This window comes from Alicyclobacillus sp. ALC3, assembly GCF_028751195.1.
In the GTDB taxonomy this organism is placed as follows: Bacteria; Bacillota; Bacilli; order Alicyclobacillales; family Alicyclobacillaceae; genus Alicyclobacillus_L.
The window spans coordinates 1,206,848-2,129,593 of record NZ_CP066784.1; the positions used below are offsets into that span (position 1 = coordinate 1,206,848).

Annotated in this window: 838 protein-coding genes, 1 tRNA gene, 5 rRNA genes, 1 other RNA gene, 20 pseudogenes, 6 riboswitches and 3 other annotated features (2 of these 874 only partly in view); of the genes and pseudogenes, 259 read left to right on the forward strand and 606 right to left on the reverse strand. The window is 54.3% G+C overall.

Features of this window, described 5'->3' with window-relative positions:
- Positions 1-546: the 3' portion of a PIG-L deacetylase family protein gene (locus JC200_RS05875; protein WP_274435264.1), read on the forward strand. It extends 198 nt beyond the left edge of the window; only the last 546 of its 744 coding nucleotides appear in the window; its start codon lies off the left edge, out of view; it ends in the stop codon at positions 544-546.
- A complete protein-coding gene (locus tag JC200_RS05880; RefSeq protein ID WP_274435265.1) occupies positions 546-1,019 on the forward strand; it encodes a hypothetical protein in 474 nt (157 codons plus the stop codon). The genes JC200_RS05875 and JC200_RS05880 overlap by 1 nt, the downstream gene beginning before the upstream one ends.
- Here JC200_RS05880 and JC200_RS05885 read toward each other — a convergent pair.
- The 3 genes from JC200_RS05885 to JC200_RS05895 form a co-directional block, all read right to left on the reverse strand.
- Complete coding sequence (locus JC200_RS05885; protein ID WP_274435266.1) at positions 944-2,335, reverse strand: homoserine dehydrogenase; 1,392 nt, start codon at positions 2,333-2,335, stop codon at positions 944-946. The two genes, JC200_RS05880 and JC200_RS05885, sit on opposite strands and share 76 nt — an antisense overlap.
- The gene (metX, locus tag JC200_RS05890) at positions 2,332-3,534 is read right to left on the reverse strand and encodes a homoserine O-acetyltransferase MetX (RefSeq protein WP_274436474.1); all 1,203 of its coding nucleotides are present in this window, start codon (positions 3,532-3,534) and stop codon (positions 2,332-2,334) included. The genes JC200_RS05885 and metX overlap by 4 nt, the downstream gene beginning before the upstream one ends.
- Before the next feature lie 88 nt (positions 3,535-3,622).
- Entirely contained in the window at positions 3,623-4,942 is a 1,320-nt protein-coding gene (locus tag JC200_RS05895) for a homocysteine synthase (protein ID WP_274436475.1), read from the reverse strand.
- A 97-nt stretch (positions 4,943-5,039) separates the two neighbouring features.
- Positions 5,040-5,155: riboswitch (SAM riboswitch) on the reverse strand.
- A gap of 181 nt (positions 5,156-5,336) precedes the next feature.
- On the opposite strand from JC200_RS05895, the gene JC200_RS05900 reads away from it, so the two are divergent.
- Together JC200_RS05900 and JC200_RS05905 are read left to right on the forward strand one after the other, a co-directional pair.
- Positions 5,337-7,073 (forward strand): ABC transporter permease, encoded by a 1,737-nt coding sequence (locus JC200_RS05900; RefSeq protein WP_274435267.1) that lies wholly within the window; start codon positions 5,337-5,339, stop codon positions 7,071-7,073.
- Between the two features lie 14 nt (positions 7,074-7,087).
- The gene (locus tag JC200_RS05905; protein WP_274435268.1) at positions 7,088-8,389 is read left to right on the forward strand and encodes an ABC transporter ATP-binding protein; all 1,302 of its coding nucleotides are present in this window, start codon (positions 7,088-7,090) and stop codon (positions 8,387-8,389) included.
- Positions 8,390-9,153: 764 nt separating this feature from the next.
- Here JC200_RS05905 and JC200_RS05910 read toward each other — a convergent pair.
- Positions 9,154-9,351, reverse strand: coding sequence for a hypothetical protein (locus tag JC200_RS05910; RefSeq protein ID WP_274435270.1), 198 nt, complete (start codon positions 9,349-9,351; stop codon positions 9,154-9,156).
- Between the two features lie 363 nt (positions 9,352-9,714).
- On the opposite strand from JC200_RS05910, the gene JC200_RS05915 reads away from it, so the two are divergent.
- Positions 9,715-11,022, forward strand: coding sequence for a glycosyltransferase family protein (locus tag JC200_RS05915; RefSeq protein ID WP_274435271.1), 1,308 nt, complete (start codon positions 9,715-9,717; stop codon positions 11,020-11,022).
- A complete protein-coding gene (locus JC200_RS05920; RefSeq protein ID WP_274435272.1) occupies positions 11,019-11,504 on the forward strand; it encodes an NUDIX domain-containing protein in 486 nt (161 codons plus the stop codon). Before JC200_RS05915 ends, JC200_RS05920 begins: the two co-directional genes overlap by 4 nt.
- A gap of 176 nt (positions 11,505-11,680) precedes the next feature.
- Here the strand turns inward: JC200_RS05920 and JC200_RS05925 are convergent, their stop codons facing one another.
- From JC200_RS05925 to JC200_RS05950, 6 genes are all read right to left on the reverse strand, one after another.
- Positions 11,681-13,243, reverse strand: coding sequence for an acetate--CoA ligase (locus JC200_RS05925; RefSeq protein WP_274435273.1), 1,563 nt, complete (start codon positions 13,241-13,243; stop codon positions 11,681-11,683).
- Between the two features lie 98 nt (positions 13,244-13,341).
- Positions 13,342-14,535: an acyl-CoA dehydrogenase family protein gene (locus JC200_RS05930; RefSeq protein ID WP_274435274.1), complete on the reverse strand. Its 1,194-nt coding sequence runs from the start codon at positions 14,533-14,535 to the stop codon at positions 13,342-13,344.
- A 48-nt stretch (positions 14,536-14,583) separates the two neighbouring features.
- Positions 14,584-15,897 carry an MFS transporter gene (locus JC200_RS05935; RefSeq protein ID WP_274435275.1) on the reverse strand — a complete coding sequence of 438 codons (1,314 nt, stop codon included), beginning with the start codon at positions 15,895-15,897 and terminating at the stop codon, positions 14,584-14,586.
- A gap of 14 nt (positions 15,898-15,911) precedes the next feature.
- Positions 15,912-17,429 (reverse strand): carboxypeptidase M32, encoded by a 1,518-nt coding sequence (locus tag JC200_RS05940; RefSeq protein WP_274436476.1) that lies wholly within the window; start codon positions 17,427-17,429, stop codon positions 15,912-15,914.
- A gap of 213 nt (positions 17,430-17,642) precedes the next feature.
- A complete protein-coding gene (locus JC200_RS05945) occupies positions 17,643-18,755 on the reverse strand; it encodes a phosphodiester glycosidase family protein (RefSeq protein WP_274435276.1) in 1,113 nt (370 codons plus the stop codon).
- Between the two features lie 42 nt (positions 18,756-18,797).
- Positions 18,798-19,667: a sulfurtransferase gene (locus tag JC200_RS05950; RefSeq protein WP_274435277.1), complete on the reverse strand. Its 870-nt coding sequence runs from the start codon at positions 19,665-19,667 to the stop codon at positions 18,798-18,800.
- 169 nt (positions 19,668-19,836) lie between these two features.
- On the opposite strand from JC200_RS05950, the gene JC200_RS05955 reads away from it, so the two are divergent.
- The gene (locus JC200_RS05955; protein WP_274435278.1) at positions 19,837-20,160 is read left to right on the forward strand and encodes a hypothetical protein; all 324 of its coding nucleotides are present in this window, start codon (positions 19,837-19,839) and stop codon (positions 20,158-20,160) included.
- 10 nt (positions 20,161-20,170) lie between these two features.
- On the opposite strand, the gene JC200_RS05960 is transcribed toward JC200_RS05955, so the two are convergent.
- Positions 20,171-21,274: a hypothetical protein gene (locus JC200_RS05960; protein ID WP_274435279.1), complete on the reverse strand. Its 1,104-nt coding sequence runs from the start codon at positions 21,272-21,274 to the stop codon at positions 20,171-20,173.
- A gap of 14 nt (positions 21,275-21,288) precedes the next feature.
- On the opposite strand from JC200_RS05960, the gene mnmA reads away from it, so the two are divergent.
- Entirely contained in the window at positions 21,289-22,512 is a 1,224-nt protein-coding gene (mnmA, locus tag JC200_RS05965; protein WP_274435281.1) for a tRNA 2-thiouridine(34) synthase MnmA, read from the forward strand.
- Here the strand turns inward: mnmA and JC200_RS05970 are convergent.
- The 5 genes from JC200_RS05970 to JC200_RS05990 form a co-directional block, all read right to left on the reverse strand.
- Positions 22,475-23,704 carry an aminopeptidase gene (locus JC200_RS05970; protein WP_274435282.1) on the reverse strand — a complete coding sequence of 410 codons (1,230 nt, stop codon included), beginning with the start codon at positions 23,702-23,704 and terminating at the stop codon, positions 22,475-22,477. The two genes, mnmA and JC200_RS05970, sit on opposite strands and share 38 nt — an antisense overlap.
- A 1,025-nt stretch (positions 23,705-24,729) precedes the next feature.
- Positions 24,730-25,332: an ECF transporter S component gene (locus tag JC200_RS05975; protein ID WP_274435283.1), complete on the reverse strand. Its 603-nt coding sequence runs from the start codon at positions 25,330-25,332 to the stop codon at positions 24,730-24,732.
- Positions 25,333-25,500: 168 nt separating this feature from the next.
- The gene (locus tag JC200_RS05980) at positions 25,501-26,334 is read right to left on the reverse strand and encodes an energy-coupling factor transporter transmembrane component T family protein (protein WP_274435285.1); all 834 of its coding nucleotides are present in this window, start codon (positions 26,332-26,334) and stop codon (positions 25,501-25,503) included.
- Positions 26,321-28,261 (reverse strand): energy-coupling factor transporter ATPase, encoded by a 1,941-nt coding sequence (locus JC200_RS05985; protein ID WP_274435286.1) that lies wholly within the window; start codon positions 28,259-28,261, stop codon positions 26,321-26,323. The genes JC200_RS05980 and JC200_RS05985 overlap by 14 nt, the downstream gene beginning before the upstream one ends.
- Positions 28,262-28,312: 51 nt before the next feature.
- Positions 28,313-30,100: a M3 family oligoendopeptidase gene (locus JC200_RS05990; RefSeq protein WP_274435287.1), complete on the reverse strand. Its 1,788-nt coding sequence runs from the start codon at positions 30,098-30,100 to the stop codon at positions 28,313-28,315.
- A gap of 122 nt (positions 30,101-30,222) precedes the next feature.
- Here JC200_RS05990 and JC200_RS05995 point away from each other — a divergent pair, with 122 nt between their 5' ends.
- Complete coding sequence (locus JC200_RS05995; RefSeq protein ID WP_274435288.1) at positions 30,223-31,155, forward strand: LysR family transcriptional regulator; 933 nt, start codon at positions 30,223-30,225, stop codon at positions 31,153-31,155.
- 40 nt (positions 31,156-31,195) lie between these two features.
- Here JC200_RS05995 and JC200_RS06000 read toward each other — a convergent pair whose 3' ends face one another.
- Positions 31,196-32,755 (reverse strand): M20/M25/M40 family metallo-hydrolase, encoded by a 1,560-nt coding sequence (locus JC200_RS06000; RefSeq protein WP_274435290.1) that lies wholly within the window; start codon positions 32,753-32,755, stop codon positions 31,196-31,198.
- 179 nt (positions 32,756-32,934) lie between these two features.
- Here JC200_RS06000 and JC200_RS06005 point away from each other — a divergent pair, with 179 nt between their 5' ends.
- Complete coding sequence (locus JC200_RS06005) at positions 32,935-34,149, forward strand: cytochrome P450 (RefSeq protein ID WP_274435291.1); 1,215 nt, start codon at positions 32,935-32,937, stop codon at positions 34,147-34,149.
- Here the strand turns inward: JC200_RS06005 and JC200_RS06010 are convergent.
- The 13 genes from JC200_RS06010 to tkt all read right to left on the reverse strand — a co-directional run bounded on the left by JC200_RS06010 (position 34,136) and on the right by tkt (position 49,879).
- Positions 34,136-34,786: a CoA transferase subunit B gene (locus JC200_RS06010; protein WP_274435293.1), complete on the reverse strand. Its 651-nt coding sequence runs from the start codon at positions 34,784-34,786 to the stop codon at positions 34,136-34,138. The genes JC200_RS06005 and JC200_RS06010 overlap by 14 nt on opposite strands.
- Positions 34,787-34,869: 83 nt before the next feature.
- Complete coding sequence (locus tag JC200_RS06015) at positions 34,870-35,562, reverse strand: CoA transferase subunit A (protein ID WP_274435294.1); 693 nt, start codon at positions 35,560-35,562, stop codon at positions 34,870-34,872.
- A 28-nt stretch (positions 35,563-35,590) separates the two neighbouring features.
- Positions 35,591-38,794 (reverse strand): AfsR/SARP family transcriptional regulator, encoded by a 3,204-nt coding sequence (locus JC200_RS06020; RefSeq protein ID WP_274435295.1) that lies wholly within the window; start codon positions 38,792-38,794, stop codon positions 35,591-35,593.
- Positions 38,791-39,576, reverse strand: a complete 786-nt coding sequence (locus tag JC200_RS06025) for a 3-hydroxybutyrate dehydrogenase (protein WP_274435296.1) — start codon at positions 39,574-39,576, stop codon at positions 38,791-38,793. Before JC200_RS06025 ends, JC200_RS06020 begins: the two co-directional genes overlap by 4 nt.
- A gap of 6 nt (positions 39,577-39,582) precedes the next feature.
- Positions 39,583-40,833 carry a prolyl oligopeptidase family serine peptidase gene (locus JC200_RS06030; protein WP_274436477.1) on the reverse strand — a complete coding sequence of 417 codons (1,251 nt, stop codon included), beginning with the start codon at positions 40,831-40,833 and terminating at the stop codon, positions 39,583-39,585.
- Complete coding sequence (locus tag JC200_RS06035; protein WP_274435298.1) at positions 40,830-41,843, reverse strand: branched-chain amino acid ABC transporter permease; 1,014 nt, start codon at positions 41,841-41,843, stop codon at positions 40,830-40,832. The genes JC200_RS06030 and JC200_RS06035 overlap by 4 nt, the downstream gene beginning before the upstream one ends.
- Complete coding sequence (locus JC200_RS06040; RefSeq protein WP_274435299.1) at positions 41,843-42,709, reverse strand: branched-chain amino acid ABC transporter permease; 867 nt, start codon at positions 42,707-42,709, stop codon at positions 41,843-41,845. Before JC200_RS06040 ends, JC200_RS06035 begins: the two co-directional genes overlap by 1 nt.
- On the reverse strand, positions 42,706-43,446 hold the full coding sequence (locus tag JC200_RS06045) for an ABC transporter ATP-binding protein (protein WP_274435301.1): 741 nt from the start codon (positions 43,444-43,446) through the stop codon (positions 42,706-42,708). The genes JC200_RS06040 and JC200_RS06045 overlap by 4 nt, the downstream gene beginning before the upstream one ends.
- Positions 43,430-44,182, reverse strand: a complete 753-nt coding sequence (locus tag JC200_RS06050) for an ABC transporter ATP-binding protein (protein ID WP_274435302.1) — start codon at positions 44,180-44,182, stop codon at positions 43,430-43,432. Before JC200_RS06050 ends, JC200_RS06045 begins: the two co-directional genes overlap by 17 nt.
- Positions 44,183-44,233: 51 nt before the next feature.
- Positions 44,234-45,487, reverse strand: a complete 1,254-nt coding sequence (locus tag JC200_RS06055) for a substrate-binding domain-containing protein (protein WP_274435304.1) — start codon at positions 45,485-45,487, stop codon at positions 44,234-44,236.
- Positions 45,488-45,949: 462 nt separating this feature from the next.
- Positions 45,950-46,903: an ABC transporter permease gene (locus JC200_RS06060; protein ID WP_274435305.1), complete on the reverse strand. Its 954-nt coding sequence runs from the start codon at positions 46,901-46,903 to the stop codon at positions 45,950-45,952.
- Complete coding sequence (locus JC200_RS06065; RefSeq protein WP_274435306.1) at positions 46,896-47,861, reverse strand: ABC transporter ATP-binding protein; 966 nt, start codon at positions 47,859-47,861, stop codon at positions 46,896-46,898. Before JC200_RS06065 ends, JC200_RS06060 begins: the two co-directional genes overlap by 8 nt.
- A gap of 26 nt (positions 47,862-47,887) precedes the next feature.
- Complete coding sequence (gene tkt, locus JC200_RS06070; RefSeq protein ID WP_274435307.1) at positions 47,888-49,879, reverse strand: transketolase; 1,992 nt, start codon at positions 49,877-49,879, stop codon at positions 47,888-47,890.
- 305 nt (positions 49,880-50,184) lie between these two features.
- Here tkt and JC200_RS06075 point away from each other — a divergent pair, with 305 nt between their 5' ends.
- Both JC200_RS06075 and JC200_RS06080 read left to right on the forward strand, forming a co-directional pair.
- Positions 50,185-50,409 (forward strand): hypothetical protein, encoded by a 225-nt coding sequence (locus JC200_RS06075; RefSeq protein ID WP_274435308.1) that lies wholly within the window; start codon positions 50,185-50,187, stop codon positions 50,407-50,409.
- Positions 50,410-50,501: 92 nt separating this feature from the next.
- Entirely contained in the window at positions 50,502-50,948 is a 447-nt protein-coding gene (locus JC200_RS06080) for a hypothetical protein (RefSeq protein ID WP_274435309.1), read from the forward strand.
- Between the two features lie 51 nt (positions 50,949-50,999).
- Here JC200_RS06080 and rbsK read toward each other — a convergent pair whose 3' ends face one another.
- From rbsK to ispG, 14 genes are all read right to left on the reverse strand, one after another.
- Complete coding sequence (gene rbsK / locus JC200_RS06085; RefSeq protein ID WP_274435310.1) at positions 51,000-52,061, reverse strand: ribokinase; 1,062 nt, start codon at positions 52,059-52,061, stop codon at positions 51,000-51,002.
- A gap of 3 nt (positions 52,062-52,064) precedes the next feature.
- The gene (locus JC200_RS06090; protein ID WP_274435311.1) at positions 52,065-54,209 is read right to left on the reverse strand and encodes an alpha/beta hydrolase family protein; all 2,145 of its coding nucleotides are present in this window, start codon (positions 54,207-54,209) and stop codon (positions 52,065-52,067) included.
- Positions 54,210-54,265: 56 nt separating this feature from the next.
- On the reverse strand, positions 54,266-56,653 hold the full coding sequence (locus JC200_RS06095; RefSeq protein WP_274435312.1) for an ATP-binding cassette domain-containing protein: 2,388 nt from the start codon (positions 56,651-56,653) through the stop codon (positions 54,266-54,268).
- A complete protein-coding gene (locus JC200_RS06100; RefSeq protein ID WP_274435313.1) occupies positions 56,650-57,228 on the reverse strand; it encodes an ECF transporter S component in 579 nt (192 codons plus the stop codon). The genes JC200_RS06095 and JC200_RS06100 overlap by 4 nt, the downstream gene beginning before the upstream one ends.
- Before the next feature lie 84 nt (positions 57,229-57,312).
- Positions 57,313-57,415, reverse strand: a riboswitch (TPP riboswitch).
- Between the two features lie 123 nt (positions 57,416-57,538).
- Positions 57,539-58,813, reverse strand: coding sequence for a glycosyl hydrolase family 18 protein (locus tag JC200_RS06105; protein WP_274435314.1), 1,275 nt, complete (start codon positions 58,811-58,813; stop codon positions 57,539-57,541).
- 86 nt (positions 58,814-58,899) lie between these two features.
- A complete protein-coding gene (gene hisI / locus JC200_RS06110; RefSeq protein WP_338000201.1) occupies positions 58,900-59,772 on the reverse strand; it encodes a phosphoribosyl-AMP cyclohydrolase in 873 nt (290 codons plus the stop codon).
- On the reverse strand, positions 59,760-60,530 hold the full coding sequence (gene hisF, locus JC200_RS06115; RefSeq protein WP_274435315.1) for an imidazole glycerol phosphate synthase subunit HisF: 771 nt from the start codon (positions 60,528-60,530) through the stop codon (positions 59,760-59,762). Before hisF ends, hisI begins: the two co-directional genes overlap by 13 nt.
- Positions 60,524-61,300 carry a 1-(5-phosphoribosyl)-5-[(5-phosphoribosylamino)methylideneamino]imidazole-4-carboxamide isomerase gene (hisA, locus tag JC200_RS06120; protein WP_274435316.1) on the reverse strand — a complete coding sequence of 259 codons (777 nt, stop codon included), beginning with the start codon at positions 61,298-61,300 and terminating at the stop codon, positions 60,524-60,526. The genes hisF and hisA overlap by 7 nt, the downstream gene beginning before the upstream one ends.
- The gene (gene hisH / locus JC200_RS06125; RefSeq protein ID WP_274435317.1) at positions 61,297-61,953 is read right to left on the reverse strand and encodes an imidazole glycerol phosphate synthase subunit HisH; all 657 of its coding nucleotides are present in this window, start codon (positions 61,951-61,953) and stop codon (positions 61,297-61,299) included. Before hisH ends, hisA begins: the two co-directional genes overlap by 4 nt.
- Positions 61,950-62,549, reverse strand: a complete 600-nt coding sequence (gene hisB / locus JC200_RS06130; RefSeq protein ID WP_274435318.1) for an imidazoleglycerol-phosphate dehydratase HisB — start codon at positions 62,547-62,549, stop codon at positions 61,950-61,952. Before hisB ends, hisH begins: the two co-directional genes overlap by 4 nt.
- Positions 62,550-62,604: 55 nt before the next feature.
- Positions 62,605-63,924, reverse strand: a complete 1,320-nt coding sequence (hisD, locus tag JC200_RS06135; protein WP_274435320.1) for a histidinol dehydrogenase — start codon at positions 63,922-63,924, stop codon at positions 62,605-62,607.
- Positions 63,917-64,549, reverse strand: a complete 633-nt coding sequence (hisG, locus tag JC200_RS06140; protein ID WP_274435321.1) for an ATP phosphoribosyltransferase — start codon at positions 64,547-64,549, stop codon at positions 63,917-63,919. The genes hisD and hisG overlap by 8 nt, the downstream gene beginning before the upstream one ends.
- Positions 64,543-65,703: an ATP phosphoribosyltransferase regulatory subunit gene (locus JC200_RS06145; RefSeq protein ID WP_274436479.1), complete on the reverse strand. Its 1,161-nt coding sequence runs from the start codon at positions 65,701-65,703 to the stop codon at positions 64,543-64,545. Before JC200_RS06145 ends, hisG begins: the two co-directional genes overlap by 7 nt.
- A 600-nt stretch (positions 65,704-66,303) precedes the next feature.
- Positions 66,304-67,404 carry a flavodoxin-dependent (E)-4-hydroxy-3-methylbut-2-enyl-diphosphate synthase gene (gene ispG, locus JC200_RS06150; RefSeq protein ID WP_274435322.1) on the reverse strand — a complete coding sequence of 367 codons (1,101 nt, stop codon included), beginning with the start codon at positions 67,402-67,404 and terminating at the stop codon, positions 66,304-66,306.
- Between the two features lie 205 nt (positions 67,405-67,609).
- On the opposite strand from ispG, the gene JC200_RS06155 reads away from it, so the two are divergent.
- The 3 genes from JC200_RS06155 (at position 67,610) to JC200_RS06165 (ending at position 70,367) form a co-directional block, all read left to right on the forward strand.
- Positions 67,610-68,680 (forward strand): class I fructose-bisphosphate aldolase, encoded by a 1,071-nt coding sequence (locus tag JC200_RS06155; protein WP_274435323.1) that lies wholly within the window; start codon positions 67,610-67,612, stop codon positions 68,678-68,680.
- A gap of 95 nt (positions 68,681-68,775) precedes the next feature.
- A complete protein-coding gene (locus JC200_RS06160) occupies positions 68,776-68,970 on the forward strand; it encodes a YjzC family protein (RefSeq protein WP_274435324.1) in 195 nt (64 codons plus the stop codon).
- A gap of 191 nt (positions 68,971-69,161) precedes the next feature.
- Positions 69,162-70,367 (forward strand): ornithine--oxo-acid transaminase, encoded by a 1,206-nt coding sequence (locus JC200_RS06165; protein ID WP_274435325.1) that lies wholly within the window; start codon positions 69,162-69,164, stop codon positions 70,365-70,367.
- Positions 70,368-70,610: 243 nt separating this feature from the next.
- On the opposite strand, the gene ctaD is transcribed toward JC200_RS06165, so the two are convergent.
- From ctaD to JC200_RS06180, 3 genes are all read right to left on the reverse strand, one after another.
- Positions 70,611-72,821 carry a cytochrome c oxidase subunit I gene (gene ctaD, locus JC200_RS06170; RefSeq protein ID WP_274435326.1) on the reverse strand — a complete coding sequence of 737 codons (2,211 nt, stop codon included), beginning with the start codon at positions 72,819-72,821 and terminating at the stop codon, positions 70,611-70,613.
- A 53-nt stretch (positions 72,822-72,874) separates the two neighbouring features.
- Positions 72,875-73,552, reverse strand: coding sequence for a cytochrome c oxidase subunit II (gene coxB / locus JC200_RS06175; RefSeq protein WP_274435327.1), 678 nt, complete (start codon positions 73,550-73,552; stop codon positions 72,875-72,877).
- Between the two features lie 152 nt (positions 73,553-73,704).
- A complete protein-coding gene (locus JC200_RS06180) occupies positions 73,705-74,880 on the reverse strand; it encodes an MFS transporter (RefSeq protein ID WP_274435328.1) in 1,176 nt (391 codons plus the stop codon).
- A 260-nt stretch (positions 74,881-75,140) separates the two neighbouring features.
- Between JC200_RS06180 and JC200_RS06185 the strand changes: the two genes are divergently transcribed.
- Complete coding sequence (locus JC200_RS06185) at positions 75,141-76,301, forward strand: THUMP domain-containing class I SAM-dependent RNA methyltransferase (protein WP_274435329.1); 1,161 nt, start codon at positions 75,141-75,143, stop codon at positions 76,299-76,301.
- Between the two features lie 1,175 nt (positions 76,302-77,476).
- On the opposite strand, the gene JC200_RS06190 is transcribed toward JC200_RS06185, so the two are convergent.
- Entirely contained in the window at positions 77,477-77,653 is a 177-nt protein-coding gene (locus JC200_RS06190; protein WP_274435330.1) for a hypothetical protein, read from the reverse strand.
- A gap of 124 nt (positions 77,654-77,777) precedes the next feature.
- Between JC200_RS06190 and acnA the strand changes: the two genes are divergently transcribed.
- On the forward strand, positions 77,778-80,504 hold the full coding sequence (gene acnA, locus JC200_RS06195) for an aconitate hydratase AcnA (protein ID WP_274435331.1): 2,727 nt from the start codon (positions 77,778-77,780) through the stop codon (positions 80,502-80,504).
- Between the two features lie 662 nt (positions 80,505-81,166).
- Here acnA and JC200_RS06200 read toward each other — a convergent pair.
- The 10 genes from JC200_RS06200 to JC200_RS06245 all read right to left on the reverse strand — a co-directional run bounded on the left by JC200_RS06200 (position 81,167) and on the right by JC200_RS06245 (position 90,225).
- Positions 81,167-81,934, reverse strand: a complete 768-nt coding sequence (locus JC200_RS06200) for a glycerophosphodiester phosphodiesterase (protein WP_274435332.1) — start codon at positions 81,932-81,934, stop codon at positions 81,167-81,169.
- Between the two features lie 192 nt (positions 81,935-82,126).
- Complete coding sequence (locus JC200_RS06205) at positions 82,127-82,252, reverse strand: hypothetical protein (protein ID WP_274435333.1); 126 nt, start codon at positions 82,250-82,252, stop codon at positions 82,127-82,129.
- A gap of 158 nt (positions 82,253-82,410) precedes the next feature.
- Positions 82,411-82,608 carry a hypothetical protein gene (locus tag JC200_RS06210; RefSeq protein ID WP_274435335.1) on the reverse strand — a complete coding sequence of 66 codons (198 nt, stop codon included), beginning with the start codon at positions 82,606-82,608 and terminating at the stop codon, positions 82,411-82,413.
- Positions 82,609-82,682: 74 nt separating this feature from the next.
- Positions 82,683-83,975 (reverse strand): MFS transporter, encoded by a 1,293-nt coding sequence (locus tag JC200_RS06215; RefSeq protein WP_274435336.1) that lies wholly within the window; start codon positions 83,973-83,975, stop codon positions 82,683-82,685.
- Positions 83,976-84,084: 109 nt separating this feature from the next.
- A complete protein-coding gene (locus JC200_RS06220; protein ID WP_274435337.1) occupies positions 84,085-84,453 on the reverse strand; it encodes a DUF423 domain-containing protein in 369 nt (122 codons plus the stop codon).
- A 237-nt stretch (positions 84,454-84,690) separates the two neighbouring features.
- The gene (gene bshB2, locus JC200_RS06225; RefSeq protein ID WP_274435338.1) at positions 84,691-85,371 is read right to left on the reverse strand and encodes a bacillithiol biosynthesis deacetylase BshB2; all 681 of its coding nucleotides are present in this window, start codon (positions 85,369-85,371) and stop codon (positions 84,691-84,693) included.
- 67 nt (positions 85,372-85,438) lie between these two features.
- A complete protein-coding gene (locus JC200_RS06230; protein ID WP_274435340.1) occupies positions 85,439-85,789 on the reverse strand; it encodes a YojF family protein in 351 nt (116 codons plus the stop codon).
- Between the two features lie 138 nt (positions 85,790-85,927).
- Positions 85,928-88,066, reverse strand: coding sequence for a HelD family protein (locus JC200_RS06235; RefSeq protein ID WP_274435341.1), 2,139 nt, complete (start codon positions 88,064-88,066; stop codon positions 85,928-85,930).
- Positions 88,067-88,176: 110 nt separating this feature from the next.
- Complete coding sequence (locus tag JC200_RS06240) at positions 88,177-89,460, reverse strand: hypothetical protein (RefSeq protein WP_274435342.1); 1,284 nt, start codon at positions 89,458-89,460, stop codon at positions 88,177-88,179.
- 30 nt (positions 89,461-89,490) lie between these two features.
- On the reverse strand, positions 89,491-90,225 hold the full coding sequence (locus JC200_RS06245) for an SGNH/GDSL hydrolase family protein (RefSeq protein WP_274435343.1): 735 nt from the start codon (positions 90,223-90,225) through the stop codon (positions 89,491-89,493).
- Between JC200_RS06245 and JC200_RS06250 the strand changes: the two genes are divergently transcribed.
- Both JC200_RS06250 and paaI read left to right on the forward strand, forming a co-directional pair.
- A complete protein-coding gene (locus JC200_RS06250) occupies positions 90,194-91,453 on the forward strand; it encodes an acyltransferase (RefSeq protein WP_274435344.1) in 1,260 nt (419 codons plus the stop codon). The two genes, JC200_RS06245 and JC200_RS06250, sit on opposite strands and share 32 nt — an antisense overlap.
- 123 nt (positions 91,454-91,576) lie before the next feature.
- Positions 91,577-91,966 carry a hydroxyphenylacetyl-CoA thioesterase PaaI gene (paaI, locus tag JC200_RS06255; RefSeq protein ID WP_274435345.1) on the forward strand — a complete coding sequence of 130 codons (390 nt, stop codon included), beginning with the start codon at positions 91,577-91,579 and terminating at the stop codon, positions 91,964-91,966.
- Here the strand turns inward: paaI and JC200_RS06260 are convergent.
- Positions 91,911-92,693, reverse strand: a complete 783-nt coding sequence (locus JC200_RS06260) for an SGNH/GDSL hydrolase family protein (protein ID WP_274435346.1) — start codon at positions 92,691-92,693, stop codon at positions 91,911-91,913. The two genes, paaI and JC200_RS06260, sit on opposite strands and share 56 nt — an antisense overlap.
- Before the next feature lie 240 nt (positions 92,694-92,933).
- Here JC200_RS06260 and JC200_RS06265 point away from each other — a divergent pair, with 240 nt between their 5' ends.
- Complete coding sequence (locus JC200_RS06265) at positions 92,934-94,259, forward strand: ATP-binding protein (protein ID WP_274435347.1); 1,326 nt, start codon at positions 92,934-92,936, stop codon at positions 94,257-94,259.
- Positions 94,260-94,313: 54 nt separating this feature from the next.
- Entirely contained in the window at positions 94,314-95,321 is a 1,008-nt protein-coding gene (locus JC200_RS06270; RefSeq protein ID WP_274435348.1) for an NAD(P)/FAD-dependent oxidoreductase, read from the forward strand.
- Here JC200_RS06270 and JC200_RS06275 read toward each other — a convergent pair.
- Entirely contained in the window at positions 95,266-95,463 is a 198-nt protein-coding gene (locus JC200_RS06275; RefSeq protein WP_274435349.1) for a YwbE family protein, read from the reverse strand. The genes JC200_RS06270 and JC200_RS06275 overlap by 56 nt on opposite strands.
- Positions 95,464-95,525: 62 nt before the next feature.
- Here JC200_RS06275 and JC200_RS06280 point away from each other — a divergent pair, with 62 nt between their 5' ends.
- The 3 genes from JC200_RS06280 to JC200_RS06290 all read left to right on the forward strand — a co-directional run bounded on the left by JC200_RS06280 (position 95,526) and on the right by JC200_RS06290 (position 99,147).
- Positions 95,526-97,268 (forward strand): PHP domain-containing protein, encoded by a 1,743-nt coding sequence (locus JC200_RS06280; RefSeq protein ID WP_274435350.1) that lies wholly within the window; start codon positions 95,526-95,528, stop codon positions 97,266-97,268.
- Between the two features lie 125 nt (positions 97,269-97,393).
- Positions 97,394-97,849, forward strand: coding sequence for a MarR family winged helix-turn-helix transcriptional regulator (locus JC200_RS06285; protein ID WP_274435351.1), 456 nt, complete (start codon positions 97,394-97,396; stop codon positions 97,847-97,849).
- Positions 97,850-98,001: 152 nt separating this feature from the next.
- Positions 98,002-99,147: an MFS transporter gene (locus JC200_RS06290; RefSeq protein WP_274436480.1), complete on the forward strand. Its 1,146-nt coding sequence runs from the start codon at positions 98,002-98,004 to the stop codon at positions 99,145-99,147.
- 125 nt (positions 99,148-99,272) lie between these two features.
- On the opposite strand, the gene JC200_RS06295 is transcribed toward JC200_RS06290, so the two are convergent.
- The 6 genes from JC200_RS06295 to JC200_RS06320 all read right to left on the reverse strand — a co-directional run bounded on the left by JC200_RS06295 (position 99,273) and on the right by JC200_RS06320 (position 105,705).
- A complete protein-coding gene (locus tag JC200_RS06295) occupies positions 99,273-100,196 on the reverse strand; it encodes a heme o synthase (protein ID WP_274435353.1) in 924 nt (307 codons plus the stop codon).
- A gap of 117 nt (positions 100,197-100,313) precedes the next feature.
- Positions 100,314-100,649, reverse strand: coding sequence for a cytochrome o ubiquinol oxidase subunit IV (locus tag JC200_RS06300; RefSeq protein ID WP_274435355.1), 336 nt, complete (start codon positions 100,647-100,649; stop codon positions 100,314-100,316).
- Positions 100,650-101,282, reverse strand: coding sequence for a cytochrome (ubi)quinol oxidase subunit III (locus tag JC200_RS06305; RefSeq protein ID WP_274435356.1), 633 nt, complete (start codon positions 101,280-101,282; stop codon positions 100,650-100,652).
- Between the two features lie 2 nt (positions 101,283-101,284).
- On the reverse strand, positions 101,285-103,249 hold the full coding sequence (locus tag JC200_RS06310) for a cbb3-type cytochrome c oxidase subunit I (protein ID WP_274435357.1): 1,965 nt from the start codon (positions 103,247-103,249) through the stop codon (positions 101,285-101,287).
- Positions 103,250-103,268: 19 nt separating this feature from the next.
- Positions 103,269-104,240 carry a ubiquinol oxidase subunit II gene (locus JC200_RS06315; RefSeq protein WP_274435359.1) on the reverse strand — a complete coding sequence of 324 codons (972 nt, stop codon included), beginning with the start codon at positions 104,238-104,240 and terminating at the stop codon, positions 103,269-103,271.
- A 790-nt stretch (positions 104,241-105,030) separates the two neighbouring features.
- Positions 105,031-105,705: a response regulator gene (locus JC200_RS06320; protein ID WP_274435360.1), complete on the reverse strand. Its 675-nt coding sequence runs from the start codon at positions 105,703-105,705 to the stop codon at positions 105,031-105,033.
- Positions 105,706-106,247: 542 nt separating this feature from the next.
- On the opposite strand from JC200_RS06320, the gene JC200_RS06325 reads away from it, so the two are divergent.
- On the forward strand, positions 106,248-106,928 hold the full coding sequence (locus JC200_RS06325) for a peptidoglycan-binding domain-containing protein (RefSeq protein WP_274435362.1): 681 nt from the start codon (positions 106,248-106,250) through the stop codon (positions 106,926-106,928).
- A 17-nt stretch (positions 106,929-106,945) separates the two neighbouring features.
- Positions 106,946-107,614 (forward strand): ferric reductase-like transmembrane domain-containing protein, encoded by a 669-nt coding sequence (locus tag JC200_RS06330; protein WP_274435364.1) that lies wholly within the window; start codon positions 106,946-106,948, stop codon positions 107,612-107,614.
- On the opposite strand, the gene asnB is transcribed toward JC200_RS06330, so the two are convergent.
- Entirely contained in the window at positions 107,558-109,474 is a 1,917-nt protein-coding gene (asnB, locus tag JC200_RS06335) for an asparagine synthase (glutamine-hydrolyzing) (protein WP_274435365.1), read from the reverse strand. The genes JC200_RS06330 and asnB overlap by 57 nt on opposite strands.
- A gap of 419 nt (positions 109,475-109,893) precedes the next feature.
- Here asnB and JC200_RS06340 point away from each other — a divergent pair, with 419 nt between their 5' ends.
- A complete protein-coding gene (locus JC200_RS06340; RefSeq protein ID WP_274435367.1) occupies positions 109,894-111,687 on the forward strand; it encodes an FAD-dependent oxidoreductase in 1,794 nt (597 codons plus the stop codon).
- A gap of 20 nt (positions 111,688-111,707) precedes the next feature.
- Here the strand turns inward: JC200_RS06340 and JC200_RS06345 are convergent, their stop codons facing one another.
- From JC200_RS06345 to JC200_RS06380, 8 genes are all read right to left on the reverse strand, one after another.
- Entirely contained in the window at positions 111,708-112,958 is a 1,251-nt protein-coding gene (locus JC200_RS06345) for a hypothetical protein (RefSeq protein ID WP_274435369.1), read from the reverse strand.
- Positions 112,955-114,046 (reverse strand): DUF58 domain-containing protein, encoded by a 1,092-nt coding sequence (locus JC200_RS06350; RefSeq protein ID WP_274435370.1) that lies wholly within the window; start codon positions 114,044-114,046, stop codon positions 112,955-112,957. The genes JC200_RS06345 and JC200_RS06350 overlap by 4 nt, the downstream gene beginning before the upstream one ends.
- On the reverse strand, positions 114,043-115,071 hold the full coding sequence (locus JC200_RS06355) for an AAA family ATPase (RefSeq protein ID WP_274435371.1): 1,029 nt from the start codon (positions 115,069-115,071) through the stop codon (positions 114,043-114,045). The genes JC200_RS06350 and JC200_RS06355 overlap by 4 nt, the downstream gene beginning before the upstream one ends.
- Before the next feature lie 24 nt (positions 115,072-115,095).
- Positions 115,096-116,166, reverse strand: a complete 1,071-nt coding sequence (locus JC200_RS06360; protein WP_274435372.1) for an EAL domain-containing protein — start codon at positions 116,164-116,166, stop codon at positions 115,096-115,098.
- Positions 116,167-116,405: 239 nt separating this feature from the next.
- Entirely contained in the window at positions 116,406-116,750 is a 345-nt protein-coding gene (locus tag JC200_RS06365) for a DMT family transporter (protein WP_274435373.1), read from the reverse strand.
- Between the two features lie 4 nt (positions 116,751-116,754).
- Positions 116,755-117,753, reverse strand: a complete 999-nt coding sequence (locus JC200_RS06370; RefSeq protein WP_274435374.1) for a glycosyltransferase — start codon at positions 117,751-117,753, stop codon at positions 116,755-116,757.
- Positions 117,754-117,767: 14 nt separating this feature from the next.
- Complete coding sequence (locus JC200_RS06375) at positions 117,768-118,994, reverse strand: glycosyltransferase family 39 protein (RefSeq protein WP_274435375.1); 1,227 nt, start codon at positions 118,992-118,994, stop codon at positions 117,768-117,770.
- A gap of 86 nt (positions 118,995-119,080) precedes the next feature.
- Complete coding sequence (locus tag JC200_RS06380) at positions 119,081-120,787, reverse strand: DUF2339 domain-containing protein (protein ID WP_274435376.1); 1,707 nt, start codon at positions 120,785-120,787, stop codon at positions 119,081-119,083.
- 210 nt (positions 120,788-120,997) lie between these two features.
- Between JC200_RS06380 and JC200_RS06385 the strand changes: the two genes are divergently transcribed.
- Positions 120,998-122,671 carry a glutamine--tRNA ligase/YqeY domain fusion protein gene (locus tag JC200_RS06385; protein WP_274435378.1) on the forward strand — a complete coding sequence of 558 codons (1,674 nt, stop codon included), beginning with the start codon at positions 120,998-121,000 and terminating at the stop codon, positions 122,669-122,671.
- Positions 122,672-122,809: 138 nt separating this feature from the next.
- On the opposite strand, the gene JC200_RS06390 is transcribed toward JC200_RS06385, so the two are convergent.
- Together JC200_RS06390 and JC200_RS06395 are read right to left on the reverse strand one after the other, a co-directional pair.
- Entirely contained in the window at positions 122,810-124,420 is a 1,611-nt protein-coding gene (locus JC200_RS06390) for a long-chain fatty acid--CoA ligase (protein WP_274436481.1), read from the reverse strand.
- A gap of 65 nt (positions 124,421-124,485) precedes the next feature.
- Positions 124,486-125,766, reverse strand: a complete 1,281-nt coding sequence (locus tag JC200_RS06395; protein WP_274435379.1) for an MFS transporter — start codon at positions 125,764-125,766, stop codon at positions 124,486-124,488.
- Between the two features lie 532 nt (positions 125,767-126,298).
- On the opposite strand from JC200_RS06395, the gene mscL reads away from it, so the two are divergent.
- The 4 genes from mscL (at position 126,299) to JC200_RS06415 (ending at position 130,953) form a co-directional block, all read left to right on the forward strand.
- Positions 126,299-126,748, forward strand: coding sequence for a large conductance mechanosensitive channel protein MscL (mscL, locus tag JC200_RS06400; protein ID WP_274435381.1), 450 nt, complete (start codon positions 126,299-126,301; stop codon positions 126,746-126,748).
- A gap of 64 nt (positions 126,749-126,812) precedes the next feature.
- A complete protein-coding gene (locus tag JC200_RS06405; RefSeq protein ID WP_274435382.1) occupies positions 126,813-128,003 on the forward strand; it encodes a PucR family transcriptional regulator in 1,191 nt (396 codons plus the stop codon).
- Positions 128,004-128,122: 119 nt separating this feature from the next.
- The gene (locus JC200_RS06410) at positions 128,123-129,268 is read left to right on the forward strand and encodes an ABC transporter ATP-binding protein (RefSeq protein WP_274435384.1); all 1,146 of its coding nucleotides are present in this window, start codon (positions 128,123-128,125) and stop codon (positions 129,266-129,268) included.
- A 317-nt stretch (positions 129,269-129,585) separates the two neighbouring features.
- Positions 129,586-130,953 carry a glycosyltransferase family 87 protein gene (locus tag JC200_RS06415; RefSeq protein ID WP_274435385.1) on the forward strand — a complete coding sequence of 456 codons (1,368 nt, stop codon included), beginning with the start codon at positions 129,586-129,588 and terminating at the stop codon, positions 130,951-130,953.
- A gap of 26 nt (positions 130,954-130,979) precedes the next feature.
- Here JC200_RS06415 and JC200_RS06420 read toward each other — a convergent pair whose 3' ends face one another.
- The 3 genes from JC200_RS06420 to JC200_RS06430 all read right to left on the reverse strand — a co-directional run bounded on the left by JC200_RS06420 (position 130,980) and on the right by JC200_RS06430 (position 133,755).
- Positions 130,980-131,780 carry a DUF1345 domain-containing protein gene (locus tag JC200_RS06420; protein ID WP_274435386.1) on the reverse strand — a complete coding sequence of 267 codons (801 nt, stop codon included), beginning with the start codon at positions 131,778-131,780 and terminating at the stop codon, positions 130,980-130,982.
- A gap of 133 nt (positions 131,781-131,913) precedes the next feature.
- Positions 131,914-133,080 carry a GGDEF domain-containing protein gene (locus tag JC200_RS06425; protein WP_274435387.1) on the reverse strand — a complete coding sequence of 389 codons (1,167 nt, stop codon included), beginning with the start codon at positions 133,078-133,080 and terminating at the stop codon, positions 131,914-131,916.
- Positions 133,081-133,167: 87 nt separating this feature from the next.
- The gene (locus tag JC200_RS06430; protein WP_274435388.1) at positions 133,168-133,755 is read right to left on the reverse strand and encodes a nitroreductase family protein; all 588 of its coding nucleotides are present in this window, start codon (positions 133,753-133,755) and stop codon (positions 133,168-133,170) included.
- Positions 133,756-134,045: 290 nt separating this feature from the next.
- Between JC200_RS06430 and JC200_RS06435 the strand changes: the two genes are divergently transcribed.
- The 3 genes from JC200_RS06435 (at position 134,046) to JC200_RS06445 (ending at position 136,030) form a co-directional block, all read left to right on the forward strand.
- Complete coding sequence (locus tag JC200_RS06435; protein WP_274435389.1) at positions 134,046-134,822, forward strand: dioxygenase family protein; 777 nt, start codon at positions 134,046-134,048, stop codon at positions 134,820-134,822.
- A gap of 124 nt (positions 134,823-134,946) precedes the next feature.
- Positions 134,947-135,144, forward strand: coding sequence for a hypothetical protein (locus tag JC200_RS06440; RefSeq protein ID WP_274435390.1), 198 nt, complete (start codon positions 134,947-134,949; stop codon positions 135,142-135,144).
- A gap of 100 nt (positions 135,145-135,244) precedes the next feature.
- Complete coding sequence (locus JC200_RS06445; protein ID WP_274435392.1) at positions 135,245-136,030, forward strand: SDR family NAD(P)-dependent oxidoreductase; 786 nt, start codon at positions 135,245-135,247, stop codon at positions 136,028-136,030.
- Positions 136,031-136,203: 173 nt separating this feature from the next.
- On the opposite strand, the gene htpG is transcribed toward JC200_RS06445, so the two are convergent.
- From htpG to JC200_RS06465, 4 genes are all read right to left on the reverse strand, one after another.
- Entirely contained in the window at positions 136,204-138,084 is a 1,881-nt protein-coding gene (gene htpG / locus JC200_RS06450) for a molecular chaperone HtpG (RefSeq protein WP_274435393.1), read from the reverse strand.
- Positions 138,085-138,246: 162 nt separating this feature from the next.
- Positions 138,247-139,200, reverse strand: coding sequence for an FUSC family protein (locus tag JC200_RS06455; RefSeq protein WP_274435394.1), 954 nt, complete (start codon positions 139,198-139,200; stop codon positions 138,247-138,249).
- 43 nt (positions 139,201-139,243) lie between these two features.
- On the reverse strand, positions 139,244-140,047 hold the full coding sequence (locus JC200_RS06460) for a HipA family kinase (RefSeq protein ID WP_274435395.1): 804 nt from the start codon (positions 140,045-140,047) through the stop codon (positions 139,244-139,246).
- Entirely contained in the window at positions 140,044-141,201 is a 1,158-nt protein-coding gene (locus JC200_RS06465) for a glycosyltransferase family 4 protein (protein WP_274435396.1), read from the reverse strand. The genes JC200_RS06460 and JC200_RS06465 overlap by 4 nt, the downstream gene beginning before the upstream one ends.
- 300 nt (positions 141,202-141,501) lie before the next feature.
- On the opposite strand from JC200_RS06465, the gene JC200_RS06470 reads away from it, so the two are divergent.
- Both JC200_RS06470 and JC200_RS06475 read left to right on the forward strand, forming a co-directional pair.
- Positions 141,502-142,920: a hypothetical protein gene (locus JC200_RS06470; RefSeq protein ID WP_274435397.1), complete on the forward strand. Its 1,419-nt coding sequence runs from the start codon at positions 141,502-141,504 to the stop codon at positions 142,918-142,920.
- A gap of 198 nt (positions 142,921-143,118) precedes the next feature.
- Positions 143,119-144,735: a DUF6311 domain-containing protein gene (locus tag JC200_RS06475; RefSeq protein WP_274435398.1), complete on the forward strand. Its 1,617-nt coding sequence runs from the start codon at positions 143,119-143,121 to the stop codon at positions 144,733-144,735.
- A 68-nt stretch (positions 144,736-144,803) separates the two neighbouring features.
- Here the strand turns inward: JC200_RS06475 and JC200_RS06480 are convergent, their stop codons facing one another.
- The 3 genes and pseudogenes from JC200_RS06480 to JC200_RS24370 form a co-directional block, all read right to left on the reverse strand.
- Positions 144,804-145,793: a phosphotransferase family protein gene (locus JC200_RS06480; RefSeq protein ID WP_274435400.1), complete on the reverse strand. Its 990-nt coding sequence runs from the start codon at positions 145,791-145,793 to the stop codon at positions 144,804-144,806.
- Entirely contained in the window at positions 145,774-145,929 is a 156-nt protein-coding gene (locus tag JC200_RS06485; RefSeq protein WP_274435401.1) for a helix-turn-helix domain-containing protein, read from the reverse strand. The genes JC200_RS06480 and JC200_RS06485 overlap by 20 nt, the downstream gene beginning before the upstream one ends.
- Before the next feature lie 4 nt (positions 145,930-145,933).
- A pseudogene (locus tag JC200_RS24370) lies at positions 145,934-146,082 on the reverse strand (IS200/IS605 family transposase); the annotation flags it as partial.
- Positions 146,083-146,326: 244 nt separating this feature from the next.
- Here JC200_RS24370 and JC200_RS06495 point away from each other — a divergent pair.
- From JC200_RS06495 to JC200_RS06510, 4 genes are all read left to right on the forward strand, one after another.
- On the forward strand, positions 146,327-146,680 hold the full coding sequence (locus tag JC200_RS06495; protein WP_274435402.1) for a hypothetical protein: 354 nt from the start codon (positions 146,327-146,329) through the stop codon (positions 146,678-146,680).
- Between the two features lie 133 nt (positions 146,681-146,813).
- Positions 146,814-147,110, forward strand: coding sequence for a metal-sensitive transcriptional regulator (locus JC200_RS06500; protein WP_274435404.1), 297 nt, complete (start codon positions 146,814-146,816; stop codon positions 147,108-147,110).
- A gap of 27 nt (positions 147,111-147,137) precedes the next feature.
- Positions 147,138-149,516, forward strand: coding sequence for a heavy metal translocating P-type ATPase (locus JC200_RS06505; protein ID WP_274435406.1), 2,379 nt, complete (start codon positions 147,138-147,140; stop codon positions 149,514-149,516).
- Between the two features lie 92 nt (positions 149,517-149,608).
- Positions 149,609-149,815 carry a heavy-metal-associated domain-containing protein gene (locus tag JC200_RS06510; RefSeq protein ID WP_274435407.1) on the forward strand — a complete coding sequence of 69 codons (207 nt, stop codon included), beginning with the start codon at positions 149,609-149,611 and terminating at the stop codon, positions 149,813-149,815.
- Positions 149,816-149,918: 103 nt separating this feature from the next.
- On the opposite strand, the gene JC200_RS06515 is transcribed toward JC200_RS06510, so the two are convergent.
- A complete protein-coding gene (locus tag JC200_RS06515) occupies positions 149,919-150,275 on the reverse strand; it encodes an SPW repeat protein (protein ID WP_274435408.1) in 357 nt (118 codons plus the stop codon).
- A 183-nt stretch (positions 150,276-150,458) separates the two neighbouring features.
- Here JC200_RS06515 and JC200_RS06520 point away from each other — a divergent pair, with 183 nt between their 5' ends.
- A complete protein-coding gene (locus JC200_RS06520) occupies positions 150,459-151,226 on the forward strand; it encodes an exodeoxyribonuclease III (RefSeq protein WP_274436482.1) in 768 nt (255 codons plus the stop codon).
- Positions 151,227-151,344: 118 nt separating this feature from the next.
- Here JC200_RS06520 and JC200_RS06525 read toward each other — a convergent pair whose 3' ends face one another.
- The 10 genes from JC200_RS06525 to JC200_RS06570 form a co-directional block, all read right to left on the reverse strand.
- The gene (locus JC200_RS06525; RefSeq protein ID WP_274435409.1) at positions 151,345-152,535 is read right to left on the reverse strand and encodes an MFS transporter; all 1,191 of its coding nucleotides are present in this window, start codon (positions 152,533-152,535) and stop codon (positions 151,345-151,347) included.
- A gap of 214 nt (positions 152,536-152,749) precedes the next feature.
- Positions 152,750-153,754, reverse strand: a complete 1,005-nt coding sequence (locus JC200_RS06530; protein WP_274435411.1) for an NAD-dependent epimerase/dehydratase family protein — start codon at positions 153,752-153,754, stop codon at positions 152,750-152,752.
- A 16-nt stretch (positions 153,755-153,770) separates the two neighbouring features.
- Entirely contained in the window at positions 153,771-155,879 is a 2,109-nt protein-coding gene (locus JC200_RS06535; protein WP_274435413.1) for an ABC transporter permease subunit, read from the reverse strand.
- A gap of 93 nt (positions 155,880-155,972) precedes the next feature.
- Positions 155,973-156,410: a hypothetical protein gene (locus JC200_RS06540; protein ID WP_274435415.1), complete on the reverse strand. Its 438-nt coding sequence runs from the start codon at positions 156,408-156,410 to the stop codon at positions 155,973-155,975.
- A 673-nt stretch (positions 156,411-157,083) separates the two neighbouring features.
- Positions 157,084-158,649, reverse strand: a complete 1,566-nt coding sequence (gene mqo / locus JC200_RS06545; RefSeq protein WP_443111873.1) for a malate dehydrogenase (quinone) — start codon at positions 158,647-158,649, stop codon at positions 157,084-157,086.
- Positions 158,650-158,839: 190 nt separating this feature from the next.
- Positions 158,840-159,445 carry a TlpA family protein disulfide reductase gene (locus JC200_RS06550; protein WP_274436484.1) on the reverse strand — a complete coding sequence of 202 codons (606 nt, stop codon included), beginning with the start codon at positions 159,443-159,445 and terminating at the stop codon, positions 158,840-158,842.
- 48 nt (positions 159,446-159,493) lie between these two features.
- A complete protein-coding gene (locus tag JC200_RS06555) occupies positions 159,494-159,943 on the reverse strand; it encodes a DinB family protein (RefSeq protein ID WP_274435417.1) in 450 nt (149 codons plus the stop codon).
- Positions 159,944-160,046: 103 nt separating this feature from the next.
- Positions 160,047-161,318 (reverse strand): MFS transporter, encoded by a 1,272-nt coding sequence (locus JC200_RS06560; RefSeq protein ID WP_274435418.1) that lies wholly within the window; start codon positions 161,316-161,318, stop codon positions 160,047-160,049.
- Positions 161,319-161,347: 29 nt separating this feature from the next.
- A complete protein-coding gene (locus JC200_RS06565) occupies positions 161,348-162,784 on the reverse strand; it encodes a DHA2 family efflux MFS transporter permease subunit (RefSeq protein WP_274435419.1) in 1,437 nt (478 codons plus the stop codon).
- Positions 162,781-163,164 (reverse strand): helix-turn-helix transcriptional regulator, encoded by a 384-nt coding sequence (locus JC200_RS06570; protein WP_274435421.1) that lies wholly within the window; start codon positions 163,162-163,164, stop codon positions 162,781-162,783. Before JC200_RS06570 ends, JC200_RS06565 begins: the two co-directional genes overlap by 4 nt.
- Before the next feature lie 165 nt (positions 163,165-163,329).
- Between JC200_RS06570 and JC200_RS06575 the strand changes: the two genes are divergently transcribed.
- The gene (locus JC200_RS06575) at positions 163,330-163,995 is read left to right on the forward strand and encodes a class II aldolase/adducin family protein (RefSeq protein ID WP_274435422.1); all 666 of its coding nucleotides are present in this window, start codon (positions 163,330-163,332) and stop codon (positions 163,993-163,995) included.
- Between the two features lie 282 nt (positions 163,996-164,277).
- The gene (locus JC200_RS06580) at positions 164,278-165,648 is read left to right on the forward strand and encodes an APC family permease (RefSeq protein WP_274435423.1); all 1,371 of its coding nucleotides are present in this window, start codon (positions 164,278-164,280) and stop codon (positions 165,646-165,648) included.
- A gap of 67 nt (positions 165,649-165,715) precedes the next feature.
- Here the strand turns inward: JC200_RS06580 and JC200_RS06585 are convergent, their stop codons facing one another.
- Complete coding sequence (locus JC200_RS06585; protein WP_274435425.1) at positions 165,716-166,585, reverse strand: bifunctional 5,10-methylenetetrahydrofolate dehydrogenase/5,10-methenyltetrahydrofolate cyclohydrolase; 870 nt, start codon at positions 166,583-166,585, stop codon at positions 165,716-165,718.
- Between the two features lie 120 nt (positions 166,586-166,705).
- A riboswitch (ZMP/ZTP riboswitch) is annotated at positions 166,706-166,789 on the reverse strand.
- Positions 166,790-166,876: 87 nt separating this feature from the next.
- Between JC200_RS06585 and JC200_RS24375 the strand changes: the two genes are divergently transcribed.
- The 5 genes from JC200_RS24375 (at position 166,877) to JC200_RS06605 (ending at position 174,168) form a co-directional block, all read left to right on the forward strand.
- Positions 166,877-167,236, forward strand: a complete 360-nt coding sequence (locus JC200_RS24375) for a heterocycloanthracin/sonorensin family bacteriocin (RefSeq protein WP_443111874.1) — start codon at positions 166,877-166,879, stop codon at positions 167,234-167,236.
- 190 nt (positions 167,237-167,426) lie between these two features.
- Positions 167,427-169,253: a hypothetical protein gene (locus JC200_RS06590; protein ID WP_274435427.1), complete on the forward strand. Its 1,827-nt coding sequence runs from the start codon at positions 167,427-167,429 to the stop codon at positions 169,251-169,253.
- Positions 169,250-171,232: a TOMM precursor leader peptide-binding protein gene (locus JC200_RS06595; RefSeq protein ID WP_274435428.1), complete on the forward strand. Its 1,983-nt coding sequence runs from the start codon at positions 169,250-169,252 to the stop codon at positions 171,230-171,232. The genes JC200_RS06590 and JC200_RS06595 overlap by 4 nt, the downstream gene beginning before the upstream one ends.
- Before the next feature lie 36 nt (positions 171,233-171,268).
- A complete protein-coding gene (locus JC200_RS06600) occupies positions 171,269-172,873 on the forward strand; it encodes a SagB family peptide dehydrogenase (RefSeq protein ID WP_274435429.1) in 1,605 nt (534 codons plus the stop codon).
- A gap of 215 nt (positions 172,874-173,088) precedes the next feature.
- Positions 173,089-174,168, forward strand: coding sequence for an ATP synthase beta subunit C-terminal domain-containing protein (locus JC200_RS06605; RefSeq protein ID WP_274435430.1), 1,080 nt, complete (start codon positions 173,089-173,091; stop codon positions 174,166-174,168).
- 34 nt (positions 174,169-174,202) lie between these two features.
- Here JC200_RS06605 and JC200_RS06610 read toward each other — a convergent pair whose 3' ends face one another.
- A complete protein-coding gene (locus JC200_RS06610) occupies positions 174,203-175,381 on the reverse strand; it encodes an MFS transporter (RefSeq protein WP_274435431.1) in 1,179 nt (392 codons plus the stop codon).
- Positions 175,382-175,681: 300 nt separating this feature from the next.
- Here JC200_RS06610 and katG point away from each other — a divergent pair, with 300 nt between their 5' ends.
- Both katG and JC200_RS06620 read left to right on the forward strand, forming a co-directional pair.
- Positions 175,682-177,895 carry a catalase/peroxidase HPI gene (gene katG, locus JC200_RS06615; protein WP_274435432.1) on the forward strand — a complete coding sequence of 738 codons (2,214 nt, stop codon included), beginning with the start codon at positions 175,682-175,684 and terminating at the stop codon, positions 177,893-177,895.
- Between the two features lie 191 nt (positions 177,896-178,086).
- A complete protein-coding gene (locus JC200_RS06620) occupies positions 178,087-178,317 on the forward strand; it encodes a hypothetical protein (RefSeq protein WP_274435433.1) in 231 nt (76 codons plus the stop codon).
- Positions 178,318-178,392: 75 nt separating this feature from the next.
- On the opposite strand, the gene JC200_RS06625 is transcribed toward JC200_RS06620, so the two are convergent.
- From JC200_RS06625 to JC200_RS06635, 3 genes are all read right to left on the reverse strand, one after another.
- Positions 178,393-180,039, reverse strand: a complete 1,647-nt coding sequence (locus JC200_RS06625) for a hypothetical protein (protein WP_274435434.1) — start codon at positions 180,037-180,039, stop codon at positions 178,393-178,395.
- Positions 180,036-180,827, reverse strand: coding sequence for an ABC transporter ATP-binding protein (locus tag JC200_RS06630; protein WP_274435436.1), 792 nt, complete (start codon positions 180,825-180,827; stop codon positions 180,036-180,038). Before JC200_RS06630 ends, JC200_RS06625 begins: the two co-directional genes overlap by 4 nt.
- A 163-nt stretch (positions 180,828-180,990) precedes the next feature.
- A complete protein-coding gene (locus JC200_RS06635; protein WP_274435437.1) occupies positions 180,991-182,925 on the reverse strand; it encodes an ABC-F family ATP-binding cassette domain-containing protein in 1,935 nt (644 codons plus the stop codon).
- A 286-nt stretch (positions 182,926-183,211) separates the two neighbouring features.
- On the opposite strand from JC200_RS06635, the gene JC200_RS06640 reads away from it, so the two are divergent.
- Positions 183,212-185,179, forward strand: a complete 1,968-nt coding sequence (locus JC200_RS06640; protein WP_274435438.1) for a TOMM precursor leader peptide-binding protein — start codon at positions 183,212-183,214, stop codon at positions 185,177-185,179.
- Positions 185,180-185,279: 100 nt separating this feature from the next.
- On the opposite strand, the gene JC200_RS06645 is transcribed toward JC200_RS06640, so the two are convergent.
- Entirely contained in the window at positions 185,280-186,401 is a 1,122-nt protein-coding gene (locus JC200_RS06645) for a serine hydrolase (RefSeq protein WP_274435439.1), read from the reverse strand.
- A gap of 255 nt (positions 186,402-186,656) precedes the next feature.
- On the opposite strand from JC200_RS06645, the gene JC200_RS06650 reads away from it, so the two are divergent.
- Complete coding sequence (locus tag JC200_RS06650; protein ID WP_274435440.1) at positions 186,657-187,991, forward strand: MFS transporter; 1,335 nt, start codon at positions 186,657-186,659, stop codon at positions 187,989-187,991.
- A 126-nt stretch (positions 187,992-188,117) separates the two neighbouring features.
- On the opposite strand, the pseudogene ltrA reads toward JC200_RS06650, so the two are convergent.
- A pseudogene (ltrA, locus tag JC200_RS06655) lies at positions 188,118-189,149 on the reverse strand (group II intron reverse transcriptase/maturase); the annotation flags it as partial.
- A gap of 44 nt (positions 189,150-189,193) precedes the next feature.
- Here ltrA and JC200_RS24380 point away from each other — a divergent pair.
- From JC200_RS24380 to JC200_RS06665, 3 genes are all read left to right on the forward strand, one after another.
- The gene (locus JC200_RS24380) at positions 189,194-189,448 is read left to right on the forward strand and encodes a DUF5372 family protein (RefSeq protein WP_443111902.1); all 255 of its coding nucleotides are present in this window, start codon (positions 189,194-189,196) and stop codon (positions 189,446-189,448) included.
- A gap of 24 nt (positions 189,449-189,472) precedes the next feature.
- Positions 189,473-189,835 carry a DUF6788 family protein gene (locus JC200_RS06660; protein ID WP_274434015.1) on the forward strand — a complete coding sequence of 121 codons (363 nt, stop codon included), beginning with the start codon at positions 189,473-189,475 and terminating at the stop codon, positions 189,833-189,835.
- Between the two features lie 152 nt (positions 189,836-189,987).
- Positions 189,988-192,030, forward strand: a complete 2,043-nt coding sequence (locus JC200_RS06665) for a recombinase family protein (protein WP_274434016.1) — start codon at positions 189,988-189,990, stop codon at positions 192,028-192,030.
- 23 nt (positions 192,031-192,053) lie between these two features.
- Here JC200_RS06665 and JC200_RS06670 read toward each other — a convergent pair whose 3' ends face one another.
- Together JC200_RS06670 and JC200_RS06675 are read right to left on the reverse strand one after the other, a co-directional pair.
- The gene (locus JC200_RS06670; RefSeq protein WP_274435443.1) at positions 192,054-192,500 is read right to left on the reverse strand and encodes a hypothetical protein; all 447 of its coding nucleotides are present in this window, start codon (positions 192,498-192,500) and stop codon (positions 192,054-192,056) included.
- Between the two features lie 499 nt (positions 192,501-192,999).
- Complete coding sequence (locus JC200_RS06675; RefSeq protein ID WP_274435445.1) at positions 193,000-194,130, reverse strand: MBL fold metallo-hydrolase; 1,131 nt, start codon at positions 194,128-194,130, stop codon at positions 193,000-193,002.
- Positions 194,131-194,391: 261 nt separating this feature from the next.
- On the opposite strand from JC200_RS06675, the gene JC200_RS06680 reads away from it, so the two are divergent.
- Positions 194,392-194,889 carry a PaaI family thioesterase gene (locus JC200_RS06680; protein WP_274435446.1) on the forward strand — a complete coding sequence of 166 codons (498 nt, stop codon included), beginning with the start codon at positions 194,392-194,394 and terminating at the stop codon, positions 194,887-194,889.
- A gap of 48 nt (positions 194,890-194,937) precedes the next feature.
- On the opposite strand, the gene JC200_RS06685 is transcribed toward JC200_RS06680, so the two are convergent.
- Positions 194,938-195,528, reverse strand: a complete 591-nt coding sequence (locus tag JC200_RS06685) for a class I SAM-dependent methyltransferase (RefSeq protein WP_274435447.1) — start codon at positions 195,526-195,528, stop codon at positions 194,938-194,940.
- A gap of 204 nt (positions 195,529-195,732) precedes the next feature.
- Between JC200_RS06685 and JC200_RS06690 the strand changes: the two genes are divergently transcribed.
- Complete coding sequence (locus JC200_RS06690; RefSeq protein ID WP_274435448.1) at positions 195,733-196,485, forward strand: sulfite exporter TauE/SafE family protein; 753 nt, start codon at positions 195,733-195,735, stop codon at positions 196,483-196,485.
- A gap of 73 nt (positions 196,486-196,558) precedes the next feature.
- Here JC200_RS06690 and JC200_RS06695 read toward each other — a convergent pair whose 3' ends face one another.
- Together JC200_RS06695 and JC200_RS06700 are read right to left on the reverse strand one after the other, a co-directional pair.
- A complete protein-coding gene (locus JC200_RS06695; protein WP_274435450.1) occupies positions 196,559-196,849 on the reverse strand; it encodes a hypothetical protein in 291 nt (96 codons plus the stop codon).
- 403 nt (positions 196,850-197,252) lie between these two features.
- On the reverse strand, positions 197,253-198,011 hold the full coding sequence (locus JC200_RS06700) for a VIT1/CCC1 transporter family protein (RefSeq protein ID WP_274435452.1): 759 nt from the start codon (positions 198,009-198,011) through the stop codon (positions 197,253-197,255).
- Positions 198,012-198,316: 305 nt separating this feature from the next.
- On the opposite strand from JC200_RS06700, the gene JC200_RS06705 reads away from it, so the two are divergent.
- The 3 genes from JC200_RS06705 to JC200_RS06715 all read left to right on the forward strand — a co-directional run bounded on the left by JC200_RS06705 (position 198,317) and on the right by JC200_RS06715 (position 202,538).
- Positions 198,317-198,754, forward strand: coding sequence for a hypothetical protein (locus JC200_RS06705; RefSeq protein ID WP_274435453.1), 438 nt, complete (start codon positions 198,317-198,319; stop codon positions 198,752-198,754).
- Positions 198,755-198,977: 223 nt separating this feature from the next.
- Complete coding sequence (locus JC200_RS06710) at positions 198,978-199,463, forward strand: MarR family winged helix-turn-helix transcriptional regulator (RefSeq protein ID WP_274435454.1); 486 nt, start codon at positions 198,978-198,980, stop codon at positions 199,461-199,463.
- A gap of 75 nt (positions 199,464-199,538) precedes the next feature.
- Complete coding sequence (locus tag JC200_RS06715; RefSeq protein WP_274435456.1) at positions 199,539-202,538, forward strand: MMPL family transporter; 3,000 nt, start codon at positions 199,539-199,541, stop codon at positions 202,536-202,538.
- Positions 202,539-202,933: 395 nt separating this feature from the next.
- Here JC200_RS06715 and JC200_RS06720 read toward each other — a convergent pair whose 3' ends face one another.
- The 3 genes from JC200_RS06720 to JC200_RS06730 all read right to left on the reverse strand — a co-directional run bounded on the left by JC200_RS06720 (position 202,934) and on the right by JC200_RS06730 (position 204,595).
- Positions 202,934-203,971: a Delta(5) desaturase DesA gene (locus JC200_RS06720; RefSeq protein ID WP_274435457.1), complete on the reverse strand. Its 1,038-nt coding sequence runs from the start codon at positions 203,969-203,971 to the stop codon at positions 202,934-202,936.
- Between the two features lie 120 nt (positions 203,972-204,091).
- Positions 204,092-204,274 carry a cold-inducible protein YdjO-related protein gene (locus JC200_RS06725; RefSeq protein WP_274435458.1) on the reverse strand — a complete coding sequence of 61 codons (183 nt, stop codon included), beginning with the start codon at positions 204,272-204,274 and terminating at the stop codon, positions 204,092-204,094.
- 126 nt (positions 204,275-204,400) lie between these two features.
- The gene (locus JC200_RS06730; RefSeq protein WP_274435459.1) at positions 204,401-204,595 is read right to left on the reverse strand and encodes a cold-shock protein; all 195 of its coding nucleotides are present in this window, start codon (positions 204,593-204,595) and stop codon (positions 204,401-204,403) included.
- 348 nt (positions 204,596-204,943) lie between these two features.
- On the opposite strand from JC200_RS06730, the gene JC200_RS06735 reads away from it, so the two are divergent.
- The 9 genes from JC200_RS06735 to JC200_RS06775 all read left to right on the forward strand — a co-directional run bounded on the left by JC200_RS06735 (position 204,944) and on the right by JC200_RS06775 (position 217,382).
- Positions 204,944-206,164, forward strand: coding sequence for an NAD(P)/FAD-dependent oxidoreductase (locus JC200_RS06735; RefSeq protein WP_274435461.1), 1,221 nt, complete (start codon positions 204,944-204,946; stop codon positions 206,162-206,164).
- Between the two features lie 205 nt (positions 206,165-206,369).
- Entirely contained in the window at positions 206,370-209,216 is a 2,847-nt protein-coding gene (locus tag JC200_RS06740; protein ID WP_274435462.1) for a sigma 54-interacting transcriptional regulator, read from the forward strand.
- Positions 209,213-209,701, forward strand: a complete 489-nt coding sequence (locus JC200_RS06745; protein WP_274435463.1) for a PTS sugar transporter subunit IIB — start codon at positions 209,213-209,215, stop codon at positions 209,699-209,701. The genes JC200_RS06740 and JC200_RS06745 overlap by 4 nt, the downstream gene beginning before the upstream one ends.
- Positions 209,692-211,308: a mannose/fructose/sorbose family PTS transporter subunit IIC gene (locus JC200_RS06750; protein ID WP_274435464.1), complete on the forward strand. Its 1,617-nt coding sequence runs from the start codon at positions 209,692-209,694 to the stop codon at positions 211,306-211,308. Before JC200_RS06745 ends, JC200_RS06750 begins: the two co-directional genes overlap by 10 nt.
- A 183-nt stretch (positions 211,309-211,491) precedes the next feature.
- Positions 211,492-212,826 (forward strand): extracellular solute-binding protein, encoded by a 1,335-nt coding sequence (locus JC200_RS06755; RefSeq protein ID WP_274435465.1) that lies wholly within the window; start codon positions 211,492-211,494, stop codon positions 212,824-212,826.
- A gap of 74 nt (positions 212,827-212,900) precedes the next feature.
- Complete coding sequence (locus JC200_RS06760; protein ID WP_274435467.1) at positions 212,901-213,908, forward strand: carbohydrate ABC transporter permease; 1,008 nt, start codon at positions 212,901-212,903, stop codon at positions 213,906-213,908.
- The gene (locus JC200_RS06765) at positions 213,908-214,807 is read left to right on the forward strand and encodes a carbohydrate ABC transporter permease (protein WP_274435468.1); all 900 of its coding nucleotides are present in this window, start codon (positions 213,908-213,910) and stop codon (positions 214,805-214,807) included. Before JC200_RS06760 ends, JC200_RS06765 begins: the two co-directional genes overlap by 1 nt.
- 91 nt (positions 214,808-214,898) lie before the next feature.
- Positions 214,899-216,716, forward strand: a complete 1,818-nt coding sequence (recQ, locus tag JC200_RS06770) for a DNA helicase RecQ (RefSeq protein ID WP_274435469.1) — start codon at positions 214,899-214,901, stop codon at positions 216,714-216,716.
- A gap of 72 nt (positions 216,717-216,788) precedes the next feature.
- The gene (locus JC200_RS06775; RefSeq protein WP_274435471.1) at positions 216,789-217,382 is read left to right on the forward strand and encodes a manganese efflux pump MntP; all 594 of its coding nucleotides are present in this window, start codon (positions 216,789-216,791) and stop codon (positions 217,380-217,382) included.
- Here JC200_RS06775 and JC200_RS06780 read toward each other — a convergent pair.
- From JC200_RS06780 to JC200_RS06795, 4 genes are all read right to left on the reverse strand, one after another.
- On the reverse strand, positions 217,336-218,628 hold the full coding sequence (locus JC200_RS06780) for an arsenic transporter (RefSeq protein ID WP_443111875.1): 1,293 nt from the start codon (positions 218,626-218,628) through the stop codon (positions 217,336-217,338). The two genes, JC200_RS06775 and JC200_RS06780, sit on opposite strands and share 47 nt — an antisense overlap.
- A 5-nt stretch (positions 218,629-218,633) precedes the next feature.
- Entirely contained in the window at positions 218,634-218,972 is a 339-nt protein-coding gene (locus JC200_RS06785; RefSeq protein ID WP_274435475.1) for an ArsR/SmtB family transcription factor, read from the reverse strand.
- A gap of 180 nt (positions 218,973-219,152) precedes the next feature.
- Positions 219,153-219,680, reverse strand: a complete 528-nt coding sequence (locus JC200_RS06790) for a YfiT family bacillithiol transferase (RefSeq protein ID WP_274435476.1) — start codon at positions 219,678-219,680, stop codon at positions 219,153-219,155.
- 28 nt (positions 219,681-219,708) lie between these two features.
- The gene (locus JC200_RS06795) at positions 219,709-221,019 is read right to left on the reverse strand and encodes an APC family permease (protein ID WP_274435477.1); all 1,311 of its coding nucleotides are present in this window, start codon (positions 221,017-221,019) and stop codon (positions 219,709-219,711) included.
- Between the two features lie 144 nt (positions 221,020-221,163).
- Between JC200_RS06795 and JC200_RS06800 the strand changes: the two genes are divergently transcribed.
- Positions 221,164-221,610 (forward strand): Lrp/AsnC family transcriptional regulator, encoded by a 447-nt coding sequence (locus JC200_RS06800; RefSeq protein ID WP_274435478.1) that lies wholly within the window; start codon positions 221,164-221,166, stop codon positions 221,608-221,610.
- A 301-nt stretch (positions 221,611-221,911) separates the two neighbouring features.
- On the opposite strand, the gene JC200_RS06805 is transcribed toward JC200_RS06800, so the two are convergent.
- Positions 221,912-222,871: a ring-cleaving dioxygenase gene (locus JC200_RS06805; RefSeq protein ID WP_274435479.1), complete on the reverse strand. Its 960-nt coding sequence runs from the start codon at positions 222,869-222,871 to the stop codon at positions 221,912-221,914.
- 298 nt (positions 222,872-223,169) lie between these two features.
- Between JC200_RS06805 and JC200_RS06810 the strand changes: the two genes are divergently transcribed.
- The 3 genes from JC200_RS06810 to JC200_RS06820 are packed head-to-tail and all read left to right on the forward strand — an operon-like array spanning position 223,170 to position 227,069.
- Entirely contained in the window at positions 223,170-224,705 is a 1,536-nt protein-coding gene (locus JC200_RS06810; RefSeq protein ID WP_274435480.1) for a spore germination protein, read from the forward strand.
- 33 nt (positions 224,706-224,738) lie between these two features.
- Positions 224,739-225,953, forward strand: coding sequence for a Ger(x)C family spore germination protein (locus JC200_RS06815; RefSeq protein WP_274435481.1), 1,215 nt, complete (start codon positions 224,739-224,741; stop codon positions 225,951-225,953).
- Positions 225,954-225,986: 33 nt separating this feature from the next.
- The gene (locus tag JC200_RS06820; protein ID WP_274435482.1) at positions 225,987-227,069 is read left to right on the forward strand and encodes a GerAB/ArcD/ProY family transporter; all 1,083 of its coding nucleotides are present in this window, start codon (positions 225,987-225,989) and stop codon (positions 227,067-227,069) included.
- A gap of 29 nt (positions 227,070-227,098) precedes the next feature.
- On the opposite strand, the gene JC200_RS06825 is transcribed toward JC200_RS06820, so the two are convergent.
- Entirely contained in the window at positions 227,099-228,037 is a 939-nt protein-coding gene (locus JC200_RS06825; protein WP_274435483.1) for a GNAT family N-acetyltransferase, read from the reverse strand.
- 28 nt (positions 228,038-228,065) lie between these two features.
- Positions 228,066-229,475, reverse strand: coding sequence for an aminotransferase-like domain-containing protein (locus JC200_RS06830; RefSeq protein WP_274435484.1), 1,410 nt, complete (start codon positions 229,473-229,475; stop codon positions 228,066-228,068).
- Positions 229,476-229,602: 127 nt separating this feature from the next.
- Here JC200_RS06830 and yczE point away from each other — a divergent pair, with 127 nt between their 5' ends.
- The 11 genes from yczE to JC200_RS06885 all read left to right on the forward strand — a co-directional run bounded on the left by yczE (position 229,603) and on the right by JC200_RS06885 (position 237,913).
- Positions 229,603-230,289, forward strand: a complete 687-nt coding sequence (gene yczE, locus JC200_RS06835; RefSeq protein ID WP_274435485.1) for a membrane protein YczE — start codon at positions 229,603-229,605, stop codon at positions 230,287-230,289.
- A 160-nt stretch (positions 230,290-230,449) separates the two neighbouring features.
- Positions 230,450-231,016, forward strand: coding sequence for an RNA polymerase sigma factor SigY (gene sigY, locus JC200_RS06840; RefSeq protein ID WP_274435487.1), 567 nt, complete (start codon positions 230,450-230,452; stop codon positions 231,014-231,016).
- On the forward strand, positions 230,970-231,455 hold the full coding sequence (locus JC200_RS06845) for a YxlC family protein (protein WP_274435489.1): 486 nt from the start codon (positions 230,970-230,972) through the stop codon (positions 231,453-231,455). Before sigY ends, JC200_RS06845 begins: the two co-directional genes overlap by 47 nt.
- Positions 231,455-231,679, forward strand: a complete 225-nt coding sequence (locus tag JC200_RS06850; RefSeq protein ID WP_274435491.1) for a sigmaY antisigma factor component — start codon at positions 231,455-231,457, stop codon at positions 231,677-231,679. Before JC200_RS06845 ends, JC200_RS06850 begins: the two co-directional genes overlap by 1 nt.
- Before the next feature lie 57 nt (positions 231,680-231,736).
- The gene (locus JC200_RS06855; RefSeq protein WP_274435492.1) at positions 231,737-231,928 is read left to right on the forward strand and encodes a PLDc N-terminal domain-containing protein; all 192 of its coding nucleotides are present in this window, start codon (positions 231,737-231,739) and stop codon (positions 231,926-231,928) included.
- On the forward strand, positions 231,928-232,833 hold the full coding sequence (locus JC200_RS06860; protein ID WP_274435493.1) for an ABC transporter ATP-binding protein: 906 nt from the start codon (positions 231,928-231,930) through the stop codon (positions 232,831-232,833). Before JC200_RS06855 ends, JC200_RS06860 begins: the two co-directional genes overlap by 1 nt.
- Positions 232,830-233,633, forward strand: coding sequence for an ABC transporter permease (locus JC200_RS06865; RefSeq protein WP_274435496.1), 804 nt, complete (start codon positions 232,830-232,832; stop codon positions 233,631-233,633). Before JC200_RS06860 ends, JC200_RS06865 begins: the two co-directional genes overlap by 4 nt.
- Positions 233,634-233,764: 131 nt before the next feature.
- Positions 233,765-234,871: a threonine aldolase family protein gene (locus JC200_RS06870; RefSeq protein WP_274435497.1), complete on the forward strand. Its 1,107-nt coding sequence runs from the start codon at positions 233,765-233,767 to the stop codon at positions 234,869-234,871.
- 54 nt (positions 234,872-234,925) lie between these two features.
- The gene (locus tag JC200_RS06875; RefSeq protein WP_274435498.1) at positions 234,926-236,146 is read left to right on the forward strand and encodes a winged helix-turn-helix domain-containing protein; all 1,221 of its coding nucleotides are present in this window, start codon (positions 234,926-234,928) and stop codon (positions 236,144-236,146) included.
- 105 nt (positions 236,147-236,251) lie between these two features.
- The gene (locus JC200_RS06880; protein ID WP_274435499.1) at positions 236,252-236,878 is read left to right on the forward strand and encodes a ubiquitin-conjugating enzyme family protein; all 627 of its coding nucleotides are present in this window, start codon (positions 236,252-236,254) and stop codon (positions 236,876-236,878) included.
- A 333-nt stretch (positions 236,879-237,211) separates the two neighbouring features.
- Positions 237,212-237,913, forward strand: coding sequence for a hypothetical protein (locus tag JC200_RS06885; RefSeq protein WP_274435500.1), 702 nt, complete (start codon positions 237,212-237,214; stop codon positions 237,911-237,913).
- Between the two features lie 193 nt (positions 237,914-238,106).
- Here JC200_RS06885 and JC200_RS06890 read toward each other — a convergent pair whose 3' ends face one another.
- Entirely contained in the window at positions 238,107-238,400 is a 294-nt protein-coding gene (locus tag JC200_RS06890; RefSeq protein ID WP_274435501.1) for a 4Fe-4S dicluster domain-containing protein, read from the reverse strand.
- 19 nt (positions 238,401-238,419) lie between these two features.
- A complete protein-coding gene (locus JC200_RS06895) occupies positions 238,420-238,950 on the reverse strand; it encodes a hypothetical protein (RefSeq protein WP_274435502.1) in 531 nt (176 codons plus the stop codon).
- A gap of 182 nt (positions 238,951-239,132) precedes the next feature.
- On the opposite strand from JC200_RS06895, the gene JC200_RS06900 reads away from it, so the two are divergent.
- Positions 239,133-240,344, forward strand: a complete 1,212-nt coding sequence (locus JC200_RS06900) for a sensor histidine kinase (RefSeq protein ID WP_274435503.1) — start codon at positions 239,133-239,135, stop codon at positions 240,342-240,344.
- Between the two features lie 6 nt (positions 240,345-240,350).
- Complete coding sequence (locus JC200_RS06905; RefSeq protein WP_274435504.1) at positions 240,351-241,016, forward strand: response regulator; 666 nt, start codon at positions 240,351-240,353, stop codon at positions 241,014-241,016.
- 271 nt (positions 241,017-241,287) lie between these two features.
- Here the strand turns inward: JC200_RS06905 and JC200_RS06910 are convergent, their stop codons facing one another.
- The 5 genes from JC200_RS06910 to JC200_RS06930 form a co-directional block, all read right to left on the reverse strand.
- The gene (locus JC200_RS06910) at positions 241,288-242,019 is read right to left on the reverse strand and encodes a fumarate reductase iron-sulfur subunit (protein WP_274435505.1); all 732 of its coding nucleotides are present in this window, start codon (positions 242,017-242,019) and stop codon (positions 241,288-241,290) included.
- Positions 242,020-242,037: 18 nt separating this feature from the next.
- Complete coding sequence (locus tag JC200_RS06915) at positions 242,038-243,885, reverse strand: fumarate reductase flavoprotein subunit (RefSeq protein WP_274435507.1); 1,848 nt, start codon at positions 243,883-243,885, stop codon at positions 242,038-242,040.
- Positions 243,882-244,520 (reverse strand): succinate dehydrogenase/fumarate reductase transmembrane subunit, encoded by a 639-nt coding sequence (locus JC200_RS06920; protein ID WP_274435509.1) that lies wholly within the window; start codon positions 244,518-244,520, stop codon positions 243,882-243,884. Before JC200_RS06920 ends, JC200_RS06915 begins: the two co-directional genes overlap by 4 nt.
- A 516-nt stretch (positions 244,521-245,036) precedes the next feature.
- Entirely contained in the window at positions 245,037-246,785 is a 1,749-nt protein-coding gene (locus JC200_RS06925; protein WP_274436485.1) for a 2-isopropylmalate synthase, read from the reverse strand.
- Between the two features lie 140 nt (positions 246,786-246,925).
- Positions 246,926-247,178 (reverse strand) — a binding site (T-box leader).
- Between the two features lie 56 nt (positions 247,179-247,234).
- Positions 247,235-247,471: a binding site (T-box leader), on the reverse strand.
- A 145-nt stretch (positions 247,472-247,616) separates the two neighbouring features.
- Complete coding sequence (locus tag JC200_RS06930; protein WP_274435510.1) at positions 247,617-248,459, reverse strand: SDR family oxidoreductase; 843 nt, start codon at positions 248,457-248,459, stop codon at positions 247,617-247,619.
- Between the two features lie 94 nt (positions 248,460-248,553).
- Between JC200_RS06930 and JC200_RS06935 the strand changes: the two are divergent.
- The 4 genes and pseudogenes from JC200_RS06935 to JC200_RS06950 form a co-directional block, all read left to right on the forward strand.
- Positions 248,554-248,970, forward strand: a pseudogene (locus tag JC200_RS06935) (MerR family transcriptional regulator); the annotation flags it as partial.
- Positions 248,971-249,126: 156 nt separating this feature from the next.
- A complete protein-coding gene (locus JC200_RS06940; protein WP_274435511.1) occupies positions 249,127-249,651 on the forward strand; it encodes a cysteine hydrolase family protein in 525 nt (174 codons plus the stop codon).
- A gap of 912 nt (positions 249,652-250,563) precedes the next feature.
- Positions 250,564-251,940 (forward strand): peptidase G2 autoproteolytic cleavage domain-containing protein, encoded by a 1,377-nt coding sequence (locus JC200_RS06945; protein WP_274435512.1) that lies wholly within the window; start codon positions 250,564-250,566, stop codon positions 251,938-251,940.
- 157 nt (positions 251,941-252,097) lie between these two features.
- Positions 252,098-253,318 carry an IS256 family transposase gene (locus JC200_RS06950; RefSeq protein ID WP_274435513.1) on the forward strand — a complete coding sequence of 407 codons (1,221 nt, stop codon included), beginning with the start codon at positions 252,098-252,100 and terminating at the stop codon, positions 253,316-253,318.
- A 273-nt stretch (positions 253,319-253,591) separates the two neighbouring features.
- On the opposite strand, the gene JC200_RS06955 is transcribed toward JC200_RS06950, so the two are convergent.
- The 22 genes from JC200_RS06955 to JC200_RS07060 all read right to left on the reverse strand — a co-directional run bounded on the left by JC200_RS06955 (position 253,592) and on the right by JC200_RS07060 (position 277,991).
- A complete protein-coding gene (locus tag JC200_RS06955; RefSeq protein ID WP_274435515.1) occupies positions 253,592-255,148 on the reverse strand; it encodes an ABC-F family ATP-binding cassette domain-containing protein in 1,557 nt (518 codons plus the stop codon).
- A 251-nt stretch (positions 255,149-255,399) separates the two neighbouring features.
- Positions 255,400-255,639, reverse strand: coding sequence for a sulfurtransferase TusA family protein (locus tag JC200_RS06960; protein WP_274435516.1), 240 nt, complete (start codon positions 255,637-255,639; stop codon positions 255,400-255,402).
- 32 nt (positions 255,640-255,671) lie between these two features.
- Positions 255,672-256,097, reverse strand: a complete 426-nt coding sequence (locus JC200_RS06965; protein ID WP_274435517.1) for a DsrE/DsrF/DrsH-like family protein — start codon at positions 256,095-256,097, stop codon at positions 255,672-255,674.
- Between the two features lies 1 nt (position 256,098).
- Positions 256,099-256,512, reverse strand: a complete 414-nt coding sequence (locus JC200_RS06970; RefSeq protein WP_274435519.1) for a DUF1641 domain-containing protein — start codon at positions 256,510-256,512, stop codon at positions 256,099-256,101.
- 16 nt (positions 256,513-256,528) lie between these two features.
- Positions 256,529-257,668, reverse strand: coding sequence for an NAD(P)/FAD-dependent oxidoreductase (locus JC200_RS06975; RefSeq protein ID WP_274435521.1), 1,140 nt, complete (start codon positions 257,666-257,668; stop codon positions 256,529-256,531).
- 330 nt (positions 257,669-257,998) lie between these two features.
- Complete coding sequence (locus tag JC200_RS06980) at positions 257,999-259,126, reverse strand: M20 family metallopeptidase (protein WP_274435522.1); 1,128 nt, start codon at positions 259,124-259,126, stop codon at positions 257,999-258,001.
- Positions 259,127-259,228: 102 nt separating this feature from the next.
- Positions 259,229-260,194 (reverse strand): ABC transporter ATP-binding protein, encoded by a 966-nt coding sequence (locus JC200_RS06985; RefSeq protein WP_274435523.1) that lies wholly within the window; start codon positions 260,192-260,194, stop codon positions 259,229-259,231.
- 13 nt (positions 260,195-260,207) lie between these two features.
- A complete protein-coding gene (locus JC200_RS06990) occupies positions 260,208-261,173 on the reverse strand; it encodes an ABC transporter ATP-binding protein (protein ID WP_274435524.1) in 966 nt (321 codons plus the stop codon).
- A gap of 80 nt (positions 261,174-261,253) precedes the next feature.
- Positions 261,254-262,072, reverse strand: a complete 819-nt coding sequence (locus JC200_RS06995) for an SDR family NAD(P)-dependent oxidoreductase (protein WP_274435525.1) — start codon at positions 262,070-262,072, stop codon at positions 261,254-261,256.
- Between the two features lie 13 nt (positions 262,073-262,085).
- A complete protein-coding gene (locus JC200_RS07000; protein ID WP_274435526.1) occupies positions 262,086-263,819 on the reverse strand; it encodes a M28 family peptidase in 1,734 nt (577 codons plus the stop codon).
- 73 nt (positions 263,820-263,892) lie between these two features.
- Entirely contained in the window at positions 263,893-265,158 is a 1,266-nt protein-coding gene (locus JC200_RS07005; protein WP_274435527.1) for a hypothetical protein, read from the reverse strand.
- A 29-nt stretch (positions 265,159-265,187) separates the two neighbouring features.
- Positions 265,188-266,621 carry an amidase gene (locus JC200_RS07010; RefSeq protein WP_274435528.1) on the reverse strand — a complete coding sequence of 478 codons (1,434 nt, stop codon included), beginning with the start codon at positions 266,619-266,621 and terminating at the stop codon, positions 265,188-265,190.
- Positions 266,618-267,571 (reverse strand): M14 family metallopeptidase, encoded by a 954-nt coding sequence (locus tag JC200_RS07015; RefSeq protein ID WP_274435529.1) that lies wholly within the window; start codon positions 267,569-267,571, stop codon positions 266,618-266,620. Before JC200_RS07015 ends, JC200_RS07010 begins: the two co-directional genes overlap by 4 nt.
- 69 nt (positions 267,572-267,640) lie before the next feature.
- A complete protein-coding gene (locus tag JC200_RS07020; protein ID WP_274435530.1) occupies positions 267,641-268,696 on the reverse strand; it encodes a ketopantoate reductase family protein in 1,056 nt (351 codons plus the stop codon).
- A 75-nt stretch (positions 268,697-268,771) separates the two neighbouring features.
- Positions 268,772-269,440 (reverse strand): GntR family transcriptional regulator, encoded by a 669-nt coding sequence (locus JC200_RS07025; protein ID WP_274435531.1) that lies wholly within the window; start codon positions 269,438-269,440, stop codon positions 268,772-268,774.
- 69 nt (positions 269,441-269,509) lie between these two features.
- Positions 269,510-270,448: an ABC transporter permease gene (locus tag JC200_RS07030; protein ID WP_274435533.1), complete on the reverse strand. Its 939-nt coding sequence runs from the start codon at positions 270,446-270,448 to the stop codon at positions 269,510-269,512.
- A gap of 13 nt (positions 270,449-270,461) precedes the next feature.
- Positions 270,462-271,358 (reverse strand): ABC transporter permease, encoded by an 897-nt coding sequence (locus tag JC200_RS07035; RefSeq protein ID WP_274435534.1) that lies wholly within the window; start codon positions 271,356-271,358, stop codon positions 270,462-270,464.
- A gap of 77 nt (positions 271,359-271,435) precedes the next feature.
- Entirely contained in the window at positions 271,436-273,115 is a 1,680-nt protein-coding gene (locus tag JC200_RS07040; RefSeq protein WP_274435536.1) for an ABC transporter substrate-binding protein, read from the reverse strand.
- A 291-nt stretch (positions 273,116-273,406) separates the two neighbouring features.
- Positions 273,407-274,333 (reverse strand): EamA family transporter, encoded by a 927-nt coding sequence (locus tag JC200_RS07045; RefSeq protein WP_274435537.1) that lies wholly within the window; start codon positions 274,331-274,333, stop codon positions 273,407-273,409.
- Between the two features lie 160 nt (positions 274,334-274,493).
- Positions 274,494-275,903: an MFS transporter gene (locus JC200_RS07050; RefSeq protein WP_274435538.1), complete on the reverse strand. Its 1,410-nt coding sequence runs from the start codon at positions 275,901-275,903 to the stop codon at positions 274,494-274,496.
- 26 nt (positions 275,904-275,929) lie between these two features.
- Positions 275,930-276,910 carry a nucleoside hydrolase gene (locus JC200_RS07055; protein ID WP_274436486.1) on the reverse strand — a complete coding sequence of 327 codons (981 nt, stop codon included), beginning with the start codon at positions 276,908-276,910 and terminating at the stop codon, positions 275,930-275,932.
- 349 nt (positions 276,911-277,259) lie between these two features.
- Positions 277,260-277,991 carry a GntR family transcriptional regulator gene (locus JC200_RS07060; RefSeq protein ID WP_274435540.1) on the reverse strand — a complete coding sequence of 244 codons (732 nt, stop codon included), beginning with the start codon at positions 277,989-277,991 and terminating at the stop codon, positions 277,260-277,262.
- Between the two features lie 514 nt (positions 277,992-278,505).
- Between JC200_RS07060 and JC200_RS07065 the strand changes: the two genes are divergently transcribed.
- Both JC200_RS07065 and JC200_RS07070 read left to right on the forward strand, forming a co-directional pair.
- Positions 278,506-279,294 (forward strand): TrmB family transcriptional regulator, encoded by a 789-nt coding sequence (locus tag JC200_RS07065; RefSeq protein WP_274435541.1) that lies wholly within the window; start codon positions 278,506-278,508, stop codon positions 279,292-279,294.
- Positions 279,291-280,106: an inositol monophosphatase family protein gene (locus tag JC200_RS07070; protein WP_274435542.1), complete on the forward strand. Its 816-nt coding sequence runs from the start codon at positions 279,291-279,293 to the stop codon at positions 280,104-280,106. The genes JC200_RS07065 and JC200_RS07070 overlap by 4 nt, the downstream gene beginning before the upstream one ends.
- A gap of 20 nt (positions 280,107-280,126) precedes the next feature.
- On the opposite strand, the gene JC200_RS07075 is transcribed toward JC200_RS07070, so the two are convergent.
- The gene (locus JC200_RS07075; RefSeq protein WP_274436487.1) at positions 280,127-280,555 is read right to left on the reverse strand and encodes a response regulator transcription factor; all 429 of its coding nucleotides are present in this window, start codon (positions 280,553-280,555) and stop codon (positions 280,127-280,129) included.
- Positions 280,556-280,762: 207 nt separating this feature from the next.
- Between JC200_RS07075 and JC200_RS07080 the strand changes: the two genes are divergently transcribed.
- Positions 280,763-281,338 (forward strand): sulfite oxidase-like oxidoreductase, encoded by a 576-nt coding sequence (locus JC200_RS07080; RefSeq protein ID WP_274435543.1) that lies wholly within the window; start codon positions 280,763-280,765, stop codon positions 281,336-281,338.
- 18 nt (positions 281,339-281,356) lie between these two features.
- Here the strand turns inward: JC200_RS07080 and JC200_RS24385 are convergent, their stop codons facing one another.
- The gene (locus tag JC200_RS24385) at positions 281,357-281,884 is read right to left on the reverse strand and encodes an HPP family protein (RefSeq protein ID WP_443111876.1); all 528 of its coding nucleotides are present in this window, start codon (positions 281,882-281,884) and stop codon (positions 281,357-281,359) included.
- 412 nt (positions 281,885-282,296) lie between these two features.
- Here JC200_RS24385 and JC200_RS07085 point away from each other — a divergent pair, with 412 nt between their 5' ends.
- On the forward strand, positions 282,297-282,794 hold the full coding sequence (locus JC200_RS07085) for a hypothetical protein (protein ID WP_274435544.1): 498 nt from the start codon (positions 282,297-282,299) through the stop codon (positions 282,792-282,794).
- Positions 282,795-283,043: 249 nt separating this feature from the next.
- Positions 283,044-283,211, forward strand: a pseudogene (locus tag JC200_RS07090) (ABC transporter permease); the annotation flags it as partial.
- Here the strand turns inward: JC200_RS07090 and JC200_RS07095 are convergent.
- On the reverse strand, positions 283,156-284,316 hold the full coding sequence (locus tag JC200_RS07095; protein ID WP_274435545.1) for a sensor histidine kinase: 1,161 nt from the start codon (positions 284,314-284,316) through the stop codon (positions 283,156-283,158). The pseudogene JC200_RS07090 and the gene JC200_RS07095 sit on opposite strands and share 56 nt — an antisense overlap.
- Complete coding sequence (locus tag JC200_RS07100; RefSeq protein WP_274435546.1) at positions 284,313-284,987, reverse strand: response regulator transcription factor; 675 nt, start codon at positions 284,985-284,987, stop codon at positions 284,313-284,315. The genes JC200_RS07095 and JC200_RS07100 overlap by 4 nt, the downstream gene beginning before the upstream one ends.
- Before the next feature lie 283 nt (positions 284,988-285,270).
- Positions 285,271-285,490: a binding site (T-box leader), on the forward strand.
- A 50-nt stretch (positions 285,491-285,540) separates the two neighbouring features.
- Between JC200_RS07100 and tyrS the strand changes: the two genes are divergently transcribed.
- Positions 285,541-286,782, forward strand: coding sequence for a tyrosine--tRNA ligase (gene tyrS, locus JC200_RS07105; RefSeq protein ID WP_274435547.1), 1,242 nt, complete (start codon positions 285,541-285,543; stop codon positions 286,780-286,782).
- A gap of 1,181 nt (positions 286,783-287,963) precedes the next feature.
- On the opposite strand, the gene JC200_RS07110 is transcribed toward tyrS, so the two are convergent.
- The 6 genes from JC200_RS07110 to JC200_RS07135 form a co-directional block, all read right to left on the reverse strand.
- On the reverse strand, positions 287,964-288,494 hold the full coding sequence (locus tag JC200_RS07110; protein ID WP_274435548.1) for a hypothetical protein: 531 nt from the start codon (positions 288,492-288,494) through the stop codon (positions 287,964-287,966).
- Between the two features lie 154 nt (positions 288,495-288,648).
- Positions 288,649-289,353, reverse strand: coding sequence for a Type 1 glutamine amidotransferase-like domain-containing protein (locus JC200_RS07115; RefSeq protein WP_274435549.1), 705 nt, complete (start codon positions 289,351-289,353; stop codon positions 288,649-288,651).
- 83 nt (positions 289,354-289,436) lie between these two features.
- Entirely contained in the window at positions 289,437-289,883 is a 447-nt protein-coding gene (locus JC200_RS07120; RefSeq protein WP_274435551.1) for a DinB family protein, read from the reverse strand.
- A complete protein-coding gene (locus JC200_RS07125) occupies positions 289,825-290,079 on the reverse strand; it encodes a hypothetical protein (protein WP_274435552.1) in 255 nt (84 codons plus the stop codon). The genes JC200_RS07120 and JC200_RS07125 overlap by 59 nt, the downstream gene beginning before the upstream one ends.
- 416 nt (positions 290,080-290,495) lie before the next feature.
- On the reverse strand, positions 290,496-290,783 hold the full coding sequence (locus JC200_RS07130) for a hypothetical protein (protein ID WP_274435554.1): 288 nt from the start codon (positions 290,781-290,783) through the stop codon (positions 290,496-290,498).
- A complete protein-coding gene (locus JC200_RS07135; RefSeq protein WP_274435556.1) occupies positions 290,780-291,079 on the reverse strand; it encodes a DUF2089 family protein in 300 nt (99 codons plus the stop codon). Before JC200_RS07135 ends, JC200_RS07130 begins: the two co-directional genes overlap by 4 nt.
- A gap of 209 nt (positions 291,080-291,288) precedes the next feature.
- Here JC200_RS07135 and JC200_RS07140 point away from each other — a divergent pair, with 209 nt between their 5' ends.
- Genes JC200_RS07140 through JC200_RS07150 form a run of 3 tightly spaced genes read left to right on the forward strand, consistent with a single transcriptional unit; the run spans position 291,289 to position 294,130 of the window.
- A complete protein-coding gene (locus tag JC200_RS07140; protein ID WP_274435557.1) occupies positions 291,289-291,708 on the forward strand; it encodes a GntR family transcriptional regulator in 420 nt (139 codons plus the stop codon).
- Positions 291,705-292,433 carry an ABC transporter ATP-binding protein gene (locus JC200_RS07145; RefSeq protein WP_274435558.1) on the forward strand — a complete coding sequence of 243 codons (729 nt, stop codon included), beginning with the start codon at positions 291,705-291,707 and terminating at the stop codon, positions 292,431-292,433. Before JC200_RS07140 ends, JC200_RS07145 begins: the two co-directional genes overlap by 4 nt.
- The gene (locus JC200_RS07150) at positions 292,430-294,130 is read left to right on the forward strand and encodes a hypothetical protein (protein WP_274435559.1); all 1,701 of its coding nucleotides are present in this window, start codon (positions 292,430-292,432) and stop codon (positions 294,128-294,130) included. The genes JC200_RS07145 and JC200_RS07150 overlap by 4 nt, the downstream gene beginning before the upstream one ends.
- Before the next feature lie 676 nt (positions 294,131-294,806).
- Here the strand turns inward: JC200_RS07150 and JC200_RS07155 are convergent.
- The 10 genes from JC200_RS07155 to JC200_RS07200 form a co-directional block, all read right to left on the reverse strand.
- Positions 294,807-295,493: a hypothetical protein gene (locus JC200_RS07155; RefSeq protein ID WP_274435560.1), complete on the reverse strand. Its 687-nt coding sequence runs from the start codon at positions 295,491-295,493 to the stop codon at positions 294,807-294,809.
- A gap of 50 nt (positions 295,494-295,543) precedes the next feature.
- A complete protein-coding gene (locus JC200_RS07160; RefSeq protein ID WP_274435561.1) occupies positions 295,544-296,320 on the reverse strand; it encodes a hypothetical protein in 777 nt (258 codons plus the stop codon).
- Positions 296,321-296,341: 21 nt separating this feature from the next.
- Positions 296,342-297,283 carry an ADP-ribosylglycohydrolase family protein gene (locus tag JC200_RS07165; RefSeq protein ID WP_274435562.1) on the reverse strand — a complete coding sequence of 314 codons (942 nt, stop codon included), beginning with the start codon at positions 297,281-297,283 and terminating at the stop codon, positions 296,342-296,344.
- Between the two features lie 271 nt (positions 297,284-297,554).
- Positions 297,555-298,151: a TetR/AcrR family transcriptional regulator gene (locus JC200_RS07170; protein WP_274435563.1), complete on the reverse strand. Its 597-nt coding sequence runs from the start codon at positions 298,149-298,151 to the stop codon at positions 297,555-297,557.
- A 15-nt stretch (positions 298,152-298,166) separates the two neighbouring features.
- Positions 298,167-298,862 carry an MBL fold metallo-hydrolase gene (locus tag JC200_RS07175; RefSeq protein ID WP_274435564.1) on the reverse strand — a complete coding sequence of 232 codons (696 nt, stop codon included), beginning with the start codon at positions 298,860-298,862 and terminating at the stop codon, positions 298,167-298,169.
- A gap of 1,547 nt (positions 298,863-300,409) precedes the next feature.
- Complete coding sequence (locus JC200_RS07180) at positions 300,410-300,772, reverse strand: MerR family transcriptional regulator (protein WP_274435565.1); 363 nt, start codon at positions 300,770-300,772, stop codon at positions 300,410-300,412.
- 94 nt (positions 300,773-300,866) lie between these two features.
- Positions 300,867-301,577 (reverse strand): VOC family protein, encoded by a 711-nt coding sequence (locus JC200_RS07185; protein WP_274435567.1) that lies wholly within the window; start codon positions 301,575-301,577, stop codon positions 300,867-300,869.
- Positions 301,578-301,706: 129 nt separating this feature from the next.
- Positions 301,707-302,735: an alpha/beta hydrolase family protein gene (locus tag JC200_RS07190; RefSeq protein ID WP_274435568.1), complete on the reverse strand. Its 1,029-nt coding sequence runs from the start codon at positions 302,733-302,735 to the stop codon at positions 301,707-301,709.
- A 612-nt stretch (positions 302,736-303,347) separates the two neighbouring features.
- Positions 303,348-304,250, reverse strand: a complete 903-nt coding sequence (locus JC200_RS07195; RefSeq protein WP_274435569.1) for a slipin family protein — start codon at positions 304,248-304,250, stop codon at positions 303,348-303,350.
- A 51-nt stretch (positions 304,251-304,301) separates the two neighbouring features.
- Complete coding sequence (locus JC200_RS07200) at positions 304,302-304,694, reverse strand: GntR family transcriptional regulator (protein ID WP_274435570.1); 393 nt, start codon at positions 304,692-304,694, stop codon at positions 304,302-304,304.
- A 271-nt stretch (positions 304,695-304,965) separates the two neighbouring features.
- On the opposite strand from JC200_RS07200, the gene JC200_RS07205 reads away from it, so the two are divergent.
- From JC200_RS07205 to JC200_RS07230, 8 genes and pseudogenes are all read left to right on the forward strand, one after another.
- On the forward strand, positions 304,966-305,178 hold the full coding sequence (locus JC200_RS07205; RefSeq protein WP_274435571.1) for a hypothetical protein: 213 nt from the start codon (positions 304,966-304,968) through the stop codon (positions 305,176-305,178).
- A gap of 368 nt (positions 305,179-305,546) precedes the next feature.
- The gene (locus JC200_RS24390; RefSeq protein WP_443111877.1) at positions 305,547-305,792 is read left to right on the forward strand and encodes a DUF7010 family protein; all 246 of its coding nucleotides are present in this window, start codon (positions 305,547-305,549) and stop codon (positions 305,790-305,792) included.
- A 133-nt stretch (positions 305,793-305,925) separates the two neighbouring features.
- Positions 305,926-306,165: a hypothetical protein gene (locus tag JC200_RS07210; RefSeq protein ID WP_274435572.1), complete on the forward strand. Its 240-nt coding sequence runs from the start codon at positions 305,926-305,928 to the stop codon at positions 306,163-306,165.
- 98 nt (positions 306,166-306,263) lie between these two features.
- Positions 306,264-306,584, forward strand: coding sequence for a GNAT family N-acetyltransferase (locus tag JC200_RS07215; RefSeq protein ID WP_274435574.1), 321 nt, complete (start codon positions 306,264-306,266; stop codon positions 306,582-306,584).
- A 12-nt stretch (positions 306,585-306,596) separates the two neighbouring features.
- Positions 306,597-306,836, forward strand: a pseudogene (locus tag JC200_RS24395) (GNAT family N-acetyltransferase); the annotation flags it as partial.
- A 1,073-nt stretch (positions 306,837-307,909) separates the two neighbouring features.
- Positions 307,910-308,125: a hypothetical protein gene (locus JC200_RS07220; protein WP_274435576.1), complete on the forward strand. Its 216-nt coding sequence runs from the start codon at positions 307,910-307,912 to the stop codon at positions 308,123-308,125.
- A gap of 371 nt (positions 308,126-308,496) precedes the next feature.
- Positions 308,497-308,721 (forward strand): hypothetical protein, encoded by a 225-nt coding sequence (locus JC200_RS07225; protein WP_274435578.1) that lies wholly within the window; start codon positions 308,497-308,499, stop codon positions 308,719-308,721.
- Positions 308,718-309,284 carry a GNAT family N-acetyltransferase gene (locus JC200_RS07230; protein WP_274435579.1) on the forward strand — a complete coding sequence of 189 codons (567 nt, stop codon included), beginning with the start codon at positions 308,718-308,720 and terminating at the stop codon, positions 309,282-309,284. Before JC200_RS07225 ends, JC200_RS07230 begins: the two co-directional genes overlap by 4 nt.
- Positions 309,285-310,477: 1,193 nt before the next feature.
- Here JC200_RS07230 and JC200_RS07235 read toward each other — a convergent pair.
- The 4 genes from JC200_RS07235 to JC200_RS07250 form a co-directional block, all read right to left on the reverse strand.
- Positions 310,478-310,705, reverse strand: a complete 228-nt coding sequence (locus JC200_RS07235) for a hypothetical protein (RefSeq protein WP_274435581.1) — start codon at positions 310,703-310,705, stop codon at positions 310,478-310,480.
- A 142-nt stretch (positions 310,706-310,847) separates the two neighbouring features.
- Positions 310,848-312,860 carry an ABC transporter ATP-binding protein gene (locus tag JC200_RS07240; RefSeq protein ID WP_274435582.1) on the reverse strand — a complete coding sequence of 671 codons (2,013 nt, stop codon included), beginning with the start codon at positions 312,858-312,860 and terminating at the stop codon, positions 310,848-310,850.
- Complete coding sequence (locus tag JC200_RS07245) at positions 312,857-314,617, reverse strand: ABC transporter ATP-binding protein (RefSeq protein WP_274435584.1); 1,761 nt, start codon at positions 314,615-314,617, stop codon at positions 312,857-312,859. The genes JC200_RS07240 and JC200_RS07245 overlap by 4 nt, the downstream gene beginning before the upstream one ends.
- Before the next feature lie 481 nt (positions 314,618-315,098).
- A complete protein-coding gene (locus JC200_RS07250) occupies positions 315,099-315,347 on the reverse strand; it encodes a hypothetical protein (protein ID WP_274435585.1) in 249 nt (82 codons plus the stop codon).
- Between the two features lie 107 nt (positions 315,348-315,454).
- On the opposite strand from JC200_RS07250, the gene JC200_RS07255 reads away from it, so the two are divergent.
- Both JC200_RS07255 and JC200_RS07260 read left to right on the forward strand, forming a co-directional pair.
- Positions 315,455-315,724, forward strand: coding sequence for an AbrB/MazE/SpoVT family DNA-binding domain-containing protein (locus JC200_RS07255; protein ID WP_274435586.1), 270 nt, complete (start codon positions 315,455-315,457; stop codon positions 315,722-315,724).
- Positions 315,724-316,095 carry a type II toxin-antitoxin system PemK/MazF family toxin gene (locus tag JC200_RS07260; RefSeq protein ID WP_274435587.1) on the forward strand — a complete coding sequence of 124 codons (372 nt, stop codon included), beginning with the start codon at positions 315,724-315,726 and terminating at the stop codon, positions 316,093-316,095. The genes JC200_RS07255 and JC200_RS07260 overlap by 1 nt, the downstream gene beginning before the upstream one ends.
- A gap of 1,388 nt (positions 316,096-317,483) precedes the next feature.
- Here JC200_RS07260 and istB (JC200_RS07265) read toward each other — a convergent pair.
- The 8 genes from istB (JC200_RS07265) to JC200_RS07300 all read right to left on the reverse strand — a co-directional run bounded on the left by istB (JC200_RS07265) (position 317,484) and on the right by JC200_RS07300 (position 330,834).
- Positions 317,484-318,236, reverse strand: a complete 753-nt coding sequence (gene istB, locus JC200_RS07265; RefSeq protein ID WP_274435588.1) for an IS21-like element helper ATPase IstB — start codon at positions 318,234-318,236, stop codon at positions 317,484-317,486.
- Entirely contained in the window at positions 318,233-319,693 is a 1,461-nt protein-coding gene (gene istA, locus JC200_RS07270; protein WP_274435590.1) for an IS21 family transposase, read from the reverse strand. Before istA (JC200_RS07270) ends, istB (JC200_RS07265) begins: the two co-directional genes overlap by 4 nt.
- A gap of 256 nt (positions 319,694-319,949) precedes the next feature.
- The gene (locus tag JC200_RS07275; protein ID WP_274435591.1) at positions 319,950-320,321 is read right to left on the reverse strand and encodes a hypothetical protein; all 372 of its coding nucleotides are present in this window, start codon (positions 320,319-320,321) and stop codon (positions 319,950-319,952) included.
- Positions 320,322-320,349: 28 nt separating this feature from the next.
- Positions 320,350-322,338 carry a RecQ family ATP-dependent DNA helicase gene (locus tag JC200_RS07280; protein WP_274435593.1) on the reverse strand — a complete coding sequence of 663 codons (1,989 nt, stop codon included), beginning with the start codon at positions 322,336-322,338 and terminating at the stop codon, positions 320,350-320,352.
- Complete coding sequence (locus tag JC200_RS07285) at positions 322,328-323,305, reverse strand: hypothetical protein (protein ID WP_274435594.1); 978 nt, start codon at positions 323,303-323,305, stop codon at positions 322,328-322,330. The genes JC200_RS07280 and JC200_RS07285 overlap by 11 nt, the downstream gene beginning before the upstream one ends.
- A 143-nt stretch (positions 323,306-323,448) precedes the next feature.
- Positions 323,449-324,936, reverse strand: a complete 1,488-nt coding sequence (locus JC200_RS07290; protein WP_274435596.1) for an IS5 family transposase — start codon at positions 324,934-324,936, stop codon at positions 323,449-323,451.
- Between the two features lie 782 nt (positions 324,937-325,718).
- Positions 325,719-327,668 carry an ATP-binding protein gene (locus JC200_RS07295; protein ID WP_274435598.1) on the reverse strand — a complete coding sequence of 650 codons (1,950 nt, stop codon included), beginning with the start codon at positions 327,666-327,668 and terminating at the stop codon, positions 325,719-325,721.
- 559 nt (positions 327,669-328,227) lie between these two features.
- Positions 328,228-330,834 carry an NB-ARC domain-containing protein gene (locus JC200_RS07300; protein ID WP_274435599.1) on the reverse strand — a complete coding sequence of 869 codons (2,607 nt, stop codon included), beginning with the start codon at positions 330,832-330,834 and terminating at the stop codon, positions 328,228-328,230.
- A gap of 455 nt (positions 330,835-331,289) precedes the next feature.
- On the opposite strand from JC200_RS07300, the gene JC200_RS07305 reads away from it, so the two are divergent.
- Positions 331,290-332,417, forward strand: a complete 1,128-nt coding sequence (locus tag JC200_RS07305; protein ID WP_274435600.1) for a hypothetical protein — start codon at positions 331,290-331,292, stop codon at positions 332,415-332,417.
- A 400-nt stretch (positions 332,418-332,817) separates the two neighbouring features.
- Here the strand turns inward: JC200_RS07305 and JC200_RS07310 are convergent, their stop codons facing one another.
- Positions 332,818-333,117: a hypothetical protein gene (locus JC200_RS07310; RefSeq protein WP_274435601.1), complete on the reverse strand. Its 300-nt coding sequence runs from the start codon at positions 333,115-333,117 to the stop codon at positions 332,818-332,820.
- Between the two features lie 159 nt (positions 333,118-333,276).
- On the opposite strand from JC200_RS07310, the pseudogene istA (JC200_RS07315) reads away from it, so the two are divergent.
- A pseudogene (gene istA, locus JC200_RS07315) lies at positions 333,277-334,785 on the forward strand (IS21 family transposase); the annotation flags it as partial.
- A 64-nt stretch (positions 334,786-334,849) separates the two neighbouring features.
- The gene (istB, locus tag JC200_RS07320; protein ID WP_274435602.1) at positions 334,850-335,608 is read left to right on the forward strand and encodes an IS21-like element helper ATPase IstB; all 759 of its coding nucleotides are present in this window, start codon (positions 334,850-334,852) and stop codon (positions 335,606-335,608) included.
- A 110-nt stretch (positions 335,609-335,718) separates the two neighbouring features.
- Here istB (JC200_RS07320) and JC200_RS07325 read toward each other — a convergent pair whose 3' ends face one another.
- The 9 genes from JC200_RS07325 to JC200_RS07365 form a co-directional block, all read right to left on the reverse strand.
- Complete coding sequence (locus JC200_RS07325; RefSeq protein ID WP_274435604.1) at positions 335,719-336,210, reverse strand: reverse transcriptase domain-containing protein; 492 nt, start codon at positions 336,208-336,210, stop codon at positions 335,719-335,721.
- 85 nt (positions 336,211-336,295) lie between these two features.
- A complete protein-coding gene (locus JC200_RS07330) occupies positions 336,296-336,847 on the reverse strand; it encodes a reverse transcriptase domain-containing protein (RefSeq protein ID WP_274435606.1) in 552 nt (183 codons plus the stop codon).
- 511 nt (positions 336,848-337,358) lie between these two features.
- Entirely contained in the window at positions 337,359-339,071 is a 1,713-nt protein-coding gene (locus tag JC200_RS07335; protein WP_274435607.1) for an IS1634 family transposase, read from the reverse strand.
- A gap of 337 nt (positions 339,072-339,408) precedes the next feature.
- Positions 339,409-340,716 carry an RNA-dependent RNA polymerase family protein gene (locus tag JC200_RS07340; protein ID WP_274435608.1) on the reverse strand — a complete coding sequence of 436 codons (1,308 nt, stop codon included), beginning with the start codon at positions 340,714-340,716 and terminating at the stop codon, positions 339,409-339,411.
- A 364-nt stretch (positions 340,717-341,080) separates the two neighbouring features.
- A complete protein-coding gene (locus tag JC200_RS07345) occupies positions 341,081-343,798 on the reverse strand; it encodes a phospholipase D-like domain-containing anti-phage protein (protein ID WP_274435609.1) in 2,718 nt (905 codons plus the stop codon).
- Between the two features lie 3 nt (positions 343,799-343,801).
- On the reverse strand, positions 343,802-346,675 hold the full coding sequence (locus tag JC200_RS07350; protein WP_274435610.1) for an anti-phage-associated DUF1156 domain-containing protein: 2,874 nt from the start codon (positions 346,673-346,675) through the stop codon (positions 343,802-343,804).
- Entirely contained in the window at positions 346,675-347,262 is a 588-nt protein-coding gene (locus tag JC200_RS07355; protein WP_274435611.1) for an anti-phage-associated DUF3780 domain-containing protein, read from the reverse strand. The genes JC200_RS07350 and JC200_RS07355 overlap by 1 nt, the downstream gene beginning before the upstream one ends.
- Positions 347,259-350,435, reverse strand: coding sequence for an anti-phage-associated DUF499 domain-containing protein (locus JC200_RS07360; RefSeq protein ID WP_274435612.1), 3,177 nt, complete (start codon positions 350,433-350,435; stop codon positions 347,259-347,261). The genes JC200_RS07355 and JC200_RS07360 overlap by 4 nt, the downstream gene beginning before the upstream one ends.
- Before the next feature lie 64 nt (positions 350,436-350,499).
- Positions 350,500-350,826 (reverse strand): hypothetical protein, encoded by a 327-nt coding sequence (locus tag JC200_RS07365; protein WP_274435613.1) that lies wholly within the window; start codon positions 350,824-350,826, stop codon positions 350,500-350,502.
- A 405-nt stretch (positions 350,827-351,231) separates the two neighbouring features.
- On the opposite strand from JC200_RS07365, the gene JC200_RS07370 reads away from it, so the two are divergent.
- Both JC200_RS07370 and JC200_RS07375 read left to right on the forward strand, forming a co-directional pair.
- Positions 351,232-351,729 carry a hypothetical protein gene (locus JC200_RS07370; protein WP_274435615.1) on the forward strand — a complete coding sequence of 166 codons (498 nt, stop codon included), beginning with the start codon at positions 351,232-351,234 and terminating at the stop codon, positions 351,727-351,729.
- A complete protein-coding gene (locus tag JC200_RS07375; RefSeq protein ID WP_274435617.1) occupies positions 351,719-352,093 on the forward strand; it encodes a hypothetical protein in 375 nt (124 codons plus the stop codon). Before JC200_RS07370 ends, JC200_RS07375 begins: the two co-directional genes overlap by 11 nt.
- A gap of 129 nt (positions 352,094-352,222) precedes the next feature.
- On the opposite strand, the gene JC200_RS07380 is transcribed toward JC200_RS07375, so the two are convergent.
- From JC200_RS07380 to JC200_RS07400, 5 genes are all read right to left on the reverse strand, one after another.
- A complete protein-coding gene (locus tag JC200_RS07380) occupies positions 352,223-352,546 on the reverse strand; it encodes a hypothetical protein (protein ID WP_274435619.1) in 324 nt (107 codons plus the stop codon).
- Positions 352,547-353,175: 629 nt separating this feature from the next.
- On the reverse strand, positions 353,176-354,090 hold the full coding sequence (locus tag JC200_RS07385) for a hypothetical protein (protein WP_274435620.1): 915 nt from the start codon (positions 354,088-354,090) through the stop codon (positions 353,176-353,178).
- A 191-nt stretch (positions 354,091-354,281) separates the two neighbouring features.
- The gene (locus tag JC200_RS07390; RefSeq protein ID WP_274435622.1) at positions 354,282-354,434 is read right to left on the reverse strand and encodes a hypothetical protein; all 153 of its coding nucleotides are present in this window, start codon (positions 354,432-354,434) and stop codon (positions 354,282-354,284) included.
- Positions 354,435-354,487: 53 nt separating this feature from the next.
- The gene (locus JC200_RS07395; RefSeq protein WP_274435623.1) at positions 354,488-355,231 is read right to left on the reverse strand and encodes a hypothetical protein; all 744 of its coding nucleotides are present in this window, start codon (positions 355,229-355,231) and stop codon (positions 354,488-354,490) included.
- 108 nt (positions 355,232-355,339) lie between these two features.
- Positions 355,340-355,825 (reverse strand): hypothetical protein, encoded by a 486-nt coding sequence (locus JC200_RS07400; protein ID WP_274435624.1) that lies wholly within the window; start codon positions 355,823-355,825, stop codon positions 355,340-355,342.
- A gap of 700 nt (positions 355,826-356,525) precedes the next feature.
- On the opposite strand from JC200_RS07400, the gene JC200_RS07405 reads away from it, so the two are divergent.
- Complete coding sequence (locus JC200_RS07405; protein ID WP_274435625.1) at positions 356,526-356,912, forward strand: hypothetical protein; 387 nt, start codon at positions 356,526-356,528, stop codon at positions 356,910-356,912.
- A 195-nt stretch (positions 356,913-357,107) separates the two neighbouring features.
- Positions 357,108-357,269 (forward strand): hypothetical protein, encoded by a 162-nt coding sequence (locus JC200_RS07410; protein WP_274435627.1) that lies wholly within the window; start codon positions 357,108-357,110, stop codon positions 357,267-357,269.
- A gap of 963 nt (positions 357,270-358,232) precedes the next feature.
- On the opposite strand, the gene JC200_RS07415 is transcribed toward JC200_RS07410, so the two are convergent.
- From JC200_RS07415 to JC200_RS07430, 4 genes and pseudogenes are all read right to left on the reverse strand, one after another.
- A complete protein-coding gene (locus JC200_RS07415; protein WP_274435628.1) occupies positions 358,233-358,463 on the reverse strand; it encodes a DUF5348 domain-containing protein in 231 nt (76 codons plus the stop codon).
- Positions 358,460-359,260 (reverse strand): ExeA family protein, encoded by an 801-nt coding sequence (locus JC200_RS07420; protein ID WP_274435629.1) that lies wholly within the window; start codon positions 359,258-359,260, stop codon positions 358,460-358,462. The genes JC200_RS07415 and JC200_RS07420 overlap by 4 nt, the downstream gene beginning before the upstream one ends.
- A pseudogene (locus tag JC200_RS07425) lies at positions 359,253-360,125 on the reverse strand (DDE-type integrase/transposase/recombinase); the annotation flags it as partial. The pseudogene JC200_RS07425 and the gene JC200_RS07420, both read right to left, overlap by 8 nt.
- Positions 360,126-360,217: 92 nt before the next feature.
- Positions 360,218-361,468: a reverse transcriptase domain-containing protein gene (locus JC200_RS07430; protein WP_274434014.1), complete on the reverse strand. Its 1,251-nt coding sequence runs from the start codon at positions 361,466-361,468 to the stop codon at positions 360,218-360,220.
- Here JC200_RS07430 and JC200_RS24400 point away from each other — a divergent pair.
- The 3 genes from JC200_RS24400 to JC200_RS07440 all read left to right on the forward strand — a co-directional run bounded on the left by JC200_RS24400 (position 361,444) and on the right by JC200_RS07440 (position 364,337).
- Positions 361,444-361,755, forward strand: a complete 312-nt coding sequence (locus tag JC200_RS24400; RefSeq protein WP_443111855.1) for a DUF5372 family protein — start codon at positions 361,444-361,446, stop codon at positions 361,753-361,755. The two genes, JC200_RS07430 and JC200_RS24400, sit on opposite strands and share 25 nt — an antisense overlap.
- 24 nt (positions 361,756-361,779) lie before the next feature.
- Positions 361,780-362,142, forward strand: a complete 363-nt coding sequence (locus JC200_RS07435) for a DUF6788 family protein (protein WP_274434015.1) — start codon at positions 361,780-361,782, stop codon at positions 362,140-362,142.
- A 152-nt stretch (positions 362,143-362,294) separates the two neighbouring features.
- Positions 362,295-364,337 (forward strand): recombinase family protein, encoded by a 2,043-nt coding sequence (locus JC200_RS07440; RefSeq protein ID WP_274434016.1) that lies wholly within the window; start codon positions 362,295-362,297, stop codon positions 364,335-364,337.
- Positions 364,338-365,388: 1,051 nt separating this feature from the next.
- On the opposite strand, the pseudogene JC200_RS07445 reads toward JC200_RS07440, so the two are convergent.
- Both JC200_RS07445 and JC200_RS07450 read right to left on the reverse strand, forming a co-directional pair.
- A pseudogene (locus JC200_RS07445) lies at positions 365,389-365,877 on the reverse strand (helix-turn-helix domain-containing protein); the annotation flags it as partial.
- A 56-nt stretch (positions 365,878-365,933) separates the two neighbouring features.
- Positions 365,934-366,443, reverse strand: a complete 510-nt coding sequence (locus tag JC200_RS07450) for a DUF6431 domain-containing protein (RefSeq protein ID WP_274435632.1) — start codon at positions 366,441-366,443, stop codon at positions 365,934-365,936.
- Positions 366,444-367,118: 675 nt separating this feature from the next.
- On the opposite strand from JC200_RS07450, the gene JC200_RS07455 reads away from it, so the two are divergent.
- From JC200_RS07455 to JC200_RS07465, 3 genes are all read left to right on the forward strand, one after another.
- The gene (locus JC200_RS07455) at positions 367,119-367,448 is read left to right on the forward strand and encodes a hypothetical protein (RefSeq protein ID WP_274435633.1); all 330 of its coding nucleotides are present in this window, start codon (positions 367,119-367,121) and stop codon (positions 367,446-367,448) included.
- Positions 367,449-367,536: 88 nt separating this feature from the next.
- Positions 367,537-368,562, forward strand: a complete 1,026-nt coding sequence (locus JC200_RS07460) for a hypothetical protein (protein WP_274435634.1) — start codon at positions 367,537-367,539, stop codon at positions 368,560-368,562.
- Between the two features lie 33 nt (positions 368,563-368,595).
- Positions 368,596-369,009, forward strand: a complete 414-nt coding sequence (locus tag JC200_RS07465; protein WP_274435635.1) for a hypothetical protein — start codon at positions 368,596-368,598, stop codon at positions 369,007-369,009.
- A 306-nt stretch (positions 369,010-369,315) separates the two neighbouring features.
- On the opposite strand, the gene ssrA is transcribed toward JC200_RS07465, so the two are convergent.
- From ssrA to rpoN, 11 genes are all read right to left on the reverse strand, one after another.
- Positions 369,316-369,694, reverse strand: a transfer-messenger RNA (tmRNA) gene (gene ssrA / locus JC200_RS07470).
- 241 nt (positions 369,695-369,935) lie between these two features.
- Positions 369,936-370,400 carry an SsrA-binding protein SmpB gene (gene smpB, locus JC200_RS07475; protein ID WP_274435636.1) on the reverse strand — a complete coding sequence of 155 codons (465 nt, stop codon included), beginning with the start codon at positions 370,398-370,400 and terminating at the stop codon, positions 369,936-369,938.
- Positions 370,401-370,554: 154 nt separating this feature from the next.
- Positions 370,555-373,584, reverse strand: a complete 3,030-nt coding sequence (gene rnr / locus JC200_RS07480; RefSeq protein WP_274435638.1) for a ribonuclease R — start codon at positions 373,582-373,584, stop codon at positions 370,555-370,557.
- 295 nt (positions 373,585-373,879) lie between these two features.
- Positions 373,880-374,128 (reverse strand): preprotein translocase subunit SecG, encoded by a 249-nt coding sequence (secG, locus tag JC200_RS07485; protein ID WP_274435639.1) that lies wholly within the window; start codon positions 374,126-374,128, stop codon positions 373,880-373,882.
- Positions 374,129-374,271: 143 nt separating this feature from the next.
- On the reverse strand, positions 374,272-375,558 hold the full coding sequence (eno, locus tag JC200_RS07490) for a phosphopyruvate hydratase (RefSeq protein ID WP_274435640.1): 1,287 nt from the start codon (positions 375,556-375,558) through the stop codon (positions 374,272-374,274).
- 929 nt (positions 375,559-376,487) lie between these two features.
- The gene (gpmI, locus tag JC200_RS07495) at positions 376,488-378,137 is read right to left on the reverse strand and encodes a 2,3-bisphosphoglycerate-independent phosphoglycerate mutase (protein WP_274435642.1); all 1,650 of its coding nucleotides are present in this window, start codon (positions 378,135-378,137) and stop codon (positions 376,488-376,490) included.
- A gap of 1 nt (position 378,138) precedes the next feature.
- Positions 378,139-378,906, reverse strand: coding sequence for a triose-phosphate isomerase (gene tpiA, locus JC200_RS07500; protein WP_274435643.1), 768 nt, complete (start codon positions 378,904-378,906; stop codon positions 378,139-378,141).
- A 131-nt stretch (positions 378,907-379,037) separates the two neighbouring features.
- Complete coding sequence (locus JC200_RS07505) at positions 379,038-380,234, reverse strand: phosphoglycerate kinase (RefSeq protein ID WP_274436488.1); 1,197 nt, start codon at positions 380,232-380,234, stop codon at positions 379,038-379,040.
- A gap of 188 nt (positions 380,235-380,422) precedes the next feature.
- Complete coding sequence (gene gap / locus JC200_RS07510) at positions 380,423-381,448, reverse strand: type I glyceraldehyde-3-phosphate dehydrogenase (protein ID WP_274435644.1); 1,026 nt, start codon at positions 381,446-381,448, stop codon at positions 380,423-380,425.
- A 36-nt stretch (positions 381,449-381,484) separates the two neighbouring features.
- Positions 381,485-382,534 (reverse strand): sugar-binding transcriptional regulator, encoded by a 1,050-nt coding sequence (locus JC200_RS07515; RefSeq protein WP_274435645.1) that lies wholly within the window; start codon positions 382,532-382,534, stop codon positions 381,485-381,487.
- A 153-nt stretch (positions 382,535-382,687) separates the two neighbouring features.
- The gene (rpoN, locus tag JC200_RS07520; protein ID WP_274435646.1) at positions 382,688-384,028 is read right to left on the reverse strand and encodes an RNA polymerase factor sigma-54; all 1,341 of its coding nucleotides are present in this window, start codon (positions 384,026-384,028) and stop codon (positions 382,688-382,690) included.
- A gap of 460 nt (positions 384,029-384,488) precedes the next feature.
- Here rpoN and JC200_RS07525 point away from each other — a divergent pair, with 460 nt between their 5' ends.
- Entirely contained in the window at positions 384,489-385,304 is an 816-nt protein-coding gene (locus JC200_RS07525; protein WP_274435647.1) for a pyrroline-5-carboxylate reductase dimerization domain-containing protein, read from the forward strand.
- 1,354 nt (positions 385,305-386,658) lie between these two features.
- On the opposite strand, the gene pepF is transcribed toward JC200_RS07525, so the two are convergent.
- From pepF to JC200_RS07540, 3 genes and pseudogenes are all read right to left on the reverse strand, one after another.
- The gene (pepF, locus tag JC200_RS07530; RefSeq protein ID WP_274435648.1) at positions 386,659-388,461 is read right to left on the reverse strand and encodes an oligoendopeptidase F; all 1,803 of its coding nucleotides are present in this window, start codon (positions 388,459-388,461) and stop codon (positions 386,659-386,661) included.
- A 3-nt stretch (positions 388,462-388,464) separates the two neighbouring features.
- Positions 388,465-388,959, reverse strand: a complete 495-nt coding sequence (locus JC200_RS07535; RefSeq protein ID WP_274436489.1) for a cytidine deaminase — start codon at positions 388,957-388,959, stop codon at positions 388,465-388,467.
- Positions 388,945-390,243 (reverse strand): annotated as a pseudogene (locus tag JC200_RS07540) (pyrimidine-nucleoside phosphorylase); the annotation flags it as partial. The pseudogene JC200_RS07540 and the gene JC200_RS07535, both read right to left, overlap by 15 nt.
- A 255-nt stretch (positions 390,244-390,498) precedes the next feature.
- Between JC200_RS07540 and JC200_RS07545 the strand changes: the two are divergent.
- From JC200_RS07545 to JC200_RS07560, 4 genes are all read left to right on the forward strand, one after another.
- Positions 390,499-391,359, forward strand: a complete 861-nt coding sequence (locus JC200_RS07545) for an HD-GYP domain-containing protein (RefSeq protein WP_274435649.1) — start codon at positions 390,499-390,501, stop codon at positions 391,357-391,359.
- Positions 391,360-391,611: 252 nt separating this feature from the next.
- Entirely contained in the window at positions 391,612-393,048 is a 1,437-nt protein-coding gene (locus JC200_RS07550; RefSeq protein WP_274435650.1) for an oligosaccharide flippase family protein, read from the forward strand.
- A gap of 143 nt (positions 393,049-393,191) precedes the next feature.
- Complete coding sequence (locus JC200_RS07555; protein WP_274435651.1) at positions 393,192-393,368, forward strand: H-type small acid-soluble spore protein; 177 nt, start codon at positions 393,192-393,194, stop codon at positions 393,366-393,368.
- Between the two features lie 177 nt (positions 393,369-393,545).
- Entirely contained in the window at positions 393,546-393,950 is a 405-nt protein-coding gene (locus JC200_RS07560) for an HIT family protein (RefSeq protein WP_274435652.1), read from the forward strand.
- 367 nt (positions 393,951-394,317) lie between these two features.
- Here JC200_RS07560 and JC200_RS07565 read toward each other — a convergent pair whose 3' ends face one another.
- From JC200_RS07565 to JC200_RS07610, 10 genes are all read right to left on the reverse strand, one after another.
- Positions 394,318-395,388 carry an Ig domain-containing protein gene (locus tag JC200_RS07565; RefSeq protein WP_274435653.1) on the reverse strand — a complete coding sequence of 357 codons (1,071 nt, stop codon included), beginning with the start codon at positions 395,386-395,388 and terminating at the stop codon, positions 394,318-394,320.
- A gap of 93 nt (positions 395,389-395,481) precedes the next feature.
- Complete coding sequence (locus JC200_RS07570) at positions 395,482-397,005, reverse strand: FumA C-terminus/TtdB family hydratase beta subunit (protein WP_274435654.1); 1,524 nt, start codon at positions 397,003-397,005, stop codon at positions 395,482-395,484.
- A 39-nt stretch (positions 397,006-397,044) separates the two neighbouring features.
- On the reverse strand, positions 397,045-398,007 hold the full coding sequence (locus JC200_RS07575; protein ID WP_274435656.1) for a DMT family transporter: 963 nt from the start codon (positions 398,005-398,007) through the stop codon (positions 397,045-397,047).
- The gene (gene lysA / locus JC200_RS07580) at positions 397,968-399,251 is read right to left on the reverse strand and encodes a diaminopimelate decarboxylase (RefSeq protein WP_274436490.1); all 1,284 of its coding nucleotides are present in this window, start codon (positions 399,249-399,251) and stop codon (positions 397,968-397,970) included. Before lysA ends, JC200_RS07575 begins: the two co-directional genes overlap by 40 nt.
- A 168-nt stretch (positions 399,252-399,419) precedes the next feature.
- Positions 399,420-399,740, reverse strand: coding sequence for a hypothetical protein (locus JC200_RS07585; protein ID WP_274435658.1), 321 nt, complete (start codon positions 399,738-399,740; stop codon positions 399,420-399,422).
- Between the two features lie 31 nt (positions 399,741-399,771).
- Complete coding sequence (locus JC200_RS07590) at positions 399,772-400,494, reverse strand: pirin family protein (RefSeq protein WP_274435659.1); 723 nt, start codon at positions 400,492-400,494, stop codon at positions 399,772-399,774.
- 324 nt (positions 400,495-400,818) lie between these two features.
- Positions 400,819-400,995 carry a hypothetical protein gene (locus JC200_RS07595; RefSeq protein ID WP_274435660.1) on the reverse strand — a complete coding sequence of 59 codons (177 nt, stop codon included), beginning with the start codon at positions 400,993-400,995 and terminating at the stop codon, positions 400,819-400,821.
- A 170-nt stretch (positions 400,996-401,165) separates the two neighbouring features.
- Entirely contained in the window at positions 401,166-402,263 is a 1,098-nt protein-coding gene (locus JC200_RS07600; protein WP_274435661.1) for a GerAB/ArcD/ProY family transporter, read from the reverse strand.
- Complete coding sequence (locus tag JC200_RS07605) at positions 402,260-403,483, reverse strand: Ger(x)C family spore germination protein (protein WP_274435662.1); 1,224 nt, start codon at positions 403,481-403,483, stop codon at positions 402,260-402,262. Before JC200_RS07605 ends, JC200_RS07600 begins: the two co-directional genes overlap by 4 nt.
- Positions 403,473-405,473 (reverse strand): spore germination protein, encoded by a 2,001-nt coding sequence (locus JC200_RS07610; protein WP_274435663.1) that lies wholly within the window; start codon positions 405,471-405,473, stop codon positions 403,473-403,475. Before JC200_RS07610 ends, JC200_RS07605 begins: the two co-directional genes overlap by 11 nt.
- Before the next feature lie 219 nt (positions 405,474-405,692).
- On the opposite strand from JC200_RS07610, the gene JC200_RS07615 reads away from it, so the two are divergent.
- Entirely contained in the window at positions 405,693-405,917 is a 225-nt protein-coding gene (locus tag JC200_RS07615) for a hypothetical protein (protein WP_274435664.1), read from the forward strand.
- Positions 405,918-406,116: 199 nt separating this feature from the next.
- Positions 406,117-407,361 carry a Glu/Leu/Phe/Val family dehydrogenase gene (locus JC200_RS07620; protein WP_274435665.1) on the forward strand — a complete coding sequence of 415 codons (1,245 nt, stop codon included), beginning with the start codon at positions 406,117-406,119 and terminating at the stop codon, positions 407,359-407,361.
- Between the two features lie 1,870 nt (positions 407,362-409,231).
- On the opposite strand, the gene JC200_RS07625 is transcribed toward JC200_RS07620, so the two are convergent.
- The 3 genes from JC200_RS07625 to JC200_RS07635 all read right to left on the reverse strand — a co-directional run bounded on the left by JC200_RS07625 (position 409,232) and on the right by JC200_RS07635 (position 411,641).
- Complete coding sequence (locus JC200_RS07625; RefSeq protein ID WP_274435666.1) at positions 409,232-410,308, reverse strand: S1C family serine protease; 1,077 nt, start codon at positions 410,306-410,308, stop codon at positions 409,232-409,234.
- A gap of 198 nt (positions 410,309-410,506) precedes the next feature.
- Complete coding sequence (locus tag JC200_RS07630; RefSeq protein ID WP_274435667.1) at positions 410,507-411,307, reverse strand: sulfite exporter TauE/SafE family protein; 801 nt, start codon at positions 411,305-411,307, stop codon at positions 410,507-410,509.
- A gap of 34 nt (positions 411,308-411,341) precedes the next feature.
- On the reverse strand, positions 411,342-411,641 hold the full coding sequence (locus JC200_RS07635; RefSeq protein ID WP_274436491.1) for a rhodanese-like domain-containing protein: 300 nt from the start codon (positions 411,639-411,641) through the stop codon (positions 411,342-411,344).
- Positions 411,642-411,885: 244 nt separating this feature from the next.
- Here JC200_RS07635 and JC200_RS07640 point away from each other — a divergent pair, with 244 nt between their 5' ends.
- A complete protein-coding gene (locus JC200_RS07640; RefSeq protein WP_274435668.1) occupies positions 411,886-412,665 on the forward strand; it encodes a sulfite exporter TauE/SafE family protein in 780 nt (259 codons plus the stop codon).
- 144 nt (positions 412,666-412,809) lie between these two features.
- Here the strand turns inward: JC200_RS07640 and JC200_RS07645 are convergent, their stop codons facing one another.
- From JC200_RS07645 to JC200_RS07660, 4 genes are all read right to left on the reverse strand, one after another.
- Positions 412,810-413,088, reverse strand: a complete 279-nt coding sequence (locus JC200_RS07645) for an antibiotic biosynthesis monooxygenase family protein (protein ID WP_274435669.1) — start codon at positions 413,086-413,088, stop codon at positions 412,810-412,812.
- Between the two features lie 125 nt (positions 413,089-413,213).
- Positions 413,214-415,016 (reverse strand): alkaline phosphatase family protein, encoded by a 1,803-nt coding sequence (locus JC200_RS07650; RefSeq protein WP_274435670.1) that lies wholly within the window; start codon positions 415,014-415,016, stop codon positions 413,214-413,216.
- A gap of 199 nt (positions 415,017-415,215) precedes the next feature.
- Positions 415,216-416,118: a DNA-3-methyladenine glycosylase family protein gene (locus tag JC200_RS07655; RefSeq protein WP_274435671.1), complete on the reverse strand. Its 903-nt coding sequence runs from the start codon at positions 416,116-416,118 to the stop codon at positions 415,216-415,218.
- Between the two features lie 69 nt (positions 416,119-416,187).
- Positions 416,188-416,760: a bifunctional transcriptional activator/DNA repair enzyme AdaA gene (locus JC200_RS07660; protein ID WP_274435672.1), complete on the reverse strand. Its 573-nt coding sequence runs from the start codon at positions 416,758-416,760 to the stop codon at positions 416,188-416,190.
- A gap of 245 nt (positions 416,761-417,005) precedes the next feature.
- On the opposite strand from JC200_RS07660, the gene JC200_RS07665 reads away from it, so the two are divergent.
- Entirely contained in the window at positions 417,006-417,542 is a 537-nt protein-coding gene (locus JC200_RS07665) for a methylated-DNA--[protein]-cysteine S-methyltransferase (protein ID WP_274435674.1), read from the forward strand.
- Positions 417,543-417,753: 211 nt separating this feature from the next.
- Here the strand turns inward: JC200_RS07665 and JC200_RS07670 are convergent, their stop codons facing one another.
- The 8 genes from JC200_RS07670 to dapA form a co-directional block, all read right to left on the reverse strand.
- Positions 417,754-418,959: an aspartate kinase gene (locus tag JC200_RS07670; RefSeq protein WP_274435675.1), complete on the reverse strand. Its 1,206-nt coding sequence runs from the start codon at positions 418,957-418,959 to the stop codon at positions 417,754-417,756.
- Between the two features lie 23 nt (positions 418,960-418,982).
- Positions 418,983-419,432 carry an ACT domain-containing protein gene (locus tag JC200_RS07675; RefSeq protein ID WP_274435677.1) on the reverse strand — a complete coding sequence of 150 codons (450 nt, stop codon included), beginning with the start codon at positions 419,430-419,432 and terminating at the stop codon, positions 418,983-418,985.
- Positions 419,433-420,109: 677 nt separating this feature from the next.
- A complete protein-coding gene (locus JC200_RS07680) occupies positions 420,110-420,367 on the reverse strand; it encodes a (2Fe-2S)-binding protein (protein WP_274435678.1) in 258 nt (85 codons plus the stop codon).
- A gap of 232 nt (positions 420,368-420,599) precedes the next feature.
- Complete coding sequence (locus JC200_RS07685) at positions 420,600-421,838, reverse strand: NAD(P)/FAD-dependent oxidoreductase (protein WP_274435679.1); 1,239 nt, start codon at positions 421,836-421,838, stop codon at positions 420,600-420,602.
- Positions 421,835-422,158 (reverse strand): (2Fe-2S)-binding protein, encoded by a 324-nt coding sequence (locus JC200_RS07690; protein WP_338000204.1) that lies wholly within the window; start codon positions 422,156-422,158, stop codon positions 421,835-421,837. Before JC200_RS07690 ends, JC200_RS07685 begins: the two co-directional genes overlap by 4 nt.
- Positions 422,118-423,326, reverse strand: coding sequence for an NAD(P)/FAD-dependent oxidoreductase (locus tag JC200_RS07695; RefSeq protein ID WP_274435680.1), 1,209 nt, complete (start codon positions 423,324-423,326; stop codon positions 422,118-422,120). The genes JC200_RS07690 and JC200_RS07695 overlap by 41 nt, the downstream gene beginning before the upstream one ends.
- Before the next feature lie 58 nt (positions 423,327-423,384).
- Positions 423,385-424,848, reverse strand: a complete 1,464-nt coding sequence (locus JC200_RS07700) for an aldehyde dehydrogenase family protein (RefSeq protein WP_274435681.1) — start codon at positions 424,846-424,848, stop codon at positions 423,385-423,387.
- Positions 424,849-424,907: 59 nt separating this feature from the next.
- Positions 424,908-425,810, reverse strand: a complete 903-nt coding sequence (gene dapA, locus JC200_RS07705) for a 4-hydroxy-tetrahydrodipicolinate synthase (protein WP_274435682.1) — start codon at positions 425,808-425,810, stop codon at positions 424,908-424,910.
- A gap of 260 nt (positions 425,811-426,070) precedes the next feature.
- On the opposite strand from dapA, the gene JC200_RS07710 reads away from it, so the two are divergent.
- The 3 genes from JC200_RS07710 to JC200_RS07720 all read left to right on the forward strand — a co-directional run bounded on the left by JC200_RS07710 (position 426,071) and on the right by JC200_RS07720 (position 429,329).
- Positions 426,071-426,850, forward strand: a complete 780-nt coding sequence (locus JC200_RS07710) for a FadR/GntR family transcriptional regulator (RefSeq protein ID WP_274435684.1) — start codon at positions 426,071-426,073, stop codon at positions 426,848-426,850.
- 142 nt (positions 426,851-426,992) lie between these two features.
- On the forward strand, positions 426,993-428,435 hold the full coding sequence (locus JC200_RS07715; RefSeq protein WP_274435685.1) for a sodium:solute symporter family protein: 1,443 nt from the start codon (positions 426,993-426,995) through the stop codon (positions 428,433-428,435).
- Between the two features lie 84 nt (positions 428,436-428,519).
- Positions 428,520-429,329 carry a 4-hydroxy-tetrahydrodipicolinate reductase gene (locus JC200_RS07720; protein ID WP_274435686.1) on the forward strand — a complete coding sequence of 270 codons (810 nt, stop codon included), beginning with the start codon at positions 428,520-428,522 and terminating at the stop codon, positions 429,327-429,329.
- A 261-nt stretch (positions 429,330-429,590) separates the two neighbouring features.
- On the opposite strand, the gene JC200_RS07725 is transcribed toward JC200_RS07720, so the two are convergent.
- The 10 genes from JC200_RS07725 to JC200_RS07770 all read right to left on the reverse strand — a co-directional run bounded on the left by JC200_RS07725 (position 429,591) and on the right by JC200_RS07770 (position 441,596).
- Complete coding sequence (locus JC200_RS07725; RefSeq protein ID WP_274435687.1) at positions 429,591-430,739, reverse strand: RuBisCO large subunit C-terminal-like domain-containing protein; 1,149 nt, start codon at positions 430,737-430,739, stop codon at positions 429,591-429,593.
- A complete protein-coding gene (locus tag JC200_RS07730) occupies positions 430,739-431,746 on the reverse strand; it encodes a transketolase family protein (RefSeq protein ID WP_274435688.1) in 1,008 nt (335 codons plus the stop codon). The genes JC200_RS07725 and JC200_RS07730 overlap by 1 nt, the downstream gene beginning before the upstream one ends.
- Before the next feature lie 2 nt (positions 431,747-431,748).
- Entirely contained in the window at positions 431,749-432,678 is a 930-nt protein-coding gene (locus JC200_RS07735) for a transketolase (protein WP_274435689.1), read from the reverse strand.
- Positions 432,675-433,748, reverse strand: a complete 1,074-nt coding sequence (mtnA, locus tag JC200_RS07740; RefSeq protein WP_274435690.1) for an S-methyl-5-thioribose-1-phosphate isomerase — start codon at positions 433,746-433,748, stop codon at positions 432,675-432,677. Before mtnA ends, JC200_RS07735 begins: the two co-directional genes overlap by 4 nt.
- Positions 433,741-434,976 (reverse strand): S-methyl-5-thioribose kinase, encoded by a 1,236-nt coding sequence (mtnK, locus tag JC200_RS07745; protein ID WP_274435691.1) that lies wholly within the window; start codon positions 434,974-434,976, stop codon positions 433,741-433,743. Before mtnK ends, mtnA begins: the two co-directional genes overlap by 8 nt.
- 119 nt (positions 434,977-435,095) lie before the next feature.
- Positions 435,096-436,730, reverse strand: coding sequence for an APC family permease (locus JC200_RS07750; protein WP_274435692.1), 1,635 nt, complete (start codon positions 436,728-436,730; stop codon positions 435,096-435,098).
- Positions 436,731-436,753: 23 nt separating this feature from the next.
- Complete coding sequence (locus tag JC200_RS07755) at positions 436,754-437,914, reverse strand: trans-sulfuration enzyme family protein (RefSeq protein ID WP_274435693.1); 1,161 nt, start codon at positions 437,912-437,914, stop codon at positions 436,754-436,756.
- A 134-nt stretch (positions 437,915-438,048) separates the two neighbouring features.
- Complete coding sequence (locus JC200_RS07760) at positions 438,049-439,011, reverse strand: sugar-binding transcriptional regulator (RefSeq protein ID WP_274436493.1); 963 nt, start codon at positions 439,009-439,011, stop codon at positions 438,049-438,051.
- A 751-nt stretch (positions 439,012-439,762) separates the two neighbouring features.
- Positions 439,763-440,686, reverse strand: a complete 924-nt coding sequence (locus tag JC200_RS07765; protein ID WP_274435695.1) for a ketopantoate reductase family protein — start codon at positions 440,684-440,686, stop codon at positions 439,763-439,765.
- Between the two features lie 67 nt (positions 440,687-440,753).
- Positions 440,754-441,596, reverse strand: coding sequence for an SDR family oxidoreductase (locus JC200_RS07770; RefSeq protein WP_274435697.1), 843 nt, complete (start codon positions 441,594-441,596; stop codon positions 440,754-440,756).
- A gap of 40 nt (positions 441,597-441,636) precedes the next feature.
- On the opposite strand from JC200_RS07770, the gene JC200_RS07775 reads away from it, so the two are divergent.
- Complete coding sequence (locus tag JC200_RS07775; RefSeq protein WP_274435699.1) at positions 441,637-441,972, forward strand: MerR family transcriptional regulator; 336 nt, start codon at positions 441,637-441,639, stop codon at positions 441,970-441,972.
- Positions 441,973-442,478: 506 nt separating this feature from the next.
- On the opposite strand, the gene JC200_RS07780 is transcribed toward JC200_RS07775, so the two are convergent.
- The 3 genes from JC200_RS07780 to JC200_RS07790 form a co-directional block, all read right to left on the reverse strand.
- Complete coding sequence (locus JC200_RS07780) at positions 442,479-442,730, reverse strand: cold shock domain-containing protein (protein ID WP_274435700.1); 252 nt, start codon at positions 442,728-442,730, stop codon at positions 442,479-442,481.
- A 204-nt stretch (positions 442,731-442,934) separates the two neighbouring features.
- Positions 442,935-443,438 (reverse strand): arsinothricin resistance N-acetyltransferase ArsN1 family A, encoded by a 504-nt coding sequence (locus tag JC200_RS07785; RefSeq protein WP_274435701.1) that lies wholly within the window; start codon positions 443,436-443,438, stop codon positions 442,935-442,937.
- A 66-nt stretch (positions 443,439-443,504) separates the two neighbouring features.
- Positions 443,505-443,747, reverse strand: coding sequence for a cytidine deaminase (locus JC200_RS07790; protein ID WP_274435702.1), 243 nt, complete (start codon positions 443,745-443,747; stop codon positions 443,505-443,507).
- Between the two features lie 255 nt (positions 443,748-444,002).
- On the opposite strand from JC200_RS07790, the gene JC200_RS07795 reads away from it, so the two are divergent.
- The gene (locus JC200_RS07795; protein WP_443111878.1) at positions 444,003-444,530 is read left to right on the forward strand and encodes a DinB family protein; all 528 of its coding nucleotides are present in this window, start codon (positions 444,003-444,005) and stop codon (positions 444,528-444,530) included.
- A gap of 938 nt (positions 444,531-445,468) precedes the next feature.
- Positions 445,469-446,734, forward strand: coding sequence for an MFS transporter (locus JC200_RS07800; RefSeq protein ID WP_274435703.1), 1,266 nt, complete (start codon positions 445,469-445,471; stop codon positions 446,732-446,734).
- 246 nt (positions 446,735-446,980) lie between these two features.
- Here the strand turns inward: JC200_RS07800 and JC200_RS07805 are convergent, their stop codons facing one another.
- Genes JC200_RS07805 through JC200_RS07815 form a run of 3 tightly spaced genes read right to left on the reverse strand, consistent with a single transcriptional unit; the run spans position 446,981 to position 448,498 of the window.
- The gene (locus JC200_RS07805) at positions 446,981-447,187 is read right to left on the reverse strand and encodes a hypothetical protein (protein WP_274435704.1); all 207 of its coding nucleotides are present in this window, start codon (positions 447,185-447,187) and stop codon (positions 446,981-446,983) included.
- Between the two features lie 4 nt (positions 447,188-447,191).
- Positions 447,192-447,959, reverse strand: a complete 768-nt coding sequence (locus tag JC200_RS07810; RefSeq protein WP_274435706.1) for a COG4280 domain-containing protein — start codon at positions 447,957-447,959, stop codon at positions 447,192-447,194.
- Between the two features lie 38 nt (positions 447,960-447,997).
- Positions 447,998-448,498, reverse strand: a complete 501-nt coding sequence (locus tag JC200_RS07815; RefSeq protein WP_274435707.1) for a Chromate resistance protein ChrB — start codon at positions 448,496-448,498, stop codon at positions 447,998-448,000.
- 207 nt (positions 448,499-448,705) lie between these two features.
- Here JC200_RS07815 and JC200_RS07820 point away from each other — a divergent pair, with 207 nt between their 5' ends.
- Together JC200_RS07820 and JC200_RS07825 are read left to right on the forward strand one after the other, a co-directional pair.
- The gene (locus tag JC200_RS07820; RefSeq protein ID WP_274436495.1) at positions 448,706-449,014 is read left to right on the forward strand and encodes a PadR family transcriptional regulator; all 309 of its coding nucleotides are present in this window, start codon (positions 448,706-448,708) and stop codon (positions 449,012-449,014) included.
- 21 nt (positions 449,015-449,035) lie between these two features.
- Complete coding sequence (locus tag JC200_RS07825; RefSeq protein ID WP_274435709.1) at positions 449,036-450,007, forward strand: inorganic phosphate transporter; 972 nt, start codon at positions 449,036-449,038, stop codon at positions 450,005-450,007.
- Between the two features lie 87 nt (positions 450,008-450,094).
- Here JC200_RS07825 and JC200_RS07830 read toward each other — a convergent pair whose 3' ends face one another.
- The 7 genes from JC200_RS07830 to JC200_RS07855 form a co-directional block, all read right to left on the reverse strand.
- A complete protein-coding gene (locus JC200_RS07830; RefSeq protein ID WP_274435711.1) occupies positions 450,095-450,475 on the reverse strand; it encodes a hypothetical protein in 381 nt (126 codons plus the stop codon).
- A 553-nt stretch (positions 450,476-451,028) separates the two neighbouring features.
- Positions 451,029-451,301, reverse strand: coding sequence for a class I SAM-dependent methyltransferase (locus JC200_RS24405; protein WP_443111879.1), 273 nt, complete (start codon positions 451,299-451,301; stop codon positions 451,029-451,031).
- A gap of 423 nt (positions 451,302-451,724) precedes the next feature.
- Positions 451,725-453,242, reverse strand: coding sequence for a 23S rRNA (uracil(1939)-C(5))-methyltransferase RlmD (gene rlmD, locus JC200_RS07835; RefSeq protein WP_274435713.1), 1,518 nt, complete (start codon positions 453,240-453,242; stop codon positions 451,725-451,727).
- Between the two features lie 43 nt (positions 453,243-453,285).
- Complete coding sequence (gene gatB / locus JC200_RS07840) at positions 453,286-454,722, reverse strand: Asp-tRNA(Asn)/Glu-tRNA(Gln) amidotransferase subunit GatB (RefSeq protein ID WP_274435714.1); 1,437 nt, start codon at positions 454,720-454,722, stop codon at positions 453,286-453,288.
- On the reverse strand, positions 454,719-456,179 hold the full coding sequence (gene gatA / locus JC200_RS07845; RefSeq protein ID WP_274435715.1) for an Asp-tRNA(Asn)/Glu-tRNA(Gln) amidotransferase subunit GatA: 1,461 nt from the start codon (positions 456,177-456,179) through the stop codon (positions 454,719-454,721). The genes gatB and gatA overlap by 4 nt, the downstream gene beginning before the upstream one ends.
- A gap of 3 nt (positions 456,180-456,182) precedes the next feature.
- Entirely contained in the window at positions 456,183-456,473 is a 291-nt protein-coding gene (gene gatC, locus JC200_RS07850; protein ID WP_274435716.1) for an Asp-tRNA(Asn)/Glu-tRNA(Gln) amidotransferase subunit GatC, read from the reverse strand.
- Positions 456,474-456,656: 183 nt separating this feature from the next.
- Positions 456,657-457,616, reverse strand: coding sequence for an MraY family glycosyltransferase (locus JC200_RS07855; RefSeq protein ID WP_274435717.1), 960 nt, complete (start codon positions 457,614-457,616; stop codon positions 456,657-456,659).
- Between the two features lie 261 nt (positions 457,617-457,877).
- Between JC200_RS07855 and JC200_RS07860 the strand changes: the two genes are divergently transcribed.
- Entirely contained in the window at positions 457,878-458,027 is a 150-nt protein-coding gene (locus tag JC200_RS07860) for a hypothetical protein (protein WP_274435718.1), read from the forward strand.
- A 93-nt stretch (positions 458,028-458,120) separates the two neighbouring features.
- Here JC200_RS07860 and ligA read toward each other — a convergent pair whose 3' ends face one another.
- Complete coding sequence (ligA, locus tag JC200_RS07865; protein WP_274435719.1) at positions 458,121-460,256, reverse strand: NAD-dependent DNA ligase LigA; 2,136 nt, start codon at positions 460,254-460,256, stop codon at positions 458,121-458,123.
- A complete protein-coding gene (gene pcrA, locus JC200_RS07870; protein WP_274435720.1) occupies positions 460,253-462,643 on the reverse strand; it encodes a DNA helicase PcrA in 2,391 nt (796 codons plus the stop codon). Before pcrA ends, ligA begins: the two co-directional genes overlap by 4 nt.
- Positions 462,644-463,269: 626 nt before the next feature.
- Between pcrA and JC200_RS07875 the strand changes: the two genes are divergently transcribed.
- Positions 463,270-463,345 (forward strand) — tRNA-Pro (locus JC200_RS07875).
- A 340-nt stretch (positions 463,346-463,685) separates the two neighbouring features.
- Positions 463,686-464,957, forward strand: coding sequence for a hypothetical protein (locus JC200_RS07880; protein ID WP_274435721.1), 1,272 nt, complete (start codon positions 463,686-463,688; stop codon positions 464,955-464,957).
- Between the two features lie 27 nt (positions 464,958-464,984).
- Here JC200_RS07880 and JC200_RS07885 read toward each other — a convergent pair whose 3' ends face one another.
- Both JC200_RS07885 and JC200_RS07890 read right to left on the reverse strand, forming a co-directional pair.
- Positions 464,985-465,950: a hypothetical protein gene (locus JC200_RS07885; protein ID WP_274435722.1), complete on the reverse strand. Its 966-nt coding sequence runs from the start codon at positions 465,948-465,950 to the stop codon at positions 464,985-464,987.
- A gap of 131 nt (positions 465,951-466,081) precedes the next feature.
- Complete coding sequence (locus JC200_RS07890) at positions 466,082-467,326, reverse strand: MFS transporter (protein ID WP_274435723.1); 1,245 nt, start codon at positions 467,324-467,326, stop codon at positions 466,082-466,084.
- Positions 467,327-467,770: 444 nt separating this feature from the next.
- On the opposite strand from JC200_RS07890, the gene JC200_RS07895 reads away from it, so the two are divergent.
- The gene (locus tag JC200_RS07895; RefSeq protein WP_274435724.1) at positions 467,771-468,721 is read left to right on the forward strand and encodes a GGDEF domain-containing protein; all 951 of its coding nucleotides are present in this window, start codon (positions 467,771-467,773) and stop codon (positions 468,719-468,721) included.
- 15 nt (positions 468,722-468,736) lie between these two features.
- A complete protein-coding gene (locus JC200_RS07900; protein ID WP_274435725.1) occupies positions 468,737-469,240 on the forward strand; it encodes a hypothetical protein in 504 nt (167 codons plus the stop codon).
- A gap of 64 nt (positions 469,241-469,304) precedes the next feature.
- Here JC200_RS07900 and JC200_RS07905 read toward each other — a convergent pair whose 3' ends face one another.
- The 4 genes from JC200_RS07905 to JC200_RS07920 all read right to left on the reverse strand — a co-directional run bounded on the left by JC200_RS07905 (position 469,305) and on the right by JC200_RS07920 (position 474,969).
- Entirely contained in the window at positions 469,305-469,763 is a 459-nt protein-coding gene (locus JC200_RS07905; RefSeq protein ID WP_274435726.1) for an NUDIX hydrolase, read from the reverse strand.
- A 12-nt stretch (positions 469,764-469,775) separates the two neighbouring features.
- Complete coding sequence (gene dxs, locus JC200_RS07910) at positions 469,776-471,647, reverse strand: 1-deoxy-D-xylulose-5-phosphate synthase (RefSeq protein ID WP_274435727.1); 1,872 nt, start codon at positions 471,645-471,647, stop codon at positions 469,776-469,778.
- Positions 471,648-471,800: 153 nt separating this feature from the next.
- Positions 471,801-472,925, reverse strand: coding sequence for a type 2 isopentenyl-diphosphate Delta-isomerase (fni, locus tag JC200_RS07915; RefSeq protein WP_274436496.1), 1,125 nt, complete (start codon positions 472,923-472,925; stop codon positions 471,801-471,803).
- 1,141 nt (positions 472,926-474,066) lie between these two features.
- Positions 474,067-474,969, reverse strand: a complete 903-nt coding sequence (locus JC200_RS07920) for a cation diffusion facilitator family transporter (RefSeq protein ID WP_274435728.1) — start codon at positions 474,967-474,969, stop codon at positions 474,067-474,069.
- Between JC200_RS07920 and JC200_RS07925 the strand changes: the two genes are divergently transcribed.
- Entirely contained in the window at positions 474,871-475,194 is a 324-nt protein-coding gene (locus JC200_RS07925) for a hypothetical protein (protein WP_274436660.1), read from the forward strand. The two genes, JC200_RS07920 and JC200_RS07925, sit on opposite strands and share 99 nt — an antisense overlap.
- A 5-nt stretch (positions 475,195-475,199) precedes the next feature.
- Here JC200_RS07925 and JC200_RS07930 read toward each other — a convergent pair whose 3' ends face one another.
- The gene (locus tag JC200_RS07930; protein WP_274435729.1) at positions 475,200-475,640 is read right to left on the reverse strand and encodes an ArsR/SmtB family transcription factor; all 441 of its coding nucleotides are present in this window, start codon (positions 475,638-475,640) and stop codon (positions 475,200-475,202) included.
- A gap of 83 nt (positions 475,641-475,723) precedes the next feature.
- Positions 475,724-476,935 carry a YIEGIA domain-containing protein gene (locus JC200_RS07935; RefSeq protein WP_274435730.1) on the reverse strand — a complete coding sequence of 404 codons (1,212 nt, stop codon included), beginning with the start codon at positions 476,933-476,935 and terminating at the stop codon, positions 475,724-475,726.
- A gap of 1,261 nt (positions 476,936-478,196) precedes the next feature.
- On the opposite strand from JC200_RS07935, the gene JC200_RS07940 reads away from it, so the two are divergent.
- From JC200_RS07940 to JC200_RS07970, 7 genes are all read left to right on the forward strand, one after another.
- Positions 478,197-478,847, forward strand: coding sequence for a Maf family protein (locus tag JC200_RS07940; protein WP_274435731.1), 651 nt, complete (start codon positions 478,197-478,199; stop codon positions 478,845-478,847).
- A 202-nt stretch (positions 478,848-479,049) separates the two neighbouring features.
- Positions 479,050-481,626 carry an AMP-binding protein gene (locus JC200_RS07945; protein ID WP_274435732.1) on the forward strand — a complete coding sequence of 859 codons (2,577 nt, stop codon included), beginning with the start codon at positions 479,050-479,052 and terminating at the stop codon, positions 481,624-481,626.
- A 16-nt stretch (positions 481,627-481,642) separates the two neighbouring features.
- Positions 481,643-482,143, forward strand: coding sequence for a hypothetical protein (locus JC200_RS07950; protein WP_274435733.1), 501 nt, complete (start codon positions 481,643-481,645; stop codon positions 482,141-482,143).
- Between the two features lie 3 nt (positions 482,144-482,146).
- Positions 482,147-482,680 (forward strand): hypothetical protein, encoded by a 534-nt coding sequence (locus JC200_RS07955; RefSeq protein ID WP_274435734.1) that lies wholly within the window; start codon positions 482,147-482,149, stop codon positions 482,678-482,680.
- Positions 482,681-482,894: 214 nt separating this feature from the next.
- Positions 482,895-483,725, forward strand: coding sequence for a hypothetical protein (locus tag JC200_RS07960; RefSeq protein WP_274435735.1), 831 nt, complete (start codon positions 482,895-482,897; stop codon positions 483,723-483,725).
- A gap of 24 nt (positions 483,726-483,749) precedes the next feature.
- Positions 483,750-484,271 (forward strand): hypothetical protein, encoded by a 522-nt coding sequence (locus tag JC200_RS07965; protein ID WP_274435736.1) that lies wholly within the window; start codon positions 483,750-483,752, stop codon positions 484,269-484,271.
- 45 nt (positions 484,272-484,316) lie between these two features.
- Positions 484,317-484,484 carry a hypothetical protein gene (locus JC200_RS07970; RefSeq protein WP_274435737.1) on the forward strand — a complete coding sequence of 56 codons (168 nt, stop codon included), beginning with the start codon at positions 484,317-484,319 and terminating at the stop codon, positions 484,482-484,484.
- Positions 484,485-484,624: 140 nt separating this feature from the next.
- Here the strand turns inward: JC200_RS07970 and JC200_RS07975 are convergent, their stop codons facing one another.
- Positions 484,625-486,622: a glycosyl hydrolase family 18 protein gene (locus JC200_RS07975; protein WP_274435738.1), complete on the reverse strand. Its 1,998-nt coding sequence runs from the start codon at positions 486,620-486,622 to the stop codon at positions 484,625-484,627.
- A 220-nt stretch (positions 486,623-486,842) separates the two neighbouring features.
- Here JC200_RS07975 and JC200_RS07980 point away from each other — a divergent pair, with 220 nt between their 5' ends.
- Positions 486,843-488,300, forward strand: a complete 1,458-nt coding sequence (locus tag JC200_RS07980) for an MFS transporter (RefSeq protein ID WP_274435739.1) — start codon at positions 486,843-486,845, stop codon at positions 488,298-488,300.
- Positions 488,301-488,374: 74 nt separating this feature from the next.
- Here the strand turns inward: JC200_RS07980 and JC200_RS07985 are convergent, their stop codons facing one another.
- On the reverse strand, positions 488,375-489,088 hold the full coding sequence (locus JC200_RS07985) for a biosynthetic peptidoglycan transglycosylase (RefSeq protein WP_274435740.1): 714 nt from the start codon (positions 489,086-489,088) through the stop codon (positions 488,375-488,377).
- A 108-nt stretch (positions 489,089-489,196) separates the two neighbouring features.
- Between JC200_RS07985 and JC200_RS07990 the strand changes: the two genes are divergently transcribed.
- On the forward strand, positions 489,197-489,352 hold the full coding sequence (locus JC200_RS07990) for a hypothetical protein (RefSeq protein WP_274435741.1): 156 nt from the start codon (positions 489,197-489,199) through the stop codon (positions 489,350-489,352).
- A gap of 76 nt (positions 489,353-489,428) precedes the next feature.
- On the forward strand, positions 489,429-489,680 hold the full coding sequence (locus tag JC200_RS07995; RefSeq protein ID WP_274435742.1) for a hypothetical protein: 252 nt from the start codon (positions 489,429-489,431) through the stop codon (positions 489,678-489,680).
- 18 nt (positions 489,681-489,698) lie between these two features.
- Here JC200_RS07995 and JC200_RS08000 read toward each other — a convergent pair whose 3' ends face one another.
- The 5 genes from JC200_RS08000 to JC200_RS08020 all read right to left on the reverse strand — a co-directional run bounded on the left by JC200_RS08000 (position 489,699) and on the right by JC200_RS08020 (position 495,372).
- Positions 489,699-490,511: a gamma-glutamyl-gamma-aminobutyrate hydrolase family protein gene (locus tag JC200_RS08000; protein ID WP_274435743.1), complete on the reverse strand. Its 813-nt coding sequence runs from the start codon at positions 490,509-490,511 to the stop codon at positions 489,699-489,701.
- A 141-nt stretch (positions 490,512-490,652) separates the two neighbouring features.
- Positions 490,653-491,384 (reverse strand): SDR family NAD(P)-dependent oxidoreductase, encoded by a 732-nt coding sequence (locus JC200_RS08005; RefSeq protein ID WP_274435744.1) that lies wholly within the window; start codon positions 491,382-491,384, stop codon positions 490,653-490,655.
- A complete protein-coding gene (locus tag JC200_RS08010) occupies positions 491,381-492,508 on the reverse strand; it encodes an amidohydrolase family protein (protein ID WP_274435745.1) in 1,128 nt (375 codons plus the stop codon). Before JC200_RS08010 ends, JC200_RS08005 begins: the two co-directional genes overlap by 4 nt.
- Positions 492,509-492,560: 52 nt before the next feature.
- Positions 492,561-493,913, reverse strand: a complete 1,353-nt coding sequence (locus JC200_RS08015; RefSeq protein WP_274435746.1) for a glutamine synthetase family protein — start codon at positions 493,911-493,913, stop codon at positions 492,561-492,563.
- 46 nt (positions 493,914-493,959) lie between these two features.
- The gene (locus JC200_RS08020; RefSeq protein WP_274435747.1) at positions 493,960-495,372 is read right to left on the reverse strand and encodes an APC family permease; all 1,413 of its coding nucleotides are present in this window, start codon (positions 495,370-495,372) and stop codon (positions 493,960-493,962) included.
- Positions 495,373-495,626: 254 nt separating this feature from the next.
- Here JC200_RS08020 and JC200_RS08025 point away from each other — a divergent pair, with 254 nt between their 5' ends.
- Together JC200_RS08025 and JC200_RS08030 are read left to right on the forward strand one after the other, a co-directional pair.
- Entirely contained in the window at positions 495,627-496,253 is a 627-nt protein-coding gene (locus tag JC200_RS08025) for a hypothetical protein (protein ID WP_274435748.1), read from the forward strand.
- A gap of 26 nt (positions 496,254-496,279) precedes the next feature.
- Positions 496,280-496,486 carry a hypothetical protein gene (locus JC200_RS08030; protein ID WP_274435749.1) on the forward strand — a complete coding sequence of 69 codons (207 nt, stop codon included), beginning with the start codon at positions 496,280-496,282 and terminating at the stop codon, positions 496,484-496,486.
- Between the two features lie 194 nt (positions 496,487-496,680).
- Here the strand turns inward: JC200_RS08030 and JC200_RS08035 are convergent, their stop codons facing one another.
- Both JC200_RS08035 and JC200_RS08040 read right to left on the reverse strand, forming a co-directional pair.
- Positions 496,681-496,950 (reverse strand): YciI family protein, encoded by a 270-nt coding sequence (locus tag JC200_RS08035; protein WP_274435750.1) that lies wholly within the window; start codon positions 496,948-496,950, stop codon positions 496,681-496,683.
- Positions 496,951-496,952: 2 nt separating this feature from the next.
- Positions 496,953-498,530, reverse strand: coding sequence for an aldehyde dehydrogenase family protein (locus JC200_RS08040; RefSeq protein WP_274435751.1), 1,578 nt, complete (start codon positions 498,528-498,530; stop codon positions 496,953-496,955).
- A gap of 18 nt (positions 498,531-498,548) precedes the next feature.
- Between JC200_RS08040 and JC200_RS08045 the strand changes: the two genes are divergently transcribed.
- The 6 genes from JC200_RS08045 to JC200_RS08070 all read left to right on the forward strand — a co-directional run bounded on the left by JC200_RS08045 (position 498,549) and on the right by JC200_RS08070 (position 503,890).
- Complete coding sequence (locus tag JC200_RS08045) at positions 498,549-498,980, forward strand: hypothetical protein (RefSeq protein ID WP_274435752.1); 432 nt, start codon at positions 498,549-498,551, stop codon at positions 498,978-498,980.
- Between the two features lie 300 nt (positions 498,981-499,280).
- The gene (locus tag JC200_RS08050; protein ID WP_274435753.1) at positions 499,281-499,451 is read left to right on the forward strand and encodes a hypothetical protein; all 171 of its coding nucleotides are present in this window, start codon (positions 499,281-499,283) and stop codon (positions 499,449-499,451) included.
- A gap of 52 nt (positions 499,452-499,503) precedes the next feature.
- Positions 499,504-500,829, forward strand: a complete 1,326-nt coding sequence (locus tag JC200_RS08055; RefSeq protein WP_274435754.1) for an amino acid deaminase/aldolase — start codon at positions 499,504-499,506, stop codon at positions 500,827-500,829.
- A 68-nt stretch (positions 500,830-500,897) separates the two neighbouring features.
- The gene (locus tag JC200_RS08060; RefSeq protein ID WP_274436497.1) at positions 500,898-502,208 is read left to right on the forward strand and encodes a D-arabinono-1,4-lactone oxidase; all 1,311 of its coding nucleotides are present in this window, start codon (positions 500,898-500,900) and stop codon (positions 502,206-502,208) included.
- Positions 502,205-503,371 carry an MFS transporter gene (locus JC200_RS08065; protein ID WP_274435755.1) on the forward strand — a complete coding sequence of 389 codons (1,167 nt, stop codon included), beginning with the start codon at positions 502,205-502,207 and terminating at the stop codon, positions 503,369-503,371. The genes JC200_RS08060 and JC200_RS08065 overlap by 4 nt, the downstream gene beginning before the upstream one ends.
- A 96-nt stretch (positions 503,372-503,467) precedes the next feature.
- Positions 503,468-503,890, forward strand: a complete 423-nt coding sequence (locus tag JC200_RS08070) for a hypothetical protein (RefSeq protein ID WP_274435756.1) — start codon at positions 503,468-503,470, stop codon at positions 503,888-503,890.
- Between the two features lie 25 nt (positions 503,891-503,915).
- Here JC200_RS08070 and JC200_RS08075 read toward each other — a convergent pair whose 3' ends face one another.
- Positions 503,916-505,274 (reverse strand): glycosyltransferase family 87 protein, encoded by a 1,359-nt coding sequence (locus JC200_RS08075; protein WP_274435757.1) that lies wholly within the window; start codon positions 505,272-505,274, stop codon positions 503,916-503,918.
- A 160-nt stretch (positions 505,275-505,434) separates the two neighbouring features.
- On the opposite strand from JC200_RS08075, the pseudogene JC200_RS08080 reads away from it, so the two are divergent.
- The 5 genes and pseudogenes from JC200_RS08080 to JC200_RS08100 all read left to right on the forward strand — a co-directional run.
- Positions 505,435-505,638, forward strand: a pseudogene (locus JC200_RS08080) (DUF4031 domain-containing protein); the annotation flags it as partial.
- A 108-nt stretch (positions 505,639-505,746) separates the two neighbouring features.
- A complete protein-coding gene (locus JC200_RS08085; RefSeq protein ID WP_338000214.1) occupies positions 505,747-506,112 on the forward strand; it encodes a cupin domain-containing protein in 366 nt (121 codons plus the stop codon).
- Positions 506,113-506,329: 217 nt separating this feature from the next.
- Positions 506,330-506,545, forward strand: a complete 216-nt coding sequence (locus tag JC200_RS08090) for a hypothetical protein (RefSeq protein WP_274435758.1) — start codon at positions 506,330-506,332, stop codon at positions 506,543-506,545.
- A gap of 3 nt (positions 506,546-506,548) precedes the next feature.
- Positions 506,549-506,707: a hypothetical protein gene (locus tag JC200_RS08095; RefSeq protein ID WP_274435759.1), complete on the forward strand. Its 159-nt coding sequence runs from the start codon at positions 506,549-506,551 to the stop codon at positions 506,705-506,707.
- 726 nt (positions 506,708-507,433) lie between these two features.
- Positions 507,434-508,060, forward strand: coding sequence for a DUF2239 family protein (locus tag JC200_RS08100; protein ID WP_274435760.1), 627 nt, complete (start codon positions 507,434-507,436; stop codon positions 508,058-508,060).
- Positions 508,061-508,226: 166 nt separating this feature from the next.
- Here JC200_RS08100 and JC200_RS08105 read toward each other — a convergent pair whose 3' ends face one another.
- From JC200_RS08105 to JC200_RS08130, 6 genes are all read right to left on the reverse strand, one after another.
- On the reverse strand, positions 508,227-509,177 hold the full coding sequence (locus tag JC200_RS08105; RefSeq protein WP_274435761.1) for a MerR family transcriptional regulator: 951 nt from the start codon (positions 509,175-509,177) through the stop codon (positions 508,227-508,229).
- 181 nt (positions 509,178-509,358) lie between these two features.
- Positions 509,359-511,236, reverse strand: coding sequence for a hypothetical protein (locus JC200_RS08110; protein WP_274435762.1), 1,878 nt, complete (start codon positions 511,234-511,236; stop codon positions 509,359-509,361).
- On the reverse strand, positions 511,226-511,849 hold the full coding sequence (locus JC200_RS08115; RefSeq protein ID WP_274435763.1) for an RNA polymerase sigma factor: 624 nt from the start codon (positions 511,847-511,849) through the stop codon (positions 511,226-511,228). The genes JC200_RS08110 and JC200_RS08115 overlap by 11 nt, the downstream gene beginning before the upstream one ends.
- A gap of 1,147 nt (positions 511,850-512,996) precedes the next feature.
- Positions 512,997-513,857 (reverse strand): RluA family pseudouridine synthase, encoded by an 861-nt coding sequence (locus JC200_RS08120; protein ID WP_274435764.1) that lies wholly within the window; start codon positions 513,855-513,857, stop codon positions 512,997-512,999.
- A 66-nt stretch (positions 513,858-513,923) separates the two neighbouring features.
- Positions 513,924-514,490, reverse strand: coding sequence for a DUF1697 domain-containing protein (locus tag JC200_RS08125; protein WP_274435765.1), 567 nt, complete (start codon positions 514,488-514,490; stop codon positions 513,924-513,926).
- Positions 514,491-514,516: 26 nt separating this feature from the next.
- Entirely contained in the window at positions 514,517-515,404 is an 888-nt protein-coding gene (locus JC200_RS08130; RefSeq protein ID WP_274435766.1) for a DUF1648 domain-containing protein, read from the reverse strand.
- 245 nt (positions 515,405-515,649) lie between these two features.
- On the opposite strand from JC200_RS08130, the gene JC200_RS08135 reads away from it, so the two are divergent.
- Together JC200_RS08135 and JC200_RS08140 are read left to right on the forward strand one after the other, a co-directional pair.
- The gene (locus JC200_RS08135) at positions 515,650-516,519 is read left to right on the forward strand and encodes an AraC family transcriptional regulator (RefSeq protein ID WP_274435767.1); all 870 of its coding nucleotides are present in this window, start codon (positions 515,650-515,652) and stop codon (positions 516,517-516,519) included.
- A gap of 196 nt (positions 516,520-516,715) precedes the next feature.
- Positions 516,716-517,480 carry an SDR family oxidoreductase gene (locus JC200_RS08140; RefSeq protein ID WP_274435768.1) on the forward strand — a complete coding sequence of 255 codons (765 nt, stop codon included), beginning with the start codon at positions 516,716-516,718 and terminating at the stop codon, positions 517,478-517,480.
- Between the two features lie 93 nt (positions 517,481-517,573).
- Here the strand turns inward: JC200_RS08140 and JC200_RS08145 are convergent, their stop codons facing one another.
- The 15 genes from JC200_RS08145 to JC200_RS08215 all read right to left on the reverse strand — a co-directional run bounded on the left by JC200_RS08145 (position 517,574) and on the right by JC200_RS08215 (position 540,840).
- A complete protein-coding gene (locus tag JC200_RS08145; RefSeq protein WP_274435769.1) occupies positions 517,574-517,780 on the reverse strand; it encodes a hypothetical protein in 207 nt (68 codons plus the stop codon).
- A gap of 82 nt (positions 517,781-517,862) precedes the next feature.
- Positions 517,863-520,598, reverse strand: coding sequence for a DUF2309 domain-containing protein (locus JC200_RS08150; protein ID WP_274435770.1), 2,736 nt, complete (start codon positions 520,596-520,598; stop codon positions 517,863-517,865).
- Entirely contained in the window at positions 520,585-522,183 is a 1,599-nt protein-coding gene (locus tag JC200_RS08155) for an NADH dehydrogenase subunit 5 (RefSeq protein ID WP_274435771.1), read from the reverse strand. Before JC200_RS08155 ends, JC200_RS08150 begins: the two co-directional genes overlap by 14 nt.
- Positions 522,184-522,234: 51 nt before the next feature.
- The gene (locus JC200_RS08160; protein ID WP_274435772.1) at positions 522,235-522,825 is read right to left on the reverse strand and encodes a carbonic anhydrase; all 591 of its coding nucleotides are present in this window, start codon (positions 522,823-522,825) and stop codon (positions 522,235-522,237) included.
- 174 nt (positions 522,826-522,999) lie between these two features.
- The gene (locus JC200_RS08165) at positions 523,000-523,365 is read right to left on the reverse strand and encodes a Na-translocating system protein MpsC family protein (protein ID WP_274435773.1); all 366 of its coding nucleotides are present in this window, start codon (positions 523,363-523,365) and stop codon (positions 523,000-523,002) included.
- 1,235 nt (positions 523,366-524,600) lie between these two features.
- Positions 524,601-526,244 (reverse strand): TIGR02679 domain-containing protein, encoded by a 1,644-nt coding sequence (locus JC200_RS08170; protein ID WP_274435774.1) that lies wholly within the window; start codon positions 526,242-526,244, stop codon positions 524,601-524,603.
- 99 nt (positions 526,245-526,343) lie between these two features.
- Positions 526,344-530,816, reverse strand: a complete 4,473-nt coding sequence (locus JC200_RS08175; protein ID WP_274435775.1) for an SbcC/MukB-like Walker B domain-containing protein — start codon at positions 530,814-530,816, stop codon at positions 526,344-526,346.
- On the reverse strand, positions 530,813-532,063 hold the full coding sequence (locus tag JC200_RS08180) for a TIGR02678 family protein (protein ID WP_274435776.1): 1,251 nt from the start codon (positions 532,061-532,063) through the stop codon (positions 530,813-530,815). The genes JC200_RS08175 and JC200_RS08180 overlap by 4 nt, the downstream gene beginning before the upstream one ends.
- On the reverse strand, positions 532,060-533,628 hold the full coding sequence (locus JC200_RS08185) for a TIGR02677 family protein (protein WP_274435777.1): 1,569 nt from the start codon (positions 533,626-533,628) through the stop codon (positions 532,060-532,062). The genes JC200_RS08180 and JC200_RS08185 overlap by 4 nt, the downstream gene beginning before the upstream one ends.
- 919 nt (positions 533,629-534,547) lie before the next feature.
- A complete protein-coding gene (locus tag JC200_RS08190) occupies positions 534,548-536,023 on the reverse strand; it encodes a potassium/proton antiporter (RefSeq protein WP_274435778.1) in 1,476 nt (491 codons plus the stop codon).
- Between the two features lie 519 nt (positions 536,024-536,542).
- Positions 536,543-537,097 (reverse strand): DoxX family protein, encoded by a 555-nt coding sequence (locus JC200_RS08195; RefSeq protein ID WP_274435779.1) that lies wholly within the window; start codon positions 537,095-537,097, stop codon positions 536,543-536,545.
- A 340-nt stretch (positions 537,098-537,437) separates the two neighbouring features.
- Positions 537,438-538,175 (reverse strand): fumarate reductase iron-sulfur subunit, encoded by a 738-nt coding sequence (locus JC200_RS08200; RefSeq protein ID WP_274435780.1) that lies wholly within the window; start codon positions 538,173-538,175, stop codon positions 537,438-537,440.
- A 19-nt stretch (positions 538,176-538,194) separates the two neighbouring features.
- Complete coding sequence (locus JC200_RS08205) at positions 538,195-540,039, reverse strand: fumarate reductase flavoprotein subunit (protein ID WP_274435781.1); 1,845 nt, start codon at positions 540,037-540,039, stop codon at positions 538,195-538,197.
- Positions 540,036-540,674: a succinate dehydrogenase/fumarate reductase transmembrane subunit gene (locus JC200_RS08210; RefSeq protein WP_274435782.1), complete on the reverse strand. Its 639-nt coding sequence runs from the start codon at positions 540,672-540,674 to the stop codon at positions 540,036-540,038. Before JC200_RS08210 ends, JC200_RS08205 begins: the two co-directional genes overlap by 4 nt.
- On the reverse strand, positions 540,622-540,840 hold the full coding sequence (locus JC200_RS08215; protein WP_274435783.1) for a hypothetical protein: 219 nt from the start codon (positions 540,838-540,840) through the stop codon (positions 540,622-540,624). Before JC200_RS08215 ends, JC200_RS08210 begins: the two co-directional genes overlap by 53 nt.
- A gap of 683 nt (positions 540,841-541,523) precedes the next feature.
- Between JC200_RS08215 and JC200_RS08220 the strand changes: the two genes are divergently transcribed.
- Positions 541,524-541,880, forward strand: coding sequence for a hypothetical protein (locus tag JC200_RS08220; RefSeq protein WP_274435784.1), 357 nt, complete (start codon positions 541,524-541,526; stop codon positions 541,878-541,880).
- Positions 541,881-542,272: 392 nt separating this feature from the next.
- Here the strand turns inward: JC200_RS08220 and JC200_RS08225 are convergent.
- From JC200_RS08225 to JC200_RS08245, 5 genes and pseudogenes are all read right to left on the reverse strand, one after another.
- Positions 542,273-543,565 (reverse strand): annotated as a pseudogene (locus tag JC200_RS08225) (SpoVR family protein); the annotation flags it as partial.
- A gap of 144 nt (positions 543,566-543,709) precedes the next feature.
- Positions 543,710-544,915, reverse strand: a complete 1,206-nt coding sequence (locus tag JC200_RS08230; protein ID WP_274435786.1) for an iron-containing alcohol dehydrogenase — start codon at positions 544,913-544,915, stop codon at positions 543,710-543,712.
- Between the two features lie 17 nt (positions 544,916-544,932).
- Positions 544,933-545,286: a DUF779 domain-containing protein gene (locus JC200_RS08235; protein WP_274435787.1), complete on the reverse strand. Its 354-nt coding sequence runs from the start codon at positions 545,284-545,286 to the stop codon at positions 544,933-544,935.
- Between the two features lie 7 nt (positions 545,287-545,293).
- Positions 545,294-546,814 (reverse strand): aldehyde dehydrogenase family protein, encoded by a 1,521-nt coding sequence (locus JC200_RS08240; protein ID WP_443111880.1) that lies wholly within the window; start codon positions 546,812-546,814, stop codon positions 545,294-545,296.
- Positions 546,815-546,988: 174 nt separating this feature from the next.
- Positions 546,989-547,171: a hypothetical protein gene (locus JC200_RS08245; protein ID WP_274435788.1), complete on the reverse strand. Its 183-nt coding sequence runs from the start codon at positions 547,169-547,171 to the stop codon at positions 546,989-546,991.
- A 25-nt stretch (positions 547,172-547,196) separates the two neighbouring features.
- On the opposite strand from JC200_RS08245, the gene JC200_RS08250 reads away from it, so the two are divergent.
- The gene (locus JC200_RS08250; RefSeq protein ID WP_274435789.1) at positions 547,197-548,726 is read left to right on the forward strand and encodes a recombinase family protein; all 1,530 of its coding nucleotides are present in this window, start codon (positions 547,197-547,199) and stop codon (positions 548,724-548,726) included.
- Positions 548,727-548,783: 57 nt separating this feature from the next.
- Here the strand turns inward: JC200_RS08250 and JC200_RS08255 are convergent, their stop codons facing one another.
- The 6 genes and pseudogenes from JC200_RS08255 to JC200_RS08280 all read right to left on the reverse strand — a co-directional run bounded on the left by JC200_RS08255 (position 548,784) and on the right by JC200_RS08280 (position 552,255).
- Positions 548,784-549,179: a hypothetical protein gene (locus JC200_RS08255; protein WP_274435790.1), complete on the reverse strand. Its 396-nt coding sequence runs from the start codon at positions 549,177-549,179 to the stop codon at positions 548,784-548,786.
- Between the two features lie 80 nt (positions 549,180-549,259).
- Positions 549,260-549,382 (reverse strand): hypothetical protein, encoded by a 123-nt coding sequence (locus JC200_RS08260; RefSeq protein ID WP_274435791.1) that lies wholly within the window; start codon positions 549,380-549,382, stop codon positions 549,260-549,262.
- Between the two features lie 350 nt (positions 549,383-549,732).
- Positions 549,733-549,909: pseudogene (locus JC200_RS08265) on the reverse strand (SpoVR family protein); the annotation flags it as partial.
- Positions 549,906-550,421 (reverse strand): annotated as a pseudogene (locus JC200_RS08270) (DUF444 family protein); the annotation flags it as partial. The pseudogenes JC200_RS08270 and JC200_RS08265, both read right to left, overlap by 4 nt.
- Positions 550,422-550,444: 23 nt before the next feature.
- Positions 550,445-551,941 carry a recombinase family protein gene (locus JC200_RS08275; RefSeq protein ID WP_274435792.1) on the reverse strand — a complete coding sequence of 499 codons (1,497 nt, stop codon included), beginning with the start codon at positions 551,939-551,941 and terminating at the stop codon, positions 550,445-550,447.
- An 11-nt stretch (positions 551,942-551,952) separates the two neighbouring features.
- Positions 551,953-552,255 carry a hypothetical protein gene (locus JC200_RS08280; protein ID WP_274435793.1) on the reverse strand — a complete coding sequence of 101 codons (303 nt, stop codon included), beginning with the start codon at positions 552,253-552,255 and terminating at the stop codon, positions 551,953-551,955.
- Between the two features lie 298 nt (positions 552,256-552,553).
- Between JC200_RS08280 and JC200_RS08285 the strand changes: the two genes are divergently transcribed.
- Entirely contained in the window at positions 552,554-553,540 is a 987-nt protein-coding gene (locus JC200_RS08285; RefSeq protein WP_274435794.1) for a DUF4349 domain-containing protein, read from the forward strand.
- Positions 553,541-553,941: 401 nt separating this feature from the next.
- Here JC200_RS08285 and JC200_RS08290 read toward each other — a convergent pair whose 3' ends face one another.
- The gene (locus tag JC200_RS08290; protein ID WP_274436500.1) at positions 553,942-554,811 is read right to left on the reverse strand and encodes a DMT family transporter; all 870 of its coding nucleotides are present in this window, start codon (positions 554,809-554,811) and stop codon (positions 553,942-553,944) included.
- Between the two features lie 331 nt (positions 554,812-555,142).
- On the opposite strand from JC200_RS08290, the gene JC200_RS08295 reads away from it, so the two are divergent.
- On the forward strand, positions 555,143-555,325 hold the full coding sequence (locus tag JC200_RS08295) for a DUF896 domain-containing protein (protein WP_274435795.1): 183 nt from the start codon (positions 555,143-555,145) through the stop codon (positions 555,323-555,325).
- A gap of 53 nt (positions 555,326-555,378) precedes the next feature.
- Here JC200_RS08295 and JC200_RS08300 read toward each other — a convergent pair.
- The 3 genes and pseudogenes from JC200_RS08300 to JC200_RS08310 all read right to left on the reverse strand — a co-directional run.
- Positions 555,379-556,038, reverse strand: a pseudogene (locus JC200_RS08300) (DUF444 family protein); the annotation flags it as partial.
- A 110-nt stretch (positions 556,039-556,148) separates the two neighbouring features.
- Complete coding sequence (locus JC200_RS08305; protein ID WP_274435796.1) at positions 556,149-558,047, reverse strand: PrkA family serine protein kinase; 1,899 nt, start codon at positions 558,045-558,047, stop codon at positions 556,149-556,151.
- Between the two features lie 258 nt (positions 558,048-558,305).
- The gene (locus JC200_RS08310) at positions 558,306-559,064 is read right to left on the reverse strand and encodes an alpha/beta hydrolase (protein ID WP_274435797.1); all 759 of its coding nucleotides are present in this window, start codon (positions 559,062-559,064) and stop codon (positions 558,306-558,308) included.
- Positions 559,065-559,318: 254 nt separating this feature from the next.
- Here JC200_RS08310 and pdhA point away from each other — a divergent pair, with 254 nt between their 5' ends.
- The 5 genes from pdhA (at position 559,319) to JC200_RS08335 (ending at position 565,287) form a co-directional block, all read left to right on the forward strand.
- Positions 559,319-560,383, forward strand: a complete 1,065-nt coding sequence (pdhA, locus tag JC200_RS08315; protein ID WP_274435798.1) for a pyruvate dehydrogenase (acetyl-transferring) E1 component subunit alpha — start codon at positions 559,319-559,321, stop codon at positions 560,381-560,383.
- 1 nt (position 560,384) lies between these two features.
- A complete protein-coding gene (locus JC200_RS08320) occupies positions 560,385-561,365 on the forward strand; it encodes an alpha-ketoacid dehydrogenase subunit beta (RefSeq protein WP_274435799.1) in 981 nt (326 codons plus the stop codon).
- Between the two features lie 25 nt (positions 561,366-561,390).
- Positions 561,391-562,812, forward strand: a complete 1,422-nt coding sequence (locus JC200_RS08325) for a dihydrolipoamide acetyltransferase family protein (RefSeq protein WP_274435800.1) — start codon at positions 561,391-561,393, stop codon at positions 562,810-562,812.
- Between the two features lie 2 nt (positions 562,813-562,814).
- Positions 562,815-564,224, forward strand: coding sequence for a dihydrolipoyl dehydrogenase (gene lpdA / locus JC200_RS08330; RefSeq protein WP_274435801.1), 1,410 nt, complete (start codon positions 562,815-562,817; stop codon positions 564,222-564,224).
- 469 nt (positions 564,225-564,693) lie between these two features.
- Positions 564,694-565,287 carry a hypothetical protein gene (locus tag JC200_RS08335; RefSeq protein WP_274435802.1) on the forward strand — a complete coding sequence of 198 codons (594 nt, stop codon included), beginning with the start codon at positions 564,694-564,696 and terminating at the stop codon, positions 565,285-565,287.
- Here JC200_RS08335 and JC200_RS08340 read toward each other — a convergent pair.
- Genes JC200_RS08340 through JC200_RS08350 form a run of 3 tightly spaced genes read right to left on the reverse strand, consistent with a single transcriptional unit; the run spans position 565,284 to position 567,577 of the window.
- Complete coding sequence (locus JC200_RS08340) at positions 565,284-566,036, reverse strand: HAD family hydrolase (RefSeq protein ID WP_274435803.1); 753 nt, start codon at positions 566,034-566,036, stop codon at positions 565,284-565,286. The genes JC200_RS08335 and JC200_RS08340 overlap by 4 nt on opposite strands.
- A 26-nt stretch (positions 566,037-566,062) precedes the next feature.
- Complete coding sequence (gene trmL, locus JC200_RS08345; RefSeq protein WP_274436501.1) at positions 566,063-566,530, reverse strand: tRNA (uridine(34)/cytosine(34)/5-carboxymethylaminomethyluridine(34)-2'-O)-methyltransferase TrmL; 468 nt, start codon at positions 566,528-566,530, stop codon at positions 566,063-566,065.
- Positions 566,531-566,587: 57 nt separating this feature from the next.
- Positions 566,588-567,577: an amidase domain-containing protein gene (locus tag JC200_RS08350; protein ID WP_274435804.1), complete on the reverse strand. Its 990-nt coding sequence runs from the start codon at positions 567,575-567,577 to the stop codon at positions 566,588-566,590.
- Between the two features lie 262 nt (positions 567,578-567,839).
- Between JC200_RS08350 and JC200_RS08355 the strand changes: the two genes are divergently transcribed.
- From JC200_RS08355 to JC200_RS08365, 3 genes are all read left to right on the forward strand, one after another.
- Positions 567,840-568,622 carry an IclR family transcriptional regulator gene (locus JC200_RS08355; protein WP_274435805.1) on the forward strand — a complete coding sequence of 261 codons (783 nt, stop codon included), beginning with the start codon at positions 567,840-567,842 and terminating at the stop codon, positions 568,620-568,622.
- Between the two features lie 31 nt (positions 568,623-568,653).
- Positions 568,654-569,739, forward strand: coding sequence for an isocitrate/isopropylmalate family dehydrogenase (locus tag JC200_RS08360; RefSeq protein ID WP_274435806.1), 1,086 nt, complete (start codon positions 568,654-568,656; stop codon positions 569,737-569,739).
- A gap of 81 nt (positions 569,740-569,820) precedes the next feature.
- Positions 569,821-571,194: a CotS family spore coat protein gene (locus JC200_RS08365; RefSeq protein ID WP_274435807.1), complete on the forward strand. Its 1,374-nt coding sequence runs from the start codon at positions 569,821-569,823 to the stop codon at positions 571,192-571,194.
- A 39-nt stretch (positions 571,195-571,233) separates the two neighbouring features.
- Here JC200_RS08365 and JC200_RS08370 read toward each other — a convergent pair whose 3' ends face one another.
- The 7 genes from JC200_RS08370 to JC200_RS08400 all read right to left on the reverse strand — a co-directional run bounded on the left by JC200_RS08370 (position 571,234) and on the right by JC200_RS08400 (position 577,371).
- Positions 571,234-571,809, reverse strand: coding sequence for a methylated-DNA--[protein]-cysteine S-methyltransferase (locus JC200_RS08370; protein WP_274435808.1), 576 nt, complete (start codon positions 571,807-571,809; stop codon positions 571,234-571,236).
- A 24-nt stretch (positions 571,810-571,833) separates the two neighbouring features.
- Positions 571,834-573,027, reverse strand: a complete 1,194-nt coding sequence (gene queG / locus JC200_RS08375) for a tRNA epoxyqueuosine(34) reductase QueG (protein ID WP_274435809.1) — start codon at positions 573,025-573,027, stop codon at positions 571,834-571,836.
- Complete coding sequence (gene rnhA / locus JC200_RS08380; RefSeq protein ID WP_274435810.1) at positions 573,024-573,488, reverse strand: ribonuclease HI; 465 nt, start codon at positions 573,486-573,488, stop codon at positions 573,024-573,026. The genes queG and rnhA overlap by 4 nt, the downstream gene beginning before the upstream one ends.
- Positions 573,489-573,584: 96 nt before the next feature.
- Positions 573,585-573,755, reverse strand: coding sequence for a hypothetical protein (locus JC200_RS08385; protein ID WP_274436661.1), 171 nt, complete (start codon positions 573,753-573,755; stop codon positions 573,585-573,587).
- Position 573,756: 1 nt separating this feature from the next.
- The gene (locus tag JC200_RS08390) at positions 573,757-574,875 is read right to left on the reverse strand and encodes a GerAB/ArcD/ProY family transporter (RefSeq protein ID WP_274435811.1); all 1,119 of its coding nucleotides are present in this window, start codon (positions 574,873-574,875) and stop codon (positions 573,757-573,759) included.
- Positions 574,872-576,662 carry a spore germination protein gene (locus JC200_RS08395; RefSeq protein ID WP_274435812.1) on the reverse strand — a complete coding sequence of 597 codons (1,791 nt, stop codon included), beginning with the start codon at positions 576,660-576,662 and terminating at the stop codon, positions 574,872-574,874. The genes JC200_RS08390 and JC200_RS08395 overlap by 4 nt, the downstream gene beginning before the upstream one ends.
- 115 nt (positions 576,663-576,777) lie before the next feature.
- Complete coding sequence (locus tag JC200_RS08400) at positions 576,778-577,371, reverse strand: DUF2140 family protein (RefSeq protein ID WP_274435813.1); 594 nt, start codon at positions 577,369-577,371, stop codon at positions 576,778-576,780.
- 97 nt (positions 577,372-577,468) lie between these two features.
- Here JC200_RS08400 and JC200_RS08405 point away from each other — a divergent pair, with 97 nt between their 5' ends.
- Entirely contained in the window at positions 577,469-577,789 is a 321-nt protein-coding gene (locus JC200_RS08405) for a DUF2614 family zinc ribbon-containing protein (protein WP_274435814.1), read from the forward strand.
- Here the strand turns inward: JC200_RS08405 and nth are convergent.
- From nth to JC200_RS08440, 7 genes are all read right to left on the reverse strand, one after another.
- Complete coding sequence (nth, locus tag JC200_RS08410) at positions 577,786-578,502, reverse strand: endonuclease III (RefSeq protein WP_274435815.1); 717 nt, start codon at positions 578,500-578,502, stop codon at positions 577,786-577,788. The two genes, JC200_RS08405 and nth, sit on opposite strands and share 4 nt — an antisense overlap.
- A 17-nt stretch (positions 578,503-578,519) precedes the next feature.
- A complete protein-coding gene (locus JC200_RS08415) occupies positions 578,520-580,019 on the reverse strand; it encodes a bifunctional metallophosphatase/5'-nucleotidase (RefSeq protein ID WP_274435816.1) in 1,500 nt (499 codons plus the stop codon).
- A 23-nt stretch (positions 580,020-580,042) separates the two neighbouring features.
- Complete coding sequence (locus JC200_RS08420; protein ID WP_274435817.1) at positions 580,043-581,608, reverse strand: long-chain-fatty-acid--CoA ligase; 1,566 nt, start codon at positions 581,606-581,608, stop codon at positions 580,043-580,045.
- Between the two features lie 90 nt (positions 581,609-581,698).
- On the reverse strand, positions 581,699-582,268 hold the full coding sequence (locus tag JC200_RS08425) for an HDIG domain-containing metalloprotein (RefSeq protein ID WP_274435818.1): 570 nt from the start codon (positions 582,266-582,268) through the stop codon (positions 581,699-581,701).
- On the reverse strand, positions 582,265-582,903 hold the full coding sequence (locus JC200_RS08430; protein ID WP_274435819.1) for a DUF1054 domain-containing protein: 639 nt from the start codon (positions 582,901-582,903) through the stop codon (positions 582,265-582,267). The genes JC200_RS08425 and JC200_RS08430 overlap by 4 nt, the downstream gene beginning before the upstream one ends.
- Positions 582,904-583,035: 132 nt before the next feature.
- Positions 583,036-584,325 (reverse strand): ribonuclease H-like domain-containing protein, encoded by a 1,290-nt coding sequence (locus JC200_RS08435; RefSeq protein WP_274435820.1) that lies wholly within the window; start codon positions 584,323-584,325, stop codon positions 583,036-583,038.
- On the reverse strand, positions 584,322-586,643 hold the full coding sequence (locus JC200_RS08440; RefSeq protein ID WP_274435821.1) for a DEAD/DEAH box helicase: 2,322 nt from the start codon (positions 586,641-586,643) through the stop codon (positions 584,322-584,324). Before JC200_RS08440 ends, JC200_RS08435 begins: the two co-directional genes overlap by 4 nt.
- Before the next feature lie 233 nt (positions 586,644-586,876).
- Here JC200_RS08440 and JC200_RS08445 point away from each other — a divergent pair, with 233 nt between their 5' ends.
- The gene (locus JC200_RS08445) at positions 586,877-587,452 is read left to right on the forward strand and encodes an RsfA family transcriptional regulator (RefSeq protein ID WP_274435822.1); all 576 of its coding nucleotides are present in this window, start codon (positions 586,877-586,879) and stop codon (positions 587,450-587,452) included.
- A gap of 11 nt (positions 587,453-587,463) precedes the next feature.
- Here the strand turns inward: JC200_RS08445 and JC200_RS08450 are convergent, their stop codons facing one another.
- From JC200_RS08450 to JC200_RS08480, 7 genes are all read right to left on the reverse strand, one after another.
- Positions 587,464-587,955, reverse strand: a complete 492-nt coding sequence (locus JC200_RS08450) for a DUF402 domain-containing protein (RefSeq protein ID WP_274435823.1) — start codon at positions 587,953-587,955, stop codon at positions 587,464-587,466.
- A complete protein-coding gene (gene ytvI, locus JC200_RS08455) occupies positions 587,952-589,082 on the reverse strand; it encodes a sporulation integral membrane protein YtvI (protein WP_274435824.1) in 1,131 nt (376 codons plus the stop codon). Before ytvI ends, JC200_RS08450 begins: the two co-directional genes overlap by 4 nt.
- 48 nt (positions 589,083-589,130) lie before the next feature.
- Positions 589,131-589,304, reverse strand: a complete 174-nt coding sequence (locus JC200_RS08460; RefSeq protein WP_274435825.1) for a hypothetical protein — start codon at positions 589,302-589,304, stop codon at positions 589,131-589,133.
- A 147-nt stretch (positions 589,305-589,451) separates the two neighbouring features.
- Positions 589,452-589,874, reverse strand: coding sequence for an NAD-binding protein (locus tag JC200_RS08465; RefSeq protein WP_274435826.1), 423 nt, complete (start codon positions 589,872-589,874; stop codon positions 589,452-589,454).
- A gap of 144 nt (positions 589,875-590,018) precedes the next feature.
- Positions 590,019-590,762: a FadR/GntR family transcriptional regulator gene (locus JC200_RS08470; RefSeq protein WP_274435827.1), complete on the reverse strand. Its 744-nt coding sequence runs from the start codon at positions 590,760-590,762 to the stop codon at positions 590,019-590,021.
- Positions 590,763-590,822: 60 nt separating this feature from the next.
- A complete protein-coding gene (gene leuS, locus JC200_RS08475) occupies positions 590,823-593,258 on the reverse strand; it encodes a leucine--tRNA ligase (protein ID WP_274435828.1) in 2,436 nt (811 codons plus the stop codon).
- 1,360 nt (positions 593,259-594,618) lie between these two features.
- Positions 594,619-594,765 carry a hypothetical protein gene (locus JC200_RS08480; protein WP_274435829.1) on the reverse strand — a complete coding sequence of 49 codons (147 nt, stop codon included), beginning with the start codon at positions 594,763-594,765 and terminating at the stop codon, positions 594,619-594,621.
- Between the two features lie 464 nt (positions 594,766-595,229).
- Here JC200_RS08480 and JC200_RS08485 point away from each other — a divergent pair, with 464 nt between their 5' ends.
- Positions 595,230-596,516 carry an MFS transporter gene (locus tag JC200_RS08485; protein WP_274435830.1) on the forward strand — a complete coding sequence of 429 codons (1,287 nt, stop codon included), beginning with the start codon at positions 595,230-595,232 and terminating at the stop codon, positions 596,514-596,516.
- Positions 596,509-597,144: an ArsR/SmtB family transcription factor gene (locus JC200_RS08490; protein ID WP_274435831.1), complete on the forward strand. Its 636-nt coding sequence runs from the start codon at positions 596,509-596,511 to the stop codon at positions 597,142-597,144. Before JC200_RS08485 ends, JC200_RS08490 begins: the two co-directional genes overlap by 8 nt.
- A 10-nt stretch (positions 597,145-597,154) precedes the next feature.
- Here the strand turns inward: JC200_RS08490 and JC200_RS08495 are convergent, their stop codons facing one another.
- The 3 genes from JC200_RS08495 to JC200_RS08505 all read right to left on the reverse strand — a co-directional run bounded on the left by JC200_RS08495 (position 597,155) and on the right by JC200_RS08505 (position 600,148).
- Positions 597,155-597,799: a Bax inhibitor-1/YccA family protein gene (locus JC200_RS08495; RefSeq protein ID WP_274435832.1), complete on the reverse strand. Its 645-nt coding sequence runs from the start codon at positions 597,797-597,799 to the stop codon at positions 597,155-597,157.
- A gap of 101 nt (positions 597,800-597,900) precedes the next feature.
- The gene (gene mutY, locus JC200_RS08500) at positions 597,901-599,244 is read right to left on the reverse strand and encodes an A/G-specific adenine glycosylase (protein WP_274435833.1); all 1,344 of its coding nucleotides are present in this window, start codon (positions 599,242-599,244) and stop codon (positions 597,901-597,903) included.
- Positions 599,237-600,148, reverse strand: a complete 912-nt coding sequence (locus JC200_RS08505; protein WP_274435834.1) for an MBL fold metallo-hydrolase — start codon at positions 600,146-600,148, stop codon at positions 599,237-599,239. The genes mutY and JC200_RS08505 overlap by 8 nt, the downstream gene beginning before the upstream one ends.
- Positions 600,149-600,230: 82 nt before the next feature.
- On the opposite strand from JC200_RS08505, the gene JC200_RS08510 reads away from it, so the two are divergent.
- Positions 600,231-600,446, forward strand: a complete 216-nt coding sequence (locus tag JC200_RS08510) for a hypothetical protein (protein ID WP_274435835.1) — start codon at positions 600,231-600,233, stop codon at positions 600,444-600,446.
- Positions 600,447-600,543: 97 nt separating this feature from the next.
- On the opposite strand, the gene JC200_RS08515 is transcribed toward JC200_RS08510, so the two are convergent.
- The 9 genes from JC200_RS08515 to JC200_RS08555 all read right to left on the reverse strand — a co-directional run bounded on the left by JC200_RS08515 (position 600,544) and on the right by JC200_RS08555 (position 608,780).
- Positions 600,544-601,101 (reverse strand): cysteine hydrolase family protein, encoded by a 558-nt coding sequence (locus JC200_RS08515; protein WP_274435836.1) that lies wholly within the window; start codon positions 601,099-601,101, stop codon positions 600,544-600,546.
- Positions 601,102-601,131: 30 nt separating this feature from the next.
- The gene (locus JC200_RS08520; protein WP_274435837.1) at positions 601,132-601,647 is read right to left on the reverse strand and encodes a DUF402 domain-containing protein; all 516 of its coding nucleotides are present in this window, start codon (positions 601,645-601,647) and stop codon (positions 601,132-601,134) included.
- 79 nt (positions 601,648-601,726) lie between these two features.
- Complete coding sequence (locus JC200_RS08525) at positions 601,727-602,347, reverse strand: hypothetical protein (protein ID WP_274435838.1); 621 nt, start codon at positions 602,345-602,347, stop codon at positions 601,727-601,729.
- Between the two features lie 85 nt (positions 602,348-602,432).
- Positions 602,433-602,690, reverse strand: coding sequence for an HPr family phosphocarrier protein (locus tag JC200_RS08530; protein WP_274435839.1), 258 nt, complete (start codon positions 602,688-602,690; stop codon positions 602,433-602,435).
- Between the two features lie 103 nt (positions 602,691-602,793).
- Positions 602,794-603,753: a DNA-binding protein WhiA gene (gene whiA / locus JC200_RS08535; RefSeq protein ID WP_274435840.1), complete on the reverse strand. Its 960-nt coding sequence runs from the start codon at positions 603,751-603,753 to the stop codon at positions 602,794-602,796.
- Between the two features lie 33 nt (positions 603,754-603,786).
- A complete protein-coding gene (locus JC200_RS08540) occupies positions 603,787-604,941 on the reverse strand; it encodes a gluconeogenesis factor YvcK family protein (RefSeq protein ID WP_274435841.1) in 1,155 nt (384 codons plus the stop codon).
- Positions 604,938-605,855, reverse strand: a complete 918-nt coding sequence (gene rapZ / locus JC200_RS08545) for an RNase adapter RapZ (protein WP_274435842.1) — start codon at positions 605,853-605,855, stop codon at positions 604,938-604,940. The genes JC200_RS08540 and rapZ overlap by 4 nt, the downstream gene beginning before the upstream one ends.
- A gap of 43 nt (positions 605,856-605,898) precedes the next feature.
- On the reverse strand, positions 605,899-606,846 hold the full coding sequence (locus tag JC200_RS08550; RefSeq protein ID WP_274435843.1) for an ROK family protein: 948 nt from the start codon (positions 606,844-606,846) through the stop codon (positions 605,899-605,901).
- Positions 606,847-607,043: 197 nt separating this feature from the next.
- Positions 607,044-608,780 carry a tetratricopeptide repeat protein gene (locus JC200_RS08555; protein WP_274435844.1) on the reverse strand — a complete coding sequence of 579 codons (1,737 nt, stop codon included), beginning with the start codon at positions 608,778-608,780 and terminating at the stop codon, positions 607,044-607,046.
- Between the two features lie 202 nt (positions 608,781-608,982).
- Here JC200_RS08555 and argS point away from each other — a divergent pair, with 202 nt between their 5' ends.
- Positions 608,983-610,686 carry an arginine--tRNA ligase gene (gene argS / locus JC200_RS08560; RefSeq protein WP_274435845.1) on the forward strand — a complete coding sequence of 568 codons (1,704 nt, stop codon included), beginning with the start codon at positions 608,983-608,985 and terminating at the stop codon, positions 610,684-610,686.
- An 85-nt stretch (positions 610,687-610,771) separates the two neighbouring features.
- Here the strand turns inward: argS and hprK are convergent, their stop codons facing one another.
- The 29 genes from hprK to JC200_RS08705 form a co-directional block, all read right to left on the reverse strand.
- The gene (hprK, locus tag JC200_RS08565) at positions 610,772-611,746 is read right to left on the reverse strand and encodes an HPr(Ser) kinase/phosphatase (protein WP_274435846.1); all 975 of its coding nucleotides are present in this window, start codon (positions 611,744-611,746) and stop codon (positions 610,772-610,774) included.
- 32 nt (positions 611,747-611,778) lie between these two features.
- Complete coding sequence (gene uvrA / locus JC200_RS08570; protein ID WP_274435847.1) at positions 611,779-614,658, reverse strand: excinuclease ABC subunit UvrA; 2,880 nt, start codon at positions 614,656-614,658, stop codon at positions 611,779-611,781.
- 195 nt (positions 614,659-614,853) lie between these two features.
- Positions 614,854-616,842 (reverse strand): excinuclease ABC subunit UvrB, encoded by a 1,989-nt coding sequence (uvrB, locus tag JC200_RS08575; RefSeq protein WP_274435848.1) that lies wholly within the window; start codon positions 616,840-616,842, stop codon positions 614,854-614,856.
- Positions 616,843-618,137: 1,295 nt separating this feature from the next.
- Entirely contained in the window at positions 618,138-619,460 is a 1,323-nt protein-coding gene (locus JC200_RS08580; RefSeq protein WP_274435849.1) for a PDZ domain-containing protein, read from the reverse strand.
- Between the two features lie 60 nt (positions 619,461-619,520).
- On the reverse strand, positions 619,521-620,411 hold the full coding sequence (gene ftsX, locus JC200_RS08585; RefSeq protein WP_274435850.1) for a permease-like cell division protein FtsX: 891 nt from the start codon (positions 620,409-620,411) through the stop codon (positions 619,521-619,523).
- On the reverse strand, positions 620,401-621,087 hold the full coding sequence (gene ftsE / locus JC200_RS08590) for a cell division ATP-binding protein FtsE (protein WP_274435851.1): 687 nt from the start codon (positions 621,085-621,087) through the stop codon (positions 620,401-620,403). The genes ftsX and ftsE overlap by 11 nt, the downstream gene beginning before the upstream one ends.
- 210 nt (positions 621,088-621,297) lie before the next feature.
- Positions 621,298-621,771: a response regulator transcription factor gene (locus tag JC200_RS08595; protein WP_274436502.1), complete on the reverse strand. Its 474-nt coding sequence runs from the start codon at positions 621,769-621,771 to the stop codon at positions 621,298-621,300.
- A 159-nt stretch (positions 621,772-621,930) separates the two neighbouring features.
- Positions 621,931-622,599, reverse strand: coding sequence for a response regulator transcription factor (locus tag JC200_RS08600; protein WP_274435853.1), 669 nt, complete (start codon positions 622,597-622,599; stop codon positions 621,931-621,933).
- Positions 622,600-622,615: 16 nt separating this feature from the next.
- A complete protein-coding gene (locus JC200_RS08605; protein ID WP_274435854.1) occupies positions 622,616-622,957 on the reverse strand; it encodes a DUF192 domain-containing protein in 342 nt (113 codons plus the stop codon).
- A complete protein-coding gene (locus JC200_RS08610; RefSeq protein ID WP_274435855.1) occupies positions 622,938-623,903 on the reverse strand; it encodes an SPFH domain-containing protein in 966 nt (321 codons plus the stop codon). Before JC200_RS08610 ends, JC200_RS08605 begins: the two co-directional genes overlap by 20 nt.
- Before the next feature lie 114 nt (positions 623,904-624,017).
- A complete protein-coding gene (locus tag JC200_RS08615; RefSeq protein ID WP_274435856.1) occupies positions 624,018-624,449 on the reverse strand; it encodes an NfeD family protein in 432 nt (143 codons plus the stop codon).
- Positions 624,450-625,891: 1,442 nt separating this feature from the next.
- Positions 625,892-626,008, reverse strand: a 5S ribosomal RNA gene (rrf, locus tag JC200_RS08620).
- A gap of 100 nt (positions 626,009-626,108) precedes the next feature.
- Positions 626,109-629,060, reverse strand: a 23S ribosomal RNA gene (locus JC200_RS08625).
- A gap of 363 nt (positions 629,061-629,423) precedes the next feature.
- Positions 629,424-630,957 (reverse strand): 16S ribosomal RNA (locus JC200_RS08630).
- Together the 16S, 23S and 5S rRNA genes form the textbook arrangement of a ribosomal RNA operon.
- Positions 630,958-631,655: 698 nt before the next feature.
- A protein-coding gene (gene prfB, locus JC200_RS08635; protein WP_443111881.1) for a peptide chain release factor 2 occupies positions 631,656-632,814 on the reverse strand; the annotation gives its coding sequence in 2 pieces (ribosomal slippage) (positions 631,656-632,735 and positions 632,737-632,814; 1,158 coding nt in all).
- 155 nt (positions 632,815-632,969) lie between these two features.
- Positions 632,970-635,357 carry a preprotein translocase subunit SecA gene (secA, locus tag JC200_RS08640; protein ID WP_274435858.1) on the reverse strand — a complete coding sequence of 796 codons (2,388 nt, stop codon included), beginning with the start codon at positions 635,355-635,357 and terminating at the stop codon, positions 632,970-632,972.
- A 254-nt stretch (positions 635,358-635,611) separates the two neighbouring features.
- Positions 635,612-636,169 carry a ribosome hibernation-promoting factor, HPF/YfiA family gene (gene hpf, locus JC200_RS08645; RefSeq protein WP_274435859.1) on the reverse strand — a complete coding sequence of 186 codons (558 nt, stop codon included), beginning with the start codon at positions 636,167-636,169 and terminating at the stop codon, positions 635,612-635,614.
- Positions 636,170-636,243: 74 nt separating this feature from the next.
- Positions 636,244-636,582 (reverse strand): hypothetical protein, encoded by a 339-nt coding sequence (locus JC200_RS08650; protein ID WP_274435860.1) that lies wholly within the window; start codon positions 636,580-636,582, stop codon positions 636,244-636,246.
- 149 nt (positions 636,583-636,731) lie between these two features.
- Positions 636,732-637,523, reverse strand: coding sequence for a ComF family protein (locus tag JC200_RS08655; RefSeq protein WP_274435861.1), 792 nt, complete (start codon positions 637,521-637,523; stop codon positions 636,732-636,734).
- A gap of 37 nt (positions 637,524-637,560) precedes the next feature.
- Positions 637,561-638,406 (reverse strand): DegV family protein, encoded by an 846-nt coding sequence (locus JC200_RS08660; RefSeq protein WP_274435862.1) that lies wholly within the window; start codon positions 638,404-638,406, stop codon positions 637,561-637,563.
- Positions 638,403-639,701, reverse strand: a complete 1,299-nt coding sequence (pnpS, locus tag JC200_RS08665) for a two-component system histidine kinase PnpS (RefSeq protein ID WP_274435863.1) — start codon at positions 639,699-639,701, stop codon at positions 638,403-638,405. Before pnpS ends, JC200_RS08660 begins: the two co-directional genes overlap by 4 nt.
- The gene (locus tag JC200_RS08670; protein WP_274435864.1) at positions 639,698-640,426 is read right to left on the reverse strand and encodes a response regulator transcription factor; all 729 of its coding nucleotides are present in this window, start codon (positions 640,424-640,426) and stop codon (positions 639,698-639,700) included. The genes pnpS and JC200_RS08670 overlap by 4 nt, the downstream gene beginning before the upstream one ends.
- A gap of 255 nt (positions 640,427-640,681) precedes the next feature.
- Positions 640,682-642,211: a bifunctional diguanylate cyclase/phosphohydrolase gene (locus JC200_RS08675; RefSeq protein WP_274435865.1), complete on the reverse strand. Its 1,530-nt coding sequence runs from the start codon at positions 642,209-642,211 to the stop codon at positions 640,682-640,684.
- 301 nt (positions 642,212-642,512) lie between these two features.
- Positions 642,513-643,073, reverse strand: coding sequence for a DUF5317 domain-containing protein (locus tag JC200_RS08680; protein WP_274435866.1), 561 nt, complete (start codon positions 643,071-643,073; stop codon positions 642,513-642,515).
- A 422-nt stretch (positions 643,074-643,495) separates the two neighbouring features.
- Positions 643,496-643,927, reverse strand: coding sequence for a glycosyltransferase family 2 protein (locus tag JC200_RS08685; RefSeq protein ID WP_274435867.1), 432 nt, complete (start codon positions 643,925-643,927; stop codon positions 643,496-643,498).
- A 278-nt stretch (positions 643,928-644,205) separates the two neighbouring features.
- On the reverse strand, positions 644,206-644,859 hold the full coding sequence (locus JC200_RS08690; protein WP_274435868.1) for a response regulator: 654 nt from the start codon (positions 644,857-644,859) through the stop codon (positions 644,206-644,208).
- Between the two features lie 221 nt (positions 644,860-645,080).
- A complete protein-coding gene (metK, locus tag JC200_RS08695) occupies positions 645,081-646,268 on the reverse strand; it encodes a methionine adenosyltransferase (RefSeq protein ID WP_274436503.1) in 1,188 nt (395 codons plus the stop codon).
- A 203-nt stretch (positions 646,269-646,471) separates the two neighbouring features.
- Positions 646,472-646,687, reverse strand: coding sequence for an alpha/beta-type small acid-soluble spore protein (locus JC200_RS08700; RefSeq protein ID WP_274435869.1), 216 nt, complete (start codon positions 646,685-646,687; stop codon positions 646,472-646,474).
- 149 nt (positions 646,688-646,836) lie between these two features.
- Positions 646,837-647,568 (reverse strand): WecB/TagA/CpsF family glycosyltransferase, encoded by a 732-nt coding sequence (locus JC200_RS08705; RefSeq protein ID WP_274435870.1) that lies wholly within the window; start codon positions 647,566-647,568, stop codon positions 646,837-646,839.
- Between the two features lie 229 nt (positions 647,569-647,797).
- Here JC200_RS08705 and JC200_RS24410 point away from each other — a divergent pair, with 229 nt between their 5' ends.
- On the forward strand, positions 647,798-648,046 hold the full coding sequence (locus JC200_RS24410) for a Spo0E family sporulation regulatory protein-aspartic acid phosphatase (protein WP_443111903.1): 249 nt from the start codon (positions 647,798-647,800) through the stop codon (positions 648,044-648,046).
- Here JC200_RS24410 and JC200_RS08710 read toward each other — a convergent pair.
- Positions 647,973-649,499 (reverse strand): hypothetical protein, encoded by a 1,527-nt coding sequence (locus tag JC200_RS08710; RefSeq protein ID WP_274435871.1) that lies wholly within the window; start codon positions 649,497-649,499, stop codon positions 647,973-647,975. The genes JC200_RS24410 and JC200_RS08710 overlap by 74 nt on opposite strands.
- Positions 649,500-649,801: 302 nt before the next feature.
- On the opposite strand from JC200_RS08710, the gene JC200_RS08715 reads away from it, so the two are divergent.
- Positions 649,802-650,035, forward strand: coding sequence for a cold-shock protein (locus JC200_RS08715; RefSeq protein WP_443111904.1), 234 nt, complete (start codon positions 649,802-649,804; stop codon positions 650,033-650,035).
- A gap of 63 nt (positions 650,036-650,098) precedes the next feature.
- Here the strand turns inward: JC200_RS08715 and JC200_RS08720 are convergent, their stop codons facing one another.
- Positions 650,099-651,295, reverse strand: a complete 1,197-nt coding sequence (locus tag JC200_RS08720; RefSeq protein ID WP_274435873.1) for an MFS transporter — start codon at positions 651,293-651,295, stop codon at positions 650,099-650,101.
- Between the two features lie 3 nt (positions 651,296-651,298).
- The gene (locus JC200_RS08725; RefSeq protein ID WP_274435874.1) at positions 651,299-653,071 is read right to left on the reverse strand and encodes a phospho-sugar mutase; all 1,773 of its coding nucleotides are present in this window, start codon (positions 653,069-653,071) and stop codon (positions 651,299-651,301) included.
- 153 nt (positions 653,072-653,224) lie between these two features.
- Between JC200_RS08725 and JC200_RS08730 the strand changes: the two genes are divergently transcribed.
- Complete coding sequence (locus tag JC200_RS08730) at positions 653,225-653,737, forward strand: MogA/MoaB family molybdenum cofactor biosynthesis protein (RefSeq protein WP_274435875.1); 513 nt, start codon at positions 653,225-653,227, stop codon at positions 653,735-653,737.
- Positions 653,738-653,778: 41 nt separating this feature from the next.
- Here the strand turns inward: JC200_RS08730 and JC200_RS08735 are convergent, their stop codons facing one another.
- The 6 genes from JC200_RS08735 to JC200_RS08760 all read right to left on the reverse strand — a co-directional run bounded on the left by JC200_RS08735 (position 653,779) and on the right by JC200_RS08760 (position 659,455).
- Positions 653,779-655,152: a 6-phospho-beta-glucosidase gene (locus JC200_RS08735; RefSeq protein WP_274435876.1), complete on the reverse strand. Its 1,374-nt coding sequence runs from the start codon at positions 655,150-655,152 to the stop codon at positions 653,779-653,781.
- 41 nt (positions 655,153-655,193) lie between these two features.
- A complete protein-coding gene (locus JC200_RS08740) occupies positions 655,194-656,264 on the reverse strand; it encodes an N-acetylglucosamine kinase (RefSeq protein ID WP_274435877.1) in 1,071 nt (356 codons plus the stop codon).
- Positions 656,257-657,099 carry a pyrroline-5-carboxylate reductase gene (gene proC / locus JC200_RS08745; RefSeq protein WP_274435878.1) on the reverse strand — a complete coding sequence of 281 codons (843 nt, stop codon included), beginning with the start codon at positions 657,097-657,099 and terminating at the stop codon, positions 656,257-656,259. Before proC ends, JC200_RS08740 begins: the two co-directional genes overlap by 8 nt.
- A 374-nt stretch (positions 657,100-657,473) precedes the next feature.
- Positions 657,474-658,169 (reverse strand): hypothetical protein, encoded by a 696-nt coding sequence (locus JC200_RS08750; protein WP_274435879.1) that lies wholly within the window; start codon positions 658,167-658,169, stop codon positions 657,474-657,476.
- A 25-nt stretch (positions 658,170-658,194) separates the two neighbouring features.
- Positions 658,195-658,659: an NUDIX hydrolase gene (locus JC200_RS08755; RefSeq protein ID WP_274435880.1), complete on the reverse strand. Its 465-nt coding sequence runs from the start codon at positions 658,657-658,659 to the stop codon at positions 658,195-658,197.
- Complete coding sequence (locus JC200_RS08760) at positions 658,646-659,455, reverse strand: alpha/beta hydrolase (protein WP_274435881.1); 810 nt, start codon at positions 659,453-659,455, stop codon at positions 658,646-658,648. Before JC200_RS08760 ends, JC200_RS08755 begins: the two co-directional genes overlap by 14 nt.
- A gap of 202 nt (positions 659,456-659,657) precedes the next feature.
- On the opposite strand from JC200_RS08760, the gene glnA reads away from it, so the two are divergent.
- The 3 genes from glnA (at position 659,658) to JC200_RS08775 (ending at position 663,296) form a co-directional block, all read left to right on the forward strand.
- Positions 659,658-661,082, forward strand: a complete 1,425-nt coding sequence (glnA, locus tag JC200_RS08765; RefSeq protein WP_274435882.1) for a type I glutamate--ammonia ligase — start codon at positions 659,658-659,660, stop codon at positions 661,080-661,082.
- Between the two features lie 242 nt (positions 661,083-661,324).
- Positions 661,325-661,897 (forward strand): mismatch-specific DNA-glycosylase, encoded by a 573-nt coding sequence (locus tag JC200_RS08770; protein WP_274435883.1) that lies wholly within the window; start codon positions 661,325-661,327, stop codon positions 661,895-661,897.
- A gap of 46 nt (positions 661,898-661,943) precedes the next feature.
- Entirely contained in the window at positions 661,944-663,296 is a 1,353-nt protein-coding gene (locus tag JC200_RS08775; RefSeq protein ID WP_274435884.1) for an MFS transporter, read from the forward strand.
- A 261-nt stretch (positions 663,297-663,557) separates the two neighbouring features.
- Here JC200_RS08775 and JC200_RS08780 read toward each other — a convergent pair whose 3' ends face one another.
- Entirely contained in the window at positions 663,558-663,827 is a 270-nt protein-coding gene (locus JC200_RS08780) for a YkuS family protein (RefSeq protein WP_274435885.1), read from the reverse strand.
- A gap of 173 nt (positions 663,828-664,000) precedes the next feature.
- Between JC200_RS08780 and JC200_RS08785 the strand changes: the two genes are divergently transcribed.
- From JC200_RS08785 to JC200_RS08800, 4 genes are all read left to right on the forward strand, one after another.
- Entirely contained in the window at positions 664,001-665,578 is a 1,578-nt protein-coding gene (locus JC200_RS08785; RefSeq protein ID WP_274435886.1) for a Rieske 2Fe-2S domain-containing protein, read from the forward strand.
- 223 nt (positions 665,579-665,801) lie between these two features.
- Entirely contained in the window at positions 665,802-666,125 is a 324-nt protein-coding gene (locus JC200_RS08790; RefSeq protein ID WP_274435887.1) for a hypothetical protein, read from the forward strand.
- A gap of 550 nt (positions 666,126-666,675) precedes the next feature.
- On the forward strand, positions 666,676-667,665 hold the full coding sequence (locus JC200_RS08795) for an ATP-binding cassette domain-containing protein (protein WP_274435888.1): 990 nt from the start codon (positions 666,676-666,678) through the stop codon (positions 667,663-667,665).
- On the forward strand, positions 667,656-669,530 hold the full coding sequence (locus tag JC200_RS08800; protein ID WP_274435889.1) for an ATP-binding cassette domain-containing protein: 1,875 nt from the start codon (positions 667,656-667,658) through the stop codon (positions 669,528-669,530). Before JC200_RS08795 ends, JC200_RS08800 begins: the two co-directional genes overlap by 10 nt.
- Positions 669,531-669,545: 15 nt before the next feature.
- On the opposite strand, the gene lepB is transcribed toward JC200_RS08800, so the two are convergent.
- The 4 genes from lepB to JC200_RS08820 form a co-directional block, all read right to left on the reverse strand.
- On the reverse strand, positions 669,546-670,058 hold the full coding sequence (gene lepB, locus JC200_RS08805) for a signal peptidase I (RefSeq protein ID WP_274435890.1): 513 nt from the start codon (positions 670,056-670,058) through the stop codon (positions 669,546-669,548).
- 130 nt (positions 670,059-670,188) lie between these two features.
- Positions 670,189-670,506, reverse strand: coding sequence for a 4a-hydroxytetrahydrobiopterin dehydratase (locus JC200_RS08810; protein WP_274435891.1), 318 nt, complete (start codon positions 670,504-670,506; stop codon positions 670,189-670,191).
- A 5-nt stretch (positions 670,507-670,511) separates the two neighbouring features.
- Positions 670,512-671,429: a DMT family transporter gene (locus tag JC200_RS08815; protein WP_274435892.1), complete on the reverse strand. Its 918-nt coding sequence runs from the start codon at positions 671,427-671,429 to the stop codon at positions 670,512-670,514.
- 97 nt (positions 671,430-671,526) lie between these two features.
- Positions 671,527-672,510 carry an NAD(P)H-quinone oxidoreductase gene (locus JC200_RS08820; RefSeq protein WP_274435893.1) on the reverse strand — a complete coding sequence of 328 codons (984 nt, stop codon included), beginning with the start codon at positions 672,508-672,510 and terminating at the stop codon, positions 671,527-671,529.
- 167 nt (positions 672,511-672,677) lie between these two features.
- On the opposite strand from JC200_RS08820, the gene JC200_RS08825 reads away from it, so the two are divergent.
- Both JC200_RS08825 and JC200_RS08830 read left to right on the forward strand, forming a co-directional pair.
- Complete coding sequence (locus JC200_RS08825) at positions 672,678-673,277, forward strand: TVP38/TMEM64 family protein (RefSeq protein ID WP_274435894.1); 600 nt, start codon at positions 672,678-672,680, stop codon at positions 673,275-673,277.
- Positions 673,278-673,282: 5 nt separating this feature from the next.
- Positions 673,283-674,524, forward strand: coding sequence for an MFS transporter (locus JC200_RS08830; RefSeq protein WP_274435895.1), 1,242 nt, complete (start codon positions 673,283-673,285; stop codon positions 674,522-674,524).
- 180 nt (positions 674,525-674,704) lie between these two features.
- Here JC200_RS08830 and JC200_RS08835 read toward each other — a convergent pair whose 3' ends face one another.
- The 5 genes from JC200_RS08835 to JC200_RS08855 all read right to left on the reverse strand — a co-directional run bounded on the left by JC200_RS08835 (position 674,705) and on the right by JC200_RS08855 (position 680,791).
- Positions 674,705-675,616, reverse strand: a complete 912-nt coding sequence (locus tag JC200_RS08835) for a sirohydrochlorin chelatase (RefSeq protein WP_274435896.1) — start codon at positions 675,614-675,616, stop codon at positions 674,705-674,707.
- On the reverse strand, positions 675,613-677,067 hold the full coding sequence (gene cobA / locus JC200_RS08840; RefSeq protein WP_274435897.1) for a uroporphyrinogen-III C-methyltransferase: 1,455 nt from the start codon (positions 677,065-677,067) through the stop codon (positions 675,613-675,615). The genes JC200_RS08835 and cobA overlap by 4 nt, the downstream gene beginning before the upstream one ends.
- Positions 677,064-678,824: an NADPH-dependent assimilatory sulfite reductase hemoprotein subunit gene (locus tag JC200_RS08845; protein WP_274435898.1), complete on the reverse strand. Its 1,761-nt coding sequence runs from the start codon at positions 678,822-678,824 to the stop codon at positions 677,064-677,066. The genes cobA and JC200_RS08845 overlap by 4 nt, the downstream gene beginning before the upstream one ends.
- A complete protein-coding gene (sat, locus tag JC200_RS08850; RefSeq protein WP_443111882.1) occupies positions 678,814-679,989 on the reverse strand; it encodes a sulfate adenylyltransferase in 1,176 nt (391 codons plus the stop codon). The genes JC200_RS08845 and sat overlap by 11 nt, the downstream gene beginning before the upstream one ends.
- 106 nt (positions 679,990-680,095) lie before the next feature.
- Positions 680,096-680,791, reverse strand: coding sequence for a phosphoadenylyl-sulfate reductase (locus JC200_RS08855; protein ID WP_274436505.1), 696 nt, complete (start codon positions 680,789-680,791; stop codon positions 680,096-680,098).
- A gap of 346 nt (positions 680,792-681,137) precedes the next feature.
- Between JC200_RS08855 and JC200_RS08860 the strand changes: the two genes are divergently transcribed.
- Positions 681,138-681,674, forward strand: a complete 537-nt coding sequence (locus tag JC200_RS08860) for an NUDIX hydrolase (RefSeq protein ID WP_274435899.1) — start codon at positions 681,138-681,140, stop codon at positions 681,672-681,674.
- On the opposite strand, the gene JC200_RS08865 is transcribed toward JC200_RS08860, so the two are convergent.
- Positions 681,671-682,207: a GNAT family N-acetyltransferase gene (locus JC200_RS08865; RefSeq protein WP_274435900.1), complete on the reverse strand. Its 537-nt coding sequence runs from the start codon at positions 682,205-682,207 to the stop codon at positions 681,671-681,673. The two genes, JC200_RS08860 and JC200_RS08865, sit on opposite strands and share 4 nt — an antisense overlap.
- 223 nt (positions 682,208-682,430) lie before the next feature.
- Here JC200_RS08865 and JC200_RS08870 point away from each other — a divergent pair, with 223 nt between their 5' ends.
- Entirely contained in the window at positions 682,431-682,769 is a 339-nt protein-coding gene (locus JC200_RS08870; RefSeq protein ID WP_274435901.1) for a winged helix-turn-helix transcriptional regulator, read from the forward strand.
- 50 nt (positions 682,770-682,819) lie between these two features.
- Here JC200_RS08870 and JC200_RS08875 read toward each other — a convergent pair whose 3' ends face one another.
- Positions 682,820-683,767 carry an MBL fold metallo-hydrolase gene (locus JC200_RS08875; protein WP_274435902.1) on the reverse strand — a complete coding sequence of 316 codons (948 nt, stop codon included), beginning with the start codon at positions 683,765-683,767 and terminating at the stop codon, positions 682,820-682,822.
- Positions 683,768-683,823: 56 nt separating this feature from the next.
- On the opposite strand from JC200_RS08875, the gene JC200_RS08880 reads away from it, so the two are divergent.
- Positions 683,824-685,014 (forward strand): class I SAM-dependent rRNA methyltransferase, encoded by a 1,191-nt coding sequence (locus JC200_RS08880; protein WP_274436506.1) that lies wholly within the window; start codon positions 683,824-683,826, stop codon positions 685,012-685,014.
- A gap of 77 nt (positions 685,015-685,091) precedes the next feature.
- A complete protein-coding gene (locus JC200_RS08885; RefSeq protein ID WP_274435903.1) occupies positions 685,092-687,164 on the forward strand; it encodes a prolyl oligopeptidase family serine peptidase in 2,073 nt (690 codons plus the stop codon).
- 18 nt (positions 687,165-687,182) lie between these two features.
- Here the strand turns inward: JC200_RS08885 and JC200_RS08890 are convergent, their stop codons facing one another.
- The 3 genes from JC200_RS08890 to JC200_RS08900 form a co-directional block, all read right to left on the reverse strand.
- The gene (locus JC200_RS08890) at positions 687,183-687,419 is read right to left on the reverse strand and encodes a hypothetical protein (protein WP_274435904.1); all 237 of its coding nucleotides are present in this window, start codon (positions 687,417-687,419) and stop codon (positions 687,183-687,185) included.
- Positions 687,420-688,048: 629 nt separating this feature from the next.
- Entirely contained in the window at positions 688,049-688,789 is a 741-nt protein-coding gene (locus JC200_RS08895; RefSeq protein WP_274435905.1) for a Cof-type HAD-IIB family hydrolase, read from the reverse strand.
- A gap of 180 nt (positions 688,790-688,969) precedes the next feature.
- Positions 688,970-690,433: an amidase family protein gene (locus tag JC200_RS08900; protein ID WP_274435906.1), complete on the reverse strand. Its 1,464-nt coding sequence runs from the start codon at positions 690,431-690,433 to the stop codon at positions 688,970-688,972.
- 102 nt (positions 690,434-690,535) lie between these two features.
- Between JC200_RS08900 and JC200_RS08905 the strand changes: the two genes are divergently transcribed.
- The gene (locus JC200_RS08905; RefSeq protein ID WP_274435907.1) at positions 690,536-691,708 is read left to right on the forward strand and encodes an aminotransferase class I/II-fold pyridoxal phosphate-dependent enzyme; all 1,173 of its coding nucleotides are present in this window, start codon (positions 690,536-690,538) and stop codon (positions 691,706-691,708) included.
- Between the two features lie 79 nt (positions 691,709-691,787).
- Here the strand turns inward: JC200_RS08905 and JC200_RS08910 are convergent, their stop codons facing one another.
- Positions 691,788-692,912 carry a D-alanine--D-alanine ligase gene (locus tag JC200_RS08910; protein ID WP_274435908.1) on the reverse strand — a complete coding sequence of 375 codons (1,125 nt, stop codon included), beginning with the start codon at positions 692,910-692,912 and terminating at the stop codon, positions 691,788-691,790.
- Between the two features lie 198 nt (positions 692,913-693,110).
- Between JC200_RS08910 and JC200_RS08915 the strand changes: the two genes are divergently transcribed.
- Complete coding sequence (locus JC200_RS08915; RefSeq protein ID WP_274435909.1) at positions 693,111-694,577, forward strand: UDP-N-acetylmuramoyl-tripeptide--D-alanyl-D-alanine ligase; 1,467 nt, start codon at positions 693,111-693,113, stop codon at positions 694,575-694,577.
- Positions 694,578-694,636: 59 nt separating this feature from the next.
- Here the strand turns inward: JC200_RS08915 and JC200_RS08920 are convergent, their stop codons facing one another.
- Together JC200_RS08920 and JC200_RS08925 are read right to left on the reverse strand one after the other, a co-directional pair.
- The gene (locus JC200_RS08920; protein WP_274435910.1) at positions 694,637-696,334 is read right to left on the reverse strand and encodes an ABC1 kinase family protein; all 1,698 of its coding nucleotides are present in this window, start codon (positions 696,332-696,334) and stop codon (positions 694,637-694,639) included.
- Positions 696,335-696,531: 197 nt separating this feature from the next.
- Positions 696,532-697,305: a YwmB family TATA-box binding protein gene (locus JC200_RS08925; RefSeq protein WP_274435911.1), complete on the reverse strand. Its 774-nt coding sequence runs from the start codon at positions 697,303-697,305 to the stop codon at positions 696,532-696,534.
- Between the two features lie 505 nt (positions 697,306-697,810).
- On the opposite strand from JC200_RS08925, the gene cbpB reads away from it, so the two are divergent.
- Positions 697,811-698,284 (forward strand): cyclic-di-AMP-binding protein CbpB, encoded by a 474-nt coding sequence (cbpB, locus tag JC200_RS08930; RefSeq protein ID WP_274435912.1) that lies wholly within the window; start codon positions 697,811-697,813, stop codon positions 698,282-698,284.
- Here the strand turns inward: cbpB and JC200_RS08935 are convergent.
- From JC200_RS08935 to JC200_RS08985, 11 genes are all read right to left on the reverse strand, one after another.
- Entirely contained in the window at positions 698,269-698,424 is a 156-nt protein-coding gene (locus JC200_RS08935; protein WP_274435913.1) for a hypothetical protein, read from the reverse strand. The genes cbpB and JC200_RS08935 overlap by 16 nt on opposite strands.
- Before the next feature lie 162 nt (positions 698,425-698,586).
- Positions 698,587-699,894 carry an aminotransferase class I/II-fold pyridoxal phosphate-dependent enzyme gene (locus tag JC200_RS08940; RefSeq protein ID WP_274435914.1) on the reverse strand — a complete coding sequence of 436 codons (1,308 nt, stop codon included), beginning with the start codon at positions 699,892-699,894 and terminating at the stop codon, positions 698,587-698,589.
- Positions 699,895-699,906: 12 nt separating this feature from the next.
- Complete coding sequence (locus JC200_RS08945) at positions 699,907-702,345, reverse strand: DNA gyrase/topoisomerase IV subunit A (protein ID WP_274435915.1); 2,439 nt, start codon at positions 702,343-702,345, stop codon at positions 699,907-699,909.
- Between the two features lie 81 nt (positions 702,346-702,426).
- Positions 702,427-704,418, reverse strand: a complete 1,992-nt coding sequence (locus JC200_RS08950; protein ID WP_274435916.1) for a DNA gyrase/topoisomerase IV subunit B — start codon at positions 704,416-704,418, stop codon at positions 702,427-702,429.
- Between the two features lie 196 nt (positions 704,419-704,614).
- Positions 704,615-705,016 carry a DUF302 domain-containing protein gene (locus JC200_RS08955; protein ID WP_274435917.1) on the reverse strand — a complete coding sequence of 134 codons (402 nt, stop codon included), beginning with the start codon at positions 705,014-705,016 and terminating at the stop codon, positions 704,615-704,617.
- Between the two features lie 19 nt (positions 705,017-705,035).
- On the reverse strand, positions 705,036-705,353 hold the full coding sequence (gene trxA, locus JC200_RS08960; RefSeq protein WP_274435918.1) for a thioredoxin: 318 nt from the start codon (positions 705,351-705,353) through the stop codon (positions 705,036-705,038).
- 13 nt (positions 705,354-705,366) lie between these two features.
- Positions 705,367-705,630 carry a metal-sensitive transcriptional regulator gene (locus tag JC200_RS08965; protein ID WP_274435919.1) on the reverse strand — a complete coding sequence of 88 codons (264 nt, stop codon included), beginning with the start codon at positions 705,628-705,630 and terminating at the stop codon, positions 705,367-705,369.
- A gap of 59 nt (positions 705,631-705,689) precedes the next feature.
- Entirely contained in the window at positions 705,690-706,070 is a 381-nt protein-coding gene (locus tag JC200_RS08970) for a rhodanese-like domain-containing protein (RefSeq protein WP_274435920.1), read from the reverse strand.
- Between the two features lie 29 nt (positions 706,071-706,099).
- Positions 706,100-706,408 (reverse strand): rhodanese-like domain-containing protein, encoded by a 309-nt coding sequence (locus tag JC200_RS08975; protein WP_443111883.1) that lies wholly within the window; start codon positions 706,406-706,408, stop codon positions 706,100-706,102.
- Between the two features lie 111 nt (positions 706,409-706,519).
- Positions 706,520-706,939 (reverse strand): DUF6249 domain-containing protein, encoded by a 420-nt coding sequence (locus JC200_RS08980; RefSeq protein ID WP_274435921.1) that lies wholly within the window; start codon positions 706,937-706,939, stop codon positions 706,520-706,522.
- A gap of 7 nt (positions 706,940-706,946) precedes the next feature.
- Entirely contained in the window at positions 706,947-707,789 is an 843-nt protein-coding gene (locus JC200_RS08985) for a DUF4097 family beta strand repeat-containing protein (RefSeq protein WP_274435922.1), read from the reverse strand.
- A gap of 139 nt (positions 707,790-707,928) precedes the next feature.
- Here JC200_RS08985 and JC200_RS08990 point away from each other — a divergent pair, with 139 nt between their 5' ends.
- Together JC200_RS08990 and JC200_RS08995 are read left to right on the forward strand one after the other, a co-directional pair.
- Positions 707,929-708,462 (forward strand): RNA polymerase sigma factor, encoded by a 534-nt coding sequence (locus tag JC200_RS08990; RefSeq protein WP_274435923.1) that lies wholly within the window; start codon positions 707,929-707,931, stop codon positions 708,460-708,462.
- On the forward strand, positions 708,440-708,826 hold the full coding sequence (locus JC200_RS08995; protein ID WP_274435924.1) for a hypothetical protein: 387 nt from the start codon (positions 708,440-708,442) through the stop codon (positions 708,824-708,826). The genes JC200_RS08990 and JC200_RS08995 overlap by 23 nt, the downstream gene beginning before the upstream one ends.
- A gap of 90 nt (positions 708,827-708,916) precedes the next feature.
- Here the strand turns inward: JC200_RS08995 and JC200_RS09000 are convergent, their stop codons facing one another.
- The 3 genes from JC200_RS09000 to JC200_RS09010 all read right to left on the reverse strand — a co-directional run bounded on the left by JC200_RS09000 (position 708,917) and on the right by JC200_RS09010 (position 712,060).
- A complete protein-coding gene (locus JC200_RS09000; RefSeq protein WP_274435925.1) occupies positions 708,917-709,759 on the reverse strand; it encodes an undecaprenyl-diphosphate phosphatase in 843 nt (280 codons plus the stop codon).
- A 192-nt stretch (positions 709,760-709,951) separates the two neighbouring features.
- Positions 709,952-711,220: an MFS transporter gene (locus JC200_RS09005; RefSeq protein WP_274435926.1), complete on the reverse strand. Its 1,269-nt coding sequence runs from the start codon at positions 711,218-711,220 to the stop codon at positions 709,952-709,954.
- 51 nt (positions 711,221-711,271) lie between these two features.
- On the reverse strand, positions 711,272-712,060 hold the full coding sequence (locus JC200_RS09010) for a sulfite exporter TauE/SafE family protein (RefSeq protein WP_274435927.1): 789 nt from the start codon (positions 712,058-712,060) through the stop codon (positions 711,272-711,274).
- A 247-nt stretch (positions 712,061-712,307) separates the two neighbouring features.
- Here JC200_RS09010 and JC200_RS09015 point away from each other — a divergent pair, with 247 nt between their 5' ends.
- The 7 genes from JC200_RS09015 (at position 712,308) to JC200_RS09045 (ending at position 716,568) form a co-directional block, all read left to right on the forward strand.
- Positions 712,308-712,568, forward strand: a complete 261-nt coding sequence (locus JC200_RS09015) for a metal-sensitive transcriptional regulator (RefSeq protein ID WP_274435928.1) — start codon at positions 712,308-712,310, stop codon at positions 712,566-712,568.
- A 139-nt stretch (positions 712,569-712,707) separates the two neighbouring features.
- Positions 712,708-713,013 (forward strand): rhodanese-like domain-containing protein, encoded by a 306-nt coding sequence (locus JC200_RS09020; RefSeq protein ID WP_274435929.1) that lies wholly within the window; start codon positions 712,708-712,710, stop codon positions 713,011-713,013.
- A gap of 55 nt (positions 713,014-713,068) precedes the next feature.
- Entirely contained in the window at positions 713,069-713,371 is a 303-nt protein-coding gene (locus JC200_RS09025) for a rhodanese-like domain-containing protein (RefSeq protein WP_274435930.1), read from the forward strand.
- 12 nt (positions 713,372-713,383) lie between these two features.
- Positions 713,384-714,508 (forward strand): MBL fold metallo-hydrolase, encoded by a 1,125-nt coding sequence (locus tag JC200_RS09030; protein ID WP_274435931.1) that lies wholly within the window; start codon positions 713,384-713,386, stop codon positions 714,506-714,508.
- A 191-nt stretch (positions 714,509-714,699) separates the two neighbouring features.
- On the forward strand, positions 714,700-715,353 hold the full coding sequence (gene pdo / locus JC200_RS09035) for a protein disulfide oxidoreductase (protein WP_274435932.1): 654 nt from the start codon (positions 714,700-714,702) through the stop codon (positions 715,351-715,353).
- A 459-nt stretch (positions 715,354-715,812) separates the two neighbouring features.
- On the forward strand, positions 715,813-716,304 hold the full coding sequence (locus JC200_RS09040) for a hypothetical protein (protein WP_274435933.1): 492 nt from the start codon (positions 715,813-715,815) through the stop codon (positions 716,302-716,304).
- 15 nt (positions 716,305-716,319) lie between these two features.
- Positions 716,320-716,568: a hypothetical protein gene (locus JC200_RS09045; protein ID WP_274435934.1), complete on the forward strand. Its 249-nt coding sequence runs from the start codon at positions 716,320-716,322 to the stop codon at positions 716,566-716,568.
- A 100-nt stretch (positions 716,569-716,668) separates the two neighbouring features.
- Here JC200_RS09045 and JC200_RS09050 read toward each other — a convergent pair whose 3' ends face one another.
- Entirely contained in the window at positions 716,669-716,965 is a 297-nt protein-coding gene (locus JC200_RS09050; RefSeq protein ID WP_274435935.1) for a hypothetical protein, read from the reverse strand.
- Between the two features lie 92 nt (positions 716,966-717,057).
- Between JC200_RS09050 and JC200_RS09055 the strand changes: the two genes are divergently transcribed.
- Complete coding sequence (locus tag JC200_RS09055) at positions 717,058-717,267, forward strand: hypothetical protein (protein WP_274435936.1); 210 nt, start codon at positions 717,058-717,060, stop codon at positions 717,265-717,267.
- Between the two features lie 20 nt (positions 717,268-717,287).
- On the opposite strand, the gene JC200_RS09060 is transcribed toward JC200_RS09055, so the two are convergent.
- From JC200_RS09060 to fabF, 9 genes are all read right to left on the reverse strand, one after another.
- Complete coding sequence (locus tag JC200_RS09060) at positions 717,288-718,004, reverse strand: TVP38/TMEM64 family protein (protein WP_274435937.1); 717 nt, start codon at positions 718,002-718,004, stop codon at positions 717,288-717,290.
- Between the two features lie 723 nt (positions 718,005-718,727).
- A complete protein-coding gene (locus JC200_RS09065) occupies positions 718,728-720,326 on the reverse strand; it encodes an ATP-binding cassette domain-containing protein (protein ID WP_274435938.1) in 1,599 nt (532 codons plus the stop codon).
- A gap of 162 nt (positions 720,327-720,488) precedes the next feature.
- Positions 720,489-721,190, reverse strand: a complete 702-nt coding sequence (locus tag JC200_RS09070; RefSeq protein WP_274435939.1) for a hypothetical protein — start codon at positions 721,188-721,190, stop codon at positions 720,489-720,491.
- Positions 721,183-721,686, reverse strand: coding sequence for an RNA polymerase sigma factor (locus JC200_RS09075; protein ID WP_274435940.1), 504 nt, complete (start codon positions 721,684-721,686; stop codon positions 721,183-721,185). Before JC200_RS09075 ends, JC200_RS09070 begins: the two co-directional genes overlap by 8 nt.
- Before the next feature lie 276 nt (positions 721,687-721,962).
- Positions 721,963-722,394: a bleomycin resistance protein gene (locus tag JC200_RS09080; RefSeq protein ID WP_274435941.1), complete on the reverse strand. Its 432-nt coding sequence runs from the start codon at positions 722,392-722,394 to the stop codon at positions 721,963-721,965.
- A 230-nt stretch (positions 722,395-722,624) separates the two neighbouring features.
- A complete protein-coding gene (locus JC200_RS09085) occupies positions 722,625-723,107 on the reverse strand; it encodes a hypothetical protein (RefSeq protein WP_274435942.1) in 483 nt (160 codons plus the stop codon).
- 436 nt (positions 723,108-723,543) lie between these two features.
- Positions 723,544-724,125 (reverse strand): hypothetical protein, encoded by a 582-nt coding sequence (locus JC200_RS09095; RefSeq protein WP_274435944.1) that lies wholly within the window; start codon positions 724,123-724,125, stop codon positions 723,544-723,546.
- A gap of 831 nt (positions 724,126-724,956) precedes the next feature.
- A complete protein-coding gene (locus JC200_RS09100; RefSeq protein WP_274435945.1) occupies positions 724,957-726,150 on the reverse strand; it encodes an MFS transporter in 1,194 nt (397 codons plus the stop codon).
- A gap of 1,277 nt (positions 726,151-727,427) precedes the next feature.
- Positions 727,428-728,663, reverse strand: coding sequence for a beta-ketoacyl-ACP synthase II (gene fabF, locus JC200_RS09105; RefSeq protein WP_274435947.1), 1,236 nt, complete (start codon positions 728,661-728,663; stop codon positions 727,428-727,430).
- Positions 728,664-728,797: 134 nt separating this feature from the next.
- Here fabF and JC200_RS09110 point away from each other — a divergent pair, with 134 nt between their 5' ends.
- The 3 genes from JC200_RS09110 (at position 728,798) to JC200_RS09120 (ending at position 732,018) form a co-directional block, all read left to right on the forward strand.
- On the forward strand, positions 728,798-729,631 hold the full coding sequence (locus JC200_RS09110; RefSeq protein ID WP_274435948.1) for a helix-turn-helix transcriptional regulator: 834 nt from the start codon (positions 728,798-728,800) through the stop codon (positions 729,629-729,631).
- An 810-nt stretch (positions 729,632-730,441) separates the two neighbouring features.
- Positions 730,442-731,083 carry a DUF4277 domain-containing protein gene (locus tag JC200_RS09115; protein ID WP_443111884.1) on the forward strand — a complete coding sequence of 214 codons (642 nt, stop codon included), beginning with the start codon at positions 730,442-730,444 and terminating at the stop codon, positions 731,081-731,083.
- Entirely contained in the window at positions 731,032-732,018 is a 987-nt protein-coding gene (locus tag JC200_RS09120) for an IS1634 family transposase (RefSeq protein WP_274436508.1), read from the forward strand. The genes JC200_RS09115 and JC200_RS09120 overlap by 52 nt, the downstream gene beginning before the upstream one ends.
- A gap of 408 nt (positions 732,019-732,426) precedes the next feature.
- Here the strand turns inward: JC200_RS09120 and JC200_RS09125 are convergent, their stop codons facing one another.
- The 8 genes and pseudogenes from JC200_RS09125 to JC200_RS09155 form a co-directional block, all read right to left on the reverse strand.
- The gene (locus tag JC200_RS09125; protein ID WP_274435950.1) at positions 732,427-733,455 is read right to left on the reverse strand and encodes a glycosyltransferase family 2 protein; all 1,029 of its coding nucleotides are present in this window, start codon (positions 733,453-733,455) and stop codon (positions 732,427-732,429) included.
- A gap of 161 nt (positions 733,456-733,616) precedes the next feature.
- Positions 733,617-734,168: an EXPERA domain-containing protein gene (locus tag JC200_RS09130; protein ID WP_274435951.1), complete on the reverse strand. Its 552-nt coding sequence runs from the start codon at positions 734,166-734,168 to the stop codon at positions 733,617-733,619.
- Between the two features lie 560 nt (positions 734,169-734,728).
- Positions 734,729-736,759 (reverse strand): TniQ family protein, encoded by a 2,031-nt coding sequence (locus JC200_RS09135; protein WP_274435952.1) that lies wholly within the window; start codon positions 736,757-736,759, stop codon positions 734,729-734,731.
- Between the two features lie 18 nt (positions 736,760-736,777).
- Positions 736,778-737,629, reverse strand: a complete 852-nt coding sequence (locus JC200_RS09140) for a hypothetical protein (RefSeq protein WP_274435953.1) — start codon at positions 737,627-737,629, stop codon at positions 736,778-736,780.
- Positions 737,630-738,175: 546 nt separating this feature from the next.
- Positions 738,176-738,646, reverse strand: a pseudogene (locus JC200_RS24415) (TniQ family protein); the annotation flags it as partial.
- Positions 738,647-739,071: 425 nt separating this feature from the next.
- Positions 739,072-739,938: a DMT family transporter gene (locus tag JC200_RS09145; RefSeq protein ID WP_274435954.1), complete on the reverse strand. Its 867-nt coding sequence runs from the start codon at positions 739,936-739,938 to the stop codon at positions 739,072-739,074.
- Positions 739,939-740,102: 164 nt separating this feature from the next.
- Positions 740,103-740,324: an EamA family transporter gene (locus tag JC200_RS24420; protein ID WP_274435955.1), complete on the reverse strand. Its 222-nt coding sequence runs from the start codon at positions 740,322-740,324 to the stop codon at positions 740,103-740,105.
- Positions 740,325-740,338: 14 nt separating this feature from the next.
- Positions 740,339-740,923 carry a DMT family transporter gene (locus JC200_RS09155; RefSeq protein ID WP_274435957.1) on the reverse strand — a complete coding sequence of 195 codons (585 nt, stop codon included), beginning with the start codon at positions 740,921-740,923 and terminating at the stop codon, positions 740,339-740,341.
- 22 nt (positions 740,924-740,945) lie between these two features.
- On the opposite strand from JC200_RS09155, the gene JC200_RS09160 reads away from it, so the two are divergent.
- The gene (locus tag JC200_RS09160) at positions 740,946-741,449 is read left to right on the forward strand and encodes a GNAT family N-acetyltransferase (protein WP_274435958.1); all 504 of its coding nucleotides are present in this window, start codon (positions 740,946-740,948) and stop codon (positions 741,447-741,449) included.
- Between the two features lie 179 nt (positions 741,450-741,628).
- Here the strand turns inward: JC200_RS09160 and JC200_RS09165 are convergent, their stop codons facing one another.
- From JC200_RS09165 to JC200_RS09190, 6 genes are all read right to left on the reverse strand, one after another.
- The gene (locus JC200_RS09165) at positions 741,629-742,276 is read right to left on the reverse strand and encodes a cation diffusion facilitator family transporter (RefSeq protein WP_274435959.1); all 648 of its coding nucleotides are present in this window, start codon (positions 742,274-742,276) and stop codon (positions 741,629-741,631) included.
- Positions 742,277-742,292: 16 nt separating this feature from the next.
- Positions 742,293-742,634 (reverse strand): ArsR/SmtB family transcription factor, encoded by a 342-nt coding sequence (locus tag JC200_RS09170; protein ID WP_274435960.1) that lies wholly within the window; start codon positions 742,632-742,634, stop codon positions 742,293-742,295.
- 187 nt (positions 742,635-742,821) lie between these two features.
- Positions 742,822-744,066, reverse strand: coding sequence for an MFS transporter (locus JC200_RS09175; protein ID WP_274435961.1), 1,245 nt, complete (start codon positions 744,064-744,066; stop codon positions 742,822-742,824).
- Between the two features lie 243 nt (positions 744,067-744,309).
- Entirely contained in the window at positions 744,310-745,215 is a 906-nt protein-coding gene (locus JC200_RS09180) for an IS1595 family transposase (protein ID WP_274435962.1), read from the reverse strand.
- Positions 745,216-745,264: 49 nt separating this feature from the next.
- Positions 745,265-745,921: an MBL fold metallo-hydrolase gene (locus tag JC200_RS09185; RefSeq protein WP_274435963.1), complete on the reverse strand. Its 657-nt coding sequence runs from the start codon at positions 745,919-745,921 to the stop codon at positions 745,265-745,267.
- 50 nt (positions 745,922-745,971) lie between these two features.
- Positions 745,972-746,628, reverse strand: coding sequence for an ArsR/SmtB family transcription factor (locus JC200_RS09190; RefSeq protein WP_274435964.1), 657 nt, complete (start codon positions 746,626-746,628; stop codon positions 745,972-745,974).
- A gap of 213 nt (positions 746,629-746,841) precedes the next feature.
- Between JC200_RS09190 and JC200_RS09195 the strand changes: the two genes are divergently transcribed.
- Both JC200_RS09195 and JC200_RS09200 read left to right on the forward strand, forming a co-directional pair.
- Complete coding sequence (locus JC200_RS09195; protein WP_274435965.1) at positions 746,842-747,270, forward strand: class I SAM-dependent methyltransferase; 429 nt, start codon at positions 746,842-746,844, stop codon at positions 747,268-747,270.
- 30 nt (positions 747,271-747,300) lie between these two features.
- Complete coding sequence (locus tag JC200_RS09200; RefSeq protein ID WP_274435966.1) at positions 747,301-747,423, forward strand: hypothetical protein; 123 nt, start codon at positions 747,301-747,303, stop codon at positions 747,421-747,423.
- Positions 747,424-747,519: 96 nt separating this feature from the next.
- Here the strand turns inward: JC200_RS09200 and merA (JC200_RS09205) are convergent, their stop codons facing one another.
- The 3 genes from merA (JC200_RS09205) to JC200_RS09215 all read right to left on the reverse strand — a co-directional run bounded on the left by merA (JC200_RS09205) (position 747,520) and on the right by JC200_RS09215 (position 750,333).
- The gene (gene merA / locus JC200_RS09205) at positions 747,520-749,169 is read right to left on the reverse strand and encodes a mercury(II) reductase (RefSeq protein WP_274435967.1); all 1,650 of its coding nucleotides are present in this window, start codon (positions 749,167-749,169) and stop codon (positions 747,520-747,522) included.
- A gap of 152 nt (positions 749,170-749,321) precedes the next feature.
- Positions 749,322-749,672: an ArsR/SmtB family transcription factor gene (locus tag JC200_RS09210; protein ID WP_338000208.1), complete on the reverse strand. Its 351-nt coding sequence runs from the start codon at positions 749,670-749,672 to the stop codon at positions 749,322-749,324.
- 121 nt (positions 749,673-749,793) lie between these two features.
- The gene (locus tag JC200_RS09215; RefSeq protein WP_274435969.1) at positions 749,794-750,333 is read right to left on the reverse strand and encodes a TlpA family protein disulfide reductase; all 540 of its coding nucleotides are present in this window, start codon (positions 750,331-750,333) and stop codon (positions 749,794-749,796) included.
- A 187-nt stretch (positions 750,334-750,520) separates the two neighbouring features.
- Between JC200_RS09215 and JC200_RS09220 the strand changes: the two genes are divergently transcribed.
- Positions 750,521-751,063 (forward strand): cupredoxin domain-containing protein, encoded by a 543-nt coding sequence (locus tag JC200_RS09220; RefSeq protein ID WP_274435970.1) that lies wholly within the window; start codon positions 750,521-750,523, stop codon positions 751,061-751,063.
- A gap of 515 nt (positions 751,064-751,578) precedes the next feature.
- On the opposite strand, the gene JC200_RS09225 is transcribed toward JC200_RS09220, so the two are convergent.
- Positions 751,579-752,970, reverse strand: coding sequence for an ATP-binding protein (locus JC200_RS09225; protein WP_274435971.1), 1,392 nt, complete (start codon positions 752,968-752,970; stop codon positions 751,579-751,581).
- Positions 752,967-753,653 carry a response regulator transcription factor gene (locus JC200_RS09230; RefSeq protein ID WP_274435972.1) on the reverse strand — a complete coding sequence of 229 codons (687 nt, stop codon included), beginning with the start codon at positions 753,651-753,653 and terminating at the stop codon, positions 752,967-752,969. Before JC200_RS09230 ends, JC200_RS09225 begins: the two co-directional genes overlap by 4 nt.
- Before the next feature lie 139 nt (positions 753,654-753,792).
- On the opposite strand from JC200_RS09230, the gene JC200_RS09235 reads away from it, so the two are divergent.
- The 7 genes and pseudogenes from JC200_RS09235 to JC200_RS09265 all read left to right on the forward strand — a co-directional run bounded on the left by JC200_RS09235 (position 753,793) and on the right by JC200_RS09265 (position 757,981).
- Positions 753,793-754,011 (forward strand): hypothetical protein, encoded by a 219-nt coding sequence (locus tag JC200_RS09235; protein ID WP_274435973.1) that lies wholly within the window; start codon positions 753,793-753,795, stop codon positions 754,009-754,011.
- Positions 754,012-754,100: 89 nt separating this feature from the next.
- Positions 754,101-754,331: an SHOCT domain-containing protein gene (locus JC200_RS09240; RefSeq protein ID WP_274435974.1), complete on the forward strand. Its 231-nt coding sequence runs from the start codon at positions 754,101-754,103 to the stop codon at positions 754,329-754,331.
- Between the two features lie 135 nt (positions 754,332-754,466).
- Positions 754,467-754,736: a DUF2933 domain-containing protein gene (locus JC200_RS09245; protein ID WP_274435975.1), complete on the forward strand. Its 270-nt coding sequence runs from the start codon at positions 754,467-754,469 to the stop codon at positions 754,734-754,736.
- A 101-nt stretch (positions 754,737-754,837) separates the two neighbouring features.
- Positions 754,838-755,250: pseudogene (locus JC200_RS09250) on the forward strand (class I SAM-dependent methyltransferase).
- Positions 755,251-755,963: 713 nt separating this feature from the next.
- Entirely contained in the window at positions 755,964-757,019 is a 1,056-nt protein-coding gene (locus JC200_RS09255; RefSeq protein WP_274435977.1) for a hypothetical protein, read from the forward strand.
- Positions 757,020-757,053: 34 nt separating this feature from the next.
- Positions 757,054-757,737 (forward strand): PspA/IM30 family protein, encoded by a 684-nt coding sequence (locus JC200_RS09260; protein ID WP_274435978.1) that lies wholly within the window; start codon positions 757,054-757,056, stop codon positions 757,735-757,737.
- Positions 757,738-757,765: 28 nt separating this feature from the next.
- Positions 757,766-757,981, forward strand: a complete 216-nt coding sequence (locus JC200_RS09265) for an SHOCT domain-containing protein (protein WP_274435979.1) — start codon at positions 757,766-757,768, stop codon at positions 757,979-757,981.
- Between the two features lie 281 nt (positions 757,982-758,262).
- On the opposite strand, the gene merA (JC200_RS09270) is transcribed toward JC200_RS09265, so the two are convergent.
- The 3 genes from merA (JC200_RS09270) to JC200_RS09280 form a co-directional block, all read right to left on the reverse strand.
- On the reverse strand, positions 758,263-759,927 hold the full coding sequence (gene merA, locus JC200_RS09270; RefSeq protein WP_274435980.1) for a mercury(II) reductase: 1,665 nt from the start codon (positions 759,925-759,927) through the stop codon (positions 758,263-758,265).
- A gap of 431 nt (positions 759,928-760,358) precedes the next feature.
- On the reverse strand, positions 760,359-761,558 hold the full coding sequence (locus JC200_RS09275; protein ID WP_274435981.1) for a redoxin domain-containing protein: 1,200 nt from the start codon (positions 761,556-761,558) through the stop codon (positions 760,359-760,361).
- Positions 761,559-761,600: 42 nt separating this feature from the next.
- A complete protein-coding gene (locus JC200_RS09280; RefSeq protein WP_274435982.1) occupies positions 761,601-762,326 on the reverse strand; it encodes a cytochrome c biogenesis CcdA family protein in 726 nt (241 codons plus the stop codon).
- A 304-nt stretch (positions 762,327-762,630) separates the two neighbouring features.
- Here JC200_RS09280 and JC200_RS09285 point away from each other — a divergent pair, with 304 nt between their 5' ends.
- From JC200_RS09285 to JC200_RS09310, 6 genes and pseudogenes are all read left to right on the forward strand, one after another.
- Positions 762,631-762,831 carry an SHOCT domain-containing protein gene (locus JC200_RS09285; protein ID WP_274435983.1) on the forward strand — a complete coding sequence of 67 codons (201 nt, stop codon included), beginning with the start codon at positions 762,631-762,633 and terminating at the stop codon, positions 762,829-762,831.
- 55 nt (positions 762,832-762,886) lie between these two features.
- Positions 762,887-763,072: a YHS domain-containing protein gene (locus tag JC200_RS09290; protein WP_274435984.1), complete on the forward strand. Its 186-nt coding sequence runs from the start codon at positions 762,887-762,889 to the stop codon at positions 763,070-763,072.
- A 239-nt stretch (positions 763,073-763,311) separates the two neighbouring features.
- Positions 763,312-763,608: a metal-sensitive transcriptional regulator gene (locus JC200_RS09295; protein ID WP_274435985.1), complete on the forward strand. Its 297-nt coding sequence runs from the start codon at positions 763,312-763,314 to the stop codon at positions 763,606-763,608.
- A gap of 30 nt (positions 763,609-763,638) precedes the next feature.
- Positions 763,639-766,017, forward strand: coding sequence for a heavy metal translocating P-type ATPase (locus JC200_RS09300; protein WP_274435986.1), 2,379 nt, complete (start codon positions 763,639-763,641; stop codon positions 766,015-766,017).
- 87 nt (positions 766,018-766,104) lie between these two features.
- Complete coding sequence (locus JC200_RS09305) at positions 766,105-766,320, forward strand: heavy-metal-associated domain-containing protein (protein WP_274435987.1); 216 nt, start codon at positions 766,105-766,107, stop codon at positions 766,318-766,320.
- Positions 766,321-766,858: 538 nt separating this feature from the next.
- A pseudogene (locus tag JC200_RS09310) lies at positions 766,859-766,994 on the forward strand (metal-sensitive transcriptional regulator); the annotation flags it as partial.
- 415 nt (positions 766,995-767,409) lie between these two features.
- Here JC200_RS09310 and JC200_RS09315 read toward each other — a convergent pair.
- On the reverse strand, positions 767,410-768,360 hold the full coding sequence (locus tag JC200_RS09315; protein ID WP_274435988.1) for a C39 family peptidase: 951 nt from the start codon (positions 768,358-768,360) through the stop codon (positions 767,410-767,412).
- 1,029 nt (positions 768,361-769,389) lie between these two features.
- Complete coding sequence (locus tag JC200_RS09320) at positions 769,390-769,593, reverse strand: hypothetical protein (protein ID WP_274435989.1); 204 nt, start codon at positions 769,591-769,593, stop codon at positions 769,390-769,392.
- A gap of 1,395 nt (positions 769,594-770,988) precedes the next feature.
- Between JC200_RS09320 and JC200_RS09325 the strand changes: the two genes are divergently transcribed.
- The 4 genes from JC200_RS09325 to JC200_RS09340 all read left to right on the forward strand — a co-directional run bounded on the left by JC200_RS09325 (position 770,989) and on the right by JC200_RS09340 (position 775,421).
- Entirely contained in the window at positions 770,989-771,687 is a 699-nt protein-coding gene (locus JC200_RS09325) for a response regulator transcription factor (protein WP_274435990.1), read from the forward strand.
- 309 nt (positions 771,688-771,996) lie between these two features.
- The gene (locus JC200_RS09330) at positions 771,997-772,860 is read left to right on the forward strand and encodes a Druantia anti-phage system protein DruA (RefSeq protein ID WP_274432013.1); all 864 of its coding nucleotides are present in this window, start codon (positions 771,997-771,999) and stop codon (positions 772,858-772,860) included.
- Positions 772,850-774,328 carry an IS66 family transposase gene (gene tnpC / locus JC200_RS09335; protein WP_274435991.1) on the forward strand — a complete coding sequence of 493 codons (1,479 nt, stop codon included), beginning with the start codon at positions 772,850-772,852 and terminating at the stop codon, positions 774,326-774,328. Before JC200_RS09330 ends, tnpC begins: the two co-directional genes overlap by 11 nt.
- A 727-nt stretch (positions 774,329-775,055) precedes the next feature.
- On the forward strand, positions 775,056-775,421 hold the full coding sequence (locus JC200_RS09340) for a reverse transcriptase family protein (RefSeq protein WP_274435992.1): 366 nt from the start codon (positions 775,056-775,058) through the stop codon (positions 775,419-775,421).
- Between the two features lie 23 nt (positions 775,422-775,444).
- Here the strand turns inward: JC200_RS09340 and JC200_RS09345 are convergent, their stop codons facing one another.
- The 3 genes from JC200_RS09345 to JC200_RS24425 all read right to left on the reverse strand — a co-directional run bounded on the left by JC200_RS09345 (position 775,445) and on the right by JC200_RS24425 (position 778,281).
- Positions 775,445-777,487, reverse strand: a complete 2,043-nt coding sequence (locus tag JC200_RS09345; RefSeq protein WP_274434016.1) for a recombinase family protein — start codon at positions 777,485-777,487, stop codon at positions 775,445-775,447.
- A 152-nt stretch (positions 777,488-777,639) separates the two neighbouring features.
- Positions 777,640-778,002: a DUF6788 family protein gene (locus tag JC200_RS09350; RefSeq protein ID WP_274434015.1), complete on the reverse strand. Its 363-nt coding sequence runs from the start codon at positions 778,000-778,002 to the stop codon at positions 777,640-777,642.
- Positions 778,003-778,026: 24 nt separating this feature from the next.
- Positions 778,027-778,281, reverse strand: a complete 255-nt coding sequence (locus JC200_RS24425) for a DUF5372 family protein (RefSeq protein WP_443111902.1) — start codon at positions 778,279-778,281, stop codon at positions 778,027-778,029.
- A gap of 32 nt (positions 778,282-778,313) precedes the next feature.
- Here JC200_RS24425 and JC200_RS09355 point away from each other — a divergent pair, with 32 nt between their 5' ends.
- The 3 genes and pseudogenes from JC200_RS09355 to JC200_RS09365 all read left to right on the forward strand — a co-directional run bounded on the left by JC200_RS09355 (position 778,314) and on the right by JC200_RS09365 (position 780,844).
- Positions 778,314-779,561: a reverse transcriptase domain-containing protein gene (locus tag JC200_RS09355; RefSeq protein ID WP_274435993.1), complete on the forward strand. Its 1,248-nt coding sequence runs from the start codon at positions 778,314-778,316 to the stop codon at positions 779,559-779,561.
- Positions 779,562-779,641: 80 nt separating this feature from the next.
- Positions 779,642-780,130 (forward strand): annotated as a pseudogene (locus JC200_RS09360) (IS3 family transposase); the annotation flags it as partial.
- 87 nt (positions 780,131-780,217) lie between these two features.
- Positions 780,218-780,844, forward strand: a complete 627-nt coding sequence (locus tag JC200_RS09365) for a hypothetical protein (RefSeq protein ID WP_274435994.1) — start codon at positions 780,218-780,220, stop codon at positions 780,842-780,844.
- A gap of 310 nt (positions 780,845-781,154) precedes the next feature.
- Here the strand turns inward: JC200_RS09365 and JC200_RS09370 are convergent, their stop codons facing one another.
- The 7 genes from JC200_RS09370 to JC200_RS09400 all read right to left on the reverse strand — a co-directional run bounded on the left by JC200_RS09370 (position 781,155) and on the right by JC200_RS09400 (position 789,448).
- Positions 781,155-782,084: a TniB family NTP-binding protein gene (locus JC200_RS09370; protein WP_274435995.1), complete on the reverse strand. Its 930-nt coding sequence runs from the start codon at positions 782,082-782,084 to the stop codon at positions 781,155-781,157.
- Positions 782,081-784,198, reverse strand: coding sequence for a Mu transposase C-terminal domain-containing protein (locus JC200_RS09375; protein ID WP_274435996.1), 2,118 nt, complete (start codon positions 784,196-784,198; stop codon positions 782,081-782,083). The genes JC200_RS09370 and JC200_RS09375 overlap by 4 nt, the downstream gene beginning before the upstream one ends.
- 671 nt (positions 784,199-784,869) lie before the next feature.
- Positions 784,870-785,829 carry an AbiJ-NTD4 domain-containing protein gene (locus JC200_RS09380; RefSeq protein WP_274435997.1) on the reverse strand — a complete coding sequence of 320 codons (960 nt, stop codon included), beginning with the start codon at positions 785,827-785,829 and terminating at the stop codon, positions 784,870-784,872.
- 25 nt (positions 785,830-785,854) lie between these two features.
- Positions 785,855-787,969, reverse strand: a complete 2,115-nt coding sequence (locus JC200_RS09385) for a hypothetical protein (RefSeq protein WP_274435998.1) — start codon at positions 787,967-787,969, stop codon at positions 785,855-785,857.
- Between the two features lie 67 nt (positions 787,970-788,036).
- Positions 788,037-788,849: a nucleotide-binding protein gene (locus JC200_RS09390; protein WP_274435999.1), complete on the reverse strand. Its 813-nt coding sequence runs from the start codon at positions 788,847-788,849 to the stop codon at positions 788,037-788,039.
- Between the two features lie 154 nt (positions 788,850-789,003).
- Positions 789,004-789,225, reverse strand: coding sequence for a hypothetical protein (locus JC200_RS09395; protein WP_274436000.1), 222 nt, complete (start codon positions 789,223-789,225; stop codon positions 789,004-789,006).
- On the reverse strand, positions 789,188-789,448 hold the full coding sequence (locus JC200_RS09400) for a helix-turn-helix transcriptional regulator (RefSeq protein WP_274436001.1): 261 nt from the start codon (positions 789,446-789,448) through the stop codon (positions 789,188-789,190). The genes JC200_RS09395 and JC200_RS09400 overlap by 38 nt, the downstream gene beginning before the upstream one ends.
- A 187-nt stretch (positions 789,449-789,635) precedes the next feature.
- On the opposite strand from JC200_RS09400, the gene JC200_RS09405 reads away from it, so the two are divergent.
- Complete coding sequence (locus JC200_RS09405; RefSeq protein WP_274436002.1) at positions 789,636-790,823, forward strand: hypothetical protein; 1,188 nt, start codon at positions 789,636-789,638, stop codon at positions 790,821-790,823.
- Between the two features lie 7 nt (positions 790,824-790,830).
- Here the strand turns inward: JC200_RS09405 and JC200_RS09410 are convergent, their stop codons facing one another.
- The 5 genes from JC200_RS09410 to JC200_RS09430 form a co-directional block, all read right to left on the reverse strand.
- Complete coding sequence (locus JC200_RS09410; protein ID WP_274436003.1) at positions 790,831-792,762, reverse strand: TnsD family transposase; 1,932 nt, start codon at positions 792,760-792,762, stop codon at positions 790,831-790,833.
- Positions 792,763-792,767: 5 nt separating this feature from the next.
- The gene (locus JC200_RS09415) at positions 792,768-794,426 is read right to left on the reverse strand and encodes an ATP-binding protein (protein WP_274436004.1); all 1,659 of its coding nucleotides are present in this window, start codon (positions 794,424-794,426) and stop codon (positions 792,768-792,770) included.
- Positions 794,410-796,590 (reverse strand): Mu transposase C-terminal domain-containing protein, encoded by a 2,181-nt coding sequence (locus JC200_RS09420; RefSeq protein ID WP_274436005.1) that lies wholly within the window; start codon positions 796,588-796,590, stop codon positions 794,410-794,412. Before JC200_RS09420 ends, JC200_RS09415 begins: the two co-directional genes overlap by 17 nt.
- Positions 796,574-797,422, reverse strand: a complete 849-nt coding sequence (locus JC200_RS09425) for a TnsA endonuclease C-terminal domain-containing protein (RefSeq protein ID WP_274436006.1) — start codon at positions 797,420-797,422, stop codon at positions 796,574-796,576. The genes JC200_RS09420 and JC200_RS09425 overlap by 17 nt, the downstream gene beginning before the upstream one ends.
- A gap of 183 nt (positions 797,423-797,605) precedes the next feature.
- Positions 797,606-798,463, reverse strand: a complete 858-nt coding sequence (locus JC200_RS09430) for a tyrosine-type recombinase/integrase (RefSeq protein ID WP_274436007.1) — start codon at positions 798,461-798,463, stop codon at positions 797,606-797,608.
- Positions 798,464-798,684: 221 nt separating this feature from the next.
- On the opposite strand from JC200_RS09430, the gene JC200_RS09435 reads away from it, so the two are divergent.
- Positions 798,685-799,317: a YdeI/OmpD-associated family protein gene (locus tag JC200_RS09435; RefSeq protein ID WP_443111885.1), complete on the forward strand. Its 633-nt coding sequence runs from the start codon at positions 798,685-798,687 to the stop codon at positions 799,315-799,317.
- Positions 799,318-799,515: 198 nt separating this feature from the next.
- Here the strand turns inward: JC200_RS09435 and JC200_RS09440 are convergent, their stop codons facing one another.
- The 7 genes and pseudogenes from JC200_RS09440 to JC200_RS09470 all read right to left on the reverse strand — a co-directional run bounded on the left by JC200_RS09440 (position 799,516) and on the right by JC200_RS09470 (position 803,256).
- Positions 799,516-799,920 carry an SRPBCC family protein gene (locus tag JC200_RS09440; RefSeq protein WP_274436511.1) on the reverse strand — a complete coding sequence of 135 codons (405 nt, stop codon included), beginning with the start codon at positions 799,918-799,920 and terminating at the stop codon, positions 799,516-799,518.
- 93 nt (positions 799,921-800,013) lie between these two features.
- A pseudogene (locus tag JC200_RS09445) lies at positions 800,014-800,277 on the reverse strand (ArsR/SmtB family transcription factor); the annotation flags it as partial.
- A gap of 222 nt (positions 800,278-800,499) precedes the next feature.
- Positions 800,500-800,922, reverse strand: a complete 423-nt coding sequence (locus JC200_RS09450) for a hypothetical protein (RefSeq protein ID WP_274436008.1) — start codon at positions 800,920-800,922, stop codon at positions 800,500-800,502.
- A gap of 85 nt (positions 800,923-801,007) precedes the next feature.
- Positions 801,008-801,295, reverse strand: coding sequence for a hypothetical protein (locus JC200_RS09455; protein WP_274436009.1), 288 nt, complete (start codon positions 801,293-801,295; stop codon positions 801,008-801,010).
- A 143-nt stretch (positions 801,296-801,438) separates the two neighbouring features.
- On the reverse strand, positions 801,439-801,792 hold the full coding sequence (locus JC200_RS09460) for a hypothetical protein (protein WP_274436010.1): 354 nt from the start codon (positions 801,790-801,792) through the stop codon (positions 801,439-801,441).
- Between the two features lie 479 nt (positions 801,793-802,271).
- Positions 802,272-802,934 (reverse strand): four helix bundle protein, encoded by a 663-nt coding sequence (locus tag JC200_RS09465; protein ID WP_274436011.1) that lies wholly within the window; start codon positions 802,932-802,934, stop codon positions 802,272-802,274.
- A 16-nt stretch (positions 802,935-802,950) separates the two neighbouring features.
- On the reverse strand, positions 802,951-803,256 hold the full coding sequence (locus JC200_RS09470) for a hypothetical protein (RefSeq protein ID WP_274436012.1): 306 nt from the start codon (positions 803,254-803,256) through the stop codon (positions 802,951-802,953).
- 530 nt (positions 803,257-803,786) lie between these two features.
- Between JC200_RS09470 and JC200_RS09475 the strand changes: the two genes are divergently transcribed.
- Positions 803,787-803,999, forward strand: coding sequence for a hypothetical protein (locus tag JC200_RS09475; protein ID WP_274436013.1), 213 nt, complete (start codon positions 803,787-803,789; stop codon positions 803,997-803,999).
- A 482-nt stretch (positions 804,000-804,481) separates the two neighbouring features.
- Here JC200_RS09475 and JC200_RS09480 read toward each other — a convergent pair whose 3' ends face one another.
- A complete protein-coding gene (locus JC200_RS09480; protein ID WP_274436014.1) occupies positions 804,482-806,296 on the reverse strand; it encodes a DEAD/DEAH box helicase family protein in 1,815 nt (604 codons plus the stop codon).
- 479 nt (positions 806,297-806,775) lie between these two features.
- Here JC200_RS09480 and JC200_RS09485 point away from each other — a divergent pair, with 479 nt between their 5' ends.
- On the forward strand, positions 806,776-807,768 hold the full coding sequence (locus tag JC200_RS09485; protein ID WP_274436015.1) for a ParM/StbA family protein: 993 nt from the start codon (positions 806,776-806,778) through the stop codon (positions 807,766-807,768).
- A 411-nt stretch (positions 807,769-808,179) separates the two neighbouring features.
- Here the strand turns inward: JC200_RS09485 and JC200_RS09490 are convergent, their stop codons facing one another.
- From JC200_RS09490 to JC200_RS09565, 17 genes are all read right to left on the reverse strand, one after another.
- Positions 808,180-808,464 carry a hypothetical protein gene (locus tag JC200_RS09490; RefSeq protein WP_274436016.1) on the reverse strand — a complete coding sequence of 95 codons (285 nt, stop codon included), beginning with the start codon at positions 808,462-808,464 and terminating at the stop codon, positions 808,180-808,182.
- Positions 808,465-808,677: 213 nt separating this feature from the next.
- On the reverse strand, positions 808,678-808,899 hold the full coding sequence (locus tag JC200_RS24430; protein WP_443111886.1) for a Spo0E family sporulation regulatory protein-aspartic acid phosphatase: 222 nt from the start codon (positions 808,897-808,899) through the stop codon (positions 808,678-808,680).
- Between the two features lie 182 nt (positions 808,900-809,081).
- The gene (locus tag JC200_RS09495; RefSeq protein ID WP_274436017.1) at positions 809,082-809,954 is read right to left on the reverse strand and encodes a DMT family transporter; all 873 of its coding nucleotides are present in this window, start codon (positions 809,952-809,954) and stop codon (positions 809,082-809,084) included.
- 364 nt (positions 809,955-810,318) lie between these two features.
- Positions 810,319-810,459 (reverse strand): hypothetical protein, encoded by a 141-nt coding sequence (locus JC200_RS09500; RefSeq protein ID WP_274436018.1) that lies wholly within the window; start codon positions 810,457-810,459, stop codon positions 810,319-810,321.
- A 410-nt stretch (positions 810,460-810,869) separates the two neighbouring features.
- Entirely contained in the window at positions 810,870-811,433 is a 564-nt protein-coding gene (locus JC200_RS09505) for a methyltransferase family protein (protein WP_274436019.1), read from the reverse strand.
- 12 nt (positions 811,434-811,445) lie between these two features.
- Positions 811,446-811,679 (reverse strand): cysteine-rich CWC family protein, encoded by a 234-nt coding sequence (locus JC200_RS09510; RefSeq protein ID WP_338000209.1) that lies wholly within the window; start codon positions 811,677-811,679, stop codon positions 811,446-811,448.
- A gap of 77 nt (positions 811,680-811,756) precedes the next feature.
- Complete coding sequence (locus JC200_RS09515) at positions 811,757-812,425, reverse strand: LysE family transporter (protein WP_274436021.1); 669 nt, start codon at positions 812,423-812,425, stop codon at positions 811,757-811,759.
- Between the two features lie 30 nt (positions 812,426-812,455).
- Positions 812,456-812,986 (reverse strand): DUF6904 family protein, encoded by a 531-nt coding sequence (locus JC200_RS09520; RefSeq protein WP_274436023.1) that lies wholly within the window; start codon positions 812,984-812,986, stop codon positions 812,456-812,458.
- 196 nt (positions 812,987-813,182) lie between these two features.
- A complete protein-coding gene (locus JC200_RS09525) occupies positions 813,183-813,743 on the reverse strand; it encodes a hypothetical protein (protein WP_274436024.1) in 561 nt (186 codons plus the stop codon).
- Positions 813,744-814,557: 814 nt separating this feature from the next.
- Entirely contained in the window at positions 814,558-815,673 is a 1,116-nt protein-coding gene (locus JC200_RS09530) for a DNA cytosine methyltransferase (RefSeq protein WP_274436025.1), read from the reverse strand.
- Positions 815,674-815,753: 80 nt separating this feature from the next.
- The gene (locus JC200_RS09535; protein ID WP_274436026.1) at positions 815,754-817,307 is read right to left on the reverse strand and encodes a restriction endonuclease FokI C-terminal domain-containing protein; all 1,554 of its coding nucleotides are present in this window, start codon (positions 817,305-817,307) and stop codon (positions 815,754-815,756) included.
- Between the two features lie 352 nt (positions 817,308-817,659).
- Positions 817,660-818,634, reverse strand: a complete 975-nt coding sequence (locus tag JC200_RS09540; RefSeq protein ID WP_274436027.1) for a hypothetical protein — start codon at positions 818,632-818,634, stop codon at positions 817,660-817,662.
- Positions 818,635-818,708: 74 nt separating this feature from the next.
- Positions 818,709-819,149, reverse strand: coding sequence for a helix-turn-helix domain-containing protein (locus tag JC200_RS09545; RefSeq protein ID WP_274436028.1), 441 nt, complete (start codon positions 819,147-819,149; stop codon positions 818,709-818,711).
- A 457-nt stretch (positions 819,150-819,606) separates the two neighbouring features.
- Complete coding sequence (locus JC200_RS09550; protein WP_274436029.1) at positions 819,607-820,116, reverse strand: YoqH family protein; 510 nt, start codon at positions 820,114-820,116, stop codon at positions 819,607-819,609.
- A 913-nt stretch (positions 820,117-821,029) separates the two neighbouring features.
- Positions 821,030-821,434, reverse strand: a complete 405-nt coding sequence (locus tag JC200_RS09555; protein WP_274436030.1) for a hypothetical protein — start codon at positions 821,432-821,434, stop codon at positions 821,030-821,032.
- Between the two features lie 237 nt (positions 821,435-821,671).
- Entirely contained in the window at positions 821,672-822,328 is a 657-nt protein-coding gene (locus JC200_RS09560; RefSeq protein WP_274436031.1) for a hypothetical protein, read from the reverse strand.
- 69 nt (positions 822,329-822,397) lie between these two features.
- Complete coding sequence (locus tag JC200_RS09565) at positions 822,398-822,577, reverse strand: hypothetical protein (RefSeq protein WP_274436032.1); 180 nt, start codon at positions 822,575-822,577, stop codon at positions 822,398-822,400.
- A 713-nt stretch (positions 822,578-823,290) separates the two neighbouring features.
- On the opposite strand from JC200_RS09565, the gene JC200_RS09570 reads away from it, so the two are divergent.
- Both JC200_RS09570 and JC200_RS09575 read left to right on the forward strand, forming a co-directional pair.
- Complete coding sequence (locus JC200_RS09570) at positions 823,291-823,758, forward strand: hypothetical protein (RefSeq protein ID WP_274436033.1); 468 nt, start codon at positions 823,291-823,293, stop codon at positions 823,756-823,758.
- Positions 823,759-823,776: 18 nt separating this feature from the next.
- The gene (locus tag JC200_RS09575; RefSeq protein WP_274436034.1) at positions 823,777-824,013 is read left to right on the forward strand and encodes a hypothetical protein; all 237 of its coding nucleotides are present in this window, start codon (positions 823,777-823,779) and stop codon (positions 824,011-824,013) included.
- Positions 824,014-824,071: 58 nt separating this feature from the next.
- Here JC200_RS09575 and JC200_RS09580 read toward each other — a convergent pair whose 3' ends face one another.
- The 5 genes from JC200_RS09580 to JC200_RS09600 form a co-directional block, all read right to left on the reverse strand.
- Entirely contained in the window at positions 824,072-825,013 is a 942-nt protein-coding gene (locus tag JC200_RS09580; protein WP_274436035.1) for a GGDEF domain-containing protein, read from the reverse strand.
- Positions 825,014-825,083: 70 nt separating this feature from the next.
- Positions 825,084-825,169, reverse strand: a riboswitch (cyclic di-GMP riboswitch).
- A gap of 113 nt (positions 825,170-825,282) precedes the next feature.
- A complete protein-coding gene (locus tag JC200_RS09585) occupies positions 825,283-825,585 on the reverse strand; it encodes a hypothetical protein (RefSeq protein ID WP_274436036.1) in 303 nt (100 codons plus the stop codon).
- A 561-nt stretch (positions 825,586-826,146) separates the two neighbouring features.
- The gene (locus tag JC200_RS09590) at positions 826,147-827,199 is read right to left on the reverse strand and encodes a DUF262 domain-containing protein (RefSeq protein WP_274436037.1); all 1,053 of its coding nucleotides are present in this window, start codon (positions 827,197-827,199) and stop codon (positions 826,147-826,149) included.
- Positions 827,200-828,161: 962 nt separating this feature from the next.
- Positions 828,162-829,133: a VPS10 domain-containing protein gene (locus tag JC200_RS09595; protein WP_274436038.1), complete on the reverse strand. Its 972-nt coding sequence runs from the start codon at positions 829,131-829,133 to the stop codon at positions 828,162-828,164.
- A gap of 206 nt (positions 829,134-829,339) precedes the next feature.
- A complete protein-coding gene (locus tag JC200_RS09600) occupies positions 829,340-830,203 on the reverse strand; it encodes a hypothetical protein (RefSeq protein ID WP_274436039.1) in 864 nt (287 codons plus the stop codon).
- A 153-nt stretch (positions 830,204-830,356) separates the two neighbouring features.
- On the opposite strand from JC200_RS09600, the gene JC200_RS09605 reads away from it, so the two are divergent.
- Positions 830,357-830,935, forward strand: a complete 579-nt coding sequence (locus tag JC200_RS09605) for a hypothetical protein (protein ID WP_274436040.1) — start codon at positions 830,357-830,359, stop codon at positions 830,933-830,935.
- Positions 830,936-831,100: 165 nt separating this feature from the next.
- Positions 831,101-831,661 (forward strand): Uma2 family endonuclease, encoded by a 561-nt coding sequence (locus JC200_RS09610; RefSeq protein WP_274436512.1) that lies wholly within the window; start codon positions 831,101-831,103, stop codon positions 831,659-831,661.
- A 144-nt stretch (positions 831,662-831,805) separates the two neighbouring features.
- On the opposite strand, the gene JC200_RS09615 is transcribed toward JC200_RS09610, so the two are convergent.
- The 12 genes from JC200_RS09615 to JC200_RS09675 form a co-directional block, all read right to left on the reverse strand.
- Positions 831,806-832,870, reverse strand: a complete 1,065-nt coding sequence (locus JC200_RS09615) for a hypothetical protein (protein ID WP_274436041.1) — start codon at positions 832,868-832,870, stop codon at positions 831,806-831,808.
- A gap of 190 nt (positions 832,871-833,060) precedes the next feature.
- The gene (locus JC200_RS09620) at positions 833,061-834,101 is read right to left on the reverse strand and encodes a DUF4179 domain-containing protein (RefSeq protein WP_274436042.1); all 1,041 of its coding nucleotides are present in this window, start codon (positions 834,099-834,101) and stop codon (positions 833,061-833,063) included.
- Positions 834,098-834,640, reverse strand: coding sequence for an RNA polymerase sigma factor (locus tag JC200_RS09625; protein WP_274436043.1), 543 nt, complete (start codon positions 834,638-834,640; stop codon positions 834,098-834,100). Before JC200_RS09625 ends, JC200_RS09620 begins: the two co-directional genes overlap by 4 nt.
- A 265-nt stretch (positions 834,641-834,905) precedes the next feature.
- Entirely contained in the window at positions 834,906-835,880 is a 975-nt protein-coding gene (locus JC200_RS09630) for a hypothetical protein (RefSeq protein WP_274436044.1), read from the reverse strand.
- A 254-nt stretch (positions 835,881-836,134) separates the two neighbouring features.
- Entirely contained in the window at positions 836,135-836,398 is a 264-nt protein-coding gene (locus tag JC200_RS09635; RefSeq protein ID WP_274436045.1) for a hypothetical protein, read from the reverse strand.
- 151 nt (positions 836,399-836,549) lie between these two features.
- Positions 836,550-837,023, reverse strand: a complete 474-nt coding sequence (locus tag JC200_RS24435) for a putative iron-sulfur cluster-binding metallochaperone (RefSeq protein ID WP_443111887.1) — start codon at positions 837,021-837,023, stop codon at positions 836,550-836,552.
- A gap of 166 nt (positions 837,024-837,189) precedes the next feature.
- On the reverse strand, positions 837,190-838,470 hold the full coding sequence (locus tag JC200_RS09650; RefSeq protein WP_274436046.1) for a diguanylate cyclase domain-containing protein: 1,281 nt from the start codon (positions 838,468-838,470) through the stop codon (positions 837,190-837,192).
- A 73-nt stretch (positions 838,471-838,543) separates the two neighbouring features.
- Complete coding sequence (locus JC200_RS09655) at positions 838,544-838,993, reverse strand: response regulator (protein ID WP_274436047.1); 450 nt, start codon at positions 838,991-838,993, stop codon at positions 838,544-838,546.
- Positions 838,986-840,818: a FapA family protein gene (locus JC200_RS09660; protein ID WP_274436048.1), complete on the reverse strand. Its 1,833-nt coding sequence runs from the start codon at positions 840,816-840,818 to the stop codon at positions 838,986-838,988. The genes JC200_RS09655 and JC200_RS09660 overlap by 8 nt, the downstream gene beginning before the upstream one ends.
- A 67-nt stretch (positions 840,819-840,885) precedes the next feature.
- A riboswitch (cyclic di-GMP riboswitch) is annotated at positions 840,886-840,974 on the reverse strand.
- Between the two features lie 31 nt (positions 840,975-841,005).
- Positions 841,006-843,390, reverse strand: coding sequence for an EAL domain-containing protein (locus tag JC200_RS09665; RefSeq protein ID WP_274436049.1), 2,385 nt, complete (start codon positions 843,388-843,390; stop codon positions 841,006-841,008).
- Positions 843,391-843,470: 80 nt separating this feature from the next.
- Positions 843,471-843,557: riboswitch (cyclic di-GMP riboswitch) on the reverse strand.
- A 677-nt stretch (positions 843,558-844,234) separates the two neighbouring features.
- On the reverse strand, positions 844,235-844,426 hold the full coding sequence (locus JC200_RS09670) for a metal-sensitive transcriptional regulator (RefSeq protein ID WP_274436050.1): 192 nt from the start codon (positions 844,424-844,426) through the stop codon (positions 844,235-844,237).
- A gap of 43 nt (positions 844,427-844,469) precedes the next feature.
- Positions 844,470-846,719, reverse strand: a complete 2,250-nt coding sequence (locus JC200_RS09675; protein WP_274436051.1) for a heavy metal translocating P-type ATPase — start codon at positions 846,717-846,719, stop codon at positions 844,470-844,472.
- A 366-nt stretch (positions 846,720-847,085) separates the two neighbouring features.
- Here JC200_RS09675 and JC200_RS09680 point away from each other — a divergent pair, with 366 nt between their 5' ends.
- Positions 847,086-847,247, forward strand: coding sequence for a four-helix bundle copper-binding protein (locus JC200_RS09680; RefSeq protein WP_274436513.1), 162 nt, complete (start codon positions 847,086-847,088; stop codon positions 847,245-847,247).
- 303 nt (positions 847,248-847,550) lie between these two features.
- On the opposite strand, the pseudogene JC200_RS24255 reads toward JC200_RS09680, so the two are convergent.
- Both JC200_RS24255 and JC200_RS09685 read right to left on the reverse strand, forming a co-directional pair.
- Positions 847,551-847,666 (reverse strand): annotated as a pseudogene (locus JC200_RS24255) (putative iron-sulfur cluster-binding metallochaperone); the annotation flags it as partial.
- A 127-nt stretch (positions 847,667-847,793) separates the two neighbouring features.
- Positions 847,794-848,789, reverse strand: a complete 996-nt coding sequence (locus JC200_RS09685; RefSeq protein WP_274436514.1) for a zinc-dependent alcohol dehydrogenase family protein — start codon at positions 848,787-848,789, stop codon at positions 847,794-847,796.
- 566 nt (positions 848,790-849,355) lie between these two features.
- Between JC200_RS09685 and JC200_RS09690 the strand changes: the two genes are divergently transcribed.
- Together JC200_RS09690 and JC200_RS09695 are read left to right on the forward strand one after the other, a co-directional pair.
- Entirely contained in the window at positions 849,356-849,805 is a 450-nt protein-coding gene (locus tag JC200_RS09690; protein ID WP_274436052.1) for a hypothetical protein, read from the forward strand.
- Between the two features lie 49 nt (positions 849,806-849,854).
- Positions 849,855-850,028 carry a hypothetical protein gene (locus tag JC200_RS09695; protein WP_274436053.1) on the forward strand — a complete coding sequence of 58 codons (174 nt, stop codon included), beginning with the start codon at positions 849,855-849,857 and terminating at the stop codon, positions 850,026-850,028.
- A 436-nt stretch (positions 850,029-850,464) separates the two neighbouring features.
- Here JC200_RS09695 and JC200_RS24440 read toward each other — a convergent pair whose 3' ends face one another.
- The 18 genes from JC200_RS24440 to JC200_RS09775 form a co-directional block, all read right to left on the reverse strand.
- The gene (locus JC200_RS24440) at positions 850,465-850,941 is read right to left on the reverse strand and encodes a putative iron-sulfur cluster-binding metallochaperone (protein WP_443111888.1); all 477 of its coding nucleotides are present in this window, start codon (positions 850,939-850,941) and stop codon (positions 850,465-850,467) included.
- 44 nt (positions 850,942-850,985) lie between these two features.
- Positions 850,986-851,651: a class I SAM-dependent methyltransferase gene (locus JC200_RS09700; RefSeq protein ID WP_274436054.1), complete on the reverse strand. Its 666-nt coding sequence runs from the start codon at positions 851,649-851,651 to the stop codon at positions 850,986-850,988.
- Complete coding sequence (locus JC200_RS09705) at positions 851,651-851,878, reverse strand: hypothetical protein (protein WP_274436055.1); 228 nt, start codon at positions 851,876-851,878, stop codon at positions 851,651-851,653. The genes JC200_RS09700 and JC200_RS09705 overlap by 1 nt, the downstream gene beginning before the upstream one ends.
- A gap of 85 nt (positions 851,879-851,963) precedes the next feature.
- Positions 851,964-853,205, reverse strand: a complete 1,242-nt coding sequence (locus JC200_RS09710) for an MFS transporter (protein ID WP_274436056.1) — start codon at positions 853,203-853,205, stop codon at positions 851,964-851,966.
- A 59-nt stretch (positions 853,206-853,264) separates the two neighbouring features.
- Entirely contained in the window at positions 853,265-854,086 is an 822-nt protein-coding gene (locus tag JC200_RS09715; protein WP_274436057.1) for an MBL fold metallo-hydrolase, read from the reverse strand.
- Positions 854,058-854,714: an ArsR/SmtB family transcription factor gene (locus tag JC200_RS09720; RefSeq protein ID WP_274436058.1), complete on the reverse strand. Its 657-nt coding sequence runs from the start codon at positions 854,712-854,714 to the stop codon at positions 854,058-854,060. The genes JC200_RS09715 and JC200_RS09720 overlap by 29 nt, the downstream gene beginning before the upstream one ends.
- Before the next feature lie 250 nt (positions 854,715-854,964).
- Complete coding sequence (locus tag JC200_RS24445) at positions 854,965-855,087, reverse strand: double zinc ribbon domain-containing protein (protein ID WP_443111889.1); 123 nt, start codon at positions 855,085-855,087, stop codon at positions 854,965-854,967.
- Positions 855,084-855,284, reverse strand: a complete 201-nt coding sequence (locus JC200_RS09725; RefSeq protein ID WP_274436059.1) for a hypothetical protein — start codon at positions 855,282-855,284, stop codon at positions 855,084-855,086. Before JC200_RS09725 ends, JC200_RS24445 begins: the two co-directional genes overlap by 4 nt.
- A 323-nt stretch (positions 855,285-855,607) precedes the next feature.
- Positions 855,608-856,435, reverse strand: coding sequence for a COG4705 family protein (locus JC200_RS09730; RefSeq protein ID WP_274436060.1), 828 nt, complete (start codon positions 856,433-856,435; stop codon positions 855,608-855,610).
- Positions 856,436-856,575: 140 nt separating this feature from the next.
- Positions 856,576-857,145, reverse strand: a complete 570-nt coding sequence (locus tag JC200_RS09735; RefSeq protein WP_274436061.1) for a pyridoxamine 5'-phosphate oxidase family protein — start codon at positions 857,143-857,145, stop codon at positions 856,576-856,578.
- A 582-nt stretch (positions 857,146-857,727) separates the two neighbouring features.
- Entirely contained in the window at positions 857,728-858,384 is a 657-nt protein-coding gene (locus tag JC200_RS09740; RefSeq protein ID WP_274436062.1) for a PDDEXK family nuclease, read from the reverse strand.
- Positions 858,385-858,659: 275 nt separating this feature from the next.
- Positions 858,660-860,489 (reverse strand): glutamine--fructose-6-phosphate transaminase (isomerizing), encoded by a 1,830-nt coding sequence (glmS, locus tag JC200_RS09745; protein ID WP_274436063.1) that lies wholly within the window; start codon positions 860,487-860,489, stop codon positions 858,660-858,662.
- Positions 860,490-860,857: 368 nt separating this feature from the next.
- A complete protein-coding gene (gene glmM, locus JC200_RS09750; RefSeq protein WP_274436064.1) occupies positions 860,858-862,198 on the reverse strand; it encodes a phosphoglucosamine mutase in 1,341 nt (446 codons plus the stop codon).
- Between the two features lie 84 nt (positions 862,199-862,282).
- Positions 862,283-863,515 (reverse strand): CdaR family protein, encoded by a 1,233-nt coding sequence (locus JC200_RS09755; RefSeq protein WP_274436065.1) that lies wholly within the window; start codon positions 863,513-863,515, stop codon positions 862,283-862,285.
- 1 nt (position 863,516) lies between these two features.
- Positions 863,517-864,335, reverse strand: coding sequence for a diadenylate cyclase CdaA (gene cdaA / locus JC200_RS09760; protein WP_274436066.1), 819 nt, complete (start codon positions 864,333-864,335; stop codon positions 863,517-863,519).
- Between the two features lie 72 nt (positions 864,336-864,407).
- Positions 864,408-865,133, reverse strand: coding sequence for an SGNH/GDSL hydrolase family protein (locus tag JC200_RS09765; RefSeq protein WP_274436067.1), 726 nt, complete (start codon positions 865,131-865,133; stop codon positions 864,408-864,410).
- 165 nt (positions 865,134-865,298) lie between these two features.
- Positions 865,299-866,195: an arginase gene (gene rocF, locus JC200_RS09770; RefSeq protein WP_274436068.1), complete on the reverse strand. Its 897-nt coding sequence runs from the start codon at positions 866,193-866,195 to the stop codon at positions 865,299-865,301.
- Positions 866,196-866,246: 51 nt separating this feature from the next.
- Positions 866,247-866,915, reverse strand: coding sequence for a stage II sporulation protein M (locus JC200_RS09775; RefSeq protein WP_274436069.1), 669 nt, complete (start codon positions 866,913-866,915; stop codon positions 866,247-866,249).
- A gap of 143 nt (positions 866,916-867,058) precedes the next feature.
- Between JC200_RS09775 and pdaB the strand changes: the two genes are divergently transcribed.
- Together pdaB and gerD are read left to right on the forward strand one after the other, a co-directional pair.
- Positions 867,059-867,742, forward strand: coding sequence for a polysaccharide deacetylase family sporulation protein PdaB (gene pdaB / locus JC200_RS09780; protein ID WP_443111905.1), 684 nt, complete (start codon positions 867,059-867,061; stop codon positions 867,740-867,742).
- 169 nt (positions 867,743-867,911) lie between these two features.
- Positions 867,912-868,598 carry a spore germination lipoprotein GerD gene (gene gerD / locus JC200_RS09785; RefSeq protein ID WP_274436071.1) on the forward strand — a complete coding sequence of 229 codons (687 nt, stop codon included), beginning with the start codon at positions 867,912-867,914 and terminating at the stop codon, positions 868,596-868,598.
- 154 nt (positions 868,599-868,752) lie between these two features.
- On the opposite strand, the gene JC200_RS09790 is transcribed toward gerD, so the two are convergent.
- From JC200_RS09790 to JC200_RS10120, 67 genes are all read right to left on the reverse strand, one after another.
- Complete coding sequence (locus tag JC200_RS09790; RefSeq protein WP_274436072.1) at positions 868,753-869,835, reverse strand: Mrp/NBP35 family ATP-binding protein; 1,083 nt, start codon at positions 869,833-869,835, stop codon at positions 868,753-868,755.
- An 89-nt stretch (positions 869,836-869,924) separates the two neighbouring features.
- Complete coding sequence (locus JC200_RS09795; RefSeq protein WP_274436073.1) at positions 869,925-870,380, reverse strand: hypothetical protein; 456 nt, start codon at positions 870,378-870,380, stop codon at positions 869,925-869,927.
- Positions 870,381-870,393: 13 nt separating this feature from the next.
- A complete protein-coding gene (locus JC200_RS09800; protein WP_274436074.1) occupies positions 870,394-871,191 on the reverse strand; it encodes an N-acetylmuramoyl-L-alanine amidase family protein in 798 nt (265 codons plus the stop codon).
- Between the two features lie 93 nt (positions 871,192-871,284).
- The gene (rpsI, locus tag JC200_RS09805) at positions 871,285-871,677 is read right to left on the reverse strand and encodes a 30S ribosomal protein S9 (RefSeq protein ID WP_274436075.1); all 393 of its coding nucleotides are present in this window, start codon (positions 871,675-871,677) and stop codon (positions 871,285-871,287) included.
- A gap of 20 nt (positions 871,678-871,697) precedes the next feature.
- Positions 871,698-872,138, reverse strand: coding sequence for a 50S ribosomal protein L13 (gene rplM / locus JC200_RS09810; protein ID WP_274436076.1), 441 nt, complete (start codon positions 872,136-872,138; stop codon positions 871,698-871,700).
- A 52-nt stretch (positions 872,139-872,190) separates the two neighbouring features.
- Complete coding sequence (truA, locus tag JC200_RS09815; RefSeq protein ID WP_274436077.1) at positions 872,191-872,946, reverse strand: tRNA pseudouridine(38-40) synthase TruA; 756 nt, start codon at positions 872,944-872,946, stop codon at positions 872,191-872,193.
- Positions 872,947-872,984: 38 nt separating this feature from the next.
- Entirely contained in the window at positions 872,985-873,347 is a 363-nt protein-coding gene (gene rplQ / locus JC200_RS09820; protein WP_274436078.1) for a 50S ribosomal protein L17, read from the reverse strand.
- A 59-nt stretch (positions 873,348-873,406) separates the two neighbouring features.
- Entirely contained in the window at positions 873,407-874,345 is a 939-nt protein-coding gene (locus JC200_RS09825) for a DNA-directed RNA polymerase subunit alpha (RefSeq protein WP_274436079.1), read from the reverse strand.
- Between the two features lie 54 nt (positions 874,346-874,399).
- Positions 874,400-875,026 (reverse strand): 30S ribosomal protein S4, encoded by a 627-nt coding sequence (gene rpsD / locus JC200_RS09830; protein ID WP_274436080.1) that lies wholly within the window; start codon positions 875,024-875,026, stop codon positions 874,400-874,402.
- A 114-nt stretch (positions 875,027-875,140) separates the two neighbouring features.
- Complete coding sequence (rpsK, locus tag JC200_RS09835; protein ID WP_274436081.1) at positions 875,141-875,548, reverse strand: 30S ribosomal protein S11; 408 nt, start codon at positions 875,546-875,548, stop codon at positions 875,141-875,143.
- 15 nt (positions 875,549-875,563) lie between these two features.
- A complete protein-coding gene (gene rpsM, locus JC200_RS09840) occupies positions 875,564-875,932 on the reverse strand; it encodes a 30S ribosomal protein S13 (protein WP_274436082.1) in 369 nt (122 codons plus the stop codon).
- A 141-nt stretch (positions 875,933-876,073) separates the two neighbouring features.
- A complete protein-coding gene (gene rpmJ / locus JC200_RS09845; protein ID WP_029421856.1) occupies positions 876,074-876,187 on the reverse strand; it encodes a 50S ribosomal protein L36 in 114 nt (37 codons plus the stop codon).
- A 59-nt stretch (positions 876,188-876,246) separates the two neighbouring features.
- Positions 876,247-876,465: a translation initiation factor IF-1 gene (gene infA / locus JC200_RS09850; protein ID WP_021296639.1), complete on the reverse strand. Its 219-nt coding sequence runs from the start codon at positions 876,463-876,465 to the stop codon at positions 876,247-876,249.
- Positions 876,452-876,784: a KOW domain-containing RNA-binding protein gene (locus tag JC200_RS09855; RefSeq protein WP_274436083.1), complete on the reverse strand. Its 333-nt coding sequence runs from the start codon at positions 876,782-876,784 to the stop codon at positions 876,452-876,454. Before JC200_RS09855 ends, infA begins: the two co-directional genes overlap by 14 nt.
- A 6-nt stretch (positions 876,785-876,790) precedes the next feature.
- Positions 876,791-877,450, reverse strand: a complete 660-nt coding sequence (locus tag JC200_RS09860) for an adenylate kinase (protein ID WP_274436084.1) — start codon at positions 877,448-877,450, stop codon at positions 876,791-876,793.
- A 27-nt stretch (positions 877,451-877,477) separates the two neighbouring features.
- On the reverse strand, positions 877,478-878,758 hold the full coding sequence (gene secY / locus JC200_RS09865) for a preprotein translocase subunit SecY (RefSeq protein WP_274436085.1): 1,281 nt from the start codon (positions 878,756-878,758) through the stop codon (positions 877,478-877,480).
- A gap of 1 nt (position 878,759) precedes the next feature.
- A complete protein-coding gene (gene rplO / locus JC200_RS09870) occupies positions 878,760-879,203 on the reverse strand; it encodes a 50S ribosomal protein L15 (RefSeq protein ID WP_274436086.1) in 444 nt (147 codons plus the stop codon).
- A gap of 19 nt (positions 879,204-879,222) precedes the next feature.
- The gene (rpmD, locus tag JC200_RS09875; protein ID WP_274436087.1) at positions 879,223-879,414 is read right to left on the reverse strand and encodes a 50S ribosomal protein L30; all 192 of its coding nucleotides are present in this window, start codon (positions 879,412-879,414) and stop codon (positions 879,223-879,225) included.
- A gap of 11 nt (positions 879,415-879,425) precedes the next feature.
- Positions 879,426-879,923: a 30S ribosomal protein S5 gene (gene rpsE / locus JC200_RS09880; protein WP_274436088.1), complete on the reverse strand. Its 498-nt coding sequence runs from the start codon at positions 879,921-879,923 to the stop codon at positions 879,426-879,428.
- A 20-nt stretch (positions 879,924-879,943) separates the two neighbouring features.
- A complete protein-coding gene (gene rplR / locus JC200_RS09885) occupies positions 879,944-880,312 on the reverse strand; it encodes a 50S ribosomal protein L18 (protein ID WP_274436089.1) in 369 nt (122 codons plus the stop codon).
- A gap of 52 nt (positions 880,313-880,364) precedes the next feature.
- A complete protein-coding gene (gene rplF / locus JC200_RS09890; RefSeq protein WP_274436090.1) occupies positions 880,365-880,904 on the reverse strand; it encodes a 50S ribosomal protein L6 in 540 nt (179 codons plus the stop codon).
- Between the two features lie 27 nt (positions 880,905-880,931).
- Complete coding sequence (rpsH, locus tag JC200_RS09895; RefSeq protein ID WP_274436091.1) at positions 880,932-881,330, reverse strand: 30S ribosomal protein S8; 399 nt, start codon at positions 881,328-881,330, stop codon at positions 880,932-880,934.
- 30 nt (positions 881,331-881,360) lie between these two features.
- Positions 881,361-881,546 carry a type Z 30S ribosomal protein S14 gene (locus tag JC200_RS09900; protein ID WP_274436092.1) on the reverse strand — a complete coding sequence of 62 codons (186 nt, stop codon included), beginning with the start codon at positions 881,544-881,546 and terminating at the stop codon, positions 881,361-881,363.
- 28 nt (positions 881,547-881,574) lie between these two features.
- The gene (gene rplE / locus JC200_RS09905) at positions 881,575-882,117 is read right to left on the reverse strand and encodes a 50S ribosomal protein L5 (RefSeq protein WP_274436093.1); all 543 of its coding nucleotides are present in this window, start codon (positions 882,115-882,117) and stop codon (positions 881,575-881,577) included.
- 22 nt (positions 882,118-882,139) lie between these two features.
- Positions 882,140-882,463 carry a 50S ribosomal protein L24 gene (gene rplX, locus JC200_RS09910; RefSeq protein WP_274436094.1) on the reverse strand — a complete coding sequence of 108 codons (324 nt, stop codon included), beginning with the start codon at positions 882,461-882,463 and terminating at the stop codon, positions 882,140-882,142.
- Positions 882,464-882,489: 26 nt separating this feature from the next.
- Positions 882,490-882,858 (reverse strand): 50S ribosomal protein L14, encoded by a 369-nt coding sequence (gene rplN / locus JC200_RS09915; RefSeq protein ID WP_274436095.1) that lies wholly within the window; start codon positions 882,856-882,858, stop codon positions 882,490-882,492.
- Positions 882,859-882,886: 28 nt separating this feature from the next.
- Complete coding sequence (rpsQ, locus tag JC200_RS09920; RefSeq protein WP_274436096.1) at positions 882,887-883,147, reverse strand: 30S ribosomal protein S17; 261 nt, start codon at positions 883,145-883,147, stop codon at positions 882,887-882,889.
- A 21-nt stretch (positions 883,148-883,168) separates the two neighbouring features.
- Entirely contained in the window at positions 883,169-883,366 is a 198-nt protein-coding gene (rpmC, locus tag JC200_RS09925; RefSeq protein ID WP_274436097.1) for a 50S ribosomal protein L29, read from the reverse strand.
- Entirely contained in the window at positions 883,356-883,790 is a 435-nt protein-coding gene (rplP, locus tag JC200_RS09930; protein WP_274436098.1) for a 50S ribosomal protein L16, read from the reverse strand. The genes rpmC and rplP overlap by 11 nt, the downstream gene beginning before the upstream one ends.
- 3 nt (positions 883,791-883,793) lie before the next feature.
- Positions 883,794-884,459 carry a 30S ribosomal protein S3 gene (gene rpsC, locus JC200_RS09935; RefSeq protein WP_274436099.1) on the reverse strand — a complete coding sequence of 222 codons (666 nt, stop codon included), beginning with the start codon at positions 884,457-884,459 and terminating at the stop codon, positions 883,794-883,796.
- A gap of 6 nt (positions 884,460-884,465) precedes the next feature.
- Positions 884,466-884,816, reverse strand: a complete 351-nt coding sequence (rplV, locus tag JC200_RS09940; RefSeq protein ID WP_274436100.1) for a 50S ribosomal protein L22 — start codon at positions 884,814-884,816, stop codon at positions 884,466-884,468.
- A 27-nt stretch (positions 884,817-884,843) separates the two neighbouring features.
- Positions 884,844-885,125 (reverse strand): 30S ribosomal protein S19, encoded by a 282-nt coding sequence (gene rpsS, locus JC200_RS09945; RefSeq protein WP_274436101.1) that lies wholly within the window; start codon positions 885,123-885,125, stop codon positions 884,844-884,846.
- A 69-nt stretch (positions 885,126-885,194) separates the two neighbouring features.
- Positions 885,195-886,025, reverse strand: coding sequence for a 50S ribosomal protein L2 (rplB, locus tag JC200_RS09950; protein ID WP_274436102.1), 831 nt, complete (start codon positions 886,023-886,025; stop codon positions 885,195-885,197).
- Positions 886,026-886,104: 79 nt separating this feature from the next.
- Positions 886,105-886,395 carry a 50S ribosomal protein L23 gene (rplW, locus tag JC200_RS09955; RefSeq protein WP_274436515.1) on the reverse strand — a complete coding sequence of 97 codons (291 nt, stop codon included), beginning with the start codon at positions 886,393-886,395 and terminating at the stop codon, positions 886,105-886,107.
- A complete protein-coding gene (rplD, locus tag JC200_RS09960; RefSeq protein ID WP_274436103.1) occupies positions 886,392-887,012 on the reverse strand; it encodes a 50S ribosomal protein L4 in 621 nt (206 codons plus the stop codon). The genes rplW and rplD overlap by 4 nt, the downstream gene beginning before the upstream one ends.
- 21 nt (positions 887,013-887,033) lie before the next feature.
- On the reverse strand, positions 887,034-887,660 hold the full coding sequence (rplC, locus tag JC200_RS09965) for a 50S ribosomal protein L3 (protein WP_274436104.1): 627 nt from the start codon (positions 887,658-887,660) through the stop codon (positions 887,034-887,036).
- 108 nt (positions 887,661-887,768) lie between these two features.
- Positions 887,769-888,077, reverse strand: a complete 309-nt coding sequence (gene rpsJ / locus JC200_RS09970) for a 30S ribosomal protein S10 (protein WP_274436105.1) — start codon at positions 888,075-888,077, stop codon at positions 887,769-887,771.
- Between the two features lie 261 nt (positions 888,078-888,338).
- Positions 888,339-889,526, reverse strand: a complete 1,188-nt coding sequence (gene tuf, locus JC200_RS09975) for an elongation factor Tu (RefSeq protein ID WP_274436106.1) — start codon at positions 889,524-889,526, stop codon at positions 888,339-888,341.
- A gap of 20 nt (positions 889,527-889,546) precedes the next feature.
- Positions 889,547-891,622, reverse strand: a complete 2,076-nt coding sequence (fusA, locus tag JC200_RS09980) for an elongation factor G (protein WP_274436107.1) — start codon at positions 891,620-891,622, stop codon at positions 889,547-889,549.
- Positions 891,623-891,689: 67 nt separating this feature from the next.
- Positions 891,690-892,160, reverse strand: coding sequence for a 30S ribosomal protein S7 (gene rpsG / locus JC200_RS09985; protein ID WP_274436109.1), 471 nt, complete (start codon positions 892,158-892,160; stop codon positions 891,690-891,692).
- 18 nt (positions 892,161-892,178) lie between these two features.
- Positions 892,179-892,598: a 30S ribosomal protein S12 gene (gene rpsL / locus JC200_RS09990; protein WP_274436110.1), complete on the reverse strand. Its 420-nt coding sequence runs from the start codon at positions 892,596-892,598 to the stop codon at positions 892,179-892,181.
- Between the two features lie 165 nt (positions 892,599-892,763).
- Complete coding sequence (locus tag JC200_RS09995; RefSeq protein ID WP_274436111.1) at positions 892,764-893,015, reverse strand: ribosomal L7Ae/L30e/S12e/Gadd45 family protein; 252 nt, start codon at positions 893,013-893,015, stop codon at positions 892,764-892,766.
- Positions 893,016-893,184: 169 nt separating this feature from the next.
- Positions 893,185-896,820, reverse strand: coding sequence for a DNA-directed RNA polymerase subunit beta' (gene rpoC / locus JC200_RS10000; RefSeq protein WP_274436112.1), 3,636 nt, complete (start codon positions 896,818-896,820; stop codon positions 893,185-893,187).
- A gap of 71 nt (positions 896,821-896,891) precedes the next feature.
- Positions 896,892-900,410, reverse strand: a complete 3,519-nt coding sequence (gene rpoB / locus JC200_RS10005) for a DNA-directed RNA polymerase subunit beta (RefSeq protein WP_443111906.1) — start codon at positions 900,408-900,410, stop codon at positions 896,892-896,894.
- A 409-nt stretch (positions 900,411-900,819) separates the two neighbouring features.
- Positions 900,820-901,413 (reverse strand): class I SAM-dependent methyltransferase, encoded by a 594-nt coding sequence (locus JC200_RS10010; RefSeq protein ID WP_274436114.1) that lies wholly within the window; start codon positions 901,411-901,413, stop codon positions 900,820-900,822.
- A gap of 178 nt (positions 901,414-901,591) precedes the next feature.
- A complete protein-coding gene (gene rplL, locus JC200_RS10015) occupies positions 901,592-901,960 on the reverse strand; it encodes a 50S ribosomal protein L7/L12 (RefSeq protein WP_274436115.1) in 369 nt (122 codons plus the stop codon).
- A 55-nt stretch (positions 901,961-902,015) separates the two neighbouring features.
- On the reverse strand, positions 902,016-902,519 hold the full coding sequence (rplJ, locus tag JC200_RS10020) for a 50S ribosomal protein L10 (protein WP_274436116.1): 504 nt from the start codon (positions 902,517-902,519) through the stop codon (positions 902,016-902,018).
- 229 nt (positions 902,520-902,748) lie between these two features.
- Positions 902,749-903,453, reverse strand: coding sequence for a 50S ribosomal protein L1 (gene rplA, locus JC200_RS10025; RefSeq protein ID WP_274436117.1), 705 nt, complete (start codon positions 903,451-903,453; stop codon positions 902,749-902,751).
- Positions 903,454-903,533: 80 nt separating this feature from the next.
- Positions 903,534-903,962: a 50S ribosomal protein L11 gene (rplK, locus tag JC200_RS10030; protein ID WP_274436118.1), complete on the reverse strand. Its 429-nt coding sequence runs from the start codon at positions 903,960-903,962 to the stop codon at positions 903,534-903,536.
- 70 nt (positions 903,963-904,032) lie between these two features.
- Positions 904,033-904,578: a transcription termination/antitermination protein NusG gene (gene nusG, locus JC200_RS10035; protein WP_274436516.1), complete on the reverse strand. Its 546-nt coding sequence runs from the start codon at positions 904,576-904,578 to the stop codon at positions 904,033-904,035.
- Positions 904,579-904,617: 39 nt separating this feature from the next.
- The gene (gene secE, locus JC200_RS10040) at positions 904,618-904,875 is read right to left on the reverse strand and encodes a preprotein translocase subunit SecE (RefSeq protein WP_274436119.1); all 258 of its coding nucleotides are present in this window, start codon (positions 904,873-904,875) and stop codon (positions 904,618-904,620) included.
- A 33-nt stretch (positions 904,876-904,908) separates the two neighbouring features.
- Positions 904,909-905,058 (reverse strand): 50S ribosomal protein L33, encoded by a 150-nt coding sequence (rpmG, locus tag JC200_RS10045; RefSeq protein ID WP_274436120.1) that lies wholly within the window; start codon positions 905,056-905,058, stop codon positions 904,909-904,911.
- 165 nt (positions 905,059-905,223) lie between these two features.
- Positions 905,224-905,874 carry an RNA polymerase sporulation sigma factor SigH gene (gene sigH, locus JC200_RS10050; protein ID WP_274436121.1) on the reverse strand — a complete coding sequence of 217 codons (651 nt, stop codon included), beginning with the start codon at positions 905,872-905,874 and terminating at the stop codon, positions 905,224-905,226.
- 74 nt (positions 905,875-905,948) lie between these two features.
- Positions 905,949-906,455, reverse strand: a complete 507-nt coding sequence (locus JC200_RS10055; RefSeq protein ID WP_274436122.1) for an NYN domain-containing protein — start codon at positions 906,453-906,455, stop codon at positions 905,949-905,951.
- Positions 906,456-906,474: 19 nt separating this feature from the next.
- Positions 906,475-907,425, reverse strand: coding sequence for a 23S rRNA (guanosine(2251)-2'-O)-methyltransferase RlmB (rlmB, locus tag JC200_RS10060; RefSeq protein ID WP_338000211.1), 951 nt, complete (start codon positions 907,423-907,425; stop codon positions 906,475-906,477).
- The gene (locus JC200_RS10065) at positions 907,409-907,828 is read right to left on the reverse strand and encodes a Mini-ribonuclease 3 (RefSeq protein ID WP_274436123.1); all 420 of its coding nucleotides are present in this window, start codon (positions 907,826-907,828) and stop codon (positions 907,409-907,411) included. The genes rlmB and JC200_RS10065 overlap by 17 nt, the downstream gene beginning before the upstream one ends.
- Complete coding sequence (gene cysS / locus JC200_RS10070; RefSeq protein WP_274436124.1) at positions 907,825-909,291, reverse strand: cysteine--tRNA ligase; 1,467 nt, start codon at positions 909,289-909,291, stop codon at positions 907,825-907,827. The genes JC200_RS10065 and cysS overlap by 4 nt, the downstream gene beginning before the upstream one ends.
- Positions 909,292-909,308: 17 nt before the next feature.
- Entirely contained in the window at positions 909,309-909,797 is a 489-nt protein-coding gene (ispF, locus tag JC200_RS10075) for a 2-C-methyl-D-erythritol 2,4-cyclodiphosphate synthase (protein ID WP_274436125.1), read from the reverse strand.
- The gene (locus JC200_RS10080; protein WP_274436126.1) at positions 909,797-910,504 is read right to left on the reverse strand and encodes an IspD/TarI family cytidylyltransferase; all 708 of its coding nucleotides are present in this window, start codon (positions 910,502-910,504) and stop codon (positions 909,797-909,799) included. The genes ispF and JC200_RS10080 overlap by 1 nt, the downstream gene beginning before the upstream one ends.
- 147 nt (positions 910,505-910,651) lie before the next feature.
- Positions 910,652-911,758, reverse strand: a complete 1,107-nt coding sequence (locus JC200_RS10085; protein WP_274436127.1) for a PIN/TRAM domain-containing protein — start codon at positions 911,756-911,758, stop codon at positions 910,652-910,654.
- 321 nt (positions 911,759-912,079) lie between these two features.
- Positions 912,080-912,814 carry a CDP-diacylglycerol--serine O-phosphatidyltransferase gene (gene pssA / locus JC200_RS10090; RefSeq protein ID WP_274436128.1) on the reverse strand — a complete coding sequence of 245 codons (735 nt, stop codon included), beginning with the start codon at positions 912,812-912,814 and terminating at the stop codon, positions 912,080-912,082.
- Positions 912,815-912,872: 58 nt separating this feature from the next.
- Positions 912,873-913,952, reverse strand: coding sequence for a DNA integrity scanning diadenylate cyclase DisA (gene disA, locus JC200_RS10095; RefSeq protein WP_274436129.1), 1,080 nt, complete (start codon positions 913,950-913,952; stop codon positions 912,873-912,875).
- A 10-nt stretch (positions 913,953-913,962) separates the two neighbouring features.
- Positions 913,963-915,324, reverse strand: coding sequence for a DNA repair protein RadA (gene radA / locus JC200_RS10100; protein WP_274436130.1), 1,362 nt, complete (start codon positions 915,322-915,324; stop codon positions 913,963-913,965).
- A 180-nt stretch (positions 915,325-915,504) separates the two neighbouring features.
- Entirely contained in the window at positions 915,505-917,940 is a 2,436-nt protein-coding gene (locus JC200_RS10105; RefSeq protein ID WP_274436131.1) for an ATP-dependent Clp protease ATP-binding subunit, read from the reverse strand.
- A gap of 2 nt (positions 917,941-917,942) precedes the next feature.
- On the reverse strand, positions 917,943-919,019 hold the full coding sequence (locus tag JC200_RS10110; RefSeq protein WP_274436132.1) for a protein arginine kinase: 1,077 nt from the start codon (positions 919,017-919,019) through the stop codon (positions 917,943-917,945).
- 13 nt (positions 919,020-919,032) lie between these two features.
- Complete coding sequence (locus tag JC200_RS10115) at positions 919,033-919,545, reverse strand: UvrB/UvrC motif-containing protein (RefSeq protein WP_274436133.1); 513 nt, start codon at positions 919,543-919,545, stop codon at positions 919,033-919,035.
- 53 nt (positions 919,546-919,598) lie between these two features.
- The gene (locus tag JC200_RS10120) at positions 919,599-920,081 is read right to left on the reverse strand and encodes a CtsR family transcriptional regulator (protein ID WP_274436134.1); all 483 of its coding nucleotides are present in this window, start codon (positions 920,079-920,081) and stop codon (positions 919,599-919,601) included.
- Positions 920,082-920,311: 230 nt separating this feature from the next.
- Here JC200_RS10120 and JC200_RS10125 point away from each other — a divergent pair, with 230 nt between their 5' ends.
- Complete coding sequence (locus JC200_RS10125; RefSeq protein ID WP_274436135.1) at positions 920,312-920,881, forward strand: TetR/AcrR family transcriptional regulator; 570 nt, start codon at positions 920,312-920,314, stop codon at positions 920,879-920,881.
- Positions 920,882-922,516: 1,635 nt separating this feature from the next.
- Here the strand turns inward: JC200_RS10125 and rrf (JC200_RS10130) are convergent.
- Both rrf (JC200_RS10130) and JC200_RS10135 read right to left on the reverse strand, forming a co-directional pair.
- Positions 922,517-922,633 (reverse strand): 5S ribosomal RNA (gene rrf, locus JC200_RS10130).
- 100 nt (positions 922,634-922,733) lie between these two features.
- Positions 922,734-922,746, reverse strand: a 23S ribosomal RNA gene (locus tag JC200_RS10135) (it continues 2,940 nt past the right edge of the window).

The window sequence follows — 922,746 nt, forward strand, 5'->3', positions numbered from 1 at the left end:
CTTGCCGCCCTTCGCCGCAAGGAACAAGCTGCGGCGGGAGCGCTCATCGGCGTGCAGAACTATGAGTGGCTTGCCTTTCCAGACCGTGCATTGCTAGACCCGGCTCAAGTGCAAGACGCTGTCATCCGCGCCATCCGCGTGCACCGACCAGACACACTTGTGACCGTTGACCCGTGGCTGCTATATGAGTCACACCCTGCACATCGGACAGTTGGCCAGTCTGTGGCAGCAGCAGCTTTGTTCTCAGGCATGCCGAACATCAGTCCGGAGCAGACGGACGCCGGTCTGCTAGCGCACACAGTTGAACGCGTGGTGTTCACGTTTACAGCGAAGCCAAACACGCAGGTCGACGTGACAACTACGTGGGAGCGCAAGATGCAAGCGATTGCGGCCCACAAGAGCCAGTTTCCAGATTCGACATGGTCGATGTACCAATACTACTTTCAAACGCAGGCAGAAGCCGCCGGAACCACAGCTGGCTATGCGCTTGCAGAGAATCTGCGCGTTCTCTCACCGCTGCATCTGCACTGCAACACGGACGTGTGATGAGACAGCGCAGAAACGGCAGACTCAGTTGGGTGCTTCTCATCGTGGTCGCTGTCGGCTTTTATCTCGTCGAACACCAGAAGGTTCCGACTGTCACTCCACCTGCGCACTACACGTTCGTGGGGAAGGACGTCCGGATTCCAGTGAACATGGCTCGCGCCGCAAACACACAGACCGGTTGGGCGCTCGCGCGGACGAGTCAAGGCTTCTACGTGGCTCTGCTCTATCAGAACGGACAGCTCAGACACCAGTTCCAAGCCACGACAAAAGCCGCCCCACAGCAACAAGGCGGCTCATCGGGACAAACTTACGCGGCAACAGGCCAGGTGAACATGGCTGGGACACTGTACCGCGTAGCAGAGATTCACGTTAGCGCGGATGGAAAGACGGGATACATTCAACTTAATCCGGAGGGCAATCGCACTGGTTCGCAAAACGCAGCGGCACCGTCGAGCGGCAACACTGTTCCGTAGACAGGGTAGCCGCTCGCCGGCACATGCCAGAGCGCCTGCGCCACTTGCTGTACCACAGTCGGTACGAGCTCCCCAGTGACAACCCACGCCGCTTGCGCGTGGGTTGTCGCGATTGGCTGCACCTGCTCGACCAACAGTCCTGGCTGCGCGGCCAACTTGTGGTAAAGCAGCTCTGCTCCAGCTCTGCCCCCGAACCGGTTGTTGCCGCTCGTTTGCAGCGTTACGACGACAGCGCGCGCAGTGGGCTCCGTGAACTTCACAGTCTGTACACTGCCAGCGCCCATGGGCCGCGTGGTGCCAAGCGTCGAAGCGGTCGCTGCACGTGTTGCTCCGCCCACCTGCTCGACAGCCTTCAGCACATCCTCGACAATGGCGCTCGCCGTTGGCTCTGCACCCGCACCTGCGCCTGCGAACAACAGGTCTCCCGCCAAATCACTCGAAACCACCAACCCGTTGTGGACTCCGTCAATACCGTACAACAAATCACTTGGCGCAACTAGGGCAAGGCCTACACGTGCTCGGATTGGACCACCCTGCAGTATCACTTCAACGACATGCTTCAGCTTCCACCCGAGTTCCGCGGCGAGAGCCAAATCTTCACGCCGTACGCTAGCTATTCCGCTGCGTGCAACTGCGTCTGCCGGGACGCTTAGGCCAAAGGCCGTACGAGTCAAGACCTGCAACTTGGCGAGGGCGTCCCAACCATCGACGTCCGCCGTCGGGTCCGCCTCGGCATACCCCGCCGCCTGCGCCTCTGCAAGCGCCTGCGCGAACGACAGCCCATCGTGATCCATCTGCGTCAGGATGTAGTTACTCGTGCCGTTGACAATCCCACGCAGCCCGAAAATGTGATTGGCGCCATAATAACTGTCCAGCACATGCAACACCGGAATCGCCGCACCCACCGCCGCGTCGAACAAGAGCGCACGGCCGGTCGACGTCGCGAGCTCCGACAGCACCTCACCACGCGCGGCGAGCAGTTGTTTATTCGCAGTCACCACGTGTTTGCCGGAGCGAAGCGCCAAGGAGATGGCGTCTTCTGCCGGCGACAGACCTCCCATCGCCTCGACTACAACATCGACATCTGAAGCGGTGACAACATCTTTCCAGTTGGCGGTGAGGAGTAGCGGATCGACGTGCTGAGGACGCGCCCGGTCGACGTCGCGCACCGCGATGCGCACGACCTCGAGTTCCACCCCGGTCCTGCAGGCCACTCTGTGTTTACTCTGTTCCACTGCCCAGACCACACCAGCACCGACAACGCCACAGCCCAAGAGACCGATGCGAATTCTGCGTTCAACTCTCTGTGCGCTCATGAGCGATGACCTCGCAGACGACCCGCAATCAAGGCCGCTACCCGCGACTGTTCGAGCAAGAAGGCGTCGTGCCCGTAGGCCGACGAGAGTTCTAAGTACTCGCAGTCAACACCGCTGTGACGGGCTACTTCGGCTGTTTGCTTCAGCGTCTGTGCACCGTACAGGTAGTCACTGTCGATCGCGACCACCGTCAACTGAGACTCCAAGTGCCGCAGAGCTTGAGGGACGCCGCCGCGGCCGCGCCCGATGTCGTGACTGTCCATCGCCCGCGATAGATACAGGTAGCTGTTTGCGTCAAACCGCCGCAGCAGCTTCTCACCCTGATACTGCAGGTAGGACTCCACCGCGAATTGCGGTTCTGTAAAGGCTGCGAGCGGTGAAAGCGTTGCACGTTCTCGACCCACCTCGAACCACAGCGGGTCCGGTTGTTCCCCCGGAGCAACCGCGGCACTCGCCCTGCCATCCCGTCCAAACCGAGCCAGGTACAGTTCGTCGGTGCGGTACGTCAGCATCCCAATGGCGCGCGCAACGTTCAGCCCTGCCGACGGAACCCGACCTGTGCCATAATAGTTGCCCTGCTGCCAGTCTGGGTCATTGACAATCGCCTGACGCATAGCCTGGTTATACCCAATCGCAAGCGGAGGAAATGCAGCGTGCGCTGCGACGACCACGGTGTGCTCGACCCGCCCTGGCGCCACAAGCGGCCACTCCCACGCCTGCATGCCGCCAAGTGAACCGCCGATGACCAACTGCACGCGCTCGACACCAAGTTGCTCAGTTAACCGGACTTGTGCGCGCACGATGTCGCGCACGGTCACAAGCGGGAAGCGCAGCGCATACGGCTGTCCGTCAGCCGCTAGCGACGACGGTCCTGTCGATCCCGCACAGCCACCGAGCACATTGCTCGCGAGAACGAACGAAGTGTTTGTGTCGAGCAACTTGCCTGGGCCGATGAGCCCACTCCACCAGCCGTCCGGGTTGCCCGGGCCTGCGTGTGCATCCCCGGTCAGGGCGTGGCAAATGACGACCACGTTGTCGCGGGTGGGGGACAAGGTCCCCCAAGCTTCGTACGCGATCTCTACATACGGAAGCACTTCCCCAGACTCAAAGCGAAACGCTTCGAGCCGCTCGACACCGTGGCGGTAAGGCACATCCACTGAGTGATTCACGCTCTGCACCCGCTCTGTGTGTGCGTCCACCGCCAATCGACTCCCTCCCTTCGGCGAACCACTGCCAACTAGCAGTTTATCTAAGCTACTTCAGTCACAGCTTCCACTACAGCTTCAGTCAGGCGGTATGCGCCTGCTTGGCGGCCTGCAGCGCTTGGTCGAGGTCAGCGAGGATGTCATCTACCGTCTCAATGCCAATCGACAACCGCACGAGGTTCGGCGCTACACCTGCCGCGACCTGTTCTGCTGGCGACAGTTGCTGGTGCGTGGTGCTCGCCGGATGTATCACGAGGCTCTTCGCATCGCCCACGTTCGCCAGGTGTTTGAACAACTCAAGGTGATCAATGAACGAAACACCGGCTTCGACGCCGCCTCTGATGCCAAACGTTAGAATCGCACCTTGGCCCTTCGGCAGATACTTCTTCGACAGGTCGCGGTACGGACTCGACGCGAGCCCCGGGTACTGCACCCACTCGACTTGCTCGTGTGCATCAAGGAACTCCGCGACCGCTTGCGCGTTTTGACAGTGCCGCTCCATCCGCAGGGCGAGCGTCTCGAGACCCTGAATGAACAAAAAGGAGTTGAGCGGTGCCACGGCTGGTCCGAGGTCGCGCAACAGTTGCACACGCGCTTTGACCACGTACGCAGGCGCCCCAACATCGCGGACGTACGACACGCCGTGGTAGCTCTCGTCGGGCTCCACCAAGGTTGGGAACTTGCCGTTGTCCCAGTTGAACTTGCCGCCATCGACAATGACACCGCCAATGGAGGTGCCGTGCCCCCCGATGAACTTCGTCGCCGAGTGAATCACGACGTCTGCACCGTGCTCGACTGGGCGGCACAGGTACGGCGTCGCGAACGTATTATCAATGATCAGGGGAACGCCCGCGCTGTGAGCAACCTCTGCAAACGCCTCGATATCAAGCACGTCGATGCGGGGGTTACCAATCGTCTCCGCGTACACGGCCTTCGTGTTCGGGCGAATCGCAGCTGCGACCGCTGCCAGGTCGGTTGGGTCGACGAACGTCACGTCAATGCCAAGCCGACGCAGCGTGACATTAAACAGGTTGTAGGTTCCTCCGTACAAGTTGGTCGAACTCACAATGTGGTCGCCAGCGCCCGCAATGTTGATAATCGCGAGCGTGATTGCCGCCTGTCCGGAAGCGACCGCGAGCGCCGCAACACCGCCCTCAAGCGCCGCAATACGCTGTTCAAACACGTCCTGGGTCGGGTTCATGATGCGAGTGTAGATGTTGCCTGGTTCTTTGAGCGCAAACAGATTCGCAGCGTGCTCCGAGTTGTTGAATTGGTAGGAAGAGGTCTGATAGATGGGCACAGCCACTGCGTTGGTCGCTGGGTCGCCGGTAAAGCCGCCGTGCAACGTGATGGTTTCAAATCCCCACTGTCTCTCGGTCATGTTTCTTGTCTCCTTCTCCATTTGAAATGTGGGCAACTCAACTCCGCTGCCTTTTGAAGCCATCAAAAAAACCGCTCCTGAGAGGAGCGGTACACGAGTCGACCCGACGCGTGCGCTCCTCTCATCTCTCAGGAAACCGAAGTCTCCTGCAGGAATTGGCACCTCTCCACAACTTTTGGTTGTGGTGGTTGCCGGGCTTCATCGGGCCAGTCCCTCCGCCGCTCTAGATAAGAGTTGCAACACCTGTATGCGGTTGATTGATAGCGGTACTATATCACCGACAAAACAGAGTGTCAATTACCGTGTTTGGACCGACGCAGGCCACAACACAGGACTCCGACGACAACCTGTTTGCTTGTCACGCCGCATCCTGCATGATACATTCTGCTTGGTGCGTAATCGGGAGGTGAGACCGTTGAAGCGGACATGGGGTACCCTCATCACCGTACGTCGAATATCGTGGGCCGACGGTCTCGTGGCAATTTTCATTTTCGCCCTCCTCTACCTCGTCGTACGCTTGACGGCGGACATGAACGTGCCATTTTCGCTGCGGCACGAACCGAAAATCTCACTGTCCTGGTGGATGCTGCCGTACTATTCAGCGCGCTCTCTCCTGCGCATGTTCATCGCATTTTTCTTCTCGCTCATGTTTACCTTTATTTACGGCCGTGCAGCTGCGCGCAACAAAACCGCACAGAAGATTATGATCCCGATTCTCGACATCCTGCAGTCCATCCCCGTCCTCGGCTTTTTGTCAATTACGGTGACAGGGTTTATGGCACTCTTTCCGCACAGCCTGCTCGGCCTGGAATTTGCTTCGATCTTCGCAATCTTCACCGGTCAGGCGTGGAATATGACCTTCTCCTTTTACCAGTCTGTGTCGACCGTCCCACGCGAACTGAGTGAAGCAGCGTCGATGAACCGGCTTGACGCGTTTGGGAGATTCACACGTCTCGAACTTCCGTACAGCATGATTGGCCTGGTCTGGAACAGCATGATGTCGTTTGGCGGCGGCTGGTTTTTCCTTGCTGCCAGTGAAGCGCTGACGGTCGGCCACCACACAGTGGAACTCCCCGGAATTGGGTCTTACATCGCCACAGCCATCGAAGATGGAAACACCCGAGCCACCGTTTACGGCATCGTAGCCATGATGTTGCTCATCGTGATCGTCGACCAGCTGTTCTGGCGCCCCATCGTTGCGTGGTCGCAAAAGTTCAAAATGGACCTGAGTGGCGCTGACGACGCACCGAAGTCTTGGTTTTTGCAAATCCTGCGCCGCTCACGTCTTGCCGAGTGGGTGTCCACGGCTGTTTTCGGCGCTGCTTTTCGCGCACTTGATCGTTTCATTGTGATGTTCGCGCGCCGGCGGCCGAAGTTTCGCGGCACGCACTCCAATGCACGGCTGGTGCGGCGTGCATTTCTGTGGCTCGTGCTGGCGGCGCTGACGGTACTCGTCGCCATCTACGGCGTGCTTGGCGTTCAAGAGGTCGCGCGACTTGGCATCACGGAAATTCTTCACATCATTGTGCTCGGCGCATACACGCTCAGTCGTGTGCTGGCGTCGACGGTACTCGCCATCGCCTGGACAGTGCCAGTGGGTGTCGCCATTGGACTCAACCCGCGAGCGTCGCGCATCGCGCAACCGCTCATTCAAATGATGGCTTCATTCCCGACGAACACGATCTACCCACTCGTGACGGTCATCTATATCGCGCTTGGCATCAGCTTTCAACTAGGCGCCGTACCGCTGATGATGCTCGGTACGCAGTGGTATATTTTGTTTAGCGTGATCGCAGGATCGATGTCAATCCCGAACGACCTCAAAGAAGCGACCAGAGTACTCGGCCTGCGCGGGTGGGAACGTTGGAAACGGCTGATTTTACCGAGCATCTTCCCCTACCTCGTGACCGGGTGTATCACTGCGAGCGGCGGTGCGTGGAACGCGAGCATTCTCGCTGAATTCGTCACATGGAAGAACCGCGTGCACGCCGCATCCGGTCTCGGCTCGTTTCTCGACATCACCGCTGCCGACCACCACTGGGCGGACTTCATTGTCGGGCTGATTGTGATGTCTGCATTCGTCGTGCTCGTGAACCACTTCGTTTGGCGGCCCATGCACCGCTTGGCGGAGAACCGCTTCCACCTCGATTGATGGAGGGATGAACGATGAGCGTATTGCTCGAGTTGAATGAAGTCAGCAAGCGCTACGACGCGCCGGAGGAACAAAAGGTCACGGTGCTCCAGGACATCGACCTGTCCATCGGTGAGGGTGAGTTCGTGGCGATTCTGGGGCCATCGGGTTCGGGTAAGTCGACACTGCTTCGCATCATCGCGGGGCTGGTGAAATCGACCTCTGGCACGGTCAGTTACCTCGGCCAACCTGTGGTTTCTGCAAACCCCGGCGTCAGCATGGTGTTTCAGTCGTTTGCACTGTTTCCGTGGCTGACCGTCCTACAGAACGTGGAACTTGGCCTGCGCTACAAGGACTTGTCGCCGACGGATAAACGCAGTCGGGCACTCGACGTGATTGACATGATTGGCCTAGACGGCTTCGAAGGCGCCTACCCGCGCGAGCTCTCCGGTGGCATGCGCCAGCGCGTTGGACTCGGCCGCGCGCTCGTGATGGAGCCGGACATCCTGCTCATGGATGAGCCGTTCTCCGCGCTCGACGTGCTGACTGCGGAGAACCTGCGCCGTGACCTGCTCGAGCTGTGGCTCGAGAAGAAAATCCCGACGAAGTCGATCATCATGGTCACGCACGGCATTGAGGAAGCGGTGTACATGGCAGACCGCGCTGTGGTGCTGTCGCGCGACCCGGCGACCGTGATCGCAGATATTAAGATCACGCTGCCGCACTGGCGCGAGCGCAAAGACGAGGCGTTTACCAAACTCGTCGACCGCATCTACTCAATCTTGACATACTCCCGCGCCAACGAGACGACCAGTGTCCAGAAAAGTGAAGCACAGAAGAAGTACACTCCGCTCCCACACGTGCCGTCAGGCGCCTTGACTGGGTTTCTGGAGTTGCTCGACGACCTCGAGATTAAGTCGGACCTCTACAAACTCGCGGATGAACTGATGTTCGAACTCGACGACTTGTTGCCGCTCGTCGAAGCTGCGCAGATGCTCGGCTTCGCCAACGTCAGCCACGGCGACATTTCGCTGACGGACGTCGGCAAGGACTTCGCTGCGACCAACGTGCTCGAACGCAAGGAGATGTTCCAGACGCAGCTACGCTCGCGCATCCCCATCTTCGGGCGCATCCGCTGGGTGCTCGAGTCCAAGCGCAACCGCCGCATGCCGCGCGAGTTCTTCCTCGAGGTCATCCGCAAGAGCGTCGGTTCAGAGGCGGCCGAGGGACAACTCGACACAATTATCGACTGGGGCCGCTACTCCGAGTTGTTCGCCTACGACGAGAGCTCACGCACGCTCTACCTCGAAGACGAGGACGAACTGCAGGCGGAGTAAACGAGAGTAGGCGGGCGGCCTGCGGGCGGACTGCGGACTGCGGGCAGCGGGCAGCGGAGGGAGGCCTGCGGGGGGCGGCCTGCGACGAGCGACGAGCGGCGGGCAGCGGGCCCGCGGAGGGCGGCCTGCGGCACAGGACAGCTTATCCGCGCCGATGAACGGGATCCGGCGCCAAACCGGCCTCTGAGCAACCTGCGGAGGGCGGCATTACGGCAAAGAACAGCTTATCCGCGCCGATGAACGAGATCCGGCGCCAAACCGGCCTCTGAGCAACCTGCGGAGGGCGGCATTACGGCAAAGAACAGCTTATCCGCGCCCGATGAACGGGATCCGGCGCCAAACCGGCCTCTGAGCAACCTGCGCCCCGCGCCATTACGGCACAGGACAGCTTATCCGGGTCAATAGGCCTCATAGACGAGCATATAAACCGCCCGAAACAGCTTATCAGTCATTTTCGGACCCCGATCGGGCCTGAAATGCGGCCTTAAGCGGTGGCGGGCGGCTTATTAAGTCCGCGGCACCCCCAAAATCGCGATATAAGCGGTTATGTGCGGTTAACACTGCCCACCGGAACCGGAAACACTGCCCGTTGGAACCGGAAACACCACCCGCTGGAACCGGAAACACCGCCCACCCCACCGCAACCGGAAGCACCGCTGCCCCGCCCGTGCGAATCGCGGTTGCCCGCGGCTGATGTAGAACGCGCACACCCCCTGTTCATCCGCTACTGCCCACTCGCCCGGATACACCGCCCATCGCCCTTGCTACAGGGTCCGATAGTTGCGTAAGAACGCCGCGACATCGCTGTACCGGCCATCCCTGTTGGCGTACTGGACGTACTCCTTCACCGTTCGCAGCCAGTTCACCGTCGACGGTTTGGTATCCACGATGACTACCTCCAGGTCGCAAATCTCAATCTCAATCGGGCGTTCGATGCCGCTTTCGAGGATCCCGTTCACCACCCGCTCCCTCGCGACCTCCACGACGTGTTCGATGTCTACGCCAGAGTACAGGTCGGTGTGGTGGGCGGTGGCGTCGATGTCGATGCGGCTAAGTGGCCGGTCTTCGAGCTTCAGCCGGAAGAGATGCGCGGCGGGCCGGTAAATCCGTAAATCCGGGGGCGCGACGAAGGTCAGCTCGTCGAAGCGCCACCGGCGTTTGAAGGCGGGATCGACATCTTACTGCGTACTCGTCCGTCCAATGAGGAGAATCGCGCCCATCTCCGTCGTGGCGGCCCCCATATCACTACCTGCCTCTCATCTATCGCGGCCATTGTGACGAGAGTAAGTCTACTATCGCAACCGCAATATTGGGGAACCAAGAACTTGACGCCAGTTGGACAGCACTGGTTTAATGAAGTGATCACACGCGGGGAGTTGGTTGATTTGGTGAAGCAGCACGCGGCCGACACCGCCGCGGCAGAGACGCCTACCATCGTCTTGACCTCGGCAGTCGCCTGGGACGGCATCACGGCCAGACCGCAGCATTTCGCCCGCGGGCTCGCGGAGCGGGGCTGGAACGTCTTGTTTGTGGACGGGCCCATCACCTGGCTGAGCCCGATCAAGAACCGCGATTTACGGGACCGGGCGTGGCCAAATCCCCCTGTCCGGACACTTACTGTCAATCCCGCCAGCGCGGGCCAAGGGGCGGCAGACGCCACCGGCAGCCTTCGCGTTTTGTCTCCGTTCGCAACACTCCCTTTTGGCAACATGGAACGCGCCATCAACCGCTTCAATCAGCGCCTGCTCGCGTTGCAAATTTCGCACGCTGCGCCGGGGCCGTACATACTCTTGTCGATGCTGCCTGGGTCGGCTGACCTGTTAGCGTTTCTCCACCCGGTCGCATCGGTCTACGACTGCGTCGACTTGCACGCGCAGTTTCCCGGGTTCGTCCGTCCTCATGTGGTCGACTTGATGGAGTGGGACATGGTCAGCCAGAGCCGCGCTGTGTTCGCCACCGCGGGTAACCTCGACAAGCGCATGCGCCAGTGGCACGCCAACGTGACGCTGTTGCCAAATGCAGCGCAGACGGAGCACTTTGCCACCACCGCAAGCGCTCCCGTGCACCCGCTGATTCGTGAGTTGCCGTCACCGCGGATCACGATGTTCGGCGGCATCGGCAGTTGGATTGACCAAACGTTTTTGTGCGACCTCGCCGACGCTCGACCCCACTTGCAAATCGTCCTTGTCGGACCGATTGAGACAGACGTCAGCCGACTTCGGCAGAAACCGAACATCCACCTACTCGGACGGCAACCGTACGGTCAACTGCCGCAGTTTCTCGCTGGCAGCGACGCCACACTAGTCGCGTTTAACCCTGCCGACAAAGTCGCGCAAAGCGTCAATCCGGTCAAGGTATACGAGTACCTCGCCGCTAACCGCGAGGTCATTGCCACTCCAATTCCGGAGTTGCAGAAGTTATCGGACTCACTGTGGATTACTCACACTGCCCGGGATGCTGCCGAAGCCATCGATCGAATCCTCGCTGGTGAGCGGCGGATGCCAGATGCAACGGAGCGCCAGGCCTTTGTCGACGCCAATTCCTGGCATGCGCGCGTCAGCGTGATCGACGCCACCTTGCGACACATCCTTCCAGTCAGTGTCCTCGCACCGAGAGAGGAGCTTTCGTTGTGACTCGATATCTCAACCAACTCGTGTCCAGTAGTATCGGCACCGTCGTGGATGAAGAAGGACGGTGTCTGATGATTCAGCGCACTAAGGCCCCGTACGTTGGTCGCTGGGCCATGCCAGGCGGCAAGATTGAAGTGGGTGAACACCCGGAGCAAGCGATCGTGCGCGAGTTTTTTGAAGAAACTGGACTAGCAGCGGAGATTGTCAACTTCGCAGGAACAGTCTCCGAAGTGATTCCCGTCGATGGCGGAGTCAACCACTTCCTGATGTGTGTGTTTCGTCTGAGCGTTGTCGGCGGACAGTTACGCGAAAGCGAGGAAGGGCCGCTGGCGTGGCTGACGCAGGACGAGATCAGAGAAAAAGGCATCCCCTCGGATGCCTTCATTACGTCGCAAATGGTATGTGCCGCCACAGGGGCAAGCCCGCGGTTAGTCTCACTTCGCGGCTCAGAGGACAGATTCAGCATCGTCAGCCGCTTCGAGTAGGCGCGGCGACCCGGCACCGCAGTCCCGCAACGGCACTCTCTGCGGACCCGGCGCCGCAGCGCCGCAGCGGCATTCTATGCGGTAGCCGCGCACCGCACTCGGTCGCAGCACTTTCTACGCACTCCGGCACAGCCCATCGCGCGGCTCAGCGTCCTCAGCCTGGGACCGTTCTTTCGTCAACGCGAGACCTCCGCCGTGTCGCGTTGACGCAGTTCCACGCGGCGAATCTTGCCGCTTGTCGTCTTCGGCAGGCTCTCGACAAACTCGATGGCGCGCGGATATTTATACGGCGCCGTCACCTGTTTGACGTGTTCCTGCAGCAGCGCCACGAGTCCCGGGTCTTCCGCGTCCTCCGGTCGGCGCAAAATGACGTACGCCTTCACAATGTGACCACGCTCTTCATCCGGGCACGCTACGACTGCGCACTCCGCCACTTTCGGGTGTTTGACGAGGGCGTCCTCGACTTCAAACGGGCCAATCGTGTAGCCTGCGGAGATGATGATGTCATCTGCCCGGCCCTCAAACCAGAAGTAGCCATCCTCATCCATCCGTCCCTGATCGCCCGTGATATACCATTCGCCGCGAAAAGCCTTCTCTGTCCGCACTTCGTCGTTCAGGTAGCCGCGAAACAGGGCAGGAAACGACTTGTGCACGGCGATGTGGCCAATCTCTCCAGGCGCGAGGATTTCTCCAGCGTCGTCGACAATCGCGATGCGTGTGCCAGGGAAGGGTTTCCCCATCGATCCCGGACGCACCTCCATGTCCTGCAACGTACCGACGAGTAGACTGTTCTCCGTCTGGCCGTAACCGTCGCGAACGGTCACATCAAACTCGCGCTGGAAGGTTTCAATCACCTCGCGGTTAAGCGGTTCACCAGCCGAGCAAGCTGAGCGCAGAGTGAGGTGCCGCGATGGCAGGTCATCGAGCTTCGCCATTAGGCGGTATTCGGTCGGCGTCGCGCACAGCAACGTCACTTTGTACTTCTCGATCATATCCAGGTAGACGTCCGGGGAGAACCTACCCTCGTAGACAAACGCCGTGGCGCCGTTGCCAATGGTGGATACAAACGGACTCCACACCCACTTCGCCCAACCAGGACCAGCAGTCGCCCAGGCGAGGTCGGTTGGCTGGGCGTCAAACCAGTAGGTGCCTGCCACCGCGAGGTGTTCCCGCGGCCACGCGTACGTGTGCATAACGGCTTTCGGACCGCCCGTAGTGCCACTGGTGTAAGACAGAAACGCCAGGTCGTCGTCCTTCATATCGGCGATTGTCGACAGGTCTGAGCCTAGTTCCAACACAGATCCAGCATCCGTCCAGCCCTCGACCTCACTGCCAACGCTGAAGAAGAACTGGAGACTCGGGCACGTGCCGCGAACCACGTCGACCTCACTTGTCAGCGTGTGATGCGCAACCACGACGTTGACTTGTGCGTGTTGCACGCGGTACTCGATATCGTTCGCGCGCAACATCTCCGACCCAGGTAGAACCGTTACACCCGCCTTAAGCAGTGCCACGTACGTCAGGTACGGCTCAATCCCGCGCGGCAGCAAGACCAGCACGCGGTCATGCGGTCGTACCCCCATCCGCGCCAGGCCGCTTGCCAAGCGGTCTGTCTGCTTCCGCAGTTCCCCGTAGGTCAACCGACGCTCCGTGCCGTCAGGCCGGACCGCTAACACAGCCAATCGGTCCGGGTTCTGGCGCGCAATTTCGTCAATTGCGCGCGCAAAGTTGTACCCCATCTTTAATCCCCCGTTTCCTCTCCACCATCGGCAGCGCGGGCTCGCGCCGCCGTGACGAAGTGGCTCTGATTAATTTCTACTCAGCCACAGAACTCCCTTCAGTTGTTACGCCTTGCCGCCAACACAGTCTGTGCCAGCGACTGTAAGACCACATCTTCCATCGGTGGGTTGTGCAAGCCTGCTCTGACGTCACGGTACATTCGTTCGAGTGGTAAGTCGCGCCAGAGACTTCTCGCGCCGACGACGCGCATTGCGAGATCGACGACCTCAAGTGCCGTGTTCGTCGCAACCATCTTGACTGCGCCCATTTGCGGCCGCAACTGTCGTCGCACCTCCGGACTCGCGTCATCAAAGCGCTGTGCCAGGTCATACATCAAGGTGCGTGCCGTAAGCAACTTTAACTCCATCTCGCCGAGTTTCGCCGCCACATGGGGAACTTGCGCAATGGGGTGCGGCAGGCTGTTCGGCTGGTAGGTCGCCGCGTACTCCACCGCGAAGTCCCTCGCGCCCAACGCAACACCGAGGTAGCAGGCGGGTATGTGCAGCATCCAGCCCCCGCCGTCGAGGTTTCGCCGTGACTTATCGCCGGGCTCAAGGGTGTCCACCAGTCGGTCGGCGGGAACAAACACGTGATCGAGGACAATATCGTGACTGCCCGTCGCGCGCATCCCCATCGTGTTCCACGTCTCGACAATCTGCACGTCTTGCCCTCGGACCAAGAACTCGCCAATTGTGTTGCTGCCCTCAATGCCCGCCGTGATGAGAATCCAGTCCAGAGCGGGGGACAAGGTGCTGAACGTCTTACGGCCAGTCACCTGATATCCGCCGTCCACCGGCACCGCCGTCGTCTCCGGTCGGCCACCGCGGCTCGGGCTCCCCGTCGCCGGCTCAGATGCACAACTGTTGATGAGCGCCCCGTTTGCCACTGCGGTCGTGCACACCTCAGCAAACAGCGACTGTGGAAACGCGCCGCTGGCACGCAGGTTCAAAATCATACCGACATGCCAGCCAATCGCGAGCGCTGTAGACCCGTCCGCGCGCGCCAGCGCCTCTTGACATAGAAGCATCTCGTAGAGGCTAATTTCCTCGCCTCCAAACTCCTTTGGCACAGTCCAACGCGTATACCCGAGGTTGCGCAGTTCGTCGATGTTCTCATGCGGGAAGCTGCCTTCTTCATCGTGCAGAGGTGCTCGCTTGGCAAACTCTGCTGCCCGGTCGCGGAGCGCCACTACGTGGGTGCGTTCTTCCTCTGTGCGGATGAACCAGTCCTCCCCGAGTCGCTGTACGCCCAAATCACCGCCTCCTATTGCTACTATTCTATGCGCTGAGTCTACCTCCCATCAATGCCGGAACTCTGGCAACAGCGTCGCCCCGACAAAGCCGACGAGGGAGAAAACAGTGGGTACCAACAGACCCATCGCCATCGCGTGCGCTGTAGCTGGAACTCCAGAAGCGGACGCTGGACTCGCGGAATCGACCACGGCTCCGTACAAAACTGGGAGCAGGACCGCACTCAAAAAACCTCCTGCGTTTGCAAAGCCGGACATCACACCACTTTGCGATGGTTCGGTCTGATCCCGGATGGCCGCAAACGTGAGCAGACTACCCCCGTTGCCAAAGCCAAGCACAAACATCTGAAGCGCCGTGACGACGACTGGGAGGTGGCCACCGCCCACCCACATGGTCACCCAAGCGAGAACGGCCAGTCCCTGCAGCCACAAGTACGGCATCCGCCGGCGCCCCAAGCGGTCCGAAATTACCCCCGTTACAGGTCCACCGACAAGAGCTCCAACAAATGCGATGAGGGTAAACCAGGCCGCTTGCGACCTGCCAATGTGGTAGGAAGCGATAAAGAATGGCACAGCCCACAAACTGACAAACCCCATGTACGTTCCGACGATGCCAAAGTGACACGCGAATGTCGCCCATGCGAGCCGCGCCCGCACAACACGACGCAGAACTTGTAGCACCGGGACGTACACAATCTTTGGCGCCGTACTTGTCTGCGCCGGATGCGCCACTACAGCACGCGGAAGCGCCCCCACTGTGCGGCGCCTGCGCAGTAGTAAAACTGCTGCTAGGCAACCTACTAGTAATAGTGCGAGGCCAAGCAGAAAAAACGGTTGTCGCCACCCGACTGCGGAGACCCAAGCAGCAAAGGGCAGGGTAGTCAACAGTGCGCCAATGTTCCCACCTGTGCCAACGAGGCCAAGCAACACACCGAACTCCTGCTGCAAAAACCGTTTGGCGAGAATCAGCACGATATTGACCCAGATGAGCGCGTCGCCAAGCCCCACTACCGCTCGCCCAATGAGCAGCCACCCGAAGACATGCGCCTCGGAGAATATCAGTGTACCGACGCCATCAAACATAACACCGGCGACAAACAGTCGCTCCGGTCCGAAGCGGTCTCCGAACAGGCCGACCGGGATCTGCAACAGCATGTACAGCAAGTACTGAATGCTCGTCATCGTGCCAAGAGTGGCTGCGGTGACGTGGAACTCTGTCTGTAAGTGGTTTGTGATGAGACCGGGGCCGGTGCGCTGGGCAAACACCAGCAGATACGCCAGCGCAACCACACCAAATACCGCCCAACGCTCCTTCGACAGTCCTTGAGAGACGTCTGCGTCAGACGCGTTCGATTCTGTTGTCATCGCTCTGACCTAGCTCACACGCCGTACAGAGCGCCGAATTTTTCGCGCAGGTACGCAACCAAGTACTTGCCGTTCATCGGCTCACCAGTCACCTGTTGTACGATCTCGGCCGGTTTGAGCACCGCCCCATACTGATGAATGTGACCTTTCAGCCAGTCGCGGATGACCCCTAGATTGCCACGGCGCACCTGGTCCATGTAGTCCGGCACTTCCTTTGCCAGCGTATGGCGGAACTGGGCTGCGTAAATGTTGCCCAGTGCATACGACGGGAAGTAACCGAAGTCGCCGCCAGACCAGTGCACGTCTTGGAGAACGCCGTCCGCATCGGTGTCTGGTGTCACGCCGAGGTAGTCGTGCATTTTTTCGCGCCAAATACCTGGCAAGTCCGCTACGCGCAGGTCACCGTTGATGAGACCCTTCTCGATCTCGTACCTAATCATGATGTGCAGGTTATACGTCACCTCATCCGCTTCAATGCGGATAAGCGACGGGCGCACCACATTCACGCCACGGTAGAAGTCTTCCAGCGCGACATCCGCCAACTGGGTCGGGAATATCTCGAGCAGTTTCGGGTAGTGGAACTCCCAGAACTCGCGCGTGCGGCCAATCATGTTCTCCCAAAAACGCGACTGCGACTCGTGAATTCCAAATGACGTCCCGCTGCACAGGCCCGTGCCAATCAGGTCTGGCGAGATGCCTTGTTCGTATAGAGCGTGACCGCCTTCGTGGATCACGCTGAAGATGTTGCTGCGCACATCGTTTGGCAAGTACTTGGTCGTCACACGCACGTCGTAACGGTTGATCGTGGACTCGAACGGGTGCAGCGTCTCATCAAGCCGGCCCGCCGCGAAATCGTACCCCATCGACTCGAGCAGTATGCGGCTGACCTCCCGCTGTTTTGCCACGTCGTAGAACCGTTCAAACGGTGACTCGTCGATGCGTCGTCCGCTGTGTGCGATGGCTTGCACGAGGTCGACTGTGTCCTTGCGCAGTTGACCGAACACTTGGTCTAGCTCAGTGACTGTAACGCCTGGTTCAAATATATCGAGCAGTGTGTCGTACTTGTTCGCCTCGTATCCCCAGTAGTCGATGAACTCCTGTTTCATCGCCACGATTTGTTCTAGGTACGGGCGAAACATCGCAAAGTCGTCTTTGGCGCGCGCTTCCTCCCACACGGACTCGGCTTGCGAAGCGAGCAGGACATACGCGCGGTTGCGCTCCGCCGGAACTTTGCGGCTGCGCTCAAACTCTCTTTTCGCTTCTTCCACCGCGCGCTGCAGAACGCGGTCCAAAGTCGGGTAAACAGCACTGTCCGTCAGTACTGCTAGATACTCACTCATTTGGTCTGACGTGCTCATCCGAAACACTTCGTCAGAAAGCGTCGCAATGGCGTCCGAACGCAGCTCTACCCCAAGCCGCGGTGCACCCGTGCGTAAATCCCAGTACATCAACGACAGTGCTTCCCCGTAGTGCTGCATCTTTTTTACGTGATCGCGAAAGGCGCCCGCGGTTCTTGCAACGGATTCAGACATACTCATCGTATCGCCACTCCTTGTGCTATTCATGCGCCGTCCAGTCGAGACTGATATCAAATGGAGGCGGCTGCTGCGGCGCAATTGGACTGCAAGTTCAGCATACCAAACCCTTCGAGCAATCGCGAGTCAGTCGCTGCGCAAAAAAGAACGACGGCCGAAACAGCCCTCGCTCATAGATTCGTAAATCAGGTGTCTGTGCCGACAGCGCCATTAAGGTGTGTACGCATTCGCAGCAGCGACAGTCGGGAACACCATCCAGGCGTCTGGCAGATGCCGCTGTCCGTTCGGGTCGATCGTCGACGGCGAATTCATGATTTTGCCGTTCGCATACAACACAGTCGATGAACCACCGTCCATCGCACAGGCATTGACCGCTCCGTACTTCAGCATCAAATCCATTACCTGCTTCTGGCTTGCGCCGAGACCTGCACCACCGTGGAAGCGTCCGTTGGTCACAATGAAGATCACGGTCCCATCCTTAGCCTGACCGATGGCCGTCCGCGGGTCGTAACCCCAGCCACCGTCCCCGTAGGTGATTTGCGGCTTGCCGTTGACGACCAGTTCAGGGTGAAACTGCATGGCGTCGCGAACTCCCATTTGTTGCAGTTGAGCAACCGTGTAGTTGCCCATCACCATGTCGCCCTGACTGGTAAATCCGACGACGGGCCAAGTCTCTGCTCCGGGGGTATTTGCGATGACATGGCCGCCGACGTACTCGAGCCCCACTGCATATCCGCCCCAACCGTTGCCATTCGGGTCTTCAAAGCCGCTCGCGTTAATGCCCACCGTTGCGCCGACACGCTTCGCCATATTGGTAATGTACTCGCCCATCGCCCCCTGTACGTTGGCGTGGACGAGCCGCAACTGGCGCGGGTCGTGCACCAGAACGACGTATCCAGTGTAGCCCGGTCCCGAGATGTCCTGTACCTGTACTGGAGGTACGGCTGGCGCTGTGCTCACTTTGTTCGTCGGTGCCTTGGTGTGATGCGTGACACCGGTGTTTACCACGGGCGAATTCAACTGACTGAGCAGCATGGAGTACTCAGCTGATGTGGTGATATATTTCGCCAAGTAATAATGGCGGGTAGAGATGATAGTTTCCGCCGCTAGCATTCGAACTCGAGACCCAAACGGCGTCCCGAAGGCGACTGCGGCTCCGATTCCGATTAAGACTAAAAAAGAACCGACAACACCCGTTGTCCAGCGGGCGAAGCGGCGCCACGCGCGGCGACGACGCTGTGCGCGCTTGAGCTGGCGGGCGGCGCGGCGTCTGGACGAGGTTGTCAGGTCGTCAGATTGGTGCAGATCACGTCCGGGTTGCATGACCGAACCTCCTTCTCGTCCATCCTAACGCGCCGAGCCACCTCACGCACTGGTAGATTTTGTGCCGTGCTCATCCGAACCTGTCGCAACTGGGTGCTCCGCGTAGGAGCACCAGTCACTCCAACTGCCCGCGTACAACTTTGCGTTGTCGTATCCCGCGAGGTGCATTGCGAACAGGTTGGCGCAGGCTGTCACGCCCGAGCCACAGTACATGACGACAGCACTGTCGTGACCGGCAGCGCCGACCACCGGAGCAAAGCGTTCTCGCAACGCATCCGCAGGCAACCAATATCCATCCGGCGTGAGGTTGTCCGACCAGAGCGCGTTTCTCGCCCCCGGAATGTGTCCAGCTACAGGGTCAAGCGGCTCAACGTCGCCGCGAAACCGCTCCGGAGCACGGGCATCGACCAAAAGTGCGTGCTTCTCGCCTTGGACAACTTTCTCCACTTCCCTGGTTTCTACGACTCCACTCGCACGCACGCGCGGCTCAAAAGTACTCGGCCGCGGCTTTGGCACTTCCCGAGAGGTTTCCCCTCCTGCAGCCAACCACGCCGCAAACCCACCATCGAGCACGTATACTCGGTCAAGCCCCACATAACGCAGCAGCCACCACGCGCGGGTAGCCATGCCTCCGCCGTCGTCGTAGACGGCAACTGATGTGTTCGGTCCTACGCCCGCTATGCTCAGTTTCGCAGCAAACAGGTCGACGTCCGGAAGTGGGTGCCGCCCGCCGTGCGCTGCAACCGGTCCAGACAGGTCGTGTGTGAGGTCAAGGTACCAAGCACCAGGAATGTGTGCCTCGAGGTACGCCTCGCGCCCTTGATGAAGGTCTGTCAGCGAGAACCGGCAGTCAAACACCACCCAATCCCCGGATTTCCGCTCATCTTGGAGTTGCTGTGCCGTGACAAGCATCGAACTCGCCTCCTGACGCGACAATACCACAATCCGTGTGATTCCCGGTGAAATTTTGCTAAAGTTCCCTCCACACATGCCCATACAGCCCTGTGCGAACACCGCATAGACTGCAGCAGTCACCGGGAGGAACAAAAGTCCCGGGACCGCACACGGAGGAGGGGACGCGATGCCATGCCCTGAAGTGCAAACCGGGCGGGTAGAGATTCCTGGGGAAGACTACGCTCACATTCAATCATCGGTCGACCGTGGGAAGCACCTCTGGCGCCTGAGCCCAGTCCGCACAGCGCAGGTCGTCGGCAGTCGCAACCTCGGACTCGGCAAGTCTGACAGCTACACGTTCGTAGAACAGTTTAAGGAAGCTGGTTCCGGGTTGCAGCACGCAGTGGTCCGCGTGCGTCACCGGACGTGTTCGTACCTCGTGGAACTGTATCAACCAGAGACACAGGGCCCGCGCGGCATTTGGGTTGCGATGTCGGTCACAGAGGAGTAACAAAGGCGCATCAGCGCATTTTGTCCCACATGGACGGCGGAAGCTTTCCAACCGTCTCCACGAGCAAGTCATACAGGGGCGTCTCGAGCGCGCGTTCAGGGTCGACCCCTGCTTGCGCGGCGATGTCGCGCAGTGTCAGCCCGTCTTTGCGCAGCGTCCGCATCGCCTTCTCCCACTGTTGCAAGTGGGGCCCATGGTAATCGATGAGGACGGTCCACTTTTCCTCGTCGACCTGCAAACAGGCCTGCAACATATCAGAGACCACTTCCACAGTCGCGCCCTGTGCACCCTTTTCGAAGAGGCGCTGACGGAACACTGTTTTGATCAGTGCTTCTTCGGAGAACTCCATAAGAAACGGTGGCATGATGTATCCGACGGGCAGCTTGGCGCGGGCCGCCTGCATCTGCTCGGCACGGTCTTGTTTCGCCAGGCGGATGACGTTGCGGATGCGCTCCAGTTCCTCCTCGTACTCACCCGGATTGCGCGCCTCAACGGGTAGCTCAAACCCCCACGGAACGTTTGCGCGCTGACCACCAGCGATGCGCGTCGGACGTCCCACCGTGTAGGTCACGAGGTGGTCGTAAACCGGTTTGCCGATCCCGATGAACAAAAACAACACTGTCTCGCCCCGGATGGGCTCATACGAGTGTCCGGCCGCGACCATACTGGTCAAAAACCTCTTCGTGTTCGCCATGTCGTTGTACTTACCTAAATACAAACTCGCCTTGAAGGCACTACTGAGGCGAGACTCGTCTGTAGCACGCAGAGCAATGACGCGGCCGTGCTGTGCGACGGTCCAACCTTCCTCCACGTAACAGAGGTTGATGAACTTTTCAATGTTCGCCAAGTGCTCGTCCACAGGGACGAGATCGCTCAAAAACTTCAACCGGGAATTCCCGAGAATCGCTTCACGATCGATTGTAAACACCTGCATCACCGCTCCTTCGACACGAACAGTTCGATATTGCCCGAGAAATCCCCTGCTGCTTCGCACCAATTCGACAGTAGACGAAGCTTCCCCTAGCCACTCGCGTTGACGCAGCGTGTCGCTGTGGTAGAATGGCGGGTACTGGAATCGTGCGGCGCTCGTGGTTGCCGCCACTTTGTACAGCAAGCGAGGCATAGCCCATGCAGAGGGAACCAGCGTTCGAAATCAAGCCACCGCGTTACACACGGGTGGTTGTTGGCATGTCCGGCGGAGTCGACTCTTCTGTAACCGCGCTGTTGCTCAAACAGCAGGGGTACGACGTGATCGGCGTATTTATGAAAAACTGGGATGACACAGACGACAACGGCGTCTGCACAGCCACTGAAGACTTTCAAGACGTGCGTAGGGTCTGCGACACAATCGGCATCCCGTACTACAGCGTCAACTTTGAACGCGAGTACATGGACCGCGTGTTTGCATACTTTCTCGAGGAGTACCGCCGCGGACGGACGCCGAACCCTGACGTCGTGTGCAACCGCGAGATCAAGTTTAAAGAGTTGCTGAATGCCGCGCTCGACCTCGGTGCCGACTACTTGGCGACGGGCCACTATGCGCAGGTGAAGCACGTGGACGGACAGTTTGCGCTCACACGTGCGGTCGACCGCAACAAGGACCAGACCTACTTCCTGTACCAGGTCGGCCAAGAAGCGTTGGCGAAGACCCTGTTTCCGCTCGGCGGGTTAGAAAAGCCGGAAGTGCGCAGGATTGCCGAGGCTGCGGGCCTCGCTACAGCGAAGAAAAAGGACAGCACCGGCATCTGCTTCATCGGAGAGCGAAACTTCCGCTCGTTTCTCAGCAACTACCTCCCTGCTCAGCCGGGACCGATGATGACCCTGGATGGAAAAGTGAAAGGCGAACACCAAGGCTTGATGTACTACACGATTGGGCAGCGTCACGGCATTGGCATCGGTGGCACGCCCGGTCAGCGCTCGAACGCGCCGTGGTTCGTTGCGGACAAGGACGTTGCAGGGAATGCACTGTACATCGTCCAGGGTGAGGACCATCCGGCGCTGTTCGCAGATGGACTTGTCGCGACAGACCTACACTGGGTTGCTGGCCATCCGCCGGCGGCATCGTTCGCGTGCACGGCGAAGTTCCGCTACAGGCAGCCTGACCAGTCTGTGCGGGTCGAGATTGCGCTCGGCACGACGGGTCGCGATGGCGAGTCAGGTGCTGGCGGCAACACAGACGACGTCTGCACGGTCTGGTTCGACCAGCCTCAGCGGGCGATCACGCCTGGCCAGTCCGTCGTGTTTTACGACGGCGATACCTGTCTGGGCGGCGGCGTGATCGATCGGGCCATTGGCTGTGGGAGAACCGCCAGCGTCAGAGAGCCCAGTTCCCTTGTCGGAAGATCGGGATAACACGGCCATCCGGGGTCGTCCCATCGATGTCCATGTCGGCTGAGCCCATCATGAAATCGACGTGGGTCAGACTCTGGTTCGCTCCCTTTGCCTGTAGTTGGTCTGGCGACATCTGTCCTCCGCCTTCGATGCAGACTTCAATGACGTTTCCAATCGCTAGGTGACACGAAGCGTTTTCGTCAAACAGCGTGTTGTAAAAGAGCACTCCCTGCTGCGAAATGGGCGACTCATACGGCACGAGCGCCACTTCCCCGAGAAAGTGCGAACCTTCGTCTGTAGCAATGAGTTGTTCGAGCGCTTCACGCCCGTTCTGCGCCTGAAAGTCGACAATGCGACCATTCTCGAAGGTCAGGCTGAAGTCTTCAATCAGCGTGCCGGCGTAGCTGAGCGGGCGTGTGCTGTGTACGACCCCGTTGACGCCGTCTTTTTTCGGCATGGTGAACACTTCTTCAGTCGGGATGTTCGGTACAAACGAAATGCCTCGGTCGTTTTTGCTTGCGGCCGCGATCCACAGATGGCCCTGCGGCAACTCTACCGTCAGGTCCGTCTGGGTCGAGCGGTAGTGAAGCTCTTGCAGGCGCATGTCGTTTAGTTTTGCAGCTCGCTGGTGGAGCTGTTGAATGTGCTCCGCCCACTGCGCAGCTGGGTCCTCCCCGCTGACGCGCGACGCCTCAAAAATTGCGTCCCACAGGCGCGATATCCGCTCGGCGGCCGGCACTTCCGGGAACACCCTGGCCGCCCACGCGTCAGTCGGCGCGGCGCAGATCAGCCAACTCACTTTCATAGTGGTCGTTGCGCGGTGAAATCGCTGCATTGCCCCATGCGCCACTTTCTGCCAGGTGCCGATGCGCGCACTGTCGATGCCTTTAAGCAAGTCTGGGTCCGAGCCGGACACAAACAGATATGCTCCGCCCTGGTCGATCATTTCGTCAGCCTGCTGAACCCGCCATTTCGGAAACTCCTGAAAGGAGTCCTCGGGAGCGAGTTCAAAGCGCATCCGAGAGAGGATGTCGTCCGCCCACTCCACTTCCACGCGGCGCGCCCCCGCTTCATACGCCTTGCGTGCCACCGCGCGCACTAAATCGGCCGTTTCGAGCGGCGCAGAAATAGACAACGGCTGGTTGGGTTGAATGTTCAGTCCAATCTTAACCACAACCTCCGCATAGCGGTCCAATCTCTGTTCAAATTCCATCCCATCACCCTCCAATTCGACACATCCGCCACGTCACGCAACTGGGCGAAGTCGCCATTCACATCTCACCATTCACATCTCACCATTCACATCTCACCATCCGGCCCATTGTACCGCAAAAAGTCGCGGCGTGATGAACGACGCTGGTGTCGTTACCGCTTGGTGTTTGAGGCTTTGACGCCACCGTGAGTGGAAAAAATGTCGCTGCAGCGCACCAATTCCGCCATTAGCGACATTTTAACCGTTGTCGCGGCGTCGGCAGGGCGAAAGATGAAAGGTTAGCGACGCAGGCGTCGCTGATCGACCAAATTCAAGCACACCAGGTCGCGCTGAGTGTCGAGAAGGTCGCTAATGACCGCCAAACCGAGTCGATAGGTGTCATTTTGACACTTACCTGCGAGGACCCCACGCTGTAGGTGTCATTTTGACACTTACCCGCGAGGACGCCGCGCTGTAGGTGTCATTTTGACACTTACCCGCGAGGACGCCGCGCTGTAGGTGTCATTTTGACACTTACCTGTGAGGACGCCACGCTGTAGGTGTCATTTTGACACTTACCTGCGAGTACGCCGCCCTCTAGGTGTCATTTTGACACTTACCTGTGAGGACGCCGCCCTCTAGGTGTCATTTTGACACTTACCTGCGAGTACGCCGCCCTCTAGGTGTCATTTTGACACCTACAGCAAACAGGTCCCCACGGTAGGTGTCATTTTGACACCTACAGCAAACAGGTCCCCACGGTAGGTGTCATTTTGACACCTACAGCAAACAGGCTGCCGCCGTCATTTTCGACACCTCTCCCGATGGACGCCTGGCTGCGTTCACCCTTCCCCCCCCCCCCGCTTGCACAGGCATGTCCTCCGCGGCCGTGCAGCGCTGCAGCAGACATAAAAAGGCTGCCCGCGAGCATCAGCTCATCGAGACAGCCTGTTCAAACCCTATTTGCGCGCACAGTACGTAATCCCATTCCTGATACCCGTCATCGCACATCAAACGAGCGTGACGACATGACAACGGTTAGATATTTAGGAAATCTTCGACTTAGCCCCGACCCGATGCACGCCATAGTACGCCAGTACTACGACAGCAGTGATGATCGCGGAGACAATCGCCTCCGGAGTCCCATTCACGAGCGCAACTGTGCCGAGCGTACCGGCGCCCACATGGAAACGCACAAACACCATGAAGAGAACCAGGACGGTGTTGGTGACAGACCCTAGAAAGCCCGTGATCGCCAAGTTGACGACCATCGGCACACGCACACGGCGCATGCCCACATAGGCGTAGTACGAAACGATCCCGATAAAAATGCGAGGAAGGATGGAGACGAGCGGGTCCTTAAACCACACTACGCCACCGTGCAAAAACGAGGTGATGCCGAAAATTAGTCCGATGATCCCGCCCACAATCGGACCTTCGATGACACCGCCGACGATAGCCGGCACTTGCATGATGGTGGCACTGCCTGCAGCGGTCGGCACAGGGATGTATCCGAGCCCTGTGACCCCGAGCAGAATGGCGATGGCGGACAATACACCGGCGACAACGATCCGCCTGGTGGTGAGCGCCTTGCCTTCCCCTAAACTCATTTGCAGAGATGCAGCTTCCTGTGGTGCTTGTTGGCCCATTGAACTGTCCCCCTTTAATGGTGGAACGTTACTGCTGGCGCGCAAGCTTTTTATACCACTAGCGCGCGCGCTTGTCGATAGCGACAAGAGACGCTAGGCGACTTCCTCCGTGCGCAGCTGAATTTCAAGCCATCGGCACCCCGCCCAGCCCCCCGCCTGCACCCCTGCCTACAGTCGGCCCGCGAAGACAACGAGAGCGCTCACGGCGAGGGCAATTGCAAGCAGCCACAAGTCGCGGGCGCTGCTCTTGAGCTCGACATAAGACGTGCGCTCTGCTCCTGGCACGTAGCCGCGCGCTTCCATTGCGAACACCAGGTCTTCTGCACGGTGCATCGCGGACAAAAAGAGCGGCAGCAGAATCGGAAACATCGACTTCGTTCGCTGCCAAACTTGCCATGGGCGGGCCGTGCCGAAATCGGCGCCACGCGAGGCCTGCGCCTTCATCAGCTTCTCCGCCTCTTCCGCGAACGTCGGTACAAACCGTAGTGCAATCGTCAGAATCAACGCCGACTCGTGCACCGGAAACCGCACCACGTGAAGCGGCCGAAGCAGTGACTCCACGGCGTGCGACAGGTCCGACAGTGTCGTCGAGAGAGTGAGCACGCTGATGAGAAAGACAATGTCGACAAACCGCACGACCGACAGCACCGCGACAGTCAGACCGCCGGCGGTCACCGTCAACGGCCCCACATGCGCCAGCACTCGACTGTGTCCCGCGCCAGCGTAGAAAAACATTTCCAGCAGAAACAGCACGACGAGAATCCACAGCGCCGGCCGGATGCCGGAGAGCCCGTAGCGCAGCGGGATGCGGGAGACAGCCAGCAGAACGACGCTAAACATCAGCATGATGAGGTTCCCTACTAGCGTTGGTCCAAATGCGCTTGCGAGGACCACGAGCACAAATGTCGCGAGTTTGTAGCGCGCGTCCATGCGATGGATGACCGACCCGGTCGGTAAGTACTGCCCGATAGTGATGCGCCGGCTGAGTTCAGGAATCGGCACCAGACATCGCCTCCTTCCCGCAAGTCACAGCCCTGCACAGTTCTGCGAACGCGTCCGCCCGTGTCAACTGCACTGGCTCAAGTCGCGTCCCAGTCCTCGCCACCGCGCGTAGAAGCGCCACCGTTTCGGGTTCGTCGAGGTGCAGTCCACGCAGTCGGTCAGGGTCCGCAAAGGCTGCGCGGGTCGGTTCGTCGAGCGCGACGCGCCCGTCGGCCATGACCACCATGCGGTCAGCGAGACGCGCAACCTCTTCCATCTGGTGCGTGACAATCACCAGTGTCATGCCGTAGTCGTCGCGCAGCCGAACCAGGTTGGTGAGCAGTTCATCTCTTGCCTTTGGGTCAAGGCCGGCGGTCGGCTCGTCAAGCACCATGACCGACGGCCGTAGCGCAAGGACGCCCGCGATGGCGACTTTCCGCTTCTCGCCGCCGCTGAGCGCCTGAACCGGGCGGTCGCGCCAAGCAAAATCCAGCCCCACCCAATCCATCGCAAAACGCACGCGCTCGCGCACTTCGTCAAGCGAGTAACCGAACTGAAAGGGTCCGTAGGCAATTTCGTCGCCGATCAACGTCTCAAACAACTGGTCTTCCGGGTTTTGAAAGACGAGTCCAACCGTGCGGCGAACGCGTTTGATGTCTGCTTTGGGGTGCGACAGGTCCATCCCGTCCACGACAACCGATCCTGTTTGCGGCATCAGAAGGCCATTCAAGTGTTGAATGAGGGTGGATTTTCCGGACCCGGTTTGGCCGACAATGGCGACAATCTCGCCGCTTGAAATTGCGAGCGACACCGACGACAGCGCCGTCTGCGCCAGCGGAGTGCCTGCCATGTATGTGTGCGACACATCCCGCAGCACGATGACAGGTTTTGCCGTTTCCGGTTTCTGATCCCGGTCGCTGTGCGGGTCCGCCACCCCCGCCTGCTCTGGCAGGCTCACTGGCGGTAGCTGTGGTCGCCACGCTGTCCACGCGTTCGCAAACTCTTCTGTCGACAGCAGGTCTGCCGGCAGTTCTTGTGCTGCCCGTGCTGTCGCAAACGTACGGCGCAATCGCTCGGACAAGTCCGTCGTCAGCGGCACGTCGAGTCCGAGTCGTCGTACCGTTTCTACTTGTGCGAACACATCGCGCGGTGTCCCTGCGAGAACGACTTGGCCACGCTCGAGCACGACAATACGGTCTGCTGACAACGCTTCTTCCATGTGATGCGTGATAGCGACAACGGCCGTGCCGTGCTCGTGCAAGTCGCGCATCAAAGCCATCACCTCGCGCCGACCCTCGACGTCCAACATGCTCGTCGCTTCGTCGAAGATGACACAGTCGGGCTGCATCGCGATCACGCTGGCAATCGCGACTCTCTGCTTCTGCCCGCCGGACAGTTGGTGCGGACGGCGCCGCCGGTGCGTGTCCATGCCAACTCGCTGCAGAGCAGCTGTCACCCGCTCCAGCATGGTGTCGCGCGGCACCCCGTAGTTCTCCAGGCCAAACGCCACTTCTTCCTCTACGACCGTCGCAACCAGTTGGTTGTCCGGGTTCTGAAAGACCATGCCAACTCGCTGCCGAACCTCCCGCAGGTAGCTGCGGTTTGTCGTGATTCGTCCCTGCACCAGCACTTCGCCCGCGAGCGGGCGCATGAGTCCGTTCATCAGCTTCGCCAAAGTCGACTTGCCGCTGCCGTTGCGCCCCAGCACGGCGACAAACTCGCCTCGATGCACGTCAAGAGACACGTGCTGAAGCACGTGTTCGGACGCGGGCGCGGTTTGCTCGGTGCGACTGCCGTCACCGCCTGGGTTGTCGCCAGGTCGGCGCGGGTACGCAAACGAGACATCGCGCACGGAAATCACTGGCAAGTGTGCGACAGCATCACGGTCGCTGGTCACGGCTGAAGGTGCGGCACGCTCCGCAAACTGTGGCGGCAAACTCCGCTCCATCGCCTCGTTCCCCTTCCGAAACCAAGTGTCAGTGCCCGTATTATCTGTGGGTCACTGCGTGATCCGCAAGAACTCCTTGGCGTCTGCGACCGTTACGTCGACGGCGCTCTGCCAGAAGTCCGGCTTGCGAATATCGACACCGAGGTGCTTGTGCACCAAATCCTCAACCGTCATGCGTCCGGTATCCCGCAGCAAGTCGACATAGCGGTCGGCAAAGCCAATTCCCTCTGTCTTCGCCCGAGCGTAAATCCCAGTGCTGAACAAATAACCAAAGGTGTACGGGAAGTTGTAGAAAGGCACACCTGTAGAGTAAAAATGCAGCTTTGATGCCCAAAACGTCGGGTGGTACTCAGACAGCGCATTGTGGTACGCGTCCTTCTGAGCTTGCTCCATGAGCAAGCTAATTTCGTCCTCTGACAATAGACCAGCCCGCCTGCGGTCGTAAAAGCGCGTCTCAAACAAGAACCGCGAATGCAGGTTCATGAACATGTTAACGCTCTGTTGCACTTTGTCGTCGAGCAGGGCGACTCGCTCTGCATCGGTCTCTGCAGCGTTCACAGACGCATCCATGATAATTGTCTCGGCAAAGGTGGACGCCGTCTCCGCGACGTTCATGGCGTAGCCGCGCGCGAACTGCGGCAGGTCGCGCAGCACGTAGCTGTGGTAGGCATGGCCAATTTCATGCCCGAGCGTCGATACATTGTCAGCCGACCCGCCAAACGTCGCGAACACGCGAGACTCTTTCGTCACCGGGAACGATGTGCAGAAAGCGCCTGGACGCTTGCCGGGGCGGTCTTCTGCCTCAATCCAGCGCTGCTCAAAGCAGTGGTTTGCAAACGCCGCCAGGTCCGGGCTGAACTTGCCAAACTGCTCGACGATAAACGCGCGCGCGTCGTCATAACTGTAGGTCCGTGCAGGTCCAGGAATCGGCGCATCCAAGTCGTGCCACGACATTGCGGGCAGACCAAGCAGCTTCGCTTTGCGCGCCAGATACTCGACAAAGGGTGCCTTGTTCTGTTCAACGGTACCCCACATCGCCTCAAGAGTTTCCGCACTCATCCGGTTCATCGCGAGCGGTTCCGCGAGCACTGAATCCCAGCCGCGGTGCTTATAGACTTGCAGACGGTGACCAGAGAGGTGATTGAGGATGTGGCCAAACAAGTCGGCGTGGCTCGACCAAGTCTCTTCCCACCGTTTAAACAGCGGGACACGAACCGCTCGGTCAGGACTTTTCAGCTTGTTGGCCGCCTGTCCCATCGACAGTTCCAACGTTTCGCCGTGTTCTTCAAACGGGATGCTCATGCGCGAGACGACCGTGTAGTACATATCGCCCCACGCTTCGTAGCCATCGACGCTGAGGTCGGAAATCAGGACTTCGGCGTCCGTGGGCAGTTTCTTTTGTGCCGTGGTACGCCGTTCGTCCAGTGTGAACGCAATCGCTTGGAGCCCATCGTGGTGCAACAACGCTTGCCAATCGTTGTCCGAGATTTGCAGTAAAACACCGTCTACCACAGCCAGGACTGCGCGCTGTTGCGCCTGCACCTTCTTAACACGGCCCTCTAGCAGTTTCGCTGCCTTGTCCTTCATGTTCTGAGCGGTCAGACAGCCAACGAAGGAACTCGCCTGAATCATGCGCGCTCGCAAGTTCTGCACACTTCCCCAAAATGCCTCCCACTCGTCAGCGTGGGTAGTGGGTGACAACTTCGCTGCAGCCTCGCCGAGACGAGGAAAGTCCTGTTCGAGCTCATCCAAGAATGTCCGAAATTCAGAGGAGGCACTGCCTCCTGGAAAAATTGACTCGAGGTCCCACTGCGGGTTAAGCGATTGTTGTTCAGCCAACGGTTTCTCAGCTCCTCTAATGCCAAAAGTCACTGTCCAAAGCGTACCACTGTGGCGAATAATTCACCACAGATGTGCTGTTGGCGGCGTCTTGTCCCACTTTCGGACGAGTGTTAGAATTCATGCGAATCAAGCGTGTAGAGCAATTTAACGACGACGGGGGCTCGTACTTCATGGAGACCAAGGACATCCAGTTGTTTCTCGCAATCGCTCGCATTGGGTCGCTCTCCCGGACTGCGGAACAGTTGTTCATGTCGCAGTCCACTGTCACGACCCGTTTGCAGCGACTCGAGCACGCTGTCGGCTACACGCTGTTCGACCGGCGACCAGACGGCGTCAAACTAACGGTGAACGGCGAACGGTTTTTGCAATTGGCGGAGCGTATGACGGCTATCGAAACCAAGATGACGCAGCCTGTCACAGCGAGCGAGCCGATTTTACGCGTGATGTCAGGCCGCGCTTTTGTCTCAACCGACGTCCCCGCGTGTTTGTCGCGCATGCTCAAGCACGAAAACGTTCGCCTAGAGGTTCGCATGGGCTTGTACGACGAGATGAAAGACGCGCTGCTCGCGGACCAAGTGGACTTTTGCTTTATGGGCGAACCAATCTACCACCCGCACATCCGCCTACTCGAGTTCGAGCCGGACGTGATCGATTTAATCGTGCCAAAGGGCCATTACTGGACTCACGACTTCCCGGGCATTCGTGGCCTTCATCATGCCCCGTTCATCGCCTTCGCCCGCGACGACGCCCCGTTTCGCAAGCGTGTGATGGGACTGCTTGCCAAAGTCGGCGTATACCCGAAAGTCCGCATGGAGCTAGACAGCATCGACGGTATCAAGGCTATGGTCGGCCATGGCCTCGGTGTCTCTTGCCTGCCGCGGCGGACTCTGCATGATGCCGAAGAAAAAGGGTACGTTCGAATTCCACTTTCCGACCCCGCTTGGGTACGGCCTACCTTCCTCATCTACCGCGAAAACCTCGAAAGTGACCCGATTGCCGAGCGCTTCATCCGTGTCGTGACAAACCACTACGAGCAAACCAAGCAGAATTAAACGCGCAAGAGCAAGCCATGAACACCCGCACCTGCGACTGTCAGTCCGCAGCGAGGCGCTGCGACAGCCAGGCCAACAGAACGGGCAAACGGCCAAAGGTATACTCTGCGTCTACACATTCGTCCGGTTGATGAGCGCCCGTACCATATGTGCCGACCATGAGCACTGGCAACGCTCGCAGCGGCGCCGGTGAAGCCGTGTACAGAGACGGGAAGTTGCGTCGGAACGCTGGGTCGTCCCAGTCCGGGGAAGGCGTCAGAAAGCTCAGGTCAGAGATGTACGGAAAGTACCGATGCAAAGCGAACGTCTCGCCAGTCTCTCCGGTAAACGTGGCGAGCGCGGTTGTCAGCCGGTTTCGCACGAGAATACCACTGTTCACCTTCGGCACTAGCCCATTCGCGAAATAGACCACGACAGCCGGACCCGAGCGGCCGCTCTTGTGTAGGAGGTGCTCCGTGATCAGCCGACAGCGCTCGCGCAGGTCCTGACTCAATGTGAGTGAGTCGGCAAAGGTGCGAACCTCGCTTTGGGTCGCTTGCCCGACTTCTTCCCAGAGGTCTTGGAACGTCAGCACTGGGATATCTGCAGCGACCACATCCGGATGTGACTCCTGTACGTCCGTCACCGCCAACCGCACAGTCTCGAAGAACAGCTCAAGTTGCTCGGCAGGACTTTTTTGCATGTGAAACAGATTGTAGTAGGCAGACGCCGACAAAGCCGTCTGTACGTCGTAGCCTGGTTTGTCGTCACGCTGGTGCAGACAAACCGGGTAGGGGCTCAGTTCACCGTCATCTTCATCGCAAAGTGCCTTGTTGTAGACAACGCGATTGGTGATGGCAGCGACGACAAGGTTCGGATCAAGTCCATTGTGCGGCTCCGCGGCATGACTCGGCACACCGCGTACATAGACTGCCGGAAGGAGCTTGCCGATGCTGCCAAGGTAGATGTGACGAGCGCCGCCGTCACCCGCCTGCCAACTGGTGTAGTCCGTGTTGATCGCAGCCTGCAGCGCAATCCCCTCTGCGGGCAAGTAGTCGCGCAGCCAAGCAGCGAGCGTCTTGACCCCGAGTGAACCCACTTCTTCGTCAGGTGTGGCCGAAAAGAACACGTCCGTCTCCGGTCCCTGCTCAGCTAGTGCCTCAAACGCCGTCAAGGCAGCCGCGACGCCGGATTTCATGTCCAGCACACCGCGTCCAAACAACCATTTCCCGGACCTCGCCCGCTGTGCCGCAACGGCCCCAAATACGCCTGATTTGACTTCCTCCGTTAACTCGAGTGGTCGAAACGCAAGGGACTCCAAGGCCCCAAAGTCGGACGTCCCGACCGTGTCCGTGTGTCCGAACAAAAGCACACCACGACGCGCTTGGGAATCGGCAGTTCTGTTTCTGGACCGCGCTGACATGTGCGCAATCAGTACGGGTCGGAACAGCGGGTCATCGACGGCAGGCACTAGGAACAACTTCATGTAACCAGCGCGGTACGCACTGTGCCGCATCAGACGGTGATGCAAATATTCAACGATTGCGGACTCACCTGGGGTTCCATTGACTGAAGGCATTGCCACCAAGTCTAGTGTCAACTGCCGTGTCGCCTCGTACATCCTGGCACCGCCTCCCCGTATTGCCCACGAGTATAGCGCAGTTGCGAGAACGCTGGTAGAGAGTGTCTACCCAAGCAGTCCCAGGACCTCCCTACTGCGCTACAATGGAGCGAGGGAAACCGCGAAGGGCGCAGAGTTCACAGTAAACTTTGAAGAATTCTCATTCTGGAGGTGCAGTGATGGAGTCCCTGTTTTCCGATCAGATGCGATTGAACCCGTTCCCGTTGTACCGGCAACTACGTGACCACAAGCCGGTTTTTTACCTCGACCCACCCGGTGTGTGGACGGTGTTTCGCTTCGACGATGTCAAAGCGGTTCTTTCTGATCACGCTCGCTTTTCGTCCTCGTATGGACCTCGCCAAGCCGCTTCTGACGCCACAGAGAGCGCCTTGCAAGGCGGCGTGGGTCCTGCTGAGCGCGCACGCCAAGGTTCGGTCCTAATCACGACCGATCCGCCTCGTCACACAGACCTCCGCTCTCTCGTCAACCGGGCGTTTACTCCGCGCGCGGTGGCAGCGCTCGAACCGCGTATCGAGGCCATTGCCCACGAGCTGCTCGACAAGGTTGCAGGAGACGGGCGGATGGACATCGTCGGGGACTTCGCCTATCCCTTGCCGGTCATCGTGATCGCGGAGTTACTCGGCATTCCTGCGAAGGACCGGGACAAGTTCAAACACTGGTCAGACGAGGTCGTGGCATCTGCAGACCGCATGGTCGGCGGTGAGGCCGCCGGGTCGCAACAGGCCCACGAAGAGATGAACGCTTATTTCCGGGGGATTATTGAAGAACGCCAGCGCGCGCCAGAAGACGACCTGGTGTCCGCGCTGTTACAGGCGCAAGACGGCGAGCACAAGCTGTCGGAGGGCGACATCTTGGCGCTCTGTTGGCTGCTCCTCGTCGCAGGAAACGAGACGACCACCAACTTGATTGGCAACGCAGTGCGGACCTTACTCGAACACGAAGAGGCGTTCGCACTCGTGCGCGAACACCCCACGCTGCTTTCTGGCGCAATCGAAGAGACACTGCGCTTGCGCTCGCCCATCCAGGCGATGTTCCGCCGGGCTGTCGAAGACGTCACCATTTCCGGTCAGGTCATTCCAAAGGACGCGCACGTCGTCGCGTTCATCGGGTCGGCCAATCGGGATGAGCGTCAATTTGCCGACCCCGATTTGTTTGACATCACCCGCACTCCGAATCCGCACATCGCGTTCGGACACGGCATTCATTTCTGCCTCGGCGCCCCGCTTGCCAGGCTGGAAGCGAAAGTTGCCTTGACCGTGCTGATGGAGCGGTTTTCAAGCTGGCAACTGGTCCGCGATTTTGAGCTCACGCCCGCGCGCGGCTTTATCGTGCATGGCGTCACAGAACTGCCGATGACGTTTACATCTCGGTGACAGTCTCCGCCGTGGTGAACGATGCCTCGGTGAGGCCACGAATCTCCTCGACCGTGTGGCCAGACGCAACTTCCCGCAGGACGAGGCCGTTTGGTGTGCAGTCGAAAACGGCGTAGTCGGTGATGATGCGGTGTACGACGCCTTTGCCCGTCAGCGGCAGCCGGCATTCCTTCAACACTTTCGGCTCGCCTTTCTTGTTGACGTGTTCCATCGTGACAACGACACGCTTGGCGCCGTGCACCAAATCCATCGCGCCGCCCATCCCTTTGATCATTTTGCCAGGGATCATCCAGTTCGCGAGGTCTCCCGTTTCCGAGACCTCCATGGCGCCTAAAATGGCGAGGTCGATGTGCCCACCGCGAATCATGCTAAACGACTCCGCACTGTCAAAGAACGCGCCGCCTGTACGCAGCGTGACAGTCTCCTTGCCCGCGTTGATGAGGTCGGGATCGACTTCAGCTTCGCTCGGGTACGGACCAATGCCGAGCATGCCGTTCTCAGACTGCAAAAATACTTCAACGTCGTCCGGAATGACGTTCGCCACCAAAGTCGGCATGCCAATGCCGAGGTTGACGTAGAACCCGTCCTGCACTTCTTTGGCTGCGCGAGCGATAATCTGGTCTCTCGTCAGTGGCATCTATCTTCATCCTCTCGAAACGTCTTCGCTATGGTTTCACTCATGGTTTGCCTCCAACCGCAGAGTGCAAAGGGCATTTTGTCTCAGCCGCGAGTAGTCCGCCGTTCGATGCGCTTCTCGTAATGGTCTCCGACCACGACGCGTTGCACGTAGATGCCCGGTGTATGGATGGAGTTTGCGTCTAGTTCGCCTGGCTCAACAAGTTCCTCGACCTCGACAATTGTCACTTTTGCCGCCGCACACATCATCGGGTTGAAGTTGCGCGCCGTTTCACGGTAAATGACGTTTCCGTAGCGGTCCGCCTTCCAGCCCTTGACGAGCGCAAAGTCGCCCCTGATGCCCTGCTCGAGCAGGTACTCACGACCGTCGAACGTCCTCGTCTCTTTGCCCTCAGCGACCGCTGTGCCCACGCCGGCAGGTGTATAAAACGCGGGAATACCTGCCCCCCCGGCGCGCAGGCGTTCCGCAAGCGTTCCTTGCGGTACCAACTCGACCTCCAACTCGCCCGACAGGAACTGGCGTTCAAACTCCTTGTTCTCGCCGACGTACGAAGAGACCATTTTTTTGATTTGCCGGTTTTGCAAGAGTAAGCCAAGGCCCCAATCGTCCACGCCGCAGTTATTGCTCACACAACTGAGCCCCGATGTACCGCGCATTCGTAGTGCCTCAATCAAGTGTTCAGGGATGCCTACGAGACCGAACCCGCCGACCAAGAGCGTCATCCCGTCCTGAATGTCTGCAACAGCCTCTGCTGCAGATGCAAAGACTTTATCCACGCTGTGCACTCCTCTCCGTGTTGACCCCCTAGCGCTGAGTATCGAGTAGCGCCTGGTACTCTTGTTGTGTGCTCGCCATCGGCGGAAGACCGAGTTCACGGTCGAGCACGCGTTCACATGTGCGATAGGTCTGTACGACCATAGCTCGATTGTACTGCATTGCATACGTTTTCATAAGCCAAATATACGCTTCTTCCCAAGTCGGGTCGGCGTCGAGTACGCGCCGACAGACATCGATGACATCCGCGTGTCGCTGCAGAGTGAAACACAGCGCCGAAAACTGCATGGCTGCCTGAACAAACTGGCGTTGCAAATTGTCTCGCTCCTGTTCGCACCACGACTCGTATTTCACCTCGGGCAAATACGGTCCCTGATAGAGTTCCACGACCTGGGCAAGGAGCGCCATTTGTCGCAACGGGTCCGCTTCAGTTCGGGCGTCTTGGACGACGCGCAGAAACAAATCGCGGTCGACCTCTAGCATCGGGTGATCGGTCAACCCATAGAGACTACCCTGCCGGACAATAAACGCTGCAGGACCTCGGCCAGGGCGACTCGGATCAATCGCGGTCGAGAGGACCGTCAATGCGACTTTAAAGTCCCGCTCCGCTGCAACCGGGTCACTGTCTCCCCACAGACCCTCACAGATTTCCTCTCGATGCAACAGGGTGTGCCTGTGCGTAAGCAAAAACTGAAACAACTGACGTGCTTTCTCCCGTTGCCAGTCTCGCCGTCCGATCTCGCTGAAGCCACGCCAAACGCAAAACCGGCCCAGTGTCTGCACCCGCAAAGTGTAGCCGGGGTGGTGTTCGACAGCCTCGCTGCCGAGAACGTGCAAGTAACGCGTAGACAAGCTGAGCGCCACAGCGTCGTCAGGTCGCTGCTTTTGCAAGAGCGGCACTAGCGCTTGCACGTCGCGCACGCCACAAAGCGTCTTGCGCTCGAGCAAAAACGTCCAGCCATGTCGCTCCACTGACTGTAGGACTGTCGAAAAATCCTCGCGCCAGCGACCGTCTTCCAAGTGGTTCCAAGCAATCGACCGCCACAATCTGCAAGCGGTTTCAAGAAATGTGTCTCCACACGATGCAAAGGCATCGATAGCGCTAGTCATTTCTTTGACCGCCGTATCGAACGCTTCGTTGACAGCGCACACCTGCCCATACGCGGCGCGCACCAGATTGGCCATCCAGACATCCCCTGCGTGCTGGGCAATCGAAATTCCTTGCAGCGCATAAGACCGTGCCAGACCGAGCTGACGACGGTATCCGTGTGCTAGGCAGAGACCGAGCAACGCCTCAGACTTCCCGCGCGGAACCTCCATCTCATCCATCGAGTCTGCAGCCGCTTGATAGGCCGACAGAGCCGCATCGCCAAGTGGGTTCGCAAGGTGCTCTGCATGCCCGAGCCGAATCAGCCCCACGGCACTGACAAACGGAGCACGCAGCGAATGCCCAACCCCGTGTCCGCGCAATGCCTGTTGCTTCGCTTGGGCCACTTCTCCACGCATTGCGTACATCAAGGACAAGAGCAACGTCGCCTCTCTGTGCGACAGTGCGTTGCGACCGCTCACCGCGTCAACTCGGACGCGAGGCTTCAGCCGGGTAATCACCTCGTCAATGGCGCCACAGCGAAGCAACAGCCGCATATCGCTGTTGTTGTTCGGCAGCCTGGCTCCAGGAAGTGTCACGAGCACAGACTGCAGGCGTTTCGCCCGCCCCGTCCGGCCTTGGTTAATGCAGTTTTCGAACGCCAGTTGCAAGAGGCTGACACGCGCCTCTCGGTCTTCGCGCGCAACCCACCTGCGGGCCCGCCGAATGTGCGTCTTGGCAGGGCCCGGCTGAATCGTATCGAGGTAGAGTCGCGCCCGCCCCATCTCCACCTGTGCTCGCATTGCCTGGTTGCCCTGTCGCCGGGCCAGTTCGTCGGCGCGTTCGAACGCTTCCATCGCTTCTGCAAAGCGGTTGATGTGGCGATAGACTTCTGCCTTCGCTACCAAAAGCCCTGCGTGTTCTGCCAGGACCCGTGCCGGAAGTCGGTCCAACCACCCCTGCACGGTCGAGACTTCCCCGCGCTCGAGGTAGTCCGGGATGTACGCGAACAGGGCGTTCGCCATCTGCTCGTCGTCCTGCAGCGAAAACAAGTATGGGATGGCGCGCGACTCCTGTCCGCGCTCAAGGTGCCATGCAATGGCCTGTTTCGCGAGCTGCTCCTGAGTTTGTCGATCGAGGGTCTTGGCGAGGTACTCGCGAACCAAAGGGTGCAGTTGATAGCTCGACCCGTCCTCTGCTCCCGTCAAATAACCCTTGCGTTCCAGGTCAGCAAACAGAACGCCGCTGTCTGTACGCCCGAGGACCTTGTCACAAAGCTCTGGTTCTAGTGTCGCGAATACGCAAGTCTGCTGTAGCAGCTGCCGTTGCAAGGGCAGCAAGTCAAGCAAAAACAGGCGTCCAATTTGGCTCTGAACCGAGGTCTGCTGGTCAAGCGCGGCCTGCAGTCGGGCAAACTGTCCATACTGTCGCCAGTCTCGTAAGAGCATCGACAGGGCCATCGCCATGCCTCCGGTGCGCTGTACGAGCCACCGGGCCTGCTGGCGGTCGAGCAGTCGGTGTTGGTCTCCGAACGGGCCTTCGTTGTAAAGAAATCCGACCTCATCCTCCGTGAACGCCAAGTCCCGCTCTCGCACCCACAAGACATTTCCGCGGTCGCTCTCGGCTTCGAGCGTGGGCAGCGCCGGGCGCGTACGCGTAACCAGTACGATGTGGACATTGGGTGGCAGGTGCGACAGCCAGACGTCCATCCACTGTAGCACAGGTGGGTCTTCATCGACGACTTGAAAATCGTCGAGAACAAAGACCTCCTCGTCATGCACGTACGTAGACAATACGTCCGCCATCCACTCTGCCGACAACTGCCAAGTCAGCGGCGAACGCCCTGCGTCAAGTATGCGCTCGCGCTCACTGCGAGGGACTTCGCTCGGAATCACAAGCTCACACATCTGCTCGACAAACCTAGCCCCGTAGCGATCCTCTTCGCGCAACATCAGCCACTCGACCGCGAGTTCACTCTGTTGGACGTAGTTCGCGACAGCAGTCGTCTTACCGTACCCTGCACCTGCTTTGACGACCGTGACCGGAAAATCTGGAACCTCGGAGAGCAGTGTCGTAATGCGCGGTCTCGGCACGTGCGTCGAGCGTGCCCGCGGCAGTGTGCGTCCGACTGGGCGTGAACCGCTCATTGCGCGACGTAGCCTCCGTCGATGACCACGGCCTGCCCGGTCACGCTCTTCGCTTTATCCGAGGCTAGGAAAACCGCGTAGTCCGCGACCTCTGTCGGGTCTAATAGTCGATGTTGCGGAACCAGCGGGTAAATCACCTCTTCCAGGACGCGTTCGAGCGGCACCCCGCGCGTGCGGGCCAAATCAGTCAGTTGATTGCGCACGAGCGGTGTATCGACGTACCCTGGACACAGGGCGTTCACCGTGATGCCGCTCATCGCCCCCTCCAGCGCCGCCACCTTGGTGAGACCGATGAGGCCGTGTTTCGCGGAATTGTACGCAGCCTTTCCGGCGAAGCCAATCAAGCCGTTGACGGAGGCGACGTTGATAATCCGCCCGCGTCCTCGGCTTTTCATGACCGGAAAGGCGTGCTTCATCGAGATAAATGGACCCACCAGCATCAAATTGATGATTTGCTGGAACTTTTCAGTCGGGAAGTCTTCCAGGTCCGCCACGTACTGCATGCCGGCGTTGTTGACAAGGATGTCGAGCGAACCGTACGTAGCGACAGCGAAGTTCAGCGTCTGCGTGATGTCCAGTTCAGAACTGGCGTCCGCGGCAAACTCCCGAACCTCTAAGCCATCCTGCCGAAGCGATTCTGCCGCCTCTGCGGCTGCGTCCGCGCGCAGGTCCGACAACACCACTTTCGCCCCTGACTCGGCGAGCGCTCGCGCGATGGCCAATCCAATTCCGCTCGCTGCCCCTGTGACAACAGCTGTGTTTCCGTTAAGAGTCTGCTCCATACTCGTTCACCTCTCGTCTGATGCTCCGCTCTGCAACGGGTCATCCAGCGTGTGTTCTGCTACCGCCGACAGCAACTTGTCGTATTCTGGCGTAAACTCCTGAATGCTTGCGTAGCGCCCTGATGCGGGCGGTTCAAGCCCGCGCTCTAACCAGTTCTCCAGGTAGTACAGAGCCGCCTCGAAGTAGGGTTGCACAGGCTGCTGGCGGTTCCAGCCACCGCGCAGCATACCGTCTACATGGTTGCCTCGCTCGATCTCGTACATTCGATGCCAACGACTTGCCTCCTGCTGTGCGACGAGTCTCGCGTACGCATCCGCGTTGTGGGAAAACGAAACCAGGCAGTCCCAATTTCCGGCGACGGACAGCAGCGGTTTCGTCAATCGCCCAGTATTCGCAATGGGTGTAATCCGCTCTTGAAGTACGTGCTGCCGCTCCTGCCAGGGATAGGCCGCGAGAGGCGTCGGATCACGCAGCCAGTCATTCGACCACGCAGCGGCAAACGGTTCCCAATCGGGGTCAAGCGAGCGTCCGTACAGCCACAGAGACAGTACCCAGTAGACCATGAAATACGTGTCCCAAACGGAACTGCTTTCAGGCACCAGTCCCGCCTCTTGGATGCGCTCCAGCGCGGCGCTTCGCTCTACCCCACTCCGGTCGCCGCGCCAGTTACAGTATATTGGATAATCGCGGACGTAGACGGGTAGGGTGGTCATCAAATGGCGCGTTTGCGCGTGCCACAGCACACCCTCCCACTCCACACCACCGTCAAACCTGTCCGGGTGCCGCTCCATCATCATGCGAACAATATAGCCACCGTTGCTCACACCGGCGATATAAGTTCGCTCTGCTAACTGGCCGTAGACGTCATGAACCAGTTGGCTGGCCTGGTCGACTAGTGCGACGTAGGCGGGTTCCCACTCAGCCATCGACCGCATCGGGTCACGTAGTGTGAGACCGGGCGTGGCCTTGTCACATGCGGCGAAGGCATACCCGCGTTGGAGTGCGATGTCACCGAGCAGCCAGTCCAGCGAGTACTCGTTTCGCACCGCCGGGGTGCCGCCGACGAGCAGTTTCCCGTTCCACAGTTCTGGGTCTGGCAACCTGATCACGGCTTTGGCCCGCCCAACATCGCCTGTCCAGACAAACCCGGGTACCGCTCCCCGGACCTGCGGTGCAGCAACTACGAGCGGCTCTGCCTCCGGGTTCACGCCGTGTGCTTTCGTTGTCAAATCGTCTACGTGTTGCGACGTCCTCATCTGTTCCACAACCGGCGTCCTCCCCACGCTTTGAGACTGCCAAGAATTCCTTTTGGCATAAAGCGGACAATTACGATGTAGAGGATACCAAACAAGATCAAGTAGTTTTGAAAAATGGGGACACTCCCGGCCAGGTTCGAGAGCCACGTCTCGGCACAGAGCAAGATGGCTGCGCCGAGGACGCCTCCGTACAAGGTGCCCATTCCACCGATAATTACCATCAAGAGGACGTTCAGAGAGACCGTGCTAACGTCGTACACGGTCGTGCTCACAAAGGCTTGCCCAATCGCGAACAGGGCGCCACCGAGCGCCGCAACTAGACCAGACACGGCGAAGGCCAGCGTTTTCACGCGCACGACGGAGTGACCAAGGGCAAAAGCCCGCGACTCGTTCTCCCGGATTCCCTTCAGGACGTCACCGACAGGCGACTGTACAAACCTCGTCAGAAACACTGCGACAACCGCCAAGCAGCCGAGGCAGAAGTAGTAGACACTTGTGTCTGTGCCCAGCCACATCGGCAGCGTCATCGTGAGCCCGTCATTGCCCTGTGTCAAGGAACGCAGAGCCTGTGACCCTGCCAACACGGAGAAGACCTGCCCGACGGCGAGCGTGATCATCGCAAAATATGTCTCTCGCACCCGCAGGGACAAAAACGCCACGAGCAGGCTGAGGGCAATCGCGATGGCAAAGGCGATGGCAAGTCCGAACAGCAAGCTCACCGTCGTACCGCCACTGCGTGAGAGGCAGATTGCCACGGCGTACGCGCCTGTTCCAAAGAACATCGCGTGTCCAAACGAGATGATGCGCGTGTAGCCAATCAGCAAGTCGTACGACATCGCGAACACACCGAACGCAAACACTTGCACGAGCAGAGACATCACACCGCCGGAGCCAGTCAGGACAGGGACGAGGGCCAACAGGATGAGTAGCGCAAGCGGCACGATGACCGCTCGGCGCGCACGCAAACCTCCACGTTGCAGAGCGCGGTCGGTAGACATTTCGCTCACCATCACACGACCTCCTTCGACCCGAACAGACCGTTCGGACGAATCACCAGGACAATGGCCATCACGATGACACTGGACAGCACCGCCAACGACGACGCGTAGTACGAGACGACGGCCGTAGCCACACCGATGAGCAAGCTGCCGACAAGTGAGCCCTTCAGGCTGCCGAGTCCACCGAGCACGACAATAATAAAGGCGTTGAGTTGCATATCCATTCCCATTCCTGGGGTCACCGAACCAAAGTATGGGCCTGCAAGAGCACCGGCGAATCCGGCAAGCGCTGCCCCGAGCACAAACACCGCGGTAAATACCCGTTTGATGGCAACGCCGCGGGACTGGACGAGTTCCGGATTTGTGACACCCGCTCGCACCACCAACCCGAGGCGTGTGCGAGAGAGCAAGAGCACAAGTGCGACGTACACGAGCGCACCCGCAACGACGGCGAACACCTGGTACTCAACAATCACCACGTGGCCAACGATCCACGAATGACCGAGCACGGGGGGCGGGCTCGAGTTTATGGGGTCGCGCCCGAACGGAATCTTAATGAGCTCCGACAAGATGATGAAAATGCCCATGGTAAGCAACAGTTGTTGGGTACCCTGACCGTAGATCGCGGCGAGCAGACCGCGCTCGGAGAGCCACCCGAGCAGCGCTCCAGTCACCAGCCCGCCACATACGGCGATGAAAAAGTTCCCTGTGGCCGTGTACAGGAAGGTGCCAAGGTAAGCACCCCACAGGTAGACCCCCCCGTGTGCAAAGTTGATGACACGCAGGAGCCCGAAGATGAGGGTCAGTCCTGCGGCCATAAGAAAGTAGATAGCGCTGTTCGCCACCCCATTGATGAGCAAGGTAAGCGCTACGGTCATGGGTTCTCCCCCTTCGCAGTGACCTGGACACCAAGATAGCGCGCCTTGAGCTCATCCGATTGAACGAGGTCCGCCATCGACCCTGCCGCTACGGTCTCCCCGTCGTCGATCAGCACAAACGTCTGTCCCACTCGACTGGCCAGGTAAAAGTTTTGCTCAACCAGCAAAATTGTGGTCGCTCCCCGCAGGTCCTCAAACACCTCTCCCAGCCGCTCGACAAACAGCGGCGAGAGGCCTTTGCTCGGCTCGTCGACCACCAGACACGCCGGTTCCTGCACCAGAGCACAGGCCATTGCAAGCATCTGACGCTGTCCACCGGAGAGAGTGCCGGCAGGCCGGGTCCAGGCGGCCCGCAAGTCTGGAAACACCGCCAGTGTCCGTTCGAGCACCCCCTGTGCGTCGGAAGTTCTGGGTTTTTGTGCTGGCATCGACAGGCGCAGATTATCGGCCACGGACAGTGGCGCAAAGATGTTCCCGTCTTCCGGCACATAGGCAATGCCGAGCTTCGCGCGGTGGTGTGTTGGCAAGTCCTCAATTTGGCGGCCTGCAAACCGAATCTCGCCAGAACGGGTCGCCAGAAATCCCATCAAGGTGCGCAAAGTACTCGTTTTCCCCGCTCCGTTGCGCCCAAGCAAGACAGTGACACCGCCCTCCGGCACCTGCAGCGAAATGTCGTGTAAGATGTGAAACTGTCCAATATCCGCCGCAACGTGGTCAAGTTCAAGCAGTGGTGTCATGGCGACCTCCAAGGTATGCGGCTTCCACTTCCGGATTGGCCATGACTTCATCAGGCGAGCCAACCGTCAGCAACGTGCCCTGGTGCAAGACGGCGACACGGTTGGACAACCGCATCACGACCTCCATCTTGTGTTCGACAAGGACCATCGCGTAGCGGCCACTGTCTTTCAGTTGGTGAATCAGGTCCAGAATCTGCGGAGCTTCCGCCAGGCTGAGACCTGCAGTCGGTTCATCGAGCAAGATGACGCGCGGCGCAAGCGCAAGCAGCATGGCCAATTCGAGTTTGCGCTTGTCGCCGTGCGAGAGGGCAGACGCTGGCGTCTGCGCCAGTTTGGACAACCCGACCGCGGCCAGTGCCTGCTCCGAGCGCTCCCACACGTCCTCTGGCGTGCGCCGAAGCGCCTGACGGAGTTTCACGCCGCGAGCCCCCAGCACGGCTAGTTTGACGTTCCCAAGCGCGTCCAGGTCCGGGAACAAGTTCGTGCGTTGAAACGACCGCCCAATGCCAGCTCGCGCTCTCGCATCTGCCTTCCAGTTGGTAATATCCACTCCGTCATACAACACCCGACCGGCCAACGGGCGAAGTGTTCCGCTCATCGCGTTGATTAGGGTCGTCTTGCCAGCCCCGTTTGGTCCGATCAGCGACACGAACTCCCCTTCGCCCACCGCCATCGACACATCCTGCACAACGCGCACACTGCCATAGCCAATCGACACATCGGTGAGTTCAAACACGGCTCCACCCCGCCCTCGGCAACGACTTCACGCAAGTTTTTACTGGTCTACTCAATTTAAGACAGGCGGCACCGTCGCCGACGCGGGAATTACCTTGGTAAGCGTCGGTACAGGGTAATTGAAGCCTGGCTCCTGCTTCAGCACCACACCATACTGTGCCTGCAAGGCCTGGTGGTCAGACGCGCGGAAGGTGTAGGTGCCCTTTGGACCTTGGAAGCTCATGCCGGACATCGCGGCCGACAGTTGATTGCCGTTCGGGTTGCCGCCCGTCTTCTTGAGTCCATCGACAATGGCGATCGCGGCCGCCATACCGTCGGGATCGAACAGGTCTGGCACGGTATGAAACTCGGACTGGTCGTGTGAGATGAGGTAGTTGTTGACGGGGTTGTTCGGCAGCTTGTAGTAGTAGGTTGTGAATCCGCGCATGCCAGCAAAGCCCTGGAACAGCGCCTGAGTCGCAGCGATGTTCGGGATTCCAGTGACAACTGTGATGCCTTGCTTCTGCAACTGCATGTTTTGAATACTCTTCCACGGCCCCGGTGCGCCAGCCCAGGTGACGAACAGATACTTCGGGTGGGCCTGAATGATCTTCTGCAGCTGTGGCGTAAAGTCTGTCGCAGTTGGGTCGGCGTAGACGTTGAGCACATCTTTCATGCCGGCTGCGGTGGCAAGCTGCTTAAACGCTTTCACGGAATCCCAGCCAAACGCGTAGTTTGGCGCAAGTTGTGCAACGGTCGCGTGTGGGTCCGGGATGGACAAGACAGCCGCCTTCGCCTCCATATAGGAGTTTGGCGACACCTTGAAGATGTATTTGTTGTAGTCGGCGCCTGTGATGCTGTCTGCGACTGCTGGTCCAACAACGTACACCGTCTTGTACTGCTTGGCGATGGGCTCCATGGCGATTGCGCTGGCACTGTTCACTCCGCCAGCCAAAATGTTGACCTTATCACTGCCCAGCAGCGACCTAGCGTCCGTCACGGCTTGGTTCGGCTGCGTGTTGTCGTCCTTCCAGATGACGTTGATTTTGTGTCCATCGACAGTATCTGTGCCGTTGGTGGCGTACTGCAACCCAATCTTGAAGCCGCGCTGCCACTCTTGCCCGTACGCTGCCAGCGCCCCAGTCAGCGACGTCACGACTCCGATAGTGATTGGTGAGTTGGCTGAACCCGTGCCATTGCCGCCGCTGTTGTTCCCACTCCCGCCTGCGTTTCCGTTCCCGCCAGTCGTCCCACACCCGGCCACGAGCGCCACACTAGCCAAAACCGCCGCGCCTGCCACCCAGACAGACTTTTTCCCCTGTCTCATCTGAATCCCCCTCACAGTGAATTAACTGTCTGGAGGAAACGGTATCACCGAGGAGTTGCAGAGTAGTTACACCATTCAGGGGATTTGGGCGGACCGATGTGAGTGCATGGATGTGAGTGCATGGAACCTATGGAGCGGGACCTATGGAGTGGGGGCCCGGGCGAGTTTTGGAGCGCCGGGAGGCGCTCCGCTAGTCGATCAGCGACGCTGGCGTCGCTAACCTTTGGCTTTTCAGTCGTCACCCGCTGCCGAGCGGAAAAAATGTCGCTATCGCGCGAGAAAATGCGGATTAGCGACATTTTCGACACGATTACACTTCCCGTTTGCCCGCTGAGCGGCGATTAGCGACGCTGGCGTCGCTAACCTTCTCGTTTTGGCCCTGCCGACGGTTCGCGTCCTGTCTGCGGTTCGCGTCCAACTGGCAGCCCGTCCGCGCGCCGTCCGCGGCCACTCGCTAGCGCATTACGTGTATGCCACGTCGCGGCGGAGGAAGACGACCCACGCGAGGCCCATCATGACGATGAAGTAGGCGATGAGCATCGTCACAGAGAAGCCGAGCGTCATGCCCTTGATGCTCGGACCTCCAACCACGAACTTCGACAGGTCAGTGTTCGCGAACAGGATGTACTTGACCCAGTGGTATCTGCTCAGTACCGCGACCAGCGTGCTGCCAACCATGTAGGCCAACAGCGAGATGATAATGGCGAGGGCGCTGCTGCGGAAGATCGACGAGATCATCAGCGCGATTGTCGCCGTGATGACAATTTGGACCAAGAGAAAACCGTACTGCATCAGCAAGTAGGAGAGCGCGGTCATCTGCACTACCTGTTGTTTCGCGTTCAGGAAGACGTGTGGCGACTGCGCACCGTGCGGTCCAAAGAAGATGAACCCAACGACGAGCGATGCCACGAACATGAGCGCCGTCGCGAACAAAGAGAAAATCAGCACCGCGATGAACTTCGAGAAGAAAATCTTCGTGCGCGTCGCGGTCTGCGTCAGCAACATCTTGATGGCGCCGGAAGCAAACTCGCTCGCCATGATGTCGCCTGCGATGACGAGAATGAAGGCGATGAGTAGCGTCGACAAGTTTTCTGCCGTCGCCGCAAAGCCTACGCCCGTGGTCAGGTTCGGGTCGATGTTGTGAGCCAGGTGGTACTGGTCAATCGCGATGTGCGACTTGATGTTGGCTATCCCAGCCTTCGTCAAGGGGAACTTTGGGTTCGGGTGCTTCAAGACTTGCTGGTACTGCGCAATCTGCGCGCGTAAACCATGTTGCCAGCCGCCCGCTGACGCATGTTGGTGTGTGACGAGCACAACAGCGATGAGGATAATCCCGACCACCAGAAGCGCGAGCATAATCCAGGTGCGCAGGCGGCGGTAGATTTTCATGTTCTCGTTCATGACCAAGTTAAACAACGGAGGCACCCCCCGTAATCTCGAGGAACGTTTCCTCAAGCGATTTGTTTTGAATCTGCACGCCGTAGATGCGAACGCCTGCCGAATCGAGCGCGTGCACGACATCGGGTACCTGTTCGCGGGTGGCGCCAACGATGATGCCGGTCTCCGTCGCAATCGCGGTCAAGGACTCGGCATCTGTGCCCGGGTCAGCCGCCTGTGCGCGCAGAGTCGCCACAATCTCCAACGCCCGGTCGCGATCGGCTTCCGCCAACTCTATCAACGTCGGGCGCTGGTCAGCGTGATTGACTTGCTCGCCGCGGAGGGAGCGGATGTCGACCAGCTTGCCCGCCTGGATGATGGCGACCCGGTCGCACATCAACTCCATCTCCGACAGCAAGTGGCTCGACACGATGACGGCGATGCCCTCTTTCTCTGCGAGGACGCGCAGGTAGTCGCGCAGTTCGCGGATGCCGGCCGGGTCCAGTCCATTGGTCGGCTCGTCCAAAATGATCACATCGGGTCTGCGCAACAATGCCTGCGCCAAGCCGAGGCGCTGACGCATGCCAAGTGAGTACGTTTTGACCTTGTCGTGAATGCGCGTTGTCAACCCAAGTTGGGCAACGACCTCGTCGATGCGCGCTTTGGTCACGCCGTGTGACATGTTGGCGTAGTGCTTGAGGTTCTGGTAGCCGGAGAGGAACTTATACATCTCCGGGTTCTCGACGATGGCACCGATGTGAGCCATCGCCGCCGTAAAGTTCTTTGACACGTCGATGCCGTCGATCAGAACCTGGCCTTTTGAAATGGAAATGAGCCCGACCATCATGCGAATGGTAGTCGTTTTCCCGGCTCCGTTCGGCCCGAGCAGGCCGAACACTTCCCCTTTCGGAATGTCAAACGACAAGCTGTCGACGATTGTCTTTTTGCCAATGACTTTGGTCAGATCGCGGATTTGCACCGCTGTCCCGTCAGGCATGTCTCACCCTCCCCAAGCGTGACTGCTTATAACAGATCACGCGCGATGTCGATCACGTTCTCCTTCGTAAACCCGTACTCCCTCACAACGGTGTCGCCAGGCGCGGAGGCACCGAATCGGTCAATTCCGAGGATGCGGCTGTGCGCTCCCGTCCCAACAAACTGGTACCACGGCATCGGGTGTCCCATCTCAACCGCCAACCGCCGCGTCACCGCGCTTGGCAACACGGACTCCCGGTACTTCTCATCCTGCGCCGCGAACAATTCGAGCGACGGCATGCTGACAACCCGCACCGCTACACCTTCGTCCGCAAGCTGTTTGGCAGCGGCAAGTGCGAGTTGAACTTCGGATCCGGACGCGAGCAACGCCAGCTGGTCACCTGCGCCGTGTTGGTAAATAACGTACCCTCCGCGCGCGAAGTCCCCGCCGTGTCCTGCGACTTCGGGTAGCACAGGCAGCTTCTGCCTTGTCAGCGCGAGCGCCACTGGACCGCCCCGATGTTCAAGCGCGTAGCGCACGGCGAACGCTGTCTCTGTGGCGTCGGCCGGCCGCAGCACGGTCAGGCCTGGGATGGCGCGCAATGACGCGATCTGCTCGACCGGCTCGTGTGTCGGCCCATCCTCGCCGACAGCGATGCTGTCGTGCGTGAACACCTGGATGGCAGGCTGTTTCATCAGCGCCGCCATCCGCAACGCCGGGCGCAGGTAGTCACAGAACACGAGGAAGGTACCGCCGTAGGCGAACACGCCTTTGTGCAGCGCGATGCCGTTGACCATTGCACCCATCGCATGCTCCCGCACGCCGTAGAAGACGTTGCGGCCGGCTGGCGTCTCCTTGTCAAAGCGGTCTTCGCCAGCGAGCAGCGTCTTGTTTGATCCCGACAGGTCTGCCGACCCTCCGAGCAGTGTCGGCACGTGCGGTGCGACGGCGTTGATCACCTTGCTAAACGCATCGCGCGTCGCAACGGATCCGTCAAACGCCGGCAGCACTGCGTCCCAGTCCACACGCACGCGGCCGTTTTTCGCGTCGTCGAGCTGTGCCGCGAGGTCGGCATGCGCCTTGGCATAGGCGTCCAGATTGTGCTCCCAAGCCGCCCGTTTCTCCTCGTTCGCCTGTTTGAGCTCGGCGAAGTGTTTGACGACTTCAGCCGGGACGTGGAACGGCTCGTGCGCCCACTGATAAGCCTGTTTGGCCGCGGTCGCTTCGTCCGCGCCGAGTGGCTCGCCGTGCGCGTTTTTCGTCCCCTGTTTCTTCGGCGCGCCGTAACCAATGACGGTCTTAACCTCAATCAGCGTCGGGCGCTCTGTCTCCGTCTTTGCAGCGCGGATGGCCGCCTCAATCGACTCCATGTCGTTGCCGTCCTCGACGCGCAGCACGTTCCAGCCATAGGCACGGTAGCGGTCGGCGACGTTCTCCGTGAAGCACCAGCTGGTGGGTCCATCGAGCGAGATATCATTAGAGTCGTATAGAACAACCAGTTTGTTCAGACCGAGGTGGCCAGCGAGCGAGGACGCCTCCGAGGTGATGCCTTCCATCAGGTCGCCGTCACCCGCGATGACGTATGTATGGTGGTCAACGACCTCATGCCCCGGGCGGTTGAACTTCGCAGCGAGGAAGCGCTCAGCCATCGCCATGCCGACTGCCATCGCGAGTCCCTGTCCAAGCGGGCCGGCGGTCGCATCGACCCCCGGTGTATGGCCATACTCCGGGTGACCTGGTGTCTTTGACCCCCACTGCCGGAACGACTTCAAGTCCTCGATGGTCACGTCGTAGCCGGTCAGGTGCAGCAGGCTGTAAAGCAGCATCGACCCGTGCCCCGCCGACAACACGAAGCGATCACGGTTAAACCACTCCGGCTCACTCGGGCTGTAGTTCATGAAGCGCGACCACAATACGTAGGCCATCGGCGCTGCGCCCATCGGCAATCCGGGGTGCCCGGAATTCGCCTTTTCAATCGCGTCGATGGACAGTGTCCGGATGGACGCCACCGCCAATTCGTCAATCTTTGTGTACGGCATGTCTCCCACTCCTTCTAGGTATATCCCGCGCTTTAAACCTGGCTGTATCATATCATTCGACACGAACGCACGGCAAAGAGAGAATCCAACGGGTCTGCGCTTCAGCGGCCACCGCGGGACGGACCTCGGCGGGACGGACCTCGGCGGGACGGACCTCGGCGGGACGGACCTCGGCGGGACGGGCCTCGGCGGTGGGGCTCGGCGGTGGGGCTCGGCGGGGCGGGGCTGGCGTAGATGGGAAAATAGCCGTCTGCGGCTATTTTCATCATAATTGTGCTCCGCAGGAGCATGAGGGTTTTGACGCTATGAGGTCATTTGCGCCAATTTGGCGACATCGGCAGCGCGCCAACATCCTCACGCGGCCAGAATGGCGCTATCAGCAGCGCGCTCCCGCTCGCTTTGCGCCAGAATGGCGCTATTCACCGCCTTTGCGCCAATTTGGCGCTATCAGCAGCGTGATCCCGCTCGCTTCGCGCCATATTGGCGCTATTCACCGTCTTTGCGCCAATTTGGCGCTATCGACAGCGTGATCCCGCTTGCTTTGCGCCAGAATGGCGCTATTCACCGCCTTTGCGCCAATTTGGCGCTATCAGCAACGTGATCCCGCTCGGCTGGCGCCAGAATGGCGCTATTCACCGCCTTTGCGCCAATTTGGCGCTATCGGCGGCGTTCCAACACCCTCACGCGGCCAGAATGGCGCTATTCACCACCTTTGCGCCAATTTGGCGCTATCGACAGCGTGACCCCGCTCGCTTTGCGCCAAATTGGCGCTATTCACACCTTTTTCGCCAATTTGGCGATATCGGCAGCGCGCCAACACCCTCACGCGGCCAGAATGGCGCTATTCACCGTCTTTGCGCCAATTTGGCGCTATCGACAGCGTGATCCCGCTTGCTTTGCGCCATATTGGCGCTATCGACAGCGCGATCCCGCTCGCTTTGCGCCATATTGGCGCTATTCACACCTTTTGCGCCAATTTGGCGCTATCGACAGCGTGAGCCCGCTCGCTTTGCGCCAGAATGGCGCTATTCACCGCTTTTGCGCCAATCTGGCGCTATCGACAGCGTGAGCCCGCTCGCTTTTGCGCCAATTTGGCGCTATCGCCAGCACCGCGCGCGCGTTACCGCCCGCGCGCGATAAGCGCCTCTACTTCACCCCTAGTCGGGAGCGAGGACTGCGCGCCGAGCTTTGTCACCGTCAGCGCGCCAGCTGCGAGGCCGACTTCAATCGCCTCGGGAACCGACCTGCCGCTCGCGAGCGCAGAGCCGAAGGCGCCGGTGAAGGCATCCCCCGCCGCCGTCGTGTCGACCACACTGACCGCAAAGGTCGGGTAGTGGTGGACCTCATCCCCGGTGACGTGCACGACCCCGAGTCCGCCCAGCGTCACGATGGCGTGCTGCGCACCCCGAGCACACAGCATGCGCGCCGCCTCAGCGGCAGAGTCGACACCCGTCACCTCGATGCCTGTGAGCACGCCGGCTTCCGTCTCGTTAGGCGTGATGAAGTCGATGACAGCAAATATTTCATCCGGCAGCGGCGCTGCGGGCGCAGGGTTGAGAATCACCTGCACCCCCCTCACCTTCGCTTCGCGCGCCGCGTACAGCGCTGTCTCGAACGGCGTCTCAAGCTGCAGCAGCAGCACCTTTGCCGGTGCGCCACTCGCAAAAAATTCGTCGACATGGGTCGGGCTCGTCTTCAGGTTAGCATTCGGGATGATCACGATGTCGTTATCGCCCGTTGCGTCGACGCGGATATGCGCGATCCCAGTGTGGTCGCCGTCGAGGACGTGCACGTGATCGGTGTGGACAGAGAAACTGCGCAGGCTGTCGAGCACAACTTGATGGAAGACGTCGGAACCGACGCAGCCGACCATCCAGGTCGGCACCTCCATCCGCGCGGCCATCGCCGCCTGGTTTGATCCTTTGCCGCCCGACACGAGCGAAAACTGGCGACCCATGACGGTCTCACCACGACGAGGCAGACGCTCCGCTACAGCGGTCAAATCTGTCATCATGCTGCCGATCACGACGAGACCGGGGGCCGCCGTGGCGTCTGCCACCGTCCCCAAAGCGTCGTCTGCCACCCCAGCCTCTGTCACCAACGCGCTTGTCCCTCGCTCCACCGTCGCGTCTGCCTCCACAGCGTCTGCCCCTCGCGCTGGCACGCGAATTTCGTCAGCCACAGGTTACGCCTCCTTGTGTCCGAGCAGTTCGCGCTCGAGGAAGGTTTGAATCTTTTCGAGCCGAACCACGCGGTGCCAGGGTTTACCGCCCCGGGACAGGCCGTGGCTCTCGTTCGGGAAGCGGACGAATTCCACCGGCACGCCGCGGAAACGCAGGGCTGCGTAAAACTGCTCGCCCTGCTCAATCGGGCAGCGGTAATCCTCTTCGGAGTGGATGATGAGCGTCGCTGCATCGACGTGATCGACATAGGCAATCGGGCTATGGCTCAAGTACGCTTCGGTGTCTCGCCACGGCACAGCGCCGGCAAACTCGTCAAACGGCGTCGCGAAGCCGACGTCGCTGCTGCCGACCATCGAGTACCAGTTGATCACGGCGCGCATCACGACGGCTGCTTTGTATCGTTTGGTGTGCCCAATCGCCCAGGCGGACATGAATCCTCCGTAGCTCCCCCCGGCGATGGCCATCTTATCGGCGGCTAGCGGGTAGCGGGCGACCGCAGCGTCAGCCAAGGCCTCGACATCCTTAAAGTCGAGATTCCCCCAGTCCGCTACAATCGCAGCGCAGAAGTCCTGACCGTAGCCGATGCTGCCGCGCGGGTTGGTGTAGACGACGGCAATCCCCGAGGCCGCAACCAATTGGAACTCAAAGAAGAACCCGTCCGAGTACATCATGGCAGGTCCACCGTGCACCTCAACCAGCGTCGGCCAACCGCCTTCCGGCGCGTCCCCATGTGGAAGCATGACCCAACCGTCAAGCGTGAGCCCGTCGCTTTCAAACGCAAACCGTTCCGGGCGACACAGGTCCACAGACTCGAGGAACTCGCGGTTCCAATCCGTCAGGCGGCGGGGGGCTTGTAAATCGGGATCGGACGTGAGTTCAAGGGCGTACACATTGCCTGGGTCCAGTGGAGTGCCAAGGACCAGGACTGCCGAGTCGCAGGCGCGGTTCACTGAGTGCGCGAGCACCACGTGATGCCCTTTCGAGAGGTATGTCACGTCTTTGCTGCGAACATCGACGGCTGCGAGCTGCGCTGTGCCGCGAGTCGCAACCTGAACGTACACCGTGTCCGACTGCATCGACCAGGTCAGTTCATCTGCAGCGCTCGCTCTGGTGTCCGTCATTGAGCGGTTCTCAAACCACTCATCGACATCGTCCGTCAGGCACGAGAGCTTGCCGCTCTCCACCGCCAACGTGTAGATCTCCACTTGTGTGGCGCCAGCCGGTTCGTTGTTGTGCCCGCGAAACGCAATGAGGCGACCGTCAGGAGAGCACTTTGGTGATCCCGCTGCGTGCAACTCCGGTGTCAGGTTGACAAACTGGGCTGGCGCCAGCGGCTGTGCGTCTGGCGCAAGTGGCAACGATGGTGCGGGGATGCGGTAGAGGTGCATGCGCAAAGTGCGCTCGTAGTCGTCCTGGTCAACGTTGGCTTCGACGACCAGCGACTGACCGTCGTGCGCCCAGTCGAAACTGTCGATGCTAAAGCGCCCCTCTGTCAGACGTAGAAAAGGCGCGGGGGCGTGGAATTGCGCAGTGTTCGTCTCACTTGCAGATGAGCCGATGCGGTCGACGATCGCGCGCACGTCGACGACAAACAAGTGGGACTTCTTGCCATCAAAGAAGCCCGCGCCATCGAGTCGGTAGTAACTGCGGTCAATGGAGCGCACATCTTTGGTGTATTTTTTGCGCGGCGAGGCATCGACCTTGACGTCGGGATGCGCCGCCGCCAGCGCCGCTTCGTCGTCTTTGGCCCACTCTGGCACGTCGGACAACAGTGCGATGGCACGCCCATCCGGGCGCCAGCGAAAGGCCGCAACTCCGTGCGGCAGAGTGGTGACCGCAATGGCCTCGCCGCCGCCTTCGGGCATCAGGTACAGTTGCTTGTTGTCGTCGGCGCGATTGGACAAGAACGCAAGCCAACGCCCGTCCGGAGACCAGGCTGGCGCAGATTCGGACTTTTGACTGTTAGTAAACTGTGTCGCTTCGTTGCTGTTCGTCGACACCATCCAGATGTGTGACTCATACCGGTCGTCTTCTGCAACCAGACGCGTCACAACCGTTGCTGCTTTGGGCTTGTCCGGATGAATCGCCACATCGCCGATGAGGCGAATGTTGAAGATGTCTTCAGCGTTCAATTTGCGTGGTGACAAGAGTGGCCCCTCCCCTCAAATACGGACACTGTTCAGTGTACCGCACGAGGAACAGTCTAGGGAACAATCGCCACGATTGCGACGAAGGATGCTACGAAGACGGCCGCCAGAAGCCAGTCGCGAGCAGAGAGAGAAATAGCGCGCGCATACGTCCGCGCCGTCGCGTCTGTTGCTGCGACGCCTGTCAAGCCACGGGCTTCCATCGCGATTGCGACCCGCTCGCTCAGGCGAATCGCCTGACCCAACAGTGGCAATGCGTACGTCACAGCGCGCGCGAGTGCAAACGGTGCGTCCTTTCCACGCAGTTGCCGCGCTTGTCGCAGTTTCGTCCACTCCGTCCGAAACAGCGGCATGAAGTGCAGTCCGGCCAACATTCCATAGGTAAACTTCGGCGCCACCCCAAACCCTGTAGACCAACCGACGACAAGGTCGGTCAAGTCACTCGCCGACAAAAACACAATGCCGAGCACCACGGCGGCGAGCATGCGAAACGCGAGCACAAGGCCCGTCATCAGTCCGGACAGGCTCGGGTGCATCCAGAGCAGGTGGATAACCGGAACGCCCGGCGGCACGCGCGTGAACGCCACGTACGACCACGTGTACAGCACGTAAAAGCCGATAAACGCAGACAGGCGCTTGGCAAGCGCAAAAGGCGAGATCCGAAAAACAGTCATGCCAAGCAGCACCGGCCAGAGAAACACGGCGATGGCCTGCGGCAAATGGTTGGCGAAAATGGCAGCGAGTGCGGCGGCGAAGATAGCCATCAGGAACACCGGCGCGTTCCAGTGTGGACCGAGGCCGCGCCGCCGAAGCATTTGAGCAGATGGCGCTGTGCTAGTGTGTGACACCGTCGATGGCGCCGTGGATGCAGGTCCCAGCTCGTGACCTGTGGCTTTGCGCGCCGCTTCGGGCTCCGTGTCAACGGCTTGGTCGTCGAGCAGGTGCGCCCGGTGCATCAACCGTTCGTTCTCCCACAGCAGAGCGGGGGCACCGACAAACGAGATGCTACCATCCACAAGCACGGCGACTTGGTCAGCGTAGCGCGCGACCAGCGACATGTCGTGGGTTGTCATGACGACTGCCTTGCCCGTCTCGCGCAGGCTGGCGAACTTCTCCATCAACACCGCCTCTGTCTGCGCGTCTTGACCAAATGTGGGTTCGTCGAGCAGGTACAGGTCGTGGTCTTCTTTCAACATGACTGCGACGCTGAGGCGGCGCTTTTGCCCTTGACTGAGGGCAAACGGGCTCTGCTGTGCGGCGCCTTCGAGTCCGAGCAGTTGCAGCAGAGCACGGGCATCCTCTGGCACATCATGCTCGACCATCCGGTTCGCCACTTCATCTGCCACCCGCTCGTAGATAAACTGGTACTCCGGGTTTTGAAAACAGTACGAGATGGCTTGTGCGCGAGCGCTGCGCTTGATGGCCGTGATTGCCTGCCCGTGCAGCGCCACTTGACCGTGCGTCGGTTTTTGCAAGCCCGCCATCACCTGTAGCAGCGACGACTTGCCACCTCCATTTGGCCCCACAATCGCTGTGATGGTGCCGGGGTAAACGTCGAGCGAGATGTCGTCCCAGACCGGCGTCTGCCCGTACTTAAGGCTCGCAGAGCGAACGGACAAGACGGGTTGCCCACTAGGCTCACGCGGCGCACGGGTGCCCGGACCGGACAGTGCTGTCTCGTTCGGTTTGGCGATTCCTTCTTCCACGAGCCACGCCCACTCTTCTGAAACCACTTGTGCCGCAGGGCCGGTTCTGTGGATGCGGCCGTCACGAGTGAACAGAACGACGCGGTCCATCTGCGCGAGCAGTGGCTCAAACTTGTGCTCAATCACGATTAAGGTCCGGCCGGACGCTCGCAAAGCGGCGATTACATCAAACACCTGCCGCGTCGACTTCGGGTCAAGGTTGGCCGTCGGTTCGTCAAACACAACGAGTGGCGCATCCATCGCAAGTGCGCAGGCGACGGCCAGTTTCTGCTTCATACCGCCTGAAAACGTGGCGTGATTGGCCGGGAGTTGGACATCAAGACCTGCCTGGCGCAGCGCTCGCCGCGTGACTTGTGGCATATCACTTGGTGCAACACGTTGGTTTTCGAGGCCAAAAGCCACTTCGTCGCCGACTGTCAGCATGCAAAACTGGGCATCCGGGTCCTGGAACACGTAGCCCACAGCACCGGGAACGGCGAGCGCCGGATGGCGCTCTACCTGCCCCGTCACAACTCCCTCTATGGCGCCAGGCAACAAGTTGGCACAGACCATCGCGAGCGTACTCTTGCCGCAACCGCTCGGGCCAAGAAACAACACGGACTCACCGCTGTGAATTGAGAAGTCAATGTCGTGCAGCGTAGGTTGTGCCTCCTGCTCGTAGCGCACGCTGACACCCGACAGAGACAGCAATCGGCCTTCCTCCATCTCAATCACCCGAGCAGTCGCAGTCGTACTCACTGTACCGACACGTCACTCCGGCCGATGGCGAAGTTTCGCAGCACACCAGTACGGCGCAGCGCGTCGCCAATCAACTTTGGTAAGAGTCCGCCAAGCACCATGCCACTCAGGATGGTGACGACAATGTAACCAATGATGGTCAAAAGGGGGTACTGGTACCCCTGGTACTGCGTTAACCACTGCAGGATATTGCCAACGCCGCCGAACGCGCCGGACAACAACATGCTGCCAAGGGTATATCTGCGCCAACCACGAACAGCGAAGCCAGCTTCAGCGCCTGCGCCTTGAATGAGGCCTGAAATCATCGCAGCCGCACCGTATGGGCTGCCAAAGACGAATTCAAAGAAGGAACTGATAAAGTTCGTGATGAGCGCAGCGCCCGGTCGACGAATGACGTAGGCGACCAAACTGCCGCTAATCCACCAGATGCCGTTCGCCATCGCTCCTACGGCTGGGCTTACGGAGCTCGAAAACAAAGGCGCCGTCACCAAATCCCAACCGTAAAACACACCACCGCCGACGACAGCAAAAATGACCATCAGCACAATGTCCCGCTGTTTCCACGACTTGCCCATTTCCACATCTCCCCCTCAAATTCTCACGCCAGGGCACATAAAAAAGCCCCCTTGGCGTAAACGCATCAAAAGAGGACTCTTCTCCGTAAATCGTCGGTACTTCCTCCCGCTGGTATTACCCAGATCGAGTCCTCAAGGGTTAGCGGCTTCCCGCTTCTCAGCCTGTTCGGCACCCCCAGCACCTCTTGACGCTATTTAATTATTTGCAGTATAGCACCCGTCCTGTTCTGGCTCAATACCAGGCTGGTCCCAATGTCAATCGTGTCTGCGTATTGCGCCTTCATGGCAAACACTCTGCGACACACGCGCCTCAACTCAATTTGCGGACCTGGAAGTTGTCTTCGATCATCGGGACTACTTGCGGAAAGCTGGACGGGTACGACCAGAAGCTAATCCCGCGCAAGTTGTACGCCTTGACGGTGTCGAGTTTCGCCTGAAAACTGCGGGCGTCCTCGAACCAGACTTGGTGCGCAGTTCCGGAGGAATCTGTGTAGTTGTAGTAGGGTGCCTGGTAGGTCGTGTTGTACTGGATATTCACGCCGTATGTGGCCGCGCGGTTGAGAGCCGCCTCCGGACTAAACGTCTGCGCGGTCGTCCCCTGCACAAACGGCAGTTTCCAGTCGCGTCCGTAGACTGGGACGCCCATCATAATCTTGTACCTTGGGATGGCCGTCACAGCGTAATTCAACACCTTCTGAACCTCGTTGATTGGGGCAATGGCCCAAGGCGGTCCGCCAGCCCACCCCCACTCGTACGTCATCAGCACGACAAAGTCGCAGAGTTCACCGTGAACGGGGTAATCGTGAGCCTCGTACAGAAGTCCCACCTGGTTCGCAGACTCTTTCGGCGCTAACGCGGTCGACACCAGGTAACCTTCTGCGTGCAGTTGCGTCACCACGTTCTGCAGGAACTGGTTATACGCCGTCTTATCCTGTGGGTAGACGTACTCGAAGTCGATGTTCAGTCCAATGTAGCCTTGGCTCTTCATCAGGTTGAGGACATTCGTGATGACGGTCTGCTGCAGCGTCGCACTGTTGAGGATTGTGCTGGCCACGTCGGAACTGAACATGTTGCCGGACCAGTTTGTGATGACCAGCAGCGGCGCCACGGTCTGCGCTTTGGCCGCTGTAACCAGAACGCTGTCGTTCATTGGCGAGAGCGAACCGTCCGCGCCGACATGATGGCTGAATGGGCTCATATAGGTGAGCGCTGGGCCGAGCTGTGTGACGGTCTGCGCACCTTTCGTACCCCAGTCCGTCAAGTAGGCGTTGACTTGCTTAATCGGTTTTGCGACGGCTGGCACCTGCAGCACTTGGCCGACATAAATTTGGTTCAAGTTCTGGATTTGGTTGAGCGCAGCTAGAGCGGCTACGGAGGTTTGATAGCGAGCAGCGACCGCGTACAGTGTGTCGCCAGGTTGCACGACGTAGACCGTGGCCGGTGTTGGCACGATGAGCGCCTGGCCGACACTCAACTGATTCGGGTTCGACATCTGATTGGCATTGATCAGGTCTGACAAATTGACCCGATATAACTGGGACAGAGCCCACAGGGTTTGTCCGCGCTCAACAACGTGGATTTGCATGGGTAGACCTCCCCGTTTCCTTCTCGACGTCAGCCTATGTCGGGAACAGAAAACGGGCGCAGGCAAACGCCTAGGTTCTGGAGGAATCACCCATGCGCGCGGTTCTGCAAGATGTCGCTGACAGCGTCCGGGGAGAGGCCAACGGCTTTCCACAGTACTAACAAGTGGTAGAGCAAGTCGGCACTCTCGCTCGCCAACTCCTGACGGCCGGCCGCCGAATCAAGTGCGGACGGACTGACCGCGTTCTTCGCCGCAATCGCCACTTCCACGGCCTCTTCCCCGACCTTTTTCGCGACCTTGTCGACCCCCTGTTCAAATAGGTAGGTCGTGTATGCGCCGGCCGGGCGCAGCGCGTCGCGCTCGCAGACCACGGCCCACAGCCGGGTCAGAGCTTCCAAGTTCAGCGGTGTTAGCTCCGCGACAGCGTCAACCGCGCGCCCGGGGGCTTCTTCTGCAGGAAGAGGAGCGCCTGACTCCTCTGAGCGAAGGGCACCGTTGGACTCCTCGCAGACCTCGCGAGCAGGGACCTGCTGTGGCGCTGTACCCGCGCTCTGACCGCCCGCGTTGCTCTCCGGCGCGTGTTGCACCCTGCGGTAGAAGCAACTTCTCTCCCCCGTGTGGCAGGCAGGTCCTGCCGCGTCCACGAGGTACAGCACCGTATCGCCGTCGCAGTCGACGCGCACTTCGCGAACCACGAGCACGTTGCCGGAGGTCTCACCTTTGCGCCAGTAGGCACTGCGCGAACGGCTCCAAAACCAGCCCTGGCCGGTTGCGAGCGTGCGCTTCAGCGCTTCCCGGTTCGCGTATGCGACCATGAGGACTGTGCTGTCGCTGCGGTCCTGTACGACCACTGGCACAAGTCCAGTCACCGCGTCGTAGCGGACCCCCTCAAGCGCGACCGTGTCCATCACTGCCCCGCCCGGCAACAGTGCTTCCGAACGCTGATTCACTGCATCCATCGGACTGGCACCCCCCGCTGGCGCAAATGCGCCTTGACCGCTCCAATTGAGGTCTCTGCAAAGTGAAAGACGCTCGCCGCCAGAGCTGCATCTGCACCACCATCTGTGAGCACCTTGGCAAAGTGCTCCTTCTTGCCTGCGCCGCCGCTCGCGATGACTGGGACGTTCACGGTGTCCGAAATCATCCGAGTCAGGACAAGGTCGTAGCCCTCCCGCGTGCCGTCCTGGCGAAAACTCGTCAGGAGCACTTCACCCGCGCCAAGGCCTGTCGCTTTTTTCGCCCAGGACTGCACGCCCATGCCCGTGCCGACCTTGCCGCCCTGGACCATCACTTCGTACTCGCCCATCGTCTCGTTCAGGTTGGCATCAATGGCAATCACGATGCACTGTTCACCGAACCGGCGCGCCGCGTCTTTGATAATCTGCGGGTTGCGCACAGCCCCTGTGTTCAGCGACACCTTGTCGGCGCCGCACAACAGCAGTGTCCGCACGTCGTCGACACTCGTCACGCCGCCGCCGACGGTGAGCGGGATGTTGACGCGTTCCGCCACCTGCTCCACCACGCGGTGCGTCGCTAGGCGGCCTTCCTCTGACGCTGAGATGTCCAGCAACACAAGCTCATCAGCGCCCTCTTGGCAGTAGACTTGCGCGAGCTCGACAGGGTCGCCAGCATCTCTCCGGTCGTTCAAAAACCCGACGTGCTTCACCACGCGTCCGTCCAGCACATCGAAGCACGGGATGATGCGCTTGGTCAGCATGAGTTCGCCTCCTCGCCGGCGTCAGCGACTGCCTCGACGAGTGCTTCAGCGAGGTCGAGCCGCCCGTCGTAGAGAGCTTTTCCGGCGATCACGCCCGTGAGCCCTGCCGCCTTTGCGGCTGTGATGTCCCTCAGGTCGCGGACGCCGCCAGAAGCGATGCAGCCGATGCCGGTCGCATTCATAATGTCGTGAGCCCAGCCGACGTTTGCTCCGGTCAAGGTGCCGTCGCGCCGCACGTCGGTGACGATGGCGGTGCGGACGCCGATGTCCGCCAGCCGTCGCGCCACCTCCACCAACTCCAGTTCGGTCTGCTCCAGCCAGCCGCGCACCGCGAGCTTGCCGTCCCGCCCGTCGAGGCCCGCGACCAAACGGTCGCCGCCAAACGCGCGGACTGCCTCCTGCATCAACTCGTCGTCTGTGATGACCGTGCCAAGGATGCAGCGGGCTGCCCCTGCGGCAAGCCAGGTTTCAATCGCGGCCTGCGTGCGGATGCCACCACCCACCTGCACCTTCGCCCCCGCAGCGTTTACAGCCTCGATGACAGCTGCGATGGCTGCGCGGTTGACGGACACACCGTCGCGGGCGCCATCGAGATCGACGATGTGAATCCAGCGCGCGCCGGCTTCGATAAAACGGTGCGCAACTTCCTGCGGGTCTGCACTGTAGGTAGTGGCCTCTGCATAGTCCCCTTCGCGCAAGCGAACGCAGACGCCGCCAAGGACATCTATCGCCGGGTACACATCAAAATCTTGTGCTCTCATCGCTGTCATGGGGCCGACGCCTCCTCGCGCGCCACAACACCGCAGAGGGCTGCGAAGTTGCGCAAAATTTGTTCTCCGACGGGCCCGCTCTTCTCCGGGTGGAACTGCGTACCGAGGACATGGCCGCGACCGACGACGGCCGGCACCACGACACCTGCGTAGTCTGTCGCGGCGAGTAAATCGCCCGAGTTCTGCAAGGCCGCGTAGTAGGAGTGCACGAAGTAGACCATGTCTCCGACGTGAACGCCGTCGAGCAGCGGGTGCTCTGCCACCTGCGTCAGGTCGTTCCAGCCCATGTGCGGGACCTTGGCGCTGTTGCCGAACTTCACGATTCGTCCCGGCAACAGGCCAAGCCCGACGTGGCTGCCGTGCTCTTCGCTGACCGAAAAAAGCAGTTGCATGCCAAGACAAATGCCAAGCAGCGGGACGTCCGCCTTCACGACTCGGCGCACGACGTCGAGCAGACCGGACCGCTTCAGCTGAAACATCGCGTTGCCAAAGGCGCCGACACCTGGCATCACCACGCCTTGGACGTTCACCTCAGCCGTGAGCTCCTGCCACTTGGCAGCGTCGTCGACGATTGACGTCTGTGCGCCGACACGGCGAAACCCGCTCTGCACGCTCGACAAGTTGCCGATGCCAAGGTCAAGCAGGGCAATCACGCGAGCACCCCCTTGCTACTCGGCACCGCGCTGCCGTCGACGGACACTGCCTCACGCAACGCGGCAGCTGCTGCCTTGAACAACGCCTCTGCCATGTGGTGCGTGTTCTCGCCGTACAACACAGCGAGGTGCAGTGCAAAGCGGCCGTCGTACGCGACCGACTTGAAGAACTCAGCCACCAATTCGCTCGGAAAGGTGCCGATGTGCTCGCTGGGGAACTGCGCCTGCAAGACGAACGCTGGACGACCGGACAGGTCAATCACGGCCCTCGCCAGCGTCTCGTCCATCGGCGTGTGCCGTTCGCCGTACCGGCGAATGCCGCGCTTGTCGCCGAGCGCCTGGTAGAGCGCCTGACCGAGGCAGAGTCCAAGGTCCTCAACCAGGTGGTGGTCGTCAACGTCGACGTCGCCGTCTGCCGTGACGGCGAGGTCAAACCGACCATGGACGGCAAAGAGGTGCAACATGTGGCGCAGAAATGGCACGGGGAAGTCGAGCTCAGCCCGGCCCTCGCCGTGTAGGTTCAGCTTTAAAGCGACGGACGTCTCGCCCGTCACGCGGTTGACTTCGGCTTGAAACGTCGGTGCGTTCATCTGCATCTTCTCACCCCTGTGTAGGTCGCTCGTCACTCGACATCGCATCGCTTGCGGCTCATCACAGCGGGCCTTGGCGAATTGTCACGGCACGAGCGTGTCCGTGCAGCCCCTCCGCCTCTGCGAGCGTCACGATATCAGCGCTGTGCGTGGCGAGTGTCTCCGGCGTGTAGGCGACAACCGTCATGCGCCGCAGAAAGTCGAGTACGCCAAGGCCTGAGGCGAAGCGCGCGCTGCCGTGCGTCGGCAGAACGTGGTTAGGACCCGCGTAGTAATCTCCGACCGGCTCCGGCGTGTACGGGCCGAGAAACACTGCACCCGCAAAGCGAATCTGGCTCAATGCCCGTTCCGGGTCTTCGACGATGACCTCCACATGCTCCGGCGCTGCAGCGTTCACAGTTGCAATCGCTTCGTCGAGGTTATCCGCGACGACAAAAGCCCCCCAGCGCGCCAACGCCGCTGCCGCGATGTCGCGCTTCGGCAGACTTTCGAGCTGACGGTTCAGCTCAGCCTCCACCGCTTCGCAGAGCGTTGGCTCTGTGGTGACCAAAACGGTGCCCGCCTCCACATCGTGCTCAGCCTGCGCCAGCATGTCCGCCGCGACATAGCGCGGGTCCGCCGTGTTGTCGGCGACGATGAACACTTCACTGGGGCCTGCAATACTGTCAATCCCGACATCCCCCATCACGGCCCGCTTCGCCAGCGCGACGTAGAGGTTTCCCGGCCCCACGACTTTGTCCACGCGAGCGAGTGTCTCGGTCCCGTACGCCATCGCAGCGACAGCCTGAGCACCGCCGAGACAAAGAACATCTTTCACGCCGAGCATGTGCGCTGCGGCGAGCACGTACGGATGCGGTAGACCGGTGTCCCGCTGTGGCGGCGACGCCAGCACGATGTGGTCAACCCCCGCAACCTGTGCCGGGATCACGTTCATGAGCACGGTCGACGGATACGCAGCGCGGCCGCCCGGCGCGTATACGCCAACTCGGGACAAGGAGCGCCACACCATAGCAAACCACTCACCCATGTCTCCCGACAGGTCAATCGCCTTTGGCAACTGTGTTTGGTGGAACTCGCGGATGCGGTCGGCGGCCCGGTGCAAAGCGTCCTGCAGTGCCTCTGGCAAGTCTGCCCAAGCAGTTTCGAGCGCGGAGGCAGGGACCTGCGGTGACCAACTTTCCGACTGTGCAGCGTCGATGCCGTCGAATTGAACGGTATACCGACGCAACGCCGCGTCACCCATCGTCCGGACCGCTGAGACAATTCCAGCCACAGTGGCCATGGCATCGGCATCATGACTGTTCACGCGCGACCAGGAAAAGCTGCGCGCAGGGAATGTGCGCAAGTGAATCGGTTCAGTCATGTGAATCGGCTCATGCATGAAACTTCACCTCGTTTTCAAGTGCTTGCCACACGACGTCGATCTGCCGCCGTTTCATTCGGTAGCTTGACCTGTTGGCGATGAGGCGCGCTGAGATATCCAGCAGTTCTTCGAACACGACGAGTCCATTCGCTTCCAGCGTCTTGCCCGACTGCACGAGGTCGACGATGCGGTCCGCAAGACCAATCACAGCAGCGAGCTCAATGGATCCGCTCAGCCCAACAATTTCGACCTGCTGGCCGAGGCGGCGAAAGTGTGCGTCCGCGAGCTTCGGGTACTTGGTTGCAACCCGGCGCGGGCGCTCCGCTTGTTCCTGCGGACGACCAGCGACGCACAACTTGCAGCGAGCGACGCCGAGGTCGAGCAGTTCGTAGACCTCGCGATCGCTCTCGAGCAACACGTCCTTTCCCGCCACCCCGACGTCCGCCACGCCAAGTGACACGTACGCTGGCACGTCCGCTGGTTTCGCGAGCAGTATGCGCAGGACTCCGAAGCGTTCGTCTTGCACGTCAAACACCAACGCGCGCGAGTCGTCGAGGGACTCGGGGGCGGGGAGGTTTGCCCGCCGCCACATCGGCATCAGGTCATCCGCCGTGCGCCCTTTCGCGAGCGCTACCGTCAACATGGCTCGCCCTCCCCATCCCCTTGGCCTGCTTCGTGGCCTGCTTCGTGCCCATCGCCGGCTCCGTCCCCTTGGCCTGCTTCGTGCCCATCGCCGGCTCCGTCCCCTTTGCCTGCTTCGGCCCCGATTCCGGCTCCATCCCCGTGGCCGTGGAGCCAAGCGCCTTGGGTCAAAACTGCGAGTACGCGTTCCACTTCAAACGTAAAACCAACCGCTGGGGCCTGTGCGCCAAACGATTCGAGCAGGTCGTCGTAACGTCCACCTTGAGCGACCGGGGCACCGACACCGGGTGAAAACACTTCGAACACGAGGCCAGTGTAGTAAGACAAGTCGCGGTGCAGCGTCAGGTCAAACGACACTTGTTCGGCGAGCCCCATGGCGCGCAGGACCGTAGCCAAATCGCGCAGTTCCTGCCAGGCGCGCCGAACCTCTTGCGCGCAGGGGCGGTGATCAGCGGGATCGAGCAGGGCAAGCAGCGTCTGCGGTTTGAGCGGATCGCATAGAGCAAACTGCTTTAACACATCGCGCGTGGTTCCGAGTCGCCGCAGAGTCTCTTGAAATGACACATAGTCACCTCGCGTGAGGTCCGCCAGCAGTCCCTCAATCGCGCTCTGTTCCACATCGAACGTCTCGAGCAGCGCCGGGGCGATGCGCGCATGGCTGACGACCATCTGCCACTCACGCAAACCGATGGCTTCCATGCCGCGTTGACAGATCCGCAGCAAGTGCGCGTCCGCCTCCGGGCCGCGCGCACCGATCCACTCAACGCCAACCTGTGTCGACTCCGCCGCGCGGCCGCTCGCCCAGCTTAAGGAAGCGGGATCAGACGTACGATGATAGACCCGTTCTGCGTACGACCACTGCACGCTACCTTGGCCATTGGCGACGAGCGGAGCCGCCATGCGGGCGATCGAAGGAGTCATGTCGGGGCGCAGGGCCACGGTCCGCCCTGCTGCGTCAAACCACTGCACGAGAGTCTCGATGTCACGCACTGGTCGTCCGCGCGTGAGTGTCTCCACGTATTCGAAGGCACCACACGAAACCATGTCAAAACCCGTCTGTTGAAACAAATCAAGGAGTTCATTTTCTACGTTGCGTCGCAGTCTCGCCTGCTGCGGGAACACATCCCGCATTCCGGCTGGCCGTTCCGCCCACATGTTGCTCAAGTCTAGCGCCACTTCGAATCACCTGCGCTTCTGCATGTGCTATATCTGGGACGCGGTTTCTTCCGCGTTCGCTGCTCCCGCGTATGCTTTATCTCGCTAATATGCTAAAGCAAATGTCGATAGAGCGATTGTACCTGTCACTTGCAGAGCGCGTCAATAGACAGGCATGTTTGCGCGGAATATGCGGGACTGTGCATGACTGTGCATGGAACGGAGTGGCTTGATGGCCAAACTGGGACTTGCAGTCACTGTCGAAGTGCCGCCAGAGCCAAGTAGCGTTATCCTGACGTTGGCCAACGCGGCGGCGGCAGCATTTCCATGGTCCTCGCCACACTCACGCCTGCACTCACGCCTGCCTGAAGTGCAAAAATGTCGCTATCGCCCCGGGTTGGGGGGCATTAGCGACATTTTCGACACTCCGCACAGCCTAGTGCGCCTGAAATTGGTCGATTAGCGACATTTTCGACCTCTTCTTGCCCGTGTCACGCCAATTTGGCGCTATCGCCAGCGTAGTCTAAGCCGGTTAACGCCAGTTTGCCGCTACCACCGCCCAGCTACCGCGCTACTACCGCCCCTCACCGCCCAGTCGCTTTAGCGCGCTGGGACTTCGTCGATCGAGCCCGTCTCGGCGTAGCGGCGCGCGAGGGTATCGATCTCCATCTTTAGTTCCTCGACGAGGCGGTCTTCCGGCACCTTGCGGACGACTTCGCCTTTGCGGAACAAGAGACCTTCGCCTTTGCCGCCTGCGATCCCGATGTCTGCCTCGCGGGCTTCACCAGGGCCGTTCACGGCGCAGCCGAGAACGGACACCTTAATGGGCGCCTTGATGTTCTCGACGTACTTCTCGATCTCGTTTGCGACGTTGATGAGGTCAATATCAATCCGGCCGCAGGTCGGGCACGACACCAGCGTGACCGCGTTGGAGATGACGTGGAACGTCTTCAGCAGTTCGCGGGCAACGCGAATCTCTTCGACCGGGTCGGCGCTCAAGGACACGCGCATCGTGTTGCCGATGCCCATCGACAACAGCGTGCCAAGGCCAGCCGAGCTCTTGATGGTGCCGGAGTAAAGTGTGCCAGACTCGGTGATGCCAAGGTGGAGCGGGTAGTTAAACGACTCCGCAGCGAGTCGATAGGCATCAATCGCGAGCGGCACATCCGACGCCTTCATCGAGACGATGATGTCTTGGAAATCGAGATCCTCAAGAATTCGGATGTGATGCAGCGCGCTCTCTAGCATCCCCTGGGCCGTCGGATAGCCGTACTTTTCGAGGATGTGGCGTTCCAGAGAGCCAGAGTTGACTCCGATTCGAATCGGGATGGCACGCTCTTTACATGCCTTCACCACAGCTTCGACGCGTTCGCGCTTGCCGATGTTGCCAGGGTTGATGCGCACCTTGTCGACCCCGTTCTCAATCGCTTTGAGCGCGAGTCGGTAATCAAAGTGAATATCCGCAACGAGTGGGATATGAATAGCCTTCTTGATGGCTTTGATGGCGTCGGCCGCTTCGTTCGAGTTGACGGTGACGCGGACAATCTCGCAACCTGCCTCTTCCAGCCGGTGGATCTCGGCGACGGTAGCGGCCACATCAGCAGTTTTGGTCGTGGTCATACTTTGAATCAGCACTTGATTACTGCCGCCGATGGTTACGTCTCCGACTCGAACCGGCCGGGTCATGTGACGCAGAAACATGCGCGCATCTCCTTTCGAAGCATGGTTCTAGGAACCGCCATGCGACAGGGCTACGGAAAATATTATACACGAATCTCCGCCTTCGCTACGGCAGGAGTTTCCGCCGTCCGACGAATCTGGTACAGTGGATGGGGATTTTCCGGCTGTAACTCGGCCCGTGCGCCGAACACGCTCGGACATAGGAACGACAAGGAGTGACGCGAGGATGGAACTGGATCAAATCGTTTCGTATTTAGGCGACGATGCAGACAACTTGCTCAAACACGAATGCACGACCATTCCGAAATCCGCACTGACCGTACCATCGCCAGAGACCGTCGGCAATGTGCTGGCGGGTTCAGACAGAAGCAACCAGGTGTTGCGCAGCTTTCAGCAGTTGTTGTCGACTGGGCGCCTGGCAAACACCGGTTACGTCTCGATTCTGCCGGTAGACCAAGGCATCGAGCACTCGGCTGGCGCTTCCTTTGCGCCCAACCCGGCGTACTTCGACCCAGAGAACATTGTCAAACTGGCAATCGAAGGCGGGTGTAATGCGGTTGCCTCGACGCTCGGCGTCCTGGCCATCACGTCGCGCAAATACGCACACAAGATCCCGTATATTGTAAAAATTAACCACAATGAGCTCCTCACGTATCCGAACAAGTTCGACCAAGTCATGTTTGCGAGCGTTCGCCAGGCTTGGGATATGGGCGCTTCTGGTATTGGAGCTACGATTTACTTCGGATCCGAAGAGTCCACCCGGCAGTTGCAGGAAGTCAGCGAAGCGTTTGAGCTTGCACACGAGCTTGGCATGTACACTGTGCTCTGGTGTTACCTGCGTAACCCTGAGTTCAAACAAGGCGGAGTTGACTACCACACAGCAGCTGACCTGACTGGACAAGCGAACCACCTCGGTGTGACGATTGGCGCCGATATCATCAAACAGAAGCTGCCGGACACGAACGGTGGATTTAAGGCCCTCAACATGGAGGGGTCGAGCTACGGCAAGACGGATGAGCGCATCTACACCCAGTTGACGAGCGAGCACCCGATCGACCTCGCTCGTTATCAGGTGGCCAATGGCTATATGGGCAAAATTGGCCTGATTAACTCCGGCGGGCCATCCGGCAAGAACGACTTTGCAGAGGCAGTCAAGACGGCCGTGATCAACAAACGCGCTGGCGGCATGGGCCTCATTTCCGGACGTAAAGCCTTCCAGCGTCCCATGGATGAGGGCGCGAAGCTGCTCCAAGCGATTCAGGACGTGTACCTGAACAACGACATCACAATTGCCTAACGTCACCGGTCTCACAGTCGCATGACCAAGGCATGCCGTCCAAAGCGCCGTCACATACTAGCGTTGAACGAACAGGTTCAAGCGGAGGTGACAGCGTGGGACAGCACAATCAGTTTGAATCCGGCTGGGAAGCCCCGAACGATGGCGTCTACGTCGAGGTGAGCGAGCGCCCGGACGGTGGCAACTTGCTGAAGCCAAGGAGAGTGCGGCTGCGCAGAGGCGATACCTTTCCAAGCCTAGGGAACAAGAACCGCAAGTGGACGCGCACGAAAGGCCACCACAACGGTTGATTATGACAAGGGACGGGGCATCTACCCCGTCCCTTGTCATGCAGGCGCACCGAACCAATGAGTCCACGGATACATACGATTGTGGCAACGACGTGTAGAGGGTGTTGAACCCCTGCGAAAGAGCAAGGATAATAGGGGGTGGAGTGTACAAGGTTCGGTGCTCGGCGACCCGAACCCAAGGAGGATATTCGATGGCACAGACTAGCACAAAGTCACAAGAATTGATGGAGCAAGCTGAAACGCTTGGAGCTCACAATTACCACCCGCTTCCGATTGTCGTGGCACATGCGGAGGGCATCTGGGTCGAGGACCCGGAAGGCAATCGTTATATGGATATGTTGAGTGCGTACTCGGCGCTAAATCAGGGGCACCGACACCCAAAAATCATCGCGGCGCTGAAGCAACAGGCTGACCGCGTCACACTCACGTCACGAGCGTTCCACAATGACCAGCTTGGCCCGTTTTTTGAGCGCCTGTCCGAGGTCACCGGCAAGGATATGATTCTGCCGATGAACACCGGGGCCGAAGCCGTGGAGACTGCGCTGAAAGCCGCCAGGCGTTGGGCATACGAGGTGAAAGGCGTAGCGGAGAACCAGGCTGAGGTGATTGTCTGCGAAGATAACTTCCACGGTCGCACCATTACTGCCGTCTCACTCTCCTCTAGCACCGAGTATCAGCGCGGGTTTGGTCCGCTAACGCCCGGATTTCGCATCATCCCGTACGGGGACGCAGATGCGCTGGAAGCCGCCATCACCCTGAACACAGCCGCATTTCTGGTCGAGCCGATTCAGGGAGAAGCCGGCATTCACATCCCTCCGGATGGCTTCCTTAAGCGAGTTGCAGAGGTCTGCCGCGCAAACAACGTGTTGCTGATGGCCGATGAAATTCAGACTGGCTTCGGTCGAACGGGCAAGTGGTTTGCCTGCGAATGGGAAGGCGTGACGCCGGATGTGTACGTCATGGGCAAAGCCCTTGGCGGCGGTGTGCTGCCGGTCTCTGCAGTCGCAGCGAACCACGACATTCTCGGACTGTTTGAGCCGGGTTCGCACGGTTCGACTTTCGGCGGCAACCCGCTTGCCTGCGCTGTGGCGATTGCAGCACTCGATGTGCTCGAAGAAGAACAGCTACCGGAACGCTCGCGAGTGCTCGGCGACTACCTGCTTTCCGCCCTGCGCAAGATTGACAACCCGCATATCGTCGAAGTTCGCGGACGGGGTTTGTTTATCGGCGTGGAGCTTGATGAACCAGCGCGGCCGTACTGCGAACGGCTGATGGAACTTGGGCTGCTGTGCAAAGAGACGCACGAGAACGTAATCCGCTTTGCACCTCCGCTTGTCATCAGCCAAGAGGAACTCGATGAGGCAATCCGCCGCATCACCTCAGTCCTCAGCGCCTAACGCCCGCGGGTGTCAACCGCGAATTGCCGGTTGCTCCCAACTGCGAGTAAACAAGGGTTGTTTCCCCCAAGCACCCGTTCGAGGCCGGGGGAAACGGCCCTTTTCCCATTCTCCGTGTTACCTTCTCACTTTTTCAACTTCGATAGGTATGTAGTGTATTTCAAGACCAGCAGGTTGATGGCCACGAACACAAACACACCAAACGCGAATCCAATCAGTGCCATTCTGCCACCTCCATTCAGGTCAGGTCAGGTGTTGTCCGCACCACGTTGCGAAGTTGCGGACCGTGATGACATGCTCAATCAACAGAACAACAATTCCAAATAGTGCATTGTACAGCCACCAGTTCATCGCTGCCGGGAAAAAGTAATTCAGTCGAGCTTTGTTCCCGTACGAAGCGTACCAGCCGGAGACGGTCAAGAAGACAACCGATGTGACAGACACCGCGAGTTCCATCAAGGCTGCGGGCGCATAGGCTGTGCGCATCTGAACCGACGTGAAGGTAAACCACAAGAACAACCGCAGGTCAATACCGGCGACAGCTACGTAGGACAGCACGGTCACCGCGAGCACTCCGTTAAACGCTGGCCAACGGTTCTTTGCAAACAGCGCACCAGCGACAAGGCACAAGATACCGGAAACCATCAACAGCAAGGTCAACCAGTAGGGTAAGTCTTGTAGTCGTGCCAAATCAGGCAGCGTAAATTTGGATGGTCTCCAGTTGCGCAAGTAGACGTTTGAACCGACGAGGGATGCGGCTGCGAAGGTCAACGCGCCGACCCCCAACCAGATGGCGAGGACCAGATTGCCTTGGCCATCACGGGTTTGTTCTGGCGCCGTATGTGGCTCGTCGTCGCCCGGTCCTAAGTACGGGTACGGCTGATACGGAGTGCCCGTCACGACCGGGGTGTCATCGAAGTTGTATTCCGGCGGTGGAGATGGCACTGTCCACTCCAGCGTCTGTGCCTGCCACGGGTTTGACCCCACGGTGCGGCCGTATTTGGCCGAGAACAGCAGGTTTCCGAGGATGAGCAGCGTCCCCACACCAAGGATGTAGGCACCTATCGTCGAGACTTGGTTCCAGAAGTGAAACTCCGGCGCATATGTCGAATAACGCCGCGGCATACCGGCAAGGCCAAGCAGGTGCATCGGGAAGAATGTGACCTGTGTGCCGACGAAGTAGACCCAAAAGCCTGCATAGCCCCACTTTTTGTTGTATATCCTTCCTGTTACCTTCGGAAACCAGAAGAACAGGCCCGCCATGATGGTCATGACGCTGCCGCCAAACAACACGTAGTGAATGTGCGCAACAATGAAATAGGTATCGTGCAGAGACAGGTCAAGCGGTACGGAGGCAACGATGACGCCGCTGAAACCGCCGATGATAAACGAGCCAATAAAACCGAGCGACGCGAACAGCATTGGCACTGCGTACTCGACTGACCCGCCCCAAATCGTCGCGAGCCAGTCAAAGACCTTCACAGAAGTCGGCACCGCGATGAGGAGCGACGTGATCATGAACGGAATGCCGGCAGACATCTGCATACCAGCAACAAACATATGGTGCGCCCACACGAAGAAACCGAGGAACCCGATTGCGACACTGGAATATGCAATCGCGTGGTAACCAAAAATCGGCTTGCGAGCGAATACCGGCAACACTTCAGAGATAATGCCAAAGCCAGGCAAAATCATGATGTAGACAGCGGGGTGTGAATAGAACCAGAACAGGTGCTGATAGAGCATCGCGTCGCCGCCTTGGGCCGCGTTGTAGAAGGCGGTGCCAAAGTGCCGGTCGAGCAGGAGCGTCGTGAGGGCCCCAGTCAATGCCGGTGTCGCAAACAGCTGTATGATCGCGGTGACGAGCATACTCCAAGTGAAAAGCGGCATCCGATTGAGGGTCATGCCAGGGGCCCGCATCTTAACCACAGTGACTATGATGTTCATGGCTCCGAGAATTGACGCAAGACTGACCAAGTGGACCGTCATCACCCAGAAGTCAATGCCAGGACCGTGGGATAGGATGCTGTAGGGTGGATAAGCGGTCCAGCCCGCATCTGGCATGCCAAAGAACATACCAGTCATGAACACGAAGCCACCAAGCAGATACAGCCAGTAACTGAGCGCGTTCATGCGCGGGAACGCCATTTCACGGGCGCCCACTTGAAGCGGAACTAGGTAGTTGCCAAAGGCACCGGTTAACATCGGAATAATCACAAGGAAGACCATGATTGTGGCGTGCATAGTGTAGAACTCGTTATAGGTCTGAGATGATACGAACGTGCCAAATGGCGACGACAGCTGAGTGCGGACCCCAAGCGCAAATAAACCACCGACCAGATAGAAAAACAGTGACGTCACACCGTACATAATGCCGATTTTCTTGTGGTCGACCGTCAACATCCAATCTCGCAGGAACGACTTGTCTCGTGGTGCTCGAAGTGCGGCTTCCATCCAACCTCCCACCCTACTCAAAAGTCATCATCTACGCGCGAGCGACTTTCTCCTCAGCTGCTCGACTGTTGCCTGCAGAGCTGCTGTGCCAACCACTGCCGATACTCAGCTGGAGACACTACTTTCATGGTCGCGCGCATCTTCGAGTGGAATAACCCGCAGAACTGATCACACGGAACTGGAAAAGACTTGCCGATATACGTAGGGTCGAGGTTCACCCAAAACCGCGTCTGGCGCCCAGGCAGCGCATCCTGCTGAATCCGAACAGAGGGGATATAGAAACCGTGGATGACGTCTGCCGACGTAATGTCAAACACAACAGGCTGACCAGCCGGCACTTCAAACGTGTCATCCCAACTCGAAACATCGACACCGTTGCTGTACTTAAATTCCCACTGCCACATGTGACCCGTGACATGAATGGTGTTGGCTGAGGCGGTAACCGGGGGATTTTGTTCAGCGTACACACTTCGCAAGCTAATCACGCCGATGACAACCAAAATGACCGTAGGGGCGACGGTCCACATGAGTTCCAGCAAATTGTTGCCATGGACCGCCTTGCCCGTCCGATTTTTGTCCGTCCGACGGTAGCGCACAATAAACAACACGAGCAGAACTTCAACGACGACGAATAACAATGCGCAGATCCCCAACACGATATAAAACAAACGGTCCACTCGTTGTGACATGTGCGTGATCGCGGTCGGTAACCACGACGCGATGTTGTGCACACTATACACTCCTTGGCGGGTCATGATGACTTGACACTGCACTTACGTGCCTCGGAATGCGGAGCACACTTGCATTCCCAAGTATCTTCACGTCACCTTACCACTCTGCCCCACACCCTGGCGGAGTTAAACCCATAGCAAGGACCATATTTTCAAACCGTATCTGTCAGAATTCTCTCCGGTTCTTGTTGCGAACGGGCATACGCGTAGACCAGTACCATCGCCAACAGAGCTACAGCCGCAGCTACGAAAAAGGGAAGACTCATATGGACCTCAAAAAGCAGGGTAGCCGTGAGCGGGCCGACGACTCTGGCCAGGCTATCCATCGACGACAACAGCCCATTGGTTAGTCCTTGACCCAGAGTTGTCCGTTTTGTGATGACCGAAGTTAGCGTTGGCTTGATCACTGTGTTACTAGCGCCAAAAATGGTCATAAACAGAGTCGCTGTTGCAAAATTGCTCGAAAGCGTAATCAGCCACAGGCCAACGCCGGAGACGAACAACCCGATGTACATGGCCGGGACTTCTCGGCCATGCGTCACATAGCGCTGAACAATGCCGCCTTGGACTAAGGCGCCGACAACCCCCGAGATCGCGAACATCCAGCCGATCTCCTGCGCCGTCGCGTTGATCCGCGCCATCTCGAAGTACTGAAAACAACCTTCCAGCGCCGCGATCGAAAACTGCGCAACAAAATCAACCAGATAGAGGTAGCGCAAGGGCCCTGCGAACGCTGTCCAACGCGAGGGGCGCTTCACGACGGCGCCACGCCCCTGTGGCATCAGCGACTCGCGCAGAGATGTCGCCGCCCAAATGGCATTCGCAAGCGCAAGCCCCGCGGCGGCGAAGAAAGGCACAGCAGCACCATACACACTGAGGATACCGCCAACCGCGGGTCCCAGAATAAAGCCAAGTCCGATTGATACTCCCGCGAAGGCCATACCCTTGGTGCGCTCCTCTGGCGTCGTCACATCTGCGACGTATGCCATCGCAGTCGCAGTGACTGCGCCAGAAAAACCACCCCCAATGATGCGGGCGATATACATGAGCCACAAAATGTGCGCGGCGAGGCCAAAGACCAGGAAACTCACAGCATACCCGACGAGACCGATGACGAGGACCGGCTTTCGACCGATGCGGTCCGAGATACGCCCCCACAATGGTGAGAGAACAAACGCCACAGCCGAGTACACTGCGAGCATGAGTCCTAGGTTGTACGGCCTAGCGCCAACGTGTGAGACCATGAGCGGCAGAACTGGGATGATCAGCCCAAAGCCGATGAAGACGGTTACGAGGACAACCAGAATGACTGTCAATTTGCGGATCACGCCTAGTCCCCCCTTTCGCTATCTTTGAGGATAACAAACAGACAGCGCCAGTCCAACTCGACGAACTACCGAAGCAGCGATTTGCAGGGTTGGCGTCCTAGAATGAGGCAGCGTACAGGGGTATAATCCCTAGCAGACGTTTAAAGGTTGTCCTAAATTCTCAGCAAAACCAGAGGTTCGGGCGGCCCTGCTGGCGCACCGCACCAACAGACCTTTACCGGAGATTTGCGCAAACCCATGATTTGAGAGGAGCACTGCGCGTGACCGTAGACCAGCCACCCACCTCCCCGACCTTCACTTTACAAGCCACGACCGCATTCGGCCTTGAAGCCGTTGTGAAACGGGAACTCGAGCAGATTGGCTATCCGCCAACGCGAACTGAGAACGGCTTTGTCGAGTTTTCGGGTGGTCCGGAGGCGATTGCCCGAGCCAACCTGTGGCTGCGTTCGGCTGACCGGGTTGTGATCGTGGTCGGACGCTTTCAAGCCGAGACGTTCGATGAATTGTTTGAAGGAACAAAAGCGTTAGACTGGCCGGACCTGTTGCCCGAAGACGCGTCATTCCCGGTCAGTGGTAAGTCTCTAAAGTCGACACTGTCAAGCGTTCCGGCTTGCCAGCGTATTGTCAAGAAAGCGATTGTCGACTCCCTCGGGAAACGGTACAAACGCGAGGTGTTCGAAGAGACCGGAGCACGTTACTCCATTGAAGTCTCGCTCTTGAAGGACGAAGTCACCCTCACTCTTGACACAAGCGGCGCCGGCCTGCACAAGCGCGGATACCGAATGTTGACGGCCGCTGCACCGATTCGAGAGACACTTGCCGCCGCGCTTGTGCAGTTGAGTCGCTGGCAACCGCACCGTCCCTTTGCAGATCCGCTCTGTGGCTCTGGCACGATTGCGATTGAGGCCGCTCTGCTTGGGCGCAACCAAGCCCCCGGTCTGAAGCGCGACTTTGATGCCGAGTACTGGGACATCTGCCCCACCAAGATGTGGGACGACGCTCGCTCAGAAGCCGAAGCCGCAATCCGCACGGACGTTGAACTCGATATTACAGCGAGCGACATCGACCCTGAGGTGTTGAGCCTCGCCCGGTTTCACGTCAAGAAGGCTGGAGTGGCGGACTGTGTGCGTGTGGAACAACGCGATGTGGCAGAGTTTGCTCCACCACGCCCATACGGCTGCATTGTCACAAATCCGCCATACGGTGAACGCATCGGCGAGAAGAAGCAGGTTGATGCCTTATACCGGTCGATGGGTGAGTCGTTGCGGGCACAAAGAACGTGGTCAGTGTTCGTGATTAGCTCAGCGACTGACTTCGAACGGTTCTACGGCAAACGCTCTGACAAGAAACGCAAACTCTACAACGGCCGGATTCAGACGAACTTGTACCAGTACCTTGGTCCGCTGCCACCGCGGAAGTAGGCACGGCGCGTGGCACCTAATGGCACCTAATGGCACCTAATGGCACCTGCGCCAGCGTGGCCACGGGCCAAGGCGGGTGGCCGGGGCCGGTGGCAAAATGACACCTACGTGAGCGGGGCGGCGGGTGAGGGCGGGTGGTAGGTGTCAAAATGACACCTACGTGAGCGGGATCGCGGTGGTAAGTGTCAAAATGACACTTACGCGAGTAGAGCCACGGTGGTAAGTGTCAAAATGACACTTACGCGAGTGGAGCCACGGTGGTAAGTGTCAAAATGACACTTACGCGAGCGTGATCGCGGTGGTAAGTGTCAAAATGACACCTACGCGAGTGGAGCCACGGTGGTAGGTGTCAAAATGACACCTACGCGAGTGGAGCCACGGTCGTAGGTGTCAAAATGACACCTAAGCGAGCAGGGCCGCGGTGGTAAGTAACAAAATGACACCTACGCGAGTGGAGCCACGGTGGTAAGTGTTAAAATGACACCTACGCGAGTGGATCCACGGTGGTAGGTGTCAAAATGACACCTACGCGAGCAGGGCCGCGGTGGTAAGTGTCAAAATGACACCTACGCGAGTGGAGCCACGGTGGTAGGTGTCAAAATGACACCTACGCGAGTGGAGCCACGGTGGTAGGTGTCAAAATGACACCTACGCGAGCAGGGCCGCGGTGGTAAGTGTCAAAATGACACCTACGCGAGCGGGATCGCGGTGGTAAGTGTCAAAATGACACCTACACGAACGGGGCCGCGGTGGTAAGTGTCAAAATGACACCTACGCGAGTGTGACCGTGGTGGTAGGTGTCAAAATGACACCTACGCGAGCAGAGCCACAGTGGTAAGTGTCAAAATGACACTTACGCGAGCGAACCTAGGAATCGGCTTCCATCTCTCTGTATGGTTGCAGCAAGGCTGCGACCCCTCCGCTGGGTGAAACACGCGCGACTCCGCCGAAAGTAACAGGGCTGCCTCCGGTGTACTCCACCTTTGGGCAGCCCTGTTTGAGTTGTCTGGTCGCCTTTACGCCTTCGCCTTTGCGCCTTCGCCTTTACGCCTTCGCCCTTACGGCGCTTCATACAGTGATACACGAGTATCCCGCGCAATGCGGGCAACCCCCAAACCACAGGTGGTTGTGTGCCACCCCCCACTACGTGCCGCCCTCTGCCATTCCACAGCACCTCACTGCAGCGCACGTACGGTAGGAATAGCGGAGAGAGCCTGTCGCGAGAGCACACCGCCACCCTTTTTCTTGCAAAGCACAGAGCCTTGGTAGTAGAGTGACAAAGGACTGTTTTTGCGGTATCCCATGCCGCTATCTCGTTTCGTCATTTGGTCATCGACGTTTGTGATGTCCATTCGACAAATGCCTTGCAGCTCTGCGAAAATAAGTGAGAGAGAAACAAGACGCCCTACTTCCCGTTATTCCATTTCACACGATTCAATCCTCTAACACCAAACTGAATTACGTGGAGGGATTCACATGGTTTATCACGATCCATTCGGAGCACGTGCCAGACTTTCCGCCGCGGGCCAGTCGTACACCTACTACCGCCTGTCTGCGCTGGAGGAAAAAGGTGTTGGCCCAGTCTCCAAGCTTCCTTTCTCCATTAAGATTCTGCTCGAGGCTGTGCTTCGCCAGATCGACAACAAGGCGATTGGCGAAGACCATGTGCGTGCGCTCGCGAACTGGAACGCAGCAGCACCACAGAAGGACGATGTACCGTTCAAACCAGCACGCATCCTGCTCCAGGACTTCACGGGTGTTCCAGCCGTCGTCGATCTCGCAGCACTTCGCTCCGCCATGCACCGTCTGGGCGGTGACCCGAAGCGGATTAACCCACTCATCCCAGTCGACCTCGTCATTGACCACTCTGTCCAAGTTGACGCGTTTGGCACCAAAGAAGCGTACGAGTTCAACATCCAGCGCGAGTTCGAGCGCAACGAAGAGCGCTACAAATTCCTGCGCTGGGCGCAGAAGTCGTTTGACAACTTCCGCGTCGTCCCACCCGGTACCGGCATCGTTCACCAAGTGAACCTGGAGTATTTGGCGAAAGTTGTGCAGCAAAGACAGGACGGCGACGAAGTCGTTGTCTTCCCAGACAGCCTCGTCGGTACGGACTCGCACACCACAATGATCAACGGCATCGGTGTGCTTGGCTGGGGCGTCGGCGGCATCGAAGCTGAAGCTTGCATGCTCGGACAGCCCCTCTACCAGTTGCTCCCGGAAGTCATCGGATTCAAGCTGACCGGTAAGTTGCCGGAAGGCGCGACGGCTACAGACCTAGCGTTAACCGTCGTCAATATGCTGCGTAAAAAGGGCGTCGTCGGCAAGTTCGTGGAGTTCTACGGACCCGGCCTCAGCAACATCGGCCTCGCAGACCGCGCAACCGTCGCTAATATGGCGCCGGAGTACGGCGCCACGATGGGCTTCTTCCCAGTCGACGCGGAGACCTTGAACTACCTCCGGAGCACGGGTCGTGACAGTGACCTCATCGATCTTGTCGAAGAGTACACCCAAGCCCAGGGCTTGTTCCGCACCGACAGCACACCGGATCCGGTGTTTACCGACACGATTGAACTCGACCTCGCGACTGTCCAGTCACGGATGGCTGGCCCGAAGCGGCCGCAGGACCGGATCGAACTGTCCGATATGAAGTCGAACTTCGAGTCCGCTTTGACAAAGCCGATTGACCAGGCTGGATTTGGCTTGTCTGAAGACCAGGTCGATAAAGAAGTCACCATCAATCACGAGGACGGTAGCACCAGCACGATGAAGACCGGTGCGGTCGCCATCGCCGCGATCACCAGTTGCACCAACACCTCCAACCCGAACGTCATGGTCGGAGCAGGCCTGCTCGCGAAGAAGGCCGTCGAGCGCGGCCTCGTGACGCCGAAGTATGTAAAGACCAGTATGGCGCCGGGATCGAAAGTGGTGACCGACTATCTCGAGAACGCGGGATTGATTGAGCCGCTCGCGGCGCTCGGTTTTGACCTCGTCGGCTACGGCTGCACGACCTGCATCGGAAACAGTGGTCCGCTGCCAGACGAAGTCGGACAGCCCATCGCAGACAGCGACCTGCTCGTTTCGGCAGTGTTGTCCGGCAACCGCAACTTCGAAGGTCGCATCCACTCGCTGGTGAAGGCAAACTACCTGGCATCGCCGCCGCTCGTCATTGCCTACGCGCTCGCTGGCACGGTCGACATCGACCTGACCACAGAGCCGCTTGGCACTGACAAGAACGGTCAGCCGGTGTACCTGAAGGACCTGTGGCCGACGTCTCTCGAGATTCAAGAGACAATCAGCTCGGTCATCAATCCGGAGATGTTCCGCAAAGAGTACGAGCACGTGTTCTCCAGCAACGAGCGCTGGAACGCCATTGAAACGCCGGAAGGACAGTTGTACGAGTGGGATTTGGCGTCCACCTACATCCAGGAGCCGCCGTTCTTCGTCAGCCTCACTGTCGACCTGCCGGAGACTGAAGACATCGAGCAAGCGCGCATCCTGGCACTCCTCGGCGATTCAGTGACAACGGACCACATCTCGCCAGCAGGCAACATCAAGGTCGATTCGCCGGCAGGCACGTATCTGACTGATCACGGTGTCAAACCGTACGACTTCAACTCGTATGGATCGCGCCGCGGCAACCACGAAGTCATGATGCGCGGCACCTTCGCGAACATCCGCATCCGCAACCAAGTGGCCCCTGGCACTGAAGGCGGCGTGACGAAGTACCTGCCGACGGACGCAGTGATACCGATTTACGACGCGTCGATGAAGTACCAGAACGACGGTACGCCGCTCGTCGTGATCGCTGGCAAGGAGTACGGCACAGGCAGCTCGCGCGACTGGGCTGCAAAGGGCACGAACCTGCTCGGTGTGCACGCGGTCATCGCAGAGAGCTTCGAACGCATCCACCGCAGCAACCTCGTCGGCATGGGCGTCCTGCCACTGCAGTTCAAGGACGGCGACTCTTGGAAGTCGCTCGGCTTGACTGGCACGGAGAAGATTCAGATCCGTGGTCTAGAAGGCGAGCTTGCGCCTGGCCAGGACCTCGAAGTCGTCGCAACGCGCGAGGACGGCAGCCGCTTCAACTTTGCCGCCCGCCTGCGCTTAGACAGCGCGATTGAGGTGGAGTATTACCGCAACGGTGGTATTCTCCAGACGGTGCTTCGCAACTTTGTGCAGGAGCAGTACGCGAAGGCGTAAAGGCGAAGGCGACCAGACAACTCAAACAGAGCTGCCCAAAGGTGGAGTACACCGGAGGCAGCCCTGTTACTTTCGGCGGAGACACCGGCGGAGGGGTCGCAGCCTTGCTGTGACCATACAGAGGGACCGAAGCGATTCCCAGGTTCGCTCACGTAGGTGTCATTTTGACACTTACCAACGCGGCTCCGCTCGCGTAGGTGTCATTTTGACACTTACCACCACGCCCTCGCTCACGTAGGTGTCATTTTGACACTTACCACCACGACCCCGCTCGCGTAGGTGTCATTTTGACACCTACCACCACGCCCCCGCTAGTGTAGGTGTCATTTTGACACTTACCACCACGACCCCGCTCGCGTAGGTGTCATTTTGACACTTACCACCACGACCCCGCTCGTGTAGGTGTCATTTTGACACTTACCACCACGCCCTCGCTCGCGTAGGTGTCATTTTGACACTTACCACCACGACCCCGCTCGTGTAGGTGTCATTTTGACACTTACCAACGCCGCCCCGCTCGCGTAGGTGTCATTTTGACACTTACCACCACGCCCTCGCTCGCGTAGGTGTCATTTTGACACTTACCACCACGACCCCGCTCGCGTAGGTGTCATTTTGACACTTACCACCGTAGCTCCACAATGAGCGGTAGTGACGATGACTCAGTGTCGGCGCGGACGAGGTGCGCAGAGTGCGCGAGCGAGGTCTGGATGCTCCGTGATCACGGCGTCAACCCCCCATCGACAGAAGCGGCGTAGGTCGTCTTCGGCGTTGACCGTATACACTCGCACCTTCACCCCCTGTTGCTGAATTTGGGCTATCTGCTCAGCAGTTACGCTTTTATAGTACGGATGTAATGCCCCAGCATCGAGGTAGCGCGCGTACAGCCACGGGTCGACCAGACCGTCTTGATAAAGCAGTGCAATTTCAGCTTCTGGCTGCGCACGTTTCAACCTTCGCAGCGGTTCATGGTAAAACGACGACACAATGGTCCGGGCGCCAAGTCCGTACGCGATCACGCGCTCCCACGCCCGAAACTCAAGAGCAGGGTACGGGGTATCGCCGTACTTTAACTCGAGGTTTAGCATCACTGGATAGGGCGCCTCAGCGGCTAACATCAGCACTTCGTCCAGAGTAGGAACACTCACGCCAGCGAACTCGGGCGCAAACCAACTCCCCGCATCGAGGCGGCGCAAGTCACGCAAAGTCTGCTGTGCGACTTGACCCGAGCCGTCTGTCGTGCGGTCTACCGTATCATCATGGATCACGATGAGTTCCCCGTCAGCGGTCATTTGTACATCGAATTCGATCCCGTCAGCCCCCGCCTCAATTGCGAAGGCAAAGGCAGGCAGTGTGTTTTCCGGTGCGCGAGCGGCGAATCCGCGGTGTGCGTAGACTTGTGTGCGAACCTTTTGTGATGCGTCGAACAAAGAGTTGACCTCCTGACTTGCCGTGACGGACGATGCGTGACGGCAGCGTCCTGCTACATATGCGTCCTGCTACATATGCGCGGTGGACAATCGGAACTGCGCGCCCATCGTATCACACGGGTATGTACAATACTCGTCGACCCACCAATTGCAGTGGGTCGACTGAAACTATATGAAGGGAATCGTTCGCGATTAGTAGGCCGCGCCTGCCCCCGCACCTACGCCCATGCCGTACCCCGGCACGAGCAGGAAGAACAGCACGAAGATAATCAGAAACACCACTGCCCAACGCGTGTAGCCACCAAAGACTCCGTACATTGTAACGCCTCCCTTTCAGTCAAGATGCTACACTGTACGCTCGACTACGGGCGCTCGCAGCGGAGATTCGCCTAGTTGGCGCAGAACGGGCGGGGACCCCAGGGTTCCCGCCCGTTGACTTGATGCCTGTCAATCTGTTCCTTGCGCAGTGAAGGATGCTACTGCAGGTTCGAGACTGACGAACCGTATTCTCCGCCGAGGCGGCGCGAATACTTTCCAACTTGAGGTGTGCCGTACCGATGGTTCGCCATTTTCGCTACAGATTCCCCTCGAGCCATGCTCGCAGAAGCTGTACTGCTCATCACCGGACCAGACGCTTCATCGCCGCGTCCAATAGACTTGCGTCTCGACGTCATGGCAAGCCACCCCCTGATTGGCATCAAATCGGTAGTTAGAGTTCCCGCCAACCGCTGCATCATACAACCGTCCGTTATGTAGCGACCCCATCGCCGTACACTTGGCCTTCAAAGCGGCGGAACGATGCCCGATAAAACAGCGCGCCGACCAGGTACATGCCGGCTGTGACAGAAAAGACAATCGCATACCCCGTGTAGGCACCGTAGTGGTGTACGACGGTGGTACTGACGGGACCCATTACAGCCCAGCCGAGGGTGAACATTGTCTGGCCGGAACTGACAGCAAAACCCTTCAAGTCGTCGTCCACCAAGGCCATCATGACGGAGTCTTGAATTGGGTTGCTGCAGTTCATTAAAGCTTGACGCAGAATCACGGCGCCTGAAGCAAACCACATGTTCCGAAAGAACGCCGTCATAATCAGAAACGGGATGGAAATCAGTTGAAATCCAGAGGCTGATTTTACGGGCCCAAACCGCCGCGCGGCAGCAGGTCCGACGAACATCGCCAAAGCAGTCACTGCCTGTCCGAGCGCCATCACAACGCCAATACCCGCCTTCGGCATGCGGAACCGTTCGAGAAAGTACAAGTTGAGATACGGGATCACAAGCCCTGCTCCAAAGCCGATGATGGCAGACGAAATTGTAAAGCGCACAATCAGTCCAAGTTGATCCCGGCGTTTACGCACTGCTCTCAGCGCTGCGCCCATCGGTTGTCGCTTTTTCTCCTCACCCTGAGTAGCTGCGTCCGCAATCCTGTTCTCCTCAATGCGAGAAAACGGGATCATCGCGGACAGACCAATGACAGCGCCAGTCAGCAGCGTCACCCGCACGGACCACAACTCGCCAGTGGGTGAGCCAGCGAATACCGTGTGCCCGAGAACCCCTGACATGCCCCCCGCCAGCAGGTTGCCCAGCACCTGAGCTGCTAAGGCGACGCCAAAGTTGACACTGAACAGATGGAAGCGCTCGTCCTTGCGTGTGTTTTCGGCCAACAGAGGTAAGGCAGAGACCCAGATGACAGAGGTCACCAAGCCCGTGGCAAAAGCCCCTGCGACAATCCAGACCGGGTTGTGCATGACAGCCTGAACCATGTAGAGCAAGGAACTTAGCACTCCTGCGACAAACATTGCGCGCTTACGTCCAATGCGGTCGCTCAGCATGCCCGCAGGAACAAGGCTAATCGCACCTGCAATCGAGCCAGCAGACACGTAGTACCCTGCAACGGGGTCAGGCAAGCCCTGACTCTTGATATACAAGTTATAGAGTACGCTGAAAAAGCCCGAACTGATCTGCGTCAGAAACGAGGCCACAAAAAAGAAGCGCACGTTTCGGTGTGCGCCGAGAAGTGCCGATTTGTATTCGTTCACGAGTCTGCTCATCATAGCGAAATAAGCATAGCACACTGGTCCCCCGTATGAAAGCGACAACGGCTGGAAACCCTCTAGGCATCACGAGAGGAGGCCGTAACGGCACAGGTTAGGCGTGTAAGGCCGCGACGATGAATAACACCCAACCGGCCATGAAGGCAAGCCCGCCAAACGGCGTGACAATTCCAATCGCTTTGCTACGGCTGCCCGTCAGTATGTACAGACTGCCTGAGAACAGCACGATGCCAACTGTGAACAACCACCCTGCGAACGTCAGAGGCGGTGTCACGCCTTTGATCGCAGCCAGAAAACCAACTGCGAGCAACGCCAATCCGTGGTACATTTGGTACTGTACTCCAGTCTGATAGACTGCCAGTTTCTCGGCTGTCACCTTGTCGCGCAGCGCGTGCGCTCCAAACGCGCCAAGTGCAACCGCAACCCCTGCGAACACAGCACCAAGTACCAAAAATGTATGCATGGCGAGCCACTCCTTTCCGAATCGGTAGCATGGGAGGTGAATGAAATCCCAAGAGAACGAAAACCGACACACAATGATGCGAACAAGACACTCCCCCGCGAAGAACACGATGAACGCATTCCCGGCGAAGACCAGCGCAGTGAGAACCGCAACGATGAAAAAAACGCCTGAACAAGTCACCCCGGGTCAGCACACTGCGGCCCGGGTATTGACTGTTCACTCTGCGGCGTAATCCACCTAGTCTCCGAAATTGTAGATCCAGTACACTTCTCGGCCAAGGCGCTCTTCTATTTCGCGCCGAACAGCTGCGTCTGTTCCAGCCCCTTCTTCCATACGCTTTAACATCGCTTCTGACTGTGACCGATGTGCACGCATCGCTTCAATCTTCGTGTCAAGCACTTCGCTCACGTCAAGGTCAATGTGCGGCGCACCGAGCACTTCGCGGGCGTCGCGGGTGACCGCCGAGCCCCACAGTACAGGCCGCTGTTCTTTGGGAATGCGGCGCATCGCGCGGACGGTCGCCTCCGACATTGCATCATGGTCGGGATGCACGCCGAGCTTCGGATAGTAGGTGATAACGAGAGACGGATTGGTCTCTGCAATCACCTCGCCAATCCGGTCCGCGACCACTTCCGGATCCTCAAACTCCACAGTCTTATCGCGCAGACCAAACAGTCGCAAGTCGCGAATACCGAGCACAGTGCAGGCGTCGCGCAGTTCCTTTTCGCGAATTTTCGGCAGCGACTCGCGTGTCGCGAACGACGGTTTACCCATGTTGCGCCCCATCTGCCCGAGCGTGCTGCAAATCAGCGTGACCGGTGTACCCAGGCGGGTTTGCATCGCAATCAGGCCAGCCTTTCCGAACGTCTCGTCGTCCGGGTGCGGATACACAGCCAATATGTGGCGTTCCTTCTCCATCCTCAGTCCTCCTCGTGACGTTCCTGTCTTAGCCGCAAAACTGTAGGGTCACGGCTAACAGCACTTGTTACATTTCAAACGGCTGGTGACTCAACTCCAAGGCGACGGCCAGCCGGCCATCTGGGTCGTGGCCGACCAACAGCAAACGGCCCTCCCCGTCGACTTCCCAGTCGGTCAGCCCTTGTGCATAAATCCAGCCGTTGTCCATCTTCAGGCCGACACGGTAAGGTCCGTCTCCTTCGATCGAACCGCGATTGAACTTGACCAGTCCATTTCTTATATAGGCACTTACAGCCATCGGCGCTTCTTCTCGCAAAGCTGCATACGCACCGTTGGTTGTCTCAAGGTGCAGGTACACTTCTTCGTTAACGAAACCCTGTAACGCCTCGTGTACCGCCTCCCGGCGAATTGGTTCCATGGATTCATCCCCCGTCTAAGCCAGAGTCACGCCAGCGCCCAGCGGGCGCCGACACTTTGTACACAGTCCATGTTACTCTACCACAAGTGGATTCTCCAAGACTCACGCATTTGCGGCCTCTGCTTGGGTGTTGCCTGCTCAGAGCGCTTCCACACTCGGCAACAGCGGCGACGGGCGTTCTGTGTACTGCAGCCGCAACTGATGCAGCGCCCGGGTGCAAGCTACGTACAACAGGCGCCCAGAAAATGGAGTCTCGTCATAGGACATGTCGTCTGTATCGACCAGCAACACCGCGTCGAACTCCAGTCCTTTAGCCAAATACACGGGCAGGACTGACACTCCACCTTGGTAGTGTGACTCGTCGCCTTCAATCCGGTATGCGTCTACTCCAGCTGCCGTCAGTGCGTCGTGAAACGCCGCGACATCCAAGGTTCGCCTGCAGATCACGGCGACCGTGTGCGCTTCTTCTTGCATCTCTAGGACTGCCTGCACAGCCCGGTTCAGGCGTTCCTCACTTCGCAGTGCCTCCACCTTCACCGCTCGCCCACTACGGAACACTGGCTTCGCCTGTAGGAAACCCGGAAAGCGCGCAACGACTGCGTTGGCAAACTCAATGATTTCCGTCGTTGAGCGGTAGCTGACATCCAGTTGGAAATAGGCGCGCACGTCTTCGTCGAACAGGCGCAGAAACGGATCCCACGCCGTGATCCCTTGGTCGGTGTGAATGCTTTGGCCAAGGTCGCCGAGAATCGTGATCGATTGGCTCGGACAGTACCGTTTCACGACTTCAATTTGCAGCGGAGAGAAGTCCTGAGCCTCGTCAATCACGACGTGATCAAACCGTTGTGTCCCATCCACGCCGAACAACAGGGTGTGCAGGTAGACCATGCCCGCTACTTCTGACGCTTCCACGAGACTGCGGCCAGGAGCCGACGTAGGCGCACCCAGACGGCCCGCAACAGTGGAGGTCAGACCTTCTGCGGCTGCGACCTCACGGTACAGGGCTACCACGTCGAACGCAGCCCACTTCTTTGAGTAGGCGCGGAAGCGAGACGAGGCCTGTTTGCGCTGGTTTGCTCGCACAGTCGCAGAACTCTGTCGCTTGAGTTCCATCTCGTACCACCGCTTGACGCGGGCAAGCACGCGCTCGCGCCGCTTGGCTGGTGGCAAGTGCCCATAATCCCCTGCCCACCAAGCTGCGATGGCTTGTGCAGGCAACGCAGCCCCGTCCCACGGTTCGAAGTCGGCTTCAGGCACACTGTTCTGCTCGAGTTGTGCAACATACTGTTGAAGCTTTTGCGCAAACTCGACTGATCCCTTGTATTGAAGTCGTCTGCGCTCAGCTTCATATGCCTCGTCGCGTGGCCGGTCAAACCAGGAAGCCAACCGCTCAGCCGGGTCAGCGAGTTTCATCCGGCCACCCATTTGTTCCATGGCCCAGCTGTGGAACGTGGTCTGGCGAATGCCGCCGACACCGAGTTCCGGCAGCACGTCCGAGATGTACTCCAAGAACATCGCGTTCGGCGCAAAAATCATCATCCGTTCTGCTCGCAACCGGTCTTGGTACTCATACAGAAGGTACGCCAAGCGGTGCAAAGCTACGGTAGTTTTTCCGCTCCCAGCAACACCCTGAATCACCATGGCGCGTTCCCGCGGTGCGCGGATGATGCGGTCTTGTTCCGCCTGAATCGTCGAGACGATGTCGCGCAACCGGTTATCTTTTTGTTCCGCCAGTCGATAGAGGAGAAATTCATCAGTCACTGACAGGTTTTCTTCGCCGCGCACGAAACTGTCAACTGCCCGCTGCAAATTCGAATCGCGGATGACAATGTTGCGCTTCAGATAGATCTCGCCTGTCACTTCCCCTTCCGGGGATGTGTATGAAGTTTCTTGCTCAGCGCCCGTCGCCGCGTAGAACAGTCGCGCCACAGGCGCACGCCAGTCCACCACCAGCCGTTCCACGGTCCCTTCGGCTTCTACACCGCGTTTGCCAATGTAAAGTGGCGTTGGCTCCAGTACCCCAACTTCCGCAAAGTCAATTCGCCCAAAGTACGGCTCCCGCCTCGCCACGCGCAAATCCCGCAGGCGGTCTCCACGCAGACGGGCCACAGCTACCTCCGCAACCTCGTCCGCCGTCTGTGCTTCCACGTCGGTTGTGTCGCGATCACGGTCCTTGTCATCTCCGTAGGCCTCGAGCCGAACCAATTGCCTGTCAATTTGTGCAAGGACGTCAGAGAGTCGTGTCCGTTCTTCCACGATCGGGTCTTCCGTCGACAACTGCACATCCCCCCTGTGCTGCGAAAGCCTGCTGGCGGCTGTGTCACAGAAACTATATTTTACACTAATGGCTGTTGCACTGGTACTACGGATTTGCTGGTCGTTCCCAGCTAGACGACGGCGTAGCCGTGTGTGAACGACACGGTCAGCAGGCAGCCAAAAAGTGCCGACACGAAGAGGACGCCGACAACGGCAGTCCGCCGACTCGCTATCGGCAGCCAAAACAGCGGGCCTGCAAGCGCTGGCCAGCACATACAGAGCAACCGAAGCACGCCGGAAATCGGAGTGCTTGGCACATACGATGTCAGTCCAATCAACACCCACGCAAAAGCGAACAGGCCACTCTCCAGCGAACGCAGGGTAAGCCCGGAATGTGGCGCCCAGACATCACCTGTGCGAGCAAACCAAAGCACAGAAAGTACGTAAGTTACAGATAACAGTGTTGCAAACAGAGCCGCCAACGGCAACAAAGGTGCTTGCTGCAGGTGGAGGAACTGTTCAAAGAGACTAAAGCCCGGAATGCGCCATGTGTGTCCCCATATTCTCTCCGCGCGGAACATCGCGAGCGGCGCATGAAAGCGCACGCCTAGATAGGCTGAGAAAGACGCCCAACCGGCAAGGGTCGAAACTGTATAAGTGATGGCTCGCAGCCACTGGCGAAGGCGCAGATAGCGCAAGCCAAAAATGATGACGAGAACTCCTAGCTCGTGACTAAGTCCGGCGCCAAAAGCGGCAGCGCAGGCGAGCAGGTGATAATAGGGGCCTACGTTCGCGTCGGCAACTGCACGCGAGACCGCGAACAGGCAGAGGAGAGAGAAGAAAATCACATAGACGTCAGAGTAAAGCGCCGAGTCAAACACCATTGCTGGCGACAGCGCGCAGAGTCCGACCGCAACGGATGCTTCCCATGGCCGCAACACGTTGCGAAACAGTCGATCGGCAATCACAAGCGCTGCCAGCAACACAAGGTTCCCCACTGCAACCGCCAACACCGTGCCAAACGCATGCACAACGAGCGGCACCAGAGGAAAAAACGCCGCCCCCTGAAGGGGTGCTAGCGGTAACGGGTTGCCACCTAGAGCGAGCGGTGCTTGGTCCGCCAGCGGAATGGCGTAGCCGAAATGGCCAAGTAATGAGTACCATACGCCGTCCCACTGCACAAAGGCGTCAATAAAGGTGTGCGTCAGGTGCGTGTAATACTGCGTGTGAGGCACAGGAACCCGAGCAAGGACAGCGACCAGTAGTAAGTGGACGGCAAACCAGACAAAGGGCGCCCATGGGTAGCTTTGCAGTCTGTCCCGTCTGTCGCTATTCACGACAGCCGTCACGAGTAAGCCATCTTTGGCTGCAGTGTGATCAATGAGGAAGGCCCCTTTCCTCCTCATCTTTACCACGACGGTTACTCAGATTCCTGCAACCCGCTGTTACAAGTTAAGGGACGCGCGCAAGTAGGGTTGCAACAAGTCTTCTGCCAACAATTGACCAGCCAGGCGGTGACCTGCTCGGTTGGGGTGTGCCCAGTCTGCTGAGTAGGGTCGATACGTTTGACTACGTGCCATGAGTGTCGCTTGCATTTGCGAAAATAAATCGATGACATGTACGTGCTGGTCACGCACAGCGTAGAACTCTGCATCGCGAAGTTCCGCTTGCATGTACTGGTGCTCAAGCGGCCAACCGTTAGTCGCCGATGCTTTGGTTACAGGTGGCGTGACGAGTAAAACGTCCGCCCCCGCTTGTCTCGCCACGGCAATCTCGTTCAGCATGGCCGCGTCATACGCAGACATGGGGGTATGTTGGTGCACATCGTTCAGCAGCCCCCAGGACAAGATAACGATATCCGGATGAGCCATGCGAACCCAGCGCTGATATCGCGCCCAACCGATACCTACGGCTGTTTCGCCCGGTATTGTGTGGTCTGACACCTTAAACGCCTGGCCTGTCGCTGCGTGAACGGTTGCCAACGCTCGCTGCAGATAGCTGTCTCGATGCGGGTCTAACCAACCGTGTGCCGCTGAGCCCCCAACCAACAAGACCCGTCTCACAGGTAACACGGCCGTGGCCGTCGCCGAACACGGCGGCACTGCAGCTAGTGTGACGAGCGCCACACTCAGAATGAGCAGGTTCTTTGTGAGCCGCATCAAACCGCGGGTACGCGACAAGGTGAAGTCTCCTTTCAGAGCATCTTCGAGATTTGGACTCTTGTTCGGTGTTCACCCGGTATTCACATGGTTGACAACGATGGGGGTGACAAAACTGGGGCGACCTCATCTATACGAAATTGACCTGATGCGCAGTTGTGTAATTCTCGGGGTGGTGTGCGTCCACCTGACGTCATACTTTTCTCAGTTCGCGCAACCGCTATCCGGGAGTCGAACAGCACTCGACATGTCACTCGTCGTGCTGCACTACACACGAGAAGTGTTTATGTTTATTACCGGACTGGTATTGTTTTATACGTATTACGACAGACCACACCCACCCGTACTCTCGTTCTGGCAGAAGCGCTTCAAACTCATCGTGATTCCGTATTTGGCGTGGAACCTGATTTACGTTCTGTTCGAGGGCACGTATATTCGACACTTTACCTGGAGTGCTGCCGACGTCTGGACAATGTTCTGGATGGGCGTCGTCAAAGGCAACTTGTTTTTCCTCTACTACCTCCTCGTCACGATGCAGTTTTACGTCGTATTTCCACTTCTCTGGAAACTGTTGAAACGTTTCGAACAGCAGCAGGTCGCGATTGTCGTCGCGAGCTTTGTCCTACAGTTGGTCCTCATGGCCACCGAGGAGTACCTCGTGCCGAGGTGGCAGTCAAATCCGACTCTGCCCACGTGGGTCCATGTTTTTCTCGGCTACGAGGACAGCTTCGTGCTGTCTTATCAGTTCTGGTTTATCGCCGGGGCAGTCGCTGCCGTGCACTACACCGCCGTGCAGACTTGGCTCCGCACGCATACGCGCGCTGTGCGCTGGGGGCTTGTCTGCGCAATTCTCGGCGCGTGGACCTGGTTCGTGATTGCGCGCTGGGGACTCCATCAGTCGGAAGCCGACCTAATCACTGTGTTACAGCCCGTGATGGTGCCATACAGCCTCATCGTCGGGGGGGCGTTCCTCACACTTGGCGTCGCTTGGTCCAAACGTCGCACAGAACTCCCCCGATGGACGAAGCTGATTCAGTTCTTTGGGGGAGCCTCGTTCGGCATTTTCCTCATTCATCCATTAGCGCTTCACTTTGTCGAACAACTTGGCTACCGTTGGTACTTCCCGATGCCTCTACACTTGTTTGAACTGCCGCTCTCCATCGCGGCAGTCTATGTATCGTCAGGCATTGTGGCGCACTGGGTCGGCAAAGTGCCAGTTCTCAGCTACATTGTCGGAAAGAAAGGCTAAGCTTGCGGCGACTGCCACAAGAGTCCACCAAATCCGGACAGTTTCTACCATTTGCGAGATGAGTCGACGCCGCGATGTGAATTTGATAGCATCAACTCCATACGCAACAAGGAGGACAAACAGGTGGCAACACTCGATGCATTTTCGACGGCGCTTGGCATGAGCGTCGTGCAAGTGGCAACTGGTGAGGCAACGGTCGCAATGACCGTTCGCGAGGATATGACGAATGTACACGGAACCCCGCACGGCGGCGCCATTTTCAGTCTGGCAGACAGTGCTTTGGCACTGGCGAGCAACTCTCATGGCACGGCAGCTGTGGCTCTCGACGTCTCCATTACCTACTGCAGGCCCGCACCCGTCGGGAGCATAGTGACAGCCCGCGCTGTGGAGGACAACCTCACGCGCAGCACGGGCCTCTACACCATCACGGTGACCGGCGAGGATGGAAAACTCATCGCTACGGCGCGGGGGACAGTGTTCCGTACAGGTCAGCCTGTGCCGTCCCAGGTGTAGGGTAGCTTTTCCACGCATCCAGAGAACGGAGTCCTTCCCGAACTACTTTACTCAACCACTCGTAGCCTTGCGCCGTGAGGTGAATCCCGTCAGGACTCATGAGCGGCGCATCTTCTTGTGGCGCGCCCTGATACGCAGCGCGCAAGTTGATGGAGTCCACCCCCAGCTTGGCAATCAGTCCCTGCAACGCCTCGTCGTAGCTGCGGTGCCATGGCTCAATCCCCCCACAGCAGGCGATAAAATGCGCAATCTGTTTCCCATATGTCTTGGCTATCGTCATGTAGTAGCGCGCCGGGTCGGTCGGCAGCAACGTCAGGACTAGCGGTACTGCGCCCGCATCACGGACACGCTCGACAATTTTCGTCATGTTCTCTACATATCGTTTCAGTGGGACGACAGCTATATGCTCCTCGTCAGGGGCTTGTGCAATCTCATTCCAGTGAAAGGTCGAGTCGTTGGCGCCGATCTCAATCACAACGACATCCGGTTGAAGAGCAATAACGTCCTTCTCGAGGCGGCGGACGAGACCATCCGAATTGTCGTTGAAGACACCCCGGTTCACCACTTCGATAGCTTCCTCTTTGTCGGACCTTTCCGCCCCTGCCTGTCCTGCCATTGATAGCCCTGCCTGCAGCAGTTTCGGATACGTTTCCCGCAGGATGTGCAACCCGCCGTTAATCCAGGTAACGCCGCGGGTGATACTGTCACCGACACACACAATCCGCATGATGTCTATCGCTCCCATCCAGCTCTATACGGATCGATTGTACTCCTCTGTTGCCGATAACGCCCGTCCACAGAGACTACCCACGGTGTTCACTGGTCCACCTGTACTCATACCTTTCGCCGTAATCACCCAGCAAGCTAGGGGACAGTGAGACTGCCAGCAGACGGACAACCAGTGCAGTTTTTAAAAATAGGAGTATAATCCTACTAATTGGTTGAAAAGTCCCGGAAGGGTGATCCCATGGCCCATACGCACCTTATGCCCCTCACGGAGACGCTGCAGGTTGTGAACGGCGCGCACATCCTCTACGTCTACGAAGACGAGAATGCCTATCTAGACAATGCGATGTCTTTTATCACAACAGGCATCGCCCAAGGTCAACACACGGTCTTCGTCGTCGATCAGCACGTTTACGACCGCATCGTCAAGGAATTGAACCCGGACCACCGACCCTATGTCCACTTTACCGAGGCAAATGAATTCTACCTCAGACACGGAGATTTTGATTTTCGCCGAGTGCTCGACAACCTCCAAAACACCATCAAACCGTTTGTCACCAGTGAACAGTCGATTCGCATGTGGGGGGAGGTTACGCTCACTGCAGCCAACTTCGAGACCCCTTTGGATGAGTACGAGACAGAGTGCGACATCACGGTTAGCGAACTCGGATACATCACGGTCTGTGCCTACAATGGGCGCCGAATAGCGGCGTCCGTCCAGACGCGGCTGATGAAGTCACACCCTTACTTAATGACGGACGACGCGTTGGTCACCTCTGGCCTGTATCGAGACCGTGACCAGAAGACCCCCCTCCCTGCTCTGACAAGCCGTGCGCATCTCGAGTCCGAAGTCGAAATCATTCGCCGCAAACTCGACGTGGCTCACGTCGTCTCTCACGAAGTGCGCAATCCCCTCACTGTCATTCGCGCCTACGCCGCAATGCTGCTCTCAGACGAACAGATAGCAGACAGGCGTAACAAGCTCAACAAAATCCTCGACTACTGCACCGTCATCGATCACGAACTCACACACATCATCACGACTGAGCAAATGCTGTTGACCGAGTCGCTGTGGACGAAGCGTTTAATTCGCCCAGTGCCTGTGCTGCTCGACGTGATCGACATTATGTCAGCGAAAGCTCGGACACAGAACATTCGGTTCGAGCACAATCTGACGATTCCGGACCAAACACTGATCGTCGCCAACAACATGGGTCTGCAACTGGTTGTCTCGAACCTAATCAGCAACGCGATTAAGTACAGCAGCGAAAACTCAGTCGTTCGCCTCGTTGGCGGCATCGAGGACAACCTCTTGGTGTTGAGCGTGATTGACCAAGGGACAGGCATTCCGGCTGAGCGGCTCGACGCGCTGTTTGAAAAGTACGAACGAGCGGACGACGAGCGCAGCGGACAAGGGATTGGGCTCTTTATGGTAAAGGAGATCACGGAAGCGTTTGGGGGTAAGGTGCGAGCGGAGAGCGAAGTTGGCGTGGGTTCGTGTTTTCAGGTCGTACTGCCGTGCGCGTGTCCATCAGCCGTGGCTCCGGGAACCAAGCTCACTTCTTGACCGGCTTGAAATGGAAGCTCAGTGCTTCGGGTATACTCCTCCCGGAGGGATGTTATGGAGACGCGCCCGGAACACATCTACGAATGTATTGTCGTCGGTGGGGGGATAGCTGGGCTGCAGGCTGCAATTCAACTCGGCCGTTACCAGCACGACATTTTGGTCATCGACGGCAACCGCGGTCGTTCCACGCTTTGCCGCAACTACCACAACTTGCTTGGCTGGCCGGACGGCGTCAGTGGACTTGAACTCCGGCGACTCGGCCGCAGCCAGGCTTTGCACTACGGCGTGCAATTTCGCTCGGACGTCGCTGTCAACGCGAATCGCCTCGGCTTTGCCCGATTTTCCCTTGACACCGCGACCGGAGAGCGCCTGTTCACCGAGACCCTCCTGTTTGCAACTGGCATTACCGATGCCGTGCCCGCTATCCCAGGCTTGGTTCCGGCACTAGGCGACACTGTGTTTATCTGTCCGGACTGTGACGGGTATGAAGCCATCGACCGGAAGACCACGGTACTTGGCAGCGGTGACGCGGGTGCAGCTATGGCCCTGGAACTGCTCTACTTCACAAAGCATTTGGTGTTCGTCAACCACCACGCTGAAGCTGTCGCAGACAGCTTGCAAAAAGCTTTGGCGAACGCCAACATCCCCCGCATCGACGGCGACATTCTACAGGTCGAAGCCGGTGTCTCCGGTCCGGTGCGAGTGACTCTTTCCGACGGCCGCAGCTTGGAAACAGAGCGTTGTTTCCTCGCCTTTGGCGGGAATCAGGTCGAGTCGGAACTGGCATCATCGCTCGGTGCGCAATGTGAGACCAAACACCACTTAGCTGTTCACCCCCGCACCAAACAAACGACAATGCCCAACCTGTTTGCGGCAGGAGACGTCGTCGCACACTCGGAGCAAGTCAGCATCGCGATGGGTGACGGTGCAGGGGCCGCGATTTTCATTCACAAGGCTCTGCTCGGAGAGCATGTCGACGTCTGCCAGATGCCTTCTCCCAATCAGGTCACTCGAACGTCGCCTGCACACGCCCGACCTGGCCGTCTTGCAACCGAACCTTGATGCCGTGGGGATGAGTGGGTGACTTTGTCAAAATATCTTTGACCACACCGCGCGTGCGAACTCCCGTCGGCTGGTCCTTTTTCAGCACGATGTCAACAGTTATTCCGGGCCGGATGTCTGCTCTCCGTCGGCCGTCTGCCATGACTGGCACCTCCTCGTGTAGGATAGAGACAACAACACAACCATTAAAGGGTGAAATGGACCATGGACAAGCCAGAAGTTGTCCGTTGCCTGCGCCTTGCGAACGATCTGTGGGCAATTGAGGGCGCGAACCCGTTTAGCATCCGCGCGCATGAGCGCTCCGCAGCGGCAATTTGGGACTCCCCACTTGACCTGGAAGCCATTCTGGCGCTACCGCCAAGCTCAATTCCGGGCGTAGGTAAAGAAACGCTGGCGATGGTTCGTGCCCTACAAGCTGGGGGCTTACCGGCACTGCTGGACCGCCTGCAGATTACTATTCCCTTATCCGCAGCTGAGCTCCTGCACCTGCCTGGCATTGGTCCAAAGACAGCACACCAACTTGTCCACCAACTGGGCATCGACAGTGTCGGCGCTCTGGCGCGTGAGTTCGCCGCCGGTCGCGTACAGCAAATTTCTGGCCTTGGCCCGGCAAAACTAGCTCGGCTGAAGCGCGACCTCGAGGTGATGCTAGAACGCCAGCATTCGATCCCGATTGCTCTCGCCACCCCAGTCGCCGAGGAAGTCGTCGCTGCCCTGCAGGGAATGCCGGGCGTGCAGCAAGCGGTCGCAACCGGCGCGCTGCGGCGCGGTGTTGTTTCTATACCCGTAATTGAAGTTCTGGTTGCCTCCGACGACGCCAGCAGAGTCCGGCAGTGGGCGAAAGACCACTGCCAGCACAGCCGGGATACAGCTGACGAGCGAGACGACAGGCTGCACATACAAGTGCAAACGGCCGCAGAAGCAGTTCCTGTCACCATTACAGTGACAAGCGTTGAACAGTTCCCAGGGGTCTTGTTTCGATCTACTGGCGACGATACGCACCAACAAGTCATTGACGAGATGCTCCACGAACAGGGAATCTCCTGGACAGCTGACGGCCGATTGCAGCCAACTGACAATACTGCGGGCGCTTCTAAGCGCGGCATGCCAACCTCGGTTCAAGACGAAGGCGACATCTACGCGCTTGTCGGCTTGCCTTGGCTGCCGCCCGAGCTCAGAGAAGACAAAGGCATGTTGCAAGACCCCTCACAGCTCGTCGAACCAAGTGACATTCGCGGTGACTTACACGTACACAGTACATGGAGCGACGGTTCACAGTCTATCCGTGAGGTGGCAGCAAAAGCCGAATCACTCGGCTATGAATACATCGCTATCACGGACCACTCACAGTCTCTGACGATTGCGAACGGATTAACCCCTGAACGCGTCGCCCTACAGCAGCAGGAAATTGCACAAGTACAGACAGAGACCCCCGTGCGACTCCTGTGCGGAACCGAAGTCGACATCCTCGCCGATGGACGGCTTGACCTTCCTGACGACACGCTGTACAGCCTCGACCTCGTGGTCGCATCCGTGCACGGTGCCATGCAGCAGTCGGCGCAGCAGATGACCGAACGGATCCTGAGCGCGATTGAACACCCAGCCGTACACATCATCGGTCACCTGACGGGTCGTATAATTGGCCGACGCGCGGGGTACGAAGTGGACGTGGAAGCCATCCTCCAAGCGGCAGTGCGCCACGGTGTCATGCTTGAGTTAAACGCCAATCCAAACCGCCTCGACATCTCCGAAGTGTGGCTTCGCCGCGCACAGGCTCTCGGTCTCCTTGTCCCGATTGACACGGATGCCCACCACCAGAGGGAGTTCGCGCACATGGCGTACGGAGTGCGCATGGCTCGTCGCGGTTGGTTGCGCCGAGAGACTGTCTTCAACGCGCGGCCGCTCGCCGAGTTGCTGCCTAAGTTACAAAAACAGAATCGCCACTGACGCCAATATCCCTCTCGGACGCCAGGCAGTGGATGTCACAAGTAGTTGTGTCATACAATCATGTAATTGTATAATACAACTTGTAGGCCGCTCAGCTTTCTGCGAACACCCGCAGATTTCTGACCATGCACCGAAGGGAGGAATTCGCCATATCAGATGCCCAAGATGACATCGGCATTGCCCTCGTTGAACACCAAGTCGCTATTCTCGTTCGGCGGGCTGCAGTGGCAAGTCGCCGATCGGGCGAACTCGATCGCGCAGTCTACCTGCTGCTGCGACGCCTGGAAGAAGGCGGGCCGGCTGGCGTGAAGGCCATCGCTGACGAGTTTCACCTCGATGTCTCCACCATCAGCAGGCAAGTGACGGCGATGGAAGCCAAGGGTCTGATTGGCCGGACGCCAGACCCTGATGACCACCGAGCGTTCGCACTCACACTGACCGAAGTGGGCCGGGAGGCACTGGAACACGAACGAACTGCACGCATGGTTCGTTATCGCCGGCTGCTCAGCGGCTGGAGCGAAGAGGAACGCAAGCTGTTCGGCACTCTGCTGGCACGGCTAAACCACACGTTCCTTGATTGACTCGATGTAGTCTGTTGCACAGCGACAGTGCGCGCGCACCGGCTGCTAGGACTCGTTATTTTTTTGCAAAGGAGATTCAGCTGACTTTGAATCCGACTACTGAAGGCAATTTATCACGGGCAGGCCACGGCCACCTCACACCCGGGACGAACATCTGGCGCCAACCGCTGGCGGTGTGGGCGGTCGCTTTTGCCTGCGTGATCGCGTTCATGGGTCTCGGTCTGGTCGACCCGATTCTTCCTGAAATCGGTAAACAACTCGGCGCGACACCGGCCCAGGTGGAACTCTTGTTTACCAGTTACAACTCCGTCATGGCGCTCGCGATGCTCATCACAGGAGTCATTTCGAGTCGATTTGGACCGAAGACGACCCTGCTCACTGGACTATTTCTCATTGTCGGCTTTTCGTATTTGTCCGGCCACTCTCCGTCGGTCTGGTGGATTGTCGGTTTCCGGGCTGGCTGGGGCCTTGGCAATGCCATGTTCATTGCGACCGCCCTGGCCGCAATTGTGGCAGCAGGCACCGCCGGCACGGCGGGCTCCGTGATTCTCTATGAAGCGGCGCTCGGACTGGGCATTTCCTGTGGTCCGCTGCTCGGTGGCGCACTCGGCAGCCACAGTTGGCGGTGGCCGTTTTACGGCGTATCGGTGCTGATGGCCTTCGCCTTTATCGCCATCGCGATTCTTTTACGCGGCGTGCCCAAACCACAGCACCGCACTTCCGTGATGGACCCGCTGCGCGCGCTCTCCCACCGCGGTCTGCTCAGCATCGGCGTCATGGCGCTGTTGTACAACTTTGGCTTCTTTACGCTGCTCGCCTACACGCCATACGTCTTGCCGAAACTGAACGCCCATGGCATCGGTTTTGTGTTCTTTGGCTGGGGCGTACTGCTGGCGATTTGCTCCGTGTTTGTGGCACCACGGCTCGCAGCGCGGTTTGGTACGCTCAAGACCACGTACGCCATGTTGGTGCTAATCGCACTCGACCTCTTGGCAATCGCGATTTTTACCGAGTACCAGACAGTCGTCATCATCGCCGTGATTGTCTGTGGCGCATTCCTTGGCATCAACAACACGCTTGTGACGACTGGCGTCATGAACGCCGCGCCGATTGAGCGGTCGACGGCCTCCGCAGCGTACAGCTTCGTGCGATTTATCGGCAGCGCAATCGCACCTTGGCTTGCAGGGAAACTCGGCACCCAAATCAGCCCCCACCTCCCGTATTACGTTGGTACAGCTGGAGTGCTGCTCGGACTTTGGGTCCTGTTCTCGGGGCGGCGCTTCTTACAGTCCATCTAGACCGCACCCCATCTAGACCACACTCCCTCGCGAGCGTGCAAAAGACCCCTCGTGGCAGCGACTTGTTCGCCAACGAGGGGTCTTGTTTTAGGCAAAGACGTATCTAACCAACCCTTCACTGCCAGTCAAAACTGACAGAGCACAATCGCCAAGAAGATGGCTGGTACATAGAGCAAAGATGCGAAGAAGGTTCGTTTGGCCCACTTCATTTCGTCATCCGGCGCTGCCAGCAACCTCAAATTGATAACGAGAAATGCACCGCCTTGAATCACGGCTACCGCTGCATAGATCAGCTTCGCATGTACCGACGGCAACAGGGCTAGTGATGCAGCGAGCAACAGTACTGCGTAAACAGACATTTGCCGCTTAGTCGTGCGCGACCCGCGGCTGACGGGCATCATGGGAACGCCGGCCCGCTTGTAATCCGCATTTTTGTACAAAGCTAGTGCCCAGAAGTGTGGCGGTGTCCACAGAAAGATGACGGCGAACATCAGCCACGCTGTCAGGCTTACATGTCCCGTGACAGCTGCCCAGCCAACGAGTGGCGGGAATGACCCGGCTCCGCCCCCGACCACAATGTTCTGCGGTGTGTGGCGTTTAAGAACCATCGTGTAGAACCAGGCATAGTAAACATACCCGGCGAGACAGAGTCCGGCAGTCAACCAGTTGACGCCAAAACCGAGTACCAGCACAGATGCCAAGCCAAGCGCCAAACCAAAAGCGAGAGCCCGTCCAGGCGCAATCACTCCGGCCGGTAGCGGCCGACGGGAGGTGCGCGACATCACTGCGTCGATGTCGCGGTCGTACCACATGTTGACGGCGGCGGACCCGCCGGCGGACAACACCAGACCAATCAGTCCCAACAAAGCATGGCGCCACTCAGGTACGCCACCAGCAGCCACAACCATTGCGGCAGCTGCGGTGAACACCAGCATCACCGCGATGCGTGGTTTGGTCAATGCGACGTACGCTTTGAGCGTGTCCATGAACGTCGGTTCCACCGGCCTCGTCTTGAGGGGGGAAGTGTCTACCATGTCAGCGACACTCATGGAATCACATCCTTGTTCGTTGTAGGTTGAGGGGACACGCAACTTCTCCAGTATACATCAGGCGGGGGCCCTGCGCCGTACGCAGTCCCCCGCCTGGATTGTGATCAACTGAAACAATTACGACACTTGCGCCATGAACGTCGGAAAGCCCATGATCCAGATCGACATTAGCGCAATCGCGAACGTAAAAATCAACCCAAGGAGCAGGAATACGGAATGCCAGGGTGGGCCGTCCCCTTCCGTCACGTGCATGAAGAAAAACAACTGAACGACAATTTGCATACCAGCGAGAACAGTCAGCACGACCACCAGCGGGCCAACCCGCATCGAATGTGTCAGAGCGAGCAGAAACGCAATTGCCGTCAACACCAGTGAGGAGAGGTAACCGACAATGTACTTGGTGGCCGAGTGCTGAGGCCCGCCCCCGCCACTGACGTTTGAGTGAACTGCCATCTACATCACCCTCCCAGACAGGTAAACGATTGTGAAAATGAACACCCAAACGACATCGAGGAAATGCCAGTAGAGGTTGACGACGAACACCTTGCGGGCGGTGACTGGCGTGATGCCTCGCTTCGCCACCTGAACCAGCGTCAGGAACATCCAAATCAGCCCGATTGAGACGTGACTTCCGTGTGTGCCGACGAGGGTGAAGAAGGCCGACAGGAAAGCGCTACGCTGCATCGTCGCGCCGATAGCCACGTCAGCAACAAACTCCTTAATCTCAAAACCGATGAAGGCGAGGCCAAGCGCAATCGTGACACCGAGCCAAATCATCAACCACTTCTTGTTGCCGTTTCGCATCGCCAACGTCGAGAGCCCACCCGTGAAGCTGCTCGTCAAGAGGAACAACGTCTCGAGCGCAAAGCCAGGTACGTCGAACAGTTGCTGCGGTGTCGGCCCGCCGTCTGTGTGCGTACGCAACACCAGGTAAGTGGCGAACAGACAACCAAAGAGCAACATGTCGGTCGCAAGGAACAGCCAGAACCCGAGAATCTTGACCGACTGGTTGTGATCCCGATACTCGAGCGGCTGGTCACTAGAGGCCACGGCCGGATGCGCGTGCGTCAAATCGATCGTAGACATCCTTACAACCTCCCTAGTGCCGCTTCTGTCTCGCGGACCTCTTCGGCTGGAATGTAATACTCGTCGTTGTACTCAAGCGCTCTCGAAACCATCAACGCCGCAACGCCAGCGAGTCCGAGGATAGCAATCGGGATGACAGTGAACACAAAGCCAAAGCCTGTTACAAAAAACGAAAGCCCCATCAAGAACGGCTTTGCCGAGTTCTTCGGCATGTGAATCGGAGCAATATCGTCTGCTGCCGGCCTTAGTTCTTCTTGGCGCCCTTGCTGCTTGAGTTCCCACCAAGCGTCGCGACTTTCAATGGTCGGAATGACTGCGAAGTTATAATGTGGGGCCGGTGACGGCAGAGCCCATTCGAGTGTACGGCCGTCCCACGGGTCTCCTGTCAAGTCACGCTCGCCGTGTTTGAGGCTGTAGACCACTTGAATCACGATGAACAGGAAACCGATACCCATGATGTACGCGCCGATGGTGGAGATGAGGTTCAGCGTGTTCCACCCCATCGTCGCAGGGTACGTGTACATCCGGCGCTGCATCCCCATCAAACCGAGCGCGTACTGTGGCATGAAGCAGACGTAAAAGCCGATGTTGAAGGTCCAAAATGCCCAGTGGCCGATCCGCTCATCGAGCTTGAATCCGAACACCTTCGGCCACCAGTAGTACATGCCGGCGAGCATGCCGAACACGACACCGCCAATCAGCATCTGGTGGAAGTGTGCGATGAGGAAGTAGCTGTTGTGGTATTGATAGTCGGCAGGTGCAGCTGCCAGCATAATGCCGGTCGCACCGCCGATTGCAAAGGTTGGGATAAATGCAAGCGTCCAGTACATAGGCAGGGTCAAGCGGATTCGGCCCTGATACATCGTGAACAACCAGTTGAACACTTTGACACCAGTCGGAATACCGACCAGCATGGAGGCTATCGCGAAGAAGGTGTTGACGTCGGCCCCCGCCCCCATGGTGAAGAAGTGGTGCGCCCAGACGAAGTAACTGATGACACTGATGAGCAAAAGTGAAGTCACCATCGAGGTGTAGCCGAAAATTCGCTTGCGCGAGAACGTCGCCACTACCTCAGAGAACACTCCGAAGGCAGGTAAGATGACAATGTAAACCTCGGGGTGGCCCCAGATCCAGAACAAGTTGACAAACATCATTGGGTCGCCGCCGTGCAACATCGTGAAGAAGTGCGTCCCTACAACACGGTCCAGCAACAACAGCGCCAAGGCAATCGCTAGTGCCGGAAAGGCAAAGATGATGACCACAGAAGCCGCGAGTACCGACCATGTGAAGAGTGGCATCCGCATCAGTTTCATGCCAGGTGCACGCATCTTAAAGATGGTAGCAAGGAAGTTGATGCCTGTCGCAATACTGCCAATACCTGAGATTTGAATCGCCAACAGGTAGTAGTTCTCACCAGGCCCGAGGTCAAATCCTAGCTCGGTAAGCGGCGGGTAACTGGTCCAGCCAGCGTCCGGAGAGCCACCGAAGACGAACGACAAATTGAACAGCATCGCGCCAAAGAAGAACAGCCAGAACGAAATGGCGTTTAGATAGGGAAAGGCAACGTCGCGTGCACCAATCTGCAGCGGCACGACTATGTTGAAGAGTGCAAAGATGAACGGCATAGCCATAAACAGAATCATGATGGTGCCATGCGTCGTGAAAATCTGGTCGTAGTGCTCTGCCGTCAAGAAATGGTTGTTCGGCGCCGCCAGCTGCGTACGCAAGAGCTCAGCGTCCACACCGCCGCGGAACAACATCAGCAGTGCGGCAATCAAATACATAATGCCAATTTTCTTGTGGTCGACCGTGGTGAGCCACTCTGTCCAAAGCCACTTCCACTTGTGGAAGTAGGTCAGAGTAGCCACAATGCCGATTGACGTGAGGAGGATAAGCACATCCGAACCCCAGATCATCGGGCCTTCATTCCACATTAAGTATTTGGTCGCGAATTCGTGGAACGACATCGTGTTCGCTCCTCTCCAGTTATTTCGAAGTGGACTTGCTTTCCCTGCTCAATTTCGCGCTGGTTGTCGTCTTCGCAGCGGTGGACATGCCGTTCATAACCGACCCCGTCTGGCTCATCATGTTCGGCATATAACGCCCACCCTCAGCCCAGATGGTGCTGTTAAACAGGTTCCGCGGGAAAGAACGATATGATAGATTGCCAGTCTCGCCAGGCTGCTTCAATTTGTCATAGCCTGCCATGGTCAGCGACGGAGAACTCGACTTGACCTGCTGCACCCAACTATTGAAGTTCGCATCGGACGTTGCGATCACGTGGAAGTCCATGTGCGCGAAGCCCTTGCCTGTGAAGTTGGCACCATGGCCGTAGTATGTACCAGCTTTGTCAGCTTCGAGCCATAGTCGCATCGCCATACCAGGCATCGTATACTCCTGTCCGCCTAGCTGCGGGACCCAGAAGGAGTTCATCGGGGCATCCGCGGTGAGTTCAAACTGGATCGGAACTCCGGTTGGAATTTTCGCGTAGTTGACGGTCGCGATCCCCTGATTTGGATACTGGAACAACCACTTCCAGTCCAGCGACGTGACCTGAATCGTGAGTGGGTTTACTTGTTTTGACTCGGCCGGTGGTTTGGTAAGGGCGAACGTGGTTTTTGCCGTGAATACGCTGATAATGGCGATGATGACAATCGGGATGCCCCACCATACGTACTCGAGCACCTTGGACTCTGACCACTGTGGCCGGTACGGCGCGGTGTTCCCCGGCTTGTCGCGGTAACGCAATACGATGTAAGCGAGGAGAATGATTACAGGGACGATGACGATTCCGGTCAGCACGGCAGTGAGGATGATGAGATGCAGTTCTTCCCGACCTACAGGCCCGGCTGGATGAAGCACCATGTACTGTGGTCCGCAACCGGACAGGAGCACTGCTGCTGCCACAGCAGTAAACACGGCCGCTTTCCAACGGTGGGACTCGTTGCTCTTACGCAATGCCATTCACTCCTTCTCGACGGGGTCATCGTGCTTGGCGACGACAGAATCGCGCGCCACACCACAGGCGGGCACACCACAGCGGGCACACCACGTGGTTTACTCATGCTAGCGGTACAATCGTACGTCTTCACATGAACTGCGAGTCAGGCCCAAGTGAGCTAACTACACTCGTCCAAACCGCTCATACCGCCTACGTTGGTTTGAACTAGTACAGATGAACTAGCCGGGATTGAGGGCAGGATAAGATGAGGATAGTGTCACGCTACGGAGCGGAAGATAGGTGTCAATTTGACACTTACCTGTGAATGAGTGAGCATGCGTGAGATATCGCTTAATCGGGAGGGAGTGACATTTCGACACTCTCGGAGTCCAAACGCCCCGTCCCGTCGTCCGACAGCGACGCTGGCGTCGCTACCTTCTATCCTTTGCCAACCCTACCGAGCACGTGGCGCCATATTGACGCTATCACTCACGGGATCGCGCGCCCATTTGCGACATTCTGGCGGTATTGAAGCCGTAGCGCACTTCGCAATGCGCCGTTTGCCGCATGCGCTATATCCACGCCGGTCCGTGAACTTGATCCCGAGGGCATTAGGCCCGGTCTGACGATGGTTTGGAACGCCTCGGCAACCAAAGGGCTGCCCCTAGTGCATACGCACCTGTGGGACAGCCCCTGACCAAGTCAATAAGTTTGTTCGCATCGTGAAGCCGCCATTGCGAGCAACTCGTGCGACGTCTGCCGAGCCGGCAATGACCAACTACTCCCGCGCCAAGTACTCTACACCAACTACTCTGCGTTCTCGCTTTCAGCGTAACCTTCACGGAGCGCAAAGGCGGCTGCTTGGACACGATTGTTTAGGTGCAGCTTCTCGAGAATGTTGCGCACGTGGTTGCGGACGGTATTCTCACTGATAAACAGAGCAGACGCGATGTCCCGATTCGTAGCGCCGGTGCTAAGCTTGCGTAGAACCTCAAGTTCGCGGTCAGTCAGAGCATCGACCGGAGGTGGCGTCTTCTCTTGCTTCGGCGTCGAGAATTCGGTAATGATGTGCATGGCCAAGTCGCTCGGTATCACCGGTTCGCCCAGGTAGACACGGCGAATGCTTTCCATCACAGCGCTGGGATTTGCGTTCTTGAGGACATAGCCGGAAGCGCCGTTTTTTACGGCTTCAAACAGTGACTCTTCCGCTCCGGAGACCGTCAGGATGAGAATTTTCACTTCCGGGTTCTGTTGCTTAATTGCGCGAGTGGCCTCAAGCCCACCGCACACAGGCATGTTGATATCCATCAAAACGACATCTGGACGAACGGCCGACGCACGCTCAATGGCGACTTTGCCGTTCTCAGCTTCGCCCACCACTGCGATGCCAGGGGCTTTACCAAGAATCGCGCCGACGCCTTGCCGAAATAGTTCGTGATCGTCAACAAGCAGAACACGAATTTTCGATTCCTCAGTTCTCATCGTCACTGGCCCCTTTCAGCAAGGCACGACGTGCACGACACAAGGTGACGCACAGGTGGCCACACATTGCATTGCGCTCATGATACCGCCGCAGGGATCCGACTACATGACCAATTGTTACGAACAGTTCACAGTCCGTTCATACCATATTTGTAGTCCATATGAACTAGTCCCTCCAAGGCTACCCCGCACTACCCGCACTACCCGCACTACCCGCACTACCCGCACTACCCGCACTACCCGCACTACCCGCACTGCCAGTCCTCACCGGCGACGAAGCAATGCGCTTTTGACCGTGAGCCAGTGCTTCTTCGCGAGTGTTCCCCCATGTGCCATTTCGAACCGCTCGGTAGTACACATTGAATTGACAACGACAATTCATGCTCCTCCACCTCGCTGACTCTTCACCCGATAGGAAAATTTTATATCATGAGTAGTGGCACTGTCTCGAGAATATTTCAACTTTGCTCTGCTACGCTCCAAGGTATCTTGACGCAATTGTCACGCAACAACAGACGTGACGCAGGGAGGATAACAGTCCAATGAGTGTCCAGGGACCGGGTGCGAATTCGCCCGCACGGGACTTGCAAAAACAACTCGCCAAGGAACGCCGTGAACGACGTTTGCACCGCGCCATGATCACGATGTCGTGGACCACACCCGTACTCGCGTTTGGCGGTTTCTTCACCATATGGCACCAACTGAGCACGACGCTGACGCCGTATACGAGCAAGTCGACTGCATCGACCGGAAGCCAAGCGGGATCGACCGCAACAGTCTCATCGAACAGCCCGATTGTGCTTGCAGAGGGTGCTACTGGGCAGAATGTCGAGATTCTTCAATACGCTTTGGCGCAACTCGGATACTTCAACCACACCCTGACAACTTATTACGGCTCCGTCACTGCCAATGCCGTGAAGGCTTTCCAACAGGAAAACAACCTTCCAGCGACCGGGCAACTCGATGAACAGACGCTGAGCGCCCTGCAAGCTGCTCTGAATCAAACCTCCAGGCGAGGCGGCGAGAGCGCTAGCGGGAGCGGAGACGACGGAGGATACAGTGGCTCAGGGTCAGGGGCATCCGGCGGGAGTTCAAGCGGGAGCTACTTCGGATCGAACGGCGGCAACGGTGGCAGCAGCAACGGTGGCAGTAGCAACGGTGGAGCAACCGTCAGTCCCCCTTCTACTCAGCCGTCCGTCGCATCATCGGCGTCCACGCCGTAAAAGGGGGTGACGTATGCGTGGAACTGATTCATGAAGAGCAAAGGTTTCCGTTTGTGCTGGCTCTCATCTTGAGCGCAATCGTAGTGGCGTTTGCGTTCTTTTTCACCCATCTGGTCAACCCTGCACCCGCCACAAAAAATCTGACCTACTGGTACATGGCTAGGTCAGCAGGGTTAACAGCGTACATTCTGTTGGCACTGTCCGTACTGCTCGGTGCCTCGACGACTCGTTCCCTGTGGGACCGCTGGCGCCTGCGCAAATTTGTCACGCACATACACCAGTACTGTGCCCTGCTGGTCTTCCCATTTTTGTTCTTCCACCTGTGGGGGTTGCACCAGGACACAAGTATTGTGTTCAACTTGCCTAACTTGCTGATCCCGTTTTTCCAGACGTACCGCCCCATCCCCGCGGGACTGGGAGTTCTGACGCTCTACGGATGGCTGCTCATCGTCGCGACTTCGTACTTGCGCGAGCGCATCACAGTCGGTGTGTGGCGTTCGATTCACTACATCTCGATTCCGATGTTCATCGCTGTCACGATGCACGGTCTGCTGACGGGGACGGATACAAGGCAACACTGGGCGCTTGCGATTTACATCATTCCGTCCGCCCTGTTTGTGTTGTTGATGTTACGAGGTCGCAGCCGCCCTGCTGGTCCGCGTCTCGACAAAGCGTCCGCGCGCTGACGCCAACGTCCCTTCTACAAACACATCGTACCAAAGCATGAAGACAATCACGACCCACAGCTCACGTGAGTAGTCCCTTGCGTGGGCTTTGTGCTGGGCAAGCAGGTGTTCGACGTATGGCATGTTAAAGTAAGACCTCGCGCCCGACGTCGCCATCAAGTCCTGTACGTACTCAAACAATTCGTTTCGCAGCCACCCCCGAAGCGGAATGGGAAAGCCAAGTTTCGGCCGACTGCGAATTTCCTCCGGCACAATCTCTTTGACAGCTTCACGCAACACATACTTCGTCGTCTGGTCGTTCACGCGAAAACGAGTCGGAATGCGGGCGGCAAACTCAAATACGTCGCGATCAAGAAACGGAACACGCAGTTCGATCGAGTTCGCCATCGTCATCTTGTCAGCCTTCATCAAAATGTCTCCCGGCAGCCACGTGTGCATATCGATGTCCTGCATCCGCGTAATGTCGTCGAGATGGCGCGTTCGCGCGTAGTAAAAATCGGTCACCGCGAAACAGGACTGGAGTGATGCGAGAGGCACATTTTGACTCAACAGTTCGGCCTTTACGCTGTCCGAGAAAATTTTCGCATCGCCGATAAATCGGCGTTCAAGGTCTGTTGTGCCCCGTTCCAGAAAGCTACGGCCCTTCAGTCCGTACGGCAGAGCCGCCGCGACGCGGTGCAGAGCTTTTTTCTGCCACCCTGGCATGCTCTTAAAACCGCGCAGGGACATTGGCTCGTGATAAATCGGGTAGCCTCCGAAAATTTCGTCGGCGCCCTCCCCTGACAACATGACTGTCACCTGCTCGCTTGCCAGCCGTGAGACAAAGTAGAGAGCAATGGAACTCGGGTCTGCAACAGGGTCTTCCTGGTAATAGACAAGTTTTTCAAGCTCATCCCGATAGTCGGCAGCTGTTATCTTGATGCTATAGTGCTCCGTGCCAAGGGTCTTTGCAGTCTGCGCCGCGTACGGCAGTTCATCGTGATGTGTCTCTGGGTTGTCAAAGCCGATTGAAAACGTCTTGACTCGCTCCTGCCTGTTCAGCAGCGACGCAATGACGGTAGAGTCCACGCCACTGGAAAGGAACGCTCCACGCGGGACGTCTGCCCGGGAGTGCCGATTCACGGACGCCGTCAAATGGGCTGCAATGCCTTCCGTAAAGGTCTCAAACGAGACCGAGTCGTCTGGTTCAAACTCTGCCCGCCAGTACTCGTGAAGAGTCGCTTGCCCATCGCGAATTTCAAGGTAGTGGGCTGGTGGCAGTTTGGAAATTCCCGCAAACATCGTGCGCGGGTCCGGGACGTACTGAAACGACAAGTAGTGGACAAAAGCCTGCATGTCCACCTTTGGGTCGACATACCCGGAGGCAAGCAGACTCTTAATCTCGGACGCAAATACCAATCCGTCTGGCGTGTCTGCGTAGTACAGAGGCTTAATGCCAAAGTAATCCCGCGCCAAATAGGTGCGCTGTTTTCTAGCGTCGTATATCGCAATCGCGAACATACCACGCAGACGGTCAAGACACTCAATACCAAGCTCTTCGTAGAGATGGACTATGACTTCTGTATCGCAGTGAGACCGAAATTCGTGACCACGCCCCACAAGCTCTTGGTATAAAACGTCATAGTTATATATTTCTCCATTAAAAACAATCCACACCGACCCGTCTTCATTGCACATCGGCTGGTGACCGTGCGCGAGGTCGACAATGGACAAGCGCCGAAAACCAAACCCAATATGGTCTTGCATGTGAAATCCTTCATCGTCTGGGCCACGGTGAATCATCATGTCCGTCATGGCCCGGAGCACAGTTTCTTCCACAGGGTTTGCGTGTTTCCCCACCACACCGCAAATTCCGCACATCAGGCAAAATCTCCTTTTGATGTTTAAGGCAACACGCGCCGCCAGGGTTAAGTATAGTAGAAGCCGTCGAAGCATGGTGGAATTTTGATGGAGAAGCCGTGGAAAGCCTGTGTTGTGACTCCACCACAAGCCTCTTAATCATATACTTCATACGACATAGCTATGCCCATTTCGTCCTCTTTGAATTCTTCCGAAGCGCGCGCATCTCCTGCCGTCCTGACAAATAGACGAGACAGAATCACCACTTGTTCCATTCAATTCGACAACTTTCACTGACGAAGCGCGTAGATGTGCCCCAATCAAGTCGAACGAGGTCGAACAAGTCTCTCCCTCCACCGGCCCCCCTGCCACTCCAGCTGCCACCGCCCCCCTAGCCTAGTCGCAATCGACCATGCCTGCGAAGCAGGATGTGGAAGGCAGTGGTCCATTCAGACCGGGTCAAACTACTCATGCCGCAGTATACCCCTGGTGGTATTGTGTTTGCGCAAGGCACACACAAGAAGGAGTTGGCGACTATGCAATCGGAGCAGCAACAGAAACTGAAACTAGTCGTGATTGGCGGTGTGGCACTCGGCGCGGGCGTTGCTGCGAAAGCACGACGCATCAGCGAGGCAGCGGAAATCGTGGTGCTTGAACGCGGCCCGTATGTATCTTTTGCGAACTGCGGTCTCCCTTATTACTTAGGCGGCGTGATCGAGAGCCGTGACGCTCTCTTACTTCATACACCCAAGTCACTTCGCGACAGGTTCAACCTTGATGTGCGCGTGCGGAACGAAGTCGTGAGTATCAACCGAGCCGCCCGCACGGTTCAAGTTCACGACCTAGAGCAGGATACATTCTACGACGAGCCATACGACAAACTCGTACTGGCTGCTGGCGCAACGCCAATCGTTCCGCCACTGCCCGGGCGCGAACTCCCTGGCATCTTTTCCGTGCGGGAAGTCCCGGACGTCGACCGCATGAAGTCGTGGCTCACCGAGTTGTCGGTGAAAAGAGCAGCCGTCATCGGCGGTGGTTTCATCGGACTGGAGGTGGTCGAGAACCTCACCCACCTTGGCATCGCTGTGACACTTGTCGAAAAGGCACCTCAGGTACTGCCACCGTTCGACGCAGAGATGACGGCGCCAGTGCTTGACCACCTCGAGGAACTTGGTGTTCGGGTTGTGTTGAACAACGGCATCACTGCCTTCACCGGCAGCAGCCGGGCGGACGCAGTGCAGTTAGAAAATGGCGACCTCATCGAAGCTGACATGTTCGTCATGAGTCTCGGCGTTCGCCCTGACACCTCGCTCGCCCGCGGCGCGGGACTGACACTCGGCGTGTCTGGCGCTGTCCATGTCAATCAGGAACTGCAGACGTCCGATCCGGACATTTTCGCCGGCGGCGACATCGCCGAACTTCGCTACGACTTGACTGACGAACCTCGATGGATCGCGCTGGCGGGCGCACCGAACAAGCAGGCGCGCATCATCGCTGCAAACGTGTTCGGTGACCAACAAAAGTTCTCCGGTGCACACGGGACGTCAATCGTACAAGTGGGCCGCGTAACGGCTGCGATGACTGGTTGGTCCGAACGCGCCGCAACTGCTGCCGGACTCGACTACCTAGTATCGTACAACACGAGCGGGCACCACGCAGGATACTATCCAGGCGCAGAGGACTTGACGATCAAACTGTTGATGGAACGAGAAACCGGCAAGCTCCTGGGGGCACAAGTGGTTGGCGGCGCTGGCGTCGACAAACGCATTGATGTGCTCTCGGTTGCGCTCTCCGCAGGCATGACAGTCAGTGATTTGACGAATCTCGACCTCGCCTACGCACCTCCGTTTGCGGCGGCAAAGGACCCGGTAATCATGGCTGGCATGGCAGCCGAAAACCTTGTCCACGGGCAGACCGAGGCCGCATACGATGTAACTCACGCAGGTGAGACCGCCACCGACACGACATCACACATAGCGCTGCTCGATGTCCGTCGAGGCGACGAAGTTCGCACCGGAATGCTGGATGGCGCCGTACACATTCCACTGGATGAACTTCGCGGTCGAGCAGGTGAGTTGGACCGGAACAAAGACTGGGTCGTGTACTGCAGGAGCGGGCAGCGGAGTTACTTCGGGACGCGAATCCTGAAAGGACTCGGCTTTAGGAACGTTCGCAACCTCTCTGGTGGGTATGTCGTGGCCCGCATGAGAGAACGCGTGCGCAACAATTCGTGAGTGACATCTGTAACTCATAGCTAGCGTCGCCACAGGCCCGCTTCTCGGAGTGCAGCTTCGACGCGGGCCGCCTCCTCGTGAGGCTGTGGCTTTAATCCGTAGCGCTCTGCGTCATAGCTCCCCGCAAAATCGGGCACCTCCGAGAGGTGGGGCGCGAGTTCCCTTTGCACATAACTCTGCAGCGTTTCGCCGCGCGCAACTGGGTGCAACTTTGCCCTGTGGCGTAACCACCGCGCGACGACCCTGCGCATTGGTGTATGTGGCAAACCACCTGCAGCGCGAGTTCGACGCACTAGCCGCTCTCGCTCCACGGCAATCCCCTGCACATCCGGTTGAGATTGAGCACCTGGAAAGCGCATCCGTAGAAGCACGAACACCACGAGACACAAAGCGGCACCTAATCCAATCCAGCCCCACGGCAGATGCATCCACGCTGGATGAACGACTCTCGGTGGATGCGGCGTGGGCTGAGAAGGCGTCCCCGGGGAGAGGTTGAGGCCCTTGCCGCGGGTACGAAGTGGACGAATCAAGTAGGACAAACCAAACAGCAGCAGGACCACGACGAACCCAGCGGCAAGCGCACGCCAAGTGGTCAGAATCGCGAAGGCCGCAAGTGCAACCACTAAGGCGACGATGAATGCGAAGCGCAAACCAGGGAAAATGTCAGTGAGGATGAACACTCCGAGTACCACTGTGACCAAAGTGAGCAGGGTGACTACAGTGCGCTGGCTCTGGTGGACGACGGCGAGACTTGCCGCCAACATCTGTGCGGAGTGCATCGCCAGCAGACGCGCGACGACTGTCAGCAGACTCAACACCGTCAACCACCCATACAAACCAGACAATCCCCCCTGTGGCGTCACTACCACCGGGTACAACCAAGCAATTGACAAGAGCCCGACGTCCCACGCCAATCGCCCGCCTTGAACCTCGCTTTCAACGACTGCCGTGATTGACCGGATTCTGCGGATTAGCGTAGGGACAAACGCAAGTCCAACCAGAAGTGCTGCAACTCCCCCCGCTTCTAGCGCAGTCAACGCGACAAGCGCGACGGTCAATCCCGCCAGAACCCCACGCCGCTGTGCAGTCGACTGGAAAGAGTCGGCAGACCCCGACCAGGCAAGGAGGCAAGCCGCCACTACCTCTCCGAGGACAACGAGGTGGAGAGAGTGCAACGAAGGGGCCAGTCCGGAAACAGCCAGAGCCAGCGAAACCATAGTTTCCGCAGCCTCGTTGGCAGCCGTGAAGGATACCCTCCAGCCGTTCCTCATGATGGTGACACCTCCTGGGTTACTGAATCCGTGCTTTGCGGGTCGACCCACAGTGTCTCGACCGCATACCCTAGCCCTCGCATCTTCTGCAGTTGCGACCGCGCCCCCGCATCGAGATACCCTGTCACAACGATGACGCGCGCAGGGCTCGCGACTTGACGCACCACTCTGTCGAGGACCGTTGTCAGCGGGTATGCTGGACTGCTGGACAGGCTGCCTAACACGTGCCCCATTTGCTGCTGAGCGCGCGGTGTCCACACTCCTGCAGCTTTGAAAACCGAATCTGCGCTGGATTTACGCCGTTCATTGGCCCAGAACGCGTCGGTGTACAGTTGAAACTGGACGCCGCGCCTCGACAACTGCTCCATGAGCGCATACGTCTGTTCATATACTGCGTCCGCCAGTGACACGCGTCCCTCCCACGGCACGTCCGACACGTGCACACTAGCGACCAACACCACCTCGTGGTTGAGCGAAAGAGCCCGTTCAAGCACAGTCAGTTCCCCTCGCCTAGCCGTGACCATCCACGCAACATCGCGAATCGAATCCCCACGCGCATAGGGTCGAAGGTCCACCCAATCGAGTGAAGTCGGCGCGAGTTTGCGGGTGGAGGCAATCGTCCCAAGTCGATCCAACCGAACGTCCGCAGTTCGTTCACTTGTGCGTCGCGGATGCACGGTAACGGTCAGGAACAACGACACCTTAACCGTATACCGAAACATCGTGAAACCGTCGGAGGCACGTACGGACAGGCTCTGAAGGTGGTGGCGACCACGGCTGACTCCTGTGATTGGCAGACGCAGTTTGACAACCTCATGCGGCCCGAGCGCAAGGGTGTAGGACGCGTCTCCGTCGGTAGCGCCAGTGGAAAACAACCCGTCCGGCATTTCCATTTCGCAAATGACCCAAGGACACGGCAAGGAAGTGGGATTCGTCAGCGTCACCACCGCTTCTGTCTGTCCCTCAAACTCTACTGAAGCGCGGGTCAGCGCGGCTTCCACTGTCAATTTAGGCGCAACGAAGCGTTTCACCATCTGACTCCACACCAGTAAGCCCACAAGCAATGCCGGAACAGCGAGGGCGATCACCGTGACACATCCTCAATTGGAACGTTTACAGTGGCAAGGAGACTCTTCACAAAAGTGTCAGGGTCCAAGGTGGACGTTGCCGGGTCCAGTAAAACGAGGCGGTGAAAGAGAACATTTGTGGCAATTCGCTGCACGTCATCCGGTGTAACAAAGTCTCGATCATTCAAGACCGCAACCGCACGGGCAGCGTTTGCCAGCATGATCATCGCCCGCGGGCTCGCCCCGACCTGCACATCCGCGTGCGTGCGCGTGGCCCGAACAAGGTCAGAAATGTACCCGAGCAGGTCATCAGTCACGTGCACGCTCCGAACGGCTGCCTGAAGCACTGCTTGGTCTGCAAGTGCGTGATCTCCGTCAAGACGTTCGTCCGCTGCCCCGGTGGTTCCTTCTTCGGTCGCTTGGAGCTTGCGTTCCGTCCGTCCGCCGTGCAAGTCCAAGTGCAGCGACAGCATTGAAACGTCGTCGCTGGAACTTGGGTAGCCAAGCGCCGTCTTTAACAAGAAACGGTCAAGCTGTGCCTCAGGCAAGGGGAAAACACCTTGGGATTCAATCGGGTTCTGCGTCGCAATCACCAAAAACGGCTGTGGCAGCGGGTGGGACTCTCCGTCAATCGTGACCTGCCCTTCCGCCATCGCTTCGAGCAGGGCCGACTGAGTGCGCGGCAGCGCGCGGTTGATTTCATCGACTAACAGCAGGTTTGTAAAAATGGGGCCCTTGCGCAGCACAAACTCTGTGTTCTTAGGGTCAAACACGAGACCGCCGACGATGTCCGCCGGCAACAGGTCAGGCGTGCATTGAATGCGTCGAAAGGACAGGCCGAGTGCCTCAGCAAACGACTTGGCAAGGGCGGTCTTCCCGACGCCAGGGACGTCTTCAAGGAGGATATGCCCGCGTGCCATTAGAGCGATGAGGAGGTCATCCGTGGCTCGCTGGAGCCCGAACAGCTGTGTGCCGACAGACCGTTTCAAACGTCCGATGACTTCTTGTGCGGACGAAATAACGCTTGTTGTGATCGATTGCGCCATTGTATTTTGTCCCCTCTTCCCAGCTCAGACTGTCGTTGGCCTACTGGCAGCTTCGATCCGCTCCGTAGGCACATCGGGTGCCTCCCACCCCGGGCGACCGTACCAGAAGCCCTGTTGCCAGCGGTAGCCGATTTGCCAAAGCGTGCGCGCCTCGGCTTCTGTCTCGATACCTTCGGCCAACATCGTCGAGCCGACAGCTGTCCCCTGTTCATAAATGTACGCGGCGATGTCCTGTTTTCTCGTGTCCGCGTCAATCCCACTGACGTACTTGCGATCCAGTTTGACAATGTCCGGTTCGAGCGCCTTCAGCATGTCAACGTCGTTAAAACCTTCGCCAAAGTCATCCAGAGCGCAGCGAAACCCGGTACTGCGGTAAAACGCAAGGATCCGTTGTAGGTGCCTGAGGTCCTCGACTCTATCCGTCTCCACAACTTCGAACACAATGCGTCTGCGGTCAATCCCGACCCGTTCGACAGCCGAAAGCGTAGTCGCAAGACAGTGTTCAGGAACGTAGATTGACGTGGGGATAAAGTTGACAAACACGAGTTGGCCCGGGGGGAGTGCGGCGCCTTCCTCAATCGCGGCAATTCGACAAGCTCTGTCGAGACGAAACAGCTGATTCTGCTCACGAGCCCCGCGGTATAAATCAAGTGGCGAGATCAGGCGGCCATCCGTATCGAAACCCCGTACCAGCATCTCTTGTCCAATCACACGCTCCACGCTCACGTCAACAATCGGTTGCTTCATCATGCGGATCCGATGATCACGAATGATCCCTTCAACAAACAGGTTCGGAACTGACGAGCTGAAGGTTTGCCACGAAACCTCGTCCTCGCCCTCTACGCGACCGTCCGGTAGCCGATTTGCCCACCTCAATTTCCACTTTGCCACGTCATGATGCTCCTCCCAGTACGGGAGAGAGTCATAGGCTAAGTGAAGTTCAAACCACGTATGTAATTCAGCAGTCGTCTGCCAGCGCAATCGGAAGTCTCTGGGCATGGCGTTTTGAATCTGCTCTTGTACATCTCTGTCCGGAAACGCGACCAGGATACCCTGTCCCCCTTGACCACACGCCCGACACTGTGACACATCCACCAAAACGCCCTCCCCTCCATTGTTCTGAATCCCAGTCACCGTGCCAAGTGATTATCAACAACCTTTGCAACTGTCTGTCGATAACTACTAGAACACATTGTACTGTATTCTCCCAGCTTTGGGATGAAGGGTTTCTGATATCGCCAAACTACCGTGTTTTTGCTGCCTCGGCGTCGAGCAGCGGGCCCACTAACGGTAAATTGACGGAACAGGTGCAAAATTCAGAGGAAGGCTTTGGCCTACTTCACGACCAGCGCGACGCCAAACATAATCACCACGACACCTGCCCAACGCCAGGCCGAAACGTGCTCGTGAAACACGAAAATCGCGATCACTACAGTCGCTACGTACGCCAAGCTCTGGAGTGGGTACAGCAGACTAATGGGCATCTTCGACAACAGGTAAATCCAGACCACCGTCGCGAACGCGTAGAGGACAATGCCGGAGAAAATCCAGGGTGAAAGGAGTGCCAAAAATGCACTGGAAATGCTGTGCAGCGACAACTTGGCGACGCCATGTTTCCAAAGCGTCTGCCCCGCCACAAGGAGGACAATGTTGAGTGCGATCAGCAGGTAATTAAGCACGTGGTCACCTCTCCTGAGTTAGCCGCAGCTCGAACATGTCGCGGTGTTGCTTCACGATAGTGTCGAGAATGAACCCACTGGTCAGCGCGTTGGTAGACAGGAGCACCAGACCGACTGCGAGAATTGCGGAAGGGATTTTATGGATTTTTTGAGTCATCAGAAACTCGCTCACAACTGGGATTCCGACTGCGAGTCCTGCCAGCAGGAAAACCAACGCTACGATACCGAAGAAGGAAAGTGGTTTGTAGTCCTTGAAAATCCAAAAAACCGTCTTTAAGACTCGAAATCCGTCCGAAACCGTGTTCAGCTTGGACACGCTACCTTCAGGTCTGTCGCGATAATCAATCGGTACTTCACGGATCGAAAAACGCTTGTCGAGCGCGTGTAGTGTCATCTCCGTCTCAATTTCAAAGCCTTCACTCAGAACCGGCATGTTCTTTACAAAACGACGGCTGAAAGCCCGGTATCCGGACATGATGTCCCGCAACTTAGCCCGGAACAGCCGGTTGATCAGGCCGCGCACCAAGCGATTGCCGGCATCATGCATCGGGCGTTTGTTTTCCTCAAAGTAAGATCCGTTTGACAGCCGGTCTCCAATCGCCATGTCCACGCCTGACTCGACGGCCTGAATCAGTTCGTGCACGAACTCCGCAGGATAGGTGTCGTCGCCGTCAACCATAACGTAGATATCGGCGTCAATGTCTCGAAACATCGAGCGGATCACGTTGCCTTTGCCCTGCCGATACTCCTTGCGCACGACAGCCCCGGCATCGGCCGCAATTTGAGCCGTGCGGTCCTGCGAGTTGTTGTCGTAGACAAAGACCGCGGCCTCTGGCAGCTCACTCTGAAAGTCTCGCACGACCTTCGCGATGGTCGCTTCTTCGTTATAACAGGGAACGAGAACGGCAATATGAGGGCGCGCTGTATCACGGACTGTGTAGTCGCGCACCGCCGCTGTCGTCCGGTTCGGTGCCTCCATCACGAGCTTGTCTCCTCCGTTCATACCTAATGTCCTGCTCACGTGCGCCGGCGGCGGCGAAGAATACCGTCAATCAGCCACTGGAGAACCACGCCAATACCAATGAAAAGGAACGGCATCATGGGGAACGCGTAGCGCGGCAACGGCAAAAACGGCAACTGCGTCACAAGCAAATACAGTGTCAGCCACGGCACCAGACGCAGCCCTTTGCGCCAGAACAGCATCAACACGCCGATGCTGCCGATCACGACCAACACGGGCTGTGCGTACACGACGAGCGGACTTGCGACCAACCACGGTTTCCCGAACAAAAGACCTAATTTGTCGAGCGTATACCATTTCAGTTCAGCGAGCGGGTGCGTCGCAAACCCGTGCTCAGCCATGTGAATCGCCAACTTCTCCTGCTGCGCAGGCGTCAAGCCACGGCCAAGGGTCGGGTTATGTGCAAAGTTCGGGTCCGCACCGAACATGAGCGGGTTGCCTGCGTCTGTATCGGTGAGCAGGATGCGGTGCAACGCTACATAGTTTCGGACCCACCACGGTACAAGTGGGATTAAATAACCGACGACGTGCACGACGAAGCTGATGAAGTTGCGGGTGAACGCAGCAGCAACGCGATCAGCTTTCGACTTGAAGACACCGATCAGCAGTGCGATTGCGCCTGCCGCCACCAGCGGAAACACGGTTGGGCGCACGAGCCCTGCCAAGCCCAGCACAAGTCCGGCGACGAACCACCAAGTGCGTTTCTGCTTCTCCATCGCGATCAGGAAGACCCAAACAAAGCCGACGAGCAAAGGCACGAATACCGGTTCGGTCAGGATTTGCCCATAGGCTCCGTGCGTGGTTGGGTAAAGAATCCACAGCAGTCCGACAATCGCCGCATAGACGCGGTTGAGTGCGCGCCTGCTAATCCAGTACAGGGTGCTCGCCGTGAACGCCATCAGCAATAGCTGCACGACAAAAGCTAAGTGCATACCAGCGTTTGGACTTTTTGAGAGATGGCCCGCAATCCAGTAGCACACCACTAAAAACAATGGGTATCCCGGCGTCACTTGCGCGTCCGGTCCGTATCCCCAATACGTGTAGAAGTGTTTAGTCAGCATGGTGCGCGCGGACAAGTTGTAATGCACAGAATCCCCGTACAGTTGGAAAACCACCGAGTTCGGCCAGACGTGAAAAAAGTAGAGAACGCCGAAAATGCCAAGAATTAAGCCGACGAGCGTGTCCCAAGAGACTCCGTTCGCGACTCCGTCACGTTTCGACAACCTGGGCCCCTCCATCGCGCTTTGTGTTGGTTACTCCCCGTTTATCCTAGCGTACATCGAGGGTACAAGCAATTCCGTAGACCCCCTCACTTTTTTCCGATTCCATAAAAGAGACGCGATGCAAAAACGCCGATGGCGCCGACGCCGATAAACAACACAGCGCGCAGGACAATTGGCACAAACGGCAAATCGACAACCACAAGTTTTGCGAGGGTGATGAACAACAACAGAATGCCCATCGCACGTTCGCGGCGCGTGTCACGACGGACCCCGACAATGACGAGGATAACGGCAAGTATGGCCCACAGGAACGAGACAGCGAGCATTTTAAGGTCACTGTGGAAACTCTGCAGAACGGTCAGCAGGCTGTTACTGAGAAACAGAATGACCACCGCTGGCGCGAACCACCAGAAGACCCGAAGGATGCTCTTCGCAGTCCTGTCTTGCTCCCCCTCGCCCCGGGTGAGCCTCGTGGCAATTACAACGACTGCAACAGCGGAGGCTGTGGCCAAGAGGTCAATCACGAAGTCCTCCCCGACAAACTTGCCAAACAACAGATACACACGCGTTCCACCAGGTGCAACGGACAGGACGAAGAGCCAGGCAATCGCGTAGAGCAGGCATGACATCCACATCTGTGCCCCAAGCCGCAACCAGAGACCGGTTAGGAGCCCGACTGAGCCTTCGAGGATGAACGCCAGGACTTGGTTTTCACCGTGCAGGGCATAGGCGAAGAAGAGCGCTACCGCGAACAGCGCCCCGAGAAATGCTACGTGAAGTCCGTCTCGCGCTTGTTTGCGGAAGTGAAAAACGGATGCCACACCGACATAGGCCAGCCCGAGAAGCAAAAATTCGAGCCTTGCTTCCACGTGTGTCAGGCCTAGCGACCACAGTCCCGTCACGGCCAGGCTGGGGTAGAACATCGCGTAGCGTTCCCCAGCCGCAGGGCGACGCACGAACAGATACGCCGCGACAGCGATGTGCTGCGCAAGTGCAACCCAGGCGAACACGGCATCTACGTGTCCAGTTGTGAGCACAAATACGCACAAGTCAAAATGGAGCATTAGCCACGCGACAAAGAACGCGCCTCGAAACTTCCATGCCATGGCAAACCACACGAAGCCGATCGACACGACCAAGGCATACAGTGCAACGAACACCGGGTCGGCCGGGCGGATGGACAGCATGAGCACAATGAGACTTCCGCCAAGTGTCGCGATTACCGCGAGTGTTTGTGAACGGTGCCGGTTCGCCAGGTACGCGCCTGCCGCAGTGAACAAGAGCCCCAGTGCCACTGCGATGGGTGTTGATAAAATATGATAGAGGTGGTTTCCTGCGAACGTCGTCAGGAGCATGATTGCAATACTCGCGCCAATCAGAACGTCACCTAGCACCCGTCGGCTGCGCGCCAGCTGTAGTTCCCCAACCCCCAAGACTGCGGCGCTGCCAACATAACCCACAGCGAGGCGCGCCTGTTGATTGAGCAACCCTGCCTTGATAGCAGCATCGAACAGAAAGGCGACACCCATCAGAATCGCAATGATGAAGGCGATTGGTAACCAGACCCGGCCGACTCGCTCCCAATCAACCGTAGTCGGCTCCAACGTCGACATCGACGGCATCAGTTGCTGTTGTGGTATCTGCTGATGCGCCGGGTCGGCGGTTTCCTGGTCTGGACGCGTTTCCTCTAGGGCGTCAAGTGGACCGTACTTCGCCTCGAAGGCCGCGACCTTCGCCTCCAGTTTCGCGATCCGCTGCACAATCACGTCGAGTGACTGGCTGGTTCCGTCCATGGCTTCCACCCCTACACTTCGTCGTTATAGCACTGACGATATATCTCACTATATACCAGTACGGGGAATATTGGACACCCACCGAAAAGACCAATGGTCAGACGATATTGCTGTACAGTCAGAGCTTGCAGGCGCTGCAAAGAGGTTTGTTATAATGGCGAAAGGACAACTGGGTAACCCGAGATCCGATTTCACGGAAGGTTGGAATGTATGGAGCAAACACCGGAGACGACAGCCAGCGCATCAGATTTTATTCGCGACATTGTCCGCTCGGACTTGTCCGAGAACCGCGTCAAGGAAGTTGTGACCCGGTTCCCGCCGGAGCCAAACGGCTACCTGCACATCGGACACGCCAAATCCATTTGCATCAACTTCGGTATCGCCGGTGACTTCGGCGGCCGCACCAACCTGCGCTTTGACGATACCAACCCACTCAAAGAAGACAGTGAGTATGTCAAAGCCATCCAAGAGGATGTGGCGTGGCTCGGCTTCCAATGGGATGGGTTGCGCTTTGCTTCCGACTACTTCGAAGAGATGTACGAGCGCGCGTTGCTCTTGATTCGCAAAGGTCTGGCCTATGTCGACGACCAGTCTGCCGATCAGGTCCGTGAAAGCCGCGGCACCTTGACTTCACCTGGACAAAACAGTCCTCACCGCGACCGCAGCGTCGAGGAGAACCTCAACCTGTTTGCACGCATGCGCGCAGGCGAGTTCGCAGACGGTACGCACGTCTTGCGAGCAAAAATCGACATGACGTCACCGAACTTGAACCTTCGCGATCCGGTATTGTACCGAATTTCTCACGCAGTGCACCACAACACGGGAGAGAAGTGGTGCATCTACCCCATGTACGCCTACGCGCACCCACTCGAAGACGCCATCGAAGGCGTCACACACTCGCTGTGCACACTCGAGTTCAAGGACCAGCGGCCGCTCTACGACTGGGTGGTCCACGAGTGCGAGATGCCGAATGTGCCACACCAGTATGAGTTCGGACGGTTGAACCTGACCGACACTGTGATGAGCAAGCGGCACTTGAAGAAACTCGTCGACGAGGGGCTTGTCGATGGCTGGGACGACCCTCGTATGCCCACCATCTCCGGCTTCCGCCGGCGCGGCTTTACGCCTGAAGCCATCCGCTCCTTCATCACCGAACTCGGTGTCACGGTCGCTGGCGGCGAGGTCGATTACAAACTGCTCGAGCACCACGCGCGCCAAGACCTAAACTTGCGCGCGCCGCGGACTTCTGCAGTGTTGCGCCCGCTGAAGTTGGTCATCACGAACTACCCAGAAGGTCAGACGGAAATGCTTGAGGCGACGATTAACCCGGAACGGCCCGAACTCGGCAAGAAACAGGTGCCGTTCTCGCGCGAGCTGTACATCGAACAAGACGATTTCATGGAGGTTCCACCGCCGAAGTACCACCGCCTCTACCCCGGCAACGAAGTGCGACTGAAGGACGCGTACTTTGTGACTTGTCAGGAAGTCGTCAAGGACGATCAGGGAGAAGTAGTCGAGGTGCGTTGCACATACGACCCGGAGACCAAGAGCGGCAGCGGGTTCACGGCGCGCAAAGTCAAAGGGACGATTCACTGGGTCGATGCAGCCACTGCCATCGCGGCGGAGATCCGCTTGTATGAGCCACTGCTGCAGGGTGAATTTGATGCGGAGGCTCCACTCGAGGCGCAAATCAACCCAGCGTCTCTGCAAGTTTGCAACGGCTACATCGGTGTCGACGTGAAAGACGCAGCGCCTGGCGATAAGTTTCAATTCGTCCGCCAGGGCTTCTTCAACGTCGACCCTAAAGACACCACACCAGAGCACAAGGTGTTTAATTTGATTGTATCGCTGAAGAGTTCCTTCAAGGTAGAACCTCAGAAGTGACGTAGTGCCCGAATCGCCGACGGCCTGCCTGAATGGCAGGCCGTTTTGCTGTCAACCGACCAAAAAGCTTCTGTACCACGCCAGATCGACAGTGAGCCTGCGCATGTTCGGCGCAGGCGCACCACCCCCAGTTTCCGCTTATTGCTGTACCTGGATGTCGCGAAACTCATCTCGCAACTTAGCCTTCATGAACTTGCCGGTGGAAGTGCGGGGGATTTCGTCAATGAACACGACATGGTCGGGAAGATACCAGTTCGGGAAACTTCCTGCGAGGTGTTCACGCAGTTCGTCCTCCGTAACCTCGCAGCCCGGTTTCACGACGACCGCTGCGAGTGGACGCTCCTGCCACTTCGGATCGGGTACAGCGACAACCGCCGCCTCAGCGACAGCCGGGTGCCCCATCAATGCATTTTCGAGATCGACAGAACTAATCCACTCTCCACCGGACTTGATTAGGTCTTTCACGCGGTCCGTAATCTTCATGTACCCTTCTTCGTCGATCACGCCAATGTCGCCTGTGCACAGCCAGCCGTCGTCAGAAAAACTGCTGGTGGAGCCCTCTAGGTTGTGATACGCCATCGTGATCCACGGGCCACGCACCTGAATTTCCCCCATCGTCTCACCGTCCCACGGCGCCTCGACACCGTCACGCACAATCCGCATCTCGACAAAGGGAACAGCCACTCCTTGCATGGCTTTGCGTTTGTACTGCTCGTCTACTGAGAGGTCTTCCATGCCAGCCTTGAGAAAGGATGCAGTTGCAAGGGGGCTAGTCTCTGTCATCCCCCAAGCGTGCTGGACTGTCGCTCCGTACGACTCCAGTGTTCGCATCAGCCCTTCCGGAATTGCCGCGCCACCAACGGCCATCCGCAAACCGGAGACGTCCCATCGTCCCGGATTATGCTCGAGTGCCTGCGCGATACCCAGCCAAATTGTCGGAACGCCAGCCGTGCAGTTGACACCTTCTTCTGCAAACAGGTCAAGCAGACTTTGTGCATCGAGATAGGGACCTGGATAGACCTGCTTTGCGCCGACAGTCGTCGCGGCAAAAGCAAATCCCCAGCCGTTGGCGTGGAACAGCGGCACGACTGGAGTAACTGTATCGTGCATGGAGATGTTCAATACGTCGGGCATCGACTGCACCAAAGTGTGGAGCACGAGTGCGCGGTGGGAATAGACGACACCCTTCGGTCTACCTGTAGTCCCCGACGTGTAACACATTGCTGCCGCATCAGTCTCCTTTAACTGCGGCGCTACGAACGACCCGTCCGCCGTCTTCAACAACTCCTCGTAACTCTCGTACGAAGACGTGTAGGGATAAATGGCAGCGCCCGTCAAGGGAACAACAAAGACCCGTTCGAACGGCGCCTTGTCACGAAATTTCTCAAGTAACGGCAACAGAATATCGTCGACAATGAGGAAACGGTCTTCGGCGTGATTGGAGATGTAAGCGATGTCATCAGGGGCGAGTCGAAGATTGAGCGTGTGTAGCACACCGCCAGCTACAGGAATGCCAAAGTACGCCTCAAGGTGCGCGTAGTGGTTCCACATCAGGGTCGCAACCCTGTCTCCAGGCTGCAGACCGGCCTTCTGCAACGCTTCTGCCAGTTGCCAAGCACGACGCGTAAAGTCTGCGTACGTGTAGCGGTGCAGAGAGCGGTCCGGCATGCGCGACACAATCTCCATTTTTTTAAAATAAGTTCCAGCACGGCCCAGTAGGTGCGTCAGTGTCAGCGGGTACTCCATCATCGTCGACTGAATCATGAAACGTCGCCCCCTACAATTTGAGTGACTTTTCTGATTGATAACTAACACTAGAATACACTCGCATTTGACACTTGTGTACTCTCCACGGCAAGCCGTCTGGATGTTATGCTCGGCACAATCGATTGATAGAGGAGGATGCCTCCGGTACCGAGAACCAGACAGATGACTGCCATCCCCCAGGACGGCACTACCGCCCCCAGCGCCACGCCGAGCGAGGTCAGCAGTTGGGTACCTTGAAACGTCATTCCGTTCACGGCTACATAGGCGCTGCGTGCGCGTTCCGGCGCCAAGTCGCCGAGATACGACTGGCGAATCGGCGCATTCGTCACCTCGCCGACCGTCGCAAACGCCATGGCTATAAGTGCGACAAATGGTGTCGAAGTATAGGTGATCACTGTATATCCCGCAGTTTGTAGTCCGAGCCCAAGCCACAGCGCCCACCGCTCTGACCGCCCACGCGTGAAGCGGACCGCTGCCGTTGCGAGCAGCACCACAAGAATGGTGTTTTCCGTCCGCACCCAGCCAAGCAGTTTGACACCGTCGACCCGCAAAACAAAGTTGTGCCACGCGACAAGGGGTTGACTGACGACCGATTGCGCGAAGTGCACACCAATGTAACCCTGCATCTGAAACTCCCCGTACATCGTCAACAAGCCAGCCACGATGTATCGCAAAAACACTGGGTCAGATAGGACACCGCGGTAGCTGCGCAGCATCCCCAGTATCGGATGCACCGACTCGGGCTGCGTCGATGGACGATACGTCTCTTCGATCAACAGCAGGGTCGACAACCAGGTGCCGAACACTACGACCGACATGGCAGCGAACAGGACAAAGCGATGCGTTTCAAACAACAGTGCCCCTACGCTTGTGCCAACCGCCATCGTGAAGTTGACCATCCAGTAAAAGATGGTGTACATCAGCGTTCTGTCTTCCGGACGCGTGACATCAAGCAACATGGCCTCTTCTGCAGGCCCGTAAATTCCCCAACACACATTGGTCGTAAAGAATCCCACCAAAGTTAACAGCGGTGAATTGACCTTTGGCAGGTTCGCCACCGCCATTGCGATGTATGCGACGAGAAATGCCAGTTCCGCCACGAGCATCACTTTGCGCCGTCCCACGCGATCCGCGTAATAACCGCCGATAGCGCCACTAAACAGACTGGCCACGATGGCGAGGGCGAGGACAATTCCTGCTGTGGTCTGACCAAAGTTGTGCGCGAAGTAAATCGCCATAAATGGGAACGTCGTCGCCTGCGCGGTGCTGAAGGCAAAACCGACGATGATTCGAATCTTTACATTGCGGTGGAAATCGCGAAACCTCAATTTTTTCACTCCTTGGTTTGTTGCCACGGTGCACCTTGTAGCTGCAAGAGACGCAAAAAGGCCACGGGCTCGGTGATTCCCGTGGCAAATAAAACGCCACAGGTCTATGCCCGTGGCGTCAACGAACTACTGCACTGATTTCGGCTTGAAATTCAGCGCAAGTGACGCGAGGGCACGTAGTGATGTGTGTAAGTCCGTCCATAGCGCTGTTGACGCATCGTGTCCTCGCTCCCTTCTCCGCTCAAATCTTTCGGCGCTAGCGTATCACAGCTTCAGTGGTGACCGCAACCCTATGAGAGCGCATTTGATAAATGAAGTTCCGGATGAGCACCTTCATCCCAGACCCCCAAAACTGGAACTTTCGTCCAGATGAGTATGGGCACGTCGCATTTTCCCCATGATGAAGATAACCGTCAGCTAACATACTGTTTAAATCCTGCTGTGTGCATATACCGTCTTTTCTATTAAGCTTTACCTGCTATGCTGATAGCAAGAGTTCGGCTGCAAGATTTTGCTTAGGAGGAGTCAAGCGATGTGGAAAGAGTTTCGAACGTTCTTAATGCGAGGCAATGTCATTGACCTCGCCATCGGTATCATTATCGGCGGCGCCTTCGGAAAAATTGTGACCGCTCTGGTCAACGACATCATCATGCCGCCCATTGGTCTGTTGCTCGGACGAGTAAACTTCACTGACCTGTATATCAACTTGAGTTCAAAACACTATGCGTCTCTTGCACAGGCGCAGGCGGCGGGAGCACCGACCATCAACTACGGAGTTTTCATCAACACCGTACTCAACTTTCTGATCGTAGCGCTCGTCATCTTTTTGACCATCGTAAAAACCAACCAATGGTTCGCGAGTCGCAGAAAGAAACCGGAACCTGCTAGCCCCACAACAAAACCTTGTCCATACTGTTGTTCAGACATTCCGCTTGCGGCCACCCGCTGCCCGCAGTGTACGTCTGTGCTGGATGCTTCCTAAGCGTTGCCGTTCGATCGATGATTGAGGAACATGTATGCATGCATGCGCGAAGGAGTGTCTTCACGTGAACGACTGGTTCCAGGCTCTGCACCACTTTCAAGCTCTGACTGGGCTAACTCCGAAACTGTATCAGCGCTCGCCCCTGCAACCTGTCACTGCGCCTGGAACGTGGTGGTCAACACCGGCTGAAGTGCCAGACACCACTGTGCACTGTGTGACGCTGTCTGTAACGGACTACGCGGCTTTCCTTTCTCCTGTTGAGAAACCGCTTCGCGAAGCGCTTAGCTGGATGCTCTGCGTCGGCAACCCTGAGTCCGCCAAGTCCCTGTCGTCACTCAGCTGGACCCTGCAACGATGGCGTAAGGCGTCCGATGCACAGCTGGTTGCTGCCGTCACACGTGCAGCTGCAGGTGCGCAAACTGAATCCGTATTGCCATCTGACGACAGTGCGAATACGAGCGACCATCTGAGTTTGCCTGCCCCACTACCCGCAGAATGGGCGCGAGCGAACGGTTACCTGTTGTGGATTCGACTTGTCGTTCCTACACCCAAAGACGTTCAGACTAGCGAAACAGCATCGAACTTTGCAGACATGCGCGCGGTTGTCGAAGACGTCCTAGATGCGTTTGCCCCCAGAGGGTGGCGTGAATCCGGCGAGGATGGCGTGCTGTTGTGGGTTGGCGATGACACCCTCACAGAGTACTCCGACCGTGATGACGACGATGCCGGGGATGACTTGGCGTACAGGACGTCCTCGACACTCATCTGGCGTTTTGCATCCGACCTGTTACAGGTACTCGAGGAAGATGCCTTGATTACAGCTACAGTGTTCATCGGCCACAAGTGGCACGGGAGCGGGCCAGTAACTGAGGAAGCAAACGGACTGCTAGCGAGTCTGGTACTCGCTCTGCGGTCGCAAGGGGCAAGCCTGCGACGTGATCGCGTTGTCGTATTCGGGGAGCAGACTCTGGTACACGCTGTTCAGGCGATGACACAAAGTGGCAAGCGGATGCTTGCTGAGATGTCAGGTGACCTGGAAGACGCGACAAGCGACCGCGGCGAACTGAGTCAGACACTGCAGGCGATGATGGAAGCCAATCTCAACGTGAGTGAAGCCGCACGTCTCCTCTTTGTGCACCGCAACACCCTCATTCATCGTCTCGAACGCATTCGCGAAGCGACGGGTCGCGACTTGCGTCGCTTCGACGATGCGGCCTCACTGCTCATGAGTCTCCTCGCGAAACGGGCAGAGTGAGCTCTGCCTGTTGTGCACTGTGCCCTTCCTAAATGTCCAGATCGGTGCACCTTGCCTATCGTCTGATTCTGTACCCTTCGCTATCCTTAAGGCAACAAAACCTTCAGGAGGACGATTCTATGGCGGGCGTACAGCTAAACCACATCGTGAAAAGCTACACCGGGAATGTACAGGTCGTAAAAGACTTTCACCTCGACATTGAGGACAAAGAGTTCGTTGTCTTCGTCGGTCCGTCCGGCTGCGGCAAGACCACGACACTCCGGATGATTGCAGGACTTGAAGACATCACTTCTGGCGACCTGCACATTGGCGATCGACGCGTGAACGACGTACCGCCGAAAGACCGCGACATCGCGATGGTGTTCCAGAACTACGCCCTTTATCCGCACATGTCTGTGTACCAGAACATGGCGTTTGGACTCAAACTACGCAAGATGTCAAAATCAGACATCGATACCCGCGTACACGAAGCCGCCCGCATCCTAGACATCGAGCACCTCCTCGACCGCAAACCGAAGGCGCTCTCCGGGGGACAACGCCAGCGCGTTGCGCTTGGCCGCGCGATCGTGCGCGAGCCTCAAGTGTTCTTGATGGACGAACCGCTGTCCAACCTCGATGCTAAACTGCGTGTGCAGATGCGCGCGGAAATCCGCAAACTCCATCAGCGCATCCAGACAACGATGATCTACGTCACGCACGACCAGGTAGAGGCTATGACGATGGGCGACCGCATTGTCGTGATGAATGACGGGATCATCCAGCAGTGCGATACGCCGGACCGCGTGTACAACCACCCGGCTAACCTGTTCGTCGCAGGCTTCATCGGGTCGCCTGCAATGAACTTCCTTCATGGTGAAGTCCGCGAGGAGGGTTCGAAACTCTACTTCATCGCTCAAGGTGTCAAGCTGCTCGTCCCAGAAGGTCGGCACAAGCGGATGCTGAGCGGCGGCGTGAGCTCGCGCAAAGTCGTGCTCGGTGTGCGCCCAGAGGACATCCACAACGACGACATCATGAAGTCGACTTACCCAGATGCCCTGGTCACGGCACAAGTCGAAGTCGTGGAGCACATGGGCTCGGAGATTTACCTGCACGTCTCAGTGGCCGGAAGCACTATCATTGGCCGCGTGAACCCGCGCTTTACGTACACACCTGGTGATTCAGTGGAGCTCGCATTCGATATGAACCGCGTGCACTTCTTTGACGAAGACACTGGCGTGGCGATTGCTGTCGCTGAGCACGAAACTGCCACACCAGTGAACGCCTGACGTTCTGCCGATTTGACCGCCGGTTCCGGCCGAGACTCTAGGAATCCGCAAACTCCAGCTCGCAGTAGATGCAAAATAGCGGGCCTGTATAGGGCTCGCTATTTGTATCTCCGAAACACCTCCGCAACAAACTCTCCAACAGCGACACTGGTGTCGCTGCCAATTGTTGCTTCCCTTCAGGGCCTCGTCACACCCCCATCCCCTTACTATCTCTGACTTCCTTCAACACTTCTCCACGAATTCGTCACCAGTCTTTCAAGGATGATCGCTATACTTTTTCATGAGTTTGACTTACGATGTGGCCGAGGGGGAGACTGGTGGGACATGTAGGAACAGAAACACCCCATAACCGAACGATTCAGGGACAGAGGCCAAACAAGGTATTGAGCCTGAGTATGCTCGTCATTGGCTTTATTTTGCTTTACACAATTGTCTTAGAGTGGCGTGGTCTGATGCGTATGCATTTTGTGCAATATGACTACGCATTTTTCTACTATGCCTTTGACCAGGTGTTGAACCATCACAGTTCGTTCGCCTCGCTCTATAACCTGCGGGTTCAGACGATATGGCTCAAAGAACTGCACTACCCTTTAAATTCGTATAACCAATATGTCTACCCGCCACAGTTCGCCGTGCTCTTTGCTCCGCTAGGTGGGCTTTCATTTCACCAATCCGCAGTGGTTTGGATGTTCATCTCAATAGCTGCCTACTTTTTGGCGGTGTTCTACCTGGTGCGAATGCTGTGGGGAAAAGTAAGGCGCATCCACCTTGTAGCTCTATTCGTGATTGCCGCAGCTATGACACCGTTCGAAATCGACGCGGCAGTCGGCAACATCAACAGTGTCTTGTTCTTTCTGGTTGTCTACGGATTCTATCAACTCTACTACCGCAAGCGCCCGCGTGTGGCAGGAATTTTATTCGGACTTGCGGTGCTGATGAAAGTGACGCCTGTTGCGATTCTCCTCATCCCGCTGATCCGCAAACAGTGGCGCGTGGTTATCTGGACGGCCATCTGTGTAATCGCGGGAACGCTGGTGACGACCTTCATCATCGGCTTCGGTCCGATTTGGCAATACGTGTTGCACTTTAGTGCGTTTGGACAAACCAGCATGAAAAACGGACCGGCCCCTTACAACCAGTCCATCATCGGAGTCGTCGGTATGCTCCAGCACAACGGCTGGTTGTTCGGAGGCAAGCTCGTGCAGGACATCATCTACCTGGCCTTCGTGCTTTGGGTGTTGCGAACGCTTTTGGTCCGCATCCGCCGGATGCCAACTGCGGACTGGCGGCTGGATATGAGCCTCGCGATTATGCTCCCGCTACTGTTCTCCCCACTCGATGAGCAGATGCACATGCTCTTCGTCATCCCGTCTTTGATGATGTTTGTCCACTTCATCACGGATGTAGAGCACCCGTCGTTTCGCACCGGACAGCAAGTGAATCGCAAGCGCTTGGCCGTTGTCGCTGTACTCGGCATCGGCATCCTGTCCCTGCCGGCGACGTTCGTGTTAAACGTCATCACCGGGCATTTCCAGTTTCTCGCCTGGATGCATGCACAAATGTTTTTTGTGCTGATCCTCACATTCATCACGATTGTGAAGCTCTACCGGCAAACATCATCGCTGCCGCGCATTGTCCCTGGCGTTTTTGGTTCGAGTACAGTGTCACGCCGGGACGCTCTGTAATCGCGGACTGCATCTAAGTCTCCGCCCTACGCGATGTTGATTGCGCGGGCGGCAAGAACTGCGACCACGGCGAGCGAAATGGAGGACTGCGTCATCATCAAGACTTTCGCACGTTTCGATAGCACCAGCGTATCCGTGGGGCTGAACGCGGTATTTGTGTTGAATGCGAGAAACAGATAATCGACGAAGGCAGGTTGCCAGTTTTTCACGCTGCGAGTCTGCATCGTGTTCTGTGGAAAGAGGAAATCAGGCCCCTCCGGCCGATGATGGTGCCGTCGAGCTGGACCACCTTGGTCGACTTCCCAGTACCATACGGAAAACACGAGAATGTTCGCCGACCAGAGTAAAATTGCATTGCGAAAGAGAGTTACAGCAGATTGCGCTGTGTTGTGAAATAAAGCACCGATCAAAAAGACTGTGCTGGTCATGAGCGCAAGCGTCATGACGGCTGTGATGAGGAGTGCAACTCTCCTCGTCCAAACCTCACTTTCCTGGGCGGCTGTCGCATACAGGACGACCAATAACGCCGCTGTGACAAACAAAACGGTCCACCGCGGACCCACCGTGAGGTTCTCCGACAGGGCCGCGATGAGCCCGCCGACAAACAGTACTGCAAGCGTAAATGGCCAGCGCCGAACGCGTCTGGCCACATTCTCGAGTTCTATCAGGTCGTCATGCAACTCGTGTTCAACTGTCTCTACAAAGTGGTGTGATTGATGACCTGAATCGTCGCCCGGTTGAACTGACTGATGTTGTCCATTTACCGCATCCGCTCGATCCCGCTGTTCTCCCGAATGACTCGGCTTTGATGGTGGCTTTTGCTCCATATGTTAGGGCCCCTCTGTCCGCTCCGACATCTAATCGGGCTCATCCTAACCGAGGTTGAGCAGAGTTGCAAGTGTTTTTCAGAGCTTCGCTAGTGGTTTCTGGTACATGCCGTTGTGACTCCGAGGGTGCAATTCAGACGTTGTAATCACTGCGCGAGGGCTCGCGTTGAACGCTTGGCAGGAACTCTGTCGCATGAGAGTTCCACTCCCACTCGACACGGTTTCTTCCGAGTTCCTTAGCGCGGTACAACGCCCTGTCTGCGCGCTTCAACAGCGATACTACCGTATCTTCGACCCGCAATTCAGCGATTCCCAAACTCACCGTGACCTGTCCGACATCAAAGCGTTGCTCCGCAACTTTCCCCCGCACACTCTCTACGAGGGTGATTACCGCATCACGAGGCAGTTGCGGAACAACAAACAGAAACTCGTCCCCTCCCCACCTGCCAAATACGCACGTCGGTGGAATCGTTTCTCGGACTATACGTGTCACAGTGGTGAGTACTGCGTCACCCGCGTCATGCCCAAACCTGTCATTTACCTGTTTGAACTGATCAACATCCATCATCGCAATAGAGAGCATGTTCTCTGTCTGGCGTGCACGCTGAAGTTCGCGGCCAAGCGCAGCCTGTGTAGACCTGCGGTTCGGCAGTTCCAACAGGAAGTCCGTGTTCGCCATCTCCTCAAGGTGCGCCGCGGATTTGTGTGAAAGCAGATAGAGACCCAACAGGCGTGAAAAAACGCCCATAAATACGATCAACACGAATTCCGCAAGGTCTGCTTGCGAAAAGAACAGCAGCGCTTGTTGACCTTGAGGGTTGGCGATGTCTGAGACTACGTAAACACCGCTAATAGCTGCCCAAACCGCAAGGACGGTAACCGAGAGAACCGTGGCTAGCCGACCGCTGAACAGAACGAAGGAAAAGACGATGCTGATGGTCACCCACGGAAGCATCCACAAAAGTTCCCTGAGAAGGTCTGCGCTGTCCAAAAAGACCAACAAAGACAATTTGAACGTCAGTCCTACCGTGATGGACACATAGGCCACTACGACTACCAGACGCAGACGATGTGGCCATTTCCAAAGCACAACCCAGAGGGCTAGGGAGCTGAACATGCCAACTGGCGTCCCATCCAAGCGAAGTACATTGCCTGATCCGTAGCGCAGTGCCAGCAGCAAGTGGATGACACTAGCGAGGAAAAATGCTCCGAGCGCAAACTTCATAAACCGGGCGACAGCCTCTTCAAACGTCCCATCGGGACTGAAAAAACGGAGGCGCCGCCCAGATCGTTTGTCCACACGTACGACCCCATTCCAGCCAGCGAGATCGCTGTCAGCCCATGCTGTCTATTCTGACAACACTCTACAGATTTCTACATCCGGAAGTCAATCGGATTCTGTCGTCCAGTACACAGTTTTCTCTGCAACGGGCGCTCGATGTGCCGGCGACTCCATGGCCCGGGCTGGATAACCCAAGTAAATGAATCCAACCACCTGACCTGTCTCTGGAAGTTCAAACAGTTGCTTCATCCTTGCGTGATAAGCCTGCTGACCCGTTCTCCAGATGGCCCCGTAGCCGAGCGCATGCGCTGCTAGCAACATGTTCTGTGCTGCAGCCGCTCCGGCCGCAACTTCCTCGACCCACTCCACTCGGTCACTGTCCGAAGGAACGACTGCCACGGCGATAATGACGGGAGCGCGATATGCCTTCGCCATCGCTCGTTCCCGGATTTCCCGCTCTACGTCTGAAGTAACCTCCTGGCCTCCGGCAATGGCGATGTCTCCAAGCGCCGCGCCCAACCGCCTGCGGCCTTCCCCCTTTAGGACAAAAAACCGCCAGGGTTCCGTACGGTGGTGATTCGGAGCGCGCGTCCCCGCCAATAAAATCCGGTCAATGTCCTCATCTCCAGGAATTCGGTCGGCCGCTACCGCCCCCGTACTTCGTCTTGTCAAAATTGCTTCGAATGCGTCCAATGGGAAACCTCCTGTTGATGCAGACAACGTTGCTATCCGCCTACTCAGTCTAAACATTATCAGATTTTCAGCCGACACAATAGACGCAGACGGGCTGCAATGCACTATAAATGACTCCGTTTCGATACTTCTGAGCTCTTATCTTTGCCTGTCTCAAATTGTTGTTGACTAAAAGTAAGGAACCGCTGTAAAGTAACCCCATTAAGATTCACCCGAACTTCGAACGTCTGGACGACTTGACAGTTCAATCATCAAGCCCAAGTCTGCGTCATATAAAGGAGACAGTGAATATGATTCCCTCTCTGTTTATCGCGCATGGTGCCCCGATGCTCGCAATTGAGGACAATGAGTACACTCGGTTCTTGAGTCAGTTGGGTAAATCCATGCCTCGCCCGCAGGCAATCGTCATTTTCTCCGCACACTGGGAAGCAGGAGTGCAAAAAATTAGTGCGGTTAAAGAATACGAGACGATTTACGACTTCGGCGGTTTCCCTGACGCCCTTTACCAAATTAGGTACCCCGCACCGGGCAATCGCAAACTTGCAGGAGAAATCGAGCAAGTGTTCTCTGCTAACGGCATCGTATTTGACGTTGACAGCTCCCGCGGCCTTGACCATGGCGCATGGGTCGTTTTGCGTTTGCTCTACCCTGACGCCGATGTACCCGTCGTCTCGATGTCCGTAAACCCTAACCTTCCCCCAGCAAGCCAGTACAAAATCGGGCAGTGCCTGTCAGACTTGCGCAAGCAGGACGTGTTAATTGTCGGCAGCGGCGGCACGGTCCACAACTTGCGTGCTCTCGATTGGCAGAGTCAGCAGCCAGTTGCGTGGGCTGCTGAATTCGATGATTGGCTAGGGACACACCTGCAACACTGGAATTTGGACTCTCTCTTCGCGTACGAGACCCTAGCCCCAAATGCGCGACTTGCAGTGCCCCCCTACGGCAAAGAACACTTCGCCCCACTCTTGTACGCGATGGGAGCAGCCGATGACACTCGTTTTGCAACACTGTTGCACCAAAGCTATCAATACGGCAGCCTCAGTCAAAGCGTCTGGCAGTTCCATTAATGAGTTGCAGGAGGGGAAATCTGCAAGACTAGAGCCCATCTCAAACGACCGTGTTGTAACGGATGCCGAGTTCAAGATAAGATAAATAGAACAAAACGATTTGTCGTAGCCAAGGAGGACACCCATGAGTGAAGTTCGGTATGTCTTGAACGTAATTGTATACGAGGACGGTCATCGCGATGTCATTTGGGACTCCTCCGTGTCCATGGAGGACTGTTACAGGGAGTTGAAACAGGTCACAGATGACCTAGAAGAAGCGCTGGGTATGAATCCAACTCCCACCCCGCCGAAGAAGCAGGCAAAAATCACGCGCCTTAAATAGTCAGTGACCACTTGTCCCGATACCGAGCCGTAACTGCTCCCGGCACTGGGCTACCCTCAGACACGTGAGCAGGAAACAGGTTGAGATGGGAGACGAGAAGATGCCAAGCGTTGTCGTCACAGGGAGCAGCCGCGGACTCGGATTTGCCATGGCGCAAGAGTTCTTAGCTCGAGGATATCAAGTCACGATTTCTGGCCGCAACGCAGACACGCTCGCAGCTGCACAAACCAAGCTGGCAACCTCCGGAGACCGCCTGCATGCTGTGCTCTGTGACGTGCGCGAGCGAGCGCAGGTCGAGCAGCTGTGGCACGCGGCAACTGCCCGGTTCGGATCGGTTGATATCTGGATCAACAACGCTGGCATCAATCAGCCCGACCTGAACTTGTGGAATATCCCCCCAGCCGCCGTCCACGCAGTCGTCGAGACGAATTTACTCGGCACGATTTACGGGTCACAAGTCGCCGTACAGGGGATGTTGCACCAAAGGACGGGACGCGTATTTAATATGGAGGGATTCGGCAGCAACGACATGCAGCAGGCTGGCCTCAACCTGTACGGCACAACCAAACGCGCCCTCACACACTTCACCAGCGCACTCGCCAAAGAAACGGCAGACACGCCCGTCAAAGTGGGTTTGCTCAGTCCGGGTATGATGGTCACTGACTTCATCACGAAGGCAGAAAGCGTGATTAATGACCCAGAGCGCTCCCGCAAGGTCTTTAACATTCTCGGCGACAAGCCAGAAACCGTCGCTGCGTTTCTGGTCGCAAAGATTCACGCAGGCACGCACAACGGTGAGAAAATTGCATGGCTCACCAAGCGAAAGGCCGCCTTGCGCTTTATGACGGCCGCGTTCCGCAAGCGTGACTTGTTTTCGGAACATTGAGTAGAAGCGATTCGCGTGATTGCGGTAGCTCAAACCCGCACGCAAGTTGACTTCCCCCTCCAAGCCTACGAGCCTGCCGCCACTTGTCGACATTGCACAAACTGCCGGTTCCGATTAGTAGCAGAACCGGGCACCCAGATTGTCTCTAGGTGCCCGGACGTATGGACAAGCATTTAGACCATGATTTTGCAGATGTCGTTGGTGAAGTCCACGGGGTCTTGAAGCGGCAAACCCTCAATCAGCAGTGCTTGGTTGTACAACAGGTGCGTATAAAGACTCAACTTCTCTGAATCGTGATCAAAAGCCGACTTCACAGCTTCGAACACCTTGTGGTTAACATTGATTTCAAGCACTTTTTCCGCCTGCACGTTTTGACTGTTCGGCAGAGAGTTCAGCACCTTCTCCATCTCGATGGTGATTTCGCCGTCGGCTGTCAAACACACTGGGTAGTTCTTGAGCCGCTTGGATACGCGCACATCTTTCACCTTGCCGCCCAGAATGCCCTTCATTTCCTTCAACAACGCTTCATTGTCTTTTGCGACTTGCTCAGTTTGCTCGTCTGCTTCATCTGGTGCGAGACCCAAGTCCCCGCTCGAAATAGACCGAAACTCTTTGTCCTGGTATGTCATGAGCATCTTGATCGCGAACTCATCCACGTCTTCCGTGAAGTAGAGGATTTCGTAGCCTTTGTCCGCAACCATCTCCGTTTGCGGCAACTTGTCGATCCTCTCTACTGACTCACCCGTCGCATAGTAAATGTACTTCTGCTCCTCTGGCATCCGCGCTACGTACTCGTTCAGCGTGACAAGTTTTTTCTCCGTAGAAGAGTAGAACATGAGCAAGTCCTGCAACACGTCCTTATTGCTGCCAAAATCGCTGTAGACCCCATATTTGAGCTGTGTGCCAAAAGCCTTGTAGAAGGATTCGTACTTGTCCCGTTCGTCCTTTTGCATGCGTTCTAACTGGCTGGTAATTTTGCTGCGAATGTTCTTTGCAATCAGTTGCAACTGCCTGTCCTGCTGTAGCATCTCTCGCGAAATGTTTAAAGACAGGTCTTCTGAGTCCACCATGCCCTTCACAAAGCTGTAGTAGTCGGGGAGCAAGTCAGGGCTCTTGCTCATAATCAGCACACCGTTTGAGTACAGTTCTAACCCCTTCTCGTACTCTTTCGTGTAGTAGTCGAACGGGGTCTTTTCCGGAATGTACAAGATTGCATTGTATCGCACGGCGCCATCGACGCTGATGTGGATGTGCTGTAATGGCTGGTCAAAGCCGTAGTGCTTTTCAGCGTAGAAATTCTGGTAGTCCTCATCCGTCAACTCATTCTTGTTCTTACGCCAAATTGGCACCATGCTGTTGACCGTCTGCTCTTCCACAACGGACTCGTACTCGCCCTCACTGCCTTCCTTAGGAACCCTTGTAGTAACGTCCAGCTTAATTGGATAGCGGATGAAATCCGAGTACTTCTTGATGATGGAACGCAGTCTGTATTCGTCGAGGAATTCATCGTAGTTGTCGTCTTCTGTGCTCTCTTTCAGTTTCAGCGTGATAAGAGTACCCACTGAATCTTTGTCGGTCGGCTCAATGGTGTACCCGTCCACGCCAGACGACGCCCACTTGTAGGCTGTATCACTGCCGAGGGCTCTGCTGACCACCGTCACAGTATCAGCTACCATGAACGCCGAATAGAAGCCGACGCCAAACTGCCCGATGATGTCGTGCCCAGCTTTCGCCTCGTTGGCGTTTTTAAAGGCGAGTGAGCCACTTTCCGCAATGACACCAAGATTGTTTTCGAGTTCATCTCGCGTCATACCAATCCCGGTGTCGAGCACGGCCAGAATCCGACTCTGCTTGTCCACCTTCACTTTGATGTAGTAATTGCCTTGGTCGAAACTGAGGTTCTCGTCACTCAGTGCCTTGTAGTAGAGCTTGTCGATCGCGTCACTTGCGTTCGAAATCAGTTCCCTGAGGAAGATTTCACGATTCGAATAAATGGAGTGAATCATCATTTCGAGCAGTCGTTTCGACTCGGTTTTAAACGGCATCTTTACCACGCCACAATCCCCCTTCATACTTCAGTGGCAATTAGCACTCACAAGTCAAGAGTGCTAACGCCACTCCTTATTTTACATATCGCTCGGCGGTCGTCAATTTCTAAGGAGTCTGGTTGGACGAAATTCGCGGAGGTGAGATGGCAAAGTTGGGGATGACCGAACTTACACTGCGTAGCGGACAAACCAGCCTAACTGAAGGAGCAAATCGCGGGCGACCCATCCGGCATAGGCGAGTCTCTCGTCATCTTGATGTCGTAACGGGACATTCTCTTGCAACAGTTCCTCACACTGTTCCACGAGGTTCGAGTGTACGACGTTACGCAACTGATTAATTGCCTTCTCGTGCAGAGACGTGATGTTGGCGATGTGAACAGCGAGTTGCTCGCTTTTTTCCGGAAATTGATTGACAAGCCGCAACAGTTTATACTCCAGCCAAAAAATCTGCAGGAGTTTTCGGTAGGTCGCCTGCCGGCGTAGCTCAGAGTACTTCTTCCGCCCGATTGCCCGCTCCTCTTGAAGCAGGATAAACATACTATCCAGTTTGCGCAATTTCTTCTCAACGTCCACTTCAGAGAGCTTCGATTGATGAATCTCCTTTGTAGCGCCAAGGCGCAGCAACAGCGATAGTTCGTCTCGAACGGAGCGAATCTCTTCGAACAGCCGTGACTCCACCTTCGGTGGAAACAAGAAAATGTTCAGCAATGTCGCAAATACAATACCCATCATGATGAAGATAAACCGATGCACGGCGTACGTCAGGTAGTCCCCTTGTTGAGAGTAAAATACGAGTGCAATCACTACAAACACGGACAGGTCCAAACTCGATTCAAGTTTGAGCCGGAGATTGACGGCAATGGTCAGAACGATCAGGAGCCCAATTACCACGGGGTGGTTGCCAAGCAAAGACACGCCGGCAATAGCGATGGTGGCGCCGATGGCGTTCGCAATCGTGTTGTCCCACAACTGTCTCCAGGAGCGGTAAATCGACGGCTGGATGGCCAGCACGGACGAAGCCACAATGAAGCCAACGCCCGAGGCGAGGTTAAACCAGTGGCTGAGGTAAATGGCAAAAATGACGGCTAGGCCTGTCTTAATTACGCGCGCACCGACATGCATCAAAAGCACCTCCCTTCACCTGCTACTATATGCTTGTTTGATGTCAGTGCCCAAATTCTTTTACACCGGAGTACGCCAACCAACGGCGGATTATTCGCCGCAGTCTCGCCCGGCGGTGCAGTAGCAGGTCAATCATCTCGGCTTGCAGAGGAGCGCTCAAGGCGCCAGCCGGAACGCTTCGTACCGCTTCTTCAATCGTCTCGACCGGCATCTGCTCAATCCGCTCTACCATCGGCTCGAGTACGCGCCACGAGGATTGAATCCGCAGAAGTCCGTTTGGCACGTGGTAATAGCGCCACAATTTGTCCCAGTAGGCCGTCGACCAGTCGTGTTCATCCCACTTGTACGGGGCACCAAGCAGAGCGAGCGCGTGGTCAATCAGGTACCAGTTGTACCGCTGTGCGCCCGGTCTGCGATACAGCACGATATTTTTCCCAACCGCTCGGTCGACGTTCGCGATCCAAGCGTCGAACACAACCAGTTGCCGCAATCGTTTTATGTTTTCAACCTGCTCTTCCGGCCGTTCACGAACGATTTGTCCGATTTGGTTCCATGTCGTAATCTCCGCAGCTTGCGTGGCAACAGATACGATTCCTTGCCGCGGTAAACCGTCAGAACCGATAACTTCTGCCAGGTCTAGCTTGGCAACCGGAAAACGGAGTTGTTTCGCAAGCGTAGCCGCCGCCCACTCGTTTGCGATGTAAGGACCGGCGTAGTGCCATTGGTCTGGCGTCGCAAACTTGAAAAAACCGGTCCCCTCCACTGGGTTGGTGACAATCCAGACGGACCCCTGCAATTTGGCGGAGAGTTTCCGTTCAAAACGCCAAGTTCCCTGATCAGTTGTCAACGAGCCCGCACCCCCTGTCGACTAGCTGTCAGGTCCTGAAACAGTGCCAAATACCGCTCTGCGACGCTGTTCCAGGTGTAACTGTGGGACCGACTACGCCCCGCTCTGGCGCGCTCGGCCACTTCGTCCGGGTGCAGCAACGTGTTCTCTACAACATCTGCAATAGCGTATTGGTCGACACTCGGAATAATGTGCGCTACATTCGAATCGATGAAATCCGACAGACCGCCGGACTGTGTGGCGACCAGCGGGATCCCGCAGGCCATCGCTTCAAGCGCCACCAGCCCGAATGACTCCAACTGGCTTGGGACAATCACAAGGTCATGCGCTCTATAAATGTCAGCCATCCTTTGCGCCGGTTGAAAACCGAGCCAACGCACGTGCTGAGAAACTTGCAGTTTCCCGGCTAGTTCTGCGAGCCTTGCCTTGTACTGCAGTCCTCCACGACCTACAACGTCAAGAGTTACTGGCCAATCTCGTTGGCGCAGTACGGCGATACTCTGCAGCAACTCTTCGATGCCCTTCTGCGGGATGAGCCTCCCGACAAACAGCAACCGGGTTCCGGGGTCGCGTCGTTCAACGAGTAGTGTGTTCTGCCACTTTACCTGGCCAGGTATATCAACCCCGTTAGATATGACGCGAATGCGGTCTGCACACTGTGGACAAATGGCGATAATGCCTTGCCGCTGCCACTCGCTTGGCACCACGACGCGATCGGCTTTCCTAATCAACCGCTCCTGGCGTCGTTTCATCATATCTTGGTGCGGCGACCAGGGCTCGTCAGAAATCAGTGAGTGGCAGGTGTAGACAACCGGGATGTTTCGCAACTCCTGCAAGTGCAACGCAATATTCGCAAAGCCGACACTGTGCACGTGAATCAGGTCCGGCCACGCCACGGCCCGACGCCGAGCGGCTAGCAGAATGGGCGCTGTGTTAAAACGGCGCCGCGCTTCGTGAAAAAACGGCTTGCGCCGCGGGATGCGCAACACACGAATGGCCTGGTTGCGAGCCAGCCTTGCAGGACCCTTCCCGCGAGCGATCACAGTTACATCCTCGCCGAGGTCGCGGACGGCTCGAGACAGTTGCGTCGCAACAACACCTAACCCCCCAATGAACCACGGCGCGTACTCATTGGTTAGCACCCAAATTCGCACATGCTGTCACCTCACCCGTCTGAACAAACAGCGGACACGATTTGTCCCACCGTATTCAGTTCCAGTTTGGTGCGGAACCGGCGACAGCCCGTACTCGGACGCATCCCCGTAACTCCCAATGTGTAGATGGTGATATAGACAGCGTGTAGTAAAGTTTATCAGGGTACTGAAATGTGGCAATCGGGTACCGGCACATGGGAACTCGTGCCCGCGGGAACTTACGACTGGGTCGCTCCGTCTATTGATTTGGTCACAGTTTCGGCCGGAGTGCAACCAGCACACCTGCAGAGGAGAACTCACATGTCCTCACTTCGTCCATTTACATTCGCATCCGCCGTCGCACTTTGTTCGCTCCTAGCTGGCTGCAGCCCATTTTCAGCCAGCAACCGCGCGACGTCGCTGCCCGCGCCAAAACACGCACAGCCTGTCCGTGAGAAACATGTGGTACCGCGTACACCTGCAGGTCAGTCGGTGAGTCCAGTGGCACCAGTAGTGCTCGGAGTACGGAAATTTCCGTTTCCCTTTCAGGCCATGCTTGCTGTATCATCGGATGCCGATCACGAAACTCTGCGCAAGTTCAACCTGGCACATGAGTTTCTCAATTCCACGAGCATGACACCGATGGGGCGAGGCCTCGGTCTCGACATCGCAGACTCGTTTTTCATGTACAACGGTTCAAACATCCCCACCTACACCGATGTCAACAACGTCCCACTCAAGGACGAGTTGACTTGGTTCCGGGGCACTTCTTCGCAGCCCTACGCTGCTAGTGTTTTGAACCAATACATCAAGGACGGGTGGATCGACACGCTCCACACTTATGGGGACTTCAGCCGTGTAAACCAATCTCAAACGGTCTTTACGCGAGCGCTCGCAGCGCGCGCGATTGCAACTTTGCGACAAAACGGAGATTTTCTCACGGTCTGGACCGACCACGGCAACCAATCGAACGTCGACAATTTCGGTGCGTACCAACCAACAGGGTTTGACAGTTACCAACAAGGAGCTAACCCTTGGTCGAAGTACTACCACACGAATCTGCTCATCCCGTACGGGGTGAAGTTTGTCTGGGCCGACCGGGCAAGTGATGTGTTCGGTCGCACCAGTATGATTTATCCCATCGTGCTTCCTAGCGGGCAGAAGGTTTGGGGCTTCTGGCGGTATACCAACAGTGGTTACACGGTAAACGGCAGTCCGATTTGGGAATGGACAGTGAACGACATCCCAAGTGAATTGTCGACGCAGCACTTGCAACAAATTGCGTCCAATCATCAGTATGCGATTATCGCGACCCACTTGTCTGCGAACAACAACTACTGGCCGTTTTCGTGGCCAGTCATACACGCCTTTCAGTACCTACAAAAGGAACAGCTAGGTGGACACATCCTGGTTGCACGCACAAGCAGACTACTCAACTACAACGTCGTGCAGCAATACCTGCACTTTACAGTCCTGCACACAGGCAACCGCAGCGTCGTAGATATTGAAGGCGTAGCAGACCCGGTGTTTGGTTGGTACGTACCTACTTTGAACGACTTGCATGGCATCACGTTTTACACCAATAATCCAATACAGACGACGATTGAGGTGAATGGCAAACCAGTCCCGGCAAACCTGCTGCAGAGGAACACCACCGATGGCTATGCGCCGAGCATTGGTTTTAAATGGTACGCGCCCAACACCACAAACTACGCCATCCAAGCTCCTGGCATCAAATAACTTGGGCAGTGATTGTACTTTACGAGGATAAGTGGGGGGCAGGCATTGACCTACAGCATAAGATCTCGATCCTGGACGGTTCTCTTTTACGTTTGTATGTTCTGCCTATACTTGATTCCCGCAGCCATCATTCTCGGACCCGCATTACTTCATCCGAAAACGATTTTCGTCGGAACGAATCAAGATTCGGGTCAATTCATGTGGTATTTGGGGTGGTTTTGGCACGCGCTGGTCAACGGGCAAAACCCCTTGACGACAACAGCAGTGAACTACCCATACGACTTCAAACTAATGTTAAATACATCCATTGTAACCGAGGCCGTTGTCTTCGGACCCTTGGTCTACCTTGCAAACACCGTTTTCGCATTCAATGTCGTTGTGCTCGCATCCTTGGTCTTGTCCGGATTGTTCGGATACAGCCTTCTGCGTGCCGTTGGCGCGCGCAAATGGCTTGCTGTGCTCGGCGGACTGTTGCTCGAAATGTCCCCGTTTACTGTGAATCAGTTAGTGGATGGTCACATCAACTTCAGCATGTCGAGCGCCATCATTCTGGCTATCTTGTCTGTTACAGCTCGTTTTCTGCAGCGTCAGCGGCGACCTGTAGCAACTGGAGGCCTAATCGGGGCGTTGTGCGTCGCGCAGTTCTACACATCACTCGAGATGTTTGCGACCTTCACCCTGATGGCTGTCATTGCCGTTGTGTTTTACACACTGTTCAGTGCAAAAACCCTCATGCATCGAACTTTGACGCGGATTCACTTTCAAGCCGCAGTCACGGCCTTGACTGTTACGTTGGCCCTCACCCTGCCTGGAGCGTGGCTGTTTCTCGCAGGTTTGCACGGGCACTCAACTCCTTTTATGCCGCGTAATATCTGGGTGACCGACGTCGTCAATTTGTTGCTTCCGACAACGGCACAATGGCTACACACGGGGTTGTCCGCTCGCGCTGTGCATCGGTTTACAGGTGACCTGTCGGAAATGGGCGGCTACCTTGGAATTCCCCTTGTCGTTGGAATCGTATGGATACTGTTCGCATGCCACAGGCAAAAATGGGTGTGGGTGCTGTTCATCGTGGGCTCTGCTGCCACTGTCCTTTCGTTTGGCCCACACTTGCACATCTTCGGCCATATCACCAAAATTCGCATGCCCTGGGTCGTAGTGGAGCGACTGCCTTTGCTACAGGACGCTACGGCAGGGCGAATCATGTTTTATGCAGATGTTTCGTTTGTCACGCTGCTAGTGGTTGGACTTGAGCGAATCATGCGGACCAGTCGGGGAAGAGTGCCGAAAGGGGTCGCGACGTATTTGCTGCTCATCGCTGCTGCCTGTGCCTGGATACCGACGGCAAAGTTTTGGCATCAGCACGTTCTACCTTCTTCCAATTTATTTCGACAGACCGACTTTCAGACGGTCATCGACCATCAGCCCGTAACTGTCCTGGTAAATGGGTACTGGTCATTCGGGTACGTCATGCAGGCATTAGCAGACTCTGGCTACTCGTTCCCTGTCACTAATGTATATGGGTTCCCCTACACGTCATGGATGGCCAACGGGAGACTCGAGCAAGAATTCTCGAATGACTTTCTGTTTGAATCAGACTTCTCGCGATACGCGAGTAATACGTATGATGATTCTCTGGCCGTATCGAACTTGCGCAAATACATCGCGCAACGTCACCCTGCACACATCCTCTGGTTACAGGGCTACAGTACGCCACTCCCACCAACCCTTGCATACGCCCTGACACAGGTTTGTGGTCGTCCGATGACGATGGATGGATCATATCTGTGGCAGGTCCCTTCGCTCTCATCTTGATGAACAAGTCAGGCTATCGTTAGGGTCAAACGGCTAAACAACCATCCGTTCCGTTCGCAGGGGGCATATCACAGCGCCCGCCTGCTCAGTTCGCTGAAGGCGTCACGCAGCCACCGCAGTTTTGTCGCAGTAATGACTTCAAGTTCCGCACGGGAGAGATGCCCTTGGCGATACTTGAAGACCTCCCACCCAAGCATCATCAGGGTGTTGTCGAAAAAACACGCTAGCCAACTGACGCGAAATGCGTCGTTGTCGACTGACCAGCCAGCGTTGCGCAGCACACTGCAAAAATGGCTGTACGCTGCTCTACGAAGGTCGTCGTCCAGAATATCTTGGACGAAAATCGTCAAGTCACGTTGTGGAACCGCCACACATGCAAACTCCCAGTCGGTCAACTTCAGGGTTTGCCCTCGAACGAGCAAATTCTCCAAGTGAGGGTCGCCGTGCGTCACTGTAGATGGCCCCTGCATCCACGCCTGCAGTTGCGGATAGAACAATTGGGCTTGGCGTTCAAGAGCGCGAATGTCATCGGCCGTCACGCCACCGATGCCCACCTCGGCTGCCCAAGTCACCCGTTCCAAGGCTTCCTCAGCCCAAACAATGGACGACTTTACCGGGTAGGTTGCCAACACACCGTCACGCAACCACGTTTGACTGCGCTCGCGGAACCGAATGTGCAACTCAGTCAGCCAGGTAACGGCTTGGAGGATAAGCGGTGAGCGAGTTCTTGGCATTGAGCGGCTGAGGGTAGTTTTCAGTGGCTCTCCGACATCTTCGAGCAACAGTCCACGTCCGGCCGGGTCCTGAATCTGCGCGAATAGACGCGGCATGTAGTCTGCGAGCGCGCTCGACAACGATTCGTACAGCGACCATTCACTTGAGCGGTCAGGTGCCATCTGCTTATAGACCAAGGGCACCTGTTCGAGGTCGGGCGACAGCACAACAATTTGATAGATCGCCAAAGCTGCGAATCCCCCGACAAGACGCTCCGCACGCAGCACGGTCCAGTTGCGTGCAGCAAACCACCTTTGTAGCTCATCAGGCAGTTCTTTGCCCATCTGGCATCACCTTCTTCAGCGCGACACGTTCGTCCAGCAGGCGATTGTAGAGCAGGCGACAGCGCTCTAAAGTGAACTGTATTTTCTCTTCTTGTTCTTTCGTGGGGTAAAGTCTGTACTTGTACGCTTTTCGCATGAGGTCATCTCGATTTCTGCGCTTCGATATACTTCCTGATTACGTCCAGTTGAACAGTACCCACGGTAGCGACAAAAGGGAATTCGTCCACAGGGAGGGCAAACGACTCTCTAGAGATTTGAATTCATCGCGAAGAATTTGGGAAGTGTATCCCTATCACCTTGCCTCAATGGGTTCAACAAGCACTGACGATACATCGGGCAAAAGACAACGTGGTACTTGCGGTCGAAAGTAATATTGTGGTTTGCATCAGCTTCTCTACTCATGGCGAAACACACAAAAAGTATAGCGCGAAACCCTAGATACAGCAATTTCATCCATCGTTGAGAGAGGAGTCATGATTCGTCTAACGGCGCAAATAGCCAACCATAATACAACGGTTACGAGGAGGGTTTAGATGAATCGACACGAAGACCACACTACGGTATCTGGGCTAGGCTTCACGGTTTCTGCTCAAGACCTCAAGTACGTGAACGAGTATCCAGGTCAGTGGGAACTGACCGGTCAGCCAGAAAAAATCCCGGAGAACTACTGGCTCATCACGCACGACGGTCAAGGACATAACGTACGCGGCCACTTGAGCCCACAGCAAATTTTGGACTGGGGGCGCGACCAAGGTTGGCAGTGTGCCTACGTAGCTCCGTACGGGCACCATGTAATGGGTGCAGAGGACGAAGTTCAGCTCCATGACTGGTTGCGGGAACGGCAGAGGCGGGCAGCCGAAGAAGCTGTAGACCAACATCTTCAGTGACAATCTGACCACGAAGGACGGGCCTGTCATCTCCGAAACCAGGCCCGTCACCTCGATTAGGCACGTGTCTTTGACACAGATACCATACGGGGGTACACTATGTCAAAGACCAATCAGGAATGGAGCGTGCGGGATGTCGACACATGTGCACGGTCACAGCTACGCCGACAAAAAAGATGACCTAGAGCTCCGACTCAAGCGCATCGAGGGCCAGGTCCGCGGGATTCACAAGATGATCGACGAAGACCGCTACTGCGTAGACATCCTAGTGCAGATTGCTGCCATCAAGAGCGCAATTCATCAAGTTGGGCTCACCATCCTGGAATCTCACACGCGCGGATGTGTGGCCGATGCTCTCAGCCACAACACAGGCGCGAAGGAGAAAGTCGATGAATTGATGGATGTAATCCGCCAGTTCACAAAAGCCTGATAGACGGTCGAGTCGAGGTGAACAAACATGGCTAACACCGTAGAAATCACCCTGCCAGTGGAAGGTATGACCTGCGCGGCGTGTAGTGCCCGCATTGAGAAAAACGTCGCCAAACTCCCGGGTGTCAAAGAGGTCAACGTCAATTTGGCCTCGGAGCGAGCCAGAGTCGTGCTGAACGGAGAATCAACCTGGAGAGATGTGGTTGAAAAGATCGAGAAGTCTGGGTACTCCGTGCCTGAGCGCGAGGTCGACCTCAATATCACAGGGATGACGTGTGCCGCCTGCTCTGCCCGCATTGAGAAAGTTGTGGGACGGCTGAGCGCTGTGGACTCCATCAACGTCAACCTGGCGTCGGAAAAGGCGCATATTACGTACTTTCCCGGCGTGATTGACGAACAGGACCTGATTCGCGCTGTCGAAAAGGCTGGGTACGGCGCCACACTGGCATCTGCTACTGCTGCAGCAGCGGAAAAACAGCGTAAGGAGCAAGCGTACCGCCGGGAAGCGTGGACGTTTTGGGGGTCCGTTGTACTGACCCTGCCGCTCGTCATTCAAATGTTCGTCCAGCTGTTTGGCGGCAGTATGTTTCTGCCAAACTGGGTCAGTTGGGTCCTGGCTACGCCTGTCCAATTTTACGTCGGCTGGCGTTTTTACAAGGGAGCGTACCACTCCCTTCGCGGCGGCGCCGCGAACATGGACGTCCTGGTCGCGCTTGGCACATCCGTCGCCTACGTCTACAGCGCCGTTCTGACCACACTCGGTCACTCAGGGACATACTTTGACTCGTCCGCGACCGTTGTGACACTCATCTTTATGGGCAAACTACTCGAAAGCCGAGCCAAAGCGAAGTCCAGTTCGGCCATCGAGTCTCTCGCCAAACTCGGCGCGAAGGTCGCGCACGTGGTGCGGGAAGGAGTCGAAGTCGATGTTCCCGTCGAGGAGCTTCGTATCGGCGATGTCGTCCGTGTCCGTCCCGGCGAAAAAGTGCCGAGTGACGGCAAGGTCCTGGAAGGGACGTCGGACGTCGATCAGTCGTTTTTGACTGGCGAGTCGATGCCAGTCGCGAAGGCACCTGGCGACGAGGTTGTCGGCGCGTCCGTCAACCAGGCAAGCGTGTTTACGATGTCTGTCACGAAGGTAGGTTCAGAGACTGCGCTCGCCCAGGTGATTCGCCTCGTTGACCAGGCGCAAGGTTCAAAAGCGCCTGTCCAGAGGTTGGCGGATAAAATCTCCGGCATCTTCGTCCCAATTGTTCTCGTCGTCGCCCTCGTCACCCTGTTGGTCTGGGGCATCTTTGTCGGCTGGGCGCCTGGGCTCATCGCGGCAGTCGCGGTACTCGTCATTGCCTGCCCCTGCTCGCTCGGACTGGCGACACCCACGGCCATCATGGTCGGCACCGGCCTGGGGGCGGAATCCGGGATTCTCATCAAAGGTGGCGAGCACCTCGAGAACGCTCACAAGGTAAACACCATGGTGCTCGACAAAACGGGTACTGTGACTGTGGGCAAGCCGGCTGTCACAGATGTCTGGATGTCACCTGGAGTCTCAGAAAGAGACGTACTCGCCCTGGCCGCAGCGCTCGAGTCACAGAGCGAACACCCACTCGGAACAGCTGTCATCGCGCACGCCAAAGACCGCGCCATCGACATTGCGACCGCACTCGGTGTACAAGCTGTCCCCGGACGGGGTATCGTCGGTGTAGTCAATGGCCAAACCATTCGAGTCGGCCGTAAGCGCTGGCTGTCTGAGGCCGGCGTCCCAGAGTTCCCGAACGAAGCCCTGGCCAAGTACGAAAGCGAGGGCAAAACCGCGGTCCTCGTCGCGGCAGACGCGACCCTGCTTGGCATCATCGCGATGGCGGATACCATCAAGCCAGACGCCACTGTGACCATTCAGCAGTTGCAAGAGATGGGTATCGAAGTGTGGCTCATCACCGGTGACAATGAACGCACAGCGAACGCAGTGGCGGAACAGGTCGGCATCAAGAACGTGATGGCCGCCGTGATGCCGGAGGACAAGGCGAACAAAGTCCAGGAACTGCGCAAAAAAGGCCGTGTTGTGGCCATGGTCGGTGACGGGATCAACGATGCGCCTGCACTTGCTGCGGCTGACATCGGCATCGCGATGGGTACGGGAGCCGACGTCGCCCTCGACGCAGCTGACATCGCCCTGATGCACGGCAACATGCAAGGCGCAGTCGATGCCATCCGGCTGTCGAAGGCGACGATGCGCAAGATTCGGCAGAACCTGTTCTGGGCCTTCTTCTACAACGTGCTTGGTATTCCGCTAGCTGCCCTCGGCATTCTAAGCCCCATTATCGCAGGTGCGGCCATGGCGATGAGTTCCGTCAGCGTCGTGTCGAACAGTTTGCTGTTGCGTCGGATTAGACTGGGAAGGGAGGTGTAGCCGGGTGAGGTGCGCGTCGGACCGCATCCATCGCGGGGACTCCCGACCCTGCCGTAGGGTTGTAAACTATTGCATGAAGGAGAGTGTTTGATGTGTCAACCGAAACGATTACCGTGAAGGGCATGACCTGCGACGGCTGCGTAAATTCTGTAACAAAGGCACTGAAAGGTGTTGCAGGAGTGCAAGAGACCAACGTCGACCTCGCAGGCGCAAAAGCCACCGTCACGTTTGACTCGAGCCAGACCAATGTAGCAGCGCTGAAAGAGGCTGTTGAGGAAGCTGGCTACGACGTCGAGTGACGTTGTACGAGCTCTTTGTTCAACTACCTAAGCACTCCCGTCTCGTCGATGAGGCGGGAGTTTAGCGTTTTGCCACCTAGTCCCCTACGACTGCGCTCTTAAATCAGATCCGCCCCGCCCGATTTCCCATTGATCCGGAATGCATCATTAGTGTCCACAGACTTAATACCATCGTGGCCAGAGCTGGCACAATTGTCCCGAAGTACTGCCAGTCTTCGAAGTGCCCGAGGAACGGGTGAACGAGGAACCAAAAGCCCGTCACGAGCGTGATCCAATCAGGAACACTCCGCCAGCTTGCTGCGGGCATCCAGAGCGATCCCCAGACTGCCGCAACGACTTGAACCGCTCCAATGACCATACTGAACCACGTCGCCGTGTTCAGATGAGTGAGCCCAAGCACCCACGGCGCCACAATAAACCACGCGCCGACGATGGCGTTTAACCAGTGCCGCCAATCCACTGCCGCTTCACCTCCCACAGGGAACAAACTGTTCCATACTGTGGGATAGTTTCACCACGTCAACCTTGGTTATTCTTTACGAGCCTTTGTACCCCACACTGTACGCAAAGATAAGTGGCAGGGCAGGCCCACGCTCACCATGTGCTAAACTAGCAGCAACATGAGATTTAAGGGGACTTGGCTCTGAAACTAGTATCTTGGAACGTTAACGGTCTGCGGTCGTGCGTCAGCAATGGCTTCCTTGACTATTTCCACGAGGTCAAAGCCGATATTTTCTGTGTGCAGGAGACGAAGCTTCAAGCGGGACAAATTGCTCTAGAACTCGAAGGGCAGTACGAGCAGTACTGGAACTACGCTGAGAAGAAGGGCTACTCGGGCACCGCGGTGTTTACGAAAGAAACGCCGCTGTCCGTGCGTTACGGCCTCGAAGATGAGACAGAGCCTGAAGGACGAGTGATCACACTCGAATTCGACGCCTTCTACCTGCTGACTGTATACACGCCAAATGCCAAGCGGGACTTGTCACGACTGGACTACCGTATCGATTGGGAAGACCGCTTTCGAACCTACGTGCAACAACTTGATACAAGTAAGCCTGTCGTAATCTGCGGAGACTTGAATGTTGCCCACCAGGAAATTGACCTCAAGAATGCGAAAGGGAATCGCGGTAACTCTGGTTTTACAGAACAAGAACGAGCGAAGTTGACACAACTGCTCGACTCCGGATTTACGGATTCTTTCCGTTGCCTATATCCTGACCGCACCGACGCGTACTCCTGGTGGTCCAACATGCCAAAAGTTCGAGAGCGAAACGTTGGGTGGCGAATTGACTACTTCCTCGTCTCCTCGAGGTTGAGCCCCCTCATTGTGGAGGCGAGCATTGACGCCCACGTCCTTGGAAGCGACCACTGTCCCGTTGGTTTGGAGTTGCAGTCTCTTGGACGCAAGTAGGTTGACCGCATCACGTTGTCCACGGTTGTTTTGGAACAGACGGTCCGTGCAGGCGGTCCATCCATTCTGAGATCAGCCGGCCAAGACCTTCGCTGTGCATCGTTTACTTGGTCCGTCGTCAAACAGCCCGCACGAATAACGGCAGCAGTGCGATCGCGATGAAGAGGACGCCACCGAAGGCCGCAACTGCATGGACGCCTACTGAGTTTGCAACGGGTACGGCTAGCATGACGCCCGCTGGAATTGCGATGTACGACCCAAAATCGTCAAATGCGCACACTCGCGACAACAACTCATGCGGTACGCGCTGTTGGAGTGTGCTATCCCAAGCGATGCCGCTGACCGCCGACCCGGCCCCAGCTAGCAACGCGGCCCAGGCAAGCCAAGGCAGCGGGTGCTGCAGCCCGAGCGTAACCATCGGCAGTCCACTGAAGGCAATTGCGAGTAAACTGTCTCGCAAAGGGTGCCTGAGGGTCAGTTTGAGCATGACTAAACTCGCCAGAAGAAGACCCACTGCCTGAACACCGAGGGTTAACCCCCACCCAGAAGCGCCAAAAGAACGCTCTGCGATGAGCGGTCCGAGCACCCGCCATACGCCCATTTGAACAAAGTTCATGAGAGCAAACGACAGAGTGACTGTCCAAATCCAACGCTGACGGCGGAAGTACGACCAACCGGCGCGCATCTGCTGAATCAGGGATTCCCTCGAAGCAGTCGGGTGCGACGGGATGTCAAGACGCGCCAGACACCCTGCGGCGATAAAGAAACTGGCGGCGTCCACAGCAATTCCAAAGCCGCCGCCAATTGACGCAACGAGCACTCCTGCGACCGTCGGGCCGAGCATCTTTGCGGCACTTCGAGAAGCATTTAGCAGGGCGTTCGCTTGTTTGATATCCGACCGCTCGACGAGCTCCGGGATGATGCCGCGCATGGCTGGAGATGTAAATGCCCCGAGAACGCCGTTAACGACAGCCAAGGGCAGAATCCAGTATGGGTCCAGCCTCAGTACAACAATCACTGCGATTCCGCTCTGGGACAACCCAGACCCGACGCTGCTGAGGACAAGCAGTCGGTCGCGGCGATAGCGATCGGCGACACTCCCCCCCATCAACACCATGATGACTTCGGGCAAGATTTCTGCAGCGAGAACGTATCCGAGCAGCTGTTGTCCGTGCTGTACTTGCAGGACAGCAAATGCCAAAGCGACGGGTGTCATACCGCTGCCAAAGAGCGAGACGGTACGACCCAAGTAGAACCAGCGGAACCGGGCGCCCGAGAGGGCCCCTGTCGTGACCAGAGATTTTAGCATTCGTCGTATATCCTCTCGAAAATTCTTCCCGGCCGGGTTCCGTTATCATAGTTTATTTTTTCTGTCAAGAATAGACTTATATTTCTTCAAAATTTATAATCATAATAGAAAAATAAAGTTGGGGCCTTTTCTGTTGAAAGACCCCGAAAAAAGAACATATGTTTGTACGGCAGGCCCTGTTTCTACGCAGGCCCTTTTTGTTATTTTGCCAATCTCATCTAGCCTGCCGCTCATTCCACGCGCGCAACAACTCGAGTTCGCGTTCCCGACTCAAGCCTGCTTTAAGGCGCCCTTCATCAGGCTTTTCCCGTGAGCGCTCCCAGCTCAACGTATCGAGAATGGTGTCGCGAGCGGAGCGAAATGTGAGCCCCTGCTCGATGGCTCGGTTGACATTGACAGTTTGAAAGCCAGGCCAACCCGTACGGTCTGAAATCCACAAGGGTAGGTCGGTCCATTCTTCAACACCTTGCGAGAGCAGGAACTCTTCATTCACCCAAACCGGGTGACCAGCGGAAGGCGTCACGTCGACGAGTGTGTCCACAAACCCCTTCATGTTGAGCGGCTTGTCCGGACCAGTCGCGTTGAAGACGCCATTTGCCTGAGCCTCTACCAACTTGATCATCCAGTCCGCCAAGTCCCTCACATCGATGAATTGAACCGGATAGTCGTATCGCCCTGGCACCAATACATCCCCACCTTGAGCAAACCGCCACACCCAATACGTAAATCGGTCAGTCGGGTCGTGCGGTCCGACAATGAGCCCTGGTCGAATGACGAGTGCACGTTCACCAAACCCCTGCTCTACTTCCTGTTCACAGAGCGCCTTCAACTCCCCATAGTGCTCTGGAATGTTCTCGCTTGTCTTATCTTCCAGCGTGCCGACTGCGGCATCCTCATTTAAATTCGCACGCGTAAAATCGACGTATACCGAAACGCTCGAGACAAACGTGTAGTGCTCGACGGAGTCTTTCAGTAGCTCAACCGACTGGCGCACCACGCGAGGAAGGTATCCGCTAGGGTCAATCACCGCATCCCAGTGGCGGCCACGGAGCGCGTCGAGGTTCCCATCGCGATCGCCAACAAGGGTTTCTACCATGGGATACAAGCCTGGATTCGTCAGTCCGCGATTGAACAGCGTAACTTCGTGACCATTTTTCAGCGCGCTATCCACCAAGTGCCGTCCCAAGAACTTCGTGCCGCCTAAGATAAGAATTCTCATACGTTCTCCTCCATCGTTATAGGTTTGTCTCTTGCAGGTGTAATGAGCTATTAATCTCTGGTTTTATCCAGATACTAACAATCCGAAACGCTAACGGATACGAAGCTGACCTCCTAGTTGGTTCAGAATTGAGCCACTTTTGAATACCGGTTAAAGTCAAATTGAGCGCAATTACCGTCCAGGTTATGAAGAGTATCGGTGCAAAAAGCACCCACGGATACGCGCGAAAGTAGTTTGAGTTTGCTGCAATTAAAGCACCCCAATCGCTCGCCGACTGATTGAAGTGCCAACCGGCAGGCCAGGGAGGCTCAGAAAGCCACCAATTTGCCCGAATTGCGACTTGGAGATAGCCGAGAACAGCGATCAGGACCAGCACACGGACAAACTCAGCAACAAGTGTCTCGACTGCAATTCCGAGCATGGTACGCAGCACGTGGATGAAAAACGCACCGATTCTGGAGTTACCCGACACCCATGCAGCTTCCATGTATTCCTTGTGAAATTCAGCATCAAGGTGGAACTGCAGATTCGACGCAACCCTACCACACTCCACTAGACACAACAGAGCAAAGTAAATCCACACGTGAATCGGTCCCCAAGTCCAGTGATCAGGCAGGACATGAACTCCCGCCCAATATAACTGCGGTATGTTGATAAGCAACAAAACACCAATCACGCCCGGAATGAGAGTAAACAACGTGCTCCACATGTGGATAATCCACCGCAGGCCTTGCAGTTCCAATACAGAAGAAGAAAAGGCGAGCAGAGCAGCCACAGCGACAACCAGAAACGCGGCTGCCCCGACTTCTCCAAACGTGGTCAACGTGCCGTGCAACGCCAAGCTAAGCAGGTCATGCCCTTCGACGTCAGTACCTAACCAATGCGATGGCGATGGGGGAAACGGCGGCGTTGAAACTTGGGTGATGCTCTTTCCGAAATGCAATAAGTCCTTCGCGGTTGCTTTCGGAATTGGCAACTTGTTCGCGAACAGGCCCGCTGCCAACAGCACCATCAGCATGAAGGCGCCGACCGTAAGTGCCCAAGGACCCGTCGATGCCGTTCGTGCATTGCGTAATCTGGCGGAAAAAGGGTTCGTCTGCCCATGGAACCCCAATATCCGAAGTATGCCCCGCCCAATGAGCCATAGGAGAGCAAACATGAGGACGCACACAAGTAGATAGTACAAACACAAAACGGGATCAAAATTGTAGTACATCACGAGCGGATTATTGGACGGGACCGTAGACACTGGGGAATAGACGGGCAGAGCGCCCGAATTGCCCATGGACTGAAACAGTCCATTAACAATTCCCCTGCGGGCAAATAGAAATTCAACAACAACCAGCGCGGACAGAAGCATGCCGATGACCGGAATTAAACTAGCCGCGATGGTGCCGTAGCAGTTTGGCAGTAAATGCCGGACGACTACACGCCCTTGCGGAATGCCCTTTGCACTTGCTGTTGTCAGGTATTGTTGTTCGAACTGAGACTCTACCGCCAGCCTAACTGCGCGAGCCACGTACATCACAGGCAATAGTGATAGAATTAAGGCTGGAACCAACGTTCCAGTCCAAAAGTTCGTACTGCCTGCAAAAAACACGTGAATGTTTCGTCCACGCTGATCTAACCAGAAGGACAACGCAATTAACGCCATCACCCAAGTGAAGTCAGGAACTGCTTCCAGAGTCCACTGGACGCCGTTGGACAAGACAGTCCCAGGACTTCGAACGGCAGTATGTACGCCATCATACAGCCCTTTTGCAGTGCCCATCACTAAGACCACGGCAAAGCTGATGAGAAGCAACTCCAACGATGGTAGAACGTTATGAAGGACATCTCTGAGCGGAGTGCTCGACTCAACCGATTGACCTGCCGACCCCGTTAACCACGCATGCAACTGCTGATGAATATTGTCAATAAACTGACGCCATTTGAAGGTATGTATCGGAGACGTGGCCTGTCCGCCGTCCACGAGCACCCCTCTTGGAAACTCTACCAGCAGGAACAAAACAACAATCACTACTAGCCAACTACTTACCCGCGCGGCAAGTGCACGCATCTTGAAACGTCCTCCCGCTGTCTGAACAACCCCCGTATTCGCGATATTCGACTGAGTGTAGGCCATTTCCTCCTAACTGAAAACAGGTTCCGTTCCACTCGTGGGTTCTTGAAGTGGGTCCGTGCTTACGCGGCAGCATCGTTGTCGCTCTGCGTACAGTTATATAGTTGGCTTAAAGGCAGCCAAGACGAGGCAGACAAGGAGGATAACAAAGGCGATAAACAACCAGACTCGGTACCGTAGTGCAACCTGCTGCTCCTCGGCAGACACCGGCTCGGCACGGAGAATCCGCTTGCCAAGTCGAGTCAGAACAATCACGGATATAAAGAAAGCAACGACGCCAAGGCCCTGCATCCCGGCCAGCCAGAATGCACCGAGTTCCGACTTGGGTTGAACAAGGAAAGACAGAATTGTCCCGCCTAGAGCCGTAAATCCAGCGCCGATATGGCTCGTACGCGTGAGGAGCGGAATGAGGGTCCGGACATCCGCCGCACTCCGAGAAACGTTTCGAGCTGGCCAAACGAGTAAAACACCTGTGGTGCTACCGAACCACAGACAAATCCCTGCAATGTGAATAAACCACAGCAGTTCTTTCAATATACGCGTCCCTCCGGTCTGTCCACCATGTTAGCATAGCGCAATCGAAGGACTCGCGCACAGGGTACCTGTACCTCACGAAATGTGATGCAGCAACATTGGCTATGGAAAATAGCAAGGGGCTGTTGTGGATGATGCTCATGGATACCTTAAAGCGACTTCTCGCATCTAACGATGAACCGAGTATAGAAGACTCCGGTCAGTCATCTCCCGGTGAGGCGCAGAACCAACCCAGGCAAAACTTTCAGCCATGGGGGGCTGACCCATTCGCGCCGTGGATGACGCCGCAAAACCATGTCAACGCTGACGGTCAAACCAGCGACACTTCAAAAAGCAAGGAGACGGTAAAGGCCAAGCGTAAGCAAAGTCTCCTGGCAAGGTTTCTACCTCAGCAGAGGACGTCCGCGCAACCCCAATTTCGGCAACCGCCCGGGAGCAGGCACGGGATTGGCGGCTATGGCCAACCAGGCATTCCTCGTGCACCAATGGTTAATGAATGGGGTAATCCGCTTCCGAGACGGCAACCCATGCCACAAAGAGCCTTGCGATTCCAAACGCGCCCACACATGACCGGACATCCACCACAGCCGAGAATGTTACCCGGCGCCCCAAGACGCCCGGGGATGCCGGGTAATCGACCGGTCAGGCGATTGCGCGACCCGTGGAGCTAGCGTTAACTGTAGACGGCCTCTTTCTCAGTGAATACAGGGCCGTCTTCCCTTAAAGCTGATCTTTCCTCAATCAGACCAAGCGTCCGGGCTGTATCAGTCTGAATTTCTTGGTACAGCTTTGGGTTGTTCACGAGTGACAACCCATAAGACGGAATCATGTCTTTTAGTTTTGCTTCCCACTCTGCCATGTGCTGTGGGAAACACTTCGCTAACACTTCGAGCATAACGTGGACGGCAGTCGAAGCCCCTGGGGAAGCCCCAAGCAGTGCAGCGATCGTGCCATCTGCGGCACTGACGACTTCTGTACCAAATTGCAGTGTTCCTCGGCCGTCTTCAGTGTCTTTGATGACTTGTACACGCTGACCGGCCACTACTGTGTCCCAATCCTCGCTTTTCGCACTCGGGATGAATTCACGAAGTTCTTCCATGCGCTCTTCGTCAGACAGCAGCAACTGCTGAATCAGGTATTTCGTCAGCGCCATTTCTTTCATGCCCGCCGCCAACATCGTAACGACATTGTTCGGTTTCACTGAGCCGATTAAATCAAGGTTTGAACCGGATTTCAAAAACTTCGGTGAGAAACCAGCAAACGGTCCAAACAATAGCGTCGTTTTGTTGTCAATGTACCTGGTATCAAGGTGCGGAACAGACATCGGTGGCGCACCCACCTTGGCCTTTCCATACACCTTTGCGTGGTGCTGCGCAACGACATCCTGGTTATTGCAGACCAGGAACAGTCCGCTTACTGGAAATCCGCCAATGTGCTTCGACTCAGGGATTCCGGTCTTTTGGAGCAGTGGCAGGCTTCCACCACCACCACCAATAAACACAAACTTGGCCGTGTGATTCGCGACAACGTTGCTACCTAGGTCTCGGACTTTCAGTTCCCAAGACCCGTCGTCTGTACGCTTTATGTCCTCGACACAGTGATTGTAATTCACCTCGGCGCCCACGCTCTCCAAGTGTTCAAATAACATGCGCGTCAACGCACCGAAGTTCACATCTGTTCCGGAGTCGATTTTAGTCGCCGCAATTGGCTCGTTCGACGTTCGTCCTTCCATGACCAGAGGCAACCACGCTTTGAGTGTTTCGGGGTCGTCGGAGAACTCCATGCCTTGGAACATGGGGTGGTCCACAAGTGCCTCAAACCGTTTTTTCAAAAACTCGACGTCGTGTTCTCCTTGCACCAAACTCATGTGCGGAATAGATCGGATAAAGTCTTCAGGGTTCTGAATGCAATTGCTTTTGACAAGATAAGACCAGAATTGCCTAGACAGTTGGAATTGCTCGTTGATTTTTATTGCCTTACTGATGTCTAGAGATCCGTCTGTTTTCTCCGCAGTATAGTTCAGTTCACACAAAGCAGAGTGGCCCGTACCTGCATTATTCCACTCGTTTGAGCTCTCTTCCCCAGCCTTCCCCAGCTTCTCGAACACTTTGATTCGCCAACTCGGGTCTAGCTCCTTCAGGAACGAGCCTAAGGTCGCACTCATGATGCCTGCGCCAATCAAGATAACCTCTGTCTGATTCTGGCTGGTCGTCATAAAAATCGACTTCCTTTTCCCCATGGGTATTCCTGCACACAGCCGGTGCAGTGATACGCTCAGAACCTACTACTTCCACCCTCAATTATAACCATATCGTAGTCTTTGGTGGCTATTAAATTCTGCCACGATCCGGTATTTATTAACTACGTGTTCAGAATGACTAGGACATTTTGAGGCACCAGAAGTAATTGGTTCTGAACTTGGGGACGGTTTACTTTGAGGTAGCCATTTGAACCAATTGAGCAATCCCAGACTTCGACATAGCGCCGATCCGCATGTAGATGAGTTTGCCCTGTGGACTGATCACGAAGGTTGTAGGGTAGGCGAGCACCGTGTACGACTGCCAAAACTGACCTTTTGTGTCCAGCAACACGGGGTACGTAACACCGTATTTCTTAACGAACGCCTGCGCCCCACTGACGCTGTCGATGCTAGTCAAGTTCACACCGATAAACTGCACTTGACTGGAGAACTTTTTAAATGCCTGTTCAAGGTCGGGAGTTTCCGCCTGACACGGTGGACACCAAGAGGCCCATGCATTAATAATCAGCGGCTTCTTACCGAGCAACTGGTCCAAAGACGTCTGTCCATGTCCGGAGAGGTTCTTCAGAGTAAAGTTCGGGACGCGGCTCCCGACGGATATAAATCCTCCCGTCGAAGAACCGCTCACCGTAGTGTTCGTCACATTGGGGGACACAGGGGGTGTATTGTTTTTTACGTGGCGACTGACGTTTGACTGCGTGGGTGTTGTCCCACATCCTCCAACCAACATACCGCTGATTATGAGCGGAGTAATGACGCGCCAAGCTAACTTCATCAACGCAACAACACACCTCTTCCTGCTACCCTCTAAGTAGTAGTGGGATTACTCAGACTTAATCAGAAGCTTCTTGATGAGCGGAATTTGGCCGCGGTGATGAGCCGCGTGCGCAATCGCGTACGCAATCAGCTGACGTTTGTTCAACTCTCCAACTCTGAGGTGCAGACCTAGCTGCGACAGTTCCTCTTCCTTTACATTCTCCAACACCTCTGCGGCATACGGCAACGACGCGGACCAATCATGATGGACCGCATTCAAATCCCAGCTCTCCGCTTTAAACGGGGCTTGTGTGTCAATATCAAGCGATTCTCCGGCGAGCGCAGAGAAAAATTTCTTCTCGACTCGGGTGATGTGATCGATAACAGAGGTCACGTTGTTGAAGTTCGGCAGCGGTTTTGTCAGCCACTGTTCGTCGGTCAAGTCTTGCACCATTTGGTCCACGCTCTCGTGAACACTCTGTAGCAATGCGTACAAATCAGCGACTTCTGAAACCATGCAATCCGCCTCCTAAAGGTTAAGACATTGTGTCGCGGGTCCAATTCCCCCGAAAATCATACCCCGCCATGTATAAATTCGTCCACACGCACCCCAACCTGCGTCACACGGACAGGTTAGAAACCGTCACTGGAATTTCTGGTTCGAACACGCCCCATCTACAGACACTGCGGAATTTGCGAGACGACAGTCCGTAGATAAAAACCGTGATCATAAATAAAATGCCGGTCGTGCCCATAATCCAAACTGGCGATAGTGTGTTGCTGAGCGCCCCGAAACCGAGATTGGCCAGGGACATAAATCCGCCGGCGAGGACCAGGTAAAAGCTGGTGACTCTTCCCCGCATGTTGGGCACACTCATCTGCTGGATATACCCCAGACTGAGGGTCATAAACATAGCTTGTGACGCACCAACCACGACGACGGCCAAGACAACGAGTTGGTGATTCGTTACTACCGCCATGAGCGACAGTGACAAACCACTCAAGATGGCCGTGACCCAGTACAAAGTGCCACGCATTTTCACGCTCTTTACGCCCGCCAGAATCAGCGTCCCAAGGATAGACCCTAGACCGACCGTGCTCACCATCTCACCGTACAGTCCAGTTGCTCCGTGCAGTGTCTTCACGAACCCAGGCAACATGCCCATGTAGGCCATGGTCAACGCACAGTGCAGACCGACGAGGGAGACCAGCACGCCAATCACAGGTGTACGTCGAATGTAGGCAAAACCGTCAATAAGCGGGCCAAAAGCTCGCCTCCGGCCGATATCCGCTGAAGGGTCGCGGTCTGCCTCCGTCTTCTGCAGCGCGAACACACAAGCAGACGCAGCCAGGTACAAGAGTGCCGCGAACAGGTAAACAATGCCTGGCCCGAACACAACCAGCAGTGGACTGGCCACCGCCGGTCCAACGAACTCTGTTCCCCTTTGTGCGAGGGCCTGTAGAGACAGCGCATTAAACAGCTTCTCCTGCGGAATAATCACAGGAACTAGAGAACTGAGCAGGACGCTGAGCGCACTCGAAGAAAAGCCAAAGACCAGAGCAAGGACAAGCAACCACGGAGGGGAAATTAAGCGCGCATGCGACAGCGAGGCGAGCAGCACTGTCACCACGACTTGCGCGAGAGCCGCCGCGAACATCATCCGCCGGCGGTCCAACAAATCCGCCAACACACCAGCGATTGGCGCGCCAAAAATGTTCGGAATTAGCGTGGCAAACATGATGGCACCTGACCATGCCGAGGAGTGCGTGAGCTGATAGGACTGCCACGTGACAACCAAAGTAAACGTCCACGATCCGGCGTTGGTGAGCGTGGTGATGAGCCACAACCATCTGTAGTCTCGAACACTAAATGAATGCAAAAGTCCCCGCATCTTCGTCTGACCCTCCTGGTGTAAAGTCCTTACAGATTGGCTTTGGCAGTTTTACGCATGCGCGGGCGTGTGGTCCATCGAATCATCGTCAGCAGAATTCCCGCCATCCCGATTCCAGCAGCCAGCTTAAAAGTAAATGAAGAAGCCTGCGAAAATCCCCGCATTGTACTAAGCGTACTCCCGGACATCTGCAAAAAGAGTACCGTCATTGCCACGCCAGACACTCGTCCAAAATTCCTCACAGTCGCCATTAAGCTCCCCGTCAGCCCGGACTTTTCTACCGGCACACTTTCAAGAACAGACACGTTGTTGGGGGATGTAAACAGCCCCATCCCGAGACCGAACACGGTCAATGCAAAAACAATCTGCCAATACGACGCCCCTATGCCTAACGCCGCCATTAAACTGAGGCCAGCCGTACCAAGCAACAATCCCACTGCCGCAGGTAAATTCACGCCAAACTTATCTGCCATCCACCCACCAATTGGAGAAAAAATGATCATACTGAGCGCCTGCGGTGTCAGCAACAAGCCGATGTGCGCTGTCGGGATGCGCAAGACATCGTGCATATACAACGGCAACACAATCCCCGGAAACATCATCATTACGTACGACAAGTAACCGGTTAAATTCCCAAGCGTGAAAGCCCCAGAGCGAAAGAAGGACAGGTCAATCACAGGGTTTTGTGTCTTCAATTCACGCCAGATAAATGCAGCTAGCGCCAACACGCTCAAGACTGTGAGTAGCAAACTCTGAGCACTACCCCATCCCCACGTCGTACCCTCTGATATACACAACATCAGACTGACGATCCCGACGAAAAACATACTGGCTCCGGGGATGTCAAATTTACCGAGTTGTTTACTCGAGCGAATCGGTGAAAGGACGAATGCCGCAACAATTATGGAAACAATCCCAATCGGGACGTTCACCCAAAATACAGAACGCCAACTATAGATGGAGATTAAGATACCACCTAGCGAGGGGCCCACAATGGTGCCCGCAGCAACCACACTGCCGACAATACCCAAAGGTCTGCCGCGTTGACCTTCCGGGAATATAAATGACACGATGGACATCACATTCCCCATGATGACGGCCCCTCCAACCGACTGGAGGATGCGGAACAAGATAAGCTGCGTAATACTATCTGAGAAAGCGCACAATATTGAACCGAGCGTAAAAATGCCCACTCCAATAATAAACACAGTTTTGCGATTCTGTCTGTCGGAAAGACTTCCAACCACCGGAAGTATTCCAGTAATCATCAGTAAATAGGCCGAAATGACCCATTGCAACACCTCAGGACCGACATGAAAATTGCGTTCAAGGACAGGAAGCGTAACATTCATAATGCTGCTGTCTACATTCACCATAAACGTCCCTGAAACAACGGTGGCAAAGACAACCCAGCGGTACCCTTGTCGGTTCACAGGCTCCCCTGACGCGGCTCGAGTCACGCTCATTGATCACTCTCCGAGGCCATTGTCTTAGACTCGGCCAACGACTCGTATTGAGTGATAAAGTAGGTCAAATTGTCTATTCGCAACTGAATGTCTTCATACCACATCGCCAATTCGGCGAACCCAGCTGGAGTCATGTGATAGATTCGCTTTGCCGGCCCTGCGTCTTCGGTATTCCAGTACGAGGTCAGGCAGCCCCTCTCCTCCAATTCTCGGAGGACCCGGTAGACTGCGCCGCTATCAATCCCAAAATGATCCGGTATCAGGTTCGCCATATGGTTCCAAAGCGCGCCGCCATGTGCGTCCTCGCGCGCGAGGAAGAGGAGTAAAAAGGCCGGTATATGCCGGTTGTGCTTGCCTGGAACGGTTTTGTACTTTTCCACAAATAAACACCTCAGATTATTGAAGCTAGAGAATAGGACTCAAACAAAAAGAGACACTATCACCGCCACTGCAGCCCTTGACACTTTATCCAGCGTGATTTAACGTGAATCTGCATACTGTATTATACAGTATAATGTTAAAAATACGAAGGAGGATTACTCTGTATGGATATCCAAACAGCGAAACGCGAGATTATGCTAGCAGCCGCTGCCCTACGGGACGCAGGTCTCATGTTCCGCGGTCACCACGCGAACCTGTCAGCTCGGCTTTCGACAGATACCATGCTCATGACGCGCGGTGGAAACGTTGCAAACCTCGACGAGGACAGCTTCGCAGTGATTCGTACTGATGGAACCGTGCTGGAGGGTGAAGTGATGCCTGCCCAGGCCGAGATCATCCAAATGCACGCTGCTGTATACAGGGCGAAAGAGTCCGTGGGTGGCATCATCCACACTCATGCACCTCATGCAACTGTATTTGCCCTTGCGCATGAGCCCATTCCTGTTGTGTACGAACCTTTGATGCGCTTCGGCATGACGGAACCGGCCCCCGTTATCGCATGGGCCCCTCGTGGTTCCGACGCGTCCGTGAACGGCATCGTCGAAGCAGTCGGAGCGAAGCCTGGCATTGCCGCCGTCCTTTTAGCCAACCACGGTGTACTCGCCTTTGGCAAGTCGCCGGCGGAGACAGCTCAGTTGCTCGCCACGCTCGATGAAGCTGCAGAGTTGATTTTGAACGCACGGTTGATTGGCGGAGAGAAACCCCTACCTAGAGAGGCGTTTGCACAGATTGAAGAACGAAAACGTGAGTTCGAAACAACGAAGGCGTAATTGCGTGAGATATCGCTTAATCGGGATGGAGGTGTCATTTTGACACTTACCTGCGAGGGCGCCGCGCTCTAGGTGTCATTTTGACACTTACCTGTGAGGGCGCCGCGCTCTAGGTGTCAAATTGACACTTACCTGTGAGGACGCCGCGCTCTAGGTGTCATTTTGACACTTACCTGTGAGGGCGCCGAGCCAAATGCCTTTACCACTTTAGTGGCACAAAGTACCGTTGAGCTTATTCTCATTTTGTTGCATAATCATGCAGTCGAAAGGAGATGCCTCAACTTGGAGCAAGCACAACTAAAGAAAGGCATCGGGCTGTTGATGGCAACCGCCCTAGTGACTGGCAATATGATGGGCTCTGGCATTTTCATGCTTCCCGCAACCTTGGCGCAAAAGGCAGGGCCCGGGTCAATTATGTTGGCGTGGATTCTGACCGGTCTCGGTTCCATCTTCTTGGCTTTATCGTTCGCAAAGCTCGGAAGCCAATACCCTAGAACGGGTGGGCCTTACGAGTTTTCCCGGCAAGCGTTCGGAAACTTCACCGGATTCTTGAACGCATGGTTGTACTGGAACGGATCGTGGATCGGCAATGTGGCAGTGATCATTGCGATCGCGAGCTACACAGGAGGTCTATTCCCGGTCCTCGCCTCGAATCACCTCATCGGATTTCTCTTCACCAGTATCATCCTGTGGGTATTTACCGGGATCAACATTCTCGGCGTTCGTTTGGCAGGGAAGGTTCAGACAGCCATTACTGTCTTTGAAATCCTGCTGTTTGTTGGATTCATTGTGATAGCAGCGGTTCACTTCAATGGCGCGAACATTACCCCGTTGTTTCCGCACAACAAGGGTCTCGGGACCATGTCAGGCGCCGCGTCTTCCACCCTGTGGGCGTTCATTGGTCTTGAGAGTGCAACGGTTGCGGCTGGGGAAATCAAAAACCCAGAGAGGAACATCCGCCGCAGTACGATTCTCGGCATATCAATCGCAACCTTGATGTATATGGCCATTAATGTATTCGCGATGGGCGCGATGAACCCTACTCACCTTGCCCAAAGTTCCGCACCGATTTCCGACATCTTGAGTCAGTTTATGGGCAATGGAATTGGCAAAGTTATTACAGTCGCAGCGGTGATCAGCATTCTTGGCACCACCGTAGGTTGGTTGTTGTCGACGGCGCGCATCGCCTTTGCTGCAGGAGAAGACGGCATGTTTCCGAAGGCTTTTGCGAAGGTGCATCGCAAGTATCGGACACCTCATATCGCTCTCATCATTGGCTCGGTGCTCGCAAACATCCTGCTTTTGATGAACTACACCAGGAGCTTCAATTCAGCATTCAGCTTCGTCATGCTGCTCGCTACACTGTCCTATTTGCCGGTCTACGCATTTACTGCTGCTTCAGAAATTATGTTGATGAAGAGCACGAAGACCTTGAACCTATTCACTTTCATCAAAGTTTCATTTATCTCCTTGCTTGGCTTTATCTATGCCGGCTGGGCGATTTATGGTTCCGGCGCACAGACCGTGATGTACGGTTTTCTGTTAATGCTCGCAGGCGTCCCTTTCTACCTGTACATGAATCACAAACGCCTCAGCGAAGCGACGTCAATCGGCACAAATCACGACAGTGCAGCCCCGTCAACAGTGCATTAACTGGCTAACCTCGAGTGTTTGAAAAGCCCCACAGCAGCGAACCGCGGGGGCGTGTTTGCAGCAACAGTCAAAGTTGCTGCAACGACATTGCGCGCAGGAGATTGCTGAACAACTGCATCGTCGTCACCTTCCCGACGCCTCCCGGGGTCGGTGTCAGCGCTGCGACGTAATCAGCGACAGCGGGACTGACGTCGCCGACCATGCGACCATCGGGCAGTTCACTCATCCCTGCGTCAATTAAAATCAGGTCCTCATGCACCATTTCCGGTTGAATTAATCCCGCGGCCCCCACTGCGACGACCGCAAGCGGCACACGCTGCAAATGGGACTTCAAGTCCCTGGTGTGCTCCGTACAGACCGTTACCGTAGCCCCTTTTCGAATCAGTCCATGAAACAGGGGGCTCCCAACCGTTTTGCCGCAGCCAATGAGAACCACCTCACGACCCTTCACTTCTATGTCGTAGTGGTCGATCAGTGCCAGACAAGCCAAAGGAGTCGCCGGATAGACACCGGGATCGCCGGTGATATTCGCCATGCGATTGACATCAGTTAGTCCGTCTACATCCTTACGCGGATCGAGTTGTTCGAGGATTACTGACAGTTGAATGTGTTCAGGCAACGGAAGTTCCAGCATAATCCCGTGTATGTCAGGACTCTGACTCAACCGTCTCACAAGGTCAGACAGTTGGTCTTGCGTGGCACTGGCGTCTAGCTCAAGGACCTCGACTTCGATGCCAAGACGCTTCCCCATGCGCGCTTTTTGCCGCGCATACACAGCTGAAGCGGCATCACCTTGGACGAGAACCGTTACCATCGTCGGTGTGACACCCTTCGCATGATACGCTCTGACCTGTTTTAGCACAGAAGTTCTGATACTCTCGGCGACTGGTACCCCGCTCAGGAGGGCAGCTTGAGTGGTTGGCGCAGCGGTTGACATAGCAGGACCTCCTCGGATTAGGTGTCGAATACAGCCTCGCGGCCGATTCTGACTGCAGTGCCCCGGCGGTCGTGAGGAACAGGTGTCTGAAAAAACACAAAACCGCCTGGACACCGTACATACGGGCGCCCAGGCGGTCGGCAAGTGAGACGATTGCACTCCCTTGTGGTTATCCCCACATTTCCGCCAGTTGTGCAATCGGAAGCTTCATTTTCGATTGTGCCGAACGTCTACTAGCTTACCAACCACAGCCCACAGACGCAATGGGTTTTCGTCAACCCAAATGTTGGGATGCTCGGTGTTCAAACATCGCGCTCTTCAAAATGGGTGTTCGGTGCACGACAGTGGCCTGTACGCCTCGCCCCCCTCCCCCATAAAGCTATACGAACGACTGGGGGTCTATTCCCTGACGGGGGGTGGAGCGAAGTGAGCGATTTCAAAAAGAACATCCAGAAATTAGATCTCGGCGATTTACATGCAGAACAAGTCAAACCGACTGACAACAAGAACGATGTGGAAACCGTCCTCTGGCGCTGCGGCGGCTGTTACCGGTGCGGTGGCTGCGGCGGTTGTTACCGTTGTGGCGGCTGCGGTGGGTGTTACAGGTGTGGCGGTTGCTTTGGCTGTTTTGGCTGCTTTTTCTGCTGGTAACAGGAACCGCGCTCTAGTCACTAAGTTTACCGCAAGACACATGTTCCATCCCCGTCCAACTTGTCTCATCGGATGGGGATTTCTTTTTGGAACTTCTCAACGTGAGGATTGATATGATACCGCAGATGGGGCGGTCATGAACGCCTTCCACAGATGCACCTAGTCTGTCCGATTGACGAGGAGGGTCTGTATGCAGACGGTCCAGCCTTGGATGCGGCTCAAAGTCAAACCGGATACATTCTTTTTGCCCGCCCCAGACGGCAGCGTTTACTTTCGAAACAATGTGAGTTCATTTCGAATGGACGGCACGTCGGTTCTGTCCTGGATCGAGCAGTTGCTACCCGCGTTTGACGGCATGCAAAGCATCGATACCTTGACTGATGGATTGCCTCTCCCCTACCGAGACAGGGTCTATGAGATTGCGGACATTCTCTACAACAACGGTTTTCTCAGAGACGTCAGCACAGACAGTGCACACGGGTTGTCGGAATCACTCCTCGAGACCTACCAAACACAAATTGAGTTTCTCGACAACCTGGAGGGCTCTGGCGCCTATCGGTTCGAGACGTACAGAAACGCCAAAGTGTTCATTGTCGGTGGCGGTTCTCTGCTATCCCCGCTCGTCCAAGCGCTGTTGCAATCTGGATTGTCCGTCATCCACGTCGTGACCGTGGACGCTCTGCCTGACGCCGTGCGCGCCATGGACGCCGTACTGTACGTTTGTGATACGGTCCATCCGGAGGCTTTGCGCCGCGTCGAAACCGTTTGTCGCGGTGCCCAGGCCCTGTTCTTCTGCGCGGTCGCAGTCGGCCCCATCGGCTTCGTCGTACCTGCGGTCATGCCGGCGTCAGGCGCAGACGTCACATTTGACAGCGTATGGCGCCGACTCCACGCGTCCTTGTGGGAACTGGACCTCAGTATCAGCGGATTTACCGATACAGCTGCGGCAGTGCTCAGCAATGTACTCGTATTTGAGTTGTTCAAGGTCGTGACCGGGGTCGATAAGGGCTCCCGGCCACGCATATATGTCCTCAATGGAGAGACCCTCGCGGGCACGTGGCACGACGTGATTCCAGCCGCAGAGAGGTCGACCACTCTGGTCGCAGGACGGGTGGACAACTGGCGGGACAGACTGCTCAATGACGCCGGGAGTATGGAGAACCTAGCTGAGGCGCTGTCGCGCTTCGCTGAATTAACCAGTCCCGTCACAGGGATTTTTCATGTTTGGGACGAGGGGGAACTCCTGCAGATCCCGTTTGCAAGGTGCCAGGTTCAACCCATCGACCCGCTCTCCCCTGGGCCCGCGGACCTGCTCCCTGAACATATCACCACCGCCCTCACACACGATGAGGCGCGACGTGAAGCTGGACTCGTCGGCATCGAAACGTACGTGGAGAAGCTCATCGCTGCCGAGGCTAACAAGTTCCACAGCATGTGCGTTGGCGCCGGACTCACGTTCGCCGAAGCTGTGGGACGCGGCCTGCTCCAGGCGCTGACCCGTGAGTTGTGCCGGGTCGTTCAAAAACAGCCGGTCGTCGTGCGCCGAGTTGTCCTCGGTGAAGTCGACGATGAACTGTGTCAGTTTTGTCTGCGCTCCCTTCAGGCTGTGGATTCGATGCCAGTCATCTGGCGCGGGGATGACCTTTTGTCGATCCCGGTTATTTGGGCCGAGCACCGCGGCAGGTTTGTGGGGGCGGTCGGTTTCACCACGACGATGGCCTTGCGGCGGGTGCTTACCTGTGTACTGCTCTGTGAGAGCAGCGACACTAGCGTGACCACACAGAGCGATGTGATTGAGAAGTCAACAGACGACGTAGTTCAAGCCGACGCGAGTGCCATTCCGCTCGAAGTCCCTACATGGCGCGGATTCAGTGCAGAAGAACTGACTCTCACCGTTGACCTTTGGCATGAATGCGGCGTACACGTCGAGCTTGTGGACATGGCCGTCGAGCCATTCTTGCAGGAGACCGTGGCCGCTGTGGTCGGCGTCACGTTCGAGCGGGGGGAATCGTCATGACACAACGTGTTTGGGTCACCGGACAGGGCGAGTTGGCACACCTCGTCGAGCGACGACTGGACGCCGCAGATTTCTGCACACTGACGCGCAATCCTGAGTGGACGGGTGAGGTTCCAAGCGGGATTGACTTGGGCATTGTCCTTGACGACGGCTGGCAACCGGCTGTGACTGAAACTGCCGAGGCGTCGTTTCGTAGCGCTGGCGTGCCCTGGGTGCGGGGATTTGTCGCGCTTGGCTACGGAATCATTGGACCATTCGTCCGGCCCGGTCATGCCGGTTGCTCACAGTGTGCGGACACACGTCTACTCATGGCTGAGTCAGACCGCCAAGAGATGTGGCGGCTGCGCGAGTGGTTAGCGACGAATCACACCCCCGAACCGGATGAACAGCCTGCTCGACGCCGCGACGCTTGGGTCAGCCGGACAGGACTTGTCCACATGACAACTCTCATCATGGCACAAGTAGAACAGGCGCTACGATGCCCCGACGCTTGTCGCCTTGCGAATCACATTTTGCGGGCAAACCTGATGACACTAGAGACAACCTGGCACTTTGTCTTGCCAATCACCGCTTGCCCGGTCTGCGGTACACCGGCGACGGACACACCAGAGGCAGCGACAATCACGCTTGAGCCAACTCCGAAAGTGTCAGCCACAAGTTTTCGCAGTCGCAGCATCGGTGACTTTGCAAGAAAGCTGAGTCAGGACTACCTCGACCCAGATACGGGGCTATTGAACGCCAAAGTACAGGACCTGGTGACGCCTTTCGCGACCGTCAGTGTGAACCTGCCGCTGCCGATGGGCGACGAGGGGACAGCTGGTCGCGCCAACGTCTACAGCGACTGTGAACCTGTCGCGATTTTGGAGGGACTCGAACGCTATTGTGGCATCGAACCTCGCGGCAAACGGCCTGTCGTGCGCGCCGCGTTTGAGCAGATTGCCAATCACGCTTTACACCCGGCGTCCGTCGGACTACACGACCCACTGCAATACGACCGCCCTGATTTCCCGTTTCGGGCGTTTCGCGAGGACGCGCAGATGGATTGGGTCTGGGCGCACTCACTCACCGAACAGCGGCCAATTCTCGTGCCGCTACACCTCGCCTACTACAGCCTCGGTTTTCACGAAGACGCCTTCGTCTACGAGACGTCGAACGGCTGCGCCGTCGGCAGCACAATGTCCGAGGCGATTTTTCACGGCATCCTGGAAGTCGTTGAACGCGACGCCTTCCTGCTCACGTGGTACGCGCAGTTGGCGCTCCCTCTGCTCGACTTGTCTACTCACCCTGACCGTGAACTACGGTGGATGATGGAACGCTTACGCACTGTCACGGGTTACGGCCTACACTTTTACAATGCAACCATGGAGAACGCCGTCCCGACCGTGTTCGTCGTGGCAAAAAACAGGCGATCACGCGGCCTGAACCTCCTTTGTTCCGCCGCCTCTCACCTTGACCCACTGCGAGCGGTCAAAGCTGCCATTCACGAGACAGCCGGAATGTTACTCCGCTTTGATGACAAAATGGAGGCGGAACGAGACCGTTACCTGCACATGCTGAAGTACCCGAGCCGCCTCCGTGAGATGGCCGATCACTCCATGCTATATGGGCTGCCTGAAGCCGAAGCGAGACTTGGCTTTCTGCTCGACGACAACCGACCGGTCCAAACGCTGGCTCAAGCGTTCCCCCGCCAGTTTGACCAGAGCGCCGACCTGACAGAGGACCTCCAAGCGCTGCTCCAAGTGTTCAAGCGACTCAAGCTCAACGTGATGGTCGTCGATCAGACATCGCCGGAGTTATCCAGAAACGGCCTCTCCTGTGTCAAAGTAATTGTTCCAGGCATGCTACCGATGACTTTTGGCTACCAATTCACACGTCTCGAACACCTCGACCGAGTGCTCAACGTTCCGATGCAACTCGGGTATCGGGACCGACCTCTGACGAAGAAGGAGCTCAACCCACATCCACACCCGTTTCCTTAGGCCGAAGGTAATCGAAAGTTCCGGGGAGGGCGACCGATGCAACTCGACGACTTTTTGCTCCACTTGCACTTTGACATCGACAAAGTCCGTCCCGTCGACGCACAAGTCGACTGGGAAGACGCGCCGCTGCCATTCAAGCTATACCAAGGTCTGCCAACGATCCCGTTGCCTCCGTCGACGTCTCTACAGACACCGATGTCATGCGGCGGTCGTCCGACCAGGCTGCTCCCAACCGGCAACCCAAGTCTCCAGGAACTCGCGACGCTCTTCTGGTACACCTACGGGCTGACACACTTGAGTCACGCAGTCCTGCCGAGATTTGATGAGGGTGAAGAGGCCTGCATTCTGCAAGCCCTCCGGCGGTTCGTACCCTCCGGCGGGGCACTCTACCCAAGTGAACTGTACGCCTACTTGCGCGTAGATGCGGTGCCCCCCGGCTTCTACCACTACGACGTGGCGCACCACCGCCTCGTGCTCCTGCGGGCAGGCAACTACGACACCTATCTCGAATGCGCGCTGGGGCGCGGTTGCCACCTGTCTTCGGCCATTGGCGTGCTATTTGTATCGACCGTGTTTTGGAAAAACTACTTCAAGTACCACGACTTCGCCTATCGGCTGCAAGGGCTCGACGCCGGTGTGCTCGTGGGTCAATCGCTCTCGGTTGCAGAGGTCTGCGGCTACTCCGGTTCCGTGTACTTTCAGTTTCTCGACCGCGCGATGAATCACATCCTTGGGCTAGACGAAAAAAATGAGAGCGTGTACGCCGTCATTCCACTACACCATGTCGGACACGGACCCACCAGTCGGGAAAGAATACGTGAGGCGCCAGCGGCTGTAACCGATGAAGTCCTCACCAGCGACGTCCAGCGACTCAACCATCGACACTATGTAAAGTCGCAGAGGCTCACCCCTTACCCGTTGCTGCGCGAGGCCAACCTAGCCGCGATGTTCCATTCCACAGATGAGTTTCGCAGTGCCAGCAATCAGGAGTTGTGCGAAAGTACTGCGGTCGGTGAACCAATACCGCTTCACGATGAAGACCATCGTCTGGCAGACTTTGATATCGCCTGTCGGCAGCGGTTTTCACCAGCCCTTGATTTCACCTCCGTTCCCGTCAGTCTCAAACAACTCACCACAGTGCTGCGCACAACGGCTCGCCTTTCTTATACCTGCGACACGGAGCCCACTTTCCAGCCTTCACACCCTCCGATTCAACTAGCCGTCTGCGTCCACGGAATCGACGGCATTCAAGACGGCGCGTATCTCTACGCCCCGGACTCAGATGCACTGCACTTGCTCCGGTCGGGAGACGTGCGCATGGAACTGCAATACGGGTTGTCGATGCCTACGGTCAATCTCTTTCAAGTGCCGCTCTGTTTCCACCTAGTGGGGGCAGGTGACCATCGCCGCGCCGACTTCGGGTACCGGGGGTACCGAATCCAGCAGATGGAGGTCGGAATCGCCTTACAGCGACTGCTGCTCGCAGCCTCCGCAGTCGGTCTGGCGGGTCACCCTCTGCTCGGGTACGACGAGGCGGTGTGCGACCGCATCTACCACTTCGACTCGAAACGACAGACTTGCCTGCTTCAGGTTCCGATGGGCCGGTATCGCAAGCAGTCACGGTTCGAGGGGAGACTCTGACTCCGCGGCTGTCCCACTCTCGCCGCTGGCGACGGGGTCGAGACACGCTAAGCCCAGTCTGAGCTGGACAAGCCTCACGTAGCGGAACATTGCCCTCTCACCGCTGCACTTCATTCCACCACCACGCGCAAAGTAAATATAATTACTTTAAAAAGAAAATGTGATTGCATTTTAACGTAATTTAAATTACTATGTACTCAAAGGAGGGTACAGTTGTGGATGAGGACATTCGTTTGAACGTACCGCTGTTGCGCCGGAAAGTGCCCAACCTGACCAATGCTGCGAAAGCAGTTGGCCTTCGCCCTGCGACAGTCTCCAATCTGTGCACTGGCAAAATTCCGCTGGCTCGTGCTGAGATACGCACTCTGGTGACATTAGCCACTTTAGCAGGGTGCTCACTCGACGAGTTAGTGATCAGAGGAGGGAAAACCGGGATGCTGGAATCCGGGATCAAAGTCTTAGACTTGTTTGCACCCTTGGTACGCGGTGGCACAATTGGGCTAGTGGCACGGACAAACGTGGGGCAATTGGTGCTAGTCCAAGAGTTGTTTCATCGGTTTCAACAACGGGATTACGCCACAGTGTTCTGGTCGCCGTTCGCGCTCCATGAACTCACCGACTCGGACAATGTCCATCACGCCATCAAGGACCTGATGGACAGCGCCCAACTCACGGGAACTACTTTGGACGAAATCTACTCTCTGATTGACCAGCGCCAGAGCGAGCATGACATCCTGCTTGCAGCGGACCGGCGCACGGTCCTGTCCGGCGGACTGTGGACACTGAACGAGAAGCTCAACGAATTCGGTGCACGTCCGGTCACGACCATTTTGGTGGACGTGAGTGGCGAAGCCGCGGACGAAGACATACCGTACGGCCCACTTGACACGTTACTTCGCTTCGACGTGAATCTTGTGACACGCTCACTCTATCCCGCAGTTGACCCCGTCACCTCCACCTCTGCCCTGCTAGAAGGTGCTCAGGCGGAGATGACTCACCTCACGATTCAACAGCGTGCCAAGAAACTGCTGCGCAGATACAAAGAATTGCGCTCACTCGTTGCAGCGTGGGGAGTCGATCGACTGTCAGACGTGGACCGGGTCACGTACCATCGTGGTGAACGGTTAGAGGCGTTCTTGTCTCAACCGTTTTATGTGGCAGAGCCATTTACACACCGTGAGGGAGTCTCCGTCCCGCTCGATGACGCGCTGAATGGAACGCGGCGGATTCTGGACGGTGTGGTCGACGACCACCCCGTGGAGGAATTTCTCTACACTGGCAAGCTCGAGTTCTAGCGGCCGAAGTGGACTGCGACCTAGACTAGACGGCTTACAGGCTCGTTACATCAGTCTCTCGTTGCATGGCGTATGCCGGTTGTCCTGCCACTTGCGAGATGCGGCGAAGGAGTACGATCAGGTAGACGCCGGCGGCTAAGAACACAACTGCGGACAGCGACGCCAGCCAGCCGAGTGCGCGGGCACCGACCAAGGCGCCGCCAGCGAATGAGCCGACTGATGTCCCGACGTTCGTGCCAAAGACGCGAACACCGAACATCTGCGAAAAGTCGGTCACAGGCGTCAATTCTAGGAATGCCGCGTCAACAATCGGACCTGGAATCGACGTAGTCGCTGTGCGCGCCAGGTACAGTGCACTGTACGCGCCCGGACTGCGAGAGAAGGCGAGTCCGAGCGTAAGACCAATTGTGGCCACGTAACTAAGCCCCAGAGTGGAGTTGCGGCGGAACTTACGCAAGAGCGCGGAAACAAACAACGATCCGAGGGAGACCATGAATGTCCCTCCCGCCGCAACGACCGCTGTACCGTGTGTCGACATACCGAGCTGTCTGTGGATAATAATGGTCGCAAACTGATTGACGAGCGCCATGCCAATGCCAAACATGCAGGCGTACACCGACATCGCGAGGATGCGCCGCGATGGTCGCCGGAAAGCGGTGTGCGTCTTGGTGTCTCGCCCTTGTGTAAACAGGCGAATCGGCATGGCGGCAAGTGTGACCAGGGCGCCGACTACGACTGCAGTCCCGTAGCCGGACGCTGTGCTGACCCAGCCCGATGCCACGCTGCCAGCGCCAATAACAAAACTGTACAAGGCGACAAATTTGCTCAGAACACTCGCCATCTCTCGGTCGGAACTGAGTCTCTTCAAGACAACGTTCTCCGTGCTCATCAAAAGCGCTGCGCTGAGTCCTGTCACGATGGAGCCGACGGACCAGAGGAGCACAGTGTGAGTGAGCGCCGTGATGAGGTAACCGAGAGCCAAGCCAAAACTTGTCGCCTTCCATACCTTTGACGCCCCGATGTAATCCGCGACGGGCCCGAACAGCAGTGCACCGACGCCGCCGCAAAGCGCATTCAGTGCAAACTGGAAGCCAACCATAGCGTCGCTAGCGCCGTGCGACACGTAGTAGAATGGCTGGGCATATTGGAATAGGCCAATCCCGATGTCGAGAATCACCTCACTGACCAAATATAAAGCTAGGTCGCGTTTCATAGTTGCCTCCTGAAGCGAAATCCCCGGTTCTCGTAGTAAATCAACTATAACCGATAGCAGCCATTCTGATGAGTGCGAAATTATGGTGGTGTCGGACCGAACACGCGTGGCTCGTTTCATCGCATAACTGCAATTGAAATCAATATAATGAGACGAGTGCTTGACGTACTGGCGAAGGGATGTCGTGACGACCTCTGGCCACCAGAAGTGGGCCCGTCCCCTTGACGACGGAGGTGCCCCGTTATACACTTTATTTATATTAAATCTAAATCTAAACTTTGATAGAGGGGAGAATTGCCCATGCCAGACGCTGACAACACCGGAAAGTGCCCGGTCATGCACGGTAGTGCTACGACTCACCAATCCCGCGGTCCGTCAAACAAAGATTGGTGGCCAAACCAACTCAACTTGAACATCCTGCGTCAACATGACCGCAAGTCAAATCCCATGGGTGACGGCTTCGATTATGCCAAGGAATTTGCAGAATTGGATTACGATGCCCTCAAGCGCGACCTTCGCAACCTCATGACAGACAGTCAAGATTGGTGGCCTGCTGACTATGGACACTACGGCCCCTTCTTCATCCGTATGGCCTGGCACTCTGCAGGTACATACCGCATTGGGGACGGGCGCGGCGGCGCTGGAACCGGTTCACAGCGCTTCGCTCCCCTCAACAGTTGGCCGGACAACGTCAATCTCGACAAGGCTCGCCGACTGCTCTGGCCAATCAAGAAAAAGTACGGTAATAAAATCTCTTGGGCCGACCTGATTGTCCTCGCGGGCAATGTCGCGATTGAGTCCATGGGCGGAAAGACAATCGGTTTTGGGGCGGGCCGCAGGGACGTCTGGCACCCTGAAGAAGACATCTACTGGGGTGCTGAAACCGAATGGCTCGGTGACAAGCGGTACACTGGCGACCGCGACCTGGAGAATCCGCTCGGTGCCGTGCAGATGGGTCTCATCTACGTGAACCCGGAAGGACCAAACGGAAACCCTGACCCATTGGCCGCTGCTCGCGACATCCGCGAGACCTTTAAACGCATGGCGATGAACGATGAAGAGACCGTGGCGCTCATTGCAGGCGGACACACATTCGGCAAGGCGCACGGTGCCGGTGATCCGACACAGGTCGGCAGGGAGCCTGAAGCCGCCCCAGTCGAGGCGATGGGCCTAGGCTGGCAGAGCGCACACGGCAAAGGCTTTGGCCGTGACACAATTGGAGGAGGTCCTGAAGGTGCTTGGACAGCGAATCCCATCGAGTGGGATAACGGCTACTTCGACCTGCTGTTCAAGTACGAGTGGAAACTGACCCAGAGCCCAGCCGGCGCAAAGCAATGGGAACCCGTGAATCCCGTGGAAGAAGACCTTGCCCCGGATGTAGAAGACCAGTCGAAACGAGTTCCGACCATGATGATGACTACTGATGTGGCCTTGCGAGAGGACCCAGAATACGCAAAAATCTCTCGGCGGTTTCACGAGCAGCCCGACGAGTTTGCGGATGCATTTGCTCGCGCTTGGTTCAAACTAACACACCGCGACATGGGACCACGAGTCAGGTACCTAGGCCCAGAAGTCCCGACAGAAGAGTTTGACTGGCAAGACCCAGTCCCGACGGTCGACTATGAGTTGACTGACACAGAAGTCGCCGACCTGAAGCGCAGGATTTTGGACTCCGGGCTTACGGTCAGCGAATTGGTGACAACGGCTTGGGCTTCAGCCAGCACCTTCCGTGGCTCAGATATGCGCGGCGGCGCAAACGGTGCTCGCATACGCCTTGCACCACAGAAGGATTGGGAAGTAAACCAACCGTCACAACTCGAAAAAGTGCTTGGCGTACTAGAGCGGATCCAAAACGAACTCGACAAGAACGTAAGCATGGCCGATTTGATTGTGCTCGGCGGCAGTGCAGCAGTTGAGAAGGCTGCACGCGATGCAGGTTTTAACGTCACAGTTCCGTTTTCTTCTGGACGTGGCGATGCAACGCAAGAGCAGACGGATGTCACCAGCTTTGCCGTGTTAGAGCCGATTGCTGACGGGTTTCGCAACTACGCAAAGCCACACCACAGCGCAATTGCAGCGGAGCTTTTAATTGACAAGGCGCAGTTGCTCAACTTGACTGCACCGGAGATGACCGCTCTGATTGGCGGCATGCGCGTCTTGGGTACAAACTACGACGGTACAGAACACGGTGTGTTCACCGACCGCAAAGGCGTGTTGAGCAACGACTTTTTTGTCAACCTACTGGACATGGGCGTTGAGTGGAAGCCAACCGACAGCGGCGTCTATGAGGGACGTCATCGACAGACTGGGGAACTTGTGCGCACGGCGACGATTGTCGACCTCGTGTTTGGTTCAAACTCCGTCCTGCGCGCCCTTGCAGAAGTGTACGCACAAGACGACAACCAGGAGAAGTTTGTCAGAGACTTTGTCGCAGCTTGGGTCAAAGTCATGGACGCAGACCGCTTCGACCTTGGCACGCGGGTCTCAGAAGATGAAAGCCTAGTCTTGGTCTAAAGCGACGACGCAAGTCCACGCAGTCTCTGCATTGTTCGAGAGCCCTCGTCTACAGTGACGGGGGTTCTAGTTATTCTCCCAAGTTTATCATTCATCCACGCATGTCCTTCGCAGTAAGAAGCCTGTCTGCATTGACTAATGGTGTGTTGACAAACACACGACTAGGCCTTAAATGAAGGGTGGTGGGGAATATGAACACGCGGGAGAAATACAAGGTCATCACCGTCACGTTCGATAACCGCACAAATCGCGTCTTTTACGTGAAGTACAAGAACGCGCATACGCGAATCAACACTGGAGAACTCGCTCGTGATGTGTTTACCACTCTTTTGGGCGCCGGCTACAAGCAGCGTGCGGCACTGCGAGGAGACATCTACTCCGTGATTGGATTCACCAAGAAGTACCGCAGCGCGTCCTGCTAAGGCCAAGAGAGTTGCAAGCGACGGGGCGTCCCCAAGGCATGTTGAGGCCTGAAGGGATGCCACCGCCACTTCTGGTCAAGGCGTCCAAATGCGTCTCCCTCGACGCTCCATCCCCCCACTCCAAACCAGCGCGTTTAAGAGAATTAGAATCCCCGCATACACGTACACACCGAACGGAATCAGGGTACTAACAAAGTGTACGGCGACGAAAATCAGAATCAACAAAATGAGAATCGGTACGATGTAGCGGTCCGCCGCTGGAGTCGTTTCAAACGGTCGCGAAAAGGGTAACCCTTTCTCCAAAAAGTGAAAGCTAATCACAGTGTAGACTCCGATGCTCAGACCCACAATGACCAGTTGCGGCACCACTCGCCAGCCAAAGATGAGCGTGAACACGACGCCATCAATCAGGTAGATGGGAAGAAACAGCCGCACCAGAGCAGCTTTCACAGTTCCCCGATAGACGGACGACAAACGTTCTACTGGGGTTACCTCGTAAATCCAGGCCGCCTTGTACTGACTAGAGTGTTTCAACATCATCAAGAAAGTCGGCACCACCAGGCTGATTGCGTAAATAAACAGATACGCCTTCCCGGAAGCCAGCGAGTGCCCTCCGCCTGAAAAGGCTGGGTTGAGCAGGAAGATAAACGGAAACACAAGAGCAAGGCCGACTGATGGGTAAACTTTCAGTTTGAAATCCCGCTCTTTTCCCATCATCCACGAACTGAACTGAAAAAACGTTTGCTCCTCTTGACTTCTGCAAAGAAGTCGAGAAACGAACGGGATCAGCCTAGACTGCCGCTCCCTTTGTTTTGCGCTGTTTGCGAGTTTTTCAAGCCGTCTCTCAAACGTTGGTAACAGCCGAATATAGAGACCTAGCAAGGCAGTAGGCACCAAGACTGACAAAATCGAGAGCACGACGATTTCGCCTCCCTGGTGTCCACTTTGGAGCCATGTAAATGCTGCGCCAAACCAGATAGGTGGGACAACGACCTGCCACCAAGCGGTGTGGAACGCGATGTGCCGATTCAGGAGTGCAAAGGACCGCCCAACAAGTTGATAGCCGACGATCATAACAATCGACAGCGCTATCTGTACGTAATTGATGATGTCCTTCAATCGCTCACCGTCAAAGGCGTTGAGAATAACCAAGTAGAGAAGGGCAGTAAACACCAACACAAACATGTCCATCAAGATGATCATGAGGACAAACAGCAGAAAGAACACGAAACCATGTCGCAACAAAGCGACGATGAGTCCGGGGGCTGCGAGCGTGCCAGTCAACATAGAGAGGTACATTGTGACGTGAATGGCCCGGGCAAAACTAAGCGTGCGCGCAGGGACCGGTTTTGTAGCGATGATGGAAATGTCGCGAACATCGAGCAACACGGCGGCGAAGTCCGAGATCATCGACATCATGGCGAGGAACATCAAGATGGCAAAAGATGTGCTCATCTGAAACAGGTAGGTCTGATTCATCAGAACAAACGGAATCAGAACCAGCCCCAGAAAGGCGTACAGCCAAAGGGACCGGACAAAGCGGTTGCTGTCCTCGTCGAGTGGCTTCTTACGTCGCGCGTTTCGCATGATGGTCGGCACCCTGCGGGTATCCATGGTGAGTTTGACCTGCAGGATGTCTCGCAACAGCGGGTAGTCACAGCCCAATTGCTCGAAAATTTTGCTGAACCGGTCCAACAGCCGTAGAGACAGGAACTCTTTCATCGAGACACCTCTTCGACTGTCGACACAAACCGGGCTGCGATATCTGTGTGTTCGTGGAAACCCGTGATGTCATTAAAAACTTCCTCCAGCGACCGCTCACTGGCTTGTGCAGACAATTCCTCAAAAGTCCCATCCGCAACAACCAGGCCGTCGTTTAAGAGAACGATTCGGTTGCTGATTTTCTCCACAACTTCCATGATGTGAGATGAGTAGAAGATCGTTTTTCCTTTGGCTGCAAGTTGAGTCAAAATGTCTTTCACCACACTGACACTGTTGGCATCGAGGCCACTTAGCGGTTCGTCGAGGAAAAGGATATCGGGGTTGTGCAGTAGACTAGATATCAACAGGACTTTCTGACGCATTCCTTTAGAATACGAGGACAGCCGACTGTTGTACGCAGAGCTGAGGTCGAGAATCCCCATCAGGGCGCGCGCCTTCCGTTCGGCAGTCTTGGGGTCAATCCCGTACAGCCTGCCAATGAACGTTAAATACTCGCCTGCCGTCAGAGCGTCGTAGATTTCTGCTGTCTCCGGGACGTAGCCAATTCTTCGTTTGTACGTCAGTTCGCCATCCTCGAGCGTCTGCCCGAAAATGCGGATCTCGCCGAGGTAGTCCTTGACAAGCCCCAGAACAGATTTGATGGTGGTGCTCTTCCCCGCGCCGTTCGGTCCAATGTAGCCGATGATTTGCCCGCGTTCCACATTTAGGTTGACGCCTTTGAGAACCACATTGGTCCCAAACACAACGCGCAAGTCGCGGATGGACACGGCAATATTCGTCTCTGACAAGGTGAAACCCCATTTCTTGGTCCGAATGAAAGACCGGAAATAATAGGTATGGAAACAAGATGATTGTGCGAATTCGTACCTCTGTCCACCCTGATGGTTCGCCTTGTAGAGCGCCTGATCGGCAATCATCCACCTCAGTTTACCAATCAACGGTTCCTGGGGTCTACTTAGGATTCCGACTTCGTTCAATTTCCTCCGCTCGCTCACTCAAGTAGGCCCAACGGTCGAACAACTCGCTTAGGCGGGCTTCAAGCGACTGTTGTTCCGCGAACAAGCCCTGCAAGCGACCGACATCTACGCCAGTCTGTTCCATCTGGCGACTGACTTCAGCGAGAGCCGCATCCGCCTCTGCAATCCGGCCCTCGATCTCGTCATATTCCTTTTGCTCCTTGTATGTAAACTTGAGCGTGACCCGCTCCTTGCTCTCACCTCTCGTACTCCCCACGCTGCGCAATTCACGTTTCGCGGGCGGGCTGGCGGGGTCTGCGAACTCCGTTTGGTCATCCGCTCGCTTCGCTGCGTAATCGGAGTAGTTCCCCGTGTACACCGAGACTCGTCCGCCGCCTGTGCAGTCAAATACCTTTTCGACCACATTGTCGAGGAAATAGCGGTCATGAGAAACGACGATGACTGCTCCGCGAAAGTCGGCGAGAAACGCCTCGAGCACTGTAAGTGTGGGAATATCAAGGTCATTTGTCGGCTCATCTAAGAGCAAAACGTTTGGCGCGGAAACTAAGGTCTTGAGCAGAGCGAGTCGGCGCTTCTCGCCACCCGACAGTTTGTTGATGGGCGTCCACTGAAGCGAGGCTGGAAACAGAAAACGCTCGAGCATCTGCGAGACCGACACCATCTCTCCATCCGCAGTCCCGATATATTCTGCACTTTCCCGAATGTACTCAATGGCCCGCTGACTCCCGTTGAGTTCTTCGTGCTCTTGAGAGAAGTAACCGATTTTTACTGTGGACCCGAACGACACAGACCCGCTATCTGGTGGAAGTCGATCCGCCATCAATTTGAGCAGCGTGGACTTTCCGCTGCCGTTTGAACCGACGATGCCAATTCGATCCCCACGCAACACGATATAGCTGAACTCGTCGACCACCGCAACTTCGTCGAAATGCTTGGTCACGTGGTCGAGTTCAATCACCTTGTTGCCCAACCGTGATCGAGCGATTGAAACATCAAGCGTCTGGGCCGCTTCGCTCGGTCGCCGTTCGAGGATTTCATAGTAACGCTCCGTTCGCGCCTTCTGCTTGGTGCCACGTGCCTTAGGGCCGCGTTTAATCCACTCGAGTTCGTTGCGCAAGAAGTTTTGCCGCTTCTCTTCTGATGCAAGCGCCTGCTCTTCTCGCTCCAGCTTGGTCTGTAAAAACGTGTCGTAGTTGCCGACGTACTGAAAGAGTTTCGCCCGTTCCAGTTCGAAAATGCGGTTGACGACTCTGTCCAAAAAGTAACGGTCATGCGTGACCATAAACAGAGCACCACTGCGCTTCTGCAGATACGACTCGAGCCAAGCAACGCGCTCGTTGTCGATATGGTTGGTCGGTTCGTCAAGCACAAGCAGGTCAGACGGCTGAATCAGGGCGCGAGCAAGCGCGACCCGCTTTCGCTGGCCCCCAGACAACGTCCCCACTTTTGCCTGGTAATCAAAGATGCCAAGCTGTGTCAGGATGGTTTTGGCTTCGTGTTCGAGTTGCCACGCGCCTTGCTCATCTAATTGTGCCTGCAGCGCAATCAGTGTAGCCTCATCGCCTTCGGAATGTCGTCCAGCCTCAACCGAGCTCAAGACCTGCTCATATGCCCGCAGCAACCGCATGACGGGCAAGTCACCGTTAAACACCTGGTCGAGAACAGTGCCTTCGGCATCGAATACAGGCTCCTGAGGGAGATAGTGAACCGTCAGCCTACTGCCCAGGGTCACGGTACCCGATTCTGGAGAATCCAGTCCGGCCACAATCTTCAACAAGGTCGATTTCCCTGCCCCGTTCACTCCAATGAGCCCAATCCGGTCCCCCCCGTCGATCCCGAAGGTGATTTGGTCAAATAAGGTCTTCTCACCGTAGCTTTTGGATATTTCGCTTGCTGATAAGATGTTCATCTTTGCCTACCCCGCTCGCCGTGTCAGTGTACTGATTCCACGATATCAAACCGGAAGAGGGGTTGCACGCCCAAGTGAGGAACGACTTTGTACCTTGTGCTGTCCACACCGATTCGCTACGTTGCGCATGACATCCATAGTCTTTGGGCTGAACCCTTTAGTTTCGTTCTCCCCGTTAGAACCTCGACTTCCAATTCGTTTTGTTCTACAGGCACCCACGACTGAGTATTTTTCTTATACATAAGGCGTGTAAATCTGTCAGTTACACAGAAACGTGGGGAGTCTAATGAATTTCGTCCTACTTCACGAAGATTCTACATTGGCTCGGCACATCGAGGACAACTGGAAAAGAACGCACGGGGAAAGTCCAGAACTTCATCTGACTCAGACTGGTTCTCTGGACGACCTCAAAAATTGCCTGCCGAACCTTGTCGTGTTGGCATCGGACCAGCCGTCAGAATTTGAACAGACGGTACTAGCAAAGTGCAGGCAGTTCAAACTCCGGGTGCTATCGGTGCTCGGCAGAGGTTCGACAGTGCTGCTTGGTCCGCTCGAGACACCGGGTATCCCAGGCTGTACGACGTGTCTGCAACTGCGCTTTGACAACACCTTCGACCGAAGTTTCATGAATGCTATTTTCAACCTGCAAGACAGCCCAGTGGACATGCCGCTGGAGATGACTGAAACAGACCTGGTCACGTTGGCGGACATCGCAACCCAAGAGATTGAGTCTATCCTGTCGGACGCTCCGACGCCTCCAAACTGTCGAGAGAAAGTTGGTGTATACAAGCCACCAGCACCAGTCGAGTGGGTACCCCTCATCCCGAACCACGATTGTCCGCGATGTGACCTTATGCCAGCTGACAGTCCCGCTCTCGCCCAATTCGATTTCTCCTCCCATGTGATAAAAAACATGGATACTCTACGAGTTGGGACAATCGATTGCACGCGCTTGCAAGCGCTGTTCGTACACCCCGACGTAGGCTACATTTCGGCGATAAACGCGTTTGCGAATGAGGGCCGATACGTACAAGCGAACGCATACATTTGTACCCCCGATGGTGATGACATCGCCGGCTACGGTTCGGGATTGACCTTAGTCGACGCGAAGCAGTCAGCGATTCTTGAGGCCCTTGAGCGGAGTTGTGGCGTTCAAGCAGTGAACCGTCGACCGGTCGTGTTTCAGAGGTATTGCGAATTAGCTGCTCCCGCAGTCCATCCATCCCAATTTGGCTTCCACCTCCCGCAACTGTACAAGTCGTCGCACAGCCTCATACCGTTCGCTGAAGACAGGAGTTATTCATGGATTTGGGCATACTCGACCAAGCAGCGGCAGCCGCTGCTGATTCCGGAACAGGTCGCCTACTATGGACCAACGGCTGACGAGAAACGGTTCATCATCGAGTCATCGAATGGATGCGCACTCGGAGGCACAGTGGAAGAGGCAGTCTTGCACGGGTTATTTGAAGTGCTTGAGCGAGATGGTTTTCTAAACATGTGGTATGGGAAGATGCCGGCACCTGAACTGAAGCTGGACGACACTTGCCCCCGTGAGACATCTGATGTCCTTCATTACCTGTCGGAAGTAGGATTTGAAGTGCGTCTGTTCGACATCTCTCATGACCTGAGCATTCCTGCGGTCTGTGCCGTGGGTATTAACATGGCGAACGACTATCCGAAAGTTGTCAGCGGGGCAGCGGGCCATTTAAATCACCACCAGGCCGTCTACGGGGCGCTGCGCGAGTTAAGTGTTCAAGTGATGAACCTTTTGCAGGCACCAGCAGAAAAACACGAACATGCCGTGCCGATGTTCTTCGATGCCTCCAAAATCAAGACCCTTCACGACCACGTTGCCGTCGCCGCACTGCCTGAAGCGTATCCGCGTTGGGACTTCCTCCTCAGGCAGACGAACGCCGCGCAAATTCGCTCGGTCTCAGAGGCGTACGCAGGCGTAGACATGCTCTACCAAATGAAATCCAGAGACATTCGAGTGGTTCTCAGTGCAGTTCTTGACGATTTACACAGTCGGGGGTTTGACGTGATTGTGGTCAATCAGAGCAGCCCCGAGGTGTCTCACGGTGGGTTCTATGCAGTAAAGACCCTAATTCCCGGAATGACGCCAATCACGTTCGGCTACGGCACGCAACGAATTGAGGGACTCACTAGGCTGTTCGAGTTGCCTCATCGGCTAGGGTATTCCTATGGAGTGCTGTCGCCACAAGACCTAAACCAAGATTGCCACCCGTTTTCGTAAGTAGGGTGAAGGCCAAGGCACATCGCAAAGGCGGTAGGGAGACACTCCCACCGCCTTTGCGCGACTCGCTCTTCGTCGTTTGTCGTCCTACTCTGTTGTATCACAGTTCACTCCAAATAATACGAGAAATCCCTTCGATCGTCGCAATGCCATACCCTTCAGACGGGTTGTTTCGAGTAAGGACACCCACGACGTAGTTCCTCCCTACTCCATTGATATAGCCTATGCTGTTAATCTCCCACCCCTGCGTTCCAATGGGGAGCCAGCCATTTTTGAGCGCCACCGTGGAGCCACGGGGTACACCTCCCGACACGCCCCAATCCTCCCAGGACACGACGTGTTCCATTAAATAGAGTCCGTAGTTGCGCTGTGGGTTGCCTAGCAACTGATTCGGATAGGCGTAATCACGGACAAGGTTGACCTGGTCGAGGGCCGAGGTCTGGGTTAATCCCCAGTATCCGTCTAATCCTGGTGTGGTCTGGTCCAACCCAGCGGTTCGCAGGAATTGATCAATTCCCCAAGCCCCGCCGGACAAGTTCCACAGTTCTGATGCGTCGTAGTTGTTACTGTCCTCAATCATTGGGGGCATGAGGGACCTCTCTTCAGGGCTCAAGGAAGTGTGATGAATTTCAGTTTGATGCAGCAGATTCGCCATAATGATTGCCTTCACAATACTCGCTGTGTCAAACCGCAAGTTTGGATTGTATAAGTAGGTTTGTCCGTTTTCAGCGTCATAAACGGCAACCGAAACTGTACTCGAACGAGATTTGATGTAGCTAAGAAATTGCTGACCAAAAATCGGGGTATTCCACAAATCCCAGCGTAATCCGTCCCAGTTGCTGCGAATACCTAGACGGTTTAGGACTTGCATGATGTACCAGATTGGCATGTAAGTGGTTGGCTTGTTGGAACTCGGGTCAATGTACGTGATACCTGACACGTGTTGTACGAGTGTACCGTTAATCAAGATGCTCATGTCTCCGTGACCCGGGCTTACCCCTTCTAGATTGACGGAAGTCGTGGAAGGCGTCACGAGTTGCAATATGTGCCCATTCCACGAGTTCTTCACCCCCACTCGAGCCAGGGCTTCGGTCACATACCAGATGGGCATGTAGGTTGTTCCACCTGCAACGAGACCGTAAGGACTGCTTACCACTTGACCGTCCAAGGCAACCAAATCGCGCTGGACAGGGTAAGTCGTCGACGCTTGAGCTGCCGACAAGTAACCGCCTCCTGCAAGAAGGACAACCGCAGTTATCAATGACACGACAGTCCTTTTCACAATTTCACCCCCCGCAAATTTGCGTCAAGAAATGATATGCAACGCGGGGTGAAACACTGTACCTGACGGAAGCAAAATCTTATAAAGTATTCGACGATTGCCCGCTTCTGTGATACATGTTTAGTGAGGACAAATTCTTCGATTGACAGCGGTACTGCAATGCATTTGTAGAACAACTTGAGGAGGAGTGCGTTTGTGGAAAGACTGGACATGGAGCAACTCGGCGAGGCGCGCTGGACCCGAAAGACAACCTGGATGTTTATTTCCTTTGTACTGGGACTAGCGCTCGAATCGTACGTCTTTTCGCTCAGCTCAATCGCGATCTACTGGGTCACCATGCCCAAGTCCTTGGGCGAACTGCTACTCGCCTGGGCTCCCATTTGGCTCATCATCGGCATCATGCTAGCAGGTCCATTCTCTGATCGGTACGGTCGCAAAGTCACTTTATACACAACCCTGGTTTTGTACGTAATCGGCGGCATCATTCTGTTCTTCAGCTTCAACTTTGTCGTCATCCTCGTTTCTCTGTCTCTCATGTTGATCGCTGGCGGCGGTGAGATGAACTCAATTATGGTCGCCAGCCACGAGCTGATGCCGAGAAGACACCGCGGTAAGGCGACGATGATGATCATCAACGGCATCAATTTGGGCGGAGTGGTGTTGGCCATTCTAGCGATAACCACCTCTGCACTGAGCAACAAGGCAGTTATCAGCACCCAGCGTGATGTCGTAGCGGTGGCAGTGCTGATCGTGGTCGCGATTCTGTTTGCAACCCGCGTGAGCATGCCGGAGTCGTTCCTGTGGCTTCATAAGCGAGGTCGCGATGCCGATCTCAAGAAGGTGGTCGCGTCGTACTTTGGTTCGCAAGTCGCCGCTTCTGCCGTCATCGCCGAGACGGAAGCGTCCTCTAAATCCGCGGTGCCTGCAGGACCGAAACCAAGCTTAGGATATACCACCTTCACGATGGTCGTGATGGTGCTCGTCGCAGCGGCAAACACGATTGGATTTGGCCTGATGGCCTACGCGCTGGCGTACGCTTTCTTCCCACACCTACAACCAACCATCCTGGCTGTCTTCGAAGGCGCCGGCTTCGTAGTCGGATTCTTTGGGCTCATCGCCGACAGGGTATCGCGAAAAAAGTTTCTGTTTTGGAGCTTCCTCGGCACTTTCGTGATGACAGTCATCGTGGGACTGACCACGAAAGCGTGGCAACACAACATGGCGTTGTTCTGGGTCCTCCTCATTGTCCTAGCCGGTGTGAACTCGCTTTGCTATTTGACCGAAGACACCGTGAAAGCCGAAGTCTGGCCGACTTTACACCGCGGTACTCTGACCGCGGTCGCCCGATTCATCTCCATTGGGCTCTACATTCCGACCATTTACATCACGGCGAATATGTCAACGACGCACTATGTTCTGTTTAACGCGGGCGTTTGGCTAATTGGCACGCTGGCATCCGCCGCTTGGCTCATTTGGGGTCGCGAGACGGGACGCGGACTCAGCATACAGGCCGCATCTGGCGAAGTTTGAGACCACCTATCCACTTCAGCAAGGTTCGGGTAGGCAAACGCTGACATGTTCCATTCATCGAGTAGGAGGGGGCGCCTAGCCCCCGACCTCTCACACCACCGTACATGCGGGTCCGCATACGGCGGTTCATGAAACACCACGAAGTTGTAAATACCTCTCCTGAAGACTCCTCAGACCTAGCGCTTCAAAGTACGCCTTGTTCATGGCCTGGTTCAGGTTCTTCGCCATCAGCCATGGTCCGCGGCGCGAGTTCGCCATCATGTGGACTACCCATTCTGGCTGTCCGAGTGCGCGGAGCTTCGTATAGCGGGTCTTTATCCGCTTCCACTGCTTCCAAATGCACATCCTCAGCCTTCTGCGTATCCACTCGTCAAATCGGTCGCAATGTTGCTTCATCTGTGCAAGTCGAAAGTACGCAACCCAGCCCATCATGTAGGTGTTGAGTCGTCGGATTCGCTCGGACAGCGACATGCTCCGTGTTCGACTTGTTATCTGGCGCACCCTGTCCTTGAATCGCTCGATGGACTTCTCGGCCAGTCGAATCGGAGCCTGCTCCCCATAGAGAAAGCTGAACCCAAGAAACTTTCGTTTCTGTGGTCGGTCTACGGCACTCTTCTCTCGATTCACCTTGAGTTTCAGTCCTTCTTCCAGGTACTTCGTCAGTGAGGCCATTACTCGCTCCCCGGCTCTGCGCGACTTCACGTAAACATTGCAGTCGTCCGCGTAGCGGACGAACTTATGTCCGCGTTTCGTGAGTTCTCGGTCGAAGTCGTCCAGCAGGATGTTCGCCAAAAGCGGGCTGAGTGGCCCACCTTGCGGTGTGCCTTCCTCGTTCCTTACCACGACTCCGTTCTCCAGTACACCTGCGTTCAGGTACGCGCGAATCAGCCTGAGAACTCGCTTGTCCTTCACCTTTCGTGCCACACGTGCCATAAGCATGTCGTGGTTGACGCGGTCAAAGAACGCGGCCAAGTCCATATCGACCGTCCATGCGTACCCTTCTCGGATGTACTCCTGTGCTTTGAGCACCGCGTCCTGGGCTCTGTGGCCCGGACGAAATCCAAAGCTACTCGGTGAGAACGTTGGGTCGAAGATTGGGTTAAGCACCTGGAGAAGTGCTTGCTGGATGAGTCGATCGACCACGGCCGGGACGGTCAGCGCAAAATGCACTTCAGCTCAATCCCCTTTCGGCATCTGTAACTATTACCCATCCATTTCATCCTCTCCACGGGCAGACCTTTGCCCTGCTTAAAGTGAAGCACGTAAATGGGACTGCTCTGTGCTCTCTTCAAACGGATTCCACTGTCCTCTGCGTTCCAGAGTCCTGGACGGATTGGTGTCGCGTCGACTCCCAACCGGTCACCCCATTTAACGCACTGGACTTGAAGGAATTAGCCGAACTCCTTCAAAGCCTAGATGATTCCTCGATCTCAGCAACGAATTTAATTGACAATTGAAAATCAAGGAGGTAATTTCTTATTATGAATACTACTGATAAGAACGAGGCACCTAGAAGATTCAAATCTGTTCCTTTGCAAGACATCAAACAGCGGAAAGGGCAGCTGTTAAAGGCGCTGCCGCCAATGGACCAGATTCTGCGCGGATCCCTTATCACTCGACACGTAAAGTGTGGCAAGCCAACCTGTCACTGCGCGACTGGCGTTGGTCATACAAGCTTATACCTGTCGTCTTTTTATCATGGTAAAACGCAAATGGATTACGTTCCTGCAGCCTGGGAGCAACGGGTCCGAGCTGGGCTCGAAAATTATGAGGTCGCACAGGACATTCTCTCGGAACTGACTGAGCTCAATCTAGAACTGCTTCGACGCCGAGATAACGAATAGTTCGTCGGCCTCGTCGGAGGGGATGTTCGTGTCTAGTTCGGCATTAGCCGCATTGGTCGGAGATGACGCGCAAAGCTTGGACGAGCTCATCACGGTCGTAGCTGGGATGGTGCGTTCGTGCCTTGCGGCAATGCATGGGGAGGAACAAATTCATGACGACAGCACCGTCGAAGGTTCACCCAGAGCACCTGAACAGACCAGCAATTGTGTACATCCGTCAATCGAGCCTAGCCCAGGTCCGGTTTCACCGGGAGAGCACGGAACGCCAATACGCTCTGCGGGAGAAGGCCATCGATCTGGGATGGGCTCCGGAACAGATTCAGGTCATCGACGAGGACCTCGGGATTTCAGGGTCTGGCCGTTCGCAGCGTTTGGGCTTCCAGAACCTCGTGGCTCAAGTATCACTTGGCGAAGTTGGTGCAATCTTGGGTCTGGAGATTTCGCGCTTGGCGCGTTCTTCAGCGGATCTGCTGCGCCTTCTCGAGCTATGTGGCCTGTTCAACACCATCGTAGTGGATGAAGACGGCATCTACGATTTGCGAGATTTCAATGACCGATTAATTCTTGGTTTCAAAGGAACCATGAGCGAGGCAGAATTGCATTTCTTACGCGCTCGGTTAATTGGCGGCAAAAAGAACAAAGCAAAAAAGGGCGAACTCCGTTTTCCACTACCCGTTGGCTATGTGTATGACGCCAACGGACAGACAGTGTTGGACCCTGACGAAGAGGTTCAAACAGCCATTCACAATGTTTTTCGTGCATTTCGTACGACAGGTAGCGCCTACGGTGTGGTTCAGTTCTTTGCCCAAAACGGCCTTCGGTTTCCAAAACGGGCCTACGGTGGTGCGTGGGCCGGACAACTCGTTTGGGGAACACTCAACCACAGCCGAGTTCTAGGGGTACTGTACAATCCCGCGTACACTGGCGCATACGTTTTTGGTCGATATCGCGACCAAAAACGTGTGAATCCTCAAGGGCTGTTTATTCATCATACGGTGCGGCTCCCTCGCGAGCAGTGGGAGGTGTTCATTCCGGACCATCACCCGGGATACGTCACATGGGAGGAATACGAAAGGAATCTCAAGCAACTACACTCGAATCGTACCAACCTCGAGAAAAGTGGCCCCGCACGAGAAGGTACAGCCTTGCTTCAAGGGCTCGTAATATGCGGGAAGTGTGGTCGGCGCATGAGTGTACGCTACACTGGTAACGGTGGGATTTCTCCGCACTACGAATGCAAAGGACGGTGGGAACATGGGCACCGAGCCACATGCACGACAGTGCCGGCTCCGAGCATCGACCAGGCCATCTCAGAGCGCCTGCTGCAGGTAATACAACCAGCCGAATTAGAGCTTGCCCTACAGGTAATGGACAAACTGCTTCACGAAGAAGATGATGCAGATAAGGGCTGGAAATTATCACTAGAGCGGGCGCGGTACGAGGCAGATCGAGCCGAGAGACAATACCAGCAGGTCGAGCCAGAAAACCGTCTGGTAGTGCGCAGCCTTGAGGCACGATGGAATGAAAAGCTTACCGAATTGGCGCAGCTTCAAGAGCAGTACACCCAGTATGTGGAGCGCCGCAGTTGGCGGCCTACCGAACACGATAAGGTGGCAATTCTGAGCCTTGCGAAGGAGCTACCTCGAATCTGGTCCAAGCCATCCACTACATTCAAGGACCGAAAACGAATCCTTCGTTTAATGATTGAAGACGTCACCATATTCGCTGAACCGAGGAACCCAGCTGTTCGGCTTGGCTTGCGATGGCGCAATCAACATTGCGAAGAGCTCTGGGCTTGTAAGCCGTTACCGCAACATATGGTGGTCAAACATTCACCTGAAACCGTTGAGGTCGTCCGCAGGCTCTCCGAAACGATGATCGACCAGCAGATCGCAAAACAGCTAAATGAATCAGGCATGCGCACACCAGACGGCAGAATGTTCACGATTGACTCGATCAAGTGGATTCGCTACATACACAAGATACCTGGATACACTTCACGGCGTCATGGGCTATCCGTCAAAGAAGTTGCTGAGCGCCTTAGAATTGCTCCGGGGGTCGTCTACTACTGGCTCAATCGTGGAATTCTTAGTGCGACAAAAGCTGCTCCCGGGTATCCTTGGGAAATTCACTTGAATGAGCAGAAAGAACTTGAACTGCGGGAACGAATCCAGAAGTCAGGCCATTTGAATTAGCTAGTTTAGCACCAACAGTGTTGCTAGCTCTCCAATTCCAAAACCTTATTGGGAGGCGTGCAGTATGAATTCACCGTCGGAATCCCCAACTTCCTCTGCCCGCCTCCGGGTTTCGGAATCTCGACCCGCCTGACAGGTTGAGGCTTGTAGGTTCCCATGAACAGCTGCTGACGAATGTCAGCCCAGTGCGTCTGGACGTACGACCGTAGTTGTTCTACCGTTACTCCGTCCACGCCCGGCGCTCCCTTGTTCGACTCGACTCGGTACAAGGCCCGCAGCATGTTCTCTCGCTGCAACGCCTCTTCCAGCAAGGTGGTACCGTCTTCGCAGGATGGGGTCTGTCCTTGTGCCGACGACGAACTCGGCCCTCGCTCTCCAGCCTCTCGCGGCTTCACCGCTACCTTCTGGACGGAGGCCCCTTGCGGGGTATTCTGCTGTCTTTGCTCGTCGTACGAACGCATCCAGTCCATCCTCGTTTCATGTTCGGCCCTTCCACCGTCAAGCGCTTGTCGGTGTACTATGGCCTCTGCTGACTCCTGCCCGTTCAGCGCCACCTCCCGGTAGCGGTTACCAGATTTACTGGCGTATCGGACAAGCCTCCCCGGATAAGAACGGTTCCTTTCCTCTCATGCACCCGCCGCAGTGTACTGCAACAGCCCTTGGTGACTTCGGACTTCGTTGTGTAATGGCAACTCATCCGACTGTCACAGCCTCAAATGCGATTCGTGTACCTCGGGTCGAGAGTTTGCCTCCAGCTTCCTTCAGATTCCGCCTCGCGACAGACACCCTTGCTCTTGGCTAACGGTAGGTATGTCACCAACCCCCGCTCGGGACTTTCACCCTATAGAAACCGCCCGTGCCGGGCGTACATCATAAAAGCAGCACCCTCGTGGGGCGCTGCTTTTATGATCTCAAAAAGCTTCAGCTTTGTGCATTGCAATCCTACTCTGAACGAACTGTCATTGATACTTAGGCAAGGTGCTTTACGGCGCAACGATTCGGTCCTGTCTCCAGTTCCGCAATCTCTTCCGTCGTTGGAGTGGCAAAGCCGCGATTAATCTGGACAATGGTCTCGTAGTTCGGAGGCGTTTGCCCAGCGCGACCTGCTACGGCCTCGGTGAACTCCGTTTCACCAACACCTTGCAACAGTTCGTTCGTATTGCGGATTTCCTCAAACCGAGCGCCAACATAACCAGCGGCGGTGATTTCCGACGCGCTTGAGAAGTGAGCTGGCAAGATCAGCACATTGTCCCCAAGGTGACGAAGCTTATTCTCAACCGTCTCATACAGCAGTCGCGCCCACTCTTCAGCCTTTCCACCCAAGTCCGGACGCCCAAGTCCGCTCACGAAGACGGTATCGCCGGACAGAAGATACGCATCGTTTACCATGAAGGACATGCTGCCAGGGGTATGTCCTGGTGTTGGGATAGAAAGCACCTTCAAGCGAGAGGTCCCGAACTCGAACTCAAGGCCGTCTTTCAGCGCCTGATATTCCAGAGGAGAGCTTTGCATCTCGCCGGCATCAATCCAGTAGCGAGCGTCTGTCGCATTGGCAAGCGCCAGAGCACCTGACACGTGGTCCGCATGACAGTGTGTGTCGAGCACATGCTTCACGACGGCACCTTTCTCACGAGCCAAATCTTTATATACATCCGTGTGACGAGCCGGGTCGACGACAATCGCCTCTCCATTCGACACCAGCATGTAAGACAGGCAGCCTTTCGCCGGACGAATGACTTGCAGGAGTTCGAAGTCGTCAGACTTTGTGACAGTCACTGGGTAGTAAAACTCACTCCACTCCTGCATGCCGCCGTCCAAGTTAAGTGGCTCGTAGCCATTCTCAGCGAGGATTGCGGACGCCTCGCGGGAAGCATTCCCCCGTGCGCACACGACGACGACAGGTCGATCCGTTGGAATTTCCGGGTATGCGGCAGGACCGTTTACCTTCAATTTCGATGTCTGAATGTTCACCAAGTGAGCGTGTTTATGGTCAATGTGCCAGTCGGAAAACGCGGATTCACCGCGAACATCCAGAATGATGGTCTCCGGGTTTTGATCGAGTCGGTCCTTCAGTTCTTGTGCAGTAATTGTCTTATACATATTTGCTTATAACCTCCATTTCATTTACTTATAGTCATTATACCCCTATGGGTATGATACGAACTCATTATATATACCCACAGTGGTATTGTCCAGTTTTTTTGGAGTCGGACCGATTTTGTCAAGGCAAGCTGGCCATACGCAGGTAAAACCCATCGCCTTCCCGTTTTGCTGACGAGCGTCGTATAATAGACTGGTAATTGGCAAGCGAATACTGGAGTGTCATGACATTGTTTATTCAATGAAAGGGATGGGCAAAAAATGATCGAACGCGCCAACAATCCCCGTCAGGCTGTACAGGACTACTATCCCGCTGATTTTTCGTGGTGTTATGGCTGTGGTCGGCTCAACGAACATGGGCTACAAATTAAGACGCGCTGGGACGGGGACGAAACCGTTACGGAGTATGTTCCGCGACCTGAGCACATGGCCATCCCCGGTTTTGTCTATGGAGGACTAGCCGCATCGCTCATTGATTGTCACAGCACAGGGTCAGGGTCGCTTGCTTTGTATCGACAAAGCGGCTACGAACTAGGGGATGACGCACCTGTACCTCGCTGCGTTACCGCCTCGCTGAAGACCGACTTTCAAAAACCGACTCCACTCGGTGAAAAAATCGTGATCCGCGGTCACATTACCCAACTGAGCCAGCGGAAAGCAGTCGTACACAGTGAACTCTCAGTCGCGGGTGAAGTTTGCGTCCGAGGCGAAGTCGTGGTCGTCCTCGCTCCGGAATCTATGCTACAGCATGCTCAGTAGGCAGGTGGTTTGCGCGGATTGCGCACTTTCGGGTGAGTCGCGGGTACGCTATTTCAGCGCGCGGCCAGCGACGATGGGAAGTAGAAAGTTGGGCTTCACGAGCGAATACTCAACGACCTTAAAAGGTGACTGAACCAGATTGAGATGTATATCACGGTTCAGATGGCATCCACCTCCGACTCGTTTCCACAGTGGGTTAACCACATTTTGCAACAAACTTGGCACAGGTGCGTCGTGTTTCACATGCTCCAAAAACAGGTATTGACCCGTTGGTTTGAGAACGCGGTGAATTTCTCTGAGTACTTGGTCCACTCGGTCCACGCTGCATAAAACCAAGCTTGTGACAACCGTATCAAACTCTTCGTCGGCAATGTCCATGCGCTCAGCTGGGCTCGAAATAGTCCGAAGGTGCGGGAATTTGTCATTCAAATAGCCGCGCATCGTATCGTCTGGTTCAAGCATTACGGTCTCTGACACGTTTTGCGCTAGTTGGCCAACGTCTAGTCCAGTCCCGGCACCCACGATTAACGTCGCGCCATAAGCCCGGCGATTTTGTTCCGTTCGAACATCTCCGACGACTTTTTCCAAAAGATCTTGGCCCCAAATGTAAGCTTGCGAAAAGCGTGGATGGTTCACCACTCGCATACCCCTCCCTACACCAACTGAACACACCTTAGCACGTTGATGCTTCGAATTCCTCAGGAGGACAGGTGAGTGGCTTGACTTCATGCAAACGCTTGTGGCGTGGTTGGGGAGTGTCCTTTTACAGCGAAACAATTATAGTACCATGGGAAGAGAGCGTAAGGTGATAAAAACAAGAACATGATTTAGATTGGAGTACATATGTCGATATCGCTCGTTCTCGCTGCAGTTTTGATTGTCTTTCTCGGTGCCCTTACACGAACTGTGTTCGGGTTTGGAGAAGCTGTGGTCAGCATGCCTCTACTCGCATTACTCCCGGTTCATCTGCACACCTCGGTGTCATTGGTGGGACTCGTCGGGCTGACCATTGCATCACTAGGTGTAACCTTCGGTTGGCGACATGTGAATCGCAGGGAACTGTTGCCGCTCATTACGGCTGCTGTGGTTGGAATTCCTGTCGGACTCACGCTGGTCAATGTTGTTCCAGAACAGATCACGACGGGAATCCTCGGCATCGCACTCAGTACTTACGGCATTTACTCCTTAACTCGGCAGTTCTTCACAACTGCCGAAGCACAGCATAGGCTCCACCATCCGGTATGGGGATTCATATTTGGTTTTTCCTCCGGTGTATTTGGCAGTGCCTATAACTTTAACGGCGTACCTGTAGCGATCTACGGGTCATTACGTGGTTGGCATCCACACAACTTCCGCAGTACAATGCAAGCCTATTTCTTCATGTCCGGCACCCTAATCGTTGCCGGTCAGGGGATAAGTGGAATGTGGAATGCCGACGTGTTCAGGCTCTATTTGTTCTCTCTGCCGGCCATGGTTGCTGCCTTCCTGGCTGGTACCACACTCAATCGAAGGGTCTCGACAACCAAGTTTCAGCGTTATGTATTCCTCCTCATTGCACTGCTAGGGGTTTTGTTGTTTGTGAAATCGGTCGCGTAGTAGCTCTCTCCCCACTGTTGCCGCACCCCATGTCAATCAGATGTAGTTCAGACAACGGGCTGAGTGACTTACGTCAGTCGGGCTTTCTGCGATTAATGACTCGGACACAGTAGCGCCAAAGCTGTCCTAGCAGTATCGTGACGGCGACCAAGCCGATATCTACAAGTAACCAGACATGCGAGGTGGCCCACGCTTGGGGTCGAAGGGTCGCGTAGGCTTGGTTCACGTTGTTTGAGTAGGAACTGGTTGGATTCCAGCGCACACGTCCGATGAAGAGCCAATAGACAGTTAACAACACCGCCCCAAACAATGCAGTCACAGACAGCACAAACAGGCCTCTGACAAGCTCAACAATTACTTTCACGGCGTGATACCCCCTCTTCGGCCATACTCAACAAATTTGCGTTCCGCCCGAATGTCAGGTCACGATGGATTCAATGATGGATTAATTACTGGAAAGCGCAGTGCACTTGACAGAACGATATAGGACTAGAACGCCTAGAAATCTTTCCACCAAGAACGAACAGCGGACCTCTCAATCACGCCAATAAATGGTCCTTTACATTGTACTTCAACTTCATGTCTCATTTGACGAAGATTTTCACCAGTATGTGAAGCGGCAATTACATGTCATGTCCGCCTATTGTACGGAGGTTTGCATCCGGCGCGAAAAAAAGTGGCTTCCTGTCAGCTGACAAGAAGCCACTGTATTGCCCCGCACGTTTTGCTCGTCGTCTCATGTGGACAGGCTGCCTTTCAGCGCTCCATCACGGGTGTAGCAACAAGGTCCCGATAAGTCCTAAGCCGTAAGCCACTACACCGACAATCACACCTGCGAGGGTCATTTCCAGTCCGCTCGCCCACCAACTCCGCGCAGTGACAGCGCTCTTTGCAGCACCGACCGCGAAGTGCGCAACAATGCTCACAACCGCCGCTGCAATCATGGCGGTGATGCCGCTCACGAAGAAAAACGGGATGAGAGGTACGAAACCACCGACTAAGGTCGAAACACTGCCGATCCCGGCGGACTTCCAAGGGCTTCCGGCTGATTCGTCTTGAAAGCCCAACTCCTCTTGCGCCATGGTCTTGACAAACTGGTCCGTGTCCTTGGAGATACGCTCGGCCATGGAAAGCGACTCGGCTTCCGTAAACCCTTTAAGTTGATACAACAGAGCGAGTTCTTCAAGTTCGTGCTCTGGGTCTTCAAGAATCTCGCGGCGTTCGTGTTCAATTTCCTTTTGGCGCAACTCCGTCTCGGACTTCGTGGCAAGCCACGCGCCCGCACCCATCGAGAGGGTACTCGCAAGGGCGCCAAACACTCCGCTGATGAGCACCGTGTGGCTGCTCGCTGTGAAACCCGCAACGCCAGCAATAATGCCAAAGATGGCGCCCAAACCGTCGTTGACTCCGTAGATGGCATCGCCAATCCATCCGGTAGTATGAGTTTTATGCCAACGTTCCCGGCCTAACATGCGATTCAGATTTTCCGCTACGTGGTCAATTGTACCGGAAGTTTGAACGGACATAATGGTTCCCCTCCCCGCTTCTTAAAAATTGATGAGCCGTGTCGTGAACTTTCGGCCGTACTCATTGTTCTGTGTGGCCCTACAGTTAGTCAACGGAAATTTTCTTCATTTACACACGCTTATTAGGCACATAAGGTACGCCATTCAGGGAGGTTAGCAGGGTCTGCCGCATCTGTGATGATTCAGCCACATAACCTACGCGCGATTTGGACTTCCCCGAAATCATATGGGTGTAGGCAGACGCACAAGAAGAAGGACAGTAACCCACGTACGCTTGGGTATAACCCTATAAGGAGGTCGATCACGTGGCAGAGACTCCAAAACCCAAACCACAAGTTCCCTCTACGAAGCCGACGCCCCACAAGGCGCCAGTTCCGCAGTACCAAGGACCCATGTATGAATCTGACCACTATGAAACAAAGTCCTACGCGTACGGGTCTGTGCAATTCACAAAGGAGACCGTAAAACAATACGTAGGAACGTGGGTTCGTTGTCATTCCATGTACGGGGCACACGAGGGAATGCTTCACCGCGCACTGCGAGACGGGATAATTTTGGTGAACCACATGCAATTGACGACAGGCACAGTACAGTCTTCAGACGACGTCAAGTTGGGGGTATTACGGCCTGAGTGCACTCCCCACGCCGACGTAGAGCAGGTACAGTTTGTACTCCCGTTCCCAGGTATGTTTGTGCCTTACGGAGGTCTCTTCGCGCTCTATCCGCGACCCTTCCTCTGGTAACGAATGCCCGCAGGTTTCAGTTTTCTGTCAGGTGACCAGGGTGCCCGGTGTCCTGTGTCGACAGGGACGCACCTACAAACAGTCGATTTGATTTACAGACGCCACAGTCAGACCCTTGACTGTGGCTGTCAGTGTCAGCCTGTTCAAACCCCAAGTGCCTGGTCGCGAAGTTCACCTTTACCCAGAAGATATATCATGGTATAGTCCCTCTCGGGTGAAGAACATGACAAACTCGAACGACCCGGTTGCAACTTCGGGAGCAGCGCAGTCGCAGCCCACAACTGACGAGTTGGCAGCTCAGTTGGATGACCTCCTCCCTGTCATCACCTCCAAAATCCTGCATTTTATCCGCGCCGTGCCTGGAACAGACATTACACGCGTTCAAGAGTTTCTCATTCGTCACTTGGAAGCGCACGGCCCCTGTACGGCAACCATGATTGGCACTATGCTCGGCATCACCTCTGGCCCAGTGACCAGCCTGACGAAAAGGCTGATTGACAAAGGTTTAATGAAGCGAACCATAGACGCGAGCGATGGGCGCGTTCACTGGTTCTCACTGACCCCTGATGGGGAAAACCTTGCGAAACATTTGGCCACCTACCGTCAAACGGAGTGGAAGCGCCTAGTAGAGGCCCTTGGCCCTGAACGTGTCACACAAGGCCTACAGTTAATTCAAGAAACAATTCAGGGCCTGAAGAACTTAACGTAACGCACAAGCGTCTGTAGGTAGTCGACACACATATCTTCACAATAAAGATAACGAGCTGTCAAAGGAGTGTTGAGGTTGTTCCACCGCTACGCCCGCATGGTCAGCAAGTTCAGATGGCTCATTATCGCTCTGTGGCTAGTCGCAGTGGCAGCTGTGACACTGTTTCTCCCAAGCCTGCCGAATGTCGTCTCACACCAAAGCCAGACCTACCTACCAAACAACGCCGAGAGTGTCATTGCGGGGAACCTCGCGAACCGGACAGATACGCAACACCACGCGCAAAGCACCGTCGTCGTGGCGATTCGGGATGCGCACGGTTTGACGCAGACTGACAAGCTGTACCTGAAGCAAAGGATGGACGCATTAGGTCGCGATAAACCGTCCTACCACATCACCTACATAGAGGATGCCGCCAACGCCCCAAGCAGCGTTGGCAGCCAGTTTTTGAGTAAGGACGGGACCACCGAGATCGCCGTAGTGGGACTGTCTCAAGGGATTACGGACCCAAACGTCAGCGGCACGTTTAAACAGCTGTACGGGTCCTTCAGAAACGTCCCTGCAGGCGCCAAAATGTACTTCACGGGTGACGTCCCCATTCAAGAGGACGCTCTTCACGGCAGTCTGAACGCAGCGAAGAAGACCGCGGCGGTCACCGTAATCCTTGTCCTGGTCATCCTGCTCGCAGTCTTCCGGTCACTGCTCGCACCGCTCCTGACGCTCATCGCCATTGGCCTCTCCTACATGGTCTCCTCTGGCGTCGTAGCATGGGCAGCCGCTCGTGGCATGCCGGTTTCCACCTTCACGCAAACCTTTCTCATCGCCATCTTGATGGGCGCAGGAACAGACTACACAATGATCATGATGAGTCGATTCCGTGAAGAACTCACCCGCACCCACGACAAAGAAGAGGCTCTCACAGCGGCTCTCAAGGGCGTGTCCAAGACTATCGTCTTCAGCGCCATGACCGTCCTCGTCTCCTTTGCCGTTCTGTACTTCGCACGCTTCGGATTGTATCGTTCTGCTGTCGGCATCTCGATCGGCATCTTCATCACACTCCTCAATGGCATCACCCTGGTTCCGGCTGTCATGAGCGTACTCGGACGCGCGCTGTACTGGCCGCTCCAACCAAAGCCTGGGGCGGAGCACCGGCCGTCACGGATTTGGAATTGGACCAGCGCAGTGTCCACCAAGCGGCCCTGGATAGTCCTATTGGTGCTGTTTGTCATCCTCACACCAATCGGCCTGCGGTTTACAAACGACCGCACGTTTAATCCAATGGTCGACATTCCGAACTCGACCTCCGTGGCTGGGTTCAACACTGTTGCGAAGGCCTTTGGGGATGGTCAGGTACTGCCGACTACCATTGTTCTCAAGACCACAGCCGACCTGCGTACGCCAAGCGGTATGGCCACTATTAACCAGATCTCGAAGACCCTGCGCTCGGTTTCTGGCGTCAAGACGGTGGAAAGCGCGACACAGCCGACCGGCACGGTCATTAAGCAGTTTCAGTTGGCTTACCAAAACGAACAGGCGTCGGTGGGGCTTCACCAGATTCAGAGTGGACTCTCCGCGCTGTCGGCAAACTTAGGAAACAGTCACGGAAAGAGCGGCACAAGTCAGGTTGGTCAACTACAAGCGGGATCGGCAAAAGTGACGGCCGGCATGGGCAGTCTAGCCAAAGGCGCCACGCAGTTGGCCAGTAATGGAACGCCATTGGTTTCCGGTGCGCAAGGCCTCGCCAATGGCCTCTCACAAGTGCACTCAGGCGCTTCATCGTTGGCATCCGGCATCTCGCAGGTCGCCACATCTGACCAAAAACTTGCTGGTGCTGCCGGCAGTCTCGCCAACGCAATCGCAGCCTGGGCCAAACAACACCCGTCCGCTGCGCAGTCTGCGTCTTGGCAGCAGATTCAACAGCTGGCGAACCAACTGAGCCAAGGAACCAGCCAGACGTCGCAGGCGACAGCAAAGCTCTCCGTCGGCGCAACGCAAACGGCCGCCGCCCTGTCCGGCCTTCAGAACGGTTCGACGAAACTCGCCAGCGGAACGAAGCAGTTTTCCAATGCGGTTGGCAAACTGGCATCTGGTGCGAACCAACTGAGTGCAGGAAGCGGTCAGGTGACGAACGGGATCGGACAATTGAATGCCGCTCTTGGCAAACAGGTGTCCGGCTTAGGTACGGCGGCAGCCGGCGTTTCGAAGATGGAGAGCGGTGTGGCGCAGGTCGGGGGCTTCCTTCATCAGTCCAAGTCTGCGAGTGACCCCGGATTCTACATTCCGGCCAGCACACTGCGCCAGAACAAGCAACTCCAACAAGCAATGAACGCGTACATCTCGCCAAATGGACACATAGCAAAGTTCACCGTGGTGTTGACAGCCAACCCCTATTCGATGACGGCCATCAACACGATGACCCCGTTGCAGAACGCGGCACAGACGTCGCTGGCGGCGAGTCCCATTCACCACGGCGCCATTTATGTAGGGGGCACAACAGGCACCCAGGCAAACATGAATCAATTATCAAGCCAGGACTTCGTCCGCACGATGAGTATCGTCTTTGCCGCGATCTTCATCTTGCTAGCCATCCTGTTACGCTCAATTTTGACGCCTCTCGTCAGCTTGTTATCTCTCGCCGGTACCTACTTTGTCACTATGGGCATCGTGCAGAGCATCGCGATCCACGTGTTGCACCAACCGGGTGTCAACTGGGCTGTACCGTTCTTTGCGTTTCTGCTGCTGGTCGCCCTCGGTGTGGACTACAGTATCTTCCTGACGACTCGTTTTGACGAAGAGTACCGCGCTGGGAATAGTCCCGTGGCGGCCATCCGTCACGCGATGCGTACCATGGGAAATGTGGTGTTTTCCGCTGCACTCATCATGGGAGGCACATTCGGCTCGATGATCGTCACAGGGATGTCCACCCTTACGGAGATTGGCCTCGCGGTCGTCATCGGGCTGTTCCTCTACACCTTCTTCATGCTTGGGTTCTACACTCCCGCGATGATGGGCATTATGGGGCGTGCTCACGCATGGCCTTTTGCACGGGACAACGAGGAAAGTGATTGGGTCGGGTGAAGTGAACCACCCCGGCCGTCATGGTGGCATGCCAAAGACCGCAGGAAGGCTGACGCGCAGCCGCCTTGCCCTCCTGTGGTCTTTGCTGCCCGATTGGCTGCATCGAACAGTCGGACGGGGTCAGCAGCGCGGCAAGGTTGGCCTTCATACAGATCGAGTAACGCGTCTAGTGCCCAAGCGGTGTGCGTAGGGGTACCGTGAGACAACCTGACGAACCGCCCCTTCACCTCACTCGAACTCGACTCTCCGAAACTAGCTACGTTTTGAAGGCGGCCCAATAAAAAAAGGAACCCGGTATACCGGATCCCGAAAAACACTCCTTGAACCAGCCAACTCGACAGTTGAGCAGCATCCCCTGTTGAAACACAATCTCGGCTGCAGACCGCGTCACTGCATCAATTCATGTTGATATCCGCTGCTGAGTGAGAACGGATGCCCACCAGGTCTTTGAACCCGATGAACTTTTTCTTGTCCTCATCCCACAGTCGGAAACGCAGCGAACGCAGACTAGAAAACAGGTCCACTGTAGGAACGTCCTGCAGATACTTAACCTGATCATAAATCTGCTGAAGGTTGTAGTTCGGCACTTTAGGACCAAGGTGATGAATGTGGTGAAAGCCGATATTTCCAGTCATCCACTGCAACACCTTGGGTAACTTGTAGAATGAGCTACCTTGAAGCGCCGCTGTAACATAGGACCAATCCTCTGCCTTCGCAAAGTAACTGTCTTCAAATTGATGCTGAACGTAAAACAACCAAATGCCCACCATACCTGCCACGTAGAGAATTGGACCTTCAACCAGAAGAAACTGTTCCCACCCTAATCCCCAGCACCCTAATGCTACGGTGCCAACTAGAACGGCATTGGTCAAGTAGGTGTTGAGGCGTTCTCGTGGGCTGGCCCCTTTCCTGTTAAAGCGGTATTGAATCAGAGTCAGGTGGATTGGGCCCAGGCCGAACATCACAAACGGGTTCCTGTACAAGCGGTAAAGCACGCGCTTACGGAGAGGCAACTGGAGGTACTCCTCCACAGTTAAAGTGGTAATGTCTCCCCTCCCCCTGCGGTTCAAGTTCCCATTTGCTGCATGATGAACGCTGTGTTCATACTTCCAGTGGTGATACGGGAAAAACGTGAGAAAACCAGTGATAGTTCCGACGATATCATTGGTCCGTTTACCCTTGAAAAAAGAGTGGTGACCACAATCATGAAAAATGATAAACGTCCGGACCTGGAAACCTGCTGCCGGAATGGCCAGAAGAAACGTTAGCCAGACCGATATGGAGAGGGCAAAATAGGCTGCCCACCACAATATGATAAATGGCACTATCGTGTTGATGAGTTGCCACACACTTTTCTTAATACTCGGATTTCTATAGGGTTCAAGAGCTTCCTTCCAATACTGCGGATCCTCATTTAGACTAATTGTCGTCATCTCCCTTTTCACATTTTCGCTACGACTATATGCATTCTGAGTGATCGACGTGAGAAATAGAGGAATCCGCCTATCGTGACAAACAATCGGCGCAAGTTTGATGCATCGACCATGTGAAGTCTATTCGACTCGGATATTTTTCGTGACTCGATTCATTTCGCTATCGCACATGGGACAGACCGGCTGTTGAACATGAACAAACTCTTCTCGAGACCAGCAAACGCACTTTGAACATTGCCATACAACGGATTCAGCATACACGTGTTCAGAAACCGGCTTTTTCCAACTTCCAAAGTTACCCATCAAAATTACCCCTTCCCGTTTGGTTTGGTGGTACGATGGACTCTGGGCGCATACCAACGATAAAAAGGACTGCCCTTCAGGTATCAAATTGATGCCTAGAGGAACAGTCCAGTTCGTCAGGACCGATTATGCTACGTTAGCTGCTTGAGGACCTTTCGGGCCCTGAACAATGTCGAACGTAACACGTTGCCCTTCTTCAAGGGTCTTAAATCCGTCCCCTTGAATTGCGCTAAAATGTACGAATACATCTTGGCCGCCTTCAACTTCGATGAAACCAAAACCTTTTTCTGCGTTAAACCACTTGACCGTACCTTGATTCAAGGTAATTCCTCCTGCAGTGCTCACCGAGCACAATATTTGTTCAATTCGTCCAAATATAAAACCGCTCGTTTTGCACCCACCATGAGGCGCTAAAGAGAACGGCTCAGAATGTTTACACATATGAACGACCATGCTTGAACGATTTAATCATACACCGATTAGGCAAAGACGTCAAACTCTCGCCGCGAACAGGGACTATCCCCCTCCTACCTCTTCCGTCCAGACGAAGAGGACAGGAGCCAACTCCATGGCTGTTCAAGCAGGTCCGTTCTTTCGTCCGAGTCCAGAATGGTATGTTTCCCCACAAATTGCACAAACTTGACTAAAAATTATGACGGAGGTAGTTTCGTGAATAAGCTTGTGATTATTGGTGCTGGATTCGGCGGATTGACCGTCTACCACCACGTATCGTCATGGACAGATCCAAAGGATGTGGAGATAACCGTCATCGATGAACGGGAAACTTTTCTGGTCAAACCCTCTCTTCCTGAAGTGGCACTCGGAGAAAAGGAGATTCGTGATATCTCCTTCCCGCTACGCCCCGTCATCGAATCCCACGGCCGATTCATACGCAGCCGCGTACATCGGATCGATCCTACAGGACAACAGGTGTACTTAGACGATGAAGTGACTATACCGTACGATTTTCTCGTGATTGCACTCGGGGGAAAAAAGGATTTCGAGTCTGTGCCTGGGTTCAGGGAATACGGGTACTCCGTGTGCACGGACGTTCTCGCACCGCGACTGCATGAGGCTATAGAAAAATTTGAACAAGGGAACATCTTAGTTGGCTCTGCGCCGATGCTTGCCGGAACGCGACTTGCAGATGTTCCCCATCTGGAAACAGCGTGTGAGGGACCCGTTGGAGAAATTGCATTTATGATTGACAGTGAGCTGCGTGAGCGCGGCATCCGCGACCAAGCTCGGATTATCTGTTTTAGTCCGGCTGAAGTTTTCTTTGAAGATGTCGGAGACAAGGTTCATGAAGCGTTTGAAGGACTGGCCAGGAAACACGAGGTTGAGGTCGTGGTTAATAAAGTCATCGAAAAAATTGAACAGGACCAAGTCGTGTTTAAAGATGGCTCCACGCTCTCCTCCGCCCTGACAGTCTTGATCCCCACATACCGCGGTCCGGACGTCATTACAGAATCTGGTCTCGGCGATGAAGCTGGTTTTGTGCCTACCGATGAAAACTTTCAGCATTTGGATCACGAAAACATTTTCGCCATTGGCGATGTGGCGTCAAGAACTGTTCCTAAACTTGGACACCTGGCCGTAGAACAGGGCAATCTCGTGGCCAGTCTGCTGCGCCAACGCATCACAGGACACGGTCAACGATACGACTATGAACCCGAGATTTTTTGCATCATGAATATGGGCAACCGGAAAGCCACGTTAATTCGCTCAAATACCCTATGGGGAGGTAACATGGACATTTCCTATCACAGTTCCATGTCACACCTCATGAAATCGTCCTTCGATACGTATATGGTAAAGTTCAAAGGCAAGATGCCCCCGCAACTGGCGCAAAGATTGCTCAACCTATACCTAGGGCGATTTCAGGAGTGATAATTTACGGCAGCAAGACTTGCGTGTGCTCTGAGGGCCTCCGGCGACAAGGTGTGGGAAGGAGGCCTTTCGAGCAAGCTCGTCTCGCAATCCGCACTGTGAGGAATTGATTGATTCAGTAATATTTTTCTGTTATAGATTAAGATGCAAGTGAAACGCGCTCACCGCGTGCTTTGCAAGGCGGAAGTGTGAAGAAGGGTTGGGTATGAGTCGTAAGCAACGGACACTCGCTGCTTTGGTCTCTCTCTACGCGGAACAACGCCAGCTGCATGCGCTGAACAACAGGATAGATTTTGAGCAAGGCATTACAGCAGATGAAATTGCTTCAAGCCTTCAAATTTGGAGAAGCAATTGCAGCGCCGATTTAAACGACTTGGTTAGGTCAGGAGAGGTATCAAAAATCCCTGGTCGCCCAGTTCGGTACATTCCCTTGGTCTCAGTCCCAGAGCGACAAATCACGGGGCGGAAGCCCTGCGATGCCTCAAACAACGATTCGCAGCCCTCGAATAACGACAGTCGATATTCCGCCCTTGCACAAAGGGATTCGTATGTAAGCGATTACGGACATTCCATTACGTCGCAAGACGCTCTGTTATCTCTCGACGGTGCCCAACACAGCCTAGTCGAGGTCATCACACGAGCCAAAACGGCACTGCAATACCCACCCAACGGCATACACACCCTGCTACTCGGGGAAACCGGAGTGGGCAAGTCCACTTTCGCGCGGAGAATGCATGCGTACGCCGTCCAAAGCGGCTTACTCTGGCCGACGGCCCCCTTCGTGTCGTTCAACTGTGCTGAATATTCTAGCAATCCGCAGATCCTTCTCGACCACCTGTTTGGACATGTCCGTGGTGCGTTCACCGGAGCGATTCACGAACGGGTCGGTTTGGTGGAGAGCGCCAATGGGGGAATTCTGTTCCTAGACGAGGTTCATCGTCTGCCTCCAGAGGGGCAGGAGATGCTGTTTGAAATCCTCGACTACGGACAGTTCAAGAGACTAGGCGAAACGAACAATACACGTCATACAAAGTTTCTCCTGCTGGCTGCAACGACTGAAGCCCCTGAGTCTGTTCTGTTGCATACATTTCGGCGACGCATCCCGATGGTTCTGCGCCTGCCATCTCTGCGCGACTGGTTCATACGCGACCGTTATGGACTGATATACAAGCTTTTTCATGAGGAGTCAAAGACCACGAACAGTACTATCACCGTATCACGCGCAGTCCTGATGAAACTCCTGTATGCGCGGTTCCCAGCGAATATAGGCGACTTGATGAACACGATTCGCAGGGCCTGTGCCATAGCGTATGCAGAAAGACCGAGGAGTTCTTCCCTGACTGTGAGTACCGAACACATCAACGTCTCACAAGTGGATGAACAAGGCATGCAATTGATGGAGTCGCTAGCTGGAATCGGTGATATGGTGGTTCACCCGAACCAGCCCACACCCGTGTTGCCGTCCGAACTTGGCGAGGATTCCATACATATCAAACTTGATTATCTGACCCAAACACTCGCCAGCTTAGGATTTGAAAGCGATGAGATCGGCTATGTCCTAGAACGGGAAATCCAGCGTTCCTACAAGTCTTCTCGAGAGTATTCTCGCGACGAGTTGCGTCGTTTCGTGGGTTCCCACTTCTACGATTGGTCAGAGCGAGCCTGGACGGAAATCGTACAAATAGTAGATGCTGAGCATTCTGACGCCCTGTTTATTCGAGTGACGATGCACTTGTTCGGGATTAACGCCGACCGTGATGAAAATCAGCAGGAGCCCCCCACTAGCTCATTACTAAAATGGGTTCAGTCAGACTACCCGCACGAGTACGAAATGGCGAAGAAGTTTACGAAGCGCTTTTCCGTGGAAAGTGGAATCCATGTACCTGAATACGAGAACGCCGTCGTATCCCTCATCCTGCGCGGAGACGTTGGCGCTACCGAGGCGGTATTTTCTATTTACCTGGTCATGCGTGGGACGCAGGTGGCGGATAGCTTAGCACAGGCAGCCCAGGATATCGCTGGAGTGTCCGAGTTGAATGTGATGAACGTACCCGTATCCCAGAATTGGACTTGGATCCAGTCTCAGTTCGAAAAGGCCGTCGAAAGTGCCCCCGTGCGTAGCGACCTGCTCGTCATGAGCGATATTCCGGAAATGGTTGAATACGTCAGGAACCAGAACCACGTGATTCTCGGCCACCGAGCAGAGGTCTTGTTCCGTCCGGATACGACCGTCGTTCTGCACGCCCTGCTCAATCAAGCTGTCACGCAGACCGTCACGGAGTTGGCGGATGTCCTGAGGGCCATCCAGTTCCAACATATACAGGACCCGGTCCCGCAAAAGAAGCTTGTAGTCCTCGCCTGCTGCCTAACTGGGCGAGGCACCGCAAAGGCAATGAAACGGCTCGTCGAATCTGTTCTCCCCGAGAATCTGGGGAGTGAGGTGGTGGTGGAAACTGCGGAGGTCGGCGTCGCTGGGGAACTCAATCGGAGTATCACTACAAACATCATAGCGTGCGTAGGTTCAGTCAACCCAAAAATCAGAGGTGTCCCATTCTTTTCCGTCGAAGAAGCCTTGACGGACCGGGGAGTTCAACGCTTGTTGAACGTCATTTTGTGCGCGAGTTCCTTTCCCGTCGACACACGACAAGAGCCGGAAGCTGTCTCGCAGAACGCAACGCCCGATTACGAGGCGCACGTCTATCAAATCATGGAGAAGGACCTGCTGTATGTGAACCCTAAGATAGCCTTCCCGACCGTGAAAGACATGTTTCGCCATTTCGAACGTTCAACGACGCGCAGTTACCCTAAGGAATTTGCCGTCCGATTCTATCTTCATGTCGCGTATATCCTTGAGCGATGCATTCGCGACGAAAGTATTTCTCACCCATACGCGGATTTGATTCGCACACGGTTTTCCGATGAGTGGAGCACGCTGCTTGAGATTTGGGCTGTTGCCGAGAACGTCTTTAACATCCCGGCACCTGAAGGTGAAATCGCGTATCTGTTTGAGTTTTTATTCCCCGACCGAAACATCGAGGTGTTTGACAAATGAATCAAGCGAAACCGTATTTCCGAGTCGACGACCGTTTAATCCATGGCCAAGTCGTCACACAGTGGGTCAAGGCGCTAGGAACAAGCACGATTTGGGTGGTCAGTGACAGAGCCGCCGCTCAACCAATCGAGATTACCTTATTGAAGTCCTCTGTCCCCCCCCACATGTCTCTGCAAGTCTATCGCGTTGAGGACGCCCTGACCCAGTGGGCCAAGCAAAGTGAGAATCACCTGCTGATCTTGACAGAGGGCCTGGAAGAGGTGATTCGGCTTTATGACGGCGGTTTTCCAATTGGCGAAGTGAACATTGGCGGCATGCGCTATCGCCCTGGTCGCAAAGGGCTGAATCGGGCCGTCTACATGGGAGAACCAGAGGTTCAACTCCTTCAAGAGATGGAGGCAAGAGGTGTCGACGCGTTCATTCGCATTATGCCGACAGACAACCGAGTGAATGCGTACGAAAGGACACGAAGAAAGTGGAAATAGCATCGTCCCTGCATCTGTGGCAAGTTATAGCGATCACGCTAATCGGTGGGTTGACCGGGGTGGCCAGTGTCTTGGATGAGTGGCAGTGGCATCGCCCTATAATCGCTTGCACTCTCATTGGCTTAGTTCTACACGACGTACCGGTTGGTCTCCATGTTGGCGGAGTACTGGAACTCGTTGCCCTCGGGTGGATGAACATCGGCGCATCGCAGTCACCCGATACCGCCCTCGCGAGCGTGATCGCGACGATTTTAGCCATTCGCGGCGGTAACAACGCAAGTGATGCGATTGCACTCGCTGTGCCAATAGCGGTTGCCGGCAACTTGACCACTGTGCTGGTACGGACACTGACTGTCTACGTGCAGCATCTGGGTGACCGTATCGCGTTGTCGACGTCTTCGTACTACCTAAAATTCCTGAACTACTTTGCCCTGAGTCTTCAAGGCCTGCGCGTGATGGTCCCCACTTTTCTGTTTGTGGTGTTTGTCAACCGCCAAATGATTGTGGGCCTGTTTCACTCTCTGCCCGCCGTCCTCGTCGGGGGCTTCACAGCCGCTAGTGGCTTCATCGTCGTTGTGGGATATGCCATGGTAATTCGACTGTTGCACGCGAACAAGCTCATGCCGTATTTTCTCCTTGGCTTTCTGGCTGCGGATTTCACCAAGGTCACGCTTGTTGGAATCGGACTGGTAGCCATTTCGTTAGCCCTGCTCCATGTTCGCGTGTGGTCCTCAAACAACCTGTCGGTGGAGGCGCCACAGTCAAACCAAACGGGAATAGAAGAGGGGGATGCTCATTCCCTCAGCATCCCTAGACGTGTCATGTGGAAAGTCTTCCTGCGCAGTCAGATGCTCCAGGCTTCTTGGAACTATGAACGGATGCAGAGTATGGGATATGCCTACATTTTAGAACCCGCCCTGGACCACCTGTTCACCGACAGCGACCAACGGTTACAACGTAAGCAGCGCCATCTCGAGTTTTACAACACCAATCCTTTCGTGTCCAACGTGGTAACGGGTATCAACGTGGCTCTGGAGGAACGCTTACAGGCAACTCAGGACGAATCCTATGACCGTCTTGTGACTTCGATCAAACTTGGGATGATGGGCCCATTGGCCGGCATCGGGGACTCCATTTACTGGGGGACACTGCGGCCGTTGCTCGCCTCCGTCTCGGCCACATTCGCTTTGCGCGGCAGTTTGCTCGGACCCCTCTTGTTTTTCTTCTCCTGGAACGCAATTCGACTCACCAGCCTTGGTGGACTGTTGTGGTACGGGTACTGGCTCGGCACCAGAATTGTCGACGTAATCGCGACTGGCGTACTGCGACAGGTCACCGAGATCGCTACAATCGTCGGTCTGGTTGTCATGGGGGCGCTCGTGGCCAATTGGACCCACATCAGTTTTGCAATTCAATGGAATACAGGACATGGTCATGTCACCACGCTGAACCACGTTGTCGCTCAAATTCTCCCCGAACTCCCGGCCCTTCTACTGGTCTTTGCTGTGATGTGGTTGCTGCAGAGGGGTTGGGGCAGCGTGCGAGTCATCCTCATACTTTTTTTGACTGCCATCATCGGCGTCTGGGCGCACGTGCTGAGTCCGTGAAGTCTTTTTCGTGTATCGCACACGCTGTGTTTTCTGTATTGCGTGTGTATTAATTTGTGTTGAATGGAGGATGAGCGCCCTAGTTACACCCGCCACAAAGAGAATTTTGAGTATTGGCACGAATATTGCTCTGAGATTTGCATGATGTAGCTCTTCATCAAATCTCAAGGGGGATTTCGTGAAATGCGCCAAAAGAGATTAATCGGTGTCGTCGCAAGTTTCATCGGTGTGACAGCTTTGGTCGTTGGATGTGGCAACGGTGGTTCGACCAACACCAGCAGTAATGCAAACGCAAACAACACGCAAACCTCAAGTTCGAGCAAAGCCGTTACGCTCAACGTGTTGTACATGAATCAGGCTGGCTACACAACGCAGGTGCTGCACCAGATGGGAAACCAGTTTGAGAAGAAGTACCCGAACGTCAAAATCCATTTCACATTCCTTCCCTACGCACAGATGCACAGCGCGATTTTGACTTCAGCATCGGCCCCGACCGCGCAGTACGACGTTGTCTTGTCCGACCTCATCTGGACTGCAGAATTTGCTTCTAAAGGCTACACCATCCCGCTCAACTCGTACGTCAACCAGAACATCAGCAACAAAAACGCCATTCCAAATTCAATTTGGAACGGGTTCGAGATCAACAACAAAATTATGGCGATGCCGTTCCTGGCCAACTTCCAGAATTTCTACTACAACAAGAAGATGCTCCAGGAGGCTGGGTTCAGTGGCCCCCCGACAACCATGCAGCAATGGGTAACACAGATGCAGGCCCTCAAATCCAAAGGCATCGTGCAGTACCCGTATGAAGATTCGTGGACACAGGCAGAAGGACTGGTCTGCGACTATGTCCGGATTGCTGGCGAGTATGGAGGTAATTTGTTCCAAAACGGAAAGCCTGTCATGAACAAGGGCGCTGGTCTCAAAGCAATGGAATTCATGCGCATGCTGTACAAGGACAAACTAGTCAGTCCAAACTCCCTCACCGCCGATGAAAACACAGCAGCCGCTGCCTTTGTCTCAGGACAGGTGGCGTTTAACACGAACTGGACCAATGTAACTGGACTCATGCAGAGTCCATCTTCTTCGAAGATTGTCGGCCAAGGACAAGTCGCTGCCTTCCCAGTACAGCCCGGAACGAACACCGCCACCGGATCGGCTAGCGTCTCCGGATTCCAGGGTCTAGCAATCGCAGCGAACACACCGAAAAACGTCATCCCCTGGGCGTGGAAATGGATCCAGTTCGCCACATCTCCATCTATCCAGTCTCAGCATCTGCACAGTCAGTGGCCGGTCTGGAGCAACATCGCCAGTTCCAGCCAGGAACAAAAACTCAATCCATGGTATCAGGTCTATCAAAAAAATGTCGCCTCGACCTACAACCGCCCGAAGGTGGCCAACTATCTTTCAGTCAGCAGTGTCATCCAGCAGTACCTGCATGAAGCCATCGCTGGGACCATTCCGGTTCAACAAGCGGCCAACGACATGGTGCAGCAAATCAACGCACTTCAGGCGTAATCAGAAACTGACACCGCCAGAGGATGAGGGAACGAGCAATCGTTCCCTCACAAACACCTTCTAAGGAGAGAGTTATGGAACCCTTAACTGTTCAAACAGGCCCCAACACAGAACATCCTAGGCGGCTGAGAAGTCGCGTATTTGCCCTGCTGACCGGGGATTACTTCTGGTTTTATGTCCTGCTCATCCCATCCATCCTCGTCTTGATTGGCGTCGTGGTCATTCCGATGGTGTTCGCGTTCAGGATGAGCCTCGGCAACGTCAGTGTCACGGTGGTAGGTGGGAAGGGCAGTCTCCAAAACCAGTTCGTAGGGCTCGGAAACTACTTGGCCCTGTTTCGCAGTTCCGCCTTTTGGCAAGCGTTTCGCGAAACGTTTTATTATTTCTTGGTCTCCATCTGTATAGAGCTTACCGTGGGCGTCGGATTGGGAATTCTCATGAACCAGCCGATTCGCGGTCGGAAATTTTTTCGGGTTATTGTGTTCATCCCATGGGCTATCCCCACGATTGTGAACGCCATGCTGTGGGGGATGATTTTCGACGGAAACAACTACGGCGCCCTCAACGACATTCTACTGCGGTTGCATCTGATTCACTCACCCATCGTGTGGCTGAACGTATCGGCGGTATTGACGCGCATTCCTTGGCTCTCGCACGGGCTGTCCGCGATTGGCATGAATGGCGCGATGAATGCCATGATTGTCGGGGATGAGTGGAAAACCCTTCCGCTCGTCGCGATGCTCGTTTTAGCCGGATTGCAGTCTATCCCGTCCGACTACTATGAAGCAGCCCGCGTCGAAGGCGCTTCCCCGTGGCGGCAGTTTCGCTCCATCACTCTGCCCTTGCTAGGCCCCATTCTGACGGTCATCCTCATCTTAAGAACGATGCAGTTGCTACGAGCATTTACCTTGATTTATACGCTGGAACAGTACACCGAGCCACTGCTCTCGATTTCGGTGTACGAGAACGCGTTCCAATTCGGCAACTTTGGTACAGCCTCTGCCATCGCGTTCATCATCGCCATCATTGCGCTCCTCATTTCGTTTGTCTACATCCGCTCTATGTACAGGGAGGAACTGTAATGCAAAGCGCCGTTGCCGGTGAAAGTCAACGAAGTGGATCACGGATCAAATGGTCGAGGGTCGGTGTGTATGCCCTTGTGATCATCGTTCTTCTCTGGACCCTGGCACCTTTGTACTTTCTTGTCATCACAAGTTTCAAGACACTGATTGGAACCACGACCTACCCCATATCGTGGATCCCTCATCCCTTTACACTTCAAAATTACGCCATCATGTTCAGTCATTACAGTCAAGACAGCGTCAGTTTTCGGTTTTTACACGCGCTGCGCAACTCGGTCATTGCAGCCGGAGTGACTACCTTGCTGAACCTGGTCCTTGGCACGGCCGCAGCCTACGTGCTCTCGCGCGCGCGGATCCGAGGCAAGAACATCATCACGATGAGTTTCCTGGCATCCAATCTTGTACCAGCGATCGCCTTGGTCATCCCGTTTTACGTGCTGACCGTGACCTACATGGGGTCATTACACTTGTACGACACCAATACGGTCCTAATCATCGTGTATACTTCATTTTCGCTGGGTCTGGTCATCTGGATTATGCGCGCTTACTTCGATTCCATCCCACAGGACCTTGAGGAAGCCGGAATGGTCGACGGGGCATCGCGCATCCGGACACTGTTGCAAATCCTCCTTCCGCTCACCGCCCCTGGGCTTCTAGCGACCGGCTTGCTTACATTTCTGACCTCGTGGGATAACTTTGTCCTGCCTTTGACACTGGCACCGAACTCTAGCGCGTACAATCTGCCGTTTTTCATCTATTCGCTGAACGGCCAGTACCTCCATATGAACAACGAAATTGCGGCAGGTGGAATTCTGACAGCCATTCCCCCTGTACTCATTCTTATCTTGTTCGGCAAGTACATCGTCAGTGGGCTGACAGCTGGCAGCGTGAAGGGGTGATAACGTTGACTCGAAGGCTCGAGTGTCTCCGCACCCGCGTGGTGGTATGATAGACGGATGGAGAGGTACACGAGACGTTAGGAGTCGAATGATGTTGAACCAATCAAGCCATGTATGTCGGATGGAGCTTGCAGAGCAGACTCTACAGCAATATTTCGGCTACGATGGATTTCGGAAGGGTCAGGCACACATTATACAGGCAGTGCTCAAGGGACAGGATACGGTCGCCATCATGCCCACTGGCGGCGGAAAGTCAATCTGCTATCAGATTCCTGCAATGGTCATGGGCACCATCACGATCGTCATTTCCCCTCTCGTATCCCTGATGAAGGACCAGGTGGATGGCTTGACTTCCATCGGCATCCCTGCGACGTTCATCAACAGCACACTGGATGTAGCGGAACTGCGGCAGCGTGTTCGAGAAACCGAGCGTGGCGCCTACAAACTTCTCTACGTCTCGCCCGAACGGTTGGAATCCGAATCATTTGCGCGTTGGCTGAATCAACTCCAGCCGTCCTTGGTAGCGGTGGATGAGGCGCATTGTCTGTCACAGTGGGGTCATGACTTCCGACCAAGTTATCAAGCAATCGCTCCGTTCTTGGGACAACTCGACGCACGCCCCGTTGTAGTAGCGCTCACGGCCACGGCGACACCGGAGGTGACGAGAGATATCGTCCGCTCCTTGCATTTGGTCGATCCCGAGGTTTACGTCGCTGGGTTCAGCCGAGACAATTTATCGTTGTCTGTACTGTCCGGCTGGGACAGACGAGAGTATATCGTTCAGTACTTGAGGCAGCACCCCAGCGACTCGGGAATTATTTACGCGGCGACCCGCAAAGAGGTCGATAGCCTTTATCAGTACCTTCAGGAGAATGGGCATTCCGTCGGGCGCTACCACGCCGGAATGGATGATCGCGAGCGCACCCGCAGCCAAGACGCGTTTCTCTACGATGATGTTCAGGTCATCATTGCCACCAACGCGTTTGGCATGGGGATTGACAAATCAAATGTGCGGTTCGTGATCCATCACAATATGCCAAAAAATATCGAGGCTTATTACCAAGAAGCTGGCCGTGCCGGACGAGATGGTGATCCGAGCGAATGCATTCTCCTCTACAGTCCGGAAGACGTTCGGGTACAGAAGTTTCTAATTGAGCAGAGCGTAGGAAGCGAAGACAGGCAGCGGATTGAGTTGAAGAAACTCTACGCCATGGTGGATTATTGTCAAACCATGCAATGCCTACAGTCCTTCGTTCTACGCTATTTCGGACAGGAACCAGAGACAGATTGTCAGCGTTGTAGCAACTGTAACCAAACCTTTAATGTTGAGGATATCACCATCGTGGCGCAACAAGTTCTGTCCTGCGTACTCCGACTGCGAGAACGTTACGGAATCAAGGTTGTGGTCGGAGTTCTAAGGGGCTCCAAGGAAAAGAAAATCGTTGATGCGAAATTGGATACACTGTCGACCTATGGGCTGATGCGTGGACTGTCCGACAAGGTAGTCACAGGCTATGTCCGTTTTCTGATTACGGAAGGCTATTTGCGCATGAGTGAAGGACAGTACCCAGTCCTCCAACTCTCTCCGAAAGCGGGACCGGTGTTAAAACGGGAAGCAACTGTGTTGATGAAGGTGTTGCAGGTAAGGTCTGCTTCACGCACCGGTAGTGCCGATGTTGACACCGGGTTGTTTGAACTCCTTCGCGAACTACGCCGTGAACTCGCTTTGACCGATCACGTTCCACCCTACGTCATTTTCCCAGACACGACGTTGCGCGACTTAGCGTCGGTGCGCCCCACTGACCGCGCGTCGCTGCTGCGGATTAGAGGGATTGGTGAGGTCAAGGCTGAACGCTACGGCCGCCAGTTTTTGGAGATTATACAGAACTACGTCGGTTCACCCGGATAATCGGCTTGGACGAGAGGTACGTAGTGGGACTATTCATTAGGTCGATGACGAAGGGACAGACGGAGGATTGCTTTGGTCGCGTTAAAAATGATGGCACTGATTTTGTCACTTGGTATGGATACACTGATGATGTCTATATCACTCGGGTTTGCTCAGACCACAAGAAAATTCAAGACCGCTATCACATTTGCGTGTGCAGAAGCACTTATGCCCTTAATCGGATTGCTATTCGGCAAGGGTGCAGGTCGGCTGATCGGAGACTGGGCGTCGTTCATCGGTGGCCTTGCAGTGTTAGCGGTCGCTGTGTGGCTCGTTTTCTTTGAAGACGAGGACGACGGGCAAGCGAGAGTGGAGCGGAATTTAGTAGGATGGACACTAATCCTGACGGCTTTAAGCATTAGTTTAGATGAATTGGCCGTGGGTTTCTCCATCGGCCTTGTCGGTGTTCCCATCACTCTGACGATAGCTCTAATTGCTTCGCAGGCCTTCGTCTTTACGCTTGTTGGACTCACTTTCGGTTCAAAATTGAAACCGTACCTCGGCGAGTGGGCAGAGAAGTTGGCTGGCATTGTGCTGGGGTTGCTTGGTGTATGGATGTTGATTGATGCTGTTTTAAAAGTCAATGAACTAGCGATAGCCACAAGTATAGACCGGATAGTGTTATAAACAATGTCGGGATTGTGAGCACAATTCCGGTCTTGAAATATTGACCCCAACCAATCTTCACACCTCTTTGGTTTAAAACGTGTAACCACAAGAGAGTTGCTAACGAGCCAATTGGGGTAATCTTAGGCCCCAAGTCGCAGCCAATGACATTGGCGTATACCATTGCTTGATGCATCACACCCGTGGCATTTGTGGAATGGATGGCCAGTGCATCAATCATCACTGTCGGCATATTGTTCATGATGCTCGACAGAATTGCGGCTACAAACCCAGTAAACAACGTACCACCATAAAGTCCCCCGTGTGTCGACCACTGCATCAGGTGTCCAAGCAAATCGGTCAGTCCGACATTTTTCAGTCCATACACGACCACGTACATACCAATGGAGAACACGACAATTGCCCACGGTGCAGACTTAATCGTCTGCCAAGGAGCAATGCTTTTCGTCTTCGTGCCAGCAATGAGAAAGACCAGTGCAATGACGAGTGCGACCGCAGACACTGGGAAATGCAAAAGCTCCGTCAAGATGTATCCGATCAAAAGCACTGCAAGAATGAACCAAGATGTCTTGAACATCCCCCTGTGCTTGATTGCATGTGTCGCATCTGGTAGGTCAATCGGGTTGTATTCCTTGGGGATGTCCTTGCGAAAGAACAAGTACAGCATCAAAAGGCTCGCACCAAACGAGAACAAGTCGGGAACAATCATGTGGAACGCGTATCGTACAAAACCCACTCTAAAGTAGTCTGCCGATACGATGTTCACCAGGTTGCTTACAATCAGCGGCAGCGAAGTCGTATCTGCGATGAAACCACTCGCTAAGATAAAGGGAAACATTTTTTTCGTGTCAAACTTCAATAATTTCATTTTTTCCAGCACGATAGGTGTCAAAATCAGCGCAGCGCCATCATTCGCAAAGAATGCAGCTACAATCGCCCCAAGGATGGTGATAAAGAGAAAAACCTTTCGTCCATTGCCTTTTGCAGCGTGCGCCATTTTAAGAGCAGCCCACTCGAAAAATCCAATCTGATCAAGAATTGTCGAGATGATAATAATCCCAACAAAGGCCAGCGTCGCATCCCAGACGATTTTTGTGACAGACCATACGTCGCTCAAATGCACAACTTGGAGCAAAAGGGCAAGGACGGCGCCTCCTAGCGCGCTCCATCCAATTGACAAGCCTTTCGGCTGCCAAATCACGAATACTAACGTAATGACAAACACACCGATTGCTAGCCATGTCATGGAAGTCATCGTTTCACCATACTGTCACACTGGACAAGTAACCCTTTCTGCTGAAGTTCATTCAATTCATTAGACATGTCAGGCAAATTGCTGAGAGATACGCCCACTTCTGCTAACCGCGCTTTGTTTAATGAATAAAACACCCACATCCCTTTGCGGCTTTCCTTCACAAGACCGACATTCTTGAGTCGGCTCATGTGCTTTGAGACAGCAGGCTGTGAAATCTCAAACAAAGGAACTAATTCACAAACACAACAGTCGCGGATGTTTAACAAGGAAATGACTTTTAAACGTTTTGGGTCTGCGAGTGCTTTCAAAATATCAGCTAGGCCTTCAAAATCCATGTAAGCCTCACCCCGCGTACACTATAACTATATTGTTATTAAGTCGTCAAGGACTCACGGCACCGGCCATGCCAACATAGTCCAGGTGTGACAGAGTACGCCGTGATAAGACAGGCGTCCGAGGCTCAAACCTCATCTCATATCCATGGTGACCGTTCCATAATGGAGGCGAAAAACTTTTCACCAACCCATACGCTTTCGCAAAGATCGGATCTGAGCAACGTGGTGTCTGCCGTGCCAAGCGTATAATCCAAGAGCTGTTTCTAGTGACAACACGTCCCCGGACTCTGGGTTCGTAAAAGTTCGTACGCACTGCTCATCTTGCAAGTTAGAAAGCAAGGTTACCCACCTGTGATGAAGCGTCTCAAGAAGGATTAGTGAAACCTCTATAGGCGTATCACGATAATCATTTAATTCTGCCCATCGCTCTTCCTGATATGGCTTGATGATTGGTTTGTCTTCTGTTAGTGCCAGCTTGAAGCGGATATAGCTGTTCATATGACTGTCTGGTAAATGGTGAACCACTTGGCGAACAGTCCATCCACCAGTGCGATACGGCGTATCCAATTGCTCTGAGGACAATCCATGTATTGCAACCCGCAGCTCAGTCGGCGCTTCTGCAATTTGTTTGACCCAGTCCGCTCTTTGTTCAGCAGAAATCTTATTGCGATTCTGGAATTTTCCAATTGGATACCGGAAGTCGTCCATTTCTATACCCCCTACACTTCGCATAATACTAGCGCTGAAATTTCTCCACATTGTTCTCGGTCTTTCGTTCATATCTGCTTCTCCATAGCACATACCCAATGCAGAGCACCGCCACCACAATGGGAATCTCGATAAAGACCCCAACGAACGGATATGCAACTATACACAGAATACATGCAATGCATGCACATGCCTTACCAGTCCGTGATTGGATTAGACGCACACCCGCCGCAGTACCGAGAATGTATGTGGCAATGCCAAGAGAGTCCGGAACGTACACCAACTTACTCATACTGAGATTGAACAGATACGTAATGATAAGCCCGCTCCCTGCCAGCCCCCCCACCAACAGTACCGCCCTTTGTGGTGCGGGTCGCTGCTCATTGATGTGGTCAAACCACGCAGGTGCCAGCTTTCGATGTGAAAGCGAGTACGCCAGTCGACTAATGCTTGCGACAAACGCATTTGTCGTCCCTAAGCAGATCACTAAGGCAATCACGGCCGTCACCTCGGCCCCACTCTTACCAATACTTTCTTTCATCACCTGAGCCAACGATGCGTTGTTCATAGCCTGGGCTATCGTTTGTTCACCCACCGAATAAGAATGCGTCCCAATGACCGCTAAGACAATCCCGAAATACAAGACACCTACAATAATGACCGCACCCCAAGTGGCCCGCATCACATCCCGCTTCGGATGATGGAACTCCGGCGCAAGACTTGCAATTGCCTCCCACCCGAAGAACGACCAGAAGATGAGCATGGCTGCCCGGCCAATCGGCCTGAACATCGCTCTTGAAACATGCGGTGTCAGAGCGCTGGCATGCATAGATGGAACGGCGAATACAATCGTTGCCAGTAAAACGACGACAATCAATCCACTCGTAGCTAATTGCACCTTGCCGCTAGTTCTTAGTCCAAGGTAATTGCTCACAAGCGCACCAACCAACAGTACGGCTGCGATGAGAAAGGCGATGCTTGTTGGTACATGAAAGACGAAGGTCACGTAGATACCACCAGTAAGCGGTACGATAAACTGCCCAGCAGCTGCAGCAATAAAATAAAACCAACCGATGAGTGCACCTACGTATCGACCAAAGGCCTGTTCCACAAAGGTTGATATCCCACCTGCACTCGGATACTCTCTAGCCAGAAAGGCAAAGGTATAGGCAAGCGGAATGCTGAGGAGAATCATTGCTCCCCAAGAAAACAATGCATTTGTTCCGGCAATGCCTGCAGTCATCCCCGGCAAAATTAGAATCCCTGACCCAATCACAGCTCCTACATACAATGCGATTCCTTGCCATACAGAAATTGATCTTTTTAAGTGCCCCGTCACTTATTTTCCTCCCGAAATCTGTACTATAGACAGAATACAGGTGATATCTGTAGAGTCACATATAATCACGAAGGAACATTGATGGTTTTATATTCATCATGAATATGTCGTAACAATTTCACCTGCATATTGGAGGTCGTTGCAGTGGACCAAATTGATATCCAACTTTTAGAGCTCCTACAGCAAGACGGAAGAATGACCCTCAGCGACTTATCGAAGGCGCTAAATCTCAGCCGCCCCAGCATAACGGAACGTTTGCGACGCTTAGAGGAACGGAACATTATCATGGGATTCGCAGCTCTTGTATCTCCAGCTGGTGTGGGGCGTGGCCTACTGGTTTTCATCGAAGTGGGACAGGTGACTGTACCCTGCCGCAAATTTGAGGCGTTCATAGCCACTGAACCAGATGTCTTGGAATGTCACAGAGTTACTGGTGCGGTCAGCTACATCATGAAGGCTGCTGTGTCCTCCGTGGGCCATCTTGAAGCACTTGTAGATCGATTGATTCCGTACGGACGAGTGAATACGTCAGTTGTTCTTTCATCGCCCGTCACCGCCAGAACCATGATACCGCCAAAGAGCCACCCGTGACTTCGCTGTTCGGTTCCTGATGAACGGCTGCACTGCAAGAGACAATACCGCTGCCAATGATGCGGGCCTATCAAAGCCTTGAGCGGCAAGGTTTCATGGCCACCTTCCGAGGGCAAGGCACCTTCACTGTGGATGATCCCGCCGTCATCGAAGAGAGCCAACCCGTTACGGCAGCGGACGTGACTCATACACATGGGCTACCTCCATGTCCCCCGCCTGTTGCTTCGGCGGGGGTTCTACATTCGCCAAACCGCGTCTATCCAAATAAGCAGAAGGATAATTTTGTTAATCAAATATACATTTATGACCTCGCAATCACCGGCAAGTAAATCAGCGGTAACTGGGACTCCATAGCTTCACGATTCGACTCAAACCAATCCGGGAGCTTTAAATCCGCCCCCAAGTCTTCAACAGATTCATCAATCGCGAATCCAGGGGGATCGGTTGCCAGTTCGAATAACACGCCGCCTGGCTCACGGAAGTAAACCGACTTGAAGTAATTGCGGTCCTTAACTTCCGTCACATGCATCCCTGCATCCATCAGCTTTGTTTGCCAATGAACCAACTCATCTTCGTTCGTCACGCGCCAAGCAATGTGGTGAATGGTCCCAATGGACTGCGTTCCGTATCGGGCATCCTGCTGGCTAATCACATCAATCATCGTACCAGGTCCGCCATTGCCGATTTCATAACGGTAACGGCCCTCGTCCTCTTCAATCAGTCGGAATCCCATCACTTCCGTGAGTAATGAGGATGTAAGCCTGTGATTTTTCACTAAAATTGTAACGCTATAAAACCCGCGAATTGCGTGTTCGCTTGGCACCGGACCTTCTTGCCAACCTGGCCTGTCAGCCGCACCCGCATGTGCAACTAGTTCCAGTGCAATCCCGTCCGGATCTCGGAACGAAATCACGAGTGTTTGCCCTGAACGCTCGGTAGGACCACTGACTGAAACATTGTGGTCTTTCAGTCGCTTCACCCAGTAATCAACTGATTCTGAGCGTATTGAAAATGATGTAACAGAAGCCTGTCCGGCACCGCCGCTTCCTCGTGGACCGTCGCCAAATGGGAAGAACGTAAAGACGGTTCCAGGATTCCCAACTTTGTCTCCGTAATAAAAGTGGTACACATCCGGTGCATCAAAGTTTACCGTCTTCTTTACCATGCGAAGCCCAAGCACACCCACGTAGAAATCCACATTCCTTTGAGCGACGCCAGCCATTGCTGTAATATGGTGAATCCCCAAAATTCCCTGACTCACGTTTACCACCCTCCCAGGACTAGCTAGCGAGAGCACCGCTACTCGCGTCGCAAACCGTAACTCATCACATGAAACTTCCTCAGCTACATTAACTTACTTTTAATAAGTTAAATCTCACACTCAGAATACATCTATACTTACTTTTCGTCAATAGGTATACTTAAATAAGGTTAAGACGTACATCAGTCTTGGACCGACACCCTCAGGCTCATCCTTTCCAAGTGTCTTGCACCTCTTCGCATTGAGTAGCGAGTTCTTGGGAAACGTATACCCATGAAGTCGTAAAGGTCGCGAGCGAATGGTGTACCGTAGGACGATATTGCGCCGTAGAGTGCAGGATAAACCCAAGAAATACGGGCGTAAAGAAGAACCCATGTATTCGGTCCTCAGTCACCGGTTGGCCAACAGCCGGGCGGCGTTGCAGGCTACTTTCGACAACTGTTCGGACCTAGTCTACCGCGAGATAGCCATGGCCTCCGGTCCATCGTTACTCATAGTTTATATTGACGGACTAGTGGATACCAAAATTTTGGATCAAGTTGTCCTACAACCGCTGATTTTCACAGGGGTTCCCCAGGGTGTAGGAAGGTTGCGCAATATCCACGAGATGCTCTCTCGACAACTAGTAGCAGTTTCACAGACGGAAGTTGTGCAAACCCTGGAAGAAGTCGTGCATGGCATCATAAAAGGGAGTACCGCGATACTGAGCGACGGTTCCAAGGAAGCCTTGTTAATCTCCGTACAAGGGTTCGAAAAACGCGCCATTGAAGAACCTAAAAGTGAAGCCGTGTTGCGTGGACCTCGACAAGGTTTTACGGAATCACTACGGGTCAACACCGCACTGCTCCGGAGAATCATCGCCAATCCTGATTTGAAAATGGAGTCATCTACCGTCGGCGATCTAACCCAGACAGATCTTGTGATTGTCTATATAGAAGGTGTCGCTGACGGGTCAGTTGTCCAAGAGGTCCGTCGGCGCATTCGCAACAGCTCCATCCAGAGTGTCCTGGCAAGCGGTTACATTGAAGAGTATATACAGGATTCCACCTGGTCACCGTTTCCTCAGGTCCAGAACACAGAACGGCCAGATGTGGCAGCTTCCAGCCTTATTGAGGGACGGGTCATCATCGTCTGTGACGGAAGTCCGTTTGTTCTCATAGTTCCCATGACATTTTGGGGGGGACTACAGGCCGCCGACGACCATTATGAACGTTGGGAATACGCAGTTTTGAGACGCTGGGTGAGGTACGCCATGACGTTTGTCTCCCTTACGCTGCCTAGCATCTATGTGGCACTGACCACATACAACCCGCAGTTGCTTCCCGATCGATTGATGGCAAGCATCGCAACTGCTCGCGAATTATCTCCGTTTCCGACCGTGATTGAAACAACGATGATGGAGATTATTTTCGAGGGTCTGCAAGAAGCTGGTGTGCGGTTGCCAGGGCAAATGGGCCCGTTGGTCAGTATCGTCGGTGCTCTCGTGGTCGGAGAGGCCGCTGTACGGGCAAACTTGGTATCAGCGCCAATCGTCATCGTTGTGGCTATGACCGGGATTGCATCTTACGCCATTCCTCGTTACAGCTTCGGCATACCTTTTCGAATGCTCCGATTTGTACTACTTATTCTTGCTGCACTGTTCGGTGTGTACGGACTATCAATTGGGCTAGCGGCGATTCTCATTCACCTTGTTACGCTTGAGTCATTCGGCACACCATTCTTTACCCCTGTTGCTCCAGTCGTTTTGTTCCATTTGAGGGACGTGGTTATTCGGACACCCCGGTGGAAGAACAATTGGCTTCAGCGGGGAAGGCGGGGTTCGGACGGTGCTTAAATTCCGGGTCGGTCAGAGAACTGGGAGTCACTCGTGACCTTACACTCCTTGCGTCGGACTGTCTATTCCTTGTTTGTACTAACAACATGCATGTGTTTGACCACAGGCTGCTGGGATATGGTGGAACCCAATCAACGTGCGTTATGGGTGGGCTCGGCAGTAGATGCCGCTCCGAAGGGGCGCGTGCGTCTCAGCGGACAAATCCTTGTACCGTCGGCGATGGCCGAAGGGAAGCAACTCGGGGCGAGGACGGATATCGTCAAGTCGGCTACCGGAGCCAATATATCCGATGCAATGGCGAGACTCCAGCAACAGGTGTCTAGAAAGACCTATCTCTCTCACCGCTTGGCTTGGTTTGTTGGCGAGCCGATGGCAAAACGAGGTTTCAAGACCTTACTAGACGAGTTTGGCAGAAATCCTGACAGCAACCTGCGCACTTACATCCTGGTCGTCAAGGGTGCCGACGGTGCTGAATTTCTGAAAGGTACGACATTCCTTGATGGAACCGCCACACTGTCCGCCGTACGGACCATTCGATTTGGGGACTTTAAGGAAAAGGCCGCGAACCTCCGATTTTTCGCTGCAGAGAGTTTGAAAGACGGGCAGCGTCCGCTGGCGCTCGCAATCGAACCGCGCAGCGCGTCGTCTTCGGCGAGAAGTTCAAGCACCGGAGAGCCTTCACCGACAGAAGCGCCATTCTACATACGTGACATCGCTCTTTTTGACAAGCACGGTCGGTTGGCTGGCTTCCTGACCGATCAACAGGCGGACACGGCGGCTTGGGTAGCCGGTCAACTTGCGAGAGAGTCACTGACCGTATACATGCCTGAGGGACAAGGAACTGTCACGTTGCACCTACAGCATGTGCATCGGCACATCGACTCCCTCCTCCAGCATGGGACAATACTCGTAAGAGTCAGCCTATCAGGGACTGGACTTGTCATAGAGAACAACTCCAGTCTGGATCTCTCACAGCCTCAGAACTTGCACTACGTGCAGCGACGGTTTGAAGAGAGTATCGCGGGACAAACGCGTCGAGTCATCGCAGAGGTTCAGCAAAATTATGGAACAGACATCTTCGGCTTTGGCGAAGATATCCATCGCCGCTACCCGTATCCATGGCGAGGCCTAAGAGGGCAATGGGATGAGCAATTCAGACAGTTGAAGACCGACGTTAAAGTCAAACTTTCCATACGGCACCAAGGGCAAAGGGGACCCGGTTACGTTGGCAACGATGAAAATGCCTAATGTGGTCCGTCACTTGAGTAGGGTGGAGTAAATGTGAAAATTTCTAGCTCTCAGCTGTTTTGGATTATCGTGAACTGTTCCACTCTGAACTATGTTGCGATGAATCCAGCATTCAAGATGGCCAAGCAAGACGCGTGGATTGTAGTCACAGTCTCTGGAGGCGTGACCCTATTGATCACGCACTTAATTGCGCGGCTCAGTCTCGTGTTCGGCGACAGAAGCTTAGTCGGATTTAGTCGCCGCGTGTGTGGGAAATGGATGGGGACGCTGATTGTACTTCCCTATTTCTTCGTTTGGTTTCTGATGGTATCCAGGGACCTGAGAGACTGGGCGGATTATGTATACGTTACGGTGCTACCCAACACACCGCTTTGGCTCGTGACCACATTGATGGCGGGTATCGTGCTGTATGTGACGTTGCAGAAGGGAATCGTCTCCATTGGTCGATTCGGAGAAGCCACGGGATTGCTGTTTTTGGTTGGCATGTTTCTTCCGCTCTTTCTTATGCCACAAGTGTTTGACTGGCGCAACCTTCAGCCAGTCTATGCCGACTCAGGCTGGGTCAATATTCTGCGTGGAAGCGTGCCCGTCACGGCCTACATGTCTGAACCTGCCATGATGCTGTTGATGCTTACACCCTTTTTGTCGCGGCCACAACAGACGCAGTCTCGCGTACTGTGGGCAACTGGGACCATGGCTGTATGGCTGGTGTTTGCGACGACTACCGTATTGCTGTTCCTCGGTCCACAACTAGCATCAATGCTCACACTTCCGTTCGTGAACTTCATCAAGGCCGTCACTATTCTTGATTTCATACAAAATATAGATGCCGTGGGTATTTTCATATGGACATTTGCTTGGACTATTGCAATTGCAACACCGTTGTTCCTAATGAGTTACGGTATTGCCGAGTTGTGGAATGTAGGTGACTGGAGGAAAGTGGCGGTCGGCGTCATCGTGAGCGCCGTTCTTCTCGTGACCGTCACCTCAGGTATCGGTCTATTAAGCGATACCGTCCGCAGAACTGTGTTCGTACGATGGGCATTACCCGCCAACCTCGTCGGTATCCCACTGCTCTTGGCCATCGCGGGGATGCGTAAACGCCGCGATGCATAAGATGCTACGAAGTTCGATACGCTGTCAACCTAGGAGTTGATACGTAGACCGTCGGACAAATCCATTTGCATCATCACTTGCTGTGCTCGCGGCGTAAATCCACCCTCTTCAAGGACCTTTACAAGCACTTGACCGGACGCTGGTGTGTTCACGGTTGAACGGGTGCAAGAGAGGTCAAAAGGTCCATAGACCTCACAGCAGACGCGACGGATGACGCTTGCCTGGTCCGCAATATCCTCGCGAGTGGCGCACTGCAGTAGAGAAATCGCAGAGACCTCTCCGGCGTCGTTGAGCATGCTCTTATACAGTGCGTAAGCCATTGCATCTCCCTTGCTGTCCAGCAGAATTACAGCTTGCCCCCCGCTTACGCTCTGCCACTGTGTCTGCCAAGATGAAAAGGCCTGATAAAATGGTAGCTGGGCGACTTGTTGAGGTAGTCCCCTGACAACCTGCCCGACACCCTCATCAGACTTCGTAAGACCGTTGTTGGACTCTCCATCGCCCTTTAGCCGGAACGCGTCATTGGGCAGCGGCCCAGTGTGCGTGAAGAACGTCAAGTGGTCCACAACCCGATATCCCATTCGTTCATACAGGGCAATAGCTGGGGTATTTTGCGCGATGGCCTCTAGGTAAGCGATATCGACGTCGTGCTCCTTGTACACGTCCAAACAGGCTTCCATCATCCGTCGCCCATACCCGGTGCCACGAAACTGAGGATCGACCCCTGTTCCACCATTCCAGGCAATTTTGACACCACGAACAGTACGAAAACCATTCAGAATAAACCCTACAGGTTGATTGTTCTCCCATGCCACGATAGAGCCTTCCGCGGACAACCCGACCGCTGACAGCCGTGCGATAAAACCGTCAAGTGACATCGTCACGTCTGCGAAGTATCCTTCAAACCCCTTGTTCCACACCTGGATTGCCTGCTCAAAAGTGCATTCACTAAGTCTTGTGATTTTCAACTGGTTATCCCCCTAAATTAGTGCTTCGCTATGGACTGGTGGTGATGGCATCTGCCAGCCTGGAAAGACCGACCGCAGCTTGTGCGGGAGGCATCCGCACATAGTTGAGCCGGGCAAAACCGTCCTCGGCCCCATACAGGCGACCTGGGGCGTACATAACTCCGGACATCACGGCTCGTTCCAGGCGCAATTGGTCCGGCATCGACGCGCCGAACCGCAGCCAAAAGTGGAGTCCACCCGCTGGAAGTGTCCACGTGATGCCCAGCCCGGCCAATGCACTGAGCGAGCGATTAAAAGCGTCACGGCGTTGCCTCAAAACCTGCGACACGGCTTGAAGGTGACTCTGCCACCCCGGGCTGAGAAGGAGAGTGGCTGCGAGCGCCTGCATGAGACCGGGCGTCTCCGCGTCGATCTGGCTGCGAATCTCAGCGAGTCGGTCAATAATCGCCCGCGGTCCCACGACCCAGCCGATGCGCAGGCCTGGTGCGACGACCTTGGAGAGACTGCCTATGTACAGAACTGATGATTGCTCAGCAAGCCGGAACAGGAGCGGTGGCACCTTTGGCGTGCCAGCGACCTGCAGGTGCGTGAAGGCATCGTCCTCGACAATCGGTAGGTTCCATGCATTGCAGAGTGCCACGACGGCTCGGCGTCGCTCGATGTTTAGTGTCGCCCCGGTAGGATTGTGGTAGGTGGGATTCAGCCACACCATCGCCGGCCGGTGAGTGCGCACAAGTTCCTTGAGTGCGTCTGGTAAGACGCCTTCTCCATCCATCGGGATTGGCAAAAGTCGCACACCACACGATTGAAAGAGCGCCTGCGAATAGTAAAAGGATGGCTTTTCGATCGCGATGGAGTCGCCGGGACGCAGGAGACCCCTAGCCACGAGGTAGAGCGCCTGCTGAGCGCCCGCCGTGATTAAGACGGATTCGGGATCAACTTGTGTATCCAAATGTCGTTTCATGTCAAGGCTTACCGCTTCACGCAAGGCTGGCGATCCAAGTGGATGGCCGGTGCCAAGTGCCGCGTTCAGATGAACGTCGGAAAGCAGGCGCTGCATATTGTCCACAGGCCAGATGTCCGGCCCAATGTTACCGTCCGAGAAGTCTAGAATGTCAGCCCGTTGGCGCGTCTCCACGATTTGCCGGGCAAGTGGTGCCAGCGGCCTGAATGCTGCCTGCTCCAGGTAGCGCGGCCAATCCGGGGTTATGCCCCAGAGATCGCCACGCACATACGTACCGCTACCTTGTCTGCGGTCGACGAGACCTCGCGCCTGCAATTCAACGTAGGCAGCGGCCACGGTGCTGCGGTTAAGCCCAAATTGCTGCGCGAGACTGCGTTCCGGGGGCAAGCGCGTAGCGGGCAACCACACACCTTCGTGAATGCTGGCCACAAGCCATTCCACCAACTCCCGCACGGTTCGTGGGCCGTTGCTCATTCACGCACACCTCCGAAAATGGCTGACGTTGAGCCCGCAAATTGGCTGGTGTATTCTACGCCAATTGTTTTTATAATAGCGTGTATCACGATATCGAGCAAATGCGTTGCAGGTTAGGAGGCTTCTCATGGTCCGTTTTTTGACGCCAATGATTCGGGGGTTGGTACCACCGACCGCGCTAGATCGCCTGTGGCGGCGCGTGATGAAACTCCTGGCAGGACTTGTGCTCTATGGCGTCAGCGATTCGTTGCTGGTTCTGGCACATCTTGGCATTGACCCATGGGATGTCTTCCAGCAGGGGATTGCTCTCCACACGGGAGTCCCGATTGGGACCTGGGCAATCCTCGTCGGAATTGCCGTCCTGTTCCTGTGGATCCCGTTAAGGCAACGGCCCGGCCTTGGCACGCTCCTGAACGTGCTCGTAGTCGGGGGCGTGATGGACCTCGTCCTTGCCAACGTTACACCTCCGACTGCACTACCGGTACGCATCACAGTGCTCCTCCTTGGTGTCGGTCTCAATGGCGTGGCCACGGGCTGGTACATCGGAGCAGGCCTCGGCCCTGGGCCGCGCGACGGGCTGATGGTCGGTCTGGCCGCTCGCGGGTTGTCGATTCGGCTTGTTCGCACATCCATTGAAGTAACGGTACTTATCGTGGGCTGGATGCTCGGCGGAAATGTCGGCTGGGGAACACTTCTCTACGCCCTTTCCATAGGTCCTCTAGCACAGATTTTCATCCCACTCTTCACCATGCATCCACTCAAGGGTGCAGACTCTCCAATACCAGCGCCCCCACCGAGCGGTCAATCAGAATAATGCGACTTTCGCCAAATGGCAACGTCTGATATCCCCATAGATGAATCAAGGGGTTTTACGGCACACTTGATAAAAAACATCAAGATGCGGTGAACGAAAGTTACCTTTGGTTCGTATAATCCATGTCCAGTCAAACATCGCATAGATGGCAGGCGAATCCATGAATGAATTGGAGAAAATCACCGCGGCGCAGGGCGGTGACACTGATGCACTGGCGCAGCTGCTTCACGAGCACTATTTGTTTGTGTTCAAGTACCTTCTGCAATTGACACTGCATAGGCAAACGGCGGAAGACCTAACACAAGAAACAATGATTCGAGCCATTCAAAAGATCCGCTCGTATAATACCGTGAAAAGCAAGTTTACGTCGTGGTTAATGACGATTGGTACGCGGCTCTACTTGGATGAACGCCGAAGGAGGCAACTCGAAAAATCACTGCTGACAGAAAGTGATGTCAGCCGCGAACTGCGTTGGCAAGCACGGACGAATCAAGCGGACTGGTCTGCTCTCCTCGACGCGCTCGCGAGACTGCCAAGCCAAACGCGGGCTGCCGTGATTCTCAAACATTACTATGGTTACAGCTACGACGAGATTGCACAGATGCTAACCTTGCATGAAGGAACGGTCAAATCACGCGTACACAGCGGTCTAAAGGCACTTCGAAAGGAGTGGGGTGAAGATGAAGCAGCGTTGTCCACGCAAGGCGGAGAACACCACACCTCATAAAGGGAATCCTTGGCGCAATCTTGACAATGACCATCAGCGGGCCCTTGAAGACAGACCGCCTGCGGCGGAAATGCACGACGATAACGCAGGCTTGATGGCAAATCGCAACGATGGAGCGCCGTCCACCTCGAGCGACGCATTTGCGCTACAACTCGTGCAGAGTCTAGACGCACTGCAAACCCTGCTACCTGCCAAGGAGCCAGAGTTGGAGCAGTTCCGACAACTCGTGGTGGACACGCAGTCTCATGAACAGAGGCGCACTCGAAGAGACGTGCTGGTGTTTCTTGGTGTTGCCTTGCTCGTCATGATGGGATGGACCTTCTGTATGACCTATAGCCCGCATGTGTTTGTCTTTCTTCTGATTGCGGTTTCTACTCTCTCATTGCTCGCTCTACCAGTTGGTTTCGTCTTGCAGCGCTTCCGAGAGGAGACGTCCTGATGCATACACCCGGACACTTAACTTGGTCTGAACTGCTCCCTGTCATCCTCGTGTTACTCGTCCAAGGCATCTGGTTGTTTATGGACGCCAAAACGCGGAGCAGATGGCCATGGTTGTGGGGGCTCTGGGGACTTGTGCAGGCGCCCATCCCCACCGTCGTCTACTTGTTGGTTGTACGCAAGGTGTGGATGTCGTTTCGCCGTCCTGCGAAGGACACTGACTAACCGCCATTTTAACAGCTACAAGGCATCTCCCAATCTCGACAAATTGGAGTGAGAAAAATGGCCGGTATTCCAATCAGCGTGATTTTACCCATAGCATTTGTGGAACTCCTCTTGTTGATTGTCGCTTTAGTGGACTGCATTCGAGCCGAGGCCACAAACGGTCCGAAGTGGCTGTGGATTATCGTTATCATTGTCATCGAGATCATCGGACCCGTGCTGTACTTTGTGTTCGGGAGGAAGAACCGCTGATGGCTCTGCTCGAAGTCCATAACCTTGGCAAATCGTTCGGACAAACGGAGGCTGTACGCGGTGTTTCCTTCACTATCGAAACAGGCCGCTGCGTTGCTTTGATTGGACCAAACGGAGCTGGAAAAACAACCGCGCTAAAGATGCTGGCGGGACTCGTTCGGCCAACACGAGGTGACATTTACTTCGCTGGGCAGCTTGCCACTGATATGAGGCAACACCTGGGTTATTTACCTCAAAACCCCGGATTCCACGAATGGATGAGCGGGTCTGAATTCCTCGTGTATGTTGGAAGGCTCGCTGGACTCTCGCAAAGGGCCGCAAAGGACAAAAGCACAGAACTCTTGTCCCGCCTCGGCCTGGAAACCGCAGCAAAGCGACCCATCCGAGGATATTCAGGCGGGATGCGCCAGCGGCTCGGCATCTGTCAGGCACTGGTCCACGACCCGCAACTGCTCATTCTTGATGAGCCGGTATCTGCACTCGATCCGGTAGGCCGTCGCCAAATTCTCGAGTTAATGGAAGACCTCCGCACTCAAACAACCATTCTCTACTCGACTCACGTACTGCATGATGCTGAGGAAATCAGCGACGACGTGCTCATCCTTCGTCGAGGTGAACTTGTTGTTTCCGGCGCTCTCGATGACATTCAACAACGAAATCACAGCCCGAGAGTGCAAATTACAGCCTCAGTCCGTCTTGAACCCTGGTACGGTCAATTCGCGAAGGTTCCTGGAGTAAAGCGCATAGAAGGGTTTGGAACATCTGTCACGCTCACCGTACAAGACGTGTCAAGTGTTCGAGCACCCTTGCTTCAAGTCCTGTTGTCTGAGGGAGTTCCTGTTCTCCGACTGGAACTAGGCCGCAACACGCTTGAAGACTTGTTCATGGAGGCGGTGTCCTCATGAGCCAACTCGGAATTGTACTTCGCAAAGAGATGCGGGAGGCGTGGAACAGCCGTAGGTTGGTCTGGTTGCCGCTCGTGTTTGTTCTGCTCGGGGCCATGCAACCCGTGAGTACGCACTTCATGCCGCAAATTCTCAAACTGTCCGGCGGGCTACCGGCTGGAACGGTCATCCATATCCCAACGCCTTCGCCTGGCGCAGTTTTCGCCCAAGCACAGTCCCAATACGGCGTCCTCGGGTTACTGGTCCTAGTCCTTGCCTTCATGGGCAGTGTCTCAAACGAGCGACAACACGGCGTGCTTGACTTGGTGATGGTCAAACCGGTTTCATACACGGCTTATATACTCGCAAAGTGGCTCAGCGCTCTCTGTCTGACTACCGTGGCCCTCGTTCTTGGCGACCTTGCGGCGTGGTACTACACGCTACAACTAATCGGTTGGCTCGGTATTGGGACAGTCGTGCAATCGGCAGCCGTGTACCTCGTGTGGCTACAGCTTATCGTGACCATCACGTTGTGGTTTAGCGTCCTCATGAACTCCGCCATTGCCAACGCTGGGATTACGCTGACAGTAGCAGCCGCATTCTCAGTGGTTGCCGGTGTCCTCAAGTGGCCCTGGAGCCCAGGCGGATTGCCATCGCACGCGGTTAGCTTACTGATGATGTCGAAAGGTATTAACATCGCGCGCAATGGTGGGGCTTTGATAGAGTCGCTCGGATTGACAACGCTCATCATCGCAATTCTAATTGCGCTGGCCATCAGTTTGTTTAAACGGCGCACCTTTGAGACGTCCACTTCTGTCTAAAGCGAGAAGGCGCAGGCTCGTGCGATGTAACTTAGTCCGGGTGCCAGCACTGTGGATATGGTTCAAGGTGTTCCGCAATGACGAATGAGCTATCATGAGGTTACACACTGTTGTTGGAGAGAAGGACAATCATGCCAGACGAGAATGGGTTACAGCGCGCGTATAAACAATCTCGCTATCAGATTGCGGGGCATGGCAGAAGAACCGTTCAAGTGCTGAAAGACGCCCTTGCAGATGTGAGTGATGAGTCGGAAAGCGACATGTACGGCAAAGGCAAAGTTATTGAAGCCTTTGAAGAAAAGCTGGCTCGGTATTTGGGTAAGGACACGGCGGTGTTCTTTCCGAGTGGGACCATGGCGCAACAAATTGCTCTGCGCATTTGGTGCGACGAAACGGGTGTCCATCGAGTGGCTTATCATCCCCTGTGCCATTTAGAAATTCACGAGGAAGACGGTTTAAAGGAACTGCATCAGATTCGTCCGATACTGCTTGCGGATGCAAACCGCTTGATTGAACTTGACGACGTGGTTGGCATGAAGGACGACGTCTCGTGTGTGCTACTGGAGTTGCCGCAACGAGAGATTGGCGGACAGTTGCCCGAATTTGCGACACTTGAAGCCATTTCTCAGTACTGCAGGAGCCACAACATCAGACTTCACCTAGATGGCGCAAGGCTGTTTGAAGTCCTCCCGTATTACAACAAGACGGCTGCAGAAGTGTGCAGGTTGTTCGACAGCGTCTATGTCTCATTCTACAAGGGCATCGGCGGTGTGGCAGGTGCCATCCTGGCGGGAGACAGTGCTTTCACAAGTCAGGCGCGGGTGTGGAAGCGACGTCATGGCGGGGACCTCATCAGTCTCTATCCCTACATTCTTACTGCCAATTACTATTTTGACCTCCGCGTCAGCAGAATGGGGCACTATTATCACAAAGCCAAGGAACTGAGTGAAATGTTCAACGGTTGCAAGCGGGTATCGACACTTCCCCACATCCCTGTCAGCAACATGTTCCATGTCCATGTGGATGCGCCGGCAGAGGCAGTGGAACAGGTTCTCATCCGTCTCTGCAACGAAACCGGCGTTGGCTTTACGGGCAACCTTCGCGCCACGGAGGAAGACAAGTGTTCCTTTGAAGTCAGTGTCGGAGATGCATACGACAAAATCCCGCCCAATACTCTGGCGCAGGCCTTCACGCTCCTCAATTCAGAATTGGCAAAGGGCAATGAATCGCATGCGTAGTCATCTATGAGCGCCCCTCTACAATGCAGTCAGACAGCTGTTCGGAAGCTTCTCTTGCAACGCTCGCAGCTAGTACCAGGGTTTGAGGCAACATCTCAGCGCCCAAGCCCTGACGATGTGCTGGCAGTCATTTCCGCGCTAGAGTGTGTACAGATTGATCCGGTGGCGGCTGTAGAACGCAACCAACACCTTGTACTTGCTGCCCGTATCCCCGGTTATCGGCCGAAGCTCTTGAACCAACTGCTCGAAACGCGAAAGGTCTTCGAGTACATTGCAAACGCAGCTTGCGTGCTACCCATGGCGGACTACGCGCTGGTAGAACCCATCCGGCGGCGTCACCAGACTGGGTTGCAAAGCGAGATCGACAAATATCAGGATGTGGTCGGCCTCGTCCTCCACCGGTTGGAGAGTGAAGGGGCTTTGCCGGCCAATGCTTTCACGAGCGCCGACAAGGTACACGGTTACTGGGACAACCAGGTGGCGAAAACGAAAGCGACCTCGCATGTGTTGAATCTCCTGAACGACACAGGAATCATACGGGTTGTGAAGCGTGACGGAAACACGCGGTTTTTCGATATTTCCCGGAACTCTCTTCCGGAGGATGTGTGGCAGCAATCCAGGGTGATTGAAACTGCGGATGCACAGCGGTTGCTGCTCGAAAAGTACATGCGGGCTTACCGGGTGTTGGACGCCAGTGATGCCCGCTTTGGTTGGTCGCACTGGAAGGCACAAGAACGCAGCCGCATACTCGAGAGCTACGTGAGCCAGGGCAAAGTGGTTCCGCTCGCTGTAGCCGAGTGTCGTACACCCTACTATGTGCTGGCCGAAGATGTCGATGCGCTGCAACGGATGGAAATGGACTTGCGAGGCGACCTGGAGCCGTTTTCGGACATCAGAGTACCGAGGTCCGTGGCAGTTGCGGGGCGCGCTATCAGATTTCTGCCGCCGCTTGACAACCTGTTGTGGCGTCGGAGCCGTGTGGTGGATTTGTTTTCGTTCGACTACAAGTGGGAAGTCTACACCCCCGCTGTAAAAAGACAGTACGGCTATTACACCATGCCGATTCTCGCAGGAGACGAGCTGATTGGGCGCATCGACCCGCGACTCGACCGGAAGCAAGGCGCTTTGGTCGTTGAGGGGTTGTACCTTGAGCCAAACATCAAAAGGACGCAAAAGTTGTCAAAGTCCCTCGAGGTGGCGCTCGACAGGTTTGCCCGCTTCCACGGGGTAAACGAGGTCGTCGGAGCTCACTCGGCAGGAAGCGCGGACACATAGAACAACACCGTCGAAGGTGTCCTTCCTTGGTGATTGAGGGTTCGTTGAAACCTATTCGGCTGACCTGCTTATGCGGTTGAGGCGACCTACATCGGAGGAGTGTTCATGGACAAAACATCGGTTTGGGACAAGACACTGCTTCGCTCATATGGAAAATTCGACTTATATCGCATCCAGCGAAGAGGCGGACCCGTATACCCGAGATTTTGGCTCAAATACCGTGACATTTTTGTTAGCGATACGCATTTTGAACCATCCAGTAAAGAGATTGCAGCGAGAGTGGAAGATTGGATAGATGGTCAATTGAATTATCTCGAGTTTCAAAAACACTTAGAACCTTTGATTGACGACCAAAACGAGCTGGTCAGAAACGCCGCAGAAAACTTTGAGTTCCACCTAGAAAACCAGGATGAGTTCGTCCAAGACCCGTTCCGATTTAAGCTCATTGAACCGGGAAGATATAAAACATATAAGCTCATTGAACCGGGGACATATTTGGTGTTCATTCTGGAAAAATACGTAGATTGGGACTACTTCAGCAGCAGTGATATAGGGGAATTCCGCCCAACAAGCCCGTCAGACACACACGGTTTTCGAGCCTTTTTAAACGATTGGATAGTTGGGAGCGCACAAGACAAAATAGATCGAGAACTGCGCCGCCAAATAATTCAGGAGGACATTGAAGAGGTTAGAAATGCCCTGCTAGACTGGATGAATTCAGGGAACAGCTGACAAAGTCGACAGTATCCTCACCGATGAATGCTGGCCCCAGTTGTCAGTGTGTTTGTCGATCCCTAGCCCCATTGGAGTTCGTTGTCCGTCCGGTCGGAGGCATGCAGCCGCATTTCTTCAGCTCCCCTCGCGATCGGCTCCCTTAGTTTGGGCTCAATAGGATACACCCCCATTCACCAGTAACCCATACTCCCTCCGCGGTCCTTCATGCGTCCTAGGCACAGAAGGCACCGAAACAATGTGTAAATATTGACCAATGTGAGTGAAGTTTGCTTTAATTCTTCCAAGCGGACTGTCGAACTTAGGAATGAGAATAGTAGGTGGAGAAACTTGTTGAACAGACAACAACGAGAGTTTCGGAAAAGGATGAAGCAGATAGAAAAGGAAAATCAACTGGCAGGTGTAGAACCTCTCAGCTATCGCTATGAGAACTATCGTCCTAGAAGGCATCGAAAGTCATTGTTCGTAGGTGGTGGAGGGATAGTTGCCTTCCTCATTATCTTGTGGAACTTGTTCGCCGTATCAACCTGGATTCGACCACATGTACCGAAAATCGGTCCGTCCTCTGTCGCTTCTCTAGGAACTACCCCGACTAGCAACGCACTCGGCACAAATACGCAGCGAGAAGTGAACGACTACATACAGGCATCAAAAAGCATCGACCAAGCGTTAGGCCCTCTTGTGCAGCCCTTCTTAAGTCCCAGCAATCTGAACAACATATCGGTAAAAATTTTCGACCAGGCGACAGCGAGATTGAATTCGATGAAACAGACCACAGTAACGAACCTCACCGTCCTTGAGCCCCTACAGAACTACGAACTCGGGCAAATTCAAATCATGGAATCTGTCTTGCAACAGGTTCAGGCATACAAAATCAACCATGCTCCATCAGAATGGCAAACGGTGCAACAACTCATTGAGAAATTCGATGTTAACCAAACGACAGAACAGTCCATCTTAATCTCCATATTGGACAAAGAGCACATGCCATATCGGTTCGGCCACAATGGTGAGATTCAGTATCAGTATCACTGAAACCGTCTGCAGCAGTCATACATAGGAAACTCAGAGGTGCTCCGCATTATGGCAAAACCACGAATAGCCCATGGCACCCCTTATCCAAGTCTCGGCCATCTATCCGTGAACCGCTCTGCTTCCTCTGCACTGAAAAAGGCACTCCAAGGTGAGTGCCTTTCCGCTGTCTGAAGGCGAAGCGTGACCTTGCTGTCTAGCGCATCTTCCAACCGACCGCAGCCATCTTGCGGCGAACGAATGCAAGCTGACCGCGCAGCGGCACACCAATCGGACAGTTGTCGTCGCAAGCCATCAGGCCGATGCATCCGAACACACCGTCTTCACTGCCGACGACCTCAAAGTATTCTAGCTCTGACCGTTTGTCTCGCGGGTCGACCATGAAGCGGGCCACCCGGTTAATGCCGGCCGCACCGATGAAATCCGGCTTCAGGTTCGCCGTCGCGCAGCCACCGATACAGCAGCCGCACTCGATGCAGCGCTCGGGCATCCGCGCGTCACTCCGGCTGTCAAGACGTTCTTGCCGCAGTGTTTCCCAGCTTTGTCGACTGCCCGCGAACTTTACGCAGTTGCGGCCACATGCCCACGGATCGCACAGCAATCATTACAATCGTCATGAGCAGAAAAACCGGAGCAACCACCGTGAACGACAGGTGATGATTCAGCATGAAGTGCACAAATTGTTTGGGGTACCAGGATGTCGCTGCATAGGCGATAACAACGCGGATCCCCAGCGCAGCCAGCCACAGTAACAGGTACCACGGACCACACCAGACTTTCGCTTTGCCATCTTCCCCAATCTGCATGCGTGTAGACAGTACCATCAGCCAGCCAAAGAGTGCGCCGACAGCTGCGCTGACAAGGATGGCGACGACATCATTTCCACTTGTCGGGAAATTGCGCAGATAAACTGCCGAAACAATGATGACTGCAATGTAGGGTCGGATCAGGCTGAACCCGGTGACCTTACGCCACCCGAGTTGTGTAAACAGTACCATGGCTAGGAAAATCCCGATAATCACCCAGCTTGAACTTGTCAATTTAATCCCTCCAAGACCTGTTGTGGTGTCATCGTAATACGTTTTGACACCAGCATCGTCCACACGCGGATGGATTTCCACTTCGTTGCGGCTCTATCTACAGATAGATTGGGAAACCTGAAGGCAGGAGACCGTGCCCTTCGACTGGAATTCTGTCGATAGCGTGGCAGAGGGGTTTGAGTATGAACTTGGCTTCTGGATTATCGAAAAGTCTGCAAAACAGGATGAATCTCTGGCCGATCCGCCTGATCGGATCGGGCGTACTCGTGGCATTTTTTTACGAACAATTTCACAGTAAGGACCACTGGATACTGGGTTTGGCGCTTGCGGTCGTCTTGTATTATTTACTCATGATCTGGAATTCTCGAATCATGCGGAACCTGCCCGCCCTGGTCGCATCCGCGACAATCATCTGCACGATGGCGGTCTATGTCCATGTCACGATGGATGTCGACACAAGTCTTCTGATATTGCCAATGGTCGCCCTGCTGGCGTCCCTTCCTCAATCGCAGACGCTGCAGTCGCTCGTGCTCGCCGCGGCGTGTTCCGTGGTCACTATCATAGCTTCTTACGGAGCGGTCTTTCCCTGGGGAACGCTGTTTGGTTTAGCGGGAATTTACGCCTTCGTTCGCGGTCGCAACGTAGGCGAGCAATTGCGCGAACAGCACTTGGAGGAACTGAACGCAGCGCATGGGGAACTCCAACGTGCGCATCGTGAGTTGGAGCGGTCATCCGTGGAATCCGTCCGATATGCGGCGCTGTCAGAGCGGTCCCGAATCGCGCGCGAGGTCCATGACGTAGTCGGTCACAACCTGACCACGCTGATCGTTCAGTTGCAGGCGCTGCAATACATGCTTCCTGGCGATCCCCATGCCGCCGCCGCTGAGGTTCCAAGGATGCTACAGATCGCACGGTCAGGTCTCAACGAGGTGCGCAAAACCGTCGGAGAAATGGCAGACGATGAATTTGGGCTCGGCGCAGCGGCGTTGCGTGGGCTGGTATCGCAAGTGGTTGCACAGTCTCACTTGCAAATCCACTTCCTTGCCGACGGTCAGGAATCCGACTGGCCCCTTTCCATTAGTGTGGTGTTGTATCGCATCCTACAAGAGTGCCTGACCAATGTATTGCGCTATGCCGAAGCGGGGAATGTCTGGGTCAATGTGACAGAGCGAGGTGAAGTTATCACACTCAGCGTGTCAGACGATGGCATTTACCGAGGAGTTCCCCCGTTGCAGCCGGGTTTTGGATTCAGAGGGATGTCCGAGCGTGCTGCCTCAGCTGGCGGAAAGTGCGAATGGGGCGTCCGAGCGCCGCACGGACTAACTGTGTCCGTGATGGTTCCCTTAACTGACGAGCTTGGAGGAGAGGGAAATCCCCGCAGTGGATGGAGGTAATGGAACATGGGCGCATCGCAAATTCGCATCCTGTTGGCGGACGATCAATCTCTGATTCGTCAAGGGTTACGATACATATTGAACAGCCAGGAAGATATGACGGTGGTGGCGGAAGCGGAAGATGGTAACCAAGTCGTTCAGGCAGCTTTGCAGACTTTGCCGGATATTATCCTGATGGATGTGCAGATGCCTGGCAAGTCGGGCATCGAGGCAACGCAATCGATCGTCGAGCAATTACCTGATGCGAAGGTGGTTTTGCTCACCACGTTCGATGTGACCGAGTACGTTTTCGACGGCATTCGTGCTGGAGCCGTCGGCTATTTGCTCAAAGACACCGACGGTCAGGACCTCCTGGCGCAGATTCGCCTGGCATATCGAGGTTCCGCCATCTATCACAGCGTGAACGCGGCAGAAGCATTGGCCAAGGTGGTTAGTACGCCGGAGGGACAGGAGCTGGACGCTGGTTTTTCGTTGGACGATCCGCTCACAGAACGGGAGACACAGGTGTTGCAATTGATGGCCTACGGGCGAAAAAACAGTGAGATCGCCAGTGCTCTGTATTTAACGGACGGTACCGTGAAGACCCATGTCCATCACATTTTGCAGAAACTTAGCGTGGATGATAGAACCCAGGCCGTTGTCTTAGCCATCCGCAACGGGCTAGTGGATTGAGATTTTGAAGTCATCTGACACCACGTTAGGTGTTCACTCCCCATGCCTAAAGGCTAGCTAAAGCAAAGGGTGTTACGGCGCGTTTGATAAATTCTCCATATTGAACAAAGAGCACATGACCTATCAGTTCGGCCACAATGGTGAGCCCATTGCTCCCCTTATCCAAGTCTCGGCCATCTATCCGTGAACCGCTCTGCTTCCGCCGCACTGAAAAAGGCACTCCAAGGTGAGTGCCTTTCCGCTGTCTGAAGGCGAAGCGTCACCTTACTATCTAGCGCATCTTCCAACCGACCGCAGCCATCTTGCGGCGAACGAATGCAAGCTGACCGCGCAGCGGCACACCAATCGGACAGTTGTCGTCGCAAGCCATCAGGCCGATGCATCCGAACACACCGTCTTCACTGCCGACGACCTCAAAGTATTCTAGCTCTGACCGTTTGTCGCGCGGGTCGACCATGAAGCGGGCCACCCGGTTAATGCCGGCCGCACCGATGAAATCCGGTTTCAGGTTCGCCGTCGCGCAGCCACCGATACAGCAACCGCACTCGATGCAGCGCTCGGCTTCGTAAATCTTCAGCGCTGTCTCGTTCTCCATTCGCCCCTCCTCGGCAGTCGCGTCAAACGGGTCATCGTTGTGCACCCACGCCTCGGTTCGCATCGACATCTCACGAAACCACACACCGGTGTCAACTGACAGGTCACCAAGCAGTTTAAACACAGGCAGCGGCAGGAGCGTCGTGATGTTCGACAGGTCCTTCGTCAGTGTTTTGCACGCAAGGGACGGGCGTCCGTTGACTAGCATGCCGCACGACCCACAGATCGACGCTCGACAGACGAAATCAAAGCGAAGCGTGGGGTCCTGCTCTTCCCGTAGCTGGTTGAGCACGACAAACAGTGTCATGCCAGGCTCCTCTTTTAACGTAAAGTCCTGCAAGTGCGGCTTGACGTCTGGCATGTCCGGGTCATACCGCATGATTCGAAACGTCAGCGATCGCTCTGCCATGAGCGTACCCCCTCTCGTTTACGATGGCTTCGGTGCAGACTTGGAGGTTGCACTGGCTTCCCCGTAGCCGCGGTCGCCAGGTGGAAGTTCCGTGATGGTCACCGTCTCATATTGCAACTCCGGCTCGGCAGCGTCTTCCGGCCAGTAAGCCAGAGTGCGCTTGAGCCAGTTCGCGTCGTCCCGTTTTGGGAAGTCCTCGCGGAAGTGGCTGCCTCGACTCTCTTGACGTTCCAGGGCGCCTTTAGCGATGCAGATCGCGAGGCGAATCATGCCAGGTAAGCGCAGAGCGAGGCCGAGTTCTGGGTCGGCACCGCGGCCCATTCCGCGCAAGCCGATGTTCTGTGCACGTTCGTGCAGTTCGCGCAGTTCGGTGACCGCATCTTGTAGCGGACCTTCGGTGCGAAAGATCCCGACGTTCTGAGAAAGCGTGTTCTCCATCTGCCGTTTCAGCTCGTACACATTCTCCGCGCCGGGTTGCCCGTTGGACTGCTGCAGCCGGTCGATGCGGTTTTGCTGCGTCTGTAGGTGGTCATCAAGCAGTCTCGTCGAGACATTCAACGACACGTCCTTCGTATACTCAGCGATCTTCTCGCCAATGATTTTCCCCGCGACAACAGTCTCTGCCAGCGAGTTGCCACCGAGGCGGTTGAAACCGTGCAAGTCCCAGCACGCAGCTTCTCCGAGCGCGTAGAGGTTGTTCAACCCGTACGCCTGGCCGTTGATGTTCGTACGGATGCCACCCATGCTGTAGTGCTGTGTGGGTCGCACCGGAATCAACTCTGTCACTGGGTCAATCCCGTTGAACTGCCGGCAGATGTTCGCAATCTCGCGCAGGTTGGTGTTGATATGCTTCGCGCCGAGATGGCGGATGTCGAGCCACAGGTGTTCTCCGTACGGACTCTCGACGCCAAAGCCGGCGCGGATGTGCTGCATCATCCGCCGAGCCACCACGTCACGTGAGGCGAGTTCCTTCTTGTTCGGCTCGTAGTCCGGCATAAATCGATACTCGTTCTTGTCGAGCAGGTAGCCACCGTCACCGCGGGCTCCCTCCGTGATGAGAATCCACGACGGCACAATGCCGGTTGGATGAAACTGCACGGCCTCCATGTTGCCAAGCGGGACAACGCCGGTGTCGAGCGCGACGGACATGCCAGACCCCTCGTTGATGACAGCGTTAGTCGACGCGCCGTACAGGCGGCCGTACCCGCCCGTTGCGATGACTGTCGACTTGGCCGTATAGACGCGCAATTCACCTGTGCGCAGGCAACGCACCACCGCGCCGTAGCAGGTGTCGCCGTCCTGAATCAGGCTGAGCGCTTCGACGCGGTCGTGCACTGTAATCCCATACTTCATCACCATGCTGTCCATCGTGTAGAGCACGGTGTGCCCAGTGCCATCCGCCGTATAGCAGGTGCGCCACTTCGCAGTGCCGCCGAAGTTGCGGGCGGCGATGAGGCCGACTTTGGCGGGATCCTCATGAATTTCCTTGCCGTCGTAGATGCGTTTGTCCGTCGTGACCCGACTCCATGGCACGCCCCAGTGGGCCATCTCCCGCATCACAATCGGTGCGGTCTCCGCGAACAGACGCGCAACATCCTGTTCACAGCCCCAGTCGGAACCTTTCACCGTGTCGAGGAAGTGAATATCCGAACTGTCACCTTTGCCCATTGCCGTGTTCCCAAGAGCAGCCTGCATCCCCCCCTGTGCGGCAGAACTGTGGGATCGGCGTGGTGGAACCAGACTCAGAAGAATGACATTTAGGCCGTTCGCGGCCGATTCAATGGCGGCTCGCTCCCCTGCGAGGCCCGCTCCGATGACGAGGACGTCTGTCATGAACATATCGTGACCCCTGTGGCTGCTCGTCATTTCGATGCCCCCAACATGTACAGGATTGCAAGCGAAATGCCGCCGATGATGACAAACAGAACGCTCAACACTTCCAGAACACGCTTCATGCTGTACCGATTGACAAAGCCCCACTTCACAAAAATGCGGTACACGCCAACGCTGGCGTGGTACTCAGAAAGCAGCAACAGCACGGCGTAGAAGATGAGAAAACCCGGATTGGCGACGCGTAGCGAGCTCAGGTTCGCGTTGATCCCGGCAAACGACACGATGGCAACATGCGTAACCGCCAACAGCAAAATGGCGCTGCCTGTGATGGACTGAAACAGCCATGACCAGGTGTCGCCGTGGTGGATGAGTTTGGCATGCTTCCAAATCATCTTCTGTTCCGAGTACTGCTTCGGCATGCGCCGCAGTACAGCGCCGATGTGCGTCCCACCAACGAGGATAAGAAAAACGATGGCGAGCGGGAGCAGTCCAAACCGCTCCATAAAGTGAGCCAGCACATTAAACGCATTCGACCCTAGCCAGATGGAAGCGACGAACACCATATGCATCCACAAAAAAACAACCAAGAGGAGCCCGCTGACCATCTGCAGCGTTTCGGTGATAGCATCAGTGCGAGGGGTGTAGGCCAGTGCCTTCTGAAGCTGCACCTTTGTTTTCGCCTCCTTGAGGGTAGAGATAGTCCACGATGACCGCCCCACACTTCGAGCACACGGGGAAAGACACCCGCAGGTCATACTCGTCATCTGTGCAGTTCGGCACATCCGACCGAACCTCGACGACAATTGGGGCGCCACAGCAACTAGACACCTTCATTGACCTCTCTTCCTCTCTCCAAGGACTGTCATTGAGGCACTGCAGACGAAGCGACTCTCTCTTCCTTGTCTCCGAGATCAATTCGAAGTGAATTGTCGTGGCACATCACACCAACGACTACACCCAAGCCGCGTGAGGCGACCATCGCAGGAACACACTATGGGATTGATGTGAAGTCATCCCCATGTACTCATATGAGAGTTCTATTCTAAAAATACTGATAACTATACGAAAAAAGACAGGTTGGAAGACGGACACCTGGATGTTCTCCAAGTGTCCGTGACAGCCTGACTCAGCCAGCACAAGAGATTGTGTTTCAGGTTGAACCGCTGACGTCTCGCACCGGAGATTTACTTTGTCGATGGAACGCCGCTACCGGAGATAACCCGTTCTAGGCCTACAGCAGTTTCTCCCCGGTCGTTCAGTCGAAACGGCTCAGCATATTGGCTCATTCTATTGACGGCGCTGAACAAAGCCTTGATCGATGAGGTCATGATGTCTGCATCGATTCCGCACCCCCAGAACTTCCTTCCAGTCTCATCCGTGATGGCGATGTAGGAAACGGCTTGTGATTCGGAACCGACGCTTAAAGCGTGCTCCGTATATTCCAAGTTTGCATACGACATACCTAAATTGTGCGACATCGCATTGCTGATGGCGTCCAACCGCCCATTGCCCGTTGCTATCAGTTCCTTTACTTCTCCGTCAATCCGGACCGTAACCGCCGTTTGGTAATTGTCCTGTCTGATGAGGGTACAGTCCACGAACTCAATCGGACTGTCCAGGTTGACAAATGCTTCGGCAAAAATCCCGTAGACTTCACGCGGCATGAGCTCTTTGTGCAGACGGTCTGACACACCCTTGACCAGATAACCGAGTTCTTCACGCAGTTGCGCAGGTAGTTGAAACCCATAGTGTTGTTCAAGGATGTAGCCAATCCCACCCTTTCCAGACTGGCTGTTAATGCGGATGATGTCCCCTTCGTATTCTCTGCCAATGTCCTTGGGGTCGATGAGCAAGTACGGTACGGACCAGTACGGACGTTCCCCTTCTTCGCGCCACTTCATCCCTTTTGCAATCGCATCCTGGTGTGATCCCGAAAATGCCGTGAACACCAACTCTCCCGCATACGGGTGTCTCTGCCCCACTTTCATGTTGGTCAGTCGCTCGTGTTTCGCGCGAATCACCGGAATGTTCTCCAGGTTCAACCTGGGGTCGACACCGTGCGAGAACAGGTTGAGGGCGAGCGTGACGACGTCGACGTTGCCGGTGCGCTCCCCATTGCCAAAGAGTGTTCCTTCTACCCGCTGTGCGCCGGCGAGAACGGCGAGTTCTGCATCGGCGACACCGGTTCCACGGTCGTTGTGCGGATGTACGGAGAGTACAACGTCGTCTCGGTCATTCAAATGCTCACTCATGTACTCAATTTGACTAGCATACACGTGCGGCATGGACATGGACACAGTGGCCGGGAGATTGATAATGACCTTGTTGTCCGCAGACGGCCGCCACACATCCAGTACGCGGTTGCATATCTCCAGGGCAAAATCCATCTCCGTACCAGTGAAGCTTTCCGGCGAATACTGAAACTGAAAGTTCCCCACCGTTTGCGCTGCGCATGAACGCACTAACTCGGCTCCGCTGACCGCGACCTCGATGATTTCTTCCCGGGATTTTCTGAATACCTGTTCACGTTGCGCCCGAGAAGTGGAGTTGTACAGATGAACAATCGCTTTCTTCGCACCTGTCAGTGCTTCAAACGTTTTTTCGATGATGTGGTCGCGCGACTGCGTCAGGACCTGAATCGTCACGTCGTCAGGAACTAGGTCGTTCTCAATCAACGCCCGCAAAAAGGCGTACTCTGTGTCCGACGCCGCGGGGAAGCCGACCTCGATTTCCTTGAATCCGATGCCCACAAGCAGTTGAAAATACTCCAGTTTCTCCTCTAGGCTCATAGGTACGATGAGCGCCTGGTTTCCATCGCGCAGGTCCACGGAACACCACATCGGGGCTTCGGTGATATGTTCCTTGCGGGTCCAGTTGAAGCTCTGAACCGGCGGTACAAAGTACTCTCTTGCATACTTCCTGTGGTTTTTCATGCCGGGCGTCGCTCCTTCGTAGCTTTCTGTCATCTCTTATCCCTCCAAATCATTTCGTTTGCGCAGATGCCCTGCGCGCTTGCTTCCGAAGAATGTCTAGTGTCGAATTGGCCTTTGAAAACAGAATAGGTCGATCATCCTCAAGGGACGATCGACCTGTAGCCGAACGCGGTACCACCCTCGTTGGCTTGGTTATACCAAGCCCAACTCAGTGCAACAGACAGATGTTGCGACCCAATAACGCGGGTTAGACGCTTGGACCTACTCAGTTCTGGAGAACCGTTCAGTCCAATCACTCCGGGGCGAGCTTCGAAATCGAACTTCACTGCGTCGCACCGTCCCGCAGCTCTCTGTGCAAGCTCAAATTTCGCGTATCCCCATCACCGTGTTTTTCATTTGTGAGAAATCAAAGGAGAAAGGCCCATGACACAAAAACAGACCACCGCCTCATAAGAGACGACTGGTCATTCACCAACCGCGTTACCACTCTTGTTGACCCGAGAAATCGGATCCACCTCTGCCGCAGAAATCTGCGCAACCGACTAACGATGGTCAATCGTCCAGGCGTACCCTTCTTCCGCCTGGCCGCTCCCGGGCGAGGTTCAGGAATTCACATACTGCGTCGCACCACCCCGCAGCTCTCTGGCAAGTGAATTTCCCCTAATGCTCCCGTTCACAGCGTTTATCTGAAACTTCATGAATGTTTGGTGTCTTGACGGTAGCACGATTAGCTCGAGCAGTCAAGGAGTTCAAGGTGTAGCGGGCGAATCCATCTCGCAGTTCGATCTCTAGGCACTGTGTGGGTCTGACCCCCCCCCACATCCGATGCTCTTAGTCGCTGAAATAATGGCCGCTGTCGAGATCGGTGATAAGACCGGGCTGCACGGGACTCCAGTTCAACAGTTTTCGAGTTTGTTCACTCGCCCCCGGCAGCACGCTCGGTATGTCGAGCGCGGCTAGTGTGCCGAGAAAGCCGAAGTGCGTCTGCGCCTCTTCTCGGGTCACGCTAACCACTGGTAGGTTGAGGTGCTTACCGATAGCATTGGCAATGTCTCGAAATGGAACCCCTTCTTCGGCTCGGCCGTATAGCAGCGTCCCAGCTGGCACATTTTCCAACGCAAGTCGAAAGAGGTGTGCAGCATCGAGTCGGTGCACAGCTGGCCAACGATTGGATCCGTCCCCGATGTAGGCAGAGACGCCCGTCGTGCGGGCGATTTGAATCAGTATCGGCAGGAAGCCTTTGTCACCCTCGCCATGTACGGTAGGTGGAAGAAATATAACCGATGACCTGACCCCACGCTTCGCTAGCGCAATCACTGCGTTGTCGGATGCCTCCCCGTTTGCGTGAGCTGTTGTAATGAATGGTTTCCCCGAGCCTTCGACCGCCGCACCCATCGCCTCCACGGCGCGTAAATCGCTGGCTAGCGAAGCAGCGAAGTCCGAGAAATCGTGTTTGAATGCGAGGTGAATGATGCCGTCCGCGGTTGCGGCCCCGCTTCGGAGGCTGTCAAGGTCATCAAGGTGGCCGCGGTGTACTTGTGCACCTGCTTTCTTTAATGCAGCAGCACCATTGTCTGAATGAGTCAGCCCGACCACCTGATGACCAGCTTCCATGAGTTCCCGAACGACGGCAGAACCGATGTAGCCCGCTGCTCCTGTGACAAAAACACGCATCTTGACGTCCTCCTCAACATATCGAGTTGTTGTAGTGATGCTTGAATAATTGGAGTGTAAACTATAGAGTGAACTCTAATGCAAGTACTTTGAGGAGCGTGATTCCGTGAAGATTCGAGAGTTGGCTAAGAGGACGGGGCTAACAGCCTACACTGTTCGCTATTACGAGAAAGAGGGACTGCTGGACAGTCGGCATGTGCAGAGAGAGGAGAATAACTATCGCAACTATACGGACGAGGCTCTCGACCGTCTGAGACTCATCAAAAAGTTTCAAGGAATAGGCTGTTCTCTCGCTGAGTTGAAGGGCATCTTACAGGATATTGACTCCAATTCGCGGAGCAATCTAGACATCATTGAGTGGATTGTCCAAAAGATGAAGGAGGTTGAACAAAGGAAGGATGAGTTGGATCACATGCTCAGCACACTGCGCTGGATGTTGGAGTACAGAATGGGATTGATGGATAGTGATGAAAAGAACAGCGCTTTGCTCGAACGCCAGTTGAATATGTAACAATGAATGGAAATCAGTCGAACGGATTTGTCTAGATCGGTAGCACGCCGAAATAGTTACCAACGTGACTCTCCGCTGGCGTTGCTTTGACACAAGAACGTATGTTCTGTATTGTGGGTGGTGTCAATATGACATATCCCGGGAGTGACATGGATAATGAGCGTTGATACTGTCCTGATTGTAATCGATGTACAAGTTGGCATGTTCGCGGAAACGGACCCTGTTTACGCAGGAGATCGCTTGTTGGAGCAGACTCACAATCTTATTAGTAGAGCACGGTCTACCAAAATTCCTGTGATATATGTCCAGCACAACGAAGGTACTGGAGAACCTCTTGAGACGGGCACTTCCGGCTGGCACATACATCCTTCCATTAGTCCTCTGAAAGAAGACCTGATCATTCAGAAATTCACTCCTGACGCATTTCACGAAACCGCATTGCACGATGAATTGACTAAGAGACGCATCAGAACAATCGTTGTCGCCGGAATGCAGACTGATGTATGCGTAGACGCAACTAGTCGTCGTGCGCACGAACTGGGATATGACGTGATTATTGCCGGTGACACCCATAGTACGTGGAACCAAGGAGACCTGTCGGCACAGGAGATCATTGACCAGTACAATGCGAGTTTCCGTTCCTTCGCGACAGTAAAAGTAGCACGTGATGTTGAGTTCTAACGTGTCCGCATGGCACGTTGCGAAACAATCTGAAGTTTGAATTCCTCGTCATATTGTTTCATCACGTCTCCTCCTCAAGTCGTCTTGCTGTGCCTACATGCTCACTTCGTTGTGTTCGTGTCTACGCTTGGAGCATAGGACCATCATAGTCTGTTGACCCGTTCTATGCTCTACACACCCATCGCATACTCATTCGCCTGCACCTGCCATAGGACAAGTGAATACATTACCACAAATTAACCGAAAGGGTCTGATTTAATGGCGGACAACTGCGGTCAAAACGCGATTGGGACATGCTCCACAGCAGAAGGCTTTCATACTACAGCCAATGGGGACTCTTCCCATGCAGAAGGACAATTTACCACAACAAATGGAATCGCTTCTCATAGCGAGGGAAGTAGCAGCCAAACGAATGGCTTGGCCGCGCATTCGGAAGGCGGCGGTACCGAAGCGAATGGCATCGCAGCTCACGCGGAGGGCCAGTATGGGCGAGCCATTGGAGAAGCATCTCATTCCGAAGGATACAATTCGTTCGCGATTGGATTCGCTTCTCATAGCGAAGGTGGCGGTATAGATCCACAAGGAAATTCCGCAGCGACATCCGCTTGGGGACCCAGCGCTCATGCAGAAGGCGTGAACACCAACGCGAGCGGGTACGCGTCCCACACAGAAGGTGGCACAACGGATGTCACATTGGCTCCCGGCCCACAGGCATACGGAGACTTTTCACATGCTGAGGGCATAAGTACAAAGGCGGGAACTATTAGTGGGACCGCGACAACCGGGTCAGGTGCTCATGCGGAGGGAAGTGGCACACAAGCACAAAGTGATCAATCCCATGCAGAAGGTCTGAATACCATCGCAAGCGGAGTATCTTCTCACGTTGAAGGAGATGGAAATACAGCTAGTGGAGTGGCAAGTCACGCTGAGGGAGGTGCAACCGATCCGGCGTCAAATTTAGCACCCACCACGGCCAGTGGTGCGAGTTCTCATGCAGAAGGAATCGGAACAACCGCCGGGGGCTTTGCTGCTCACGCAGAAGGTGGCACAAGCAATGTCGCTGTGGCTATCGGTCCACTGGCACTAGGTGACTTCTCTCATGCGGAAGGAGGAGCTGATACTGCCAATTCCATAGCTGCTCCTATAGCGGATGCCTCCTTCTCACATGTAGAAGGTTCAGGGACGATTACTACGGCATCAGCGACATACGCTCATGCGGAGGGACAACAGACCCAAGCAAACGGAGCATCTTCTCATGTTGAAGGTTTCTTGTCAGTAACAACGGTCAATGGTAATGCTGCCCACGCAGAAGGTTTTTCTTCTACGGCTGATTCTGTAGCTGCTCACGCAGAAGGCTATAGTACCACCTCAAGTGGATTTGGCTCCCATTCCGAAGGACAATTCACTCAGGCTACTATAGCAATTGCGCACGCGGAAGGTGGACACACCATCGCTAACGCATTGTATTCTCATGCAGAGGGCAACGGAACTAGTACGAATGGGCAGGATGGCGCTCACATTATGGGGCAATATGGCAACGCCGATTCGACTTACTCCTGGCACCTTGGTAATGGAACACCCCTAGTCGCGGGTCTTGCAGCAAGAATTGATGGCACGCTCGCTCAGGGCATTGCTACGCATGGTTGGGTGACAGGGACTGCGGATTACGCGGAGATGTTTGAAACAGTGGACGGAAACCCTATCGATGTTGGGTATTTCGTCACGATTGAGGGTAAGAAAATTCGCAAAGCAAACTCGCAGGACGTGTACGTTTTAGGCGTTACGAGTGCGACACCCGGTGTTTTAGGCGCGGCCGCCGAGTTGGAGTGGAAGGACAAGTGGCAGAAAGACAAGTGGGGGCGCTGGTTATTCCACGAAGTCGTCGTGCCCCCGGTAATGGATAAACAAGGTAGAGAAATTGTACCTGGGCATACCGACACGCAAAAAATCGTAAATCCTGAGTATGACGCTGCCAAGCAGTATGTTCCTCGTTCAAAGCGCCCCGAATGGGTTCCTGTCGGCTTATTAGGGCAGCTACTGGGTCATGATGATGGGACGTGTGAAATAGGCGGGTATTGTAAAGCCAATGACGATGGGGTCGCAACAAGTGCTAACACAGGGTATCGAGTTTTAGACCGAGCGGATTCTAATCAGGTGTTGGTCTTGGTGAGCTCAACCTTACAACTAAGTCTAGTTGACCAATTAGAGCAGTTGCTGAAATTGAAAGAGCAAGGCGTTCTAACGGACGATGAATTTGAAATTGCGAAGCAAAGGATTTTACATTCTTAACGCAGATGACCATGTTGAAGAGGCAGGGTCCGTAGATAGAACGGAACACCTTATTTACGAATGCACCTTCAAGAAGCACAACCGGATAGAGGGTGTAAGATCTTTTGTGTAAACTCCCAGTCCCTATAGGGGAGTACAAGATTGGGAGGATATGAAGATGACGAAGGTATCCAAGGAATTTCTGCAGCAGTTTATTCAAGAAAACAATCTCAAGTCAGCGGAGGATGTGCAATCCGCCCTGCGTGACCTGTTCGCAAGTACGATGCAGGGAATGTTGGAGGCCGAACTCGAGACCGAACTGGGCTATGGGAAACACGACGTGAAGAATAAAGCGACGGAAAACAGCCGTAATGGGCATAGTCGTAAGACGCTGATGTCCGAATATGGCGAGGTGGAACTCGCCATCCCCAGAGACCGTCAGGGTGAGTTTGAACCTGAAATCGTCAAGAAGCACCAAACGAAAACGACCGGCGTCGAAGAGCAAGTCATTGCCTTGTATGCACGGGGTGTAAGCACACGGGACATCCAGTCGCATCTGCAGCACCTGTACGGCGTGGAGGTTTCCCCAACGCTCATTTCCAACATCACAGACAAGTTGTTGCCCCTCATCAAAGAATGGCAGCATCGACCGTTGCAAACGGTATACGCCGCCGTGTTTCTGGATGCGATCCACTACAAGGTGAAACAGGAAGGTCGGGTGGTCAACAAGGCGTCATACATGGTGATAGGCATCGATTTAGAAGGCTGTAAAGATGTGCTGGGCATGTGGGTCGGAGAAAACGAATCCTCGAAGTTTTGGCTCACTGTGCTGAACGAACTTAAGGGCCGTGGCGTAGAGGACATTCTTATCGTCTCTGTGGATAACTTGACTGGCTTCAGTGAAGCCATCGCCGCTTGCTACCCGAAAACGGACATTCAAAAGTGCGTGGTGCACCAGATTCGCAATTCGCTCAAATACGTGTCGTACAAGGATTACAAGGCAGTCACCGCTGCACTCAAGCCGGTTTACAAAGCCAGCACCGAGGAAGCAGCAAGGGCCGAACTGGACCGCTTTGAAGAGGCCTGGGGCGCAAAGTACCCAATGGTCATTCGCTCTTGGCGCAACAACTGGGACGAGCTCTCTACCTTCTTCTGCTACCCCACAGAGATGCGCAAACTGATTTACACCACGAACATGATTGAGAGCTACCATAGGCAACTACGAAAGGTCACCAAGGGCAAGAGCATTTTCCCAACGGACGAGTCTCTCCTCAAGATGCTATACCTGGCTACGATGGAAGTCACAAAAAAATGGACGATGCGAATTCAGAACTGGGGCCCCATCCTCAGCCAACTCTCCATCTATTTCGGAGAACGGATTGACCCCTACATCCGCTGAAGGATTCCAAACCGGGGTTTACACAAAACTCTTGACAGACCCACCGGATATTCATTCGACAAACGCCCGCAATCCTTCACGTCACAAAGCTTGCGGGTTCTTTGTGCTTGCTCCAATTTCGACCTACGCTATGATGAAACTCAAACTGACTGGACTCGTGAGAAATGCGAAGTTCGCTATTTCGAGACGAATCCACTTCGCATTCACTCTACTAAAAACCCGAATAACCCGCCCCTGGCCTGTCATCCTAGTTCTGGAATGGTCTGATATGCGCTAAAACACCTTCGTCGTCCACGATTCGCCATTCCAAATATCAGTCACGATGTCTTGATAAAACTCCGGTTCATGGGATATCAGAAGGATGCTCCCACCATACGCGATTAAAGCTCGCTTGAGTTCTTCCTTCGCATCGACGTCAAGGTGGTTCGTTGGCTCGTCGAGCAGAAGCACGTTCGATGGCCTGTTGATAAGCTTGCACAACCGGACTTTGGCCTTCTCACCACCACTGAGCACCCCAACCTGACTTTCAATATGCTTCGTGGTTAAACCACACCTCGCCAGAGCTGCCCGCACCTCCGCTTGACCCATGTGCGGGAACTCCTCCCAGACCTCTTCAAGACAGGTCTTGCTCGGAACGTGTCTGCCCTCCTGTTCGAAGTATCCGATCTCAAGATATTCCCCGCGCGTAACCTCCCCTGACAGTGCAGGAATGAGTCCCAAAATGCTTTTTAACAGCGTGGTTTTCCCGATTCCGTTGGCCCCCACCAGGGCGATTTTCTGCCCGCGCTCCATGAGCAGGTTGAGCGGTTGGGACAGTGCGGCATCGTATCCAACTACGCAATCCTTCGTCTCTACAATGGTTCTGGAAGGTGCCCGTGATTCTCGAAAGTCAAACTGTGGTTTCGGCTTTTCCCGCGCGAGTTCTATCATGTCCATCTTATCAAGCTTCTTTTGCCTGGACATCGCCATGTTGCGGGTAGAAACACGCGCTTTGTTGCGGGCCACGAAGTCCTTCAATTCTGCGACTTCCTGTTGCTGCCGTTTGTACGCTGACTCTAGTTGTTGCTTTTTCGACTCATAGACCCGCTGAAAATCGTCATAATCACCGACGTAGCGGTTCAATTCCTGATTTTCCATGTGGTAAATGAGGTTTATCACGCTATTAAGAAACGAGATGTCATGGGAGATCAGCACAAAGGCGTTTTCGTACTCCTGAAGATAACGAGTCAACCAAGCGATATGCTGCTCATCCAGATAGTTCGTGGGTTCATCCAGCAGGAGGATGTCCGGTTTCTCCAAGAGTAATTTTGCCAGCAACACTTTCGTTCTCTGGCCGCCGCTCAGTTCTTCGACATCACGGTCGATCCCGATTTCATCCAGACCCAGACCCCGTGCGATTTCTTCTACTTTTGTATCGATGGTGTAAAAGTCGTTGTGCGTGAGGAGGTCCTGAATCACCCCGACCGTGTCAAGGAGTTCCTCCAGTCGTTCAGCGGATACATTTCCCATGTCCTCGTACATCTGGTTCATGTCACGCTCGAGATCGAACAAGTATTGAAACGCACCTTTGAGAACATCTCGAATGGTCATGCCGCGGGCTAATACGGCGTGTTGATCGAGATAACCGACCCGGATGTTTTTTGCCCACTCAATGTGACCTTCATCCGGCTCGAGTTTCTGGGTGATGATATTCATAAAAGTTGATTTGCCTTCCCCATTGGCACCAACTAACCCAATATGCTCGCCTTTGAGCATGCGAAACGAGACATTTGCAAAAATAGCTCTGTCACCAAAACCATGCGACAAGTTTTTGACAGTCAAAATGCTCATCCATAACTTCCTTCACCATAAGTTGTATGGGCGCTGATACGCCGCGGAATGGCACCTAAGTCACTGTTCCATCGGCGGCATCCCCGTTTGATTATAACGTGAGTGTACCCATGCGAAAAACCACGGACCACTTGATCCGTGGTTTTGACTGGTGGAGGTGATGCTCCTCGAACCGACATCTTCACAAAGACGATGGAAGTTTGACTATAGGAAACTACCGCCTCTGGACAGATGTCTCAGTTGATATCGAGTTAGTGCAACTTTTTCACAACAATCTTGTCGTAGTTATCAATCGTCTCAATTCCGATCAATTCATGTTTTGCTTTCTCCACCCACTTCGGAATGTCGCGCTGTGACCCCTTATCCGTGGACAATACAGCAACAACATCTCCTACCGCTGATGACCGAATGACTCGAATCAACTCCATCATGGGTCCTGGACAAAAGCTCCCGCGAGCATCGATTTCACGTTTGATGTCGACCTCTACCATATTACTCACTCCTCTGTCAGCTTTGACCTTGCTTAACCCAGGTAAAGCGTCGTATCTGCTTCTGCACTCATCCCAACGAACTCCCCAACGCCGATAATGTCATCTACAATTGGCTCAAAATCGTCAAGTTCCATTTCAAACAGATCAGCCGTCATAGCACATGCATGAACCTTGATGTTGCCCATCTCTTTCGCTTGCACCAAGGTGTCATACCAAGACGGTACGTTCTTTTCACTCATCACCCTCATCATCTCTGGTCCAAGTTCTTCATAGTCTTTGCTTACACTAGATAGTTGCTTTGGGGTCCCCTTTCTAAACGCCAATAGCCCCCAAAATGTCAGGAAAATGTCTACCTCCATGTCATTCATGACGGCTCCCGACGCCATGATTGCTGCCGGATAAAGCTTGTCGACTGTTCCACCAAAGACGACAACACACATTTTTTTAGTATCACTCATTTCATTGGCCTCCGTTTGGTTTAGAGTTTGTCGCTTGTTTTCCGATTTCCCTCACTAACGCAAGCATTACGTTCAGACCAGTCTGAACCTCAGGTTCTTTGAGTGTCCTCATGAACTGCCGAACGCCTAGTTTAGATTTTGGAGGTTCGGTCAATATGGCTTCCGTGGCTGTAAGTAATTCGGGAGCCATCTTGTAAAGCTTGCTTTGCAATAGTTGATCGCCAAGTTCCATCACCCCAACTAGTGTTCCAACAAGTCCATCAACAATTTCAGGAGTCATAGAGTTAAGAGCTGCATTAAAGAGGTGAACGAGGGTATCAAGGTTTTCCAGGCTACCGTCGGTTTCCCACTTGGCAACTGTGTCCAATGCAAGCTCCAGCTTTTGTTGGCGTTCCGAAACATCCACGATACTCATGGCTGCCGCCTCCCTTCTATACCAGTCCTCGGACAGATAACCAATACATCTGATTGAAGGCCATCTTGAACCAATGCACCATTTGCGTTGGGTCCGCCGGTTTCGGTGGGTTGTTGTAGTCGAATTGAATGTGCATGGCTTTGTCCAAGCCACCTTCAATAAAGCAGAACACTTTACCATCGTAGAGAGCCATAGGCCTTTCACCGTGAAGCTCTCGCATAATGTTGCGCACCACGACTTCCGATTCGTAATGAGCAGTCGATCCCGCCTTCGAAATGGGCAGGTTCGTTGCATCTCCGACGACATAGACCCCTTGATATCCCAGCAATTCGAGCGTTGCACGGTCGGTTGGAAGCCAGCCTTCTTCATCCCCCAAACCGGATGCACGAATGACAGGTGCGCCTCGATGTGGAGGGATGGCAACTAGGAAATCGTAGCCGACCTCTTCTCCTTCCAACGTGTAAACAATTTTCTTATCAGGGTCGATGGTCTCCGGATTAAAGAACGTCTCACCAATGATTCCTTGTTTCTCAAAAGCCCCTTCAGCCCAGTCTGCACACGGTTGCAGCGAATGCAGTCGGCCAATGGGATATGTGTACATCAACTCATACCGCGACCTACGACCTTTTTTGCGCAACAGGTCGTCAAACATAAACATGAACTCCACAGGCGCCACGGGACACTTGTGTGGCACTCCGATAATCATCAGGAGCTTCCCTTCTTCAAATCCAGCCAAGTCTTTCCTTGTTTGCACGGCTTCGTCAAACGTGTAGAAGGTGTGTGCTCCCTCCCGGAATCCGGGGATTGCGTCCAAGTCTGGATGTGACCCCGTAGCTAATACCAAGTAGTCGAACTCCATTGCGCTTCCACTATTCAGTGAGATTGACCGCTTGTTCATATCTATCTTCACTGCGGGGTCTTGCACAAGTCGCACACCAGGGAGTAGTAATTTTTGGTGCTCCCGAAAAACAGAGCCCGGTTCAGCCAAGCCCAGTGCCACGTACAAGAGTCCGGGTTGATAAATATGTGATTCGGTGTCAGAAACCAGTGCAATCTCGACCTCGGAATTTTCAAGCTCCGCAGACAAGTGTCGAGCCAACCGATTGGCTACCATGGCTCCACCAGTGCCTGCACCGAGAATTACCACTCGTTTCATTGTCCCACCCTCTCGCGCTGAGTTTTCAGTACGCACTCACCATACCCTAACCAGTAAGGGCATCTAAGTTACATACGGACTTTCCAATGCTCCTATTTTTGATAGTTCATCTGACTCGGCACCCTGATGCATATCGAGCAGAGGATGCCTTCTGCGTAGTACTAATTGCGTTTCAGAACTGCCCAATAGCGCCTATGAGACATGCCGCAAAAGAAAGGAGACTGGCGGGCATCCGCCAGTCTCCAACCTGCTATGTTGTTGTATTATTCGTCCCACAGTGCACATCTCGACGCATTTTCCGTACTTGTCTCAGTTACACAACGGCGGAAGCTACATTTCCAACAGCAGGTGCGCGAGCAGCGCGGCTCGCTGGGGCAAGCCACTTACGACAATGTGCTCATGCTCTGCATGTGGGCCGTCGCCGACAGGCCCAAGTCCGTCCAATGTTGGAGTTCCAACGCCTGCTGTAAAGTTCCCATCGCTTCCTCCGCCAACCCGTGCTGATTCCAGCTGAAAACCCAACTGTGTCGCAGCAATTTGCTTGGCTGTCTCGAACAGCTTCCGAGAATCCTCTGACTGATGAAGAGGAAGGCGGTTGATACCACCCTGCACAGTCAGCGTGACGCGTTCGTCAATCGAAGCGAGACTCCGCATCTCGGCCTCGATCCGCGCTGCTTCGTCAGGTTCAGCAAATCGAACGTCGACTTCGATGGCAGCGTGGTCGGCGACCACATTGGAACGCGATCCACCAACGACCTTGCCGACATTTACCGTCGTTCCGCGCGCCGGGTCTTGGAGTTCAATGATTCTTCCCACCTGCGCACACAATTCGTGGATAGCACTCGCCCCGTCTTCTGGGTGGTTGCCCGCATGAGCTGCTATGCCGTGTGCTTGAATCAGATAGTCCGCCGTTCCCTTTCGCGCCACTTTCAGGGCTCCGGATTTTCCAACGGACGGTTCGACGACGAGCGCGATATCGCTGTCCTTGGCAAGCTCTTCAATGATCGGTCTAGAACTAGGACTGCCTATCTCTTCGTCGCTGGTAAACAGGAAAGTGACTTCAACCGGCAGCTCCTGACCACACGCTCGAATTGCCTTCAGCGCCCACAACGCTTGAACAATACCGGATTTCATGTCGAAAATCCCCGGCCCGAATGCGACGTCCCCATCTACACGATAGGGAAGTCTACCAACCTCCCATACGGTGTCGAAATGGGCAAGTATGAGGACCTTCTTCTCACCCTGCCCGACGCGTGCGCACAGGTGGTCACCCTGTTCGGACTGGTGGAAAACTTCCGGCTCGACTCCGAACTCAGATTGAACCATCCGCGCGATGAGCTGTCCACAGGCGTCAACCATCGACTTGTCAGTGGACGGTGACTCACTTCTCACCAACTGTTCGACCTGTGCCAACATTTGCTGCTGATGTGCTTTCAGGTAATCGTAGATTTGACTCATATTTCTCCCTCCAGAGTGGACCACAGCTTTGAAAGTGATGTCATCGACAAATCATTCACTCGAGTGCCCCGTTCGACGGATCCGAGTCTACGCAGACGGTGGTCACGCGTGCAAGTGGCATGCGGTCAAGTGGCCTGATATCACTTGGCGAAGTCGTGGTGCTTCCGTCTTGCAGATGTCTAGAACTTGCGGACAGCGAGTGTGAAACGGGCATCCCAAGGGAGGTTTTGCCGGGCTCGGCACATCGCCTTGCAACACAATGCGTTCTCTGCGACCGTGCCTTTTCGGTTCCGGAGCCGCCGATAAAAGTGCCTGCGTATACGGATGCAGAGGGTTTTCATATATTTCGCGTTTGCTCGCAACCTCCACCAACTGACCAAGATACATCACCGCTACCCGGTCGCTGATGTGGCGAACTACCGCCAAGTTATGAGAAATGAACATGTAGGACAGGTTGAACTGTTTGCGCAAATCGACCATCAAGTTGAGAATCTGTGCCTGAATGGACACATCTAGTGCCGATACAGCTTCGTCAGCAATGATGAGTTTTGGCTGTAACGTCAATGCCCGCGCGATGCCGATGCGCTGTCTCTGTCCGCCAGAGAATTCGTGCGGATACCGGCGACGGTCATCGGCTCGAAGCCCCACCGTTTCAAGCAACTCTACTACTCTCTCTGTTGCCGTCTTCGAACTATGCCCATTCACCACGAGCGGCTCCGCAATGATGTCTCCCACCGCGATCTTCGGATTCAGCGATGCGTAGGGGTCCTGGAACACCATCTGAAACTTTGGCCGGATTCGCCGCAGTGACGTGCCGCTCAAGTGTGTGATGTCCTGCCCCTCGAGCGTGATCGTCCCGGAAGTCGTGTCGAGCACCCGCATCACCATGCGTCCCAGCGTCGACTTGCCGCACCCGGACTCGCCCACGATTCCCAACGTTTCGCCTTGCTTCAACTGGAACGATACCCCGTCGACGGCTTTCACGTAACCTGCGGTATGCCGGAACACACCCGCTGTGATTGGAAAGTGCTTCTTCAGATCTCGGACTTCAAGCAAGTTCTCAGTCATCCTCGTCCCCCCATTACACGAGCTCGCAGCGCGCAAAGTGACCCGGGCGCAGTTCTCGCAGTTCCGGCATCTTCTCCCGGCAGTTTGCCTGTGCAATCGGACACCGCTCTGCAAACCGACAGCCATGCGGGTAGGCGGAAGCATTTGGCACCGTTCCAGGTATTGAATAGAGCGTATCCTTCTCTTCATCTAACGATGGAATGGACGCAAGCAACGCTTTCGTGTACGGATGCTCCGGGTGTTCGAACATCTCGTCCGCGCCCGCGCTCTCGACAATCTGTCCGGCATACATGACCAGTACGTGGTCCGCCATATCAGCGACAACGCCAAGGTCGTGTGTGATGAGGACAATCGACGTCCCAAACTCCGCACGCATCTTCTTCATGAGGTCGAGCACCTGCGCCTGAATGGTCACGTCGAGCGCCGTCGTGGGCTCGTCAGCGATCAACAGCTTTGGCTCGCACACCATAGCCATGGCGATCATCACACGCTGGCGAAGACCTCCCGAAAGTTGGTGCGGGTATTCATGCACCATCTCTGCGGCCCGCGGCACTCCAACTACCTGCAACATATCGACCGCCTTCGCGTACGCCTCTCGCTTGTTCATATTGCGGTGGCGCACCAGCACCTCTGTGACCTGGTCACCAATCGTCAGCACCGGATTGAGGGCGGTCATCGGTTCCTGGAAGATCATTGAGATCTCGTTGCCGCGTAAGTCTCTCATCTGTCGCTCCGTCAGCTCGAGCAGGTTGCGGCCGTTCAGTTCGATTCGTCCGCCCACAATCTTCCCGTGTGGCTGCGGGACCAGTCTCATAATGGATAGCGACGTCATGCTCTTCCCACAACCAGACTCTCCGACGATACAGACGACCTGTCCTGGCATCACTTCCAAATTGATCCCGTCGACCGCATGCACCTCTGTGTGTCGGTTGATGAAGTAGGTCTTGAGGTCCCGAACCGCCAACAGGGGTTCCGTCATGCCCATTCTCCTTCCGGCTTCGCCATTGCATCCGAAAAACTTCGCAATCTCTACACAGGCGGTACATTCGCCTACAAGCGTCAGAACATCTGGCTTCCTCCGTCGACGCTAATCACCTGACCGCTCACCCACTGCGCCGCGTTCGAGGCGAAAAAGGCCACTGCTTCAGCGATATCCTGCGCAGTCCCGAGGCGCTGCAGAGCAATGTCTTCGAGCAGCGCAGCCTGGCCTTCCGGCCCCATAGCCTGCCACTGCTTCTCGGTACTGGGGTTGCTGCGCACAAAGCCAGGCGCCACGTTGTTCACCGTGATCTGATACGGCCCGAGTTCGCGCGCCAACTGGCGGGTGAAACCAATCTGCCCGGCCTTTGCACTCGCGTATGCTTGAATCCCAGTCAAACTGAAACTGCGTCCGGCTCCCGACGAGACATTCACGATTCGCCCGTAGCGCTGTCGTTTCATAACAGGCGCGACTGCTCTCGCCATGTGAAAAACACCCGTCAGGTTCACATCGACCACACGCTGCCAGTCGTCTCGCGTCACGTCCTCGATCGGTTTGTGACGCTGCCCCACCACTCCGCCGGCATTGTTCACGAGAATGTCGAGTCTCCCCGACTGATCGACAACCTGCGCAACGACTCGGTTTACCTCCGCTTCGTTCGTAACGTCGCAAACGGCAATCCGCCCCTGTCCGCCAAACCCCGCTTCTCGTTCCATAGTCGCCAAGGTCTCGGAAAGCTCTGTCTCGATGATGTCGACCGCCCACACGTGCGCGCCACGACTGGCCAGGGTTACAGCGATTGCGCGACCGAAACCGTGCGCCGCACCTGTCACCAGTGCCACACGTCCGGCGAACACTGGACTCGCGGGGCTCATCGCCCAGTCTTCGAGTTTCTCCATGTCAATCGCCTCCTCACCGATTTAGTTCCCGATGCAGGTCATCCACAGCATTGGCCAACGTCTGCGCCACAAAATTCAGCCTTCGACGTGCCAGCACATACCAGTGCTTCTCCTCGTCACTCCCGGCAACAGCTTGCCCCAAGGCCGTGATGGGTGCGAGGCTCGGTATCGGTGGCAGCGTCAGTGCCGGGTCGTGATCAAAGCGATTGCCCGTACTGTAGTTCAAGGGGACCAATTGACGCGAAAGTCTCACAACTGCACCGTTGAAGCGTTCGTCTGCCAAGCCAGCATTGTACAGCGCATCGACCTCGCTTTGCAGCGCGTCGCATGCCGCCAGTGCGTCAGCAAAAGATACCTTGCCTGCTGCAGCAATCTGATAATCTTCCAAATGACCGCGAATCTCTCTGACCGTCGGACGAAAGTCCAAATCGATGCGTCCCTGTTCCAAGAAGTGCGCGAGCGTGTCAAGGTAGATGCGCGCGTCTCTCAGTAAAAACTCTGGATCAAGTTTGTCCGGGAGGTCGTCCACTGCGTGCCACCACGGCCCGAGACCGCCAGTCTTTCCGTTCCCGCCGAGGAGTGCGCTTACGTTCTCCTGCCCCGAGCCAGGCGCCGCGGGCGGCTGCTCGGACAAGCACATGAACAACGCCGACACACCGACACCGTAAAAAGACTGGTCGCCGCCGCGCGCGAAGCGTCCGCCGTTGAACTCGCCACCGGTCACTTTGCGAATCACCTGCTCTGCTACGTGTTTCGTTTCCGACATCGCCCACGCCTCGGACAACACTGTCGCGCCCTGACCGCCGACGGAGTCCACGTACACGTGCAGCACCATGCGCTCCTCAAGTTCGCGGAAGTGGTGATCGACGTACCACGTCGATCCAGCATAACGGCCGTGCGAGTGGCCCGACCAGAAAGCAACCCGCAAGGTCCGCTGTAGCTCTGCGCGGCGCTGTGAAAACACGCGCAAAGTCTCTAACTGCACCGCGTTCGCGCTGCCGTTGTCCATCGCTCCGTAGTGCCAGGAGTCCACATGTCCGCCGAGCAGCACCACGTCGTTTGGATACACCTGACCTTCAATCTCCGCGACGAGCAGAGGTATGGGACGCCACTCTGTGAGCACGTCCGTGACCAGCGTCGCGGTCACGGGGCCGATTTCCAGCCGCTCCTTCAATTTGTCGCCATCGACCCCAAGAATCGAGACGACCGGCAGGTTGGGAAGCCGGGAAATCGTTTCGGCGGAGGGAGAACCCCACACAGGAGACACAATCATCTCGTGGAGTTCCGGGCCGTTCACAAACACGACGCCGACTGCCTGCTGGCGGCGGGCCTCCAAAGCCCGCTCAGGTGAAGCCAAACCGTCGACCATCGCCACGCACCCTGGCGTAAACCCGGCCTTCTGATAATCGACTGGCAGTCCGGCACCGACAGACACCAGTCGGCCCGCGACCCCTGCGGGTCCAGTCGAGGCTCCCATCGAGTGGGTGATACATGCGGTCTCATCTCCGCCGGACGACGCGCCATCCGTCACGGTCAACTGCCCCCGAACGGGTAGCGAAATGTACGCCGGGTGCGTGATGCGCTCGTATGATACACCCCACTCTTTCAGGCAGCTCTCGATGTAGTCGAATGCCTTTGCCTCATCCGGATGGCCGGACAAGCGCACCCATTTCGCGATTGTCTCGACATGCGCCATCAGGTTTCCAACCGATGTCATGTTGCCTGCTGAATCCACAACTTCCTTCATGCTGTCGCCTCCAACCGTGTTGAAATGCACGTCTAGCCGCTACAAACTAAGTGGTATCTGCCCCAATCGGGTTTCACCCTTGTGCCCGCAGCGTGGGCCACTTGCTTTCGTCAAACGGGTCGAACGACTGACCAGTCAAGTCTTGTACGGCCCGGATAAATGTCGACGTTGTGTGCGGCGTGTCGTAGAGAATCCGAAAAAAGTCCGCCCGCTTCGCTGGACCTGCTGTGTCATACGCGCGCTCAACCATCCAGCGACCATAGTAGTAGCAGGGGTAGTAGAGCCGTTGCACCGGATCCGTAAAAAACCGGTACGCGAGCGCCGCTTCGGTTTGGCGCAGCCGGCCGACGCGCTCCATGTAGCCGATGGCATCATCGTGATGCATCTGGCCCATGTTCACAAAGTACGACGCGTTGGTCATGCCAATCCGCTGCAGGTCCAGGTATGTGCGCCCCGCTCGAAACTGCCGTTTCTCATCGGCTGTGACTTCCGGTGCATCAGATGCCGGGTCGTCCCAACCCAAAAAGTGGAGTGTCGTCTCTGGACCGCCTTCAAACAAAGCGTTGGTCGGGCTGTCAATTAGGTAGTAGGAAGCTTCAAACGGCCACTCGCCGCGTTCGAAGCGGTCGTCCCACCGACAGTAAAAGGCCTGGTGTCCCGGGTAACCCTCGTGCGTCAAAATCGGTACAAACACCGGTTCCGACCACGGACGGTCAAGGTTGAACGTCAAGGTGCCACGGTGCTGACCGACATACTTTGAATAACCACTCCAAAACACACCGCGAATGCCGTTCACGGATTCAATCCCGTCGTCCTCTGGCAGCGAGATGACGCGTGCGAGCGTCCCCCCCTTGCTGCGTTCGAGGTATTTTTCAGCCACAGTGACCACCTGGTCAGGCGGCACACGCCGCTCCTCCAGCCAAGCGGAGAGCTTCGAGCGAAAATCTCCGCGGTAGCCGAAATCGGTCAAGTCTTCGTCCAACAACTCGGCGAGTTGCGCCGCCTTTTCTTCCGCGATGGGTTCACAAGGTGTGTCCTGAATTGCGCGAATCACCTTGTCGTACGGGACGTCATCCCCCTGCAAAGCGCGTGTCAGCGCTTTAAGCGACCCGACGATGCCGCGCAAGTACTCACCCGGATGCCCTCTCAAATCTGCAACTCCACGTTCTGCTTCCTCAATAGCGTCTGCAATCTCGTCAAGCGAACCCAGCGTGGCCTTGGCTGCCGAGTAGCTCGCGGTCACCGCCTCCTGGCCGTGGCGCGCCTTGATGTGTTCGTTCACGCTCAGAACGGCGTCGACCAAGCGGTCACCCGTCTGTTCATCTGCCCATCGAAGCACCCTCATCAACTCCTTTCAGTAGCTGCGCCTCATCCGGGCCCAAGCGCCGTGAACTCGCTGACGAACCGAAGCAGTTTTGCGTCCGAAAAACGAGCCCCGACAAATTCAATACCAGCTGGCAGTCCATCGTCGCCTTCACCGCTTGGCACCGATACGGCTGGGTGCCCGGACAGGTTGAATGCGCCTGTAAAACGCATTTCGTCCATGGTCTCGTCGCCAATGGACGGGTCTTCCTGAGGTGCGACAAAATCGACCGTTGGCAGGGCGATGAGGTCAAACCGCTCGAACCAAGCCGATAACTCACTTGCGAACCTGCGCTGGCGCTCCAGGGCGTCTAGATAATCAACAGCCAGGACGCGCCTTCCCGCCTCGAGTTGGGACCAAGTGAGCGGTGCGTAGTCGTTCTTGCGATTCTGCCAAGCCTGATGCAAGTTGGCTGCCTCGGCCAACAAAATCGTCATCAGCGTCGGCTCTGCACTCTCGAGCAGAGCGAGGTCTGTGGCCGTGAGTTCTGTCACCTGAACACCCAATGCCTCGAGTGAGCTCGTTGCAGCGAGGTAAGCCCGCTTAACGCCAGGGTGCGTGTAGCGCAGCAACGACTCTGGTAACACTGCGGCGCGTTGAAATCCGGACGGCACTTGCATGGCGCCAACGAACGACGAGTCGCCAACGGGGGACCCGCCGAGACTGGACGAGCGCTTGCTACCGGGCCGGTTGACCCCAAGCATGGCATCCATCATCACAGCCGCGTCTTGTGGCGTACGCGTGAGTGGACCGACGTGATCGAGTGATGGAGACAGCGGAAACACGCCCGCTTCTGATACCCAGCCCCATGTCGGCTTGAGCCCCACCACACCGCAATACGAGGCCGGGATGCGAATGCTGCCGCCCGTATCCGACCCGACAGCGCCAAAGATGATGCCGACCGATGTCGCAGCGGCTGAGCCCCCGCTGGAACCGCCAGAGGTACGCGTGGTGTCATACGGGTTGTTCGTCTGCCCGTAGGCTGGGTGTGGCACGCCGTAGGCGAACTCGAGCAGATTGGTCTTGCCGAGCAAAATCGCGCCCGCATCGCGTAGATTCGTCCACACCTCGGCGTCTTTATCTGGCACGAAATCCTTGCGGATGAGCGACCCACTGGTCGTGCGTTTGCCTGCGGTGTCCACCAAATCTTTCAGTCCAATTGGCACACCGGTCAGCATTCCCGGGGCTTGGCCCGAACCGCGCCCGTTGCGGTGGTCTGTGTACAGCTGCTCGGCACAACGCGCCTGCGCCAAAGCTTCGTCGGCAAACACGGTGATAAATGCGTTCAACTGCGGTTCCCAACCCTCCAACTGGCAAAGGGCAGCCTCGACCACCTCAAGCGGAGACACGACGCCGCTTCTGTAATCCGCTGTCAGCTCGGCGATAGTCGAGAACAACTGCGGATTGCCGCCGAAGCGGTCAACTGCCGTCCCACTCACTCTGCGTCTCCGAGCGCGAGCAGTGGGTCGTTCCGGTTAATCGCAAGAGACGTTACAATGAACAGCGCAGTCCCATCCGCCTTTGCGTGATAACGGTGCAAGGGCTCACCGAACTCATCGCAGATGCAGCCGATTTCTTGCCCCGCCTTTACCTTCTCGCCAATCCCGATTGACGGGTACCACAGTCCCGCTTCCTCAGCCCGGTACCAGTCGAATTCGTGCAGCAGCTGTGTTTCTGTCGGCTTTACGTCGCCCTCAATTACGCCGAGCCAGCGCAACACGTTCCAAACACCATCCTGCAGTTGCTGCGACCATTCCGAGCTGAGGATGCCCTGCTGCCCAGCTTCAGCTATGACCGCCAGCTTGCCTGCCTGCGCCATCGCGCTGTCCGTCGCTCCCATCACCTGTCCGGTGTCCGCGATGACATACTTAATCCCGAATACGTCCGCCATCTCTCTCGCCTTGGTGTCAAGCTCCTCATTACCAGAGACCGTGTAGATGGAAAACGGCACGAGCGCTTCAATCATGTCGCCACCATGGAGGTCGAGCAGGGCGTCGGCCTGTGAGTACGCTTCTTCAAACAGAAAACGCGCCAATTGCTGCGACGCAGTCCCAGTGGCATCACCCGGAAACTGACGGTTCAGATTTTTATTGTCAAGCGGGTGCACGTAAATGCTGCGCGCGTAAAAGGAGTCAGGGTTCGCTATCGGCAACACGAGCACCCGCCCTTTCACCTGTTCCGGTTGCAGCTTGCGGCCAATCTGCAATGCAGCGTCTACGGAGGTGTACTCACAACCGTGAATGCCGCCCTGCACCACAACTGTCGGCCCGTCCTCGACACCGTGAATCAGGAACACTGGCAGGGGCGACGACAACCCTGGCGCATACACGTGCCCGTGTGCCTTTTGCCCCCGCGCCGCTGTCACTGATTGCAATGTCCAATCTCCCATGATGACTCCACCTTTCCGCTTGGCAATGTGCTCCCAGTCGTCGTCCATTGCCTTGTCCAGACCCCGTTGTTACGTAAGAGGCTGCTCATGCCTTCCATACAACGCCTCATAGCGCGCTTTAAGGCCATCGAGGCGGTCCCATCCGAGTTCTCCACCCCGCTCCAAGTCGTGAATATTGTCAATCACGTACCGTGTGAGTGGTAATTCCAACCCGAACTGCTCACCCAGCACTGTCACGGGAACAAGCTGAAAATCGACTTCTGTGTGCCGTTTGCGGACGGCGAGGTCTCGCCAAACACCGCTGCGGGGCTTCTTGCTCGCTGCCATGCGCACCGCAAGTCGCTCCCATTGCTCTGCCAGTGCCTCATCGTCCCGTGACATACGCGGGTGGACCAGGACCGGCTCCCAGTCATCGAAGCCCATCGGGGTGATGTCCTGGCGCGCCGCCACATCGAGTACCTCAGCCGTCAACTCGACGAGAGCCTGGCGGTGAGGAAGGCTGCGCACCACTTCCGCCATCGTGGCATTCGTCATCGCAGTCGCAAACAAGAGTGCAGCATAAGACAATTTGCCCCATAGGTAACCCCAGATGTTGTCCGTAATTTCGACGGGTCCCCATGCCGACAATGCTGACTGAATGTCCTGCAGCCGCTGCGTGATTGGCCCGTCGAGTTCACCGAGAACAAACGACGACACACCGGCGTACAGAATTCTCCCTGGTCCTAGGTAATCTGCCGAGAAGTTTACAAAACAGCCGATTGTCCGTTCCCGTCCGACCAGTTCGGCGATGATGTCTTCACAAAGACCGTTCTGACAGGACACCACCTGTGTGCGTTCGTCGCATAAATGCAGCAGCGGTTGCAGCGCGCGCCGCGTATCCTGCGACTTGACGCATAAAAGGACCGTCCGCAACGGATGCTCCCTCGCCACCAGCTCATCAGGCGTGACTGCAGGTACCAACACGGTAAACGTTTCCTGGTCTCCCTCAATCCGAAGGCCGTTCTCGTTGACAGCCTCGACGTGGTCCTCGTCTTTGTCGCACAGTGTCACGTCGTGTCCCGCGCGTGCCAGATAGGCGCCGAGCACCCCGCCGATGGCGCCCGCCCCGACGACCGTGAACTCCATTCGTCCGCTCCCCTTTCAAGGTGCCAACTCGCATGTATGCAACTCGGGACAGGGGTCCCGCTCAGTGCAATCGGATTACTTATCGAGGTGCTCCCACAACTGGTCCAGAGCCCCCTGGTAATGCTGACGGAATGCTCGTGCTGCGTACTTGGGGTCACCGCCACGCAACGCCTCGAGCAGCAGTTCGTGAATCTCCACCACCCTGTCGATCCGCGCTGGTATATGTCTGGAAACTGTCGTGAACATCACTTCATTCACCGTATCCAGTCGGCGATGCGCCTCGAGCAATCGCGAATGACCCGATGCTGCGACGACGGCGTTGTGAAACTCCGTATCGCATTCGACAATGCGTCGGTGGCTCTTTTGTACGGCCGCGTCTTTGAACTCATCCACGAGTTTAGCGAAGTCACTCAGGTCCTCCTCCGTCAGGTTCGGCCACGCAATGAGAACTGCCTCCTCCTCGAGCATGCCGCGCAGGGTGTATACTTCGTAGGCATCCTGTGCCGACAAGGTCGAAACTGTCATCCCCCGATTTGCTCGGTACGTGACCACACCCTCCGCCTGCAGTCTCGAGAGTGCTTCGCGGATGGGTCCGCGCGACACACCTAGCTTCTTCGCAAGATGGGCTTCGTTAATCCGTTCCCCAGGTGCGACCGCTCCGTTGATGATCATGTCGCGAATGGTCCACTGCACACTTTGAGACAGTGTTGCGTATTCGATCGAGACGTTGTCCTGTTGGCTCACTCGTGAATCTCCTCTCATTTCTTCAGCGCGCCTTACGCTGAACCGCTCCCTTGTCGAGGGAACGAGGGGTTAATGGTCGTGTCTCAAGCGGGGGTCAAGCCACATGTAGCTCAGGTCCACAAGAAAATTGAGGACGACGACCAGTGTTGCAGTCACGATGGTTGTAGCGATGATGATGGGGACATCGACGTAATCGATGCCAGTCACCACCAAGTTGCCAATCCCCGGCCAGTCAAAGACCTGTTCGAGAATGATGAGGCCGCTCAGCGTGTACGCAATGTCCATACCGAGCTGGGTGACAAACGGCAGAAGGCCGGCGCGAATCACGTGCTTGCGGGTAATCCGGAAGCGTTGCAAGCCCTTCGCGTGTGCAGTGCGCACGTAATCCTGCTCAAGCACGTCCGACAAAGTTGAACGCAAGATGCGAGCATAGTAGGCTGCGCCCGTGATGCCGTAGGTCAAGGCTGGAAGAACAAGCGACGACCACCCAGCCGGTCCATAGCCGTTAAACCCTCCGATTGGTAAAAGATTCGCCTTGTACGCCACCACGTAAATCAAGATGATGCCAAACCAGTAAGTCGGCATGGAAGCGCCTCCAACGAACATGGCTGACAGCACTGAATCCACCCAAGTGTCCCGCTTATAAGCGAGGTATACGCCAAGCGGGAAACCGATGATGAGCTCTGTCAACACCGCGAACACGCCGAGGTAGAGTGTTGCCGGCAGACGCTGCAAGACGATCAGCATCGCGGATTCATGATAATGGTAGGACATTCCGACATTTAAGTGAAGCAAGTTCCATAGAAAGTGTAAGTAGCGAAGGTAGAACGGCTGGTCGAAACCGTATAGGTGAGCGATTTGCGCCACGCGTGCTGCGGTGGCGTGCACCCCGGCGATTGTCCGGGCCGGGTTCGCCGGAATCAAAAAGCCGATTACAAACGTAATTGTCACGACCCCCCATATCGTGAACACCATCAGTGCCGCTCTGTTGATTAGGTAGCGTGTCATCTTGAGCCTCCTTTCAGCGCCTTCGCGTTGTTGCCTGCAGCCAGCTGTCGCCAAACAGGTTAAAGGAAATCACGGCTACCATGATGCAGATACCGGGGATGAAGAACAGCCATGGGGCTGTGGCCATCGCCCCCTGTCCTTCTGCGACCATGGCCCCCCAGTCCGGCGTCGGCGGCGGCGGTCCTGCCCCTAGGTACGACAGCGCCGACTCGAACATGATGTTTGTCCCCACCTGCAGCAGGCCGTACGCCGTGATCGTCGAGATCACGTTCGGAAACACGTGTCGCACGATAATGCGCAAGCTCGACGCGCCCGCCGTGACCGCTGCCTCTACGAACAGGGAGTGCCGAATGTCCAGTGTACGGCTGCGCGCAATGCGCGAAATTGGCGCCCAGCCGAGCAAGCCGATGGCCAGGATGATGACCGCTAGCGACGGCTTGAAAATAGACGCGACGAACACCACGAACAGGATGAACGGAAAGGCGAGAAACATGTCCGCAATCCGCATGAAAAAGGTGTCAATCCTTCCCCCGTAGTACCCGGCCGTGATTCCCACAACTAGACCGAGAAACAACGTGACCAACGTGGCACCAATCCCAACGGCCATTGAGATTTGCGTTCCCCAAATGAGGCGGCTCAAGATGTCACGACCCAGTTCATCCGTACCAAGTAGGAATCCGTGCGTTCCCGGCGGAAGCGGCGCTCCAATCGGCGACAAGCCATGTGGAGCAATCGTGTCAGGGTTCATGGGAGAAATCACTGGCGCCAGGATGGCGACAAGCAGGAGCAGGATGACAATCCCGCCTGAGATGAGTGCCCTCGGTTGGTGCAGCATCTGCCGTAGCACAGACGGACGCGAACTTGGGAGGACTGTTGCCGGCAGTTCCTCCGTGGGCTCAACAAGGGCCATGATTATGTTCCTCCTTCCTAATCGAGGTTGCCGAACGCCCTGCGCGCGCCCGGCAACCCCGCCTCTAACGCATGCGGTCAGTGCTTAGTCAACCACAGCTGCCAGAACTGGATCGGCAGCACTTGGTGGATGTAGTTCCACTTGTTTCCCGGTTGGACCCACGGTTGCTTCAGAATGTCCATCACGCTGTAGAACAGTGGCACAACAGCCCCTTGCTGGTTCGCAATCTGGTCCGCCGTCTCGTAAGCCTGAGCGCGCGTTGCATTGTTGAAGCTGGTGTCACCGACCTGAATCCAGTGATCAACCGTTGGGTTGTTGTAGTACGAGACGTCGAAGCCACCCTTGTTGTTGCCGTCTAGGTTGTTATAGAGAAAGTCCTGGCCGTCTGGGTAGTCGTCAATCCACTCACCGTAGTTGGCCTGATCGGTATTCGGTGTCAAGAGACCCTGGATATAAGGCGCCTGGGCTTCCGGCTTAAGCGTCACCTTGAAACCCACTTTGTCGAGCTGACTCTGGATGGCTGCAGACAGCTGTGTGGACAGCGGGTCGTTCAACGTGACGAGGTCGAATTTGGCTGGATTGCTTGCGCTGTACCCTGCCTGTTGCAGCAACTGCTTTGCCTTCTGCAAGTTCTCTGGCATCGTCTTCATCGACTGGCTGTAACCGACGAGACCTGGCGGCATCAACTGATACGCCGGCACTGCGCGCCCGTTCATGTCCTGTACGAGTTGAGCGCGGTCGATTGCGTAGGCGACGGCTTGCCGGACCTTTACGTTCGTGAATGGCGCCATCTGCACATTCAGTGAAAGGAAGTTAGTCATCAAGCCGACATTCTTCATGTAGTCGCTCTTCAGCTTTGGGTTGTTCATGGACGACAGGTAGCTGTTGCTGTCAATCTGCATACTCCCGTCAAGCGCCGCACCCATGAGGTCAAGTTTGCCTTGCTGGAACATTAGGAACTGGCTGGACGGTTGTACACCAATCTGGGTGTTGATCTCGTTGATGTGCGGTAGGCCCTTCTGCCAGTAGTACGGGTTTTTAACCATGATGAGCGACTGACCTGGCGTCCACGACTTCACCATGTACGGCCCCGCACCCACCGCGTGCGTGGAGATCTGATTCAGGTTGAAGTTGTACTGCTGTACGACCTTCTGATCAAGAATTGACCCTGTTCCGGCAGCGAGTGACGCGAGAAAGTATGGTTCTGGTTGGTTTAAGAAGAACTCCACCGTGTTGTTGTTGATGACCTTAACGCCGTTAAAGTTGCCAGTCGGATTCTTCTCATAGGCCTGTGCTCCCTGGAGGCCGGCGTAAATGTTGATAGATGCGTTGCTCTTCGGGTTCAGAACGAATTCGACCGAGTACAACACGTCCTGCGCAGTCACGGGGTCGCCGTTCGAGAACTTGGCATTTCTCAAGTGAAAAGTGATGGCCGTGTTGTTCGAGTTCCAAGTCCATGACTTCGCCAGGGCCGGGACAATCTTGAGACTGGTCGGTGAAAACGAGACGAGTTGCGAATACACCGAATCAATGTACTGAATCGACTCTGTATCGACCCCGACGGTCGGTACGAGCGACGGGATATCCGACTGCACGGCGACGTTCAGTGTGCCCCCGTTCACCGGCTTCCCCGGGTTTGTCCCTGTCGAGTTGCCCGCTGTGCCTCCCCCGTTGCCTCCCCCGCCTGTTCCACAAGCACTGACGAGCAACGCTGTACCAACGACGGCTAGCGCCAATCCGCCCACTTTCTTGCGCACACGATCTCCCCCTTCAAAATTGTCACGATATCCATGTCAGATGCCCGGCGTAAAGGTGTAATCACCTCCTGAAAAGTTGTTGCTCGGGAGAACGAGAGGGCGACTTGGCGCTGATGCGTGAACCCGATAGATTACTTAGTCTCCAATCTCAATTCTCACTTGAGATAATATTCAGAGTATATTTCGCGATTAGTCAACTGTCAACAGTTGACCATTAAGGTTTTATAGTCAGAAAAATTAGCCATTTGTTGTGTAGTCGTACTCCACATCTATCACTCACTGCGGCTCGCATTAATTGATTGTTCGTGCTCGTCTTTGAACCAATAAACCCGGAATGATGATACCCGCCAATATCAGGATGACCCCCACCCACTGCACACCTCCAATTGATTCATTTAGAAAAATCGAGGACATGATGATAGCCGCAGGCAACTCGGAGGCAGCGAGGATAGAGCCCAAACCCGGTCCCGTCGCTGGAAATCCGGTTGTGAACAGGATGACGGGTAAAAATGATCCAAACAGGCCAAGAATCCAACCATACCTCACGAAACATAGCCAAAAGGTCACTCCGAAGAACGCGTGGTTGAACACAATCAGAGCCAATACGAATGAACCAGTTACCATGATGGCACTACGTGTCCACGGATTTATGTTCAGTGCCACAGTGCCGCTCAATGTCATGAACAGACTCTGTGCAATAGCTGCCAAGAAGGCAAGACCAACGCCGGTCCAGCTGATGTCGTGCACGCGATGTGTGATGACTCCGGTTGCAACCACCGTGCCACACAAAATAACTAACGCCGATGTCATCCTTGATGCCTTTGGAACCCGGCGGGAAATGATGGCTTCGGTAAAGACCCCCATCCAAGTAAACTGAAACAGAATGAGAATTCCCGTAGGCGCCGATAGATACCGAAGCGAGAAATAGTAAAGGATGCCAGTCGATCCTCCCAGGAACCCGACCGCTAGGAGCTTGCCGATCGCCCCTGTACTGACGTTCGCCGTATGCCTAGTGTCGGTTCGGGTTGGCCTCCTTCTCATCAACGCGGAGAACGCGGCGACAATCCAGAAGCAAATCGCACCGAACAGAAATTGCCCTCCAGTTACATCAGCCAATCGAAAGTGAGCGGCATATGCTAATTTCACAAAAGTAGACAATATGCCATAACTACAACCACCGATAAATACCATGACAGCTCCCTTGAACAATTGCGTCAATCTCGAAGCCACCTTCCTGCTGTTGCGCCGATTCGACTAAAGAAATGATGAATTGCCGTGGATAAGGCGGATATCCAATGGTTTGGATACCCGCCGTCAGATTGCACATATTGTACGTACCGAAACACAAACGCGACACGCGTGGGGTCAGTACAACAACTTACTGGACCTGAACCTGCTTTGGCTTAATGAACAGTGTTGCGACAAATGCGAGTACCGTGATCCCAACAGAGATCCACAGAGCCGTTGTATATCCCCCAAGTGTACCCTTGCCCACCAAAGGAGCGACGAGACCGATGCCAAGGCCTGCGCCAATGCCAAACGCGGCACCATTTAGGCCTGGAAGTGCTGCTGGTGCTTCTGCTGGTGACTGCAGCACGCCAAGCCCGTTCGCCGTCGTTAAAACGAACCCATTGTAAGTAATTCCGAGGATGGCAACTAGGGCGAAGACGGCCCACTTACTGTGTGGAACAAGTGCAATCGTCATGAGGTCTAGTATGCACAGCACCATTCCGACTCGGAGCAGTTTCGTCCAGCTCCACTTGCCGGCAATCCAGCCTGATAGCGGCGCTGCCACCACGCCAATCAAGGCTGCTGGGGTCAGGAACATCAAGCCAGACTGTGCTGCATTGAGTCCAAAGCCAACTTTCTGGTCCTGGCTCAGCAACACCACAGTAAAATTAATCACAGAGAAGACGCCCGTCAAAGTCAGGATTGTGGTTGCAATGACTGGCCACACTTGGCGGGAGCGGAGATGATGGACTGCAATCATTGGCGTCGAGATGTTCTTTTCCACGAACCAGAAAGCAACAAAAAACAACAACGTCCCCACCAGATAGAGTAGCGTAATCGGTGCCACCCATCCAGCAGAGGAGCCATCAGAGACAAAGTAGGTAAGACAAATTAAACCAAGAGATAATGCCGCCGCGCCCCACCAATCCATCTTTCCAGCAGTTGCAGTCGCCTTATTGTCCTTTGGCACCACCAACATTACGCATAGGAGTGCAATGGCAGCAAGAATCAGGATGACGACGAATATAGAACGAAACCCATAGTGGTCGCTCAGCAGACCGCCAACATAACCATCAAATCCACCGACTCCACCGTTTACAGCTGTAAGCACGCCCAGTACAGTTCCGAATACTTTCTGGCTCAACCCCTCGTTCAGGATGACATAGGACAACTGGAACGCTGCGCTAGATGCACCCTGCAGTACGCGGCCAAGCAGAAGAACAGTTAGATTGGGGGAGAAAATGCAAAGTAGCGTGCCCACCGCCAGAATCAGAATGACAACCACCAAAGACCGACGCCGTCCAATAAAATCACTCCAACGGCTCAGTACAACGCCACCAATTGACCCCGCGAGGAAGAATAGGGACGATACGCGTGAAACCGCGCTCACATCAACATGCAAAGACTTCGCGATATCAGGCAGTGCAGGGCTAATCATGCTGGCGTTTAATTGGTACGACAAAACGCAAAGAATTAGTGTGACCACAAGGACAACTGCACGACGCCCGTGCAGTGACACTTTACCGTTCGCTTGCGCTTGCGACAAGGCAAGTTCCATCGCGTGTACCCCTCTCTCGGCTTCCATCAATGGGATTTCAGTGAAGACTCTACTTCTTTCACATTTCCTGATGTCTGTTCTCCGAATAAGGAAAGAAGGGTGTAGTTCAAATCCTTCACCAATGCGCTCGAGTCCACCGCAAGGCAAACTTTCACGTTGGGATTCGGATCACGAAGTTTGAACGGGTCGCCAATCGTTCGACCTGCTGCCTCACCCTCGGTCACCACTGTCATGTGCATCGGTAGTGTGGTGAAGTACTCTGGATGAATGGCCTGGATAACTGCGGACGGATCGTGGAGGTAACATGAACTATCAAGGTCGCTGTGCTGCGAAATGTAGTAGTCCACCATGTCAGCATAGGTTCTCCCTCCGATCGATCCCGTTTTTCTCCACAACTGTGTGTCTGCAGTCGTCAATATAGAACGTTGTGTAACATCTAACCCAACCATCGTTACATCGACACCGCTTTCAAACACATACTTTGTAGCCTCTGGGTCCTGAGATACATTCGCCTCCGTATAGGCATTGACATTGCCCGGAACTGTCAAGGCCCCCCCCATAATCACAACACGTCCGATGAATTCCGTTATTTCGGGCGCCGTTTTCAATGCAGTGGCAAGATTGGTTAACGGGCCCGTAGTGACTATCACCAAGTCCTGCCCGTGTTTTTTTATGGATTCAATGATGAAATCGACCCCACTGATTGATTCTTTCGACTTAAGAGAGGTTTCCATTGAAACTTGTCCAACACCATTTTCACCGTGGATCCGGGCACTTACCTCCATGCGCTCAAAAACTCGTTTGGAGATGGCGTGCTCTTCACCAGCACACACGGGTACGCCCTCGACGCCAAGCATGTGTAGGATGTCCAACACATTCTGGACACCCACCTCCGTGTATACGTTTCCATAGGTGCCCGTCACACCAATCAATTCAATTTCTTTGCACGCAATGGCATAGGCCAGCGCCATTGCATCATCAATGCCGGTATCTAAATCCAAAATCATTTTCGTCACACGCATCTCCTCCTTCTACGAAGTATTTATGCCACCACTGCATGGGGAACTGCGAGTGAAAGTAGTGTGCAGAACACGACCACCACCCTTCTGTTGTTCGTAATTTCAGTTAAAATACACATTACGACAACTTGTATGTGTTGCTGTATGTTTAATACAACTATTAAACCATAAGTGTAAGCGTTGTCAAGATGACAAATTGTTGCACGTACTGAAATACTGAAGGGTCATAGGAAAGAGAGGGGTCCTCTTGTTAGAGCCCCAATTGCCAACTGTCTGCGTAAGAATTTAGAACTGAAGGGATGGAGAGGATAGACAGAGGATAAGGAAGGACAGTTGCTCAGTTGTTCCGGAAGACCTTAAACACAGCACGTTCGAATGGAATGTAGTATTTGCTGTACGCAATGATATTTCCATTCACATCGGTCAATCGTTCCGCGATCATCTGATAGTATTCAGACGTTGCACCGGCAATTGCCTCCTTAATATTGTCAGTCGAACGCACTAATTTGATCTCCACCATCGAAGACCTTGCATCCTCATAGATTTTTGTCTCGAGGTATTCTAAGACCGCACCCTGGTCGTTGAGGTCAATCGATTTCAATTGGTCAAAATCGGTCGCCACATGTGAGAAACAAGACCCTCTAACTACTCCGTTCTCTTTGTAGTACCTATACACAGCGAGAATCACTGGGATATTCCGGTTGAAGACACGTTTGGTATGTTCACTTGACAAATCCACTTCCACGTCAATGTCAACTTTGTCAATCGAGTCCAAGCAACTACTGTAAAAGGGGTTGCCCATTCTCTCAATTCCAACGTTATCTAAATTCAATGTCTTCCTGACAAAGTTACCGACGCCTCTTCGTGCCTCTAAAACACCATCTTCAATGAGCAGTCGTAATGCCTGTCGTAATGTAGATCGGCTAATACCCAACTGTTGCGCGAGAATTGGCTCCGTCGGAAACTTGCTGCCTTCTGGATACAAGCCATCTTGGATCATGTTCAAGAGTTGGTTGTATGCTGTCGCATACCGCGCTGCTTTTTTGTGTATGCGGTTATTTTCGTGCATCCGGTAACCACCTATGTGTGTATCATTTTGTCTATAATAACACGTACTTGGTCAACGGGAGCACGACACTGTCGTGGAGAACATCAAGCCCAAATGGTTAGTATTTGGCACAAATGACCATAGTCAAAACCCATCTTCACTGTCTCCTCTGGAATATCACCCTAAGAGTTCCCCAACCATCGTTTGAGTATGTCCAATGCAAATGTCGGCTGGACCTGCCTCGAAGGTGCCAGCATTGAATTTCGAATGCGAAGCTTTAATGACGCTTGAGATCCGCTTTGAATCATAGTAGTATTATTACATACTACTAACGAACAAAAAGCACTACGCAAAGAAGAGGGTTGCTATGTAGCTTCTAATTGATGCATTCCCAGCTTGCGAATACATCAACGGGATCGGCCGAAATCACTCTCCTGATGACGAATGACCAAGCTGACCGCAGCGTTCACACGATCCACTGACTTTGCCGACCGCAGAAGAAAATCATCTAGCACAGTATTGGGGAGATGAGTTGATGATTGAACACCTAAGACGTATCGGACTTTCAGACCTTGAGGCTCGTTGTTACTTGACGCTACATGAGGAGTCACATCTTTCAGGATACGAAGTTGCCAAGCGGGTTTCCGTCTCGCGCACTAACGTATATGCCGCTTTACGCGCTCTTGTTGACAAAGGCGGATGTCGCATCATTGATGGAGATCCAGTCCTCTATGATGCCGTACCTATTAACCAATTTGCTCAACTGCTGAAGTCAGAGTTTGAAGACACCATTCACGTCTTGTCTACCGAACTCACCACCCGACCGCAGCATGCGCCTGGATTTTACAGTTGGAATGGAGCAGATTCAGTCACTCAAGCCATTCGCAGATTAGTAGTTAATGCAACACAAACTATCGTCGTTGACGCTTGGGCTGAGGACCTTCCGCAAGTCGAAGGCTTGCTACTTGACGCACAGAGCCGAGGTATTACTGTCGTCGTGATCACACTAGGTGAATGGAACACAGACCTAGATAATCTCATTCAACACATGAGATACGATATACCGCCCTCTACGCCAAGGAAATTCACATTACTTTGCGATTCGCGTTCCTCCATCATAGCGAATTTTGGCGGACAGATGAGACCATCTGCACTGGAAACGGAGCATCCAGCAGTGGCTGATGTTCTTAAAAATGCGTTCTACCATGACGTGATTATGCACAACATAGAGGGAGATTTTGGTTCCGAATTAACTGGGCGGTACGGCGAGCAGTATGCGAATCTTCGCGGATTCTACGAACAGAAAGGGTGGACATTCAAATGACCAATGTAGATATCACGACTTGCAAAGACATTCTCTTCAATGTTGGAACTCAATTGTGGCAAAAGTACGGTGAACTACCGACAGCACAAGATAGAACCGAACTCGCTCAACGTATTCATGAAGCCAACCAATGGGCGGCATCGAGCATCCGGACTGCCCTGGAGAGTGTTTATCCGACTATCCACTGGTCTTTCTCAGAACTTGAATTGAGTAAACAACAAAGAGCTGAATTCGACGATGAATATTGGGTGTGTGACCCGGTGGATGGCGCCGTCCATTTGCATCAAGGCTTCGCATTTTGGTCAATGTCTTTGTGCCTCATTCGAAATGGCGAACCCGTCCTGTCAATGATATATGATCCCAGTCGACAAGAATTCTTTCACGCCGTAGCGGGTCAGGGGGCCTATCTGCAAGGACGCAGAATACAAGTGTCTTCAAAAATCAAAGGATATGACGCAATGATTGCAACTGCGCCACCATCGGCAGCAGACCAAGACCTTGAGAATACACAAAGAACCGCTTCCTCCCTCGCTCGTCTCATGCCCCAGGTTGGTGCCACTCGGATGCTCGGGTCTGTCGCACTACAACTGGCCTATGTAGCATGCGGTCGACTCGACGGATACTGGGAGTTTGGAAGTGAGTTCTATGACTGGGTGTCTGGTGCACTGCTGATTCGAGAAGCTGGCGGTGTAGTATCCGACATGTACGGGAATGCCTTCACGTGGGGGGCGACAGGAATCATCGCCGGCTCTCCGGGTATTCACGACATGCTTACAACTGAGATTAAGTCCGCGTCGCAAAATCAGGTCTGAAGGATGGGATATCAAAAAGGCTAGTAGTGGTTTAACTTGGACGCCAACTCGACCCGATTCTTTACATGCAATTTTTGAAGTATGTTTTTGACATGATACTTGACCGTATTGGGAGATACACCAAGTAAATTAGCGATTTGTGCGTTGGTTGCTCCCGTAATTAAATGGGTGAGGACGTCCATTTCACGAGCAGTAAAATCTCTCAACTGGACCTTCATCCCACCTGTCTGTCCCTCTTGCTGAAACACCACAGGACTTTGCACGGTTTCACCAAGCACACGCAATATCGTTGCTACTGTTCTATTTACTACGCGAATGGGGTTCGTAGACGCTCCACTTGATTCTGGTTCAAGGTCAAGCATAACTTGCTTCTGAATGGGTGTCCCTTTGTATTCAACTTGAAATTGGAGAATTAGTCGGATTGACGGCAGTGGATGGTTGTTCCCCATAGTCACGATACGAACCCCCTCCACAATTGTCCATCTGCTCTGCACGCTGCTTGCATCAATCTATCACTGTCACTATGAACGGGTTTACCTCATGGTACCCGCTTTCAAACGGGTGTGTAATTCGAAACACCTCTCCACTGTACGGCAAAAGAGGTGTGGTACAGTGTTGTGGCGTATCAAACTAATAACACAAAGGGAGTGGGTTTAGTGCAAAATCATTCAAACGCTGGACGCCTGCCACCAGGGCAAATTATAACCAAAAAGTTGCCCGTCATGTACGTTGGGGATATACCACAAATCAACCGGACTGAGTGGAGCTTGAAAATATTCGGAGAGGTACAAAAACCGGTACTTTTAAGTTGGGATGAAGTAAGGCAACTTCCTAAATCTCGGTACACATCGGACGCCCATTGCGTCACAACATGGTCACGCCTAGACAATCACTGGGAGGGCGTTTCCTTCTCCGACTTGCTTACTTTAGTTAACCCGGACCCAACCGCGAATTTCGTGATGGTTTACGGCGAACAAGGATATTCTGCGAATTTTCCGATTCACGATTTGCTCCGTGACGGAGTGTTGCTTGCCTATACGCTTGATGACAAGGAATTAGCAACCGAGCACGGGTTCCCATTGCGCCTCGTTGTACCACACTTGTATTTTTGGAAAAGTGTTAAGTGGGTTTGGGGAATCGAGTTCCTATCTACCAACAAACTGGGTTTTTGGGAGCAATCAGGATATCACCCGCACGGTGATCCTTGGTTGCAGCAGCGTTACACAGTCTGACCCACTCTACCTGAGACTTTAACCCTTCCTGAGTGGCAACGGGTAATTTGCCCAGTTCTTTGACAGGCGGCTTAATACACTGCAACTACTCACGGCAATGAGGGTAACTGGGAGAACGACCAAAAACGGAAACCAAATATTCGTGTGCAGGAGCAGTGGGTACATGGACAGCGCCACGCCGGGAGGATGATAGATCCGGAGAAGAGGTAGAAGTATTACCATTGCCAGTGCAGCTAGAACTGCGTAGATTGGACCATGAGCTATCATTGAAACAGCCGTACCGAAACTGGCGGCTAATGTTGTCCCTACAATAACAGGAATAGGTTGGGCGATCGGTGACTTGGGGAGCAGGAGCAATATGGTCAATGTGGCAGCAAACGGAGGAACAAGCCATGTGAATTTCGTTGTCCCATCTAGCAATGCAAGCATGAGAAGAATCGATAAAAACCAAATTGCTTGAGGCCACGACGTTCTACCATGATACATCCAGTTGCCCCACTCGTACTTGACGTAAATCATTCTTATTTGTCTCAACCGTCCCATCATCACTTCACCCCATTCATTGGAATTCGACCGTTCAGAACCATTATGACGTGTACCGCAGAAGATGCATAATTTGGACCAACAAGGCCCCTCCCCACTATCCTCGACTATCGCTTGCCCCACAAAATTTACGATCTCCAAGACAATCACGACTCAGCGTTCACAAACAGTCCACATAACTTACCCGAACGGGTAGGTGAAGTCCCCGCCACTCATTGGTACGCTAATCGAGCAACTTCCAAGATGCAATCGACATCAGGGCATAGGAAATTCAAGGCACTTTCGACCTCGACCGTGGGACTCAAACCCGAGAGAGACTCGCCGTTAGTCGTCTCACCCCTATGCATCATTCACGCTTCCCTAAGTCTTGGAATGCTTGAAGAATGGACGAGAACAATGTGGGGGGAATCAAAACATGAGTCTGTGGATGTGGACGTTCTTGATCGCGCTTTTTACCGCGACCGTGGGACTTGTTCTGTTCATCGGATTTACGTTTCAACAAAAACTGCGGTACCCATTCCTATTCGTAACCTTTCACGTAATTGGTGCAACTGTAACCGTGATTCTCTTCTGCATCCTGTTCATCCGTTGGATCACGCATCACGACGCAACGACCCCATACGCCAGCCTTGTTCTGTGGGCGTCACTGGCGGTCGTGCTCGCAACCTTTGTTTCGGGGCTCTACTTCTACTTCTGGTACAACGCTCGGAAACGACCATTAAGTTACAGGCTGCTGGTAACACACTTGGTGATGGCTTCCCTTGCGTTTGTCAGTGTCATCACAAGTGTGGCGCAACTCTCGAATACGGGGTTACACTCTCATCAGCTATACCGCGCAACAGGATACAATTTCCGCAAACATCGAGACATTCGACAGGCAGAAGCAAATCTATATAAAGCTCACTTATACTAAGAAGGTTTCATCCCTCTCAAGTCAGCTTAGACCGCGGTGAAATACGGACTTCAGTAGTCCAATCATCACTGTTGAGACAGCACCTATACTGGACGCAGAAAGGACTCCCCTTCTGTCAACCTCCTTCCCGAACTCCCTCCAGCCGATTTCTGTCGAGATGACAAGTGGTGCAATTTGAATGTACGGTTTGGTCCACGAGTCCAGGCCTCCGCAAGGCGCAAGACCTGCTGGAAGAATTCGACCTCATTTCAAGGGTTCGTCAACATCAATCCTGTCTCTCACCTAGTGAGCGCTGTGCGTGATTTGACAAACTCAGGGACCGTCGGGTCCGATCTCGCTCTCTCCCTGTTGGGTGCCGCAATTATCGTCGCAGTCTTTGCTCCTTTGACCGTGAAAGCGTATATGCGCCGGGCGTAATGTCCGGCGTACCCGCGCCATCGTCTGGCAGACTCACGGTAAAGGTTGACCCGACGCGTGGCACACTCGTTACCTCCACCACTCCGCCGTGCAGGTCAACGATTTTCTTCACGATGGAAAGGCCCAGCCCCCCGCCCGCTGCCTCGCTGCCGCGAGATTTGTCAACCTTAAAAAACCGCTCGAAGACACGCCTTCGGGCTTCCTCATCCATACCAATCCCAGTATCGGATATGGAGATTTTGAGCCAGCCCCCATCCACCAGACGCGAGGATGAAACCGTGATGGTCCCACCAGCTTGGGTGAACTTCACGGCGTTGGTAATCATGTTGACCCAGACCTGACTCAAAAGGTCCTTGTCGGCTGTGACTTCAATGGGCGCTAGCGACACCGCCATCTCAAGTTCCTTGCCAGTCCACAAAGGTTCGCAACTCAAGATGACGTCGCGAAGCTGTTTGTCCAGCCGGTATTTCTCCAAGTGAAACGGATGGTAGCCAGATTCGAGGGAAGTCAGCTTTAACAGATTGTCACTCAGACGCGACAGCCGATTACTTTCACTTTCAATAATCTCCAGATAGCGCTGTTGGTCCTCTGGCGCAATCGCACCACTGTGGAGTGCTCGAGCAAACCCGGAAATGGAAGTCAGGGGAGACTGAATCTCATGGGAGATATCGGAGACGAACTCCTGCCGCATTTGTTCCAGAATCGCCAACTCCTGCGCCATGTCGTTAATGCTGTGTACCAACTGGCGGAAGGGATGCTTGTCGCCTCCTGGGTCACGAATCATTTCCACATCGAGCTTCACGTCGAAGTTTCCCTTGGCCATCTGACGGATGGCGTCAATCAGACTTTGCCAAATCGCGTTGTTTCTGGGCCCCACAAACCGTCCCACAACGGCACCGCCCAGAATGAGAAGGAGGAATGTAATGCCAATCGTAGTCATGACACTTCCGAAAGAAGCCAAATAGGCGTGGTGGTGGCGATAGAGGAGTGCAGTCAACCCGTACGAAACTGTGAGGGTAAGAAAGAGCACGACGAGGGACAAAACGATACGGGAGGCGATGGCCCATACTGTCGAGGCGCGTTTGGACCATAACGATTTGTTCATACTATCACCTCGAGTCGATAACCTAGACCTCGAACTGTGACAATCCGGAAGGAGGAAGTCTCCTCAGGAAACTTGTCCCTCAAGCGTTTCACATGTACGTCCACGGTGCGTTCATCCCCGTCAAAGTCGTATCCCCAAATGTCCTCAATGAGTTGATCTCGGGAGAGGGTTGTCCCAGGGTAGCTTGCCAGTTTGAACAAGAGCTCAAATTCCTTTTTCGCAAGGGCTACATGAACATCATTACACAGAACCGTATGTGTTGAGGCATCTAGAGCCAGACTCCCCAACGTAATGACTTGTTCCGTGGCAATCCGGTACCTTCGTAGCAGTGCGTGAACGCGAGCACGAAGTTCGTCTGGGTCAAAAGGCTTGACCAGGTAATCATCCGCTCCCAGTCTTAGCCCCCGCACTTTGTGTATCGTTTCGTTCTTGGCCGTCAGCATCAGGATAGGCACCGCAGAGTATTGACGGATCTCCCGACACAGGTCCCATCCGTCCAGATTGGGTAACATGATGTCGAGGACAACGAGATCGACCTTGTGTGCGTCCAGAGTTTTGAGCGCCTCCCCCCCGTCTGCAGCTTCAATGGTGCGAAACCCATCGAGTTCTAAATAGAAACGAAGCAGTTCCCGAATGTGACTGTCATCATCCACGATGAGCACCGACGCCATAACCCCAACACCTTTCCAGACAGCTTCGCTAAGGTTGCGCCGTCTGACCATGCCACTGCCGTCATTGTATTACACTACCGTATCGTACCAATGTGAACGCAATATGAATCGACGTACCACCTCGAGCGAACCCTTGTGCTCAACTCGTTCGGCAATTCCAGATGAATCGTCCTGCACATTTGACCGGCGTCATTTGATTGAACTAACGGAAGCTTGGTCCGACAAGAGCAGGTTCGCCGTTGACTTTCAACATCCTGGATGATACATTCTGTGAAAATTGAATACTCTTTCGAAGAAGATGGTCAGGACCCTGAATTATTGTGCCCAGAGATTCGGTGGTTGGTGTGAACCGAACACACATTCATTGTCTGTTACGCCATTGGAGGTTTGGCGGCATTAGTCGTCAACGGTGGTTCCGTTATCGCTATCGAGTGGTCACTGCAATGATGCACTATACAGTGGCAATTAGGGTGGTAACACGAGATGCATGCCTCGTCCCTTATGGGAACGGGGCTTTTTGTGTTTCATGTTTATTCGTGGAGGAGAGGATACAGTGGAGGAGCCAACGCTATCAGGAACGCAGTTGGATGAAGTCAATCAGCAGGTGGAAATCATTTCAGGCGGAGCAGCCGAGATTGTCCCTGAACAAGAACTGGTACAGAAATTGCAGCGCTCTGTGGCACACCGTGCTCCGTTACGGATGAAGCTAGGCATGGATCCTTCATCCCCGGATATTCACCTGGGGCACGTCGTCGTATTGCAGAAGATCCGCCAGATGCAAAATTTCGGTCATGTTTGCGACCTTGTAATCGGAGACTTCACGGGGAGAATTGGAGATCCTACAGGAAAATCAGAGACCAGGAAGCAGCTAACCGAAGCCGAGGTTGATGCAAATGCCCGGACGTACGTGCAACAGGTCATGAAGGTCCTAGACCCGGCACGTACAAACATTGTCCGCAACGCTGATTGGTTAGCAAAGCTAGATTTTGCAGCCGTCATTCGTCTTGCGGCTACAGTGACTGTGGCCAGAATGTTGGAACGAGATGATTTTTCAAAACGACATGGTGAAAATCGCCCGATTCACATTCATGAGTTCTTTTATCCTCTGATGCAGGGTTATGATTCAGTGCATCTCCGAACTGATATTGAATTCGGAGGGACAGATCAGAAGTTCAATCTCCTCATGGGACGGTCCTTACAGAAGGATTTCGGTTTAGAGCCACAAGTCGCAGTTATGATGCCTCTCCTTGTAGGATTAGACGGTACGCAGAAAATGTCAAAGAGTCTAGGCAACTACATCGGAATTGATGAAACACCAAAGGATATATACGGCAAAGCCATGTCCATACCAGATAGTCTGATGTTGAAGTATTTTCAACTGTTGTTGGGTTCGTCCGACAGGGAAGTTGCAGATTTGGCTGCGGGTTTACAGACAGGAGTCCTGCATCCTAGAGATGTAAAAATGCGCTTGGCAAGGGAACTGGTTTCACGTTTCGTAGGGACGAAAGAGGCTGAGGACGTGGAACATGAGTGGATCACGGTGTTTCAACAGGGAGGCATTCCGGATATTGTACCTACGGTTCGGATTACACCTGGACGACGCCGGCTGGTTGAGGCACTTGTCGAGTTTGAATTAGTCCCTAGCAAGAGTGAGGCACGTCGACTCATACAACAAGGCGGAGTTCAAGTAAATGGACTCAAAATGAACGATGTGTCGGCAGAAATCGACTTGCAAGACGGGACCGTCATACAGGTCGGCAAGCGCCGCTTTGTTAAGCTAGATGCGATGTTGTGAAAACTCTCTAAGGGAAGTTTGTCCGTGACGTCATGACATGTTTTGAATAGTGTAGAGGCATATCATGACGGGAGGGATTCAATTGAACCGGTCGACGAGGCAACTCTGTGCCTGCATCGAAAGTCCTTGTACGCGAGACACCCGACGAGTACTACGAACTAAATTCAAGATTGGGGAAAGGCTCACGTTGACTACACTGTCCGGTAGAACATTTACGGGAAAGTTGGTCCGTGTCACTAAGGGAGTTCTGGTGCTTTCCGTCAGTGGCATTCTTCATTATTTTCCATTATGTCGGGTCGGGGGACCGCGGAAGTCTTGAGCGAAAGGACTTTAGGAGGTGGAAAAATGAGCACTTGCCGTTGCGTTGAAGACGTCTGTAATAAGAGTCTCAGGTTGTCTCTCAGGAAGTATATCGGGCGACAAATACAGGTGGGACTCGTGTCTGGTAAAAGTAATTTTCTAGTTGGCAAACTTCTGATGGTGTCCGCCGGGCTCGCTACAATTCGAGTGAAAGGCATCACGAATTACGTCACTCTGTGCGAAATCGATTACTTCAAACCGATACTTCGGTGACCAATGTCGGCAGAACTCGGACAATTTAGGAGCAAGTTCAAGGGTTCACAGTTCCAGCCCACCCAATGAGACATAATCTTCTGCATGATAAGGGTGATTGAGGATGATTTGCAAATATTCGACTGGACCCCTAAATAACCTGACAGTGAACGGTAAGCTTGTTTCCAAAAATATTATCGTAAACTCGATAAATCAGCATCAACGCAATATGGCTAAGGTGAAAATCAACGTGTACGCGTTAAATGGGAAAAGAAAAATAATTCGTACCGTCGTTCTTCGTGTTAAAGCGAATTCATCCACTTACACTATTCTCAATGTATCAACAGCCATGCAATATGAAGTGCAATTTATCACAAATCAACCGAGGGTTCTTTTTGCATCATTTGGAATCAGCCCCAAAGACCGTTATGTTGCCGCACATCGTGTCGTTAACAGTGAATTAACAAGAATCGTATAGAAAAACAGAGGATGGAGAAGCCTCATTACAGCTATGACTAGTGTAATATTTTCCATCAATACGATCCGGTGCTTCACGGGGAGCGTCGACGCGAATAGCTAAAAAGAGTCGGTGCGCGATGACCGACTCCCTGGCTAAAGGCAAAATATCGTTACCATCCGTGGAATTCTTCTCTATACCGATAGTCGTAACCTTGGCCAAATGCCATGACCCAGAGTATCACGATTAGGGCTATCATCGCGGCGAAATTGAGGTATGGAACAATCATTCCGACCATAAGCAGCAACCACAGTGGGTTCATCCCGAACGCCCTAAACAGCCGCACTGCCCAAATGATTTCGAGAACGAGCACTGCGATTGAATACAGAGTCGTGATAATCGCTAAGGCAATACTGTGAAACGAGAGAGCCAACACATATCCTAGGAAGATGCCAAAAAACCAGCTTACGTTCCACCGCGACTTGCGAATCAGCCAAAAGCCAGGCCAGTAATTTGCGATCGGAATGAAAGCAAGCCAAGCAAGCGAATAGCCTGCCTTTTTAAGCAGTTTATAGTACGGGATCGTGATGGCGAAATAAGAAACGAGGGAGACAACAATGAGAACCGTGATGCCGATTGCGAGCAGACTACCAAGGAACGCCAAGTTAGAAAAATTAGTTAAATTTTGCGTCGACCCGTACAAGCCCCCACTACCTTTCAACTATTTTGTAATAAAAGAGAAGTTCAATTGCATTTTATTACACATTTCGACAGCCGTAAACATTCGAAATGCGAAGATGCAATTAGTACGTTGAGCTCGCTGACAACAGCATGACCACTCGAATCATCTGCAACCCTTACCCCAGCTGCCCGAGGTACTCGGGTACAATCTCCTCTTCCAGAACCCCGTTCTCACTCAACCTCAATCGATATCCTCGAGCGTCCGGTCGAGAGCTGACGGTCGCCTTCAATTCGGTACCAACAAAATGGAACGCCACACCATCATCCGCAGCCAGACCAGGCGCAATCCGGTCGTCTTGCAGTAAGCGATGAAACGTTGGACGCCGTTCTGATTCACCGTCATAGTGAGGGCAATTAGATCCGGGCAAGAGTCCCAGACAGGGTAGCCGGTCCAGCGTCACGCCAAATGAATCCGTGATTGCTTCCTCAAACCAGCATATCGACCCAGCACTTACACCCGCCATCACGATGCCTTTCTCCCAAGCCCGCCTCATGACGCTATCGAGTCCCCAGTCTCGCCACAGAGCAAGAAGATTCTTCGTGTTGCCGCCGCCAACATAGATGACGTCCTTCTCCATCACGAAGGACTCAAGGTCCGTCGTCGGTGGATGGAATAAAGAGAGATGAGACGGTTCGCAGTCCAGCTTTTGAAATGCAGCGTAGAATCGCTCAATGTACGATTCAGCGTCTCCACTAGCCGTCGGGACAAAGCAGACCTTCGGCCTGTTAGTGTTAGTCTGGCGCAGAACGTATTCGTCGAGCAACAGATTTTCTGGGGCCATCGAAAACCCGCCGCCCCCCATCGCAATGATTTGCCGCATTAACAATTCTCCTTTCATCATCACTGACTCTTGCAGACACATACATGCATCCGCCTAGCAATGTTCTTATCCAGCGATACTGTTCACATGAGGTTACGACCAATCACATTCGCTGAAATTGGCTCCCGACCAACTTCTCTTGCCCAAACGGACAACTGACCCATGTGATGAATCTCGTGTGCGACGACGTGCAGAAGAACTTCGCCGTATGTGAAGTCATCCAGCTTACGATTTTCCAAATCTCCGCACCAGTTCATCACGAAGTCCAGTATCCGTGGGCTGCAGACGTCTGACAGGTTCCTGACCGCATCGAGTGAGTCGTAGTCCTCATAGTGGTAATGAAACTCAGGCTTGCCCTGTAATCCTTGGAGGATCCAGGCCTGCTCCACGTCTACAACATGAAACAGCGTTCGCAGGATACTACCGACACCACCTGTGCGTTGACGTGTCAGTTCCTCTGTCGGCACGCTTTCACTCCAATCGAACCAGTCGGCCCGCACTTGCCAGTTGTACCGGAAGAGTGTAAGCAAGTTCGTTCCCATCCTTTCTGCAGCAACTAGACAGTCGACTATACACCCTGATGTAGCTCAATAGGTCGTACGCTCCGTCGACCAAGTTCAACAAGATTGCAGCGGTGTTGGCTAAGTGTTTCATCTTGACCATCTCTTGCGCATCGTCCAGTTGGTCATTTGCCAGTGACTCCGAACGCTTCACTACAAAATTCATGAGCCGTGGAACCACCATGCCAGCCCGCATGGTTGAGCCCATCAAGGTAGTTCTGGAATAAGGTTACCATGAGGCTTAGTGCGTCCGGTCGCATCACCTCGCTCGAGTGTAGCGTAAGCCCAAAGAACCTTCCCAGTTCCTCATCCACACCAGCGATTCCGCAAAAGGCCCAATCTATCATCACCATCTTGCCGGCGGGTGCGACTGAACTCAGGTACGAGTTTCTGCACATATTAGGTTCTAGGTATGTCCTGTCCACATATTTCATGCACTCCGAGACCCAATAACGGACCCAGTTTCGACACAGCCAGTCATGGTCTGGTAGTAAGACAACAAGACGACCAAGCAATAATCGGTCGTCTCGTCGTGTGTTTGGGATACCGAAAACGGTGGCAGGTCGGTTGCGCTTGGACTCCTCACTCTAAATCCTGAATAGTCATCTTCGCTAATTCTCTGTCCCGCCTAGAACGCACCCTGTTTCGACCATCCAAATAAATTGCACCACTCGTCACAAAGAGGACAACACTACTGAATAAGTGATGCTGTATCCCCACCCACCGTAAATAGGCGATTAAGCCAACAGCAATGGCCACTATGAGAACAAGCCCATAGACTGGGCTCTTTCTGCGACTAAGAAACACTTGCAGCACCAAAAACAGCACCAAAAACAATCCAGTCAGCAAAAGGCCAAGAAACGGCATCATCCTTGTGACTCCCCCTTCAACTCTTTATGTTTAGCAATCAAGAGCTTGGCTGTCTCTAGGTCGATTTTGTCTCTTAGCGCTAAATCCCGGACGAAGACAGTGAATGGCTCAGCACTCGCGTCTTCAACCATCTGTATCTTTTGAATCAGTTTGTCCAAACGCAACCTCACTGTGGGGTAACTAACATCGTAAATTTCAGCAATTTTTTTTAGTGATCCGGATGCAAGGATAAAATTTTTCGCAAACTGAATGTCTTCCTCGTCTAAACCCAGCAGCCATTGTGGCACAGATTTCATCCCGTACATCATCCTCTCAGCAACCACCCAAAATTCAATAATATTAAATTACATTTAAACAATATTAAAGTCAATACACATCGTGATATGGATATAATTTATTTCGGTGACATGTAGACAGTGAGGCAATAGCATGTTGACCACATTGTATTAATTGATATAATACAATTATCATAAGTCCTGAGTCAGTATGGCATCGGAGGAAAGGGGTGAGTCGTGTGCAACCGGAGCAGTACTGGCATCCACCCAATCAAAAGCTGGATTCCTCGCGGCCGCTTTACGAGCAGTTCGAGGACATCGTTCGATCGAGCTTGGCGCGCGGCGAGTTACAACCCGGCCAGCGCCTCCCTCCTGTCCGCGAATTTGCTGCACACTTTAGAGTCAATCCAAACACTGTGATGCGAGCCTATCAGAGCCTTGAACGGCAGGGTTTCATTGCCACCTTCCGAGGGCAAGGCACTTTCGCTGTCGATGACCCCGCCATCATCGAAGAGAGCCGGCGGGCGCTGGCTCGACAAGCACTGGGGCAATTGGAACGCGTCGCTCAGTCCCTGGGGATTACCGTCGATGAACTGTTGAAACTGGCGCAGTATCCAGCGGCTCATAGAGAAGGAGGAGAAAATGCATGACCCACGCTGCGAGGGCCATCCCACAACCGGACGAGGCCGCCATTGCCTGTCATCAGGTAACGTTTCACATCGGGAACAAGCAGATTTTGAACGAAGTTGACTTTGCCGTCCAACAGGGTGAAATCGCCGGTCTGCTTGGGCCGAACGGAGCCGGCAAGTCCACCCTGCTGCGGATCATCGCAGGGATTTCTCCTCCCTCGTCCGGCCAGGTTTCCCTCTTCGGCGAGCCCGCTGGCGTCAACACCTTGGCTGACACCGCCTTTCTCCCTGACAGAGGAAAGCTTCCAGGCTGGCTGACCTGTGGTGAGTGGATGGCGTTTGCAGAACGAATTTATCCAGATTGGGATCACGACCGCGCACACACCCTGTCCGACCAGCTTGAGATTCGCTCTGGCGCCCGCATCGCAGCGTTGTCGCGCGGCGAAGAAGCGCGGCTCCAGTTGCTGACATGCTTGGCTCGGAAGGCGCGCATCGTGCTGCTTGATGAACCCTTTGCGGGCGTCGATCTCATATCGAGGCAAAGGATTGTGAATTCCGTCATCCGGGAACTCGCCGAGAGTCACCGCTCATTTCTCATCGCCACCCATGACGTGGTGGAGATGGAAAACCTGTTCGACCGGGTCGTGCTCGTTGGCCAAGGTCGCATTCGCGGAAATCACCTAGTGGAGACACTGCGTGCGCAGTCTTCGTCTGTTGAAGCCTGTTACCGGGAGGCGTTTGAATGAACACGACAAGCGTGAGCGACGGTCGCCAACAAGCGGTGATGCTTTCAGACATACGCACGTTGACCGCGTTCGAAATGGGCTGGTACGGGACAAATTTCGTGATCACAAAACGCAAGATGGAGGGTCGTAGCCGGTGGCTTTCCCGGAGTACGGTGGCGATGCTGCTTTTCCTGATTGCATGCACATTGACCGCCGCCAAGTTACTCGCTCAGGCTGAAGATGTGCTCGCCTTGGTGTTGACAATTTGGGTCGTTGGCTGCATCTTCGTGGGCCTTGCGGTCTCGCTTGGCGTCTCTCGCTCACGATTCAGGGACTGGTGGCTCGGCTTTCCGTATCCCCGCTCGGCGTTGATTTTCTCGAAGTGGCTTGCCGCCGTCTTGAACGCCCTTCGCTGGTTTGGCATTCTGTTCAGCTGGTCGGCCGTCACATACCTCGTGGGCTGGGCTCTTCACCCGGCGCACTTCGCGCCGAACAAATCGCTCCTCTTGTATGCGGTGCTCACCATCGTGACGGTAGTCATTGCGGCCCCAGTTCTCAACGCTTTAACGCTGGCGTTGATTTCAATTGAGGGCATGTGGTCCAAAGTTCTACAGTTAACTGTATTTGGGACGCTGGTATCAAGCTTCTTATTGTTGCAGGCGCTCTGGGCCATCGCCCGCAGTGGAGATTTGACCCCGTGGTTGTATACGCTTGGCGCATTGTTCATCGTTGGCTGGCCTGTGTCGGCCCTCCTGCTCTGGACGGCCGCTAGGTATTTGTCCACTGCATCACGTCCGTTTGCAGATACAGCCTCCATTAACTCACGCCGGTGGCGCCGAGACTTGAAGACCGAGATGGATACTGACCTCGCGCCATCGCTCGCGCAAGGACATCCCGGTGTCGGTGCTGCATCAAATCGCTCGGTGCCCGGTGCTGCGTGGCTGTACTGGTATGAGCAGATGGCAAAACGCCCGGCCCCTCGGTTCTTTGCGCTGTTCTCACTCCAGGCGAGTCCTCTCCGCTGGTTTGGCGCTGGGGCCGACGTCCGGCTGAAAATGTTCGCTCTCCTGCTTCCGATACTCGGGTTTGCTGCTGGACTGGTCGTTCACCGACAAAGTCATGTCGTCGACCTCCCTACCGCCTTCCTGTTCTTTGGTGCAGGCATGACCATGTGGATGGGCGTAAGTGGCGCCTTCGGCCGCACGCTTAAAACGTCAGCCGGGTGGCTACTGGGGTACCCGCTGTCACGGGCAGCCATCCTCGTGGCTTCCTCTGCCGCTTGGTGGATTCGGTGGGGCGCACTGGTCGTGTTCACTGAATCAGGTATCTGGCTTGGGATACTCGTCCGCGGCTTGGTTGACCCCTTGCCGCTCAGCGACTACCATTTGGCCGCTGAGGCCTTCGGTCGAGCGTCCCTGCTCTCCATCGCGCTGTTCCCGCTGCTTCAGCTTATCCTGCAGACGTCTTCGTACGCGTTGCGCAGGCTGAGTGCGTGGTTGCAAGTCGCAGTTCTTGTATCCATCTGGGTCATGTCGACCCGTGGCGTCCACAGCGCACATGCATTCACCGACCCACACTCGTGGTTGCTCGGCTCGCAGTATTGGATCATCATCGCACTAACACTGGTTATTGGCATTCCCTTGGCGATTTGGTTTGTCAGAACAGCTGCAAGAAACTTGCATGTCGTATTCACCAACCCTTTACGGCAACGAATGTGAGGAGCGCACAGTGCAAGTTCTTCGTGCCATTGCTTCTTATCGTATATATTTGTTGGGACTGATTCCTGTCCAATTTTTGAACGCATAATTAAATGCACTTGTGTTCTCGTACTGAAACCTAGCTTTCCTGCGACATCGCCTATTTTGCAGGGTTCACCTTGGAGGATGGCTTCGTTCAGGCAGTTGATAGTCCGCTCGGCAAAAGTCCGTTCTGCTTCCTTTCCCCTCGATAGAATCTCTTGGGCGTAGTGTGCCAGCATATTGAGTAGCTCCGGGTCGGAGAGAGCAATTGAAAGCGACAGATCGTCATTGGATATAAATATGCAGCAACTAGACAGTCGACTATACACCCTGATGTAGCTCAATAGGTCGTACGCTTCGTCGACCAAGTTCAACAAGATTGCAGCGGTGTTGGCTAAGTGTTTCATCTTGACCATCTCTTGCGCATCGTCCAGTTGGTCATTTGCCAGTGACTCCGAGCGCTTCACTACAAAATTCATAAGCGGTAACTTCGTTTGTCGGATCCTATCCTAAAGGGGCAATAGCCCATTTCCCTATTCGCACATCTTTGTCGAGCAGCTTACGCACACTTGCTTCCACTACTTCAACATCGATATCTACGTCAGCACTCCGACTCCCGTTATCACGTTGCAACCATCAGCTCCGGCAATGACTTCTATGGACGAACAGCAGTAGGTAAAAAACCCGGTAGTTGTTCATAAAATTGAGTGAACCTCGTACCGCCGCTATGACCGTGATAGCGTAGATGGGCACAGGGAAGGACCGAGCAAATTTCACCATTTTGATATGAAAACCCAACAAAATCATCTTGTTGTAGCTCATCTTTCCTTACCCAATTGAATTCATTACGTGTGTCTACCATTTCCCCCAGCATTTTTAAAGTCTCTCGTCCGTGAGCGATGATTAATTTTGGCCGATAGTTCAGAAGTACTTGGATAAAGATCTCCTTTGCTCGCTCAATAACAGCTTCAGGTTCATTCCGTAGTTCCTTCGGTTTCTGACTTGGATAGCTAATCATGTTTGTCTCGGCAATACCTACATCGGTGTTGGCTTGCAGCCAATTAGTCAAACCGTTTATACCAGTTCGCGTCGGGGATAGTCTCGTTTTTCCTCTCTGTCTTCGTAAGTCTCTGTAGTACTCAATGAACGCATCATAGTCGGTGATCAATCGTGCGTATGTATCCAAGTCCATTTCTTCTGGTGTAATTGGGGTAGCAGGATTAATACCTACAATAAATATAGAAATCGTGGCTTGGAGATCCCTACACAACAGTGGGCGATAATACGCTTTCCCGTCGATGACTGGTTGACACATATTTTTGAGTTCGTTCAGCTCTAACATGCAATTACCCCTTCTGTACCGTTAAATTGGAGTTCAATCGATCTAGCATTTCACAATTCATCATATTGAACCTTGTAATCCTGTTCAATCACACAGACCTTGGACCCACCCTGCCTAGTTCGGATATTGATATATATCGGAGTCTCATCATCGTAAAAGAAGGTTACTGGAAGCGCCGCATTGTCTTCCTGCCAAAACCCAATCGTTCCACAGTAATCCTCAATGTAATCGGCAACAATCACCTGCCCGTTCGATATGATCACATCCCGTGACAGGTCAAATTCAATCCTTGGCACAGAATAAACTCGTTCCCCATCATAGAAGATAGTTGCTTTACAAGGAGGGTCGACTTCGACTTCATTGCGACTCGCTGGGTTGACGATACTGTTGTAGCTCTTGTAAATATCGCTCACTTCCACACTGTCACTCAGGTCGTAACGAAGTGTTTGCTGTCCCTTCTCGTACACAACAAGTGGGCGGCCTTTGAACCTCAATCCAGCCACGATTTTGCTCGCATTTGAAACATCAACACTCATACAAACGTGCTCTTCTAAGTGGATGCCCATTTTGTCGATCCAATTACCAATTCGAGTGACACTGAATCGTTCCTTAAAAAACTGGACAGATACGAGTACGAACCGTCCCTTCTCTTCCAATATTCCTACGAACACATCTCCCACTTGAACGGAGTGAACTTGGAATCTATCGTATTTCTCCTCGTAATCATCAACGAAACAGTAGTCGTAATAGTCTTCAAACTCACGGCAGTGGCTCTGCATCTTGTGCTTCATCGCATCCTGTTTGATTTGGTCAAAGTCGATGATCATACCGAGGCTCCTCCTTCTTCCTTACTTGGTTACCAACGTTACAAGACGTTCCAACAATGGTTGTGCAAGCTCTTTTCCCCTCATCATTTCGAGCCAGCGCGAAGGAATTGCCTGAATACCGTCACGAATACCTGCGAGTCCGCCTGCCACAGCCGCATTTGTGTCCGTATCGATACCAAAGCTAATTGCCTTTCTGACCACACCCTCGTAAGTCGACTCCCGAAGTGCCAACCGGGCGGCGTTCAGCGTTGAAACCACGTATCCACTTCCGTCGGTAATCGGGGTTTCACTCGCACGAACGACCGTCTCCAGATCGCGCCAGTATTCCGACGTTTCACCGTAATGAACGCGTAAGGTCGCGATTGCGAGTTCATACGAGGCGTCAATATCATGTCCCTGCATCAACCGTCGTGCCCATACGCAATAAAGAGCGCAGCAGACCTGATTGGTTATGTGACCGTGCGTAACAATCGCTTGCGTGTGCGCATCTTCGATCAATTGCGCATCATTCCCTTGATGCCACAGCGCGAGCGGCAAAACTCGCATGAGTGCCCCGTTCCCCTTGCCGTTCGGGTTCACGAATCCTGATCTGGTTGGTGAAACACCTGCCTTAAGTTCCTTGATAGCATCCCGCGTCTGATTGCCGACATCGAACACGAGTCTATCGACAGCCCACAGCCCATTCTCCTTCCAACTCACAAGCCGGTCTGCAAAATCACGAATATGTAGGGCCTCTTTCTCCAGCAATGAGTCTAACAGGCACAATGCTTGTGCCCCATCGTCTGACCATGTCCCTGGCTTGATATGCGGATACTCCCGGTTGTACCCGACAGGAGGCTCCATCTCAATGTCGTCATGTGCGGGAATCTTGTGAGATGGGCGAAACTCATATGGTACACCTAGTGCATCACCGACAAGCAAGCCCCAAAATCCCCCGCGAATACGATCCGAATTGTTTAGCAATACAATCGCCTCCATGCGTAGTTGTGGTAACCCTTGAGACAACTGTACACTCCGCAATAAATATAGTCAATATGTAATATTCGATTCGATTATTTATTTTTGATGATATCATTATGACAAATATAGGCGGGGTAAACGCACCCAAACGGGACATGCTGGGACCTACCCCCACGATGGCATTCGTGGCAAGGAGTGGTGACCACGACAATTACCTCTACCTTGCTTGCAGAAGAATTCACGATCACTGAACTACATCAGGTGGTCACCACGATCATTCCGGTTGAACTGCGCACTGCGCAGCATGCATTTTCGAATGAAGTCCCAGAAGAAATGTGTCGATCAGGAAACGGTAGCTATCATCCACATCGATGGGCATTTTAAACCCCTCATTTTGTTCTAATGAGATGAATCCGTGTACCATGCTGCGAAAACTGCGTACCGCATGAATGGAGGTATAGTCGTCCCATCCGTAATACTGAAATACTTGGACGACAGTTTCGACTAACCTTTGCGCCGCTTGTTGCCACCGCTCTTCTTGTGGGTCGGAAACTCGCTGGACCGCCTCATATAGCCCGGGATGTGAGCGAGCGAACACCAAATACTCTTCTGCTAAAGCGTAAACGGCATTGTCACCGGATTTCCCAATCGCCGCCCGCATTAAGACGGAATTCAGGAGACAACATCCGTGTATGGCGAGTTCAACGCGTAAACCCGGAAGTCCATCGACATGATTGTACAAAGAAGGCGAACGGATCCCCAACTTCTGAGCGAGAGTCGCCAAGCCGAGGGATTCCAGACCCTTAGAATCGACAATCTCGGTAGCAGCTTTCAGGATGGTGGGGAGGTCAATTTTTGTTCGTTGCGGCATGTCGATTCCTCCACATTAAATTCCAAGGGCCCTATCAATGTGCTCCACTGGCTGAGCTAACACGTTTCCATGTCCAACGGCGAGTAATTCGGGTTGATAAACTCGTATTTTGTGGGCGCTTTCCATACCTAGCTCTTTGTTCCAAGTAGCCATAGCAGGAAACGGAAACAGGGGTCTCAGTTGTCCTGTTACAGCAAAACCACCTCTCGTTTGAAAAGCATCCCCGGCAATCAAATACTGAGTACGCGTATCGAGGAAGGACATTGATCCAGGGGTATGTCCAGGTGTCCAAATGGCAAGCAGCGATCCAACCCTGCTTCCATCATCTAAAAGCACGTCTGGCGTCGTTTTAATGGCATGCGGCTTGGGAACGCCTCCTTTAATGGGGGTTTTTGGTTCGTTCGCATCAATCGTCAGGTCACCACTCAACAAACGAGCGTCACGGCGGGAGATATAGACAGGAACATCCGGATACATTTGCTTTAATTTATCCAGCGCCCCGATATGGTCCGAGTGTGCGTGGGTGAGAACAATGCGACGAATTGATTTCCCCACCTTCCTAGCAGCAGTGGCAATTCCATCTGCACTGTTCGGAAGCGCTGCATCAATCAATGTCAATCCGTCCCGTTCGTCCACGAAATAACAATTCACTGGAAAAAAGCCTGGAAGAAACGTTAGTTGATACAAATTACCCTGCTTAATCATTCGCATTACACATTCACCTCTGTCCTTCAAAGATCAGCTGGAACTAACCGTATTTATAATTTAACTAATTTCATTAGTTTATTCAATAGTGTTTGCTTTACAATGCCAATCCTAAAATAGAAGTTCCAAAACGGGGCTTTTGTCTCCTATATGATGTTCGATCCTAATAACTTCCAGATTGACATTTTCGTCTGGCCCAGCCCCTTAATGTGCGCACCGGGCCGCACGACGAATGGCTAGCGTCAAATGATGGCCTGTAAGGGTCTGTGTTTCAAGGGGTATTGCCCTAAATAGCCTAGTGCTGCCCCACAGCATCCCGAGTAAGGATGGCAGGATAATAAGCGGGATCAGAATTAGGATCGGGGAAAGCGAATGGATGTTGAGGAGCTGACCGAAAACAAAAGCAGTAACTAGAGCAAGAAGTGTCGTGAGCCAGTACCGAGCTGGAAGCTTAGTCAAGCTGGGTTTCATCATATATCCCCGCGCAAACAGCGCACTGGCATGAATTAGACTTGTGTTAACTGGTCAAATCCATTTATTGTTCCTCGTCTAAGTCCCATCCAAGCGAATATTGTTCCGAGAGCCATACAGATGATGCCTGTAATGAACATCGGGCTACCCACGTCCTGAGTGATGAAAATCCGTTCTAGAAATTGTAAACGAGACCGAAATCGCCCCAACAATTAAGTCAATAGTGACTAGAGTCAAGTAACTTAAGAGAAATGCAACCAAGTGGCGTTCAGCGAATGGAATCCAGTGCCAGTCCGCTAAAATTACGGTTCCGACAATGAACATCAGAAGGCAGGATAAGGCGACCAAAGATGGCACCAATACGTCTCGTTTCCTGTTTTCAATAGCACGCTTGACGGAAATGAAGAAAATCGGCAGGCCACCGACCAAGAATACAACAAACGCCAAACAACCAACGATTAAAACGGTAGTATGGAGAATTCCGAACTCAGGTGAGCCTTATTCGCTGCTTGAAAGAGAGTCATCGGATCGTCAAGGCGTTGAAACATTCCCCCGCCAACTCCGAACAACATAAATGCGCAAAAAACCATGATCATCCCTGAACGCATACGATTTACCATATACATCACTCCTTCCGAGACACCGTCGTAATTTAAATTCGCGTCTAAAGCACCCAACAATAGGTCAATGAATGTTACAGGGGACACCCCGTGTTCTTCCAATACCGCCAACATCTCTTCTTCATACCGTTTTCGTAACAAATGAATTGACTCATACTTGAGTTAATGCTATCCCTAATGCCAATACGCTTCCAAAAAATAAAATATGAGTAATGTGAACCCGCCCAAGTGCGAACCCGTTCCATACGCGAGATAGGAGGGATGCAAGGCTCACTACAATTAGCCATAACACTCCGACTGGGTCAACTATGGAGAGCATGGCGACGACAATCACGGCTACTCCAACAAGTATAAATACAACCACTTGAATGCGAGGAATGTCGAGTACTCCGGTTCTACGAAGAGCCACGATCCCAGATATCGTCGTAACCAGCCCGTACAACGTCAGTACTGCGACCCCTATCATTCCTGCGTCACTCGCCTAAGTTCATCTAACGTCCCTCGTAAGTTGTCCCGTCTAATTCTTAGGGCCTGCATTTGGGCGTCCAATGTGGCAATTTGGTTTTCGAACTTAGCCGTCACCTCACGTATTAGAACTTCAGAACCACACCCCACAGATTCTTTGAGTTCAAACAGGAGGAGGATGTCCTCAAGAGACAACCCGGCATCCTTTAATTCTTGAATCGTCCTAAATGCCTGCAAATGTTCATCATAATAGTGTTTCTTGTTGTCATTTCTAACGGGGGATAAGAGACCAATTTCCTCATAGTGCCGCACCGTGTCAAGAGTGGTATTCAACGTTCTAACGAATTCTCCAATTCTCATCTTCTTCACCTCGGTTCTATGTTGGAGTACGGGGTTAACCCCATGTCAAGCCAAATTAATCTGCATTCTGCTGCCCGTTAGCAACAGATTATTTTCACGAATCAACACCATAACTGAGTCCTTGGATATGACCAATTGGGGCATCCGACTCCTTAAATAGCACACGTGTGATTCGTTCTGCTGAGCCGTTCACTATGTCCACGTCACCATTTCTAATGGAAACACGCACTCCACCCTGAATTGGAGCGACAGACGAACCGACAATCCTGGCTACCCACTGCCCGTGTTCTTCTGGTTCCTGGGTTTCAACGACTATACGGCTGATCGTCCAATAATCCATTGCGCCGTAACGCAGAGCACGCTCCTCCCAGGTTACGCCATAATCAATAATGAAGGGGTTCCACTTGGAAGGTCCCTCTTCGAGGATTATGTATTTCCAGGATTTATATGTACCGTCATGTCTTTGAATTGAGCTTTCTCGTAGATTGAATTTGATACCTTCATTCCGCAAGTGTTCAGCTACCTGCTCAATGCTACTGACGGAGAGACCAAAGCTTATGGCGCCACCCCCACCAGTGATCACCTCTTGGAGCTTGTTAAACATAGACATGGGTCGTCTCTCTCGCAATAAATCCCAATCGACGATGGTGATGGGTTCAATGTAACCGCGATGCACTCTTGTTACGATGTTTTGTGTTCCATATGAATGCCTTCCACCCTCTTGCATTACAAAACCAAGTTCTTGATACTGATGCCTAGCCTTATCCAAATCCTGAACGTAATGAACCACATGGTCTAGCTCCAAACCGTTCTCCTCCGTTCAGACTTGCTTCACGGTTGTCTTGCTCACCTCTGCTGCCCTAAAGCTACACAACGTGCCCATTTCCAGGCTGATTATTCATGCACTTATGCCTAGATACGACTACAACATGTCCTAATGGCTATTGAGAAAGAAAGTAGACAGCGCGACCACCTGATAACTGGTGGGTGCATGCCCTCCAGGTACAAACTCCAATTCAACATTCGCATCATACTTGGACAATTCGGCTTTCAACTGGCTTAGCAGACTTGGGGGGATGATCGGGTCGCTTTTCCCTCCAACGATCAAGACGGGAACTTTAACGTCCCTAAAGATAATGGAGTTTTTTACGTACCAGCTTGAATGATTATTCGTTCCCTCCCGATTCAATATCGCGAAATAGTCGCTCATGTTCAATTGGTCAACCTGATTGCTTGGCTGAGATTGTATCCATGATACGAAGTCACTGCCTCCAGGCCATGGGCTGACTAGTACAATAGCCTTTACTTGATGATCTGTCTCCGCCAGTTTCATTGCCACGAATCCACCCATTGATACCCCATAAAGCTCAGTATGATTTGCTTCAATTTTCGAACCAAAAGTTGCGGAGAGAGCCTGAAGCCCATATTTTGTATCCAAATAACTCCCATAGGAGCTTCCGACGTCCCCTCCGCTCGGCCCATAACCCGCATAGTTTGGCAGAAAGTTTATATATCCACTTTCTGCCCAGTCTTCGGCTACTTGCTTTGTAACTGTTGGGAACTTGTTGGTATGAAATTTTCCCTTGAGAAAATATCCACCATGCAAATTTACGAGCAGTGGCAGCGGCGTACGACTCGGAGGGACCACCACATATGCTTGGACCTGATTTCCCTGACTCCAATACATCAAACTATACAGTTTCGTGCCCTGTGGCATCCCAGCGTAAGGGGTGAATTTCGGGTTTGGGATTCGCGTCACAGAGATAGGTGAGCCGTTTGTCTTTATTCCAGAGTAATACGTCGTTTTGTTGTTGGCGGTGGTTGTCTCGTTCTTCGAGGGAGACGGGGACACCATTGCAGTCTTAATGGCATTATCATGTGGGGAACAACTCACTACTCCAACCAATAGTAAAGCGGTCAGTCCGCTCCATATCACCCTCAACTTCACTTTTCGTCTTTGCACATTCTGCACTCCTTTGCCGACTGTTTCGCCACAGCCAATGTCGCGCAAATCACGGAGCAGGATTCAAAAACTGTGCTATACCGGGACTTTCTCCTGACCACGCCGTATATCAACCAAGCAATCAAAGAACATTACCACGGCGAGGGCAAGCAATGGGCACTGTACGAGGCGCAGGTTCGAGATATAAAGCGTTTGTGTAACAAAGGACAGTTCAATTTTAGACAACTGTCATTGTCGAAATATGGACGGGTGTGGATAATCCGCCTGATCTGAAATACTTATGGAACTGCGAATCAGCAACTCTGGAATGCTGACCTCCACTACTTGCCTTTGGCACAACGGTAATAGAGGATTTCCCTTGTCTGTCGTGACGCGGTTCATAAGGAATTCGCTTACATTCACCATGCATCTCCAACCTGGCTCCGGACCAAATTCCCCTATCAGCCACGGCTACTTTGCCCCATGAGCTTCGCAAGACGGCGTTACCACCATCCCACGTCATGGTAGGATCGCGATCGCAATCCTAACCGGATGGGTTCTCACCATATGATCATCGACAACTTTCAAGTCGTAACCCGTTAGCAACAGTTCCTGCGAACAGAGTCAAATAATTCATTGGTGTTCTTCACTCTTTGCAACCTCAAAATTGCGACTATTTGCAAGCGCAAGTATGTTACCGATATTTGTTGCGTCGGCCAATGAACTTGGGACAACAATAAGTGATGCTTTCTCTTTAATTCCCTCATACAGTATATTCATTGCCCGGAGTTGCAACGCGACAGGATTGCTATTGTACATTTCTGCTGCAGCCACGAATGATTCAGCCACTTGTTTTTCAGCCTCTCCGAGAATTGTTCTTGCAGTACGTTCTTTCTCTGCCTGTGCTGCACGTGACATGGCATCCTGCAAACTTCCTGGTATCTTAACATCACGAATTTGAACGCTTTGAATGGTTATACCCCATGGCTCCGTTCTCTCATCCATGAGAGCCTTCAACTCTACATCTAGAGTATCTCGAGTGGACAATAGATTTTCTAGATTCGTTTTTCCTATCACATCTCTCAAAGCGGTTTGAGCTGCCCATGATACGGACTCACTATAGTTTGCTACTTCTAAGGCCGCCTTTTTCACATCCCAAACCATCCAGAACAATACAGCGTCCACATTCACCGGGATAGTATCCTTTGTCAAAGTCTGTTCCGCTCTGAACTGTGTCGTAACAACACGTTGATCGACGTAGGTTGGAACAGTATCAACGAAGGGTATAATTCTGAAGAGACCAGGTCCAGCCAATTTGCTAAAATTGCCCAATCGAAGGACAACGGCCTTCTCCCATTGGTTCGCCACTCTGATAGAATCTGATAATAGCCATCCCAAAACTGAAACAATAATAAAAGTCACAACACCGGTTACTATGTGGTGGTATATGGACAGAACTCCTCCCAATGCAACCGAGATAACAAGAAAACAAATAACAACTAATTTTTGGATACCCGATACTTTTCGATTATTCATTAATTTCCACCTCGATCTAAATGATAGAAACAAATCTGTTTGTTCTTCCACCTAGGGACGTTCCTTGCCAGAGTCGATTAAACTCTGCAAACCGGAAATCAATTCAGAAAGTGTGATCCCATTGGCGTGAGCCATTTCAGCTATTACGGATGAAAATTTACTCACCAAATTTTCTCTGGAATTTGCCCCCTTAGCCCACTCCTCTTGTGGGCGAACAAAGGTGCCCTTGCCTTGTTGAGTTCGAATAAACCCTTCTCTTTCGACTTCTTGATATACACGACTAACGGTATTTACGTTAATGGTAATATCAACTGCTAGTTGTCTTACAGTTGGAAGTTGGTATCCTGGTTCCCAATCACCTTGGACAATTTTTTGGATAATTTGCTGCTTAAGTTGTAAATACAGCGGAATCCCACTTCTTGCATCCAGTCTCCACTCCTCCACCAACCCACCTCGCAAAGATATATTGTAATAATACATTATGACAATATGAACTTACTGTCAATTGTATGCCATAGGACTCCCATCAGTACCGTGAAAGCATGTGAAACACAGCCAGTCGCCCACATGATTATCCATATTATTACATGCAGATTTGGCATGGGCTCTTTCTCGCCCCCGAAAATATGGCCCAGAAGTCCTTGCCCGTACATGTTGCTTGCAATTGCAAGTCGTCGGTGAAGGCGACGGGAGTATCTATTTCTCGGCTTAACTGTTGCCTTCGGCAACTTTCAAAAAGAAAACAGATGCAGCGCTCGACCGCAAGCGCGTCACCGACACCGCGATCGACACCGCGTCCATCCGACTGCCCGAGACCTCCTCGGTGTACGACGCCTACAACCATCTGACGTTCGCGTCCCACCAGAAACGACTGACGCCGCGGCGGCAACTTGAGTTGATCGCGGGAGGGCTACTTGCAACGTCCTAACAAGGGAAGTTCAGTTGCCCGTTCCGTCGCGCACTGCCGGCCCGGCACGTGGGGGCCGACTTTCGAGGGCCCCTTCCCCGAGGCAACAAATCCCCCCCGTTCGCCCCAAATTCCACTAGATATGGTACGCTGTACGTGTAAATCGTCCCCAACCGTCCAACAACCGGTGAATGATTATGCATGTAGAAGCCGCATCGTCTTACTGACCTAACGGGTTGTGTCTTGTAACGAGACGGATAGGAACGGCGACAACACCGGAATATCTCAACGTAAAAGCTTGCAGACTTGCCCGAGGCGACCAAACTGGGAATCTTGTAGCACGAGGCGAATGGAGTGATATCACAACATTCGGGAGCGGCGGTGTTTTTATGGATCTGGAAGTGTGGAGAAGCGACATATCTAACAGGACCAAAAAAGGCTTGTCCTTCATTGTTGCATCAGTATTTATTTGGACTGCGGTGTGCATTGTGTGGCTCATGCCGATACAGAATGTTTTATCAAGAAACCTGTTGACTTTCATATGTACGACGATACTTATGCCACTGTCCTTGTTGGTTTCAAAGTTAATAGGAGCAGAATTTTCTACAATTATAACCCCCTCAGTAAATTGGTGATTGAGCGGAGTGGTCACTTCCCCCGAATTGACGAAGCGGGGCTTGCACGGAGGCAGCAGGGTCGTCTGTGGCTTGCATAAACATTCGCCGACGACCGGCAATACTTACTGACCTATGGAGGCAAATAATCCAAATGATCCAACTACTGATATGGATCGTCATTTCAATTATAATCTTGTTCTATGTCACAACGGATGCACCAAAACATGAGAAGAGCCCATTCGGTTGGGGGATTTTCGCCTTCTTCTTCAACTTTTTAGCGCTTGGCATCTACTTATATCAAACCGAGCGCCGAGCGCCGGGCTTACTTTGGATTGTTCTTTGGGCGACAATCGAGTTCGTCTATTTGTTGCACGGGAGATTGCTCTTATAGAGTGTAGCTGCTGAGAGGTTGTATAAATATTCGATGCGATACGCGACCTTTATTGAGCTCTAGGGCAGCGACGTAAGAACCCCACGAGGAGGGAATCCATGGGTACGCCAATGACGAGTCTCAAAGGACAACTGGTGACACTTCGCCCAATTGATGTTAAACGAGATGCTCCCGAATGGTTTGAGGCGATGCTGGAACCTGAGATGCATTTGTGGACAGGTAATAACATTCCGGTTGATGTAGATGAAGTTAGAGATATTGTTTTAGCAACCTATGCCAATCATCCTGACATTTTTGCTTGGTGTATCAGGGAGTCCAAAACAGATAAGATGGTCGGAATATACTGGATTGGCGTCCCGTTTGTATCGGATGAACACCGCCTAATCACATTTGATGCACAACGCATTGCAAAACCTTAATGGAGAAAAGGATTCACAAGAGAAGCAAGGTCACTTGTTTACGATTACGCATTTACAGATCTCGGCGTAGAAGAGATACGAGCATCAGCATGGGAACGAAACACAAACTCCTGTTTATCAATGGAGAGTGCAGGATTTGAAGTTGTTCGCTTGTACCCTCGCTTCAATCCCAAGCACGATTCAGAGTTAAGGGAGGTAGAGTATGTGTTACGCCGTGAAAGGTGGCAGCAGTTAAGCGGAAAATCGTACTGAGCACGGTGGGCATTATCCTCAGGAAACAACCCGGAGTGACATGATAATTGCATAAAAATGCGGCGGTGCTCCGTTGCCACTATGGGAATACAGAGCAGAAGTCCGCAATACAGACCCTTCCAATGCAGTGGATATAAATGGTATGATCAGTGTTGCGAGGGATGAGGGCAATTGTATCAAAGAAGACGGCAATCGAGAGCATTCGTTAGCGTCATGATGACTAGTTAATACGGGCTGTGTTCAAGGTGGTCAAACCGTCATTAGGAAGGGGAGTAGATGATGGACGATTTGAAAGCAGCCCGCATTTACGCTTACACAAGAATATCGTATCTCGTGATTTATTCTATTGTACTAATCGGGTTCCTTGTATGGGCTTTGACCCTAATGTCTCGTTTACCATCGATCCATGGGACTGTGTCAAACTGGTTTCAATTCGACACTCCGTGGGTCTGCTTTGCCGTTCTGATCTGGATACCTGCACTTCAGAACATTTCTTACCGCAGGAATGTGATCAATATCCTAGTAGACAAGGCGAACTCAACTTGCATGATAGAAGAAGGAACATTTGCTGGGCGCTGGAGACTTCACAAAAAGTCACCGCGATCCATGTCAGCTACGAAAGTCCTCACAATCGTTGGATTAGCAATGATCGCTGTCATTATCGCCACCAATCTCGCTGTGTTACGACACGCCATAGAGCCTACAACCAAAGTGTATGCTGTTCAAGGTCTGTGTGAAGCGGGCTGTCTGATGGGAATTTTAACACCCCTTTCGTCTTTCTGGAAATACCCCTACCTGGTAGCCGTCCGCCAAGGGGGCAAGTGGCTTAGTCTGCAATACCGTGACTGAAGTATATCGGTACAAATGTTGTGAAGTGGCTTATCAAAGTACACGGATTTAGACAATCGTACGAGAGTGAATTCTGGGACTAACGGGGGCATAAACGCAACAAGCCGCCTGTGCATGGATATACATGTTAATTAACCGGTATATTATGGTGCTAACGGACAGCTTAGTCCCACGATACGGGCGCAGACTCGATAGTGTGACTTTCATTAACAAGGGTGGTGTTTATGTCAATGATTGGCAGGTTCTTATTTTTCCTCGGCGTTGCTGTCATGGTCGTGGAATTAATAGCGAATGTGGTCAGCATTGCTCGTTTCAGTGCCGCTCACGCCGTAGGTATGAACTGGGGTTCTGAGATTGATGTGTTGTTGGGGTCTTTCTTCGAAGGTGGAATGTTAATTGGATTAGGCAAAATCATCGAGTTGTTAGAGCGGAAACGATGACAAGGCTTATGATGTCGCCGAAATGTCTTCAGGCGGACGGGAACGAAAGTTTAGACCTAAACTTCTTTGATTTGCGTGTTCTTCCGCAGTGCAGTGTTAATTGGGCTTAACTTTACGCTGACAATCGGTCTGGCCAAATATACCGCAGTATGGATGCCCACTATGTGGTATGTCACTTTCGTGGGCATGTTATCTGGGGTGTCTTTGTCTGGGTCTTATCAATTGCGTATCTCTGATTAGTCGGCGAGTTATATCAAACTAAATTCTCCCGGTAACGGGGGCGTGTGTCCGAGAAGGAGTCAGGCTGGATGATACATAAATATACAAGCGGAGCACCGGGACTCTTACCGTGCTTGAAATGAGGAATATAAATGTCAAAGGTAACGAAGGGCTTTCTAGCAGCGGCACTTGTTCTAACCGTGTACCTCGTTTACGTAATTGGCTACCTCGTCACGTCGTCCCAGACTGGACTGGGCTACGTCTTCCCGTTTTTTCATTTGCAAACGTCTGGTGCAGCACAGACACTTCTTAATATATCTGGTGGACTGTGTGTTGTCGCCTGGATACTTTGGGGCATAGGGTTTGTTAGTGAGTGAGTGAGGGGATTGGGCTAAACAGCAGTGGGGCATCTCTGTCGCACTATTATAAAGGGCAAGTCGGCGGATGCTTGCGGGTCTATCGGGCAGGTATGCTCCAGAAGAATCTTGGTCTTGAAAAGTGGGATTCAATTGTGACGCTAGTTAATTACAGGAATCACCTCACGCCAATCGAGCAGATAAGACAGCTGTTGTCGTATGCAGTTGGTTCCGCCACGGATGAGAAGCTCAGCAATATCTTGGAGCAAGTGTACTCGCAGGGCAATTCGAAACTGTATGTTTACATCGACAAAGATGGCTGCGCGTTGGGTATTATTGGGTTCATAAGAGAAGGCGTCTCCGCTGAAATCCAACACATTGGCGTCGATGAACGCAAGCGTAACTGCGGGATCGGTCGAAGTATGATTGACGAACTTCTTATGTCGGAGAAACTCACCGAAATAACTGCCGAGACGGACGGTGATGCGGTTGAGTTTTACCGAGGTTACGGGTTCGAAATTCAGTCCCTCGGTGAGAGATATCCTGGTGTTGAGCGGTTTTGTTGTCGTCTGGTATTGAACTAAGGGCGGAAGAATTACACACTCTCTCTAGGCGAAGGAGGCAGTTGAGTGAACAACCACGAAGGACAGAAGTTATTCCTCTTGTGGGCAATTTTCATATGCGTACTCATTATCACGATACATGCGGTTACGTTCTGAAATATGTAATAAAACTCCTTAAATATAATATAATGTATATACTCAACCGGACGGATTATCTGAGCAAGGTCGTCACTTAAACGGGTTTAGAGTGTTTAGAGGAGGGCTGTTTTGTGCTCACGGCTTCGGATGAAATCGGAGTAGCCGATTGGCTTGTAAGTAGTCTCTTCCCATTCCAGAAATACGTAGCTGGCTCCGTCGTCCCCCCAGGTTATGAAGCATACGCACGTATCCTTCATCCCGCTCAGAGCACCTCCGGGTATGTGTCTTGGGCTGAGATTGCGGACTGGGCAGGTCGTGTTTATCATCCTGCCATGCAGTTCGAGTGTATCGCAACTCCCAGGGATGTTCATGGTGTCAGTCGTCCAAAACCATGGGATGGTCAGGTTCCGTTTCAAATGCCCGTTCATCAAGCCCATGCTTTGGCAAACTTGCTCGTCGCCTTCACTGCGACTCCTGACAAGGTCTGGTATCTGGTCTGGGAGGGGCATGCTGGCGTTTATCGAACGTCTCGCCCTCACGTGCATACATCTCAACAACGTGATTACCTTTTGTATTGCGGTGACATTGGAGATATAGACGGTCGCGGCATTTCAGAGCACCATAGTGAGCCCCCTGAATATTGGTTCCCTGAGGACAAGTCGTGGTGTGTTGCAACTGATGTGGATTTGTATTGGACATACGTTGGTGGCTCCCGTGCCTGCATAGATGGCGTGTTGAACAGTCCGGATTTAGAGAGTGTCCCGGCGGATCTCAACGACGGGCTGACTGTTGAATCAGATGAAGTGAACACACTCAATAGAAAAAAGTGCCCAGAGTGTGGTAGCGAAGAGGTAGTTACAGGCACATTTAGACAGTCACGAATCACTAAGGTGCCTAGGACCTTGTTCAGACCTCCTAGCAGCGAAGTCATTGCATATGTCTGCGCTAATTGTGGCGAGGTCCTTCGGTGGAAAGTTGTTCACCCACACAGACTAAAATGATGAAAACGTCGAAAACTAGGACACTCTTCGCGTGTTCCAGGTTGTCGAGTGCCTTGCGTAGCCATCTCACCTTTGCTACAGCCAATTATCCGTAAACCGCTCTACTTCCTCTACACTCGCAAAATCTTCTTCATCCGCCTCTTTCAATGCCTGTTCGATCTCGCCTCTTTGCCATGCATCTAAATCACGATGCTCCCCGTGACCATCCACAATCGAGTGAATTGCTTCAAATACCAAACGAAGCTCCTTCGGGTCCTCGATCCCGTCAATCATTCTATGCAACTCGTCTTTGCCTACTGCCATGCCAATCTCCCCCTGAAATTTGTTAAGACCTCAGGTGTCACCTTCATTATCCATCATCATTTACAGAAGCTCCATGAGTCAGTCAGCCAACCGCGTGCTAGGTTTCTCCCACAAGGAATGCAGAAGTGTGGCTTCGTTCCCCTTACGCGGACACGTTGCCTTGCTGTAACTGGTACATGTGATAGTACCTCCCCCGGTTGGCCATCAAATCTTCATGCGATCCGCGCTCCACGACAACACCTTTATCAAGAACGAGAATCAGGTCCGCGTTTCGGATGGTAGACAGTCGGTGTGCAATGATAAATGTCGTACGGCCGCGTTTCAGCACTTCAAGTGCATCCTGAATGACCGACTCCGTTTCCGTGTCGATGCTAGATGTTGCTTCATCAAGCACCAGGATGGCAGGATTAAATGCAAGTGCGCGCGCAAAGGATATGAGTTGCCGCTGTCCTGCAGACAAGGTACTGCCCTTCTCTAGGACCGGCGCATCGAGGCCGCCCGGGAGACCACCGAGCAACTTATCTGCACCTACATTGCGCAAAGCACCTTCAATCCGCTCGCGGGAAATTGATTCATCCCCCAAATTCACGTTGGACGCAAGCGTACCCGTAAAGAGAAACGGATCCTGCAGTACAATACCCATGTGCCTGCGCAAGTGTTGGCGAGGCATAGAGTGAATGGGTACACCGTCGATGGTGATGGTTCCGGACTGCGGATCGTAGAATCGGAACAACAGGTTCATGATGGAGCTTTTTCCGCTTCCTGTGTGTCCCACAAGGGCCACGGACTGTCCTTGCTTTGCCGCAAAGGAGATGCCTTTGAGCACATCGACTTTGTCGTCGTAGCTGAATGTAACGTTATCGAACACAACGTCACCCCGGTATCGTTCCATCGATCCGTTCGCTACATCAGTACCGTCCTCGTCCAGCAATTCGAACACACGTGACGCGGAAACGCGTGCCTGTTCCAGGTTGGCGAGCTGTTGCACAATTTGTTGGACCGGCTGGAACAGTCGTCCAAGGTAATCAATGAAGGCATAGAGTACGCCGAACGACACCAGACCCTCAAGATGTAGATACCGCCAGCCAAAGAAGGCCATGAGAGAAATGAGAAAGATGTTGCGCAGGACGTTGGTCAAATTAAAACCAGTGGCTGAATTAATGCCCAAGAGCTTCGTCTGTCCTTCATAGTAAGCGTTGTTAATGGCCTCGAACTCCTGTGCTGTACGCTCCTCTCGGTTGAACGCCCGAATGACAGGTACGCCCTGAATGGTCTCGTTGATCATGGCGTTGATATCGCTGAGCAGCGCTCGGATGCGACCATTGATGGTGACGGCGTACTTACGATAGAGTACAATCCAGACCACTAGAATCGGCAATAGCACGACGCAAATCAGCGCGAGAGTGACGTTTAGGATGAACAAGGCAATGTAAATTCCAATCATGTTGACGATTCCTGATACAACATTGGACATCACCGCGACATAAAAATCACGAATGGCCTCTGTATCGTTTGTGATGCGCGAGACCACTTTGCCTGCCGGTGTGTTGTCAAAATATTGAATAGGCAGCCGGTGAATCTGGTGAAACACATCTCTACGCATCTTCCGTAAGATGCGATTGGCCGCTACCTGTAAGAGGTATCGTTGTCCATACGTAAAGACTGTGGAAACGACCAAAAGGGCGAAGTAAAGTCCCGCTAAAAACCACATGCCGGGGATTTCCGGCTGATAGAAGTGAAAGAGTTGGAGCTTTGTCAGGCGCTGGGCTTTCACGGTCATGGATTTCCCATTCGAATCCACCGTGACAGATGCTCCATGCAGCTGTGGATTCGTCATGTTCGGCAACGCCTGATGCACGACATAAAAACCAGCTCCAACCTCCATCAAGGTGATGGGTGCGCCGCGCTCTTCTCCCTTCGTAAAGCGGTCACCGCGCTTGTACCAGTGGTTCTGATACAGGGTCGCATCGGGTTCCCGTCCTGGGGTCTGATACCACGTCTGCTGTATGCCCGTGATATGGCGATTAATCATCGCTTTCGCCACGAACGGGCCCATCAAATCTGCGGTAACGGAGATGGCCAACATCACCAACGCGATAAGAATCATTCGTTTGTAAAGTGTCGCGTATTGAAGCAATCTGCGACTTACACTCATCTTGATATCACTTCCAGTTCCTCATCGTCTTCTGTCTGCTGTCTGTCGTACTGTTCCTTATACCATCCACCCATCGCAATCAGTTGATGATGCGTCCCTGCCTCGACAATGGATCCGTGATCCAATACGATGATGAAGTCGGCGTGTTCGATGGCAGACAACCGATGCGTGGCGATGAGCGTGGTCTTCCCCTTACGATCCCGCCGGATGGCATCAAGAATCTTCACCTCCGTGCGTGCGTCCACTGCGGACATGGCATCATCGAGAATCAGGATTTCCGGATCGAGAATGAGCGCCCTTGCCAGCGCGATCCGCTGCTTCTGCCCTCCCGATAGGGAGATTCCCTTTTCCCCGACCAGCGTGTTCAGGCCATTGGGCAACAAGGTGAGGTCCTTGGCGAACGCTGCTCGTTCAAGCGCCGTCAGCACTTCCGCTTCTGTTGCATCAGCACGTCCAAATCGGACATTTTCCTCCACCGTGCGGGAGAATAGCATGGATTCCTGTGGGACGTATCCTAACCAGCCATGGACTTGTGCCAGAGTGACGTGTTGCATGGAGAGGCCATTGACCAAGAGTTCGCCTCGGCCCAACGGATACTCCCGCAACAGCTGTTTGATGAGCGTCGTCTTGCCGCTTCCAGTCCGTCCAACGATGCCAAGTGTCTCGCCCTGCTGAATCTTGAGATTGACACTGCGCAGGTTGTCTTGAGAAGAAAGCGGGTAGCGAAAGGTGTAATTGCGAAACTCAATGACTCGCGGCAGAGCGACGGATTGACAGCCCTCTGCATCGACGACATCAGGCGAATACGCCAATGTTTCGCTCACCCTGTCAAGCGACGCGTTTCCGCGCTGCATGATGTTGATGAGTTCGCCGACTGCAAGCATCGGCCAAATCAGCATGCCCAGATAGATATTGAACGACGTCAACTGACCAAGGGTGATTTGGCTCTGGAAGACCATGTACGATCCGTATCCCAACCCAATGAGGTAGGTGATGCCAACGAGGAGTTTGATCGACGGATCAAACAACGAGTCAATTTTTGCCACGGCTACATTCTTCCGATAAACGTCCTCCGTGGTTTCCCCGAACCTGCGTTCTTCAACCTCTTCTTGTACGTATGCGCGTACCACCCGAATGCCCGCAATCGTCTCGAGGACGGCGTCGTTCATATCCCCAAATGCATCTTGCGCTTGCGTAAACCTCTCATGAACTAGTTTTCCGTATTTTGTCATCGCAATTGCCATAAGCGGCAGTGGAATAAGCGAAAGCAATGTCAGCTTCCAGCTGATAAGCGTCGCCATGGTCACAAGAATCGTCGCCGCAAACGTGGTGGAGTCAATCAAGGTTAGAATCCCGAACCCCGCCGTTTGAGAGACTGCGTTCAGGTCGTTCGTCGCCTTCGCCATCAGATCTCCCGTGCGATTTTTCTCGAAAAAGGTCGGCGTCATTTTCAGGAAGTGGCGCATCAAGCGAGATCGCAGTGTCCGTTGAAGGCGATTCGCGCCGCCAAACAGATAGAACTGCCAGGTGAAACCGAATGCGTACATGACAACGACCAGTCCTGCAAAAATGCCGAGTAATACCACGAGTTTATGGGCCGTAAGCGTTCCCTGACTCATGCCGTCGATGGCCTTGCCAATTAACTCTGGCGGAGCAACTTCTACGAAATTCAAGATGAGTAACATCAGCAATGCAATTCCATACCGTGTCCTTTGTTCCCAGAAAAACCAGAACAACTTCCTTAATACGATAAACATAAGTCCACTCTCCCTGTGCCATGCCATCACGAAAAAAAGGTACACCGCCTGCGCGATGTACCCTGAATCCTGAAGGATTCAAAATAAAAACGCAGGCCGCGCGTGGGCGTGACCTGCGTTCGAACCTCGAGTGTCAGACCAAACCGCTCAGTGGCGGTCTGAGAAAATCCTGCTCTTCGGCATCGATTTCGGGATCACAAACCCATAGTTGGAATTGCAATTTGCAACGCTTACACGAAATCCATCCATGGTTTGTGAGCCCCCTTTCCGTATCGTGACTTTGGTAAACGTAACACGGTTATTTCAGATGTGTCAAGAGAGTGTTGAGTCCTTCCTGTTTAGAGCAGCCAAGGTACCAATACTTTAAGTGCCTTCGATGGAGCCAAGCCGCTCTGTTCTCAATTGGATTTTCGTCCCAAACATCGAGATCAAGATAAGCGGAAATGGCTTCGATTCCTTCTGCGTATTTCTTCAACCCACCTTAATCACCCTTACGGATCCGTTCCTCGAAGATGGTACCCACCTGGATGCTGTCCACGTTGTCTAGGTGCGGGCCGATGTCCATGAACCGCTTCATGTAGAGCGGTGACGTGTTGTAGAATCCGTACTTCGACTCTCGAAGCATGAACGGCTCGGGGTTAGTGCCGAGCTTGGCCTTCTCCCCGGCCGGGACAGGACGGTCTGGTTGAAGGACGATAAGTTCCGCTGGTGCGACGGGAAGAATGAACACGAGTTACGGCCGGTATCGAACGAAACATTTTTGTATACACTGAGTATATACAAGTTTGAAGGGGAGTGATAAAATTGGACAAAGCGCAGAGGAAGGGGGCTACGTATGTGACGACCGCTACTGTACGCAAGTGGGGTAACAGCCTCGCTGTCCGCATCCCTCAAGAGGTTTCCGAATCCGTCAACTTTGCAGATGGCGTAGAGATCGAGATGATCGTTACGGACGATAAGGAAGTTGTGTTGCGCCCAGCATTCCCAGAGGCTGAAGACCAGGATGCCTTGCGCAGTCATTTTCTATCGCTTCGTGCGAAATGCAAGCCCGGAATGACTGCCCATGATGAGATGTTCCCCGAGCCTATGGGAGATGAAAGTATCTAATGTCAATTACGGGAACCGTACAACGTGGAAGTGTGATCTGGATGAATCTACATCCGACTCGCGGCCATGAGCAGCATGGCTGGCGTCCGGCCATTGTGCTGTCGGACGGACTTATTGACCCCTATAACTCGACCTTTGCAATGGTCGTCCCTGTTACAAGTGAGACCAAAGGCTACCCCTTCGAGGTGCTGGTCCCCGCGGGGATTTCACTGACACATCCGACCTACACAGCACTGAAAGGCGTTGTGCTCACTGACCAAGCGAAGTCACTTGACTTGAGCGCCAGGAATGCGGAGGTCATTGGCAGAGTCGATCCAACATCTACTTTCTATCAAAATGTAGTGACTAATGTCCGCTCGATACTAGCGTGAGGGAAACTTTCACCCACCTAGTTGCCCAACGACCGGTGAATGAATATGCATTTAGGACCAACAGGGTCTAACTGACCTAACCGGGGCTTTAACGCAATAAGACAGCCCCTTCCTCCATGCATGAAAATGCATCTACATGAATGATCAGGACACTCTGCGCGTCAATGTTTTACCTCTCACCTCCCCCAAAAAGGCGAACGACCACCTGGATTTTCTCCAAGTGGTCGTGGTTTTACATGGTGGAGGCGATCCGTATCAGTTCAGAGCCACGACCTCCACCATTACCTTGTGTTAACGGCCATCGTTTGATGGAGGTTCGAGTCTTACGTTTTAAGAGTAACGATCTCCTCACACGTTGCGGTTTAGCTGTTAAGGTTGACTATGTAAAGAGAAACTACCGATTAGATCCTCAGTCCATGTTATGTCGACGACAGTTTTAAGAAAATCTTCCACATGGTCATTACTATTGAAGAGCTTTATACGACGCAAATTAGTAGCGCCTTCATTGTCTAATGCCTTAGCCATACTCTCTGTCAGAATAAAGAAGAGATGTCTAATCTTATTGTAAGCAACCTTATTGGTCCTCGTTAGGTCATTCCGTTCCCTTGATCCGAGGCCCGCCTCATCACCGATGTGTGCAACAATATAAGTGGCATGCTCATCCCAGTTAGTCTCCAAAATCCCACTTAAATTATCATCAGACCCAAAGAACCATAGCTCCGCAAAGCGAACCAAAATTATCCAAAAGCTCTCTATTACTTGTTGTCATTAATAGTAGCCTCCAGTTTATAAATTACAAATTTAACCCACAGCGCGATTTGCCTGACCACCGTTAACAGCGATTTACTCTTGCCAATTAACAAATGCAAATTGCTCAATGGAGTACTCTCTTTTCAAGAATTCTCCCCAATCTAACCAGGCAGAGAGCCCGTCCTTACCATCGAATAAGTTACCAGGTACCGGTAAATCCCCATCCCCCTCCTCATCTTCTAACAACTCACGTAGAACTTCCATTGATGACTCAATGGGGATTGCTGAGTCTCCCTCGAGAAACCCTTCTGAAAGGTTTGTTAACCATTCACCGAGGGTTCTAGTAGTCTCTGGCAATGATAAAGGTGAATGAAAACACAAGTCTTGTCCACGTTCTGAAACACTGTAGGAATGGTTGGCACTTGCAACTATGGCGTGAGGCGGAATGCTCACATGCTCAGCAAGGATGGGTATACTACTAAAACTAATCTTGCTACCTTGGTCGTGGATAGTGATGTCTCTAGTATCCCATGGTCGAGTTCTCCATGGCATAAGCCATCGCCTTAGGGCTGTGTTTTGTCAAGCCAAAATACCCGTTATTGTCATCGAGAATTCCCCATGCCCCTGATGGGGATTTTTTAGCGCTGTTTCATGAGCGCGTGCTTCATTCGGTAGCTCTCTCCTTCGAATAGCAATAGGTGCCCATGGTGTGCCAGGCGGTCAATCATTGCAGCTGCCATCTGGTCGTCCGTGAACACGGAACCCCACTTCGAGAACTCCAGGTTCGTTGTAATAATCATGCTGCGGCTCTCGTAACTGTCAGCCACCACGCGGAACAGCAACTGCGATCCTTCCTTGTCCACAGGGACATAGCCCCACTCATCCAAAATGAGTAGCTGCGTTCGTCCAATCTCCTTAAGAAGCCGTTCCAGCGTACCGACGCGTTTCGCTTCACTCAGCCGCATGACAAGCTCTGCCACAGTGGTGAATTTCACGCTCATCCCCAGTTCACAAGCTCTCACGCCAATGCCCGTGGCAAGGTGAGTTTTGCCAGTCCCGACCGGTCCGTACAGCACCAGATTTCGTTTGGCTGGCACGAATGAGCAGGTCTCCATGTCGTTCCACTCGAGTGAGGAGGGAAGCTTGAGTCCATGCCGGTCATACCCATCCAACGTCTTGAAAATAGGGAATCCCGCACGTGAGGTCAGCCGGCTTCTGCGGCTTCGCTCTCGATTCTCTACTTCTTCAGCCAGCACACGGTGGAAGAACTCTTCTTGCTTGGGTGTGGCTTCAGTTTCACACAACTTCACGGCAGACTGGTTGAGCATTAGTCGCTTGCAGAATACTGAGATTTCCTCTCGCAGTGCTCCTCGTTCCTTCACAACGTTCATTGGACTTCACCTCCCTCTGGAAGGAACGCTTCATCGTATATATCAAGATTTAGACCTGGCACCCCATCCGGGTCTATCGCGAATGTAGTCAAGCGTGCCGCCAGTACGGCTGCATTCGAGTGGCACAGCCGTCCTAATTTCGTGGCTTCGGTCATGGCCTGAACAGCCGCATCAAAGCCGTATTGTCCGGACAGACCCAGCATCATTTTCAGAGCAGTTTTCAATCCAGCGCGGTCAAAGCTGTCCATCTCTGTTCTCAACTCGTCGGGGACGTGATTGCGCAAACCGCTGTTGCGCCATGCTCCTGGATTCCTCAGCATGCGGCTGAGCGTGGTGCTGTGGTCTACCGTGTCTGTACGACCTTTCCCAAAGCCCCTCTCGTGCTGCGTGATGGGGCTTCCGTCAGCTGCCAATGGTGCGACGGTGTGAGCGCCAATGCGAATCACCAATTCCTGTACGGCGTACTCTGGGGCCGAGGAATAGTGATGACATCCATCCAGAACAAACTTTCCGTATCCATCGGTTTTCACTCGCTCGTAACGGTACGGATTGAATGGGGTTCTGGGCAGGTGCATCAGCGACTGCCGGTCCTGCTCAAAGAGTTCTCGGATGTTTTCACCGAGCTTGTAGTGCTCCCGATCCCAGTCTCTCTCGCACATCGACAACAGGCTGCGGTTGTAGTCCTGCACGTCTAGGAAGGAAGGTAGCGGAACGAAAAAGTTCCGTCGGATGTAACCGACTTTATTTTCAACGTTCCCCTTTTCATACCCAGCATATGGATTACAAAAAGTGACCTCGAACCCACAGTGCGCTTTGAAACGAAGGAAGAGTTCCGTCATCCGAATCTGCTCACCAATACGCCGCCCCACGCCAGTTGCGTTGTCGAACACGAGTCGCGTGGGAATGCCGCCAATGTGCTGAAAGACATCTTGGAGTCCGTGGACCACGCATTCCGCTGTCTCACCGCCGAAGAGCTGGGCGTAAGCAGCGTTGCTGTGTGGAAAGCTCACGCAGAGGTACTTGTACGCCCGGACCTGTCCTGCAATGTAGAAGTCCGCTTCACCGAAATCCACCTGACATTCACCAGGGGGCCAGACCAGTTCCAACGTTCCCTCGTTGTTCTGGTGTCCCCGCACAGCCTTCACATACCTCTGCACCGTTTCGTACGAGCATGTGTACTCGTCCTGGAACTGTTCCTTCAACCGCTGGTGGATGCGCTTGGCCGTGTGGCGTTGCTTGTACCGGTTGCGCTTGTCCTCCTCCAACCACGACAGAATGGTTTCCTTGTACGGATCAAGTTTAGATGGGACAATCCTGACCTCTCTGTGGTTCGGTGAAAAATCCTCTTGTTGCATGTACTTGCGAACGGTCTTTCGATCAATACGCAAACGATTGGAGATTTCCACCGGACCCAACCCCTTCGCCTGCATTTCCTTCACCAATTCAATCTGTCCCATCTTCATCACCCTCTCCAGCACCCCTCTACGCATTCCCGTAAGAATGAACGTAGAGAAGCTAGATTTTCCCGTCAATCTCCCTATGACATTCATGGGGAATTTCACATGACATTTCTGGGGAAGGCACGATGACAACTTGGTACATTTTCAGCTTACATTACACACCTTAGGGCGGCTAAGTGTATATGATATGTATACGCTGATCTGTTGACGAATAATGGACAAACATAAACTGCATCACTTTTTCCGTACCTGACTAAACGATTCCTCCAACGGTAAAGAATATTATGCTGGAAATCAGCATGATGCTTCTCCTTCTTTCGGAGCTCAAAAAAGAGTACTCGTGGAGAAACTCAAGCTGTGGACTGAGGTTTTTTCGATCCTTAATGATTTTTGAAGTGCTTATATCTGGATATGCTGATGGTTTTTTAAACTGCATGTAAAAAGGCTTAAAAGACTTCACATGGCTGTACAAACGCGCATCAGCACCTAACCAGCGTTCTTTGCTTCTGGTAAAATGCTCTATGCTGAACCTATACATAGGGAAACTTAAAACCGCTAGGAACGACTCTAAGGCAAAGCCTACAGTATCCTCGCTAAAATCGGCTTCTATTCTCTTACTTGCCACGTCTTTACCTCCTTCCCGAGGAACCAAGCTAGTGCCTATCGGAGTTTCTAGTCCAATTATTAATTAATGAAAGTACCTGATCCGTAATCGTTGTGCCTTCGTAAGTTGTAAATAATTGCTCCGGAAAGTGTTCATTATAAATGTTCAATTTCTTGATCCACCTCTCGTCGTAGCTTGAACTGCCCAGCATTCCTAGATGCTCCAGATAAACTTCTTCTCCGCTAAGAGAAATCGTAAAGTCTGGTTCAATCCACTTGTTGGAAGCGTAAACCAGTTTTTTTTCATACTCGTACGAAATACGATTGCTAAACAGTAAGTTGGCAATAATGACCTCAGACTTCGAGCGTACCAAGTCCCCTTTATGGGTTGAGTGGATTCTGCCAGCCTTGTGCTTATCAACGCCTAAATATAGTCCAATTTCTTGATGCAATTCCGTTGACGTTGTCGTGTTGTCAAGTAAGTACGTGAAATAATCAAGCAAACCATGTTTATAATGTTTCTTTTCATTTATATCCTCAGCTAGCTTTTCGAGGGTGGATTCAGGAATTTGTTCATAGTGGTTCTCAATGACCAAGCATTTGTCAAAACCCTTTGACAGACGCGCTTCACCATTTGCCACTGCTGCATAGGTTAATGAACTTAAGTCACCAGGCTCCATTCCACTCTTTTTAAGAGTTGTTATTGTTCCTTTGTTTTTTGTCAGTCCATATAACTGCTGCAAGGAATTCGATTGTATTTTAGAAAAAACATCAAGATTGGTGAAGGCTTTGCCACGGATAGAGAGTATCCCTTGATCGAGGTAGTAAGGGAAACACCGCTGTACATCCTCATTTTCAAAGTATTGTAACGTCCGGAGTCCTAAAATCCCTCCGGTGATCTTTGAGTGTACATCTTTAAGTTCGTCAACAGTCGGAAATGAGTTGTCAATGAAATGAGTCTTTTTCACTTGGATGTTCTTATTTGTATACAACACATACGCGTTGGAAGCTTCTCCGTCCCTTGAGGCTCGTCCGACTTCTTGATAGTACTGCTCAACAGACTCTGGGATCATGAAGTGAATCACCACTCGGATATCGGGGATATCAATACCCATTCCGAAAGCGTTGGTAGCAAACACGACGTCCAAGTCACCATTCTTGAAGGCTTGGATGATTTCTTGCCTTTCAAGTGAGGACATATCTCCGTGAAAGTTACTCGCCTTAAACCCTTTCTCTAAGGCTTTGTCACGGAGGTCTTCTGTTCCCCGCTTATTACGTTTTCTGTATAAGTAAACAAGTACTTTTTCACCTTTGTGTATCTCAAGTAGTTGCCACAGCTTATCCTCTTTTTCTTCCTCGGTTACAAACTGTTGTACCTTCAGTTCAATCTCAGAACGAATCAACAAGTCATCCTTTAAAATGCTGGCCTTCGGAATGTTAAAGGCCTCACAAATGTCTCCAACCTCATGGGGATTTAATGTTGCAGTGAGCCCAAGGAACCTAGGCCATTCAACTGAAAAAACCCTGGTGAGGAATTCTGGAATTCGTTTATAGAATGGCCTGAAACTAAACCCCCATTGACTAACGCAATGAATTTCATCAATCACGATCAATTTCACATCGTCTTTACGCTCACGCAGGCAGAACTCAAAGAATCCGTCTGTAGCCATTCTTTCAGGACTTACAAAGATAAAATTTGGGTTAAGCTCACGTCTGTGCAGCTTCCGGAGAATTTCCGCTTGTTTCAAACCGTCTAGACCAGCATGTATTGTTAGCACTGAATACCCCTGTTTCTCAATTTTAGAGGCTTGCTCATCAATCAAGGCCGTTAGAGGGGATACCACAACTGTGACTCCGTCTAACTGAAGTCCTGCAAGCCAATAAATAAGGGATTTTCCTCCCCCTGTTGGCATAATGCAGAGTGTTCGGTGTCCCCGTAGTATCGTGTGTACCGCTAATTTCTGAAACTCTTTTAGAGAGAATTGTTCTGACAATGCGGGAAAATATCTTTTAAAGGAGTCATTCAAGTTAATAACCATGACCATCTTCCCTTATGTTTGATTTCAAAATAGCAGTTTCTTCACTATGGCAACGAGCCACGAAACTTAGAAAACTATCCACCATCACGTACTTGTATTCCGGATTAATATAACACCCTATCTTGTTGGCTTCGGTTTTCAGTAGCAGATAAATCTGAAAAGAATAGTAAACAAATAAATCGTAAGGATAGAAAAAGTTCTGTTGCGTAATAATGTTTTTTGTATCGATCATCAGGAATTCAGAATCTTGGGTGCAGCCAAACGTCTTCTTACCCGATAAATACCACAGCGCCCAGACAGCCTCACGGCTACGGTTCGGAAAGGCCTGAGGGAACAACTTATAAAGGAAATGACTCTTGATTCCCCCACCTATAACGCCGTACACAATGAATTCATCCTCTAAAAGCTCGGACACTGCCAATTCATCTAAACCGGAGACTGAATCATATGTATCTGGGTCGTAAACATCATCCATATACCTACGTGCAAATTCGTTTAGATTCGTGATTACATCTAGCAATTCATTCGCATCGGCTCGTGAGAATTCAGCCCGATACTTATCGAGTTCCTTAACGGTCTTTGCATGTAGGGTGGAATGTATGATGGGACACCGGTCCCTGAGTACCTTGTTCTTAAAATATGATGGATCGTCAGAATGCTCCTCTAAAGACTCTTCATCCATAATGTCGAGGTAAGACTGCCTGTCTCTTTCAAAATCCTTAATGCCCTCTGCAAGAATTGTCTTTAGTCTTTTTGCGACGTCCATCTGACTTCTTTTCTTTATTGCTACCGTGGCACCGAGATTTTGAGCAAGTTGGGCTGCTACTTCAGAACTTATTACATGCCCACTGTTAGTCTCCAAAAAGTTAGAAAAATAGCTATGAAAGTTAGACCTAATTTCAGCTGTCACCCACTCAATATGAGCTTGGTCGTAGCAACATTCTTCAATATCGTTTGGATAATACACAAACGTCACCCCTATGCGATACAATATCAGTTCTCAACGTCCGGATCGCACCCTGAAGACCATTATATACCAACACAAATTCTCCATGCAGATTATAAAAAAAACGCTCCACCTTTTATGTTAGGGGCTGCTGAACCACTCTGTTATACAGAAAATGCAGCGAATGACGAGAACAAGAACAGCGACCCCAGCAGTTGCAGGCAGAAGGCAAACAAAACCCGCAGCCACCGCTCCAGGTTCATCACCAGCATCTGCAGTGAAATTACCGTCAAGCTGGTATCTGCCAGCCGTGCTCGGATGCGGTCAAGCCCGTATCGGCGCTTGGCTTCTCCGAACTTGCCTTCGATTGCATTTCGCTCCGCCGAATCCTGGCGTTCCACTTGCTTATGCGCCGCTTCCTCCGCCTTCGCAGGTCGACCGAGTCGTGGTCCGCTCAGTCGTATTCCTCGGTCTCGGCAGTACTGCAGGTTTGCCCGATTTCGGTACAGTTTGTCTGCCAGCACTGCCTCCGGGTAGCACCCGTACCGCTCACGATAGGCCGCGACGGACTCTTGTAGCAGTTGCCCTTCATTGAAGGTATCCCACTGCACGTGGTCGATGCGCGCGTAACCGTCAACCATGCTGACAGCGACCTTTGCACCGAACTCCACGTTCGCCTTGGCTTTTCCTCTCACAATCGGGCGTACATGTGGTTGTGAGATGCTCACGATTCGGTCATCGATTCGGTGTGAGCGCGTGTCGTGCATCATCTTCTGCTGTCGGAACAGTTCCTGTATGACCAACAGGTTCTTGTACTGCTGGCGGCTCAGATTGGTCAGTGGTGTTCGTGTAGCCAGGTGCTCGATCGACTTTAGGTCCCTCATCACATACCGAAGTTGCTGTCCGATCGCTCTGCGAATCTTTTGCTTGCTCGTTCTGCGCTGCTTGGCGATGATCAGATATGCCCGCCTTGCCTTCTGCCGGTACGTTCTCGGCTTTCTTTCCCTACCGGCATGCGGGGCATGAAGCACGTCAATGAGCTGTTCCAGCTTCTCTCTTGCGCCGTTGAGCAGCGACAAGTCGGTCGGATAGGCGATGTCTGCCGGTGCACAAGTCGCATCCAGAAGCAGTTTCCCTTGCCGTGGCACATCCGGCTCGACCTTCGGTTGCTCGGTCTGTGTACTGGTATCTTGACCGCCGTCGTCCGAGTGCGAGTGGTCGTCATCGTCTGATTCTTCATCTGCCTTTGCCGCCATGATGATCCACTCGTTCACCTGGTTGAGTACATCCGCGCCGAGGCGCTTGCGAAAGTGCGTCATGAGTGAGGCGTCGAACGGAGGGGACTGCTGGAACCCAGGGAGGCCGATGAAGTACTGCAGATACGGGTTCTCAGTGATGTTCTCGACGGTGTCTCGGTCACTCGAACCCAAGCGTTCCTGGATGATGAGCGAACCGAGAGCAACTCTGACGGAGACTGCTATCTGTCCGCCTTTCGACTTCGGCTTGAAGAGCTGCGCATAATGCTTCTCGACTAGGTCCCACGGAATGAGCTGAGCGAGCTTTACCCAACGGTTTTCCTCATTCAGCTTCCTGGTAAACGGCAGGAAGAACTCGTGTGGCAAGAGCAACTGATTCTCGCGTTTTTGGTACATGTGGGCACCCTCCAAGTGCAAGGTTTTTGCGGTCCGATCATCGAAATCCTTGCATATAACTTCGACATTCACACCCGAAAAACCTTGCTACGGCGCCGATTTTCGGTCATTCAGCAGCCCCTAGTTAGTGCCAGACGAGTCAGAACTCTGTCAGTACTTTCATTCACAGCTGGAACAAAGAAACTTAATAAATTCCCTTCGCCTCCCACCAACAAATCAGGTCCCAGGAGTAGATTGGGTAGATCAGGGTTTACAGCACAAAAATACCCTCGTGGTGCCAATAATACCATTTTACGAATGATGTCTCGCTTCACAATATTCCCCCAGTGCATTCCCATGTACACTGAACACATTTAAACGATTTGGACTACAACCCCTATGATACGCTCCACTCCGCATAAACTAGCTTAACTTCGTTAATCCAACATTTAAGTATGTCACTCCTCTCCCGCTTGAGTGATTGTGCTAGCCGAAAGAATCCCTGCCCGGTTGCATATCCACTCGTTTGTGGACCACGATAACACTCAACATACCTCTTCCATGGGCATCTTCAGACACTGATATTTCGCCTAACATCTCGTGAAGTGCGTGTGAATCACATTCTAACGAAATAGTCCTGAGTTCCTGAACAAGTTCAGAATACGGGATCGTGCTTCTTCATTTAGCCCTTTTAATCAAGATAGTCCTGATTTCTTCCGCGGCCCGTACCCACTTATAGTCCTTTATTCCGTATCGCATATTGTCCCTCACAACTCCGAAGGATAGCCGCTCTCCTTGTTAAATCACGCCGTTTCAATATCGGTATCGTCTAGCAAAGTCAACTGTTGGGGTTCTTCTAACAGCTTATGAACAAGCGTATCCTTGCCGATCGATTGGTACCGCTCACTTAATTGACTCTTTAATCTAAATAATCTTTGATGCGCTGTGCGAACTAGCTGATTATACGTAGTGATTTCAACCCTTCCCCTTTCAGGGTGGTCACCAATCTTCCTAATGCGGCTGTTGTTGCTCCGGCTATCGACCTTATATCCCACAACAAAAGCATTTATAAACGGCGAACCATCTAAGTGACCTGAGTTCAGAAGATCTTCAACATAATTGTTAGCCTGGTTAATTTCGTCACGCCCAATTGTAAACCCGCCCCTCTTTAACTCGACAAGGAGGATTCTCCCCATCACAGACAATCCACCATCCGCGTCTGACTCTTCCGTACAAACAGCGGTAATTGTACCTCTCTCCATCACAATAATATCGGGACGTCGCCTCGCATTATAAAAGGCAGACGGCAAGGGACGCTCTCCGAAGAGTTCCTGGACTGCTGTCGTAAGTGAAACGTTGGATGTGAACATCGGAGAGTCAAACTCTGGACCAAAGAGCCAGCGAGACTGTAAAACCAATGGATGAAGAGTTTTAAGTTCATCGGTGGAGGGGTCGATTGACAACCGTTCTAGTGCCTCAAGCGTAAGTAATCGTTTGTCTATTTCATCAAGAACTGACAACGCGTCCTTCACGTCCCAGTCTTCCAATAAGCGGTTCAGTCCGTCAACGTCTTCTTCCGAAAGAGCAGAAAGTTTCTGTAGCAAGCTCGCGCCACTTCGTGTCTTTTCCAAGTGAATTACTGCATCAACCGCAATGGATAACATTTCGGCTTGAATAATAGGGTGGCTGTCGACCATCCGTTGAACAAACTCAGACACTTCAAACCGGCCAGCTGCCGAGAGTTCTCGCAGGGCAGAACGGTGCTCTGTGAGAACTTCCCGAGTGGTCTCGCCAATTTTGTCCTTCATTGCCATCCTATAAAAACCATCAACATAGCTAGCTAAGACGCGCAACACAGAATCCATTAATTTGGAAGGTTTGAAGCCAGACCAATCTGGCAGCACCTCGTTATATAGTCCATCACATTTAACAACGATAGTATGACGTTTAGCAAAATTGGTTCTTCCATCTGCCAGTACCACATCTCCGATATGCCAACCTGGTTTCCCTACCAGGCGATTTCCAACCCAAAAGGCAACGCCATGCTGGCGAGCGGTCTTCGCGGCCTTGGTTGAATCAATAGTGTAGATCCCAAGTTCGACTTCCTCGACCACCAGTACAGTCTCTTCAATAATACCCTTGTGATTCGTCAATTCAATGGATTCTCCGTTTACGTATACCTGAAACTGAGGATCGTGCAAGAAGCGCGCGGATATAACCTCTCTTATGGTGTCTGCGTTGGGGAGATTTCTATGAATCTGTGCGGTAAGTTTGGTTCCGTGTTCATTACTCTGCCTGACCTCATGACTTGTAACCGTAAAGGGCTGCCTTTCTTTGGACGTTTGAACTACAAACATATTACAGTACCCATCTTTACTAGTTTCAATTACATACTCATCTGCAAAGCACAGCATACCATGACGACCTATCCCATTCCTTCCATACGCCCAGCGATACGCTGTTTGGACATCAGAAGGGAACTGAACGATCTCGCCTTGATGCTTTAAACGGTTGTATCCGAGGGTCATCCATCTTTTTCGAAATTCGTCTGCTGTAAGGCCAGTTCCATTGTCCACAACCGAAATTTCGTCAAAAGTATGGCTTGGGATTTGTATGTCAACTCGAGTAGCACCGGCGTCCCAGGCATTGGCCACAAGTTCTGTTAACGCTGTCTCTGCAATCCACGCAAGTGATCCAACTGTCCGGACAAGATAATCCTCTTCGAACAATGAACCCTGTATGATTTCGGCCATCATAAATCCCCCTTCCGTAGCCCCTGAGGGTCATCGAATGATATCAGGCCAGATTCATCACGGAAGGGTTCTATGCTGCATTGAAGGCCGATATCACATCTCACTTCAAATTCTAGCACATATTGTATGAACCTGCCTCTCTATCAACGGATATTGGATGCCTACACAAGTCTCTCGGCAAACCTTCTATTGGAATTTCATTCGAGCTCAGTTCAGTGCGTGTTGATACCGTCCACAGTTAATTGCCCAGTTCGTTATCTTGTTTCGATTAGGTCTTGCGAGTTAAATACATTGTTAGGAATAAAAAATGCTACTCATTCGCCGCTCCACCATACCGTCAAATATTTGGGACGTGGTTTTGGTCCGGTGTGGCGGAGGCAACTTTCCTTACATACCAAGGATTCTTGGTGGAAGCGATCCGTATAAGACCAAAACCACGAATTCACTAAATCGCACGAAGCCATAACAGGCAAACAGAGAGACAGAAAATCTAGAAAGGGTTCACATTAGCTAGACATCAGATACGCGACCGGGCTCATCGGTAACTCCCCTGCTTCCATCAGGCGGGCTCAGTCATTCGTGTAATGATATTGTTACAATAAGGGTTGGACGGCTCCAAGCGCAATCCTAGTTCTGCGATAGTTATTGCTTTTTCCCTGTTGTGAATATGAACATTTAACCACGCAAGCCTTGAGCAATCTGTCGCATCTGCCTCTTGAATTCTTTCCTCCATGACGGAAGCCAAGCGTGTCAGTAATATTTGCTTTTCGTCATTGTCCAAGGTTAAATGCCCACTGCTGAATAGCTTGTTAATTTTATTTGCTGCGTTGCTAATACTATAGAAAGGAACGTCAGGTAGTTGGCATCGTTCAACTAACGAATGTGCCAACCCCTCCCAGTCACCCTGTTCCTCGAAAATGAAGGTTAGCCGGTCCCAGACCACAGAATCCAGTTCATGGGAAGTTGTGTTTTCCAAATATAAAAAAAGTGCGTCCTTTTCGTTAGTGCCGACAGATTCATCTCCATTTTCTTGAATCAAGTCTGCAATCCCAAGCCATGCAGGAGGATATTTCCTTGCTATAAACTGTAACATTGGCATGTAATCGCCTAGCGTTACAAGACTAGCACTGATGTTCCGGGATATATTCTGAAACAACCTTTTGATTCTAGGCGCCATTCCGTGACGTACATCTGTAATCTGTGTAGCGCCAAAATACTGAATCATTTGAGTGTCAGCCTCAACAGCGCTCTTCAATGGACTCACAGAAAGCTTTTTCTTTCCGAATATCGCCGCAGCAAGGGGGATGCTCAAGAAGAGCTCCTGGTCCTCTTCCGAACTTAAAATTTCCACAAAAGAGCTCCTACTTAACTCATCCACCGCACTCTCTACGTCCACCTTTTCTTCGGTCCACGTTCTTAATAGAACCGCTTCAATTGCTAATTGTGGTACAGTGGAGCGCCAATTGCTGATCGTTAAAAAAATTCGCTGTGCTATAGGTGTTAGTGATGAGTAGGTCCTTTCAAATAATGCATCCAATATGTCATCTCGTCCTGCAACAATACGTTCAGCGTTTCGTCTAGACCCAGCCTTTGCTATTTCTCCGAGAAGTATCTTGACGACATATGGATGCCCGTCAGAATCCCTATACAATTCATCTTCATACTCTTGTGTTATCAAATGACTAATACCTAACTTGTCGGAAGTTGTCTTAACTAGTTTTATGTACTCAGGCTTAGTCATACCGGTTATATCAATGGGGTAATCTCCCTTAAAGTCACGAAAACGTGTAGTAATGAGTGCCTTATTCGGCAACCGGATGTAAGTATCAATCCAAGAATAAAGTTCTGCGGGACTGCTAACCGTTTCAAAGTTGTCAAAAACGAACAACGTTGGTCCAATTGAGCTCGCAGTAAACTCTTTGGATAAGTGCTCGACCGGATTGAAGTCCTTTTTCGAGTGACCTTCCGGCCCAATGAGCCTAAAATACTCCTTAGCAACTTCCGATATAGTCAAGATCTGTGGTTTGACCATCTTAGCTCCCGAATCCAATAAATCAATATCTCTGGAGCTGAACCAAACGATTGTGCTGAATCTGTCTGTTTCTGACACCTGATGCAGCACTCGAAGAGCGAGTGAGGTTTTTCCTATACCTCCACGTCCAACTAGTGTTATCAACGGGTGACGATCGTTAATCAAGTGTTGATACAGCTCAGTTTCCAAGGAGATTCTGCTAATATAACCACTTGGGACTGGGGGCAGGTTGCCAAAACAATTCCCTTGGATTTCCAACAAACCAATACCGTCAGTCTCACTAGCGGGAAGCTCCTCGACGGGGAGCAGATATGAATCATTTGGAAGCGATAAAATATTGCCTGTTATGTAGGACAACATTTCAAAATTCTTCGCTCTGAATCCACCATTGGGAAAATAGAAATCGACTGCATCGACGGAGGAATCAATTAGTTCTACAAGACATGGCTTATCAATGAAGACGTACACTCCATTGGGGATGTTGTATTCAGTGGTTGATTTCAGATAGTCGAACTCATCAGCTTCGGGGCTTAGTTTTGTGACCCGGTATTTTCCAGACAGATTCCTGTGCATGTATGCCCATTGGCGTTGAAACAGTGAAAGGTTCTCTGAGAAAATTCGAATGGAAATTTCAAGGTATTCTGCTAACTGGGAACTTCGTTCGCTAAGAATTGCTCCGTGTCCTCGCGTTTTGTTTCGTAATCTCGCAAAGTACTCAAACCATTTTTTGCCATCTATTCTAGCGGGTAAATCTTCGCAACTGCGATCAATCGTCTTTAGACAACGATGCAATTCTTCAACCGCCATGTATTGCCAGGTATCCTGTTTGACTTTTTGAGTGAGCTCGTTCCTCTCTGTGAACGCCCCAGACGCCAAGTTTTGCGAAGTAGGTCCAACCAGCACTTCATCAATCGTGCGCGCCCATTCGCCAATTCCATCTGAACGGACGAGGCTATAAAGATGTCTATATTTATCCCTATTGCGATCATTCTCGATGGCTGCAATGAGACCGAGGCCCACCAGTTTAGTTATCATTTCGCCACAGTAAAGTAATTCCATAAAGAAGGTACTGTCCGAATCTGAGCGAGCTATCTCAATACGGTCAAACATGCGTTTAAGAGGCAGTAGCTCCAAAGCACCCACCTACCCTTCATAAAGAGTTACGAACCACCGGATTATTATACCAAAAGACAGCCCAAGAGTACTGTCGGTAGTAATCTACTCCTCACATTTTGAAGGAATAGTCGTCCGGTTGAAGAATGATCGACATGCAAAGAAGCGTGCTTTGGAACGAGGGTTACATATGAGACTAGTGGCTGGAAAAACGTACTGTTATCGTAAAACTTCACATTCTAAGGGACAGCCCCTCACGCCGGCCGTCGTTGTGAAACTCGGGCCACCAAGCATCCTGTACAAGGACCAATTGTCCCTCGTTCAAAAAAGAGCTCCGCCAACATACAGAGGAGTCACGGACATGCCAATACTTCAGCAGCGATTCAGGGTTTCGTGACCGGCAAGATCAGATTCTCGCCGCCGACTTCCGACGTGAGCAGCAGCAAGTTGTTGAGATTCTGCATTCTTGGTGTGGGGTGGATTTTGTCGCGCAACGAGATCGGTTGGAAGAGCTTGAGAACGAAGTGGTGCGCCTGCGCAAGCTTCTTGCCGGGACTCTGGACTGGATGCAACAAACTGCAGAACAGTATCAATTACGGTGGCTTCGCGCGAAGTACATTGCGACCTACAAGGAACTGACGGGTGGTCTCCCTCCATTGGCAAAACCACTTCGTCCAAGTCACAAACCATCCCGTTCCGCGGTGGACTGCAACAGCCCTGTTATTAATGACAATACACCGCCACCTTATTGGATGAGGGTACCACAGTCCGATTCAACGGTTGAGCTATGGTCCACAGCCAGACTGCCATTCGAGCCAAAGGGCTGGATGCGGCAGATGCGTGACGATCTCCGTCAGGCACTTCATCAGATTCGCCCCGAGACTGACAAATCGTTTCTGCAAGCAGCCTACATATCAACGGACACCGGGTACTTCGATACCGAAAACGTGCTGTTATACAATGTGGGTGTCGCTGCCTTCAAACACCTATGTCTACGAGGAATATCCTTCAAACATATCGTCCAAGTTCCGCCAAGTTGCCCAGTTACACTAAGTGGTGAAACAGCTCACTTTTACCGCTACAAAGTAACACCAACCGCAACGTTACCTTTGACGAACGACAACGACACCATCGCAAAATGGCCCTCGAACGCTTGTCCCCCGCTGACTCAGTCCACAAAGCCCCATGTGATATGGGGTCTATTAAGCCAACAAGTTGCGACCACAATCGTAAGGGAGTGGAACGGAACGTTCGGACTTGAACTGACCCTGTCCGTGCCAAAAGGTGCAGTCCTAAACACTGCCGGACTGGTAAAACCCTTGCTCGACGGAATTGTGAGTTCGTTTCACACGCATGATGGTTCCCATCTAAGCGACGTTACAAACCGACTTGGTAGCCTGACAGGCTTGTCATCTGAATACATCGAAACTCTGTTGATGGATTCGGACAAGGCCGTATTCGGACGCAAACGGCTAATCTATCCCCGCGGACACGGTGTCCAATGGGCTCCGAACGACCATCATTGCGTGGTGGCAACGCTTCACGTCGATTACGTTGACCGCAAGGAATGGACGCTAAGTGGTCGCTTGTACGCAATACCGTAAGGTTTGGGTGGCACATGAAGCCGCAGTACAGGCATTACGGTGTCAATAGACAGCACCCTTCCAGGGTACGCATTTTCTAACGTCGATGAGGTCACCCAAGGTAACCCTTTGATGGCTTGATTACCTTGGGACGTGTTGCAGCGTTGTGGTTTGGTCGGGTATGGTGGAGGTGACTTTCCTTATATCGGATTTTCCGCGCCTTCTGGCAGGGTCTGAATTGGTAATTCGAGTTGGCGCATAAGAGAAAAATAATATGGGCGGGCGAAAGGCATATCCAGTCAAGATGAAACCGGTCGAGTAGAGACAAGCCTTTCCCTTTGCCCTGAGTCATCGGGATTGAACTTGTCCCCCTCACAGATCCGTACAGGCCCAATTAAGGCATACGGCTCCTCAAGTCATTTTACAGTGGTTTGCCGACAGGTTGCCCGTAGATGTGCACATAAATCTTCGGTCCGGGGAGCGGGTGCCGAGCCAGAAAGGCGTTGAACGTCGTGTAGTTAAAGCTCTTCCGCTGGCTGCGGCGATTGAGCCATTTGTACAGCAGTTTGGTCAGTTGGTATCGATAGGCCTCCAGGCTCTGACTGTTGTCTGTGACGGATAGTAACGGTAGTTGCGTATTCCGGATGAAAGTAGCCACCCATTCCGGAAATTCGCGGCCACCGATTCCGGTTAATCGCAGCCACTCGTTCCGGAAAGTCACGGCCACCCATTCCGGAAAATCACAGCCACTTGTTTTGGCGTTTGTCGCCTCGTAGCGTTGGCCTCACATTTCCAGGCAGGGCAGCAACTCGTCATCTGGAATCTAGTTACATTCCGGAGAGAGGAGTTGTCGTCGCCGTTGCCTAGGGGGAGGACACCAATGCGCAAGATTCACGAAGTTTTGAGGCTGCACGCACAAGCAGGTCTCAGCGAACGAACCATCGCCAAGAGCGTTTCGCTCTCACGCAGCACCGTCTCCAAAATCATCACGAGGGCCCAGGAGACCGGGCTCGGCTGGCCCCTTCCAGAGGGCATGGACGACGCTACACTCGAGTCCATGCTCTTCCCCGTTCCACAAGGTCGTCCACGAAACTGCTTCGAGCCGGACTGGGCTCACGTGCATCTGGAACTCAAGCGTAAAGGGGTCACGTTGCAACTGCTGTGGATGGAGTACAAGGAGCAACAGTCAGACGGCTACCAGTACAGCCAGTTCTGTGAGCGCTATCGCGTGTGGAGGAAGCAACTGCAGATTTCCCTACGCCAGGAGCATCGTGCTGGGGAGAAGATGTTCGTAGACTACGCAGGCCCAACAGTCCCTGTTGTGGACAGAGAGACCGGCGAGGTCCAGGATGCGCAAATCTTCATAGCCGTCTTGGGAGCAAGCAATTTCACATTTGTAGAGGCACATCCGGCCCAGACGCTGCAATGGTTCATAGGGGCACATGTACGGGCCTTTGAGAGCTTCGGGGGCGTGCCAGAGCTGGTCGTACCAGACAACCTCAAATCTGCCGTCTTCAAAGCCGACCGCTACGAGCCCACACTCAATCGCTCATATCAAGAGATGGCCGCCCACTACGGATGCGCCATTCTCCCAACACGTCCGCGGAAGCCAAAAGACAAGTCCAAGGCCGAGGTGGGTGTACAGATCGTTGAGCGCTGGATCATCGCTGTGCTACGGCACCGGACATTCTTCAGCTTCCAGGAGCTAAACAGCACAATTGCCGAGTTGCTGGAGCATCTCAACAGCAAGCCGTTTCAAAAGCTGGAGGGCTCGCGCAAGTCCCTGTTTGAGGCCACGGACATGCTCGCCCTCCGCCCGCTGCCCAGAGTCCCCTACGAGTACGCAGAATGGAAGCTGTGCGCGGTACACATAGACTACCACATCGAGGTACTGCGAGCGTTTTACAGTGTCCCGTATTCGCTTGTCGGTCAGCAAGTGCATGCTCGTATCACACAGGGTACAGTCGAGATTTTCTTCAAGGGGCGGCGTGTGGCTAGTCATACGCGCGCCACTCTGCGTGGCGACGTTCGCACGAATCCACTTCATCGTCCGAAGTCACACCAGAAGCACCTCGAATGGACTCCATCTCGGCTCATCTCTTGGGGCCAGGGCATCGGGCCCAGTACCGGAATCCTCGTCGAGCGCATTCTGCAGAAGTACAAGCATCCAGAGCAGGGGTACCGCTCTTGCTTAGGACTTCTGAGTCTGAGTAAGAAGTATTCGCATGCCAGGCTAGAGGCGGCGGCTCTGCGGGCGCTGACAATCAACTCCCCGTCATACCGTAGCGTTCAGTCCATCCTCAAGAATGGCCTAGACAAGGAGAGCATCGTCGTGGAGACAGACTTCACGACGCCAAACCACGGGAACATCCGAGGGCCAGAGTACTACCAAAATCGCCTGTTTCAGTGGACCAACGTAGGGGGCGGAAGCCCCCTGAAAGGAGAACCCATCAATGCTAACAGACCCAACCGTTCACTACCTTCGGCAGATGAAACTCGGGGCCATGGCGGACGCCTACGCGCGTCAGGTGCAAGACCCGGCTATCCACGACCTCACGTTCGAGGAACGTTTTGGACTCCTCGTGGATCAGGAATGGGTGAGCCGGCAGAATCACCGCCAGGAGCGTCTCATTCGGGAGGCGAAGCTCAAGGTCCGTGCCGCACCGGAAGAGGTAGAGCGTCACCCTTCCAGGATCCTAGACCACAGTCTCTTGCGCAGTCTGGCTACCGGGCAATGGATCCAGACGCATCACAACCTCATCGTCACGGGCCCAACAGGCGTGGGCAAGACGTTCGTCACCTGTGCACTCGGCGTCGCGGCCTGCAGGCAAAACATGAGCGTGCGCTACTTCCGGGTGTCCCGACTTCTACAGGACGTGGCGGTAGCAAAAGGGGATGGCTCGTACGCGAGGCTGCGACGTCAACTGCAAAAAGCAGATTTGCTCATCCTCGACGATTGGGGCCTCGCCCCTATGTCCGTTCCGGAGAGCAGAGACTTGCTCGACCTCTTGGACGAACGCACAATGACGCACTCAAGCTGCATCGCCAGCCAGCTCCCAGTTGAGCTTTGGCACCAACACTTTGCCGATCCCACCCTGGCCGATGCTATCCTCGACCGTATCGTTCACAACGCGTACAGGCTAGAGATAAAAGGGGAATCCATGAGAAAATTGAAGAGCGACTTGCCAAATCTCGAAGACTCTGGTAAATAGAGTTCAAGCCACGCTACGAGGCTGACGAAAGTGGCCGTGAATTACCGGACTCAGTGGCCGCTAATTATCGGAATGACTGGCCTACACATTTCCGGAATGGGTGGCCGTTTTCACCGGAATACGCAGCAGTGCCCCGTAAGCTTTTGGGCCACCGTTTTCATGATGTCATCGATATACTCATGCCGATTCTGCCGTATCCACTGTTCAAATGCCTTCACCTTCGCACTGAACTTCTTCCGGCTTGTCTTCCGCTTCACGCGAAAGGTTCCCCTCTGGGACTTCCCACAATAGTGTGTGAATCCTAGGAAGTCGAAGGTACCCGGTTTTCCCTGCCCCAGCCGCCGCATGGTCGATTCCGCAAATCTGCCAAACATGAGAATCTTGGATTTGTTGTCTGCAATCTCAAGTCCAAACTTCGCTAGTCTTTGAACCAGCGCAGCATAGAACCTTTCCGCATCCTGTTTGATCTGGAAGCAGCACACAAAGTCATCTGCATATCGCACCATTTCTGCTTGCCCGTCACACTGCTTCTTCACCACTTTCTCGAACCACAAGTCCAGCGCGTAGTGCAGATACAAATTCGCCGATATCGGGGAAATCACTCCCCTTGTGGTGCGCCGACATCGGTAGGCTCCCATACGCTCTCTTCAATCACTCCAGCCTTTAGAAATCGGCGGATGAGACGCTTCATGTTGGGTCGCCTAGTCGTAGGTCCAGGAACTTCATGAGCCACTCGTGGTCCATGTTGTTGAAGAACCCTCGGATGTCTGCATCTACGACGTAGCAAATGCTGCCTTTCTCAATCACTCGATTGACACTACGCAGTGCCATGTGACAGCTTCTTGCCGGGCGAAACCCGTAAGAGAAGTCAAGAAAGTCTTGTTCATAGATTGCTTGGAGAATTTTAGATGCCCCAAGCTGGACTATCTTGTCCTCATAGGCCGGAATTCCAAGCGGGCGCAGATCATTGCTACCCCCTTTTGGAATGTACGCCCTGCGTACTGGTTGTGGTCGATATGCGTGAGACTTTAACCTTGCGACAAGCTGCTGAAGGTTCGCATCAAGATGCTCCTCATATTCTCGCTTGGTTACGTGATCGACTCCTGCGGACTTGTTCCCATCCAACTCTTCGTGGCATAGCCGCAACATCTCTTCGTTGAGCAGATGGTACAGCGATGTGAACCGCTCTTTGGGCTTCTGTCTCGCGATTTCTGCTATCCTTGCCAATTTCGTTTCCATGATTTCCCTACCCCTGTGTGTAACTGCCTTCCCTCTACCGGCGTTACCCGGTTTCACAGGTACTACGCAGCTATCCGACTCCCTGCACATCGTTTGACATCCTCCCTTTAACTCGGTTATTTGTCATACTCCCTCTGCGGAAGAACATGCAGGGTCTCCCGGGTTCCCGTGTGACCATTGTACAGCATGCCTGGCTCTTCGACCCCGGGGAAGCCACTTGATGCTGGCCTTGGCGCTTCAAGTAGTGTTGCCTTCCGATAGATCGAAACCGTCGACCTTCCCAACTTATATGAGTTTCGGGGCTCAATCACATTCAGGCCTACTGCCTTGCTGTCTACGCTTAGTACAGCAGGTTGCCCTGTTGCGCCCAAGACTCGCTACTGGTGATGTGGCTCACATCTTACCAGGCAGGGATTCCACCTGCTAGGTCACACGACCTTGCCCGGCCGCACCGATCATTGCTTAAAATGATCAGATATGGAAGTCAAGGTCGTGCTGATACAGTCATTGGTTATCCGTTTTTTCGAACTGTGTTGTAGATGCTTAAATCAAACCCAAGCAGCCCCAGAACTCGTTCTATTTGGTCATTGTGTGGTCTGGCCGTCATCCGCTGCCAACCGTTTTCATCGCCTAGCCATACCGTTTGCATCGTCTCCAACATCTCCAACACTGAAACACCCGTGGGGCGCATGCTCTTGCGCTTGCCAGGTAGAATCAGCGGCTCCGTTTCTTTGGCCATCTGTTCGCGTAGAATGTACTCGAACGAGTCATACAGCAACTGTGAAAGAAGCATGACATAGGCGAATGCTTTCACCCGCGTCTGGTTGTGCAGGAACACAGGCCCTACATGGTATGGGCTTTTGAGATGCTTGAAGCCATTCTCCACTTCAATCTGGTCCTTGTATAGACGGAGCACTTGTTCATCTGAAACCCGTTTGTCGTCCCGGATATCCGTTAATAGGACAAATGTTTCTTCGCGCTCTCGCCACTCCCGAAGCACTTGCTCGTCCGGTGCGACAAGGTCGACTGCCAAGCGGTATTCCATGTGCATTCCTGGTGCGGGCTCGTCCTTACGCGGTCGGCCTTTGTGTGCCCGCTTCTCCTGCACCTGTTGTGCGACGACCGACACTTTTAACTCGTGCAGAGCTTTCCTGTGTTCATGGGCAAATGCTTCTCCAGCCGTCCTGGCGTCCCCTTCACAGTTGTAGACAGCCTTACTGGCCTTCTCAATCGCCTTGGTCAGAGTGTCTTTCTCCCGACCTAGCACATCCTCCAACTTATGCTCTTTCTGAGCCGTCAGGCCCGTCGAGCGAACCACGATGAATCGGTATGTCCGCCCATACAACTCGCGGCGAAACGACTGAATCTTGTAGGTTGAGGCGTTGCTTGAAATGGCGGTCTGCCCGATGTCCTGCCACGCCGTTTCCTTCTCCCACGCAGCGCGTTTCAAGTCCGCACACAACTTGACGCTCGAAGGGAGCCGAGAGACAAAGTGTATCTCATCTTTCGCAAAGAGTTCCAGATTCCCCCTAGTGACAACGGCAGAGTCGGCGATATACAGCAGTTTTTCTTGAGTCTGCTCGTCAAGCAGATTGAACAGCCTTGGGACGTTTTCCTTGTTCCATGTATGGTCGTCCTGGTTGCCTTTGTCCACGTTGGCACACAAGGGTACCCCCTTGAGGGTGCACAGCCCAAAGATGATTTGCTTGAGGTCAGGTCTATGCGCCTTTGAATACCCGCGTGCGATTGCAAAACTATCCTGATTCGAATCGCTCTGCTCCGAAGTGTTTGGCTCCGGATAATCGCCAAAAAGGGTGAGGGATGTCGTGTCCGCATGCACAGGTAACAAGTCATCGAACTGTTCGATGATCCACAATTGCTTGACTGTGGCTAGGGCGATTTGTGGATACACTGTATCGAGGTCAAGATCGTACAGGATGTCGAGGGCGCGGCCAAGCGCGTCATCGTTGAGGTCAGCGAAAGACACACCCTCGCCGAGCAGGACTTCCACATCACGTTCTTCATAGAATTCCTGCACCTTATACAAGGCTTTGCGGTCCGTGCCAATATTGATGAGTAAGGCCTTGAGTCGCGTCCCGACAGACAATTTACAATCGTCACGGGCCGCAAGTTTGTCTATCATCTCAACCCAGCCGAACCGGTCGATAAGGCGTGACCAGACAGCGGAGGCACCCATGATGTAATGCCGCATATCAGCAATCAATTTGAAGCCCTCCATCAAAGATTTACACAGAGGTATTCGACACAGCTATGGCCAGCTCCTGTACAATATTTTGGCAAACGAAAATAGCTTACGAAATTCTCACGTCATCATTCACAACTGGAAATTCTCAAGACGACAAATCGAGCGCAATATTCACTTAAATTCAACCCGTTACATCCCTGCAAAAATTAAATAGACCGGAAGGTGCGCGGAAAGTGCGGTCGATCCTTGTGTAGCAAGGATTTTCTGGGTGTAAGCGATCCGTACTAGTTCACAACCACGACGCGGTGGCAAGAACCAGGTACCGGGCACATCGGTAAGTCCGTCGCCTTTCCTATCATGAATCAGGTTGATTCAACCGTCTCTGTATTCGTACCCAATGCCTCTTTACTTGCGTCTCCATCAAGTTAATGGTTGTAGCGTTCTCATCGAAAACGGCTTGAGCCTTAGAGGCATACGACAAAAAGTTCCCACGGCCCTTTTTCCTTTTGCCCATATGTGTATACATTGAATACAATTTTTTTCTATATGCTTTCCGTCCGAACATTTCAGACTTTATTCTGACTGACCTTACCTTTCTATAAGCTCTCGAATAGTACTTAAAAAGGCTTTTCTCACGAATTTTGACCTGCTCCCCGTTGAAAGAGAAACCTAGATAATCCAGACTCGCTTTTTCGCAGCCATTGTCAATGTCGAGCATCTGACCATTTTCAAAAATATAGTGCTTAGTTTTTTGGGCTTGCAAGGACAGGTGAGGTATGCTGTTTACCGCCTGCTCCAATACGAAGTCAACTTCATGAGCATTCTCGCATCGAGTTGATACCGGAATAGCCAGAATTAAGTCATCGCAATACCGTCTATACAGACCGCCGTGTACCTGGGCGTACTTCTTGAGGTGAATGTCAAATTCAAGGAGGTAAACATTAGATAAGACAGCCGATATACTGGCACCTTGCGGTATACCAAATCCCTTTCTATTCCTGCCCACTTTGATTCTCGACTTAAAATCCCTAAACTCCTTATCATCAAAGAGTCGATTGAGTGATCGCAGTTCTTTAGATGTGTATTTGACCTTTAGCTCCTGCTCAATATCTTCAAGCTCTATCCAACTAAATTGAGTTATAGCTTTGAACACAGCATAGAAGTCTGGCGGAAGGGTTTGACTACCGAGAAGATGTTTCACACGCTTCTTCAGGTAACTGTGCTCTAGTGTATCAAAGTATTTCTCAAAGTCAGAGACGAGGATAAATACCTGTGAATGGCGTTTTATGAAGTCTATGACCTCTTTGGCAAAATGAATATTACTTTTCCCGCTTTTGTTTGATCTGTAGGCAGTGACGACATCGTCAATGTCATGCTGTATAACAGCTTCGTTATATCGTTGGTTAAGTAATTCTCCATAATATTTAAAAATATATCCGTCCAAATGCGATGCATAATATATATCTCTAATCTTTTCGGGTTTTCGTTCTCGAGCGGGAGCATCTTTTATGTATTTTTGGCTCTTCAATTGAAAATGGATAAATGGAAAAAACCCGTGCACAGCTACCCACGACGGATTAACTATTTGTCTAGCGACACGCCAAACGGGGACTCGACGGTCAAAGTGTGTGTAACCTTTGATTCGATATTTCTTGATGTCCATTTTAGCAGAGCTGATAGGGTCTGTAACCTTAGCCAATTACACTGTACTAGACAGTAAACCCTAAACAGCATACCTTCTTTCTCGGTCGCATCCTGGGTAAGTACCTTAGATGGACAGGGCTAATAGTAACACTGATGTGCTATGCTTGGGTTAGCATCTGCTGGAATCTGAACGGAGGCGGTCGTGGGATGCTTGACAGCAGTTCACAGATATCCCTCATATCCGTTGCTATATGAGGCACTACCAATTATACCAATATTAAAACAGTCTTTCAAGCCTGTGCTTAACACAGGTAATACTCGCTTTTCCACAGAATAGACCTTCCCCATATTTCTTACAGACTATTGTTCCGGCTGTAGTCTTATCACCAAGGCTCACTGAGTTTGTTGACAATATCACGACGAGATAACACGGAAGCACATCTTTCCCACAAATGTGCCTCAGGGTCGATGGTTACGCGATACTTTACAGTAAAAGCATCCTGTGCCCTATTTCTTTCATGAATGTATTCATTCATTCGAGCCTTAAGCTCCTCTTCGTTCTCAATCCATTCATCATCGATCGTGTCAGGGATGCTGCCAAAAATGTCATAGGTATCCCGCAGGCGTTCTGACAAGACGTTGTAAACCTTCTCATCCTGTGTTTCGCTGTACACTAGATTGAGCATGTCAACAAACTTACGAGCCTGACCAAAACGTTTGATTCTACCCAATCGCTGTTCAAGCCGAGACGGATTCCAAGGAAGATCAATGTTAATCAAGGTGCCCAACGTTTGAAGGTTCAAACCTTCGCAGGCCGCATCGGTCGCTACTACCAGCCTTATCTCACGAGTTCTAACAGCTGCCTTTATGACTTCACGTTCAACATTGTTAAACTGCTCGCCCCGAAAAAGTCCACTCTTTCCAACACCCGCATATACTGCCACAACTTCACCTTTGTAAGTTTTGGCCAATTCTTTCGCGATCCATTCTGCAGTGTCATAGTACTGGCTGAAAATAATACATCCGTGTTCAAGCCAGGTTTTCCCGTCAGTTCTGAATTCAGTTAGAAACCACTTCACCGTGTTGAGTTTAGAATCTACGGCTTCAGCACGTGACAGCTGTATCTCGATTTCTTTGAGACAAGCTACTTCTGCGGGCGTCATTTCAGAAAGGATGTGTTCTACTTGTTCAACACGGTCCTCATCCTCATTTGAAATAGAGTGCTTAAGCATCTTTTGCGCGGTTTTCAAACCGGAAGCAAAACTTGAACAAATACGCTGCAGCATCAGTGATTTCATAAAGCCGCCGGCTTTAGTTCTGGAATTAAGAAGTCTGCAAAACTCTTCGGCTTTTTCATACGCAACCTGAAAGGGCGTGTTTGTTGGAATCCCCAATCCGACAAAGCGAGACTGATACTGTGCAAGGTTTCGGGGTAACGGGTGTGTGTTAACACCGACTTTTTCTAATAGACCGTCGTCTTCAAGCTGTTTTCGCTTTCTCAGGACCGTATGGCGCAACACGGGGTTATTCTCTTTGAAAAATCTGGCGTCCAAACACTCAGAAAGCCACATGTTCTGAATCATATAGTCTAGGTCTTCAAACCGATACGTGCAAATGAAAGAATGGTCATCAATCGCCAACTGATCCCGTATCTGTTGGACTATATGATGTTCTTTAGCTGGAGGAAGTGGGTTACTTAACCATTGCCAAGCCTCTCTCTCTGAAGTAACTTGGCGTTTTCCAGTCACCATTTGGATCGCTTGTTCATGATCTCGCCAAGGGGATAATGAATCCCCAAGAACAAACTCTGCACCGCTATTCAGAATCCCCAATAGGTCCCAAAGCTCCCGGACATCCGTCTGGATGGGGGTGGCAGTACCCAGTATCAAATGCCTGGTGCGCCTTCCGATTTGCTGCATAAAAGCGAGGAGATTATTGGGTTCAGCTGCCTTATCACCTAGCCCACCTCTTGCTCTTGCTTTGTGTGCTTCGTCCAGGATGACTGTCCCAAACCTGTTCTTAAGGAGCATCCCTGCTTCTTTGACAAAATCCGAGCCCTCCCGCTGGTGCATGATCAGTCCAGTCGAGATAATCGCAATTTTATATGGACATTTTTTTATAGAAGATGCATCTCCGCGCGGGGATAAAACTTGGCCCTCAACACCAAGCCACACCTTTTTTTGCGATGACCAGACAGCCGCGGGAACCCCAAGCTTATCCATCATCTCGATTTGCCACTGGATTGTTAATGTGGACGGAGCAAGAATTAGAACTGGTCCATCTTCAAGGAGAGCACTTACCAGAGCACTAGTTGCCATAGAGAGTGTTTTACCAACTCCGACCTCATCGGCCAGAAGCAAACGAGCCTTACCGTATGTCTCGCGGTGCTCTAAGAACATCGTGACAAACGAGCGCTGCCATGGCTGTAATTGCTCTCCTCCGCGATAGATCGGGGCTTCTGCCATTGCAGCAGCCGGGACTTCATGGGGGTTCAATACTTCTACCGTGATCTCTCGACGATTAGCCACTCGATTGATTTCTGCCAATATCGCCTCCGGCAGAGGAACCCCTTCACTCCACAAAGCCCAAAACTCTTTCTCTACCCAGTCTGCACTCTCCTCATCGTCATCCTGCCATACAAGTTCATAGTTGTGAGAAAAGGCACTTTTCGACTCGTTTACTGAGCCAATGAACGATCTACGGCTACCGTCCGGATAGTGTATCGCCCCCGCTTTGCCATGTAGAAACAGACGCTCCTTCGGTACAACCCGAATTTCCACATTTCCCGACTGCAACAACTTGCCCAGGGTCTGATAGCGTTCCCTTTTCAAGAGCGCTTCCGCTTCGACATCCACTGCATTCCAGCGTTCTTTAAGGACCGTATCCCTCCCTGTTGCCACTTGGAAATCAGCCAAATCCAGTTCGGAATTGCAAATAATCTTCACCTCTGGAATTTGAGCAATTTCCTCACCAACAAGTTCGAAAATAGAACTCCTGAAATAACCTGCAATACGGAAATACTTTGATGCACCTTTTAAAGTTTTAGCCAAGAACTCTGTATCCAATCTCTCTGTTCGAGATGAAAAGCGCTTCAACGTCATATCTTATAACCTCTGGTTTCGTATGGCCTCTGCGAGTATACGTGCACAACTCGCCTCGAGCTCGGGTTTGAAGGTCTTCGTGCCTTTAATGCCTTCCCGTTTTTCTGCCAGATAGTCTGCCATTTTAGCTAATAATGCTTTGTTTGGTAGGTAGTTGGGGCAGTTTTCCATCAGGTGTAAGAGCACATCATCCACTTCGACTTCTTTCGAGAGTTCAAAGAGTGCATAGAGTAGGGCTCGTAACGGTGTCCCTGCAATTTCAGCGTCTCCGGACATCATCCCACTCTTGAACTCGGACGAGAGCTTCAAACGTGCAGAATTGGCTTTCGAGCTGTCGCTCATCAACTTGTCAAAGTGATGCACCTGGAAGGCTTTGGCGAAGTTCTGGTAGTTATCCAAGGTTTTGGCGCCCTGATGCTCCATCTCCACCATCTTAAGATAGAAACGCTCCACCGCCTGTAGTTTCTGCCATTCACCCTTTTCAAACCCTACAGGGACAAGAAACTGGACCGCGGTCTGAACTGCAAACTCGATCAGTTCATCGACAAAGGTTTTTTTGCCCTTTTGCCGAGGCGCTTCCGCCTCGGCGATCATGTCCTTGCCGTCAATGCGAGAATAGGCTGTCAGGACTTTCAGAGCCGCAGCATAGCCGCCCATCTGTAAGTCAGCGTCAGTGTAGAGTCCTTCTGAACCTTGGGCCCGAACCCTTTTATCCAACCCGACCAGCGACTCTACCTGTTCCTTAACGGCTTCCTCAATCTCCCAACCCAGATCATCTCGGAAGGTCTCCAATTCTTGATGGCGTTTACGCAGAATTAGAATAATGGTTCCCTTGACATTTGCCCCCTGACGTACAGCTGAATCAGTTTCCGTTACCACATACCAAGCCGCCGTCACTTGCAAGCCACTGGCCCAAATGATGTTTGCCATGTCTGCCCAGATAGCCCCGCTTTGATGGGTAAACATTAGGACCTGAATGCCGTTATCCGGCATCTTCTGGGCCATCTTGTGGTAGGAAGCCACCATGCCTTGGCGAAAGCCTGCATCCTCTCCTTTAATAGCTAAAGAACGGCGGCTGTCCCAGGTCCAGTGAGCAAATTCTTTAGGAGGATCTTTTCTAAGCCAAGCAATGAAAAACTCAGTGATTTCTTCATATTTAACTGCATCTCCGTATGGGGGGTCGGTGATATATATATCGTTTTCAACTGGAACTTCTGAGGCAAGGTCATTTCCGACCCTTGTTTCCGATGTGAATGGTATGCTTTTTATCGGCTTGTCCAACACCGCGAACAAGTCCAATAAAGAACGGCAACCCCAATTATAGAGTGTATTAAGTGCCTGATTATAAAAAACATTAGAAGTGTTATTGCTGGCACCACCGATTTGCTTGCCACTACCATCTTTTGCGATTCTAGCACCCGATGTTGTCCATCTACTCAACTTACTTGAAAAATCCAACATAGATGGTAACAGTGGGTATAGAACAGAATTTTTAATATTTTTCTTTATAACTCCAAGATAGAGTAAGTGTCTCGGATTAAACAAATGGTGCCAGTAAGTCCAGCCGCGTTCGCGGATTGGCTGGTCAGTGTTATATCCCTTTTCAATGACCATATCAGGTATATAACCCTTTTCCTGCCACTTCTCGAGATGTTCATTGACGTAGTCTATTACTTTTCTCTCGCGAGCCAGATCTTCATCTGTGACCGAACGAAATTCATAGTCGTATTTCGACCCCGTTGGTTTCTTTTTCATCCATTGAATACAATAGAGACGCTCTTGAAATATATCATCTGGACGTGGTACAAAATCTGTTTTTTCCCACAAACGAAGGCGATTTTTATTTTCTTCACCTTCTTTGTAGTCTCCTCGAATGGTTTTTATGTTTATCCGATATTGAGTAACTCCATCAGGTGAATGAACAACATTACCATCTTGAATGGTGCCAACCTGAGCTGCGTTCAACTCTTCGGAAGAATTAACATGTCGTACTTCAATGTCGTAGCGCTTACTAGAGTGATTGGGGATTAGTTCTGCAATAACCCCATACCCCTTGCTGATAATTCTGTCCGGCAATAGGGGCACCATCCAACCAGTTTCAGGGCATTTGACTTCAATACAGTAAAGATAAACCTTGGCCTCCCAGCCTTTTCCATCCGTTTCAATACCTAGCGTGTCAATCTCATTTTGCACCTGCTGTGATAGCGTCTTCTGAACCTTGTCCATTTCGGCCCGTTTTTCCGTGCTTGCACCCACGATATTAAAAGCCCCCCACGTGAGCAGAGAGGCAATAGGATTGAGATCAGAAGCATAAACATCACAGCCAAGGCGTGCCGCTTCAAAGGGAATCTGCCCTGAGCCCGAAAAGACATCAGCAACCTTTGGACGACGTCCGAAGCGGGCAATCCCCATCTGTTCTACCAGTTCGGGGAAGGATTCGGCAGATGTACCCAGATGCTGATTCACACGGTTCCAGATATGCATGTGAAGATCGTCGCCTAGTTCTTCGGGGCGTTTGGCTTTACTTACCTGTTCAGAGTATGGCAACACCAGAAATTTCCCCACTGAATCGCGTCTAGAAGCAGGAAGCGTAGCCTCAATGCGCTTTCGCATGGTCTCAGCATCCATCCCCATCAGCATCTCAAAAATCTCCAGATCTTTGAGATGATCCTCTGTAGCAGGAAGTAATGACCCAAGAATACATGCCTTGTTCAAAATAAGCGGCTTGCGACCCTTCCAATAACTTCCTAGAGCTGTGAGTGTTTTGCCTGCTCCCGCCATCTGTTCTTTGTAGCTCTCAGCAGATATTTTTTGGACAGGAAACAAATGTTCAATCAGTGCTGGTTTGTCTTTCCATTCAAATGGTGCTAGGGCCATCAGATATCTCCCTTTTCTATGAAATCAAAAAGAGGCAACGTGTCTTGTTGTTCGGATTTCTCCTTTGTCTTGGGCTTCTGTTTGTGTCCCAACTTAATACTTAATCCGTCAGACAAGGCGCAGTAGAGTGCTTTGCGCCAGCCTCGGTCAGACTGACTGTCCTGCCCTGCTTCCGATGCAGTCTTACTGTAAAGCCACCAGCGCTCCTCGGGCCGCAATGCCAGCCATTTTTGGGATATTACAAGGCACTCATCAGGTGTAGCATGCTCCGCCGCCCACCCAAGCACACACAACTCTCTACCCAGAAATCGGTCCAGCTTGACTCTTCCGATTGTCCAACTGCCGGCACTTTGCTTTTTAGTTTTTAAGCGTGCATTAAAGTCCCGTCTGGCATCATCGCGAATTTTGTTCCAAAGCTCTCGAGCCAGTACCAATCTGCATTCAACCATTTCACGCCGAGCTTCATCACCATCGAAGCCAAAATCCTCGTAAATACAGATAGCTTCCCGCTGACTTGCGGGAATTTCCACGTAAAAATGGTGCATCCCAAATTCGGTTGGCGCTCCAAAACCTGTAGTGCCACTCATTTTTGTTCTACCTCACCGTTGCCTATCTCAATGCCAAGCTGTTTTGCAAATTGTTCTAGATCATAGCCAGTTGGCATATAGGCTTTTTTAAACGTCATAATCACAGGTGCTTCCGATCCAACGAGGCTTTGAAGATGTCCCAGTTCCGTCTCAATAAACTCTGCATCAATCTTAATTTCACCAAGAGAAAGATGAATCGCCCTTGGTGCAGAACCAACCATCAGCATAACCTGTTCAAATTCAATGCTTTTTTCCTTAGCCATCTTCAGTCCCTCATACGTCTTCGAGGAATTATCCAAACGCTTTGGTGACGGACTATGCCAAATTGCTGGCGATTCCCTAATAATTGGGACTTCTTTGGAGCCGGATTTAGCAAAGGTAAAGTTGCGCTTTTCCTCAAGGCCATCACACTCAGCAAAGACATAAACTGTCGTTTCGTCGTCTCCCAACTGAATGGGGCCTGCATAATCGGTTCCGTTTCGAGCTTCTGATCCGTCCAAGGTGTACTTAATAGACCCTTTTGGTGCGACAAACAATTCTACTGTTCTGGAAACCTCGTCAAATCGGTTGCGTAGCGTTAGACGATTCTTCCAGGTCTTTGGGGCACCCGTGAGATTCTTTCCGGTAGGGTCGACGGCGAGAAACTGAACTCGCAGTGCTTTGGTTACAAGTGTATTGTCACTCAATACTGGGCTGCTTTCGGAAACTTCACTATCCTCTGCATAGTGGATTCGAGGACTGTTTCCGGCATTCGCCACATCAATCTTCAACCGCACTGTGCCTGAGTCATCCGGAGAAGAGTCTTCACCGATAATGACCTCCGTTGTCTTTGGCTTCGGTTTTTTTGTAATGGAACCATTCCCCAAATCTTCCCATACACCACGCTGGTATGCTTCAATCACAAGCTGATCAAACCCACGGCTTGGAAGCCACGGCATCTGAGTCTTCTGCTTCATTTTGTCTAGCAAGTCCGTCTTGCGTGCCTCGTCCTGAGAGCCAAAAAGCAAAGACTCTGCTCTGGCACGAAGGGCGTCAAAGTTCTGGCTGATCTCGGTATACAATTTTATAGGATCTGAAGTCAGCGTCTTTACAACCTGCTTTTCACCATTGTAGGGCTCATTGGATGGATACGTACTATCAAGTGCTTTAGGTCGAAGTACATCTTCCCCCCGATTGTTTCCAGGGAAAAGAAGTTTGTCAAAAACTGAAAGAACGGTGGTTTGGAAATCCTGCTCATATTGCGTAATTTTTGTGTCCAACTCTTCTCGTTGGGGATGCGATTGAGGAATTTCTGGATTTGCTTTTGCCACCGCATAAACGTGTCGAGCAGCCTTGTCTATACTAGCCATGGAGGACTTATCACCGGTTAACACGAGCATATTATTTTTGTTAACTAAACCCTTGAAGAAATTCGCAACAACACCTGGAGGAGTTTTCCCATCCGGACTGATTATCAAAAGTGCTCGTCCCGTTTTAAGAACAGCCTCTGCTTCATCCATTTCAGGAAGAGGTAACACTTTTTCATATGCTTCCTTTGTTGTCGGTTTATACATCTCCTCAAGCCGATGGCGTATCAGTTCATCCACCTTGTTTTGTGGAGCTTTATCCGCATACCCCTGAAGTTTCTTCGTTAAATTTTCCTGATGACTAAAATAGTGACGTCCTTCTTGGGTCTGGTGTAAATACCAAGCGGACTTTTGAAGCTCACTGAATGCGGCTAGAAAACCGCTTCCTTGGTGAATGGGGTCGATTAAGCACTCAAGCATCTCACTATCAGTGAGGCCTCTAACAGAATTCACTGCAGTTGAAAGACTGGCCGTTAGCACTAGAGTTCCAACTTGTTGCGCATAGTGATTTCCACTGTGGATGTCGATGATCTGCGCATGAGCGCTGTACGTGGAATCCCAAAGGTCTCTTGCAATCACATCTCTCATTTCTGAGATTTCGGCCAGTTTTTCTCTTACGTCTTGGATGGAAAGATCAAAATGCTGAGCACCAATCAGATAAACGTCTTCGCTGCTTTCCCACACAGACTTTAAAAGCCTCGAAACCAATTCCATTAATCCTCGCGTTTGTTTGAATTTCTCGTTTTCCTTAAACAGAGCAACAATACTCTTGAAGCTTGGATGGAAGGGATAGGTTGATTCAATTTCGTTGGCCAGTGCCTCGGCGCTTCTTTCAACCGTTTTTGCCTTTGCTGCTTCTGCCAGCCTCGACGCATAGACAGAAGCAACTTCTGCAATCTCGCTTTTATCCGGTAACGAAAGGAAGAGTCGCTTGCGAAGAATTTCATATATCTCGTTGGATTCCAGATTAACCGGAGTAATGGAAACTTCAGCACGCCCCAGTTCCTGTGTGGCATCGTCAAGAGCACGTTGTATTAACTTCCCACCAGTATCGTAGGCAGCTTCCAGGTCAGAAACGACAATACAGACATTTTTTCTTTTTTGAGCTGCAGTCAGCATATTGGAAAATGCTCTGGTAATCACGTCGGCAATCGTTCCATGTCCTAAGACCTGCGTGCTGTAATAATGGAAATATGGAGGCATTTCATCCAAGAGAATAAGAACTGGTTCTTCGCCATCGAACAGACTTAGCCATGATTGTTCATCCGGGGCCTTTGCACCAGATTCCCAATATTCCCGAAAGAGGCCCTCTTTTCCTAACTGACGAGCAATTTCTCCCCAGAAATAAGTATGAGGATTATTGCGTCCATTAAAAGCGGCTACCTTTGCTGAATTAAAACCTGACTGATATGGCATAGAGCCTATTTGTGTCTCGCGAAGCGCTGCATCTTTTGCTAGAAGTCCAAATCCAACCATCAGGTGTGTTTTACCACCACCCATGGCTTGTTTAAGATGGAACACGGTATCGTTTGACTTCCCTGCAAGGCGCGCCATCCCTTTGGAAAGAAGCGCCTTCATTCCTTCAGTGATGAAAGTTTTCTTAAAATAATCCGACCCATTGGTGTCATTAATAATCTGATCAAGTTGTTCGATCTGATCCCCAACATTTATTTCAAGGGCCTTGGGCTGTAACTGGCATGCTGATTTGATTGTTCTCACTGTAATATATTTCCTCCTCTTACCCCACATAAACCTCTGACGCTTCAATATATTTACACCGCTTTTGAGGGTGTCCCGGGCGTCTGCGCGGAGCAGCAGTTCGCGCATGTACGGACACACCAACCTGCACCAGCCCGCACGAGTTGCAGCTGCTGCCTAGGTTACATCACTCTTACACGGCCGTGAGCCTCACGGCCAGCTTGAAGTCATCTCCGCCGGCATCGAACGACCAAGGTAGCCCGGCTTCAACCAGGCTCAGGCTAGGCTCGTGACCTTGAAACAGTGTCTGCTCCTGCAGTACGCCCGTAGGCGTCCGAAAGACAACGTTGACTGCATCCTGGCCAATCGGCTCCGCGCTGACGATTCGCACCGAGTCATGCGGCAGTATCCCCTCAATTATCTCGTCCTTCTTTATGTCCTCCAACCGCACCACGCAGTGATCACCCGTTTTCCAAACGCCCCACCGGACGTATTTTTCTATTTCACGTACTACTTCCATTCTCCTATTAGATATTATAGTACATCCCAGCAACCAAAGTAGACGGAAAATTCGGGTGGGCGCGGACAGACCTGCCAGTCATGGTGCATGCAGTTAACACGTGATGCCCCTTCGACTTCCTCTATGGTACGAAACGGACTTGCGTGCGCAATTCATTCATGACAGTTCCTCAAGAATCCATAATGAACTTGCCTTGCTACAGGCATCTGCTACATAGAATTAATTCTTGAAGAATTCTTGAGGAATCACACAGGAGGTGAATGACTGCTGAGTCTCTTTCAAGTAAAGTCAAGACCACTCGGAGGTCCCGACCGCTCGTCGTTGTATTGGGAGAATAGGTTGGTTTGTATCGGTTATCCTGCCATTGGCAGTCTTGAGGGAAAACGAAAGGAAGAAACTCGTGCCATGTATGTGGAAGCGTATCCGGACGACGAATCGGCCCAGATTCGTTTCCACCTTGGGGTTATCAACGCATTTGTCAACACCATCGTAGCTGAACGTGATCTGATCCTAGTTGAGGACAAGAGTGACCCAGTGACTTACGTTGGAATCGCTGGAGAGTACGAGTACGTGGGAGATACGGAGTCAGTCAGATTAGGCCTTACGCACAGAAGACACGTTGACTGGCGGGCGAAGGTCCCCAAATCAGACTTAGTTCCTGAAGTGCAGGAACTGCTGCGCAACCGCCCCACCATCACACAGTTTAAGTACCCACAGTCCGTTGCAATGCTTGACTGGGTCTTCGACACAGAGGCGAAGTTAGATGGCACCGCGGACTTAGTGCACCAGGCACTGGAGGTTTTAAAGGACGACATGGGTCAGACGGAAGACCCGCTTCGAAGAACTCTTGCCGCATGGCAATCCTACGCCAATCTAAGGAGGCTGGCCGACCGTGATCATTGACGTCGAATCAGGTAAAGTGCTGGATACGGTGCCACACGCACGCGAGTACAGGGTGTGGGTCAAGTTGCTGAATAACAAGTACCCGGGCGCGTTAGATGTTATTCGCAGCCACCTTAACGACATCGCGGACTCGAACGATGTGCTGACTTCAAGCTGGATTCCAGGATCCGACTGGCACGGAACTATCTTTGAGCCCCTTTACCACGCCTGCCTCCAGAATGAAGTTCAGGCTGCCCAGTTCTACGGACTGGTACTATACGAGGTCATGATTAACCGTCACGAGTCTTGGGGCTACGGAAGATATACGACTGCGGATGGTCGTCAGATTAGAGGCTTAACGTACTTCCGCTTCTCAGCAGCTTGATACTTGGGGAGTACCACGCCGCGAGAACACTTTGCAAAAGCACAGTCCAGTGACCAATTTAATTTGGGACGCTGGACTGTACTGTTTCGCGGCCGTGCCAAAGTGAAGTGCACTTGTCCGCTACCCTCACTACAATCCGAGGCTTCGAATCGTGTATTGCTTCGCGGCTTCGCCCCACATAGTTTCCCAATCAGAAAAATCTGTACTCGCTCTAATGTACTCATCCCATTTTTCATTCGGGATGGACGTAAAATCCTCTTGGGTTTCAATTGGAAAACCGCTCTTCTCCACCAACTCCTGCATGTTGTTCAATGCAGAGTGACGTTGTACAAACTCGGGTGGAAATAGTTCTGCAAATGACACGGTCTGTTCTCCGTCCAATTGCTGAGCCTTGCGACTCAGGTCATCCAATTCGCGTCGCATATCGTCAAGCCCATCAACCCGAATGTCCATCTCAACACCTCCATACAGGATGTCTGAGAACGTATGTTCCTGTATCATCATTGCACAATTCCTCGATGGATACAACATCCATTTGAAGCTCTAATGAATATCAAGGCCAGTAGGCGTACCCATAGAATTATCGGAACCGTTAATCGTTAGATTGGTCTCATCGACACCGATTTGAGAGAAATTTTCTCGTAATCACCTTTTAATGGATAACGAAATTGAGCAACGATGACGTACTCGGTTAAAGTCCTTTAACCTAATCGTCGCAGAAATACGAATGTGGCTCATGGATGTGCACATCGCACCCAATCTGGGCTGCGTCGTGTACCGGGGTGATTTCGACGAAATCTGTCGGTGACTGCAAGGAGCGGGCTGCACGATTGTTGGGCACGGCACAAACTGGCTAAAGATATGCCCCCTACTGACTGCCGACCGACCCTTGGGGGACGATCAGACGAATCTGATAGGCTGTACTATTTTGCTGCCGGTTACAAAGGCCTAACATGCGAACTGTGCAGAAAGACCATGGCGATACAATACAGCCGACACGACAAGTTTCACGGGTGCACGGAGTTCCTACGAGGTGATGGCAAGCAACCTCTCACGTATCGGGACGACAGCTACCAGACATACTAGGGCGCGACGTGTTCGGTACGATTGAACATCTGCTCCAGAGATCCGTACCCCAACTCGCGAAGTGCCCAATCGAGCCACGTCACTTCATCTTGGTACCAGCGCATGACCTCGCCGACATCGCCCTTGCCACGCTTGTCACGCCGCACAATAATCGTCTCGCGCTGTCGTCCCCCAGTTGCAAAGTTGCGGCGCATGCTGAAATTTCCGTCGACGCAGACAACCTCATCCGGCGCACCTATCTGCCAGCCTAGCCCGCTGGACAGGATTACCCCGGAGACGTGATCGTACCGACGGATTTCCGAGTGGCACACGGGTACAATGGCCTTAAGTTTCTCCTTCATGCCTTGTTGAGCCCACGCCGTGAGCTGCCATAGTCCACTCAGCACTTCAATTCGTAGCCACACATTCTGCCCGCTCGCCGACTGCCGGGCCTTATCCCGTATCTTCGCGGCCAATCGGTCCCACTCATTTGTCGACGTGACGGGTCCCGACATCATTCGAACCTCCGGGTGACTCGTTTTGGTGATCACGAGCTTTGCGACTTCGGTCTTGACAGGTCTCGACTGTCCGATTTCCTTCAGGCTGGTTCCGACTTCATCCACCTGCGCCAGTAGCGCTTGCAACTCTTCTTCGCCTACCACCTTCAGATAATGTCCCTTCACCGAGAGTGAGTGGTCCTTCGCGGGCTTTGCCAACGCACGGTCGAGTTTTTTGACGAACGAATTCGTCTCGCGAACGGATGTGTGTTCGCCGATCTGGGTCACCTCAAACATCACTTTCTTCGAGTCGAGGAAGACCTCCAAATCCCCCATTTTACCGCCCGGCAAACGCGGTTCGAACTCGACTGGCCATCCTCGACGGAGCGCGAATCCGGCAAGTTCCATCTGCACGGAAGCGTGAGTCCACTCCACCCAGGTCCTGTCGCTGCGCAGTGCCTTGCGCACCTCTCGAATTTCGCTTGATCCTTCAGCAACTGTAGCTTCGCGTAAAGCTCTAGCAAGGATACGTAGACGGGAATAGTGTCGTTTTCCGGAGTAAGAAACAGGGAGAAAAACGGATGATTCCTGCCCATACATCTCTGCAAGAATTCATCCCCAAAGAATCAGCGGAACTCTTCCACTGCCCCCGACACCACGCCCCTACCAGTTGAAGTGAGCACAGCAGACGAAGTGACGGACGATGCCCACAGGTCCCAAGTCATTTTGGCATCGCCACGGATCACCCTGAGCCATTCCATCGCACTTTCACTGTTCATACTCCACCCCAACAATCCGCAGACGCTGCCCCTGCATTTCACACGTGGAACATCTACGCGAACATGTATACGTCGCAGTCCGGTCGCAAGACTGCGAGGTCACACCCAACAGCCTTGGCCACAGCCTCCCACATAGAGTACGTGTGGCAACCCTCAACCGGACTCGCACTAGTCGACCAACCCCTAACTGGGTTCCTGTGGTCCCGAACGGCCTCGACTACGGCGTCATCGACTACGCGATCCTTCATCAGTGAATCAAGAAGTACTACTCTTCGACCCACATCTTGCATCGCTAACCACCCGGGTATGGCGACGGTCAAGGCGTCGGTCATGTTGCGGGACCGAGCGGTCGAATTGTCCATACGGGCTGAGACCTTGAATGCTCCTGTCGCGAAACCCTCGTAGACGTAGATGCCGCCGCCACGCGTGGCAGCTCTGGTATCCGTCGTAATCGGACGGTTGCACTGTGCGGCCACCTGCAGCAACGACGGCAGCACAAGCCAGGACATGGCTGTGGCAGCTGCGCCGCTACGTAGGTACCAGTGATAGTGAAGATTGCCGCTCCCCGCCTCTTCGGCGAAGCGCGGCTCGGGCTGGTCGATGACCCACATCGGGGCGTCGATCCCTAGGGCTATCCTGACCTCTCGTGACCTCACATCCGCGCTGAAGCTCTCAAGAAGTGCATCGCGTGAACCTAGGCCGCTTCCGCGGCCAGAAACGTTGCCTTCATGCCCTAACCGCACCCACGCGAAGGACCCCACGCCTGAGTCGATCCCGTACGACACGGCTTGATCCACATGACTCACCCTCCATTCACTGTCAGCCGCCCACAAATTCAACGTTACCTCCCCTTCGACATTTGAGACACATGGCCATGACTGCCCCCCAGCCACGAGTCAATCCACCTAACCATCCCAAATACTCCCTCGTCTTCTCTTTCTCTTGTCGCGCTTTACAAAGAGCGCTTTCCCTGTCCGTTCCTCGATGAGTTTGATTGCTTTGCAAAGTGCAGAGTACCTAACACCACAATCAACATCAACTGTTTCACCATCGTTCCACATAGTCCCAACATAATGGCTCCTGATTTCTTGATAGAGTTCCATTCGGTCTTTCGCATTCACGGATCCCGGCTGCCGTTCCACGAACTTGAGAAATGTGTCAGTCAGCTTCCCTTCGGTAAAAACGGCATTGGTAATTGCATTTTCCAACCGTTTTATCGTGTCCTCGGCTGGCCTGCTCTCATCTATATCATCCAACCAGGATTGCATCGCCGAAATGTATTTTTTCGCTGTATTGCGGTGGACTCCCAACTGTCTCGCAATGTCCCTCTGTGACCGTATTTGCTCGAAATACAGATGTGCAACGCCCATTTGCTCGTCGGTGGATAGCAAGGACATTCCCCCTTACACGTCTGAGTCTACGAAGAATGACCGTAACGCAGCACCTTCGTCGAAATTTTATCACTCTGTACAAGTCTATGCGGAGAACGATCCCTGCTCATTCGACGCGGTTACAGTCAGCAAACCTGTACCAAGGTGATGGACTTTCCCCTAGGCTGACAGCAGCTTGCGCGGCTAATTCGTCCGGGACATTTTCGTCAAGCCATGCGGTGAGGCAGAGGCCTCCACTGAGAAGGATCTAACGGCACTGGTACAATTTTGCGGAAAAACGTCTTCTACATGTATGTATGGGGCCGCGTCAGATTTTCCGCCGCCCACGTACGAGTTGAAAGGAGGAATGCGTCTAGATCCGCCCTATCTCGTGGGAGTGTGTCTTCCGCATATGCCCCATGGTCACTTTCCCGTTCTTCGGGCACTTTAGGCTCTTGCTTCGTAACCAGATGCCGAACCGTGGCAAGCCGTACGAATCCAGTGTACGGAACTTTAGTCATCCACCACAGACGTTCCCCCTTTTCAGACTAGGACAGAAATCTATGAGGACAAGACTGCAACTTGGACTCAAAAAAGGAGAGAATTCCGTGAGCATACCAAGAAAAAAGCGGGTTCAGTCGCACCTTCTCGCGAGCTGAAGTTAAGTGACGTCACTCCAGTCGCCAGCACATACACCCCTAAAGGGACCGCAGCCCCGAGTATGGTGAGTTTCGTGAAGGCAGACGGAAACGGCAACCGCACCGTAATCTCGGCGGACGTGGTGGAACACACCGGCGCGACCGACTCCATCCAGATTCTTTTGCACGATGACGGCCCCATCTTTTGCAACAATGCTCCAGGCGTCGGCAACCGCTTCGGACTTAGGCCGTACGGCAAGAAGCACGCGATTTACGCCTGCAGTCTAATTTTGGAGTTTGAGGCCAAGTACGAATTGGACTTTTCAAGCGCTACCAGCATCAGCTTCCAAGAAGCTGAGTTCATCACAGTCGAAGGTGCACCTGCAGTGCTCATTCCGATAACGAAATCATCTATGACACCCGAGCCACTGTCTCTTGAGGGTTCTGACGACGACCCCAGTGACCTGTAAACCTACAGACGCGAATTGAACGGCCGGGCTGACGTGCAAAGAGATTGCGACGTAGCCCTTTGAATTGCGTCGCAATCGTTCTTCCCTCGATATCTCGATACCTTCGTACGGGCAGCTCGTTTTGAACCAACGTACCGAAAGGTTGTCTTAAGGACTATCCCGCAGGCATCACCCAATAGGAGGAGAGTTCAAACCATGTCGATCGATGATGGCAACACCCTCGTGCGCCCAGAGTTCGATTCCCTTCACGATGGCAAGTTCACAGTGACGGTGAATCAGGCCGGCATCGTAATGCCAACCGCGAGCAAAAAATTGCGCCTAAAGGTTGGTTTGAGAACCAAAGCGGCAACGGTCTAGAAGATTCAGTGCTCATCCACCCTGACTGAAAGGCAGGCAGTCCGTTTCGCAGATTGCTTGAGTTGGCGAGTTGCTTCCCCGAAAGAAACGAGAGCGTAGACTTGGACACGCTGTTGGAGCATGAAGATACGCTTCTAATCTCGGAGATGACACCACGCTACGAACGATCCCGTTTGCTCCACAAATAATCCATCTAAGTCCCTTAACAGTGAACAGTTCATCACGTAGGCTCTCCAGACGCTCTTTTGCTAAACTAGATTCCTGTAATAGTTCAAGATTGTCTATTACGCAAACAATGCCGCCACCTTGACCGTCAGGGAAAATCTCTTCAACCCAATCCAAGATTTGCTTCCTGAAACCACTTGCTCTATATCCGTCTGATGTGTTCGGAGCTGAACTATGCCCTAAAGACCCCCCAACCCAGCGAAGCTCATACCGCCCTGCCATTGTGCGAGTTCCGGAGAATTCAGCCATCTTGAAACTGGCCCGAGATGACTAAGATGATTCCCTCGTTCCCTGATCCCGCGTGCCTCACGTAGTAAAGTCTGTCCGGCTTCCAACGGGATTTCGTGGACAAGCTGCGCGAGTGTTTTTTCGGATCTATTTGAAATGACTTGGCACACGGAATGAGTAGTTCATCGGACTGACCTGACAAATAGGACCTGTACTCTTTGTACACGGCGACATTGGCCACGCTTGTCTTGCCGACCCATTTTCACCTTCCAATGTCGTGCATTTTGGTGGCGATGTAAGACGTCCGTGCAACTTTCTTAAGCCAGTGTTACGACCAACCAGTAATTGCTCGCCTTCCTCGTTCGGCTCCAATGCCAATGTGTTAGTGACGGAGCATAGTGGCCAAAACTTGACGGTGTAAGTTGTCCGCGAATTGACGGCGTGATTGTCCGCTGCCTCAGACAAAGAGGGGGAAGAGTTTCCCCTTCCCCAGTGCTCGTAGATTTTAGACTAGACGTCGATGTTGACTCTGTAGGTTCTTCCCTCGGTAAGACCAAGGGGTACACCGTCGGCAATGACGTACCATGAGCGGGCCATTTCTAGTCTGACAATCTGATCTTTGTCGCCGATGCGTAATTGAAATGCCTCCCCGCAGTGCAGGCCATACCATTCGCCGTCTCCTTCCACTACCCAGCGTTGCAGTTCCCCATCGTATTCCAGCCTTGCATCCTTGAGTTTCATGACAGTTCCCCCTGAATCACCCGGTTGACGATATGATCATCGATGATTCGATGCTTGGTCTGTGCCCCATACATGAGGCAGTGTGTGCACACTTTGTTGACCAAACGGGCTGCACCACTGGAGAACCGATAAATCTCATCGATGGCCTTGTCCGTGAAAATGTCATGCTCCTCTCCTGCGTAGGCCAGGTGCCGACGAATGTACTCGGCCACTTCGGAACGGTCGTAGTACGGCAATTTGCACTGGATGTCGATTCGCTGCCGGATTGCAGCATACGTCTGGAGGTTGAGTCGGTCCCAGAGTTCGCTCTGTCCAACCAGGATGAGTGACATGGGACTCTGTGAATCCATCCTGAAATTCAGCAAAAACCGTATTTCCTCAAGCATCTCCTTATCCAGAAGGTGGGCTTCGTCCACAACACACACCGGCTGTACGTGATGGATACCACGCATAAGTTCGATTTCACGATGTAGTTGTCTCTTTGCGTCTCCCCGGTAGAACTTAGACTCGCATCCAAGCTGCTCGAGCATGCCCTTGTAAAAGTGACGCGGTGTGAGCTTGGAGTCTGACAAGTACAACACCTGATACTTCGCGCCGTCTAGGGTCTCGCTAAAGCGACGGATTGCCGTGGTCTTTCCGGTGCCACAATCTCCTGTGATGACACAAAACAGCTGGCGTGCAGCCGCGTAAGAGAGTCGTCCGAGCGTATCCTCCAGTGATGGCGAGGTGTAGAATTCACTTGCCGGAATGTCTCTGGAGAACGGAGTACGCTTGAACTCGTAGTACGACTCAAACATCTCCCTTCACCTCGTTCCATGCTGAGGTGTAGGAGACCGCCCGAGTCTGTTGCTGCTGGCGGTTTGCATGCTGTATCTCCGCCGCTTCCAGCAGTCTGGATGATTCTGCTGACTTTGGTCCCAAGTGCCCCGGCATATTTGGACGCTGCCCGGCTCGTTCTCCAATGACCATGGGACGGGCCTGCCATGGCTCATGTCCTTCGTGCTCAACGGTGACTTGACTGATGTCCGCCGGGTCGTAGATGACGTCGACGGTGCAGCCGATGAACGACAATCCCACCTCGTACTTGCGGTCCATGAAGCTGATACAGCCAGACTTGTCCACCTTGCGTGTCTCCGCATGGAGGAAGGCGTTGGCGAGGATTTCTGGTTCGACAAACCGAAGTGCCTTCCGGTCGCTTCGGTACGCAGTCTCTGGGCTCGTGGGTTGTATGCCCGTGGACAGAGCTCTATGCGGTTTGTTCTGGTAGCATTCCGACAGCCACACTGCAAACTTGTGATTGAGGTCTTCAAGTGATTGGGGTTTGCCCAACACGGCTTCGCTCAGGAACGAGTCGATGGTGCGGTTAAACTTCTCAACCTTGCCTTTCGATTCTGGAGCGTAGGGCTTCGTGAACAAGAGCCGGATACCAAGCTTTGAGCAGGTTCTCGTCATCCACCGGGTGCGGTATTGTTTACCGTTATCGAAGTACACGGAGTCTGGAATACCGTACTTCTGGATTGCCTGACGGAAGCAATCTTCCACAATGGCTTGGTCCAGCGTGGGGTAGAACTCCGCATGCAACACGTACCGTGTGGCGTCGTCCAGGAAGACAACCAGATAGACCTGTTTCTTTGTGCCGCCAGGGCCAATGGGCAAGTACGGGCGTGAAGTAAGAGACAAGGCGTAGTCGAACTATTTCCTTGCCTCTCCTTCCCGAACCGGACTTGCGCCTCTCAACGCATCCGGCTCTCCATTTAAACGTTGCTCAGAGCAAAGGCGACTTCATCATAATAGGACTCAATAGTCCGCTGATTTGTGGAACGTAGGATGTAGGGGTTCCCGTCGGGATTCCGCCACATAAACCACCCTTTTCGGCTGGTTATGAGCCTCCGAAGTGCCACTTGACCATAGAACCCGCGACTGTTTTGACCTTGTAGCACCCAGACCTTGGCTTTGCCCACTTCGGGGGAACGAACATGGTCTCGCATTAGTGTCCTGAAGCCTCGTTTGTACTTTCGGGCCAGCCAGTATCCAAGTTTCCAAAATATCACTCGGTCAACCTTGCTAAAAATAGTCGCTGTATGGTCGGTGTACTGATAAAAGTTGGCCCATCCTGTGATTTGCCGGTTGAGACTTTCGATGACGTCTATTGTGTTCGCACCGTAATTTCCTGACAGCTGCTTGACTATTCTTTCCGTAAAGCGGCGGTACTTCTCCCACGGAATTGTCGTTACAACCCGCATTTGCCCACGTGGGCCTTTTTTACGGATAATACGATGGCCCAGAAACACAAAGCCGTCATTTACATGGGTGATATGCGTCTTCTCCATATTCAGTGTGAGTTTAAGATGGTCCTCTAGGTAAGCACGACATGCCTCGCGCACTTCTTCTGCATGAGCCCTGGTTCCTTTGACAACAACTACGAAATCATCTGCGTATCGGCAATACGAAATCGCCGGCTTCCACTGCCGACCTTCGCGTATCGCGATAGGGCGTTCGTTTTGTATTCCGAAGTTCCATGCCCAGCGGTCCTTTCTCACCTTTTTGTTCAGGTAATTCGCGTCCATCCATTGGTCAAATTCGTGTAACATGATATTTGACAGTAGTGGTGAGATAACACCACCTTGTGGAACGCCCTCACTTGCAGAACAAAATAGGCCGCGGTCTATACAACCAGCCTTGATTATTCTCCAGAGGAGCCTGAGAAATCTCTGGTCGGAAATGCGTTTGCGGACGGCCTTCATTAGCAGGCGATGATGTACCGTGTCAAAGTAGCTTGAGAGGTCACCTTCGATGACCCAGCGCCCTGCAGTGGCGTTGCTTTGTGCATTCCCGTCCTGCAGTTGCATTCTGATGGTTCGAATCGCATGATGGACACTACGGGCCGGTCTAAATCCGTAGGATAGCGTATGAAAGTCACTTTCCCATATAGGTTCCATTGCCATCAGCATCGCTCGCTGTACGATACGGTCTCGTAGGCATGGGACGGTCAGCGCAAAATGCACTTCAGCTCAATCCCCTTTCGGCATCTGTAACTATTACCCATCCATTTCATCCTCTCCACGGGCAGACCTTTGCCCTGCTTAAAGTGAAGCACGTAAATGGGACTGCTCTGTGCTCTCTTCAAACGGATTCCACTGTCCTCTGCGTTCCAGAGTCCTGGACGGATTGGTGTCGCGTCGACTCCCAACCGGTCACCCCATTTAACGCACTGGACTTGAAGGAATTAGCCGAACTCCTTCAAAGCCTAGATGATTCCTCGATCTCAGCAACGAATTTAATTGACAATTGAAAATCAAGGAGGTAATTTCTTATTATGAATACTACTGATAAGAACGAGGCACCTAGAAGATTCAAATCTGTTCCTTTGCAAGACATCAAACAGCGGAAAGGGCAGCTGTTAAAGGCGCTGCCGCCAATGGACCAGATTCTGCGCGGATCCCTTATCACTCGACACGTAAAGTGTGGCAAGCCAACCTGTCACTGCGCGACTGGCGTTGGTCATACAAGCTTATACCTGTCGTCTTTTTATCATGGTAAAACGCAAATGGATTACGTTCCTGCAGCCTGGGAGCAACGGGTCCGAGCTGGGCTCGAAAATTATGAGGTCGCACAGGACATTCTCTCGGAACTGACTGAGCTCAATCTAGAACTGCTTCGACGCCGAGATAACGAATAGTTCGTCGGCCTCGTCGGAGGGGATGTTCGTGTCTAGTTCGGCATTAGCCGCATTGGTCGGAGATGACGCGCAAAGCTTGGACGAGCTCATCACGGTCGTAGCTGGGATGGTGCGTTCGTGCCTTGCGGCAATGCATGGGGAGGAACAAATTCATGACGACAGCACCGTCGAAGGTTCACCCAGAGCACCTGAACAGACCAGCAATTGTGTACATCCGTCAATCGAGCCTAGCCCAGGTCCGGTTTCACCGGGAGAGCACGGAACGCCAATACGCTCTGCGGGAGAAGGCCATCGATCTGGGATGGGCTCCGGAACAGATTCAGGTCATCGACGAGGACCTCGGGATTTCAGGGTCTGGCCGTTCGCAGCGTTTGGGCTTCCAGAACCTCGTGGCTCAAGTATCACTTGGCGAAGTTGGTGCAATCTTGGGTCTGGAGATTTCGCGCTTGGCGCGTTCTTCAGCGGATCTGCTGCGCCTTCTCGAGCTATGTGGCCTGTTCAACACCATCGTAGTGGATGAAGACGGCATCTACGATTTGCGAGATTTCAATGACCGATTAATTCTTGGTTTCAAAGGAACCATGAGCGAGGCAGAATTGCATTTCTTACGCGCTCGGTTAATTGGCGGCAAAAAGAACAAAGCAAAAAAGGGCGAACTCCGTTTTCCACTACCCGTTGGCTATGTGTATGACGCCAACGGACAGACAGTGTTGGACCCTGACGAAGAGGTTCAAACAGCCATTCACAATGTTTTTCGTGCATTTCGTACGACAGGTAGCGCCTACGGTGTGGTTCAGTTCTTTGCCCAAAACGGCCTTCGGTTTCCAAAACGGGCCTACGGTGGTGCGTGGGCCGGACAACTCGTTTGGGGAACACTCAACCACAGCCGAGTTCTAGGGGTACTGTACAATCCCGCGTACACTGGCGCATACGTTTTTGGTCGATATCGCGACCAAAAACGTGTGAATCCTCAAGGGCTGTTTATTCATCATACGGTGCGGCTCCCTCGCGAGCAGTGGGAGGTGTTCATTCCGGACCATCACCCGGGATACGTCACATGGGAGGAATACGAAAGGAATCTCAAGCAACTACACTCGAATCGTACCAACCTCGAGAAAAGTGGCCCCGCACGAGAAGGTACAGCCTTGCTTCAAGGGCTCGTAATATGCGGGAAGTGTGGTCGGCGCATGAGTGTACGCTACACTGGTAACGGTGGGATTTCTCCGCACTACGAATGCAAAGGACGGTGGGAACATGGGCACCGAGCCACATGCACGACAGTGCCGGCTCCGAGCATCGACCAGGCCATCTCAGAGCGCCTGCTGCAGGTAATACAACCAGCCGAATTAGAGCTTGCCCTACAGGTAATGGACAAACTGCTTCACGAAGAAGATGATGCAGATAAGGGCTGGAAATTATCACTAGAGCGGGCGCGGTACGAGGCAGATCGAGCCGAGAGACAATACCAGCAGGTCGAGCCAGAAAACCGTCTGGTAGTGCGCAGCCTTGAGGCACGATGGAATGAAAAGCTTACCGAATTGGCGCAGCTTCAAGAGCAGTACACCCAGTATGTGGAGCGCCGCAGTTGGCGGCCTACCGAACACGATAAGGTGGCAATTCTGAGCCTTGCGAAGGAGCTACCTCGAATCTGGTCCAAGCCATCCACTACATTCAAGGACCGAAAACGAATCCTTCGTTTAATGATTGAAGACGTCACCATATTCGCTGAACCGAGGAACCCAGCTGTTCGGCTTGGCTTGCGATGGCGCAATCAACATTGCGAAGAGCTCTGGGCTTGTAAGCCGTTACCGCAACATATGGTGGTCAAACATTCACCTGAAACCGTTGAGGTCGTCCGCAGGCTCTCCGAAACGATGATCGACCAGCAGATCGCAAAACAGCTAAATGAATCAGGCATGCGCACACCAGACGGCAGAATGTTCACGATTGACTCGATCAAGTGGATTCGCTACATACACAAGATACCTGGATACACTTCACGGCGTCATGGGCTATCCGTCAAAGAAGTTGCTGAGCGCCTTAGAATTGCTCCGGGGGTCGTCTACTACTGGCTCAATCGTGGAATTCTTAGTGCGACAAAAGCTGCTCCCGGGTATCCTTGGGAAATTCACTTGAATGAGCAGAAAGAACTTGAACTGCGGGAACGAATCCAGAAGTCAGGCCATTTGAATTAGCTAGTTTAGCACCAACAGTGTTGCTAGCTCTCCAATTCCAAAACCTTATTGGGAGGCGTGCAGTATGAATTCACCGTCGGGATACCAAGTGGTCTAAGTTTTCCATTTGCTTTTGGAATATAGACACGTCGGGCGGGGAGCGGGCAGTATGTGCCTGTTAAGAGCTCATACCGTATGGCTTCCAACTCGGGAACTAATCGCGCCTCCATCTTGCGCTTATCAACACCATCTACACCGGGTGTTCGGGAGCCCTTAGAGGCCAATGTGATTCTCGCCGCTTCACTAATCCATGTTCTGTCAGTTATGAGTCTCAAAAGCCGATCAAACTTACGTTCCTTGTCTTCTGATGACCACGTCGCCAGTTTGCTTTGCATTTCACTGATTATCAAAGGTCTTCACCTCACTATGGTCAGTTAATGAGCCAAGCAAACCGTTTAAACTGCCCCCCTTCGCCATGTGGTTGGCTTTCCCAACCTCGGACTACTACGAGGGCTCCGTCAACTTGCACAGCATTGGGGATACACTCCCTTAGCATCTGTGCCAGCCTTCCCCAGTTCACACGTTGGACTCTACACATGGGTGAGGTTGCCTATCGCAGTCTTTGACCTTGCGTTCTGCAAGTCGTAGCGGACATTACGTTCTAGCTGTGCACTCAACGTAATTCCCTGCAGGTCAGCCTACGTGTCTAACCAGCATTCGTGATTCCCGCCAATTCGGTTAGCGTGTCTCAGTCCGCAACCTGCCTATTAAGCGGTGTAGGCAGGGGTGACATTTCAACCCCTAGATGCGGTTTAATAGGTTCGTGTTCCTCAACCGTCCCATGCTCAGCCTAGAGACTCATCTTGGCGTAACCGCTTCGCCGCAAGCCCCGTTTCCCGCAAACTACGTCACCTTGCCAGTGTCGGCAAGTCACCGTTGCTTCGGCTCACTTCCTCTCACAGCAGAAGAAGGGCATGTCCATGGAAAAAAAAGAACCATGTCGACGTGCATTCCAAACGTGCTCAATTAACCGCATGGCATCCGTAAATGGATGATTTGGTTATCTGGGCGTACCAAACTTGATGTCCGATTGCCACAACTCATTTCGATGCCGACGCTGAAAACGACGAGCGGCTGTGCCAGTGGCAGCGTACATGCGCATCTGACGGGAGCTGTAGCCGCGTTCTGTGAGCTTCTCCTGCAGGGTACTGCGCCTGAGCTGGCCAGGCTGTGCGTGTCCTTCCCTCTCAAGAATCTGGATGATCTGCGAGATGCTCCGGGTGGGAACCTCTCGCCGTAGCAGGATCGCCTGATTCAGCAATGACTCCGGAATTGCCTCTTGCCTCTGATGAGTCTTGGGTCTTGGCTTTAGTCCCTGGAATCCTTCCTGACGATACTTGGCTAGGTACCGGCGAAGGGTTCGCTCTGAGATGCCTGTCTGCGAGCAGATCTCGGCCTTAATCTGCCGGGCGCGACCTGCATCTAGGCCCTCCGCCAGTAACTGGGACAGCAACTGCACCCGATTCGCGGCGATTTCCTCTGCTTTCCTCGAGTCTTTCATGCCAACCACCTCCATTTTGCTAGGGTCAGCATGAACGTACTCCGGACAGAAGAGGCTCATAACGCCGAACGGGTATGTACCCACAAATGCAAATTTGCAATGGGCCGGACAACACGTTCCAGCCAACCACGATCACTTCCGACAATGCGTCCGATTCGATGGAGTGCGGTTTGTGGAGGAGCGGACGCACTCTCCACAGTCCACTGAAAACGATGCGCGATGGACTCCAGACAACCGGCGGCATATGGAGCAAAGGTCTCAAACCACTGCCGCCAGCGACGAATGGTTGATTCCTCAACACCTGCAGGTGCGGCTTTGTCCATGACAGCATCCTCAATGACCTGTGCCTCATGACGACGGTAGGGGACCAGGAAGTTGGGTAGCTCGTGGTGGATTTTATGACAGCCCAGACAGCGAAGACGGCGAATGATGATTTTTGCCCTGCTACCGGAGCCTTGAATCCACGTCCGCTTTCTACTTCCTATGACATGGAGCCTACTTTGGCAGCAAGGGCAGGGGACAATCTCCGCACTCCGAACGAAAAATACCGATAGTAAGGCTTTCAACGAGCTCGTAATCTGCTAGAATGACCATATCTGAGGTTTGGGACGTCCCTGGTGTGCTGTTGGCGCAGCGCACATGAGCAGGGGCGTCTTTCCTTTCCTAGGATACGGTCATTTTACCCAGCAACTTTTGGACAGGCAATTACGTCAGCTTTCGGTCATTTGGCGATGGCTAAAACACCAATGTACTGAAAGGATTTGTTGAAAAACCCCACTTTTCCACACTGACAATACTACCCCCCCTACGTTGCATTTCATAATCATACTATCATTTTCCATCGTATAGCAGTATAAATATTACATCACAATATACATTTGAAGATTTGCCTTTGAGTCACTATGGGCAAATGCATTGGACTCTCTTCGTTAATAGAGACCTCTTGCCCCCACCCTGTTTCAACGAAAGCACAAATCGTGTGTGGTGAGACCCATCGGTCCGAAGCACACTCAACACGTATGACGGATGACTGTGTCAATCACACGAGTACGGGGGGCTGTTCGACTTTAATGTTTGTAAACACACCCTTCGCGTATCGAACCCGGATGTGGAAGCGCCGGGAGGAGACATCGTGCACTTCCAGTTTTACTATAAGAATGCTACTTGTTGGGTCTCAGGCATGGTCTAATGGTGTCACAGGCTTAACAATACTTCTATTTACTCAAGGAGTTGCGACTCATATGGGCACTGATAGTACTTCCGATAATTCACTTCGTAACCAAGACGACTACAAGGGTCGCCTGTGTCGGGAATTGACCGAGAAGGTCCATCAGGCGGCACACGAAATTAAGGTGAGTTGCTTGGAAGAAGAGGCCAAGCAAGCTGAGATCAAGAAGGCTGTACGTGGCTACGTCCGCCGTCGCAAAGCTGAAACACAGAACTTCGTCGCATCGATTCAAGCCCCGGATCCAACGCGTGAGGCGCTGATCCGTCAACTGGAACAAGCAACTACAAGCGGAGACTTAGACAAAATCCAAGGAATATTGCAACAGTTGCGGAACCTCGTCTGAGAGTGATGCTGAGATGCGCTTATAGCCGCATACGCAGGTATCATCGTCAGCTGAGTTGTGGACAACATAGGAAGGGCTCGGTGATTTTGTGTCAGGGTTCTGGTCAGAGTTAGGTGACCTTTGGAAATCCGTTTCTGAGAGCGCGGCAGAGATAACGGAAGTCTTGACAGGCGGTTTTGGGGAAATTGTGATCCGCGGGAACTTGGATTATAAGACTTCCTATGAGAAACGAGCAGCTGCGAAGCAAATCATTTCTCTGGCGAAGATGCATTATGACGTGAGTTTGGCTGCATTTGAAACAGTGGCCATGGGAACGCAGATTCTCCTTGAAATCCACTACATGAGAATTGGCATGGCACTAAACGGTCCGGTGAAGGACTGGCTTCGAATCGTGCGAGAAACTCAGCATGTCCCATGGGCTGAGTTGATGGAGAAACATCCAGGCTTCTTGGATTATCTGACCTTTGTGAATGAGGTTGCAATCGAAAGTCTCGTACAATCCGCGCCAGTTCCCGATAACCCACCCTCGTACGATGAGAAACTGAACGCTCCTAATTTTTTTACACCGAACATCATCGGTACTGGAATTGCGGCAGGTTCGCTCACGGTACCTGTCCTCGGGGGGCCGGCGATACTCGTGACTCTCCCGGTTTATGTGACGATAGTAGCGTTTGATCAACATCGGCGCGTGAAAGAAGCGGATGCCTTATTGGCCGGTGCAGAGAAATACCGGCTCGAAGTGGAAAACTCCGTGAAAACAATGGACTTACTGGCAGAAAACTTCCTTGCCACCAAGCATCGTTTAGACGAGGCGCAAAAGCTCATAGATCTGTTTCAGTCCTGTTTAGTCTCGCTTAATGAGAGAGTTCAGCAGGTGCCCATCCGGCAAAAACATTGGTTCAGACGGCTGTTCTTTAAGAGGCTAAGAAAGGACGAATTGAATCTCATCAAAACTTCATACAACTTAGTAGTGGCAATCCATAACCTATGCATTTCGCCTGTGTTGACGAAAGAAGGATTTGTATCATCGTCGTTGAAATACCTGTTGGACAAGCTTGAAAAAGACGCAGACACACTCATTTCGGTCTTCCCGTCGAGGTCAATGCGTTCGTAGTGCCATGCCAAACGCTAAAGGGAGAGAATGCCTGTGCCAAGTCTGCGTCCATTGAATCCAAGAGAACCTGTTGCGAAATCGAGTTCTGCTGCCGATGCGATTTCTGCACTAATTGCGCCGGAAGCGATGGTTGTCACATCCGCGGCCGAAGTATTGAACAATATCATTACATCCGCCAAAGAGTACGCGATTGCTGCGGGCAAAGAACGTACAGAGCGGGAACGCATTGCGGCCGATCTTGAAAAACACTTTGCCGATGTCGAGGCGGATCTGATCAAATTCAGAGCAGTACTTGATAAAAGCCATGATGAGAAGATGACATTGTACACACAACTCACTTTCTCTGTGCAACTCGCTGCTGCAAATGGGGACCACAAAACCATTGAGGTTCTCACAAACTTTATGTACCAACTATATGAGACTGACCCAACACACGGGTATCGTTAGAAAAGAGAGTCTATAAAACCGAACAAACATGTTGTCCTTGCTCCCCTGTTGTACTGAATTTGGATCATACCCCAAAAGGCGAACAGACACCTAGATTTTCTCCAAGTGTTCGTGGTTTTGCATGGTGGAGGCGACGGGAGTATCTATTTCTCGATTTGACAGTTGCCTTCGGCAACCTCTCTAAGGAAGAAACAGATGCCGTTCTCCTCGCTGCGCTCGTGCGCGCGGAGCTGAACCCGGCGGTTTCTCGTCCTCATCCCTTCAACCACATGAAAAAGGCACCCTCATGCGGGTGCCTTTTTCATGTGGTGGAGGCGACGGGAGTCGAACCCGCGTCCGAAGACCTCGCCACGCGAACTTCTACGGGTGTAGATTGTCTACTGAGATGTCCCTATGCCGCGCGGACAATCACGCTCAACAATAGGTGAGTTCGTTTCATTTCACCGGCGGCCCACGAACGCGTGCCGACGACTATCCCGCTAAGTTGACGTTACCGAGTGTGCACGGGCGACACACGGGGTAACGGCCTAACTGCAATTAAGCAGCGAGGGCGACGGTGGTGCTTTTTGAGGTAAAGCGGTTTGCTTTGCCAGTTAACTTATGGTCCGCGTTTTTTACGTGGCCTCGCAGCCCCACGACCCGCCATTCACGCTCGAACTGTCCCCGTCGAATCCAAAGCGCCCCCATGTCGGGTACGCCTGGAAGGACGATGTGTTCGTCCATTCTGGCACGGTTCCTTGGGTTGGCGCCACAAGTGAACCGTTCTCTTGCTTACATAAGCATACTACAACGGACGGCGTAATCAATCAATGGTCGCTTGGTGGTGCGGCTTCCATGGTGCGCTTCTCCAGCAAAAATGAATGCCTGCACTGGTGTCACAATGCGCTCGGCCAACCGGCTGGCCGCCCCGCGGCACACCGACTGGCTTACCGCTGCCTATCGCGGAATGCGCGCTCAATCTCGCGTGCGGCTTCCTTCTTCTTCACGGCTTCGCGCTTGTCGTGCAGCTTCTTGCCTTTGGCGAGGCCAATCTCCACCTTGCAGAAGCCGTTTTTCAAGTACAGCTTGGTCGGCACCAGCGTGGAACCTTGTTCGCGGACGGCGCCGATGAGCTTCGTAATTTCGCTCTTGTGCAGCAGCAGCTTGCGCGGCCGCAGAGGCTCGTGATTGAAGCGGTTGCCTTGCTCGTACGGGCTCACGTGCATGTTGTACACGACAATCTCGCCGTTCTCGACGCGCGCGTACGCGTCGCGGAGGTTGACCTGGCCGCGGCGGATGGACTTAATCTCGGTGCCGAGCAACACGATGCCCGCCTCATACGTCTCCTCGATGAAGAAGTCGTGGTAGGCTTTGCGGTTTTGCGCGAGCAGCTTTCCGTCGTGTTTTGCCATGGTCTCACTTCCTCACCGGGTCGATCGCGTACCTCGTATCATACCACGGTGTGAAGGCGCGGACAACAGCACGTTTCAATTACACCGGGCAATTGCGGCCTGCTTCGGGCGCGTCTTCGCAGGCGATGCGGCGGTCGAAGCGCCGTACGCGGCTCTAATGCAGACCGCTGCGCGCCTTTGACTTGGACTTGCGGCCTGCGCGCACGCCGCCTTTGGCGAACGCGGACGACCGATTGCTGTTCTTCCCTGCACCGGCTGGTCGGCCAGATCCGCCGTGCCCATGTCCATTGCCGCCACCGCCGGTTGTGCTGCGTTCCCCGTTACCGTTGCCGTTCCCGTGCGACTTTGTGCTGCGGCGACGGCGTCGGTTCCCGTTTGGACCAGGCCCGGCTTCGCGATCACCGACGCGAGGAGCCTGCTCGTCGCGGCCGCCATCGCGCCGAGAGTCACGGTTCTCACCATCGCCTGTGTCTGGACGGCCTTCGGCGAAACTGGGGTCAAGCCCGTAACCGCCCTTGCGGTTGCGCTCGGCCCAGTTGAACTTGCGTTTGCCGACGGGCTGGCCGCCGTGGCGATTGTGCGGCGTGGCGGCGCGACTGCTGCCGGCCTGGCGGTTGTGCGGATCAGCGGCCGGGCTGGACTCGCCGCGGCCGTTTCCGTGGCTGCGACCGCCCCGTTCGTCGCCTCGATTGTCCGCGGGTCCACTGCTCGGCCGTCGTGATCCTCTGTTTGCGAAGCCCGGGCTTCGGCTGCCGCGACCGTCACCGCGGCGCTCGTCCTTATCCGCGCCAGGGCGCTTGCCGCGGCGGTCGAAGCGGTCGTCACGAGGAGCACTATCGCCATCGCGCTGGTCTCCGCGCCCGGGGTTGCCCCGTCCAAAACTGTCCCGTGCGGAGTCGCGACGGCTGTGGCGGTCGCCGCGCGAAAACTCGTCGTCAGACCTGTGTCCCCGTTCGCGGCGGCGCTCGGAGCGCTGCCGAATGGCACGTTTGCGGGCGCCTGCTTCGAGGTCCTCATCGTAAATCACCATTTCGCCGCCGTCGTCGTCCACCATTGTCCCTTCGCGATGGTGTGCGACGAGCGAGAAGTCAATCGTCAGGTTCTCTTTGCTGGCGCCGGCCACCTCGACGCGGATGGGGTCGCCGAGCCGGAACACGCGCCGCGTCCGCTCGCCGACGAGCGCGAGGTGGCGCTCGTTGTAGACGTAGTAGTCGTCGTTCAGGTAGCTGACGTGAATCAGGCCTTCGACGCCGTTTTGCAGCTGCACAAAGAGGCCGAACTGGGTCACACCGCTGACGATGCCGTCGAACTCCTCACCGACGTGCTCCTGCATAAACTCAACCATCTTCAGCTGGTCGCACTCGCGCTCTGCGTCTTGAGCCACGCGCTCGCGCTCACTGGACTGGATGGACGCACTCTCCACGAACTCGCGCAGTTTCTGCTCGCGCGTCTCCGGCAATGGCCCCCGCAAGGCTTCGCGGATAATGCGGTGGATGCACAGGTCCGGGTAGCGGCGAATCGGCGACGTGAAGTGCGTGTAGTACTCGGCGGCAAGGCCAAAGTGTCCGACGCATTCCGGCGAATACCGCGCTTGGCGCATCGACCGCAGCATCAGCGTTGCGATGACGCGCTGTTCCCGCGTTCCCTCTGCCTTCTCAAGGATGTCCTGGAGCGCGCGCGGTTTGACGTGATTGCCGAGACCTTTGACGTGGTAGCCGAAGTTGTGGATAAACTCGTTGTACTCCATCATCTTCTCGAGCGTCGGCTCTTCGTGAATGCGGTAGATGAACGGCACGTCGAGCCAGTGGAAGTGCTCGGCGACGGTTTCGTTCGCCGCGAGCATGAACTCCTCGATGATGCGTTCTGCGACCGAGCGCGGGCGCGGCACGATGTCAATGGTGTGCCCTTCGTCGTCGACGACGACCTTCACTTCGTCGAAGTCGAAGTCAATCGCGCCACGGCGCATGCGCATCTTGTTGAGGATGTCGGCGAGCTCCTCCATCCGCTCGAACATCGGTACGAGCGGTTTGTAGCGCTCGATCAACTCCTCATCGCGTTCGACGAGGATGCGCCGGACGTTCGCGTAGGTCATCCGCTCCGCCGTTTTGATCACGCTCGGAAACACGTCATGGCGCGTCACTTCGCCAGCGGGCGTGATCTCCATCATGCACGACAGTGTCAGCCGGTCGACCTGCGGGTTGAGCGAGCAGATGTTGTTGGAGAGGCGCTGCGGCAGCATCGGAATGACGCGATCGACCAAATAGACACTGGTGCCGCGCTTGAACGCTTCCTTGTCGAGCGCCGAGTTCTCCTTGACGTAGTAGCCGACGTCTGCGATGTGCACGCCGAGCAGGTAGTTGCCGTTCTCGAGCTGCTCGACCTGGACGGCGTCGTCGAGGTCCTTGGCGTCTTCGCCGTCAATCGTGACGATGACTTCGTCGCGCAGGTCGCGCCGTCCCTCAAAGTCTTGTTCGGAGAGCTCAATTGGAATGAGCTCGGCTGCACGCAACACCTCTTCGGGGAAGGCCTCTGGCAAGCCGTACTTGCGAACGACGCCGAGGATGTCAACGCCTGGCGCGTCCGGGTGTCCGAGCACTTCGACCACTCGGCCTTCGGGGCCACGGGTGGTGGTGGGATACTCGGTGATTTCGGCGACGACCACGAAGCCGTCGTGGGCGTCGAGCGCGTCCTCGGTCGCGATGAACACGTCCTGCGGGAAGCGCTTGTCGAGCGGCGTCACAAAGCCGTGCGTGCGGTGGCGCGTGAACTTGCCGACGACGCGGTCAGCCCCACGTTCGAGGATGCGGATGACTTTGCCTTCGCGCCGTGATCCGCCGCCTGAAGTCTTCTCAATGCGCACCATGACTTTGTCATTCGGGAGTGCGCCGTTCATATCGGACGCGGGCACGTAGACGTCCGGTTCCCCTGGCGCCTCTGGCTGGCAGAAGCCGTAGCCGCGCGCCTTTACCTGCAACCGTCCGACCACCAGGTTCATCCGCTCTGGCACGCCGTAGCGATTGGCGCGCGTGCGCACCACTTCCCCAGCCTCTTCGAGCTGGTTCAATAGTTTGATGAAGTCGCGAAATCCGTCGCCGCCTTCGACTTCAAACGCCTCGGCCAACTCCTGTACGGTCAGCGGCCGATAGGCGTCGTGGCGCATGTATTCAATCAGTGATTCTTTCAATAAAACCCTTCTCTCTGCGCTCGCACGTGCGAGCCGCGGTGGTTCCCGGCGTCCACGGTATGGAGCATTGCACCGGTCAAACCCGAAATCCATGCTCGTCTCCATAGTATAGGCAATGACCGGCGCATGTACTCAAACTGGCGCACAAACGGAGCGGATGGTGGTTCTCGGCGGGCACGAGCCGGCATCCGTAGCCGTTTGAATCGGCACTGTGCTCGATAGACAGACAGCGCCGTCTGCAGGAGACGGCGCTTGGTCGGTGGTATCCGAATGTGTGCGAACCCTTATCTGATCGTTACAGTTTCAGGTTCGGGTGTGCGTTTAGATACGCAATGGCGAGCGTCACCAAGAAAAACAGGGTGGCCACCACGACCGTCACCTTCGCGAGCAGGGAGTCCATGCCCTTCGGGCGGCGGTTTGTCACCTGATCGCTACCGCCAGTGATCACACCAGACAAGCCCGCGCTGCGACCGGACTGCAGCAAAATGACAGTGATTAAAAGAACTGACAGCACAACAAGGGCAATTTTTGCAACTTGCATCACGGGTACATCCCTCACTATCCAACCGCGCAAAGCCGTTCTGTATGCGGTCACGGCCTTTGCCGGCACATGCTAGTTCCAGTCTACCACGCGCCACCCCATTCGACAAAACGAAAACTTGGAAATTTGGGGTGCCTGTAAGTAATTTATGCCCGGTGCGCGAAGGCAGAACGGCCCGCGAACACTGCGGCGTCTGCAAGTTCCTCTTCGATGCGCAGCAACTGGTTGTATTTCGCGACGCGGTCGGTGCGGTTGGGTGCTCCAGTCTTAATTTGTCCGGCGTTCACGGCGACGACGATATCGGCGATGGTCGCGTCTTCGGTCTCGCCGGAACGGTGTGAGACAACGGCTGTGTATCCGGCGCGCTTCGCCATCTCAATCGCCTCGAAGGTCTCAATCAGCGAACCAATCTGGTTCACCTTCACGAGGATGGAGTTCGCCACACCCTCACGGATGCCGCGTGCGAGAAACTCTGTGTTGGTCACGAACAGGTCATCACCGACGAGTTGCAGCTTGTTGCCGAGCGCCTTCGTCAGGTTGGCCCAACCCTCCCAGTCGTCCTCGGCGAGGCCGTCTTCGAGCGAAATAATCGGGTATTTGCCAATGAGCGACTCGTAGTACGCGATCATCTCGTCGGACGTGCGCGTCACACCTTCGCCAGCCATCACGTACTTGCCGTCTTTGTAGAACTCGGAGGCGGCGGGGTCGAGCGCGATGGACGCATCTTCGCCCGGCTTGTACCCGGCCTTCTCGATCGCTTCGACGATGAGCGCAATGGCCTCCTCGTTCGTCTTCAGGTTCGGTGCGAAGCCACCCTCGTCACCGACGGTGGTCGCAAGCCCCTTGCTGTTCAGGACAGATTTCAGCGTATGGAAGATCTCGGTGCCCATCCTCAGCGCCTCTCGGAATGTCGGCGCGCCGTGCGGCACGACCATGAACTCCTGGATGTCGACGGTGTTGTCGGCGTGTTTGCCGCCGTTCAGAATGTTCATCATCGGCGTCGGCAGCGTACGCGCGGTGAAACCGCCGAGGTAGTGGTAAAGTGGCAGGCCGATCTCGTCAGCGGCTGCCTTCGCCACGGCCATAGAGACACCGAGGATGGCGTTGGCGCCGAGCTTGCCTTTGTTCGGCGTGCCATCGAGGGCGATGAGCGCGCGGTCGATCGCGATCTGGTCACCGGCGTCCTCACCAATCAGCTCTGGCGCGATGACTTCGTTCACGTTTTGCACAGCCTTGAGGACACCTTTGCCGCCGTAGCGGGATTTGTCGCCGTCGCGCAACTCGACAGCTTCGTGGGTCCCGGTCGATGCGCCGGATGGCACGATGGCCCGGCCGCGCGCGCCACTCTCGAGTGTCACTTCGACCTCAACGGTCGGATTGCCGCGCGAATCGAGCACCTCTCGCGCTTGGATGTCAAAAATGTCGGTTGTCATATGTACCCACTCCTTCGAATGATTGAGGTTGTGCGTAAGTGTGCGTAAGTCTCCATGGACGCCTTCGCACCTTGATGTCTCGTTGCCCTCTGCGCGGCGCGGCGGCGGGGCCAACGCGGCGCGGAGCCAACGCGCAAAAAGTTCGTTACTGCCGCTTTAGAGCCCGATTTCCGCGAAACAATGATCAAATAGTACGCTACTGATTTAAAAGGGCCCGATTTCTCCCGAAATCGGGATCATAACGAAACTTTTGATCACAAAAACCTCGAATTATGTCACCTTCGGGCCAATAGCGCACTAATTTTGCGTAACGCGAGCCGTCGGCCCCTCGTGCCACCACAACGCGTAACGCGGCTGCGGAGCGAACGCGCAAAAAGTTCGTTACTGCCGCTTTAGAGCCCGATTTCCGCGAAACACTGATCAAATAGTACGCTACTGATTAAAATGGGCCCGATTTCTCCCGAAATCGGGATCATAACGAAACTTTTGATTACAAAAACCTCGAGTTATGTCACCTTCGGGCCAATAGCGCACTAATTTTGCGCAACGCGGGCCGCCGCCCCGGGTGACAACCGCAACGCGTAACGCGGCTGCGGAGCCAACGCGTAACGCGGCTGCGGAGCCAACGCGCAAAAAGTTCGTTACTGCCGCTTTAGAGCCCGATTTCCGCGAAACAATGATCAAATAGTACGCTACTGATTAAAATGGGCCCGATTTCTCCCGAAATCGGGATCATAACGAAACTTTTGATTACAAAAACCTCGAGTTATGTCACCTTCGGGCGAATAGCGCACTAATTTTGCGTTACGCGGGCCGTTCGCGCTACGCGGGCCGTTCGCGTAACGCGGGCCGCCGCCCCGGGTGACAACCTCAACGCGTAACGCGGGCCCAGCGCGCCCCACCCCGCGCCTGCCCTACTGCCGCTCGCCTTAGTGGTCGATCAGCGTTTTGCCGGTCATCTCCGCAGGCTGCGGGACGCCGAGCAGGTCGAGCATCGTCGGAGCGAGGTCGGCCAGAATGCCCGGGTGCACTGTCACGCCAGGCTTCGTCAGGATGAATGGTACCAGACTCGTCGTGTGCGTGGTGCAGGGGCCGCCAGTGGCGGGATCAATCATGATGTCCGCGTTGCCGTGATCGGCTGTAATCAAGGCTACGCCATCAACAGCGCCGAGGGCATCTAGCACCTGGCCGAGGCAGGTGTCGACCGCCTCAATGGCGCGGATGGCGGCTTGCAAGTCGCCAGTGTGTCCGACCATGTCCGGGTTGGCGAAGTTGAGGATCATCACGTCCACTTCCCCGCTGCGAAGGCGCGCGGCGGCTTCGGCTGCGACCGTATAGGCGCTCATCTCCGGCTGCAGGTCGTACGTCGCGACCTGCGGCGACGGGACTAAAATCCGCTCCTCGCCCGGGAACATCGCCTCCTGCCCACCGGAGTAGAAGTAGGTCACATGCGGAAACTTTTCCGTCTCCGCGATGCGCAGCTGCACGAGGCCATGCTCCGACACCACCTGGCCCATCGTCTGCTGCAACTGCGTCGGCCCGTAGGCGACCGCGCCCCGACCCGCGAACTCGTCGCTGTAGCGCGTCATCGATGTGTAGCGGACGCGCGGGCGGGATGGACCGCGACTGAATCCGGTGAAACTCTCGGCCGTGAGCGCCTCCGTCAACTGAATCGCGCGGTCCGGGCGGAAATTAAAGAAGATGACCGCGTCGCCGTCCGCAATCGGACCGACTGGGGTGCCGTTGGCATCGACAATCGCCATCGGGATCACGAACTCGTCCGTCACCTCTGCCGCGTAGCTGTCTTCGACAGCACTGATGGGGTCGCGGACTTGGTCCACTTGTCCGCCTGTACCATAGACCATCGCGCGGTACGCCTTCTCGGTGCGCTGCCAGCGGTTGTCGCGGTCCATCGCATAGTAGCGACCGGACACGCTCGCGATTGTGCCCGTCCCGATAGATGCCATCGCCTCCTGCAGCTGCCGCAGGAAGCCGACGCCTGTGGTCGGCGGCACGTCGCGACCGTCGAGAATCGCGTGCACAAACACGCGCGGTACGTTTTGTTCCTTGGCCAGGCGCAACAGCGCCAAGAGGTGGTCGATGTGGCTGTGCACACCGCCATTGGACAAGAGCCCTGCGAGGTGCAACGACTTGCCCTCGCTGCGCGCATACGACATTGCTGCGACGAGCACTTCGTTTTTGTAGAAGTCGCCGTTTTGCACAGCGAGGTTGATGCGGGTCAGGTCTTGGTACAGAATGCGACCTGCACCGATGTTCGAGTGCCCGACTTCGGAGTTTCCGAATTGCCCTTCGGGCAGCCCAACTGCAAGTTCGCTCGCTTGCAGTGTGGTCGTCGGGTACTTCGCCCACAGCGCGTCAAAGACAGGCTTCTTGGCCTGGGCGACAGCGTTGCCGGAGGTCTCGCTGCGCCAGCCGAAGCCGTCCAGGATGATCAGCGCGACAGGCCCTGCTCCCGATGGCCTCGCCTGCCGCGTAAACGGCGCATCCGACTTCGAGCGTGCAATCGGCCGTTCCCCCGTTCTTGAGCCCTTCGAGCTGCTAGCTGCTTGGTCGCTCATGTCAATTGCCTCCTGCCAATGCCGTCGCCATGCGAGCAAATGAGGATGCGTCCAAGCTCGCGCCACCGACTAGCGCACCATCGATGTTCGGCTGTGCGCCGAACGCCGCGATGTTCTCCGGCTTGACGCTGCCGCCGTAGAGAATGCGCACAGCATCGGCCGCAGTGGAACCCTTGTCTTCAGAGATCACTTTGCGGATCCCGTCGATCACCGCCTCAGCATCCCCCGGCTCGGGCGTACGGCCGCTGCCGATGGCCCACACGGGCTCGTAGGCGACGACGCTTGCAGCCACCTGCTCCGCGGATAGCCCGGCGATGGCCGCACGCGTCTGTCGCGCAACGACTTCCGCCGTTTGGTTCGCATCGCGCTCGGCGAGGTTTTCGCCAACGCAAATGACCGGTGTCAGGCCGTGCTTGACGGCGGCGACAGCTTTCTGGCCGACCGCTGCATCTGTCTCGCCGAACAGGGTCCGGCGCTCGGAGTGGCCGACAATCGCGAGCGTCACGCCAGCGTCAACCAACATCGCGGGCGAAATCTCCCCAGTGAATGCGCCTTGCTCCTCGAAGTATACGTTTTGCGCGCCGACTTTGACGGACTCCGGCAGCGCCTCCACCAAGGCCGAAATGGCGGTGAAGGGCGGGCAGACGGCGAGGTCGACCGACGCCTGCGCTGCGCCGGACTCGGTGTTTAGGTCCGCAGCGAACGCGCGCGCCTCTGTAGCAGTTTTAAACATCTTCCAATTTCCAATCAACAGTTTTCTGCGAGTCATGGCAGGTCCTCCGTACTTGAAGTAGCGGCGTGCGTCGACGAACACCTCGGAATGTCATACCTGGTCGTTCAGGGTCCACCCAAGTTCTTGGCGTTCGCCCCTGATTCCATCCCGATGGTTCTGCCCACCGCTCACGTTCTGTCGTTCAGGTCGTTGAGTGCCAAGACGCCGGGCAACTCCTTACCTTCGAGAAACTCGAGCGAGGCGCCGCCGCCGGTTGACACGTGCGTCATCCGTTCGGCGAGACCGGCTTGTTCCACAGCGGCGACGGAATCGCCACCGCCGACGATGGTCGTGCCATCGACAGCCGCCATCGCCTGTGCGACGCCGAGCGTCCCAGCTGCGAACGGCGCCAGTTCAAAGACACCCATCGGGCCGTTCCAGATGACAGTCTGCGACTTCTGCACTTCTATTTCGTAGGCGCGCTGAGTCTCCGGTCCGATGTCGAGCGCCATCCAGTCCGCAGGCACATCGCGAACGCTGCAAACCTGATGCTGTGCCTCGGCCGAGAAGGCGTCTGCGATGACGAGGTCGACCGGAAGTAGCACACGACAGCCAGTGCCTTGCACGCTCTCAAGGAACGACTTTGCGGTCTCGACGGCAGTTGCCTCAACCAGCGACTTCCCCATCGCGTAACCCTGAGCTGCCAGGAACGTGTTCGCCATACCGCCGCCAATGAGCAGGGTGTCGACCTTCTTGGCCAGGTTTTCTAGCACCGACACTTTGTCGGACACCTTGGCCCCACCGATCACTGCGGTAAACGGTCGTTGCGGGTTGGCGAGCGCAGCGCCCATCACCGAAATTTCCCGCTCCATCAACAGACCTGCCACCGCGGGCAGGAATTTCGCGATGCCGGCAGTCGATGCGTGCGCGCGGTGCGCGGCGCCAAACGCATCGTTCACATAGACGTCGCCAAGCGCGGCGAGACTGTGTGCAAAGGTCTCGTCGTTCTGCTCCTCCTGCGCGTGGTAGCGGAGGTTTTCCAACAGTAGGACGCCGCCTGCGGCCAAATGTCCGACGGCTTGCGCCACCTCAGTCCCCACGCAGTCGTCAGCAAACTCCAACGGCGTGCCGGGCAACAGTTCCTTCAACCGCTCTGCAACCGGCGCAAGCGAGTACTTGGCGTTGCGTTCTCCCTTTGGCCGACCCAGGTGGCTCATGAGGATGACTTTGGCACCGCTCTCGGTTAACTTCTGAATCGTCGGCAGTGCGGCGCGTATGCGTGTGTCGTCCGTGATGCGTCCGTCTTCGAGTGGCACGTTAAAGTCCACGCGCACCAGCGCGCGCTTCCCTTGCCAGTCGATGTCGCGGATCGTCTGCTTTGTCATTGTGTACTCCATGGCCATCTCGATGCGACCTCCTTTTTGCTTGGCGGACCTAGGTCACGGATACGAGCGGGACGAATTCCATCCCGCACAAGTCGTCTTCATTGTAACACGCGAGCGCTGTATGTAACGCACCCCGAGCCCTGGATCGAGACCCAGGGCCCGTGCGGAACTGTGGTGTGATGGCTCGCTTATTGTGCTGTAACCGGAAGTTTGCTCGCGATGAAAGCTGCGAGGTCGACCACCCGGTTGGAGTAACCCCACTCGTTGTCGTACCAGGCGATGATTTTGATCATGTTGTCACCAATGACCATTGTGGACAGGGCATCGACGATGGCGGAGTGCGCGTCACCGTTGAAGTCGCGCGAGACCAGCGGCTTGTCGGTGTAGGCGAGCAAGCCCTTGAGCGGTCCCTCTTCAGACGCCTTCTGCAAGGCGGCGTTGGCGGACTCGACCGTGATTGGCTTCCTAACCGTTGCAGTCAGGTCGACGACGGACACGTTCGGCGTCGGCACGCGCATCGCCATACCGTTCAGCTTGCCTTTGAGCTGCGGCAACACCAGCGCCACAGCCTTCGCTGCACCCGTGCTAGTCGGGATGATGCTCATGCTCGCTGCGCGCGCGCGGCGGAGGTCTTTGTGGGGCAGGTCGAGAATTTGCTGGTCGTTTGTAAAGGAGTGTACGGTGGTCATGAGCCCCTGCTCAATCCCGAACACCTCATCGATAATCTTCGCCACTGGCGCCAGGCAGTTGGTGGTGCAAGACGCATTGGAGACGACGTTGTGCTTCTCTGGGTCATACATCTGCTCGTTGACGCCCATGACTAAGGTGATGTCCTCGTTCTTGGCTGGCGCAGAGATGATGACCTTTTTCGCGCCGCCTTTGGTGATGTGTACTTCAGCCGCGGTCTTGTCCGTGAAACGTCCTGTGGACTCGATCACGACTTCGACGCCGTATTTTGCCCAAGGAATGTTACCGGGGTCGCGCTCGGCAAAGACGGTAACAGGTTTTCCGTCAACGACGATATTGTCGCCCTCGACGTGAATCTCAGCGTTCAGGTGGCCATGCACCGAGTCATACTCGAGCAACATCGCCAGCGTGTTGGCATCGGTCAGGTCGTTGACCGCGACAATCTCTAGTTCCGGGTTGTTGCGGGCTGCGCGAAAGACATTGCGGCCGATGCGGCCAAAACCGTTGATTCCTACTTTAACGCTCATGTGATTTCCCTCCTAAGGGTGGTGAAGAGTCTGGATTCAAGACTTGCTGTCTGCTTTTGCAGTCTCTTTACTCGCCAGCGACAGGATTTCACTCGCTGCTCCCTCGTCTGTAACGAGGACATTGATGCGGTATGCCTTCGCGGCCGCCGCGATGGCCCGCGCCTTACTGTGTCCGCCTGCGACAGCGAGAACCAACCGCATACGGTCGAGGTCCGCAAGTTGAAGGCCGACCGTGGTCATCGCGTAGACCGGCTGTCCGTCTTCGTTGAAGTAGTACCCGAATGCTTCTGCGACGGCGCCACTCTGTCTGAGGATGGCGATTTCCTCCGGCGTCAACTGCCTACGCTCGGCCATTCGCAGCGCATCGCCAATGCCGTGGGCTACGATGGTCGCGCGACGGATTTCCGGTATGCGCTCGCGCACGTACGGGTCAGTCAGCAGTTGTTCGAGGGTGTGCTGCTGCACGCGGTCGGGTATGTGCAGCATCATCGAAGTGCCGCCGATCCGTTCCGCTAACACGGCTGCCACCGTGTTCGCCTGCAAGTCCACCTCTTCTCCGAGCCCGCCGCGAGCCGGAACCACTCGCACGGAGAACGGCTGTTTGCGCATCGGCATCATGTTCGCGATTGCCGCCATTGTGGAGCCCCCAGCCACTGCGAGAATATCGCCTTGTGCGAGTTCTCCCTGCAGGAAGTTGGCGGCTTGATGACCGAGTGTGTTCTGCACCCAGCCATCGCGGTCGCTGTCCCCAGAGACGACGATGACCCGCTCGATGCCGAGCACCCGGGCCAGCGCCTTACTGAGTTCCGTTCGCCCTTCGAGGCTAGCGACAACTTCGTCGAGAGATTCCAGGAGGTCTTCCCCCTCCTCGGACAGCGCCATGCCTGCCGGTGAGGCCACGATGAGACCCTGTTGTTTGAGGAAGTCGACCTCAGCGCGAAGCACCCGCTCCGTGAGGCCCAGGTCGATGGCCAGTGCTCGCCTGCCAATTGGCTGCGCGAGGTAGATGCGCTGCATGATGCGGACGCGTGAGCGCAGGACATCCACGAGTTCCGGAACAATGCGGCGCGTCAACGACCAGTCCATGCGACCTGCCTCCTCTCTTTGCCTTGGACTCAATCCGTCCCGATGGACGTTTTGTGTCCCGATTACTGCAAAGCAAACTGTTTCACCAATATTGTAGACGAATGGCGTCCGCTTGGCAACTTCTATTCGTCCAGTTTTAGCCAAAGCCGCCGCTCAGAAGCGGCGGCGGCGGTGTGACGGCGGGATCGACATCGCTTCACGGTACTTCGCAACCGTCCGGCGGGACAGGAATACGCCATCGGCTTCCAACTTACTTCTGATCTCTTCGTCAGACAGTGGCGCACCGCTGTCTTCCGACTCAATCATCGCACGAATGGCGTGCTTCGCGGACTTGGCTGAACCGCTGCCGGTTTTCGTCGTGATTTCCGTGGAGAAAAAGTATTTCATCTCGTAGATGCCGCGGGGCGTCTGCATGTACTTGTTTCGCGTCGCGCGGCTGATGGTCGACTCGTGCAGTCCGAGCGCATCGGCGACCTGACGCAAAGTCAGGGGACGCAGGGCACAGGCGCCGCGATCGAAAAATTCTGCCTGCAAGCTGACCAGTGCGTCCGCGACGCGGTGCAGCGTCATCCGCCGCTGCTCAATGCAGCGAACCAGCCACTGTACTGCTTGCGCCTTGCTGGTGAGATACTGGCGCGTCTCGGTGTCGGCGGCCGCAATGAAGCGGTGATACCCCGCATCCAGGCGGATGTTCGGCTGCGCCGAATCGTTGGTCAAAACAACCCACTTGTCTCCGACCTTCTCCACAGTTACGTCCGGGATGATGTACGCCGGGCGGTCTCCCCAGCTCGACAGCCCAGGTCGCGGGTTGAGCTGACGGAGCGCATCCACGGCTTCCTGCAAGGCACTCGTCGAAACGCGCAGGCGACGAGCCAGCCGAGCGAGTCTTCCCGCCGCAACGTCTTCGAGTCCGGAGGTAACGATTTGCTCCACTAAATCGTAATGGCAAACGGGCACGAGGTGCAGCTGCATATACAGACACTCCTGCAGGTTGCGAGCGCCAATACCCGGCGGATCACAGGACTGCAAGCGCTCAACTGCTGCAGCAATATCGGATAGCGGCGCGTGAATCCAGCAAGCGAGTTCCTCGTCGCTCTCGCGCAGGTAGCCTTGTTCGTCAAGAGCCCCGACGAGAAAACGAGCGATCTCAGAGATGCGGTCAGAGGGATAGCTGAGGCGAATTTGTTCTTCTAAATAGTCCTGGAGTTGCTGTGGAGAGGCAACGACCTGTTCGAGTGGCGGTGCTTGCCGCTCGCCAGAAGCGACGTGCGCGCGGCTACTACGTACGCTGCCAAGTCGCGTGCCAGTCCACGGCCGCAGCCATTCAGTCGACACCGGCTGAACGTCAGCGAGCGGATTGGACGACATTTCTTCCTGAACATACTGATCGAGCTCAACAGCCGAACACTGCAGCACCGTAATGGCCTGCCGCATTTGCTGGGTCATAAGTAGTCGTTGGACCTGTTCCTGATACAACCCATACCCCATGCTCATCGTGATCCACCCTTCCTGTCTGGGGCTGGCCTCAGAATCGCGTACGAGCCTGCACAGCTTTCCCTGGTTGAAAGCGTATTCAAACAAGAGACAACGAGACGGAGAAGTCGGCGGATGGGAGGGTTGGACTCGTGATGGTCTATCCTGCCTAGTCTACATGTCCATATCAACACTTATTCTGCATCGTTGGCATGATTCCTGCTAGGGGTACTTGAAAAGATTTTATGCAGCGGCTGGGTAAATCTTGCCTCCGTTCGCCCCATACGTGCATTTTCGCCCGATTGTAAGCGACTCTCGGTATGCCTGCCGTGCCGCTTAGTGGCAGTCCGGAATCGACTGTGTAGCAAACGAGCCTATGGAGAATACACATAGAGTACGGTCCGGCAGAGCACAAGCCGGTGGAATAAGCTCTGGTTGTCCACGGCACGGCAGCCGGGTGAAGGAATGCGAGGGAGCGGCATTGCGCATCGGGATCATTGGAACAGGCAGCATGGGCGGCATGTTGGCCAAAGCGTGGGCCACGGCTGGCAAAGCGGAAGTGTTCGTATACAACCGTACGCCAGAAAAGGCGCGAGAATTAGCGCGCCAAGTCCCGCGAATCCACGTCGCCGCAAGCGCCCAGGACGTCGCTCGGTTTACAGACGTACTGGTCGTCGCCACGCGAGCTTCGGACGGCCGCGTGTTGCTCAATCAAATTGGCGATATTCTCGCACCGTCGCAGGTTCTCGCCACCACTATCAGCACCATCCCGCTCACCGAACTCGAAACCTGTACGCGCGCCAAAGTGGCCAAGGTCATACCCAGCATCGTGCAGTCAGTCCAAAGCGGTGTACTTTTGGTCAGCTATGGATCGCGTTTCAGTGGCCCCGACCAGGAGGTCTTTGAGTCGGTACTCGGGCAGATTGCTCTCCCGTTCGCCGTCGGCGAAGACCAACTCCGCGTCTGCTCTGACTTGACGAGTTGCGGACCGGCCTTCATCGCGTCCATCCTGAACGCGTGGGCAGAAGCCGCCACCAAGACGGGGCGCATCAGCCGTGGCGAGGCGGAGTTTTTGATCACGCACACCTTTACCAGCACGGCCAACCTGTTCTTGTCTGGCTTGTCGGCCGCTGACGTCTTACAGCGCGTCACTGTGCCGGGAGGCGTGACCGAAGTCGGACTCGACGTCCTCGACGGGCGCGTTCGGGCGGTCTTCGAGGACCTGCACGCGCAGACTGAGCAGCACAGTCGCTGCAAACCGGCGGTTCAACCGCTCGCATCTGGGCAGGAGTCGTAGCGGGATGGGGCCCGTATGGGCCTGGCCGGGGGGCCTGGCCGGGGGGCGGGGCCGGGGGGCGGGGCCGGGGGGCGCGGGGGCGGGCGCATCGAGGGGCGCAGGTGTCATTTTGACACCTACGGGCGGTAGCAGGGCAGCGTAAGTGTCATTTTGACACTTACGGACGGGACCACGCCTGCGTAAGTGTCATTTTGACACCTACGCACCGGACCACGCCTCCCTAGGTGTCATTTTGACACTTACGGGCGGAACCACGCCTACGTAAGTGTCATTTTGACACCTACGGGCAGGACCACGCCTACGTAGGTGTCATTTTGACACTTACGGACGGAACCACGCCTCCCTAGGTGTCATTTTGACACCTACAGACCGGACCACGCCTGCGTAAGTGTCATTTTGACACCTACGGACGGAACCACGCCTGCGTAAGTGTCATTTTGACACCTACGGACCGGACCACGCCTGCGTAAGTGTCATTTTGACACCTACGGACCGGACCACGCCTGCGTAAGTGTCATTTTGACACCTACAGGCGGAACCACGCCTACGTAGGTGTCATTTTGACACCTACAGACGGAAGCACACCTGCGTAGGTGTCATTTTGACACCTAGGGAAGGAACCACGCCTGCGTAGGTGTCATTTTGACACCTAGAGAAGGAACCACGCCTACGTAGGTGTCATTTTGACACCTACAGACGGAACCACGCCTGCGTAAGTGTCATTTTGACACCTACGGACGGAACCACGCCTACGTAGGTGTCATTTTGACACCTACGGACCTGACCACGCCTACGTAAGTGTCATTTTGACACCTACGCACCGGACCACGCCTCCCTAGGTGTCATTTTGACACCTACGGACGGAACCACGCCTGCGTAGGTGTCATTTTGACACCTACGCACGGGATGGTAGTTTACAGGTGCGGATCTCGGCCGCCAATTTGGCGCTACTGATACGCCAACGCCACTTTGGCCGGGTCTTCGCTTCCGCCATGTGCTGTAACGCCAAACTGGCGCTGTCTCAACAGCCGGACACAGTAATTGCGCCAGAATGGCGCTCCGCCTCTGTCGTCGACTTAGCACTAGAATCTCTCATGCTCCTGCGGAACGCCAAAATGGCCGCAAGAGACGATTTTCTCATCAATTGCCGGGAGACGAGCCGGCTCCCCCGCCCTAGTCCCCACCTTGGCCCATTCAAGGCCATTCATCGGTCACGGAACGGAAACACGAGAAGCCCCTTGGTTGCCACTGGCTTGGTTACACTGGCTTGATCGCGCCCGGCCACGCCCCGACGCGTCCGATCGAGAGTCCGGTGAAGAAGGCGCGCACGGCGCGCCTCCCCCTACGCCTCCCCCTACAGCAGCTGGCCGAGTTCCTCCGTCTGCTTGGCGAAGAGGTCAATCGTGGTGCGGACGGGATCAGGCGAAGTCATGTCGACGCCGGCCAGCTTGAGCTGCTCAATCGGGTAGTCGGAGCCGCCACTCTGCAAGAATTTGAGGTAGCGGTCGACGGCCGGTTGGCCTTCAGTCAAAATTTGCTGGGACAGGGCCGTTGCAGCCGAGATGCCGGTCGCGTACTTGTAGACGTAGAACGAGTTGTAGAAGTGTGGGATGCGCGCCCACTCGAGTTCGATGTCCTTGTCGACGTCGCAGACAGGGCCAAAGAACTGCTGGTTCAACTCGTAGTAGGTGGCGCACAGCCACTCCGGCGTCAAGGCGCCGCCTTCGGTCGCGTACTGGTGCGCTAGCTTCTCGAACTCCGCGAACATCGTCTGGCGGAACAGCGTCGCGCGCAGGCGCTCGAGCTGGAAGTTGAGCAGATACGCGCGCGTCTGCTTATCCGTCGACTGCTGCAGCAAGTGGTGCAGGAGCAGGGCCTCGTTGCAAGTGGACGCGACTTCCGCGACAAAGATGGTGTAGTTCGCGTACACAAACGGCTGCGCCTCGCTCGAAAAGTAGGAGTGCATCGTGTGGCCGAGCTCGTGGGCGACGGTGAACACGTCGCTCATCCGATCCTGGTAGTTGAGCAGGATGTAGGGATGCACGCCGTACACGCCGGCGCTGTACGCCCCGCTCGCTTTGCCCGGTGTCTCGTAGACGTCGACCCAACGCGAGTTGAACGCCTTCGTAGCAACCTCACCGTACTTTTCGCCGAGCGGGCGCAGAGCCGTTTTGACCGTTTTGACGGCTTCGTCATACGGGATCTGCAAATGCAAGTCCGGGACGAGCGGCGTGTAGAGGTCGTACATATGCAACTCGTCGAGGCCGAGCACGCGTTTGCGCAGGCGCAGGTAGTCGTGCAGTTTCGGCAGTGCCTCGTGGACGGCGTCAATCAGGTTGTCGTAGACGGACAGCGGCACGTTGTCATCGTCGAGGGCGGCTTCGCGCGCAGACCCATAGTTGCGTGCGCGGGCGTAGAACATATCCTTCTTCACGTTCGCCGAGAACGTTGCAGACAGCGTGTTGATGTGTTTGCGGTAGGTCGGCAAAAACGCCTCGAACACATTTTTGCGCACGTCCCGATTGCGACTCTCAATCAGTGAACCGTAGCGGCCGTGCGTCAGTTCAACCTCGTTGCCGTCCTCATCTTTCACCTTCGGAAAGCGGGTGTCGGCGTCATTGAACATCGTAAAAATCTGGTCCGGCGCCTCCGCCATCTCCCCCGCCATCGCGAGCAGTCGCTCTTCTGCCGCAGAGAGGATGTGCGCTTTGTGGCGCAGCATCTCGTTCAACAGGAACGTGTAGAGGCGAAGGTCCTCGTTCTCGGCGAGAAAGCCCTTGATGCGGTCCTCCGGCATCGCCAAAACTTCTGGGACAAAGAACGAGCGAGCACTCTCGGTCTCAATTAACAGCGCGAGGCCGCGGTCGGCGAGCGCTTGGTACTCGGAGATGGTGTTGTCCTCATCGCGCTTGCGGTGCGCGTAGTTCAGCAGGCGCGAGGCCCTTTCGTTGATGTCGTCGGAGAGGCGCAGCGCTTTGAGCAGGTTTTCCGCCGAGTCACCGAGGTGTCCGGCGAGTTGCACAAGCTCCCCAGTCAGCGCCTTGATGTCCTCGGCGTCTTTGTCCCACGCCGCCTGGTTCTCGTAAATGTCTTCAAGGTTCCATTTGTACTGCGGGTCGATCTCGGCTCTCGTCGCTGGTGTCGTTTCCTTTGCCATCTCTTATCCCTCCAGAGTCATTTGTGCGGGTCCAAACGCGTATGGCAACAAGCCTTTGATGGACGTCTGCTTGGTATTGCCTCTCATATCGCCGAGCACCACCGGCATGTCAGGCGGACAGAACTCCGCCAGCACCTGCCGGCATGCGCCGCAGGGCGCGACAGGGCCGTTGCTGTCAGCTACGACTGCCAGTGCAGCGACCGCTGGCGGCGTGCCACCGTTCTCCATCAGCGCGCGAAAAACTGCCGTTCGCTCGGCGCAGTTTGTGAGTCCGTACGAAGCGTTCTCGATGTTCGCACCGAGAATGACACGGCCGTCGCTCAACTGCAAGGCTGCGCCGACGGCAAAGTGCGAGTACGGCACATAGGCCGACTTGTGCGCTTCTTTCGCTTGTTCGAGGAGCGCTCCGAGGTCAGGTAACGATGCTGATCTCGATTCCACAACCACACCTGTTGCCGCGGACGCGCCCACATGTCCGCCGCGCACCGTGTCGAGCACGAGCGGGCGTTCAAACGGAGCTTCGTTCGCAATTCCGATGCACCCACGCAGCGATTTCATCGCCGCCTCGGCGTCTGCCTCCGTCTTCGCGTGCACTTCGACGAGCGGTTCGCCTTGCACAACCCGCTGGCCGACTTTGCGGCGCAGGACGAGGCCAACTGCGGCGTCAATTGTGTCGGTGTGTTTAGCGCGGCCTGCGCCAAGTTCCATCGCGACGCGGCCAATGGCCTGTGCGTGCAGGTATGTAACAACGCCATCTTCCCAAGCCGTCAAGTTGGTTGTGACCGGAGCGCTCGGGAGCAGCGTGAGGTCATCGGTGACGCGCGGGTCGCCGCCTTGAGCCGCAATCCACGCCTTCATCTTCGCGAGCGCCGCGCCGCTTTCAATCAGCTCCGCAAGCGCGTTGCGCGCTTCTTCAGCACTCGCTGCCTTGCCGCCTGCCACGAGCATCTCTGCGCCGAGCGTCAGGCACAGTTCAGTCAGGTCCGCTGGACCGCGGCCGTGCAGGGTGAGAATCGCCTCGCGCACTTCGAGCGCATTGCCCACCGCGTAGCCAAGCGGCTCCTCCATGCGCGTCAGCACAGCGGTTGCGCGGCGACCGGCGTGATCGGCAATCGCGACCATCGTCTCCGCTAGCTTGCGCGCATCCGCGATGTCTTTCATGAACGCGCCGTCACCGACTTTCACGTCCAGCACAATCGCGTCTGCGCCGCTCGCCAGCTTCTTGCTCATGATGGAACTCGCAATCAACGGAATGGCGTCTACCGTCGCAGTCACGTCGCGCAGAGCGTACAGCTTCTTGTCCGCTGGCGCGAGGTCTGCCGTTTGGCCGGCGACTGCGATTGCGATGCGTTGCACCTGCTCGCGGAACGCCGCCATCGCGATGTCTGTCCGAAACCCAGGAATGGACTCCAGCTTGTCGATCGTGCCGCCCGTGTGTCCGAGTCCACGCCCGGACATCTTCGCGATGGGCACACCGGCAGCGGCCACGAGTGGACCGAGCACGAGCGTGGTGGTATCCCCGACGCCGCCAGTGCTGTGCTTGTCGACTTTGATGCCGGGAATGTCTGACCAGTCAAGTTGCTGACCGGACTCCGCCATGGCCATCGTCAGTTCAGCGGTCTCCGTGTCGTTCATCCCTTGCAAGCAGACAGCCATCGCCAGCGCGCTCATCTGGTAATCCGGAACGTCGCCTTTCGTGTAGGCATCCACAGCGAAGCGAATTTCGTCTCGGGACAACACCTCACCGCGGCGTTTCCGATAAATGATGTCATACATTCTCATGCTGTCAGCCTCCGTTCCTTCGCACGACATCCACAGTATAGCAAACTCGGGCCAAATCCCCTCGCCGACGGGCCGTGCAAAGCCCCCTCACAGACTAGCCGCCTGAACAGACAACTGCCTTCGCAATCGCCTGGGCAACTCCCTGCCAGTCAAAACTCCCAATGGCTATTCTCCTGTTCGATCCACACTTGACACCTACTGTCCCCTGTGAGGAAATGAAGATATCTCAGTCGACCGACGGAACAGGGAGGCAGAATGGCTCCTTCCACAGAGACTCAGCAGGCAGAACAACGCCGATTCGTGGTCCTCATAGGCGCTGTGATGCTGTTACTGGCCGCTTTAGTCTGGTTGCTCGCGCGTACTCACCTGTGGATACGCGACTGGCCGCTTGCCGCAGTCATCAGTTTAATCGCCTGTAGCGGCTGGATTGTAGCGGGCTGGACAGCTGTTTGGCACGTGCTAAAGCGCTGGTCACAGACGCGACACGGCGACATGGAAGCAACCATTTCGCAGCTCGTCGAGACGTTCTGCATGTCGGTTGAGATGAAAGATCCATACACTCGCGGCCACTCCGAACGCATGACCGCGTATTTGCTGTACCTCGCGGAAAAAGTCTACGGAAAACTCACGCCGGTCGACGAGGCGCGGATTCGTTCTGGTGGCTTGCTACACGATATCGGCAAGATCTACGTTCCAGACGAACTACTACGTAAACCGGAGCGGTTGCTCGCCGAGGAGTTTGAACTCGTGCGGGCCCACCCACAGACTGGCGCGGACATCGTCAGTCACATCCCGGGACTGCGCAGTTCTATCCCAATCATCCTCTACCATCACGAGCGTTTTGACGGACGCGGTTACCCGGACGGCCTGTCGGGCCACGCCATCCCCCTTGAGGCGAGAATGGCTGCCATCGCTGACACGTTTGACGCCATCACCTCGACGCGCGCGTACCGCGGTGCCCAGAGTGTCGAAGCCGCTTTGCAGGAGATCATCACACAGAGCGGCGACCAGTTTGATCCCGCTCTCGTCCAGACCTTCGTCTACCACTTCCACGGCATCAGGCAACTCCACCACCAGTTCCAGCAGCAAACGCTGCGCCCATCCGCCGGACTGTAGCCGGGCGGTTGCCCCTGCCCCTTCGTTTGACACAACACCCTTGACACAACACCCTTGACACAACACCCTTGACACAACACCCTTGACACAACACCCTTCCACCGACACGTTGCGCCCGTCAAAGCGCCTCAACCGGCACGCCGCCCCCATGTCGTCAAGCGACACACACAGGTGATCGGCCGTGATACAATGCTTAAAGCGCCCATGGACTCGGACGTAGTCCCGGCAGCCTGTTCCCGGAGTGTGTATTGGATGAGTGCAACGAACCCAGTGACGCCGTCGCGCGGCAACATGTCGAAGAGCGCCTTCGTCACGTTCCTCTATAAAGGTGCGCTGTCTGCCCTGACGTTTGTCAACAGCGTGTTCGCCGCCCGCTTTCTCGGCAAAGTTGATCGCGTCGAGTTCCAGAACGCAGGCACCATCGCGACGATGGGTCAGCGATTTGTCGGTGGTTTTGCCAGCTACTATTCATACAGCATACCGCGCGACCCCGATGAAGCCGCCGCCATTGCGAACATGGGCAACCTAGCCGTGTTTACCCTCAGCCTGATTATCTGGGCTGGCACATTCATTCTGACGTTTGCCCCAATCCCACACGTCCACCTACCGCTAGCCTGGACGTGGGCACTACTCGCGATTCCCCTCAACTCCATTTTCAGTTACGGGACGCGTTTGCTACAAGGAACCAACTCCATCTCTTGGCTCAACCGCGCGAACACAATGCAGCCGATTGTCTTTTTCATCATTCTCCTGCCCCTGTGGTTGGCCGGTCGGGGACTCCCGGAGCACGTTCGGCTGCTAGCCATCTACGCAAGTTGGCTGACCAGTTTTATCATTACTGCCGGCGCCACGATGATTGTCGCCTATCGGTTTGTAGCGCTGATGATCGACCGCCGGGCCGCCGCAAAGGAAAGTACAGAAGCACAAGGCAAGCACAGCCATGGTAGCTGGTGGACCGTCGCTAGCTGGCGGTTCGCGCGCGAACACTGGCTCGGCACCCTGAAGTACGGCGGTTGGTTCACCACAGCCAACATGGTTAACTACGTCAACTACCGGATCGACTTCTGGCTGGTGCTCGCATTCGTGCCGCTGCGAATCGCGTCAGACTACGGGATCGCAAGAACGGCTTCGGAAGTCCTGCTCAACATTTCGAGTTCGGTCGCGCAAGTCGTCTATACCCGGATGATCAGCAGCGCCCGCACCGACGCCATTCGGCTGACCCAAACCTCGACGCGGCAGACTTTCGTCTCCTGCGGCATCGTCTCCATCGTCATGTACGCCGTATTCCCCTGGCTCATACTTTTCGCCTACGGTTCTACATACAGGGGTGCGATTCTACCGTTTTGCATTCTGCTCCCCGGCATCATTTTCCGAGCGGCCGGCAATGTTTTGATGGAGTATGCCACCAACACCCTCGGCAGTCCCCGCACCACCGTGTGGATGAGCCTCGTATCGATCGCCATTAATGGCGCGCTTTGCTTGGCCCTGCTGCCGACGCTGCAGATGCTTGGCGGTGCCATTGCATCCTCGGCGGCGTACTTCTTGTCCTACTTTGTGATCCTCTACTGGTTCCAGCGGCAAGCTCACCGTCCGGCACACGAGATGTGGCCGGTCCACAAAGCCGACTACGCGCCTTATGGGATGCTCGTGAAAACGATCGTGCGGCGGGCACTGCGGCGCTCAGCATAAGGGAATGTGTGGTTCGAGCCGCCGTCGGCCGGCCGCTGTCGCGCCAGCCGTCGCGTTGACACAACTGTCCGTCCATCCGCGTATGGCACCGAACGGAAGTGGAAAGATTAACCGCATCTTCGATCAGATGCGGAGGGATTTGCGTGGATGCACAGCGTGCGAAAGAGATTATGTCGTCACCGAGCCAGATTCTCGTGACCCTCGAAGGAAAGCCCGTGTGGATTGACGAAGTGGACGATTCCCACAGCCAGGCTTGGGTGCACGACCTGGAGAATGGTGATCGCCACCAGATTGAAGTGACCCGCCTGCACGAGTCGTGAGCGACGGGGACTAGGGATGTTGGAGTTGAGCGGATTCGGCACCTCCCACTGCAATTGGCTGCTCACACCGTGATTGCAACGCCTCCTTCGGACAGATACCCTGAATGTATGTAGCCGCGCGCGGTACGTTCGAGGCCACTGTCGTGAGGTTGGTCTCGGTCCAGGGAGGAAAACTGCATGCCAATCTCGATCGATTGCCCGTTTTGCCAGCCGCAAGACGACCCGCACCAGCACGTCGTGATCGAAAATGAGACGTGCTACTTTCTGCAGCATGATGGCCATCAGGACATTCTCGAGGGCACCGGCATCATTGTGCCGAAGGCGCACCGCCCAACCGCGTTCGACTTGACGCCGCAGGAGTGGGCCGACACCTACGAGCTGTTACATCAGGCAAAAGCCTATTTGGACGCAAAGTTTGCGCCCGACGGCTATACCCTCGGCTGGAATGTCGGGCTGGTGTCGAATCAGACGGTCCCGCACGCCCACTTCCACGTCGTCCCGCGCTACTCCGACGAACCCTACGCTGGCAAGGGCCTGCGCTACTGGTTCAAGCAGGAGGCGAATCGCCGACAGGGGCGATGATGAGGGGAGTGGTCTTTCCTTGGCCGATCCCGGTACCTACCTGCCTCTAGCGACACCAGCGTCGCTACAGCACGCCGCGCCGCCTCCTCGCTCCCGCGCGAGTGGAAATTTTGTCGCTATTCGACCCTCGCGACACCGCGCAGCGACATTTTTTCCGTTCGCGGCCGGCACACATCCACCCCCCCCCTTCACACGCGTCCCCCACAATCAAAATGGGGCCACCGCAGTGGCCCCACCCTTCTCGTCATTTCTCTAGTTCGTCCCACGCTACCCGCCGATCGAGGTTGCACTCACTGCACCGCTCACAGCCCGAGCCTTGTCGCCCCCATTTCATCCCAGGGCGGCACGATGTCCCTTGCTCAGGCCGTTACTTCACGCCCGGCAGCATAAAGTTCCAGACGTGTCCGTTCCACGTCGTCGTGATGCCAAGCGACTGCAGCACCTGCTGCACATACCAAATCGGCATGTACGTTGTCATTACACCATCTGACATGTCACGATGCGCCACCGTCGGCGCATGCAGCACCAACACTCCGTTCACATACACCGGTGTACCGTGGTTGCTGAAGATGAGGTGCGGCGTCACGCCGGCGAACGCTCCGCTGCTCGTGTTCACCGTCAAGTCCCAGCGGTTCAAGTTGCCGTTCCACACCGCCGTCACGCCTGCCAATTGCAGCACGTTCTGCACGTACCAAATCGGCATGTATGTCGTCTGGTTGTACACCATCGACGGCGAGAGGCTGAACGCTTGCCCATTCACTGCAATCACCCGGTCGTACGCTGGCAACAGCTTCGGTATCACGAACAGGTGGAAAGTCCTAGTCGCCACGTCGCCGCTCTTGTCAGTCACCCGCAGTGTGAACGTGGACATCCCCATCGTCTGCGGTGTGCCAAAGAGCATGCCGTTCGCCGCAATCATAAGACCCTGCGGCAACGTACCCGACGCCAGCGACCAAGTGTATGTGCCATCGCCGCCCGAAGCCGCCAATGTCCCAGAGTAGGCCGTGCCTGCTGTCGCGCCGGGCAGTGAGCCCGCGCCAATCACCAGCGGCTGCGACTGTGGCGGCGTAGGCGGTGTGACAGGCGGTGTTACCACTGGCGTCGCGCCGGCCTCGACCGTCAGCGTGTCGGTCGCCGTGGCCGTGTGGCCTGCGGAATCTCTCACTTCCACCGTGAACGTGTATGTCCCGCTCGCCGTCGGCGTCCCTTGCACCACGCCGTCCGAGTTCAGCACCGCCCCCGCAGGCAGTGACCCGCTCACAAGCGACCACGTGTAGGCTGGTTTCCCACCGTTGGCAATCAACGTCTGTTCGTACAGCGAGCCCTGCGTGCCATCACCGAGCGTGATGCTCTGCACGGTCAGCGGCGATACCGCCTGCTCAATCACCCACGTCGCAGACTCCAGCCGCGTCGCGCCAAGCGAGTCCGTCACCCGCACAGTAAAGGCATACGTCCCCACCTGATTCGACTGGCCCGAGAGCAGGCCGCACACGCAGCCGCCGCGGTCCCTCCCCGCGCATGAAAGCGCGACTTACGCGAACACCGGCTCTTTCAGGTCCTCGAGCTTTAGCATCGACTCGTCGGCGACTTCCTTGTGCAGGCTGTTGCCGTGCGCGTCCATCGTGACGATGGCCGGGAAGCCTTCGACCTGCAGGTGCCACATCGCTTCGGGGACGCCGAAGCGGTCGAGCAGGTCGACGCCCGAGACCTCTTTCACGCAGTTGGCGTAGAACTGCGCCGCGCCGCCGATGGCGTTCAGGTAGACAGCGCCAGACTTCTGCAGGCCAGCGAGGGTTTTCGCGCCCATGCCGCCTTTGCCGATGATGGCTCTCAAACCGAACTTTTCGATGATGTCCGCCTGGTATGGCTCCTCGCGCGAACTCGTCGTCGGGCCGGCCGCTTTGACGTGCCACGTGCCGTCGTCGTCCTTCAGCATGACCGGGCCACAGTGGTAGATGATGCCACCCTGCAGATTGACCGGCGCCTCGTGCTCCATCAGGTAGTGGTGTAACTCGTCGCGACCCGTGTGCATCTCACCTTGGATAATCACGACGTCGCCCACTTTCAAGCTGCGAATCTGCTCGTCGGAGATTGGCGCCTGCAGGACAATCGCGTGCTCGCTGTCAAACGCGGCCACAGGCCGCTCCATTTTCTCCACTGTGTCTTTATAGAGCCAGCGTTTGATGTCGCCCGTCGCCGGGTCGAGCACGACGCCGAGTCGGCGGAATGCCCAGCAGTTGTAGGCGACAGAAACGTAGAAACTCGCCGGAATGCGGTTCATCACGCCAATTTTGCAGCCGAGCAATGTCACCTTGCCGCCAAAGCCCATTGTGCCGACGCCAAGCTGATTCGCCGTGCCCATGATGTAATTCTCGAGTTCAGCCAAGGTCTCATTCGGGTTCGTGTCTTCGAGATCGCGGAACAGTTGCTCCTTCGCCAACTCGTAGCCGGTCGTGCGGTCCCCGCCGATGCCGACGCCGATGAACCCTGCGCTGCAGCCCTGACCTTGCGCCTGGTAAACGGCGTGCAGGATACACTTGCGGATGCCGTCCATATCCCGACCCGCGCGGCCAAGTCCCGGCAGTTCCGTCGGCAGCGCGTACTGGATGTTTTTGTTCTCGCAGCCGCCGCCTTTCAAAATCAGGCGCACTTCAACTTCGTCCTGACGCCACTGGTGGAAGTGGATGACCGGGGTCCCCGGTCCAAGGTTGTCGCCAGAGTTTTTGCCTGTCAGCGGGTCGACCGAGTTCGGCCGCAACTTACCTTGCTTCGTCGCTTCGACGATAGCTGCGCGGATGTCGTCCGCGAACGTCAGTTGGTCAAACCCAGCCGGGCAGTGCACGATGAACGTCGGCATGCCTGTGTCCTGACAAATCGGTTGGGTGTCTTCCTCAGCTGAGACAATGTTATCGACGATGGTATTCAGGGCCAGAGCCGCGCGGGAGCCAAACTCCTCTTGCAATTGTGCGCGCTTGAGCGCACGGCGCGCGTCGGCTGGCAGGTTGGTGGAAGTTTCCGTGATTAGCTGTAGCAGACTTTCTTGAACGGGATTCATCAAAACTCTCTCCCCTCTCAAAGTCGTCAACCTTAACAATTATACAGCATCATCAGTACCCATATCAGGTACAGAAGGACTACCGCGCTTTGGCCGAATGCGCATCAGGACAGTCCCCCCAAGAATGAGCGCTGCGCCAATCAAAGTCGCCACTTGTGGAACGATGCCGAGCCACACCCACTCGATGACAGCGGCGAAGAGCACCTGCGGATAGAACGTCAGCGCCGATGCAATGCCTGCTGGCAACCGCCGCAGTCCGTATCCATAGAGTGCATAGGCAGCCGTGCTGACGATGAGCACAATGTACAAGAACTGCCACCAGCCGCTCGGGTGCAAAGCCCGAAGCGCCGTTGAGACGTAACCAACCTGTCCGCTAAGCAAGGTCCACATCCAGAGCATTACCGCTCCGATGACCGAAGTTCCAAGCAGAACGTCGAACAATGGCAGGTTCTGAAACAAAGAGCGTGACGACACCGTGTAGCCTGCGAAGGCCAAGGCGGACATGATTGCCATTGTAATTCCCGTACCCGCCGCCACACTCCCGACGCCTTCGAGCACGACGAGTGCCGCGACGCCGAGAAACGACACGACGATACCGGCAATCTCCAAGCCTCGCAGTCGTTCGCGCAGGAAGACAAAGCTGAACAGAACCGCGACGAGTGGCGCTGTATTGACGAGCAGCAACGTTTCTAGGGGAGACAGCGTCCGCAAGGCTTGGTAGTAGAAGAGTGGATAGAGTACGGCCCAACACAGGCTCGCGAGCACGAGTTGTAGTTTAACGCGGACCGGGAGCCGAAAAAGATGGCGAAAGCGGCCAAAAAAGGGCAGGTAGCAGACGGCAGTAAGCGTGAACCGCCAGACGGTCAAAGGCAGCGGTGCAAACTGCTGCTCCACTGCCTTGCCAACTACGGCGTGGCCGCCCCAAAACAGACTGACCAGGATGAGCGACAGAAAGGCCATGGCTAGCGCAGCGGCCGGTCTTGCCGCGCTACGTCCGCCCAAGTTTCACGTTCGACCACAACCTTTGCCTCGCCGTCTTTGACGAAGACGACGGCCGGGTGCGGAAGGCGGTTGTAGTGGCTGGCCATCGAGTAGTTGTACGCGCCCGTGGCAAAGACGGCAATCACATCACCCGTCGCAGGCTCCGCCAACAGCGCATCGCGAGCGACCAGGTCGCCGCTCTCGCAGCACTTGCCGGCGATTGTCCAAGCACCCCCCGCAACAGCTGTCGCGCGGTTGGCGACGAGCGCCTCGTACTTGGCGCCGTATAAGGCGAATCGGGGATTGTCTGTCATGCCACCGTCAATCGCGACGTAGTTGCGCACGCCTGGAATTTCTTTCTTGCTGCCAGCCCGGTACAGCGTCGTCCCTGCCGGTCCGACGACGCTGCGACCCGGTTCAATCCAGACAGACGGTTCGGTTACACCGCGAGCGCTAAAGTGTGAACGCACCGTGTCGACCATCTCGGAAATCAGCCGGTCAACAGGTTCAGGGTCATCCTCGTCTGTATAGCGGATCCCGAATCCCCCACCCAAGTTGAGCACCGTAAACGGCAACCCGAGTTTTACCCCGCTAGCGTACAAGTCGACGAGCCGCTCGACAGAGATGGTGAAACCTGCCGTGTCGAAAATTTGCGACCCGATGTGAACGTGCAGCCCGATGCATGACAGACGAGGACTTGCTGCCACCAAGCGGAGCGCTTCTGCCGCTTGACCAAGAGCGAGATCAAAGCCAAACTTGCTGTCCTGCTGCCCGGTCGAGATGTGCTCGTGCGTGTGCGCCTCGACGCCAGGGGAAATCCGCAGCATGACGTCCACCGTTTTGTGATGCCGCTCGGCAACCTGACTGATCAGTTCGATCTCGTTGAAGTTGTCGACGACAATCGCGCCAATCCCGGAGGAGACCGCGTACTCCAGCTCATCCTCGGTCTTGTTGTTGCCATGCATGTAAATCCGCGACGGGTCTACCCCCGCTGCGAGCGCCGTGTAAAGCTCTCCGCCAGAAACGACGTCGATCGCACAGTCCTCTTCAGCAGCAAGTTGGCACATCGCGACGGTGCAAAACGCCTTTGAGGCGTATGTCACGCGGTAGGAAGCGCCGGTTTTACGAAAAGCGTTATGGTAACCGCGGATGGTGTCACGCAGCAATTGTTCATCGTACACGAATAGGGGCGTACCGTACTCGGTCGCAAGTTCGGTAGTGTCACAGCCGCCAATGTACAGGTGGCCGTTCTCTCCTATGGCCATCGTACCGACTAACTGTGCAGTCCCTGCTCTCTGTTCTACCCTCACTCGGTCCGTTTGTTCCACTACGCGAAGGGCGCTCTCCTCTGCTCCACTTGTCATCTCCACTCGTCTCCACTCACTCTCTTTAGTCTCAGGGTTTTATTGTGCCAACGATTTGCGGCAGGGTTTCTAAAAATCAGCAGGATTGTAGGTGATGCGCCCATGTGTGACGATGCGCAACTGTTGCAAAGCGTCATCGTATGTCACATCGCCGTGCCCTGCGTAAAACCAGACCTTCTCAGCAGACTGACCGTTCTCCTCGCGAAAAATAAATACGTTCAACTCGTCTTTGAACTCAAGAACCTGTTCGCAAGCCGGGGTGCGAGGAGATTGGACCGTGAACTGCCACGTATCCCCATCCTGCCTAACATCAAAGCCGACCCCTTCACGGTCCGAGTCAAAGAATACGCGTGATCCGACAGCATGGTGTATGCGCAGCTTTTCGTGCACCCGTACTCCTCCTTTGCAAGAGCGCTGCCGACTACGGCAGGTCAATCCACATCAGCAGCGTCGACTCGTCGGCTGTGACTGTAACCAACTCTTCGCCCTCAATGCGTGCCGCATCACGCGAACGGAGTCCCTCGCCAGAGCCAAGATGCAGTCGACCTTCGATCACGAACAAGAAACCCCGCCGCTCTGCCGACCCTGGCAGCGGCCGACTCATCCCAGTTTGGAGGCGGCTCAAGTAGACCGTCATGTCCTGATGAATTCGCGCACAAACTGGAACAGCATCGTCTGCGACGGGAGGTTCACCCGGCACCACGACAGGGAGCAACTGGTCCTCGAGCGCGTGCACGTCAAATCGAGAGGTGTGGTAGGTGGGCGGTAAACCGCGCCTCGTCGGCATGAACCACATCTGAAGCAAATTGAGTTCTTCACTGTCCGACGCGTTAAACTCCGTATGAATAATGCCTTGTCCTGCTGACATCAGCTGAACCTCGCCAAACGACGTGACAGCGTCGTTGCCAAGGTTGTCCTTGTGGCGCATCTTGCCCTTGAGCACAATCGACACAACTTCCATATCGCTGTGCGGGTGAGCGCCAAAACCGTGTCCTGCCGCGACAAAATCGTCGTTCAGCACGCGCATCGGGCCAAAGGCCGTGTTGTTGCGATCGAAGTAAGGCCCAAAGGAGAAGCTGAAGTTAGATTGCAGCCAGTCTTGCTCAGCGTGAAAGCGAGCGCTGGCTGGTTGGACCCGAATCATCCACAGCACTCCCTCATGTCGTCATATGACTGACTATACCGGAAATTGTTCGTGAGCAGAAGAGGGAGCGCCAGACAGGATGTGACTCTTCACTGCAGTCGCTGCAAGTGCTCTCTGTCTGTGGTCCGCTCCACGATTGCACGATGTCCTCTCACCTCAGCGATTACGGTAACCGCTGAGGAGTAGAGGTATACACCGCATGTGCGGGCTGGCGACACGTCAGTTGCGAAGACCGTGTGAGGCTCAGGGTGCCGACACGTCAGTTGGCGGGATCAGATAAGGCATAGAGTAACGTCACGTGGGATGTGTTCGGACTGCACTGCGTCAGTCTTCTCGATCTTCCACAACCTGGTGTTCTGTCACTACGTGCGTGTACTCATAGCCGTGCGTGCAGTGTTCGCATTCCACCCGTATCAACGTCTCGCCTTCCGGCACGCTGACATGGTTCACCTTGTCGCACCTCGGACAAATAGAGTCAACTTCCCAGTGTCTGTGTGTCACGTGTTCGCCCCCTGACCTGTCCCATCCGATGCCGGAAAGTTAAGCAGGCATCGGTGGGATCAAGAAATGCTTCCAAAGGACATTATAAACTGTCTTTCAAAACGCCGTTCAAGAGGTAAAACCTCAATTTATCGAAGGTTTTATGCCGATTGCACTTTGAGGGTGCCGACCTATTTGACCGCAGGGAGACGGCCTCGAAACACCCATCCGGCCAATAAGATGACAATCGGGAGTCCAAACGCGATCGGCAACGCGATGAGGGGCCAAAATTGCTCGACCAAGCGCATCGCTCGCTCCTGGTCGGACACAACCCAGTAACCCACAGCGCCAAGGACGATTGAGACGGGAACGACCAGTTTTTTATAGTTAGCCACCCCGATGACGTGTGCTGCCGAGATGGAGGCACAGTAGATTGACATCATCAACTGAACGAACAGAGAAAACGCAAAAAACGCAACCATAATCATCTCGTAGCGGTGAATGAATAACCCAATCTCTGCGCTGCGAGCCATCTGCATGCAGGCGAGGATGTAATGACCCGTCTCTCGCGCTGACAGTGTGCCGACTTCAATCAACGGCCACAGCAGAACGAGCACCCCGCCAAACAAAATACCGCCAGCGCCTGCCTTCCACCAGACCTTTGGGTCCTTGACGAAGGGTAAAATCATGGCGGCGGTCATGGTCGCCATCGCGAAGTCAGTGTCCGCGTGGCGGCTTGTGGCCACCGTGTTCCACACACCCGTTTCGAACACCGGCAGCAGTCGTTTGACGTCCATCGCATTGAAACTCCCGGACAGGACGAGGAGATTCAAGATTATAATCGCGAACACGCCAACCATAGCGAGTCGGCCCGTGACCTCCAATCCGTGAAAGACCGCGTAGAGGGGGATAACGACAGCGGCGAGAACAAATACGATGAGTGGAAACCCAGGCAAGAAGTAGTCGCGCATGTGGAACACGAACGTGATGAGGAGCACGATGTACGAGCCGAGGAAAAAGACAAAAGCGATGGTCCCAGCGAGTTTGCCAGTCCACTTGCCAAGCAGCACAGAGGCATGCTCAATCAGGTCCTTCCCCGGGATGCGCCTAACCGCGACGACCGTCACAAACATCATCGCGAGCCCTTGAGCGATGGCGAAGATTGTCGCGACCCACATGTCGGTCTCGCCTTCCCTCGCCATGACGCCTTGCGTGAGGCCAATGGCCTTACAAAACAGCAGGTTCATGACAAACGCCATCAACATCGCATTCGTGATCTGCACTTTCATAAGCGGCTCCTCCCTGGACTGTCAGGACGCGTCGGCGTCCGAAGCAGCACACCGCTGCGGATGTGAGCGTGCACCTGAACGCGGATGACCGCCTGGTCGAGCGCGTCATACCATTTCAACCTGAGCGCTCGCCACTCCATGGGGTAGCGGTCCTCGAACCGGTCCCCGAGGCCGAGAAAGTCCGCGCGTGACTGTAGCTCAGTCTGGATGATGCCTTTGATCTCGTCCTTGAGCATCGACTCTACTTGCGGCGTCAACTGGCGGATTACCTGTTCATGGGTCTCACTGGTCGTACACCCGAGTTCCACGATGTCAAAGCCAGCATTCAGGCGGACGTCAAACCCGACACGTCCTCGCTGATATGTCGGTATCACGTCAAAGGTGCGGCGCTTCAGTTCGAGGCTCGCCTTCCCTTGTCCACCGCTAGGGCAAGGGAGCGCGATTGCCCGCGACTCCGGCGGTTGGATAAACCACATGAGTCCTTGGCTTTGCTTCGAGTCGAGCACACCGGCGAGCTTTCCTTGTTTGAAGTAGCCAGCTCCCGACAGTTCGACCTGGGGCGTCGAGCCAAACTCCTCACTCTGCTCGGACGATACCCCGCGAGACTCCGTCTCGACCACCGGCAGCACAGTATTCATCCCTTCACTCATGTAGTCCGCCTGCATAGTCCGCATGTCGATTCTTGGCGCCTCTGCAACCGAGCGCGCCTGGCGAAACAACTTCTCAATCGATGTCCCGGGCACGACTTCCAGACCCGTTTTGGTCGCAACAATGTCCCTTGCTTGGCCCGGGGTCAAGGTGACCCACGTGCGCATGCGCAACTCGTGATTGCGTGTAAAGAAGTCAACCACGTCGTGTACTCCCCGTTCTCTGGCGTAGTCCTCACTGATCACCACGACCGCGTTCTGAGCCCAGTAGACTCGGCGCGACGAGTAGCGACCGAGGTTGCGCATTGCCGTGAAAATCGAGTCACCTGTGGCGGAAGCCGTCCAGATGGGCTCCCCGGTACCACCAGAAGGGGCGCCTGTCTGCCCCACAACGTCAGCAGGGCGAGCCACCTGCGCCGTAACCTGGACGCTGTCTGGGTCGGACCCTTTGTCAATCCCGACGGCCATCACCAGCGCCAAATCGTCGATATCTGCCGAGCCATAGCAGCCGGGCAAACCAAGAGTGGCCAAGCACAGCAACAGCAGCGTTGCGACCTTCGCACTACGTTTCACGAAGCATCTTCCTCGGCCGCCGCGCAACGCGCCGCCGCGCCCCGTCTCCAGTACCGCGCCCCGACAAGCGCCGTGCGGACGGCGCGTTTGACGAAGCCCCTACCTGCCCCGAAGGTCCACCGCCACCGCCAGCGCCACTGCCGGACGGCTGGCCCTGCCCCGAGGGTCCACCACCACTGCCGGACGACTGGCCCTGCCCCGAGGGTCCACTGCCACCTCCGGTCGACTGGCTCACAGGCAGGGGGGCCTTCGCTTCGGTGCCGCCGCCTCCAGCCCCCTGCGGACCTGGCCGCTGGTCGTTCTCCTGCCGCCCCAGTTGCCCACTGAGGGCAGGGCGTTTGCGCATCGTCCACCACGGCGACCGGACCAAGTTGTCCTTTTGGTCGTCCGCGCGAAACGGGATAATCGGCGCCATATACGGCTCGCCGAACGAGCGCAGCGACAACACGTGCACCGCGAGCACAAAGAGAGCCCCGACAAAGCCGAGTAAGCCAAACATGCCGGACGCGATCACAATTGGAAAGCGCAACAAACGAATCGCGAATGAAGTCTCGTAGCTCGGGATGGCAAACGACGAGATGCCGGTGACTGCCACGACGATGACCATCAAAGGCGACACAAGCCCGGCTTGCACCGCGGCTTGTCCGATAATCAGCGAGCCGACGATGCTGACGGCCTGGCCGACCGGACGGGGCATGCGTAGGCCTGCCTCGCGCATTAGTTCGAACGCGATCTCCATGACGAGCATCTCCACGAGGACGGGAAACGGCACACTCTCGCGGCCTGCGGCTACGCTGAGTGCGAGTTGGGTCGGGATCATCTCCTGGTGAAAGCTCACGAGCATCACGTAGATGGACGACAGCGTCAGGCTCACGATGAACGCTAGGTAGCGCACCGTGCGCGAGAAAGTGCCGATGTAATAACGCGAATAGTAATCGTCGCTCGCCATCAAAGCGTCCCAGAAATAGGTTGGCACGATGAGCGCGAATGGCGTCGAGTCGGTCAGAATGACCACACGCCCTTCGAGAATTGCTGCCGCGGCGGCATCAGGGCGTTCAGTATAGCGGATTGTGGGGAACACGGAGTACGGGGCGTCACTGATGAGTTCCTGGATGTATCCGCTCTCCATGATGCCGTCGACTTGAATGCCTTGCAGCCGCTTCATGACCTCGTCGATCACGTTCTGCTTCGCGAGCCCCTCGATGTACGCCACATTGACAACGGTCTGGCTGCGCTGCCCCACCTTCAACGACTCGAGTCGGAACATCGGGTCTTTGATGCGCCTGCGGATGAGACTGGTGTTGGTGCGAACGTTCTCTGTGAATCCGTCGCGTGGCCCACGGATCACGACTTCAGACGCGGTTTCGCCCGGGCTGCGCGACTCCCAACCTTTGGTGCCAGAAAGGAAGGCGCAGTCCAAGCCGTCCACAAAGAGCAGGCTCTCACCAGATAAGAGACCGTCGATGCCGTGGCCGATGGTGTCCGCCGTCTTGACCTCGGAGACGACCATCCTGTTCTGGCGCACGTCGTCCGGGTCACGCACGCCCGGGACGGACACCGTGCCCGGTACAGACGCTCTACCCGTGACAGACGCTGTGCCCGGGACAGACGCTATGCCCGGGACGGACGCTGTACCCGGTACAGACGCTGTGCCCGGTACAGACGCCGTGCCCGGGACGGAAGCCGTGCCCGGGGCAGACGCCGTGCCCGGGACGGAAGCCGTGCTATGGGAGGCCGTGCTGCGGGACATCGTGATGCCCTGCATGAGGGGACGCAACACACTCTCGTCGAGCAACTGGTTGCTTGACAGCCCATCAATATAAAACAGCACAGCCGGTGGACCGGCACCTTGACCTAGTGTGAACTCGCGCACAATCAGGTCTGAGTTCTTCACCAGGATTAGCTTCACGAGTTCAACATTGTCGGCGAGACGTGTATGCACGGGCTGGGCAAGCATCTCTTTCACACCCAACCCTTCGAACTCTCCCACTGACTCGCCCCCTCGCCATCAACATGAATCGTTCCGTGCAGGACTCCGCCGCTTGTTTAGGTTTCCGACCGAGTCACAAGCTTATACCGGCATATCTTGGCATGCGTATGGAGAACCTACGCTTGTGGACAGAGCGCAATCAGCACGAGGAGCAGCCCTTGCGGTGGAGAGACCTGTTCGTTCGAGGGATACTATCTACCCACGGGGAGGGAGGTTACTGTGGACGTCTACCATAGCTGGATCTACGTTTATATCCTCAACACGACTTGGATGGTTCGAGCCATCCTCTACGCAACGTTCGCGCTCAACATTCTGAGCCCTATTCTCGTCTGGTTCATCTTTCGCGGACAAAAGGTGTTGGGAAAGGGGGGGCTCATCAACGGAGTAATCAAAACTGTAATAGACCGCAAGGGCGCGCAACAACCGTCTCCTACTCAGAAGTAATAAGCAGATTGGCAAAGACTGACTCAGATTCCTTGCCAGCTTCAGTCGTTTGCCCGCATGCGTGGTACCACGGTGCAATTCTAGTATCCTCGCCTTCTTCTGCATCTTGTGATATTATTCACATAATTTGCGCGAAACCGCATACTTACGCAAACTTGTGCGCAAAGCGACCCCACTATAAAAGGAGGCTGTTTTTCGTTTGGCGGAATCTCTCAACTCCTACGTCATTGCACAGCGGCAGGTAGAAGAAGCGGCAAACCTGCTCGGGTTGGAACCCCACGTCACAGAAATCCTGAAGCGCCCTAGGCGTGTACTGTCTGTCTCGTTTCCAGTGCGAATGGACGATGGTCGTATCGTGGTTTTTGACGGCTACCGTTCACAGCACAACGACGCCATGGGCCCTGGAAAAGGCGGCATTCGGTTTCACCCGCAAGTCACCGTCGATGAGGTAAAAGCCCTGTCGATGTGGATGACCATCAAGTGCCAGGTCGTGGGCCTACCGTACGGAGGCGCCAAAGGCGGCGTCGTCTGTGACCCGCGGACCATGAGCCAAGGGGAGTTGGAACGTGTAAGCCGTGGCTTTATCGAAGCCATCGCCCAAATTATCGGACCGGACAAAGACATCCCAGCGCCCGACGTGTACACGAACGCAACCGTCATGGGCTGGATGATGGACACGTACAGTCGCCTCCAAGGAACGTACTCTCCCGCCGTGATCACCGGCAAACCGCTGTCGATCGGCGGCTCCAAAGGTCGCGACGAAGCGACGGCACGCGGCTGCGTGCTCACCGTACTTGAAGCGATGAAAGAACGCGGCTTGCCCGTGCAGGGCGCTTCCGTCGCCGTGCAGGGGTTTGGCAACGCCGGACGCACGGCTGCCCGACTGCTCGCGGAAGCTGGCATGCGCGTCGTCGCGGTCAGCGATTCGAGTACCGGCGTCTACCACGACGGAGGCCTCGACATCGCACAACTCGAGCGGGTGAAGGATGCAGGGTCTTTAAGGGGTGCGACTGGCGTATCGTTCATCACGAACGAGGAACTACTGGAAACTCCCGTCGATGTCCTCATCCCGGCCGCTCTCGAGAACGTGATCACGGCAGAAAATGCGGGCCGGATACGGGCGCAAATTGTCGCGGAAGCCGCCAATGGCCCCGTCACCCCTGACGCTGACGCAATCCTGTTCGAGAAAGGCACCCTCGTCATTCCGGACGTGCTCGCCAACGCTGGCGGCGTCACGGTGTCGTACTTTGAATGGGTGCAGAATCTGACACACAGCTACTGGTCACGCGAAGAGGTGTACGCAAAGTTGGCGGACATTATCGTGCCAAGCTACCACGAAGTGAGTGACTTGGCCCGCGAACACGGCACAACGATGCGGATGGGCGCCTACATGATCGCGTTGCGCCGCGCTGCGGACGCGATGAAGGCGCGCGGCTGGGTGTAACGCACCGAGGTGCGGCCGAGGGCGGCGGCGGGTGCGCCGGGGCGGCGGCGGGTGCGCCGGGGCGGCGGCGGGTGCGCCGGGGCGGCGCCGGGGCGGCGAGGCTTGCCGGAGCGGGGGCGCCAGGGCGGCGGCGTCAGGGCCGCGAGGCTTGCCGGAGCGGGGGCGCCAGGGCGGCGGCGTCAGGGCGGCGACGAACTAACGGGTGCGCCACCGAGCCACGACGGCTACGGTGCGCACCTTTAGTTCTATACAATTCACGCGCGTCATGGCGCGAGTGTCGAAAATGTCGCTAACGGCGGTGTAAAATCCGATTTAGCGACATTTTTCCCACTCGCGGGGCATCGGGACGGGCAAAGGATAGAAGGTAGCGACGCTAGCGTCGCTATCGGACGACGGGACCGGGCGTTTGGACCCCGAGAGTGTCGAAAATGTCTCTCCCTCCGCGGCGTCCTCGCAGGTAAGTGTCAAAATGACACCTACAGCGCGGCGTCCTCACAGGTAAGTGTCAAATTGACACCTAGAGCGTGGCGTCCTCGCAGGTAAGTGTCAAATTGACACCTAGAGGGCGGCGTCCTCACAGGTAAGTGTCAAATTGACACCTAGAGGGCGGCGTCCTTACAGGTAAGTGTCAAATTGACACCTAGAGGGCGGCGTCCTTACAGGTAAGTGTCAAATTGACACCTAAAGCGCGGCGTCCTCACAGGTAAGTGTCAAATTGACACCTAGAGCGTGGCGTCCTCGCGGATAAGTGTCAAATTGACACCTAGAGCGCGGCGCCCTCACAGGTAAGTGTCAAATTGACACCTAGAGCGCGGCGTTCTCACAGGTAAGTGTCAAATTGACACCTACAGCGCGGCGTTCTCACAGGTAAGTGTCAAATTGACACCTAGAGGGCGGCGTTCTCACAGGTAAGTATCAAATTGACACCTAGAGGGCGGCGTCCTCACAGGTAAGTGTCAAAATGACACCTACAGCGCGGCGTCCTCACAGGTAAGTGTCAAATTGACACCTAGAGCGTGGCGTCCTCGCGGATAAGTGTCAAATTGACACCTAGAGGGCGGCGCCCTCACAGGTAAGTGTCAAATTGACACCTACAGCGCGGCGTTCTCACAGGTAAGTGTCAAATTGACACCTACAGCGCGGCGTTCTCACAGGTAAGTGTCAAATTGACACCTAGAGGGCGGCGTTCTCACAGGTAAGTGTCAAATTGACACCTAGAGCGCGGTGTCCTCACAGGTAAGTGTCAAATTGACACCTAGATGGCGGCGTCCTCACAGGTAAGTGTCAAATTGACACCTAGAGCGCGGCGTCCTCGCAGGTAAGTGTCAAAATGACACCTACAGCGCGGCGTCCTCGCAGGTAAGTGTCAAATTGACACCTAGAGCGCGGCGTCCTCGCGGATAAGTGTCAAATTGACACCTAGAGCGTGGCGTCCTCGCGGATAAGTGTCAAATTGACACCTAGAGGGCGGCGCCCTCACAGGTAAGTGTCAAATTGACACCTATCTTCCCGGGTTGGCGGTCATTAGCGACATTTTCGACACTCAGCGCGACCTGGTGCGCTTGAATTTGGTCGATCAGCGACGCCTGCGTCGCTGACCTTTCATCTTTGACCCCACGGAAGCCGCGTCAACGGTAAAAATGTCGCTAACGGCGGTGAAAATCCGATTTAACGACATTTTTTCCACTCGCGGGGCATCAGCACTCCGACAGCCGCATCGACCCACAGGACGATTGGTTTGCCGCGACGTCAGCGGCGGCATACAGAATCCCTACTGAATCCCTACTGAATCCCTACTGAATCCCTACTGAATCCCTACTGAATCCCTACTGAATCCCTACTGAATCCCTACTGAATCCCTACTGAATCCCTACTGAATCCCCCACTGCGCGAGCAGACTGGCCGGCACAGCGTAGGCGATGTGGCTGCCATTCACGCTCTCACTCTCCATGACGCCGACAGCTTGTCCATACCGGTTGAATAGGGGACTGCCGCTGTTGCCTTTGACACTCCGGGCGTTCGTCGCGATGAGATTGCTCAACGTCACGTTGCTAAGGCCGTCCCCAGACACGTTGACCGTGCTGTGCACATCGTTCACCGTGCCGGTCGTGAACGCTAGCGGCCGGTTCGCCGGATATCCCATGACGGCAACGTTATTGCCCTTCTGTGGCAGTGCGTCACACAGCGGCACCGGTGGCACGTTCGGCGGCGTTGCTCCGACAATCTGGAGTACCGCCAAATCATGTGCTTTGTCCACATGCACAATCCGAGCGTGGTACTTTTTCGTGCCGTTTGCGTAGAAGACGTCAATCGCCCAGTTCCAGCGGTCGATAATGTGGTAGTTTGTCACGATGTAGCCGCCCTGGACGACAAAACCCGACCCCACCGTGCCACTCCCAAATACGCCCCAGATGGTGTCGTACGTGAGGACCTTCACGACGCTCCGAGCGTACTTCTGGCGAATGTTGCTCCACCTGTCGTACGTCTGAAAGCTGACACACCGACTCGGCGAAGCTACACCAGCTTGGTTCGAACCGGCAACCCAATAGTAATACACCGTGTTCGGCTGCAGGTTGGTGTCGTCAAAACGGTTACTGGACGTCTGAGCGACGACCTGTGCGTTTGCCAGGTTCGGAGACGTTCCACGGTAGACCAGGTACTGTGTGGCGTGGGAGGACGGGATCCAAGACAGTGTTGCGTCGCTCGAACCGAAAGACGCAACAATGACCGATAGCGGTGAAGCTGCAGGGGTTGTAGGTTTCTTCAGTGACGACCCAGAGGCCAACGCTTGTGATGTATTTCCGGTAGCTGGCACTCCCACCGAAGCAGATGCAGCAAATGTATGGGTTGAGACCAAGCGGTGCGTTAAACTGGGGATCGCGGCACCAATCCCCAGCGAGCACACCGCGGTCGCGATCAGCAAAACGGCAACTGGCGGTCGTTTCATGGCTTCCACTCCCAAACTTTCGAGGCGAAATCCAAGTGTCAATCGCGCGCGAGGCGTGACTGACACCTTCAGATTTTCGGTCTACATCTCCAGTATAGGGTGGATTCCCGTCGAATTCTATCGATAAATCTATGAACTTGTCGATCATCTCGTGACAATCACCCAGTGAATCGCTCGCAACTCAATCCGCCGATAGACTTACAAATGCACATGCAGGACGGATAAGTTGTCGTAGAGCATATAGAGAGCTACAACGATGATGATCGCGGAAAAGACGACTTGGAGTACCCGCTTGTTCCTACCAAGGCGCATCGACAACATCGAGCCGCCGACGCCCCCAACAATGCCGCCGACGACATAGAGCAGGAAGACCCACCAATCGACAAGGCCTGACAGGGAATAAGATACAGCTGTTGTCAGACCAAACGCACCAACTGAAAAAAGCGAACTGCCAATCGCCTCAATCATCGCCATCCCTGTCGAAAACATGAGGCCCGGCACAATCAAGAAACCTCCACCGATACCAAAGAAGCCTGAAACCATTCCAGTGGCCGCGCCCGTTCCAATCACGCGACCCATTTTGATATCCCCACGGTTGTCTTCAGACGAACCCGTCTGTTTCGTCCGCAACATCCGAATCGCAATGACCAACATCAGGATAGCGAACAGAAACAACAGAGCTTTGCCATCAACCCTTTTCCCGATGAACGAGCCGACAACGGCTCCAATCGCACCCGGAATCGCGAACGAAATGGCTGCCTTCCAACGCACGTGCCCTGCCCGCCAGTGCGGCACCAAGTTGATAAACGCGTTCACGGCCACTGCGAGTGCGGTCGTTCCAATCACGACGTGTGCGTCATGAATCCTTACCAAATACAACAAGAGCGGAACCGCAAGAATCGATCCTCCGCCGCCAATGAGTCCAAGCGTAAAACCGACCAGCCCTCCGGACACCAAGGCTAGCACTGTCTGCAAGGCGGTCAGGTGTATAACCGGCAAAACGATCTCTCCTTTAAGCCCAAATGTCTGACGGCTATTCCACCTTGCCAGACCAACTCAGCATGCCACCACTCATATTCTTGACATTCTCAAAGCCTTGACCGACCAGGAACTCGCACGCGCGACCACTACGTCCCCCACTGCGACACACCATGATGGTCTCGACGTTGCGTGAAACTTCATGTAGACGGTTCGGGATCTGTCCAAGCGGAATGTTCTTCGCCCCTGGGATTTTCCCGGAAGCAACTTCCCCCGGTTCCCGGACGTCGATGATTTGCAACTTCTCACCTTTCTCCAGACGAGACTGCACATCACGCGGAGAGATGGCTTGAATCTTCATGACGCTCACCTCCTGTTAGCCTTCCTAGAATGTCCCCTACAGCCCTCAAAATGCAGAGTCGCTGCACTGCAGTTCATGCAGTCTCCCCACGGCAAATATACCCAACGGGGTATAGTCTATAGTCCGTTCAAACCATTGTCAACACCATATACCCTTCCAGGTATTTGTACATGAAAGTCTGCATAGCTTTGAGAGGGGACGAGCACTGAGCCAAATGCTTCGGATCGGAGGTCTATACATGCAGCCAGCAACGTTTGTGACACTGCTTGGCATTGGTCTTGTCGGTTCGTTTATCTCCGGCATGGTAGGCATCGGCGGTTCAATCGTGAAGTACCCGTTGTTGCTGTACATTCCACCGTTACTAGGTGTGGCGGAGTTCACCGCTCACGAAGTTTCCGGCATCAGTGCCGTGCAGGTGCTGTTCGCGTCCGCTGCGGGGGTTTACGCGTACCGCCGCGGCAACTTTTTACATCCGAGACTCATCGCATACATGGGCGCCGCCATCATCGTCGGCAGTTTTGTTGGTGCCATATCGGCCAAGTCGTTCTCAGAGTCTTCGATTAACCTCGTTTACGGCGTCCTTGCCACGATTGCGGCAGTGATGATGCTCATTCCAAAATCTGCAGAAGGCGACCGCGCCATCAGCGAGATTGGCTTTAACGGTCCGCTCGCAGCACTGTTAGCTGGGGCGGTCGGGTTTTTCTCGGGGATTGTCGGCGCCGCTGGCGCATTCTTGCTCGTGCCCATCATGTTAGTTGTGTTGCGGATTCCGACAAGGGTAACGGTCGCATCATCACTGGCAATTACCCTGCTCTCGTCTATCGGAACGACCGCCGGAAAGTTTTGGACAGGTGATGTCTTGCTCGGCCCTTCGCTGATCATGATTTGGGCCAGCATTGTCGGCGCCCCCCTCGGCGCTGCTGTGGGGAGGCGCCTCCAAGTCAAATGGCTCCAAGTTCTGCTCGCCAGTTTGATTCTCGCGACGGCGCTGAAGATTTGGCTGGACCTGCTCAAATAGCGCTGGCCTACTTGGCGCTGTGGCCAAGTTAGCGCGCTGGCCAAGTTGTTGTGTTGTCGCAGGCTGCGGAAAGGCGTCGCGGCCTGTCGACGTGATCAGACCAATCGCACTGCCGCAGGCCGCAACGTGGTTTTGTCCCCACCTTCACGACGCATCGTTGCCCCTGTCGAAGCCATATGCCCGCTCGACTTTACAAACTCGAGTCCAGAAGCTCTCGTACCACTGCTCTCGGCCGCGTTTCTGCGCGACATGGTGGCGCCCATTCTCTCTCCACGCCCGAATGGACAATTCAGAGTCCCAATACGACACCGTGATCCCGATGCCGTCCGCCCCCCTTACGCTCTCGATGCCGAGAAAACCTTGTTGCCCCTGCGCGAGTTTTACCATTTCATCTGACATCTCGCCGTCGCCCGGTTCAATCAAGAATCCCATCCTGGCATGAAACGCAACCGACCCTTTGTTCACAGGCGAAGTCACGGCGTGAACCTCTGTGCAGCCACGCGCTTGCACCGTTGCGAAAAATTGTGCGTACAGCGCTTGCCCCAGCGTTACTGCAGCGACGCTTGTTGCTGCGCCGAACGCAGGACTCCTTCAGCGGCTTCCACGTCCGCCTGCAACTGCCAAACGTTCACTTCGTGACCTTCAACGGCGTTCAGAATCGCGGATTGCAGTTTGCCTGCTGTTGCGTCACGCCTTTGGGTCAGAGTCGAGATCTCGTTATTCAGCGTCGTGCCAAGTGAATTCGTGGCGTTCACGGCAGCTTCCGTGGACAGTTGGAGTGTAGCCATGCCGAACGCGCCGACAGGTGCGTTCAGTTGCTTAAACACCGCCTCGGCTCGAAGAAGTTCCGGTGTTTGCCATGCGAGCCGGTTGATACGCGTCAGGCCGCTTAGCGCAGGTACGCCGTCGAACGATGCACCTGTCAGAGAGTAACCAAGCAATGTGTAAATCGTCGGCATCGTGTCCGTGTGATCGAGCCATTGGTAGGAAGTATGGTCGACCATTACGCCGGGTCCGACCATGATGGCCCACGTATGGAGGATGTCCGGACTCAGCGTGCCGTGGTTCCACAAGTAGTTTGAGTTGTTGCTCCAACCTGTGCCCCCACTGTAGCCGTAGTAGACGTCTGGTTTTGCGAACAGCACAAACGATGGGTTGCGGTCAGAGGCTGCTGAGACGCTCATGTGAAGAGCACTCAGTTCCGCCGGGTCAGCCACGTAGTTCCAGCCAGGGACTGCCGGCAGTGAAGCAAGGGTTTTTGGCAGTTGTGACTGGTCTTTAAGGTACACCAAAGCCCCACTGTCGCCATAGACGGAGATGTTGGCAGGATTTTGCGTGTTCAGGGAATTGTTCGCCAGCCAGCCCGTCAAGTTGGTGGTGAGTTCGCCGTTTGGCATGTAGTGGTCGCCCTCGTCCGTCGTGAGCACAAACAAGGTGTTGGACGGGTTGATTCCAGCACCGCTCAGTTTGCCGAAAAAGTTGGCGAGGTCGGTGTTGTACGTTTGCAGGGTAGACTGATAAGTACCAGGTGCCGCCTGTTTCCCGTTCACTTCATGAGCGTCGTGCAGATAGGTAAACGTCACCGGCACGCCGTGCGTCTGCATCTCATAGGTCGCCTGCAAAGACCAGTTCAGGTCCCCCCCGTCGCTCCATCCCGGGAAGCCGCCGAGAGTTTTAGCGGGGTCTGACCACGACGCCGCGTTGTACAGGTACGGCAGGTTCGGCGACCCGAAGACAGCCGAGCCGTTGACTTCGTGCACCGCAACCCCGAGGTAATCCGACGGATTGGTATCCGCGTTGCCTTGCATCATCGCGGGCGTTACTTCTTTTGAGCTCTCGAGTTCCATGTCCGGTGTGCCGACGGCGCCGACAGACCAGCCGTGCTGGTTAAATGCCGTCCAGTTCGGTGTGGTCGTCACATGCGGTTGGCCATCGGGATCACTCGAAGTCCAGTACCTGAAACTGGAGTATTGGAAACCCGACGACGTGTTTTCAAAGAATCCCTGGTCGATCACGCCCGTTTTGCTGGGGTACTTACCGGTCATATCGGATAGCATGCCGTCTTGCGTGTGCGAGACGAGTATGGTGTGGTCGTTGGCAAACAGCGTACCTTGATGCATGAAGCGCACAATGGCCGGCATCTGCGCAATGTCGCTTTGGTGCACATTATCCATGATGATGTACACGACGTGGTGGATGTGACTGCGAGAATCGCTCACGTGGACAGCCCGCGGCTTCATACTGGCAAACACGTCTTTGGGCGCCGCAACGGTCGCACCGACGAGCCCTAGCGTGGATGCCAGAACTACCAATGGAATGACTTGCTTGCGCGACGTAGACCAAAAATTCATTTCCGAATCTCCTCCATGAATCCAAGAATAGAAGAACTAGTACAGTCCACTCTAGTAGGGAATTATGAAGGAAATCCGCAGGAAATCTATAGTTTGCACAAACTCCTGTAAATGTTGAGTAAAGCGCTCTCAGCCGTGTCTCAGCCGTGTCTCGGCCGCGCAAAATGTCTTGCGTCAAGGGAATCTTGCAGCCAAACGTCTAGACCACTCGAATTAGACTCTGCCACAGGTAATAGGTTGCATAGCTACGCCACGGCGCCCACGGTTCAGACAGTTGCCTCACCTCATCCTCCTTCGGTCGATGTTCTAACCCATACAGTTTTTGGATCGCGTTTTGAACGCCAATGTCCGCCGCGGGCATCACGTCCGGTCTACCCATGCCAAAGAGCAGGAAACATTCAACCGTCCACCGACCAACGCCCCGAAGAGGCATTAGCGTGTCGTAAATTTCGGCATCCGACTTGCTCCACAGTTCGTCCAAGCCAATACGGCCGTTGACAACCGCACGGGCGAAGTCGATGACATATTCTGCTTTACGTTGGCTGAAGGAAAGCGCCCGGAGGTCCTCATACGACCAGTCAGCGACCCGTTCTGCAGAAGGGAAGACCGGCAGCGAAGTGCTGTGCCAATCCACCACCTCACCGCCCAAATCGACCAACCGCTCCACCAAAGTCGCGGCGAACTGAACATTCAGCTGCTGCCCGACAATCACCTTGACCATTGACTCGAACAAATCGGCGTCCTGGATAGCCCGGAGGCCGTAGAGTTGTTTAATGAGTCCCCCCCAACCGGCCTGAGTCTCCATCCGCGAATAGAACCCTTGCAGATTCACATTTGTACTAAACATCCGAGCCAAACGCTCGCGAACCTCAGCCCCTTCACTTTCCGTAAGGCCCTCGGGGTATATGAGACGCAGCATTGGCTGGTCAACAGTCCCCTCGTCAACCACTGTGACCGGTACCAACCGTGTGCCGAGCCGGATTACTCGCGTGAAGGAGCCTGCCGTCGCGTCAATCACCGTGACTTTGGAAGGTCGGGACAACGGTCGCCGAAGCATTTGGCGGAAGTCAAAAGGGCTCGTGGGAATCAACTGTTCAGGCATGTACGTCTCCTTTCTGCTTGTGGCTCGTCTCGCCGCTCTGCTCGTCGCGACGGATGCGGCCATGGGTTTTTACGGGCGCGCCTGATCAGGACGCAAGGATGAACGGTAGTCATGTGGACAAATCCCGAACTCCTTGCGAAACGTCGCTGAAAAATGAGACGCACTCTCGTACCCAACACGCAACGCGATAGCGCCAACGCTATCAGCTGTCGTCCGGAGATAGTCTTGTGCGCGCTGCATCCGAATGCGCCGCAGTCCGCCTGCCGGGGAATGCCCCGTGAATCGTTTAAATGTGCGTTGAAGGTGGTACGGGCTCACGTTCAACTCGTCTGCAAGTTCTTGCAACGTTAACGCTTCTTGATATCGAGAAGTGAGAATCTCAAGGACGCGGTTCGCAATTTCCGCATCAGGTGACATCTGCTTTGGATTATCGGGCTTGCACCGTTTGCACGGCCGAAAGCCCGCTCGGAGAGCTTCGTCCAGGCCAGGAAAAACTCGTACATTTTCACGGTTCGGCAAGCGGGATCGACAGGAAGGGAAGCAAACAATGCCCGTTGACACGATGCCAATGTACAGTTGCCCGTCAAAGTTTGTATCACGCCGCTTCATCGTCTCATACAGTTCGTCCGTTACATCCTGCATCCTTCGTCACCACCTCGCTCAGAAGCTGCGTGCGGACACCTTAAAAACCAGTCTACTTGCGATTGGCTGCCATGGGTAGTGAGCGAAAACAAGAGCACAAGAAACCGCTAGGCTTATTTCTGCCTCCCGACTATCGTGATGTTGCTGTCACATTCGCAAATCCTTACTTCGACGTGTGCCAACGCTTATAGTGGAGGTGCAGAATCGGAGCCCGTCAGAGTTGACGCGCTGGAGGGGTAGAAGAAATGGGACAACAAACGGACGTGTACTGGGACACGCTGCAGCATGGAGACTGGACACTCCACTTTGCAGCCACGGATACAGGGCTATGCTGCATCAGCTTGCCAAACGAAACACTCGATACGTTGCGACAGTGGCTGACGAGGCATGTGAGCGGTGCCAATCCGATTCACGACCCGGAGGGATTGCGCCCATACGTGGAACAGGTTGCAGAATACCTCGAGGGTCGTCGTACAGAGTTCTCCCTCCCGCTCGACCTCAGAGGTACACCATTTCAGGTCAGTGTGTGGCGCACTCTGCTGACGATCCCGTTTGGAGACACACGGAGCTACTCACAAATTGCAGAAGGTATTGGGCAGCCCTCCGCTGTCCGGGCCGTGGGAGCCGCAAACGGCGCCAATCCGATACCAATTGTCATCCCTTGTCATCGAGTCATCGGAAAGAGTGGGAAACTCACCGGATACCGCGGCGGTGTTGAGATGAAGGCCGAGTTGCTGGGGCTGGAGGGGCTCATGTCCGCAAGAGACTGGGGCAGTCACTAAACGGTCGCAGAGCGATGGTGGGGAAAGGGGTAGGCTGCTGGTCGCGGGCTATCCGGAAGCTTTTTCCGCTTAACGCACCAACCGGTAATCTGTCCTGGTATTGTACCACCCTATGCCGCTCCTCCGAAATTCCCCACTCCTCATCCCGCATTCCGCCGTCCTGAATAACGAACTCTGATACATAGAGAAGATTCACTCTAATTTGCAGAAACTAGACAGCCATTTCAGAGAACAATGCACTATGTATTATTCTAGCAGCATCTCCTCTTTGGTGCGATCTAAACCAATAAGAGGCCACATTTTGGTACGCGCGGGAACCAAGAACATCAATATCATGCTGCAACAACGCATTCGAGATAACACTTTGAATTGTGTCCCACTCTCTCTGTTCACGAATGTTACCTACAATTGTAATTTTAGAACACGGAGTAACTTGATGAAATTTTGAGTTTATCTTAGTTAAAGAAGCGTTGAGCACATCCTCATTCGAATAACTAGCGATGTATACAGACCCCTGACCTTGGAAGTGTACCTTCTCGACAACAAAACCATCATCACCATCGAAATCCATAAATTTCCGAACGTCACCTGACGTTTCGGAAAAGCTTATTTGTACAAGCTTATCTGTCAATGCGATGCCTTTAATATTAGGGGAACTTTGTGCCTCGTTGTTTTCGGAATGACTCAAAATGGTGGTACCAGGTGCATCTGAAATTGTCTTGCGAATGCGTAGAGGAACTTTTCTCTCCGCTGCCAAATGAACCGCTGAGGGATGTAGCACAGTCGCCCCATTAGACGATAAATCATACATTTCCGAATAAGATAAGTTAGTAACATGGCGAGCTTCCGGAACGATTCGCGGGTCCGCAGTCATGATACCGTTCACGTCTGTAAATATCTCTACGTATACTGCCTTAAGTGCGGCGCCTAAAACGACAGCAGTTATATCACTACCGCCACGACCTAGAGTCGTCACATCACCTAGCTCGCTTGCTCCTTGAAACCCCATCACAACAGGGATGGTTCCCCTACTAACCAATTCCAACATTCTATCTGGATTCACATTCAAAACTTCAGCGTTACCGTAGTTATCATCTGTAACAATCCCCGCCTGCTGACCACTTAATACGGTAGCACGGAGTCCCCTGCTTTCTAAACAGCTAGCGAATTTAACGGCGCTGATTGCCTCCCCGCATGCCAATAAAGTATCACGCTCTCTCCTAGAGACAGCACCGTCATGCACAAGGGCAAGGAGGGTGTCTGTCGAGTAGGGCTCGCCCTTTCTCCCTATTGCAGACACTACGACTACTACAGAGTGACCCTCTGAACGCGCCTCATCAATATGTCTGACAGCCGCGCTTCGTTTTTCATCTGAATCTAAAGAAGTACCACCGAATTTTTGGACAATAAGCCCCATAAAGCAACCATCCTCTCTCTTGTCTACCCCTGACCAACTAATAAAATATTTTCCACCCCAGAGATGCCATTCAGCTTTTCAATGGAGAGTCCAATTTCAAAGTCCATATGGCTGGTATCGAGAGATATCGTAACCGACGCGATTCCCTGTAATGGGAGGGACTGATTAATGGTTAAAATATTGGCGTTATCTCTAGAGAGAGTATCCAGAACCTTCGATAACACGCCGGGGGTGTGTCTCAACATAAGAGAAATGGTTATTATGTAGGCCTGTTCTCTAGAATAAAATGGTTTTACAACATTTTTATACTTATAGAATACACTTCTGGATATGCCAACCATCTTAGATGCGGTAAGAACGCTCATTTCAGGTTGCTGTTTCAATAATTCCATGACTTCAACCGTTTTGCGCATACCGTCTGGAAGATGGGACTGGCGAATCAAGTAGTACGGGTTATCCATTTCATTTTCCACACCAGTGTACTCCTCTGAAGAACAATTGTATTTTCTATGAGGACATATTAGCATGGGTAAGGAATGACTGCAACGTTATACTGACCAAATAGGAATTTGTCGCATACTCAACAGATCGAAAAATAATATTCCTTATCCTGAATATGGATTATGGTATCTGTAACGCATCTCCGGCACGTGGGTGAGGGTTGTCAGTTGAAAACGGCACTAGCTGCTCAGGGGAAGTTCAAACGGCTGATCGTTGTGTCAGCACCACTTTTTTCCACTTTGCTGTAGGAGGTTCAGGTCCGATCCGAAGAATGCAAGTACCCGTTCGACTTGCGGGTCATGGGGTCTGCCGTCATACGCTTCCATCCGCCGCGGTGGCCGTCCGTCATCGCTCGCCATCTGCTCAGGCAAGATGTCCGTGTACGTATCAGCAGCGACAGGAACATCACGTACTCGAACGACTTGACTCTGCTTTCTACATGGACAGGCGGCAGAATACCGTTCGACACAGAATAGGTGCAGGAAAGACGCCTAAATCCATTCTGCGAATCGGTGACATAGCCGCGCACCCGACAGAGATGTTTTAAAAGTTGTTCGTCGCCCCACCGACCTGGTTATGAGTAGGCGGGAATGTAGATTGTGAATTTTCAATACTTACCATGCTTTCACCTAACACCTAAAGCACTGGATCAGCCGTCATATGGCCCGATATCTGATAACAGAATTGGGCGGACTGGAGTCTGAGCTCTTTGAAGTGGAACTGGCTTTCCTGTCGCCTGCTCAATGATATCACGGACAACCTGTTGGCAGACGCGCCCCTGACAGTATCCCATTCCGGTACGAACTCTCTTTTTCACTCCCGGGAAGGCGTCTGCACCTTCGTCTATAGCCTTCAAAATTTCTGACAGACGGACTCCCTCACATCTGCATACAATTAAGTCGTCCATGTGATCTATCCTCCTATACGAACAGATGCTTCGACCACCATCAGGTATCCACGATTTAAGAAATTTTAAAAGACTAGATTTGATCCATACTTTCGATCCATAATTTCGTTTCATACTTTCGTTCCATATTTGGATAAAGATATGGCCCCTAAAGGTGTTGCACCTAATGGTCACGGCAATGAAGAGTGCACAGCAGTACAGACGATAACGGTTGGCTCGCGCCCCGGTACGTTCAACTCATGGACATAAACGTACTAATCGCACTATGCGATTCCCACAATTCGTTCATTTTCGCGTTCCCTATATCTATATTTGGCAAAAATTTAAAACTGGAATGGTCCCTTGTCTTTTGCACGTTTTGCTCTGCTTCCTCCAGGGTTAGACTCGTTCGTTTCCCCAAAAACCGTGAAATAGCAACTCCCGCAAGTCGTCCTTGAGCCATAGCTACCTTACCACTTTCGATTCCTACGATATTGCCCGCAACAAATAGACTGTCTACTGGTGTAGACAAATCTGGTCCATGTAAAGGTACCACTCCCCCCAACTCGGGGATTCTAACCAGTGGGCAACCAACAACTTGTGCAAAGTCAACCAAGGGGTATAAACCGCCTGAAAGACAGACACTGTCTACAGCTACGTGTTCGCTAGGACCATTTGGGATCCCATTAATTGATACTCGTTGCAAGATTACCGCCTCTACAACATCGGTTCCCTTGATAGCAATAACTGCTTTTCGCAGATAAATCGGGATGCCTTCAAGGTGAAGCAAATTGAATCTCAACGCGTGAATTGCCAGTTTGCTTAACTTGCCAGCCGCAAGGGGACCCATTTTACGATGGAACGAAGAGGTTGCAAGGCTCGAAACACTGGCCAAACGTCGCATTCCGTCAATGGGCAACCCAAGACCACTGTTTATTGGATGCACTGGCGGCAAAGCAACTCCTACTACGTTAATTCCGGCGCGCTGCATTTCAAGGGCCACTGATATGGCTAGTGGGTCGACCCCGACTACCATCACACGTTGACCAATGGATACACGGTGTACGTTCGTGAAAACTTGAGCAGCCCCAATGGAGACTACTCCCGGCAATGTCCATCCAGGCAGGGGTACCGCCCTTTCCACAGCCCCGGTCGCCAGCAGAATTGCTTTGGCGTCAATGTACTTCTCGGATGATCCCCTAAGATGTATCCTCCATTTACCAGAAGCCGACCAAGCTGTAACGCCACAAAAAATTTTCACATTTAAATTGCGCGCTTCTTCTTCAAGTCTTCGCGCCAGTTTCTTCCCGTCCCAAACTTTATCTTGTTCAGGTGCATATGGATCTTCAAATAACTGCCCGAGTAATCGTCCTCCAGGATACGGGTATTCGTCTATTACGGCAGCGGATAGTCCTGTTCGAGCAATTTCCACAGCAGCAGACAAACCCGCCGGTCCTGCTCCGATAATGACAGCGTCAACTGTTAATGTCATTCTTCTTCAAGCCTCCCGGGACGGCTGGAAGAAATTCTAGTACCTTCATGCAACAGTGTCACACACGTGCGAACACCCTGCACCCCATTTACTACTGCACGACACTCATAACAATGGCCGATGCCGCAATAAATACCCCTTGGTTCCCCTAGCGTTTCGTCAAACCGTATTGCTTTGATACCATTCGCTAGGAGCGCGACGGCAATGGGTTCATTTTCATACCCAATAAGGTATTGATCATTAAAAACAAACTTCACCGATTTCCTTTGCATGTCACTTTCATTCTGAGACCTTAAACGGTTGTTTACCGACATTTCCATTCACATCCACCCCTTTCATCCTAGAGAACCGCGATAAAGAAAAAGGTGCCACGTCAAAAGGAAGCTCGAGGTTGCAAACGAGATGAGCCATTACGTCTCCAGTAATGGGGCCTAGCGCTATTCCATCCCCCTCGTGACCTGCCGCAATAAACAATCCGGGCCATTCATCAACTTTTCCAACAATCGGAAGACCGTCCGGAGTAAACGGACGAAGTCCTGAGAATGCGCGGAGTAAGTGAACTCTTGCTAGGTCAGGAAAGGCTCGAACAGCTAGTCCTGCGATGGCCTGTATCACCTCAACCGTAGTACCGGTATCATACCCAACAAACTCTCTAGACCCGCCAATTAACAATGTTCCATTTCCAGTCTGGCCTATTGACAGTCCAATCCCCATAGAGTCCGCAGAGGTAGTAGTCCTATCCATTTTTGCACTAATATAGGAACCGCTCAAAATATTGCATTTTATAAAATTTGGAATCTGTTCAGACACCAGAATCTGCCCACGTCTTGGAATTATGGGAACTTCGAGAGCTAATTTTCGTAATAGGATGGGGGTCCACACTCCCAACGCGACTATTACGCTATCCGCATAAATCTTTTCTCCCAACTCGGTTTGTACTCCAGTAACCTTACCATTGTCCGTGATGAGGGTTGTTACAGTCGTATGTAGTCTAATCTCAACCCCCCTCATTTTGGCAGCGCGCGCGAATGCGAGACTCACATGAAGAGGATTCACCTCAGCGTCTTTGTCCCACCATGTTGCACCTAGTATTTCAGGTGATAGACCAGGTTGTCTTACCCGCGCCTCATCTCCAGAGAGGAGCTTGACATCAAGGCCTGCTGATTGTTGTTTCTGCACAAGTTGTGTAACAACATCTAATTCTTTTGCCGTTTCAATTAAAATCATCCCTCCCCCCATTCGGTACTCAATGTCAAAACCCAACTCGTCCTCTAATGTCTCGTACATTTTGGCGCCGGCTATGGCAAGATCTAGCGTAGGGCCGGGAGTTTTTGATTGAATCATGACAGCCCGGTCACACGACCCAGATGTCCCAGCTGCTATATCCTTTGACTCTATTAAGACTACATCGGCTCCGAGTTTTGAAAGATAATAGGCCGTTGAAGTCCCGATTATTCCACCACCCACAACAATAACCTTAAAACTCATACTATGGCCTCCGGTATTTAGCTACTGTGCGGCATAGGGATAGTTACATAATTCTTATCTACACCTTTGCCTTATTGGCTAGCGGATGAGTCAATTTGAAACAAACCACCTTGAGTTCAGTCATCTCATGTAGAGCAAACTTCACGCCCTCTCTCCCTACTCCGGAACCTTTGACACCACCAAACGGCATGGCATCCAATCTATAGTCACTGCTGTCGTTTATCATGACACCCCCAACCTCCAGTCTCCGGATAGCCTGGAAAGCATGTTCAATATCGCTAGTAAAAATACCCGCTTGAAGTCCGTAACTAACTCCGTTCGCTAGTTCTATTGCCTCATCCAAACTGTCAACTTTGAAAATAGACACCACAGGCCCAAACACCTCCTCCATGGCTACTTGACAGTCTAGAGGAACATTTGTGAGAACTGTTGGTGCATAATAGCTTCCCTTCCGTGTACCACCGGTATGTATCTGCGCTCCCATTTCAAGTGCCTCTAGAATCCACTCCTCTATCCGACAAGCTTCTTTCTCAGTAATCATGGGCCCCATGTCTGTATCCTCAAGCTCTTTTTCTCCTACTCGTATCTGCTGAGTACGTTCGATGAAGCGCGATAAAAACTCATCATATACGCTGGATTCCACAAAGATGCGCTGAACCCCCAGACAGTTCTGACCGGCCGCCCAAAATGCACCCGATACACTTGCCTCAACTGCATCGTCCAGTATCGCATCTTCGAGAACTATTACAGGAGAATTTGAGCCTAACTCCATGCTGATCTTCTTTAAGCCGGCGAGTTTCATGATGTGCTCTCCTGCGTTGAGCCCGCCCGTAAAGGTGACCATCCGAACGGCAGGATGAGATACTAAAATGTCCCCAATTTCCGAACCGTGGCCTGTAACCACACTGAGAATATTTGGGGGTAACCCAGCGGCCTCGAAAGCCTCAGCAAGTTTTAAGGCACTGAGTGGCGTAACGGTCGCAGGCTTTACTATAATGGCATTACCCCCTGCAATCGCCGGACCAACTTTATGAGCTACGAGATTTAACGGGTCATTAAACGGTGTAATCGCAACTATCAGGCCGACCGGAAGCCTATAAAAATACCCAATGCGATTTTGGCCGGATGGTGATTGATCAAAGGAAAGTGTCTCCCCCTCAATCCTTGTTGCCTCTTCGGCACTTAAAGTCAACGTCTCAATACAACGTCGGACTTCCTTACGCGATTCACGTATCGTCTTACTAGACTCCTTAGAGAGCAACTTAGCGTACTCCTCCAAATTTTCCTCAACGTAAGCTGCTGCCTTCTTTAAAATACTCATTCGGTCATAGCTGGTCATCTCGGCTGCAACTTTTGAAGCTCTCTGCGCATCTTCAATGGCCGTTTCTACTTGTTCACGTGTCGCAGCCGGCACTATATCTACGAGACTATTGTCATGCGGGTCTAGTATGTTAATCGTTCTATCACTATAGACCCATTGTCCTCCCAATAGCATGGGGCGTCCAACGGACTGAGTTGGCATGTGACCATCTCCTGTGTGGAATGTAATTGCCGAGACTTCCTAGAAAACGGACCCAACTGCTACTCCAAACGGCTGTCAAGTAGCCGACTATCCATACTCGCTAAAACATTTTCGATTCGTTCTCGTGCGTGTGGTCCAGGGGACACTAAGGGCAATCGCAAACCGCCTGTGGGAAAGCCCATGATTTCAAGGGCTACTTTTACAGACGCTGGATTGCCGTCAATAAAGAGCACTTCGAACAAGGCTAGAAGTTTGTCGTGCAGCTCTAATGCCTGTTCTGGGTGATGTTCTACAAAAAGATTGATCATTGTTTTAATGGAAAGTGAAGCCAGATGGCTTGCGACGCTCACGACTCCGTGTGCCCCTACCGACAATAATGGTAAGGTCAGTGGGTCATCTCCGCTGTACAGTAGCAGGTTCTTTGTAAGACGTCGTATGTGACTGATTTCCAGAACGTCCCCAGTAGCTGCCTTAAAGGCCTTAATAGTTGGAAGTTCGGCGAGTCTCGCCACAGTATCAGGACTTATGGAAGCCCCAGTTCTAGAAGGGATGTTGTAAATCATGACAGGTAAATCACTGGATTGTGCCACAGAGTAAAAATGTTGATAAAGGCCCTCTTGAGAGGGTTTGTTGTAATATGGGACAACAATCATGACCCCATCCAGCCCCAGTTTCGCGGCTCGTACAGTGGAATCAACGGTGTTTTTTGTGTGATTTGAACCGGTAGCAGCAATGACCAACCCTCGTTGCCCGATTCTCTCTTTGATGGACACGTATAGGTGCTCTTTTTCATCAGAAGATAAAACTGGAGACTCACCTGTCGTCCCCGCTACCACAACACCATCACAACCATGGTCGATGAGGTGTTCCGCAAGCCGACATGCCCTCTCATGATCAACGTTTCCTGCCACGTCATAGGGCGTGATCATCGCTGTTAGAAGCCTGCCCCACGGATAATCCATAAATCCCCCTCCTGTCATGTTTCCCGATGGTTCCATATCCTTCGGTTAACCTCTTACTTGCGTCGGCATCTCCTTCTACGTTATTCATCATTGAGTAATGAAATCCTCCCTTGCAAAATATTTTGTTGAGCAATAATATATGAATTAATCAATGAGTTAAGGAATACCATGTATTTGTGTATACCGTGTTATTCATCCATGATGAACAATATGAGTGCCCTACAATATTCTCATCTGTAGTTGTGAGGAGAGTTAACGACGTGCCTAATTTCAAAAGGGAACATCCTATCACGGTAAAGGAAGTACACGAACTGCGTATACTGCAGGTGATATCACGCCTGGATAGACCTGTGGGAAGTAGAGTTTTGCGCCAACAACTACTGCAGCACGGCATTGATTTTAGCGAAGCCACTGCGGGGAGATGGTTAAGTGAACTTAGTGGCTTAGGACTTCTTGAGGACCATGGAAAACAAGGAAGAACTCTTAGCCCAACTGGTGAATCGAGGTTGTTAAAATTAGAGCAGCAGGATGAAAGCTGGTCTCACGTAAACGACTTATTACAAATCTATAAAGCAGCCGATCCTGAATATCTAATTGATCTATTGAAAGCTCGTAGGCTTATTGAACCGGAAATCGCTCGTCTCGCGGCTCTACGAGCCAACAAGAACGACTTAAAAAGAATTACTGCAACACTAGAAGCACGCGAACAGCTATTACAGACAATGCCGACCGATTCCACAGAAGCAGAAGAACGCGAAAGATTTATTCTAGCTGAGACAGATGCAAACTTCCATTTAGCGGTTTCTGAGAGCGCCCACAGCCCCGCCTTGGCAGCGGCCTTACGTCTGCTTAAGAGTGCTGAGCCATATTTCCCAGTCTTCATTGAAATGCGGAGATCTTTGAGAAGCAGGGGATTCAAAGAACACAACGACATCGCTCTAGCGATTTTCCAGCGTGACGAAGCGCGAGCCCGGGACTTGATGTACGAACATATCAGTGAAGTCCTTAATGATATTAGCCGTTATACGTCAGGCCATTGACACTCCAGGACATCCTGGAGTTTTACATATACCAACATCCTTCGTCAGTCCCAAGTCCGGGTTGAAATTTTTATATAATTTCGTCTATCGAGTCATTAAACGCAAAATTCAGGAACAGGTACATTGGAGGGGAGTCGGGCCAATGAATTCAACCACAGCTTGGATAATCGCCGTCGTATTTGCAATCGTATTTCTGAGTGTCGCTTGGACTGTACGCGGCAAAGCAGGTAAAAATTTCGCCGCCTACGCCGTAGGTGGAGCGACGCTACCTTTGTTTTTGGTGATGTTTACTGATTTGTCCACAATCATGGGAGCAGGGAATTTTGTCGGTGAAGCTACAAATGGATTTGAAGTAGGTTACAATCAGCTAGCGTTTGTACTTGGGGAGCAAGGTTCTAAAATAGCATTTGCCTTGATATTTGCTGGATTTGCAGGTCGGTTCGCGTACAAAACACTGGGAGAAATGATGCACGATTTGATTCTGCGAGACAAGGTATCCAGAATCATCATCGGAATTCTAATGTTGTCCTTAATGATTGCTTACATTGGTGGTCAAGGTCTGGGGATGGGATTGCTATTTCACCAATTCACAGGTGTGAATCCGACGTATATTATTCTCTTCTTTACAGCCCTCTTCATTGCATGGACCTACATGGGCGGCATGCATGCAGTGGCGAGGGTCGAGTTCTTGATTGGAATGTTAGTAGTCTTGCTGGGGCTGGTGTACTACGGTTCAGTATTCTCGCTTGTTCACTTTAGTCCGGCATATCTAAACCATCGCCTAGCGGCCGTCGGCGCATCCTCACTGACGAAGTTCAAGTTTGATCCCCAAACTATTACTGCGTTTGTCACGGGCCTACTCGGTGTTATGACCGCACAAATATACTGGCAACGTTGTTTCGCCGCAAAGAACGGCAAGACAGCCCGAACCGGTATGATTATTGCTGGCAGTATCGCGGTGATATTTGTTGCGGCCACAGCCGTGGTCGGGATGGTTGCCAAAGCCTTGAACCCAGTACTTAGTCCAAGTCTAGCCATGCCATGGCTGATGAGCCATGAGGTCCCGGTTTCAATTACGGTAGCTGTCTTTGCTCTCGTCTTAATCGCTGCGAACGGTGCTGCGGCATCAAATTTAAATTCTGCAGCTGTGATACTCATCAACGACTTCTTCAAGGTTCTTTCACCTGAAATGTCCGATAGGTCGATGCTCCGCTGGGCTAAACTTATGACCGTTGTTATCGGTGCCTTTGGCGCATTGGCGGCCATGTATGCAAGCAACATCATAGCATTGTTTTCAGAGGCGTATACCTTGCTCGGTGGCAGCGTGGTTCCCGTGTTGATTGTTGGATTGCTATGGAAAATGGACTACTCAAAGCGCTTTGAAGAAGGATTTAGAAACAGTCGGGTTAGTGCATGGGGCGCACGTGTGGGGCTCGTACTCGGCGCTGTTTTGGCCGTCAGCGTCAATATCTTCGTGGGCTTCGGTGCTGCTGTCGTAGCTACTATTGTTGTATCCTTGTTCACAAGGGGAAGCACAACGGAAGCAGATCGACAAGCCTTAGGATCTGTCCCCGTCGAATCTTAATCCCATTGCCTAACATTGAAAGGTATCCCTCATTCGCTATCGCGGGATACCTTTCAATTCATGCATACTAACGGAGGGATAAACATGAAAAGAATAATAATGGGCGGCATAACTGGCCACACTGGAATCGCTGTAGCACGATGCATCGACGCTGACCCCAACCTCAAACTTGTCGCCGCCGTTGGAAAACTGTCCGCAGGAAACAGTATTGGAGAAGTTCTATACAACAAACCGGACGATCGCCTCATATTTCCAGATCTCTATACTCTATCCGAGGTGAATTCTGCGGACTTTTACGTGGACTTTACTACGGCAGAATCTGCCCAACGCAATTTGTCGGACGCCGCAACATTGGGTTTGAAACTCGTTGTTGGAACGACAGGGATTCCGGAAGGGTTCTTAGAAGACTTGGCATTCAGACTTACGAACGAACAATCATTTGCTCTCATTTCAAGTAATTTCTCACTCGGTATTGTCGCATTAACTCAGTTTGCAAAAAAGCTCTCAACGCTGTTCGGACCAGAGCACATAGAGATTTTTGAGACTCACAACGTGACGAAGAAGGACATACCCTCAGGTACCGCTCTTTTTATACAAAAGCAGTTGAGCACTTCTGAGCAGGGACTGGTACCTATCCACTCTCTACGTGTCTCCGGTACAGTATCGCGCCACGAAATCCATGCCACTATGCATGAACAAGTATTATCGATTAAACACGAGGTCACCAACCCAGAAACCTTTGGTTTAGGGGTGACATATGTTTTAAATAATTGTGACGGCGTATCAGGGGTATTTAGGGACCTCGCTTCATTCAAGGATGCTTCAGGTGCAGCATTCAGCAAGAACGAACATGAAATAGACATTGAATTGCTACCTGACGAATTCGATACCTAATCTGATCACAAAAATCGGCTTTCTCATAGAAACGCCTGTGCACCGTGAACACTTCAGATTGGGCGCTGGTGTTACGTCCACAGCAGAAGCCGGAACTTCGAGGTCAAGGAGCGCCTTTCAATTTATCGGTCAAGTTACCGAGAGCAGAACCATTGAAATCCGGATGGAGCGAACAATCGCTGCAGTTCGACTACTGTCCGATTTTCTCATATGGCTCTGCCGTCGAAGGAAGGCGGAAATCTCCGTTGTCTTTAGACCATGCTATTGTTCCTTGCCCTGTATCATGTCGAGAAATTTTTGTGTGTTGTATGTGACTGAACCGTTGCGGAAGAGGCCCCCGCCAATCAGCAAAATAACATCTTTTCCATACATCTGTAACATCTCAGGAACGCGGTCTAATGTCATTCCGCCACCTGGCGTGGGAAAAATGCTGCGGATACTGCCCATTACCACCGCCGTGCCGTCCGCAATATCCCTGCAGTCTTGCATAGTAAAGGAGAATCGGCCACCGTAATTCGGATAGACACTTGCATCAATGCCCGCCAAGCGCATCAACTGCCCAAACAAAATGCCGTGGTTAATGCCGTGTTCCGCACTTGTAACATGACTCCCAAGAAATGACGGGTGACTCATAATGGGAAGTCCAAAACTATCATCATCCGCCAAGCGACTGACAGCGTCAAACCCAACGATACCAGGCGGAACCAAGATGCCACCTGCGCCGTGAGATTTGGCCAAGAGTGCCTTGTCCTGCAAGGACATGGACGTACCAAGCGCACTCGGCATATAAATGGTATTGCGGCCTGTTTTTGCGTTTGCGCGCGCTACCGCACTCGAACAGAGACGCACTCTCTCTGTCCACTGAGAGAAGGGCTGGTTGGCGAGACCATGGTCGTCCTTGACTATATCAATTCCACCTGCGGCAAATTCGTAGGCCAGGGAGGCCAACTCTTCTGAAGAAAGTCCCATCGGCTTTAACGCAGTGCACAATAGCGGTCGGTCATGAATACCCAAGAGGGACCGGAGTCCTTCACGCCCATACCGAGGACCGCGAAAGCTTTCCAACAGGTGGGCCGGCAGAACGAGTCCGGTTATCCGAACACTTGGAAAGATACTTGCATTCCCGTAAACGACATTAATGAGTTGGCCCAGTTCCCCACCTGTGACCTCGCTTGCATACGAAATTGTTATGTTCCAGTGCGCCTCATCGACTTGATGCATGGCTTCGACCCGACCGACAATTTGCGCTTCTATGTCACCTTCGGGCAGCAAGTCGCGTGGGAATTCCACGGTTTGTTCCACACAGATTGCCTCTGCTATGGCCTCGACAGTCTCTACCGTGCCCCGCACTTGATACGTTACGTGAAACCTGTGCCCGGAAATCTGGAGTGTGACATGGTTGGGTACCATTACAACGCCTCCGCTTTCGAATCACTGTGAACCGCATCTAGTCGAACATCTGCCAACTCTTCCTCCTTGATGTCCAATGTCTGATTCGTCAGTCTCTCTACAGCGTGAATTAAGCTGATGGCATCCAAGCCGTATTCTCTCATCAAATAGCGCGGACTGGCCCCGTGCGCGTACTTATCTTGAATACCTAGTTTCAATAATCTTTTTGCGACACCGTTCTCCGCCATTACTTCAGCAACGGCTGTACCGAGACCACCAAGCACCGTGTGGTTTTCCATAGTGATGACGCCGTACTCGGCCTTCTTTACTGCTTCTACAACTGCTTTATCCGAAAACGGCTTCAGAGTCGTCACATGAAGGTGTTCAATGCCCAGACCCCGTTCCGACAAAACCGCCGTCGCGCGCATGGCTTCCTCAGTACAAATGCCTGAGGTGATAAGCGTGATGTCGCTGCCGGTGGATAGGCGTCGCGCGTGGTTGAACTGCATCGGTTCGTCAATTGGGAATAGCCTCGGAATTTCTCCTCTGAGCATTCGGATATACACAGGACCGCGAATCGCTTGCGCAACATCCAAGACAGACTCCACGTCTGTTGCATCACCCGTCTCAAGCACCGTCATGTTGGGCAGCGACCTCATAATGGCTATATCCTCAATCGCTTGATGGGTTGCTCCACCCGGAGTCAAAATACCCGGAAGAAAACCCACCATGCGGACAGGAAGATTCGGATAGGCAATCGACATGGAAATTTGGTCTAACGCCCTTCGGTACATAAAAACGGCAAATGTATGCACAAAGGGTGTATAGCCCTCCCGCGCCATGCCACCAGCCATACTCATCATATTTTGCTCCGTCATCCCCATGGAATAAAACCGTCCGGGGTAGGTATCTCGGAACAAATCGATTTCCGTAGAACTTGTTAAGTCGCCTGACATTACGACGACCTCAGGGCGGTCTTTCACCCATTCCAAGAAGTGCTTCGCATGCACCTTTGATAGCAGTTCCATGTTCAGACCTCCTGAGCCATTCTCGTTAGGATTCCTTTGTAGAGTTCCATTTCATCGTTATCTCGAAATCTGAAATAGTGAAATTTTGGTGCCCTGTCTTTCAATTGATCAATCCCCTGATACGGGCTGGTATGTGCCAGTATCACAAGCGGTTTGTCCTTCTCGAAAGCTTTGGAAGCTGCTTCGAGCTCATCGATATGATGTCCGTCTACGTCTACAACCGTGGCCCCAAATGCGCGAAGTTTATCCCCGATGTTACCAAGGTCCATGACATCCTTCATCCGACCGTCACACTGCTGCCCATTTACATCCACATATATGCCGATTTTATCCATTTTATAAAATGACAGACCTTCGAACGTCTCCCACGTTTGCCCTTCTTGGAATTCACCGTCTGACATATACACCCAACACTTACCCGAATCGCCGCGTAGCTTACGCGCCATGGCTACTCCCATCGCTTGACTCAGGCCTTGCGCCAGTGAGCCAGTTGTAAATTCCATGCCAGGGGAGTGCTCTGCGCCTATCATCTCTACCGTACTACCATCCCGGTTGAACTGCGCTAAGCCATACTCGGACATACGCCCTGTTTCAATTAGCGTAGCGTACAACACGAGAGCATAATGGGCGGGTGAGAAAAAGAAACGGTCGTACTCAGGGGACCTTTCTCCGTTATAGTTGCCGCCCGTGAAGTAATCTGGGTTATCTGCCCCCGGCACACCCGGAAACGGTATCGGCACTCTCGGCCCTGCACTCGGCCCAATGTTTAATACTCTGGTATAAAGAGTAGCCAGCGTTTCAGCAGCCGAACAGGCCTGGCTAAGATATCCACCCCCATTTTTAATAGTGTGCTCAAGTACTCTTTTGCGGATCCCGTGAGCGGTTTTCCTCGTGAGCGCCTCAGTCGTATCGACGTCAAGCCCGTCTGTCATTGGTTATCCTCCCCATGCATATGCACCTGACTTTCCTTGAACCGCTTGAGAGCGTCGTCGAAAGGCGGATAGATGATGCCTTTTTCTGTGATGAGACCTGTGATGAATTTTGCAGGTGTTACATCAAACGCCGGGTTTCGCACGGGGTACGTTTCCGGCATCACACAAGTCTCACCCATGTGATTGACTTCCTTTGCTGCCCTCTCCTCAATCTCAATTTCTTCACCGGACAATCTCGTCAGGTCCACTGTACTTAACGGAGCTGCCACGTAAAATGGAACACCGTGGGCATATGCTGCAAGCGCCAGATGATAGGTGCCTATCTTGTTAGCCACATCCCCGTTGGCTGCTACTCTGTCACACCCGACGACGCATAAGTCGACCCCCTCGGTCTTCATCATGTAGGCTGCTGCCCCATCGACAATGACGGTAAAGGGGATTTGCAACTGTGTAAGTTCCCACGCTGTCAGTCGTGATCCCTGAAGACGCGGACGAGTTTCATCCACAAAGACGCGAACCTTCTTCCCTTGTTCATGCGCTGTACGGATGACACCAAGTGCGGTTCCGTAGTCGACAGTGCCGAGAGCCCCCGTGTTACAGTGATGAATCACGGTTGCCGTCTCCGGAACGAGGTCGGCTCCAAATTTGCCAATGGCCCGATTCGTTTGTACGTCTTCACTAGCCATAGCGTTTGCTTCATCCACAAGTGCATTTTCCAATTCGTGGACGGTTCTGAAAACCAAATTCTCCACTCGGGTCATGACTCTCTCAATTGCCCAATGCAAGTTCACTGCTGTTGGCCTGGATACTCTGAGATATGCAGCGGCCCGTCTCACTTCTGCCAGCGCGCTGTCGATATCGGCGAACTCAATGTTGGCCACAGGAAGTGCAAGACCGTAAGCCGCAGCGACACCAATTGCCGGTGCGCCCCGTACCATCATGGTTTTGATAGCCTCCGCTAATTCCTGATAACTCCTGATATCGACATACTTCACTGTGTGGGGTAACAGACGTTGGTCCAGCAGCACGAGACTATCACCAGTCCATTGAAGACTGTGGTACTCAGTCATGTGAGTCATCTCCAATACTTGGTCTTGCCTGCGTCATCATGCTGAGTAAATCGTCAATGTGACGGATGGAACCACTAGCCATCACCCACGATGAGCCAATATTCAGTGCCAGACTCTCACACTTTGCGCGTGCGTTCTCGTCCGCAATGCTCTCCATATCCGCGACATGCGCCAGACCGATAATTCTGCGCATCATCTTGGTGCCCCCAAAGCCAGCTGTTTCTTGCAGCAAACGCCATACGTACTCCTTCTGAAACTGCCCATTTTTCCAATCGACCGCATGGTCATTCCACAAAGCCAGGAATTCATCTTCGAATGTATGCCATATTTGCGAAATTGTATCCAGTAACCATTTCTGATAACTCACGCGTTCCGCCGCATCCTGTATGTGACATTCTTGGGAAACGTAGCTTAGCGCCAAGTTGCCAATGAGCGCGCCAAGGTCAAAACCCATTGGGCCGAAGAAGGCAAACTCAGGGTCAATGACTTTCGTTTCATCTTGATTCACCATAATGGAACCGGTATGCAAGTCGCCATGAATCAAAGCTTGTGCCTGGGTCATGAACAGTGTCTTATAATGGTTCACCTTGGCTACCAAAGCTGTGTTGCTGCGCAATTCCCGAACATGCCTGGAAAGCAGGGGATTCACCCTGTTTTCTGGATGATTGGAAAAAGGATGCGTGAAGACTAGGTCTTCTGTGACCTTGCATAACCCCGGATTCATGAACTTGACGACCATGCCCTTTTTTTCCTCAGAAGACAAGTACAAATCAGAAGTATAGAAGAGCGTTCGAGCGACGAAAATACCTATATCCTTAGCAAACTTAGGATATCGGATATGGTCAATAAGCCCGGTTCGAACTATCCGGTGTTGATTTAAGTCCTCCATCATTACCAAGTGCATTTCCTCGTCGAAGTGAAAAACCTTAGGCACCTGGTCAGGAGCAAATTGCGCTTGCAATCTCAATACCTCTGTTTCGATGCGAGTGCGGTCAAGAGGCATCTTGAATTCTTTGCCGACAGCTCGTGCATAAGGCAAGGCTTGCTTGACGATGACAGATTTTCGAACCGGATCCGAAGCACTGTAGACGCGGAAAACTAGGTTCACGTTTCCGTCAGCCAAATCTTGAGCTACAATATCTGTCACATCACCGAAAAGCTCAGTAGCAACTCCAGTCCTTCTGACGTAAGTCACAACCGACGCTTCTGTGAGTGGTGTATACGACATGATATCCTGTCCTTTCCTCCGCATTCCATCTACCGCTTATACAACGTCATTGGACAATCAACGGCCTACCAGCCTAGTAAATTGGAATTAATTTAAACATTATGACTACTATATACAAATTAAATACTTAGATTTTCACCATCAGTTGTTCCGGTTCTTTGACGTTCGATGTCCTCTTCGATGAAATCTCTGTTCAAACCGTTCTCATAATCGATGACATCCTGGGTACGAAAACCTGAAGCAACACCCCAATAGTAGAAAATTAGCCCGATTACGATTACTACGACGGTATCGAGAGGAAATGGCAGCCAACCACGGCCCTTCCCAAACGACCCTATGTAGCTCATCACACCTAATATCACCATGTAAATAGCAAACCACAACCCGGCTTTTACATCGGCGATAGACAATTTGTTAACTCGCCGATAGATAAAGTAGATTACGGCACCCCCCGCATTAATGGCATCAACCTGCCAAACGAGTGGCCAACCTGACCAGTAGAAAATCAATGTTCCCACGATGAACGCCACGGGTCCAATCCAACGAATATGCCCTTTTAGTGAAAATGGACGGTCCGTCGTTGGTGTCGTTCGTCTTAGAACTGCAACCGAAACCCCACTCAGTGCATAGCTCATCACACCTACGGATGACAGTATCCCCACCATTTGTCCCCAAGCCGGAAATGGTAACAATGACAACAAACTCATCACTAACACGACTACCATCGCAGGTACAGGGGCTCCACGCTTACTCAGTCTCCTCGCCCATTTTGGCCCATACCCACTCTTTGGCATCGCAAACAGGAGTCGTGTTGCGGACCCGAAATATACCAGACCATTCCCAAAAGGAGAGAGGGCCGAATCGCCATACAATATAGCCGCCATCCATCCGATATTGAGAGCTAGAGCTAACTGCGCAAACGGCGATGAGAAATTCAAACGTGCCCAACCATGAGCTAGATCTCCATGCCTTAGCGCAACAATGAAGGCAACTTGTAACAGTACATACAAAATGATGGCTAGCAACAAGACTGTGATCATGACTCTCGGGACATCGCGCTTTGGATTTTTCCCTTCCGCAGCTAGGTCCATTGCTTGCCGGAACCCTGTGTACGAAAAGTAGATGCCGCCAACGGCGATAGCAACGAGTACCCCACGAAATCCAAAAGGCATAAAACCTCCGGGTGACGCCGAAGAAAGGTTTGCCCCGCCCCCGTGTGTCAGACCTGTGATGAGGAGTACTACCATCGTAAGTATTGGAACCAAATACTTTATGGTCGTAATGACACTGTTCGATTTTGCAAACAGTCGAACTCCGAAGTAATTAATCACGAAGTAAATTACGACCATGAATGCGGTTACACCGAGACCCGCAGAGGTCAATGTTGTGCCATTATATAGTCCATGAATATACCCTCCCGCATACTGTACCGATGCCTCAGCCTCAATTGCAGGAGATAATCCATATCCAAAGAGTAGTGACCACCCCTGTAATGCTGAGAGAAACGAACCGTGGCTCAGAGATGGATACCGCACCATGGACCCAGCTTCCGGAAATCCAGATGCTATTTCGGCTAATGGAAGTGCTAAGATCATCATGAGAAGACCACCAATGATCCAGGCCACAATCGCTGCAGGGCCAGCATACTGAGCACTATAAAATGCTCCAAAGAGCCAGCCGGATCCTAAAACTGCTCCCGCACTGATCATCATAAAATCGTACAAGGTGAGATCTCTACGTAATTTCCCGTTCAATCACTTCGCCCCCCAAGTGTAAGTTAAGAAAGAGCCTGTTCGAAATCGTGGATAATATCTCCAACCGTTTCAATACCAATTGACAGTCTCACGATGCTCGGGTCAATGCCTACAATCTGTTTTTCCTCTTCTGAAAGTTCTCTGTGGGATGCGACAACTGGATGTGACAGTGTAGTCGTAACATCCCCAAGGCTGGGAACAAATCGAACCAACTCAAGTCTATGAATCATCTCCTGAACCGCGTTATATCCTCCCTTCAACGACAATGAAATGATGGCGCCAAATCCACGACCGAGTAAGTCCTTCGCTATATCATGGTCTGGATGTGAACGGAGTCCTGGGTAGTACACTCTGTCAACTCCGCGCATTCCTTCCAGTGTGCTGGCGAGTGTTAGCGCATTTTGACTCGCACGCTCCATTCTGAGGGCGAGTGTACGTGCCCCACGTAAAGCAAGCCAAGACGCAAATGGATCCGGAGTAAAACCAGCAACATCTACAATTTCCTGAACAACCCTAATCGTGGTGGCAGAACCCGCAATCAATCCTAGGACTACGTCGCTATGACCGCCGATAAATTTAGTGGCGGAGTGCACAATTAGGTCTGCCCCCCATTCAAGTGGGTTTGCGTGAAACGGCGTAGCGAACGTGTTGTCTACGATTACTAGGCAACCTGCGCTATGGGCAACTTCAATAACGTCCCTGAGCGGACTCACTCGTCCAAGGGGGTTAGAAATACTTTCGGCAATTAATATGGATGGTGATTCACTAAGGGAGTTACGCAGACTTTCAAGGTTGTGCGTATCCACCCACTGCGTGTTATATCCCATTGGTCCTAAAATCCGACGACAAATCCCTACAGTTCCTCCATATATTTCTCGCGGCAGATAAATCGTACATGGTTTGGGTTGTAGAGCCAAAATGGCAGCGAGAAGACTAGCTGTTCCTGACGATGTCACAACAGCTCGTTCCGCATTTTCCAAGGAAGCTATAAATTGAGCAAGTCCATCGTAATTGGGATTTCCACCGCGTGTATAGGAATATCCCTCCCTTTGTCCGCCTAACAGTTCATCAACCTCATCAATTTCTTTAAATGAATAGACCGATGTCTGGAAAATTGGGTCCGCAACAGAATTTTTAGGAATTTCAATGTCGGATGGTTTTACGGCTTTGGTATAAATGTCCACAGGTGAAGTTCACTCCTATCTTTACACGGTAAGAGTTATCTACTGAAGACCAAAATGATTCAATCGCTAAATTTACTAACTTCAGCAGGATAAATGCCGATTTACTGACCGCGAATCAAATGCTGCCTATCTTGTTAAGTTTCAAGCACACCGATAGCAGTGTTTTCATCTGTCACTAGGTGAGTGATAATCCCCCCTTCTAAGGCTGCACGAATGGGACGGACTTTTTGTCCTCCGCTCGCCACAATCATGACTGCGGGAATGCGAACCAGTTCCTCGAGTGTTAAACCAACAAGTCGATCATCAAGCGATGTAGGAATCGCGCGCCCGCTTCCGTCAAAGAACCTTCCGAGAACTTCGCCCACAGCCCCGAGATGAACCAATTCCTCAAACTCGTCATCGTTAAGCAAACCCAATCGAAACAACGTTGAGGATTTGTCGACGGTACCTAGACTTGCAATCGCCAAGTCTGCCTGTCGGGCCTTATCAAACACCGATTTAATTTGTGTATGTGATTTTAAAGTCTCACAAGTTGCAGCATCGACCGTCAACGCTGGTGCACTTAACACCGAGGCTGTCGCTCCGTAAGCCTGCGCCAAATTTAGTGATAATCGCAAGGAGTGCAGACTTTTCCCGGTTGACGTAAAGTTACCAATCATTTCTACAACCTCGGTGAGAGAGTGCTCAGTCACACCGGGATCGATCCTCGCATGGGACGGGATGCTAGCAATCGTTCTACCCCAACCAACAGCAATGCTCCGTAGACGCTTAAGGTTGCTGTTGACATAGCGAGCCGCCGCATGTCCCAAGGCACCATACACATCGACCGAGCTCAGCTTTCCGGTTGGTACGATAGCAGCATACTTTATGTTGAATTTGCTTTTTAACCGTTCTTCCAATTCAATACAAGGTCCAAAATCAGAGTTAATGGATATATTGACAATCCCTGATTCTCGAGCTCGTTTGATCAGCCTGCTCACCGTAGGGCGAGATATCCCCATTTTTTCGGCGAGCTCTGCTTGGCTCGACTGGTTTATGTAGTATTCCCAAGCAACTCGAACAAGCAATTCTTCGTCTTGACCTGAAATTTTGTTCATCTCCTGCACGATTTTTCATTCTGACACCCAGAGTTTCGCACATTGCCTGATATGTGTCAACCTTCAATTTATTCAATTAAGTCAAAAGAAACGGTTGGCCATACTGAGCGTCAACCGTCTCATTTTGAATACGGAATTGAAGACGGTAGACCATTGACATCCAGTGCAAATTGCCGCTCTACGACCGGTCCGAAGTGGCCCAGCACATTCGTCGGTCCCTCACCTACGCAGGAGACTGTCATGACGTTTTCGCGGACATGGCCACGATGAAACCTATCGGTTCTCCAGCGGTGCTGCACGTCTGATCAACAGAGTGTGCACACACTGCCTCATGCACGGGGCACAGACCCGGTATCGGATCTCGGATCTCGGATCTCGGATCATCGACGATCACATCGTCAACCTAGTGATTCAGGGGGAACTGTCATGAGACTCAAGGAGACACGGCTGGAATACGATGGAGAACTGCAACGACAGTTCCGGTTTAACTAGACGGGTCAGAATTCAGACCTACTGGTTCCATCCGCCGACTTGACTAGATAAACACACGGGACAAGCCGTTTGGATGTATGTGCCAAAAAACAAATATTTATGCACTCCGTTCAGGGTTCACTGTTGAACTAACGCCGCCGTATGTTTAAGTACCTTGATGGTAGACTTCGTAAAGAATAGCAAGTCTCTGAAATATCTTCGCGAGACTTGCTACTGCGAAACATCCAATCGATTTTAACGCTCACCTAGCAATGACTTTTCACCCGCTTTCTTCTACAGGCTTCATCTTTAGGACAGCCTGTGTTGCTGATGGTAAAGTTGGTTTCATTTTATCCGATGCAACCGCCATCTTATCGGCTAGCGCTCGACATTCATTCAATCCGGTTGCCATCAGCTCGCGCATGGGCGCAATGCGAGAAACGAACCATAGCAGAAGTGCAATCAGAAATACGGGAAGGGAAGCCATTACAGATTTCGAACGCGGGTACAGGCGAGACTTTAGTCGCTTCACGATAGTGAAACCTGCATGCATGCCACGTGCACCGTTCATTGCCTCCACCCACGTTGCGCCGCCACCACGTCGGTGTCCAGCCACCGATACGCTTTCCATGGCAACCGTAAATGGAACGTGACAACTCAGCCAAAGCAACATTTCTGTTTCCAAAACCGAAGGTACTCCCGCATCGCTGAAAAGATCGACCCAACGTTGATCGCTATGCATGGTCTTCTGCCTTGAATTTATCGTTGGTTTGAGCCTTCCCGCCTCATCGAGCGTGGCCATCACGGCCGGCATACCAAATGTGCATCGGTCCCTACCTAATGCATCTCTTAATCGTTCGGGCTCAAAGTTTACAAACATGAAATGAACACATTTGGCCCTGCTACGCTGTAGGACAGGCAAAAGCGGATTAACCTGATGAGCGAGAGTTGTGACTATGACCAGATCGTAAACGGTCTGCTCATCCAAACTGTCGGCAACCCGCACCTCAGCACGTTCACCCGTGTGGAGTACAATACCATTATCTCGCTGTAACTGTTCGAGACGAAGAGAACCTGTGCGCGCAATGACAGTCACTTGATGACCAGCCTTTGAAAGCTGATACGCGAAGGTGCTACCGATTCTACCAACACCCAGAATGGCAATTGAAAGAGATGACTGTGTCTTTATACTTGCATCATCCATATAAGATCCTCCTGTAGCCTAATGTTTATCGTGGGCAACTTTGCCACCTCTTCAGGTCTATAGTCGCTCAGTCGTTAAAGTAATGACCCTCTTCAAGGTCTGCTATTAGTCCAGTTTGTTTGGGTTTCCAGTCTAAGAGGCTCCGAGTCTCTGCAGAAGACCCTGGCATTACGGTCGGTATATCGAGTGCAACAATCGTTCCAAGAAACCCAAAGTGCGCATCTGCTTCTTCACGTGAAATGCTAACTACGGGTAATTTGAGGTGTTTGCCAATGACTTCAGCGATGTCACGAAACGGGATTTCTTCTTCAGCGCGACCATATAACTGTGATCCGGCCGGTGCCTTTTCCAATGCAAGACGGTAAAGATTCGCGGCATCGAGTCGGTGCACTGCTGGCCAACGATTAGCCCCATCATCGATGTAGGCAGAGACGCCCTTCGTACGGGCAATGTTGATTAGTGTCGGAACAAAAGCTTTGTCACCCTCGCCATGTACTGTCGGGGAGAGCGACACAACCGATGATCGTACCATGCGGTTAGCGAGCTCCAAGACCACGTTGTCGGACGCCTCCCCATTTGCATGAACTGTGGTAATGTAGGGTTTATCCGACCCTTCGAGAACTGTGCCCATCGCCTGTACCGCGCGTAAATCGCATGCAAGTGAGCCTGCGAAGTCTGAAAAGTCGTGTTTAAACGCTAGGTGAATGACCCCGTCTGCGGCTGCGACACCGCTCCGAAGGCTGTCGAGATCGTCAAGATCACCTCGATGTACCTCCGCACCAAGGTTATCCAACATCGCCGCACCATGATCCGAACGAGTGAGACCGACAACCTGATGACCGACATTGAGCAGTTCCAAAACGACGGCTGAACCGATATAACCTGTTGCTCCTGTGACAAAAACACGCATCATGACATCCTCCTAATTGTGTTGAGTTTTGTAGCGTTACTTGAATAATTGGAGTGTAAACTATAGAGTTAACTCTAACGCAAGTCATGTCGAGGAGAGATTTTCACGAGGATTCGAGTTAACCGCAAAGACTGGGTTATCAGTCCACACCATACGCTTCTATGAGAAAGAGGGCATTTTGGACAGTCGGCATGTTCAGAGAGAGGAGAATAGATATCGTAGATATTCGGACGATGCAGTCGAGCGTTTGAACTTCGTCAAGACGTTTCAAGGGATAGGTTGCTCACTTGCTGAACTCAAGGAAATCCTTCAGGATCATGTTGCGAATTCTCGTACCGACTTAGAAATTTTGGAATTAATTCGCCCATGCGTATAGTCAACACTTGGTCGTCCAAACTACGTCGACAAGGTTGTTAGGGGTGTTTTGGTGGCTGGGTGGGCTTTCCTCACAATACCTGCAATCCTGATGTCGCTGATGTTTCCGCAGGGCACTGCCTCAGCAATAAGTTCAAGCACGGAAATATCGGTCGTCACCCATCGTGAGAATCTCCCACCAAATTTTGTGGCAGAGCCCGATGCGAAGGCGGCAAGAGTGCCGCGACTCTGTTATCAGCACTTGGACCTACATGAAGTTAACAGCACTGTCATTAATGACACCCAGGACCAAAGCAATATACGAGTCCCGAGCAATGATCACCAATCCAGAGGCAATCAACCGTGCTCATCTTGAGCAATTTCACGATGTTACTTCCAACTGGGGTGGAGCTTGTTTCCATTATGCCCCTCCCTGCGTTTTACTGAACGAGAGTACAGTAAGCTCGAAACTGGTCACTGCATGTATATGCACGACTGGAGGAACCTCTTGTGTGAAGTCAGACCCCGTTAGTCCAAAATATGTACATTCTTAGCTGTTCTTCGCTGGGAATCTGATGCAGTTGGAATTTCCAAAAGGTCAAATGTAACTTTCTGACCCTCTTTTAGAAATCGATAACCACTCGGAAACCTGGCGGGGTCTGGTTGAATATCGCTGAAATGAACAAACACGTGATCCCCATCCCGTCCTTCTAACATGATACGACCGTAGCCCTTTTCATCCTTGTACCATTTGACAATGCCCCACTGTCTGTTATCCACTTTAACACCTCCGTACCGCAGGTAATTAGGTTCATCGATATTCGGCTAAACTGCTCCATAGCGACACAGCTCTTCCTAGGTCAAAATGAATACTCATGCAGTTTGTAGGGAGTCATTCCTGTTCGATATTCGCCAAGTTACATGAAGAAGAACTGAACTTTAATCATGCCTCAAAGTTGAGTCAAACATCGAGACTACTATTCTTCAATTGATGTTCTCCTCGATAATTTTCTCGACTATGACGCAATCAAGCCATCTGCCGTCTAACTTACCGTGCTTTTCATACGTGCCTACTTCTCTAAACCCGCAAGCAAGACACAATTCCCGGCTTGCAACGTTGAAGTCAAAAATTCTGGAGACCAATTTCCAGTACCCAAGGTCTTGGGCTTCATTGATCAAGGCGAGTAACAATTTCTTTCCGATACCCATTCCGCGAAACCTTTCGTCTACGTACACCGAAAACTCGCCAATTCCCCTGTAACATGGACGGGAGCGATACTCACCAGCATATGCGAATCCGATGACCGTACCATCATCTGTTGCCACTACCGCAGGAGCGTTCTGATTCTCTTCAAGCCATCTTTGACGGTCTTCGGCTGTTCGTCGTTCAGTTTCAAATGTTGCCGTTCGTGCCAGTATCCCCTGATTGTAAATAACAGCAATACGTTCGCCATCAGCAGGAACAGCTCGCCGGATTGATACCTCCATACTCTTCTCCCTCTCATACTCTTCATCTTAATTGCAGGTATCTTCCGTTGTCGCAAAATTAATAGATCATGCGAACAACAGGTTCACGACCCACACCACATGATTCTCCCCCTGTGTCACCATAGCAGCTGCGGCGGCATGCTCAGCACAAAATCCCATCGAACATGCGGTATCTATACAGACTCCTGTATACACGTTCCCGCTTTCCGTTAGGATTGCAGCTGCGACTGTTCCCGCTTGAGCGTGTTCGGATAGTTCACGAGGATTCAACACAGATGCGGCCTTGTCATACAACTCTTGAAAGTCCACTTTTACCAGGCTCCTAAATCCATTTATTTAAATGTATCAGGGTTATTAGTAGAACCTATATGGGACTATGCTGCCCGCTAGCGTCATAACAGTCATTCACTAACATTGTATATTTATGTATGAAACACGTCGCGTTCCTCTTCCTAATGTGCAACAGTTCCGCGACGTGAGCATTTGACAGATTAGTCAATGAAGAGGGACAGCCCATCGCCTGTCGAATGCAATTACTACTCTGACACACAGGAGGATTCAACGATGAACTTTGACCCGCAACGTCTGTACCACATCGCAGAAATCCCCGGATACACGCCTGAAATCGGGCGATTGGTATCCATGATGAACTATGCCCGGTGGACCACACTTGAAGCCGTTAAAGGTCTGACGGCTGAACAACTTGACTACCGAATGGACGAGAATGCCAACTCAATTGGTGCGCTGCTCAGCCACTTTGCAGCCGTTGAGACGTGGTATTATGTTCAATCCATTGAGAAGCGTGACATGACTCCACAGGAAGAGGAAGAATTGAAGCCAGCCATCGAGTTGGGTGAAGCAGGTAAGGCGATCGAGGGGCACGAACTCGCCTATTACCTCCACATGTTGAATCGGGTTCGCTCTCGTACGCTTACGTCGTTTGCCAACCTTACCGATGAGTGGCTGGCGGACGAAGAATCCCTTGGAGAGCACCGCAGCTGGAACAACTACTGGAAGTGGTTTCACGTCTTTGAAGACGAGGTGAACCATCGTGGTCAGATCCGCATCATCAGAAGGCGGCTCCCGCTGTAACTCAAGCGTTCCGCCGACCCGACTCACGCTGGTAGCGTTGGCGTCGGGTCGGTTGGTGTAAGCACCCCACTCATGTCCGACAAAGAGTCACCTCCAGACCGTGAATTCTGTGTCACTCTCGTGCCATCTCATCCACGTCAGAGACGGCAAAAGACGATGATCGTGAGGCAATATCGGCTCACGGGTGTTGCTCCCCGCACATGACGTCAGATCGGAGTCAGAAATAAAGGTTAGCGCCTGCCTCAGACCACATCTTCGACCGTCAGTCGGCATCCGTTGTATAGAATCTCTATAGGTGCCAGAAGCAAGCCGCTTTGCAGTTCTTTAATTCGCATGGTTAATTCTCAGAAGATGGTTCGGTAGAATCTATCACGATTTCGGGGTTGAGGATGTGGTAAACGAATGTATCACCTGAGCATTCCATAAGCGTTTTCTTGGCTTCCCTGCTGCTGTTCAACGTTCGAATGACTGATACTTCGTCGACATATTGTTTCCCCCTCAATATGTGACCGTTCGTTGGAAACCATCACCCAAGTGTTGGGGTATAATTCACGAACTTCCGACCACAACATCTTTATCACCGTCCACTATTGTTGTTCTCTCCATTGTAACATCTTAACCGAAGTTGATGACTTGATAATGGGGCTAAACTGCCCCATAATAACACAATCCAGAAAATCCCTCGTTAGATATTTATGCACACTGGGAAGGGAATCCTTCTTCGAGATCAGCCGCCGTGTGCGAACAAGGCTTCTCTAGCAACACTATAGATGGTGATTCAGTCATTACTAGTGCTACAGTGGAGATGAGCGTTGGATGCTAGGTCGGATTGGAGACATGACTATGTGGAGTGTGTTTTTCCTCAGCCATGCATCTTTCACGGGTAATTTTTCATTGGAAGGAGTTGATGCCACTATAAACTAAAGGAGATACCCAAAATGAAATATGCCCATCCTTTGTGGAGGACTTTGCGTTCGCTTAAAGGGAACCAAAGGACTGCCGTAGTTGTGGAACCTCTTTGGTCAGTCCCCAACAACTTGTTTATGCCGTTCGTATCGGTTTACATGGTCGCAATCGGGTTACATGGAGAACAAATTGGAACGATTGTAAGCGTTGGACTCGCCATGCAACTCGTTTGGGCATTATTATCCGGAGCAATCACTGATAGATACGGTAGACGCAAGACGATGTTAGTGTTCGGACTGCTAAGCTGGACTATCCCCTGTTTGCTTTGGGCAATCGCGCATGGCTACCTCGATTTTATGTTAGCCGTGGTCTTTAACAGCATGTGGAAAGTGACAGGGAACTGTTTCGCTTGCATCATTGTCGAAGACGGTGATACCGATAGTTTGGTAAATATATGGACGTTGATTAATTTTACTGGATTAGTTGCGGGGTTCGTTTCGCCCGTAGCCGGTATCTTCATCGACAAGTTCACTTTGGTTCCCACCATGCGTGCAATATACATCTTCGCCATGGTACTGATGACAATGAGATTTGTCCTGCAGTATTACATGTCATACGAGAGTTCAACAGGAAAACGGCGTATCAAAGAGTGTGCAGGACAATCAGTGCTCACTCTGACCTTTCACGGTTGGAGCGTATTCGTTTCCGAACTCCGTAAACCACGTTTGTTCTTGTGTGTGATGTTAATGGCGGTTTTGACCAGTTTTAGCACAGTGCAGAGCACGTTCTGGTCACTATTCGTCACAAACATATACGACGTGAGCAATGCTATGCTTTCTGTGTTTCCATTAGTGTCTTCTCTAACGACGCTTGTGGTTTACATGTTCGTTGTACCACGTATTAACATTCGGTCAGTCCGCCATCCGCTTTTTGTTGGACTCGGTCTTCGCGCAATAGGTATAGTCGCATTACTAGTTGGGGAACCGCTCAGACACAACTTGCTATGGATAGTGTTTCTCTCAGCCATTTGTGAGGCTTCTTCCCTTGCCATTTTGGGTCCTTTGACTGAATCAATCATGTCGGTCGTTATCCCAAGTGAGGAGCGAGCGCGTGTAAACAGTTTCGTCACTGCTTTGATTCTCCTGCTAAGTACTCCAGTTGGATGGATAGCAGGTTCCCTCTTTCAGACGAACTTTACTTTTCCCATGGTTTTAAACTTGTGCTTGATTGCCGTTTCAACAATTTTGACGTTGTTCGTAATGCGTGCAGTTAATCCCAAAGGCGCCATGAACGCCTAGAAAAATGAGCAATAGATGACGTGCCTCTGGTTGGGGCACGTCATTTATCGCTTATTGTAGTTGGCGCTTGGTATAGCATGCGCTCTGGGAAAGAGATTGAGCTACACCTCGGTACCACTTCAGTCCGTGGCACCATACAAAGAGATGAGTCGTGGTCATGGTACATTGTTGTGCAAGGAGTCCATGTTCAACAGGCACAGCAAAGAGGAATGAGAAATAGCCTCATCCCCCTGTCTTCATAACAATTCATTTCGACTTCAGTCTAAGCCTTAGTTGATGCTCCACAGAAAACACCATGGAGATGATGAGGCCAAGCCAAATCACCAGGGCTCCGATAAACGGTAAATGAGCCACGCGAGAAACGATTGCGGCCAAGACGAGAAAAACCAGCAGTGTCCAGGCAAGTCTCCCGTCATCGACCAACAGTCCCCACAAGGTACTGACTATTTTCATGTTCTCACCCCCGAACAGTTTCAGATGGAGCGGCTTGCTTAGTCTGCAACTGAGCTCTAGAACGTGTGATTAAAATCCAAGAGAGGGCAAGGAGAGAGCCGGCAATGTACAAAATCGATAAATCCTTTTGTGCCCAGTGAACATGTAGCCCTTCCCCGACCCAAAACGCACCGAAACTGGTTAACATGATTCCAACAACAAATTTCATCGTATTTTCCGGGACCTTTGTTAGTGGTGCTCGTAGTAACATGCCTACTATGAGCAAAACCACGATAGAGACGACTGCACCAATGATGGAATATGTCATGTTGCTTGTGCTTAACCCAATCGTGATCACGATGAAAATCGCTTCCATTCCTTCAAGGAAAGTTCCACTAAATGTCGTGACAAAGGCGAAGCGATCAATTCCCGAAGAACGTCGTCCTGCCTTCTTCTGCCTTTCAACTTCATCTTGATAGCTCTCGGCTTCGTTATGAAGCGACTTCAACCCAGAGTACCTCAGGATAGCCTTGCGTAACCAACGAATGCCGAACAGCAACATAAACAGCCCGACAATGAGAGCCACCCATGGAGTTTGAATAATCTGCACGAGTGGCGTTCCGATGATTACCACCAGTGCCGCCAGTACAACAATCGCGGCGACAGCACCCCCAACAGCACTCCTCCATCCCCGAATTGTTCCAACCGCTAAAATGATGGTCAGCGCTTCGACAAATTCGACTCCTGTCCCCAGAAAACTAGCCAGCGCTGCATACAGGTTTAATGCAACCATCAAGACCACCTCTTTTCGTTAGAAGCTATAGGTCAAATTTAATTGTCAGTACGTATCAATGGCCATTGATCAAGACGGCATTTAAGAGTGGCTACAGCAGACTCAGCGGGCGTCCGTTCATGGCAGTTAAAATAGTCCCGTGCCACTATCTTCCGAAGTGACTTCTCTAGTTGTGCAAATGTGGCTTCGAAGTCCGAAACTGCTGGATCGAACGTGAACGCCTCACACAGTTGGACAATCCCCTTATACTCCTCGGCACGTTCCGTGTTGAACTGTTCCACAAGCCATGTGGTTTGATCCGGAGAGGCTATCGTTACATCAAGCCAGGTCGTCTGCCCCCCATTTTCCTCGACGAGCCCTTTCAATTGGTTAAGTTTCCTCACTGTCAAGGAAGTCGCGGGAACGATGCATACAGAACTCTGAATAGACAGTGCCCCAATTCGCTTGAGGATGCGCCACGCACGTACTCTAAGGGTAGACGTATCGGACGCAATTTTGTACGAAAATACAACCCATAGCATATTCTCACTCAATTTCACGCATCGCCTCCTAGCCGGGCACGGGTCATTAGATTCCTAGACGAGGTTATCACGCCAGCCCATAAAAACGCAACAGTTGTTTCATTTTTGCTGGGATTGATGAACCAAGGCTATTGGGAATTTACGTGCATTGGTGCTCCCCAATTGAATCAATGATACAATTGATATCGATTTTCGATATCATAAACCGATATGAGGTGATTCACAATCGAAGACCGTGTGCTGCGTAAATTATTTCTTGGGTTTATACAAATTCACATCTTGCATCACGCCGAAACTGAACCCATTTATGGGATGTGGATGTTGGAGGAACTTAAACATCACGGTTATAACCTGAGCGCAGGTACGCTATACCCCGTGTTGCACACCATGGAAAAAGAAGAGCTGTTGATAAGGGAAGACCGGCTCGTGGACGGTAAAATCCGAAAATACTACACGATAACGCCACTTGGAGCAGAAGTCCTGGATGAGGCAAGGAAAAAGGCGTACGAACTTTTTAGGGAAATCTCAGATTAGGAACTGAATGGAGGAAATCCGGTGTCCTTTGAGACTATCAGTCTTATTCTCATTGTACTAGCATTCGCTTGGAGTATCGGAGCGCATTATACCGGTGCTTGCATGGGAATGCCCTATGGTTCAGGTTCAATTAGGCTTGTGCCAGCACTTGTTCTAATGGCTGTTTTGGCGTTACTCGGTGCTGTGTTTGCTAGTCATCGCGTGGAATCAACCGTAGGATTGCACATTGTTGATGCCAGTAAAGTCACTGTGGTCGCGGCACTTGTAATTGTAGTGGCAGCGTTTCTTCTTACGACTGTATATACTGCGCGAAAGATACCTACTTCGACCATTCAAATTCTCGTATTTTGTGTGGTAGGAACTGCGTTAGGCGCCGGCATTCCGGTTCACTGGTTGACCATATTGCAACTTGCTGTCATCTGGGTTATTGCGCCACCATTGGCTTTGGTATTGGGGTATTTATTCACCCAGGGACTAGATCGCATTGTTGGGTTTAATCCGACGAGCCGTCAATCAGGCGTACTTCGGACATTAAGCGTGGTTCTCGTTAGTGTTGGTGCCGCCGCTTCTTTCACCATGGGTGCTAACGATGTTTCAAATGCTACAGGTGTATTCGTTATGACCCACTTATTCAATGTTTGGATTGCTGGACTTATCGGTGGGTGTGGTCTACTCATTGGTGTACTTACCTGGGGTAAACCTTTATTGAAAAAGGTAGCGTTTGATATCGTGCATGTGGACCTATCGATGGCAAGCGCCGCCCAACTGGTTCAAGCAGTAGTGGTACTCTTGGCAGTCGCATTCGGTTTCTTTACGTCTATGAACCAGGCGCTTGTTGGCGCAATGATGGGAGCAGGTATCGCGCGAGGCACCGGAACAATCGAGTTCAAAGCCATATCGAATATCGTCAAGGGATGGATTATCGCCCCTATTTCAGGAATTGCGGTCGCCTTCCTGCTCACCAAACTTGTGGGAATTTGGCTCACACTTTAAGACGGCTGTGGCTGTGCCAGACTGTACTCACGATCAAACAGACCTTCTTTATCGAATCGATGACCACTCCCCATGCCTAAAGGCGGCCTAAAGGCAGTTAAAGCAAGGGGTTTTACGCCGCATTTGATAAGTGAAGAGAAAATCCTTCACAGTCATTCCATCTCTATCCTTGTCCATTTGTGACATAAGCGGCGTGTGGAGGATTGCATGAACACGCAGTGACGCCTCCTGTTCCAGCCCCTGCGCGCCCCGATAACGCCACGCCTCAGTACGTATTGTACTTTCCAGATGGAAATTGGCGCAAAAGCATTGCGCGGCGGTTAGTGCGTTTGGTTCGCAAATGGCTTTCGCCTGCTTCCAATTCATGACCTTAAATGCAAAGCTGGGGTAGTACTCATCAAACAACTTCCAAACGCGGTTGAATACTGCCTGTTTTTCAGCTACAGTTGGCTTCCCGACTGGCTTCAAGTCCAGTACATTTATCGATGATGACGATGTCGTCCCTTACTTGATTTGGGGTGTTTGCGTTGAACAACCTGTAATGGCAAAACCACTTGAAATAATCAGAACCGCTCCCAGTGTGGTGATGTATCGATTATGCAATCACTTCACTCATTTTCAAACAAATCCATGTTAAATATATCAATAAAAGGAGATTGCGTAAACATTGAACGCCCTTCCGAAGGGTATAAAATCCACAAATTTACTTGTGATGCTTTCAATAAGATCCCGATTGTGTCGCCACCTCTCTTGGCTGTTCAACTTAGTCAATCTGCTATCTACGCTTTCTTTACTCGTTTATATCTTTCGGTTTGTCCCACGATAGCAAGTAACGGTAATAGAAGCGACGTCTGATCACTGCCTCTGGCATCACCTCATGCCTACTTGACGTATCTCGCGTAGTGATTCCTTCGGATTGACAATCCGAACGTCTGGATCTTTCATGCCCCCATGAATTCGGTCGATGACACGGATGGGGAAAGAAAGGAGACCGACTGCGACAACATCCATAATGGATTTCTCAGCTGCTAGACCAACTATGAGGAGACGCCACCAGGTGCGAGCACTTGGCGCATTTTGGCGGTGCGCTTCTAAGTTCCATATGATGTAACGTCGCTACACAAGTCACCAAAGAAAAAGGCTCCTCCGGGGACGGGACGGGCATAGTGAGAAAGTCACCGACTACAAGTGACACATTTGATACTGGAGAAATCCGCTGTCTTGCGTACACAATAGCTTCCGGGTCTGGGTCAATTCCCACAACTTGCTCTGCAAACGGCGCGAGACGCGACAATCCCGAAAAACCAAGCTAGAAATGTACCAAGTACCATGTCCAAACACCCCTCCAGAATTCATCAACTAATCTGTCTATAATACTGCGGGTTAGCTACATGACATCATCAAATGACAAGCGCATGTTTACTCAGACTATTTCCGCTATCTATGTCTGTTTTACCCTCGTCCGAGCGAGGACACGCCACGACGTCCTCCCTTGATTATATAATATTATCCAGTTCACCTGATGCCTACCCATCAACCATTCATCGCCATGCCTATGTGCCTGGCCAATTATACCAATTTGCATCCTCTATTGTCCTTGGAGCAGTAAGGATCGATAGCCTTTGGGGGAATTATGTCTGTATTTCAACGCGCCACAGCAAGAGCCCAGGCACCTTGCCGCCTGGGCTCTAATAACAAGACATATCGTGGCGTGGTATCAGGATTTTCTTACAAGAGACGTCACGCACTCCACATGGCTCGTCTGCGGGAACATGTCCACCGGTTGCGCTTCGGTGACCGCGTAGCCGCCGTCGACGAGAATGCGCAGGTCGCGCGCGAGTGTCGCGTGGTTGCAAGAGACGTAGACAATGCGCTCTGGTTTCGCGTCGATGAGGGCGTCGAGCACAACGCGATCACAGCCCTTGCGCGGCGGGTCGACGACGGCCACGTCGAGGGTGAGTCCTTCCTTGAGGAGGTTTGGCAGCACGCTCTCCACCTGCCCGACTTCGAAGCGGGCGTTTGCAACGGCGTTGTGCTCCGCGTTGCGACGCGCATCTGCCACCGCTTCCGGCACACTTTCAATGCCGATGACTTGACGGCTGCGACGAGCGAGGGGCAAGCTGATTGATCCCGTTCCGCAGTACGCGTCAAGCACCGTATCCCCGGGGTCGACGTCCGCGTATTTGAGCGCGGTTGCAATCAGGCGTTCCGCCTGTGCAGTGTTGACCTGGAAGAACGATCGCGGCGAGATGAGGTACTCCAAGTCGACGAGGCGTTCCGTGAGTACGGCCGATCCCGCCAGAATGTCGACGGACCGCCCCCAGACCGGCCCGTTTGGTTGCGACTGGACCGTGCGAGCGACGCTGACCACGTTTGGCAGTGACAGTAGCTTCTGTGCCACGGCCTGCAGGTCGATGTCCGCGTCTCGCACCGCGACGACCAGCATGATGTGCCCTGTCGTGTACGACCGGCGGGCAATCAGGTGGTGCACGGCCGACGCGCGGGCGCCGAGCGTGTCCGTCAGCATGTCCACGGCCGACGCGACGGCCTGCTCCATATCAGACGGCTCAAGGTCACACGTCGCGCTGTGTACGATGCGGTGGCTGCCGGACGCAAAAAAACCCGTCACCAACCGACCTTGGGCCTGACCCGTACCCGTCACGTACTCCAGTGGCACCTGCACCTGATTGCGGTAGCGCCACGGCTCATCCATGCCGAGCGTCGGGTGCACGCGGACATCCTGCAGCTTGGCAATCCGAACGAGCGCCTGTTCGACCACGCGCCGCTTGTGCTCGAGCTGCGCTGCGTATGTAAAGTGCTGCAATTGGCAGCCACCGCATTCCCCGAATACGGCACAGGCTGGTGTCAGTCGCGACTCGGCGTCGGTCAGGCGCTCAATGACTGCAGCACGCAGGAACCTCCGCTCGTTCGCCGTGACTTGCACACGCGCTTCCTCTCCCGGCAGCAGGTCGGGGACAAACACCGTGATGGCGTCGATGCGTCCGACACCATCGCCGTCGTCGTTCAGGCGGTCGGCTGTGACCGTGTGGACGGAGCCGATGGCTGGGGGACTCGCACCGTCACTCGCACCGTCACTCGCGGCGTTGCGGTCGGGACCGGCAGAGGTGACGCGTTGCTGAGACACTGGGCGATCACGGTGACGGGAATCCCCGGTCCGTTGCCGAGCGGACGTTTGCGCCCGTCCATGCTGTTTCGACTGTGGTCCTCTCGCCACCGCGATTCCTCCTAACGGCCATCCGATTCAACCGGACCGCCACCTACTTGAGCTTCTGCAGTTGCTCGATGAGCAGCTTGTTCACGACGCCTGGGTTGGCCTTGCCTTTCGTCACCTTCATCACCTGGCCGACCAAGGCCCCAATTGCCTTCTCTTTGCCGCCGAGGTAGTCTTGCACCGACTTCTCGTTGCCGCCGATGACCTGGTCGATGATGCCGATTAAAGCCGACTCGTCGCTAATTTGCTCCATTCCGAGCTCGGCGATGAGTGTCGGCGCGTCCTTCTTCGTCTCGCACATCGCCTTGAAGACGTCGCGGCCTTGCTTGAGCGAAATTTTGTCACTGGCGACGATGCGGATGAGTTCCGCTAACGCGTCTGGACCCACTGGCGACGCCGAGATGCCAAGACCGGCATTGTTCAGGTACGCCGAGACGTCGCCCATCAGCCAGTTGCTGGTCGTCTTCGGGTCCGGTCCCATTGCAACCACGGCCTCGAAGTAGCGGGCCATGGCCGGGTCGGCGGTCAACACGCCCGCGTCGTACGCTGGCAGGCCAAACTCCGCCACGTAGCGGGCGCGCTTTGCCAGCGGCAGTTCCGGGATGGAGTCCCGCACCCGGTTAAACCACGCGTCGTCAATTTTCACGCGGACAAGGTCCGGATCAGGAAAATAGCGGTAGTCGTGTGCCTCTTCCTTCGAACGCATCGAGAACGTCGACTGCGTCGCCTCATCGAAGCGGCGCGTCTCCTGCGCCACCTTTTGGCCGGACTCGAGCACTTCGGTCTGGCGCTCCACCTCGTACTCGAGCGCTTTCTGCACGAAGCGAAACGAGTTCATGTTCTTCACTTCGGCTTTGTCACCAAACGCTGCCTGACCGACCGGGCGCAGCGAGATGTTGGCGTCGCAGCGAAGCGAGCCTTCCTCCATGCGGCAGTCGGAGATGTCGCAGTACTGCATGATGGACTTGATGGCTTCGAGGTACAGCCGTGCCTCGAGTGGCGAGCGGATGTCCGGCTCCGACACGACTTCGATCAGCGGTACGCCGGTGCGGTTGTAGTCGACGAGGCTGTGCGTGCCATCGGGCGCGTGCATCAGCTTGCCAGCGTCTTCTTCGAGGTGGACGCGGACGATGCCGATGCGCCGCTTCTCCCCTTCGACTTCAATCTCGACGTAGCCGTGTTCGCCAATCGGCTGGTCGAACTGCGAGATCTGATACCCTTTCGGCAAATCCGGGTAGAAGTAGTTTTTGCGGTCGAACTTGCAGTCCTGGCCTATCTCGCAGTTCAGCGCGAGCGCTGCTTTGAGCGCGAGTTCGACGGCGCTCTTGTTCAGCACCGGCAGCGTGCCAGGGTGGCCCAGGCAGATGGGGCAGACGTTGGTGTTCGGCGGTGCGCCGAAGGTGGTCTTGCAGCCGCAAAAGATTTTGCTCTCGGTCTGCAACTCGACGTGCACCTCGAGGCCAATTACCGTTTCGTAGTTCATCGTCCCACCCCCACTTGCGGTGCTGGCAGTATATCGCCGCGGACTTGTTCGTACGCGTGCGCGACGCGCAGCAACGTCTTCTCGTCAAATGCGCGCCCGAGCAGTTGCAAGCCGACCGGCAGGCCATCGACTGTGCCACAGGGAACGCTGATGCCGGGAATGCCTGCGAGGTTCGCCGGAATGGTGTAGACGTCGTTCAGGTACATGGCGAGCGGGTCCTCCATCTTTTCGCCGAGCCGGAAGGCCGGAGTCGGGGCGGTCGGTGTTGCGATCACGTCGCAGTTTGCGAACGCCGCCTCAAAGTCGCGCAGGATGAGTGTGCGCATCTGCTGCGCGCGCTTGTAGTAGGCGTCGTAGTAGCCGGAGGAGAGTGCGTAGGTGCCAATCATGATGCGCCGCTTCACTTCCATGCCGAAGCCTTCACTGCGCGAGCGCTCGTACATCTGCAGCAAGGTTGCGCCTGCCGCGCGGTGACCGTAGCGAACCCCGTCGAAACGGGACAGGTTCGAGGACGCTTCAGCGGGCGCGATCAAATAGTATGCTGCTATGGCGTAGTGGCTGTTCGGAAGTGACACCTCGACGACTTCGGCGCCGGCGCCCTGCAACGCCGCGACCGCTGCGTCGACAGCGGAGCGGACACCAGGGTGCAGCCCTTCCGTGTCGATGTCGCGCACGACGCCAATGCGAAGACCTTTGACGCCCTTGTCGAGATCGGCGGTAAAGTCTTCTGTCGATTTCGGTGCACTGGTGGAATCGAGCGGGTCGTGTCCGCTGATGAGGCCAAGCACGTACGCTGCGTCTTCGACAGAGCGCGCAAGGGGGCCAATCTGGTCGAGTGACGACGCGAACGCGATGAGACCAAAGCGCGACACGCGGCCGTACGTCGGTTTCAGCCCCACGACGCCGCAGAACGACGCGGGTTGGCGGATGGAACCGCCGGTGTCGGAACCGAGTGCAAACGGCACAAGACCTGCGGCGACAGCAGCAGCAGACCCACCACTCGAGCCACCTGGGACGCGGTCGAGCGCATACGGGTTCCGGGTCAACTGATAAGCGGAGTTCTCAGTCGAAGAGCCCATCGCGAACTCGTCCATGTTCGTCTTGCCGATAAGCACGCCGCCAGTTGCTGCGAGCTTGTCCGCAACAGTGGCGTTGTACGGCGGTATGTAGGTTTCGAGAATACGGCTGCCAGCCGTGGTGCGAAGGCCGTTCGTGACCATGTTGTCTTTGAGCGCGTACGGCACGCCGAACAGCGGCGCACTTGTGTCAGCAGCTTCATCTAACGCCTTGGCGGCAGTTGTGGCGCCTTCCTCATCCACACTCAGGAACGAGCCGACCTCGGGGTCGACCTTCTGAATCGCCGCGAGCGACGACGCCGTGACCTCGGACGGCTTTACGTCACGCTGTCGCAGCGCGCGCACTAGCTCCTGCACCGATCGATGAGTTTCATTTGTCATCGCTTAGCCCTCCAATACAGCAGGCACACGAACCTGCTCGCCGTCGTCGTCTGGCGCGTTGGCCAGCGCGATGTCGCGCGGAAGGCTCGGGCGGGACTCGTCCTCGCGCAGGGCGTTGTAGAGTGATAGTGGGTGGCTCGTCGGCAGAACATCGGTCAGGTCGACCGTCTGTAACAGCTCCGCGTAGCCGATAATATCCGTCAACTGTGCGGCGAGGTGCTCTGCCTCGTCGTCGCTCACAGCGAGCCGCGCCAGTGCGGCAACGCGCCGCACAGCGTCTTGTGTGATCTCCAAAACATACCCTCCTCTATGGCGCGTGTCCGGTCGGACAACGTGTTGCTTTCCATGATACGGTGGGGCAACGGGATCTATCAAGGGAGGCAAGCACAAAGAAAGTCGGAAGTCAAAATGGGGAGAGTCGCAACACAGCACTGCCTGTTGGCAGAACTTGCGTGCAGCCACGCAATCGGCAGCGACTCAGTGAACAGCGAGCGCAACGATGATGGAGGCGAGTGAGAAGCAGATGCCGACGAGATACAAGAACGCGACCGTCTGAATCTGACTCAAGCCGGACTTCATCAACATATGAAAGGTGTGGCCTTTGTCTGCGACGTAGATGGGACGGTTGTCCTTGAACCGCTTAATCACGACCCAGATGGTGTCCATGATTGGCACCCCAAGCGCAAGTACCGGTACCACCAATGACACGAGCGTGGCGCTCTTGAAGGCGCCGTCCACAGCGATTGCCGCAAGGACGTAGCCAAGAAAAGTCGCACCAGCGTCACCCATAAAGATGCGCGCCGGGTAAAAGTTGTGGCGCAGGAACCCAAGCGTCGAACCCATCAACACGACGGCAAACACCGCCATCGCTGCCTGTCCTTTCAAGAGGGCAATAAAGAACAGCGTCATCGCCGAGATTGCAGACAGACCAGACGCCAAACCGTCAACACCATCGAGGAAATTAATCATATTTGTAATCGCCACGACCCAGAACACGGTCCCGAGTACGGAAAGCCACACCGGGAACGTGAAAAATCCGTGGTGAAACGGCAAGTTGACGCCTTCGATGCGGGTGCCAAAGGCAATCAGCACGAGCGCAGCGACAATCTGCATCAAAAACTTCGGCCAGGCTTTGAAGTCCTTGCCGCGTGTTTTGTAGAAGTCGTCGAAAATGCCAACGGCGAAGATGACGAGCCCACCGATGGCGATACCGTCAAACGTCCGCCCCGCGTGCCCCATTAACCCTGCTGTGACAACGAAGCTGACGTACATTGACAATCCGCCGAGCAGTGGAATCGGCTCAGTGTGAATTTTCCTCTGGTTCGGCCGATCAACAAATCCAGTTCGCATGGCGAGCTTCCGGATGTATGGGACGGTTACGTACACAAGGAAAAATGCGATAAAGAAACTCAAAACATAATACCAAGGATGAAACATGAATGGAGAACCTCCGTCCTGCACGGTACTGGATCCTTGGACAACGCCGCGACCAACCGTTCTAAGGACTTCAGAGTAAACAGCGCTTAATCCACCAATGGACGAAGCTAGCCGACCCTATTATAACAGAGTCTCATGGCCACACAAGACACCTTCCGGACGCACAAATCGTCCACCGACGCGGCATGACTAACGCTGTCGTCTCATAAGGTGAGACTAGGTGCATGCCTGCACCCATTCGGACGGAAGGAGATGATGTCCATGGTGACGAGCAACGAACTCATTATTGGTTGCGTCATCGGTGTCCCGCTCCTCATTGCCATCGGTCGCTTGTCTACCCGGGTCACGTGGTTTCACGCAAAGGCCGAAGAGAAGTACACTGTGGCCGAGTTCATTCGCGGACGCCAGTAACAGTAGCCACTGTATGCCCGGTCAGGCAGCGGCGACACGTAGATAGAGCCGCGCCTACCGGACACAGTGTAGACGTAACAGACGCTGCCAACGTTACAACTCCACGCCCTCCGCTCGCAATAACGCAATAAACTGCTCCTCATTCATCACCACGAGGTTCGCATTTTGTCCTGAATCGCGAATACTTTCGGCCTTGGTCAGCTTTGAACCAGCCTTCTCCCCAGCAATCACTACGTCCGTTTTGGCACTGACGCTCCCAGTTACTTTTCCCCCGAGTGCTTCAATCCACTCACCGGCTTGTTTGCGGTCCATCACGGTCAGTGTCCCGGTCAACACACAGGTTTTATCCGTGAACCAAGAAGCGCCGTCGCCGAGTGATTCAGCCAATCCCGCTGTACCCTCGCCGGCTGGCACCGCCTCGGTGTCTGTTCCTGCCTCCCGGAGAGCGTCGCCTGCAGCAAGCGCTGCAGTACTTGCCCGACCGCGCACCCGTGGCGCGATGAACGCGGTATTGACGCCAGCAGCGACAAGTCGTGCGAGCAACTGCTGGGCCCCAGGGGTCGCAAAGTACGCGACGATGCTGTCCGCCAGCTTTGGGCCGATTTCCGGGACAGTCTGCAGTTCCTCGGACGAAGCTCGCATGAGGGCGTCAAGCGTGCCAAACTCCTTCGCGAGCGTACGCGCTGCTTTCTCGCCGACAAGGCGAATGCCCAGCCCGAACAGTAGCTTCTCGAGCGAATTCTGCTTGCTCGCTGCAATGGCAGCAACGAGATTTGTCGCAGAGCGCTCGCCCATCCGGTCGAGCGTGACGAGTTCCTCCTGCGTCAAGTCGTACAGGTCTGCCGCGTCGTGGATCAACTGATGCTCAAGCAGTTGCGCGACCCACTGCTCACCGAGACCTTCGATGTTCATCGCATCACGCGACGCGAAGTGAATCAGGCTCTCCCGAATGAGCGCCGGGCAGGCTGGGTTCACACACCGCCACGCGGCTTCTTCCGGCAACCGCACGAGCGGCGCGCCGCACTGTGGACACTCGTAGGGAAAGACATACGGAACTTCCACGCCCGTTCGCATCTCCGGCAGGCTGCGAACCACTTCTGGGATGATGTCCCCTGCCTTCTGCACGACAATCGTGTCGCCGAGCCGGATGTCCTTGTCACGTATATAGTCTTCGTTGTGAAGGGACGCGCGTGAGACGGTCGTCCCGGCAAGTTGGACGGGATTGAACACAGCAGTTGGGGTGACTGCACCGGTTCGTCCAACGCTCAACTCGATGTCACGCAACACAGTTTCTGCCTGTTCGGCCTGGTACTTGTACGCGATTGCCCAGCGCGGGCTCTTCGCCGTAAAGCCAAGCCGCTCCTGGAGCGCAAGGCTGTCGACTTTGATGACCATGCCATCTGTCGCGTACGGCAAGTCGTGCCGCTTGCGTCCCCAGCTGTCAATAAACTCAATCACGTCGTCGATCGCATCGAAGGTCCGCGACTCACCGTTGACGGCAAACCCGAGGCGCTGGGCCATCGCGATGGCTCCGCTGTGCGTATCTGCGAAGCGCTCGGCTTCCACGACGGTGTAGACAAACACGGCGAGGCCACGGTTGGCTGCGACACGGGGGTCGAGCTGACGCAGCGAGCCTGCCGCCGCGTTGCGCGGGTTTGCAAACAAGCTCTCGCCGTTTGCCTCGCGTGCCTCGTTCAGACGCCGGAATGCAGGCTTTGGCATATAAGCTTCACCCCGCACCTCGATGTCGACCGTTTCCGACAACTGCAACGGCACATTGCGGATGGTGCGGATGTTCATCGTAATGTCTTCCCCGACCTGCCCATCGCCGCGCGTGGCGCCGCGTACGAGTCGCCCGCCTTCGTAGCGCAGCGACACAGCCAAGCCGTCAATTTTCAGTTCACACACGTAGCGCACGGCACCGACTGCCTCGCGAATGCGCGCGTCAAATTCGCGCATATCGTCCGCGCTGTATGCATTGCCAAGCGAGAGCATGGAAACCTCGTGCTCCACCTTGGTAAACCCTTCAGCTGGAGGTCCACCGACGCGTTGGGTCGGGGAGTCCGCAGTCACGAGCTCGGGATGAGCCGTCTCCAACGCGACGAGCTCGCGCATCAGCGCGTCCCACTCTGCATCGGTGATGGACGGTTCGTCCAGTTCGTAGTAGCGCCGGTTGTGATACGCAATTAGGTCCCGCAGCTCTTTGACGCGTGCGCTCGGTTCGGTCACGCTTCGTGATCCTCCTTCGGCTCCAGCTTTTCAATTGGGGCAAACTGCGCCATCAGTCGCTTCAGCCCAGTCGGCGCAGCAAACGCGATGGCCAGTTCGAGGTCGCCGCTGCTCGCTTTCACCTCAACCACCGTGCCCACACCCCATTTCCGGTGCACAACTTTGTCGCCGGCGCGGTAATCAGCCGGCTTTGTCGATCCCGCTGCCCCGCCGCGGCTCGCAGCCGCGTTGAACTGGACGACACTGTCCTGACTGCTTGCCGGCGCACGTTGGCCGCTACCTTTGCCGCCCGCGGATGTGTTGCGCACGGACGTTTGCATGCCGACCGTAGTGTTGCGGCCAGACGACCCTTGGCGCGGTTGCCACTCGCGTCTCACAGAGTCGCTGGGGTCTGCGTGCGCTGGGCGCCACACGGAGCCTTCGCGCTCAACCAAGTTCGCAGGCATCTCGTCAAGGAACCGCGACGGGGTAAAGTGGCGGTGTTCTCCGAAAATCATCCGAGACGCACACGTCGTCAGATACAGCTTCCGTTTGGCTCGGGTAACCCCGACGTAGCACAACCGCCGCTCTTCTTCCATCTCCGAGTCGGCGCCAAGCGAGCGACTGTGCGGGAAGATTCCTTCCTCCATCCCAGCCAGAAACACGGTCGGAAATTCGAGCCCTTTCGCGCTGTGCAAGGTCATCAGGACGACTTCGTCAGCATCCGCCTGCACTTCAACAGGCCTGCCAGCGTTCAGGTCGGTGTCGGCGACAAGGGACGTCTCGGTGAGGAACGTCTCGAGCGCTCCATCCTCGGTCTCGCCACTCCAGCCTGCGTCAAACTCCTGCGTCAAAGAGAGGAACTCGTCCAAGTTTTCGACGCGCCCCGCCGCCTCGAGCGTCTTTTCCGCCTTCAGTTCGTCGCGGTACCCGGAGCGTTTGAACAACTCCTCAGTGAGTTCGGTCAATGTCAGAAACGACTTCATTTGTGACAGTTGCTCGATCAACTCGACAAACGAGCCGAGCGCCGCCGCGATTTTACCGCGCACCCCAACCTGCCCCGCATGGGCCAACGCATCCCACAGGGACAAGCCATTGGCGACCGCAAACGCCTGCAATTTGTCAATTGTGGTCTGCCCGACTCCGCGCTTTGGCACGTTCACGACGCGCGCCAGACTGACGTCATCTGCCGGGTTCGCAATCAGCCGCAAATAGGCAATGACGTCCTTAATCTCGCGCCGTTCATAGAATTTCAGACCGCCGTAGATCCGATACGGAATACCCCGCCCAAGCAGCAGTTCCTCAATCACGCGCGACTGCGCATTCGTCCGATAGAGGATGGCACAATCGCGGTAGTGACCACCTTTGCGCAGCGACTGCTCGATTTCCTCAGCGATATACTCGGCTTCGACGTGCTCGTTGCCTGCCGCGTAGAGGGTGGCGTTCGGACCTTGCTCGCCATCGGTCCAGAGCTCCTTGTCCTTGCGCTGCTCGTTGTTGCGAATGACTTCGTTCGCAATGGCGAGGATGGTCTTGGTCGAGCGGTAGTTCTGCTCGAGGCGGATTACCTTGGCCTCCGAGTAGTCACGCTCAAACTGCAAGATGTTGCGGATGTCGGCGCCTCGCCAACCGTAGATTGACTGGTCGGAGTCACCGACGACGCAGAGGTTGTGGTCGCGCGACGCCAACTGGGACACGAGCTTGTACTGCGCGTGGTTGGTGTCCTGATATTCATCGACATGGATGTACGCAAACTTGTTCTGATAAAACTCAAGCACATCTGGCGCTTGGTCGAACAGCTGGACCGTCTTCATGATAAGGTCGTCAAAATCGAGCGACTGATTCACTTTCAGACGCCGCTCGTACTCGAGGTAGGCATCGCCCGCAATTTTTTGAAACAGGTCGCCCGAACTGTCCCGCATCCGGGCGGCCGTTTTCAATTCGTTCTTGGCGTTGCTAATGTACGCCAACACGGCGCGCGGGTCGAACCGCTTGGTGTCGACATTTTGGTCCTTTAGAATGCGCTTCACTGTCGTCAACTGGTCGCTCGCGTCGAGCACGGTAAAACCAGCAGTATAGCCGAGTTTATCGATGTCGCGGCGAAGAATTCGGACACACATCGCGTGGAACGTCATCGTCCAGACGTCCGACGCAATGGGGCCAACGAGCGACTCCAGCCTGTCCCGCATCTCCTTGGCCGCTTTATTGGTAAAGGTGATAGCAAGGATGCTCCACGGCGCAACCCGCCGCGCGGTAATCAGATAGGCGACGCGGCGCGTCAGCACGTTGGTCTTGCCGCTCCCGGCACCGGCCACGACCAACAGCGGTCCGTCAGTCGTGGTCACTGCATCGCGCTGCTGCGGATTCAGACCTTTCAAAATGTCGTCGGCGCTTGCGGTGGACAACATGTGGCATCTCCCTCCCGAACGCCGGCTGCAAAAACGCAATCCCGTTCGCGGCACACGGATTCCTCTGTGGTTCATCACACCTTATTATAGGCCTTGCCCGGAGTCGGATCGAGAAGATGGTACAATGCAGTTGGTGTAGTCGACCCAGTCAATAGCTTCACGCGATTGAACTCTTCCCAAAGCCTCGCGGTTGAATGGGGGGCAAGGATTGGGCTTTCGTACCGGCAACGGGAGGCGATGCATCGTGGACTGTTGCACATCATCGGCAACATAACGCTGTTAAAACGCGCTATCGCCTCATGAGTTGACATAATCCAGACCTTAACGCTATGAAATAGCGTTATCCGCTTCGAGATCTCGATTTTCCCCGTTTTTTTCAACCCATAACGCGATTTCAACGCGTTATCGTCCGCTGAGGCCCCCTTCTCCTGGCCATAACGTCCTCCCGACGCGTTAACGCTTGGCGGTAACGCGATTTCCAGTCAGCATCGACTGTGGAGTCGTGGTCCACCGACGGTCCATCGCAGGTTACCCACTCCGTTGGCGTGGACCGCCCAACGATTGGCTACAAACTCGAGTTGACGCCCATTTTGCGCGCGTGATATAGTATGTTTTGTCGCTGACGACGGAATGTAGCTCAGGTGGTAGAGCGCACGGTTCGGGACCGTGAGGTCGCAGGTTCAAGTCCTGTCATTCCGACCAACGTAGTAGTCGCAAGGGTTCACGGGTGTTTTTCGACAATCAAGAAACGTGTGGTCGATGTCCGACCCAGTTTTCGGTTGCTGCGACCACTTTCCACATCAGATGGAAGGTGGTTTTTCTTATGCTCATGCGACTTACAGTGCTGCCATTTCTCTCACGCCCTCCCTCCACCTAACGAACTTTTCCGCATCAGAACCCCTCATTTCTTGTAAGACTACGTCTAATTGAGATTGGCTACCATAACTGTGTGCTGTTTCGTCCACGGCACGAGCGCTGGATCTCCGATACACTGTCACACAGCACGTGCCACGGACTTTAACATGCGAAGGAGTTGTATGATGTGAAGCGAAACCGCGCTTGGATGCTGACTGGCCTCGCTCTGTCAGCCGTGGGTGTGCTTTCAGGGTGCAACACCTCAGGCACCGGGCAAACGAACTCCCCCTCCCCCACTGGCTCAAACGCATCGAACCAAGTGGTAAACGGGTCCAATTCAACATCAACTTCTACGCCCTCGCCAACACCAAGCACGTCGCTCGTCGGATGGTCCTATATCAACCTGTCTGCGTTCGGCAAAGGTGCCCAGATTGCCGGGTTGAGCACTACGGGCAATCAGCTTGAAGTGACCGCCATGCGAAGTGTGGTAACAGGCAATACCTTGACGTCGGTGTACATGTCGGCCCCACTACATCAGTCAAGCTCGACAGTGGGCGCCACGCACTCCACCAACCAGCCAAGCAGCTACAACGGCCCATGGTCACTCAAGTTTGGCAAACTACACTATACAAAGCCGATTCAGATCACGCTGACCGACCACGGCAGCAGCGCCTTCACACTTCCGCCATCCGTCCCAGGATACGCTTCGGAAATCATGACCGATCCTGCACCTTTCGACAATCAAGTCATTGGGCAAAGCGGCCATTGGGTCTGGCTCGCCATGAAAGGCCCGCTTCATGCCCCACTCCCGTATATGATGGTTGGCTTCCGCTACTGGAACCGCATTGTTGCCGTCAACACACAGACGGACGTACTGCGAGTGTTTTCTATCCCGCGGGACACCTCTCGGGTGTCGACCGCCAACAACGCCCCTGCCTTTGCAGAGCGTGGCCAGTACGTCTACATCGGCACGGGGCCGTGGCTCGGTGTTCTTCCCGCCAACCCTACAAGTACAACGGTTCCGGTTGTACGTCCCGAGCCAAAGGCAGTGGCGCTAAAGGACCAACAAGACATGCTGGCTGGTCTGCAAAGAGAAGTCCAAGCGGGAGCGCAGGGTGTAGCGGCATTTTGGAACGGATACGTAATGAAAGGCGACCAGAAGGACTCTGCTTGGGCTTGGCAAATGCAGCCAACTGTCTGGAACCACGGCTCCTTGCCGTCAAGCGTAAACTGGGCTACTCGATTCCCATTGCAGATTGGCACGAGCGCGTACCAGACCCGTGCGAAGTTATACACCGAGATCAAAATGTTACTCAACAACTCACTCAACTCTGCGTCGATTGCGCTCGACACCAGTGCCAAATTGAAGCAACACTATCACGCGGTACCGCCAGCACCGGTTCCCGGTTATACGATACAAGGCGGCTACTATGTAAAGAACAGCGCGACGGGCGGCTGACGGTGTGGTAGCGCGTGCCCACACCGACTACCCGCGCCTTCTGAAGACGGCAATGCACCCGCCAGAGTCCAAGTACTTGTTGTACCAAACATCTTCAATCTTGATGACTTGCCAGGGGTTGACCCAGCCTTGACCTTGTTTTTGGAATACCGAATCATGAGACACTGCATATCCCGCGTGGCCAGCCATGCCGTCCCCTGTGTACCACACCAATACATCGGCCGGTCTAAACGTGAGATTGCCTGTGTCTCGGTATTCGGCACATTTCACATACCCTTGGCTATGTAACAACCGAAAAAACGGTCCTGGATGGAGCCACTCTGAAATCAGCACGCGACCTTGATCAGGATTGCTTGCCCCCACTACCGTTGCAATGGCAGCCGCGAAACAATTGGCAGTGCCCTCAGAACCAAATGTACCGGCATACTCCTTGAGCAGTTCATAAGGAACAGACTTGTAGAGGGCGTTGGCATGATCAAACGGAACCCCTAGCGCATCTTCCTGACGCCATTGTCTGAGCCACTCCACAATCCACTGTCTGCGGGTACTCAGAGGGAGTTTCCACCAATCGTCCCATGTCAGAAAGTAAGGCCACTCACCTCCGACATCAGGGGTAACCATCTTCGGCAGGTTGAGTTTGTCGAACCATTCGGCGTGATATATATGACCGCGACCATAGTCAATCTGCCGAGCCAACAATCTCTGGCGCAGGTCATCAGTCAGGAAAACAAGCTCAGATGGTTTGGCCACCAACACAAACACGTCTTGCGATAACTTCATCGACCAGAGATGATACACAGAGCCGTAGTGCAAGGAGAACAACGGAAATGTTGATGTGAACTCTTGCCGTGAGAACACCGTCAGTCCATGCCGGAGGCAACTGTTTGCCATGCTCTCATCGTCAAAGAAATACACATCCTTCACGGGAACAAATGATTGGGATATTTCATCGAGAGTCGTCTCGGTAATTACGCAGTCGAAAACATAGGCCAAACCAGAACCTCCTGACTTAATTCCAACACCCCTCGTGGAGCCGCAATCCCGTGCAACAGGCATGATTTTGTGACAAATCGAGTAGGGTAGCTGACACACGAGGCCAATCCCCCGTTGCAGACCCACGGTTGCTACGAAGCACTGTCGGAAACGGAGTTACTTATCTGTTTCCGATTGCTTGGTGAAATGACCAGCAATGTTATGAAGAGAGTAGCCACACACATCAGAATCGTCATACCCACCATCAAATCACGAACACCAAACTTGGTAGCCACAAACCCACCAAGCAGGATGAACAGGATGTTGAGCAACTGTCGCGGCGGACCGATGACGCTGTTGATTCTTCCCATGTGAGACACCGGCATGACTTTCTGTGTATAGGTTGTGAAGCCAACATTCGCACTTGAACCAAACAGCCCCAAGATGATGAGCCCGATGACCGCGGACCAAAAGGAATGCGCCAGCGAATAGAACAAATAGCCAAACGCGCTGAACAGCGTGCCAACGCCCAGTAACCATACAGAATCGACCCGATTGGCCACGACCGACAATAGGAGGGCGCCAGACACGTATCCGACTCCGGCCGACGTCACCATCATGCCATACCCGAATTTCCCGAGATGCAATGCTTGCTGCGCAAAGACAACTTCCTGCGCGTCGGCCGTCAGGGCAAAGATGCCCATAAGTGCAGTCAAACTAAGCAACACCGTGAACAACCGATTCTCAGCAAGAAATTGAAATGCTGTCCGCCAATCTGTAAAAACCGTACGCCAGGGGTGTGACCTTCCGGCGGATTCCTGTGGTAGGCCCAAATCAGGCAAAAGAAAGAACGACATGGAAGAGATGAGGAAACTGATTGCGTCCAACCACAAGGGTATCGCAGCGTGCCCGGCGAGTAAAAGCGCCCCAGCAATGGCCGGCCCTGTCAGGAGCGCACTGTATGTCAGCATACTGACAATCGAGTTTATCCGCTTTCGCGATGGTTCCGGAATGAGCAGGGTTTGATACGGAAGAAACAAGCTCCCAAAGAATGTGCTGCCAATCCCCAACAGAAATACGTCGATGTAGATGTCCAGCAAATGGTGGAGTAAGGGCAAGAGACCCACCAACACTGCGCGAGCAATCTCAATACCAATCAGTTGGTTCCTGCGGGAAAACCGGTCTGCAATACTACCTGCCCACGGTCCGACAAGTAGCGCGGCAATTCTAGATACGACCCACAGCCCGGCGACGGCGGACGCCGAGTGAGTTTGGTTCAAAACAAACACGTTAATGGCGACTAAATAGATAAAATCCCCGATGGCGGAGATACCGACACCAGACACGAAAACAGTTGTCCAAATAGTAGTCCTGAATCGGGAGCTTCTCTCAGCCATTCATACACCTCACCACATTGGCAGCTTCCACTCAGAGAGGCGTAGTTGCATGTTGTAGATTTGCCGCCCTAATCATCATTGCTTCTCCCCCTTGGCTTAGATACCTGCTAAAATCCGTTCGGCAACCTCATCGATAGTCAGTATATTAGTGTCTATGAATTTAGTACAAATCCAACTGACAGGCTTGTCCAGGTGACACTGAGTGCCTCGTGGGGGTATCTACGCCTGCGCGGCATAAAGGAAAATGACTGGCACTCTCGAATCCAAGAGGCAAAATAGTGAGCACGGCGCGTTTGATAAATTGCCAATATTCAAAATGGCTATTATTGAAGAAACTGGACGGCTATGTGATATGATAAAAGAGGAGACTCGGAATCTCGTCGTAAGACGGGACATGAAATTGGGGGGCGACGTGAGTTCGTCCTACTTTGAGGAGTTACCGTCATGGACCGCCTTGATTTACTTCTCTCTGCCTCAAGACAATGGACAACACTTGCGCGTGGGTCACACGTCGCACAGGCAGCTATTCAATTTCTCCGGGAGCACTTTGAGATCGATGCAGGTTTCTTCATCTTCGAACGCCGGCCACGACAGAACGGGATCGACTACCTAAAAAGCCGAAAGCGCATGTTCTACCAATGGGGCCTTGAAGCATCCGACGACGAGATTCGCTACGCGATTCGCGGGTCCAAGCACTTCACGGAGTATATTCACAGCCGCGCTTGGTACAGCACTAACGAATTGCCGCCTGCTTGGGCTGATATTGTCCAGAACAGCGGCATTATGCAGGCCGGTCTTTGGGCCGTTCACTTTGACGACGCACCAGTTGGAGTGTTTGCGCTTGGCAGGCGAACAATATCGCCAGATGACAGCAAGGAACTCTCCCGATGCATGGAACTGATCTCGGTGTTTTTGGAAATGGTGCTTCAGCGCCGGGTGGCAGAAGGATTGAGTGTTCATGATCCTTTGACGGGCCTTTTCAACCGACGTGGATTTCTCACCCAGTTTGATGAAATCGTTAGCGCACACGATGATTCTCTGACGCTGTGTGTCTTGGATGTCGACCGGTTTAAATTAGTAAACGACCAGAGTGGGCACCAAGCGGGAGATGACCTCTTGATGAAAGCCGGTGACATCCTGTCTCGGCACACAAAAGAGTGCGGTGGGATTTGCGCGCGCTTTGGCGGGGATGAGTTCGTCATTCTGACTCGCAGCGGCAGTCTCGATGTCGACGCAACTGCTGAGGCAGCATGCGGCTGGTTCCTTGACGAGGGCATTCCCATGAGCGTCGGGTGCGCAGTCATCGGCATCGACGGTTACGACTTTGACAGTTGCTACTACGTCGCGGACAAGCGACTGTACGAGATGAAAATCGCACATACACGCTCGAATTAGAAAGGGGGACTTGCTGTGTCCGACCGGGCGGGCCAATCCAATCACGCCACACGTGCGCAAGGCGTATATGCCACGGTCACCGACGTCCTCGACACCGTCGCAAGCTTTGACGGTCGCTTCTCATTCACCCCGGTCAACCCCGCTGGCCACGGCACGCTCAGCTTCGCAGCCCGCGACCAAGGTCTCGAGCTCGCCGTCGACGTCACCTACAATGCAGAGGTCGATCACGTACGTGTCACGCTGACACACGTTGACCCTGCCCGCCCTGCGGCGGCTCTCATCAGTACGGCTGGTGCCACAAGCGCAAAGAGCCGCGTTGCGCCTGAGACGGCCCCAGTTGACGATGTCTCAACCACAGCCATTCCGGACGACGACGCGACTTCCACCTCTATCGTCGCCTACGAAGGATTGCTGTCGGCGACCGCGATTTACTATCAGCTCGGCGCAGCGCTCGCGAAGTGGTACGGCGAAGTCGTGCGCAGGCAGTTTGGCCCCACCGTCGGCGAAAACGAGGGTTAGCTGGACAACCGCGGAGCGGCGAAACGAGTGCTGGCTAAGACGAAAGCTAGCCCCCAGACGAGGGCTAGCTTTTCATTTTTTCCACCAACTGCGCGATCGCATGTCGATCCGGCGGGTTGAGGTTATCTGGAATGTCGTCGTGCGCAAACCACTTGAGGGCCGAGGTTTCCGTTTCGTCCGCGCGCATCTCGCCGTGAAAGTCCCGTGACGTAAAGATGACGGCTGCCAAGTAAACCTCGTCCCCGTGCGGGTACACGAAGTGTGTCTGTGGACCTGAGTGCAAACAGAGGACTTGAAGGTCACCCACCGTCAGACCAGTCTCCTCGCGGACTTCGCGGCGCGCCGTCTGCTCAAAGGTTTCGCCTAGCTCCATGGCGCCGCCCGTGATGCCCCAACAGCCGTTGTCCGCACGCAGTTGAAGCAACACGCGGTCCTCACTATCGAGCAATAACACACCTGCGCCGCCCATGATAATTGGGCGTGTGCCAACAACTTTGCGCAAGTCGCTCATGTAATCCGCCATCGACTGTCACCTCTACACGCTCGCGCTTCGCTTGGGCTGGGTGTCGAGTAACTCGCTGATGTCCCGCACTAGTTCGTCCGTTGTGAGGCCGACTTCGGCGAGTTGCTCGTTTCGTGAGCCGTGCTCGATAAAGCGGTCCGGCACACCGCGCAGGAGCACCGTTGCGCGAAGGCCTTCGGCCGCCAAGGTCTCAAGCACTGCTGAGCCCATGCCACCTGCGAGGGAGGCTTCTTCAACGGTGACAAGCGGCAAGCCACGGCGTGCGAGTGAGCAGACTAACTCTGCGTCGAGTGGCTTTACAAACCGCATGTTGACCACTGTGGCAGCTGTGCCAAAGCGGTTGCGCAACTGGTCTGCGACTTGCTCTGCGAGTTGCACCATCGGGCCGAGCGCGAGGATGGCGACGTCGCCGCCCGTGCGCACCACTTCGGCCTGGCCAAGCGGGATGGACTGCGGCTCTTTATCCATTGCTACGCCAAGTCCGTCCGACTTCGCGTAGCGGACCGCACTCGGTCCGTCGTGGTGAAGTCCAGTCCACAACATGTTGCGCAACTCGTTCTCGTCCTTTGGCATCATCACGGTCATATTCGGAACCGTGCGCAGGTAGGCGAGGTCGAACATGCCTTGGTGCGTCTCGCCGTCAGGTCCGACAAAACCGGCGCGATCGATCGCGAACATCACCGGCAGGTTCTGAATACACACGTCGTGGATGACTTGGTCATACGCGCGCTGCAGGAACGTCGAGTAAACCGCGAACACGGGCCGTTTGCCTGCAGTGGCGAGCCCAGCGCAGAAAGTGGCGGCGTGTTGTTCCGCAATTCCGACGTCAAACGTCCGGTGCGGAAACACGTCCGCAAACTTGTTCAGTCCCGTACCGGATGGCATTGCCGCCGTCACCGCAACGATGCGCGGGTCCTTCTTCGCGAATTCAATCAGTGTCTTTGCGAACACTTCAGTGTATCCGGGCACGTCTTTCTTCTTCGCCGTAGACGGCCAGGCGTGGAACTTGTCTGGCGCCTCCTCAGCTGAGGCGTAGCCTTTGCCCTTTGCCGTCACCACGTGCAGCAGGATGGGTCCGTGTACGCGCTTGATGTCCTCGAGGATGTGAACGAGCTGCGGTAAGTCATGGCCGTCAATCGGACCAAAGTACTTGAACCCGAACGCCTCAAACAGCTGCCCAGCGATGACGAGGCTGCGCAATGAGTCTTTGACGCGCTCGAGCGCTCGCGTCAGACGCGGACCCACACCGGGCATACGTTTGACCAGTTGTTCGACCTCGGTCTTCGCGCGCGAATAGGTCGGATCAGCCCGAACCTTGGTCAGGTACCTCGAAAGTGCGCCGACGTTCGGCGCGATCGACATCTCGTTGTCATTCAGGACCACGGTCAAGTCCGTGCCGATATCACCCGCGTGGTTGAGTGCCTCCATCGCCATGCCACCAGTTAGGGCGCCGTCTCCGATCACGCAGACGACCTGGTGCCTCTCCTGGTTCAAGTCGCGCGCAACGGCCATACCGAGCGCAGCCGAGATGGATGTGCTCGCGTGGCCGGTGCCAAACTGGTCATGTTCGCTTTCGTTTCGCTTCGGAAATCCTGCCAGACCGCCATGCTTGCGCAGAGCCGCGAAGTCGTCGCGGCGGCCGGTCAACACTTTATGCACATAGGCCTGGTGCCCAACGTCCCAGACCAATTTGTCAGTCGGGCTGTCGTAGACCTTGTGCAACGCAAGAGTCAGTTCAACGACGCCGAGGTTAGCCCCAAAGTGACCTCCCGTCTTCGACACCGATTCGACGAGAAAGTCGCGGATCTCCACCGCCAACTGCTCCAGTTGTTCTGTTGTGAAGTTCTTCAGGTCACCCGGGTTGTTTACACGCTCTAGCAGCACAGGTGCAACACCTCACCTTGCCAATTTAGGGTCATCGTGATAGGACGCAGGTGCGCCCCTTACTTCACAGACGCTACGACTCGACTGTCGGTTCACGTCCGGTCAGTGTGCTGATAGGGTACCACGTTTGCGCAGTTTTAGCTCGTACGGGTATCATCGCAGCCGGAAACCCATGTGTGTATCGCTGTGTAAGTGCTCGTCGCGACCCCCGACTTCACTGACAAATGCCGCCATCCCGCGCGCCATCAGCCAGTCCCGAACGCCGCCGCTCATCACCACCGGCCGCTTGCGCAGGTCGCCCCAGGTACGGCTGCCCGTGAGCACGAGCAGTTTACGCAGCGTGTCGTGCAGGTGTTCGATGAACGCGGCCACCGCCGCTTCGCCGTCCGGTCGACTGACGAGGCGCAACAGCGGCGCAGCGATGCCGACTGCAGACGCACCAAGCGCAACAGCCTTGGCGATGTCGTGTCCCGAGCGGATGCCGCCGGACGCCACCACATCGACCTTCTTTCCCACCGCCTGGACAACTTCGCACAGCGCGGCCGGAGTCGGGATGCCCCAGTCCTGCCAATCGTCGTCGAGTGCCGCGCCTTGCCGCCACGCCTCGACGGCCATGAAATTAGTGCCGCCGCGACCGCCGACGTCAATCGCCGACACGCCGGCCTGCACAAACCGGAGCGCTTCCGGCGCAGCAACCCCCTGCCCTACTTCCTTCGCGATGAGCGGGACATCAACTTGCCGCACCGTCTCTGCGAGGCGGTCAAGCGCGCCGTGAAAAGCGCGATCACCTTCCGTCATAAACATCTCCTGCGCCACGTTCCAGTGAACCTGCAGCAGGTCGGCGTGCAGCAACTCGACGGCGGCAAGCGCCGTCTCTGTGGGGGCGCTCATGCCGACATTCGCGATGACGGCGCCTTCCGGGTGCTCGTCCCGCACGACTGTATAGGTATGTTCCCACGTGGCATCCCGAACGGCGGCGGTCTCCGAGCCGACTGCCATCGCCAAGCCGTACTTGCGAGCAAGCCGTGCCAACCGCTGGTTGACCACGAGCGCCTCCTCTGTTCCGCCTGTCATTGCATTAATCACGATGGGGGACGCGAGCTTCACTCCGCACAGCGTCGTCGCGAGCGAAACGTCCTCCACATCGACTTCCGGCGCACAGTTGGGCAGCAACTTGACGTCCTGAAACCACGACGCCTCTGGCACATCGCCGAGTGTTCGAACAGCTTCCATATGTTCAGCCTTGCGGCGTGATCGAAGATTGGATTCCTCCACCATCAAAAGCACGTCCTCCTCTTGGCCTTGAGAGCGCGTGTCCATATTAGGCTACGTCAGGGGCTGGCAGGAGTCAACGTGAGTTCGATGCCGGAAAACCAAATCGGGGATGCGGGGGCCCCTTGGAACCCCTTGGGCCGGTCGGCAACACACCTGCCAATCAACGCGGCGCTGCGTTCCTTAAGCTGCCACCTAGTTGGAATCGGATTGTCGTGGCAGACAGTTCGCCTACGCGGAATTAATGCTCACCAGTCGAATTCACACAGACTGAGGTGAAGCTGAAGTCCCTGTTTCAAGACGCAACGCCGGTTAGGGCCGCCATACCCGCCTCAGGGAGTAGCTCCAGTGGCGCCGGGACCTACATTGAGCCAGTTGTGGTGGAGTTGACGTCGGGTAGTCGGAAAACGACCATTTGGTTGTTGAGGAGCCATTCCGTGGGGGCCCAGGCGCTTGTAGATGGCTTTTTGACACCTACGGCTGCTCACACTCCTACTACGTTTCATTTTGACAACTAGCGGGAAGGACTGCATTGGCTGTAGGTGTCATTCTGACACCTACAGCACATCCTCTCTCGCGCTAAGTGTCATTTTGACACCTACAGCGCATCCTCTCTCGCGCTAAGTGTCATTTTGACACCTACAGCACATCCGCCCTCGCGCTAAGTGTCATTTTGACACCTACAGCGCATCCGCCCTCGCGCTAAGTGTCATTTTGACACCTACAGCACATCCGCCCTCGCGCTAGGTGTCATTTTGACACCTACGGCACATCCGCCCTCGCGCTAGGTGTCATTTTGACACCTACGGCACATCCGCCCTCGCGCTAGGTGTCATTTTGACACCTACAGCACATCCGCCCTCGCGCTAGGTGTCATTTTGACACCTACAGCACATCCGCCCTCGCGTTAGGTGTCATTTTGACACCTACAGCACATGCAGTCCGTAGATAGATGGCATTTTGACACCTGCAGTCCCACCCATGCCTAGCGCTGTGACAGCGTGAATTTTGCGTCGAAGGCAGAGGAAAGTCGCGGCGTGGACCAACGCGATCCCGTTGATATTCGGCTAAGGAAATGTGTGGCTACCTTGTGGCTAGGTGTGCGTGCAGACAGTTCCCGCTGCCCGCTGAAAACCTAGTGCGCGTGCTAGTCCGCGTGTGCGCGCTCCGTGCCAGCGCAGAGTTCCGAGTCGCCGTGCGGGTGAGCGTCATCCTCCGTCTGAATCGTGACGTGGCCAATCCCCATCCGCACCAGGCGATTTTCCATCTCGCGGAGCACGCACTGACTCTCACGAACCGTCATCTCGCCACTCACGACAATGTGACAAGACAGCGCATTGACCCCGCTTGTGATGCTCCAGATGTGTACGTCGTGCACATCCACTACCCCGTCGATCGACTTAACGGCTGCGACGACCGCGCGAAAGTCGATGTCTTTCGGAGTGCCTTCCATGAGGATCCCGATTGTCTGCCGCACAATCCTCGTCGCCCCAAACGCGATCAGCACCGCGATGAGCACGCTCAGAATTGGGTCGACCACGTACCAGTGGGTCAGCAGCATGATGACGCCGCCGACGATCACGCCAGCTGACGCGGCCGCATCACCGAGCATGTGGAGGACTGCGCTTTTGACGTTCAGGTCGTGATGGCCGCGCATACCAAGCCCCATATACAGGTTGACGGCCAGTCCGACGCCAGCGCTGACAAGCATCCAGCCTGGCGCGACGTGCTCAGGGTGGAGAAAGCGGTGGTAGGCTTCCCACAGGATAAACAGTGTAACGAGAATCAGCGTGACAGCGTTCGCGAGCGCCGCCAAGATGCCGGAACGGTAGTAGCCGAACGTCATGCCTTGGTCCGACGGTTTTTCCGCTTGCCGCAGCGCGTACCAGGCGAGGCCGAGCGCGGCGATGTCAGTCAGCACGTGACCCGCATCAGACAGCAGGGCCAGGCTGTGGGACAGAAGGCCGCCGGCGATTTCTACGACGAAGATGAGCAACGTAAGAAAAAACGCTGTGCGCATACGGCCCGCCGGTGCATGGGTGTGAAACACACCACCGTGGTCATGGTCATGGTCATGGTCATGGTCATGGTCATGGTCATGGTCATGGTCATGGTCATGGTCATGGTCATGGTCATGGCCGTGGCCGTGGCCGTGGCCATGATGATGGTCCGCACGGTGGTCGTGGCCGGCCTGCTGCCCATCGGCGTGATCCGCCTGATTCCCACGGGAGCAGTCGGGCGTGGCGCGGTCGGGCGTGGCGCGGTCGGGCGTTAGGGTGCTCATGGAACATTCCTCCCGGCTTCGGCTTGCCGCCCGGTCGCGGACTGGACAGTGTGGGCGACGTGATCAATCCCCATCCGAAGCAGACCAACAACGTGCGCGTCATCGCAGGTGTAGTAGACGGTATTGCCTTCGCGCCGATTTTTCACAATGTGCATCATCCGCAGCGTGCGCAACTGGTGCGAAACGGCCGACTGCGTCATGCCGAGAATGGCTGCCAAGTCGCAGACGCAGAGTTCACGCTGAATCAGGTTACTGAGCATCCGGATACGGGTCGGATCGGCAAGCGCCTTAAACGATTCGGCAAGGCTTTGCACCTCCGTTTCGCTGAGCTGTTCCTGCGTCACCTCACCCACGGCTTCGTCGTGGACAAGGGAAACCGAACACTGGTCAACATCATTTATAGAAGTGGAAGTGAGCATCTGCTCTGGGTCCGCCATCGTTATCGCCCCCAAGAATATGAACATGTATTCATATAGACAGTATAGCGAACACCGCGCGAAAGTGACACGGTCGAATTACGTTACACCGTTGAGTGATGGAGTCTGACTTCTCGCGGGAATCCGCGCGGCATGACAGCCTCGAGGAGCGGTGCCCCCCGCGCAGCCTGCGCGGCCGCCTGTTCGTCTGGCCAGAGCGGCGAGAGGAGCAGAAACAGGCGGTTGGTGACGGGATCATAGAAGGCAGCCGCCGGGGCGGGCCCGTGGGGATTCACGCCAACATTCGCCGCTACCGTATGCAGAATTGCCTGCTGCTGCCCTTTGTGGTTCAGCGCGAGTGCGCTGACAAACTTGTCGGGTTTGATCATCACCGCAAGCACTGGCGGCGTCGAACCGAGGCTGTACTCGTGGTGCCTCACTTCGTTCTGGAGGCTGCCCACACTCTCCCCTGTCTGCGGCGCTGTCTGCGGCGCTGTCTGCGGACCTGTCTGCGGGCCTGTCTGCGGGCCTGTCTGTGGGCCTGTCTGTGGGCCTGTCTGTGGGCCTGTCTGTGGGCCTGTCTGTGGGCCTGTCTGCGGGCCTGTCTGCGGGCCTGTCTGCGGGCCTGTCTGCGGGCCGTCCGACTGTTCGTTAACGGCGTTCCGCACTGGACCGAGCATCGCGGTAGAAGGCAACGGCTTGCCGGGAGATGTGGTGTCACCCTGATCACTGCTTGCAGGTGCGGGCCCCGATGCCGCCTTATGGCCTTCGATGAACGGCGTACCGTTCACATACCATCGACCGTCTTTGTGTTCTGCCGTGGTGATCGCGACATCTGCCACGTCATCGAGCCGCTTGCCCCGCATCAATCGCTGCGCGACGAACGCCAGAATGATGCCAACTACAACCCCAATGAGCCAGTGCAAGAGATGCACCAACACAGTCGTAATGGCGGACACGCCGAAAATGAAGAAAATACGCGCCTCGAACGCCGCCGCGAGGGCTTCGATGTAGGCAGCGCCGCGAGGCACCTGCTCGCCGTCATCGACATCCTTCCACGCATCTCGCTCGAGGCCGCGCATGGTGTGAAACTGCGCAGTGCCAAGGGAAACGAACACTCCGGCAGTGAAATCGGGCTTAAAGACTGCCGGCACGGCAAGCGCCCCAATCAAACTCGCGACAAACCCGAGAAACAGTTGGATGGTCAGGCCGTTTGGCCGGGACGGAAACTGTCCTCGATGGCTGGTTAAAAGCAGCACCGCCGTGACGAGGCCCAGCGCAATACCGAGCACAATGCTTAGAAAAAAGGCATGCATAGCGTCGTCTTCCTCCGTTGCGATGACGTAAGCGAAAGATGCACGTGGACAGATGCCCGCGAAGAATTCAGGCGTCCAATTGTGTGCCGCGCAGTCAGGCGATGCGGCAGGTCCGGCAGGGTCAGGGGTTGCAACTTGGCGGCGCGACTTGGCGTGGCACGTGAGGCGCCTAAAACACAAGTGGTCATATTAGGCCTGCCCCCACAAGGTGAGTTGTATGCTCGTCGCTGTCGGTACGCTCGATGCGCGACTGATCGCAGCGACCTGGTTGGTTGAACGCACCTTTTGTGCCACTTTGGCGCTATCCAATCCGGCGCCCCACACTCATTGCGCCAAAATGGCGCTATCCAACCCGTTTGCGCCATTTTGGCGCTATCCACACCGGCGCACCCCACTCATTGCGCCATTTTGGCGCTATCCAATCCATTTGCGCCATTTTGGCGCTATCCACACCATGGCACCCCACTCATTGCGCCAAATTGGCGCTATCCAATCTATTTGCGCCATTTTGGCGCTATCCACACGGGCGCACCCCACTCATTGCGCCATTTTGGCGCTATCCACACGGGCGCACCCCACTCATTGCGCCATTTTGGCGCTATCCAACCCGTTTGCGCCATTTTGGCGCTATCCACACCGGCGCACCCCACTCATTGCGCCAAATTGGCGCTATCCAATCTATTTGCGCCATTTTGGCGCTATCCACACCGGCGCACCCCACCCAGTACGCCAAATTGGCGCTATCCAACCCGTTTGCGCCATTTTGGCGCTATCCACACCGGCGCCCCACACTCATTGCGCCATTTTGGCGCTATCCACACCATCGCCCTCCACTCATTGCGCCAAATTGGCGCTATCCAATCTATTTGCGCCATTTTGGCGCTATCGATACCGTCACCCCCACTCATTGCGCCAAATTGGCGTTATGCGTGAACAGTCACCGCGCCTGTCAAGCCGCATTGGCCGTATGCACCCCTTGGCGGTCATCTTGGCGGTCCCGGAGTCAGGCCGCTGCCTGTGGACGCCGTTGCAGCGCCGCCGATCGGGTATAATCCCTCTAAAAGCTTGTACCCATCATGCGGAGGTGGTTCCCCTGAATTCATCCGATCTAGATCGCGAAGACCGGCATCGTGGAGGCCTAGGCAACGTAGGCCTGCAACGCGACGGTCTGCAACGCGACGGCCTGCAACGCGACGGTCTGCAACGCGACGGTCTGCAACGCGATGACCGAGAACCTCGAGACCAACGGGTGGCGCGGCGTTTGGTGTTGGCGTCGGGATCGCCAAGACGACTCGAGCTTCTGCGTGGGATTGGACTGTCATTTGAGGTGAGGCCAAGTGCTGTCGACGAGAGCGTTTCGCCGGACCTAACTCCACAAGAGGTAGTCGAGTCGCTCGCGCTACGCAAGGCGCAAGCTGTGGCCGAGGAGTTGGCTGGCAACGCGCTGATGGCTGGCAATGCGCTGATGGCAGACGGCGAAGCGGCAGCCGGCCCCCAGGGGGGAAGTGAGCGGGCAGACCAGCCGCTCGTAATTGGCGGTGACACAATTGTTGTACTTGACGGGACCGTCCTAGGCAAGCCGAAGAGTGACGATCACGCCTTGCAGATGTTGACCCAATTGCAAGGACGCACACACCATGTCTACTCAGGCCTGTGCATCGTCGACCTCGCGACGGGTGCGACTTCTGTGGCTCACAGTCGAACTGCGGTGACGATGCGTTCGCTTGATGAAGAGCAGATCCGACTCTATATTGCGACCGGTGAACCACACGACAAAGCGGGAGCGTACGCGATCCAAGGATACGGAGCCACGCTTGTGACCGAGATTGTAGGTGACTATTTTACAGTCGTTGGCCTGCCTCTGGCGCTACTCAGCGACCTTTTGGCCCAGCACGGTGTCCACATCCTGTGACCCGCCACGGCGCCCACAGGCTCAGACCACGGTCCCGCCACGGCGTCCACGGCCTCTGACCAATGCCCTGTCCGCGAGTCGTATGGAAGCGCATCCATGCGACCGTGTTAGTTTTTGAACCGTCTGTGTTTTCACATGACAGAAAACGCGTTCATCGACCGAACCCTTTGATCAGAAACACGTTCGGAGGGGGGAACTACTGGTGAACCTCGTAGGACTACTCGAGGGAAGTGTAAGGCAGTACGGTGACAAAGCAGCGATGCAGTACAAATACGGCGGCGAATGGCAGTCGCTGACGTATCAGCAGTTGTGGCGGCAGATTAGCGAGTTCGCAGCCGGACTAGCAGCACAAGGTGTAAAACCTGGCGACAAAGTGGCAATTCTGTCGGAGAATTGCCCGGAATGGGTGATCACGGACTTCGCCATCCTTGGCCTTGGCGCTGTGACGGTACCAGTCTACCCGACAGTGCCGGCTGATCAAGTTGGATTCATTCTCCGAAACGCTGACGTCACCATCGCGATTGTCGAGAACGCCGAGCAGTTGCAAAAAATCGAGCAAGTGTGGCCGGAGCAGTTACTGCGCGCCATCGTGATCGACGGGCGCGTGAGTGCTGTCGACCGCACAGTGCTGTCGTTCGCCGACGTTCTGCAAAACGGCCGCGCGTTGAGCACGCCAGGCAAGCCTTCTGCTCTATCAAACTTCCGCAACATTCCGGATGATTCGCTAGCAACGATTGTTCACACATCAGGTACGTCGGGATTGCCAAAGGGCGTTATGCTCAGCCACCGCAATATCGTGACGAACGTCAAGGCAGCACTTCAAGTACTGCCTGTCGAAGCGACGGACCTCACGCTGTCGTATTTGCCCTTGTCTCATATCTTTGAGCGCACCGTTGAAGAGTTTGCGCTGTTGTCGACAGGGGCAACGGTGTGTTACTCGGAGGGCATTGACAAGATCCAGGAGAACCTTGCGGAAATTTGTCCGACTATTCTCATCTCTGTCCCCCGCCTGCTTGAAAAGGTGTACTCCAAAGTCCAAGCACAGATCGAGGATGCGCCAAAGGCCATCAAAGGAATTTTGAACAAGGGCATCCAAGGCGAGCGGAACAGCGGCATGGCCTACCGACTGGTCGATCGGTTAGTGTTCAAAAAACTGCGCGTTGGCCTCGGCGGCCGTGTGCGCGCTGTTGTCTCTGGCGGTGCTGGTTTATCTGGCGACATCGCCCGCTTCTACACGAAAGCGGGCATCCCGGTGTATGAAGGCTACGGAATGACGGAGACTGCTCCAGTCATCGCAGCCAACCCGTTTGGCCAAAGCCGACCAGGTACCGTCGGTCGGGCAGTCCCCGGTGTTGAAGTCCGCACGGCGGAAGACGGAGAGCTGCTCGTACGCGGCCCCAACGTCATGATGGGTTACTACAAACAGGCAGACGAGACCAAGAAGACGGTCAGCGAGGACGGTTGGCTGCACACCGGCGACATCGCGGAGATTGAGCCAGACGGCTATATCCGCATTGTCGACCGCAAGAAGAACATCCTAGTGCTCGCGACAGGCAAGAACGTCGCACCTTTCCCGATTGAAAACGCCATCTCCCTTTCCCCTTACATCTCTGAAGCAATCCTTGTCGGCGACGGTTTGAAGTACGTCAGCGCGCTCATCGTTCCAGACTTTGAAGCGCTACAGCCGATGGCAACGTCACTCGGCCTCAGCGAGAACACAGCGACTTGGATCACGCAGCCCGAGATCGGCACTCTGATGCAACGGGAAGTGGCAAAGGCGGTCGGCAAATTCGCGCCGTTCGAACAGCCAAAGCGCATGGCTCTCCTACCGCACGCACTGACTGTGGAAGGCGGTGACATCACCCCTTCGCTCAAAGTCAAAATGAAAGTCATTCGCCAAAAGTACGGCCATGTCATCGAGGCGATGTACACAGGTCAAGACTTCATCCCTGTGGAACTGACCGGCGCCAATGAAGAAGGTGCGTCGGAAATGCCGTCCGCGCTTGTGGCTGCCACATCCGCCGAAAGTGGCCTCGTGAACCGCAGTATCCCAGATGGCGCTATCACTCCAAGCCAGTTCCGGGCTCAAATGTACGGAAAAGAGAACACAGCCCCTTCTGACCTCAATGGCAAGCGCAGAGGCCCGCACAGAGGCCAGCGCAACCTGGCAAAGGCAAAAAACGCACCAGCGCCCGGAACCGCCGTCCCCACTGCAGAAGCAAGCTCACTCGCATCTCCGAAGCCGCGCAGGTCTGGGTTCAAACTGATTATCGCCCTCGTCATTGCAGCGATTGTGGGAAGCGGCGCGGCACTTTTGCACGGCAAGTTGAAAATCCCCGCGAGCGCAAACTTGAACGGTGAAATCGCCTCGATCAACACGAAGAACGACAGTATCAGCAAGGTCAACCAGCAGATTGTCAACACCATGCAAAAGGTCAACCAGACGGCCGGGCTAACCGGTCAGATCGGCTCGAACCTAAAAAACCTGCAAGGCGGGATTTCTAACCAAGGCAACCTGTTATCCGGACTCGATCAACTCAGTTCGGAACAGGTTCAACTCAGCCGTCAGCTGAACGGCTTGTCGCAAACGCTCGTCGCCTCTCTCTCCGCGGTCGATCAATCGGCAGTGAGTGAACACCGCTCCGTGGCGAGCATGGCCCAGACGGCGAACCAACTGTCGAACACAGCCGCACAGATGCTGACGAGCAACCAACAGTCGGCGGTTAAGTTGGCGCAGGCGCGGGCGGAAGCCGACCAAGTCGCACGCGAAATGCCGTAGAGAGGAGGCGCACGACATGAGCAAACTAGTGAGTTACATCGGTATGGTGGTCGCGTTCGCGATTTTCGTCGACCTGATGACCACTACCTTTGAGCTCGCGCGAGTCGACAAAGGGCTGAACTCCAGTCTGCAATCGACTTCCCAGCTTGTCTCGATTGAGCAGGCTGTAACGAAGAAGAACGCAGCCCTGCCCGGCGTGTTGAAAACAACTGAGCAGATGAACGGGCAGTTGAAGGGAATCTCGAGCACTACAGCGGCTACCCGCAACAACATCAACCTAATCGCGTCCTTAAACGCCGGTACTCTGCGACTCAACATCGAACAGGCAGCCATCGCCAGCAACAGCGGCAAGGCAATTGGCGCGGTCATCCAGGACCTTGCGCAGCTTCAGAAGGCGACGTCCTCGCTTGGAAATGAACTCGCAAGTCTCGACCACGTGATCGTACAGGACCGCGCGAACCTCGATCAGATGAAATCTGCCACCACCACCATGAACCAGAAAACACCGGGGGTGTGAGCCGTGAAAGAGACCACCGAAAAAGTCGTCCGTGCACTCTCCGTACCGAAAGTAATCACTGTCTTGTGTCTTATCGCAATGGGCGTTAATGGGCTTTTGCAACTGAGCTTGCAGCGGGACATGGCTGCAAAAACAACGATGTTACAAGCGCGCGTCGCAGCGGCAGGGCAATTGACGGGGCAGATGAACAGCGGTCTAGCCGGTCTGAAACCGCTCGCGACGACAAGCGGCCAGATGCAGGGGACGCTCAGCCAAGTCGAAGCCTTGACCGCTGCGATGAACCAAAGTCTCAGTGCCCTCGACCAAACGGTCGCGAACATCAACAGCACAGCCAAAACGATTCACGGTTCCGTCGCTGAATCGACAACCGAGCTCGCAACTCTGCATCAGTCCAGTCAGCAGTTGAGCCAGATTCTCTCTGGCTTGCAATCGACAAACACAAACGTCGTCAGCCAGTTGAACGCAATGATCGCAGACCAGCAAGCGATCAATCAGAACCTATCACAGATGAACGCCAAAACAGCCATCCTGCCGTAGGCGGCGAAGCCTGTCAGTACTCGTAACTCGTACGTCGGGCGATCACGTCGGTGCAACGTCCGTGCAACGTCGGTGCAACGTCGGTCCATCGCGTCGGTCCATCGCGTCCGTGCAACGTCCGTGCAACGTCCGTGCAACGTCCGTGCAACGTCCGTGCAACGTCCGTGCAACGTCCGTGCAACGTCCGTGCAACGTCAAGAAGGAGGTCATGAGGATGACACCCGCAGTCCACCCCCGAGCGAACAGCCTGAAAGGTCTCAAAATCGGCGCGGGCGTTGTAGTCGTCGCGCTCTGCGTCGGGGCCGTCTCGATGGTGCCAAAATCGACGCTCGCTGGTCTCGCGAAAAACAACATCTTCAGTCTAGTTGGGAGCCTCAACGGTACAACCGGTCAAATGCTCCAGCACACTGAGCAACTTCGCGCGAACGTGAATGGCGTGCAAGTTCAGCTTAGCCAGTTGCAGCAACAAGACGCCATCGTGCAGCAACAACAGCGTACCGGTGCACAATTGCAACAGCAAATGACGACACAAACACAGCTCACCCGCCAAGGCGTCACCTTGATGCAGGCGCTGCTCACCGAAGAAGCCAAGCTCTCACACGTTACGGCCCAAGTCGCGGCCCAGAGTGGCCAACTCACAGGCGTCGTGCAGCAGAACGCAAGCGTATTACAGCAGTTGCTCGGCTCACTGGTTACGAGCAGTCAAGAGTCAAACCAGTTGAACCACCAACTGGGTCTGTTACTCGCCCAGCTCGGCAACTCCGTGCAGGAGTTTAAAGTGTTTGGCCAAGTTGACAAACTGCTTGGTAGCCTGACGGGATCGCACAGTGGATTGGGTCTTTTATCCGGCGTCGGCAACTTGCTCGGGAGCGTATCTGGTAACGGCAGCAAAACCGGATCGAATTCGGGGAGCACCGCGTCGCACACGAACAACACGGCAAACAACGGAACATCCGCAGGCAGCACCCACAACAGCACATCCAATACGACCGGAGGCAACAGCGGTGGCGGCTTACTAGGCGGTTTGCTCGGCAACCTGTTTTAAGAGGTCGGCATAGGGGGAATCACGATGAAAGGAATGAACGTGCTGCTTGGCGTGTTGGCTATCGCGGGGCTCGGAACCACGCTCTACAGCTTGAGCCAGCAGACCAAGGTCCAGCAGCAAATGAACCACACGATGGTTGCCATCGACCAGAGTATCATCACCAGCGGCCAGGTCACGCACCAGACCAACAAGGTGCTCGCGCCGCTGACTGCGACAACCACTGCTCTAGCAGATATCGAAAAACAGGAACAAGTGACGGTCGGAAACTTGGCTGCAATGAACGAACACTTATCTCATATCAACCAAAGCGAAGCAGGGATTGTACAAACCCTGCTAGCGCTCAACCAGTCGACAGGTGGGGCAAGCACTGAACTGAGTGCCATCGCAAACGTCAACCGCGGCTTGTTGTCCACTTCTGAACAATCGTCTGGCCAAGCGGCTACAGAAGCAAGTCAGGTCGGGCAGCTCAATTCGATGACTACGACATCAATCAGCGAAATGACGAAATTAAACAACAAGCTCGCAGCGCTCAAAGCCTTACCGTAACCCCATCCAGGAACACACTAGGAACACGCTCGGAGGTGTCTTCGAATGTTTACGGTCATTCTCATCATTTCACTTGTCATGATGATCTACGGAGCCGCTCGCACCGCTTACGAAGACTATAAGCGGCACCAGCACGTCGGGGTACACGCGCTGTGGATCCCGGGTGGCGCCCTGTTCTTTGCCCTCGGTGTCTGGGCGTACGGGTGGCTATGACATGAGCACATGGATGGCTGTGACCGGAGTGACCGGCGCTGCGTCTTTGCGCATCCCAACCTGGTCTCAAAGTCATCGACGGCAAGTGCTTCATGCGGGAGCACAGTCGACTACTCCCTGACAAACCGATGTGACGTTCGTCAGGAAGAACTCTGTGACGTTGCGGGGCTCGACTGCAGGTAAGCCGACACGGCGTCCCACAGGCTTGTATCTTCGAGGCCCATATGCCAAATGGCGATGCCGGCGACCCCCGCCTGTTGGGCCAGCGCCAACTTCGCGCTGGTGCTCTTGCCGTCTTCGTAATAGACCGTATGCGTCACGTGGTTGGCATCCGTGTACGTGAAGTACGGTGCTTCGTTCGTGGCGTCCCACTGCGGCGTGATGTTGTCTGCCGTGATCAATGCGTCCACCGCTGGCAGAGACAAGGCTTGTGTCTGCCGTCCGGTCCATTCATAACCGTAGGCATCAATCCCGAGCAGAACCTTACCCGCAGGAATTTGGGATGTCGTGTAGGCGAGTACCTTGGCCACCCAAGGCACTGGCGCGATTGGCCCGGCAGGTCCACCTGGATAGGAGTAGTCGTACGCCATGAGAATCACGCGGTCAGCTGCAGCTCCAATTGCGGCGTAGTCATACGCTGCGTTCCACCCCTCAGCAGTCGCACTCGTCTCCGCCGGAAGTGCTACGTACAGTTCCTTCCCTACTGCATGCAGTTGTGCTGCGAGATTCGTGACAAAGGCCGTGTAGAGCTGGCGGTCCGAAGCCGACAACTGCTCAACGTCGAGTGCCACTCCGGTATACCCGTTGGACTCTACCATTTGTACGATATTTTGCTGCAAAGCGGCTGTCGCGCTGGAACTCTGCAACACTGTGTCCATCGCCGGCATCTTTTGCCCGGCTTCTGGCTGGCTCACCACAGTGGCGAATGCTGGCACGTGGTCGCTTGCCGCGTATGCGAGAATGGCAGCGTTCGCGTCTCCAGCCAAACTGCCTGATGCTAGCACGGTGTGGTCAAAGGTCGCAACCTGTGTGATTTGACTGTGGTGTGCCTCTGCATCATCGAGCGACGTCAAAGTACCGCCAAAGTCCGTCACAAAGCTGAGTAGGGTCGGTCCTGCCTTCGTGTTGCTGGCGGGGGCTGGAGTCCGCGCAGTTGGGGCCGTGTTTGTGGTGCTGGTCGCGGGAGGCGCCGTGATCTGCCAAATCCAGCCGTCCCAAGTGTTCGCAACCCCCAGACTGCGCAACATCAACTGCACAGTATACAGTGGCAGATAAACCTGCCCGCCGTATTCAAACGAAGAGACCATCGTGGGTGCCCCGCCGTTTGCAACGACTGCATAGTTGCCTGCAGGCGGCGTAACAGCGGTCGCCTGTGGTTTTCCGCTGCTTGCAATGTCCCACTGCGCACTCCCAGACACTGCGTTCTGTAACCCCATGTCGTTGAGCGTCGACTCGAGGGTCGACAATGGCATATAGGTGGTGCCATTGTGAACGATGCCGGTGACTTCAAACACTGACTTGCCGTTGAGCGACACCGTCTTGATGCCCGCCGGTCCAACCGCTGTTTGATACTGATAGTGTTGCCCCGGACCAGGCAAAATGTCCCACACCGAGTTCAACCACGTACTGGAGTCTCCGGCCCGCTTGAGCACCTGTTGGATGTACCAGATGGGCATGTATGTGGTTCCTTGGTAGACGATACTCGGTGCCAAGTACACGGTCTGTCCATTCCATACAATCGCTCGCGTCGAACTCCGGTATGGCGGGCGGTACCAGACCGAACGGGGTGCTCCAATGTTGGCGATATCCCACTCACGCCCGTTCCACGTGTTCGAAATACCGAGGCGGCGCAGCACCGTTTGAATGTACCAGATGGGCATGTACGTCGTACCGCCCGCAGCGAGGCCGGGTACGTTAAACGCTGTCTGTCCATCTACTTCAATCGCCTTCATACCGACAGCGCTCACTGACGCCGCGTGAGCATTTGCTCCAAACACTGTCGCAGTCAGCCACGTCGCTGATATTCCTGTTGCCAGAGCCACCACACGTGCTGGTTTCATCCGACCTGACCACACGGAGCTGCGCCGTTTCCGATGCAGCCCACGGCGCTTCGACCGTCGCCGATGTTGTCCTTTCACTCGGTCCCCTCCCACCCACGCTACACACCTCTAACCTGCAACCCGTCTTCGCACCTGTAACTCTCTCTAGTCTACGGGTGAACGAACTAGGCTTCGATGTGACAATGTTGGCATGCGAGGAGTGAACTGGAAGTCTCCACCCGGTCAAGTTGTAATTCACAGGAAAATTAGCAGGAAAATTATTGCGGTCTGTCGAAACAATCCTGTCGAAGGCGTAGTGTTGTCAAAATCATCGAAACTTCATCCCAGCTTCGACATGGGAGCGTGCATCCATCCCGTGAAATACCCTCTCTTGCTTCGAGACCGCAACTTCGTCTTGCTGTTGTCTGGCCAGACGCTCGCAACCTTCGGCAACAATATGTATATTTTGGCACTTTTGTGGATGGTGCAGATGGAAACCCTCCATCGCGCACACTCCGCACTGTTCTTGGGTCTCGTGATGATGGCAGCCTTTTTGCCTCGGGTACTGTTTGCGCCAATCGCTGGCGTTCTGACCGACCGCTGGCCAAAACGGGTGCTCATGCTCGTCACCGACATTTCCCGGGGCGGACTGCTGGTTCTGCTCACTTTCTTGACGCTGTTCCACCAAACCGGGCCCTGGGAACTAATCGCGTTCAATTTTGTGCTGTCCAGTTTAGGAACCGTCTTCAACCCTGCGTCAGTCGTCTTGACCAAAGAAGTCGCTTCTGACGAACTGTTGCTGCGCGCACGTTCCATCCTCAACGTCGGTCAAAAGACCATGGAGATTGCAGGACCGGCTGCAAGTGGTCTACTCATCGGATTGCTTGGGTCAGCTGTCGTGTTCGGTATCAACGCAGCAACGTTTTTCTTCTCTGCCCTGACTCTGACATTGATGAGGGTACAGGAACCGGAGCGACGCAAGAGTTCTCTCGCGCCGAAGGCGCTGGTTCAGGACGTCAAAGAGGGCGCGTCCCTGTACCTGGCATCGCCCTACGCGCGGACTCTGACTCCGTTTGTCTTGATGTACAACTTTCCCGTCGTAGCAATCGAGTTTCTGATCGTGAACTTCGTAGCCAATACCTTACACTACACTTCCAACCGCGGCGCATTTATCGTTGGCTTTTTCAACACGGCGCTTGCGATAGGCGAACTTTCCGGAAGTTTTACGATCCCGTTTTTCTCCCGCACCTTGTCCAAAGAACGCCTGCCGATTATCGCCATGTCCATCTCCGCCGCTTGTTTAACGACCGTGGGATTTATGCGCTCGCCTGTCTTGATTGCACTCCTGATGTTTATCGCAGGGTTCTGCATGATTGTGTCGAGCACCATCTTCTTTACATCCATCCAGCTAGCTGTTCCGCATGAGGCCCTCGGTCGCATCTACGCGCTCCTCGGCGCTGTATTCGACGCCGCCACCCCAATATCTCAGCTGCTGTTTGGAACTGTGGCAGCTGTGATACCGGTCTCGCTGCTGATCAGCGGCGCCGGTGGACTGGCGTTTCTCGGCATTTCGTCCGCCTGGCTGAGCCCTTTGGTTCAGCATCCGCCGAAAGATTCCGTGGTCGCGCAACACGATGAGCCCGTCGATTCGGAGGGCAACTCCGGGGGCAACTCGGAGGTCAAGCCGAATCTCGGCCCGGATGTCGATGTAGCAGTGGAGACGCGGGCATTCACCTCTGCTGCACTGGAGTCGAATCTCCACAGCAACGACATCTAGCGGAGGCGCGGCATAGACTAGGCGTACTCATCCACGTCTGTTCGTTCAAAAACCGCCGCGTTGAAAGGCTTTCTTCACTTTAGTCGAATCGGTTCGTGGTAGATTGCCAAGGACTGTTTGCTCGTGATCAGCCCATCATCAACCATGTTCTGGAGAACGATGGCTTGGCGCTGGCGGGCGAGCTTCAGATGAATGAACGGATCAAACAGCGAAGGTAAATTCGGAAGTCCGGCCAGCATGGTCAACTCTCCGGCATTTAACTGTGAAGGGGTTTTTCCGAAGTACGTTTCGGCGGCATCGTAGAGGCCGTACGCACCCGCTCCGAAGTAAATCGCGTTTGCATATAGGGCAAATGTCTCCGGCTTGCTCTGCGTGTCGTAAATGCCAATCGCGTAAAACGCCTGCGTGATTTTATAGGGAATCGTCTTCCGGTGCACGATGATCGAGTTGTCGACCAACTGCTGCGTGATGGTGGACCCGCCTTCCACATAGCCATCTTTTTCTACATCAACGATAAAGGAGCGCATGATACCAATCGGGTCAATGCCGGGATCGGTAAAAAACCGCCGGTCTTCCGTCGCAATCATGGCATTGCGAAAGACAGCCGGAATGTGACTGTAGGTCATGTAGTGTTCATGTCTCAGTGCGACATTGTGCATGACGGCCCGTTGTACGCGCTGACCGACATTGTTGAAAATGCGAAAGTAGAGGAACAGCAGTCCAAAAATGACAGCTACCGCCAACGCTATGAAGACCACCGTCCGAATCAGCCACTTGAGTAACCGCACCTTAAGGCACCTCATCTCTCGTGGTTGGCTTCATACACCAACAAAAACGGCCGCCTAAAAGGCGACCGCAGGGTTGAAAAAGTTCAGCAACCGGTTGGATTTGGGCTAATGGCCCATCTTGCGCCGGTGCTTTGGCCGTCCACATGGCAGTCGAAGCGCAGTCGAAGCGCAGCCGGCGTGGCAGTCGGCGTGGCAGCCGAAGGGCGTACAGGTGTGCGAGACGGAGAGGAGTTCAGGAACAAGGAACCGTTCCAAGCTTTATAGTATCATGGATGGGTAGACGCAAACTGCCGTTCATCTCCCGCAAATGTGGAGACGCTCTGATGAGGAGGTACTTGACATGAATCACAATCCACTGCCGTACACCGCCCCGACCGGGCGTGACCCCCTTGAGTTACATATCACCCTCTACGAGATGCCCGATGGCATGTACTTAGCGACCTGCGCCGAGATTCCACCGTGCCAAATCCTGCGCGGCAACAAGGATCACGCGTTCACGGACGCACGGCGCTTCATCAAACAGTTTCTCGACGAGCGCGCGGACAGCGGTCGTCCATTCGTGTTGCCGGAAATCCGCACAGTGCGAATATAGCGAGAGTAGGCTGCGTAGTCAGCGGAGGGGACTGCCAAAGCCCATCGGGGCCGCATGCGTAGAGTCAGTTTGCGACTCCGTTTCCGTCTGCGCGGCCCCAATCAACCAGCGAAATGGGACAAGGCCTGCATCGTTCCTTACGGCCATCATCTCGGGATGCCACTGTACGGCCAGGAGATTGTCAAACTCAGCGTGGACAAGGGCTTCAATTACGCCATCCGGCGCTTGGGCAGCGACCACCAGACCCCTTCCCACATCCTTTACGGATTGATGATGATAGCTGTTGACCTCTATTTCGTTGTCCCCGTAAAGACTTTGCAGAAGTGACTGAGTGAGCCGGACTGTATGAGCCGTGTACCACCGCGGAATTTTTTCAAAGTTGTGCGTCAACGTCGTCGCACCCAAGTCCGATACGTCTTTGTGCAGGCTCCCTCCAAAGTATACATTGAGCATCTGCATGCCTCGACAGATGGCCAAAATTGGTTTCCTCGCCGCCAGCGCCGCTGCTATCAGACGCAACTCAAACTCGTCCCGTTCGAGGGAGAGGCGCCCAACCCGGTGGTCAACTGTTTCGCCATACTGCTTCGGGTCGACATCTTCGCCACCTGTCACGACAATTCCATCTAGTCGGGAAAGCAGCGGGAAGAGAGAGTCATCGTCCATCAACGGGATCCCGATAGGAATCCCTCCTGCTCTCTCCACACTTCGCAAGTAGTCTTCCCCGATGAGACTAAACGCCTGCCCAATATTTCCACGCAGTTTGCCGCCGTATCCCTCATCGGCTGAAACGTAGTAGCCAGTGACGCCAATCATCGGTCGTGTCGAAGTCATCGGGTAACCTCCATCTTGTGGCCGCCTGTCTTTCTGTGGGCGTTGCGCACCCTGGCGCTGCGTTGCCTGGCCCTCATGCGCACCCTGGCACTGCGGCGTTTCTTGGCGTTGCATTGCCTGGCACGTCCGCCACGCATTCGTTCACATCACTTCGCCACCATTTGGACTGAGAACCTGCCCGGTATAGTACTCTCCACCGACAGCGAGGAACCGAACGGTGTCTGCGACCTCTTCCGGCGTTGCAAACCTCTGTAGCGGAAGGGAACTCGCATAGGCGCTTCGCTCCGCTGCAGAAGCAAGCGCTGGCCCTGAGGTGACTGGCCCTGGGGCAACGCAGTTTACCAAAATCCCGTATGGCGCCAGCTCTCTCGCGAGTGATTTCGTCATCGCAATCAATGCCCCCTTTGACGCGGTGTAATGCACCATCTCGCTTCTACCGACAAGCGCGGTCTGTGACGATATGTTGATGATTTTTCCGCGTTGCGCCTCCATCATGGCGGGGACGAGGGCTTTCGTCATGAGAAATGCGCCTCGCGTGTTAACAGCCATCATACGGTCGAACTGTTCCACCGTCAGTTCGACAAACGGAACTCGTTCCTGAATGCCTGCGTTGTTCACCAACACTTGTGGCGTGCCGAATTCACGCAACACCCGCAGCGCAGCGTTTTGGACAGACTGCTCGCTAGTGACATCCACAGGGATTGCGCACCCGCGAAGCTCGCTTGCCAGCGCCTGTGCACCGGCTTCATCGGTCCCAAAGCAAATGGCGACCAAGTACCCTGCGTCCGCCAGAGCCTGCGAGACAGCTTTGCCGATACCCGTATTCCCGCCCGTAACCACAGCGACAGGTCTCGATTCCGGTAGCTCTGTCATGGGCTTGTCTCCAAGTACAGCTTTCGGGCATTGTCATGGCACACGAGTTGTGCCCATCTCTCTCGCGTCCCCGCACCAGAAAACCGGCTCAACATAGGGTCCTGCAAATGATGCTCAAGCGCGTCTTTGAACAAATCGGCAGCAATCGCAAACAGTTCGGGCCTGGTGTGCGCATCCGACGCGAACAGAAACCGCGAATAAGGGGCAAGCTCCAAGGCCTCCGAAACGACACGTCGAGCCGAAGTGAGCCCAAGCGGCACGATAAGTGACGTGTCAAAGTACACCCCGTCGTACACACTCGCCATGTAGCCAGCTTCGCGATGGTAGGGATATGTGTGAAGCAAAACGACCGCCAATCCCTGTGGCGTAAACGTCTCCACAAAGTCGCGAAGGTGCAACGGATTGCCAAGGCGAAGGTCCGTATCTGGATCACCGTAGCCTGTATGAAACTGCAGCGGCAGGGACTGCTTCGCCAGTATCGGCGCGCACTCCCAGACGAGAAAGCACAGCAGTCTCTCATCCTCCAGTCGCGCTGAATCGGACGACTTCCAGACCGCAAAGGCGCGCTCTGCATCGGCGTAGGAGACGCCGTGCAGAGCGAGTCCTGAGCGGTACGCTGCGATGGACTTCGCACCTACATACCCGTTCGCCCGCGCCTGTCCCACTTTGAACTGCACGCTCTCCCACCACTGAGAAAACGACGAACTCTCTTTGAACACCGCCTCAGCGACCGACTCCAAGCGCAGAATGGGACGCGTCTTCGCGCCGGTCAGTCTGCCTATCTCGCCAAGTGAAGGTGCGCCGGCAGGCGCAAACCCTGTGTCAATGAACAGTTGTTCAAACCGGGCATCGTGAAAAAGCGCTTTGCAATAGGTCGCGTAGTCCACGTCCTGCAAAACGGGGCCGAGTTCCTCATAGGAAGCGACAACGTGTCCCGAATACCGCGAGACATAAGTGAGTACGGCGGGCCAAATCGCCCGCTCCAACAAGTCCTCAACCGGATAGCCATGAGGAGCCTCGGACGTAACACGAAGCAATGCCTCGGTGTCTGCTTGACGGTTGGGGCCGACGATGGCGTGACAGTGATGGTCAATGAGCGGGATCTGTAAAAAATCTGTGTCCACCAAACTCTCCCTTTCCAGTGCAAAGCCAAAACCAAGGCCGAGGTCAAATCCGCTAAAACTTGTAGAAATGGTGTTTTAGTTCAAATTCCGTATCCGCTTCGGCAAACGCCGCATGCTCAGAACGCTTCACCGCTTTGTAGGAACGGATTCTCAGGTCTCCGAGCAGTTGGTCAAAGAAATGGTCGGCTTCCAGGTTGTCTACCGCTTCCGCCAAGGTCGATGGCAAGCGCACGACCCCCATCGCCGCGCGTTCCTGTTCCGTCAATGAAGCCGGGTCAACTTCCAGCGTGCCCCCGGGATGCCAATCGTTGCGGATGCCCTCGAGACCGGCGGCAACGACTGCCCCGAGCGCCAAATAGGGATTGGCCGATGAATCGCTTGACTTCAACTCCATGTTCATCGACTTCTCCTCATTTCCCCAAAACGTCGACGCGATACGCACGGCTGCCTCGCGATTGTCGGGCCCAAAAGCCGTGTAGGCAGAACTCCATGAACGAGGATTCAACCGACGGTAGGAATTCACACTTGCGCAGGTCAGTGCGACGAGACCTGGTAGGTGGCGCAGAATACCGGCTGCAAACTGATAACCAGTCTTGCTCAGCTTGTACCGGTCTGCGGGGTCCCAAAAGAGGTTCTGCTTTCCTTCCTTGTCCCACAGGCTAAAGTGAATATGCGCACCGTTTCCAGCCTCGTTGGCAAACGGTTTGGGCGCGAAAGACGCTATCATGCCGTGTTGTTTTGCCACCGCACGGACGGTTTCACGGTAGCGTACCTGATTGTCAGCTGCGGTCAGCAAATCGGTGGGACTGATGGACAATTCATGCTGACCGTGCCCGAGTTCCGGATAGTATTGCTCGGGCTGGATTCCCTGCGCCTTGAGCGCACGCATGATGTCGAGGATGACAGGGTTTCCGACATCCATCGCGATAGAACTAAAACACAGCGCCTCGTCAATTGGTACGTACTGCCCATTCTCGTCCAGTTTAGCTAGAGTAAATTCATCTTCATACGTAGACATTACGCCGATGCCCATCTGCTCTGCTTGTCGAACCACAGACTTGAGGAAGCTGCGCGGGCAGGCTTCCCACGGTTCGTGGCTAAGACTGATTAAATCACACATCATCGAGCCGACCCCCGGTGAGTATGGCAGAACCCGGAATGAATCGGGATCAGGTATCAGACGAACTTCCCCAACTGGCCCCATCTCGGGTATCGGCTGTAGCTGATCGAGCATGTTCATCGCCATCATCGCGGGCGTCAAACCGATGCCGCCCGTCATCCGACTGCGCAAATGGTCAACGTGTGTCAATTTGCCGCGAATGGTACCAGCGTGATCGACAAAGAGGAATTCTATTAGTTCAACTCCGGCTTCCTCTGCTTGGCGCACGACGTCTTCGATATCCAATCTGTCTACCTCCTCTTTGCTGCGTTCACGGAATGGCCTTGTCGCACTAACCCCCGACTTCAACGTCAAGGTCTCGAACGATGCGGCTTGCGAGACCTGGGTCGCGGGAGGACTGTGCGTTAATGATGATGATTCCGATGACAATCCACGCTAGGGCGATGTATGGGAACAGATTATAAGGGAACGAAGGGACAGGGTAGATATTGCCGTAAATTGGCCACAGTAAAACAATGAATCCGACAACTGGGACAATCAGGTGGCGAACAACAGAGTAATACCCTGCACTTTTGCGTTTGCCGAAGTACCGAATTGCAGCGACGTTAATCAAGAGGTAAGCAACCAACAGCGTAAATGTCCCGATGGTGCCAAAGTACGCATAGAAGTTGGAAGCTCCCGCTGGGAGCCCGATTATCAGGTACAAGACGACCCCCAAGATGCTGATTGTGTTGACAGCAACATGCGGTGTTCCATGACGGTCGTGGACCCGGCTGAGGAACCGCGGAAGCGCCCCGTCGCGGCCGAGCGCGAACAGCATCCGAGATGCGGCATTGGCAGACCCTAGGGAACAGGCAAATGCACTGATCATCGCCGCGAAATCGACGAATGTCCCCATTGCACTGCCAATGTAGGACGAAGCAAGCGTATCAAGAGGTGCGCTGGAACCTGCAAGTTTGGCAACGTGTCCAGCTCCGAATCCAATCACTTCTGAGTAACTGACAAACACGTAGAAGATGCCTGCGGCAATCACCGTGCCATAAATCGCAAGAGGTACCGCCCTGTGGGGGTTCTTGGCCTCCTCCGCGAGTGTGGCGGCCCCTTCAAATCCAGCAAAGGAAAGGACCGCAAAAATCATGCCAGCCCCCACACCGGACAGACCCACAGAACCCATCGAAAACGGCACGGCCGTGTTCCCTGCATTGCCCCCTTTGCCGACAATCACAAAGCAGAGGACGAGGACTACAAGAATTGAAATCCCCTCAAGCAGGAGTGCCGCACGCGTGGACAGCCGCACATCGCGATAGGAGAAAAACCAAACCACTGCCATACCGACGAACACAAGCAGCCACTCTGGTACATGGAGACCGAAATGCAAGAGAAACACATTCGCAAAGTTGCCAAATAGAGCCGCACATCCGGCCGCATAGGCAAAGTACGTTGCCGTCAGGGCCCACCCGGATACGAAACCTGTCTTTGGGCCCAACCCTTGTGCGTTATAGGCGTAGACTGAACCTGAGTGCGGAATGCGCTTTGAAAACTCAAAGAACGACACGCCAACGAGCAGCATCGCAATGGTTCCGACCAAGAATGAGAGCGGTACACTTGCCCCTGCCGCCCCTGCCGCAGGCGCGGTGTTAAAAGCCATCGCCATCGTCGGCGCGACAATGGATACGGATAGTGCCAGAACTTCCACCATCGACAGATAGTTTCGCTTCAGTTTGTTCTGATTGTTCTGCGCCATCTCCCAGCCTCCTTTATCTAATTTTAGTTATGATAATTCACAATTTATAATTTTTATTCTGTTTTGTCACTAGATGCACTTTCCAGTTAAGCGGGACAGGACCACGAGGTCTTCCAAGTGGTTGCGTCGAAGTTTTTTGTCGGTCACAACCACCGTGCTGATGGTCACATGCGGTGTGTGGACAGTCCGGATATTTGAAAGGTTGAGGAGGGGAACAGACATTGAACGACAGCCTGCCCGAAGAATTTGCCCGCGTGGCACGAGCGTTGGCGCAGACCTACCACGTCCCCGACATCATGTTGGCAGAGACGCGCTTGGTGTTTGTACTAGAGTCCCCGCATGTGCAGGAGTTGAAGTACGGCGCACCGGTGTCCGGTCCATCAGGCGCCACCATGACCAAGCACCTGTTTGGCGAAGCCTATGAACGCTATCCACTTGGCCGCCTGGTCAGGAAGAACGTCGACGACGCCGTGCATCGGCCGCGGCTGGACCGAATCGGCCTGATGAACGTCTGCAATATCCCCATGCAGGCTGCTGCGTACGACAATCGGCAGATCGTGCAGACGCATGGGATGTGGATGCAGGCGATGGCGACCCTGCGCTCCTCCAACCAGACTGATACGTACCGGGACCAGCACGTGGAAGCGGTACAGACGGTGCTGGTTCTGAGCCTCCGCCGTAAACTACAGGTCCTGGCGGACCGCCCACTGACACTTGTACCCTGCGGACGTTTCGCGCAGAAGTTCTTCCGCCTCGCCGGCGTGCAGAGTCCTGCGTGGACCGTGATAGACGGCGTTCCCCACCCCTCCTACAACTCATGGGATCGCGCGCAGTACCAGGACGCCGTCGCCCGCGTGTGCCAAGCGCTAAACGAGGAATAGGCTGGAGAGTTCGCGGGACGTGAGCCGTGGAGCGGATTGTGCCGGGATGTGAGCGATGGCGCGGCGCGGGGACGATGGCGGTGGGCGGCGAGCGAGGATGCGGTGGGTTGGCGGTGGCGGTGGGCGGCGAGCGAGGAGGCGGTGGGTTGGCGGTGGGTTGGCGCCAGTTTGGCGCTAACCCAGGACGAGGATGCCCGCGATTTTGCCAGACGAAGGGAGATGTGCACCCGTAACGCCGATGGGCTACTCGAAGACAGGTCCAAGACCAACCTCGAGCAATCCTGCCGCGCAGCGTGCTGACGAGCCAAGCCTCGAGACCGCAATCGAGATCGAACCGAATCGGTAAGCCCCCAAGGTTGTAGCCCAGCACAGCGTGCGGCCGTGCTACTGCACACATCGGCCAGGACGGCCCACCGGCGCGACCGCTCTACTCCACAGGCAACTCGAGTTGGTGCCAAGCGTGCAGTTCTAGGGTGCGGGCACCCGCTGCAACGACCGGATCGGCTTGAGCCAACTGACTGGCCTCTTCCTCGCTGTCACACTCGTACATGACCATTCCGCCTTTGCCGTCGACAAACGGCCCGGCCATCACGACCTTGCCTTGACGGTACAAATCACTGATGTACGCTAGGTGGGCGGGGCGAACCTGCTGATTCAACTCCGGATCGACAATTGTCAGCAACGCCACGTATTTCATCGTTATTTCTCCTCTCGACTAGGTTTGCTTGCGTGGCGTAGGAGTTTCAAGTAGGTCGAGAGAAACTTCGGCCAGTTGCGATTAGACGAGTAGTAACTCTCGAGCAGCGTCTTGAACAAGCCGTACTTCCCCGCATACGGGAACCAGTTGACTTCGCGCAGGCGCTTGCCTTTGTCGACCATGACCGCCGTCTGCCGGCAGAACATGCGCATCCCGTCTGGCCCGTGGTAGCGGCCGAGGCCACTTGACTTCTCGCCGCCAAAGGGGAGGTCGTGGTTGACGATCGTGATCACTACATCGTTGACCAGCACGTTCCCACTCACAAGTTGCGACGCGACGCGACGGCCGCGTCCGACGGCCGCGGTCCACACGCTCGCTGACAAGCCGTACTCGGAGTCGTTGGCGAGGGCGATGGCTTCTTCTTCCGTATCGAAGGGGATCACGGGCAGCACCGGCCCAAACGTCTCCTCCTGCACAACGGCCATGTCTTGGCGGACATTGGTCAGGACCATCGGCTCGAGCCACAGGCCGCTTTCCGGCGCAGTGCGCCATTCCTCAGGCGGGCGTCCGGTCTGAAGCACCGCGCCTTCGGCGAGCGCGGCAGAGACGTGCCGACGCACAATGTCGACTTGATGCGGGAAGGTCATCGATCCGATGTCCGAGCTGGCGTCTGTGCCTTGGCGCAGGTTTCGAACCTCCGCGCACAGCTTGTCGACGAACCTATCGTACACCGATCGCTCCACGTAGATCCGCTCCACCGCCATGCAGACCTGCCCCGAGTTCATCAGGCCGCCCCAGATGGCCGCTTGGACGGCGCGATCGAGCGGGGCATCGTTGAAGACGATCATCGGGTCCTTGCCACCGAGTTCGAGGGTGGTCGGGATCAACTGACGGGCGGCGGCCTGCTGAATGATCTGTCCGGTCCTAGCCGATCCCGTAAAGAATATGTAGTCCGGCCCTGCATCGACGAGGGCAGCCCCGAGGTCCTTGCCACCGTGCGCCACCTGCACCACGCCTTCCGGCCAGCCGCTCGCCTTGAACAGCCGCTCGATCACGACGCCTACCCGCGGCGTCACCTCCGACGGCTTGAGGACGACTGTGTTCCCTGCGATGAGCGCGTTTAGCATCGGCACCATCGGCAACTGCAACGGGAAGTTCCACGGTGCGATGACAAGCACCACGCCACGCGGCTTATACACAACATACGACGTCTTTCCGATAAATAGCAGCGGCGTCGTGGTCTTCTGAGCGCCGAGCGACTTCTCTGCATGCCTCTCGATGTGTCGGATGGCTTCAAGGACGGGCAGGATGTCGGTTGTCATCGCCTCCATCGCGACTTTCCCCGTCTCCTCTGCCACCTGTCCGGCAATGTCGTCGAGTTCGGCCACCATGGTTTCACGCAGACGTTTCAGGTATTTCAGCCGCTCAGCCACCGGCGTGGTGCGCCAGGCGGCGAATGCTGTCCGGGATCGGGCGTATAAAGCCGGTACGCCGTCTGCCGGGCAGACCGGCACGGCACCGAGGTTCTCGCCGGTAGCTGGATTGGTCACCGGCAACGTATTCGGCAAAACGGTGGACATCGGTGCATTCCTCCTTGGATGCTGGGCGAGCTGGGCGAGCTGGGCGGGCGGCGGGCGGCGGGCGGCGGCTACATAGCCGGCTTTTCCTCTAATTTCCGGCATCGATGCCGGAGCAAGAAGTGCATGAGTCCATTCTGCCTCGGGGTGATGAATTCCTCCAAGTTCGGAGGACCTGCATGCGGTTACCGCCGCCCATGTGTCAATTTCGATCACTTCCCGGACGCCGAGCCCTGCCTATGTGTCGATTTCGATCACTTCCCGGACGCCGAGCCCTGCCTATGTGTCGATTTCGATCACTTCCCCGTCGCCAAGCCCTGCCTATATGTCGATTTCGATCACTTCCCGGACGCCGGGCCCCCCGGATGTGTCGATTTCGATCACTTCCCGGCCGCCGAGCCCTGCCTATGTGTCGATTTCGATCACTTCCCCGCCGCCAAGCCCACCATATGAGTCGATTTCGATCACTTCCCGGCCGCCGAGCCCTGCCTATGTGTCGATTTCGATCACTTCCCGGAAGCCAAGCCCTGCCTATATGTCGATTTCGATCACTTCCCACTCTCGAATCGACCTTTGACGCGAACCGCTGGTGGCCCCGGCAGGAATTCACTGCTCCAAATCGAAATTACGTACCAATTCTAACTCTTTCAAGCGCCTGCAGGGAGCCGGTTACCAACGAATGCTGGCAGGGGGCCGATTACCAACTCAGGCTGGCAGCGGACTACGAAGTCATCGTCTGAGAAAGTAGCGCATATGGAGCATCAACATAGACATGCCGCACTCGACGACACCGCGCCAAACTGCGGCAGAGTCTGGCTCTCGGCTGTCGCCAATGCCGCTCGGCTGTCGCCAGTGCTCACGGCGTTACGCATGCGTCGTGCAGCAAGGCGGCCAGCGCTCACCGTGACCCTGCGTATCGACTGACCACCTGACTACCGATGCGGCCTATCGGACATAAGAGGGGGAATCCGCAACCTTGCGCGACTACGACTATTACCGACGTATCTTTGCACCCTTGCGCAAACCGTTTGCCTACGTCGATCTCGACTTGCTCGACGAAAACATTCGCCTCATTGCAGAGCGTGCGGCGGCCTATGGCAAGCGCGTTCGCGTCGCCAGCAAGTCGGTGCGTTGCACAGCAGTGCTTCGACGCATCTTCGCTGCCAGCGACGTGTTTCAGGGTATCATGGCGTTCACCGCTGCCGAGGCAATCTACCTCGCGAAAGAGGGCTTCGATGACATCCTAATCGGGTATCCAGTTTGGGATCCCGACGGTATCGCCGAAATCGTCCGCCTCACCACCGCGGGCCATTGCATCACGTTTATGGTCGACAGCGCCGAGCACCTGCGTCACATTTCGCGCATCGCAGCAGAGCAGGGGCCCGAGGCTATAGCCCGCATCTGCATCGACGTCGACATGTCAACTGAGTTCCCCGGTTTGCACTTTGGCGTGCGGCGTTCACCGCTCAAAACCGCTGCCGATCTCGCACCGCTGCTAGCCGAACTGAGCGCCCAGAAAGCTCATGCACGCCTCGCCGCCACAGGAACCGACTCTCTCTCCGCAGGCACAGGCACAGGCACAGGCACAGGCACAGGCACAGGCACAGGCACAGGCACAGGCACAGGCACAGGCACAGGCGGAGTTAGCCTCATCCTCGATGGCATCATGGGCTACGAGGCGCAGATCGCGGGCGTCGGCGACAACGTCCCCAGCCAAGCCCTCAAGAGCCGCACCGTGCGTTGGCTGAAGAGGCGGTCGGTGCCGCAAATCGCTGACCGGCGCAAGCAGGCCGTCGACTCCATTACGAAGGCCGGGTACGAACTGCGCTTCGTCAACGGCGGCGGCACCGGCAGCCTGCATACGACCGGGCGCGAGGGGGATGTCACCGAGATCACAGTCGGATCCGGTTTCTACTCCCCCGGCCTGTTCGACAACTACGAGGCGTTCCACTACCAGCCAGCGGCCGGGTTCGCAATTCAGATCGTGCGGCGGCCACGGTCGGACATGGTGACCTGCGCGGGTGGCGGTTACGTCGCATCTGGCAGCCCCGGCTGGGACAAGGTGCCAAAACCGTACCTACCTGAAGGCCTCAAGCTGTTGCCAAACGAGGCTGCTGGCGAAGTCCAGACCCCGTTCAGCTACAGTGGCAGCGTAACACTCAATCTGGGTGATAGCGTTTTGATGCGCCACGCCAAAGCCGGCGAGCTATGTGAGCGCTTCCTCGTATTGCACGCAGTGTCAAACGGAGAAATCGTCGACACCTACACGACCTACCGGGGGGATGGCCAGTGCTTCCTGTGAACCAACAGACGAGCGAACAGACCAGCGAACAGACCAGCGAACTCACCACCCACCCCGCCAGCCAACCAATCAGCGCCACGCAGACCTGGCGCAACTGGTCTGGTGTGGTCGAGTGCGTGCCGCAACAAGTCGTCTACCCCACGTCGGTTGACCAGGTCGTCGAGGTCGTGCAGCGCTGCAACCGGGAAGGGCGGACACTGCGCCTCGTCGGGTCCGGGCACTCCTTCACCGCGCTTGTGCACACCACAGACATCCTGATGTCGCTCGACCACCTCGCGGGCATCATCGAGATCAGCCAGATCGAGCAAACCGCGACAGTGTGGGCTGGGACGAAGCTGAAGGCACTCGGTGAGTTGCTGTTCAACCATGGCCTCGCGCAAGAAAACCTCGGCGACATCAACGTGCAGTCCGTTGCAGGCGCCATCAGCACAGGTACGCACGGCACCGGCGTCACACTCGGTACGCTGGCGACGCAGGTTGTGCGCATCACAGCCGTCCTCGGCAACGGCGAAGTCGTGACGTGCTCCGCTGACGACAACGCAGACCTGTTCCACGCGTTGCAGGTATCGCTCGGGTCAATCGGCGTGATCGTCCAGGTTACCTTGCGCCTCATCCCTGCCTACCGTTTGGTCTACGAGAGCAGTCGCGTGACGCTCGACGACTGCCTCAGCCAGCTCGAAGACTTGAAACAAAACAATCGCCACATCGAGTTCTACTGTTTTCCGTACAGTCGTACCGTGCAATTAAAGCGGATGAACCGTACGGACAGTCCCGTCAGTGACCACGGGTTCAAGGACTACTTCAACAAAGTGGTGATGGAAAACTACGTGTTCGGCGCCCTGTCCGGATGTTGCAAAACGGCACCCGGGCTGACGCGTACGGTCAGTCGCCTGTCCGCGTCAAGTGTGCCCGTCGGACGCGAGGTGAACTGGAGCCACCGCCTGTTTGCGACACCGCGACTCGTGCGCTTTAACGAGATGGAGTACAACATCCCAGCCGAGCATATGGCAGCGGCCATCCGTGAAGTGCTCGAGTACATCGAGCGCGAGCGCATTGCCGTTCACTTTCCCATCGAGTGCCGGTTTGTGCGCGGCGACGACATCTGGCTGAGTCCAGCTTACGGCCGCGACTCCGCCTACATTGCGGTGCACATGTACCGCGGTATGCCCTACGAATCCTACTTTCACGGGGTGGAAGCGATTATGAAGCGCTTTGGCGGGCGACCGCACTGGGGCAAACTTCACTACCGCGCAGGTGCAGACATTGCCGCTCAGTATCCAAAGTGGGGGGCGTTCCACGCAGTGCGCCAGACTGCAGATGCGAACGGCGTGCTCTTGAACGACTATCTGCGCAGACTGTTTGGGGAGGTAGAAGCATGAGTCTAGCGCTCTCGCCAGAGCCAAGGGCGGCAACCTCGTCGCGCTGGGGAATCATCGCAGCGTTTGCGATGGTCGCGGCCGCGACGCAGCTGCTCTGGGTGACGTATACACCCATCACCACAGAAGCCGCAGCGTTCTACCACGTCTCCGACTCCGCAGCCGGATGGCTGTCTGAGGTTTTTCCGCTCTTATACGTTTTGCTCGCCATCCCCTGTGGTATGCTCACCGACCGCTGGTTCCGCGGATCGCTCGCTGTTGGCTCCATTCTCACCGCCGTCGGAGGACTCATACGCGTGGCGCCGACGTTCGATGCAGCACTCATCGGCCAGATTGTGATCTCGGTCGGACAACCACTAGTGGTCAACGCAATCAACAAAGCGGCTGCCGTCTACGTCGCGGAAAAGCAGCGCCCAACTGCCATCGCGGTCGGGTCGGCCAGTCTCTTTGGCGGCATTCTGATCGCGATGCTCTCCGGTCCCATCCTGCTCTCCGCGAGCGGCATGTCTGCGGTGCTGTGGAGTCAGGCCCTGTTCGCGGTCGTCGGCACCCTGTGGCTGTTGTGGGCCTTGCGCTCGCAGCCAGTCTACAGCGCACCGGCAGACGTCCGGTCGTCGATTTCGCGGGTCTGGAAAAACGGCCTCATCCGCACGCTGTCGGGCCTCCTTTTCATCGGGTTTGGCCTCTTTATCGCTGTGACCACATGGCTCCAGGTGCTACTCGCAAAGGACGGCGTCACCAGTCTCGAAGTCGGGATTGCGCTCGCGGTGATGACAGCGGCCGGCATTGTCGGCGCTGGTATTGTCCCGCCGTGGGCGATCAAGCACGGCCGTTCACGCCATGTCGTCGTGGCTTCGCTCGCAGTCAGCGTCGTGGCGCTCGTCGCGATTGGCTTCGGTCGCCCATTCTGGCTAATTGCAGGGCTGCTCGCAGTGACCGGGTTTTTGCTTCTGGCAGACCTGCCGATTTTGCTGTCCATCACGGAGATTCACTCTGCGCCTTCCGACGTTGGGACGGCGTCCGGGCTGTTGCTGCTCTTTGGCAACGCTGGCGGTATTGTGCTCGCGCTGCTCGTGCAGGTATTCGTCAACCACTCACTTGTAGCTGTGGGGATACTTGTCATTGGCTCCGCAATCGCGGTTCCACTGACGCGGCGCGTACCGTAATTTGTCCCTGAGCGACTTGTCCCTTCCATCCCTCCTCCTGTTTGCATTGGCTGTAGCAACGCTGCATTCATACAAGTCAAACAGGAGGAACGATCGATGAAGGACGGACCGAGTTTCTTTTTTGCGCAAACCATCAACAGCGAACAGCCACTTGACACAACAACCGTCCCCGTCCTTACACTCTGCGTGTTCGCCGAACGTGAGCATGCCGTCGCAAAACTGGACGCTTCGACTCAGGTTGTGTGCGACGCAGCATCCGCTCCGCACAGTTTAAATATCGAGTTATACCGAAACGGTACGTTCGTCACCAGTCATCTGGTGCAACTCGATGAGTCTGCCGCTCATGTGGAAAACGGATTTCTCGTCGCAACGGACAACTTGACGTGGGCGGACACACCCGACGCTGGCGTCAACCTGTATCAAATGATGATCACGGTGCTCGACGACACGGACGAGGGCGAGATGAAAGGCCGCGCCTTTGCAGGGACGCGCAGCCTCAATGCCACCGTGTTTCCGTAACAACCATCTGTTACTTCGGCAGGTTTCAATCGATCTGGGAGAGTGCAGAGGATTCTTCAAAGGAACCGGACGGTCGTAGCCTGCTGAGGAACCAGAGCACTGCGACGACGAGCAGCAAATAGCCAGGGACGAGCAGAGCTGAGCCGTGAACCAGGTGGTCGACAATCTCCCGCACCAATGACAGCATCAGACAGGCGAGCGCAAAAGTGCCGAGCCAGACGGTGTCCGTGCGGGACATCGTTTTGCCAACAGTCGTGTACTCGCTCCACCAGAGGGAGAAGACCATCGTGATCGAAATGAGGAGCAGCAGCAAGTGGGTACCTTCGACGAGTGGGGAAAAGACAATGACACAGAGCGCAGCAAGAGCCATATCCGCCCGCGGGTCGTCAACACGTCCGCTCCAGATGAGCCAGATGACAAGCAGTGCCAAACCTACGAGAATGGCGAGAAACACAGGTAACACCGCGGCCGGACTGATGACGTGCGCCACATTGGCGAGATACGCGAGGTCGCCTTCAAACGACAGGTTGTGAGGCGCCGGACCGTTTTTCATGCTGGAGTGAAACAGACCGTAAAACGCAGTCACGAACTGCCACAGTGTGCGCCACCCGATCACGAACGCGGCAACGACTGACGAGATTGCGGCGCCCGTCAGAATGCCAAAAGCCATGCGCCACTCTCGTCTGAGCAAGTAGTAAAAGAAGAGGACGGCGGGCGTGATCTTGATGACAGCAGCAATGCCAATTGGGACGCCAGCGAGAAACTTCCACCTGAAAGTGTAGCGCAGGTAGAACCCGAGCGTGATCAGCAACAGAAGCAGCCATGTGACATTACCAAGCAGAACATCCGAGTTAAATCCGTCATTGGCAGCGCACAAAGCAGCAAAAACCAGCCACGGCAAGCCTGCCCCCCGCCGCGTTAGCAGCCGCCCCCGCCCCCGCTTCACAAACCCGAGGCGCCCCAACAAGATGACCGAGAGTGCATAGCCGACGAACGCAAACACGGTCCACAGAATGGACGCGGCCCTGTACGGAAGCGCCGCGAGAAATGAAAAAAACACGGCAAACTGAGGCGGATACACGTACTCATCAGGTGCGTTCACGATGTACCGGTGCTGACGCAAAAACGCTTGCTCGAGCGGTTTATCGTACATCAGCGCAGGCGGGCTGTGGTGCCACACGACTGAAAACGCGGTGTAAAAGAACGCAAAGTCATAATGGAAGTTGGTTATGGTTCGATGTGTAGCGATATAACTCACGTAACCGAGCGCAAAGTAGACGGCGATGGTGAGCAGAAGGCTGGCCTCGACAACCCACAGCAGTTCAGCGGGCTTCAGTGTTATGCCTGGACGTAGTTTGCGGCGAGTCTTGCGGTCGATCGTCATTGTTGCCTCCGGGCTCCGGTCGGGACGAGTAGGCTTGCTCTCTACCTATTCGCAACCAAACCTTGATTTCCCTGCCACCCTCATTATGTTCGGGTTTTGACAGTCACTCCCGCGACCTGAGGTTGCAGGAGTGGCAGACGCGAAGTGGTATACTGTGCCCATGATTTACACAGACGGAATTCACCTCATCTCGTCGGAGAGCCTGGAAGAACTGCACACATTTGCCGTGGCGCGCATCGGCCTGAAGCAGAAGTGGCTGCACAACTCACCGCGCCACCCCCATTATGACTTGATGACCAATGCGGCGGTTGACCGCGCGCTGAGGGCCGGCGCAGTGATGCGTACGTCGCGGGAACTCGTCGAGATCTTGCGCAGCGCCCCCTACCTCGAAGCCATTCGCGAAGCGACTGCGGCACGCCGACGCCGCAACCGGGCGAAACGTGCACATCATTTGGAAACGAGGGACTACCCCATGGTCACAAAAGTCAACTTAGCTGATACGCTGAGCCTATTCGACGATCACTGGAACCCACGCATTGTCGGGGATCTGAACGACTCCTACGTCAAGCTGACCAAGCTGAAGGGCGAGTTTGTGTGGCACTCGCATGAACAGGAAGATGAGATGTTCCTCGTCGTGCAGGGGCAACTTGTCATACGGGTGCGCGATCAAGAAGATGTGATATTGAACGAGGGCGAGTTCGTGATTATTCCGCGCGGTGTCGAACACCAACCGTTCGCGCCGGAAGAGGTTCACGTACTGCTACTGGAGCCGAAGACGACACTGAACACAGGCAACGTCGTGAACGAACGGACACGCGCAGAATTGGAGCGACTCTGAGCCACATGACCCACATGACCCACATGAGCCACATGAGCCACATGAGCCACATGAGCCACATGAGCCACATGAGCCACATGAGCCACTCGCCTGAACTAGCCTCGCGGGCTCCTCGCGCGGCATAACGCTCGTCCAAATTCCACTTCGGCTCCCACTTCGGCTCCCCCCAACACGGTACTCGGCGCTACGACGAGGCAATGGTGAGCGTGAAGTTGCATTGGGGGAGTGGGGGGCCTGGCTGATCACGCTGTCTTTCGGCCTGATGGGCTTTTCGTTCTACTCGTTTGCAGCGTGGCTGCCGCAAATCATTGAAGGCATGGGCTACTCCAAATCCTATTCGGCAAATGCCCTAACGCTCTTTGTTACGATTCAGATTCCAGTCAGTTTGATGCTGCCACTCGTACTGAGGAGATACCCTTCGCGCCGATTGTGACTGGTGGTTGAGTTCGTAATTGAACTAGCCGGCTTGCTGTTACTTGTGATGAGCGCTTTGGGCTCCATCGTGTTGGGCTGGATTGACGACGGCACCCACAGTTTTGTCGCGGAGACGGGAGCGACGGTGGCGCGCGGCTATGTAATCGTTTCGGGAACATAGCGGCCGTGGTGGCGCTGGTATATGATCGTTTCGATCACATAGGCACCGTGATCGCGCTGCTATGTGATCCTTTCGATCGCATAGCCCCCGCAGTCGCGATGATATGTGATCCTTTCGATCGCATAGCCCCCGCAGTCGCGCTGCTATGTGATCCTTTCGATCGCATAGGCACCGTGATCGCGCTGGCATGTGATCCTTTCGATCACATAGGCGCCGCAGTCGCGCTGCGATGTGATCCTTTCGATCGCATAGGCGCCGCAGTCGCGCTGGCATGTGATCCTTTCGATCACATAGCCCCCGTAGTCGCGCTGCTATGTGATCCTTTCGATCGCATAAGCGCCGCAGTCGCGCTGGCATGTGATCCTTTCGATCGCATAGCCCCCCAGGTCGCCCTCACATGTGATCCTTTCGATCGCATAGCCCCCGCAGTGGCGCTGCTATGTGATCCTTTCGATCGCATAGGCGCCGCAGTCGCGCTGGCATGTGATCCTTTCGATCGCATAGGCGCCGCAGTCGCGCTGGCATGTGATCCTTTCGATCACATAGCCCCCGCGGACGCGATACCGCGTTGGTTTCCCGACGTCGCCCTACTTCGTGGTGGCGTACGAGCCCGCGCTCATCCTCGCCAGCTTGCTGCACTGGCATTTATTTTATCCGGATATTATAGACACGTTTATTTTATCCGGATATAATATAAGCATATCTCACGTTGGGAGTGTCGCACTCATGTCTACGTCTCAGACCGATGCAGAGTTCACCGCGTTTCTCGATGACCAATTGGTAGCCAGTGGTTCGTTGCAAGACGTCATCCAAGTGTTGAACGGTCAGTTGGACTCGGCTCAACTTCCTAGTATCTGCTTGTTCGACGATGCCACAGGCAGGCCGGTTGACCTTGACGTGCGCCATGGCGTGGCATCTGCGCCTGCTGCCAACGACTTGCCCGCGACGGACGGTGCCGACCATGGGCAGACACCGACCGATGCGCCCCGATCCGTCGGCCGCCCGAAACTCGGAGTCGTCGCTGGCGAAGTGACACTGCTGCCGCGACACTGGGCATGGCTGAAGAGCCAGCCCGGCGGCGCCTCTGTGACCTTGCGCAAGCTTGTAGAAGAGGCGCGCCGCACAACGGCGGGCGAGGACATCGCACGCCGTGCGCAGGAGGCCGCCTATCGAGTGATGACTGCGTTGGCTGGTGACCGGTCGAACTACGAAGAAGCCCTACGCGCGCTCTACGCCAAGGACGAGCAGCGCTTCCTAGAACTGACGCAGGGTTGGTCGCAGGACGTGTGCGACTATGTTCGCAAACTGGCTAAGCCAGTGTTTGCGCAGAAGGGATCACGGGTACAGAGTTGATTTCAGCGGTACACGGGGCGTAGCTGACGGGCGTAGCTGACGGGCGTAGCTGACGGGCGTAGCTGACGGGCGTAGCTGACGGGCGTAGCTGACGGGGCGCCGACCGAGGAAAGCGCCCCGTCCTCTTGCCACATCCAGGTTGTCGTCGGCATGGGTGCGCACTTGCTTACTTCTGCTCCATCCGCCAGCGCAAACCGGCCAGCATCAGTTTTTGTGCATGCAGCGGCGGCGCCATCTTTTCCGGGTTCAGCCGCGCCATGATGTCCCACAGTTGCTGGTTCGGTGCGTTCTCCACCGTTTCGGCGTAGTGGCGGAAGCGCTGGAGAAAGGTGTCATCCACCGGCATGTGAAACGCGTTGGCGAAGAGGTCAATCCACTCGTCAACCACCGCCTGCACCCTAGCGCTCTCCGGACCATGGCCAGCCTGCTGTGCGGCAATCGCGTGGTCCATGAGTGCCCCCATCGACTGACTCCACGGTTCCGGTTGGACGCGACCGTGATCAATCATCTGCCAAAACGGCTGCACCATCTGCTGCATTTCGTCGCGAAACTGCGGGTCGTTTAACAGCGCCTGCAGGTCGGTCCACGCCGCTGTCTGCTCCGCCCCCCACTGCGTTGGCAACGATTCCTTCAGCTGCTGCAAAAACGCTGTGCGCCAGTCGTCAGTGGCCGTGTCCGGGATCATCGTCTCAGACCAACGCGCCTCCAGCCAAGCCTTTTTTTCCTCCGTGCTCATCTTCATCGCCTCCAGAACAATGTGAAGGTGTGCAAACGAAGACTCCCCCACCGCGTCTTGCGGAATCAAATCAAGGCGGGCGCGGATGTCGGTGAGGTGCGTGATCTGCAGATCGAGTGCCCGTTTGTGCCAGTCGATCACGGTCGCGACGTCGGCCGCCTGGTTCAAGATGCGACTGATTTGTGGCAGGCCGAACTCCATCTCGCGCAACTGGCGCACAAGTGTCAACCGCCAGATGTCGTCTGTGGCGTACAGGCGATACCCGGCTTCCGAGCGCGCCGCCGGTGTTACGACGCCCTCGTTCGCGTAGTGGCGGATGGCCTTGACGGACAATCCTGTAAGTTTGGCCGCCTCACCGATTGAATACAGTCCGCTTGTCATTCGCATCACCTTCTGGTCTGAGGCTACAGTCTCCCGTCGCAGGAGAGTCAAGCGTCAGAGACCGGGGAATTTTTGACCGGTCCACTGGGCTGACGTCTGGCAAGCGACCGCAGTGCTTGGCGCCGTCGTGGCGCTGTAATCGCTCCGTAGTGGCGCCGTAGTGGCGCTGGAATGGCTCCGTCTACCATCCTTGCAATGGGATGGTGATGCCTTGCCCCGCTACCTTTACCGCGGAACCGGCTAATGCGGACTTGTCGGGGACGACGTCACTGCTTGGCAGCTTTGTCTTCGTACCGGTCGACAAGTTCACGAGCGTGACTCTCTGCACGAGCGTTCCACCCGTCGCGTTATTCGTGTAATAGGACTTGTCATAAGCGAGAAAATCTCCAGAAGTACCAACGTCGAAAAAGTTGCCGCCGCCCGCCAGGTAAGACGTCACAGTTGTGTCCTGGTTCGTCTGTAGGTTGAAGATGTGCAGGTCATTGCTACCTGGCTGATTCAGGCCGGGCGCAGCCCACGCGACTGAGTACATGAGCCACTGATTGTTGATCAGTGTCAGGCCCCCGGGATACGCGTAGTACACCTCATTTTCGGCGTCTAACACGCGCAACCACGGAATGGTGTCCGGCATGGATGGCGGCGTGGTCGTTGAACCCCCCGATGTTTGCGTCGGCCCCTGGATGGCGATGGAATACGGTTCCGTGGGGACATTCGCCCACGCCTGATACTTTGGGTTGCCCTTGCGGGACACCTGGGGCTCCATGATATAGGCAATCCCCGCCGGCGTCTGAACAGCCTTTCCTTCGATACCTTGCAGAGAATACGTCTTCCCGCCGACCGAAACGTTCTTTACAGGTGATTGAATGACCGTGCCGCCAATTTGCGGCGCCAGCACGTTATTGAGCAGGTTGTTTGCCGACTCGAGCACATACGGCGCGTACGACCAGTCCTTTGCGTCCGCCGTGTACACGATGGTGACTGAAGGCAAGGAGTTGAACGGAACGTAGTCGTTAATCCCTGCCACATCCTGCCCATTCTTTGCCCGGAACGAGAAGTATGCTGTCTGCGGATTTGGGTGCGAAATCACTGCCGGCGCAAGCGGGCCCTGTACTGAAGAAGTCCCCCAGTTCTTCGCCGAAGCCTGCGCCGCCGCCTTGAAGAAGGGGGCGGCCATGCCATCAGTCGCGAACGGTGAAGCCCCGGACGTGTCAACTTCAATCGACGCATCGGCGCTGTGCAGGTACACCGCATACGAGCTGTCCCCCGCAAGCGTTGCTGTCCCTTTCAGACCTGGCGGCGCGATCAGATAGAAAGCCATCCCTTGGTCCATTTGCACAAAGTACGCGACCAGCTTGCCCTTTAACTGCGGCGGCACCCAGGATGAAATACTCTGCGGTGCCTGCATGACGGAAATCCGGACGGCAGACGTGAACGGCACCTGTACGACCGGCAATTGAGATGTCGACACCGGGTTATTCTGCAGGCCCGGCCACGCAATCGCCTGTACCGGGGTCAGCGTGCCTGCGCCGTACATCTGTAAACTGGTTGTCGTATTGCTCCCCGGCGGCGGCGTCGATGGCACGACCGCGTTGGTGCTTGGCGCGGTTGTCTGGCCTTTCGTCGTCGTGGTACGTTGCGAAGTAGAGTTTGAAACACGGTTGACCGTGCTGTTGGTCACTCTTGGCAGATTGTGTCCCTTGTTGGCCGAGGTGTGTTGACCTTTCCAGACGATCCCGCCAATCACCCCTGTAGCTACCACCAATGCGGCCGCGGCGACCGCGGCTGAACGAAAAACGGCGCTGCCGCGGCGACTATGTCGTCCATGACGGCCCCGAGAGCCTCCACTGGCTGCTGCACCTGCACCTGCACCTGCACCTGCACCTGCACCTGCACCTGCACCTGCACCTGCACCTGCACCTGCACCTGCACCTGCACCTGCCCGAGCCACTTCTGTTCGGCGCCTGCGCGCGGCCGATACGACCTCATCGACGTTCGCTTCGTCCCACTCGCCACCAGGCGTATCGTCAAGTCCCTGCTTCAGCCACTCGTCAAAGTTCATCCGCAAGCACCTCCGCCTGCAATTTGGTCTTCAACTTTCGGATGGCCCGGAAATAGAGCACGCGCGCGTTACCTTCCGATGTGCCGACTACATCAGCAACTTCTCGGAACGACAGTTGTTCCCGCACCCGCAACAGAATGACTTCTCGCTCGTTGCGGCCTAGTTCAAGCACCGCGCGCCAGATGTCGTTGACCGACTCCCCGTCGAGAAAGACTACCTCAGCGGATGGACTGGCCGAATCGGCCCAATCGCGCGCGCCTGCCGTATTCGAAAAGTTGGCACCTGTCGGTGCCGCCGCCGTGTGCCCGTCACCTCGCCGATTGCGGGCAAGCGGCACATCTGGGCTACCGGATGGGTTGGCGAACGGGATCAGCCGGCGAAATCCCGCGGAACGCAGGTAATCTGTCGCTGCATTTCGCGCGATTGTGAACAACCACGTTTTCAGCGATGACTCGCCGCGGTAGTCGGCCCAGTGTTCGTAGGCGCGAATGAATGTCTCCTGCGCCAGGTCGTCTGCGACATCAATCCGGCGGACGATGGAATAGGCGAAACTCCACACGCTCTGCCAGTATTGGCGCATCGCATCGGGAAAAGTTACGGGCCCGTTGGTCACAATCGTCACTCCAGTCTCGAGCCGTATGCTGCCACTTTGACGAGATAGGATGAATAGGTGTTACAGGGTTCGGGATCTATTGAACCACGGGCGAGGAGTGATTGCTGCACAAAGTGTGTGGCGGCGGGGCGGGCATAACGGCTCACGCGGCGTGGGAATAACCGCGCGCGCCCTCGGCGGGCGTGGCGTGGCGTGGCGTGGCGTGGCGTGGCGTGGCGTGGCGTGGCGTGGCGTGGCGTGGCGTGGCGTGGCGTGAATAAGCGCGCACGCCTCGGCGGGCGAAACCGCTCACCCGGTGTGGGAATAACGGCACCAGACAGCTTATCGCGCGAATTTGTGGGGTGTGACGCCGGATTAAGCAGCCGAAAACCGCCAATCAGTGCCAGACGACCCCCTAGATGGGCCTCAACGGGTCCATACGCCGCCCCGGACGGCTTATTGACCGGTCTCGCGAGGCAAAATAGGCGAATAGGCGGTTCTCTGCCGCTATCAGCGCACGAACACGCACGACCGCACGACCGAACGCGCATGCCGGCGGCTGTCGGCGACGACATCTGGATGCCCAAGGGACAAAGCGGGTATCGCAGCACAAACCGGTCGAGTGGCCTTCGGATCTGTGCGGCCTTTCGTTAGCACCTCGAGATCCCGAAATTCATAACGGCACCAGACAGCTTATCGCGCGAAATTGTGGGGTGTGACGCCGGATTAAGCAGCCGAAAACCGCCAATCAGTGCCAGACGACCCCCTAGATGGGCCTCAACGGGTCCATACGCCGCCCCGGACAGCTTATTGACCGCCCTCGCGAGGCAAAATAGGCGAATAGGCGGTTCTCTGCCGCTATCAGCGCACGAACACGCACGACCGCAAGCTCGATCACGCATTCCGGCGGCTGTCGGCGCACGCCGCTGGCCTCCGCTGGCCTCCGCTGGCCTCCGCTGGCCTCCGCTGGCCTCCGCTGGCCTCCGCTGGCCTCCGCTGGCCTCCGCTGGCCTCCGCTGGCTGCTGCCCAAGCGGCAGCGGCAGGGCGGGTGTGGATTAGGCGGGGATTGGGCAGCGGCAGGGCGGCAGCGGCAGCAGCGCGGGCGGGGATTAGACAGGCTAGGCCCAGGGGCAGTTGTCGCCGCACATTTATCCGCCAACGGTATGTTTATTCGTCTGCAGGCTTCAGGGCCGCCCGGAATGATCGCGGAATGGCTGTTTCAAAGCGAAGCGTCTTCCCCGACACGGGGTGCTCAAACGACAAGAGGCGGGCGTGCAGGCCGAGCCGGCCGAGTGGGTTCGCCCTCGCGCCGTAGCGCTTATCGCCGACCACGCTGTGGCCGATGCTCTGCATATGCACTCGAATCTGGTTCTTTCTGCCCGTCTCCAGTCGTACTTCGAGCAGCGACAGCCCCGCCCCGCGCTCAAGTACGCGGTAGTGCGTCACAGCGTGCACCCCATCGCCTGCCCGGCAGACGTACATCGTCATCGTCTTGCTTTCCTTTAACCAGGTGTCAATCGTGCCTGCGTCGGCTTTGACGCTGCCTTGGACCAGAGCCACATACTCGCGTTCAACCACTGCCTCTTCCCAACGCTCCTGCATCTGGTTCTTCACCTCAGGCGACTTGGCGAACAGCATCAGGCCGGAGGTATCGCGATCGAGGCGGTGAACAATGAACACGCGATCACGATGGTTACGCTGCTTCACGTGGTCGGTCAACAAGTGGTAGGCTGTCCGCTCTTTCTCGTCGTCGGTAGCGATGGAGAGTAATCCAGGCGGCTTGTCGATCACGATGATAGCGTCGTCCTCGTAGACAATCTTCATCCCAGCCGTGATCTGCCGGTGTTCGATGGCACCCGTACTCAAAATTTGTACCTCATCGCCCGGTTTCAGCGGGTGGTCGTGCCGCGTGACAACCTTGCCACCGACGACTATCTGCCCACGCGTCAGCAGGGCTTTCACCTTGTTGCGGCCGCGGCTCGGAAACTTTGCAAACAAGTACGGCAACAGCTGTGTGTTTTCTTCCACTGTGAACAGGTTCTGCTTGTCCAGCGTTCATTCCACCTTTAGAGACGAATGTCGTCTATTCCTATTTTACCCGCCGTATGCGGTTGCTAACTCCGCGAGCTTCTTCATCGTGTTCCAGTTGCGCGTAGTGGCGACAGTCCCAAGTTTGTTGAGACCTTGCGCTCGCTTCGAGTCGACGATGCTTTGCCGCAGGTGCATATAGACAGTGCGGCCGATGATGGCAAACTCGTCCCCGGCCGAATCGATTTGACTCCACGTGCCGATGGCTTCGGCTGACGGCACCTGACGCAGAAGCGCCACCTGCAGACTTTCGCCATCGCGCACGGCGTCTGCATCGTAGGGACAGCTTGCGAGAATTGTCGCCCAGTCTTCACGAGAGCGGATCAGCGCTGCCGTGCGCACGCCAAATGCAGCCGCCAGCCACTCTTCCATCTGGGCTTCCAGTAGGTTCGGACGCCCTGCGGACTGAAACAGCACGTTACCACTTTGAATGTACGTCTGTACAGCATCCAGTCCCTGTGCCGCCAGCACGTCCCGAAGGTCCGCCATGCGGATCTTCCCGTGGCCGCCCACGTTGATGCCGCGCAAGAGCGCAAGATATACGGTCCTTGTCGCGGCGCCCGTGTCGCCCATTTGCTCACCCTCTCTTTGTACACTCGCTAGCCTTTACTATTCGCTCGGTACATCAACCGGGCTACGCCGAGAATAACCAATTGGACGAATCCGAAGATGACGAGCGCTGTATAGGTCGCCAGTGATGCCGCCACTCCAATCAGGGCCATGACGATTGCGATGCTCGGCATCACACGAAGCGCCGTCTGTTTTTTCATCCACCCGTCTGGCTTCCCGTCGACGCCCCAGTGCGTGATCATTTTCTCTGGCAGCCCTGGCGCCACGCGCTTTGCCATCGCGAGTTGGGCTAAAACGAACACCAGGCCAACAGCAGTGCCCATGGCGAGATGAACAAGCAGCGCCAATGTCGGCGATTGTCGATGCTGCACTGGGAGGATGTTCGCGGTGCCACGTAGCGATATGTACTTGGCGAGCGACTCCACGTGCGGTGTGGAGATGAGTACCTGTGTCTGGCTGTCCCGAACCAGTAGCCACCGATGCCCGCCGCCGTAGTGAAACGCAAGCACGGACTGGCCGTTGTTCGTCCGGAACTTCCCAGCTTGCAGTGCCCCCGCGCTGACGCCGTTGGTCCGCAGGGCAAGGCCGTACGGTCCGGTCGGCGAAACCCACTCTGCCCGAGCTTGACTGACCGGGATGGCAGCGTTGCCAAACCCCGTCTTCACCGACAGAGTACCCCCTGCGAGGGACCACCCGGTCCCAGCTCCGGAGTAGGCGAACCAAGCTCCAAGCGCGATTAACAGCACGCCGATACCGGCAATCATCGGGGCCACATTGGGACGGCGACCACGCACTGAATGTGCCTGCTGTGAGGACTCGGGCAGCGCGACCCGGGAGCGTGATGTAAGCCACCACGTCGCGGCGACGAGCAGGGTCACAAGACCGAGTCCGGCCGTGATCCAAATCCCAAAATTCATGCTCAAAACCTGCGCAAATGTCAGGTGAAATGACACAGAGCAACACCTTCTTTGCTTTTGCTCGCCGCTTCAACGCGCTCCCAGCAGCTCCGGACGCTGTGTTGACTGAAACTCACCCGCTCTCTTCCCTGTTAGAATCCTAGCATAGGAAGTTCCCTATAGTGTACTGGTCAGATGAAAGCACATCCGGACAGGACACGGCTGTGCGATCGAAGATAAGATCGCTGTGAAGGAGAGAACAAACAATGGAATGGGTCATGCGAATGCGCGACGCAATCGACTGGATGGAGGAACAACTGCCGGGACCAGTCGACATTGACCAAGTCGCTACCCACGCCTATTCATCGCCTTTTCACTTCCAGCGCATGTTCCACATGCTGACCGGCGTCACCGTAGCCGAGTACGTGCGCAATCGGCGCTTGACGCTTGCGGCTCAGGAACTTGCAACAAGCTCTGTCAAGGTGATAGATGTGGCGCAAAAGTACGGTTATGAGTCCCCAGAGTCGTTTGCCAAGGCGTTTCGCAAACTGCACGGGATGTCTCCGTCTGACGCTCGACGTCCAGGGGCGCACCTGAAAGCATTCCCGCGTCTCTCCTTCCACTTGTCAATAAAAGGGGACCAGGACATGGACTACCGCATTGTGGAACGTGAGAGTTTTCAAGTGTTAGGGAAAGAGATTCGAGTTTCGTACAAAGATGGCGAGAACTTCCGCGCCATCCCGAAGTTTTGGCAGGCGTGTTACGCGAACGGGACTGTAGCCGCGTTGCGAGCATCCAGGCAGGACGGGGTGCTCATCGGAATTTGCGCCGATACTGACCATGCTGCAGAGCAATTCACCTACGCGATAGTGGCCGAGAACACAGCTTCTACAGGCTTGTCACAACTAGACGACGTCACCGTGCGAACGATTCCAGCAGCTACTTGGGCAGTCTTCCCGTCGAGTGGCGCCCTGCCAAACGCGATTCAGAGTGTCTGGGATCGCATCTTTTCCGAGTGGTTCCCTGGCACCGGCTACGAACACTCTGGCGGCCCAGAGTTGGAAGTGCTGCCACCTGGCGACGATACCGCCGATGACTATTCCTGTGAAGTGTGGATCCCGATTGTCAAACGCTAAAACGTTGTTTATACCATCTGGAAGTACTCAATTTGACCATGCGGCCCCGTGCTTTCGGATCGTCTAACTCCCCCTCGTGTCCATGTGATTTGGCTCATTGTACGCGCCTAGAAGGAGGACTACACTGAGTGCGTCCGATGCGGTTGATGCGTCAGAGGACGTTTTGCCGCGAAAACACGGTGAGGAGACGATGAAGGTGAAGTTGGAGAACAAAGTCGCAGTCGTCACGGGAGCCGCAAGCGGAATGGGCAAAGAGATTGTCAAATTGTTTGCACGCGAAGGCGCGAAAGTAGTCGCGGCAGACATCTCGAAGGCCGCGCTCGAGGAAGTCGTGGCCGAGATTCGAGCCGACGGTGGTGAAGCAACTAGCGTGGTCGTCAACGTGGCGGTCGAAGCAGATGTGCAAAACATGATTGACACGGCTGTCGATACCTACGGGACGCTAGACGTCCTAGTCAATAACGCTGGGATTATGGACAAAATGACGCCAGTGGGAGAGCTGACAGACGAACTGTGGGAGCGCGTGTTCGCTGTCAACGTCACGGGTCCCATGCGCGCCATCCGTAGAGCGTTGCCGGTCATGGTTGAACAGGGACGCGGCGTGATTGTCAACACTGCTTCGATCGGTGGACTTTATGGCTCTCGCGCCGGGGCTGCGTACACGGCGTCTAAACACGCACTCGTGGGTTTGACGAAGAACGTGGGCTTTCAGTACGCCAACCTCGGCATTCGTTGCAACGCTATTGCCCCTGGCGGTGTCGAGACCAACATTATGGCTGACTCGCCCAATCTCGATATGACTGCGCTCGGTGTCCAGCGCGCGATGGCCGGTATGGCCACGAACCCGCGCTCAGGCCAGCCGGACGAGATCGCGTCCGTTGCCCTATTCCTCGCCTCGGACGACGCAGGGTTTGTAAACGGTACAGTCATCACAGCAGATGCGGGCTGGACAGCGTACTGAGAGCGCGACGCAGCGACACACAATTGTAGGGGCGCGGTTGGGCCACGACGCCCGACCGTGCCGTGGGCGTAGCGCACGAAATCCGCAATCCACTCACGTCGCTGAAAGGGTTTGTGCAGTCGACCTGCGCACCATCGTGCGGGATGTCGGAACGCTAGTGACGACTTTGGTGACGATGCGCGGCATCGAGATACAAACAGAGTACTGGGACATACCGCCGCTCGACTGCGACGAAACCCAACTCAAGTAAGTGCTCATCAACGTGGCCACAAACGGGATAAAGGCGATGGATGCTGGCACCTTAACCATTCGCCTCCGCAGCAACCAGATGGTGAAGTTGGTAACGACGGGCGTTTTACCCTCAATGGTCACGGTTGCGAAGTCATACATTCTCTGCGCCGAGCGTGTGCCAGCCCGTCTCTGGGTCGAGCACTGCGAACCGAAGCCAACCGAAAGAAATCTTCTGGCGGAAGTCTGGCAGATTGTCTAGCACTTGGCGCATGTGATCGATTGGCGCTTGCGCTACAATCAGCAGACGCAACGGCGCGTGATACACAACTCCGTCTGTGGACATGACACTCTGTACTGGCAACCCCGTCAACAGGTCACTGCCATTGCCCTGCATCACACCAATCCCAGACGTCACCGTCTGCGTCGTCTTGTCCCCGCTCCCGTAAGCACTCGCTGCGACGGTCGACGCGTAGTACTGCAGGTTGATCCACTGCGCGACAACGCCCGGTCCGGCGAGAATACCCGCGAGAATCTGCCCGTCTTCGTCCTGCTGCCAATCGTAGCTGTGCAAAAACACCCGCCCCTGCAGGTCCAATCCCTTCGTCAAGTCCCGCCGCCCAATCACGAAAGCTGCGTTCCGGGCCAGCCCCCACTCCGGACGCGTTTCGCTCCAGTCATAGGCGTGCCGAGCCGTCCGCTGGTCCTGCCCGTGTCTGCCGAGGTCCGCACTAGGCAGGTACTCTAGACGTTCAGCCGTGACGTCCTCAGACACTGCCGGCACAGCACGTTGCACAGTGTCAAAAGCTGCTCGGGCCACTGGACTGAGACTCGGCTTGTCGTCGAGAAAGCGGAGTTCGTCAGTCGTCGTAATGTGTTCCATCGCGGCGAACACGGTCGTCTCCGGGATGCTCACTCCACGCTTAGCCAGTCCTGCCCTCACATCCGGGTCGTTACAAATTGCGCTGAAGACCTTGGCGTTAGCGGCGCCAGAGGCACCGCCACAGGCGCCGCAGTCGAGCGCCGACGCGTACGGATTGTTCGCGCTCTGGCTGCCGTGTCCGCAGATGACAACAAGCGGTGCAAAGTGGTCGGTCAGACCGATCGAGCGCAGAGTCGCGTGCACGTACTCGACTTGTTCTGCCAGCGCGATGCCGACCGTGAGTCCGGTCCCTGGCTTGTCAGTCGTCTGCGCCTGTGCGCCAGACTGGGGTTTCACCTCCCAGCCCTTGGGTGCGCCACCAGCCATGAGGTTGCGCACCTGGTTCATGAGCGAACCTGTGCTACTAGGCAGAACGCTGCGGGCGAGGGCCGACAAGCCAAGCCAAACTCCGCTGACTTCGGGCAGCGCCAAACTGGCAAACGAATCGCCCTTCACGCGCTTGAACGCCTGGCGAAGTGGCTCCAGAGCGGCAAGCGGACCCACGCGATTCGGTACATCACGCAGGTCAACAGACCGCCGAACGATATGCCGAGGTTTGGCGATAGCCGGTAGAGCAGGATGCATGTGCCCTCCCGCCGCGTCCTGCAACGCGATTGGCAAGCCAAAGAAACCCGCCACGCCGAACGTTTCAAACGGTCCACTCTGCTCCAGACGGCGACGGACCGGTTCTGACCGCACATCGATGCAGAACAGAAACTGCGCCTCGGAAGCAGTGGACACCGAGGCAGCGGACACCGAGGCAGCGGACACCGAGGCAGCGGACACAGGCCCGCGCTCGCCGCTTACATCGAGCGCGGGACGCTCCGAATTGCAGAGCGTGTCGTGTAGTCGAGCGCTATAGGTGTCTTCCCACGCATTCAGGCACAAACGACGCGCCGTGAAGTCGTCAAACCTCCGCGCAAACTGAAGCCTCGCTACTTGTTCACGTCGCGGCATGCCATCCCACGCCTCGATTGGCGTACCTCCCCAAACCTCCCATGCCACCAGGCAATCCACCAAGTCCATTGAGCCTAGCAAGTCCGGGCCCGACGTTTTGCCCCTCGGCAGCGGCAACTGCGGTGCGACGAGTGCCCACTCCAAGGAAAGGCGGACTGCCATGTAATCGAACAGCAGGTTCGTGTCGCTCGAATCGTTCTCCGCCCGCCAGCGCATCATCCCGGCCCACCCTGGCAGCCGCAGCAGACTGTCGCGCAGGTACGTCACAGTGTCAGTTGGTGCGACGTCGAGCAGGTGCAATGCCTGGGACAGCGCACGCTCCGCATCCTCCGGCCAGTCTTGGAGTAGGCGGCGAACGCTGCGCGGAAGGGCGGGATCGACTGTGACCAACTGCCTCCATGCCCGATAAAAGCCTCGCTCCCGGTGTGGCATTGACCATCCGGACTGCCCTTCGTCGAGATAGAGTTTGCACCACTTGGTCACATGGTAATTGAGATCGCGCCCGTACGAACCCCGACCGAGTTGCTCTAAATGAGTGCTGCGCGCCACGGTCTGCGTATGGTCGTCGAGCGCGAGACGACGGAGGCCACGCGCCGTTCGCTCCACTTCGGGATGGCTAAGCCTTGTCACAGGCAACGGCGAGAGTTTGAGCGCACCGGTGCAGTACACCTCGGTCACAGCGCGTGGCAAGCTCGTTTCGACGTGATCCAGCCAGCCAGCCAAGCGGCGTTCGAGCAAAGCGGGATCAATCTCACCGGCCATGAACGCTCTTTGCAGGACTTCCGCACTCGGATACAGGTCAATCCCGTGATCGCGCCGCAATTCCCCCGCGACCGCCTCGAATGTCTGGTTCTCCAGCCCATACCATGGCGACCTGGCGGCAAACGCCGTGATCGGCCAAAGTGGCGCGACCGCCCGCTCCGCTTCTCGAAGCGCCTGCTCGAGGTCCCATCTCGGCAGGTGTTTTGGCTCGGGCTGGCTGTGTCGAATTTGCGTGTTAGACGACGTCATGTACGTTCACTCTCCGTTCCCGCACCTGCTGCGACGGCCTGTACGACGATTGCGGCGCCAGCTCAGCGGCAGGCGCACGCACGGCTACGAAGACAGCACGACTGGGTTCTCCGAGCCACACCAGCCACAGATACAACCGCGCTGCGACTGCCGGTGCGAACCGCCGCACTAGCGCGAGAGCAAAAGTGGATGCGACGGCTACGCCAAGAAACACCGCCGTCATGACCTGTGCGCCTGGGTGAAGGCCGGCGCTTGACACCCCGCCATGCAACAGGTCCGTGATGCCCACCTGTACGAGCATGAACACTGCCAACACCGCAGCCGTGAGGCCAAGCGCAATCACGCGCATGCTCGTTTGCCCTGCGGCAGTCACAATCTGCCGCAGGGCCAGGGTGACACTCCAGGCAAGTAGCGCTGCACTGAGGATGCGGTCACTGTGCAGCCCCGTCAGTGCTACGTAGATGACACCAAATGCCGCTCCACCGAGGGCAGCGAAAGTAAACGCCAGCAGGTGCGACGACTCGGGCTTGTCGGAGTCCACGGCCATCGCCTTCGAACCGGATTTCGCCAGAGGTTTCGTCACTGCTGAGCCGGATTGCAAGAACAAAGTAGACTTGAAGAACCCGTGCAAAATGAGGTGAATGATAGCAGCTGTATACGCTCCAATTGCGCACTGCAGCAACATGAATCCCATCTGGGCCATGGTCGAACCGATGAGCTGGCGCTTGTAATCCGCGTGCACCAGCGCCACACCGGCACCACGCAAGATGGAAAGCACGGCTACCGCGAACAGGAGCCAGACTGCCCAGCCGTTGTGAAAGGCTGGCGAGAACCGTGCCAGCAAGATGCCGCCCATGTTCACAAAACCGGCGTGCATCACAGCCGAGACCGGCGTCGGCGCGGCAACGCTGTCCAGCAGCCAGCGCGCAAACGGCCACTGAGCAGCGGGAGCAATAGCCGCCGCCACAAGCAAACCGTCGAACACGAACGAAGAACCGAGCGGCAGGTGCGCGTGCGTGAGCAACCAGAACGCTGCGGTCAGCGACCACGTGTGCGTCGCCGCGTGCAGCCAGAGTGCGACTGCGATCAGCGCCGCAATCCCAACCCCGAGCATGACGAGCGTCTCCCGGCTGGCAACCACCGCATCCCGGCCGCGGGTAGTCAGCCGCTGCAACAGGGACAGTCCAACCACCGCCGCGGTCCACCCGACAACCAGCCAGCGCAGGTCATTCACCAACCAAAGCTCGGCGAGCACGTCGAGGACGATGGTCAAAACCAAGAAGTATTTGCGGTACGCGGCACTTCCAAGCAAGTATCGGACCGAAAACTTCTCCACCACCAATGCGAGCAGTGTCACATACACGGCGAACACCCAACCGAGTCGGGTTGTGGCCCAAGGCCCCATGTGCGCGTGTCCCGCAGCCATGCTGAGGCTAGCAACGGCGATGACAAACGGGATCGCAAAGAGGTTCGCATGCACCCGGATGTACCGCAGCGGTACGCGATGTGCCAGGAACAGCAGTCCGCTCACGGCCGTGAGGCCAAGCGAAGCCAAGTATGCGACAAGGAAGACTGATGCGCTCACTGCGGTCGACTCTCCTCTCTACTCCCAAGCTGGTCCGGAGCGGTCCGACAACTAAATCTGTTCGCAGACACCCTCGGCCGGACGGTACACAAATCCGGAGACCTGTACCGAGTCGGGCAGCAGCGGGTGGTCTGAACCCACCTGAACCGTTTGCTTGACTCGCTGGCGGATGTCACCAGTGCCAAACCACTCATCGGGATGAACATTCAGGACGTGTTGCATCAGGTACTGAGCGGCCTCTGCAGCGGGCGATTCGCTGAGCTGACCTCTGAACACAGGCTGTGACGAGACAGTACTCCTGTCGTAGCCCACAACTACTACCTCCACAGCGCCCGAAGTGCAGGCGACACTTGCGACGATGCTTCTCATCAAGGAGCCGTAGGCGTCCCAGATCCAAGCGTCTGCGCAGCGCAACACCTCAAGGCGCACGTAGCCAGACTTCCCTTCAAGGGGGCCGGACTCCACAGCGCCGGGCTTCAGCTCGCGGGGGCCGGACTCCACTCGGACGCGGCCGCTGGGAGCGCCCGAGGAAACGAGCTCTTGGACAGCGGTCTCAAACCGTTGATCGTCCGCAATATCTTGGATCAGAATCACTGTGCCAGTGTCGTCCTTAGCGTCGGTTCGTAAAATTTGAGTCGTCAAGTCAACCGTCTCCCTTCCCACATGGATAGCCGTCAAACGGCCGGGGGTACAAAAAAACCGGAGAGCAGTGTGCCAGGCTGGCACTTGCCTCCGGTTTGTGTCGGGCTCCCCTCACTAGGGGGTTCCCGCTCACCTACCTCAGAACGATCCACAATCGGTGCAAAACTATCAGGACTAGGCGACTTCGCGATCGAGCATAAACACCATCACGCGCTCCCCCGTGCGGGTGCTGACGTCGGTGAAAAAACTCTGGACGGTGGCGCCCGTGATTTCGCCCATCAAGGCGTTCAACTGCGTGATCCCGGACTCCACCAGGTCTTGCCTCAATCGCTTTACGGACAGAAGTCCTTCCCTCGTTTTCGCCAGTTCCTGCTCCGCGGGCGTGAGAACCCCTTGCAGACTGACGATCACCATGTTGCGCAACAAGTCGGTTTTTACCAGAACAGACCCGCGCCCGAGGAATTCCTTCTCCCACTGGGTGAGCGATTTGCTGATGCGGTCTTCGATTGCTCCCTTTGGCACAGGTCCACCTCCAGACATAAAAAAATCGGTATACCTCCGCCACGTCGTGGCGAGGACACCGATGTATCTGCGTCAGCCTCGCGAATTGTCAAGTTCAGCGCCTCTCACACAGACTTCAAATCTGTAATGCCAGACAGCCTAGATAGGACAAATCGCGATTCCCCAGATCCTTCGGTATATCGTTATGTATAAGACTACCTAACGAAACGGCGTAGTGTCAAGAGATGTGAGGGGACACGCTTTGTGCATCGAGCGGGTGAGGGTGTCGGGCGGACGGGGGCGGCGGGAGGCGGGTGGGTGGGTGAGGCGCTTGGGTGAGGCGCTCGGGGGCGCAGACCGATAAACCGCGGTCACCCTGCATGCTAGGACTCCCCGAGTATGGGCGGCCGGGTGAGGGGCGGGGCGGGTAAGGCCCGCCGCCGCGTAGCGCCATTGATGGGAAAATAGCCGTCTGCGGCTATTTTCATCATAATTTGTGCTCCGCAGGAGCATGAGGGATTTTGGCGCTATCCGACAGTGAACCACGCCCGCACTGCGCCATTTTGGCGCTATCCGACACCGGATCACCCACGCTTTGCGCCATTTTGGCGCTATCCGTTGCCATTGCGCCATTTTGGCGCTATCGGACACCGGAACACCCACGCTTTGCGCCATTTTGGCGCTATCCGTTGCCATTGCGCCATTTTGGCGCTATCGGACACCGGAACACCCACGCTTTGCGCCATTTTGGCGCTATCCGTTGCCATTGCGCCATTTTGGCGCTATCCGACATCGGAACACCCACGCATTGCGCCATTTTGGCGCTATCCGTTGCCATTGCGCCAATTTGGCGCTATCCGACATCGGAACACCCACGCTTTGCGCCATTTTGGCGCTATCCGTTGCCATTGCGCCATTTTGGCGCTATCCGACATCGGAACACCCACGCATTACCCCGATTGACGTAACCGGTCGTTGGGTACCACCCGGCACCGGATACAGGTTCGAGTATCGATCGACTTGCGGTCAACTTGCGTATCCTTGGATGCCGGACGCCGGACGCCGGATGCCGGACGCCGACTCGAGCCCTCATTGCAATCTCTCCCTTCCGGGATCAGAATCGCATAGCGCTGCGAGGAGGAGCGCCGTCGCCTGGGTCCCATCGCCTGGGTCCCATCGCCTGGGTCCCATCGCCTGGGTCCCATCGCCTGGGTCCCATCGCCTGGGTCCCATCGCCTGGGCCCCTCGCCTAGGCCCGTCGCATCACCGCGACATCACCCGCTGAAGTTCCAGTAGTCCGCGATCAACTTGGCGGCTAGGTTCTCCTGAAACACCTTGCGGCCACAGCGCAGCATCTCCGCGCGCAAACAAAGGGGTTCCTCTTCCGTTGAGAGCGCCGAATGAGCGGCGTACAAGCTCCCGTTCGCTGTCGTTTCGCCGAGGTCGCGGGACGGCTCATCCGCGATCTCCCATGGCAGTAGACGACTCGTCAATTGCCGCAATTCGGTCTCCGATAGGCAGGGGCTATCGTCGCGCAGCCCCTCCAAGTAGTCCGGCGCGGACATCCGCCACGGCCGGAGTTGCCCATGGCACCGCAAGGCTAAGTTCTCCGCGATCTGCAGACCTTTGACATCCATGTCACCACTGTAGTAGATGATCCCGCCCGCTTCACAGACGGCATCACATAGGCGCAAGGCTGCGATCGACGGTTGACCACTTGGGCACATGATTGGGTGTGGCAACGGCCGCTGTGTCGCACGCGCGCTGTCAATAATAGCGCCGAAGATGGAGGGGTTCTCGACAGCGAATACGACACGAGGAATCCCAACGGAGTGCTCGCCGCCGCTGGCAGGAAGGATGCCGAGGTCAAGTGAAGAGACCGTAAAGAGCGTGAGGGCAATCGGCGTGATCGAGAGACCCGGCCAGCCGGCGACATAGACTGTGGAACTGATGTCGTCAAGGGTGACGCCAAACCGCTCATACACACTACGGATGGATTCACTTGACAGGTCGATACCGGACTCCGAATCTTGTTCGCCAGTCGATGTATCGTCGCGATCACGTTGGAGACGAGCCGCCACACCCACCTCGAGCTCGCTCTGCTGCATAGTCCCTCCATCCGCTTGTTGAGCGTGCAACATGCCCCACAGGAATAGCCGACCTGCCAACGCATTTGTGTCGAGCCCATGCGGGTCCCCCATCACTTCAGCAGCGAGGATGGGCAGGCGGATGCCAGGCCGGCTTTCGCTGCTTTCGCTCGCCCTGCTTTCGCTCGCCTGGCTTGCGCTCGCGTAGCTTGCATCCGTGTGGCTTTCGCTCGACTGGCCCTGATTTGCGCCGAGCTGGCCTACGCCGAGTTGGCCTTCCCCCTCATGCTCTGCAGTGCCGACTCCGGATTGCCGCATTTGGCGTTCAAGCGCCGCGAGTGCGTGAGCGACAGATTGGCTTGTTCCAGTGGCCGGATCATAATCCTCCTGGAAACAGCGGAGAAAAGTACGATAGCCAAGTGGACGGCGCAAAGGGTTCCCCATCGCCCTCATCCACTCCTCGAGTCGTGTGTCGTCCGCCAACGACTGCGCCCACTCGACAAACCTGTGGTAACGTTCAGCTTCTGCGGCCTTTACTGCGCGAGCTGGTGTGAGGTCGTCCGGATACAGTTGCGTCAGGCATTCTTCCAAGGACACCGCGAAACGGGAGTCCTGCAGGGCCCGGTCTACCTCGGGCAGAGAAATCGTCACGCGAGTTTGACCGTGCAGGTTCAACGCCAATAGTCCGGCGAGGGCCTCCCGCTCTTCCGCGGTGACGTCCGAGAGCGACACGCGTCCTGCAACCCGTCCAAGCGAAACATACTTCTGCAGAACCAGCGGCCACAACCGTGCAAACCCAGGTTTGTGGAGAAAAGCATCGAGATCGCTCATGTTATCCCCTCCGCAGCACCGCGATCAGGCGACAGCACAACGCCAACGCCCGAGAGCGCCCAGCCCAGCCCAGCCCAGCCCAGCCCAGCCCAGCCCAGCCTAGTCTACCGAAACAGCAGCTTCCCGCGCGCTGTCCCAATCACCGTCTGTGACCAGGCTCCTGCGAGTACCGTTCCAGTAGTACGGGAAGAGCGTGACAAAGTGCGCGTCGTTCGGCCGATGGATCTCGTAGATCGACAGCGCCGGCACCGTCTCGTAGCAGCCCCACAGGACCTGACTTGTCATCATGTAGTCGAAGTCCATGTCCGTGATGAGCTCGAACATGTCCTTCAAGTTGTCTTCATCGACGCCCGCGAACGCCTCGTCGAGCGCGATGATGCGCGGCGCTGTCAGGTGTGAGTCCTTGTAGCGCGAGTCGGCCGCCGCGAACAAGGGAATGTACATCGCCATCGCCTTCTCGCCGCCGCTCATCACGTTGAAGCGCGCATCTGTGAGCTCGCGCCGGGGCGAATCGCCCTTTTTGTGGAACAGCGTAAACGTGAACCACTGGCGGTAGTCGAGCAACTCACCGATCGCTTGGCGCAAGCTGGTCCCGTCCTCCGCCGCCTGCTTCGCCCAGTCGATGCGCGATTTGAAGTGCGCCATCATCTCTTCGACTTCGTCCTGGCGCAGCGCATCGGTCGACTTGCGCAGGAGCGCCAGCAGCTTGTCCGTGTCGAGCTCGCGCTCGTTTTGCGCCGGGCGCGGCGACCACGCAAGTGAGAGGATGAGCCCACTTGACGTTCGGCGGGCCGCCATGAACCGGTTCATCTGATCGACCCACTGTTCAGCCCGATTGATCCGATCACGAATCGCTCTTCCGACACTATGCAACAAAATCTGCTCATACAGCTCACGGTCTTTCTCGTCGATGAGCGCACTCTGCTGCTCTTCCATCTGCCGCAACTCCGCCGCCAACACAGCCGGCGTGATGGCACGACCACCGCGTCGCGACTCCACCATCATCCGGCCTGTCACCGCCTCCTCGAAGCGTTCGAGCCCGTATTCCACCAGCACAGTGCTCACTTTTGTGAACGTCTCGGTCAAGGCATCCCGCACTTGCTCTTCGCGCCGTTGCTCAAAGCGAGCGCGGAACTTGCGCATCACGACGCGCGCAAACCGTAGCCAGGCCTCAGCACCTGCGACAGACCAGTCGCTGCGGGCCAGCGAATGAGCATCCAATCCATCCCGCTCGTCTCCCCCAACCTGGAGTTGCGTCCCGCTCTGCCGTGCCCTCGCCTCAAGGCGGGCGGCTGCCTCCGTGACCTCGCTGTCCTCGCCAACGTCGACCAAGTCAAGCGCCCAGTCGCTCTGCAGACGCCGCAGGGACAGAGTGAGCCCATGTGCCGCCGCTTCGACCGCTTCCGCTGCACGCTTAGCCTTCTCCTCGGCACCACCCACATCGCGATGCGCTACGCTCTCTGCCTCGCGCAGCCTGCCAGCTTCTTCCTTCGCGTGGTTGCGCGCTTGCCGCAGTTGCTCAATCCGCTCGTAGATGTCGTACATCCCGAGGTCCTCCAGCACCTTCCGGAGCGCTTCGACCTCGATGCGCACTTCCTCCACCTTCGCGCCAATCTCGCGAAGTGCCCGACGTTCCTCGCCAGCACGCGTGTCAGCCGCCGCTGCGTCAGCTGCTAGCCGGCTAAATTCCCCAGCCTTCGCCGTCGCGACAGTCCACGTCGATCGCAATTCCGTGACGCGTCGCAGGTACCTTTCCATTGTCCGTCCGGCTTCTGAGAAGTCTTCCTCTGTCCGCAACCGTTGCCACATGGACGCAAGCTCGTGGAACACCTGCTGCGCCTCACGCCAGAGTCGTTGCGCCTCTTTGAAGTGGTCGCTGGTGGCCAGCTCCTGTGCGATGGCGCGACTCAGGTCTACCTGTGCCCCGCGCAGCGCATCCGCCGCGACCTGCAGAGGTGTCTCCCTCGGCACGCTGTCGCGCTCGTCCGCGAGCACGTCGAGGTGTTCCTGCACCTCGGCAATGGCTTCGTCGAGTGTTTGCAGCCGATCCCGCAACGCCGCCAACTCCGCCTGCAGCTGCGCGATTGTCGCCAGCCGCGTCTGTCGGCGTGCCTCGGCGCCAATCCACTCCGCTCGCGGCTTGGCTTCGACTTGGCCGGACAATGGACCGATTCGGTAGCGCCCACGCGGGGACACTACGGCACCCCCCGGCAGCACATCTCCTACCCCGCCCGAGGCTCGAGAGTCACCTGCCGCAGGCGAGACGCTACCCGAGTCTGCCGCGATGCCTATGCCTGCGACGCTGCCTGTGCCGGTGGCGCTACCCGAGTCTGCGACGCTGCCTGTGCCTGCCGCGTCGTCATCAGCCTCCATGCGAATCGTGCGCAGCACGTCTTCCACCTGCGCAGCCGTCAGCCCACAGTCCGCTGGTGGCATTGGTGCGAGGTAGTCTGCCAGTGACGGGCCAGCTGCGAACTCGCGGCTCGGGACCATCACGGTGTCTTCGTCGTCGCCAGGGAGCTGCCAGCCGTCCGCCGCGATCCACGCATCGACTAGTCCGGCCCGCCACAGTGCTGTCTCAATCGCACCTCGCGTGGCGTCGTCTACCGTGTCCCGAAACTCACACACCGCGTACAACGGCGCACCAACCTTGGCAGCGTGTTCCGCTGCATCGACCCGCGCAAGCAGGTCGCCAAAGCCAACATCGCCAGCCTCGCCTGACGCCTGCGACGCGATGTTCGCTTTACGCCGCTGTCTGGCCCGCTCCGCTGCTTCACTGCGCGGGGGTTCCGGCTCGCGTTTGCTCTTCCAATCCCACAACTCTTTTTCCTTCTGCTCAATCTCGACGGTCAGCACCTGTCGCTCCTGCCCAAGTCGAGCCTCTTCGCGCTGCAGTTGCACGCGCGCTGTGTCAATGGTGCGGACAATCGGCTCAAGCACGTCGCTGTATGCCGTTTCCGGGTAACGGCGCAGGCGGCGCATCACGTCGTACCAGGTCTCGTCCGCCACTTGGGTCACACGAAGGTTTTGCCGCCAGCGCAGCAAGTCGTCCTCCTGCGCGGTCAACACGGCGTCAAAGTTCTGCTCCGCTTGCTGCAAGGCCTGTTCACGACTGTCCCGGTAGGCGCGCGCGCTGCTCATTTGCGCCTCCGCACTCGCCTTGCGCTCAGCGAGCACGCGCACTTGCGCAGCCTGACGCTCCGCTTCGCGCAATCGCCCCCGATAGGACTCAGCGTCCCGTTCGAGCGCGGCCCAGTTCTCGTCATTCCACCCGCCCAGGTTTTTGCCTTCGGGCGCACCCGCAGCCGCTGTCCAGGCCGACTCGTACACAGCGTGATCAGAAAACTCCATCTCCGTCGCGAAGGCTGTCAGCTCTTCGCGCTGGTGCTCGGCGCGCAGACCGAGGCCGGTCAACTCCGCCTTGAGCTTGTCCTGCCGATCTCGCTTATTCACCGCTTCCGCCTCAGCCAAACGAGCGTGGCGCTCGGCTTCGGCCGCGCGCTGTTCGTACGCGTGCAGGAGTTCTACCGCGTCCTCCAACTGCTTCTGCTTTTCCATGCCTTCCGACTGCTCGAGCGCCGCGATCTCGGCCGTAGCGAGCTGCTCCTGCTCTGTCGCTTGTGCCAGGTCCGCTTGCAGGGCCGTGAGTCGATCGACTGCCGCAGTGTGGCGGCGCGCTGATTCGTCAGCCTCGCTCTGCGCTGCGGCCCGTTTTTCTTCGGAGCCGACCGCGTCCGCTGCCAGCCGATACAGTCGGTGCTGGTTGTAGTCCGCGTACCTTCCCGCCAGACTTTCCGCCTCCGCTCGGTGAACGCGTAGTTCTTCGAGGCGACTCGAAATCTCGTCGAGGTCCCCGAGCACATCGGACAGCGGCCGCAGCTCATCCTCACCGAGCGGCGGCAGGGCAGCGGTCAGCGTCTCGTAAATCTTTGACGGTTTGAGGTCCTTCGACAATTTCGGTGAGCGAAGTTGCAAGAGGAGATTGAGCAGTTCGCGATAGGCTTCCGCATCGTCAAAACCAAACAGTTGCTGGTTCACAAGACGGCTGTACTCGCCTTGCTCGCGCACGACTTTGCCGCCGTCAGCGATGACGGCTTCGAGTGCAGGGCGGTCGAGCGGAACTTTCTGCCCGCTCGCCACAAACTCTCGCTCGTCGTAGAGCAACAGGTCCTTGCCGACCTGCCGTCCATCCGTCACCGCAAAGCCCCAGAATCCAACGGTTGAGCGGCCGCGGACCGCATGCAGACCAATGCCGACCGTCAAGCGCTTGGCCGTCTGCGGCTGCACAAACTCGAGGTACAAATAGCCAATGCGGTCGTGGTAGTCTTCACCGGAATCGCCGAGCAGGTAGTACTCGACCTTCCGGTCGCGCGAGCCAAACGGGTCGAGGCGGCTAGGCCGCTTGTCTCCGTCGAGCACGAGCGGCAGGAAACTCTGCATCGACACCGACTTGCCCGACCCGTTCGGACCGCGGAAAATGAGTCGGCCGTCAGAGAGCTCGAACTCGACGTCCTCGTAGTACCAGAAGTTGAAAATGCCTGCACGATTCATCCGCCACCGCTGCGTGTTCACTCCACGTCCCTCGCTTCCACATCGTAGTACCCGTGCCACCGGACGATCCCGGGGTAGAGGATGACACCGGACTCGCTTCGGACACCCATATTCCACGTTTCGAGCTGCTCAGCCACCTGGAATGCCAGTTCCGCACTGGTCAGCTCGCGGAACTCCTTGGTCCACAGATCACCTGACCGAGCGCGAAGTGTCACAAGCAGCCCTTCGAACTCGCTTTGCGTCAGCACGACACAGCCGTTCTCGTCGCGCTCGAACTTGTCTGGCGCCTCGCCGACAACGCCCCGTAACTCGGCGCCAAGCAGCATCATGAGGTCTGACATCGCAGCCTGGCTCGGGAACAAGTCCATCGGACCCGTCAATTCCGGCCACGTGAACACCAACCCTTCGCGGTAGCGGTGACCGACGAGGCCAGTCCACTGCTCGAGTCTGTCAATGAGGGATGCGCGCTGCGTCTGAACATAGCGGCGCGACGCCTCGTCCCACTGCCAGTCGTACACCACTGCTTCCTGGAGGAGCCGGCGTAGGACGCGGTGGCGTCGGGATCGAAGTGCGGCAGTGTCTGATGCGACAGCATCAACCCCTTCGCGCGTCTCTTCACGAAGCGTCGTCTCCAGCCCGTACAACTCCTCCATCCGCTCATAACTTGTGAGGTCTTTCGGGAACCGGCGCAACACGTAGCGGGCCAGCGGCGACGCTTCGTAGAGCACGTCGTGTCCCTCTGCGCTCCGAGCCCAGTCCGACTCGTCACCCTCGACCGCTGCAATCACCTCGAGGTCACGTAGCTTCTTGAGCGCCCGCGACATCGCGAGACGGTGGTCGTACACCGTCCAGTCAATCTCGACAGCAACAGCGAGCAGGTGGTCGCGAATGGCCTCGACCATCTCCGTCAGCAAGAACTGCTCGCCGTCACCGAGTCCTTCAAGGTACCACAGTCCATAGGTGAAAAGCGCATAGTCACGGCCGTCGCGCAGACCATCGACGCGCATCCACGGCTGCCACACGACTGGCGTCTTCTCGAGTTTCACAAACTTGCGGGTCAGAATCAGCGACCAGCCTGTCTGCTCGTGGAACCAATCACGCAGATCACGGTAGTGATCCCTTGCCTTGCTGTACAGCCCGGGTTGGCGGCTATAGCTGATGAACGGTTGGTTGAGCAGCGCCTGCACGACTTCGACACGGTCTTCCTGCCACGTCTGTTCGGGTTTGCGCGGGCGCATGGCGCGCATCACTCTGGCCTGTTTCGTCACGACGACCTCACCGCCTTCACCTGCATCCGGAAGTCTGGCAATTCGAGGTCGCCGTCCGAGAAGTGCAGCGTGGCGCGGGCGTCTGTCGCCGGCGGCTTCAGCTCAACTTCCAGGCCATCCGGCGTGCGCGACTTGCGCGATTGGGTCGACAGGCAGCGGCTGAGCCACGAGAGCAGCAGCGGTCGCTGCTCGGCAGGCAGCACAGGAAGTTCGCTCATGGCAAACGACCCGAGCGCGAGCCAATCTTCAATCAGCTGTGCCTCGCGTGCCTTTTCGGCGAGAATCACCGCTGCAGCCGCCTCCTGCTGCGCCTTCGTACTCTTGACAGACTGCGTCTCCGAACGGCGAGTGCGGGCGCGCGAACGGGATCGCAAAGTTCGATAGATGGGCTCTTCGTCCCACAGGCTGAGGTCCGCTGAGTCTGACGATGCCTCTCCATCGCCCTGCAAATGCTTGGTACCATACAAGCCAAAGGTCAGGGCGCCGAGTTCGTGCGCCTGGTCGGCGTCACCCTCGTCGTGCAAACGGAAGAACCACTGACCGAGCACATCGAGTTCCCGCTTGCGGCTGACACCGACGCGGAACTTCTCTTGGATCGCGAGCGCATAGCGGACGATGCGCGAGATTGCGTCCTTCGTTGCGCGCTCGAGTTGCTGGACGTCACTGATGTCGCGATCGGTTCCAACGAACCACTGGCCGATGACCGCCCACTCGGTTTCGTGGCGGGCCCGACGCTCCTCGACCGGGACTGGACTATCGAGCACGGGCAGCCTCGCCTCATCATTCACCACGGCATCCAGAAACGCGGACCAAGTCTCGTTTGCCGTGTCGCGAAACAGCCCTTCGAGCTGACTCCCGTACCGCTGCAGCCCGAGCACAAAGTTGCGCAAACGGTCCGACAAGAGGTCTTTGAATTCGAGAAACTTCTCGGTCAACATCAACTCTTCCGCCTGCGCGGCGCTTAGACTCGCCAGGTAATCGGAAGAACTCTCGTGTAGTTGGCGGAACGCATCTTGGATGTCATGCCAGAGGTTGAGCGCTTCGTCCGGCGCAAACTGACCTGCGGCGTCCCGCGCCCGAAGCACGAAAGCTGCCAGTTTCTCCATCTGTCGCGGTTCCAGCGACCCGCCGTAACCGGTGATGTTCTCGAGGCTCTGAAGCATCCGCTCAATCTCGACCGCATACGGTGTCATCTGATAGCGGAAGCGGCGTTTCAGGTACTCCTCAATCGACATCGCCCGCCCGCCATCGTGCGCGGCGGTGAGATTCTTCCACTCCCGCAATTGCTCCAAGTCACTCTGACACTGCTCTTCGGTGTAATCACCAAGCAGCCCCATCGCCATGACCTGCTCGTAGACGTCCTGCGGCCGCAGCCAGTACTTAAGACGCTGGTGATTCTCGTAGAAAGTCCGCATGATGAGGCGATAGCGCGCCACGTTTTCCGCGTTGACGTACTTCAGCTCGGGAACGGGCTTGACCCACAGCGCCTTCGACTCGTTTCGATTCAACGCGCTCATCCTCTGCAAAACAATGTTGTCCCAAGTATAATCGACAGACTTCGCCACGGTCAGCCCTCGTCCTTCGATTAGTAGACACCAAGTTTTACAAAATGATAGGGGCGTCAAAGTCGATGCCGAGCTGACACCACTGCCTCCTATCAATATTGGCTGAATCGGCGAGACTTATAAGAAGCGCCACTTTGGCGCTACCCGACACCGGGCGTGGCCTGGCCTGGCGACTTTGCGCCATTTTGGCGCTACCTGCCTGCGGAACACCCACGCATTGCGCCATTTTGGCGCTATCCGACACCCGAACACCCACGCATTGCGCCATTTTGGCGCTATCGGACACCGGAACACCCTCGCATTGCGCCATTTTGGCGCTATCCGTTGCCATTGCGCCATTTTGGCGCTATCCGACACCGGATCACCCACGCATTGCGCCAATATGGCGCTATCCGTTGCTATTGCGCCATATTGGCGCTATCCGACACCGGATCACCCACGCATTGCGCCAATATGGCGCTATCCGTTGCTATTGCGCCATATTGGCGCTATCGGACACCGGAACACCCACGCATTGCGCCAAAATGGCGCTATCCGTTGCCATTGCGCCACTTTGGCGCTATCCGCCTGCGGAACACCCACGCACTGCGCCATTTTGGCGCTATCCGTTGCCATTGCGCCACTTTGGCGCTATCCGCCTGCGGAACACCCACGCACTGCGCCATTTTGGCGCTATCCGTTGCCATTGCGCCAAATTGGCGCTATCCGACATCGGAACACCCACGCATTGCGCCATTTTGGCGCTATCCGTTGCCATAGCGCCAAATTGGCGCTATCCGACATCGGAACACCCACGCATTGCGCCATTTTGGCGCTATCCGACGCCCGAACACCCACGCATTGCGCCATATTGGCGCTATCGGCCACCCGTGAACCGTGGTGCCCGTCCCCCGCCTCGCGTACAGAACTACCTGACACCCTACGGCAGCATCTCCGGGCTGCCGACGCGTTCGTTGGCGAAGAGGGTAGTGAGTTTGGCAATCTGTTCGCGATCCGAGAGGATGAGCAGGTGGTCGTCAGGGCGAAGTGTCGTGGCGCCGCGCGGGACAATGACGCGTTCACCGCGGATCACGGCGTAGCACAGCGTGTTTGGCGGAAACGGGATGTCGACCATTTTGTGGCGCACGAAACGGGAAGCCTCTGTAATCTCGACAGGCAAAATACAGGCACTCTCCCTCGCAATCGCGACGAGCTCGAGAAGGTTTTCAGACGGCGATGGGTCGGTCAAGTCGAGCTTGTCGGCGAACCACCCGACCGTTAGACCCTGAGCGAGGGTCGACGCGATCACGACGAAGAACACGGCCCCGAGCAGTGTGTACGGCGTATTAATTGGCGCAAGCAACGCAGTTAAGGCAAGCACGATGGGCACCGCTCCGCGCAGCCCGGCCCACGATAGGAAGTGCTTCTCTTTCCACGTGAACCCTGTGCCAATCGTCGACAGCCACACTGCAGCGGGTCTGGCGATAAACAGTGCACCGACGGCGAGACCGATGCCAGGCAGGACAATCGGTGGGAGCAGGTGCAGAGAAATCTGCAAGCCGAGCACGACGAACATGAGAATCTGCATCGTCCACGCGAGGCCTTCGTGAAAGCGAAGAATACTGTGGCGGTGTTCAAGTCGTCGATTGCCGATCACGACGGACGCGACATAGACTGCCAAAAAGCCGCTGCCCTGCAGCGCAGCGGCGACGGCAAACGCGAGAAACGCGAACGCGAGCGACATCGTCGGGTACAGCCCGCCTGTGTCGAGTTTGATGTTCTGGTTTGTCCAGGATGCCACGTAGCCAACAGCGACGCCGACGACAAGGCCGACTCCCATCTGCAGCGCGAACGTGCCGACCATGTGAAGGGCGACATGCCCCGGTGACCCGATTCCGTGCGCGGCCCACCCGATGAGGGTCAACGTCAGGAAGAACGTCATCGGATCGTTCGTACCCGACTCCACTTCGAGCACGTCGACCAGATTCCGCTGCAGCGATTTGCCGCCGAGCATGCTGAACACCGCAGCAGCGTCGGTTGAGCTGACTGCGACGCCGAACAGGGCGGCCGTGTAAAACGGGATCTGCAACAGCCAGTAGGCGAGCGCAGTCATCACTGCGGAACTGATGAGCACGCCGAGAGTCGCGAGCGAGATGGAGGGCACAAGCGCCCGCCGGATGCGCGCGAACGACGTATGCAACCCGCCTTCAAAAAGAATGAGAATGAGGGCGACGTAGCCGATGTCTTCAGCGAGTTTGTGTGAGACGTGCGGGGCGAGGTCCCACACGTTCGGTCCAAGGAGCAGACCGATGCCTACGAAACCGACCAAAACGGGAAAACCGAGTCGACTGCCGACACGGGCCGACCACACGCCGCCGATCAGCACAACGGCCAGCAAAAACAGCAGCAGAACCACCCGGTATCCTCTCCTCTGTATGACAATATGGACCGACGAGTTCGGAATCACGGAGTCCCGCTTGTGGAGTATCCCCAATCACGAGGGAATGTTGTTAATCGCGGTGTACACGAGCACGGTATTCGCTTCAACGGGTGTCGAGGCTACCATCCTACAATGAGGATCACGGCCGTCATCGCTACAAAGATTTGTGGGTAACGATGTGGTCTTTCACTCGCCGCCGAAACCGATAGATGAGTCGACGATGAGGAAAGATGGAATCCCCCCAATCACTCGACGCGTCCGGTCCAGGAAATTTTCTCCCTTCATCATAACAAAACTCGTGGACCGCGCGACCGATACCCATTAGGCAGGTGGCTCTCAAGGCTCGTCCTCATCACGTCAACCGACGTGATGTCACCAAAATGGGACTGCATTGAACAGGCATGACACCCGCCAAAACAGCCCCACTGTATCGTCTATTTCACCAGTTGCCACTTGCGACGTTGATGACATTGCAGTCAAATGTCGAATCGCTACCTAACGCCGCATCGCCGTCCCAGTCCCAGTCCCAGTCCCCTTCGGAAAGACCACATCGTCACTGACCATGTTGTGAACGTACTGGCGCAACTTCGGGATGACCCAGTAGTCGGCACCGTAACGTCCTGCGTTGTAGCCTGCCACAATGATGAAGATGCCAAGGAGGATGTCCAGCGGGTTTTGCGATATGGTGCCGCTGAACAAATACATGAAGTTCATCAACATTCCGAAGAACATCGCAGCCGTCGTCAACGTGCCGGTGATGAGGCCGATGCCAACCAGTAGTTCTCCCCACGACACCAAAACATTGATCACAGCGACATTCGGGATTGCGAAACCGTTTAAGAAGTGCACAAACCACGGGTACTGAACAGTCTTGGCTGACGACAAGACCGGGTTTGCCACGGCCCCCTTCAAGAAACCAAGCGCCGTAAACCCAGTCGGCCCCGTGACTTTTTCCCAACCTGCGTGAAGGAACTGCCACCCGACGAAAATGCGAGCAATGGCCAAAATGCCAGCCGACCAGTCGTTGCGGCGCAGCCATGTAGTAAACACATCGTCGTCCCCCTCAACTCGTCGCCGGAGTGGGGCACTGTCGGTCGTCTATCCCTGCAACCGATGCGCTGAACTCCACTCCTTGCTACGTCTGTATTTTGCCCCATCTGGTGAGGGGCCGGCAGGACATATCGGACCAATTTGCGAGTGCAGAGCCTACCCATGTCAAGTAGTCCGCGACGCATTGGGTGATAGTCTAAACTAGTAGGGGTTTCTGAGCATAAAAGCACAAATTCACGCGTGACTGATACGAAATGTCAAGGCCGCGCGACAAAAAAACAGCCATCCCACCAGGCGACCTACCTGTTGGGATGGCCTAGCCGAATATTCGGGTCGGCTTTTAGACCGAGTGCATCTTCCAACCAACCGCCGCCATCTTGCGTCGTACATAGGCAAGTTGTCCGCGCAGCGGCACACCGACAGGGCAGTTGTCGTCGCAAGCCATGAGGCCAATGCAGCCGAACACGCCGTCTTCCGTGCCCACCACTTCGAAGTACTCCTGTTCCGAGCGCTGGTCGCGCGGGTCGACCATGAAGCGGGCCACCCGGTTGATCCCGGCCGCCCCGATGAAATTTGGCTTCAGGTTCGCCGTCGCGCAACCGCCGATGCAGCACCCGCACTCGATGCAACGCTCTGCCTCGTAAATCCGAAGCGCCGTCTCGTTGTCCATTCGCTCTTCTTCCACGGTCGGGTCGAACGGAGCGTCGTTGTGCACCCACGCCTCGGTGCGGATAGACATGTCGCGAAACCATGTGCCCGTGTCGACCGACAGGTCGCCGAGCAGTTTGAACGCTGGCAGCGGCAGGAGCGTCGTCACTTCCGGCAGGTCCTTGGTCAGAGTCCGGCAGGCCAGTGTCGGGCGGCCGTTGACGAGCATGCCGCATGATCCGCAAATCGAGGCTCGGCAGACAAAGTCAAACCGGAGTGAGGGGTCCTGCTCTTCGCGGATCTTGTTCAGAACCACGAACAGCGTCATGCCCGGTTCTTCATTCAACGTAAAGTCTTGCAAGTGCGGTCTAATATCCGGCGTATCCGGGTTGTACCGCATGATTCGAAATGTCAGTGTTCGCTGTGCCATCTGCGTACCCACCCTTCTCCTACGACTGCGTTGGCGCCGACTTCGATGTCGCGCTGGCTTCGCCGTAACCGCGGTCGCCAGGCGGCAGTTCGGTAATCTTCACGGATTCGTACTTCAGGTCCGGTTCACTTGCGTGTTCCGGCCAATATGCCAAGGTCCGCTTGAGCCAAGTTGCGTCGTCGCGCTTCGGGAAGTCCTCGCGAAAGTGACTGCCCCGACTCTCCTGCCGCGCGAGCGCACCTTTGGCAATCGTGAGCGCGAGGCGAATCATGCCTGGCAGGCGCAAGGCGAGGGCAAGTTCAGGATCGGCGCCACGGCCTGTCCCGCGGAGTCCTATGTTCTGCGCGCGTTGGTGCAGTTCGCGCAGCGTGTCGACCGCTTCCTGCAGCGGTCCTTCAGTACGGAAGATCCCGACGTTTTGGCTAAGTGTGTTCTCCATCAGGCTGCGAAGCTCGTAGACGTTCTCGCCACCACGCCCAGCATTTTGTTGCAACCGCTCGATTCGGTCGAGCTGCGCGTGCAGGTGGCCGTCGATGAGGCTCGTGGAGACGGTCAGGGAAACGTCCTTCGTGAACTCCGCAATCTTCTCACCGATGATTTTCCCCGCCACGACCGTCTCAGCGAGCGAGTTGCCACCGAGGCGGTTGAAGCCGTGCAAATCCCAACAGGCTGCTTCGCCAACCGCGTACAGGTTCTTCAGGCCGTAGGCCTGGCCGTTGATGTTGGTACGAATTCCGCCCATGCTGTAGTGCTGAGTGGGGCGGACGGGGATGAGTTCTTTGACCGGGTCAATGCCGTTAAACTCCCGGCAGATGTTCGCAATTTCGCGCAGGTTCGTGTTGATGTGCTTTGCGCCAAGGTGGCGGATGTCGAGCCACAGGTGTTGGCCGTACGGGCTGTCCACGCCGTAGCCCGCGCGGATGTGCTGCATCATCCGCCGCGACACGACGTCGCGCGACGCCAGCTCCTTCTTGTTCGGCTCGTAGTCTGGCATGAAGCGGTAGCCGTTTTTGTCGAGCAGGTAGCCACCGTCACCCCGTGCGCCTTCTGTGATAAGAATCCACGACGGGACAATGCCAGTCGGGTGGAACTGCACAGCTTCCATGTTGCCAAGCGGGACCACGCCTGTGTCAAGCGCGATGGACATGCCAGACCCTTCGTTGATCACGGCGTTTGTCGACGCCCCGTACAAACGGCCGTACCCACCTGTCGCAATAACTGTGGACTTTGCTGTATAGACGCGCAACTCACCCGTGCGTAAGTCGCGGACGACTGCGCCGTAGCAGGTGTCGCCGTCCTGGATGAGGCTGAGTGCTTCGACGCGGTCGTGCACCGTGATCCCATGCTTCTGCACGATGCTGTCCATGGTGTACAGCACAGTGTGGCCGGTGCCATCTGCGGTGTAACAGGTGCGCCACTTCGCTGTTCCACCGAAGTTGCGGGCGGCGATGAGGCCGACTTTGGCGGGATCTTCATGAATTTCCTTGCCGTCATAAATCCGCTTTTCTGTGGTCACTCGGTTCCACGGCACACCCCAGTGCGCCATCTCGCGCATGACGATGGGCGCGGTCTCGGCAAACAACCGTGCGACGTCCTGCTCACAACCCCAGTCCGACCCTTTGACGGTGTCGAGAAAGTGGATGTCGGGGCTGTCACCTTTGCCCATCGCGGTGTTACCGAGTGCGGCCTGCATACCACCTTGAGCAGCCGAACTGTGCGAACGCCGCGGCGGCACCAGGCTCAGCAGAATGACATTCAAGCCATTTGCGGCAGATTCAATGGCGGCCCGTTCCCCCGCCAGACCGGCGCCAATGACGAGAACGTCTGTCATAAACATGTCGTGACCCTTGTGACTATTCGTCATTTCGATGCCCCCAACATGTACAGGATTGCAAGTGATACGCCGCCGACGATGACAAACAGCACGCTCACAACTTCCAACACGCGTTTCATGCTGTGGCGGTTGACGAAGCCCCACTTCACAAAGATGCGGTAGACGCCAATGCTGGCGTGGTATTCAGACAACAGTAGAAGCACAGCGTAGAAGACCAGAAAACCGGGGTTGACAACGCGCAGCGAACTCAAATTGGCGTTGATCCCGGCAAACGACACGATGGCGACATGCGTCACTGCGAGGATGACAATGGCACTGCCGGTGATGGACTGAAACAGCCAGGACCAGGTGTCGCCGTGGTGAATGAGCTTGGCGTGTTTCCACACCAACTTCTGCTCGGAGTACTGCTTTGGCATCCGGCGCAGCACGGCCCCAATGTGCGTGCCGCCGACGAGAATGAGAAAGACAATTGCGAGTGGAAGCAGTCCAAACTGATCCATGAAGTGCGCAAGCACATTAAACGCGTTCTGCCCGAGCCAGATGGACGCCACGAACAACATATGCGCCCACAAAAAGACCACCAGCAGCAACCCGCTGACCATCTGCAGCGTCTCAGTGATAGCGTCCGTTCGCGGTGTGTAGACGAGTGCCTTTTGCAGCTGCATTTCCGTCTTCGCCTCCTTGAGGATAGAGATAGTCGATGATGACAGCCCCGCACTTTGAACACACGTGAAACGGCACTTGCAAGTCGTACTCGTCATCGGTGCAGTTCGGCAGGTCAGACCGGACTTCTACTACTATCGGGGCTTCACAGCAACTGGACACTCTCATTGACCTCTCCTCCATCATGGAAACGAACTGGAGACACGACAACGAGACGTACTTATCCGCTCGTTTGTCTCTGAGGTCAATTGTGAGGCCGCACTTGCATTCCCACATGATGCAACCGGGCCAATCATAGTAGACTAATCCAATTTAACCAATGTAAGCGCTGCATCTTTGTGTGTTGCACTGCGTTTGCCGGATCACGCTTGCCGCCGCGCCCGCTTCCACACCTCCCAGGGTGCGACACGACGGACCTGTACTCCCACACTACGCGCCTCGGATCACACGAAACAGCACAATCTGGATGATTTACCGGCACCTTATGTACTAGTGCAGGCGGACTATTGTGAAATGGATGCCCGGCCTGCGCATTTTGCCGTATGTCTGGGATGGGGATGGGGATGGGGATGGGGATGGGGATGGGGATGGGGATGGGGATGGGGGGCCAGTCGCCCGTACTCGCACCCCTCATTGTACGTACTGCAATTAGGTACAAGGAGAACCCTTTGGACGAGCTTACTAACCCGCTAATGCCACTCAATTGGCCTGGACGCACACCAATATGCTTCTTCCGCCCTCTTACTAGAGGTGATTTAAATGACCATGTGATCGAAAGGATCACTTACTGCCGCGTCAGCGGCTCCTATGTGATCGAAACGATCACATAGCGCCCCACCCGCGGCTCCTATGTGATCGAAACGATCACTTCTCACCGCACCCGCGGCTCCTATGTGATCGAAACGATCACTTCTCACCGCACTCGTGGCTCCTATGTGATCGAAACGATCACTTCTCACCGCACCCGCGGCTCCTATGTGATCGAAACGATCACTTCTCACCGCAGCCGCGGCTCCTATGTGATCGAAAGGATCACTTCTCACCGCAACCACGGCTCCTATGTGATCGAAAGGATCACTTCTCACCGCACCCGTGTCTCCTATGTGATCGAAAGGATCACTTCTCACCGCAACCACGGCTCCTATGCGATCGAAAGGATCACTTCTCACCGCAACCACGGCTCGTATGTGATCGAAAGGATCACATAACGCCCCACCCGCGGCTCCTACGTGATCGAAACGATCACTCAATCCGTCCAGAACGCGATCTCGCACTCAGAGACGGTACGAGAGTACGCCGATCAGGTGACCAGCAAAGCTCGCCCTACTAGGCTTCCCGCGCATGGCTTCCCGCGCATGGCTTCCCGCGCATGGCTCCCGCGCAGGGCTTCCCGCACAGGGCTCCCGCACAGGGCACGAAAATGCGCTATCAGTGCGGACCCCGGCAAAACGGAGGGATCCGAGGAAATAGCGCATAAGAAAATAGTGCATAAGGAAGTAGCACATGAGAAAATGGCGCGTCAGCACTAGCGCACAACCTTTGCTCAGTGAGGTCCTGCCGCCATCGCCATCGCCATCGCGAAGCCCAAACATGCGTCTGGCTACAGAAACTTCCGCGTCGTCCGTTTGCCGTCGCAGGTGAAGAGCACACCGCGGCCCTCGACGACAGTTTCGACATGGCAGGTCCGCCCCCACAGCTGTTGCACATACTGCATCGTCTTTTCGAGGTGCTTCAGGTCGAGCTCGGCCCCCTCATATGCGTGCGTGAGGTAGAGTTCGCCACTTTGGTTGAAGTCGCCGTCGGTGACGTCTATGACCGGGATCCCGCCGTTTGTCCGCGACGCACAAATGGAGTCCCGTACTTTTTCCCAGTTCGTCTCGACAATCCGCCACTCGTTTCCAATCTTCTGGTACAAGTACAGGTCGAGTTTCTCGATCAGGTCCTTGGTCAAGTAGTTGCGCAGGAACGACACGTCGTTGTCGACCTCACGGACTTCAAACATCTTCGCACGGCCTTGGCCCGGCTCGCGACCGAAGCGTTCACGTTCCTCTTCGGTTGGTTCATTCCAACGCTTTTCGATGTCCTCCCAAATAGCGAGCCCAACGTGGTACGGGTTGATGGTGGTCCTCGACGGCAGCACCACACCCGCGTGCATCTTTGCAAACTCGAGGGCGTCGCCGGGAGCAAGGTCGAGATCGCGCATGATCCGCAGATGCCAGTACGTCGCCCAACCTTCGTTCATAATTTTCGTCTCCATCTGCGGCCAAAAGTACAACATCTCTTCCCGCAGGACGGAGAGGATGTCGCGCTCCCACTCGTCGAGCACTGGACTGTGTTCGATCAGGTAGAGCATAACGTCGCGCTGAGGCAGTCCCCGCTCGCGTTTGCTCGCCTCCTCGTCACCTTTGTCCCCGGTTCCACCACCGCCGGACGTGTTTTCGCCGATCGACCACAGGTCATCGTACGGAGTTCGCGTGGCGACTTTGTCCCGGTTGCGCGAATTGCGATCATTTCGGGTCGATCGCGCTTGTTCAAACACCTGTCTCCGCCGCCCACCGTACCTTGATGCATCCACGTGCTCCTGCACTGCCATCGCGGCGTCGAGCACACGTTCGACGCGGTCGCGTCCGTACTCGAGTTCGTACTGCCTGATCCGCTCGGCCGACGAAGCCATGCGTTCAACCATATCGCGCGATGTGCGTGTGAACATGGCGTTGTTCTTAAAGAAATCACAGTGACCTAAAACGTGAGCGCACACTGTCATGTTCTGAAGCAAGCTGTTGCCGTCAAGCAAAAACGCGTAGCAAGGGTCAGAGTTGATGACGAGTTCGTAGATCCGGCTGAGTCCGAAGTCATAGTCGAGTTTCATCCGGTGGAATGCCTTAGCGAAAGACCGAACGCATGAAACAATGATGGATGGCGCGGTGCGATACCAGCCTGCCGTGCCAGGCGTACCACCAAAACACAACCTTGCACGATTTCGTGCAAGGTTGCGCCAATCCCTTCCTGATTTTGCCTGGAAATGTCGAATGGTCGATTACAGCACAGCTTCAGCGACCCCCGCTACCTCGTGGCCAACACGGTCGATCACGGCGTCTGGCAGCCGGAACAGGATACCCGATGGGTCAGACTGCACCAGCTTCACCATCTGTGGCAGCGCATCCGGCGGAATGTTGAACTGTGCGAAGGTGTCTGGCAGGTCGACTTCTGCCCGCAAGTCGCGGATGAAAGCAATCACCGCGTCGAGCGCTTCCTGCGGGTCCTCCGGCACGTTCGCGAGGCCGAGTTCCTTCGCAAAGCCTTTGGCCCGCGGTTTGTAAAAGTCAGGCATCGCCGCCATCACGTTTGGCAGCAACACCGCGTTCGCGAGGCCGTGCGGAATGCCCCACTTCGCCCCATAGGCGTGCGCCATGTTGTGCACCGGGATGGCGTTCAAAGCCACGCTGAAGGCCGATATGGCCATACAGCTGGCGATTAGCATGTTGGAGCGCGCGTGGAGGTTCGTGCCCTCGTGCACCGCCGTCGCAATGTTCTCGACAATCATCCGCGTGGCCTGGATGGCGTAGGCGTCTGCCATCGGGTTCGCCACGGGCGAGAAGTACGCCTCGACCGCGTGCGTCAGGGCGTCAAAACCGGTGAACGCTGTGATGCTCGGCGGCAGACCAACCGTCAAATCCGGGTCGAGCAGCGCGAAGTCGGCCGCGACGAACGGGTTGATGAGGTTCGTCTTGACGTTCAGCATCTCGTTGAACACGACGGCGATCGGCGATACTTCTGCCCCTGTGCCGGCTGTGGTCGGGATGGCGACGTGCGGGATGGGGATGTACTGGGCTTCCGGAAACATCTCAATGGTGTTGGTCAAAAGCCCCATCCGGATGTCCGGCAGCCCTTTGTGCAGCATCCACTTCATGCCTTTGACCGTGTCGAGTACGCTGCCGCCGCCAAGCGCGATTAGGCAGTCTGCGCCAAGTTGCTTGTAACGCTCCACGCCTTTGTTGATAATCCCGCCCTTCGCGTCCTGTTCGACGTCGTCGAACACGCCGACGAGTTTCACCGGCTGTGGCAGTCCGTCGAACAGCTTCCGTACCATCGCCGTCACACCGGCCTTGGTCAGACCTTTGTCGGTCACAAGCAAGGCCCGATGCCCGCCGAGGCCGCGCAGAATGTCTGGCAAAAGCGACCGGCAGCCGGAACCGCTGTTGACTGCCGTTCGCACGCCGAACTGAAAATACGAAGTCGTCATGGAGTACCCGCCTTTCCTCATCTGGATTCCATTCGTACCGTGAGCCGCCAGCCAAAGTCGCTCTCGAGCGAGAGGCTGTCGCTGGCCGCATCCGGGAACGCGTCGATTACATAGTGAACGGGAACCGCGGCCCGCCCTTTCAGCAGAGACGTGATGTAGACGCTGACCTGGTCCGTCTCGAGCACGCAAGCCGCGTGGCTCGGCGGCAGCGCCTTGTCGTACAGGTACGGTGCGGTGCCGTCGCAGCAACCGTTCGAGATCGTCAGAATCAGCGGCCCCAGACGAACCTTCGCGACCTGCTCAATCACTGCGACAGCGCGCTCCGTCAACTCGCAGCTTGGCCCCGTTGGGGAAAAGTCGCCAGTACTCATCCCAGGGTCACCCAAACAGAATGCCAAGCCAGGTCCGCTTCTCGACTTCCGGCAACAGCGACGCGTGCACGTGCTTCACCTGCGTGTACTCGTCGAGCGCATGCCGCCCGAGTTCGCGCCCAAACCCGCTCTGCTTGTAGCCACCAAACGGAGCGTCGGCGCGCAGCATGTGCCAGTCGTTGATCCACACCGTCCCTGCCCGCAGCTCGCGAGCAATGCGGTAGGCTTCGTTGGTGTCGCGCGTCCACACGCCAGCGGCGAGGCCGTAGATGGTGTCGTTGGCGAGGCGAATCGCCTCTGCAACGTCCTTGTATTTGATCACGACGAGCACCGGGCCGAAGATTTCCTCCTGCGCAATGCGCATGTCGTTGGTCACATCCGCGAAGATGGTCGGTTCGATGAAGTAGCCGCCCTCGTACCCTTCCACCATGGCAGGTTTGCCGCCACAGACGACGCGCGCGCCTTCCTGCTTACCGATTTCGATGTAGTTCATGACCGTGTCAAACTGCTGCTTCGACACGACCGGGCCCATGCCTGTGTTGTGGCTCAGTGGGTCGCCAAGGCGGATGTCCTTCGCTTTTTCCACGAGCCGGTCGATCACGCTATCGTACATCGACTCGTGCACGAACAGCCGCGTTCCGGACTCACAGATCTGCCCAGAGTGCAGGAACACGCCGAACAGCGCACCTGGGATGGCGATGTCGAGGTCTGCGTCTGGCAGAATGATGGACGGTGATTTGCCGCCGAGCTCAAGTGACACCTTTTTGACCGATCCCGCCGCCAACTGCATGATGCGCCTGCCCACTTCGGTCGATCCGGTGAACGCCACTTTGTCGACGTCCGGGTGCGTCACGAGCGCTTCGCCGGCGCTTGCGCCAGGACCTGCGACGACGTTGAAGACGCCGGCCGGGATGCCAGCCTGCGACGCGAGTTCCGCTAGTTTCAGCGTCGACAGCGGTGTGTTCGATGCAGGCTTGACGACAATGGTGTTGCCCATGGCGAGGGCAGGTACGACTTTCCACATGGCGAGGATCATCGGGAAGTTCCAGGGTGTCACTGCGGCGCAGACGCCAAACGGCTCGCGCCAAACCTGGCCGTTGGCGGGTCCCGGGAACGGCGGGATGGGCAGGTACTCGACATACTTGTACTCTTGAATAAACTTCGCCGTCTGTTGTAGCAAATCGCCAATCTGCAAGATGTCGGAGAATCCGACCCGACGGACGGTACCACCGGAACTGATGGCTTCTAGGTAGACCAGTTCGTTCGCGTTTTCCATAATCTTTTGCGCGAACAGCATCAACATCGCCGCACGCGATTCGGGGGCTTGCTTAGACCACATCCCGCTGTCAAACGCCTTGCGCGCCGCTGCCACGGCCGCGTTCACGTCGTCAACGCCAGCCTTGGCTACTCTTGCTGCCAACTGACCGGTCGCAGGGTTAATGACGTCAAACGTCTCCCCGGACTGAGCCGGTGTCCATTTGCCGCCGATAAACAGAGGGAACTCCTTCACATCAAGGACTGTCGCCACAATGCTACCTCCTTGTCACATCGGTCTGCCCAGTCTCAACCGACTGTTTGGTTGATGCTGGCTGCCACTTTCGGTCTAGCGACGTTACTCACCGACTGGAACCGCTTACTTGTACCCTATTCAGTATATTCGTAGACTAGCACATCAGTCTGTCTTCGCACACCCCCAGATCGACTATTCGCTCCGTTCTTCGTCATACAGTGTAGGGATGGCGTGCTGCGCATTCTCGAGGTTGCTCGCTGCTTGTTCTGCGGTGTGCGGGGCTCTCTCGTTGCGGGCATGTTCCAGCTCACGCCGTCTGGCCTCTAGACAGATGGCTGCGATGGTCTGCTGCGCCTCTGGGCGGAGTTTAATCAATGCAGGTCACCTCGGGGGTGAATCTATGCAGCGCACCGATTGTCCGATAACCGTAGCTCTCTACTGCCGCGTCAGCACTGATGAGCAAGCGCAACAAGGGTTCTCAATCGCCAGTCAGCAACAGCGCCTCGCCGCCTACTGTGTGTCACAGGGCTGGGAGAACTACGCGTATTACATCGACGATGGCTACAGTGGCACCACGCTCGACCGCCCCGCTCTGCGCCGTCTGCTTCAAGATGTTGCCGCTAGGCGCGTGCAGGCGGTAGTGGTCTATCGCCTCGACCGCCTAGGTCGCAAACAAAAGGACGTGCTGCACTTGCTTGAGGACGTCTTCGAGACGCAGGGTGTCGCGTTCCAAAGCGCTACCGAGCCGTTCGACACCGCAACCCCGCTCGGCAAAGCGATGCTCGGCATTCTCGCCGTCTTTGCACAGCTTGAGCGCGACACGATTGTCGAGCGCACCACAATGGGGCGCAGACAGCGCATTCAAGACGGGCTGTGGCACGGCGGCCGGGTGCCGTTCGGATATCGCTGGGAGCGGGCCAGACAGTCGCTCACCATCCATCGCGCTGAGGCCGCCGTCGTCCGGAGCGTGTTTCGCCGGTTTCTGAGCGGCGAGAGCCTGTCCAGCCTGGCCGACTGGGCAAATGAGCAGAGTGACGTTCGCAACTTCACACACACCGCCATCCGCCAGATGTTAACGCGGCCAATCTACGCAGGCTACCTCAACCGCGCAGGTGAGCGCGTGCAGGGGAAACACCAGCCGATTGTCGATCCCGCCACTCTCGACGCGGCCGAACTCGCACTTCGTGAGCGACAGAGAAGCTACACGCGCGGCGGCAGCTACCTGCTGAGCGGACTCGCCGTCTGCGGTGTGTGCGGCGGAAGCGTGATCCACATTAGCCGGAAAGGCAGCAGTGATGCGAGGGACGGTTCGAAGCGGGACAGAGCCGTCCGCGACGCCGGCACTCTCGCGTACGACTACTACGGCTGCAAACGGCAACACCAACGCAGACGCGGTCAAGGCACTCCGTGTACGCTCGGCTATTACCGGCAGAGCGAACTAGACGCAGCAGTTGTGCAAGCAGTACTAGGCGTGGCACTAGACGGCGAGTTGGTGCAGCAAATGGGTGCAAATGAGTTGGCGGACACGACGACCGCCCGAGCCGAGGCAACAAGACGAGTCGAGCAACTTCGGGAGGAACAAGCACAGCTTCAGGTGCGGCTCACACAGTGGTATGAGGCGTTTGAATCCGGACAAGTGACGATGAACGAAGTTCGTGACCGCATCGCTGAGCTGAAACAAGCACAGTCAGACGTCTGTGCGCGCATCGCTGCGTGCGAAACCGAACGAGCCAGACGTAGCGCTCCTACTCGCGGACCGGAAGCCACGCAGTACCACGCAGACCTACCGCCCGTGCGGCCCGAACAGCTCATCGCAGATACCTGGCCAATCCTCACCGTTGCAGAGCGACAGGCCATCGTGCGCGCAGCTGTTCGTCGCGTCGTGCTTGCACCCGGACGGAAACCGCCCGTGATCGAGTGGAATATGTAAGCTCGTCCGCACGCGGCGGCAGCGGGTCTCCCCACTCCGCCACAGTGTGGTGTGGTGTTACCACAAGAACAGTCCCCACAGTGCGAATATCCACAGAAACGCCACAGCCCACCGCGCCCAGCCAAAGCCCCAACCATATGCCGGATAGCCGTAGCCAGGGCCAGCGCCGTAGCCAGGAGCACCACCGTAACCAGGGCCACCGCCGTAGCCAGGAGCACCGGCGTAGCCTGCACCCATGCCTCCCCAGCGTGCAAGCGCCAGGTCCAGGCGTTGCGCCTCATCCTCACTGACCTCGGCCGACGCCAAGTTCGTCGGGATTTGCTGTCGCGGCGAAAGCACGACCGCGGTGTCGTCCGTCACGCGCTCGATCACCCCAACGTGGTTTCCCCACTGAGTCCGAAACTGAACCATCCGTCCAACGTACTGTTGACAATCCTGCCTCGTGCACATCATTTACCACCTCCTTTCAGTAACGAGCCTAGAGAAGAAAACTGCGTGGCGGGCAGGCTGCCCATCTACGCAGCTTGTTCCTATCAGTAGACCGGCGTGGTTGTGCACGTCGTCACCGTTGTGTACGGAACCAACAGAAGGAACAGCACGAAGATGATCAGGAACACTATTGCCCAACGCGTATAGCCGCCGAGTGCACCGTACATCTGCGAACCCTCCTTTCCCAGATCACGATTGTTACCTGCGTGGCTGCCCCCAGCAGGCTGGGGGCTGCACACAAGCGGCCCTTAGTAGCCCGCTCCTGCACCATAACCAGGCACGAGCAAGAAGAACAGTACAAAGATGATCAGAAACACCACCGCCCAACGGGTGTATCCGCCGAATGTACCCATGAGACCTCCTCCTCTCCTGAAGCATAGTGCAGGGTATGTCTTGGACGAGGGCGTTTGGAGCGGTATGCGCCCGGCTTCGGCGCCTATTTTGCAGGTGTCACCCCAGTTTGCCTAACTGGCAAGGCACAGGGATGCGCCTGTTTGCACAACGGACGGTTCTACGCCTTACCAAACGACCAGTGATGAAAGCGCGTCGGCATGCCGTAAGCCCCAAACGTGTAGAGAACGTCCGCCGGGCAAACCTCATAGCGCATCGGGTAAAAGTCCAGGCCGTTCTTCGTCGCAAGCTCGGTCATCTGCTCAATGCTCGCCTCGAGCTGCTCCATCTCAGCACTGTTCATGCGGGCTTCACCTGCCCTCCTGACGTTGTGAAGAACGTCTTTAAGGCCCGGTAGACATCACTCTTCTCTTTGATCAGCACCGAGCGAAAGTGCGGGTGTACAAACTTGCCATAGGACGACATCAATGTCGATGAACGCTGGTACTGGTTCACTTCCGCGTACCCGAACATCTGCGCACGTTCACACAGCTCCTTAGCGAGTCGCATGACCTTCTCGTTGTCCGAAGTAAGGTTATCGCCGTCTGAGAAGTGAATCGGATACAGGTTGTAACGGTCCGTCGGGTACTCGCGCTCGACCATCTGCAGCGCGTAGTCGTACGCTGACGAGCAGATAGTCCCGCCGCTCTCCCCGCGTGTAAAGAAGTGCTCCTCGCTCACCTCCTTGGCTTCCGTATGGTGCGCGATGTAGCGGATCTGCACGTTGTCGTACTTGGTTCGCAAAAACCGCGTCATCCAGAAGAAGAAGGTCCGAGCACAGTACTTTTCAAACATCCCCATCGATGTGGGCGCATCAGAATTGAATAATGATATAGGAACTAAGGCAGTCGGTAGTTGAGCTCCAGCGAGGTAATTTGTTTGCCGTTCACTGTCACGCGCCTAATCACACTCTGTAGCATCCGCCGCACTTCCTCCGGGTTTGAGTGACCGAGACCGCCGAGCGATTGCAGGTAGTCTGCGACCTGATAGTTCACACGCTCATCACACGATTGGCGCAGACGACGCACTTCTAACTCGTCGACTTCACAATTGCATTGGTTGATCGTCGCAACGTATCGCTCCTTCAGGCGAGTTGCCGTAGAGACTGGCATCGAATCGTCCAACAACAACTTTTCTAAGGCGAGTTCCGCCTTGCTTATCTCGTTTCTCAGTCGCGCGAGTTCCCGCTCGACGTCCGTCGTCTGCGGCACCGCTTCGACGGTCACGTTCACCTGCTGCAGTGGGGTGAGGAGGCAAATCAAATAGGTCCAAATGGCCTGTTCGAGCTCATCCGCCCTGATATTCGGCTGACTACACATCGACCGGCCAAAGCGAAACGCCTTGGAGCAGACGTAATACCGATACTCCCGCTTGGCCTGACGCTGTACTTGGCAGACCATCGTTTCACCGCAGCGCTCGCAGCGAAGGAGGCCTGTCAGCGGATGCTTGGAGTGCTTCGCGCCAGGTTTGCTTCGGGATCGCAATAATGCCTGCGCCTTGTCGAACACCGCCCGGTCGACGAGCGGCGGATGCGTGTCCCGGACCGTCACCCACTCGTCTTCCGGCAAAACGTGTCTGGCCTTTTGCTTGCGATAGCCGCGTTCGTCAAAGATCCGCTTGAGCGTATTGCGCGTGCGTCCATACACGGTGTCCCCGACATAAACCGGGTTTTGCAACACTCGATTGACTGTGAAGCGGGACCACAGCTTACCATTTTTGCTGTATTGGCACGTTCTGTTGAGGTGGTCTGCAATTCGCAGAGTGCCTTTGTTCTCGTCCACATACATCCGGAAAATTGCAACAACCGTCGCCGCAAACTGAGCGTCAATCTCGAGCCGGCGGGCTTTTTCACAGAGACGGTAGCCGATTGGCGCTTCCCCGAGCCACACACCGCGGCGAGCCAGAGACTTTTTCCCAGACGACACGCGCGAACTGATGCGCTTGCTTTCCATCTCTGACATGACGGAGTGAATGCCGAGCAAATCCAGGGTCTCCGGGCGGTCACTGTCAACGTTGTCGTTGATCGCGATCACGCGCACACCGTGCATCTGGAATCGACTCACAATCTCGATGTGCTCCGCTTGGTCACGACTGATTCGACTGATTTCCTTAAACACGATGACGTGAAACCTGCCTTGCTTCGCGTCTTCGAGCGCCTGCTGAATCGCCGGGCGTTGGATGAAGCGGGTGTAGTAACCGCTTTGGTCGAAGTCCGTGTACACACACGTTGCGTCTACTGCGAACTCGTCGCCTAGTCGCCTGATGTACTCCTTGGCATAATCCACCTGGTTATCGAGGCTCTCCCCCTGCCTGTCTGTGCTCACCCGCGCGTACACCGCACAGACCCTCATGCCATTCCGTCACCACTGTGACAACGCTCTGCATCCGCCTCGAACTTCCCCATCCTCTGCGTGGCCGTGTGCACACTCTCACCATCTGCCGCCGTCTCAGCATCATCTACCGTCGTCTCAGCATCATCTACCGTCGTCTGAGCATCATCTACCGTCGTCCCCCTGGCAGCGGGCATGGTGATGTGCACTCGCACATCGCAGCCGACTTTTCCGGCTATGAACCGTCGCAATTCGTCTCCGAGCCAATCGGTGATGGGTGGCGCGTCCTTGGCAAACGAGGGTTTCACATGTACTTCCACAGTCGGGTCCCCCCTTCGCTCCACCGTATGCGCGAAGAGGATTGTCCGATGTAAGGTCTGCTTCACAGCGAGCTATGGAGCAACCGCTGACCCGCTGACCCGCTGACCCGCTGACCCGCTGACCCGCTGACCCGTGGAGCCGTGGAGCCGTGGAGCCGTGGAGCCGTGGAGCCGTGGAGCCGTGGAGCCGTGGAGCCGACACCGGGATCAAAAAACCGGTGAACTGGGTGCAACTTAATTCGTTGTACAACGTCTGGATCAGAAATGGTCAGCAAGTGGTGAAAGGGGGCTCCGGCTCATGAGTGTGAATTCATCGTCTCGGCGACACAGGCTGCTAGCACAACTTGCGTTTGCACGGCGAAGAGTCTGGTGGGCAGTCGGTGCAGGTGTGGTGCTGTTGGTTATCGCCTCACTCGCAGTGACTGCGCCTGGTAGACACGGCTCCGGCGGACAGATGTCAGGCCGAACATCTACGGCGAGCTCCGGCGTCACGGCATCTTCACCAGCTGTGGGGTATGGAGCGGGATCGGCAGAACAGGCAGGCGTAGCGAACAGCGGGCCGACTCATGGTGCTACAGTAGCGGCTTCCGTCGGCCAAACGCGATCGATTGGCTCTTCGAGTGGGCAGCATCTCGTCATTGAGACGGCAAACCTCGATATGACGGTGACTCAGCTTCCGAAGGCGACAAGCGACATAACGAGTCTGGCCGAAGCATCGGGAGGTTTCGTCCACTCGATGAACCAGTTGACGGACGGTCAGGGCCAGAACTCGGCGACCTTGACCATCCGCGTTCCCGAGAACAAGTTTCAGACCGCGCTGAAGAACATCAAGTCGCTCGGCAAAGTCGACACCTTTTCTCAATCTGGTCAGGATGTGACCAGCGAGCACAACAACTTACAACTGCAGGTCACGGAGCTGCAAAGCGAAGCAAAAGCCTACACACGGCTGTTCGACAAGGCCACGAAGATGTCCGATATGTTGCAAATTCAGCAGTCTCTCACAGAGACCAACAATCAGATTTCGAACCTGAACAGTCAACTCCACCAACTGAATCACACCATTCAGTACACGACGATTAACATCACGCTGCAGCCTTCCGTGGTCCCGATTCACCAGGGCAGCGAGCCCTTCTGGGCGCCGATCGTACAGTCGCTGCACTTCATGGACCGAGTCGGTGTCGGGCTGTCAAAAGTGATCGGCTGGCTGCTACCGTGGGCTGCACTTGGCGGCTTGGTGTACGGGGGAGTTCTCGTCTGGCGTCGAGGAGCTTCTCGCAAGGCATGAAGTTGGACGTCTTGATTGACCGAGCAACTCGATGCAAAGGATTCATCCGCGCTTCTTCAGTTGAGAGGACGCTATCCGAAACGGATAACGTCCTCAAACCGCGTTATGGACACAAATGCAGGTAATCTCAACGCGATAACGCTATCCCAACGCGTTATCGTCCCATAGCGGTCTCAAAATTGGGGGAATCGAGGGGCATAACGCGGTTTGAGAGCGTTAAAGGGAGTAATTATGTAAACTCGAGAGTGGATAACGCTGTTTGGAGACGTTACGGTCCGGATTATGTAAACTTAAAGGGCTGGTCCGCGTTCGGGGCCGGTCACCCCAGGCAGGGCATCCAACATCGTCAGATGCAGCCTCTCGCCCTTCCACGCCCCATGCCCAGCCGCCGAGCCGTCCGATTATGTTGCCGGTCGTTTGCTGGCCAGCAGTGTCACCGTCACCAGCACGCACAGTCCACCTAGCATGGAGGCCAATCCCAGTTGTACGTGTAAGACCGCCACTGCCAGGATTGAGGCGGACAACGGCTCGGCGCAGGCCAACAGACTTGCTTCCGATGCGGAGATGAATTTGAGACTCGCAATATACACATAGAACGCAATCAACGTTCCGAATAACACGACAAAGCTCACGAGCCACCAGGCGCCAAACGTGCTATGCCCTGTGAAATGCCACGGTGGAGTGATGAACGACATGCTGACCCCACCAATCAGCATTGCCCAACCCACAACGTTGGCAGAGCCGTACGTGTGGAGTAGGCGTTGCGGATAGAGAGAGTAAAATGCGAGCGTTACAGCTGACACTAACCCCCAAAACACTGCTTGTGGGCTGACCGAGAAAGTGTGAACGTTCCCGTCAGTAACGAGCAGGAATGCGCCACCACATGCCAAGACAACTGCCGCCGTCTGTACGCCTGTAGGAATACGTCGTTGACGCAGCGCAATATACACGGTGATGAAAATCGGTCCCATGTACTGCAGCATCGTTGCCGTCGCAGCATTCCCGTAGCGGATTGCTGCAAAGTACGAGTATTGCACACCAAGCAAACCAATGATGCCAAACAAGACGAGTTTCACAGCGTCTCGCTTGTGCTTCCACACCGCAACTGTCGCAGGCAGACCTGATTTGATCGAAACGCCGGCCAACAGGAGAAGTCCAGCCACACTCATCCGTACCGTGACCAACCAGCCCGGGTTAAAACCGTAGCGCTGGAATAACACTTGTGCCGCAGTCCCGGATACACCCCACAGCACTGCACCTAACAGCACCATCGACAGGCCTTTAAAATGGCCGAGTTTTTTGGTTGCAAGAGCAGACTCGAACGCCGTGGACAGCGGTTGGGGATTTTGATTCTCAAGGTTTATGTTTGACACCACGTACCCCACTGTTGTACCTCCCGCTGGTGTTTTGTTTACTTGTAACATACGGCCAATTGGTTCGACTACAGGGAAGTGTTAATGTTATGGTACCATCTGGCGTAGTTCCGGTGGACGTTCGCCCACAACGACAAGACCGCTTGGTGGCAAGCCCGGGAACTGTGGCACTCTACACAAATACCACCACCAATACAGTACGAACGGAATCACGAAGCGAGGGATTGGCATGCTCGAGAAGAAAAAGCTGAATCGACTCAATGAATTGGCGCGAAAGTCAAAAGTTGAACCCCTGACAGAGACGGAGTTAGTAGAACAACAAGCGCTGCGCAACGAATACCTGGAAAACTTCCGCAAGGGCTTTCGCGATCAGTTAGACCACATTCATTTGGTCGATAAGGACTGGCAATAGTGGAGTGCGTTCCGACGCAGAGATAGCCAGTCTTTATTAAATCCAGTGGGGTCCACAGAACCACTCGTATCCATGAGCGCCAACACCACAGCGTTCGAATCTGGTTTTTCGATTTCATCCCACGTTTTGAAACGCAGGTCGTCAGGTAGAATCCGAATTTGTACACTGGCCTCCTTCTGGTTGCGGCGGATGGCCTCGATGAGCGTGCGCTTCTTGTCGATGTTGCCCATGAGGCCCTTTTTCCGAACGTCGCGAAACTCGATGTCTTGTGCCACCACGCGGTCTGGCGTCTTCGGCGCGAGGTTGGGCAGTTCGAGTTCGCTGAACAAGACCTGTTCAATGTCCTCGAGCGCAACATTTGCTTCCAAGTAGTCCTGACCGGGGCCGTCGCCGGCACCTTGCCCAGGGCCTGGTTTGCCTTGTTCTGGCGCTCCCTTCGCAATGACGTCGCCGACCTGCGAGTCCCCATCGCCAGAACCCGCCTGGCGGCTCTTGTTAAAGTTGTACCGGAACCGATACTCCTCGAGCGACCGGATTGGAATTTTAATAATCTGGCGTCCGTCCGACATGATGATACTCTCTTCACTAACTAAGTCCGCGAGGTTCTCCTTAATTGCTTCTTTCACCTTTTCCCTGTGACGTTCCTGGTCTTGGTGCCCCTTGCGGTGCAGGGACCAGTCCTCTTTCTGCAGTGTGAATTCCACAGATGCCATCGCTGCCCCCTCCTTCAGAGCTGTCACGGGTGAAATGCGGCCCGCCCGAGGCTTGTTTGGCCACGTGGGCAGGCCGAGAAAATGGGATGCTGGAGAAAACCTGAGTGTTCTCAACGATTGAGCAGACTTCCTGTGTAGCGCAACAGTTCGTTCGCGCAAACTGGGCAGTAGCCATGTTCGTCGATTAACCGCGCCACCACTTCGTTCAGCTTCTTCAGTTGCTGTTCGTCCGGCGTCTTGCTGGACGTCGTGATCTTCACAACATCTTTCAAATCCGCAAACAACTTCCGCTCAATGGCTTCGCGCAGTCGCTCGTGAGAGTTGTACTCAAACCGCTTACCGCGCCTCGCGTACGTGGAGATGCGAATCAGAATCTCCTCGCGGAACGCCCGCTTTGCGTTCTCCGAGATGCCAATCTGCTCTTCAATCGAACGCATCAACTTCTCGTCCGGATCCATTTCTTCGCCTGTCAACGGGTCCTTAATCTTCTGCCAGCTACAGTACGCCTCGACGTTGTCGAGGTAGTTTTCAAGCAGCGTCTTGGCTGACTCCTCGAACGAGTAGACGAACGCCTTCTGCACCTCAAGCTTGGCGAGTTCATCGAACTCCTTGCGCGCAACAGACACGAAGTTGAGCAAGCGCTCCTTGTCTTCCTTGGATATGGAGGCGTGTTGGTCAAGCCCATCCTTAATCGCCCGTAACACGTCGAGGGCATTGATACACGTTGTATCGCGGCGAATCAGCGCAGTTGAGATTCGGTTGATCACGTAGCGCGGGTCGAGGCCCCCCATCCCTTCGTCCGGGAACTCGGCGCGCAACTCTTTCAGGTCCGCTTCCTTCAGGCCCTCCACCGTCTCACCGTTGTACAACTGCAGTTTCTTCTGCAAGTCGACCCCCTGCTTCTTCGAATCCCTCAGGCGCGTCAGAATCGAGAAAATTGCGGCCGTCTTCAGCGCGTGAGGCGCGATGTGAATGTCGCGGATATCGCTCTGTTTTACCAATTTTTCATAAATTTTGACTTCATTGTCTACGCTGAGGTTGTACGGCACTGGCATGACAATCATGCGCGACTGCAGCGCTTCATTCTTCTTGTTCGAAATAAACGACTTGTATTCAGCCTCATTGGTGTGTGCGACAATCATTTCATCCGCACTGATGAGTGCAAATCGACCGGCTTTGAAGTTGCCCTCTTGCGTGAGACTGAGTAGGTGCCAGAGAAACTTCTCGTCGCTCTTCAACATCTCCTGGAACTCCATCAGTCCCCGATTAGCCTTGTTCAACTCTCCATCGAAGCGGTAGGCGCGCGGGTCGGACTCGGACCCGTACTCTGTGATTGTGGCGAAGTCGATGCTGCCTGTCAGGTCAGCGATGTCCTGAGACTTCGGGTCGGACGGACTGAATGTGCCAATTCCGACGCGATTATCCTCTGAAAATAAAATCCGCTCGACCGGAAATCTTTCCATGTCCCTCTCATACTCGACCTCAAGTCTCTGTCTGCAGGACGGACAGAGGTTGCCCTCGATCTTTATTCCGTACTGCACTTCGAATTCCGGGCGCAACTCGTTCGGAATAAGGTGTAACGGTTCCTCGTGCATTGGACACCCTTTGATCCCGTAAAGTGCCCCCTCCGGCGCGCGGCTGAAACGCTCCAAGCCGCGTTTGAGCAAGGTGACAATTGTCGACTTGCCGCCGCTGACTGGACCCATCAAAAGCAAAATCCGCTTGCGCACATCAAGCCGACGCGCTGCTGCATGGAAGTACTCTTCGATGAGGCGCTCGAGGGTGGCGTCGAGACCGAATATTTCGTTTTCGAAAAAACGGTAATGGCGTCGACCGTCAGCACCAGTGTCGATTCCCGCCTGTGCGATCATATCGTAGATACGCGCATGCGCTGTTTGGGCAACACGCGGATTTTCGGACACCACTGCGAGATAGTCCGCGAACGTCCCTTCCCAGCGCAGTTCCTCTTCCTCGGCTCGATAAGCGTTGAGACGTTCCAGAAAGCCCATTTGGCATCCCCCTTTGCTTCGGGCAGAAAGCCCTTCATGTGGCATCGAGGGCGCCAACGGGTGAGTCCTGGCCGTGCCCCTCGACCGCCTCAGAAAGCTGCGACCTTCACGCTTATCTGACTATATTCCGCGGCCCCTTGGCCAAATGTCGACCGTCTGTTCGCCAGGCAAGCACCGCACCGCGAGAACATGCCGTTATGCGTATCACACGATATGCAAACGGGTCTCTGGACGTCCGTAGGAATTTTCAGCAAGACGCTATTTTACGTGACTTTGGACGAACTCTAGCGCATCCGGCAGGTGAGCTTGCCAAAAACCCCAGAGGTGTTCACCATCACCCTCGTGATACGAGACGTCAGCGCCTCCTGCAATCAAAATGTCTCGCATCTGCTCGCTGAGTCGATGGAAATTGTGTGTTCCGGTGTCTGTTTCAAGCTTAGTCTCCTGCCTACCGACAATCATGTAGCAAGACAAGTCAGACAGACTTGTCGAGAACCTCGCAGCACTCTGTGCCTCCGGGTAAAAGGCCCCAGAAAACAGCAGCAGCCAGGGGAACGAAGCGGTGTCACTCAGAGCCAAGTTCAGTGAAGCTGCCGCGCCGAGCGACACCCCCGCCAAGATGCGCCGACCGGCGTCCACCCTGTACTGGCTTTCGACATAAGGGACGCACTCGTTTGCAACAAATTGGCGATATGCCTCACTGCGCGCGCCACCCACTGCGTAATCCTCTGTACGGTGTGCTCGATTCACAGCTATGCCGACGATCAACAGTGGGTCAAGTCGCCCTTCTGCCACCATCTGATTGGAAATCGTGGCAATGCGCCCGTGTGTAAAAAATTCGTTCCCGTCCTGGCAATAAACAACCGGGTAGTTCCGAGTTGAATCGTAGCCCGGCGGGAGACAGACTTTAATGGTTCGTTCCTCCTGTAAATGGGTACTGTACAAGCTGTGTGCTTCGACAACACGGCGGGTATAACGAGCGTCAAATGAACTGGATGAACTCGTGGTGTTCGGCATCAAAATACGCCTCCTTTTGAAATCAAGCTGGGGGTACCTATGCACATATAGTTCATCTGTACTATCACACACCAACTGTTATATATCACTTTGAACCATGCATGATACAGGTATTTGCTCTATTTAATGATGATTGATATCACACCAACTCGACTGTATTATAGTATATATGAGTACTGTATCAATGCACGCAGCTTAGCGCAACGAAACCAGATACGAGTGGAGAGAGAGGCGACACAACAATGAGTTTGGTCATGGAAACGAAACCAGTGCCGCACATTCAAGTTCTCGACGAACAGGGCAAGGTCGTCGACTCTGACTGGATGCCGCAACTGTCCGATGCACAGTTGCGCGAATTGATGCAGCGCATGGTCTTTACCCGCGTCTGGGATCAGCGAGCCGTCAAATTGACGCGACAAGGTCGGCTCGGTTTTTACGCGCCGGTGGCAGGACAAGAAGCGTCCATGATCGGCAGCGAGTTTGCAACCAAAAAGGAAGACTTCATCCTCCCCGCCTACCGTGACGTCCCACAGGCTGTGTGGCACGGCTGGCCAATGTATCAGGCGTTCTTGTACTCACGCGGACATCAACATGGTGGTGAGATGCCACAAGGCGTGAACATTATCCCACCGCAAATCATCATCGGTGCGCAAATTGTTCAGGCCTCCGGTGTCGCCATGGCGTTCAAGTTGCGAAACGAGCCCCGCGTCGCAATTACCTACACAGGCGACGGCGGCACCTCACAGGGCGACTTCTACGAAGGGATGAACTTCGCTGGAGCGTTCGGACTGCCAGCCGTATTTATCGTGCAGAACAACCAATTCGCCATCTCGGTGCCTGTCCGCTTGCAGACAGCAGCCGAAACGCTTGCGCAAAAGGCCATCGCAGCGGGCATTCCTGGTGTGCAGGTCGACGGCATGGACGTGCTCGCCGTATACGCTGCCACGCAGCACGCCGTCGAGCGGGCGCGCGAAGGCGACGGACCCACCCTGATTGAGAGCCTGACTTTCCGGTTTGGTCCACACACGATGTCTGGCGACGACCCTACGCGCTACCGGACCAAGGACCTCGAAGAGGAATGGGCGCAGAAAGACCCGTTGGTGCGGTTCCGCAAGTACCTGGAAAGTCGCGACCTGTGGACCGAGAACGACGAAGAGAACGCGATTGAAGAAGCCAAAACCGCAGTCAACGACGCCTTGAAAAAGGCTGATGAATATCCGAAGATGACCATTCCGGGTCTGATTGACTCGATGTTTGCAGAACTGCCGGGCGACCTCGTTCGTCAACGTGAAGAGTTTGCTGGTAAGGAGGCAAAGTGACATGGCACAACTGACCATGATTCAAGCGATTACCCAGGCGATGGATGTCGCCCTTGGCGCTGATGAGCGCGTACTCGTGTTTGGAGAAGACGTGGGCAAGAACGGCGGTGTCTTTCGCGCCACGGAAGGGTTGCAGAAGAAGTACGGCGTAGACCGCGTATTCGACACTCCGCTGGCAGAGTCGGGAATTTGCGGACTTGCGACAGGTCTCTCCATGCAAGGCTTCCGCCCCATCGCCGAGATCCAGTTCTTCGGCTTCATGTTTGAAGCGATGGACCAAATCGCTGGGCAAGCGACACGCATGCGCTACCGGACAAACGGCCGGGTGTCCTGCCCAATCGTCTACCGCGCGCCATACGGTGGCGGCGTGAAGACGCCGGAGTTGCACGCAGACAGCCTCGAGGGGTTGCTCGCGCAAACACCCGGCTTAAAAGTGGTCGTACCGTCGAGTCCGTACGATGCAAAAGGGTTGCTATTGTCCGCGATCGACGACGATGACCCAGTCTTCTTCCTTGAACACATGAAGCTGTATCGCTCCATCCGTGAAGAAGTACCTGATGAGGCCTACCGCATCCCGCTTGGGCAGGCGAAAGTTGTACGCCCCGGCAAAGACATAACGGTCGTTGCGTATGGCGCGATGGTTCAGACAGCCAAGAAGGCAGCTGACGAGTGGGCTAAGACGAAAGGCATCGAGGCTGAGGTCATCGACCTGCGCACCATTAGGCCGATCGACATTGAGACGATTGTGCAGTCAGTGAAAAAGACACACCGCGCCGCAGTTGTTCAGGAGGCGCCGCGCTCAGCGGGTGTAGCGGCGGAAGTCGTCGCGCAGATTACCGAGAACGCGATCTTCCACCTTGAGGCCCCAGTACGGCGGATTACACCTCCGGACACTGTCTATCCATTTGGCCTGATTGAAGACGAGTGGCTCCCAGACGCCAAACAGGTGTTGCAAGGTCTTGACGCAGTAATGAGTTTGTGACGCGCATTCGAAAGAGGTGACATACATGGGACGATATGAAATCCGTTTACCGGAGCTTGGCGAGGGTCTGCATGAGGGCACGATTGGCAAGTGGTTGGTGAAACCTGGTGATACCGTCAAGGAAGATGACGCCATCGCCGAAGTGGAGAACGACAAGGCGCTCGTCGAACTTCCAACGCCTGTCGACGGGACAGTTAAAGAGATCCACGTGGAAGAAGGAACAGTAGCGACTGTCGGAGACTTGCTGATGACCTTGGAAGTTGAGGGCGAAGGCAACGCCAGCGGCGATGGTCATGCCGTGACGCAGACAGAACGGCAAGTGACAGACGCTACGCAAGGCGTCGCCCGCACTGGCACCGAGGCAAACACAGCAGAAGGCATGCGCGGTGCGACGGCTGAGGATGGCGAACAACAGACGAACGCACAGCCCGCAGCCGTGGCTCCCGCTAATACAGCCCCTGCTGCTACGCCTGAAAGTGTACATGGTGCCTCCGTTCACAGCGCCGCACGCGAAGTTCTCGCGACACCAGGCGTGCGCAAATACGCGCGCGATCGGCAAGTGAACATTGAGAACGTGACCGGGACTGGCCCGAATGGTAAAATCACGGTGGAAGACGTGGACATGTTCCTGCAGCGCAAATCGGCGCCGATTACACCTGCCCCCTCGTCAGCAGTTGCTGCGCAAGAGGTTGGAACTGATGGCGCGAGCGCAGAAGTTCCGACGACACCAGTGGCTTCGGGCACTGAGCGGGAAGAACGAATTAAGCTCACGCAGATCCGCAAAGTGATCGCGAAGTCGATGGCAAAGTCGATGTATACTGCGCCGCACGTCACAGTGATGGATGAGGCAAACGTCACAGAACTGGTCAAAATGCGCGAAGAACTGAAGCCGATGGCAGCAGGACGTGGTGTAAAGCTCACCTATCTGCCGTTCGTCGTCAAAGCACTGGTGGCAGCTCTGCGCATTCACCCGACACTGAACGGGACGTACGACGAAGAGAATCAGGAACTTGTCGTGAAGCACTACTACCACATCGGGATCGCAACCGACACCGACCGCGGCCTGCTCGTTCCGGTCGTGCGAGATGCAGACCGCAAGAACATGTGGCAAATTGCCGCGGAGATCAGTGACTTAGCAGGGCGCGGACGGGACGGAAAGCTCGGCGCCAATGAACTGCGCGGGAGCACCATCTCCATCACGAACATCGGTTCCGCAGGCGGGTTGTTTTTCACACCCGTGATCAACTACCCTGAACTCGCGATTCTTGGAGTCGGGCGCATCACAGAGCGTCCGATTATGCAAAACGGAGAAGTGGTTGGGGCTCACATGATGGCTTTCTCGCTGAGTTTTGACCACCGCATGATTGACGGTGTGCTGGCGCAACAGTGTGTCAACGACATCAAGAGACTGCTCGAAAATCCGCGTCTGCTCCTGATGGAGGTGTAAAGATGGTTGTTGGAGAGTTTACGGAAGAAGTTGACGTTCTGGTTATCGGTGCTGGCCCGGGCGGCTATGTCGCCGCTATCCGCGCCGCTCAACTTGGCAAATCGGTGACCGTAGTCGACAAAGCCGAACTCGGGGGTGTCTGTCTCAATCGCGGCTGCATCCCTTCCAAGGCACTGATTTCCGCAGCACATCATTATGAGGCTGCCAAAGACTCGCCGTTCCCTGGCGTCCAGACGACCGCGGAACTAGATTTTGCGAAGGTGCAAACGTGGAAGCAGTCAGTCGTGGACAAGATGACCGGTGGTGTCAACACGCTCTTCAAAGGTAATAAAATCAACTTCGTGCAAGGCGAAGTGTTTTTCTCGAAGCCCGACGAAGTGCGCGTGATGAAAGAACATGAGAGCGAGCGCTTTAAGTTTCAACACTGCATTATCGCGACCGGATCACGGCCGATTGAACTGAAATCCCTGCCATTTGGCAAACGCATCATCTCGTCCACTGAGGCCCTGATGTTCGACAAGGTGCCGGAGCGCCTGGTTGTCGTCGGCGGTGGGTACATCGGGATCGAACTCGGTCAGGCCTACGCAAAGTTTGGGTCACAGGTGACCATCGTGGAAGGTACTGGGTCCATCCTCCCCACCTTTGAACCACAACTGGTTCGACTGGTGCAGCGCAACCTGAAGAAATACAACGTCGACATCCACACCAACGCGATGGCGCAGTCCGTTACAGAAGACGAGCACGGCGCGACACTGACCTTCAAGGTGGGCGATGAAGAGAAGACAGTCACGGCCGACTACATACTCGTCACTGTCGGTCGCCGCCCCAACACGGACGACCTTGGCCTAGAGACGGCGGGTATCAAAGTCGGCGCCAAGGGCCTGATCGAAGTCGACGAGCAGTGCCGCACGAGTGTGCCAAATGTGTACGCGATTGGCGACATCGTCCCAGGGCCTGCGCTAGCGCACAAAGCGTCATACGAAGGCAAGGTTGCGGCTGAAGTGATTGCTGGCAAGCCGAGCGTAGTCGACTACCGCTGCGTACCGGCTGTCGTCTTCTCTGATCCCGAAATCGCCACGGTCGGACTCACCGAAGACGAAGCCAAAGAGCAGTACGGCGAATTGGCAACAGGTCGCTTCCCGTACGCCGCGAACGGCCGCGCCGTCGCCCTCGGCGCCGATGCAGGCTATGTGAAGCTCATCGCCGACAAGAAGAGTGGGCTCCTGGTCGGTGCTCAGGTCATTGGCGAAGAAGCATCTAACATCATCGCGGAGCTTGGCCTCGCTATTGAAATGAGCGCGACGCTTGAAGATGTGGCGCTGACCATTCACGCACATCCGACGCTCGGTGAAATGGTCATGGAGGCCTCCGAGGTTGCCCTCGGCACGCCGATTCACGTCGTCAGCAAGTAGCTTTTAGCGATTGCGGCAGCGACTGCGGCAGCGACCGCGTCGGCGATTGCGACAGCGACCGCAGGCCGTCGACAGAACGTAGGTGCAGAGGCTGTCCCGAAGGGCATTTCACCGTGCCTGACGGGGCAGCTTTTTACACCCCATGACAGTCTGCGGAAAGTCTGAACAACCCTGGCGTCGCTAACCTTTGATTTTGGCCCCGCGCGCGGCGAGACAACTGCAAAAATGTCGCTATCGCCCCGGTTTTGGGGTCATTAGCGTTGTTGCTCCTAGTCTCGCTCACATCGCCTATGACACTTCCTCACCGCCGCACTGACTTGCACAGACGCGCGGGCATCCGCGCGTACTGTGCAGCTTGTCGGTGCCTACTTTTAGAGCCCCAGCCCACCCCCTTGTCATTTCCAAAGGAATCCGGGCAGGTATTGTCGAAGCAAGCAAAACCGTGGAACCTGTGTTGGAGGGATTATTTGTGAAAAAGTCGATCGGTTGGATTCTATCCATTATCTCAGTACTCAGCATAGCGAGCGTTGCAGTTTCAGTTGTGTTGCTTGGGCGCATGTCCACGCTGTCCGGAGCGCTAGGGAAATTGGCTACGCAAGTCACTGTCGTGCAACAAGGCGAATCTACCATCCTGTCGAAAACGAGCCGTCCCAGCCAGTCGTCAAACACGAGTTCTGCGAACACAACTAACACCGCAGGCAACACCACGGGCAACACCACAGGCAACACCAGCGTCAATGCGACGAACAGCGCCACCGGGTCTGGCGGAAACTCCACGCCACCAGTCTCCACACAGTTCACGAATGCCGAAGCTGTGAAAATCGCGAACACCATCCCTGGCATCCAAGCGAATGCCGCGACGGACCCAAATTTCACGGCTATTCCTCAAGGCACCCAAGTGTCATCAAGCGGCTACATCTACATCACTGTCGAATACGCAGACAAGATGCCTAATCACATCAGTGCGTTGTACTGGATCGATGTTCGGGCTGACGGCCTAGTGCGCAACCACATGACCCAAGGCGCGTGGGTTCGACCCTCCAAGTTGACGCTGTCTTACTAGTGGCTCCCCTCTGTTTCTGACAACATCGGCAATGCCTCGACGAACGCTCGAGCATCTGCCAGAGTGCCGCGGTGATCGAATTCTAGATGACCGACACCGCGGTCAATCAGGCAGTCGGTCACGAGATACGTCTGCATACCAATCTTGCCAGCGACTCCATCCTCTTGAACATCGTTTCCGAACATGATGCACTCGAACGGCGAGACGCCCAGTTTGTCCATAATCTCGACATAGTACTTCGGGCTGGGCTTACAAAAGTGGGAGTTTTCCATCGTCGTGACCAAGTCAAACGGCAGGTCGCCGACCCCAGCCCACTCCAGCCGCCAGCGGATCGCGGTTTCCGGAAAAATCGGATTCGTTGCAACTACGACCCGGTAGCCTTTTTCAAGCGCGTTTCGACATATTTCCCGAGAAATAGCGCTGGGCTCGGACAAACTGCGCAGTTCTGCGAAATCTCTTCGGTAAAACTCGTCAAAAAGCGGCCAAATGTCCTCTTCTGTCACAGCCGCACGGCCGAAGAAGGCGGCCTTAAACACCTGTTCGTTTGTCAGGTTCGGGTCTTCATTGCGGATCATCGCTGCTGTAGCTGCCCAGATTTCCTTTGTTGCGGTCTCAGGCTCCAGGAGATGCGAGATGCGCGGCAAGAGAGCGCGAAAGTACCCTTTCATAAAGACATCGAGTTCAAGCGGCAACAGTGTTCCGTCGAGGTCAAACAGCAGCGTATTGAGAGCTGTCTTCAGGGCCGTCACCCTCCTGTAGTAGGATTCGCATGCGGTCAAGCACGCAGGTCAGGAAAACCAAGCTGCCGCAATGCTTCAAACACGACGATCGCTACAGAATTCGACAAATTGAGCGACCGTGCCTCATCGACAATCGGGATCCGCAGCGTCTCGTCCGGATGCGCCGCCAACAGGTCGCGGGGCAGGCCCTTGGTCTCTTTGCCAAAGACGAGAAAGTCGTTAGGCTGGTATTCCACCTCTGTGTAGCTGTGTGTACCTTTGGTCGAGAGGTAGAAAAACCGCCCGTTCGGATGCTTGTCCCAAACCTCTTGTAGCGAGTCGTGGTAGCGAATGTCGAGCAAGTGCCAATAGTCCAGCCCCGCGCGCTTCAACTGCCGGTCATCCGTTGAAAAACCCAGTGGGCGCACCAAGTGCAGAACGCTCCCGGTCGCCGCGCATGTCCTTGAGATGTTGCCAGTGTTAGCCGGAATCTCCGGCTCAACCAACACAATGTGCATATAAATCGCCTCTTTACACGGGGGAATAGGGCTGCGGCCTGCTCCAAGCAGCGAGACCGCAGCTTATAACACAGTGTCAGGGATGTGCAGAAATGTGTACTTGGTCTGCGAAGTCCAGGCCGGGCTGTCAAGGTACTGATAATGCCGATGATAGCTCGGAATTGTGTGCGCATTGACAAGCGGGTCACCGGCGCTGTCAAAGTCCACCACAATTGTCGAGTGAGTGATTCGACCGCTGCCACTCCAATCGTACATAATCAGGTCCCCAACCTTCAACTCACGCGGATCGGACACGGCCTTCGCCTGCGCCTCTGTAACTAGGTGCTGATGCAGAGCATTTGCGACCGACCAACTGTAACTCCACTGTGGCTGCCGCGATGCGTCCCCGTATCGATACCACCAGCCCGTCGCACGGCTCTGCCCGCCCGTCATCCGCCTGTGGCCAGCGAGCAAACACTGAGACACATAATTCGTGCAGTCGTCATCGACAAATTTGATACAGCCTGGGTTGTAGCTGTTCCACCAAAGTTCGGCGTAACGCTGGGCGCGGACGCGGTCATAAGCGGTCCGAGTCGCACGCATCTCCTGCACTTCATCGCCCCAGACGCCGGACGATGAAAGTCCTCCGTCCTGCACAATCGCCGCGTCTGCGCTGCGTTTCACTTCTTCTGTCGCTGTACTGTCTTCAATCAGAACCCAATGGTCCTTCTTCCACGCCCACTTCTGCCAATGCCGGATTACGCGGGACTCGACACCGTAGTCATGGCGATCCCGATACACCCATGTAACGCACTCATCGACAATGATCCGTACCGTCTGCCCACTTCCTGGCTCCATCTGAACAATCGTCACCTTGGTGTGGGTGCGCAGCAAGCGACTCCGACGTCTGCGAAGCTCGCGCTGCTTCTGTTGGATTCGCTGCAACCATCTGCGCACAACGTTGTCAGATGGGTCACACCCAGCTGACTTCGCGAGAACGGTCGTGTCGCCCGTAATCCAGTACTGGTTCAACCTGTCGAAAAAGTTGCGTACAGCCTCTGTGAAGCGGTCCATCCATGTCCTCCCATCGTAGACTGCAACCAACGAATGCACGCGTCGCTGGCGTTCTCGTTCCGTACAGCAGCCCACCGTTTGTGTATGGTATGACAGGACCCCCGTGTGGTGACGCTATCGGTGCGATTGTGTTTTCAGATTTCCCTGATAGGTGCGGCAAATTGACGGTTCTATGGACTTCGTGGTTCCTTTGAATCTACTGTGCTACACTACTCCCCGGAACTGAGTTTCACACTGTGCAATTTGCAGGAGGGTCCACACAGTGACTGAACCAGCATCGCACGAATCGGCACCGACACCCGGCCAGCCCGCGACCGTGCGCGCCGTCGACAGAGCGCTCGATATCCTCCTGTGTTTCTCGAAGGCGGATGGCGGCTTGACGCTCAGCGACATTGCCAGGCAGGTTAACCTTCACAAGAGCACTGTGTATCGGCTGCTGATGTCGCTGCAAGTCAAAGGGTTTGTCCGCAAGGCAAGCGACTCCGACCGCTACCTGCTCGGATGGAGCGTGCTCGAGCTGCTGAGCAGCTTGCACCAATCGGATCAACTGTCTGCGCTTGCGTTGCCGGAGATGACGCGACTACGTGACGCGATCGGCGAGACGGTCAGTCTTTATGTCCGCTCCGCTCTAGAACGGGTCCGCATTCAATCGGTCGAAAGTCGACAGCCTGTACGCAATGTCGGTACCATTGGTCGGCGCTACCCCCTCTATATCGGAGCGTCCGGCAAAGTGCTGCTCGCGTTCGCCGACAGTTCCGTCCGCGACGCGGTGTCTTCCAGCGAAGTACTCCCCGAGGACTTGGACCGCAGTGAATTTCTGGCGCAGCTCGATGCAATCCGTCAAGATGGGTACGCAGTCAGCATTCAGGAGCGAGATGTCAGCGCCGCCGCGCTGTCTGTACCCGTGTTCGGCCGGGACCAACACATCGCGGCCGCTCTTTCCGTATCAGGGCCTGTTTCTCGCTTCACACCGGAACGTATGCGCGACTCCGTGGAACTGGTTCGGGGCGCGGCGTCTTTCATTACAAAACTGCTGTCGCACTAACGTTCCGCAACAGCAGAATTGGGGTGATGTCATGAATCGTCCAACGATTGTCGTCATGGAGGGAGACCAAACCGGGCAAGAGTTGCTAGAACAGGCATTGCGTGTTCTCAGCCCGCAAGTCATCGGCACGGAGCTTTCGTTTGAGCGGTTTGACTTGAGTCTGGAGAACCGCCGCAAGACGAACAACCAGGTAGTTTATCAGGCCGCCAAGGCAATGCGCGAGTCCGGTTACGGCATGAAGGCCGCAACGATTACCCCCGAGGAAAGCGGTGACGTAGGCAGCCCCAACGCCATTTTGCGCAGCGAGATTGGCGGTACCGTCATCGTTCGCACGGGCCGACGTATCCCCGGCATTGCGCCTCCGGTCGGCGTGTACTCTCCCATTTCGGTCGTTCGCATGGCTGTGGATGATGCGTATGGGGCAAAAGAGTGGCGGGAGCACGGCGATGAAGATGAAGTGGCCTACCGGACGGAACACATTTCTCGGCGGGTTTGCCACGGTGTCGCAGAGTACGCCTTCCTTCACGCCCGCAAACTCCACGCTAAGGTCTTCGGTGGCCCCAAGTTCACTGTCAGCCCAGTCTACGAAGGCATGTTTAAGGAAGAACTCGACGCCGCTGCGAAACGCTATCCGGACGTCCCGTACGAGCCGCAGTTAATCGACGCAACGTACGCCCTCTTGTTGGTGAAAGCAGGCGAGGCACTTGTCATTCCGGCACTGAACCGTGACGGCGACTGCCTGTCGGACCTTGTGTTGCAGATGTTCGGATCGATCGCCGGGTCAGAGTCTATCCTTCTGTCACTCGGTAGCGACTGGCAGCCCGAAGTCGTAATGGCTGAAGCTCCACACGGCACAGCGCCGAGCTTATTTGGCAAGAACGTCGCCAACCCGATGGCCATGATTCTCGCTGGGGCATCCTTGTTGTCCTACAGCCAGGACCGCGCGCTGGCAACAGCCTCACGCGCAATTTACGAAGCCACACTCGAGGCTGTGATGAATGACGTGCGCACCTCTGACTTACGCGGTCAGGCAAGCACCACAGAATTCACCGATGAGGTCATCCGCCGCGTCCAGCAGAAACTTGAAGTCTGGAGCACGCTTGGCGAAAGCCGCTAACTGGTACAAACGCCCAACCCACTTTGAGCTCTCCCCGAATACTCTGGGGTAGAGCCCAAAGAAGGTTGGGAGTGATCGGGCATGAAGCGCACTCGGGCCCTCTCGGAGTGGATGCAGGTCCTGCATAACTTCACCGAGACACCCTATGTCTTGCAGGCACAAGTCGATGAACTGAAACGGTCACTGCAGGGCAATCTGGCTTCCGACAACACCACTCAGAAGCGTCAAGACCGCGCGGACGCTGATGCAGGGCGGCCCCCGCGCACCGTACAGACTCGGGGTGAGGGTCAGGCTCGTTACCGGTCCACACAAGCCAAGGTACCGGCTGCAAGGCCAGGCACAACGCGCCATGACGGCCGCGGCGACCCGGGCGTACACGCTAGCTTACAGGTCGAGCGGAAAGACAGCGAAACAAACCCACTCGGCGGTACCAACCAAAGTCTGTACCGCGCTGCGCGGCAGGTCGGCTTTGCGACGAGCGTACTTGATGCCTACCCGTGGAACGCCACAAACGCAGAACCATTCCGCGGCATTCTACGCGTTCAAACAACAGAGGGCGACTTCGCGCTCAAGCGCACCCACATTTCTGGCCAACGCGTGGCATTTCTCGAGCAGTTAACCCGCTACACAGCCGACCGCAAGTTTCATCGGACATCAACATTCCTGAAAACAAAAAAGGGTCGCGCGTACGCGGTTCGCCAGAACGAGGTGTACTACGCGACACGCTGGCTCGATGGCCAACAGGCCAACTTCTCCTCGATGCAACAAGTGCAGGCGGCGGCGCGCGCACTCGCCCGCTTCCATCATGCCAGCCGCGGCTTTGACCCCGCCGGCTTTGTGCCGAAGATGGAGTTCGACCTTGCCAAGATGCTCCGTGAGCGACGCAGTGACCTGCGCGCGCTGTTCACGCAGTGCGAACGCCGACGCACCGTGGACGCGTTTGACGAGGTGTTCCTGGACTTAAAAACCTCGCTCCTGGCAGACGCAGACGACAGCCTGAAACACGCGGAGACATCTGCATGTGTAGAGTTTTTGCAAGACGACCAGGCCACCCCGGGCGTTTGTCACCTTGACGTGACACCGGCAAACATCGTGATGGACACAGAAGGCCGTGCCGTGCTGATTGACCTCGATCTGGCTACGTACGCACCGCGCGTACTCGACCTCGGGCATCTGTTGCGGCGCAGCCTACAGCAATCCCACTGGGACAGCCAGATAGCCTATACCTGTTTTCTCGAATATCACGCAATCCAGCCGCTGCGAGCGCCTGAGTATCAGCTCGTCCTCGCCCTGCTCCGATTCCCGCACCGCGCCTGGCGGCTCGCCCGCTCGCACTACCGAGACGCACCTGACGCACTGCAACTCGACGAGTTGAGGTCTTACCGCGCACAGGAGGAACACCGGCAAAAGTTTCTCACGGAGCTAGAAGCCGAGATCGCCAAGGTCGAGGCGTAAGCCGACAACGTATTCTCCCATGTCTTACAGACCCCTGACTCAGCGCCAGGCGCGTTCGAGGTCAAGAAGACGCTGTTTCAAGTCGACGTGTTTGCCTGCGTATCCGACCAGAGCGCCGTTTGCACCGATAACGCGGTGGCACGGGACGATGACAGAGACCGGATTGCGCCTGTTCGCCTGACCTACGGCACGCACGGCGCGTGGGTTGCCTATGGCGTTTGCGATGTCCTGGTATGACCGTGTCTCCCCGTAAGGGATGTCCCGCAGAGCGTTCCATACCGCCGTTTGGAACGCGGTGCCTTGCAGTGTGACAGGGACCGTGAAGTGCTGGCGACGACCTTGGAAGTACTCTCTCAATTCTGCAATTGCCTGCTCTGCCCAGTGCGCTGCGAGATCACGATCGCTGTCGAGCCGTGCAGTGGAAATGAATGTTGATGCGTCCTCCGAGATGGATGGCGCGTCAACTAAATGCTGCCCTGGATTTGTCTGTCCACCTTCGTCCGGACGAACCCAATCAGTAAACGTGACACCTTCCGAGGTGGCACCAACGCTGATGCCACCAAGGGGTGTGCGTACCGTGCGCCAAGCTGTAGCTATCGCCTCAACCTTGCTCATCTCGACCGTCTCCCTTGGGACGATTTACTGAGGGCCTTTGGACCCGTTCGATTGATTGAACTCAGTGCTCGCCTGCATATCCTCGCGAACGGATTCGTCGACTTCCTGAGTAATTGCATGTGCAACAGCGACTCGACAGTCTTCGCTGTCAATCTGTGCGAGCGCCCAAGCCGCGCTTGCCCGCAGTTCAGGGCGCGGGCTCTGCAAAAATGGGAGGATGTGCGGTACAGCTGCGGCATCTTTGCAGTTGCCAAGAGCAATCAGTGCGTTGCGTTGCCAAGTGCGCAACCCTCGCCAAGCGCCAGCCGTATGCCCATACATCCGCTCGAACTGCCTGTTCGACAGCGCGAGGATAGCAATCAAGTCCGGGTAAGCCAACTCCATCACTGGCGTGAACTCGGCATGTGACGCACTCTCGCTACGGTGGTTTTGCGGACACACCCACTGACAGGTATCACACCCAAACACCCTGCGGCCGAGCGCTTTTCTTAGGTCCCGGGGGATGATACCCTTCATCTGCGTCACGTACGACAGGCAACGGGTCGCGTCGATCACGCCGGGCCCGAGCAGCGCACCTGTCGGACATGCGTCGAGACAGAGTGAACAAGTCCCACAGGCTGCTGTTTGCTCGAGTGCATTAGGTGGAATGTTGATATCCACGCCCAGCGTGCCCAAAAACACATAGGAGCCGTAGGGAGGGGTAAAGAACATGCAGTTCTTCCCCACCCAGCCAATTCCCGCGCGCTCGGCGACGCGGCGGTCCACCAGCGGTGACGTATCCACGGCGACCTGTGCTGTTATCTTGTGGCCGACAAACTCCTCAAGCGCCGCTGCAAACGCGCGTAACCGCTCATGCATGACGCTGTGGTAATCCACGCCATAGGTGTACACCGACGTCTGTCCGTACGCAGTGTGTTCCCCCGCCCTCGTGTCACGCCGGGGGTGGCGCCTGGCCAAGTCGCGGCCCGCTGGCGTCAGGTAGGCGAGTGCGACAGCAATGAGCGATTTCGCCTCCGGCATCCAAGCTCGCGGGTCAATCCGCTGCTTGTCTGCATGCCACTCAAAGCCCGTGCGACCGCGGTCCGCATATTGCGCCAAGCGCGGCTCGAGTTCAGGAAACGGATCGGCAGACGTCACACCGACCGCGTCGAAGCCAAGACTGCGCCCTAGCGCGACGACAGCGCTTCGGTCGAGCCAAGGGACAGGAGAACGCGTCATGACTTTGGCACCGCTTGGCGGGCAAGCTCGTCACAGCGTTCGTTCCACTCGACACCAGCGTGACCTTTGACCTTTTCAAACTGGACTTGATGCTGTTCGACAAGAGAAAGTAATCGCTCCCACAAGTCCCGGTTCTGAACCGGGTCGCCCTTACTGTTCTTCCAGCCGTTTTTCCGCCAGCTGACATACCACTTCTGCCGAAAACAGTTGATGACATAGGCCGAGTCACTATGCACGACGACCTCCGACGGCCGTTTCAGACAAGCCAGTGCTTCAGCCACAGCGGTCAGTTCCATTCGCTGATTGGTGGTCTCACGCTCCCCGCCAGAGACTTCTTTCACGTGCCCACCATATTGAAGCACAGCTGCCCAGCCACCCGGGCCAGGGTTGTATGAACAGGCACCGTCCGTGTAGATGACGACCGGACTGCGCTTGTCCGCCGCCGCGATTGGTTCGGCCATTCGCATCCCTCCGGCTCCTATTATACAGACGCCGTTTCACTCCGTCCTCTCCGACGGCAGAATCCCTCCGCCTAAGCGATGCATGAGAAAAATATTTTAGGTGAGGACTCGCCAAATCGCGACACTGCTTGTGGCAAGGGAAAGCACGGCCAAGAGGTAGGCGGGGAACGCGTAGCCAGAGCCGCGGTGCTTCAGCCAACGCCCAAACGACCACGTGTAAATGGCGACCCAGAGCGGTACCAACATCGCAATGACCATGATGACCACGTCAGACCCGTCTCCCTTCGCGGTGGTTCGTGCCGCGCAACGTACCAAGCAAGACGATTAGGAGCGGCAAAGCGAACACAAGCGTCCAACCCCAGGACAAAACATAATCTCGGTCGATGAAACCGACCTGCGCCACATCCTCAGGCCACAGGCACAAAGACAGCGCGAGCACGCCAAGTCCAGGGACAATCGGGCGGAATGTCGGCCACGAAAACGCGCTGGAGAGGATGTAGGCGGCACCCCACAGCGTGATCGACATCTTCACAACCGCAGCCATCACCCACATCAGGACGAAGATGCTTTCAACGTGCTGGACCCAGCGACCGATGCGGATCATGCGGCCGAGTTGGTACATGGCAAACGGTGACTCTGTCGCTTGATGGGCTGGAAACACCATCAGGAGACTGGCCATGAACACCGTGAGCAACAGCGTCGCGATTGTGATACTACCGACGCCGACCGCCCGCAGAGACCGCGCGTCATGTGCGTGAGGGTAAATCACGCAGAGCAGAAGCACATTGATAAAAATCGATGAGAAGCGCACGCCGGCAAAAGCCACAGAGAGCGGTCCCGTTCCCCACAGCGGCAAAAGTTGAACGGGGTGCCACCAGTTCATCGTAAGGACACATGCGCCTAGAATGCCGATGATGAGGATCGGCTGCACAAAATAGGACAAGCGCGCGATGCCTTCGAGGCCGTAGTAAGCGACAGTACACATGACGACCGTGAACAGGCCGCTGATGACTAGAATCGGGGTCGAAGGCAACACAGTCGTGATGACATCTGCAGTAAACTCGCGCACGACCGTAGCTGTGTCGATCAGAAAGTACAAGACAATGAGCAGAGCCACGAGAATCGCTGCAAAAGAACCAAAGGCCTGCTTTGTCACCTCAACGATATCGAGGCCAGGGAAGTGGCGACGCAAGACGCCTTCGACGAGGAGAAACAGCGCCAGCGTAAGTACCCCTGAGATAAGCGGCACCATCCACCCCGCTTCGAGGCCACTTTGGGCCGCGTACTGCGGGTAGTTGAGAAAAGCGCTACTTGCCACAAACAGCGTCATCATCGCGGTCAGTTCCTTCGCGCCGACGCTCGCTTTTGCTTGCACTTGTTGGCTCACTGCCCGTCATCCCCTCGCTTGCCTGATTGTCCCTTTTTCTTGCTCTTTGTCGCGTGACTCCACGGCCTCGTAATCGGGTCTTCTCGCCAAGTCCGCTGCGTGCGCAGGTAAGCCGGACGCTGATTCATCAGGTAAGCTGGTCCACGCATTAACACGTCTGGCGATGACCCCATGCTTGGCGCAATCGGAGCGAGCAGTGGAACCCCAAACGACTTCTGCACACACAGCCGCACCAGCACGACAGCGGCTAGGAGGCCTATGCCGTAAAACCCAAAGAATGCAGCCGCGGCCAGAAATACGAAGCGAATGATTCGCACAGCAAACCCGAGGTTGTAGTTTGGAATGGTGAACCCAGCTAGGGCGGTGACCGCAATCACAATCACTAAGAGCGGGCTGACAATCCCCGCTTGCACGGCGGTCTGACCGATAATCAAAGCGCCGACAATGCCGATTGTCGGCCCAATCACCGACGGAATCCGGATACCCGCTTCGCGGATCAGTTCGATCGCGAACTCCATGATGAGCATCTCGAAGATAACCGGAAACGGCACCTGCTCCCGTGCACCAGCAATAGCGAGCAGCAAGTCAGTCGGGAGCATCTCCGGGTGGTAGTTAGTGACTGCGATATAGAAACTCGGCAAAAGCATCGCAGTGAACAGGGCAAGCCAGCGGACCATACGCAAGAAACTGCCAAACGGCACTTGCAGGTAGGCGTCTTCCGGAGAGTGAACCATCGTCCAAAACACGACAGGCACCGCCAACACGTAGGGACTCTGGCCAACAAAGATTGCGACGTGACCCTCCGTCAGCATCGTTGCAATGCGATCCGGTCGTTCTGTCGAGAGGATCTGCGGGATCGACAGCCATGGACTGTCCTGAATGAACTGTTCGAACGTCCCGCTCTCGCTCAGGTAATCGACGTCGATGGACTCAATGCGCCGCTTGACTTCCTCGATGAGCTTTGGATTCGTCAACCCATCGATGGACATGACGGCGACGTCGGTGCGCGCGAGCCGACCGACGGAAAGCATTTCTGTGACCAAGCGCTCGCTGCGCAGACGCGCGCGAATCAGTCCGGTGTTCGCGCGAAAATTCTCGGTAAACGCATCATGTGGTCCGCGCACGACGGCTTCTGTCTGCGGTGTGCTAACCGACCTGTGTTCCCAACCCTTGGTCTCGACAATGATTGCGGAGTCACAGCCGTCGACAAAGACGACACTCGCGCCGGTGAGGACGGCTGGGATGAGCTTTTCCCACTTCTTCACCACGCTCACCTGATTGCTCGGCAAGAGCGCCGATTCGACGACTTTGATGCGTTCTTGGCTTGACACCTCTGGCTTCGGACGCGTGAGCAACATCAAGGGTTCGAGCATGTGGGTGTTGATGATCAACTTGTCGGAGATGCCGTCAATGTACACGGCGAACGCGCGCCATCCGTCGACTCCGCCAACCGTAAAGTCACGGACAATGGCATCCCCGTTGTCCGGCATGCGGAATGTTTTTTTCACGTAGGCTTGTGACTTCTCGAGAACGGGCGATACGAATTGTTCATCGTCTGTCTGCGGTTCGTGAGCCGGTCCGGAGACCCACTCCTTCAGCGGCATCGGTCGGATTGGAGAGAGCACAGTCTCAGACGGATGCTCTTCACGAGACGCAGATTGTCCACCGTCTTGCCGCTCACCACCGGACTTCTGCCCGCTGCTACTGTCGGTCAGGGTAAACTGGTCGTCGATCACGCTGTCATCCACGGTCAGCAGAGTTTTTATCCACGCGGGCACTGCAACCATCTACTCACCCTCTCGCTCGCCAGCATCCGGGCAAAAGCCCGGGTTCCAATTCGGAACAACCTTTCCTAGCGTGCGACGAGCAAACAGGCATTATGCCTTTGTGCCAGGGGTACTCTCAGAGGTGACCGGAGAGAGCAGATTGTGGAGTGATGAGCACCTGCACAGACAGTTGCTTGGTTTGCGAGGAGTAACCGAGCACACGCAGCCCGTACGGGTTAGCGGGGCGTGCGGTAAAGTTGATTTGAAGGGTGTTGGTGCTGGTATTCACCGCAATCCAGTGTGGCCAGGGAGCGTGAGCCAAGGTCAAAACGAGCAGGGACGGGGGGACTGGGATTCCACCGAGAGTGGCGCTTTGAATCTGCATCCCCAAATTTCCACCCTGGATGTGCGGCGCGATCGACAGTTGCACAGGAACCGACCGACTTCCCAAGCGCAGCCCGAAGTCTACAACCCACTGGTTGCCAAAATTGACGCGGACGTACGACACCGCTTTCGTCACTTCCGGTTGTTTGGCAAGTGCGTAGGCTAAATACGTGTTGATGGCAGGCGCCCCCATCGTCAGTTCAATCGGTGCCTGCTGTGAAGACCCAGTAGACGACTTCGGTGGCGTGGCAGGGGTTGCGGCCGGAAGCGTGGCAAACCACACCGCAGCCGCGATTGCGATCAAAAGATCGATGGAGATGATGAGTACAAATGCCTTCTTCCACATCGACGGGTGCCTCCTTGGTGTCGAGCGTGGACAATCGCCAACCGCATCCGTTAACATGAGGAACAATGGTCAGAAGCACAAAGGAGCGTCATGCAACGTGAACGTCAATACATTGCGCAATTGGGCGCTTGCCTTCATGTTCGGCGGGTTTTTCGTGATGTACTGTGGTGTGTTTAACCGCACCCTCCTGCCCTACTTGCTGGCAATGGGTGGCGTTGGCGTCGTTGTTGGCATTTTGATGTACTTTCGCTACGGTCCAGTGACGGCCAGCATTCAAACCGTCAAATGCCCTTGTTGCGGGCAAGAAACACGTCTGGCGGGCGCCGTAGACGCGTGCAGCCACTGTCACCAGCGGCTGCGGAAAACCGAGACAGGCAGTTACGAGCCGGACGTGAAGGCCACGTCGCGCGAACGCTAAGACTTGTTCCTGGCCCCTCGCTGGCTGCGACTAGGCTTTTCTTCGAACACTTTGCCCCTGAGCTTCGGATCTCCCTGCATCTTTTGGTAAAAAGCGCAGAACTCACTCACTGGACAGTTGTCACATTTCGGGCTGCGAGCTGTACACACCTGGCGGCCATGGTGGATCAGCCAGTGGTGAGCCTGTCCCCACAGCTTCTGGGGAATGCGCTGGCAAAGCTGTTGTTCCGTAATTACCGGATTCATGCTATTGGCGACGCCAATTCGATTCGACACTCGCTGAACGTGCGTGTCGACAGCCAAAGCAGGCGTGTCAAACGCGTTTGACAGAACGACGTTCGCTGTCTTGCGACCGACCCCTGGAAGTTTCACGAGGTCTTCCACAGTCTGTGGTACTTCGCCGTGGAAGTCTCGCAACAACATGCGAGATGTCTCGACAATGTGCTCAGCCTTGGCCCGGAAGAGTCCGAGTTCTTGAATGTCTTCTTGCAGTATTTCCGGTGTAATCTGCGCGTAATCCTGTGGACCGTGATATTTTTGAAAGAGTCTCGCAGTCACTTGATTGACCCGCACATCCGTGCACTGCGCCGACAGCATGGTCGCGATTAAAAGTTCAAACGGTGTGCTGAAGTTCAGGGCGCACCTGGCGTCCGGGTAGGCTGCTTCCAGCTTGACCAACATGCGCCGCGTGTTGGCGCGAGACATCAGTGCCATCTTAACATCCCTATCTCTCATCTCTCAGATTGGTTTACAATTAACTCTATTGTGTCGCCTTTACCCCTAACCTGTCCAGTACCAGGTTCGCTCTCGCACTCCGAGTAACGCCGCTGCCGCGCTGCAGCGATCAGGTCGTCGCGACGAATAGCGTCACGCAGCACTTCCCGGACCAGCAGCGGCTCAAACTCAATGTCCCTGGCGTTGCGAAACTGGGGAAAGACCAGCGAGAGCAACAGGTACTCGCAAGTGACAACGCGGTACCACCGCTCTGACTCAACCGCTGCTCCGCCAACGGAAAGGGAGAGCAGCCGTCGCCCTCCGTCGGCGTCCCGAACCCAGCAAGCCTGTGCGCCGGCAAGAGCCAAAAACCCAACCACCGCACCGCGAAAGCCAAAACCGAAACCGGGCCGGAGACACGACTTCGGGTTCAGCGAGTCAGCTATCACTTGTTCCAAGTCGCTGCCGCGAAGACTCAGTACAACCGGACGCGTCGGCGTCGAACACGCACCGTGCACGTGCAACGTCGTTACATCGCCGGTAAGTAAACTCGCATTAAGCGCTCCAGCCATCATCAAGCCAAGGTCAGAGGAGTACTTTTCAAACAACGCGTCGACAAGTAGGTTGGCAAAGTCAGACTCCTCATCAAAGCGAGTGATGAGCGGTTTCTGCAGAGTCACGATTGGAGTAGACAAATTTGTCTCGACCTCAAGCAGCAACGCCTGATACGCAAACAGCATCGCTTCATCAAACGCACCGTGTACGTCGACCGGGAGCGACTCGCTGTGAACGCTGACGATGCGCTTGTGGATGGGGTCATAGTTCATCGTGGTGTGGCCGAACGCGAAGGCGTGTTTGCCCGCTTGGAAAATGGCCGTCCGCCCGACCCACTCGGCGGCCTGCATAAACTGGTGCGTGTGCCCACCGAGGATGACGTCAATCCCTGCCACTTGCTGAGCCAGCTCCCTGTCTGTAAACAAGCCTAGATGCGACAACGCGACGACGATGTCGCAGCCGCGGTCGCGCAAGGAAGCAACCGCGGCCTCGGCTGCCAAAAATGGTTCGAGCGCCTGCACTTGGAGGACACTGTACGGGCGCTCGTAGTCCGGTGTTACGCCAAAAACGCCAATTTTGACGCCTGCCCGTTCATACACATGCGTGTCGACAAAGCCAGGAAAACGCGCGCCGCTTGATTGCCTGAGGTTGGTTCCGTAAACCACCGTGCGAGCGCGGACCGCCAAGTTATGCCAGCGGTCGACCGGAACCGTCAGCCCTTCGTTATTCCCAAACACCCAACCGTCCACGCCAAGTGCGCCGAGCAACTCTGCGTTGATAGCTCCGAGCGTGGCCTCCGACTCCGGTCGGACACGATCGATAGTGTCGCCGATGTCGAACGTCAGAACCCACTCGCCGCGCGCGGCCAAAGCACTCCGTAAGTTCCTCAACAATGCGCCAAGCCGCATATGATTTTCAATCTGGCTGTGCACATCGTTGACGTGGAGCAGGTGGATGTCCACTGCAACACCCCTTCGTCGGTAATTTAAGCTCTGAGTGACCGGCGGAGGACTTTTCCGACCGCAGATTTTGGTAAGTCCTGTTTAAACTCAATCAAGCGCGGAACCTTATAGGGTGCTAGCTGCTGTCGGCAAAAGGCGATGAGGTCGGCCTCAGTGACTCCCTCGCCGTCGCGCAACACGACGAACGCCTTCACCGTTTCACCGCGGTACTCATCTGGCACCCCCACGACAGCTGCCTCGAGCACTGCCGGGTGCTTGTATAATGCCTCTTCGACATCGCGCGGGTAGACGTTAAAGCCACTTGAAATGATGAGGTCCTTCTTGCGGTCGACGATAAACGTAAAGCCCTCGTCGTCAATTAACGCAATGTCCCCTGTCAAAAGCCAGCCGTCAACGAGTGTGCGCGCGGTTTCTTCGGGTCGATTCCAGTATCCTTTCATGACCTGCGGACCGCGAATGGCCAGTTCGCCGGACTCTGTGTTCGGCATTTCTCGGCTTGGGTCATCAATTGCTACAATCTTTACTTCTGTTTCTGGCGCAGGGATGCCGATGCTCCCCACCTTGCGCCTGTCACGCAGCGAACTGTGCGTCACGGGTGACGATTCGCTGAGCCCATAGCCTTCCGACATCACAGCGCCGGTCAATTCCTCGAAGCGGTGCAGCACTTGCACAGGGAGCGGCGCACCGCCACTGTTGCAAATGCGCAGCGACGACAGCGCTGTTGATCCCGGTGTCAACACCTGGGTCAATGCCACATACATCGTCGGCACGCCAGGGAAGGACGTCGCTTTGTACTTTTCGACCAGAGTCAGCAGTTCTTTCGCGTCAAAGCGCGGAACAAGCAAAATCGTCCCAGCGAACGCAATCGGCAGGTTCATGCAAATCGTCATCGCGTAGACGTGGAACAAGGGCAACGCACAGACGACCACGTCGTCCGGCTGTGAACCACCCGGCACAAAATAATTCGACTGATAGACATTCGCAACGAGGTTGCGGTGCGTCAGCATCGCACCTTTCGACCGGCCAGTCGTGCCGCCCGTGTACTGCAAAACTGCAATGGTGTCTGCCGGGTTCAAATCCGGTATGACCGGCTCTGGCGCTGAAGGGACAGCGGTCATCCACTCGTCGAACCAGCGGTCTTGCGCAGACAGCGACACAGTCGTCGCGCCAAAGCGCACTGCGACAACGGTCTCCAGCGAAGCGGGCCGCACAGACTGCACAAGCGTCACGACTTCAGAGTACGCGACAAGCGCCCTGCAACCTGAGTCAGTCAACAGGTATGCAAGCTCTGGACCAGCGCTAATCGGGCTAATCTGCACCACGATGGCCCCGATACCTGTGATCGCGTAGTAGGACGCCACGTACTGCGGGCAGTTCGGCAACATGATTCCGACACGATCGCCTGGCTTGATGCCAAGCTCCTGAAGTCGACCCATCACGGTCTGAACCTGATGGTGCAGCTCTGTGTAGGTCAGTTCATCGCCTGCGAAAATGAGCGCACGATTGTCTGGAACTTCGTCAACCGTTTGCTTGAGCATCTGGTACAGTGTGAGACTTGGAATTTCCATCTCTGGTCCCCGGATTGACATCGTCCTGCCTCCCCTGGTCATTCGCACTGTTGCCCATTCATTTATCATGCGGGTTATGCCTTCTCCACCCGTCAGCCCGTGTGCCTTCTGTCAGGCTGTCTGACCGTCGAGACCTAGTTCACCCCGAACGTTTTGGAGCGCTCGGATCACGAAGTCGATGTGTTCGTCGAGATTCACCCCGAGTTCCTCCGCGCCGTTGTAAACGTCATCCCGGTTGACGCCGCGTGCGAACGCCTTGTCTTTGAGCTTCTTTTTGACACTCTTCACTTCGACGTCCGCCAGGTCGCGATTCGGCCGAACCATCGCAACAGCCATGACAAATCCGGACAACTCATCGCACGCGTAAAGCGCTTTCGCCAGTGGTGTATCGCGCACCAGCCCGTTATAGTCAGCGTGCGCTCGAATCGCGTAAATGACATCGTCCGGGTAACCTTGCTGTGCTAAGATTTTCGCCCCTACAATCGTATGTTCCTGCGGGGTTGGGTATTGCTCGTAGTCAAAATCGTGGAGTAAGCCAGTGATGCCCCACTTCTCCACGTCTTCACCAGACTTCTGCGCATATGCACGCATCGACGCCTCCACGGCAAATGCGTGACGCAACAGCGATTCGGATTTCGTGTACTGCTGCAGTAGTTCAAGCGCTTGTTCACGAGACTTCAAACCGCTGTCACCTCCGTCTGAGTAAGCCGCAACAGCGGCTTTACATCTAGAAAACACTCGCGCACGGTTTGTTCGAACTGAGCCGCCGTCAATTCAACTGCCTCTGCACGCTCCAGTCGCAAACCAACGAGCAGTTCTCCCTGCCTACCCTCAAGGCGTTCGGTCAACCGGACAAGTTTCGCCTCATCCACCTCAGTTGCCGAAATTGCTGCGGGGTCCATGTGATTTGGGATGAACACCCATGATTTTGGCACCTGGGCGAGGACTTCCTGTGCATGCACACGCAGTTGTCTTGCGTAGTGCATACGCAACGGCGACTCGTAGATCAGTCCAAACGTCGCAAACACATGTGTCCCCCACAGTCCGATCTGAAAATGTGGGTGCTTCTTATAGCCTCGCTTATCTGGGCAAAAGGCAACCCACGTATCATTCGGCGGGTTCACCGTGCGCCGCGCGTGTTTAGCGACGTGTGCGTACACCGGCTGTTCCCACAGTTCCGACAAAAATGGCGTGAAATCTCTCCCGAGCTGTTCCAGTTTAGGCCGGACCTGCGCGATTAAGGCCTCCATCCTAGCTTCCAGCCCAGGCACAGAAAACACTGCAAAGTCGCGGTCTTCAAAGCCAGTAAATTCCACTCTCTCACTGCCTCTCTACATGGTCAAAGTGCATCCGGAGTCTGTTCTCGTGCACACAAAGTCGTTCTTGTGCACGCTTGTTTGCACAGCTTGTCTCTTCTAACAGTAGACAACAAGCGGATTTCTCGCAAGTCAACTAATCACGGCGCCAGTGGTACGCGCCTTGCGCAAAATCCGCTCAAGCCTGTGCGCCAAAGCAGCCCGAGTGCCGTCAGTCGCAGAGATACCAGCACCCTGCGCTATCAACTGCCGCTCCCGTCTGTCGAGCGCGCGCTGTGCCCAACATGCCGCAGCATGCCAGTCCTTGTCTCGGTGCTCAGCAGCTTTGGCAAGTTCAACAGCGGGCAGCACAGAGTCCGCAAAGCGCTCGTGCATAAGCTCCCACACCCGGGCCGCATCGTGCAGATGTCCCAACCGCTTCAGATGTAAGGCGTGCAACCAGAGCGCTCGCCAGTCTGCATCCGGACAAGCTGCAGCTGCCTCGTAACAAGCGCCGGCAAGGTCATATGCCCGCCACTCTTCATACCAGCGTCCTAACGCAACGTGTTCTCCCGCCAGGACAGCAGGTTGCCGACCTGACAGCAAGTCTGCGACGCGCGCCATCAACACGACGAGGGAGCAAACGTCGGCTGCGTTGTGATCGAGCACTGGGGCCAAGCCGTTTACGTCGCCAGTTCGCAGCCACGAGAAGTAACGGGCTGGCGCTTCTTTACCCGGCAGGTCGTCCACGCGCGTCAACCCGAGCGTATGTTGTTCCAGGTGCCCGAGCGACACCTTGCCTAGGCTCGACTTCCATAATCTGCGGCTGGGGTACAACAAGTCTGCGTGGCCAATCTGCGCGCTGGCGTAGCGAGCGTGGTCGGTTATGCGGTGCATAACCAAGCGGTTTTGTAACAGCGGCCAGTCAAAACTTCGGCCGTTGAAAGACACCAGTACAGACGGCTCTGCGAAGTGCTGCTCGAGCAGGCCCGCGAGTAGGGCGGGTTCATCCATTGCATCTACAAGCAAGTACTGATCAACAGACAACTCGTCCTCGACAATACGGCCAACGGCGTGCAGAAACGGAAACGTGCCGGCTCCTGTGCCAAGACCGCTGGTTTCGGTGTCGTAAAAACGCAGGCTGGAGGCTGCAGGTACGTCCTGTAACTTCGCAACGCGCGCTAAAGCAGTAAGGTCTGCCGCGAGCAAGTCAGAAAACCTACTGTCCCCGTGCATCGTCAGTAAATCGTACGTGAGCGTCCGCACCGAGTACGGGCCAAGCGGACCCACTTCCTGGCGAAATCCGAGCTTCGCCAAGGTCAGGCGCTCCGGAGCTGCAGGTTCAATTGCGTTGTCAGACGCAGTGGGTGCTGCGGGCGATGGCGGTATGCGCGCGACGGACTGTTCAAGTGAGCGCAGGCGCTCTTTCAGGGAGCGATTCATACGCGGTCTCCCGAGTAGAGACCTCCGTCCTGTGCGGCCAAGGGCCGTGTGGCTCCTGCACCGCTGACGACTGCGACCAGCAATTGTCTGGTCAACTGCTTAGGGTCGTCAGTCCCCGCCTGTGGTCCAACGCAAGACGGACAACCGGCGGTGCAGGGGCAGTCCTGCACCATCTCCAGGGCCGTCCCTGCAACACACTGTGCGTCCTTGTACACGCGTTCACTGAGGCCAATGCCGCCTGGATACGCGTCGTACAAATAGACCGTCGGCCGACCCGTCAATTCATCACGCACGTGCACAGCGACATGCAAGTCTGTCGTCGAACACATGCAGTGCAAGGAGGCGGCGTGCCGAAGCACATGTGCAAAACCCGACAGAGCGGTTTCCCAAGCAGCGCGATCAAACGGGAGGTCAGCCTCACCAAAGGAACACCAGTATCCCGTGGTGTGTAGTTCCGCCTCAGGCAAGTGGATTTTGCCCCACCCCAAGTTCTCGTGCGTGTCAAACTTCAACTTTTTGAACAGAGTGGGCGTGGCATTCACCATCACTTCGCCTGTCTGATGCAAAGCCGGAGACGGCGAAAGTTGACGCTCGTCCAGTACGTCAAGGACCTGAAGTCGGACAGAGAGTTCAGCGTCGGTGTAATAGTCCGCTTCGACCGGGCGCACAAACGCCTTGCCGTTCTCGAGATCAAGCCTTTCAACCTGGAACGATCGCGATTGATGGAGATAAATCGCCTCTTCATGCAGCGTGGTCAGTGCACTAAACCGGTCTGTCTCACCAATCACAAGCGGCTTCGGGCCGCTGATGTCGACTATCACCACGTTGTCTTGCGCCGCACTGCGTAGAGATATGGCGTGGCTAGGGAGCGAGTCCGACATCCAGAAGTAGCGGCCATCCGCTCCTTGGTGCAGGACACGTTGTTCAGCAAGGTAGTCAAGGAGCTCTTCTGTTGTCTCCACTCCAAACGACTCTGTCTTCGCAAATGGCAGTTCGTAGGCGGCACACTTCAAGTGGTCCATCAAAATCAGCAGGTTTTCCGGGTAGAGGCGTGCAGCCTCTGGAGACGCCTCGAGCAGTGCATCTGGGTGGTTGACCACGTACTGGTCGAGTGCGGATGCGTTTGCAATGTAGATGCCTGCCGATAAGCCATTTCTTCGCCCCGCCCGGCCGCTCTGCTGTCGGACAGATGCGATAGTCCCTGGGTAGCCGACACTGATAGCGACCTCCAGCGAACCGATGTCTACGCCGAGTTCAAGCGCGTTTGTGCTGACGACACCGCGAATGTCACCACTGCGTAGTCCACGTTCGATGCCTCGCCGCTCACTTGGCAGGTAGCCGCCACGGTAGCCAAACACCTTGTGCTGCATCCTTGCCGATACGTCTCGCTTCCAGTACGACGCGAGCACCTCCACCTGCGTCCGCGCTTTGACAAACGCGATTGTGGAAATATCCTCTTTGAGCAGGCGCGCCCCGATACGCCTAGCCTCCTGTAGCGACGACCGACGCAGTCCGAGTTGAGGAGTTATGATGGGTGGGTTATAGAGCAGCGTGTGGCGCTCTCCAGTTGGCGCGCCTGACTCTGTGATGACATGAACTGGGTGACCGGTTAGTTCCCGCCCAAGGTCTGCCGGATTCGCCACTGTCGCCGAACTCAGGATGAACTGCGGGTGACTTCCGTAGAAGGCGGCAACGCGTTGGAGACGGCGCAAGACGTTGGCAACGTGGCTGCCGAACACACCTCTGTAGATATGGGCTTCGTCGACGACGATGTAGCGTAGATTTTCAAACAGTCTCAGCCACTTTGTGTGATGTGGCAAAATAGCCGCATGCAGCATGTCTGGGTTGGTGACGACAATGTGTCCGGCTTCCCGGACCTTCTGCCGCGCGTGCATCGGCGTGTCACCGTCATAGGTAAACGACTGCACGCCCGTTTCAAGGTGTCCAATCAGTTCGTGCAACTCGGCCACTTGGTCTTGAGAGAGTGCTTTCGTAGGAAACAAGTAGAGGGCTCGCGCCGAAGAATTCTTGCAAATCGCATCGAGGACGGGCAAGTTGTAACAGAGAGTTTTCCCACTTGCTGTCGGAGTCACTACCATCAGGTGTCGTCCGGCGCGCGCAACTTCAGCTGCCTCTGCCTGATGGCTGTACAACTGGTTAATTCCTCGCCCTTTCAACCCACTCAGCAAGTCTTTGTGAATCCACTCCGGCACCGAGCGTAAGCGCGGCAGACGCGCAGGTTGTACGCGCCAAGCCGTCACTTGACTAGCAAACTCAGGCGTACTCTGCCATTCATCGAGTAACGCGGATAACTGCACTGCGCTCACCTTCCTCGTACAGACAAATTCGACGTTTAAGAGCGAACTCCTGTTCGGGTAAAACTGACAGAGACCGCAAAAGCTGATCTTGCTATCTACGAAATTTCAACGATTCTGGTCACGTTCTCGCCCATGCAACATAGCATGGTATAGAGCCCCACAGCACGGGATTGTATGAATCTCGTACAGCTTGGAAATAAAGTATAGTACCGACACAGAGGAGGCGTCACGTCGTGCAAAGCGTAGAAAAATGGGCGACACGCTCCGACGCTTGGACTCCACAGGATGATGAACGACTGTCCGCGCTGGTGCTAGAACACATTCGCACTGGCAGCACACAGTTGCGCGCATTCGAAGAAGCCGCTGCTGAATTGGGAAGAACTGCAGCAGCCTGTGGATACCGTTGGAACGGTGTCGTGCGCAAGGACTACAAACAAGAGATCGAAGAGGCAAAGAGGGCTCGCAAAATGCAGCACAAAGCTCGTACCACAGTGAGCAGTCCGGCCATTACGGCTGAACCGGCCACAATGACTTCGTCCGACTCGATGCGGGAAGTTGTCACGTTTCTCCAGACTTACGACCAGCAGTATCAAAAACTGCGGTCGCAACTCGAAGCGCTCGAATCGGAGCGCCGCAGTCTGACAGAGCAAGTCCGCACCCTCGAGGCCAAGCTGACTCGCGCTCCCATCGTGGACGACGGGCCGCTGACCCCGGAACAGTTGGAGCAGGACTCAAAGGCACTGTTTGCCATCATGGAACGTGCACGTAAATTGCTCGAGGACGACGGCCGGACACACGCGAACGATTAAGCTCGCGCTCTCTATCGCGCCGCTGCCGCAGCAAAGCGCGCTGCCGCAGCGGCCGAAAACGGGCCCTGACGCGCATTTGCCAGGGTCACGAGTGTGTCCCTCGCGGCAAGCGCCGCTGCGACAAGCGAAGAGGGGTAGTTGACGCGCCGCTGTGCAAACTCATCCTCATCCACAACCCGTACGCCACCTACATCCACGCGAACATCTATATCGAGGTCGCAAAACTGAACGCTGTGAGTCAAACCGTCGTACTGCGGCGGTGTAATCACGTTACAGTAGTACTCTGCCCCACTGTCCTTTTGCAACAGGAAAACTTGGTAGAAAGCCTCTGGCCAGAACCAAGCTACTACGGGATAAGGGCTGGACCACACGCGACCGTCAGCTTCGAGCACGGAATCACCCGCTTCGATTAGAAAACTCCAGGCGTCCAGGTACGGCTCAGCTCGTTGCCAGACCCGGTGCGCCGTCCCGTTCCAGTGCGTGCTCACAAGCGACACGGTCATGTACGCTCACCCTCTGGCCGGACATTTTCTCCCGCTTCTGCTTCTTCAGGAAAGAACCCGCGGAAGATCCGTGCGCGCAGCAGGGATTTGAGACCGATCAAAATGATTGGACCAAGAAACAGACCGAAAATGCCGAGCGCCTTCAGGCCTACGTACAGAGCGAACAGCGTTGACAACGTGTCAAGTCCGACGTTCTGCGCTACAAGTCGCGGCTCAATAATCTGCCGGATGATGGAGATAACCAGTTGCAAGATGAGCACCCGCACCCCCATGCTCGTGTCTCCGAATGCAAACGCCCCAATCGCCCAGGGAACCGTCAGAATCGCAGACCCAAGAATCGGCACGAGTCCCGTTAAGCCAAACAACAGCCCAAGAATCACAGCATACGGAATATTTAATACCCACATACCGACAATCCCCAAGGCTGCAGACAAGGTCATGAGCAACACTTGCGCACGGATTGTGCCAATAAACGCGCGAATCATATCATGGAAGACGTCGTGAAGTTTCCCTGACCAACCCGGCGGCAGTGTGTGGAGAAAGCTGCGGTACATGCGCTCGCGGTTGAGAAGCATAAAGAAAGAAGCGACGAACGAGATCACGGCAATAAAAATCAGGTCTGGCAAGCGCGTAACTGAGTTCAGCAGGTGTACAGCCAAGTGCCGAAACGTCGTCTCCACGTTCACGGCTGCATTTAGCGCTGTACTCTCCACCCCCCGCGCGACGTTGGGTGGCAATGCGTGAAAGAAAGTCTGTCCGGCCACGATTTCTTTTTGGACGAATTTTTGCATGTTGGCCACGTAGTGTGGCGCCCGCAACAGCAAGTCGGTCGCTTCGCGCGACAGCGCGACAAACACAAAACCAGAGAGTGCAAGGAACAAAATCACAACGCCAACGAGAACGATCAGCACCGCAGCCATACGCGGTACCCGCAACCGTTCGAGTCCCGCGGCAAACGGCGTTAACAGAATGGCCAGGAGCCAGCCGATGACAAACGGGAATATGTACCTAAAAGTCAGTGAAAAGACAATCACGACAATGGTCAAAAAAACGACCAGCGCCGCGACCTCAATCAATTGCCACATATACTGACGGACACGACGCCGTTCTGTATTCGTTTGATTCAAAGACGGTCCACCCCCGCTCCGATTACCGGGATCGCGCGAGTTTCGCGCCTACAACAAGCGTCGGCGCATCGTAAACCCGCCCACTAAGCCGATGACGGCAACGATGAATGCCACTACTGAGGGAAAAATCATGTCCAACGCGGCAAGCATGCTCCCCACCCCCATGCTAGCGATGGTGCAAAGCGCGACTAAAAAGAAAGCAAATTTCGCTTTTCGACTCATCTCCGGCCATCCCTCCCGGGCCTGATCATACCACAACTTGGGCTGCTAACTGCAGCAGTAGCCGGCAAGCAAAGCAAAAGCGCGGAGTCCGGATTTCATCCGACATCCACGCTTCCCCGGAACAAAAGATGCCCATCAAACTCACGACTATGCAGTCTGCAGGCTTGGCAGAACGCGTAGAACCTGCGGCCACGCTTCTTCCGCAGACGCCGCTACAATCACGCGGTGGGCACCCAAGCGCCGATACAGTGCGGCTCGGGTTGAGTCTGAGGTGACCAGCACGATGCGGTAAACGCCAGCCTCCCGCAGCGACTGAGTAATCAACGCAGTGTGAACGTAGTCTGTGTCCTCGTGAACGACGGCGGCATCAAACCTGCCTGCTGCAACTGCCCGGCTAACAGCCTTGCGGCGACCTAGCGTCTGAAGCAAATTATCCCCGTACCACTGACTCAGCCTTTTATGGTATGTCTCGACACAATCAAGCGCCGTGATGGCCATGCCTGACTGTCTCGCTCGGCGATAATAAGTAGTTCCTTCCCGACTGAACGATACAAGCAACAAATTGAGCATGCCGTTCTGTCACTCCTTACGACTGAGATGACAGCGCTTACATTAATCATTATACACGTGCCCAAGCATTTTGGAAAGCTGTCCAAACGTCACGATTGCGCCCAATCTTCGGCAACGATTGTGTCTCGCGGTGACGCTTGGGCTTCAAGACAAACCGGGACTTTTCCGTTGCGTGTCCGCATCCGTGTGGGCCTGTGTTCCGGCACCACGCTCTTTGTCGAACTGGCGCAATAAATGCGTGCCGTAGGCGTACACAGCGTCTCGCGCTTCGGCCGGGTCGCCTGCTGCAACTGCGTCAAAGACCGCTCGAATTGTAGACAGTCCAGTGATGCGTCGCTCGCGCGCAAACCGAAGCGTGCTACGCATCGCCTCCTGCAGGACGCGCAATGTGTTTGTGAGCACCTGGTTGTTATAGGTCTCCGCGAGGCACAGAAAGAAGGCCACTTCCGCGGCGACTGAATCTTCGCCTGTCCGTCCCGCGCATTCGAGTTGAAACAGGGCATTGCGCACCGGTCCAAGGTCGAGATCCGAAGTATGCTCTGCCGCCAGACTGGCGGCACCCGCCAAGAGTGCTGTCATGAGCTCGAGCAACTGGCGAATCTGCCCATTGCCTAGGAGTACTGCAGCTTCAAGCGGCTCCATCCACACCTCGAGACTCGCTGTTCGAATGTACGTCCCGTCCCCGTGGCGGAACTCGACAAGTCCCTGTCCACGCAAGGCGCTGAGCGCTTCGCGCACAGTTGCTCGGCTGCATGAGAATGTAGCTGCCAACTCAGCGAGTGTTGGCAGCTTATCCCCAGGCGCGAAACTCCCCTCTTCTACCATGGCGCGAATCGCGTGTGCAATTTGCACGTACAGCTTGTCATGTGGCAAATCCGACAAGGCCATTGCCTTCACCTCATCCGCATGCCTGTCATTGCCGCCGCAGTGACTGCAGCGGCCGTGGAACTATTTCACCACCAGGTTGACCAACCGCCCTGGCACGTAGATCTCTTTGACGACCTGCTTGTCGGCCAGCCAACCTGCGATCTCGCTGTCTGCCTTGGCCGATGCGATTGCAGTGTCCGCTGCGGCGTCTGCCGCGACTGTGATGTGCGCGCGCACACGGCCATTGACCTGGACCGCGATGTCGACCTCGTCGTCCACCAGCCACTTCCCGTCGTACGTCGGCCAAGTCGCCGTGAACACGGACTCCGTGTACCCGAGCAGGGACCACAACTCCTCGCCAAGGTGAGGAGCAAACGGAGCAATTGTCACTGCCAAGGTTTCGATAGTCTCGCGGTCAATGCCTGCCTCCGACTCTGCGGAGAGCGCGTTGATGTACTCCATAAATGCGCTAACGGCAGTGTTCAGGCGGAAGCTCTCCATCCGCTCCGACAGCGTCGCAATAAACCGATGGCGCAACTTTTCAAGCGCTGGACGCGTCGGCGCAGGCTGGTCGATGTTCGCTGCCGCGGTTCGGTACAACCTGTGCAGGAAGCGGCTGACCCCTTCGAGCCCGTTCGTGTTCCACTCCGCGTCGTCTTCCGGTGGGCCGACGAACAACTCGTACATGCGCAGCGCGTCGACGCCGTGCAGTGTAGTCATGTCGTCCGGGTTCACAACGTTGCCCTTCGACTTGCTCATCTTCGCGCCGTTCAGTGTCACCATACCCTGGTTGAACAACTGTTTGAACGGTTCGACGAAGTCGATAAGGCCGATGTCGTAGATGACCTTGGTGAAGAAGCGCGCGTAGAGCAAGTGCAGCACCGCATGCTCGACGCCGCCAATGTACATGTCAACCGGCAGCCACTCGTTCGCCTTCTCGCGCGAGAACGGGGCTTCGTCGTTCTTCGGATCCGGATAACGCAAGAAGTACCAGCTCGACCCCGCCCACTGCGGCATCGTGTCCGTCTCACGGCGCGCCGGGCCGCCGCACTCCGGGCAGGTGGTGTGCACGAACGACTCGATCGCGGCGAGCGGCGACTCACCTGTGCCAGTCGGCTCGTAGCGCTCGACTTCCGGCAACAGCACCGGCAACTGGTCCTCCGGCACCGGCACCGCGCCGCAGGTCGGACAGTGGATAATCGGAATCGGCTCACCCCAGTAGCGCTGACGCGCGAACACCCAATCGCGCATGCGGTAGCTGACGGTCGCTTCGCCGCGGTCGAGTTTCTCGAGCTTCACCACGATGGCGCGTTTGCCGGCTTCCACGTCGAGGCCGTTCAGGTCTTCCGAGTTAATCAGCGTGCCAGGCCCAGTGTAGAGCGTCCGCTCGTGGTCCGGCGCTTGTCCATCCGGCGCAACCACCTGCACGATTGGCAGGTTGAAAGCCTCGGCGAACTCGAAGTCGCGCTCGTCGTGTGCGGGCACGGCCATGATAGCGCCTGTACCATAGTCCATCAGCACATAGTCCGCGATCCAAATCGGCATCTTCGCGCCAGTCAGCGGATGCACTGCGTATGCACCTGTAAACTCGCCGGTTTTCGTCTTGTCGACAATCTGCCTGGCGATCGCGGACTTCTTCAGCGCCTCGCTCACGTACAGGTCGACTGCCGCGCGCTTGTCAGCGGTCGTGATGGCCTCAACGAGCGGGTGCTCCGGCGCAAGCACCATGTAGGTCGCGCCGTACAGCGTGTCCGGCCGCGTCGAGAACACTTCAATCTGTGCATCCGGCTTCCCATCGATGTCAAAGACGATGCGGGCGCCTTCGCTACGGCCAATCCAGGCCGTCTGCATCCGCTTCACTTTGTCCGGCCAGTCGAGGTCCTTCAGGTCTTCGAGCAGGCGGTCGGCGTACGCCGTGATGCGGAGCATCCACTGGTCCATCTCACGCTTCGTCACTTCCGTACCGCAGCGGTCACACTTGCCGTCCACGACCTCTTCGTTGGCGAGGCCGGTTTTGCAGCTCGGGCACCAGTTAATCGGCATCTTCTTGCGGTACGCAAGGCCGCGCTTGAACATCTGCACAAAGAAGTACTGCGTCCACTTGTAGTAGGATGGGTCACTCGTGTTAATTTCGCGGTCCCAGTCGTACATCGCGCCGATGTCGGCGAGCTGACGCTTGAAGTTGGCGACATTCTGCGCAGTCGAAATGGCCGGGTGGATCCCGGTCTGGATGGCGTAGTTTTCCGCCGGCAAGCCGAACGCGTCCCAGCCCATCGGGTGTAGGACTTCGTAGCCCTGCAGCGTTTTGTAGCGACTCCACACATCGGAGATGGTGTACCCCCGCCAGTGACCGACGTGCAACCCGGCACCGGATGGATAGGGGAACATGTCGAGGCAGTAGTACTTCGTGCGCGTGCTGTCCTCGCGCACCTTATCCCCGCCGTGCTCCTGCCACCTGGCTTTCCACTTCTTCTCGACCTCAGTCGGCTGGTAGTCTCGTTCACTCTGCGATGTCATCTGCACATTCCACTCCCTGGGTAAATTCCTGCATCAATGCCGGGTTCGCCCCATGCCGCTTGGCAATGTCAGCGATGTGAGGCTGGCTGGCCCGGCCCCTGACTGGCGGCGCCCTGGCCGCCTGGCGCGACCCTGGCCGGCTGGCGCGACCCTGGCCGGCTGGCGCGACCCCGGGCTGAAAATAGAAAACTCCCGTCCCCCATAGGACGGAAGTCTGCTTCCGCGGTACCACCTACGTTGACTGTACGCCCTCGGCTTCTTCTGGAGACTCCCGCGATTCGAGAGTCCACCTGATGCGTCGGGTTCAGCCCACTTTACGCCAGTAACGCTGACCGCGTCCGGGTCTACTAAGTTAGCAGCGTTCACACTTCTCGACATACAGTGACGTCGGTCCGAACCCTGCTGCTGTTCCTCCGGATCCATTCGGGGCGAGTTCGCAGGCGCCGTTTCACCGACCTTCCAGGCAAGGGTCGGCTCCCTGTGGAAACGCGTGATCTGCTACTGCTCCCCATCATTGGTTTCTGATTCTTCAATTGGTGACATTATACGCGAGGCGAGCTAAGGGTAGCAAGTTAGGTGCATCGGGGTTAGGTGAAGCTGCGTTCCGCGGCTACCTTCGGCGGCTCCGCCAGTTTGGCGACCCACCTCATTTAACTCTGTTAGTGGGAAAATAGCCGGCCGCGGCTATTTTCATCCTAATTTGTGTCTCGCATTTTGTACCCCGGATTTTGTACCGCGCTGGCGCACGAGAGATTTTGGAGCAAACTGCGGCGGCGGTGCGTTGTAGCGGCCAAAATGGCGCTCTCTCCCGAATTAAGTGATATCTCACGCATGCTCACTCAGTCGCAGGTAAGTGTCAATTTGACACCTAGAGCGCGGCGTCCTCACAGGTAAGTGTCAAATTGACACCTAGAGCGCGGCGTCCTCACGGGTAAGTGTCAATTTGACACCTAGAGCGCGGCGTCCTCACGGGTAAGTGTCAATTTGACACCTAGAGCGCGGCGTCCTCACAGGTAAGTGTCAAATTGACACCTAGAGCGCGGCGTCCTCACGGGTAAGTGTCAAATTGACACCTAGAGCGCGGTGTCCTCGCAGGTAAGTGTCAATTTGACACCTAGAGCGCGGCGGCCTCACAGGTAAGTGTCAATTTGACACCTAGAGCGCGGCGGCCTCACAGGTAAGTGTCAAATTGACACCTAGAGCGCGGCGGCCTCACAGGTAAGTGTCAATTTGACACCTAGAGCGCGGCGGCCTCACGGGTAAGTGTCAAATTGACACCTAGAGCGCGGCGTCCTCACGGGTAAGTGTCAAATTGACACCTAGAGCGCGGTGTCCCCACAGGTAAGTGTCAAAATGACACCTAGAGCGCGGCGTCCTCACGGGTAAGTGTCAAATTGACACCTATCGACCCGGTTTGGCGGTCATTAGCGACATTTTCGACACTCAGCGCGACCTGGTGCGCTTGAATTTGGTCGATTAGCGACGCCTGCGTCGCTAACCTTTTCATCTTTCGCCCTCGCCGACGCCGCGACAACGGTAAATATGTCGGTGATTAGCGCCATTTTGGCTTGATAGATGGGGCCTGGCGGGACGCATAACATAACGCCATTATGGCGCTATGGAAGCGTGATCAGACGCAGATAACGCCATTATGGCGCAATACGCTGGGGTCACCCGACTCATAACGCCAAATTGGCGTTAACTAGGGGATCCCGTCGAGATAGCGCCATTGATTGTAAGGCAGGGTCCGACGCTGCACCCAAGTTACATGGCGAGCGGGCCTTGGAGCCACCGGCTGACTCCACAGCACCTTGTGACGCAATCGGCAGACTTCACGACACACTGGTACGCAATCAGCCGACTTCACGACGCTCCTCGGCCAACTCCAAACTTGCCCCTTGAACCTCTTTGGCACTTTCGTTAAACTAAATTTTAACAACAAATAAAAGTTTACCGACAGGATGATGGCAAGTGGAATTCTGGTTACGAAACCCCGCCTTCGTTCGGCTGTGGGCAGCGCAGTTCGTCTCGGAACTCGGGGATGGCATGCTGCAAATGGTGCTGGTTGTCACAGTAGCACTAGACACGCACAGCGGCTTCGCGATTGGACTCATGATTTTCACCATGCTCCTGCCACGCGCGTTGGTCCGTCCGTTTGCGGGACCGTTGGCAGATAAGTGGCCGAAGGGCTGGCTCATGGTGTCTGCAGACATGTTCAGACTTCTCGTCGTCCTTGGCATGCTCCCGTTCCGGCACCACGTGACCGTCCTCCTCGCGATGGTCGCGGTGCACGAGGTCGGCAGTGCATTCTTCCTGCCAGCAAGGTCCGCTGCTGTCCCGCTCGTCGCAGGAGAGGAACACGTTGGGCGAGCCATCGGGATCTCGCAGAGCACATCGTCCGCAATGAGCATTGCGGGACCTGCCCTCGCTGGCGCACTGCTCGCGATTGGCCATCCCAGTGCGGTCTTTTTAGCGGACGCAGCGTCGTTTCTCTTGTCCGCCGGCTTCATCTCGAGCCTCCCGGCTTTGATGCGGCGCAGAGCAGGTACTCGTTCCACCAGGTCTCCCGGTGCCTATCTGACGTCACTCCGAGAAGGCTGGTCCGTCTCCCGCCGCACTCCCACGCTGCGTTTTCTGATTCTCTCGCTTGGACTGGTGAGCGTCACAATCGGTATGGTCAACACGGATTCCAATGCCCTGCTGCTCAACTCCTTCCACGTTCCAGTCGTACAGTTCGGGTTGCTGGACTCCGTGGCCGGCGTTGGGGCGATACTCGGTGCCATCGCCATGACGACGCTAATCACCCGCGCACGCCCGGCAACGCTGCTGGTCACCGCGCTTGTAGCAACTGGCGCTGTCATCGTGTGTGCACCTATTGTCAATGTGTTGCGCACACCCTTTGGCCTCCTTCCCGTGTACGCATGGATGGCGATGTTCGGTGCACTGGGTACAGCAGCATCCATTCCCGTCGGGACTCTGCTCATGCAGCAGACCAGCCAAGACATCCGGGGGCGTGTAAGTTCCATCCTGCAGTCTTTTGCCGATGGTGGTAACCTGATAGGGATCCTGGCCGGCGGCGCCATCACGGGTTTGACCAGTGCGCTGATTGCCTGTGTCATTGCCGGTGTACTCACCTTGATGATCACGATTGTGATGCCATTTCTAGCCGGATTTAAGGGTCTGTTCAACACCCCAAATGCGGCCCTTGCGGGATTGCAATCGGACGCTACAGAAAGTGGAGGCGACATTGTTGGCTGAACTCGGTAAAATCTCTGACCTGGAACTGATGAAGCTCCTGCTGGACCCAAAGCGCAGTCAGATTCTCGAATATGCAGCTGGACAAGCTCTGACGGTGGCAGAACTGGCGGAACGAATCGGCGAGAAGCCTTCGCGGCTGTACTACCACGTGCACAAGCTTGAGGAAGCAGGCTTGTTGGAGGTGGTTGAGACTCGGCAGATTGGTAACCTGGTCGAGCGCTTTTACCAGTCCAAGGGGCACAACATGTGGCTGACCCCTGACCTCGACATGCTCAACAAGAATGCAGCGTGGTTCCTGCAACGCGTTCAAACCATCTGGAACCCGGGACTCGGCATGCTTTCCCGTAAACTCGCTGGCGAGTCCACCCATGTGAAGCTCTCCATGTCACTGGAACAGCAAACCGTTGAAGAGTGGCGGAGGCAGTGGCAAGCCCTTGACGCTTCCTTTCCTGCATCAGACCAGCAGCAGACGCACACCCACACCGCCGCGAGCGAGACCGACAGCCAAGCGCAACAAGAAACCGCCGTCAACGACGGCGGCCAAAAGCGAACCTTTGCATTTGTGGTGATGAGTTATGAAATCGACGAAGCGCGGGCACTCGGTCTCTTCCCAGATGACGACGAATAGTCGCGATGCCCTACCTGCGCGACGTGTTGATGCCGAACAGCTGTAGGATGAACAGGAACAGGTTGACGATGTCGAGGTACAGCGACAGCACCATCCACGGCACCATCTGTTCGCTGACACCATAGTGCACCATGCGGTTGACGTCGAACAGGATGTAGCCGATAAAAATCGCGATGCCGAGCCACGTGTAGACGAGCGCCGCTGTCGTGCCAAAGTTGATAAACAGCGATGCCAGCCCCATCAACACCAGCGCGACTAGCCCGATGAACAGGAATCCACGCAGAAACGTAAAGTCGAACGACGAACGCGAGGCGACAAGCGCAGCGACCAGGAACGATGCTCCCGTGATGGCGGCGGCTTCAAGCACCAGCGTCGCGCCGATGGCCGATGCGTATGCAGCGATGGTCGGGTACAACCCCATCCCGAGCACGAATGTGAACACCAGCACAAACGGCATCCCAATTCCTTTGGAACGACGAACGAACATCGCGACGAACAGCATCGCAATGTCGAGGAACCACAGCATGTGCAGCCACAGTGGCGGCACAAACTGACCAACACCAAGTCCGATAACGGAAGCGAGCAAGCTCAGGAACAGACCAAAGAAAACACGGCTCATGAGATGGCTTCTGGAAACAGCGTATGCCCCCTGCATCTCGGCTCCACCCTTTCGTAGTGCATGGATTTAACAGTTCAGACATGTCCAGTTCGCTACCTAAAGGATATGTCCGGTGATTCCATTTTACCACACTTGACTCATCCGTCCTGAAAACCGGCTGAGAGTTCAGTTACAAGCTTGTCGTAAACCCGCGGCCAGGCGTAACTCGACAGGTCGCCCAGCGCAACCCACCGCGCGTTTGACGCAACTGTTCCGGCTAAAGCCTCCACCGACCAGTCGCCAACCGGGCGATAGACTTCGACTTCCCATTCGAGATGAGTGAAAACGTGGCTTGCCACTGCCACCTTTGCAAACGACGCGACACCGGGCACTTCATCGACCGCTTGAACCCCTTCTATCAGTGTCGCCAACTTTCCGGAGAGCAGACGCTCGCGCCAAACAGCTTCCGGACTGGCCCAACTACCGCTGCCCGCACTAGCGTTGCCCCAACTGGCGCCACCCGAGCTAACGTTCCCTAAGCCAGCATTGTCCAAACCAGCGCTGTTCGAGCCAGTGTTGCTTTCTGCCACCGCTGCAGGCCACAGCTCCTCAGCGCCGTTGTCTGCAAGGCCGGCGGCGGCATCAGAGCGACTCGCGCCTGCCGTTCGCGCGGTTGCTGCACCGACGACATCCGCTTCTACGGCTGGCAGCTGCCACATCGAGCCAAGCAGCCCTTTCGCAGGTCGCTGCTCGATGCAGACCAAATCGCCGCGCTGCAGCCACAGGGCGTACACCTTGACCCGCCTGCGCTCACGCTTGGCCGGACGTACAGGCAGTTCGTGCGCGACTCCTTCCCGGTGGCCAAGGCAATCTGCTTGCAGCGGACAGTGTCCGCACTTTGGCGATCGCGGGACGCACACGGTAGCGCCAAGTTCCATCAGGGCTTGCGTCAAGACCGCCGGCGGCGTGGACTCGAGCCACAACCGGACTTCATCCGCAATCGTGCGCTTGACGGCGGGCCGGTCAATCGAGTCTCGAATCAACAGGTACCTTGTCATCACGCGCAGGACGTTGCCGTCGACCGCCGGAACAGGCCGGTCAAACGCGATGCTTTGAACAGCTCCGCAGGTGTACGGACCGACGCCTGGGAGTTGCGAAAAGGCAGCGGGATCATCCGGAACGATGCCAGCATATTCTGCCGCCACCACTTTCGCCGCGCGGTGCAAGTTCTTGACGCGGGAATAGTAGCCAAGCCCCTGCCAGTGCTTCAAAACATCGTCTTCACTCGCTGCCGCCAGGTCCAGCAGCGTGGGGAAGGACTCCAGAAATGCGTGGTAGTACGGGATCACGGTCTCCACGCGTGTCTGCTGCAGCATTGTTTCAGACAGCCAGATTTTGTATGGGTCACGCGTGTCGCGCCAGGGCAGTCGCCGGTGATTGGCTTCATACCACGAACAAAGGCGATTCGCGGCGGTTTCGGTCGACGTGATCCGATCAATCACTGCACAACTCCTCCTCTGCTGGCACGAACCACATTCGGCCTGCGCGGACCACAGGCAGGACGCGGCCTGCTTCGACAGCTGCCGTGAGATAAGCCGCAACAGGTGTGCGCAGCAACACATACGCGCCAGGATTGGCGGGATTCAGTCCAAACTTGCTACAGACTTCAGCTACCACGTCCTCCAACGTCGCTTCGCTCTGCACCCGCTCGATGACGACCCCGTACGCCTCCTCGTGGCGCTGGCACAATGCGCTAATGTGCGGCGATGGGTTGGCGACAGGCGCACCATGTCCGGGGACATACGACGACGCTGCAATTCCCGCCACCGCGCGGGCGCTGGCCAAAATCTGTGGGTAGTTCACCATGTATGGCACGCCGTGCTTGTCCACAACGTCGGCGTCAAAATAGGCGTCCGCCGCGAACAGTACGCCATCCGCGAGGACTCCGCACTGATTGGAAGAGTGTCCTGGCAAAGAAACGGTCTGAAACACCCGCCCGCCAATGACGAGTTCCACCCCAGGGGCGAACTCCGTGTCGACCGGAGTCGGCGGTGCTTGGAGGAATTTGTTCAACAGTTGTGGCAGTGGCTGCGCGCCCTGCCACAAATACTCTGGCTCAAACCGCGGCTGGCGCATGACTGCAGCTTCGCCGACAGGCGCAAACACAGGCAATCGGGCCTGCTTCAACAACTGGGCGTTGCCGCCAAAGTGGTCCGCATGGGCGTGCGTGTTGACAATCGCCACGAGCGGCAACCCCATATCGGCCGCTGCGCGCTGGAGTTGTTTCGCGGCTTGTTTGTCGATCCCGGTATCAACCGCGACGAACCCCTCGTCGCAGCGCACCAACCCCATATTGACTGCTCCGTGCAGGACCGTGACGTCCTGCGTCAATCGAACGATTTCCATGAATTCGAACCTGCCTTTCCATGTCGCGGCATGCGTGAGATCCCGTTACGCTGGACAGACTATTTGCCGGGAGGTGCTGGCCATGTGGGAAATGATGAACGGGATGGCGGATGGAGTTCGGGGTCGCTTCATGCCGCGCCGCAATCGCGGCGTGGGAACGATGACAGCCATGTTGATCGGCGCTAGTGTGGGTATCGCCGCATGGGAAGCCTGGCGGCGAACCCAACCGATGTCTCACGTCGGGGACAGTACCGCCTCTAGGATGGCCCAAGACGTCATCGATCAGTTGCAGGACTAACGAACTGCCCTGTTGTGCCCGAAAGGTTACAGCTGTGCTCCCAGCCCACTCAAAGCCGCTGCGGCAATTGTCGCAGCGGCGCGTGGGCTTGCGTCCATTAAACGACTTCAGCACCGAACACAGACGGAAAGTGCTGCAAACTGTCCGAGTGACCAACTGGGTTGAACGACGCCACCCCGTCTTTGTGCACGACAATCCTGAGGTCTGGCCACTTTGCGGTCTTGAAATCGTACAAGGCGCTCACGGTATAGCGGACACAGATATCCGTACAGACGCCGATGACGTGAAGTTCCGTAACCTTATGGTGCTCAATCATCTTGAGCAGATCGGTATCGTATGCCGCGTTATAGTGCTTTTTTGCCAGATACACGTAGTGTGACTCAGAACCAGAGAGCTCACTTTGCAACTCATCAATCAGGTCTGCCCCAGGCGTTCCAATCATGTTATGAGGCGGAAACAGGCCCGAAGCAATCTCGTAGTCATCGGCATCATGCGCGTCCCTTGCGTCTATGATCAAGTCACCGGCAGTGACAAACGCCTGCACCAGCGACCGACAATACGGAATGATGTTCGTCCCCGCGGCGCCACAAGTAAGCGCACCGTCGAGGTAGACAAAGTCTTTCGACAAATCTACCAAAAGCAATGCCCTAGCCACGTTTCGCACCTCTCTTTTGCTTGTCCGGTTCTACAAATTCCGGCGATGCCGTCCGTATTTTTGTTTCCAAACAGCATACGACAGCCGGCTGCGTTTCATCGAGTCGACGAATTTTTGCGTGTTCTCGAGAACGCGCCTGGCCTCTCCCGGGCTAACCTTCCGGGTAAACATGGCCTCCCCAAACTCCTCCAAATCAATGACGTGGTAGTACGAACGTTCGTACAAGAGCACGTCAACGTACATGTCTTCTACATATATGTACTCCTGGTCTTCCCACACCTTAACCATGTCGACGTAGTGGTCGAACCGCAGGCGCGGGTGTTTGACAGGCGTCCCCTCATTTACGCAAGTACTGACGCCAATGCCCCACTGCGGATAAATTTCGCGCATGTGATGTGTATATCCTGCTTCGAAAGCGGGACGCACAAGCATAATCAACCCCGGACGGCGCACGAGCTTATCGATGTGGAACAACTCGTTGCTTCGGTCAATGCCGTGGTCTTCTCGTTTGTGGATCTGCTGAACTCGCCCTTCCCGGAGCGCCATGAGGACGCAGGTCCCTCCTTTCGAACAAATCGCTTCTTCTCAGCGTACCGCTTCGAAGGAGCGAGTTCAAGCAGAGGCTCTAATGCGGGCGAGTCCAACGTGACCGAGTCGTGGGGCGAAACCCTCGCGAACTGCGCGTCGGTGGACGTGACCGCGGCGTCTGGCGAGACGATGTGGTCGTGAACCGGAACCCCTGCCTGCCGCTTGAGCGAAATGCTCTTCCCGGCAACTGGGGTCCGAAGTTCCGTCGCGATCGAAACGGGCTACGTGGTCGCCGCAGCTTTCTACCACGGCGCACCACGACGTAACCTCCAACCACCAAGACAACAGCTGCCCCTGCCAACCAAGTGGTAGGAATAGCGTCCCACGGCTCTGCGAAGGTCAATGTCGACGGCGAGAAATGCTCTAATACGACGAAAGTGCCATCCGCCGAAAACAAATGAGAGGACGGAGGAAGGACTATGCTCTCACCGCCGGAGCTGTAAAAGCGCAAATACCCTTCCTCGTCCTCGCCGCCGTACATCCAGCCATTGATGACGGATTGGCCAATCGTCACTTGTTGCCATAGTGGGTTTAACGATTGAAACGGGATAATGACACGAATCAGTTCGAAGATGCCAACAAGTGCGGCAAACAGCGCCAACACCACGAACCAGCCTGGCAAGCGCCTCTGTGCACGCGTGCGAAACCCGGCTCTCACAGGCGTCCCTCCATCCCGGTTGTGCTTCTCCAAGTCTATGACTGACTTGGACGAGGCAGAACACCCGGATGGTCAGGTTGCTCGGTCAGCTCTCCGCCGTCACCATTTCAGACAGGCGTGCGACGGCCTGCTCTGCATCCGTGCCTTCCGCGCGGATTGTGATTTCTTGTCCGTGCGCGATTGCAAGTGACATGATGCCCATGATGCTCTTGGCGTTCACAGACTTGCCGTCCTTCTCAACAAATGTATCTGCAGCAAACCGATTTGCTTCCTGAACAAACAGAGCCGCCGGCCGAGCCAACAGTCCCGATCGTAAACGCACAGTCACGCGTTGTTCCACCATGAGAGTCCCCTCTTTGCGAATTCATATATTGTGAAAAGTATATCATGCTTATGCAGCACTACCAACGGTTCTGCACGCAGATCTGTGGACGAACTGGAAAACTCTATGCGCGTGAACTTAGTTTGCCTCCGTCGCTCCCACGCAGACCATCCGCGATTTCTTCCAGTTTGCGAAAGCGGTGGTTCAGTCCCGACTTGCTCACCCGGTTTCCGCTTTGTAGGCTGAGTTCCTGCAAATTCACTTCAGGGTACCGCATTCTCAGTTCTGCCGCCTCGCGCAGGTGAGCCGGCAAAGTGCTCAGTCCGATGCGTTCATCGATCAACTGAATCACTTCCAGCTGGCGCACAGCAGCCGCAATCGTCTTGTTCATGTTGGCCGTTTCACAGTTGACAAGGCGGTTGACTTGGTTGCGCATGCCTTTCAAAATTCGCACGTCCTCGAACTTCAACAGCGCTTGATGAGCGCCGATGATGCTGAGAAACTCGACAATCTTTTCGCCTTCTTTGAGATAGACCACAAACCCGTTTTTGCGACGAATCTGCTTCGCGTGCAGGCCAAATTGGTTCATGAGAGATAACACACTGTCTGCCTGTTCGCGAGCGTTACAGCTGATCTCCAAGTGGTAGGACGCCCCGCCGGGGTCGTTAACCGATCCGCCAGCGAGAAACGCGCCACGCAGGTACGCGCGGCGGCAACAGCTTTTCAACCTTTGTGCTGGTGGCGACCCCACCTGACCCGCGGTCGGAATAGACGTCCAACCGAGCGACCGTAACGTGTGCTCGGCATGAATTGCCGGTACGCGGATTGCATAGACGTTGTTTTTCTTTAAACGCATCTTCTTGCGCACGACCACTTCGGGATGTACGTCGAAGCCACCTTTTAGCAATGTGTAGATTCGCCTTGCCGTAGCCACGTTCTCCGTTTCCACATCGAGTACGCGCCGGCTCTCGGCAACGTGAAAGACTCCGTTCCAGGCGATGATCGCCCGAACCTCCGTCTGCTGACAGCACGGCGCGTCTTCGACCAGGGTCAATTCTTTTTTTGTCTGACCAGCAAAAGACACCTGAGTCCCTCCTCACCGCGCCGCCGAAGCGGCCTAATTCTGCCGTTCATAGCCGATCAGGCTGATGATTTGTTCTGCAATCAGTCGACTGTCGTGACGCGCATATGTGGCGTAGTGGACAAAGTCCCGGGCGACGACTCGCAGCCCTTGCCGATGCAGGGCCTCAATGTCGGCCTGTACTGGATACGACTGCTGCGCCTGGTACTGCGCTAGCGCCTGAGGCGGCAAGGACGCTGCGTTGACCAAAATGTAATCAAACAACTGTCGCCCCACATGCCGTCGGATGACTTCGACGTGTTGTGATGCGGACAGTGCATCTGTCTCACCTGGCTGTGTCATGACGTTGCAGATGTACACCTTTTTCGCTGGACTCTGCGTCAGTGCATCAACAAGCCCTGGCACCAACAAGTTCGGCAGGACACTGGTGTACAAGCTTCCCGGACCGACAACCACTGCATCCGCGTCGCGAATCGCATCGAGCGCCTCCTGTAGCGGCTGAATGTCTGATGGGACGAGTTCGACCCGTTCGATCCGTTCACCGGCCCGCGGGATCTCGGACTCTCCCTCCACGACCTGCCCGTTCGCCAACACGGCGCGCAGGCGTACGTCGTCTTTGACAGCCGGAAGCACTCTCCCGCGCACTGCAAGGACGCGGCTCGTCTCCTTAATCGCGGACTCAAAGTCCCCCATGATGTGTGTCATCGCAGCGAGGAACAGGTTGCCGAAGCTGTGACCCGCCAATCCCTCACCCGCTGGGAAGCGAAACTGCAGCAGACGTTCGAGCAGCGGTTCCGTGTCCGCGAGGGCAACCAGACAGTTGCGAATGTCCCCAGGCGGCGGCATTGCGAAGTCGCTTCGCAGACGCCCGGAACTCCCACCATCGTCCGCTACGGTGACAATCGCAGTCAGGTCGACCTGAAACTCCTTTAGCCCCCGCAGAATGACGGACAAACCAGTTCCCCCGCCGATGGCCACAATCCGGGGTCGACGCTGTAGGTGCTTGACGCGGTTGCGCGCCTCCATCATCTCCCGCCACCAGCCAAACGCAAGCAATGCCATGGCCAGCGCCAAGATGACAGAACCGATAATAAACCCTTCACTCTGCCAACGCTGAAGCCCGAGCGCTCCAGCGAGAATGCCGCAGCCAAAACTCCCTAGTGTCCACGCCAACAGCCACCGCCGTCTCACTGATTGCCCTCCCGCATACTGTCGCGGTGCATCACCGTGGCGTCCGTCTTCTGGCCGATGTGCTCCGCGATGTGGCGTGCGATTGCGACAGAGCGGTGCCTGCCGCCCGTACACCCAACACCGATGACCAGGTGACTCTTCCCCTCTTTTTTAAACTCCGGGATCAAAAAGTCAATCATTTCCTCTGCCCGGCGTAAAAACTCCTCTGTCGCCGGCCACTGCATGACATAGTCGTAGACGGGGCCGTCTTCGCCCGTGTAGGGGCGCAGCGTCTCAACGTAGTGCGGGTTGGGCAAAAAGCGCACGTCAAAGATCATGTCTGCGTCAATCGGCACACCATATTTAAACCCGAAGGAGATGATGTGCACAGGCAACGACGTCGAGGTATCGGCGAATCGCTGTGTCATCTCTTGTTTCAAACGCGCCGGGCGCCAGTCACTGGTGTCAATCACGATGTCTGATTCCTTGCGGACTCGGGCAAGTGCACTGCGTTCAGCCTGAATGCTCTCCAGCAAACGGGACCCTTCAGCGAATGGGTGTCGGCGCCGAGTTTCTTTGTAACGGCGGACCAGCGTCTCGTCGTTTGCATCGAGGAACACCAGGCGCACGTCGAGCTCGAGCTCGTGGCGCATGGTCTGCACCGTGTCGACAAGAGGCTGGAACAGCTCCCCGCCGCGCAGGTCGCAAGCAAGCGCGTAGCGCCCACGCTGGCTTCCGGTCTGTTGCACCAACTCCACCATTTTCGGGATCAGCGCTGGGGGGAGATTGTCCACGCAGAAGTACCCCAAGTCTTCCAGTGACTGCATTGCTACCGTCTTGCCCGCTCCGGACATTCCGGTCAGGATTAGAAACTGGGCCGCTGCGCGCTCGCTTTCTCCGGTTGTTGTCCCTTTTGGCAATCCAGACTGGCTCACGTAGCCCCCCTCCTTTCCTGCTCCGTCCGCTGCGCTCGCTGCCTCATGCATGCTGCGAATTCAGCTGCGCGAGACGGGCTGCGCCAACAGTTCCGGCATCATTCCCAAGTTGTGCAAGACGAACTGTCGTACCGTCGACCGTCCGCGCCAAGGCATAGGAAGCAAACGCCCGCGCTACGGCCTTCCGATAAGGTTCGCCAGCTTTCGAAACGCCACCGCCGATCACAATGACCTCCGGATTCAGCACCGTCGCGCACAGTGACAAACCGTATCCTAGCCAGTCCGCGGCATCTTCCAAGACGGCCTCAGCTGCGGCGTGTTTTGTCTCTGCAAGCAGAAACACGTCGGCCGCGCCACGCACTTCTCTGTTTGCCGGAAGTTCCCCCGCAGCCTGACGCTCGCGAGCTGCTCGAATGATGGCAGTGGCGGAGGCCCGAGTTTCAAGACAGCCATAACGCCCACAACCACAGAGCAGTGGATGTACTCGATCGACCAGTAAATGGCCGATTTCGCCAGCCATGCCATTGACGCCGCTGACAGCTCGACCGCCGATTACGATGCCGCCCCCAACTCCTGTTCCAACCGTGGCCATCAGCACGTTATCACTACCCTGGCCCGCGCCAGCGTATGCCTCCCCGAGAGCTGCAACGTTTGCGTCGTTGCCAATGGCAACCGGTCGATCGAGTTGCTCTGTGAGCAGAGCCTTGAATGCGACGTCCGTCCAGCCTAGGTTTGGAGATTTAAAAATGAAACCTGTCTCATCGTCGAGAAACCCCGCGATGCCAACACCAACACCTCGCACGTCCACAACAGCCACACTCGCTTCTTCCACACACTGCGCAAGTGCCGCCTTGATCCGAACAGCGACATCTGTCGCGCCCTGCTCAGCCAACGTGTCAAATGTGGAGCGTGAGAGAATGGTTCCATCGTTTGCGACAATGGCAGTCTTGACAGCCGTACCGCCAATATCGACGCCAAACCAAGTATCCATAAGGTCCGAACTCCTCTCCCTACACAGACAGCATAGCACGACGAAGATGGGTTCATCCACGCACAAAAAAAGAGTGGCACCCATTGGTTGGGTGCCCAAAGTATATTGAAAAGGGGGTCAAATGTGATGCACCGTCATCTTAACGCGGTTATATTTCATTCGTGTTACAAGCGCTTTAAAAATTTGTGATTCCCACGTTAAGACGAGCCCTTTTCTTTAACCCCTTCGAGCCGTGCGGCCGCTTTGCTCAAGGACGAAGTAGGCACCTTAAACCAGTCCGCGATATCGCGTTGGCGAACGCCGGTCTGACGGTGTTTTTGCGTCCAGTACACTAGCGCCGCCGCCCAAATATCTGGTTTGACAACACGAATGTTGTCTGTGAGATACCCAGCCTGGAGAAACTCTATCCACAGTCGTTTGACTTCGCCAGCGTACTGGGTTTTATGGTGTTCTCGAAGCCACGCGTTCGCTCTGTCCACGACCAGCGGCCAGACCGGATCGACCTGAAGGATGATATCCTTGGGTACGTCGCTCATGCGGATAGAAGTCAGTTCACCGTTCTGCCAAAGGTCCACGCGTCCCCGTAAACCTGTGCGTTGCAGTGCGAACAATGCCGCCGCGCGCAATGAGGAGTCCGTGTCGGGGCGTTTCAGGAACACCCGCAGAGCTTTTTGACCGTCTTCATCGGACAGGAGGGCGAGTGTGCGGATTACGGCCTTCCGCGTTTCCGGTGCCCCATGGCGTAACCCCCAGTACAGCGAAGCACGCAGAAGCGGGTCATGACGCCAGCTAGACAGGTCGCCAGTCTGAAGCCGACGTTTCATCTCCGCGAACTGCGCGCGAAGCGGCATGTCGTACTGGTAACTCACGCGGACTCGCTGTCCGTTGTTAGCGTTCGTATCTAACAATTTCAAATAGTAGTCAGCGACATCAGCCATATCGGGTAACTGTTGCAACAGTTTCCACCACTTGCGCGCCGTTTGCACGCGCCCGGCGTTTGCTGCTGAGGCTGCGAGCGAATGAAGCAGAATGGGTTCAGGCCGGTCAACCATGCGCACCAATCGGTCGAACACAAAGTACGCGTGTGCGTGTTCTCCGGCCAGACCGAGTGTCGTTCCGACCTTCATGGCGTGGTCGTAGTGCAACGGAAATAGTTTTGACAGGCGCTCGACGCAGGCCAGAAACTGCTCTCGCGGTCCGACTTGCGCCGTGAACACTGTGAGGTTGCAGAGGGCATGAATGTTGTCGGGCTGTTCAGTGAGAACCCGCTCCGTGGTCGAAATGGCCACTTCGCACTGACCCGTGTAGTAATATGCGAGCGACAAGTTGTTGCGAGCCGCGGTGTTCTCCGGGTCCCGCTTCGCCAATGCCTCCAGTTGCTCCACAGCCGCCTCGAACTGTCCAAGTTCGAGCAGGTGGCGGCCGTCCTGTTTGGCAAGGTTTTGCTCCTCCTCCCGCCGTTCTGCTTCCCAGCGAGCGTAAACCTTGCCGCCGCCGAACTCATCAAGCAGGACGTCGAGCATCTCCTCAGCGTCGTCCGCGTATTCCCCATCTGGCTCGGCGTCGAGGTAGCGCAGTACGTGGTCTTCAGCAAGCTCGTACTCACCCATATTGGCGTAGTTGTTGGCTAGGTAAAATTGGCACTCTGCCATACCAGGGTCCAGGTTCTTAAGAACATGCAGGAGAACCTCGTTCGATGCTTCAAAGTTTCCAAGCTCCGACAGAACACCGGCCAGGTTACAGTGGTTGACCGGGTTATCAGGCTCGTATTCAACCGTCTTCCGGAATGCTTTCAGGGCTCGTTTCAAGTCGTTGCGTTCAAGAAAGCGCAGTCCACGTTCATAGTAATACGCGGCGTCAAAGCGCATGGGTATGATGTTGGCCGTGCGGGACCGTCGATTTGACTGCCAGTCGTGATTTGTGTTCGAGCTCATCTCCCCACCTCCAAACCTGCTTGCCGCAGAACGGTCAACTGAGCTTAGGGTGAGTATACCACAGGGCCCACACACGCTAAAGGCGGAGGCAACCTAATTTTTTCCTCACGAGAGATACCAAGGGCTCTCCACACCCCGTTTTGACCCCTGCCGAACGAACCGATAATATGAGTAGGAGAACCATTGGAAGGAGACCGCACTGATGCGTACATACAAGTCTGTTCTGGCTGAGCACGCAAGCCGGGTGCTCCAAGTCCCTGAAACGGACGTGCTCGCTCTGATTGAATACCCGCCGAATCGTGAACTCGGCGATTTGGCGTTACCGTGCTTCCGGTTTGCCCGGACGCTGCGCAGGAGTCCACAGGAGATCGCAGCGGAACTCGCGAGCGCACTGCAATCTGTAGCAGCGTTCGCAAGCGCCGCCCCAGCAGGCGGTTACGTGAATGTTCATTTGTCTCGCTCCCAGACCACACACGAGGTCGTCGACCACGTGCAGCAGAATGTGGACGGTTTCCTGTCATCGCGGCGTCTGACCGGACAACGTGCCGCCATCGACTATTCGTCCCCGAACATCGCCAAACCATTTGGTGTCGGACACCTGCGTTCGACGATGATCGGGCAAGCCATCGTCCGGTTGCTTGAAGCCGACGGCAGTGAAACAGTCGGGATCAACCACCTCGGGGACTGGGGTACACAGTTTGGCAAAAACATCGTCGCCTACCTTAAGTGGGGTGACGAAGAGGTTGTTCGCCAAGACCCAGTTCGCGAACTCCTAGGCTTGTACGTCCGCTTCCACGAAGAGGCCAAAGCCGACCCGAGCCTCGATGACGAGGCGCGCGAGTGGTTCAAAAAGTTGGAAGACGGCGATGAGCGCGCTGTTGAACTGTGGCAGTGGTTCATCACCGAGAGCCGAAAAGTCTTTGATGAGACCTACCGATTGCTTGGCGTGTCGTTTGATTACTACCTCGGTGAGAGTTTCTACAACGATAAGATGCAGGCAGTCGTGGACGAGCTGCGCGACAAGGGACTGCTCACCCACAGCGAAGGCGCCGAAGTGGTCGATTTAACGGAGTGGAACATGCCACCTTGTATCATCGTGAAATCGGACGGCGCGACCATCTACGCGACGCGCGACCTCGCGGCCGCACTGTACCGCCACGACGAACTTGGCGCGGACAGACTGATCTACGTGGTGGGTTCTGAACAAACCCTGCACTTCCAGCAGCTGTTCAAAGTGCTCGAACGCATGGGACGGCCTTGGGCGGCTGACTGCCGGCACGTGGCGTTTGGCATGATGAAGTACAACGGTGAACGCCTCTCGACCAGGCGCGGCAAAGTCATCTACCTCGAAGACGTGCTACAGCAAGCCATTCAGGAAGCGAAGTCGATCATCGAGGCGAAAAACCCGAACTTGGCTGACAAGGACGCGGTCGCGCAAGCTGTCGGCGTCGGCGCAGTGGTCTTTAACGACCTCAAGAACGACCGCATGCACGAAGTTGACTTCCGCTTCGAAGACGTGCTCAACTTCGATGGTGAGACAGGCCCTTATGTGCAGTACACACATGCGCGCGCCTGCAGTGTTCTGCGCAAAGCCGGGTTTGAAAACGACGCCAAGGTGACGGTCGATGCGTACACGCAAGTCGACGATTTAACTTGGAACCTCGTCCATCATCTGGCGCAAGCCAACGAAGTGTTCGAGCGCGCCGTCGACGACCTCGACCCGTCCCAGGTAGCGCGTTACGTACTCGACCTATGCCATCACTTCAATCGCTTTTACCACGACGTGCCAATCCTATCGGCACCCGCAGACCTGCGTCAAGAGCGGCTCGCGCTGACTAACGCCTGCCGGACGCTGATCAAGAAAGTGTTGTTCCTGCTCGGACTTGAGGCCCCAGAGCGGATGTAAGTTCACCTTTGCAAAAGGTGCCAACACACAAATGAGCCGCCGAGCCCCTACCAGGGAAATCGGCGGCTCCCGTTTTTTCGGATGCTTAGTCGTAGATATCCGCGTCAAATGCCGTGTCGTCGATTGTCGTCTCATTGGCGATGGTCCGCTCGAGCTCATCGGTGAACTGGCGAGCTGCGTCAAACCCCATACCCTTGAGGCGAAAATTCATCGCTGCCACTTCGAGAATGACCGCGAGGTTGCGACCCGGTCGGACCGGAATCGTGATCGACGGGAGTTCAATGTTCAGAATCCGCACCGTCTCCTCGTCGATGCCAAGGCGGTCATACGCGACGTCATCACGCCACGCCTCGAGATGCACGACAAGCGCCAGCTTCTTGAACGTGCGGACAGCCCCCGCGCCAAACAGCGTCATTGCGTTGAGGACGCCCAACCCACGGATCTCCAGCAGGTACTGCAGCAGCGGTGGGGCACTGCCGACAAGTGTGTCGTCTGTGACCTGCCGGATGATCACGGCATCGTCCGCAACGAGGCGGTGTCCACGCTTAATTAGTTCGAGCGCAGTTTCACTCTTGCCAATCCCGCTCGAACCGGTAATCAGGATGCCGATTCCGTAGACGTCAACCAGCACGCCGTGAATCATCGTCTCCGGAGCGAGCTGCTCCTCCAAGTAAGTGGAGATGACCGCCACTGCGCGGGTCGTCACAAGGTTGACACCGAGCACTGGCAAGTTGCGGGTATGCGCCTCGCGCAGCAGAGACTCAGGCGGCGTTTCTCCGCGGGTCACAATCACGCATGGCGTCTGCTCATAGGAGCAGAACGCAAACACGCGCAGCGCCTGCTCCCGACTGTCCATGCCGCGCAGGAACGACAACTCGGTGCGGCCGAGCAGTTGAATCCGCTCGGCCGGATGGTAGCGCAGGTAGCCGGCCAAAGCTAAGCCTGGCCGGTTGATATCCACAGTCGTGATAGGGCGAGACAGGTCTGCGTCACGCGTAAAAACCGTCAGGTTGAGTGCATCCACGAGTTCCTCGACGGTGATGGCTCGCTCTTTGCTCACCTTGAACTGCCTCCTTTACCGTTCAGACGCCTTTACCGTTCCGGAGCGGCGGCTGCCGGTGCCTGTTCGCGAGCCGCTGCAAAGCGAGCCAAGTCGCGCTCCAGAATCGGACGCAAAAACCTCCCCGTGTACGATCCGGCTGCAGTGCAGATAGCCTCGGGTGGACCGCTCGCGACGACTTCACCGCCGCGGTCGCCTCCCTCTGGGCCGAGGTCGACGAGATAGTCTGCGGTTTTGATGACGTCTAGGTTGTGTTCGATGACGAGCACAGTGTCTCCCGCGTCGACCAAGCGGTGTAGAACAGCCAGCAATCGCTCAATGTCGGCGACGTGCAGCCCTGTCGTCGGTTCATCGAGAATGTAGAAGGTGCGCCCGTTGCTGCGGCGGTGCAGCTCTGACGCCAGTTTGACGCGCTGCGCCTCGCCGCCAGATAGTGTCGTCGCCGGTTGCCCGAGGTGAACGTAGCCGAGCCCGACGTCGGAAAGCGTCTGGAGTTTGCGGGCGATGCGCGGGATGTTTTCAAAGAAGCGCAGGCCGTCCTCAACTGTCATCTCAAGCACATCCGCGATGCTCTTGCCCTTGTAGTGTACCTCCAGGGTTTCACGGTTGTAACGCTTACCCTTGCACACCTCACAAGGGACGTACACATCGGGCAAGAAGTGCATCTCAATTTTGATGATCCCGTCACCCTTACAGGCCTCACACCGCCCACCGCGGACGTTGAAGCTGAAGCGGCCCTTCTTGTAACCGCGCATCTTCGCTTCGTTGGTTGTCGCGAACAAATCGCGGATGTCGTCAAACACACCAGTATAAGTTGCCGGGTTCGAGCGCGGCGTGCGCCCGATTGGCGACTGGTCGATGTCGATGACTTTGTCGAGTTGGTCGAGCCCTTCAATCCCCGCGCAAGCTCCCGGCCGGACGTGTGCACGGTTTAACTCACGCGCGAGGGTTTTGTGAATGACCTCGTTGACGAGGGTCGACTTGCCGGACCCAGACACCCCAGTTACACAGGTGAACAGGCCGAGCGGGATGCTGACATTGACGGCCTTGAGGTTGTTCTCCGTCGCGCGCTTCACCTTGAGCCAGCGCCCGTCCGGGTGTCGCCGTGTCTCTGGCACTGGGATAAACCGCCGCCCTGACAAGTACTGTCCCGTGATGGAAGCGGCATCCGCCATGATGGCTTCAGGAGTCCCGGCACTGACCACGGATCCGCCGTGGATGCCGGCACCTGGCCCCATGTCGATGATGTAATCGGACGCGAGCATTGTGTCTTCGTCGTGCTCGACGACGATGAGCGTATTGCCAAGGTTGCGCATGTTCTCCAACGTCTTGATGAGGCGCTCGTTGTCGCGTTGATGCAGGCCGATGCTAGGTTCGTCGAGAATGTACAGCACACCCATCAAACTCGCGCCAAGCTGCGTGGCGAGGCGGATGCGTTGTGCCTCCCCGCCCGACAGTGTGCCAGCCGACCGCGACAGATTCAGGTAGTCGAGCCCCACGTCGCTCAAAAACCCGAGCCGGGATTCGATCTCCTTCAGGATTTGCCGCGCGATTTGGTACTCCTTCTCCGTCAAGGTCAGTCCCTCGAAGAAGTTCAGGCTTTCGACGACCGAAAGACTTGTCACTTCGGAAATATTCTTGTCTCCGACACGCACAGCGAGACTCTGTGGACGCAACCGCCGCCCCTTGCACGCCGGACACGGCTTTGCGCTCATAAAGTCTTCGATGAACTCGCGGATGTAATCCGACGCCGTCTCGCGGTACCGCCGCTCGAGGTTGGGAACGACGCCTTCGAACGGGATCTGGGCCGTCTTGACCTGACCGAACTCGTTCTCGAAGGTGAAGGTAACCTTCTGCCCGGTCCCGTGCAGGAGCATGTCGAGCTTGTCCTTCGGAATCTCGACGACAGGGACGTTGATGTCGATCCCAAACGACACGGCGGCCGTCTGCAACAACTGCGGGTAGTAGGTTGAACTTGATCCTGCCCAAGGCACGACAGCCCCCTCAGCCAGGGACTTGGAACCGTCCGGGATGAGCAGGTCTTCGTCAATCTCCATATTGACGCCGAGTCCCGAACACGCTTCGCAAGCCCCGAATGGACTGTTGAAGGAGAACATGCGCGGAGCAAGTTCTTCGACGCTAAAGCCGCAGTTCGGGCAGGCGAGGTTCTGACTGAACAAAAGTTCCTGCTCACCCATCAAGTCCGCCACCACGATGCCACCCGTCAGATGTAAGGCCGTCTCGAGCGAATCGGAGAGACGCGTTGAGACGTCCGGCTTCACGACAATACGGTCAACGACCACTTCGATGGTGTGCTTCTTGTTCTTCTCGAGCACAATCTCCTCAGACAACTCGCGGACCTCGCCGTCGACGCGCACGCGCACGTAACCGTTCTTGCGCATGTCTTCAAGCAGCTTCTGGTGCTCACCCTTGCGCCCCCGAACGACAGGTGCGAGGATTTGCAGGCGGGTCCGCTCCGGAAACTCAAGGATGCGGTCGACCATCTGTTCAACGGTCTGCGACGTGATTGGGATGTTGCAATTTGGGCAGAACGGCCGCCCTGCACGCGCGAACAGGAGGCGCAGGTAGTCGTAGATTTCCGTGACTGTCCCGACAGTCGAGCGGGGGTTGCGGCTGGTCGTCTTTTGGTCGATGGAGATGGCAGGCGACAGACCGTCAATCGCGTCGACATCCGGTTTGTCCATTTGCCCGAGGAACTGCCTGGCGTAGGCAGACAGCGACTCGACATACCGTCTCTGCCCTTCCGCGTACAAGGTATCGAAGGCTAGCGACGACTTGCCGGAACCGGACAGCCCTGTGATGACCACGAACTTGTCGCGCGGAATGGTCACGTCAATGTTCTTCAAATTGTGGGCGCGAGCACCCTTTATCACGATTGCGTCGTGGCTCATCAACGAACTCTCCTCTGTCGACCCCACCTGGGGCGCGTGGGCCCGTTAGCGCTAAAGCGAACACGGCCCTGTGCCCCCCTGGTCGAGTGTACCGATAAGTCTTCATGTTTTGGTCAGGACGCGCTCACTCGTGCCCTGCACCAGGGTCTCCCGATAGTCTTCATACCTTCATCGCTGGATGGCCCTGCACCCCGCCTACGAGGCTGAGAGTTCCACGATCATGTCGCGCAGCTCCGCAGCACGCTCGAACTGCAGCGCCTTCGCAGCTTCCTTCATCTCGTTTTCGAGGCGGCGGATTAAATCACGGCGGTCCTTCGCCGACATCTGCCGCGCGCGTTCAGCCGTGGAGAGGTAATCGGACTGGCTCTCGGCTGCCTTCGTCGCCTCGATGACGTCACGCACCGCCTTCTGAATCGTCTGCGGCGTAATGCCATGCTCCTCGTTGTAGGCAAGCTGTTTCTCGCGACGCCGCAAAGTTTCGTCCATCGCCACTCGCATCGAATCTGTGATGCGGTCTGCGTACATGATGACCTGACCGTTGGCGTTTCGGGCGGCGCGGCCAATCGTCTGAATCAGGGAGCGCTCCGCGCGCAAGAAGCCTTCCTTGTCCGCGTCGAGAATGGCGACCAGCGAGACTTCCGGCAAGTCTAACCCTTCACGAAGCAGGTTAATCCCGATGAGGACGTCAAACACACCGAGTCGCAGGTCACGCAAAATCACCATGCGCTCCATCGTCTTGATGTCGGAGTGGAGGTACCGCACTTTGATCCCAAGTTCCTTGAAATAGTCGGTCAAATCCTCGGACATTTTTTTCGTCAGCGTCGTCACCAGGACACGCTCCTGCCGACGAATTCGCTCGTGAATCTCGCCGACCAGGTCGTCGATCTGCCCTTTAATCGGGCGGACGAATATCTCCGGATCGACAAGACCGGTGGGTCGGATGATCTGCTCCACGCGCCGCTGCTCGTGCGCGGCTTCGTACGGCCCCGGCGTAGCCGAGACGTAAATCGACTGGCCAATCCGGCCTTCGAACTCCTCAAACGTAAGCGGTCGGTTGTCCGCTGCGGACGGGAGGCGGAAGCCGTGGTCTATCAAAGTGAGCTTGCGTGTGCGGTCGCCGCCGTACATCCCGCGCACCTGAGGCAGGGTGACGTGCGACTCGTCGATCAGCGTCAAAAAGTCCTTGGGGAAATAGTCGAGCAACGTGTTCGGTGACTCTCCTGCGCTTCGGCCTTCCAAATGCCGCGAGTAGTTCTCAATGCCGGAGCAAAAGCCAATCTCGAGCATCATCTCGATGTCGTACTGTGTCCGCTGCTCAAGCCGCTGAGCCTCCAATAGCTTGTCGCCGGCGCGCAACTCGGCGAGTCGCACCCGCAGTTCTTCACGGATGCGTTCTACTGCCGCCTCGAGGCGCGGGCGCGACGTGACGAAGTGAGACGCTGGGAAGATGCCTACGTGATCGCGCACCCCGACAATTTCACCTGTCAGTACGTCAATCTCCGTGACCCGGTCAATTTCGTCCCCGAACAGTTCTACTCGAATGGCCTGTTCCCCTCGAGACGCCGGAAAGATCTCGACCACGTCACCGCGCACGCGAAATGTTCCGCGTGTAAAGTTGATATCGTTGCGTTCGTACTGCATGTCGACTAGCTTGCGCAGGATGTCGTCACGGCTGCGCGTGCCTCCAGTGCGCAAGGACAGCACGTGGTCTCTGTACTCTTCAGGATTACCCAGTCCATAGATGGCCGAAACGCTAGCTACGACCAAAACGTCGTTGCGTTCCAGGAGAGACGCGGTCGCTGAGTGGCGAAGCTTGTCGATCTCGTCGTTGATTTTGGCGTCCTTCTCGATATAGGTATCCGTCGACGGAATGTACGCCTCCGGCTGATAGTAGTCGTAGTAGCTGACGAAGTACTCCACCGCGTTGTGCGGGAAGAACTCCTTGAACTCGGCTGCTAACTGCGCGGCGAGGGTCTTGTTGTGTGCAATCACCAGAGTGGGTTTGTTGACCTTCGCAATGACGTTGGCCATCGTGAACGTCTTTCCAGACCCGGTCGCACCGAGCAGCACTTGGTGCCGCAGACTCCGATTTACCCCGTCTACAAGCCCGGCAATGGCTCCCGGTTGGTCGCCTTGCGGTTCATAGTCGGAAACAAGTTGAAACCGACCTGGCTGGTTAGCCACAGAACAACCCCTCTCCTTTCGAAATGCTCGTTGAATGCAGTCCGACCGGACAGGCCCGCAAATCGTCACCTGTCTTACGTTCAATTTTAACATATCGAAGCAAAAATAGAACACACGTTCCTGTTTTTTCTGAAGGACAGGTTAAGCGGCGTCGTCACGGTGCCGTCAAAATGACACTTGACCACGGCGCTGGGGGTCGCTGGGGACCTCTAGGTGTCAAATTGACACCTAACCACGTCATCGGCCACCTTTAGGTGTCAAATTGACACCTAAACACGTCGCCTGCCACCTCTAGGTGTCAAATTGACACTTAACCACGTCGTCGGCCGCCTCTTGATGTCAAAATGACACCTAACCACGTCGCCTGCCACCTCTAGGTGTCAAATTGACACCTAAACACGTCGCCTGCCACCTGTAGATGTCAAATTGACACCTAAACACGTCGCCTGCCACCTGTAGATGTCAAATTGACACCTAAACACGTCATCGGCCACCTCTAGGTGTCAAATTGACACATAACCGGGTCGCCGGCCACCTCTAGGTGTCAAATTGACACCTAAACGCGTCGCCCGGCTACCTGTAGATGTCAAAATGACACTTAACCACGTCGTCGGCCGCCTCTTGATGTCAAAATGACACCTAACCACGTCGCCTGCCACCTCTAGATGTCAAAATGACACTTAACCACGTCGTCGGCCACCTCTAGATGTCAAATTGACACCTAAACACGTCGTCGACCACCTCTAGGTGTCAAATTGACACCTAACCGGGTCGCCAGCTGCCTCTAGATGTCAAATTGACACCTAAACGCGTCGCCGGCTACCTGTAGATGTCAAAATGACACTTAACCACGTCGTCGGCCACCTCTAGATGTCAAATTGACACCTAACCACGTCGTCGACCACCTCTAGGTGTCAAATTGACACCTAACCGAGTCGTCGGCCACCTCTAGATGTCAAATTGACACTTAACCACGTCGCCAGCTCCCTGTAGATGTCAAATTGACACCTAAACGCGTCGCCGGCCACCTCTAGGTGTCAAATTGACACCTAAACACGTCGCCGGCTACTGTAGATGTCAAATTGACACCTAAACACGTCGCCGGCTACTGTAGATGTCAAATTGACACCTAACCACGTCGCCACACCGGTAACAGCCAGAACGACGCCGCACCCGGCTCAACGCAGCGCCGTTACTCAACCGTCGGCTCCGCACCCGGCTCCGCACCCGGCTCCGCACCCGGCTCGGCTCGGCTCGGCTCGGCACCCGGCCGGGCCCGGCCCGAAGCAGCGCCGCTATTCTAGCGTCGGCGCCGACTCTGCATCCGCCCAACCGGGCGCTGGTTCGCGGATGAGGACCCGGGCATAGAGGGACTGAAACAACCCAGTTTGCGTCGATTCGTACATGTGGTAGGTGGTAGTGTCATCGGGGACTAGGATCAATCCGAGTTGGTTTCGTGATCCGGAGTAGACTGGTTTGCCGACGAAGCGCAGTTCGCCACGGTCATCCTCAACTTGAAGTTTCGCGTAGGCAGGGCTCTGCGCGAAGGCGAAGTGCAAGTCGTACGAACTGTGCACCGGGACCTGATTGACGTGGGTAATCACCTCGCGGGACAGCAACCCCATCTCTTCCGCGATCGATTCCGGGCTTGTGGCCAAGACGCGCACACCGTGTTTAACCGGCGCGTAGATCGGTTCACCGACCCCTTCACGCCGGCGCATCCGCCACAATGTCCACTCCTTGGCGAAAAGCAACAAGAGCACGCCGACGATGGCGTACCCAAGCCCGAGGCGATACACTGCATAGGCGTCAGCGACCAGCAACAGGCCGGTGAACAAGCTGTCTCGGGCAGATGCCGCAGCGCCTTCCGTCGGGAGCGTAGTCAGCGAAAAGCTGCTGATCCCAACAAACAGCGGCATTCCTGCCAAAGTCCAGCCAGCCGCAACTGCACCGCCCGTCAGAAATGGCCAAGCAGCGGCGAAGGAAAAGTGAGGGAGCGGAAGCGTACCAGGTGACAGAGTCAACACAGGGACGAAAAACGACCACTGCGTGAGAAACGCCCCGACCGGACGACCGCGCTTGCCTAGCACATAGGCAGGACTCGATCGCCTGTGGCGGTGACTGAACACCAGCATCGCTTCAGCCAGAGAAGCCGCGGCGCCAAGCGCGATCCAACTCACGACGTGAATCTGCGTGAGCGGCGCAAACCACTTCGGCAGGCCAGGGTTGTGCCCAATTCCTGCCCACCCCATGACAACACCTGCCAGCACCAGAATGCCGATGCCGTAAAGCGGTGAGAAAAAGCGGAAGCGAATCAGCCCAAGAATGATCGTCAACGCGGACACGACGCCGACCTCAACCGGGGTCACAACGACACCAGCGGCGATACAGACAGCACTCATAGCAACGCCTGTGACAATACCCCAGAGCCACGAACGGATCACGGGGGACCACACATGACTGACGCGAGCCCCAAAAAAGCGCCGCTCCTGACGAGCGGCACGCGAGCGTTCCAGCACCATTAACAAACATCCGATAATCCAGAGCGGGTTTAACACCAGAGTGAGCAGTCCTCGCTCCACACCGTGTCCTATTTGTGAAACCAGGAGTCCGTGCACCGCAGCTCTTCCCTTCCGTCTGCCCACCTGTGGTATCGCGAAACAACCACTCCGGCGCTTTTACGCCTTCAAAAACTTCCGCACCGACATCAATCCGCCCCACGCGCCAATTACAATGCCAATGCCAAACATGACCTCCGCGAGCCGGACGGCAAGCACCGGTGTGCCAACCAGGTGAAACATCAGGACAGCAAAGACACCGCCCGTATGCACATACAGCGAGTGGTAGGCCGTGACAATCACGCCAAACGGGATGAGTGCCCCCACCACCCCGATGATCAGCGACTCAAGCATAAACGGCCAGCGAATAAACCAGTTCGTTGCGCCTACCAGTTTCATGATCTCAATCTCCCGCCGACGCGAGAAAATCGTGATTTTAATCGTGTTCGAAATCAGGAACATTGCTGTGATGACGAGCGCCGCCACAAAGACCAAGCCAATGTTGCGAATGACATCGAGAACGTGGAACAACTTAGTCACAACTTGCTGTCCGTCTTTTACCTGTGCGACCTGCGGCAAGGTCTTTAGTTCTCGCCCGACAGTAAGCGTATGCCGCGGGTCAGTCGCCTTGACGACAAGTTCGTCCGGCAGTGTGCTCTGCGGACTGAGGCCACTCAACACGTTATCGTACTGAGCAAGGTCGTGTTTTATCGAAGCCATACCTTGCGCTTTCGTGACGAGTTGCACTGAACCAACGCCTGGCATCTTTCGCACCTGGTCAGCGACTTGCGCGGCCTGCTGATCAGTGACAGCCTGCTTCAGAAACACGTTCACCTCGAGTTGACCCTGTACGCTGTTGGACATCTGCTGTGCGTTCATCGCGATGACGAGTGATACGCCGAGAATCAGCAGAGTGATGGTGACAGCGCTGACTGAGGCAAATGTCATCCAGCCATTTCGCACCAGGCTCTTCAAGCTTTCGCGAAGGTGTCGCCACAGTCTAATCCTCATAGCCGTAAGTTCCTTTGCTTTCGTCCCGCACAATTTGGCCTCGCTCAATTGCGATCACCCTTTTGCGCAGAGTATTGACTATCTCCCGGTTGTGCGTCGCCATGACGATAGTCGTCCCACGTTCGTTAATGCGTTGAAACAGCTTCATAATGTCCCACGACGTATCCGGATCGAGATTACCAGTGGGCTCATCTGCGATGATTACGGCCGGATTGTTGACGAGTGAACGTGCGACGGCAACACGTTGCTGTTCGCCACCCGACAGTTGCGACGGCAACATGTGCATTTTCTCTTCCAGTCCCACCCACGACAGTGCTTCGCTAACGCGACGTTTCATGTGGCGATGGGAACTCCCGATGACCTCGAGGGCAAACGCGACGTTGTCGTATGCGCTCAGCTTCGGCAACAGCTTAAAGTCCTGGAACACCACACCGATGTTCCGGCGCAAAAGCGGCACCTTGGCGTTCTTGAGGCGTTCAATGTTGAACCCGTTCACAAAGATGTGCCCCTTCGTGGGACGGGTTTCGCGGTACATGAGCTTAATGAACGTGGACTTTCCTGCACCACTTGGGCCCACGACGTAGACAAATTCACCTTTGTCAATTTTGACGGAGATCCCGTTGAGCGCAGGCGTCCCGTTGGGATAGACCTTCCATACGTCCTGCATTTCGATCATAGTAGAACTCCCTTCACAAGCCGTGGAGTCGCTCTGCGAGTCCTGGGGTCATCGAGTCGAACACTGCACGTGTGTGAAGCTCGTCCCATGACTTCGACACCTGAGAGGGAAAATCCTGTTCTATTGTGTCGATTTAAAGCGGCAATGATTGGGTGAGTTCGGATGGGTCAACCACTGGAGGAAACGCAATAGCCAAATTTGGGAGGAAGATCAGTCCGGATCGCGGAGACTGTACATCGGCTGTACGCGGACAGAGCGAGCGGTTCTTTCGTGTACGAATCGTCTGGACAGTCGCCGTTTTGCCAAGGCACTTGCGCGGTGTGCGTCCGTTACAGCCGCGATCAAAGCTTCCGCTGATACAGGTTTACGCAGATAGGAGTGTGCCCCGGCGTCCAATCCTTGCGCTAGGTCTTCCGGGAAAGCCTCTGCAGACAAGATCACGACAGCGACCTGCGGATACGTCTGATGTATGTGAGTTGTCGCCGTGATCCCGTCCATTTCAGGCATGTTCACGTCCATGATCACGACATCAACCTGTGTATGGGTCAACTTCTCGAGTGCAACCAGTCCATTTTCCGCCTCAACAACAACTTCCACAATACTGCTGAACCCGAGCAGCAGTCGTACAGATTCGCGCGTATCCTTAGAATCATCAACAATCATCACGCGAATTGTTCCTGTCATCTGCACACCCCGCTCCTCGCTGAGCCCGAGTGCCCCGGTTCGGCGAGTAAAGTCCCCTGCGAACGTCGAATGAGTCCATAATACGAGCTTCCTAAATCCCTGAATACGGTATTTTGTCCCGAATTCCGTAGGACTTTTGTCCCGACCGCTCGTTAGGATTTAGCGAAGTTCGACTTGTCCCGTTCGTACAGCCCACAGAATGACCTGCGTTTTGTCCTGCATGCCAACTTGGTCAAACAGCGCGGACCAGAGGTTGCGCACGGTCTTTTCAGCGAGTCCCAGCTCGTTTGCGATTTCCGTATTGGTCAACCCGTCTGCCGCGAGTTGAACGATAGTTCGCTGGCGTTCCGACAGCATGGACAGAGTGTCGACTGGATCGACCACGTAGGTGTTGCGGCGAAGTTCGGTGAGTGCCGTCGGGGCGATTTCCGGCCCTAGATACGACCGTCCGTCCGCAACTGACTCCAGAGCACTCTTCAACACTGGGGCTGACGTCGAGTACGAAAGGTACGCACTCGCGCCGGAACGAAGCGCTCGGACGAGCAAAGGCTCGTCGGCCTCCTGAGGTAACATGAAGACGACTTGCAAGTGTGGTACGTTTGTCCGCCATTCTGCCATTAGGCGGGATTCCTTGTCTGTAGCCCCCTGCACGAAGTCTGCAACGAGGATTTTCGGCGCCTCAACTGCAGCCGCAGCCATTGCGCCCGTCAGGGCGGTTGCGTCATCATAAGCTCCCGCGAAGATCAGTTTCGGTTCCGAATCAAGGATGGCGCTCAACCCGAACCCAAACATCGGGAGGACGCGCCAAGTATAAACTGGCACCTGCATGTGGAGCCGCTCCTTATCATCCGATCACGATTGTTTGGCCGACCTGCAATTGATGTCGTTCAATTGTCCCAGGGTAGCATTCCAGAACGCCCTTGGCTTGAAACACTGGCGGCGAGATGGTCCACGGCTTCATCTTTTCCTTCATGTAGACGATGACGCCGTGCTTGTCCAAAAACAGAACGTCAATCGGGATCTTCATAAAAAAGCAATGAATCCAGTTATCCCCTGGAAACCAAAGTGCTTCGTCGGGTTGCAGTGAGTCGTCCCACATCAGGCCGCGAAATTTTTTCCAAAATGTATCCGCGGCCCGAACGTCGGCGACGACAACCTGACCACTCTTAAGCGTTGCTCTCCCCATTCGCTGTACCCTCTCCGGCAGCCTGCCACGTCTTTTTAAGCGCTCCGAGCGCACTCAGCACGCCAACGGCTTCCGACGGGATGAACAGTGTCGTCGCCGGACCTTTGGCCATGCCCTGCAGCGCATCGAACGATTGGTACGTAAGGACGTTTGCGTCGAGGCCACTGGCCTTCAGCAACTCGATTCTCGCCTTCTCCGATTGCGCAACTAGTTCAATGGCCTGTGCGCGCCCTTCTGCCTCTAACCGTTGCGCCTCGCGCAGACCTTCCGCCTGGCGAATCCGCGCTTCACGTTCGCCTTCAGCGCGGAGAATGGCGCTTTGTTTTTCACCCTCAGCCTGTAAAATGGCGGACTGCCGTTGTCCCTCAGCTTGCAAGATATTCGCGCGTTTCTCCCGCTCAGCCTTCATTTGGCGCTCCATCGCATCTTGAATCTCTCGTGGCGGCTTGATGTCAACGATTTCAACGCGGTCGATGCGCACACCCCAAGACTCTGTCACTTCATCAAGCGCAGTTCGCAGCGACATACTGATGCGATCCCGACCAGCAAGCGTTTCGTCGAGTTCCATGTGCCCGGCGACTTGGCGGATGTTTGCGGCAGTGATGTTTTGAATGCCCTGGACGACGTCGGCGATGTTGTATGTCGCCATCTTCGGTTCCACGATGGTGTAAAAAAACACCGTGTCGATCTGTATCTGAACATTGTCCTTCGTAATCACAATCTGCGGCGGGACAATCACCTGTTGCGTCCGCAAATCGAGAACCTTGACCACGTGATCAACGAACGGAAAGATGATGTTTACACCTGCAGACAACACTGCATGGAACCGCCCGAGTCGTTCAACAACGGCCACTCGCTGCTGCGGTATAATCCGGATCCCTCGAAACACGATGAGCAGTACCAGCACAATCACTACGACGATGACAATGGTTGTTGTCGTCAGCATGGCTGTACCTCCCCTTTGTCGCGGCTATCAGGACCAGCAGACTTTCTGGATTGTCGGAATTGACCGGTGCGTCTGATCTGTCAGGGCGGTCGCTCCGTCTGCTTGCCCACTGGCTTAGCCGCGATTGTCTGGCGCTGGCGCGACCTTTAAAATGGCGCCCTCCGCGTCCTTCACGATTACTCCTGCGCCCGCTCTCAGTGGTTCTGTGCATGTGGCGCTCCAGAGTTCGCCCTCAATGCGCACCGTGGCAAACCCCCCGGGCTCAGCTCCCGACACAACTACACCTGTGTGCCCGACTCTCGTCTCTAGGTGGGTGCTGAACGTCCTCGTGCGCCGCCACTTCTTGGCGAGCGGACGCGACGCGAAGTACATCCCCAGACTGAGGACAGCGAAAATGAGTAGTTGCACCCATAGCGAGTGCACGAACGGTGCCACTGCTGCGGTCACCACCGCCGCGATGGCGAACCACAACAGGACAAACGTGACGCTGCTCAATTCCACGATGCCGATTCCGACGCCAAGCACCAACCAAATCCACCACTCCATGTGGGCCACCTCAATCTGCGCTCGCTGAGCAGTTGACCGGACGTGATTGCAATTCGATTGTGGCACAACCCGGTACAATTTACTATAGATCGACATCTTGCACCGAGACTTAGATATTATTCGTCGCAACCGTCTGCACCAAAGCTGAAGTCTGGCACTGACGACAGGCGGCTCTACTGTGTGGGCGTGTGGCGTGTGGCGTGTGGCGTGTGGCGTGTGGCGTGTGGCGTGTGGCGTGTGGCGTGTGGCGTGTGGCGTGTGGCGTGTGGCGTGTGGCGTGTGGCGTGTGGCGTGTGGCGTGTGGCGTGTGGCGTGTGGCGTGTGGGCGTGTGGGCGTGTGGGCGTGTGGGCGTGTGGGCGTGTGGGCGTGTGGGCGTGTGGGCGTGTGGGCGTGTGGGCGTGTGGGCGTGTGGGCGTGTGGGCGTGTGGGCGTGTGGGCGTGTGGGCGTGTGGGCAAAACGGCGCTGTGCCAAGGGATTACTGGTATTGCTTAACGCTCTGCGGACTCGCTATCATGTGATTTGTTCACATAATCAGGCGGCTAACGTCCTCAAAACGCGTTATTCTTTGTTAGATCCCGCTTTTCGGCCTCCCCTCATCCCGATAACGCGTTTCTGGGACGTTATCGGCTCGAAATGGCCATTGTGGAAGCGAATAACGTCCTGACGGCGCGTTAGTGTTTGGTCATAACGCTATCGGAAGGGCTTATTGGTCTCATTTGGTCCGGCTCAGGCATATACCCCTTCCTGGGTATCCGCAATGTCGGGTGGACGAAAAGTACTCCATTGGAGTATGCCGCCCCGCGGCATACCATTTTAACTTGTCCCTCTATTTCGGTCGCTACCTGGCACTCACGCTCTGGCGCCACGTTAGGGTTGTGAGATAACACTGCCGCGACGTGTTATTCTTCGGTCCTTTGGAGTCTCTATGGCTCTGCTCGCTGCGGATGACTCACTGGCCCGTCATACCGAGAGTCGAACGCACTTTTTGTTCGTTATCCGCTCGTTGTTTACATAACTAGACCTTCGAATGGTCAAATTGTTCGCTCGCCTTCGCCAAACCCTCGTTTGTAGCCGATTTTGGCTCCGTAGCGCATTTTTTGTTCGCTATATGACCGTCTGAGGGCCGATTTTCCCGTATAGCGCGCAATTTGATCACCCAACGCCTCAGTAGATACCCCTTCCGGGGTATCCGCAGTGCTATGTATACGAAATCGACGTTTCTCGCCGTCGCTTCCCCCGGTGTAAGGAGCAAAATGAACGCTATCACACTCTGCACACCACCCCACGCACGCGCCCCCGAAGTCTAGTACTCCATTGGAGTATGCCGCGGCGCGGCATACCATTTTAACTTGCCCCTGTCCCTTATCTCTCCTTGTTTCCCCGTACCCGCGCATACGAAAAGGCCCAGCACACTCGGTGCTGAGCCTTCCCACTTCTCTCGCCTGGCGGCGTCCTACTTTCCCAGGGGTCTGCACCCCAAGTATCATCGGCGCTGGAGGTCTTAACGGTCGTGTTCGGGATGGGTACGCGTGTGTCCCCTCCGCCATTACCACCAGACATCAGGTACATCAAACGGTCGGCTGTGCCATACCGTTCCCTGTACCCCAGAAACCAGATAACGACTCTGCCCTATGCTCGTACTCGTCAACCAACGAATCTGGTGAAGCCCTCGACCGATTCGTATCCGTCCGCTCCACACATCACTGTGCTTCCACTCCGGACCGATCTACCTCATCATCTATGAGGGGTCTTACTCCGTTAACCGGATGGGATACGTTATCTTGAGGCTGGCTTCGCGCTTAGATGCTTTCAGCGCTTATCCATTCCCGACGTAGCTACCCAGCGCTGCGCCTGGCGGCACAACTGGGACACCAGCGGTCGGTTCATCCCGGTCCTCTCGTACTAAGGACAATTCCTCTCACGTATCCTGCGCCCGCGGCAGATAGGGACCGAACTGTCTCACGACGTTCTGAACCCAGCTCGCGTACCGCTTTAATGGGCGAACAGCCCAACCCTTGGGACCGACTTCAGCCCCAGGATGCGATGAGCCGACATCGAGGTGCCAAACCTCCCCGTCGATGTGAACTCTTGGGGGAGATCAGCCTGTTATCCCCGGGGTAGCTTTTATCCGTTGAGCGACGGCCCTTCCACTCGGCACCGCCGGGTCACTAAGCCCGACTTTCGTCCCTGCTCGACCTGTCCGTCTCGCAGTCAAGCTCCCTTTTGCCTTTACACGCACCGCGCGATTTCCATCCGCGCTGAGGGAACCTTTGGGCGCCTCCGTTACTCTTTAGGAGGCGACCGCCCCAGTCAAACTGCCCACCTGACACTGTCCCTACCCCAGTTTCATGGGGCCAGGTTAGAAGACAGGCATGTCAAGGGTGGTATCCCAACGTCGACTCCACACAGGCTGGCGCCCATGCTTCTCAGTCTCCCACCTATCCTGTACATGACATACCCATCTCCCATATCAAGCTACAGTCAAGCTCCACGGGGTCTTTCCGTCTAGCCGCGGGTAACCTGCATCTTCACAGGTATTACAATTTCACCGGGTCTCTCGTTGAGACAGCGCCCAAGTCGTTACGCCATTCGTGCGGGTCAGAACTTACCTGACAAGGAATTTCGCTACCTTAGGACCGTTATAGTTACGGCCGCCGTTTACTGGGGCTTCAATTCAGAGCTTCGGGTTGCCCCTAACCCCTCCTCTTAACCTTCCAGCACCGGGCAGGCGTCAGCCCCTATACTTCGCCTTTCGGCTTTGCAGAGACCTGTGTTTTTGCTAAACAGTCGCTTGGGCCTTTTCACTGCGGCTCTTTCGAGCGCCCCTTCTCCCGAAGTTACGGGGCCATTTTGCCGAGTTCCTTAACGAGAGTTCTCCCGCGCGCCTCCGTGTTCTCCACGCGCCCACCTGTGTCGGTTTCCGGTACGGGCACCTAGCACTCGCTAGAGGCTTTTCTTGGCAGTGTGAAGTGCGGGACTTCGGTACTGTACTTCCCTCCCCATCACAGCTCACGCTTCTCAGAGGACGGATTTGCCTATCCTCTACGCTCGCTGCTTGGACGCCCTCTTCCATCCGGGCGCTTCCCTGCTCCTCCTGCGTCACCCCGTCGCTCAAACGTGTTTCGGTGGTACGGGAATTTCCACCCGTTGTCCTTCGACTACGCCTCTCGGCCTCGCCTTAGGTCCCGACTTACCCTGGGCGGACGATCCTTCCCCAGGAACCCTTGGGCTTTCGGCGGACAAGATTCTCACTTGTCTTTTCGCTACTCATACCGGCATTCTCACTTCCATGCGCTCCACCAGACCTTCCAGTCCAGCTTCTCCGCCCATGGAACGCTCCCCTACCACGTACCATTCGGTACATCCAAAGCTTCGGTGCCTGGTTTAGCCCCGTTACATTTTCCGCGCAGCAGCACTCGACCAGTGAGCTATTACGCACTCTTTGAATGGTGGCTGCTTCTAAGCCAACATCCTGGTTGTCTGTGCACCGCCACATCGTTTTCCACTTAACCAGGCTTTGGGACCTTAGCTGTTGGTCTGGGCTGTTTCCCTTTTGACCACGGATCTTAGCACTCGTAGTCTAACTGCCAAGGTGCAACAAGACGGCATTCGGAGTTTGACTGGACTTGGTAACCCTGGTAGGGCCCCGCATCCAATCAGTGCTCTACCTCCGTCCCTCATCCCTTGACGCTCGCCCTAAAGCGATTTCGGGGAGAACCAGCTATCTCCGAGTTCGATTGGAATTTCTCCCTACCCCCAGTTCATCCCCCGGCTTTTCAACGCCGGTGGGTTCGGGCCTCCATGCGGTGTTACCCGCACTTCACCCTGACCAGGGGTAGCTCACCCGGTTTCGGGTCGATGACAACGAACTACTCGCCCTCTTCAGACTCGCTTTCGCTACGGCTCCGGCTTTCCCGCCTTAACCTCGCTCGCTGTCATCACTCGCCGGTTCATTCTACAAAAGGCACGCCGTCACATGTCATGCATGCTTCGACTGCTTGTAGGCACACGGTTTCAGGTTCTATTTCACTCCGCTCCCGCGGTTCTTTTCACCTTTCCCTCACGGTACTATCCGCTATCGGTCGCCAGGGAGTATTTAGCCTTAGGAGGTGGTCCTCCCAGATTCCCACGGGGTTTCTCGTGTCCCGCGGTACTTGGGTACTTGTGCCACGAAGTTGCATTCGTTTCGCCTACCGGGCTCTCACCGTCTCTGGCCGGCCTTCCCATGCCGTTTGGCTACAAATGCAATTTTTGACTTCGCGAGGGGTTTGCAGTCCCCTCCGCACTAGCCCCACTACCCCAGTCCTGCAACGGCTGCAACCTTACACAGCACTGGTTTAGGCTCTTCCGCGTTCGCTCGCCACTACTTGCGGAATCACTCTTGTTTTCTCTTCCTCGAGGTACTTAGATGTTTCAGTTCCCTCGGTTGCCTCCACACACCTATGGATTCAGTGTGCAGTAACAGCCCATGACGGCTGCTGGGTTCCCCCATTCGGACATCCACGGATCAAAGCTCGCTTACAGCTCCCCGTGGCATTTCGGTGTTCGCCCCGTCCTTCGTCGGCTCCTGGCGCCTAGGCATCCTCCGTGCGCCCTTCCTAACTTCACCTGTTGTAACGCAGCAGTTTCCCGCCACGTCACTCGAACACAGTTACCCACTGTGATCATGTCGGTTGACGTTTCTTACATAGGAGTCGTTATCCAGTTTCCAAGGTACAGTTCAGTACCGTGCGCAAGCACACGAATACCGAGTTGAAGTCACCAATGCGCCGCACCAGGACAAACCCGGGCGGGTCATGGCTCCCTCAAAACTAAACACGCCTGTCGTCGACGATCTGCTTCGCATGACTTTGTCGCTGCGGCTCATGGCTCACTCACGTACCTGCGTACGCTCGCTTCACCATTCCCCTTGCTCCTCGTCCTGCTTGCATCTCGTTGCCGACACTGAGCGACAGTGCCTCTTACTCCATAGAAAGGAGGTGATCCAGCCGCACCTTCCGATACGGCTACCTTGTTACGACTTCACCCCAATCATCAACCCCACCTTCGGCGGCTGGCCCCCTTACGGGTTACCCCACCGACTTCGGGTGTTGCCGACTCTCGTGGTGTGACGGGCGGTGTGTACAAGGCCCGGGAACGGATTCACCGCGGCATGCTGATCCGCGATTACTAGCAATTCCGGCTTCATGCAGGCGGGTTGCAGCCTGCAATCCGAACTACGAACGGTTTTCAGGGTTTTGCTCCACCTCGCGGTCTCGCTTCCCGTTGTTCCGCCCATTGTAGCACGTGTGTAGCCCAGGACATAAAGGGCATGATGATTTGACGTCATCCCCGCCTTCCTCCGACTTACGCCGGCAGTCACCTGTGAGTCCCCGCCTTTACGCGCTGGTAACACAGCTCAAGGGTTGCGCTCGTTGCGGGACTTAACCCAACATCTCACGACACGAGCTGACGACAACCATGCACCACCTGTCTCCCCTGCCCCGAAGGGAAGCCACATCTCTGTGACGGTCAGGGGGATGTCAAGCCCTGGTAAGGTTCTTCGCGTTGCTTCGAATTAAACCACATGCTCCACTGCTTGTGCGGGCCCCCGTCAATTCCTTTGAGTTTCAGTCTTGCGACCGTACTCCCCAGGCGGAGTGCTTATTGGGTTTCCTTCGGCACTGAGGGTGGTACCCCCCAACACCTAGCACTCATCGTTTACGGCGTGGACTACCAGGGTATCTAATCCTGTTTGCTCCCCACGCTTTCGTGCCTCAGCGTCAGTCACTGTCCAGCAAGGCGCCTTCGCCACTGGTATTCCTCCGCATATCTACGCATTCCACCGCTACACGCGGAATTCCCCTTGCCTCTCCAGTACTCAAGTCACGCAGTTTCCAAGGCAATCCCAGAGTTGAGCCCTGGACTTTCACCCCAGACACACGCGACCGCCTACGCACGCTTTACGCCCAGTGATTCCGGACAACGCTTGCCCCCTACGTATTACCGCGGCTGCTGGCACGTAGTTAGCCGGGGCTTCCTCTCTCGGTACCGTCTCGACGAAGGCTTTCCACTCCTTCGTCCGCTCTTCCCGAGTGACTGAGCTTTACAACCCGAAGGCCTTCTTCGCTCACGCGGCGTTGCTCCGTCAGGCTTGCGCCCATTGCGGAAGATTCCCTACTGCTGCCTCCCGTAGGAGTCTGGGCCGTGTCTCAGTCCCAGTGTGGCCGTCCACCCTCTCAGGTCGGCTACGCATCGTCGCCTTGGTAGGCCGTTACCCCACCAACTAGCTAATGCGCCGCGGGCTCCTCCATCTGCGGTGCAGTTGCACCTTTCCCAACAAGGAGATGCCTCCTCGTTGCCTATCCGGCATTAGCACCCGTTTCCAGGCGTTATTCCGGTCAGTTGGGCAGATTACCCACGTGTTACTCACCCGTCCGCCGCTGACCCCGAAGGGTCCGCTCGACTTGCATGTATTAGGCACGCCGCCAGCGTTCGTCCTGAGCCAGGATCAAACTCTCAAATAAGTTTGCTGCTCATTTATGCTTCCTTAACTCCAGCCGAAGCCAAAGCCAATTCCGCTTGCGATACACTGTCGCTCTCTTGCGTGTTTAGTTTTCAAGGAACCATTGTAGTGCTGGTATTCACCGCTTGACCGAAGCACCTGTTTGAAGCGGCAACGAGTATCTTACCACGCCTCGCTGACCATTTCCACTGGATGTTTCTGGTCGCTCACTATCTCGCAAGAGTTTCTGCAGCGGTTCAAGACGAACCCTGAAACCGAGTGGAAACCTCGTCTGACAGCCAACTGAAAAACCCGAGAAACCTTGATGTGACGCGGTTTGTGGGGTCTTTCTCAGCGGCACCGCCTCGCGGCGACATCGACTAATATACCACGCGTCCAGGCCGAGATCAACCTAAATTATTCTGGAATGTTTTGGGCAGGCGAATTCACAGTGGGTTGTCAGTATATGTCTGGTCGAGTTCAGCGTGGATTCTTTGTCCAAGTCTACATATGCGTGTTTGTCGTCCATTATGCCATTCACGCCAAGACAACACTTCCACGCGCGGACGTCCGTGCAACAGTCGCATCTATGAAACAAGGACGTAGAATACAACGTGGCCCGAGCAAGGTTCGCTCGGGCCACACAACTCAAACCATACAACTCAAACCACACAACTCAATACTATGATTTGTCCACAACCACGGCGGCCGCCGTGGAGATTACAAGTCGTCGTCGCCGGAGGCCACAGGCCCATTGGCGCGCCCTTGTGCGATTGCCAATTGCCAGCGCAGGTACGCGTTGATGAACGGATCAAGCAGACCATCTACAACCGCGTGTACGTTCCCCAGCTCCTGACCCGTGCGGTGGTCTTTGACCATCGAATACGGGTGGAAGACGTACGAGCGAATCTGGCTGCCCCAAGCAATGTCTTTCTGCTCCCCGCGCAACTCAGCCACGTGAGCTTCCTGCTCCTGACGCTGGCGCTCGTAAAGACGGGCGCGTAGCAGGTTCATGGCTACTTCGCGATTCTGAATCTGCGACCGCTCGCTTTGACAGGTCACGACGATGCCAGTCGGCAAGTGCGTGATGCGCACCGCAGAGTCGGTCGTGTTGACGTGCTGCCCACCAGCGCCGCTTGACCGGTAAACATCGATGCGCAGGTCCTCTGTACGGATGTCCACCTGGATGTCATCGTCGATCTCCGGGATCACGTCGACTGAAGCGAACGAAGTGTGACGGCGGCCAGAGGCGTCAAACGGCGAAATGCGCACCAGTCTGTGCACACCCTTTTCCGCCTTTAAATAGCCATATGCGTTATGACCTTTAATCAGCAACGTCACGCTCTTTAGCCCCGCCTCATCGCCAGGCAGATAATCCAGAGTCTCCACTTTGTAACCGTGGTCTTCAGCCCAACGGGTATACATCCGCAACAGAATGAGCGCCCAGTCCTGAGACTCGGTGCCACCTGCGCCTGGGTGGAGTTCAAGAATCGCGTTGCTCTTGTCGTACGTTCCGGACAGCATCAACTCCAGCTCAAAGCTGTCCAAGTCCAGGAGTTGTCGTTCTACACCGCTGTTCGCCTCAGCGAACAGTTCCATGTCACCTTCGTCTGCAGCCAGTTCAAGGGTAACCTCTAAGTCTTCCTGTGCCGCCTGCAGGGCCTTCATCCGATCGACGATAGAACGAAGGCCGTTTGCTTCGTCGATCACCTTCTGTGCGCCATTCTGGTCGTCCCAGAAGGTCGGTGCAGACATCCTTTCATCTAGCGCAGCAAGACGCCGTTCTTTGCCAGGGACGTCAAAGAGACCTCCCGATATCCGCCAAACGCTGGGCCATTGTTTGCAAAGTACTGCGCAGTTCTCCAAATGTTTCGGCCATGCACAACCACCTCATCCGATAGATTTCGTTCCGGCATAAGCCAACTTGGGGCGACTCACGGCCACGGGCCCGGAGTCGCCCCAGTTGGACTTGACTTAATGTACGTTCAGGCCCTCGCTGCGGTGACAACGCCCGTCAGACCAGCAGCCCGCCGGTCAACCGCCCTGAATCGGCGCACTGTCGTAGACTGGCACAGGCTGCGGCGCAGTCGCGACCGTCGCCTTGAAGACGTACATGATAACCTCTTCTTCCATGCTGTGAATCATCGCTTCGAACATCTCGAAGCCTTCCTTCTGGTAAATCACGAGCGGGTCCGCCTGTCCGTAGGAACGCAGGTGTACGCCTTGACGGAACTGATCCATGGCGTCGATGTGGTCCATCCACTTCGCGTCCACTGTGCGAAGTACGACAACGCGTTCGAGCTCCCGAAGGAATGCTTCCAATTCATTCTCACGCGCGTCGTAGTTCTCCACCATTAGTTCCGTGAGTCGCTCGTTCAATTCTTCTCGGGCCAACTTGCGCAGTTCCTCTTCTGTCGCCTGGTTGGGCAGCAGGAAGTGGCGTTCTGCGTAGGCGATGAGCCCGGGAATGTCCCACTCTTCCGGGATTTGCTCCTCCGAGCAGTACACGTCAAGCATATGTTCAATCAGGTCCTTCGCCATACCTTCGACGATTCCGCGCAGGACCTCCTCTTCGAGAATCTGGCGCCGCTGGCGGTAGATCACCTCGCGTTGTTTGTTCATCACGTCGTCGTAGCGTAGAACGTGTTTGCGGATGTCGTAGTTGTTGCCTTCCACCTTGCGCTGCGCACGTTCCATAGCGCCAGTCAGCATCTTGTTCTCAATCGGCTGGTCTTCCTCGAGGCCAAGCCGGTCCATCAGGCGTGAAATGTTATCCGAGCCAAACAGACGCAACAGGTCGTCTTCGAGGGACAGGAAGAACTGGGAAGAGCCTGGATCTCCTTGACGACCGGCACGACCACGCAATTGATTGTCAATGCGGCGACTTTCGTGACGTTCCGTACCGACGATGTGGAGGCCACCGAGATCGGCAACACCATCGCCGAGGATGATGTCCGTACCGCGGCCAGCCATGTTGGTAGCGATGGTTACGGTTCCCTTTTGGCCGGCGTGCGAAATGATTTCCGCCTCGCGCTCGTGCTGTTTCGCATTCAACACCTGGTGTCGAATCCCCCGCTGAACAAGAAGGTCCGAGAGGTACTCAGATTTGTTGATCGAGGTAGTACCAACGAGTACCGGTTGGCCCGTGGCGTGCCGCTCAGCAATTTCTTCAACAACCGCATTGAATTTCGCGCGCTCCGTCTTGTAGATCACATCGCCGATGTCATTGCGAATCATCGGCCGGTTGGTCGGCACAACGACGACGTCCATACCGTAAATCTCGTTCAGTTCCTTTTCCTCGGTCTTCGCCGTACCTGTCATGCCCGAGAGTTTGTCGTACATGCGAAAGTAGTTTTGCAAAGTAATCGTGGCGAGCGTCTTGGACTCGTTTTGGACGCGAACGCCTTCCTTGGACTCAATTGCCTGGTGCAAGCCCTCACTGTAACGACGACCTTCCATCAGGCGGCCAGTGAACTCGTCAACGATGATGATCTCGTCGCCGTGCACCACGTAGTCTTTGTCCCGGTGCATCAAGCCGTGCGCCTTCAAACCTTGGGTGATGTGGTGCATGAGCGTGACGTGGTCGGGATCAAACAAATTGGTTACGCCAAAGAACCGCTCTGCCTTTTTCACTCCGGAGTCACTCAGGTTCGCTGTGCGCATTTTCTCATCGACATCGTAGTCGTCCTTGCGCAGGCTGCGCACGAAGACGTCCGCGCGGAAGTACAGGTCGGCGGACTTTTCTGCTTGGCCGGAGATGATGAGCGGTGTACGGGCTTCGTCGATGAGAATGCTGTCGACTTCGTCGACGATAGCGTAGTGGAGCGGGCGCTGTACCATCTCATTCACGCTCATGACCATGTTATCGCGCAAGTAGTCAAAGCCGAACTCATTGTTCGTTCCATACGTGATGTCTGCCAAATACGCGCTTCTTTTAGCGTCGTGGTCCATGTCGTGGACATTAAGCCCAACTGTCAAGCCGAGGAACGTGTGTACGCGACCCGCCATTTCGCTGTCGCGACGGGCCAAGTAGTCATTGACGGTGACAACGTGCACACCTTTGCTGGTCAGTCCGTTCAGATAAGACGGCAACGTAGCCACGAGCGTCTTACCTTCACCAGTTTTCATCTCTGCTACGCGGCCTTCGTGTAATACCATACCGCCCATCAACTGTACGTCGAAGTGGCGCTGTCCAAGCACACGTTTGGATGCCTCACGTACCACGGCGAACGCCTCTTCTAACAGGTTGTCCAGTTTCTCTCCCTGCTCAAGGCGCGAGCGAAACTCAAACGTTTTGCCGCGCAATTCGTCGTCGGACAACTTCTCAAGCTCAGGTTCAAATGCGTTCACCCGGGCAACACGTCTACGCAATCGAGCAATTTCTCGCTCGTTGGAATCCACCATTCGCGCTAGGAGTCCCACTGAAGGTCACACCCCTCTCATTCATTGGGCAGTTAGCCCCCAACTCCCCGTTTTAAGATTGTACCTGTCATCCCCTCATATCACAACTCCTAACGCTTGTCACGCTATGTACGCGGAAAGAGGCTGTCCCGGCAGGCATCCATCGCCTATCGGTCAGCCTCTTTTCGCCCTGTCCAGCGCTCTCCCCAGTGGCTCTTTATAAGAACCCGGTGCCGTCACACTGAAGTAACGCAGGGTTCAGGTTTGTACCCGTTCTATGCACGCGGTTCTAGCAAACCGTAATGTCCGTCCTTACGCCTGTACATCACATTGACGTCGTCGCTTTCGGCATTAATGAACATAAAGAAGTCATGTCCAAGTAAGTTCATCTGCATCATTGCTTCTTCGACGTCCATCGGTTTCATCGGGAAACGTTTAACTCGGACGACACGCGGTTCATCTTCGCCGTCCAGTGTCACGGTGCGAAACGCGCCGTTTGCCGCAGACATTTTAATGCGAGTGCGCAGGCCCTGATCACGAAACCGCTGATTCAGCCTCTCTTTGTGGCGGTGAATCTGCTCCTCCAGCTTATCTGCAACGGCATCTATAGAGGCGTACATGTCCGACGATAGTTCTTCTGCACGAAACAAAATGCCGTGGATTTGCAGCATCACCTCAACCCGGTGCATACCTCGTTCCACGGACATGGTCACAGAAACTTCCTTCTCAGGTGGAGCGTCAAAATACCGTTCAAGGCGACCAATTTTTTTCTCCGCGTAGTCGTTCAAAGCGTCGGTGACACCCATGTGATCGCCGCGGACTTGGATGTTCATAGTGATCCCTCCTCCACTGATATAGCCTTCAGTATACACTTTCAGAAGGGACTTTCTAGTGACTCCCAAATTATTCAAACCTGTGTTTTCTTTCTTCCCGCACTGGCCATCTCTTGTGTACAGCGCGCACAAAAACGCCCCACCTGCGTCGGGCGCCCACAGCGTGCGCACGCATACGTCAGATTGGGGTTATCTCGAAGTATCAGTCTGCCTTCGCGAATGAGCGAGACGATCAACGATTCGTCCGTTCCGGTGCGCTCCACCAGCTCCTCCATCGTTGTGTCCCGGTGGTCATGCAGGTACAACCGCACAGCCGCAAACGCCCGGTCTTCCTCCACAATGCAGGCAGGGCAAATGTCGCGACGTACCCGATTGTAGATTTTCCCGCACCGCTTGCAGTGGGCGATGGCCATACAGACCGCCTCCTGCCATCATTATAGTCCCTGTCCAAATGACCGTAAAGCTAGCGGCAGTTCACCCCGATTGGAAGAAACACCGCAATCCAGTCCTCATCACGGACTCACCTGCAACTGCTACGATGTCACCTGTGATCACGGTCGACTCACGGGTGATTGTGCTCGCGCACCGATTCGACGCGCGCAATGGCCACACATGTCACGCCGGCAGCGCCCGCGTGAAGCAGTACCTGCGAGCAGGCCTCGACGGTCGCTCCAGTCGTCACCACATCGTCCACGAGCAGCACATGCTTGCCCGATACATCCGCTCCCGGGCGCATGCAGAATGCCCCAGCCAAGCTTTTTCGACGTTCGGTGACTGACTTTGCAGTCTGAGACTGAGTGAATTCGTCCCTCGCCTGTGGTTGACGCGCTAAGCAGGAATACAACGGCAGTTGTAGTTCTCGAGCTACAGCTGTGGCTAGGAGACCGACTTGGTGATAGCCGCGTTTGCGGAATCGATCCGGTGTAGTCGGAACCGGCGTGATACAGGTCACGTCAGCCAGCACTGGATCGGCCTGGCACGCCCGTACCACTCGACTACTGAACCAGTCCGTCAATCCCAGAACGCCATCGTACTTCCACTTGCGGATTGCAGACCGCGCCAACCCTTCGTACGGCATGGCCGGAAGCACCCGAACCGTCCGCCCCTTCACAGAGACCGTAGCTGGCTGCACATGGCCAGCACTTTGCGCCGCGTCCTGAAGGCAGAAAAAGCATATCCCGATTGGTGCGGATCCCGTTCCCACCCGAGACTCCGAGTCTCCCGCCGCGGCATGCTGGAGTTCATGCATGGGCCGCTGGCAAAGCAGACAAGTCCCCTGTTGTGGCGGAAACAACCAGTTCACCGCTTGGTTTGCTGCAGAGCGAAGAAGAAATCGCCAGGTGTAAGACTCCACTCAAAGCCCTCCCTGCCAAGCGGGAAGCTGTTCGCAATTAGGCCTTCTCGTAGTACACGAGCGCCAGTAGCCCAGGCCCCGTGTGAGCCCCAACAACCGGGCCAAGTTCGTTGATGTCTGTCTCGATATTTGGGTACTTCGCCTCGAGTTGATCGCGCAGGGAGACTGCATCATTGTACCGCTGCGCGTGCACAACACCTACTTTCAAGTGTTTGCCGGTGCTGGCATCCGCATCAAATTCGGTTAGCATCCGCTCCATGGCGCGACGGTGCGTACGTACCTTTTCGAACAGGTCGATACGCCCGTCGCTTATCGTGAGAATCGGCTTAATCTGCAACAGAGCGCCAAATGCGGCGGCTGCGCCGCCAATGCGACCGCCGCGGTGCAGCATCTCCAAAGTGTCCACCACAAAGAATGCGCGCTCACTCGCCAACTCCTTTTCCCACAGCGCCAATATGTCATCCGGCGTCCCGCCGCCATTTGCAAGTTGAACGCCATCAAGCAACGGCCCCGCAATTCCGTAACTCGAGATGCGGGAGTCCACGACGTGAATCGGGCCACCCACCATGTTCGCCGCCGCTTCCGCAGAAGCCACCGTCCCGCTGAGATTGCTGGAGAGAAGAAGGCACATGACTGCATCATGGTCGGCTAATAGGCGCTCAAATGTCTCAGCGAACTCTCCTACTGGTGGCTGTGAGGTGGTCGGGAAGTCTTTTGAGCTCACCAGTCGCCGATAAAAATCCTCCGTAGACAAGTCGAACCCTTCGCGGTACACACTTCCCTCAAAGACCACTGACAGCGGCACCACAGAGATGTTGTGCTCGCGAATCTGCTCCGGTGACAAGTACGCTGTACTGTCCGTCACAAATGCGATTTTGTTCATGAGTTAACCTCCTGCAAACTGCCTTCAAGTCTGGAAAGCGTGAACCAAAAGTCGCTGCCGCGCCCAGGCTCGCTGCTCACCCCGACCTCGCCGCCATGGGCGCCGATGATGTGTTTCACAATCGCGAGACCAAGACCCGTGCCCCCAGATGCCCTGCTCCTGTCTCGGTCCACGCGGTAGAACCGTTCAAACACTCGTTCAATGTGTTCTGGAGGAATCCCAATGCCCGAGTCTGTGACATGCACCTTCACACGGTCGACGAGGACATCGTACCGAATGCGGATCTGTCCGCCTTCAGGTGTATAGTAGATAGCGTTCGATACCAGATTAAGTACAACTTGCAACAACTTGTCTTGGTCGCCCCAAACAGTTAAATCATCACACGGATCTGCGATGAGTTCGATTTCGCGACGCGACGCTTCGTTCTGCAAACGATGCAAAGCACCTGCAATGATATCTGGTAGTCGCACGCGCCCCGGATGCAGATCGCGATCTGTCCCCTCCAGTTTAGAGAGTTCGAGCAGGTCCGAGACCAAATTGCTCATCCGCAGCGATTCATCATAAATGGTTTGTAGAAACGAGTGCTGGGTTGGCTCATCCACGTCTTCATCAAGCAGCGTTTCGGCAAAGCCGCGAATCGACGCGATTGGCGTCTTTAACTCATGAGAAACATTGGCGACAAACTCGCTGCGCATACGCTCAAGTCTCCGCCACTCCGACACGTCAGTGAGCAAGACCAGCGCATCATACCCACTGTCTCCACTCGTCCGACGCCGGACGGACTGAATGACGATAAGACGAGTTTCGACGGTCAAGTCGTCCCGCAACTTCAACTCGCTCTGCCACGTCGTTCCAAACAACAATGCATTGTCAATCGCTGCGCTTAGGTGGTAGTGCCCAAACACACCCCAATGCTCGCGGTCGAGCCACCGTTCGGCAGGTTTGCGGAACATACGCTCAGCGGCTTCGTTCACCATTTGCACGCGACCACCGCCAACGATGTACACAACTCCCGTCGTCATACTGTGCAGGATGTGTTGCAGGACATCACGCTCTTGTGACAGTTCCTCTACGTGCTGCTGAATGACGCGCGTCATGTCGTTAATCGACTTTACAATCGGATGGTCTGCATCACCACCCACGCCGTAGACATGAATTTGATAATTCCCGCTTGCGATCGCGCGAAGAGCGTCTGTCACGTACTGCCAAAAAGCTTGACGGCGTCGACCCTGCCACAACCAAATGAAACCGCACAACACAACTGCCACGGCGAACCCGACCAAAAAACCGATCATAAAGCAGGTCCCGCACCTTCATTAAACTTATACCCTACTCCGCGCACCGTTCTAATGAAGACAGGATTTTTCGCATCTTCCTCAATTTTCTCGCGCAAGTGCGAGACGTGGACATCGACGATGCGCGTATCTGTTGAGGAAGAGTACCCCCAAACGCGATCGAGGAGTTGATCACGCGTCAAGACTTGCGCTTTGTTCTTCATAAAATACTCGAGTAGGTCAAACTCTTTCGGGGTCAAATCAATCTGTTCCCCGCGCACCGTGACTTCATGTCTACCAACATCTAGCACAATCTGCTGGTTGGCGAGGCGCTTTTCATCGACTGGCGCGTCTGTTGCAGCTCCCTCTTCGGCGGTCTCCGAACGACGCAGGACTGCTCTTGCTCTGGCAATCAGTTCGCGCGGACTAAATGGCTTTGTGACGTAGTCATCAGCGCCAAGTTCCAAGCCTAGAATCAGGTCGACCTCGTCGTCTCTCGCCGTCAGCAAAATAATTGGCGTGCGAATCTGTTCCGCCCGCAGACGTTTGCAAACTTCCATGCCGTCCATTCCGGGCAACATCAAGTCGAGCACGATTAAATCAAACGCGCCAGGCGACTTGCGAATCCGTTCGTAGGCATCACGACCATTGCCGCAGGTTTCTATCTCGTATCCCGATCGCTGGAAATGGAACACGACCAGCTTTTGAATCGACTCTTCATCATCGACAATGAGGACCGTTGCCACATCTGACCCTCCTTGGGCAAGCTTTCAGTTGTATTGTACCGGGTGTGTCAGGATCAGGCTAGTGTGGCACGATGATGGTAGCAGTATTCAGCAGATGAATGGAAATGTGCCCCAAAGGCGCCGGTCCTGGAGCGCTGGAAAAGTACTTGATGAAAGTTCGTGAAAGCAGCACCCCTGAGTATGCAGCACCCCTGTGCCAATGAGAGTCGGCTCAGGGGTGTTTTTCGCGTTGATGAATGGCATGGACGCGCGACATCATCCAGTTATGTGGTCATTGCCCTTGCTGTCATCGCCTTCCTCCGCGTCGAGCAACCCAATCTCCCGCACCATATCAATGAACGGTTCGACTAAATCCGGATCAAACTGGGTACCTGCACAATCACGAAGCTCGGCAAAGGCTTCCTCCATCGACCGCTTGCGCTGATAAGGCCGACTTGTAGTCATGGCGTCAAAGCTATCGGCGATTGTCAGGATGCGGGCTGACAGCGGGATGTCCTCACCAGCTATACCGTCTGGGTACCCACCACCGCCGAACCGTTCGTGGTGATGTCGGATGATTGGCAAGCTCGGCGCAAGTGCCGCGATTGGCTTGACAATGTTTACCCCGAGCTCGACATGGGATTTCATGATGTCCCATTCCGTCTTGCTCAGTGGACCGCGTTTGGTCAAGACTTCAATTGGGATCTCGACTTTCCCTATGTCATGCAGGAATGCCCCGAAACGCAAGTAGCGCAGGTCCTCTTCTCCTATGCCAACGCGGACCGCGAGGCTCTCCACATAGCGAACATCGCGCTCAGTATGAGCGTACGTATAGCGGTCTTTGGTGTTTAAGAATGTAAGGAAGACCTTAATAGTCCGAAACAGTTCTTCGTCGTCATCCGTCAAGGCGAGGTTTCGCTTCATTTCGTCAAGCACAGACGTGTAAATGGAAACCTTGTTGCGGCCACTGAACTTGCCTTTGTAGAGTGCGTCATCGACCATCATCAAAAGGTCTGTCTTATTTTCAGCCATCGACGGGAAGTGTGCCACGCCGATACTCACAGTCAGCCGTTTGCCAGGGAGCATCTCGACGCCGTCGATCTTCGCATCCTCCACAGCACGGCGAACGTTTTCCGCATGAACCTGTGCTTGTTCGAGAGAGTAACCACGAAGTGCAATGGCGAACTCCTCACCGCTGTACCGCGCGACTTCCTCATCCGCGATGCGGCGTTCATCCAGCACCTGCGCGATTTCTTTCAGCGCGTCGTCACCGCGCACGTGACCCCACGCGTCGTTGTAGCGCCGAAAGTGGTCGATGTCGAGCATCAGGAGCGCGAACGGCTGTTTCTGCCCGACAAGCTCGTCCATAAACGTTTGAATCCAGCGATGGTTGTACAAGCCAGTGAGCTCGTCCCGAATCGACAACTCGCGGAAGTGCTTCGCCATCTGAAAGTAATCGCGGTACGAGTAGGCTGCGAGTAGCAACAGCCCAGTGAAGAGAAGAGCGCCAGCGAGGCCGGCGTTGCGGAGGGCAAGAGACAGTAGTAGACCGATTAGGATTTCTATTGCATATACAATCACAGAACGAAGGGTTATTCCCTCACGAATGGTAGCAAGGGACCCTCGTCCGTCAAACACAAAGAACAGATGTCCCCACAAGGACAGCACATTCACACCAAAGTAGACCACGGCAAACAGTAACACGGTGACTACCTGCGGTAGCACATTATCTATTGGTCGCAACACCAGCAGTGATGCTGCGTAATGGGCAGCAATGACACTTAACGCGAAAGTGAAACCATTCATCAGCTGCACATGCCAACGCGTACGGTAATATCTGAGGGAAGTTATGACCGCATAGATTAGTGCCGCCCACCCAACGTCATTTATCGGATAGACGAAAGAAAACCCGATTAAATAGATAGTTTCTAGGTTCAAAGATTCCTGTTCAGTCACAGGCACATAAAATCTTTCGGACAAAATCAGAATTCCCGCCAGAGAATAGATAACTACCCAGTCTGGAATCGTCAGTGGTCTATATTCTCTAGCTAGAAAGACCGAAAGAGCAATCCACCAAATCAAAGGATATAGCGGGGCCAGGATACGCTCACGCGTGCTTGTCGACTGCATGAGCCAACTCACCTCGCTTCAACAACATGGCGTGTTGAATAAGTATTACGAGACCGATCCCAAATATAATATCCCCAATACTTATGATACTTGCAGGTTGAACTTGGAAGGAGAAGATGTCACCCAGAAAATTCAGATGGGTCATACTAGTCATTGCAACACTTTTTCCGTAGTGACCTGCAAGTAACGGTCCTACAAGAGCCGAGTCCATCTGTTTTACCGCGGGCAGATAAGCGGGCATGCGAAGACCATTTACCGACATTGCCAAAAAGTTCAGGAAAGTCCCCAACAATGTCCAAGCCAGCCCAGGAGTCTTGAAATTCACCAAGGAAAAAGTGATAAGAGATATGTAACTTAATACCAAGACGAATTCATATACCGTCCCTGTTAGATACGAAATGGACACGTGTTGCAGAATGTATGCCACCGGGAGCACCCAAAGCCAACGGAGTCGAATCTCCGTAATCGACCAGATGCTTCCCTTCCGCACCCAGCCGACCACCAATCCGGCGATAATTACTACGGCTTGAAACGCCAAGATTCCACCTCATTCGACAGTGATTTTAGGAATTTAGGGCCGGGGCGCGCCCCCGGCCCTCCGGAGAACTATGGCCGTAAAGCAAAACCAGCCTGCGCTGCGATTGAAAACAGCGCCATAGCTCCCAAAATCACTGCCGTCTTAACCTTTACTGACATCGGCGGTTCCTCCTCAGAATGGTAATTTTCTACCGTTCTGAAGTGCTGGATAGTGTGCTGTGATGAAAAAGTTGCCCACGCATCGAGAAATTCAAAATCTCTGCCCGCGCAAGCCGTGGCTGCGATGTATACCGTAGGAGTTTCACCCCGATGGCGAAATTATACAACGGACATTGGTGGAAATACTAGAGAATAAGTAGAAAATAGGACTTTTGTCCCGAACCGTGTCCACATGTCCTGACGTTTTTTGTGGTTCTTTGTCGACTACCGAAACATAGCCGCAAGGTCATCTGTCACATCCGCCGCTAAGTTCCCTTGCCTGAGGTCGTAAATACATCCCACCCGCGTATCACACATACACTCGTTTCGCAGCGCCAGCAAAAACTCTGTGTCGTCGGCAACGCGCACGGAGCGCAAAAGGGCAAAATCCTTCTCCATCGCGTGCAGAATCGCTGACGTGTCATCGTCAGATGCCCAGTCGATCACAAGAACTTGGCGTTCGCGTGAGCTAAGTGCCGTACGCGCCATCAAACTGCGGACTAGTCCTTCAATCTGCTCCTCTGCGTTTCTCACGATCAAGATGAACGTCACAGGATAAGGATGCTGCCGGCGCCGCTGCACCCTTCGCACTGTCTGGAATGTCAGCGAAACCGCTCCGTACAGCGCCAACGCCCAAAAAAACAGCGCTTCAATCATAGCCCTCACTCCCCTGCGACAGTCTATGCAGGGGGAGAGTGAACGGCGCATGCGCATGTCTCAAATGTCCGATAATAGACCAAGTCCAGGTTCAACCTGGCTTGACTCGTATAGAGAGCAATTGTTCTTTGACCGCCGCCGACCACACAGCCGGCCTCATCGTTTGTCACTCATAAAACACCACTCAAGACGCATTACTAAAGACTCGCCGCAGAGGATGGCGACAGAACGACCGAGCATTGGTTGTTCAGCGTCATCCAAGCGAGTAAATCCCGCGCTCACACAACGAGCCAATGGTTCTTCACAGCCGTTAACACGGCTTGAGTGCGGTCTGTCACATACAGTTTTGAGAAGATACTTGAGATGTGATTCTTCACCGTCTTCACCGTAATGTGCAACGACGCCGCAATCTCGTCGTTACTCTTGCCTTGTGCGAGTTCCTTCAGAATATCCATTTCCCGAACTGTCAAGATGTGTCGCCAGGAGTCATCAACTTTTGGAGCCTGCTGAAACTGAGACAAAACAAAATCGGTCACCTGTGGGTGCACAACCGCACGGCCCGCTGCGACTTCGCGGATGGCTCGCACGATTCCCACGGAAGAGCCATCCTTCACCAAATACCCTGACGCGCCTGATTTCAGGCTGTCGAGCACATAGCTCTCTTCGTCATGAATGCTGAGCATGATAATTCGCACATTCGGGTGTGCCTGCTGAAGGCGTTTCGTGGCCTCAACTCCGCTCACAAGCGGCATGTTGATGTCCATCAGGAGTACATCTGGCCCTACCGTCCCGAGGTGTTCCAAAACCTCCGCTCCGTGGCCCCACAAGGCGACAACTTCAATGCCCAATTCGTACGACAAAACGTCGCGCAAAGTCTCGCGAAACGGCTGATTGTCGTCTGCGATCGCGACGCGAATGGTCTCTCTCTCCATACTGTTGTCCTCCCGCCGAAATCGGCGCTCTCTGTGCAGAAGTTCGCCTTCAGGCAAGTCTACTCCTGCCGTCTTGCGCCTTCCGTGACGCAAAAAAGAACGCCTGCCCGACTATCTCGGCAAGCGTCGAAAAGGGGTAAGGGTGATGTTACATACTTCGAGCGCGGCAATGGGTTTGTGTCCGTCGCAGCAAAAGATTTTTCAGAGCCTGTTCGAACGCCTTATACGTGACTCCGCAGCAATTCGGCTTTATCTGTGCGTTCCCATGGCAGGTCGACATCAGCGCGTCCAAAGTGGCCGTAAGCAGCTGTCTGGCGATAAATCGGACGGCGCAAGTCGAGGTCACGAATAATTGCACCCGGTCGTAAGTCAAAGTGCGCCCGAATCAACTCCTCAATCCGCGACTCTGGCACTACACCTGTACCGTAGGTGTCGACGCTGATCGACACGGGTTGAGCAACGCCAATTGCGTATGCGACCTGCACTTCACATTTGCGCGCAAGGCCGGCTGCTACGATGTTCTTGGCTACGTACCGGGCAGCGTAAGCCGCACTGCGGTCAACCTTTGTCGGGTCTTTTCCAGAGAACGCGCCACCGCCATGACGGGCATAGCCGCCGTACGTGTCGACGATGATTTTGCGGCCAGTGAGACCCGCGTCACCTTGCGGGCCACCGATGACAAACCGGCCGGTTGGGTTAATCAAGTAGCGCGTGTTGGCGTCGAGCAAATCCTGTGGCACCACTGCGTCAATCACATGGTTGCGAACTGCGTCGGCAACCTCCGTCAAAGAAGTGTGTTCGTCGTGCTGAGTAGAGACGACAATGGTATCGACACGCACCGGGCGGTCCCCGTCGTACTCGACTGTCACTTGTGTTTTCCCATCGGGACGCAGGAAAGGAACCAGTCCAGTCTTGCGAACTTCACTCAACTGGCGGGACAGCTTGTGTGCCAAAGAAATCGGAAGCGGCATCAGTTCAGGTGTTTCGTCACACGCGAAACCAAACATCAGTCCTTGGTCGCCAGCACCAACAGACTCCAACTGTGCATCGGCTGTCGTGCCTCCGCGCACTTCAAAGGCTTCATTAACACCTTGCGCAATGTCCGGTGACTGCTCATCAATGGACGTGATGACAGCACATGTCTCCGCGTCGAAACCAAATTTGGCACGCGTATAACCAATTTCTTCAATCGTCTTCCGAACAATTTTGGGAATGTCGACGTAGCAAGTGGTCGTGATCTCTCCGCCTACTAGGACAAGCCCCGTCGTCACCATCGTCTCACAGGCGACACGCGCTAGCGGGTCGTCCTTGAGAATTGCATCGAGTACGCTATCAGAAATCTGGTCGCACATCTTGTCCGGATGACCTTCAGTCACGGACTCGGACGTAAATAAGCGTCGAGTGGCCAGGGTTAACCCCCCCTTTATCCGTTCACCGCACGTCGTGCGGCTCATACACCTGACGGTATGACGCAAAACAAACCTATCGTAAAGCATTTGGTCAGAGAGGTCAACGCACACGACACGCTTCCCTCAGCAGGAAAAACGCACCAAAGCCCTGCGCACAGAGCGCAGGGCTTTGGTTAGAAAACTTCCGTATATGAAGTTGTCGCTTACGCCTGACCGCCATGGAGCATCTGCTCTGCGGCTTGAATCAATCGACGGGTGATTTGTCCACCCACTGCTCCGGCATCCCGGGCTGCGACGTGTCCCCAGTAGTCTTCACTACCCTGGTGCACCGGCAGACCAAGTTCCGCCGCAATTTCGTACTTCATGTCGTCGAGAGCTTTGTGGCATCCTGGCACAATCTGCGATTTCCCTCTACCCATGTGTGACACCCCCCGGTAAACTCCGAACGAGGTGCTCGTCCCCGAGCCGAATGTCCGGCAAGCCGGTTCCTCGTTCGGGTCGTCCCTGCATCGGGACAACCGTAGTGTCCCCGCTTAGGAAGGTCACACCCTGTTCAGATGTTGGAGGACTAGGATCGTCGGTCCGCTCCGCGTAAAACCTGCCACGCGAACCGGGGCAGTGCCAACTGTCTGCGCCAGCGACTCGGTTGCTTCAACAAACGATACAGCCACTCCACGTTGAGTTTGCGAAAGATTGCCGGGGCCCGCTTCACCGCGCCACTCCAGACATCGATACTGCCACCGACACCGATTGCCACACACGGCGGCAGTGACCCGTGCCACTCGACGATAAAGCGCTCCTGCCTCGGTTGGCCAAGTCCAACAAGCCAGATGGAAGGGGCAAACGCCGCGATCTCCTGAACTACACTCTCAGCCTCCGCAGCCGGAAAGAACCCGTCGCGTCCTGCGAACTCGAGGCCAGGGTAACGTTGTCGCATAACAGAAAGGCAGTTTTCCAGCACCTCGGGGCGCGCGCCGAGGATATACACCCGCGACTTTTCACCGCGCTGTTGCGCAGTCTCAAGGAGGTCAAGGACCAGTTCCACTCCCGTCACACGTTCCTCAACGGGACGGCCTTGGCGGCGCGCAGCCCAAACAACGCCGATTCCATCTGGTGTCACCAAGTCAGCGCGTTGCGCCATGCGCAGAACTTCCGGCTGCTGCTTGGCCATCATGACAAACTCAGGACCTGCCGTAATGACCATGCGAGGTGATTTCTCCGCCAGCCAGTGAAGAATCTGCTCCACAGCCTGCCTGCGTGTATAGCGGTGAAACCGCACACCGAGGATTTGAAAAGTCAATGTCTCCCTTGATTCGTCCCTTAGTTGCACTGCACCATCCCTCACCCGTCCACGCATTCATCGTTTTAGTTATACCACAGGGAACTTCAATTGCACCCGCTTTGTGCCTCTCCGAGGTATGACCTCAGCAGGGCACGCATAGCCTAACCATGCGGTGGTTGTCCAACTTGGGCTTGCGCGACGACAGATTTTCGCTTCGAAAGGAGCATGTACCTTGTCCCGAAATACTGTGTCCGATGTTGAGGAGAAAACAGCGACTGACCTCGAAAACCTTCGCTGTGTTCTGCTGCAAACTGCAGCCAATCATGACGGACAGTTGCTTCACCCGGCAGTCATTGCTGCAAGTCAACGCCTCGACGAAGCTGTGCTGGCTGTCCAGCGTCAGCTGATGCAGTCCGGTCACATCACGTCCCAGGCGTGTTCAACAACGAGAGAATCGGGTTCTGCTGGCTGCCTTCTGACACTTGCGTCAATGTAACCCCGAACAGTGACGGCGTGTAGAGGTAGGTCGTCTTACCGTTTGCCCACGTGATCCAACTGTTCACGTAGCCGTAGATGCCGTTGTGGTAGTCAATCGCCATCCCGCAGTTCTGCACCGTCTGGCCATTTTGTGTCAGGTTCCCAAGCGGATTGAGGTTGATGTACAGCGTGTGGTTGTCCGGCTTCGTACTGTCGTAGGTCCCTTGCAGCTTATGGACAGATCCCGATAACTGTCCAGACGGCGTCATCGTCACCTGGTCTGTGCCTGGCGTTGCCTGAAAACCTTGCCACGTGTGCGAACTGTGCTGTAACAAGCGTAAGTCGCCATGGAAACTCGGCGAGATGTTGAACGTGAGGGTGACGCCAGGGTCAGGTGTCACCGCAGCCTTCTTGAGCAGAGTCGTGAACGCCTGGTTGTACGCAGTCGTCGATTCGCCGAACGTCCGTTGAAACGCTTGCGCAGGCGCCTCGTGCTTTTTCAGACGGTAAAGGTAGTCCGGGAACGCATTCGGTCCGAAGTGGAGAACCAAGTTCTTCACCGCGAGCCAGTCCTGCAGCTCGAGGTCGTATGGTGCGTTGCCGGACAGCACCGCCTGCTCATTTGGCGTCAGCGGCAACAAGCTGCCGTTTGCCGCCGCTTGAATGACGCTCTCAGCCAGGCTCCCTGCATCCCCCGCATACCGGACCGAGTTTTCCACTCGGGCCTGCATACTCATCCCATCGCCTACAGCCAACCCCTCGTTAATCCAGCTAGGGACATAAGACGTGTTGTCGTTTAAAAATGCGTGCGTGAGTTCGTGCGCGAGCGTGTTGGCCAAATCCGGAACATCCGTGTTCTGGTAGAGCGGAATGAGAATGGACTCGTTCTGTGTGAAACCGCCTGTGTCTGCCGAAAAGCTCTTCGCCTGGCTCAGTGATATACCAAACAGGCTATTCAGATCACGCTGGTAGTCCGCCGCTGTCTTCGCCAGGTAAATATGGACATTCGTGTTCAAGTTCATGTGCAGCGTATGGGACACCGTGTTCGCCATTTGGTAGGTGCTGAGCAGTTGTTTCACATGCGCAACCGTGGCGGCGGGCACATCTCCAGTCGGAGCAGAGACAATGATATGAGACGCGTTGTTGGCAGGCTTGTAAACGGGCATCGCTGCTAAATCATTCGGAACCGAGTGCCCGGCTTTTGACCCAGTCTGACTGGCAGATTGGGAAGCCGTACTACCTGTCTGGTGTGTCGAATTGACCACAGGTCGTCCGGTGTCCTGGTTTTTGGCCAATCCCGATTGCGCGGGCAGTTGATTTGACGTCTGGCTTAAGAGGTGAAATGGGCTCCAGCCGGGCGGAAGTCCCCTGTGCGTTGTCTCCGAGACTAAGGTACCGCCAGCGATGGCTGCGAGGGTAAGAGCGAACACACTTACGGTGACATGAAACACCCGGTCACGCCGCTTCGACACTTCCCCCGCCTCCCTCCGCGCTCACTCAACTCCCAGCTCATGGGTGGCTGGGCCCGACTGCAAACCGCCGAACCGCGGCATCGATGTTCCCAGTGTATCCAGATTCACTGTCTTTTCAAACGATAAAATTAATAGGCGGTAATATTTACCGATTCAAACTCGTCCCGAGCAAGCGTCCGCAGAAGGAGACCAAGTTAGGCTCTGGTTTTCTGCGAAAAGAGCGATTCTGACAAGCCTTCCTGAACTGCCAATCCTTGACTTGACATTACGTTGATGATACGATATGGTGGCAAGTCAAATTGATGCGAGTACGAGTGTACTTGGTAGGAGGAAGTAAAGTGCAAGGTACAGTAAAGTGGTTTAACTCGGAAAAGGGCTACGGTTTCATTCAGGTCGAGGGTGGCAACGACGTGTTCGTCCACTACTCCGCAATCCTTGGCGACGGCTTCCGCACACTCGAAGAGGGGCAACGTGTTGAATTTGAAATCATTGATGGACAGCGTGGACCTCAGGCTACGAATGTAACGAAGCTTTAATTTTAACTTCTTCTATAACACTGACCTTTAACGCCCCGTTTACGCGGGGCGTTTGATTTTGCCTCACGCAGCTTCGTGTTCCAGCGAAGTACCGAGCCGTCGGTTGAAAGCAATCATCGCTGCATTCACGAGCAGAATCGCCATCGTGACGTAGAACACGTTGCGGATCCCGAACGTCGACGCCACCATTCCGCCAATCAGCGGACCGATGAGGTTGCCGAGGAACAGCGAGCTGGAATTAAACCCATACGCCGTCGCCAGGTGCTCAGGCGGCGCAAGTTTTTTGACGAGGACGTTGAGCGACGGAATCATGCCGCCAATGAAAAGCCCTAGCAAAAACCGCCCGACCAATAGGGTCGGAATCCCATGCGCGAGCGCCTGCGGGACGTACATCACGGCGGCCATCACCAATGCGCCGACCAGAATTCGGCGTTGCCCAATCCGGTCGCCGAGTCGCCCGAGGGTTGGCGCTCCGATTAAATTCGCGATACCGGTTGCGGCCACGACAAGTCCTGCAATCAACGCCAGGTGCCTGCCGTTGTACAGCGTCTTGGCATACACGGTGACAATCGGCTCAATGCTCATCATGCCAATCTGAGTGACCAGTGACGCAACAAAGACCGGGAACAAAAGCCGCAGGTCCCGCAAGCCGGACAGCCGACTGCCGCGCTGTTTCACTGCTTTCGGTCGAGGCTGATGCTGCTCGTGCACGAACAGCATAACAATCACAGTCGCGACAAAAAGCAACCCGCCGGTCAAGAAAAAGACCTGATGGTATCCAAGTTGCTCAGCCAGCCATCCGCCAATCAGCGGACCAATCAGCGACCCCGCAATGCCCCCAGTCTGCAGCGTCCCAAGCGCGCTGCCAGAGTCTTCGTCGGGAGTGACTGACGCCTGCAGCGATACGGCCATCGAAATGAAACCTGAGAACAAGCCATTGGCAAGCCGCAACACGAGTAGTTCCCAGGGGGCTCCAACGAGCCCCATTAGCCCCGTCATCACGCCCATGCCAAACCCTGCGCGCAACAACATCACCTTGCGCCCGTGACGGTCGGCCATGGCTCCCCAGAGCGGCTGGAAGAGAAACGAGGTCACAAACTGAGCAGAGAACACCCAACTCGACCAGCGTTCGAGCGAAGCGATATGGTGTACACCAAGCGATTCAATGTAAAGCGGCAGGAACGGGATGACCAGGTTCATGCCAGCCATCATGACGAAGTTTGCCGCCCACAAAATCCACAGGGTTCGTTTCCACGCCAACCGTTACACGCCTCTTTTCAAGATGTCAGCGACAGCGCTCCGCATGGTGTCAAGGAGTCGCGCACACGCTGTCTGGGTCTCGGCTTTGGCGCCGTAATACACCTTGAGCTTTGGTTCTGTGCCGGAAGGACGGACCGCAATCCAACTGCCATCGGTGAATAAGTACTTCACGACGTCAGACTCAGGGAGCGTCAACGGTTCAGTGTGACCATCCACAAACGTGCGGATCCGAGCGAGGTAGTCCTCCATCGCCAGTGGCGCTTGCCCCGGCACTTCAACACCTTCACTGCGCAAGCGCGCCATCAGCGCGGCCATTTGCTGCACGCCCTGTGCGCCCGGCAGAGTGACGCTCTGCAGTGCTTCCTGATAATACCCAGCTCGTTCGTAAAGGTCAGACAGGGCATCGACAAGTGTCTTACCGCTCTGCTTGTACGCAGCCGCCATGAGTGCGATGAGTAGGCAGATTTGGACGGCATCCTTGTCCCGCACAATTGGCGAAGCCAAGTAACCGTAACTCTCTTCGTAGCCAAACACAAATACCCGTTCGCCGGTTTGTTCGTAGTCTGTCGCGCGAGCGCCAATGTACTTAAAGCCCGTCAATGTGTCCTCCACGGCTACCCCGTAGGAAGTTGCGACAACGGCCCCGAGGTCGGACGTGACCACGGTTTTGAACACGACTGCATTATCCGGTAGCTCCCCGCGGTCCCGCAGGGTCTTCAGCCAGAAATCCACCAGCAGACCGCCCACTTGATTGCCGGACAACAACTGGTATTGTCCATCACCTGTGCGCACAGCGACACCCACCCGGTCAGCGTCGGGGTCCGTTCCAAGGACCAGGTCGGCTGCCGTCTCTTTGGCAAGCTCGATAGCAGCCGCCAAAGCAGCCGGCTCTTCTGGGTTAGGACTTTGGACCGTAGGAAAGTCTCCATCCGGCAGTTCTTGACTTGGCACGACCTGAAGCGTCGAAAATCCGGCCTGTGCCAACACCCGGCGCACCGGGACATTGCCCGTACCGTGGAGCGGTGTGTAGACCACAGACAACGCCTGGCGCTGCTCGCGCGTGACGTCTGGCACTGAAATCGCCCCAAGTACTGCTGCGTCATACGCGGCCTCGACATCCGCACCGATGAACCGGAGCAGCCCCTGCGCCTCGGCTTCTTCACGCGCTGCCAGCGGGACGTGCAAGAGGTCGCCTGTGTTCCTGATTTCTGCCGTTACTTCGTCGGCAGCGTCAGGAAGAATTTGGCACCCATCGTGGTCGTAGACTTTGTAGCCGTTGTCCTGAGGTGGGTTGTGACTGGCAGTGAGCATGACACCCGCTGCTGCGCCGAGGTGCCGTACAGCAAACGATAGTTCGGGTGTAGGACAGAGGTGTTCAAAAACGTACGCTCGCACACCTTGTGCACAAAGGGTTAAAGCAGTCTCGAGGGCAAACTCTGGAGACATATGTCGACAGTCGTAGCCGATGACAACCCCTCTCTCCGCGGCGTTCTTGTCGGTCTTGCGTATGTACTGGCCAAGTCCAGCCGTCACCCGGCGCACCGTGTATCGGTTCAACCGGTTCGTCCCGGCTCCGAGCGGCCCACGCAGTCCGCCTGTGCCAAAGGAGAGGTCGCGATAAAAGCGGTCGAAAACAGCGTCCGGGTCGCCTGCGATGGCTTTGAGGTCTGCCGTGATGTCCGGGGCGTGCGGTCCACTCGCAAGCCAGCGCTGATACTCCTGCTCTGCACGCTTATGTACAGATATGTCTCTGTCAGTTGGGATTGTATGGTCCATTGGGGTTCCTCCTGTCTCTCCTGCCACTGCGTCCATCCGATTATACCGCGAACCAGCGCACGGAATTAGGTACATGCTCACTTACGAGCGGCAACGACAGCCCGAATCGGTTACGATGAAGAGAGAAAGTTGTCGAAGGGAGTTGCTTGCCATATGGCACAAGACACCTCTGCACAGCAGCGTGTTCACACGGCAGCAGTCATCACGTTGAGTGACGGTGCTCATCACGGCACGCGCGTCGACAAGAGCGGTGACTTACTCGAACAAAAGCTTGCCAGTGCAGGCTACGAAGTCGTCGTCCGACGCGTTCTCCCAGATGAGCGAGCTGAGCTTGCTGCACTGCTGCGCTCGCTTGCCGATGATCACGGAGTACGCCTCGTCGTCACCACGGGCGGAACCGGGCTCGGACCGCGCGATGTCACACCTGATGCAACTCGGGACGTGATCGACCGCGAAGTGCCGGGCATGGCTGAAGCGATGCGGATGGAGAGCCTAAAGAAGACACCGTTCGCGATGACTTCGCGCCAAGTCGTCGGCACACGCGGCCAAACGCTGATTGTCAATTTGCCCGGCAGCCCGAAAGCCGTCGACGAGTGTCTCGACGTCATCATCCGAGTCATCCCACACACCCTCGACCTACTGGCAGGCAAAACGGAACACAAGTAGGCTGCCAAGTCCCTGCGTCGGACTGACACCTTCAAGCCGCACTACTGGAACTGTGGCAGGAATTCGCGGTTTTCGTTCAGGATGTCAGTCAGCAAGCGCTGCGCGACGTCCGACGACTGTACCAACGGGTGTACGGTCAGCGCCTGCCACGCAGCTGCGCGGTCGCCGCGAACGGCAGCTTCAACGGTCAACTCTTCATACGCCTTCACGACCTGAAGCAAGCCGCGCATGTGCGGCGAGACAGGTGCAGTAATGTCGACAGGTCGCGCGCCTTTGGCGTCGATCACGCAGTTCACTTCAATCGCCGCATCCGCAGGTAGAAACGGCAGTGTTGACCCGTTGCGCACATTGACTGTCTGAATGTCGCCACGGTCAGTGACGATCGATGTCATCAGGTTCACTGCGGCTTCTGAGTAAAAGGCGCCGCCGCGCTGCGCCAGTTGCGGCGGTTTGATATCTAGGTTAGGGTCTCGATACAGCTCGAACAATTCAGCCTCGATTTTTTTGACCACTTCGGCGCGCGTCCCACCGTTCGCTGCAGCCTCGAGCTCTTCCGCCAGCATCACGTCCGGCATGTAGTAGTACCTGTGGTAGGCGCACGGCAGGGCTCCGAGCGTCTGCAAAAATTCCGGATTGAACTCGATGTCCGGAATGTTTTGCGGCCGTCCCGTGTCAGCGCCAACACCCCTATCGGCAGCTTGCGCAACGACGCGTTGGTCGTGCTGCATGCGTTCGACCGCCGCCATCTCTGCGAGCAGTTGTGGTAGCACGTCCAAACCGTCCACCCACGCCTTAGTCACCCAGTGCAGGTGGTTGAGGCCAACCACTTCAATCTCCACCTGTGACACGTCTACCTGCTGCCACTTCGCGATTTGCATCCGCGTGCCAATCGGCAGGTTGCAGAGGCCAATCGCCCGGACGGAACTGTGCTTCAGAACCGCCTCGGTCACAATCCCAGCCGGGTTTGTAAAGTTGATTAAGGTCGCACCAGGCGCGAGGGCCTCAATATCGCGACAGATGTCGACTATCACGGGGATTGTCCGAAGGGCTTTCGCAAACCCTCCCGCCCCGGTCGTCTCTTGACCAATGCGGTGGTAGCGCAACGGGATGCGCTCATCGCGCGCCCGCGCATCGAGCAACCCGACGCGCAGTTGCGTTAAGACAAAGTCAGCGCCTTGAATCGCCGCCTGACGGTCGAACGCCAGATGGACAGCGATCGCTACACCGGCGCGATCAATCATGCGACGGGCCAAAGCTCCAACTGTCTCGAGCTTAAACCGTCCAGCTTCGATGTCGACCAGCCAGAGCTCTCTGACGGGCATCACCGGGTACGCCCGAATCAGCCCTTCCACCAACTCCGGCGTATAGGACGACCCACCTCCGATGACGGTGACTTTCAAGCCGCGAGTCTGCACAGTCAGGACCCCTTCTACAAGTTGAGTTGAGATGGGCAGGTTCACCTCGAGAACGGCGGACGGCCCGTGGCAAGGTCCGCCGCTTCGAAACGCTGCAAGACTTCCGACGTCACCCCCGCCCGAACCTTGTCCATGGCCAACATCACAGCGCCAAACACCGGATGCAGCGACGGAATAACAACCTGCGTAGGCAGCGAGAGACGATTCAGTTCCGTTTCGAACGCCGCTAGTAAGTGCGGACTTCTCCCATTTTGGATCACGCCACCGACCAACACCACTGGTACCCGTCTTGCACTGTCTGTGATTGCGATTGGAACGGGTCGTCCCTTGCGCTTGTGCGCCTTGTCTTCTGCCTGCTTCATCTGTGCGAGCAGCGCCCGCGCACTCCGTCCGAGCTCTGTCCCCATGTCCGTCAGCATGCTAACCGAAAGCTCATCACCGGCTGCGGCGGCTGTGTGCACAACGCGCGGGATGTCGTCGAGGGCACGCGGGCAGGTCTGCCAAGGGTCTGCGCCCGCTACCTCAGCCATCAGAGCAGCCATATCTCCGCACCCAAACAGCGGTGGCAGTTCATCTACAAGTACAGACGGCAGGTCGCGTCCCTCCCAGGCACGCACAGCCCTGCGCAGCGCAAATTCTGCGAGCACGTGACCGCCAGCTGCGTCGCCGTAGGCCCAGCCGAACCCACCGACTTGCCACGTTCGGCCGGTTTTGTCGCGCCCGTAGGCGTTCGTCCCGCTGCCACAGATGATCACGGCGCCTGTCAGGTCCGGCGAACCTAACCGCAACCCTGCAACCGTGTCGCACACGAGGGCCGTGTTGTGAAGGGGCAGTTGCTGTAACACCGGAAGCAGCAGTACTTCGTCTGCAGGTCTGTCAGCGCCGGCAAGCGCATAGACAGTGGCGGCGACGTCACTTGGCCTGACGCTAGCGATTCTCAGCGCCTGCTCGACTGCGTCCCAAACCGCGTCCACAGCAGTTACGACTCCGCTCATTTGGTGATTGGCGCCAGCACTGCGCCCAACACCGCGAACACTGCCGTCCGTCGCGGTCAAGACAGCCAGTGTCTTGCTCCCTCCGCCGTCAACACCAAGCACAAACTGCTCAGGCACGGTACTGTCGACCCATCTCAGCGGACCTGTCAGCGGCAGCTCGCAAGGCCTCTGTGACAACGCCGTTCAAATCCCCGGTCTGCATGGCCGTGACGCCCGCGTGCGTTGTGCCCCCGGGAGATGTGACACGCTTTCGCAGTTCGGCTGGCGTGAGGCCCCAGTATTCAAGCGACTTCGCAGTCCCCACAACCGTCTGAAGGAGAAGCGCCCGCGCGGTCTCAGCCGGGATCCCCAATTCAACCGCCGCGTTCTCCATGGCCTCGAGAAAATAGCAGACAAAACCCGGGCCGCTGCCTGAAAACGCCGTCGCAGCGTCCATCAGCGACTCCGGGAGCTCTACCACTTTGCCGATCTGCTCGAGCAAGTACAACACATGCTGTCGCTCGCCGTCAGCGATGTCGGGGCCAAACGTAACTGCTGTAGCCCCAGCCAGCACGGCGACTGGTAAATTAGGCATCGCTCGAATTACATGTGCCCGGCCGTTCACCTGGTCCGTGATCCAGGCCCGCGTCACCCCGGCGGCGAACGACATCAACAACTGACCGTTCAGATAGGGTCGAACCTGGTCGAGGGCAGTCGCCATGTCTGCCGGCTTGACAGACAGGACGACGAGGTCCGACTGCGCGGCCTCCGCCAGCGACTGTGCCGGGGAAATCCCGTACATATCGCGCAACTCTTCTAAACGACCCCCACCGCTGCGATTAATCACCCGCACGTGTCCTGGGGTTACCGCCCGCTCTTCGGTTACGCCCCGGATAAACGCCTCCGCCATCGAACCAGCACCGAGGACGAACACGCGGTAGTTCTCTTTCCTCCGCTCTCCTGGCACACCCATTGGCGTTGTCCTCCTCTACCTTGTTAAAGCATTATAGTGCCGCTGCAAAGCTACCAGCAACTCACAAATCGCTCCACGAATTTTCGGAATCCCCCCAAAAACCGAAATCGCGATGCGAACTCCTTTCGTTGACTGACAATTCAGCGACTGGCTGCACCGCGATGCACTAGTGGTTCGCTTCACGAATTCGCGTCGGCGCCAGACCACCACTATTGGAGGGATTCGTAGATGAAAGCTGCTATTTTCGTGAAACTTGCTTCCGCAGCCGCTGTCGTAGGAATCGGCGGAGTCGTCGCTGGCATGACCGGTATCGCACCGGCGCTTTCCGGCCTCCCGGGCCTGAGTCTCCCGGGCGGCAACTCCTTCTCGGTCAGTCAGAATTCAAACCTCAGCCCAAGCGGCGGTGGCTTCACTTCGACGGTAAACGGCCCGAATGGTTCCGGCGGTAGTTTGACGAGCAAGGTGAACTCATCCAGTATGACGGCTTCCAGTGCTACAAGCCTCTCCGGTCCTAGCGGCACCGGCAGCGTGACCAGCCACTCTTCGCTGAGCCCGAGCGGTGGTTCGGTGTCTGGCAAATTCAGTGGCCCGGACGGCACTGGTGGTTCAGTGAGCAGCGAGGTCTCGACGAGTGGTGGTTCAGTGTCTGGAAAATTCAGTGGCCCAGACGGTTCCGGCGGCTCCTTCTCCGGCTCGGCTGGCACTGGTGGAGCCTCGGGCACATTCAATCTCACGCCTCCATCTGGCGGCTTGCCGAGTCTGTCCACTAGCAGCTTGCCTTCACTGCCGAGTTTGCCTTCACTGCCCAGTCTGTCGACTGCCAGTCTGCCTTCACTGCCGAGTTTGCCTTCACTGCCAGGTCTGTCGACTGCCAGCCTGCCTTCACTGCCGAGTTTGCCAAGTGGCAACCCACTCGGGTCAATCACAAGCTTGTTGCCCTGACACGGAAACTGCTCCCCCGGAGGTGGATGCAATAACCAGCACTTCGCGCATTCCCAAACCGTCCAAACGGTCGGGAGGTACTTGCGGTAGTACAGATCAGGAGCTGCATCCCCAAGTGCCACGTGCACCGGCGAGCAGCTCCTCCTGTTCCGATTAAAGCAAGCGGCACGCCGCCGCGATAAACCGCTGCTGCAGCTCGGACAATTCGCTCGCCACCGCCGGGTTCACCCACTTCCGGTCACATGTCTCTGCATTTGCAGAGAACGGTTGGATTGCGGTCAGGCGAGCCGCGACTGCGATGTCAAAGGAAGCCTTGGTGGCGGCCGCATCCGCGATTGCAACAGGCGCAATCGCGCACGACGCCTCTTCCGCAACCTCGCGCACAGCGGCCACAAACACCTCTTCACCGCGTTCGACAAGGCCGCCTGGCAAGCGCCACTTAGGTTCACCGTAGGTGTGATGCAAGAGCAGGATGTCGCCGTGATCATCACACACAACGACCGCGACTGCGAGCGGATAGGTCGGCTTGAACAGGCGGACAGCCCAGCGCTGTAACAGACCCGGCGCTGCGCTGTAGATGCGGACGCGCCAGCGCGCCAGAATGCTAGGCCTGCTCATTCGCCATAGCAGGACGCCCAGTGTCTGTGTCAGCGCGCAAAAACGCAGTCAACGACTGAATCACTTCCGTTTCCCACGCGTGGTTGTCAAACGTGTGGTTAGCGCCAGAGATGACACGCACCTCTGCTTGATTACCGTAGACCTCGTCGCGGTACTTCAGGGATATCTGACTCGGGACTGTCCCGTCCTCAGATCCGTGCACGAGCAGTACTGGTTTTTTGAACAGCTTCGCGCGCATATATGGCTCGAGTGTCAGCAAGTCAAAGGCGAACGTGCGACCCACGAGAAAGCCACCCCAGTCAAAGGTATCGGCCTGTAAGCTGTCCGCCTTGAGCCCTGCTTGCTGGGCCAAGCCGAAGACAAACTCGCGAAGGTTGCCGGCTGGGGCAATCAGCCCAAGTCGCGCCACGTCGTCAGGCCGGTCCGCCGCCACTAGGCTCGCCACCAGGCCGCCGACGCTGTGTCCGACCAACATCACCTGCGACGGATCAAACCGACTGTCTTGTCGGACAAAGTCGACGATTGCATTGGCGTCGGCGATTTCACCACTCACTGTGACATCCTGGAACCGTCCGTCACTCTCGCCACTGCCAGCGAAGTCAAAGCGCACACTGGCGATTCCGACGCCTTCAAGCGCCAGTGACAGTTTGCGAAGCAACTGGTGAGGTCCCAATTTGTCTGCCGTGAAGCCGTGACAGATCACGACGACTGGGCAAGGCCGACTCGCACTATCTGGGACGTGTTCCATTCCACGCAAGGTGAGGCCACCTTGCGCCAATTCGACGGCTCGCTGCACTCAGTTCCCTCCGATCTTGGTTGGAGCGTATCAGTGTGACATTTTCGGTTATCTCCATTAGTATACTGCCCTGCAGCAGAAACAAATGTTAGACGCGAAATTTGTCAAGTTTTCTAACATATCCGGTTGATCTTCTGCCTTGTCTTTCGCTAATCTATATCATGGAGAAGTCATTAGAACGACATAGGGAGTGGAGAAACCCATGACGCCTCGCGAAGTCCTAGATTTTATGCAGAAAAACCACGTAGTGATGGTCGATTTTCGCTTAGTCGATGTCCCGGGCCGCCAACACCATGTAACAATTCCTGCCGTGGAAATCGAAGAAGAAACTTTGGTCAACGGAATTGCGTTTGACGGGTCCAGTATTCAGGGCTTCCGTTCCATTGAGGACAGCGACATGGTCATGAAGCCAATCCTTGAGTCCGCCTTCGTCGATCCCTTCTTGGCAGTACCGACGCTTGCCCTGGCCTGCCAAGTGTACGAGCCGAACGGTACGCGGTACGACCGCGATCCACGATATATTGCCGAAAAAGCAGAAGCTTACTTGCAAAAGCTCGGCATCGCAACCCATGCAAACTTCGGTCCGGAACTTGAGTTCTTCCTGTTCGATGACGTTCGCTTTGACAGCACTTCGCAAGGTTCTTTCTACAGCATTGACTCGGAAGAAGCGATGTGGAACACGGGACGCGCCGAAGGCCCGAACCTTGCGTACAAGGTCAAAAACAAAGGCGGGTACTTCCCTGTTCCTCCAGTAGACACACAGCAGGACATCCGCACTGAAATTGTCCTCGAGTTAATGAAAGCTGGCCTGCGCGTTGAACGGCATCACCACGAAGTGGCGACGGCCGGACAGGCAGAGATTAACTTTCGCTTCAGTACGCTGACAAAGACCGGCGACAACGTCATGCTGTACAAGTACATCGTTCGCCAGGTCGCACGCAAACACGGCAAAGTAGCGACCTTTATGCCGAAACCGGTCTTCGGTGACAACGGGTCTGGCATGCACGTGCACCAAAGCCTGTTCGATGGCGATACGCCGCTGTTCTACGAAGAAGGTGGCTACGGCAACGTCAGCGACCTCGCGAAGCACTACATCGCAGGTATCCTGTCACACGCGCCTGCACTGCTCGCCTTCTCGAACCCGTCCACCAACTCATACAAGCGCCTTGTGCCTGGCTATGAAGCCCCAGTCAACCTGGTGTTCTCGAAAGGCAACCGCAGCGCGGCCGTTCGTCTGCCAATCGCGTCGGTATCGCCGAAGGCCGTGCGCATTGAGTTCCGCACACCGGACGCCGCGTCTAACCCGTACCTGGCTTTCGCCGCCATGCTGATGGCTGGCCTCGATGGCATCAGGAGAAAGCTCGACCCGACAGAGCTTGGTTTTGGTCCGGTTGACAAGAACATCTACGAGTTGTCTGACGCTGAGAAAGCGCAGATTCAAAGCGTTCCCGGATCGTTCGAAGAGAGCCTGATGGCGCTCGAGAACGACCACGAGTTCCTGCTTGAAGGCGGTGTGTTCAGTAAGGACTTCATCCACAACTGGGTCCACCTGAAGAAGGCCACCGAGATTCAGCCGATGAATCTTCGCCCGCACCCGTACGAATTCAACCTCTATTTGGACCTGTAAGCATCGGTTCAGTTCGCATCAGGCGACCGCACTGCCGAGGCAATCCTCGCGGTGCGGTTGTTTTCCGTTCAGAGCAGTTCAGACGTCACTTTGGTCATCGTCGGGCTCTTGAATTCACCTGGTCCGGGGTTTAGTGTGGTGGCAAACGGGTCCTCGACTCCGCGGTCGACATGCGCGCTTGGACTCATGGTCTGTGGCCGGATGTTTGGCCGAATTGGGCTGAAAGGAGGCTCTGATGGCGGTTGATCACGGAAAAGTTGCGCCCGGAACTCGCAATCCTGTTCGTTGGCTTTAACCCGTCGCTGACCTCCTATGAACGCGGTTTCAATTACGCAGGACGCAGTAACCGGTTTTACCGCATCCTGTTTGAGAGCGGGTTAACAGACCGCCAGTATGCGCCGGAGGAGAGCCCGAACTTGCTCGATGACTACCAGTATGGGTTCACCAACTTGGTGGCGAGGCCGACACAACGCGCGGACGAGTTGTCGCGTAGTGAGTACCGTGAAGGCGCCCACGTTTTGCGGCGCAAACTGGAGGAATTTGCACCGCGCGTGGCGTGCTACGTTGGCAAAGGCGTCTACGAGCAGTTCACCGGACGCCGGAAAGTCACGTGGGGCGTCCAGAAACTGAACGAGGTGCCGGGCGTGATCGACTTCGTCGGTCCGTCGTCAAGCGGCTTGGTCCGAATGACACTGGCGGCACAGGTCGAGATTTACTCAGAACTGGCACAGTTGCTCAAGTGTGACGCTGACTCTACTGCAGCAGGTGCTTCGAATTCACCGGGTGCTACGGATGCCTCGGACCTTACTCGCTAGGAGTCAGCAATTACAGCCGCCCATTGCGGCGCAAGGAGTTTTCACGATGCGCACAGGTCGAATGGTCGCCTACAGCGCCGGCAATGTCGGCGCCTCCATGCTGATTCAGGCGTTTTCAACATTCGCATACTTCTACTACGTCGATCAGCTGCGAGTACCGGATACTTGGATCTCCACCGCACTCGTCATTCACGGCATTTTTAACGCAGTCCTCAATCCTGTCTCCGGACAGCTGTCGGACGGCACCAAATCAAGGCTCGGGCGCCGTCTGCCGTGGATGATCGGCGGTATGTTGCCGCTCGCTGTGGTCTACGTCCTGATTTGGTCGCCACTCGTAGCAAAGACGCACGTTCAAGCACTCCTCGTCTACTTCTTTATCGTCGTCCTTTTATACGACATTTTTTACGTCTTTGTGGTGTTAAACTGGACTTCCCAGTTTCCCGAGTTGTTCCATCGCCTGCGTGACCGTTCCGTGGTCTCTGCCTGGCGACAGATGTTTGGCATCATCGGCATGATTGTCGGCGTCGCCATCCCGCCGCTCATCTACACCACCCTCGGCTGGACGACCCTGGGTCTCATCTTCGGTATCGTTGGTCTCATCAGCTTCGTTGTTGCAGTGTACGGTTCGTGGGACCGGACCGGAGCAGCTGAGGTGAAGGCTGGATTGCCGCTTGGCCAGGCACTGGTTGCTACGTTTCACAACCGCTCGTTCGTCTTTTACGTGATTGGCTCGTTCTTTTTCCAACTAGCCTTTCAGATCATCCCAGGCGCAATCCCGTTCTTCGGCGAGTACGTTCTACACGCCTCCGGACTTGTCCAGACCCTGATGCTCGGCTCGATGTTCATCGTCGCACTGCCGATGGTCTACGCCTGGAGCGCCATCACCAACCGCATCGGCCCGCGCAGTGCGGTCATCACCGCGGGCACCATCTTCGCAGTGTCGCTGATTGGCTTCTGGTTCATCTCTTCCCAGACGATGGCCATCGCATGGGCCGCGGTGCTCGGACTGAGCCTGGCGGGGCTGATGATTCTGCTCGACGTGCTGCTGTCGGACGTGATTGACGAGGACCACGTGAAGACAGGCACTCCACGCGAAGGCATGTACTTCGGCGTGCAGGGGTTCATCGTGCGCTGGGGTGTTTCGCTGAACGCCGTGCTGACGACCGAGGTACTCAACCGCTCCCACTACGTGCCGCACGCCGCGCATGAAGCGCCGGCCGTCGCGGTGGGCATTCACTTTCTGCTCAGCTTTGCACCCATGCTGTCCGTGCTGCTCGCGGTCGGCTCGTTCCTGTTCTACCCGCTGCACGGACAGCGGTTGAAGACCGTCAAGGAACGACTGGCTCCGGCTGGCGGCAGGGCGTCTGGGAGCGCCAAATTGGCGCAATCAGTACCGTGACGCCGAGAACCAGTCGATTAGCGACGCTAGCGTCGCTACAGATTGACGAATTTACGCTCTCTCTCAGACTTGACCGGGATTCCGCCCCGATAGCGCCCGTTTAGCGCAAGGTCGAGGCGCAGCTCGTTCTACTCGCGTTCAAAACGAAACGGCAAGTGCATACACAAGGACTGCCCCATCAGACCGTTAAGTCCAGTGGGACAGCCCTTTGTCCGCAGCAAGCCGCAAGCCGCAAGCGCCAACAAACTCAGCCTGGCCCGGTTAACTCATGTACTCCTTCACACGGTCGTACACCTGTTGCGGAGACATCCCATCAGCGTTGATCACGGGCACGTTCGCGACCACATCCTGCATCCCCATCAGGTTTTGGTCTGCCCCCGTCACAACATAGCAGCAAACGTTCCCCGCTGACGCTTCAGTTGAAGCCGTTGCCGCCTCGGACTGCGCCGGCGTCTCCACACACGAGCAACCCTGGCTCTCCAGGTACTCCTTCACATTGTTCAGCGCTGGCTCTACCGCTACTTGCTTCACTACAATCACCTCCGATTACAGCTCGACCCAAGCAACAGGCCTGCAGTCGGCAGTATGCCAGCCTAGTCCAGCCATTATCCAACGAGTTCTTCTGTCGCCACCAATTTGCGTCCATCCGCCTCGTACCCATACAATAGGGAGAGACAAGCAGCAGCGATGTAGGAGGGTATGTATTGAAGATCACGTTCCTCGGCCAAGCTGGCCTGTTCATCGAGACAAAGTACGGCAGCATTCTCTGTGACCCGTGGTTTCACCCGGCATACTTTGCCTCGTGGTTCCCATTCCCGAGCAATGAGCAGATCGACCGCCAGAAAATTTCTAACCCCACGTATTTGTACGTGTCTCACTTGCACCATGATCACTATGATCCGAAGTTTCTACGAGAGGTAGTCAACAAAAACACGATTGTGCTGTTGCCGGACTACCCGATGAACCACCTGGAACAGGCCCTTCGCGGGCTCGGGTTTCAACACTTCGTCCAGACCAAAAACTGTACACCGTTTGAGCAGGACGGTTTGCGCATGATGATCTACGCGCTCACAGCGCCGACAGACGGACCGATTGGCGACTCCGGTTTGATGGTCGACGACGGTGAGGCCCGAATTTTCAATCAAAACGACTCGCGACCTGTCGACATGGATCTGCTCGCGAGCCATGGTCCCTACGATGCCCTGTTCCTGCAGTTCTCCGGAGCCATCTGGTACCCGATGGTGTACAAGTTCCCGCAGGCGATGAAGGACACGCTTAGCCGCAAAAAACGAGACAACCAAATGGCGCGCGCGCTGAAATACGTTACCGAGATTGACGCTAAGTATGTCGTTCCGTCCGCAGGCCCTCCGTGTTTCCTCGACGACGACTTGTTTGAACTCAACGATTTTCACCGTTCGGACACGAACATCTTCCCGGATCAGACGGTATTCCTTGAGTACATGCGCGATCACGGCGTTAATTCGGGACGATTGATGCTTCCAGACAGCGTCATGACGCTTGCGAACGGCGAGTGCCGAGTCGAGCACCCGGTGCCTGACGCCGAAGTGAATGCTATCTTCACCGACAAAGAGGGGTACCTAAAAGCCTACCAAGCCAGACAACGTGGCGCCATCGAAGCTGAACGCGCCTCGTGGCCGCACGGAGAAGTTGATGTGCTACCGAGGTTGAAGGAATGGTTCGAACCTTTGATGAGGCAGGCGGATGTGACAGCGGCCGGGATCAACGGACTCATTGTTCTCGACCTTGGGTCGGAACGGATTTGTCTCGACTTCCACAACCGCACGGTCGACGTGTGGGATGGCGGTGAGTGGGACTACATCTTCGAGATCGAACACGGTCTCGTCGAGAAGTGTATCCTCAACCACTACGACGACTGGGTCAACGAGTTGTTCCTCTCCTGCCGCTTCCGCGCGCAGAGAAAGGGCGCCTACAATGAGCACATCTACAACTTCTTCAAGTGTTTATCGCAAGAGCGGATTCAGTACCTTGAGGGTTATTTGGCGGAGAAGGCGCCTGTGCAGGACCTATGGGAATGCGATGGCTATCTGGTGCAGCGGCGCTGTCCCCACTTGAAGGCAGACCTGACCCGCTTTGGCCACGTGGAGGATGGAATTCTGACGTGCCGCATGCACGGCTGGCAGTTCGATCTCGAGACAGGCCGGTGTCTGACATCGGACGACCGACATTTGTTTACGCGCAAGATCGAAGGGAAGCTGGACGAAGGCAAGCTGGGCGAATCGAGTGAACAGAAACAGCGGTAGCAGCAGCCAGCTAGACACAGCCGACTGCCACAATGCACGTGCGCAGCCACCATTGGAACGTGCGCAGCCACCATTGGAACGTGCGCAGCCACCATTGGAACGTGCGCAGCCACCATTGGTGCAGTCCTAAAGGATCCACCTCCTGTAGCTGTCAGGAGTACGCGTAGGTGGGCAATGCGATATGCAGTGCAACGGAACCGGGAGAAGGAGGAATTCGCAGGATATGGGAATAGTGCACATGGTGTTAGGTATTCTCTTGATTGTGCTGGCGGTGATTGCGACCTTTCTTGAAGTCACACGCAGCAGCGGCGTGCCGAAGGGCTTGCGCGGTGCCGTCATCGGCCTGCTCGACCTTGAGGTCCTGCTCGGCATTGCTACGTGGATTTTCGTCACCAAGCCACCCAGCATTTTGCACCCCGTTTTCATGGTGGTCGGCGTCATCTGTGTCCACATCTTCACTCGCAGCAACAATGGCAAGTCTAGCCGCGTCTTTGGGTGGATCCTCGCAGACGTGTTACTGATTCTCGGCGCTGTCCTGTTCCGCTGAGGAAACTGGCCCGGCGGGTGGGTGCCTTGGGCTGGTCCATGGGTCCTCGGCACCTGCGATGCTTGAGCCTGCGATGCTTGAGCCTGCGATGCGTAGGCCCGAGGAGAGGTTTCGTGATCACCCCCTCGAAATAGCCGCGCAGAACAGCTAATCTGCCAGTTTTTATGACTTTTCGTGGATTATAAGCCGTCCGGAAATCCCTAACGGTGCAATTTGGCACCCTGGACCGCCGCCATGAGGGCTATAAGCTGTTCCCAACGGCTTAAACAAGCTATTTCCGGGCCATCTACGGCACATAAGCTGTTCGGTGCGCTTATCGCAGCCCCGCGGCTCCCCACGCTCCATACATCCATCGCAGCCCCGCGACTCCCCACGCTCCATACATCCATCGCAGCCCCGCGACTGTCCCAGCTGCCCGGGCACAGCTACCGGTCTGGGGTGCCGTTGCGTCCCTCCAGCCAATTTGTTAACTTTATACCATCGCTGTGTTAACAATTAAGAGGTGCCTATCTCCTCCGAGGCCCCTTATCTGTCCCGAGGTGCCTGTCCTATGAGTCCAACAGATGTTGCAGCAACGGGCACGTTGCACAAGTCCACAACCTCACCACCACCCATGTTCCCACTCTGTGTCGATCGCGTATCTGTCTCCTTTCATACCGCTGATGGCTTTCGTCCTGTGCTCTCCGACTTGTCATTTACGATCGAACGCGGAGAGTGGTTGGCTGTCACCGGTCCGAATGGCAGCGGCAAGAGCACGTTGGGGAAGGTCCTGGCAGGGCTGCTCGCGACATCGCGAGGAAAGGTGCGGTTTGCGGGCGCCGCAGAACACACCCCAGAACACGCTTCAGCTCAGGCACAGGCACAGGCACAGGCACAGGCACAGGCACAGGCACAGGCACAGGCACAGATGCCAGCGCAGACTCCCTCCCTCTCAAATCACGTTCAACTTGTGTTTCAGAATCCGGACGCCCAAATTGTCGGAGCCACAGTCGAAGAGGACCTTCGCTTCGGCCTCGAAAACCACGCGGTGCCTGGTTCTCAAGCGCCTGCCCGGATGAAACTCGCGCTACAACGCGCTGGTCTGTCACTGCCGCTTGACCAGCCGACCGACACGCTGTCTGGCGGGCAGAAGCAGCGGCTCGCAGTTGCAAGCGCACTGGCCGTGGACGTACCGGTGCTAGTGTTCGACGAGCCAACTTCCATGCTCGATCCCGTTCACCAACGGCACCTGCTGAACACCGTCCGTCAGTTGTGCGCAGACGGTCACGCAGTCGTGTGGATCACGCAGCGGCTCGAGGAACTTGCCGCCGCTGACCGGGTGCTGGCCCTCTCCGCAGGGCAGGTTGCGTTCTCCGGCGACCCGCGGAGTTTCTTTTCTGGCCCGTGTCAGGAGATCGGCTTTCCCCTGCCGTACATCGCAGCCGTCGCACAGGCATGCGCAGTACGCGACTTGCCGACGGCCGGCGCACTGACCGTCGAATCACTGGTCGAATCACTCGTCAAATCACAGGTGAAGGCGGTGACACCAGAGTGCCAGTAGTCGTCGAAGGCGTTCGTGTGTTGCCGCCTCGCAGCCGTGATCCGATTCCTGGCGAGCTGAACTGTACCTTTTTGGATGGGCACGTGACCCTCGTCGTCGGCACCTCTGGCGCTGGCAAGTCTAGTTTGCTACGGGCTGCTGCTGGTGTGTGGCCACTGGCGAAGGGCCGCGTTCGATACGATGAGGCAATCCTCTGGGAGGGGGACGGAAAGCGCCTCAACCAAACGGTGCAACAACGGATCGGCTACGTGTTCCAACAGCCCGAGGACCAACTGTTTGCGCGAACCGTGAGAGACGAACTCGTGTACTCCCTGCGTCCATATAACTTGCCGTCAATGGAAGTCGAACGCCGCATTGCCACTGCGATCTCGGATTTTCACCTAGACCCTGCTGTCCTCCACGAGTCACCGCTCAGTTTGAGCGCTGGACAGAAACGGCGTGTGGCGATGGCGGCGACAGTGGCGACGGGCGCCGACTGGCTGTGGTTCGACGAGCCCACAGCCGGGCTTGACCCGATGTCTGTGGGCTCGTTCGTGACCCTTGTAAAAACCCTCGTGTCCAGCAGGCGCGATTCGGGGCGAGGAGGCATCGTCATTGCCACGCACGACCTAGACTGGCTCCTCCCGATCGCTACTGACCTGGTGATACTTGAATGCGGCAGTGTCTGTTGGTCCGGCCCCGTAACATCTGCACTTGAAACCCCTCACCCGTGGCAGACGGCCGGGGTCGGCTTGCCCGACCGGATTGCTCTCGCGATCGCGTTGCACGAGGCGGGATGGACTCACGTTCCGACGCTTGCTGACCCGGACGCTTTGGCAGATGCCATTGTAGCTGAAACGCCCCCGCTGCGAGAGGAGAAGACCGCTCGCCCTGCCATCGCCGACCTGGGCATGATGCGCTTTGACCTACACGCACCTCCGCTTTCCAGCGGGGCCGACCAGACCGAACCGTCTCCGCCGACCAGTGCCCAGCCTGCGCAGCCACACCAGCCTGACCAGGCACCCCGACCTGGCCTGCCAGGCCAGGTTCCCTGGAGCACCCACTCTCCTGTGTCACCGCCTGCGCAGACAGCAGCGGTGTGGCGCCGCGGTTGGTTGGATGGTTTCGACCCTCGCGCTAAGTGGGTGTTCGTTGTTCTCGCATCCGTCGCCGTCTTAGTTCAGACGACCTGGCTCGGAATCGGGCTGGCGGCACTCTGCACGGTGGTGGTTGCAGCGTCTGCTGGGTTGTCCCTGCGCCAGACAGTGCAGGCGCTGCGGCCGTTGTTATGGGTCGCGGCGGCTTCCGGCGTCGTGTCCGGGCTCCGCTTCGGGCACACGACTGCCGGGTTATGGCACGTCGGCCCAGTGGCTTACGCGTTCCACTCTGCCTCACTGACGCTAACGCAAATGGCGAAGGTGATGGTCGTCGTGGTGCTCGGTAGCCTATTGTCAACCACGACGAGCACACTCGCTATGAAAAAAGGCCTGGAGCGCGGCCTCGCACCGCTCGCGAAGATTGGGCTGCCCGTCAGTGCCTTCGCTCTCGCTGCCGCCCTCATGCTGCGCTTTATTCCGCTGATTTTCCGTGAGACAGACCGGTTCGCGCTGATCGCTCGGGTGCGTGGGAAGTACCCCACCCGCGGCAACAGCCTGCGCCTGCGTGACACTCCGTCACTACTCGTACCACTGCTGCTGTCAGTGCTACGGCTTGGCGAGGATGTCGCGCTGGCGATCGAGGCGCGGGGCTACAGCCGGGATCGCCTGTGGAACCGGACTTTCACAGTCGAGCGGGAACCGCTCAGAAGGGTTGAGTGGGGACTGATGGGGATAGGGTTGCTGTGGCTCGTCATGTTCCTCGTCGTGAGTCATGCCCTGCACCGGTAAATGGGGGCCAAGCCGTTACTGCATAATTGGCCCCCACTTGGAAAACGGGAAAATGACAGCGTCCGCCTGCCCGATAATCGCGGAACGGGCGACGTAGTGGTGGACCCAAAACCGGCTGTCATAGGAAACCGGGCGGTTGTCGCCCATCATGAAGTAGTGTCCTTGGGGTACGTGATAAGTGCCAAGGCCATGGACGTTTGGACCGTGTGGCCACGGCTGATTGAGTAAGTGCCCGTTGATGTATACCTGGTTGTACGTAATCGTCACCGTATCGCCTGGCATGCCAATCACGCGCTTGACGTAAATTTGACTCGGGTCGTCCGGAAAGTGAAACAACACGACTTCACCGCGGTAGATATGGCCCAGTTCAGTCGATACACGATCCACGAAGATATAACATGGAGCGGGGATGGTTGGGCTCATCGAATCAGTGGGGACATCGGCCGCATAGGCCACGTAATGGTGAAGCCCAAATGCGATGACGACACCAATCACGGCAGGGTAAATCCAACTCCACGTGGATTTCATCCAGTTCGTAGGAGGTCCCCCTCTCTGTAAGTTAGCAGCCCCAAAAACCACACGCCGGCCAAGCGTTCGAAACCTCTTCAGTATAGCAAAATCCACCGGAGGTCAGCTGTGTCTCCTACTGCTCTATCTCCTACTGCTCTGGTTGCTGTGCGTTCGTCACCATCTCTCGGTACATCCCGTCTACCAGCTCTGCCTCTGTAAAATCATCGTCCGTTAAGCCACCTGCGTGCCAACTGGTCAGTCGCACCGTGACTAACTTGAAGTCAACCGCGATAAACGGGTGGTGATTGCGCGCCTCTGCGAGCTCTGCAACAGCGTTCACAAATGCGATCGCTGATCGGAACGACCCAAACCGGTAGCGCCGCAAGATGGTCTTGTCCTCCCGTTTCCAATCGGGTAGGTTCGTCAGACTGCGTGCGATGGCGGCTTCTTCCAACTTCTCTGCCACATTTTTCACCCCTCTTGAGACGGCGCTTCAGCGTAGACCGTTACAGCGTTTGGCACCGTCTTGTCATGTCCCCACAAACTTGTGACAATCACGCCGGCAGTGGCGAGGGCGCCGCCCAGAATTGAAATGAGATGCGGTACCTCGCCGATCCAAATCCACGCCACGACTATCGCCAGCACAGGTTCGAGGTACAGCGCGCTCGTGACGACCCCCGCACGCCCAGCTGACAAGGCAATCGCCCACGCTCCGTAGGCAATGGCCGCCGGGAAGACGCCGATGTAGAGGATGGTCAGGGTCCCGCTAACGGGTACCCGCGCAATTTGGTGGATGAGCCCAGGTGTGAACCAAAGCATCGGGATCGTCCCAAACCAAGTAAAGTACGCCGACATGTCAATGGGCGAATAGCGCGTATACAACGCCTTCTGATAGACGAAGAAGAACGACGTACCGACGGCAGCAAGTACAAGCAACATCGCGCCGTACGTAAAACTCGGGGAGTGGCCGGACGCAAACGCAATGACAGCGACTCCTCCAAAGCCAAGTCCAATCCCCAGCCAGCCGAAGCGGTTAAGGCGTTCGGAAAGCGCGAACACGGCAATGAGCGCGGTGAACGCAGGTGCGCTCGCGATGATTAAGCTGGCTGTGCCAGCTTGCACCGTGCGTTCGCCGAACGTCAGGGCAATGTGGTACACCGAGATCCCGGAAAATCCGAGCACAGCGATGAACGGGATGTCGCGCAGACGCGGCACCGCAATTCTGCGCACTGCCGCGTAAATGGCAAACACGGCTGAAGCGCTGAGGAAGCGAATCAATACCACGTGTCCCGCTGTGTAACCGGCAGCGAGGCCGACGCGGATGCCTGCGAAGGCAGAAGACCACAAGAGCAACGTCACTGATGCGGCCACCATGGCCTTCACATTCATCGATGTCGCTTCCTTCCGAAGAGACCTAACACTGTGCGGTAGGGCGCCAACCAGGCAGGTCAATGCCTGGCCAGCGCCCGCACCAAGTGCAATTCCACTAAGATACGCGCAAGACGATCTTGCCAGTGTTGGCGTTAGATGCCATATACGCGTGTGCCGCTTGAACTTCGGTCCAGTCAAAGACACGGTCGACGACTGGCTTCAACCGACCATCCGCAAAGCGCGGCAACGCAAACGCTGCAAAGTCTTGCGTCAACTGAATCTTGTACGAACGGCTGCGTGAACGTAGGGCCGTTCCGATAATCTGCAGACGGCGTCGCAGAATTTCACCGAGGTTCAGTGTCGAAACGTCAGTGCCGCCCATCGTACCGATGACTACCAAGCGGCCATCAACGGCCAGCGAAGTAATGTTCTGTTCAAAATAGGGTTCGCCGATAAAGTCGAGGATAATGTCAACGCCGCGGCCGTCAGTCCGCTCGTGCACCCAGGAAGCGAACGGTCCGTTTTTGTAGTTCCAACCTGCCGTGGCGCCGAGTTGGATACACTGATTCAGCTTGTCCGACGATCCCGCTGTCACCATCGACGTCGCGCCCGCCTCGCGAATCAACTGGATGGCGGCGGTGCCGACTCCGCTCGCGCCAGCGTGGACAAGTATTTTGTCGTCAGCCTGCATTCCTGCCAAGCGAAACAGATTGAGATACGCCGTCAAAAACACTTCCGGTATTGCCGCCGCCTGTTCGAAGGTCATATCGTCGGGAATGCGCATCGCCATGCCCGCCGGAACTGCGACGAGTTCAGCGTAGCCCCCGCCCGGCAACAAGGCGCAAACGCGATCACCACGTTTCCAGCCTGAAACGGCCGGCCCCGCGTGTACAACTTCCCCTGCCATCTCAAGGCCAAGGATGTCGGATGTGCCCTTAGGCGCTGGATATCCACCCATTCTCTGTAACAAATCGGCGCGATTCAGTGCCGTGGCGCGCACGCGCACCAACAGTTCGCTTTCGCCAATGACCGGATCGGGCGCCGTACCTAGCGAAAGTACTTCGGGACCGCCAAATCCGTCCATCAGTACAGCTTTCACGCGCACCTCACCCCCTCATGTTGTTCAAGACAACGATACACGCCCCTAAGAAACGCCGCAAGTGAGGGTCCACGGTCGAACAGTGATTTTCCACTCGACAGTCATCAGGTACAATGAACACATTAACGTGGGCCTCAGAACCACGCATGCTCTAGAGAGGACTTTCCATGCTGTCACACCTGCACACCTGGTACCACCTCATCTCTCACGGTGGCTCGGCTGCCGCTGTCATTGGCTTCATCCTCATCGTGATTGTCTCGTTTCTTCCCGTCCTGCCGATCCCGCTGATTGCCGCGGCAGTCGGCGCGGTTGACCCGCTGCCCCTCGCCATTGTGTCCACCTGGTTGGGCGCGTGCGCAGGTGCGCTTGCGAAGTTTTTTCTTGAACGCCTGGTCTTGCGCAGACCCGTCCATCACTGGCTCGGACGCTATCGCGCGTGGCAGTCCGTGGTCGCGTACGTCGAGCGCCACGGCTTTTACGCTGTGTTAGTGACTCGGCTCATCCCGGTCTTCCCCTCCTCTGTCGTCAACACTGCCGGAGCCGTGACAGGCATTTCGAAGTCGCAGTTTGTGATTGCCACGCTCATCGGCAAACTCCCCACGATGGTGGTGTTTACAGTGGCCGGTTCACAGCTGACGACGCACTTTTGGGGCACCATGGCGTGGCTGACCGTCTACGGCGTCGCCGTCGCTGGCGCTGTCTGGTGGCTGCAGCGCGTGCTGCGCTCGCGCGTTTCTGACGGTCGCGGCGAGGAACCGGAGGGCTGACACAAATGACACTGTGGAAGCACCGCGATTTTCTGAAACTGTGGAGCGGGCAGACCGTGTCAGAAATCGGATCACGCATCACCCGCGAAGGTCTCCCCATGCTCGCCGTCCTTTCGATGGGCGTCACGCCGTTGTCGATGAGCGGCCTTAGCCTTGCGACGAAGCTTCCTGCAGCGGCGTTCGGTCTGTTCATCGGCGTCATCGTCGACCGATTCGCGCGACGCCCACTGATGCTTGCGGCTGACGTACTGCGAGCTTGTCTGCTGCTGCTCGTCCCTGTGCTCGCTCTCACCGGCCATCTTCACTTATGGGTGCTCTATGCTGTGGCGGGTTGCTCCAGCATTTTGTCGCTTCTGTTCGATGTCTCCTATCAAGCCTATGTACCTTGGCTGATTGGCCGCGACCGGCTAGTCGAAGGCAACACTAAGCTCAGTGTGACCGCGTCCTTCGCTGAAGCTGTCGGTCCCGGATTGACCGGGTTGCTCGTACAGGCTTTAACGGCACCAATTGCGGTCGGAATTGACGCGCTCAGCTACCTGTTCTCTGCAAGTTCGCTGATCAGCGTGCGAGGGCGGGAACACAGGCCGGAACGTCACGTTCACGCCTTACAACAGCCGTTGCGTCAGGAGTTTGTAGAGGGCTTACGGGTGATTGGCAACAACCGCGTACTTTTCGCTCTGACCGGAGCGATGGCGACATACGGGTTCGCCAGCAGCGCCATCTTCGTGCTCGACACGCTGTACGCACTACGGACTCTCGGGCTTTCACCGTTTTGGTTCGGCGTCACAGTCACCATGGGAGGCTTCGGCTCGCTGCTCGGTGCGGCGGTCGCAGGCCGTACCGCCAAGCGCTTTGGGCTTGGCCGCACGATGGTTGTCTCGCTGTTTGTACAAGCTTCAGCCGGCGGCTTCTGGTTGCTCGCTGGCGGCCCCATTTGGCGGTCAGTCGCCTGCCTGTTCGCTGCCCAGCTGATTGGCGACACAGCTGGCACGATGTACGAAATTTTCGATACGACACTGCGCCAAACGCTGACAAGCGATCACCTGCTAGGACGGGTCAACGCGACCATGCGAGGCCTGGATATTGGCATGACGGCCCTCGGGACGCTGGGGGCGGGCCTAGTCGGCCAGGCCATCGGGATTCGCTCGACCATGGGACTTGCCGTCGCAGGCATGCTGCTCTCTGGGCTGTGGGTGCTCTACTCGCCAGTCCGACGTCTCGTCAAAATGCCACAGGCCACAGGCTGACGCCTCGTGACGAGCGGGGAGGCCATGCGCGACGTGTGGGCGGGGAGGCCATGCGTGACGTGTGGGCGGGGAGGCGACAGACCCGTAAGCCTCGTTGACGCGTTTAGCGACATAATCGACACGTTCAGCAGCGCGATCACGCCACTTCAACGCGCGTAGCTCCACGCCTCCACGCCTCCTCTACTCGTCCCACTTGCTGCGCACCGTCGTCGCCACCAACTCTTGCCCTGGCCGACCGGAGCCGAAGGCGAACGCCAGCGCGCGGCATGCGACACGCTCGACGAGCCCAGGATGGCAGCCCAGGTGGTCCGCCATCGTCAGGCACACGCCGTCGGGTAGAGCGCCAAGCAACTGGCCATGCAACGCCCGCACCAGCCGACCCGTGAACCACAGATACGGCAGCGCGACCACGCGTTGCAGGCGACTGGACCGAGCCAGTAGCTCCCGCGCGGCAGCGTGCACGTCAGGGCCCGGTCCCGCCAAGAAGGCCGAGGCCCAGTTGCCAATTCCGGACGTACGCGCAACCACCGCAGCGACTGCCGCAGCAACCGCAAGTGCATCCGCGCGAGCTGCAGGGTCTGTGCCGCCGCGCCCGACGAAGAGGAGTGCAGCGCCATCGTTTGCCACCACGTTGTGCCCCTGTACACCAGTCGGCAGCCTAGCGCCCGCGTGGGCAAATTGCCCATCGCCCGCCATCACGACTGCCTGCACGCGGGCAGCAGCAACTTCGATGAACACTTCGTCTTGGCCAATCGGCGGCACTACGTCAACAGGAAGATGGACGCCTGAGCGCCGCGCTTGGTCAATCAGCCCGGGGATGTCTTGCTTGGCATGGCCCGCCTCGAACAGCAACAGGGGCACTAGCACGACGCGTTCGACCCCCGCCTCGGCACAGGCGGCGAGGGTCGTGGGTACATCGGGATCGCAAAGTTCGAGGAAAGCCCGCTCCACGCACAGTTCCCCTGGCGCGAGGCCAAATTGGGGCGAACGCGCCAGGATGACCCGGTTCACCTCGTCGCAAAAACGGTGAAACTCGGACACGCCCGCGGTGTCGCGGGTGCCGTGACTGAGGAGGACAATCGCCGTGATCACGCACGTCCACCCACCGCGACCGGACTCAGGCCGTACCCTGGCCGTGTCTGGTTCGCGCCGAGCATTTCGCTCACGCCGTGCCAGCAGAGCGCCGCACAGAGATCCACTTTTGACGGCAAACTGCACCCCAGGTTGCTTGCGGCCCGTGTCAAGCTATTCCACGCGATCTCGGATGTCACCCAGACCGCGTCCACATCTCCGGTGCTGAGCACTTCCGCGACGTGGCGCGGCAGGGTAAAACCTTCTGCGTAAGCCGACGTATCAGCCGAGTCCGACAGGGCAGCATCCGGGATGAGCCCGAGCGAGAGCAGCACCTTGGCGGCGGTCGGCGTTGCCGCCAGCGTGACGCCAGCCAGGCGCCGCACGTCCGCCCCGGTCTCGGCCCACCGCCGGAAAAACAGCGCGGCGTCGAGGGCAGTCGCAAAGGACAGCCGACGCTCGCTGGTCTCGCTGGTCTCGCTGGTCGCCGAGCTCTGTCCGCTCGCCCGCGACAGCTTCGCTGCCAGCCCAACCTCAGCCGCCATTACGCCATGCTCACCCATCACCAGCGACACATCCGCTGCGACCGCGCCGTCGTTCACCATCGCTTCTCGCTCGGACGAAAACGTGACGAACTCCGCGCCGAGCGACTCCAACAGTTCGCCGGCTTGCGTGGCCTCGTGCTCCGTCTCGACAGCGAGGACGACTCTCTTCCCATGCAGTGAACGTTCTGTCACCCATGCGATGTCTGCGTGCATCAGGGCCGTCTCGCCAATGACAATCACGGCCGGTGCACCGAGGCCAGCCGACTCCACTTCGCAAGCGAGCGTGCCAAGTGTCGCGTGGACACTGCGCTGCATTGCGCGAGTACCCCACTGCACGGCGGCAGCAGGCAGGTCCACCGACACCCCACTGGCCGTGAGCACTGCTGCAATCTCGCGAAGGCGTCCCATGCCCATCAGCACGACGAGCGTGCCCCCAAGGCGCAGCAGGTCGACACATGCGGTGACGTCCGGGACCGTCAAATCCCCAGACTGCCCGGTCACAACCGCGAAGCCGCAAGATATGCCGCGAGCTGTCAGCGGGATGCCGGCGTAGGCCGGAACCGAAACAGCCGACGTGACACCGGGCACCACTTCAAACGTCACGCCGTGGCGGCCCATCCACTGCGCCTCCTCACCGCCGCGTCCGAAGACAAACGGATCGCCACCTTTGAGGCGTACGACCGTTTCGTGGCGCCCAGCGAGATCGACCAGCAACTCTTGAATCGCCTCCTGGGTCAGCGCGTGCCGGCCTGGGGACTTCCCGACATACACCTGCTCTGCCTGTCGCGGGACGAAGTCGAGCAACCGCGGGGAGATGAGGCGGTCGTACACCACAGCGTCAGCTGCGGACAAGAGGCGTCGACCGCGCGTCGTCAACAGGCCGGCGTCGCCCGGTCCCGCACCAACGAGGTAGACGCGACCGGTCATCGGAACCGCTCCAACCCGACCCGCTCACAGTAGTCGCCAAACCGCTCGCCAGCCTGTCGCTCATCGGCGTATGCAGCCACAACGGGGCGCACCGTGTTCGCCAACTCTTCCAGCGGCACAAGTTCGCGATAGAGTTGGTTGATGCGGGTTCCGAGCACATCCCCTGCGAGCATGACGTCGTACTTGCCCATCGAGCGGCCGACAAACGCGATGTCCGCGACATACGGGCGAGCGCATCCGTTCGGGCAGCCCGTCATGCGAATGCTGATGGGCTCATCCAAAATGCCAAACTCTGCGAACATCTCTTCAAACTTCGGGAGGACTTGTGGCAGCACGCGCTCCGACTCCGTCGTCGCAAGTCCACAGGTGGGCAGTGCGACGCAGGCCATCGCGTGCAGCTCCACCTTCGACAGTTCGCTTGGCAAGGCGACTCCAGCCGTTTGCAGACGAGCTTCAATCGCGACTCGGTCGGCCTCAGTCAAACCGGAGAAGATGAGGTTTTGCTGCGGCGTCAGATGCACAGTCGGCGAAAACTCGCGTACAATATCGCGCAGTGTCGACTTGAGCTTGCGATGCGGTAAGTCGGCAATGCGACCGCTCGGAATGTAGAGGCCGAGGTAGCCATGTCCATGATTGTCTGAGTGCCAGCCAAAGTGGTCGTCGGATGAAGTCCAAACAAGGTCTCGCGGCGGCGTTAAGGTGCGGCCGAGGCGCGACTCCAGTTCCGCGATGAACCAGTCCATACCTTTCGCGTCCAGCAGGTACTTGAAGCGCGCAAAACGCCGCTCGGACCGATTGCCGTAGTCGCGTTGAATGCCGACAATCGCCGTACAAGTCTCGACAAGCTCTGCGCGGGTGACAAACATCAGCGGTGTGGCAAGCCTTGGGTAGGTCTCTTTGACGCTTGCGGTCCGGCCCATACCGCCTCCAACCAGGACGGTGTAACCCTCTACCTTATCCCCCTGCCTGTGCGCGACCAGCCCGATGTCGTTGGCGTAGACGTCGATGCAGTTGTCGCCTTCGGGCGCAATGGCAAACTTGAACTTGCGCGGCAAGTAGGTCTCTCCATAAAACGGCTCTTCCTCCACGTCCGGTGTAACCTTCTCATCATCTAGCCAAATCTCGTGGTAGGCGTTTGTCTTTGCGCCAAAGCGGTCGACGAGCGCATCGAGGTCACTTTGCATCTGTCGATGGTAGAGGTCGTCGACAGGCTCTGGGCAGGTGTTGATGTTGCGCACTTGGTCACCACAACCGCCAAGTGTCGTGACGAGAGCGCTGTGAATGTCGGCGATGGTCGACTTCAGGTTGCCCTTCAGAATCCCGTGCAACTGGAAGGTCTGGCGTGTCGTGATACGCAAGGAGCCGCCGCCGTAAACGTCCGAGATTTGGTCGAACACCAGGTACTGCATAGCCGTCAGCTTGCCGCCGGGAATGCGCGCCCGAACCATCATGCTGTACGCTTTGTCTTTCCCTTCTTTGCGCAACTTTGCGCGAAGGTCGCGGTCGTCCTGCTGGTAGACGCCGTGAAACTTGAGCACCTGCACGTTGTCTTCCTCAAATTTGTGTGATCCGTCGATCAGCGCCTCAGTGATTGTTCCTCGCAGTTGTCGACTGTTTCGTTTGATTGTTTCCACTTTTGACTCTTCGGGGGACCGCACAGGCGGTGCATCTGCACCGCCTGCCGTGGCCACCGTCCCTTTGCTCGACACCCGTTCCGTCGCTTCGCCTGCACTGTCGATCTCGCTCTTATGACTCAACAGGTTTCACCTCCGCGAGCCCGGCTACGAGGACGTCCGCGACTTCCGGGCGGGTGAACTTCGGCGACGGCCGCTCGCCGCTGCGCAGAATCGCTCTCACCTTCGTGCCAGAGAGGATATAGCGGTCTTCGCTGCTGTGCGGACAGGTCTTCTCTGACGCCATCCCGTCACACTTCTCGCAGTAAAAACTGTTTTCAAAGAACATTGGTGCGATACCAAGTTCTTCTGGAGAAAAATTCGAGAAGATCTTTTGTGCGTCGTACGTCCCGTAGTAACTGCCTACACCAGCGTGGTCGCGACCGACGATGAAGTGCGTGCAGCCGTAGTTCTTGCGCACCATTGCGTGGAAGACTGCTTCGCGCGGTCCGGCGTAGCGCATCGCGGCCGGGTACGCGGCGAAAAACACGCGGTCTTTCGGGTAATATTTGGCGAGCAGTACCTTGTAACTCTTCATGCGCACATCGGCCGGTATGTCGTCAGATTTGGTCTGTCCCACCAGCGGGTTCAGGAACAGCGCATCGACAGTCTCCAGCGCGCACTTCTGAATGTACTCGTGCGCCCGGTGCACAGGGTTACGCGTCTGAAAACCGACCACCGTCTTCCAGCCTTTTTCTTGGAAGATCTCCCGAGTCTGTGCCGGGTCGTAGTAGCTCTCGGCGAACTGTTCATGCTGTTGGCGGCGCAAAAGCGTGATCGGCCCGGCTACGCACCAAGGGTCGCGAGCGAAGACGCGGGCGACACCTGGGTGCTCCAGTTCCGTCGTGCCAAAGGTCGCCGCCGACTCCCGTTCCGGGTCGCCTTTGAATACCTCTGTCACTTCGATCGTCCCGTAGATGTTGCCGTCTTCCGCCACCAGCGCCACATGCTGCCCGAGCGACAGTGTCTTTGCAGTCTCTTCACTGACTGGCAAGAGGATGGGAACTGTCCACACGGCGCCAGAAGGCAGCCGCATCGTGTCGAGGACGCTCTCCCACTCCGCCTTGTTCATGAAACCGGACAAAGGCGAAAATGCGCCAATACCGATTAACTCTAGGTCGGACAGTGTCCACGCCGAAATCGGCAGTCTGGGCCACTGTTCGGCTTCGCGCAACTTCTCCGTGGCCTCCGCCCCCGTTACCCAGCGGTTGATTAGCGTTCCTCCATGCGGTGTCGACAAACCTGCCAAACCAATGTCCTCCTTTGTAATCAGCGCAGCCCACGCATAGAGCGCGGCGCACTGTTCATCCATGTTTTCGGTTCAAGAATTCGATTCGGACTAGACGGGTTCGCCCTTACTTATGCAAACCGCACTCTGTCTTCTCAAAACCAGCCCAACGTCCGCTGCGGGGGTCTTGCCCAGGCTTGACTGGCTTCGTGCAGTGCAGGCAGCCGATGCTCGGATACCCTTGGTCGTGTAGCGGGTTATACGGGACATCGTTCGCGTGGATATAGTCCCACACATCGTCGGAAGTCCAAGCGGCAAGCGGGTTGGTTTTGACGAGACTGAACTTTTGGTCCCACTCGACAACCTTTGCATTCGCACGCGTCGGCGCCTGGTCACGGCGAATCCCCGTAATCCACCCGTCAAACGAAGCAAGTGCGCGCTCAAGCGGTTCTACTTTGCGCACGAAACAGCACTGATTTGGATCACGCGCCCACAGTTTGTCTCCATACTGCTGTGTTTGCTCCGGAAGACTCAGGCGTGACTTGACCTGAATCAAGTTCGGCAACCCGTATTTCGCGACTGAGCGGTCGCGCAGTGCGTAGGTTTCCGCAAATAGGACATCGGTATCAATATAGAACACTGAGCCCTCCGGGTCTACTTTCATCCACATGTCGACAAGTACCATGTCTTCCGCACCGAAGCTGCACGCCAATGCAACGTTCGGGACTCGTTCCTTAATCACATGCAAAATTTCGAGTGGGTCAGACCCATCCAGCGTACTGGCCAGGTACTCGATCTCCGCCTGTGTCAAGGTGCTCTCCAGAACTTCACTCACACACAACACCACCTATTCCGAGCTGTTTAATGTGTTTTAAGTTTCTTTAGTTTACTCAATCGCGCAGTGCGCGTCAATGGAGAATCGGTAATATGAGTGCACCGTCTCCGCAGCACGCCAATTGTCCACGACGGTTTTTGGCGCGCGACAGTTTATGACGCAATTCTGTAAGTTGTCACCACCAAACGGTGTTTGCGCCTGATTCTGTGGAACCAGAGCTGCTCCTGCCTGGCCTTTCGAGGCTAACGACTTCCACCGAGGTGTTTGCGCACCCCTTGTCCACCTTGCGAATTCATTGTACGCTAGCGTCAGTAGGCGAAACGGGGTGCACAGGGTGGGACACCTGCTACGGTATACAATCTGCTTTATACGATGTGGGGAAAGTGTCCTAATGCTAAACCGCAACCGAGCACCGAACATGGGGCTGTGGAACGGCGTGGGGGGAAAGTTGGAACCGACGGAAACGCCTCTGGAGGGAGTGCTTCGCGAGGTCCGCGAAGAGACAGGACTGCACCTTGAGAAGGCAGACTTTTCAGGTATTGTCACTTGGAACACTGGCGGGTCTGGGCGAGCCGGGATGTACGCATTTATGTCAGAGGTTGAGTCCCACATGCAGTGGTCTGGCGTGACACAGACACGGGAAGGGCTCTTGGAGTGGAAACCCAGTGACTGGGTCTTGCACCCGGACAACCACGGTGTTCCGGCGCACGTGTCTCGTTTCCTCACTCAAATGCTTCGCGATCGGTCGTGTTACGAGCACAAGTGCGAGTTCGAGGGCACACGCTTGGCCGGCTACACCATAGTTCCACTTGCTGAAGAGTTTTATCGGGAACACCGACTCCTCGCCGTCAGCGCCCGCGCACTGCGTTAATTCTCCCAGTCAAGCACTTCTTCCGGGTCTGCAAGCAAACGTCCGTAGTACTTCTCTGAGCGGAAGTTGTGGATCTCGCGGCAGATTGTCTTCATGTTGTGCAAGACAGACTTTTCCGCCACTTCACTTGGACTCCAGTAGTAGACGTCCATCGTGTACGGCTCGCCGTCCTCGTCCGACCGCGTATACGTTATGCGCTCGGCTCGCTTAAACCCGTTTCTTTCGTAAAACCGCACGCGCAAAAGCGTGTCAGTGTCCTCAACGTCGGGCAGTTCGACCTCCACAATCAGCGTCTTTCCACGTTGTTTGAAGCGGTCCAACAGGCGACTGCCGGTTCCCTTGCCTCTGGTCTGTGAATTCACCAACAGGTAGTCGATAAACAGAAAATCCGCGAACTCTGCATACGTGACGATAAACTCTGGGCTCTCCAGTTTCCGGTAAGCTTCGTGGTGATCGAGCAGATCGCGAAGCTGTCCGGGGTGTTTCATCTCGTGTTCGGGAAAGTAGTTCGCCAACCGCTCATACCAATCCATGTTCTCTCCTCCTTAATCATCTCTACAGCCGATTGATGCGCGTAAAAGCCGCGTCCGTGGAGCTGTTTCGGCGGGCATGAAGAGGTCTGATGGTTAGCATACCACAATCTGGAGGACGAACAAATTCCACCTCCCCCCAGTTCCATCGTACGTAACGCGCATACTGCACTTACTTTTGTCAAGCAGTTGTGTTACCATAAGCGCATATGGAGCGTGAGGTCGAATGAGTGACGAGTTGATGTGTCCCAAGTTTGAATCCGCTTTTGAACTACTGGGGAAGCGCTGGACGGGTCTAATCATCCGAGCGCTGCTCGGCGGCCCGAAACGCTTTAAAGATATTTCCGCCATGATCCCCAACATGAGCGACCGCATGCTTGCGGAGCGCTTTAAAGAGTTGGAGTCTGCCGGAATCTTAATGCGCCATGTATATCCGGAGACACCCGTTCGCATCGAGTACGAGTTGACCCAAAAGGGGCGCGACTTAGAACCGATGATGAACGAAGTCCAAAAGTGGGCGGACGTGTGGATGGCGGAAGTTGCAAATCACCACAACAGTTGGTAAGCTGCAAAACTGAGATTTCCAATGATCAAAACGGCTGAGGGCCAAGCGCCTCAGTCGTTTTGTTGTGGAATGAAGCGAAATACATCGCCGTGGCGACGCCAGACAATTTGCGCCTGGTCGGGAGCTACCTTCTGCAGCCGCTTGATCGGCTCGTCGATGGGTTCGTCGGAAAGCACAAAGGTATCCCAGTGAATCGGGGCCAGAAATCGCGCACCAGAGTCTTCAAACATCTGCCACGCCTGTTCCGGTGTGCAGTGGTTACCCTGGTAGGCATCTGGTGAATAGGCGCCAATCGGGATCAGCGCCAAGTCAATCGCTCCGACCGACTTTAGGTCGGTGAAACCAGGTGTGTAGGCCGTATCCCCGGCAAAGAAAATCTGAACACCGCGGTACGAAATGAGGTACCCCGTATACCCATAGCCCCGATTCCACGGAAATCGGTTGCCCCAGTGTCGTACCGGCACTGCCGTCACAGCCAGGCCGTTGTCCAACTGAATCCGGTCACGGCCACCGAGTTCTGTCACAGCAGAAAAAGTGAATCGACGCAACAGACGCCCCGTACCCGTCGCCGTTACGACCTGCGTGGCCGAGCTTTGCAGCTTGCGCAGGCTCGGTATGTCGAAGTGGTCCATGTGCGCGTGCGACAGCAAAATGACATCCACTTTCCCGGATATATCCTCAGGACGCAGCGCGGGTGCTGTATGGCGCTTCACTCCGACCGTAAACAGACGCAAAACTCTGAGCCCTACCCTGTCTGAAAACACCGGATCGGTGAGGATTCGGAGCCCATAAAAATTGATGTACACAGTTGAATGTCCGACCCAGCACACGGTCACTTCATCGTCCGAAAATTCGTCCGGCCTTGGGCGCTGTGCGGGCTGTCGGTACGGTGGATTCGGCAGATCACGTCTCCACCTGCGAAAGAGGTGCAGAATAATCCACGCGATCGCGGCTGCGACTAGAAACAGGCTGACTACCAGCCACACGATCCAGTTCATTGCAAATGGTGCCCCCCTGCTTTGACATTGCCGGTTGGAATCGCTACGTTCTACATATGACGACACAATTGAAACTCAAAAGACAGCGCAAGAAACGGCTGGAGCAAGGGCATCCATGGGTTTACGCCAGTGAAATCGACACCGTGTCAGGCGGTGAACCAGCCCCAGGCGACGTGGTGGAGATCGTCAATCACCAAGGTGCCTTTTTGGCGAAAGGGTACGCAAACCCGAAGTCGCAAATTTACGCTCGAGTGCTAACGTACCGGGCAGATGAGTCCATTGATACAGCTTGGGCCGTCCGCCGCCTACAAGCAGCCTTGGCGTACCGGGAGCGACTTCTGCCTGACACCCGGTTCTGCCGTTTGGTGTACGGTGAGGCCGACTTCCTGCCTGGTCTTATTATTGACCGCTATGGCGACGTACTCGTCGCTCAAATTTTATCCTACGGCATGGAGAGACTCAAACCGGTGCTTCGGTCGGCAATTGAAGAAGTGTTTCGTCCGCTCGGCGTGTACCTGCGCAACGACGTCTCTGTCCGCAGACTCGAAGGGCTTGAGGAGCACACTGGTCTCTGGTGGGGCGAGGTGCCGCGCCTCGCACAGATTGAGGAACACGGACTCACTTTCCTGGCCGATTTGTACGAAGGCCAAAAAACTGGTTACTTCTACGACCAGCGGGATAACCGCGCTGCCATCGCCCCGTTCGTTCCAAACGCAGAGGTGCTTGACTGTTTTTGCCACACCGGCGGATTTGCCGTCCATGCGGCGCACTACGGCGCAAAGCGCGTGACTGGCGTGGACATTTCGGGATCGGCATTGGAAGTCGCTCGTCGAAACGCCGAAATGAATGGCCTGGCAGACAAAATTGACTTCCAGGAGGCCAATGCCTTCGATTTCTTGCGCGACGCAGACCGGGATGGCCGACTGTTCGACGTTGTCATGCTTGACCCGCCCGCCTTCGCAAAGTCCAAGCGAGCGCTCGAAGGTGCAATTCGCGGGTATAAGGAAATCAACCTGCGTGGCGTACGGATGGTGAAAGACGGTGGTTATTTGGTCACGGCCAGTTGCTCGTTTCACATGCTGCCCGATCTGTTTCAAGCGACTGTTCTCGACGCGGCGACCGATGCGCACAAAATCCTGCGCCTTGTCCATTTCTCAGGCGCAGCCAAAGACCACCCGGAAATCGCGGGCGTCGAGGAAGGACACTACTTGAAGTACGCGATTTACGAAGTGCAAAGCCGCAAGTAAAACCAAGTCTTCGTTGACCGTTGACCGTTGACCGTTGACCGTTGACCACACCCTACCGGTAGTAAGGAGAGGAGTACATGTCCAAGCAGTGGCGCACTGTCGACGTCGTCGACAACTTCCATGGCACTTCGGTCGCAGACCCCTATCGTTGGCTTGAAGACCCAGCCGACCCAGACACAAAGGCCTTCATCCAGGCACAAAACCAGTCTACCTTTGCCTACCTGCACTCGCTCCCGGTTCGCGACACCCTGCACAAACGCCTAGAGTCGCTGTGGAACTTCCCAAGACGCCAGTCGCCCGGACGGGCAGGGGGTACATACTACTGGTCGAAAAACAGCGGATTGCAGAACCAGCCAATTCTTTACCTCCAGCCTACCCTCGATGCGGCAGGTGATAAACAGGCGCGTGTCTTGATTGACCCAAACACAATGAACTCAACTGGCACTGCGGAACTATCAAACTTCAGCTTTACCAAGGACGGCCGCTATGTCGCCTACGCGATCTCGGAAAACGGCAGCGACTGGCAAGTCGTGCGCGTGCGTGACACAGAGACAGGCGAAGACTTGCAGGACGAACTTCGTTTTTGTAAGTTTACCAACCTCGCCTGGACGCCGGACGAAAGCGGCTTCTACTACACGCGTTTCCCTGAGCCAGGGACGGTGCCCCCAGAGGACGGCAGTAACTATTCTCGGGTCTACTGGCACGTTCGCGGCACCGACCAGAGACAAGATGTACTTGTGTACGAACGCCCGGACGCGAAAGAACTAGGCTTTCACCCAATCGTGACCGATGACGGCCGAACGCTGGTGCTGCTTGTCACCAACGGCACAGCGACGGAAACTGGCATTTACTATCGACCGCTTGACGGCCGCGACGCCCCGCAGGCAGACGAGTTCGGCTTCGTGCGGCTGTTCGAAGCGTTTGATGCAAGTTATCAACCCCTTGGCAACCGCGACAACACTTTCTACTTCCTAACGGACAACGACGCTCCGCGCGGGCGCGTGATTGCCATCGACCTGCAGCGACCCGATAAAGCACACTGGCGGACGGTCGTGCCTGAGCAAGCAGTCGTGATGGCGGACGCCTGCCTCGCGGGAGGGTCCCTGGTTCTGCTCGCCATGCGCGACGCTCACCATGAACTGAGCGTTTACGACCTCGATGGCGGCTTTTCGCACGACATCCCACTGCCTACCCTTGGCGCGCTTCTTGACTGGCATGCGCGGGACAATGAACCTGAGCTGTTCGTCACATTTACATCGTTCCTGTTTCCGCCAACTGTGCTGCGGCACAACGTGATGGACAAAACGACAGAGGTCATCTTTCAACCTGACTTGCCGACCGACTTGTCGCAGTACGAAACCACCCAAGTCTTCTACCCGTCGAAAGACGGCACAAAGGTCCCAATGTTCTTGACGCACAAAAAAGGCTTGCAACTCGACGGCACCAACCCGGTCCTGCTCACGGGATACGGCGGCTTCAACGTCAGTCGTACACCCGCGTTCAGTGTTCCGCCACTGCTCCTGCTCGAGCAAGGTGGAGTCTATGCTCTCGCAAACCTTCGCGGTGGCGGCGAGTACGGCGATGCCTGGCACCGTGCAGGAATGTTGCAAAACAAGCAGAACGTCTTCGACGACTTCATCGCAGCCGCAGAGTACCTGTGCGCAAACGGCTACACAAACCCTGGCAGGTTGGCCATCAGCGGCGGCAGCAACGGCGGCCTCTTGGTATCAGCCTGCATGCTGCAGCGCCCTGACTTGTACGGCGCCGTCGTCTGCGGCGTCCCTGTTGCCGACATGCTCCGCTACCACCTTTTCACTGTTGGCCGGTACTGGGTGCCAGAATACGGCAACGCAGTGGAGAGCGCCGAGCATTTTCGCTTTATGTATGCCTACTCCCCGCTGCACAATGTGGGGGAGGGAGCAGAGTACCCGCCGATTCTCATTCACACAGGTGATACGGATGACCGCGTTGTGCCAGCCCATCCGTTCAAGCTCGCAGCGACGTTGCAGGACAAGGCTGCATCCGCGAATAAAGTGTGGCTGCGGATTGACACGGCGGCAGGTCACGGACACGGGAAGCCCGTCGCCAAGCAGATCGACGAGCAAGCGGACATCTACGCCTTCTTGTTTGACCAGTTGCAAGTCGAGTAACGGATTTATTCGCTAGCCTCAGCCCTCACACGGCGTATAGATACGCGGAGTGGGTTCATGTGACTTTGTCACGGAGTTTGCCCACACACTTCGCCGCCCGCTCTGGGTCGATGTGACGATCACGTAGCGTCCCAGGGTCGTGGCGGCGACCGTTTCCGTGTCCGAATGCCCGGAAGGAATTAGGCTGCCTTTCATCGTGCCTGGCTTGGGTGGGTAGATGGCATCCACCGTGCGGTTCGCTTCATGGCTCACCATCCACTTCCATCGTCTCCTCCCTAGACTGTACACGCCACCGCAATCTATGCCCACCATAAGAGCTTGCGCAATCGACGTGATCGTAGCGAACAATTAGAACGCTAAGAAGGATAATCGCCGCTATGCGCGGCAAATAGCGACCAGAAAGTGCGTTCGGGATCGGAAAAGTGACCAAAACCATGGGTTTTGGCCGAACTAGCGAACTTTTTGAGCATTCGCACGTCGAATTATGTAAACTCCAGACCGATAGCGAGCTTTATGCGCGTTAAACCATCGCCTTACCACGGCCTTCTGTGAACCTGTCGTCGACGATGAGCCAGAGACGGCTGTTTCGCGGGGGATAACGAGCCGACACCGCGTTATCGGCGTGGATATCAAGAATTAAAGTCGGATAACGCGCTCAAGGCGCGTTACCTTTGAGAAAAGGGCGCAAAACCGGGGGTCGAGACGGTCATAACGCTGTTTCACAGCGTTATACAATCGAGTTATGTAAACAAATCAGACGATAACGATGTCTGAGGACGTTAACGTGCTGATTATGTCAACAATCAACGTTGGATCACGTCCCTCATACGGGCGAGAGGGGGCTGTCCCTCAGGCATACACGGCCTTGCGGGACAGCCCCCTCGCTAGTCGTTGAGAATGCGGCGAATCGCCTGCGCCACGCCGTTCTCCAGGCAATCGCCAGTCATCGTGTCGGCAGCTTCTTTCACGACTTCCTGCGCGTTGCCCATTGCGACGCCGAGTCCAGCCCAGCGCAACATCGAGATGTCGTTGAGGCTGTCGCCCATCGCGATCACCTGGTTAGCGTCAATCCCCGCGCGGTCACAAATCAGTTGGAGCCCAGCGGCTTTGGTCACGCCGGCTGCGTTCACTTCGATGTTGAGACGACCCGAATTGGTGAGTTCAAACCGCGAGTCGTTACCAAGGGTCTCCCACAGAGAGTCCATGATGTCTGCATCGTCACTGTAGAACCCGAATTTCAGCCACTCGGCGGTCGCTGCGTTCTCCGGCATGTTGTCGTTGCGCACAAACCGCTCCGTCGTCCGCCCCCAGAAATGCGCGTGCACCGACAGCGCAAGTTGGTGGAGTTCAAGTACATCAGACGCCACGAGCGGGCGTCGATACAGCAGTTCCCCCTCCATGCTCCACACCTCGCCGCCGTTCACAGTGACGAGGGGCATGGTCAGTCCGAGTGCCTTGGCATGCTGCCAAACGACACCTTCCACAGCCCGACCTGTGGCGATGGTCACTTCGATCCCGGCCGCACGCGCCTGTTCAATCGCGGTGAGGTTCTCATGCGAAATTGACTCATCGGGTGCGAGCAGCGTCCCATCCATGTCGAGTGCGATGAGTTTCCAGTCCCCCATAGTTCACATCCTTCGTCTGACTATCCATCTAACGTGCTGCCCACCCAAGCTACGCTCACCCAAACTGCGCCCCAACTGCGCTCACCCCAACTGCGCTCACCCCAACTGCGCCCACCCTAACTGTGCTGCCCCCAGGCTGCGGTTGCGGCGCACAAGAGCCGCCCCGCCCGGGAGAACGCCTCAGAGCGCGGGCTCTACCCGGTGGTGTGTCCCTTGCTCGTAGGCGTACGCGAGGCGAATCAGTGTCGGTTCGGAGAACGCTGTGCCCGTCAGTGTCATACCCACGGGTTCTCCATCTGGCGTATACCCGGCCGGCACCGTGATGGAAGGGTAACCCGCTTTGGCCGCGACCCCAGCCCCCCAGTTGTTCGGGAACAATAGCGCGTCGAGTTTGTGCGACGTGAGCAAGCCGTCGATTCCCTCTTCGCGTGTCACACGCAGGTCGCGCAGGCGGCTTTCAATGTAGGCCGACTCTGTCAAACTGCCACTGGTCTCCTCTGACTTTACCAGCACGGCTTGCCCATACCGCAACATTTCGGCGGAATGTGCTTCGTTGTACGCGATTAACTCTGCTAGCGAGTGGACCGGGACGTTTGTCCCGACGCCGCCGAGATACGCGTTGATGGCTGACTTGAACTCGTAGACGAGGACGTTGATGTCCTCGCCGAGGGCGGCCTTCGGGAGGTCGACGTCGACAACGGTTGCACCAAGCTCGGTCAACTGTGCGATGACACCGTCCATGACCTTTTGTTTAGCTTCCGGCAGCTCCGTGTAGAACGGATCGCGCGGGATGCCGATCCGTGCCCCCTTCAGCGCCGTCTCATCCAAAAACACCGTGTAGTCTGTCAGGGCAACGCCAAGGCTCGAGCCGGTCGCAGGGTCATCAGGATCGACCCCTGTCATGGCTCCGAGGAGCACCGCCGCGTCTTCCACCGTGCGCGCCATCGGTCCAGCGGTGTCTTGGCTAAACGAAATGGGAATGATGCCCGTGCGGCTGATTAGACCAACGGTCGGCTTGATTCCAACGAGTGAGTTCTGGCTTGACGGGCTGAGGATAGAGCCCGATGTCTCCGTCCCGACTCCTACCGCGGCGAGACTCGCAGCGATGGCCGCGCCTGTTCCCGCGCTAGAGCCCCCGGTGTCGTGTGTCCCAGGGCCGTACGGATTGCGCACCTGGCCACCCAGCGAACTGTAGCCGTTGGACATGTTCTCAGCCATAAAGTTCGCCCATTCGGTCAAATTCGTCTTGCCGAGGATGACGGCGCCTGCCGCACGCAACCGTTTCACCACAAGGGAGTCCGTCTTGGCGTAGCAATTGGCCAGCGCCCGGGACCCGGCTGTGGTATGCATCTTGTCTCCTGTGTCGATGTTGCCTTTAATGAGCACAGGAATACCATGCAGCGGTCCACGCGGCCCCTGGCGACGGCGCTCCGCATCAAGGGCCTCGGCGGTCTGCAGCGCGTCCGGATTGACCTCAAGCACCGCGTTCAGAGCTGGCCCCGTCTTATCGAGCGCCGCGATGCGCGTTAAATAGACCGAGACCAGTTCGACGGAAGTCAACTGCCCCGTCGTCATTTGTAGTTGCAGTTCACGAATACTGGCCTTTGCCAGGTCAAACGTAGATTCCAGATCGTAGGTAGGCACGAAGTTGCCGCTCCTTTCGGAATTCTGTTCAATACTATTGTACACTGGTTTTAGCCTAGTGGTATGGTCCCGCCGAATACACAGTAGCGGAGGAGAAAACTGATGTCCTTTGACCCAAGCGATCGAATCGCGAGTCTGCCGACCGGCATCTTCGCCGAGCTCGCCGCTAAGAAGCGCGCGGTGGCCGAGCGTGGGCTGGCCCTGATTGACCTGAGTGTCGGCAGCCCTGACCTGCCCCCCGCTCCGTTTATTCGGCAGGTACTAGCCGAAGCGGTTCTAGATGGCAGCAAGTACGAGTACACCTTGTCAGCCATCCCCAGCTTTGCCGAGGCTGTGGCTTCTTTCTACCAGCGCCGCTACGCTGTGTCCATCGACCCCAGCCGCGAAGTTGTGCAGCTCATGGGCTCTCAAGACGGTCTGGCGCACTTGGCGCTCGCTCTCATCAACCCTGGCGACATTGTGCTCGTCCCAGACCCAGGCTACCCAATTTACGCAGCGAGCGTGCAAATCGCCGGCGGCCAGCTTGTCCCCATGCCGTTGCGTCCGGAACATGGGTTCCTGCCGCAGTTTGACGCCATTCCAGTCGACGTGGCCGAGCGGGCCAAGTTCATGGTCCTCAACTTCCCTGGCAACCCAATCGCGACGATTGCGCCAGCGGCGTTTTTTGAACAGGCGATCGCGTTTGCAAAGCGACACCACATCCTGATTGTCCACGACTTTGCGTACTCGGAACTGGTCTTTGACGGTCTGCGCGCGACGAGCATCCTCGCCTATCCTGGTGCGACTGACGTAGCCATTGAGTTCAACTCGCTCTCGAAGACGTTTAACATGGCGGGTTGCCGCATCGGCTACGCAGTTGGCAACAGACAGGCGCTCAACCTGCTGCAGCTGTTGAAGTCGCACATCGACTACGGCGTGTTTCGTCCGATTCAGGAAGCAGCGATTGCTGCATTGATGGCCGACCCAAGCCACCTAGAAGAGCAGGTGCACACCTACGAACGCAGGCGCGACACACTCGTAGCAGGTTTGCGAAACGCTGACTGGCAGGTGCCAACCGTCCACGCCACAATGTTTATCTGGGCGATGATTCCGAGTCGCTTCGAGTCCTCTCGAACGTTTGCACTTGACCTGCTCGAGTCCACCGGTGTCGTCGTAACCCCAGGCGACGCGTTTGGTCAGGAAGGAGAAGGCTACGTGCGAATCGCGCTCGTCCAATCCGAAGATTTACTCGCAGAGGCGGGGCAGCGCATGGCCGCGTACTTGCAGCGTCTCTAAGCAACAGAGTGGGCCAAACTGACGGGACCCCCCGCCTGCCGGCCCACTTACGTCACAAATATGCATGTACGTCGGAGATTTACGACAGGTTCTGCGTCGACCGCCGCTTTTCGGTGCTCCGCTCAAGGGCGAGGCCGATAAGGCGGTCAAGCAACTGCGTGTACGACAACCCGGTGGCTTCCCACAACTTGGGATACATGCTAAACCGCGTGAATCCAGGCATCGTGTTGATCTCGTTGACAAGTACCCGGTTTGTGCCCCGCTCCACGAAAAAGTCCATGCGTGCCAGGCCACTGCCGTCGACCGCGCGGAACGCCTCAACCGCCACACGCCGAATCTCTTCTGTGACCTGTGCAGGAAGCGGCGCCGGGATGATGAGCTGCGATTCACCGGTGACGTACTTGGCCTCGTAGTCGTAAAACTCGTGATCGGGGATGACTTCACCAGGCACAGATGCCTCCGGCTCATCGTTCCCGAGTACCGCGACCTCGACTTCGCGGACGTCGAGCCCTTGTTCGATGATGATTTTGCGGTCGTAGCGAGCCGCCAAGTCGATTGCAACCGGCAGTTCCTTGGCAGTCTTAACCTTGCTGATCCCGACGCTCGACCCCATGTTCGCCGGCTTAACGAAGCAGGGGTAACCGATGTTCTCTTCAACCTCTTGAACCACTCGAGCGGGTTGTGTTTCCCACAGTTTCCGTGTGCAGAACGTGTACGCCACCTGTGGCAAGCCAGCCTCCGCGAACAACTTTTTCATAAACACTTTGTCCATGCCGACAGCGGAGGCTAACACGCCAGCGCCGACGTACGGGATGTCAAACAGTTCAAGCATACCTTGGATTGTACCGTCTTCCCCGTTTGGTCCATGCAACACGGGAATCACCACGTCAAAGTCGCCGACGAGCTCGGGCGGGACGAGTTCGCCAATCGGCACAACCGCCGCTGCCGAAGTGGCCGCCTGGTTCGCCTCTGGTTGTTGGACGTACTGAGACTGTTCGCCAAGCTCAATCTGGGTAGCCTGGTTCAGTGCGAAAGACGCCTGCTGCCCCACAATCCACTGTCCTGTGCGCGTGATCCCGATCGGTACTACTTCGTAGGCCTCCTGATCGAGCGCGTTCAAAATCGACTGGCCGGATTGAATGGAAACCTCATGTTCACCAGACTTGCCGCCAAAAATGACACCGACCCGGATGCGTTGTGTCAAACCTGCCAACCCCTTCTTCATACATACGTCGAGTATACCTGATTGCCGACAAGATGCAGCCAAGAGTATGCTATGCACAGACCCTAGGCGGCAGTGACGAATGAGCCGCGCGCTGTAAGGTGCGCAAACGCCTACGAATGCGTAAGATGGTATGGTATAGATTTTCGAAGCGGGTTGACCCGATGGGAGTGTGAACGGATGTTGCCGCTGTCTGTTCGTCAGTTGACGGACATTGTGCAAGGCACACAACTGCAAGGACACTTGAAAGGAACCGTGACCGGAGTCGCGATCGACAGCCGGGCGATCCGTCCAGGCGACTTATTTGTCGCCTTTGTCGGAACAGAGGCAGATGGCCATAATTTCGTGGGTAGTGCTTTTGAGCGAGGTGCAGTCGCAGCCCTGGTGACAAAGCACATCGACGGGATGGACCCGTGTGTCAACCTAATTCGCGTCGCAGACCCCCTTGTCGCCGTCCAGAGGTTGGCCGTATTTGAGCGAACTCGGTTTGGCGGCCCGGTCATTGGTGTGACGGGTAGTAATGGCAAAACCACCACCAAAGACATGTTGGCGGCTGTGTTTAGTGCAAAGGGACCGTGCCTGGCCACGACAGCCAACTACAACAATGAACTCGGCATGCCGCTCACTCTGCTTGGGCGGACAGAGGAACACCAATCGATAGTGCTAGAGATGGGCATGCGCGGACTCGGGCAAATCGCGAAACTAGCGTCAATCGCGCAGCCAACCGCAGGGATGATCACCAATATCGGTCAGAGTCACATTGAGCTACTAGGGAGTCAACAGGCAATCGCCGAAGCGAAGGGAGAACTGCTTGAGGCATTGCCGAAGTCAGGGGTTGCAGTTCTCAACCGGGATGACCCGTGGCTCGTCCAGATTGCTGGGAAAACCCGTGCGCGAGTTCTCTGGTACCAACTTGATGCGCCGACCACAACCGCCGCTGCCGCAATCGCGTCAACCACCGTGGCGGCTGACGCGCGTCCAGAGGGAATCAGCGCCGAGTCACGCCCAGTGCCTCGCGATAAAGTTGACGCGTACGCGAGCGACCTTGTCAGTGGACAAAGCGGTGTCACATTTACAGCCCATGTCCTTGGCGACAGCGTTCACGTGACGCTGCCAGCCCATGGGCGCCACAATGTGGCCAACGCACTCGGCGCGCTGTTGCTTGGGGCGGCCCACGCGATCCCGCTCAAAGCCATGGCAGACGCGCTGGCCAACGTCCGGATCAGCAACGGCAGATTTCAACTACAAACGGGCAAAAACGGCACACACGTGATCGATGACACGTACAACGCGAGTCCACTTTCCACCAAGGCAAGCCTGTCGGCACTGCGCGACCTTGCAGAAGAGCGCCCGACAGTGGCAATCCTGGGTGACATGTACGAGCTTGGCGACACGACAGAATCAGGCCACCGGGAAGTGGGCGCTTACGTGGCCGAACTCGGTATCGACTCCCTGTTCGCGATTGGCCCGTACAGCAAATGGACGGCGGAAGCAGCACGCCAAGCCGGGCACACACAGGTACACTGGTTCGAAGACAAAGAGAGCGCCCTGAAAGCCATTCCTGACTTGCTACCGGAACCCGCGGTCATTCTCGTCAAAGCGTCGCGCGGCATGCAACTTGAGGACGTCGTTCGCGCGCTCGTGTAAGTGAGCGCGCGTTTCAGCAGGCTCTGCTCCATGCGAGTCTCTGCCGCTGGTCGGTCAAGCTACATCCTGCCTGACCGGATGATCGACCACACGAGCAAGAGCAACATCAGACCGCCCATAATCAGGCCAACTTGCGTAATCGGGAACCGCCACAAGAGATTACTGGTCTTGGCAAGTGCCGAGGCAATCAAGAGTCCTGCGACGAAGATACTGAGGGCAAGCAGCATGACCGCAAACGACAGCCGATTGCTGATCCGGTCGAGCTTGCCCATAATGTTGTTCACTTCACTCACTTCCATCTGCACCTTCACGCGCCCATGCCCAATCTCACGTACCATCAGTCGCACTTGGCGCGGAAAGTCGATCAAGAAGTCACCCACGTCGATCGCGGTGCCAAGCAAGTGACGTCCAACCGTCTTCGGGTGAAGCTGCTCCTTCAGCAACTGGCGACCGAACGGTTCGGCAACATCCATGATCCGAAAACCCGGATCTAACTCCTCGACAACCCCTTCAATGGTCAGCAGCGTCTTCCCAACCAGTGCAAGGTCCGCCGGGATCTTAATCCGGTGTCGATACGCAACCTGAAAAATGTCCGCGACGGATTCCGCCAGACTCACTTGGCTGAGCGGTATGTCGTAGTACTTTTCCCGCAGAGCGTCTACATCCCGGCGCAGTGAGTCCTCGTTGACATCCACAGGAACCACGCCCATGTGCCGCAGCGCGCGCAGAATCATGTCCGTGTTTCTGCGCATGAGCCCGACGACGAGTGTTGCCAGGCGGTCTTTCATATCTTGCGTGAGGCGTCCGACCATTCCGAAGTCCATGAACAAGATGGCGTGGTTCGGGAGCGCCGCCAGATTCCCAGGGTGCGGGTCCGCGTGAAACACGCCGTGGAGCAAGAGCTGCGTGAATACGGCGCGTGCCGCGTTCTCTGCGAGTTGCTTCGGGTCGTAACCTCGAGCAATTAAGGTGACTTGGTCAGTCAGCTTGACGCCTTCGACGAATTCCATGACCAACACTTTCGAAGTGGTCAAGTCCCAGTAGATTTCCGGGATCTTCACCAACTCATCATCCACAAAAATTTTTCGAATGCGGTCAGCGTTGCGTCCTTCTTGCGTGTAGTCCAGTTCATCGTGGAGTGACCGCGTGAATTCCGCAACGACATCGCTAATTTGGTAGTGCCGGGCCCAGTCGAAGCGACGTTCTGCCATCTGGGCAAGGTCCGCGAGCACTTCGAGGTCGACGCGAATCTGTCCGCGGATATCCGGCCGCTGGACTTTCACCGCGACAACGTCGCCCCCCTTGAGCACAGCGCGGTGCACTTGCCCAATCGACGCAGAACCGATGGGAACAGGGTCAAACGACTCGAAGACTTCTTCGAGCGGATGCCCCAGTTCTTCACTGACCACACCTTGGACTTGTTCAAACGACACAGGCGGGACTTCGTCCTGAAGTTTGGAGAGTTCCGTGATTAACTCGGGTGGAAAGATGTCTCTGCGCAGACTTGCGACCTGTCCGAGTTTGACAAACGTTGGTCCGAGTCGCTCGACCACGGTTCGAATCCGCTCGACGGTCGTCAGGGCGTCACGCTTTTGCACGTCAGAAAACATGCGTTTGGGTAACGTCAGCAAGTCGGCGAGTCCGACTCCGTCGATGAACCAGCCAAAACCGTTGCGAATGAGAATTTGTGCGATTTGTCTGTACCGTTGCAAATGCCGAACGCGTTTGCCGAGGGATGGTGCGGCGTTCACAGGCATCACCTGCCTTCCTGCCACTCGCTTATCACGGTCAACCGATCATGTCCTGATTCTACCACACGGCCTGAGTTGATTCGGAGCCATGATTGCAGGAAGTCAATCGTCGCGTGACATCGCCCGCTGCTGTGACGCCTCGGACCGAGTGCGAGTCCAGGCAGCCCGCGGTGTGCCCGGGGCCAAGTGCGATTCCGGGCGACTTAAAATGGGTCGACGATAATGGGCGTGCCGATGAAAACGTCAGTCTGTCGGTGCAGCGAGTCCAAGTGCACCCCGACCTGCAGGTTCATGCTCTGGGTCCCGCTCTTGATTCCCTTGGGCCCGTTCGCCGCAAAGGCAGATACACTGCTGTCCGTGCCTGATTGCATGCCAGAGAACGCCTTCGCGCCAACCGCTGCGAGTACACGCGCCTCGTCCTGGCGCACTTGAGCCGTCGACGCGAGGCCTTTGTGCACCGTCTCGACGTACGCGCTGACATCCGGAATGCGGTGCTGATCCGCGACTGCGGAATACACCTGCTGCATGAGATTTGTGAGGTTCCGCGCTGTCACAGTGTCCGGTGTCGCTCGAATGACCAGTACGTCTGTTCCTTGACCACCTGCAGCAGGAAAGCTCGATTCATACACAGAGATTTGCGCACCGCCCGCACCGGCTCCGCTTAACTCCACGAAGTTCTCTCCTGCTAGAGACCGCGTAATCTGCTTCGCATTGGTCATGCCCATCGCGCCGGCTGTCGCGGATGCTTCCTGCTCGAGTTGTACCAGCGAGGAAAACTGCCCACCCGACTGTGTGTAGTCGTTCACGAGCGCATGCGTGTCTGTGCCACCTGCCGCCGCCACGGCCCGATTCAAAAATGCAGCCTCTGCCCGCACCCCCGCCACATTTTGACTTCCCGCCCACGCGGTCGCCGCATGCAGTCCCCAGCCGACAACCCCGACCGCAATCAATGTCCACGCAACCTTTCGCACGCCCATCCGGTCCACCTCCGCCTGTCAATCTAGCAGACAGTCTTGACAGGAATGTGAGGAGGTATACCTAGAGTTGCTAGACTTGCAACGGCAAAAAAAAGACAGAGGCTGTGTGTCTCGCCACTGTCAATCCAAAGGGGAACCTGTGATACAGGCGCACCTGAAGACTATCAGGCTTTCCTTGAAATTTGGTCAAAAAAACAAGGCATGTGTCGAATTGTTTGCGGGCGCGAAAGAATCTACGCAAAGATGGTGCGACTTGACCTAGCGCCGTGCCAGAAAACCGTTATGATATAAGTATCCATGATGTCCTGCTTGCGCTCCAACCTTGGTTCTTCGTACGCCCCTTAGCCTGCGTACTTAGATTTGCGCTCTGACTTGTGCTCTGAGTTGGAATCTGAGGTGCGTGGTCTGACTCTCTAATTTGCACACACTAACTTGCGTACTCCTGACCTAACGAGGTTGCTTGTAACTTGACTTGTGAAAACCCTGATCATTGATGAGGTGCGACATGAAGGACACTGTCCATACGCCCGCAACGGATTCCGACTTTCAGTTTGCCATGTTGCCGAATCAAGTTGACTCCCTGGTCACACCGGGGAAAAATGTGGCCTGCGTATACACCTACAACACACTCGAACACGCACTGCTGGTGCTCATTAAATCCGGTTACTCTGCCGTACCCGTGCTCGGCGCCCACGAATCGGTGTTCGGTACCGTAAGCAAAACCAACATCCTGGAATCCATCCTTGAAGTGGATCAGATGAATATCGCCAAATTATCCGACACGACCGTGGAACAAGTGGCGGACACTTCCGCTCCGCTGATCAAGCCAACAGTCAGCTTCCAGCGAGCAATCGACCTCTTGATTAACCGCTCGTTTCTCTGTGTCGTGGATGAACAAGACCGCTTTTACGGCCTTCTGACAAGGCGGACTGTTTTAATCGAAGTAGCGAACCAACTGCGCGTTCATCGCAAGAACTGATGCGCATCTGAATCGCCCGTGAGCACGGGTTCGCCAAACCCGAGCCCGCTCTCGCGGTGCAACACAAAGTCGAGGATGCGTTCGTTCACCACGATTGCGAATTTCATCGGGATCGTATGACGAGCCTTGACAATGTACACCACTTCTGTGCGGGGCAAGCCCGCGCGAAGGATCCCTGCGTAGGCGCGGATGCAAGCAGGCGACTCACAAAGCCACCTGCATCATCCCGCCCTAACGGGGAGAGCCAAAGCCACGGGCAAACAAGCAAATTGCACGGCGCGGAGCACCCGCAAGAAGCACACTCACTGCTGGGTCAACCCGGAGAGTTCCCGCTCGGTTTCGTAAATGGCGTCAAAGAGCGCCTCAATGTCCGACTCCTCAATGCACGAGAAGGCGATGCGCAGGTCGTGGTCACCTAGCGCAATCGTCCCGATGCCCTGCCGTTCGAGCAACGCGACGCGCAGGTCCTCCGCCTTCACGCGCTTTAACTCCAGGCACATGAAGTAGCCCGAGTTGAACGGGTAGTACCGCCACGCCTCGTCGAACCGTCCACTGTCGAGCACCACCTTGACGCGGTTGGCCCGGCGTTTCATGATCTCGAACTTCTCCTGCTTCTGTTCCTTAAATTCCGGCGCCTGCAGGGCCTTCAGAACGAACGTCTGCGACGGGTGCGAACCCGAGGAAATCGTCGCTCGGATGATACCCATCGCCTTTTGTTCGAGGGCTACGAGAACTAAGTCAGACTCCGCGCCAAAGGTCAGGAAGCCGACGCGAAAGCCCCAGACGAACTCCTCTTTCGTCGCGCCGTCGACTTTGATAGGCAGAATGCGCGGGTGCAGGTCGCACAGTTTGCCGAACAGAGACTCTTTCAGCGACTCCTCGAAGAACAGGAAGAAGTATGCGTCGTCCGTGACCGCCACAACGTTCACCCCTGCCTTGGCCCCGCTTTCGATCGCGGCGACGATGGCATCGCCTTCTTCGATACTCGGTGTGTAGCCAGTCGGGTTGTTGGGGAAGTTCAGCAGGACAATCGCCTTACCACGGTCTTGCTGGCTCAAGATGGCCTGCTCGAGGCCCGCCGCATTGAATGACCCCGACGCGTCGTAGAGCGGGTACGTCACCATGTTCGCTCCCCGCCGCACACCAAACGTTAACTCGTAGTTCTCCCAGTTCTTATCTGGCAGAATGACAGCGTCACCTGCATCCGCGAACAGGTCAGCGACAATCGAAAGGCCGTGCGTCAGCGCGTTCGTGACAATCGGGTTGCCAAAGTGCTTGCTGCGCATCGACGGGTTCTCTTCCAACAACTTCTCGCGCCACAAGGAACGCAGTTCAGGTTTCCCAGCCGGCGGCGCGTAGTTGTACAAGTCGTTCGGCGAGAAATCCGCAAGGTGCGACTGAATGACATTGAGGTGCATCGGGACGCCGTCTTCCAAGGCAATGCCAATCGTGGCGTTGAACCGCTTTGCTTTCGCCTTGGCCTCTGCAGACTGGCTGAGTATCCCTTCTTTCGGAAAGTATAGCGCTCGTCCTAACTCAGACAACACCTCGTACGTGTGTGGAGCGTTCTCCTCAAGCACCTCATTTAACCGCTTTGCTGCCTCATGCATGCGTAGCCCTCCTTACTTTTTCGGCATTAAGATGACATCGGTGACAATGGACTGGAGATCGAGTGGCGCATATAACATCGGTTCGGCGGGCGTAGGTTTCACGTCGATCGCGAAGGGAGTGATAAGCTGCCCGTTGACCACGTGCGCGCCTTGTACCGTTTCACCCGGTGCAGCGTCGATCGCGATGCCACGCACCACCCGGTCCTCGGGGCCGAGTCCTTTCCACGCGAGAGTGCCCTTGCTGCCCCGGTGTTTAATCGGGATCCGCTGCGAATACACCGCCCTGAAGTAACCGTGAGACTCAAACAACACGACGTAGAAAGGTTTTTCCCGGTGAACTGCGGAGGCTTGCAACACCCGGTCGTTCTTCGACAGCACAATCAGTTTCGAGCCAGACGCGTTTTTGCCAATGTCGCCAATGTCCTCTTGGGTGTACAGACCGACATACCCGCGTTCTGTCAACGCTACAATGCGGTCGTCGCCGTCCGTCAGGAACACGGTCGCAACCTCGTCGCCTTCCTTCAGCTTCAGTGCTTTCACAGCCACAGAACGATCCGTCTGGTACTCCTTGAGCGTCGTTTTTTTGACAAGGCCGAAGGCGGTCACGAAGCACACTGACTTCTCGGCGCTAAAGTCAGCCACAGCCACAATGTCTGCGATTGTCTCTCCGGTTCCGAGCGGAACGACCGTGTGCAGTGGACTGCCTTCGTCTTTCCAGCGTCCCTCCGGGATCTTATACGCGAGTAAAGAGTAATAGACACCGCCGGTCGTGAACAAGAGCAGCGTGTCCGTGGTCTTGACCAGAAGTGTCAGTTGGACGCTGTCGCCGAGTTTGAGACTCATCGAGTCAATGCGCTCGACGCCCATGTAGGCGCGTTTACTGAGCCTGCGAATGTAGCCGTTTTTGGTCAAAACCACGTAGACCTCTTCTTCCGGGATGGTCATCGCGACGTTGACGTTGAGTTCGACCACTTCCGCCTTAATCGGTGAACGACGTTCGTGCGTATATGGCTTGACGAAGTCGCTCAACTCAGTCGAAATCACCTTGTCCAGCAACTTCGGGCTCGCGAGAATGCTCTCGAGCTTTGCAATCGTCCGTTTGAGCTCTTCCCACTCTTTCTGAAAACTTGCCACTTCGAGGTTCGTCAAGCGGTATAGACGCAGGTCGAGAATCGCGTTCGCTTGGATCTCGGTCAGTTCAATGCGGCTCGTCAACTGTTCGACGGCGTCTTTGCGGTCCTGCGACTCCCGGATGATTCGTATCACTTCGTCGAGGCTTTGCAGCGCTTTGATGTAGCCCTCGACGATGTGAAACCGCTCTTTTGCACGGTCGAGGTCAAACTGCGTGCGCCGCCTAATCACGTCGCGCTGATGCTCGACGTAGGCCGCGACAAACTTCTTCAAGTCGAGTTTCTCTGGCCGCCCGTCGACAATCGCGGTCATGTTCGCCGCGTAGCGAGACATCAGGTCAGTGTTCTTGTAGAGATACGCGACAATCGAGCCGACTTGTTCGTCCGACAACCCCTTCTTCACTTCCACGACGATGCGCGCGCCGGTCATTCCGTGTTTGCGGTCCGTCTCATCCCGGACTTCGACAATGCCTTCAATGTCGCGATTGAGGACGATTTCCTGCAGCGCAATGACAATCTGCTGCTTCACGGCGTTGTAAGGAATGTGCGAGAAGACAAGCTGCGGGTTGCCCTTTTTCGGGTACTCCACCTCAAGCCGCGCCGACATCATGAAACTGCCCGACCCGGTCGTGTACATCGCGCGAATGCCTTTCTCGTCCATCACTTCGCAGCCCGTCGGGAAGTCTGGAGCCTGCACGATGTCGATCAGCGCCTCGTTGGAGATGTCACTGTTCTTCAGGTAGGCAATACACGCGTCGACGACGTCTTTCGGGTTGTGCGACGGAATGTTCGTCGCAAAGCCACTCGCGATGCCTGCGGCGCCGTTGATGAGCAGGTTTGGCAACCTGGCAGGAAGCACCATCGGCTCATCGGTCGTCTCGTCGAAGTTCGGGATCATGCGAACCGTATCTTTGCGGATGTCCGTCAGAAGCTCAATTGCGTACGCAGACAACCGCGCTTCGGTGTAACGCATAGCCGCTGGCGGATCGCGGTCGATCGAACCCCAGTTCCCGTGCCCGTCGATCATCGGCTCGTTCGTCTTGAACGGCTGTGCCATGTGCACCATCGCATCGTAGATCGACGTGTCCCCGTGCGGGTGGAAGTTGCCCATCACATCACCGACGGTCTTCGCCGACTTGCGGTAGCCTTTGTCTGGCGTGTTCCCGGCCATGTACATGGCGTACAAAATGCGCCGCTGTACGGGTTTCAGTCCATCACGAGCATCCGGGATGGCCCGGTGTTGAATGGTGTATTTAGAGTACCGCCCGAAGCGGTCCCCGAGCAGTTCCGCGATGTCGGTCTGCAGGGTCTTTTCTGTCATTCAAGTCTCCCCTTTTCAGTTGGCCGAACAGGGTACCTGGAGAACTCAGGTACCCTTGCCGCCTGTGGCCTGTTCGTCGATTTATTCTTCGTATGAGTCAAAGTCGATGTTTTCGTACAGCCATTGTTTGCGCAGGTCAGAGTTACTCCCCATCAGCGTCGTGATGCGGCGCTCCGCGATGCTCGGGTCACTGACGTCGACCTGAATCAAAGTGCGCGTTTCCGGATTCATCGTGGTATCCCACAGTTGATCAGGGTTCATCTCGCCAAGTCCCTTATACCGCTGCAATTCAAACGAAACCTTCTGTTTTGCGAGGTCGCGGCGCAGGTCGTCCAACTCATCATCGGTCCAACAGTACACGATTTCCTGCTGCTTCGATTTCCCCTTGCCTGACTGATAGGTCAGTTTATAGAGCGGCGGCATGGCGACATACAGGCGCCCAGCTTCGACGAGTGGACGCATGTAGCTGTAAAACAAAGTAATGAGGAGCGACTGAATGTGCCCACCGTCCGGGTCAGCGTCGCTCATAATAATGACTTTGCCGTACTTGGCTTGCGACAAGTCGAATGATGACCCAATCCCAGCGCCAATGGAGTCGACGATCGCCGCGATCTCGGCGTTTTTCAGGATCTTTGCCAGGTCAGTTTCCTTCTCGACGTTCAACGACTTGCCGCGCAGCGGCAGAATGCCGTGGTGCCGGAAGTCCCGCCCTTGCTTGGCCGAACCGCCTGCCGAGTCTCCCTCGACAATGAACAGTTCGTTCTTGTCGTACTCGTGGCTCTGCGGCGGCGTGAGCTTCTCGACCAGGACCTTGCGACGGCCGTTTTTGTCCTTCTTATCTTTGCCTGTACGGACGTCTTCAGCGGCCTTCTTGGCAGCATCCCGCGCACGCTTGGAGAGAATGGCGCGCTGGATGAGATTGGTTGCAAACTCGCGATTCTGGTCAAGGTAAGCGCCAAGTTGCTCAGTCACGATGGTACTGACGATGTTCTGAACTTCCTTGTTCGAGAGTTCATCCTTCGTCTGACCAATGAACTCCGGATTGGGGATGCGGATGGACAACACACAAGTCATACCCTCGCGCAGCAAGTCTCCCTCGAGGTTGTCCTGGCCTGGTTTTAAGAGACCGTTCGTCTTTGCGTAGTCGTTGCACGTGCGCGTGAAGGCTGCTTTGAAGCCACGGACGTGTGTACCGCCACTTTTCGTCGGAATACAGTTGACGAAACTCGCGAGCGTCTCAGCGTAGCCGTCCGTATACTGTAGTCCAATATCGACCGTAATGTCTCCGGAAGTCCCAGAAAAAGCAGCCGGTGTATGTAAAGTCTTTTTTCCTTCGTTGAGAAAGTCAACAAACGCAGATAATCCGCCCTCGAAGCTGAACACCCGGCGTTCCTCACTCGTGCGCAGGTCCGACAGCGTGATGGTCAGTCCCTTGTTGAGGTAGGCCATCATCCGAATCCGTTCCTCGACAATGCCGACTTGGAAGTGCAGGTGCCCAAACACTTCGCTGTCGGGAAGAAACCGAATCAAAGTCCCCCGCGCATGCGTCGTGTCTTTCGAAATTGTTGGCTCACCGGGTTCGCCAATGCGCATGCGCTTGCCGTCATCCGTTGGGCCGCTGCGGTAGGTCTGTTCGTAACGCTGTCCATCCCGCCAGATAGTCACCTGGGTCCACTTCGAGAGCGCGTTTACAGCTGTCAAGCCGACGCCGTGCAGCCCACCAGACACCGTGTAGCCGCTGTCCTTGTCGCCAAACTTGCCACCACTGTGCGGCACGGTCATCGCGACCTCAACCGTGCGCTTACCGGTTTCATGTACGCCAAATGGGATGCCACGCCCGTTATCCAGCACACTCAGGCTTTGGTCTTCGTGAATCGTCACATCTATCCAGTCGCAGTACCCGGCAAGCGCCTCATCCACTGCGTTGTCAATAACCTCTTTAAACAGGTGATGGAATCCCTGCACGCCAGTACCGCCAACGTACATGCCAGGGCGCTTGCGGATGGCTTCAAGGCCTTCGAGGACATGGATGGATGCATCGTTGTATTCTTGCGCTGGCGTAACAAGCGCCATTCAATCTCCCCCAGCCTGTCTGATACTTGTCTCGTCAGGTATGAATCACAGTTTGTCCCTTGTTGGCAGTCTATCACAGGACCCGGTAAACACATACCTTCTTCATACTCGAATCGAGACATGAAAATACCGCTGCCGAAAGCCCCGGCAGCGGCATCATGACTTATGTTCCTGGATAGCCCTTGATTTTGAACTGTTATTCACCTTGCGCAGCATCGTCCACTGCGGACTTCAAAGTAGCTTCGATGCGTTCTGCAGTTTCACGCAACTGGTCATCTCCAACCATGTCGATGAGGAGCGTCGGCAAAGGCAAGCCAATGTGGGTTTTGCCCCCATCTTCATAGACGACAATTTTGCAGGGCAGGAAGTATCCAACCAGTGGATTCTGCGTCAAGACGCCGTTTGCCTCAAACGGGTTGCAGACCTCGAGGATGCGGTAGGGCTGTTTGAAATCAAAGCCCTTTCCCTGCAGTGTCTGAGTCATGTCAAGTTGCCACAGGACACCAAACTTGCGTTCAGCCAGTGCGCTTCGAAGGGCTTCAACGGCCTCGTCTACACCCTTGTCCGACGCCTTGCTATAGTGGAAAAGACTCGTCATTACAAGACCTCCTCGAGAATTAGAGCACGCCTTTCAAACGGCCTCGGAGCACCTGTTTTGGCATAAATCCGACCAACTGTTGAATTGGCTTGCCGTTCTTGAACACCATCATTGTGGGGATGCTCATGATGCCGTATGCAGATGCTGTTCTCGGGTTTTCGTCAACGTTCAGTTTTGCGACGGTGAGATGTTCGCTCTCCTCTTCGGATAACTCCTCCAAGACCGGCGCCATCATGACGCATGGTCCACACCACGCCGCCCAGAAGTCAACGAGTACAGGCTTGTCGCTTTGAATCACACTCTGAAAGTCCTTGTCCGTTACCTTAATGGATGCCATGGTTCACCCTTCTCTAGCGAGATTTCATCAGCAGTTCAATCGCTTCACGAATGACTTGGTCAGCGTTGCCGCCGCCACCCGTCACTTCTTCGCGAATGCACTGCTCCATATTTTGTCCAACTACGTACATAATGACTCTGTCCACCGCTGAACGAATGGCGGACAGTTGTGTCACGACATCCTTACACTCTTTTTCTTGTTCCATCATGCCGATGACGCCGCGCACCTGCCCCTCGATTCGGCGCAGGCGGTGACGCATCGCATCGTTGTATTCCACGGTTCACTCCCCCTTGCCGCCCATTATATCTCCCGCGCAGGCGAGAGGGTATGGACAGGTCAACGCCGAGATCCCCATGCCATCATGCCGCCACGGACATTTCGAACATCCTTGAAGCCTTGTTTCGCAAGCATACGTGCTGCCTGAGTGCTCCGGGCGCCGCTATGGCACATTACGACGACTGGCTGATCACGCTCCAACTCGCCCAGATGATTTTTGAGTTGACCCAGCGGGATGTTCTTAAAACCTTGGGCGTGACCACCGCGATATTCGCTTGGTTCCCGAACATCTATGAACTGCATGCCTGCCGTCTGGCGCTTGTCGTTCATCAGTTGTTTCATGTCCGCTGCAGTCACGGACATCACACCTTTCGCCGGTCGCGACCGCAACACGAAAAAGCCAACGGCCACAACAACCAATACCACCCATGCCCACTTCATTCAGCAATCCTCCTCTTGTGTTGGCGAGATTACTCCGTCCGCCAACTCCAGCTGCTCATGCCGCCCACCATATTCTTGATGTTGTTAAAACCGATCGAATTGAGGTAGTCGCACGCTGCAGCGCTCCGACCGCCGCTTCGACACACGAGGACTGTCTCCTCGTCACGGTTGAGTTCTCCAGCGCGAGCTGCGAGTTCCCCCAATGGAATGTGCAAAGCTCCAGGAATTTTGCCGTATGCAACTTCACTCGCTTCACGAACGTCAACGACAAGCAGCTTGTCCCCGCTGTGCAGCCGCTCGTACACATCGACCGGGTAGATATTTTCAATACCAGCCATGCAGTCATCTCTCCTGTCCGTTTTATACCCTCGTGGGTATATAGGGTACGGGGTATATAATACAAGGCTGCGTGCGCGGTTGTCAAGCTGTCGACCGTCCGGGACTGTGCGTCAGTCTTGAGTCCTGCCAACGTCGTCATCCCTGTTGTCATGGTGACCCTGTTCCGGTCTCGTCGGTGCCGTCAAGACAAATGTGAGCAACTCTCCGATACCAACTGCGAGAGGAATCAGGCCACCGAGCAGCCACGGACCTGTTCCTAGTGTCCACAACCCGATGAGCAACGCCACTCCCACCAAAGAGGTGATGATGCCACTGCGTAACTGGCGCTCCGTGGAACCGTTTCGGCCAGTCCGCGACCACGGCTGAAGGTCTGCCGGGTCAACTCCACGTTGAACAAGCAACATGCGTTCGCGGTACTTCAAGTAACGCATCAACACCACGAAGCCGAGAATCACAGCGATCACGAAGACAGGAAATAGGATGCCGAGCACCGGGATCCACGCAAACGACCCGAATGGAATTACGCTCATTGTGCAGTCACACTCCCTGGAAGTGAATCGAGCCCATGTTGTTTGTGCAGGTCAGGACGGCAAGCGGGCCCAATCCTGGTACTGTATCCGACAGTTGATTACCGGATGCCACCACGTTTGCGCTCGGCACATTGACGCTTGATTGCCCCAAGCTTGTCGACAAGTTGTACTGTACCTTTTGCGCCTTTGTGTCGTTAACTGTGATGCTACCCATGTTGTTGACGAAGTTATTTTGCTTCGCGAGAGGGCCGGTGTACGTGATTTCACCCATGTTCGCCTGAATCGACAAAGCGTCGGTGACAGCCGCAGACACGTCCACAGCTCCCATGTTCGCGTGCAAACTCAGGTCTTGGTAGGAACCGCCCTGCACCCGAATCTTTCCCAGAGAGTTCTCTACCTGCAAGCGCGCTCCCTGTGGGACGTAAATCGTGATCGTTACCCTGTGGAGTGTACCATGTGGGGAAGTCAGAGTTACGTTGCTACCGCTTTGATCGTTGGTTGCTGTGAACTTAATCTGTTTTTGTGCCTGTGACAGCGGAACTCCGAACGCGCCTGAGACCTGAACAGAAGCGTCCACCTGAATTTGCCGACCGGAAGTTGGAAGCACAGTCAACTCGCCGAGCGGCGTGGAAAAGTCAAAGGTCTTCGTGGATGGCACTGTAAAAGACTGGTGGAGTTGCTTGTTGAGGTATCCACCAGCAACTGGGGTCGAAACCCCGACAAACCGAAAGTCAGCCAATCCCCCACTCACAGTCCGGGACAGGACAGCGACCATCCCGGCTAGTACGGCTACAAACACCAAGGACAGAACGGTAACTGAGACCACCTTCGTCTTCTTCGTCAACATCATAGTCACTCACCCCCATGCGAGCTCTTTCATCTATGAGAGCCCCAAACTCCAGCTTTGTTTCAGATCAGTCAAAAGAATCTTGTCGGTCAGAACGCGTAAGCGCATAATGCAGGTAATGACACAGACGGAGGGTTCCTCGATGAACAAGGAACCGCAATCACTGTACCAACAGTGGGTAGAGGACTACTACGAGGATGTTTATCGCTGGTGCCTTCGCTACGCCGGAAACCCGCATGACGCGGCGGACCTGACACAAGAGACTTTCACGAGCGCGTTCCGCCACTTTGAGCAGTTTCGCGGGGACTCCTCCGTGCGGACCTGGCTGTTGACAATCGCAACGCGGGCATTTTTGCGATCGCGACGTCAAGCACACTGGCGCTGGCGCTCACACGACGTGATCGACTTGGAGACTTGGGTTGATCCGGGGAACACTGAGGATGAGGCGATTTTGCGTTGGGAACAGTCCCGTATCTGGGACTGGGTGCGGGAACTGCCGGACAAAGAGCGTGTGGCAATTAGCTTGTTCTACGGCGAAGAATTGTCGTACCAGGAAGTGGCTACAGTCATGGACGCCACGCTGTTCCAGGTCCGCAACTACCTGCACAGAGGACGCGAGCGGTTGAAAAAGCGCTGGCAGAAGGAGGCAGATTGTGAAAAACGACTTCATCGTTGAACAGTTAACACGAAGCGCGCCACACCCCACGCCTCCGCCAGAGCTAAAAGAGCGGTTGCTTGAGATTGCGCGGACACAGGAAAACCGTGCAACTACGCGCGGCTCATGGTCTCTGGCAGTCGTCAGCCTTGGAACAGCAGGCGGCTTGGTTGTGACGGCTTGTTTATTGGTTTGGGCCAGCCTAGGCTCCCCCGCCGGCCTGCACGCCGCTGTCTCTCTTTACACCACAGCAGTCCGTTCCTTCTTTGCAGTCGACCGAATCCTCGCTGGGATTAGCCCTTTGGCGATGGCTGTGCTGTGGGCAGCTCTCGGCCTGCTCGTCGCGGCGCTTTGTCTGCGTTGGCACCGCCTGTACTGGCGTTGAGTTTCCCAACTAAATGAGGTTCGCACGTGCACAAACACCCCCCAAACCCTGATTGGGCTCGGGGGTGTTTGTGCGCTAGTTGCGATGTGCTTAAAAGTGGATGTGAGCGACTGCCAGACCTGCGACGATGACACCGACCACGATAGAATACGCCGCAAACGGGCGGAACGCCCGCACTTCATGTGTACGGAAGTAGCGCATCAAAAACGCGGTGCTAAGGAATGCCACAACGCCTGCAAGCAGTCCGCCGACAATCCCTGCGCTCAGCATGTGTGGTGCGTGCGCCTTTAGCATCTTCGGCACCTCGAGAACACCTGCGCCTGCGATGATGGGTGTGGCCAACAAGAAGCTGAATCGAGCAGACTCTTCATACGAGAAACCAAGGCCCATGCCGGCAGTCATGGTGACACCGGAGCGCGAAAAGCCAGGAATTAAGGCGAGCACCTGCGCACAGCCGACAAGGAAACTCTGCAGATAGGTCATCTGTCGAATTTCACGGTTCCCCGCGCGGCGGCTCCAACGGTCAGCGAGGAGCAGTACCAAACCATTGATGGCGAGAAAAATACCTGCCGAAACCGCTGACGGGAACAACGCCTGAAACTTGTGTTCGAACAACTTCCCGATAATGGCGGCAGGAATCGTCGCGACAACAATCAAAAGGAACGTGCGCTTTTGCGCGCGAACGCGAGACGAGCGAGACGACTGAAATAAGGAGCCAATCAGTTCAATCCAGTCTCGGATGAAGTAGATGAACAACGCTAAAGCCGTGCCCAAGTGCAACATGACAACAAACGGCAGAAACTGCTTCGATTTGAGGATGTTTGTCCAGTGCAGCAGGTACGGGAGCATCACAGCATGTCCAACACTGCTCACTGGAAACAGCTCCGTAATCCCCTGGACCAGAGCAGTAATGATAATTTGCGACCAATGCATCGGTATGTACAACATCCCTTCTTCAAAATCGCGTTCTTACCTCTCATCCTACTACAGATAACAGCATATGAGTGCTGTCAGTTTCGCCTAGTCCACCCCATTTACATGATATTTAGAGAAGATTGACCCCAACTTCACAGAACGGCACTGCCGCCCCATCACGCGAAATCCCGGGCGGAGCTTGGTTCTACATCACGACTGCCGTCCGCGCCGAGGGTGGGTCTCCGTCATACGAAACAGTAAAACTGTCATGGAGATGAGCACGACAATGCCAATTAAGTATAGACTGCTCAGCATGCCGATGGAGTGAATGGATACGCCCAGCAAAAGCCCGCCGATTGCGTATCCGCCATCTCGCCACAAGCGATAGACTCCGAGCACGCCGCCACGCGCCTGCGGTGGAGCGATGTCGGCAACGGCAGCGTTCAAGTTCGGATAGAGTAATGCCATGCCAAAGCCCATGACTGCCGCCGAAGCCATCCACCAAGGGAGAGTATGACTGATTCCAAAAAGCAAAATCCCTATACCAAGCAAGCCCATTCCAGCCACAACAGGCAGCTTTCGACCAACCCTGTCGGACCACATCCCTGTCCCAAACTGTGCAAACCCCCACACCATGGTATACGTCCCGCCGATGAACCCAATCTGCGCAATGGGAACGTGGAGTTCTGCTAGGTACAGCGGCAGGACAGCCCAGACCAATGCATCAGCGAGCTTGTTCACTAATCCAGCCTGACTGCACGCGGACAGCGTAGGGTTCGCAATTGTCGTCATCCAGAAAATCTGACCAACCCTGAGGCCGCCCCGGGTTCCGATCCCAGGCTCACCTCTTTGACCTGCATGTCTGCGCGTCTCGTTCAGGACGTGTCCACGGGTCTCTCGGATGACGAGTACACTCACAGTAAGACCAATCAGTACAACAACAGCGCCGTACAGAAATGGCGCATGAGCGAGACCATAGTGTGCCGCGATGATGCCCGTGAGAACCGTCGAAATGGCAACTCCGATGTATCCAGTCGCCTCGTTGATGCCCATTGCTAGCCCTCGTTGCCTAGGCCCTGCAAGGTCAAGTTGCTGCGTTACCGTCATTGTCCAGGCGAACGCCTGGTTTGCCCCAAGAAAGATGTTTGCGATCACAATAGCCGTCCAACTGTGTACGAACAACAGCAGAGCGCTCATCGGCACACCGAGCAACCATCCAGCAATCAGAATTGGGCGCCGACCCATTGTGTCTGACAGTTGGCCAGCCACCAAATTCAGCGCAGCTTTAGTGACTCCAAAGGCCATGATAAACGTAAAAATCAACGTCAGCGATGTGATGTGATAGACATTTTTCCCGAGTAAAGGCACCACGGTACGCTCCAACCCTACCGTCATCCCCACGAAGACGGTCATCAGGACGAGCCATAAAAACTGTCTCAGGTTCGGTCGAATCCCAAGGTCGCTGGAACTGTGGCGCACGGTCATCACTCCGTCCTACCCTGACGCCGAGGGTGCGCAACCAGCGGGCGTCTACAAATGAACGACTTTCAGGTTATCGTACAACATGTAAACAGCTACGATGACGATAATCACGGAGAAAACCACTTGTAACAACCGTTTCTTCTTCCCCAACCGAGTTGACACAGCGGCTCCACCAACCCCGCCGCTAATACCGCCGACAATGTAGAGGACAAATACCCACCAGTCTACAAGACCCGAGATGGCGTACGATGCTGCCGTCGTCAAACCGAACATACCGACCGAAAACAGCGAACTGCCAATCGCATCGATCATCGTCATACCCGTCGCAAAGAGGAGTCCTGGCACGATTAGGAACCCACCGCCAATGCCGAAAAACCCAGAGATGAGTCCAGTAGCCGCCCCAGTCGCGAGGACTCGCGTGATGCGAAAACCGCGACTCTGGTCATCCTTCCTCGGTTGTTTTGTCATCAGCATCTTCCCAGCTATCACCAGCATCAAAATCGCGAACAAAAACAGTAAAGCTTTACCATTCACCGATTTTCCAATCATCGAACCGACCACGGCCGACACTGCGCCGGGCAATGCGAACGAGATGGCCGGCTTCCAGCGAACGTGCCCGGACCGCCAGTGCGGAATCAAGTTGAAGAACGCATTGACAGCTACAGCGAGCGCTGTCGTGCCGATTACGACGTGAGCGTCTTGAATACCGACTACGTACAGGAGGAGTGGAACGGCCAAAATAGACCCACCGCCACCGATCAGACCAAGCGTGAAACCGACAAGGCCGCCGGACAACAGCGCGAGAACCGTCTGAATGGCTGTCAAGTGAACCGTCAATAAAACTGCCCCCTTCGCTCGTGGCTGTTTGCTCAGCTTTCAGCTTGTTGGTTCGCTCAGGCGGATGACCCTAGGTTGTCGGTCAACTGTACGCGACGCTTTATACCTGCATGGGTATTTAGTCAATAGGTATGACAGAGCGAGACCGGGCAAAAAACGATGGGATCAAAGCCCAGTTGACAGGTACTTCTTGGGGTATAAAATACCCTTTAAGGTATTATCCATTCTGGTCCGAGGGTGAAGAAAAATGGAATACAGTACTGCGGTGTCTAATCGGCTGCGTCGAATTGAAGGCCAAATCCGCGGCGTACTCGGGATGATGGAGAACGGAAAAGATTGCGGCCAGGTAGTCGTGCAACTGTCGGCGATTCGCAGCGCGGTGGACAAGGCCATCGCTGCGATGGTGGTCGAGAACCTCGAACAGTGTATTCGGCAAGATATCGCGAACAGCAGTGATTCCCATGACACAGTGAAGCAGGCCATGGACCTTTTGTTGAAGAGTCGGTAACTCCTGTGCCGAAGATTTTGGAAATCGACGTCAGTAACATGCCCTAATAGGGCACTTTTTGTATTTTGCGACCTAGGTAGCTTGACAATATACCCTAAGGGGTATTATAACGAAGCTATGCGCATTGTGAAGGGGGGCGATGGCGATCATGGAATGCCAAGAAATTTCCGTGGGGCAGTTGAAACACGCCTTACTCAGCGGTACACACGCACAGTTAGTGGACGTCCGAGAGATTGACGAATACCGGTCTGGGCATATTGAAGGTGCCACGTTGATTCCGCTCGGTGTCTTGCCTTATCGATTAGATGAGGTCCGTCGAGACCGCGAAACGGTTGTAATCTGCCGGTCCGGGAATCGCAGCAAACAAGCCTGCCAGATTCTTTTAGAGCACGGCTATTCTAATGTGAAATCACTGCGCGGAGGACTAGCTAGCTGGAACGGCTAATGAACGCCTAATCAACGGCTAATGCTGAAACAAACAACCAACAGGAGATGAACTGATGATTACACAATGGACAGCTAATGACGTACAGCAGCGTATGACTACCGGACAACCTTTGCAAATTATTGATGTTCGCCAACCAGGGGAGTATATGTCTGGTCACATTGCCGGTTCAAAATTGATCCCGCTTGGCGAATTGCCTGGACGTCTTACGGAAATCGACCCCAACATCGAAGCCGTCATCGTCTGCCACAGTGGTGGACGTAGCAGCCAAGCGTGTGATTTCCTTCTCCGCAACGGCTACGAGCAAATCCGGAACCTCCGAGGCGGAATGATGTTCTGGGACGGAGACGTCGAATAAGGAGGTGGAGCAATGCCGAGATCCATTACTGCCGAGGAACTTAAGCGGCGCATGGATTCCGAGCAAGGAGCAATCGTTCTCGACGTGCGCGCTGTGAACGCGTACGAAGACTGGCGCATTCAGGGTGATCGACTCAAATCCGTGAACATCCAGAACAGCAAACTGAAGGAGTTCGGCATAGCGTCTTTTAGCGAGATCCCGAAGGACCGTGAAGTCGTCACTGTTTGCGCGAAAGGCGTGGCAGCGCAGGAAGCTGCCGACATGCTAGAAGAACAGGGCTACCATGCGGTTTACCTGGAAGGCGGAATGGGTGCTTGGTCGGAGTTTTACGAGCCGGTAAAGGCCGTGGACACAGAATCGGTAACCATTTACCAAGTGATGCGACTTGCCAAGGGATGCCTTTCGTACGTGATTGCTTCCGGCGATGAGGCCATCGTTGTAGACGCGGGAAGGCATATCGACCGCTACATCGAGTTTGCCAAACAGATCGGCGTAAACATCCGTGAGGTGTTCGACACGCACCTCCACGCGGATCACATCTCGGGTGGTGTAGAACTTGCACGGGCGGCAGATGCGAACTACTGGATCGCGCCCGAAGAGACCGAAGGTGCAACGTTCCAATACAACGCTTTGACCTCCGGTCAAAAGTTCTCACTTGGTGATACACATGTCGAAGTCGTAGGACTGCGGACGCCTGGCCATACCGTGGGCAGTACCAGCTTCCTGATTGCCGACAAGTTTCTCCTGTCGGGAGACACGTTGTTTGTCAGCGGGTTAGGTCGTTCTGACTTGAAAGGCCGGGCGAAGGAAATGGCCCAAATGATGTTCCACACGGTGCGCACGACAATCGCCGAGTTACCTGATGAACTGCTCGTGCTTCCGGGCCATTACTCTGACTTCCGCGAGATTAACTCAGTCGGTTTTGTTGGCGAACCGTTATCCACCATCCGCGCCAACAACGATATGTTGCACATGCAAGACGAAGATGAGTTTGTACGAATTGCCGTTGGCAATGTCGGTGTGACCCCTCCCAACCATGAGACTGTCATTGCCATCAACCGCGGCCAAATCGAAGCTAGTTCTGAACAGAAATCAGAACTTGAGATTGGCCCAAACCGCTGCGCGGTCAAGCATTAACCGGGACAACTGGCAGTAGAGGTCATGCAATGAGGGAGGAAAACCGATGCAATGGTTGCGTTCGTGCTCGCGGAATGGCATTTGCCCCGGACAGGTGATCGCGATTGGAGTCGGGAGTCTTTGGCTCATCGGCACACTGATTCACCAGTTCTTTTGAATCGCTGCTGACTGAACACTAGGAGGAGAGCAACATGCTTTCAGACAAGGACCGCTCAGCCATTGAAGAGCGACTTAGGCCCATGCGCGAGTCCGTCATCGTGGAGTTCTTTGAATCCACGCTAGGCTGTGATACATGCGCAGAGGTCAAGCAGCTTCTCCAAGAAGTGTGCGAGTTAAACAACCTGTTGCAGCTGAACGTCCACAACATTTATACAGACGAAGACCGAGCCAAAGCGCTCAATATCGATAAAGCACCGGTTCTTCACATTACGGACGATTCGTTGCGAGACACCGGAATTCGGTTCTACGGTGCTCCCAGTGGATATGAATTCGCCACTCTGTTGGAAGATATCCTGATGGTATCCAGTCGAGACTCCGGCTTGCAAGAAGCCACAAAACAAACGCTCCAGACTTTGACCGAGCCTGTTGAACTCACTGTATTCGTTACGCCGACTTGCCCCTACTGCCCGGCTGCGGTTCACCTGGCGCATAAACTTGCGTATGAATCACCTGCCATCGTCGGCAGTATGGTCGAGTGCACCGAGTTCCCAGATTGGGCAAGTCAATTCGACGTGTACGGCGTCCCAAAGACTGTCATGAACCAAAGCAAGTCAATCTTCGTCGAAGGCGCCGTTCCAGAGTCAGCGCTACTCAAGCGCATCATGGAGATCCCGACGGCGTCCTAGGGTGACCGCCCCGCCGCTTCAAAGCGACTGACACCGTAGCGATGAGCATTCTCCACTCCACTACATGCCGCTGGCCTTTGGCTAGCGGCATTTTCCTCCCCACCAGAAATAGACCTCAATTGCGCCCTATGGACTAGGACATTCTGTGTCTGACATAGATTTTCGCTACGACCAAACTACGCTTTACAGCCCCTGGCAGAAAGGAGTGACACGCTTGCCCTGCTACATTACGTTCCGGGGGATTAATGTCAACGTAACCTCACAGAACGCCGGGGTTTTTGTTGGGGATATTCGTGTCCCAGGTTGGGACGCGAACCAAAAGACTAACAGTGCACACGCCGCTATTTATGGCTCCTCAAACATCGAAGCCACTACGATTAACGTAACCGTGGATGGTCAAGAATTAATCGACGGAGTGATCAACGATCAGGACGTCAAACCCGTATGGGGGATGAACGTATGATTCAACAACGTGCAACCTCTCCAATCACTACTTGTGTCGGCACCATGACTGGGAACTCGGGTGTTTATATTTCCGCGCGTAACGTCGTGTGCGGGATCAGCCGGCATTCAAAGTCAAATAATGGATTTGGTTCGGTTGGGTCACACAACCTCATTCGCGGAAACATCAACCTCGTATACGACAACGATTCCGTAGACACGCCGATTGACGACCGTGACGTAAAGATTTATCAAAGCGACTCCGCCGTCCCCAAAGTGACACAGGTTGCTTTCGACAACATTAACGTGACAACGATCTCACAAAACTCCGGTGTCTTTGTCGGCGACGTCCAAATCACCGGAATCGACTCACACTCCAAGCAGAACAGCGCCCAAGGCACAACTTTCGGACACCGCAATGTCGAAATGCAGAACCTCAACTATGTCGAGGACCGAGACGTAATCGACGCGCCAATCCAGGACCAAGACTTCAAGGTACTGTCACGGTAACAGGAGGGGCGGCGAATGTCATCACTGATATACTTCGGTGCCATCAACACAAACACTCCACAGCAAAATGGGGGCGTCTTCATTGGCGAAATCAACTGTGGCGGATGGGACGCGAACCAGAAGCTGAACATGGCCCACGGAGCTGTATACGGCTTTAACAATATCATTTTGAACCAGCAAGCTTATCTGTTCGATAATTTCGAGGTGATAGACGGTGTTATGAACGACCAAGATTTCAAACCGATCATCAGTGCAAATTTCTAAGTAACTGTCACCTGACGGATTCGTGTATCTAGACAAACACGTTGAGAATACAGTGAACCAATCACTTCACGACACACTGTAGTCGAGGGTTCACGGACAGTTACATCAACAGGGCAACCGAGTACGAGAGGAGGAGATCACCATACCGGCTATCGTATTCATTGGTGCCAACAACTCCTACACCCCACAGCAGAATGCAGGGACCTTTATCGGGCAAATCAACAATGGCAGTTGGGAAGCGAACATGAAGTTCCAGGCCGCCAAAACCGGTAACTTTGACCTGTTGAGTGTCAATATCCAACCGTTCAATTTCTTCTATGACAGCTTTGAATTTATCGATGGAATAGTCAACACACAGCAATTCAGCCCAGACGCAGAAGGAAATGTGTAGTCTCACTCGCGGGAATCATTGCGCGATGAACACGCGCTCTTACGAATGAGGAGGGGATTGCAATTCCAGTATTAATTTTGAGCGGGGCTGTAAACACCATGACGCCACAGCAGAACGCAGGGGTTTTTCTGGGGCAAATCAACATCGGTGGTTGGGATGCCAATCAAAAGTATTCAGCCGCCAAGGCAGGCAACTTCGGTTTCTTCAACGTCAACACAAGTTATAATGTCATGAATGACAGCTTCGAGGTCATTGACGGGATGATTAACGACCAGGACTTCAAGCTTCACTTTGAAGCAAATCTATAGAATCCAACCAAAATCCGCACTCACCGTTTATTCTCCGTTGATTCTTGGCGTTCGCGTTCGGCCAAGTGTCTCCCCCGACGCTGTAACCAATAGCCAATCAACCAGATGAGAAGTACGGCTATGACACTCGCCGACACGGTAATCAAGTCTCGACGTGCCACGCCAAGGAAAATCAGTGTAATCCCTAAGTAGTACGGGATAATGCCTACAACACTCGTCCACAAGTAGTTCCAAAGCGAAACAGAGGGCAGAATACCTGCGATGTAGTTCACTATAAAAGCCGGTATTGGCGACAATCGAACGATTAATAGTCCAAATGTTCCGCGTCGCGTAACCCATGAATTCACGGTATTAAATCGCTCTTTGGAAACCCAACTGCTAACGAGTTCACTGCCAAAAGTCCGCGCTATCCAAAAGGCAATAAGCGACCCCAAAATGAACCCTGTCCAGGCATAAATCAAACCGAACGTAGCGCCATAGATTTTTAGACACATCAGTAATACCCCCTCTGTCGGCAAGGGGGTTAGACTTGCAACTGCCATAATCAATATCGCGGCAACAACACTGCCTGAGCCGGAAGAGTGCACAAGTTTAGAGATATGATTGTCTCGGTCAAGATACAAAAATCCGGCGACCAGTGCTAGCCCAAGGACTAACGATACGGAAGAGAAAATCAGGCTGCGCGCTGGCGGTCTGCCCGGCGCGAATTTTGGTGTCCGGGGCAGGCGGTTTGACATCTGAGTCCTCCCCAACGAAAAGTCACTACAAAGACACACAACCGGTGTCATTGGTTCATGGTGAAAGAAAAGTCCATGTCGTTAACATGCAACATCAGCAGGTGAACTATATGCCGTTCCCCTGAAATTCATGTTTCGCACTCCCTCTGATGACCTTGCGTCGCAGTCCATGCGTAAAACCAAGCGTGAGCGGCAAACCCGGCACGCCGCCTAAACGCTCTGCTACCACAACAAACAGCGGGGCAAACACCCGCTTCCTACTCGAAATTTGGCAGGACGACGCAGAACTACTCCGGGCAGACCTACAACAAACACCTGCTGCAGGCGTCAATATCTCAGCCGTCTCTTACGGACAATTGGATTGCGAGTTCGCCGAGGTTTAGCCACATGATGCGAGTGATGAAATCACTTTGGAATACGGGGACCCTTGGATTGTTTTGAGCGTAGACGACATCGAAGTGGTCGCTGGCATTGTATCCCTGGGGACGATAGCCAGGCAGTGTGGACCATGCACCCTGGACTGGTCATGCACTGGTCTATACTCGAGTCAAGTTTCGGACCCAATTTAATCGGACTTCGCAAATGTTTTAACGTTGGATCATCCGGGTTCACAATTGCAACGAAACTAGGCCTGATAAACTAGATCACGGCTCAACGGAAGACGGGATACAACTGGACTGCCGATAGAATTGGCAGTCCAGTTGTATCCCAGAATTTCTGCAATTAAGCTCTGACAATGTCGTCGCGTTTTGCGAGGTATTCGTCATACGACCCTGCAAAGTCGACCAGCCCGCCGGGCGTAAGTTCAATGATGCGGTTCGCTACGTCAGTGACCAACTGGCGAGCGTGTGAAACAAAGATAACGCCGCCAGAGAACTCCACTAACGCCTTTGACAGCGCGTCAATTGACTCCAAATCGAGGTGGTTTGTTGGTTCGTCGAGTACCAGTACATTGCCCTGTAAGAGCAACATCTTGCCAATCATCAAGCGTGCTGCCTCTCCACCGGACAGCACGTTTGTTGATTTATGCACTTCATCTTTCGAAAACAGCATACGGCCGAGAATACTGCGGATGCCTTGCTGATCCATTTCCGGATCAAAACTGCGCAACCACTCAATGACCGTCGTATCCGTCCGGATGGTGTCGTTGTGGTCCTGCGTAAAATACGTCGCATCCGCCGACTGGCCCCAAACGACTGTACCGCTGTCTGGTGAAAGCTCACCCATCATGACATTAAGTAGCGTCGTCTTACCAATACCGTTTGGCCCAATGATGGCGACTTTCTCTCCATTCATGATGTCAAACCTGACGTCTTTCAGCACCTGCAAATCACCAAACGATTTGTTAACGCCATCGAGCGACACAATTTGTTTGCCGAGCTGCTGCTTCGACGTGAATTTGATATAGGGCGATACCCGCGAGGATGGGCGGACTTCTTGAATGTCAATTTTCTCAATCTGCTTCTGTCGGCTCGTAGCCTGCTTGGCCTTACTCTTGTTCGCCGAAAAGCGCTGCACAAACTCGCGAAGTTCTGCAATTTTAGCGAGGTTCTTCTGGTTTTCCGCAACCAACTGCTCGCGCGCTAGCGTACTGGCTGCTACGAAATAATCGTAGTTTCCGGAGAACAGGGAAATTTGCTTATAGTCAACGTCGACCATATGGGTGCAGATGGTGTTGAGGAAATGACGGTCGTGCGAAATAATCACCATCGTCCCTTTGTGCGTCAACAAGAAATTCTCGAGCCAACGAATGGAGTCCAAATCCAGGTGGTTGGTGGGCTCGTCGAGCAGCAAGACATCTGGACGACCAAACAGCACTTGCGCTAGCAAGACACGCAATTTGAACCCGCCGACGAGTGAACTCATAGGTTCACTGTGTTTCTCCACCGCAACGCCGAGTCCTTCGAGTAGTTCGGCTGCAAAGTATTCAGCAGAGTACCCGTCCATATCGGCAAATGCGCTTTCAAGTTCGCCGACGCGCATCCCCTCTTCTTCGGACATCTCTGGCAGTGCATAGAGACGCTCACGCTCCTGCATAACCTCCCACAGTTCCGGATATCCCATCAGAACTGTATCGAGGACGCGGCAATCGTCATACGTATAGTGATCTTGCCGCAACACACCAACCCGTACGCCGGGCAGCACTGTGACCGTACCCGTAGTCGGTTCAAAGTCGCCAACGAGAATTTTCATGAACGTTGACTTGCCTGCCCCGTTTGCCCCGATCAAACCATACCGATTCCCCTCATCAAAGCTGAGGTTCACATCTTCAAACAAAATGCGACTGCCAAATGAAACGGAAATATCCTTTACACGAATCAATCAAATTCTCCTTTGATCCCGATCCCCGACCCAAAGCGGCGGAGGGGCATGTCTTTTCATCACCCCACTATATCACGAATGTTAAAACGCTGCCTTGGAAAATCCAGTTGTCAGCGGATGGAGAGACCTGTTCGCCACCCCCCTGTTCTTCAGAAACTGACATCATCGTCCACTTACGAACAGCTTGGCGGCACTTAGTATCGGTTGCGAATTCTTCGGTGCCTTCTCTATGGGTTGCATGTAAATTATTGAACAACTAGTTCCATTTGACTCCAATATGATACCGTCAACGGCTCCATGACTGTTGAAATACTCCACGGCATTTATATTCCCAATCTTTATGACTTGACTTCTTCCCTGCGCAACCTGGGCGCCAGCCATCTCTGTTACCGAGAAGCTCAGTTTGTTAGTCGAGTCGTATAGGAAGAACATAACCTGATCGATCTTATTGTGAATCATTGGGGGGGTAGTAGAAACGGTCAGGCCACTGATATTCCAATTCGTTCCACTTATCCTTGGTTTCAAAACAGTGAACTTCACTTTGTGCTGAATCCTCAAAAATGGTTGATCAACCTTGATTGTGTTTTGCCGAGGTGTGTTTTCAATAGACGACGCACTAGTGTATTGTTGCGCGACATGTATCATGACGCCCACTATGATTAACGCTGTCACGCATGCGGCTGCAACTACGGCGACGCTGGTTGTGAGTCGATCAAAGTGCTTGCGTCTAGACCTTAGCGTACCTTCATGGTCTGTATTACGGTGTTCCTCAATTATGCTGTAAATCTTGTTTCTCAACTCTCTTGGCATTTTTCGCTCAGTTAGCTTGTCATACTTCAGTCGAAGTTTATCTACCTCACGCATGAACATCATCTCCTCTCGCAAGAACTTCTCGAAGTTTTACTATGGCACGATGCAGCGTCGTCCGTACCTTAGCTTGACTCCAGTTAAGAAGTACAGCTGTTTCCGATGTGCTTCTTTTGTGAATCACCCGCTCGACAAACACCTGTCTCTGTATTACATTTAGCTGTCTCAGGCTATCTTGTAAATTCAGTTCGTCTAGCACATCCGACACCGATTCGTCCGCAAAGTCATCAATCAGCGGAATAATTGCCTGTTGCCTTCTCTTCTTCCGGAAGTACTCCCGCACACAATTGTTTGCTATGGACCAGAGCCATGTTTTCGGACTCGACTTATGATTGAACCGCTTCCATGACTGCAGTACACGAAGGAAAATATCCTGGACGATGTCTTCGGTGTCCGACTCGTCGGTAACGGTATATAAGACATACCGATAGATTTCATCACCGTGCTGTTCAAATAGCATCAGAGCGACATCGGAGACGCTTTGTTCTTCCACCTTTCATCCCCCTTTCCATTTGATTAGTGACTTTTATCGATATTTTGTTACAAACTTCTGTAAAGGTTTCCTTTTGATATTTCCACCCAAAACAAAACCGCCCCGGTGCCGGGGCAGTTGACCAAACGGTACAAGGCACAAATAGTAACTCACGCATCGTCTCCTGAACTTGCCTCTTCTCCAGTTCTCTTTCGCGTCGCAAACACCTTGCTTTCTCCCCCGCTCCAACGCTCGTGCCCAGTAACGCAAGACCGCCTCCAAAATGGAGGTGCATGTTCAGGTACTTTCAGCTGCTGTACTCAGTGATCGGGAACCAAGATGCTGTAAAAATCTGAGCAGATATCCATCGGGATCGACGATGAGCACCTCTTTGTTTCCTAACACCTCATCGTTCATACGATACCAATTTTCCTCTGGACCTAGTTTTATTGGATAGTGGTGGGACTTGACAGGTCTTAGCACGTCATCCAAGTCGTCCACTTGAAGAGCAAGGTTGATTCCCCGTCCGTAGGGGTATTCCAAGGGAGCCGTCTCCCAGTGACCATTCTGCTGTTCGATCATTATTTGGCTGCCTTGCAAACTAAGAAATGCAAAGCGATGTTCTGGTCTCTGAAAATCCACAGAGAACGGCAATACTTGAGTATAAAACGAGAGACTGCGCTGAAAATTAGACACGCTCAGTTCGGGGATTAAGCGGTTGAAATTCATATTGTTGAGCCACCTTCACTGTGTCGTACTCCTGCCCGATAGCGGCGTTTCGGCGTTGCCATCGGCAACGCATATCCATGCAGATTCAGGAACGCGCAGCTTGTGTAGACTCCCCCCCCCTTTAGCCCAATATCTTGGGGTTTGCTTCGTATTTGCTGGTTTGTCTGATTATCACTTTATGTCGAGGGACTACGTGTACTTCGGATATAAGTCGTTCTCATGAGGTCAAGTTAAAGGTCCAGCGCTCCTTTCTTCGACTCCGCTCTAGAAACGATGGAGAAGATATAGAAAGCAACTACAAACTCGACCATTACAACAAATACGCCAATCACATTAACAACTACATTGGCAGCAAACGTTTCAAAATTCATTGTCTTTTGATTGGGTATCAGAAGATAGGCATAATACCCGCTGCCGTGCATCCATGCTAAATAGCTCACGTATTTGAACACGGGAGCGGTCACGAAATATAAAAAGAAAACCCCGACTGCAATTACTATTTTCTTACCGATTAACAGTTGGTTGGCAGTATAGGCGCATAAGATTGGATTTGCAATCCACGCTATTAAAATCACAATGATTGAAATGACAGCAGTTGCAATACCAGTAGCGCTACCATGATATCTCACCAAATTCCAAACCGCAAAAGCAACGGCTAGATAAACCATTTGTAGGGCACCGACACTTAATGCGAGTCGTATGGGCCGCCTCATCGAACGCCTCCTCTGTGCAGCGCTGATATTCTGACAATAATGAAACTGTCACTCTGCTGACTTCGGGTTGGGTAGCTTGTCTGTAAACGCAAGTATCAGCGTCGCCAGAGGTCCAAGAATGATTGAGATACCAAACCAATTAAGCCCACTCCGATTTTTGCACTGAGCAATGTTGGCATTCACTAAAGTTAGAACGGCAGAGACCGCTCCATAAGTAGTCACGTGAACATGCATCCAAACACATCCTACCTTAATGAATCAACCTCAGTTTTTATGTAATACGTCTGCCCGTTAGTGCGGGAATGTTGAAGTTAGCGACTCCTCGCGACCCGAATAATTGAAGTGTCCCATTCGTATCTGGTGAAAACATGCGACTCGTTACGCCTGCGTACACAATGGAAATAGCGATGATGCGGACCAAGAATCGCAATAATAATTAGGACGCCGGATACCACCTGAGTTGGGAGGAATTAATTGTGTTCGTATTTTTCGGATATCCGTAGTAGTATAGTTCCTTTCCCTTGTTCGACAGCGCTACCGCCTGATAGTTTACAATAGTGCTCTTCCACGTAAAGACAATCGGATGACCCGGTGTAATTATTTTTTTCTGTATTTGTGAAGTTGGCCCGCCCTTAAGCGGACCTACTTCAATAGCTCGCACATGAGTGGTGGTAGTTTCTACGGCTAAAACGCCGAGCTGATGACCGTTCACATCGACGCTGGATCGACTGATAGTTTGCACTGGATCCGAAGTCTTGTTCGTCACGCCGGTTGCGAGCAAGTGCCAAAATAATCCCTGTCGCTGAACAACGGCAGTCACGTACCCTGAGTTCGTTTTGACGACGTAGACTTGAGCCCATCCAAAATTCAAATCATCGACAACAGTTGCATTCTTGCGGCTATGAAGCATCGGAAGCAAAGCACCTCTCGAAGTAAATGATCCGCCGAAAAACCGTACTCCCAGAGCGACAATGACCAGCACAGAGATCACAAGAGTTGTTCTGCGTATCACACGCAATGGATACCACCACCTTCTTAGGAAAAGCATCAAGCTGGCGTTGACGATAACCGCCCGTACGTCCCATATGCATCTGCCGATTTGCCCTGTATAGTCATGCGTAACACCATGGCCAGTCAACTCGCAGTTATTACACTGAACGCCGGTTGCCGAAGTTCCTCACAACAGAATTCCGTACCCGACTACAAGCACTTCTGGGCTAATCTCGACTTGTAAACATATGGCGTTGCCACCTCACACTGTGATTATACCTCACATTCTTATTTCATCCATAACTTGCTATTACGTGTTCCTAAGTTCCTACCTCATACTTACAGGAGTTCGCATGATGAAATTGGCATTGACATGACAATGGGCGGCCAATCGTGATCAATGTGAGTAATTACCTACTGTTCAATGGCGTGTGCTCAATCCAGGGGATTTTACCAGTCATGCCTTGGGGATGAACTGTCTATTACAACCGTCGGGGAATCGCCAACCGCACACGGCCCCCGTACAGGGCAATGCCGTTTTGTGTGTGTCTATCGAAGAACCAAAAGGGGCCAACGATGAAGGCTAACGGCTTCACTTTTGGGGTGAAAAAGCCACAAATGACCAATGAATTGACTTTGCATTTGGCGTTGTGATTGACTGTGATAAAAGACCTCTGAAAATGAGTAAAACACTTTCGAGAGGTCTTTTATCTAGTCCTTCAAATGAAAAGCTGGCCCGGCGAACCAGATTAAAACACTCTTGCTGACGAAGTTCCTTCTGTCGCTAACACCCCACGTTTAATACAACAACGGTTGTTGGGAGTACACTAAAATCAATCGGACCTTAAATCGCTTTTAGTCACCTTCGTCTCTTGTAAAGAAGAACCCCTATACTTGCCACGGAATTTACTACGCCGGTAATGATGTAGCCAACAGTGGGAGATGTTGATGCAACGCCTCCCGACATAACATTTCCGGTTCCTTGAAATAAGGAGCTTAGTCCGGCAGCTACAGTTTGAAATCTACCCATGATGGATGCTGGAACAGCTCTTTGCATGTACGTACCATAAAGTACGTATAACACTCCAAGGGCAAAGCTGGCTAGAAAGGACATAAGCAAAACTGAAAGGACCGAAACCCATGTTCCAATTTCGATGTACGCAATTGCCATTACCAATGTCATGGCTGCATAAGAAAAGGACAGCCACGTATCATGAATTTTTCTATTCACCCATGGAGCGACAAGACCTCCGAGCAGCTCCCCAATGTTTTGGGAAAGAACAGCAATGCTAAAGAACCAGGAACCATGAAATTCGTGAGTTACATACACCGGTAGCAAAACTCCTGTTGCTCCAAGGGAAAAGTATATCGCGGCGTCAATAATGAACATTTCGAAGAGTGTTGAATCAACCCGAAGAGTCCTCCATACAACTCTGAAGGAACTCATTGCATCATCGTCACTCCCGGTCCTGCCTTCTTCTTGATATAACTGAACTTTGCCAATCAGAATGATTGTCACGAGTGCAATAATGTAGGTTGTAGCATCTAACCAAAACGCCAAGCTATATAGTTCTGTCGTAATCAATGCTCCTCCCAAGGCAGTGCCAATCATCCCCCCGACGATTGATGTAGTTCTAAAAGCACTGTTTGCGATATCCAAGTTTTGTTCATCCACTATAGCAGGAAGATACAGAGATACCGTTGAGAACAGCAATGTCCATCCCGCCCCCAAAATCAAGGCGCATACAATGATCAGCAGAGGAACATCTTTCACAATCGGAATCAGCCCTGTTCCAAATGTACTGAGGAGAAGGCCAATAACCGTCGAACGGTACGCACCCATTCTGTCGATCTGATTACCCAAAATGGGGGCCAAAACCGTGCTTGGGATTTCACGAGCTACAAACACAACACCAATCAGCCATGGATTGTGTGAAACTCTGAGAATAAATAGTGGAAGCGCCACACTACTTACCGCACCACCTAAAGCAATAAAGGTGCCGCCTATAACAAAAAGACATACTCTTCGGTCCATCAGAAGGAGTTTGAGCATAGGAACTGATGTCCCCTTTCAAAATAAAACGACCGTAACAGAGAAACTCTGCTACGGTCGGGGATAAGAACCGTAAAGCTATTACCTATGCCCGTTGTTCGCTATGCATCACGAAAAATGGGCATACCTGTCCCCTGCGAACTCAGGGCGAACAAAAAATTCACATACAGTATCCGCAGGAACACGCATGCCCACCTCCTAGAACATTTTTGCACATAGAAGATATCACGTGGAGCTATTTTTGGCTATACGTCTACGCCAAGAACACCTGATGTGTCACCAACCCGCTCGTTGCTTGAATGACAACAACCTAAAGTCACTTCGAATGTAATTAATTTAACCACCCCGCCCACGTTTTCGAACATGGTTCAAATGATAGATGAGCTGGTCGGAATCCACCCACATGGTCCCAAAAGAGCGCTCTGCGAAGGACTGCGTTTCATAGCGTTCCGAGAATTCCAGACACCTGCAATAGAGCCATTCCAGCTTCAGATAGTAGGTCTTGGATCCGATTCCGAGGATTTCACACCCTTCTCACCGGTGTACGATTCAGCAAGAGCTTTGCAAAGGCGGGCAGGATGTCGCTGCGTTTCTGATGGTAGGAGAAGTTCTGGCGCTGTTCTAGAAGAACGTTGGTGATCTTCTTGCATGACTTACACTACCAATTTACGATTTGCCTGTACTGGTGCCTCGGCGATAAACCATCTCTGGCGCATCGAATGGTGCTGCTTCAGTAGACGGACATTCGGGTCCATGGAACTCATACTCCGGATCCATATCTTGAACGGCTGTGATCCTCGACAGACATGCAATTTCTTCGGCCACCGACCAATTTGATAATCGCCATGTAGTACATCCACCGGCAGTTCCGGTTGGTTTTATCGGATCCGAATTGCACTCGAATGCCCTGCCCTCATCACGTGCGCTCCCGATGATCTTGTAACGATACGGAGCGTGTCGCATCGGCTGCCAATTCGTACGCCATTTCCTGTGTCACTCACCTTTTCTGCACCCCGAAAGTGAACCCGTTACGATCAAGGCCCGGTCTCTTTTCTTTGGAGACAGAAGCACCACGAGAAAAGTGCAGCTCTGACAGAATTTCTACATACCCTTCCGATCCGTTTACGCGGATCTGCTGTCCGTCTTTAATTAACTTAGTAGCGTATTCTACCCCCGCCAAACTTGCATGTCCTAGAGCGGGTCAGGTATCCACCCCGTTACAGGAATAAGAAGACCAGACATGCATGTATTACATCACTTCGTGGAGTCCGCTGTTCTTAGTTAGACCACTTCTTAAACACAAGCACAGCATTGTGTCCTCCAAATCCGAAGGAATTGGATAAGCCGATGTTTAAGTCTGCCTGCCTGGCTTTCCACGGGACATAATCGAGATCACATTCTGCGTCCGGTGTATCCAAATTGATGGTAGGCGGAATCACATTGTCCTGAAGCGTTTTTGCAAGCGCCACAGCTTCCACGCCACCAGCAGCGCCAAGTGTATGTCCGACCATTGATTTGTTTGCACTTACAGCAAGGCGATACGCATGCGAGCCGAACAACCTCTTTATTGCACGGGTCTCGGACAAATCTCCAAGATGCGTACTTGTTGCATGGGCGTTGATATAGTCCACGTCTTGGATTTCAATCTGGGCGTCTTCTATCGCTGCCTTCATGGCCTGTGCCGCTCCTATTCCGTCGGGTTCCGTAGCGACCATGTGAAAAGCATCGGAAGAAGAGCCATATCCAATCACTTCTGCGTAAATGTGAGCAGCACGTCGCCGCGCATGACTTAGAGTTTCCAGTGCCAGAACTCCAGCTCCTTCGGATGCCACAAATCCATCTCTGTCTTTATCGAAAGGACGGCTTGCCAGTTCGGGTTCAGCGTTACGCGTAGATATAACGGTGGAGTTCCCAAATCCTGCGTAAGTCAGCTCCGTCATGACAGCTTCTGTGCCGCCAGCTAGCACGATGTCTGCCTTACCGTACTGCAGTAATCGGTAAGCTTCCCCAATGGCAATATTTCCAGTGGCACAAGCCGCAACCGGGGCTAGGCATGGTCCTTTAATTCCATAATGAATGCTGACTTGTCCAGCAGCCATGTTCGGAATCATCATGGGAACCATCGTCGGACTCACCCGATTCGGTCCACGTTGCAACAATATTTCATGATTCGTAAGTAGCGTTTGAATGCCACCGATACCACTCCCGATATACACCCCCACTCTTTCAAGGTTCTCGGCGTTGAAATCCAATTTTGCGTCCGTCACCGCTTCCTCAGTTGCAGCCATGGCAAACTGGCAAAAACGATCCATGCGACGAACCTCACGTCCAAACATTGACTCGGGGTCAAAGCCACGCACGACTCCGCCAATTTTCGATTTTGACCGGGAAGCATCAAATGTATCAACCATAGATATTCCTGACTTGCCATGAACCAGTGCATCCCAGAATGTAGCCACATCGTTTCCGAGTGGGGTGATTACGCCCATGCCCGTAATGACAACCCGTTCCACCGAAACACCTCCATTGTTAACGCTCATATCGCGATCATGCCACGACTCATTATCCTAATACAGATGTGCATTTATCCTGGTATAATGAGTGATATGATGTACGATACCACTGCGAAACGAGGAAACTTCAGTCCATGAGTGACTCTTCACGTCATCAGTCCTTGTCCGATTTTCTAAGGACCCATAGAGCGAAGTTGCAACCAGATTCGGTTGGTTTACCGGTCGGAAAGAGAAGACGCACACCAGGACTCCGAAGAGAGGAAGTTGCTCAATTAGCAGGGGTGAGTACTACGTGGTACACGTGGCTTGAACAAGGTCGTGACATCTCGGTATCGGCACAGGTTCTGGACAGCATTGCTAGTGCTTTACGTTTCAATGATGATGAACGTAGGTACCTGTATGTCCTTGCAACGGGTCACACGGAGCATGTGGCAATCAATCCCGCCCCCCCAACAATAAGCCCAGCGGTGCGACTCATCATTGACCAACTTGAACACTACCCGACAATCGTATCGGACAGACGGTGTAATGTGGTTGCATGGAACCAAGCTGCTGCTGAAGTTTTTATTGACTTCGGCAAGGTGCCGGCCGAAGAGCGTAATATCATCTGGCTGCTGTTTACGAGGAAGGAATTTAAGGCTTTAGCTTCAAACTGGACTGACTTCATTCGTGGGTTCGTGGCAATGTTCCGTTCATATTACGGTCAGTATATCGGTGATCCTTGGTATAACGAGTTTATCGAGATGATCCAAAGCCGAAATTCGGAATTTTTGACCTTTTGGAATCATAATGAAGTCAATGCTGCACCGGATGTCTCCATCGAATTTCGACATGCGAGAGCAGGTAAAATGTTGTTTGACTTAACAAGCCTCCAATTGCAAGGAAGCCATGACTTGCGCTGCAGCATCTACACTCCGTCGGTTGGTTCGGATACGGAAGAGAAAATCGTCCACTTAATTCATGGGTAGTCTAGGCGCTTGCTATCCCTTATGTGAAGTAAGTATCGACCGGACGGCGTTGTTCTCAAGCGTGCCCGTTTAGTAGGTACGCCATTAAATATTTAATGCGATCTGATCTGGGACTAACGCCGCCGTATGTTCGATAAGAACGGCACCTTGCCGACAGACGTGCAATATCGCACATTTGTCCCGCAACCGCCGCGAAAGTCAGGGTATATGGAATCTACCCATTCCTGGTCGGGTCATCGCGTTGTGCCAGAGTATCCCTAATTGCACCACCTGCTTTTTCAACATACATGACTTGGAAATTCGGGTCTGACTTGTACGATCGGTATTTAGCCGCAATGGATGATAAGCTGGATTTTAACCGAGAAAAGTAGACTGCATCAAGCTGCGGAGCATTGTGGTTATTAGGGTATATAGCGCCAAAAGGTTATCCAAGACCTAGCTAGGTTGACAGTATGGCTGTCTACATTCTGTGTACGAGGAGGCAAGATATTCATATCAATGACAGTCAGCCCATTATAAATCTGTTGAAGGTCCTGGTCAGACAATCCCTGACTAAGCAGTTCAGGATACATGTTCCCCCACAATTCATACAACTGTCCCACGTCGACTTTGACATTGACATTGACTTCATAGGGCTTTCTCCAAGGGATTTGTCGGATTTGGTGTAGCCTGCTTCATATCCATCTGAGTCTTAGCTAGGACATTGGAAAATTCCGCCACATCGCTATCCACACGCTTTAACGTTTCTTGGTGAAATCTATACCTCCGGCGATTCCCATAGACAAACTTGCGGCCCGTGACGATTGTAAATTGTCTGTCGGGACGCGACTCAAGGCCTTACTCATCAATATTGGCACGGACCGCAAAGCCTTGTATAAGGTGCAGGAATTCTATGAAGAACGTGATGTGGAAGTCCTGCTCGGCGAGGGTGTGTCTTTCGCTGACCTCAACGATGACGCGCTTGGCCGCGCCCTCGACATCCTGTACGATCTTGACCTCGATACAGTGTATCCACAAATCGCCCTAGCCACAGTCAAGCAATTGTGGATCATCGAACAGTTCGATGACTTGTTACCTGTGCATGCGGACACGACATCCCTCACCCTTTTTGGCGGTTATCCGGAGCCAAACACTTCGGAACAGAGCGATTCGAATCAGGATAGTTTTGCAATCGCACGCGGGTATTCAAAGGCGCATAGACCTGACCTCAAGCAAATCATCTTTGGGCTGTGCACCCTCAAGGGGGTACCCTTGTGTGCCAACGTGGACAAAGGCAACCAGGACGACCATACATGGAACAAGGAAAACGTCCCAAGGCTGTTCAATCTGCTTGACGAGCAGACTCAAGAAAAACTGCTGTATATCGCCGACGGAATCTGGAACTCTTTGCGAAAGATGAGATACACTTTGTCTCTCGGCTCCCTTCGAGCGTCAAGTTGTGTGCGGACTTGAAACGCGCTGCGTGGGAGAAGGAAACGGCGTGGCAGGACATCGGGCAGACCGCCATTTCAAGCAACGCCTCGACCTACAAGATTCAGTCGTTTCGCCGTGAGTTGTATGGGCGGACATACCGATTCATCGTGGTGCGCTCGACGGGCCTGACGGCTCAGAAAGAGCATAAGTTGGAGGATGTACTGGGTCGGGAGAAAGACACCTTGACCAAGGCAATAGAGAAGGCCCGTAAGGCTGTCTACAATTGTGAAGGGGACGCCAGGACGGCTGGAGAAGCATTTGCCCATGAACACAGAAAAGCTCTGCACGAGTTAAAAGTGTCGGTCATCGCACAACAGGTGCAGGAGAAGCGGGCACATAAAGGCCGGCCGCGTAAGGACGAACCCGCACCAGGAATGCACATAGAATACCATTTGGCAATCGACCTTGTCGCACCGGACGAGCAAGTGCTTCGGGAGTGGCGAGAGCGCGAAGAAACATTTGTCCTATTAACGGATATCCGGGATGACAAACGGGTTTCAGATGAACAAGTGCTCCGTCTATATAAGGACCAGATTGAAGTGGAGAATGGTTTCAAGCATCTCAAAAGCCCATACCATGTGGGGCCTGTGTTCCTACACAACCAGACGCGGGTGAAAGCATTCGCCTACGTCATGCTTCTTTCACAGTTGCTGTATGCCTCGTTCGAGTACATTCTACGCGAACAGATGGCCAAAGAAACGAAGCCGCTGATTCTACCTGGCAAGCGCAAGAGCATGCGCCCCACGGGCGTTTCAGTGTTGGAAATGTTGGAGACGATGCAAACGGTATGGCTCCGCGATGAAAACGACTGGCAGCGGATGACGGCCAGACCACACAATGACCAAATAGAACGAGTTCTGGGGCTGCTTGGGTTTGATTTAAGCATCTACAGCACAGTTCGGAAAAACGGATAACCAATGACAGTATCAGCACGACCTTGACTTCCATATCTGATCATTTTATACAATGAACGTGGTTTCATGTTGACTGGATATGCCTTTCGCCCGCCCGTATTATTTTACCTTATGCGCCAACTCGAATTACCAATTCGGACCCTGCCGGAAGGCGCGGAAAATCCGATATAGGTGATAAAGTAGACATTTATCAGAAAAAACAGAACGAAAGCGAAGTCGTACCAGCGATGTCGAAGCGGAACCACGGTGTCCAGATTATTCAGTACGTCTGTTCTAAGAGAGAGGTCAGTATGTATGCATCGACTCACCTCGACCTTTCAGTAGCATAATAAGTCTGCAAATTCCAATACGCTTGAGATTCGTCTTCAGACTTATGGATGTTGAGATGGCAGGAGAGAAGTTGACTTGTCATTGAGTTCCACCACGTCCTATGTCGATATACCGTCCTTTCCACATGACCCTCCTTCGAATGAACGACTGGTACACCGAAAGCACCAGAATTACAAAGAAAAAGAGGGTGGAGAGAAAATGGAGAATAGGATGAACCACGCCGAAGCTACCGATATAACGGTTAAAATAGAAAAATTGAAGCACGTATAACGAGTAGGCTATGAGCAATGGCACGAAGTACGGTGTACCGATGAAGAACAAAAATGAATCCGCTGCAATCAGGCAGACAATCCAGAGAACCATAGGTATGATTGTCAGGATGCGAAAGGATGCCGTACCTAAGGCCACTTCTTTCGAAAATCCCTCCACTTCACTTTTCATACCGTCAGGATACATCCGGAATTGAATGACCTCTCCGCCAATGTAATTCGTCACTCGAATTCCTGCTTGCTGGAAACGTTCACCCAAACTCATGTCATCCAGCAATTTCGAACGGATGCTGCGATGTCCGTCAATGGTGTCGTAGTCTTTTCTTGTTGTGACAATGCACGCTCCGAAAAGACCTTTTCTTCGATTGGACCTTTCAAAAGGGGAGGCAAAAGCAAATACCATCAGCATGTTCAGCAGCATCGCGAATTTTTCATAGAAGTGATGGGCTTGATGGTATGGGAGGACGGAGATTACTCCTCCTTGTCGTTGCCGTTCCGAGACTAAAGTTTGAAGAGCATTGCGGTGAAGCCGGACATCTGCATCAAGAAACACCAGGATTTCTCCTCGCGAATGCAGGTATCCATTCCACAACGCCCAGTTCTTACCCGTCCAATCCTCTGGGAGAGCCGGTGCTGATAATACTGTGACGCCGTAACTTTCTGCGATTGCTTTGGTTTGGTCGTCAGAATGGTCATCAATGACGATGACCTCGTCAGGCCGAATCGCCTGTTCAAAAATCGAGTTCAGCAATGGGGCAATATTTAACTCTTCGTTTCTGACAGGAATGAGCACGGATATGCTCCCTTGCTTCGCGGAGCTACCGTTTAGTGCCTTCATGACGGTCCCCCTGAACAGAACCGTTCCAGCTATGAGTCCCAACAAGATGACGATCAATATGACCACGACAATATCCGTCCTTTCCTGACATCAAATGAAAACTACCAGTACACTCGCCCTGTCCCAGTTGAGATCAACTCTCTCATGGCAACAGAACCTGTTCAAACCCTCCGCTTAAACGGGTTGTCTGTCGGGATCATGCGGACCAAGAGTGCAAGCGGAATTAAGATATAAGGTGAGTAGACACCCAGCACGACTAGGGGGTGCGGGGTCGGCGTAGCGCCACCCATCTCCTCGAACATGATAACAGTGAGATTCGTTAACATAACGGACGAGTAAATGATGGCAGGAATACGGATCCAGTTTCGGCCTCTGACAAACGCGTAGGTGGCAAGCACATAAAATGGACCGAAGCCGAGCACGTCAATCCAAATGGTTGCCTTCCACCACGCGGCTCGCGCCATGAGGTCGGGGTCATACAATGCCCCGTAATGATGAACCATGCGAATGAAAAACATGGGCGGCCAAGCGGGAGGGTTAAAGTGATAGGGGTTTGAAACAATAATCTGTTCGATATCGATGATGTATGTGACAAAGCAGACATTGATGAGAAAAAAGAACACGAACACGACATCGTACCAGCGCTGTCGAAACGGAATCACAATTTCCCTATCGCTCTGTACGCGGGTTCCTAAAGAGAGATTAGTAGACACGTATGCACCTCGACCGTTAGCAATTTTGTAATCTGGATACCCGTTTCACAAAGCCATAAACGTTTGAGTTAGACCACTGGGTTTGCATACTCCAGGAAATCTACTAGAATTTTCTGTACAATTCTGACGGTGTGTTGTATGGTTAGACCCCCTCTGACGAGATCATTCGTTGCAGTCACTGAATCACACGACAGTTTATCACGCTCAGATTTGCGTTTTCTTAACAAAGTATTAAGGCGTATTTCATCAGCAACGGTTCGCAACCCTGGTCCCTCTGTACGCTACAACGGAACCTTCAAGGACCGTTACTCAGCCCGTAAAAACAGCAGCTTCTCCGCGTGATACGGAAAAGCTGCTGCTGCACCTAACTCAATCATTGACGTAAAGCTGTCTCAGCCATGTCGTACAGTGACTCAATCGCAGACGTAATTGTGAGGGATAACTTCAAATGGCATAAAAAGCGCCTGATTCCAGGGTGTTTTTTGATGTAAAATGGCATTGTCAATATCGTAAAATGACATAAAGCGTAATTTGTATAACATAAACCGGCATAAATCGTTTTACTTATTGCGAGCAAACACACGCCCTGTACGGAATCTGAGCTTTGCGTCATTGATTGCCTTTACGACCTCAGAATATGTATATAACTGTTTATAAGAAATACCTGTAAAATTCGCTATTTTCTGGACAGTTACATGTTCCTCGGTTACCGCTAGCTGTTCTATGGCCATACGGACTTCAGCCATCATAAATTCCTTTCGCTCAGCAATGCGACGTGCCGCATCCTGTTTAGCAAGAAGGGCTATCCACCGAGTGACTCTACTGTGGTTCCGACTCATGTACTTATGAGTACGTCCCATGTGCAAGCATACATCCATTACCGTAAATGGTTCACTTCGCATCTGCTTGTCCCGAACGAAATCTCGAATTTTCGTTCTTAGTTCTTTGCGTTCTTGTTTTATTGCACATGATCTTTGTTCGGCTTGGGCCTGCAATATCATTTCTTTGAAGGGGCTGGTTGATAACAATTGAACGTTAATTGCAAGCGACATAGCTAAATCTGCAAACGTAATCCTATTCGTGCTAGCCTTGCATGTGTGTAACAATCGACTGAGTCTATCACGAAGCAGTGGTGACATCCGGTTCTCGTCTTTATGAGCTGATATTCTCTTAGCTTGTTCGGAAAACAAGTAATCTTGTACTTTTGGGGATGCCATGTAGTAATAAAAGGTTTTACGGTCCCATCCAAATAGAGACCTGGCCCGTGTGACGCCCTCTAAAGGATGATTGCCGATCTGCTTTATACAATCCACAATATCTTCCGGTTCCTCATCAACTGAGTATACAGCCATCAACTTTTTGTTCAACATCTTGTAATAGGCTAAATAGCCCATAATTCGACTAACGACGAATGGATGAAACCCAAGAACTTCCCGAATTCTTCTTTGTGTCATTCCCTGGTTCAGGAGATTACGGACATTCTCTATAGAACTGATGTCGTCACAGGCCCGGCCGACAACATTTTCCCAGTTACCACCCTTTATTCCGTATTTCATATAGCAACCAGTACATATATATGGGGGATAATAAAAAGCCCCATTCCCTTTGAAGCCATTTTTCCACGTAACGCGCCTAAGCCCATTACCCGTTCCATAATATTTGCACCAGGACGCCAAGCAACATCCAACTGTTGTATCCGAAAGTTGAATTGATTTTACGAATGAATCGGGAACGTTCACATTCTTAAGCGTAGTTATTGAAATACCGGCGGCACGGATGAAACTAAGAAATTTTTCGATGCTTATCCATCGGGGATTATCCCTGTCGCTGATCATGCGAACAAGACCATTTGATAGTTCTCTCTCAAGTTGTACCTCTTTGGGGCTATTTTGTGATACATATAACATCGTGATGGCCAATGATTTTTCGTTTGAGTAGCTTGTAATCGGCTGTACGAGATTACCTTCCTCAAATGAAAGCAACTGTCTCCACTCGGAATATTTTCTCCTTTGATACTCAAGTTTGTCCTGCTCCAACTCAACTATTTGTCCCAGCCGAGTCTTCATACTGGTTCCGCAAAAATGGCACGTACATGTGGCCATAGAATCGGATATAAACGGTTGGTCAGATAAGCAAGTTGGGCATGCGGTGCTTAACCGTACCCCATGTCGGTCACAGATCACAATTTCCTTTATTTGCCAAATGAGTTTGTATACCCCTTCTTCTCGAAGACATTCAGTACAAAATCGACGTATACGTTTGTCCGTAGAAACCTGCATAACTGAACGATATTTTTCCGTTGAATCAACTTCATCTAAAAACTTGGTGTAAACGGGATGAAAAGTCATGGTATATAAGGTTTGTGTCATTGCATTAACTAGTTCTGAAAGCAGTGATAGGTCAATTATACGTTCTGGTAAAATGTCAAGATGATGAGCTTTGTCTCTCGCGTAAACCGGATTACCAGTGCTTATTAGCTTGAATAGCTGACGATAGTTGATGAGATTTTTGTGGGCCACACGTACTAAAAACCCACTTAATGATTCTCCAGATTTCGGTACGGGACGTATGCTAAATCTCTTCAACCCCATTTGTGTATGGCCTCACTCTCAAAATTCTTCATCGTAGTTCAGGGAGTCATTTATTATCCTACACTTCCGGTTGTGCTGTATGATCCGTTCATAAATATAAGTCGTAAGTTCAGGCGCAATTCTCCAAAGACCTGTACGGTTTATTCTACATGAATTATACAGAGCATTAGAGGTTACCGTTGTGTTTGAATTTTGGAGCAAGAATTCTTCAACTTTTTTATATATCAAATCTTTTCTATGCTGGACTCTATTCTCCCATTGGATTTGCTTCGCCTCCGCGATGAGGTCGTTGCATCCCCAATGCCGAATCGTCTCCGGACAAACGCCTACAATTTCACAAACCGACGCAAGTGTAATATCCTCATTCTTTTCCAACAAATCCTCTACCACCTCACGGACTATTTCACGTTTTATTGCACTATTGGTCCGCTTAGATGGCCGAGGCCGCTTCATCTCAATCAAAGCACGCATGACCTCTGGATGGAATCGATAAACGAGAAACTGCTGATAGCTCTCCCAGCAATTCCACTGCTGAATGGCCTTCAATTTCGCTCCTTTACAAATATCGTTGAGAACTCGGTCAAGCAACGCATTGTCAATCTCAACCAAAGCCCCACTCCATTCATAGGGTTCCATCCGTGTGCAGAAATAAGCTAAGCATCGGCGGGTTTTGTCCTCAGTGAATCCGATACTACGTGCCAGATCCTTCATCCCGCTCAGTGGATTACCCGCACTCCGAAGTGACTGATATCCTTCAATGAAATAAGTCCGCTCTTTAAGTACTCCCTCTTCATCGACGGCGTATTCACACCCGCACTCCGTACAGGCGAGATAATACAACAACGTCTCACCGGATTTACGCCGTTTCAACGTCGTTCCCGTTCTCACGAGTGTACCCGGCTGCTGATACCCGTTACACCAAGGAGCAAGACAACATAATTGTTCGGCTCTCCTAACTACTCCTTGTCTCAATGACTTCACGAAACTGTCCGGAACGGTGACCCGAAGAAATTCGTCCATGGAAGTTTGATGTTCATACAAAGTCTTCAACAGAAATGAAAGGTGGAGGATTCTTTTTTGAGACAGACTGTCTCGTGCGTGCTGGAGCAATGTGGGTAGAACAAATGGCAATGCCTCTTCGGCCAGTTGCCGTTCAAAATCCAGTCGCCGCCCGCAAAGTAAATAAAGTATGCGCATGGCAACCTCGGGCGGGTCGATTAGAGAGCCCCCTGGTTCAAGGAGGGTACATAACGCCTCATGTATCCATCGCTGTTGCTCTCGTTCGTCGCCGTCAATCGCTCGTGCTTGGCATTTGATAAGTGAAGATCCGCAGTGAGGACATGCATCGAGGGCTTCGACATCCCGGAAGCTGATTTGTTTTTTGCAACTAGAACATGTGTCGACCAGGTACAGTTTGTGTTCAACACAGGATGTTACACAACTCATCTTCCATAGTAGCCGATAATATATTCTCTCCTTCAAACACGTGGGACAAAACCGATATGAACTCAATATCATGCCCGACATGAAGCGAGTCCGTTGAACGTCTTCCCTTGCGCCAAACTTGGTTAGTAAAGGTTGAAACGTTGTACGCAATAGTTCCTCCACTGTACGCCCGGTTAAATTTGCGAACTTCCCCATGTCCACTAAGCTTCCGGGAGATATATCAAGCAGTCCGAAATCCGCTCGCTGAACGTACTTTTGCTCCCAACTTTTTATGGAGTTTAAGACGGTCAAGACCGGAATCCCGTTTTGATGGGAGAGACGGCGCAGATAGCCCCAAAATGACTCTCCGGGCAGCGGTTTCGGGCGAACTGCAAAAAGGGTGTTTCCCATTTGTAACTCCTTCCAGTATGAACTGGGATCAGTTATTCCCAAACGGTGCATAAACAATAATCTGAACACGGACTACCTAAATAACGACTGCCGACTGCGACATTCCTCAACCGATGCCACGGTGACTACCGCTGTACGATACGCCATTCAGTTCCAAAGCCTTCATTTGCATCATTTTGGTCAAGACGGAATAGGCCGGTGAATGGCGAGAGCACCAAGCCAAACCTTTAGGATCGGAACCGACAAAGTCATACATCGACCTTCGTCAACACCCAACAGTGATTGTCTATAACAGCCCAAGCCTCATCTTTGCTCAGGTATTGACGCATCCTGCCCTCCTCCCCACCCTCTCGTTTGGGGTACCATTGAACATCATGTGGCTGTGCTCCAACTATAGAAACCGCCCGTGCCGGGCGTACCCAAAAGAAAAGAGAGCGGTTGCCAACCGCCCCCTATTCGTTCATTTCTACGTCCATTTATTCCCTTATCACGAGCATAACTCCTGCAAGAATTAAAGTCGCACCAATCCAAAACGTCATTGTCACTTGCTCGCCAAGAACAAGCCACCCTAGAAATGTCCCGACGAGCGGCTGAAAGAAGAAATACAAGCCACCACTTGCTGCATCAACCATCTGCAAGCCCTTGTTCCAGAGAAAGAAGGCACCTGCTGTCGAGACGATGCCGAGGTATAGCACACCGCCCCAAAGGACTGGGTGGGACAATATGTTACCCAATCCGTGCATTTGTCGAATGCCGACTGGCGTAATCACAATGGTCGCTACGAGGATGGCGTAAGTCGTGACAACGAGCTGTGAATGGGCCGTCGACACTCGTTTTACCAACACGGACATTAACGCCCATGTAAGCGCAGCGATAAACAGGATCACCCCACCGAGTTCGTAAGAACTTCCGAATCCACCGATGCCAACAATCATCAGGACCCCAATGGTTGCCAATCCGACGGATAACGCTTTTCGGAGTGTGATCCTTTCGCCTAGAATCAGTCGTCCGAAAACGACCATCAACGCCGGCGTCGATGATGTAATCATAGCGCCCATCTGTGCCGTAGTCAGCTTTGTTCCAAGGAACTGAGTCCAAATGGATATTGCATACCCAACAATTCCAATGGCAACAACCACAGGTACATCTCGCCAACGTATTCGCCACGATTGCCTTGTTGCGAGTATGGCAAGTACCAGCGCCGCAAGAGCGACGACATACCGCAACCAAACGAGCGCAAGTGGTTGAACGACTTCCAAAACGATTTTGCTCACTACATACATGCCGCCCCATATGCTTGCGGCAAGCGCCAAGAGGACGGCACCCAAATATCTCTGCCTCATTTAATTCCCTCCGCCTTGTCGGATTTGGCGTGTTCCCGACGAAGGGATATGAATCAATCCGCTTCGCTCAGGAGCGAAGGGATGCTGGAACATCGTTTTCGAATAACATGTTGTAATACACAACTATCACCTCCGTCGAACCAAAACAAGTCATACCGCATGTACTACTCTTGTTGGTTAGATCCCTTGCGAGCTAAGATGGCCACTGTCACAATGATGCACAATCCTCCAAGCACTGCCGCCAAACCCATTTCCACGTGCAGGAAAGCAACAGCGATAGTTGCTGCCGAAAGTGGTTCGCCGCACGCTAAAAGGCTTGTTTCAGAAGCAGAAATATACTTCAGACTGGCAATGTAGACGTAAAATGCGATGAGCGTGCCGAACACTACAACAAAACTTACTAGCCACCACGTTCCGAGCGTGCTATGGCCTGAAAAGTGCCACGGCGGAGTGATAAGCCCATTCCGATACTACCAATGAGCATCCCCCATCCAGAGACGGTTGCAGCGCCATACTTCTGCAATAAGGCTTTTGGATAGAGCGTATAGAACGCAGCAGTTAGTGCTGAAATGGTTCCCCAAACTACCGCCAACCATGCAACTGAAAAGCTGTGGAAATTTCCATTTGTTACTAGCAGAAAAGCACCAGTCAGCGCAAGAATGACAGCCACCAATTGAGACGTGTGCGGCATACGACGACTCCGCAATGCTACATACACGGTTATGAAAATTGGCCCCATGTACTGGAGCATCGTACCGGTGGCTGCGTTACCGTACCGGATCGAGGCGAAGTACGAATATTGAACTCCCAGCAAGCCGATGATTCCTAGAAGAACCATTCTCACGGCGTCTATTTTATCCTTCCACACTGCAAAGGTTTGCACCAGACCAGAGCGTATCGAAACGCCGATCAAAAGTGACAGTCCCGAGATGCTCATGCGCACCGTGACTAACCAGCCCGGATTAAATCCATACCGTTGAAACAACACTTGGGCAGCTTAGAGAGGAATGGACTGTTCAGCAACGAACATAGTAAATGCCAAATCTGGTGGAAACTACAAGGGAATCGGGAAAGCCGTGGTCAAGTTGGTGCCAATGACAATTGAGAAGTATGAGACGTGGTTGGACGCTAATGTAAAGTTTCATGCCGAAGAAAAGGTGCGAGTGGGCAACGTCTCGGCTGAAGAGGCGATGCAGGTTTCACAGCATGAGTTTGAACAGATAATGCCTGATGGATTAGACACCTTGGATACCTATCTCTTTAATGTCAAAGATGAAAACAGTGACCAAGACGTCGGCTGTTTATGGCTGAAGGTGCGTGATGAAGGGAAGGGAATGTTTATTTATGGCATTGAAATGAACGAAGATGCAAGGGACAAGGGTTATGGACGACAAACCATGCAAGCTCTCGAAGCCCTCGTGAAGCAAATGGGTATCCCCAAAATATCGCTACATGTTTTTGAATACAACGAAGTTGCAATTAATTTGGCGTCTTCGGAATATAGTGTTTAAATCCCATGTTAGGCATTAGGATCTCCGGTGAGACCATTGAATAATTATACGACCCAAATGGGCTATCAAGCAAAACCCCTATTCAGTTAACGCCCCCATGTGCGCAATAAATTGTCTACCACGTAAAGAACAAGCAAACGTATAAAGGCAACCCGTAGTCGGACCGCCTTTATATAAACTTAGATATGACAGCACCCACAAGCGTCTTCTTTTCCCCTTGCTTCCTCGATTGCTTCCCATCCCTCTTTGACCACGTAATAAACGAGAGCTAATGCCGCTACGGAGTCAATCCACCACCAACCCAGAACAGCGGTCAGTACCACACCGGCTATGAGAATCCACGACATGTATGCACAGACCATGCTGCAGGAGCCGTCCGAACGAAGAGCCTTGCTACCAATGTCCGTTCCAATTCGCTTCTTTGTTCGTGACAAATATGGCATGATAATGCCGGACGCAATGGCTAAGCCGAGTCCAAGGTAACTCGTGTCAGCTCCCTGGTGGCTGACCAGCTTAACAATGGACGCGACAACGATGTAGACCGCGAGCAAGAGTAAGGCGACTCCCACGACCCATGACGAAGTCTTCTCTGCCCGCTTGATATGAGCTAAACTTGCTCCACGGGACTCAACTGTCAACCGCCAAAGTAAAACGCCTCCAGCGACGAGTTCAATCACACTGTCAGCACCGAAGGCAGTCAGAGCTAAAGAATGTGCAATAATTCCTGCGCCAATTGCGACGACTGCTTCAATGACCATCCAGGCAATCGACATCAACTCGATGTTCACACCCTTGCGAAGTGATACATTGTGTGTTGGTCTAGACACGCATTAAACACCTCCCTTATTTATCTTCGTTTGCGCAGTAATTCACGCAATCAGCAATACGCTGTGCATTATCCGCCACCACTTCATCGGCAACATTCAACAAGTGCAATATTTTTTTATCAGCCACACGGTAGTACACATGTCGCCACTCTTGCCGATTCAGCACCAATCCACAATCCTTCAAACAAGCCAAGTGGTTAGATACATTGCTTTGTGAAAGACCTGTTTCCGCGCTCAACGAACTAACGGTCTTCTCACCTTGGCGAAGTGCCAATAGTAATGTCAAACGTGAAGGGTCAGCCAACCCGCGAAAAAACTTGGCTCGAACGGATAAAGCGGTGTCAACCGTCGTGCTCACATTCTCCACCTCGTTTCATCACTTCATAACCTGATGATATGATATAGTCACCCATTTCACAACGGGTTGGTGTCTTGTACAGATTATTTATCTTACTTGCAGCTCAATTCACTCTGTAGCGCGAACTATTCTGAGAACATATATAACGGGAACGGACGAACGCGAAATTCACTGCATACGGTATGTCTCAGTTTTTAAGGTCTGTTGCTCTCAACGTTTCCGACATCAAAATGGTTACGGTAACGCCTGACAAAAAGACGATAGCCGCCAACACTATAAAGATGCCGTGGACGCCGATCCAATCTGCACCTAACCCCAGTAAAACTCCCCCGATGGCATAGCCTCCATCACGCCACATGCGATAGACACCAAGCGCAGAGCCGCGCCACGATGGATGCGATGCATCACCAACGGCGGAAAGCAACACAGGGTATACCAGAGCTGTGCCCAACCCCGTGAGTAAGGCGACAATCACCCAGACGGCTAATGAATGTGCTATCAGGGCAAAAGCAATGCCGATTGCGTTTAGGATTTGTCCTGATGCAATCGGAAGTTTGCGTCCTACATGGTCACTCCAGATTCCTGAACCAAGTTGAAGAACCCCCCATGTGAAAGCATAAATACCACTCATTAACCCAATTTGTGCAACTGTAAAGTTACCCCTTGCCATTTGTATAGGCACAAGTCCCCAAATTGCCGTATCGCTCAATTTGTTAATCAAACCCGCCTGACTACAGGCAAACAGTGTGCGGTTTTTGAAACTCACTAAGGTAAACACACGTCCAAGTGATGGTGTCATTTCATGTGATGTTTTCGTTGGCATCTCCAGTTTGGTAAAGGGCAAGGTCTCGCGAATGAAAATCAGTGCGGTTAGAAGTCCGATCACCCCAATTATCTCTGATACGATGAATGGAATCGGTCTGGGACTATAGGCGGAAGCCAAATATCCTGCAATCGTACTGACCGCTGCAACACCAATATAACCACTGAACTCGTTGATACCTAACGCCATTCCTCTTCGTTTCGGTCCAACAAGGTCCATCTTACTGGTGACAGTCATTGACCATGCAAAACCTTGGTTGGCTCCCAGTAAAAGATTTGCAATGACGATCCATGTCCATGATGGAGCCAATATAATAATCAAGGGTACAGGCAGTCCGAACACCCAACCTGCGATTAAGATGGGCTTTCGTCCCCATCTGTCTGCCAATCTCCCTGCAACTAAATTTAAAGGTCCCTTCACGAAACCAAAGGACGCAATGAAGGCAAGTAATACCGCCAACGAACTTAAGTGAAATGTTCTCTGCCCCAGGATCGGCACAACTGTACGCTCAATTCCTACCATAGTTCCAACAAAAGCGTTGTTGACAGCCAGTAAAACAAATTGCCCTATGTTGGGTCGAAGCCCAAGCCTTATAGACTGTTCTTTCATTGCGTTGTCCCCCTATAAAAACGGCGGGAACGGCTGTGACCGTCCCCGTTCCAACTTGTTCATTTCTCGTAACCCATGTTCGTCCTGCGTATCTCATCGAAATTCTCAGGCTTTGGAGGGACATCTTTCGTCATAAATGTTACAAAATCGGTCTCATCACGAATTTGCAGTCCCTTATTGAACTGACGCTCAAAGCCAATCGCACATATCTAGTCTCGTAAGTGACTTGGGCTGAGCCCCCACTTAGGCAGTTTGCCTAACATTTATTGGGGGCGCTAATGCGCAGGTGTTGAGCAGCCGTTCTACGAGCCCGTGCCCCATATGACGACGGTTCAATCTGTACGTAAACTCGGCAGCGTACAGTTGCTTGTACTGCTCCCGTCCATGGTATGTGCCGTCAATGAATGCCTTCAGGTTGCTAATCAAAGTATCGACCCAGTGGAACGTTTCATGAGCGTTTTCGTCACTGGACAACGTCACCACATGCGGGATGTCCATTTCCTTTGCACTGGCGCTGTACGACCAATTCCCGTCCGTCTCTAAGACGACATCAGCCCCGAGATTGCCTTGTAGTACAGGCAGTATCGAATTCTTGCTCAGGTCGTCAACTGCCTCAACGAAGCAGTATTGAGGTTTTCCTTTCTTGAGTGAAACCCCCATGACCATGGGTGACTGCGCTGTACCACGTCCCCGTTTGCCTTTGCTTTTACCGCCGAGGTAGAAGTCATCGACCTGTACGATGCCCTCCAACTTGTACTTGGCGTTTCGCTCCGCCATCGCATGACGGATTTTATGGAGCATATTCCAAGCCGTATCGTAAGAGACACTGATGTGACGCTGAAGTGTCTTCGCAGAAACACCACGCTTGTCATTGCTGACCAAGTATATTGCGAGGAACCACTTGTAGAGCGGCGTTTTGCTCTTGTGAAAGATGGTTCCAGCGGTGACGGAAGTCTGGCGGTGACACTGCTTGCATTCGAACAGCGGGACTCTGCGGTCGGCGTCACGCCTGTGGTTCGCATGAACCAGTAGGGCTTCTGAATGATTACACTTGGGGCAGGTGAAGCCTCCCTTCCAACGCAGTTGAATGAGACGCTCCTCACAGGATTTCTCATCAGAGAACTGTTGCATAAACTCCAGGAGATTCATGAATACCACCTCGATATACGAACGTGTGTTCCTATATCGAGTTTACCACTTACTCCCCACTTTTCAAGCACACCTTACGAGAGTCGATATGTGTGAAGCCAATTGACGAAGCTGGTTTTCCACTCAACGCGCGACCGCAGACTGATCCCGAAAAAGCACCTGGATAGACTTCGATATAGTCATCCATGCCCAGAAACTTTCCAAGACTCTCGAATAAATCAGATGCACCCTTTTCAACATCGGAGGCAAGTTCAGTCCTCCCTACGTCTCCGACCATCAGTGTGTGCCCCGTCAACACAAACCACGGTTTTTCCCCTCTTGATATATCCGTTACAAGCAGGGAAATATGTTCAGGCGTATGTCCAGGCGTATGAAGGACACGAATGACGACATTCCCTGCAATGATTTCATCTCCATCATCGACACCCATAAAAGAAAAGTTGGTTTCTGCTGACCGATGTAACACGTACTTGGCTCCCGTCTTTGCAGCCAATTTGCGCCCACCAGAGATATGATCAGCATGCAGGTGTGTATCAAAAACATGTGTAATCTTCATTCCAGCGGCATTTGCCTGCTCAACGTAAAAGTCAATTTCACTTTCCAGAGGATCAACAACGACACCTTTGCCTTGACCACCGCAACCAAATAGGTATGAAGCCGCAACAGGATTAAAGTGTAGATATTGCCTAAATATCACTTGAATCACCCTTCCTAATGGATTTTTCACTTCTGGTACGTGACGATTTCAGAACGTGCTCAATGTAACGGTTGCTGTTTCCATTCACGGACACCTTCATCAATGCGAATTGCATGAATCCCATGTTCTCTAAGCATTTCAACAGCTTCTACCGCGTACATACAGTATCGCCCCCGACAATAGGCAACTACAGGGCGATTCGTATCTATGCTTAATAAGTGATCCGCAAGTTCCTTCACGGGAATGGAAAAGGCTCCAGGGATATGCCCGTATTCAAACTCCTCTTTGGGTCTTACATCAATCAGATATACCTCATCCACATCCATCCTTGCCTTCAATTCGTCGAGGGTAAGGGGTTCAAACGAATCGCGATTCGAAAGGAATTCGTCCCGCAGTAATCTGACCTCCGCCAAAAGGTCTTCCCCTATCGCTTGAATGAGGAGTAAGAGAGCAGAAATTTTGGCATTGGATAACTGATAGACCGCGTAAGTGCCCTGTTTATCAAATTGAACAAGACGTGCTTGTAAGAGGGTTTGTAAATGCTGAGATACATTCGCAACACTCATTCCCGTTTCAAGCACCAATGTTTCAACATTCTTCGGACCTTGTGATAGAAGGTCTAATATTTCGAGTCTGCGTGGACTGGATAACGCCTTTCCAATCCGCCCAAACTGTTCGTATATTGCATCTTTCCAACCTCGTGTATCGGTACCCACTTTACTCACCTCCGTTTGTAAAGTATTCAATTGATTACTTGAATAATACTCTGACTGTCTGATGTTTGCAAGTCATTGACTTAAATCCCGCTATTTACGGTTGGTAAAAGTTGGACCATCTGATGAATATAGTCTTCTTTTGCGTTTCCCGATTGACTCTTGGTGATGTAGAATTCACTTTGAACCACATAATCCGTCATAGGAGAAGACATTATGTCGAAGTATCGTGAATCTGGAATGCCTTCAGAAGACATTTGGGAAGGGTATTATGAACCAGAAGTAATATTGCGACAACTCAAAGTGGACAAACGTGTGGATACTTTCGTTGATGTCGGGTGTGGGTATGGTACATTCTTACTACCCGCTTCACGATTGGTTAGCGGAACTGCTATTGGTATAGACATAGATAGGGGAATGGTGGAGTCATGCAGGAAGAAAGCAATTAGAGACGGACATAACAACATCATCGCGATTCAAGGCGACATATCTGATGATTCTACAACCAGTATCCTTAAAAGCTACTCTGGTAGTATCGACTACATTTCGCTATTCAACATATTGCATTGTGAAAATCCTGCTTCTTTATTGAAAGTTACTCATAGCTTGTTGAATTCTGATGGTATGATTGGGGTCATTCACTGAAAACGTGAGGATACTCCAGGAGGACCATCTATGGCGATTCGCCCAACACCTGAACAAATTATTCGATGGGCTAATGAGGCAGGGTACGTGGTGGATGTTCAAGTTGACTTGAAACCGTATCATTTCGGATTGGTGTTTGTAAAGCGAAAATGACTGGTTGACCTTGAACTAACGGAGTCCTGAACCTTACTACCTACAATTCGGTTTTCGTAAAGAAGGAGTGAGGAGGCGTGGGTAAGGCTAACCACCTCACCCCGCGCAACACGAGAGTTTAGAAACATCTGTATCAAACGTAAGCGTTGCCAGTTTTAACCCTTCCGCCATGGTCAGATAGGGAGCGAGCGTTCCTTTCAAATCCTCAATCGTAAGACCAAATTTCACAGCTAATACCGCCGAATAAATTACGTCACCCGCGTTTTCAGACACAACATGCGCCCCAATGATTTTGCGCGAAGTTGCGTCGGCTACGAGTTTAAATACACCTGTCGTTTCTCGATTCACAAGTGCTCGTGGAACCGCTTCAAGCGGTAATACCGACGTGATGACATCATAACCTTGTTGCTTTGCGTCAGCTTCGGTCAATCCTACAGTTGCAATCCCTGGGTTCGTGAATGTGACCCCTGGGACAACCGATAGATCCACCTTCCGTCTTTCTTCATCGAAAGCATTCGCCGCAACCGTTGCCCCCTCATAAGCCGCTACATACACAAACTGCTGTCCAAGCGTGACATCACCTGCGGCGAAAATATCGGGGTTACTTGTCGTTAAATACTCATCCACCAGTATTTCACCACGACTGCCCACGTTCACTTTGGCATTTTCGAGCCTGAGTGAACCCGTGTTCGGTGAACGTCGCACTGCCACCAGCAAGGCATCACCTGTGATGACACGAGCTTCACCGTTGACGGTCACATGCACGCTCTTGATTCCGTTCTCTTCGGTCACACGCTCATACGTCGCACCGTGGATGATCTCGATGCCTTGTTCACGCAGGGCAGCTGTCACAGCTTCCGATACCTCTGGCTCATACGATTTTAAGATTCGATTACTTCGTTGAATCATCGTTACGTTTGCCCCAAGGTTAAGCATCATTTGTCCAAGTTCGAGCGCAATGTAGCCAGAACCAATAATCACAAGATGTTCTGGCAGGGCAGTCAGTTCAAGGAGTGATGTACTCGTCAGATAATGACTGTCTCTAAGTCCTGGGATATCGGGTACAAATGGGGATGCCCCTGTTGCAACTAAAAATTTCGAAGCGGTGATCTGCCGTTCCCCAACTTGCACGGTATTCGCGTTTACAAAATGAGCTTCTCCGCGAATGAGGTCAAATCCGTATTCTGAAATTAAATCCTCGTACTTGTGTCGACGTAATTCGCCAACCAACTCGTTTTTCCGTTCTGTTAGTGTTTTTACATCAACAGACCCCGATGAGGTATGTAGACCGATAAATGGATTCGTGTTTGCCAAATGATTGATTTCACCTGCGCGAAGCATCGTTTTGGAGGGAACACAGCCAACGTTCACGCACGTTCCACCAACAGTCCCGCGCTCAATCATGGCAATGCGAGCATTGTATTTCGAGGCTTCGATGGCGGCAGAGAAAGCGGCTCCGCCTGAACCAATGATTACGAAGTCGAAATCAACGCTGTTATCAGGATTAAAGCTTGGTTGTACCTCAGTAGATTCCTGCATTTCAATGCCAACAGGAACGTAACCTGCATCCTGAACCGCCTGAAATAATGCGCTCAGGCTCGTTTCAACGCCCGTTTTGAAACTGGCTTCTCCCTGACGAAAATCTGCTTTAGCTTGCGTTGCTCCAACCGATGAGAGCGCAGATTCGATGTGATCCTCACAACTAGTACAGGTCATACCCTTAATTTTCATCTTGAAATCCTGCATGGTGCACCTCCACATGTATCGAATTCAATTTCTCCACAAACTGATTGAGTAACGAGTGCAATCTCGGTGTAGTTTACCCGTCCACCTTACATTTTTGCGACTGACAGCCATGCAACCTGGGTAAGTTCCACATGTTCCCTCTACATTCGTGTTCAATCGCTGATATGTGCAGCATAGTCTGCCACAATCCCTTCAACCAATTGAATAATTGTGCGAACACGCTCATCCGTGACGCGATACAGCACGTTTCCCTCTTGTCGGGATAAAACGTACCCGCACCACTTCAAACAAGCCAAGTGGTTGGAAACTTGTCCTTGGGATACACCAACCGCTTCGACTAATTCCCCCACACTTTTTCCCCTGTCTAACAACAGCTCTGTTATTTCGAATCGTGTTGCATTGGGGTCACAACTTTCACGTTTACTCCCCACAAAGCATGCACCTTCACATGGAGCTGCATCGACCCCTGTGATATGCCCAATAACGGGTGGTCTATGTCGCACGCGGGTTACATGACCGGTACAATCACCGTCAAATGAATTTTCGCAATGCCTCCCAACATCGGTTGCCGCCTGGAGTCAGGTAGCAGCCATTTTCTTTATATATTTACGATTCCTGCGCTGTCTACTTCATACCAGCATGTTCAGCAGCTGACACCATCCGTTGCAGAGACATTGGCCCAATCAGGTGAGAAACAATCTTTCCGTTCCCGTTGACCAGGATGGTTTCAGGCTGACCTATCACTCCAAACGCGTGGGACCAGTGGTTGTTGGGGTCTAACAGCACCGTAATGGACGATGGGAGTTGATAGTGGCGGACGTAAGACCGAACGTAGGGCACCCCATCTCCACGGTCAACCATCACAATGTGAATACGGTTTCCGTACCGTTCGGCGAACCGAACGAGATCTGGAGTTTCCTGAATACACGGCTGACACCAAGGAGCAAAGTAGTCGATAAAGACCGGTTCTCCACGCAACGAACTCAGCGCAAAGGGTGTCGAAGATATAGTCGTCGTCGTGATGTCTGGCGCTTGGTCGCCAACCCCGGCGACTTTTTGGTTTTGAATATACTTCGCTACAATCCACGTAGATAACACGACTAGTACAGCCATAACTGCAATGGGAATGATGAGTCGGCGACGCGAGACATGGACCTCGCTCACTTTAACACGCCCTCCAGTGTCACCCTACAAGTTGCGCAGGGCTTCGGATTCAAGCGCGGGTGTCTGGCGCTATCAATGCTTAATGTTACCACAGGGTACTACCTGTACTAGTCCTTTCGGAACTTGCGGTCGTTGCAATAGTAGATGGACAATAAACGCGAACTCATTGCAGAGGGGGGAATCTCCAATGAGAACCGGGTTCATCGCAGAGGGTGTCGCACTGATTTTGGTGACATTGTCCGGATGTGCGACAGCACCGTCGTACAGAACAGGGATGCCAACCGGAGGCATGATGGGAACGTATGGCTCGTACTCATCGAATCAGACCGTAAACAGTTCGAGCGGGGCCAACACATCGATATCCGATTCGCCGGATGCCAAACAACATGTTCATCTGACTATCCTACCAGGCATGAAACTCGGCCCCGACGGCAAAAAACACGATGCGTTTTCTCCAGCCAACTTCACACTCATGCGAGGGGTCCAGACGGAAATCATCATCTACAACTACGATGACATGCCGCATAGTCTTACGGACCCTGCGCTCGGACTGAACGTTCAAGCCGCCCCTTCAAAGGAAAGCGGCCGTCCTGGTGTGACAACGGTTACGTTCACGCCAACGCACGCGGGAACCTCGACCTGGCGGTGTGTGGACCCTTGCGATTTAGACAATGGTCAGTGGGCGATGTCCCACCCTGGCTACATGACGGGCAGCATCACTGTCGAATAGGTGCTATTAGGTTGTGACGCTTGCCCAAGTGGGCATAACGGGGCATACCACAACTCTTTCTTCATGCCAATCCCCCTATCTCCTGATGCACGAGTCGCTATTTCATCTGCCCCGTGCGTGCAATCTTGTGCCGCAGTGAGGACACACATTCCACTCTTCCCGAACGTAGCGCTGACAAAAGGAACACTTTGTGTGCGTCCGTTGGGTGGCCTTCACGAGACTCCAGCCTCCAACGACTACTATGGCCATCACGAACATCATCACCAACACATTCACCGTTCGTATCGTTCCCATACGCGGCGCTATCGCCGCTATGGACATGATGGGTGCGAAGCCTAGGCTCGCAATGACGAGACAGGACAAGCCGGCCACCACAAGTACAGATGCAATAATCCAGTCCACGTGCTTCAGTCAGACCATCCCCATGATCTTCAGCTGCTTCCCACGGTAGGCGATAATTGTGCAGAAAGTGTGTGGAGTTCTGGGACGGTCTGTGACAGCCGGTGTCGCGCAGGTTAACTTTGAGGTGGGTCGAGCGGTAATTGAACCGTGATCGTGGTGCCTTGGTTTTCTTCACTTGCCGCAGAAACATGCCCATCGTGTGCCTCTACAATGTGTTTGACAATGGCGAGTCCCAATCCACTACCTCCACTCACGCGAGCTCGCGACTTCTCCACTCGGTACATACGCTCCCAGATATGCGGCAATTCATTCTGCGGAATCCCGATTCCCGTGTCCGACACATCCAATTCCACCCACTTGCCGATCTGCTTCACACTCACCCGCACAGAGCCTCCAGCCGGCGTGTATCGAATGGCGTTATCAAGCAGATTGACCAGCACCTGCTCCATTCGTGCCCGGTCCGCAGATACATTCGGGATCGGCGATAAAGTGCAACTCAAATTGATCCCCTTTTCCTCTGCTCTGTGGCGCATTCTGTCGACAACGCCTGACGTCACCACCCCCATATCCGTGGCTTGCTTGTCGATCGCCAAAGCGTGTGAATCGGCTTGAGCAAGAACAAACAGGTCGTTGACCAAGGTTTCAAGACGCGTTGATTCGTCGTGTATGATTTGCACGTACTGGTGCCAGTCCTCTTCCGAATTCGCCAGACCGTCATTCAAGACTTGGCTGTAACCACGGATGTAGGTCATTGGCGTGCGCAATTCGTGCGCCACATCCGATAGAAACACTTTTCGAGATGTATCGAGTCGATTCAGGTTGACTGCCAGTTCGTTGATAGCTTCGCCAAGGGTCCCTACTTCGTCTTGCCCGATTACCGGTACGCGGGCCGAGTAGTCGCCGCCCGTCATCGTCTTGGCAGCCAACGCCATGCGTTGCAGTGGATTCGCGATTCGCCTTGACAGGATCACGACGAGGCCAAGCGCAACAAGGACTCCTCCCACACCTGCGACGAGAAGCAACCACGTCACGTGACGAAAGGCCGCTTGAACTGCGCCTTCAGGGCGAAATATAAGGACAGCGCCAGACTCGCCGCCCTGGCCTTGAATGGGTACGGCCGCAAGAATGCCGGTACTCCTAAACAAACGGCTATAGCCCACTACTACTCGTCCACCGCCATGTAGCGCCGCTGACATCGCTGACTGATCACTTGTATTCGGCGATGTCAATCGGAGAGACGGAGATGCCGCGACCACCTTCCCCCGTGGGTTGACCATGACTAAAGAGGCGTCTGCGGTGTTGCACAACATCTGCATCATCATCGTTCCGCCCATGGCCGACATGTTCGCGTACTGCTGTGCCTGTGTGAGAAGTTCGCTGGCCGCCTGGCCGTTGAACGCATTTTTGAGCAGGCGATCGAGCGCAAAGAATTGCAGAACAGAAACAAGCAAAATCAGGGCCACGATTGACACCCCGATTTTTGCCGCAAGACTTCGGCGGATCATGAGTCGGCCTCGAAGCGGTATCCGATTCCCCACACCGTCTTCACCGGGCTAGGCTCGAGTCCTGCATGCCTCAGCTTCTCTCGAATGTTCTTCACATGACTGTCCACCGCGCGGTCCGCCCCCTCGTAGTCCCTCGACCAAATCCGGTCAACTAGTTCTTCGCGGGAGAAAGTTCTTCCGGGATGTCGGGCCAATTCCAGCAACAGGTCGAACTCTTTAGGCGTGAGTGGAACATGCGATTTGTCGACCGCGACGCTCCTCCCTTTGACATCAATTCGCAGTCCCATCAAATCAAACGCCAGTTGTTCATCCTCTTCTTGAGCGGAGCGCCGGAGTAAGGCGTGCACCCGGGCGACCAATTCCCTGCCGTCAAACGGTTTGGTGAGGTAATCGTCCGCCCCGTGGGTGAGACCGGAAACCCGGTCCTCCACCTCTGTTCGAGCCGTCAGCATGAGGATCGGGAGCGATGCTGACATATCGCGGATCCGCGTACATACGTAAAACCCATTGAGCCCCGGCATCATGATGTCGAGAATCACAACATGAGGCCGAGACGCTTCCACCTGACGCAGCGCCTCTTGCCCATCCGTCGCTTCCACAACGGAAAAACCTGCACTCTGCAGGTAAATCCGGATCAGATTGCGCATCTTTGCTTCGTCATCGACGACGAGGACTCTCTTCACAGTAGTCCCTCCCGTGAAAAACCACAATCTTCGTTACTCATCCGCAAATTTGTCACACATCCCGCATTCTTTCTCCACACTTGCGCTTTATAACGATCTCGAAGGAAGATCCTGCGTCCCAGAAAGGACGGTGAGTCTAGTGAAAAAACTGCTCTGGGTCTTGCCTGTGCTTGCCATCGGCGTTGCTATTGGCGGACTCACGATCCCGAATGTGTTCGCCTCAAGCACTGCTTCTGCGAGTGCAGCGTCCACACAGGCAGGAGAATGGATGGGAAGTTCTCTGAGCACTCCTCAGGGCCAGGCCATGATTCAGGCCTGCGAGGGGTACATGAGTCAGTACGATCAGTCCAACAAGTAGCGCGACCTTCGCCGGGCGGGACGAACGTCGCTTCATCCTGCCCGGCCATCAAAACTCTGGAGCCTGTCTCCCTGAAGGAGTGGATTGTCATGATGTACGGTTTTGCCGGTTCGGGCTGGTATGGCTGGCTGTCACCCATGCTTTGGATTGTCATTCTCGTCGCCGTCGTGTACCTGGTGGTCTACGTGCTCGATAAGTCTCTTCATAGGTCACACACGGTGGAGTCGGACGCAGCACAGATCTTGCGCGAACGGTTCGCTCGCGGTGAGATTGACGCCGCCACGTTCAGCGAGATGAAGAAGCAACTCAAGCAGCGCTGAACGTATCCCGAGTCTTCCCGACACAGTCCCAGTATAGCCTTTACGCTAGCACACCGCCGCTGAGGTGAAATGGTCCAAAGTGACCATTCGTACAACTGACAAGGCGATTGCAATACCTGTGAGGAGGTTTGTCACATGTTACAGACCTTAGGAACCATCGCTCTCTTCCTGATTTGCCCGCTCATGATGGTGTTCATGATGCGCGGGATGCATGGCGGACATTCCGACCATAAGATGCGCGGCCAGGCAAAACTAAAGTGCCGCTCCCCCCAGGAAAAACTGGCAGCACTGCGTGGTCAATTAGACGACCTGCAGGCTCAATACGACCACTTGGAACATACCATGCATGCCGAAACCTCACCGACGTCTGCGGCGGTCGACAGATACCGGGAAAAGCATTTCTGACTGCGAAAACAAAGACGGGAGATGGGGTCATGCAAATCTCTACGAAGTTCGTGCAGCGCAGATATGACCGGATTGCCCCCTTGTACCAAGCCATGGACCGCATGATAGACGACTCGCAACGCACGAAGTTGCTGAGCGCTGCACATGGAGACGTGCTCGAAGTCGGTGTGGGAACTGGGGCCAACATCCCCTTCTACCCACTTGGTGCAACCGTGATTGGGATCGACTTGAGTTCGCGGATGCTTTCCTACGCGAAGCGACGAGCCAGGGAGGCCAGAGCACAGGTGCGGCTGCTCCAAATGGACGTACAGCCCTCTCCTTCCCTCCAAACACCTTCGACACCGTTGTCTCTTCATGCGTGTTCTGCACTGTACCTGACCCAATCCAGGGCCTTTCTGAAATTCGACGCGTACTCAAACCCGACGGCGTCCTACTGATGCTTGAACACATGCAAAGCGAGCACCGCTTGATCGCGTGGGCACTTAACGCGATCAACCCACTCAGCGTCGCTTGACGGGTACGAATGTGAACCGCAAAACACTCGAAAATCTCCAGACCGCCGGATTTGAGCTGGAAAGGGCTGATCCCGTCGCCTTTTTCGATGTCTTCCGGCGCATTGATGCCGTTCCTGCACAGGGGCAGGCGGCTAGGGGACTACACTCGGTCGAGCATTGGTGATACATGGGAGGAAACTGACTCATTGGCCGAAAGATAACAGCTACACGAAATCGACCTCATGCTCGCCTTCATCATGTTGTGCGTGCTGGCCGTACATACCACGTCGTTCTTCAACTCCCTAAACACCGACATGCCCCTCCATGCGCATGACCTCCTCAAACGAACATATACAAACCCGTAGTGGTAAGTTCACTTGCGGCATGGTACCAGACAAAAAGTATGTGCCTGCGTGCGCATCGGTGGGAACTCGCGCACTTCAACACACGACGTATTTTCCCCGATCTCTACTCTGAACCTCCGCTTCGTCTGGCGAACCAGCACTGTTTTTGAGTTCGTCCAAGCTGGATATGGAGAGCCCTGTTTCTGTGGGAGTAGGTGCACGTGACTAGCATGAGTACGGTCGCCCCGGTGTGTAATCGGAGGCCTTCGTCGGTCCTGTCTCTCAGGTGACTTGCGACAATTTGTTCTTTGTTTCTCCATCGTTTCCACACAGTTTTTGCGTATTCTGAGGCTGCTCGAACGGGGGCTTAGTCAAGGAGGTGTGTACGATTGGGGCTGTTCGACCGTTTGCGCGGGGGCATAACCAGGCAAGACGCCGGCTCCCCAGAGCATCTAGAAGGCTACCGGCGAATCGGTGAGCAAGTCTACGAAGCGAAAGTGGAACTGGCTGAAGATGCGAGCCCTCGCGTCAGACTGCTATTACACATTGCCGAGGCGTTTCAGGTCATGGGTGACGCGCTCGTTCTCGATCTAAGTGGCGCAGACGCACATGTCGCCAGAACCACACAAGAACAAGCGGAGACATGGTACGGACGCATTCCAGATTTGCTGATCGCCGCCAGAAAAGAGTCCGTGTACCCTGGCAGCGGTCAGGTATCTTTGCCGATCCAAATTGGTTCCCACGCGTTCACTCAAGAAATGTGCCCGCTTGGCTATCTGCTGGGCTTGCGCAGGGCTGCGGGCGATATGGAGGATCTCATTAATCCGGAGGTGCTGCGTCTTCGCACGAACAAGGACGAGTTTCGCGAAACACTTCTCCTGTATGAGGAAGCTCGCACCCGCAAGTCGACCGGAGACGCACTGATTGGGTCCATCATGGGAGGACGCAATGTCCCGCACGAAACCCATGAGGATGCCCGAATACAATATTGGCAAGCACTCACGAATTACCTGCTGATGATCCAAGGCATTCAGGACAATGCACTCATCGTCGACCTCTTTTCACCCAAAAGCCGCTTGGATGACGATGATGTGTGGAAAGTGACTGCCCGACTGGCCGTCGACGACGTTCGAGCAAGTGGAGAACTCGAACAGACGCAACAAACGTTAACCGAGTTCTGGGCCGCACATTCCATTACCGATGAAGAGCGTCGGTACCAGAACACCGTAGAAAGACTGCTCAAAGAGGGCGCTATTCAGGAAAATGGTTACTGGTACAAACCGCCTTTCAACCCTGTGTACCTCGTTGTGTCGGTTCGCGTAGAGGTGCTCGGGCGGAAGATTCCGCAGGGGCATGAGCTCGTGTGGGATTACCCATGGCAGGGACAGGGTATGAGGTTTCTGACCAGACCATCCTTCCGATATGCAGAGCAACGCACGCACTGACGCGATATAAATCACGAGAGGAGACGTCGGATCCATGTCACTACTTACCCGATTCAAGGACCTTGTCAGAGCAAATTTGAACGATTTAATTTCGAAAGCCGAGGATCCCGAGAAAAGCTTGAACCTCTTCATTGAGGATGCCACTGAACATGTTCGCGAGTTCACCGTGGAAGTTAACCGTTATGAGGCGGAACGAATCATGCTACGGGACCGCATCAAGGCCAGTCAAAAGGCTACTGACGAATGGCAGGAGCGCGCTGAACTTGCCCTGAAGCAAGAAAAGGAGGATTTGGCGAGGAGAGCTTTGGAACAGTCGCAAAAGGAGAAGACTCACCTCGAAGAGATGAACGCTGAACTTGTTGAGATGGACCAAACATCTGTGCAATTGAAAGAGCAACATCAACTGCTCCAGGAGAAACTCGCAGAAGCAAAAGAGAAACGAGACGACTTGATCAGAAGAAACCGATTGGCAACGGCGCAAAAAGGGGCGGCGGACTCCCTGAATGGTGCCAGCAAAACCGACCCGTTTGCGAAGTTTGACCGAATGGAGGACATTGTTCAACATAAAGAGGCCGAGGCTAAGGCTGCGTATACGACCATGACGGGAACACTGTCCTACGAAATAGATCAGTTAAAAAAGGATCAGCTTGAAAGCGACGTTGACGGTGCGCTCGCCAAGCTGAAAGAAAAAATCGCAGCGGAGACAAAGACATCCTGAGCACCGACCATTCGAGGAGGCAATCATCATGGGCTGTGGTGGTGGCGGATCCTTTATTCCCTTCCCGATTTCCATACCCGAGACAAGACTTGCTGAGCAGCGCCCGTCAGCGATTGATATCTTGAAGATGCGCTTGGCGCGGGGTGAAATTACGCTGAGTACTTTTCAGCAAATGCTTGCAGTGTTGGATGGTGAAACAATTGTACGACCCAAGGCACCAATTTCGCACATTCGGATGCCGTGATGCTGTCATCTGTTATCAGTTCAGGAGATGCCTACCCTAGTCTGACGGGCTCTGTTTTGACGTACAGAAGAGTACAAAACAGGTGATTGATTCAGGGAATGGCGTGCCAAATTGGCAATGAATTTGGCGCGCCATCTTTCTTGTATGCTGAATACAGCCCCCATCGGTCTTCTCTTCAGTTCGCTAGGCACCTACGATACAGCCACTCAGCCACGAACGGTCCATACAACTCCCCGACAACCGCCATCGTGAAGACAGCAGTGCCATTGGTTTCCCTGGACTTAACCCGCACAGCACGAAAGCTTCGATACGTCCTTATCAAACGTCAGCGCCGCCAGCTTTATCCCTTCCGCCACGGTTAGATACGGGGCAAGTGTTGACCGTAGATCCTCGACGGTAAGCCCAAACTTGACTGCAAGCACGCCGGAGTATATGACGTCACCTGCGTTTTCCGCCACTACATGAACACCAAGGATATTGCGTGTCTTTGCATCCGCTACGAGTTTGAATACGCCAGTCTTTTCTCGATTGACCAAAGCCCGAGGTACAGCGTCAAGCGGAAGTACGGAAGTCAAAACTTCGTATCCGCTGGATTTTGCCTGCTCTTCTGTAAGCCGAACCGTTGCAACCGCAGGGTTCGTGAATGTCACACCAGGAATGACCGCCAAATCGAACTTTTCTTCGCTTCCAGCCAGTGCGTTCCTCGCCGCAAGCGCACCTTCATAAGCTGCCACATATACGAATTGCGGTCCCATTGTAACGTCACCTGCGGCATAGATCTGGTGATTGCTCGTGCGAAGATATTCATTCACCACTACTTCGCCATGATCCCCTATTTCCACCTTCGCCGCACTCAGATTTAACGCTTCCGTATTGGGCTTGCGACCTGTTGCGACCAACAAGGCTTCCGCTTCGACGACTTGGTTCTGGCCATTCACCGTGAGATACACCCGTTTGATGTCCCCGTCCTGCTCGACTCGATTGAATGTCGCATTGGTGATGATGTTGACCCCTTGGTCTGTCAACGCCGTTGTGATTGCTTCTGAAACTTCAGGGTCGTACGACTTCAATACACGAGCACTTCGTTGCATCAGGGTAACCTCTGCACCAAGATTGTGGAACATCTGGCCGAACTCCATGGCGATATATCCAGAACCAATTACGGCCAATCGTTTTGGGAGTTCCTTGAGTTCAAGTGCCGTGGTGCTGACCAGGTAATCCACATCTTCCAATCCAGAGATGTTTGGCACAGCAGGCGATGCTCCGGGCGAAATCAGGAAGTTTCGAGCCTTAATTTCGCGTCCATTCACTTCAACTGTCGACTCATCTATAAAATGAGCCTCGCCCTGAATGAGTTCAAAGCCGTACGCGGCAATCAAGTCGACATGCTTATGCTGGCGGAGTTCTCCGACTAATTCATCTTTACGGTCGATAATTTCCGCCAAACCGACTGGCGCGGCATCTGTATTAAGGCCCAAGAACGGATTCTGCTTTGCCAGGCGGTTGATCTCGCCCGCTCGAAGCATGTACTTAGAGGGTACACAGCCAATCTCTACGCATGTCCCACCGACAGTTCCCCGCTCCACCATGGCAACTTTTGCACCGTACGACACTGCTTGGATTGCCGCCGAGAACGCTGAACCCCCCGACCCGATGATTAGCAAGTCGTAGTCGAAGTTCCCGCCAGTTTCGGATAGAACGCTAGGCTGTGGTTCGCTGAGGACGGTGGCGTCGCCAGGCTTGTATCCTGTGTCCGCAATTGCCTGTTTTACGGCATCCAGACGATTTAGGTCAGTTAATTCAAACGTCGCTTCATTTTTTCGAAAACTGGCAGATACACTTTGAACCCCCACGTGTTGTAGCGCATGGGATACGTGCCTTTCGCAATCATCACAAATCACTCCGCTTACAACAAGTCGGATTTTTTCCCTCGTTGATTCGGTCATTCAAGACATCTCTTCCCCAATTCAGCATTCGGAACCGACGTGAAAAGATACAGAACGCAAATGATTACATTGTAGTGAAAAGTGAGTGTGTGCATTGTTGTCAACTACAATCTCTTTAGCCCAACTGCAAAATTTGACGTATACGTTTATCGGAGACGCGATACAAAGTGTATTTTCCCGCTTGTCTTCATGTCACGGAACCACACCACTTCAAACAGGCCCATTGCTTCAAGTGTAAATTGTCCGCCTTGAACCAAGGCGAGCCCAAGGAGTAACAGTGCTCCAAGACCCAAGCCACATGCGTATGTTGTATCATTCATCGTTCTCGCACGGTACAGACATGCTCAGCACGCATCGCCATAGCTTGCGTGTAGTTTGGTGGATGTCGCCCCTCGTCCGGCTATATGAATCAGCAAACTCACCCTCGGTTTTCACGCGCCGATGTGTTGTTCAATCTGAGACTTCAGTTGATTAAATCCTATGAGTCCCTGATGGTACCACATGATGTGCCCGGAGGCAGACACCAGTGCCTGCGTCGGGATGCCATTCACACCGTACATGTTAGCAACGGAGTCTTTACTGTCGAGTGCAATGGGAAAAGGCAAGCGCAGCTTTTGAGCGTACGACTTGACGTGCTCTGTGGAGGATTCCGAACCTCGTAAGTCGATGCCGACGACACCTGCGAATCCTGGATGCTTTTGGGACCATCTCTGCAATTGAATAAGCGTTGGCATTTCTTCCTCGCAGTCAGGACACCAGGTCGCAAAGAACTCAAGCAGAGTAGGCTTGTTTCCGGCACCGACGGTGATTTGGCTCATGGTCCCACCAGGCTGAATGTCCGGGAGGGTAAAAGAACGCTGTGCGGCCCCACTGGGACCGAATTTTCCCGGCAGGTAAGCTAACTTGCGCACGGAGGGTATCGCGATATTTGGGTGACCTGGGATCAGCGGCACCACTTGCTTCATGATCATACGAACCTCTGTGCCGATGACCGGGGTGGATGATTGGTCAGAGTTAAGGTAAATCCAGCGCTCGTGCCCATCTGGACCAATCACGTACACCGCTGGCGTATGTTGAATGTTCGTGCCGTTTAGAACGACGGACTGTACGTAATACGCATTCCAGACTTTCTGGAGCTGTGAGCGCGAACCTGTGAAGTAGTGCCACATATGCAACACGTGGTGTTCTTTTGACCACGTGTAAGTATCCTTTACGGATGTCGCGTTCTGATTTGCGTTCACGGCCACGAATGCCACCTTTGAGGCGGATTTACCAAGGTCGTAACGGACATTTTGCAACACGGCCGCCGTAAGTGGGCACACTGTCGTGCACTTGCTATCGATAAAACTGAGAATAACAACCTTCCCACGAAAAGAAGACAGGCTCCCGGAATTCCCAAACTGATCCGTGAGGTGAAAGTTCGGCGCCACTTTCCCAGATAACTGCGTACCGGGATCCACTGACGCCGCGACGATGTTTGAGATGGAGTTGGTTTGCACCGGTGTTGCGTACTTTGGATTCACGTGTAGGTGAGTGCTCAACCTCCACATTCCGACGCCAGCACCCAACACCAGTACTACCGCAAGCGTCGCAAAAATCCACTGACGCAATTGCCCTGTACCCTTTCTCATAACATAACCCCCCCAGACCACAGGTTTGCTCTTGTGCACAATTCAGCTAAGAAAGACCGTGTGCAGGCCCGGCCCCCAGACCCAATACCACACCAAGTAAACGCCGCTCGCAGCCATCACGATGGCGCTTAACCGATGCACCATTGGAAGAGCAGTACGAATGAACCTTCTAAGAAACGAGTTCGCCAGCGTAGCCAAGGTAGATAAAATGGTTATAACAAGTCCCATCCCAACGGTATAAGAGGCAAACAGCATTGCAGTGCCCTGCGCACTCCTCCCCAGTCCTTCGGCGACCACAGCAAGGAACACTGGCAGACTGCAGGTCATGGAGATCAACCCGTAGCTGACACCGTATGCGATAAATGACGGGCTTGACCCTCTTCTAAACACCGTTTCAATGCGACTGGACACTCCACCAAAGGACAAGCGATCGGAGAGCGACCCACGCCACATAAACCATGCTGCCACGAATAAACCTGCGGAGACAACGAACGATATAAAGGGAACCACTTTGAAGAGCAGTTGTCCAACCACCCCGATAAGAAGACCGGCAGTGCCGAACACCATCATAAAACCTATTGTCATCAAAGCCCCTGATGCCGTTCCGAAGTACCACTTCCAGCGGCTTTCCTCGCTCCTACCGGACATCAAATAGACCAGGTAGGATGGCAGCAGGCCGACCCCGCACGGATTGAAGGCGCTGACAATTCCCGCCGTAAACGCGACCAACAAAGAAACGGGCAGTGTCGCCACCTCCGATCTCAACATTAAGGCTGCATCTGTGTCTGCCATGGAATCCTAAAGTCATAGATGACAGCATGAGCCCCTCGCTTGCTCCTATAATCATGGAAGGCAATTGGAACACAGTTCGTACTAAGCCTAACAAGGAGCAGAGAGGGCGGTCAACCATTACGCCTCCACCGATACAATTGAGACTGCTACACCCCACGATGTAGACTGTCCGCGCGTCTTACAAGTCCTTAGACACGCACTGTCCAAAATAGTCCATCCGAACGGTTGCATTATATACAATACGGGGGTATTGTGTCTATACAAAAGGAGGCGAGATACTGTGGGATGCTGTGGAGGCGGTAATTTTCGAAGCATGGGGTATGGCTACCGGGGCCATCGCGGTTACCAAGACGAACCGATTGAACGCGACGTGCGCCGCGCACAATCCAGTACGCCGCTTGATTTACTCAAAGAACGGTTGGCTAAAGGTGAAATCACAATTGATGAATATCAACGGCTGTCTGCTGTGCTCAGTTCTTAAAATGTACATGGTTTTACGCGGTGAGGGCATCAATGAAGTCAAGGAGGGAAATTAGATGAGCGTAGATCCGGTATGTGGGATGGAAGTCAAGGAAGATGGCACTCCTTCCGTGGAGCATCATGGAAAGACGTATTATTTCTGCTGCGAAGGTTGCAAAACGGCATTCAGTAACGACCCGGAGAAATACCTAAACAAGTCGAACGACGTGTCTCACGGACACCACGCGGGCCACCACCATTGAGTCGTTGAGGTAACTTTGTCGTGGGTCGAACGCCACGCATCGATGAAGGGTGCCGATGTGTGGCGTTCAACACAGTTTGCGAGAGTCATCAAGAAGTGGTGCTCTCATCCAATCACAGTTGTCGAATTAGCTATTTTCCTCCCCGAAAACACACACTTCAGCTGTGCGTTGAACTTTGACTCAAATACTATACGGGGGTATAATACATGTGAAGACCAATCAGGAATGGGGAATTCATCATGTCGGTGCATGTGCACAGTCACAGTTACGGGCCCAAGAAAGACGACCTTCAGCGGCGGCTCAAACGCATCGAAGGTCAGGTGCGGGGCATTCATAAGATGATCGACGAGGACCGCTACTGTGTGGACATCTTAGTACAGATCGCGGCCATCAAGAGCGCCCTTCAGCAGGTCGGCCTGTCGCTACTGGAATCCCACACGCGTGGGTGTGTAGCCGATGCTTTGAGCCACAACACTGGTGGCGACGAAAAGATCGATGAATTGATGGATGTCATCCGCCAGTTTACGAAATCCTGACGAATGTCTTAACAATCGAGGTGAACACACATGGCTATATCCACAGAAATCAATTTGCCTGTTGAAGGCATGACTTGCGCGTCCTGCGCAGCCCGCATCGAGAAGAACGTGGCAAAGCTCCCTGGAGTCAAGGAGGTCAACGTAAACCTTGCCTCTGAACGCGCCAGGGTTGTCATAGATGGAGAATCAACGTGGCAGGACGTTGTCCAGAAGATCGAGAAGTCCGGTTACTCGGTGCCGGAGCGAGAAGTGGACCTGAACATTACTGGCATGACCTGTGCCGCTTGCGCCGCTCGTATTGAAAAGGTGGTCGGGCGACTGGACGCCGTCGACAGGGTGAACGTCAACCTGGCCTCGGAGAAGGCGCACATCGTCTACTTTCCGGGCGTGCTTCAGGAACAGGACCTCATTCGGGCCGTTGAAAAAGCCGGGTACGGGGCAACACTGGCGTCAGAAGCTACCGCGCATGAGGAGAAGAAACGCAAGGAACAGGCTTACCGCCGTGAAGTGTGGACGTTCTGGGGGTCAGTCGTACTCACCCTCCCACTTGTCATTCAGATGTCTGTGCTACTGTTCGGCGGCAGTGCCTTTATGCCGAACTGGGTGAGTTGGATTCTGGCGACACCGGTGCAGTTCTACGTCGGGTGGCGGTTCTACAAAGGCGCGTATCACTCCCTGCGTGGGGGTGCCGCCAACATGGACGTTTTGGTTGCGCTTGGGACATCGGTAGCCTACTTCTACAGCGCCGTCTTGACGGTTCTTGGCCATGCGGAGACGTACTTCGACTCGTCGGCGACCGTCGTGACCCTGATCTTCATGGGCAAACTGCTTGAAAGCCGCGCGAAGGCGAAGTCCAGTTCCGCCATCGAATCTCTGGCCAAACTGGGCGCCAAAGTGGCACACGTCATTCGTGACGGAAACGAACAAGACGTGCCCGTGGAGGAACTGCGCATTGGCGACGTCGTAAGGGTTCGCCCAGGTGAGAAGGTGCCAAGCGACGGCACAATTTTAGACGGCAGTTCAACCATCGACGAGTCGTTTTTGACCGGTGAATCCATGCCTGTGGCTAAGGAACCCGGAGATACCGTGGTGGGTGCTTCAGTCAACCAATCCGGCGTCTTCAAGATGGAGATCACCAGGGTCGGCGCTGACACTGCGCTTGCACAGGTCATCCGCCTGGTCGACCAAGCGCAAGGCTCGAAAGCTCCGGTGCAGCGGCTCGCGGATAAGATTTCCGGGATCTTCGTTCCAATTGTCCTCGGCGTCGCCTTTTTCACCCTGCTTGTGTGGGGGTTCATCGTCGGCTGGACACCCGGTCTTATCGCTGCAGTTGCAGTTCTCGTCATTGCCTGCCCATGCTCACTCGGACTCGCCACGCCGACGGCGATTATGGTCGGCACAGGCTTGGGCGCTGAATCAGGGATACTCATCAAGGGCGGCGAGCATTTGGAGAAAGCTCACAAGGTCAACACAATGGTTCTTGACAAGACGGGGACTGTCACGCTCGGCAAACCGGCCGTCACCGACATGTGGGTGGCACCGGGTACGTCAGAGGAGGACCTGCTGGCGGTTGCTGCGGCACTTGAGGCACAGAGCGAACACCCACTCGGCGCAGCCGTGATCGCTCATGCAAAGGAACGCAACATGGACATTCCGTCAGCAGAAGGCGTTCAGGCTGTTCCGGGAAAGGGCATTGCTGGCGCTGTAAACGGTCAAACCATCCGCATTGGGAACCGGCGTTGGTTGTCCGACACTGGCGTTGCGGACTTCCCGGACGATGTGCTGGCACAGTTCGAGAATGAGGGCAAGACAGCCGTCCTTGTCGCGTCCGAGTCGACCCTTCTCGGCATGATTGCCATGGCAGATACCATCAAGCCGGACTCGGTGGAAGCCATCCGGCAATTGCGGGAGATGGGTATCGACGTCTGGATGATCACAGGCGACAACGAACGTACCGCGAGCGCGGTGGCCACAGAGGTCGGTATTACAAACGTGATCGCTGGTGTACTGCCCGAAGACAAGGCAAACAAAGTCCAGGAATTGAGAAACCAAGGCCGAGTGGTTGCCATGGTTGGCGATGGTATCAACGACGCGCCTGCACTCGCTGCGGCGGATATCGGGATTGCGATGGGCACCGGAGCCGACGTCGCCCTCGACGCAGCCGACATCGCCCTGATGCACGGGAACATGCAAGGCGCAGTCGACGCCATTCGGCTGTCTAAGGCGACGATGCGCAAGATTCGGCAGAATCTGTTCTGGGCGTTCTTCTACAACGTGCTTGGGATCCCGCTCGCTGCCCTCGGCCTCCTCAGCCCCATCATCGCAGGGGCTGCAATGGCAATGAGTTCCGTAAGTGTCGTCTCCAACAGCCTGTTGCTCCGGCGGTTCCCACTCGGAAAGGGGGTGTAAGCCAGGCAACTTGTTGACGTACATGCGACAGTTATCGTAGGGCTGGAATTAACCCTCCCCTACCTATCCAAACCACTTTTAGAGGAGATGTTGGATGTGACGACCGAAACCATTACCGTCAAAGGCATGACATGCGATGGCTGTGTGAATTCTGTAACGAAGGCGCTGAAGGGCGTCTCCGGTGTCGAAAAGGCCGATGTTGACTTGGCTGGTCAGAAGGCCACCGTCACATTTGACGATAGCAAGACCAACCTGGCAGCCTTGAAAGAGGCCGTCGAGGAAGCAGGATACGACGCAGACTAATTAACGAGAACTGAGCAACTTGTGACAAATCCAAATTCCCGCCTCGTCAGGCAACTCGGGGCGGGAATTTGCATCTTGCTGTGAGAAGGAAAGCCAACGCCGACAGCATTCTAAATAGAGGTGATATGAGATGGCACCAAGTTGGTTGACTGTCCTTCCTACGTATGGTTCGTTTTGTCCGCAATTCACCGTCTTGGTCGACTCCCCTCGCCTAAGAATCACAAGCAACAATCAACCACACTGTCAACGCCGGGTTACTTTCGAACCTGGGTCAATTGTAGTCCGGCGTTAACACACACATCCAGGAAGATGTCCTGAAAACCTTACAGACCAGAAAAAACCCCGTACATTGAGATCAGTTTCCTCTTTACATCACTTGCGAAATCTCCTTGTCCGAAGTCTCTTCAGGTACTTTGCTCAGGTCCTCATTCATCTCTTTCTGTGTACCTGTTCAGTTTGACAGACCATACATACTGGGGTATTGCGAACATATAGGACAAGAGAGTGAGGCACCAAAAAGGGCGCTGACCATGCCAATCATACCTACGGCCCCAAAACGGAGGACCTTCTAACACGACTTCGTCGGGTTGAAGGGCAAGTACGTGGTATTCAAATAATGATTGACGAGGACCGTTACTGGGTGGATGATCCTAACGCAGATAGCTGCAAGCCAAGTCTTAAGTGACCAAGCATTAAATTCAGGTGAATATCTATACACGAGCATAACGTATCACAACACCAATGATAGAAGGTACACTACTTGTTGAAGCATGGCGAGTGGATCCTGTGCTGCCCGTGTCAATACTATGGCAAATCTGTGCTGTATTGCTTTTGTAAACGTCAACATGGTGTCTGACCGGACACGGGTCGCCCTAAAGTGCGGTTTCACTTACAAAGATGTCGCTGTGAAGTTCGACAAATCAGGATACGCAATGTCAATACGAGAAGGGAACTTGAACATTACAGGAATGACGCGGGCGGCCTGTTCCGCTATGATTGAAAAGGTATTAAGTCGATTGGAAGCCGACAAAGAAGGCGAGTTTCAGTGGTGCATCAGAAAAAGATTACATCGCACTTAGCCCATATTAGTTAGAACGTTGGGTAAGCGCTAGACATCGAACCGTGCGCTGCGATTGTCACCGCCTGATTGCCGAGTTGGTGCCAAGCGCCAAGAAAGTTAGCTCTCTTCACCGGCTCGTCCTTTTGGCCTGTGAGGGGGTTGTTGATGTAGATGTAGTTCTGATCATAGCCGACTATCAAAACCGCATGCTCCTCCTGTGTTACGCGTATAGGGCCTTCAGGTGTCTGCCACGTCTCCCAAAACCTATCCGTCGGTTTCAGGTTTGCAGTAACCCACGCTTCAACTGGTACACCTCTCGCTACATAAGACAAAAGCTCTCCAAACGGATGCTCGGTCAAATCCAAACCTTCGCCAGGTAGAATTTTGTTCATAAGTTTTACTATAGGACCGTGATAGATACCAAAACCGTCTACCCACACATACGGAGACCCCACAAACCCGACGTTCGGATTACCCCATGAGATGATTCTGCCTGAAGCCGCCTTCACGCGTGGTGTCGGGTCGTATGGCTGTTCCTTGGCCAGCGTCATTTTGCTCACTGGGTGTCCAATCGCAGTAAAGAGCATCGACAGACTGGTCACTTCGCAGCCGTTTGGGAGTTGCGGGTTTTGGTTCTGCGGTGGAACATTGAGCATCACCGAGGCCGGGAGCGTGGTACCTTGGCTCAACGTCGTGTTGTTGTTCGGCACGCTTCCGTTCTGCTGGTTGGGCTGGGCTTTCGGTACTGTTCCTACCTTTGGGTCAGACTCGCCTTTTAGGCTCTGTTTCGACTTCGCGGCTGCTGTCAGTCCACCGTGCGCTCTGACGGGGATGAGCCACCACCTGGAACTCGCCCAACCTACGATTCCAAGAACCACGACCGCCCCCACGGCCACCAAGCGCCTGCGTCGCCTGGCAGCCCGCTGGCGAAGGCTCTTACGCGTCGCATTGAGTGCCCGCAGCTGTTCAAAGTCATCCATGCTCTCGTGCCCCCCACCACACCTGCAAGCTCCTCCAGTTGTCAAAATAGTGTAGCTGTGTCCCCAGCCTGACAGTCCCAGAGCAAAAGATAGGAGAAAGTCGCATTTTAAGAGTGCTGTGCTGTTCTGAAGTCTTGCCGTCTGTTTGAGAGGTCCTGTGTCGTTGTGCGAGTCCAGTGCACATGACCATGTACCGTTGCATTTTGTTGCGTACGCATCCTTGTGTCGACTCGTCCTTTCTATGCAACAAATTCTCTATTAAGTATAGAACGAGCAGACGCATAATGTCGATCCGTATCGAACCCCCTTTGTATGCATTTAGTCATGACAGAACCGCAGGCGTCTTCCTTACCCCTTGCTGCCTCAACCGCTTCCCAACCTTCGCGGACTGCATAATAAAAGGAGAGTGCCGCGATGGAGTGTATCCACCACCAACCGAGGATGGCCGTCAGTACCACACGGGATATCAGAACCCATGACATGTACGCACAGACTATGCTGCAGGAGCCGCCCGACCGAAGCGCCTTACCGCCGATCTCAGTCCCGATTCCCCTCTTCGTTCGCGACAAGCAGGCATGATGACGCCGGATGCTATCTCTAACCCGGGTCCTTGGTGGGTCTGCGCCCTGGTGACTTACCAGCTTAACAATGGATGCGACAACGATGTAGACCGCGAGCAACAGCAAAGCGATCCCCAAAACCCATCACGAAGTCTTCTCTGCTCACATGACCTGAGCAAGATTTGCCCGACGGAACTCGATGGTCAACCGCCAAAGCAGAACCGCCTCCGGCGACAAGTTCAATCACACTCTCAGCGCCAAGGTAGTAAGAGGTAATGACTGGAACCGACACATACATCCAGGCAACCACACCCCCGCTCCGTGCTCTTCGGGCCTCCGTTTAAACGGAGGTGCGTGGAGAGCGCTGCACATTTCCAGTCCTGTACACCCCCAAGTAAAGCGACCGAGTGGGCTCGCAATGCTCTACTATAGACGATTGTTGTCTCAAAAACGTGACAAAGATAGGATGTTATCCTTCTAGATAAATATTATTCCTTTCGCAATTTCCTGTTTCGTCTTCTGCTGTTGCAGTCTCTGCTTTTGCTCCTGCTGCTAATACGTGGAAAGTTTGTCCGCATACGACACGGACGGGAACGCAACCAGCGCCGCCGTAGCCATCGCCGCTGACCACACCAAGAGAATTCGCCGCTTCATCAAACCGTGTTCGCTCCATTCGCCGCAGCCCATGGAGCACCGCCTGATCTGCCGTGAGGCCAGACCATTAGGTCGGTCCATTTGGCGTTGGACAGATCGGATCAACTTCCACGGTTCGACGCTATCTGCTAAGATTCCACCCACGCCAGCACGATTGGAAAAATCGACCGGATGGGCCGGTATCGATGCGCACATTATCGTGATCTCAGTGCAGTCATGGCCATCACTGCGCGTGCGTGCTGACCGTGCAGCCCATTCGGTTCGTCATCGCGTAAAGGATGTAAGCCGCTGCTCTTCAAGTTATCGGGCACGCATGTGGGGGTCTTCAGTCACTGAGCCAAGGGAGTGCTTCAGAGCAATCAAAGCACTCCCTGGTAACCACTGGTGCGTTTATTTATTGGCGAAGAACCAGTTACTTTCGAAGTCATTTGTAGAGTCTATAAAGTATGCACCCGGGCATCACCCAATGTTAATCGACTGACCGCTTGGAATTCTAGCTTGCTCGAATTCCAACTACAGAATAGTGGTCAATAAACGCATTGCTGATGATGTCCGGCGCTATTCCAGCCCTCACCAAAACACACGGGGGTGGAGAGAACTCTACAACGAACGGACATCCGTTGAACGATGATACTCCCGGCTCAAACGAAGTTTAACAATGAACGATGTGCAAAACGCTCAGATATGTGTTCCTTCCCCATTCGATACGCATTGCACTAACGCAAGACAGTTCGCTCTTGATCCATCCACGAAGCAGGCCGGTGATATGCGGACCTCATTGTACTTTTCATGTCTTTCTGCGCATCGTCCCAGAACATTCAACACCAAACAGTTTTCATTTTTCTTAAATCTCCTCTCCGCTTTGCTGTTTGGCTATTCGCCCAACTCCCATTAACTCAAGCGGGGTTTCGTTGTCTCTTAATTTTGTACTAACCTATGAATCGTCCTCCCACGGCGATTACCCATTTTCTTAGTCCACTGTGCTTATATCGGGGTGTATGTGGTGTTATCCAGCCGAAAGTTGCCTAAGCATGCCGGTGTATCGCCGCGTGCCGCAAAGTCTCCTCTTGAATGCTCAGTAAGGTGCGTGTACTCCCTGTCATGTGTGCCCAGCGCTGAGTTCGTTTCATTTACTCTGTCCGCCCCCTGAACTCATGGGGTAAGTAATTGCCTTATGGACTTGTCATAGCTCATGGTCCGGCATAACATTAACATGAGGAACAGATTTCGATATCCAGTTTGGTTGTTGCAAGTGCACTGAACAGGTGAATGGGCGAATTTTAACGCCTTATACGTCTTATCACAAGATCGGCAGATGTATCTTGCTAGGTGGTATGCAGACCAATTAAATGGAAGCCGGCCTAATACAAGAACCAGCACACTCGACAAACCATATCTCTAAGGTGTGAGTAAGTTGAAACCATACACCATTCTAGTGGCAGACGATGAGCCCAAAATTGCGGACGTAATATCAGACTATCTGCAAAAAGCCGGCTATTCAGTAGCGTGTGCTTATACTGGTCGTGATGCCATATCAATGACCGAAACAGTTCGCCCCTCCCTCGTTGTCTTGGACCTCATGCTGCCAGACATGACGGGTGAAGAAGTATGCACACATCTTCGGACACGCACATCTGTTCCGGTTTTGATGTTGACTGCAAAGCACGCAGAAGAGGATCGGTTGAGGGGATTACTCTTAGGGGCGGACGATTACGTGACAAAACCGTGCAGTCCGAAGGAAGTCGTCGCACGGGTTGGGGCAATTTTACGACGGTCGTACAGGGGTGAAACTTTAGCCAACCGACTTGTCTACCGCCATGGTAATCTCGTTATTGACGACGAGAAGCAACTTGCCTTGCGGGGTGGGACAGACGCATCTTTAACACTTATGGAGTACAGGCTGCTCGCCACCCTCTGTCGACATCCTGGTCGTGTATTCAATCGAGAGGAACTTATCGAAGCGGCTTTCGGGCTCGACTTTAGAGGGGAATCACGTGCAATCGATGCTCACATAAAGAATCTGCGCTCGAAAATTGAGGATGACCCTAAGCGACCCGTATATATTCAGACGGTGTATGGCATGGGCTATCGGTTTGGAATCTTAGAATCATGAGTATGCGATCCAAGTTGATGTTGACCCTTTTCTTAACGATGACGGCTCTTATCCTTCTTCTTGCCTTTGTACTTCGGCTCGAGATACACCAGTGTTTCGGACTGGCATGCGAGGAGGTTACGTCATTGCCATCATCTGCGTCGCTAGCGTTACAGAAGCGCTTCGACGAAGCCTTAACTCAAAGTCTCATATGGACGCTACCGACCTTCGTCTTCATTATAGGCCTTATCGCCGTTACTACTCAGGTACCCGCTGAGTCCAGGCTAGAAATAGCTGGACTCAGCGGTCTTTTGTTTGTAGAATGGTGGTATGCAGATACAAGGACGCCACCTTACCGAACAAGATATTGCATGGATACGTGAACTCATCCATTGTCACCCTGACTGGAATCGCACTCGGTTATCGCGCGAACTGTGTGCGACTTGGAACTGGACAAACGGCAATGGCCAGCTAAAAGACATGGCCTGTCGTACCATGTTGCTCAAACTTGAGCGACTGAAATACATTCGACTTCCAGCCCCTCGCGCCGTCGGCGTTGGAAACGCGACAAGAATCGTTCGTTCCGTTGCCCATGACACTACCCCCGTTTCGGGTCCCTTGCGAGATCTGTTGCCGCTGCGAATCGAGATTGTAAAGACATCCGCATCATCAGTTTTGTTCCGACATTTGCTCGCCGCATATCATTACCTGGGATTCTGCGGCGCGGTCGGTGAAAACATGAAGTATCTTGTCTACGACCGGTACGGACGCCCATTAGCGTGCCTGCTCTTTGGGTCTGCTGCTTGGAAAGTTGCGCCACGCGACGCGTGGATTCGCTGGACACCGGGTGTTCGTCGGAATTCCTTATCCCTTGTGACAAACAACATGCGCTTTCTCATCCTCCCTTGGGTCACCGTTCCCAATCTGGCTAGTCATCTCCTCAGCCGCATCGCCAGTCGCATCTGCCGAGACTGGATGGACAAGTATGGTCATCCGGTGCACCTGCTGGAGACGTTTGTCGAACAGCAACGATTCCGTGGCACGTGCTACCGGGCTGCTAACTGGATTCAAGTCGGCCAGACGCAAGGGAGAAGCCGCAATGACACGCACCATACCTTGAGCGTTACACGCAAGGATGTTTATGTGTATGCCCTGGTGCCCAATGCAAGGGAGGTACTTTCGAATGGAATTTGAACTGGAATTTAAAGCAATGGAACGTGAATGCATTTTGCAAGTATATGAACAGGGACCTGATGCGGTTGTTGATTTGGTACGAGGACTCGTAGCTATCGTTGAGCAACAGGCGGCTGAAATCCGCGAGTTAAAAGAGCGTGTAAGGGTCCTCGAGAGCCAAGTGAACCAGAACAGCCGCAATTCCAGTAAGCCTCCATCTAGTGATGGATTTCGTAAACCAACGAATTCACGCCAGCCGGGTGGTAAGAGAGGCGGCCCCAAAGGGCATAGCGGGCACACTCTGCTCATGAGCAAGACCCCCGATGAGGTCATCGTCCACAAGCTTAACGCCTGTCCCAACTGTGCCGCATCGTTGGAAACGGTAGCCACGAAGGGCCTCGTGAAACGTCAGGTATTCGACTTGCCCGCACCTCGTCTCGTTGTGACAGAGCACCAAGCCGAGGAAAAGCGCTGTCCCTGCTGCAATACATTGCAACGTGCCAGCTTCCCGGATGGCGTCAAAGCTCCAGTGCAGTATGGGGATGGATTTGCAGCATGGACCACATATTTAAATGCCTATCATATGCTCCCTTTAGACCGAATCGGACAGTTCTATGCCGACCTAACTGGACAACGGCCCAGTGAAGCGACCCTGTTGAGCCAATTAGAGAGCATGGCGGGTGCCGTGGAGTTAAGCGCCATCCCCGTCATTCGGGAGAACTTGTGCAATGCGCCGCTGCTCCATACCGACGAAACGGGTGTACGTATCGTCAACAAACAACATTGGTTGCATGTCGTGTCCAATCCAGAATGGACGCTCATGGACACTTATCCACAGCGTGGTACCGGCGCGATTGAAGGCATGGGGATACTGGACACCTTTAAGGGCGTCGTCGTTCATGACTGCCTCTCGGCCTACTTCCGACCCATCTACTCATTTGAGCATGCGCTATGCAATGCTCACCTCCTGCGCGAATGTCAAGGTATCCTGGACAATGATGGACATCAGTGGGCTAAGCAGATGAAGGAATTGCTCCGAGGCGCTTGGAAGCTCACTAGGGACGCCCGGGAGAAGGGTCTCCCGCTCGCTGATGAAACCATTGCCGAGATTGAGACGGCTTACGATGCCATTCTTGAGCTAGGCAAAACTGAATGGGCGCTGGATCCTGTGCCGACGAAAACAGGACCACGTGGACGAAAGTGCAAAAGCAAAGCCGCTAATTTAGGACAGCGATTTGAGTCGCACAAGGAGTCCATCCTTCGCTTCCTTTGGGATGCGAACGTGCCCTCTGACAACAACCAGGCGGAACGGGACATTCGGATGACCAAGGTGAAACAGAAGGTCTCCGGGCTCTTTCGTACACAGGAGGGCGGTAAGACCTTCTCCGTACTCCGCAGCCTTATCTCTAGCCTGTTAAAACAGAACCTTCCTCTACTTCCTTCCCTGGTTTCGGTCCTTCGTGGCCAGCCGGTCTTCGCAGGGACCTGACAAAAGTAGCCCAAAAAGTCTGTCGCAAGGGGTGTCCTCAACACCCCCTTTTGGGGTGCCTTGCGACGGGGTACCTGAGTAGTAACCCTCATGGTGCTTATGTTACTTGAACATGATTGGAATGCGAACTGGAAAATAAAGAATTGATTCCGGGCACTCGCCCTTCCCCTGCTACGAGGGGAAGTGAGCCGAAGCGGCGGTGACTTGCTGGACACTGGCAAAGTGACGAAGTCCGTGAGAAACGGGGTTTGCGGCGAAGCGGTTACGCCAAGATGAATCTCTAGGCTAAGTATGGGACGGTTGAGGAACACGAACCTATTAAACCGCATCTGCGGGTTGAAATGTCACCCCTGCCTACACCGCTTATCAGGCAGGTCTCGAATTCGTCTCAGACACACGTATGGGATGAGGCGGCGATTGTCAGCTGGAAATGTATGCTGGCCGACATGGAACTGCGGGGAGCGCGTAGCTAGACCGTAGTGTTCGAGACGACTTGCAGCAAGCAAGGATAAAGACTGCGATAGGCAGCCTCGCCCATACGCTATAACGTCCAACATGTGAACTGGGGAAGGTTTGTACAGATGCTAAGGGAGTGTGCCCCCGATGATGTACAAGCTGGCGGAGCCTCTATAGTAGTCCGAGGCCGTGAAAGACGGCTACATGGCGAAGAGAGGCAGTTTAAGTGGTTTGCTTGGCTAATTAGCTGACCGTAGAGAGGTGAAGACCTTTGATAATCAGCGAAATGCAAAGCAAACTGGCGACGTGGTCAACGGCGAACAAAGAGCGCAAATTTGATCGCTTATTGAGGCTAGTTGCTGACAGGACATGGCTAAGTGAAGCGGCCCGCATCACGCTGTCATCCGGCGGAGCCCGCACATCAGGTGTGGACGGCGTCGATAAGCAAATGATGGAGGAAGCTCTCCAGCAAGAGCTGACAACGATACGCGAAGAATTACTGGCGGGCACCTATACCCCGCTTCCTGCGCGTCGGGTCTACATCCCGAAAAGGAACGGTAAGCTCAGGCCACTCGGTATTCCGACGGTGAATTCATACTGCACGCCTCCCAATAAGGTTTTGGAATTGGAGAGCTAGCAACACTGTTGGTGCTAAACTAGCTAATTCAAATGGCCTGACTTCTGGATTCGTTCCCGCAGTTCAAGTTCTTTCTGCTCATTCAAGTGAATTTCCCAAGGATACCCGGGAGCAGCTTTTGTCGCACTAAGAATTCCACGATTGAGCCAGTAGTAGACGACCCCCGGAGCAATTCTAAGGCGCTCAGCAACTTCTTTGACGGATAGCCCATGACGCCGTGAAGTGTATCCAGGTATCTTGTGTATGTAGCGAATCCACTTGATCGAGTCAATCGTGAACATTCTGCCGTCTGGTGTGCGCATGCCTGATTCATTTAGCTGTTTTGCGATCTGCTGGTCGATCATCGTTTCGGAGAGCCTGCGGACGACCTCAACGGTTTCAGGTGAATGTTTGACCACCATATGTTGCGGTAACGGCTTACAAGCCCAGAGCTCTTCGCAATGTTGATTGCGCCATCGCAAGCCAAGCCGAACAGCTGGGTTCCTCGGTTCAGCGAATATGGTGACGTCTTCAATCATTAAACGAAGGATTCGTTTTCGGTCCTTGAATGTAGTGGATGGCTTGGACCAGATTCGAGGTAGCTCCTTCGCAAGGCTCAGAATTGCCACCTTATCGTGTTCGGTAGGCCGCCAACTGCGGCGCTCCACATACTGGGTGTACTGCTCTTGAAGCTGCGCCAATTCGGTAAGCTTTTCATTCCATCGTGCCTCAAGGCTGCGCACTACCAGACGGTTTTCTGGCTCGACCTGCTGGTATTGTCTCTCGGCTCGATCTGCCTCGTACCGCGCCCGCTCTAGTGATAATTTCCAGCCCTTATCTGCATCATCTTCTTCGTGAAGCAGTTTGTCCATTACCTGTAGGGCAAGCTCTAATTCGGCTGGTTGTATTACCTGCAGCAGGCGCTCTGAGATGGCCTGGTCGATGCTCGGAGCCGGCACTGTCGTGCATGTGGCTCGGTGCCCATGTTCCCACCGTCCTTTGCATTCGTAGTGCGGAGAAATCCCACCGTTACCAGTGTAGCGTACACTCATGCGCCGACCACACTTCCCGCATATTACGAGCCCTTGAAGCAAGGCTGTACCTTCTCGTGCGGGGCCACTTTTCTCGAGGTTGGTACGATTCGAGTGTAGTTGCTTGAGATTCCTTTCGTATTCCTCCCATGTGACGTATCCCGGGTGATGGTCCGGAATGAACACCTCCCACTGCTCGCGAGGGAGCCGCACCGTATGATGAATAAACAGCCCTTGAGGATTCACACGTTTTTGGTCGCGATATCGACCAAAAACGTATGCGCCAGTGTACGCGGGATTGTACAGTACCCCTAGAACTCGGCTGTGGTTGAGTGTTCCCCAAACGAGTTGTCCGGCCCACGCACCACCGTAGGCCCGTTTTGGAAACCGAAGGCCGTTTTGGGCAAAGAACTGAACCACACCGTAGGCGCTACCTGTCGTACGAAATGCACGAAAAACATTGTGAATGGCTGTTTGAACCTCTTCGTCAGGGTCCAACACTGTCTGTCCGTTGGCGTCATACACATAGCCAACGGGTAGTGGAAAACGGAGTTCGCCCTTTTTTGCTTTGTTCTTTTTGCCGCCAATTAACCGAGCGCGTAAGAAATGCAATTCTGCCTCGCTCATGGTTCCTTTGAAACCAAGAATTAATCGGTCATTGAAATCTCGCAAATCGTAGATGCCGTCTTCATCCACTACGATGGTGTTGAACAGGCCACATAGCTCGAGAAGGCGCAGCAGATCCGCTGAAGAACGCGCCAAGCGCGAAATCTCCAGACCCAAGATTGCACCAACTTCGCCAAGTGATACTTGAGCCACGAGGTTCTGGAAGCCCAAACGCTGCGAACGGCCAGACCCTGAAATCCCGAGGTCCTCGTCGATGACCTGAATCTGTTCCGGAGCCCATCCCAGATCGATGGCCTTCTCCCGCAGAGCGTATTGGCGTTCCGTGCTCTCCCGGTGAAACCGGACCTGGGCTAGGCTCGATTGACGGATGTACACAATTGCTGGTCTGTTCAGGTGCTCTGGGTGAACCTTCGACGGTGCTGTCGTCATGAATTTGTTCCTCCCCATGCATTGCCGCAAGGCACGAACGCACCATCCCAGCTACGACCGTGATGAGCTCGTCCAAGCTTTGCGCGTCATCTCCGACCAATGCGGCTAATGCCGAACTAGACACGAACATCCCCTCCGACGAGGCCGACGAACTATTCGTTATCTCGGCGTCGAAGCAGTTCTAGATTGAGCTCAGTCAGTTCCGAGAGAATGTCCTGTGCGACCTCATAATTTTCGAGCCCAGCTCGGACCCGTTGCTCCCAGGCTGCAGGAACGTAATCCATTTGCGTTTTACCATGATAAAAAGACGACAGGTATAAGCTTGTATGACCAACGCCAGTCGCGCAGTGACAGGTTGGCTTGCCACACTTTACGTGTCGAGTGATAAGGGATCCGCGCAGAATCTGGTCCATTGGCGGCAGCGCCTTTAACAGCTGCCCTTTCCGCTGTTTGATGTCTTGCAAAGGAACAGATTTGAATCTTCTAGGTGCCTCGTTCTTATCAGTAGTATTCATAATAAGAAATTACCTCCTTGATTTTCAATTGTCAATTAAATTCGTTGCTGAGATCGAGGAATCATCTAGGCTTTGAAGGAGTTCGGCTAATTCCTTCAAGTCCAGTGCGTTAAATGGGGTGACCGGTTGGGAGTCGACGCGACACCAATCCGTCCAGGACTCTGGAACGCAGAGGACAGTGGAATCCGTTTGAAGAGAGCACAGAGCAGTCCCATTTACGTGCTTCACTTTAAGCAGGGCAAAGGTCTGCCCGTGGAGAGGATGAAATGGATGGGTAATAGTTACAGATGCCGAAAGGGGATTGAGCTGAAGTGCATTTTGCGCTGACCGTCCCTTCCCTACGAGACAGGATTGTTCAACGGGCTATGCTAATGGTTATGGAACCCATTTGGGAAAGCGATTTTCAGGCTTACTCTTACGGGTTTAGGCCGTCCCGAAGTGTTCACCATGCGATTCGTACCGTCAAAATGCAACTAACAGCTTCAGATGATCGAGGCAGCGCGGGACGCTGGGTCATCGAGGGTGATCTCTCAAGCTACTTCGATACCGTCCATCATCGACTATTAATGAAGGCCGTTAGCCAACGCATTGCTGATAAGCGGTTCATGACCCTGCTGTGGAAATTTATCAAAGCAGGGCACGTCGACAAAGGTTTGTTTCGTGCATCAAGTGAAGGAGTTCCTCAAGGTGGAGTCATTTCACCAATACTATCCAACATTATGCTCCATGAGTTTGATGAGTGGATGAACGACAACTACCTGAGCAAAGAAGCGCGAAACCGCCGATGGGGATGGAACGATGGAATTCGCAAACAGCGACCAATCGTGATGAGAGAAAACCGTCAGTGGAAACCTGCGATATCATACTGCCGCTATGCTGACGATTTTGTGGTCGTTGTAAAAGGTACAAAGGCACATGCAGAAAGTATTCGTGAAGCCTGTCGCGAGTTCCTTGAGGATAAGCTGAAACTCACGCTGAATATGGATAAAACCCATATTACACATGTGAACGATGGTTTCGTCTTCCTCGGACATCGAATTATTCGCAAGAGGGGCTCAAAGGGACGAATGCACGTTGTGACCACAATCCCATGGGAGAAATACCGAGGTTTTGTCGGGAAACTAGTCAAGCAACTGTCTGGCAACTACAGCATAAGCCGCATAGATATGGTGGAAAGTCTAAACCGCCAAATTGCAGGCTGGGCAAACTTCTACCAATACACGGACTACACCGCCACTATATTCGGCAAAGTGGACCGCGCAATCTTCTGGAAGCTAGCTCATTGGGTGGCAAGGAAGTACAAGCAAGGCTTTAAGAAGCTAATGCGCACCCATGTCCGTACGCCTGAATCTGGAAAGGCGAAAACATGGGTATTCCGGGGGCAGAATAGCCAAGGTCGATACGTTGAAGTTGCATTACGTAGACTCATAACCAGCCGCAAAAGCCGATTCCTTTGGCGGAATCCTGAACAGAATCCATATCTGCCGCATAACGACCCAACGCGTCGTATGATTGAGTCGCGTTATTGGGACGTCGCCTTTGCTTTGAGTAACACTTAAATGGAGAGCCGGATGCGCTGAGAGGTGCAAGTCCGGTTCGGGGAGGAGATGCAGGGAAATAGTCCGACTACGCCCTGCTTCTCACTCTACTGTGGACAACCGAAGGCTGGCTCTACGTTGCGAGCATCATGGACTTATTCACACGTAAGATTGTTGGCTGGAGAGCGGGTTCACGGATGACGAAAGAGCTTGTCATCGAAGCTCTGGAACAAGCTTATGAACGTGAGAAGCCTGAAGCCGGTGTCTTGCACCACTCGGACAGAGGTAGCCAATATGCATCCAAGGAATACCAGGACAAGCTCAAGGAGTACAGCATGGTCGGTAGCATGAGCCGAAAGGGCAATTGCTGGGACAACGCGTGCATCGAGTCTTTCCACAGTGTGATCAAGCGAGAGCTGATACACCTGGAGAAATACTCAACACGAGTTCATGCGCAAAGGGACATCTGGGAATACATTGAACTCTGGTACAACCGCAGGCGGATTCACTCCTCCATCGGCTACCATACACCAGCTCGATTCCAGACCATGTATTACCATTACAAGGGAACCCGATCGTCAAGTCAATGATCTCTACTGCAACTTAGACTGAATTTTCATATATTCTCTGTTTGGTGTGTCCACCCTATTGACTTAAGACCATGTTTTCGGTCGACTATGGAACTTGTGTTCACTATTTGTCTACTGCTCAGCGACCCTGGAAAATATCTTGCCCAGTACTTAAAATCCGGGTGGCGTGAAGCTAAGGAAGAATATGAAGATGCCGTGAAAGGCCCAATGAACAGTCAGTATCCGGAATGGTCTGAGTCGTACAAGAATGGCTTGGATTTATTCCCCACAATGTGTGGACTGTCAGATGAGGAAAAGAAAAATATTACTTCTATAAAATATTTTCCCACGCCTACGCAAATCGTGAAACAGGGCAGGAAACTCAAAAATGAATATCTAGAACCACTGGACAACTATACACGTGAATTCTTGGTTGAACTAAACAATGGATATTATTCCAGTATGGTATCTAAAATCAGCCACTACTCCGAATACGGTGTCGCGTGGCACGCGGGGCCACTCATTTGGAAAGAGTACCCTAAAGAACTCCAGGACATGTACAAGTCACAGCCAATCGGCATTTCAGTATTCATCTTGCTGTCCATATTGTCCGAGATTTCAATACACTTTAAACTGAGCAACGGACAGAAGTTAAAAGAACTGTGGACATATACGACGTCGTCGGTACCATTGCAAAAACAGCTATATGAAATTAAGTATCAGAAACTTCTCTAAGCCCTTCAAATGGGCTTTTCTTTTCCCCGTTTGCCTGTGTCCCATCGAGATAAGCAGACCGCACACAAAAAAACCTTTACCCATCACCATAAAGTGTCTCAGAATCAATCCTAGGACTTCTGAGAAATGTTCCTCTTCCCCATCAATGACCGTCCATTCTCAAACACCAATCAGCATCAAAACTAACTGCAGAATTAATTTCAAAACTACATTGGGCGTGACACTGCCACCCCAGATGGCTGTGGAATGAGGAAGAAGAACCGCGCAGTGTCGCACTGGTTCCCCTTCCGTAGGCGGGGTTGCAGCATAATCACGCTTCGTACGTCTCCGCTTTATTCAACAGCTCCAAGAACTTTTCTTCAGATTCACCCAATACATACTTTTTTGCAATAAGAAGAGCATTTACAAATAGTTCATGGTCATCTAAGTCATCTAACTCGTGTTCATTTAGCATAATCGTAAATGCTCTCTGCAGAATGTGAATGAGCGGTCGGAGTACTCCCTGACTCATTCTGTGAAGGAGTTGAGGATAATGCACATCTAGATCTCCCAGACCTAAGGGATTCGGCAGGTCTACATGCTCCTCAATCTTGGCCAAGAGGTCGCAGAACCTCTTATCGCACTCAACAAACCGTGGCAACTGAATGGATGGAAACCTGCTATAATACTGAAAGTTGATCTCGGTCAACTGTTTTGCTGCTGTTGTACCAGCGCATACCACCGATATATTGCCTATATTTGTTAAATTCTTGATTGCTTCCATCGCTTCGATTGGTTTGACACTTCGGGATGTTAAGATGAAATCCATTTCATCAAGAATTAGCATTTCAACACGTTGTTGCCCTATAAGTTCCACAGCCTGCTGCTTTACGTCGCCCACCTTTGTACCTGCAGCTTGAGGAGCACCCAAGGCATTCACAATTTGATGGTAAAATTCATACATCGTAAACGGTTGCGGTAGATCCGTATAGACTACCGGTCGAATATCATACTCTGTCCCGTCCTCATCCACATCAACGTATCCTGGGTTCCTCTTAGCATACTTACGCAACAAAGTCGATTTTCCAACGCCAGATTCCCCATAAAGAAACAAATGTCGTGGGCTAAATAGCTCGCCGTGCATACCCTCTTCTGGTCGAAGGGAGTCTAGCTCTGACCAGATTTCTCGATACCTGAGATGTTCAATGTTAAGGCTTTTCACCCGCTTCAACAGTTCCTTTTTGGCCTCGTCACTATTCATAGTTCATCTGCTCCGTCTTTTCTTCTTTTATTCGCCGACTTCACAACGTCCGCAAGCTGTTCCAAGGATGGTGTGTGTTTCGGGGGATTAACCGGTTGGGGTTGTCCCACCGTAATTTCCATATTGGCACGCTGTGCCATTTGTCGAGTCTTTCGACGAGCTTTTATCTTCTCTTGGACACGTTGTTGCAATTTTACTTTCGCATGTCTTACCATCTTTGTACCTGGAATCTTGTTTGCCTTTTCCTTAGCTTCCTCCTTTGAAATGTCACGGATGAGCTTATAGGTGTATGCATTCATACCCTTTAACTCTTCAGCGGCGGGTAACACCGCCGGAACTTCAATGTACTCGGTGGAATTCGGCGGTTGAAGGTAAATCCGTGAGATATCATCGATGTCATACTTCACTTTATACTTTGTGCTTCTCGGACCGATCAAATGAGCTAACTTGTCCAACTTATACAGTCGATTATCCAGCCGAATCCCGTCACGTGTGTAGGGTTTCATCACCGTCGGTAACAGTTCAATTTCATACTGCTCTTCGTCTTCTGGGCTTATAAAATCTGGATATCCAACCTTGTTGAGCCCGTCTACAAACCTCGTGATTGGTCGATCCGCGTTCAAGGGAAGCCCTTTATGAGGACTCATGTGGTATAGGTCTACAATATACATTGTCAGAAGCTCACGGATGTCTTCGAGAGTAAAAACCGCTTCCTCCTCTGGATTGTATTCACCAAGGTCCGCTACACTGCTCTTACGAGTCCCATCGAGCCTATGTATCAGCTTTGAATTCAAGGTACCAAAGAGCCTCTCGATAGCGGCGCCATACTCAGGGGTTCTTCTCGGCCTATATCGGACGTTGGACCTTAGGGTTTCGTTTATAATGCGCCTTACAGCCACGCTGCGGAAGTCCTTACCATTGTCCAATAGGATAACTGTGGGTATCCCAAATACCTCCCACTCGTTAAACAGATTGTATTTCTCCTTTACTCGTTTAAAGAAAACCCCTTGTTGAATGGCCTTTCGTACGACATTTGCAGATGGGGGCTCGAAGGAGACATACATGCACCATACCATCCTGCTGTAAACATCAATGCCCAACGTAATCCACGGACGACCGAGAGTGAGTCCAGAAGTGCCGTCAATCACATCAAGATCAAGTTCCGTATGATCAATTTCAACAATGTGAAGCGGATATTGGGCTTCTTCGTTGGAAAATCCTCTTTTGAGGTCATCGTATTTCTTGGCGGCTTTATTGCCATCCCGCATTCTCACTTTGATTTGTGGATCTATTCGATTCAACAGTTTCAACATGGTAATACGTTTTGGTGGCTCCTCAATTCCCTGCCGAGTACACCGAACCGAAACAGACTCATAAAAGGCTTCGTTTGACATCCGTTTTAAGGTGAGATACTCCTTTTCGATAACTTCCTTGACAATGGGTATGTATTTCCCGTCTATACGGACATCCAGCACCTGTAGAACCTCGTCTGGTTTCTTAGGGTGACAGATGACCAATTGTTTGTTATCACTACGTGATACGTAGCCAATGCCAGCTCGGCTGATTAGTCCCTCTTCTCCACGCATTTCCGCTTCACTTTCTGCTCGTCGATACGCTGATAACAGACGTTTTATCGTTCTCACAGATGCCCCCTTTTTCCTTTCGCCGTCTTCCCCAACGGTTGAAAATCTTTGTGAGACCTTATGGATCAACTCTTCTTGGGTTAACTCATTAAGCGTCTGTCCGTCGGAAAGGTAATCCCTGTGATACATCATAAACTCATACATTGCCCTGATGTCATGTTGCTTAACTCGCTCGAAGACAAGGATCGGCCTAATCATTTTGAGACGTTCCGAGACCTTGTGCCGCTGCTCCTCGGCTAAGGTGTCCATCAGCGACATGAATTTGGTATTATCCTTCTCGATTTCCTTTAACATTGTTTTACCGGCTTTGAACGAGGGATTATTCACCAATTCCACAAAATTAATTTCAACAGACTCTCCATCCCCCTCGATACGTTTGATCACAACGTTCGGTGGAGAGATAGAAAGCACTGTATATTTCCGACCGAAGTACATGAGTTCCGCATTTAGTTTCAATTCGTTAAAAGTCATATTCCGTCCCCTCTCCGGATTGTAAAATGAGTCGATCTGTCTCAGACGATATTCTAACCGTTGAGTATTCATTGATTGGTTCATTGACATTGACCCACAGAATTCCTGTGGCAATGAGGTGGTAAATAACAGGTAAAACTAGCTGTAGTCGTCAAATCAAATTGGTTTCTGACTCACTCCCCCCTCAACCCTGCCTCTTCCCTTGCCCCACAAGGATTTTCCCGCCTTCGCCCTCACTCCCTTCCATATTCTACCGTCAAATTCGATCTACAGTGGATCACGCCTTTTTTCACCCGTTTTTCTCCGTGATTTTTCCAGATTCATCGATTTTGCGTAAAAAGAAGTTGGTCGCTGGCGCGAAGGGAAAAGCAGGGCTGGAGGGTTGAGGGAGAGCAGATTTGGTCGTGTATTTTTTCTCATTTTTGATCGGGCATGGTCGAGGAATCCTTGTTATATCGGGCTTTTTCGCGTCTTATTTCCTTCGGTTTTGTCTTACCCTTGCCCCAAAACGCCTCGTCCCTGCAACACAAAAACACGGGCGAATTCAGGCTTTTGACCCGAATCCACCCGTGCTGTAGGAACCAACTTATTTTACTCAGGGTCGAACTTATTTTGCTGGAGTAGAAATTCGTTTTGCGAACACATAGAACAGGGGCGAGGAAATTAAAGGGTTAAGAACTTTCATTATTGATTTTATCCATACAAAGATCAATCAAAGCAGTTACTCGATAAAACAAGTAGTCAACTTGTTTAAGAGATTTAATCTGTATTTTGTTCTTCTCAAAATGACGAATTTGATACTTATTGCCTATACTTGTCAGTGTTGTGAATTCATCATTGAGAAGCTGGTTGAATTCCTCTGTTTCTCCCGCTACATTCTTAACAAGTGTCGTCGCCGATTGTTTCTTGTTGTTAGGATCATAAAATGTTTTTAGTCTCTCAAACGCATCCCAGATCTTTTCGAGAGCATGTGCGCGGTTTTCTTCCTTGGGGCTACGTATGTTCCGAACAGCTTGGTCTACCAATTCATTCAAACGAGAATCTGACGATTTAACATCAAGATGCTGAAGCAGGTTATCCAACTCAGTTGGTAAGTGCCGTTTGATCATTCCATCGGAATCCAGATAAAATACAATACCATTCCTTTCAAAAATGTGATTAACACTCTCCCTGAATCGTTGCTTAGCGTTTTCGGATTCAGGAAAGACAAGATGATAGTGGTTAAAATAGTTATGTAAGTTTCCCTCTTCTACATCCGAGATATTTCTATATCCGAATTCAACCAAATCAAGGGTCGCGTATTTATCTATTTTCTCCCACTCGGATATCTTCGTGCTTAGAGGTGTTTCAAGATTCGGTATTTCTGCTTCAATTGCTGTGTAAAGTAAATGCAAATTAGTACCGTAACACAGTGATCTGTTATCGGGGCATCCTTCTGGAAACCTCCGTGAAAAATTCCTTTCATACTCGTTAAACAGGTTTATAATCCCGTTGTACACTGAGCGGGTTATCTCCTCAGACTTGAGTTCCTTCTTACCAAGCTCTCTATCGCTAAAGTAACTGTTCATAACGCTATCCACCTCTACATCACAATCATCTAACTCGTTCAGTACACGTACTTCATAGCGCAATACGTTTCTCCTTCTACCTTCAGCCTTACCCGACCTGCGGACGCAAAATGAACTTCAAAATCGAATATGAATTGTAGTCTCCTGATTGAATGTTCCCAAATGTGCGTAGTCTATCGGAAGCACTGCGCTCAGACGTTTCAGGACTGGTAAGCATATACAGCAATCCAAAGGGCAAAAAGTAGGAGCGAAATGTCATGTCAAATAGCTGATTATCGGGTCGAGCATTATATGCATGCTTCAGCTCCCCAAATATGTCCAACAAGGATTGGCGTTTACTCTCAAAGTGTTCGAACTTGTTCTTTATCTCCTCGTCGTCTGTGCCAAACGAATACTGCACCAAAGCCTGAAAGAGATTGTGCCCCACTGTATTTTCGCTAAAAACACCGAAATGAAATGGCGTACACGACACACGAGTGTAAACTGCATCGTCAGGAACAGTGATCTCTGCGGTTGGATCGCACTTGCCTTGAAGCATCGCCTTATCACCACAACCAGTGTCAAACAATTCTACTGTAAATGAGCGCAAAGCAGACTCCATTCGGAAAGCTTGCATCTGGCTATCGATGAACGCTCCACCTAAATCAAGCAGAAGTTTGCCAATGTGTCCTGACCGAGCTTTTCGTGTAAGGGGTTTGATTTTACTTTCTAATATAATTACGTGGTTTTCGACGACCACAACTCCGTCTGATTCGGCTGGTTGCCCCTGATAAACATACTTACCTGAGAACACAGGCTCGCCTAATTGATTCTCCATCCAACTCCGAACGAATCGTTCAAACGCATCGCCCCAACTTCGTGGATGTCGTAAAAGTTCCTTTATCTTATCGTAAAGTCCAAAACAATCGATTGACGGAAGAGGCATGAAATACTCAAACTCAGTATGAGGGACAGGGACCAACCATTCAGAGTCAACATTTATTCCTTCGATGGCAAATGGATGATTAAACTCTTCATTTAGGCACTTGGTACTTGATAGTGCTGTCAAATAAGCTATTACCACGTCCCGCGGAATCCTTTTTCTCAGTCGATTGCACAGTTCATCTCCCTTTAACCTCGGTAACGGTGCTGGAGACTTCAAGTATTGAATAGCCATCGCTATAATTTCACGCGAGATAATCATAAACGACTGCTTATCAATACCAAGGATTTCTTTGATCTTGTCCTGATATGAATCCAATATTGAATCCAACATTACCAGAGTGCTCTCTGGAGGATACTGAATATCTTTGTATAAAGCATCATGGAAAACAGCCTTTTGAAAATACGGTATTGGATCATTAAGAAACATCAACTGAAATTGGTTATCGATACGAAAATCATACAGATTCAAGAGGACGGACGCGATCTTCTCGATTACTCCAATTGTCTCAGGATATCCCTTCCCTACTGAAGCATCGGTTGCAGTAGTCGTTTTGATCGCAAGGTGATAGAGAAACTTTCGGGTTATGTTTTGTGTCGGAGCAAACATATGTGTTTCCAAGTCAAAAGTGCTCTTATACTCCGACAACATGCGTTCAAGGAATTTTATAGCTCCATATTGTCGAATCCTCGACTCGACACGTGCGAACAGAATCAGGGCAACTTCGTCTCGGTTTTGCAAAATCCCATTCACTATCACTGCTTCTTTTACATGATCCTCAACATAGCGGACGGTGTGTACATATCGCCAAAGTTCTGGGTGTAGCCGTAGGCTATTTTCGAAGCTGTCATAGTTATGACCCAATCGTGTAATCCACACTGTTAGAATTATGATCTTCGTCAGGGTCACGTCAGATATCGGATTCCCCTTGTTACGCGTATCTTCGGGGTTAGGACGAATATATTCACCAAATCGCTCGATATAATTCCAGGTGGTACGAACATCATCACCAAACTTAACATGTCGGTATAGATAGTATTTCTTCAATTCATCAATCACCTGGCGCAACTCAATTGCATCAACATGTTTGATCCGTCGTTTCAGTTTCTGATCAACAACATCGAAAACCTCTTTGGTAGTTCGAATGTTTTCATGTGCAGGTTTCACACGGAAAAACGCATAAAGTTGGTCTAAGTCTATGGACCCTTTATGAAAATTCGCACGACATTGTGCATGCAAAGCAATTCGTTCGATTGTTTCAGCCAGTTTCCTTATGTCCATATCCACCATTCCAGTCCAGTAACACTACTGGGATATGATATTGAGTCCTATCCTGGGTATAACTCCGTCAGCTGAGTATATATCCAGCTTTCGTAAGCTCTTTCCGAATACGTTCTTGCCAGTTATCATCAAAGTTCTCTATTACACCGCCAACGATGTCGGATGGCTGTTCAATAGGTTGCTTGTTTTCATCAGACTTCGTAAACGCCATGACATTACTCCGCCCAAGTTTCCCGATGAAATACCCCAGTTCAAGGATGACATTTTGTCTTGCCCTGGATTTTGCTGATGACTGACCATCTCTCTTCGCATACCCCACATCGTCTGGTGAAAGAAGCACGATCGCGAATTCGGCTTCTCCTGCATTGGTTTCGAACTTCTCCATAACTGACTGAAAGCCGCCATTCGCCTCATCTGACAGAATGATTGGTTCCAGCTTCAATTTATACAAGAAGAGAGCGACTTTCTGTTGCATGCTTTCATCATGACCATGCACTATGAACACGCGGTTACTCTTGCCTTTCGAGGTTTCAGATGGGTCGTTATTGCCAAATTCACCTTGTTCATCTCGCAATTGAACGTATTCAATCATCGAATTTACAAGGCTCGTTGCACTTTCCACTGCTTCATTCCAAATCTTAATGTCTGACTGAGTAGTACCTCTACCTGCAATGGACACCATAGAGTACCAATGAATCGTATGTAGTTTGTTTGCATACCGAGTTTGGGCATTTTCATCATAGGGGAAAATGGTATGGATGTATGTTTCGGCTTTGTCTTGAAAAGCAATACGATCCGATTCTTCGCCATAATTACCTTTCAAAGAATCCAGCACTGGTATGAGGCTTCGAAGTAGGTCGATAGCACGTTCCGAGTTCATGTACTTGTCCCCCACATTTTCAATAACCGCTGATAGGTGAATTAACTGTCCACCCAAAAGAACCCTGCGGGCTACATTGTTTTCCCACAGGGTTCTTGTCGGGACGTTTATTTGGTATCATGACGTACACAGGATATTTCTTTTGCCCAGGTTCTTATTGCGGTGTGACAGCACCACATTGAACCTGGCTTTGTTTTATCTTGTTTGCTAAGTAATGACCCAACAGACCCAACCCTACTTGAAGAAGACGAGTTGGGTTCCCTTCTTCGATAGCCAGGATTAGATTCCCGCCCCAATAAACCGCGCTTGCTGTGTGAATAATCGCAGGCAAGTTTTGCTCAATTCCCTGCTCCAGTCCTTTCATTTCCGTCTGCATGTTCTTCACCTCCTTTGTTGGCGTACAAAAGATGCCACGCTACACCGAGAATACCTGCAATGAGGAAAACCATTGCGAGATTTGGGAGTGTTTTTCCGTTTTCCAAGTTCCAGACCGTTCGTTTGGAAACTCCTAACTCCTTTGCTAAAGCTTCCTGAGTATAGCCTGCTTTCTTTCGGAGTTCCCGAATCCTTGGTTGTGGTTGTTGGAATTTTTTATCCATGACTTACTCCTCCCGAATCTACTATACTACGACGTTATGTGGAAATTCAATTGCCACTTTTGTTGAATTCAGATTTTAATAACGTCTGTGAAAATGCTTCTCCTTTATCTTTCAAATCCGTCTATCCTGTGCGACACTTGTAAAAAGCAGGATAAGGTAGAAAATCGATTGAAACGAGGCGGGGAAGGTGACTACAGATTCAATTAAAGTCGTCAGAGAATCCCTTGAGGAATATCTCTATGAATATCTTGATCACTATGACGAAGATGCACCAGATATTGTGATTAAACACATCGATGATGACAAGGTAATTGTGTTTGATGTAACTATCGAAAAGTCGGTTTGTATTAAATGGATTAACTTATTGAAAACTCCATTACAAGAGTGGTATGAAAGAAACAAAGGCACAATTGACATACACATGTGGAACGAAATTTTTCGAGGTTCCTATGATTATACATTGGATAACGAACGGTTGGTCTACCAACCTGGGCTTTTTGTTCATAAGGGGTACGCGGAAGTACACATCGAATATGCTTCTCTGCATTTTAACAGTGAAGTCGATTGTTTTAAGATTGGGGATGTCTCTTGTGATGTCGGTTTTCCAAGTAGCATGTACACCCTGTTACACAAGCACATGGAAGACGGAGACACGTTCACTGCGGACGATTGGTCATCAATCTTTACATTAAGGCTTGAAAACATAACTCGCGAGAATTACAAAGCTTATTTGGAACAGGCTCTTTTTATTCTGTACTACTCCAACCCGCCCCAATTTGACGGAGATTATCCACATGTAGCGTTTTCTGGAAAAACTGATTCCCCAATATCCCAAAGGAGCACGGATTTTCTTCATACAGATTTCCCAACCGCAAACTATGTTGAGCCATTGAACTTTTTTAACACTGGAGGGAGCACAGGTGAAGTATTATACTTTTACAAAGTAATTGAATACTTTTTCTTAATCAATCGAAAGCAAGAAATAACCTCTATTATCCAAAGCGATCAAAATATTGATCGCAAAATAAGTGACCTCACAAAAGTTTATAAGGAAGACGAAGAGAATCTCCTGATTTCCATAATGCACACACTCAAGAGCCATCACAGGTTCGATTCGGTATTGCACTACGCAGTCAACAGAAACTTGGTGAATTCGAACGACACCAATGAGTTTGCAAACAAGATGTATCTCTACCGAAACAGTATCGTTCACGGAAAGAAGGATAATCGTTTTGACATTCTGACACGCGACTTAGTTGACCAAGAACCAGATGGATGGTTCATCGTAATAAGAGAGGTAGCCCTTATCTGTATTGAAGTCTTCTGTTACCAAGACAATTTGAAAGAAATGGTACAGAGCGTAGATGAAGTATAGTAGAGGATTAACGTGTATCTTGAATGGGGCTTATCAGCCCCTCAAACTCTTTGCGGAATTCCTTCTCTAACTCCCCCCGAATTCCAGCCTTTCTCACGATTCTCCACCACTGCAAGTCCTGCCCCTCACGCTCAATCTCCTGCACTGCCCACCTGATTCGTCGTAACTGAAAGTCCTCAACTGTTTCCTTTACAGACTCGAAGTATGCGTTTGTCTGCGGCATCTTGCTCAGATGCTTTTCCAACAGAGACAAGTAACCGATTCGCTTCCCTATCCTGCTAATTGAAATCCGCTCTGGCTTCCCGTCCGATGTGAGTATGCTCGTCACCTCAGTTCGAACCAAAGCAAGAATCTCCTCGTCTCGCTTATTCCAGTCAACCCGCGAATTCGTCGTGATTACCCGTGTTGGTTTCGGCGAATGTTCTATTAACCAACTCTTATCATTGCGGTAAAGCCATGTGTATAACGCTTTGTTTAATTGTCTGAGTTCAGTTCGTGACTTCTGCTCATTCTGTCTTATCAATTCGAGCCAAGCCCGCCGCTGACGTTTCCGAAGGTCAGCGGGGACAGCAGACGATATTGCCTTGCGATGTTGTTGGGCAAGGTCAGCGTACTTCTTTACCGTGTTGACATCGACGTGCAGTCTTCGGGCAATCTCCCGTAAACTCAAGTTTTCTTTCAAGAGTTCACCGAGTTTCCGCTCCCACACTGCCCCAAAAACCTTTATTCTCCCGACTCTGTACTTGTCATCCGCGCTGGTGTCTGGTCCCTTCCGTGAATAGACAAACCCGCACGAACACACAAAGGTTCCAATCGGTTTCTTTATCTTGCTGTCGTAACGAATCGACAAATCCTCAACAACAGGTTGTTGATAATGGTCGGCGGCTGAATTTAAACAAAGCCACGGGGATGAGCCAAAAGGCTGATACACTGGCTCTTTTGAGAAGAGGTCCTCCAAGCTGATACCAAGAAACTGCATCAGGAGCAAATGTCGTATTGGATGAAATGTTTTGCGATGTTTTCTCACTATGGCGTTCATCCAGTTGTCATCTCGATCCGAAACGGAAGATTGCATGATCTCCAGAAATGGTTCCCCGTAATAGTTTAGGAACTCTCGTCGAAACTCGACCTGTCTTACATGTCCATGCACGTTGGCAAGTCCCATCTTCTTCAGCCGCGCAACATAATGGTTCGCAAACCATTCCATCGGACGATTCGGGTAGCTGGAGTTGAGTAACTTATCCACATTGTCCACAAGCATTCGATATTTTGTGGACAACTCATCATCTTCTAACAATACGGTTATCTTTGAAGCGGCATCATCCCATGTTGACGGGACACCATGGGCGAAGATTCCCTCACCATCCTTATTGTTCTCTTGCATATCACGGTGACAATCCTCATGAGCGGCGGAGACAAACTCATGTCGATTCATGGGTAATGAATGACTTCGATAAAGAAGAGTTCTGTGAATCGGACATATATAGACCCCAGGTACCTGATGAACTCGATGCCAATACGGCTCTCCCCAACGTGTCCTATCCTCTTCAAAACATTTACCGCAGTATTTGAGCGTCTTATCTGTACTGATTGAGCTTGCCATGATTCCAAGCCTACCGTGAACGGAGTGTCCAATGTCGCCTTTCATGGACTCAAAAACCAAGTTTGCCCGTTGTGGTGGAAGAAAGGCACTATAAAACGGGTATAAGGTATGCATTTTAATCAACTTTTCGGCAGTGTAAGGGTGCTGTATCGGAAGATGCTCAATTAGTGAATCGAAATGCGCGGGCAAATCAATGACGGCAGTTACACTCGTAGTACCGTACAAATCCATGATGGTTGCTTTCGGACTGATGTTGCCGCTTGCGGCATGAAAACGAGCCAGTACGCTGTACATTACTTCATCACTTGCAAAAGGCGTAGGAAAGAATGCAACCATCTCCTTCACCCCACTACAAACAACGGATCAGTCGAAGTCGGGTTAATGATTCCACGCTGTTTCAACACTTCATAGGCACTCAGTCCCTTCTTCTTGCCCTCTGCAACTTCAGCACGGATATCGCCCTCGATAGCTTGCCCCTTCTGGTCGGATCGCCCATCAGTTTTATCCGACTCACCTTGAGCATGAAGAGCCAAAGCAGTTTTGACAACGTTCGGCACGGTCAGAATTCCCTTTCCCTCCATCACTTTATTGACCAGCCGTTTGGCTGTCGCAGGCGGGATTTCAAGCTCTAACAGCTTGATGATGGACTCTTCTGTGACACTTGTTGCCTGACGTTCAGCCTGTTTCTTCGCTAATTGCAACTCCTTGATCTTCTGACTCATCCTGGCGGCTGAAGACTCCCGTTCGATAAACGAACCGATGTCGATGGGCTGAATGTCCTCATATTTTGCAAGTTCACGCACGTTGCCAGATCGCAATGAAGAGAGCATGGGCTGAACCAAACGTAGTTGTTCGTTAGCCACCTGCCGAAACAAGAACGCACTCAACGTCTCTTTTCCAGAGGACATGGCGCGGATCTGAGCCATGACAAAAATCTTGACCGCAATATCCACGATCCCCTGGCTGAGATCATACAATTCCGCACTCAATTCAGGTGTTATAGGCACAGGCTTTCGGACCCACTGATAATCCCATATACCTTCAAGCAACAAATCCCAACTTGCATCTTGCTTCATTCGCTCCCAAACCATATCGCCTTGCCCACTGCCGCGACGAGCTTGCCTGAACTGCGATTGAAGTACCCCTGCCGCTTTGTTGGTTCCGATTAGCACCACTGGGATTCCAATGGTATTGACCAGTGTGACGAAGTAATTGAGCATTTTCTCCGCCCCTTGGCTCTTGGCGGTGCTCAAGTGTTGTATCTCGTCAATGACAAGCAAGCCCAATCCATATGTACGTGAAATCTGAGACATGGCAGGTTGAAGTGCACTAATTGGGTAACGTGCAGATCCGTATTGGCGGTAATATCTCGTGCCCAACAACAAATCAACATTTCGAAAGAAGTCTATGGTTAAACCCTTGATTGATCCATCGTGTGGACAATCGACTTTCAGCCAGGTTATTTGATCTGCACTGAATGGGATACCCTGATATTCCGAATGTACAATGACTTGTGGATACAATGATAAGATTCTATTGATTGCTGTGCTCTTCCCCAATCCACTCGGTCCGATAATCGTCAGTGCCGACTGAGAACGAAACCCTTGATTTCCGCTTGCCTCTACATGACGGCTCCTAATCCATTCTTGCGCCCCGTCGATTTGTTCCAAAAAGCCTGATGGAATAGGATTACGATGCACATATCCCTGCCGTATGAGGCGTGAAATCCGATTTTCCAAGTCGAGGTGAACGCCAAGTGGTTGGAAATACTGAAAGAGGCGTTGAACCAAATGAAAACGAATATGCGTCTCCAACTGTCGCTCTTTCGGATCAAGTGGAGGGTATATGGCTAAGTGGTCGATTACTTCCTCTTGCGACAGTATCGGTGGAAGTGCCTCGATAAACGGATTAAACCTGTAATCCACAACATCCTGTTCTCGATATTCCGCCACGACAGCTTCGCAACCATTCGGTATAAGCACTTTATTCGTCGTTTGCATCGCGCTTCTCCCTTTGTTTTTTCTTCAACAAAGCCAATTCTGGATTGAGTTCGTCATCGGGTGTTGGGTTCAGTTGAACCACTTGCCCTCCGTCTTTCTCTACGGATTGCCGCTTGTCCAATTCGAAGGCATCCATCTGACGATTCAATGCTTTCTCCACACCACGATTGATCCGAATATCCCGAACCCGCTTACTCTTACTCTCCCCCGCATTTCGCTCCTGTTTTGTCATCCTTTCCGCGTCTTTGATGATGTCATCAATCTCAGATAGGAGATCCACTTTTTGCTGTAGCATCCTATCCTCGTTTGCACTTCGGTCGAACTTCTCTTGCTCAAGAAGATGCTCGATCTCCTCCAGGGTTTTGTCCCGATATCGCGCCTGATGATTGAGCAGGTAACACTTATCAAAGCCCTTGCCGTCCTCGTGCGGTATATAGATGTAGTTTAGATTTCGGGGATCGTAGGATACTGTGACTTTGACACTCTTACCATCATTTCGCGCTTTCTCGAACCATCGCTCTCGCAAAGCCTTCTCAGTGGAATACAACAAACCCTTAAAACAACGGATTCCTCGCGCGGTGATGGATGCTTGAACAGTGGGCATTAGGTGCAAACGCATTAAGTCTTCGGGGATAGTACGTAATTTTCCAGCGCGGTTTTGGATGCCCCAGTTCCACAGTTTCAGAGGTATTGGGGGTACATCGTCCGCAACCATTTGTGCATCCCGTTGGTACGAGTTCATCGAGGTGCTATTGTGATGCAAAACCGCCCGAATCATAATTTGGGTGAATTGATATAGATCGAGCGTCGCGTCAAGCCTATAATCATGTGACCCCCGCTCCCGAAAATCAGGTTGAATCCCGCCAGGTAATATAGGTTTTACATATCCGTTCAGTGTCTTGAAGAACCGTTCAACGATTGGTTTCCAGTCGGGTCGAAAGCTACCTGTGGTCATAATCTTTACATTCAAATTCCGAATGAGCGGCTCTGCCATTTTACTTGCCATCTCACCCTGATCAGCTAACAAAGCTTCTGGCAGGTGGTGAACTGGAAAGTCCTCTTCGGCTATATCGATGATGCCGTACTCCTTACAGAATTCAACCTTGTTTTGTACGGTATTGTAGAGTGCACCCATTGCTCCTAACCAACTTGGACCTTCCAAGCCAACATACAATCCACAGACCATGCGAGAGAACGTATCTATGACACCATAAACGACGGGTCTGCCGATGACCCAGTTACGGTTGTACCTTGAAACGAGATAAACATCAGCAATCGTAGCATCTATTTGATAGATACTACCAGGTCCGAAAGCTTGAGATGTTCCATCCCCTAAAAGGGATCTATGACGCTGAAGGTAACTTTTCTTAGATTGGCGAGCAGATATTTCGTGTTTCCAGTCCCGTTCTTTGTAAAAATGATATTTGAATTGTCCAAGTGTCGGAGTTTCCGCAGTCGATTTTAGTACCCTCTGTTCTGTTCCCTCGGCATCCCGCACTGCATCCGAATAATACTCACGGCGCATCAACTCGTAGCTACGTACAAGAGATAGTCCCTGCCCATAATAAAAACGGTTCAGAGCTACTCGGAATATCCGTTTGGTCGTTTCGTCAACATTGATCCCGTTTCCGACAATCTCTGCAAACTTTCGTGGGCGACCTCTCTTTCTTCCTATTAAAGTAGAGCTTCGGTTCATCGCCCCCGCCCTGTAGTCAGGCACAAGTGCATTTTTGTGTTGTCCACGTTGCCAGAATCGTCGTAGATACGAGCGAATTGTTTTTTCGCTAACCCCAAATAGCACATTCGCCTTCTTTATCACCTCTACGCGATGAGTCGGATAAAAGACGTTTGGTTGGTTCTCCGTGCCCGCGACCACCTGAATAATCTCCCATGCCTTATCTCGAATGGCTCGTTCTTTTTCAGTTAGAGAATTTTCGGTAACGATCTTCATGTGTGGGTCATCCGATAATGCGATGACATCTCCCAATGACAGCAACGCTAAGATGTTATCCACCTCTCTGAACTTTGGCAGACTGGTGCGTCCAAGAATCTCGATAGTCACCACTTGCTTAAAGTGTTCATCCACCCAAAGAACTCTCTCGATGTGACCAGGCGACCCAGCCTCATTCATAAATTGGATCAGCATATTAACCGTCAACTGCATCTCGAACATCACCGCCATTCGCCATGAAATTAGTGACTCGAACAACCTGGTTCACTGGTTTACCCAGATCGATGCGTTCATCCATGTTTACCAAGACCTGTTTGTTCGCGATCAAGTGCCGAAACAACAGTAAGCCTGATCCTGGATCGAGGTTGAACTGACTGTCCAAAGCGTTGGTCACATCCCTCACGGACTTGTGGCTCGAATCCAGCCACTCAACGAAGATTTTTGTCAATCGTGAAACGTTATGTGTAGAAAGACCGTCCAAGGTCTTTGCTGAATGCACCCATTCGATATTCTTGGCTCTGATAACGTTGATATCGTATTGGGTGACAATTCCCCAATCAATCTGCTTTTCTGAAAAATAGCGTCTCAGTAACTCGAAACGTTCCAGGACTTTGGACTTCTCCAATTCAGCGGCGGCTTTCACGCTCCGAGCGACGTACTGTTTCTTTCCGTTCGCGTCCTTCAGAGTTAAAAGAAAGGTGGTTGTGAAAATATACGGCGTACCACTTTCCTTATCTCGGAACTTGTCCAAATCAATATCGCAATCCCCAAGAGTGTCTTGGAGGTCGAGGATTGGGTAATGTTCTCGAATGTCCAAACAAACCTCATCAGTGTCGAATTCGACAAGGTAAAAATAGCGAGTCTCAATATCACTGAAAAAATGATGGATGCGACCAGTCTTCCAGCCCTTTATGCGACTGGAACGCCCGTTGGAGGCGACGTTCTGTATAGTGAGCCAAGGTCGGTATCCTTCCAACTCGCCCTGCCCACGTCCCTCGCGTATCCATTTATTCATCTTCTCATTTGTCCACGGCTGTTTCGCCATTGGCATCACATCCTTTTCTACGGACAAAAACGGTGTCGTTTATATGCCTGCCTTACAAGCTCCTTGACAAAAAACAATGGGGTTCCGTTTTTTTTAACGGAACCCCACTTACGACGCGATGGTATCTCACTTTAAAATCACTTCTCATAGCATTACCAGCAAAAGCTTGAATTCCCCGCCCCCCTACAGGAGTTCTGCCTTACGCTTCATCTCACTTCTGCTGGGATTTGTATACAAAAGCGTAACCTTCAGATCCTTGTGACCACATTGATTAGCCACCTCATGAACGGAAAATCCATTTTCCAAACAGTTGGTCGCATAGAAATGTCTTAGCATGTGCGGCGTAATAACCTGGCTGAACCTCTTGAACTGCTTATTGATAACCGTCCTGTCCACCCGCTCTGTTTCACGGGAGTTGAACAGGTATTCACTTTCGGATGTACGAACTTTCATGTATTCCCGAATCGCCGAAACGATCCTGCTGTTTAGATAAACTAATCTCTGCTTTCCGCCTTTGCCCTTACGAACAACGACTTCCTTTGCCTCCAAACTGAGGTCTGTTAGTTTGACATGGAGAGCTTCACTAATCCGCAATCCCGTGTAGGATAACAATGTCACCAGGGCATATAATCGCTTGTCTCCAGACTCTAAAATTTCTTGCCTGAACTTTTCGACATCACTCTTTGAAATAATGCACGGATTTGCGAACTCCAGTACCACCTTCAGGAAATCGGATTTCTCAACCACGACATCATCCTGAATGCCTTGTTTAATCAAGAATTGATTGAATGAGACCAACGAGCTTAAGCACCCATTTACCGTCTTTGCATTCAGATGCTTTCCCTTAAACCGTTTCACATTGATGAGGTAATTCCTGAAGTCCAAAATATTCTCCCGATACAGCCGCTTGCAATCCATTCCATATGTATCACGGAACCAGTTCAAATACTGGTGGACGTTCATGACGTAAGTCTTGATAGTATTTTCACTCTTACTCGATTGGGAGAGAAACGCCGAAAAACCTTCAACTAAGTGCTCCATGCTCTCCCCCTCCATCCTCCATCCTCCAGAAATTCTGTTGCATTCATACCGCTTCACAAACGCCAGAGTTGTGTTGCATTCATGTCCAAATTTTAACTCCAGATTTGATAGAAATGCAACACAATCGGGCTTATGTTGACATGTCCAATATGTTAGTCTTAACGCCATGTAGTACAAACCCATTCAACAAGACAGGATTACATACAGAAAGGTGTTCCCTGATGCCAAAAAAAACAATGAATCCGAAGGTTGATAAGTATCTTGCGGAAGGGTGCATGCGTTGCAAGTTGGGGGGCACTCCAAACTGCAAAGTCCATAATTGGGAGGAAGAATTGAAGATATTGAGAGCGATTCTCCTTGACTGTGGGCTGACCGAAGAATTAAAGTGGTCTCTGCCTTGTTACACATACCAGAAGCGAAACATCGTGATGATGACTGCCTTTAAGGATTACTGTTCATTGAACTTTATGAAGGGTTCCTTGTTAAAGGATACCCACGGTATTTTAGTAATGCCTGGCGAGAATACGCAGGTAGGTCGTCAAATTCGATTCACCAATGCCCAAGACATAGCTATGATGGAACCCATCTTGAAAGAGTATATATTGGAAGCTATCGAGGTAGAGAAATCTGGTGTAAAACCGACTGTCAAAAAGAAGCCAGTACCAATTCCAGAAGAACTCCAAGAAAAACTGAATGACATTCCTGCGTTAAAAACAGCTTTTGAGGCATTAACACCAGGACGGCAGAGAGCCTACATTCTTTATTTTTCAGCACCCAAACAAGCCAAAACTCGTGAGTCAAGAATTGAAAAATGTATTCAGAAAATCCTCGACGGGAAAGGATTGAATGATTAGTATGTTCCACTCTAACATGAGATAAAGCGGGCTCTTTCAAATGCGGTGTATGACAAATGCGGCGTTCATACTGAAAACGAGGCTCATGCTCTCGTATGCACAAGCCTCGCCTATGTCAGTGGTTTGTAAATAATTTACATTGAATGTACGCAAATTAACTTCCTTTAGTGGGCTTATGCGTGACAATCTACCACCGATTTAGTCCGTTAACACTTTTTCAAGGTGATTAGCCATGCTCTGCCAACCATACAATGCACCACTGAATGCTTGCTCTTCCTTGAATCCAGTTTGATCGAGATGCACATGAGTGGTTCCATCATCGACCTGTTTCAAAATCCAGGTGACTGTAGTGTTTTCGCCACCACTTACCCATGTGTATGATAGTCGATGAGGTTCGTCCACTTCGAGGACCTCGCAATGTACAATCCCATCCCACCATTGGTTCGGCTCGGTGCGGAATTGAAAATTATGTCCCACGATTGGTTTGAAGTCATTTTCCTGAAATAGCATCCATTTTGCAAGAGTGTTCGAATCTGTTAAGGCTACCCACACTTGCTCGATTGCACTCTTAAATTCAAAGTCTAATGACACGTCTTTTCCCATGTTTTGCTCCTCCTCTAATAATCGATTTAAGGCAACCATTTTGTTTGTCCAAAATTGTTGATAATAGGATAACCAATCTTGAATCTCCCGAAGTGGGGTAGGATTGATCCGATAACGAGTCTCCCGTCCGACTTTTCGGTCTAAGACCAGATTGGCATCTTTCAGAACGGACAAGTGTTTTGATACTGCCGTTCGCCCCATTTGAAACTGAGCCGTCAACTCATGCAATGGCAATTCTTTTGCATCCGCCAACAGACGAATCAGTTTGCGTCTGGTTGGATCGGCTACCGCAAAATAAACGTCTCGTGTTTGACTGGTATCGGTCAAAACCACCCTTCCCCTCTTAAACGACACCATTTAGGGTCTAATTCATCATATGACACCAATTGGTGTCTCGTCAAATATTACGAACGTACAGTTGTGCCGTCCGCACCGCGAGAAATGCTACACAAGACCAATTCTGTTGATAGTCCCCCCCCTTTGCTCGGTCTGTGACCTATTCTCGGTGAACCAGAGAGTAGATCAAATCAGGAGAAGAACCGCCGTTCCGCTCCTGATCCGCATAGTAAGTCACTATAATCAAGCCGATGTTGAGTCCTCAATTCCAAAAACATACTTTACCCGCAACTCAAGCAAAAGCTTTGGTTCAATCATGTTATTTTCTGGTACAGAGAGACATTCGCTCGCCATAGCCAATACTGCATATGTTTGAAACGCATTGAGTTGCTTCCACTTCTTTCTTAGCTTCCTTAGTGCCAAATGCACATTATGCGAGTCAATAGATTCAATGGAGTCAATATGGTCAATGTAGATGTCTGTCAGTGTGCTTTGGTCAAACATGGACGGCGTAGATAGTGAGTTGCAACACAAACACAAGATGAGCAACGCTTCAGAGAAGGTAAACACATTTTCCAGTTCGACCTTTGACTCTGGGTACCGTTCGTGCAATTCATCAAAATGTTGCTCCAAAAATTCGGATACTTCAGTCATGTTTATACTCATCGTCAATTCGCTCCTCTATTGATTATATTGGTGTGGGAAACCATCTTCTGCGCTCTTCCACACTGCCCGCTCTGTGAATTTCCTCTTATCCCTGGTGTTTGCCGAAAAGGAATTCACTCAATCGAGCGGCTTCCTGTTCCGCATCTATTTCGACCATATCTTGCATGTCGTAGTAGTAGACTGTACCGACAAGTTGTCCTTTGGATTGCAAGACGAGTTGGCACTCATCATTGGCTGGGTCAATCATGGAAATCGCCTTGACTCCGTAGCTTCGTTCCAAAGCTGTCACCATGCGATTCATGTTCTCGGCTACCATCCCTAATTGGTCTTGTTCGACTGTTGACTTGTCCAATTCTTTAATGGTCATGCTCATCAGAGAGTCCTCCTTTATACTTGAACAAATGTAGAATCTCTTGACAGCCAAACTACTCCTGTGTCCACCTCGTTGTAGCTTTTTCTCACCCTCAGTGGGAACAACGCGGGAGACGCTCACCCGCATGTCCCACCTGATTGGCATCAGTTTTGTTGCAGGAACTTCCTAACTTCGTCAACAGCTTCATCGGTGCTGACATCATTTACCTCGTCGATTTTCCCCTCGAACAAATGCAAAATGCGGTCTGCCTCATCTTCAGCGTCACATTGTAGGAGTACATCCTGGGTGTAACACATGACTCCACAATCACCGTTGTGTACCTCACTCTCCAGAACTACCAAACGAACTTTGCTCTCCTTGGAAGTGAGTACCTGAGTAATCCGCACACCATACTCGTAATGGAGAATCGAGTGGATGTGATCCAGCTTTTCGTCAACCAACTTTGTAACCAAGTCCTGAACTGTTACCTCTACAATTGCGGTTGTTTTTGTCGTCATAATTCTCTTCATCCTTCCAATTTTAGTTTGTTGGCACACGATAACGAGGAGTTGATTCCTCTTCCGTTGCCAACCGATGTGTACGAGGGATACCGAACGTGAGCGGCGTTAGGTACCCCGTGCTATATAGTTGTCAAGGAACAGGTTTGAAAACTCACCTTTGGAGGCAAAACAAAAAAGCTGATTTACTCCAAAGGTGCTTTCATTCACTTAGACTCACAACCTCCAGCGGGCAGAGATATCCCAATGAAGATTCGATAAAAAATATGTCTAAGTAAAAAAGCACCTCTCGACTAAACCAGCTTCGTCAGCATTATGAGAGGAAACTCACTAAAACCAAAGTGTTCCTACCAATGAAAAATGTTCTTATTCGCTTGTGTAAAAGTAATCTACCATGGACATTGACCTCTGTCAACACCTTATTTTCCGTACCCTATAGGAAGCTCACTCGACCGTTATAAGATGAGAAGCAACCATCACTAACTTCTACGATGGCGATAGCGAGTCCCTTCCTCTCTTGGCACATCAGGCAGAAATCGTCCCTCATCGCTCGTCAGCATACGAAGTTCATCCTGTTTCCGCACCAACTCCAAACGCTCTGCTTTCGATTGCTCTGCCCATTGCAACACTTCGACCTCAAAGTCAAAATCATCATCACGCACCTGCGATCCCCCCTGTTTTGCTTCAGGGTAATCTGAATGTTTCTGTTTGTCCAGGGTCCGTTTACGAGAGCGCGGCGTTACTGAGGAGGACTGGGTAATCTGATTTCGAGTTCGTCGGATTAAGGCTATCAACAGGCGAATTACTTCTTGGGCACGACTATTTAACATGTCGTAAGTTTTTTGATTGATATACGATAAATGGAGCGAAAGATGAATCCACGAGAGCAACTCGCTTGCCGAGCCTTTTGCAATTGCATAGAAGCTCAAAATTTTCTTCGGAAACTCTACCCCTGATTCGGCGATGTTGGCACCTATTGACGATGCCGCCCTTTGCATTTGACTCACAACTCCGTACCTCTCAAATGCTGGATAATCTTCGGTAATCCTGTATACCTCCACAGTCAGTTCTTGAGCTTTCTGCCATGCGATCAATCGTCTAAAATCCCTTGTGTCGAAATCCACGTTATTATTGTTACCCAATTTCAATGTTCCTCCTTTACATATGCGTACTCGCGGTCAGGTTTAATTCCTCTAACTGCCGCACTTGTTCCCTTGCGTTTTGCCCCGCCAATTCCCTCAACAGAATCTCTGTATTTAAGCCCAGTTCCAAGAGTCGAAACCTGGTGTCTTCGAGCAGTTCTACGTCTTCCCCAATAAACCGACAGCGGATAAAGGCTTCTTTTAAGTTGGAAATCTGTTGGAGCAAGTCAAAGAGTACATTGGGTTTCTTCGAGAAAAGGGAGTGAAGGAAGATATCATGCTCGATGCAATCAATTGCTTCTCTGATGTTCTGAAGTTGCAACCTTAGAGCCTCCTTTCATACGATGATTTCTTTTAATTTGATCTTACTGATGGATATCGGATTGCGATATAGAAAATATGTCGAACCTCGTCTGACCCGCTGATACATGGGTTGACAGGTCACTGTTGTACTTGCATCGACATGGTTGGACGAGGAAATCGACAGGTCTTGTCGTGATGTGCGGATATGAATTGTGGTTGTCATGCGGATGCATATAGAGTGAAATCAGATTTTGATTATGAAAATAATAGAGCCGAAAAGTTGTCGCTGAAGTTGTCACTTTGTCTTTTTATATATAGAGACCAATCCTTAGAACAGTGACAACCTTTCGGTGACACCCATAATCGATTCTGATTTATATCAACCAAATAGCTTGACGGCATTATGTATCATAATCCATATTCACGAGTGGAATGGTGGTCTTGTAATCTTAATTTCAACAAAAAGCACAGTGGGACTCACGTCTCAAACGGAGGTTGGCTAACCACATAGATAATCTGGTGGCTGTTGCACTCCTAAAGAGGTTTTCAATGGTCGCAATGGGAGTTTCCACAAAAGACGAGGGCTTTCATGAACCACAAACTTTTGGTGGCGGTTGGGATTTTTTGCTCATCCTGCTTAAATGGTTTTTTTGTTATATACAGCAAATCCGCAACTCCTTGATTACTGATGAGCCATTGGTGGCATTCGCTATCCTTGTCGAAAGTATCAACCTACAAGAGAAGAGTTTTCACATGGGATGAGGGTATACAAAACCATGTCACATTCATTTGCTATTGGTATTTCTGAAAATGGATATCTATCAACTGATGATGACTCCCGTACAAGTGATGCCTTTCAACGTATCGCCACTACCTTTTGTGACTATTTCAATCTAAAAAGGCGATGAAGCAGTAGCAACGGTTTCATTTAGTTGAGAGTTCAGCGTTACCTGGTGGCTCTGAGAAAACAATTAACCAGCAATGCACGTACAGCACTATGTAAAATGTAGTTTTGGGAGGATAAATGTACTCTTACGACTGTCACGTCCCGCAAAGACGGGGCTTCATCAACACGCGGGAATGCACTTCGGTTCCAGATAATGTAATATGCAACCAACCCTTCTCGCTAAAACAAACAAAGGGGTTTATTCATTAACATATTGGAAATTCCCACGCCGCCGTATAGTATATCTTAGGAACAAAAAACAGGGTGGCATCAACCACCCCGTCTACCGTCCAAATCGTTACACCACAACTAACTCTTTCACAGCCCCGTTCTGCTCGGAAACTGGTTCCTCGATTCCTGGCACTCTGAGTGTAAATACTCCATTTCCCACAATTATTCCATAAGCGCCCAAAACTGGTGCCAGCCTTACTGCTCTCCTTTTAAAGTTTGCACCATCTTTTTCACCAAATTTAGATCGTACATCGATGAATTTAATCTCAGCGTTCCCTTCTTTCTGGTATCCCCGAAGAATTGTAATGAGTTCCCAATCACGCTCATTAAGTCGCTGTTCCTTTGGTTTCTCCGTATTATCGTGCTTACTCCTCGTGTTCACACCCCAGTGTTCCTTTACATACTTGATACCTGGCAACTGATTTCTCACAATACCTACAGCTACCTCGTTCGAGCAGAAAAGGTGAATCTCTGACGGCTGTGTATTATCTCTGGAGATACGTTTGATGGCTTGATACAACTCGCCTGCAATCCAATAATTTCTAATATTGTCTGTTGGCTCATGCCTAAATTTAGGGATGTCTTGAAAGGAATACTCCTGGTCTATTGCGTGAAAGAAATAACTCGTCAGTACATAGGTTGCGTAATCGAAGTTTGGGGTTTTGACAATTACGCAGGTGTCGAATGTACGCCAATCGTTCTTGCCGAGTAAGTTCCCGTGGTATTCAACACTGATATCCACCCTCAACTTTCGTGATATATCCGCCAATGTCTCGTTCTGGTTATCCTCATCACTGTAATGTTTCACAATCGTCTGTTCGAGTTTCGACTTGTGCTCCATATCTGTGACAAACAGAACACCCTTACGTCCTTGCAACTCTACCGTATCGATGACCTGATCGAAAAACCCGTCGGATTTCTTTAACGCAGTCTTCCCTGTATTGACCTCATAGTGATGAAGAATTGATGTCGAATAATCATAGACCTTGGGCTGGTGTTTTACGATGAATCGCTTCGACAACTGATATCGATAGTCAAATCCGTTTGCATCCAAAATAATGTTGTTCTTCAACAGAACATAGTCGTATCGAATATCGTAGGTATAAAACACATTATGACTGTAATAACAATCATTACGGAAAAGTTGTTGAAATCGCTCTAACAATTCTCGACAATCCTTCGTCTTTTTCGATTTCAATAGTTTGGTGATTTCGGTTTTGTACTTCTTGTAATCTGCGGACGCAAAGGTACCCCATTGAAAGGTACCAGGGTTTATAAGTTCCTCTCTCCGAAGTTCCCTCAATTTGTCACGGAACATGATCAGCATCTCGTCGAGAATGTCAGACTCAAGGTACACACTATACCGATATAGCTGGGATAAATCCTGCGTAGAAATTCTGATTTCCCTCATTAAGTTAGGGAACTCATCCATGATCAATATATCTCTATTCTGTATAAGCTCGTCATGGCGTGATTTCTTTATCTCGGCATACATCCGATGGGTAATCACTAAAACCTGTGGTTCAATCGCCGTTTTCTTACTTCTTCCCCTCTTCGTATCTTCTCCATCAATTGCCATAGCAACGTTCCTTCTCGCATGTTTATTGATTTCATCAGCAGTAGCATCCAGAAGTCTTCGCTTATCCGAAAAGAGTTGAACCCACAGAACTCTGTGACGACAATCCGTGTTTCTGAACATTTCCCCTATCATCCGCAACGCTTGCCGCGTTTTACCTAACCCTGCCTCGTAATCAAATGCAATAAAGTGCTCAGAATCCCATTTTTCAGGATTCATAATCTGTTCTCGCAGTTCCCCGAAATAATTCTCGTGCTTTGATATCAAAGTCATTTTCCCCTTTCGTTTGTTTGCGCGGTGTCGCACTGGTTTGTTGTCTCCTGGACGCTTCAGGCATCGCATACCTGTCCCCAGGGACTACGGGCACAACACAAAAAAGCTGGTTTAAGTTGTCAAGGTGCCGTAATTCTCTCAAGTGCCCCCAGGACAGACTTGTCCCAGGGAGACCCGTAAAAGAATTTGGAAAATGGCACCCCAACACGTAAACCAGCTTTGTGATCAACGCGATAGGGAAAATGTGACTTCTGATTGAAGTCGTAGCACAAAGATAATATCGCTGTTGCCCATTGTCAAGAATTTATTTGCATTATCCCCAGTCAACCCCAATGGTGTTTTCTTCATAACGAGAAGCAAATCAATCACTTACGCTTTCTGCCTCGATCAAACTGAGACGCGATATTTCGTGGTTGCCGTGTAGGGTCAGACGCGATACGTCGTGTAAATGCGAATCAACTGACAACGCCCGTCTATCATATAGAAACAGAAAATAAAGGAGGATTTTTTGCATGACTGAACAACCGAAGCAACTAAGCCTGGCAATTGATTCTGGAAAGTCACTCACCAAGTTCGCTTTCTACTCCAACGGAGAATTAAAGACGATGAGTTTTCGAACATTGGTTCAAGAGGTGGAACACCTGGGCGTGGAGCTTCAGCCGAACAACTATCTCATAGAATTCGGGGGACAGACCTTCCTCGTGGGGGACATGATCAGCGAAGAGAAATTCAATTACGACCTCAGTAAACAAACTTCCACCCATCGCATCAGCATTCTTCTCGCGTGTGGACTCGCTATCGAACGTGCTGGTCTCGTCAACCAAGGCATTGTGAATGTGAGACTTTCCGTAAATACGCCGATATCTACGCACAAAAACCAAAAGTTGAAAACGAATTTCGAACAGTTCATTCAAAATGATCAACGGGTTGTATCGCTCAAAATCAACAACCGCCCAGCAATTCTACTTCGAATCGAAACGGTACTGGCACTTCCTGAAGGGACTCCGATGTTTGCGAATACGAGTTTATATCGCGACAAGCGGTGTGTCATATTCGACATTGGCAGTTTAAACGTGAATTTCTGTCAAGTGGACTCGCTTCGTCCTTCCTTGTCAGGGAGCTTTCTCTCCAACCAAGGCATAGCCATGCTCAAAGGCAAACTTGCAGAATCATTAACCGCAGAATATGGAGTCACTATTGGCATGGACGATACGGAAGTAATCCTGAAACGCGGCTACTTATCGGTGAATGGCAGGAAACTTGAAGACAGCCCCAAGATTATTAAGGGTATGCTCAAGTCGCATCTGAACGAGATCATCACCTTTGCCAAAAGCCGTGGGATCACCTTCAATAATATCGACGAATTGGTCTTTACAGGTGGTGGGAGCATCGTGCTCAGAGATGAAATTCAAAGGGAGTACCCGAACGCGGTGATTGACCCAAACGGCTCTTTCGGAAATGTGCTATCCTATCTCGCCATCATGAAGGCGAAGAACCTTGCCTAAGCCTCCGAAAATCAGTATCAGTTTTAGGGAAGAGTTCCTCCCCTTATATGACTGGTTAAAGAGCAGGGATAACATTAGCGCATACATCTGCCAATTAGTCGTCGCTGACATGCAAAATGGGGTACATTCTGATGATTTCGAGGCAAAAGTGGAAACAATCCTGCTCAAATTGCTGAAAAACAGGAACTTGATAGAGCAGGGCGACGGAATTAAGGTTGAAAGGGACAAGCTCGAATCCTTGTCGAACGACGAGAAGGATTTGATCAACTCACTGTTTTAGCCCCAGCAGGTAATTGAATAGACCAGGAGAGCCGTCATGGCTCTCTTTCTACTCAAGCACCTTTCCCCATGACTTTGACCTATTTTCCCACATATGTACCGCAACTTTGACAATATCGAACATCAGTGTTGTTACTTCTCCAAAGCATCCTTAATCAGCTTAATATCTAATTGAATGCCAGAAAGATTTGCCGCGCTGTTTTGATCCACGATACGAATGATTTTTTCCAACGTGTCCACTTGCTGTTTCAAGGTGCTGACTTCTGTTTGAATGTCCTTTAATTGGTTGGAGACTTGGTGGATGTCGTACCGAATGCGATCCTCCATCTCCGATAGAAGTTCCTTAAACTCGTCGTCCATGCCATCACGCCCTTTCCTGTCTCGTTCTCGACCCTTGTAGCCCTTAGTCCCTACCATGCCCCTCGTCCACTTAAGTCAACGAGCATAAAAAAAGCCCAGTCATACGACTGAGCGGCTCCGAAAATCTATATGAAATTCCACTCGAAATCTGGTTATCATTCTTCTCGCCTTCTCCTCGATAACTATTCACCTTTGAGGCAGATTAAGTTGCAAAGCCGAGTCACAGGAGCAGGTACCCACATCCCACAATCCGTACTCTTCTCCCTGCCTTCATCCCCACGCCAACTGCGAAACTGTAACCGTCTCATGTACAGACTTGTCATTTTCGCCATTGGATTCGCTCTGCTTCTGTGCTTGGAGGATATATTTGTCCAACTCCTGGCTCACGGTAATGACATCACGATGCGTTAAGCCTCCGTTTACTTCTGCCAGTTGGATCATCTTTTCTCGCAAATATTCTATGATATCGGCATACTCATACACTGATTTCACCCAGTCCCAATCGATATCTATCTCTTTTATAGCGATACTTTCTCATCGATTGGGTAACTATGTTAATAGTCCTTGAACCGTTTTATCGAAGACGGTGCTGGATCAAGCTTTGTTATTTTATGCGAGCATTCATTAAAACACGGAGCGGCAGTAATATGCCGCTCCTATCTGCATAATCAGATTCAGGATTCTTTGATGACAAAGACAACACCGATCAGAATCAAGAGTGCCCCGAACCAAAAGGAAAGCTCCACAACTTCTCCGAGAATCAGCCATCCCAGAAATGTTCCTACAAGCGGTTGAAAGAAGAAGTAAAGTCCTCCTGACGAGGCATCCACCAATTGTAACCCCTTGTTCCATAAGAAAAAGGCACCTGCTGTCGAGACAACTCCCAAATAAAGGACTCCGCTCCATAGGCTTGGCTGTACCCATGTACTTGGCGAGACATGAATCAGTTGGTTGACGGCTGTTGGGGTGATGCATACGATTGCAACCAGTATGGCGTAAAAGGTGACAGTTAGTTGGGAATAGCCGTTAGGGACAAGCTTGACAACGACGGACATCAAAGCCCATGTTAGAGCGGCAACAAATAGGATGACACCGCCCAGTTGATAGGAGTGGCTGAACCCACCAATCCCAACAATCAGCAAAACTCCGACTGTTGCAAGCCCAACCGAAATCGCCTTTCGAAGTGTTATTCTTTCGCGCAACAGCATCCGACCGAACACAACCATGAAGGCTGGTGTTGCGGATGTAATCATTGCACCCATCTGCGCCGTCGAGAGCTTTGTACCGAGAAACTGCGTCCAAATGGAGATCGCATAACCAGCGACTCCAATGACGGCAATCAGTGGGACATGTCGCCATGAAACTCTCCACGACTGTTTTGTGGCAAGGATACTGATTGACAAGGCGCAAAGAGCGACTACATAGCGGAGCCAGACCAAAGCAAGTGGCTCAATATTTTGTAATAACACCTTGCTGACCACATACATGCCGCCCCAAATACTTGCGGCAAGTGCCATGTATAGCCCGCCTAAATATCGTGAATTCATCTCAATCCCTCCGCATATTAGGACTTATTTGTCCACTGGCGAAGGGAACTCATGTTGAATTTCCTTCGCTCAGTAGCGAAGGGTGGGAACATCGTTCTCAAACAATGGGCTATAAAACATCTATTTCACCTCCATGCTTTCACATCTGATCACCGCAGACATTGTTGCTTGCTCCTAAATATGTATATATCGATGCCTGGTCAATGCCATACGCCCGCACGCTTCGGAACCTGCGAGTTAACCTGATACTTTATTCTAACAGCTTGATCGGTCCCTGCGTAGAATCCACAGGCTCTCGTCGCCCAAAATTATCTGATAACCATTATAAAAGGACGATCCCAATGGAATCGCCCTTTGCTCAAGCTTAATAACCGCCCATTCCGCCACCTGCACCTCCGCCGTAGCCGCCGCCGAACGCGGGAACCAGCAAGAAGAACAGCACGAAAATAATCAGAAACACGACTGCCCAACGAGTGTAGCCGCCAAACGTACCTCCACCGTACATAGCGCGTTGTCCTCCCCTCTCACCGACATACCCTCACGATATGTCCACTTGGAAAGAGCAGGAACGACAATTGCCTGTCCGTATTGCAATCAGGGTTATGGGAGCTTTGCTGGTGCTGTTCCCTGTAGGGGGTAAAGGGTAGCCCAAATCACGGGTGTCCTGCCATGCTTTCCGCAATAACTCGATTAAGTTGACCAATTTTCGTCAATTGGAACTCAATCAAACGGTGAGCTTGATTATTCCAAGCTCGCTTTGTTCAAAACGATATTTCCAACTTTGCAAAAATAGATGGTGATGGCGATTGTAGGGGCAAGTCGGAAAGGTGATTGGAGTCGGAGGACGACTGTGTGTAAACGAAGGGGTTAGGTGGTCAAAAAGGATTTAATGCCTTCTCCAGAACAGTCATTGTTTCACAGATATCGACGGACTTTCCGACAATATTCCATGTATGCTTCACCGTGAATTTTCTTCAAAGATTCTTCTTCCAGAAGAACCTGACGGTTGAAGAGCCAGAACCCTGCAATGACGTAGAGTAACAGTACCCAGTTGAGGAAAATCAAAAAGATGCCTACGAGGATGAATCCGAAAGCTGTGTAGATGGGATTGCGGCTTATTGCAAAAACGCCCGTTGTTATCAACTTGCCTGGTTTCTCCTCATCGATTCCGACTCGAAAACTTTTTCCAAAGGAGACCAAACTCAAGAAAAACAGCAGAAGTCCAAAGATGCACGACGCTACGCCAATCCAACCTATAACCTCACTCTGAAACAGAACCGTCCCCAATTTTGGCAGGTGTAAAGCACTGGACAACACAAGGTAGAAAAACAACAAAGCAAATGGAACAATGAGGAAATCCCTCTTATCCATGTCTCCAAACTTCATGGCATGAATCCCCATTTTCCGTAGGAGAAACACGCGAATCAAGACCATCAAGATCATCAGAGTGAGCGTTGCGATTGTAAAATACTCCTGCATAAGCTCACCCCTTTAGATTCTCGTTCCAGGCAAGTTGCCCTTCTTAAATTTTTCCAGACAATTTTGGCAGATACACGATTTTGTCGTGCTGTTTGACGAAACGTTTTCAAATATCTCCTGCGGAAAGACCGCCTTATCGCACCAACATTCTCCGTGCTTCATGCCAGCAACATTCCCACACTGGTTATCTCCTCCGCAGATTGGGCATTTGCTCCCGCTCATTACTGATTCCACCTCCATGCACATTTCGGGGACAAAAACGGATCAGGACTATCCTACGTCATAATTGCTGTAGAACGATGCTCACACAATGACTTGTTCTTCTATTGGCTTTCTTTCAATCTCAATCGGTGAGAAAACAGAGGGTAGAGCGTACTGTGAATTAACGTCCATAACATTTCCAGCGCAAAATACGCCATAGCTAAACTCGATACTGTAAAAATCCCACGTAGCAACTTTTCGCCAATGAATTTGCGTGACCATGCTACCAATGCTGAAATACCTATACACCACACAAATGCTCCCACAGAAAAACCGAGGAATAAGAGCAACAGCTTGTCGAGCAATGGCATACCTGCGATATGCGTCGCAAAGCCGCCACCAATGCCACCCCAAAAAGCAATGCCAAAAGGGTTCGCTAATGAAAAAATGATTCCTGTAGTGAAGTCCCGCTGTTCCTTCTTACTGCTGTCCAAATTCAAATCAATCGGCTTACGAGCGTCCAAAAAGGATAACCATGCCATGCGGAGCAGAAATGCTACTCCTGCGATGCCCAGAATAATTTGTACAGGCAAAAAGTGAAATACAAGCGCAACTCCCGTTAAACCAATAATTGCCCACGCCAAGTCCCCTAATAAAGCCCCAAGTTGCACCAAGAATGCAGGGACAAAGCCTCTCTGTAATCCTCTGCGTAGTGCTTCAGTATTCACCGCTCCTGGAGCCGCACTGTAAACAAAACCAAGTACACATGCTGTAATGATTAAAGCTATCATCTTGACACCCCTCTTTAACCCGCGTAGCCTTCAATCCTTCGGTAATCCTTTAGACATGAGATTCAATATTCGCTTGAATGAAGCTTCTGTCACGACTTCCTCCAGGCAGTTGACCACTAATGACTGAAACAGCCTAACATATGCAATATCTGCGTCCCACAGATTTATCTCATCGAGAAGCGGAAATCGAGAACCTACCGCCTTCTTTCTGGCATAATCACGGATAAAATCATTCAGAAACATGGTGACGAACAAGACTTCAGGGTAAGAGATGGTGCATGGGCGTGTGTAGCCCGAGGTATCCTCTGACACGTCATTTACCGTGCTCCGCATCTTGTTCGATTCAAATCCACTGTCCTTGAGTTCGACTTCTGGATCTCCCTGAATGGCATGACGCAAATCGGTACAAAGCGAAAGCACTAATAAACGATGACCTTCGACACCATGTTCCCCTTCATCTCCCACGATGGTACGTAAAGACGAATATAACGCATCCAAGTCCTGTTGATTACCCAATATTTCAATTCTGTCCATATTCGGTGTATTGCGGAGAGTTAACATGCATGTTCACCTACGTCTGTGTGCTGTTGCTGAAATCCAGTATAGTGGTACAGACCGCTATGTACAGTTGGAGAGTTTGCACTTTATTTTGCGTAGATTGCAGAATACCGACCGATTAGATGTTTATCCAATTTCTCGCGTTCTCAACCACGATCCCTTGCATCGATCCTACTCCCCAACTATTGCACTGACCTCTTTAATCCCATTCACTACAAAATTCGCAGATCCATTGATTCAATTTGTCGTCAAACCATAGTTCCTGGCTCCACCCCGCCCAGAGTTCGCTTTGGCACCGTGGACACACTGTCACGGAGTCAGTTACGAGACAGCCTTCCGCTGAATCTTCATATCCTAAGTGCTCGTACTGCTTGATAATCGGCATCAATGAATCGTAGCACTGCTCTCTGTCCTGTTCGTTATCAAAAATCAGGAGTTGGCGACCCTCTGTGTAAATACCTCCCTCGTTCGTGCGGTACAGTTCCTTCAATTCGGATTCGAGGAGTTCCGCCAGTATGTCGTTGACCTGTGGTTTCATTTCCTCCCAGTACACAACCATACCAGGCACATCATTAACGATTGAGGGGTGCCAATCCTGTATCATGATGAGTAGCGTCTCTAAATCACAGACTAACCGTTGCCCTCTACGTGCATAGAATGAGTCAGGGGCAAGTTCTTGTCCGTCAAACCACCAATCACGCCAGCTTAGCAAATCTTCTACAGCTTCCGAAAGGTCATTCTTGTCATCATATGATGCCAATTCGCTATACTTCCGAAAGACCGCGCGATTCTTGTCAACAAACTCCGAGTAATCCCAGAACCCTTCCTGCTCATGCTCTTCCGATGGAACACAGTCTTTACTGCAATACGTCCCCGATGGGGTTATGTAGGGGATTTCAGTGAAATGTTGACTGCATTCTGTACACGTTCTGGACTTGTTCAGTGCCACATTCCGCGCCCAATCTGGCATGTCCACTTTGTATCTAAGACACGAAGTATGCACTCTTGCTCGAATATAATCCCATGTCCCATCACGCAAAGACTCGGCACGCCGCTCTGGGTTATCGAAGTAGTCAATGGAGCTAAGTAATCGCTCTCTATCTGGAAATACATATGATGAGAGCTTCACTGGCAATCGTCTATAACTCATCACGGCTCCCCCCTTAGAGACATTGTATAATTCCATGACAATCTCTCGCGCAACGCGCAATGATTTGAGGGCGTATTGCGTCCCGAAAATGGATTGTCTTCATGGGCATTTATACATCCAGTAGTGATGGTCAGAATCAGTCTTTCGTGACTCTGATGTCCTACGCGCTCTCTAAGATCCCTTTTATATTGTGGCGCGGGATGACCTGCAGCGTATTCGTAGACATTTAACCAAACACTTGATCTCTCGTCTCAGAAAAATTTAATACATCAACTGAAAAATCAATGACCTTCTTTTACAAAATCTTGTGGATTTCATCAAAAAGCGTTATCGACACAAAAAAACTCTGCTCGTGACTTGAAATACAAAGTATAAGCAGAGTTTTTTTACTAAGTTGTTCGGTTTTATTTACACGCATTGCTCTCTAAATCAATGTCGGAATCTTGAGCCGCTCGCCAGAAGTCAACATTAAATGTAGCTCATCATCCCACTTCGCTGGTTCTATGGCGTATTCAATTCCAGCAAAAGACTTCAAAATTGCCTCCACAATGATCTTTACTCCCAGAGGAGGAACAGCCATGCCGATTTGTTTTCGCACACTCTCTTTGCCACCCAAGAATTCATACCAATCAGGGAACGTCTGTAATCTGGCGCGTTCACGATTCGTCAAAGCCCTTGGCTGACCATAGTGGTACATATGTGTACCGCCGCCACCCGAACCCGTAACTGTATACGAGGGCACATCAGGATTAAGCCGTTTATATATGTTTGATAATCTGGCTCCCTTTACATTCAACCGCAAATGTTCAGGTATTCCGTCATACCAGGCATTTTCACCAGGCGGAATATATTTCAACATTTCAACCACTTTCCCCTGATGCTGTGTAAAATCATGATTCATGGCATCGTCTGAGATTGGCGGTTCCTCCAACGCTTGCCGTGAAGTTTTCCACGTTGAAGAATCTTTGAACGGGGCTTTCGGCACTTGAAACTTCCATCCAAGGTCTTTCCGAATACCTACTATGATAATTCGATGTCTTGATTGAGGTACTCCATATTCTTCAAATTTATACAAATGAGGAGTAATGGTATATCCCGATGACTCCATCTCTTGGAGTATCTGGACAAAAGCATTCCCATCATTCGCACTTTGGAGTCCTCCTACGTTCTCTGCCATAAACCATTTTGGTTGGTGAGACTTCAACACTTTGATACCATAGGAATAAAGAGGACCGAAGTTACCATCCAGCCCCTTAGTTTCACCGACAATACTGTAATCATTGCAAGGAAATCCAAATGCGAAAGCATCAATTGCACTCAAGCGTTCAATATCTAACTCTCGAACGTCTTGATGAATCACACTATCAGGATTTTCAGGGCATATATTGTGACGAAACGTAGCGCACGCCCCTGCGTCGTAGTCATTCGCCCAGACATGCTCAACTTTATATTCTTCTCCCAGTGCTTCAACACTTGCCATACTTGCCCCAAGTGACAAACCACCAGGTCCGCAAAACAACTCACCTTTTCGAAAAATCATTTATCAAAACTCCACCCTATAGTCCATCTCATTTGACTCCATTATAAACTATCAGGCTCTCTCATGGCGAACATTTGTTCTCAGAGCGAATCAATTTGAAGCGCGGATATCCTTGCATTGGAAGTAAATAACTGTCTCAAAACATTGTGATCAATCGGATTGACCCGATGACGTTGTAGAAGACGCAACAAACTTCGTGCGGTGATGACACTTCCACCCACATTAGTCTCATTCGCAATGCTGTTTACCTGAGAATCTATATTAGCTCCGAAGCCATCTGCAATATACATGAAAAACGCCAAGTTTTGAGCCAAATACGTAGGGATATAATTTCGTACCATACGATTGCGATGGTCGTTGGATATACTGTATGACCGATATGCCTTAGTATCAATGATTCCTGAGTAGTTCAACGGAGACTCAACAAAGATGTCTGGATGCCGTGGCAGACTACCGACATGCTGTGCGCGAAAGTCCAGTAGTTCAAAGATATCGCGAGTCGCTCTCTCAAATTCGGTAGCTCGCTCTGTTCCCGATATAGCCATATTAAGATAATTTGCCTCAAACGTACTGAACGTATCGGGTCTAAAGCCGCTCAAAGCATCTTCTACTTGTTGCGGAGTGCAGCCAACTGCACGGGCTATATCATCAATAAGTGTAGCAGAGACATCAACAATTGGGGAAACCCTTGCCATATGTAATAATTCACTGCGTACACGGCGTTGCATGTACAATGCATCGGTAACTGTCTGCCCACCAAAGACTCTATTGTCTCTGTTTTGACCAGGAGCCAAACCGAAATTCCGTTGGAAATTCTCAATTCCAAATGGATGATCTGGATTAAATGTCCGCAGGCGTGTACCATCCGACAAAATTGCCTGAACATCAGCCGTTCTTTCTTGTGGGATAAAAATACTCCTACCAGCATCTCTCGAAATAAGCTGGGTGTATTCAAGATAATTTATGATGGTATTCGCAACGTCTTCCAAGTAATCAAGCGTATCTTCCATAGACTGTACGCCACTTGTACTACTTGGATAGAGGTCAACGAAATTGGGAGGTAAAATACTATCCCCCAGAGAACGGTAGCGACTAATTCGGTCCACTACATGCTCGAAACACTGAGGTGTTTCGTTTTGCCCCTCTGTTATGACAAAACGTGCTATTTCCGCCTTTGACAACCTTTGCACGCGGTCATCTGCGAGTAACCGTAACAAAAATCGAAACGGTCTTACCTGGAATCGAGAATGTATGTTTACGCGGCTCCTTATAGAGTACGGAGACGGGTATTGCAATTTCATCAACTGATTTGTGATTACTGGAACGGGAGGAACCCCATCCAATAGTGCGTCGCCCGCCAAAGTAGTACGCACAATATTGGTGTTGGTTTCAACAAAAATGAGTCCTAAGTTAAAGAGCCAAGATTCGTAGGTTCGTGCTCCTCCCGCTCGTCGATCTCTCCTGCGTCCAGGTCGCTTAATGCCATAACGTTCCAACTCTGATTCAAAATCAAGTTGACGATTCAAGTCTTGTCGCCATACATCACCCAAATTTTGTATCGCAAACAAGGACAAGATATCTACAACTGGATATAGCTTCCGTTTATTCCGTGGAACTTGCCAGTTGTTTATCATCGTGTTACCTCCAATTGCTACATCAAATCTCCCACTACTATAAGCTATCTGGAAACCATTTACTATAGTCGATATACACTCCAAAGCCCTCCATCATTGCATAGAAAAGAAATTCTGTGTGATAAGCTTGGTCCTGGTGTGGTAATCGTTACTACCTTCAGGAGAAACACTCCTGGTTTTAATAAAAGAGCATCTGAGTCTCGTACAAACAGGAGCCGAAACTCCTCTAAAAACTTTCATCGTTATTATTCAAATCTCCTCGTGTCGGAGTAGTTTATCGGTCCAATATGTAGAGACGTTGGTTTCCCAACGCCCTTCGCACTCCCTTCTCTCTACGTGGTCCCTACCGCTGTCACACGATCTGGTACTCATACCGAAAGATGTCGAACAGTGGATAGCTGACGTTTTCAATCATCCTACTAAAAATCCGCACCAATTCGTCCACCGTTTCTTTCACGTTGTCGGAGGCTTTGAAGTAACAGCCGATTGCATTGTCGCCCACCTTTACCCTCTCATCGATCTGTTCGCGCAACAGCCAAGGCTTCATGGAAAAAAGTTGAAACAACTCGCTGTTTGATCGATCAAATCTCAGTTCTATGAACGCCTGATTCCTTCGATTTCTCGCAGAGATGAAGAACTGCACGCCTGTGCGTCCACCCCCAAGCATGATCGTAGAATTCGGCTTTTCCTCATCAAAGTGCTTCTCACGTTGCAGTGGCAAGAAATTGGGTACCGCCTCCCGCAATCGATAAAGCACGTATCGATTCACATCCGCACGTTTCGAGAAATCGAAATCATGGTTATTGGGGACTGGTTTCGGACAAAGAAACTTGTAACGGGGATGTTCAATGGTTGTGACGATCCGCAGTGGCTTCGGAACTTCATCCAATAGTCCCAGAGAGTCATAAATCTCCAACTTGTTCATTGCATTGAGCCTTTCAAGTGGCTCCTTAACTTGGTCATTTATCCTCACCAACAGGAGTTTAATCGGGTTGTCACTCCGACTCACATGTTGCTCCAATTCGCGAACATGATTGACCTGAAAACCAATTGTCAGGTAAATCAATAACGCCCCTTCATCAAGTTCATTGATCAGATTCAGGAGCCTTTCCTGGTGATAACCAGGACTCCTGCCCAACCAAATTTCGGATATCACTGGAATACCCGTCTCTGCTTCGTAACCTAACAAATCCAGTTTGTAGCCCCGCCAATATGATTCAAGCAACAGATCGGTTAAGCCTCGACCGACGACATCCTCCAGAATGCGTTTGTGTTCTTTGAGGTACAGTGAAAAGATGAACTCGCGCTCGCTTCCCTTTAAACTCATACATTCACCCTCCCATGCTCGTCCTTTCAAAGATAGAGAGAACTCTGATAGAGTCCTCTCTGCCTGCCCAAAGCTCATTGCCGAATCAATCTAAGAAACTCGCGCACCTTTTCAATGATCACGATGCTGTCCCGTACTTTGTTCTTACCGTCAAGGTCACTGCTCAGCACAGTCTGTAACATTTCAGCAAGACTGTCCTTCATAGCCTGATTCACTTGAACGTCGTTATGGAGTGTGTAATGATGCGTGAGAACAAGCTCTATCAAGTCCTTCTCACGCTGTTCCTCTTCATTCATTTCCATGAGTTCTTGAGGTGAGACCCCAAGTACAGGTGCCAATTTGTAAATTATCGGAACAGATGGAGCTTTTCTGGAATTGTTCTCCAGGCGGTTGATATAACTCGGCGACACGCCCGTCATTCTCTCCAGATCCTTCAATGAAAGATTGAGTTGCTTTCGCAAATATCGAATCCTCGCCCCGACTGAATCAGGAATTTCTCGCCCGTCTTTTGCCACTTCAAATCCCTCCAAATGTTTCCCGTGATGGGAATCCTGTTGTATGTGAATCTATTTCTTTTACTCAAGAGATATAGAAGTTATTCAAAAGCAGAGGCTGAGAAAGGCTGAATCAAGGAAGGTGCGTTGCGAGGTTAGTAGAACCGCCAATTGCCTTTCGTAATCAAGAAGCTGTTGTGTAGAACCATATCTACTTCCACAAGTTGAAGCTGAAACGGTGACACAATTAGAACAAGAAGTGTAACCGTAATAGGAGACATAAATGTTTACATTTGATGACATGGCAAACAAATACCTGTGCTAAGTCGTTGGAAAGCAGGCACTAAGGGGCGAGGATATAGAACTATTGTCAAATGTGGGTATTCTTCTCGTGGTGGATTGGACATGTCCGTCAGCAGTCTGACATGTTCCGTGTCAGTCCGACAGGATATTCGTCATCTTTCACTGTCTCCGTTATTTACTTCACGCGACACTTTTCTAACGTACTTTGGAGAATAACGTCTCCCAGTTTGTTTGTCCGCGAGTTCGAAAGTCGAACTTCAACGCGAGTATCGCTCGTGAGTCGTGCAGATATCTCGTCAAATCTCCCGACCCATGCGGTTCCTCCGAACGCACTTGGAAAGTCCTCCTTTACGGGATACATTTTGAATCTCCAACTTATCGTTCCAGGTATCTGTGCAAATCCCTCATACTGGTCATAGTCGCCAAACGATGCAGGCGACGGAAGCCAATCTCCATAAACACCAACGCTAATCCTCTCACGGATGGGGCTGTTCGTGGAATCCGTATATGGCTTTCTTACCGTGGTAATGAAAGCAACACCTTGAGCGTTTTGGATATCCCTCGCCGCTTTCAAAACCACACTACATGGATAGGATACTTGGGGTGAGGCTTTTGCATTGATTGTCGTAATATTCAGCAACATGACAGCAAAACCAATTACTACTCTTTTAGTCGCCTTCATCATCTCGATACCCCCAGTCTGAGGGTATTATTTACAATTACTGTTGGGATAAACGTCCATTATCAGCAAACAAACGGTTATGACCAGAACAACACCTTTAAGTAACTTTCTTTCTAAAAGTACTACTCATCTGATAGGGTACGATTCCGTTGACCAATGTCGTTGCCCCCTTCGCGTAGGCGATGATTGCAACACGATTTTGTCTCTAATCCCAGACGAGTCTACCATGGCAATCGGGCTACCAATACCAACGGAAACGAAACCTTGGAATCTGATACTTTGGACCTTCGCCTACTTCAAGAAGTTGGATGGCTTCACTTTGCGACGAAAGACACCCCTGTTTCATTTTGCGTGATGAGACACGGTTTTCCCCTTATCGCAGACAACAAAACCAAAGAAAGTGGAGTCCTCTGCAAGTGGAGATTAGACCATGGCGTTTTCGTGGTTTTTGAAAGTAGAGATCAACCTACGATATGGTTCATCAATCCACCTTCAGGGATTTATTCCCACATGTTTTTTCATGCATATATAGGATTATGTTTTCCGAAAGTTGTTTGGGTCGATCTTCCTTACTGCCACAAGGGATTTCAGACTTTGTGTGCGTACTTTTAAGAACAGGGGGAAGTTCGAAACAGAGGGGGCTACTGCATGACAAGGTTGCTCTTTTGGGACAAAACAAACAGTTAAAGTTCCAAATCAACAAACGAAAATGGTTACAAAAATGGAACCTTAAATGTATACATCTAAAGAAGTGGTTGCTTTTCTTGAACCACTTTAAGCGTATGACGCTCTCATAACCTCACTTCGTCCTCCGTCATCACAACACCCGCTTATCCTGAGAATTGCAATGCGACGGCGAACCAGATTCCCGTTCATTATGACCTTCTCCCGATCACCCCCTGTGCCCAATCTGTTATTATTCATCCATGCAAAACATCAATGACTCCGATATTTCATATTCTTCAGCGGTTCCCCGCTCAACAAGCCCGAATCGAACCAACAAATCGCCCAATTCGCTGTCGAACAGATCCGCATCGTACCAAGGCAGTTGCTTACGATAATCCACAACCTGATTCAGACCGTATTTTCTGCAAGTCTCCTTAAAGGCATCATGAAATCCGCTGGTACCCTCCATCTGCATCCACCATGAATAGTATGTCGATTTTTCATATTCATAGGGCGGTCTGCCCTGGCGAATATCGTTCTGCTTAAATACCTCAATTACCTTTTCACGGAAATCAGTCATAAATTCCTTGGTGAAGCATTTTTTGATCTCCACTGGCATTTCGTATTCGATGGTTAAATCATCTCGAATCGGCATAGATTTATCCCCCTCCGCGATTACAAAGAAAAACACGATATGGTGGGTTGTGGCGTTGAGCGATGGCATCCTACGCGCCACATAAGTCGGCAAGTATCGTAATCCGCTAAACTCATTATAATCCTTGAGCATTCTCCACACACAGGATGTTCATATGCCTTCTCGTTTGGATCAAGAGGTAGCATCGGAGGAACAAAACAAATCATATTCCATAACAAGATATAGAACTGGTTACACTTATGAATCGGGGTATTGCAACTCTACGGCGGAGCGATAAAAAGGCAGGCGAGAGTTAGCGAATAGGCTTCGCATTAGAGCGGGATGAGTTCCAGTAAATGCATAAGTGACATGGGAGTGAAGTTGATACAGCGCACGTAGTCGTTTGGTCAGGTGGTCTCCCCCAATTCGAGTAATCTCTTGCCAGTTGCCGAACCATACCACCAGTCTTTTGCTTTCCTTCAACCCGATACCTTCTGCCAGTCCTACAGCCCAATCAATCTTTTCCCATTTATTCATCCGCTCCAAGTCATCCATTTCAAAAACGTCTTGAATGATCTCCTCGACATTTGACTCAGACAATCCATCACGCACACCTTCAATGTTATTTGCCGACGAACCATTATCTTCCGACAGTAGTCGAAGGAATGTCTGTGTCAATACGTAAGCAAACTCTTCGATAGAATTTATTTCCATAAGGTCAAAATGGGCAGTTAGACAACCCCGTTCTCGTAGCCCTTGAAATACATTGTTCGACACCTCAGTTCCAACATCATGGGGCACCGTAAACGTCACACTACAACCGTCGTGAAGACGCTCGACCACTTCGCGGACGAATTTACTTCTCCTGTCATTCTTCGAGAACATAGAGTCGTCACACTTAGAATCCCCATCCATAACATCGCCCCACCTAACCAAACGTCCTCTTATCCTTTACCGTTGTTACGGAAAATAGAGTGTCAATGGTTACTCTTTATCCAACACCACAGGCGAATGAACGTAGAACTTTTCCACTACATAATCGACCTCATCGAATTTACGGCATATTTCCTTGCATTTTTCCTCGCTAAGAATCATGGATAAAAATGTTTGCTTGTCAATCGCTGGCTGGATATCTCGACGAGGGAATTCGATTAACTTGCCCATTTGAACCCTCCTATCGTAGAGTCAATATAGCTCTGCCACGTTCAATCTCTACGCCCCATCTTGTATGCTTCATTCCTGCTCTTCTTCCAGTGTTTCCTCAGAAGTTTCTCCGCCCGCTCTTCTCTTGTCGCCTTCAAATCCAGCACAAAATAACGATTATCTTCGGGTTGGTCAAAAAATCCAATAGGTTCGTCGGCAGTGAAGAGTTTTTATCGGTTTGGATTCGCCCTCGATTCATTTTTCGTGCATTGCCTATCACCTCTCCCCATAAAGGGTGGCAAAAAGGCACTCAACCGCCCTTCCGACTCATCTATCAAAAAAGGCGGCATAACGCCACCCTGTTGAACGCACCGATGCGCCATATTCTCGGTTTAACCTCTCCGTGACGCACGGGGAGGAGCCTTGCAACTGGAGCATAGCAGATGGACGAGATTGGATCAATGAGGCAGTGATAAATGGGAATAGGATTAACAGGGCGAATACATTTTCTATTGCAAACAGATAAACACAAGCATTGGCATAACAAAATCAATTTCTGTTTACACAATCAGAAACACTTATGTTTACATTTCTTTAACCATATCCAACTCAACCCATCTTCTGACCTTACCGTTCTTCACCCTCAAACATCGTTCGACACTTTTTCGGCTGACCAAAGCTTGACACCATGATAGGGTGGGATCAAGCAAAAAAAAGGGAGGAATGAATTAACAATGAACACAACTATTTTCGTAGGGTTTAGGCATCAAGGGATGATCAAAGGCTGCACGTGGCAAAGAACGTTGAAGCAAGATACAGTGGGGAATCGAGTCCTCGACATCCTTGGAGCCGTAGATGTTGATTATGCCAAGGAGATTTTCGAATGTATTGAGTGGAATCCACGGGGCGAGAGCCACAGGGAAAAGGATGGAACTTATTTGGTTAAACTGCTCGAACTTGGCATTGAGGAGTATGAAGAAACGTTGCGTAGAACTCTAAAATTCCTGTATCGAAACATTAAGGGGAGCGACATAAAACGTGACCTTGCAAGATATCTCAGAAAGAGAAACGGCAAAACGATGGCTCGATTAGTGGCTTCATCTTTAGACTTCCAGCAAAATAGATTCAGCACCGCGTTTATCTTTGATCTGGATGCCAACCAAGTAGAGGTAATCGAAAATCGTCGTATCTCAGTGTCATAACCTCGCTGGGGGAACGGTTTGGCACAAATAGTTCCTGGGGGCAAGAAAACGTACAGGCACGCCGTTCCTGAGTTAGCAAAAACCAACGTTGACGAATATACCTTGCCCTTAAATCGGGGTACGAAGAATTGTTCATTATCCCAAAAAGTCGATAATCTTGGTGGTGATTTCATTGTAAAGGACAAAACAGACGGTTTCGAGGAATTCAAGTCAAGTCTCTATGAGGAACAAGATGATATCCAAGGACTTTGTTGAAGCTTTTAATCACACCCTGTAATTGTATGATCGCTCGAATATCACCACAACCACACCCCTACTCCAGAGCATTCGCCTTTGACTTTCCCTCATAGAGCCGCTTGTCAGCCAAGTGCAAACACGAATACAAACTGTCGTCCTTCTTTGCAACGGTACATCCGACACTTGCGGTGTACTGTTTATGTGTAAACAAGTCCGTCACCTGCTGGGTTAGTGTTGCGACATCCATGTCCGTTCTCACCGCAAACACAAATTCATCCCCGCCGTAACGCGAGACAATGCCTTGTTGACCAATTTTCTGCCGAAGCGTTTGAGCCACATCAATGAGAATTGAATCCCCTTCGAGATGTCCCAGGCTATCGTTGATATTTTTGAACTCGTTGAGATCGAGCATACCCACAATTAGCGCACCCTCATGCAGAATTTGCAGTCGATTGAATTCCTGTTCAAATCCCCTGCGATTCAAAACATTCGTCAACGGATCGTGAAGGCTTGCATGCTCTGCGATACGACGGGATATCAACATTTCGAGAACGAGAGAGACGTGCGTCGCACAAGCCGCCATCATCTCCGCATCCATCTCATCAGGTTCAGTTTTCCGTCCAAGCACAATTGCGCCGACATTCGTTCCTTTTACAGCGAGCTTCCAAGCTCCGACATATTGAACATCAGCATCCAGCCAGACTCTTTTCCAGACGGGAGGTGCTTCATTGACGGAAAGCCAAGTTTCAGTGACAACATAGGCTTCACCTGAAAACCATGCACCATCGCCGATAAAATGCGTTAACTCTGACTCGGAATAGTCGATTCCCCAGGGATTGTACACTCGAACCGTTGAATCTGCCCCTTCTGTAATAAATTGCTTTCGATATATAAACATACCTGACTCAACAGCGAACGCCTGCTGTAACACGTCAGCTACCTTCGCAAATAAATCCCTACCCCGTTCCACAGATGCCCAATCTCGTGATTGTTCAATGAGGGTCTTCAATGAGTGCATATTGACCGCCCCTAACACACAAAAAAACACACCCACTCAAACTTGGATGTGCCGCATGTGTCTCCGATTTAGCGGCAACCTGGCAGGCATAGCGTAAACGCTGTAGCCCCATGGCTTTGTGCCCCGTCCTTTCGGATCGGTTTACCTTTTTCCTCTATTGAAGAATATACTCCGAAAGGTTCAGAAAGACAACTGAAGATAGGGTCAAGTAAGATCAGGATCAAGGGAGACGGGATTATTAACTGCGACCGATTTCGCAAAGACGGGAATTAGTGTTTCCCAGATTCAATCCAGACTTTATATATAAGTCGCTCTTTTACGTATTCGGTCGATGCATGCACAATTGCTATAGGAATCGACGGATCTTGCCTTCTTACAAACTCCGCCCAGCGCGGTATCTCTCTGATAAGAAGGTCTGCCACCTTTTTATCAGGTGTGGCATAGCCTACATTCACGAATCCCTCACCAATGATATCGGGATACAGCGAATCCGCCCATTCTTCTGCTTCCCAAACTGAATCAAAAACCCTACTGTCTTCCTTGTAACGCCCATGAATCCACTTGACACACACTTGATCATCCCCTCACTAATGATTGTTCCAAGGCATCCACGGTACCCAGGAAGTAAACACGAAAGATGAGAGCAATATCGCGGACAGAAAGTAGATATCAAACGCAAACACGATGCCGAGACATGCGGTAGTAATGACTCGCCATGCGGTCGCCCATTTTCTTTTCCAGGCAAAATAGGTGGGTAATGCAAAAAGCCAAAAGGTCGGGGCGAGTGTCATCAGCACAAATGACAGGGTGTCCATAAACACCCACAGTGGAGGTCTAAGCCGTAACGCCGTTTCGAATCCGCCATGGATACTTGAAAGAAACCATAGTCCAAGTCCACAAAGGAAACCGACTACGCCCAGACACAGAAACAACATCCCATACAAAATGAGCTTCACTGTCCTCAAATCACCTCACCCCATCACAACAGTGCCGTAGCAAAGCAGATTAAACCCGTGACCCTATTATTTTCATCATATCACGGAGTCGAGCAGGAATACGCGATGATATCACCAATAAAAAGGAGCCGAAACAGGAGTAATCCCGTCCCAGCCCCTCGGCACTCAAACCCTTACTTACTTTCCTTCCACTGTCTCCACGCTCGTTGCTACCTCATCGCCCGCATTCGCCGATTCACCGCGAACTTTGACATTGAAATGCTTTTCGAATTCCTCGTTCATGATTCTCAGCCGTTTCTGGACATTTTCCTTTTTGGCACTTCCTGATGTGTACGCTTCTACATACGCTTCGGGAGGTGACTGCAAGAAACCTTTTGCCCATTCCCCAAACATCTCCGCAGGGATATCTATTTTTCTATGTTGCATGTCGAGCGTCAACTTGAAGAGCATCGGGATATGCACTTTCCGCAAGAGCTTTTCTTTCTCACTGGGGAAGGCTTCATTCAGGTAAAAGCAAACGTTAGTGAATTGCGACTTAAATCGGTCACGCTCATGGTCATCTCGCAACTTCTCAACAAATTCTTTCATGTCTTTCTTGCCAAATCCCGTTTTAGGGTCGTTCAGTAAAGCGAGTATTTGCAGAACCAACTCTTGATCGACAAAGTGATTTCGTGCCGCTTTTGAAAGATTGAGCTTATCCTGGAAGAACGGAACCTTCGCCAAGTTCTCAACGAACTCTAATGCTGATTTGCCCAGCAACGCCCTGGTCGTCTCAATGGGGCGAAGTGGGACACCATTGTTAAGGCGGCAGAAAATGTCTTCTATCTCCGACTGACTAATTTCCTCCACCACATCGATTTCAAATTGATACTCCTTAATTCTCTGCTGGAACCCATCTGACAACTGGGTGAATGTCAATCCTTCTACTTCAATGTCATCAACCTTGGGCTTGGACGTATCCGCGAAAGAGAGAGCATATTCATCATTGAGAAAAGCAAAAATGCTCGACAAGCGTTGTTTGCCATCCAGAAGGTAAAATACGTTCTCGTCCTTGGTGGCAAATAGATTGGGAATCGGATAGCCAGCAAGCACGCTATGGATAAACATCGACTGACGTTTTACGTCCCAGATGTTTTCTTTGCGTTGAATCGACAAATCAAAGGAAAGCCTTTTCCCCTTGTACATGCGTTGCAGTTGCGAGACCTTGTGTTTCACTTTCGATGCCTTCATCTACGTCACTCCCTGACGGAATCGTTCACTTTGCCCTTGAAATGAGCAGAAGCGCAAAACTCAATACAGTTACGTTCTAAACATTTTCATCGGTATTATAACTTAAAAATTCAGGGATAAGGTGAAAGTTTTTCGGCAAAGTCCATGGAAAAAGGGGCTACGTTATTGGAAATGGTAGAAGTTTGATGCGGAGCGTAGATCACATCGTAGCGGAGGTATTCCTGGTGAAATTTCTTGCCTTTCCGTTCTCGTAAATACACTACTCTGTCTGTTCATCAGTATCGCCTGGATCACACAAAAGTTGTTACAGGTCGTTCATAGAGTGATATCAGAAATCATTATGATAAAACTGAACCGAAAAGTTGTTCTTGAATCCCTTTATATATAGTGTAGGCTCAAAGCGAGGACAACTTTTTGGTTCCCCCATAATTATCTCTGATTTTTCTAAATACGAATAACAGGTTACATCTCCACCTACTATGGATGTCCATGTCTAAGGTTATATTTGCAATTTCTGAGGAAGAGACGCTCAAAAGATGACTCATTAGGTACGCGAAGTTCTGGTGGCAGGGTGCTATCTTCGTAGCTGGTGGAGTCTTGGCGTAGGCGGTTTCAACATTTGCCCTTCGGCACAAAGGAATGCAAGCCTGTCGTTACCATTAAACTTTTCTGGATAGTGAGGTTTGATCATGTCGCAAAGTGCGAATAGTCTTTGGGGCTGTGGCATTCTCAGAGACCACTAATAACGACTTTCACCAAACAATAGCATACCGCAACGATGCTTGACTTTGATAACAATTGCCACTTAAACGTAGGCTTACCCACATCGGCAAGACAGATGCCATCATTCATCTACCACAGGTTTGCAAGACAAGCAAACCAAGATTAAACGCCGTATCCAGACCCTCGGCGCAAAAGCGAAATCGAACGCCCTGTCCTTACCTGGAATCCCATCTTTTCACCTATTGCCTCGACCAGTGGTGTCCCCCGTCAGTCGTAGCATACTTCGTGGTCTTACCAGACATAACATTCTTCACAGTTGCGGTTCCATTCTCAGCATTTGTGAAAACTAATTTTTGAACACGATTTTCACCTGTAAATGGCAAAGAGGTTTTCATCCATTTATTCCCTGCATCGTGCGTGATTTCCAACGTGTTTGTCCCCGTCATATCTGTCTTCCCTGGAATCCCGCATTTCGGACAAAAGCTAACGAAGTAAGCTGTTTGGCTGTCTGGTGCGTAAAAGTTGGACAAATACCCTTCCGCCGAAATTGACGAATTATTGTTTGCATACGTCCATGTGATTCCGTTGTCATTACTGTGATAAAGTGCACGTCTTGGGAACTGATTATCATTCCACATTGCCATGAACCAAGTCAACTTCTGGTTCAGCGTTACAAATGTCACCTGTGGTGCGCCATATTTATAAGCCCCTTGTATCAGGCTTGCTGGCAATAATACCTTTGCCCAGTGCGCTCCCCCATCAATCGTGCGATATACTGCAAGTTGACTGTGTTGACCTCTTGCTCCGTAGATAATTCCCGTCGTGGGAGTCTGGAAATGCACTTGTTGTATGTCGCCAGGAAGCGGGGTTTTAAGCTTTGTCCATGTCTTCCCTGCGTTGTGTGACACAAACAAAGCCGACGTAGGATTGATTGGCTTATCCCATCCGATCACGTAGACCAACTTGTTCGTTACCCACTCAGGTTGTGCAATGTATTCGTCAGGCTTTGAAGGCAGATTATAGTTGTTGCTGTAATTGGGCGCGGACTTTTTGACTACTCCCGTAGCTGTTCTCGTCACTTTGCTGGACTGTGTTTGGACAGATGCTGTATTAGATACGGTGTGGTTTGGTGTTGAATTTGTCTTGGCACACCCTGATACCAATGAAATTCCGATCATGGCTGTTGCGATGAGTGGAATGTGGCGATTCATGATGAATATCTCCCTTCGTTTTCACGAATAAGACGGAATGGTGAAGGGGTTTGTTTCACGGCATCTTCTGGGAATTTTCTACAACTGACAGGAGTTAACCCTTTGACTGATTCTTACGCAACTATCGTCGATGAGACTAATCTCGTCTGCTAAGTTGCCTCATTTTGTCTGAACCACCCCATCACTCCCACCAACTCTGTTTTCCACTAATACGGCGAGACACTCGCGGCTTCGATACCCGCCTTCAATTCTGGATGAGCTTTCAGCAATTGACTCTGACTCACCACTCCACGAATCTCGAAAATCTCATTCCCTCCGCCGACGGCATTCACCAAGTTAACTGGAACGCCTATGGGAATCCGTGCCCAACCATTATCTCCTAAATACCCTGTCAAGTTGTGTTTCATGTTCACCGTTTGATAGATGTGCCAGCCGTTTTGCTCTGCTTCTTTAACGTAAGCTTGTACTTGTGGCTCTGGTGATTTACCAAGTGCGCCCCACTGTGCCAAGTCCTTTGTAGTCAGCGTATCGCCTGTCATCACATAGTTGTGCATTGTCCCACCATACATGAGCAACCAGACTGATTTCGGGTTCTTGGGGATGGGGCTTGTTTGTGGTGGAAAATATGCAAATAGGTCACTGTTGTTGACCGTCTCAAATACCACGCCAAGAGGAATGTAGACTGTGACATGATTCCCTCGTTCCTCAAAAACAGGACCATGATCTTGAATGCCAGTTCCCTGCGTAGTCAGTTGATGACCAATCATGACCCCGACCTTCGCTTTGCTGACATCCATCATTTCGACTTCGAGATACTCTGCATTCTTTGGGATGCTGGTCGCGAGATCGCCATGTTTTGGGATGACACGATTGTTCAAGGATGAGTGTAGTAAAGGGTTCGAGGGAACGGCGGTGTGCTGACTTTGGTTGGTTTGGGTCGTCGCCATATTTCTGGTTTTATTTGTGATGCTTGATGTATTGTGAGAGGTCGTTGCACTACTGCACCCTGATAATGATAGGACTGAGACACACAACAAGGCACTGAGGGGCATAGATTTGCGGAAGTTCATAGTTGTCGTCTCCATTCTTGCTATCATTTCATTTGTAGAGACGAGGTACATCCCAACTATGTGACAGATCGGGTCATCCAAAGAAGTGCGTAGAGTTGTAACAGACGCGGCGTTCACTCCGTCCATATTATGTACGCAAGGGGGTTCGAAGTATTGAAAAATAAAGTATTGCTCGGAGCACTGTCTGGATTATCCCTCTTTACTTTAGTTGGGTGCAGTAGTGTCAATTCTGTCAGCAACAACGGAGCCTCAACCAGTTCCAAGTCAGCCACACAGAACACGTCAGCAAATACCTCGGCACAAAATTCACAAACCAAGGCGTTTACGCCAGAACAACAGGTTCAGGATATCTATCGTGCCCTCCAAAACATTCCCAAAACCCCGAAGGCATATGTCGAAGCATACTTACAGGCGATAGCAACGCGCTCTGGCTCCCTGGCGCGTGGGTACTTGGCACCATCTATTCGAAATCAAATCCCCGCGCGAGTGATAGGCTCATCAAAATGGATTGGCAAATGGACGATTACCCAAACCTCGTCAGGTAATGGAGCATACGACTTTCATGTCGTTGCTTATCAATATGTTCTTCCTGCATCACCAAAAGAAAAGGGTTCTTGGATGGAAGCCTTTCATGCCAAGTTAACGGTTCAAAGTGAAGGATACAAACACCAGCATGAACCTTGGCTTATCACTGCCCAGCAGATTACATTGCGCAAGGATTTGAGCTTCTGATGTAGTTGAGCAAATATTTCGTTGCAACTTTGGATTTTTCCAAACTTGATTACTATGGATATAACAAATCAATGCCACAAGCAGAGCCTCCCCAGTTCGTCAGATAGCGACAACCAGAGTGTGCTAAACTGGGAATATAATTTTCGGAGGAAACGGGTGGAAAGTATGAGTTTACCACAGAGAGAACGAATCTCTATCGAAGCGTTCTATAAAATGAGGGAGACCTCCGACCAGTTACTTGAATACATTGACGGGTTCGTTTACATGTCTCCGTCCCCATCGACGAAACATCAACGCATTTCAATGCGTCTGAGTTCGACTCTCTTTGCATTTCTCCAAGGCAAGCCTTGCGAAGTGTTCTCCGCACCATTTGACGTAGAGTTACATCGTGACGAAATCACCGAGAACAAGGTCGTCATTCCAGACTTGAGTGTGATTTGTGATAAGACTGGACTGACAGATCAGAAATATGTCGGTGTACCCACTGTCATCATTGAAATACTGAGTTCATCCAATCAGTCGCACGACCTCGTGACTAAGCTCAATCTCTACATGCAGTATGGGGTTAAAGAATACTGGATCGTCAATCCAATCAGTGACGGTATTCTAATCTACAAGTTAAATGACAACGGTGAATATGAACTGGACATTTTGCAGGCGACGGGAACTGCGAGTTCAAGTGTACTTCATGGATTCTCAGTCAGTCTAAGCGATTTGTTCGCATAATGTACCATCCCAAGAGGAAGCACTATTCTACCCAGTTTCGAATCTAAAAGTCGAATGCGCGTTTCCCATAGGCAAATACCCTTTTGGGAGCAAACGCGGTCGATGCCAAATCGCCTGACCGCGCCTTTTCCCAATGCTCTATTTTTACACGGGTTGCAACGTCTCTGCTACCGCCTGAACAAGTTCGGATATGGTGTATTTCGCTGGATTAGGTTCGATACCAATCCAGGTGTTTCCCTCTTGCAAAGCAAACAAATCAAACCTTGCGCCGTCAGTGTACTTAAATGTGTACCACTGTCCATGTGCGCCGCCAATCAGCGTATAGCTTCCTCCCTTATCGATTGCTGGCTTTTCATTGGCAGATGAGAAGTAACCAATCAGGTTAGTCCAAGACGAAGCTTCGTAGAACGACATGTCTTCAAACGGAACTACAACAACATGGTTTGAACCATTCGGCGTTCCTGGAACATACCAACCACTGGGACCACCCATTTTACTTGGTATATAAACCTTTACGCCCTGTTGCTTAGATAAAGCGTCAATCTTGCTCGTTTCTGAAGTTGAGTATTTCACGGTGTTCAGCGTTTGATAATCTTGGGTTGTTGCAGTCTTGGAACCACTCGCTACACCAGTAACATCCTGCGGTGACAGATTCCACGTTGACCCGCTCCACTTTGCGAACATCGAAAGTCGATTTGCAAGAAACAGGTTGGCGTAGTAAACAGGAACATAAGTAGTTTGTTCACCACTGGCAGGATCTTTTGTGACCAACTTTGGTGCCCTCACATATTCAAGCTGGTTGCCTCCCATGGAAAATTGCATCTGTCCCGCTGGGGCTGTACCCTTCACTGGCTCATTTAAGGTGTATTCACTCCACCCACTGGGCACTGAGGTCACATCCAGCGTATTTCCATCCCATGTTGTTTGAACGCCGACGGATTTCAATTCTTTTTGCAAATAATACATTGGAAGCCAACTCGTCGGTTTTTCAGACCAGGGATCATTGGCGACCACATGCTGTGGAGTAAGCGTTGCCCCGCCCGTCATTTTGATTGTAGTTGACGCATAATGAGTCTCTGGTGCTGGAGTTCCAACAGCAGGTGTGGTGTGAGAACCAGAACTGCTATCTGCAAAAGCTACGATTGGGGTTAGACCTACAGCAACAATCCCTGCCGCTACAACACCAATCAAGCCAGCCTTATGTTTCAAGTAAATCGTCTCCTCTGTCATTCTGGTTGCCATTTAAATGTATTCATAAAGTTAGACGGAGCCAGGATGTCGAATGTGACAATTCGTCTTTTGAATGACACTGTAGACTGCCACTGTCTAATCCCCCCGTAGTCACCAGCCAGTTTTGAAGAAAGTCGAATCCGACTATATCATGGGTATTTCAAGGAGATTAGCCTAATGGTATGATCATATCCAAACTCGGAAGCTCAATACTTGGACTGGTCGTGGCTCCAGGTGCAGGTGCGGGATCGTTTTCGGGTAGAATTTTAATGCCTTTACCGAAATTTATGGGTTTCTCAAACACTGAAAAACCGTATACTGTCTCCTTATTTCCATTGAATGATTTGTGTGTCGGTCCAGCAAGATCAGGAATCATTACCGTTTTTCCCGACGACCCATTCAAATACAGATGCACATTTTGTCCGCGCTCAATCGTGTAATGATAATCGACCACAACTGTAGCTGGGGTAATACTCACTTGGTCGATACCCAATGCAATCCCATTACTCGTTTTGGTTACATTCGGTGTATATGTTGTCGTATTATGGAACTCCTTTGTTCCAGAAACGGGAACCTGGACTTCCCAATAACCGTGCGTGTTACCGATCTGATGGATTACGATTTGGAGGTCAAAATTCTTTGGAAATGTTTGGTTTGTTGACTCAGGGAAAATTTCATTTACTCCGTGCCATTCCCGATTTGATACACTTCCTGCCGCCCCGCCACTTGTCATATTTAGCAGTTTCCCATTCATGTAAAAGTCCATGTTAGGCGCAATAGCGGTTTTGCCAAGTGCTCCACTCGGCGAATTGAGTTGATATTCTAACGCCACACGACCTTGATCGTCATAAACATCGGTGGCAGTAAAAGTAATTCCTCGGTCTGTAGATGAAATGTGTACTTTGTCAGTAAATACACCTGCTTGATTTAAACCTGGATCACCAAACCAATCGTAGACTTGATTGATGATTGGAGTTTTATCCATTGCGTAGGCGATATTTGACGAAATGAGCGAGAGTCCTAAACCGCTACCTATGAGTCCAAGAACGCCGATTGCGACGGAAGCCACCCCACGACGTAGATACTTGTTCAACGAACGCTTATTCATTCTCTCGTCGTGATTGAATCGAGTCCACACCTTCTCGAACGTCACGGATGGTTCGACATTACTCACAACTGACTCTAATGAATGCTGAATGTCTGATTTCATGTAAGCCCTCCTCGTGCTTCAAACTCAAAAAAATCGTTGTCATTCAACTGCTTTCGAAGCTGGTTTAATGCGGTATGTAGCCGCGATTTGCAGGTTCCAATTGGAATGCCGAGTGACTCGGCAACTTCTGTGAGGGTTAATCCAGTGTAGAAATGTAAGATGATGACCTCTCTACTTTTAAGACTGAGCTTGTCCAGTTCATTCTTTATGACAACCGTCATTTCATCCTGTAGCAATTGTTCGATCGGTGTACGCTCGTTCGGATCAAGCCGTTCTTGTGACTCATCCACGTCTAACAGCCACTTTTGCTTGCGTATCATATTCTTCGCGATGTTTACCGTTATGCGATACAACCACGGCTTGAATGGTTTAGATGCATCGTACATGTGATACTTACGAAAGACCTGAATGAATGTCTTTTGCAAAATGTCGTCTGCGAGTGTCTTTGATTTACACAACAGGTATGCGGTTTTAAAAACATACGTACTGTGTTCATCAAATAACCGACGCGCATTCTGTTCGGAAATCTGCTTTACCACTCACATCCCCCTTTCTTATTGTTTCACCCTATATACACACCAAAACCACAAACGGTTCGGTCAAAATCGAAATTCAACTCTTAACCCAATCCTGCTGACACAAGAGAACTCGTTCTCACGAATTCTGAAATAGACAAATCAGAATTACACCTGCGGTCACGTAATTCTCACCAACACAAAAGGACTCGCCGTTTCACGAGTCCCCAGCATGTAGGTTTTTTGATACTGTTTATTGAACTTCCTGATTTTCCACGAACACCTTACATCACTTGACCGTTATGAATGTGTGCCAACTAACCTTGCCATTCCCTGCTGTAATTTTATAACTCCCAGGCTGATTCCATTTAACTGTGGTTGTAAAGTCACCATTCGAATCTGTGTACACGGTCCCCATATTTATATGATCAGGCACGTTCAGTGTAAATCTTGAATGAGATACACCGCTCCCACTCGCTGTAAGTAGTTTCACATGAATCGTTATCGCCTCGCCTACTTTAGCTGGGTTTGGTGTTGCTGAAACCTGTACCTTTGCAGGCTTATTACTTGGGTTCTGATTCCCTTGTCCGCCTACGACCGTTTCGAGAGCCTTCAATGGATCGCCATTTTCCTTCAGAGTGTATACATGATTCGCTACTTGCCAAGCAACGGTGTTTTGTGAAACCTCGGGGTTATTCGACGAACTCGGCTGTACAATGGTAATTACACCTTTTGTCTCTGGAGCAGGGAGCATGTGTGTATGCAAATACGCCACCACACTTTTTGCTACTTGGCTACCCAGAGAGCTATCTCCCCAGCCTTTAAAAAGTATCGTCCAGTTCCCTTCGTGCCATTTGTAGCTATATGTCCCTGCTCCGCCCGAAAAATCAGCCTTAATTCCCGAACCTAAATCAACAGGCGGACCTGACGGGTTCACTTGACCAAAACTTTTTTCAATATTCGCTATGGCATTTACTGCATCCGATGAACTCGAATAGGATGTTACGTTAATTTTTGAACCCGATGATGTTGTTTGAATTGATGTGTTCGCCATACGACTTGGTTGATTGGAAGAGGTTGTGTTATTCAACGTCTCATTTGAAGGAAATTTGACCGCTGTAGATGTAGTCGTAGCTTGATTAGATAAAGCAGTGTTTGCAGAACCTGATGACGATAATGCGTGATTGACTGTACTACAACCCACTAAGGTCACGATTGAAATTCCGACTCCACCAAATAAAGCAATGCTTTTCCGTCCGTTCATTATTTCGTCCCCTCGTTGTGTAAGTTCACACTCGTTAGACGAAACAACTCACAAACATGTTTCAAAATGTATCTCGAACTTCAACCACAAATCTAATTGCGTTATACCCCCCAAGAACTCAAAAAGGGAGCCACCGACATCCGATAGCACTCCCTTGCGTTTACTGAATAAAAATTTAACGAACATTCGACTTGAAGGCGATGTGAACGCACTGTATTTACCTACAACCCTTGGTTTTTTCATCCATTCATAGCCTATTCCGTTTCCGCGTCGTCAAAGGCTCCATCTGGCAGAATGCCGTCGAGAATTTCGCTGTCATCGTCATCGTCGCCAAGTTCAACCGTCCGACCGAAGAAACTCCACCCTTTACTTTCCAGCCACTCGATGAATGCATCCGTGAATTCATCTTCAGATACCGTGGTGTAGACATTGCCAATGATGCGAATCGTGTTCCTGTCGTCTGGGCGTTCCAGAATCCATCTCGTGTTATGGTTTGAGTCGTTGTTTTGGTCAGTCACTATTTCAACCCTCCTGTCGGGTCCCAACGATCTGGTGAATGGGAAAAGTTGCAAGGGACTGACGTTCAAACATCGTTTCAGCGAACGCTATCACATCCCCCAAACTACTCCCCTGCGGGAACGCGGTCGAATCGACCACCGCACACTTCAATCATCGTTCAAATTCCCCGTGTTCCAACATTTTTATGGCTTCCTCGGTGGAATAAACACGCCCTGCCTTGATGTCTTGTTTGGCTCTGTCAATTGATGCTTTCAACTCTGGGTCATTTTCAATTTCCTGTTCAATCTCGTGTCTGATGGAGTGAACAAACGCCATCACATTCCCCAAACAACAACTCCCCTGCGGATTATTGACCTCACAGCCACAACGATCCGCCTGAATTTGCTCACTGATGTGTTGAACAGGATTCTGGTTCTCATGGATGGCTTTCATAATCCGTTCCCTTGTCCATCCGAAACAGTAGCACACTGGAACATCATTACCCCTATCTTTTTGAAACACAGGCACTTTGAGCGCATCTTTGTCGAACGACTGCCCATCAGAGAAGTAGACGACAGAGCAGTTGGTATTCGTGCAGAATGCATAGGACAGCGCGGAATCAAGGGGTTCCAAGGCTGACGGCATAAGTAAAGCTTACAGCGTAATAAGTTGCACACGTTTCCCCTTTTGACGGCATACAGGGCAAAATATCAGGTCAACTGCCGTACCTGGGATTTGACAACAATCATCCACGAATGAAGCTCTCCCTCACGTTTTTTCTTCACACTTAGCCCTCACCTTCCGATTCCCTCTATTTGCATGATGCGTACATCTTTACATTCTTCCTGCCACTCTCCTTCGCCTCATACAACGCTTGATCGGCATGTTTCAACAACTCATGTCTGGTGGTTCCATCCGCAGGAAAAAAAGCGATACCAATGCTGGAAGTCATCTCAAAGACGTGCTCTCCAATCTGCCATGGAGTCTGAAGAGAGGCAAGAATTCGGTTTGCTACGCCCAGGGCATCGTGTTCCTCCTCAATGTGAGGAAGAAGGGCAGTAAATTCGTCGCCGCCAAAACGAGCCAACGTATCGCTCTCTCGAAGGCACCCCTGTACTCTTTCAGCAAATTGTTGGAGAAATTCATCCCCTGCATCTTGACCAAATGCATCATTGATTTGTTTGAATTTATCCATATCCATATACATTACTTCCATCTTTTGCCCATGTCGCACTGCCTCTTTAATGGACTGTTCCAGCCGTTCTTTAAACAGCCGTCGATTTGGGAGACCTGTCAAGGTATCGTGATATGCCATGTGACCGCGTTTTTCTTCGAACAATTTTCTCTCCGTAATATCTCTGGTTACAGTCTGATAGTGAAGAACATTCCCCTCTTCATCAAAAACAGGTCTCCCTTTCGTCTCCATCCATACCCAATGACCATCTCTATGTTTGTGGCGAAACTCAACCATATTGCTTTCCTTGGTCTGAGTCATCTCCATAAACGTTCCCTGAACATGCGAAATATCATCTGGATGTATCATATGAAAGACAGGATTCCCCTGATAAACATCAGGCGTGAAACCTAAAATAGACTCGTGGGACGGTGAAGCGTACTGTACGACTCCGTTCAAGTCTAAGACGCACACAAGATCCGTCATGTTCTCAGCAATCAATCGGTATTGCTCTTCACTCTCCTTCAATGACTTCTCCAACCGTTTTTTCTCAGTGAAATCCTTGACGACAGCGAAGACCCCGACCAATTTCTCTTCAACGATTAACGGGATGAGTTTCACGAGTAGATGCAGGGGCGTGCCATTTTTGTGAAGAGTATCGGCGTGATACGCTGTTGGAATCCCTCGTAGTGTCTCATGAAAGCATCGGTTAACGCCATTTTGAAAATGTCCGAGGAAGGTCATCTCTTGGTAGGAGCGTCCTTGAACCTCCTCCTCTGTGTAGCCAAACAGGTCTGTTGCGGTTTGATTCACTTCTAAGATTGTGCCATTCGCAGATAGGACAAGAATGGCATCAGGGTTTTGCTCAATGATTGACTTAAAAACCTCAACGTATGAATCACCATACAACAGGCTCATACCTGTATCCTCCCCAGACAACTCGACTAACACATGGCAGTTTTCTGCCCATTTTATTGCGTACTGACTTTCGTTAAGTTGGCTTGTCTCTCACCGCCCCAAATAGCTCGTCAAGCTTTTCCTCCGTAAGCGGAGACCTGTCTTCGCTTAACCTGTTCTTTCGGTCTAAGAACAGCCGCAGTGTTTCAGAAACATCCTTGATTTCAATTGGCTTGGCTAAAAAGTGAGAAGCACCCGCTTCTTTAGCCAGTTTCTTATTCTCTTCTGTTGCCTCTACCGAACACATCACAATGAATATATTTGGGGATTTTTCAGAAAGCAATCTACAAAGTTCGAGACCATTTTCCCTGTCTAATTGAATGTCCAGAGAAACAACATCCACGTCTTTGTCAGATACGAGTTGCCACAGTTGTTCAGCGTTTTGTGCAACGCCAAGGATCTCAATATCGTCTTTCAACCCATAAAGATACGAGAGTATCTTTGCGATTTCGATCTGATCATCAACAATCACCACGTTAATCATATGTAACGCCTCCAAACCGAACATTCCGTTCCGTGTTGTATGCACGGCTTCGTCTCCCATTTACTTCGACCAATGTGTTGATATGGATGACCTTTGCACGAATAAATCCACTCTGGTCTTCCACTCGAACACTTGTCTCTATTCCAGAAGGAGTCCCCAACTCAGATACGTACACGGATTTTTTTGCTGTGACAAACCCACCCCGCAACCCTTTTCGAATCGAAACCGTTCTCCCACTCTCCAATGTGCTGGATTCAACATTCCCAGTAATGATAATGTTACCGACGCTTTGCAATGAACTGGATACAACATTTGTAGCTCGTATAATCGTGGATTCTTGTGGCAGTCCCCTGATTTCCTTATCAAGAGCTTTGATTTTGCCCAAAAGGGTCTTAATGTCACTGTCGGAGACTTTAAAACGACTCTCACCACTCCACTTGGATTCGACCAACTCTTTCAATACTTGATAGGCACTGTCGAAGCCAGACAACTCATTTGAATCTTCATCCACAAGCGTCGCCAGCATGTGTTCTAACGCTGTGTGCCGTTTTTCAAATAAAATTGAGGGTATCCTTGACAACGTATCAGCCATATCAGATCGTTTCGTGACATGTTCCACCATCAATGCGTGTTCTTCTTGGAATCGCTTTAGTTCAGGAACGAGCTTTGCAATTAGATTGAGCAGGCTCTCATAATGAAATTGCTGGTATCCCGAAACTAACTTTGAGTCGTAAATCCCGTTCTGAACAACGACTCCAGCCCCAGAAAAAACAGAAGACTTTTCAATATGTCCGTAAACTGTAATTAGCCCCGATGCCTTAACAACTGCCCCTTCTTGAATGGAACCGTTCACAATGATATTGCCATCAAACTGGACTTCACCATCTTCTATAGAGATATCCTTTTCAAAGATGAGCTCAGGAACGACATCGACGACCTGTTTTGTGTATCGCGGTCTACCATCTCGAATGGCGACAATATCCCCATTGACGTTGATAACACCGCGTCCGAAATTGAGGGTCGTCTGTTTCCCATCATACTTCGCTTCAATGGGTATGCCATACACATTTATCCCTGGTACTCCTTTAGTCCCAGGTTCCAGCACCGCAACGGTCGTTCCAATCGAAACCGTAGAAAATCTGCTTGTGTGAAGAATTGGGTCATGCTCCACGCTCAATGCCGCAGATGCTCTGAATTTCGCAGGCAATCCCTTTTGGGGTAAAACGCCACGAAGAACGATTTCTTCTTGATGATTCGATGGGTGACACAGGCGGTTTACTGCCGCATAATCAATCGTCCCAGTGTACCCATGTTTGGATAGGAGATTTAAAATCACTTCTTGAGGCATTGGTTCTGGATGACGATGGGTCTCTTCCATCACAAACTCCAAATGTCTACATGGTTCGACATCTTCAAGGCATAAGTTTACACCTTCTACCACGCTCGCCTGTACCTCCACGCTTAGTTCATCCTCTGATACAACCGCTCTATATGAAATGGCGGGTTCGACACTCGTAACTTGCACCTGAATTGAATGGGACTCACTGACAACCACTTCACCGTAAACTTGTTCCCCGTCCATAAAAACTTGAATCAGAGGCGTTTCAGGAACAATGATGGTGGCATAGGCTCCATCATGTTTCGGATCAGTGACGATGACGTTTCCATTACGAAAATAAACTGTTCCATGTACCATCGGACGCGCCATGATTTTGGAAACCATTGATACAATAGACCGCTCCATGGTGGGTACATTTTCCCTGGGTCGTCGTAAGTGAAGAATTTTCGATTGGAAGAATTTCTTGAAAACTGTCGTCAAGTTCATCTGGAGTGCCGCCCCATTTTGATGTTTATTATTGAACGAATGTTTAGAGAGGCGAATACGAGATCATCTCGGCAACCCATCAATCATAGACTACTTTCGCCCTTAGATACGTGGTTTTGCGTCCCTGACTTACGTCCAGGTTTGCCTGCGAGTTCTTACTATTAGTAAGTAAATCGGGTGTCAGCGTTCAAGATACTACAGTGTGCTTAACGGGTAGAATCACATCGACGATGGTTCCTTGATTTAAAACACTATCTATACGAATTGCTCCTCCGTGTTCATGGACAATTTTTTGGCTGATCGTCAGTCCTAATCCCGTCCCTTTCTCCTTTGTACTGTAAAATGGCTCTCCAATATGCCTCAACCGTTCCTCAGTGATGCCGCATCCCTGATCGATGAATCGGAGTCGGATCGAAGCTGAATTGAGCCACCTCGTTTCAATTTTAAGAATTCCTCCGTCTGGCATGGCTTCTACGGCATTTTGAAGAATGTTGATGAACACCAGCTTGATTTGATTTTCATCGCAGGGTATGTGTGGCAAATTCGTATCATACTCATCAACGATTTCAACACTTTTCAAGGTGGCTTGTGTGCCGAATAACGTCAGCACTTCTTCCAGCAGAATCTTTATATCAACTTCTTTGACTTGATGGACATGAGACCTGGCAAGTGATAAGAATTCATCCACGACATGCTCAATCCGAGTAATTTCAGACAGTATCATCTCGGTGTACAACGGCTTCTCTCCCCCATTTTTCAAGAGTTGAGTAAATCCTTTAATGGACATGAGTGGATTCCGAATTTCGTGTGCAACGCCTGCGGCTAATTGCCCAGCAACGGAAAGCCGTTCCGATTTGCGTATAATATCTTCCGTCTGCTTGCGTTCCGAAATTTCACGAGCTACAACTAATACCCTATTCACTTCACCATCTATAGTTAAAATCGGACTCGCAAGCGACTCCACCCAGATATAAGAACCGTCAGCCTTCATATACCGCCACTCACCGCTCGCGGCAGTTTTCGTACAAATGACCCTATGAAGCAATTGCTTCGTATAGGAAAGATCATCTGGATGCACTCTGGTGAACCCAGGTGTGCCTTCTCTTTCAGCAGTTGATATTCCAAGTAGCCTGTCATGCGACGGTGAACTATATTGAATTGTGCCGTCCACACCGAAAATGATAATAAAATCATCCGAATTCTCAGCAATCAATCGGTATTTCGCTTCTTGTTCGATGAGGCGTTCCGTAAGACGAGTAATTTCTTGTTCTTTCTTTACACGCTCAGTAATATCAATGCATGATGCAATGACTTCGACAACCTGTCCACCTCTACGAATCGGGCGCAAAGATGCCAAATACCATACGCCATTGTATTCTGCCTCATATGTAACATTATCTTCACCCGCCCAAGCTCTCCGATAGTATTCAAGCTTTCTTTGGGCATCATCAAAGTTGCGGAAGTCCGTTAATTCCCTACCTACAATTTGTTCAGGAATCAAGCCAATTCGATGGACTAATTCTCCATCACACAGAGTATGGATAAATTTCTCGTCCTTCTTAATAAACTTAAAAATCATCCCTTGTTGTTGCCGAATGGTATCTCGTAATTCTTGGCGAGCCTTTTCCAACTCATCTTCCAACCATTTTCCCCTGTATACTTCTTGAGGAATTCCTTCGAGGTGAACAACCTTTATAATTTCTTCCCATTTTCTTTCGAGTTCATCTGGAAGCAGAGGCTTACTGAGGAAATATCCTTGACCTTTATTGCAGAGATTCTGTTGAAGAAAAATCAGATGGTCTCTGGTTTCCAATCCTTCAGCAACGACATCGAGTTTCAACTGGTGAGCCATCGCAATAGTTGCCTGAATAATTGTTGCATCCTTCGTATCTACCGTACAATCTCGAACAAATGATTGATCAATCTTAATTTGATCGATTGGGAATTCTCTCAAATAGAGCAAGGAACTAAAACCTGTTCCGAAATCGTCTAAGCTGATGCGGACACCAGTACTTTTCAAGTCTTTCAAGACTGGGAGGACGCGATGGACATCCATCATGGTACTCTCAGTAATCTCAATCTCTAAGTAATTAGGCGTAAATTTTGTTTCGTGCAAAATGGTTTGAATGCGTTCTACAAAGGTGGGGTCCTGAAGCTGGCGACCAGAAACATTGACCGCCATAGTCATGGATGGAAGACCAGCTTCTCTCCATTTTTGGTGTTGTTTGCAAGCCATTCTTAACACCCAGTCCCCAATCGGTAAAATCAGCCCTGTCTCTTCCGCCAGAGGAATAAAATCAATCGGAGAGATTAGTCCCTTTTCTGGATGTTTCCAGCGAATTAACGCTTCAACACCAGTGATTTTTCCATATATCAAATCAACGTTTGGTTGATAACAAAGAAAAAACTCTTGTCGTTGCAAAGCTTGTCTTAAATCTATTTCCAACCTTTGCGGTTTATGTTCATTTACATTATTGTAATTATATGGTTTATCAGGTAGGTTATACCCCCCCCCCCCCCCCCGAAGGGGTTTTTTACCATTTATTTTATATATTGTATTTTCTTGTGCCATTCCCTTCACCTCGTCACCCGTACAGTGTTAAAGGCGACCCCTTTACTACAGAGCCGCCTTCAAGCAAACAATATGTTTGAAGTGGCAACCTGGCAATCATAGGCATCCATGCCCTAAGACCCATGGCTTTGCGTCCCAGCGTTTCCACTGGTTTGCCCTGAGACACTTTCTGTCCGATAAAATTCATATACCCGCATTATACTGCACCAATCGACATTTTTCTATGAAAAATGAGGTTGAAAAAACTAAACGCATGTCCGTGATTGAACTGTAAAAATCTGAGCATAAGCACCTTTGTCCACTAAATATCTTAATCCCCTGGGTACAACACGACACAGAACAAGGGTGAGATAATTGAGGATTCAATTCAACGAAACAGAACGAGTGATGATTCCTCATTGTATTCAAGACGAAATTGGATTGGGATACGTGACAGTATTGATAGCTGGGTAGATAATGATGCACTCGTTCTTCGCAAGTTTCAGTCCCAATGCATTTTTGTGCGAAACCCAGTCTATCAAAGTAACACCTTTCAAAGACAAGTTCGTCTACCAAGAATGTTGTAAGCAAATCGTCACTATGTCCCTTGTAAATATTGCCCATATGTCACATTTGTAATTACAGGGTTTATCGGGCACAGGGGTTCGCATCCCCCCCCGTCGAAGGCTTCGCCCAAGCCTCTTGTTATATCGTAGTCACGACACTGTATTTGATGACGGTTTGGGCACATGTAGTATCTTAATTGAGGCATTGATATGAACCGAGGGTAGAAATCCCAGAAATCACCTACGGACCGTGGGGAGGTAAGTGTTATCTCGCCTCCCAAGCCCCTATGACCACCCTTTCACTTCACGTACTTATAGATCACATTCATCAGTTCGTCGTATACCTCGTCTTCCCCACTCTGAATGGCATTCGTGGCACAGGTTTTCAGGTATTTTCGCATGACTTCTTTGCCTACCCCACGCAATGCCTCATGAATGCTGGAAATTTGCGTCAAAATGTTGACGCAATTGCTGTCATCTTCCTCGATCATCCTCTTCACGCCACGGATTTGTCCCTCGATAACCGATAAACGTTTAGTGCACTTCGAGATGTGTTCCTGTCTCTCCTGTTCTTCCACCATGGGTAACTCTTGCACGCTGATCCACTCCCTTTAACCGCGCTTTTAAACGCATGGAATTGCCAACAACGATGAAGGAACTAACCCCCATGCTGGCTGATGCCACGACAGGTCCTAAAATCCCCAACCCCGCAAACGGAAGACCGATGCCATTGAATAGGAACGCATAGATGAAGTTTTGTCGGATCGTTCGGTAGACTTTACGACTTAACTCAATCATGAATGGAATTTGCCCAAGCTCACCGTGTATCAGCGTGATATCGGAGGCTTCATTGGCGATATCGGTGCCTGTTCCCATGGCAATGCCGATATCTGCTTGCACCAATGCAGGTGCATCGTTAATCCCATCACCGACCATGGCAACAAGCCCGTACTGTTCTTGGAGTTCATTGATTATTTGTGCTTTATCTTGCGGCAATACTTCTGCCACGACATGATCAATACCAAGCTCCTTGGCAATGGCTGTTGCTGTGTGGCGATTGTCTCCCGTCAGCATCGTTACCGTGATACCCGACTGTTGAAGGCTCTCGATAACACTTTTCGCTTCTGACTTTATGTTGTCACGAACCGCAATCAGTCCAAGAATTTCATCTGTTGAGACCCACACGACGGTATGCCCTTGGTTCTCCAGTTCTTGCTTCTGCTTCGCGAGTGGCAGGGGGATAATAAACCCTTGATCCGTCATCAGTATCGTGGTTCCGACGAATACACGCTTGCCATCGACTGTACCAACGATTCCTCGTCCTGGCAGGGCTTCAATGTCAGTTGCATTTCGAAGTCCCTGCCCCTGCTTTTTTGTGTGCTCGACAATCGCTCGACCTAATGGATGCTCTGATCCTTGTTCTACCGCACCAGCCAATGAGAGAACATGCTCACCAATGACAGATGTCACCGATGGCTTACCCTCAGTGAGTGTGCCTGTCTTGTCGAAGACAATATGTTTTAGCTTGTGCGCGGCTTCGAGCGATGCGACGTTTTTAATCAAAATGCCACGTTTTGCGGCTTCACCTGTGCTCACCATCACGGCAGTTCCAGGAGCGAGTGTTAATGCACAAGGACAAGCAATTACGAGTACAGCGACCATATGAGAGATGGCTTGAATCAGTCGATATTCGCCTGTATAAAAGACCAACCAAGCGATAAAGGTAATCGCTCCAAGACCGAGAACCAGTGGGACGAAGACCCGACTTAAACGGTCACTAAATTCGACAATTGGGACTTTAGACGTTTGGGCTTGCTCAACCAGGCGAATGATTTGAGACAACATCGTCTCTCGACCAATCTTCGTGACTTCAATAAGCAATGAACCATTTTGATTCATCGTTGAGGCAAAAACCTCAGTACCCGTTTCCTTTCGAACGGACTTACTTTCCCCTGTCAGTGCCGCTTCGTCCACAAAAGATGATCCCCCAATTACAACACCGTCCACAGGTACTCGTTCTCCTGGGCGGACGCGAATCAGATCCCCTACAGCAACTTGATCGATAGGGATTTCTTGCTCAACGCCATCTCGCACACTTCGGGCAAATCGTGCCTGCAAAGACACAAGTGAACGAATGGCTTCCGACGACCGATAGGTCGCACGAATCTTTAAGTAGTTACCCGTTGAAATAAAAGCGACAACCAGAGTCGCCGTATCAAAATACGTCGCCGCGCTTCCTGGCAAAAGCAATGCTCCAATCGAATACAGATACGACGACAACGCCCCAATGGTAATCAACACATCAGTTGTAACCGTTCGAGCGTAACGTATCGCTTGATACGCGCCAACATAGTATTTCCACCCACCGTACAGGACGATTGGCGTGGTGAAAATCGCCATAAACCATGCGTTCCCACGGTTAAAGGGCAGTACGTGAAAATTAGGAAAAATCCAAAGGGCAATCATCAAAAGAATCACGGGTATACCTAATATCCATGCAATGAAGAGTCGGCGTTTGCTTTGCCTGAGTTCGCGAATATGCGCTTCTTCACGTGACTGAACTTCACTCTCAAGAAGTGCCTTGAATCCGATCTTCTCGACACGTTCTTTGATATCTTTAACGCCGATGACCTTGGGATCAAAGGCAACGTGTAGTTTCTCAGTGGCAAAGGTCAGTTCCGCCTTTTCTACGCCATCTTGTCGCGAGACACCCTTTTCAATCGCACGAGCACACGAAGCACAGTGCATGCCTTCAATGACCAATTCAACATTTTTCGTCGCCATATAGGTATACCCCCTATCCGTATGCATTATGTAATCACCATACACCCCCACCCCCTCCCTGTCAATATACAACGAGATGACTATGGAAAAATATGAAACGAACTGAGCATGCTATACATAGGCGGAGAGTCACTGGTAACACTATCCGATGGCACAACAATTCCACTCCAAAGGGGATGATTCAGAATGTCAATGACAATGACCGCGACGAGTAAGTTCCAAGCGTGCATCGATGCCTGTCACCAATGTCACGAGGCATGTGAGAAAAACTGCACAGAATGCTGTCGGATGGATATGTCTCAAATGGGCAAATGCGTGGAACTATGCCGCGACTGTGCTGACATCTGCAAAATGGCGGAATCCTTTATGATTCGCGATAGCCAGTTCGCCAAACAAGTTTGCCAGCTTTGTGCCACGATTTGCGATGCCTGCGCGACTGAATGTGCCAAACATCAAAATCCGCACTGTCAAGCTTGCGCTACAGAATGCAAGAAATGCGCGGACGAATGCCGTAAGATGAGTGCCTAAATACAAGGGGAGGTGTTATGCCTCCCCTTTATCGAAGGAGATTGGGCAATTGGAAAGATTGTGTCGAGCAGAAGTAAATAGAGGTTATTTGTGGGGGGGAGGGAAACGGGAACAATCCACCAGAATGCGCCTGAAACCAATGTTCGGTCATTACTCAAATTCTCCATGTTGCAACATTTCTATAGCCTCCTCTGTTGAGTATACGCGCCCCTCCGCGATGTCTTGTTTGGCTCTATCAATTGATGCTTTCAACTCTGGGTCAGTGCCAATTTCCCGTTCGATCTCGTTTCTTGCCTTTGAGTCAGCGATGGAGCGAACGAATGCCGTGACATTCCCCAAGCAACAACTACCCTGGGGATTATTGACCTCACAGCCACAACGACCGCCTGAACCTGCTCACTGATGTGTTGAACAGGATTCTGGTTTCCATAAATGGCTTCCGTGATCCGTTCCCTTCTCCTTCAGGTCAGTTGAGCGCATTGCAATATTTTTCCTTGAAATCACTGCGGCTTCATATACAAGACATGGCTACCTATCAGGGTTCATTTAATCATCTGAGGCAAAGAGCACTTTGCCCTTACGACCATTCAGTTCAGCTTCTCTGACTGCACTCTGATATTGCTGTAGCCTAAACCGAGATCGGGCTGGATGTATCAACAACTGCCTTTTTTGAACTAACGTAAATACTTCGTGGAAGACTTGATGCCATCGAGTATCAGAAACGCCTTCAATCCATCGTCGGAGCCAATATGGTTTCACTGTAACATGTCGATAATCTCGCGAGATTTGCTCCCAATTCAGTGGCACTCCCGATAAGAGACCGATACTCAACACTGTACCATTAGGGCGCACACATTCTATCAGGTCATGCCCGTCCACTCCGCCTATGCTATCAATACCTGCGTTGGCTCCGATACCATGCGTTAGTTCTTTAACGGCTTCGCGAATGGGTGTTTTGGATGTGTTTAGGACTGCCCAAGCACCCAGCGACAGTAGCTCTTCGGTCGAACTGTCATTTCGAACTAAAGCGATTAGTCGATAACCCCAGAGCTTGGAAAGTTGAGCAAATATTCGTCCTATCGCCGATCCGCACGCATTTACGACCAGGACATCATCGGATTTCAATCGTAATTCTTCTGTGCAGATGAGCCATGCTGTAATGGGATTGATATACGTTTGACTCGCAGTTTCGTTGTCTATGTCACCAGGAACTGGAATTGCTAACTTAGCTGATGTCCTTACGTATTGTTGCCAAGTCCCTTCCCCGCGCAAAGGAAGGACCCGTTTTCCCAATAGAGAACATGATACGGACGAACCGATCTCCTCAACAACGCCTACGCCCTCATACCCTGGTATTGCTGGTAATTGAATTCTATGTCTGTAGGCACCGCGAATCGGTATTAAATCCGAAGGATTGATTGGACTAAACTTCATACGAACTAATACTTCGTCGTGATTGAGCAGTGTATCTTCTCGATAGTTTATTTCTAATACATCGAGGGGATTTCCAAATTCCCGATAACATAAAGTAATGGATTTTATTAGTTGTCACTCCTTTCTCTGTTCCACTAAACTGTTCGCACCTGAGTTCAATGATAACGTGAAACACGGCAGGTTCGATACCCACCTTCAGATTTGTTGTGCTTTTAGCAATTGCTTGTGACTCACCACTCCACGAATCTCAAAAGCCACATCCCCTCAGAAAATGGCGTGATATCACCGTCATCACCCATTGTCTTTTTCATAGCCCATATGAACCTGTTCGAGAAAACCATCTGTTGTCCCTCTCGCCCATCTCCCCAATACAGTTATGTTCAAAACATCATTGAACCATATTTTTACATATCAATATTCTTGAGTTATCATGATGAAAAATGAGTGAACGAATAGGTTGATGTGCGGTAGTCTCGGTGCGGGACAGGAACGGGGGACACAAGTTGGGAAGTAATCGGGAACAGTCAAACGGCAGACCATCTCATAGGGTAAAGTTGCTGAATCGACCAATTTGCAACACACATGTCCCCATGGCGGTCAGCACAAAACGCATCTTTCAGAGACATCAAGAAGTGATCAACAAGTTGAAAAGTTATCTGAGGGAGTAAGGATTCATGGAAAACGCCGATTTCAATGAAAACTGCGAACGGCATGAGTTGATCGAAGTAGCAAAGCACCAAGCCATCGTGAAAAGGCTCCAATCTATCAATGTACAGATTCAAGTACATGAAGAGCGGTATCATGGGACATTCCAGCACTTGTTCAGCCATCTGACGAATCATGAAATTCTCGGAGTGTTACAAGAAGTTACTGCCTGGAAGGAGCTTGTCGAAGAACGTAAGCGGCTTATTGAGGAATTTGATGCTGATGATATTCCAGACGGGATTTATGCCGTCCCCCTGACCCCGAAGTCTCCAAAGGTGAAAGTCAGAAAACTGGTCAATTGGTGCAGGGCAAATGGCATACCGTTATCTGAAATCCAGCGTCCTCCTCAATCGATAATGGAGCAGTTCCTCGTGTATCCCGATAAAGACACGGCGGAAGGCGAAAGGGAGCGAGATTAGTTTCGATATCTCCTTGCCCCACCAAGCCCTGAAAACGGAGGTCTGAGAGATGTTCGTAATCCACTGCAATAACTGCACTCGCGAAGTTGAATGGAGAGAAGGGTCGGAACTTGGGAAACTACAAATCGAGATGTGCGGGAGCGTGGTCACTTGCGCCTGCGGTCACGGAATCGGCGATGACAATGGGACGTTGCGGGAGTTTGACGTGCCTGATGCGGAGTAAGAGCGGGAGAGTACAGGGTCTTGTGGGTGAAGGGAATAACGCATGACCTTGCCTGATCGGGAGCGGATGGTACGCACACTGAGCCAATATACCACCCAAGGGGATATCATCACCCTTCGAGTGATATTCAACTTACGCCGAGCCTTCGTTGTCAAATCCGCCGACCGATTGTCCACAGCCGTACAGATTCCACTGGCTTATTGTATGTCAACTATTCCCGACATCCTTTATCCCTGACCTTGGAGGTGTTATCCATTACAGACGAAGATGCTTCGAAGCAGATCGGAGACGCTCAAATAGGCAAACCAGGCACAGGAGCGAGGATTGTTCGAAAACGTCTGCGCATCAATGCTCCTATGCCTACTCTCTCGCCGCGTGAACGAAGGGTACAAGAGGAAAGTCAACGGCTTATCATCCTATACGGAACAAAGCAAACTCATACATCAGGAGAGTTATGTGACTGATTCAAACCATGTACAAACGTCGTGACATTACCCAAACAGCAACTTCCTTGTGGGTTGTTCACCTCACAGCCACAGCGATTCGCTTTTACCTGCTCACTGATACGCTGGGCAGGATTCTCTTTGTGCCTTATCGCCTGTATAAGTCTCTGTCGCGTCCATCCGAAGCAATAACACACAGGAACTTCTGAACTCTCGTCTTTCTGATAGACAGAAACTTTAATTGCATCCTTGTTGAACACCTGTTCATGAGAGAAGTAAACGACCTCACAAGCTGGGTTTGGGCAGAATGAGTAGGAGGATGACGGGTCGAGGATAGATAGGACGGATGGAGTAAGCATGGCTTTCAGGGTGATGAGCGGAACGCTCTTTCCTTGGTGCTGACATACAGGGCAGATCAGAGAATCAGCCTGCACCTTTTGCGCTGGAACTTGACAGCAGTCTTCCATCATAAACGACTCCTTCGCGTTAATTTATCCAATCAAAGTCTCGCCTTTCACTCCACGCTGTTCTTCTCCAACGTGACCTGATAGAGTTTCCGTGGCAGTCCACCCTCTTCGAATTCATGGATATCAATCAGTTCATATCCATCTGTCAGTGTCTCAACCTTCGCTCGGTCAAAAAAGTGAACAATAAAGCCGCCAACTTCATACAGGTCTTCCGCTCGGTGAACCCCTTGTCCATAATGCGCGTCTCCCTTGTGCCGAACCGTGTAAATGTTATATCCACCTGGGCGCAAGACTTGTCGAACATGGTCATTCAAAGCGACCAATTCGTCAGTTGTCAGAGCCATGCAATATAACATGTGTGAGTAGCAAGCATCGAAAGACCCGCTCGGTAATGGAAAAGGTTGCCGAACATCATGTTCAACAACTGTAATGCGATCCGATAACCCCTGTTCTTTCGCTTTCTGCCGAATCCGCTCTGTACCCTCGCTGGTGTAATCCAACACATGCACCTGAAAACCGTTTCTGGCAAAAAATAACGTGTCACGACCTTGCCCCGCGCCTAACTCTAATATCCGTTCCTGACTGTGACTCTTAAAGATTTCTGCGGCACGAATAGCGGCATCGCTGGGAGACTCTCCGAACATCTCGTTGTTCTTGGCAAAAGCCTGTTCCCAATGGAGTTGTTGTCGATTCAAATTATCCAGATCCTTCATTACAAATCCTCCTTACCTTTCTCCCGCTTCAGATCCTCAACTTCCCGCCGCAGATGTTGAATTTCACGTAACAACTCCGATGTGTCCTCTCTTTGCCGATGATTGTGGTCGCGGTTGTGTCCCATCATCATCCGCCCCATGAAGTACATCATCGCAATCATCATCACCACGCCTAAAATCGGGAAGAGCATTCCAAATCCGCCCCAACTGCCATATCCCCACATCACTGTAAAGCCACCTCCTGGTTATCACTTCTAATCTCATTCTTTACAAGGGAATCCTCTTGAATCCTATAAATTCATTGATATCAGGCTATGATTTGTTCACGCTTGTCCGCGTTTCCGACATCAGCACCATTACGACAATCCCAGATAACAATACAACAGCCGCCAATATAAGAAATATGTCTTGCATGCCCAGCCAATCCGCTCCGAACCCTAATAAAACTCCTCCGACGGCGTAGCCTCCATCCCGCCACATGCGGTAGACACCCAGAGCCGAGCCACGCCATGCTGGATTTGATGCATCACCAACGGCGGAGAGTAACACTGGGTATACCAATGCTGTGCCCAACCCCATAAGTAAAGCGACAATCACCCACATGGCTAATGAATGTGCCACAAGAACGAGAAAAATTCCCATTGCGTTTAGAATTTGTCCGAATACAATTGGGAGTTTGCGCCCTACATGGTCACTCCAGATTCCTGAACCAAGTTGAAGAATTCCCCACGAGAATGCATAAATGCCGCCGATTAACCCAATTTGTGCAACTGTAAAATGACCCCTTGCCATTTGTATAGGTACAAGCCCCCAAATTGCGGTGTCGCTTAATTTGTTAATCAGTCCTGCCTGACTACAGGCAAACAGTGTGCGATTCTTAAAACTAACCCATGTAAACACCTGTCCAAGCGATGGTGTCGCTTCATTTGACGCTTTCACTGGAATCTCTAACTTGGTAAATGGCAATGTCTCCTTAATGAAAATGAGCGCGGTTAGACCGCCACATACCGCAATCACCTCAGACATGATGAACGGAATGGGACGCGGACTATACGCGGAAGCCAGATACCCTGCCACGGTGCTGATGATCGCAACACCAATGTAGCCGCTAAATTCATTCACGCCCAGTGCCAATCCCCTTCGTTTCGGTCCAACCAGATCCATCTTACTGGTCACAGTCATCGACCACGCGAATCCTTGGTTGGCTCCCAGTAAAAGGTTTGCAATGACAATCCATGCCCATGATGGAGCCAATATGATCATAATGGGTACAGGCAGTCCGAAAAGCCAACCTGCGATTAAGACGGGCTTTCTCCCCCACCGATCCGCCAATCTGCCTGCAAGCAAATTTAACGGTCCTTTGACCAGACCAAATGAAGCAATAAAGGCAAGCAATACAGCCAATGAATTCAAATGAAATGTTTTCTGCCCTAAGATGGGAACCACGGTTCTCTCAATTCCCACCATCGTCCCAACAAATGCATTGTTGACAGCCAGTAAAACAAATTGCACAAGGTTAGGTCGAAGCCCAAGCCTTATAGACTGTTCTCTCATTGCGTTGTCCCCCTATAAAAACGGCGGGAACGGCTGTGACCGTCCCCGTTCCAACTTGTTCATTTCTCGAACCCCATGTTCGCCCTGCGTATTGCATCGAAATTCTCAGGCTTTGGAGGGACATCTCTCGTCATAAATGTCACAAAATCGGTCTTATCACGAATTTGTAGTCCCTTATTGAACTGACGCTCAAAGCCGATTGACGAAGCTGGTTTTCCACTCAACGCACGACCGCAGACTGATCCCGAAAAGGCACCAGGATAAATTTCTACATAATCATCCATGATCAGAAACTTTTCAAGACTGTCAAATAAATCGGACGCGCCTCTTTCAATATCGGATGCAAGTTCAGTCCTGCCTACGTCTCCGACCATCAGCGTGTGTCCCGTCAACACAAACCACGGTTTCTCTCCTCTTGATCTATCTGTTACAAGCAGGGAAATATGTTCAGGCGTATGTCCAGGTGTATGGAGGACACGAATAACGACATTCCCTGCAATGATTTCATCTCCATCATCGACACCCATAAAAGAAAAGTTGGTTTCTGCTGACCGATGTAATACATACTCGGCTCCTGTTTTTTCAGCCAATTTGCGACCGCCAGAGATATGGTCAGCATGCAGGTGTGTATCAAAAACATGTGTAATCTTCATTCCAGCGGCAGTCGCCTGCTCAATGTAGAAGTCAATGTCGCTTTCCAGAGGATCAACAACGACCCCTTTGCCTTGACCACCGCAACCAAATAGGTATGAAGCCGCAACAGGATTGAAGTGTAGATATTGTCGAAAGATCACTTGAATCACCTTCCTGATTGATTTTCCACTACTGTTGAACAATGATTTCAGAAAGTGTTCAATGAAGCGGTTCTTGTTTCCATTCACGGACACCTTCATCCATGCGTATGGCATGGAATCCATGCTCTCTAAGCATTTCAACGGCTTCTACCGCGTACATGCAGTATCGTCCCCGACAATAGGCAACTACAGGACGATTCGTATCTATACTTGATAAGTGATCCGCAAGTTCCTTTACGGGAATAGAAAAAGCTCCAGGAATATGCCCGTACTCAAACTCCTCCTTCGGTCTTACATCAATCAGATATACCTCATCCATATCCATTCTTGTCTTCAATTCGTCGAGGGTAATCGGTTCAAACAAATCGCGATTCACAAGGAACTCGTCCCGCAACACCCGAATTTCCGCCAACAACTCTTCACCTAACTCTTGAATCAGAAGTAGGAGCGTCGAGATTTTTTCATTCGATAATCGGTACACAGCGTAAGTCCCTTGTTTTTCAAATTGTACTAATCGAGCTTGCAGGAGTGTTTGTAAGTGCTGTGACACGTTGGCGATACTCATACCTGCTTCTTTAGCGAGTGTTTCGACAGTTTTTGAACCCTGAGATAGCAGGTCTAATATTTCCAACCGTCGCGGACTGGACAGTGCCTTTCCAATCCGTCCAAAATGTTCATATATTGCGTCCTTCCACGCACGAGTTTGATTATCCATCCCACCACTCCCTGGTTTATATTCAATTGATTACTTGAATATTACACGCAAACTTTTCAAGTTTCAAGTTCTTAATCGTGACGACCTTGGCATGAAAATACCAAACGACAATTTCTCAAGGATATATTCGCGGTTGGTCTGGCGGCGCAATTAAAACGAAGGTTCTACATGGGAACAGAGAAAAGCCGTGAGCGTCGCTTCACGGCGAAGATTTTTGCACAAGCCAGAACAATCTTAGGCGTAGTATTCTCTAAAGTTTGTTTCCGCAATTCGGACAGAACGACCCTCCGCTGACTTCCGTTCCACACTTTGAACACCTCAACGGTTGAGGTTTGAGATTATATCCACAATTTGAGCAGAAATTATGATTCAATCCATTTTCGTGACCACAACTTGGACACTGGATGCTCGCAACCCGTCGAACAGGACTTGCAACGTACTCCCGTTCATGGTGATGGTCATGATGGTCATGATGGTCATGATGGTCATGATGATCGTGATGATGCTCGTCGTGATGTCCGTGATGCCGATGGTGTTCGTCATGGTCTCCGTGATGTCCATGATGCCCATGACCAAATAATTCTTTGAAGAGGTCTGACAATGTAATCACTCCTTAAAGAACATTATCTTGTAATCGACTCTTCCTGACAAATTGTCGATGGATTTCGTCACCATTCCCACACTCTGAAAACCCTCATAAAGAGGATGATTTTGGTTTTTTCTAAATTATCGCATCTTAACATTTATTACAATCGACAGCAATACTATCTAAATCCAGGTTCAAACCGTGTTGAGCCTTTAAAATCACTATACCCGCTCCCGATAAGCGTAAACCTCAATAGGAACTGTAGCTGTAGTCTTCGTCCAGAGTAAAGCAGATTTCCCAGCATGCTTTACTCTTCTCTCAGTCCCGACCTTCCGTACTGCCCATGTCCCATTCTCGTCGTTTCCCGTTGCACGTCCCTTTTGCTCACCGTCAAGTATCCCACGAAGATCACGATAAGCACGGTCAATATGCCCCCAACCATCCCATCACCATATCCCAGACCCGTGATACTCTTCGGCTTTCCAAGCCAGTCCGCGAATGAAGCCCCAAGGGGTCGGGTCATAACGTAGGCAAACCAGAATGCAAAGATGGGGTTAAGGCGAAATAGAAAGTAGCCAATGCCTGGGAGGAGGAACAACACGATGAACAGAATCCCTGACGGCAAGTAGCCCAGATGTAACGTCATCGCGGTCATATCCCCTGTGGCAGTTCCCATCGCGAACGTTGCCAACACAGCCGCCCAGTAGAATATCTCTCGGCGACGGGTATTGATGCTGTGGATAGACAGTGTTCCCTCCACCTTGTACCAAGTCGTGAACACCAGAGTCAAAATAATGGCAAATGCGATGGTTGAAGCATAGTAAGGTACACCCAGGACAATGTGCGTAACATCAGCAACCATCGTACCGAAAATCGCTACCATCATGACAAATAGCCAGTAAACCCACGCCACGTATTTACGGACGGAAAACTGTAGGACAAGTGCGATCACGAAGCCAATGAACCCAAGAACGACAGCAATATACGGATTGATGTGATAGACGAGATAGTCAGATGTCGATTCGCCCATGGCGGTTGTCAGCAACTTCACGATCCAGAAGTATATCGTGATTTCTGGAACTTTCATAAAGAAGCGGTTGCCTCGACTTCTGCTGGTGGAATAGGACTGATTCATAGATGCATTCGTTCCCTTCTTTCGAGGCTTTACCTGTATTAAGCCTACCACATAGTCAGGACAGAACAGTGATTTACTCCCTCACATTCCCAAAACAGCGCACTTGGAGAACTGCCCTGGATCCGAAGCACCCTTCTGGTTCACCCCTGCTCAGACTGATTTGTTACCTTTGCCTTAAAGTAATCCCCACCTTTAAATTGAACATCGTCGGTTCCCCAGTGAATGTCTTTATCAAGTCGCTTTAATAAAGGAATGTGTTTGGAGCAGTGAATATATGCTTCCTCAACTTTAATACGAACCCACCGTTCTGCACGCGAATCCGATACACCATCCACTTCCTGTTCGATCGTCGCCGTTCCGTTTACATGCAACCCGATACAATGCTCAAAAAAGTCAATGAAAAGTAAGCCAATATGGGGATTATCAAGGATGTTTCCTAAACTTGCATAAACGCCATTGCCTCTATATTCGGGGTAAACAATCGTCATTTCATTTAACACCTTGACGAAACCTGGATCTCCACCGCGAAACGAGGTGTCACAATTGCCACGAGCATCCGCCGTTGAGATAAATACCATTTGTTGCTTCGCAATAAAATTCACCATCTCTGGATTCAACTTTTGGAGCATTTGATTGTCGTAGAAACCTTGCGCTCGATTTTGAGTCCCATATTGTAATTGAAGCTGTCGTTCTCCGTTTGAACCATTCACACTTTGTCACCTCAACTACATTGTGACGATTTGTGGACGTGTAATCCAGCGAGGATTCACGGTAGCCCTCCCCCCTATCCCCAATTTCAAATCCAACCCATGAGTTCTGAAATCAAATTTAGCTTCCTGTACTATGTAGTCGTCAAATCAAATTGGTTTCTGACTCACTCCCCCCTCAACCCTGCCTCTTCCCTTGCCCCACAAGGATTTTCCCGCCTTCGCCCTCACTCCCTTCCATATTCTACCGTCAAATTCGATCTACAGTGGATCACGCCTTTTTTCACCCGTTTTTCTCCGTGATTTTTCCAGATTCATCGATTTTGCGTAAAAAGAAGTTGGTCGCTGGCGCGAAGGGAAAAGCAGGGCTGGAGGGTTGAGGGAGAGCAGATTTGGTCGTGTATTTTTTCTCATTTTTGATCGGGCATGGTCGAGGAATCCTTGTTATATCGGGCTTTTTCGCGTCTTATTTCCTTCGGTTTTGTCTTACCCTTGCCCCAAAACGCCTCGTCCCTGCAACACAAAAACACGGGCGAATTCAGGCTTTTGACCCGAATCCACCCGTGCTGTAGGAACCAACTTATTTTACTCAGGGTCGAACTTATTTTGCTGGAGTAGAAATTCGTTTTGCGAACACACTAGCAGAGGGTCATATTGCGGGATGAAACTCTGGGATAACTCAGTTATGGAAGCGCGTCCAATGAATCGAAGTTTGGATATGATTTGGGGGGCGTAGCTTTCAAACCACCTCCGCTTCTTGGTGAATCCGGCGAGTAGATCTATATTCCTGGAGACAACTTTCGGTAGTGACTTCGGGTAAATGACAGTGTAGTTCCACCCATGTGATGTTGCGTACCTTTCACAAGCCTTATCGATGATTTTTAGCTTTGCCTCTGAGTCATCCGGAGATTCTTTGGTCTGATAGAGGTGAGGAATGGAGCCTTCCCGAAAAACGAGGACATCAGGTACATGCGTCCAGCTTTTCAGGTTTCCGAAATCATCAGTGTACGGTACGTGAATGCGCACTGGTTGGACGTAGTAGCGAACTGTGTCCCTTTCTAGTTCGAGTAGTGAATAAAACGCCCACTCTGTCAACGACTCGTATTCCGCAACGACATTCATCTTGTGACTGTGAAATGCTCCAATCACATGAGGCCGTTGTTTACTGTCCCTGTTATCCACTTTCCTTTTCGGCGCAAATTCAACATCTTCTTTTTCCCATGCCTTTCCGATCCAGTGCATGGCGGGCCTCCTCGCGGATTCACGGCACGTCTTATGCCATTTGTTGAGATTCGATCTGCTTGAACTTCAGTATACTGTGTGTTACCACGAGGAATATTATACCTTTTCCGAAAATTTTCGTTCGAGTATATAAAAATCCCGCCATGGCAAGGATTATACCATAGCGGGAGCCAAAACGAAGTGTCATTTGCAGTTACGCGCGAGTGGCAAAGTTAAATATTTTTTGTGCCATTTGAAGCTATAACTCATAGTAATCAAAAATCATTGTTCACACGTTACTCCACCGTCACGCTCTTCGCCAAGTTGCGTGGTTTGTCGACATCACTTCCACGCGCCACTGCCGCGTAGTACGCCAACAACTGAAGTGGAATCACGGCAGCGAGAGGTGCCAAGAGCGGCAGCGTCTGTGGCAGGTAGATCACCTGATCTACAGACTTCTGCAGGTCCTCATCGCCTGCCCACGTCATGCCCATGACGAACGCACCTCGCGCCGTCACTTCTTTGATGTTGCTGATGGTTTTGTCATAGAGCGCAGTCTGAGTCGCGAGGGCAATCACCGGAACACCCTCGGTAATCAGCGCGAGTGTGCCGTGCTTCAGTTCCCCCGCCGCGTAAGCTTCTGCGTGGATGTAGGAAATCTCCTTCAGCTTCAGCGAACCTTCCAATGCGACTGCAAAATCGAGCCCACGCCCGATAAAAAATGTGTCATTTACGTGTGCCCAGTCCTGAGCAAACTTCTCAATCTGTGGAGCTGTGTCAAGCACTTGGTCGGCGACCTGCGGCAGGCCATCAATGCCCTTCAGCACGGCGTGAAGGTCGTCGACACTGATGCGGTTGCGTGCCACTGCAAAGTGTAGAGCTAACAGGTACAGCACCACCAACTGCGTGGTGTAGGCCTTGGTCGACGCCACCGCAATTTCCGGACCCGCCTGCGTGACGAGCACATCGTCAGCCTCACGAGCTGCTGAACTACCGACGACGTTTGTGATTGCAAGCACCCGCCGACCGCGTCGCTTCGCCTCACGCAGGGCCGCCAAGGTATCTGCGGTCTCACCGGACTGGCTGATCACGACAACCAGCGTGTTGTCGGTTTGAATTGGCTCGCGGTACCGGTACTCGGATGCGATGTCCACCTCAACCGGGATTCCCGCCAACTCTTCAAGAACCGCCTTGCCAACCAGTCCCGCGTGCCACGCGGTCCCACAGGCAACGACGTGAATACGGTCTACCTGTTCTGCGTAACCCGCCGGCCACTTCAATTCTGTGAGCGTGACCAACTTTAAGTCCTCAGACACCCGCCCAATCAGTGTGTCACGGATAGCTTTTGGCTGTTCGTGAATCTCTTTGAGCATAAAGTGATCGTACCCGCCACGCTCTGCTGCAACAGCATCCCATGTGACTTTGTAGACTTCTTTCTGCACCGGTTCGCCGTCAATCGTAAAGCACGTCACGTGACTGGTATCGAGTACTGCCATTTCTCCGTCTTCCAGAACGTAGATGTCGCGCGTGTACTCGAGAATCGCAGGAATATCGGATGCGACAAAGTTCTCGCCTTGCCCGAGCCCGACGATGAGTGGGCTTGACTTGCGCATGGCAATGATGGTGCCTGGCGCATCTTTTGTAATGGCAACAAGCGCGTACGCCCCGTGCAGGCGCTTGCCGACTTGAACCATTGTTTGAATGAAGTCACCGTTGTATAGTTCCTCAATCAGGTGTACGACGACTTCCGTATCTGTTTCCGATTTGAACTGGTGGCCCTTCGCTGTCAACTCTTCGCGAAGTGCTAGGTAATTCTCGACGATGCCATTGTGCACAATTGCAAAACGGCCACTGCAGTCCTGGTGCGGATGCGCATTTTCATCTGACGGACGGCCGTGTGTCGCCCAACGCGTGTGTCCGATGCCAATACTTCCCTGTACAGGTTCTGTGCTGAGCCTCTCCTCAAGCGCAGACAGCCGACCGACGGCTTTGACGACATGCAGTTGCTTGTCGTCGATCGTCGCGATCCCAGATGAATCATAGCCGCGGTACTCCAATTTTCTCAGTCCGCCGACAACAACTTCCGACACGTTCCGTGGTCCAACGTACCCAACGATTCCACACATGAACGGTATCGTTCCTCCTTGGTTGACCTACTCACTCTTGTGCCATGAGTCACCTCATGGTTTTCGAGCCCTGTTTGCGGCGCGGTCCACGCCGGGAGGCACCCGCCGAATGGTTCGCCTACCTCCTCCGCGTCAACTGACGAGGGTCAGGAACATTCCACTGCCCTGTAATCAGTCCTGGCGCTACCTGTGTCGTCGAGTGGAAGATTCACAGCGACACCCTTGCTCGGTCGTCAGGTCGCACACCGAACGCGACTCCGGCATTTTACGCATTGTGATGTCGAAGTGAAACCTGTCCGGTTGACTTCCCTCACTCTAGGCTGCTAACCCGTCATCAGCCAGCAACACCTCCTCTCCTGCTCCGACTGTCAGTTGCCAAGTTCGTCCTTGATAACCCTGGCCATCTCTTCGACGCAAGTGCGCAGCAGCACCTCATCAGGTCCCTCGGCCATTACGCGCACAATCGACTCGGTGCCTGACTCGCGCACAAGGACGCGTCCTTGACTGCCGAGTTGCTGTTCACAGGCGTCCATGACCGTGAGAATTGCTGGGTTGTCTCGCCACGCCCGCTTGTCTCGCACACGGATGTTCTCCAGCAACTGCGGATATCTCGTCATGACTTTCGCCAGTTGACTGAGCGGTGCTTGTTTCTGCACCATCGTATGCACTAATTGCAACGCTGTGAGGACCCCGTCCCCAGTGGTCGAATGATTGAGGAAAATGACATGTCCTGACTGCTCACCACCGAGCACGTAGTGCCCCGCGCGCATCGTTTCCATCACATAGCGATCTCCGACAGCTGTTCGCTCTACTGAAATGCCGCGGTCGGCCATCGCTTTGACAAAGCCAAGGTTACTCATCACAGTTGCTACTACCGTGTCGTTCGCTAGTAGTCCTCGCTCATGCATGTGCAAAGCGCTGATTGCGAGGATATAGTCGCCGTCGACGACCTGCCCGGTCTCATCGACCGCGATTAGCCGATCGGCATCCCCGTCAAACGCAAGGCCCACATCGGCTCCGTACTCGAGCACCGCGCGCTGAACGACGTGTGGGTAGGTCGAACCACAACCGACATTGATGTTAGTACCGTCGGGCTGGTCGTTCACCACTGTGACCTTGGCTCCAAGCGCACGGAACACGTGTGGAGCAATATGATAAGCCGCTCCATTTGCACAGTCGAGGATGACGTGCAAACCTTCGAATGAAGAAGTGACCGTGCTCTGCAAAAATCTCTGGTAGGCGGCAACTCCAGGTTCCTCGTACACACGCCCAACCTTCACGCCCTCTGGGCGAGGCAAGGTATCATCCGCCTCGGTCAGCAGTCGCTCGAATTCCATCTCCACTTCGTCTAGCAATTTGAACCCGTCTCCGCCAAAGAACTTGATCCCGTTGTCTTCCACGGGATTGTGCGAAGCCGAAATCATTACGCCAGCGTCTGCGTGTAGCAGTCGCGTAACATACGCTACGCCAGGCGTACTGATGATTCCGAGGCGCAGTACATCCACACCCATCGACAAGATGCCGCTGATTAGGGCACTCTCGAGCATATCGCCAGAGATTCGGGTGTCTTTGCCAATCACAAAGCGCGCCCCTGCTTGATGGTCCGTCAGCAGATACGCGCCAATTCGTCCTAAACGAAACGCCAACTCCGGCGTCAAGTCGCGATTTGCGACACCACGGACGCCGTCGGTTCCAAACAATCGAGACAAGAGACGCACGCTCCTTCAGAAATCCTCACTCATTCTGCCACAGAGAACCGGATCAGACAATGGCGTAAAATCACAGCTAACGACTTAATGTGCCGCCCCAGACACGGTCACTGTCGCGGTGCGCTGCGAGAGTTGGGTGACTTGAACCCACGCGGGGACGAGCACTTGGATTGTTGCACTGGTGCTGCTATTGGCAAGTGTCGATGCATCAATATACACCGTAAAGCTGCTCGCGGTGAGCGCGCTAACGACCGACTGTGGGCCTGAGACAGTCAGGTTCACAGTGTGAGTCGACGCAAGTTTGACTGTCTCTCCTGTGGAAGCGTGCTGGATTTGGATTGGAACGCCTGTAAACGTGCGCGACAAACTCTTTTCGACCCTCACTGTCACTGCAACTGAAGACGGCGATGCATTCTGCACTCCATTTTGGAGCGGAACTGGCACTTGTAAAGTGCGGGTCGACTGAAGACCTGTGACATCTACCGGAAGTTGAATCTGAAGCGGCCCGCCGTTCGGCTGCGTTGGGATGGTCCCGGTCACTTGCACGGTCCCCGGTTTCACCTGTAACCCAGCGATTGCGTACCCCCCTGCCGGGAGGCCAACGACTTCTGGCTGAATCTGCGCCGACTCCGCGGGCGTGTTGACAGGCACAGTCACCGTGCAGTTCACAGGCGACGTCGTGACGTTTGGCACTGGGTTCCCCTTGGCGTCGACCGGGATCAAGTTTGCAATGTGCGTTACCGTCTGTTTTGCACTAGCGACCGACACGTTGGCAATGACACGCTGGACACGCGCCACATCCGCCTGTGCACCGCTGACTTGTACCGCAGCTACGTCGGTGCTCGCCTGTCCGAGCGAATAGCCACTCTGGGGACTGCCTTGTACGTCTACTGTCACGTTGAACGAGCGGGTAACCGAAGGAGCTAACGTAACGGTCACCAAGGACGGTTGCACAGAAAAGCTGCTGCTGTGCAGTGCCGGCATATTCAGGGCAGCGACGTGTATCTGATGTGTGCCTGCGGTCAGTCCGCGGGCATCTGCAACCAAAGTCACACCAAGCATCTTTGCAGGCAATCCCGGCAAATCTTGCACACTGGCGTTGACCACCACGGCGCCACGGCTCGGCTCTACGGATGTAACCACGAAACCGTGCGGCACTTCGACTTGTATCGCCTTGGGAAACTGCTGCGAGATGCCGATGCCATTCGTCACCCCTGTTGCGCCGCTATTCGGCGCGTGAACTCCGAGCCACAGGGCAACAGCAAGAATAATTGCGATTACTCGCAACATCGTGTTGTTCATCAGCAGCCGGTCCATGTCAGGATTCCGCCTTTCGTTTGAACCACGACACCGGTTTCGATTCAGGGGAAACCAACAGGTTCTGTAGTTGCTCGGTCAGGGCGCTTTCGCTTAAGTTGCGGGTTAACACGCCGTCTACCGCAACGGAAACTTGTCCTGTTTCTTCGGACACGACGACGACGACAGCGTCAGATTGTTCGGTCAGACCGATCGCAGCTCTGTGCCGAGTGCCGAGCTTCTTGTCCAAATCACGGTCATCGGTCAGCGGCAGAAAACACCCTGCAGCGACCAATCGGCTGCCACGGATGACTACAGCTCCGTCATGTAGAGGCGTGTTCGGGATAAACGTGTTGATCAGCAGTTCCGAACTCGCCACGGCTTCGATCAGTGTGCCAGTCTCGGTGTATTCCGTGAGGCCGGTCCGACGCTCCATCGCGACGAGCGCCCCAATTCGATTTTTGGACAACACCTGTGTAGCCTTCACGACTTCAGAAATGACGTGACGCATGTCCTCGGCAGATGCGTTTCCGAGAGAAAATCGAAAGAATCCGCCACGTCCGAGTTGATCAAGCGCACGGCGCAGTTCAGGTTGAAATACGACCGGGATGGCGATGAACCCAATCGTGATGATTTTATTAAGCAGCCAACTGAGCGCCTGTAAGTGCAGCACGCTGCTGATGGCCGTGGCGATGAGGATCACGATGACGCCTTTGAGCAGCTGTACCGCGCGGGTACCGCGAATCAGCACCAGGAAGCGGTAAAGGACAAAGGCGACAATCAGGATGTCGATGATGTCAAGTACAGTAAACTTGCGCAAGACTTCCAGCCACAACGCCATTTCTTTGCCACCCATCCTGGACAACGCTGGCCCTTTCGCTTCCTTCCATTGTTTCGCACTCGCATAACTGAGTCAAGTAGTCGTCGTGGGCATTCTGTGTCTACGGGTCGCAAGGCCGGGACGATGCTTGGTCGGCTTACTCAGGCGCGTGGAGTGGGTCTGGTCGCTGCGCCTTTTGTAGACGGACAACAAGGCTTGCGCGATGCGTTGATGGCCCGTGTCGTTGGGGTGCACAGGGTTGCCGCGGAACTTAATGTCGCGAATCTGTCCGCGCTGATAGCCGTCAATCAAGGACTCTTCCCGTCCCTGAAACACAGCATCAAGGTCGACGATGCGCAAGTGATGTCGCTTTGCCACCCTGCGAATTGATTGGTTCAGCGCATTCGTGTACTCGGCCGCTAAGACAGAGTTTGGAAACGGGTTGTAGACGGTGCACAAGAGCAACGTCGACGTCGGCCGGGACACACACTGCACCACTTCGGTCAGGTTGTCGTACAGGCGGCCGGCAACCTTCATCACGTGCCCGGGATTGCTCTCCACCAGCCAAGGTGCAGCCCACAACAGGTCATTGCCCCCGATTAAAATTGTCACAACTCGAGCCTCGTCCCAAATGCACTCCGGAGTCCGCCGAACGGCTCGCAACAATTGTTTTGAGGTCCATCCTGGTTTCGCACACGTGTACAAACTGACCTTTCCCTTCCGCGCGAGCGCCCGACGAACTCGAGCCACGAAACTTCGTTCATCCTGCGAAGCGCTGTATCCGAACGTGATCGAATCACCAAGCGCAGCGTACAGCACTCGAACCCCTCCTTCGCCCGTCTTGGTACGAAAGCCGCACGCGAACGAGGGTCGACGTGGGCCGACTGCTGTTACCGTATGTTTAGCAGCGCCTACCCGAAACGCCAAAAGCCCACCCCGGTTGGGTTGGGCTTTTGCGCGCCAAGTGTTAAAAAACTACGTTCTCTATATAACCGTCTTGCCAAACAGCGACTGAGCTAGTTCGACGGCCATCCGGGCTGTCCTGTTTTCCGCATCCAAAATGGGGTTCACTTCCACGATGTCGACCGAAGTCACCTTCCTCGACGCTGCGAGCAGTTCCATCGCGAGGTGCCCTTCTCGGTATGTGACCCCGCCGTTGACCGGGGTTCCGACACCAGGAGCGAACATCGGGTCAATCGCGTCGAGGTCGAGGCTCAGATGAATACCATCCGTACCGCGCCCCGCGATGTCGATCGCTTCCGCCATCACAGCTGCCATCCCCATCCGGTCGATGTCTGCCATGGTGTAGGCCCGTATGCCAGTTTCGCGAATCAAGGCGGCTTCGTCGGCGTCGATCGAGCGGATTCCGACAAGCACTACGTTTTGAGGATTCACCTTCGGGCTGCTGCCGCCGACAGCAAGCAGGTCTGCGTGGCCTTTCCCGACATTCACGGCGAGCGGCATGCCGTGGATATTCCCGGATGGCGTGGTCTCTTCCGTGTTCATGTCACCATGCGCGTCGAACCAGATGACGCCGTACGACCGTCCTCCTGCAGCCACACCAGCAACACTGCCAATGGAGATGCTGTGGTCTCCGCCGAGCACAATCGGGATGTGCCCATCTGCCATGACCCGAGCGACATGTTCGTTCAAGGCCTCACAAACGCGAGTCACTTCCGGAAGGTATTTCAATTTTTCATTGACAACTTGATGCATCTCCGGCGTCGGTACGTCGATGTTACCGAGGTCCTTGACGACGTACCCCAATGCCTGCAAGCTTTCGGCAAGGCCGGCGTAGCGAATAGCACTCGGCCCCATATCGACTCCCCGTCGTCCTTGTCCGAGGTCCGATGGCGCTCCGATAATACGCAGTTCCTTCATAGACTCCACTCCTTTGTACTTGATGTGCGCTCCTGACCACGTTGTTCTGGCTTAGCCAAGGAAAGCGCGGATGAGATGAGGCGTCACCAGAATTTCAATGCATGCAGCCACCCATAAGATGGCCAAGATGAACGGGATCCTTCCGATAACGTGGCGAACTTCCTGACGGAAATTCGCAACTGGGGTCTCGTTCTCGACCCGGGCCAGCGCAAGTCCACCGCTAGCGCCCTTTGCACCTCCTTTGCCAAGGAGGGCCCAGACAGATTGTAGCGCCGCAACCGCCAGCCGCAAACCCAATGCGCAGGCCCACGTCAAGGCCGTCAGTTCAAAAATACCGTGTGGCATTTCGCCAAACAAGACCACCTTCCACCCTTGCACATGCACGTGCGCTGCGGTGACGTGAGTCACGACTCCCATCATCAAACCGTTTGTCCACATCGTGAAGATTGGAAAAACCCCAGCGAAAACACCGAGCACCATCATCAACAGTGCCACCCGAGTATTGTTCCAAAACACTGTCCAGATGGCGGTTAATGCGTTGCCATTGCGGTCGATGGTCCGAGCAATGTGCTGAATGTGCAGGATGGATGGGCGCAAGAGGTGCAGGAAATGCGCTGGCCATAGCTCTCCAACCACGAACCCCGACGCCAAGAGCGCAACAGCGACGAGCCAGTACACGAGTCCACCTCGCGAACGCAGTCTGTGTTCCATACGGTTCATCGAGATACCTCCACTAGTTGGGAATAGTCATCGCGCTCACCGCACACACTTTGCACAGGTTTGAGAAGGAGGTCCGAATCTTGAAAACAACACAACGAACGTTTCACCGTCGCTTGAGCACCTTGCTAGCCAGCATCGCCATCATGGCCGCCGCCTGCCCAGCGTCAGTGAGCGCGAAAGAGGCACCAGCTGTAAAGACGCCGAGCGCGGTCTACAAAGTTGACACAGACCAAAAGGTTGTAGCTCTCACCTTTGACATCTCATGGGGGGAGAAGGTGCCAGAACCTGTGCTTGACGTGCTCGAAAAAGACAAGGTCAAACACGCGACGTTCTTTCTCAGCGGGCCGTGGACCCTGCGGCACCAAGAGACCGCCAAGCGAATCCACAGCATGGGCTTTGAAATCGGCAGTCACGGAAACCTACACAAGGACTTCTCCAGCTATCCGGACAGTTGGGTCCGTGAACAGGTACAGATCGCAGAGAAGTCAATTTACCAAGTGACCGGCGTCAAAACCCGGTTGATTCGGACGCCAAACGGTGACTTCAACCCACGTGTACTGCGCTGTCTGAACGGCATGGGATACACCGTGATCCAGTGGAATACCGATTCGCTTGACTGGAAAAACCCAGGAACGCAAGCACTCATCAATCGGGTCTTAAAGCGGGCTGTCCCTGGTGACATCATTCTGATGCATGCCAGTGACTCTTCGAGACAGATCACGGCGGCCTTGCCGCAAATCATCGCAGGCCTGCGGCAAGAGGGCTACCACTTTGTCAGCGTATCTGAGCTTCTCAATCAGGCCAAGGTTAAATCCGAAGTACAGTGAGTTAGACACGTCACAGTCCCACCCGGCTGCCGCATTCATGTATACGTTGACATGCCTCTCATCATACAGCACGGGGTCGGCCCTCTCAACGAACTCAGCTCGCATAAGGCCCCGTGCTGTTACACATACTGAGCGAAAGAATCAATGGATACAGGCAGGAGGACCAGAAGTGAAACTTCGAGTCAAAGCGTGGGCGACCCTTTGCCTCTCGCTACTCTTAACCGTTGGGTGTGGGACTGGAAACATGGGAACAGCTGCGGACGCCAGCAGCGCCGGACAGCAGGACTACGGGACAACCAAGCAAATGGTGGTCGACATCCTTCATTCACCGGAGGGCAAGTCTGCGGTTGAGGAGATTCTTAAGGATCCGTCTGTTAAGAGCCAGATTATTGTCTCCAACACGGACATCGCCAAAGCAGTCGAAAAGTCTTTGCAAACCAAGCAGAACCAGTCTTTTCTTGCTCAGCAAGCGAAAGACCCCGAGTTCGCTGCAGCGTTGTCCAAAGCTGTCCAGCCTGAGCTGACGGCCACGATTAAACAGCTGATGAAGGACCCGGAGTATCAAAAGGAAATGCTTGCACTGATGCAGTCTCCCGAGTTTACGACATACCTGCAAACCATGATGAAGAGTCCGCAATATCGCGGACAAGTCATGCAGATCATGACCGACGCGTTGCAGACGCCGAGTTTCCGCATCCAGTTTGAGGACGCTTTGAAAGGCGCAGTTGCACAGTCGATGAAAGCTGCAGGCGGGCAGTCCCAGGGACAAAGCTCTGGCAGTGGTAGCTCGAGTTCAGGCGGTACAAGCAGTGGCAACGAGAGTGGCGGAGGTAGCGGTGGTGGCGGGCAGTCGTAAGACCGAGCGTGAACGACGAGGGTGTCGTCCTCCACGGTGTGTTGGTCTTACACGTGCGAAAAATGTCGCCGCAACGGTGAGTTCCCGCTGACAGCGACATTTTCAACGTCAACCGAAACCAGCATACTGACACTGGTGCCGGACACACTTGTGTTCACATCGCAGCTGGTGCCTTGACGCCGAGACGGTCCATCACCTGTACGGCAAGTTTCGCAAATACCGCCGCTTGCTCGGAGCCTTCCTCAAACAAAGAAGAGTTCTGAGTGTCCATGTTCGCAAGCGGAATTTGCGCCAACAGGTCGGTGCGCAGTTCCTTCGCAACGCGCTCGCCTCCGCCGCGACCAAACAGGTACGTGCGTTCGCCGCAATGTTCGCAAGTGAGGTATGACATGTTTTCGACAACACCCAGTACCTCATGATTTGTCCGGACACCCATGACGCCTGCGCGAACTGCTACATCGGAAGCAGCTGTCTGGGGAGTCGTCACAATGACTTCCTTGCTCTTCGGCAACAGTTGATGAACATCCATCGCGACGTCGCCCGTGCCAGGCGGCAGGTCTAGCAAAATTATGTCCATGTCTCCCCAGTGAACCTCACCGAAGAAGTTACGCAACATCTTTCCGAGCATAGGCCCGCGCCACACAACTGGATTGCCATCTGGAACAAAGAAATGCATGGAAATCAGCTTTACCCCATGTGCTTCAATTGGCAGAATCAGCTCGTCGATCACGGTTGGGCGCGCTGCTTTCACGCCAAAAATGCCAGGAATACTGAAGCCGTAAATGTCTGCATCAATGATGCCCACGCGCAGCCCTAGCTTCGCAAGCGCAACCCCGAGGTTTGCGGTTACGGTTGACTTACCAACTCCACCCTTACCCGAAGCAATCGCCACAAATGCGACGCCGTTCTCCGGTTCCAGAAGCTTCGGCACTGCCTGGCTCTGCCCTTCTGGTTTTCCCCTCAGTTTTTCTGTGAATCGGGCACGTTGCTCGTCGTTCATGTGGCCAATCACGACGTCCACCTCGGCTACACCAGGCAAGGAGAGCAGGCGTTCGCGGACAGCGTTCTCAATCGTTGTGTGCAGGGGACAACCCGTGATTGTCAGAAGGATTTCAACGCGAACCCGGGACTCTTCCACTGATATCTCCTGGACCATCTCAAGTTCAACAATACTTCTATGAATCTCCGGGTCTTCAACGTCCCGAAGGGCTTGGAGTACTTCGTCTCGTGTCACCAACGGTATGTCCCTCCCTTTTGGCATTCCGCATCTCAGTGTACAACAGTGAGGCTCGGTTGCCAAACAGTCAGCGAGGCACACTGGCAGCATTACCGAATCGTCAACGCCTCGTACACAGCGTGGTTGCCTTGACGCCACACAACGGTGACTTTTTGCGGCAGCGCTTCCCCCAGCTCGAACCAGGCGCTTTGCCCCGCAAGTACTGTGACTGGCGGCATGGCAACCTGGCCATGCTGAGGAAATGGCGTTGGCAGAGCGTTTCCCGACCAGACAATTGGCAGTGGTTCATTGCTCCAACTGTAAATCTCTAAATAGGATAAGGGGCGTTTCGACACATCTTTCAGTCGATACAGCGGGCGATTGTTCCACGTTGAATGGGTGGCCACCACTGTCAGGGGCAGGTTCGACGTATTGGCGTGAACCGTGATTCCACGAATCGCGTCCTGACCAGTAGGGGCCGCGCGCTGATGAGTCCACCAGACAGCGAGAATTCCAACGCAAGCAACGGCAACCCACAACGGTCCCCGCGTTTTTCGCCTTCCCATCGTTTCACTTCCTTCAGGGTAAAGCAGCCGTAGGTTCATCTTTCGAGTTCTCAACCTGTCCAAAGTACTCGACCACCGACTTATACATGACAAACGCTACTCGCTGCCGGTACGCAGGTGTCTGCATGGCCGCAGATTCTTGTGGGTTCGTCATGAAACCAATTTCCGCTAGTACAGCGGGACCCTCGATACGCCTAAGCAAGTAGAGTGTGCTAGTGTCGTCAATCGTTCGCTTTGTCGGCAGCAGGTACGCTCTGAAGTTCTCTTGCATCACTGTCGCAAGCGCTTTGGCTTCCTCGTTGCCATCGCGGTAGATGACGTGAGCACCTCGCCATGTCGGTGACGGGGAGCCGTTACAGTGAATGCTGATAAATACGTCTGGTCTCTTCTCCTTGGTGTATACCGTCCTAGCCCTCAGCGAAGCGTGCTGTCTATGCCCAAGGTCGGATGGTTGGGTCAGGTCGGTGTCTGTGTCGCGTGTCAGGTACACTTGCGCGCCCGATTGACGCAGAAGGGCTGCTAAGTCATTCGCTACAGCCAGTGTCGTATCTTTCTCTTTTCTTCCATCGGCCGATTCAGCGCCACCATCACGCCCGCCATGACCGGCATCGATCACGATGCGCTTGCCGACGAGACCCGGTTCCGTGCTCGCTTGTGCTGACGGACTAAACAGCGTGATTCCGCTGAGGCACGCAGCGGTTGCGAACGACGCAGCTATGATTCGGCGCGACTTCCGTCGAATTAGCGCAAGATTGGTCAATCCGTCACGTCCTTTGTCACGGCCGCCATAGACGGCCTTCTGGTTGTCCAAAACCCTTCCCGGTACAGTGTACGCAAAACGCAAAAAAGAGATGCCATTGGCATCTCTTCGATTGGACAAATCGATTGTCCGGCAACGATGTAATTAGCGCTTCGAGAACTGCGGAGCACGGCGAGCGCCTTTCAAGCCGTACTTCTTACGTTCCTTCATACGTGCGTCACGAGTCAGCAAGCCCGCCTTCTTCAAGGTTGGCCGCAGGTTCGCATCGACACGGAGCAACGCCCGGGCGATGCCGTGGCGAACAGCGCCTGCTTGACCGGAGGTGCCGCCACCGTAGACGTTTGCGTACACGTCGTAGCGACTGGCCGTCTCCGTCAACAGGAGCGGTTGCTTTACGATCAACTTCAACGTTTCCAGCGGGAAGTAGTCGCCAAACTCACGGTTGTTGATCACGACCTTGCCGTCACCCGGCAACAGTCGTACACGCGCTACTGCATTTTTACGCCGACCTGTACCCCAGTACTGAAGTTGTGCCAAGAGCAGTACCCTCCTTTCGATTAGTTTGTGGAGACCTCGAGCTTCTCAGGTTGCTGCGCCGCGTGCGGGTGTTCCGGACCGGCATAGAGCTTCAACTTGGTCAGCTGCGCCGCTCCAAGCGTGTTGTGTGGGAGCATACCTTTCACAGCCGCATACAGAATCCGCTCCGGATGTGTGTTTAACACTTCGCGAGCGGTAATTTCCTTTAGTCCACCCGGGTGACCGGAGTGACGACGGTACAGTTTGGTATCCATCTTATTAGATGAGAACACGACCTTATCAACATTGACGACGACGACGAAATCGCCAGTGTCAACGTGCGGCGTGAACTCAGGCTTGTGCTTTCCGCGCAGAATCGCAGCGATCTGCGTGGCGAGACGGCCAACGCGCTGGTTCTGTGCGTCGATCACGTACCACTTCCGCTCGACTGCGCCCGGCTTCGCCATATACGTTGTACGCATGCGGTTCTTCCCTCCTACAGTTGAAATATTCTATCGCACGGTGCCCAGCCAGTCAAGCATGGGCGTGAAACTCAGCGTCGTAATAAACTTCCCAGAGGCTCAGCCCTTCTGGTGGTGCGGTGCGCCCGGCCGCTGTTCGGTCTCTGGCCTCAAGAATACTTGGCACACGGTCAGCATCCATCTTGCCGAGCCCTACATCGACCAGGGTACCTGTAATGATGCGCACCATGTTCTGCAGAAATCCGCTGCCAGTGCACGTGATGAGCAAGTACGAACCACGCGGCTCGACGCTCAGCCGATGCACCGTTCGGACTTTGTTTTCCACCGGCGTCGCTGCCGCGCAGAAGCTCGTGAAGTCATGTTCCCCAACCAGGTAGGCCGCGCCTTGGCGCATCCGCTCCAGGCTAACCTTGACTGGCAAATGCCACGAGTAACGACGGGTAAAGATATCAGGCTCCGTGGCCGTCTGTATCGTGTAGCAGTAAGTCTTTGCTACAGCTGAGAAGCGCGCGTGGAACGTATCAGGTACCGTCGTAACGTCGCGGACCAACAGATCACGCGGCAGAATGCGCTGGAAGATGGCCGGGTACCGTTCCGGTGGCGGCCCGACGGACTGTTCCCAGTGCACCACTTGACCCTCTGCGTGTACACCCGCGTCCGTCCTACCCGATCCGAAGACTTCGATTCGCGAACCGGTCAGTCCCGACAGCTTCTCTTCCAGGACACCCTGCACGGTGCGTAGTCCACGCTGACGTGCAAATCCGTGGAAGTCTGTTCCGTCGTACGCGACGGTTGCCCGCATCTTCACGACTTTCACCGCCCGTCCAAACGCCAATCCCGCTCGGCTTAGACCAGTTCGAGCAGAACCATCGGAGCTGCGTCACCGCGGCGGGGTCCAAGCTTCAGAATGCGCGTGTAGCCGCCGTTGCGCTCAGCAAAGCGCGGTGCGATCTCCGCGAACAGTTTTTGAATCACGTCTTGCTTGTTGTCTTCGTCGACCGGTTCCGGGCGAACGAAGGCAGCTACTTGACGGCGCGCGTGCAGGTCGCCGCGCTTCGCGAGCGTGATCATCTTATCGGCTACTTTGCGAATCTCCTTCGCTTTCGCCTCGGTCGTCTCAATTCGTCCGTATTGAAACAAGTCGGTCACCAAGCTGCGGAACAGCGCCTTACGCGCAGCCGAGGTGCGGCCGAGTTTGCGGTATGACACGACGTTACCCTCCCTCACAAAGTCGTTCTCTCTCGCCGACCGCGTCACCGCGGCGGCAGTTAGTCTTCTTCGCGCAGCGACAATCCGAGTGCGGAGAGCTTTTCGAGCACTTCCTCGAGCGACTTGCGTCCAAGGTTGCGCACCTTCATCATCTCGTCCTCAGTCTTGCCACACAGTTCTGCTACAGTGTTGATGCCAGCACGCTTCAGACAATTGTACGAGCGCACCGACAAGTCGAGTTCTTCGATCGGCATATCCATCGCGCGGTCAGACAGTGACTCCTCTTTCTCAACCATGATGTCAGCGTCCTGACCGCGGTCCGTCAAACCCACGAACAACATCAAGTGCTCCGTGAGAATCTTGGCGCCGATGCTAACCGACTCCTGGGGCGCGATGCTGCCATCGGTCCAGACCTCCAGGGTCAGCTTGTCGTAGTCCGTGACTTGCCCGACACGCGTGTTCTCGACCGTATAATTCACGCGCGTGATTGGAGAATAGATGGAGTCGATTGGAACGAGCCCAATCTCCTGTTCTTCGAGCTTATTCTTGTCCGCCGACACATAGCCACGCCCACGCCCGGCACGCAGTTCAGCGTACAAATGCGCCCCATCCGTCAGGGTAGCAATGTGCAGGTCAGGGTTGACAATATCCACGTCCGAGTCGGCGCGAATGTCGCCTGCGGTCACAGCGCCAGCTTGATTGGCGTCGATAATGAGGACCTTCTCCTCGTCGGAGTGAATCTTGAGCGAGAGCCGCTTCAGGTTGAGGATGAGCTGGGTCGTATCTTCCACAACGCCCGGGATAGTGGAGAACTCGTGCAAGACTCCCTCAATCTTCACCGAGCGCACAGCGGCTCCCGGAATAGACGACAACAGGATTCGGCGCAGCGAGTTCCCAAGCGTGGTGCCGTACCCGCGCTCCAGCGGCTCTACGACAAATTTGCCGTAGTTCCCACTGTGTTCCGCCACCTCAATTTTCGGCTTCTCAATTTCGATCATCCATAACCCTCCTCCTCGACCTAAGCCCCGGCATGAACGGACGCCTGGCGATGATTACCGTGAATAGTGCTCGATAATCATCTGCTCGGCTACCGGCGTGTCGATCTCTCCACGTTCCGGCAGGCGGGTTACCTTGCCGCTGAAACTCGCCACATCAAGTTCCAGCCAAGGCGCGATGGTCTTGGACTCAGCTGCTTCCATCAAGTCTTTGATGCGGTCGACCGATCGACTTTTCTCCCTAATCACGATAACGTCCCCTACCTTGGTCAGGTACGAGGGAATGTCTACGCGATGTCCGTTGACGTCAAAGTGTCCATGGCGCACCAACTGACGTGCTTCTTTGCGTGATGCAGCAAAGCCGAGTCGGTACACGACGTTGTCCAGTCGGCTCTCAAGCAACCGCAACAGGTTTTCGCCTGTGACACCCTGTCTGCGTGCAGCTTCTTCATAGTAGCCTTCAAACTGCTTCTCAAGCACACCGTAGTAGCGACGCGCCTTCTGTTTCTCTCGCAACTGCAATCCATATTCTGAGCTCCGTCGGCGGCCTTGCCCATGTTGTCCGGGCGGCGTTGGGCGGCGGTCAATCGCGCACTTCTCGCTGAAACACCGCTCGCCTTTCAGGTACAGCTTGATGCCTTCCCGACGGCAGAGACGGCACACTGGTCCGGTATATCTTGCCATTCTAGTGTTGACACCTCCAATTCGATCTATACCCAAGCAGAAGACAGTCTTCTTCTGCCGCTTTTAGAGATTCCCACTCGTGCGCCTTGCACCCGACTTGCGCACCGCCAGACGTCAGACGCGGCGGCGCTTCGGTGGACGGCAGCCATTGTGCGGAATTGGCGTCACGTCGCGGATGCCCGTCACTTCGAGACCAGCGGCCTGCAGTGAACGGATGGCAGCTTCGCGACCTGCACCAGGTCCCTTAACGCTTACTTCTACCTGTTTCATGCCATGCTCCATTGCGGTGCGCGCGGCGGTCTCTGCTGCCATCTGGGCAGCAAACGGCGTGCTCTTGCGCGATCCTTTGAAGCCGACGTTGCCCGAGCTAGACCACGACACTACATTGCCGGTCGCGTCGGTGATGCTGACAAGTGTGTTGTTGAACGTCGAGCGAATGTGCGCGACGCCAACTTCGATATTTTTACGGTCACGCCGCTTAGTGCGAGTTGCGGCTGCACCTTTGCGCTGTGTCTTCGGCATTCGTGATCCTCCTTATTACTTCTTCTTGCCAGCTACTGTCCGGCGCGGACCTTTACGCGTGCGGGCGTTAGTCTTTGTGCGTTGTCCACGGACAGGCAGGCCGCGACGGTGACGATAACCGCGGTACGAACCGATTTCTACGAGCCGTTTGATGTGCAGAGCAATTTCTCTGCGCAGGTCGCCTTCGACCTTCAATGTCTTGTCAATGACGTCACGCAGTTGAATTACCTGTTCTTCGCTCAAGTCCTTCACGCGAACGTCTGGGTTAATGCCAGCCTGTTTCAGCACCTGGTTCGCGGTGGTGCGACCAATCCCGAAAATATAGGTCAGGGCGATTTCCACCCGTTTGTCTCGCGGCAAGTCTACGCCTGCGATACGTGCCATGCGCTTCGTCCACCTCCGAAAAGATATCATCTATTCAAACACGGTGCAGACCCCTTGCGGGCAGCCGCGCTGCAGACCGCGATTGACGGAACTAAACCGGCCGGACGGCCGGACTTCCTGCACCAACAGAATCCGGCAGGATTACCCTTGGCGCTGCTTGTGCTTCGGGTTTTCGCAAATGATCATGACCGTACCCTTGCGGCGAATGACCTTGCACTTTTCGCACATCGGTTTGACAGACGGTCGAACTTTCACTTTGCACCCTCCTCATCCGGTATATCATAGCGAATCTGACGACAAACAGCCAGTCTCAACTATTTGTACCGGTACGTAATTCTACCACGGCTCAGGTCATATGGGGACAACTCTACCGTCACCCGGTCGCCTGGCAGGATTTTGATGTAGTGCATCCGAATCTTGCCGGAGACATGCGCCAAAATTTTGTGGCCGTTTTCTAGCTCGACGCGAAACATCGCGTTCGGTAGAGGTTCAATCACTTTTCCCTCGACTTCGATCACGTCATCCTTCGCCACGCTCTACCCCCTCCTCCTCTTGCGCTTCCATGCGCTGTGGATGTTCTGCCAAGAATCGCCGAACTGCGTACCGCAGATTTGCGTTTGTGACTCGGCCCCCACCCGCGACGATCTGCGCCACTTCATCCGCCACCATGGGCATCGTGCGGATGTGCAGGACGTTCTTCTTCTTCGGGCTGTCGACCTTACGCTTGTCGCCGTCGGCAATCTGAACGAACCGGCTTGGTTCGTGACCGACGACCACGGCGTATAAACCGCGGTCACGCCCGCGAACGACTTCTACGATACGCCCGATTTCTGGCAGCGCGGGAGTTTTCAATCCCTGTCACCTCGACCTGGACTGCAAGCGATCAAGTTCGCGCTTGATCTCGTCGTATACACTGTCAATCTCCTGTTCCCCGTCCACCTGTCGCAGAAGACCGCGCTCCTGGTAGTAATCGACAAGCGGTTCCGTCTGGGCGTATTGTTGCAGTCTCGTCGCGACCTTCTCTGCAGTGTCGTCGGTCCGCTGATATAGCTCCCCGTCGCATACATCACAGCGGCCTGCTCGCAGAGGCGGCTGAAAAACGAGGTGGTACGTAGCGCCACAGGACTTACACAGTCTGCGTCCGGTCAATCGCGCGAGCAAAACCTCCTCTTGTACGTGGATGTACAGTACGCAGTCGAGTGGTTTAGCGAGTGCCTTCAACATTCCATCTAGCGCTTGCGCCTGCGGCAGCGTGCGCGGAAAACCGTCGAGCACGAAACCGAGGGCAGCGTCCGGCTCTAGCAGACGTTCACGCACAATGCCGATCGTCAACTCGTCTGGAACAAGGCGACCGCTCTCCAAGTAGCTCTGGGCCTCGCGTCCGAGCGGTGTCTGTGCAGCGATTGCCGCCCGGAACATGTCACCTGTCGAGATGTGCGGGATGCCGTAGTCCGCATGGATTCGGCTCGCCTGTGTGCCTTTGCCAGCGCCCGGCAATCCGAGCATCATCACTTGCATGACTGGTTCCCCCTTCGAGAGCGGTTGCTAGCGAATAAACCCGCGATAGTGACGCTGCAGCATCTGCCCTTCCATTTGTTGCATCGTCTGCAGCGCAACACCGACGATAATCAAGAGCGACGTGCCGCCGAAGTACACATTCTGTAGGTTCATGCCGGACAATAGCAGGAACGGTAGAACCGAAATTACGCCGAGGAACAGTGAGCCGAACACCGTGATGCGGTTGACGACACGAACGATGTAGTCTTCCGTGTCCTTACCAGGACGGATGCCAGGAATGTAGCCGGCGTTCTTCTGGAGCTGCTCAGCCATCTGCTGGGGGTTCAACTGCACGTGCGTATAGAAGAACGTGAACAGAATGATGAGCACAATCTCAGCTGCGATAAACCACGGCGAATTTGGGTACAAATACCGCTCAATCGCCTGCGCCCACGTGTACTTCGTGAAGTACGAGGCAATTGTGGAAGGCAGAATTAGCAGCGACATCGCGAAAATCACCGGTATCACACCGGCGGCATTCACCTTCAGTGGAATGTGCGTCTGCTGCCCGCTGTACACCGTACGGCCGACGACGCGTTTCGCGTATTGAACAGGAATCTTCCGCTCCGCCTGCTGCACAAACACAATCATGACGAAAATCACGACAATGCCAGCGAAGAGCAGTAGCACCTTGAGGATGTTCAGGAACAAGCTCCCCGGGTGAGCAGTAAACCAGTTGGCCGCGATTTCCTGGCCAATCTGCCCAAATTGCGAAATGATGTTGGTGAAGATAATGATGGAGATGCCGTTGCCGACGCCCTTCTCCGTAATCATTTCACCAAACCACATCAACAGCGTATCGCCAGCCGTCAGCGCCACGACGACGACGGCGTACGACCACAAGGTATTGGAGTACAGAAGTCCGCTGCGCGTGAATTCGTACGTAAGCCCTGCGGCCTGCAACAGACCGAGTACGACGGTCAGGTAACGGGTGACCTGCGTGATCTTCTGACGCCCGGACTCTCCCTCTTTCTGCCACTCTTCAAACCGGGGCACAACCCCATATTGGAGCAGCTGCATGATGATTGACGCCGTGATGTACGGCGTAACACTCATGGCAAAGATGGAGAAACGGTAGAACGCGCCGCCTGAGAACATGTTCATCAGGTTGAAGAAGGCGTTGTTTTGCGTACCTGACAGAGCCGCGGTGTTCATGCCCGGCACCGGGAAGTACGTGCCAATCCGGTACAGGGCAATCACCATCAGCGTAAACAGAATACGTCCCCGCAGATGCTTCAGTCGCCAGAGGTTGGCGATCGTCTGCCACACCTTATATCACCTCAGCCGTGCCACCTGCCGCTTCAATCTTCTGCTTCGCGGCTTCTGAAAAAGCGTGTGCGCGAACCGTCAACTTAACTGTCAAGTCGCCCCGTGCAAGGACTTTCAGACCGTCCTCCAGCGACCGGATGATCCGCTGTTCAAGCAACAATTCTGGTGTGACAACGGTGCCTTCCGCCAACTCGTTCAACCGTTCAAGATTGACCGTGACGTAGTGTTTCGCGAACGGAGCGTTCGTAAATCCACGTTTCGGCAGGCGACGGAACAACGGCGTCTGTCCACCTTCAAAGCCCGGGCGGACTCCGCCGCCAGAGCGGGCCCATTGACCCTTATGACCGCGCGTCGATGTCTTACCCATGCCAGAACTCGTGCCGCGACCCACACGTTTGCGGGTCTGTCGCGATCCAGGTGCCGGGCGAAGTTCGTGCAGCTGCATACCTGCCACCTCCTTGTACTTAGGCTTCCTCGACGGTGTTCACTTCGACGAGGTGCGAGATTCGACCCACCATACCGCGAATCGTCGGCGTATCCTCTTTCACAACGGTCTGCTGCAACTTCCGCAGTCCAAGAGCAAGCGCCGTCTTGCGTTGATTTTCGGGACGACCGATGGGGCTTTTCTTCAGCGTAATCGCCAATTTACCGGCCACGGTTTTCCCTCCTATCCGAGAATTTCTTCAACGCTCTTGCCGCGCAGGCGAGCAACTTCTTCTGCGCGCTTCAACTGCTTGAGCGCATCAAGCGTTGCGTGCACCATGTTGATCGGATTTGCTGAACCGAGCGACTTGGTCACGATGTCTTTGATTCCAGCTGCTTCGAGCACAGCGCGCACTGGTCCACCGGCGATCACGCCGCTGCCTTCCGGAGCCGGCTTAATCAACACCCGGCCAGCACCGAAGTGTCCGAGCGCTTCGTGCGGGATGGACGTCTTCTTTTGTGGTACGTGGATGAGGCTCTTTTTCGCGTCCTCGATACCCTTGCGAATCGCGTCCGGGACCTCAGCGGCTTTGCCAAGGCCTGCGCCTACGTAGCCATTGCCGTCGCCGACGACGACCAACGCTGAAAAGGAGAAGCGACGTCCGCCTTTAACCACCTTCGACACGCGGTTGACCGAGACGACTTTTTCCGACAGTTCGAGTTGATTCGGATCGATGAGCACGTGTACACCTTCCTTTCCGGTTAGAATTGTAAGCCGCCTTCACGCGCTGCGTCCGCAAGCGCCTGTACGCGTCCGTGGTACAGGTAACCACCACGATCGAAGACAACGGCTGTCAAACCTTTGTCGATGGCGCGCTTTGCGACCAAAGCGCCAACCTTCTTCGCAGCTTCCACTGTCCCACCATTTTGCACATCGCTTTTCAACTCGGGGTCGAGTGTCGATGCGCTCACGAGCGTCGTACCATTCACGTCGTTAATGACCTGCGCGTAAATGTGTTTGTTCGAACGGTACACATTCAGACGCGGACGAACTTCCGTGCCGGTGATCCGTTTGCGAACCCGCAGGTGGCGGTGCTTACGCGCGCGGTTACGGTCATCCTTCGTAATCATGCAGAGTTCCTCCTTCCAGAGCCAGGCTTGTGCAGGTTACAGCAGTTGCGCATTACTTCTTACCAGTCTTACCGACCTTGCGACGGACACGCTCGCCTTCGTAGCGGACGCCCTTGCCCTTATACGGCTCTGGTCTGCGAATGTCGCGCACTTTCGCCGCGTACGCCCCCACCAGTTCCTTGTCAATGCCGCGCACAACCAACTTCGTTGCCACAGGAACTTCGACCTCGATACCTTCGACAGCTGGCAACTCAACTGGGTGTGAGAACCCGAGAGACAACGTCACTTTGTCGCCGTTTTTCGCCGCGCGATAACCGACGCCGACGAGGTCAAGGTTTTTTGTAAAGCCGTTCGTCACGCCTTCGACCATGTTCGCCACGACGCTGCGCGTGGTGCCGTGCAGGCTTCGGTGCAACTTCTCGTCACTTGGGCGTTCCACGAGAATCTCACTCTCACCAACAACCAGCTTCATATCCGGGTGAATGCGACGGGTCAAAGTTCCTTTCGGACCCTTCACCGTCACTTCTGTTCCGGCTATTTCCACGTTGACACCGGACGGAATTACGACCGGCTTTCTTCCGATTCTGGACATCGTTACACCCCCATTCGTAGACCGGGATTACCAGATGAAGCAGAGAACTTCTCCGCCCACATTCAACTTGCGCGCTTCCTTATCTGTCATAATGCCACGTGAAGTGGACAGGATGGCAGTACCGAGTCCGCCCAGGACGCGCGGAATGTTGTCGTGCGCCGCGTACACGCGCAGGCCGGGCTTGCTAATGCGCTTGAGCCCTGTGATGACACGTTCTTGGCCCTTGCCGTACTTCATAAAGACGCGAATCGTGCCTTGCTTGTCGTCCGCGATAAATTCAGCATCGCGAATGTAGCCCTCGCGCTTCAAAATCTCTGCAATGGACCGCTTAATATTGGAACCCGGAATCTCCAGCTTCTCATGGCCAACCATGTTGGCATTGCGGATCCGAGTCAGCATGTCTGCAATGGGATCAGTCATAACCACCGTCAAAGAACCCCCTTTCAAGCAAGCAGATTACCAGCTAGCCTTCTTCACGCCGGGCAGCTGGCCCTTATACGCCAGTTCGCGAAAGCAGATTCGGCAGATGCCGAATTTGCGCAGTACCGAGTGCGGTCGTCCGCAGATTCGGCAACGCGTGTAGGCCTGCGTGCTGAACTTCGGCTTCCGCTGGGCTTTCACGACCATGGATGTCTTCGCCATGTCTTCGTCCTCCCACGGATTAAAATTTTTAGGCCTGGCGGAACGGCATGCCAAACGTTGTCAAGAGCGACCGTGCTTCTTCATCCGAATTTGCCGTCGTGACGACGACAACTTCGAGACCACGCACCTTGTCGACCTTGTCGTAGTCAATTTCCGGGAAAATCAGTTGCTCACGCAGACCGAGCGTATAGTTACCGCGACCGTCAAACGCCTTCGGTGACACGCCACGGAAGTCGCGCACACGCGGCAACGCGACGTTCATCAACTTGTCGAGAAACTCATACATCCGCTCGCCGCGCAGGGTTACCTTCACTCCAATTGGCATCCCCTGCCTGACGCGGAACTGTGCGATTGACTTTTTCGCGCGGGTGACCACTGGCTTTTGACCGACAATCAACGTCAAGTCCGCGAGTGCGCTGTCAATCACCTTCGGGTTCTGCGTCGCTTCACCGAGACCCATGTTGATTACGACCTTTTCAACTCGCGGGACCTGCATCACGGACTTGTATGAGAACTTGCTCATCATTTCCTTCACGATGGAGGTCTCGTACTTCTCACGTAACCGACTCACCGAAACTCCTCCTGTCACCTGGCTACTCGTCGATCGTTTCGCCAGACTTTTTGGCGTAGCGTACCTTTGTCCCGTCTTCGAGCACCTTCATGCCGACCCGAGTCGGTTTGCCGCTCTGCGGGTCAGCGAGCGCTACGTTCGAAACGTGAATCGGCGCCTCTTTCTCAATCACGCCGCCTTCCGGACTCACCGCGTTCGGCTTCGTGTGGCGCTTCACCACATTGACCCCTTCGACCACGACACGCGAGGCTTTCGGGTCTACCAACAGCACGCGGCCGGACTTGTTCTTGTCCTTACCGGCGATCACGACGACTTTGTCGCCCTTTTTCACGTGAAGTTTTGTCACTGCAAGCACCTCCTGGCCCCCTGGTCTTAAAGAACTTCCGGCGCCAGGGAGATAATTTTCATGAACTCGTGCTCGCGCAGTTCGCGGGCCACTGGACCAAAGATGCGCGTGCCGCGCGGGCTCTTGTCATCGCGGATGATGACAGCTGCATTTTCGTCGAACCGGATGTACGACCCGTCTGTGCGCCGCACACCGCGCTTGCTGCGGACGATGACAGCTTTCACGACATCGCCTTTCTTGACAACGCCTCCGGGTGTTGCACTCTTCACGGAAGCGACAATGACGTCGCCGATATTGGCAGTCTTACGGTTTGAACCGCCCAGTACGCGGAAGCACATGATTTCCTTGGCGCCTGTGTTGTCCGCCACCGCAAGTCTCGTCTGTGGTTGAATCATCGCGCTGCCTCCCTTCGCGAAGCCGCTGTTAGATCACGACGGCCTTCTTGACAATCTCGAGTAACCGCCAGCACTTGTCCTTGCTCAGCGGGCGTGTCTCCATGATCCGCACGGTATCGCCAATATTTGCCTGGTTCGTTTCATCGTGGGCCTTAAACTTGGTCGTCCGACGCATGGTCTTGCCGTACAACGGGTGTTTAATATACTCCTCAACGGCTACGACAATCGTCTTGTCCATCTTGTCACTGACGACTCTGCCGACCCGTACTTTGCGGTAGTTGCGTTCCATCCCTGTCAACCTCCTCTCGGATTAGCTGATGCCGATCTCGCGCGCCCGAAGAACTGTCTTTGCGCGGGCGATGTCTTTGCGAACCTGGCCAATACGCATCGGGTTCTCCAGTTGCCCCGTCGCGAGTTGGAACCGGAGGTTGAACAGTTCATCCTTGAGCTGGTCGATGCGGCTTTCAATCTCTTCGTTTGATAACTCCCGAAGTTCGTTAGCTTTCATCCGCCTCACCACCCACTTCGTCACGGACTACAAACTTCGTCTTGATCGGAAGTTTGTGTGCGGCCAATCGCATTGCTTCGCGCGCTGTCTCTTCCGAAACACCGGCGAGTTCGAATAGAATGCGGCCAGGTTTCACGACCGCTACCCACTTCTCTGGAGAACCTTTACCGCTACCCATCCGGGTTTCGGCAGGCTTCTGGGTGACAGGCTTACTCGGGAAGATTTTAATCCACACTTTACCGCCACGGCGGATGTAACGAGTCATAGCAATACGTGCGGCTTCAATCTGTCGGTTCGTAACCCAGGCGGGTTCAAGCGCCTGCAGGCCAAACTCTCCGAAGGTCACCTCGTTGCCGCCTTTGGACTGCCCTGTCATCCGGCCGCGGTGTTCTTTGCGGTGTTTGACACGCTTTGGCATCAACATGGTTTAGTTACCTCCTTCTTCGACGCCTTTCCGGGCCCGCTGTGGCAGGATTTCACCCCGGTAAATCCAGACCTTCACGCCGATCCGTCCGTACGTGGTGTGCGCCTCAGAAAGCGCGTAATCAATGTCAGCCCGCAACGTGTGCAGAGGCACTGTGCCCTCAGAGTAGCCTTCGGTACGAGCAATTTCAGCACCGCCGAGGCGACCTGACACTTGGACACGAATTCCCTTTGCACCATTGCGCATCGAGCGCTGAATCGCCTGCTTCATGGCGCGGCGAAAAGACACACGGCGTGCGAGCTGTCCCGCAATATTATCGGCGACCAGCTTCGCGGACAAGTCCGGTGATTTAATCTCAGAAATCGAGATGTGCACCCGCTTGCCAGTCAGTGCATTTAACTCGTTGCGAAGGGCGTCAACTTCCGTACCGCCCTTACCGATGACCATGCCAGGTTTCGCGGTGTGAATCGTGACATTAATGCGCGTCGCTGCACGGTCAATGTCGACGGACGCAACCGCAGCGTCCTTCAATCGACGGAACACATAATTGCGGATCCGTAGGTCCTCATGCAACAAGTCCTGGTAATCCTTCTTGTTCGCAAACCATCTGGATTCCCAGTCCCGAATGATCCCAATACGCAGACCAACTGGATTGACCTTTTGCCCCATTCGCCGTTATCCCTCCCTTTTCTCGGCGACCACCACAGTGATGTGGCTCGTGCGCTTGAAGATGCTGTACGCCCGTCCCTGTGCACGGGGGTGGAAACGTTTCAACGTCGGTCCTTGATCGACGAATACTTCTTTGACGATCAGGTTGTCAACGTCTAAGTTGTGGTTGTTTTCCGCATTCGCCATCGCAGAGCGCAAAACTTTCTCCACGACAGGTGACGCGCCTCGCGGCGTGAATTTCAGAATGGCCAAGGCCTCACCGACCCGTTTCCCACGAATCAGGTCTACCACCAGACGCACCTTACGCGGCGCGATGCGGATGTACTTGGCCACGGCACGCACTTGTGTCGCTTCCATGCTAAGTTCCTCCTTCCGGCCCATGGCCTAGCGCGATCTCGAAGCCCGTTCGTCACCAGCATGGCCTTTAAACGTCCGAGTAGGTGCAAACTCACCCAGCTTGTGACCAACCATGTCTTCACTGACATAAACCGGCACATGCTTACGGCCGTCGTGTACGCCGAACGTGTGTCCCACAAACTGTGGGAAAATCGTCGAGCGACGCGACCACGTTTTGATGACCCGCTTTTCGCCGCTGGCGCTCATGGCTTCGACTTTCTTCATCAGGTAATCGTCAACAAACGGCCCCTTTTTCAAAGAGCGTCCCATGTTCGAGTCCTCCTTTCTTGAGCCGGAGCGAGCTAACTCGCTCAGCCCCATGCCCAAACTGCCACCGAATTACTTCTTGCGCCGCCGGACAATGTACTTGTCGGTCGGGTGATTTTTCTTCCGCGTCTTCTTGCCGAGGGTCGGTTTGCCCCACGGCGACATTGGCGACTTGCGGCCTACAGGCGCGCGACCTTCACCACCGCCGTGCGGGTGGTCGACCGGGTTCATGACAACACCGCGGACCGTCGGGCGCTTACCCATCCAGCGCGAGCGTCCAGCCTTACCGACGTTGATGTTCTCGTGATCCAAGTTACCGACTTCACCGATGGTTGCGCGGCACTCCACACGCACCAGGCGAACTTCCCCGGACGCAAGGCGAAGTGTCGCATATTCGCCTTCGCGGGCCATCAACTGAGCAGAGCCACCTGCGGAACGAGCGATCTGACCGCCCTTCCCGGGCTTCATCTCGATGTTGTGCACTACGGTACCAACCGGAATGTTCGCCAGCGGTAAGGCGTTGCCAGGCCGAATGTCCGCTCCCGGACCGGACACCACCGTGTCGCCGACCTTCAGGCCGTTGACCGCGATGATGTAACGCTTCTCGCCGTCAGCGTAGTGAAGCAGCATAATGCGCGCTGAACGGTTCGGGTCATATTCGACCGTTGCTACTTTGGCCGGAATACCATCTTTATCCCGCTTGAAATCGATAATGCGGTACTGACGCTTGTGTCCGCCACCCTGGTGGCGAACCGTGATCTTGCCTTGGTGGTTACGTCCAGCCCGCTTCTTCAGCGGCGCTAGAAGCGACTTCTCAGGCTGATCGGTGGTCAGCTCTTCGAAAGTCGATACAGACATAAATCGCCGTCCCGGTGAAGTTGGGCGATGTTTTTTGATGCCCACCGACAGAACCTCCCTTTCCTCGTCCGAGTGAAACTCGGACCGTCATGACGCAACGAACAGAACATTGCTGCGCCTTGGTTTATGCCTCGCCGAAGATCTCAATCGACTTGGAGTCCGGCGCCAGCTTCACGATCGCTTTTTTCCACTCCGACGTATAGCCCACATTGTTACCCACGCGCTTCTTTTTCGCCGGCACAATCATCGTGTTAACCTTCTCAACCTTCACGTCGAACATCTTCTCAACAGCTTGACGAATTTCCGTCTTGTTCGCCCGTCGGTCAACCTCAAACACATACTGGTTATTGTCCATCAGTCCTGTAGACTTCTCGGTGACAACCGGACGCTTAATCAAATCCCGCGGATCCATCAGGCGAACACCTCCTGCACTTTCGCGATGGCGTCCTGTGTCAGGACCAGCGTCTCGTAGCGCAGCAGGTCGTACACATTCACACCGTTTGCCGCGACGTATTTAATCCCCTGCAGATTGCGGGCAGAGCGGCTTGCAGCCTCTACAACCTCTGCATCGACAATCAACGCTTTCCCGAGCTCAAAACGCTTCAGTAACGCTGCAACATGCTTGGTTTTGGCTTCCGGCAGGTCAAGCTTGTCAAGCACAACAACGCGTCCATCATCGACCTTGGACGACAGGGCGCTGTACAGAGCTGCTCGACGCACCTTGCGCGGAACGCTAAATTTGTGAGACCGAGGCGTTGGCCCAAAGACCACACCGCCACCCTTCCACTGCGGTGAACGGGTGCTACCTTGGCGAGCGCGCCCCGTTCCTTTCTGACGCCACGGTTTGCGACCGCCGCCGCGCACTTCGGAACGCCCCTTGGTATCGTGGGTTCCCTGGCGCTGTCCAGCGAGGTACATACGGACCACTTGATGCATCAAGTCCGGACGAACCGGCGCCGCGAACAGACGCTCGTCGAGCTCCACTTCACCGACTTGCTCTTTATTCACGTTGTACACTGGGACTTTCGGCATGTGCTTGCCCTCCTTTCTTCGTTACTTCGCTTTCTTTGCAGACCGAACGGTCACAAATGAGTTTTTCGGTCCAGGAATTGCTCCCTTGATGAGCAGCAGATTGCGGTCGGCATCTACACGCACTACGACCAGGTTCTGCACCGTCGTACGCTCGCCGCCCATCCGGCCTGCCATCGTCTGTCCTTTGAAAACACGGTTCGGCGCAACCGCACCGAGCGAGCCTACACCGCGGTGATATTTCGAGCCGTGAGCCATCGGACCACGCGCTTGGTTGTGACGTTTCACTGGACCCGCGTAACCCTTACCTTTGGACGTCCCAATCACATCAACAACTTCGCCCTCCGCAAACACATCAGCACGCAGTTGTTGACCGATTTCATACGTTCCAAGGTCCACTCCACGAAACTCGCGCACAAAGCGTTTGGCGGCAGTGTCCGCCTTTTTCGCGTGACCCTGTTCCGCCTTGGTTGCGCGGTTCGGCTTCTTATCGGCAAAACCAACCTGAATGGCTTCATAGCCATCGACCGCTACGTCCTTCTTCTGCAAGACGACGCAAGGGCCAGCTTCGATCACAGTAACCGGAATGACTGTTCCGTCTTCCGAGAACACCTGTGTCATCCCGAGCTTCCGCCCCAAGATGCCCTTCATAAACGCACCTCCCAGCACTCCAAACGAGTTCTAGCGCCTGCTCTCCGCGTCACACCGGCCTTCTTGTAGCAACGGCACCACGCATGTCGCAAGGCGTTTCCAAACAGATTACAACTTGATTTCAATGTCGACACCAGACGGCAGGTCGAGCCGCATCAGCGAATCTACTGTCTGTGGTGTTGGATTCAAAATGTCAATCAGACGCTTATGCGTCCGCATCTCGAATTGCTCCCGCGAATCCTTGTACTTGTGCGGGGCACGCAAAATGGTGTATACCGTGCGCTCCGTTGGTAACGGAATGGGCCCAGCAACGCCAGCACCCGAACGACGGGCGGTGTCCACAATCTTCTCTGAGGATTGATCGAGGATTTGGTGATCGTAAGCCTTGAGTCGAATCCGAATCTTCTGCTTCGCCATATGTTTTCCCTCCTTTGTCGCCCAATGATTTGGACATACTCCGCAGAAATTCCCCTCAGTGGTGCCCCATATGGCAGTGGACACATGAGCAACCTTCTGCCTCATCGCTGTCAGAGACCAACATTCGAAATTATACTAGACGCGCGCCTCGAAAACAAGCGTAAATTCGACTTTTACCCACTTAATCAAAAGAGTCGTCCACAGCAGTTGACCTGCCGGGACGACTCCCAATGACATTCAAACTACAAAGCTGTGTCTCACTTACTTCGAGATGTTGCTGACGACGCCGGCGCCGACCGTGCGGCCGCCTTCGCGAATGGCGAAGCGCGTGCCTTCCTCTAGGGCGATCGAAGCAATGAGCTCAACATCCATCGTGATGTTGTCGCCAGGCATGACCATCTCGGTCCCTTCCGGCAACTGGCAAACGCCAGTGACGTCGGTCGTGCGGAAGTAGAACTGTGGGCGATAGCCGTTGAAGAACGGAGTATGACGTCCGCCTTCTTCCTTCGTCAAGACGTAAACCTCGGCCTTGAAGTTGGTGTGCGGCTTGATGGAGCCCGGTTTGCAAATGACCTGCCCACGTTCGATGTCCTTGCGCTCTACGCCGCGCAGCAGTGCACCGATGTTGTCACCGGCCTGTGCGGAGTCGAGGAGTTTGCGGAACATCTCAATCCCCGTTGCAACCGTCTTGCGGTTCGCTTCCTGTAGACCGACGATCTCAACTTCGTCACCGACCTTCAGCGAGCCACGTTCCACACGACCAGTTGCGACGGTACCGCGGCCGGTAATGGTGAAGACGTCCTCAACAGGCATCAGGAACGGTTTGTCGACGTCGCGTTCTGGCGTCGGGATGTAGCTGTCGACAGCGTCCATCAACTCGTCGATAGCCTTCAGGTAGTTGGCATCGCCTTCGAGTGCCCTCAACGCGGACCCGCGAATAACCGGGATGTCGTCGCCAGGGAACTCATACTCAGCCAGCAGTTCACGCACTTCCATCTCGACGAGTTCCAGCAACTCTTCGTCGTCGACCATGTCGCACTTGTTCAGGAACACAACAATGTACGGAACGCCAACCTGACGGGCGAGCAGGATGTGCTCACGGGTCTGAGGCATTGGGCCGTCAGCGGCGGAGACAACCAGAATGGCGCCGTCCATCTGTGCAGCTCCGGTAATCATGTTCTTTACGTAGTCGGCGTGGCCCGGGCAGTCGACGTGCGCATAGTGACGGTTTTCCGTCTCGTATTCCACGTGCGCTGTATTAATCGTAATACCACGCTCGCGCTCTTCCGGAGCCTTGTCGATCTCGTCGTATTTCTGTGCTTGGGACAGACCCTTAGACGCCTGGTGCGTGGTAATGGCAGCCGTCAGTGTAGTTTTGCCATGGTCGACGTGACCAATCGTGCCGACGTTGACGTGCGGTTTGCTACGGTCAAATTTTGCTTTTCCCATGAATTGTCAACTCCTTTGCTTTATTCGCCCTTGTTCTTGGAGATAATCTCCTGTGCAATCGACTTCGGCACTTCTTCGTAGGAGTTAAACTCCATCGAGTAGGTACCACGTCCCTGCGTACGTGACCGCAGGTTCGTCGAGTAACCAAACATCTCAGCCAGCGGGACGTAACCGTGGATGACTTGCGCGTTCCCTCGCGCATCCATGCCTTCCACACGACCACGGCGAGAGTTGATATCGCCCATAATGTCGCCCATGTACTCTTCCGGAACCGTGACTTCCACCTTCATGATTGGCTCGAGGATGACAGGACCAGCTTTTACCGCACCGGCCTTGAACGCCATCGAACCAGCAATCTTGAAGGCCATTTCCGAAGAGTCGACGTCGTGATAAGAACCATCATAGATGGTGGCTTTCATGTCAATCATCGGGTACCCTGCTACGACGCCGTTCTGCATGGCCTCGTGGATACCTTCGTCAACGGCCGGGATGTACTCCCGAGGAACCACGCCGCCAACAATCTTGTTTTCGAACACGTATCCTTCACCACGTTGCAACGGTTCCAGAATGATTTTGACATGCCCGTACTGACCGCGGCCGCCAGACTGGCGCACAAACTTACCTTCCTGTTCGACGCGCTGGCTGATGGTCTCCTTGTAGGCGACTTGCGGACGGCCCACGTTACACTCGACCTTGAACTCGCGCTGCAGTCGGTCGACGATAATCTCCAAGTGGAGTTCGCCCATGCCCGAAATGATGGTCTGACCCGTCTCCGGATCGGTGTTCGTGCGGAACGTCGGGTCCTCTTCCGTCAGTTTGCCGAGTGCGATGCCCATCTTATCTTGGTCGGCCTTCGTCTTCGGCTCGATTGCAACCGAGATAACCGGATCAGGGAACTCCATCGACTCGAGAATCACTACATTCTTCTCGTCGCAGAGCGTATCGCCGGTCGTGGTGTCTTTGAGGCCGACAGCCGCCGCGATGTCGCCGGCGTACACGGTTTCGATCTCTTCCCGGTGGTTCGCGTGCATCTGAAGGATACGCCCGATGCGCTCGCGCTTGCCCTTCGTGGAGTTCAAAACGTACGAGCCGCTGTTGAGCGTGCCCGAATACACGCGGAAGAACGCGAGCTTACCCACGAACGGGTCGGTCATGATCTTGAACGCCAGAGCCGCGAACGGCTCTTCGTCGCTCGAGTGACGTTCCACGTCCACACCGTCGGACGTCACGCCTTTGATCGGCGGTACGTCAAGCGGCGAAGGCAAGTAGTCGACCACAGCATCAAGCATTGGCTGGACACCTTTGTTGCGGTAGGACGATCCACACAGGACCGGGAACAGTTCGACACTGCATGTTCCCTTGCGAATCGCAGCCTTCAGTTCCGCAATCGTGATCTCTTCACCTTCGAGGTACTTCATCATCAAGTCCTCGTCCACTTCGGCGGCAGCCTCAATCAATTCGATGCGGTACTGTTCCGCGAGTTCCTTCATATCTTCCGGAATCTCGCGGCTTTCCGCTGTGGCGCCGAGGTCGTCCGTGTAGATGACTGCATGGTTTTCGACGAGGTCGATCAAACCTACGAATGAATCTTCCGCGCCGATCGGAAGTTGAATCGGAACCGCTTTTGCGCCTAAGCGTGTGCGCATCTGTTCGACGCACGACAGAAAGTCCGCGCCGATGATGTCCATCTTGTTGACGTAAGCAATACGCGGTACGTGGTACTTGTCAGCCTGCCGCCAGACGGTTTCAGACTGGGGCTCCACGCCGCCTTTCGCATCAAACACGCCGCAGGCGCCATCAAGCACGCGCAGAGAACGTTCAACCTCAACCGTGAAGTCGACGTGTCCCGGGGTGTCGATGATGTTGATACGATGGTTCTTCCACTGAGCAGTTGTCGCGGCGGATGTGATGGTGATACCGCGCTCCTGCTCCTGTACCATCCAGTCCATCGTCGCCGCGCCATCGTGAACTTCACCGATTTTGTGGACGCGACCCGTGTAGAACAGAATGCGTTCCGTTGTCGTCGTTTTGCCGGCATCGATATGCGCTATGATCCCAATGTTCCGGGTCTTCTCTAACGAAAATTGACGTGCCAAGGAGCACCCTCCTTCCATTCAGATTCGTTGTTGCCAGACTCACCAAGGGTGCACACACATCAAAAGCCTACCAGCGGTAGTGGGCAAACGCCTTATTGGCTTCGGCCATACGGTGTGTGTCTTCCTTCTTCTTCACAGCGCCGCCCGCGTTGTTGGACGCGTCGAGCAATTCGCCAGCCAACTTCTCTTGCATCGTCTTTTCGCCGCGCAGACGGGCGTAGTTGACGAGCCAGCGAATGCCAAGGGTGATGCGACGATCGGTCCGAACTTCAATCGGAACCTGATAGTTAGAACCCCCGACTCGGCGTGCTTTGACTTCAAGCACCGGCATCACGTTACGAAGTGCAGCCTCGTACACTTCCATCGGGTCTTTGCCAGTGCGTTCGCGAACCGCATCGAGCGCTCCGTACACAATACCCTGTGCAACACCTTTTTTGCCGTCATACATAATTTTGTTGACCAGGCGAGTCACCATCCGGTTTCCGTAAATCGGATCCGGCATCACTTCACGCTTGGGAATAGGGCCTTTTCTCGGCATTGTTACGCCTCCTTTCGATTAAGACTTCTTCTTCGCGCGCTTCGCACCGTACTTGGAGCGAGCCTGTTGGCGGTCCTTCACACCGGCGGTATCAAGTGCACCGCGCACAATGTGGTAGCGAACACCTGGCAAGTCCTTCACACGTCCACCGCGAACGAGCACGACGGAGTGCTCCTGCAGATTGTGACCAATGCCAGGAATGTAGGCTGTCACTTCAATCTGGTTCGTCAAGCGCACACGTGCGTACTTACGCAGAGCTGAGTTCGGCTTCTTCGGTGTCATTGTGCCTACACGAGTGCACACACCACGCTTTTGCGGTGACGGGAGATCCGTCTGGTCCTTCATGAAGCTGTTGTAACCTTTCTGCAGTGCCGGTGCCGTCGACTTCTTGTCGATGGCCTTCCGCCCTTTACGGACGAGCTGGTTCATCGTCGGCATCACTGCACCTCCCTTCAAATTGTCAGCGACCTTGTCACTGCGCCGTTTCTCATGTCCACAGAGCCTGGTGGTTCGCAGGTGGGCACACAAACCCTCATCCGTTTAGAGCGCATACGAAACCCCGCCAACGGAACAGCCGGGGCCCGTTTCCTGGTTACTGCAGCCTCAGTCCTTGAGAATCGCCGCCGTCGCCGCTCCCACTTCAATGCCACATGCCTTGCCCAGTTGCTTCATGGAGTCCACCCAGCACACTGGAATACCCTTCTGCTGCGCAGTTGTGACAATGGGACGAATGACGTGTTCTTCTGCGTCCTTCGCTACAAATAACTCGGTGACAATCGACTGTGCAACCGCCTTAGCGGTCTGGTTGGCTCCAATGGTTTTCTTGCCTGCCAAGCGAATGCGGTCGAGTGACATCGCTGGGCCTCCCCGAGAGTACAGACCATGCCCAAGGCACACTCAGAGATTCTATCATCCGTGAGAGCGCGGTGTCAACTTCCAAGAGGCCACCAGTTTCTTGTCATTGCCTGTTCATTTCCCAACAACCTGGGGCGACAACAGGCCGCCCCAGGACTGATAGGTTCCCTTACTCCGGCACAGAGACAGCGTCTCCTGCTTCTTTCACCGACTCGGCCGAAGGTGTTACCGTCTCGTCGTCCGGACTCACCGTCTCGATGTGGCGGTAACGAGCCATACCTGTGCCAGCCGGGATCAATTTGCCGATAATCACATTTTCCTTCAAGCCAAGCAACCTGTCGACCTTGCCCTTGATGGCAGCTTCCGTCAACACCCTCGTCGTCTCTTGGAAGGAGGCGGCAGACAGGAAGGAGTCTGTCTCGAGTGATGCTTTGGTAATTCCAAGCAAGGCAGGTCGTGCTACCGCGGGCTCACCGCCGCTGAACAGCGTCTGTCGGTTTGCTTCCTCATAGTCGAACAAATCGACATAGGTGCCCGGCAACAGTTCGGTGTCTCCGGCGTCGAGAATGCGCACTTTGCGCAACATCTGCCGCACCATGACCTCAACATGCTTGTCGTTGATGTCCACACCTTGCAACCGATAGACGCGTTGCACTTCGCGCAGCAGGTAGTTTTGCACGCCCTGCAACCCCTTCACCCGCAGCATCTCTTTCGGGTCAACCGAGCCTTCGGTGAGTTCGTCGCCCGCCTCGATTTTCTGTCCCTTCGCGACGCGGATGCGTGACCCATATGGAATGGCGTAGACCTTCACTTCGCTCTCGCCGGTCACTTCGACCTCACGCTTGTCTTTAACTTCGCGGATATCCGAAATCACGCCATCGAACTCGGTAATGACAGCTTGACCTTTCGGGTTGCGCGCCTCGAACAACTCCTGAATACGCGGCAGACCTTGTGTGATGTCGTCGCCCGCGACACCACCGGTGTGGAACGTACGCATCGTCAACTGGGTACCAGGTTCACCAATTGACTGTGCAGCGATAATACCGACCGCTTCACCAATTTCGACCATTTTACCGGTTGCCAGGTTACGACCATAGCAGCGGACGCAGACACCGTGGCGTGTGCGACACGTCAGCACCGAGCGGATGGTCACTTCTTTAATCCCAGAATCGATGATGCGAGTCACCATGTCGGCTTCGATGATTTCGTTCTTGCCGACAATCTTTTCACCCGTGTTCGGGTCCAAGAGGTCCTGGAAGGCAATACGTCCTTCAAGACGGTCTGCCAAGTCCTCGATGATTTCCTTACCATCGCGGATTTCCACGACACGCAGGCCCTTGTCGGTGCCGCAGTCAATCTGCCGGACAATCGTGTCCTGCGCGACGTCGACGAGGCGGCGTGTCAAATAGCCTGAGTCTGCGGTCCGCAGCGCCGTGTCAGCCAACCCTTTACGAGCACCGTGCGTGGAGATGAAGTACTCGAGCACCGTCAATCCTTCGCGGAAGTTGGACTTGATCGGCAGTTCAATGATCCGACCGGACGGGTTCGCCATCAGCCCGCGCATACCTGCCAGCTGCGTAATCTGCGAGTTGCTGCCGCGGGCGCCTGATGTAGCCATCATGTAGATGGAGTTAAACTCATCCATGCTAGTCATCAGGGTCTGCGACAGTTTTTCCTTTGCCTCAGTCCAAATCTGGCTGAACGACACGTAACGTTCCTCTTCCGTGATTAAGCCGCGTCGATACTGCTGCATCAGACGGTGGTCCTTCGCCTCAGCCTCCGCCACAATCGTGTGCTTCTCTTCTGGCACGATGATGTCCGCCACGGAAATCGTGATGCCGGCCCTCGTCGAGTAATGGAAACCAAGCCGCTTCACACGGTCAAGGATTTCACTCGTAATGGTCGTGCCGTACCGCCGGAAGCACTCGCCAAGAATGTTCCCGAGGTCCTTTTTCACAATCGGTTTCGGAACCTGACGGAGGCCTACCCGTTCCCGTACGTCGACGCCCTTGTCGAAAATGAAAGTATCGTCCGGCGTCCCTTCGAGCAGATTGCTCTTTGAAGCCGAGTTCATGTACGGGAAGTCGGCCGGGAACACTTCATTGAAAATCAGTTTGCCTGGCGTCGTGATCAACATCGCCTCGTGCTGTTCGGGAGTAAATGACTTCTTCCCGAGTACACGCGCAGGAATCACGATACGCGAGTGCAACGTAACCTCTTGGTGCTGTAAGGCCATGTGCACTTCGTTGGGGTCCGCGAACACGCGACCCTCGCCCGGCACAGCCTTTTTCTCAATCGTGAGGTAGTACGGGCCTAGCACCATATCCTGCGTCGGTGTGACAACCGGCTTGCCGTCTTTCGGGTTTAGGATGTTGTGCGCAGCCAGCATCAACAGGCGAGCTTCTGCCTGTGCTTCAGCAGACAAAGGTACGTGCACGGCCATCTGGTCGCCGTCGAAGTCGGCGTTGTAAGCCGTACAAACGAGCGGGTGCAATTTGATCGCCCGACCTTCGACAAGGATCGGCTCAAACGCCTGAATGCCAAGACGGTGAAGCGTCGGAGCGCGGTTCAGCAGCACCGGGTGCTCTTTGATGACGTCTTCCACAACGTCCCACACTTCTGGAGACACACGCTCAACTTTGCGTTTCGCGCTCTTGATGTTGTGCGCGAGACCACGCGAGACCAACTCTTTCATGACGAACGGCTTGAACAACTCAAGCGCCATTTCCTTCGGCAGACCGCACTGGAAGATGCGCAGTTCCGGACCGACAACAATAACGGACCGACCGGAGTAGTCAACGCGTTTGCCGAGCAAGTTCTGGCGGAAGCGCCCTTGTTTTCCTTTGAGCATGTGCGACAGCGACTTCAGCGGTCGGTTGCCAGGTCCGGTGACTGGGCGCCCGCGGCGACCGTTGTCGATCAGGGCGTCGACCGCTTCCTGCAACATGCGCTTCTCGTTCTGCACAATGATGTCCGGAGCGCCGAGGTCGAGTAACCGCTTCAGGCGGTTATTCCGGTTGATCACTCGACGATACAGGTCATTGAGGTCAGACGTTGCAAACCGACCGCCGTCAAGTTGCACCATCGGGCGCAGGTCAGGGGGAATCACAGGCAGGGCCTCAAGGATCATCCAACTTGGGTGGTTGCCTGAATTACGGAACGCCTCAAGCACTTCCAAGCGTTTAATCGCGCGATTGCGCCGCTGTCCCTGTGCGGTGCGCAGTTCTTCTTTCAATGTCTCGACTTCGCGCTCGACGTCGATGTCAAGCAGCAGTTTGCGGATGGCTTCCGCACCCATACCAGCGTGGAACGCGTAACCGTACTTCTCCCGATAGGAGCGGTACTCCTTCTCTGTCAGGAGTTGCTTCTTTTCCAGAGGCGTATCGCCTGGGTCTGTCACTACGTAGGACGCGAAGTAGATGACTTCTTCGAGTGCACGCGGCGACATGTCGAGTACTAGGCCCATGCGACTCGGAATGCCCTTAAAGTACCAGATGTGTGAAACTGGAGCGGCCAGTTCAATGTGCCCCATGCGCTCGCGGCGCACCTTGGCTCGGGTAACTTCGACGCCGCAGCGGTCGCACACGACGCCCTTGTAGCGAACTCGCTTGTACTTGCCGCAGTGACACTCCCAGTCCCGCTGCGGACCAAAAATCCGCTCACAGAACAGGCCTTCTTTTTCCGGCTTAAGTGTTCTGTAGTTAATCGTCTCCGGCTTCTTGACTTCACCGTGTGACCATGACCGAATTTTTTCCGGTGAGGCCAGCCCAATCTTCATATATTCGAAGTTGTTGACATCCAGCAAGGAGCACCCTCCCTTTTTGTTCAGCGAAACGGCTGAGTGTTCTGTTTGCGCGTGTCACCCGAACACGGCTGTCAGTCCCCCACTTCGTGCATCTCGAGGTTGAGGTTCAGCTTCTCGCCACTATCCTCTTCCTCGTCGCTCTCCCGCATGACGATTTCCTGCTCATCCTCGCTGAGGATTTTGACGTCCATGCCGAGGCTCTGCAGCTCTTTGATCAACACCTTGAACGATTCCGGTACGCCAGGCTCTGGCACGTTCTCACCCTTAACGATGGCCTCATAGGTTTTCACGCGGCCCACCACATCGTCCGACTTCACGGTCAGAATTTCTTGCAGCGTGTAGGCGGCGCCGTAGGCTTCAAGCGCCCACACCTCCATCTCGCCGAAGCGCTGACCGCCAAACTGCGCCTTACCGCCAAGCGGTTGCTGCGTCACAAGTGAGTACGGACCTGTCGAGCGAGCGTGAATCTTGTCATCAACCAAGTGAGCAAGTTTGAGCATGTAGACGTAGCCAACAGCGACGCGGTTCTCGAATGTTTCACCCGTGCGGCCGTCGTACAACTGATGCTTACCGTCGCGGTTATAACCTGCCTCTTCCAAGGTGTCAAAAACATCCTCCGGATGAGCCCCATCGAACACCGGCGTCGCAACGCGGAGTCCGAGCGCCTTAGCTGCCATACCGAGGTGCATTTCAAGCACCTGTCCGATATTCATACGTGATGGTACGCCGAGTGGATTTAGCACAATTTCTACCGGTGTACCATCCTCGAGGAATGGCATGTCTTCCTCAGGGAGGATGCGGGCCACAACACCCTTGTTTCCGTGGCGACCGGCCATTTTGTCACCCTCGGAAATTTTCCGCTTCTGGGCGATATAGACGCGCACCAACTGGTTCACGCCGGCCGGGAGTTCGTCCCCGTTTTCACGCGTAAACACCTTGACGTCGACAACAATACCCGCGCCACCGTGCGGTACACGCAGGGAGGTGTCACGCACTTCCCGCGCTTTCTCACCGAAGATGGCGTGGAGCAACCGCTCTTCTGCAGTGAGCTCAGTTACACCTTTCGGAGTGACCTTCCCAACCAGGATGTCACCAGTCGTGATCTCCGCGCCGATCCGGATGACGCCGCGCTCGTCGAGGTTTTTCAGCGCGTCTTCACCAACGTTCGGGATATCTCGCGTGATCTCCTCAGGTCCGAGTTTGGTGTCGCGCGCTTCGAGCTCGTATTCTTCAATGTGAATTGAGGTGTAGATGTCCTCCTTCACAACTTTCTCAGACAACAGGATGGCATCTTCGTAGTTGTAACCTTCCCACGTCATGAACGCCACGAGGACGTTGCGGCCAAGAGCGATTTCACCCATGTCCGTCGCAGGACCATCTGCCAAAATGTCACCCTTCTTCACCTGCATGCCAGCTCGGACGATCGGCCGCTGGTTAATACAGGTGTTCTGGTTCGAACGTGTGAACTTCTGAAGTTTGTACTTGTCGAGGTCGCCAGTCACGACTTTGCCGTCGACCGTGCCTTCGACTCGTACCCAGATTTCACGGGCAGTGACACGCTCAACCGTACCCCCGCGTTTCGCCACCACGCACACGCCTGAGTCCTTCGCTGCTTGGTGCTCCATACCCGTCCCCACGTACGGAGCGTCCGTCACGAGCAAGGGCACTGCCTGACGTTGCATGTTGGACCCCATCAAAGCGCGGTTCGCATCGTCGTTCTCCAAAAAGGGAATCATCGCCGTAGCGACGGACACCACCTGTTTGGGTGAGACATCCATGTAGTCCACGCGTTCGCGGGGCACCGTCAAGACTTCGTCACGATAACGCGCGACCACTTCCTCCTCGAGGAAGTGCCCATCTTCAGCCAGCTTCGCATTAGCCTGTGCAACTACGTAGTTGTCTTCTTCGTCTGCGGTCAGATAATCAATCTTGTCTGTCACCGCGCCAGAGTCTGGATCAACACGTCGGTATGGCGTTTCGATGAAACCGTACTCGTTAATTCGCGCATACGATGACAGCGAGTTAATCAAACCGATGTTCGGACCTTCTGGCGTCTCAATCGGGCACATCCGACCGTAGTGCGACGGGTGAACGTCGCGGACTTCGAAGCCAGCACGCTCACGCGTCAGGCCGCCCGGACCAAGTGCAGACAGGCGCCGCTTGTGCGTCAGTTCAGCAAGTGGGTTTGTCTGGTCCATGAACTGCGATAACTGACTGGAGCCAAAGAACTCCTTAATGGCCGCGATGACAGGGCGAATGTTGATCAAGGCTTGCGGTGTGATGGCGTTCGCATCCTGAATTGACATCCGCTCTCGCACGACACGTTCCATACGGGACAAGCCGATGCGGAACTGGTTTTGAAGCAGTTCACCAACCGAACGAAGGCGACGGTTGCCGAGATGGTCAATATCGTCCGTATCGCCAACACCGCGCAGTAGATTGAAGAAGTAGCTGACAGCCGCCAAGATATCAGCCGGCAAGATGTGCTTGATAGTGCGGGGCACTCCTCCGTTGCCGATCACATTGAGAATCTTGCCATCCTCGGTCGGACTGAAGATCCGCACCATCTGGAGCGGAACGGTCTCCTCGTCCGTCAGGTCCCGCGCCGCCCGGACAGTCAGACGGCCAACGTTGCCCTCAAGCGCCGGGATAATCTTGTCGAGCAGGCGGCGGTCGATAATCTGACCCGCTTCAGCGACTATTTCACCGGTGTCCGCGTCGACCAGCGTTTCCGCCAAATGCTGATTCAGTAGACGGTTCTTAATGTGCAATTTCTTGTTGATCTTGTATCGACCGACATTGGCCAAGTCGTATCGCTTCGGGTCAAAGAAGCGCGATGCCAACAGCGCACGGGCATTCTCGACGGTCGGCGGTTCGCCAGGCCGCAGGCGCTCATAAATCTCGACAAGAGCACGGTCCGTCGAATCTGTCGTGTCTTTGTCAAGAGTGTTCTGTAAATACTCGTCTTCCCCGAGCAAATTGATGATGTCAGTGTCGGAGGAAAGACCCAGGGCCCGCAATAAAATCGTGATTGGCAGTTTGCGCGTCCGGTCGATTCGGACGTAAACAATGTCCTTGGCATCTGTTTCAAACTCCAGCCACGCACCACGGTTCGGGATGACTGTCGCCGCGAACGTCCGCTTGCCGTTTTTGTCGATCTTGCTATTAAAATAGACACTCGGTGAACGAACCAACTGGCTGACGATGACGCGCTCGGCACCGTTGATGATAAACGTACCGGTGTCAGTCATCAGCGGGAAGTCTCCCATGAACACTTCCTGCTCTTTGACTTCTCCGGTTTCCTTATTGATCAGGCGCACTTTGACGCGCAAGGGTGCTGCGTAAGTAACGTCGCGTTCCTTCGAATCGTCGACATCGTACTTTGGCTCACCCAGACTGTAATCGATAAACTCCAGCACCAGGTTGCCAGTGAAGTCCTGAATCGGCGAGATATCTGCAAACATCTCTCGCAAACCCTCACGCAAGAACCACTCATAGGACTTCTGCTGAATTTCGATCAAGTTCGGCAAATCCAGCACTTCTCGAATGCGCGCGTAAGAACGCCGCTCGCGCCATCCGTACTTCACCATGTGTCCCTGCAAATCCGTCACCCCTCATGCTGAATTCAAGTGCCCAGTCGAAACTCGCGTCCGAAAAAGGGTGGAGTCTCCCACCTGCAAGCCATGTCACACCGAGCCGCAGCAACTACCATCAATGCGGTCGATCATCCTCATCAGCCGGCGCTGAATTCAGAGGAATGCAAGGCCTTCTCACGCGGAGACTTCACCCCTTTGCAGATCGAATCGAAAAAGGTTTCGACAAAACAAAAATAAAATGAGGTTGCATGGAACCACATTTTCAAAGCCCATTCGTTTGAGATTCTAGACGTGACGCGATGATATCGTCATCTCCGTGCGTTCAAAAATAGTTTGCATTAAGAGACTATACCACTCCAGAAATATTGTGTCAACGTCTACAATAAATTTTCTTAGCACTTTCTCACCACTCGCAACGCAGCACTCGGAATCCGCCTTTCCTTTCAACCACGCGGACGTCTGCTCCCAACTCCGCCAACTTCCTCTCAGCACTCTCTGCTCCGTGTTTCTTGTGAATCACGACCCACAGTGTACCTGCTACAGCCAAATGGCTCCGGGCCTCTTCGAACAGTCGATAGATCACGGCCTTGCCTGCCCGAATCGGAGGATTCAGCACAACCGCATCCGCGCACAGGTCGGGCACCGCAGCGAAGCCATCGCTCGCGAAGGCAGTGATGCGTTCGCGATAAACCTCTGTGTTTCGCCGTGCCAGCGTGACCGCACGCTCGTTGATGTCCAGCATGACAAACGACAAGCCGGGATAGACAACCGAGAGTATAGCGGTCAGCGGACCGTATCCGCAGCCAAGGTCGACGACAACCCCTCGATTCGGGAGCTCTACCGTTTCGATCAACAGGGCGGAACCGGAGTCAAGTCCTCGCTTTGCGAACACGCCGTTGTCCGTCCAGAGCATCCGCTCAACACCTCTGCACCGAATCGTCACTGTTCGAACGTGACTTTCGCTCTCAGGTGTCGCCGCGTAGTAGTGGTCTGACATCGTTGCCCTCCCCGACAGAGGTACCGGACCGGCCGGACCCAGTGATTCACACCTGTTCCCGGGTCGGTCTTGGTGTTCGAAGTGGGGCACCCAATTGAGTGCCCCACTTCACCGTATCACGCCGCCTAACCGTTCACAGCGCACTGCACTGCTATGGCGCGAGAAAATTGCGGAAACCTTACTTCACTTCGACAGATGCGCCAGCCTCTTCGAGTTTAGCCTTGATCGAGTCGGCCTCTTCCCTTGCAACCTTCTCTTTGACAGCCTTCGGCGCGCCATCAACCACTTCTTTCGCTTCCTTCAAACCAAGACCGGTAATCTCGCGGACGACCTTGATCACGCCGATCTTTGAACCACCGGCACTGGTGAGAATGACGTCGAACTCTGTCTGCTCAGCCACTTCTTCGGCACCAGCTGCACCGGCGCCAACCATGGCGACCGGAGCCGCTGCAGTAACACCAAACTCTTCTTCGATAGCCTTGACCAAGTCGTTCAACTCGAGCACAGACATCTCTTTAATGGCTTGCAAAATGTCTTCTTTCGACAACGAAAACGCCTCCTAGGTTTCCTGAATTTAAACGGAGAGGACCACGCCCTCCGGCTTACGCTTCTTCCGCTTCTCCGCCGCGCTGTTCAGCCACTTGCGAAACAGCATAGGCGAAATTGCGCATCGGTGCCTGCAGGACACTAAGCAGCATGGACAACAATCCTTCGCGATTCGGCAAAGTAGCGAGTTCAGCAACTTGAGCCTGGCCGACAACCCGCCCTTCCACAAGACCGCCTTTCAGTTCTAGCGCCTTGTGCTTCTTTGCGAAGTCGTTGAGAATCTTCGCAGGGATCACGGGGTCATCATAACTGAAGGCGATAGCACTCGGGCCGGCCAAGAATTCCTGCAACCCGGGTACGTTAGCAGCATCAGCAGCCCTGCGCGAGAGCGTGTTTTTCAACACCTGGTACTCGACGCCTGCGTCACGCAACTGACGGCGCAGTTCCGTGAGCTCAGCTACGCTCAACCCGCGGTAGTCTGTCACGACGGTGCCTTTGCTGCGATTCAGTCGATCTGTGATTTGTTCTACTGCTTTCACTTTTTCTTCGCGTACACCCATGGTCTGTCTTACACCTCCTGACAAAAGCGCCTCCGCAGAGCGGAGGCGCGAATGAATCCGTATCTTCACATACGGTTCGCGAACCTCGGTAGGCGGTCTCCCATTATCCGTCGTGGACGGACCTACGGTCTACGGTTCTTTCCGATGAAATTGGTCAAAAGAAGACCCGCTCAGGTCGCGACACAGGAAATCCTACTTGACGCCCAGGAAGAAGTCAAGTGGCGAATTTCTACTCTGCGGAAGACGACGCCAAGCGCTGTACGTTGACACGCACGCCAGGTCCCATTGTTGAACTGATTGTCACACTCTTGAAGTACTGACCCTTCGCGCTGGCCGGTTTTGCCTTCTGCAACGCGTCAATCAGCGCACGGAAGTTACCAACCAACTGCTCTGTGTCAAAGGACACCTTGCCGACCGGGGCGTGAATGATGCCCGCCTTATCAAGGCGGTACTCAATCTTACCAGCCTTAATTTCAGAAATTGCGCGCGCGACGTCAAACGTCACGGTACCCGTCTTCGGGTTTGGCATGAGTCCTTTCGGACCGAGAACGCGGCCCAGACGACCGACGGAACCCATCATGTCCGGAGTTGCCACGACAACGTCGAAATCAAACCAGCCTTGGTTAATACGCTGGATGAGGTCGTCATCTCCAACGAAATCAGCGCCAGCTGCCTCAGCTTCCTTCGCCTTGTCACCTTTCGCAAAAACCAGGACTCGCGCCGTCTTACCGGTGCCGTGCGGCAACACGACAGCGCCACGCACCTGCTGGTCCTGCTTTTTCGAGTCAACACCAAGGCGGGCCGCAACCTCCACCGTCTCGTCAAACTTCGCGAACGCAATCTGTTTGATAAGCTCGAAAGCTTCATTTGCTTCGTATTGTTTCGTCTGCTCGACGGCCTGCAGTGCCTGAGCAAGTCGCTTTGAATTCGCCATCTTTGTATACCCTCCTGTGGTATGCGGTTGGGGAACCTCCCACATGTTCTATCGAGAAGACGCGCTCCACCGGGAACGCGTTAGTCTTCGATGGTAACGCCCATGCTGCGAGCAGTACCTTCCACCATGCGCATCGCAGCTTCGACGGTGTTCGCGTTCAGGTCCTGCATTTTCTGCTCTGCAATCTCACGGACCTTGGACCGCTTCAGTGTGGCAACCTTTTTCTTGTTCGGCTCAGCCGATGCCGTCTCAATTCCCGCGGCCTTCTTAATCAACACTGCAGCCGGGGGGGTTTTTAGGTCAAAAGTGTAAGAACGGTCTTCGTATACGTACAGAACAACTGGGATGATGAGACCCACCTGATCGGCCGTACGCGCGTTGAACTCTTTACAAAAGCCCATGATGTTGCCAACCTGGGCCTGACCGAGCGCAGGACCAACCGGAGGTGCAGGAGTAGCTTTCCCAGCTGGAATTTGCAGCTTTACGATTTTCACAATCTTCTTTGGCACTTACGTCCAGCTCCTTCAACTCAAAATGTGGTAGTCGGGCTCTTGGCCCTCCCACGGTCGAACACTAGCTTCAGGACAGTTTCTCGACCTGGATAAAGTCGAGTTCCATCGGAGTCTCTCGTCCAAACATGGATACGAGAACGCGGAGTTTTTCTTGATCGGTGTTGATTTCTTCGACCGTCCCAATCATATCCGCAAACGGGCCGTCGACGATCCGCACCGCTTCCCCCACTTCGTAATCCAACCTCATCTTCACTTCATCCACACCCATTTGCCGCAGAATCATGTGGACCTCTGCCGACAAAAGCGGTACCGGTTTCGAGCCTCCACCCGGAGACCCTACAAACCCAGTGACACCAGGTGTGTTACGGACCACGTACCACGAGTCGTCTGTCATGATCATCTCGACGAGCACGTACCCAGGGAAGACCTTGCGTTGAACGACGCGTTTCTTGCCGTTCTTCACTTCCATCTGTTCCTCAGTCGGAACGAGCACACGGAAGATTTTATCTTCCATGCCCATCGTCTGCACGCGACTCTCAAGGTTGTTCTTGACCTTGTTCTCGTAGCCGGAGTACGTGTGAATGACGAACCATTGTTTTTCGAGATTGTCCATGTCGAGGGCGGTCTGCCCCGCACCCCCTAAGTCCGACAATTAAACCAATCCAATCAGCGACATAAGTTTGGCCACACCAATGTCAAACGCCCAGACCAATCCACCCATGATAATGCAGGTGATGAGCGCAGCCGCCGTGTAGTTAATGACTTCCGTCCGACCCGGCCACCGGACACGTTTGAGTTCCCAAACACTCTCGCGAAAAAACGAAACCACACGGTTCATCGAGCGGCCCGTCCTTTCCGGCTTTTTGGCGTCAGATAGTTTTTCCACCACGGTCGGTTCGGTCTTTTCCACAACGAAACAACCCCACTTCCAAAGAGACCGCTATCAGCGCGTCTCGCGGTGAACCGTATGCGTGTTGCAGGTCCGGCAAAACTTTTTGAACTCCACGCGATCGGGATTGTTCTTCTTGTTCTTCTGAGTCGTGTAATTCCGCTGCTTGCAATCCGTACAAGCGAGAGTAATGACGACGCGCACTCTGTGCACCCCCCTTGGCGAGGCCAGTCAAATCAACGGCGAAATTCAACAATATAAAATAAACGAACCTCCAAACAAAGGAGACCCGCACGCCTCAAGTAATTTAGCACAAGCGGCATGCGGTGTCAACTTTCCCCTATAAAACGAGCAGTTTCTGCCCGTTGATTAGGCGTAGACATTGCGAAAGGCGAGGTACTTCTCGAGCTTACGTTTGACGCGCTGGAGCGCGTTGTCGATCGATTTGACATGACGTTCAAGATCGATCGCAATTTCTTGATAAGAACGGCCATCAAGGTAGAGCATCAAGACCTTGCGCTCCAAGTCGCTGAGCAGTTCTGCCATGCGGTCTTCGATGTCATCAAACTCTTCCTGGTGAATGATTAGCTCCTCAGGGTCAGTCACCCGCGCAGTACAAATGACATCCAGCAGCGTTCTGTCAGAGTCTTCCTCGTAGATTGGCTTGTCCAACGACACATAGGAATTGAGAGGAATGTGTTTTTGTCTAGTAGCTGTCTTTATGGCTGTGATGATTTGCCGCGTGATGCACAGTTCCGCAAACGCCTTGAAGGATGCCAGCTTGTCCTCCCGAAAATCACGGATAGACTTATAGAGGCCAATCATTCCTTCTTGTACGATGTCTTCGCGGTCCGCACCAATAAGAAAGTAGGAGCGAGCTTTGGCGCGCACGAAATTTCGGTATTTATGGATTAAATACTCGAGTGCTTCGTGATCGCCGAAGTGCACGGCTTCTACAAGTTCCTCGTCAGTACGGTCCTCAAGCGGCAGAACCTGAACATCTTCCAACTGTGTCGCCAACCGAACATCACCTCAACCGCTGCAAGGATGACGACATTATACATTATGTAATCTATGACGATCAATGATAGAATTCATTGCCGCCGCCATTTTTCTAGAATCTTCATAACATCCTGTCTAATTTGGTCACCTAAACGTGCTCTCTGTAAGTCCACTGTCTCGTTTCGCCCTTGAACAGATTGCTCAATCTGTTTTTCGGTGGCAGTCAAGCGTCGGAGCCATTCGTCAGCCGAGATGCGAAGTGCCCCCCCGCCGAAAGCAATCTGTTGTTCAGCGGCGTCAGATGTTGCCACCACCAACTGCCTGTAGCGGTCCCGCAGGTCGTACACCAACCGCTCAATACGCTCATCAGCCGTTTCCTGAGGCTGTGTGTAGAGCACTCGGACGCCCATAGTGTCCTCGTCGCTGCCGTGACCTGTCGTCTGGTGCGCGTCGTACACGATAATCACATCGCTCCCCGTAAACGCGTGGTACTCCCCAGATTTCGAGAGCAGCCACGCACGGGCGCTTTCCAGGTCCACAGTCTCCTTGAACCCCTTCTTCAAACGGCGACCAAGCACATTGTAGCCGTCGACAATCACACAGGTGTCAACCCGCCTTTTAGCCCCTCTGGCGGACGATTTCATACATCAGCACGCCCGCGGCCACGGACGCGTTCAGGCTCTGTACCTTACCGTGCATCGGCAGGTTGACCAAATAGTCGCAGCGCTCGCGGACCAAACGACTGATGCCCTGACCCTCGGAGCCGACCACCAGCGCAATCTTACCCTTATAATCAACCTCCGTATACGGAGTACCAGATTCCGCCGTGCTCCCGACGACCCAGTACCCCGCTTTCTTCAACTGGTCAATCGCTTGGTTAAGATTGGCCACGCGCGCCACAGGGAGGTACTCAAGCGCCCCAGCCGCTGCTTTCGCAACGGTTCCAGTGAGCGGTACCGCGCGGCGTTTGGGAATGACCACACCTTGTGCACCTGCACCTTCTGCTGTCCGTAGGACCGCGCCGAGGTTGTGCGGGTCACTCACCTCATCGAGCAAGACCACCAGCGGCGGCTGGCCTGTCTGCCGACTCATCACGTCCGTGAGGTCAGCATACTCATGTGCCGCCACATAGGCGACTACACCCTGATGTCCTTCGCCTGCAATGGTGCTGAGATGCGGCCTTGGCACCTTCTGCATCAAGACCCCTGCCGCCTTCGCCTTGCCGACGATTTCCGCAAGGCTGCCTCCCTCAGCGCCTTCTGCAATCAAGAGTTTGTTAATCGCGCGCCCTGCTCGCAACACCTCGAGAACGGGCCGCCGACCTGCGACAAACTCAGGCGCTTCCGACACTTCCTCCGTCCGTACTGATGCCGGTTTCGCCCGCGACGCGGTCGCCGCGGAGCGGGACTCTAGCTGCCGTGGAGCTCGCACAGTTCGCCCGCGACGTCCACCTCGCGCACCATCGTCCTGCATCCGCCCTTCACTGCGTGCCCTTCTCCCCTCGGCACTGCTCCGACTGCGGCGCGGTCCCTCTGCCCGACTCGTTGGTCCTCTACTGCTTCGTTGCATTGTTGTTATCCTCCCATTCATCAATCCAGGTCAGGGCCGCGCGGCAGAGTTCGTCCAGTCGCTCCTGATCACCAGTTCCGTACAAGTACCCAAGCACTGCCTCAAAGGCCGTACTGTGCCGGTAGGTCAAAACATCCGTACTCTTTCGCATGTGTCCTGCTTTCGCATTGCGGCCCCGACGCCACACTGCCTGTTCGGGCTCTGTCAACAGCGAGTAAATCCTGTCCGCCAACCAAGCTTGAGCGCTAGCCCGCACGTAGCGCGTCGCCGCTTTGTGCAACTCGGATGGACGTCGAACACCGAGACACAACACGTGGTTGCGCGCGTAGACTTCCCACACCGCGTCTCCCACGTAGGCCAAGGCTAGTGCGGACAACCCCTGTGCTGACCAGCCAACAGTCATTTGCGGCGCCACCGGGCGCCTTGAGGGGTATCTTCGATCACGATGTCCGCTGAAAGTAATTGATCGCGGATTTCGTCCGACCTCGCAAAGTCACGTTCTGCTCGCGCCTGCGCCCGTTCACGGAGCAACGCTTCCACCTGTTCGGCGGTCCACTGCTGGTCGTCTGGGTCGTCCGCTCCAGCTTCCGTGAGCGGCACCAAAGTCGCATCCGTCAACCCAAGTACTTCGAGCAGTTCTTGCAACATACTCTGCCAGCGCTCAATCCCGACCAGACTTACCATTCGCCCGGCCAGGTAGCTGTTCGCTTGTCGCACACCCTCAAACACGGCAGCAATCGCGTCTGCTGTGTTGAAGTCGTCGTCCATAGCCTCTTGGAACTGTCTCCGAACCTCTTCGAGGGCTTGCGCCACCGACTCTGAAAACGCCGAGACTTGGTCCTGGTGCAGCAGGTCTTTGGCCTGTTCCAGACTTGCCTTGCGGTGGTCAAGGTTCAGCAAGGCTCGGTCGATGCGGTCGAGGGCTTGTTCTGCTTGTGCCATCGCCTCTTCCGTGTAGTTCAGCGGCCGACGGTAGTGAGCAGACAGCAGGTAAAAACGAATTGTCCGTCCGGCGTGCTGACGCAACAGGTCGCGCGCCGTGACGAAGTTGCCCAGGGACTTCGACATCTTCTCTCCGTTGATGTTGATCATCCCGTTGTGCATCCAGTAGTTGGCAAAAGGTTCGCCTGAGTGCGCTTCACTCTGCGCGATCTCGTTCTCATGGTGCGGGAACATCAAATCACGTCCGCCACCGTGAATGTCAATGTTTTCGCCAAGATAGAGGTAGTTCATGACTGAGCACTCAATATGCCATCCCGGTCGCCCTGGCCCCCACGGACTATCCCAGTATTCTTCACCAGGTTTCGCAGCTTTCCAGAGCGCAAAGTCCGCCGGGTGTCGTTTCTCATCGCTGACTTCAATGCGAAACCCTGCCTGCATTTCATCGGTCGCCTGATGTGACAGTTTCCCGTAGTCTTCGAAAGATCCGGTGTCAAAATACACAGTCCCGTTTGATGCGTAAGCATACCCGTCGTTGACGAGTTTGGCAATGAAGTCGATGATGTCAGGAATGCACTCTGTCACGCGAGGGTGAACTGTCGCCTCGCGGATACCGAGCGCCTTCGCGTCGTGAAAGTACTCGTGAATGTTTCGGTTTGCGACTTCCCGGACGTTCATCCCGAGCTCATGTGCGCGATTGATAATCTTGTCATCCACATCCGTAAAGTTCTGCACGTAGCGCACGTCATACCCACGGTACTCGAGGTAACGTCTGACCGTGTCAAAGACAACAAACATACGGGCGTTGCCCAGGTGAAACAGGTCGTAGACGGTGGGTCCACATGCGTAAAACCGGACCTTCCCGGGTTCAATCGTCTGGAATGGTTCTTTCTCTCGAGTCATTGTATTGTACAGCACAATCCCCACTAGGTAAGCCCCCCACTCTATCGATCCGACAAAGCTGTTGGCACCAGCAGGGCCACAGCCTCTGCCGCGATGCCTTCTTCTCTACCGATACTCCCAAGCCGCTCCATCGTTGTCGCCTTGACACTGACGCGATCGACAGAACAAGCAAGGACCTTCGCAATCTTGTCACGCATCTCCGGGATGTGCGGTTGCAGTTTCGGACGTTCGGCAATCACCGTGATGTCGACATTACCGACACTGTAACCCCGCTCTGTTACCAGCTTGACGACGTGCGCAAGCATGAACGCACTGTCGACATTCCGATATGCCGGGTCGTTATTGGGAAAGTGTCCACCGATATCGCCAAGAGCAAGCGCGCCAAGGATTGCGTCAGTGACTGCATGAAGCACGACATCCGCATCGGAGTGACCTTCAAGTCCAAGCGGATGCGCTATCTCTACGCCACCGAGAATGAGCTTCCGGTCTCTGGCAAAGCGATGGATGTCAAATCCGGTTCCAATTCGCACTACTTCATCCCCCATTTGCACTGCGCCAACCAATCAGCGTATTGAAAGTCTTCTGGCGTTGTCAATTTCGGGTTGGGCGCAGTCGCTTCTACCATCGTCACAGGATAGCCAAGCTTCTCCACCAGCGCTGAGTCATCAGTTGCCACCGCCTGTGTCGTCCAAGCTGCAAACCCCGCTTTCAGCCAGTCCAGGCGAAACACTTGTGGTGTCAAAGCGTGCCAAAGGGCGCTGCGCTCGAGCGTTCGCTCAATTTTATCGCGCTCAACCCATTTCATCGTATCAATACATCGGCGCCCGAGTACGGCCGCACCGGTTTTGATCGCAACATCGAGCACTGCACGAACATCCGTCTCGGCAACAAACGGACGGGCTGCATCGTGGACGGCTACGATGTCGACCCGTCGGTCGCCCGCCGTGTCAGAAGCGCTCCACGCCTCCACGGCCGCTACGCCGCACGCGACTGACTGGGCACGGGTATCGCCGCCTGCCACCACGCGGCAGACTGTGCCAAGACCAGCTCGATCAACTTTTTCGGTCGTCAGAGCCACATCTCCCAGTGGAATGACCAAACAAATTCGATGCACGCCGCCTGCCAAGAGCGCTCTTGCGGAGCGTTCCCACACTTCCACGCCTGCGAGTACAGCGTATTGCTTGCGGAATCCCATGCGGGAACCTAATCCGGCTGCGACCAGTACCGCGTAGATCATCCCATCCCAACTTTCTTGACGCTCAACAACTTCAACATACCACGGACGTAAATGCGCATGCAAAAGGGGTCAGTGCCAGCCTGACCCCTTTGCTCGAACTGATCAGCCTACTTTGGCAACGCCTTTGATCGTCTTCTTAGCGCTGCCTCACAGTGCCTTCTCGAGCATCTTCGGTTTCGCGAAAATCATACGCCCCGCTGACGTCTGTAAGACACTGGTCACCAAAACATCAATGCGACCACCGATGTATTCCCGTCCGCCTTCAATCACGATCATCGTGCCATCGTCCAGATATGCGACTCCTTGATTGTACTCCTTGCCGTCCTTGATGACCTGGACATTCAGTTCTTCTCCCGGCAGGACAATCGGTTTCAAAGCGTTCGCCAAGTCGTTGATGTTCAGAACCTGAACACCCTGCAGTTCGCAGACTTTGTTCAAATTGAAGTCATTCGTGACGACCTTGGCAGACTGCTGCTTCGCAAGCCGCACCAGTTTACTGTCGACTTCCTGCAAGTCGTCGAAATCAATTTCAAGGACCTGCACTTTTACCTTAAGTTCCTTCTGAATGCGGTTCAGGACGTCGAGTCCGCGACGACCCCGGTTGCGCTTCAACACGTCGGAGGAGTCAGCGATGTGCTGCAGTTCTTCCAGCACAAATGACGGAATCACCAATACCCCATCCAAAAAACCTGTCTGGACAAGGTCGGCGATGCGACCATCGATAATCACACTGGTGTCGAGCAGTTTCGCCTCTCCCGCGCGAAACAGTTGCCCGGTGCCAGCCTTTTTGTCCTTCTCTTTCTCCTTGTCGCGGTCCCTCTCTTTTTTGTCCTGCCGCCCTGAAAACAGCGAAAGCAGTTCCTCCCGCTTCGTGAATCCGATGCGCAGTCCAAGGTAAGCCAAAAGAATACTGACGAAAAACTGCAGTGCCGTGCCAACGACTTTGACATCGCGCAGTGGCGACAGATACGCCACCAACAGCCCGAAAATCATGCCGATGGTGCCTCCGATTAGGTCAGCAAGCGGCGCCTTTTGCAACTTGTCTTCGACCCAACGGATGAGCGTCACCACATAATTGACCAGCCAGAAGGTAGCCAAGAGAAAGATGGCACCACCGAGCGCGGCGCCGAACCATTTTGACGAGAACGGCGCTGACTTGAGATGAAAGACATACAGGAATAAGTCCGGGGCAAACGTGTACCCGATCACCACCCCAATGACCGTGAAAAACAAGTGGACAATTCTCTTTACCATCGGATTGTCACCTCCTAGTCCTAGTATGGGCAAAAATTTCTGGACCAAACCGCCAACACGGCATCACAGAGCCAGGTTTAGAGGACGCCAACTGCCCGACAAGCTCTTGAAGAATTTGGGGTGTATCTTGAGTGTACCATCGGCTGTGTATGCCGTCAAAAGTGGGTTCATAAACGCGACAAAGCCGAAACAGCACAGCTTACCTTCCGCTGCACTTTTTCGACCCTGTCCCCACACATGGCTTCGTACTGCGCCAATGCCATGATTCTTCTCTCATTATTTGATCACCAGTTTACACTACTTCGTGTGAGAGCTCCAGCGTCACTTCAAGCCCGGCTTCGCGGGTTCAGCTTCCCTGTCGTTGCGAAGGCGACGCCGATGCCGGAGCATTCTCCCAATGCCGTAGACGGCGTAGAGCGCCAGTGGCACAAAGATGAGGCGATTCACGACAGCGTATTGGTAACGAAAAATGATGTATACGGCGATTGCCAAAAGCGGCACAACGACGATGGCCGAACGCGGAAAAGCCACTTTTTTGAAGTTTGGATAACGTGCATGACTGACCATGAGGAGCGCCAAGACTACCATCCCTAAGGGCAAGATCACGTTCGCCGGGTCAAGCAGGTTCCGGTACAGCGCGAGTGTCGCCAGGATGCCGCCAGCGGCCGTGATCGGCAGACCGATGAAGTAATTCGTCGCCTTCTTCGCCACGTTAAAGCGCGCGAGTCTAAGCGCGCCGCAGATTGGGAATAAGATTGCGATTGCGACGCCGACTGTTCCCATGTCGCGGAGCACAACGTGCCACAAGATGAGCGTCGGCGCGACGCCAAACGTGACAATGTCCGAGAGGGAATCGAGTTCCCGCCCGAACTCGCTCTCTGCGTGGAAAAACCGCGCTGCTCGACCGTCAAAACCGTCGAGCACCATCCCAATCACAACCATCAGAGCTGCATCAGACGTCCGGCCCTTCGATGCAAGCAACAGCGCCCCGATGCCGAGCGCGAGATTAGATACGGTTAAGAGACTGGGTATGCGCTTAGTGACTGCGTCAATCACAGTTTTAACCCCCCATCATGCGCCTGCCAGCGCCACCCGTTCGATGTCAACCAAGACATTAGATGTGTCGGTCAATGAAGACCTGTTCCTGAATTCGTTTTAAACCATCCCGAACTGCTCGTGCCCTGACGGCGCCAATTCCTTCCACAGCGTCGAGTTCTTCGGTGGATGCGGAAAGGACGTTCGTGAGGGTCTCGAAGTTCTCCACGATGTTTTCGATCACCGGCTGAGGCAGACGGGCAATCTTGTTCAACAGCCGATACCCACGCGACGACACCGCCTCATCGCTAACGTTGGTCGGGACATTGTGACCGAGTACCTTCGCAAGCACAAGGTACTCGAGCAACTCGTCGTTGCCGAGGCTGTGCAGCCTGGACAGCAATTGGTGCGGCGTCTCATCTGGACCAAAGCGGGCATAGTCCTTGACAAGCAGGTACGCTTCTTCGTCGACTTTGGCAACGAGTTCCTCAAGCTGCATGCTGATGAGGCGACCCTCTGTTCCAAGCTCTGTGATGTAACGCTTGATCTCGGACTTGATGCGCAAGACCATCTCAAAGCGCTGTAACACCAGTGTCACTTCCTGTAGCGTCACGAGTTCTTCGAACTCGAGCGCACTCAGGTTCGTCAACGCCTGGTCAAGCACAGCCTTGTACTTCTCGAGTGTCTGCATAGCTTGATTTGCCTTTGTGAGAATCACGCCGATGTCTTTCAGTGCGTATTTGAATGACCCTTGGTACAGGGTAATCACGTTTCGGCGTTGCGATATGCACACGACAAGCTGTCCCGTTTGTTTCGCCACCCGCTCCGCGGTGCGATGCCTAGTGCCCGTCTCAGAAGTCGGGAGGGTGTGATCAGGGTTCAAGTTTACGTTTGCGTACAGCACCCGTTTGAGGTCTTCACTCACGACAATTGCGCCATCCATCTTGGCCAATTCGTAGATGTGGGAGGGAGTCAGTTCACACTGGATGGAAAAACCTCCGTCCATGAGGTTCAAAACTTGGTCTGTCGCACCGACCACGATGAGACCGCCGGTTTTTGCGCGCAGGATGTTTTCGACGCCTTCTCGCAGCGTCGTACCAGGGGCTACCATGCGCAAAATCTTGTTGACGTCCTGGTCCCGCTTTCCATCCTCCCGCATCTGTCCACCCCTACAAGGCCAACTGAAGCGCTTCTTGAATCGAAGCCACGCCCTTTACCTCAATCCGCCCATTGTACTTCCAACCGCCAAGGCTGTGTGTTGGCACCAAGCAGCGCGCAAACCCGAGCTTCTCAGCTTCTCGGATTCGCTGCTCCAGGCGCGACACCGACCGAACCTCGCCAGTCAGTCCAACTTCTCCAATGTATACGTCTCCCGCTGCCAGCGGTCGGTCGCGAAAACTGGAAGCCACCGCGAGGGCGACACCGAGATCAATCGCGGGTTCATCGACCCGCATACCCCCGGCGACATTGACATAAGCATCTGACGACTGCAGCTGGAGGCCGAGTCGCTTTTCGAGCACCGCCATCACCAGACTGACGCGGTTGTGGTCTGCACCCGTACTCATCCGACGCGGTGTGCCGAAACTCGATGACGCGACAAGCGCCTGCACCTCGAGCAAGAGCGGTCGAGATCCTTCGAGCGCTGCAACGACAGCCGATCCGGGTGACTGCAAGGCTCGTTCCGACAGAAACATCTCTGACGGGTTCACAACTTCCTGCAGCCCCTCGTTCTTCATCTCAAAGATCGCCAACTCATTTGTGGACCCGAAGCGGTTCTTTACCGCCCGCAAGACCCGAAAGGCTTGGTGACGTTCTCCTTCAAAGTATAGTACTGCGTCAACCATGTGTTCAAGCAAGCGAGGTCCCGCCAAACTGCCGTCCTTCGTGACGTGCCCGACGATAAAGGTAGCAATGTTAAACTGCTTCGCGACGCGCAGGAGCAGACTCGTGCACTCGCGAACCTGCGCTACGCTGCCTGGCGCGGAGGTTAGTCCTGAGCGGTACATCGTCTGGATTGAGTCAATCACGAGAAAACCAGGGCGGACCTGCTCCACCGCTCGCACAGTGACATCGAGGTCGGTCTCCGCGAGTACCAATAGGTTCTCGTTCGTCGCTTCGATGCGTTCTGCCCGCAGTTTCAGTTGATTAGCAGACTCCTCGCCGGATACGTACAAAACTGTGTGACCCCGCCCTGCCATTGTATGCGACAATTGCAGTAACAATGTCGACTTCCCAATGCCAGGGTCGCCGCCTACCAACACCAGCGAGCCGGGGACAACGCCACCACCAAGTACCCGGTCGCACTCCGGGAAGCCGGTTGCAACGCGCGTCTCCAACTGTGAAGGGATATCCGGAATGCGGCGTGGGACAGCTGCATTCGCGAGGCCACTTGGCAACGACGCAACCTTTGCAGAGGGTCGCAGTTCTTCCACATATGTGTTCCATTCGCCACAGCCGCCGCACCGGCCTGCCCATTTGGCTGACACATGTCCGCACGACTGACAAACATACTGCGTGTTTGACTTTGGCACTTGCCCACCACCCCGTTCCTGCTAGACTCCATCATAACAGGTAGCGCTTGGGACTGCAGGCTGCCCTCAGTGGGAACGGAAGGCTGCCCCGCCGGCATCGCAATGCCGTCTGGGCAGCCTCGTCAACCTGCTGCTCTTATGCCTCGCTCACGCTTTACGCTTCTGCACGGTGTCTTCGCGTCAGCTCTTCACAGCCTTGCGAGTCTCTGCTGGGCCGACGACGAGACCCCCATCGCCCACGTCAATCAGCACCCGACTCCCCCGCTTGATGCTGCTGGTCAGCAGCGCTTCCGAGAGTTTGTCTTCGATGTGCCGCTGAATCGCGCGCTTCAGCGGACGCGCACCGTACTGTGGATCGAAGCCTTCCTTGGCGAGGAACGCTTTGGCCGCGTCCGTCAGCGTAAACTCGATCTCCTGCTCCGCCAGGCGCTTCTGCAGGTCTTTCACCATGAGGTCGACGATGTTGCTGATCTGCGCCTCGTCGAGCGGGTGGAAGACGATGATCTCATCGACGCGGTTGAGGAACTCCGGACGGAACGAGCGCTTTAGGTCGTCCATGACTTTCGCCTTCATATCTTCGTACCGGCTGGCCGTGTCCGGCTTAAAACCAAGCGAACCACCCTTGCGGATCTGCTCTGCGCCGACGTTCGATGTCATGATGATCACGGTGTTCCGGAAGTCCACCGTGCGGCCCTTCCCGTCCGTGAGACGGCCGTCGTCAAGCACTTGCAGGAGGATGTTGAAGACCTCCGGGTGGGCCTTCTCAACCTCGTCAAGCAGTACGACCGAGTACGGTTTGCGACGGACTTTCTCAGTCAACTGGCCGCCTTCCTCAAAGCCGACGTAACCTGGAGGGGCGCCGACCAAGCGGGCAGTCGAGTGCCGCTCCATAAACTCAGACATGTCGACACGGATCATTGCGTCCTCGTCACCGAACATCGACTCCGCGAGGGCGCGAGCTAGTTCTGTCTTACCAACACCGGTCGGGCCGAGGAAGATGAACGAGCCAATCGGCCGCTTCGGGTCCTTCAGCCCAGCTCGAGCTCTGCGGATGGCGCGAGCCACAGCGGTGACGGCTTCTTCCTGACCAATCACGCGGCTGTGCAGAATCCCCTCCATGTTCATCAGCCGTTCCGATTCCTCTTGCGCCAGCTGCTTCACAGGTACGCCAGTCCACGCCGCCACGATGTGCGCGATGTCGTCCGCTGTCACCCGGATATCGTCGTTGGCCTGCGTCTTCTGCCACTCGGCTTTCTTCGATTCCAGCTCTTGCTTCAGCTTCTGCTCCTGATCGCGCATGGAAGCAGCCTTTTCAAACTCCTGGCTCTGCACCGCGGAGTCTTTCTCACCGCGCACTTTCTCAAGCCGTTGTTCCAGTTCTTTTAAATTTGGCGGAGCGGTGTGCGTCTGCAAGCGGACGCGGGACGCCGCTTCATCAATGAGGTCAATCGCCTTGTCAGGCAGGAAACGGTCCGTGATGTAGCGGTCTGACAGGCGGACTGCTGCGTCGAGCGCCTCATCCGTGATCTTCACGCGGTGGTGCGCTTCATAGCGGTCGCGCAGTCCGTGCAAAATCTGCACAGCCTCTTCAGGCGTCGGCTGGTCGACCGTGATCGGCTGGAAACGCCGTTCGAGCGCCGCATCCTTCTCGATGTGCTTGCGGTACTCGTCGAGCGTCGTCGCACCGATACACTGCAACTCGCCGCGCGCCAAAGCCGGTTTCAGAATATTTGACGCGTCAATCGCGCCTTCAGCACCACCGGCGCCGATTAGGGTGTGCAACTCGTCGATGAAGAGGATCACGTTGCCTGCCTGGCGGATCTCCTCCATGATTTTTTTCAAGCGGTCCTCAAATTCGCCGCGGTACTTCGTGCCAGCTACCACCGTGCCCATATCGAGCACCATGACGCGCTTGTTGCGCAAGGTCTCTGGAATGTCGCCGTTCACAATGCGCTGCGCAAGCCCTTCTGCGATTGCCGTCTTACCGACGCCAGGCTCACCGATGAGCACCGGGTTATTTTTGGTACGGCGGGAGAGCACTTGAATCACGCGCTCAATCTCGCTGCTGCGCCCGATGACCGGATCAAGTTTCCCGTCCCGCGCCATCTGCGTCAGGTCCCGCGCGAGTCCGTCGAGCGTCGGCGTACCCGCAGCCGAGTCTTTGTCCGGCCCAAGGTCGGTCAAATCGCCGCCGAGCAGTTGCAGCACCTGCTGGCGCGCCTTGTTGAGGCTGATGCCGAGGTTTCCGAGCACACGGGCCGCAACGCCTTCTCCCTCGCGGATGAGACCCAGCAGGATGTGCTCGGTGCCCACATAGCTGTGGTTCAGTTTGCGCGCCTCGTCGATCGACAGTTCAATCACTTTCTTGGCGCGCGGGGTGTATGTCATGGCACTGACTTGACCCTGGCCGGGGCCGATGATGCGTTCGACCTCAGACTGCACCTTCTCGGCGCTGACGCCGAGGCTGATCAGGGCCTTCGCAGCGATCCCGTCCCCTTCCCGCACTAATCCAAGCAAAATGTGCTCAGTCCCGACGCCAGGGTGATGCAAGCGGGACGCTTCGTCCTGCGCCAAGGCCAGAACTTTTTGGGCTCGTTCGGTGAATCTTGTGTACATAGTTACTGCACCTCCGTATCGTCGAGTCTGAGTCGCTCGCGGATCAGTGTCGCCCGGCGCAAGTCGCGTTCCGCGGGGGGCAACTCCTGGTTGTAGTACTTCTGTAAGAACGCCGGTTGGCTCATGACAAGCAGTTCTTTGAGGATCCCGGCGGAAACACCTGTAATCATGCCTAAGTCAATCCCGAGTCGGACATCGGACAAACGCTGCAGTGTCTCTTTAGAATCCATTCGTCTCGCGTAAGCAAGGATTCCAAAGGAGCGGCTCACGCGGTCTTCGAGTCCATCCCGGTTCTCCTGCACCAGTACGCGGCGAGCGCTGCGTTCGTGATCAATCAACTGGTGGACGACACTGTCGAGGTTACCAATAATCTCTTCCTCAGTTTCGCCCAACGTTACTTGGTTAGAAACCTGAAATAGATTTCCGGCTGACTCGCTGCCCTCGCCGTACATCCCGCGTACGGTAAGCCCGACCTGCGATACGGCAGATAGCAGTCGGTTAATCTGACCGGACAGAACGAGACCTGGCAAGTGCAACATCACGGAAGCTCGAATTCCCGTGCCAACGTTGGTCGGGCAAGCTGTCAGGTAGCCATAGCGGTCGTGGAACGCGTACGGGATCTGCTCCTCAAGTGCATCGTCTAACTTATTTGCCACATCCCATGCCTCTTCGAGTCTACGTCCTGGCATCAGGCACTGAATGCGCAAGTGGTCTTCTTCGTTGATCATCACGTTGATGACCTCATCTGAACGCAGAGCGACAGCACCGTGTCGAACTTCTTCTGCTAAGTCTCTGCTAATGAGGTGTTTCTCGACAAGGACTTGGCGGTCGAGCGCGGACATGTCGGCAATGCGCAGAAGCTCAAACTGTCCACTAGCTGTTACCTTGGGGCTGTTCAGCGCGCGCTCCACTTGTTCGATCACGGCATTGGCGTGCGAGTCCGTCTGCAACATGGGAAAAGGGACGTCTTCGATGTTGCGAGCGATTCGGATTCGGCTGGTAAGCGCGATGTCGTCGTCTGGCCCGCTATCCTTCATCCACTTCGTCGTTGCGCGCTGGAGAAAGTCCTGTAATGACATCGAAGATCACCTCCTACTGTCCATGCGACTGCTCGAGCCCGCGAATCTCGTCTCGCAACTCAGCAGCCCGTTCAAACTGCTCAGCTGCCACAGCCTGTTGCAGTTCCGCCCGCAAGTGATCGAGCGTCTTTTTGCGTTTGACTTGCTCTCCCGCTTTGCCGGGTACTTTGCCTGAATGCTGGCCGTTGTTTTGGATGCGCCGCAGCAGCGGCTCGAGGCGACTCGAGAAGCTGTCATAGCAGTGCGGGCAACCGAACCGCCCGGTCTGTGTGAATTGATTGTAGGAAAGTCCGCACACATCACAGCGTTGCGTTGTCGGCTGTGGCGCGGCAAACCCCGGTGAGGACTCCATGTTGAGCAACCCGCTCAACAAATGGTTGAAATCGAAGGCCTGAGCGGCCTTGGCAAACACGTTGCCTTTCTCCTTTGCGCACGTCTCGCACAAGTGATATTCGGTCTTCTCTCCCCCGACAATCTTGGTGAAGTGGACCGTAGCCGGACGCGTGTGACACTGTTCACACAACACCCTGCAACACCCCCCGTCAGTCGTCCGAAACTTATTGGGTTGAGCCCTCTGGCTCAACCCTCACCCTCGTCTGCCTTCGCCACAAACAGTGCAGCCAGCATCTGTGCCATCAGCCGCGCACGCAATTGGTCACGCAGTGGCAAGTTGATGTGTAGGGTGTCTCGGTTAATAGCAGCGCGAAGCAAACTGGCTTCGCGCTCAGTGATGACGTCTTCTCGCCTCAGGCGGTCGATGATACCCTCCGCCTCCCGCTGAGTCATTTCCACACCGATTGATTGTACGATATGAATCAGCGGCTCGTGTGCGTTCAGCTGCATCTGGCGAATGCGAATGTACCCGCCACCGCCACGCTTGGACTCGACGACATAACCTTGTTCAAGCGAGAACCGCGTGCTGATCACGTAGTTAATCTGGGACGGCACACACTGAAACAACTCTGCTAAATCGCTTCGCTGCAGTTCAATCATGCCAGCCTGACTCTTTTGGATGATCTGCTTCAGATACTGCTCAATGATATCGGAGATGTTGTTTCCCAATTCACTCCCCCTCCGCTCATTGTACGTATGGTTCTCTGACGTTGTTTGATTTTGACTTTGACTATTGTTGACTTTATTATAGCGCAGTCGATCGCGAATGCAAACACGCCGTCATTTTTCCGCGCACACGCCCCAGTTATGCCTATTGATGAGGCTCGTTGACCCTGTCACACTTTCACGATACACTTTCCCAAAAGGTACTGAGTGGTCTGAGAGAAGGGTGGTCACCGATGGCTGCGAACCGGCAGATGGAAATTGCACTTGCCGCCGTCAAACTATTTGAACGCAAAGGGTATCATGCAACTTCAGTGCAGGACATCGCAGACGAAGTCGGGTTGCAAAAGGGGAGCCTGTACCACTATATTCACTCCAAAGAAGACCTTTTGCTCCAAATCGCACACCAGGCGATCACGGACTTCAACGACCGCCTCGAAGCCATATTGGCCTCTAACCTGCCAGCCAAAGAGAAGTTGATTCAAGCAGTTGAAAACCACCTCACGGTCTCGACGGCCAACATCGAGACGACGACTGTGCTGCTACGCGAAGCGTTCTCTCTCGGTGAGAATCAGCACCAAGTCATCCAGGACTTGACGGATCGATATGTGGATTTGTGGGCGGCAATTCTCAACGAGGGTAAGGCCAATGGCGAATTCCATGTTGAACAGCCAAAGATCGCGGCACTCGCCATTCTTGGGGCGTGCAACTGGGTATACCGTTGGTATCGTACGTCCGGTAAACTCGGCGCCAAAGAGATTTCGCGCATATTCTCGGCCGTTTTCCTGGACGGCCTCTTGGCTTAGCTTATGAATGTTTCCCTACGGCTATCCGATCTGCAGCGCCACCTGCGTCCGAACGGTGACACGTAGGTCGATCAGTCACGTTCGATGGAGTCACGTTCGATGGAGTCACGTTCGATGGAGTCACGTTCGATGGAGTCACATTCGTTTTCATTACGGTCAAGATCGTCACGGGCGATTTCATTACGGTCGTTTTCATCGTGCGGATCGATGCGGCAGAAAGCAACTCGCACTTACCGGTTTGGACAAAGCCTATCGTTCAACAATTCGCTCTGCGTCGGGCTTGCGCAGAGCTTTCTTGTCCCTGAATCCGCCAGAGGACGACAGGCCCTCAATTGCTCAACCGGACATGACCGAGCTCGATCGCGTCGCGCTGTAGTGAGTCTGATCGCATAACGCTACCAACGGTATCAAACCGTGTCACATCCGTGTAACCTTTCGAGTGACAGCCGGCGGTACCCACCTTACCCATTTTGCTTAACGCTCTGTCGACTCGTTATCGTGTGATTTGTTTACATAATCAGGTGGCTAACGTCCTCACAACGCGTTATCCTCTGTTAGATCTCGGTTTCCCGCCCCCACTTGTGGCGATAACGCGTTTCTGGGACGTTATCGCCTCGAAATGGCCATTGTGCAAGCGAATAACGTCCTGACGGCGCGTTAGGCTTTGGCGATAACGCTATCGGAAGGTCTTATTGGTCTCATTTGGTCCGGCGCAGGCATATACCCCTTCCTGGGTATCCGCAATGCCAGGTGGACGAAAAGTACTCCATTGGAGTATGCCGCGGCGCGGCATACCATTTGAACTTGCCCCTCTATTTCGGTCGCTACCTGGCACTCACGCTCTGGCGCCACGTTAGGGTTGTGAGATAACACTGCCGCGACGTGTTATTCTTCGGTCCTTTGGAGTCTCTATGGCTCTGCTCGCTGCGGATGACTCACGGGCCCGTCATACCGAGAGTCGAACGCACTTTTTGTTCGTTATCCGCTCGTTGTTTACATAACTAGACCTTCGAATGGTCAAATTGTTCGCTCGCCTTCGCCAAACCCTCGTTTGTAGCCGATTTTGGCTCCGTAACGCATTTATTGTTCGCTATATGCCCGTCTGAGGGCCGATTTTGCCGTATAGCGCGCAATTTGATCACCCAACGCCTCAGTAGATACCCCTTCCTGGGTATCCGCAGTGCTATGTATACGAAATCGACGTTTCTCTCTGTCGCTTCCCCCGGTGTAAGGAGCAAAATGTACGCTATCACACTGTGGACACCACGCCATGCGGCCTTCCACTCTCCGCTTCGTTGTGAAACTCACCATCTGTACGCACCCCAGCACCGGAATCACCGACGTTGGGGCGCATATACCCCCATTGGGGTATCCGCTATGTGGACGTTTTGTACACTTACGCCGCTGACCCTCCACTTACGCAACCGGACCTCCACCCCGAAGTCTAGGACTCCATTGGAGTATGCCGCGGCGCGGCATACCATTTGAACTTGTCCCTTATCTTTACCCGTCCCCTCGGAACTTGCCCTTATCTCTTCTTGTCCCTGTTCCTGTCCCTTATCTCTCCTTGTTTCCCCGTACCCACGCATACGAAAAGGCCCAGCACACTCGGTGCTGGGCCTTCCCACTTCTCTCGCCTGGCGGCGTCCTACTTTCCCAGGGGTCTGCACCCCAAGTATCATCGGCGCTGGAGGTCTTAACGGTCGTGTTCGGGATGGGTACGCGTGTGTCCCCTCCGCCATTACCACCAGACATCAGGTACATCAAACGGTCGGCTGTGCCACACCGTTCCCTGTACCCCAGAAACCAGATAACGACTCTGCCCTATGCTCGTACTCGTCAACCAACGAATCTGGTGAAGCCCT

What these genes read in the sequence shown, in the direction of transcription:
- JC200_RS08970 (WP_274435920.1), bottom strand. Translation starts at nt 706,070, where the DNA reads ATGAAGTGGGCATGGGTGGTATTGGTTGTTGTGGCCGTTGGCTTTTTC.
- JC200_RS24375 (WP_443111874.1), top strand. Translation starts at nt 166,877, where the DNA reads ATGCTCGGTGTTCAAACATCGCGCTCTTCAAAATGGGTGTTCGGTGCA.
- JC200_RS06995 (WP_274435525.1), bottom strand. Translation starts at nt 262,072, where the DNA reads ATGGAGAAACTCGAAGACTGGGCGATGAGCCCCGCGAGTCCAGTGTTC.
- JC200_RS08350 (WP_274435804.1), bottom strand. Translation starts at nt 567,577, where the DNA reads ATGGACCGCTTCACAGAGGCTGTACGCAACTTTTTCGACAGGTTGAAC.
- JC200_RS05895 (WP_274436475.1), bottom strand. Translation starts at nt 4,942, where the DNA reads ATGGAGAAGGAGACAAGAAACATGACCGAGAGACAGTGGGGATTTGAA.
- JC200_RS08295 (WP_274435795.1), top strand. Translation starts at nt 555,143, where the DNA reads ATGCTCGAGAAGAAAAAGCTGAATCGACTCAATGAATTGGCGCGAAAG.
- hisI (WP_338000201.1), bottom strand. Translation starts at nt 59,772, where the DNA reads ATGGATGCAGTGAATCAGCGTTCGGAAGCACTGTTGCCGGGCGGGGCA.
- JC200_RS06710 (WP_274435454.1), top strand. Translation starts at nt 198,978, where the DNA reads ATGACAAACTCGAACGACCCGGTTGCAACTTCGGGAGCAGCGCAGTCG.
- JC200_RS07765 (WP_274435695.1), bottom strand. Translation starts at nt 440,686, where the DNA reads ATGGATGATGCAAGTATAAAGACACAGTCATCTCTTTCAATTGCCATT.
- JC200_RS06025 (WP_274435296.1), bottom strand. Translation starts at nt 39,576, where the DNA reads ATGGAGCAGACTCTTAACGGAAACACAGCTGTTGTCACAGGGGCAGCG.
- tuf (WP_274436106.1), bottom strand. Translation starts at nt 889,526, where the DNA reads ATGGGAAAAGCAAAATTTGACCGTAGCAAACCGCACGTCAACGTCGGC.
- JC200_RS07215 (WP_274435574.1), top strand. Translation starts at nt 306,264, where the DNA reads ATGGGTACGCCAATGACGAGTCTCAAAGGACAACTGGTGACACTTCGC.
- JC200_RS07170 (WP_274435563.1), bottom strand. Translation starts at nt 298,151, where the DNA reads ATGCCGCAACGAACAAAAATTGACCTCCCCACCATCCTGAAAGCTGCT.
- JC200_RS06980 (WP_274435522.1), bottom strand. Translation starts at nt 259,126, where the DNA reads ATGAGTCAAATCTACGATTACCTGAAAGCACATCAGCAGCAAATGTTG.
- rpoB (WP_443111906.1), bottom strand. Translation starts at nt 900,410, where the DNA reads ATGGTGAAGTACGGATGGCGCGAGCGGCGTTCTTACGCGCGCATTCGA.
- JC200_RS09420 (WP_274436005.1), bottom strand. Translation starts at nt 796,590, where the DNA reads ATGCAGTTGACGGTTAATATGCTGATCCAATTTATGAATGAGGCTGGG.
- rplJ (WP_274436116.1), bottom strand. Translation starts at nt 902,519, where the DNA reads ATGGGTGTACGCGAAGAAAAAGTGAAAGCAGTAGAACAAATCACAGAT.
- JC200_RS09410 (WP_274436003.1), bottom strand. Translation starts at nt 792,762, where the DNA reads ATGGTTGCATTCTTTCCTACGCCTTTTGCAAGTGATGAAGTAATGTAC.
- JC200_RS07035 (WP_274435534.1), bottom strand. Translation starts at nt 271,358, where the DNA reads ATGGCCCTTGTTGAGCCCACGGAGGAACTGCCGGCAACAGTCCTCCCA.
- JC200_RS09060 (WP_274435937.1), bottom strand. Translation starts at nt 718,004, where the DNA reads ATGTCAAACCGCCTGCCCCGGACACCAAAATTCGCGCCGGGCAGACCG.
- JC200_RS08495 (WP_274435832.1), bottom strand. Translation starts at nt 597,799, where the DNA reads ATGCAGGGGGCATACGCTGTTTCCAGAAGCCATCTCATGAGCCGTGTT.
- JC200_RS06420 (WP_274435386.1), bottom strand. Translation starts at nt 131,780, where the DNA reads ATGGAGCAAAAGCCACCATCAAAGCCGAGTCATTCGGGAGAACAGCGG.
- JC200_RS06345 (WP_274435369.1), bottom strand. Translation starts at nt 112,958, where the DNA reads ATGAGGAACGGCTGGAGGGTATCCTTCACGGCTGCCAACGAGGCTGCG.
- JC200_RS09675 (WP_274436051.1), bottom strand. Translation starts at nt 846,719, where the DNA reads ATGGCGACGAAAAATGTTGAATTGGTCATTGAAGGCATGCACTGTGCT.
- JC200_RS06285 (WP_274435351.1), top strand. Translation starts at nt 97,394, where the DNA reads ATGCACCGAAGGGAGGAATTCGCCATATCAGATGCCCAAGATGACATC.
- JC200_RS08615 (WP_274435856.1), bottom strand. Translation starts at nt 624,449, where the DNA reads ATGGAGTGGTGGATTTGGTTGGTGCTTGGCGTCGGAATCGGCATCGTG.
- JC200_RS06960 (WP_274435516.1), bottom strand. Translation starts at nt 255,639, where the DNA reads ATGGTAGAGGTCGACATCAAACGTGAAATCGATGCTCGCGGGAGCTTT.
- JC200_RS06535 (WP_274435413.1), bottom strand. Translation starts at nt 155,879, where the DNA reads ATGGCCTACACTCAGTCGAATATCGCGAATACGGGGGTTGTTCAGACA.
- JC200_RS08975 (WP_443111883.1), bottom strand. Translation starts at nt 706,408, where the DNA reads ATGGCTGGTATTGAAAATATCTACCCGGTCGATGTGTACGAGCGGCTG.
- rpsJ (WP_274436105.1), bottom strand. Translation starts at nt 888,077, where the DNA reads ATGGCGAAGCAGAAGATTCGGATTCGACTCAAGGCTTACGATCACCAA.
- JC200_RS09755 (WP_274436065.1), bottom strand. Translation starts at nt 863,515, where the DNA reads ATGGACCGGCTGCTGATGAACAACACGATGTTGCGAGTAATCGCAATT.
- rpmC (WP_274436097.1), bottom strand. Translation starts at nt 883,366, where the DNA reads ATGAAAGCTAACGAACTTCGGGAGTTATCAAACGAAGAGATTGAAAGC.
- JC200_RS08070 (WP_274435756.1), top strand. Translation starts at nt 503,468, where the DNA reads ATGAAGGACGGACCGAGTTTCTTTTTTGCGCAAACCATCAACAGCGAA.
- JC200_RS06830 (WP_274435484.1), bottom strand. Translation starts at nt 229,475, where the DNA reads ATGAGCAACGGCCCACGAACCGTGCGGGAGTTGGTGGAATGGCTTGTG.
- rlmB (WP_338000211.1), bottom strand. Translation starts at nt 907,425, where the DNA reads ATGCAACGAAGCAGTAGAGGACCAACGAGTCGGGCAGAGGGACCGCGC.
- JC200_RS07670 (WP_274435675.1), bottom strand. Translation starts at nt 418,959, where the DNA reads ATGGGGCTTATTGTCCAAAAATTCGGTGGTACTTCTTTAGATTCAGAT.
- JC200_RS08890 (WP_274435904.1), bottom strand. Translation starts at nt 687,419, where the DNA reads ATGGTGAGCCATGAAGCGAACCGCACGGTGGATGCCATCTACCCACCC.
- JC200_RS07720 (WP_274435686.1), top strand. Translation starts at nt 428,520, where the DNA reads ATGAAAAGAATAATAATGGGCGGCATAACTGGCCACACTGGAATCGCT.
- JC200_RS06300 (WP_274435355.1), bottom strand. Translation starts at nt 100,649, where the DNA reads ATGGCAGTTCACTCAAACGTCAGTGGCGGGGGCGGGCCTCAGCACTCG.
- JC200_RS09995 (WP_274436111.1), bottom strand. Translation starts at nt 893,015, where the DNA reads ATGTCACTCGACCGCATTCGCTTGGCAGGCAAGAAAACCATTGGAGCC.
- JC200_RS06620 (WP_274435433.1), top strand. Translation starts at nt 178,087, where the DNA reads ATGAACACGCGGGAGAAATACAAGGTCATCACCGTCACGTTCGATAAC.
- JC200_RS09040 (WP_274435933.1), top strand. Translation starts at nt 715,813, where the DNA reads ATGATTCAACAACGTGCAACCTCTCCAATCACTACTTGTGTCGGCACC.
- JC200_RS07770 (WP_274435697.1), bottom strand. Translation starts at nt 441,596, where the DNA reads ATGCGTGTTTTTGTCACAGGAGCAACAGGTTATATCGGTTCAGCCGTC.
- JC200_RS06260 (WP_274435346.1), bottom strand. Translation starts at nt 92,693, where the DNA reads ATGCGGATTGTGTGTGTCGGTGACAGTATCACCCGCGGCGTTACCTGG.
- fni (WP_274436496.1), bottom strand. Translation starts at nt 472,925, where the DNA reads ATGGTGGAGGAATCCAATCTTCGATCACGCCGCAAGGCTGAACATATG.
- JC200_RS07180 (WP_274435565.1), bottom strand. Translation starts at nt 300,772, where the DNA reads ATGAGAATTGGAGAATTCGTTAGAACGTTGAATACCACTCTTGACACG.
- JC200_RS10065 (WP_274436123.1), bottom strand. Translation starts at nt 907,828, where the DNA reads ATGACTGTTGGCTGGTCAGCACAGGGGTTGTCCGCACTAGCCTTGGCC.
- JC200_RS09555 (WP_274436030.1), bottom strand. Translation starts at nt 821,434, where the DNA reads ATGCCGATTCGAGATGATTTAACCATCGAATACGAAATGCCAGTGGAG.
- JC200_RS08990 (WP_274435923.1), top strand. Translation starts at nt 707,929, where the DNA reads ATGAACAAGGAACCGCAATCACTGTACCAACAGTGGGTAGAGGACTAC.
- katG (WP_274435432.1), top strand. Translation starts at nt 175,682, where the DNA reads ATGCCAGACGCTGACAACACCGGAAAGTGCCCGGTCATGCACGGTAGT.
- disA (WP_274436129.1), bottom strand. Translation starts at nt 913,952, where the DNA reads ATGCGGGAGGATGGAAAGCGGGACCAGGACGTCAACAAGATTTTGCGC.
- JC200_RS07245 (WP_274435584.1), bottom strand. Translation starts at nt 314,617, where the DNA reads ATGTTTATCGTATTAAGGAAGTTGTTCTGGTTTTTCTGGGAACAAAGG.
- JC200_RS06065 (WP_274435306.1), bottom strand. Translation starts at nt 47,861, where the DNA reads ATGCCTGACGGGACAGCGGTGCAAATCCGCGATCTGACCAAAGTCATT.
- JC200_RS08875 (WP_274435902.1), bottom strand. Translation starts at nt 683,767, where the DNA reads ATGAACTGGATCGTGTGGCTGGTAGTCAGCCTGTTTCTAGTCGCAGCC.
- JC200_RS06390 (WP_274436481.1), bottom strand. Translation starts at nt 124,420, where the DNA reads ATGATGGAGTACCCGCTGACACTGACGCACCTACTGGGCCGTGCTGGA.
- JC200_RS07235 (WP_274435581.1), bottom strand. Translation starts at nt 310,705, where the DNA reads ATGGCAGTAGGCAAAGACGAGTTGCATAGAATGATTGACGGGATCGAG.
- JC200_RS07725 (WP_274435687.1), bottom strand. Translation starts at nt 430,739, where the DNA reads ATGGTACCCAACCATGTCACACTCCAGATTTCCGGGCACAGGTTTCAC.
- JC200_RS09125 (WP_274435950.1), bottom strand. Translation starts at nt 733,455, where the DNA reads ATGAAGGCACTAAACGGTAGCTCCGCGAAGCAAGGGAGCATATCCGTG.
- JC200_RS06485 (WP_274435401.1), bottom strand. Translation starts at nt 145,929, where the DNA reads ATGCGAAAAGCGTACAAGTACAGACTTTACCCCACGAAAGAACAAGAA.
- JC200_RS06670 (WP_274435443.1), bottom strand. Translation starts at nt 192,500, where the DNA reads ATGGACTGGATGCGTTCGTACGACGAGCAAAGACAGCAGAATACCCCG.
- JC200_RS06915 (WP_274435507.1), bottom strand. Translation starts at nt 243,885, where the DNA reads ATGACGAGCAGCCACAGGGGTCACGATATGTTCATGACAGACGTCCTC.
- JC200_RS08045 (WP_274435752.1), top strand. Translation starts at nt 498,549, where the DNA reads ATGCTGGGCGAGCTGGGCGAGCTGGGCGGGCGGCGGGCGGCGGGCGGC.
- JC200_RS09535 (WP_274436026.1), bottom strand. Translation starts at nt 817,307, where the DNA reads ATGATAAACAACTGGCAAGTTCCACGGAATAAACGGAAGCTATATCCA.
- JC200_RS06865 (WP_274435496.1), top strand. Translation starts at nt 232,830, where the DNA reads ATGAGCCAACTCGGAATTGTACTTCGCAAAGAGATGCGGGAGGCGTGG.
- JC200_RS08980 (WP_274435921.1), bottom strand. Translation starts at nt 706,939, where the DNA reads ATGAGCGTAATTCCATTCGGGTCGTTTGCGTGGATCCCGGTGCTCGGC.
- JC200_RS07730 (WP_274435688.1), bottom strand. Translation starts at nt 431,746, where the DNA reads ATGGAACTGCTATCAAAGGTGCATGCGAAGCACTTCTTGGAATGGGTG.
- JC200_RS08510 (WP_274435835.1), top strand. Translation starts at nt 600,231, where the DNA reads ATGTGGGAAATGATGAACGGGATGGCGGATGGAGTTCGGGGTCGCTTC.
- rpsK (WP_274436081.1), bottom strand. Translation starts at nt 875,548, where the DNA reads ATGCCGAAGACACAGCGCAAAGGTGCAGCCGCAACTCGCACTAAGCGG.
- JC200_RS08065 (WP_274435755.1), top strand. Translation starts at nt 502,205, where the DNA reads ATGAGTCTAGCGCTCTCGCCAGAGCCAAGGGCGGCAACCTCGTCGCGC.
- dapA (WP_274435682.1), bottom strand. Translation starts at nt 425,810, where the DNA reads ATGGATTATCCGTGGGGCAGGCTTCTAACAGCGATGATCACGCCCTAT.
- hisD (WP_274435320.1), bottom strand. Translation starts at nt 63,924, where the DNA reads ATGCATGAGCCGATTCACATGACTGAACCGATTCACTTGCGCACATTC.
- JC200_RS06355 (WP_274435371.1), bottom strand. Translation starts at nt 115,071, where the DNA reads ATGGCGCAATCGATCACAACAAGCGTTATTTCGTCCGCACAAGAAGTC.
- JC200_RS08170 (WP_274435774.1), bottom strand. Translation starts at nt 526,244, where the DNA reads ATGAGCGATCTCGATGCTTTTCTCCACAAACCTGGGTTTGCACGGTTG.
- JC200_RS09375 (WP_274435996.1), bottom strand. Translation starts at nt 784,198, where the DNA reads ATGACTTTTAACGAATTGAAACTAAATGCGGAACTCATGTACTTCGGT.
- JC200_RS09195 (WP_274435965.1), top strand. Translation starts at nt 746,842, where the DNA reads ATGTCGAAGTATCGTGAATCTGGAATGCCTTCAGAAGACATTTGGGAA.
- JC200_RS07405 (WP_274435625.1), top strand. Translation starts at nt 356,526, where the DNA reads ATGGTGAGTTTCGTGAAGGCAGACGGAAACGGCAACCGCACCGTAATC.
- hisF (WP_274435315.1), bottom strand. Translation starts at nt 60,530, where the DNA reads ATGCTGACCAAGCGCATCATCCCGTGCTTCGATGTGCTGGACGGACGC.
- JC200_RS08945 (WP_274435915.1), bottom strand. Translation starts at nt 702,345, where the DNA reads ATGACAGAAAAGACCCTGCAGACCGACATCGCGGAACTGCTCGGGGAC.
- JC200_RS08830 (WP_274435895.1), top strand. Translation starts at nt 673,283, where the DNA reads ATGACACTGTGGAAGCACCGCGATTTTCTGAAACTGTGGAGCGGGCAG.
- JC200_RS07115 (WP_274435549.1), bottom strand. Translation starts at nt 289,353, where the DNA reads ATGCGGCAAATCATTGCGATGGGGGGCGGCGGGTTTTCGATGGCCCCA.
- JC200_RS07990 (WP_274435741.1), top strand. Translation starts at nt 489,197, where the DNA reads ATGGCCCATCTTGCGCCGGTGCTTTGGCCGTCCACATGGCAGTCGAAG.
- JC200_RS09180 (WP_274435962.1), bottom strand. Translation starts at nt 745,215, where the DNA reads ATGAATCTCCTGGAGTTTATGCAACAGTTCTCTGATGAGAAATCCTGT.
- JC200_RS09620 (WP_274436042.1), bottom strand. Translation starts at nt 834,101, where the DNA reads ATGAAATCAGACATTCAGCATTCATTAGAGTCAGTTGTGAGTAATGTC.
- JC200_RS09565 (WP_274436032.1), bottom strand. Translation starts at nt 822,577, where the DNA reads ATGGGCAAGTTAATCGAATTCCCTCGTCGAGATATCCAGCCAGCGATT.
- recQ (WP_274435469.1), top strand. Translation starts at nt 214,899, where the DNA reads ATGTTGAACCAATCAAGCCATGTATGTCGGATGGAGCTTGCAGAGCAG.
- JC200_RS05985 (WP_274435286.1), bottom strand. Translation starts at nt 28,261, where the DNA reads ATGGAGCGGAGTTTGCCGCCACAGTTTGCGGAGCGTGCCGCACCTTCA.
- JC200_RS06675 (WP_274435445.1), bottom strand. Translation starts at nt 194,130, where the DNA reads ATGTATAAGACAATTACTGCACAAGAACTGAAGGACCGACTCGATCAA.
- mqo (WP_443111873.1), bottom strand. Translation starts at nt 158,649, where the DNA reads ATGGGGAAAAGGAAGTCGATTTTTATGACGACCAGCCAGAATCAGACA.
- JC200_RS06975 (WP_274435521.1), bottom strand. Translation starts at nt 257,668, where the DNA reads ATGAAACGAGTGGTAATTCTCGGTGCAGGCACTGGTGGAGCCATGGTA.
- JC200_RS09085 (WP_274435942.1), bottom strand. Translation starts at nt 723,107, where the DNA reads ATGAGGCGGCCCATACGACTCGCATTAAGTGTCGGTGCCCTACAAATG.
- JC200_RS07760 (WP_274436493.1), bottom strand. Translation starts at nt 439,011, where the DNA reads ATGAACAAAATTTCAGGTCAAGACGAAGAATTGCTTGTTCGAGTTGCT.
- eno (WP_274435640.1), bottom strand. Translation starts at nt 375,558, where the DNA reads ATGACAACCGACATTTTTGACATCCAAGCGCGAGAGGTGCTCGATTCG.
- JC200_RS09455 (WP_274436009.1), bottom strand. Translation starts at nt 801,295, where the DNA reads ATGAGCATGACCATTAAAGAATTGGACAAGTCAACAGTCGAACAAGAC.
- JC200_RS08035 (WP_274435750.1), bottom strand. Translation starts at nt 496,950, where the DNA reads ATGAAATACGTGGCGTTGCTGACAATTGTCGATCCGGAGTTGAATCAG.
- JC200_RS07970 (WP_274435737.1), top strand. Translation starts at nt 484,317, where the DNA reads ATGTTTACGGTCATTCTCATCATTTCACTTGTCATGATGATCTACGGA.
- JC200_RS09570 (WP_274436033.1), top strand. Translation starts at nt 823,291, where the DNA reads ATGAACACAACTATTTTCGTAGGGTTTAGGCATCAAGGGATGATCAAA.
- JC200_RS09260 (WP_274435978.1), top strand. Translation starts at nt 757,054, where the DNA reads ATGTCACTACTTACCCGATTCAAGGACCTTGTCAGAGCAAATTTGAAC.
- cbpB (WP_274435912.1), top strand. Translation starts at nt 697,811, where the DNA reads ATGAAGGACACTGTCCATACGCCCGCAACGGATTCCGACTTTCAGTTT.
- JC200_RS08925 (WP_274435911.1), bottom strand. Translation starts at nt 697,305, where the DNA reads ATGGGCGTGCGAAAGGTTGCGTGGACATTGATTGCGGTCGGGGTTGTC.
- JC200_RS06165 (WP_274435325.1), top strand. Translation starts at nt 69,162, where the DNA reads ATGGCACAGACTAGCACAAAGTCACAAGAATTGATGGAGCAAGCTGAA.
- JC200_RS06145 (WP_274436479.1), bottom strand. Translation starts at nt 65,703, where the DNA reads ATGTGGGCGGAACGGCCAGCCGGAATGCGGGATGTGTTCCCGCAGCAG.
- JC200_RS08005 (WP_274435744.1), bottom strand. Translation starts at nt 491,384, where the DNA reads ATGACAGAGCTACCGGAATCGAGACCTGTCGCTGTGGTTACGGGCGGG.
- JC200_RS09430 (WP_274436007.1), bottom strand. Translation starts at nt 798,463, where the DNA reads ATGGAGCACTTAGTTGAAGGTTTTTCGGCGTTTCTCTCCCAATCGAGT.
- JC200_RS08775 (WP_274435884.1), top strand. Translation starts at nt 661,944, where the DNA reads ATGCGCACAGGTCGAATGGTCGCCTACAGCGCCGGCAATGTCGGCGCC.
- JC200_RS08950 (WP_274435916.1), bottom strand. Translation starts at nt 704,418, where the DNA reads ATGGCGCTTGTTACGCCAGCGCAAGAATACAACGATGCATCCATCCAT.
- JC200_RS08865 (WP_274435900.1), bottom strand. Translation starts at nt 682,207, where the DNA reads ATGGATTGGTATGAGCGGTTGGCGAACTACTTTCCCGAACACGAGATG.
- JC200_RS05950 (WP_274435277.1), bottom strand. Translation starts at nt 19,667, where the DNA reads ATGCTTGTCACGGCACAGCAACTCCAAGATGAGCGGAAATCCGGGGAT.
- JC200_RS08370 (WP_274435808.1), bottom strand. Translation starts at nt 571,809, where the DNA reads ATGAGCAAGGTTGAGGCGATAGCTACAGCTTGGCGCACGGTACGCACA.
- JC200_RS08365 (WP_274435807.1), top strand. Translation starts at nt 569,821, where the DNA reads ATGAAGCGCACTCGGGCCCTCTCGGAGTGGATGCAGGTCCTGCATAAC.
- glmS (WP_274436063.1), bottom strand. Translation starts at nt 860,489, where the DNA reads ATGTGTGGAATCGTTGGGTACGTTGGACCACGGAACGTGTCGGAAGTT.
- tpiA (WP_274435643.1), bottom strand. Translation starts at nt 378,906, where the DNA reads ATGACTCGCAGAAAACTGTTGATTGGAAATTGGAAGATGTTTAAAACT.
- JC200_RS06265 (WP_274435347.1), top strand. Translation starts at nt 92,934, where the DNA reads ATGGCCCATACGCACCTTATGCCCCTCACGGAGACGCTGCAGGTTGTG.
- JC200_RS09695 (WP_274436053.1), top strand. Translation starts at nt 849,855, where the DNA reads ATGTTCGTAATCCACTGCAATAACTGCACTCGCGAAGTTGAATGGAGA.
- JC200_RS07890 (WP_274435723.1), bottom strand. Translation starts at nt 467,326, where the DNA reads ATGGCTGAGAGAAGCTCCCGATTCAGGACTACTATTTGGACAACTGTT.
- JC200_RS09680 (WP_274436513.1), top strand. Translation starts at nt 847,086, where the DNA reads ATGATTCGCGATAGCCAGTTCGCCAAACAAGTTTGCCAGCTTTGTGCC.
- JC200_RS07560 (WP_274435652.1), top strand. Translation starts at nt 393,546, where the DNA reads ATGCCAATCTCGATCGATTGCCCGTTTTGCCAGCCGCAAGACGACCCG.
- istB (WP_274435588.1), bottom strand. Translation starts at nt 318,236, where the DNA reads ATGAACGTTGTGAAGGAACGAGGAGCACTGCGAGAGGAAATCTCAGTA.
- JC200_RS06205 (WP_274435333.1), bottom strand. Translation starts at nt 82,252, where the DNA reads ATGTACGGAGTCTTTGGTGGCTACACGCGTTGGGCAGTGGTGTTTCTG.
- JC200_RS09345 (WP_274434016.1), bottom strand. Translation starts at nt 777,487, where the DNA reads ATGACGACAGCACCGTCGAAGGTTCACCCAGAGCACCTGAACAGACCA.
- JC200_RS06955 (WP_274435515.1), bottom strand. Translation starts at nt 255,148, where the DNA reads ATGAGCATTTTGACTGTCAAAAACTTGTCGCATGGTTTTGGTGACAGA.
- JC200_RS08880 (WP_274436506.1), top strand. Translation starts at nt 683,824, where the DNA reads ATGACGACACAATTGAAACTCAAAAGACAGCGCAAGAAACGGCTGGAG.
- JC200_RS09350 (WP_274434015.1), bottom strand. Translation starts at nt 778,002, where the DNA reads ATGAATACTACTGATAAGAACGAGGCACCTAGAAGATTCAAATCTGTT.
- JC200_RS07370 (WP_274435615.1), top strand. Translation starts at nt 351,232, where the DNA reads ATGTATGTGGAAGCGTATCCGGACGACGAATCGGCCCAGATTCGTTTC.
- JC200_RS07785 (WP_274435701.1), bottom strand. Translation starts at nt 443,438, where the DNA reads ATGGAGGTATCAATCCGGCGAGCTGTTCCTGCTGATGGCGAACGTATT.
- JC200_RS07050 (WP_274435538.1), bottom strand. Translation starts at nt 275,903, where the DNA reads ATGGAACTTGCCTTGTCGCAAGCGCAAGCGAACGGTAAAGTGTCACTG.
- JC200_RS09590 (WP_274436037.1), bottom strand. Translation starts at nt 827,199, where the DNA reads ATGAAGGCATCGAAAGTGAAACACAAGGTCTCGCAACTGCAACGCATG.
- JC200_RS06575 (WP_274435422.1), top strand. Translation starts at nt 163,330, where the DNA reads ATGGATATCCAAACAGCGAAACGCGAGATTATGCTAGCAGCCGCTGCC.
- JC200_RS08260 (WP_274435791.1), bottom strand. Translation starts at nt 549,382, where the DNA reads ATGTACGGTGCACTCGGCGGCTATACGCGTTGGGCAATAGTGTTCCTG.
- JC200_RS06220 (WP_274435337.1), bottom strand. Translation starts at nt 84,453, where the DNA reads ATGCATACATTTTTGGTACTTGGTGCTGTGTTCGCAGGGGTTGCGGTT.
- JC200_RS06275 (WP_274435349.1), bottom strand. Translation starts at nt 95,463, where the DNA reads ATGGCAGACGGCCGACGGAGAGCAGACATCCGGCCCGGAATAACTGTT.
- sigY (WP_274435487.1), top strand. Translation starts at nt 230,450, where the DNA reads ATGAATGAATTGGAGAAAATCACCGCGGCGCAGGGCGGTGACACTGAT.
- JC200_RS08650 (WP_274435860.1), bottom strand. Translation starts at nt 636,582, where the DNA reads ATGGCCATCGCCCACTGCAAGCGGTGCGGGAAAATCTACAATCGGGTA.
- JC200_RS07655 (WP_274435671.1), bottom strand. Translation starts at nt 416,118, where the DNA reads ATGCCTGAACAGTTGATTCCCACGAGCCCTTTTGACTTCCGCCAAATG.
- JC200_RS07015 (WP_274435529.1), bottom strand. Translation starts at nt 267,571, where the DNA reads ATGGGAGATTGGACATTGCAATCAGTGACAGCGGCGCGGGGGCAAAAG.
- JC200_RS07020 (WP_274435530.1), bottom strand. Translation starts at nt 268,696, where the DNA reads ATGGAGTTCACGGTCGTCGGGGCGGGCGCCATCGGCGGGGTGCTCGGC.
- JC200_RS06230 (WP_274435340.1), bottom strand. Translation starts at nt 85,789, where the DNA reads ATGGAACCAATTCGCCGGGAGGCGGTACACGAGGCGTTACAGGGTTTC.
- JC200_RS06725 (WP_274435458.1), bottom strand. Translation starts at nt 204,274, where the DNA reads ATGGGTAACTTTGGAAGTTGGAAAAAGCCGGTTTCTGAACACGTGTAT.
- JC200_RS06700 (WP_274435452.1), bottom strand. Translation starts at nt 198,011, where the DNA reads ATGTCCGTTCAAACTTCCGGTACAATTGACCACGTAGCGGAAAATCTG.
- JC200_RS08605 (WP_274435854.1), bottom strand. Translation starts at nt 622,957, where the DNA reads ATGGGGAGAGCAACGCTTAAGAGTGGTCAGGTTGTCGTCGCCGACGTT.
- JC200_RS08285 (WP_274435794.1), top strand. Translation starts at nt 552,554, where the DNA reads ATGAGTGTGAATTCATCGTCTCGGCGACACAGGCTGCTAGCACAACTT.
- JC200_RS06625 (WP_274435434.1), bottom strand. Translation starts at nt 180,039, where the DNA reads ATGAAAGAGTTCCTGTCTCTACGGCTGTTGGACCGGTTCAGCAAAATT.
- hpf (WP_274435859.1), bottom strand. Translation starts at nt 636,169, where the DNA reads ATGAACATCCAAGTCCGCGGCGATCACATGGGTGTCACCGACGCTTTG.
- JC200_RS07640 (WP_274435668.1), top strand. Translation starts at nt 411,886, where the DNA reads ATGCAGCCAGCAACGTTTGTGACACTGCTTGGCATTGGTCTTGTCGGT.
- JC200_RS07700 (WP_274435681.1), bottom strand. Translation starts at nt 424,848, where the DNA reads ATGCCAACTCAGTCCGTTGGACGCCCCATGCTATTGGGAGGACAATGG.
- JC200_RS08450 (WP_274435823.1), bottom strand. Translation starts at nt 587,955, where the DNA reads ATGACCGTGTCGCTTGTGAGCACGCACTGGAACGGGACGGCGCACCGG.
- JC200_RS06640 (WP_274435438.1), top strand. Translation starts at nt 183,212, where the DNA reads ATGAATTTCGTCCTACTTCACGAAGATTCTACATTGGCTCGGCACATC.
- JC200_RS08595 (WP_274436502.1), bottom strand. Translation starts at nt 621,771, where the DNA reads ATGACAGGAACAATTCGCGTGATGATTGTTGATGATTCTAAGGATACG.
- rplN (WP_274436095.1), bottom strand. Translation starts at nt 882,858, where the DNA reads ATGATTCAACCACAGACGAGACTTGCGGTGGCGGACAACACAGGCGCC.
- JC200_RS24435 (WP_443111887.1), bottom strand. Translation starts at nt 837,023, where the DNA reads ATGCCGTCAGCCTTGGAACCCCTTGATTCCGCGCTGTCCTATGCATTC.
- JC200_RS09240 (WP_274435974.1), top strand. Translation starts at nt 754,101, where the DNA reads ATGATGTACGGTTTTGCCGGTTCGGGCTGGTATGGCTGGCTGTCACCC.
- JC200_RS06855 (WP_274435492.1), top strand. Translation starts at nt 231,737, where the DNA reads ATGGCCGGTATTCCAATCAGCGTGATTTTACCCATAGCATTTGTGGAA.
- JC200_RS09670 (WP_274436050.1), bottom strand. Translation starts at nt 844,426, where the DNA reads ATGATCGAGGAAGATGACAGCAATTGCGTCAACATTTTGACGCAAATT.
- JC200_RS07095 (WP_274435545.1), bottom strand. Translation starts at nt 284,316, where the DNA reads ATGAACAAATCGTTATGGTCCAAACGCGCCTCGACAGTATGGGCCATC.
- JC200_RS07175 (WP_274435564.1), bottom strand. Translation starts at nt 298,862, where the DNA reads ATGCGAATGATTAAGCAGGGTAATTTGTATCAACTAACGTTTCTTCCA.
- JC200_RS07280 (WP_274435593.1), bottom strand. Translation starts at nt 322,338, where the DNA reads ATGGTTATTAACTTGAATGACTCCTTTAAAAGATATTTTCCCGCATTG.
- JC200_RS09520 (WP_274436023.1), bottom strand. Translation starts at nt 812,986, where the DNA reads ATGTTAACTCTCCGCAATACACCGAATATGGACAGAATTGAAATATTG.
- JC200_RS09610 (WP_274436512.1), top strand. Translation starts at nt 831,101, where the DNA reads ATGAGTTTACCACAGAGAGAACGAATCTCTATCGAAGCGTTCTATAAA.
- JC200_RS07355 (WP_274435611.1), bottom strand. Translation starts at nt 347,262, where the DNA reads ATGAGTGGCACTACAGGTTTTGGAGCGCCAACCGAATTTGGGATGCAC.
- pcrA (WP_274435720.1), bottom strand. Translation starts at nt 462,643, where the DNA reads ATGTTGTCCACCGCAAGCGCCGACGACATTTTGAAAGGTCTGAATCCG.
- JC200_RS08100 (WP_274435760.1), top strand. Translation starts at nt 507,434, where the DNA reads ATGTCTACGTCTCAGACCGATGCAGAGTTCACCGCGTTTCTCGATGAC.
- JC200_RS07150 (WP_274435559.1), top strand. Translation starts at nt 292,430, where the DNA reads ATGAACACGACAAGCGTGAGCGACGGTCGCCAACAAGCGGTGATGCTT.
- JC200_RS07860 (WP_274435718.1), top strand. Translation starts at nt 457,878, where the DNA reads ATGGTGACGAGCAACGAACTCATTATTGGTTGCGTCATCGGTGTCCCG.
- JC200_RS07665 (WP_274435674.1), top strand. Translation starts at nt 417,006, where the DNA reads ATGGGACAACAAACGGACGTGTACTGGGACACGCTGCAGCATGGAGAC.
- JC200_RS08815 (WP_274435892.1), bottom strand. Translation starts at nt 671,429, where the DNA reads ATGAATGTGAAGGCCATGGTGGCCGCATCAGTGACGTTGCTCTTGTGG.
- rplM (WP_274436076.1), bottom strand. Translation starts at nt 872,138, where the DNA reads ATGCGTACAACGTATATGGCGAAGCCGGGCGCAGTCGAGCGGAAGTGG.
- rplO (WP_274436086.1), bottom strand. Translation starts at nt 879,203, where the DNA reads ATGCAGCTGCACGAACTTCGCCCGGCACCTGGATCGCGACAGACCCGC.
- JC200_RS09330 (WP_274432013.1), top strand. Translation starts at nt 771,997, where the DNA reads ATGCAGATACAAGGACGCCACCTTACCGAACAAGATATTGCATGGATA.
- JC200_RS06905 (WP_274435504.1), top strand. Translation starts at nt 240,351, where the DNA reads ATGGGCGCATCGCAAATTCGCATCCTGTTGGCGGACGATCAATCTCTG.
- tkt (WP_274435307.1), bottom strand. Translation starts at nt 49,879, where the DNA reads ATGCCGTACACAAAGATTGACGAATTGGCGGTGGCGTCCATCCGGACA.
- acnA (WP_274435331.1), top strand. Translation starts at nt 77,778, where the DNA reads ATGGTTTATCACGATCCATTCGGAGCACGTGCCAGACTTTCCGCCGCG.
- JC200_RS07160 (WP_274435561.1), bottom strand. Translation starts at nt 296,320, where the DNA reads ATGATCATCGACTTTGACCAAATCAAACAGGATGCGATGAAGCACAAG.
- JC200_RS06310 (WP_274435357.1), bottom strand. Translation starts at nt 103,249, where the DNA reads ATGTCGTTCCACGAATTCGCGACCAAATACTTAATGTGGAATGAAGGC.
- rplC (WP_274436104.1), bottom strand. Translation starts at nt 887,660, where the DNA reads ATGAAGGGCATCTTGGGGCGGAAGCTCGGGATGACACAGGTGTTCTCG.
- gap (WP_274435644.1), bottom strand. Translation starts at nt 381,448, where the DNA reads ATGAGCGTTAAAGTAGGAATCAACGGTTTTGGCCGCATCGGCCGCAAT.
- JC200_RS08110 (WP_274435762.1), bottom strand. Translation starts at nt 511,236, where the DNA reads ATGAACTTTGACGAGTGGCTGAAGCAGGGACTTGACGATACGCCTGGT.
- JC200_RS09475 (WP_274436013.1), top strand. Translation starts at nt 803,787, where the DNA reads ATGGTCGCAATGGGAGTTTCCACAAAAGACGAGGGCTTTCATGAACCA.
- JC200_RS09055 (WP_274435936.1), top strand. Translation starts at nt 717,058, where the DNA reads ATGACGCCACAGCAGAACGCAGGGGTTTTTCTGGGGCAAATCAACATC.
- ctaD (WP_274435326.1), bottom strand. Translation starts at nt 72,821, where the DNA reads ATGGAAGCCGCACTTCGAGCACCACGAGACAAGTCGTTCCTGCGAGAT.
- JC200_RS09110 (WP_274435948.1), top strand. Translation starts at nt 728,798, where the DNA reads ATGAGTGACTCTTCACGTCATCAGTCCTTGTCCGATTTTCTAAGGACC.
- JC200_RS06870 (WP_274435497.1), top strand. Translation starts at nt 233,765, where the DNA reads ATGCCAGACGAGAATGGGTTACAGCGCGCGTATAAACAATCTCGCTAT.
- JC200_RS06760 (WP_274435467.1), top strand. Translation starts at nt 212,901, where the DNA reads ATGGAACCCTTAACTGTTCAAACAGGCCCCAACACAGAACATCCTAGG.
- JC200_RS07060 (WP_274435540.1), bottom strand. Translation starts at nt 277,991, where the DNA reads ATGCACGAAAATAACCGCATACACAAAAAAGCAGCGCGGTATGCGACA.
- JC200_RS06780 (WP_443111875.1), bottom strand. Translation starts at nt 218,628, where the DNA reads ATGACATGGCTAGCAATCGGTGTGTTTGTCATTACGTTAGTATTCGTG.
- leuS (WP_274435828.1), bottom strand. Translation starts at nt 593,258, where the DNA reads ATGACATCGCAGAGTGAACGAGACTACCAGCCGACTGAGGTCGAGAAG.
- JC200_RS06900 (WP_274435503.1), top strand. Translation starts at nt 239,133, where the DNA reads ATGAACTTGGCTTCTGGATTATCGAAAAGTCTGCAAAACAGGATGAAT.
- JC200_RS06550 (WP_274436484.1), bottom strand. Translation starts at nt 159,445, where the DNA reads ATGAAGTTAGCTTGGCGCGTCATTACTCCGCTCATAATCAGCGGTATG.
- JC200_RS07550 (WP_274435650.1), top strand. Translation starts at nt 391,612, where the DNA reads ATGAGTGCAACGAACCCAGTGACGCCGTCGCGCGGCAACATGTCGAAG.
- JC200_RS07360 (WP_274435612.1), bottom strand. Translation starts at nt 350,435, where the DNA reads ATGCGCGAACTGCTGCTCCGCGCAGACGCCCGGGACACCCTCAAAAGC.
- pepF (WP_274435648.1), bottom strand. Translation starts at nt 388,461, where the DNA reads ATGGCAAAGGAAACGACACCAGCGACGAGAGCCGAGATCGACCCGCAG.
- JC200_RS08465 (WP_274435826.1), bottom strand. Translation starts at nt 589,874, where the DNA reads ATGCTCAATTTGTTGCTTGTATCGTTCAGTCGGGAAGGAACTACTTAT.
- JC200_RS10085 (WP_274436127.1), bottom strand. Translation starts at nt 911,758, where the DNA reads ATGGTAAAGAGAATTGTCCACTTGTTTTTCACGGTCATTGGGGTGGTG.
- JC200_RS08715 (WP_443111904.1), top strand. Translation starts at nt 649,802, where the DNA reads ATGCGAGTACGAGTGTACTTGGTAGGAGGAAGTAAAGTGCAAGGTACA.
- gatA (WP_274435715.1), bottom strand. Translation starts at nt 456,179, where the DNA reads ATGACAAATGAAACTCATCGATCGGTGCAGGAGCTAGTGCGCGCGCTG.
- JC200_RS09290 (WP_274435984.1), top strand. Translation starts at nt 762,887, where the DNA reads ATGAGCGTAGATCCGGTATGTGGGATGGAAGTCAAGGAAGATGGCACT.
- bshB2 (WP_274435338.1), bottom strand. Translation starts at nt 85,371, where the DNA reads ATGGAGAAGGAACGCCACATATTGGCTGTGTATCCGCACCCGGACGAC.
- JC200_RS08685 (WP_274435867.1), bottom strand. Translation starts at nt 643,927, where the DNA reads ATGATTGAAGCGCTGTTTTTTTGGGCGTTGGCGCTGTACGGAGCGGTT.
- ftsX (WP_274435850.1), bottom strand. Translation starts at nt 620,411, where the DNA reads ATGAGGATTAGACTGTGGCGACACCTTCGCGAAAGCTTGAAGAGCCTG.
- mnmA (WP_274435281.1), top strand. Translation starts at nt 21,289, where the DNA reads ATGCAGAGGGAACCAGCGTTCGAAATCAAGCCACCGCGTTACACACGG.
- JC200_RS09580 (WP_274436035.1), bottom strand. Translation starts at nt 825,013, where the DNA reads ATGCACTCATTGAAGACCCTCATTGAACAATCACGAGATTGGGCATCT.
- JC200_RS06190 (WP_274435330.1), bottom strand. Translation starts at nt 77,653, where the DNA reads ATGGACATCACAAACGTCGATGACCAAATGACGAAACGAGATAGCGGC.
- JC200_RS08040 (WP_274435751.1), bottom strand. Translation starts at nt 498,530, where the DNA reads ATGTCCACCGTTTTGCCGAATACGTTGCCGGTGACCAATCCAGCTACC.
- JC200_RS06930 (WP_274435510.1), bottom strand. Translation starts at nt 248,459, where the DNA reads ATGCGTGTTTTTGTCACAGGAGCAGCGGGCTACATCGGTTCTGCCGTC.
- mtnA (WP_274435690.1), bottom strand. Translation starts at nt 433,748, where the DNA reads ATGACTGAGTACCACAGTCTTCAATGGACTGGTGATAGTCTCGTGCTG.
- JC200_RS07055 (WP_274436486.1), bottom strand. Translation starts at nt 276,910, where the DNA reads ATGATTTTGGATTTAGATACCGGCATTGATGATGCAATGGCGCTGGCC.
- JC200_RS09560 (WP_274436031.1), bottom strand. Translation starts at nt 822,328, where the DNA reads ATGGATGGGGATTCTAAGTGTGACGACTCTATGTTCTCGAAGAATGAC.
- JC200_RS07365 (WP_274435613.1), bottom strand. Translation starts at nt 350,826, where the DNA reads ATGGAAGTAGTACGTGAAATAGAAAAATACGTCCGGTGGGGCGTTTGG.
- JC200_RS05955 (WP_274435278.1), top strand. Translation starts at nt 19,837, where the DNA reads ATGCCATGCCCTGAAGTGCAAACCGGGCGGGTAGAGATTCCTGGGGAA.
- JC200_RS10125 (WP_274436135.1), top strand. Translation starts at nt 920,312, where the DNA reads ATGGCTGCGAACCGGCAGATGGAAATTGCACTTGCCGCCGTCAAACTA.
- JC200_RS06950 (WP_274435513.1), top strand. Translation starts at nt 252,098, where the DNA reads ATGACGAAGGTATCCAAGGAATTTCTGCAGCAGTTTATTCAAGAAAAC.
- JC200_RS08250 (WP_274435789.1), top strand. Translation starts at nt 547,197, where the DNA reads ATGCAGCGCACCGATTGTCCGATAACCGTAGCTCTCTACTGCCGCGTC.
- JC200_RS09450 (WP_274436008.1), bottom strand. Translation starts at nt 800,922, where the DNA reads ATGAGTATAAACATGACTGAAGTATCCGAATTTTTGGAGCAACATTTT.
- JC200_RS09220 (WP_274435970.1), top strand. Translation starts at nt 750,521, where the DNA reads ATGAGAACCGGGTTCATCGCAGAGGGTGTCGCACTGATTTTGGTGACA.
- JC200_RS08075 (WP_274435757.1), bottom strand. Translation starts at nt 505,274, where the DNA reads ATGACGATCGACCGCAAGACTCGCCGCAAACTACGTCCAGGCATAACA.
- JC200_RS06965 (WP_274435517.1), bottom strand. Translation starts at nt 256,097, where the DNA reads ATGAGTGATACTAAAAAAATGTGTGTTGTCGTCTTTGGTGGAACAGTC.
- JC200_RS06030 (WP_274436477.1), bottom strand. Translation starts at nt 40,833, where the DNA reads ATGAGGACGTCGCAACACGTAGACGATTTGACAACGAAAGCACACGGC.
- JC200_RS07000 (WP_274435526.1), bottom strand. Translation starts at nt 263,819, where the DNA reads ATGAAGGAAGTTGTGGATTCAGCAGGCAACATGACATCGGTTGGAAAC.
- smpB (WP_274435636.1), bottom strand. Translation starts at nt 370,400, where the DNA reads ATGGCAAAACACGACGGAAAGCTGCTCGCGCAAAACCGCAAAGCCTAC.
- JC200_RS05970 (WP_274435282.1), bottom strand. Translation starts at nt 23,704, where the DNA reads ATGGAATTTGAACAGAGATTGGACCGCTATGCGGAGGTTGTGGTTAAG.
- JC200_RS06765 (WP_274435468.1), top strand. Translation starts at nt 213,908, where the DNA reads ATGCAAAGCGCCGTTGCCGGTGAAAGTCAACGAAGTGGATCACGGATC.
- JC200_RS08360 (WP_274435806.1), top strand. Translation starts at nt 568,654, where the DNA reads ATGAATCGTCCAACGATTGTCGTCATGGAGGGAGACCAAACCGGGCAA.
- JC200_RS09485 (WP_274436015.1), top strand. Translation starts at nt 806,776, where the DNA reads ATGACTGAACAACCGAAGCAACTAAGCCTGGCAATTGATTCTGGAAAG.
- JC200_RS08435 (WP_274435820.1), bottom strand. Translation starts at nt 584,325, where the DNA reads ATGAATCGCTCCCTGAAAGAGCGCCTGCGCTCACTTGAACAGTCCGTC.
- JC200_RS06600 (WP_274435429.1), top strand. Translation starts at nt 171,269, where the DNA reads ATGCAACTCGACGACTTTTTGCTCCACTTGCACTTTGACATCGACAAA.
- JC200_RS07030 (WP_274435533.1), bottom strand. Translation starts at nt 270,448, where the DNA reads ATGACACGCTACCTAATCAACAGAGCGGCACTGATGGTGTTCACGATA.
- JC200_RS07210 (WP_274435572.1), top strand. Translation starts at nt 305,926, where the DNA reads ATGATCCAACTACTGATATGGATCGTCATTTCAATTATAATCTTGTTC.
- JC200_RS09900 (WP_274436092.1), bottom strand. Translation starts at nt 881,546, where the DNA reads ATGGCGAAGACATCCATGGTCGTGAAAGCCCAGCGGAAGCCGAAGTTC.
- JC200_RS05905 (WP_274435268.1), top strand. Translation starts at nt 7,088, where the DNA reads ATGAGCGTATTGCTCGAGTTGAATGAAGTCAGCAAGCGCTACGACGCG.
- JC200_RS24390 (WP_443111877.1), top strand. Translation starts at nt 305,547, where the DNA reads ATGGATCTGGAAGTGTGGAGAAGCGACATATCTAACAGGACCAAAAAA.
- JC200_RS06970 (WP_274435519.1), bottom strand. Translation starts at nt 256,512, where the DNA reads ATGAGTATCGTGGATGTTTCGGAACGCCAACAAAAGCTGGAGCTTGCA.
- JC200_RS06745 (WP_274435463.1), top strand. Translation starts at nt 209,213, where the DNA reads ATGAATCAAGCGAAACCGTATTTCCGAGTCGACGACCGTTTAATCCAT.
- rnhA (WP_274435810.1), bottom strand. Translation starts at nt 573,488, where the DNA reads ATGGCCGAACCAATCGCGGCGGCGGACAAGCGCAGTCCGGTCGTCATC.
- hisG (WP_274435321.1), bottom strand. Translation starts at nt 64,549, where the DNA reads ATGTTGACGGTAGCGCTCGCGAAAGGGCGCACGGCGGATGACCTGATG.
- rplR (WP_274436089.1), bottom strand. Translation starts at nt 880,312, where the DNA reads ATGATTACGAAGGATGACCGTAACCGCGCGCGTAAGCACCGCCACCTG.
- ispG (WP_274435322.1), bottom strand. Translation starts at nt 67,404, where the DNA reads ATGTTTCTGCGTCACATGACCCGGCCGGTTCGAGTCGGAGACGTAACC.
- JC200_RS06610 (WP_274435431.1), bottom strand. Translation starts at nt 175,381, where the DNA reads ATGAAACGCGACCTAGCTTTATATTTGGTCAGTGAGGTGATTCTCGAC.
- JC200_RS06105 (WP_274435314.1), bottom strand. Translation starts at nt 58,813, where the DNA reads ATGCAAATCCACGTTGTTGAGCGCGGACAAACCCTGTGGGCTCTGTCC.
- JC200_RS06325 (WP_274435362.1), top strand. Translation starts at nt 106,248, where the DNA reads ATGAGTGTCCAGGGACCGGGTGCGAATTCGCCCGCACGGGACTTGCAA.
- JC200_RS06470 (WP_274435397.1), top strand. Translation starts at nt 141,502, where the DNA reads ATGTCCTCACTTCGTCCATTTACATTCGCATCCGCCGTCGCACTTTGT.
- JC200_RS07145 (WP_274435558.1), top strand. Translation starts at nt 291,705, where the DNA reads ATGACCCACGCTGCGAGGGCCATCCCACAACCGGACGAGGCCGCCATT.
- JC200_RS06635 (WP_274435437.1), bottom strand. Translation starts at nt 182,925, where the DNA reads ATGAACATCTTATCAGCAAGCGAAATATCCAAAAGCTACGGTGAGAAG.
- mscL (WP_274435381.1), top strand. Translation starts at nt 126,299, where the DNA reads ATGTGGAAAGAGTTTCGAACGTTCTTAATGCGAGGCAATGTCATTGAC.
- JC200_RS07225 (WP_274435578.1), top strand. Translation starts at nt 308,497, where the DNA reads ATGTCAAAGGTAACGAAGGGCTTTCTAGCAGCGGCACTTGTTCTAACC.
- JC200_RS07220 (WP_274435576.1), top strand. Translation starts at nt 307,910, where the DNA reads ATGTCAATGATTGGCAGGTTCTTATTTTTCCTCGGCGTTGCTGTCATG.
- JC200_RS09510 (WP_338000209.1), bottom strand. Translation starts at nt 811,679, where the DNA reads ATGTGCATGGAGGTGGAATCAGTAATGAGCGGGAGCAAATGCCCAATC.
- JC200_RS07715 (WP_274435685.1), top strand. Translation starts at nt 426,993, where the DNA reads ATGAATTCAACCACAGCTTGGATAATCGCCGTCGTATTTGCAATCGTA.
- JC200_RS09500 (WP_274436018.1), bottom strand. Translation starts at nt 810,459, where the DNA reads ATGTACGGTGGAGGTACGTTTGGCGGCTACACTCGTTGGGCAGTCGTG.
- JC200_RS08795 (WP_274435888.1), top strand. Translation starts at nt 666,676, where the DNA reads ATGAGTCCAACAGATGTTGCAGCAACGGGCACGTTGCACAAGTCCACA.
- JC200_RS08940 (WP_274435914.1), bottom strand. Translation starts at nt 699,894, where the DNA reads ATGCATGAGGCAGCAAAGCGGTTAAATGAGGTGCTTGAGGAGAACGCT.
- JC200_RS06940 (WP_274435511.1), top strand. Translation starts at nt 249,127, where the DNA reads ATGAGCGTTGATACTGTCCTGATTGTAATCGATGTACAAGTTGGCATG.
- JC200_RS06890 (WP_274435501.1), bottom strand. Translation starts at nt 238,400, where the DNA reads ATGCCCGAGCGCTGCATCGAGTGCGGCTGCTGTATCGGTGGCTGCGCG.
- JC200_RS06080 (WP_274435309.1), top strand. Translation starts at nt 50,502, where the DNA reads ATGGCGCTATTCACCGCCTTTGCGCCAATTTGGCGCTATCGGCGGCGT.
- JC200_RS08600 (WP_274435853.1), bottom strand. Translation starts at nt 622,599, where the DNA reads ATGCAGGTGCCAGTTTATACTTGGCGCGTCCTCCCGATGTTTGGGTTC.
- JC200_RS09860 (WP_274436084.1), bottom strand. Translation starts at nt 877,450, where the DNA reads ATGCAAGTGATGATGCTCGGATTGCCGGGCGCTGGCAAAGGCACACAG.
- JC200_RS08215 (WP_274435783.1), bottom strand. Translation starts at nt 540,840, where the DNA reads ATGAGAGTGTCCAGTTGCTGTGAAGCCCCGATAGTAGTAGAAGTCCGG.
- JC200_RS07800 (WP_274435703.1), top strand. Translation starts at nt 445,469, where the DNA reads ATGAAATATGCCCATCCTTTGTGGAGGACTTTGCGTTCGCTTAAAGGG.
- rpsC (WP_274436099.1), bottom strand. Translation starts at nt 884,459, where the DNA reads ATGGGGCAAAAGGTCAATCCAGTTGGTCTGCGTATTGGGATCATTCGG.
- JC200_RS07155 (WP_274435560.1), bottom strand. Translation starts at nt 295,493, where the DNA reads ATGTTAGAGCTGAACGAACTCAAAAATATGTGTCAACCAGTCATCGAC.
- JC200_RS09725 (WP_274436059.1), bottom strand. Translation starts at nt 855,284, where the DNA reads ATGGGCATCATGGACATCACGGAGACCATGACGAACACCATCGGCATC.
- JC200_RS05880 (WP_274435265.1), top strand. Translation starts at nt 546, where the DNA reads ATGAGACAGCGCAGAAACGGCAGACTCAGTTGGGTGCTTCTCATCGTG.
- JC200_RS09245 (WP_274435975.1), top strand. Translation starts at nt 754,467, where the DNA reads ATGTTACAGACCTTAGGAACCATCGCTCTCTTCCTGATTTGCCCGCTC.
- JC200_RS07995 (WP_274435742.1), top strand. Translation starts at nt 489,429, where the DNA reads ATGAATCACAATCCACTGCCGTACACCGCCCCGACCGGGCGTGACCCC.
- queG (WP_274435809.1), bottom strand. Translation starts at nt 573,027, where the DNA reads ATGACGCGTTCTCCTGTCCCTTGGCTCGACCGAAGCGCTGTCGTCGCG.
- JC200_RS08310 (WP_274435797.1), bottom strand. Translation starts at nt 559,064, where the DNA reads ATGCCGAACACCACGAGTTCATCCAGTTCATTTGACGCTCGTTATACC.
- JC200_RS08320 (WP_274435799.1), top strand. Translation starts at nt 560,385, where the DNA reads ATGGCACAACTGACCATGATTCAAGCGATTACCCAGGCGATGGATGTC.
- JC200_RS08825 (WP_274435894.1), top strand. Translation starts at nt 672,678, where the DNA reads ATGCTGTCACACCTGCACACCTGGTACCACCTCATCTCTCACGGTGGC.
- JC200_RS07735 (WP_274435689.1), bottom strand. Translation starts at nt 432,678, where the DNA reads ATGACAGACGGGCTTGACGTCGATACGACTGAGGCGCTCACGAGGAAA.
- JC200_RS07685 (WP_274435679.1), bottom strand. Translation starts at nt 421,838, where the DNA reads ATGACATTAACAGTTGACGCTGTCATTATCGGAGCAGGACCGGCGGGT.
- JC200_RS09505 (WP_274436019.1), bottom strand. Translation starts at nt 811,433, where the DNA reads ATGCAGGAGTATTTTACAATCGCAACGCTCACTCTGATGATCTTGATG.
- JC200_RS09385 (WP_274435998.1), bottom strand. Translation starts at nt 787,969, where the DNA reads ATGGACATAAGGAAACTGGCTGAAACAATCGAACGAATTGCTTTGCAT.
- JC200_RS06845 (WP_274435489.1), top strand. Translation starts at nt 230,970, where the DNA reads ATGAAGCAGCGTTGTCCACGCAAGGCGGAGAACACCACACCTCATAAA.
- JC200_RS08555 (WP_274435844.1), bottom strand. Translation starts at nt 608,780, where the DNA reads ATGAGCTCGAACACAAATCACGACTGGCAGTCAAATCGACGGTCCCGC.
- JC200_RS08985 (WP_274435922.1), bottom strand. Translation starts at nt 707,789, where the DNA reads ATGATGTTGACGAAGAAGACGAAGGTGGTCTCAGTTACCGTTCTGTCC.
- JC200_RS08105 (WP_274435761.1), bottom strand. Translation starts at nt 509,177, where the DNA reads ATGACAAGCGGACTGTATTCAATCGGTGAGGCGGCCAAACTTACAGGA.
- JC200_RS07935 (WP_274435730.1), bottom strand. Translation starts at nt 476,935, where the DNA reads ATGCATGCCTTTTTTCTAAGCATTGTGCTCGGTATTGCGCTGGGCCTC.
- JC200_RS07660 (WP_274435672.1), bottom strand. Translation starts at nt 416,760, where the DNA reads ATGCAGGATGTAACGGACGAACTGTATGAGACGATGAAGCGGCGTGAT.
- JC200_RS06000 (WP_274435290.1), bottom strand. Translation starts at nt 32,755, where the DNA reads ATGTACGAGGCGACACGGCAGTTGACACTAGACTTGGTGGCAATGCCT.
- JC200_RS06270 (WP_274435348.1), top strand. Translation starts at nt 94,314, where the DNA reads ATGGAGACGCGCCCGGAACACATCTACGAATGTATTGTCGTCGGTGGG.
- JC200_RS08400 (WP_274435813.1), bottom strand. Translation starts at nt 577,371, where the DNA reads ATGTGGAAGAAGGCATTTGTACTCATCATCTCCATCGATCTTTTGATC.
- JC200_RS06480 (WP_274435400.1), bottom strand. Translation starts at nt 145,793, where the DNA reads ATGGGCAAAGAACTGCCTGATGAGCTACAAAGGTGGTTTGCTGCACGC.
- JC200_RS08205 (WP_274435781.1), bottom strand. Translation starts at nt 540,039, where the DNA reads ATGACGAATAGTCACAAGGGTCACGACATGTTTATGACAGACGTTCTC.
- JC200_RS09000 (WP_274435925.1), bottom strand. Translation starts at nt 709,759, where the DNA reads ATGCATTGGTCGCAAATTATCATTACTGCTCTGGTCCAGGGGATTACG.
- nth (WP_274435815.1), bottom strand. Translation starts at nt 578,502, where the DNA reads ATGGCACTGATGTCTCGCGCCAACACGCGGCGCATGTTGGTCAAGCTG.
- JC200_RS10080 (WP_274436126.1), bottom strand. Translation starts at nt 910,504, where the DNA reads ATGATCTACGCGGTACTGGTCGCAGCCGGATTAGGTTCCCGCATGGGA.
- JC200_RS08050 (WP_274435753.1), top strand. Translation starts at nt 499,281, where the DNA reads ATGGAGCATCAACATAGACATGCCGCACTCGACGACACCGCGCCAAAC.
- JC200_RS09425 (WP_274436006.1), bottom strand. Translation starts at nt 797,422, where the DNA reads ATGGCGAAACAGCCGTGGACAAATGAGAAGATGAATAAATGGATACGC.
- JC200_RS09435 (WP_443111885.1), top strand. Translation starts at nt 798,685, where the DNA reads ATGCCAAAAAAAACAATGAATCCGAAGGTTGATAAGTATCTTGCGGAA.
- JC200_RS24440 (WP_443111888.1), bottom strand. Translation starts at nt 850,941, where the DNA reads ATGATGGAAGACTGCTGTCAAGTTCCAGCGCAAAAGGTGCAGGCTGAT.
- JC200_RS06990 (WP_274435524.1), bottom strand. Translation starts at nt 261,173, where the DNA reads ATGACGGAACCCCTGTTGGCGGTTCGGGACCTCAAGACCTACTTCATC.
- JC200_RS09825 (WP_274436079.1), bottom strand. Translation starts at nt 874,345, where the DNA reads ATGATCGAAATTGAGAAGCCGAAAATTGAGGTGGCGGAACACAGTGGG.
- JC200_RS08395 (WP_274435812.1), bottom strand. Translation starts at nt 576,662, where the DNA reads ATGGTTGCAGTGCCCGCGTGGATAAAAACTCTGCTGACCGTGGATGAC.
- JC200_RS06880 (WP_274435499.1), top strand. Translation starts at nt 236,252, where the DNA reads ATGGACAAAACATCGGTTTGGGACAAGACACTGCTTCGCTCATATGGA.
- rpsD (WP_274436080.1), bottom strand. Translation starts at nt 875,026, where the DNA reads ATGGCAAGATATACCGGACCAGTGTGCCGTCTCTGCCGTCGGGAAGGC.
- JC200_RS24400 (WP_443111855.1), top strand. Translation starts at nt 361,444, where the DNA reads ATGGGACGGTCAGCGCAAAATGCACTTCAGCTCAATCCCCTTTCGGCA.
- JC200_RS07515 (WP_274435645.1), bottom strand. Translation starts at nt 382,534, where the DNA reads ATGGACTGGTCGTTGACGCGCCGCATTGTTCCGGAACTCGTGGATGTC.
- JC200_RS07380 (WP_274435619.1), bottom strand. Translation starts at nt 352,546, where the DNA reads ATGGACATTCGGGTTGATGGGCTTGACGATATGCGACGCGAATTGGAT.
- JC200_RS05940 (WP_274436476.1), bottom strand. Translation starts at nt 17,429, where the DNA reads ATGTCTGAATCCGTTGCAAGAACCGCGGGCGCCTTTCGCGATCACGTA.
- rpsG (WP_274436109.1), bottom strand. Translation starts at nt 892,160, where the DNA reads ATGCCGAGAAAAGGCCCTATTCCCAAGCGTGAAGTGATGCCGGATCCG.
- JC200_RS05925 (WP_274435273.1), bottom strand. Translation starts at nt 13,243, where the DNA reads ATGGGGTACAACTTTGCGCGCGCAATTGACGAAATTGCGCGCCAGAAC.
- JC200_RS07965 (WP_274435736.1), top strand. Translation starts at nt 483,750, where the DNA reads ATGAAAGGAATGAACGTGCTGCTTGGCGTGTTGGCTATCGCGGGGCTC.
- cobA (WP_274435897.1), bottom strand. Translation starts at nt 677,067, where the DNA reads ATGACCGGTCGCGTCTACCTCGTTGGTGCGGGACCGGGCGACGCCGGC.
- JC200_RS07290 (WP_274435596.1), bottom strand. Translation starts at nt 324,936, where the DNA reads ATGTACCAAAAACGCGAGAATCAGTTGCTCTTGCCACACGAGTTCTTC.
- JC200_RS08955 (WP_274435917.1), bottom strand. Translation starts at nt 705,016, where the DNA reads ATGACGAGTCTTTTCCACTATAGCAAGGCGTCGGACAAGGGTGTAGAC.
- JC200_RS09515 (WP_274436021.1), bottom strand. Translation starts at nt 812,425, where the DNA reads ATGATAGCTTTAATCATTACAGCATGTGTACTTGGTTTTGTTTACAGT.
- JC200_RS08305 (WP_274435796.1), bottom strand. Translation starts at nt 558,047, where the DNA reads ATGGGCTTTCTGGAACGTCTCAACGCTTATCGAGCCGAGGAAGAGGAA.
- JC200_RS09280 (WP_274435982.1), bottom strand. Translation starts at nt 762,326, where the DNA reads ATGTTGAGATCGGAGGTGGCGACACTGCCCGTTTCTTTGTTGGTCGCG.
- JC200_RS06925 (WP_274436485.1), bottom strand. Translation starts at nt 246,785, where the DNA reads ATGAAAAACCACAGGAAGTATGCAAGAGAGTACTTTGTACCGCCGGTT.
- JC200_RS09730 (WP_274436060.1), bottom strand. Translation starts at nt 856,435, where the DNA reads ATGAATCAGTCCTATTCCACCAGCAGAAGTCGAGGCAACCGCTTCTTT.
- lpdA (WP_274435801.1), top strand. Translation starts at nt 562,815, where the DNA reads ATGGTTGTTGGAGAGTTTACGGAAGAAGTTGACGTTCTGGTTATCGGT.
- JC200_RS06690 (WP_274435448.1), top strand. Translation starts at nt 195,733, where the DNA reads ATGTCGATATCGCTCGTTCTCGCTGCAGTTTTGATTGTCTTTCTCGGT.
- JC200_RS08915 (WP_274435909.1), top strand. Translation starts at nt 693,111, where the DNA reads ATGTTGCCGCTGTCTGTTCGTCAGTTGACGGACATTGTGCAAGGCACA.
- hisB (WP_274435318.1), bottom strand. Translation starts at nt 62,549, where the DNA reads ATGCAGATGAACGCACCGACGTTTCAAGCCGAAGTCAACCGCGTGACG.
- JC200_RS06505 (WP_274435406.1), top strand. Translation starts at nt 147,138, where the DNA reads ATGGCTAACACCGTAGAAATCACCCTGCCAGTGGAAGGTATGACCTGC.
- JC200_RS09025 (WP_274435930.1), top strand. Translation starts at nt 713,069, where the DNA reads ATGATTACACAATGGACAGCTAATGACGTACAGCAGCGTATGACTACC.
- JC200_RS07440 (WP_274434016.1), top strand. Translation starts at nt 362,295, where the DNA reads ATGACGACAGCACCGTCGAAGGTTCACCCAGAGCACCTGAACAGACCA.
- JC200_RS08700 (WP_274435869.1), bottom strand. Translation starts at nt 646,687, where the DNA reads ATGGGTAGAGGGAAATCGCAGATTGTGCCAGGATGCCACAAAGCTCTC.
- uvrA (WP_274435847.1), bottom strand. Translation starts at nt 614,658, where the DNA reads ATGAGCCACGACGCAATCGTGATAAAGGGTGCTCGCGCCCACAATTTG.
- JC200_RS07330 (WP_274435606.1), bottom strand. Translation starts at nt 336,847, where the DNA reads ATGGAAACGAAATTGGCAAGGATAGCAGAAATCGCGAGACAGAAGCCC.
- pdo (WP_274435932.1), top strand. Translation starts at nt 714,700, where the DNA reads ATGCTTTCAGACAAGGACCGCTCAGCCATTGAAGAGCGACTTAGGCCC.
- JC200_RS06055 (WP_274435304.1), bottom strand. Translation starts at nt 45,487, where the DNA reads ATGAGACAGGGGAAAAAGTCTGTCTGGGTGGCAGGCGCGGCGGTTTTG.
- JC200_RS06595 (WP_274435428.1), top strand. Translation starts at nt 169,250, where the DNA reads ATGACACAACGTGTTTGGGTCACCGGACAGGGCGAGTTGGCACACCTC.
- JC200_RS08230 (WP_274435786.1), bottom strand. Translation starts at nt 544,915, where the DNA reads ATGACGACTTCGTATTTTCAGTTCGGCGTGCGAACGGCAGTCAACAGC.
- cdaA (WP_274436066.1), bottom strand. Translation starts at nt 864,335, where the DNA reads ATGGCGTTGTGGCTGGAAGTCTTGCGCAAGTTTACTGTACTTGACATC.
- JC200_RS09390 (WP_274435999.1), bottom strand. Translation starts at nt 788,849, where the DNA reads ATGAACTCGGAACGTGCTATCGACCTACTTCGAAGCCTCATACCAGTG.
- trxA (WP_274435918.1), bottom strand. Translation starts at nt 705,353, where the DNA reads ATGGCATCCATTAAGGTAACGGACAAGGACTTTCAGAGTGTGATTCAA.
- JC200_RS06210 (WP_274435335.1), bottom strand. Translation starts at nt 82,608, where the DNA reads ATGACGTCGAGACGCAAGTCTATTGGACGCGGCGATGAAGCGTCTGGT.
- JC200_RS06075 (WP_274435308.1), top strand. Translation starts at nt 50,185, where the DNA reads ATGAGGTCATTTGCGCCAATTTGGCGACATCGGCAGCGCGCCAACATC.
- gatB (WP_274435714.1), bottom strand. Translation starts at nt 454,722, where the DNA reads ATGAACTACGAAACGGTAATTGGCCTCGAGGTGCACGTCGAGTTGCAG.
- JC200_RS07795 (WP_443111878.1), top strand. Translation starts at nt 444,003, where the DNA reads ATGAACTTTGACCCGCAACGTCTGTACCACATCGCAGAAATCCCCGGA.
- JC200_RS09655 (WP_274436047.1), bottom strand. Translation starts at nt 838,993, where the DNA reads ATGATTAACGTGGTGATTGTTGATGATCAGATCGAAATCGCAAAGATA.
- JC200_RS07600 (WP_274435661.1), bottom strand. Translation starts at nt 402,263, where the DNA reads ATGAAAGTGCAGATCACGAATGCGATGTTGATGGCGTTTGTCATGAAC.
- JC200_RS09530 (WP_274436025.1), bottom strand. Translation starts at nt 815,673, where the DNA reads ATGATTTTTCGAAAAGGTGAGTTGTTTTGCGGACCTGGTGGTTTGTCA.
- JC200_RS06435 (WP_274435389.1), top strand. Translation starts at nt 134,046, where the DNA reads ATGATTCCCTCTCTGTTTATCGCGCATGGTGCCCCGATGCTCGCAATT.
- rpsS (WP_274436101.1), bottom strand. Translation starts at nt 885,125, where the DNA reads ATGGGACGCTCTTTGAAAAAGGGGCCGTTTGTTGACGATTACCTGATG.
- JC200_RS06035 (WP_274435298.1), bottom strand. Translation starts at nt 41,843, where the DNA reads ATGGTGAGCGAAATGTCTACCGACCGCGCTCTGCAACGTGGAGGTTTG.
- JC200_RS08135 (WP_274435767.1), top strand. Translation starts at nt 515,650, where the DNA reads ATGGAATGGGTCATGCGAATGCGCGACGCAATCGACTGGATGGAGGAA.
- JC200_RS08290 (WP_274436500.1), bottom strand. Translation starts at nt 554,811, where the DNA reads ATGGTGCTGTTAGGTGCAGTGCTGTGGGGTGTATCCGGGACTGCGGCA.
- JC200_RS07435 (WP_274434015.1), top strand. Translation starts at nt 361,780, where the DNA reads ATGAATACTACTGATAAGAACGAGGCACCTAGAAGATTCAAATCTGTT.
- JC200_RS08920 (WP_274435910.1), bottom strand. Translation starts at nt 696,334, where the DNA reads ATGCCTGTGAACGCCGCACCATCCCTCGGCAAACGCGTTCGGCATTTG.
- JC200_RS06985 (WP_274435523.1), bottom strand. Translation starts at nt 260,194, where the DNA reads ATGACTGAGAACTTGCTTGAAGTCCGAGATCTGAAGAAGCACTTTCCA.
- merA (WP_274435967.1), bottom strand. Translation starts at nt 749,169, where the DNA reads ATGCAGGATTTCAAGATGAAAATTAAGGGTATGACCTGTACTAGTTGT.
- JC200_RS09600 (WP_274436039.1), bottom strand. Translation starts at nt 830,203, where the DNA reads ATGAACTTCCGCAAATCTATGCCCCTCAGTGCCTTGTTGTGTGTCTCA.
- asnB (WP_274435365.1), bottom strand. Translation starts at nt 109,474, where the DNA reads ATGTGCGGAATTTGCGGTGTGGTGGGGAAACACGCAAACCCTGTGGAA.
- JC200_RS09700 (WP_274436054.1), bottom strand. Translation starts at nt 851,651, where the DNA reads ATGAAGGATCTGGATAATTTGAATCGACAACAACTCCATTGGGAACAG.
- JC200_RS07650 (WP_274435670.1), bottom strand. Translation starts at nt 415,016, where the DNA reads ATGAATTTTTGGTCTACGTCGCGCAAGCAAGTCATTCCATTGGTAGTT.
- JC200_RS09540 (WP_274436027.1), bottom strand. Translation starts at nt 818,634, where the DNA reads ATGAGTTTAAAGGGAAGCGAGCGCGAGTTCATCTTTTCACTGTACCTC.
- JC200_RS07930 (WP_274435729.1), bottom strand. Translation starts at nt 475,640, where the DNA reads ATGGCGGACCCAGAGCAGATGCTCACTTCCACTTCTATAAATGATGTT.
- JC200_RS08125 (WP_274435765.1), bottom strand. Translation starts at nt 514,490, where the DNA reads ATGGGCGACACGGGCGCCGCGACAAGGACCGTATATCTTGCGCTCTTG.
- JC200_RS06555 (WP_274435417.1), bottom strand. Translation starts at nt 159,943, where the DNA reads ATGGTTTCAGAAGTCGCTGATTTGTACGCATTGCTACAGAGTGTTCAC.
- rpsQ (WP_274436096.1), bottom strand. Translation starts at nt 883,147, where the DNA reads ATGGAACGCAACTACCGCAAAGTACGGGTCGGCAGAGTCGTCAGTGAC.
- JC200_RS09795 (WP_274436073.1), bottom strand. Translation starts at nt 870,380, where the DNA reads ATGGGAAGGCGAAAAACGCGGGGACCGTTGTGGGTTGCCGTTGCTTGC.
- JC200_RS08755 (WP_274435880.1), bottom strand. Translation starts at nt 658,659, where the DNA reads ATGAGCAGGCCTAGCATTCTGGCGCGCTGGCGCGTCCGCATCTACAGC.
- JC200_RS08675 (WP_274435865.1), bottom strand. Translation starts at nt 642,211, where the DNA reads ATGAATGGTTTCACTTTCGCGTTAAGTGTCATTGCTGCCCATTACGCA.
- JC200_RS09160 (WP_274435958.1), top strand. Translation starts at nt 740,946, where the DNA reads ATGGACTGTTCAGCAACGAACATAGTAAATGCCAAATCTGGTGGAAAC.
- rocF (WP_274436068.1), bottom strand. Translation starts at nt 866,195, where the DNA reads ATGAAGGAACTGCGTATTATCGGAGCGCCATCGGACCTCGGACAAGGA.
- tnpC (WP_274435991.1), top strand. Translation starts at nt 772,850, where the DNA reads ATGGAATTTGAACTGGAATTTAAAGCAATGGAACGTGAATGCATTTTG.
- JC200_RS07625 (WP_274435666.1), bottom strand. Translation starts at nt 410,308, where the DNA reads ATGAAACGACCGCCAGTTGCCGTTTTGCTGATCGCGACCGCGGTGTGC.
- rplP (WP_274436098.1), bottom strand. Translation starts at nt 883,790, where the DNA reads ATGTTGATGCCAAAGCGTGTCAAACACCGCAAAGAACACCGCGGCCGG.
- JC200_RS05995 (WP_274435288.1), top strand. Translation starts at nt 30,223, where the DNA reads ATGCGAATCAAGCGTGTAGAGCAATTTAACGACGACGGGGGCTCGTAC.
- JC200_RS08165 (WP_274435773.1), bottom strand. Translation starts at nt 523,365, where the DNA reads ATGTCTGGAGGTGGACCTGTGCCAAAGGGAGCAATCGAAGACCGCATC.
- JC200_RS24385 (WP_443111876.1), bottom strand. Translation starts at nt 281,884, where the DNA reads ATGATGGGACGGTTGAGACAAATAAGAATGATTTACGTCAAGTACGAG.
- JC200_RS06005 (WP_274435291.1), top strand. Translation starts at nt 32,935, where the DNA reads ATGGAGTCCCTGTTTTCCGATCAGATGCGATTGAACCCGTTCCCGTTG.
- JC200_RS09720 (WP_274436058.1), bottom strand. Translation starts at nt 854,714, where the DNA reads ATGGATAATCAAACTCGTGCGTGGAAGGACGCAATATATGAACATTTT.
- JC200_RS07075 (WP_274436487.1), bottom strand. Translation starts at nt 280,555, where the DNA reads ATGGGGAACAACCATCCACTGCCGTCAATCCGACTAATTCTCCAATTT.
- JC200_RS08420 (WP_274435817.1), bottom strand. Translation starts at nt 581,608, where the DNA reads ATGTCAATCCGGGGACCAGAGATGGAAATTCCAAGTCTCACACTGTAC.
- JC200_RS09650 (WP_274436046.1), bottom strand. Translation starts at nt 838,470, where the DNA reads ATGAGCCTGTTGTATGGTGATTCATACGTTGAGGTTTTTAAGTCAATC.
- JC200_RS05945 (WP_274435276.1), bottom strand. Translation starts at nt 18,755, where the DNA reads ATGCAACCCGGACGTGATCTGCACCAATCTGACGACCTGACAACCTCG.
- JC200_RS09315 (WP_274435988.1), bottom strand. Translation starts at nt 768,360, where the DNA reads ATGGATGACTTTGAACAGCTGCGGGCACTCAATGCGACGCGTAAGAGC.
- JC200_RS06860 (WP_274435493.1), top strand. Translation starts at nt 231,928, where the DNA reads ATGGCTCTGCTCGAAGTCCATAACCTTGGCAAATCGTTCGGACAAACG.
- JC200_RS06785 (WP_274435475.1), bottom strand. Translation starts at nt 218,972, where the DNA reads ATGGATTTTGAAGGCCTAGCTGATATTTTGAAAGCACTCGCAGACCCA.
- JC200_RS07085 (WP_274435544.1), top strand. Translation starts at nt 282,297, where the DNA reads ATGAGTCTGTGGATGTGGACGTTCTTGATCGCGCTTTTTACCGCGACC.
- rplF (WP_274436090.1), bottom strand. Translation starts at nt 880,904, where the DNA reads ATGTCCAGAATCGGAAGAAAGCCGGTCGTAATTCCGTCCGGTGTCAAC.
- JC200_RS08885 (WP_274435903.1), top strand. Translation starts at nt 685,092, where the DNA reads ATGTCCAAGCAGTGGCGCACTGTCGACGTCGTCGACAACTTCCATGGC.
- JC200_RS09015 (WP_274435928.1), top strand. Translation starts at nt 712,308, where the DNA reads ATGGAATACAGTACTGCGGTGTCTAATCGGCTGCGTCGAATTGAAGGC.
- JC200_RS06410 (WP_274435384.1), top strand. Translation starts at nt 128,123, where the DNA reads ATGGCGGGCGTACAGCTAAACCACATCGTGAAAAGCTACACCGGGAAT.
- JC200_RS06755 (WP_274435465.1), top strand. Translation starts at nt 211,492, where the DNA reads ATGCGCCAAAAGAGATTAATCGGTGTCGTCGCAAGTTTCATCGGTGTG.
- JC200_RS07240 (WP_274435582.1), bottom strand. Translation starts at nt 312,860, where the DNA reads ATGAGTGTAAGTCGCAGATTGCTTCAATACGCGACACTTTACAAACGA.
- JC200_RS06910 (WP_274435505.1), bottom strand. Translation starts at nt 242,019, where the DNA reads ATGGCAGAGCGATCGCTGACGTTTCGAATCATGCGGTATGACCCGGAC.
- JC200_RS09020 (WP_274435929.1), top strand. Translation starts at nt 712,708, where the DNA reads ATGGCGATCATGGAATGCCAAGAAATTTCCGTGGGGCAGTTGAAACAC.
- JC200_RS09630 (WP_274436044.1), bottom strand. Translation starts at nt 835,880, where the DNA reads ATGAACGGACGGAAAAGCATTGCTTTATTTGGTGGAGTCGGAATTTCA.
- JC200_RS09775 (WP_274436069.1), bottom strand. Translation starts at nt 866,915, where the DNA reads ATGAACCGTATGGAACACAGACTGCGTTCGCGAGGTGGACTCGTGTAC.
- JC200_RS09295 (WP_274435985.1), top strand. Translation starts at nt 763,312, where the DNA reads ATGTCGGTGCATGTGCACAGTCACAGTTACGGGCCCAAGAAAGACGAC.
- JC200_RS06040 (WP_274435299.1), bottom strand. Translation starts at nt 42,709, where the DNA reads ATGACCGTAGCGCTTACCTTGCTCATCAATGGGGTGGCGAACAGCGCT.
- JC200_RS09175 (WP_274435961.1), bottom strand. Translation starts at nt 744,066, where the DNA reads ATGAAAGAACAGTCTATAAGGCTTGGGCTTCGACCCAACATAGGGCAA.
- JC200_RS07130 (WP_274435554.1), bottom strand. Translation starts at nt 290,783, where the DNA reads ATGATGCCGTTTCTTGGCCTTTTGCTGACTGGATTGTTTTTGGTGCTG.
- JC200_RS08150 (WP_274435770.1), bottom strand. Translation starts at nt 520,598, where the DNA reads ATGACGTCGTCTAACACGCAAATTCGACACAGCCAGCCCGAGCCAAAA.
- JC200_RS06530 (WP_274435411.1), bottom strand. Translation starts at nt 153,754, where the DNA reads ATGAGAATTCTTATCTTAGGCGGCACGAAGTTCTTGGGACGGCACTTG.
- JC200_RS09395 (WP_274436000.1), bottom strand. Translation starts at nt 789,225, where the DNA reads ATGCAGACGGAAATGAAAGGACTGGAGCAGGGAATTGAGCAAAACTTG.
- lepB (WP_274435890.1), bottom strand. Translation starts at nt 670,058, where the DNA reads ATGAAATCCACGTGGAGTTGGATTTACCCTGCCGTGATTGGTGTCGTC.
- pdhA (WP_274435798.1), top strand. Translation starts at nt 559,319, where the DNA reads ATGGAAACGAAACCAGTGCCGCACATTCAAGTTCTCGACGAACAGGGC.
- JC200_RS08730 (WP_274435875.1), top strand. Translation starts at nt 653,225, where the DNA reads ATGGCACAAGACACCTCTGCACAGCAGCGTGTTCACACGGCAGCAGTC.
- JC200_RS09365 (WP_274435994.1), top strand. Translation starts at nt 780,218, where the DNA reads ATGGAACTTGTGTTCACTATTTGTCTACTGCTCAGCGACCCTGGAAAA.
- JC200_RS10010 (WP_274436114.1), bottom strand. Translation starts at nt 901,413, where the DNA reads ATGTCAGACCACTACTACGCGGCGACACCTGAGAGCGAAAGTCACGTT.
- JC200_RS06565 (WP_274435419.1), bottom strand. Translation starts at nt 162,784, where the DNA reads ATGAGCGTGACTCGAGCCGCGTCAGGGGAGCCTGTGAACCGACAAGGG.
- JC200_RS07895 (WP_274435724.1), top strand. Translation starts at nt 467,771, where the DNA reads ATGGACCGCCTTGATTTACTTCTCTCTGCCTCAAGACAATGGACAACA.
- JC200_RS08085 (WP_338000214.1), top strand. Translation starts at nt 505,747, where the DNA reads ATGGTCACAAAAGTCAACTTAGCTGATACGCTGAGCCTATTCGACGAT.
- JC200_RS05975 (WP_274435283.1), bottom strand. Translation starts at nt 25,332, where the DNA reads ATGGGCCAACAAGCACCACAGGAAGCTGCATCTCTGCAAATGAGTTTA.
- JC200_RS07960 (WP_274435735.1), top strand. Translation starts at nt 482,895, where the DNA reads ATGACACCCGCAGTCCACCCCCGAGCGAACAGCCTGAAAGGTCTCAAA.
- JC200_RS09080 (WP_274435941.1), bottom strand. Translation starts at nt 722,394, where the DNA reads ATGAATTTCAACCGCTTAATCCCCGAACTGAGCGTGTCTAATTTTCAG.
- JC200_RS07810 (WP_274435706.1), bottom strand. Translation starts at nt 447,959, where the DNA reads ATGGTTGCATTAAACCTGTATGCAGCGCTGGCTAGTTTTCTGGGGACA.
- JC200_RS07340 (WP_274435608.1), bottom strand. Translation starts at nt 340,716, where the DNA reads ATGGACATCAAGAAATATCGAATCAAAGGTTACACACACTTTGACCGT.
- JC200_RS08235 (WP_274435787.1), bottom strand. Translation starts at nt 545,286, where the DNA reads ATGAGTACTGGCGACTTTTCCCCAACGGGGCCAAGCTGCGAGTTGACG.
- JC200_RS07420 (WP_274435629.1), bottom strand. Translation starts at nt 359,260, where the DNA reads ATGTTTGAGTCGTACTACGAGTTCAAGCGTACTCCGTTCTCCAGAGAC.
- JC200_RS06280 (WP_274435350.1), top strand. Translation starts at nt 95,526, where the DNA reads ATGGACAAGCCAGAAGTTGTCCGTTGCCTGCGCCTTGCGAACGATCTG.
- JC200_RS05885 (WP_274435266.1), bottom strand. Translation starts at nt 2,335, where the DNA reads ATGAGCGCACAGAGAGTTGAACGCAGAATTCGCATCGGTCTCTTGGGC.
- JC200_RS07260 (WP_274435587.1), top strand. Translation starts at nt 315,724, where the DNA reads ATGTCAATTACGGGAACCGTACAACGTGGAAGTGTGATCTGGATGAAT.
- hisA (WP_274435316.1), bottom strand. Translation starts at nt 61,300, where the DNA reads ATGACAGCGATGAGAGCACAAGATTTTGATGTGTACCCGGCGATAGAT.
- JC200_RS09030 (WP_274435931.1), top strand. Translation starts at nt 713,384, where the DNA reads ATGCCGAGATCCATTACTGCCGAGGAACTTAAGCGGCGCATGGATTCC.
- JC200_RS07455 (WP_274435633.1), top strand. Translation starts at nt 367,119, where the DNA reads ATGGGCACTGATAGTACTTCCGATAATTCACTTCGTAACCAAGACGAC.
- JC200_RS09660 (WP_274436048.1), bottom strand. Translation starts at nt 840,818, where the DNA reads ATGAACTTGACGACAGTTTTCAAGAAATTCTTCCAATCGAAAATTCTT.
- JC200_RS08325 (WP_274435800.1), top strand. Translation starts at nt 561,391, where the DNA reads ATGGGACGATATGAAATCCGTTTACCGGAGCTTGGCGAGGGTCTGCAT.
- JC200_RS07390 (WP_274435622.1), bottom strand. Translation starts at nt 354,434, where the DNA reads ATGAACAGTGAAAGTGCGATGGAATGGCTCAGGGTGATCCGTGGCGAT.
- JC200_RS09305 (WP_274435987.1), top strand. Translation starts at nt 766,105, where the DNA reads ATGTTGGATGTGACGACCGAAACCATTACCGTCAAAGGCATGACATGC.
- JC200_RS08255 (WP_274435790.1), bottom strand. Translation starts at nt 549,179, where the DNA reads ATGATGTGCACGAGGCAGGATTGTCAACAGTACGTTGGACGGATGGTT.
- JC200_RS06790 (WP_274435476.1), bottom strand. Translation starts at nt 219,680, where the DNA reads ATGGACGACTTCCGGTATCCAATTGGAAAATTCCAGAATCGCAATAAG.
- JC200_RS06380 (WP_274435376.1), bottom strand. Translation starts at nt 120,787, where the DNA reads ATGGACGGAACCAGCCAGTCACTCGACGTGATTGTGCAGCGGATCGCG.
- JC200_RS08020 (WP_274435747.1), bottom strand. Translation starts at nt 495,372, where the DNA reads ATGGCGCAGAACAATCAGAACAAACTGAAGCGAAACTATCTGTCGATG.
- JC200_RS09690 (WP_274436052.1), top strand. Translation starts at nt 849,356, where the DNA reads ATGGAAAACGCCGATTTCAATGAAAACTGCGAACGGCATGAGTTGATC.
- JC200_RS06455 (WP_274435394.1), bottom strand. Translation starts at nt 139,200, where the DNA reads ATGCATGTCGGTGCGCGCGTAATTAAGACAGGCCTAGCCGTCATTTTT.
- JC200_RS06445 (WP_274435392.1), top strand. Translation starts at nt 135,245, where the DNA reads ATGCCAAGCGTTGTCGTCACAGGGAGCAGCCGCGGACTCGGATTTGCC.
- JC200_RS08790 (WP_274435887.1), top strand. Translation starts at nt 665,802, where the DNA reads ATGGGAATAGTGCACATGGTGTTAGGTATTCTCTTGATTGTGCTGGCG.
- JC200_RS09070 (WP_274435939.1), bottom strand. Translation starts at nt 721,190, where the DNA reads ATGCGTGAGGTAGATAAACTTCGACTGAAGTATGACAAGCTAACTGAG.
- JC200_RS08130 (WP_274435766.1), bottom strand. Translation starts at nt 515,404, where the DNA reads ATGAATTTTGGGATTTGGATCACGGCCGGACTCGGTCTTGTGACCCTG.
- JC200_RS06810 (WP_274435480.1), top strand. Translation starts at nt 223,170, where the DNA reads ATGGTGTACCGTAGGACGATATTGCGCCGTAGAGTGCAGGATAAACCC.
- JC200_RS06370 (WP_274435374.1), bottom strand. Translation starts at nt 117,753, where the DNA reads ATGAACGGAGGAGACAAGCTCGTGATGGAGGCACCGAACCGGACGACA.
- JC200_RS06010 (WP_274435293.1), bottom strand. Translation starts at nt 34,786, where the DNA reads ATGCCACTGACGAGAGACCAGATTATCGCTCGCGCAGCCAAAGAAGTG.
- JC200_RS06590 (WP_274435427.1), top strand. Translation starts at nt 167,427, where the DNA reads ATGCAGACGGTCCAGCCTTGGATGCGGCTCAAAGTCAAACCGGATACA.
- JC200_RS06100 (WP_274435313.1), bottom strand. Translation starts at nt 57,228, where the DNA reads ATGGGCAAGTCGTGGAAACAGCGGGACATTGTGCTGATGGTCATTTTT.
- JC200_RS08470 (WP_274435827.1), bottom strand. Translation starts at nt 590,762, where the DNA reads ATGGCCTTGTCGGATTTGCCACATGACAAGCTGTACGTGCAAATTGCA.
- JC200_RS08660 (WP_274435862.1), bottom strand. Translation starts at nt 638,406, where the DNA reads ATGAACAAAATCGCATTTGTGACGGACAGTACAGCGTACTTGTCACCG.
- JC200_RS08530 (WP_274435839.1), bottom strand. Translation starts at nt 602,690, where the DNA reads ATGGTGGAACAACGCGTGACTGTGCGTTTACGATCGGGACTGTTGGCT.
- JC200_RS07350 (WP_274435610.1), bottom strand. Translation starts at nt 346,675, where the DNA reads ATGGCCCTAGCACCATTTGAATGGAAAGACAAACCAGCACTGATTGAA.
- JC200_RS06020 (WP_274435295.1), bottom strand. Translation starts at nt 38,794, where the DNA reads ATGAGCGGTTCACGCCCAGTCGGACGCACACTGCCGCGGGCACGCTCG.
- JC200_RS09490 (WP_274436016.1), bottom strand. Translation starts at nt 808,464, where the DNA reads ATGGTAGGGACTAAGGGCTACAAGGGTCGAGAACGAGACAGGAAAGGG.
- JC200_RS07690 (WP_338000204.1), bottom strand. Translation starts at nt 422,158, where the DNA reads ATGGAAATGTCGGTAAACAACCGTTTAAGGTCTCAGAATGAAAGTGAC.
- JC200_RS09045 (WP_274435934.1), top strand. Translation starts at nt 716,320, where the DNA reads ATGTCATCACTGATATACTTCGGTGCCATCAACACAAACACTCCACAG.
- JC200_RS07805 (WP_274435704.1), bottom strand. Translation starts at nt 447,187, where the DNA reads ATGAAAATAGTCAGTACCTTGTGGGGACTGTTGGTCGATGACGGGAGA.
- rplA (WP_274436117.1), bottom strand. Translation starts at nt 903,453, where the DNA reads ATGGCGAATTCAAAGCGACTTGCTCAGGCACTGCAGGCCGTCGAGCAG.
- JC200_RS07070 (WP_274435542.1), top strand. Translation starts at nt 279,291, where the DNA reads ATGACCAATGTAGATATCACGACTTGCAAAGACATTCTCTTCAATGTT.
- JC200_RS09100 (WP_274435945.1), bottom strand. Translation starts at nt 726,150, where the DNA reads ATGCTCAAACTCCTTCTGATGGACCGAAGAGTATGTCTTTTTGTTATA.
- JC200_RS07695 (WP_274435680.1), bottom strand. Translation starts at nt 423,326, where the DNA reads ATGAGTTTTAAGGTTATTGTTGTGGGTGGTGGAATAATCGGGACTTCA.
- JC200_RS09665 (WP_274436049.1), bottom strand. Translation starts at nt 843,390, where the DNA reads ATGGCACAAGAAAATACAATATATAAAATAAATGGTAAAAAACCCCTT.
- JC200_RS07545 (WP_274435649.1), top strand. Translation starts at nt 390,499, where the DNA reads ATGGCTCCTTCCACAGAGACTCAGCAGGCAGAACAACGCCGATTCGTG.
- nusG (WP_274436516.1), bottom strand. Translation starts at nt 904,578, where the DNA reads ATGGACAATCTCGAAAAACAATGGTTCGTCATTCACACGTACTCCGGC.
- JC200_RS07410 (WP_274435627.1), top strand. Translation starts at nt 357,108, where the DNA reads ATGTCGATCGATGATGGCAACACCCTCGTGCGCCCAGAGTTCGATTCC.
- JC200_RS06665 (WP_274434016.1), top strand. Translation starts at nt 189,988, where the DNA reads ATGACGACAGCACCGTCGAAGGTTCACCCAGAGCACCTGAACAGACCA.
- JC200_RS06495 (WP_274435402.1), top strand. Translation starts at nt 146,327, where the DNA reads ATGAATCGACACGAAGACCACACTACGGTATCTGGGCTAGGCTTCACG.
- JC200_RS07950 (WP_274435733.1), top strand. Translation starts at nt 481,643, where the DNA reads ATGAGCAAACTAGTGAGTTACATCGGTATGGTGGTCGCGTTCGCGATT.
- JC200_RS10105 (WP_274436131.1), bottom strand. Translation starts at nt 917,940, where the DNA reads ATGTACACAAGATTCACCGAACGAGCCCAAAAAGTTCTGGCCTTGGCG.
- JC200_RS08610 (WP_274435855.1), bottom strand. Translation starts at nt 623,903, where the DNA reads ATGCTGACGACAACAACCATTGTCATCGTCGTAGTGATTGTGCTGGTA.
- JC200_RS06305 (WP_274435356.1), bottom strand. Translation starts at nt 101,282, where the DNA reads ATGTCTACGATCGATTTGACGCACGCGCATCCGGCCGTGGCCTCTAGT.
- JC200_RS10110 (WP_274436132.1), bottom strand. Translation starts at nt 919,019, where the DNA reads ATGTCATTACAGGACTTTCTCCAGCGCGCAACGACGAAGTGGATGAAG.
- JC200_RS07590 (WP_274435659.1), bottom strand. Translation starts at nt 400,494, where the DNA reads ATGATTCGGGTCCAACCAGCCAGCGCTCGCTTTCACGCTGAGCAAGAC.
- JC200_RS06320 (WP_274435360.1), bottom strand. Translation starts at nt 105,705, where the DNA reads ATGAGAACTGAGGAATCGAAAATTCGTGTTCTGCTTGTTGACGATCAC.
- JC200_RS08870 (WP_274435901.1), top strand. Translation starts at nt 682,431, where the DNA reads ATGAGTGACGAGTTGATGTGTCCCAAGTTTGAATCCGCTTTTGAACTA.
- rpoN (WP_274435646.1), bottom strand. Translation starts at nt 384,028, where the DNA reads ATGAGCATGGGGTATGGGTTGTATCAGGAACAGGTCCAACGACTACTT.
- JC200_RS09225 (WP_274435971.1), bottom strand. Translation starts at nt 752,970, where the DNA reads ATGATCCGCCGAAGTCTTGCGGCAAAAATCGGGGTGTCAATCGTGGCC.
- JC200_RS09200 (WP_274435966.1), top strand. Translation starts at nt 747,301, where the DNA reads ATGGCGATTCGCCCAACACCTGAACAAATTATTCGATGGGCTAATGAG.
- istA (WP_274435590.1), bottom strand. Translation starts at nt 319,693, where the DNA reads ATGGGACAGATTGAATTGGTGAAGGAAATGCAGGCGAAGGGGTTGGGT.
- JC200_RS08895 (WP_274435905.1), bottom strand. Translation starts at nt 688,789, where the DNA reads ATGGGGGACTGGAAACTCATCGCACTCGACATGGATGGGACGCTGCTC.
- pdaB (WP_443111905.1), top strand. Translation starts at nt 867,059, where the DNA reads ATGGCCGCCGCCTGCCCAGCGTCAGTGAGCGCGAAAGAGGCACCAGCT.
- JC200_RS09370 (WP_274435995.1), bottom strand. Translation starts at nt 782,084, where the DNA reads ATGAATAGTGACGAGGCCAAAAAGGAACTGTTGAAGCGGGTGAAAAGC.
- JC200_RS06155 (WP_274435323.1), top strand. Translation starts at nt 67,610, where the DNA reads ATGGAACTGGATCAAATCGTTTCGTATTTAGGCGACGATGCAGACAAC.
- ftsE (WP_274435851.1), bottom strand. Translation starts at nt 621,087, where the DNA reads ATGATCGAAATGCAGGACGTATGGAAGGTCTATCCCAACGGGACGCCT.
- rplV (WP_274436100.1), bottom strand. Translation starts at nt 884,816, where the DNA reads ATGGAAGCGACACAAGTGCGTGCCGTGGCCAAGTACATCCGCATCGCG.
- yczE (WP_274435485.1), top strand. Translation starts at nt 229,603, where the DNA reads ATGGTCCGTTTTTTGACGCCAATGATTCGGGGGTTGGTACCACCGACC.
- JC200_RS09300 (WP_274435986.1), top strand. Translation starts at nt 763,639, where the DNA reads ATGGCTATATCCACAGAAATCAATTTGCCTGTTGAAGGCATGACTTGC.
- JC200_RS09740 (WP_274436062.1), bottom strand. Translation starts at nt 858,384, where the DNA reads ATGCACTGGATCGGAAAGGCATGGGAAAAAGAAGATGTTGAATTTGCG.
- JC200_RS07135 (WP_274435556.1), bottom strand. Translation starts at nt 291,079, where the DNA reads ATGAAATCTGTGCCACAATGGCTGCTGGGTTTAGACGAGGAAGACATT.
- JC200_RS06525 (WP_274435409.1), bottom strand. Translation starts at nt 152,535, where the DNA reads ATGCTAAAATCTCTGGTCACGACAGGGGCCCTCTCGGGCGCCCGGTTC.
- gpmI (WP_274435642.1), bottom strand. Translation starts at nt 378,137, where the DNA reads ATGAGCGACCAAGCAGCTAGCAGCTCGAAGGGCTCAAGAACGGGGGAA.
- JC200_RS07570 (WP_274435654.1), bottom strand. Translation starts at nt 397,005, where the DNA reads ATGAATCCCGTTCAAGAAAGTCTGCTACAGCTAATCACGGAAACTTCC.
- JC200_RS06440 (WP_274435390.1), top strand. Translation starts at nt 134,947, where the DNA reads ATGAGTGAAGTTCGGTATGTCTTGAACGTAATTGTATACGAGGACGGT.
- JC200_RS08690 (WP_274435868.1), bottom strand. Translation starts at nt 644,859, where the DNA reads ATGGAGAGAGAGACCATTCGCGTCGCGATCGCAGACGACAATCAGCCG.
- JC200_RS06740 (WP_274435462.1), top strand. Translation starts at nt 206,370, where the DNA reads ATGAGTCGTAAGCAACGGACACTCGCTGCTTTGGTCTCTCTCTACGCG.
- JC200_RS09275 (WP_274435981.1), bottom strand. Translation starts at nt 761,558, where the DNA reads ATGAGAAAGGGTACAGGGCAATTGCGTCAGTGGATTTTTGCGACGCTT.
- rplD (WP_274436103.1), bottom strand. Translation starts at nt 887,012, where the DNA reads ATGCCGAAAGTCCCAGTGTACAACGTGAATAAAGAGCAAGTCGGTGAA.
- pnpS (WP_274435863.1), bottom strand. Translation starts at nt 639,701, where the DNA reads ATGATCGGTTTTTTGGTCGGGTTCGCCGTGGCAGTTGTGTTGTGCGGT.
- JC200_RS06045 (WP_274435301.1), bottom strand. Translation starts at nt 43,446, where the DNA reads ATGACACCACTGCTTGAACTTGACCACGTTGCGGCGGATATTGGACAG.
- JC200_RS08905 (WP_274435907.1), top strand. Translation starts at nt 690,536, where the DNA reads ATGTCCTTTGACCCAAGCGATCGAATCGCGAGTCTGCCGACCGGCATC.
- JC200_RS07345 (WP_274435609.1), bottom strand. Translation starts at nt 343,798, where the DNA reads ATGACGTTGAAGCGCTTTTCATCTCGAACAGAGAGATTGGATACAGAG.
- JC200_RS08200 (WP_274435780.1), bottom strand. Translation starts at nt 538,175, where the DNA reads ATGGCACAGCGAACACTGACATTTCGAATCATGCGGTACAACCCGGAT.
- mtnK (WP_274435691.1), bottom strand. Translation starts at nt 434,976, where the DNA reads ATGTCGTATACACCACTCACAGAAGCGTCGGTTGTGACTTACGTCAGA.
- proC (WP_274435878.1), bottom strand. Translation starts at nt 657,099, where the DNA reads ATGGGTGTGCCAGGAGAGCGGAGGAAAGAGAACTACCGCGTGTTCGTC.
- JC200_RS06500 (WP_274435404.1), top strand. Translation starts at nt 146,814, where the DNA reads ATGTCGACACATGTGCACGGTCACAGCTACGCCGACAAAAAAGATGAC.
- JC200_RS08520 (WP_274435837.1), bottom strand. Translation starts at nt 601,647, where the DNA reads ATGGCGCTCCGGGAAGGGCGAGTTCAGCAGATCCACAAACGAGAAGAC.
- JC200_RS09400 (WP_274436001.1), bottom strand. Translation starts at nt 789,448, where the DNA reads ATGGATAAAAAATTCCAACAACCACAACCAAGGATTCGGGAACTCCGA.
- JC200_RS09415 (WP_274436004.1), bottom strand. Translation starts at nt 794,426, where the DNA reads ATGCAAACGACGAATAAAGTGCTTATACCGAATGGTTGCGAAGCTGTC.
- JC200_RS07295 (WP_274435598.1), bottom strand. Translation starts at nt 327,668, where the DNA reads ATGGCCGAAATCATACAGGGTTCATTGTTCGAAGAGGATTATCTTGTC.
- JC200_RS08460 (WP_274435825.1), bottom strand. Translation starts at nt 589,304, where the DNA reads ATGAGTCGAAAAGCGAAATTTGCTTTCTTTTTAGTCGCGCTTTGCACC.
- JC200_RS06560 (WP_274435418.1), bottom strand. Translation starts at nt 161,318, where the DNA reads ATGCGGGGACTTTTGCATTCATTTAGTGTTCGAGACTACAGATGGTTG.
- JC200_RS07680 (WP_274435678.1), bottom strand. Translation starts at nt 420,367, where the DNA reads ATGGACGACTTAATTGTATGCAGATGTGAGGGAGTCCGTCTGTCAGAA.
- JC200_RS09145 (WP_274435954.1), bottom strand. Translation starts at nt 739,938, where the DNA reads ATGAGGCAGAGATATTTGGGTGCCGTCCTCTTGGCGCTTGCCGCAAGC.
- JC200_RS07905 (WP_274435726.1), bottom strand. Translation starts at nt 469,763, where the DNA reads ATGGCGGATTACATGAGCGACTTGCGCAAAGTTGTTGGCACACGCCCA.
- JC200_RS06850 (WP_274435491.1), top strand. Translation starts at nt 231,455, where the DNA reads ATGCATACACCCGGACACTTAACTTGGTCTGAACTGCTCCCTGTCATC.
- merA (WP_274435980.1), bottom strand. Translation starts at nt 759,927, where the DNA reads ATGACCGAATCAACGAGGGAAAAAATCCGACTTGTTGTAAGCGGAGTG.
- JC200_RS09710 (WP_274436056.1), bottom strand. Translation starts at nt 853,205, where the DNA reads ATGAGAGAACAGTCTATAAGGCTTGGGCTTCGACCTAACCTTGTGCAA.
- JC200_RS08550 (WP_274435843.1), bottom strand. Translation starts at nt 606,846, where the DNA reads ATGGATACTTGGTTTGGCGTCGATATTGGCGGTACGGCTGTCAAGACT.
- JC200_RS05935 (WP_274435275.1), bottom strand. Translation starts at nt 15,897, where the DNA reads ATGACAACAGAATCGAACGCGTCTGACGCAGACGTCTCTCAAGGACTG.
- rpsL (WP_274436110.1), bottom strand. Translation starts at nt 892,598, where the DNA reads ATGCCGACGATGAACCAGCTCGTCCGTAAAGGGCGGAAGGCCATCGAC.
- JC200_RS07100 (WP_274435546.1), bottom strand. Translation starts at nt 284,987, where the DNA reads ATGGCGTCGGTGCTCATCGTGGATGATGACAGTCACATTCGGGAACTG.
- istB (WP_274435602.1), top strand. Translation starts at nt 334,850, where the DNA reads ATGCTAACAGACCCAACCGTTCACTACCTTCGGCAGATGAAACTCGGG.
- JC200_RS09495 (WP_274436017.1), bottom strand. Translation starts at nt 809,954, where the DNA reads ATGAATTCACGATATTTAGGCGGGCTATACATGGCACTTGCCGCAAGT.
- rpsM (WP_274436082.1), bottom strand. Translation starts at nt 875,932, where the DNA reads ATGGCACGTATCGCAGGCGTAGACTTGCCGCGAGACAAACGGGTGGAA.
- glnA (WP_274435882.1), top strand. Translation starts at nt 659,658, where the DNA reads ATGACGCCTCGCGAAGTCCTAGATTTTATGCAGAAAAACCACGTAGTG.
- JC200_RS07505 (WP_274436488.1), bottom strand. Translation starts at nt 380,234, where the DNA reads ATGACAAAGCAGACGATCCGCGACATCGACTGGCAAGGGAAGCGCGCG.
- JC200_RS08480 (WP_274435829.1), bottom strand. Translation starts at nt 594,765, where the DNA reads ATGAAAAGGTTAGCGACGCAGGCGTCGCTAATCGACCAAATTCAAGCG.
- JC200_RS08505 (WP_274435834.1), bottom strand. Translation starts at nt 600,148, where the DNA reads ATGGAAATCGTTCGATTGACGCAGGACGTCACGGTCCTGCACGGAGCA.
- JC200_RS06585 (WP_274435425.1), bottom strand. Translation starts at nt 166,585, where the DNA reads ATGTCAACCGCTGCGCCAACCACTCAAGCTGCCCTCCTGAGCGGGGTA.
- JC200_RS07855 (WP_274435717.1), bottom strand. Translation starts at nt 457,616, where the DNA reads ATGTTTCATCCTTGGTATTATGTTTTGAGTTTCTTTATCGCATTTTTC.
- JC200_RS09265 (WP_274435979.1), top strand. Translation starts at nt 757,766, where the DNA reads ATGGGCTGTGGTGGTGGCGGATCCTTTATTCCCTTCCCGATTTCCATA.
- JC200_RS08725 (WP_274435874.1), bottom strand. Translation starts at nt 653,071, where the DNA reads ATGGACCATACAATCCCAACTGACAGAGACATATCTGTACATAAGCGT.
- JC200_RS09550 (WP_274436029.1), bottom strand. Translation starts at nt 820,116, where the DNA reads ATGATGAAGGCGACTAAAAGAGTAGTAATTGGTTTTGCTGTCATGTTG.
- JC200_RS07195 (WP_274435569.1), bottom strand. Translation starts at nt 304,250, where the DNA reads ATGAATAATCGAAAAGTATCGGGTATCCAAAAATTAGTTGTTATTTGT.
- JC200_RS06660 (WP_274434015.1), top strand. Translation starts at nt 189,473, where the DNA reads ATGAATACTACTGATAAGAACGAGGCACCTAGAAGATTCAAATCTGTT.
- lysA (WP_274436490.1), bottom strand. Translation starts at nt 399,251, where the DNA reads ATGGCCATAGGAGAGAACGGCCACCTGTACATTGGCGGCTGTGACACT.
- JC200_RS09595 (WP_274436038.1), bottom strand. Translation starts at nt 829,133, where the DNA reads ATGAATCGCCACATTCCACTCATCGCAACAGCCATGATCGGAATTTCA.
- JC200_RS06385 (WP_274435378.1), top strand. Translation starts at nt 120,998, where the DNA reads ATGGAGCAAACACCGGAGACGACAGCCAGCGCATCAGATTTTATTCGC.
- JC200_RS06720 (WP_274435457.1), bottom strand. Translation starts at nt 203,971, where the DNA reads ATGACGACAATTAGTCTAAATGAGGATCCGCAGTATTGGAAGGAAGCT.
- JC200_RS08210 (WP_274435782.1), bottom strand. Translation starts at nt 540,674, where the DNA reads ATGCAGCTGCAAAAGGCACTCGTCTACACACCGCGAACGGACGCTATC.
- JC200_RS07065 (WP_274435541.1), top strand. Translation starts at nt 278,506, where the DNA reads ATGATTGAACACCTAAGACGTATCGGACTTTCAGACCTTGAGGCTCGT.
- JC200_RS07125 (WP_274435552.1), bottom strand. Translation starts at nt 290,079, where the DNA reads ATGAATTTTGTAGTGAAGCGTTCGGAGTCACTGGCAAATGACCAACTG.
- JC200_RS06680 (WP_274435446.1), top strand. Translation starts at nt 194,392, where the DNA reads ATGATCGAACGCGCCAACAATCCCCGTCAGGCTGTACAGGACTACTAT.
- JC200_RS08000 (WP_274435743.1), bottom strand. Translation starts at nt 490,511, where the DNA reads ATGACTTCGACACGACCGATGATTGGCGTCACTGGCTACTACGTTTCA.
- JC200_RS09320 (WP_274435989.1), bottom strand. Translation starts at nt 769,593, where the DNA reads ATGGAGCGAACACGGTTTGATGAAGCGGCGAATTCTCTTGGTGTGGTC.
- argS (WP_274435845.1), top strand. Translation starts at nt 608,983, where the DNA reads ATGCGTACATACAAGTCTGTTCTGGCTGAGCACGCAAGCCGGGTGCTC.
- JC200_RS07415 (WP_274435628.1), bottom strand. Translation starts at nt 358,463, where the DNA reads ATGAAACTCAAGGATGCAAGGCTGGAATACGATGGGGAACTGCAACGC.
- JC200_RS06295 (WP_274435353.1), bottom strand. Translation starts at nt 100,196, where the DNA reads ATGAGTGTCGCTGACATGGTAGACACTTCCCCCCTCAAGACGAGGCCG.
- JC200_RS09460 (WP_274436010.1), bottom strand. Translation starts at nt 801,792, where the DNA reads ATGACGACAAAAACAACCGCAATTGTAGAGGTAACAGTTCAGGACTTG.
- JC200_RS09440 (WP_274436511.1), bottom strand. Translation starts at nt 799,920, where the DNA reads ATGGGAAAAGACGTGTCATTAGACTTTGAATTTAAGAGTGCAATCGAG.
- JC200_RS06475 (WP_274435398.1), top strand. Translation starts at nt 143,119, where the DNA reads ATGTGGTATTTGGGGTGGTTTTGGCACGCGCTGGTCAACGGGCAAAAC.
- JC200_RS09135 (WP_274435952.1), bottom strand. Translation starts at nt 736,759, where the DNA reads ATGGGGTTGAAGAGATTTAGCATACGTCCCGTACCGAAATCTGGAGAA.